The 918,972-nt window shown below is 68.0% G+C and carries 802 protein-coding genes, 8 tRNA genes, 7 pseudogenes and 2 riboswitches (1 of these 819 only partly in view); of the genes and pseudogenes, 480 read left to right on the top strand and 337 right to left on the bottom strand.

The annotated features are described in order from the left end of the window. Positions 1-413, top strand: the 3' portion of a protein-coding gene (locus ACIBH2_RS27630; RefSeq protein WP_397122558.1) for a LysE family translocator. Its footprint begins 229 nt before the window's first position; the window shows 413 of its 642 coding nt (coding positions 230-642); the start codon falls outside the window, past its left edge; its stop codon occupies positions 411-413. A 4-nt stretch (positions 414-417) separates the two neighbouring features. On the opposite strand, the gene ACIBH2_RS27625 is transcribed toward ACIBH2_RS27630, so the two are convergent. Together ACIBH2_RS27625 and ACIBH2_RS27620 are read right to left on the bottom strand one after the other, a co-directional pair. Next, a complete protein-coding gene (locus ACIBH2_RS27625; RefSeq protein ID WP_397123057.1) occupies positions 418-879 on the bottom strand; it encodes a flavin reductase family protein in 462 nt (153 codons plus the stop codon). Between the two features lie 136 nt (positions 880-1,015). Next, positions 1,016-1,489 (bottom strand): YbaK/EbsC family protein, encoded by a 474-nt coding sequence (locus tag ACIBH2_RS27620; RefSeq protein ID WP_397122556.1) that lies wholly within the window; start codon positions 1,487-1,489, stop codon positions 1,016-1,018. 189 nt (positions 1,490-1,678) lie between these two features. Here ACIBH2_RS27620 and ACIBH2_RS27615 point away from each other — a divergent pair, with 189 nt between their 5' ends. Then, entirely contained in the window at positions 1,679-2,503 is an 825-nt protein-coding gene (locus ACIBH2_RS27615; protein WP_397122554.1) for a crotonase/enoyl-CoA hydratase family protein, read from the top strand. 70 nt (positions 2,504-2,573) lie between these two features. Here ACIBH2_RS27615 and ppa read toward each other — a convergent pair whose 3' ends face one another. Next, positions 2,574-3,065 (bottom strand): inorganic diphosphatase, encoded by a 492-nt coding sequence (gene ppa, locus ACIBH2_RS27610; protein WP_397122552.1) that lies wholly within the window; start codon positions 3,063-3,065, stop codon positions 2,574-2,576. 152 nt (positions 3,066-3,217) lie between these two features. On the opposite strand from ppa, the gene dacB reads away from it, so the two are divergent. From dacB to ACIBH2_RS27585, 5 genes are all read left to right on the top strand, one after another. After that, a complete protein-coding gene (dacB, locus tag ACIBH2_RS27605; protein ID WP_397122550.1) occupies positions 3,218-4,666 on the top strand; it encodes a D-alanyl-D-alanine carboxypeptidase/D-alanyl-D-alanine-endopeptidase in 1,449 nt (482 codons plus the stop codon). Positions 4,667-4,679: 13 nt separating this feature from the next. Continuing rightward, positions 4,680-5,816: a zinc-dependent metalloprotease gene (locus ACIBH2_RS27600; RefSeq protein ID WP_397122548.1), complete on the top strand. Its 1,137-nt coding sequence runs from the start codon at positions 4,680-4,682 to the stop codon at positions 5,814-5,816. 84 nt (positions 5,817-5,900) lie between these two features. Further along, positions 5,901-6,845, top strand: a complete 945-nt coding sequence (gene tilS, locus ACIBH2_RS27595) for a tRNA lysidine(34) synthetase TilS (protein ID WP_397123055.1) — start codon at positions 5,901-5,903, stop codon at positions 6,843-6,845. 36 nt (positions 6,846-6,881) lie between these two features. Then, complete coding sequence (hpt, locus tag ACIBH2_RS27590; RefSeq protein WP_397122546.1) at positions 6,882-7,439, top strand: hypoxanthine phosphoribosyltransferase; 558 nt, start codon at positions 6,882-6,884, stop codon at positions 7,437-7,439. Positions 7,440-7,808: 369 nt separating this feature from the next. Further along, on the top strand, positions 7,809-8,699 hold the full coding sequence (locus ACIBH2_RS27585) for a LysR family transcriptional regulator (protein WP_397122543.1): 891 nt from the start codon (positions 7,809-7,811) through the stop codon (positions 8,697-8,699). A gap of 181 nt (positions 8,700-8,880) precedes the next feature. Here the strand turns inward: ACIBH2_RS27585 and ACIBH2_RS27580 are convergent, their stop codons facing one another. Further along, complete coding sequence (locus tag ACIBH2_RS27580; protein WP_397123053.1) at positions 8,881-10,401, bottom strand: amidase; 1,521 nt, start codon at positions 10,399-10,401, stop codon at positions 8,881-8,883. A 371-nt stretch (positions 10,402-10,772) separates the two neighbouring features. On the opposite strand from ACIBH2_RS27580, the gene ACIBH2_RS27575 reads away from it, so the two are divergent. The 4 genes from ACIBH2_RS27575 to ACIBH2_RS27560 are packed head-to-tail and all read left to right on the top strand — an operon-like array spanning position 10,773 to position 17,085. After that, a complete protein-coding gene (locus tag ACIBH2_RS27575; RefSeq protein WP_397122541.1) occupies positions 10,773-13,493 on the top strand; it encodes a serine/threonine-protein kinase in 2,721 nt (906 codons plus the stop codon). Beyond that, positions 13,490-15,691 carry a protein kinase gene (locus ACIBH2_RS27570; RefSeq protein ID WP_397122539.1) on the top strand — a complete coding sequence of 734 codons (2,202 nt, stop codon included), beginning with the start codon at positions 13,490-13,492 and terminating at the stop codon, positions 15,689-15,691. The genes ACIBH2_RS27575 and ACIBH2_RS27570 overlap by 4 nt, the downstream gene beginning before the upstream one ends. A gap of 17 nt (positions 15,692-15,708) precedes the next feature. Next, complete coding sequence (locus ACIBH2_RS27565; protein WP_397122537.1) at positions 15,709-16,395, top strand: cyclase family protein; 687 nt, start codon at positions 15,709-15,711, stop codon at positions 16,393-16,395. Between the two features lie 9 nt (positions 16,396-16,404). Then, on the top strand, positions 16,405-17,085 hold the full coding sequence (locus tag ACIBH2_RS27560; protein WP_397122535.1) for a nucleoside/nucleotide kinase family protein: 681 nt from the start codon (positions 16,405-16,407) through the stop codon (positions 17,083-17,085). Here the strand turns inward: ACIBH2_RS27560 and ACIBH2_RS27555 are convergent. Continuing rightward, a complete protein-coding gene (locus ACIBH2_RS27555) occupies positions 17,070-17,957 on the bottom strand; it encodes a PfkB family carbohydrate kinase (RefSeq protein WP_397122533.1) in 888 nt (295 codons plus the stop codon). The two genes, ACIBH2_RS27560 and ACIBH2_RS27555, sit on opposite strands and share 16 nt — an antisense overlap. 117 nt (positions 17,958-18,074) lie before the next feature. Between ACIBH2_RS27555 and ACIBH2_RS27550 the strand changes: the two genes are divergently transcribed. Beyond that, positions 18,075-19,751, top strand: coding sequence for a TerD family protein (locus ACIBH2_RS27550; protein WP_397122531.1), 1,677 nt, complete (start codon positions 18,075-18,077; stop codon positions 19,749-19,751). 48 nt (positions 19,752-19,799) lie between these two features. On the opposite strand, the gene ACIBH2_RS27545 is transcribed toward ACIBH2_RS27550, so the two are convergent. Then, positions 19,800-20,639 (bottom strand): SDR family oxidoreductase, encoded by an 840-nt coding sequence (locus ACIBH2_RS27545; protein ID WP_397122529.1) that lies wholly within the window; start codon positions 20,637-20,639, stop codon positions 19,800-19,802. Beyond that, positions 20,636-22,492, bottom strand: coding sequence for an aldehyde dehydrogenase family protein (locus ACIBH2_RS27540; RefSeq protein WP_397122527.1), 1,857 nt, complete (start codon positions 22,490-22,492; stop codon positions 20,636-20,638). Before ACIBH2_RS27540 ends, ACIBH2_RS27545 begins: the two co-directional genes overlap by 4 nt. 150 nt (positions 22,493-22,642) lie before the next feature. Here ACIBH2_RS27540 and ACIBH2_RS27535 point away from each other — a divergent pair, with 150 nt between their 5' ends. Then, on the top strand, positions 22,643-23,893 hold the full coding sequence (locus ACIBH2_RS27535) for a PucR family transcriptional regulator (protein ID WP_397122525.1): 1,251 nt from the start codon (positions 22,643-22,645) through the stop codon (positions 23,891-23,893). Between the two features lie 32 nt (positions 23,894-23,925). On the opposite strand, the gene ACIBH2_RS27530 is transcribed toward ACIBH2_RS27535, so the two are convergent. Continuing rightward, on the bottom strand, positions 23,926-24,177 hold the full coding sequence (locus ACIBH2_RS27530) for a DUF2277 domain-containing protein (protein WP_397122523.1): 252 nt from the start codon (positions 24,175-24,177) through the stop codon (positions 23,926-23,928). A gap of 207 nt (positions 24,178-24,384) precedes the next feature. Here ACIBH2_RS27530 and ACIBH2_RS27525 point away from each other — a divergent pair, with 207 nt between their 5' ends. Continuing rightward, positions 24,385-25,209 carry a DUF1266 domain-containing protein gene (locus ACIBH2_RS27525; RefSeq protein WP_397122521.1) on the top strand — a complete coding sequence of 275 codons (825 nt, stop codon included), beginning with the start codon at positions 24,385-24,387 and terminating at the stop codon, positions 25,207-25,209. 190 nt (positions 25,210-25,399) lie between these two features. On the opposite strand, the gene ACIBH2_RS27520 is transcribed toward ACIBH2_RS27525, so the two are convergent. Beyond that, on the bottom strand, positions 25,400-26,329 hold the full coding sequence (locus tag ACIBH2_RS27520) for a hypothetical protein (protein ID WP_397122519.1): 930 nt from the start codon (positions 26,327-26,329) through the stop codon (positions 25,400-25,402). Between the two features lie 322 nt (positions 26,330-26,651). Between ACIBH2_RS27520 and ftsH the strand changes: the two genes are divergently transcribed. From ftsH to ACIBH2_RS27420, 20 genes are all read left to right on the top strand, one after another. Next, complete coding sequence (gene ftsH / locus ACIBH2_RS27515; RefSeq protein ID WP_397122517.1) at positions 26,652-29,012, top strand: ATP-dependent zinc metalloprotease FtsH; 2,361 nt, start codon at positions 26,652-26,654, stop codon at positions 29,010-29,012. 146 nt (positions 29,013-29,158) lie between these two features. Further along, positions 29,159-29,779, top strand: a complete 621-nt coding sequence (gene folE / locus ACIBH2_RS27510; protein WP_397122515.1) for a GTP cyclohydrolase I FolE — start codon at positions 29,159-29,161, stop codon at positions 29,777-29,779. A gap of 235 nt (positions 29,780-30,014) precedes the next feature. Beyond that, on the top strand, positions 30,015-30,872 hold the full coding sequence (folP, locus tag ACIBH2_RS27505; RefSeq protein WP_397123051.1) for a dihydropteroate synthase: 858 nt from the start codon (positions 30,015-30,017) through the stop codon (positions 30,870-30,872). Next, entirely contained in the window at positions 30,869-31,240 is a 372-nt protein-coding gene (gene folB, locus ACIBH2_RS27500) for a dihydroneopterin aldolase (protein ID WP_397122513.1), read from the top strand. The genes folP and folB overlap by 4 nt, the downstream gene beginning before the upstream one ends. Next, a complete protein-coding gene (gene folK / locus ACIBH2_RS27495) occupies positions 31,237-31,767 on the top strand; it encodes a 2-amino-4-hydroxy-6-hydroxymethyldihydropteridine diphosphokinase (protein ID WP_397122511.1) in 531 nt (176 codons plus the stop codon). Before folB ends, folK begins: the two co-directional genes overlap by 4 nt. 25 nt (positions 31,768-31,792) lie before the next feature. After that, positions 31,793-32,263: a DUF3180 domain-containing protein gene (locus tag ACIBH2_RS27490; protein WP_397122509.1), complete on the top strand. Its 471-nt coding sequence runs from the start codon at positions 31,793-31,795 to the stop codon at positions 32,261-32,263. Between the two features lie 69 nt (positions 32,264-32,332). Next, positions 32,333-33,640 carry a DUF6779 domain-containing protein gene (locus tag ACIBH2_RS27485; RefSeq protein WP_397122507.1) on the top strand — a complete coding sequence of 436 codons (1,308 nt, stop codon included), beginning with the start codon at positions 32,333-32,335 and terminating at the stop codon, positions 33,638-33,640. A 289-nt stretch (positions 33,641-33,929) separates the two neighbouring features. Beyond that, positions 33,930-34,859, top strand: a complete 930-nt coding sequence (locus ACIBH2_RS27480; RefSeq protein ID WP_397122505.1) for a Rossmann-like and DUF2520 domain-containing protein — start codon at positions 33,930-33,932, stop codon at positions 34,857-34,859. Further along, positions 34,859-35,785 (top strand): pantoate--beta-alanine ligase, encoded by a 927-nt coding sequence (gene panC / locus ACIBH2_RS27475; protein WP_397122503.1) that lies wholly within the window; start codon positions 34,859-34,861, stop codon positions 35,783-35,785. The genes ACIBH2_RS27480 and panC overlap by 1 nt, the downstream gene beginning before the upstream one ends. 14 nt (positions 35,786-35,799) lie before the next feature. After that, positions 35,800-36,219, top strand: coding sequence for an aspartate 1-decarboxylase (gene panD, locus ACIBH2_RS27470; protein WP_397122501.1), 420 nt, complete (start codon positions 35,800-35,802; stop codon positions 36,217-36,219). A gap of 16 nt (positions 36,220-36,235) precedes the next feature. Beyond that, positions 36,236-37,027 (top strand): type III pantothenate kinase, encoded by a 792-nt coding sequence (locus ACIBH2_RS27465; RefSeq protein ID WP_397122499.1) that lies wholly within the window; start codon positions 36,236-36,238, stop codon positions 37,025-37,027. Between the two features lie 191 nt (positions 37,028-37,218). Beyond that, on the top strand, positions 37,219-37,848 hold the full coding sequence (locus ACIBH2_RS27460) for a cysteine dioxygenase (protein WP_397122497.1): 630 nt from the start codon (positions 37,219-37,221) through the stop codon (positions 37,846-37,848). After that, positions 37,845-38,276, top strand: a complete 432-nt coding sequence (locus ACIBH2_RS27455; RefSeq protein ID WP_397122495.1) for a rhodanese-like domain-containing protein — start codon at positions 37,845-37,847, stop codon at positions 38,274-38,276. Before ACIBH2_RS27460 ends, ACIBH2_RS27455 begins: the two co-directional genes overlap by 4 nt. 223 nt (positions 38,277-38,499) lie before the next feature. Beyond that, the gene (lysS, locus tag ACIBH2_RS27450; RefSeq protein WP_397123049.1) at positions 38,500-39,966 is read left to right on the top strand and encodes a lysine--tRNA ligase; all 1,467 of its coding nucleotides are present in this window, start codon (positions 38,500-38,502) and stop codon (positions 39,964-39,966) included. A 116-nt stretch (positions 39,967-40,082) separates the two neighbouring features. Beyond that, positions 40,083-40,442: an Lsr2 family protein gene (locus ACIBH2_RS27445; RefSeq protein ID WP_397122493.1), complete on the top strand. Its 360-nt coding sequence runs from the start codon at positions 40,083-40,085 to the stop codon at positions 40,440-40,442. Positions 40,443-40,641: 199 nt separating this feature from the next. Beyond that, the gene (locus tag ACIBH2_RS27440; protein ID WP_397122491.1) at positions 40,642-41,268 is read left to right on the top strand and encodes an FHA domain-containing protein; all 627 of its coding nucleotides are present in this window, start codon (positions 40,642-40,644) and stop codon (positions 41,266-41,268) included. A gap of 152 nt (positions 41,269-41,420) precedes the next feature. Next, positions 41,421-41,975 (top strand): DUF1772 domain-containing protein, encoded by a 555-nt coding sequence (locus ACIBH2_RS27435; protein WP_397122489.1) that lies wholly within the window; start codon positions 41,421-41,423, stop codon positions 41,973-41,975. Between the two features lie 93 nt (positions 41,976-42,068). Then, entirely contained in the window at positions 42,069-43,031 is a 963-nt protein-coding gene (locus ACIBH2_RS27430) for an esterase/lipase family protein (RefSeq protein ID WP_397122487.1), read from the top strand. A gap of 238 nt (positions 43,032-43,269) precedes the next feature. Further along, the gene (locus ACIBH2_RS27425) at positions 43,270-45,816 is read left to right on the top strand and encodes an ATP-dependent Clp protease ATP-binding subunit (RefSeq protein ID WP_397122485.1); all 2,547 of its coding nucleotides are present in this window, start codon (positions 43,270-43,272) and stop codon (positions 45,814-45,816) included. 191 nt (positions 45,817-46,007) lie between these two features. Beyond that, positions 46,008-46,784: a phytanoyl-CoA dioxygenase family protein gene (locus ACIBH2_RS27420; protein ID WP_397122483.1), complete on the top strand. Its 777-nt coding sequence runs from the start codon at positions 46,008-46,010 to the stop codon at positions 46,782-46,784. Between the two features lie 24 nt (positions 46,785-46,808). Here ACIBH2_RS27420 and ACIBH2_RS27415 read toward each other — a convergent pair whose 3' ends face one another. The 4 genes from ACIBH2_RS27415 to ACIBH2_RS27400 all read right to left on the bottom strand — a co-directional run bounded on the left by ACIBH2_RS27415 (position 46,809) and on the right by ACIBH2_RS27400 (position 49,749). Beyond that, entirely contained in the window at positions 46,809-47,084 is a 276-nt protein-coding gene (locus ACIBH2_RS27415) for a hypothetical protein (protein ID WP_397122481.1), read from the bottom strand. A 124-nt stretch (positions 47,085-47,208) separates the two neighbouring features. Further along, positions 47,209-47,727 carry a DUF1877 family protein gene (locus tag ACIBH2_RS27410; protein WP_397122479.1) on the bottom strand — a complete coding sequence of 173 codons (519 nt, stop codon included), beginning with the start codon at positions 47,725-47,727 and terminating at the stop codon, positions 47,209-47,211. A 64-nt stretch (positions 47,728-47,791) separates the two neighbouring features. Beyond that, complete coding sequence (locus ACIBH2_RS27405; protein ID WP_397122477.1) at positions 47,792-48,454, bottom strand: response regulator; 663 nt, start codon at positions 48,452-48,454, stop codon at positions 47,792-47,794. After that, complete coding sequence (locus ACIBH2_RS27400; RefSeq protein ID WP_397122475.1) at positions 48,451-49,749, bottom strand: sensor histidine kinase; 1,299 nt, start codon at positions 49,747-49,749, stop codon at positions 48,451-48,453. The genes ACIBH2_RS27405 and ACIBH2_RS27400 overlap by 4 nt, the downstream gene beginning before the upstream one ends. 127 nt (positions 49,750-49,876) lie before the next feature. On the opposite strand from ACIBH2_RS27400, the gene ACIBH2_RS27395 reads away from it, so the two are divergent. Next, entirely contained in the window at positions 49,877-50,797 is a 921-nt protein-coding gene (locus tag ACIBH2_RS27395) for an ABC transporter ATP-binding protein (RefSeq protein ID WP_397122473.1), read from the top strand. 8 nt (positions 50,798-50,805) lie between these two features. Beyond that, entirely contained in the window at positions 50,806-51,642 is an 837-nt protein-coding gene (locus ACIBH2_RS27390; protein ID WP_397122471.1) for an ABC transporter permease, read from the top strand. Between the two features lie 9 nt (positions 51,643-51,651). Here the strand turns inward: ACIBH2_RS27390 and ACIBH2_RS27385 are convergent, their stop codons facing one another. Further along, a complete protein-coding gene (locus tag ACIBH2_RS27385; RefSeq protein WP_397122469.1) occupies positions 51,652-52,260 on the bottom strand; it encodes a TetR/AcrR family transcriptional regulator in 609 nt (202 codons plus the stop codon). 101 nt (positions 52,261-52,361) lie between these two features. Here ACIBH2_RS27385 and ACIBH2_RS27380 point away from each other — a divergent pair, with 101 nt between their 5' ends. The 3 genes from ACIBH2_RS27380 to ACIBH2_RS27370 all read left to right on the top strand — a co-directional run bounded on the left by ACIBH2_RS27380 (position 52,362) and on the right by ACIBH2_RS27370 (position 53,870). Then, entirely contained in the window at positions 52,362-53,009 is a 648-nt protein-coding gene (locus ACIBH2_RS27380) for an FMN-dependent NADH-azoreductase (RefSeq protein WP_397122467.1), read from the top strand. A gap of 1 nt (position 53,010) precedes the next feature. Continuing rightward, positions 53,011-53,331 carry a DMT family transporter gene (locus tag ACIBH2_RS27375; RefSeq protein WP_397122465.1) on the top strand — a complete coding sequence of 107 codons (321 nt, stop codon included), beginning with the start codon at positions 53,011-53,013 and terminating at the stop codon, positions 53,329-53,331. A gap of 95 nt (positions 53,332-53,426) precedes the next feature. Further along, positions 53,427-53,870, top strand: a complete 444-nt coding sequence (locus tag ACIBH2_RS27370) for an OsmC family peroxiredoxin (RefSeq protein WP_397122463.1) — start codon at positions 53,427-53,429, stop codon at positions 53,868-53,870. A 74-nt stretch (positions 53,871-53,944) separates the two neighbouring features. Here ACIBH2_RS27370 and ACIBH2_RS27365 read toward each other — a convergent pair whose 3' ends face one another. The 3 genes from ACIBH2_RS27365 to ACIBH2_RS27355 form a co-directional block, all read right to left on the bottom strand. Continuing rightward, positions 53,945-54,709, bottom strand: a complete 765-nt coding sequence (locus ACIBH2_RS27365; protein WP_397122461.1) for a CbtA family protein — start codon at positions 54,707-54,709, stop codon at positions 53,945-53,947. Beyond that, positions 54,700-54,894 (bottom strand): CbtB-domain containing protein, encoded by a 195-nt coding sequence (locus tag ACIBH2_RS27360; RefSeq protein WP_397122459.1) that lies wholly within the window; start codon positions 54,892-54,894, stop codon positions 54,700-54,702. Before ACIBH2_RS27360 ends, ACIBH2_RS27365 begins: the two co-directional genes overlap by 10 nt. 27 nt (positions 54,895-54,921) lie before the next feature. After that, positions 54,922-55,101, bottom strand: a riboswitch (cobalamin riboswitch). Further along, positions 55,101-55,412 carry an antibiotic biosynthesis monooxygenase family protein gene (locus ACIBH2_RS27355; RefSeq protein WP_397122457.1) on the bottom strand — a complete coding sequence of 104 codons (312 nt, stop codon included), beginning with the start codon at positions 55,410-55,412 and terminating at the stop codon, positions 55,101-55,103. Its footprint overlaps the riboswitch before it by 1 nt. 64 nt (positions 55,413-55,476) lie before the next feature. On the opposite strand from ACIBH2_RS27355, the gene ACIBH2_RS27350 reads away from it, so the two are divergent. From ACIBH2_RS27350 to ACIBH2_RS27340, 3 genes are all read left to right on the top strand, one after another. Beyond that, entirely contained in the window at positions 55,477-56,223 is a 747-nt protein-coding gene (locus tag ACIBH2_RS27350) for an alpha/beta fold hydrolase (RefSeq protein ID WP_397122455.1), read from the top strand. A 100-nt stretch (positions 56,224-56,323) separates the two neighbouring features. Beyond that, on the top strand, positions 56,324-57,496 hold the full coding sequence (locus tag ACIBH2_RS27345; RefSeq protein WP_397122453.1) for an acyl-CoA dehydrogenase family protein: 1,173 nt from the start codon (positions 56,324-56,326) through the stop codon (positions 57,494-57,496). A gap of 109 nt (positions 57,497-57,605) precedes the next feature. Next, on the top strand, positions 57,606-58,421 hold the full coding sequence (locus ACIBH2_RS27340; protein WP_397122451.1) for an enoyl-CoA hydratase/isomerase family protein: 816 nt from the start codon (positions 57,606-57,608) through the stop codon (positions 58,419-58,421). A 7-nt stretch (positions 58,422-58,428) separates the two neighbouring features. Here ACIBH2_RS27340 and ACIBH2_RS27335 read toward each other — a convergent pair whose 3' ends face one another. The 6 genes and pseudogenes from ACIBH2_RS27335 to carD form a co-directional block, all read right to left on the bottom strand. Continuing rightward, positions 58,429-58,707 carry a DUF4190 domain-containing protein gene (locus ACIBH2_RS27335; protein ID WP_397122449.1) on the bottom strand — a complete coding sequence of 93 codons (279 nt, stop codon included), beginning with the start codon at positions 58,705-58,707 and terminating at the stop codon, positions 58,429-58,431. A 119-nt stretch (positions 58,708-58,826) separates the two neighbouring features. Then, complete coding sequence (gene rlmB, locus ACIBH2_RS27330; protein ID WP_397122447.1) at positions 58,827-59,798, bottom strand: 23S rRNA (guanosine(2251)-2'-O)-methyltransferase RlmB; 972 nt, start codon at positions 59,796-59,798, stop codon at positions 58,827-58,829. Between the two features lie 196 nt (positions 59,799-59,994). Further along, positions 59,995-61,395, bottom strand: coding sequence for a cysteine--tRNA ligase (cysS, locus tag ACIBH2_RS27325; RefSeq protein ID WP_397122445.1), 1,401 nt, complete (start codon positions 61,393-61,395; stop codon positions 59,995-59,997). Positions 61,396-61,458: 63 nt separating this feature from the next. Further along, the gene (ispF, locus tag ACIBH2_RS27320; RefSeq protein WP_397123047.1) at positions 61,459-61,926 is read right to left on the bottom strand and encodes a 2-C-methyl-D-erythritol 2,4-cyclodiphosphate synthase; all 468 of its coding nucleotides are present in this window, start codon (positions 61,924-61,926) and stop codon (positions 61,459-61,461) included. Between the two features lie 179 nt (positions 61,927-62,105). Continuing rightward, a pseudogene (ispD, locus tag ACIBH2_RS27315) lies at positions 62,106-62,801 on the bottom strand (2-C-methyl-D-erythritol 4-phosphate cytidylyltransferase); the annotation flags it as partial. Between the two features lie 2 nt (positions 62,802-62,803). Further along, on the bottom strand, positions 62,804-63,292 hold the full coding sequence (carD, locus tag ACIBH2_RS27310; protein ID WP_025346809.1) for an RNA polymerase-binding transcription factor CarD: 489 nt from the start codon (positions 63,290-63,292) through the stop codon (positions 62,804-62,806). 339 nt (positions 63,293-63,631) lie between these two features. Between carD and ACIBH2_RS27305 the strand changes: the two genes are divergently transcribed. From ACIBH2_RS27305 to disA, 3 genes are all read left to right on the top strand, one after another. Beyond that, positions 63,632-64,342: a hypothetical protein gene (locus ACIBH2_RS27305; RefSeq protein ID WP_397122443.1), complete on the top strand. Its 711-nt coding sequence runs from the start codon at positions 63,632-63,634 to the stop codon at positions 64,340-64,342. A 175-nt stretch (positions 64,343-64,517) separates the two neighbouring features. Then, positions 64,518-65,924: a DNA repair protein RadA gene (gene radA / locus ACIBH2_RS27300; protein WP_397122441.1), complete on the top strand. Its 1,407-nt coding sequence runs from the start codon at positions 64,518-64,520 to the stop codon at positions 65,922-65,924. 14 nt (positions 65,925-65,938) lie between these two features. After that, positions 65,939-67,081: a DNA integrity scanning diadenylate cyclase DisA gene (gene disA, locus ACIBH2_RS27295; RefSeq protein WP_397122438.1), complete on the top strand. Its 1,143-nt coding sequence runs from the start codon at positions 65,939-65,941 to the stop codon at positions 67,079-67,081. 103 nt (positions 67,082-67,184) lie between these two features. Here the strand turns inward: disA and ACIBH2_RS27290 are convergent, their stop codons facing one another. Together ACIBH2_RS27290 and ACIBH2_RS27285 are read right to left on the bottom strand one after the other, a co-directional pair. Then, positions 67,185-67,853: a hypothetical protein gene (locus tag ACIBH2_RS27290; RefSeq protein ID WP_397122436.1), complete on the bottom strand. Its 669-nt coding sequence runs from the start codon at positions 67,851-67,853 to the stop codon at positions 67,185-67,187. Positions 67,854-67,922: 69 nt separating this feature from the next. Further along, positions 67,923-68,546 carry a carbonic anhydrase gene (locus ACIBH2_RS27285; RefSeq protein ID WP_397122434.1) on the bottom strand — a complete coding sequence of 208 codons (624 nt, stop codon included), beginning with the start codon at positions 68,544-68,546 and terminating at the stop codon, positions 67,923-67,925. 213 nt (positions 68,547-68,759) lie between these two features. Here ACIBH2_RS27285 and ACIBH2_RS27280 point away from each other — a divergent pair, with 213 nt between their 5' ends. Beyond that, positions 68,760-69,629, top strand: a complete 870-nt coding sequence (locus ACIBH2_RS27280; RefSeq protein WP_397122432.1) for an A/G-specific adenine glycosylase — start codon at positions 68,760-68,762, stop codon at positions 69,627-69,629. Positions 69,630-69,781: 152 nt separating this feature from the next. Here ACIBH2_RS27280 and ACIBH2_RS27275 read toward each other — a convergent pair whose 3' ends face one another. The 5 genes from ACIBH2_RS27275 to kstR all read right to left on the bottom strand — a co-directional run bounded on the left by ACIBH2_RS27275 (position 69,782) and on the right by kstR (position 76,395). Continuing rightward, on the bottom strand, positions 69,782-70,660 hold the full coding sequence (locus ACIBH2_RS27275; RefSeq protein ID WP_397122430.1) for a metal ABC transporter permease: 879 nt from the start codon (positions 70,658-70,660) through the stop codon (positions 69,782-69,784). Continuing rightward, positions 70,657-71,574: a metal ABC transporter ATP-binding protein gene (locus tag ACIBH2_RS27270; RefSeq protein WP_397122428.1), complete on the bottom strand. Its 918-nt coding sequence runs from the start codon at positions 71,572-71,574 to the stop codon at positions 70,657-70,659. The genes ACIBH2_RS27275 and ACIBH2_RS27270 overlap by 4 nt, the downstream gene beginning before the upstream one ends. 94 nt (positions 71,575-71,668) lie before the next feature. Beyond that, on the bottom strand, positions 71,669-72,610 hold the full coding sequence (locus ACIBH2_RS27265; RefSeq protein ID WP_397122426.1) for a metal ABC transporter solute-binding protein, Zn/Mn family: 942 nt from the start codon (positions 72,608-72,610) through the stop codon (positions 71,669-71,671). Between the two features lie 155 nt (positions 72,611-72,765). Then, complete coding sequence (gene otsB / locus ACIBH2_RS27260) at positions 72,766-75,336, bottom strand: trehalose-phosphatase (RefSeq protein WP_397122424.1); 2,571 nt, start codon at positions 75,334-75,336, stop codon at positions 72,766-72,768. Between the two features lie 414 nt (positions 75,337-75,750). Next, positions 75,751-76,395 carry a cholesterol catabolism transcriptional regulator KstR gene (gene kstR, locus ACIBH2_RS27255; protein ID WP_397122422.1) on the bottom strand — a complete coding sequence of 215 codons (645 nt, stop codon included), beginning with the start codon at positions 76,393-76,395 and terminating at the stop codon, positions 75,751-75,753. A gap of 163 nt (positions 76,396-76,558) precedes the next feature. On the opposite strand from kstR, the gene ACIBH2_RS27250 reads away from it, so the two are divergent. The 6 genes from ACIBH2_RS27250 to ACIBH2_RS27225 are packed head-to-tail and all read left to right on the top strand — an operon-like array spanning position 76,559 to position 83,574. Beyond that, positions 76,559-78,718, top strand: a complete 2,160-nt coding sequence (locus ACIBH2_RS27250; protein ID WP_397122420.1) for an acyl-CoA dehydrogenase — start codon at positions 76,559-76,561, stop codon at positions 78,716-78,718. A 28-nt stretch (positions 78,719-78,746) separates the two neighbouring features. Continuing rightward, positions 78,747-79,829 (top strand): acyl-CoA dehydrogenase family protein, encoded by a 1,083-nt coding sequence (locus ACIBH2_RS27245; RefSeq protein ID WP_397122418.1) that lies wholly within the window; start codon positions 78,747-78,749, stop codon positions 79,827-79,829. Next, positions 79,814-80,983, top strand: coding sequence for an acyl-CoA dehydrogenase family protein (locus ACIBH2_RS27240; protein ID WP_397122416.1), 1,170 nt, complete (start codon positions 79,814-79,816; stop codon positions 80,981-80,983). Before ACIBH2_RS27245 ends, ACIBH2_RS27240 begins: the two co-directional genes overlap by 16 nt. A gap of 10 nt (positions 80,984-80,993) precedes the next feature. After that, positions 80,994-81,935, top strand: coding sequence for a bifunctional MaoC family dehydratase N-terminal/OB-fold nucleic acid binding domain-containing protein (locus ACIBH2_RS27235; RefSeq protein WP_397122414.1), 942 nt, complete (start codon positions 80,994-80,996; stop codon positions 81,933-81,935). Continuing rightward, positions 81,932-82,402, top strand: a complete 471-nt coding sequence (locus tag ACIBH2_RS27230; protein ID WP_397122412.1) for a MaoC family dehydratase — start codon at positions 81,932-81,934, stop codon at positions 82,400-82,402. The genes ACIBH2_RS27235 and ACIBH2_RS27230 overlap by 4 nt, the downstream gene beginning before the upstream one ends. Then, the gene (locus ACIBH2_RS27225; RefSeq protein ID WP_397122410.1) at positions 82,399-83,574 is read left to right on the top strand and encodes a lipid-transfer protein; all 1,176 of its coding nucleotides are present in this window, start codon (positions 82,399-82,401) and stop codon (positions 83,572-83,574) included. Before ACIBH2_RS27230 ends, ACIBH2_RS27225 begins: the two co-directional genes overlap by 4 nt. 57 nt (positions 83,575-83,631) lie before the next feature. Here ACIBH2_RS27225 and ACIBH2_RS27220 read toward each other — a convergent pair whose 3' ends face one another. Together ACIBH2_RS27220 and ACIBH2_RS27215 are read right to left on the bottom strand one after the other, a co-directional pair. Next, positions 83,632-83,940 (bottom strand): hypothetical protein, encoded by a 309-nt coding sequence (locus ACIBH2_RS27220; RefSeq protein ID WP_397122408.1) that lies wholly within the window; start codon positions 83,938-83,940, stop codon positions 83,632-83,634. A gap of 46 nt (positions 83,941-83,986) precedes the next feature. Further along, positions 83,987-84,454 carry a hypothetical protein gene (locus tag ACIBH2_RS27215; RefSeq protein ID WP_397122406.1) on the bottom strand — a complete coding sequence of 156 codons (468 nt, stop codon included), beginning with the start codon at positions 84,452-84,454 and terminating at the stop codon, positions 83,987-83,989. A 140-nt stretch (positions 84,455-84,594) separates the two neighbouring features. Between ACIBH2_RS27215 and ACIBH2_RS27210 the strand changes: the two genes are divergently transcribed. Further along, the gene (locus tag ACIBH2_RS27210; protein WP_397122404.1) at positions 84,595-84,942 is read left to right on the top strand and encodes a DoxX family protein; all 348 of its coding nucleotides are present in this window, start codon (positions 84,595-84,597) and stop codon (positions 84,940-84,942) included. On the opposite strand, the gene ACIBH2_RS27205 is transcribed toward ACIBH2_RS27210, so the two are convergent. After that, entirely contained in the window at positions 84,908-85,513 is a 606-nt protein-coding gene (locus ACIBH2_RS27205; protein ID WP_397122402.1) for a TetR/AcrR family transcriptional regulator, read from the bottom strand. The genes ACIBH2_RS27210 and ACIBH2_RS27205 overlap by 35 nt on opposite strands. A gap of 82 nt (positions 85,514-85,595) precedes the next feature. On the opposite strand from ACIBH2_RS27205, the gene zapE reads away from it, so the two are divergent. The 9 genes from zapE to ACIBH2_RS27160 all read left to right on the top strand — a co-directional run bounded on the left by zapE (position 85,596) and on the right by ACIBH2_RS27160 (position 94,005). Continuing rightward, on the top strand, positions 85,596-86,546 hold the full coding sequence (zapE, locus tag ACIBH2_RS27200) for a cell division protein ZapE (protein ID WP_397122400.1): 951 nt from the start codon (positions 85,596-85,598) through the stop codon (positions 86,544-86,546). A 151-nt stretch (positions 86,547-86,697) separates the two neighbouring features. Next, the gene (locus tag ACIBH2_RS27195; protein WP_397122398.1) at positions 86,698-87,903 is read left to right on the top strand and encodes a glycosyltransferase family 4 protein; all 1,206 of its coding nucleotides are present in this window, start codon (positions 86,698-86,700) and stop codon (positions 87,901-87,903) included. 2 nt (positions 87,904-87,905) lie between these two features. Continuing rightward, the gene (locus ACIBH2_RS27190; protein WP_397123044.1) at positions 87,906-89,264 is read left to right on the top strand and encodes a UDP-glucose dehydrogenase family protein; all 1,359 of its coding nucleotides are present in this window, start codon (positions 87,906-87,908) and stop codon (positions 89,262-89,264) included. Positions 89,265-89,553: 289 nt separating this feature from the next. Beyond that, positions 89,554-90,471: a DUF4129 domain-containing protein gene (locus ACIBH2_RS27185; RefSeq protein WP_397122396.1), complete on the top strand. Its 918-nt coding sequence runs from the start codon at positions 89,554-89,556 to the stop codon at positions 90,469-90,471. Positions 90,472-90,511: 40 nt separating this feature from the next. Next, complete coding sequence (locus ACIBH2_RS27180; RefSeq protein ID WP_397122394.1) at positions 90,512-91,015, top strand: hypothetical protein; 504 nt, start codon at positions 90,512-90,514, stop codon at positions 91,013-91,015. Between the two features lie 20 nt (positions 91,016-91,035). Further along, positions 91,036-91,998, top strand: a complete 963-nt coding sequence (locus tag ACIBH2_RS27175) for an AAA family ATPase (RefSeq protein WP_397122392.1) — start codon at positions 91,036-91,038, stop codon at positions 91,996-91,998. Next, the gene (locus ACIBH2_RS27170) at positions 91,995-93,272 is read left to right on the top strand and encodes a DUF58 domain-containing protein (protein WP_397122390.1); all 1,278 of its coding nucleotides are present in this window, start codon (positions 91,995-91,997) and stop codon (positions 93,270-93,272) included. The genes ACIBH2_RS27175 and ACIBH2_RS27170 overlap by 4 nt, the downstream gene beginning before the upstream one ends. Then, positions 93,269-93,712: a hypothetical protein gene (locus tag ACIBH2_RS27165; protein WP_397122388.1), complete on the top strand. Its 444-nt coding sequence runs from the start codon at positions 93,269-93,271 to the stop codon at positions 93,710-93,712. The genes ACIBH2_RS27170 and ACIBH2_RS27165 overlap by 4 nt, the downstream gene beginning before the upstream one ends. A 92-nt stretch (positions 93,713-93,804) precedes the next feature. Continuing rightward, entirely contained in the window at positions 93,805-94,005 is a 201-nt protein-coding gene (locus ACIBH2_RS27160; protein WP_397122386.1) for a hypothetical protein, read from the top strand. Here the strand turns inward: ACIBH2_RS27160 and ACIBH2_RS27155 are convergent. Together ACIBH2_RS27155 and kstD are read right to left on the bottom strand one after the other, a co-directional pair. Then, positions 93,996-94,856: a MaoC/PaaZ C-terminal domain-containing protein gene (locus tag ACIBH2_RS27155; protein WP_397122384.1), complete on the bottom strand. Its 861-nt coding sequence runs from the start codon at positions 94,854-94,856 to the stop codon at positions 93,996-93,998. The genes ACIBH2_RS27160 and ACIBH2_RS27155 overlap by 10 nt on opposite strands. Positions 94,857-95,239: 383 nt before the next feature. Then, on the bottom strand, positions 95,240-96,943 hold the full coding sequence (gene kstD, locus ACIBH2_RS27150; RefSeq protein WP_397122382.1) for a 3-oxosteroid 1-dehydrogenase: 1,704 nt from the start codon (positions 96,941-96,943) through the stop codon (positions 95,240-95,242). A 143-nt stretch (positions 96,944-97,086) separates the two neighbouring features. Between kstD and ACIBH2_RS27145 the strand changes: the two genes are divergently transcribed. From ACIBH2_RS27145 to ACIBH2_RS27125, 5 genes are all read left to right on the top strand, one after another. After that, the gene (locus ACIBH2_RS27145; protein ID WP_397122380.1) at positions 97,087-97,872 is read left to right on the top strand and encodes a 2-keto-4-pentenoate hydratase; all 786 of its coding nucleotides are present in this window, start codon (positions 97,087-97,089) and stop codon (positions 97,870-97,872) included. Between the two features lie 40 nt (positions 97,873-97,912). Then, positions 97,913-98,854, top strand: coding sequence for an acetaldehyde dehydrogenase (acetylating) (locus ACIBH2_RS27140; RefSeq protein WP_397122378.1), 942 nt, complete (start codon positions 97,913-97,915; stop codon positions 98,852-98,854). A gap of 11 nt (positions 98,855-98,865) precedes the next feature. Then, positions 98,866-99,918 carry a 4-hydroxy-2-oxovalerate aldolase gene (gene dmpG / locus ACIBH2_RS27135; RefSeq protein ID WP_397122376.1) on the top strand — a complete coding sequence of 351 codons (1,053 nt, stop codon included), beginning with the start codon at positions 98,866-98,868 and terminating at the stop codon, positions 99,916-99,918. Between the two features lie 197 nt (positions 99,919-100,115). Next, on the top strand, positions 100,116-101,045 hold the full coding sequence (locus tag ACIBH2_RS27130) for an NADP-dependent oxidoreductase (RefSeq protein ID WP_397122374.1): 930 nt from the start codon (positions 100,116-100,118) through the stop codon (positions 101,043-101,045). A gap of 154 nt (positions 101,046-101,199) precedes the next feature. Further along, positions 101,200-102,135: an AraC family transcriptional regulator gene (locus ACIBH2_RS27125; RefSeq protein WP_397122372.1), complete on the top strand. Its 936-nt coding sequence runs from the start codon at positions 101,200-101,202 to the stop codon at positions 102,133-102,135. Positions 102,136-102,275: 140 nt separating this feature from the next. On the opposite strand, the gene hsaB is transcribed toward ACIBH2_RS27125, so the two are convergent. From hsaB to hsaA, 4 genes are read right to left on the bottom strand one after another with little or no spacing between them, the layout of a single operon-like run. Further along, positions 102,276-102,860 (bottom strand): 3-hydroxy-9,10-secoandrosta-1,3,5(10)-triene-9,17-dione monooxygenase reductase subunit, encoded by a 585-nt coding sequence (hsaB, locus tag ACIBH2_RS27120; RefSeq protein ID WP_397123042.1) that lies wholly within the window; start codon positions 102,858-102,860, stop codon positions 102,276-102,278. A 14-nt stretch (positions 102,861-102,874) separates the two neighbouring features. Next, on the bottom strand, positions 102,875-103,774 hold the full coding sequence (hsaC, locus tag ACIBH2_RS27115; RefSeq protein ID WP_397122370.1) for an iron-dependent extradiol dioxygenase HsaC: 900 nt from the start codon (positions 103,772-103,774) through the stop codon (positions 102,875-102,877). Between the two features lie 2 nt (positions 103,775-103,776). Then, on the bottom strand, positions 103,777-104,655 hold the full coding sequence (hsaD, locus tag ACIBH2_RS27110) for a 4,5:9,10-diseco-3-hydroxy-5,9,17-trioxoandrosta-1(10),2-diene-4-oate hydrolase (protein WP_397122368.1): 879 nt from the start codon (positions 104,653-104,655) through the stop codon (positions 103,777-103,779). 3 nt (positions 104,656-104,658) lie between these two features. Further along, positions 104,659-105,828, bottom strand: a complete 1,170-nt coding sequence (gene hsaA, locus ACIBH2_RS27105) for a 3-hydroxy-9,10-secoandrosta-1,3,5(10)-triene-9,17-dione monooxygenase oxygenase subunit (protein WP_397122365.1) — start codon at positions 105,826-105,828, stop codon at positions 104,659-104,661. Between the two features lie 197 nt (positions 105,829-106,025). Here hsaA and ACIBH2_RS27100 point away from each other — a divergent pair, with 197 nt between their 5' ends. Then, positions 106,026-107,249, top strand: coding sequence for a Rieske 2Fe-2S domain-containing protein (locus tag ACIBH2_RS27100; RefSeq protein WP_397122363.1), 1,224 nt, complete (start codon positions 106,026-106,028; stop codon positions 107,247-107,249). After that, on the top strand, positions 107,249-107,578 hold the full coding sequence (locus tag ACIBH2_RS27095; protein WP_397122361.1) for a hypothetical protein: 330 nt from the start codon (positions 107,249-107,251) through the stop codon (positions 107,576-107,578). The genes ACIBH2_RS27100 and ACIBH2_RS27095 overlap by 1 nt, the downstream gene beginning before the upstream one ends. A 551-nt stretch (positions 107,579-108,129) precedes the next feature. Here ACIBH2_RS27095 and ACIBH2_RS27090 read toward each other — a convergent pair. The 4 genes from ACIBH2_RS27090 to ACIBH2_RS27075 all read right to left on the bottom strand — a co-directional run bounded on the left by ACIBH2_RS27090 (position 108,130) and on the right by ACIBH2_RS27075 (position 118,270). Next, entirely contained in the window at positions 108,130-109,422 is a 1,293-nt protein-coding gene (locus ACIBH2_RS27090) for a S8 family serine peptidase (protein ID WP_397122359.1), read from the bottom strand. 16 nt (positions 109,423-109,438) lie between these two features. Beyond that, entirely contained in the window at positions 109,439-113,947 is a 4,509-nt protein-coding gene (locus ACIBH2_RS27085; RefSeq protein ID WP_397122357.1) for a hypothetical protein, read from the bottom strand. A gap of 7 nt (positions 113,948-113,954) precedes the next feature. After that, complete coding sequence (locus ACIBH2_RS27080; protein WP_397122355.1) at positions 113,955-117,737, bottom strand: LysM peptidoglycan-binding domain-containing protein; 3,783 nt, start codon at positions 117,735-117,737, stop codon at positions 113,955-113,957. 122 nt (positions 117,738-117,859) lie between these two features. Then, positions 117,860-118,270, bottom strand: a complete 411-nt coding sequence (locus ACIBH2_RS27075; RefSeq protein ID WP_397122353.1) for a cupin domain-containing protein — start codon at positions 118,268-118,270, stop codon at positions 117,860-117,862. A gap of 124 nt (positions 118,271-118,394) precedes the next feature. On the opposite strand from ACIBH2_RS27075, the gene ACIBH2_RS27070 reads away from it, so the two are divergent. From ACIBH2_RS27070 to ACIBH2_RS27050, 5 genes are read left to right on the top strand one after another with little or no spacing between them, the layout of a single operon-like run. Then, entirely contained in the window at positions 118,395-119,939 is a 1,545-nt protein-coding gene (locus ACIBH2_RS27070; RefSeq protein WP_397122351.1) for an ABC transporter substrate-binding protein, read from the top strand. Then, the gene (locus tag ACIBH2_RS27065; protein ID WP_397122349.1) at positions 119,924-120,997 is read left to right on the top strand and encodes an ABC transporter permease; all 1,074 of its coding nucleotides are present in this window, start codon (positions 119,924-119,926) and stop codon (positions 120,995-120,997) included. Before ACIBH2_RS27070 ends, ACIBH2_RS27065 begins: the two co-directional genes overlap by 16 nt. Next, positions 120,994-121,803, top strand: coding sequence for an ABC transporter permease (locus ACIBH2_RS27060; protein ID WP_397122347.1), 810 nt, complete (start codon positions 120,994-120,996; stop codon positions 121,801-121,803). The genes ACIBH2_RS27065 and ACIBH2_RS27060 overlap by 4 nt, the downstream gene beginning before the upstream one ends. Before the next feature lie 47 nt (positions 121,804-121,850). Next, positions 121,851-121,982: a hypothetical protein gene (locus tag ACIBH2_RS27055; RefSeq protein WP_397122345.1), complete on the top strand. Its 132-nt coding sequence runs from the start codon at positions 121,851-121,853 to the stop codon at positions 121,980-121,982. Continuing rightward, positions 121,976-123,496 carry an ABC transporter ATP-binding protein gene (locus tag ACIBH2_RS27050; protein WP_397122343.1) on the top strand — a complete coding sequence of 507 codons (1,521 nt, stop codon included), beginning with the start codon at positions 121,976-121,978 and terminating at the stop codon, positions 123,494-123,496. Before ACIBH2_RS27055 ends, ACIBH2_RS27050 begins: the two co-directional genes overlap by 7 nt. On the opposite strand, the gene ACIBH2_RS27045 is transcribed toward ACIBH2_RS27050, so the two are convergent. Further along, entirely contained in the window at positions 123,489-124,241 is a 753-nt protein-coding gene (locus ACIBH2_RS27045; RefSeq protein WP_397122341.1) for a DUF427 domain-containing protein, read from the bottom strand. The genes ACIBH2_RS27050 and ACIBH2_RS27045 overlap by 8 nt on opposite strands. Positions 124,242-124,402: 161 nt before the next feature. On the opposite strand from ACIBH2_RS27045, the gene ACIBH2_RS27040 reads away from it, so the two are divergent. Next, positions 124,403-125,803: an amino acid permease gene (locus ACIBH2_RS27040; protein ID WP_397122339.1), complete on the top strand. Its 1,401-nt coding sequence runs from the start codon at positions 124,403-124,405 to the stop codon at positions 125,801-125,803. A gap of 1 nt (position 125,804) precedes the next feature. Here ACIBH2_RS27040 and ACIBH2_RS27035 read toward each other — a convergent pair whose 3' ends face one another. The 6 genes from ACIBH2_RS27035 to ACIBH2_RS27010 all read right to left on the bottom strand — a co-directional run bounded on the left by ACIBH2_RS27035 (position 125,805) and on the right by ACIBH2_RS27010 (position 132,887). Continuing rightward, positions 125,805-127,055, bottom strand: a complete 1,251-nt coding sequence (locus tag ACIBH2_RS27035; RefSeq protein ID WP_397123040.1) for an MFS transporter — start codon at positions 127,053-127,055, stop codon at positions 125,805-125,807. A gap of 179 nt (positions 127,056-127,234) precedes the next feature. Continuing rightward, complete coding sequence (locus ACIBH2_RS27030) at positions 127,235-128,278, bottom strand: acyl-CoA dehydrogenase family protein (RefSeq protein ID WP_397122337.1); 1,044 nt, start codon at positions 128,276-128,278, stop codon at positions 127,235-127,237. Further along, positions 128,275-129,294: an acyl-CoA dehydrogenase family protein gene (locus ACIBH2_RS27025; RefSeq protein ID WP_397122335.1), complete on the bottom strand. Its 1,020-nt coding sequence runs from the start codon at positions 129,292-129,294 to the stop codon at positions 128,275-128,277. The genes ACIBH2_RS27030 and ACIBH2_RS27025 overlap by 4 nt, the downstream gene beginning before the upstream one ends. A 15-nt stretch (positions 129,295-129,309) precedes the next feature. Then, positions 129,310-130,440 (bottom strand): acyl-CoA dehydrogenase family protein, encoded by a 1,131-nt coding sequence (locus ACIBH2_RS27020; RefSeq protein ID WP_397122333.1) that lies wholly within the window; start codon positions 130,438-130,440, stop codon positions 129,310-129,312. Beyond that, on the bottom strand, positions 130,441-131,343 hold the full coding sequence (locus ACIBH2_RS27015; protein WP_397122331.1) for an enoyl-CoA hydratase: 903 nt from the start codon (positions 131,341-131,343) through the stop codon (positions 130,441-130,443). Next, on the bottom strand, positions 131,340-132,887 hold the full coding sequence (locus ACIBH2_RS27010) for a FadD3 family acyl-CoA ligase (protein ID WP_397122329.1): 1,548 nt from the start codon (positions 132,885-132,887) through the stop codon (positions 131,340-131,342). The genes ACIBH2_RS27015 and ACIBH2_RS27010 overlap by 4 nt, the downstream gene beginning before the upstream one ends. Positions 132,888-132,957: 70 nt before the next feature. On the opposite strand from ACIBH2_RS27010, the gene ACIBH2_RS27005 reads away from it, so the two are divergent. From ACIBH2_RS27005 to ACIBH2_RS26980, 6 genes are all read left to right on the top strand, one after another. Continuing rightward, positions 132,958-134,226, top strand: coding sequence for an acyl-CoA dehydrogenase family protein (locus ACIBH2_RS27005; RefSeq protein WP_397123038.1), 1,269 nt, complete (start codon positions 132,958-132,960; stop codon positions 134,224-134,226). Continuing rightward, complete coding sequence (locus tag ACIBH2_RS27000) at positions 134,223-135,017, top strand: SDR family oxidoreductase (protein WP_397122327.1); 795 nt, start codon at positions 134,223-134,225, stop codon at positions 135,015-135,017. Before ACIBH2_RS27005 ends, ACIBH2_RS27000 begins: the two co-directional genes overlap by 4 nt. A 173-nt stretch (positions 135,018-135,190) precedes the next feature. Then, positions 135,191-135,925: a hypothetical protein gene (locus tag ACIBH2_RS26995; RefSeq protein ID WP_397122325.1), complete on the top strand. Its 735-nt coding sequence runs from the start codon at positions 135,191-135,193 to the stop codon at positions 135,923-135,925. Between the two features lie 532 nt (positions 135,926-136,457). Continuing rightward, complete coding sequence (locus ACIBH2_RS26990; RefSeq protein WP_397122323.1) at positions 136,458-137,069, top strand: TetR/AcrR family transcriptional regulator; 612 nt, start codon at positions 136,458-136,460, stop codon at positions 137,067-137,069. 65 nt (positions 137,070-137,134) lie between these two features. Further along, on the top strand, positions 137,135-138,286 hold the full coding sequence (locus tag ACIBH2_RS26985) for an acetyl-CoA C-acetyltransferase (RefSeq protein ID WP_397123036.1): 1,152 nt from the start codon (positions 137,135-137,137) through the stop codon (positions 138,284-138,286). Positions 138,287-138,464: 178 nt separating this feature from the next. Then, positions 138,465-140,291 (top strand): multicopper oxidase family protein, encoded by a 1,827-nt coding sequence (locus ACIBH2_RS26980; RefSeq protein WP_397122321.1) that lies wholly within the window; start codon positions 138,465-138,467, stop codon positions 140,289-140,291. 45 nt (positions 140,292-140,336) lie between these two features. Here the strand turns inward: ACIBH2_RS26980 and ACIBH2_RS26975 are convergent, their stop codons facing one another. Further along, entirely contained in the window at positions 140,337-141,782 is a 1,446-nt protein-coding gene (locus ACIBH2_RS26975) for an FAD-dependent monooxygenase (protein ID WP_397122319.1), read from the bottom strand. Positions 141,783-141,902: 120 nt separating this feature from the next. On the opposite strand from ACIBH2_RS26975, the gene ACIBH2_RS26970 reads away from it, so the two are divergent. After that, positions 141,903-142,466, top strand: a complete 564-nt coding sequence (locus ACIBH2_RS26970; RefSeq protein ID WP_397122317.1) for a TetR family transcriptional regulator — start codon at positions 141,903-141,905, stop codon at positions 142,464-142,466. On the opposite strand, the gene ACIBH2_RS26965 is transcribed toward ACIBH2_RS26970, so the two are convergent. Beyond that, the gene (locus tag ACIBH2_RS26965; protein ID WP_397122315.1) at positions 142,463-143,176 is read right to left on the bottom strand and encodes a PP2C family protein-serine/threonine phosphatase; all 714 of its coding nucleotides are present in this window, start codon (positions 143,174-143,176) and stop codon (positions 142,463-142,465) included. The genes ACIBH2_RS26970 and ACIBH2_RS26965 overlap by 4 nt on opposite strands. A 37-nt stretch (positions 143,177-143,213) precedes the next feature. Here ACIBH2_RS26965 and ACIBH2_RS26960 point away from each other — a divergent pair, with 37 nt between their 5' ends. The 3 genes from ACIBH2_RS26960 to ACIBH2_RS26950 all read left to right on the top strand — a co-directional run bounded on the left by ACIBH2_RS26960 (position 143,214) and on the right by ACIBH2_RS26950 (position 146,131). After that, positions 143,214-143,747, top strand: coding sequence for a hypothetical protein (locus tag ACIBH2_RS26960; protein ID WP_397122313.1), 534 nt, complete (start codon positions 143,214-143,216; stop codon positions 143,745-143,747). A 148-nt stretch (positions 143,748-143,895) separates the two neighbouring features. Further along, a complete protein-coding gene (locus tag ACIBH2_RS26955) occupies positions 143,896-145,278 on the top strand; it encodes a uracil-xanthine permease family protein (protein ID WP_397122311.1) in 1,383 nt (460 codons plus the stop codon). A 19-nt stretch (positions 145,279-145,297) separates the two neighbouring features. Next, positions 145,298-146,131: an SDR family oxidoreductase gene (locus tag ACIBH2_RS26950; protein ID WP_397122309.1), complete on the top strand. Its 834-nt coding sequence runs from the start codon at positions 145,298-145,300 to the stop codon at positions 146,129-146,131. A 183-nt stretch (positions 146,132-146,314) separates the two neighbouring features. On the opposite strand, the gene ACIBH2_RS26945 is transcribed toward ACIBH2_RS26950, so the two are convergent. Genes ACIBH2_RS26945 through ACIBH2_RS26930 form a run of 4 tightly spaced genes read right to left on the bottom strand, consistent with a single transcriptional unit; the run spans position 146,315 to position 149,810 of the window. Beyond that, the gene (locus ACIBH2_RS26945; RefSeq protein ID WP_397122307.1) at positions 146,315-147,397 is read right to left on the bottom strand and encodes an NAD(P)H-dependent flavin oxidoreductase; all 1,083 of its coding nucleotides are present in this window, start codon (positions 147,395-147,397) and stop codon (positions 146,315-146,317) included. Beyond that, a complete protein-coding gene (locus ACIBH2_RS26940; protein WP_397122305.1) occupies positions 147,394-148,152 on the bottom strand; it encodes a CoA-transferase subunit beta in 759 nt (252 codons plus the stop codon). The genes ACIBH2_RS26945 and ACIBH2_RS26940 overlap by 4 nt, the downstream gene beginning before the upstream one ends. After that, complete coding sequence (locus tag ACIBH2_RS26935) at positions 148,149-149,030, bottom strand: CoA transferase subunit A (RefSeq protein WP_397122303.1); 882 nt, start codon at positions 149,028-149,030, stop codon at positions 148,149-148,151. Before ACIBH2_RS26935 ends, ACIBH2_RS26940 begins: the two co-directional genes overlap by 4 nt. Before the next feature lie 15 nt (positions 149,031-149,045). After that, on the bottom strand, positions 149,046-149,810 hold the full coding sequence (locus tag ACIBH2_RS26930; protein WP_397122301.1) for an enoyl-CoA hydratase family protein: 765 nt from the start codon (positions 149,808-149,810) through the stop codon (positions 149,046-149,048). A 50-nt stretch (positions 149,811-149,860) separates the two neighbouring features. On the opposite strand from ACIBH2_RS26930, the gene ACIBH2_RS26925 reads away from it, so the two are divergent. From ACIBH2_RS26925 to ACIBH2_RS26905, 5 genes are all read left to right on the top strand, one after another. Continuing rightward, entirely contained in the window at positions 149,861-150,655 is a 795-nt protein-coding gene (locus ACIBH2_RS26925) for an SDR family oxidoreductase (protein ID WP_397122299.1), read from the top strand. 73 nt (positions 150,656-150,728) lie between these two features. Next, positions 150,729-151,640 (top strand): SDR family oxidoreductase, encoded by a 912-nt coding sequence (locus ACIBH2_RS26920; protein WP_397122297.1) that lies wholly within the window; start codon positions 150,729-150,731, stop codon positions 151,638-151,640. Between the two features lie 401 nt (positions 151,641-152,041). After that, positions 152,042-153,403 (top strand): hypothetical protein, encoded by a 1,362-nt coding sequence (locus ACIBH2_RS26915; protein ID WP_397122295.1) that lies wholly within the window; start codon positions 152,042-152,044, stop codon positions 153,401-153,403. Positions 153,404-153,413: 10 nt separating this feature from the next. Continuing rightward, positions 153,414-153,932 carry an ImmA/IrrE family metallo-endopeptidase gene (locus tag ACIBH2_RS26910; RefSeq protein ID WP_397122293.1) on the top strand — a complete coding sequence of 173 codons (519 nt, stop codon included), beginning with the start codon at positions 153,414-153,416 and terminating at the stop codon, positions 153,930-153,932. Beyond that, positions 153,929-154,960, top strand: coding sequence for a hypothetical protein (locus ACIBH2_RS26905; protein ID WP_397122291.1), 1,032 nt, complete (start codon positions 153,929-153,931; stop codon positions 154,958-154,960). Before ACIBH2_RS26910 ends, ACIBH2_RS26905 begins: the two co-directional genes overlap by 4 nt. A gap of 466 nt (positions 154,961-155,426) precedes the next feature. Here the strand turns inward: ACIBH2_RS26905 and ACIBH2_RS26900 are convergent, their stop codons facing one another. After that, positions 155,427-155,843 carry a helix-turn-helix domain-containing protein gene (locus ACIBH2_RS26900; RefSeq protein ID WP_011207048.1) on the bottom strand — a complete coding sequence of 139 codons (417 nt, stop codon included), beginning with the start codon at positions 155,841-155,843 and terminating at the stop codon, positions 155,427-155,429. A gap of 360 nt (positions 155,844-156,203) precedes the next feature. Beyond that, entirely contained in the window at positions 156,204-157,370 is a 1,167-nt protein-coding gene (locus tag ACIBH2_RS26895) for a steroid 3-ketoacyl-CoA thiolase (protein ID WP_397122289.1), read from the bottom strand. A 94-nt stretch (positions 157,371-157,464) separates the two neighbouring features. Between ACIBH2_RS26895 and ACIBH2_RS26890 the strand changes: the two genes are divergently transcribed. Beyond that, the gene (locus ACIBH2_RS26890) at positions 157,465-158,769 is read left to right on the top strand and encodes a cytochrome P450 (RefSeq protein WP_397122287.1); all 1,305 of its coding nucleotides are present in this window, start codon (positions 157,465-157,467) and stop codon (positions 158,767-158,769) included. 71 nt (positions 158,770-158,840) lie between these two features. On the opposite strand, the gene ACIBH2_RS26885 is transcribed toward ACIBH2_RS26890, so the two are convergent. From ACIBH2_RS26885 to ACIBH2_RS26870, 4 genes are read right to left on the bottom strand one after another with little or no spacing between them, the layout of a single operon-like run. Further along, positions 158,841-159,257, bottom strand: a complete 417-nt coding sequence (locus tag ACIBH2_RS26885; RefSeq protein ID WP_397122285.1) for a nuclear transport factor 2 family protein — start codon at positions 159,255-159,257, stop codon at positions 158,841-158,843. Beyond that, positions 159,254-160,420 (bottom strand): thiolase domain-containing protein, encoded by a 1,167-nt coding sequence (locus ACIBH2_RS26880; RefSeq protein WP_397122283.1) that lies wholly within the window; start codon positions 160,418-160,420, stop codon positions 159,254-159,256. The genes ACIBH2_RS26885 and ACIBH2_RS26880 overlap by 4 nt, the downstream gene beginning before the upstream one ends. Then, a complete protein-coding gene (locus tag ACIBH2_RS26875) occupies positions 160,417-161,478 on the bottom strand; it encodes a thiolase domain-containing protein (RefSeq protein WP_397122281.1) in 1,062 nt (353 codons plus the stop codon). The genes ACIBH2_RS26880 and ACIBH2_RS26875 overlap by 4 nt, the downstream gene beginning before the upstream one ends. Before the next feature lie 15 nt (positions 161,479-161,493). Next, on the bottom strand, positions 161,494-162,414 hold the full coding sequence (locus ACIBH2_RS26870) for a Zn-ribbon domain-containing OB-fold protein (protein WP_397123034.1): 921 nt from the start codon (positions 162,412-162,414) through the stop codon (positions 161,494-161,496). Between the two features lie 104 nt (positions 162,415-162,518). Here ACIBH2_RS26870 and ACIBH2_RS26865 point away from each other — a divergent pair, with 104 nt between their 5' ends. Further along, positions 162,519-163,556 (top strand): LLM class F420-dependent oxidoreductase, encoded by a 1,038-nt coding sequence (locus tag ACIBH2_RS26865; protein ID WP_397122279.1) that lies wholly within the window; start codon positions 162,519-162,521, stop codon positions 163,554-163,556. Positions 163,557-163,574: 18 nt separating this feature from the next. Here the strand turns inward: ACIBH2_RS26865 and ACIBH2_RS26860 are convergent, their stop codons facing one another. Next, positions 163,575-164,270 (bottom strand): maleylpyruvate isomerase family mycothiol-dependent enzyme, encoded by a 696-nt coding sequence (locus tag ACIBH2_RS26860; RefSeq protein WP_397122277.1) that lies wholly within the window; start codon positions 164,268-164,270, stop codon positions 163,575-163,577. A 126-nt stretch (positions 164,271-164,396) separates the two neighbouring features. On the opposite strand from ACIBH2_RS26860, the gene ACIBH2_RS26855 reads away from it, so the two are divergent. The 3 genes from ACIBH2_RS26855 (at position 164,397) to ACIBH2_RS26845 (ending at position 168,878) form a co-directional block, all read left to right on the top strand. Then, a complete protein-coding gene (locus ACIBH2_RS26855) occupies positions 164,397-166,043 on the top strand; it encodes an acyl-CoA synthetase (protein ID WP_397122275.1) in 1,647 nt (548 codons plus the stop codon). A gap of 168 nt (positions 166,044-166,211) precedes the next feature. Then, entirely contained in the window at positions 166,212-167,210 is a 999-nt protein-coding gene (locus ACIBH2_RS26850; RefSeq protein ID WP_397122273.1) for a sigma-70 family RNA polymerase sigma factor, read from the top strand. A gap of 249 nt (positions 167,211-167,459) precedes the next feature. After that, entirely contained in the window at positions 167,460-168,878 is a 1,419-nt protein-coding gene (locus ACIBH2_RS26845) for an MFS transporter (RefSeq protein ID WP_397122271.1), read from the top strand. 75 nt (positions 168,879-168,953) lie between these two features. Here ACIBH2_RS26845 and ACIBH2_RS26840 read toward each other — a convergent pair whose 3' ends face one another. The 3 genes from ACIBH2_RS26840 to ACIBH2_RS26830 all read right to left on the bottom strand — a co-directional run bounded on the left by ACIBH2_RS26840 (position 168,954) and on the right by ACIBH2_RS26830 (position 171,852). Then, positions 168,954-169,373, bottom strand: a complete 420-nt coding sequence (locus ACIBH2_RS26840; RefSeq protein WP_397122269.1) for a VOC family protein — start codon at positions 169,371-169,373, stop codon at positions 168,954-168,956. Between the two features lie 134 nt (positions 169,374-169,507). After that, positions 169,508-170,635 (bottom strand): acyl-CoA dehydrogenase family protein, encoded by a 1,128-nt coding sequence (locus ACIBH2_RS26835; protein WP_397122267.1) that lies wholly within the window; start codon positions 170,633-170,635, stop codon positions 169,508-169,510. Between the two features lie 23 nt (positions 170,636-170,658). Next, the gene (locus ACIBH2_RS26830; RefSeq protein WP_397122265.1) at positions 170,659-171,852 is read right to left on the bottom strand and encodes an acyl-CoA dehydrogenase family protein; all 1,194 of its coding nucleotides are present in this window, start codon (positions 171,850-171,852) and stop codon (positions 170,659-170,661) included. Between the two features lie 154 nt (positions 171,853-172,006). On the opposite strand from ACIBH2_RS26830, the gene ACIBH2_RS26825 reads away from it, so the two are divergent. From ACIBH2_RS26825 to ACIBH2_RS26765, 13 genes are all read left to right on the top strand, one after another. Next, positions 172,007-172,195 carry a ferredoxin gene (locus ACIBH2_RS26825; protein WP_397122263.1) on the top strand — a complete coding sequence of 63 codons (189 nt, stop codon included), beginning with the start codon at positions 172,007-172,009 and terminating at the stop codon, positions 172,193-172,195. A 45-nt stretch (positions 172,196-172,240) separates the two neighbouring features. Then, positions 172,241-173,143: a 3-oxoacyl-ACP reductase gene (locus tag ACIBH2_RS26820; RefSeq protein ID WP_397122261.1), complete on the top strand. Its 903-nt coding sequence runs from the start codon at positions 172,241-172,243 to the stop codon at positions 173,141-173,143. A gap of 293 nt (positions 173,144-173,436) precedes the next feature. After that, positions 173,437-174,201, top strand: a complete 765-nt coding sequence (locus tag ACIBH2_RS26815) for an MlaE family ABC transporter permease (RefSeq protein WP_397122259.1) — start codon at positions 173,437-173,439, stop codon at positions 174,199-174,201. 4 nt (positions 174,202-174,205) lie between these two features. Continuing rightward, the gene (locus ACIBH2_RS26810) at positions 174,206-175,057 is read left to right on the top strand and encodes an MlaE family ABC transporter permease (protein ID WP_397122257.1); all 852 of its coding nucleotides are present in this window, start codon (positions 174,206-174,208) and stop codon (positions 175,055-175,057) included. A 121-nt stretch (positions 175,058-175,178) separates the two neighbouring features. Beyond that, positions 175,179-176,306, top strand: a complete 1,128-nt coding sequence (locus ACIBH2_RS26805) for an MCE family protein (RefSeq protein ID WP_397123032.1) — start codon at positions 175,179-175,181, stop codon at positions 176,304-176,306. Next, positions 176,306-177,334 carry a virulence factor Mce family protein gene (locus ACIBH2_RS26800; RefSeq protein WP_397122255.1) on the top strand — a complete coding sequence of 343 codons (1,029 nt, stop codon included), beginning with the start codon at positions 176,306-176,308 and terminating at the stop codon, positions 177,332-177,334. Before ACIBH2_RS26805 ends, ACIBH2_RS26800 begins: the two co-directional genes overlap by 1 nt. Continuing rightward, positions 177,331-178,404, top strand: a complete 1,074-nt coding sequence (locus ACIBH2_RS26795) for an MCE family protein (RefSeq protein WP_397122253.1) — start codon at positions 177,331-177,333, stop codon at positions 178,402-178,404. Before ACIBH2_RS26800 ends, ACIBH2_RS26795 begins: the two co-directional genes overlap by 4 nt. Continuing rightward, entirely contained in the window at positions 178,401-179,660 is a 1,260-nt protein-coding gene (locus tag ACIBH2_RS26790; RefSeq protein WP_397122251.1) for an MCE family protein, read from the top strand. Before ACIBH2_RS26795 ends, ACIBH2_RS26790 begins: the two co-directional genes overlap by 4 nt. Then, positions 179,660-180,880, top strand: coding sequence for an MCE family protein (locus ACIBH2_RS26785; protein ID WP_397122249.1), 1,221 nt, complete (start codon positions 179,660-179,662; stop codon positions 180,878-180,880). Before ACIBH2_RS26790 ends, ACIBH2_RS26785 begins: the two co-directional genes overlap by 1 nt. After that, positions 180,877-182,295 carry an MCE family protein gene (locus ACIBH2_RS26780; protein ID WP_397122247.1) on the top strand — a complete coding sequence of 473 codons (1,419 nt, stop codon included), beginning with the start codon at positions 180,877-180,879 and terminating at the stop codon, positions 182,293-182,295. Before ACIBH2_RS26785 ends, ACIBH2_RS26780 begins: the two co-directional genes overlap by 4 nt. Further along, the gene (locus tag ACIBH2_RS26775) at positions 182,292-183,176 is read left to right on the top strand and encodes a hypothetical protein (RefSeq protein ID WP_397122245.1); all 885 of its coding nucleotides are present in this window, start codon (positions 182,292-182,294) and stop codon (positions 183,174-183,176) included. The genes ACIBH2_RS26780 and ACIBH2_RS26775 overlap by 4 nt, the downstream gene beginning before the upstream one ends. Next, a complete protein-coding gene (locus tag ACIBH2_RS26770) occupies positions 183,173-183,673 on the top strand; it encodes a h domain protein (RefSeq protein ID WP_397122243.1) in 501 nt (166 codons plus the stop codon). Before ACIBH2_RS26775 ends, ACIBH2_RS26770 begins: the two co-directional genes overlap by 4 nt. 43 nt (positions 183,674-183,716) lie before the next feature. Further along, positions 183,717-184,670: an oxidoreductase gene (locus tag ACIBH2_RS26765; protein WP_397122241.1), complete on the top strand. Its 954-nt coding sequence runs from the start codon at positions 183,717-183,719 to the stop codon at positions 184,668-184,670. A gap of 90 nt (positions 184,671-184,760) precedes the next feature. On the opposite strand, the gene ACIBH2_RS26760 is transcribed toward ACIBH2_RS26765, so the two are convergent. Both ACIBH2_RS26760 and ACIBH2_RS26755 read right to left on the bottom strand, forming a co-directional pair. After that, positions 184,761-186,338, bottom strand: a complete 1,578-nt coding sequence (locus ACIBH2_RS26760; RefSeq protein WP_397122239.1) for a trehalose-6-phosphate synthase — start codon at positions 186,336-186,338, stop codon at positions 184,761-184,763. Between the two features lie 62 nt (positions 186,339-186,400). Continuing rightward, on the bottom strand, positions 186,401-186,571 hold the full coding sequence (locus tag ACIBH2_RS26755; RefSeq protein ID WP_397122237.1) for a hypothetical protein: 171 nt from the start codon (positions 186,569-186,571) through the stop codon (positions 186,401-186,403). A gap of 197 nt (positions 186,572-186,768) precedes the next feature. Here ACIBH2_RS26755 and ACIBH2_RS26750 point away from each other — a divergent pair, with 197 nt between their 5' ends. The 3 genes from ACIBH2_RS26750 to ACIBH2_RS26740 all read left to right on the top strand — a co-directional run bounded on the left by ACIBH2_RS26750 (position 186,769) and on the right by ACIBH2_RS26740 (position 188,258). Beyond that, positions 186,769-187,602, top strand: coding sequence for an alpha/beta fold hydrolase (locus ACIBH2_RS26750; protein ID WP_397122235.1), 834 nt, complete (start codon positions 186,769-186,771; stop codon positions 187,600-187,602). 141 nt (positions 187,603-187,743) lie between these two features. After that, on the top strand, positions 187,744-187,986 hold the full coding sequence (locus ACIBH2_RS26745) for an MbtH family protein (protein WP_019931522.1): 243 nt from the start codon (positions 187,744-187,746) through the stop codon (positions 187,984-187,986). Positions 187,987-188,186: 200 nt separating this feature from the next. Then, positions 188,187-188,258, top strand: a tRNA-Thr gene (locus ACIBH2_RS26740). A gap of 95 nt (positions 188,259-188,353) precedes the next feature. On the opposite strand, the gene ACIBH2_RS26735 is transcribed toward ACIBH2_RS26740, so the two are convergent. The 4 genes from ACIBH2_RS26735 to ACIBH2_RS26720 are packed head-to-tail and all read right to left on the bottom strand — an operon-like array spanning position 188,354 to position 192,270. Next, positions 188,354-189,361 (bottom strand): ABC transporter substrate-binding protein, encoded by a 1,008-nt coding sequence (locus tag ACIBH2_RS26735; RefSeq protein ID WP_397122233.1) that lies wholly within the window; start codon positions 189,359-189,361, stop codon positions 188,354-188,356. A 28-nt stretch (positions 189,362-189,389) separates the two neighbouring features. Next, on the bottom strand, positions 189,390-190,220 hold the full coding sequence (locus ACIBH2_RS26730; protein WP_397122231.1) for an ABC transporter ATP-binding protein: 831 nt from the start codon (positions 190,218-190,220) through the stop codon (positions 189,390-189,392). Beyond that, positions 190,217-191,257: a FecCD family ABC transporter permease gene (locus ACIBH2_RS26725; RefSeq protein ID WP_397122229.1), complete on the bottom strand. Its 1,041-nt coding sequence runs from the start codon at positions 191,255-191,257 to the stop codon at positions 190,217-190,219. Before ACIBH2_RS26725 ends, ACIBH2_RS26730 begins: the two co-directional genes overlap by 4 nt. Further along, entirely contained in the window at positions 191,254-192,270 is a 1,017-nt protein-coding gene (locus ACIBH2_RS26720) for a FecCD family ABC transporter permease (protein ID WP_397122227.1), read from the bottom strand. Before ACIBH2_RS26720 ends, ACIBH2_RS26725 begins: the two co-directional genes overlap by 4 nt. A 135-nt stretch (positions 192,271-192,405) precedes the next feature. On the opposite strand from ACIBH2_RS26720, the gene ACIBH2_RS26715 reads away from it, so the two are divergent. Both ACIBH2_RS26715 and ACIBH2_RS26710 read left to right on the top strand, forming a co-directional pair. Then, positions 192,406-193,137 carry a response regulator transcription factor gene (locus tag ACIBH2_RS26715; protein WP_397122225.1) on the top strand — a complete coding sequence of 244 codons (732 nt, stop codon included), beginning with the start codon at positions 192,406-192,408 and terminating at the stop codon, positions 193,135-193,137. After that, the gene (locus ACIBH2_RS26710) at positions 193,134-194,603 is read left to right on the top strand and encodes a sensor histidine kinase (protein ID WP_397122223.1); all 1,470 of its coding nucleotides are present in this window, start codon (positions 193,134-193,136) and stop codon (positions 194,601-194,603) included. Before ACIBH2_RS26715 ends, ACIBH2_RS26710 begins: the two co-directional genes overlap by 4 nt. 7 nt (positions 194,604-194,610) lie before the next feature. Here ACIBH2_RS26710 and ACIBH2_RS26705 read toward each other — a convergent pair whose 3' ends face one another. Both ACIBH2_RS26705 and ACIBH2_RS26700 read right to left on the bottom strand, forming a co-directional pair. Next, positions 194,611-195,036, bottom strand: coding sequence for an HIT family protein (locus ACIBH2_RS26705; protein WP_397122221.1), 426 nt, complete (start codon positions 195,034-195,036; stop codon positions 194,611-194,613). A gap of 60 nt (positions 195,037-195,096) precedes the next feature. Continuing rightward, a complete protein-coding gene (locus ACIBH2_RS26700; RefSeq protein ID WP_397122219.1) occupies positions 195,097-195,474 on the bottom strand; it encodes a PH domain-containing protein in 378 nt (125 codons plus the stop codon). 103 nt (positions 195,475-195,577) lie between these two features. Here ACIBH2_RS26700 and purD point away from each other — a divergent pair, with 103 nt between their 5' ends. Continuing rightward, on the top strand, positions 195,578-196,861 hold the full coding sequence (purD, locus tag ACIBH2_RS26695) for a phosphoribosylamine--glycine ligase (RefSeq protein WP_397122217.1): 1,284 nt from the start codon (positions 195,578-195,580) through the stop codon (positions 196,859-196,861). 55 nt (positions 196,862-196,916) lie between these two features. Here the strand turns inward: purD and ACIBH2_RS26690 are convergent, their stop codons facing one another. Next, complete coding sequence (locus ACIBH2_RS26690; RefSeq protein ID WP_397122215.1) at positions 196,917-198,323, bottom strand: M23 family metallopeptidase; 1,407 nt, start codon at positions 198,321-198,323, stop codon at positions 196,917-196,919. A gap of 53 nt (positions 198,324-198,376) precedes the next feature. On the opposite strand from ACIBH2_RS26690, the gene ACIBH2_RS26685 reads away from it, so the two are divergent. The 5 genes from ACIBH2_RS26685 to ACIBH2_RS26665 all read left to right on the top strand — a co-directional run bounded on the left by ACIBH2_RS26685 (position 198,377) and on the right by ACIBH2_RS26665 (position 203,508). Then, entirely contained in the window at positions 198,377-199,534 is a 1,158-nt protein-coding gene (locus ACIBH2_RS26685) for a pyridoxal phosphate-dependent aminotransferase (RefSeq protein WP_397122213.1), read from the top strand. A 238-nt stretch (positions 199,535-199,772) separates the two neighbouring features. Beyond that, a complete protein-coding gene (locus ACIBH2_RS26680) occupies positions 199,773-200,384 on the top strand; it encodes a TetR/AcrR family transcriptional regulator (protein WP_397122211.1) in 612 nt (203 codons plus the stop codon). 71 nt (positions 200,385-200,455) lie between these two features. Continuing rightward, a complete protein-coding gene (gene purB, locus ACIBH2_RS26675; RefSeq protein ID WP_397122209.1) occupies positions 200,456-201,877 on the top strand; it encodes an adenylosuccinate lyase in 1,422 nt (473 codons plus the stop codon). A 108-nt stretch (positions 201,878-201,985) separates the two neighbouring features. Next, the gene (locus ACIBH2_RS26670; RefSeq protein WP_397122207.1) at positions 201,986-202,423 is read left to right on the top strand and encodes an HIT family protein; all 438 of its coding nucleotides are present in this window, start codon (positions 201,986-201,988) and stop codon (positions 202,421-202,423) included. 125 nt (positions 202,424-202,548) lie between these two features. Beyond that, positions 202,549-203,508: an alpha/beta hydrolase gene (locus tag ACIBH2_RS26665; RefSeq protein WP_397122205.1), complete on the top strand. Its 960-nt coding sequence runs from the start codon at positions 202,549-202,551 to the stop codon at positions 203,506-203,508. Between the two features lie 24 nt (positions 203,509-203,532). Here the strand turns inward: ACIBH2_RS26665 and ACIBH2_RS26660 are convergent, their stop codons facing one another. Further along, complete coding sequence (locus ACIBH2_RS26660; protein ID WP_397122203.1) at positions 203,533-203,748, bottom strand: DUF397 domain-containing protein; 216 nt, start codon at positions 203,746-203,748, stop codon at positions 203,533-203,535. A 424-nt stretch (positions 203,749-204,172) separates the two neighbouring features. Between ACIBH2_RS26660 and ACIBH2_RS26655 the strand changes: the two genes are divergently transcribed. Next, the gene (locus ACIBH2_RS26655) at positions 204,173-206,335 is read left to right on the top strand and encodes a S9 family peptidase (protein ID WP_397122201.1); all 2,163 of its coding nucleotides are present in this window, start codon (positions 204,173-204,175) and stop codon (positions 206,333-206,335) included. On the opposite strand, the gene ACIBH2_RS26650 is transcribed toward ACIBH2_RS26655, so the two are convergent. Then, a complete protein-coding gene (locus ACIBH2_RS26650; protein ID WP_397122199.1) occupies positions 206,263-207,747 on the bottom strand; it encodes a glutamate decarboxylase in 1,485 nt (494 codons plus the stop codon). The genes ACIBH2_RS26655 and ACIBH2_RS26650 overlap by 73 nt on opposite strands. Positions 207,748-207,935: 188 nt before the next feature. On the opposite strand from ACIBH2_RS26650, the gene ACIBH2_RS26645 reads away from it, so the two are divergent. The 3 genes from ACIBH2_RS26645 to ACIBH2_RS26635 are packed head-to-tail and all read left to right on the top strand — an operon-like array spanning position 207,936 to position 211,224. After that, on the top strand, positions 207,936-209,357 hold the full coding sequence (locus tag ACIBH2_RS26645) for an APC family permease (RefSeq protein ID WP_397122197.1): 1,422 nt from the start codon (positions 207,936-207,938) through the stop codon (positions 209,355-209,357). Further along, positions 209,354-209,821 carry a hypothetical protein gene (locus ACIBH2_RS26640; RefSeq protein ID WP_397122195.1) on the top strand — a complete coding sequence of 156 codons (468 nt, stop codon included), beginning with the start codon at positions 209,354-209,356 and terminating at the stop codon, positions 209,819-209,821. The genes ACIBH2_RS26645 and ACIBH2_RS26640 overlap by 4 nt, the downstream gene beginning before the upstream one ends. Before the next feature lie 14 nt (positions 209,822-209,835). Further along, the gene (locus tag ACIBH2_RS26635; protein WP_397122193.1) at positions 209,836-211,224 is read left to right on the top strand and encodes a dipeptidase; all 1,389 of its coding nucleotides are present in this window, start codon (positions 209,836-209,838) and stop codon (positions 211,222-211,224) included. A 27-nt stretch (positions 211,225-211,251) separates the two neighbouring features. Here the strand turns inward: ACIBH2_RS26635 and ACIBH2_RS26630 are convergent, their stop codons facing one another. Further along, positions 211,252-211,896, bottom strand: a complete 645-nt coding sequence (locus tag ACIBH2_RS26630) for an MBL fold metallo-hydrolase (RefSeq protein ID WP_397122191.1) — start codon at positions 211,894-211,896, stop codon at positions 211,252-211,254. Between the two features lie 146 nt (positions 211,897-212,042). Between ACIBH2_RS26630 and purS the strand changes: the two genes are divergently transcribed. Further along, positions 212,043-212,276, top strand: a complete 234-nt coding sequence (purS, locus tag ACIBH2_RS26625; RefSeq protein ID WP_397122189.1) for a phosphoribosylformylglycinamidine synthase subunit PurS — start codon at positions 212,043-212,045, stop codon at positions 212,274-212,276. Continuing rightward, the gene (gene purQ / locus ACIBH2_RS26620) at positions 212,273-212,950 is read left to right on the top strand and encodes a phosphoribosylformylglycinamidine synthase subunit PurQ (RefSeq protein ID WP_397122187.1); all 678 of its coding nucleotides are present in this window, start codon (positions 212,273-212,275) and stop codon (positions 212,948-212,950) included. The genes purS and purQ overlap by 4 nt, the downstream gene beginning before the upstream one ends. Before the next feature lie 4 nt (positions 212,951-212,954). Here purQ and ACIBH2_RS26615 read toward each other — a convergent pair whose 3' ends face one another. Next, positions 212,955-214,034: a substrate-binding domain-containing protein gene (locus ACIBH2_RS26615; RefSeq protein ID WP_397122185.1), complete on the bottom strand. Its 1,080-nt coding sequence runs from the start codon at positions 214,032-214,034 to the stop codon at positions 212,955-212,957. A 45-nt stretch (positions 214,035-214,079) separates the two neighbouring features. Between ACIBH2_RS26615 and ACIBH2_RS26610 the strand changes: the two genes are divergently transcribed. Continuing rightward, entirely contained in the window at positions 214,080-214,517 is a 438-nt protein-coding gene (locus ACIBH2_RS26610; protein ID WP_397122183.1) for a MarR family winged helix-turn-helix transcriptional regulator, read from the top strand. Positions 214,518-214,577: 60 nt separating this feature from the next. Then, entirely contained in the window at positions 214,578-215,897 is a 1,320-nt protein-coding gene (locus ACIBH2_RS26605) for a M18 family aminopeptidase (protein WP_397122181.1), read from the top strand. A 106-nt stretch (positions 215,898-216,003) separates the two neighbouring features. On the opposite strand, the gene ACIBH2_RS26600 is transcribed toward ACIBH2_RS26605, so the two are convergent. Continuing rightward, the gene (locus ACIBH2_RS26600) at positions 216,004-217,257 is read right to left on the bottom strand and encodes a glycosyltransferase 87 family protein (protein ID WP_397122179.1); all 1,254 of its coding nucleotides are present in this window, start codon (positions 217,255-217,257) and stop codon (positions 216,004-216,006) included. A gap of 383 nt (positions 217,258-217,640) precedes the next feature. Between ACIBH2_RS26600 and purL the strand changes: the two genes are divergently transcribed. Next, positions 217,641-219,935: a phosphoribosylformylglycinamidine synthase subunit PurL gene (gene purL, locus ACIBH2_RS26595; RefSeq protein WP_397122177.1), complete on the top strand. Its 2,295-nt coding sequence runs from the start codon at positions 217,641-217,643 to the stop codon at positions 219,933-219,935. Positions 219,936-220,053: 118 nt separating this feature from the next. Here purL and ACIBH2_RS26590 read toward each other — a convergent pair whose 3' ends face one another. Continuing rightward, on the bottom strand, positions 220,054-220,344 hold the full coding sequence (locus ACIBH2_RS26590; RefSeq protein WP_397122175.1) for a YiaA/YiaB family inner membrane protein: 291 nt from the start codon (positions 220,342-220,344) through the stop codon (positions 220,054-220,056). A gap of 146 nt (positions 220,345-220,490) precedes the next feature. Here ACIBH2_RS26590 and ACIBH2_RS26585 point away from each other — a divergent pair, with 146 nt between their 5' ends. The 3 genes from ACIBH2_RS26585 to ACIBH2_RS26575 all read left to right on the top strand — a co-directional run bounded on the left by ACIBH2_RS26585 (position 220,491) and on the right by ACIBH2_RS26575 (position 223,395). Beyond that, a complete protein-coding gene (locus ACIBH2_RS26585) occupies positions 220,491-222,266 on the top strand; it encodes an alpha/beta hydrolase (RefSeq protein WP_397122173.1) in 1,776 nt (591 codons plus the stop codon). 90 nt (positions 222,267-222,356) lie between these two features. After that, positions 222,357-222,995, top strand: a complete 639-nt coding sequence (locus ACIBH2_RS26580) for a type II CAAX prenyl endopeptidase Rce1 family protein (RefSeq protein ID WP_397122171.1) — start codon at positions 222,357-222,359, stop codon at positions 222,993-222,995. A 28-nt stretch (positions 222,996-223,023) separates the two neighbouring features. Beyond that, the gene (locus ACIBH2_RS26575; protein WP_397123030.1) at positions 223,024-223,395 is read left to right on the top strand and encodes a sterol carrier family protein; all 372 of its coding nucleotides are present in this window, start codon (positions 223,024-223,026) and stop codon (positions 223,393-223,395) included. 3 nt (positions 223,396-223,398) lie between these two features. Here the strand turns inward: ACIBH2_RS26575 and ACIBH2_RS26570 are convergent, their stop codons facing one another. After that, on the bottom strand, positions 223,399-224,742 hold the full coding sequence (locus tag ACIBH2_RS26570; RefSeq protein WP_397122169.1) for a YhgE/Pip domain-containing protein: 1,344 nt from the start codon (positions 224,740-224,742) through the stop codon (positions 223,399-223,401). A gap of 113 nt (positions 224,743-224,855) precedes the next feature. Here ACIBH2_RS26570 and purF point away from each other — a divergent pair, with 113 nt between their 5' ends. After that, positions 224,856-226,421, top strand: a complete 1,566-nt coding sequence (purF, locus tag ACIBH2_RS26565) for an amidophosphoribosyltransferase (RefSeq protein ID WP_397122167.1) — start codon at positions 224,856-224,858, stop codon at positions 226,419-226,421. A 108-nt stretch (positions 226,422-226,529) separates the two neighbouring features. Here purF and ACIBH2_RS26560 read toward each other — a convergent pair whose 3' ends face one another. The 5 genes from ACIBH2_RS26560 to ACIBH2_RS26540 all read right to left on the bottom strand — a co-directional run bounded on the left by ACIBH2_RS26560 (position 226,530) and on the right by ACIBH2_RS26540 (position 230,393). Continuing rightward, on the bottom strand, positions 226,530-226,694 hold the full coding sequence (locus ACIBH2_RS26560; RefSeq protein ID WP_397122165.1) for a hypothetical protein: 165 nt from the start codon (positions 226,692-226,694) through the stop codon (positions 226,530-226,532). Continuing rightward, complete coding sequence (locus ACIBH2_RS26555) at positions 226,691-227,629, bottom strand: sigma-70 family RNA polymerase sigma factor (RefSeq protein ID WP_397122163.1); 939 nt, start codon at positions 227,627-227,629, stop codon at positions 226,691-226,693. The genes ACIBH2_RS26560 and ACIBH2_RS26555 overlap by 4 nt, the downstream gene beginning before the upstream one ends. A gap of 9 nt (positions 227,630-227,638) precedes the next feature. Continuing rightward, complete coding sequence (locus tag ACIBH2_RS26550; protein ID WP_397122161.1) at positions 227,639-228,829, bottom strand: NAD(P)/FAD-dependent oxidoreductase; 1,191 nt, start codon at positions 228,827-228,829, stop codon at positions 227,639-227,641. 99 nt (positions 228,830-228,928) lie between these two features. Continuing rightward, on the bottom strand, positions 228,929-229,540 hold the full coding sequence (locus ACIBH2_RS26545; RefSeq protein WP_397122159.1) for a TetR/AcrR family transcriptional regulator: 612 nt from the start codon (positions 229,538-229,540) through the stop codon (positions 228,929-228,931). Then, the gene (locus ACIBH2_RS26540) at positions 229,527-230,393 is read right to left on the bottom strand and encodes an alpha/beta fold hydrolase (protein WP_397122157.1); all 867 of its coding nucleotides are present in this window, start codon (positions 230,391-230,393) and stop codon (positions 229,527-229,529) included. Before ACIBH2_RS26540 ends, ACIBH2_RS26545 begins: the two co-directional genes overlap by 14 nt. 234 nt (positions 230,394-230,627) lie before the next feature. Here ACIBH2_RS26540 and purM point away from each other — a divergent pair, with 234 nt between their 5' ends. Further along, positions 230,628-231,707, top strand: coding sequence for a phosphoribosylformylglycinamidine cyclo-ligase (purM, locus tag ACIBH2_RS26535; RefSeq protein ID WP_397122155.1), 1,080 nt, complete (start codon positions 230,628-230,630; stop codon positions 231,705-231,707). Positions 231,708-231,782: 75 nt separating this feature from the next. Here purM and ACIBH2_RS26530 read toward each other — a convergent pair whose 3' ends face one another. Beyond that, positions 231,783-232,154 carry a hypothetical protein gene (locus ACIBH2_RS26530; RefSeq protein WP_397122153.1) on the bottom strand — a complete coding sequence of 124 codons (372 nt, stop codon included), beginning with the start codon at positions 232,152-232,154 and terminating at the stop codon, positions 231,783-231,785. On the opposite strand from ACIBH2_RS26530, the gene ACIBH2_RS26525 reads away from it, so the two are divergent. Continuing rightward, the gene (locus ACIBH2_RS26525; RefSeq protein ID WP_397122151.1) at positions 232,146-232,724 is read left to right on the top strand and encodes a hypothetical protein; all 579 of its coding nucleotides are present in this window, start codon (positions 232,146-232,148) and stop codon (positions 232,722-232,724) included. The genes ACIBH2_RS26530 and ACIBH2_RS26525 overlap by 9 nt on opposite strands. Before the next feature lie 81 nt (positions 232,725-232,805). Here ACIBH2_RS26525 and ACIBH2_RS26520 read toward each other — a convergent pair whose 3' ends face one another. The 4 genes from ACIBH2_RS26520 to ACIBH2_RS26505 all read right to left on the bottom strand — a co-directional run bounded on the left by ACIBH2_RS26520 (position 232,806) and on the right by ACIBH2_RS26505 (position 235,958). Continuing rightward, the gene (locus tag ACIBH2_RS26520) at positions 232,806-233,036 is read right to left on the bottom strand and encodes a DUF3073 domain-containing protein (protein ID WP_397122149.1); all 231 of its coding nucleotides are present in this window, start codon (positions 233,034-233,036) and stop codon (positions 232,806-232,808) included. Between the two features lie 161 nt (positions 233,037-233,197). Continuing rightward, positions 233,198-234,160 (bottom strand): asparaginase, encoded by a 963-nt coding sequence (locus tag ACIBH2_RS26515; RefSeq protein ID WP_397122147.1) that lies wholly within the window; start codon positions 234,158-234,160, stop codon positions 233,198-233,200. Then, positions 234,157-234,846 (bottom strand): MOSC domain-containing protein, encoded by a 690-nt coding sequence (locus tag ACIBH2_RS26510; RefSeq protein WP_397122145.1) that lies wholly within the window; start codon positions 234,844-234,846, stop codon positions 234,157-234,159. Before ACIBH2_RS26510 ends, ACIBH2_RS26515 begins: the two co-directional genes overlap by 4 nt. Further along, positions 234,843-235,958 (bottom strand): YgfZ/GcvT domain-containing protein, encoded by a 1,116-nt coding sequence (locus ACIBH2_RS26505; protein WP_397122143.1) that lies wholly within the window; start codon positions 235,956-235,958, stop codon positions 234,843-234,845. Before ACIBH2_RS26505 ends, ACIBH2_RS26510 begins: the two co-directional genes overlap by 4 nt. A gap of 155 nt (positions 235,959-236,113) precedes the next feature. Between ACIBH2_RS26505 and ACIBH2_RS26500 the strand changes: the two genes are divergently transcribed. The 5 genes and pseudogenes from ACIBH2_RS26500 to ACIBH2_RS26480 all read left to right on the top strand — a co-directional run bounded on the left by ACIBH2_RS26500 (position 236,114) and on the right by ACIBH2_RS26480 (position 244,043). Next, positions 236,114-237,037, top strand: a complete 924-nt coding sequence (locus ACIBH2_RS26500; RefSeq protein WP_397122141.1) for an aminodeoxychorismate lyase — start codon at positions 236,114-236,116, stop codon at positions 237,035-237,037. Positions 237,038-237,159: 122 nt separating this feature from the next. Further along, on the top strand, positions 237,160-238,623 hold the full coding sequence (locus tag ACIBH2_RS26495) for a cytochrome ubiquinol oxidase subunit I (protein WP_397122139.1): 1,464 nt from the start codon (positions 237,160-237,162) through the stop codon (positions 238,621-238,623). A gap of 9 nt (positions 238,624-238,632) precedes the next feature. After that, positions 238,633-239,682, top strand: coding sequence for a cytochrome d ubiquinol oxidase subunit II (cydB, locus tag ACIBH2_RS26490; protein ID WP_397122137.1), 1,050 nt, complete (start codon positions 238,633-238,635; stop codon positions 239,680-239,682). Between the two features lie 3 nt (positions 239,683-239,685). Beyond that, a pseudogene (gene cydD / locus ACIBH2_RS26485) lies at positions 239,686-241,575 on the top strand (thiol reductant ABC exporter subunit CydD); the annotation flags it as partial. A 767-nt stretch (positions 241,576-242,342) separates the two neighbouring features. After that, positions 242,343-244,043: an ATP-binding cassette domain-containing protein gene (locus ACIBH2_RS26480; protein WP_397122135.1), complete on the top strand. Its 1,701-nt coding sequence runs from the start codon at positions 242,343-242,345 to the stop codon at positions 244,041-244,043. Positions 244,044-244,356: 313 nt separating this feature from the next. On the opposite strand, the gene ACIBH2_RS26475 is transcribed toward ACIBH2_RS26480, so the two are convergent. From ACIBH2_RS26475 to ACIBH2_RS26450, 6 genes are all read right to left on the bottom strand, one after another. Beyond that, positions 244,357-245,052, bottom strand: a complete 696-nt coding sequence (locus tag ACIBH2_RS26475; protein WP_397122133.1) for an FABP family protein — start codon at positions 245,050-245,052, stop codon at positions 244,357-244,359. 221 nt (positions 245,053-245,273) lie between these two features. Next, complete coding sequence (locus tag ACIBH2_RS26470; RefSeq protein ID WP_397122131.1) at positions 245,274-245,579, bottom strand: DUF1416 domain-containing protein; 306 nt, start codon at positions 245,577-245,579, stop codon at positions 245,274-245,276. A gap of 6 nt (positions 245,580-245,585) precedes the next feature. Then, positions 245,586-246,419, bottom strand: coding sequence for a sulfurtransferase (locus ACIBH2_RS26465; RefSeq protein WP_397122129.1), 834 nt, complete (start codon positions 246,417-246,419; stop codon positions 245,586-245,588). A 27-nt stretch (positions 246,420-246,446) separates the two neighbouring features. Further along, on the bottom strand, positions 246,447-246,959 hold the full coding sequence (locus tag ACIBH2_RS26460; RefSeq protein ID WP_397122127.1) for a DUF4395 domain-containing protein: 513 nt from the start codon (positions 246,957-246,959) through the stop codon (positions 246,447-246,449). Between the two features lie 258 nt (positions 246,960-247,217). Next, positions 247,218-247,685, bottom strand: coding sequence for a thioredoxin family protein (locus ACIBH2_RS26455; RefSeq protein ID WP_397122125.1), 468 nt, complete (start codon positions 247,683-247,685; stop codon positions 247,218-247,220). Next, complete coding sequence (locus tag ACIBH2_RS26450) at positions 247,682-248,506, bottom strand: LmeA family phospholipid-binding protein (protein ID WP_397122123.1); 825 nt, start codon at positions 248,504-248,506, stop codon at positions 247,682-247,684. The genes ACIBH2_RS26455 and ACIBH2_RS26450 overlap by 4 nt, the downstream gene beginning before the upstream one ends. A 274-nt stretch (positions 248,507-248,780) precedes the next feature. On the opposite strand from ACIBH2_RS26450, the gene ACIBH2_RS26445 reads away from it, so the two are divergent. From ACIBH2_RS26445 to ACIBH2_RS26415, 7 genes are all read left to right on the top strand, one after another. Next, positions 248,781-249,536 (top strand): winged-helix domain-containing protein, encoded by a 756-nt coding sequence (locus ACIBH2_RS26445; protein ID WP_397122121.1) that lies wholly within the window; start codon positions 248,781-248,783, stop codon positions 249,534-249,536. Between the two features lie 81 nt (positions 249,537-249,617). Beyond that, positions 249,618-250,562: a mycothiol synthase gene (gene mshD, locus ACIBH2_RS26440; RefSeq protein WP_397122119.1), complete on the top strand. Its 945-nt coding sequence runs from the start codon at positions 249,618-249,620 to the stop codon at positions 250,560-250,562. Between the two features lie 292 nt (positions 250,563-250,854). Next, positions 250,855-251,967 carry a phosphate ABC transporter substrate-binding protein PstS gene (gene pstS, locus ACIBH2_RS26435; protein ID WP_397122117.1) on the top strand — a complete coding sequence of 371 codons (1,113 nt, stop codon included), beginning with the start codon at positions 250,855-250,857 and terminating at the stop codon, positions 251,965-251,967. 160 nt (positions 251,968-252,127) lie between these two features. After that, positions 252,128-253,033 carry a phosphate ABC transporter permease subunit PstC gene (gene pstC / locus ACIBH2_RS26430; protein ID WP_397123028.1) on the top strand — a complete coding sequence of 302 codons (906 nt, stop codon included), beginning with the start codon at positions 252,128-252,130 and terminating at the stop codon, positions 253,031-253,033. Then, a complete protein-coding gene (gene pstA / locus ACIBH2_RS26425; protein ID WP_397122115.1) occupies positions 253,030-253,935 on the top strand; it encodes a phosphate ABC transporter permease PstA in 906 nt (301 codons plus the stop codon). Before pstC ends, pstA begins: the two co-directional genes overlap by 4 nt. Before the next feature lie 19 nt (positions 253,936-253,954). Then, entirely contained in the window at positions 253,955-254,731 is a 777-nt protein-coding gene (gene pstB / locus ACIBH2_RS26420) for a phosphate ABC transporter ATP-binding protein PstB (RefSeq protein ID WP_397122113.1), read from the top strand. A gap of 199 nt (positions 254,732-254,930) precedes the next feature. Then, a complete protein-coding gene (locus ACIBH2_RS26415) occupies positions 254,931-256,586 on the top strand; it encodes an MFS transporter (protein WP_397122111.1) in 1,656 nt (551 codons plus the stop codon). A gap of 80 nt (positions 256,587-256,666) precedes the next feature. On the opposite strand, the gene phoU is transcribed toward ACIBH2_RS26415, so the two are convergent. From phoU to ACIBH2_RS26385, 6 genes are all read right to left on the bottom strand, one after another. Continuing rightward, the gene (gene phoU, locus ACIBH2_RS26410) at positions 256,667-257,338 is read right to left on the bottom strand and encodes a phosphate signaling complex protein PhoU (protein WP_397122109.1); all 672 of its coding nucleotides are present in this window, start codon (positions 257,336-257,338) and stop codon (positions 256,667-256,669) included. A gap of 101 nt (positions 257,339-257,439) precedes the next feature. Beyond that, positions 257,440-259,773, bottom strand: coding sequence for an LCP family protein (locus ACIBH2_RS26405; RefSeq protein ID WP_397122107.1), 2,334 nt, complete (start codon positions 259,771-259,773; stop codon positions 257,440-257,442). A 108-nt stretch (positions 259,774-259,881) separates the two neighbouring features. After that, positions 259,882-261,036, bottom strand: coding sequence for a tRNA dihydrouridine synthase DusB (gene dusB, locus ACIBH2_RS26400; RefSeq protein WP_397122105.1), 1,155 nt, complete (start codon positions 261,034-261,036; stop codon positions 259,882-259,884). Positions 261,037-261,177: 141 nt separating this feature from the next. After that, positions 261,178-262,149 (bottom strand): acyl-ACP desaturase, encoded by a 972-nt coding sequence (locus ACIBH2_RS26395; RefSeq protein ID WP_397122103.1) that lies wholly within the window; start codon positions 262,147-262,149, stop codon positions 261,178-261,180. A gap of 203 nt (positions 262,150-262,352) precedes the next feature. Further along, the gene (locus ACIBH2_RS26390; protein ID WP_397122101.1) at positions 262,353-262,946 is read right to left on the bottom strand and encodes a DUF937 domain-containing protein; all 594 of its coding nucleotides are present in this window, start codon (positions 262,944-262,946) and stop codon (positions 262,353-262,355) included. Between the two features lie 136 nt (positions 262,947-263,082). Further along, positions 263,083-263,155 (bottom strand) — tRNA-Lys (locus tag ACIBH2_RS26385). Between the two features lie 1,147 nt (positions 263,156-264,302). Here ACIBH2_RS26385 and ACIBH2_RS26380 point away from each other — a divergent pair. The 6 genes from ACIBH2_RS26380 to ACIBH2_RS26355 all read left to right on the top strand — a co-directional run bounded on the left by ACIBH2_RS26380 (position 264,303) and on the right by ACIBH2_RS26355 (position 266,491). Continuing rightward, a complete protein-coding gene (locus ACIBH2_RS26380) occupies positions 264,303-264,968 on the top strand; it encodes a TetR family transcriptional regulator (RefSeq protein ID WP_397122099.1) in 666 nt (221 codons plus the stop codon). Between the two features lie 92 nt (positions 264,969-265,060). Next, positions 265,061-265,136: transfer RNA gene (locus tag ACIBH2_RS26375), tRNA-Glu, on the top strand. 33 nt (positions 265,137-265,169) lie between these two features. Next, positions 265,170-265,243 (top strand) — tRNA-Asp (locus ACIBH2_RS26370). Positions 265,244-265,278: 35 nt separating this feature from the next. Beyond that, positions 265,279-265,352: transfer RNA gene (locus ACIBH2_RS26365), tRNA-Phe, on the top strand. A gap of 101 nt (positions 265,353-265,453) precedes the next feature. Beyond that, entirely contained in the window at positions 265,454-265,627 is a 174-nt protein-coding gene (locus ACIBH2_RS26360) for a hypothetical protein (protein ID WP_397122097.1), read from the top strand. Between the two features lie 162 nt (positions 265,628-265,789). Continuing rightward, positions 265,790-266,491 carry a polyprenol monophosphomannose synthase gene (locus ACIBH2_RS26355; RefSeq protein WP_397123026.1) on the top strand — a complete coding sequence of 234 codons (702 nt, stop codon included), beginning with the start codon at positions 265,790-265,792 and terminating at the stop codon, positions 266,489-266,491. 267 nt (positions 266,492-266,758) lie between these two features. On the opposite strand, the gene ACIBH2_RS26350 is transcribed toward ACIBH2_RS26355, so the two are convergent. Beyond that, positions 266,759-268,318 carry an HAD-IB family hydrolase gene (locus ACIBH2_RS26350; protein ID WP_397122095.1) on the bottom strand — a complete coding sequence of 520 codons (1,560 nt, stop codon included), beginning with the start codon at positions 268,316-268,318 and terminating at the stop codon, positions 266,759-266,761. Beyond that, positions 268,315-270,723, bottom strand: a complete 2,409-nt coding sequence (locus ACIBH2_RS26345; protein ID WP_397122093.1) for a glycerol-3-phosphate 1-O-acyltransferase — start codon at positions 270,721-270,723, stop codon at positions 268,315-268,317. The genes ACIBH2_RS26350 and ACIBH2_RS26345 overlap by 4 nt, the downstream gene beginning before the upstream one ends. 208 nt (positions 270,724-270,931) lie before the next feature. Between ACIBH2_RS26345 and ACIBH2_RS26340 the strand changes: the two genes are divergently transcribed. Next, a complete protein-coding gene (locus tag ACIBH2_RS26340) occupies positions 270,932-272,287 on the top strand; it encodes a salicylate synthase (RefSeq protein ID WP_397122091.1) in 1,356 nt (451 codons plus the stop codon). 80 nt (positions 272,288-272,367) lie between these two features. On the opposite strand, the gene ACIBH2_RS26335 is transcribed toward ACIBH2_RS26340, so the two are convergent. Next, a complete protein-coding gene (locus ACIBH2_RS26335) occupies positions 272,368-273,984 on the bottom strand; it encodes a (2,3-dihydroxybenzoyl)adenylate synthase (protein WP_397122089.1) in 1,617 nt (538 codons plus the stop codon). Between the two features lie 181 nt (positions 273,985-274,165). Between ACIBH2_RS26335 and ACIBH2_RS26330 the strand changes: the two genes are divergently transcribed. Beyond that, positions 274,166-277,903 carry an amino acid adenylation domain-containing protein gene (locus ACIBH2_RS26330; RefSeq protein ID WP_397122087.1) on the top strand — a complete coding sequence of 1,246 codons (3,738 nt, stop codon included), beginning with the start codon at positions 274,166-274,168 and terminating at the stop codon, positions 277,901-277,903. Between the two features lie 9 nt (positions 277,904-277,912). Here ACIBH2_RS26330 and ACIBH2_RS26325 read toward each other — a convergent pair whose 3' ends face one another. Together ACIBH2_RS26325 and ACIBH2_RS26320 are read right to left on the bottom strand one after the other, a co-directional pair. After that, the gene (locus ACIBH2_RS26325) at positions 277,913-278,581 is read right to left on the bottom strand and encodes a disulfide bond formation protein B (RefSeq protein ID WP_397122085.1); all 669 of its coding nucleotides are present in this window, start codon (positions 278,579-278,581) and stop codon (positions 277,913-277,915) included. Further along, positions 278,575-278,739: a DUF5993 family protein gene (locus ACIBH2_RS26320; RefSeq protein WP_397122082.1), complete on the bottom strand. Its 165-nt coding sequence runs from the start codon at positions 278,737-278,739 to the stop codon at positions 278,575-278,577. Before ACIBH2_RS26320 ends, ACIBH2_RS26325 begins: the two co-directional genes overlap by 7 nt. A 181-nt stretch (positions 278,740-278,920) precedes the next feature. Between ACIBH2_RS26320 and ACIBH2_RS26315 the strand changes: the two genes are divergently transcribed. From ACIBH2_RS26315 to ACIBH2_RS26300, 4 genes are all read left to right on the top strand, one after another. Then, the gene (locus ACIBH2_RS26315; protein ID WP_397122079.1) at positions 278,921-279,805 is read left to right on the top strand and encodes an oxidoreductase; all 885 of its coding nucleotides are present in this window, start codon (positions 278,921-278,923) and stop codon (positions 279,803-279,805) included. Positions 279,806-279,945: 140 nt separating this feature from the next. After that, complete coding sequence (locus ACIBH2_RS26310) at positions 279,946-281,256, top strand: FAD-binding oxidoreductase (protein ID WP_397122077.1); 1,311 nt, start codon at positions 279,946-279,948, stop codon at positions 281,254-281,256. Between the two features lie 103 nt (positions 281,257-281,359). Further along, entirely contained in the window at positions 281,360-281,833 is a 474-nt protein-coding gene (locus ACIBH2_RS26305; protein ID WP_397122075.1) for a carboxymuconolactone decarboxylase family protein, read from the top strand. Positions 281,834-282,264: 431 nt separating this feature from the next. Further along, a complete protein-coding gene (locus ACIBH2_RS26300; protein WP_397122073.1) occupies positions 282,265-283,356 on the top strand; it encodes a 3-deoxy-7-phosphoheptulonate synthase in 1,092 nt (363 codons plus the stop codon). On the opposite strand, the gene ACIBH2_RS26295 is transcribed toward ACIBH2_RS26300, so the two are convergent. From ACIBH2_RS26295 to ACIBH2_RS26280, 4 genes are all read right to left on the bottom strand, one after another. Further along, positions 283,308-283,871: an SAM-dependent methyltransferase gene (locus ACIBH2_RS26295; RefSeq protein ID WP_397122070.1), complete on the bottom strand. Its 564-nt coding sequence runs from the start codon at positions 283,869-283,871 to the stop codon at positions 283,308-283,310. The two genes, ACIBH2_RS26300 and ACIBH2_RS26295, sit on opposite strands and share 49 nt — an antisense overlap. Before the next feature lie 46 nt (positions 283,872-283,917). After that, a complete protein-coding gene (locus tag ACIBH2_RS26290) occupies positions 283,918-284,373 on the bottom strand; it encodes a hypothetical protein (protein WP_397122068.1) in 456 nt (151 codons plus the stop codon). 80 nt (positions 284,374-284,453) lie between these two features. Beyond that, positions 284,454-285,371: a hypothetical protein gene (locus ACIBH2_RS26285; RefSeq protein ID WP_397122066.1), complete on the bottom strand. Its 918-nt coding sequence runs from the start codon at positions 285,369-285,371 to the stop codon at positions 284,454-284,456. Between the two features lie 23 nt (positions 285,372-285,394). Beyond that, positions 285,395-285,976: a GNAT family N-acetyltransferase gene (locus ACIBH2_RS26280; RefSeq protein WP_397122064.1), complete on the bottom strand. Its 582-nt coding sequence runs from the start codon at positions 285,974-285,976 to the stop codon at positions 285,395-285,397. Between the two features lie 98 nt (positions 285,977-286,074). Here ACIBH2_RS26280 and sigJ point away from each other — a divergent pair, with 98 nt between their 5' ends. Beyond that, complete coding sequence (sigJ, locus tag ACIBH2_RS26275; RefSeq protein ID WP_397122062.1) at positions 286,075-287,010, top strand: RNA polymerase sigma factor SigJ; 936 nt, start codon at positions 286,075-286,077, stop codon at positions 287,008-287,010. On the opposite strand, the gene ACIBH2_RS26270 is transcribed toward sigJ, so the two are convergent. Then, entirely contained in the window at positions 287,007-287,270 is a 264-nt protein-coding gene (locus ACIBH2_RS26270) for a hypothetical protein (protein WP_397122060.1), read from the bottom strand. The two genes, sigJ and ACIBH2_RS26270, sit on opposite strands and share 4 nt — an antisense overlap. 173 nt (positions 287,271-287,443) lie before the next feature. Here ACIBH2_RS26270 and ACIBH2_RS26265 point away from each other — a divergent pair, with 173 nt between their 5' ends. Continuing rightward, the gene (locus tag ACIBH2_RS26265; RefSeq protein WP_397122058.1) at positions 287,444-288,619 is read left to right on the top strand and encodes a pyridoxal phosphate-dependent aminotransferase; all 1,176 of its coding nucleotides are present in this window, start codon (positions 287,444-287,446) and stop codon (positions 288,617-288,619) included. A 2-nt stretch (positions 288,620-288,621) separates the two neighbouring features. Here the strand turns inward: ACIBH2_RS26265 and ACIBH2_RS26260 are convergent, their stop codons facing one another. The 5 genes from ACIBH2_RS26260 to ACIBH2_RS26240 form a co-directional block, all read right to left on the bottom strand. After that, a complete protein-coding gene (locus tag ACIBH2_RS26260; RefSeq protein ID WP_397122056.1) occupies positions 288,622-289,269 on the bottom strand; it encodes a LysE family translocator in 648 nt (215 codons plus the stop codon). 86 nt (positions 289,270-289,355) lie between these two features. Next, positions 289,356-290,759, bottom strand: coding sequence for a M1 family metallopeptidase (locus ACIBH2_RS26255; protein ID WP_397122054.1), 1,404 nt, complete (start codon positions 290,757-290,759; stop codon positions 289,356-289,358). A 68-nt stretch (positions 290,760-290,827) separates the two neighbouring features. Next, positions 290,828-291,466: a LysE family translocator gene (locus ACIBH2_RS26250; RefSeq protein WP_397122052.1), complete on the bottom strand. Its 639-nt coding sequence runs from the start codon at positions 291,464-291,466 to the stop codon at positions 290,828-290,830. Between the two features lie 44 nt (positions 291,467-291,510). Continuing rightward, entirely contained in the window at positions 291,511-292,185 is a 675-nt protein-coding gene (locus ACIBH2_RS26245) for a DUF3239 domain-containing protein (protein ID WP_397122050.1), read from the bottom strand. Positions 292,186-292,223: 38 nt separating this feature from the next. Beyond that, a complete protein-coding gene (locus ACIBH2_RS26240) occupies positions 292,224-293,882 on the bottom strand; it encodes a DNA repair helicase XPB (protein ID WP_397122048.1) in 1,659 nt (552 codons plus the stop codon). A 560-nt stretch (positions 293,883-294,442) separates the two neighbouring features. Here ACIBH2_RS26240 and ACIBH2_RS26235 point away from each other — a divergent pair. After that, complete coding sequence (locus tag ACIBH2_RS26235) at positions 294,443-294,958, top strand: hypothetical protein (RefSeq protein ID WP_397122046.1); 516 nt, start codon at positions 294,443-294,445, stop codon at positions 294,956-294,958. 218 nt (positions 294,959-295,176) lie between these two features. Here ACIBH2_RS26235 and ACIBH2_RS26230 read toward each other — a convergent pair whose 3' ends face one another. The 4 genes from ACIBH2_RS26230 to ACIBH2_RS26215 all read right to left on the bottom strand — a co-directional run bounded on the left by ACIBH2_RS26230 (position 295,177) and on the right by ACIBH2_RS26215 (position 299,564). Continuing rightward, a complete protein-coding gene (locus tag ACIBH2_RS26230; RefSeq protein ID WP_397122044.1) occupies positions 295,177-297,768 on the bottom strand; it encodes a helicase-associated domain-containing protein in 2,592 nt (863 codons plus the stop codon). 141 nt (positions 297,769-297,909) lie between these two features. Next, entirely contained in the window at positions 297,910-298,098 is a 189-nt protein-coding gene (locus ACIBH2_RS26225) for a hypothetical protein (RefSeq protein WP_397122042.1), read from the bottom strand. Between the two features lie 138 nt (positions 298,099-298,236). Next, the gene (locus tag ACIBH2_RS26220; RefSeq protein WP_397122040.1) at positions 298,237-298,857 is read right to left on the bottom strand and encodes a transglycosylase family protein; all 621 of its coding nucleotides are present in this window, start codon (positions 298,855-298,857) and stop codon (positions 298,237-298,239) included. Between the two features lie 476 nt (positions 298,858-299,333). Next, positions 299,334-299,564 carry a hypothetical protein gene (locus ACIBH2_RS26215; protein WP_397122038.1) on the bottom strand — a complete coding sequence of 77 codons (231 nt, stop codon included), beginning with the start codon at positions 299,562-299,564 and terminating at the stop codon, positions 299,334-299,336. 183 nt (positions 299,565-299,747) lie between these two features. Between ACIBH2_RS26215 and ACIBH2_RS26210 the strand changes: the two genes are divergently transcribed. Then, positions 299,748-300,173: a cold-shock protein gene (locus ACIBH2_RS26210; RefSeq protein ID WP_397123024.1), complete on the top strand. Its 426-nt coding sequence runs from the start codon at positions 299,748-299,750 to the stop codon at positions 300,171-300,173. Positions 300,174-300,275: 102 nt separating this feature from the next. On the opposite strand, the gene ACIBH2_RS26205 is transcribed toward ACIBH2_RS26210, so the two are convergent. The 3 genes from ACIBH2_RS26205 to ACIBH2_RS26195 form a co-directional block, all read right to left on the bottom strand. Then, positions 300,276-300,851, bottom strand: a complete 576-nt coding sequence (locus ACIBH2_RS26205; protein ID WP_397122036.1) for a DUF2771 domain-containing protein — start codon at positions 300,849-300,851, stop codon at positions 300,276-300,278. Positions 300,852-300,867: 16 nt separating this feature from the next. Then, positions 300,868-302,475 (bottom strand): MFS transporter, encoded by a 1,608-nt coding sequence (locus ACIBH2_RS26200; protein ID WP_397123022.1) that lies wholly within the window; start codon positions 302,473-302,475, stop codon positions 300,868-300,870. A 379-nt stretch (positions 302,476-302,854) separates the two neighbouring features. After that, a complete protein-coding gene (locus tag ACIBH2_RS26195; RefSeq protein WP_397123020.1) occupies positions 302,855-303,619 on the bottom strand; it encodes a glutaminyl-peptide cyclotransferase in 765 nt (254 codons plus the stop codon). 98 nt (positions 303,620-303,717) lie between these two features. Here ACIBH2_RS26195 and ACIBH2_RS26190 point away from each other — a divergent pair. Together ACIBH2_RS26190 and ACIBH2_RS26185 are read left to right on the top strand one after the other, a co-directional pair. After that, positions 303,718-304,506 (top strand): annotated as a pseudogene (locus tag ACIBH2_RS26190) (DUF3027 domain-containing protein); the annotation flags it as partial. A gap of 738 nt (positions 304,507-305,244) precedes the next feature. Then, a complete protein-coding gene (locus tag ACIBH2_RS26185; protein WP_397122034.1) occupies positions 305,245-308,343 on the top strand; it encodes a sacsin N-terminal ATP-binding-like domain-containing protein in 3,099 nt (1,032 codons plus the stop codon). A gap of 7 nt (positions 308,344-308,350) precedes the next feature. Here the strand turns inward: ACIBH2_RS26185 and ACIBH2_RS26180 are convergent, their stop codons facing one another. Next, a complete protein-coding gene (locus tag ACIBH2_RS26180) occupies positions 308,351-308,965 on the bottom strand; it encodes a TetR/AcrR family transcriptional regulator (RefSeq protein WP_397122032.1) in 615 nt (204 codons plus the stop codon). Between the two features lie 127 nt (positions 308,966-309,092). On the opposite strand from ACIBH2_RS26180, the gene ACIBH2_RS26175 reads away from it, so the two are divergent. Beyond that, positions 309,093-311,129, top strand: coding sequence for a neutral/alkaline ceramidase (locus ACIBH2_RS26175; protein ID WP_397122030.1), 2,037 nt, complete (start codon positions 309,093-309,095; stop codon positions 311,127-311,129). Positions 311,130-311,163: 34 nt separating this feature from the next. Here ACIBH2_RS26175 and ACIBH2_RS26170 read toward each other — a convergent pair whose 3' ends face one another. Continuing rightward, a complete protein-coding gene (locus ACIBH2_RS26170; RefSeq protein WP_397122028.1) occupies positions 311,164-311,406 on the bottom strand; it encodes a DUF2530 domain-containing protein in 243 nt (80 codons plus the stop codon). A 298-nt stretch (positions 311,407-311,704) separates the two neighbouring features. Between ACIBH2_RS26170 and ACIBH2_RS26165 the strand changes: the two genes are divergently transcribed. After that, positions 311,705-312,142 carry a MarR family winged helix-turn-helix transcriptional regulator gene (locus tag ACIBH2_RS26165; protein WP_397122026.1) on the top strand — a complete coding sequence of 146 codons (438 nt, stop codon included), beginning with the start codon at positions 311,705-311,707 and terminating at the stop codon, positions 312,140-312,142. 4 nt (positions 312,143-312,146) lie between these two features. Here the strand turns inward: ACIBH2_RS26165 and ACIBH2_RS26160 are convergent, their stop codons facing one another. The 7 genes from ACIBH2_RS26160 to pdxH form a co-directional block, all read right to left on the bottom strand. Beyond that, positions 312,147-312,536: a YccF domain-containing protein gene (locus ACIBH2_RS26160; RefSeq protein WP_397123018.1), complete on the bottom strand. Its 390-nt coding sequence runs from the start codon at positions 312,534-312,536 to the stop codon at positions 312,147-312,149. Positions 312,537-312,825: 289 nt separating this feature from the next. After that, positions 312,826-314,031 (bottom strand): GNAT family N-acetyltransferase, encoded by a 1,206-nt coding sequence (locus ACIBH2_RS26155; protein ID WP_397122024.1) that lies wholly within the window; start codon positions 314,029-314,031, stop codon positions 312,826-312,828. 467 nt (positions 314,032-314,498) lie between these two features. Next, positions 314,499-315,812, bottom strand: coding sequence for a citrate synthase (locus ACIBH2_RS26150; protein WP_397122022.1), 1,314 nt, complete (start codon positions 315,810-315,812; stop codon positions 314,499-314,501). A 199-nt stretch (positions 315,813-316,011) separates the two neighbouring features. Then, positions 316,012-316,245 carry a hypothetical protein gene (locus ACIBH2_RS26145; protein ID WP_397122020.1) on the bottom strand — a complete coding sequence of 78 codons (234 nt, stop codon included), beginning with the start codon at positions 316,243-316,245 and terminating at the stop codon, positions 316,012-316,014. Positions 316,246-316,289: 44 nt separating this feature from the next. Then, positions 316,290-316,496 carry a hypothetical protein gene (locus tag ACIBH2_RS26140; protein WP_397122018.1) on the bottom strand — a complete coding sequence of 69 codons (207 nt, stop codon included), beginning with the start codon at positions 316,494-316,496 and terminating at the stop codon, positions 316,290-316,292. Positions 316,497-316,610: 114 nt separating this feature from the next. Beyond that, positions 316,611-317,891, bottom strand: a complete 1,281-nt coding sequence (locus ACIBH2_RS26135) for an MFS transporter (RefSeq protein ID WP_397122016.1) — start codon at positions 317,889-317,891, stop codon at positions 316,611-316,613. 297 nt (positions 317,892-318,188) lie between these two features. Continuing rightward, positions 318,189-318,911, bottom strand: coding sequence for a pyridoxamine 5'-phosphate oxidase (pdxH, locus tag ACIBH2_RS26130; RefSeq protein ID WP_397122014.1), 723 nt, complete (start codon positions 318,909-318,911; stop codon positions 318,189-318,191). 100 nt (positions 318,912-319,011) lie between these two features. Here pdxH and ACIBH2_RS26125 point away from each other — a divergent pair, with 100 nt between their 5' ends. Beyond that, positions 319,012-320,154, top strand: coding sequence for a citrate synthase 2 (locus tag ACIBH2_RS26125; RefSeq protein ID WP_397122012.1), 1,143 nt, complete (start codon positions 319,012-319,014; stop codon positions 320,152-320,154). A 189-nt stretch (positions 320,155-320,343) separates the two neighbouring features. On the opposite strand, the gene ACIBH2_RS26120 is transcribed toward ACIBH2_RS26125, so the two are convergent. Further along, positions 320,344-321,096, bottom strand: a complete 753-nt coding sequence (locus tag ACIBH2_RS26120) for an RDD family protein (RefSeq protein WP_397122010.1) — start codon at positions 321,094-321,096, stop codon at positions 320,344-320,346. 233 nt (positions 321,097-321,329) lie between these two features. On the opposite strand from ACIBH2_RS26120, the gene ACIBH2_RS26115 reads away from it, so the two are divergent. Continuing rightward, entirely contained in the window at positions 321,330-321,497 is a 168-nt protein-coding gene (locus ACIBH2_RS26115; RefSeq protein ID WP_397123016.1) for a DUF1272 domain-containing protein, read from the top strand. Between the two features lie 20 nt (positions 321,498-321,517). On the opposite strand, the gene ACIBH2_RS26110 is transcribed toward ACIBH2_RS26115, so the two are convergent. Then, positions 321,518-322,231 carry a hypothetical protein gene (locus tag ACIBH2_RS26110; RefSeq protein WP_397122008.1) on the bottom strand — a complete coding sequence of 238 codons (714 nt, stop codon included), beginning with the start codon at positions 322,229-322,231 and terminating at the stop codon, positions 321,518-321,520. A 134-nt stretch (positions 322,232-322,365) separates the two neighbouring features. On the opposite strand from ACIBH2_RS26110, the gene serC reads away from it, so the two are divergent. The 3 genes from serC (at position 322,366) to ACIBH2_RS26095 (ending at position 325,919) form a co-directional block, all read left to right on the top strand. Next, a complete protein-coding gene (gene serC, locus ACIBH2_RS26105; protein ID WP_397122006.1) occupies positions 322,366-323,490 on the top strand; it encodes a phosphoserine transaminase in 1,125 nt (374 codons plus the stop codon). A 201-nt stretch (positions 323,491-323,691) separates the two neighbouring features. Beyond that, the gene (gene sepH, locus ACIBH2_RS26100) at positions 323,692-324,732 is read left to right on the top strand and encodes a septation protein SepH (RefSeq protein ID WP_397122004.1); all 1,041 of its coding nucleotides are present in this window, start codon (positions 323,692-323,694) and stop codon (positions 324,730-324,732) included. A gap of 410 nt (positions 324,733-325,142) precedes the next feature. Next, entirely contained in the window at positions 325,143-325,919 is a 777-nt protein-coding gene (locus tag ACIBH2_RS26095) for a DUF6928 family protein (RefSeq protein ID WP_397122002.1), read from the top strand. A 36-nt stretch (positions 325,920-325,955) separates the two neighbouring features. Here ACIBH2_RS26095 and ACIBH2_RS26090 read toward each other — a convergent pair whose 3' ends face one another. Both ACIBH2_RS26090 and ACIBH2_RS26085 read right to left on the bottom strand, forming a co-directional pair. Continuing rightward, the gene (locus ACIBH2_RS26090; RefSeq protein ID WP_397122000.1) at positions 325,956-326,282 is read right to left on the bottom strand and encodes a DUF2537 domain-containing protein; all 327 of its coding nucleotides are present in this window, start codon (positions 326,280-326,282) and stop codon (positions 325,956-325,958) included. Between the two features lie 64 nt (positions 326,283-326,346). Further along, positions 326,347-327,150, bottom strand: coding sequence for a TrmH family RNA methyltransferase (locus ACIBH2_RS26085; protein ID WP_397121998.1), 804 nt, complete (start codon positions 327,148-327,150; stop codon positions 326,347-326,349). A 111-nt stretch (positions 327,151-327,261) separates the two neighbouring features. On the opposite strand from ACIBH2_RS26085, the gene ACIBH2_RS26080 reads away from it, so the two are divergent. Further along, positions 327,262-327,627 (top strand): FKBP-type peptidyl-prolyl cis-trans isomerase, encoded by a 366-nt coding sequence (locus tag ACIBH2_RS26080; RefSeq protein ID WP_397121996.1) that lies wholly within the window; start codon positions 327,262-327,264, stop codon positions 327,625-327,627. 69 nt (positions 327,628-327,696) lie between these two features. Here ACIBH2_RS26080 and ACIBH2_RS26075 read toward each other — a convergent pair whose 3' ends face one another. The 6 genes from ACIBH2_RS26075 to ACIBH2_RS26050 all read right to left on the bottom strand — a co-directional run bounded on the left by ACIBH2_RS26075 (position 327,697) and on the right by ACIBH2_RS26050 (position 334,144). After that, positions 327,697-327,993 carry a hypothetical protein gene (locus tag ACIBH2_RS26075; RefSeq protein ID WP_397121994.1) on the bottom strand — a complete coding sequence of 99 codons (297 nt, stop codon included), beginning with the start codon at positions 327,991-327,993 and terminating at the stop codon, positions 327,697-327,699. A gap of 100 nt (positions 327,994-328,093) precedes the next feature. Further along, entirely contained in the window at positions 328,094-329,302 is a 1,209-nt protein-coding gene (locus ACIBH2_RS26070; protein WP_397121992.1) for a YhgE/Pip domain-containing protein, read from the bottom strand. A gap of 30 nt (positions 329,303-329,332) precedes the next feature. After that, the gene (locus ACIBH2_RS26065) at positions 329,333-330,757 is read right to left on the bottom strand and encodes a sensor histidine kinase (protein WP_397121990.1); all 1,425 of its coding nucleotides are present in this window, start codon (positions 330,755-330,757) and stop codon (positions 329,333-329,335) included. Positions 330,758-330,770: 13 nt separating this feature from the next. Continuing rightward, positions 330,771-331,478 (bottom strand): response regulator transcription factor, encoded by a 708-nt coding sequence (locus ACIBH2_RS26060; protein WP_397121988.1) that lies wholly within the window; start codon positions 331,476-331,478, stop codon positions 330,771-330,773. A gap of 25 nt (positions 331,479-331,503) precedes the next feature. After that, positions 331,504-331,899 carry a hemophore-related protein gene (locus tag ACIBH2_RS26055; protein WP_397121986.1) on the bottom strand — a complete coding sequence of 132 codons (396 nt, stop codon included), beginning with the start codon at positions 331,897-331,899 and terminating at the stop codon, positions 331,504-331,506. A gap of 151 nt (positions 331,900-332,050) precedes the next feature. Next, positions 332,051-334,144: an AMP-binding protein gene (locus tag ACIBH2_RS26050; protein ID WP_397121984.1), complete on the bottom strand. Its 2,094-nt coding sequence runs from the start codon at positions 334,142-334,144 to the stop codon at positions 332,051-332,053. A 321-nt stretch (positions 334,145-334,465) separates the two neighbouring features. Between ACIBH2_RS26050 and ACIBH2_RS26045 the strand changes: the two genes are divergently transcribed. The 5 genes from ACIBH2_RS26045 to ACIBH2_RS26025 all read left to right on the top strand — a co-directional run bounded on the left by ACIBH2_RS26045 (position 334,466) and on the right by ACIBH2_RS26025 (position 341,103). Further along, positions 334,466-338,128 carry an ATP-binding protein gene (locus ACIBH2_RS26045; RefSeq protein ID WP_397121982.1) on the top strand — a complete coding sequence of 1,221 codons (3,663 nt, stop codon included), beginning with the start codon at positions 334,466-334,468 and terminating at the stop codon, positions 338,126-338,128. Beyond that, positions 338,125-338,538, top strand: coding sequence for a roadblock/LC7 domain-containing protein (locus tag ACIBH2_RS26040; RefSeq protein ID WP_029930951.1), 414 nt, complete (start codon positions 338,125-338,127; stop codon positions 338,536-338,538). Before ACIBH2_RS26045 ends, ACIBH2_RS26040 begins: the two co-directional genes overlap by 4 nt. A gap of 7 nt (positions 338,539-338,545) precedes the next feature. Further along, complete coding sequence (locus tag ACIBH2_RS26035) at positions 338,546-338,920, top strand: DUF742 domain-containing protein (protein WP_397121980.1); 375 nt, start codon at positions 338,546-338,548, stop codon at positions 338,918-338,920. Further along, on the top strand, positions 338,901-339,503 hold the full coding sequence (locus ACIBH2_RS26030) for a GTP-binding protein (protein ID WP_397121978.1): 603 nt from the start codon (positions 338,901-338,903) through the stop codon (positions 339,501-339,503). Before ACIBH2_RS26035 ends, ACIBH2_RS26030 begins: the two co-directional genes overlap by 20 nt. An 82-nt stretch (positions 339,504-339,585) precedes the next feature. Then, entirely contained in the window at positions 339,586-341,103 is a 1,518-nt protein-coding gene (locus ACIBH2_RS26025) for a carboxyl transferase domain-containing protein (RefSeq protein WP_397121976.1), read from the top strand. A 4-nt stretch (positions 341,104-341,107) separates the two neighbouring features. Here the strand turns inward: ACIBH2_RS26025 and ACIBH2_RS26020 are convergent, their stop codons facing one another. Both ACIBH2_RS26020 and ACIBH2_RS26015 read right to left on the bottom strand, forming a co-directional pair. Beyond that, positions 341,108-341,650, bottom strand: a complete 543-nt coding sequence (locus ACIBH2_RS26020; RefSeq protein WP_397121974.1) for a hypothetical protein — start codon at positions 341,648-341,650, stop codon at positions 341,108-341,110. Then, a complete protein-coding gene (locus ACIBH2_RS26015) occupies positions 341,647-341,916 on the bottom strand; it encodes a helix-turn-helix transcriptional regulator (RefSeq protein WP_397121972.1) in 270 nt (89 codons plus the stop codon). The genes ACIBH2_RS26020 and ACIBH2_RS26015 overlap by 4 nt, the downstream gene beginning before the upstream one ends. Positions 341,917-342,015: 99 nt before the next feature. Here ACIBH2_RS26015 and ACIBH2_RS26010 point away from each other — a divergent pair, with 99 nt between their 5' ends. Further along, the gene (locus ACIBH2_RS26010; protein ID WP_397121970.1) at positions 342,016-342,873 is read left to right on the top strand and encodes an aldo/keto reductase; all 858 of its coding nucleotides are present in this window, start codon (positions 342,016-342,018) and stop codon (positions 342,871-342,873) included. Here the strand turns inward: ACIBH2_RS26010 and ACIBH2_RS26005 are convergent. Next, positions 342,870-344,198, bottom strand: coding sequence for a pyridine nucleotide-disulfide oxidoreductase (locus tag ACIBH2_RS26005; RefSeq protein ID WP_397121968.1), 1,329 nt, complete (start codon positions 344,196-344,198; stop codon positions 342,870-342,872). The genes ACIBH2_RS26010 and ACIBH2_RS26005 overlap by 4 nt on opposite strands. A gap of 154 nt (positions 344,199-344,352) precedes the next feature. Here ACIBH2_RS26005 and ACIBH2_RS26000 point away from each other — a divergent pair, with 154 nt between their 5' ends. From ACIBH2_RS26000 to ACIBH2_RS25985, 4 genes are all read left to right on the top strand, one after another. Continuing rightward, positions 344,353-345,078 carry an enoyl-CoA hydratase gene (locus tag ACIBH2_RS26000; RefSeq protein WP_397123014.1) on the top strand — a complete coding sequence of 242 codons (726 nt, stop codon included), beginning with the start codon at positions 344,353-344,355 and terminating at the stop codon, positions 345,076-345,078. Beyond that, the gene (locus ACIBH2_RS25995) at positions 345,075-346,265 is read left to right on the top strand and encodes an MBL fold metallo-hydrolase (protein WP_397121966.1); all 1,191 of its coding nucleotides are present in this window, start codon (positions 345,075-345,077) and stop codon (positions 346,263-346,265) included. The genes ACIBH2_RS26000 and ACIBH2_RS25995 overlap by 4 nt, the downstream gene beginning before the upstream one ends. A gap of 38 nt (positions 346,266-346,303) precedes the next feature. Continuing rightward, positions 346,304-346,588, top strand: coding sequence for an antitoxin (locus tag ACIBH2_RS25990; protein WP_397123012.1), 285 nt, complete (start codon positions 346,304-346,306; stop codon positions 346,586-346,588). A 164-nt stretch (positions 346,589-346,752) separates the two neighbouring features. Beyond that, positions 346,753-349,038, top strand: coding sequence for an ATP-dependent DNA ligase (locus ACIBH2_RS25985; protein WP_397121964.1), 2,286 nt, complete (start codon positions 346,753-346,755; stop codon positions 349,036-349,038). A 3-nt stretch (positions 349,039-349,041) separates the two neighbouring features. Here ACIBH2_RS25985 and ACIBH2_RS25980 read toward each other — a convergent pair whose 3' ends face one another. After that, complete coding sequence (locus ACIBH2_RS25980) at positions 349,042-349,686, bottom strand: cysteine hydrolase family protein (RefSeq protein ID WP_397121962.1); 645 nt, start codon at positions 349,684-349,686, stop codon at positions 349,042-349,044. 355 nt (positions 349,687-350,041) lie between these two features. Between ACIBH2_RS25980 and ACIBH2_RS25975 the strand changes: the two genes are divergently transcribed. Beyond that, positions 350,042-351,259 carry a lipase family protein gene (locus ACIBH2_RS25975; protein ID WP_397121960.1) on the top strand — a complete coding sequence of 406 codons (1,218 nt, stop codon included), beginning with the start codon at positions 350,042-350,044 and terminating at the stop codon, positions 351,257-351,259. A gap of 109 nt (positions 351,260-351,368) precedes the next feature. On the opposite strand, the gene ACIBH2_RS25970 is transcribed toward ACIBH2_RS25975, so the two are convergent. The 5 genes from ACIBH2_RS25970 to ACIBH2_RS25950 all read right to left on the bottom strand — a co-directional run bounded on the left by ACIBH2_RS25970 (position 351,369) and on the right by ACIBH2_RS25950 (position 357,024). Further along, positions 351,369-352,001 carry an ammonium transporter gene (locus tag ACIBH2_RS25970; protein WP_397121958.1) on the bottom strand — a complete coding sequence of 211 codons (633 nt, stop codon included), beginning with the start codon at positions 351,999-352,001 and terminating at the stop codon, positions 351,369-351,371. A gap of 256 nt (positions 352,002-352,257) precedes the next feature. Beyond that, positions 352,258-353,022: an energy-coupling factor transporter transmembrane component T family protein gene (locus ACIBH2_RS25965; protein ID WP_397121956.1), complete on the bottom strand. Its 765-nt coding sequence runs from the start codon at positions 353,020-353,022 to the stop codon at positions 352,258-352,260. Next, on the bottom strand, positions 353,019-355,091 hold the full coding sequence (locus ACIBH2_RS25960; protein WP_397121954.1) for an ABC transporter ATP-binding protein: 2,073 nt from the start codon (positions 355,089-355,091) through the stop codon (positions 353,019-353,021). Before ACIBH2_RS25960 ends, ACIBH2_RS25965 begins: the two co-directional genes overlap by 4 nt. 70 nt (positions 355,092-355,161) lie before the next feature. Beyond that, positions 355,162-355,542 (bottom strand): DUF4377 domain-containing protein, encoded by a 381-nt coding sequence (locus ACIBH2_RS25955; RefSeq protein ID WP_397121952.1) that lies wholly within the window; start codon positions 355,540-355,542, stop codon positions 355,162-355,164. A 30-nt stretch (positions 355,543-355,572) separates the two neighbouring features. Next, positions 355,573-357,024 (bottom strand): flavin-containing monooxygenase, encoded by a 1,452-nt coding sequence (locus ACIBH2_RS25950; protein ID WP_397121950.1) that lies wholly within the window; start codon positions 357,022-357,024, stop codon positions 355,573-355,575. Positions 357,025-357,124: 100 nt separating this feature from the next. On the opposite strand from ACIBH2_RS25950, the gene ACIBH2_RS25945 reads away from it, so the two are divergent. After that, positions 357,125-358,024 (top strand): alpha/beta fold hydrolase, encoded by a 900-nt coding sequence (locus ACIBH2_RS25945; RefSeq protein ID WP_397121948.1) that lies wholly within the window; start codon positions 357,125-357,127, stop codon positions 358,022-358,024. A gap of 1 nt (position 358,025) precedes the next feature. On the opposite strand, the gene ACIBH2_RS25940 is transcribed toward ACIBH2_RS25945, so the two are convergent. Next, entirely contained in the window at positions 358,026-358,514 is a 489-nt protein-coding gene (locus tag ACIBH2_RS25940) for a DUF6069 family protein (protein ID WP_397121946.1), read from the bottom strand. Between the two features lie 95 nt (positions 358,515-358,609). Here ACIBH2_RS25940 and ACIBH2_RS25935 point away from each other — a divergent pair, with 95 nt between their 5' ends. Continuing rightward, positions 358,610-359,689: an AraC family transcriptional regulator gene (locus ACIBH2_RS25935; RefSeq protein WP_397121944.1), complete on the top strand. Its 1,080-nt coding sequence runs from the start codon at positions 358,610-358,612 to the stop codon at positions 359,687-359,689. Here the strand turns inward: ACIBH2_RS25935 and ACIBH2_RS25930 are convergent. From ACIBH2_RS25930 to ACIBH2_RS25915, 4 genes are all read right to left on the bottom strand, one after another. Next, positions 359,670-360,452 (bottom strand): phosphodiesterase, encoded by a 783-nt coding sequence (locus ACIBH2_RS25930; protein WP_397121942.1) that lies wholly within the window; start codon positions 360,450-360,452, stop codon positions 359,670-359,672. The two genes, ACIBH2_RS25935 and ACIBH2_RS25930, sit on opposite strands and share 20 nt — an antisense overlap. A 142-nt stretch (positions 360,453-360,594) precedes the next feature. Next, entirely contained in the window at positions 360,595-361,365 is a 771-nt protein-coding gene (locus ACIBH2_RS25925; protein ID WP_397121940.1) for an RluA family pseudouridine synthase, read from the bottom strand. Between the two features lie 20 nt (positions 361,366-361,385). Continuing rightward, positions 361,386-362,735, bottom strand: a complete 1,350-nt coding sequence (locus tag ACIBH2_RS25920; protein ID WP_397121938.1) for a wax ester/triacylglycerol synthase family O-acyltransferase — start codon at positions 362,733-362,735, stop codon at positions 361,386-361,388. A gap of 91 nt (positions 362,736-362,826) precedes the next feature. Next, on the bottom strand, positions 362,827-363,603 hold the full coding sequence (locus tag ACIBH2_RS25915; RefSeq protein ID WP_397121936.1) for a hypothetical protein: 777 nt from the start codon (positions 363,601-363,603) through the stop codon (positions 362,827-362,829). Positions 363,604-363,903: 300 nt separating this feature from the next. On the opposite strand from ACIBH2_RS25915, the gene ACIBH2_RS25910 reads away from it, so the two are divergent. After that, on the top strand, positions 363,904-365,031 hold the full coding sequence (locus tag ACIBH2_RS25910) for a lipase family protein (protein WP_397121934.1): 1,128 nt from the start codon (positions 363,904-363,906) through the stop codon (positions 365,029-365,031). Positions 365,032-365,165: 134 nt separating this feature from the next. Further along, positions 365,166-366,902, top strand: coding sequence for a cytochrome c oxidase subunit I (ctaD, locus tag ACIBH2_RS25905; protein WP_397121932.1), 1,737 nt, complete (start codon positions 365,166-365,168; stop codon positions 366,900-366,902). A gap of 106 nt (positions 366,903-367,008) precedes the next feature. Here the strand turns inward: ctaD and ACIBH2_RS25900 are convergent, their stop codons facing one another. Then, positions 367,009-368,199, bottom strand: a complete 1,191-nt coding sequence (locus tag ACIBH2_RS25900) for a cytochrome P450 (RefSeq protein ID WP_397121930.1) — start codon at positions 368,197-368,199, stop codon at positions 367,009-367,011. A 231-nt stretch (positions 368,200-368,430) separates the two neighbouring features. On the opposite strand from ACIBH2_RS25900, the gene ACIBH2_RS25895 reads away from it, so the two are divergent. The 5 genes from ACIBH2_RS25895 (at position 368,431) to fabG (ending at position 372,572) form a co-directional block, all read left to right on the top strand. Further along, positions 368,431-369,138 carry a helix-turn-helix domain-containing protein gene (locus ACIBH2_RS25895; protein WP_397121928.1) on the top strand — a complete coding sequence of 236 codons (708 nt, stop codon included), beginning with the start codon at positions 368,431-368,433 and terminating at the stop codon, positions 369,136-369,138. Positions 369,139-369,217: 79 nt separating this feature from the next. Further along, a complete protein-coding gene (locus ACIBH2_RS25890; protein ID WP_397121926.1) occupies positions 369,218-370,171 on the top strand; it encodes a purine-nucleoside phosphorylase in 954 nt (317 codons plus the stop codon). 288 nt (positions 370,172-370,459) lie between these two features. Then, positions 370,460-371,242, top strand: a complete 783-nt coding sequence (locus ACIBH2_RS25885; protein WP_397121924.1) for an SAM-dependent methyltransferase — start codon at positions 370,460-370,462, stop codon at positions 371,240-371,242. Positions 371,243-371,256: 14 nt separating this feature from the next. After that, positions 371,257-371,799 carry a TerD family protein gene (locus tag ACIBH2_RS25880; RefSeq protein ID WP_397121922.1) on the top strand — a complete coding sequence of 181 codons (543 nt, stop codon included), beginning with the start codon at positions 371,257-371,259 and terminating at the stop codon, positions 371,797-371,799. 11 nt (positions 371,800-371,810) lie between these two features. Further along, positions 371,811-372,572: a 3-oxoacyl-ACP reductase FabG gene (gene fabG / locus ACIBH2_RS25875; RefSeq protein WP_397121920.1), complete on the top strand. Its 762-nt coding sequence runs from the start codon at positions 371,811-371,813 to the stop codon at positions 372,570-372,572. Here fabG and ACIBH2_RS25870 read toward each other — a convergent pair. From ACIBH2_RS25870 to ACIBH2_RS25860, 3 genes are all read right to left on the bottom strand, one after another. Further along, complete coding sequence (locus ACIBH2_RS25870; RefSeq protein ID WP_397121918.1) at positions 372,569-373,708, bottom strand: acyl-CoA dehydrogenase family protein; 1,140 nt, start codon at positions 373,706-373,708, stop codon at positions 372,569-372,571. The two genes, fabG and ACIBH2_RS25870, sit on opposite strands and share 4 nt — an antisense overlap. Before the next feature lie 74 nt (positions 373,709-373,782). Then, entirely contained in the window at positions 373,783-374,979 is a 1,197-nt protein-coding gene (locus ACIBH2_RS25865) for an erythromycin esterase family protein (RefSeq protein WP_397121916.1), read from the bottom strand. A 54-nt stretch (positions 374,980-375,033) separates the two neighbouring features. After that, positions 375,034-377,511, bottom strand: a complete 2,478-nt coding sequence (locus ACIBH2_RS25860; protein ID WP_397121914.1) for a molybdopterin-dependent oxidoreductase — start codon at positions 377,509-377,511, stop codon at positions 375,034-375,036. A gap of 161 nt (positions 377,512-377,672) precedes the next feature. Here ACIBH2_RS25860 and ACIBH2_RS25855 point away from each other — a divergent pair, with 161 nt between their 5' ends. After that, positions 377,673-378,197: a hypothetical protein gene (locus ACIBH2_RS25855; RefSeq protein WP_397121912.1), complete on the top strand. Its 525-nt coding sequence runs from the start codon at positions 377,673-377,675 to the stop codon at positions 378,195-378,197. Positions 378,198-378,325: 128 nt separating this feature from the next. Further along, on the top strand, positions 378,326-379,207 hold the full coding sequence (locus ACIBH2_RS25850) for an alpha/beta hydrolase family esterase (protein ID WP_397121910.1): 882 nt from the start codon (positions 378,326-378,328) through the stop codon (positions 379,205-379,207). 26 nt (positions 379,208-379,233) lie between these two features. Here ACIBH2_RS25850 and ACIBH2_RS25845 read toward each other — a convergent pair whose 3' ends face one another. After that, positions 379,234-379,614, bottom strand: coding sequence for a nuclear transport factor 2 family protein (locus ACIBH2_RS25845; protein ID WP_397121908.1), 381 nt, complete (start codon positions 379,612-379,614; stop codon positions 379,234-379,236). 87 nt (positions 379,615-379,701) lie between these two features. Here ACIBH2_RS25845 and ACIBH2_RS25840 point away from each other — a divergent pair, with 87 nt between their 5' ends. After that, on the top strand, positions 379,702-380,490 hold the full coding sequence (locus ACIBH2_RS25840) for a helix-turn-helix domain-containing protein (RefSeq protein ID WP_397121906.1): 789 nt from the start codon (positions 379,702-379,704) through the stop codon (positions 380,488-380,490). A gap of 100 nt (positions 380,491-380,590) precedes the next feature. Continuing rightward, entirely contained in the window at positions 380,591-381,679 is a 1,089-nt protein-coding gene (locus ACIBH2_RS25835) for a saccharopine dehydrogenase family protein (RefSeq protein WP_397121904.1), read from the top strand. A gap of 7 nt (positions 381,680-381,686) precedes the next feature. On the opposite strand, the gene ACIBH2_RS25830 is transcribed toward ACIBH2_RS25835, so the two are convergent. Continuing rightward, the gene (locus tag ACIBH2_RS25830) at positions 381,687-382,631 is read right to left on the bottom strand and encodes a LysR family transcriptional regulator (RefSeq protein WP_397121902.1); all 945 of its coding nucleotides are present in this window, start codon (positions 382,629-382,631) and stop codon (positions 381,687-381,689) included. 67 nt (positions 382,632-382,698) lie between these two features. Between ACIBH2_RS25830 and ACIBH2_RS25825 the strand changes: the two genes are divergently transcribed. Further along, positions 382,699-383,310: a TetR/AcrR family transcriptional regulator gene (locus tag ACIBH2_RS25825; protein WP_397121900.1), complete on the top strand. Its 612-nt coding sequence runs from the start codon at positions 382,699-382,701 to the stop codon at positions 383,308-383,310. Positions 383,311-383,382: 72 nt separating this feature from the next. Here the strand turns inward: ACIBH2_RS25825 and ACIBH2_RS25820 are convergent, their stop codons facing one another. The 3 genes and pseudogenes from ACIBH2_RS25820 to ACIBH2_RS25810 all read right to left on the bottom strand — a co-directional run bounded on the left by ACIBH2_RS25820 (position 383,383) and on the right by ACIBH2_RS25810 (position 386,441). Next, the gene (locus ACIBH2_RS25820; RefSeq protein WP_397121898.1) at positions 383,383-383,571 is read right to left on the bottom strand and encodes a carboxymuconolactone decarboxylase family protein; all 189 of its coding nucleotides are present in this window, start codon (positions 383,569-383,571) and stop codon (positions 383,383-383,385) included. A 64-nt stretch (positions 383,572-383,635) separates the two neighbouring features. Continuing rightward, positions 383,636-383,986 (bottom strand): annotated as a pseudogene (locus ACIBH2_RS25815) (winged helix-turn-helix transcriptional regulator). 295 nt (positions 383,987-384,281) lie between these two features. Further along, complete coding sequence (locus ACIBH2_RS25810) at positions 384,282-386,441, bottom strand: catalase (RefSeq protein ID WP_397121896.1); 2,160 nt, start codon at positions 386,439-386,441, stop codon at positions 384,282-384,284. 290 nt (positions 386,442-386,731) lie between these two features. Here ACIBH2_RS25810 and ACIBH2_RS25805 point away from each other — a divergent pair, with 290 nt between their 5' ends. The 3 genes from ACIBH2_RS25805 to ACIBH2_RS25795 all read left to right on the top strand — a co-directional run bounded on the left by ACIBH2_RS25805 (position 386,732) and on the right by ACIBH2_RS25795 (position 388,610). After that, positions 386,732-387,397, top strand: coding sequence for a type IV toxin-antitoxin system AbiEi family antitoxin (locus ACIBH2_RS25805; protein ID WP_397121894.1), 666 nt, complete (start codon positions 386,732-386,734; stop codon positions 387,395-387,397). Continuing rightward, a complete protein-coding gene (locus tag ACIBH2_RS25800; protein ID WP_397121892.1) occupies positions 387,378-388,136 on the top strand; it encodes a nucleotidyl transferase AbiEii/AbiGii toxin family protein in 759 nt (252 codons plus the stop codon). The genes ACIBH2_RS25805 and ACIBH2_RS25800 overlap by 20 nt, the downstream gene beginning before the upstream one ends. A 144-nt stretch (positions 388,137-388,280) precedes the next feature. Next, positions 388,281-388,610, top strand: a complete 330-nt coding sequence (locus tag ACIBH2_RS25795; RefSeq protein ID WP_397121890.1) for a hypothetical protein — start codon at positions 388,281-388,283, stop codon at positions 388,608-388,610. 194 nt (positions 388,611-388,804) lie between these two features. Here the strand turns inward: ACIBH2_RS25795 and ACIBH2_RS25790 are convergent. From ACIBH2_RS25790 to ACIBH2_RS25780, 3 genes are all read right to left on the bottom strand, one after another. Beyond that, positions 388,805-388,877, bottom strand: a tRNA-Arg gene (locus ACIBH2_RS25790). Between the two features lie 41 nt (positions 388,878-388,918). Continuing rightward, positions 388,919-389,854: a methyltransferase domain-containing protein gene (locus tag ACIBH2_RS25785; RefSeq protein ID WP_397121888.1), complete on the bottom strand. Its 936-nt coding sequence runs from the start codon at positions 389,852-389,854 to the stop codon at positions 388,919-388,921. Positions 389,855-389,951: 97 nt separating this feature from the next. Beyond that, positions 389,952-391,421, bottom strand: a complete 1,470-nt coding sequence (locus ACIBH2_RS25780; protein WP_397121886.1) for a flavin-containing monooxygenase — start codon at positions 391,419-391,421, stop codon at positions 389,952-389,954. Between the two features lie 490 nt (positions 391,422-391,911). On the opposite strand from ACIBH2_RS25780, the gene ACIBH2_RS25775 reads away from it, so the two are divergent. Together ACIBH2_RS25775 and ACIBH2_RS25770 are read left to right on the top strand one after the other, a co-directional pair. Beyond that, complete coding sequence (locus ACIBH2_RS25775; RefSeq protein WP_397121884.1) at positions 391,912-393,549, top strand: long-chain fatty acid--CoA ligase; 1,638 nt, start codon at positions 391,912-391,914, stop codon at positions 393,547-393,549. 170 nt (positions 393,550-393,719) lie between these two features. Beyond that, positions 393,720-394,979, top strand: coding sequence for a PucR family transcriptional regulator (locus tag ACIBH2_RS25770; RefSeq protein WP_397121882.1), 1,260 nt, complete (start codon positions 393,720-393,722; stop codon positions 394,977-394,979). A gap of 47 nt (positions 394,980-395,026) precedes the next feature. On the opposite strand, the gene ACIBH2_RS25765 is transcribed toward ACIBH2_RS25770, so the two are convergent. The 3 genes from ACIBH2_RS25765 to ACIBH2_RS25755 form a co-directional block, all read right to left on the bottom strand. Next, entirely contained in the window at positions 395,027-396,358 is a 1,332-nt protein-coding gene (locus ACIBH2_RS25765; protein ID WP_397121880.1) for a lipase family protein, read from the bottom strand. Further along, positions 396,355-397,422 (bottom strand): esterase/lipase family protein, encoded by a 1,068-nt coding sequence (locus ACIBH2_RS25760; protein ID WP_397121878.1) that lies wholly within the window; start codon positions 397,420-397,422, stop codon positions 396,355-396,357. The genes ACIBH2_RS25765 and ACIBH2_RS25760 overlap by 4 nt, the downstream gene beginning before the upstream one ends. A gap of 155 nt (positions 397,423-397,577) precedes the next feature. Continuing rightward, entirely contained in the window at positions 397,578-398,225 is a 648-nt protein-coding gene (locus ACIBH2_RS25755; RefSeq protein ID WP_397121876.1) for a TetR/AcrR family transcriptional regulator, read from the bottom strand. A 233-nt stretch (positions 398,226-398,458) separates the two neighbouring features. On the opposite strand from ACIBH2_RS25755, the gene ACIBH2_RS25750 reads away from it, so the two are divergent. From ACIBH2_RS25750 to ACIBH2_RS25740, 3 genes are all read left to right on the top strand, one after another. Then, a complete protein-coding gene (locus ACIBH2_RS25750; protein WP_397121874.1) occupies positions 398,459-400,078 on the top strand; it encodes an acyl-CoA synthetase in 1,620 nt (539 codons plus the stop codon). A gap of 85 nt (positions 400,079-400,163) precedes the next feature. Then, the gene (locus tag ACIBH2_RS25745) at positions 400,164-401,750 is read left to right on the top strand and encodes a serine/threonine-protein kinase (protein ID WP_397121872.1); all 1,587 of its coding nucleotides are present in this window, start codon (positions 400,164-400,166) and stop codon (positions 401,748-401,750) included. An 89-nt stretch (positions 401,751-401,839) separates the two neighbouring features. Beyond that, on the top strand, positions 401,840-402,616 hold the full coding sequence (locus ACIBH2_RS25740) for a helix-turn-helix domain-containing protein (RefSeq protein ID WP_397121870.1): 777 nt from the start codon (positions 401,840-401,842) through the stop codon (positions 402,614-402,616). A gap of 165 nt (positions 402,617-402,781) precedes the next feature. On the opposite strand, the gene ACIBH2_RS25735 is transcribed toward ACIBH2_RS25740, so the two are convergent. From ACIBH2_RS25735 to ACIBH2_RS25725, 3 genes are all read right to left on the bottom strand, one after another. Next, a complete protein-coding gene (locus ACIBH2_RS25735) occupies positions 402,782-403,204 on the bottom strand; it encodes an EF-hand domain-containing protein (protein ID WP_397121868.1) in 423 nt (140 codons plus the stop codon). 125 nt (positions 403,205-403,329) lie between these two features. Next, entirely contained in the window at positions 403,330-403,722 is a 393-nt protein-coding gene (locus ACIBH2_RS25730; RefSeq protein WP_397121866.1) for an SCO5389 family protein, read from the bottom strand. Positions 403,723-403,780: 58 nt separating this feature from the next. Next, a complete protein-coding gene (locus ACIBH2_RS25725) occupies positions 403,781-404,824 on the bottom strand; it encodes an NAD(P)H-dependent flavin oxidoreductase (protein ID WP_397121864.1) in 1,044 nt (347 codons plus the stop codon). Between the two features lie 271 nt (positions 404,825-405,095). Between ACIBH2_RS25725 and ACIBH2_RS25720 the strand changes: the two genes are divergently transcribed. The 6 genes from ACIBH2_RS25720 to ACIBH2_RS25695 all read left to right on the top strand — a co-directional run bounded on the left by ACIBH2_RS25720 (position 405,096) and on the right by ACIBH2_RS25695 (position 433,343). Further along, complete coding sequence (locus ACIBH2_RS25720) at positions 405,096-405,920, top strand: M23 family metallopeptidase (protein ID WP_397121862.1); 825 nt, start codon at positions 405,096-405,098, stop codon at positions 405,918-405,920. 56 nt (positions 405,921-405,976) lie between these two features. Further along, positions 405,977-406,957, top strand: coding sequence for a LuxR C-terminal-related transcriptional regulator (locus ACIBH2_RS25715; RefSeq protein WP_397121860.1), 981 nt, complete (start codon positions 405,977-405,979; stop codon positions 406,955-406,957). 265 nt (positions 406,958-407,222) lie between these two features. Continuing rightward, complete coding sequence (locus ACIBH2_RS25710) at positions 407,223-416,627, top strand: amino acid adenylation domain-containing protein (protein ID WP_397121858.1); 9,405 nt, start codon at positions 407,223-407,225, stop codon at positions 416,625-416,627. A 263-nt stretch (positions 416,628-416,890) separates the two neighbouring features. Beyond that, positions 416,891-430,693 (top strand): amino acid adenylation domain-containing protein, encoded by a 13,803-nt coding sequence (locus ACIBH2_RS25705; protein WP_397121856.1) that lies wholly within the window; start codon positions 416,891-416,893, stop codon positions 430,691-430,693. Between the two features lie 215 nt (positions 430,694-430,908). Then, positions 430,909-431,916, top strand: a complete 1,008-nt coding sequence (locus ACIBH2_RS25700; RefSeq protein ID WP_397123010.1) for an alpha/beta hydrolase — start codon at positions 430,909-430,911, stop codon at positions 431,914-431,916. A 188-nt stretch (positions 431,917-432,104) separates the two neighbouring features. Then, on the top strand, positions 432,105-433,343 hold the full coding sequence (locus ACIBH2_RS25695) for an Nramp family divalent metal transporter (protein ID WP_397123008.1): 1,239 nt from the start codon (positions 432,105-432,107) through the stop codon (positions 433,341-433,343). Here ACIBH2_RS25695 and ACIBH2_RS25690 read toward each other — a convergent pair. Then, entirely contained in the window at positions 433,319-434,314 is a 996-nt protein-coding gene (locus ACIBH2_RS25690; protein WP_397121854.1) for a polysaccharide deacetylase family protein, read from the bottom strand. The two genes, ACIBH2_RS25695 and ACIBH2_RS25690, sit on opposite strands and share 25 nt — an antisense overlap. A 65-nt stretch (positions 434,315-434,379) precedes the next feature. Here ACIBH2_RS25690 and ACIBH2_RS25685 point away from each other — a divergent pair, with 65 nt between their 5' ends. Beyond that, the gene (locus tag ACIBH2_RS25685) at positions 434,380-434,772 is read left to right on the top strand and encodes a MerR family transcriptional regulator (protein ID WP_397121852.1); all 393 of its coding nucleotides are present in this window, start codon (positions 434,380-434,382) and stop codon (positions 434,770-434,772) included. A 109-nt stretch (positions 434,773-434,881) separates the two neighbouring features. Here ACIBH2_RS25685 and ACIBH2_RS25680 read toward each other — a convergent pair whose 3' ends face one another. Further along, a complete protein-coding gene (locus tag ACIBH2_RS25680) occupies positions 434,882-435,676 on the bottom strand; it encodes an enoyl-CoA hydratase-related protein (protein ID WP_397121850.1) in 795 nt (264 codons plus the stop codon). 124 nt (positions 435,677-435,800) lie between these two features. On the opposite strand from ACIBH2_RS25680, the gene ACIBH2_RS25675 reads away from it, so the two are divergent. Then, a complete protein-coding gene (locus ACIBH2_RS25675) occupies positions 435,801-437,030 on the top strand; it encodes a TetR/AcrR family transcriptional regulator (protein WP_397121848.1) in 1,230 nt (409 codons plus the stop codon). 12 nt (positions 437,031-437,042) lie between these two features. Here the strand turns inward: ACIBH2_RS25675 and ACIBH2_RS25670 are convergent, their stop codons facing one another. Continuing rightward, entirely contained in the window at positions 437,043-438,458 is a 1,416-nt protein-coding gene (locus tag ACIBH2_RS25670; protein ID WP_397121846.1) for an aldehyde dehydrogenase family protein, read from the bottom strand. Positions 438,459-438,814: 356 nt separating this feature from the next. Between ACIBH2_RS25670 and ACIBH2_RS25665 the strand changes: the two genes are divergently transcribed. Genes ACIBH2_RS25665 through ACIBH2_RS25655 form a run of 3 tightly spaced genes read left to right on the top strand, consistent with a single transcriptional unit; the run spans position 438,815 to position 441,446 of the window. Then, positions 438,815-439,804: an ATP-binding cassette domain-containing protein gene (locus ACIBH2_RS25665; RefSeq protein WP_397121844.1), complete on the top strand. Its 990-nt coding sequence runs from the start codon at positions 438,815-438,817 to the stop codon at positions 439,802-439,804. Beyond that, a complete protein-coding gene (locus ACIBH2_RS25660; protein WP_397121842.1) occupies positions 439,801-440,595 on the top strand; it encodes an ABC transporter permease in 795 nt (264 codons plus the stop codon). The genes ACIBH2_RS25665 and ACIBH2_RS25660 overlap by 4 nt, the downstream gene beginning before the upstream one ends. Next, positions 440,592-441,446, top strand: a complete 855-nt coding sequence (locus tag ACIBH2_RS25655) for an ABC transporter permease (protein WP_397121840.1) — start codon at positions 440,592-440,594, stop codon at positions 441,444-441,446. Before ACIBH2_RS25660 ends, ACIBH2_RS25655 begins: the two co-directional genes overlap by 4 nt. 89 nt (positions 441,447-441,535) lie before the next feature. On the opposite strand, the gene ACIBH2_RS25650 is transcribed toward ACIBH2_RS25655, so the two are convergent. Then, a complete protein-coding gene (locus ACIBH2_RS25650; protein ID WP_397121838.1) occupies positions 441,536-442,234 on the bottom strand; it encodes a hypothetical protein in 699 nt (232 codons plus the stop codon). A gap of 141 nt (positions 442,235-442,375) precedes the next feature. Between ACIBH2_RS25650 and ACIBH2_RS25645 the strand changes: the two genes are divergently transcribed. Then, positions 442,376-443,404, top strand: coding sequence for an SDR family oxidoreductase (locus ACIBH2_RS25645; RefSeq protein WP_397121836.1), 1,029 nt, complete (start codon positions 442,376-442,378; stop codon positions 443,402-443,404). 9 nt (positions 443,405-443,413) lie between these two features. Here ACIBH2_RS25645 and ACIBH2_RS25640 read toward each other — a convergent pair whose 3' ends face one another. After that, a complete protein-coding gene (locus ACIBH2_RS25640; protein ID WP_397121834.1) occupies positions 443,414-444,622 on the bottom strand; it encodes a lycopene cyclase family protein in 1,209 nt (402 codons plus the stop codon). 86 nt (positions 444,623-444,708) lie between these two features. Here ACIBH2_RS25640 and rpmI point away from each other — a divergent pair, with 86 nt between their 5' ends. Continuing rightward, positions 444,709-444,903 (top strand): 50S ribosomal protein L35, encoded by a 195-nt coding sequence (gene rpmI / locus ACIBH2_RS25635; protein ID WP_397121832.1) that lies wholly within the window; start codon positions 444,709-444,711, stop codon positions 444,901-444,903. Between the two features lie 14 nt (positions 444,904-444,917). Here the strand turns inward: rpmI and ACIBH2_RS25630 are convergent, their stop codons facing one another. Then, complete coding sequence (locus tag ACIBH2_RS25630; RefSeq protein ID WP_397121829.1) at positions 444,918-445,394, bottom strand: hotdog fold domain-containing protein; 477 nt, start codon at positions 445,392-445,394, stop codon at positions 444,918-444,920. Positions 445,395-445,479: 85 nt separating this feature from the next. Here ACIBH2_RS25630 and ACIBH2_RS25625 point away from each other — a divergent pair, with 85 nt between their 5' ends. From ACIBH2_RS25625 to ACIBH2_RS25565, 13 genes are all read left to right on the top strand, one after another. Next, complete coding sequence (locus ACIBH2_RS25625; RefSeq protein ID WP_397121827.1) at positions 445,480-445,917, top strand: hypothetical protein; 438 nt, start codon at positions 445,480-445,482, stop codon at positions 445,915-445,917. Positions 445,918-446,340: 423 nt separating this feature from the next. Continuing rightward, a complete protein-coding gene (gene rpsJ, locus ACIBH2_RS25620; protein ID WP_003938093.1) occupies positions 446,341-446,646 on the top strand; it encodes a 30S ribosomal protein S10 in 306 nt (101 codons plus the stop codon). 14 nt (positions 446,647-446,660) lie between these two features. Next, a complete protein-coding gene (gene rplC, locus ACIBH2_RS25615) occupies positions 446,661-447,326 on the top strand; it encodes a 50S ribosomal protein L3 (protein WP_397121824.1) in 666 nt (221 codons plus the stop codon). Beyond that, positions 447,323-448,015 (top strand): 50S ribosomal protein L4, encoded by a 693-nt coding sequence (rplD, locus tag ACIBH2_RS25610; protein ID WP_397121822.1) that lies wholly within the window; start codon positions 447,323-447,325, stop codon positions 448,013-448,015. Before rplC ends, rplD begins: the two co-directional genes overlap by 4 nt. Further along, positions 448,012-448,317, top strand: a complete 306-nt coding sequence (gene rplW, locus ACIBH2_RS25605) for a 50S ribosomal protein L23 (protein WP_067833446.1) — start codon at positions 448,012-448,014, stop codon at positions 448,315-448,317. The genes rplD and rplW overlap by 4 nt, the downstream gene beginning before the upstream one ends. Positions 448,318-448,350: 33 nt before the next feature. Beyond that, positions 448,351-449,181 (top strand): 50S ribosomal protein L2, encoded by an 831-nt coding sequence (rplB, locus tag ACIBH2_RS25600; protein WP_397121819.1) that lies wholly within the window; start codon positions 448,351-448,353, stop codon positions 449,179-449,181. A gap of 14 nt (positions 449,182-449,195) precedes the next feature. Continuing rightward, positions 449,196-449,477, top strand: coding sequence for a 30S ribosomal protein S19 (gene rpsS, locus ACIBH2_RS25595; RefSeq protein WP_019931198.1), 282 nt, complete (start codon positions 449,196-449,198; stop codon positions 449,475-449,477). Continuing rightward, a complete protein-coding gene (gene rplV, locus ACIBH2_RS25590) occupies positions 449,474-449,875 on the top strand; it encodes a 50S ribosomal protein L22 (protein ID WP_040804205.1) in 402 nt (133 codons plus the stop codon). The genes rpsS and rplV overlap by 4 nt, the downstream gene beginning before the upstream one ends. Beyond that, a complete protein-coding gene (rpsC, locus tag ACIBH2_RS25585; protein WP_397121815.1) occupies positions 449,876-450,682 on the top strand; it encodes a 30S ribosomal protein S3 in 807 nt (268 codons plus the stop codon). A gap of 3 nt (positions 450,683-450,685) precedes the next feature. Further along, complete coding sequence (rplP, locus tag ACIBH2_RS25580; protein WP_397121812.1) at positions 450,686-451,102, top strand: 50S ribosomal protein L16; 417 nt, start codon at positions 450,686-450,688, stop codon at positions 451,100-451,102. Then, complete coding sequence (gene rpmC, locus ACIBH2_RS25575; RefSeq protein WP_397121810.1) at positions 451,102-451,341, top strand: 50S ribosomal protein L29; 240 nt, start codon at positions 451,102-451,104, stop codon at positions 451,339-451,341. Before rplP ends, rpmC begins: the two co-directional genes overlap by 1 nt. After that, the gene (gene rpsQ / locus ACIBH2_RS25570) at positions 451,338-451,634 is read left to right on the top strand and encodes a 30S ribosomal protein S17 (protein ID WP_397121807.1); all 297 of its coding nucleotides are present in this window, start codon (positions 451,338-451,340) and stop codon (positions 451,632-451,634) included. The genes rpmC and rpsQ overlap by 4 nt, the downstream gene beginning before the upstream one ends. Positions 451,635-451,974: 340 nt before the next feature. Then, positions 451,975-452,496, top strand: a complete 522-nt coding sequence (locus ACIBH2_RS25565; RefSeq protein ID WP_397121805.1) for a hypothetical protein — start codon at positions 451,975-451,977, stop codon at positions 452,494-452,496. A gap of 220 nt (positions 452,497-452,716) precedes the next feature. Here ACIBH2_RS25565 and ACIBH2_RS25560 read toward each other — a convergent pair whose 3' ends face one another. After that, positions 452,717-453,112, bottom strand: coding sequence for a VOC family protein (locus ACIBH2_RS25560; RefSeq protein WP_397121803.1), 396 nt, complete (start codon positions 453,110-453,112; stop codon positions 452,717-452,719). A gap of 62 nt (positions 453,113-453,174) precedes the next feature. Beyond that, positions 453,175-453,852 (bottom strand): TetR/AcrR family transcriptional regulator, encoded by a 678-nt coding sequence (locus ACIBH2_RS25555; RefSeq protein WP_397121801.1) that lies wholly within the window; start codon positions 453,850-453,852, stop codon positions 453,175-453,177. Positions 453,853-453,997: 145 nt separating this feature from the next. Between ACIBH2_RS25555 and ACIBH2_RS25550 the strand changes: the two genes are divergently transcribed. Then, complete coding sequence (locus ACIBH2_RS25550) at positions 453,998-456,058, top strand: CocE/NonD family hydrolase (RefSeq protein ID WP_397121799.1); 2,061 nt, start codon at positions 453,998-454,000, stop codon at positions 456,056-456,058. A 77-nt stretch (positions 456,059-456,135) separates the two neighbouring features. Here the strand turns inward: ACIBH2_RS25550 and ACIBH2_RS25545 are convergent, their stop codons facing one another. After that, positions 456,136-456,570 carry a pyridoxamine 5'-phosphate oxidase family protein gene (locus ACIBH2_RS25545; protein WP_397121797.1) on the bottom strand — a complete coding sequence of 145 codons (435 nt, stop codon included), beginning with the start codon at positions 456,568-456,570 and terminating at the stop codon, positions 456,136-456,138. Positions 456,571-456,681: 111 nt separating this feature from the next. Between ACIBH2_RS25545 and ACIBH2_RS25540 the strand changes: the two genes are divergently transcribed. Further along, positions 456,682-457,134 (top strand): EXLDI protein, encoded by a 453-nt coding sequence (locus tag ACIBH2_RS25540; RefSeq protein ID WP_397121795.1) that lies wholly within the window; start codon positions 456,682-456,684, stop codon positions 457,132-457,134. Between the two features lie 36 nt (positions 457,135-457,170). Next, positions 457,171-459,330: an MMPL family transporter gene (locus ACIBH2_RS25535; RefSeq protein WP_397121793.1), complete on the top strand. Its 2,160-nt coding sequence runs from the start codon at positions 457,171-457,173 to the stop codon at positions 459,328-459,330. 153 nt (positions 459,331-459,483) lie between these two features. On the opposite strand, the gene ACIBH2_RS25530 is transcribed toward ACIBH2_RS25535, so the two are convergent. The 4 genes from ACIBH2_RS25530 to ACIBH2_RS25515 form a co-directional block, all read right to left on the bottom strand. Beyond that, a complete protein-coding gene (locus ACIBH2_RS25530) occupies positions 459,484-459,894 on the bottom strand; it encodes a hypothetical protein (protein ID WP_397121791.1) in 411 nt (136 codons plus the stop codon). A gap of 186 nt (positions 459,895-460,080) precedes the next feature. Continuing rightward, positions 460,081-460,845 (bottom strand): lysostaphin resistance A-like protein, encoded by a 765-nt coding sequence (locus ACIBH2_RS25525; protein WP_397121789.1) that lies wholly within the window; start codon positions 460,843-460,845, stop codon positions 460,081-460,083. A 56-nt stretch (positions 460,846-460,901) separates the two neighbouring features. Further along, a complete protein-coding gene (locus ACIBH2_RS25520; RefSeq protein WP_397121787.1) occupies positions 460,902-461,834 on the bottom strand; it encodes an RluA family pseudouridine synthase in 933 nt (310 codons plus the stop codon). A 100-nt stretch (positions 461,835-461,934) separates the two neighbouring features. Next, positions 461,935-462,375 carry a TIGR03667 family PPOX class F420-dependent oxidoreductase gene (locus ACIBH2_RS25515; RefSeq protein ID WP_397121785.1) on the bottom strand — a complete coding sequence of 147 codons (441 nt, stop codon included), beginning with the start codon at positions 462,373-462,375 and terminating at the stop codon, positions 461,935-461,937. Positions 462,376-462,511: 136 nt separating this feature from the next. Here ACIBH2_RS25515 and ACIBH2_RS25510 point away from each other — a divergent pair, with 136 nt between their 5' ends. Beyond that, positions 462,512-464,416, top strand: a complete 1,905-nt coding sequence (locus ACIBH2_RS25510; protein WP_397121783.1) for an ABC transporter ATP-binding protein — start codon at positions 462,512-462,514, stop codon at positions 464,414-464,416. Further along, the gene (locus ACIBH2_RS25505) at positions 464,413-466,149 is read left to right on the top strand and encodes an ABC transporter ATP-binding protein (RefSeq protein ID WP_397121781.1); all 1,737 of its coding nucleotides are present in this window, start codon (positions 464,413-464,415) and stop codon (positions 466,147-466,149) included. The genes ACIBH2_RS25510 and ACIBH2_RS25505 overlap by 4 nt, the downstream gene beginning before the upstream one ends. A 101-nt stretch (positions 466,150-466,250) precedes the next feature. On the opposite strand, the gene ACIBH2_RS25500 is transcribed toward ACIBH2_RS25505, so the two are convergent. After that, positions 466,251-466,718 carry a hypothetical protein gene (locus ACIBH2_RS25500; RefSeq protein ID WP_397121779.1) on the bottom strand — a complete coding sequence of 156 codons (468 nt, stop codon included), beginning with the start codon at positions 466,716-466,718 and terminating at the stop codon, positions 466,251-466,253. 217 nt (positions 466,719-466,935) lie between these two features. On the opposite strand from ACIBH2_RS25500, the gene ACIBH2_RS25495 reads away from it, so the two are divergent. The 10 genes from ACIBH2_RS25495 to ACIBH2_RS25450 all read left to right on the top strand — a co-directional run bounded on the left by ACIBH2_RS25495 (position 466,936) and on the right by ACIBH2_RS25450 (position 487,683). Continuing rightward, complete coding sequence (locus tag ACIBH2_RS25495) at positions 466,936-468,228, top strand: SidA/IucD/PvdA family monooxygenase (protein ID WP_397121777.1); 1,293 nt, start codon at positions 466,936-466,938, stop codon at positions 468,226-468,228. Between the two features lie 59 nt (positions 468,229-468,287). Beyond that, complete coding sequence (locus ACIBH2_RS25490) at positions 468,288-469,232, top strand: methionyl-tRNA formyltransferase (protein ID WP_397121776.1); 945 nt, start codon at positions 468,288-468,290, stop codon at positions 469,230-469,232. A 66-nt stretch (positions 469,233-469,298) separates the two neighbouring features. Continuing rightward, positions 469,299-470,054, top strand: a complete 756-nt coding sequence (locus ACIBH2_RS25485) for a thioesterase II family protein (protein ID WP_397121775.1) — start codon at positions 469,299-469,301, stop codon at positions 470,052-470,054. After that, positions 470,051-471,364, top strand: a complete 1,314-nt coding sequence (locus ACIBH2_RS25480; protein ID WP_397121773.1) for a polyketide synthase — start codon at positions 470,051-470,053, stop codon at positions 471,362-471,364. Before ACIBH2_RS25485 ends, ACIBH2_RS25480 begins: the two co-directional genes overlap by 4 nt. Next, complete coding sequence (gene nbtC, locus ACIBH2_RS25475; RefSeq protein WP_397121771.1) at positions 471,357-474,512, top strand: nocobactin polyketide synthase NbtC; 3,156 nt, start codon at positions 471,357-471,359, stop codon at positions 474,510-474,512. The genes ACIBH2_RS25480 and nbtC overlap by 8 nt, the downstream gene beginning before the upstream one ends. 27 nt (positions 474,513-474,539) lie before the next feature. After that, on the top strand, positions 474,540-480,587 hold the full coding sequence (locus ACIBH2_RS25470) for an amino acid adenylation domain-containing protein (protein WP_397121769.1): 6,048 nt from the start codon (positions 474,540-474,542) through the stop codon (positions 480,585-480,587). Between the two features lie 23 nt (positions 480,588-480,610). Continuing rightward, complete coding sequence (locus tag ACIBH2_RS25465) at positions 480,611-485,170, top strand: amino acid adenylation domain-containing protein (protein ID WP_397123006.1); 4,560 nt, start codon at positions 480,611-480,613, stop codon at positions 485,168-485,170. A 4-nt stretch (positions 485,171-485,174) separates the two neighbouring features. Beyond that, a complete protein-coding gene (locus tag ACIBH2_RS25460; RefSeq protein ID WP_397121767.1) occupies positions 485,175-486,149 on the top strand; it encodes an ATP-binding cassette domain-containing protein in 975 nt (324 codons plus the stop codon). Continuing rightward, positions 486,146-486,922, top strand: coding sequence for an ABC transporter permease (locus ACIBH2_RS25455; protein WP_397121765.1), 777 nt, complete (start codon positions 486,146-486,148; stop codon positions 486,920-486,922). The genes ACIBH2_RS25460 and ACIBH2_RS25455 overlap by 4 nt, the downstream gene beginning before the upstream one ends. Continuing rightward, complete coding sequence (locus ACIBH2_RS25450; protein ID WP_397121763.1) at positions 486,919-487,683, top strand: ABC transporter permease; 765 nt, start codon at positions 486,919-486,921, stop codon at positions 487,681-487,683. The genes ACIBH2_RS25455 and ACIBH2_RS25450 overlap by 4 nt, the downstream gene beginning before the upstream one ends. Before the next feature lie 15 nt (positions 487,684-487,698). Here the strand turns inward: ACIBH2_RS25450 and ACIBH2_RS25445 are convergent, their stop codons facing one another. The 3 genes and pseudogenes from ACIBH2_RS25445 to ACIBH2_RS25435 form a co-directional block, all read right to left on the bottom strand. Continuing rightward, positions 487,699-489,825 carry a glycogen debranching N-terminal domain-containing protein gene (locus ACIBH2_RS25445; protein WP_397121761.1) on the bottom strand — a complete coding sequence of 709 codons (2,127 nt, stop codon included), beginning with the start codon at positions 489,823-489,825 and terminating at the stop codon, positions 487,699-487,701. Between the two features lie 1,039 nt (positions 489,826-490,864). Beyond that, positions 490,865-491,935 (bottom strand): annotated as a pseudogene (locus tag ACIBH2_RS25440) (glycosyltransferase family 4 protein); the annotation flags it as partial. Positions 491,936-492,456: 521 nt separating this feature from the next. Continuing rightward, positions 492,457-493,587: an AMP-binding protein gene (locus ACIBH2_RS25435; RefSeq protein WP_397121759.1), complete on the bottom strand. Its 1,131-nt coding sequence runs from the start codon at positions 493,585-493,587 to the stop codon at positions 492,457-492,459. 193 nt (positions 493,588-493,780) lie between these two features. Here ACIBH2_RS25435 and ACIBH2_RS25430 point away from each other — a divergent pair, with 193 nt between their 5' ends. Then, positions 493,781-494,758: an ABC transporter substrate-binding protein gene (locus ACIBH2_RS25430; protein ID WP_397121757.1), complete on the top strand. Its 978-nt coding sequence runs from the start codon at positions 493,781-493,783 to the stop codon at positions 494,756-494,758. A 62-nt stretch (positions 494,759-494,820) separates the two neighbouring features. Then, positions 494,821-495,174, top strand: coding sequence for an MmcQ/YjbR family DNA-binding protein (locus ACIBH2_RS25425; protein ID WP_397121755.1), 354 nt, complete (start codon positions 494,821-494,823; stop codon positions 495,172-495,174). Here the strand turns inward: ACIBH2_RS25425 and ACIBH2_RS25420 are convergent. Further along, a complete protein-coding gene (locus ACIBH2_RS25420) occupies positions 495,164-497,221 on the bottom strand; it encodes a M13 family metallopeptidase (RefSeq protein ID WP_397121753.1) in 2,058 nt (685 codons plus the stop codon). The two genes, ACIBH2_RS25425 and ACIBH2_RS25420, sit on opposite strands and share 11 nt — an antisense overlap. A 104-nt stretch (positions 497,222-497,325) precedes the next feature. Beyond that, entirely contained in the window at positions 497,326-499,362 is a 2,037-nt protein-coding gene (locus ACIBH2_RS25415) for a M13 family metallopeptidase (protein ID WP_397121751.1), read from the bottom strand. A 287-nt stretch (positions 499,363-499,649) separates the two neighbouring features. Between ACIBH2_RS25415 and rplN the strand changes: the two genes are divergently transcribed. Genes rplN through ACIBH2_RS25395 form a run of 4 tightly spaced genes read left to right on the top strand, consistent with a single transcriptional unit; the run spans position 499,650 to position 501,087 of the window. Continuing rightward, positions 499,650-500,018 (top strand): 50S ribosomal protein L14, encoded by a 369-nt coding sequence (gene rplN / locus ACIBH2_RS25410; protein WP_033090674.1) that lies wholly within the window; start codon positions 499,650-499,652, stop codon positions 500,016-500,018. A 2-nt stretch (positions 500,019-500,020) separates the two neighbouring features. After that, positions 500,021-500,335, top strand: a complete 315-nt coding sequence (rplX, locus tag ACIBH2_RS25405) for a 50S ribosomal protein L24 (protein WP_397121749.1) — start codon at positions 500,021-500,023, stop codon at positions 500,333-500,335. After that, positions 500,335-500,898, top strand: coding sequence for a 50S ribosomal protein L5 (gene rplE, locus ACIBH2_RS25400; RefSeq protein ID WP_397121747.1), 564 nt, complete (start codon positions 500,335-500,337; stop codon positions 500,896-500,898). Before rplX ends, rplE begins: the two co-directional genes overlap by 1 nt. 3 nt (positions 500,899-500,901) lie before the next feature. After that, positions 500,902-501,087, top strand: coding sequence for a type Z 30S ribosomal protein S14 (locus tag ACIBH2_RS25395; RefSeq protein WP_014981705.1), 186 nt, complete (start codon positions 500,902-500,904; stop codon positions 501,085-501,087). A 137-nt stretch (positions 501,088-501,224) separates the two neighbouring features. Here the strand turns inward: ACIBH2_RS25395 and ACIBH2_RS25390 are convergent, their stop codons facing one another. Both ACIBH2_RS25390 and ACIBH2_RS25385 read right to left on the bottom strand, forming a co-directional pair. Next, a complete protein-coding gene (locus ACIBH2_RS25390) occupies positions 501,225-501,485 on the bottom strand; it encodes a hypothetical protein (protein ID WP_397121745.1) in 261 nt (86 codons plus the stop codon). 92 nt (positions 501,486-501,577) lie between these two features. Beyond that, a complete protein-coding gene (locus ACIBH2_RS25385; protein ID WP_397121743.1) occupies positions 501,578-502,051 on the bottom strand; it encodes an SRPBCC family protein in 474 nt (157 codons plus the stop codon). 319 nt (positions 502,052-502,370) lie between these two features. Between ACIBH2_RS25385 and rpsH the strand changes: the two genes are divergently transcribed. The 9 genes from rpsH (at position 502,371) to map (ending at position 507,846) form a co-directional block, all read left to right on the top strand. Continuing rightward, positions 502,371-502,769 (top strand): 30S ribosomal protein S8, encoded by a 399-nt coding sequence (gene rpsH / locus ACIBH2_RS25380; protein WP_397121741.1) that lies wholly within the window; start codon positions 502,371-502,373, stop codon positions 502,767-502,769. 14 nt (positions 502,770-502,783) lie between these two features. Beyond that, a complete protein-coding gene (rplF, locus tag ACIBH2_RS25375) occupies positions 502,784-503,323 on the top strand; it encodes a 50S ribosomal protein L6 (protein WP_397121739.1) in 540 nt (179 codons plus the stop codon). A gap of 3 nt (positions 503,324-503,326) precedes the next feature. Continuing rightward, positions 503,327-503,734, top strand: a complete 408-nt coding sequence (gene rplR, locus ACIBH2_RS25370; RefSeq protein ID WP_397121737.1) for a 50S ribosomal protein L18 — start codon at positions 503,327-503,329, stop codon at positions 503,732-503,734. Positions 503,735-503,765: 31 nt separating this feature from the next. Further along, complete coding sequence (rpsE, locus tag ACIBH2_RS25365; protein WP_397121735.1) at positions 503,766-504,398, top strand: 30S ribosomal protein S5; 633 nt, start codon at positions 503,766-503,768, stop codon at positions 504,396-504,398. A gap of 1 nt (position 504,399) precedes the next feature. Then, positions 504,400-504,579: a 50S ribosomal protein L30 gene (rpmD, locus tag ACIBH2_RS25360; protein WP_397121733.1), complete on the top strand. Its 180-nt coding sequence runs from the start codon at positions 504,400-504,402 to the stop codon at positions 504,577-504,579. Between the two features lie 3 nt (positions 504,580-504,582). Continuing rightward, positions 504,583-505,026 (top strand): 50S ribosomal protein L15, encoded by a 444-nt coding sequence (gene rplO / locus ACIBH2_RS25355; RefSeq protein ID WP_397121731.1) that lies wholly within the window; start codon positions 504,583-504,585, stop codon positions 505,024-505,026. A 157-nt stretch (positions 505,027-505,183) separates the two neighbouring features. Continuing rightward, positions 505,184-506,503: a preprotein translocase subunit SecY gene (gene secY / locus ACIBH2_RS25350; RefSeq protein WP_397121729.1), complete on the top strand. Its 1,320-nt coding sequence runs from the start codon at positions 505,184-505,186 to the stop codon at positions 506,501-506,503. After that, the gene (locus tag ACIBH2_RS25345; protein WP_397121727.1) at positions 506,500-507,045 is read left to right on the top strand and encodes an adenylate kinase; all 546 of its coding nucleotides are present in this window, start codon (positions 506,500-506,502) and stop codon (positions 507,043-507,045) included. The genes secY and ACIBH2_RS25345 overlap by 4 nt, the downstream gene beginning before the upstream one ends. Next, entirely contained in the window at positions 507,046-507,846 is an 801-nt protein-coding gene (gene map, locus ACIBH2_RS25340; protein ID WP_397121725.1) for a type I methionyl aminopeptidase, read from the top strand. It begins immediately after the preceding gene. 68 nt (positions 507,847-507,914) lie between these two features. Here map and ACIBH2_RS25335 read toward each other — a convergent pair whose 3' ends face one another. The 9 genes and pseudogenes from ACIBH2_RS25335 to ACIBH2_RS25295 all read right to left on the bottom strand — a co-directional run bounded on the left by ACIBH2_RS25335 (position 507,915) and on the right by ACIBH2_RS25295 (position 516,082). Then, positions 507,915-508,517: an AAA family ATPase gene (locus tag ACIBH2_RS25335; protein ID WP_397121723.1), complete on the bottom strand. Its 603-nt coding sequence runs from the start codon at positions 508,515-508,517 to the stop codon at positions 507,915-507,917. Between the two features lie 28 nt (positions 508,518-508,545). Beyond that, a complete protein-coding gene (gene dtd / locus ACIBH2_RS25330; RefSeq protein ID WP_397121721.1) occupies positions 508,546-508,989 on the bottom strand; it encodes a D-aminoacyl-tRNA deacylase in 444 nt (147 codons plus the stop codon). Between the two features lie 48 nt (positions 508,990-509,037). Next, complete coding sequence (locus ACIBH2_RS25325) at positions 509,038-510,264, bottom strand: acetyl-CoA acetyltransferase (protein WP_397121719.1); 1,227 nt, start codon at positions 510,262-510,264, stop codon at positions 509,038-509,040. A gap of 19 nt (positions 510,265-510,283) precedes the next feature. Beyond that, positions 510,284-510,580 (bottom strand): hypothetical protein, encoded by a 297-nt coding sequence (locus ACIBH2_RS25320; protein WP_397123004.1) that lies wholly within the window; start codon positions 510,578-510,580, stop codon positions 510,284-510,286. Between the two features lie 147 nt (positions 510,581-510,727). Continuing rightward, positions 510,728-511,012 (bottom strand): annotated as a pseudogene (locus ACIBH2_RS25315) (AMP-binding protein); the annotation flags it as partial. A 258-nt stretch (positions 511,013-511,270) separates the two neighbouring features. Further along, positions 511,271-512,455 carry a thiolase family protein gene (locus ACIBH2_RS25310; RefSeq protein WP_397121717.1) on the bottom strand — a complete coding sequence of 395 codons (1,185 nt, stop codon included), beginning with the start codon at positions 512,453-512,455 and terminating at the stop codon, positions 511,271-511,273. Beyond that, complete coding sequence (locus ACIBH2_RS25305; protein WP_397121715.1) at positions 512,448-513,491, bottom strand: LLM class F420-dependent oxidoreductase; 1,044 nt, start codon at positions 513,489-513,491, stop codon at positions 512,448-512,450. Before ACIBH2_RS25305 ends, ACIBH2_RS25310 begins: the two co-directional genes overlap by 8 nt. A 115-nt stretch (positions 513,492-513,606) precedes the next feature. Next, on the bottom strand, positions 513,607-515,067 hold the full coding sequence (locus ACIBH2_RS25300) for a carotenoid oxygenase family protein (protein WP_397121713.1): 1,461 nt from the start codon (positions 515,065-515,067) through the stop codon (positions 513,607-513,609). A gap of 106 nt (positions 515,068-515,173) precedes the next feature. Further along, positions 515,174-516,082 (bottom strand): winged helix-turn-helix transcriptional regulator, encoded by a 909-nt coding sequence (locus tag ACIBH2_RS25295; RefSeq protein WP_397121711.1) that lies wholly within the window; start codon positions 516,080-516,082, stop codon positions 515,174-515,176. Positions 516,083-516,334: 252 nt separating this feature from the next. Here ACIBH2_RS25295 and ACIBH2_RS25290 point away from each other — a divergent pair, with 252 nt between their 5' ends. From ACIBH2_RS25290 to ACIBH2_RS25225, 14 genes are all read left to right on the top strand, one after another. After that, positions 516,335-518,284 carry a hypothetical protein gene (locus ACIBH2_RS25290; protein ID WP_397121709.1) on the top strand — a complete coding sequence of 650 codons (1,950 nt, stop codon included), beginning with the start codon at positions 516,335-516,337 and terminating at the stop codon, positions 518,282-518,284. Continuing rightward, on the top strand, positions 518,281-519,069 hold the full coding sequence (locus ACIBH2_RS25285; protein WP_397121707.1) for an ESX secretion-associated protein EspG: 789 nt from the start codon (positions 518,281-518,283) through the stop codon (positions 519,067-519,069). The genes ACIBH2_RS25290 and ACIBH2_RS25285 overlap by 4 nt, the downstream gene beginning before the upstream one ends. Positions 519,070-519,215: 146 nt before the next feature. Next, positions 519,216-519,530, top strand: coding sequence for a hypothetical protein (locus tag ACIBH2_RS25280; RefSeq protein WP_397121705.1), 315 nt, complete (start codon positions 519,216-519,218; stop codon positions 519,528-519,530). 4 nt (positions 519,531-519,534) lie between these two features. Then, on the top strand, positions 519,535-520,035 hold the full coding sequence (locus tag ACIBH2_RS25275) for a YbaB/EbfC family nucleoid-associated protein (RefSeq protein ID WP_397121703.1): 501 nt from the start codon (positions 519,535-519,537) through the stop codon (positions 520,033-520,035). Between the two features lie 30 nt (positions 520,036-520,065). Further along, positions 520,066-536,772 (top strand): hypothetical protein, encoded by a 16,707-nt coding sequence (locus tag ACIBH2_RS25270; protein WP_397121701.1) that lies wholly within the window; start codon positions 520,066-520,068, stop codon positions 536,770-536,772. Between the two features lie 109 nt (positions 536,773-536,881). Continuing rightward, positions 536,882-537,163 (top strand): hypothetical protein, encoded by a 282-nt coding sequence (locus ACIBH2_RS25265; RefSeq protein WP_397121699.1) that lies wholly within the window; start codon positions 536,882-536,884, stop codon positions 537,161-537,163. Between the two features lie 81 nt (positions 537,164-537,244). Next, positions 537,245-538,837 (top strand): hypothetical protein, encoded by a 1,593-nt coding sequence (locus ACIBH2_RS25260; protein WP_397121697.1) that lies wholly within the window; start codon positions 537,245-537,247, stop codon positions 538,835-538,837. 87 nt (positions 538,838-538,924) lie between these two features. Then, a complete protein-coding gene (locus tag ACIBH2_RS25255) occupies positions 538,925-540,655 on the top strand; it encodes a hypothetical protein (protein WP_397121695.1) in 1,731 nt (576 codons plus the stop codon). A gap of 3 nt (positions 540,656-540,658) precedes the next feature. Further along, positions 540,659-541,441 carry an ESX secretion-associated protein EspG gene (locus ACIBH2_RS25250; protein WP_397121693.1) on the top strand — a complete coding sequence of 261 codons (783 nt, stop codon included), beginning with the start codon at positions 540,659-540,661 and terminating at the stop codon, positions 541,439-541,441. Between the two features lie 16 nt (positions 541,442-541,457). After that, a complete protein-coding gene (locus ACIBH2_RS25245) occupies positions 541,458-541,799 on the top strand; it encodes a hypothetical protein (protein WP_397121691.1) in 342 nt (113 codons plus the stop codon). Positions 541,800-541,835: 36 nt separating this feature from the next. After that, entirely contained in the window at positions 541,836-542,144 is a 309-nt protein-coding gene (locus ACIBH2_RS25240; RefSeq protein WP_397121689.1) for a YbaB/EbfC family nucleoid-associated protein, read from the top strand. Between the two features lie 132 nt (positions 542,145-542,276). Further along, positions 542,277-542,588 carry a type VII secretion target gene (locus ACIBH2_RS25235; protein ID WP_397121687.1) on the top strand — a complete coding sequence of 104 codons (312 nt, stop codon included), beginning with the start codon at positions 542,277-542,279 and terminating at the stop codon, positions 542,586-542,588. A 17-nt stretch (positions 542,589-542,605) separates the two neighbouring features. Beyond that, positions 542,606-543,877, top strand: a complete 1,272-nt coding sequence (locus ACIBH2_RS25230) for a hypothetical protein (protein WP_397121685.1) — start codon at positions 542,606-542,608, stop codon at positions 543,875-543,877. A 39-nt stretch (positions 543,878-543,916) separates the two neighbouring features. Then, positions 543,917-544,228: a PE family protein gene (locus tag ACIBH2_RS25225; RefSeq protein ID WP_397121683.1), complete on the top strand. Its 312-nt coding sequence runs from the start codon at positions 543,917-543,919 to the stop codon at positions 544,226-544,228. A 42-nt stretch (positions 544,229-544,270) separates the two neighbouring features. On the opposite strand, the gene ACIBH2_RS25220 is transcribed toward ACIBH2_RS25225, so the two are convergent. Both ACIBH2_RS25220 and ACIBH2_RS25215 read right to left on the bottom strand, forming a co-directional pair. Further along, positions 544,271-544,732: a hypothetical protein gene (locus ACIBH2_RS25220; protein WP_397121681.1), complete on the bottom strand. Its 462-nt coding sequence runs from the start codon at positions 544,730-544,732 to the stop codon at positions 544,271-544,273. Positions 544,733-544,763: 31 nt separating this feature from the next. Beyond that, entirely contained in the window at positions 544,764-554,444 is a 9,681-nt protein-coding gene (locus ACIBH2_RS25215) for a hypothetical protein (RefSeq protein ID WP_397121679.1), read from the bottom strand. Positions 554,445-554,804: 360 nt separating this feature from the next. Between ACIBH2_RS25215 and ACIBH2_RS25210 the strand changes: the two genes are divergently transcribed. After that, positions 554,805-555,476, top strand: coding sequence for a hypothetical protein (locus ACIBH2_RS25210; RefSeq protein ID WP_397121677.1), 672 nt, complete (start codon positions 554,805-554,807; stop codon positions 555,474-555,476). 55 nt (positions 555,477-555,531) lie between these two features. Next, the gene (locus ACIBH2_RS25205; RefSeq protein WP_397121675.1) at positions 555,532-556,086 is read left to right on the top strand and encodes a hypothetical protein; all 555 of its coding nucleotides are present in this window, start codon (positions 555,532-555,534) and stop codon (positions 556,084-556,086) included. A 3-nt stretch (positions 556,087-556,089) separates the two neighbouring features. On the opposite strand, the gene ACIBH2_RS25200 is transcribed toward ACIBH2_RS25205, so the two are convergent. The 9 genes from ACIBH2_RS25200 to ACIBH2_RS25160 all read right to left on the bottom strand — a co-directional run bounded on the left by ACIBH2_RS25200 (position 556,090) and on the right by ACIBH2_RS25160 (position 569,912). Continuing rightward, complete coding sequence (locus tag ACIBH2_RS25200) at positions 556,090-556,602, bottom strand: YbaB/EbfC family nucleoid-associated protein (RefSeq protein ID WP_397121673.1); 513 nt, start codon at positions 556,600-556,602, stop codon at positions 556,090-556,092. A gap of 451 nt (positions 556,603-557,053) precedes the next feature. Continuing rightward, complete coding sequence (locus ACIBH2_RS25195) at positions 557,054-557,500, bottom strand: DUF4189 domain-containing protein (RefSeq protein ID WP_397121671.1); 447 nt, start codon at positions 557,498-557,500, stop codon at positions 557,054-557,056. A gap of 315 nt (positions 557,501-557,815) precedes the next feature. Beyond that, a complete protein-coding gene (locus ACIBH2_RS25190) occupies positions 557,816-558,205 on the bottom strand; it encodes a hypothetical protein (RefSeq protein WP_397121669.1) in 390 nt (129 codons plus the stop codon). 24 nt (positions 558,206-558,229) lie between these two features. Next, positions 558,230-558,445 carry a hypothetical protein gene (locus tag ACIBH2_RS25185; RefSeq protein WP_397121667.1) on the bottom strand — a complete coding sequence of 72 codons (216 nt, stop codon included), beginning with the start codon at positions 558,443-558,445 and terminating at the stop codon, positions 558,230-558,232. Positions 558,446-558,733: 288 nt separating this feature from the next. Continuing rightward, positions 558,734-559,747 (bottom strand): nucleoside hydrolase, encoded by a 1,014-nt coding sequence (locus tag ACIBH2_RS25180; protein ID WP_397121665.1) that lies wholly within the window; start codon positions 559,745-559,747, stop codon positions 558,734-558,736. Between the two features lie 52 nt (positions 559,748-559,799). After that, entirely contained in the window at positions 559,800-560,198 is a 399-nt protein-coding gene (locus tag ACIBH2_RS25175) for a hypothetical protein (RefSeq protein WP_397121663.1), read from the bottom strand. Between the two features lie 29 nt (positions 560,199-560,227). Next, positions 560,228-569,017 carry an ADP-ribosyltransferase gene (locus ACIBH2_RS25170; RefSeq protein ID WP_397121661.1) on the bottom strand — a complete coding sequence of 2,930 codons (8,790 nt, stop codon included), beginning with the start codon at positions 569,015-569,017 and terminating at the stop codon, positions 560,228-560,230. Between the two features lie 55 nt (positions 569,018-569,072). Continuing rightward, complete coding sequence (locus ACIBH2_RS25165) at positions 569,073-569,555, bottom strand: YbaB/EbfC family nucleoid-associated protein (protein ID WP_397121659.1); 483 nt, start codon at positions 569,553-569,555, stop codon at positions 569,073-569,075. A 42-nt stretch (positions 569,556-569,597) separates the two neighbouring features. After that, positions 569,598-569,912, bottom strand: a complete 315-nt coding sequence (locus ACIBH2_RS25160) for a type VII secretion target (protein ID WP_397121656.1) — start codon at positions 569,910-569,912, stop codon at positions 569,598-569,600. 181 nt (positions 569,913-570,093) lie between these two features. On the opposite strand from ACIBH2_RS25160, the gene ACIBH2_RS25155 reads away from it, so the two are divergent. After that, positions 570,094-571,800: a hypothetical protein gene (locus ACIBH2_RS25155; RefSeq protein WP_397121654.1), complete on the top strand. Its 1,707-nt coding sequence runs from the start codon at positions 570,094-570,096 to the stop codon at positions 571,798-571,800. A gap of 408 nt (positions 571,801-572,208) precedes the next feature. Here the strand turns inward: ACIBH2_RS25155 and ACIBH2_RS25150 are convergent, their stop codons facing one another. After that, positions 572,209-573,771 (bottom strand): hypothetical protein, encoded by a 1,563-nt coding sequence (locus ACIBH2_RS25150; RefSeq protein WP_397121652.1) that lies wholly within the window; start codon positions 573,769-573,771, stop codon positions 572,209-572,211. 164 nt (positions 573,772-573,935) lie between these two features. Between ACIBH2_RS25150 and ACIBH2_RS25145 the strand changes: the two genes are divergently transcribed. From ACIBH2_RS25145 to ACIBH2_RS25090, 12 genes are all read left to right on the top strand, one after another. Beyond that, positions 573,936-575,789: a hypothetical protein gene (locus tag ACIBH2_RS25145; protein ID WP_397121650.1), complete on the top strand. Its 1,854-nt coding sequence runs from the start codon at positions 573,936-573,938 to the stop codon at positions 575,787-575,789. 2 nt (positions 575,790-575,791) lie between these two features. Continuing rightward, complete coding sequence (locus tag ACIBH2_RS25140) at positions 575,792-576,583, top strand: ESX secretion-associated protein EspG (RefSeq protein ID WP_397121648.1); 792 nt, start codon at positions 575,792-575,794, stop codon at positions 576,581-576,583. Positions 576,584-576,999: 416 nt separating this feature from the next. After that, entirely contained in the window at positions 577,000-577,383 is a 384-nt protein-coding gene (locus ACIBH2_RS25135) for a YbaB/EbfC family nucleoid-associated protein (protein WP_397121646.1), read from the top strand. Positions 577,384-577,483: 100 nt separating this feature from the next. Next, positions 577,484-577,798, top strand: coding sequence for a hypothetical protein (locus ACIBH2_RS25130; RefSeq protein ID WP_397121644.1), 315 nt, complete (start codon positions 577,484-577,486; stop codon positions 577,796-577,798). A 59-nt stretch (positions 577,799-577,857) separates the two neighbouring features. Then, positions 577,858-579,114, top strand: a complete 1,257-nt coding sequence (locus tag ACIBH2_RS25125) for a hypothetical protein (protein WP_397121642.1) — start codon at positions 577,858-577,860, stop codon at positions 579,112-579,114. Positions 579,115-579,140: 26 nt separating this feature from the next. Next, entirely contained in the window at positions 579,141-579,455 is a 315-nt protein-coding gene (locus ACIBH2_RS25120; RefSeq protein WP_397121640.1) for a PE domain-containing protein, read from the top strand. 14 nt (positions 579,456-579,469) lie between these two features. Then, the gene (locus tag ACIBH2_RS25115) at positions 579,470-580,495 is read left to right on the top strand and encodes a PPE domain-containing protein (RefSeq protein WP_397121638.1); all 1,026 of its coding nucleotides are present in this window, start codon (positions 579,470-579,472) and stop codon (positions 580,493-580,495) included. After that, a complete protein-coding gene (locus ACIBH2_RS25110) occupies positions 580,492-581,280 on the top strand; it encodes an ESX secretion-associated protein EspG (RefSeq protein WP_397121636.1) in 789 nt (262 codons plus the stop codon). Before ACIBH2_RS25115 ends, ACIBH2_RS25110 begins: the two co-directional genes overlap by 4 nt. Before the next feature lie 96 nt (positions 581,281-581,376). Next, positions 581,377-581,685 (top strand): WXG100 family type VII secretion target, encoded by a 309-nt coding sequence (locus ACIBH2_RS25105; protein ID WP_397121634.1) that lies wholly within the window; start codon positions 581,377-581,379, stop codon positions 581,683-581,685. A 42-nt stretch (positions 581,686-581,727) separates the two neighbouring features. After that, positions 581,728-582,051, top strand: coding sequence for a hypothetical protein (locus tag ACIBH2_RS25100; protein ID WP_397121632.1), 324 nt, complete (start codon positions 581,728-581,730; stop codon positions 582,049-582,051). A 126-nt stretch (positions 582,052-582,177) separates the two neighbouring features. Continuing rightward, positions 582,178-583,689, top strand: a complete 1,512-nt coding sequence (gene eccB, locus ACIBH2_RS25095; RefSeq protein ID WP_397121630.1) for a type VII secretion protein EccB — start codon at positions 582,178-582,180, stop codon at positions 583,687-583,689. An 18-nt stretch (positions 583,690-583,707) separates the two neighbouring features. Next, a complete protein-coding gene (locus tag ACIBH2_RS25090) occupies positions 583,708-584,118 on the top strand; it encodes a DUF3592 domain-containing protein (RefSeq protein WP_397121628.1) in 411 nt (136 codons plus the stop codon). Positions 584,119-584,136: 18 nt separating this feature from the next. On the opposite strand, the gene eccE (ACIBH2_RS25085) is transcribed toward ACIBH2_RS25090, so the two are convergent. After that, a complete protein-coding gene (gene eccE / locus ACIBH2_RS25085) occupies positions 584,137-586,011 on the bottom strand; it encodes a type VII secretion protein EccE (RefSeq protein ID WP_397121626.1) in 1,875 nt (624 codons plus the stop codon). Between the two features lie 112 nt (positions 586,012-586,123). Then, entirely contained in the window at positions 586,124-587,959 is a 1,836-nt protein-coding gene (gene eccA / locus ACIBH2_RS25080) for a type VII secretion AAA-ATPase EccA (protein WP_397121623.1), read from the bottom strand. Between the two features lie 208 nt (positions 587,960-588,167). Between eccA and eccD (ACIBH2_RS25075) the strand changes: the two genes are divergently transcribed. From eccD (ACIBH2_RS25075) to eccCa (ACIBH2_RS25065), 3 genes are read left to right on the top strand one after another with little or no spacing between them, the layout of a single operon-like run. After that, entirely contained in the window at positions 588,168-589,586 is a 1,419-nt protein-coding gene (gene eccD, locus ACIBH2_RS25075) for a type VII secretion integral membrane protein EccD (RefSeq protein ID WP_397121621.1), read from the top strand. Continuing rightward, positions 589,583-590,998 (top strand): type VII secretion-associated serine protease mycosin, encoded by a 1,416-nt coding sequence (gene mycP / locus ACIBH2_RS25070; protein ID WP_397121619.1) that lies wholly within the window; start codon positions 589,583-589,585, stop codon positions 590,996-590,998. Before eccD (ACIBH2_RS25075) ends, mycP (ACIBH2_RS25070) begins: the two co-directional genes overlap by 4 nt. A gap of 17 nt (positions 590,999-591,015) precedes the next feature. After that, positions 591,016-595,041, top strand: coding sequence for a type VII secretion protein EccCa (gene eccCa, locus ACIBH2_RS25065; RefSeq protein ID WP_397121617.1), 4,026 nt, complete (start codon positions 591,016-591,018; stop codon positions 595,039-595,041). Positions 595,042-595,059: 18 nt separating this feature from the next. Here eccCa (ACIBH2_RS25065) and ACIBH2_RS25060 read toward each other — a convergent pair whose 3' ends face one another. Then, positions 595,060-595,641, bottom strand: coding sequence for a GNAT family N-acetyltransferase (locus ACIBH2_RS25060; RefSeq protein ID WP_397121615.1), 582 nt, complete (start codon positions 595,639-595,641; stop codon positions 595,060-595,062). Further along, positions 595,638-596,477 (bottom strand): GntR family transcriptional regulator, encoded by an 840-nt coding sequence (locus ACIBH2_RS25055; RefSeq protein WP_397121613.1) that lies wholly within the window; start codon positions 596,475-596,477, stop codon positions 595,638-595,640. The genes ACIBH2_RS25060 and ACIBH2_RS25055 overlap by 4 nt, the downstream gene beginning before the upstream one ends. A gap of 173 nt (positions 596,478-596,650) precedes the next feature. Between ACIBH2_RS25055 and ACIBH2_RS25050 the strand changes: the two genes are divergently transcribed. After that, complete coding sequence (locus tag ACIBH2_RS25050) at positions 596,651-597,154, top strand: DUF4254 domain-containing protein (RefSeq protein WP_397121611.1); 504 nt, start codon at positions 596,651-596,653, stop codon at positions 597,152-597,154. Positions 597,155-597,193: 39 nt separating this feature from the next. Here ACIBH2_RS25050 and ACIBH2_RS25045 read toward each other — a convergent pair whose 3' ends face one another. From ACIBH2_RS25045 to ACIBH2_RS25030, 4 genes are all read right to left on the bottom strand, one after another. Next, positions 597,194-599,119, bottom strand: a complete 1,926-nt coding sequence (locus ACIBH2_RS25045) for a serine/threonine-protein kinase (protein WP_397121609.1) — start codon at positions 599,117-599,119, stop codon at positions 597,194-597,196. Then, positions 599,116-601,002: a serine/threonine-protein kinase gene (locus ACIBH2_RS25040; RefSeq protein ID WP_397121607.1), complete on the bottom strand. Its 1,887-nt coding sequence runs from the start codon at positions 601,000-601,002 to the stop codon at positions 599,116-599,118. Before ACIBH2_RS25040 ends, ACIBH2_RS25045 begins: the two co-directional genes overlap by 4 nt. Positions 601,003-601,042: 40 nt before the next feature. Next, a complete protein-coding gene (locus tag ACIBH2_RS25035; protein ID WP_397121605.1) occupies positions 601,043-602,239 on the bottom strand; it encodes a hypothetical protein in 1,197 nt (398 codons plus the stop codon). A gap of 142 nt (positions 602,240-602,381) precedes the next feature. Continuing rightward, a complete protein-coding gene (locus tag ACIBH2_RS25030) occupies positions 602,382-605,855 on the bottom strand; it encodes an AAA family ATPase (protein WP_397121603.1) in 3,474 nt (1,157 codons plus the stop codon). Positions 605,856-606,198: 343 nt separating this feature from the next. Here ACIBH2_RS25030 and infA point away from each other — a divergent pair, with 343 nt between their 5' ends. The 15 genes from infA (at position 606,199) to ACIBH2_RS24955 (ending at position 617,746) form a co-directional block, all read left to right on the top strand. Then, complete coding sequence (infA, locus tag ACIBH2_RS25025) at positions 606,199-606,420, top strand: translation initiation factor IF-1 (protein ID WP_003886926.1); 222 nt, start codon at positions 606,199-606,201, stop codon at positions 606,418-606,420. 95 nt (positions 606,421-606,515) lie between these two features. Continuing rightward, entirely contained in the window at positions 606,516-606,629 is a 114-nt protein-coding gene (gene rpmJ, locus ACIBH2_RS25020) for a 50S ribosomal protein L36 (protein WP_011207363.1), read from the top strand. A gap of 236 nt (positions 606,630-606,865) precedes the next feature. Continuing rightward, complete coding sequence (gene rpsM, locus ACIBH2_RS25015) at positions 606,866-607,237, top strand: 30S ribosomal protein S13 (RefSeq protein WP_397121600.1); 372 nt, start codon at positions 606,866-606,868, stop codon at positions 607,235-607,237. Positions 607,238-607,246: 9 nt separating this feature from the next. Next, a complete protein-coding gene (gene rpsK / locus ACIBH2_RS25010; RefSeq protein ID WP_397121598.1) occupies positions 607,247-607,660 on the top strand; it encodes a 30S ribosomal protein S11 in 414 nt (137 codons plus the stop codon). A 21-nt stretch (positions 607,661-607,681) separates the two neighbouring features. Further along, complete coding sequence (gene rpsD / locus ACIBH2_RS25005; RefSeq protein WP_397121596.1) at positions 607,682-608,287, top strand: 30S ribosomal protein S4; 606 nt, start codon at positions 607,682-607,684, stop codon at positions 608,285-608,287. Between the two features lie 178 nt (positions 608,288-608,465). Continuing rightward, positions 608,466-609,524: a DNA-directed RNA polymerase subunit alpha gene (locus tag ACIBH2_RS25000; RefSeq protein ID WP_067519345.1), complete on the top strand. Its 1,059-nt coding sequence runs from the start codon at positions 608,466-608,468 to the stop codon at positions 609,522-609,524. 53 nt (positions 609,525-609,577) lie between these two features. Beyond that, on the top strand, positions 609,578-610,069 hold the full coding sequence (rplQ, locus tag ACIBH2_RS24995; RefSeq protein ID WP_397121593.1) for a 50S ribosomal protein L17: 492 nt from the start codon (positions 609,578-609,580) through the stop codon (positions 610,067-610,069). 28 nt (positions 610,070-610,097) lie between these two features. Beyond that, complete coding sequence (truA, locus tag ACIBH2_RS24990) at positions 610,098-611,012, top strand: tRNA pseudouridine(38-40) synthase TruA (protein ID WP_397121590.1); 915 nt, start codon at positions 610,098-610,100, stop codon at positions 611,010-611,012. Positions 611,013-611,057: 45 nt separating this feature from the next. After that, complete coding sequence (locus ACIBH2_RS24985) at positions 611,058-611,357, top strand: hypothetical protein (RefSeq protein ID WP_397121588.1); 300 nt, start codon at positions 611,058-611,060, stop codon at positions 611,355-611,357. Positions 611,358-611,372: 15 nt separating this feature from the next. Continuing rightward, entirely contained in the window at positions 611,373-612,386 is a 1,014-nt protein-coding gene (locus ACIBH2_RS24980) for a helix-turn-helix domain-containing protein (protein WP_397121586.1), read from the top strand. A 418-nt stretch (positions 612,387-612,804) separates the two neighbouring features. Then, entirely contained in the window at positions 612,805-613,797 is a 993-nt protein-coding gene (locus tag ACIBH2_RS24975; RefSeq protein ID WP_397121583.1) for an AraC family transcriptional regulator, read from the top strand. Positions 613,798-613,885: 88 nt separating this feature from the next. Then, a complete protein-coding gene (locus tag ACIBH2_RS24970) occupies positions 613,886-614,740 on the top strand; it encodes a nitrilase-related carbon-nitrogen hydrolase (RefSeq protein ID WP_397121581.1) in 855 nt (284 codons plus the stop codon). 43 nt (positions 614,741-614,783) lie between these two features. Next, a complete protein-coding gene (locus ACIBH2_RS24965; protein ID WP_397121578.1) occupies positions 614,784-615,611 on the top strand; it encodes an LLM class F420-dependent oxidoreductase in 828 nt (275 codons plus the stop codon). Between the two features lie 100 nt (positions 615,612-615,711). Then, positions 615,712-616,692, top strand: coding sequence for a helix-turn-helix domain-containing protein (locus ACIBH2_RS24960; RefSeq protein ID WP_397121576.1), 981 nt, complete (start codon positions 615,712-615,714; stop codon positions 616,690-616,692). A gap of 88 nt (positions 616,693-616,780) precedes the next feature. Then, complete coding sequence (locus ACIBH2_RS24955; RefSeq protein WP_397121574.1) at positions 616,781-617,746, top strand: nitrilase-related carbon-nitrogen hydrolase; 966 nt, start codon at positions 616,781-616,783, stop codon at positions 617,744-617,746. 1 nt (position 617,747) lies between these two features. Here ACIBH2_RS24955 and ACIBH2_RS24950 read toward each other — a convergent pair whose 3' ends face one another. Next, positions 617,748-618,083 (bottom strand): metal-sensitive transcriptional regulator, encoded by a 336-nt coding sequence (locus ACIBH2_RS24950; RefSeq protein ID WP_397123002.1) that lies wholly within the window; start codon positions 618,081-618,083, stop codon positions 617,748-617,750. A gap of 115 nt (positions 618,084-618,198) precedes the next feature. Between ACIBH2_RS24950 and ACIBH2_RS24945 the strand changes: the two are divergent. The 4 genes and pseudogenes from ACIBH2_RS24945 to ACIBH2_RS24930 form a co-directional block, all read left to right on the top strand. After that, positions 618,199-618,405, top strand: a pseudogene (locus ACIBH2_RS24945) (barstar family protein); the annotation flags it as partial. A 279-nt stretch (positions 618,406-618,684) separates the two neighbouring features. Then, a complete protein-coding gene (locus ACIBH2_RS24940) occupies positions 618,685-619,500 on the top strand; it encodes an S-methyl-5'-thioadenosine phosphorylase (protein WP_397121571.1) in 816 nt (271 codons plus the stop codon). 120 nt (positions 619,501-619,620) lie between these two features. Beyond that, a complete protein-coding gene (locus tag ACIBH2_RS24935; RefSeq protein ID WP_397121569.1) occupies positions 619,621-620,940 on the top strand; it encodes an NAD-dependent epimerase/dehydratase family protein in 1,320 nt (439 codons plus the stop codon). Positions 620,941-620,961: 21 nt separating this feature from the next. After that, positions 620,962-621,522, top strand: coding sequence for an NADPH-dependent FMN reductase (locus tag ACIBH2_RS24930; RefSeq protein ID WP_397121566.1), 561 nt, complete (start codon positions 620,962-620,964; stop codon positions 621,520-621,522). On the opposite strand, the gene eccE (ACIBH2_RS24925) is transcribed toward ACIBH2_RS24930, so the two are convergent. Next, positions 621,510-623,165, bottom strand: coding sequence for a type VII secretion protein EccE (gene eccE / locus ACIBH2_RS24925; RefSeq protein ID WP_397121564.1), 1,656 nt, complete (start codon positions 623,163-623,165; stop codon positions 621,510-621,512). The two genes, ACIBH2_RS24930 and eccE (ACIBH2_RS24925), sit on opposite strands and share 13 nt — an antisense overlap. A gap of 128 nt (positions 623,166-623,293) precedes the next feature. Between eccE (ACIBH2_RS24925) and eccB (ACIBH2_RS24920) the strand changes: the two genes are divergently transcribed. Next, positions 623,294-624,775 (top strand): type VII secretion protein EccB, encoded by a 1,482-nt coding sequence (eccB, locus tag ACIBH2_RS24920; RefSeq protein WP_397121562.1) that lies wholly within the window; start codon positions 623,294-623,296, stop codon positions 624,773-624,775. Here eccB (ACIBH2_RS24920) and mycP (ACIBH2_RS24915) read toward each other — a convergent pair whose 3' ends face one another. Both mycP (ACIBH2_RS24915) and eccD (ACIBH2_RS24910) read right to left on the bottom strand, forming a co-directional pair. Continuing rightward, on the bottom strand, positions 624,776-626,182 hold the full coding sequence (gene mycP, locus ACIBH2_RS24915; protein WP_397121559.1) for a type VII secretion-associated serine protease mycosin: 1,407 nt from the start codon (positions 626,180-626,182) through the stop codon (positions 624,776-624,778). A gap of 14 nt (positions 626,183-626,196) precedes the next feature. Next, positions 626,197-627,651 (bottom strand): type VII secretion integral membrane protein EccD, encoded by a 1,455-nt coding sequence (gene eccD, locus ACIBH2_RS24910; protein ID WP_397121556.1) that lies wholly within the window; start codon positions 627,649-627,651, stop codon positions 626,197-626,199. A 163-nt stretch (positions 627,652-627,814) separates the two neighbouring features. Between eccD (ACIBH2_RS24910) and eccCa (ACIBH2_RS24905) the strand changes: the two genes are divergently transcribed. Then, positions 627,815-631,840, top strand: coding sequence for a type VII secretion protein EccCa (gene eccCa / locus ACIBH2_RS24905; protein WP_397121554.1), 4,026 nt, complete (start codon positions 627,815-627,817; stop codon positions 631,838-631,840). A gap of 32 nt (positions 631,841-631,872) precedes the next feature. Here eccCa (ACIBH2_RS24905) and ACIBH2_RS24900 read toward each other — a convergent pair whose 3' ends face one another. Next, positions 631,873-632,316: a DoxX family protein gene (locus tag ACIBH2_RS24900; RefSeq protein ID WP_397121552.1), complete on the bottom strand. Its 444-nt coding sequence runs from the start codon at positions 632,314-632,316 to the stop codon at positions 631,873-631,875. 44 nt (positions 632,317-632,360) lie between these two features. Then, positions 632,361-633,533, bottom strand: coding sequence for a serine hydrolase domain-containing protein (locus ACIBH2_RS24895; protein ID WP_397121550.1), 1,173 nt, complete (start codon positions 633,531-633,533; stop codon positions 632,361-632,363). Positions 633,534-633,747: 214 nt separating this feature from the next. On the opposite strand from ACIBH2_RS24895, the gene ACIBH2_RS24890 reads away from it, so the two are divergent. Beyond that, on the top strand, positions 633,748-634,629 hold the full coding sequence (locus ACIBH2_RS24890; RefSeq protein WP_397121548.1) for a sigma-70 family RNA polymerase sigma factor: 882 nt from the start codon (positions 633,748-633,750) through the stop codon (positions 634,627-634,629). 77 nt (positions 634,630-634,706) lie between these two features. On the opposite strand, the gene ACIBH2_RS24885 is transcribed toward ACIBH2_RS24890, so the two are convergent. The 6 genes from ACIBH2_RS24885 to ACIBH2_RS24860 form a co-directional block, all read right to left on the bottom strand. Continuing rightward, positions 634,707-635,009 (bottom strand): WXG100 family type VII secretion target, encoded by a 303-nt coding sequence (locus ACIBH2_RS24885; RefSeq protein WP_397121546.1) that lies wholly within the window; start codon positions 635,007-635,009, stop codon positions 634,707-634,709. Between the two features lie 48 nt (positions 635,010-635,057). Next, complete coding sequence (locus ACIBH2_RS24880; protein ID WP_397121544.1) at positions 635,058-635,387, bottom strand: WXG100 family type VII secretion target; 330 nt, start codon at positions 635,385-635,387, stop codon at positions 635,058-635,060. Between the two features lie 213 nt (positions 635,388-635,600). Continuing rightward, complete coding sequence (locus tag ACIBH2_RS24875) at positions 635,601-636,812, bottom strand: hypothetical protein (RefSeq protein ID WP_397121542.1); 1,212 nt, start codon at positions 636,810-636,812, stop codon at positions 635,601-635,603. Between the two features lie 14 nt (positions 636,813-636,826). Then, the gene (locus tag ACIBH2_RS24870; RefSeq protein ID WP_397121540.1) at positions 636,827-638,020 is read right to left on the bottom strand and encodes a hypothetical protein; all 1,194 of its coding nucleotides are present in this window, start codon (positions 638,018-638,020) and stop codon (positions 636,827-636,829) included. Positions 638,021-638,127: 107 nt separating this feature from the next. Next, positions 638,128-639,699: a protein kinase gene (locus tag ACIBH2_RS24865; RefSeq protein ID WP_397121538.1), complete on the bottom strand. Its 1,572-nt coding sequence runs from the start codon at positions 639,697-639,699 to the stop codon at positions 638,128-638,130. A gap of 108 nt (positions 639,700-639,807) precedes the next feature. Beyond that, on the bottom strand, positions 639,808-641,019 hold the full coding sequence (locus ACIBH2_RS24860) for a hypothetical protein (protein WP_397121536.1): 1,212 nt from the start codon (positions 641,017-641,019) through the stop codon (positions 639,808-639,810). A gap of 180 nt (positions 641,020-641,199) precedes the next feature. Here ACIBH2_RS24860 and ACIBH2_RS24855 point away from each other — a divergent pair, with 180 nt between their 5' ends. Further along, on the top strand, positions 641,200-642,783 hold the full coding sequence (locus ACIBH2_RS24855) for an FHA domain-containing protein (RefSeq protein ID WP_397121534.1): 1,584 nt from the start codon (positions 641,200-641,202) through the stop codon (positions 642,781-642,783). A 4-nt stretch (positions 642,784-642,787) separates the two neighbouring features. Here the strand turns inward: ACIBH2_RS24855 and ACIBH2_RS24850 are convergent, their stop codons facing one another. Then, the gene (locus tag ACIBH2_RS24850) at positions 642,788-644,263 is read right to left on the bottom strand and encodes a metallopeptidase (RefSeq protein ID WP_397121532.1); all 1,476 of its coding nucleotides are present in this window, start codon (positions 644,261-644,263) and stop codon (positions 642,788-642,790) included. 100 nt (positions 644,264-644,363) lie between these two features. Here ACIBH2_RS24850 and ACIBH2_RS24845 point away from each other — a divergent pair, with 100 nt between their 5' ends. From ACIBH2_RS24845 to glmM, 7 genes are all read left to right on the top strand, one after another. Continuing rightward, complete coding sequence (locus ACIBH2_RS24845) at positions 644,364-646,994, top strand: FHA domain-containing protein (RefSeq protein WP_397121530.1); 2,631 nt, start codon at positions 644,364-644,366, stop codon at positions 646,992-646,994. A 46-nt stretch (positions 646,995-647,040) separates the two neighbouring features. Further along, positions 647,041-649,152 (top strand): hypothetical protein, encoded by a 2,112-nt coding sequence (locus ACIBH2_RS24840; RefSeq protein ID WP_397121528.1) that lies wholly within the window; start codon positions 647,041-647,043, stop codon positions 649,150-649,152. After that, on the top strand, positions 649,152-649,796 hold the full coding sequence (locus tag ACIBH2_RS24835; protein ID WP_397121526.1) for a hypothetical protein: 645 nt from the start codon (positions 649,152-649,154) through the stop codon (positions 649,794-649,796). Before ACIBH2_RS24840 ends, ACIBH2_RS24835 begins: the two co-directional genes overlap by 1 nt. A gap of 57 nt (positions 649,797-649,853) precedes the next feature. Continuing rightward, positions 649,854-650,561: an endonuclease/exonuclease/phosphatase family protein gene (locus tag ACIBH2_RS24830; protein ID WP_397121524.1), complete on the top strand. Its 708-nt coding sequence runs from the start codon at positions 649,854-649,856 to the stop codon at positions 650,559-650,561. Positions 650,562-650,778: 217 nt separating this feature from the next. After that, positions 650,779-651,222 carry a 50S ribosomal protein L13 gene (gene rplM, locus ACIBH2_RS24825; RefSeq protein ID WP_397121522.1) on the top strand — a complete coding sequence of 148 codons (444 nt, stop codon included), beginning with the start codon at positions 650,779-650,781 and terminating at the stop codon, positions 651,220-651,222. Further along, positions 651,219-651,728: a 30S ribosomal protein S9 gene (rpsI, locus tag ACIBH2_RS24820; protein WP_397121520.1), complete on the top strand. Its 510-nt coding sequence runs from the start codon at positions 651,219-651,221 to the stop codon at positions 651,726-651,728. Before rplM ends, rpsI begins: the two co-directional genes overlap by 4 nt. 156 nt (positions 651,729-651,884) lie before the next feature. Then, complete coding sequence (gene glmM, locus ACIBH2_RS24815) at positions 651,885-653,255, top strand: phosphoglucosamine mutase (RefSeq protein WP_397121518.1); 1,371 nt, start codon at positions 651,885-651,887, stop codon at positions 653,253-653,255. Positions 653,256-653,346: 91 nt separating this feature from the next. Here glmM and ACIBH2_RS24810 read toward each other — a convergent pair whose 3' ends face one another. Next, positions 653,347-653,946: a DUF2867 domain-containing protein gene (locus tag ACIBH2_RS24810; RefSeq protein WP_397121516.1), complete on the bottom strand. Its 600-nt coding sequence runs from the start codon at positions 653,944-653,946 to the stop codon at positions 653,347-653,349. A 38-nt stretch (positions 653,947-653,984) separates the two neighbouring features. Here ACIBH2_RS24810 and ACIBH2_RS24805 point away from each other — a divergent pair, with 38 nt between their 5' ends. Then, a complete protein-coding gene (locus ACIBH2_RS24805) occupies positions 653,985-654,722 on the top strand; it encodes a helix-turn-helix domain-containing protein (protein ID WP_397121514.1) in 738 nt (245 codons plus the stop codon). Here ACIBH2_RS24805 and ACIBH2_RS24800 read toward each other — a convergent pair. Then, positions 654,706-656,361, bottom strand: a complete 1,656-nt coding sequence (locus ACIBH2_RS24800) for an ABC-F family ATP-binding cassette domain-containing protein (RefSeq protein WP_397121512.1) — start codon at positions 656,359-656,361, stop codon at positions 654,706-654,708. The two genes, ACIBH2_RS24805 and ACIBH2_RS24800, sit on opposite strands and share 17 nt — an antisense overlap. A 116-nt stretch (positions 656,362-656,477) precedes the next feature. Here ACIBH2_RS24800 and ACIBH2_RS24795 point away from each other — a divergent pair, with 116 nt between their 5' ends. The 4 genes from ACIBH2_RS24795 to ACIBH2_RS24780 all read left to right on the top strand — a co-directional run bounded on the left by ACIBH2_RS24795 (position 656,478) and on the right by ACIBH2_RS24780 (position 658,491). Next, positions 656,478-656,699 carry a PspC domain-containing protein gene (locus tag ACIBH2_RS24795; protein WP_397121510.1) on the top strand — a complete coding sequence of 74 codons (222 nt, stop codon included), beginning with the start codon at positions 656,478-656,480 and terminating at the stop codon, positions 656,697-656,699. A gap of 112 nt (positions 656,700-656,811) precedes the next feature. Then, positions 656,812-657,120 carry a DUF6802 family protein gene (locus ACIBH2_RS24790; protein WP_397121508.1) on the top strand — a complete coding sequence of 103 codons (309 nt, stop codon included), beginning with the start codon at positions 656,812-656,814 and terminating at the stop codon, positions 657,118-657,120. 14 nt (positions 657,121-657,134) lie between these two features. Beyond that, positions 657,135-657,449, top strand: a complete 315-nt coding sequence (locus ACIBH2_RS24785; RefSeq protein ID WP_397121506.1) for a hypothetical protein — start codon at positions 657,135-657,137, stop codon at positions 657,447-657,449. Between the two features lie 856 nt (positions 657,450-658,305). Next, entirely contained in the window at positions 658,306-658,491 is a 186-nt protein-coding gene (locus ACIBH2_RS24780) for a hypothetical protein (RefSeq protein WP_397121504.1), read from the top strand. 2,355 nt (positions 658,492-660,846) lie between these two features. On the opposite strand, the gene ACIBH2_RS24775 is transcribed toward ACIBH2_RS24780, so the two are convergent. After that, complete coding sequence (locus ACIBH2_RS24775; protein WP_397121502.1) at positions 660,847-661,713, bottom strand: dienelactone hydrolase family protein; 867 nt, start codon at positions 661,711-661,713, stop codon at positions 660,847-660,849. A gap of 165 nt (positions 661,714-661,878) precedes the next feature. On the opposite strand from ACIBH2_RS24775, the gene glmS reads away from it, so the two are divergent. Continuing rightward, positions 661,879-663,747, top strand: coding sequence for a glutamine--fructose-6-phosphate transaminase (isomerizing) (gene glmS / locus ACIBH2_RS24770; protein WP_397121500.1), 1,869 nt, complete (start codon positions 661,879-661,881; stop codon positions 663,745-663,747). A 15-nt stretch (positions 663,748-663,762) separates the two neighbouring features. On the opposite strand, the gene ACIBH2_RS24765 is transcribed toward glmS, so the two are convergent. Next, positions 663,763-664,182, bottom strand: a complete 420-nt coding sequence (locus tag ACIBH2_RS24765) for a plastocyanin/azurin family copper-binding protein (RefSeq protein WP_397121498.1) — start codon at positions 664,180-664,182, stop codon at positions 663,763-663,765. 205 nt (positions 664,183-664,387) lie between these two features. Here ACIBH2_RS24765 and ACIBH2_RS24760 point away from each other — a divergent pair, with 205 nt between their 5' ends. The 7 genes from ACIBH2_RS24760 (at position 664,388) to tsaD (ending at position 670,533) form a co-directional block, all read left to right on the top strand. Beyond that, positions 664,388-665,998 (top strand): NAD(P)H-hydrate dehydratase, encoded by a 1,611-nt coding sequence (locus ACIBH2_RS24760; RefSeq protein ID WP_397121496.1) that lies wholly within the window; start codon positions 664,388-664,390, stop codon positions 665,996-665,998. A 111-nt stretch (positions 665,999-666,109) separates the two neighbouring features. Continuing rightward, positions 666,110-666,565: a hypothetical protein gene (locus ACIBH2_RS24755; protein WP_397121494.1), complete on the top strand. Its 456-nt coding sequence runs from the start codon at positions 666,110-666,112 to the stop codon at positions 666,563-666,565. 57 nt (positions 666,566-666,622) lie between these two features. After that, the gene (gene alr / locus ACIBH2_RS24750; RefSeq protein WP_397121492.1) at positions 666,623-667,765 is read left to right on the top strand and encodes an alanine racemase; all 1,143 of its coding nucleotides are present in this window, start codon (positions 666,623-666,625) and stop codon (positions 667,763-667,765) included. Further along, on the top strand, positions 667,758-668,210 hold the full coding sequence (gene tsaE, locus ACIBH2_RS24745) for a tRNA (adenosine(37)-N6)-threonylcarbamoyltransferase complex ATPase subunit type 1 TsaE (protein ID WP_397121490.1): 453 nt from the start codon (positions 667,758-667,760) through the stop codon (positions 668,208-668,210). Before alr ends, tsaE begins: the two co-directional genes overlap by 8 nt. Before the next feature lie 87 nt (positions 668,211-668,297). Continuing rightward, complete coding sequence (tsaB, locus tag ACIBH2_RS24740) at positions 668,298-669,011, top strand: tRNA (adenosine(37)-N6)-threonylcarbamoyltransferase complex dimerization subunit type 1 TsaB (RefSeq protein ID WP_397121487.1); 714 nt, start codon at positions 668,298-668,300, stop codon at positions 669,009-669,011. Next, the gene (rimI, locus tag ACIBH2_RS24735) at positions 669,008-669,505 is read left to right on the top strand and encodes a ribosomal protein S18-alanine N-acetyltransferase (protein ID WP_397121485.1); all 498 of its coding nucleotides are present in this window, start codon (positions 669,008-669,010) and stop codon (positions 669,503-669,505) included. The genes tsaB and rimI overlap by 4 nt, the downstream gene beginning before the upstream one ends. Then, positions 669,502-670,533, top strand: coding sequence for a tRNA (adenosine(37)-N6)-threonylcarbamoyltransferase complex transferase subunit TsaD (gene tsaD, locus ACIBH2_RS24730; protein WP_397121483.1), 1,032 nt, complete (start codon positions 669,502-669,504; stop codon positions 670,531-670,533). The genes rimI and tsaD overlap by 4 nt, the downstream gene beginning before the upstream one ends. Positions 670,534-670,602: 69 nt before the next feature. Here tsaD and ACIBH2_RS24725 read toward each other — a convergent pair whose 3' ends face one another. Further along, a complete protein-coding gene (locus ACIBH2_RS24725) occupies positions 670,603-672,090 on the bottom strand; it encodes an Hsp70 family protein (RefSeq protein ID WP_397121481.1) in 1,488 nt (495 codons plus the stop codon). Positions 672,091-672,739: 649 nt separating this feature from the next. Here ACIBH2_RS24725 and groES point away from each other — a divergent pair. Further along, a complete protein-coding gene (gene groES, locus ACIBH2_RS24720; RefSeq protein WP_029923772.1) occupies positions 672,740-673,042 on the top strand; it encodes a co-chaperone GroES in 303 nt (100 codons plus the stop codon). Positions 673,043-673,308: 266 nt separating this feature from the next. Beyond that, entirely contained in the window at positions 673,309-674,919 is a 1,611-nt protein-coding gene (gene groL / locus ACIBH2_RS24715; RefSeq protein ID WP_397121478.1) for a chaperonin GroEL, read from the top strand. A gap of 161 nt (positions 674,920-675,080) precedes the next feature. On the opposite strand, the gene ACIBH2_RS24710 is transcribed toward groL, so the two are convergent. From ACIBH2_RS24710 to ACIBH2_RS24695, 4 genes are all read right to left on the bottom strand, one after another. Next, on the bottom strand, positions 675,081-675,548 hold the full coding sequence (locus ACIBH2_RS24710) for a hypothetical protein (RefSeq protein ID WP_397121476.1): 468 nt from the start codon (positions 675,546-675,548) through the stop codon (positions 675,081-675,083). Positions 675,549-675,944: 396 nt separating this feature from the next. Next, positions 675,945-676,253: a hypothetical protein gene (locus ACIBH2_RS24705; protein ID WP_397121474.1), complete on the bottom strand. Its 309-nt coding sequence runs from the start codon at positions 676,251-676,253 to the stop codon at positions 675,945-675,947. Between the two features lies 1 nt (position 676,254). Beyond that, positions 676,255-676,830, bottom strand: coding sequence for a sigma-70 family RNA polymerase sigma factor (locus ACIBH2_RS24700; RefSeq protein ID WP_397121472.1), 576 nt, complete (start codon positions 676,828-676,830; stop codon positions 676,255-676,257). A 339-nt stretch (positions 676,831-677,169) separates the two neighbouring features. Continuing rightward, positions 677,170-677,463, bottom strand: coding sequence for a WhiB family transcriptional regulator (locus tag ACIBH2_RS24695; protein WP_397121470.1), 294 nt, complete (start codon positions 677,461-677,463; stop codon positions 677,170-677,172). Between the two features lie 613 nt (positions 677,464-678,076). Between ACIBH2_RS24695 and ACIBH2_RS24690 the strand changes: the two genes are divergently transcribed. From ACIBH2_RS24690 to ACIBH2_RS24680, 3 genes are all read left to right on the top strand, one after another. Beyond that, the gene (locus tag ACIBH2_RS24690; RefSeq protein ID WP_397121468.1) at positions 678,077-679,144 is read left to right on the top strand and encodes a hypothetical protein; all 1,068 of its coding nucleotides are present in this window, start codon (positions 678,077-678,079) and stop codon (positions 679,142-679,144) included. 127 nt (positions 679,145-679,271) lie between these two features. Beyond that, entirely contained in the window at positions 679,272-679,853 is a 582-nt protein-coding gene (locus ACIBH2_RS24685) for a sigma-70 family RNA polymerase sigma factor (protein WP_397121466.1), read from the top strand. Continuing rightward, entirely contained in the window at positions 679,846-680,961 is a 1,116-nt protein-coding gene (locus tag ACIBH2_RS24680) for an anti-sigma-D factor RsdA (protein ID WP_397121463.1), read from the top strand. Before ACIBH2_RS24685 ends, ACIBH2_RS24680 begins: the two co-directional genes overlap by 8 nt. Before the next feature lie 230 nt (positions 680,962-681,191). Here ACIBH2_RS24680 and ACIBH2_RS24675 read toward each other — a convergent pair whose 3' ends face one another. Further along, entirely contained in the window at positions 681,192-681,605 is a 414-nt protein-coding gene (locus ACIBH2_RS24675) for a DUF5319 domain-containing protein (protein WP_029923780.1), read from the bottom strand. A gap of 293 nt (positions 681,606-681,898) precedes the next feature. Between ACIBH2_RS24675 and guaB the strand changes: the two genes are divergently transcribed. Both guaB and ACIBH2_RS24665 read left to right on the top strand, forming a co-directional pair. Then, positions 681,899-683,413 carry an IMP dehydrogenase gene (gene guaB, locus ACIBH2_RS24670; RefSeq protein ID WP_397121461.1) on the top strand — a complete coding sequence of 505 codons (1,515 nt, stop codon included), beginning with the start codon at positions 681,899-681,901 and terminating at the stop codon, positions 683,411-683,413. A 78-nt stretch (positions 683,414-683,491) separates the two neighbouring features. After that, positions 683,492-684,625, top strand: coding sequence for a GuaB3 family IMP dehydrogenase-related protein (locus ACIBH2_RS24665; protein WP_397121459.1), 1,134 nt, complete (start codon positions 683,492-683,494; stop codon positions 684,623-684,625). 61 nt (positions 684,626-684,686) lie between these two features. On the opposite strand, the gene ACIBH2_RS24660 is transcribed toward ACIBH2_RS24665, so the two are convergent. After that, on the bottom strand, positions 684,687-685,496 hold the full coding sequence (locus tag ACIBH2_RS24660; RefSeq protein WP_397121456.1) for an alpha/beta fold hydrolase: 810 nt from the start codon (positions 685,494-685,496) through the stop codon (positions 684,687-684,689). A gap of 352 nt (positions 685,497-685,848) precedes the next feature. Between ACIBH2_RS24660 and guaA the strand changes: the two genes are divergently transcribed. Next, a complete protein-coding gene (gene guaA / locus ACIBH2_RS24655; protein WP_397121454.1) occupies positions 685,849-687,414 on the top strand; it encodes a glutamine-hydrolyzing GMP synthase in 1,566 nt (521 codons plus the stop codon). 61 nt (positions 687,415-687,475) lie between these two features. On the opposite strand, the gene ACIBH2_RS24650 is transcribed toward guaA, so the two are convergent. The 6 genes from ACIBH2_RS24650 to ACIBH2_RS24625 all read right to left on the bottom strand — a co-directional run bounded on the left by ACIBH2_RS24650 (position 687,476) and on the right by ACIBH2_RS24625 (position 696,852). After that, positions 687,476-687,670, bottom strand: coding sequence for a hypothetical protein (locus tag ACIBH2_RS24650; protein ID WP_397121451.1), 195 nt, complete (start codon positions 687,668-687,670; stop codon positions 687,476-687,478). Beyond that, complete coding sequence (locus tag ACIBH2_RS24645; protein WP_397121449.1) at positions 687,663-689,414, bottom strand: PspC domain-containing protein; 1,752 nt, start codon at positions 689,412-689,414, stop codon at positions 687,663-687,665. Before ACIBH2_RS24645 ends, ACIBH2_RS24650 begins: the two co-directional genes overlap by 8 nt. Before the next feature lie 71 nt (positions 689,415-689,485). Then, the gene (locus ACIBH2_RS24640) at positions 689,486-693,865 is read right to left on the bottom strand and encodes a hypothetical protein (protein WP_397121446.1); all 4,380 of its coding nucleotides are present in this window, start codon (positions 693,863-693,865) and stop codon (positions 689,486-689,488) included. Positions 693,866-694,017: 152 nt separating this feature from the next. Then, positions 694,018-694,665, bottom strand: coding sequence for an MspA family porin (locus ACIBH2_RS24635; protein WP_397121444.1), 648 nt, complete (start codon positions 694,663-694,665; stop codon positions 694,018-694,020). A 186-nt stretch (positions 694,666-694,851) separates the two neighbouring features. Then, complete coding sequence (locus ACIBH2_RS24630) at positions 694,852-696,123, bottom strand: lipase family protein (protein WP_397123000.1); 1,272 nt, start codon at positions 696,121-696,123, stop codon at positions 694,852-694,854. 363 nt (positions 696,124-696,486) lie between these two features. Continuing rightward, positions 696,487-696,852 carry a DUF6223 family protein gene (locus tag ACIBH2_RS24625; protein ID WP_397121442.1) on the bottom strand — a complete coding sequence of 122 codons (366 nt, stop codon included), beginning with the start codon at positions 696,850-696,852 and terminating at the stop codon, positions 696,487-696,489. A 218-nt stretch (positions 696,853-697,070) separates the two neighbouring features. Between ACIBH2_RS24625 and ACIBH2_RS24620 the strand changes: the two genes are divergently transcribed. The 4 genes from ACIBH2_RS24620 to ACIBH2_RS24605 all read left to right on the top strand — a co-directional run bounded on the left by ACIBH2_RS24620 (position 697,071) and on the right by ACIBH2_RS24605 (position 700,985). Then, positions 697,071-698,183 carry a sensor histidine kinase gene (locus ACIBH2_RS24620; RefSeq protein ID WP_397121440.1) on the top strand — a complete coding sequence of 371 codons (1,113 nt, stop codon included), beginning with the start codon at positions 697,071-697,073 and terminating at the stop codon, positions 698,181-698,183. Next, positions 698,183-698,845: a response regulator gene (locus ACIBH2_RS24615; RefSeq protein ID WP_397122998.1), complete on the top strand. Its 663-nt coding sequence runs from the start codon at positions 698,183-698,185 to the stop codon at positions 698,843-698,845. Before ACIBH2_RS24620 ends, ACIBH2_RS24615 begins: the two co-directional genes overlap by 1 nt. Positions 698,846-698,923: 78 nt before the next feature. Beyond that, a complete protein-coding gene (locus tag ACIBH2_RS24610) occupies positions 698,924-700,273 on the top strand; it encodes a PspC domain-containing protein (RefSeq protein ID WP_397121438.1) in 1,350 nt (449 codons plus the stop codon). Between the two features lie 70 nt (positions 700,274-700,343). Next, positions 700,344-700,985, top strand: coding sequence for a response regulator (locus ACIBH2_RS24605; RefSeq protein WP_397121436.1), 642 nt, complete (start codon positions 700,344-700,346; stop codon positions 700,983-700,985). On the opposite strand, the gene ACIBH2_RS24600 is transcribed toward ACIBH2_RS24605, so the two are convergent. Further along, a complete protein-coding gene (locus tag ACIBH2_RS24600; protein WP_397121434.1) occupies positions 700,935-701,348 on the bottom strand; it encodes a hypothetical protein in 414 nt (137 codons plus the stop codon). The genes ACIBH2_RS24605 and ACIBH2_RS24600 overlap by 51 nt on opposite strands. Positions 701,349-701,775: 427 nt before the next feature. Here ACIBH2_RS24600 and ACIBH2_RS24595 point away from each other — a divergent pair, with 427 nt between their 5' ends. Genes ACIBH2_RS24595 through ACIBH2_RS24585 form a run of 3 tightly spaced genes read left to right on the top strand, consistent with a single transcriptional unit; the run spans position 701,776 to position 705,230 of the window. Continuing rightward, positions 701,776-702,804, top strand: a complete 1,029-nt coding sequence (locus tag ACIBH2_RS24595) for a multiprotein-bridging factor 1 family protein (protein WP_397121432.1) — start codon at positions 701,776-701,778, stop codon at positions 702,802-702,804. After that, complete coding sequence (locus tag ACIBH2_RS24590; protein ID WP_397121430.1) at positions 702,801-704,213, top strand: aminotransferase class I/II-fold pyridoxal phosphate-dependent enzyme; 1,413 nt, start codon at positions 702,801-702,803, stop codon at positions 704,211-704,213. The genes ACIBH2_RS24595 and ACIBH2_RS24590 overlap by 4 nt, the downstream gene beginning before the upstream one ends. A gap of 51 nt (positions 704,214-704,264) precedes the next feature. After that, positions 704,265-705,230 (top strand): hypothetical protein, encoded by a 966-nt coding sequence (locus ACIBH2_RS24585; protein WP_397121428.1) that lies wholly within the window; start codon positions 704,265-704,267, stop codon positions 705,228-705,230. 57 nt (positions 705,231-705,287) lie between these two features. Here ACIBH2_RS24585 and ACIBH2_RS24580 read toward each other — a convergent pair whose 3' ends face one another. Then, entirely contained in the window at positions 705,288-706,445 is a 1,158-nt protein-coding gene (locus ACIBH2_RS24580) for a serine/threonine-protein kinase (RefSeq protein ID WP_397121426.1), read from the bottom strand. Positions 706,446-706,623: 178 nt separating this feature from the next. Between ACIBH2_RS24580 and ACIBH2_RS24575 the strand changes: the two genes are divergently transcribed. Together ACIBH2_RS24575 and ACIBH2_RS24570 are read left to right on the top strand one after the other, a co-directional pair. Continuing rightward, complete coding sequence (locus tag ACIBH2_RS24575; RefSeq protein ID WP_397121424.1) at positions 706,624-707,889, top strand: hypothetical protein; 1,266 nt, start codon at positions 706,624-706,626, stop codon at positions 707,887-707,889. A 489-nt stretch (positions 707,890-708,378) separates the two neighbouring features. Then, positions 708,379-709,974 (top strand): DNA polymerase Y family protein, encoded by a 1,596-nt coding sequence (locus ACIBH2_RS24570; protein ID WP_397122995.1) that lies wholly within the window; start codon positions 708,379-708,381, stop codon positions 709,972-709,974. A gap of 7 nt (positions 709,975-709,981) precedes the next feature. On the opposite strand, the gene ACIBH2_RS24565 is transcribed toward ACIBH2_RS24570, so the two are convergent. Further along, the gene (locus tag ACIBH2_RS24565) at positions 709,982-710,779 is read right to left on the bottom strand and encodes a hypothetical protein (RefSeq protein ID WP_397121422.1); all 798 of its coding nucleotides are present in this window, start codon (positions 710,777-710,779) and stop codon (positions 709,982-709,984) included. A gap of 22 nt (positions 710,780-710,801) precedes the next feature. Here ACIBH2_RS24565 and ACIBH2_RS24560 point away from each other — a divergent pair, with 22 nt between their 5' ends. Then, entirely contained in the window at positions 710,802-711,623 is an 822-nt protein-coding gene (locus ACIBH2_RS24560) for an alpha/beta fold hydrolase (RefSeq protein WP_397121420.1), read from the top strand. 7 nt (positions 711,624-711,630) lie between these two features. On the opposite strand, the gene ACIBH2_RS24555 is transcribed toward ACIBH2_RS24560, so the two are convergent. Beyond that, positions 711,631-711,999 (bottom strand): nuclear transport factor 2 family protein, encoded by a 369-nt coding sequence (locus tag ACIBH2_RS24555; RefSeq protein ID WP_397121418.1) that lies wholly within the window; start codon positions 711,997-711,999, stop codon positions 711,631-711,633. A 127-nt stretch (positions 712,000-712,126) separates the two neighbouring features. Between ACIBH2_RS24555 and ACIBH2_RS24550 the strand changes: the two genes are divergently transcribed. From ACIBH2_RS24550 to ACIBH2_RS24540, 3 genes are all read left to right on the top strand, one after another. After that, complete coding sequence (locus ACIBH2_RS24550) at positions 712,127-712,624, top strand: YdeI family protein (protein ID WP_397122993.1); 498 nt, start codon at positions 712,127-712,129, stop codon at positions 712,622-712,624. Continuing rightward, positions 712,621-713,586, top strand: coding sequence for a sucrase ferredoxin (locus ACIBH2_RS24545; protein ID WP_397121416.1), 966 nt, complete (start codon positions 712,621-712,623; stop codon positions 713,584-713,586). The genes ACIBH2_RS24550 and ACIBH2_RS24545 overlap by 4 nt, the downstream gene beginning before the upstream one ends. A gap of 206 nt (positions 713,587-713,792) precedes the next feature. Then, on the top strand, positions 713,793-714,977 hold the full coding sequence (locus ACIBH2_RS24540; protein WP_397121414.1) for an acyl-CoA dehydrogenase family protein: 1,185 nt from the start codon (positions 713,793-713,795) through the stop codon (positions 714,975-714,977). A 7-nt stretch (positions 714,978-714,984) separates the two neighbouring features. Here the strand turns inward: ACIBH2_RS24540 and ACIBH2_RS24535 are convergent, their stop codons facing one another. The 3 genes from ACIBH2_RS24535 to ACIBH2_RS24525 all read right to left on the bottom strand — a co-directional run bounded on the left by ACIBH2_RS24535 (position 714,985) and on the right by ACIBH2_RS24525 (position 717,838). Then, positions 714,985-715,968, bottom strand: coding sequence for a zinc-binding dehydrogenase (locus tag ACIBH2_RS24535; protein WP_397121412.1), 984 nt, complete (start codon positions 715,966-715,968; stop codon positions 714,985-714,987). Positions 715,969-715,972: 4 nt separating this feature from the next. Next, a complete protein-coding gene (locus tag ACIBH2_RS24530; protein WP_397121410.1) occupies positions 715,973-716,419 on the bottom strand; it encodes a MarR family winged helix-turn-helix transcriptional regulator in 447 nt (148 codons plus the stop codon). A gap of 414 nt (positions 716,420-716,833) precedes the next feature. Beyond that, entirely contained in the window at positions 716,834-717,838 is a 1,005-nt protein-coding gene (locus ACIBH2_RS24525) for an SDR family NAD(P)-dependent oxidoreductase (protein WP_397121407.1), read from the bottom strand. Positions 717,839-718,023: 185 nt separating this feature from the next. On the opposite strand from ACIBH2_RS24525, the gene ACIBH2_RS24520 reads away from it, so the two are divergent. Both ACIBH2_RS24520 and ACIBH2_RS24515 read left to right on the top strand, forming a co-directional pair. Continuing rightward, positions 718,024-721,374: an error-prone DNA polymerase gene (locus ACIBH2_RS24520; protein ID WP_397121405.1), complete on the top strand. Its 3,351-nt coding sequence runs from the start codon at positions 718,024-718,026 to the stop codon at positions 721,372-721,374. A gap of 38 nt (positions 721,375-721,412) precedes the next feature. Beyond that, complete coding sequence (locus ACIBH2_RS24515) at positions 721,413-721,640, top strand: DUF167 domain-containing protein (protein ID WP_397121403.1); 228 nt, start codon at positions 721,413-721,415, stop codon at positions 721,638-721,640. Between the two features lie 73 nt (positions 721,641-721,713). Here ACIBH2_RS24515 and ACIBH2_RS24510 read toward each other — a convergent pair whose 3' ends face one another. Continuing rightward, the gene (locus ACIBH2_RS24510) at positions 721,714-722,325 is read right to left on the bottom strand and encodes a Uma2 family endonuclease (protein ID WP_397122991.1); all 612 of its coding nucleotides are present in this window, start codon (positions 722,323-722,325) and stop codon (positions 721,714-721,716) included. A 158-nt stretch (positions 722,326-722,483) separates the two neighbouring features. Further along, entirely contained in the window at positions 722,484-722,948 is a 465-nt protein-coding gene (locus tag ACIBH2_RS24505; RefSeq protein ID WP_397122989.1) for a tRNA (cytidine(34)-2'-O)-methyltransferase, read from the bottom strand. Positions 722,949-723,109: 161 nt separating this feature from the next. On the opposite strand from ACIBH2_RS24505, the gene ACIBH2_RS24500 reads away from it, so the two are divergent. Further along, entirely contained in the window at positions 723,110-723,427 is a 318-nt protein-coding gene (locus ACIBH2_RS24500; protein WP_397121401.1) for a DUF3017 domain-containing protein, read from the top strand. A gap of 202 nt (positions 723,428-723,629) precedes the next feature. Here ACIBH2_RS24500 and ACIBH2_RS24495 read toward each other — a convergent pair whose 3' ends face one another. From ACIBH2_RS24495 to ACIBH2_RS24485, 3 genes are all read right to left on the bottom strand, one after another. Further along, entirely contained in the window at positions 723,630-724,769 is a 1,140-nt protein-coding gene (locus ACIBH2_RS24495) for a homoserine O-acetyltransferase (RefSeq protein WP_397122987.1), read from the bottom strand. Positions 724,770-724,777: 8 nt separating this feature from the next. Beyond that, on the bottom strand, positions 724,778-726,103 hold the full coding sequence (locus ACIBH2_RS24490) for a bifunctional o-acetylhomoserine/o-acetylserine sulfhydrylase (protein WP_397121399.1): 1,326 nt from the start codon (positions 726,101-726,103) through the stop codon (positions 724,778-724,780). A 93-nt stretch (positions 726,104-726,196) separates the two neighbouring features. After that, a riboswitch (SAM riboswitch) is annotated at positions 726,197-726,307 on the bottom strand. 11 nt (positions 726,308-726,318) lie between these two features. Continuing rightward, positions 726,319-727,017 (bottom strand): TetR/AcrR family transcriptional regulator, encoded by a 699-nt coding sequence (locus ACIBH2_RS24485; RefSeq protein ID WP_397121397.1) that lies wholly within the window; start codon positions 727,015-727,017, stop codon positions 726,319-726,321. Positions 727,018-727,153: 136 nt separating this feature from the next. Between ACIBH2_RS24485 and ACIBH2_RS24480 the strand changes: the two genes are divergently transcribed. Both ACIBH2_RS24480 and ACIBH2_RS24475 read left to right on the top strand, forming a co-directional pair. Next, positions 727,154-728,650: an MFS transporter gene (locus ACIBH2_RS24480; protein ID WP_397121395.1), complete on the top strand. Its 1,497-nt coding sequence runs from the start codon at positions 727,154-727,156 to the stop codon at positions 728,648-728,650. Positions 728,651-728,913: 263 nt separating this feature from the next. After that, on the top strand, positions 728,914-730,131 hold the full coding sequence (locus ACIBH2_RS24475) for an NADP-dependent isocitrate dehydrogenase (protein ID WP_397121393.1): 1,218 nt from the start codon (positions 728,914-728,916) through the stop codon (positions 730,129-730,131). A 281-nt stretch (positions 730,132-730,412) separates the two neighbouring features. On the opposite strand, the gene ACIBH2_RS24470 is transcribed toward ACIBH2_RS24475, so the two are convergent. Further along, complete coding sequence (locus tag ACIBH2_RS24470; protein WP_397121391.1) at positions 730,413-731,654, bottom strand: oxygenase MpaB family protein; 1,242 nt, start codon at positions 731,652-731,654, stop codon at positions 730,413-730,415. Between the two features lie 152 nt (positions 731,655-731,806). On the opposite strand from ACIBH2_RS24470, the gene ACIBH2_RS24465 reads away from it, so the two are divergent. The 3 genes from ACIBH2_RS24465 to ACIBH2_RS24455 all read left to right on the top strand — a co-directional run bounded on the left by ACIBH2_RS24465 (position 731,807) and on the right by ACIBH2_RS24455 (position 734,496). After that, entirely contained in the window at positions 731,807-732,475 is a 669-nt protein-coding gene (locus tag ACIBH2_RS24465; protein WP_397121389.1) for a TetR/AcrR family transcriptional regulator, read from the top strand. Between the two features lie 179 nt (positions 732,476-732,654). Then, positions 732,655-733,809, top strand: a complete 1,155-nt coding sequence (locus ACIBH2_RS24460; RefSeq protein WP_397122984.1) for an MFS transporter — start codon at positions 732,655-732,657, stop codon at positions 733,807-733,809. A 42-nt stretch (positions 733,810-733,851) separates the two neighbouring features. Then, positions 733,852-734,496: a TetR/AcrR family transcriptional regulator gene (locus tag ACIBH2_RS24455; RefSeq protein WP_397121387.1), complete on the top strand. Its 645-nt coding sequence runs from the start codon at positions 733,852-733,854 to the stop codon at positions 734,494-734,496. A gap of 71 nt (positions 734,497-734,567) precedes the next feature. On the opposite strand, the gene ACIBH2_RS24450 is transcribed toward ACIBH2_RS24455, so the two are convergent. Beyond that, positions 734,568-736,220, bottom strand: coding sequence for a purine-cytosine permease family protein (locus ACIBH2_RS24450; protein WP_397121385.1), 1,653 nt, complete (start codon positions 736,218-736,220; stop codon positions 734,568-734,570). Positions 736,221-736,556: 336 nt separating this feature from the next. On the opposite strand from ACIBH2_RS24450, the gene ACIBH2_RS24445 reads away from it, so the two are divergent. The 7 genes from ACIBH2_RS24445 (at position 736,557) to ACIBH2_RS24415 (ending at position 743,325) form a co-directional block, all read left to right on the top strand. Next, complete coding sequence (locus ACIBH2_RS24445) at positions 736,557-737,762, top strand: lipid-transfer protein (RefSeq protein ID WP_397121383.1); 1,206 nt, start codon at positions 736,557-736,559, stop codon at positions 737,760-737,762. Between the two features lie 123 nt (positions 737,763-737,885). Next, positions 737,886-738,323, top strand: coding sequence for an SRPBCC family protein (locus tag ACIBH2_RS24440; RefSeq protein ID WP_397121381.1), 438 nt, complete (start codon positions 737,886-737,888; stop codon positions 738,321-738,323). 1 nt (position 738,324) lies between these two features. Then, the gene (locus tag ACIBH2_RS24435) at positions 738,325-739,188 is read left to right on the top strand and encodes a MaoC/PaaZ C-terminal domain-containing protein (protein ID WP_397121379.1); all 864 of its coding nucleotides are present in this window, start codon (positions 738,325-738,327) and stop codon (positions 739,186-739,188) included. A 24-nt stretch (positions 739,189-739,212) separates the two neighbouring features. After that, complete coding sequence (locus ACIBH2_RS24430) at positions 739,213-740,091, top strand: SDR family oxidoreductase (protein WP_397121377.1); 879 nt, start codon at positions 739,213-739,215, stop codon at positions 740,089-740,091. 28 nt (positions 740,092-740,119) lie between these two features. Next, a complete protein-coding gene (locus ACIBH2_RS24425) occupies positions 740,120-741,379 on the top strand; it encodes an acyl-CoA dehydrogenase family protein (RefSeq protein ID WP_397121375.1) in 1,260 nt (419 codons plus the stop codon). Positions 741,380-741,477: 98 nt separating this feature from the next. After that, on the top strand, positions 741,478-742,356 hold the full coding sequence (locus ACIBH2_RS24420; protein ID WP_397121373.1) for an alpha/beta fold hydrolase: 879 nt from the start codon (positions 741,478-741,480) through the stop codon (positions 742,354-742,356). A 126-nt stretch (positions 742,357-742,482) separates the two neighbouring features. Then, on the top strand, positions 742,483-743,325 hold the full coding sequence (locus ACIBH2_RS24415; RefSeq protein ID WP_397121371.1) for an SDR family oxidoreductase: 843 nt from the start codon (positions 742,483-742,485) through the stop codon (positions 743,323-743,325). 103 nt (positions 743,326-743,428) lie between these two features. On the opposite strand, the gene ACIBH2_RS24410 is transcribed toward ACIBH2_RS24415, so the two are convergent. Then, positions 743,429-744,289 (bottom strand): alpha/beta fold hydrolase, encoded by an 861-nt coding sequence (locus ACIBH2_RS24410; protein WP_397121369.1) that lies wholly within the window; start codon positions 744,287-744,289, stop codon positions 743,429-743,431. 63 nt (positions 744,290-744,352) lie between these two features. Here ACIBH2_RS24410 and ACIBH2_RS24405 point away from each other — a divergent pair, with 63 nt between their 5' ends. The 3 genes from ACIBH2_RS24405 to ACIBH2_RS24395 are packed head-to-tail and all read left to right on the top strand — an operon-like array spanning position 744,353 to position 746,165. Next, positions 744,353-745,168 (top strand): exodeoxyribonuclease III, encoded by an 816-nt coding sequence (locus ACIBH2_RS24405; protein WP_397121367.1) that lies wholly within the window; start codon positions 744,353-744,355, stop codon positions 745,166-745,168. Then, complete coding sequence (locus tag ACIBH2_RS24400) at positions 745,165-745,668, top strand: ribonuclease domain-containing protein (RefSeq protein ID WP_397121365.1); 504 nt, start codon at positions 745,165-745,167, stop codon at positions 745,666-745,668. The genes ACIBH2_RS24405 and ACIBH2_RS24400 overlap by 4 nt, the downstream gene beginning before the upstream one ends. After that, positions 745,668-746,165, top strand: coding sequence for a barstar family protein (locus ACIBH2_RS24395; RefSeq protein WP_397121363.1), 498 nt, complete (start codon positions 745,668-745,670; stop codon positions 746,163-746,165). The genes ACIBH2_RS24400 and ACIBH2_RS24395 overlap by 1 nt, the downstream gene beginning before the upstream one ends. Positions 746,166-746,180: 15 nt before the next feature. Here ACIBH2_RS24395 and ACIBH2_RS24390 read toward each other — a convergent pair whose 3' ends face one another. Further along, on the bottom strand, positions 746,181-746,822 hold the full coding sequence (locus ACIBH2_RS24390; RefSeq protein WP_397121361.1) for a TetR/AcrR family transcriptional regulator: 642 nt from the start codon (positions 746,820-746,822) through the stop codon (positions 746,181-746,183). 107 nt (positions 746,823-746,929) lie between these two features. On the opposite strand from ACIBH2_RS24390, the gene ACIBH2_RS24385 reads away from it, so the two are divergent. From ACIBH2_RS24385 to yhjD, 3 genes are read left to right on the top strand one after another with little or no spacing between them, the layout of a single operon-like run. After that, positions 746,930-747,874, top strand: a complete 945-nt coding sequence (locus ACIBH2_RS24385) for an oxygenase MpaB family protein (RefSeq protein WP_397121359.1) — start codon at positions 746,930-746,932, stop codon at positions 747,872-747,874. A gap of 58 nt (positions 747,875-747,932) precedes the next feature. Next, the gene (trpS, locus tag ACIBH2_RS24380) at positions 747,933-748,958 is read left to right on the top strand and encodes a tryptophan--tRNA ligase (RefSeq protein WP_397121357.1); all 1,026 of its coding nucleotides are present in this window, start codon (positions 747,933-747,935) and stop codon (positions 748,956-748,958) included. A gap of 51 nt (positions 748,959-749,009) precedes the next feature. Further along, positions 749,010-750,026 carry an inner membrane protein YhjD gene (yhjD, locus tag ACIBH2_RS24375; protein ID WP_397121355.1) on the top strand — a complete coding sequence of 339 codons (1,017 nt, stop codon included), beginning with the start codon at positions 749,010-749,012 and terminating at the stop codon, positions 750,024-750,026. A 3-nt stretch (positions 750,027-750,029) separates the two neighbouring features. Here the strand turns inward: yhjD and ACIBH2_RS24370 are convergent, their stop codons facing one another. Continuing rightward, positions 750,030-751,298: a D-alanyl-D-alanine carboxypeptidase family protein gene (locus ACIBH2_RS24370; protein ID WP_397122982.1), complete on the bottom strand. Its 1,269-nt coding sequence runs from the start codon at positions 751,296-751,298 to the stop codon at positions 750,030-750,032. A gap of 289 nt (positions 751,299-751,587) precedes the next feature. Next, positions 751,588-752,253, bottom strand: coding sequence for an ester cyclase (locus tag ACIBH2_RS24365; RefSeq protein ID WP_397121353.1), 666 nt, complete (start codon positions 752,251-752,253; stop codon positions 751,588-751,590). Positions 752,254-752,471: 218 nt separating this feature from the next. Between ACIBH2_RS24365 and ACIBH2_RS24360 the strand changes: the two genes are divergently transcribed. Both ACIBH2_RS24360 and ACIBH2_RS24355 read left to right on the top strand, forming a co-directional pair. Next, positions 752,472-753,983 (top strand): MFS transporter, encoded by a 1,512-nt coding sequence (locus ACIBH2_RS24360; RefSeq protein WP_397121351.1) that lies wholly within the window; start codon positions 752,472-752,474, stop codon positions 753,981-753,983. Then, positions 753,973-754,587, top strand: a complete 615-nt coding sequence (locus tag ACIBH2_RS24355) for a TetR family transcriptional regulator (RefSeq protein WP_397121349.1) — start codon at positions 753,973-753,975, stop codon at positions 754,585-754,587. Before ACIBH2_RS24360 ends, ACIBH2_RS24355 begins: the two co-directional genes overlap by 11 nt. Here the strand turns inward: ACIBH2_RS24355 and ACIBH2_RS24350 are convergent. Then, complete coding sequence (locus ACIBH2_RS24350) at positions 754,553-755,449, bottom strand: phenylalanine 4-monooxygenase (protein WP_397121347.1); 897 nt, start codon at positions 755,447-755,449, stop codon at positions 754,553-754,555. The genes ACIBH2_RS24355 and ACIBH2_RS24350 overlap by 35 nt on opposite strands. Before the next feature lie 76 nt (positions 755,450-755,525). Next, entirely contained in the window at positions 755,526-756,080 is a 555-nt protein-coding gene (locus ACIBH2_RS24345) for a DUF4396 domain-containing protein (protein ID WP_397121345.1), read from the bottom strand. Positions 756,081-756,364: 284 nt separating this feature from the next. Here ACIBH2_RS24345 and ACIBH2_RS24340 point away from each other — a divergent pair, with 284 nt between their 5' ends. After that, positions 756,365-757,117, top strand: a complete 753-nt coding sequence (locus ACIBH2_RS24340) for an ATP-binding protein (RefSeq protein WP_397121343.1) — start codon at positions 756,365-756,367, stop codon at positions 757,115-757,117. 86 nt (positions 757,118-757,203) lie between these two features. Here ACIBH2_RS24340 and ACIBH2_RS24335 read toward each other — a convergent pair whose 3' ends face one another. From ACIBH2_RS24335 to sdhC, 4 genes are read right to left on the bottom strand one after another with little or no spacing between them, the layout of a single operon-like run. Further along, positions 757,204-757,977, bottom strand: a complete 774-nt coding sequence (locus ACIBH2_RS24335; RefSeq protein ID WP_397121341.1) for a succinate dehydrogenase iron-sulfur subunit — start codon at positions 757,975-757,977, stop codon at positions 757,204-757,206. After that, positions 757,977-759,746 carry a succinate dehydrogenase flavoprotein subunit gene (sdhA, locus tag ACIBH2_RS24330; RefSeq protein WP_397121339.1) on the bottom strand — a complete coding sequence of 590 codons (1,770 nt, stop codon included), beginning with the start codon at positions 759,744-759,746 and terminating at the stop codon, positions 757,977-757,979. The genes ACIBH2_RS24335 and sdhA overlap by 1 nt, the downstream gene beginning before the upstream one ends. A 15-nt stretch (positions 759,747-759,761) precedes the next feature. Beyond that, positions 759,762-760,193, bottom strand: a complete 432-nt coding sequence (locus ACIBH2_RS24325) for a succinate dehydrogenase hydrophobic membrane anchor subunit (RefSeq protein ID WP_397121337.1) — start codon at positions 760,191-760,193, stop codon at positions 759,762-759,764. Position 760,194: 1 nt separating this feature from the next. Then, positions 760,195-760,590, bottom strand: a complete 396-nt coding sequence (gene sdhC, locus ACIBH2_RS24320) for a succinate dehydrogenase, cytochrome b556 subunit (RefSeq protein WP_397121335.1) — start codon at positions 760,588-760,590, stop codon at positions 760,195-760,197. 303 nt (positions 760,591-760,893) lie between these two features. Here sdhC and ACIBH2_RS24315 point away from each other — a divergent pair, with 303 nt between their 5' ends. The 5 genes from ACIBH2_RS24315 (at position 760,894) to ACIBH2_RS24295 (ending at position 764,966) form a co-directional block, all read left to right on the top strand. Then, positions 760,894-761,295 carry a cytidine deaminase gene (locus ACIBH2_RS24315; protein ID WP_397121333.1) on the top strand — a complete coding sequence of 134 codons (402 nt, stop codon included), beginning with the start codon at positions 760,894-760,896 and terminating at the stop codon, positions 761,293-761,295. A 130-nt stretch (positions 761,296-761,425) separates the two neighbouring features. After that, positions 761,426-762,712, top strand: a complete 1,287-nt coding sequence (locus ACIBH2_RS24310) for a thymidine phosphorylase (protein WP_397121331.1) — start codon at positions 761,426-761,428, stop codon at positions 762,710-762,712. A gap of 97 nt (positions 762,713-762,809) precedes the next feature. Continuing rightward, entirely contained in the window at positions 762,810-763,085 is a 276-nt protein-coding gene (locus ACIBH2_RS24305) for an excalibur calcium-binding domain-containing protein (RefSeq protein WP_397121329.1), read from the top strand. Positions 763,086-763,177: 92 nt separating this feature from the next. After that, positions 763,178-764,269: an adenosine deaminase gene (locus tag ACIBH2_RS24300; RefSeq protein ID WP_397121327.1), complete on the top strand. Its 1,092-nt coding sequence runs from the start codon at positions 763,178-763,180 to the stop codon at positions 764,267-764,269. A 37-nt stretch (positions 764,270-764,306) separates the two neighbouring features. Continuing rightward, positions 764,307-764,966, top strand: coding sequence for a hypothetical protein (locus ACIBH2_RS24295; RefSeq protein ID WP_397121325.1), 660 nt, complete (start codon positions 764,307-764,309; stop codon positions 764,964-764,966). A gap of 121 nt (positions 764,967-765,087) precedes the next feature. Here ACIBH2_RS24295 and ACIBH2_RS24290 read toward each other — a convergent pair whose 3' ends face one another. The 5 genes from ACIBH2_RS24290 to ACIBH2_RS24270 all read right to left on the bottom strand — a co-directional run bounded on the left by ACIBH2_RS24290 (position 765,088) and on the right by ACIBH2_RS24270 (position 769,523). Next, positions 765,088-766,326, bottom strand: a complete 1,239-nt coding sequence (locus tag ACIBH2_RS24290; RefSeq protein ID WP_397121323.1) for a primosomal protein — start codon at positions 766,324-766,326, stop codon at positions 765,088-765,090. Between the two features lie 26 nt (positions 766,327-766,352). Continuing rightward, positions 766,353-766,682 carry a YbaB/EbfC family nucleoid-associated protein gene (locus ACIBH2_RS24285; protein ID WP_397121321.1) on the bottom strand — a complete coding sequence of 110 codons (330 nt, stop codon included), beginning with the start codon at positions 766,680-766,682 and terminating at the stop codon, positions 766,353-766,355. Then, a complete protein-coding gene (locus tag ACIBH2_RS24280) occupies positions 766,679-766,864 on the bottom strand; it encodes a hypothetical protein (protein WP_397121319.1) in 186 nt (61 codons plus the stop codon). The genes ACIBH2_RS24285 and ACIBH2_RS24280 overlap by 4 nt, the downstream gene beginning before the upstream one ends. Before the next feature lie 523 nt (positions 766,865-767,387). Then, positions 767,388-768,518 (bottom strand): C40 family peptidase, encoded by a 1,131-nt coding sequence (locus tag ACIBH2_RS24275; protein WP_397121317.1) that lies wholly within the window; start codon positions 768,516-768,518, stop codon positions 767,388-767,390. Between the two features lie 681 nt (positions 768,519-769,199). Beyond that, on the bottom strand, positions 769,200-769,523 hold the full coding sequence (locus ACIBH2_RS24270) for a type VII secretion target (protein WP_397121315.1): 324 nt from the start codon (positions 769,521-769,523) through the stop codon (positions 769,200-769,202). A 175-nt stretch (positions 769,524-769,698) separates the two neighbouring features. Between ACIBH2_RS24270 and upp the strand changes: the two genes are divergently transcribed. Further along, entirely contained in the window at positions 769,699-770,322 is a 624-nt protein-coding gene (upp, locus tag ACIBH2_RS24265) for a uracil phosphoribosyltransferase (protein WP_397121312.1), read from the top strand. A gap of 175 nt (positions 770,323-770,497) precedes the next feature. Here upp and ACIBH2_RS24260 read toward each other — a convergent pair whose 3' ends face one another. From ACIBH2_RS24260 to ACIBH2_RS24250, 3 genes are all read right to left on the bottom strand, one after another. Continuing rightward, positions 770,498-772,045, bottom strand: a complete 1,548-nt coding sequence (locus ACIBH2_RS24260) for a phospho-sugar mutase (RefSeq protein WP_397121310.1) — start codon at positions 772,043-772,045, stop codon at positions 770,498-770,500. 10 nt (positions 772,046-772,055) lie between these two features. Further along, positions 772,056-772,835: a purine-nucleoside phosphorylase gene (locus ACIBH2_RS24255; RefSeq protein ID WP_397121308.1), complete on the bottom strand. Its 780-nt coding sequence runs from the start codon at positions 772,833-772,835 to the stop codon at positions 772,056-772,058. Between the two features lie 730 nt (positions 772,836-773,565). After that, the gene (locus ACIBH2_RS24250; protein ID WP_397121305.1) at positions 773,566-774,984 is read right to left on the bottom strand and encodes an FAD-dependent monooxygenase; all 1,419 of its coding nucleotides are present in this window, start codon (positions 774,982-774,984) and stop codon (positions 773,566-773,568) included. Between the two features lie 58 nt (positions 774,985-775,042). On the opposite strand from ACIBH2_RS24250, the gene ACIBH2_RS24245 reads away from it, so the two are divergent. From ACIBH2_RS24245 to ACIBH2_RS24225, 5 genes are all read left to right on the top strand, one after another. Further along, positions 775,043-775,756 carry a TetR/AcrR family transcriptional regulator gene (locus ACIBH2_RS24245; protein ID WP_397121303.1) on the top strand — a complete coding sequence of 238 codons (714 nt, stop codon included), beginning with the start codon at positions 775,043-775,045 and terminating at the stop codon, positions 775,754-775,756. Continuing rightward, positions 775,753-776,187 carry a DUF6640 family protein gene (locus ACIBH2_RS24240; RefSeq protein WP_397121300.1) on the top strand — a complete coding sequence of 145 codons (435 nt, stop codon included), beginning with the start codon at positions 775,753-775,755 and terminating at the stop codon, positions 776,185-776,187. Before ACIBH2_RS24245 ends, ACIBH2_RS24240 begins: the two co-directional genes overlap by 4 nt. 31 nt (positions 776,188-776,218) lie before the next feature. Continuing rightward, positions 776,219-776,923: an enoyl-CoA hydratase/isomerase family protein gene (locus tag ACIBH2_RS24235; protein ID WP_397121298.1), complete on the top strand. Its 705-nt coding sequence runs from the start codon at positions 776,219-776,221 to the stop codon at positions 776,921-776,923. A gap of 395 nt (positions 776,924-777,318) precedes the next feature. Then, entirely contained in the window at positions 777,319-778,614 is a 1,296-nt protein-coding gene (locus ACIBH2_RS24230) for a M20 family metallopeptidase (protein WP_397121296.1), read from the top strand. Between the two features lie 35 nt (positions 778,615-778,649). Then, positions 778,650-779,795: a M20 family metallopeptidase gene (locus ACIBH2_RS24225; protein WP_397122980.1), complete on the top strand. Its 1,146-nt coding sequence runs from the start codon at positions 778,650-778,652 to the stop codon at positions 779,793-779,795. A 60-nt stretch (positions 779,796-779,855) separates the two neighbouring features. On the opposite strand, the gene ACIBH2_RS24220 is transcribed toward ACIBH2_RS24225, so the two are convergent. After that, positions 779,856-780,335, bottom strand: coding sequence for a gamma-glutamylcyclotransferase (locus ACIBH2_RS24220; protein WP_397121294.1), 480 nt, complete (start codon positions 780,333-780,335; stop codon positions 779,856-779,858). 229 nt (positions 780,336-780,564) lie between these two features. Between ACIBH2_RS24220 and ACIBH2_RS24215 the strand changes: the two genes are divergently transcribed. From ACIBH2_RS24215 to ACIBH2_RS24200, 4 genes are all read left to right on the top strand, one after another. Beyond that, positions 780,565-781,968: an NAD(P)H-quinone dehydrogenase gene (locus ACIBH2_RS24215; RefSeq protein ID WP_397121292.1), complete on the top strand. Its 1,404-nt coding sequence runs from the start codon at positions 780,565-780,567 to the stop codon at positions 781,966-781,968. A gap of 187 nt (positions 781,969-782,155) precedes the next feature. Then, positions 782,156-783,280, top strand: coding sequence for a hypothetical protein (locus ACIBH2_RS24210; protein ID WP_397121290.1), 1,125 nt, complete (start codon positions 782,156-782,158; stop codon positions 783,278-783,280). 434 nt (positions 783,281-783,714) lie between these two features. Continuing rightward, entirely contained in the window at positions 783,715-784,824 is a 1,110-nt protein-coding gene (locus ACIBH2_RS24205; RefSeq protein ID WP_397121288.1) for a hypothetical protein, read from the top strand. Between the two features lie 148 nt (positions 784,825-784,972). Further along, positions 784,973-786,154 carry a PLP-dependent aminotransferase family protein gene (locus ACIBH2_RS24200; protein ID WP_397121286.1) on the top strand — a complete coding sequence of 394 codons (1,182 nt, stop codon included), beginning with the start codon at positions 784,973-784,975 and terminating at the stop codon, positions 786,152-786,154. Positions 786,155-786,178: 24 nt separating this feature from the next. Here the strand turns inward: ACIBH2_RS24200 and glpK are convergent, their stop codons facing one another. Then, positions 786,179-787,675: a glycerol kinase GlpK gene (glpK, locus tag ACIBH2_RS24195; RefSeq protein WP_397121284.1), complete on the bottom strand. Its 1,497-nt coding sequence runs from the start codon at positions 787,673-787,675 to the stop codon at positions 786,179-786,181. A 186-nt stretch (positions 787,676-787,861) separates the two neighbouring features. On the opposite strand from glpK, the gene glpD reads away from it, so the two are divergent. Continuing rightward, positions 787,862-789,601 carry a glycerol-3-phosphate dehydrogenase gene (gene glpD / locus ACIBH2_RS24190; protein WP_397121282.1) on the top strand — a complete coding sequence of 580 codons (1,740 nt, stop codon included), beginning with the start codon at positions 787,862-787,864 and terminating at the stop codon, positions 789,599-789,601. A gap of 86 nt (positions 789,602-789,687) precedes the next feature. On the opposite strand, the gene ACIBH2_RS24185 is transcribed toward glpD, so the two are convergent. Both ACIBH2_RS24185 and ACIBH2_RS24180 read right to left on the bottom strand, forming a co-directional pair. Beyond that, complete coding sequence (locus ACIBH2_RS24185; protein WP_397121280.1) at positions 789,688-790,461, bottom strand: DNA-formamidopyrimidine glycosylase family protein; 774 nt, start codon at positions 790,459-790,461, stop codon at positions 789,688-789,690. A gap of 12 nt (positions 790,462-790,473) precedes the next feature. Further along, positions 790,474-795,141: an ATP-dependent helicase gene (locus tag ACIBH2_RS24180; protein ID WP_397121278.1), complete on the bottom strand. Its 4,668-nt coding sequence runs from the start codon at positions 795,139-795,141 to the stop codon at positions 790,474-790,476. A 135-nt stretch (positions 795,142-795,276) separates the two neighbouring features. On the opposite strand from ACIBH2_RS24180, the gene ACIBH2_RS24175 reads away from it, so the two are divergent. Next, positions 795,277-795,816 carry a histidine phosphatase family protein gene (locus tag ACIBH2_RS24175; protein ID WP_397121276.1) on the top strand — a complete coding sequence of 180 codons (540 nt, stop codon included), beginning with the start codon at positions 795,277-795,279 and terminating at the stop codon, positions 795,814-795,816. Here ACIBH2_RS24175 and ACIBH2_RS24170 read toward each other — a convergent pair. Beyond that, positions 795,813-796,412 (bottom strand): TetR/AcrR family transcriptional regulator, encoded by a 600-nt coding sequence (locus ACIBH2_RS24170; RefSeq protein ID WP_397121274.1) that lies wholly within the window; start codon positions 796,410-796,412, stop codon positions 795,813-795,815. The genes ACIBH2_RS24175 and ACIBH2_RS24170 overlap by 4 nt on opposite strands. A gap of 68 nt (positions 796,413-796,480) precedes the next feature. On the opposite strand from ACIBH2_RS24170, the gene ACIBH2_RS24165 reads away from it, so the two are divergent. Together ACIBH2_RS24165 and ACIBH2_RS24160 are read left to right on the top strand one after the other, a co-directional pair. Beyond that, entirely contained in the window at positions 796,481-797,443 is a 963-nt protein-coding gene (locus tag ACIBH2_RS24165; protein WP_397121272.1) for a patatin-like phospholipase family protein, read from the top strand. Further along, on the top strand, positions 797,440-798,291 hold the full coding sequence (locus ACIBH2_RS24160; RefSeq protein ID WP_397121270.1) for an SDR family oxidoreductase: 852 nt from the start codon (positions 797,440-797,442) through the stop codon (positions 798,289-798,291). The genes ACIBH2_RS24165 and ACIBH2_RS24160 overlap by 4 nt, the downstream gene beginning before the upstream one ends. On the opposite strand, the gene ACIBH2_RS24155 is transcribed toward ACIBH2_RS24160, so the two are convergent. Further along, positions 798,288-799,259 carry a nucleotidyl transferase AbiEii/AbiGii toxin family protein gene (locus ACIBH2_RS24155; protein WP_397121268.1) on the bottom strand — a complete coding sequence of 324 codons (972 nt, stop codon included), beginning with the start codon at positions 799,257-799,259 and terminating at the stop codon, positions 798,288-798,290. The genes ACIBH2_RS24160 and ACIBH2_RS24155 overlap by 4 nt on opposite strands. 30 nt (positions 799,260-799,289) lie before the next feature. After that, on the bottom strand, positions 799,290-800,765 hold the full coding sequence (locus ACIBH2_RS24150; protein ID WP_397122978.1) for an aldehyde dehydrogenase family protein: 1,476 nt from the start codon (positions 800,763-800,765) through the stop codon (positions 799,290-799,292). A 146-nt stretch (positions 800,766-800,911) separates the two neighbouring features. On the opposite strand from ACIBH2_RS24150, the gene ACIBH2_RS24145 reads away from it, so the two are divergent. The 6 genes from ACIBH2_RS24145 (at position 800,912) to ACIBH2_RS24120 (ending at position 807,206) form a co-directional block, all read left to right on the top strand. Beyond that, positions 800,912-801,364 carry an Lrp/AsnC family transcriptional regulator gene (locus tag ACIBH2_RS24145; RefSeq protein WP_397121266.1) on the top strand — a complete coding sequence of 151 codons (453 nt, stop codon included), beginning with the start codon at positions 800,912-800,914 and terminating at the stop codon, positions 801,362-801,364. Positions 801,365-801,474: 110 nt separating this feature from the next. After that, on the top strand, positions 801,475-802,767 hold the full coding sequence (gene lat / locus ACIBH2_RS24140; protein ID WP_397122976.1) for an L-lysine 6-transaminase: 1,293 nt from the start codon (positions 801,475-801,477) through the stop codon (positions 802,765-802,767). Positions 802,768-802,884: 117 nt separating this feature from the next. Beyond that, a complete protein-coding gene (locus ACIBH2_RS24135; RefSeq protein ID WP_397121264.1) occupies positions 802,885-804,117 on the top strand; it encodes a beta-propeller fold lactonase family protein in 1,233 nt (410 codons plus the stop codon). Between the two features lie 275 nt (positions 804,118-804,392). Further along, on the top strand, positions 804,393-806,033 hold the full coding sequence (locus ACIBH2_RS24130; protein ID WP_397121262.1) for an acyl-CoA carboxylase subunit beta: 1,641 nt from the start codon (positions 804,393-804,395) through the stop codon (positions 806,031-806,033). A gap of 216 nt (positions 806,034-806,249) precedes the next feature. Then, complete coding sequence (locus ACIBH2_RS24125) at positions 806,250-806,564, top strand: acyl-CoA carboxylase subunit epsilon (protein WP_397122974.1); 315 nt, start codon at positions 806,250-806,252, stop codon at positions 806,562-806,564. A 6-nt stretch (positions 806,565-806,570) separates the two neighbouring features. After that, entirely contained in the window at positions 806,571-807,206 is a 636-nt protein-coding gene (locus tag ACIBH2_RS24120) for a Maf family protein (RefSeq protein WP_397121260.1), read from the top strand. Here the strand turns inward: ACIBH2_RS24120 and ACIBH2_RS24115 are convergent. After that, positions 807,135-807,980, bottom strand: a complete 846-nt coding sequence (locus ACIBH2_RS24115) for a helix-turn-helix transcriptional regulator (RefSeq protein ID WP_397121258.1) — start codon at positions 807,978-807,980, stop codon at positions 807,135-807,137. The two genes, ACIBH2_RS24120 and ACIBH2_RS24115, sit on opposite strands and share 72 nt — an antisense overlap. A gap of 166 nt (positions 807,981-808,146) precedes the next feature. On the opposite strand from ACIBH2_RS24115, the gene ACIBH2_RS24110 reads away from it, so the two are divergent. From ACIBH2_RS24110 to ACIBH2_RS24085, 6 genes are all read left to right on the top strand, one after another. Further along, complete coding sequence (locus ACIBH2_RS24110; protein WP_397121256.1) at positions 808,147-809,043, top strand: sulfurtransferase; 897 nt, start codon at positions 808,147-808,149, stop codon at positions 809,041-809,043. A gap of 179 nt (positions 809,044-809,222) precedes the next feature. After that, positions 809,223-811,019 carry a biotin carboxylase N-terminal domain-containing protein gene (locus tag ACIBH2_RS24105; protein ID WP_397121254.1) on the top strand — a complete coding sequence of 599 codons (1,797 nt, stop codon included), beginning with the start codon at positions 809,223-809,225 and terminating at the stop codon, positions 811,017-811,019. 111 nt (positions 811,020-811,130) lie between these two features. Continuing rightward, positions 811,131-811,532 (top strand): DUF1707 domain-containing protein, encoded by a 402-nt coding sequence (locus ACIBH2_RS24100; RefSeq protein WP_397121252.1) that lies wholly within the window; start codon positions 811,131-811,133, stop codon positions 811,530-811,532. Further along, a complete protein-coding gene (locus ACIBH2_RS24095) occupies positions 811,533-811,889 on the top strand; it encodes a hypothetical protein (protein ID WP_397121250.1) in 357 nt (118 codons plus the stop codon). Positions 811,890-812,154: 265 nt separating this feature from the next. After that, a complete protein-coding gene (locus ACIBH2_RS24090) occupies positions 812,155-812,634 on the top strand; it encodes a hypothetical protein (protein ID WP_397121248.1) in 480 nt (159 codons plus the stop codon). 126 nt (positions 812,635-812,760) lie between these two features. Then, the gene (locus ACIBH2_RS24085) at positions 812,761-813,555 is read left to right on the top strand and encodes a biotin--[acetyl-CoA-carboxylase] ligase (protein ID WP_397121246.1); all 795 of its coding nucleotides are present in this window, start codon (positions 812,761-812,763) and stop codon (positions 813,553-813,555) included. 67 nt (positions 813,556-813,622) lie between these two features. Here the strand turns inward: ACIBH2_RS24085 and ACIBH2_RS24080 are convergent, their stop codons facing one another. Further along, a complete protein-coding gene (locus ACIBH2_RS24080; RefSeq protein WP_397121244.1) occupies positions 813,623-815,215 on the bottom strand; it encodes a protein kinase in 1,593 nt (530 codons plus the stop codon). 52 nt (positions 815,216-815,267) lie between these two features. Next, positions 815,268-816,221, bottom strand: a complete 954-nt coding sequence (locus tag ACIBH2_RS24075; protein ID WP_397121242.1) for an acyl-ACP desaturase — start codon at positions 816,219-816,221, stop codon at positions 815,268-815,270. A 161-nt stretch (positions 816,222-816,382) separates the two neighbouring features. Here ACIBH2_RS24075 and ACIBH2_RS24070 point away from each other — a divergent pair, with 161 nt between their 5' ends. The 3 genes from ACIBH2_RS24070 to ACIBH2_RS24060 all read left to right on the top strand — a co-directional run bounded on the left by ACIBH2_RS24070 (position 816,383) and on the right by ACIBH2_RS24060 (position 819,006). After that, entirely contained in the window at positions 816,383-816,934 is a 552-nt protein-coding gene (locus ACIBH2_RS24070; protein WP_397121240.1) for a PH domain-containing protein, read from the top strand. 9 nt (positions 816,935-816,943) lie between these two features. After that, entirely contained in the window at positions 816,944-817,621 is a 678-nt protein-coding gene (locus ACIBH2_RS24065) for a response regulator transcription factor (protein ID WP_397121238.1), read from the top strand. Positions 817,622-817,698: 77 nt separating this feature from the next. Then, positions 817,699-819,006: a sensor histidine kinase gene (locus ACIBH2_RS24060; RefSeq protein ID WP_397121236.1), complete on the top strand. Its 1,308-nt coding sequence runs from the start codon at positions 817,699-817,701 to the stop codon at positions 819,004-819,006. On the opposite strand, the gene ACIBH2_RS24055 is transcribed toward ACIBH2_RS24060, so the two are convergent. Further along, positions 819,003-819,545: a GtrA family protein gene (locus tag ACIBH2_RS24055; protein ID WP_397121234.1), complete on the bottom strand. Its 543-nt coding sequence runs from the start codon at positions 819,543-819,545 to the stop codon at positions 819,003-819,005. The two genes, ACIBH2_RS24060 and ACIBH2_RS24055, sit on opposite strands and share 4 nt — an antisense overlap. Positions 819,546-819,690: 145 nt before the next feature. Here ACIBH2_RS24055 and ACIBH2_RS24050 point away from each other — a divergent pair, with 145 nt between their 5' ends. From ACIBH2_RS24050 to ACIBH2_RS24030, 5 genes are all read left to right on the top strand, one after another. Beyond that, the gene (locus ACIBH2_RS24050; RefSeq protein WP_397122972.1) at positions 819,691-820,866 is read left to right on the top strand and encodes a 5-(carboxyamino)imidazole ribonucleotide synthase; all 1,176 of its coding nucleotides are present in this window, start codon (positions 819,691-819,693) and stop codon (positions 820,864-820,866) included. Then, positions 820,859-821,380: a 5-(carboxyamino)imidazole ribonucleotide mutase gene (gene purE, locus ACIBH2_RS24045; RefSeq protein WP_397121232.1), complete on the top strand. Its 522-nt coding sequence runs from the start codon at positions 820,859-820,861 to the stop codon at positions 821,378-821,380. The genes ACIBH2_RS24050 and purE overlap by 8 nt, the downstream gene beginning before the upstream one ends. A 155-nt stretch (positions 821,381-821,535) precedes the next feature. Further along, positions 821,536-822,234 carry a TetR family transcriptional regulator gene (locus ACIBH2_RS24040; RefSeq protein ID WP_397121230.1) on the top strand — a complete coding sequence of 233 codons (699 nt, stop codon included), beginning with the start codon at positions 821,536-821,538 and terminating at the stop codon, positions 822,232-822,234. A gap of 132 nt (positions 822,235-822,366) precedes the next feature. Beyond that, the gene (locus ACIBH2_RS24035) at positions 822,367-823,524 is read left to right on the top strand and encodes an acyl-CoA dehydrogenase (protein WP_397121228.1); all 1,158 of its coding nucleotides are present in this window, start codon (positions 822,367-822,369) and stop codon (positions 823,522-823,524) included. Between the two features lie 170 nt (positions 823,525-823,694). Beyond that, positions 823,695-824,021 carry a hypothetical protein gene (locus tag ACIBH2_RS24030; protein ID WP_397121226.1) on the top strand — a complete coding sequence of 109 codons (327 nt, stop codon included), beginning with the start codon at positions 823,695-823,697 and terminating at the stop codon, positions 824,019-824,021. A 3-nt stretch (positions 824,022-824,024) separates the two neighbouring features. Here the strand turns inward: ACIBH2_RS24030 and ACIBH2_RS24025 are convergent, their stop codons facing one another. Further along, positions 824,025-824,315: a GNAT family N-acetyltransferase gene (locus ACIBH2_RS24025; RefSeq protein ID WP_397121224.1), complete on the bottom strand. Its 291-nt coding sequence runs from the start codon at positions 824,313-824,315 to the stop codon at positions 824,025-824,027. A gap of 45 nt (positions 824,316-824,360) precedes the next feature. After that, positions 824,361-825,680, bottom strand: coding sequence for an FAD-binding oxidoreductase (locus ACIBH2_RS24020; RefSeq protein ID WP_397122970.1), 1,320 nt, complete (start codon positions 825,678-825,680; stop codon positions 824,361-824,363). 162 nt (positions 825,681-825,842) lie between these two features. Here ACIBH2_RS24020 and ACIBH2_RS24015 point away from each other — a divergent pair, with 162 nt between their 5' ends. Continuing rightward, entirely contained in the window at positions 825,843-826,163 is a 321-nt protein-coding gene (locus tag ACIBH2_RS24015) for a GroES family chaperonin (RefSeq protein ID WP_397121222.1), read from the top strand. Between the two features lie 133 nt (positions 826,164-826,296). Then, on the top strand, positions 826,297-826,878 hold the full coding sequence (locus ACIBH2_RS24010) for a TetR family transcriptional regulator (protein WP_397121220.1): 582 nt from the start codon (positions 826,297-826,299) through the stop codon (positions 826,876-826,878). Here ACIBH2_RS24010 and ACIBH2_RS24005 read toward each other — a convergent pair. From ACIBH2_RS24005 to ACIBH2_RS23990, 4 genes are all read right to left on the bottom strand, one after another. Further along, entirely contained in the window at positions 826,875-827,333 is a 459-nt protein-coding gene (locus tag ACIBH2_RS24005; protein ID WP_397122968.1) for a nitroreductase family deazaflavin-dependent oxidoreductase, read from the bottom strand. The genes ACIBH2_RS24010 and ACIBH2_RS24005 overlap by 4 nt on opposite strands. Before the next feature lie 294 nt (positions 827,334-827,627). Next, on the bottom strand, positions 827,628-829,046 hold the full coding sequence (locus ACIBH2_RS24000) for an NAD(P)(+) transhydrogenase (Re/Si-specific) subunit beta (RefSeq protein WP_397121218.1): 1,419 nt from the start codon (positions 829,044-829,046) through the stop codon (positions 827,628-827,630). 2 nt (positions 829,047-829,048) lie between these two features. After that, positions 829,049-829,375, bottom strand: coding sequence for an NAD(P) transhydrogenase subunit alpha (locus tag ACIBH2_RS23995; protein ID WP_397121216.1), 327 nt, complete (start codon positions 829,373-829,375; stop codon positions 829,049-829,051). After that, positions 829,375-830,517 carry a Re/Si-specific NAD(P)(+) transhydrogenase subunit alpha gene (locus ACIBH2_RS23990; RefSeq protein WP_397121214.1) on the bottom strand — a complete coding sequence of 381 codons (1,143 nt, stop codon included), beginning with the start codon at positions 830,515-830,517 and terminating at the stop codon, positions 829,375-829,377. Before ACIBH2_RS23990 ends, ACIBH2_RS23995 begins: the two co-directional genes overlap by 1 nt. A 319-nt stretch (positions 830,518-830,836) precedes the next feature. Here ACIBH2_RS23990 and ACIBH2_RS23985 point away from each other — a divergent pair, with 319 nt between their 5' ends. The 3 genes from ACIBH2_RS23985 to ACIBH2_RS23975 are packed head-to-tail and all read left to right on the top strand — an operon-like array spanning position 830,837 to position 832,747. Next, a complete protein-coding gene (locus tag ACIBH2_RS23985; protein WP_397121212.1) occupies positions 830,837-831,286 on the top strand; it encodes an HIT family protein in 450 nt (149 codons plus the stop codon). Continuing rightward, the gene (locus ACIBH2_RS23980) at positions 831,283-832,104 is read left to right on the top strand and encodes a maleylpyruvate isomerase family mycothiol-dependent enzyme (protein WP_397121210.1); all 822 of its coding nucleotides are present in this window, start codon (positions 831,283-831,285) and stop codon (positions 832,102-832,104) included. The genes ACIBH2_RS23985 and ACIBH2_RS23980 overlap by 4 nt, the downstream gene beginning before the upstream one ends. Before the next feature lie 4 nt (positions 832,105-832,108). After that, positions 832,109-832,747 (top strand): Type 1 glutamine amidotransferase-like domain-containing protein, encoded by a 639-nt coding sequence (locus ACIBH2_RS23975; RefSeq protein WP_397121208.1) that lies wholly within the window; start codon positions 832,109-832,111, stop codon positions 832,745-832,747. A 1-nt stretch (position 832,748) separates the two neighbouring features. Here ACIBH2_RS23975 and ACIBH2_RS23970 read toward each other — a convergent pair whose 3' ends face one another. Then, a complete protein-coding gene (locus ACIBH2_RS23970) occupies positions 832,749-834,176 on the bottom strand; it encodes an MFS transporter (protein ID WP_397121206.1) in 1,428 nt (475 codons plus the stop codon). Positions 834,177-834,236: 60 nt separating this feature from the next. Here ACIBH2_RS23970 and ACIBH2_RS23965 point away from each other — a divergent pair, with 60 nt between their 5' ends. After that, positions 834,237-834,746 (top strand): MarR family winged helix-turn-helix transcriptional regulator, encoded by a 510-nt coding sequence (locus ACIBH2_RS23965; protein ID WP_397121204.1) that lies wholly within the window; start codon positions 834,237-834,239, stop codon positions 834,744-834,746. A gap of 2 nt (positions 834,747-834,748) precedes the next feature. Here ACIBH2_RS23965 and ACIBH2_RS23960 read toward each other — a convergent pair whose 3' ends face one another. From ACIBH2_RS23960 to ACIBH2_RS23950, 3 genes are all read right to left on the bottom strand, one after another. Beyond that, positions 834,749-835,165: a cupin domain-containing protein gene (locus tag ACIBH2_RS23960; protein ID WP_397121202.1), complete on the bottom strand. Its 417-nt coding sequence runs from the start codon at positions 835,163-835,165 to the stop codon at positions 834,749-834,751. A 102-nt stretch (positions 835,166-835,267) separates the two neighbouring features. Continuing rightward, entirely contained in the window at positions 835,268-836,653 is a 1,386-nt protein-coding gene (locus ACIBH2_RS23955) for an MFS transporter (protein ID WP_397121200.1), read from the bottom strand. Positions 836,654-836,782: 129 nt separating this feature from the next. Further along, positions 836,783-837,622, bottom strand: a complete 840-nt coding sequence (locus ACIBH2_RS23950) for an NmrA family transcriptional regulator (protein WP_397122966.1) — start codon at positions 837,620-837,622, stop codon at positions 836,783-836,785. 286 nt (positions 837,623-837,908) lie between these two features. Here ACIBH2_RS23950 and ACIBH2_RS23945 point away from each other — a divergent pair, with 286 nt between their 5' ends. The 3 genes from ACIBH2_RS23945 to ACIBH2_RS23935 all read left to right on the top strand — a co-directional run bounded on the left by ACIBH2_RS23945 (position 837,909) and on the right by ACIBH2_RS23935 (position 839,685). Continuing rightward, positions 837,909-838,037: a hypothetical protein gene (locus ACIBH2_RS23945; protein ID WP_397123097.1), complete on the top strand. Its 129-nt coding sequence runs from the start codon at positions 837,909-837,911 to the stop codon at positions 838,035-838,037. A gap of 111 nt (positions 838,038-838,148) precedes the next feature. After that, a complete protein-coding gene (locus tag ACIBH2_RS23940) occupies positions 838,149-839,105 on the top strand; it encodes a cupin domain-containing protein (RefSeq protein WP_397121198.1) in 957 nt (318 codons plus the stop codon). A gap of 121 nt (positions 839,106-839,226) precedes the next feature. Next, a complete protein-coding gene (locus ACIBH2_RS23935; RefSeq protein ID WP_397121196.1) occupies positions 839,227-839,685 on the top strand; it encodes an acyl-CoA thioesterase in 459 nt (152 codons plus the stop codon). Positions 839,686-839,799: 114 nt separating this feature from the next. On the opposite strand, the gene ACIBH2_RS23930 is transcribed toward ACIBH2_RS23935, so the two are convergent. From ACIBH2_RS23930 to pdhA, 3 genes are read right to left on the bottom strand one after another with little or no spacing between them, the layout of a single operon-like run. After that, the gene (locus ACIBH2_RS23930; RefSeq protein ID WP_397121194.1) at positions 839,800-841,452 is read right to left on the bottom strand and encodes a dihydrolipoamide acetyltransferase family protein; all 1,653 of its coding nucleotides are present in this window, start codon (positions 841,450-841,452) and stop codon (positions 839,800-839,802) included. A 25-nt stretch (positions 841,453-841,477) separates the two neighbouring features. After that, positions 841,478-842,461 (bottom strand): alpha-ketoacid dehydrogenase subunit beta, encoded by a 984-nt coding sequence (locus ACIBH2_RS23925; protein ID WP_397121192.1) that lies wholly within the window; start codon positions 842,459-842,461, stop codon positions 841,478-841,480. Next, complete coding sequence (pdhA, locus tag ACIBH2_RS23920) at positions 842,458-843,537, bottom strand: pyruvate dehydrogenase (acetyl-transferring) E1 component subunit alpha (protein WP_397121190.1); 1,080 nt, start codon at positions 843,535-843,537, stop codon at positions 842,458-842,460. Before pdhA ends, ACIBH2_RS23925 begins: the two co-directional genes overlap by 4 nt. A gap of 180 nt (positions 843,538-843,717) precedes the next feature. On the opposite strand from pdhA, the gene ACIBH2_RS23915 reads away from it, so the two are divergent. From ACIBH2_RS23915 to ACIBH2_RS23900, 4 genes are all read left to right on the top strand, one after another. Further along, complete coding sequence (locus tag ACIBH2_RS23915; protein WP_397121188.1) at positions 843,718-844,224, top strand: Lrp/AsnC family transcriptional regulator; 507 nt, start codon at positions 843,718-843,720, stop codon at positions 844,222-844,224. A gap of 48 nt (positions 844,225-844,272) precedes the next feature. Next, positions 844,273-845,079, top strand: a complete 807-nt coding sequence (locus tag ACIBH2_RS23910; RefSeq protein ID WP_397121186.1) for an SDR family oxidoreductase — start codon at positions 844,273-844,275, stop codon at positions 845,077-845,079. A gap of 334 nt (positions 845,080-845,413) precedes the next feature. After that, positions 845,414-846,622, top strand: a complete 1,209-nt coding sequence (locus tag ACIBH2_RS23905) for a benzoate/H(+) symporter BenE family transporter (RefSeq protein ID WP_397121184.1) — start codon at positions 845,414-845,416, stop codon at positions 846,620-846,622. A gap of 141 nt (positions 846,623-846,763) precedes the next feature. After that, entirely contained in the window at positions 846,764-847,588 is an 825-nt protein-coding gene (locus ACIBH2_RS23900) for a sulfurtransferase (protein ID WP_397121182.1), read from the top strand. A gap of 879 nt (positions 847,589-848,467) precedes the next feature. Here the strand turns inward: ACIBH2_RS23900 and ACIBH2_RS23895 are convergent. Beyond that, positions 848,468-849,130: an HNH endonuclease family protein gene (locus ACIBH2_RS23895; RefSeq protein ID WP_397121180.1), complete on the bottom strand. Its 663-nt coding sequence runs from the start codon at positions 849,128-849,130 to the stop codon at positions 848,468-848,470. Between the two features lie 440 nt (positions 849,131-849,570). Further along, positions 849,571-849,933 carry a hypothetical protein gene (locus ACIBH2_RS23890; RefSeq protein WP_397121178.1) on the bottom strand — a complete coding sequence of 121 codons (363 nt, stop codon included), beginning with the start codon at positions 849,931-849,933 and terminating at the stop codon, positions 849,571-849,573. 311 nt (positions 849,934-850,244) lie between these two features. Between ACIBH2_RS23890 and ACIBH2_RS23885 the strand changes: the two genes are divergently transcribed. From ACIBH2_RS23885 to ACIBH2_RS23875, 3 genes are all read left to right on the top strand, one after another. Further along, positions 850,245-850,691 (top strand): hypothetical protein, encoded by a 447-nt coding sequence (locus ACIBH2_RS23885; RefSeq protein WP_397121176.1) that lies wholly within the window; start codon positions 850,245-850,247, stop codon positions 850,689-850,691. Between the two features lie 409 nt (positions 850,692-851,100). Next, a complete protein-coding gene (locus tag ACIBH2_RS23880) occupies positions 851,101-854,898 on the top strand; it encodes an SNF2-related protein (protein ID WP_397121174.1) in 3,798 nt (1,265 codons plus the stop codon). Continuing rightward, a complete protein-coding gene (locus tag ACIBH2_RS23875) occupies positions 854,895-855,656 on the top strand; it encodes an SWIM zinc finger family protein (protein ID WP_397121172.1) in 762 nt (253 codons plus the stop codon). The genes ACIBH2_RS23880 and ACIBH2_RS23875 overlap by 4 nt, the downstream gene beginning before the upstream one ends. Here ACIBH2_RS23875 and ACIBH2_RS23870 read toward each other — a convergent pair whose 3' ends face one another. From ACIBH2_RS23870 to ACIBH2_RS23855, 4 genes are read right to left on the bottom strand one after another with little or no spacing between them, the layout of a single operon-like run. After that, on the bottom strand, positions 855,657-857,207 hold the full coding sequence (locus tag ACIBH2_RS23870; protein ID WP_397121170.1) for a flavin-containing monooxygenase: 1,551 nt from the start codon (positions 857,205-857,207) through the stop codon (positions 855,657-855,659). Next, a complete protein-coding gene (locus ACIBH2_RS23865; protein ID WP_397121168.1) occupies positions 857,204-857,755 on the bottom strand; it encodes an NAD(P)/FAD-dependent oxidoreductase in 552 nt (183 codons plus the stop codon). Before ACIBH2_RS23865 ends, ACIBH2_RS23870 begins: the two co-directional genes overlap by 4 nt. Further along, entirely contained in the window at positions 857,752-858,675 is a 924-nt protein-coding gene (locus ACIBH2_RS23860) for a ferritin-like domain-containing protein (protein WP_397121166.1), read from the bottom strand. The genes ACIBH2_RS23865 and ACIBH2_RS23860 overlap by 4 nt, the downstream gene beginning before the upstream one ends. A gap of 11 nt (positions 858,676-858,686) precedes the next feature. Further along, entirely contained in the window at positions 858,687-859,526 is an 840-nt protein-coding gene (locus tag ACIBH2_RS23855; RefSeq protein WP_397121164.1) for an SDR family NAD(P)-dependent oxidoreductase, read from the bottom strand. Between the two features lie 110 nt (positions 859,527-859,636). Between ACIBH2_RS23855 and ACIBH2_RS23850 the strand changes: the two genes are divergently transcribed. Both ACIBH2_RS23850 and ACIBH2_RS23845 read left to right on the top strand, forming a co-directional pair. Beyond that, complete coding sequence (locus tag ACIBH2_RS23850) at positions 859,637-860,284, top strand: TetR/AcrR family transcriptional regulator (protein ID WP_397122964.1); 648 nt, start codon at positions 859,637-859,639, stop codon at positions 860,282-860,284. A 30-nt stretch (positions 860,285-860,314) separates the two neighbouring features. Continuing rightward, the gene (locus tag ACIBH2_RS23845) at positions 860,315-861,262 is read left to right on the top strand and encodes a DUF2157 domain-containing protein (protein ID WP_397121162.1); all 948 of its coding nucleotides are present in this window, start codon (positions 860,315-860,317) and stop codon (positions 861,260-861,262) included. A gap of 4 nt (positions 861,263-861,266) precedes the next feature. Here ACIBH2_RS23845 and ACIBH2_RS23840 read toward each other — a convergent pair whose 3' ends face one another. Then, complete coding sequence (locus tag ACIBH2_RS23840) at positions 861,267-862,328, bottom strand: amidohydrolase family protein (RefSeq protein WP_397121160.1); 1,062 nt, start codon at positions 862,326-862,328, stop codon at positions 861,267-861,269. 83 nt (positions 862,329-862,411) lie between these two features. Continuing rightward, positions 862,412-865,621, bottom strand: coding sequence for a fused isobutyryl-CoA mutase/GTPase IcmF (icmF, locus tag ACIBH2_RS23835; protein ID WP_397121158.1), 3,210 nt, complete (start codon positions 865,619-865,621; stop codon positions 862,412-862,414). Between the two features lie 203 nt (positions 865,622-865,824). Here icmF and ACIBH2_RS23830 point away from each other — a divergent pair, with 203 nt between their 5' ends. The 5 genes from ACIBH2_RS23830 to ACIBH2_RS23810 are packed head-to-tail and all read left to right on the top strand — an operon-like array spanning position 865,825 to position 871,213. Then, positions 865,825-867,324 (top strand): CoA-acylating methylmalonate-semialdehyde dehydrogenase, encoded by a 1,500-nt coding sequence (locus ACIBH2_RS23830; protein WP_397121156.1) that lies wholly within the window; start codon positions 865,825-865,827, stop codon positions 867,322-867,324. A gap of 4 nt (positions 867,325-867,328) precedes the next feature. After that, positions 867,329-868,468, top strand: coding sequence for an acyl-CoA dehydrogenase family protein (locus tag ACIBH2_RS23825; protein ID WP_397121154.1), 1,140 nt, complete (start codon positions 867,329-867,331; stop codon positions 868,466-868,468). Continuing rightward, complete coding sequence (locus tag ACIBH2_RS23820; RefSeq protein WP_397121152.1) at positions 868,465-869,547, top strand: enoyl-CoA hydratase/isomerase family protein; 1,083 nt, start codon at positions 868,465-868,467, stop codon at positions 869,545-869,547. Before ACIBH2_RS23825 ends, ACIBH2_RS23820 begins: the two co-directional genes overlap by 4 nt. Further along, a complete protein-coding gene (gene mmsB, locus ACIBH2_RS23815; protein WP_397121150.1) occupies positions 869,544-870,440 on the top strand; it encodes a 3-hydroxyisobutyrate dehydrogenase in 897 nt (298 codons plus the stop codon). The genes ACIBH2_RS23820 and mmsB overlap by 4 nt, the downstream gene beginning before the upstream one ends. Next, a complete protein-coding gene (locus ACIBH2_RS23810; RefSeq protein WP_397121148.1) occupies positions 870,437-871,213 on the top strand; it encodes an enoyl-CoA hydratase in 777 nt (258 codons plus the stop codon). The genes mmsB and ACIBH2_RS23810 overlap by 4 nt, the downstream gene beginning before the upstream one ends. A 133-nt stretch (positions 871,214-871,346) precedes the next feature. On the opposite strand, the gene ACIBH2_RS23805 is transcribed toward ACIBH2_RS23810, so the two are convergent. Continuing rightward, complete coding sequence (locus ACIBH2_RS23805; RefSeq protein ID WP_397121146.1) at positions 871,347-872,396, bottom strand: hypothetical protein; 1,050 nt, start codon at positions 872,394-872,396, stop codon at positions 871,347-871,349. A gap of 75 nt (positions 872,397-872,471) precedes the next feature. Continuing rightward, positions 872,472-873,014, bottom strand: a complete 543-nt coding sequence (locus tag ACIBH2_RS23800) for a MarR family winged helix-turn-helix transcriptional regulator (protein WP_397121144.1) — start codon at positions 873,012-873,014, stop codon at positions 872,472-872,474. A gap of 131 nt (positions 873,015-873,145) precedes the next feature. On the opposite strand from ACIBH2_RS23800, the gene ACIBH2_RS23795 reads away from it, so the two are divergent. The 6 genes from ACIBH2_RS23795 (at position 873,146) to ACIBH2_RS23770 (ending at position 879,318) form a co-directional block, all read left to right on the top strand. Continuing rightward, positions 873,146-873,216: transfer RNA gene (locus ACIBH2_RS23795), tRNA-Cys, on the top strand. 164 nt (positions 873,217-873,380) lie between these two features. After that, positions 873,381-874,394: an iron ABC transporter substrate-binding protein gene (locus tag ACIBH2_RS23790; protein WP_397121142.1), complete on the top strand. Its 1,014-nt coding sequence runs from the start codon at positions 873,381-873,383 to the stop codon at positions 874,392-874,394. Between the two features lie 2 nt (positions 874,395-874,396). Continuing rightward, positions 874,397-875,947, top strand: coding sequence for an ABC transporter permease (locus tag ACIBH2_RS23785; RefSeq protein WP_397121140.1), 1,551 nt, complete (start codon positions 874,397-874,399; stop codon positions 875,945-875,947). Then, a complete protein-coding gene (locus ACIBH2_RS23780; protein WP_397121138.1) occupies positions 875,944-877,053 on the top strand; it encodes an ABC transporter ATP-binding protein in 1,110 nt (369 codons plus the stop codon). The genes ACIBH2_RS23785 and ACIBH2_RS23780 overlap by 4 nt, the downstream gene beginning before the upstream one ends. A gap of 19 nt (positions 877,054-877,072) precedes the next feature. Next, the gene (locus ACIBH2_RS23775) at positions 877,073-877,435 is read left to right on the top strand and encodes a hypothetical protein (RefSeq protein WP_397121136.1); all 363 of its coding nucleotides are present in this window, start codon (positions 877,073-877,075) and stop codon (positions 877,433-877,435) included. A 500-nt stretch (positions 877,436-877,935) separates the two neighbouring features. Further along, positions 877,936-879,318, top strand: a complete 1,383-nt coding sequence (locus ACIBH2_RS23770) for a hypothetical protein (RefSeq protein ID WP_397121133.1) — start codon at positions 877,936-877,938, stop codon at positions 879,316-879,318. Here ACIBH2_RS23770 and ACIBH2_RS23765 read toward each other — a convergent pair. From ACIBH2_RS23765 to ACIBH2_RS23750, 4 genes are all read right to left on the bottom strand, one after another. Beyond that, positions 879,315-880,610: an alpha/beta hydrolase family protein gene (locus tag ACIBH2_RS23765; RefSeq protein WP_397121131.1), complete on the bottom strand. Its 1,296-nt coding sequence runs from the start codon at positions 880,608-880,610 to the stop codon at positions 879,315-879,317. The genes ACIBH2_RS23770 and ACIBH2_RS23765 overlap by 4 nt on opposite strands. Before the next feature lie 78 nt (positions 880,611-880,688). Further along, positions 880,689-881,498 carry an ABC transporter permease gene (locus ACIBH2_RS23760; protein ID WP_397121129.1) on the bottom strand — a complete coding sequence of 270 codons (810 nt, stop codon included), beginning with the start codon at positions 881,496-881,498 and terminating at the stop codon, positions 880,689-880,691. Continuing rightward, entirely contained in the window at positions 881,495-882,463 is a 969-nt protein-coding gene (locus ACIBH2_RS23755; RefSeq protein ID WP_397121127.1) for an ATP-binding cassette domain-containing protein, read from the bottom strand. Before ACIBH2_RS23755 ends, ACIBH2_RS23760 begins: the two co-directional genes overlap by 4 nt. 27 nt (positions 882,464-882,490) lie before the next feature. After that, the gene (locus ACIBH2_RS23750) at positions 882,491-882,979 is read right to left on the bottom strand and encodes a nitroreductase family deazaflavin-dependent oxidoreductase (RefSeq protein WP_397121124.1); all 489 of its coding nucleotides are present in this window, start codon (positions 882,977-882,979) and stop codon (positions 882,491-882,493) included. Positions 882,980-883,081: 102 nt separating this feature from the next. Between ACIBH2_RS23750 and ACIBH2_RS23745 the strand changes: the two genes are divergently transcribed. After that, positions 883,082-883,762, top strand: a complete 681-nt coding sequence (locus ACIBH2_RS23745; protein ID WP_397121122.1) for a TetR/AcrR family transcriptional regulator C-terminal domain-containing protein — start codon at positions 883,082-883,084, stop codon at positions 883,760-883,762. A gap of 28 nt (positions 883,763-883,790) precedes the next feature. Here the strand turns inward: ACIBH2_RS23745 and ACIBH2_RS23740 are convergent, their stop codons facing one another. Continuing rightward, positions 883,791-884,753: an Acg family FMN-binding oxidoreductase gene (locus ACIBH2_RS23740; RefSeq protein ID WP_397121120.1), complete on the bottom strand. Its 963-nt coding sequence runs from the start codon at positions 884,751-884,753 to the stop codon at positions 883,791-883,793. 301 nt (positions 884,754-885,054) lie between these two features. On the opposite strand from ACIBH2_RS23740, the gene ACIBH2_RS23735 reads away from it, so the two are divergent. After that, a complete protein-coding gene (locus ACIBH2_RS23735; protein ID WP_397121118.1) occupies positions 885,055-885,453 on the top strand; it encodes a hypothetical protein in 399 nt (132 codons plus the stop codon). Between the two features lie 40 nt (positions 885,454-885,493). On the opposite strand, the gene ACIBH2_RS23730 is transcribed toward ACIBH2_RS23735, so the two are convergent. Next, complete coding sequence (locus tag ACIBH2_RS23730; RefSeq protein WP_397121116.1) at positions 885,494-885,841, bottom strand: DUF1330 domain-containing protein; 348 nt, start codon at positions 885,839-885,841, stop codon at positions 885,494-885,496. 183 nt (positions 885,842-886,024) lie between these two features. Between ACIBH2_RS23730 and ACIBH2_RS23725 the strand changes: the two genes are divergently transcribed. After that, on the top strand, positions 886,025-886,561 hold the full coding sequence (locus ACIBH2_RS23725) for a GNAT family N-acetyltransferase (RefSeq protein ID WP_397121114.1): 537 nt from the start codon (positions 886,025-886,027) through the stop codon (positions 886,559-886,561). A gap of 51 nt (positions 886,562-886,612) precedes the next feature. Here ACIBH2_RS23725 and ACIBH2_RS23720 read toward each other — a convergent pair. From ACIBH2_RS23720 to ACIBH2_RS23710, 3 genes are all read right to left on the bottom strand, one after another. Next, positions 886,613-886,688: transfer RNA gene (locus ACIBH2_RS23720), tRNA-Arg, on the bottom strand. 117 nt (positions 886,689-886,805) lie between these two features. After that, positions 886,806-887,540 (bottom strand): DUF305 domain-containing protein, encoded by a 735-nt coding sequence (locus tag ACIBH2_RS23715; protein ID WP_397121112.1) that lies wholly within the window; start codon positions 887,538-887,540, stop codon positions 886,806-886,808. Beyond that, on the bottom strand, positions 887,540-888,457 hold the full coding sequence (locus ACIBH2_RS23710; RefSeq protein ID WP_397121110.1) for a DUF3105 domain-containing protein: 918 nt from the start codon (positions 888,455-888,457) through the stop codon (positions 887,540-887,542). The genes ACIBH2_RS23715 and ACIBH2_RS23710 overlap by 1 nt, the downstream gene beginning before the upstream one ends. A gap of 133 nt (positions 888,458-888,590) precedes the next feature. Between ACIBH2_RS23710 and argS the strand changes: the two genes are divergently transcribed. From argS to rho, 6 genes are all read left to right on the top strand, one after another. Continuing rightward, complete coding sequence (gene argS, locus ACIBH2_RS23705; RefSeq protein WP_397121108.1) at positions 888,591-890,249, top strand: arginine--tRNA ligase; 1,659 nt, start codon at positions 888,591-888,593, stop codon at positions 890,247-890,249. Beyond that, complete coding sequence (lysA, locus tag ACIBH2_RS23700) at positions 890,250-891,671, top strand: diaminopimelate decarboxylase (protein WP_397121106.1); 1,422 nt, start codon at positions 890,250-890,252, stop codon at positions 891,669-891,671. It abuts the gene before it with no gap. Beyond that, positions 891,668-893,008 carry a homoserine dehydrogenase gene (locus ACIBH2_RS23695; protein WP_397121104.1) on the top strand — a complete coding sequence of 447 codons (1,341 nt, stop codon included), beginning with the start codon at positions 891,668-891,670 and terminating at the stop codon, positions 893,006-893,008. Before lysA ends, ACIBH2_RS23695 begins: the two co-directional genes overlap by 4 nt. After that, the gene (gene thrC, locus ACIBH2_RS23690; protein WP_397121102.1) at positions 893,005-894,090 is read left to right on the top strand and encodes a threonine synthase; all 1,086 of its coding nucleotides are present in this window, start codon (positions 893,005-893,007) and stop codon (positions 894,088-894,090) included. Before ACIBH2_RS23695 ends, thrC begins: the two co-directional genes overlap by 4 nt. Positions 894,091-894,115: 25 nt before the next feature. Then, complete coding sequence (gene thrB, locus ACIBH2_RS23685) at positions 894,116-895,075, top strand: homoserine kinase (protein ID WP_397121100.1); 960 nt, start codon at positions 894,116-894,118, stop codon at positions 895,073-895,075. 414 nt (positions 895,076-895,489) lie between these two features. After that, positions 895,490-897,562, top strand: a complete 2,073-nt coding sequence (gene rho / locus ACIBH2_RS23680) for a transcription termination factor Rho (protein ID WP_397121098.1) — start codon at positions 895,490-895,492, stop codon at positions 897,560-897,562. Here rho and ACIBH2_RS23675 read toward each other — a convergent pair. Together ACIBH2_RS23675 and ACIBH2_RS23670 are read right to left on the bottom strand one after the other, a co-directional pair. Next, a complete protein-coding gene (locus tag ACIBH2_RS23675; protein WP_397121096.1) occupies positions 897,460-897,942 on the bottom strand; it encodes a hypothetical protein in 483 nt (160 codons plus the stop codon). The two genes, rho and ACIBH2_RS23675, sit on opposite strands and share 103 nt — an antisense overlap. Positions 897,943-898,218: 276 nt before the next feature. Beyond that, complete coding sequence (locus tag ACIBH2_RS23670) at positions 898,219-898,587, bottom strand: DUF732 domain-containing protein (RefSeq protein ID WP_397121094.1); 369 nt, start codon at positions 898,585-898,587, stop codon at positions 898,219-898,221. Positions 898,588-898,803: 216 nt separating this feature from the next. Between ACIBH2_RS23670 and rpmE the strand changes: the two genes are divergently transcribed. From rpmE to ACIBH2_RS23570, 20 genes are all read left to right on the top strand, one after another. After that, entirely contained in the window at positions 898,804-899,028 is a 225-nt protein-coding gene (rpmE, locus tag ACIBH2_RS23665) for a 50S ribosomal protein L31 (protein ID WP_397121092.1), read from the top strand. A gap of 92 nt (positions 899,029-899,120) precedes the next feature. Continuing rightward, positions 899,121-900,203 (top strand): peptide chain release factor 1, encoded by a 1,083-nt coding sequence (gene prfA, locus ACIBH2_RS23660; protein WP_397121090.1) that lies wholly within the window; start codon positions 899,121-899,123, stop codon positions 900,201-900,203. Positions 900,204-900,317: 114 nt separating this feature from the next. Then, the gene (gene prmC / locus ACIBH2_RS23655; protein WP_397121088.1) at positions 900,318-901,193 is read left to right on the top strand and encodes a peptide chain release factor N(5)-glutamine methyltransferase; all 876 of its coding nucleotides are present in this window, start codon (positions 900,318-900,320) and stop codon (positions 901,191-901,193) included. Between the two features lie 45 nt (positions 901,194-901,238). Continuing rightward, on the top strand, positions 901,239-901,493 hold the full coding sequence (locus tag ACIBH2_RS23650; protein ID WP_397121086.1) for a hypothetical protein: 255 nt from the start codon (positions 901,239-901,241) through the stop codon (positions 901,491-901,493). After that, complete coding sequence (locus tag ACIBH2_RS23645; protein ID WP_397121084.1) at positions 901,490-901,792, top strand: type II toxin-antitoxin system PemK/MazF family toxin; 303 nt, start codon at positions 901,490-901,492, stop codon at positions 901,790-901,792. The genes ACIBH2_RS23650 and ACIBH2_RS23645 overlap by 4 nt, the downstream gene beginning before the upstream one ends. A gap of 107 nt (positions 901,793-901,899) precedes the next feature. After that, the gene (locus ACIBH2_RS23640; protein WP_397121082.1) at positions 901,900-902,565 is read left to right on the top strand and encodes an L-threonylcarbamoyladenylate synthase; all 666 of its coding nucleotides are present in this window, start codon (positions 901,900-901,902) and stop codon (positions 902,563-902,565) included. Positions 902,566-902,576: 11 nt separating this feature from the next. After that, positions 902,577-903,782: an MraY family glycosyltransferase gene (locus ACIBH2_RS23635; protein WP_397121080.1), complete on the top strand. Its 1,206-nt coding sequence runs from the start codon at positions 902,577-902,579 to the stop codon at positions 903,780-903,782. 10 nt (positions 903,783-903,792) lie between these two features. After that, a complete protein-coding gene (locus tag ACIBH2_RS23630) occupies positions 903,793-904,218 on the top strand; it encodes a hypothetical protein (protein ID WP_397121078.1) in 426 nt (141 codons plus the stop codon). A gap of 397 nt (positions 904,219-904,615) precedes the next feature. Further along, a complete protein-coding gene (atpB, locus tag ACIBH2_RS23625) occupies positions 904,616-905,341 on the top strand; it encodes a F0F1 ATP synthase subunit A (protein ID WP_397121076.1) in 726 nt (241 codons plus the stop codon). Positions 905,342-905,412: 71 nt separating this feature from the next. Next, positions 905,413-905,658, top strand: coding sequence for an ATP synthase F0 subunit C (locus ACIBH2_RS23620; RefSeq protein WP_397121074.1), 246 nt, complete (start codon positions 905,413-905,415; stop codon positions 905,656-905,658). A 19-nt stretch (positions 905,659-905,677) separates the two neighbouring features. Continuing rightward, positions 905,678-906,235 carry a F0F1 ATP synthase subunit B gene (locus ACIBH2_RS23615; protein WP_397121072.1) on the top strand — a complete coding sequence of 186 codons (558 nt, stop codon included), beginning with the start codon at positions 905,678-905,680 and terminating at the stop codon, positions 906,233-906,235. 19 nt (positions 906,236-906,254) lie between these two features. Continuing rightward, positions 906,255-907,067 carry a F0F1 ATP synthase subunit delta gene (locus ACIBH2_RS23610; RefSeq protein ID WP_397121070.1) on the top strand — a complete coding sequence of 271 codons (813 nt, stop codon included), beginning with the start codon at positions 906,255-906,257 and terminating at the stop codon, positions 907,065-907,067. Positions 907,068-907,144: 77 nt separating this feature from the next. Then, positions 907,145-908,785, top strand: a complete 1,641-nt coding sequence (gene atpA / locus ACIBH2_RS23605; RefSeq protein ID WP_397121068.1) for a F0F1 ATP synthase subunit alpha — start codon at positions 907,145-907,147, stop codon at positions 908,783-908,785. Between the two features lie 129 nt (positions 908,786-908,914). Continuing rightward, a complete protein-coding gene (locus tag ACIBH2_RS23600; protein WP_397121066.1) occupies positions 908,915-909,886 on the top strand; it encodes a F0F1 ATP synthase subunit gamma in 972 nt (323 codons plus the stop codon). A gap of 18 nt (positions 909,887-909,904) precedes the next feature. Next, positions 909,905-911,347 carry a F0F1 ATP synthase subunit beta gene (gene atpD, locus ACIBH2_RS23595; RefSeq protein WP_397121064.1) on the top strand — a complete coding sequence of 481 codons (1,443 nt, stop codon included), beginning with the start codon at positions 909,905-909,907 and terminating at the stop codon, positions 911,345-911,347. Positions 911,348-911,353: 6 nt separating this feature from the next. Further along, positions 911,354-911,731, top strand: coding sequence for a F0F1 ATP synthase subunit epsilon (locus ACIBH2_RS23590; protein WP_397121062.1), 378 nt, complete (start codon positions 911,354-911,356; stop codon positions 911,729-911,731). Positions 911,732-912,006: 275 nt separating this feature from the next. Next, positions 912,007-912,573, top strand: coding sequence for an MspA family porin (locus tag ACIBH2_RS23585; protein ID WP_397121060.1), 567 nt, complete (start codon positions 912,007-912,009; stop codon positions 912,571-912,573). A 28-nt stretch (positions 912,574-912,601) separates the two neighbouring features. Further along, positions 912,602-913,294 carry an MspA family porin gene (locus tag ACIBH2_RS23580; protein WP_397121058.1) on the top strand — a complete coding sequence of 231 codons (693 nt, stop codon included), beginning with the start codon at positions 912,602-912,604 and terminating at the stop codon, positions 913,292-913,294. 150 nt (positions 913,295-913,444) lie between these two features. Next, positions 913,445-913,870, top strand: a complete 426-nt coding sequence (locus ACIBH2_RS23575; protein ID WP_397121056.1) for a DUF2550 domain-containing protein — start codon at positions 913,445-913,447, stop codon at positions 913,868-913,870. Positions 913,871-913,955: 85 nt separating this feature from the next. Continuing rightward, entirely contained in the window at positions 913,956-914,531 is a 576-nt protein-coding gene (locus tag ACIBH2_RS23570) for a cob(I)yrinic acid a,c-diamide adenosyltransferase (RefSeq protein WP_397121054.1), read from the top strand. Between the two features lie 17 nt (positions 914,532-914,548). Here the strand turns inward: ACIBH2_RS23570 and ACIBH2_RS23565 are convergent, their stop codons facing one another. The 3 genes from ACIBH2_RS23565 to ACIBH2_RS23555 all read right to left on the bottom strand — a co-directional run bounded on the left by ACIBH2_RS23565 (position 914,549) and on the right by ACIBH2_RS23555 (position 917,038). Beyond that, complete coding sequence (locus tag ACIBH2_RS23565) at positions 914,549-914,920, bottom strand: group 1 truncated hemoglobin (RefSeq protein ID WP_397121052.1); 372 nt, start codon at positions 914,918-914,920, stop codon at positions 914,549-914,551. A gap of 142 nt (positions 914,921-915,062) precedes the next feature. Then, positions 915,063-915,851, bottom strand: a complete 789-nt coding sequence (locus ACIBH2_RS23560) for a DivIVA domain-containing protein (protein WP_397121050.1) — start codon at positions 915,849-915,851, stop codon at positions 915,063-915,065. Further along, positions 915,842-917,038: a globin domain-containing protein gene (locus ACIBH2_RS23555; protein WP_397121048.1), complete on the bottom strand. Its 1,197-nt coding sequence runs from the start codon at positions 917,036-917,038 to the stop codon at positions 915,842-915,844. Before ACIBH2_RS23555 ends, ACIBH2_RS23560 begins: the two co-directional genes overlap by 10 nt. A gap of 321 nt (positions 917,039-917,359) precedes the next feature. On the opposite strand from ACIBH2_RS23555, the gene murA reads away from it, so the two are divergent. Continuing rightward, on the top strand, positions 917,360-918,622 hold the full coding sequence (murA, locus tag ACIBH2_RS23550) for a UDP-N-acetylglucosamine 1-carboxyvinyltransferase (RefSeq protein ID WP_397121046.1): 1,263 nt from the start codon (positions 917,360-917,362) through the stop codon (positions 918,620-918,622). Positions 918,623-918,972 lie beyond the last annotated feature (350 nt).

Below are 918,972 nucleotides of genomic sequence, written 5' to 3'. Positions count from 1 at the left end.
TCGGCGGAATCTACTTGGTGTACTTGGGAATTCGCACGCTCATCGCGCTGCGCCGGGAGCGCCGGGAACGGTCCGAGCACGAGGGTCTCGAACACGCGGGCGCGCGGGAGCGGGCGGCGTCGGCGCGGTCGGCCTTCGTCGCCGGATTGCTGTCGTGCGTGTTCAACCCGAAGGTCGGCCTGTTCTATCTCGCGGTGCTGCCGCAGTTCCTGACCGAGGTCACCTTCGCGAACACCCTCGCCCTCGGCGCGATCGAAAGTGCCATCGCCGCAATCGAAATGGTGCTGCTCGCGCTCGCCGCCGCGCGGGCGGCGGATCTGTTGCGCAGCCGCAAGGTACGCGACCGTCTGGAACAGGCCAGCGCCGGAATTCTCGCGGCGCTCGGCATCGGCACCGCGACCTCGGCGACCTGACCGGTCAGAGCGCTTCCGGGCGGTGGTAGCCGCCGTTGTAGTAGAGCAGCGGCGCGGCGGCGGGCAGCTCCTCGGCATCGTCGTGCACGCGGGTCACCAGGCCCACCACGAGGGTGTGATCGCCGAGTTCGATGAGTTTGTGGATGGTGGCGCGCACCCAGATCGGGGTGCCGTGCAGCACCGGCTCGCCGGTATCGAGGGTGGTCCACAGCGAGTGGTCGGCGAAGCGCTGGTCGGCGGCGCGGCTGAAGCGTTTGGCGATGTGCTGCTGGTGTTCGCCGAGGAAGTGCACCACCACCGACTCCGCGCGCAGCAGGGCCGCGATGCTGGAGGAGGTGTGCGCGATATTGAACGAGATGAGCGGCGGCTCGGCGGACAGCGAGGCGAACGAGGTGGCTGTGAAACCGACCGGACCGTTCTCGGAGGCCAGGGTCACCACGGTCACGCCCGCCGGATAGTGCCGCATGGCGGAGCGGAACTGATGCGCGGTGATGCCGCTCAGATCATCGGGGACCCGTAGCTCGGAGGGGAAATCGCTCACACCCCGAACCTACGTCCGAGGCGGCGCGGCTATTCCTGGTTGTGCTCAATCTGACTTGAATTCAGTCGACATCAATGGCCAGACCTGCGGTGATGCGGACCAACTCGCGGAAATTCGTTCGGAAGAGCGTGTTCGGATGCCCGCCCGCCGCCCACAGCTCGGGGTAGCTGGCGAGCGCGTTGTCGATGTAGGTGGGCAGATTGGTGGGGTGCCCGAGCGGGGCCACGCCACCGATCGGCTGCCCGGTCACCTCCCGCACCAGCGCGGCGGGCGCGCGGGTCAGGGTGCCCTCCAGACGCTGCCCGGTGCGATCGACATTCACTTGGTGCGCACCGGAGACGAGCAGCAGCACCGGATCGTCATCGAGCAGGAACACAAGGGATTTGGTGATCGCACCGATTGCCACGCCGAGGGCCTCGGCGGCCGCGGCGGCGGTGTGCGTGGGTTGTTCCTGGGTGAGGATCACGCCGTGATGGCCACGCGCGATCAGGGTGTCGGAGACCTTCGAGGCGATCGGCGGCAGGGACCTGCGCATGGCACCAGGGTAGAGCGATTGCGGACGATGTGCGGGGTATCGGTGATGCATCATCCACATGGGGGCGCGGAAACGCCCGTGCCGCAGCGGTTGTGCCGCACCGCGCGGAAAACCGCTGCGGCACATCGTGTTCAGCGCCGCGCCAGCACTGCGCACGCGCGCCGCCCGCGCCACCGATACGCTGGGCGAATGACTGCATGGAAGGCTTTCACAGTCGAGAGCAAGGACCACGTCGCCCAGGTGACCCTGACCGGACCCGGTAAGGGCAATGCCATGGGACCCGACTTCTGGCACGAATTGCCGCTGATCTTCGGCGAACTCGACGCCGACCCGGAGGTGCGCGCCATCGTGCTCACCGGTTCCGGCAAGCACTTCTCCTACGGCTTGGATCTGCCCGCCATGAGCCCGCTGTTCGGTCCGCTGCTCGGCGAGGGCAAGGCGCTGGCCAAGCCGCGCACCAACTTCCTGCGCCACATTCGCGAGATGCAGGCCGCGGTCACCGCGGTCGCCGATTGCGGCAAGCCCGTCATCGCCGCGGTCTCCGGCTGGTGCATCGGCGGCGGCCTGGACCTCATCGCGGCCGTGGATGTGCGACTGGCCAGCGCCGACGCCAAGTTCAGCCTGCGCGAGGCCAAGGTCGCCATCGTGGCGGATATCGGTTCGCTGCACCGGCTTCCGGGCATCATCGGCGAAGGTCACGTGCGCGAGCTCGCCTACACCGGCAAGGACATCGACGCCGCGCGCGCCGAGAAGATCGGCCTCGTCAACGACGTGTACCCCGATCAGGAGGCGGCGCTGGACGCGGCGCACGCCATGGCCCGCGAGATCGCGGCCAATCCGCCGCTGGTGGTGCAGGGCATCAAGGATGTGTTGGAACAGCCCAAGGCGGGCCGGGTGGCCGAGGGGCTGCGCTACGTCTCCGCGTGGAATGCCGCCTTCCTGCCCTCGGAGGATCTGACCGAGGCCATCCAGGCCGTGTTCGAGAAGCGCGAACCGCAGTTCAAGGGCAAGTAGACACGGTTCCGACACAAACAACGGGTGGTGCGAAAACCGCACCACCCGTTCGTATGTCGGCCCAATGGCCTCAGTGGCCGCCCTGCTCCTTCAGCCGGGCGTAGGCCTCGGTGACCAGGCTCTCGGCCTTGGCGCGGCCCTCCCAGCCCTCGACCTTGACCCACTTGCCGGGCTCCAGATCCTTGTAGCGCTCGAAGAAGTGCGCGATCTCCTTGCGCTGGAACTCCGGAATGTCCTCGACGTCCTGGATGTGATCCCAGCGCTTGTCACCGGCGGGCACCGCCACGACCTTCTCGTCGCCACCGGCCTCGTCGCTCATCAGCAGCACGCCGACCGGGCGGGCCTCCACCAGCACACCGGGGAACACGGGCTCGGGCAGCAGCACCATGCAGTCCAGGGGATCGCCGTCGGAGCCGAGGGTGTTCTCGATGAAGCCGTAGTCGGCCGGGTACATCATCGGGGTGTACAGGTACCGGTCCAGCTTGACGCGGCCCGTCTCGTGGTCCACCTCGTACTTGTTCCGCTGACCCCGGGGGATCTCGATGGTGACGTCGAACTCCACGTCATCTCCTCTTTTCTGGTGCCTATGGCTGCCGACTCGCCAGCTCGTTCGGGGGAACGACTGCGCAACGAGGATAGTGTGGTGCGCGAGCGCGTGGGTGCGGCAGGGACGCCGGACAATCCCCACCACTGGTATCAGGGAGACAGCGGCACGTGGTTGGTCCGGACGAGAAGAAGATCGGTGGGTTGGCGGCCAAGCGTCGCCGCAGGACCTGGGTCCTGGTGTCATCGCTCCTGGTCATGGTGCTTATCGCGGCGGGTTCGGTGGCACTGATCGTGAAACCGTGGACGGAGGAATTCCGGCACGGGGGATTGACGATCGCCGCGCAGCCGACGCCCGTCACGGCCACGCCGCAGGTCACGCCCGCGCCCACCGATGGCCCCGCGCCGAGCAAGAGCGGTCTGGCCGCGGCGCTCGCGCCCGTGGTCGGCAATCCGGATCTGGGCATCTTCGCGGGCATGGTCTCCGATGGCGACACCGGTGAGGTGCTGTTCAGCACCGATCCCGACAAGCCGATGATTCCGGCCTCCAACGCCAAGATCCTGCTGACCGCGGCGGCCCTGCTCGCGCTGCCGCCCGACAAGCGGGTGACCACCAAGGTGGTGGCCGGGTCCGCGCCCAATGAGCTGGTGCTGGTCGGCGGCGGCGATCCCACGCTGACCGCGCAGCCGGACGGCAAGGGCTACTACCCGAACGGACCCAAGCTGTCGGATCTGGTGTCGCGGATCAAGGCGTCCGGCCGCAAGGTCGACACGATCGTGGTGGACACCTCGCTCTACACCGGCCCGAGTATGGCGCAGGGCTGGGATCCGGTGGATATCGCGGGCGGTTCCATCGCGCCCATCGACCCGGTCATGATCGACGGCGGGCGGCTGGAACCGCTGAAGGACTACTCGCCGCGCACCGACAAGCCCGCACTGGCCGCCGGTCAGCGGCTGGCCACCGAGCTCGGTCTCGACCCCGCGCGGGTGCGACTGGGTACCGCACCGGCCGGGGCGGTCGAGGTGGCCTCGGTTCAGTCCGCGCCGCTGCGCGACCGGCTGCACGACATGATGGTGCACTCCGACGACGTGCTGGCCGAGACCATCGGCCGGGAGATCGCGGCCGCCACCGGCAACGAGCAGTCCTTCGCGGGTGCGGCCACCGGGATCAATACCACTTTGCGGGCGGCCGGATTCGACACCACGGGGGTGACCCTGCTCGACGGGGGCAGCGGACTGTCCGTGGACGACCGCATGCCGCCGAGCGTGCTGGACCGCGTCATCACCGTCGCGGCGCTGCCGAACGACACCGGGAACCAAGGGAATTCGACCCCGAACGGCGCTCCCGCCCCGCTCGCGGCCCTGCTCGACTACCTGCCCGTGGCCGGGGCGACCGGCACGCTGACCGACCGTTACGTCGACGGTGACCGCGCCGCGGCGGGCTGGGTTCGCGCCAAGACCGGAACTCTGGATGTGGCAAGCTCGTTGGTGGGGTATGTGCTGGATCGCGATGGGCGCGTACTCACTTTCGCTTTGATGTCGAACGACCGACTGCCGGGGCTGAGCCGCCCGGCATTGGACGCCATCGCCACCACGCTGCGTAACTGTGGCTGCTCCTGACGGGTGGATGAATATGACCGGACCCGAACACAATTCGGCGGATGCCGCGCGACCGGACTCCGGTGAATCCCACGCCCAACTGGTGATCGACCCGAAAACCGGTGAGCTGAGCCGCAAATCCAAGTCCGGGCTGACCGGGGCCGTCGACTGGCAGCTCGCCGCCCGCACCGGATCGCTGCTGGTGCCGTCGGGGCCGCGCACGACGCGGTACTCGGCCGAGCAGGCCGTGGCCGAGCTGGCCGAGGCCTCCATTCGGGCCGAGGCCCCGGTGCGCGAGGTCAGCCATCTGGTGGACGGTTCGGTGGTGCCCGCCGCGCGCATCGTGGACCGGCCCGGCTGGATTCGGGCGGCCGCGGCGTCCATGTCGGCGCTCACCGGCACCGACTCGCGTGATCGCGGATTCGTGGGCAAACCCGCCGGGGTGCAGGCCGGGGCGATGCTGGCCTTCCTGTCCACCGCCATCCTCGGCCAGTACGACCCCTTCAGCGGGCCCGACGGCACCCTGCTGCTGGTCGCGCCGAACATCATGGGCGTGGAACGCGCACTCGGCGTGCCGCCCAGCGACTTCCGGTTGTGGGTGTGCCTGCACGAGGTCACCCACCGGGTGCAGTTCTCCTCCGCGCCGTGGTTGGCGGGGTACATGAAGCGCAATGTCGAGGTGCTCGGTGAGGTCGGCGACGAGCCCATGGCCGATATTCTCGCCCGGCTCATGGAGGCTGTTAAGGATCGTCGGCGCGGTATCGAGGATCCGGCCGCCAGCGGGGTGATCGGACTGCTGCGGGCCAGTCAGCCCGAACCGCAGCGCGAGGCCCTGGATCGGTTGCTCATGCTCGGCACGCTGCTGGAGGGCCATGCCGATCATGTGATGGACGCCGTCGGCCCGGCCGTGGTGCCCTCGGTGACCCGCATTCGCTCCGCCTTCGACCAGCGCCGCCGCCGTCCGGGCAATCCGATTCAGCGGCTGCTGCGGGCGCTGCTGGGTATGGACGCCAAGGTCGCGCAGTACGTGCGCGGCAAGAAGTTCGTCGACGAGGTCGTGGCGACCGTGGGCATGGAGCGCTTCAACGCCATCTGGACCGATGGGGACACGCTGCCGCGCACCGATGAGATCGGCGAGCCGCGGCGCTGGGTGAATCGCGTCCTGGGCTGAGTGCCCTGCGCTGTCGGACGGCGGCGTGAAACCATCGGTGGTGTGAATCGCCCACGGCTACCCGAGACCCCGGCCGCGCTGGAAATGCGGCACGCCGTGCGGGATTGGCTGGGCGTGTACGCCCCCAACGGGGTCGTGGCCGTCGGATTGTCGGGCGGGGCGGATTCGTCGGCGCTGACGGCGGCCGCCGTCGCCGAGGCCGATGCCGTGGACGCGCTCGTCGTCGATCATGGCTTGCAGGAGGGCTCGGCCGCCGTGGCCGCCGAGGCGGCCGCCGCCGCTCTGCGACTCGGCTGTCGGTCGGCTCGGGTGCTGGCGGTTCGGGTGTCGGGTGGCGGCGGGTTGGAGGCCGCGGCGCGGCGGGCCAGATACGCGGCGCTGGACGGCGCGCGCGAGGGGCTGCCGGTCCTGCTCGGCCACACCCTCGACGATCAGGCCGAGACCGTGCTGCTGGGTTTGGCGCGGGGTTCGGGCGCGCGGTCCATTCAAGGGATGGCGGCCTTCGCCGATCCGTGGGGGCGGCCGCTGCTGGGGGTGCGGCGCGCGGTCACCCGACAGCTCTGCGCGGATATCGGGCTCGTCCCGCACGAGGATCCGCACAACAGCAGGGCCGAGTTCACCCGGGTTCGGCTCCGCACCGAGGTGCTGCCGCTTCTGGAGGAGGTGCTCGGTGGCGGCGTCGCGGCGGCGCTGGCGAGAACGGCGGCTCAGCTGCGCGAGGACGGGGCGCTCCTGGACGCGCTCGCCGAGAATTTGCTGGAGCGGGCGCGCGATGGCGAAGGGCTCGCCGTCGAGATACTCGCCACTGCCGTGCCCGCCCTGCGGAAGCGGGCCATTCGGGCATGGTTGCTCGACGGTGGCGCTAAGGCGTTGACCGACAAGCATTTACGCGCGGTCGACGCGCTGGTCACCGATTGGCGCGGACAGGGCGGCGTGGCCGTTGGCGGCGGGTCGGACGGGACCAGGTTGGTTGCCGGGCGCGAACATGGCACTCTCATACTGAGCTTGGCCGAGTACGAGCCCAGGTGATTCGGGATCCACATCACTGAAGGGAAACCAGCGGACGTGTACGGGGACGACATCGCGTCGGTGCTGATCAGCGAGGACGAGATCGCGGCGAAGGTCGAGGAATTGGCCGACCTTGTTGCCAAGCGTTATCCGGCTGACGCCCCGGAAGGCGATCTGCTGTTGGTGGGCGTGCTCAAGGGCGCGATCTTCTTCATGACAGACCTGGCCAAGAAACTCTCCATCCCCACGCAGATGGAGTTCATGGCGGTCTCCTCCTATGGTTCGTCCACCTCGTCCTCGGGCGTCGTGCGCATCATGAAGGATCTCGACAAGGACATCGCCGGGCGCAATGTGCTGATCGTCGAGGACATCATCGACTCCGGTCTCACGCTGTCGTGGCTGCTGCGCAACCTCTCCAGCCGCAATCCGGCCTCGCTCGAGGTCGTGACGCTGCTGCGCAAGCCCGACGCGCTGCGCACCCAGGTGGATGTCATGCATGTCGGCTTCGACATCCCCAACGAATTCGTGGTCGGCTACGGCCTCGACTACGCCGAGCGCTACCGCGATCTGCCCTACATCGGCACCCTGCACCCCAAGGTCTACGGCGGAGCCTGAGCCGTCTCGCCTCACGAAATCGGTTGCCCGGAGGGCGTTTCCGCCGGGAATGTGAGGAATTTCACTCACCCTGTTCAGTGGTTGTCGCGACCTGGCGACCCTGGTTGTTGCTGTGTCCTCCACGCGCCCGCTCGATCTTGTCCGGGTTGATGGCCGTGGCGCGGGTAACTGCTGGTCACTTGACCGTATAGATCTTGTTCAGCTGTCCATTTTGTTGGTCGCTGGCGGTTCGCGGAGCCGGTTCGCACAGTGCCCAGGCCACGTCATATGCTGTCTGTAACAAACCTGATGGCTGTTTTCGTTTCGGATTCCAAACTCCGAGGTCGGATCTGGCTGGAAATTCAAGACCGATTCTGATAGCAAGGGGCTATGGACCCGCATCTGCGCGACCTGCGGTATTTCGTCGCCGTCGCTGAGGAACTGCACTTCACCAATGCCGCACAGCGGCTGCACATCGCACAACCCACTCTGTCACGGCAGATCCGGCAGCTCGAACGTCAGCTCGACGTGGTCCTGTTCGATCGCAATCAGCGCAGCGTCGCCCTGACCGTGGCGGGCAAGGAACTGCTCGAAGGTGCCCGGAAGATCCTGGAACTCTGGGAGGTGACCAATGTCGCCCTCCAGGAGGCGGGCGAGGTGCTGCGCGTCGGCATCCAGTCCTCCATCGGGCGCGGCCTGATCACCGATCTGGAGAGCGCCAGCGGACACCGCCTGGCACTGCACTCCGCGTCCTGGACCGACCCGTCCAGCGGCCTGGCCGGACGCCAGGCGGATCTGGCGCTCATGTGGCTGCCCGTACCCGACACCAGCCGCTACCGCTGGCAGGTGCTGCGCACCGAGCCGCGCTGGGTGCTGCTGCCGGAGAACCACGCGCTGGCCGGACACGAGAGCATCGAATTCACCGACCTGCTGGACGAGCCCTTCATCGCCATGCCCGCCGAAGCCGGTGCGGCACGCGACTTCTGGCTCGGGGCCGATGCCCGCGGCGGCCGTCAGGCTCGCATCGGGGCGGAGGCGGCCACCGCCGAGGAGCGTCTCGAGGCGGTCTCGCTCGGCCTCGGCATCTGCCTGCTCGCCGAGAACAATGTGCCCATGTACCGCTGGCCCGGGCTGACCGCCCGTCCGGTCACCGGGCTGGCGCCGTGCGAACTGGCCGTAGCCTGGCGCGCGGACGACGATCGGCCGACCATTCTCGAATTCGCGACCCGCGTGCTCGAGGGCGGTTTCGCCGACCGCGAGCCGGTGGCCGCGGCGCAGTAGCCTGCGCTGACAGACGGCGGCAGTGGGTCGGAGGCACTGCCGCACCGCGCTGCGCGGGAACGTATTCGGGCCGCTCGCGGGTTATGCCGCGAGCGGCCCGCCGTTTCGCAGGGGCTTTTCGACGGCCCCGCTTGGCGATCCGGTTGTCGTTCAGGAAGTTTCGGTAGCCGCCGTCGTGGTTTCAGCGCGCGGTGCGCCGCCACGGGTGGGCGGATTCGAGCTGCGCCGCCACGCGAAGCAGAGTGGATTCACTGCCGGGCGGGCCGATGAGTTGGGCGGCGACCGGGGTGCCGGTGCGCGGATGGATCCCCATGGGCACGGTCAGGGCGGGCCAGCCGACCAGGTTCCACAGCGGCGTGTAGGGCGAATAGCGCACATTGGCAACGACATTGGCGAGCCACGGCAGGGCGTGCCAGCGGCGGGCGCGCGGCGGCGGGGTCGCGAGCGTGGGGGTGATGATCACGTCGTAGCGGTCGAAGTGGTCGAGCAGTCGGGCCTCGATGCGGTCCACCTGGGAGGCGCGGATCAGGCCGGAGCGCAGGGCCAGCTTGCCGAGCGCGATATGGGTGCGGGTGCGCTTCTGGAGTCGGTCCGGGTGCGCGACGGCGGCGGCCTCGCGGGCGGCATTGGCCACCCAGCGCAGCATGAGCGCGAAAGTCGCGCCCTGATACGGCAATTCGGCCGATTCGACGGCGTGCCCGGCATTGGCGGCCGCGGCGGCGGCCTTGCGGGCGGCGGCGTCCCAGTGCCGGTCCACGCGGGTCAGCGGCAGCGGGGCCGCGGCGGCGAGGCCGATGCGCAGGGATTGCGGCGACTCCAGATCGGCCAGGTCCGGGCGGTCCGCGAGCACCGAGAGCATGAGCGCCGCATCGGCGACAGTCGTTGCGAGCACACCGTTTTCGGTCATGCCGCCCCAAGAGTCGAGTCCCACCTCGGCCGGAATCAGCCCGCGCCCCGGCTTCACGCCGACGACACCGCAGCAGGCGGCGGGAATGCGCACCGAACCGAGTCCGTCGTTGCCGTGCGCGATGGGCACCATGCCGGAGCCGACCGCCGCGCCGGACCCGCCCGAGGAGCCACCGGCGCTGAACTTCGGGTTCCAGGGATTGCTCGTGACCGCCGTGGGGGAATCGGTGACACCCCACAGGCCGAACTCCGGAACAGCGGTAAGGCCGACGATCACCGCGCCAGCCGACCGTAGTCGCCGCACCACGGGATGATCGGCCGCCGCGGGCCGATCCGACCCGGCAGTGGATCCGGCGCGGGTCACCTCGCCCGCCACGTCGATATTGTTCTTCACCGCGATGGGCACCCCGGCCAGCGGCAGGACATCCAGATCGGCCCGCTCCGCCACGGCCGCCGCCTCCGCCCGCGCCGCCTCGGCGCGAACATGACTGAACGCGTTGACTTTTCGGTCTCGGGCCTGAATTCGCTCCAGCGCCTCGTCCACCAGGTGGACGGGTGAGAGCACCCCGTCCCGCACCGCGGCCGCGATGGCCGTGGCCGATCCGGTATCGATGCGCGGAGCCCGATCGCCGCCCGTCGAAGCAGCGGTGGGCGATTCGGAGTGGCCGCTCGATTCCTCGGCGAGGCCGCCAGGGGTGGCGGGCGGTGCGTCGGGCTCGGGCCGGGTGGGATGTGTCGCGCCGGATGCGGTGCCCGCTGCGGTGGGGGTGGCGTCGGGGGTGTCGTCAGCGGTCATCGCTATCTCCTGGCCGGGTTCGGCGGTGGACAGCGGAGGCGTATGCGAGGAATTCGCGGGGGGAGCCGTCGACGGGGTTTCGGGGCCGGTGGGATGGGCTGGCCGGTCGGATGTGGCCGCGTCGCGCCGGTCGGCGTCGGTATCCACTGGTGAGATGCCGTCCGCTAGGGCGGCGCCCTCGTCGTACATGCTGGTATTCCCCCGTCGCCTGGTCGTCGAAATCGGGTGATCCGCTGTGCAGCCGCAAGTTATCATTCCCGCAGTTGCTCGGGGGATGATGGTGTCGGGTGTGGCGGATTCTATCCGGCGCATCCACGGACCGAACAGTGCGGATTCGATGGGTATCCGTGCCGAGCCAGGCAGGTGCGGACATGAGTTCAGGTGCCGATCACCGTTCCGGTCGGGCTACGGCCGGTACGGAATTCAGCGCGGTCGCCGCCTTCGCCGCGGCCTGGGACGCGGCCGCCGCGCCACCGGAGATCGCCGATTTCCTGCCCGATGCCTCCACCCTGCGGCGTGGGGCGTTAATCGAGCTGATCCGGGTGGATATGCGGCATCGCTGGCTGCGCCGGTCGGGCGCGGCGGCCGAGCGCGCGCAGCGGCTGCGCAAGAGACTGACCGAATACTGTTCCGAATTCCCCGAACTGACCGCCCACGACCTCCCCGCCGGTCTGGTCTACGAGGAGTTCGTCATTCGCCGCCACAGCGGTGAACGCGTCGATCCCCGCGGCTACCTGCGTGAGTATCCGCATCAGGCGGCCGAGCTGCGGGAAATGCTCAATGCCGACGACGAGGACCAGAGCACCCGCCGCTCGGCCTTCGAGGATTCGCGGCGCGGCGGAGTCGCCACCGAGGCGGCGCCCGCGCCGCCCGGCGTCGTTGGGGAGGCGACCGGTCGCGAGGTGGGGGAGCGCGGAGGTGAGGCCGAACCCACGCGCGCGGCCACCGGGATCGACGAATCCACTCGAGCGGGAACTGATCTCGACTCGACTCGTGCCGCCGATGTACTCGGTGAGTCCACGCACGCCGACGCGGGGGAGCGGACGCGGGCCGACGCCGGTGAGTCGACGCGGGCCGACGCCGGGGAATCGACGCGGGCCGACGCCGGGGAGTCCACCCGGGCCGCCGAGGTTTCCGACGCCACGTTCGCCGATCTGCTCGACGATGCGACGCGTACGACCGCGCAGGGGACCACGCAGTTCGATCCGGCGGCCGCGCCCGATACCGGGGAGTTGCTCGACCGCATCGAAATCGGCCAGCGCATAGACGATTTCGATCTGTTGACGAGTCTGGGGTCGGGCGCGTTCGCGCGGGTGTTCCTGGCGCGACAGCGGTCGTTGCAGCGGCTGGTGGCGGTGAAGATCTCGGCCGACCACGGCACCGAGCCGCAAACGCTGGCGCAGCTGGACCACGACTACATCGTGCGGGTCTTCGATCAGCGGCTCATATCGGGTATCCGCACCGAATCCGGTCGACGGCTACGGCTGCTGTACATGCAGTTCCTGCCGGGCGGGACGCTGTTGGGCGTGCTGCGGTGGGTGCGCGCCACCCCGGCCGAGCAACGCTCCGGGCAGCTGCTGCTCGACGCCGTGGATGCCGCCATGGAGGAGAAGGGCGAGATCCGGCCCACCGACTCCAGCGTGCGGGCCGAGATCGCCGAGCTGAGTTGGCCGGAAACCGTTGCGTGGCTGGGCCGTCGGCTCGCGGAGGCGCTCGAGTACGCCGACGGCCACGGCACCCTGCACCGCGATGTGAAACCCGCGAATGTACTGCTCACCGCCGAGGCCGTCCCGAAACTCGCCGATTTCAATATCAGCTTCAGTCGCAATCTCGAGGATGCCAGCCCGGTCTCCTACTTCGGCGGCTCGCTGTCCTACATGTCCCCGGAGCAGCTCGCGGCCTGCCATCCGGGCCGCCCCGGCACCGCCGCCGACCTCGACACCCGCGCCGACATCTTCTCCCTGGGTGTGGTGCTGTGGGAATTGCTCACCGGTGCAAAGCCTTTCGACGACAGCACGGCGGGCCCCGGCGACCACGGCGACCGCACCACCCTGGAGGCCATGCTCGACCGCCGCAACTCCGGCGTCGACTCCGTGGCCCTGGAGCGAGTGCCCGTCGACTGCCCCGCCGCCCTGCGCCGCGTCCTGCTCACCTGCCTGGCCCCCGATCGCGACGAACGCTGGAGCAGCGGCGGCGTACTGGCCAAACAGCTGGAGATGTGCCTCGACGAACGCGCCCGCGACCTGGTGGATCCGCCGCCGGACAGCTGGCGGCTGCGGCTGCGCGGCTGGCGGATCCTGATCATCACGCTGGCCATCGGCATCCCGAACATCCTCGCGTCCCTGTACAACATCGGCCACAACGACATGCTGATCGTCAGCCGCCTCACCGAGGACGCGCAACGGACCTTCACCCTCGTCACCGCGACGGTGAACGGATTGTTCTATCCGATCGGCATAGCGGTCATCATCTATCTGGGCCGCTCGGTCATCACCGTGCCGCACGGTTTGAAACGCGGCAGAGCCTTCGATCCGGAGACGCTCAGAGCGGCCCGCGCGGACGTGCTGCTGCTGGGCGAGCGCGCCTCCTTCGTGGTCTTCACGCTGTGGGTGCTGGCGGGTTTCACCTTCCCGCTCTCGCTACGCCTGGCGACCGGTGAGATACCCGCGCGCGGCATGCTGCACTTCCTGGTGTCGCTGGTGGTGTGCGGCGCCATCGCGGTCGCGTACCCGTTCTTTCTGGTCACCTTCTACCTGGTGCGCTGTATCTACCCGATGTTCCTGCGGCACGGCGATATCAGCTCCGACGACGCCGTCTGGTTGCACCGCCTCGGCGACCGCTGCACCGGCTATCTGGCCGTCGCCGCCTCGGTGCCGCTGCTCGCCGTGGCGGGTGTGACCTTCCTACCGGCCACCGACATTCCGGAGGTGATCGTCGCGGTCCGCGTGCTGTGCGTGGGCGGTATCGCGGCCTTCGTGGCGGTCTACTGGATGTTCCGGGCCCTCGAGGCCGATCTGAGCGCCCTGGAACGCGTCGTGGACCCCGGCCGGACGGCTCGCGGCGCGCCCCCGCCCGCCGACGCGGAGATATGAGCGTGCCCGAAACCCCCGCGGAGGCGGTGGCCCGTTTCGCCGCCGACTGGGAATCCGCACTGCGCGGTGACCGCCCCGAACCGCCCGCCCTGGGCCATTACGTGCCCGACGGCAGTGAGGCGCGCCTGGCCGTGCTCACCGACCTGGTGCGCGTGGACCTGCGCCAGCGCTGGCACCGCACCGGTGCGGGCAAGCGAATCCTGGAGTACGGCAAGGAGTTTCCCGAGGTCGCCGCCAGCCCGCAGTTCGTGGAGCTGGTCTGCGAGGAATTCCTGGTGAGCCGCCGCTACCGGCCCGTGGATCTGGACGCCTTCACCGCCGACTACCCGGAGGAGTTGGCCGCGGCCATTCGCGAGCGGCTCACCGGCGCGGAGCCCATGGCCGCGGCGCGGTTGCCCGACCACATCGAAACCGGCCGTCGCCTCGACGATTTCGATCTGCTCACCGACCTCGGCGGCGATGCGGCCAGCCGGGTCTTCCTGGCGCGGCAGCGCTCCATGCAGCGTCTGGTGGCGGTGCGCGTGCAGGCCGACGCCGACGGTGACGCGCCTCGCGTCGCCCAGCTGGACCACCAGTACATCGTGCGGGTCTTCGACCAGCGCCGGATCGAGGACGGCGGAAAACCGCTGCGGCTGTTGTACATGCAGTACCTGCCGGGCGGTGCGGCCTCCGGTGTGTTGGAACGGCTGCGCGAGCAGGGCACCCGGGAGGGTGGCGAACTGCTGCTGAAGTCCGTGGATGCCGCGATGGAATCCCGAGGTGAGATCCGCCCGACGGATTCGCGCGTACGCGCCGAGATCGCCGAACTCAGCTGGCCGGAAACCATTGCGTGGGTGGGGCGTCGTCTCGCCCTGGCACTCGATTACGCGGAGCGCCACGGCGTACAGCACCACGATATTCGGCCCGACAATGTGCTCTTCACCGTCGAGGGTGTGCCGAAGCTGGCGGATTTCGCCCTCGGGCCGCTGCATCCGGGGTACGGCGATATCCGTTGTGCGGCAGCCAAAGATATCGAGGCGTTGGCGTATTACTCGCCGGAACGTCTCGCGGCCCTGCTCGATCCCGCCGCGCGCGTGCCCGATACGCGCAGCGACATCTACTCGCTCGGCGTGCTGCTGTGGGAAATGCTCACCGGCGCAACGCCGTTCGATGACACTCACGCCGTGGCCGCCGCCGATGTCGGGCCGGATGACCTCACCGACCTCATGCTGCGTCGCCGCGCGGGCGTCCCGGAATCGGCTCTGGCCGCGCTGCCCGCCGACACCCCGCCCGCACTGCGCCGGGTGCTGCTGGAGTGTCTGGACCCGGATCCGGCTCGGCGCTGGCAGACCGGCGCCGAACTGGCCGGGCAGCTCGATGTCTGCCTCGATGCCCGCGCCCGCGATCTGGTCGACCCGCCGCCGACCAGCCTGCGCCACCGAGCGCGCGGCTGGCTGCTGCCCATCGCCGTCCTGTGCGTCCTGGTGCCGAACGCCCTCGCCAGCCTCTACAACGTCCGACTCAATCAGCGGCTCATCATCGACCGGCTGTCCGACGCCGATCAACACCGATTCGATCTGGTCGTGCTGGTGAACAATGCCGTCGCCTTCCCGCTGGCCGCGCTGTTGCTCGTCTGGCTGTGTCGCCGTCCCTTGGCCGTACCGCTCCGATTGGCCCGCGGGCACGTCTACACCCCCGCCGAACTCGCCCGCGCCCGCGCCGACACGCTCACCATGGGCGACCGCGGCGTCTGGGTGCCGTTCGGGATGTGGGTGTTGGCGGGCATCGGCTGGCCGCTGGCGCTGGCCGGATCGGGAGTCAGCCTGCCGCCCAGTACTTTCGCGCACTTCTTCGCCGCGCAGATCGTCTGCGCGCTGATCGCGCTGGCCTATCCGTTCTTCCTGATCACGGTGTACGCGGTGCGGTCGCTGTATCCGCAATTGCTGGTGCGCGGCGGTATCGGACCCGCCGACGGGCGGCAGCTGTGGGCCTTGGCGCGGCGCAGCAATTTCTATCTCGCCGTGGCCGCCTCGGTGCCGCTGGTCGGCGCCGCCAGCGCCACCTTCGTCTCCGCGTCCGACCTCGAATCGGTGCTCGTCCCGGTCCGCTGGCTCAGTGTGGGTGGCATTCTGGCCTTCGTGATCACCTACTGGCTGTTCCGACTGCTGGAAGCCGATCTCCAGGCGCTGGTGCGCGTCATCCCGCGAGGCGCGCGGTGAGGCCGTTCGGTCGGCTCGTGAACCTCTCGCACATCCACGATCCGAGCACGACGCCGCTGTTCCCGGGCGATCCCGCCTTCACCGTGGAGACGGTCGCGACCATCGCGGCGGACGGGTATTTCCTGCGCCATATCCATCAGGCCGAGCACACCGGAACCCATTGGGGCGCACCGATTCACTTCGATCCGGAGGGTGCGGCGGCGGACGAACTCGATCTCGAGGATCTGTTCCTGCCCGCGGTGAAGATCGATGTGCGGGATCGGTGTGCGAACGACCGCGACTACGCCATCACCGTCGGCGATCTGGTGGTGTGGGAGGCGAGATTCGGTCGCATCCCGGACGAATCGGCCATCGTCGCCTGGACCGGATGGGATGCGAAATGGGGCACCGAGGATTTCCTCGGTGTGGGCGAATCCTCGGGACGCCAACCCGGTTTCGCGGTCGACACCGTCGAATGGCTACTGGAAACCGGACGTCTGGGGCGACGCGGGGCGCTCGGTATCGACACCTTCGGTCCCGATATCGGCATCGACGACGAATACGCGGTGTCGAAACTGCTGTACCGCGACCACCGCATCAGCCTGGAATGCCTGGCCAACCTGGCCGAATTGCCGGAGACCGGCGCGTGGATACTGGTCGGCTCGCCCATTCATCGCGGCGGGTCGGGCGCACCCGCAACGATTTTCGGCGTGCTCGGGCAGTAAAGTGCTCGGATGGCCCGCACCGGCGTCGAAACGTCCCTGACGGAGCTGGCGGCGCGTATCGCGGCGGCCGCCGATCGGGCGCGGGGGAGCGGCCGTTTCGTCCTCGGCATCGCGGGACCGCCGGGCGCGGGGAAATCGACCCTCGCGCGGGGCGTGCGCGACGAATTGAATATTCACGCCGGGGCGCGGATCGCCGAGGTCGCGCCCATGGACGGCTTCCATCTCACCAACGACCGATTGCGCGAGGCCGGGAAACTGGCGCGCAAGGGCGAGCCCGACACCTTCGATATCGCGGGCTATCTGGCAACGCTGCGCCGAGTGCGGGAAACCGCGCCGGGGCAACAGGTTCCATGGCCGACGTACTCGCGTGAACTCCACGAGCCGGTGCCCGGCGGCGTGGTCTTCGACCAGCACACGATCGTCGTCACCGAGGGCAACTATCTGCTGCTGGATACGGGGGAGTGGGCGGCGGTGCGGCCGCTGCTGGATCAGAGCTGGTATCTGGACGTGCCCCGGCCGATTATCGAGAAGCGGCTGGTGCGCCGTCATATTCGCGGTGGGCGCACGGCGGCGGACGCGAAAACCAAAGTGGAGCACAGCGATCTGAGCAATGCCCGCTTGGTGGAGCGCACGCGGTTCACCGCCGATCTGGTCCTGCGCAAATCCGGCCGCGGCTACCGTATCGACTGAAACGACCAGTGCCGCATCCATTCCCGGGTACCGAGGAAACGGCAGGACAGCGAGGCCACTTCGGCGGCTTGCCGCAGCGCGGTGGGGAAATCCGCGCCCAGCGCGTGGAAGTGGCAGAACGCGCCGTGCAGGATATCGCCCGCGCCGAGGGTGTCGATGGCCGCGACGGTCGACACCGGAACCTCGCCTCGGTCGGCGGGGGTGGCATAGCGGATCGACTCGCCGCCACGGGATATCGCGGCCCCGCGCAGCCCGAGGGAGAGCAGACTGTCGAGGACCGCGTCGGTGCCCGGCTCCAGACCCGGCGGTGCGAAGGCCGCGGAGCAGATGGCGATATCCACAAGTGGCAGGAGTTCGCTGTGGATATCGCGCCAGCGGCCCGCGTCCAGCACCACGGCGATGCCGCGTTCGCGCGCCGCCGCGGCGACCGTGCACGCCAGCTCCGGATAGTGGCCGTCCACGAGAACCGTCGCCGCGCCGTCCAATAGCACGCCGTCGGGTGCGGCGAGCGGCTCGCGGAATTCCGAACCGTCCATGGAGACGACCGTGCGGGTGGCCGCGCCCGTGGCCACGACGATCGACGACACCGGTGGGCGCTGTGTTCGCACGGGCGTGGAATCGACCACGGCCACACCATGTTCGCGCAGGTCGGCGCGGATGGGTTCGGCCAAGGCGTGCTGCCCGAGCGCGGTGATCAGCCTCGGTTCGCGACCGGACAGGAAGGCGTACGCCACCGCGGCGTTGGTCGCCGGGCCGCCCGCGCCCAGTAAGACGTCCTCGGCCTGGATCTTGGTGTCCTCCACCGGATATCGCTCGACGGCATAGGCGATGTCGAGGGTGGACAGACCGACGAAAACCGCAGCGCTACCCATGGATCGACCCTACCCAGGGCGGTCGTGCCGGGCGGCCCGCGACACCGGTCGACGCCCTTTCCGGCCTGTCCCCATGGCACCGCGGCTACTGTTGATGGTCGGGTGGGAAGGAACATCATGGAACTGGCCAAGGGTGCGAACGCACCGATCTCCGCGAGTGAAGTACTGGTCGAGGTGGCATCCTCGGCGCCGGTCGATGTGGCGGCGCTGCTGCTCACCACCGCCGGGAAGGTCCGGTCCGACAGCGACTTCGTGTTCTACAACCAGCCGATGGGGCCGGGTGTCACCGCGCAACCGCCCAATCGGGTGCGCATCGCCACGCGGGATGTGCCGCCGGATATCGACAAGGTGGTGGTCACCGCCAGCCTCGACGGCACCGGACCGCGCACCTGGGGCCAGGCCGGGCCGCTGCGGGTGATCCTGCTCGACGCCGCGACGGGCGCGATGCTGGTCAGCTTCACCCCGACCGATCTGAATACCGAGACCGCCGTCATCGCCTGCGAGATCTACCGTCGCCAGGGCGCGTGGAAGATCCGCGCGGTCGGGCAGGGCTACGCCAACGGGTTGGCAGGTATAGCAACGGATTTCGGCATCACCGTCGACGACAAACCCACCCCGAGTCCGGCGCAGAACTATCCCCCGCCGAGCCCCGGACAGACCTACCCCGCGCCGAGTGCGGGCCAGACTTACCCCGCGCCGAGTGCGGGCCAGACGTACCCAGCGCCGAGTTCGGGGCAGACTTACCCCGCGCCGAGTGCGGGCCAGACGTACCCAGCGCCGAGTTCGGGGCAGACTTACCCCGCGCCGAGTGCGGGGCAGGGGTACCCCGCGCCGAGCTATCCCGCGCCGACGCACTACCCATCGCCTCCCCAATACCCCGCGCCTACGCCGCACCCTTCGCACGGCTCGCAGCCCCATCCCACAACGCCCGCCCCGGGGCAGCCGCCGAGCCCCTATCCCGCGCCGCAGTCCTATCCGCCACCGCAGCCCTATCCCGCACCCGCACAGGACCCGTACGCCGCGCCGTCCTACCCGGCACCGCAGCAGCCCGCGTATGGGCAACAGCCGCACCAGCATTCACCCCAGCCGGGGCATGGGCAGCAGTCGCCGTACGGGCAGCCGCAGCCCTATGGTCAGCCGGGGCAGAGTGGCTATCCGCAGCCCCATGCCCCCTCGACACCCGCCACGGCGCGATTCGGTGAACCCACCGTGAGCCTGGACAAGGGCCGAGTGTCGTTGAACAAGAACGAAACCGTCTCGTTGACCAAGCACGGTGCACCGCCGCTCACCCGGGTACGGATGGCGCTGGGCTGGGATCCGGCCGTCGGCGGGCGCAATATCGACCTCGACGCCTCGGTCATCGCCTACGACCGGCGGCCCAAGAAGATGGCCAATGTCTGGTTCCTCAAACTCTCCGCCTTCAATGGCGCGATCGCGCACTCCGGCGACAATCTCACCGGCGCGGGCGAAGGCGACGACGAGGTCATCACGGTCGATCTGACCCGGCTGCCACCGGATGTGTACGCCCTGGTCTTCACGGTGAATTCGTTCTCCGGGCACAAATTCGACCATGTGCGCCACGCCTTCTGCCGCCTGGTCGACGATCTCACCAATACCGAACTGGTGCGCTTCGAACTCTCCCAGGGCCCGCCCCGCACCGGTGTGTTCATGTGCATGCTCACCCGCGGCCCGCAGTTCTGGAACATGACCGCCCTCGGCGAATACGCCGACGGCGCGACCGTCCGCAAAATGGTCGATCCCGGCAAGCGCTTCGTCCAGCAGACGCTGCACTGAAACGGGCCGCCCCGGAAACTACCGGAGCGGCCCGCGAAACAGCCTGTGCTAGGCGGATTCTCCGCGCACCCGCGACTCGTACGCCTTGCGCGCCTGGGTGTCCACCTCGTCCAGGAAGGCGTGCTGCGCACCCAGCGACCGCGCGATGAAATCGCCCACCGCCTCCGGCAGCAGGCCCACGATCTGCGAGATCGCGCCCGCGACGGCCGTCACCCGCACCTTCGATTTGGGCTCGACGATCAGCTTGGCGATGGCGTCGGCGATCTCCTCCGGCTCGGCCGGGCGCAGCAGCTTGGGAGCCGTGACACCCGATCCCAGTTCGGTTTTCGTCAGCGTGGGCAGCACCGACGAGAAGCGCAACCCGGCCTCGCGGTACTCCTCGCGCAGCGTATCGGTGAACCCGAGCACCGCGTGCTTGCTGGCGTTGTAGGTGGCCAGACCCGGAATATGGGTCTCACCCGCCAGCGAGGCGATATTGATGACGTGCCCGCGCCCACGCGGCAGCATCCGCGCGATGGCCAGTTTCGAGCCGAGGATCACGCCATACACATTGATGTCGAGAATGCGACGGGTGAGCTGGTCGGGCTCGTCCACCAGCTTGCCGGTGGGCATGATCCCGGCATTGTTGATCAGTACGTCGATCGGCCCGAGGCGGCGCTCCACCTCGTCGAGGAACGATTCGAAGGACTGCTGATCGGTCACGTCGAGGCGGTCGTAGAGGTCGAAACCCCGTGCGGCGCCGGACTCCTTGACCGTCGCCTCGTCGATATCGCCGATGGCGATCTTCGCGCCGAGCGCCTGCAACGCGGTGGCGGTCGCCAGACCGATACCGCGGGCGCCACCGGTGATGACGACGACTTTGCCCGCGACGGAACCGAAGTCGGTCACTTCTTACCTCCAGAGATGGTGTTGAACACGGCCTGCACGCCCAGTCGCCGCATACCGCGGGTTCCGGCCGCCCGCATGGCCGACAGCGCGATGGCCAGCTTGGTGGGCGAGTAGGGGAACCAGAGCAGCTCCTTGGTCTGCGTCGGCAGCAGCGGCTTCGTAATCGCCTGCTGGCGGCAGTATTTGCGCACACCGTTGGGGCCGCCCCAGCGCGCGCCCACACCCGACTGGCCCCAGCCGCCCATGGGCAGCGCGAAGCTGAACATATTGGAGAACACGTCGTTGATGTTCACCGCGCCCGCATTGAGCTGGCGCGCAACGCGTTCCGCGCGGCCCTTGTCACCGCTCCACACGGAGGCCGACAGGCCGTAGATCGAATCATTGGCCAGCCGAACGGCTTCCGCCTCGTCGGCCACCTTCATGACCGGCAGGGTGGGACCGAAGGTCTCCTCGGTCATACAGGTCATGCTGTGGTCCACGTCGGCCAGCACGGTCGGCTCGAAGAGCGTGCCGACACCGGTGCGCTTACCGCCGGTGAGCAGCCGCGCGCCCGCGTCGATGGCCTGCTCCACATGCTTCTGCACGATCTGGGCCTGGTTCTCGTTGGCCAGCGCACCCATGTCGAACTGGGGTTCGCGGCCGTCCACCCCCTGGCGCACCTCTTTGACGGCGGCGGTCAGCTTGGTCAGGAACTCGTCGTAGACCGGCGCTTCCACGTACACGCGCTCCACGGAGATACACACCTGACCGGCATTGAAGAGCCCGCCGAAGGCGATACCGTGCGCGGCGCGATCCAGATCGGCGTCGGCCAGCACGATGGCCGGATCCTTGCCGCCCAGCTCCAGGCTGAACGGGATCATCCGCTCGGTACAGGCGGCGGCGATCTTGCGGCCGGTGGCGGTGGAGCCGGTGAACTGCACATAGTCCACGTTGTCCACGACGGCGGCGCCGGTCTCCCCGGCCCCGGTCACCACCGCGAAGACCGGCGGCGCGCCGATGGCCTCCCAGCCGCGCGCCAGCTCCAGCGCCGAAAGCGGGGTCACTTCAGAGGGTTTCAGCAGCACGGCCGCACCGGCGGCGAGCGCCGGAATCACATCGATGGCGGGCATGGCGAGCGGGAAATTCCACGGCGTGATGACGCCGACCACCGGGTAGGGGCGGAAGACCGTGGTCAGCGTCTTCACCCGGGCGAGCGGGCTGTGCGGCGAAGGGTGTTCGTCGGCAAGGAATTTCGCGGCGCGGCGCGCGTAGTAGCCGGTGAGGTCGATGGCGAAGGCCGGGTCGATGAGCGTGTCGATACGCGCCTTGCCGGTCTCGGACTGGACGACGTCGGCGAGGTGATCGGTGTTGTCCACCAACCAGTCCTGGAGTTTGAGCAGCCATTCCTTGCGGCCGTCCGGGCCGATGGCCTCCCACTCGGGCTGGAACAGGCGCAGCTCGCGGACCTTGGCTGCCACCGCGTCGGCGGAGTCGATCGGCACCGTGCCCGCGAGTTCACCGGTGGCGGGGTTGCGCACCTCGAACGAAGTCGGTTTGGCCGCAGCGGTTTTCGTCGCGCCCGCGGTATTCGTGGTGCCCGCGGTCTTGGCCGAGGCCGCGGCCTTGGCCGGGGCTGCCGCCTTGGCGGGGGTCTTCGACTCGGCCGCGACCTTGGCCTCGGCGGGCTTGGCGGCCTTGGACTCCGCCGGTTTCGCGGTCTGCGACGCAGCCGGTTTCGCGGTCTGCGACTCGGCAGGTTTCGCGGTCTTCGACTCGGCGGACTCCGAGGACGCCGCGGCCTTGGTGGTGCGCCGGGTGCCGGTGGATTTACGGGGCGTGGCCTTGCGGGCACCCCCGGGTTCGTTGTTGGTCACGATTGCTCTCCCACGTGCGCTACGTTGCGACGTGAGCTGTGTGACAGCTCACGAACTATGATCGTGACACAATTTCCGGTGACATTCTTGGCCCCATCGGTCAACTGTTCTGGCCGATTTTGTACTCCTTGCACAAATTCGGAGGTGGGTATGGCGACGGGGGCGACCAGTCCGGTCATTCGGCAGTGGATTGCCGACTTCGTGGCCGAGACCCTGCGCACCGACACCCTCGAACAGGTGGTGGCCCGGCTCGACAACGCGATCGTCGCCCGGGTCCCGGAGCTGGCCGACCGGGATATGCGCCGCGATCTCGCCGCCTCCACCCGCGCCCACGCATTCGAGGTGCTCAGCACGCTCACCCAGGACAATGCCGACTACCCGATTCCGGCCGAAGCGCACGCCTTCGCGCGCACCATCGCGCGGCGCGGCCACGATCTGCGGGTGCTGCTGCGCGTCTATCACGTCGGACAGGAGGCGGTGATCGACTACATGAGCGAGGTGGTCGATCAGCGGCGATTGCCCCAGGAGATCGAAAGATCGGTTCTGATAAGGCTTTTCGACCGCTCCACTCGCTGGGTCAGCACCTGCGTCGAAACTCTCACCGACACCTACATGGCCGAGCGCGAGCGCGGCCTGCGCGCCGCGCTCAATCAGCGCGGCGAGATCGTGCGCGCGGTGCTCGACGGCGGCGAACTCGATGTCGAAGCCGCCTCGGCCAAACTCGGCTACCGGCTCGGCGGGCATCATCTGGCGCTGGTGCTGTGGACCGACGAGGATCCGGTGGCGCTGGCCGGACTCGACAATTCCGGCGAGGCCGCCGACATGCTCGACCGCGTGGTCGCCCGCTGCGCCGCGGCCCTCGGCAGCGGCAGTGTGCTCACCCTCCCCTCCGGGGCCAGCTCGCTGTGGGCCTGGCTCGCGGTCGGCGAGGACACCATCGCGCTGCCCGACGCGGAGTGGCCGGTGGAGGCCCCGGTGCGCATGGCCGTCGGAATGCCGGGACCGCATCTGTCCGGTTTCGGCCGCAGTCATCGGGAGGCGGTGGCCGCCCGGCAGGTGGCCGAACGCGCCCGCACCGACCTGCCGCGCGTGGTCGGCTACCGCGAGGTGGAGGTGGCGTATCTGGCGGGCGCGGACGAGGACGCCATGCGCGCGCTCATCGCGCGCGAACTCGGCGTGCTCGCCGCCCCCGGTACCCATTCCGCACGCCTGCGGGAAACGCTGCACGCCTATCTGCGCGCCCGCCGCTCTCCGGACGCGGCCGCCAAAGCGCTCGGCGTACACAAGAACACGGTGCGCTACCGCATGCAGCGCATCGAGGAACTACTCGGACACTCCATGGACCAGCCGGGGCCCCGGCTGGAGATCGCACTCGACTGCGTCGCCGTGTACGGCGTGTGAGCGCGCTGCCGGGTACGGCGTGTGAACCCCGGCTACTCGCCCGCGGCTCGGCGCACCGGCTCCGGCTCGGTCTCCGGAATCGCGCCGCGCGCGGGCAATTCGGCCAGCAATTGCGTGGTGGCCGCCGCGATGGCCGCGACCGCCTTGTCCACCGCCGGTTTGGTCGCAGTGGTCAAACCCGACACTCCGCCCACTTTTCGCACGTATTCCTGTGCGGCGGCGAAGATTTCCTGGTCCGTGGCCGGGGGCTCCAGGCCGCGTAACAGGGTGATGTTCCTACTCATGGCCCAGAGGGTAGCGTTCGATTTCCTTGTGTGACAGGGCGAGAATCGGACATCGACGCGCCGGAGGCCGATCTGCGCCGCGCCGGAATACCGCGTGAACACCGCCCTGCGCTCTCGGCGAACACGGACCTGCGCTCTGGGTGAACACTGCCACGCACTATCGGCGAATAGCGGACTCATCATGATCCATGCGGAACAATCGGGGGTATGCCAGCCCGCGACGTGCCCACGCTGACGACCTTTCCCTACCCCGAGCTCGACGAGCGCGAGGAGGACCACTGGTCCGGTGCGCAGGTCGACGACAACGAATTGCGCGCGCTGGCGCTCGGCGGCTTCTATTCGGCGCGCTGGGACGCCTTCCACGACGCGCTGCTGCTCGGCCCCGAGCGTGAGCATCCGCTCGGCGACCGTCGCGAACTGGCCATCGACACGCTGACCGGGGCCTGGGGCATCACCGACGGCACCGAGGCCATGGCGTCGATGGAACAGCTGCTCGAGGGGATGCACTCGCCGCTCTACGCGCTGGTGCACCCGCTGGTCATGGCGGCCATCAACTCCCCGGAGCGGGACCGCTTCGGGGAACGCGCCGACCGGCACCGCGCGTTCCTGCGGCAGGTCGGGGCCTTCCGCGGCATGGACAATCCGGAAGCGCTGGTCCGCGATTACGACATCTGGTCCCAGGCCATCAAACTCGGCTTGACCGACCACTTGGTCCGCCCGCTGCCCACCGATATTCAGGCCTGGGACCTGGCCCGGGTGGTCGCCGTCGCCCGCATGGCCTACACCGCGGGCTACCTCGACGCCGACGTGGCCTGGGACTACCTGCTGCGCGCCCTGCCGCTGGCCCAGCGCAAATACCGCAACTGGCGGCAGTTCGGCGACGCCTACCTCACCGGCTGGACCTACTGGCAGGCCTGCGAGGACCTCGCCGAACTGAAGTCCGGCGGCGTGGACCGTCGCATGGAGCTGCTGCGGCTGTGGAACCGCCCGAGCAGCCCGTGGCGTCGGGTCGCCCTCCAGCCCGAGGACTGACGCCCGCGCTTCGCCGCCGCGAGAGACGCCCGCACCTCGCCGCCGCGAGAGACGCAGCCGCCCAAGACGATTCACGACCCGGACAAGATTTGTAGCCCAGACAATTCGTGCCCGCCGCGATAACGCGACGGGCACGAGCGTTTCGGTGCGTTCGGATCAATCCGGCACTGAGTTCAATCGGGCACTGAGCTCAATCCGGCAGGGAGCGCAGAATCCCGCGCCCGTACCGCTGGAACTGGGCGTCGTCGACCATGCCCAGCGAATGCCGCTCCACCAGCAGCTCCCATTCGGCGTACAGCTTGGCCACGCCCGGATCGGCGGGCCCGGCCGCACCATCGGCGGATTCGCGCTGAATCGCGAAATTCAGCCCGCCCGTGATGCGTTCGGTGTCGGCGCGGTCGCTGCCGGTGAAATGCAGCGTCAGATTGCCGTCGTTGATATCCACGCCGTATTCGCCCGGCGCGGCCCCCGTGGCCGACGAATCATCGGTGGTGCGCGCCCACAGCAACGCCGCGATGGGCATCTCGTGCGCGTAGCGGCGGCCCGATCCGACGGAGATGAAGATCATTCGAGTGGTGGTGACGGCCAGCAGTCCCGCGCCCCGCCCGGCGGGCGGCTGCGCGGTCACCACGGCCGACTCGAGGACGAACTCGTCGGGGGTGACATAGCGATTCAGCGCCGCCACCGCCGCTTTCGCCTCGCGTCGCGGCGCCATGCGGCGCACGGCACGGTCGACGTCGGCGCGGCTGGGACCGCTGCGACCCCAGGAGGGCGCGGGCGGGGTCAGGTCGGGGGAGGCCACCTCGAGGCGCTGGGTGGCCAGAATCTGATTGTTGATGCGCTCCACGATCACGGTCGCGGCGGGCACATCGTGTTCGGCGATCAGGACAGGCAGCGGTGTGCGGTCCGCCGGGACACCCGTCAGCACCGGCGTCGGATACCGCAGATAGATCTCTATGACGACGGCGTCGTCGGCGCGCCGGTTCAACCTGACCTTCAACAGGTCGCCGACCGGCACATCGAGAACGCGCTCGCCGTCCGTCCCGGGTCGCAGCACCGTCAACCGCCCGTTGCCGTGACGAACTATCGCTGTGGGTGTCCGTAGCTCGACGATGTCCATACCCCCTACGCTCGTGTTGTGTTGTCGGTCACGATAGGACGAACGTGCCATGATTGTGGCCAGTTGGGCCGACGCTCACGATGCTCGCCCGAAGGGTGTTGCGGCAGATGGTCGGGGAACCACCCGCGTTCTTCGGCCGTTTACCTGTTGAACTGCACAAGCTGCCGAACTGCGCGATGTAACGATGTAGACCGTACGCGGTAACGTGGCATGTCCGCATCCATTTCCCTGTGGAATCGGACGCGCTCGTGACGCACCACCGAAACAGCATCGCAGGCAAAACCGGAATCACCGGAAAGGACTGGCCGCCGGCCGACGCTCTATGAACCGCAAGACTGTGTTCCGCAACCTGGCCATAGTCGCGGGCTTCCTGCTCGTGATCTACCTGGTCAGCTACTTCAGCAACGACACGCGCGGCTGGAAGACTGTCGATACGTCGGTGGCGATCTCCCAGCTTCAGGACAAAGCCAACGTCGATTCCGTTCAGATCGACGACAAAGAACAGCAACTGCGCATCAAGCTGAAGAACGGCAATGATGCCACCGACGGCCAGAAGCAGATCATCGCGAAGTACCCGGGCGGCAGTGAGGTCTCGGCGCAGATCCTCAAAGACGTCCAGGATTCCGGCGCGCCCTACAACACCACGGTCAAACAGGACAGCTGGCTGAGCCAGATTCTGCTGTTCATGCTGCCCATGGTGCTGCTGCTGGGTCTGTTCATCTTCGTCATGGCCCGTATGCAGGGCGGTGGCCGCGGCGGCATGATGGGCTTCGGCAAGTCGAAGGCCAAGCAGCTGTCCAAGGACATGCCCAAGACCACCTTCGCCGATGTCGCGGGTGCGGACGAGGCCGTCGAAGAGCTCTACGAGATCAAGGACTTCCTGCAGAGCCCGGCCCGCTACCAGGCGCTCGGCGCGAAGATCCCCAAGGGCGTGCTGCTCTACGGTCCGCCCGGCACCGGTAAGACCCTGCTGGCGCGCGCGGTCGCGGGCGAGGCGGGCGTGCCGTTCTTCACCATCTCCGGTTCGGACTTCGTCGAGATGTTCGTGGGTGTCGGTGCTTCCCGCGTGCGCGATCTGTTCGATCAGGCCAAGCAGAACAGTCCCTGCATCATCTTCGTCGACGAGATCGACGCGGTCGGCCGTCAGCGCGGCGCGGGCCTCGGCGGCGGCCACGACGAGCGCGAGCAGACCCTGAACCAGCTGCTCGTCGAGATGGACGGCTTCGGTGAGCGCACCGGCGTCATCATCATCGCGGCCACCAACCGGCCCGACATCCTGGACCCGGCGCTGCTGCGCCCGGGCCGCTTCGATCGCCAGATCCCGGTCAGCAACCCGGATCTCGCGGGTCGCCGCTCGATTCTGCGGGTGCACTCGCAGGGCAAGCCGATCGCGCCCGACGCCGATCTCGACGGTCTGGCCAAGCGCACCGTCGGCATGTCCGGCGCGGATCTCGCGAACGTCATCAACGAGGCGGCGCTGCTCACCGCGCGCGAGCACGGCTCCGTGATCACCGGCGCCTCGCTGGAGGAGTCGGTCGACCGCGTCATCGGCGGTCCCCGGCGCAAGTCGCGCATCATCAGCGAGCACGAGAAGAAGATCACCGCCTACCACGAGGCCGGGCACACCCTGGCGGCGTGGGCGATGCCCGATATCGAGCCCGTCTACAAGGTCACCATTCTGGCGCGCGGTCGCACCGGCGGCCACGCCATGACCGTGCCCGAGGACGACAAGGGCCTGATGACCCGGTCGGAGATGATCGCCCGACTGGTCATGGCCATGGGCGGCCGCGCGGCCGAGGAACTGGTGTTCCACGAGCCGACCACCGGCGCGTCCTCGGATATCGACCAGGCCACCAAGATCGCTCGCGCCATGGTCACCGAATACGGCATGAGCGCGCGCCTGGGCGCGGTGCGCTACGGGCAGGAACAGGGCGACCCGTTCCTGGGCCGATCCATGGGCACCAATTCGGACTACTCGCACGAGGTGGCCCGGGAGATCGACGAGGAGGTGCGCAATCTCATCGAGGCCGCGCACACCGAGGCGTGGTCGGTGCTCAACGAGTACCGCGACGAACTCGACTCGCTGGCGACCGCCCTGCTCGAGCGCGAGACGCTGCACCGCAAGGAACTGGAAGAAGTGCTGACGACCGTCGAAAAGCGGCCGCGCATCACGGCTTTCAACGATTTCGGTGATCGCATTCCGTCGGACCGTCCGCCGGTGAAGACGCCGCGCGAACTGGCCGCCGAACGCGGTGAGCCGTGGCCGGACGAGGCGGAGGATCTGCCGCCCGTCGCACAGCCCGCCAATGGTTACCCGCAGCCCGCCGGGCAGCCCGCCTACGGGTACCCGCAGCCCGCCCCCGCCGGTTATCCGGCGGCCCCGCCCGCTCCGGCCTACGGCGGTCGGCCCGGCGGTACGCATGGTTCGCGGCCCGATTACGGCGCTCCGGCCGGATGGTCGGCCCCCGGATGGCCGCCGCAGGAGGAAGAGCAGCAGCAGGGTCAGCCGCCGACGCAGTCCTTCGGCGGGTGGGCCCCGGCGGGTGGACGGCAGCCGCAGCACGGCTACCAGCGGCCCGCGCAGCCGGAGTACGGCCAGCCGGGTTATCAGCCCGGTCAGCCGCCCGGCGGGAATGCCGATGACGACAACGACGGTTGGGACGGACCGAACGGTCGTCGCTGACGGCCGGTTCGTTACGCTCGATTGGTTCGCGGACCTCGGACCGACCGGCCGTAGGGTGCGACAACCACGCGCCCGAGGGACCGGAGTCCGAGGGGCCGCGCACCGGCCGCGCTGTCAGCGCGGACCTTGAACACAGGAGGTGTCGATTGTCGGCCAACAACCGTGTCGTCTCCGGCCCGATCGCGCTCGACACCGGTCGGCCGTTCGACCAGGAGCGAGCCGAGAACGCCGTGCGCGAGCTGCTGCTCGCGGTCGGCGAGGATCCGGATCGCCCGGGCCTCATCGACACACCCGGCCGCGTGGCGCGGGCCTACCGGGAGATGTTCGCCGGGCTCTACACCGAGCCGGACGCGGTCCTCAACACCACGTTCGACGAGGGGCACCAGGAATTGGTCCTGGTCCGCGACATCCCGATGTACTCGACCTGTGAACACCACCTGGTGTCCTTCCACGGCGTCGCGCACGTCGGCTACATTCCCGGCCCGCACGGCCGCGTGACCGGCCTGTCGAAGCTGGCCCGCCTGGTGGACCTCTACGCCAAGCGCCCGCAGGTGCAGGAGCGGCTCACCAGCCAGATCGCCGACGCCGTCATGCGCAAGCTGGACCCGCGCGGCGCGATCGTGGTAGTCGAGGCCGAACACCTGTGCATGGCCATGCGCGGCATCCGCAAGCCCGGCGCGAGCACCACGACCTCGGCCGTACGCGGCCTGCTGCAAACCAGCCCCTCCTCCCGCGCGGAGGCCCTCGACCTGATCCTCCGGAAGTGAGCGCTGTGTGCAATTTGCCTCCGCTTCGCTCCGGCGGGTTCGCGGCGCTGGAGGTCTCGGTTCTTCGCTCCTCCGCTCCTCCGCTTCGCTCCCCCGCTCCGTCAGTCCAGAACCGAGACGCGCCGCGAACCGAAGCGTCGCGAGGTTCGCGCTACGTTGCCCGGGTGTCTTGGAGCCGGGAGGCACGGTGACGTCGCCGCTGCTCGAACCGCGCGGGGGGCGCTCCTGCGTGGTGATGGGGGTCGTGAACGTCACCAGCGATTCGTTCTCCGATGGTGGGCGCTATCTGGATCCGAGTGTCGCTGTGGCGCATGGGATCTCGCTCTACGAGCAGGGTGCCGACATTGTCGATGTGGGTGGGGAGTCCACGCGGCCGGGGGCGGTGCGGATCGACCCGGTGACCGAGGCGGGGCGGGTGGTGCCGGTGATTCGCGGACTCGCGGCGGCGGGGGTGCCGACCAGCGTGGACACCATGCGGGCGAGTGTGGCCGAGGCCGCCATCGAGGCGGGCGTGACCATGGTCAACGACGTGTCCGGCGGGCGGGCCGACGCCGATATGGTGAAAGTCGTTGCCGCGGCCGGAGTTCCGTGGATTCTCATGCACTGGCGCGCCGAGGCGGACTACCGGCACACCGGGGCCGCCGAACAGTACGACGATGTGATCACCCAGGTGTGGGCGGAATTGCGCACCCAGATCGATCTGGCCGTGGCCGGGGGCGTCGACTACGACAATCTGGTGCTCGATCCCGGGCTGGGCTTCGCCAAGAACGCCGAACACAATTGGGAGCTGCTCGGCGGGCTGGCCGCCCTGGTCGGCGCCGGACCGCCGATTCTGATCGGGGCTTCGCGCAAACGCTTCCTCGGCTCGCTGCTGGCCGATGCCGAGGGCCCGCGCCCACCCGACGGACGCGAGGTCGCCACCGCGACCATCTCCGCGCTGGCGGCCGAACACGGGGCCTGGGGAGTGCGGGTGCACGATGTGCGCGCCTCGCTCGATGCCATTGCCGTCACCGATGCCTGGCGACGCGCGGAAACGCGGCTGCGCGAACGGCTTACGGGTAGGGACCGGCTCGGTCCGAGGGGGTTCCAGTGAGCACCGACCGCATCGAACTGCGCGGGCTGCGGGTATTCGGCCATCACGGCGTCTTCGATTTCGAGAAGCGCGACGGCCAGGAATTCGTGGTGGACGTGACGCTGTGGACCGATTTCACGGCCGCGGCGAAATCCGACGATATCGCCGACACCATTCACTACAGCGAATTGGCCGACCGGGTGGTGGAGATCGTCTCCGGGGAACCGCGCGATCTCATCGAGACGGTGGTCTCGCAGGTCGCCGACGAGATCATGGCCGATTCCCGGGTACAGGCCGTGGAAGTGGTGCTGCACAAGCCCTCCGCGCCGATCCCGCACTCCTTCGAAGATGTCCGGGTGGTCACCAGCCGTCGCCGGGAGGCGTCGTGACCCGGGTGGTGCTGTCCATCGGCTCGAATCTGGGCGACCGCATGGCGCACCTGCGCGGGGTCGTGGACGCGCTGCGCCCCCGGCTGCTCGCGGTGTCGGCGGTGTACTCGACGCCGCCGTGGGGCGGGGTGCCGCAACAGGACTACCTGAATGCCGTTCTGCTGGCGGAGGATCCGGAGTTGGAGCCCTCCGACTGGCTGCGCCTGGGCCAGGAATTGGAGCAGGCCGCCGAACGGGTCCGTGAAGTGCGTTGGGGGCCGCGCACTCTCGATGTGGACATCGTGTGGGCGGGGCACTCGCGCGAGGGCGAGCAGGTCGAATACCGCAGTGCCGACCCGACTTTGACGCTGCCGCATCCGCGGGCGCACCAGCGTGCGTTCGTGCTGGTGCCGTGGCTCGACGTGCAGCCCGACGCGGTGCTGGAGGCGGCGGGACGGCGGCTGAAGGTCCGAGAGTGGTTGTCCGCCTTGGACGCCGCCGAGGTCGAGGGTGTGCGGCGCACCGAATTGTCGTTGGGGCCGCTGTGATGTCGTCGTTCGTGGGGTGGCTGGCGTGAGACCGACGCGCGTACTGGATCTGTTCGCGAACCTGCTGCTGGCGGCGGTGGTGGCGTGGATCGCGACCAAGGCGGCGTACTCCAGCTTTCCGCCCATCTCGGTCTTCGCCGGGGCGTCCTTGCTGCCGGTGGCGGTGCTGGAAGTGGTGCTGGCGTTCGTGATTCGGGCGCGGGTGGGGGATCGGCGCATCGGGGAGGGGCCGGGGCGGCTGCATCCCATCACCGCCGCGCGGGCGGTGGCGCTGGCCAAGGCGTCGGCGCAGGTGGGGTCGTTGGTGGCGGGTGTGTGGCTGGGATTCCTGGTGTGGATTCTGCCGGAGCGCTCCGATCTCCGTGCGGCGGCGGGGGATACGCCGGGTGCGGTGGTGGGGCTGCTCGCGAGTGTGGCCTTGGTGGCGGCGGCGTTGTGGCTGGAGTATTGCTGTCAGGCCCCGAGTGAACCGCCCGATGAAGCGGCAACATCATAGCTAACGTTTTGATGGGAATCGCAGGCAACCTGGGCATCTGACCGTCTCCGACAAGCTACGCTGGCGGACATGGTTTCACCCTCCCGGAGCAGTGCTTCCCGTCGACGGCGGGAGGACGCGGGAAAGTTCTTCACCGGCATTCTGATCCTTCTGGGTCTGGTTGCCAGTGTGTTCCTGGTCTTCTCCGACAACGTACAAATGGTCCGTGTCGGACTGGTCGCCGCCCTGTGGGCGGCAGCGCTCGGAGCGCTCGCCGCGACGCGTTATCGCAGGGAAGCGGCTGTGGACAAGGCGAAAGTCGGTGACCTTCAGAAGGTCTACCAACTTCAGCTGGAACGCGAGGTTGCCGCCCGCCGCGAGTACGAGCTCGGCGTCGAGTCCCGTGTCCGTAGAGAGGTCGGCGCGGACAGTGCCGAACTGGCCGCCCTGCGCGCCGAACTCACCGTCCTGCGCGAGTCGTTGCAGCGTCTGTTCGACGGCGACCTCGGCTACGAGCGTCCCGCGCTGCGCGCCGATGCCGTCCGGGTGCAGGAACTGCCGCGTTCGAACGGTGAGGTCGCGGCCGAGGCGGCGAACGATAACTGGTCGGACGCCACTCCCTGGGACCCGTGGGAATCGCGCTCGGTGACCCCCGTCTTCGACGAGGACCACCCCGAGCCTCCCGCCTTCGCCAGCCCCTTCGACGAACCGGTCACCGCCGAGACCGCCGCCGTCTCCTCGGCCGACTACGACAAGGCCCGCGCCGAATACGCTTCCACCCGAGAGCAATTCGAGTCCCCCGAGGATTTCTCGGCCTTCGCCGAAGTCGAAGACGAGTCCCCTGAGGAATTCTCCGCCTTCGCCGAAGTCGAGGATTTCGACGCCGACTTCACCGACCTCGACGACAAATTCAGCCCCCGCGCCCAATTCGCCGACGACAACATTCCCCCCGCCGAGTCCCCTCGCCCCAAGCCAGCCGAGACCCGCCACACCGAACCCATCACGAGCCTGCGCGAACAACTCCAACAGGTCCCCTGGTTCGAAACCGACCTGGCCCCCGCGGGCAACGCCCCCGAACCGACCGCCACACCGTCGGTCTCGAAACAACCCAACCCCACCAATTCGACGGACACCTCGAAGACGGCCGAACAATCGGCAGCAGGAGACAAGAAGGCAACCCCCGACCCCAAGTCGCCAACCGACCCGAAGTCGCCAGCCGATGCCCCCGCATACGGCCCCCGTCTCCCCGCACCCCCCACCCGCCAAACCCCCTCCACCCCCATAGGCACCGCCAGCTCCCGCCGCCGCAGACGAGCCGACGAAGACGAACCCGACACCGGCCAACGCCTCTCGGTAGCCGAAATCCTCGCCAACCTCCGCTCCGAAAGCGACCGCTGACCCACCCCCACGGCCCCGCCCAACAACTACGGGGCGGGGCAGTTGCTTGCCCGGACGTGCCAGAGGTCTCGCTCCCTTTGGAGGTCTGAGGGCGGCCCCTGTAGTGGGGTTCGGCGGCTTGCGCCGCTTTCGGGGTTTCAGGGGCGAAGCCCCTGAGAAGGTTCCAGGAAGAGTCCTGTAAGACATCCCACAGTTGATGGCTCCGCCGAATCGGGGCCGATATTCTCGACGCGTAACGTCCGGTACCCGCGTGTCGCGGGACTGGAACGAAACTTTCGAGAGGACAAGGGTGACCTCGGACAAGGATGTCTGCGGGACCGACCCTGCGCCTGCACGGTTGACGGTGGGAATCGTCTCGGCGGGACGTGTCGGATCCGCGTTGGGTGCGGCACTCGAGCGTGTCGGTCATGTGGTGTTCGGGGTGTCGGCTATTTCGGATGCCTCGGTGCGGCGTGCCGAATCGCGGTTGCCGGATTCGCGCATTCTGCCCGCGGAAGACGTCGCGGCCAGCAGCGAATTGCTGATTCTGGCGGTGCCGGACAGCGAACTGGCCGGGCTGGTTTCGGGTCTCGCGGCGGCAAAGGCCGTGCGGCCGGGCACCATCGTGGCGCACACCTCCGGTGCCAACGGCATCGGCATTCTCGCGCCGTTGACCGCACTCGGCGCACTGCCGCTGGCGATTCATCCGGCCATGACCTTCACCGGTCACGACGAGGACATCGCCCGGCTGGCGAACGCCTGCTTCGGCGTCACCGCCGCCGACGACATCGGCTACGCCATCGCGCAATCGCTGGTGATCGAGATGGGCGGCGAGCCGGTGCGCGTCGCCGAGGAGAACCGCACCCTCTACCACGCGGCCCTCGCCCATGGGAGCAACCACCTGGTTACGTTGATTGTCGATGCCGTCGAGGCCCTGCGCGCCGCCCTGGCCGGGCCGGGCCTGCTGGGCCAGCAGGTCATCGACGATCAGCCCAACGGCTTGGCCGAACGCATGCTGGCCCCGCTGGCCTCGGCCGCACTGGACAATGCCCTGCGCCGCGGCCCCTCGGCCCTGACCGGCCCGGTCGCCCGCGGCGATGTCGACGCCGTCGCCGCCCACTTGACGGCCCTACAAGCTCTGAACCCCGATCTGGCCGCCGGTTACCGCGCCCAATCCCTGCGTGCCGCGCAGCGCGCCAAGACCAATCCCGCCCTGCTGGACCTGCTGGAAGGACGCTGATGGATCCGAAACTGCGGGGCACCTACCGCCCCGGTGAACTCACCGTGCTGCACGATCCGGCCGTGGTGGGCAAGGTCGTCTCCGCCCTGCGCGGCGTCGGCCGCAAGGTCGCGCTGGTCCCCACCATGGGCGCACTGCACGAGGGCCACCTCGAGCTGGTGCGCCGCGCCAAGCTCACCAACCAGGTCGTCATCGTCTCGATCTTCGTGAACCCCTTGCAGTTCGGCGCGAACGAGGACCTCGACAAGTACCCCCGCACCCTGGACGCGGATGTCGAACTCCTGAAGGCCGAGGGCGTCGAACTGGTCTTCGCCCCCAGCGCCAACGACATGTACCCCGACGGTCCCCGCACCACCATCCACCCCGGCCCGCTCGGCGACGAACTCGAAGGCGCTGTCCGCCCGGGCCATTTCGCGGGCGTCCTCACCGTGGTCGCGAAGCTGTTCAATATCTGCCGCCCGCACGAGGCGTTCTTCGGCGAGAAGGACTATCAGCAGCTGACCCTCATCCGCCAGATGGTCCGCGACCTGAACATGGACCTGAAGCTGGTCCCGGTCGCCACCGTCCGCGAACCCGACGGTCTGGCACTCTCCTCGCGCAACCGTTTCCTCGATCCCGAGCAGCGCGAACTGGCCACCGTCCTCTCGGCCGCCCTGGCCGCTGGCCGCCATGCCGCCGGTCTCGGCCCGGACAAGGTCCTGGAAGCCGCGAACTACGTTCTCGCCCAAGCCCCGTCGATCGAGCTCGACTACCTGGAGCTGCGCGGCTCCGATCTCGGCGAGGTCCAGCCCGCGGGCAATGCCCGGCTGCTGATCGCCGCCCGCATCGGCAGTACCCGGCTCATCGACAATATGGCCGTCACCATCGGCGTCTCGCAGGACGGCCATCCGACCACCCCCGACCAGCCCGCCCGGGCATCTCTCTAGGAAGGGCGACGACGATGTTGCGCACCATGATGAAGTCGAAGATCCACCGCGCCACGGTGACCCACGCCGACCTGCACTACGTCGGCTCGGTCACCGTCGACCAGGATCTCCTGGACGCCGCCGATCTGCTCGAGGGCGAGCAGGTCTGCATTGTCGATATCAACAACGGCGCCCGCCTCGAGACCTATGTCATCGCGGGGGAGCGCGGCTCCGGCGTCATCGGAATCAACGGGGCCGCAGCGCATCTCGTGCATCCCGGCGATCTCGTCATCCTCATCGCCTACGGCATGATGGACGAGGCCGAGCTGAAGCAGTACCAGCCCCGCGTGGTCTTCGTCGACGACCGCAATCGCCAGGTGGAGCTGGGCTCGGATCCGGCGCACGCGCCGGAGGGCTCCGGCCTGACCTCGCCGCGCTCGCTGTCGTTCGCCTGAGCGCGCGGGGCCAGCCATGCTGCTGACCATCGACGTCCGCAATACCTCCATCGAACTCGGCCTGTTCTCCGGCAGCGGTGAGCACGCCAAGCTCGTACGGCATTGGCGGATGCACACCAACCCGCTGTTCACCGCCGACGAGTTCGCATTGCAGGTGCGCGGTCTCATCGGCGCGGACGCCGAGCAGGTGACGGGCGTTTCGGCGCTGTCCACGGTGCCGCCGGTGCTGCGCGAACTCCGCGAAATGCTCACCCGCTACTGGGGCCACGTCCCGCACGTGCTGGTGGAACCCGGTGTGCGCACCGGCATTCCGCTGCTCGTCGACAATCCCAAAGAGGTCGGCGCGGACCGCATCGTGAACTGTCTGGCCGCCTATCACCGCTACGCCAATCCGGCCATCGTGGTGGATTTCGGCACCGCCATCTGCGTGGATCTGGTGTCGGCCAAGGGCGAGTTCATCGGCGGCATCATCGCGCCCGGGGTGGAGATCTCCACCGAGGCGCTGGTGGAGCGCAGCGCCCTGCGCCGTGCGGAGCTGGCCCGCCCCCGTTCGGTGGTGGGCAAGAACAGCATGGAGTGCATGCAGTCCGGCGCGATCTTCGGTTTCGCCGGTCTGGTGGACGGGCTCATCGACCGTATTCGCGATGAATTCGACGCCTTCGCGGGTGACGATGTGGCCGTGGTGGCCACGGGGGCCTCCGCCCCACTGATCGTCCCGGAATCGGAGACCATCGAACATCACGAACCGCATTTGACCCTGGACGGCCTGCGCTTGGTCTACGAGCGCAATCAGCAGCGCCGCCGATAAGACCGACCGCCCGGAAAGTGACGCAGTCGTCTCCAGACGCCTCTGTTGCTTTCCGGGATCGCGCTGTTAGACTCGCGCTCGTGTATTTCCGCGTGAGCACCCAGGAGTGTTGTCGAGGCTGATTCGCCTCGGCTGTCGTCGAGGCTTCCTCTAGCCCCTCGACCAACCACACATTCCTTGGAGTTTCGCTCATGCGTTCCTCTGTTCTTTCTCTGTCCTCCGCTACGCGCACCGAGTCCTCCGCTACGCGCACCGGCTCGGCGCTCCCGCCCGAGATCACCGAACGCGCGACCGCCTCGGCCTTGCCGACCCGTCTACGCCCTGCCGACCTGCTGCGTCTGACCGATGAGGGCGCGGAGGACGTGCTCGCGGGCCGCTACGACCACCTGCTGCCCGGCAATGGCCTGTGGCCCACCGAAAATCGTTGGGCGGTAAGGCTGCTCGCCGACGACGAGGTGGACGTCTGGCTCATCAGCTGGGTGGCCGACAAGTCCACCGAACTCCACGATCACGCCGGTTCGCTCGGCGCGCTCACCGTTCTTTCCGGCACCCTCTCCGAATTCCGTTGGAATGGCACCGAATTGCGCCGTCGCACATTGTCGGCCGGTGATCAGGCCGCGTTTCCGCTCGGCTGGGTGCACGACGTCGTTCGTGCCGACGATGTCGAAGCGGGCGATGTCGGCCCCTTGAATCCCACGCTCAGCGTGCACGCCTATTCCCCGCCGCTGTCGGCCATGTCCTATTACGAGGTCACCGGCCACGGCACGCTGCGCCGCACCCGAACCGTTCTCACCGACCAGCCCGAAGGTGAACTGGAATGAGCCACTTGACCATCGACGGCATGCTCGCGCAGGCGCGCCAGCGATTGCAGCGCGTCTACGCCTATGAACTGCCGCAGCGGTTGGCCCGCGGCGCGATTCTGGTGGATATCCGTCCGCAGGCGCAGCGCATCAAGGAGGGCACCATCCCGGGTGCGCTGGTGATCGAACGGAATGTGCTGGAGTGGCGGCTCGACCCCGCCAGCTCCGCGCGTTTGGCGCTGGCGACCGACCACGATGTGGAATGGATCATCACCTGCTCGGAGGGTTACACCTCGAGTCTCGCGGCGGCGACGCTGCAGCAGTTGGGATTGCGCCGCGCCACCGATCTGGTGGGCGGATATCAAGCGTTGAAAGCGGCCGGTTTGCTGACCGTGGCGGCCACCGCCCCGCACTTCCAGCGCGAGGTGGCCACGCTCGCGTGGCTGTGAATCCAATTTCGTTTCGTACCCGAATCGTGGCCGTGTCGTTATGTCTTACGTAGGGTCGCCCGGCCCGTAAAACGATTTCCCGCGCACGATAAGGTGGTGCTTCGTGAGCACCCCCAATCCCTCTTCCCCCGGTTCCGCCGCGGATTCGGTTGCCGCTCGGCAAACGAAGTCCGCCGCTGCCTCCGATTCGCGAACGGCTGTCGAGCACGACGTTCCCGAGCAGATGCGGATCCGCCAGGAGAAGCGGGAGCGCCTGTTGGCGCAGGGAGGTGAAGCCTATCCGGTGGTCGTGGCGCGCACGCACACCTTGGCCGAAATTCGCGCCGCCTACCCGGATCTGGCCGCCGATACCCAAACCGGCCAGCAGGTCGGTGTTGTCGGGCGCGTCATATTCATGCGCAATACCGGCAAACTGTGCTTCGCGACGCTGCAGGAGGGCGACGGCACCAAGCTGCAGGCCATGATCAGCCTCAATGGCGTCGGCGCGGATGCGCTGGCGGCCTGGAAGGCCGATGTCGACCTGGGTGACTTCGTATCCGTGCACGGCGAGGTAATCGCTTCGCGCAGTGGCGAATTGAGCGTCATGGCCGATTCCTGGGCGATGGCGGCCAAGTCGCTGCGCCCACTTCCGGTGGCGCACAAGGAGATGAACGAGGAGTCCCGCGTCCGGCAGCGCTATGTGGACCTGATCGTGCGCCCCGAGGCCCGGGAGAACGCCCGCACCCGCGTGGCGGCGGTGCGCGCCCTGCGCAACGCGCTGGAGCGCCGCGGCTTCCTCGAGGTCGAGACCCCCATGCTGCAGACCCTGCACGGCGGTGCCGCCGCGCGCCCGTTCGTCACCCACTCCAATGCGCTCGATATGGATCTTTTCCTGCGCATCGCGCCGGAGCTGTTCCTGAAGCGCTGTGTGGTGGGCGGTCTGGAGAAGGTTTTCGAGATCAACCGGAACTTCCGAAACGAGGGTGCGGACTCCACGCATTCCCCGGAGTTCGCAATGCTGGAAACCTACGAGGCGTACGGCACCTACGACGATTCCGCGAAGATGATGCGGGAATTGATCCAGGAAGTCGCGCAGGAGGTCTACGGCACCCAGGTGGTGACTCTCGCCGACGGCACGGAATACGACCTCTCGGGCGAGTGGACAACCGTGGAGATGTACCCCTCGCTGTCGGAGTCGATCGGTGTCGAAGTGACTCCGGAAACGACCGTCGAGGAATTGCTGGCGCTGGCCGATCGAGTCGGTCTGGAAATTCCGGAGGGCAAGGGCTACGGCCACGGCAAACTGGTCGAGGAACTCTGGGAGCACGTCTACAGCGACAAGCTCTATGCGCCGACTTTCGTTCGTGACTTCCCCGTCGAGACCTCCCCGTTGACGCGACAGCATCGCAGCAAACAAGGAGTTACCGAAAAGTGGGATCTGTACGTTCGCGGATTCGAGCTGGCAACCGGCTATTCGGAGCTTGTTGATCCCGTGATCCAGCGCGAACGTTTCGTCGACCAGGCGCGTTTGGCCGCTGCCGGTGACGATGAGGCGATGCGTCTGGACGAAGACTTCCTTGCCGCGATGGAGTACGGTATGCCACCGACGACTGGAACCGGTATGGGAATCGATCGGTTGCTGATGGCGCTGACTGGCTTGGGAATCCGGGAAACGATACTCTTTCCAATTGTGCGTCCGTCGGCTCGTTGAGTTCGTCGGATTGCATTGCCGATACCCACTTCAGGAGTATCGGAATTCAGCGGTATTCTGACTTCGGGTAATCGGCCTAGTTGCGGGTCGCACGATTTCGAGAGGACGTTCATCTCATGGCAAAGAAGGTCACCGTTAGCCTGATTGACGATGTCGACGGTGAGTCCATCGCGGACGAGACCATCGAGTTCGCTATCGACGGAGTTTCGTACGAGATCGACCTGTCGACTACCAATGCGGCCAAGTTGCGCGATGGTTTGGAGACCTGGGTTGCCGCCGCTCGCCGAGTGAGCGGGCGTCGTCGGACCAAGGCCGCCACGGCCGCGACCGCGGGCCCGAAGAGCCGGGTCTCGATCGATCGCGAACAAAGCGCGGCGATTCGGGAATGGGCGCGCCGGAATGGGCACAAGGTCTCGGCCCGCGGACGTATCTCCGCGGACATCACCGAGGCGTACAACAAGGCCGCCGCCAAGTAGTCGGTATTCGCGACCGCCGCTCGGGTGTTCGTGCGAGCCCGGGCGGCGGTTGGTTTTTTCATACCTTTTGCGCATAACCAGACATAGGTAGTGCGTACCCATCTCGAATGTGCGATCTTGCTCGTGCCGACCCGGCACGGCACCATTGAGGTGTGCGAGCGACGTCACTGGCTGGGTTGAGAGACGAGGTATCGGCGCAGTGACCGCATTCCATGGATCATTCCTGCGGGTCAAGGACCACCAGGGGAACCAGCACGAGCTGATGCTGACCCCGGAGCAGCCCCGCGTCACCATCGGGCGCTCGCCCCAGGCGGACCTCTCCCTGTTCTGGGATGTCGAGGTGTCCCGGCTGCACGCGACGGTCGAGTTCCTGGTCGCGCACTGGACCATCGTGGACGACGGTCTCTCGCGCAACGGCACCTTCGTCAACGGCGAGCGACTGGACCGCCGCCACCGCCTGGCCCCCGGCGATGTCATTCGCATGGGCACCACGCGGGTCACCTTCCACGACTTCTCCGGCGCGTCCGGGGATATCACCCAGACCTCCACGGGCGCGACCATGCCCACCCTGCGCCAGCTCACCGAAACCCAACGAGCGGTGCTCATCGCGCTGTGCCGCCCGTACAAGAACAATGCCGGTTTCGCGACGCCCGCCTCGAATCAGCAGATCGCCGCCGAACTCTTCCTCAGCGTGGACGCCATCAAGACCCACCTGCGCGCGCTGTTCGCCAAATTCGGCGTGGAGGATCTGCCGCAGAACCAGAAGCGAGTTCGCCTGGCGGGCTTGGCCATGCAGAGCGGCGTCATCTCCGATCGAGACCTCTAGACCCCACGCGACAAGATCGAAATTGGCACTGGTGGACGATGGCTCATGTCTGCGAGTGTTTGAGCGATGGAGCCTCGGCCCCGCGGCCGGTTGACTGAGAGTCGTAATCGCCCCGGTTCACAAGGGGTCGAAATCCAGTCAGGAGAGTTCTCATGTTCGCGCTTCGGATGGCCGCTCTGGTGGCGGCGGCTCTGTCCACCGGCCTGATCGCGGGCTTGTTCTACGGTTACGCCAATTCGGTGATGCCCGCGCTCAACCGCGCCGACGACCGAACCATGATCGACGTGATGCAGAAGATCAACGTGGTCATCATCAATCCGGTCTTCATGATCGGGTTCATGGGCACGGTCGGATTCAGCATTCTGGCCGCGGCGCTGCATCTGGGCAAGGACGTCCGCGCCACGCTCGTCTGGATCGTGATCGGCCTGGTACTCAACGTGATCGCGTTCGGGGTGACCTCGGGTCTGAACGTTCCACTCAACGATCAGCTGATGGCGGCCGGTGATCCGGCGAGCATCGGCGATCTGGCGGCGGTGCGCGCGCAGTTCGAATCCTCGTGGGTGGCTTGGAATATCGTTCGCGCGGTGCTGCACACCCTGGCCTTCCTGGCGCTGCTGGGCGCGCTGTTCGTGGCCGGTCTCCAGCACGGCAAGGCGGAGGCGTCGGGTACCTACTCCATTGGCATATCCCGCCAAATGTCGTACTAGTAACAGGTTGTAATAGTTACCCATCGGTACGCCCCCGAACTGGAACGCGCTCCGGCTACATTGCCGGAACGCGTTCTAGTTTTTGGAGGGGAAATGCGAGGTGCCCTGCGGCGGCGCTCACCGGGATCACTGTTGATCCTGACCATCCTGGCGGCACTGTGGACCTCGGTGAGCGCACCGGCGCAGGCCCAGTACCCGGTGACCTACAACTTCTTCGCCGGAATCCCCTACGAGCTCACGAATCCGGGCGGCTCCCTGCCCGGCGCGAACGACTGGTCGTGCGAACCCACTGCGGCACACCCGAATCCGGTGATCCTGCTGCACGGCACCGCGGGCGGCGCGCAGACCAACTGGGGCGCCTACGCGCCGCTGCTCGCCAACGAGGGCTACTGCGTCTTCGCGCTCACCTACGGCAGTCTCGAAGTGCCGTGGCCCCTTTCGGCCATGGGCGGGATGAAGCCACTGCCCACCAGCGCCGCGCAGGTCGGCGCCTTCGTGGACCGGGTACTGGCCGCGACCGGCGCGGGCCGGGTGGACTTCATCGCGCACTCGCAGGGCAATGCCGTCGGCAATTACTACGTCAAGCGGCTCGGCGGCGCGGGCAAGGTCGACAAGTTCGTCGGTATCGCACCGCCGTGGCTGGGCATCTTCGGCGATCAGATGAACGTCATCCGCTCCTTCGGCCGCCAGCTCGGCGTGGACGCCGACAGCGTCGACAATCTGGCCGCCGGTGGCGTGATCTGCCAGGCGTGCCCGCAGATGCTCGGCGGCTCGGAGTTCGTGAACGACCTCAATGCCGACGGCGTCTACGCGCCCTCGGTGACCTACACCAATATCGCGACGACCTATGACGAAGGCGTCTTCCCGTCGGTGGCGTTGGTCCCGGCCCCCAATGCCACCAATATCCTGGTGCAGGACGGCTGTCCGACCGACTTCTCCGATCACATGGCGATCGCCGGAAGTTCCCGGACCGCCGCTTTCGCGCTGAACGCGCTCGATCCGACGCATCCTCGTAACGTCCCATGCGGTTTGATCCCGCCTCTCACGGGCAGTTAGTTCGTATGTTCGCTGTGGGCGTAGCCGGGGCGGAAACGTTCCCGGCTACAGCTCCGTTATGAGGGAATGAGTCGTACTGTCGCCGGTTCGCAATAGGGTGGACGGACGACGGGCGGAACCCCTGCCAACTAGAGTGGAGGCGGGGGATGCAACCCCAGGGCTTCATGGCAGGCTGGCCTTCAGTCGAACACTGAAGCGCCGGACGCCGTAGATAGCGGAGCAGGAGAGTGAGGGAGCGATGTTCGAGAGGTTCACCGACCGCGCGAGGCGTGTCGTTGTCCTGGCCCAAGAAGAGGCCCGGATGCTCAACCACAACTACATCGGCACCGAGCACATCCTGCTGGGTCTGATCCACGAGGGCGAGGGTGTCGCGGCGAAGTCGCTGGAGTCCCTTGGCATTTCGTTGGAGGGTGTGCGTTCGCAGGTCGAGGAGATCATCGGTCAGGGTCAGCAGGCCCCGTCCGGTCACATCCCCTTCACCCCGCGGGCGAAGAAGGTGCTGGAGCTGAGCCTGCGCGAGGCGCTGCAGCTCGGCCACAACTACATCGGCACCGAGCACATTCTGCTCGGCCTGATCCGTGAGGGTGAGGGTGTCGCGGCGCAGGTGCTGGTCAAGCTGGGCGCGGATCTGAACCGCGTGCGCCAGCAGGTGATCCAGCTGCTGTCCGGATACCAGGGCAAGGAGCCGGTCGAATCCGGCACCCGCGGTGAGGCGGGCACCCCGTCCACCTCGCTGGTGCTCGACCAGTTCGGTCGCAACCTGACCCAGGCCGCCCTCGAGGGCAAGCTGGACCCGGTCATCGGCCGCTCGAAGGAGATCGAGCGGGTCATGCAGGTGCTCAGCCGCCGTACCAAGAACAACCCGGTGCTGATCGGTGAGCCCGGCGTCGGCAAGACCGCCGTCGTGGAGGGCTTGGCGCAGGCCATCGTCAACGGCGAGGTGCCGGAGACGCTCAAGGACAAGCAGCTGTACACGCTCGACCTGGGTTCCCTGGTCGCGGGCAGCCGCTACCGCGGTGATTTCGAGGAGCGCCTGAAGAAGGTGCTCAAGGAGATCAACACCCGCGGCGACATCATCCTGTTCATCGACGAGCTGCACACCCTGGTGGGTGCGGGCGCGGCCGAGGGCGCCATCGACGCGGCCTCCATCCTCAAGCCCAAGCTGGCCCGCGGTGAACTCCAGACCATCGGCGCGACCACGCTCGACGAGTACCGCAAGTACATCGAGAAGGACGCCGCGCTGGAGCGCCGCTTCCAGCCGGTGCAGGTCGGTGAGCCGACCGTCGAGCACACCATCAACATCCTCAAGGGTCTGCGCGACCGCTACGAGGCGCACCACCGGGTCTCCATCACCGATGGCGCGCTGGTGGCCGCCGCCACCCTGGCCGATCGCTACATCAACGACCGGTTCCTGCCGGACAAGGCGATCGACCTCATCGACGAGGCCGGTGCGCGCATGCGCATCCGTCGCATGACCGCTCCGCCGGACCTGCGCGAATTCGACGACAAGATCGCCGATGCGCGCCGGGAGAAGGAAAGCGCCATCGACGCGCAGGACTTCGAGAAGGCCGCGCGGCTGCGCGACAAGGAGAAGCAGCTCGTCGCCAAGCGGGCCGAGCGCGAGAAGCAGTGGCGCTCCGGTGATCTGGATGTCGTGGCCGAGGTCGACGACGAGCAGATCGCCGAGGTGCTGGCCAACTGGACCGGTATCCCCGTCTTCAAGCTCACCGAGGAGGAGACCACCCGTCTGCTCCGCATGGAGGACGAGCTGCACAAGCGGATCATCGGCCAGGAGGATGCGGTCAAGGCCGTCTCCAAGGCCATCCGCCGCACCCGCGCCGGTCTGAAGGATCCGAAGCGTCCCTCGGGCTCGTTCATCTTCGCCGGTCCGTCCGGTGTCGGTAAGACCGAGCTGTCCAAGGCGCTGGCGAACTTCCTGTTCGGCGACGACGACGCGCTCATCCAGATCGATATGGGCGAGTTCCACGACCGCTTCACCGCGTCGCGGCTCTTCGGCGCCCCTCCGGGCTACGTCGGCTACGAAGAGGGCGGCCAGCTCACCGAGAAGGTGCGCCGCAAGCCGTTCTCGGTCGTGCTCTTCGACGAGATCGAGAAGGCCCACCAGGAGATCTACAACACCCTGTTGCAGGTCCTCGAGGACGGCCGCCTCACCGACGGTCAGGGTCGCACGGTCGACTTCAAGAACACCGTGCTGATCTTCACCTCGAACCTGGGCACCTCGGATATCTCGAAGGCGGTCGGCCTCGGCTTCTCGCAGTCGAATGCCGAGGGCTCGAACTACGAGCGGATGAAGCTCAAGGTCAACGACGAGCTGAAGAAGCACTTCCGCCCCGAGTTCCTCAACCGCATCGACGACGTGATCGTGTTCCACCAGCTCACCCAGGATCAGATCATCCAGATGGTGGACCTGATGATCGGCCGCGTCGCGGTGCAGCTGAAGAACAAGGATATGGCGATCGAGCTGACCGATCAGGCCAAGAGCCTGCTCGCCAAGCGCGGTTTCGACCCGGTGCTCGGCGCCCGCCCGCTGCGCCGCACCATCCAGCGCGAGATCGAGGACCAGCTGTCGGAGAAGATCCTCTTCGGCGAGCTGGGAGCCGGTCAGACCGTCATGGTGGACGTCGAGGGCTGGGACGGCGAAGGCCAGGGCGAGAACGCCAAGTTCACCTTCACCGGCAAGGCGAAGCTGACCAAGAAGGACGCCGAAGCGGATAAGCCGGTCGCCGCCCTCGCGGGCGACGCGGCCGCCGCCTCCGGCGAGTAAGGCTCGCTGCCTCGCGGCTGCGGTAAGGCTCGAAAGCCCCGCTCACCTATGGTGAGCGGGGCTTTCGCTGTGTCGAGGAGACCGCGTGGCGTGCGTGGCCCGGTGCCGGTGGGTACGACGCGCCGGAAAATCGCTGGCCTCGAACGGTGTGCGTGTTCGATCCTGGAACGGTTCGCCGACGAAAGGACCGTATGCTCACCGACGCTCAGATCGACTCGTTCATCGCCGAGGGATTCGTGAAGGTCGACGGTGCGTTCTCACCCGAGGTGGCCGCGGCCGCCCGGGAGATCCTGTGGCGCGAAACCGGTTGTGACCCGGATGATCCCAGTACCTGGACCGCGCCCGTGATCCGGCTCGGGGAACACGGCGAGGAACCGTTCCGGGAGGCCGTGACGGCCCCGGTCCTGCGGGAGGCCGCCGACCAGCTGGTGGGTCCGGGGCGCTGGCTGCCGCGAATCAGCCTGGGCACCTTCCCGATCCGCTTCCCCAGCCCGGAGAGCCCCGGCGACGACGGCTGGCATGTCGATGTCAGCTTCGCCGGTCCGGATGACGATCCCGCCGACTTCATGACCTGGCGGGTGAACCTGCGCTCCAAGGGCCGTGCGCTGCTGATGCTGTTCCTCTTCTCCGATATCGACGCCGAGGATGCCCCGACGCGCATCAGCGTGGGCTCGCACCTGCGGCTGGCCAAGCAGCTCGAACCCTACGGCGACGAGGGCATCTCGCTCGGCAAGCTCGATTTCGCCTCCGCCATCGACGGTCTGCCCCTGGCGCTGGCCACCGGGCGCGCCGGGGATGTGTACCTGTGCCATCCCTTCCTGGTGCACGCGGCGCAGCCTCATCACGGCCGCCACCCCCGCTTCCTGGCGCAGCCGCCGCTGCTGTCGCGTGAGCCCTACGACCTCGACCGCGAGGACGCGGCGTACTCGCCCGTGGAAGTCGCTATTCGGAAAGCGTTGGCGGACTGAGCGTTACCAGCGGTCGCGGGATCGTCAGGAGCGAATATCGGAGAGCGATCGCATCGGTTTGGTGACGAAACCCAGCGCGCCCAGCACCGCCAATGCGTGCCCGAGCATGACCGCGTAGTACCCGTCCAGCAGCACCGAATCCACCAGCCACCCGATGGCGGTCCCCGCCGCGAACCCGGCCCACGCGCCGACGAGCCCACCGGCGATCGACCGCGCCGCGGGCCCGTGCTGTAGCACCACTCCGGCGGTGATTCCGACGACCAGTCCGATCAGCGTGATCGTGAACCCGGGCACCAGCATCTGCGTCCTCCGTTTCGTGGCCTTTCTTCGCACCCTCGACCCTGCCGCATCGGCGCAGGTAGCGGTATCGGGATTCCCCCCGAATTCACACCCTGAGACCTCCGCCTGGAGGACTAGTGCGTCGTCAGCCGAAGTAACGAATGGCGGCCATACCGGAGTCGACGGCATGGTCCAGGAACCGTCGCCAGCTGTCGTAGTTTCGACGCAGGTAGTCCAGCTCGGCGGCGCTCCAGCCCCCGCCCGGATAGATCTGCTCCGCGTTCATACGGTCGGGGTCGAAGTGGCGGGCCAGCTCGTCGAAGGGGACGGCGCGCAGCTGTTCGGCGGCCTTCTGCAGGTAGTAGGGGCTCCAGGCCATCAGATGGGAGTCCACCGTCAGCCCGTCACCGTCGAGGCGCAGGTCGATTTCGATGCCCTCGTGTGCGTCGAAGAGGAATTGCAGTCCCGCCCAGGACTTTCCGAGCGATCCATCCGGCTCGGCCTCGTGGTCGGCCGCATAGTAGATCTCGTACACCGGTTCGTCGAGCTCATCGGTATCGTCCACGTCGCCGGACTCGTAGGCCTCCCACGCCTGCTCCGAAAGTTCGGTGGCGCGCGTCAACTCCTCGTCCGTCACCAGCACGAACGAAATGGTGACACCCATTGCTATTACTCCTGTTTCGGCTCGATAGTGCCGCGATGGTAACAACGGGCTCCGACAGCCGCCGCTATTGCCAGCCGGGACGGACCATGCCGGATTCGTAGGCCATGACGACCAGTTGGGTACGGTCACGGGCGTTGAGCTTCAACAGGATTCGGCTCACGTGCGTGCGGGCGGTCGCCGGGCTCAGGAAGAGGCGCTCGGCTATTTCGGCATTGGTCAGGCCCTCTGCGACGAGGGACATGACCTCGCGCTCGCGGTCGGTGAGCTCCGAAAGCGCCGCTGTGGGAGCGGGTTTGGTGTGTGCGGCGAATTCCTCGACGAGACGGCGGGTCACGCTGGGGGAGAGCAGGGCGTCGCCGCCCGCCACGACCTCGACGGCTTTCACCAGATCGGCCGGTTCGGTGTGCTTCACCAGAAATCCGGTGGCACCGGCGCGCATGGCCTCGAAAACGTATTCGTCGAGTTCGAAGGTGGTCAGCACCACCACTTTCACGCCCGCGAGCTTCGGGTCCGCCGCGATCTCCCGGGTGGCCGCCAGCCCGTCGAGCACCGGCATGCGGATATCCATCAGCACCACGTCGGGCAGCAGTTCGCGGGCCAGCAGCACCGCCTGTTCGCCGTTCTCGGCCTGTCCGACCACGTCGATATCGTCCTGCGCGTCGAGCAGCGCCACGAATCCGGCCCGGACCAACGCCTGATCGTCGGCGATCACGACTCGAATGCTCACGAGACCTCCTGTGCGCGGTGCGATTGCGACTGTACGGCGGGCACGGGCATGCGGGCATCCACGTGGAAGCCGCCGTCTGAGTCGGGTCCGGCGAAGAGCTCACCGCCGAGCGCGTGGGCGCGTTCGGTCATTCCGGCCAGGCCGTGACCGCCGGTGGATGTCACCGCCGGTGTCCCGGTCGGGCGGGTGTTGTCGATGGTCACGTGCAGCTGTTCGCGCGCATAGTGCACGGTGACGAGCACTTCCGCGCCGGGGGCGTGTCGCACCACATTGGTGAGTGACTCCTGGATGATCCGCGCCGCCGCCACGTCGACCACGGCGGGCAGCCGCCTCGGTTTCCCGATCACATTGGTGCGCACCGCGATTCCGGCCGCCCGAGCCGGTTCGGTGAGTCCCCCGAGGTCGGCTATCCCCACCGTCGGCGCGGTCGGCACGGCCACCTCGCCCGCACCGGCGCGAATGGAGCGCAGCAGCGCGTGCACCTCGCCGAGCGCGTCCTTGCTCGCGGACTTGATGGCCGACAGGGCCAGCGCCGCCTGCTCCGGCTGGCGGTCCAGCAGCTCCAGGGCCACCGAGGACTGCACATTGATGAGCGAAAGGCTGTGTGCGAGAACATCGTGCAGCTCCCGGGCGATGGCGAGCCGCTCCGCACCGGCGCGCTGTTCGCGTTCGGCCGCCTCGCGCGCCCGCTGTTCCTGTTCCTGGCGCAGCGCGGCCTCGGCCCGCTGCTGGCGCGCCACCAGCACCGACCGGCGTTGCCGCAGCGCCTCGGCCAGGCACACCAGCACCGTGAGCCAGGCCAGCAGGCCGACCTGCTGCCACACATTGCCGGTGTAGCCGCGCCATTCGGGCACCGGCCACACCATGAGCAGATAGCCGACGGCCACGAAAGGGTAGGAGTACCAGCGTGATCCGGTGACGCCCGCCGACAGGAAGGCGAAGATCAGGGCCAGGAACACCGGCCCGTATCCGTATCCGATCATCAGGTACGCGACGCACAGGCTCAGCACCGCGTAGTACACCGGCAGCGGATAGCGGCGTCGCAGCGGCAGCAACAGCGGCCCGGCCAGCAGCAGCGCGTAGCCGAGTGGATCGAGGGCCCGCATCGCCTCACCGTGCGCGTTCGCCGCATGCCCGCCGCCCACCTGCACGACGGCCAGCACCAGCGCGAGCAGCACATTCCACCGGCTGGCGAGTTCCGGTCGCGTCCAGCGCGCCCACGCGGCGGCCAGCGGCGACACCTCGGCCGCCACGTCCGGTGTCGGCGATCCGTTGCCCACCACTGTCGAACCCACTCTTGAACGGTAGCCCGATACGCACTGCCCACGCCGGTGCTCGGCCCGAAATACGTCTGGATACGTACGCCGTCTCACGCGCCGCGGCCGATGTGTCACCCCAGGTCGCACGCGGATTCTTGGAGCCATGAACGATTCGGTACTCGACAGCGGCACCGGCGACCCCGTCGTCACCGAGCGGCTGACCAAACGCTACGGTCCGCACACCGCCGTGGACGCCGTCAGCATGACCGTGCGCCGCGGCGAGATCTACGGCTTCCTCGGCCCGAACGGCGCGGGCAAGACCACCACCCTGCGCATGCTGGTGGGCCTCATCCGCCCCACCGACGGCACCGCGACCGTCCTCGGCCGCCGCCCCGGTGCGCCGGAAACCCTGCGCCGCATGGGTGTTCTCATCGAGGGCCCGGGCTTCTACCCGTACCTGTCCGGCCGCGACAATCTGCGGGTCCTGGCCCGCTACCGGGGAGTCGGTCGCGACGGTGTGGCGGAGGCGCTCGACCGCGTCGGCCTGGCCGCTCGGGGCGGCGACAGGTTCCGCACCTACTCCCTCGGCATGAAGCAGCGGCTCGGCGTCGCCGCCGCCCTGCTCGGCCGACCCGACATGTTGATTCTCGACGAGCCCACCAATGGACTCGATCCGGCCGGAATGGCCGAGATGCGCGAGCTCATCACCGGACTCGCCGCCGACGGGCACACCGTGGTGCTGTCGTCTCACCTGCTCAGCGAGGTGCAGGAGATGTGCGACCGCGTCGGCGTCATATCGCGGGGGAAACTCCTCACCGAGTCCACGGTGCGTGAATTGCGCGGCGCGGCAAGTCTTTTCGTACGAGCCGAGCCCTTGGAGACGGCCTTCCCGGCGGTGCGCCGGGTGGTGGGTGACCGGTCCGCGTTGCTGACCGCCACCGGCATCAGAGTCGATGCCGGTGTGGCGAAGGCGCCCGCGGTAGCGCGCGCGGTCATCGAATCCGGAGCGGATCTGCTCGAGCTGCGCACCGATGAGAAGTCCCTGGAAGAAGTCTTTTTCGAGATGACGGAGCAAACGTCGTGAATGCCCTGATGGCAAGTACCCGTGCCGAATTCCTGCGGCTGCGCAAGTGGCCCGCCTACTGGATAGTGCTCGGCGTGTGGATTCTGTTGAACCTCACCTTCGCCTACCTGTTCAACTATCTGGCGTACACCACCGGCGAGGCCAGCGGTCCGTCGCGCGAACGGCCGCGCGAAGCGCTCCTGCAACAGATGCTTCCGGCCGCCGTGCCCGAAGTCTTCACGCAGGGCATGGCCATGTTCGGCGGCGCGCTCATGCTGGTGCTGGGCGCGCTGGCGGTCGGCAGCGGTTACGGCTGGGGCAGCTGGAAAACCGTGATGACACAGGGGCCTTCGCGCACCGCGGCCCTCGGCGGCCTGATCCTGAGTCTGGCGGTGACGGTGGTGGCGCTGGTCTGCGCGGCCTTCGTGGTGGATACCGGGGTGGCCGTGCTCATCGCCGCCTCGCAATCGCAGTCGCTGGCGCTGCCCTCGCTCGGCAAGATCGCGATCGGCATTCTGGCCGGTTCGGCGATTCTGGGCATGTGGACGCTGGCGGGCGCGCTGATCGGCGCGATCGCGCGCGGTCCGGCGCTGGCGGTCGGCCTCGGCCTGGTCTGGGTGCTGGTGGTGGAGAACCTGCTGCGCGGTGTCGCCGCCGTCTTCGATCCGATCGAGCCGGTGACCGACTATCTGCCCGGCACCGCGGCCGGATCGCTCGCAGGCTCCATGCGCACCGACGACGGCCCGGCGACGCCCGGGGTCCTGGATATCCTCGGCCGCAACGAATCCCTGATCGTCCTGGCGGCCTACACGCTGGCCTTCGCGATCGGCACGATCTGGCTCATCCGCCGCCGCGACCTGGTCTAGGTCGATCTCTCACCCGCGTGGCGCACCCAGTACGGCGTGCGCCACGCGGGTGAGTCCGTCGATGATCTGGGCGTTGGTCAGCCCGCGTGACCGCTGGTTCAGGTAGACCTCCGCCGCCACGGGGGCGAGCAGCGGCTCGATGAGCGAATCCGGTTCCGGGACAGCGGCTTCCACGAGCAACGTTCGAATGTGGGTGCGCCAGAAGCCGTATGCGCCGGTCTCGAAACGGGCGCTGCCGGTCTCCGCGCCGAGGACGAGATTCGCGTGCCGCTCCAGCAGGCCGACGAAGGCGGCGTAGAAGGCGGCGAGCCGGGCGGCGGGCGGTGCGCCCGGACCGAGGGGTGGCGCACCGCGCAGCAGCTGTTCCTGGAGTGCGCGCTCGTGTTCGTCGAGCAGCGCCACGGCGATGGAGACGACATCGGGGTAGCGGCGGTAGAGCGTGCCCCGGCCGACCCCGGCGGCCTTGGCGATGTCGTCCATGGTCACCGTGCGCGGGTCGCGCTCGGCGAACAGCTCGGCGGCCGCCGCCAGGATCTTGGCCCGATTACGGGCCGCGTCGGCGCGTTCGACCGGTGCCGGGCCGTCCGCACCGAGCAGATCGCGGGCCAGTGGATTCATAGCGCTCACCGTAGCCTTTCGGAATAAGTGGACACAATGTCCGGTTCGTGGTTATCGTAAGGAAGAACCGGACACAATGTCCACTTGCGAAGGTAGGAATCATGCCCGCTCTGCTGCACCTCGACGCCAGCGCCCGCCGCGCCTCCCTCAGCCGTGAACTCGCCGCCGCCTTCGCGGACGCGTGGCGCGCCGAACATCCGGACGGCGACTACCGGTACCGCGACCTCGCCGAGCAGCCGGTGCCCTTCATCGACGAAGCCTGGACCGAGCTCTGCGACCGCGTACTCGCCCAGGGCGCAACCGATCTCGATCGGCTCGCGGAGCTGGCGCGCACCCCCGCCCAGCGCGCGGCATGGGCGATCGTCGAACCGCTGCTCGCCGAGGTGCGCGCCGCCGAGGTGGTTCTCATCGGCGCTCCGATGTACAACTACTCGATCCCGGCCAGCCTCAAAGCCTGGCTGGACCAGATCACCTTCCCGCGAATGTCGTTGGTCCCCAAGCGCTTCGTGGTCGCCACCGCTCGCGGCGGGTCCTATTCGCCCGGCGCCCCCAAGGCGAAGTTCGACTACCAGGAGCGGTTCCTGCGCGACTTCTTCGCGGGCCACTTCGCCGTCGAGGACACCGTTTTCATCACCGCCGAACTGGCCAACGCGCGCCAGGATCCGGCGCTCGCGCACCGGCGCGATCAGCACGACGCCTCCTACGCCGCCGCGCTCGAGACCGCCCGCCGACTCGGCAAGGAGTACTGAAATGGCTTGGCTCGTCCTGGGTTTGGCCGGACTCGTGGAGATCGCCTGGTCCCAGAGCATCAAACCCACCCAGAACTTCACCCGTCCGCTGGCCACCGTGATCTGCCTGGTGCTCATGGCCGTGGCGGTGTGGCTGCTCTCCTACGCCATGCAGACGCTGCCGGTGGGCACCGCCTACGCCGTCTTCACCGGTATCGGCGCGGTCGGGGCCATCGCGCTCGGTGTGGTGGTGCAGAAGGATCCGCTGAGCGCGGGCCGCATCATGGCATTGTCGCTGATAGTCGGCGGCATCGTGCTTGCCAAGGTGACCACGCCGGAGTGAGCCGCCGCGTGCGGCTCTGACCGGACCGCACTATTCGCTCACTCGAACGGAGTAGGTTCGATCCTCGTAAGACTTCGAATCCTGAAAGGACAGTGATGCCAACACGTACCGCGCGTACCGCCTGGACCGGCGGTCTGCAGGACGGCTCGGGCCAGGTCGAGCTGAGCAGCTCCGGCGTCGGCAAGTACGACGTCTCGTTCCCGAAGCGCTCGGCCGACAATGCCGACGGCACCACCAGCCCGGAAGAGCTGATCGCCGCCGCGCACTCCTCCTGCTACGCCATGGCGCTCTCCAACGAGGTCGCCCAGGCGGGCGGCACCCCGCAGTCCCTGGATGTCACCGCCGACGTGACGCTGGGCCCGGACCCGGCGGGCGGCTTCCGCATCTCGAACATCAAGCTCACGGTGATCGGCCGGGCCACCGGTCTGGACGCCGACGGCTTCCTGGCCGCCGCGAACGCCGCCAAGGCGGGCTGCCCGGTGAGCAAGGCCCTCGCCGGGGTCGACAATATCGAGCTGGACGCCTCGTTCGAATCCTGAGCGCGGCGGGTGCCGAATACGACGGAGGGGCAGTGCCGGTGGTGGCACTGCCCCTCTTCCCGTCTCCGCGCGTATTACGCGGCGGCCGTTTCGATCCGCGGCGACCTGCGTCCCGCGAATTCGGTGAGCGCCGCGAAGGCCAGGCCCAGCCCCAGCCACAGCGTGGTGGTGACGGTCAGCGAACTGACCCGGAACTGCCACAGCAGGCTCGCCGGGAAATCGGACTTCACCTCGTCGATTCCGGGCAGCGCGACGTAGCCCACGGCCACCACCGCCGCGAAGGTCGCGATACCGGCGATCAGGCGTACCGTTTCGAGCTGACCCCGCGACAGCTTGTACACGTACACCGCGAGGCCGACGGCCGCGAATCCGAGCAGCACCACCGCGACCCACAACCAGGTGCGGTCGGCAATGGTCTCCGGGTCGCCCACCGCGGGCGGATTGGCCGGATATTTGAAGAACGGCACCGCGGTGATGGCGAGCCAGCCGCCCGCGGCCAGGCCGAGCGCCAGCTTCGGCCCCGACAGATTCGTATGCCGCCGCGCCACATTCGCGGCCGCGGCGTACAGCGCGCCCAGCGCCAGCCCGGTCAGGCCGAGCGCGAGGAATTCACCGAACTTCTGGCCGGATCGGCTGACGAGAGGTTCTTCCTCCTCGCCGTGCGAATGGCCGCCCTGGGCCGCCTCCTCGATGGCGATGGCCGCTTCGATCTTCGGTTCGCCGATGACGAATCCGACGGTGCCCGCCAGCAGGCCCGCGAGGAGACCGGCCAGCAGGCCGCGCAGGAGCAGCGTCTTGAGCGAACCGCTCAGCTTCTCGGGGGAACCGCTCAGTGGCACGGCACGCCCAGCAGGTGTCGACCGTCGTGCATCAGCTCGTGCATGTACATCCCGCTGCGCGAGATGGCGCCCTGATCGAAGCCGACCAGGTACAGGGTGAGCAGTGCCAGCAGTACGACTCCTGCCGTGACGAGCCACGCGTTGAGCGCGTCGCCGGAACGGCTGGGGGAGTGGACGATTGCCATCGAGTCCTCCTTGGGGAATTCGCGTCCCCGTGAGTTGGGTGCGACGGTGCCGGTGTCTGGCTCTCCGGCACCTTCCCGACTCGGGCTCGGTGCGAGGAATACAGTGGCGCGACCGCCCCGGACTCACACCGGGTTACCGCGTCACCATCGCTTGTTCATTCAAAACTGTCGCATCCCCGCTGGCCAACCGTCAACATGGGGTGTGATCAGGCGTTCTTGGCCGCGACGTCGAGCACGACCTCGAACTCCAGCAGCGATGCGCCGGTGGCGACCGGCTTGCGCGCCTCGCCCGCGTGCGCGGCCCGCGCCGGACCGTCCCGCCAGGCTTCGAAAGAGGCTTCCGAATCCCACTGCGTCACAACGAAGTACCGGTTCTCACCGGCGGTCGGACGGAGCAGCTGGAAACCCAGGAAGCCCGGGGAGTTCTCCACGGCGTGCGCCCGCGCGGCGAAGCGCTTCTCCAGCTCGGGGCCCGCACCCTCGGGAATTTCGATTGCGTTGATCTTCACGACTGCCATGGCCCGAAGGCTACCTGCCGACTGGGCGGTATCGGCTGTGTGACTTCGCACTAGGGTCGGGATGGTGTTGTACGACGAAGGTGGCGGTGGCGCACCGATTCTGCTGCTGCACGGGTTGATGGGCAGCGCTCGGACGTGGCGGCGGCAGCTGGAGTGGCTGCGCGGGTACGGGCATGTGTACACCTTCGACGCGGCGGGGCATGGGCGGCCCGCGCCCGACGAGTTGACGACCGAGGCGTTCATCGCCGATCTGGCCGTGGCGACCGCGCCGATCGTCGAACCCATGGTGGTGATCGGACATTCGATGGGCGGGCTGCACGGGTGGGTGTTCGCGGCGACATATCCGGAACGGGTGCGGGCGCTGGTGGTGGAGGACATCGCCCCCGACTTTCGCGGCCGCACCGCCGCGGACTGGGCGGCCATGATTTCGGCTTGGCCGCAGCCTTTTTCGGACGACACCGCCATGCTGGAGTTCTTCGGCCCGGTCGCCGGTCGCTATTTCATGGACTCGTTCGTCCACGGCCCCGACGGCTATCGCCTGCACGGCTCGGTGGAGACCTTCCGCGATATCTCCGAGGAGTGGGGCGGTCGCGACTTCTGGTCCGAATGGCGCTCGATCCGGGTCCCCGCCCTGCTCCTCGAGGGCGAGCACACCATCACCCCGCCGGGCCAGATGCGGGAGATGGCCGAGGTGCACCCCGACGCCCGGCACGTCGTCGTCCCCGATGCCGGTCATCTCGTGCACGACGATCAGCCCGCCGCCTACCGCGATGAGGTCGAGCGCTTCCTGACCCGCGTCCTTCGGCACTGAACCATTGCGTCCGCCCTTCTGCGGGCGGGTGCCTTCAGTCTCCTCGGCGGCTCGTCGTATGCTCGCCACACAGGCATCCCAGACTGAATGGTGACCAACGATGATCGACTTCGCGATTCCCGCCGAACTCGCCGCCGAACGTGACCGGGTACGGCAGTTCGTCATCGACAAGATCGTGCCGTTCGAGCGCGATCCGCGGCTGACCGCGCACGGCCCGACCGATGAACTGCGGCAGGAGCTGGTCGAGCTGGCCCGGGCCGAGAAGCTGCTGACCGTGCAGGCCCCGGTGGAACTCGGTGGGCGCGGGCTGACGCACATCGAGCAGGCGGTGATCTTCGAGGCGGCCGGTTGGTCCACCCTCGGTCCGGTGGCCATGAACTGCGCCGCCCCCGACGAGGGCAATATGCTCCTGCTCTCCAAGGTCGCCAATCAGGAACAGACCGAGCGCTACCTCCAGCCGGTCGTCGACGGCCACCAGCGCTCGGTCTTCGCCATGACCGAACCCAATGGCGCGGGCTCGGACCCGAACCAGCTGGCCACCGAGGCCACTTTCGACGGCGAGAACTTCACCATCAACGGCGTCAAGTGGCTGATCACCGGCGCCGACGGCGCGAAGACCTGGATCATCATGGCGCGCTTGGCCGCCAACCCGCACCTGCCCGACGGGCCGACGCTGTTCCTCACCGACGGCGACAATCCGGGCATCGTCATCGAGCGGGTCATGAACACCATGGACCGCAATTACGTCGGCGGCCACGCGGTGGTGCGCTTCGACAATCTGGTGCTGCCCAAGGACGCCGTGCTCGGCGAGACCGGACAGGCGCTGCGCTACGCCCAGCTGCGCCTGGCCCCCGCCCGTCTCACGCACTGCATGCGCTGGCTGGGCGCGGCCGAGCGCGCGCAGTCCATCGCCATCGACTACGCCAAGACCCGCACCGCCTTCGGCAAGCCCATCGGCGAACACCAGGGCGTGTCGTTCATGTTGGCGGACAACGAGATCGCGCTGCACCAGTGCCGCCTCACCATCTGGCACGCCTGCTGGCTCATGGACCAAGGCGAGAAGGCGCGCCACGAATCCTCGATCGCCAAGTCCTATGTCTCCGAGGAACTGTTCAAGGTCGCCGACCGCTGCGTGCAGGTGCTCGGCGGCATCGGCATCAGCGACGAGACCGTCGTCGAAATGATCTTCCGCGATATGCGCGCCTTCCGCCTCTACGACGGCCCCACCGAGGTGCACAAGTACGCCATCGGCCGCAAGATCCTGCGCCCCTGATCGCCGCACCGGCACGTTGCCGCGCCGCGCGAAGCCCCAGCCGAAGCGCCGCAACCTCACCCCGCCCGGAGCGCAGCGGAGGGCAAATCCAACACAGTAGGATCGCGCCATGAGTTCGGACTTGCACGTCGATGTCTCCGGTGGGGTCGCCGTTCTCACGCTGAATCGTCCGGCGCAGCAGAACGCGTTGACTCCGGCGATGGCGGCGGAACTCGGTGCGGCGCTACGTCGCTGCGATACCGAGGATGCCATCGGGGCCGTGGTCATCACGGGTACGCCGCCCGCGTTCTGCGCCGGAGCCGATCTCGCCGCCAAGGGGGAGGTCAATGGTTTCATCGATCCCGCGCCGTTCCGGATTCGCAAACCCGTTGTCGCGGCGGTCAATGGGCATGCCGTCGGCATCGGGCTCGAGCTCGCCCTGCAATGCGATCTGCGGTACTTCGCCCGCGACGCCGTCTACGGCCTGAATCAGGTGCGCCGCGGCGCGATCGCCGACGGCTACGCGCACTGGACCCTGCCGCGCCTCATCGGCCTGGCCAACGCCGCCGACCTGCTGCTCACCGGCCGCACCTTCGACGGCGAGGAGGCGGCGGCCATCGGTCTGGCCAACAACAGCCTGCCCGGCGGCGAGGTGCTGCCGACCGCGCTCGCGGTGGCCCACGACATCGCCAACGGCTCGGCCCCGCTGCCGGTCGCGCTCTCCAAGCGCCTGCTCTGGGAGGGCCTCGGCATGACCCCCGAGACGGTGGGTCGCCTGGAGTCCGATCTCAACGGCTATGTCGGCAAGAGCGCCGACGGCGGTGAGGGTATGCAGGCGCTGCGCGATCGCCGTCAGCCCGTCTGGTCCGGCAGCGTCAGCACCGAATGGCCCGCCTGGGACACCGGCGACCAGCTCGCCGACCGGGATCAGGCGCGACTGGACTGACGCGCCCTCAGGCGCGGCCGCCGATCAGCATCATGAGGAACAGGAACGCCACGAAGATCATCAGGATCGTCCCGATGACGCCGAGGATGTAGCCCACGACCACCTGGATGCGGCCACCGTACGCGCCCCCGGACGCCTCGATATCCGACAGCGCCCGCCGCCCCAGCGCCCAGGCCACCGGACCCAGTGCGCCACAGCAGAACACACTCAGCGTCCCCAGCAACAGCACTGTCGTCGCATGCGGATGCTCGACCGGCGAACCGATGGGCTGATGCTCTATGGCCACCGGCTGATTTTACGGTCGCGAGGGCCCGAACCGCTGCCTTACGCGTGCCTTCGGGCGTGCCGCGCCCCCGCGGCACTTCCGATCGACTGCGAAATGCCTTGTCGCGCAGCGAATTCGCGTCAGCGACGGCGCTGGCGGGCGATATCGGCGAGCACGACGCCCGCGGCCACGGAGGCATTGAGTGATTCGACCGGTCCCGCCATCGGAATGGAGAGCACCGCGTCGCAGTTCTCCCGCACCAGTCGAGACAGCCCCTTGCCCTCGGAGCCGACCACGATCACCGTCGGTGCGGTGCCGTCGAATTCGTCGAGGGTGGTGTCGCCGCCCGCGTCCAGGCCCACGATCTGATAACCCTGGGTGGCCCAATCCTTCAGTGTGCGAGTGAGATTGGTGGCGCGCGCGACCGGCAGCCGGGCGGCCGCACCGGCACTGGTGCGCCAGGCGACCGCGGTGACGCTGGCGCTGCGCCGCTGCGGAATGACCACGCCCTGGCCGCCGAAGGCCGCCACCGAGCGAATGACCGCACCCAGATTGCGCGGGTCGGTGATGTTGTCCAGGGCCACCAGCAGCGCCGGTTCCCCGGAGCCGTTCACGCGGTCGACGAGGTCGTCCGGATGCGCGTAGCGGTAGGGCGGCACCTGCAGGGCCATGCCCTGGTGCAGGCCATTGCTGCTCATGCGGTCCAGATCGGTGCGCGGCAGCTCCAGAATGGAGATTCCGGCGTCGGCGGCCAGCTGCACCGATTCGGTGAGCCGGTCGTCGGCCTCGGTGCCGACCGCTACGTACAGCGCGGTGGCGGGCACCCCGGCCCGCAGGCACTCGACCACGGGATTGCGGCCCAGCACCAGTTCCGGCCCGTCGTCGCTCTTGCCGCGCGGGGCGCGACCGCGGCCCTGCGCCTCCTTCGCCTTGGCCTTCGCCGCCGCGGCGGCGGCGCGCTTGGCCGCGGGGTGCTTGGTGCGCAGCTCGGCGGGCGGGGTCGCGCCGCGCCCCTCCAGCCCGCGCCGCCGCTTGCCGCCGGACCCGACCACCGCGCCCTTCTTGGAGCCCGACTTGCGGACCGCGCCGCGCCGCTGCGAATTGCCTGCCATCACATAGCCTTCCGTGTCATGCGGAAACTCCGCGCCCGATCGTCGTTGTCGACCGCATCGGCGCGGTCCGCCTGTCCCCGGCTGTCGTATGCGAACCCGCACCGGGTCATCGTCGTCGGGTACGTCCGTACCCGATTGTCGTGGGCGGTTCGCGACCGCCCCTCGTCGGTTCGGTGAGCGGTTGCTAGCTCACCGGTCACCGCGTTTCCTTGGCGAGCGACCACTCCGGGCCCTCGGGCGTATCGGTGACCTCCACGCCCGCGGCCTTGAGTCGATCGCGCACCGCATCCGCGGTGGCCCAGTCCTTGGTGGTCCGCGCTTCCTGGCGCCGCTGGAGTTCCGCGCCGATGAGCACGTCGAGGGCGTCGATGGCGGCCGAGGAGTCGGCCGGGGCGGCCCAGTGCGGGTCGAGCGGGTCCACGCCGAGAATGCCGAGCATGGCCCGTACCGCCGCGGCATGGGTGCGCGCGGCGTCGAGGTCTCCGGCGTCGAGCGCCTTGTTGCCGTCGTGCACCGCGCCGTGCACCGCGGCCAGCGCCTTGGGCACGCCCAGGTCGTCGTCCAGCGCTTCGGCGAAAGCCGGTGTCCAGGAACCGATCTCGACCGCACCGGCGCGCTCGACCACGCGCCGCACGAACGCCTCGACGCGCTGGTAGGAGGCGGCCGCGTCGGCGAGTGCCTGATCGGAGTACTCCAGCATGGATCGGTAGTGCGCGCTGCCGAGGTAGTAGCGCAGCTCCACCGCCCGCACCCGGGTGAGCACATTCGGCACCGACAGCACATTGCCCAGGGATTTGGACATCTTCTCGCCGCCGAGGGTCACCCAGCCGTTGTGCAGCCAGTAGCGCGCGAAACCGTCCCCGGCCGCCCGCGACTGCGCGATCTCGTTCTCGTGGTGCGGGAAGACCAGATCCATTCCGCCGCAATGGATATCGAATTCCGGACCGAGATAGAACTCGGCCATGGCGGAGCATTCCAGATGCCAGCCCGGTCGCCCCGGACCCCACGGCGAGGGCCAGCTCGGCTCGCCCGGCTTGGCGGCCTTCCACAGCGTGAAGTCGCGCTGATCCTTCTTGCCCTCGCCGACGCCCGCGTTCTCGCCCTGGTGCACATCGTCGAGCCGGTGGCCCGACAGCTTCCCGTAGTCCGGGAAGCTCAGCACGTCGAAGTACACATTGCCCTGCGACGGGTAGGCGTGGCCGCGCTCGATGAGCCGCTCCATCATCGCCACCATCTGGGTGATGTGCCCGGTGGCGCGCGGCTCGGCCGAGGGCGGCAGCACACCGAGCGATTCGTAGGCGCGGTCGAAGGCCCGCTCGTGCGTGGCGGCCCACTCCCACCACGGTCGCCCGTGGTCGGCGGCCTTGTTCAGGATCTTGTCGTCGATATCGGTGACATTGCGAATGAACAGCACATCGGAACCGTTGGCGGCCAACCACCTTCGCAACACGTCGAAGGCGACGCCGCTGCGCACATGGCCGATATGGGGTTCACCCTGCACGGTCGCGCCACACAGGTACACCGAGGCCTGGCCGGGGACCAACGGCGTGAAGTCACGCAGGGTCCGCGTCTCGGTGTCGAAAAGGCGCAGAGTCACGACAAGGCATCCTAGCTTGTGGTTTGTTGCGTATTACGGGCGGAGGAGGTATCGCGTTCGATATCAGCCGCGACAACAGAGCAGGGCATTGGCGACCGCCGCCACGCCCTCGCCACGCCCGGTGAGCCCGAGGCCGTCGGTGGTGGTGCCGGAGACCGACACCGGCGCGCCGAGCAGCTCGCCCAGCACCTGCTGCGCCTCGGCGCGGCGCGGCCCGATCTTGGGTCGATTGCCGATCACCTGCACGGCGGCGTTCACGATCGTGTAGCCCGCCTCGTCCAGCAGCCGCCGGACCTCTTTCAGCATGGCCGCCCCGGTGACGCCCTGCCACTCCGGGCGACCGACGCCGAAGACCGCGCCCACATCGCCGAGTCCGGCGGCCGAGAGCAGTGCGTCGCAGAGGGCGTGCGCGGCCACATCGCCGTCGGAGTGTCCGGCGCAGCCGCTGTCACCGTCGAACAGCAGTCCGGCCATCCAGCAGGGTCGGCCGGGTTCGATCGGGTGCACATCGGAGCCGATGCCCACCCGCAGCGCGGTCGGATCGATCATGGTGTGCGCACCGCCCGGGTCGCGGAATCGCGTCGCTCGCCCGGCGCGTCGCTCACGGCACGCGGGGTGTCAAGACCGCTTGCCGCGTCAAGGGGGCTGACGGATGCGTCAAGGGGACTGGTGTGGCCAAGGCCATCATTCCGGGCGAAAAGGCCAGCGCCGCCCTGGGCGACAAGGGTATTGGCGAGGACCAGATCCAGCGGCGTAGTGATCTTGAAGGCCAGGGCGTCGCCCGGCACGGTATGCACGGTCGCGCCCAGCAGCTCCACCAGACCGGCGTCATCGGTGGCTTGCGTATCGCCCGCGTAGGCCTCGCGCAGGAGCGTGGCCTCGAAGCCCTGCGGGGTCTGAATGGCGCGCAGCCCCGCGCGGTCGGGCGTGCCGGTGACCTCGCCCTCGGCATCCACGGCCTTGATGGTGTCGGTGACCGGCAGCGCGGGCACCACGGCGGCGCGTCCGGCGCGCAGCTCGGCGACCACCCGGGCGATCAACGACGGCGGCGTGAGGGCACGGGCCGCATCGTGTACGAGCACATGGGTGGCGTCCGGCGCGGCCGCGAGACCGGCTCGAACGGAATCGGTGCGTTCGGCTCCGCCGACGACCACGCTCACCGGCGCCGGGGAATCGGCGGCCGGGGAGCGCAGCAGTGCGCGGGCGTCGTCGACCAGATCGGCGGGGACCATCACCACGACATGGTCGACCGCCGCGGAGGCGATCAGGCCATCTACAGCGAGTCGGAGCATGGGTCTGCCGCCGACTGGAACGAAAGCCTTGGGGAGAGCTTCCCCAAGGCGAACGCCCATGCCAGCGGCAGGAACCAACGCTACGACACGAATGTCGTCGCGTGCGGTATTCACGGTCAGGAGGCCGCCGCGAGAACCTCGTCGAGCAGGGTCTCGGCCTTGACATCATCGGTGCCCTCGGCAAGGGCGAGTTCACCGACGAGGATCTGGCGGGCCTTGGCCAACATCCGCTTCTCGCCAGCGGAGAGGCCGCGGTCCTGTTCCCGACGCCACAGGTCGCGAACGACCTCGGCCACCTTGTTCACATCGCCGGAGGCGAGCTTCTCGAGGTTGGCCTTGTAGCGGCGAGACCAGTTGGTCGGCTCTTCGGTGTGCGGCGCGCGCAGAACCTGGAAGACTTTATCGAGGCCTTCCTGGCCGACGACGTCGCGAACACCGACATATTCAGCGTTCTCGGCGGGAACCCGAACGGTGAGGTCGCCTTGCGCGACCTTCAGGACCAGATACTCCTTCTGCACACCCTTGATGGTGCGAGTTTCGATTGCTTCGATCAGCGCCGCTCCGTGGTGGGGGTAAACGACGGTGTCTCCGACCTTAAAAATCATGTGTCCCGTGCCCCTTTCGATGTTCACAGTTTAACATGCGACTCGGTAACGGCGCGATCAACGGCGCAGGTCAGGGCCACAACGAGGCGGCGGCGGGGGTTGACAGAAGCGATTGAGTATGCATCTCCCTTGTGCCATAAGGGGATAGCGCCGCGGGCGTTCGCGCGTTCATCGCTTGGGGCATCACACAATTGCGCCATCGGGCTCGCGCGCATTGCGACACCGCGCCACTCGGGTCATCGACACCGCCCCCGCGCGAGACTCGAGAAGTCACGCATTACTCTCTTTGACTACTACTCTCCATAGTGGAGTGAGCCCGGTCGACATGGAGGACAACCCGTGACTGCCCTGAAAGCCACCACCGCGTCGAAGCGGCGTGCCGTTGCAGTAGTCGCACTCGCCGCTGGCGCGGCGCTCGCGTTGACAGGCTGCAGCGCTGGACAGATCTCGCAGACGGCGTCGCAGGTCGCGGCCGTCAATGGCAACAGCGCCGATGTCGGCAAGATCGCGCTCCGGGACGTGCGCATCCTGCTGCCGCAGTCGGAGGAGTACAACAACGCCAAGGGCGGTAAGGCGCTGCTCGCGTTCAGCGCCATCAACAGCGGCGAGTACCAGGGCGACACCCTCGTCAGCATCGAGGCCCCCGAGCTGGGCACCGTGAAGATCGACGGCAAGGCCGAGATCAAGCCGCAGGCCATTCTGGTGGCCGACCAGCCGAAGTCCGAGGCCGCCGGGCACGACGAGCACGGCGCGCAGCCCGCCGACGAGCACGGCACCACGACCACCACCACCACGACGGCGGCCCCGGCCCCGGCGTCGAACCCCGAGGACCAGGTCGCCGATCCGGCCGCCAATCCGCTGAAGATCGAGATCACCGGCCTGCAGAAGGATGTCACCGCCGGTCTGACCTACCCGGTGCGGTTCAACTTCAAGGAGAGCGGCACCGTGCTGGTCAACGTGCCGGTCGACGCCGGGATCGAGAAGGAGCGCGCCGTCACCGACAAGTCCGGTGCGGAGGAGAAGGGCGGCGAGTCCAAGGGCGGTCACTGAGCCCCGCTCACGGAGATCGCCGAGCCCCCTCGCGCAGATCACTGCGCCCGGCTCGCGCGGAACAGCTTGTCCCGCACCCGTTTCAGTTCGCTGGAACGGGTGCGGTGCTGTGTGGGGGGTGGCCGAACGCGCGGCGGAACCCGGGGGTGTCGGAGCGCGTCATTAGGCTGCCCGGGTGGCCAAGGTGAAAACGCTGTATCGCTGCTCCTCGTGCCAGCACGAGGTCGCCAAGTGGGTGGGGCGCTGCCCGGACTGCAACAGCTGGGGGACGATCGACGAGGTGGCGGCGGCCTCGGCGGCGGTGGCCGTGGGGCGGCGGGCCATGTTGCCGAGCACCGCGGCCGCGCCGATCTCGAGTATCGACTCCAAGACCACGCAGGCGCGTTCCACGGGCGTGTCGGAGCTGGACCGGGTGTTGGGCGGGGGCATCGTGCCCGGCTCGGTGGTGCTGCTCTCCGGTGAGCCGGGGGTCGGGAAATCGACCCTGCTGCTCGAGGTGGCGCATCGGTGGGCGCGCCAGCGCGAGGAGAAATCGCTCTACGTGACGGCCGAGGAGTCGGCCGGACAGGTGCGGCTGCGCGCCGACCGGACCGGCGCGGTGCACGAAAGGGTCTATCTCGCGGCGGAATCCGATCTGGCCACCATCTTCGGCCATGTCGACCAGGTGAAACCCACACTGCTGGTGGTGGATTCGGTGCAGACCATGCTGGCGGCCGACGCCGACGGCGTGATGGGCGGCGTCACCCAGGTGAAGGCGGTGACCTCGGCGCTCACCGCCATGGCCAAGGCCAGCGGGATCGCGGTGCTGCTGGTCGGGCACGTCACCAAGGACGGCGCGGTGGCCGGTCCGCGCACCCTCGAGCATCTGGTGGACGTGGTGCTGCACTTCGAGGGCGACAAGCACTCCACGCTGCGCATGGTGCGCGGTCTGAAGAACCGCTTCGGCAGCACCGACGAGGTGGGCTGCTTCGAGATGCGCGAGGACGGAATCGCCTGTGTGGACGACCCTTCCGGGCTCTTCCTGCACCATCGGGGCGTGGCGGTGCCGGGTACCGCGGTGACCGTGGCCATGGACGGCAAGCGGCCCATGCTCGGCGAGGTGCAGGGGCTGACGGTGCACACCCAGGTGCCCGCCCCGCGGCGCGCGGTGAGCGGGCTCGACTACAACCGCGTGTCGATGGTGCTCGCGGTGCTGCAGAGTCGCTGTGGGCTCAATCTGAGCAAGGAGGACGTCTACGCGGCCACGGTCGGCGGGATGCGGCTCTCGGAGCCCTCCGCGGATCTGGCCATCGCCTTGGCCATCGCCAGCGCGAATCGGGATGTGTCGCTGAATCCGGGCATGGTGATCCTGGGCGAGGTCGGACTGGCGGGGGAGGTGCGGCGGGTGGCCGGACTGACCAGGCGGCTCGCCGAGGCGGAGCGATTGGGCTTCACCGAGGCGCTGGTCCCGGTGGGTGTGGAGCGCGCCGGACGCACCATGAAACTGCGCGAGGTGGCCGATCTCGGCGCGGCCCTGGCGGCCAGCGGTCTGCGGCGGCGGCGCGCCCCCAAGGTCGAGGCCGCGGCCGAGGCGGACTTCTAGTGGCCGGGCGGTGGATGACCGGACTGCTGGGGCTGACCGGTTCGGTTCGGGGCGAGGTCGATTCGGCGCAGCGGGCCGAGAATTCCGCGGTGGCCGACAATTTCGACGATGCCCGCCGCGATGTGATCGCGCGGCTGGTTCCGGGTACGCAATTGCGGGACGGGATCGATCGAATTCTGCGGGGCCGCACCGGCGGATTGCTCGTGCTCGGTTACGACGATCGGGTGGAGAGTATCTGCGACGGGGGATTCGAATTGGATGTCGAATTCGCGCCGACGCGATTGCGGGAATTGTCGAAAATGGATGGCGCGGTGGTGCTTTCCACCGACGGCTCGCGAATTGTCCGGGCCAATGTGCATTTGGTGCCCGATCCGGTACTTCCGACGGTCGAGTCGGGCACCCGGCACAAGGCGGCCGAGCGCACCGCCGCCCATACCGGATATCCGGTGGTCTCGGTGAGCGCCTCCACCGGCCTGGTCACCGTGTACGCGCACGGGGCGCGGTATCTGGTGCGGGATTCGGCGACCATCCTGACGCGGGCGAACCAGGCCATGGCCACGTTGCAGCGCTACCGCGCACGCCTGGACGAGGTGACGCGGCGGCTGTCGGGCCTGGAGATCGAGGATGTCGCCACGCTGCGCGATGTGCTCGCGGTGGTGCACTGCCTGGAGCTCATGCGCCGCACCGCGGACGAGATCGACCAGGCCGTCCTGGAACTCGGCGTGGACGGCCGCCAACTGGCCCTGCAACTCACCGAACTCGTCGCCGACACCGACGGTCTGCGTCGACTCCTGGTCCGGGACTACCTGGTCGGCGAGCGGGCCGGTGCGGCCCAGACCGAGCGCGCCCTGGCCCGACTGGACGCGCTCGCCGAACCCGGACTGCTCGATGTGTCGGAACTGGCCCCGCCCCTGGGCTATCCGGCCACCCTCGAGGCCCTGGACACCCCCGTGAGCCCGCGCGGCTACCGGTTGGTGGCCGAGATCCCGCGCGTCCCCTTCCGTCGCGTAGCGCCGCTCGTGGACGTATTCGGCACCCTCCGAGCGCTATTGGAGGCGAGCCAGGCCGAATTGGAGGCCGTGGAAGGTATGACTCCGGCGACCGCCCGGCGCATTCGCGAGGGTCTGGCCCGCCTCGCCGCCGACAACGATTTCTGACCGCACGGCGCTTCACATGCCGGAAGGCCAGGCCGCCGGGGCTGGTATCCGGTGGCTCTGGCCTTCCGCGGTAACGGTTTTCGGTGGTGGTCGGACGGTGATGTCAGGAGATGTTGAACGGCTCCGGCGAGCTGCGCACCGAACCCAACTGCGCCACAACGGTGTACGGACCCGGCGGCACCGGCACCCGCTCGCCCGCGCAGTTCGGCTGTGAGCTGCTGCCCGACCAGGTGACCGTGAAGGCCGCCTGCTGACCGGGATTGAGCGTGCGCACATCCGGGGTGCCGTCGGGGTAGCAGTCGGTGCTCGCCCACATGCGGCGCTGGCCGTCCAGCGACGACACCGAGATCTGTTGCAGCCCCGAGCCCATATCGCGCTCACACGCGGTGCTCGAGATATTGGTGATGACAATGCCGAAGACCGGCTGCTCACCCGTCTTGTAGGTGGGCTGGCCGACCGTGACCTTCACCGCGAGGGATTGGTCGGGGCACTGCTTGCCCTGTGCCGCGGGCCTGGCACTGGCACTGGCGTTCGCGGAGGCCGACGGGCTGCCCGACTTGGACTCCGGTGCGCCCGAAGAACTTCCGGCGGCCTTGTTGGTCTCCGCCGTGGAGGTGGCCGCCGCGGCATCGGCCTTGTCGTCGCCGCCTCCGCGCAGTAGCGCGAAGGCCAGCCACAGCACCAGCGCCAGAGCGACGGCGATCGCTCCGATGGCGAGCAGGCGGCGGCGCCAATAGATTTCCGGCGGCAGTGGTCCATTCGGTTCCAGCACGCCACTACGGTAAGGGCAGGCTCGCGCCCATCCGGCTCAGGGTGTCGGCGTGTCGGTGTGCGGCCTGAACTAGACGACCTCGCCGATATTGCCGATGACACGCTGCAGTTTGATCTCGCCCTCGCCCAGCTTGTAGGTCACACACGCGATGGCGAGCTCCCCGGTGGCCACCCGCTGCGAAATGACCATGGAGCGTTCCATGAGCAGTCGCGCGGTCTCCTCCACGTGGCGGGCCTCGAGGTCGTCCACGGAGGTGAGGCCCTCGCGGCGGCCCAGCAGGATGGACGGCGTCACCCGCTCGACCACGCTGCGAATGAATCCGCCGGGCACATTGCCGTTGTCCAGGGCGTCGATGGTGGCGCCCACCGCACCGCAGCTGTCGTGGCCCAGCACCACGATGAGCGGCACCTTCAGCACGTGCACGCCGTATTCGATGGAGCCGAGCACCGAGCTGTCGACGACATGGCCCGCGGTGCGCACCACGAACATCTCGCCCAGGCCCTGGTCGAAGATGATCTCGGCGGCGACTCGCGAGTCGCCGCAGCCGAACAGGATCGCCTGGGGCTGCTGGCCGGTGACCAGCTTGGCCCGGTCCGCCACGCCCTGGTTGGGGTGCAGCAGTTCGCCGTTGACGAAGCGTTCATTGCCCTCGCGCAGGGCCTTCCAGGAGCTGATCGGATTGGAGTTCGGCATGCGGTCCATTTTGCATACTCTTTACGTTGCTGGCGAGTCTCCGACGTTACGGTCGGGGAAACACGACCTGTCCCGAGTGCGCGGAACCCGGTGAGCGCCCGCGTCGACCGGCGCGAACAATGGGCAGCGCGCGGAATTCGGTCGGTGGCGCTGATTACCATCGCGCGTGGCATCGAGGCGGTCCCGGCCGCGACGGCCGGGAGGAGGGTTGGGATGGATACCGACGTACTGATCGACTGGTATCAGGAGACGGCGCGCGATCTGCCGTGGCGGCGGCCCGAGGTGACGGCCTGGCAGATTCTCATGAGCGAGATCATGTTGCAGCAGACGCCCGTGGTCCGGGTGGAGCCGATCTGGCGGGAGTGGGTGGCGCGCTGGCCGGTGCCGTCGAAGATGGCCGCCGAATCCCAGGGCGAGGTGCTGCGGGCGTGGGGCAAGCTCGGCTATCCGCGCCGGGCGCTGCGGCTGCACGAGTGCGCCGGGGTGCTGGCCCGCGAGCACGGCGACGAGGTGCCCGCGGATGTCGATGTGCTGCTGAGCCTTCCGGGTATCGGCGCGTACACCGCCCGCGCCGTCGCCTGTTTCGCCTACGGGCAGCGGGTTCCCGTGGTGGACACCAATGTTCGGCGCGTGGTGGCCCGCGCCGTGCACGGCCGCGCCGAGGCGGGCAATCCGGCCGCCCGCGATCTCGCCGAGACCGAGGTGCTGTTGCCGAAGCGCGTCGACCGCGCCGCCATCGCCTCGGCGGCGCTGATGGAACTGGGCGCGGTGATCTGCACCGCCCGCAATCCCGACTGCGCCCGCTGTCCGCTGCCGTCGTGTGCCTGGGTCACCGCCGGTCGCCCCGCCTCGGACGTGGTGCGCCGGGTCCAGAAGTACGAGGGCACCGACCGTCAGGCCCGCGGTCGGCTCATGGATGTGCTGCGCGCGGCGCACGGTCCGGTGGAGCGCGTCCGCCTGGATCTGGCGTGGACCCGCGACCCCGGTCAGCGTGACCGCGCGCTGGACTCGCTGCTCGTCGACGGCCTCGTGGAGCAGACCGCCGATGGCCTGTTCGCGCTGGCGGGTGAGGGCGGCGCGTAGGCCCTGGAGACCGTGAACGCACCCCTCCCACGGCTGGACGAGGGGGCGTCGCCGTGGGAGGGGTGCGCGGTGGGCGCGATCCGCCGCCCCTCATGCGGCAGATCACGAGACTCGTCGCACCCCGAATCCGTTGGCGCGGAAGGGAGTGCGCGTCAGGCGGCCACGAGAGCGCGGGCGCGGGTTCTGGTGCGGCTGCCGATCAGGCGGCAGACCACGTAGATGGCGAACGAGATCGCCGTGACGAAGGTCGAGATCGGCACGCCCGGCGCCAGCGAGAGCAGAATGCCGCCGACGGCCGCCACTTCGGCGAAGACGATCGACAGGATCGACGCGTGCACCGGATTGGCGGTCACCTGGGTGGCCGCCGCCGCGGGCGTGATGAGCAGCGCCAAAACCAGTAGCGCGCCGACGATCTGGACGCCGAAGGCGGCGGTGATGCCGACCAGGATGGCGAAGACCACGGCCAGCGCGCGGACCGGAACCCCGCGGGCCACCGCCACTTCCGGATCGGTGCTCGCGAAAAGCAGTGGGCGGTAGACGAATCCGAGCACCACCAGCACCCCTGCGGTGCAGGCGGCGAGCAGTCCGAGCCCGGTGCCGCCCACGCTGACCACCTGGCCGGTGAGCAGCGAGAACTTCGACCCGGCCCGTTCCGGGCCGAGCCAGAGGAACAGCACCGACAGGCCGAGGCCGAAGGAGAGCACCACGGCGATGACCGAATCCCGTTCGCGCGCACGGGCTCCCAGCACGCCGAAGAGCACCGCCGCCACCACCGATCCGGCAATGGCCCCGAAGCCCACCCCGACTCCGGCGAGCAGGGCCGCCGCCGCGCCGGTGAGCGAGAGCTCGCTGGTGCCGTGCACGGCGAACGACATCTGACGGCTGACGATCAGCGGTCCGATGGCGCCCGCGAGCAGGCCGAGCAGCGCCGCCGCCAGCACCGCCTGCTGGACGAAGTCGTAGGAGAGCAGATTCGCGGTGGTGGAGAAGTCGAACATCTTCGACAGCACGTCGAGGAGTTTGTCGTTCATGCCCGCACCTCGCCGGGGTTCTCGCCGTGGCAGTGCTGGGCCCCGGCCGCGCCGAGCGCGTCCATGGTGTCGCCGGTGCCGACCACCACCAGGCGGCCGCGCACGCGCAGCACGTCGACCTCGGTGCGGTAGAGCTCCGAGAGCACCTCGGAGGTCATCACCTCGTCGGGTGGGCCGATCCGGAACTTGCCGTCCACCAGGTACAGCACCCGATCCACCAGCGGCAGAATGGGATTGATCTCGTGGGTCACGAACAGCACGGCGGTGTCGTGGGTGCGGCGGCGCTTGTCGATGAGGTCGGAGACCAGTCGCTGATTGGCCAGGTCGAGGCTGAGCAGCGGTTCGTCGCAGAGCAGTACCCTCGGATCGCCGACCAGGGCCTGAGCCACCCGCAACCGCTGCTGTTCACCGCCGGAGAGCACGTCCAGGGGCGCGCCCGCGAACTTCTCCGCGCCGACATCGGCGATGGCGGCGGCCACCTTGCGCTTGCGCTCCTTGCGCCCGCGCAGCCCGAGACCCCAGCGGTGCCCGTCCACGCCGAGCCCGACCAGATCCACGCCGCGCAATTGCGCGCCGCCGTCGATGGTCTTCTGCTGCGGCACGTAGCCGATATCCGGATTGCCCGCGCGGGCGGGCGATCCCGCGATCTCGGCGGCACCGGCGGACAGGCCCAGCTGTCCCAGCAGCACCTTCATGAGCGAGGTCTTGCCGGAGCCGTTGGGGCCCAGCACCGCGATGAATTCCCCGGGCGCGATCTCGAGATCGAGCCCCTGCCACAGCGTGCGCTCGCCGAAGGACAGGCGCGCGTCGCGCAGGCGCACGGCGGGAGTCGGCCCGCCTGCCGAGGCCGGGGCCGTATCGATGCCGTCCGTGCGTTCGGGCGACGAAACCACGCTGTTCACAGGGGTATTCATGTCGTCGATCCGTCCATTGATTCCCGGCGGGGACGCGGCCGGGGGTGCCGGGAGGGAAGTTTCCATTATGGAGGACATTCGACGGCTACCGGCCTCAGCCCAGCGCTTGTGCCAGCGCTTGGGCATTGCGGGTCTGCCACTGAACGTAATCCAGCCCTTCGGGCAGTGTTTCGGTCACCTCGACCACCGGAATTCCGGCGGCTTCGGCGGTGGCCTTCAGGTCCTTGGTGGCCTTGTCCTCGGTCTGGATGTTGTAGACGAGGGCGCGAACCTGCTTGGCGGTCAACAGATCTCGCACGGCGGCCACCGAGGCCGGGGACGGGTCGGTGCCCTGTTCGACGGCTTCCTGGAATTCGTGCGGGGTGCGGTCGTCGGCCTTGGCGTCGAGCAGCAGGTAATAGGCCAGCGGCTCGGTCTGGATCACCGGGGAGTTCGGGCGCTCGGCGGCGATCTTCTCGGTGATGGCGTCGATATCGGCGAGCTTGTCGTTGAAGGCGGCGGCGCGATCGGCGTAGGCCTGCTTGTGCTCGGGGTCGATCTCGCCCAGCAGCTCCGCGATGTGCTCGGCGACGTGGCCCACGACGTGCACGTCGTAGAAGACGTGCTCATTGGTCTCGTGGCTGTGGCCGTGCGCGTCCTCGGCCGGGGCGGAGGTGGTCGCGCCACCCTCGGGGTGGCTGTCCTCGGCGGCGATGTCGACGGCGTTCACGGACTTCTTGTCCTTGCCCGCGATGGCCTTGTCGATGAATTCGTCGTAGTCGCCGCCGTTGTAGACGACCAGATCGGCATCGCTGATCTTGGCGGCCTCGACGGGGGTGACCTCGTAGGAGTGCGGGTCGGCGCTCGGATCGGAGATCAGCGCCTCGACCTTCGCGTCCGGTCCGGCGACCTGCTCGGCGATATCGCCCCAGACATTGGTCGAGGCGACGATGGTGAGTTCTTCGGAATCGTTGTTTCCGGTACCGCAGGCCGTGAGGGCGGCAATGGTCGCAACGCCGACGGCTATCCCGGTGATTCGGGTAAATCTACTGGTCACGCTGGGTTACTCCACATGCACTACTTCAAACGGAAACGATTTCCATTTAAATGTAGCGCAGAGTGCGAGACACGCCAGCATCGCCGTGGCCGTCTGTGTCCAGCAACACGAGAGCGAGCCCGCGTGACGCACGCGGGCTCGCTTCGCGAATCGGCCTAGGTGAGGGCCGCGACCGGCTGGCTCAGCAGCTGGGCGCAGCGCAGCAGGCCGAGGTGGCTGTAGGCCTGCGGATGGTTGCCCAGCGAGCGTTCGGCAACCGGGTCGTACTCCTCGGAGAGCAGACCGGTCGGTCCCGCCACATCCACCAGCTGCGCGAACAGCGCCTCGGCGTCCTCGCGCTTGCCGATGAGCAGATACGCCTCGACCAGCCAGGCCGCGCACAGGTGGAAGCCGCCCTCGCCGCCGGGCAGCCCGTCGTCGTGGTGGTACCGGTACACGGTCGAACCGCTGCGCAGCTCGGCCTCGGTCGCCACCACGGTGGCGTGGAAGCGCGGATCGGACGGATCGATCAGACCGCTCAACCCGATGTGCAGGGTCGCCGCGTCCAGGTCGGTGCCGTCGTAAGCCGCTGTGTAGGACTGCACTTCGTCGTTCCAGCCCTCCACCTTCACCTCGTCGGCGATGGTGTCGCGCAGCTTCTCCCACTCCGGATCCACCGGCCGCCCGAACTGGCGGGCCAGGGTGAGCGCCCGGTCGACGGTCAGCCAGCCCATGACCTTGGAGTAGACGTGGTGGCGCGGATTGCCGCGGATCTCCCAGATGCCGTGGTCGGGTTCGCGCCAGCGCCGCTGCACGGCCGAGACCATGGCGTGCACCAGCTCCCAATCCGCGTCCGGCAGAGCCTGTTTCGGTTCGGTCATACCCTTCTTCTCGCGGGCGTGCGCCAGCTGCGAGATGAGGTCCACGATCGGTCCGAAGACGTCCAGCTGCACCTGCATGTTCGCGGCGTTGCCGACCCGCACCGGCCGCGATCCGGCGTAGCCGGGCAGCTGGTCGATCACGGCCTCGGGGGGCAGGGTCTCGCCGTAGAGGGTGTAGAGCGGATGCAGGCGCTCCGGACCGGGCAGGGTCTCCAGCACCCGGTGCGTCCAGGCCAGCAGCTCCTCCGCCTCGCCGAGGGAGCCGAGCGATACGAGCGCCGACGCGGTCAGCGAGGCATCGCGCAGCCAGCAGTAGCGGTAGTCCCAGTTGCGCACGCCGCCAATGTCTTCCGGCAGCGAGGTGGTGGCCGCCGCCAGGATCGACCCGGACGGCGCGTGCACCAGCCCGCGCAGGGTCAGCGCGGACCGCTTCATGAGATCGGGCTTGAGCGGCGGCAGCTCCAGCTTGCTCGCCCACTCCGACCAGTACCGCTCGGCCTCCCGCCTGCGGTCCGCCTCGGGTGTCATGGCGGGCGCGAGATCGGAAGTGCCGCAGCGCATCTCGAGCGTGATGGGACCCTGGCGGGGATCCACCACGGCGCGGGCGGTGTGGTGGTTGCCGTCATCGATGATGTCCCATTCGACGCCGGGGGAGCGCAGCACGATCGGATCGTTGGTGCCCTGAACCCGCAGCCCGCCGGTCTGGCGAATGATGCGCACCGGCACCTGCCCGAACTCGGGGCGCGGGGCGAAGGTGACCACGGCCTTGGCGTCACCGGTGATGACCCGGGTCAGATCGGTGCGCTCGGGCACCACGTCGTGCGGCAGGTAGTCCACCACCTGCAAACTGGCCCAACGGGTTTCGACGGTCATGGTGGCGTCCTTGTACCGCTGCGAGAGCGGCAGACCGGCGCGTTCGGGCGCGATGGTGAAGTGTCCCGCGCCCGGTCCGCCCAGCAGGTGCGCGAACACCGCGGCGGAGTCCGGTTCCGGATGGCACAGCCAGGTGATGGTGCCGTCGGGGGTGACCAGCGCCTTGGACCGCGGGCTGGCCAGCATGCTGAGCCGTTCGATGCGCGGGGCGCTGGCACCGGCCAACCAGGTGCGGCGCTCCTCGAGCAGGAAGGCCAGCGCCTTGGAGACGTCTTCGGTATCGGCCACATGGTATTTGGCGAGGCTCTCGCCCTCGCCGACCTTGATGCCGACATCGGGGCCGGAGAGGCGGACGAAGGCCTTCTCGTCGGTCACGTCGTCGCCGATGAACACCGCCGCCGACGCGCCCTGCTGATGCCGGACGATATCGAGGGCCGCGCCCTTGTCGGTCTCGACGACCGCGAGTTCGATGACCTCTTTGCCCTCGGTGACCTGAATGCCGACCCAGCTGGCCGGACCCTGGCGCACCTGCACCAGGGCGCGCCGCCCGATCTCGGGGCTGGCATTGCGCACGTGCAGGGCGACGCTGGCGGGTTTGATCTCGACCGAGACGCCCGGATTGTCCTGGGCGATCTGGGTCAGCGTCGACTGCACCTCTCGCAGTAGCTGTTTGGCGTCGTTGTCGATGGCGTGCACGAAGCCCACATCGAATTCCGAACCGTGGCTTCCGATGAGTTGTACCTCGACGGGCAGCCGGGACAGCGCCGCGAGGTCTCGGAGCGCACGGCCCGAGATCACGGCGGCGGTGGTGCCGGTGAGCCCCGCGAGCGCGCGCAAGGCACTCACGGACTCCCGGTGGGGATAAGCCTTCGCCGGGTCGGAGACGATCGGCGCGATCGTTCCGTCGTAGTCCGAGGCGACCAGCAGTCGCGGCACTCGGGCGACGGCCGACAACGCCCGGCGAAGTTCCAGTGGCAAATCCTGTGCGCTCACGCATCCAACCTAGTGATCGGAGGAGAATTTTCAGGGGCGCGAGAAACTCTACTGGGTGTGGATTGCCCACATGTTGGGGGCGTGATACATGGCGTTTACATTCGGGCGAACTGCAGTGGGTTCGCGCTGTGAACACTGGCGGGTAACTTCCGGTTCGCCCCGGAGGAGCCGTTGTCACCTGCGAAAACGCTCCGTGAGCGGCCGTCGTGCGAGCGCCCGCCGCGCTCCGATGATCTTGGAGCGCAACGGCTCCGGCGGTTGCCGGGACCGCGCCGCGGCGATGCGGGAGTCGCCGAAAAAAATTCTTGTGATGCTCGAGACTCTCGGGCCCTCGAGCGTCCCGATGCCCGCAACGACCGAGTCCGCGGTGCCTCGTCGGCAACCGCGGACCCGGGGTCGTATCGCGCGTGTGGCTCAGCCCTTGTTGCCGATGAGCAGATCCACGGTGAGCTCGAGGCGTTCGGTGACATCGGTCGCCGAGGCGCGCCGCGTCAGCCAGGCCACCAGATTCGACATCCACACATCGGAGATGACGCGGGCGATCGCCAGTTCCCGATCGGTGGGGGTGTCCTCGGCCAGCGCCCGGGCGAAGAAGCGGTCCATCACCTTGCCGACGCGATCGACCTCGGCGGCCGCCGAGGCGTCGGCGAACATGAAGGCGCGCGTCATGGCCTCGGTGAGCAGCGGATCGCGCTGCATGGCCCGGGTCACCTGCTGGAGCATCAAATGCATGCGCTCCTGCGGGGTCTCGCCGGGCAGCGGCTTGCGGCGGCTCTCGAACTGCTCGAACTCCCGAGCCAGCGCGGAGACCAGCAGATGCACCTTGGAGGGGAAGTAGCGGTACAGCGTGCCGACGGCGACATCGGCTCGTTCGGCGACCGCGCGCATCTGGACCGCGTCGTACCCGCCCTTGGAGGCCAGCGCCATGGTCGCGTCGAGGATGCGTTTGCGCCGGTCGCGCTGGGCGGCCGAGCTCAGGTCGTCCTCGCTGAGCGTGGTCACCGGCGCGGTCCGAGTGGCAGCCGCATCGGCGGCCTGCGATCGGGAGGGACTGGCCATCGGTTGAAAGTCCTTTCCTGCACGAATCGTTCGGTTCGTCTTATCAGCGTCGGCTGAGGCTACGAGTTCGTACCGCGCCCGGGCGACATCTTGACTTACGCCCGAGAGTGATATTAGAACATGTTCTAGGTGTGGGAGTCACGCCGGAAAGGCGGTACGGAGTGTGACCATCGCCACCACTGACGAGCATAAAGCCGTCCAGGAGTCGATGCGCGGATGGGCGTCCGCGGTGCGCCCAATTGCAACAATGCGGACCGGTGCGCCGGATTATTGGCGCGAATACTGGTCGCGCCTCGCCGATCTCGGCATATTCCGAGTCGCGGTGCCCGAGGAAGCGGGCGGTGCGGGCGGAACAGTCGGAGATCTCGCCGTTCTGGTGGAGCAGGCGGCACATGATCTCGTCGGCGGGCCGGTTTCCTCCACGGCATTGGCTGGACTCGTTGCCGGGGAGATGCTCGACGAGAATACGCCGTGCGGTGTTGCTCTTGGGGCCGAAATCGCAATATCCATGGGTGAATCGGATCTCAGGCTGTCCGGTGAGTGGACTTCTGTGATCGGTGCCGCACCGGGTACCGCGGTGCTGGTCCCGGTACGTGACGGTGACCGAAAGCTGTGGTGTCTCATCGACGCCGACGCGACGGGACTGCGGGTGGAGCCGCTGAATCCGTTGGACCACACCACACCACTCGCGAATGTCTTCTGTGTCGATGTCACGGTGTCGCGCGAAAAGATCTTCGAACCGCGCGAATCCGTCCACGATCTGGCCGCCGTACTGGTCGCCGCCGAGGCCGCCGGTATCGCCGGATGGTGTCTGGAGACCGCCACCGAATACGCCAAGGTGCGTGAGCAATTCGGTAAGAAGATCGGCGAATTCCAAGCGGTCAAACACATGTGCGCGTGGATGCTGTGTCGGGCCGAACAGATTCGCGCGGTGGCCGCCGATGCCGCGACCGCCGTCGACACTGGTAGTGCGGAACTGCAGTTGGCCGCGGCGATCGCGTTGGCGGTCGCGCTGGACGCGGCGGTAGAGACCGCGAAGGACTGCATTCAGGTGCTGGGTGGAATTGGTTTCACCTGGGAACACGACGCACATCTGTATTTGCGCCGGGCGGTCGCGCTGCGGCAACTGATGGGTGGCTCGGCGCGCTGGCGGGCGCGCGTCACCGAATTGACCCTGGCCGGGCAGCGCCGCACGGTCGGTCTCGATCTGGGGACCGATCCGGCGCTGGCGGGCGAGCCCGACTGGGAGGCCGTCGGACTGGATTCGGCACAGGCCGCGGTACTGGCCGCGGATCTCGCCCGGATCGCGGCGCTGCCCGTGGCCGAGCAGCGAAATGCCTTGGCGGAGACCGGACTGCTGGCCTCGCACTGGCCCGCACCCTACGGCCGCGGCGCGGGACCGATTCTGCGCTCGCTCATCGAGGAGCAGATTCGCAAGGCCGGAATCGAGCTGCCCGATATCGCCATCGCCAACTGGGCGGTGCCGACGCTGCTGCAGTACGGCACACCCGAGCAGATCGAGCGGTTCGCCGGGCCGACCCTGCGCGGGGATGTGGTGTGGTGTCAGCTGTTCAGCGAGCCGGGCGCCGGTTCGGATCTGGCCGCGCTGCGCACGGTGGCCGAAAGGGTCGAGGGCGGTTGGCGATTGCGCGGGCAGAAGGTGTGGACCTCGCTGGCCAAGGAGGCCACCTGGGGTATCTGCCTGGCCCGCACCGACGCCACCGCGCCCAAGCACAAGGGCATCAGCTATTTCCTCGTCGATATGTCGAGTCCGGGGCTGGAAATTCGGCCGCTGGTGCAGATCACCGGCGAGGCGAAATTCAGTGAGGTCTTCCTCGACGATGTCTTCGTTCCGGACGAATGCTTGGTCGGTCAATTGGGCAATGGGTGGAAGATCGCCCGTTCCACATTGTCGGCCGAACGGGTCGCCATGGGCGGTAAGGGAATCGGGGATGAACTCGAGGCCGTGATCGCCGCCGTACCGACCTCCGGGCCGGGTGCGGAATTGGTGGCGGATCGTCTGGGAAGTCTTATTTCAGAATCTGTCGCTGGAACTTTGCTGGAAGCTCGTGCGGCGCAGAAGCTGCTCAGTGGAGGCGATCCGAGCGCGCAGTCGAGCGTGCGCAAATTGGTCGGTGTTCGACACCGGCAGGCGGTGGCCGAATTTGCCGTCGAATTGGCTGGCGTGCCGGGCGCTCTTGACACCGACGTGGTGAAAGAATTCCTGCTCACGCGCTGTTTGTCCATCGCGGGCGGTACCGAGCAGATCTTGTTGACCGTCGCCGGTGAACGGATTCTCGGGCTGCCACGCGAATCGCACTAGCCAGCCCACACTAACCGGGAGCATTGCATTGGACTTCACCAGGGACGAGAGCCAGGACGCTGTCGCCGAGGTTGTCGTAAGTTTGCTGGAGCGTGAAAGCGCACGCGATATCGCGTTATGGCCCACACTCGCCGACAGTGGCCTTTTATCGGTGGCGCTACCGGAGAAATTCGGTGGCGACGGTATGGGGCTGCTCGAGGTGTCGGCGCTGCTCACCGAATTGGCCACCGATGCCGTTCAGGTACCGGCACTGGCCACGCTGGGTTTCGGTGTACTGCCGCTGGTCGCGGCGGGCATTCCGGATGCCTTGGCGGAGCAGGTGTTTCCGGCGGTGGCCGTGGGCGCGGTCATCACGGCGGCACTGCACGAGATCGGCGCGCCGTTCACGGTGCAGCCGGAGACGAGCGCGGTCTCCGACGGCACCGTCGTGCGCGTCACCGGACGCAAGGTCGCGGTGCCCTACGCCGAGACGGCGCGGTGGATTCTGGTGCCGACCGACAACGGCATCGCCGTGGTGCCGGGTGACGCGGCGGGGCTGACCCGTACCGCCAACCCGACTTCCGATGGGGTGCCGGAGTTTTCGCTCGCGCTCGACAATGTGGAGATCCCGGCCGAGCACCTGCTGCCGGGCGGCCTCGCCGATCTGCACCGTTTCGCGCTGGCCGGTATCGGCTCGGTGGCCGACGGTCTGCTCAAGGGCGTCATCGCGCTGACCGCCGAGCACCTGCGTACGCGGCAGCAGTTCGGCCGACCGTTGGCCGAATTCCAGGCCGTGGCACAGCAGATCGCCGATGTCTACGTCGTCTCGCGCACCCTGCACGCGGCCGCGGCCTCGGCCAATTGGGCGCTCGCGCAATCGATCGACGGCGCGGCGACGAATAACCCCGAGCACGCCGAACGCACCGACGACGATCTCGATGTGCTGGCCTACACGGTGGCCGCGGAGCTGCCCGCGGCCATGCAGAAGTGCCATCACCTGCACGGCGGTCTCGGCGTCGACATCACCCATCCGCTGCACCGCTACTACTCACAGGCCAAGGACATCGCGCGCTGGCTCGGCGGCGAATCGTTCCGGCTGGATCGTCTAGGAGCCAGATGTTCATCGAACTGACCGCCGATCAGCGGCGGTTGCGCGACGACCTACGTTCGTACTTCACCGGTCTCGTCACTCCCGAAGAGGAGGCCGAGATGCTGGAGAACCGGCACGGCGACGCCTACCGCGCGGTGGTGCGTCGCATGGGCTCCGACGGCTGGCTCGGTGTGGGCTGGCCGAAGGAGTACGGCGGCCAGGGCTTCGGGCCGCTGGAACAGCAGATCTTCTACAACGAAGCCGTCCGCGCGGATGTGCCGGTGCCGCTGGTCACGCTGTTGACCGTCGGCCCGGCCCTGCAGACCTTCGGTACCGAGGAGCAGAAGCGCAAGTTCCTGCCCGGAATCCTCACCGGCGACATCCATTTCGCCATCGGCTACTCCGAGCCGGAGGCGGGCACCGACCTCGCCGCGCTGCGCACCAGCGCGGTGCGCGATGCCGATGGCGACTGGATCGTCAACGGGCAGAAGATCTTCACCACCGGTGCGCACGAGGCCGACTACATCTGGCTGGCCGTGCGCACCGGGACGGTGGAGTCGCGCCATCGCGGCATCACGATTCTGATCGTGGACACCAAGGATCCCGGCTATTCGTGGACGCCGATCATCACCTGCGACGGCGCGCACCACACCAATGCCACCTACTTCGACAATGTGCGCGTACCCGCGAACATGACGGTCGGGGAGGAGAACGGCGGCTGGCGGCTCATCACCACCCAGCTCAATCACGAGCGGGTGAGCCTGGGGCCGTCGGGCAAGATCGAGCAGCTCTACGATCGCGTGCGCGAATGGGCGAGCAAGCAGGGCGTGCTCGGCGAGACCGATGTGCTGCGCTCGCTCGGCCGCCTGCACGCCATGGTGCGGTTGAACGAACTGCTGAACTGGCAGGTGGCCTCCAATATGGAACGGCCCGACGCCGATCAGCGCGATGTCATCGCCGACGCCTCCGCGACCAAGGTCTTCTCGACCGAGGCGGTGCAGGAGGCCGGGCGGCTGGCCGAGGAGATCGTGGGCCGCTTCGGTGACCCCGCCGATGCCGCCACCGCCGAGCTGCTGACCTGGCTGGACCGGCGCACCAAGCAGAACCTGGTGGTGACCTTCGGCGGCGGCGTGAACGAAGTCATGCGCGAGCTGATCGCCCAAATGGGTCTGCGTTTGCCGCGCGTGCCCCGATAGGAGTTTCCCTGTGACGCAGAGCTTCACGGCCGACGACATCGTCGCGGCTGGCGAGAAGATCAAGGCGGCGGGAGCGTCCGCGCCGCGCCTGGCCCGTGATCCGGTCAACCAGCCGATGATCAACAACTGGGTGGAGGCCATCGGCGACACCAATCCGATCTATGTGGACGTCGAGGCGGCCCGCGCCGCCGGGCACGCCGACGTGGTGGCCCCGCCCGCCATGGCCCAGGTGTGGACCATGTTGGGGCTCAACGGTGTTCGGCCCGCCGACGATCCCATGACGGTCACCAACGAACTGCTCGACGCCGCCGGGTACACCTCGGTGGTCGGCACCAATTGCGAGCAGATCTACCACCGGTACCTGCGGGTGGGTGAGCAGGTGAATGTGCGCAGCTCACTGGATTCGCTGGTGGGGCCCAAGCGCACCGGGCTCGGTGAGGGCTGGTTCGCCACGTACCGCACCAGCTGGTACGTCGGGGACGAGCTGGTCACCGAAATGCTGTTTCGGATACTGAAATTCGCGCCGGGCGCGCCGAAACCGGCTCCGGCGGACGACCTGAGCAAGCGGGTCAAGCCGACGGTGTCGCACGACACCGAATTCTTCTGGGCCGGGACCAAACTCGGTGAGCTGCGGATTCAGCGGCGGCCCGACGGGACGCTTCAGCATCCGCCGGTTCCCGCGCTGTGGAAGGACAAGTCGGAGCAGACCGATTACGTCGTGGCCTCCGGGCGCGGCACCGTGTTCAGTTTCGTTGTGCACCATGCCCCGAAGGTGCCGGGGCGGGCGCTGCCCTATGTGGTCGCGCTGGTGGAGCTCGAGGAAGGTGTGCGCATGCTCGGCGAGCTGCGCGGCATCGAGCCTGCCGAGGTCACGGTCGGGCTGCCGGTCGAGGTGGGCTTCGAGGCCCTCGATGACGACAACACCGTTCCCTTCTGGAAGGCGGCAAAATGACAGCATCGCTCAGCGATTCCGTGGGGGGCGGCGGTCGGGCGACGGGTGGGCCAGCCACCGTGGAACCTGCGGCCGTGCAGGTCGGAACCACCTTGCCCGAGTTGGTGATTCATGCCGATCCCACATTCGTGATCAGCTCGGCGCTGGCCACCCGGGATTTCCAGGACGTGCACCACGACCGCGACAAGGCGGTGCAGCGCGGGTCGAAGGACATCTTCGTCAATATCCTCACCGACACCGGTCTGGTGCAGCGCTTCGTCACCGACTGGGCCGGACCGCGCGCGCTGGTGAAGTCGATCTCGCTGCGCCTGGGTGTGCCGCTGTACGCCAACGACACCTTGACGCTCACCGGCACGGTGACCGCGGTCGAGGGTGACGAGATCACCATCGAGGTCGTCGGCAAGGACAGTCTCGGTGACCACATCACGGCGAAAGCCGTTATCTCGCTGCAGGAGGCACGTTCGTGAGTGGGTTGAGCGGACGCGCAGCCATTGTGGGTATCGGCGCGACGGATTTCTCCAAGGAGTCCGGGCGCAGTGAGCTGCGGCTGGCCGCCGAGGCGGTGACGGCGGCCATTGCCGACGCGGGCCTCACACCCGCCGATGTGGACGGTCTGACGACCTTCACCATGGACACCAACACCCAGGCCGCCGTGGCGCGGGCCTCGGGCATTCCGAGCCTGAAGTTCTTCAGCAATATCCCGTTCGGCGGGGGTGCGGCGGCGGCCACGGTGCAGCAGGCCGCCATGGCGGTGGCCACCGGTGTCGCGGATGTCGTTGTGGCGTACCGGGCTTTCAACGAGCGCTCCGGAAATCGCTTCGGCCAGTTCGCGACTCATCTCGCGACCGGCAACCCGTCGTCCTCGGGTGTGGACAACGCCTTCTCCTACACCCACGGCCTGGGCACCCCCGCCGCCCAGGTGGCCATGGTCGCCCGCCGCTACATGCACGTATACGGCGCTACCAGTGCCGATTTCGGCCGCGTCGCCGTCGCCGACCGCAAACACGCCGCCGTGAACCCCGCCGCGCACTTCTACGGCAAGCCCATCACCCTGGAGGAGCACCAGGCCTCCCGCTGGATCGCCGAACCCCTGCACCTGCTGGACTGCTGCCAGGAGACCGACGGCGGCGTCGCCCTCGTCGTCACCAGCGCCGAACGCGCCAAGGACCTCCCCAACAAGCCCGCCGTAATCCTCGGCGCGGCACAGGGTTCCGGCGCCGACCAGTACGTCATGACCAGCTACTACCGCGACGCCATGACGGGCCTACCCGAAATGGGCCTGGTCGGCGACCAACTGTGGTCCCAGAGCGGCCTGCGCCCCGAAGACATGCAAGCCGCCATCCTCTACGACCACTTCACCCCCTTCGTCCTCATGCAACTCGAGGAACTCGGCTTCTGCCCCCGAGGCGAAGCCAAGGACTTCATAGCCGACGGCGCGATAGAACTGGGCGGCCGCCTCCCCCTCAACACCCACGGCGGCCAACTCGGCGAGGCCTACATCCACGGCATGAACGGCATAGCCGAAGGCGTCCGCCAAATCCGCGGCACCTCCGTCAACCAGGTCGAAAACCTCCAGAACATCGTGGTCACCGCCGGAACCGGCGTCCCCACCTCAGGCCTGGTCCTCAGCGCGAACTAGCCCCACCTCGACCACGAAACCCCGAGCGCCACTATGGCACTCGGGGTTTCGTGTTGCTTACCGTCGCCGTCTGTCCGTTTGCCGAGGATGGCCAGTCCCGGCCTGGGTGATCCATACCGTTCGGCGCGCATCATCGACCGCGTACCAGATCCGACCTCCACCGGTGACCTCGAACTGCCACTGCTCCAGCGTGACACCGTCCACATCGACGCGGCCCAGATCGAGCCGGAGCGGATGCTGGCGTGCCGGGTTCTCGCGGCAACGGGGATCCGCGGTGATAGCCACCCATGCCCGGTCGAGATTGTCCGGGACCTGGGACAGCAGCTCCGCCCAGCCCTTCGCGGCCTGCCGATCGACTACACGCACCGTCCACCCGGTTGGTCGGCGTACCTCGTCACCTCGCCCGAGTCGCTCACCCATCCGACCTACCCGGCCGCTCGACTTCCTCAGCCTCGGCTGTGTCGAACGGACCGCGTAGGCGGCGAGTCAGATCAGGGTCGGAATAGATTTCGGCGGTCGACTGCCACTCTCGGAGGGCCCGTGAAAACGGCAGCAGCAGACCGGTTTCCGCACCCGCCAAGAGGTGGTCGAGGAGTTCCGCGACGCATTGCGGCCGGGCGTCGGCGGGAAGCCACACGAGCCACGGGAGTTCCTCGGCGAAGACTTCCTCGGCCAAGCGCCGGTTCCCCTTGGCGACGATCGCCAGCGACCTGGCGGCCAAGCCCAGGCCCTTGACCATGGCGTCGAATCGTTCCGACCGCATGAGCACCAGGTTCTCGGCGTCGCGACGCTCGAGGATGACATCGGCGTCATCGAGCGCGGGAAAGACGCTGGTCTGCTTGTTGATCAGCGTCGAGAAGGGGAATGTGCGGGTGGCCATGGCCTCATAGTACGCCGTACTTCGAAACTAGTTCGAAAGTCTGTCCTCGACATGGTTCGGCGGCGATGTCACACCTGTGGGGTGGGTGTCGTCATCTAGGCGGAACCACATTCGAACCTGGTGAAAGGACACGGATTCCAATGAACACCGCCTACTACATCGTCGGTACCGTCGCTGCGCTCTGGATCGGCTTCTCCTCGTTCTCGTTGCTGAGTCGGAAGGCGTTCGTGGTGGAGCCGCTGGTCGAGTACGGGGTGCCGCGGGCATGGTGGAATCCGTTGGGGATCGCCAAGGGGGTTGGGGCGCTCGGGCTGGTTGTCGGGTTCTTTGTTCCCGCCATCGGGATCGCGGCGGCTATCGGGCTGATTCTGTACTTCGTAGGGGCGGTCGTGACGACGGTGCGGGCGCGGTCGTACAAGACGACGGTGTTTCCGGTGCTCTACCTGGCTCCGGCTATCGCGACGCTGGTGTTGCAGCTCGCGGCGTGAGATGGGGGAGCAGTGCGTTCGCGAGTTGGGTGATGCTCTCGGGGGTGCCGGGGGCGAGGTGGGTGCGGGCACCTGCGAAGCGGTCGAAGACCAGTCCTTCCAGGACGGCCAGGAAGTCGGCGGCGGCGGTATCGGGATCGTCGCCGCCGAGTTCTGTGAAGAGTTGACGGGCCTGCTCCGCGGAGAAGAGGGATTTCATGAGCCGCGCGTGGAGTTCCGGATCGCCGAGCAGATCGATGATCAAGGCATGACGGGTGATCAGGTGAGTGCGGCGCTCGGCCAATAGGCTGTCCAGCCAGCGGGCGATGTTCTCGGCGATCGCCTCGGCGACGAGCGGGTGGGACGCGCCTTGTCGGGATGCCGCGAAATCGTCGCGGGAGCGCTGGTGAATTCGGTCCACGATGGCCTCGATCAGCGCGCGCTTGGTGCGGAAGTAGTACGACGTGGAGCCCGCGGGGAGCGCCAGCGCGGTATCGAGGGCGCGGTGAGTGAGGGTTCGAAGCCCTTGAGCGGCAATCACATCGATGGCGCTGTCCACGATCAGTGTGCGACGGTCGGATGCTGTGGACATGGTCACCTTTTCTCGCGGTCACGCTCGGAAGCCTCTACAACTATAGAGGTGCCTCTACGGATGTAGAGGAAAGGAGGGCGTGATGACCACCAGCGTGCTGACCCTGGATGCCGATCAGCTGGCCGCGGCGGCGCGGCTCGGCGATATCGCGGGAGCGCTCGGACGACGGTGGCGACGGCCTCCGCGCGGGGTCTACCTGCACGGGCGACCGGGGCGGGGCAAGACCATGCTGATGGATCGGTTCTTCGCCGACGTCGCGTCGAATCGCAAGCGGCGCTTCCATTTCCACGGCTTCTTCGCACGACTGCACAGGGCCGTGCACAGCACCGGCTCCATCGGCGGGGCCGTGGACGAACTGCTCGGCGACGCCGAACTGGTCTGCTTCGACGAATTCCATGTGCACGACGCCGGGGACGCCACCCTCATCGCCCGGCTGCTCGACACCCTGTTCGCCCGCCGCATCGTATTGGTGGTGACCTCGAACTACCCGCCGCGGAACCTGCTGCCGAACCCGCTGTTCCACGCCGTGTTCGTGCCCACCATCGAGCGCATACTCGACCGCCTCGACGTCGTGAGTGTGGATGGGGCACAGGACTATCGGCTGCTCGGCGGCCACCAGGGCGGTTTCGCGAGCGGCCGCTATATCGTCGGCGACTGCGCCACAACGGGTCACGCTCGGGTCCCCGTAGCGCACCGGCTGACCGCGGCGAGGGCGATCCAATCCGACTGCCTGACCGTCGATTTCGCGGAACTGTGCGGAATCCCGGTCTCGGCCGCGGACTTCCTGGAACTCACGGGTACCTTCCACCGTTGGACCCTGTGCGAGGTGCCCGCCCTGCGCACCGTGCCCCTCGACTGGGCCATGCGCTTCGTGAACCTGGTCGACGTCCTCTACGACGCCGACCTGGAGCTGTCCCTCTACGCCCGAGTCCCCTTGGCGGATCTGGGCTCCGGCCTGCGCGGCATCGCCGATATCGACCGCACCCTGAGCCGCCTGAGCACCCTCGGATTACCACCCCGTGACCAGCGCTGATCGACCGCGCGACGGGGTATCGACGCCTCGGTGAACTCGTCGACCGGACCGACGTTCGGGGTTCATGTGCCGTCCATACCTACGGGGTCTGGCGTTGCGAGCCGCTTCCTACCGTGCAAGCAGGAGGCAGCACCGAACCGGAGGGGACCCGATGCGAATCCTGAGACAGGCCCCGGAGGCTGTTCCCGAGCCCCCGATCGTGCTCGCCGATCGGCGGGGTGATCGACTGCGAGTGCTGGTGGTGGCGGAATCCTTTCTGCCACAGGTCAATGGCGTGACCAATTCGGTGCGGCGCGTCCTCGACCATCTGGCCGCCGAAGGCCATCAGGCGGAACTGCTCGCGCCGACCGGCCCCAAGACCTACGCGGGATTCCCGGTACATGTCGCCCGCGGCGCGCGGCTGCCGTTCTACCGCGACTTCCGGATCGGACTCGAGACCCGCCGTCGCCTGCGCCGCATCATGGACTCCTTCCGCCCCGATATCGTGCACATCGCCTCCCCGGCCACGCTGGGCTATCAGGCCGCCGTGGTGGCCGCCGAACGCGACATCCCCACGGTGGCCGTCTACCAAACCGATCTGGTGGGTTTCGCGCAGCGCTACGACCTGCCCGGCGGCGTGCGCGCCATGAACGCCCTCACCCGCCGCATCCATCTGCGCGTGGACCGCACCCTCGCCCCCTCCACCGCCAGCCTGCGGCAATTGGAGCTGATGGGCATACCCGGACTGTCGCGCTGGCCGCGCGGCGTGGACCTGGAGCAGTTCGACCCCGCCCACCGCTCACCGGAGCTGCGAGATCGCCTCGCCCCCAATGGCGAAGCGCTGGTCGGCTATATCGGCCGCCTCGCCCCGGAGAAGGAATTGGAGCTGCTCGCGCATCTGCGCCGGTTGCCCCGCGTGCGCCTGGTGGTGGTCGGCGGCGGCCCGGAGGAGGCGCGGCTGCGCAAACTGCTGCCGAACGCGGCCTTCCTCGGCGTCCTGCACGGCGCGGAACTGGCCGCCGCCTACGCCTCGCTCGATGTCTTCGTGCACACCGGACGACACGAAACCTATTGCCAGGCAGCGCAGGAGGCCCTCGCCTCCGGCGTCCCGGTGGTCGCCCCGGCGGCGGGCGGCCCGCTCGATGTGGTCGAGCCCGGCACCGGCTACCTCTACCCGCCCGGCGACGCCGACGCCATGGTCGGCTTCGTCGCGGAGCTGGTCGACGATCCGATGCTGCGCCGCGACCTCGCCCTCGCCGCGCACCGCAGCGTGCGCGATCGGTCCTGGACCGCGGTGAACGACCTGCTCATCCGCTACTACCGCGAGGTCATCGCGGAGCGTCGAGGCGACGCGCGGCTCACCAAGGAGGCCTGCTGATGTTGCGCATATCCGTGATCGGCACCGGTTATCTCGGCGCGACCCATGCCGCGGGCATGGCGGAGCTCGGATTCGAGGTGCTCGGCGTGGACAACAATCCGGCCAAGGTCGCCGCCCTCGCGGCGGGCCGGGTGCCGTTCCACGAACCCGACCTACCCGAGCTGCTCAGCAAGCATGTCGATGATGGACGGCTGCGCTTCGGGACCTCGCTGGCCGAGGCCGCCCGTTTCGCGGACGTCCATTTCCTTTGTGTGGGAACGCCACAGGGCCCGACCGGAGCCGCGGATCTCTCCCAGCTGTACTCGGCGCTGGCGGGCCTGGTGCCGCATCTCACCCGCAACTGCCTGATCGTCGGCAAGTCCACCGTGCCGGTCGGCACTGCCGAGGCGCTCGCCGAGTACGTCGACGCGCTTGCCCCCCAGGGTATTTCGGTGGACCTGGCCTGGAACCCGGAGTTCCTGCGCGAGGGCCATGCCGTCCACGACACCCTGCACCCGAACCGGCTCGTCTTCGGCGTCACCACCCCGGGCGCGGAATGGGCGCTGCGCCAGGTGTATTCGGAGGCCATTGCCGCCGACACCCCCGTGGTGATCACCAATCTGCCCACCGCCGAACTGGTCAAGGTCTCCGCGAACGCCTTTCTGGCCACCAAGATCTCGTTCATCAACGCCATGGCCGAACTGTGCGAGATCACCGGCGCGGATGTGACCCTGCTGGCCGACGCCCTGGGCCACGACGACCGCATCGGCCGCAAATTCCTCGGCGCGGGACTGGGTTACGGCGGCGGCTGTCTGCCCAAGGACGTGCGCGCGCTCATCGCCCGGGCCGGTGAACTCGGTGTCGGCGAATCGGTGCGCTTCCTCGACAGTGTGGACGCCATCAACCTGCGCCGCCGCGAGCGCGTGATCCGGGAGACCCTGGACCTGCTGGGCGGGCGCACCCGGCCCCGGGTCGCGGTGCTCGGCGCGGCGTTCAAACCGCTCTCCGACGACGTGCGCGATTCCCCCGCACTGGAGGTGGCGGTCCGGCTGCACGCCGCGGGCGTCGAGGTGACGGTCTTCGATCCCGAGGCGAACCGTTCGGCGAGCCGGATCGCACCGCAATTGCGCTACGCGCCGACGGCCACCGCCGCGCTGCTCGGCGCGGATGTGGTGCTGCACCTGACCGAATGGCGGGAGTTCCGGGAGCTCGATCCGACCGTGCTGCGCTCGGTGGCGCGCGGTCGGGTGATCGTCGACGCCCGCAACACCCTCGATCCGGAGCCGTGGCAGGCGGCCGGATGGGACTTCCGGGCACTGGGCCGACTGGTCGCGCCGCGGGAGGAGGTCGGTCGGGTCGATCCACTGCTCGAATCCGCCTGAAGCGCCCTGCCGCACAGCCGGTGTCGGCGCGTCCGCGCCGATGGGCAACTATTCGAATTTCGCGATAACCGGCCGTAGCGGCGGCGTCCGGCTGCCAAACTCATTGTGCGAGTTCACAAGCGAATCCGCAGCGAGCTGTCGTCGGTGGGAAAACCGGCCACCTATGCGCGATGCGCATGTAACCCGGGATCGTGAATTCCGTCCCGAGGGACTGCTTGGCATGTAACTATGACCCTGTTTTGTGCAGGACTCTGGTTGGCTGGGGGTGCTCGTGACTGGGGCGGGCGCGGTGGCATCGCGCGCGATCGGACTGATCGCGCTGGTGATGCTCGCCGTCATCGCCCTGCGCGGCTACATTCCCGGCACGGGTGGACCGTCGGTGCCACGACCGCCGTCGGTGGTCGCGGTCGCCCTCATGCCGGTGTTGCTGCTGGTCTCGGTGGTCATTCTGTGGGCGGGGGTGCTCAACAGCCAGCATCGACTGCCGCTGTCCATGCCGGAGCGCGACCGCGATTCGGCGCCGCGCGGGCTGCGGCTGAGCCGGATCGGGCTGATGATCATCATCGGCTTGGCGGCAGTCGCGCTACTGCTCACCACGGTGGTGTCGGTGTACCTGGTCGGGCCCGCGCGCGAGGAGCAGGCTCCCACCGTGCGGGGCACCGCCACACCGGGACCCACGCCCACCGAAGTCACCGCGCCACCGCAGGACACGGTCTCCCTGCCACCCTTGAGCGGCCCCGCGTTGTTCCTCGTGGTCGCCGGTTCCATCATGTTGATCGCGGTGGCGCTGGCGGGGCTGGTGGTGGTCGCGGTGGGTTCGCGTCGGCGACCCATGGCGCACAACACCGCGCCCGCGCCCGCCGCGAAACCGGAGACGGTATCGCTGGCCAAGGTCGCGGAGATGGGTCTGGCGGCCATGATCGCGCCCGGCCAGGACCCGCGCACCGCCATCATCGCCTGCTACGTGGCCATGGAGAGCGGGTTGGCGCAGGCCCGCGAGGTCGCACCGCTGGCCTCCGACACCCCGTCGGAGGTGCTGGCCCGGGCCTTCGAACGCGGTGTGCTGCACGATGCTTCGGCCCGCGAGCTGGTGGCGCTGTTCGAGGAGGCGCGCTTCAGCCCGCACGCCATGTTGGAGTGGCAGCGGATGCGGGCCGAACAGCTGCTGCGTATCGTATTGCAGGACCTACAGGGGCAGACGGTATGAGAACTCGTGCCCCGCAGTGGTTTCGGATGGGGGTCCGGTGATGAACCGTATGGTCGTCGTCATCGTGGCGCTGGCGCTGGTCGGCCTGTTCGAGTTGATCGCCATCGCGAACCAGCGCGACGCGCTGCTGATCGTCGCCGCGATACCGGTGGCGGGCGCGCTCGGTCTGCTCATCTGGTCGCTGGTGGAGCGATCGCGCCGCGAGGCCCCGGACGGGTTGGCGGACAACGAGGTCGACAACGGCCCCGCCGAAATGCTGCAACGGTGGCAGGCGCGGGCCCAGATGCTCTCCGACCGCGCGGAGGGCACCCGCGCCGACTGGGACCGCCACCTGCGGCCCCTGCTGGCCAAGGAGTTCGAACTGTCCAGCGGTCACCGGCACGCCAAGAACCGCCGGGCGGCCGAGGCGGCGGGGATATTGCAGTTCGGCCCGGAATTGTGGCGCTGGGTGGATCCGGCCAATTCCGCACTGCGCGATCAGACCACGCGCGCGCCGGGCCGCGCGGCCCTGGACGAGATCCTGCGCCGCCTTCAGAACATGTGACACGAGATGCGAGACACGACATGACATCACCGATGGACATCACCATCAAGCGCACCGAGGCGGTGCTGCGGGAACTGTCCCGGGTAGTGGTCGGCAAGCGCGACGAGCTACAGCTGATCATGATCGCGGTGCTGTCCGGCGGGCATGTGCTGATCGAGGACCTGCCCGGGCTGGGCAAGACGCTGATCGCCCGGTCCTTCGCGTCCGCGCTGGGCCTGTCGTTCACCCGCGTGCAGTTCACCCCGGACCTGCTGCCCGCGGATCTGATCGGCTCCACCATCTACGACATGCACTCGGGGCGCTTCAGTTTCCGGCGCGGGCCGGTGTTCACCAATATGCTGCTCGCCGACGAGATCAACCGCACCCCGCCCAAGACCCAGGCCGCGCTGCTGGAGGCCATGGCCGAGGGACAGGTCTCCATCGACGGCGAAACCTTCCCGCTGCCACAGCCTTTCGTGGTGATGGCCACCGACAATCCGATCGAGTACGAAGGCACCTATCCGCTGCCGGAGGCGCAGCTGGACCGGTTCGCCATGCAGCTGCGGCTGGGCTACCTCTCCGAATCCGATGAGACGCAGATGATTCGGCGGCGACTCGAGCGCGGGTCGGCTCCGGCGCAGATCGGGCAGGTCGTCGACGCCGAGGGCCTGATGGAGATGCGGCAGTCGATCGAATATGTGAGCGTGCACCCCGACGTGGTGAGCTACGTGGTGTCGCTGGCGGCGGCGACGCGCGGGCATCCGCAGGTGGAGGTGGGTGCGAGCCCGCGCGCCGAACTCGATCTGGTGCAGATGTCGCGGGCGCGGGCGCTGCTGCACGGACGCGACTTCGTGGTGCCCGAAGATGTGAAGGCCCTGGCCATTCCGGCCATCGCGCACCGCATCACGCTGCGCCCGGAGATGTGGGTGCGGCGCATTCGCGGCGAGGACGTCATCGCCGAACTGTTGCGGCGGCTGCCGGTGCCGCGCGCCACCACGGCATGAGGCACCGAGATACCAGCACCGCCACCGAGGCCGAATTGCGGTGGCGGCCAGCGCCGTTGGTGTACATGCTGGCGGCGGTCTCGGCACCGGCGCTGGTGTTGGCGATCGTGCTCGGGAAGTGGCAGCTGGTGGTGTTCGCCGCGCCCATGCTCGGAGTGCTGGCCACCGCGCCGTTACAGCAGACCAGGACTCGCATCCAGGTCGACGGCGCCGGGGTGCTGCGGTGCTTCGAGACCGAGGAGGTGACGCTGTCGGTCGGGACCTTCGTGGAGTCGGGGCACGCGTTGCTGCGGCTGCATCCGGTGCCGGTCGCGGGCATGGAGTTGCGGGTCGAGGAGTCGGTGGATTCGGGCGCGGTGCCCGCCGGATTGCGCCTGGCACTGTCGTCGCCGCGCTGGGGGCGGTACCCGGTGCCCATGCGCGTCTCCGCCTTGAGCCCGGCGGGTCTGGCGGTGGCATCGGTATTCCTGCCCGCCGGTGAGGTTTTCGTATACCCCATCGCGGATCCGCAGCGAATGCGATTGCCGCGCACCGAACTTCCGGAGCGCATGGGCACCCATCTCACCCGGCGTCACGGTCCCGGCGTCGAATTCGCCGATGTGCGCCTGTACGCCCCCGGTGACCAGTTGCGCACGGTGAACTGGCCGGTGAGCGCGCGGCGCGGGCGATTGTTCGTGACCGAGCGCTTCACCAACCGCGCGGCGGATGTGGTTGTGCTGGTGGATACTTCGCTACAAGCACCCGGCCCCGCCTCGGATTCCCTCGAACTGTCGGTGCGCGGCGCCGCCCAGGTCGCGCAATCCGCGCTACAGGCCGGAGACCGCACGGCGGTCGTCTGTCTCGGCCGCTCGCCGCGGTGGCTGCGACCCGATATCGGCCGCCGCCAGTTCTATCGGATCGTCGACGCCGTCCTCGATGTCGGCGACGAGCACTATCCCACGCAGGGCACGCTCGCCCCGCACACGGCCGTGCCGATCGGGGCCATCGTGGTGGCCTTCTCCACCCTGCTCGACACCCAATTCGCCTTGGCCCTCATCGATCTGCGAAAACGCGGTCACGTGGTGGTCGTGGTGGATGTGCTGCGTGGCGCGCCGTTCGCCCAGGGGCTCGACCCCACCTTGGCGCGCATGTGGCAGCTGGAACGCGCGTCGATGTACCGCGATATGGGCACGGTGGGCGTCGATATCGTCTCCTGGCCCGAGGGCACCCGCCTGGACCAGGTCATGCGCCTGATCCCCGACCACCACCGCCGAGCAGTCCGGGTACGCCGATGACCAGATTCCTAGCCGTTCTCTCCGGGCTCCTGTTGGCGGTCGCTGTGGCCCTGATCGAGCCGTGGACCGCGATTCCGGTACTGGTGTTCGTGGTGGCGGGCTGGCAGTGGCGCGTCTGCGCGGTGCTCGCGGTCTTGGCGGCGCTGTCGGTGCTGACCTGGTTGGACACCACCGCATTGATCGCTGGCGCAACGGGTTTGGTGGCCACCACCTACCTGTTGAACACGGCCACCGTCTCGGCGCCCCTGGGCGTGGTCCCCACCACGGTCCCTTCGGTGGCGGGCGCTCTGGTCTTCACCGTCGCGGCGGGTGCGGCCTCGGTCCTCCCGCTCGACCTGGCCTGGGCGCCCATAGCGGCCCCGATCATCGTCATCGTGCTCTACGCCTGGTTGATCCACGGCCTGGCCGATCGCCGAGCCGCGGCATCCCCCGCGCCATAACCCGAGGTCACGGCGCTGTCAGTCGTTTGTCAGCGGCCCGCGCAATTCTTCGATCATCCGGAACCGCCGGACCAGACCGAAGGAGTCCCGACATGTCGCACAACCCGCAGGCCGCCATCGCCCAGATCCGCAGGGCCACTACCCGCATCGCCGCGGCCCGCGCCGAGACGGAGCAGGCCATGGCAGATGCCGAGAAGACACTGCGCCAGGCGGCCTCGAAGATCGCGGCCGCCGAGCGCTACGCCTCGTACGCCAAGGTGATACACGCCCAGAACGCGCGCGATCAGGCGTAGGTGAGCACCACGTCGTTGAGAACCGGCGCGTCCTCGCGCTCCACCACCGTCGCGGCGATGGTGAGTTCGTTGTCGGAGCGCCAGATTCGGGTACGGATGGTCTCGCCCGGGTACAGCACTCCGGCGAAGCGCGCGCGGAAACCCTGGACGCGGGCGGCATCCGACTCGAGAACGGTATCGGTGGCGGTCTTGAGGACCAGGCCGTACGTGCACAGTCCGTGCAGGATGGGGTTGGGGAAGCCAGCGTTGCGGGCGAATTCGGGGTCCGAGTGCAGCGGGTTGCGGTCACCGCACATGCGGTAGAGCAGCGCCTGCTGCGGCAGGGTCGGGGTCAGCACCTCGAAATCCGGTGCGCGGTCGGGCAGTTCGCTCTTGGTCGACGGGCCGCGCTCGCCGCCGAAGCCGCCCTCGCCCTTGGCGAAGATGGAGGAGCGCGCCGTCCACAGCGCTTCGCCGTCGGAGTCGGTGACAGTGTCCTCGCGCCACACCACGGCGGCCGAGCCCTTGTCCCAGATATCGGTGACGCGCCCGACCGTGGTGGCCTTGCCGGAGGCCGGAATCGGCTTGTGCACCACGATTTCCTGGCTGCCGTGCACCACCTTGGCGAGGTCGATGTCGATACCGGTGAACTTCACCTTCGGCGGTTCGGTCTCGTGGAACGAGGGGGCGACCGTGGCGAAGGAGGGCAGCACCTGCGGCGCGCGATCGTCGAGGTAGCGCAGTTCGGCCGGTTCGGTCCAGCGCCCGCCCGCGCCCAATGCCAGGTTGTAGATCTGCACATCGCTCGGCGACCAGGCGAACTCCCGCCCGGGGATCTCCGCGCCGAGTGCGCTGTTCAGGTCGATGGGCATGACGTCTCCTCGTGAAAGTCCATGGCGCGCGCCAGGGGTATCCGTGCGGGATCGGGTCGGGGCCACCGGCGGGCGCACCGCTTCCGATCCTGTTGGCCGCCGGTGTGTCGGCGCAAGCCCACGCCCGTTCGGTGGGACCCGCGCGCCCGGTTCGACGGGCGGGGCCCGGCGTCCTGCCATGAGCGGAAGAACACCGGGCCGCGAGCCCGCACGCCGGGCCGGTATGCCCCCGACGGCCGTGCTGGGTATTCAGATGTGTTTCGGATGGTGCGTATTCGGTTGTCCTGCCCGCGGTGTGCAGGCACCGACGGGCAAGGGTGGGTTGGGCGCGCTCGCTGTGACCCGGACGCGCCCAACCCGATCCTGAACCGGGTTGGGACGGTTCAGGACGCTTTCTCGGCGGGCCGCTGCTTCGCCTTGGCGGCGATATCCAGCACGGCCAGGTAGCCGAAGGTGATGGCCGGTCCGATGGTCGCGCCGGGACCGGCGTAGGTGTGGCCCATGACCGGCGTGGCGCAGTTGCCCGAGGCGTACAGGCCCTCGATGACGGTGCCGTCCTCGCGCAGGACGCGCCCGGAGGTGTCGGCCACCAGGCCGCCCTTGGTGCCGAGGTCGCCCGGCACGATCTTGGCGGCGTAGAACGGGCCTTGCACCAGAGCGGCGAGGCACGGATTCGGCTTCACGGTCGGGTCGCCGTAGTACCGGTCGTAGTGGCTGTCGCCGCGGCCGAAGTCCTCGTCCTTGCCGGTCTCGGCGAATGTGTTGAACCGCGCCACGGTGGCCCCGAGATTCTCGGCGGGCACCCCGATCTTGGCCGCCAACTCTTCCAGCGAATCGGCCTTGACAATGAGGTCGTTTTCCATCCAGCGGGACGGAATCCGCAGACCAGGCTGCAATCCGGCGAAGATGTAGCGGTTCCGGTAGCGCTGGTCGAACACCAACCACGCGGGGATGTTCTCGCCCGGACCCTCACCCTGACCATATTCGCCGCCGTACATGGTGTGCACAGCCTCGACGTAAGGAGCGGACTCATTTCCGAATCGCTTGCCGTCGGCGTTGACCATGATGGTGCCGGGCAGATTCCGCTCGGCCAGCGCGAACCAGGGCTTGCCGCCCTTGAAGATGGTCGGCCCCCACCAGGCGTCCTCCATGAAGCCGACGTCGCCGCCCGCCTCCATACCCGCGATGATGCCGTCGCCGGTATTGGCCTGCGCGCCCGTCGTCCACTCGGTGGTGATGGGCTGGCGCTGGTACTTGGTGCGCATCTCCGCGTTCTGTTCGAACCCGCCGCTGCCCAGGACGACGCCGTGTTTGGCGGTGAACACCACGGGCTCGCCGTCAACCAGCGCTTCGACCCCGGTGACCACGCCGTTCTCCACGACCAGCTTGGTCATCGGAGTATTCAGCAGCACAGGCACATTCGCGTCCATGAGCCCCTTGCGCATGGCGGCGATGATCGCCTGGCCCATACCCAGGATGTGCTTGCCGGTCCACTTGGCCAGGTAGGTGCGCGCGCCGACGCGCATGGCCCGCATGATGCCCTTGGGGTGGCGCTTGATGAGGTTCAGGCGCACGAAGTCGGCCTGCATGACCACGACATTGAGCGGGGCCTTGGCGTAGGGGGGTTCCAGGTTGAACCGCTCCGCGCCGAGGATCTTGGCATTGAACGGCTTCGGCTCGCAGGAGCGTCCCTCGGGCCTGCCGCCCGGCGCTTCCGGGTAGTAGTCGGAGTAGCCCGGCACCCACTTCATCTTCAGCGGGGTGTGGTCGAGGACGAAGTCGAAGGCCTCCGCGCCGCGGTCGATATAGGTGTCGATCCGGTCCTTGGGCACCACGTCGCCGATGATGCTGTGCAGGTAGCGACGTGCTTCCTCGCGGTCGTCGGGCCGTCCGGCCGCCTTCAGCGCCTTGTTGCCGGGAATCCACACGCCACCGCCGGAGCGCGCCGTGGATCCGCCGTAATGGGCGGCCTTTTCGATGATCACCGCGCGCAGCCCGTTGTGGGCAGCGGTGAGGGCGGCGGTCATCCCCGCGGCACCACTGCCGACCACCACCACGTCATATACCCGATCGTTCATGTAGAACACGTTATAGAATCAAACCTGGTTTGGTCTATCTTGGTCTGGCAGCTGGGACTCTTGGGACGAATCTCGCTTCGAAAACTCGTTCCAATTCCTAAGCTCGGTACTGCCCGGGCCACGAGCCTGGCCCCCTATGGAAGGAAACAAGCGTGCTGTCCGACGCGGTACGGAAGGAACTGGCAGAAGAGCTCGCCGTCGCCGAGCGCGATCGGGTGCCGCTCGATCCGCTGGTGGCGCGGCATCCCGACATCGATGTCGTCGATGCCTACGAGATCCAGCTCCTCAACATTCGCCAGCGGGTCGACAATGGCGCACGTGTGATCGGTCACAAGGTCGGTCTCTCGTCGAAGGCCATGCAGCAGATGATGGGCGTGGACGAGCCGGACTACGGCCATCTGCTCGGCGAGATGGAAGTCTTCGAGGACGTTGCGGTGGACACCTCGAAGTACCTCTACCCGCGCGTCGAGGTCGAGGTGGGATTCGTGCTGGGCGAAGACCTTCCGGGCGAGGAGTGCACCGAGGAGGACGTGCTGCGCGCCACCGTCGCCTACGCGCCCGCCATCGAGCTGATCGACACTCGCATCAAGGAGTGGAAGATCGGCCTGTGCGACACCATCGCCGACAATGCCTCCTCCGCGGGCTGGGTGCTCGGCCCCGAGCGCATCGCCCCGGATCAGTTGGATATCAAGAAGATCGACGCCGTACTCACCCGCAACGGTGAAGTGGTGGCCGAGGGTCGCAGCGACGCGGTACTCGGCGATCCGACCATCGCGGTCGCCTGGCTGGCCCGCAAGGTCGCCTCGTTCGGTGTGCGGTTGAAGAAGGGCGACATCGTGCTGCCCGGCTCCTGCACCCGCGCCATCGACGCCCGTCCGGGCGACGACTTCCTCGCCGAGTTCGCTGGACTCGGTTCCGTCCGTCTGCGTTTCAGCTGACGGCCGTTCACTGGACAAGACACCGAGTAGGAGAACTGCCGTGACTGCAAACAAGGTCACCGCCGCGATCGTCGGCTCCGGCAATATCAGCACCGATCTGCTGTACAAGCTGCTGCGTTCGGAGAAGATCGAGCCGCGTTGGATGATCGGCATCGACCCGGATTCCGAGGGGCTGAAGCGGGCGCGCGGACTGGGGCTGGAGACCTCGGCCGAGGGCGCGGACTGGCTGCTGGCGCTGCCGGAGAAGCCGGATCTGCTCTTCGAGGCGACCTCGGCGTACGTGCATCGCGCCTATGCGCCCAAGTACGCCGAGGCCGGAATCCGCGCGGTGGACCTGACGCCCGCGGCCGTCGGCCCGGCCGTGATTCCGCCGGTCAATCTCGATTCGCTGGTGGACGCGCCGAACGTCAATATGATCACCTGCGGCGGCCAGGCCACGATTCCCATGGTGGCGGCCGTCTCTCGGGTCGTGCCGGTGGAGTACGCGGAGATCGTGGCCTCGGTGTCGTCGGTGTCGGCCGGACCGGGTACCCGCGCCAATATCGACGAGTTCACCAAGACCACCTCCAAGGGTGTGGAGACCATCGGCGGGGCCAAGCGCGGCAAGGCCATCATCATTCTGAATCCGGCCGAGCCGCCGATGATCATGCGCGACACCATCTTCTGCGCCATTCCCGAGGATGCCGACCGCGATGCCATCGCCGAGTCCATCCACCGGATGGAGAAGTCGATTCAGGAGTACGTGCCCGGCTACCGGCTGCTCAACGATCCGCAGTTCGACGATCCGTCGATGGTTTCCGGTGGGATGGCGAAGGTTTCGATCTTCGTCGAGGTCGAGGGGGCGGGGGATTTCCTGCCGCCGTACGCGGGCAACCTCGACATCATGACCGCCGCCGCCACCCGCGTGGGCGATGTGCTCGCTGATCAGATCCGGAGCCGAGCGCAGCGAGGCGACCAAACAGACACAGCGGCACGGGTGTAAGGAGATTCGACATGAACAACGTGCTCAAGCCCTTCTCGGGCGAACTCGATGTGCGCGTCACCGACACCTCGCTGCGCGACGGCTCGCACCACAAGCGCCACCAGTTCACCGTCACCGAAGTGCGCGATATCGTTGCCGCCCTGGACAACTCGGGTGTGCCGGTGATCGAGGTGACGCACGGCGACGGACTGGGCGGATCCTCGTTCAACTACGGGTTCTCGAAAACCCCTGAGCAGGAACTGATCAAGGCCGCCGCGGAGACCGCCAAGCAGGCCAAGATCGCCTTCCTCATGCTCCCGGGTGTCGGCGTCAAGGAAGACATCAAGATCTCTCAGGACAATGGCGCGAGCATCTGCCGCATCGCCACCCACTGCACCGAGGCCGATGTCTCCATCCAACACTTCGGTCTCGCACGGGAACTCGGCCTGGAGACGGTCGGCTTCCTCATGATGGCGCACAGCACCACGCCGGAGAATCTGGCCAAGCAGGCGCGCATCATGGCCGACGCGGGCTGCCAGTGCGTCTACGTCGTCGACTCCGCCGGGGCCCTGGTGCTCGAGCAGGTGACCGACCGCGTCGCCGCACTGGTCGCCGAGCTCGGTGACGACGCGCAGGTCGGCTTCCACGGCCACGAGAACCTGGGCCTGGCCGTCGCCAACTCGGTCTACGCGGTGCGCGCCGGTGCCACCCAGATCGACGGCAGCGCACGGCGATTCGGCGCGGGTGCGGGCAATCTGCCGGTGGAGGCCTTCATCGGCGTCTGCGACAAGCTCGGCATCAAGACCGGCGTCGACTTCTTCGCGGTCACCGATGCCGCCGAGGATGTGGTCCGCCCGGCCATGCCCGCCGAATGTCTGCTCGACCGGCAGGCCCTGATGATGGGCTACGCTGGCGTCTACTCGTCGTTCCTGCGTCACGCGGAGCGTCAGGCCGAGCGCTACGGCGTCTCCGCCGCCGAAATGCTCGTTCGCGCGGGCAAGCGCAAGCTGGTCGGCGGCCAGGAGGACCAACTGATCGATATCGCCCTGGAACTCCAGCGGGAACAGCAGACCGTCACCGCCTGAGCTCGGAGGGACAACCGGTTCCGGGGGTGACACCGGGAGGGCCGCGATCGACTTCGATCGCGGCCCTTTCCCGTTTCCGAACTCTCTCGAAGACGGATGGATAAAAAGCCCAGACTTATGGCTATTCAAAGTCTTGTCCGGACTTCATAGCGTGGAACACGTCAGATCGACGGACCACGAAGTCAAGGAGTAGGACAATGCGTGCGGTAATCCAGAAGTCGCTCGGCGGACCCGAGGTGCTCGAGGTCGCGGAGCTCGAGAAGCCGCGATTGCTCTCCGGTGAGGTGCTGGTGCGCGTGTACGCCAGTGGCGTCAATCCGGTGGATGTCGCGGTGCGGGCGGGCTACTTCCCACTGCTGGGCGAGCCGCCCTTCGGCGTCGGCTGGGATATCTCCGGTGTGGTCGAGGAGGTCGGGCCGGGTGCGCGGTACGAGGTCGGTGACGAGGTGTACGGCATGCCGTTCTTCCCGCGCGCCGCCACCGGATACGCCGAGTACGTCGCCACCCCCTCGCGTCAGGTGGCGCGAAAGCCCAAGTCGCTCAGCCACATCGAGGCCGCCGGGCTGCCGCTGGCCGGACTCACCGCCTGGCAGGGCCTGGTGGACAGGGCTCACGTCGGCCCCGGCGACCGCGTACTCGTGCACCGTGCCGCGGGCGGTGTCGGGCACCTGGCGGTGCAGATCGCCAAGGCGCGCGGCGCGTACGTCATCGCACTGGCCAGCGCCGCCAAGCACGATTTCGTGCGCGGCCTCGGCGCGGACGAGGTGATCGACTACCGCACAACGGATTACACCGAGGTGCTGAGCGACCTCGACGTGGTGTTCGACTCCAATGCCGACGGTGAACGCTCGCTGCGGGTTCTGAAGCCCGGCGGCGTGCTGGTCAGCATCATGGAGCACATGAACCCGGAGCGCGAGGCCCAGGTCAAGGCCGCGGGCCGCCGCTTCGCTGGGGTCTCGGTCGAACCGGATTACGCCGCCCTGGAAGCCATCGCCGAACTGGTCGACAGCGGTAAGCTGCGCCCTCACATCGCCGAAGCCCTCCCGCTGGAGAGCGTGGGCAAGGCACACGAGATCGTGGGCTCCGGGGAGACTGTGGGCAAGGTCGTGCTCACGGTCCACAACTGAGGCGCGCCCGCTGTCGGTCGGGATCCACGACGTCGGCGTCGCACCCGGCAGTGGTGGATTCCGGCCGAGAGCACGCGGTGATGCTGGCAGACGCGTTCGGAGTGAGCGCGACGGAAGGGTCGGGGCCGAACCGGAATCGGCCGAGGAGAACGAGATGGATGTCCTCACGGAAGCATTGGCGTCGATGCGGACGGGTGCGCCCGCCTCGGTGCGGACCGAGGGGCGCGCGCCGTGGGGGCTGCGGATGCCCCCGGTGGCGGGTGCTGGGTTCCACGTCGTCCTGCACGGCAGTTGCTGGATCTATCCCTCCGAGAACACCTTCGAGCCGGTCGCGCTCGGTGCCGGGGATGTCATCTTCGTGCGCGATGGTGCCGGGCATATCCTCGCCGACCATCCGGATACCCCGGCTCACGTGCCCCGGCCTGATCAGTACACCGAGATGCGGCCGCCGATCGGGGCGGTGACACTGGGCGAAAACGGGCCGCTGACCAGCCTGCTGTGCGGGAACTACCACCTCGACGGCACGCGTCCGCACCCGTTGCTGAAGCAGCTCCCGGAGTTCATTCACCTCCCGGCCCGCCCCGGCCGCCATCCGGAGTTGGCCGCCGCCGTCACCCTGCTCCGTGCTGAACTGGACAATCCCCGCATCGGATCGCACGGCATAGTGCCCGCGCTCATCGACTCGCTGCTGCTCTACATCCTGCGCGCCTGGATCGAGGACCAGCCCGCCTCGACCGCCGTGGGTTGGGCCGCCGCACTGCGGGATCCGGCCGTGGCCCCGGCGCTCTCCGCCATCCACGACAATCCCGCCGCACCCTGGACCGTGCAATCCCTCGCCGACCGCGCGGGCCTGTCTCGCGCGGCCTTCGCCAAGAAGTTCGCCACCATGGTCGGCGAACCCCCACTGGCCTACCTCACCCGCTGGCGACTCACCACCGCCGCCCGGCTACTCCGCGAGGAAGACCTCCCCATCGGCACGGTCGCCGCCCGCGCCGGATACGCCAACGAATTCGCCTTCGGCAAGGCCTTCAAACGCGAATACCAGGTAGCCCCAGGCCAATACCGCCGCCAAGCCCGCACAGCGGCTTGAAGCCCCCTGCGCAAGCGCAGGGGGCTGACTCCCGATATCCCTGGAGTGCCAGAGGCGAGTCCCCGCATACGCGCAGGGGCCCGACCACCTGATGCCCCAGGGGTTTCAGGGGCGAAGCCCCTGAGAGCTACGAGAGTTGTCTACAACCAGGTATCCAGCGTCGTGGTCGTGAGGAAGTGCTCGAGGTCCGCGCGCCAGGGCGCGGGCGTGCTCTTCTTCGGTTCGATGGCGGTGTACTGCCCTCGGTAGAACAACAGCGGCCTGTCGGAATCCGTGGATTCCGACAGGGCCAGGACACGTCCGATCACGATGAAGTGATCGCCGCCGTCGCGCACATCGGCCACGGTGCACTGGAGTGTGGCCAAGGTGCCGTCCAGCACCGGGAGGTCCAGATCCGAGGTGTGCCAGGAGGTTCCGGCGAACTTGTCGGGTTCACGGGAACCGAAGCGAGCGCACACCTCCTGCTGTTCCTCGGCGAGGATGTTCACGCAGAACTTGCCGGAGCGTTCGATCGCCGCCCAGGAGCGCGAGGTCTTGGTGGGGCAGAACAGCACCAGCGGCGGTTCCAGCGACAGCGCGGCGAAGGACTGGCAGGCGAAGCCGATCGGGCTGCGCTCCCCGTCCACCCCATCGAAGGTGGTGATGATGGTGATGCCGGTGCAGAACTGCCCCAGCACATTCCGGAACCGCCGCCCGTCGATCTCGGGAAGTTCGTCGGTGGTCATATCCGCCCCGCCGCTCACTTGTATCCGATGGTGAAGTCGTGACCCCACAGGCTGACCGCGGTCGACTCCCGCGCGATCCACGACTCGTCTTCGACTTCCAAACCCTCGCAGCCGAATTCGATATCGAAGCCGCCCGGCGTCTTCATGTAGAACGACAGCATCTTGTCGTTGATGTGCCGCCCCAGCGTCGCCGACATCTTCACCTTCTTGCGCAGCGCGCGATCCAGGCAGAGCCCGACATCGTCGGAGTTCTCCACCTCGACCATGAGGTGCACGATCCCGGTGGGATTGGGCAGCGGCAGGAAGGCCAGCGCGTGATGGCGCGGATTGCAGCCGTAGAACCGCAGCCACGCCGGTTCGCCGTCGGCGGGCCGCCCCACCAGCTGCGGGGGCAGCCGCATGGAGTCGCGCAGCCGGAAGCCGAGCACGTCCTGGTAGAACGCCTGTGCCGCGGCGTCATCCGTGCAAGTCAGCACCACATGGCCCAGACCCTGCTCGGCGGTGACGAACTTGTGCCCGTAGGGGCTGACGAACCGGCGGCCCAGGTATTGCGCTCCGAAGAACGCCTCGAGCGTATTGCCGGAGGGATCCTGGAATCGGATCATGCCCTCGACCCGGCGCTCGTCGAGCTCCTCCTTGGTGCCCTCGACGAAGGAGACCCCGGCCTTGGACAGCGTCTCCCGAAGAGCTTGCAGCCCAGCGCGATCGGTGACCTCCCAGCCGGAGACCAGCAGCCGGTCCTGTTCGCCGGGGACAATGACCAGACGCGCCGCGAAATCGTCCATGCGCAGGTAGAGAGCGTCCGGATTGGCTCCGCTGCCCTCCATCATGCCCAGCACCTTGAGGCCGTATTCGCGCCAGGCCGCCATATCGGTTGCCTCGATGCGCATGTATCCGAGCGCCTTGATGCTCATGGTCACTTCTCCTTGACGCCCAGCAGGAAATCGGTTGCCAGACGGTTGAATTCGTCGAACTTCTCCAGCTGCGCCCAGTGACCGCAGCCGCCGAAGACGTGCAACTGCACGCGCGGCACCATCTTAAGTGCCACCAGCGCGCCGTCGACGGGGTTCACCCGATCCTCGCGACCCCAGATCATGAGCACGGGCTGACGCAGTTTGTAGGCGTCGCGCCAGATCATGCCCTTCTGAAAGTCCGGTCCCGCGAAGGACTTTCCCATGGCGCGGGTGGCGGCCAGCGCCTCGGGGGTGGAGGCCGAGGCGAAGCGCTCCTCCACCAGTTCGGGGGTGATGAGCTTCTGGTCGAAGACCATGATCCGCAGGAACGCCTCGAGGTTCTCGCGGGTCGGCTCGTAGTTGAACTTGCTGAGCAGCTTCACGCCCTCGGTGGGGTCCGGCGCGAACATGTTCACGCTCAGCCCGCCCGGGCCCATGAGCACCAGCTTCCCCGCGCGATCCGGGAAGTCCAGCGCGAAGCGGGTGGCGGTGCCGCCGCCGAGCGAATTGCCCAGCAGGTGCACGCGTTCGGTGATGCCGAGGGTGTCGAGCAGATCCTTCAGCGCCGTGGCGGCGTGCACGAAGTACTGCGGGTGGTCGACCGGCTTGTCGGACAGTCCGAACCCGGGCTGGTCCAGGGCGATGACGTGAAAGTCGTTGGCCAGTACCGGAATGTTCTTCGCGAAGTTGGACCACGAGGAAGCGCCCGGCCCGCCGCCGTGCAGCAGCACGATGGTGGGCCCGTTGCCGACGCCCGCCTCGTGGTAGTGCAGCTTCAGGTCCTCGCGTACCTGCGCGTAACGCGAGGTGGATTCGAAGGTGATCTCAATCAGTGCGGTCATCGGCTACACCATCGTGTCGCCGACGGGCAGCCCGAAGGCGTGCGTGCCGTACATGACATAGGCGCGTTCGGCGTCGTTGGCCGCGTGCACCCGACCGGCGTGCGCGTCGCGCCAGAACCGTTGCAGCGGAGTGCCGTTGGCCAGCGCCGTCGCCCCGGAGGCCTCGAAGAGCTTGTCGATGGAGGCGATGGCCCGGCCGGTGGCGCGCACCTGGTCGCGGCGGGCGCGGGCGCGCAGCTCGAAGGGCACCTCCTCACCCTTGACGAGGTAGGCGTATTCGTCGGCCACATTGCCCGACAGTTGCCGCCACGCGGCGTCGATATCGCTGGCCGCCTCGGCGATGCGCACCTTGCCGAACGGATCGTCCTTGGCGTTCTCGCCCGCGTAGGCCGCGCGCACCCGCTTGCCCTGATGCTCCACGTGCGCGTCGTACGCGCCGTAGGCCATGCCCACGATGGGGGTGGAGATGGTGGTGGGATGGATGGTGCCCCAAGGCATCTTGTACACCGGGTCGGTATTCTGCTCCAGGCCAGGCGATTTCAGTTCGCCCATGGCTCGGAAGCTGAGGAAGCGGTGCTTGGGTACGAATACGTTCTCTACGACGATCGTATTGGAGCCGGTACCGCGCAGGCCGACCACGTTCCAGACGTCGTCGATGCGGTAATCGGTGCGGGGGATGAGGAACGAGCCGAAGTCGACCGGCTTGCCGTTCTTGATCACCGGCCCGCCGACGACCACCCAGGTGGCGTGATCGGAGCCCGACGACCAGGCCCACTTGCCGTTGACGGTGTAGCCGTCGCCGTCCTCGGTCACCACGCCCGCGCCCATCGGAGCGTAGGACGAGGAGATGCGCACGTCGGTGTCCTCGCCCCAGACCTCTTCCTGCGCGCGCTGGTCGAACAGTGCCAGGTGCCAGTTGTGCACGCCGATGATGCCGGAGACCCAGCCGGTGGACCCGCAGGCGCTGGCGATCTTGCGCACGGTGTCGTAGAAGACCACGGGATCGGCGGCGTAGCCACCCCACTGGCGCGGCTGCAGCAACTTGAAGAAGCCGGTTTCCTGCAGGTCCTTGACGGATTCCTCGGGCAGGCGGCGCAGGTCTTCCGCCTCTTGCGCGCGGTCGCGCAATGTGGGCAACAGCGCCTCGACCCGCTCCACTACTTCTTGCGTCATCTCGCCAGTTGCTCCTGCCTGGTAGATCGGGAACGTATTCATCTGGGTTCGAGACTAGAACATGTTCTTATTCTCTGTCGAGAACAGAGTTCATACCCAGGTCGAACCGGGCTCTGTCCTGGTTATCCAACTTCTAGCTAGCGCATAGCCCACTCTATTTTGTAACGTGTTCTAGTACTTCCAGAGGAGGATGGACGATGGCAACAACCCCCCAGGGGCCCCGCGGAAAGGTTCGCGAGATCGACGTGGGCAGCATGCCCACCCGGTATGCCCGGGGCTGGCATTGCCTTGGCCTGGTCGAGACGTTCCGCGACGGTAAACCGCACTCGGTCAACGCGTTCGGCACGAAGCTGGTGGTCTGGGCCGACAGCAAGGGCGAGCTGCAGGTGCTGGACGGTTACTGCCGTCACCTCGGCGGCGACCTGTCGATGGGCGAGGTCAAGGGCGACGACATCGCCTGCCCGTTCCACGACTGGCGCTGGGGCGGCAATGGCAAGTGCACGGGCATCCCGTACGCGCGGCGCGTGCCCCCGCTGGCCCGCACTCGGGCCTGGACCACGCTGGTGCGCAACGGCCAGCTGTTCGTCTGGCACGACCACGAGGGCAATCCGCCGCCGGACGAGGTGACCATCCCGTACATCGACGGCGCGTTCCGCGATGCCGAGGGCAACGGTCTCGAGACGCGCAGCGATCGGTGGACGCCGTGGACCTGGCACACCCTGCACATCGAGGGCTCCAACTGCCGCGAGATCATCGACAACGTCGTGGATATGGCGCACTTCTTCTATATCCACTACGCCTTCCCGACCTTCTTCAAGAATGTCTTCGAGGGGCATGTCGCGACGCAGTACCTGAAGACCAAGGGCCGCCCGGATGTCGGTATGGCGGCCGCCGCCGGGATGGAGGTGCTGCTCGAATCCGAGGCGTCGTACTTCGGGCCGTCCTACATGATCAACCCGCTCAAGAACATCTACGGCGGGTACGAGGTGAACACGGTCCTCATCAACTGCCATTACCCGGTGACGCAGGACAGCTTCGTGCTGCAGTGGGGTGTCACGCTGGAGAAGCCCGAGGGCCTGCCCGACGATCAGGCCGCCTCGTTCGCCGAGAAGATGACCGAGGGCGTGAGCGAGGGCTTCCTGCAGGATGTCGAGATCTGGAAGCACAAGTCCAAGATCGACAACCCGCTGCTGACCGAGGAGGACGGCCCCGTCTACCAGCTGCGTCGCTGGTACGACCAGTTCTACGTGGACGTCGCCGACATCGACCCGAAGTCCACGCAGCGCTTCGAATTCGAGGTGGACACCTCCAAGGCCAATGAGGCCTGGGAGCTGGAGGTCGCCGAGAACATGCGCAAGAAGGCGGAAGCCGAAGCGGCGCAGGCCGAATCGGACGCACGCTCGCAGGAGGCCGGAGTCTGATGACCACCTGGGCGAAGGCACCCGATTTCGCGGACCGTCCCGAGCGGCAGGCCATGGTGCGCGCCCAGACGGTCGAAGACAAGAAGCGCTACCTGGAGTCGGGCCTCACCCCCCTCTCCTGCCAGTCCTGCGGCACCGAAGTCCTGGTGCTCAAACACAGCACCCAGCAGAAAACGGTTCAATGGACGACCAACCCGGCCGACACCTGCCCGGTCTTCCGCCAATTGGCCGCCAACGGACCAGCATTCGGCAAACCCGACTCCTGCCCGAACCTGGAGAAAACCATCGACCACGCCGTCGCCGAAGGCATTCTCCAAATAGAGGACTAACCCCCTCTCCGGCCTCTCGCGCCCCGCTGCTGACGCAGCGGGGCGCAGCCATGAGAAGAGGGAGTGCGCACCGCCCCGCGCCTTGTGCAGCGGGCGCAGTCGTGAGAAGCGGGAGTGCACACGGCCCCGCGCCTTGTGCAGCGGGCGCAGTCGTGAGAAGCGGGAGTGCACACGGCCCCGCGCCTTGTGCAGCGGGCGCAGTCGTGAGAAGCGGGAGTGCACACGGCCCCGCGTCTTGTGCAGCGGAGCGCAGCTGTGAGTGGAGGAGTGGGCCTCTATGGCTAGGCCGGGAGCCGTTCCTTCGGGTGCGCGGTAGGGGGCTCCTTCGCGGGTGCGTCGATCGGCCGCTCCGTGGCGGTCGCCTCGCAGGGGGTGCGGTGTAGGCGGTCCTCGGGCTCGCCCTGATGGCTGCGCGGGCAGGGCGCTCATCTTCACAGCGGGTGGGGAGTGTGCCTTTCGTGCGAGAGGTGCTGTCCCGCTATCCCGTTCATCGTGCCCCGCTGCTTCAGCAGCGGGGCACGAGAGTTTCGAGAGACGGGGATTCCTGCTCTCTAGATGCGGGCGGCTATTTCCTTCAGGTTGGGCATTACGCCGATTCGGTCGGTGGCGGGGTTGTTGGTGGGGGTGTTGAAGGTTGGGTTGGAGAGGTGGGTGCGTAGTTGGGTGGGGGTGAGGGTGGTGCCTCGGGCTCGGGCTATGCCTTGGGTTATGGCGGCGGTGCCCGCGATGATGGCGCTCGCGCCCGAGGTGCCGCCGAAGCCGGTGCCGGGGAGGATGCCCATGTATTGGGCGGGGGCTACCGAGGTGGTGACGATGTTCTCGCCTGCGGCGTGGCAGTCGACGCGGCTGCCGAAGGACGTGAAGGACATGGGGTCCTGTACGAGTGCTTGGCGTGCGCCGACCATGATCGCGCCCGAGTCGACGAAATTGAACGCGCCGCGTTGCAGGCTCGTACCGTCGGCGCGCAGTAGCGCGTCCAGATCCTGGCGGCCGTTTCCGGCGGGCTCCACCACCACGATGCCGAGCAGGGTCAGCGCGTGGATGAGCATGGTCACGTGCGGGTCGATCTCCACCGGCCCGCCGCCCGCGGACTGCACCTCGATGAGCAGCACATCCCCGGCCTGCAGGAATCCGACGGCGAGCACGAAGGCGTCCGGCAGCGACGGCTGCAGCGCACTGACCACCGCCGCCTTCGCCTGCGGCGCGAGACCGACGATGCCCCGGTCGTTGTCCTGACCGACGAGAATCCCGAGGCACGCCGTCGAATGCAACGCATGGCCGGGCACACTGGCATTCAACTGCGCGATATTTCCGCCCACCAGATCCTCGTGCGTGAGATCCCACCCGTACTCGATATCGGCGATGCGCACATTCGCCCCATCGGCCCCGGGCAGACTCCAGGCGAAGAACGCCTCCACCCCGAACGGCGCTGGCAGCAAATGGAATTGCGCGGCCGCCAGCAGATCGTTCGACGGATCGACCGCCGCCAGCTCCGTCGGCGTCTCGACATAGGCGAATTCGACGAAGGGCAGCGCCCGCACGAACCCGAGCAGCCCCTCGGGGTCGATGCCGCGGGGAAAGTCGACGGCCATCACATTCAGCAGATCCGGCGGGGTGAGCCCGCTATTGGTCGCCGCAGCGTCGAGCAGCGCGCGAACCTGCCCCTCGGACTGCGTGCTGAACAGCCGGTTCAGCGCCAGGTCTACCCCCGGGAACGAGGCGGTCAGCGTATTCCACGCGAGCTGCGCGAACCCGCCGAGCGCGAGGTGGGCATTGTCCTGATAGGGAACGCTCACCTGCCCGGGATCCAGTTTCACGATGATTCGCGGTGCTACATCAGGCATTTCATACTCCTAGCTGTCAGAGCCGCAGGTGATCCGCATACACCAGTCGGCTCACCGTTCCGGCGTTCTGCGTGCCGGGCGGTGGATCGGCGGGGAGCAGTTCGTACTCCTCGATGAGCACCCGGGTCTCGGTGCTGGTTCCGGGCGTGGCCAGGGTGAGCGCGGGGTCGAGCGGCAGCAGCCCGCTCCAGGTGGCCCCGAACCGCTCGGCGTCGACGCCCTCGACAGCGCATTCGACCTGACCGACGGCGGTCCATTCGAGATCGCCGCTATTCCCGGACGGCTTGGTCTGTAGCGTCGCGACGACCTTGCGGGTGGCGGCGAGCCAGGCCCGATGCGCCGTCGGATCCTGCTCGAGCTGGCCCTCGGCCGTGATCGCCAGGCGATTGAATCCGTATGTGCCGCTGGTGGTGACGCGTACCGCGCCCGCCTCCGGACGGCTCACCGTGCTGACCCGGTCCGGCATCAATTGCACGAAATCGGTGGTGATGGTGGGCGAGAACTCGTGTCCGGGGATGGATTTCGGCTGATACCGCGCCACCGCCAGCCGCAGGAACGGCCAGGCCACATCGGCGGCATCGAAGACGACATCGACGAACCACAGCCCGCGCCCCGCATGGAATTCGGGCCGATAGGTGTAGGCGCGCAGGCTCTTTCGACCGACGGTGGACACCGCCACATGTCCCCGAGGCTGCCCCGCGCGCTCCGGCGGCGTGACATCGAGCTGGAGTGCGCGCTGCTCCCAATACGGCGCGATCGCGAGATCGGTCGCGAGCTCCGGCGTCGTGCCCACGAACGCCGGATCCCGCCCCCACACACTGACTTTCGCCGGATTGTCACTCGCCGCCGACAGGCTGTCGGCGGTGAACACCGCCAGCAGTTCGTCGTCCCCGCTGGCATCCCAGCCCCGCTCCAACCAGATCCGCACACCCCCGCGTCGAGTGCGCCGGATCGCGAAGGGATGCTCCGGCTCGGACTCCTCGCTCCACAGGAACATCGGGATGACATCACGCACGCCCGGGATCGGCGGCTTCGCGCAATTGAGGTGCTCGACCTCGCGCACGGCCCCGAACGAGGCCGGATCCTCGGGCGTCGGAAGCTGTTCGGGCGTGAAGAATTCGCGGTAGCGCGAGGTCCCCCGGAATCGGTAGGAGACCCGCCGGTAGCGGGTGTCCGGCAGGACATGCACCGCGGGCCGCTGCGGCACCTCGACCGTCTCCGCGGCGAACGCCCCGGCATCCGGGTGCGCGGTGAGCAGCGAATCGGTTTCGTCCTCGGTGACCGCGAACCGCGTGACGATCTCGCGCCGGGTCACGCGCCCCGGTGCCGAGGCGGCGGGATCGTCCACGGGATCGGACCATTCGGCGTGCAACTCCACGCGTTCGGTACTGGCCCCGTGCACCCGCGCGACACCCACGAGTTCGGCCGCGACCGCGCCCGACACCCGCGGCTGTGCCCGCAGACTGGTCAGCGAGGGCGGAACAACCGGGCGCACAACGGCATTCACCAGCCGCAGATCGTGCCCCGGCGTCAGCCACCACAGCCACCCGTCGCGTGCTGCCCGGCGCAGGACCGCGCGATCCTCGGCGGACACCTTCGGATCGTGCACCGCGAAGAACCGCCACAGCCCGAGCTGATCCAGCCGCGCGTCCACCAGACTCGAGGAGACCGCCACGGCCACCTGCTCCCCGGCGGGCAATCCGACGCGGATCACCGCGCCGTCCTGACGCGCCTGCAAGGCGGGCGCGTCGTGCAGGACCAGCCGCAGCCCGTGGACCAGCGGCCAGTCACCGGTGTACGGAATCGTCACGGCCTGCAGGATTTTCGCGTTGGCCAGGTGATGGTCGCGACCGGCCTGATAGAAGACGAGCGTCACCCCCGCCGCCATCGGGTCGGGCAGATACGGCAGCATCAGGTCGTCCACCTCGTGCACGACGTACTGTCCCTCGCCCTGCTGCTCCTCCGAGGCCGCCCCGTCGGTCTCCTGCAACTGCTCCAACGTCACCGCGGTGGCCGGATTGCCCGCCGGATTGCTCACCAGCCGTACCCCGGGCTGCGGTAGCGACCCGTTCGGATCGTCGAGATCCTGAATGCTGGTGTGGTACAGGTTGCCTCGCTCCTTGAGCGCGATGGCGTAGGCCCGGCGACGGTCGGCCGGATCGCCCGAGCGCATGAGCCGATCGAACATCCCCGCGTGCTCGGCCTCGTGCTGACTGGTCTGCGGTGGCAGCAGATGCCGCTCGATGGTGGTGTCGGGATTCTCGACGCCGGTGTGCAGCACCAGGTGCAGCAACGACTCGCCGATGCCGTAGGCGCGGCGCGGCACCACCGTCGGCGGTGTCACCGGACCCCAGCGCAGATACGGCCGCGGCGTGCTGACGGTATTCGGATCCCCGGTATCGGCGAAGAGCTTGGCCAGTGTCGCGGCGTCGACCTCCCACTGCGGGCGGGTTTTCAACGCGTCGGCCGCGCGCAGGACCGCCGCGGTCGAATCGAGTACGCGCCCGGCGAATCCGCCGACCTGGCCGGGAGCCGCTCCCGCCGCCCGCTGTGTCCGGACCTGCTCCAGCAGCCCCCGCTCGTCGCGCGCCGCGGCCTCGGCGCGCAGCTCCCGTACGTGCGCCTCGGCGGCGTCGAGACCCGGCTGCTCCACGGCGGCAGCGGGATTCATGCCGTGCGGCACGCTGTTGCCAGCCAGATCGACGCCGACCACCCGGAACGAGTAGCGCCGCCCGTACCGCAGGGCGGGCAGCGAGCCGGGCACCGCCTCGGTACGCACGGTCAGGCCGCCGGGATCGGCGTCCGCGCCGTCCACCACCTCCGCGTGGCCGGTCTCGTAGTTGTGGTCGATGATCCGCCCGGGCCGCGGCGCGGACAGGCTCCAACCGTCCCAGCCCGCGATGACCTCGTGCAGGTAGTAGGGGTTGTTCTCGTTGCCGGGCACGCGGCTGAGCGGAGCATTCTGGAGATATCCCGGATCGGCCGTGGCGGCGAGCACCTCGGAGCCGTCGACGTGCGCCGAGACCGTGCGCTCGTGCACGCTGTGCCACACGGCGGTGACGTCGTCCCACACCTCCAGCCGCAGTCCGCGCACCAGCGATTCGTAACCCAGCTCGAGCCGATTCTGGCCCGGCGCACCGGTATCGGCGACCGGCTCCCGCTGCTGTGCTTGGGCCACCCGCGCCCGGACGGCGTCGCGGCGGTCGATCTCCGCGATGGTGAATCCGGTGGCGCGCAGCGCGGCGGGCGCGAATGTCGTGGCGTCGCCGTTCAATTCGGTGGCATAGGCGCGAATCGCCCCGCGCAGATGCTGTTCCAGTTTGAGCCCGGCGGCATCCGGATCCAGATCCATGACCCGGTAGCGCTGCGGCAGTCCGAGCGCGAGCCGCCCGTCGACCCAGCGATCGGTCTCCGGGGTCGCGAGGAACAGATCGCCGGACGTATGGCACCGGGTCTGCGGGGACAGCAGCCGCCGCACCCCGACCACGGTGATATCGCACCAGATCTTGGTGGCCGCCTTCAGCGCCTCCAGATCCTCGACGACGAGATCGACGATGAAGCCGAGGCGGCGCGCCAACGCCGGTGTGCTGCCGCAGGATCCGGCGAGCTGATGGAAATCCGGATGCTGGCGCGGCGGTCGCGGCTCCTGCTTGCCGTCCTCGGGCTGCTCGGGGTGGGGCGCGGGCTGCTGGGCCTCGGGCCGGTTGTAGTACTTGGCCGTCGCGTGGGCGTCGCGCAGCATGAGCGCCGTCGGGTCCTCGGGCAGGGTGGATGCGGCGACCGCCTCGTCGAGGGTGCTGGTCATCGCGGCGTCCACGCCGCGGAACCGGGCGAGGGTTTCGACGGGTGACGCGGGCCGCCCGGTCTCGGCGGCGAAGGCCACCGCCGGGCCGCCGGGCTCGGGTGTCGACGGTTCGGCTACCGTCGCGGGTTCGAGGCTGGCCTGCGCGTCGGTGAAGACCTGTGCGCGCTCGGCGGCCCGATGCCGGTCGCGCAGTGCCCGGTAGCGGTCGAAACCGCCGATCAGCGTGTCGAACGGCCGTCGATTGCCGTCCTCGTCGAACACCGGATTCGGAATACCCTTGGCGAAATCGAGCACCGCGCGAGCCAGCGCGTTGTCGGTGACGCCCGGAGCGACCAGCGGCGAGGAGAATACGGACGCGTAATGCGCGTCCAGGGCGTGCTCGGGGGTGCGGGCGGCGGGCAGCGTATTCCAATCCTTCTCGGCGACAGTCGGTTTGGGGAATTCCCGCACGGTCGTCTCGCCCGGAAACGCGAGCTGCCAGGTGGATGTGTCCGCGAGCCCGTTCAACAGCGCCCGACACGGAATGGGATCGGGTCGCGAGTCGACCCGCAGGGCGAACGACGCGGAGCGCAGCGAGGAGACCCAGTCGGCCATGGCCGGGTAGTCCGACAGACTGCCGCCGCCGTCGAGCCGGTGCGTGATGAGGACCGATACGTGAAACGGTGCCGTGGCGGCGACCGAGAACGGCAGTACCGTTTCGGTCAATTGTGTTGTGGCCATGGCTTTGTCACCCTCCGATAGCGAAAGCCGCGAAATACTTGTTCCACATGTCCTCGCCGCCAGCGGTCGGGGGCATGATCATCTTCAGCGTGGGGTCGCCCTTGGACCCCGCCAGCTGACGCTCGCAGGAGACCTCGACCGAGGCGGAGAAGAACAGCACCTCGATCTCGACCTGAATGCTGGCGCGGCCCACCAGCTTTCCGGTGTCGAAGTGGTAGGTCAGCGCCAGTTCGAGGGTGATGGAGGCCGAAACCAGGCCCAGCACATCCATTTCGCCGCGAATACGGAAGTAGCCGGTGAGCTGGCCCTTGTCGTCCTCGAGGCGCATGTACACCCCGACCATGACCGAGACCGATCCGGACGCGACGCCGAGATTGACCGACAGGCAGGCCCCGGCCTCCAACCCGACCTCGAGCATGACCAGTTTCGCCGGGGACAGTCGCAGCGCCACCCAGCCGCCACCGCCGATGGCCATGACCGTCAGTCGGAACGGCGCTTCCTTGGCGCAGAACCCGAATCCGACGGTCACCACCTCGCCGAGGAACGGCACGCGGCAGTCGGCGGAGAGCGCGATGTTCTCCAGGCTGAAGACGCCCACGGCCACACTGGGCAGCGCGAGGGTGAATCCCGCCGTCGCCCCCTGGGGCGAGATGTCGACGTAGGGCGGATCGGCGAAACCGTCGAACGGGATCAGCTCCCGCAGCTTGTCGACGAATCCGAGGATGCCGAGGAATTCGAGCTTGTCGAACACCACCTCGACCTCGGCCTTGCGGCCGGTGCCCACCCGGAATCCCATGCGGGAGAACTGGAGTCGCATGAGCGGCTCACCCGGCATGAGTTGTAGCGCGAAGGAGCGCAATTGCGCGGTCACATCGCTGTGCGGTGCGCCGTTGTCGGCCATCCGAATCTCGACCGCGATGCTGAGACCGTCACGCGCCGGGAGGAAGACGTCCTTCCAGGGCTTGAGCGGCGGCCGCCATTCGTAGCGGATCGTGGACGAGGCGAAGGCCGCGGCGAGCGTCTTGCGCAGCGCCTGGAGGTCGCCGCCCGCGATGGCGAGCGCCACGTCGATGGCGGTGAGCCGTTTGTCGATCGCGGACCGAATCGAGGTCGGCAGTGCGTTGTTGGCGCGGACGGCGGCGAGGCCGCCGAGCGCGTTGCGCAACTCGGCCAGCTTCGGCCCGAAGTCGACGTCCTGTCCCGCGGCGACCTGCGTGAGCAGTGCGATCACATCCCCGGGCCCGGCCGCCAATCCGGCCAGGGCGGTGGCGATATCACCGCGCAGCGCCGTGCTGACCGTCGCCGAACCAGCGTGCGCCGCATGCGCGATATCGTGGTCCAGGGTTGTGATCGCTTGCGCCAGAGCTTCTTTCAAACGCGCGAAATCGCGGTCGAGTCCGGCGAGGAAGCCGAGCTGTTCGCCGATCAGCTTGGGGGCCTCGCCGAGCGTGGCCGTCTCCAGGATCTCCAGCAGCGAGAACATGCCGAACAATTTCGGCGTCACGCCCTGAAGGAACTGGGCCGGATCGAAATTACCTTGTGCCAGTGCTGGACTCGGTGTCGCGCCGATCGCGCCGAGCGTGCGCGAGACCGAGCGGATGCCGACGCTCGGTTCGACGAAGCCGCCGCCGCGATCCGATCCGTCGGCGAAGCCGAGGGTGGTCGGGGATTCGAGTTCGAGGAAGACCTGCGCCTTGTCACCGGCCTGGAATCCGTTGTCCACGAACCCTTGTACGTACTTCACACCCTTGGTCGCGGTACCCCGATTCACCGCCTCGAGGGCGGGCAGGACGACAACGGCGCGGCGCGTCTTCGGTGTACTGGTGAAGCCCGCGAGATCGACGATGCCGTCGAGCGTCAGGTCCTGAACGCGGATCGTGGTGTCGCCTCGAATATCCGAGGGGGCCATGGCCACGTCCTGACCACCCAGGTCGAGGGGGCCGATGCTGTCCCACAGCGAATCGATGAGGCCGATATTCGCCTGGTTCGCCGCCTCGACCGAGACGAAGACCAAGGGCGTGGTGGCCACGAACGGCGCACCGACATGGTCGATTCCGGTGATCTTCCACCGGAACGACTCGGTGCCCTTGGCGGGGATGAAGGGCGCCGCCGGATTCGCGACCGGATTCAGGTCCGGCGTCACCTGCGGCTCCAGCAGCACATCGGTGAACGGCAGATCGCGCCCGACGTAGTGGCGGTGCGGTTCGCGCAGCACGATGAAGGTGCGCTGGAACAGCCGGGCCACCGGCTTGGCCTCGGGCCCGACCCGGCGCTCGGTGACCTTCACCAATTTCGCGAGATGGCCGAAGGGGAACAGGAATCCGAGCTTCTCCGTGCGCACGTAGGCGTCGCGACCCATCGGGGCGAGATGGCGGTAGGCCAGCAGGCTCGGCGGGTGGTTCCGGTAGTCGAGTTCATTCCATTCGGCCCGCCAGTCGATCCACGCCCCCGCGGCGCTGAGGTAGAAGCGGTCGACATCGAGCGGCCTCGGCACGATCCTGGTGGCCGGATCGACCGGCGACATGATGGTCTGGTCGGCGCTCTGACGGACGATCGCGCGCCGCTCCCCGGGTTCGAGCGAGCCCAGGAACCCCGGCCCGGGCGGGGCCGGACTGTCGTCGTCGCGGGTCCACAGTGCGCGCACGATGCGCTGGTCGGCATTGGATTCGTCGACGACATCCACCCCGTCGACCTGCGTGCGGACCGCCAGCCGGGTGTGCCAGAGCTCCACGCGGGCGGCGTCGTCCGGCGCGGCCGAGACCACGGTCTCGTGGGTGAACGCGCCCCGGCTGCTGGGGGAGACGATCAATCGGAACGGAGCCTCGATGGCGGTCACGTCGTCGGCGGGCCGCGTCGGCGCCACCGCGAGTTCCGGTGGGAGAACCTCGCCCTCGCCCAGCCGGGGGAGTGCGAGTGGCGCGACTCGCAGGCGCAGCGTCCGCAGCGCCGCGAGCACACCGGTGGCGGTGAATTCGATCTCGGCGCCGGGCGCGATCGCGAACACCACCCGGGATTCGCCCGCGGCCAGTGTCGGCACAGGCACGTCCGCCGGTGGTGGCTGCGGTGGCGGGTTGCCCTCGGTGGGGGTCGCGAATTCGAACAGGTGCTGGCTGCCGAACCGGACCACCAGATGTGAATTCTCGTCGACCGCAACCAGTTTCGGCGGTCCGGCGGGTCCGCCGAGGCCCGGTATCAGCAGCACTTCGCCGGGCAGGATCAGATCGGGGTTGGGCAGGTGGTTTGCGGCGGCGATCTCGGGCCACCGGTTGCCGTCGCCGAAGAAGTGGGCGGCGAGGTCGAACAGGGTGTCGCCTTCGACCACGGTGTGGAACACCTCGTTGGGCGCGTGCTCGAGTCGGCAGCCCTTGGAGGTGCAGTGCAGGTCCACCAGATCCGGCGGGCGCAGGATCCGGAACGAGATCGGCCCCGGTGGCGGCGGCGGGGGCTGCTCGCCGGGCAGTGCCGGAATGGTGAGAATCTGGCCGGGGTGGATGAGATCCGGGTTCGCGATGCCATTGGCGGCGGCGATGATCGGGAATTTGTTGCCGTCACCGTAGAACCGCGCCGCGATATCGAACAGCGTGTCGCCTTCGACCACCACGTACACCGCGGGCAATCGCGGACCGGTGGAGATATCCGGGATACGCAGGACCTGCCCCGGGAAGATCAGATCCGGATTCTGAATGCCGTTGGCCGCCGCGAGGATCGGGAACAACGAGCCGTCGCCATAGAAGCGAAGTGCGATTTCCGACAAAGTGTCGCCGGATACGACGGTGTACACGCTGGACATATACGGAAAACTAATAGCGATTCGCTACCGGCAAACGAGTAGCGCACTACCCGAGTTTTTCAGATTCCGTGCAACACCGCTGGTCAGAGGTGTTGCTACTACTCGCGTCCGAGGGTGCGGGGCTAGTCCATGCGGAAGTCGGCGAAATCGAAGCCGGGGGCCACGACGCAACTCACGAGGACATGGTCGTTCCCCGCCGGACGCGCGGCCTGGCTCACCCCGCCGGGCACTATCGCCTGGGGGCGTTGTCCGCGCGCGATATCGGGGCCGAGCACGATCTCCTCGCCGCCGATATTCAGTAGGAGCGGGCCGCCGCCATGCCACAGCCACAGTTCGTCGGAGGCGACGGTATGGGGTGCGGATTTCTCGCCGGGCAGCAGCAGGAAGTAGATCGCGGTCGCCGCGGCGCGCGGGCCGGGGTAGCCCTCGGGGGTGAATTCCACGGCGCTGCGCCAGGTTTCTCGGAACCAGCCGCCCTCGGGATGGGGAAGCAGGTCCAATTCGGCGGCCAGTGGCGGGCGGTCCTCGCTCATTGGACCCAATCTAGCCATGTCCGTGCCGCACCGCCGTCCGAACGTTATTGGCGTGGACTTGTGCCTGGCCTGCAAAAAGGGTAGGCAAACCTAATCGAAGTTGTACCACCGAAACGAGGACGACGTGGATTGGTCGAGACGCCAGCTGTTCCAGGCCGGTGGCGGGATTGGGCTTGCCCTACTGTTGGCCGCGTGCGGGGGTAACGACACCGGGACCGGGCCGGGGGAGGATGCGGGGCCGCCGCGCAAGGGCGGAACGCTGCGCGTGGGCGCGCTGGGGCGGCCGGGGGCGATCACCCGCGATCCGCACGGGACGCAGGCCAACGAGAGCGACTACCTGATTCTGAGCCTGCGCTACGACACGCTCACGGTGCCGGGTGAGAAGACCATCACCGCACCGCGTTTGGCGAGCGCGTGGCAGGGCTCGGAGGATCTGCGGACCTGGCGCTTCACCATCGCGCCGGGTGCGAAATTCCATGACGGGCGGCCGGTCACCTCGGCCGATGTGGTGTATTCGCTACGGCGACTGCGCAATACGCCCTCGGGCGCGTCGCGGCTGCCGGGTATCCGACCGGAGGGCATCACCGCCGACGGGCCGAACACCGTCGTCCTGGTCTCCGACTATCCGAATGCCGAACTGCCGCAACTGACTCGGCTCACCACCTTCGTGGTGCCCGACGGCACCACCGATATCGAGAACGCGCCCGGCACCGGCCCGTTCAAGCTGGACTGGTTCCGCGGCGGCAATGCCCGCCTGGTGCGCAACGATGACTGGTACGGCGGCGAGGTGTATCTCGACGCCATCGAGGTGAGCATCTTCGAGAGCCCGCAGGCCATGGCCACGGCGCTGCTCTCCGGACAGATCGATCTGGCCTCGAACGTGGGTGCGGTGGCGGCGCGGACCGCGCAGGGCCGCAAGGATATTCGCATTGTGCGGCGGTCCGACGATATGGCCATGCCCATCGTCATGCGCACCGCCGAGGGCAGCCCCTTCGCCGATGCGCGGGTGCGTGAGGCGCTGCGGCTGGCGGTGGACCGCGAGGCCATGGTCACGCAGGTGCTGTCCGGCTACGGCACCGTAGGCAATGACATTCTCGGCACGGGCGATCCGGAGTACGCGCGCGATATCCCGCAGCGGACAAGGGATCTCGCCAAGGCCAAGGATCTGCTCGCGCAGGCCAAGTTCGACACCGGCAAGACCTACAGGCTGCACACCACCGAGGACATCGCCGGACTGGCCGAATCGGCGACGCTGTTCGCCACCCAGGTGCGCGACGCCGGGGTGAAGATCGAGGTGGTCAAACAGGAGTCGGGGGCCTTCTGGGACGACACCTGGTTGAAGGGCGAGCTCTACACGACGTACTGGGGCACCAACGATTCGGTGCTCTTCTTCGCCAGTAAGACCATGGTCTCCGACAGCGGCCAGAACGAAGCCGGTTGGCGCGACCCCGAATTCGACGCCACCTACAAGACCGCCGTCGCGACCGCCGACCCCGCCGCCCGCACCGAACTGCTGCGCAAACTCCAGCGCATCGAGTACGACCGCTCCGGCTACCTGCTGTGGGGTATGGCCGACGGTATCGATCTGGCGGGCACCGCCGTCCAAGGTCTGCCCAAGCTGCCCGGATACGGAAGGGTGCAACTCGAAGGCGCATGGCTGAGCCGCTGACCCCCGACCTCGCCACCGAACCGGAAGTGCCGGTCCGGCAGGCGAGTTCGGCCGAGGCCGGGCACGTCGGTGCGGACTCGAAAGAGCCCGCGCCGCCGCCCGTGTCGAAGTATCGGCCACTGCGGACAGCGGGACGCATTGCCGCGCTGCTGGTGAAACGCGCTCTGCTGCTTGTCCTGCTGCTGGTACTGGTCTTCGTCACCGTCGACCTGCTGCCCGGTGATGCCGCCAGCGCCACCTCCGAACGCGGTGAGAGCGCCGCCGATCTGGCTCAACGGCGGGCGCTGCTCGGGCTGGATCGTCCGGTCCTGCAACGGTGTTGGGACTGGCTCACCGGATTGCCGACCGGCGATCTCGGTATGTCGGCTCGCGGTGTGCCGGTGCGCGAACTGGTGGCCGGACCGTTCCCCAACACCCTGCTGCTGGGCGGTCTCGCCCTCCTGCTGACCGCGACCATCGCACTCGCACTGGGCTGTTGGGCGGCGCTGCGGCCGGACAGCACACTGGACCGGGCCATCTCCGGCAGTGCGACGGCCGTCCTCGCCCTGCCGGAATTCGTGGTGGCCGTCGCCTTGGTGGCGGTGCTCTCGCTCTGGGCCGGATGGCTGCCCGCGGTCACCCTCGCCGGTGCCGACGGCGGCCCGGCCAGCTGGGACATGCTCATCCTGCCGGTGCTGGCGCTCACCATCCCGCAGGCGGGGTGGAATGTGCGCATCGTGCGCGCGGCCCTCGCCGACGAGGCCCGGGAACCGCATGTCGAGGCCGCCGTACTGGATGGTCTCCCGCCGCACCGCATTCTGCTGCGCCATGTGCTGCCCGGCGCGCTGCCCGCCATCGTCACGGGTCTGGCCACCTCCACCGGCATACTGCTCGGCGGTGCGGTCGTGGTCGAGACGGTCTTCAACTATCCGGGTGTCGGCTCGGTGCTCGCCTCCGCCGTGGCCGACCGCGATACCCCGCTCATCGCCGGGGTGACGGCGCTCGCCGGAGTGGTCATCACCGTCATGCTGCTGATCGCCGATCTGGTCCGCGACGCCATGTCCGGAGGACGGCGATGAACAGAATCCGGCCCGTACTGCGCGTGCTGCCCGCCGTGGCGCTCATCGTCGCGGCCCTCATCGGCCCGTGGCTGGCACCGCATCCCATCGACGTCCCGGTGACGGGACCGTATGCCGAGCCCGGCGGCGCGGCTCCGCTCGGCGGCGATCAGCTCGGCCGCGACGTGCTCAGCCGACTGCTCGCGGGCGGGCGCGAACTGGTCGTCTCGGCGCTGCTCACGGCCGCGATCGTCACCGCCGCCGCGGCGGTGCTCGGCGCGGTCGGTGCTCTGCGCCCGGCCGTCGGCCGCCTGGTCGACCGCACCGCCGACCTGCTGATCCTGCTGCCCGCCGTACTCGGCCTGCTGCTCATCGCCCTGTCCTGGCCGGGAGGCGGACGGCTCGCCATCATCGTGGCGGCCGTGGTGCTGGGTGTCCCGTACGCGGTGCGCCTGGTGGCCAGCGCCGCCGCACCGGTGGCGACCTCAGGCTATGTGGAGGCCGCGGCCGCCGGTGGGGAACACCTGTGGCATCTGGTCTTTCGCGAGGTGCTGCCCAATCTGCGGGCGGTGCTGCTGGCGCTGTTCGGCCTGCGCTTCGTCGCCGCGGTCTATCTCGTGGCGACGGCGGGCTTCCTTCAGATCGGTCCGCAACCCCCGGCCGCTGACTGGGCGCTCATGATTCGCGAGAATGGCCCCGGGATACTCCTGAATCCCTGGGCGGTGGTCGCCCCGAGCTTGCTCATCGGCCTCCTCGCCATGACCGTGAACCTAGCCGCCGCGGCCCTCGCACCGCAGGTCGGACGAAAGGCGGTGAGCCTGCGATGAATTCCGCACGACTACCCAAGCGACGTGCCTACTCCGCGGAAGAGGCGATGACCGAACCCATCCATCGGGTCGCCGCGCTGCCCGCCACCGAGGAGACCGAGGGCGGCACCGAACGGCCCGGTCTGGCCGATGTGGTGCAGGCCATCCAGGACGGCAGAGACGCGGTGCGCCGATGGTGATGCCCGCCCCCGCCGGTGCGCCGGTGGTGCGGGTGGTGGATCTCGCGGTCTCGACCGAGGACGGTCGGGCCATTCTCGGCGGGGCCGGTTTCGCGGCGGACCCGGGGCGGCTCGTCGCCTTGACCGGACCGTCCGGCGTGGGCAAGACGACCCTGCTGCGGGCGCTGACCGGTCTGCTGCCCGCGGGCACCTCGCGCACCGGCGGCCGCGTGGAGGTGCTCGGCCACGACGTCTTCGCCCTGGACGAGCGCGCACTGCGTGAATTGCGCCGCACGCGCATCGCTTTCGTGGGCCAGGATCCAGGTTCGGCGCTGAATCCGCGCATGCGGGTGCGCTCGCTGGTCCGGGAACTCGCCGTCGACGGGCATTCTGTCGCCGCATCGCTCACCGAAGTACGACTTCCCGCCGACACGCGCTTCACCGCCCGGCGTCCCGGTGCGCTGTCCGGTGGGCAGCAGCGCCGCCTGGCCCTCGCCCGCGCTCTCGCCCGCCAACCGGACCTGCTGCTCCTGGACGAGCCCACCGCCGGACTCCATCCCCAGCTGCGCGACGAGATCGGGGACCTGCTGCGCGAATTGGCGCGCCAGCGCGGCTTGGCCGTCGTATTCGCCTGCCACGACGCCGAACTCGTCGACCGCATCGCCGACGAGGTGGTCCGCCTCGACAACGCCGTGCGGACGGCGGCGGGGTCGCGGGTCGGGATGGCCTCGGTCCGCTCGATTCCCACGCGGACCGCGCCTGCCGGTGAAGCTCCTGCGGGACAAGCGGATCCGCTGCTGGTGGTGCGTGGTTTGCAGGTCTCGTTCGTGAAGGGCGGCCAGCAGGTGCTGCGCGATGTGGACCTCGCGGTGGCCGCCGGTTCGGCCGCGGGCATTGTCGGCCCGTCCGGTTCGGGCAAGACGAGTCTGGCCCGCGCCGTGGTCGGCCTGCATCCGCCCGGCGGCGGCACCGTCACCCTCGGCGGTCTGCCGTTGCGCGCGGATCTGCGGCGTCGCAGCCGCGACGAGCGCCGCCGCATCCAACTCGTCCCGCAATGCCCGCTCGGCGCGCTGAATCCGAGCCGCAGCGTGGGCGCGACGCTGGGCCGTCCGCTGCGGCTGCACCGGCGCTGCGACAGCGGGGAGATGTCGGACCGTGTGGCCGAACTGCTCCGCCAGGTCGAACTCGCCCCCGAGTTCGCGCGGCGCTATCCGCACGAACTGTCCGGTGGGCAGCGCCAGCGCGTCGCCATCGCCCGCGCCCTGGCCGCCGAGCCGGATGTGCTGATCTGCGACGAGGTCACCTCGGCGCTGGACGCCCGCACCGCCGCGGCCATCATGGAGCTGCTGGCCGGATTGCGTGAGAGCCACCGGCTGGCGCTGGTGCTGATCGCGCACGACCTGCCGCTCATCGCCGACCGCACCGATACCGTGGCCGTGCTGGACGCGGGCCGGGTGGTGGAATCGGGCAGTACCGCAAGCGTTTTCGCCGCACCGGCGCACGAGACCACGCGCGCGCTGCTGCGGGTCAGCTGAACGGGCTCTTCGGGCGGGGGAGCAGCTGCCCGTCCACCCAGATATCGACCTTCTCGTTGTAGAAGCACACCAGTCCGGCGACCTTCTGGCTCTCCGGCAGCGGCGTCGGGTAGCCCCACACGATGTCGGGGTATTCGTTCTCGCCGATCTGGACATGCCAATAGGAGGCGGTGCCCTTGTACGGGCACTGCGACTCGGTCTCGGATCGGCGCAGCAGCTCCATGCGCACATCGGTCATGGGCAGGTAATACCGTGGCGGCAAACCGGTTTCGAAGAGGATGCGGGAGTTGCGGGAGTCCGCGACGGTGGTCCCGCCGATATCCACGCGAATGTGGCGGGAGCTGGCGAGGATATCCACGCGGCTGTAGGGATCGCGCGGGTGGACGTAGATGGGTTCGTCCTCCTCGAACCAGGCGTCCATGGAATCGAAATCCAATCGCACCAGGTCGCGCAGCTCCTCGACCGGCGAGTCCAGATAGCGCAGCGCCGCGCCGAAGGCCGTCGCATTGTCGACCAGCACATCGAACTGGGTGCCGTCGCCGAGCTGGGTGGAGCCGCGGGCATCGCCGGAGGGTTCGAGTTTGGCCACCAGATCGTCGGCGGGCAGGTAGTAGGTGGGGTAGTACGGGTGCTCCCAGACCAGCACGGGGCGGATGGTGTCGGCGACCAGATAGCCGCCGAGATAGGTCCGCACGCGCTTGGCACACGGTTCGACCCGGACCTTGCCCGGATTCGTCTCGCTCATCCTCTCGACGGTACGCCCGGAGCAAGATCGCAGTGGCGGAACGCAATTCGCTACCGGCCCGGTGCGGCGGCGATCCGCATCACACCTCGGGTTTTGGTCGCATGACCAGGGCCGTTAAGGTGTAGCCGCAACATTCAAGCAACAACCAGTGAGGCGGGCCGATGTCGGAGACGACGGTCACTACCGAGCAGGAGGGTCTGCGGCCCGGACTGCGACGGCGTCACATGACGATGATCGCCATCGGCGGCGCGATCGGCGCGGGCCTGTTCGTCGGCAGCGGGTCGGTCATCCAGACCGCCGGACCCGCCGCGGTGCTCTCCTACGCGGCCGCCGGACTGCTGGTGCTGTGCGTGCTGCGCGCACTCGGCGAAATGGTGGTGGCCCGCCCGGTGGCGGGGTCGCTGGCCGAGTACGCGCGCCTGTCGATGGGTCCGTTCGCCGGATTCACCGTCGGCTGGCTGTACTGGTACCTCTACGTCATCCTGGTCGGCGCGGAGGCCGTGGCCGGTGCCGCGATTCTCGGCGAATGGGTGGACCTGCCGCAGTGGGTGCTCTCGGCCGTGCTGCTGGTGATCATGACCGCCGTCAATCTGGTGTCGGTGAAATCCTTCGGCGAATTCGAATTCTGGTTCGCCTCCATCAAAGTCGTGGCCATCGTGCTGTTCCTGGTGCTCGGCGCGGTCTACCTGTTCGGCCTGTGGCCGGATGCCGACGGCGGTATGCACAACCTCACCGGGCACGGCGGCTTCTTCCCCAATGGCATCACCGGCGTCTTCTCGGCGATCGTCGTGGTGATCTTCGCCTTCGGCGGTACCGAGATCGTCACCGTCGCCGCCGCCGAATCCAAGGAGCCCGGCCGGGCCGTCGCCCGCGCCACCAACAATGTGCTGTGGCGCGTGGGCCTGTTCTACGTGGCCTCGATCTTCCTGGTCGTGTGCATCCTGCCGTGGAACGACGCCGAGGTGCTGAAGAGCCCCTTCGTCTCCGCGCTCGACCACATGGGCGTCCCCGCCGCGGGCACCATCATGCAGGTGGTCATTCTGACCGCGGTGCTGTCGGTGCTGAACTCGGCCATCTACGTCTCCTCCCGCATGCTCTACGTCCTCACCCGCGACGGCGACGCCCCGGCCGCCCTGGTGAAGGTCAACAAGCGCGGCGTCCCCGCCCGCGCCGTCCTGCTCGGCACCATTGCCGCCTGGGGCGCGGTCATCGCCTCCTATGTCTCCCCGGACAAGGTCTTCACCTTCCTGGTGAACTCCATCGGCGTGGTGCTGGCCTTCGTCTACATCGCGATCATGCTGTCGCAGTTGAAACTTCGGGCTCGGCTGCGCCGCGAAGACCCGTCGGCCCTCACTTACCGCATGTGGGGCTACCCGTACCTGAGCTGGCTGGTCATCATCGCCATCGTGGCGGTCTTCATCGCCATGGCCCGGGTGCCCGAGCAGCGCAACCAATTGCTCGCCTCCACCGTGAGCCTGCTCGTCGTGGCGGCGATCTATCCGCTGCGCGCCCGGTTCGGCAAGCAGGCCCCGGTGCGTGAGGTCGAGGTGCTGCGGCACTGATTCAGTCGTCGCCGAGCGTAATCGCCTGCGCCTCTTCGACACTGTGCGCGGCGGGGTCGTGCTCGTCGACTCCGGCGAGCAGCTTGCGGCCGGAGAGCAGCACCACCACGGCCGCGGCGGTGCAGGCCGCGCCCACCCAGAAGGGCAGGGCCATATGCTGCTCGCCCAATTTTCCCGCGAGGTAGGGGGCCGCCGCGCCGCCCGCGAAGCGGACGAAGCTGTAAGCCGCTGAGGCCGTGGACCGTTCGACGGGCGCGGAGACCATGACGGCCTCGGTGATGAGGGTGTTGTTGACGCCCAGGAACAGTCCCGCGAGCACGGTGCCGACCACCAGAACGGGCTTGTGCTCGGCGAACAGCGCCATGACCGCGAGATCGGCGGCGAACAGCGCCAGGGCGAGCCCCATCATGGGCACGGTGCCGAAGGCGCGCTGGAGTTTCGGCGCGATCCACACCGAGGAGAGCGCGAGCAGCAGGCCCCAGCCGAAGAAGATGAAGCCGATCGAGTAGGTGCCCATGTCCAGGGGGAAGGGCGTGTAGGCCAGCAGGGTGAAGAAGCCGTAGTTGTAGAGCAGGGCGGTAATACTCACCAGCAGCAGGCCGGGGTAGGTCAGGGCCTTGAACGGCGCGGCCAGCGAGGTGCGCTGGGCCGGTTTCGGGGTCGCGGGCAGCAGGATCACCAGGCCGATGAACGCGACGGCCATGAGGACGGCCACGCCGAAGAACGGTGTGCGCCAGCTGAAGTGGCCGAGGAATCCGCCGACCAGCGGGCCCGCCGCGATGCCGATGCCGAGTGCGGCCTCGTACATGATGATGGCGCGCGCGACGCCGCCGGTGGCCGAGCCGACAATGGTGGCCAGCGCGGTGGCGATGAACAGCGCGTTGCCGAGGCCCCAGCCCGCGCGGAAGCCGACGATCTGGCCGACGGTATCGGAACTGCCCGCGAGAGCGGCGAATACGACAATGATGGCCAGACCCGCCAGCAGCGTCTTCTTGGCTCCGAAGCGGCTGGAGATGACGCCGGTGATGAGCATGGCCACGCCGGTGACCAGCATGTAGCTGGTGAACAGCAGCGTCACCTGCGACGGCGTCGCGTGCAGCTGCTCGCCGATCGGTTTGAGGATCGGGTCCACCAGGCCGATGCCCATGAAGGCGATCACGCTGGCGAAGGCCACCGCCCACACGGCTTTGGGCTGTTTGGTGCTGGAAGTCTGGGAAGCCGACGGCCCACTGGTGGGTCGGGCAACCGACATGGTGCTCACGGTCACTCCTCATCGTCGAATGATGTGTGCGGGTTCAGCGCACCGAAACATTGTTGCATAAGCTAACTAAATACTTAGCCCTGCTAACTATATTTCCGGAGTGAAATATGGCACAGGCCGGTGACCAGGGGATATCCCTCGATCACCGGCCCGCGCCGACGTGAAATGGATTACGCCGGACGCGCCAGCGGCCGTGCGGGCGCACCGAACAGCTGGGCATCGCCGTGCGCGCGCTTGAAGAACAACTGCGCGTCGTGCTCCCAGGTGATGGCGATACCGCCGTGCATCTGCACCGTCTCGGAGACCACCGCGCCGAGCGCCTCGGAGCAGTAGATCCGCGCCGCGGCCACATCCACGGCCTCGGCCTTGCCCTCGGCCAGCGCGGCGATCACATGGTGAGCGATCGAGCGCGCCGACTCCACCAGGACGTACATATCGGCCATGCGGTGCTTCAGCGCCTGGAAGCTGCCGATGGGTCGGCCGAACTGCACGCGCGATTTGGAGTACTCGACGGTGAGGTCGAGGCACTGTTCGGCCGCGCCGACCTGTTCGGCGGCGACTGTCGCCCAGGCGATTTCGCGCAGGCGATGGATGTCCACGGCGCCGAGCCTCGGTGCCGCGACACCATCGAAGCTGATCTCGGCGAGCCGCCGGGTGGGGTCCTGGGTCGGCAGGGCCGTACGCACCACGCCCTCGGCGGAGCCGTCCACCTCGAACAAGCCCTCGGCGGTCAGCACGAGCAGGGTCTCGGCGTAGGTGCCGTCGAGTACGTAATGCGCGGTGCCCGAGAGCTTTCCATCCGCCACCCGCACGCCGAACTCGTCCCAGCCCCGCCGTCCGGCCCAGCACAGCGACAGTGTGCGCGCCCCTTCGGCGACCTCCGGCAGCAGCCGCTCATTGGCCTCGGCATTCCCGGCCAGCAGCAGCGCCTGCACACCCAGCACCGCCGAGCCGAGCATGGGCGGCGCGGCCAGGGTGCGGCCCAATTCCTCGACCACGAGCAGGGATTCGACCAGTCCGGCCCCGATACCGCCGAACTTTTCCGGAATCGCCAGCGCGGCGACGCCCACCTGCTCGCAGAGCAGCTTCCACAGCTGCTCGTCGTAGCCGCGCTCACCCGCGAGTCCGCGCCGCACGGCCGCGCTGTCACCGTGTTTGGCCAGCACCGCGCGCACGGTGGTGGCGAGTTCGCGCTGCTCCGCGGAGATGCTCATGCGACGACTCCCGCGCGCAGCGCCGCGGCGATCCGGGCGCGATGGAATTCCGGTGTGCCCCAGGCGGAGCGCAAGGCGGTGACCTTCGTGATCCACAGCGACAGATCGCATTCGGCGGTGTAGCCGATGGCGCCGTGCACCTGCAGGGCGATCCGCGCGGCCTGATAGGCGGCCTCGCCGCAGGCCAGTTTGGCGGCGGAGATATCCCGGGACGCGGTCTCGGAGCCCTCCTGAAGCGACAGCGCCGCGCGGTAGAGCAGCGGCTGCGCCATATCCAATCCGATCAGCACATTCGCGAGATGGTGTTTGATCGCCTGGTACTGCCCGATCGGCTTGCCGAACTGATGGCGCTGTTTGACGTAGTCGACGCTGATATCCAGCAGTGCCCGCCCCGCACCGGCCAGCTGTGCCGCGGCCGCCACAGCGCCCGCGTCGAAACCGGTTTCGATGGCGGCGCGCACACCCTCACCCTCGGCGACCACACCGGCCGCCGCGACCGGGAAGAGTCGCCGCGCGGCGTCCACCGAGCGAATGTGCTCCTGCGAGGTGGCCAGTGCCAACCGATCACCGACGGCCACCAACACCACCTCGGCGTTGTCGGCGTCCAGTGCGATGGGTTCGGCGTCCGTCCCCGGCGCGGGCAGCGCGATGGTGCCCAGGGTGGTGCCCTCGGCGAAGCCCGGCAGCCACTCGGCGGCCTTGGCGGAATCCGGAAGCGCTTGCAGCAGCGCCGGAATCGCGGCGGCGGTCTCGACCAGCGGGCCCGGTACGGCGGCCCGGCCGATCTCGGTGAACGCCACGATGGACTCCACCGGCCCGGCCCCGAAGCCGCCGTTCTCCTCGGTAATGGTCAGCCCCAGCGCACCGGCCTCGGCGAGCTGTCGGATCAGGGCCTTACCGGCACCGGAATCCCCTGCACCCCAGGCGCGTACGACACCCGGCGTCTTGGCGGCCTCGCACATCTTGCGCAGGCTGGCGGCGAAATCAATCTGTTCCGCGGTCAAAGCGAATCGCATATCGTCCTCCGATGTCTATCGCGGCAGGCCGAGCAGGCGTTCGGCGATGATATTGCGCTGAATCTCATTGGTGCCCGCGTAGATCGGGCCCGCCAGCGCGAACAGGAAGCCGTCGGTCCAGGCCGATTCCTGTTCGGCGGCGGCGCCGTGCAGCTCCAGCGCGGTCTCGTGCATGGCGATATCCAGCTCGGACCAGAAGACCTTGTTCACCGAGGATTCCGCGCCCAGCTGGCCGCCCTCGGCCAGGCGGGTGACGGTGGCCCACGTGTTCAGCCGGTAGGCCTCCGCGCCCAGCCAGGCGTCGACCACCCGGTCGCGCGCGGCGGTGTCGGAGTCCGCGGCGACGGTGCGCCACAGATCGATGAGCTTGGCGGCGGTCGCGTTGAAGCGGCCCGGGCTGCGCAGCGAGAGGCCGCGCTCGTTGCTCGAGGTCGCCATGGCGACCTTCCAGCCATTGTTCGGTTCGCCGATCACGTCCTGATCGGGGACGAACACATTGTCCAGGAAGATCTCCGCGAAGCCGGGCTCGCCGTCGAGCTGCGGAATCGGCCGGACGGTGACGCCCTCGGCGGTGAGGGGGAACATCAGATAGGTCAGCCCGCGATGCCGCTGCGCCTCCGGGTCGCTGCGGAACAGGCCGAAACCCCAATCCGCGTAGGAGGCCCGGGAACTCCAGGTCTTCTGGCCGTTGAGCAGCCAGCCGCCCTCGGTGCGCCGCGCGGTCGACCGAATGCCCGCGAGATCGCTACCGGCCTCCGGCTCCGACCAGGCCTGCGCCCAGATGTCCTCGGCGCGAGCCATTCTCGGCAGAATGCGGGCCAGCTGCTCCGGCGTGCCGTGTTCGAACAGGGTCGGGGCCAGCAGGAAGATGCCGTTCTGGCTCACCCGGCCGGGCGCGCCCGCCGCGTAGTACTCCTCCTCGAAGATGACCCATTCGGTCAGCGAGGCGTCGCGGCCGCCGTACTCGGCGGGCCAGGCCACACACGACAGCCGGGCCTCGGCGAGGGTGGCCTCCCACTGACGGTGCAGTTCGAAGCCCTCCTCGGTGTCCATGGACGGCAGGGGAGTGGCGGGCGCGTTGGCGGCCAGGAACTCGCGCACTTCGCGGCGGAATTCCTCTGTCTTGGCGTCGAATTCGAGATCCACTTACTTCGTTCCACCCTTCGCGGTCACGCTGTTCGGGGCCTCGGCGCTGGCCTTCATGGACTTGGCGTTCATACCGCCGAGGGAATCGGCGCCGACCTCGGCATTGTGCGCGTGCGCGAAATGGTGCAGTCCGAAGACCGAATCCATTCCGGCGCGCATACCCATGAGGTCCTCGCACTGGTTGACGGCCTTCTTGGTCAGCGCCAAGCCGAATTGCGGCATCTGCGAGATCTTCTCGGCGAGCGCGAAGGTGTGCTCTTCCAGCTCCTCGCGCGGGACAACCCGATTGACCATGCCCCACTCGTAAGCCTGTGCGGCGGTGAAGCGTTCACCGGTGAACAGGATCTCCTTGGCCCGGCGCGGGCCCAGCACCCACGGATGCGCGAAGTACTCGACGCCCGGAATGCCCATGCGCACCACCGGATCCGAGAAGAACGCATCCTCGGAGGCCACGATCATGTCGCAGGACCACGCCAGCATGAGCGCACCGGCGATGCACGCGCCCTGCACCATGGCGATGGTCGGCTTGGGCAGCTCCCGCCAGCGGCGGCACATGCCCAGGTACACCTCGGACTCGCGGGCGAAGCGCTGATCGCCGCCCTGCCGGTCCACGTGGTCCCACCAGGTGACGGCCTTGTTCTCATACGAGATGTGATGGTCGCGCCCCGGCGTGCCGATATCGTGTCCGGCGCTGAAATGCTTTCCGGCACCGGCCAACACGATGACCTTCACCTCGGCGTCCTCGACCGCGCGGGTGAACGCGGCATCGAGGGCGTAGGTCATGACCGAGTTCTGCGCATTGCGGTAATCCGGCCGATTCAGCGTGACGACCGCGATCGGCCCGCGCTTCTCGTAGCGGACGACGTCGCCCTCGTCGGGAATGGACCCGGTTTCCTGGCTCACGCCTTCTCCTCACGTAGTAGCCGCTTGAGAACTTTCCCCGCGGCGCTGTAGGGCAGCTGGTCGCGGAACTCCACGTACCGCGGCACTTTGAAGTTGGCCAGCAGCGTCTTGGCATGTGCCAGCACGTCTTCGGTGGTCAATTCCGCACCGGGCTTGCGGACCACGTACACCTTGCCGACCTCGCCCATGCGCTCGTCGGGCACGCCGATGACCGCGGTCTCGGCGACGCCGTCCAGCCGCGCCATGGCCTGCTCCACCTCGGCGGGGTACACATTGAAGCCGCCGGAGATGTACATGTCCTTGAGTCGGTCGGTGACCTTCATGTACCCGCGCTCGTCGATGACCGCGACATCGCCGGTGTGCAGCCAGCCGTCGGCGTCGATCGTCTCGGCGGTGGCCTTCGGATCGTTGAGGTAGCCGCGCATCACCTGGTAGCTGCGAATGAGCAGTTCGCCATTGTCGGCGAGCTTGATCTCCACATCGGCGATGGCGCGTCCGCAGGTATTGGCGATGGTCTCGGCGGAGTCCTCCGGGCGGCACATGGTGCCGAAGCCGCCGGATTCGGTCTGGCCGTAGGCAGTCAGCACCACGTCGAAGCGCAGCTCCTCGCGCATGCGCTCGATGAGCACCACCGGCACGGTCGCCGCGCCGGTCACCGCCACCCGCAGCGAGGACAGGTCGGCGTCGTGGCGGGCCGGATGTTCGAGAATGGTCTGGTAGATGGTCGGCGGACCGGTGAGCACGGTGATGCGCTCGTCCTGGACCAGCCGCATGGTCTCGGGCACGTCGAAGGTGGCCTGCGGGATCATGCTGGCCCCGGTGACCAGGCACGCGATGATGCCCGCCTTGTAGCCGAAGCTGTGGAAGAACGGCGGCACGATGAGGTAGCGGTCGGAGCTGTTCAGCGTCGCGCAGTCGGCCCACGCCCGCGCGCTGCCCAGCAGCTGGCGGTGCGCGATGAGCACGCCCTTGCTGCGGCCGGTGGTGCCAGAGGTGAACAGAATGTCGGAAAGATCATCGGGCGCTACGGATTCCGCGCGGGCGATCACCTCGGCGAGGCTCACGGCCTCGGCGACCTTGCCCAATTCCGACCAGGCAATGGCGTTCTCGACCGGTGCTTCGCCCTCGACCGGAATCACGATGACGGTGCCGATGGCCAGTTCCGGTGCGGCGGCGCGCAATTCGGCCAGCCGGTCGCGGCCCAGGAATTCACCCGCGACGAACAGCGCCTTGGCGTGCACCCGCTCGAGCACATCGGCCGCCTCGTCGGCCACGTACCGCGTATTGAGCGGCACGATGGTCGCGCCCACATAGTGGGTGGCCAGCAGCGCCGTCACCCAGTGATGGGTATTGGGGGCCCAGATGCCGACGCGGTCGCCCCGCTCGATGCCGCGGGCCATGAGCGCCCGCGCGGTCTCACGGACCGAGTCCAGCAGTTGCGACCAGCTCAGTCGGACATCACCATCGCCCACGGCGGGCGCGTCGCCATAGGTGGCGGCGGCCGCGTGCAGGGCGAGCGGTGTGGTCTGCGGAGGAGATGTCACGGGGTTTCCTGCCGTCCGGGAATGGGTCTAACAAAGCAAGTGCTTGGTAGGTTACTCTACCGACGTGAGCATGATCCAGACCCCCGAACCGGCCAGCGGGACGACCACGGCGGGCCGTGATGTGGATGTCACAGCGGGCCGTGACACGGACGCGACTCCCGAGGATGCCGCGTTCCGGACCGAGGTGCGCGACTGGCTGGCCGAGGCCCTGCACGGCCAGTTCCGTGAACTGCGCGGACTGGGTGGGCCGGGCCGCGAACACGAGGCGTTCGACGAGCGCCTCGAATGGGATCGCGCACTCGCTGCCGCCGGGCTGACCTGCCTGGGCTGGCCACGGGAGTGGGGCGGGCGCGACGCGACGCTGCGGCAGCAGATCATCTTCCACGAGGAGTACGCCAAAGCCGATGCGCCGGGCCGGGTTTCGCACCTGGGCGAGGAGCTGCTCGGTCCCACGCTGATCGCCTTCGGCAGCGAGGAGCAGAAGCGGCGCTTCCTGCCCGGTATTCGCAATGTCACCGAGCTGTGGTGCCAGGGCTATTCGGAGCCCGGCGCGGGTTCGGACCTGGCGGCCGTGGCCACCTCCGCCCATCTCGACGGCGACGAGTGGTCGATCTCCGGGCAGAAGATCTGGACCTCGCTCGCGCACCTGTCGGACTGGTGTTTCGTCGTCGCGCGCACCGAGAAGGGGTCGCAGCGTCACAAGGGACTGTCCTACCTGCTGGTGCCCATGAAGCAGCCCGGGGTCGAGGTGCGGCCCATCGTGCAGCTCACCGGAACCGCGGAGTTCAACGAGGTCTTCTTCGACAATGCCCGCACCGCCGCCGATCTCGTGGTCGGCGCACCCGGGGACGGGTGGAAGGTCGCGATGGGCACGCTCACCTTCGAGCGCGGCATTTCGACGGTGGGACAGTCGATTCGGTACGCCCGCGAACTCGCGGATCTGGAGGCGGTGGCCCGGGACAACGGCGCCATCGAGAATCCGGTGATCGCCGATCGGCTCGACAAGGCGTGGGTGGGGCTGCGGGTGCTGCGCGCGCATGTGATGCGCACGCTCGAGGACGGCCACGGCGGCGCGACCGTCGACGCCCGCACCGCGGCCGGGCACGCCTCGGTGACCAAACTGCTGTGGGCGAATTGGCATCGCGGGCTGGGGGAGCTCGCCATGGATGTGCTCGGCGCGCCCGGCCTCATCGCCGACGCCCCGGGTGCGGATCTCAATGCCTGGCAGCGGCTGTTCCTCTTCAGCCGCGCCGACACCATTTACGGGGGATCCAACGAAGTGCAGCGCAATATCATCTCCGAGCGGGTGCTCGGACTTCCGCGAGAGGCTCGGCCGTGACCGATTTGTCCATTGCTCCCGCCATTGTCGAGGGCCACAACCTGCTGGCCGGGAAGGTCGCGGTCGTCACCGCCGCCGCGGGCACCGGTATCGGCTCGGCCACCGCGCGCCGTCTGCTCGCCGAGGGCGCGGATGTGGTGATCTCGGATTGGCACGAGCGCCGGTTGAAGGAGACCGAGGAGGCGCTGAAGGCCGAATTCCCGGACCGCCGAATCGCTTCCGTGCCCTGCGATGTGAGCAGCACCGAACAGGTCGACGCCTTGATCGCCGGTGCGGCGGCGGCGCTGGGGCGGATCGACATCATGGTCAACAATGCCGGTCTGGGCGGTGAGACCCCGGTCGTGGACATGACCGACGAGCAGTGGGACAAGGTCCTCGACATCACCCTCAACGGCACCTTCCGGGCCACCCGCGCGGTGCTCAAGTACTTCCGCGACGCCGACCACGGCGGCGTGATCGTGAACAATGCCAGCGTGCTCGGCTGGCGCGCCCAGCACGGCCAGGCGCACTACGCCGCGGCCAAGGCGGGCGTCATGGCGCTGACCCGCTGCTCGGCCGTGGAGGCCGCCGAGTACGGGGTCCGGATCAATGCCGTGGCCCCGAGCATCGCCCGGCACGCCTTCCTGGACAAGGTCACCTCCGCGGATCTGCTCGACCGGCTCGCCGCGGGCGAGGCGTTCGGGCGGGCCGCCGAACCCTGGGAGGTGGCGGCCACCATCGCCATGCTCGCCAGTGACTACACCACCTATCTCACCGGCGAAGTGGTGTCGATCAGCAGCCAGCGCGCCTGATTGCGTTCTCCCACAAGGAGAATTGCCCGCGAATTCGCGTTTTATGGCCGCCGCGTCCCGTTCCGGGGCGCGGCGGTTCCGCCGTTTCTCCACGGGTTGGAAAATCAATGGCGCGTCCCATGGTCCTTTGTGCAATCCTGGTCTAACCGGTACCACGTCGAAGGGCACGACCCATGGGTCCGGATCATCGACAACAAGCCCAAGAAGAACTGGAACTCGAGCTGGTGCGCGAGGTCGTATTATCGCGCCGCCGGATCGACAATGCGGTGCTGGCCGCACTGACGCTGGGCGCGGAATTACTCGATCATGATTCCGAGCGCGCCACCGCCATGCGAGCAGCGCAGATACTCGAACAGCATGCCGTGCCGGAGGACGAGGTGGCCCGCGATCCGCGCGGTGCGCTACGCCACGACATGGCGCGCGACCGCGAACGCGCGCGCCGCATCGGCCTGTCCCGGGAATCGTTCGGCGACAGCGAAGAAGCGCGCCGCCGCCGCAAACAGACCGCCCTCCTGTGTGAAGTCCGCGCGGATCTCCTCGAAGTAGTCCGCCGCTGCCGCCAATTCCATTACGACCGTGTAGCTTTCGCCGACGGCATAGCCGAGGGATTATGCGCCGCCACCGACAAATTGGTCATCGGCGCGGATATGGAGACATATCGGGCATGGCAACGCGGCATGGTCCTCAAGATCAGCGAAGTACAAACCGACACCGGCCTCCGCCGCGCCATGGCCACCGTCGACGCGGGCCCCGGCCGCGGCCCCCTCACTGTCGAATGGGACAGCCCCGAACGACGCCTGGCCCTCGTAGCCCGCATGGCCCGAGCCGGAATCTCCCCGGTAGTAATCTGCGACCGCCTACTAGCCGACCTCTCCGTCTCCTCCCCCCTCCGCTACTCCGTCCGCTGACCGAGCCCGCCCGCACGCCGTGGGCGGCACGAAGGTCCCATTTCCGAGCGGGATGACGATCCACCCACCCGCCGGGCGTACCTGAGCGCCGATGTCCATCGAATCGTACGAAGGCACCGCAAAGTGCGGTGACCGCGAGCGCAGTCGCGGGTGCCCATAGCACCCCCTGCGCAACTCCAGCAGTCACGGTGACCTGACGTAGCGACTGCAACGGCTGGTCCGCCGCGAATCGCGGCAACCATGCGTTGCGGCTGCGGAGTTACAGGGTCCCGCGAGCCGCAGCGACCTCGTGTTGGGTGCGGGTTCGGTGCGCGAGTTCCGCGAGCCGCGGTGGCCTCGTGTTGGGTGGGGGTTCGGTGCGCGAGTTCCGCAAGTCGCGGTGGCCTCGTGTTAGGTGCGGGTTCGGGGCGAGTTTCGAGAGTTGCGGCGACCCCGGTTGGTTGCGGGGGTTCGGGGGGCGCAGCCCCCTGAGAGTTTCGAGAGTTGAACATCCCTGCTCGACCAAGCAAATGCTTGGTTGTATATTGGCGGGGTGACCCCACCAACGGATCCCTCCAAGTCAGCACGTCGCAGCGAGCTGCTCGGGCTCGCCGCCGACCTCTTCGCCGAACGGGGGCTGCGCGCCACCACGGTCCGCGATATCGCCGACGCCGCTGGGATCCTATCCGGGAGTCTGTACCACCACTTCGATTCCAAGGAAGCGATGGTGGACGAAATCCTGCGCGGCTTCCTCGACGACCTCTTCGGACGGTATCGCGAGATCGTGGAGGCGGGTCTGCCCGCCCGCGACACCCTGGAAGCCCTGGTGGTCACCTCCTACGAGTCCTTCGACCGGTCGCACGCCGCCGTGGCCATCTACCAGGCCGAGGCCAAACGACTCAGCGGCACACCGCGTTTCGGCTATATCGAGGAGTACAACAAGGAGTTCCGGGAGCTGTGGCACCGGGTGCTCGCCACCGGCGTCGCCGACGGCAGCTTCCGCCCCGAACTCGATATCGAATTGGCCTACCGGTTCCTGCGCGACACCGTCTGGGTGTCGGTGCGCTGGTACCGGCCCGGCGGCCGCATCACCGTGGACAGCCTCGCCAAGCAGTACCTGACCATCGTGCTCGACGGGCTCACCACCCCCGACGCGCGCAGCTAGATCCCTTGCTCAGTCAGCAGTAGGAGTTATCGATGTCAGCACCGTCTCGCCGTCAGTACGCGCCCATGCGTGAGGCGTATGTGATCGACGCCGTGCGCACCCCGGTCGGCAAGCGCGGTGGCTCGCTCTCCGGCGTGCACCCGGCCGACCTGGGCGCGGCGGCGCTGCGAGGTCTCATGGGCCGCAACGACATCGACCCGGTCGCGGTGGACGATGTGGTGTTCGGCTGCTGCGACACCATCGGTCCGCAGGCGGGCAATATCGCCCGCACCGCGTGGCTGGCCGCCGGGTACCCGGAATCGGTGCCCGGCGTCACCGTCGACCGCCAGTGCGGATCCTCGCAGCAGGCCATCACCTTCGCCGCGCAGGCCATCATGTCCGGCACCTCCGAGGTGATCGTGGCGGGCGGCGTGCAGAACATGAGCGCCATTCCCATCTCGGCCGCCATGCTCGCGGGCCAGCAGTACGGCTTCGAGGCCCCGTTCGTCGGCGCGCACGGCTGGGACCACCGTTACGGCACCGGTGAAGTGTCGCAGTTCAATTCGGCCAATATGATCGCCGAGAAGTGGGATATCTCCCGCGAGGAGATGGAGGCGTGGGCGCTGCGCAGCCACGACCGCGCCCGCAAGGCCATCGTGGAGGGCAAGTTCGATCGCGAGATCGTGCCCGTCGAGGATTTCTGGATCGACGAGGGCCCGCGCGAGACCAGCATGGAGAAGATGGCGGGCCTCAAGCCGCTCGCCGAGGGCAGCCGCATCACCGCCGCGGTCGCCAGCCAGATCTCCGACGGCTCCAGCGCCACCCTGCTGGCCTCGGACTGGGCGGTCCAGGAGTACGGCCTCACCCCGCGCGCCCGCATCCACCATGTCAGCGCCCGCGGCGCGGACCCGATCTACATGCTCACCGCGCCCATCCCGGCCACCAAGTGGGCGCTGGAGAAGACCGGCCTGACCATCGACGACATGGACGTCATCGAGATCAACGAGGCCTTCGCCTCGGTGGTGCTGGCCTGGATCAAGGAGACCGGGGCCGATCCGGAGAAGGTCAATGTCAATGGCGGCGCGATCGCCCTGGGCCACCCCCTCGGGGCCACCGGCGCGAAGCTGTTCGCCTCGCTGCTCAACGAGTTGGAGCGGGTGAACGGGCGCTACGGCCTGCTCACCATCTGTGAGGGCGGCGGCACCGCCAATGTGACGATTATCGAGCGGCTCGGCTGATTCGACCCCCCGAACGGCCCCGACGGTCCTGGTGACCGTCGGGGCCGTCGCGTATAACGGCCAGCTCCGGACCGGCCGCCCATAATGCCTGGTCGGTTCGCTTCGATGAACCCGTTGGATAACGAAAAGAGCCGAGCCCGGGCGACTCTCGCCGATCGGGCGCAGAATCGGACAGATCATGAGCGAGAACCTGCCCAGAAGGGGGTTCCTCCTAGGGGCTCTCGGCGTAGTCGGATCGGTCTTCGCCGCATCGGCGGGGGCCGCACCCGTCCCGCTGCCGCCGCCACCGGTCCCCATTCCGCCGATTCCGCCGCCGCCGATCACACCGCTCAACTATCACTCGCCGCCGTTGCGGCCTTTCGTGGACCCGCTGCCGATGATCGAGACCCGGCCCGCCGCAGGGGAATTGGCCGTCCGATCCGGAACACACCAGTACCACCGCGACCTGCCTCCGACGCGCAGCTGGGGGTACGACCGCGAAGTGCTCGGGCCGAATCTGGAGGCGTGGTCCTACCAACCGGGGCGGGTGAGCTTTCGCAACGAACTGGGCACCCATGTGCTGCCCACGCATGTGGATCTCACCATGCACGGCGTCACCGAGCTGGACAAGACCGATCCGCGCATGACCGTCCACCTGCACGGCGGCGCGAACGCCCCCGACGCGGACGGGCATCCGCTCATCGCCTGGCGCAATGGCGGGCGCGCCACGTACTCCTACAGCAACCGGCAGGAGGCCGCGACGCTGTGGTACCACGATCACGCCATGGGCATCACACGGCTGAACATTCAGGCAGGCCTGGCCGGAATGTATTACGTGCGCGACGAATTCGATACCGGCAGGCCGGACAACCCGCTCGGGCTGCCCGCCGGTGAGTTCGAGATCCCATTGATCGTGCAGGACCGGACCTTCAATCCGGACGGCAGTATCCAGCCCATGGTCGCGCTCTACATTCCGGAGGGCTACAACCAGTCCGGCCAGCTCGGCGACGTGGCCTGCGTGAACGGAAAGGTATGGCCGTTCCTGGAGGTGCGCCGCACCCTCTACCGCTTCCGGCTGCTGAACGGATCCAATTCGCGCCCATACATTTTCGAGCTCTCCAATGGAATGCCGTTCCACGCCATCGGCACCGAGCTGGGACTGCTCGATGCCCCCGTCGGGACCGCGTCCATTCGCGTGAGCCCGGGTGAACGGGTCGATCTGCTCATCGATTTCAGCGGGTTGCGCGACGGCGACAGCGTCGAGCTGATCAATACCGCCTTCAACGACCTGGGCAATACCGTGTTCATGGTGCCGGAGCTGCGCCCCATCATGCGGTTCACGGTGGCCGGTGACGGGCCACCCGCCGCCATTCCGCCCCGGCTGCGCGGGGGACCGGGGCTGCCCGCCCCGCTCCCGCCCCTGGACGCTCCGGAGACGGTCCGCACCATGACCTTGCTCGGGCTGAACGACGACGCCCGGGTCGAGGCGGTGTTCCCAACCATGATGGCGCTCAACAATCTCGGCTTCCTCTCCGAGGATGTCGATATCGCGCGGGCGGGGACCGTCGAGCAGTGGGATTTCGTGAACACCACACCCTTCGACCACCCCATCCACATTCACCTGGCGCGCATGCGGGTGATCGCCCGACAGCCGATCCTCACCTTCCCCTACTTCTTCGCGAACTACCCGCCCGCCTTCGGTATTCGATGGCAGCCCTCGGCGGATGGCTATGCCCTGGGGCCGCAACAGCTTCCGCCGCCATGGGAGCTCGGCTGGAAGGACACCGTGGAGTGTCCGACCGACACCATCACCCGGGTGCTGGTGTACTGGCCGTCGATCGAGGAGTTGGGCTTCGATACCGATGTGGCGCTACGGGTTCCGCCGGGCGCGGAGGCGATCGCACCCAGCGGTCCACACGGCGGCCACCACGACGCGTCGGCGGAGATCCGCGGCTATGTCTGGCACTGCCACAATCTCGACCACGCCGACCACGACATGATGCAGCAGATTCGGATCACGCCGTAGGCGGGGTGCTCCGGGCGGATCGAGGGGCCCGGAGCACCCTGTCGACTACGCGGTGCGCACCCAATCCCGCAGCGCGGCACCGGGATCGACCATCGTGTGCCGGTCGCCGACCCAGGCGATGTATCCGTCCGGTCGCACGAGCATCGGCGGCTGCTCCGGATCGGCCGCCACGGCGACCAGGACCCGCTCGGCCTGCCCGTTCACCGCGACGGGGGCATTCGCCACCAGCACGAACTTCCCCTCGCGCAGCGCCTCGTACAAGCGGTCGACCTCGCCGGTGAGCGCGATATCGGTGGCGCGGGTACCCACCAGGTGATGCGCACCGTGCGGGCGCGGGTAGGTGAATCCGATACCCGAGACGGATCCGGCGATCCGATGGGCGATCGGCGGCAGGGCGAGCGCACCGCGCGCGACGGTATTGCGAGCGAACTGGCCGATCTTCGATTCCAGCATGGCCGCGCGGATGATGGCCCCGCTGCTGCGCAGCACCTCCCGGCCCACCGGATGCCGTTCGGCGTGGTAGCTGTCGAGCAGGCCGTCGGGAGCCCAACCCCGCACGGCCGCAGCGAGTTTCCAACCCAGATTGGCCGCATCCTGGAGCCCGGTGTTCATGCCCTGGCCGCCCGCGGGCGAATGCACATGCGCCGCGTCGCCCGCCAGGAACACCCGGCCCACGCGATAGGACTCCACCTGCCGCTCATCGCTGTGGAAGCGGGACATCCAACGCGGGTCGTGCATGCCGAAATCGGTGCCGAGGGCGCGGCGGGTGTTCTCGCGCAGCTCGTCGAGGTCCAGCGGCGCGGAATCGGGTGCCTGATCGTGACGGTTCCAGGCGAAGATCCGGTACCACCCGTCGCCGAAGGGCGCGATGAAGGCGAAGGCGTCGCCGACTCCATTGACGGTCAGGACATCTCGCGGTTCCTCACGCAGCAGGACATCGGCCAGCATGATGGACTTCAACACCGCCTTGCCCGGGAAGGGCAGGCCGAGCACCTCGCGGACGCGGCTGCGGTAACCATCGGCGCCGACCAGATAGGCGGCCCGCACGTGGCGGATCGAATCCTCGTACCGGATCTGCGCGGCCACGCCGTCGCCGGTGTCGGTGAAGGTGACCAGTTCGGCCGCCGCCACCAGATTCGCGCCGTGTTCGACGGCGCGCTTGCGCAGCACCTCTTCGACCCGGGACTGCGGGGTGATGAGCAGGTAGGGGAAGCGGCTGTCCAGCAGTGCGCCGAGTCGGATGTGGATGTCGCCGAATATGCGCAGTTCAGCGATGGTGTTGCCGCCGCCGAGCACCTCCTCGGCGACACCCCGGGCGTCGAACTGCTCCAGTGTGCGCGCGTGCACGGCGAAGGCGCGGGTGAGATCCGAGCCGTGGGCGTGCTTCTCCACCAGCGTCACCGCGACGCCAGCGCGGGCGAGGTCACCCGCGAGCAGCAGGCCGGTCGGTCCGCCGCCGACAACCAGGACATCGGTCTGTTCCGGAATCATCTTGCCCTCCAAAGGCTTCTGAGCCTGACCACGTGGTCAACAATTGTTGGCCAACGCTTGTTGACAACAGTAGAAGCCGCCCGCGCTCAAGTCAACGCCTGTTGGCCTACAATCGTTGACATGACGGAGCGAACCAGACGGTCCGATGCCACCCGGGCGGCCATCCTCGCCGCGGCGCGCGAGCGCTTCGCCCGCGACGGTTACGACCGCGCCACCATTCGCGCCATCGCCGCCGACGCGGGAATCGATCCGGCCATGGTCATGCGCTACTACGGATCCAAGGACAAACTCTTCGCCCTGGCCGCCGAATTCGACCTTCGGTTACCGGATTTCGCCGAGGTGCCCGACACCGAGTTGGGTGCGGCGGTGGTCGATTTCTTCATTCACCGCTGGGAATCCGACGAGACCCTGGTCGTCCTGCTCCGCGCCGCGGTCACCAACGAGTCCGCCGCCGACCGCATGCGCACGATCTTCGGCGCGCAGGTGGTCCCCGTACTCATGAAACGCGGTATCGACCCGTCCGAGGTCACCGCCCGCGCGGCGTTGGCGGGCACGCAAATGCTCGGCGTGGCCCTGTGCCGCTACGTCCTGCAGATGCCGCCGGTGGTCGCCATGACGGCCGAGGAGCTCATCGCCTGGCTCGCGCCGACGATCCAGCGCTACCTCACCCACCCCGCGCCCTAGCCCGCGAACTCCACCACGATCGCCGTGGCATTGTCGCGGCCTCCGGCGTTGTCGGCCTGCGCGAGTAGCTCTTTCACCTTGCGCCTCGGAGAACCGCCCTGCCCCAGGATCTCCAGCATCCGCTGGTACGAAACCTGCTCCGCCACACCATCGGTGCACAGCAGATAGATATCCCCGGCCTGTGGATGAATGTGCACAACATCAGGCTCCGGCTGTTCGGGATGCCCCACATAACGCGTCAGCCGATACCGGGCGGCCGCGGCCTCCGGCGAATCGAACGGATACCAGCCGTGCACCGCGCCGAGCCACGCCATGGTGTGATCCACCGTCAACAGTTCCAGCAGCCCACCGCGCAGCCGGTAGAGCCGGGAATCGCCGATCTGCCCCAGCCACAACCCATCCGGGGCCTGCGCGAGCACGGTGAGCGTACACCCCGCGAGCTCGCCGATTCGCCTGCCGAATTCGCCGACACGCCGCTGGGCGACGGCGACGGCCTCGCGGATCGCGGATTTGTCGGCGTTTCGCGCGAGCCGCTCGACCACAATGTCCACGGTGGTCCGCCCGGCCATGGCACTGCCCTCGCCATCGCCCATTCCGTCGGCGACCACCGCGAGCAGCGGATGCTCGCTCAGGTGCACCACATCGAAGTTAGCCCGGTAGCGACGGCCGATCTCGCTTCCGGCCGCGGCGGTGATCTCGAGATCGGTCACCGCCTGGATCTTGCCAGGCACAGCGAGGGGAGACGGGATGACGGGGGCGGGGTCTTTGGCGGAGATCGCCCGCAAGGCGCGACGGGCGCAGGATGCCATCGAGCGGGTGCGCGGGACCGCGGCGGTCCCGGGGGTGCGGATCGAGGTGGCGGCGGATGGGCGGATAACCGGCCTGGAGTTGGCCGATTCCGGCCTGGCGCAGGCGATTTCGTCGGCGCACGCGCGGGCTTTGCGGGAGGTGCGCGAGCAGGTGGCGCGGCTGCGGCAGGAGGTCCGCGACGATCCCGGCGTGGTGGAAGCCATGCGAAAGTTCATGGAAACCGAAGGAGTGGAGCAGGATTCGGCGCAGCGCGGTCAACCCGCGGATCCTTCGCGCGGCGTCGCACGACCCGTGAACGCCGTGCGGAATGCGGTGCCACCCATGCCTGTCTCGCGGACCGCCCCACCACACGCGGACCTCGCCCGAAATGCCTCGTCACACCCAGCGGCTCACCGCGCGGCCCGCGACGAGGACGAGTTCGAGAACCCGCACGCACTGCCGCCCGAGGTGCGGCGGCGCTACGGGCTCTAGCTCTCCGTCGCGCCTTACGGCCCGTGCCCGGCTCGCATGCCCGCCGCCACGCTGCGGGCGTCGGCCGAATCGCTCCGGCGCGAAGCCAAGTGTTTGCTCGCCTACGATGCTCGGAGATTCATCCGGACAGCTAGAAGGCGGATTGCATATGGACCTCGGCGTGCGTTGGACGCTGCACGGCGATGGGCGGACTCCCGCCCCGGGCGCGGTGGTGCGTCCCGATGAGCGGCTGTCGTGGCCGCGCACCTTCGGGCTCGGGGCCCAACACGTGGTCGCCATGTTCGGGGCCAGCTTCGTCGCGCCGGTGCTGATGGGCCTGGATCCGAATCTGGCCATCATGATGTCGGGCGTCGCGACCGCCATCTTCCTGCTTGCCACCAAGGGCCGGGTGCCCAGCTATCTGGGCTGTTCGCTGTCGTTCGTCGGTGTGGCGGCGGTGATTCGGGCCCAAGGCGGTTCGAGCGCCACGGTCACCGGTGCCTGCCTCGCGGTCGGCGCGGTGCTCTTCCTCGTCGGCCTGCTGGTGCGCAAATTCGGCGCGCGCATCATTCACGCCGCCATGCCGCCGGTGGTCACCGGGGCGGTGGTCATGTTGATCGGCTTCAACCTCGCCCCGGTGACGGCGTCCACCTACTGGCCGCAGGATCAGTGGACGGCCCTGCTGACCATGCTCTTCACCGGTCTCGCGGTGGTGGCGCTGCGCGGCTTCTTCGCCCGCATCGCGATCTTCCTCGGCCTCGTGTTCGGCTACGGCTTCTCCTGGGTGCTGGACCGGCTGTTCGGCCAGATCCACTCCGCCGACGGCACCGGCGCGGTGACCGATCACTGGCGGCTGGACCTGTCCGCCGTGGGCAAGGCGGACTGGATCGGCCTGCCCGATTTCCACGCCCCGGCCTTCGAATGGTCGGCCATTCTCGTCGCGCTGCCCGTGGTGATCGCGCTGGTCGCCGAGAACGCGGGCCACGTCAAGGCCGTCGGCGAGATGACCGGCGACAATCTGGACGGCAAACTCGGCACCGCCATCGCCGCCGATGGCGCGGCCTCCATGCTCTCCACCGGTTTCGGCGGCCCGCCCAACACCACCTACTCCGAGAACATCGGGGTCATGGCGGCCACTCGCGTGTACTCGACCGCCGCCTACTGGGCCGCGGCCTTCTTCGCCCTGCTATTCGGCCTGTGCCCCAAATTCGGCGCGGTGGTGGCGGCCATTCCGGGCGGCGTACTCGGCGGCATCACCGTCATCCTCTACGGCATGATCGGCCTGCTGGGCGCGCAGATCTGGACGAATGCCAATGTGGACCTGCGCAATCCGCTCAATCTGGTGCCGTGCGCGGCGGGCCTGATCATCGGCATCGGCAATGTGAGCATGGAGTTCACCGACAACTTCACCCTCAGCGGCATCGCGCTGGGCACCATTGTGGTGATCACCGGCTATCACGTGCTGCGGCTGTTCGCGCCCGCGCATTTCAAGGTGGAGGAACCGCTGCTCGACGAGGGCACCTCCTCCTATGACGAGCCGACCGACCGGTAGCGGAACTAGGCTCACCCCCATGAAATCTGTGTTGGTGACCGGCGCGGGCCGCGGTATCGGCAAGGCCATCACGCTGCGACTCGCCGAGGCCGGATGGCAGGTCTACGCCGGTGTCCGCAAACCCTCCGATGGCGAGGCGCTGGTCGCGGCGAATGCCGCGATCGTGCCGGTGGTCCTCGATGTCACCGATGCCGAGCAGATCGCCGCGCTGGACACGATCCTGCCCGCCGACCTGTCCGCCATCGTCAACAACGCGGGCACCGTCGTGGACGGTCCGGTGGAGACGCTCAGCCCCGAACGGCTCCGAGAACAGTTCGAGGTCAATGTCTTCGGCGCCGTCGCGGCGACCCAGGCGGTGCTGCCGCGCCTGCGCGCCAACCAGGGCCGGATAGTCTTCATCTCCTCGCTCAGCGGCCGGATCTCCACCCCCGGCACGGGCGCGTACAACTCCTCCAAGTTCGCCCTCGAGGGTCTGGTCGACGCCCTGCGAATCGAGTTGCGCCCCTGGCGGATTCCGGTCTCGCTCATCGAACCCGGCCCCATCGCCACGGATATGTGGAGCGAGGCCGTGCACATGGTCGACAACACCACCGCCCGACTGACCCCCGAGCAGACCGAGCTGTACGGTACGCAGGTCGCGGCCATGCGCACGATCGCCGAGCGGGTCAACAAGATCGCCGCCCCGGTCTCCACCGTGGTCGACGAGGTGGAGCGCGCGCTCACCACCCGCCGCCCCAAGGCCCGCTACATCGTCGGCATCGCGGGCAAGCTCCAGGTCCTCAGCGCCGCGATCACCCCGACCCCGGTCCTGGACGCCATCATCGCGCTCGCCAGCGGGATCAAGCGCAAGTAGCCCCGAACGCGCGAAGGCCGCCCCCGGGCGAGAGGAACCGGGGACGGCCGCACGCGACCGGCAGGTGGTGGTCGCGCGGCGGATCGGATCAGGTGGTCCGAATCCGTTGGGGGCGCGGCGAATCGTGTCTGCCGCGCGGATCGGGGCCGCGCCGCGGATGAGAGGCCCGCGGCGCGGTGGGGGTCAGGCGTTCGCGTCGGCGACCCGGTAGTCGTTCAGGCTGTCGATGCGGGCGATGGCGTCGGTGATGATGCGGTCGATGAGCTCCTGGCAGGTGGGGAGGTCTTCGATGATGCCGGTGACCTGCCCCGCCGCCAGCACACCCGCCTGCGTATTGCCTTCCACCAGACCGGCTTTCAGCAGCATGGGGGTATTGGCCGCCATGATGACCTGGGACCAGCTGAGGTCCTTGTGCTTGCGCATGGCCAGACCGTCCTTGACGATGGTCGACCACTTCATACCGGTCATGCCCTTGAACTTGAGCGCATTGCCCGCCGCGGCGACGAAGCCTCGGGTGCGGCCCGAATGTTCCAGCTTCTGGACGAGTTCGGTATTGAGCACCCGGTGCGGCATGCCGTCGACCTTGGTGGAGACGACGGTGTCCTGGAGGCCACGCGCCAGATACTCCTGCTTGACCGCGTCGGGAACACTGCTCTCCTGGGTCAACAGGAAGCGGGTGCCCATGGCGACACCGGCCGCGCCGTAGGAGAGCGCCGCCGCCAGGCCGCGACCGTCGAAGAAGCCGCCACCGGCCACGACCGGGATATCCACGGCGTCGAGCACCGACGGCAGCAGCAGGGTGGTGGCGACCGGGCCGGTGTGGCCGCCGCCCTCACCGCCCTGCACGATCACCGCGTCCGCGCCCCACGACGCCACCTTGACCGCGTGCTTGGCCGCGCCGATGGACGGAACCACCACGACGCCAGCGTCTTTCAGCCGGGCGATGAGCTCCTTCTTGGGCGCGAGCGCGAAGGACGCGACCTTCACCTTCTCCCGAATGAGCAGTTCGATGCGCTCGGGAGCGTCGGTGGCGTCGGCGCGGATGTTCACGCCGAAGGGCTTGTCGGTCTGCGATTTGGTCTTCGCGATGGCGGCTTCCAACTCGGCGAAAGTCATTGTCGCCGAGGCGAGAATGCCCAGCCCGCCCGCGTTCGCGGTGGCCGAGACCAGGCTCGGACCGGCCACCCAGCCCATACCCGTCTGCACGATGGGATGCTCGATGCCGACCAGCTCGGTCAGCGCGGTCCGCAGCCGCTGCGCGGTCATGCCGCCACTTCCTTCTCGCGGAAGCCCTTGGGATCCAGCACGGTTCGAATGATCCGCAGCTCCTCCTCGGTGGGCAGCCGGGTCTCGCCCGCCTCGGCGAGACCGGCGACCTCGAAGGAGGTGTTCTCGGCGACCTCGTCGGCGCTCACGCCCGGATGCAGCGACAGCGCGCGCAGCGTGTGGTCCGGGCCGTTGAAGTCGAAGACGCCCAGATTCGACACCACCCGGTGCAGGTGGTGGAAGCGGTAGGCCGGATTCTCGGGATCGATTTTGTCGTAACCGATTCCGGAGACGATATCGACGCTCTCGCAGAACACCCGCTTGTTGTGCTTGGGCACGAAGTAGCTGGTGGCGTGGTTGATGGTATTGCCGGGCGCTCCGCGCACGCCGAACATCTGACGCGAAGGCTGTTGCAGCGCACCGAAAGCCGAGAGGTTCTGGTTGCCGTACCGGTCGATCTGGTTCGCGCCCATCACCACGTGGCGGCGGCCGGAGGCGACAACGTCGAAGACCTTGGAGAACGGAATCCAGCCCTCGATGGGGGCCTTGCCGCCGATGGGCGGAATCTCCGCGAAGAACAGCGCCTCACCGTCGGAGAGCAGCAGATCCGGTTCGAAGGTCAACCGCGCCAGCCGCGCACCGATGGTGGTGATGGTGGACATGGGGCTGGCCATGATCTCGCCCGCGCCGCGGAAGATCTCGGCCGCCGCGACGACACAGACCTCGGCGCGGGTGATCGTGGTGGTGTCTGTCATTTCTGCTGCTCCTCGGCGAAAGCGCGGACGGCGGACTGGTATTCGTCCTCGGACACGTCCAGGTAGCGCGCCGTGAACTCGGCCCACGACTCGGGGGTCTTGGCGGCCTCCACGTAGTGGCGCTGGAACTTCTCGTCGCGGCCGTAGCTGCCGGAGAAGGTGAAGTGCGCGCCGCCTGGGGCCTCGACCACGCCGTCGACCATCATGCGATTGAGGATGATGGACTGCTGCGGAACGGCTTTCACCAGCTCCTCGGTCTCGACCAGGCGATCCACCGACAGGTAGCGGCGCTCGGCGGCCAGGCAGTACAGATCGTCGAAGTAGGGATCGACGCCGGTGTAGGCGGCATTGCCGTGCTTGTCACCCAGGTCCAGATGCACGAAGGCGGCATCCAGATTCAGCGCGGGCATGGCGACCAGGGTCTCGGTGCGGCCGTCGGCGGCCGGGTACGGGGAGGCGACGGTCTTCAGCTCGCCCTCCCAGAAATCCAGGACGGCAGAACCCAATCCGGCGCGAATCGGCAGGAAGGGCAGGCGGGCGGCGGCGGCCTGCAGGCCGCACTTCACCATGCCCTCGTCCATCTCCCGCACGGTGATCTCGCCATTGGTGCGGGCCTTGGCGAACCACGGGTCGTAGAACGGCGCGGAGTCCAGGGAGACGAAGCCGTAGTAGGCCTTTCGCACCTTGCCCGCCGAACACAGCAGGCCCAGATCCGGCCCACCGTAGGTGACGACCGTCAAATCCTCGATGTCGGAGCGCAAGAGCGCCCGGACGAAGGCCAGCGGCTTGCGGCGCGAACCCCAGCCGCCGATGCCGATGGTCATTCCACTGCGCAGTTCGCCGACGACCTCGTCGAGCGACATTCGCTTGTCGCGCATATTCTTTCGGCCCTTCTACTGTGCTTTTTTCTGGGCGGCCAGATCATCGTCGAAGCGCGCCCGGATCTCATCGGCCACGCCCGCCAGATTGAGCTCCATGGTGAAGCCCTGCTCGAAGCGGTAGGACCGGTGCACGTCCTGCACGTCGATACCGTTGAGCGCCTTCTTGGCGGCGCGAATCACGCGGCCGTCCTTGTTGGCGATGTTCTTGGCGACCTCCATCGCGGCGGCGTCGAGCTCGGCGCGCGGCACCACCTTGAAGACCGAGCCGTAGTGGTGCAGCTGCTGCGCGGTGAGGGTGCCCGCGGTGTAGAACATGGTCCGCATGAGGTGCTGGGGGACCAGGCGCGCCAGATGGGTGGCCGCGCCGAGCGCCCCGCGATCCACCTCGGGCAGCCCGAAGGTGGCGTCGTCGGAGGCCACGATGACATCGGAATTGCCGACCAGACCGATGCCGCCGCCGAGGCAGAAGCCGTTCACGGCGGTGACGACGGGGACCTGGCAGTCGTACACGGCGGCGAACGCCTCGAAGCAGCCGTGGTTGGCGGCGATCAGCTTGGTATGCCCGACGTCGGCGTTCATCTCCTTGATGTCGACACCGGCATTGAACCCGCGACCCTCCGCGCGCAGCACCACGACCCGGGTCCCCGGATCGCGCCCGGCCTCGCGAACCGCGTCGGCGAGCGCGAACCAGCCGTCCGACGGCAGGGCGTTGACCGGCGGGTAGTCGACAGTGACGACTTCCACGCCATCGGATTCGGTGTGACGGTTGATCCCCATCGCATGTCCCATCGTTGGCAAAACAAGCAAGTGCTTGGTAGGTTAGCACGGTGGCAATCGAAGTGAATCTCTCCGGCTCGGTCGTCTTGGTCACCGGCGGCGTGCGGGGGGTCGGGGCCGGTATCAGCCGGGTTTTCCTGGAAGCCGGTGCGACCGTGGTGGCGTGTGCGCGCCGCCCCGGCGAGGCGTCGGTGGAGGTGGACGGTCGCGGCATCGACTTCCTGCCCTGCGATGTGCGCGACCCGGATTCGGTGCGCGAGCTCATCGCGGCCGTCGTGGCGAAGTACGGGCGGCTCGACACCGTGGTGAACAATGCCGGTGGCGCGCCGTTCGCCCTGGCCGCCGAGGCGAGCGCGAACTTCCACGCCAAGATCGTGCAGTTGAACCTGCTCGCGCCGCTGTTGGTCTCGCAGATCGCCAACGAGGTGATGCAGCGCCAGGAGACGGGCGGTTCGATCGTGATGATCTCCAGCGTCTCCGGGCACCGGCCCTCGCCCGGGACCGCCGCCTACGGTGCGGCGAAAGCCGGTGTGGACAGCCTGGTTTCGTCGCTCGCGGTGGAGTGGGCGCCGAAGGTTCGAATGAACTCGGTGATCTGCGGCATGGTCGAGACCGAGAGCTCGCATCTGCACTACGGCGACGAGGAGGGGCTCGCGGCGGTCAGCCGCACCGTCCCGCTCGGCCGCATGGCCGCGCCCGAGGACATCGGTCGCACCGCCGCCTTCCTCGCCTCCCCGCTGGCCTCCTATATCAGCGGCAGTGCCCTGCTGGTCCACGGCGGCGGCGAGAAACCCGCCTTCCTCGAAGCCTCCACCGCCGAGGTCCCCGCGGTCTCCGGCTCCTAGCCCAGAGGCGGCTTCGGGGCCAATGCCCCAGAGCGGTGACACCTTTCCCCACCATCGAGCAAGAGGTATCGACATGACGGACAACAAGATCTGCGACGGCCGCGTGGTCATCGTCACCGGTGCCGGTCGCGGCATCGGCCGCGCCCACGCGCTCGCCTTCGCCACCGCCGGTGCCAAGGTCGTGGTCAACGACCTGGGTGCGGAGCTCGACGGCGCGCCCAGCCCGGACTCCCCGGCCGCCCAGGTGGTCGAGGAGATCAAGGCGCTCGGTGGCGAGGCCGTGGTCAACGGCGACGACATCTCCGACTGGGAGGGCGCCCGCCGCCTGATCACCACCGCCGTGGAGACCTTCGGCCGTCTCGATGCGCTGGTCAACAATGCCGGAATCGTGCGCGACCGCATGCTGGTGAACCTCGGCGAGGACGAGTGGGACGCCGTCATCAAGGTGCACCTCAAGGGCCACTTCGCCCCCATGCGCCACGCCGCCGAGTACTGGCGCAACGAGGCGAAGGCGGGCCGTATGCCCGAGGCGCGCATCATCAACACCAGCTCCGGCGCGGGCCTGCTCGGCAGTGTCGGACAGGGCAACTACGCCGCCGCCAAGGCCGGTATCGCGGGTCTGACCCTCACCGCCGCAGCCGAATTCGCCCGCTACGGCATCACGGTCAATGCCATCGCACCCGCCGCGCGCACCCGCATGACCGAAACCGTCTTCGCCGATATGATGGCCGCCCCCGAGGACGGCTTCGACGCCATGGCCCCGGAAAACGTCTCCCCCCTGGTGGTCTGGCTCGGCAGCGCCGATTCGAAGGGCGTCACCGGCCGCATGTTCGAGGTCGAGGGCGGCAAGGTCACCGTCGCCGACGGCTGGCGGCACGGCGTCTCGGTGGACCGCGGCGCGCGCTGGGAGCCCGCCGAACTCGGCCCGGTCGTCCGCGACCTCCTCACCAAGGCCACCCAACCCGAACCGGTCTACGGAGCCTGAGGCTCACAGACCCCGTCGCCGGTGCCCTCGCGGGGCACCGGCGATTTTCGTTTTCGGGGTCGTATCGATCTCCTGCAATCTCGTTCGTTTCGGGCACAGCAAACCAGTCGGTCGCGTCTGTGCCTCGTAATCTCACAGCGGTGATGTGGAGACTGTGAGGTACGGGAGGGTACGGGTGTTACGCCCGAATTGTCCTGGGGTGGTTTGTGATAATCGGCGTGTCGGGGGATGGGCAGTCGTACGGTTTGTTGGTGCCCCTAATGGTGGGAAGAGTTGTGCGGGGTGGCCGGGTTGTCGGTAGCATGACCCGCGTTCCGCAAAGGTCCGGCAATCGGGGTTTTTCGGCGATTGGATTTGGTCGATTGGACTGCGCGCACTAACCGATGAGGGGAAGGCACCGCGTGAGTGTTCGTCGCTCGTTGCGCATGGTGGCGGTGGCCGGTGTGGTCGCCGGTTCCACACTGCTCGGGCCGTTGGCCGCGCAGGCGCAGCCCGGCGGGATCGAGCTGGAACCCGCCCCGGAACCACAACCCGTCGAAGCGCCGGTCGCGCCGAATCCCGTTGCCGGACCACTGGGCCCGTGGGATCTGCTCGGCGCCATCCTCGGCACCGGCTCGGCCGGAATCGGCTCTGCCGCCACGGGTTCGGCGGGCGTGGGCTCCGCCGGAGTCGGCTCCGCCGTCGGCGGCACCGGATCAGCGCTCGGCACAACGGGTTCCGCCGCCGTCGGTTCGGCGGGCGCGGGTGCGGGCGCACTGCTGCTCGGCACCGGCTCGGCCGGAGTGGCCACCGGCTCCGCCGCCCTCGGAACCGGCTCCGCCGCAGTGGGTTCCGCCGGGGTAGGCAGCGGCGTGCTGCTCGGCACCGGCTCCGCCACCTTGGCCACCCTGCTCGGCCTGACCGGTTCGGCCGGACTCGGAACCGGTTCCGCGGCAGTCGGTTCCGCCGCCGTCGGCACCGGCTCGGCGCTCGGCACCGGCTCCGCCACCCTGGCGGCGCTGCTCGGCCTGACCGGTTCGGCCGGACTCGGCACCGGCTCGGCCGCAGTGGGTTCGGCCGCCGTCGGCTCCGCGGCCGTGGGCTCGGCCGGTCTCGCCACGCTCTGCACTGGTTCGGCCGCCGTCGGCTCGGCCGGAATCGGCTCCGCCGGAGCGGGTTCGGCCCTCGGCTCGGCCGCGACCGGCTCCACCGGAGGTTCGAGCGCGCTCGGCTCCGCCGCCACCGGCTCGACCGGAGTGGGTTCGGCCGCCGTCGGCTCGGCGGGCGCGGGCTCGGCCGGTGTCGGCTCCGCCGGAGCCGGTTCGGCCGCAACGGGTTCCGCCGCGCTGGGCTCGGCGGGCGTCGGATCGGCCGCGGTCTGCGCCTCGCCGCTGCTGCTCCTGCTCATTCCGCTGCCGACCCCCGAGGCGACGCCCCCGCCGGTGCCGCTCGAGATTCCGCAGGCCCCGACTGTGCCGAACCCGCCGAATGTGCCGCTGCCCGTGGTGGCCCCGGTGGTCGTGCCGCCCGCGGTGGAGGCCGCCCCGGCTCCGCCGCCACCACCGCCCGCGCCGAATCCCGTACTGGCGCAACCCAGTCCCCAGGTGAAGCCGACCTCCGACACGGGCCTGCTGCCGCCGATCGAACTGCTGTCGGTCATCGGCGGACTCCTCGCGCTCACCCTGGCGGGTGCGGGTTCGGGTGCGGTCAGCGCGCAGAGCGCGTCGGCGGCCCAGGCGCGCATCGATGCCGCGCGCGCCGAGTTCTTCGGACCGAGGGCGTGAGGGGCCAGCGATGACCGAGAGTCGGGCGCATAGCAGCGCGAGCAGGTCCTACCGTCGAGTGGCGGCCGCCGTGGACGCGGTCTGCGCGGTCGCCGCCGACTACGACGCCACCACGCTCGACCAGGTGGTGGATGCCATCTCGCTGGAGCGGCGGCGGCCCATCGAAATCGCCAGTGCGCAACTGGGTCCGGGCGTCTGTGGCCAGCGCCGCAGCTATCCGGACCGGGATGTGATCGTGCTGGCCGCGACGCTGCCCACCCGCGAGCACACCCTGGCCCACGAGTTGGGTCATATCGTGTTCGACCATCCGGGCGAGGCCGCGACCGAGGTCACCCTCGAGGCGAGCGACGACCTCATCGCCTACATGCTCAGCCAGCGCGCGCATCAACAGATCGTCGACCTCGGCGAGGACGAACTGTGCGAATGGGAGGCGGAGACCTTCGCCAACATGTTGATGACCCGATTGCGCGTATTCAACAACCGAGGCGCGGGCGTCTCGGTCCTCCGATTCGACGAGGCACTCGGATGACTTTTTGGCTGACAGCTCTGTTGGTGTGGATGGCGGCCGGTGCGCGCGTCGGCCGGGTGCTGGTGAAGCCAGCCACCACCGCCCGCGTGGCCATCGTGATCGCCGTGGCCTCGGTCGCGGCGGCCTCGACCATCGCGATTCCGGAGGTCGCGGTCGCGCTCGACCACATCGCCCCGGCCGGTGTGCGCGGAATGTGGTTGTCCGACAGGGTGACTCCCGCGCTGTGGGTGCTGTTCGCCACCGCCACCTCGGTGGTCGCCGCGGCGGCCTGGCCCGTGGTCTCGCGCCGGAATCTGCGCCAGATCTCCTGGATGATCTACGCGGGCGGCGTCGTGGCCATGGTCTTGACTCTGTTCTGGTCCACCGCCTTCGGCTGGGTGGTCACCCTGCTCGAATGCGTCTTCATCGCCATTACCGGTGTGCGCAATCTGGACTGGACCGCACTGGGCCGCGGCATCGCGCTCTACACCACCGGCACCGTGGTGGTCGGCGTGCTGTCGGCGCTGTCGCTGCGCCGCGCGCTGAACCATGCCGAAATGCCGAAACCGGAACAACCGGACTGGTTCTGGCCCGCCTGGCAGGTCGCGGCGCTGCTCATCGCGGTGGGCGCGGTGTGGATCGTGATCGAGCTCTGGCTGCGCGCCCGTTTCCTGCTTCGCGAAATTCGCACGCTGCACCGGGTTTTGGTGGGCCGCTTCCCCGAGGTGGAGACCAAGGACCAGACCGGTTCGACCACCCAGCTCAAATCCTCCGACCAGGTCGCCCAGATCATGGACGCCCTGTTCCTGCAATCCGGCGGCGGCGTGGAGCTGGTGGAGGCGGGCACCCCGCCCGACTCCATTACCGAACGTGCCGAACGGGTGGCGCGTTGGGCGCGAAATCCCTTCGGGGACACCGTGGTCGACGGCCGCTGGATCGCGCCGCCCCCGGGCGTGAGCCCGCGCGGCTGGGCTCAGGCCATTGCCCGCGCATTCGACGCGGAATTGGAGCGCGGGGCGGCGATCACATCCAGTTCCGCCAAGGGCTGAAGTTCCCGCGAGGACGGTGTTCCCGCGAGGGCGGCGTGCCCGGCATATCCATTTGTGTGGAAAGTGCACATTGCACAGTTCGAGTGTGCGTATTGCACAACTCGATTCGCAATATCGCAAAACGAAACGACCTCCCACTGGCCGTATCCGGTGCCGCACCGAGAATCGGTGTGACACACCAGTGGGAGGTCGTCTCTACTTACTGTCTACCCTGAACGTCGGTGGCGTATGCCAGCTTTACACATAATCGCCCCGGCGCAGGGGTGTACGCCACATGGTCTCTGTGCCCTGAGACCGGTCTAACACTCCGCATCTCCATCGCACCACGGGGAGCAGACGATCCGGCACCGCCCTGCAAGCAGTGCCGTCCGCCGTAGCGCTCCTAGTGCCGAGATGGAGGAGTCCTGTGACAAACCAACACAGTGCGGTTCCGAGTCACCCGCACTGTGTTGCCTTGAGGCAGGGCCTATTCCGTCCCGTCCGGAGGAATTTCGGGCAGCCCCTCGGAGGCCCGCAACTTCTCCGCCATGGAGGTGAGGAGGTTCTGAGATTCCTCGGAGAGATCGAACGCTCTCGACGACAGTCGACGAAGTCCATAGCCCTGCAGCTGGGACAACAGCTCGAGATCATGATCGATCTTGGCAGCGTAGATGTCGTTGAAGAAGTAGTCCGGTTTGACCTTGAAGAACTTCGCCAGTGCCGCCACCGTCTCGTCCGACGGATTCGTGCGCTGTCCCGACCGCAGCTGTGACAGATACGGTTTCGAGATCGGATGGCCGGAGGCCGTCAAGGCCGCCGCCACCTCTGCGTTGGTGTGCGGCTTACGCCCCGGGGGATGCACGGTTTCGAACAGCTTGTTCAGCCGCGCCGCGAAATCAGCCATTGTGAGCCGCCCAATTCCCTTCGCTGTACTAACAGTCGTTATCTCGGATACGTATCATTGATATTAGCGGCTCAGTAACTGAAAACCTACGCCTGATTCGCGATTTCCTTGAACCTTCTAGCCGGTGATCCGGGGAAGCCGCCGTGGCTTGGGCGTTTGCGGGCCACCCCCATGGTTCTTGCGGATGGCTTAAGAGGCCCGGTTCTGGCCCGTCGCGAAGGTCTTCCCCGACGGGCCCCCAGTAGCCTTAAGATAGCTGACAAGTCATCTTCTTGTCTGTACCGGAGTTTGTGTGGCGTACGCCACGTTTCGGCCTTCGTAGGATGAATGTTCAACCTCGTGGCCGAAAATGGTTGGTGACTACAGCCTCTCGATGATCGTGCCTGTCGCAAGTGCGCCACCGCAGCACATGAGGATCATGGCGGTGTTCTTGTCGGAACGCTCGAGTTCGTGCAAAGCCGTTGTGATCAACCGAGATCCGGTGCTGCCGACGGGATGCCCGAGTGCGATCGCGCCGCCATTCACATTCACCCGATCGAAGTCGGGCTTGTGCACCGAGGCCCAGGAGAGCACCACCGACGCGAAAGCCTCGTTGATCTCGAACAGGTCGATATCGCTCATGCTCATGCCCGAGCGCTCCAGCAGGCGCTGGCAGGCTTGAACCGGACCGTCGAGTTGGTATTCCGGTTCGCCACCCACCAGGCACTGCGAGATGATGCGGGCCCGCGGACGCAAACCATTGCGCTCGGCGGCCTTTTCGTCCATCACCAGCACCGCGGCGGCGCCGTCGGAGATCTGCGAGGAGGTGCCCGCGGTGTGAATTCCACCCTCCGCCACCGGCTTCAGCTTGGCCAGCCCCTCGCGGGTGGTCTCGCGCAGACCCTGATCGCGGGAGACGTCCATGGTCTCGCCGGTGAGGTTGCCCTCCTTGTCGACCTGCGGGGCGTTCTTGATGGTGAGCACCTCGCGGTCGAACCGGCCCTCGGCCCAGGCCCGCGCGGCCAGGCGCTGCGAACGCTCGCCGAGTTCATCGGTGTCGTCGCGAGTTATGCCGCGCCGCTTGGCGATTCGCTCCGCGCCGGTGAACTGGTCGGGCATGTCGATATTCCAGGACGCGGGGCGGCGCGGCCCGGCGTGGGTTCCGACGTTGGCCCCCAACGGAACATGGCTCATGGACTCGATACCGCAGGCCAGGCCGACCTCGATCGCGCCGGTGGCGATGAGGCCCGCGACCATGCCCACCGCCTGCTGCGCCGAACCGCACTGGTTGTCGATGGTCACCGCGCCGGTCTGCCAGGGCAGGCCCGCGTGCAGCCACGCGGTGCGGGTGACATTGTTCGACTGCTCGCCGACCTGCATGACGCAGCCGCCGACCACCTGCTCGACGAGCAGCGGATCCAGCTCGGCGCGTTCGAGCACGCCCTGCTGGGCCGCGCCGAGCAGTTCCGCGGCGTGCAGACCGGCGAGCCAGCCATTGCGCTTACCGACCGGCGTGCGCGCCGCCTCGACGATGACGGGTGTACCCATGTCGTTCCTTTCGGATGCAAACTGAAACAGGTTCACGCCTGTTACAGCCGTTAACTAAAGCGTCTTCCTCTGTCGTACCACCTGTGCTTCAATGATGGTAGAACGTGTTTCAGTTGGTCGAAGGAGACTACTGGTGGTGGATACGTCAGCGCGGCCGAATGTGCCCGAGGACTTCGATGTCACGGACCCCGATATGTGGGCGAGCGGGGTCCCCGAGGCGGAGTTCGCCGAACTGCGCCGCACCGCTCCTATCTGGTGGAATCCCAAATCCCCGAAGGTCGGCGGCTTCCAGGACGACGGCTTCTGGGTCGTCACCAAACATGCCGACGTGAAAGAGGTCTCACGTCGCGGCGATGTGTTCTCCACCTACGAGAACACCGCCATTCCGCGTTTCAACGACGACATCACCCGCGAGCAGATCGAGATGCAGCGTTTCGTGCTGCTGAACAAGGACGCTCCGGAACACACCAAACTGCGCAAGATCATTTCCAAGGGCTTCACGCCCCGGGTGATCAATGGCCTGCGCGCCGAGCTGACCGCGCGCGCCGAGCGCATCGTGCGCGCCGCCGCCGAATCCGGCACCGGCGACTTCGTCGAGCAGGTGGCCGCCGAGCTGCCGCTGCAGGCGATCGCCGAACTCATCGGTGTGCCGCAGGAGGATCGGATGAAGATCTTCCGCTGGACCAACGAGATGACCAGCTACGACGATCCCGACAGCGATGCCGATCCCATGGTCGCCTCCACCGAGATCCTGGGCTACGCCTACATGATGGCCGAGGCGCGCAAGCAGTCCCCGGCCAGTGACATCGTGACCGAGCTGGTGCAGGCCGAGATCGACGGTGAGGCACTGTCTTCGGAGGAGTTCGGCTTCTTCGTCATGATGCTGGCGGTGGCGGGCAACGAGACCACGCGCAATGCCACCACGCACGGCATGCTCGCCTTCATGGAACATCCCGAGCAGTGGGAGCTGTTCAAGGCGCAGCGGCCGAAAACCGCCGCCGACGAGATCATTCGGTGGGCGACGCCGGTGAGTTCGTTCCAGCGCACCGCCCTCGAGGACACCGAACTCGCGGGGGTGCGGATCAAGAAGGGGCAGCGGGTGCTGCTGTCCTATCGGGCGGCGAACTTCGACGAATCCGAATTCGAGGATCCGTACACCTTCAATATTCTGCGAGATCCCAACCCGCACTTGTCCTTCGGCGGCACCGGCGCGCATTTCTGCATCGGGGCGAATCTGGCGCGGCTGGAGGTGGAGATCATCTTCAACGCCATTGCCGATCACCTGCCGGATATCACCGCCCTCGGCGATCCTCGGCGACTGCGCTCGGGCTGGCTCAACGGTGTGAAGGAACTCCAGGTCGACTACAAGACCCAGAGCGGTTGCCCCGTACGGCACTGAGGCACGGAACCACTCAGACACGAACAGAGCGGGCGTCCGAAATCCGGACGCCCGCTCTGCTTTTCGGAACGCTATTCGGGTTTCATGGTGCCCATCGCGCGCTCGGTCTCCCAGAACGCGCGCAGGGCGAGGATCTTGCCGTCCTCGTCCACCTTGTAGGTGAACACGCCCTCGGCATCGATGACCTGCCCGCCCATGCGCGTCCGAATGCGACCGGTGAAGGCCACTTCACGTCCGCAGGCGAAGGAGTCGTCGAAGAGGAATTCGATGGAGTCGGTCTGCGCGATCGCCTTGTCCCAGAAGGCCGCGATGGCCTCGGCGCCTCGATGACCCTTGCCCTCGGGGTCGAAGAACGACGGACCGATCGGATCCTCCACAATGCCGTCGGCGGCGAACAGCGCTACCCAGGCCGCCTTGTCGCGGGCGCGCACCGCCGCCTGCGAGGCGGCACCGGCGACGCGGGCGGGGTGTTCGGTCGTGGTGGTCACGGCTGCTCACTCCCTACTACCCACATCGAGAAGTACTGCGAGCCACCACCATACGCATGGCCGAAGGCCTTGCGGGCGTTTTCGACCTGGTAGTCCCCGGCCCGGCCCATGACCTGCTTGGCGGATTCGGCGAAGCGAATGAGTCCGGACGCGCCGATCGGATTGGAGGAGAGCACGCCGCCGGAGGGATTGACCGGCAGCTTCCCGCCGAGCGCGGTGTCACCGGAATCGGTGAGCTTCCAGCCCTCGCCCTCGGGCATGAAGCCGAGGTTCTCCAGCCACATCGGCTCGAACCACGAGAAGGGGACATAGATTTCGGCCGCGTCGATCTCCTCGAGCGGATTGGTGATTCCGGCCTGCGCCCACAGCGCCTTGGCGGCCTCCTGTCCCGCGAGGGGATTCACCTGATCGCGGCCCGCGTAGGCGAGCGGTTCGGTGCGCATGGCGGTGCCGTGCACCCACGCCACCGTGCGCCCGCGCGCCTCCATGGCCTTGGCCGAGGACTCGTCGCCGATCACCATGGCGCACGCGCCGTCCGAGGAGGGGCAGGTCTCGTCGAAACGGATGGGGTCCCAGAGCATTTGGGAGGCCAGCACCGATTCCATCGAGATATCGGCCTGCTTGAGGTGCGCGTGCGGATTGCGCGCGCCATTGCGGCGGTCCTTCACCGCGACCATGGCCCCGATGTGCAGCGGGGCATTGGCGCGTCGGATGTAGGCGCGCACGTGCGGCGCGAAGTAGCCGCCCGCGCCCGCGCCCACCGGCTTGGTGAAGGGGACCGGATTCGACAGTGCCCACATGGCATTGGATTCCGACTGCTTCTCCCAGGCGACGGCGAGCACCTTGCCGTACACGCCCGCCTGGACGTGGTTGGCGGCCACGATGCCGGTGGAGCCGCCCACCGAACCCGCGGTGTGCACGCGCAGCAGCGGTTTTCCGGTGGCGCCCAGGGCATCCGCCATGAACAGCTCCGGCATCATGGAGCCCTCGAAGAAGTCGGGGGCCTTGCCGACCACGACCGCGTCGATATCGGCCATGGTGAGTTCGGCATCGGCGAGCGCCCGGTCGATGGCCTCGCGGCACATACCGGACATGGACACATCCGACCGTTTGGTCACATGGTTGGTCTGGCCGGTACCGAGTACGGCGGCGGGGTTGGTCATCGTGCCTCCATCGTGGCGACCAGGTTCTGCTGCAGCGCCGGACCGCTACTGGCATGGGCCAGTGCGCGATCGGCGTTGCCGTTGATGATTTCGGTGGCGGCGAAGCCGATCCGCTCGAGACCCGCCGCGAAGAGGGGGTTGCCCGAGAGCGGGCCGCCCGAGGGGTTGATGCGCGTCGAGCCGTTCAGGCCGATGGCCTGTTTGAGGATCATCTCCTCGTGGCTGAACTGCGTATTCAGTTCCGCCACATCGAATTCGGCACCCTCGGCTCCGGCGGCGCGGGCCGCCCGGGCGGTCGATTCGGAGACGGTGAGGTCGCGCGCACCCAGCATCGGGGTGTCGATGTAGTGCGCCATACCGGTCAGCCAGGCCGGGCGCTCGCACAACTCGCGCGCCCGGTCGCCCACCGCGAGCACGATGGCGGCCGCGCCGTCGGTGATGGGCGCGATGTCGTGGGCGCGGAACGGATTGGCCACATACGGTGCGGCCAAGAGCTTGTCGATATCGGTCTCGGTGCGCGCGGTGGCGTCACCGGAGCCCGCGGCGGCGCTGCGGGCGGCGACGGCGGCCATATCCGCCTCGGTCCAGCGGCCCGCGTCCAGACCGGCACGCGCCTGCAGACCGGCCATGGAGACCGCGTCCGGCCACAGCGGCGCGACCAGGTACGGATCGGTCTGCAGCGTGAGCACCTGGCGCAGCGTGCCCGCCGACGGCTTGCCGAAGCCGTACACCAGCGCGGTCTGCGCCTGTCCGGAGCGCAGTTTCACCCACGCCTCGTACAGCGCCCAGGCCGCGTCCATCTCCACGTGGGATTCGTTGATGGGCGGCACCGCGCCGATGGAGTCGATGGCGGAGATGAACGAGAAGGCGCGTCCGGCAAGGTAATCCGAGGAGCCGGAGCACCAGAAGCCGATATCGGCGGTCTTGATGTCCAGGGCCTTGTACAGCTGCTCGAAGCAGGGCTGGAGCATCTCCACGCCATTGGTGGTGCCGAAGGTCTCCGGCACGTGCGGCGCGTGGGCGAACCCCACCACCGCGATTTCGTTTGTGTTGTTCAAGGTTTCAGCGCCTCTCTACAGGTGGTGCGCGAAGGACTCGTACTCGGCGTCGGGCTCGCCGGTGGGCTCGAAGTGGGAGATGTTGTCGAGGCCGTAATCCCACTCCTCGCGCGGCTTCCACACCGCCTTCACCTTCATGCCCATGCGCACATCGCTGGCCTCGATACCGAGCACCAGATGCAGGAACGGGATGTCCGCGCCGTCCAGCAGGATGTAGGCGGCCACGTACGGGGGCTTGATGCGCTGGCCCTGGAACGGCACGTTGACCACGCAGTAGGTGGTGACGATGCCGGTATCGGGCAGGTCGACGGTCTCCTCGGTGGGTGCGCCGGTGCGCGGATCGGCGCCGCGCGGCGGGAAGTACACCTTGCCGTCGTTGCCCGCCTTCGCACCCAGCAGCCTGCCCTCCACGAGCGCCTTCAGGAAGGCGGTCTCCTGCGGCGCGGCGGTGTGCTTGAAGCTCAGGTCGATCGGCGTGATGATGCCGGTAATGGGCTCGGCTTCATCGGAAGGCGTTGCGGCGACCGAGAATTCGCCGGGCTCGAAGCAGGCGATGTCGTGAATGAAGCCCTTGCGCTCACCGGCCCAGCGCGCCCGCACCCGCATACCGGTGCTGATGTCGTCGGGCGTGGCGACGTCCACGGCGTGCAGCAGGGCGGTGTCGGCGCCGTCGAGCTTGATGAGCGCCCACGCGAAGGGGCGGTCGAAGGGCTGGCCGGGCAGCGGTTCGGCCACCCAGGTCCAGGACTGCACGGTGCCCACATCGGCCACGTCCACGAATTCCGTGAGCGGCTCGGCGGTGATCGGATCGAATTCCGCTGGCGGCACGATCACCCGGCCATCGGATCCGCGCACGCCGACGATCTGCCCGGCGCGCAGGCCGGTGAGGAATCGTCCAATGGTCGGACCGGTGGAGCGGGTGTAGTCGAACTGCATCCGCAGCGGGGCGGCGAGTACTTCGGTGTTCCCCAGAGTCACGGAATCGAGTAGAACAGGTTCTTATTCTGGTCGCAAGAGTCCAGTTGGGAAGGGAGTCGATCATGCGGTTCGGGTTGCAACTCGGTTATTGGGGTGCACAGCCGCCCACGAATGCCCGGGAATTGGTCGTCGCGGCCGAGGAGGTCGGGTTCGACGCGGTGTTCACGGCGGAGTCGTGGGGATCGGACGCCTTCACGCCGCTGGCGTGGTGGGGTTCGGACACGAGCCGGGTGCGGCTGGGCACCTCGGTCGTGCAGCTGTCGGCGCGCACGCCCACGGCCACCGCCATGGCGGCCTTGACGCTGGACCATCTCAGCGGCGGTCGGCACATTCTCGGCCTCGGCGTCTCCGGGCCGCAGGTGGTGGAGGGGTGGTACGGCCAGCCGTTTGCCAAACCGTTGCAGCGCACCCGTGAATATGTGTCGATCGTGCGGCAGGTGCTCGCTCGCGAGGGCAAGGTGAGCAATGACGGGCCGAATTATCCGCTGCCCTACAACGGGCCGGGCGCGACCGGTCTGGGTAAACCGCTCAAGCCGATCACCCACCCGCTGCGCGCGGATGTGCCGATTTGGCTTGGTGCCGAGGGCCCGAAGAATGTGGCGCTGACCGCCGAGATCGCCGATGGCTGGCTGGCCATCTACTACACGCCGCGGCTGGCCGATATGTACAACGAATGGCTCGACGAGGGCTTCGCGCGCGCGGGTGCTCGGCGTTCGCGAGCGGATTTCGAAATCGCCGCGACGGCGCAGGTCATTCTCACCGACGACCCCAAGGCCGAACTCGATCGCATGCGTCCGGTCATGGCGCTCTATATCGGCGGCATGGGCGCGGAGGAACTGAATTTCCACGCCCAGGTGTACCGGCGAATGGGGTACGGCGACGCGGTGGACGACATCACCCGACTGTTCCGTTCCGGCCGCAAGGACGAGGCCGCCGCCGCGGTGCCGGACGAGCTCATGCTCGACACGATGATCATCGGCAACGAGGCGCATGTGCGCGAGCAGTTGAAGGTGTGGGAGAACGCGGGCGTCACCATGCTGCTCGTCGGTGTCCGCGACACCGCGCAACTACAGCGTCTCGCCCCCCTGGTGCAGTCGTAGAACGAGTTCTAGATTCGGTCAGGGTGTCAGCGGGCCCTCCAGTACCCGCTCACCCGAGACCCGGTCGCCCTGCCAGCTGAACTCCGGATCCGTACTCGCCTTGCGCTGCCAGAGCAGCAGGAGCAGATCCGATACAGGAGCGGCGATTTCGGCGATCGGCTCGCCGGGGCCGTAGACCCAGATTCGGCCGATGTCGTTGGCGCGCACCTGAATCGCGGTCTCCGGGGCGGGTGCGAGCTTGCGGTCGATCATGCGCGGGGCGAACATGTCGAACACCTCGGCGATACCGTCGGCCGCCAATTCCGATTCGAACGGCTCGCCCTTGCCGAGCGCGTCCTGCGCATCCCACAGGTGCATGGCCGTCTCGTGGGCGCGCCGCCGTCGCCAGAAGCCGACAGTGCGCGGCGCCGACCGCGTGAAAGTCCATGCCTCCGTTGCCGGATCGACCGACAGCGCGGTCACCAGAGCCGTGGCGGTGGCGTCGAACCAAGGGCGCAGTTCGACCGGATCGCGCGGCGCGGGCGTGCCCTGCTCGTCACCGCGCTGCTCGGCGACCGCGGTCACCACCCACTCGTTGCCGCGGCAGACGTGGTCGACCAGGTCGTAGAAGGTCCAATCGCCGCAGTGCGGAACCGGAGTCGACAGATCGACATCCGCGGTGAGGAGTTCACCGAAAGCCGTCAGCTTCGCGCGCAGGATCGCCAAGAAGTCCATGCCGTCACGGTAATGGGGTTCCCACGCGGGTGTGACGCACGTAATGTGGCACGGGCCACAAAATTTTGTGGCGCGGGAGGAATTCGGTGGGTTGCCTCACACAAGAACACGTTCTATTTTCATCTTGTGAGCCACAACATAGCGGACCTTGTCGAACACGCCATCGACCTCATGCCCGATAACGTCGCTCTGGTCGACGACACTCGCTCGGTCACCTATGCCGAGCTCGAGGCGCGAGCCAATCAACTCGCCCACTACCTGCGGGAACAGGGTGTGCAGCCCGGTGACAAGGTGGGCATCTACTCGCGTAACACCATCGAGGCCGTGGAGGCCATGGTGGCGGTGTTCAAGGCTCGTGCGGTCATGATCAACGTGAACTACCGGTACGTCGAGAACGAGTTGCAATACATCTTCGAGAACTCGGATATGGCCGCACTCGTCGTCGAACGCCGCTACACCGACAAGGTCGCCAATGTGTGGCCGAATCTGCCGCAGCTGAAGTCGGTCGTCGTGGTGGAGGACGGCACCGATCTGCCGACGCCCGAGGGTGCGGTCGAATACGAGACGGTGCTCGCGCAGTCCTCGCCCGAACGCGATTTCGAGGAGCGCTCGCCCGACGATCTCTACATCCTCTACACCGGCGGCACCACGGGCATGCCCAAGGGCGTCATGTGGCGACAGGAGGATGTCTGGCGCGTACTCGGCGGCGGAATCAACTTCCTCACCGGCGAATACGTCACCGACGAGTGGGAGCAGGCCCGCATGGGGGCCGCCAATCCGCAGATGGCGCGCTACCCCGTCGCCCCGATGATCCACGGCGGCTCGCAGTGGGCCACCTTCCAGAGCCTGTTCGGCGGCGGCAAGACCCTGATGGTGCCCGAGTTCAGCGGACACGGGCTGTGGCAGGCCGTGGAGAAGCATCAGATCAACATGCTCTTCATCACCGGCGACGCGATGGCCCGGCCGATGGTGGACGCCCTTATCGAAGGCAACCCGGAAACCGGTGCGCCCTACGAACTTTCGACCATGTACATCATCGCCAGCAGTGCGGCGCTGTTCTCGCCGACGCTCAAGGACAAGATGCTGGAGCTGCTGCCGAACCGCATGATCACCGATTCCATCGGTTCGTCGGAGACCGGCTTCGGCGGTTTGTCGATGGTCGCCAAGGGCCAGACCCACACCGGCGGCCCGCGCGTGAAGATCGACGCCTCCACCCAGGTGCTCGACGACGACGGCAATCCATGCGAGCCGGGCTCGGGCAAGATCGGCTTCCTGGCCCGCAGCGGGCATATTCCGCTGGGCTACTACAAGGACGAGGTCAAGACCAAGGCCACGTTCAAGGAGATCAACGGCAAGCGCTACTCCATTCCGGGCGACTATGCCCGCGTGGAGGAGGACGGCACCGTGACCATGCTGGGACGCGGTTCGGTGAGCATCAACTCCGGTGGCGAGAAGATCTACCCCGAAGAGGTCGAGGGCGCGCTCAAGTGCCATCCGGAGATCTTCGACGCGCTGGTCGTCGGTGTGCCGGACGAGCGGTGGGGCCAGAAGGTGGTCGCGGTCGTGCAGTGTCGCGGCGGGAACCGGCCCTCGCTGGAGGATCTGCGGCCCGTGCTGACGCAGGAGATCTCGTCGTACAAGATGCCGCGGGCGCTGTGGTACGTCGAGCAGATCAAGCGCAATCCCGCGGGTAAGCCGGACTACAAGTGGGCCAAGGCGCAGACCGAGGAGCGCCCGGCCGACGAGGCCGCCCCCGCACCCGTCACCAAGTAACCGAGCCTACTTCGGGATCGGTCGCACCGCGGGTCGCGACCGATCCCGAAGTCGTTTCCATCTGCAACGATGTAGCGCATCCTGCTGTTTCGTCGATAGCGAAAACGTATGGAAATGCAGCCGTTTAGGACGGCCCCACTTGTCGGTGGGTTGTGCGAGAGTGGCCACATGAGCGAGCGATCCGGCAGAACCACCGCCTCCTTGGATGAGGTGTTGAAATCATTCGAGGGGCATCGCCGCGAGCTGTGCGCCTACGCCTACCGCATGCTCGGTTCCTCGTTCGAGGCCGAGGACGCCGTGCAGGAGGCCTTCACCCGCGCCTGGAAGTCCTACGACTCGTTCGAGGGCCGGTCGAGTGTGCGGTCCTGGCTCTACAAGATCACGACCAATGTCTGTCTGGACATGTTGGACGGGCCGCAGCGCCGCGCCCGGCCCATGGACCTGAACGGTCCGTCCACGCCCGATGCTCCGATGACCATGCCGGAGCCGGATTACGTGTGGGTGGAACCGATTCCGAACGCACTGGCCTTCGGGGCGGATCCGGCCGAGGCCGCGTCGGCCAAGGACAGCCTGCGGCTGGCCTTCGTCGCGGCGGTCCAGCACCTGCCCGCCACCCAGCGCGCGATCCTCATCATGCGCGAGGTGCTGCGGTTCTCCGCCAGTGAGACCGCCGACATGCTGGTCATGTCCCCGGCCTCGGTGAACAGCGCCCTGCAGCGCGCCCGCGCCACCATGTCGAAGGTGCAGCCGGACGAGTCCGCCAAGAAGTTCGACGAGACCGACGAGGCGCAGCGCAAACTCATCGACGATTTCGTGAAGGCCTTCGAGTCCTACAATATGGACGCGCTCACCGCGCTGCTGAAAGAGGATGTGGCGCTGTCGATGCCGCCGCTGTCCTTCTGGGTCTCGGGCGCGGAGAATGTCGCCCCCTTCATGCTCGGCCACGGCCAGGCCTGCCGCGATTCGCGCATGGTGCCGCTCGCGGGCGCGAACGGCCTGCCCGCCTTCGGTCACTACAAGCCCAGCGATCGGCCGGGCGTGTGGGTGCCGTGGTCCATCACCGTGCTGGAACTGGACGGCGACCGGATCTCCGGACTCAATTTCTTCCTCGACACCGACAAGCTGTTCCCGCTGTTCGGGCTGGCTCCGGAGTACGTCGAGAACTAGACCTCGTCGACGCGCACGGTGGATGCGCCGGGGTGGTCCGGCGCGGCGCGACGACATGCGTGAACGGCCCGTTGGGAGATATTCCCGGCGGGCCGTTTGCATTTCGCTGTCTTCATACCCCACGGGGGTATGAGATTGATCACGTGTCGGAGGTCTATCTTCTGCATACCCCCCATGGGTATATCTATCCCGTCGGAACATTCCGGGCCCCCAACGGGAGTCCCGCTAGTCCTCAGGGAGTGAATTCCAATGTCCACACAGCTATCGGCCCCGCCGTCGTCGCGGCGCTGGGTCGCGTTGGGGCTCATCGCCCTCGCGCAGTTCATGGTCATCATGGACACCTCGATCATCGGCGTCGCGCTGCCGAAAATGCAGGAGTCCCTTGGTTTCTCACAGGAGAATCTGTCCTGGGTCTTCAATGCCTACGTCGTGGTGTTCGGCGGGCTGTTGCTGCTGGGCGGCAAGCTCTCCGACATCCTCGGGGCGCGCCGGGTCTTCCAGGCCGGATGGGTGATCCTCGGAATCGGTTCGCTGGCAGCCGGACTCGCCTCCAATGCCGCCGTGGAGCTCATCGGCCGCGGGGTGCAGGGCGCGGGCGCCGCGCTGATCGCGCCCTCGGCGCTGACGCTGCTCATGATGATCTTCGGCAGTAATCCGAAGGAGCTCACCAAGGCGTTCGCCGTCTACGGCGCGGCGGCTCCGGCGGGCGGCACCGCGGGTGTGTTCCTGGGCGGGCTGATCACCGAATACGCTTCGTGGCCTTGGGTTTTCTATATCAATATCCCGCTCGCGCTGATCGCGCTCGTCGCCGCGCCCGCCCTGCTGCCGGACGGCGCGATGGCTCCGCACGGCTCGGTCGACATCCTCGGTGCCCTGACCGCCACGCTCGGACTGGGAGCCGCCGTCTTCGCGGTGGTGCGGGCCGAGTGGGCCGCCGTATCGACCTGGGTGATCCTGGCCGTCGCCGCCGCACTGCTGGCCGCCTTCGTCGCCATCCAGGCGCGGCGTAGGGAACCGCTCATGCCGCTGGCCATCTTCCGGGCTCCGGATCTGGGGGCCGCCAATCTCGCACAGGTGCTGCTGGGTGCGGCGTGGGTGCCCATGTGGTTCTTCCTCAACCTGTACCTGCAACAGGTGCTCGGCTACTCCGCCTTCCCGTCGGGTGCGGCGCTGCTGCCCATGACCGCGCTCATCATGGTCGGCATGGTCGCGCTGTCGCCGAAGTTGTTCGCCCGCTTCGGGGCTCGGACCATGACCGTCACCGGTCTGGTCGTGCTGGCCGCCGGACTCGGCTGGCTGTCGTTCGTCCGCGCCGACGGGAACTTCTGGGTCGACGTCCTGCCCGGCTCGCTGGTGGCGGCCCTGGGTATGTCGCTGGCCTTCATTCCCACGCTGCAGACCGCCATCTCCGCGGCGGCTCCCGAGGAGGGCGGCCTCGCCTCGGGCATCGTGAACACCGGCTACCAGATCGGCTCCGCCCTCGGGTTGGCCGTGGTCACCGCCATCGCCTCGGCCGCCGGTGCGGAGGAGCTGGGTGACAAAACCGAGCTGGCGCAAGGCTTCTCGGCCTCCTTCGTGGCGGCCGCGGTCATCGCGCTCGCGGCGGCCGGGATCGCCCTGGCGACCTTCCGCAAGCCCGCCCGTACGGAGGTGACCGCTGGAATCTGACCCGTTCTGTCCCCCTCGAATGCGCGAATGCGAACGGCCCGCCGAGATTCGGCGGGCCGTTTCACGTGTCGTGGCTCAGGAAGCGCCCGGGTAATCCATGTAGAAGGGCTCCCACTGGTGCCCGTCCGGATCCAGGAAGGTGCGCCCGTACATTCCGGCCTCGGCCTCCTCGGCGCGGCGGCTGTCATCCGCCTCCTCGGTGCCCCCGGCGCGAATGGCGGTCTGTACCAAGGTATCCACCTCGTCGGCGCTGCCCAGCGAGAGCGCGTACGCGGCCGAGACGGTGCCGACGGTGTCGGCGATGGTGCGCTTGCTGAAGGTCGTGAAGAAGTCCTTGGTCAGCAGCATCAGGCAGATATTGTCGTCCACCACGATGCAGGCGGCGTTGTTGTCGGTGAAGTCCGGGTTCACCTTCCATCCCAAGGCCTCGTAGAACTTCATGGACCGTCCCAGGTCGGCGACGGGAAGGTTGATGAAGATCATTTTGCTGGGCATGGCCGGTTCCTTTCAGCGCACGTTGCTTGTCACAGGTAAGGACGAACCGGGCGTCGGAAACTCATCGGTGCCCCGGAAAACGACAATGGGGCGGCGGCACGAAGACCGTGCCGCCGCCCCATTGTCGTGCGAGCTCAGCTATGCGTATCGGCGAGGATTCCGCCGAGCGCGCGCAGGTGGTCGGTCGCGCCGCCGAGCGCGAACTCGTTGTGCTTGGCCGCGGTGAAGTACTGGTTCACGATGTGGTCGCGGTCGATGCCGACGCCGCCGTGTACGTGGACGACGGTGTGGGCGATGCGGTGGCCCGCCTCGGCCGCCCAGAACTTGGCGGTGTGGATCTCGGCCTCGGCGTCCAGGTCCTCGGCGAGCCGCCAGGCGGCCTGCTGCACGGCCAGGCGCACACCCTGCAGATCGATGTAGGCATCGGCGAGGCGCTGGGCTACGGCCTGGAAGCTGCCGATCTTGCGGTTGAACTGTTCGCGTTCGCGCGCGTAGTCGGCGACCAGTTCGAGGCCGCGCTCGAGGGTGCCCAGCTGTTGGGCGGCCAGGCCGAGCCAGGCGCGCCGCAACAGCCAGGTGAGAATCTCCGAGCCCTGCTCGAGGGTGCCGACCAATTCCGCCGGGGCCCCGGCCAATTCGACCTCGGCCTCGGGGGAGCGGTCGGTGACCAGCTGGTCCTTGATGCGCACGGCGGCATCCGACGGGTCCACCAGGAAGACGGCGGCGACGCCGGAGACGCTGGCGGGCACCAGGATTCGGGTGGCCTGGCGAGCGTAGGGCACGGCGATCTTGACCCCGGACAGCCGCCAGACGCCGTCCTCGTCGGCCGTGGTGACCGGCTTGGCCGGTTCCCAATTGCGTTCCTCGGACAGTGCCACGGTGAGGATGGCCTCGCCGGTGGCGGCCTCGGCGGCCAGCTCGCGCTGGGCCTCGGAGCCGAAGCGGGCCAGCGCGCCCGCGCCGAGCACGATCGAGGGCAGGTAGGGCACGGCCGCCACGGACTTGCCGAGTTCACGCAGGATGGCGGTCTGCTCCAGCACGCCGAAATCGCTGCCGCCCACCGCATCCGGGAGCGCGGCGGCCAGGACGCCGGTCTCGGCGAGCGAGTTCCACAGCGCCGCGTCGAAACGCACCGTGGCATTTCCCTCGGCATCGGTATTGCGGTCGAGTTCGCGCAGTTTGTCGGCGGTGACGAGCTTGCCGGTCACCTCGGCGGTGAGGCGGGCCAGATCCTGCTGCGCTTCGGTCAGGGTGAAATCCATGGGAGGTACCTTGCTTTCGATACTCAGCGCGTAGCGGGGGGCTGCTTCAGGGCGGTCATGGCGATGATGTCGCGCTGCACCTCGTTGGTGCCGCCGCCGAAGGTCAGGATCAGGCAGGCGCGGTGCATGCGCTCGAGTCGGCCGCGCAGCTGCGCGCCGGGGGAGTCCTGGCGCAGGTAGGCCTGCGGGCCGAGGACCTCCATGAGCAGGCGGTAGGCCTCGGTGGCCAGTTCGGTGCCGTACACCTTGCAGGTGGAGGCGTCCCACGGCCTCGGCGCGGCATCCCCACCCGCGTCGGCCCGGGAGGCGATCTCCCAATTCAGCAGCTTCAGGTACTCCACCTTGGCGTGCACGCGCGCCAGGTTGATCTGCACCCACTCGTCGTCGATGATCCGGGAACCGTTGGAGTTCTTGGTTTCCCGCGCCCACTCGGTGGTCTGGCGCACCGCCAGGGCCAGCGGGGCCGCCGAGGTCAGCGCCACGCGCTCGTGATTGAGCTGGTTGGTGACCAGCGACCAGCCGCCGTTCTCCGGGCCGACCATGTTCTCGTGCGGAATCCGCACGTCCTGGTAGTAGGTGGCGCTGGTGTCCGGGCCCGCCATGGTGTGCACGGGCGTCCACGAGAAGCCCTCGGCCGTGGTCGGCATGATGAACATCGAAATGCCCTTGTGCTTCTTGGCATTCGGGTCGGTGCGCGCGGCCAGCCAGACGTAGTCGGCGTAGGCGATGAGGCTGGTCCACATCTTCTGGCCGTTGACGATCCATTCGTCGCCGTCGCGCACGGCGGAGGTGCGCAGCGAGGCGAGGTCGGTACCCGCGCCGGGCTCGGAGTAGCCGATGGCGAAGTGCAGTTCCCCCGCGGCGATCTTGGGCAGGAAGAACTTCTTCTGCGCCTCGGTGCCGTAGTGCATGATCGTCGGCGCGACCGAGTTGATGGTCAGGAACGGCACCGGCGCACCCGCGATGGCGGCCTCGTCGGTGAAGATCAGCTGATCCATGGTCGAGCGGTCCTGCCCGCCGTACTCCTTGGGCCAGCCCAGCGCGAGCCAGCCGTCGCGACCCATCTCGGCGACGACCTCGCGATAGACATTGCCCTGGCCGTACTCCCCGGTCTGCGCCGAGAGGGCCTCGCGGCGTTCCGGGGTGATCAGCCGAGCGAAGTATTCGCGCAGCTCGGCGCGCAGCTGTTCCTGCTCCGGCGTATACGCAATGCGCATAGTGCTACCTCATGCCTTCTTTCCAGCGTTCAGCCGATCATTACACAAGTACTGAAACATGTTCCAGTATCGGCCCTCGAAACCGGCCTATCGGCTATCCCTGCGGGTGCCGTCTTGTTAGGCTCGCCCCGTAGCTGTGGCAAAGGAGTTGGCTATGAAGGTGACTGTCGATCTCGACCAGTGCGAAGCGAACGGCATCTGTGTCGGAATCGCCCCCGACGTGTTCGATCTCGATGACGAAGACGTTCTGCACATCACCGCCGCCGAGGTGGCGGCCGCGGACGAGGACGATGTCCGCACGGCTGTCGCGCAGTGCCCGAAGGCGGCCTTGAAGCTCATCTGAGGCGGGCCTTGCTAGCAAGGTGTAACACGTTCTAAAGTCGGCCCGGTGAGCGATTCTGATGTGAGTCTTGCGGGCCGGGTTGCGATCGTGACCGGCGGCGGCGCGGGGTTGGGGCGGGCGGAAGCCCTGGCTCTGGCCCGCGCCGGTGCTTCGGTGGTGATCAACGATCTTGCCGAAAACGATGCCGTCGCCGCTACCCTCGCCGATATCCGGGCACTGGGCGCGAAGGCGGAGTTCGTCGCGGGCAGTATCGCCGAGCGGTCCACCGCCGACGCGCTGATCGCCACGGCCGAGGAGGCCTTCGGCGGCGTGGACATCGTGGTCAACAATGCCGGGATCACCCGAGACCGCATGCTGTTCAACATGTCCGACGAGGACTTCGACGCGGTCGTCGCGGTGCACCTGCGCGGCCACTTCCTCTTGACCCGCAACGCGGGCGCGTACTGGCGGGCGAAATCCAAGGAGACCGGTGCGCCGGTCTACGGCCGCATCGTCAACACCTCGTCCGAGGCCGGACTGCTCGGACCCGAGGGGCAGGCCAACTACGGCGCCGCCAAGGCGGGTATCACCGCGCTGACCCTCTCGGCCTCGCGCGCGCTGGGCCGTTTCGGCGTGCGCGCCAATGCCATCGCACCGCGCGCGCGGACCTCCATGACCGAGAAGGTCTTCTCGGCCGCGCCCGAGGACGGCCCCGATCCGCTCTCGCCCGACCACGTCGCCCGTCTGGTGGCCTATCTGGCCGCCCCGGCGGCCGACGCGATCACCGGGCAGCTCTTCGTCGTCTACGGCCCGATGGTGGCCCTGATGGCCGCTCCGGTGGTCGAGCGGCGCTTCGACGCCGAGGGTGAATGGACCGTCGACGGCCTGGCCGCGACACTGGGCGAATATTTCGCCGAACGCCCTTCCGGCGCTACGTTTTCGGCTTCCTCACTGATGGATCTCGGCTGATAACGCCGTAGCCGAGGTTATGTCCCAGGCCCCCGGTTGATCACGCGATCAACTATTGGTAGGAATGGGGTTCAACGGTGTGGGGCGGCTCACAAGGCGCTTCCTCGCACGCCGGTAATCTCATAGTGAACCAGTTCTCGAGCGCTTGAGACCCGAGCGGAAAAAGAGCAGTTCAAAACCCGCAAAGGGCTTACGCTGACGCGCTGAACATGTTCTAATCATCCAACGGGGCGTAGATCACATTCTGATCTCGTGCGCTATAAAGCAAGGCAGGGGCAGGAGGAAACGCGGGAATGAACGACGTTCTTGCCGTGCCGTTGCGGGCGGTCGGGGGGTTCTTCGAACTCGCCGGAAGCGTCGCCCGCGCGACGGTACGGCCGCCATTCCAACGGCGCGAATTCATCGACCAGGCCTGGTTCATCGCCCGGGTCTCCATCATGCCGACGCTGTTGGTGGCGATTCCGTTCACCGTGCTGGTGCAGTTCACCCTCAACATCCTGCTCCGGGAAATCGGCGCGGCCGACCTCTCCGGCGCGGCCGCGGCCTTCGGTTCCATCACCCAGGTCGGGCCCATGGTCACCGTGCTCATCGTGGCCGGTGCGGGAGCCACCGCCATCTGCGCGGATCTGGGCGCCCGCACCATTCGCGAGGAGATCGACGCCATGCGGGTGCTCGGCATCGATCCCATCCAGCGGCTCGTGGTGCCCCGCGTACTCGCCTCCATGTTCGTGGCGGCGCTGCTCAACGGCCTCGTCAGCACGGTGGGCATCCTCGGCGGCTTCCTGTTCTCGGTCTTCCTCCAGGACGTCAATCCGGGCGCGTTCGTCAATGGCATCACCCTGCTGACGCAGTTCCCGCAGCTCATCATCTCCGAGGTCAAGGCCACGCTGTTCGGGCTCTGCGCCGGGCTGGTCGCCTGTTACCTCGGCCTGAATGTCAAAGGCGGACCCAAGAGCGTGGGCGACGCGGTGAATCAGACGGTCGTCTTCGCCTTCATGGCGTTGTTCGTGATCAACGTGGTCGTCACCGCGGTCGGCATCAAGTTCACGGCGCGGTGATTCGATGGCATTCGTGATCGAATCCCGGTTTCCCCGAGTCACCAAGCGCGTCAAGCGAGTTGGTGACAGTCTCGACTCCGTCGGCAAGCACGCCGTGTTCTACGCGCAGTCGATTGCCTCGGTGCCGAGGGCATTGACCCATTACCGCACCGAGACCATTCGGCTGATCGCCGAAATCTCCATGGGCACAGGCGCACTCGCTGTTATTGGTGGAACCGTCGTCATTGTCGGATTCCTTACGCTGGCCGCGGGCGGAACCATCGCCGTGCAAGGTTACAGTTCGCTCGGCAATATCGGCGTCGAGGCGCTCACCGGATTTTTCGCCGCATTCATCAACGTTCGTATTGCGGCGCCGGTGATTTCGGGAATCGGACTGGCGGCGACACTGGGCGCGGGTACCACCGCACAACTCGGGGCCATGCGCGTCTCCGAGGAAATCGACGCCCTCGAGGTCATGGCCATTCGGCCGGTGCCCTTCCTCGTCGGCACCCGGATCCTGGCGGGCATGCTCGCCATCATTCCGCTGTACTCGCTGGCCGTCATCGCCTCCTTCATCGCGAGTCGCTTCGCGACAGTGGTGATCTACGGCCAATCGGCGGGCGTCTACGACCACTACTTCGAAACCTTCCTGATTCCCAGCGACATTCTGTGGTCGTTCGCCCAGGCGATTTTCATGGCCCTGGCGGTCATGGCGATCCACACCTACTACGGCTTCCACGCCGCGGGCGGTCCGGTCGGTGTGGGAGTCGCGGTGGGTAACGCGGTGCGGGCCTCCCTGGTCGCGGTAGTCACTGTGACACTGCTGATCTCGCTGGCCATCTACGGCACCTCCGGCAATTTCCATCTCTCCGGGTAGGCGGGACATGGTTGGCACGCAAGAACGCGGCTCGGCCCCGATAGGGTACGGCGGCATCCAGAAACCAAGAGCCAAGCGGACTCTCGAACAACCGTGGGTGATCCGACTGGCCGGACTCGGCATGGTGCTGGGCATAGTGGCGGTCTTCGCCTTCAGCCTGGTCATGTTCGCCGGTGGCTTCGAGAACACCGTGAAGGTGACCGTCGACGCGCCGCGCAGCGGCCTGGTGCTCGACCCCGACGCCAAGGTGAAGCTGCGCGGGGTGGAGATCGGCAAGGTCTCCGCGATCGAGAACACCGCCACCGGCGCGCAGTTGGTGCTCGCCCTCGATCCCGACCAGTTGAAGATGGTGCCCGCCAATGCCGAGGTGGATATTCGCTCCACCACGGTCTTCGGCGCGAAGTACATCAATTTCATTGCCCCGCAGAACGCTTCGAGCGAATCGATGAAGCCGGGCGCGGTGGTGCGGGCCAGCGCGGTGACGGTCGAATTCAACACCCTCTTCCAGCATCTCAACGATGTGCTGAACAAGGTGGAGCCCGAGAAGCTCAATGCCACACTGCAGGCGCTGGGTTCGGCGCTCGAGGGCCGCGGCGCGAAGATCAACCAACTGCTGGTCGACAGCGACGCCTTCCTGCGCGAGATCAACCCCTCGCTGCCGACCTTGCAAGAAGATCTCCAGAAGACCACGCAGGTGACCGGGCTCTACTCCGACACCGTGCCGGATCTGTTGCGCACCACCGACAATCTCCAGGTCACCGGGGCCACGCTGGTCGATCAGGCGGGCGATCTCGACGCGGTGCTGAGCAATCTCATCGGGTTGGCCGATACCGCCACTCCGATCCTGAACGAGACCGAATCGCCTCTGGTGGAAGCACTTCGGCTGCTGCGTCCGACCACGGACACCCTCTACGAGTACCGTTCCGCCGTCGGCTGCGTCATCAACGGTCTCGGCCCGCTCATGCCGCTCTACGGCCAGATCTTCGGCGGCCGCTACCCCGCGGTCTCCATGAACGCGAGCATCATGCCCGCCGGTGAGCCCTACAAGTACCCGGAGGACCTGCCGAAGGTGAACGCCACCGGCGGCCCGCACTGTGAGGGCATCGGCGACTACCAGCCCGGCGACAAGGCCAACTACCTGGTCACCGATACCTCGGAGGGCCATGTCTGGCAGCCGCAGACCACGCCGAAGCCCAGTGAGGGCACCGTCTTCCAGCTGCTGTTCGCCGGACTGCCGGGGGTGAAGTAGTGAAGTTCAAGCCACGCGCGGTCACCGTCAAGCTCGGGCTGTTCACCCTCGTCATGGTGCTCATCCTGGGCATGCTCGGGGTGGTCTTCAGCCAGGCGCGGTTCTCCCGCGAGAACTCCTACAACGCGGTGTTCACCAGCTCGTCGGGCATTCTGCCCGGCGCGAAGGTGCGCATCGCGGGCGTGCCGGTCGGATCGGTGACCTCGGTGGAGGTGGGCGAGGACCATCTCGCCCACGTCGAATTCGACGTGGACCGCAAATACCGGCTCTACAGCAGCACCATCGCCGCCATCCGCTACGAGAACCTCGTGGGTGACCGATACATGGAGCTGCTCGAGGGGCCGGGCACCGCGCAGGTGCTCTCCGAGGGCGCGACCATGGGCACCGACCGCACCAAACCCGCCCTGGATCTGGACATGCTGCTCGGCGGTATGAAACCGCTGCTGCGCGGCCTGGATCCGGCGCAGGTCAACGACCTCACCGAGGCGCTGCTGCAGATCTTCCAGGGGCAGGGCGGCACGCTGGTGTCGCTGCTGAACAGCTCCGGCTCCTTCGGCAAGACCCTCGCGGAGCGAGATGCCTTGATCGGCAGCGTGATCGACAATCTGAAGTCGGTGCTGACCACCATCGACGACCGCGATCAGCAGTTCGCCACCACCTTGGACGAATTGCAGCGCCTGGTCAGCGGTTTGGCCGCCGACAAGGATCCCATCGGCGACGCCATCCCGCGTATCTCCGGTGCCACGGGCGATCTCACCAATCTGCTCGCGCAGGCCCGTCCGGATCTGAAGAACACCGTCGAGCAGCTCGGGCGCACCGCCCAGAGTCTCGACGACCAGTCCGGCGAGGTCGAGTGGATCATTCAGAACCTGCCGGAGGCCTACAAGAAACTGGTCCGCATCGGCTCCTACGGTTCGTTCCTGAACATCTACGTGTGCGGCACCGACTTCCTGGTCGACGGCCCGGACGGGAAGCCGCTGCTGATCAAGCTGCCCGGCTCGCAGACCACCGGAAGGTGTGCGAAGTGAACGACGAACGCTCACCCCTGATCAACTACGGCATTGTCGGCATCGTGCTGGCCGTGACCATCTCGCTGGCCTCGCTCCAGTTCGACCGGCTGCCGTTCCTGGCCTCGGGTCTGCAGTACACCGCGTACTTCGGCGATGCCGGTGGACTGGTGCCCGGCGACCAGGTACAGGTGGCGGGAGTGCGGACCGGCCGTGTCGAGGAGGTCTCGCTCGACGGCGGGAAGGTGCTGGTGCGCTTCTCCATCGACAGCTCGATCTCGTTGGGGGACAAGACCCGCGCCGCCATCAAGACCAATACGGTGCTGGGGCGCAAATCCCTGGAGGTGACCCCCGAGGGCGGCGGCCATCTGCGCAAGGACGAGCCGATTCCCCTGGAGCGCACCGCATCCCCGTACTCGCTCAACGACGCGCTGGGCGATCTCGCCACCACCGTGCACGGCCTGGACATGGAGCAGGTGAACACCACCCTGGACGCGCTGTCCACCACGTTCGCCGACACCCCCGCGCCGCTGCGCAACGCCCTGGACGGCATCACCGCCCTGTCGCGCAGTATCAATACCCGCGACCAGGCGCTGACCGATCTGCTCAGCAAGGCCCAGGGCGTCACCAAGGTGCTCTCCGACCGCGCCGCCAAGATCAGCTCCCTGCTCGTCGACGGCAACGCGCTACTCGGTGAACTGGATGCCCGCCGCACCGCGCTCGGCCAGATGATCCAGTACGTCAACGGACTCGCCCAGCAGCTCACCGGATTCGTCAACGACAACGAGGCACAGCTGAAACCCACGCTGGACAAACTGAATTCGGTGCTGGACCTGCTGCAGCGCAACAAGCAGGATCTCTCCGACGCGCTCGACGCCCTCGGCCCCTACGCGGGCGCGCTGGGTGAGCAGGTCGGCAGCGGCCCGTACTTCCAGGCCTACATCTCCAACGCGACGAGCAAGGGGCTGCAGCCTCTGGTCGACGCGCTGGTCTGGCCCGAGCATCTGCCCGCCGACCTGAGGTCCTACCTCGACAACGGCACAACCGGTGGGCCCGGCATCTTCCCCGGACTGACGGAGCCCGGCAAATGAACGCACTGAAGAACAACATCGGAAAGCTGCCGCGCTGGGCGTTCGTCGTCGCCCTGGTGGCGGTGCTCGCCATCGTCGGCTACTTCGCGTACCCGTCGCTGAGCCGCATCGGCACCACCCAGATCACCGCGCACTTCCCGGCCACCAGCGGTCTCTACGCCGGTGACCAGGTGCGCGTGCTCGGGGTGCGGGTGGGCACCATCGACGCCGTCGACCCGGGCAAGGACCAGGTCACGGTGAAGATGACCATCGACCGCGGGGTGGACCTGCCCGCCGACGCCAAGGCCGTGATCGTCTCGCCGTCGCTGGTGTCGGCGCGCTTCGTCCAGCTGGCCCCCGCCTACACCGGCGGGGAGAAGCTCTCCGATGGCGGGACCATTCCCATCGAGCGCACCGCCATTCCGGTGGAGTGGGACGACATCAAGGCCGAACTGTCCAAGCTGGCAACGACTCTCGGCCCCGTCGGCAATGACGAGCAGGGCTCCTTCGGGCGCTTCGTCGACACCGCCGCCGCCAACCTGGACGGCAATGGCGAGGCCTTCCGCAACACCCTGCGGGAACTGTCCGGCGCGCTGAACACCCTGTCGGACGGGCGCACCGACCTGTTCGCCACCATTCGCAATCTGCAGCAGTTCGTGGACGTGCTCTCCAAGAGCAACGACCAGATCGTGCAGTTCGGCGGGCGGCTCGCCTCGGTCTCCTCGGTGCTGGCCGGTGTCTCCACCGATCTCGGTGCGGGACTGGAGAATCTGGACAGCGCGGTCGCGGATGTGCAGCGCTTCATCGAATCTCGCGGCGGCGCGCTGACCGAGGGCGTGGACCGCATGGCCGACGTCACCCAGCTGCTGGTGGACAAGCGGCCGGAACTGGAGCGGGTCCTGCACTCCGGTCCCACCGCGCTGGTCAACTTCTATCAGCTCTACAAGCCCGCGCAGGGCTCGTTGACCGGTTACCCGGTGCTCACCAACTTCGCCGACCCGATCAGCTTCCTGTGCGGCTCGGTCGAGGCGTTGGAGACCAACGACTCCGACAAGAGCGCGGACCTGTGCGCCCAGGTGCTCGGCCCGGCGATGAACAACCTGGCCATGAACTACCCGCCGTTCATGCTCAGCACGCCGACCAATGCGACCGCCCACCCGGAGCAGCTGGTGTACAGCACGCCCGAGGTGGCCGCCCAGGCCGGATCGGGGCCGCAGGGCGCGGAGGTCACCGTGCCCGGCAGTCTCGCCGAATTGGCTCTTCCGGGAGGCAACTGATGGGAACTCTCGTTGGCCGTAAACGGATGGCGGGCCTGGCGATCGGTATCGCGATCGCCTTGGGAGCCACCGGATGTCAGTGGGACGGGTTGAACTCGCTGCCGATGCCGGGTGCCGAGGGCACCGGTGAGGGCGCCTGGGAGATCAAGATCCAGATGCCGAATGTCACGACGCTGACCCGCAATTCGCCGGTGCGCGTCAACGACGTCGCGGTCGGCTCGGTCACCGGAATCGAGGTGGAGGGCTGGCACGCGCTGGTCACCGTGAGCCTCGAGCCGGGTGTGCAGCTGCCCGCCAACGCCACCGCCAAGATCGGGCAGACCAGCCTCCTCGGCAGCAATCACCTGGAGCTGGCCGCGCCGACAGACGTTGCGGCACAAGGGCAATTAAAGGCCGGAGATGTCATTCCGCTGGAGCGGGCGGGTGCCTACCCGACCACCGAGCAGACGCTGTCCTCGCTGTCTGTGGTCCTCAATGGCGGCGGCATCAGCCAGCTCGAGACCATCACCAAGGAGCTGAACACCGCGCTGAGCGGCAATACCGACGCCATTCGGGATCTGTTGCCGCAGTTGAATTCGCTCATCGGCACCCTGGACGCGCAGACCACCGACATCATCGCGGCCATGGGCGGGCTCGACCGGTTCTCCGGAATCCTGGTGCAGCAGCAGGATCAGGTGGCCTCGGCCATCGAGAACATCCACCCCGCGCTGACCGTGCTCGCCGACCGCCGCGAGCACATCACCGGCGCGCTCAGCGCGCTCGGCGGACTCAGCGATGTGGTGTCGCGCATCGTCGACAACGGCGGCGACAACCTCACCGCCGACCTCGCGAATCTCTGGCCTCTGCTGGAGGAGATCGCCAATACCGGCACCAATCTCAGTGCGGCACTGGGTATGTTGCTCACCTTCCCGTTCTCCATGCACGATATGGACGGCGCGGTGCGCGGCGACTACCTGAATGTGAAGATCACCTACGACATCACCGCCGCGCGACTGTCCAAGAACTTCCTCACCGGTACCCCGTTCGGTCCGCGCCTGGCCGGTATCGAGGGTGCGCTGGGGCAGCTCGGCGGCACCCCCGGCGCTCCCGTCGATCCCAAGACGGCTCCGCTGAACCAGCCGCAGACGCCCGCCCCCGAGCCGAGTATTCCTGGGCTGCCGTCGATTCCGGGGCTCCCGGCCATTCCGGGTCTCACCGTGCCGCAAGGGAGTGGACAGTGAAGCTCACCCGCTTCGTCAAGATTCAGCTGGCCATCTTCACGGTGCTGACCGTTATCGGCATCGCGGTCATGGGCGGCCAGTACGTGCAGCTGCCCGCCATGTTCGGCATCGGGCGCTACGACGTGACGGTGCAGTTGGCCGCCACCGGCGGGCTCTACGAGAGCGCCAATGTGTCCTATCGCGGCACCAATGTCGGCAAGGTGAAGGAGGTTCGGCTCACGCCCAAGGGGGTGGACGCCGAACTGTCCATCGACAGCGACTTCAAGATCCCCTCGGATGTCGATGCCTGGGTGCGCAGCGTCTCCGCGGTCGGCGAGCAGTACGTGGACCTGGTTCCGGCCGAGAATCCCAAGGGCGGCAACCTGTCCGACGGTTCGGTGGTCCCGGTCGAGCGCACCAAGCTCCCGCAGGATGTCGGCACGCTGCTCGACCAGACCGACCGGCTGCTCAACAGCGTGGCCGACACCAAACTGCGCCAGGTCATCGACGACGCGTTCAAGGCCTTCGACGGCTCCGGCCCCGAACTGCAGCGGTTCCTGGACTCCGCGTCGCTACTCATCCAGGAGGCCAAGAACAACACCGGTGCGACCAAGGATCTGATCGAGAAGATCGGCCCGCTGCTCGACACCCAGATCGAATCCGACGCCGCCATCCGGTCGTGGACCCAGGATCTGGCCACCCTCACCGACCAACTGCGCGAACACGATCCGGCGCTGCGCAATGTGCTGGCCAAGACGCCCGGCGCCGCCACCAGCGCCACCCAGCTCTTCCAGGACATGAAGCCGACCTTGCCGCTGCTGGCCCGCAATCTCGCCAGCGTCGGCCAGGTCAGCTACGTCTACAACGCCGGTATCGAGCAATTGCTGGTGGTCTTCCCGCCGCTGGTCGCCGCGCTGCTGACGGTCGCCTTCGGCGGTCCGCTGGAGTACGGCGCGATGGTCGACTTCATGGTCAGCGTGAATGATCCGCAGGGCTGCACCACCGGCTTCCTGGCGCCCGAACAGCGGCGCTCGGCCGCCGAGCGCGACGCCCCCGACACCCCGGACGGGCTGTACTGCCAGGTTCCGCAGGACGCGCCGTTCGCGGTCCGCGGTATCCGCAACACCCCGTGTATGGAGTATCCGGGTCGGCGCGCGCCCACCCCGGAGATGTGTCGCGATCCCAACGGCTACCAGCCGCTGGGCGACAACCCGCCCTTCGGCGACCCCAACCCGGTCGCGCCGTCGGGCGAGCCCGCCGCCGGTGCACCCACCGAGACCCAACCGGCCTCCGTGCAGACGCGGACGTACGATCCGCTTACCGGTACTTTTCTCGGACCCGACGGTCGCACGTATCGTCAGGCCAATATCGGGGAGGACGGCTCCGGGGTGGTCCCGGCGAGTTTGACAGCGATGGTTCAGGAGCAGATTCGATGAGTGACACCGGTGAGGTGAACAAGCGAACCCGGCGGCGCGCTGTGCGCTCGGAAGGCCCGCCGCCGGAGGAGCAGAACGCCTCAGCGGGGTATGAGACCACCGTTGCGGCCGAGGCCAAGACGGCAAAGCTCGAGAAGGGCAAGCTCGAGAAACCGTCGCTCGAGAAACCGTCGGCCGCGCCGAGCGGGAAGGCCGTCGAGGTCGACAAGACGGCCGCCCGGGACGAGACGGCCGAGGAGACCGCCACCGAGCGCATTCCGCAGCCGCCCGTCACCGAGCCCGAGCCGACCGAGGTCGTCGAGGTCGTTCACACCACCGAGGGCATCACGCCCGAACAGTCCGCCACCGAGTCGAACGCCGAATCCGAAGCGCCCGCAGCCGCTTCGGCGGGCAGGCGCTTCAGCTGGGAGCGCGTTCTCTCCGCGGTGGCCGTGGTGCTCGCCGTCGCCGTCGTGGCCGCCAGCGCCTGGGTCATGCACCTGCGCAGTGAGGCGTCCGCCCAGGACGCCCTGCGCGCGGACTACGTCCAGACCGCCAAGCAGGCCATGCTGAACATCACCAATATCAGCGCCGATACCGCCTCCGAGGACATCAAGCGGGTGCTGGAGGTGACCTCCGGCGACCTCGCCGCCGAGTACGAGCAGCGCAAGGACGATTACGCCGGAATCGTGCAGAAGGCCGAGGTGAAGGCCCAGGGCGAGGTCGTCGAGGCCGCCATCGAGAGCTCCGACGACAACACCGCCATCGTGCTCGTCGCCGTCAAGCAGACCCTCACCAATGCCGGGGCCGAAGGTCCGCAGCAGCGCCAGTTCCGCTTCCGCGTGACCATCGCCCACACCGAGAAGGGTTTGGCCGCAACGCAGATGGAGATGGTGATATGAGCAAGGCCGCCGCGAAAACCCGTGACCTGCTGATTCTGGCGGGCACCGGCGTACTGCTCGTCGCCACCCTCGTCGTCGGCACCTGGGTGGGCTACGGCTACTGGCAGGACCGCCAGGTCGATGCCGCCCGCGAGGACGCGCTCGCCGTGGCCCGCAGCGCCACCGAGGCCATGTTCGGCTACAACTTCAAGACCATCGACGACCAGATGGCCAAGGTCTCGGAGAATATGACCCCGGACTTCAAGGAAGACTGGAAGAAGGTCACCGACACCGTCCTCGCGCCCGGCGCGAAGGAGAAGGAGCTGGTCGTCCAGGCCACGGTGGTGGGCAGCGGCGTGATCAAGGCCGACGCCGACCACGTCGAGGTGATGGTCTTCCTGAATCAGAAGAGCACCGGCAAGGATCCGGCCAAGGGCACCGTCGATGCCAGCCGCCTGCGGGTGAAGTTGGACCACGAGGACGGTCGCTGGCTGGTGGCCGACGTAGACCCGATCTAGAGTTCTGGGGTTATCGAAAGACCCTAGGACTCAGGACAACTCAATGGGCAAGACACAGACGCCGTGGACCGCGGCCGATATTCCGGATCTGCGCGGGCGGGTTGCCGTGGTCACCGGTGCCAGCGCCGGGATCGGGGTGGCGACGGCGTTCCTGCTCGCCGACAGCGGCGCGCACGTGGTACTGGCGTGCCGGAATCTCGACAAGGCGGCCGGAGTCGCGGAGTCGATTCGCGTGGGTGCTCCCGAGGCCGAATTGTCGCTGGTGCGACTGGATCTCGCGTCGCAGGAATCGGTGCGCAAGGCCGCGGCGGAGCTGCGCGCGGAGTTCGAGCGGATCGATCTGCTGATCAACAACGCGGGCACCGTCACCATGGAGCCGACGCGCACCGAGGACGGTTTCGAAACCACCTTCGCCACCAACCATCTCGGCCATTTCGCGCTCACCGGGCTGCTGCTGGACCGGCTGCTCGCCGCCCCCGCCGGACGGGTCGTCTCGGTCACCAGCCGGGCGTTCGGCAAGGCAATGACCGCCGAGGACATCGACGACCTGGTGCACGGCGCACAGCGTTATCGAGGTCTGCGAGCGTACGCGCAGTCCAAACTGGCCAACCAACTCTTCATCCTGGAATTGCAGCGTCGACTCAACGGCACCGCCGCCGACCTCATCGCGACCGCCGCGAATCCCGGTGTCGCCCAATCGGATTTCCAGAACAACTTGGGCCCGGTCATCCGCTTCCTGTCGCGCCCCACCTTCAAGTGGATGTCCGACGCGTTCAAGCAAACCCCCGAGATGGGCGCACTGCCAACGATCCGAGCGGCCGTCGACCCGACTGCGCGCGGCGGCGAATTCTTCGGCCCCAGCGGCCGAATCAAGGGCTACCCGGTGCTCGACGAGCCTGCGGCGGGTGCCACGGACCCTGAGCTTGCCGCGCGGTTGTGGGAGAAGTCGGAGGAGCTCACCGGGGTTGTCTACCGCTTCGGCGAACAGGCTGAATGAGCGGTGGGCCGTTGGCCTAGCCGGTCGAAAATCGCTCCAAGAAACCGAAATTCGGCACCTCGGAGCGATTTTCGACCGCTCAGGACAAACTCACCGGCGCGGCGCCGGATCCACATCGTCATCGGTCAACAACGCACTCCCCGCGACCCGGTCCTGAGCCAGGGCATCCAAGAAGGCGCGCGCCCACCGGTCGACGTCGTGGGTCAGGACCTGGCGCCGCATGGCGCGCATGCGACGGCGGCGGGCATCGCGGTCGTCGTCGATGGCGGAGGAGATGGCCTCCTTCACACTCTCCAGGTCGTGCGGGTTGCACAGGTACGCCTGGCGCAGTTCGCCTGCCGCGCCGGTGAATTCGCTCAGTACCAGGGCGCCGTTGAGGCCGCCCTGGCAGGCCACGTACTCCTTGGCGACCAGGTTCATGCCGTCGCGCAGGGGGGTGACCACCATGACGTCGGCGGCCACGAAGAAGGCCACCAGCTCCTCGCGCGGGATGGGTCGGTGCAGGTAGTGCACGACGGGGTAGCCGACGCGGGCGTATTCGCCGTTGATGCGGCCCACCTGGCGTTCGATATCGCCGCGCATCTGGATGTAGGACTCCACGCGCTCGCGGCTCGGGGTCGCCAGCTGCACCATGACCGTCTCGGCGGGGTCGATCTCGCCGTCGGCGAGCAACTCTTCCAGCGCGGCCAGGCGGATGTCGATGCCCTTGGTGTAGTCCAACCGGTCCACGCCCAACAGGATGGTCTTCGGATTGCCCAGCTCCGCACGGATCTTCGCGGCGCGCTCACGGACCGAGCGGCGGCGCGAGTACTCGTCGAGTTCGGTGGAGGCGATGGAGATCGGGAACGCGCCCACCCGGACGGTGCGGAAACCCACCTGCACCACACCGAGTTTGGAGCGCACGCCCACATTGCCGCGCGAGGTCGGCTGGCCCGCGAGGCGGCGCGCCAGGTACAGGAAGTTCTGCGCGCCACCCGGCAGGTGGAAGCCGATCAGGTCCGCGCCCAACAGACCCTCGATGATCTCCGTGCGCCAAGGCATCTGCATGAACAGCTCGACCGGCGGGAACGGAATGTGCAGGAAGAAGCCGATGGTCAGATCCGGGCGCAGCATGCGCAGCATCTTGGGCACCAGCTGCAACTGGTAGTCCTGCACCCAGACCGTCGCGCCCTCGGCCGCCACCTTCGCGGTGTGCTCGGCGAAACGGCGGTTCACCGCCACGTACGCCTGCCACCAGTCGCGGTCGTAGACCGGCCGCACGATCACATCGTGGTACAGCGGCCACAGCGTGGCATTGGAGAACCCCTCGTAGTAGTCGGCGACCTCCTGGGCCGACAGGGGTACCGGGAACAGGTCCAGACCGTCCTCGGTGATGGGATCGAGGTCGACGTCCGGCACACCCGCCCAGCCGACCCACGCGCCCTTGTTGTTGCGCAGCACGGGCTCCAGCGCGGTCACCAAACCACCCGGACTGCGCTTCCAGCGGGTGGAGCCGTCGGGTAGTCGTTCCAGGTCGACGGGTAGTCGATTCGCGACGACCACGAAACCGGAGCCGGAGCCGTCCTCGGGAATCAACGCACCCGGACCGCGATAGGCGGCCACGGGCACTCCGTCGAATTCGTCGGGCTCGTTGTCCGGTCGGGGTTGGGAGTCGTCGGTCTGTGTCATCTGTCCACTCGATCCTTTTGCCGTATCGGGAGCCCGTTGGAGTTGTCTGTTGTCCGTTCGCCTCAGTCGGCCCGGGCGCTCGGCCCGATGCCCAGCATGGACAGCAGCATCCGGCACTCGTCGGCATCCGTGGCGTAGGCGGCCACGACGCGCTGCGCCTGGCGTGCGGTTTCGTCGGCGAGCGGTTCCAGATCGTCGTCCGCGATGTCCTTGGCGCTGCTGTTCGCGGCCATCATCGTGTCCTCTCGGGGTGTCTGTGCACAGGTTGCGAGGAGTCCATGTTATCCGGCCTCGGGTTGGGGACCGTCCGCTCGGTGTAGGCGATGCCCCAAAAGCAGTGGTGAGAAACGTTCGGACGCCCGGTGGGGATACGGTGGAGGTGCGGACGACAAGGCACCGCACGAGTCAATCTGATGAAGGGGTCGCTGCAATGCCGTTGGCCACGGTGAACGGAATCTCGCTGAACTACCAGGTCAAGGGGGACCGTGCCAAGGGCACCGACGTCAAGGGCGGCGGTCCGCTGGTGGTCATGATCATGGGCACGGGCAGCCCGGGCCGGGTGTGGGAGCTGCATCAGGTGCCCGCGCTGGTCGCCGCGGGATACCGGGTGTGCACCTTCGACAATCGCGGTATCGCGCCCTCGTTCGAGGCCGCGGGCGGTATGACCATCGACGATCTGGTGCGCGACACCGCCGGGCTCATCGAATTCCTCGACGAGGGACCGGCGCTGGTGGCTGGCACCTCCATGGGTGCGCGGGTGGCCCAGGAACTCGCGCTCGCCCGCCCCGACCTGGTGCGCAAGGCCGTGTTCATGGCCGGGCACGGGCGGCTCGACCAGTTCCAGAAGACGCTGTCGCTGGGCGAGCACGAACTCGATGCCAGCGGGGTGAAGCTGCCCGCCAAATACGATGCCGCGCTCACCGCCGTCATGAATCTGTCCCCGGCGACCATGGCCGATCCGAATTCGGCCCGCGACTGGCTGGACCTGTTCGAATTCACCGGCGGCCCGGTCTCGCCCGGCGTCCGCGCGCAGCGGCGCATGGACCACGATTTCGAGCGGCTGGCGGCCTACCGCGCCATTACGGTGCCGTGTTTGTCCGTCGGATTCGCCGATGACCGAATGATCCCGCCCTATCTCTCCCGCGAGGTGGCCGAGGTCATTCCGGGCGCGCGCTACCAGGAAGTTCCCGATGCCGGGCACTTCGGCTACCTGGAACGGCCCGAAGCCGTGAACAAGATCCTGCTCGATTTCTTCGCTGCGTGAAGGTAACCACCAACTCGTAACGCTTGCCTTGCTAGGGTCGAATCAACGTCGGGGGTTCGTTGGAGGCTCGTGGGTGACAACCGAGTGTTCCAGCGTTCCGTCAGCGTTCCCGTACACAGCGCCAGTATCCAGTGAGGTGAAATGAGCACCAATCCCTTCGATGACGAAGACGGCCGGTTCTTCGTTCTGGTCAACGACGAGGAGCAGCATTCCCTGTGGCCCGCTTTCGCCGAGGTTCCGGCGGGTTGGCGGGTCGTATTCGGCGAGGACAGCCGTGCTGCCTGCGTCGAGTACGTCGAGAAGAACTGGACGGATATGCGTCCCAAGAGTCTGCGTGACGCCATGGCGGCCGATGACGCGGCCCGCCAGGCCGCCCAGTCCTGACCTAGCGAGATATCGCTGCGGCCCCTCGTCGGGCCGCACAGTGGGGTTCTGGGATCAGCTGCGTAGGAACGGTGACCGACCGCGATCGCCCGACATTCACCTGTCGCGCGATCGCGCCGGTTCTCTGACCTTCGCCAATGTCCAGGCTGGATCCGGCTTTCCGCGCAGCCGGTCCACTTGGTTATGATGACTCCGCTTCCGCCTCCTTAGCTCAGTGGTAGAGCACCGCTCTTGTAAAGCGAAGGTCGTCAGTTCAATCCTGACAGGGGGCTCTGCGAACAGGGGCGGTGCACGTGAAGTGCACCGCCCCTGAAACATCCGTGCCCCCAACGCGACAGCGCTGGGGGCACGGGTCTTCGGTCAGGTCTCAGGATCGCACGCCGGTCGCCTTCGCCACATCGGCGAGCATGCGGTCGGCGGCCTGGACGCCGATACCGGACATCCAGGTCTCATCGGGTACCTCGAAGACCTTGCCGCCCTTGACGGCTGGCAGGTCGAGCCAGACCGGATTGGTGGTGACGGCGGTCTTCTGGGTTTTGCTCGGATCGTCGATGGTGGCCACGAAGACGAGGTTCGCGTCGGCCTTGTCGATCTGTTCCGGGCTGATCTCGAGCATGATCTTCTTCGGATCGGTGGAGATCTGCGAGGCCGGTCGGGGCAGTCCGATATCGCCGAGCACCACGCCGCTGAAGGAGTTGCTCAGGTACAGGCGGGTCGGTCCGGCCAGGAAGCGGATGACCGAGGCGGTCGGCAGCGTGCCGTTGTTGGCGGCCTTGATCTGCTCGCCGAGGGCGCGGGCACGGTCCTCGTAGGCGCGCAGGGCGTCCGCGGCCTGCTGGTCCAGGCCCAGCGCCTTGCCGTGCACCGCCAGATTGGCCTTCCACGGGCCGCCCGTGGTCTCGGTGAAGACGGTCGGGGCGATACCGGAGAGCTTGTCGTAGATCTTCTCGTGGCGGACCTTCGACGACAGGATCAGATCCGGCCGCAGCGAGGCGATGCGCTCGAGGTTGGGCTCCAGCAGCGGGCCGACATCGGTGACGCCCTCGGTCTTGTCCTTCAGGTAGTCGGGGAAGCCGCCGAGGGTCTTGGTGTGCGGTACGACCGCGCCGACCGGCGTGATGCCCAGCAGCGTCACCGTATCCAGCTCCGCGGTGTCGAGCACCACGATGCGTTGGGGCACCTTGGGGATGGTCACCTGCCCCATCACGGTGTCGAGGGTGCGGGGGAATGCCGCCGCGTCGGCGGGATTGCTGCCCGAATCCGTTGTGGCGGTGCCCTTTCCGCAGGCCGTCAGGCCGGTGATGCCGATGGTGGCCGCGACCAGTGCGGCCACGACGCGTCCGGATCCGCGCAGGCGGAACCCTCGTATGGACATGGTTCGTCCTCGTTTCGATGGTGGGGAATCAAGCCGGAACGACGCTGGTCGCCGCCGGGATGTGTCGCGCTCCGCGACGGGTGGGGATGACCAGCGGGGTACCGGTTTCCGGGTCTGGCACGACCCGGCAGTCGACGCCGAAGACGGTGCGCACCAGTTCGGCGTCGAGTATTTCGGCGGGCGGGCCCGCGGCGGCCAACCGTCCGTCGTGCAGGACGACGAGGTGATCGGCGTAGCGGGCGGCCTGGCCGAGATCGTGCAGCACCATGATCACGGTGCGGCCCGCCTCGGCGTGCAGTTCGGCGACCAGATCCAGAATGTCGAGCTGATGGCGCAGATCCAGGAAGGTGGTGGGTTCGTCGAGCAGCAACAGATCGGTGTCCTGAGCCAAAGCCAGTGCGATCCAGACCCTTTGGCGTTGGCCGCCGGAGAGCTGGTCGACCTGCTGATCGCGCAGATCGTCGGTTCCGGTGCGGCGCAGGGCATTCTCGACAGCGGACTGATCCGCGGCCGACCAGGGGCGCAGCATGCGCTGGTGGGGGTAACGGCCCAGCCGGACCAGCGCCTCCACGGTGATGGCCTCGGGTGTGATCGGTTGCTGTGGCAGCAATCCGAGCCGCAATGCCAGCGCGCGGGCCGACATGCGGTGGATATCGGCCCCGTCCAGGGTGACGGCCCCGCCCGTCGGGCGCAGCAGGCGCGAAAGTCCGCGCAGCAGGGTGGATTTGCCGCACGCGTTCGGCCCGACGATGGCGGTGACCGCGCCGCCGGGCAACTCCAGGTCCAGTCCGTCGATGATGCGTCGGTCCCCGTAGTGCAGTGCGAGGTCTTGGGTGGCGAGCACATTGGCGTCGCTCATGCGGTCCTCCGCGAAGTCGGGCTGCTCTCGCGCAGCATGAGTACGAGTAGCCAGGGCGCGCCGACCGTCGCGGTGACGACGCCGACCGGCACCGCGCCGGGCAGCACGTGTTGCGACAGCAGATCGCAGCCCACCAGCAGGGTCGATCCCACCAGGGCGGTGACTGCCAGCGTGGCGGCGGTGGGCGGGCCGACGAGCATGCGCACCAGGTGCGGAATGGCAAGGGCGACAAAGGCGATCGGTCCGGCGAGGGCGGCGGCCAGGGAGGCCAGCGCGACCGCGGTCAGCAGTAGACGGATGCGCGTCGAGGAGACCCGGACGCCGAGGGTGCCCGCGGATTCGTCGCCGAGGTCGAGCACGGCCAGGGTCCGGTACGCCACGAAGATCGCGAGCAGCACCACCGCGCTGGCGAGGGCCGCGCCCTGGACCTCCGGCCAGGTGCGCCCGTAGAGCGATCCGGTGCGCCATTGCAGCGCCGATCCCGCGAGCTCCTTGGGGAAGCGCACCAGGAAGAGGTTCACCGCCGCCGCCAGACCCGCCTGAATCGCCAGGCCCATGAGGACCAGTCGGCTCACCGGCAGCCCCCGGCTGCCGAGGACGGCGAGCAGGATGCCCGCGACGAGCCCACCGGCCAACGCGCCGAACGGAATCAGCGCCTGGCTCGCGCCGAAGGCCAGAATCACCACCGCGCCGAAGGACGCGCCGCCGGTGACGCCCATGACATCGGGGGAGGCCAGCGGGTTGCGGAAGATCCGTTGCAGCACAGCGCCGGACACCGCCAACCCGGCTCCGGCGATCAGACCGGCGACCAGGCGCGGCAGCCGAAACTGTTGCACCACATAGACATCACCGGCGTCCCCGAATCCGAGCGCGGCGCCCAGCGCGGCGCCGGGCGCCATCGGGAATTCGCCGAGCACCAGCGCCAGGGTGATCAGTCCGGCGAGCAGGGCCGCGGAGGTGACGGCCAGCACGGTGAGGCGCTGTCGGGCACGGGAATTCGCGGTCGCCCGCGGCGGGGCCGGGAGGGTGGCGATCATCGGGTGGCCCGCCTGCGCGCGAGGATCACCAGCAGCGGCGCACCCAGGAAGGAGGTGATGATCCCGACCTCGACTTCCGAGGGCGGTGCGATGAGCCGTCCGAGGATATCCGCGCCGAGCAGCAGCAGCGGTCCGGCGATGAGCACGCCGGGCAGCAGCAGCCGATGGTCGCCGCCGAGCACCAGCCGCACCAGATGCGGTGCGGCCAAACCGATGAAGAAGATCGGGCCCGCCACCGCGACCGCCGAACCGGCCAGCAGCACCACCGCCACCATGCCGACGAATCGAATGCGCGCCACCGGAAGTCCGAGCGCCGTGGCGGCTTCGTCGCCGAGCGCCAGCGCGTTGAGTGCCGGGGCGAGCATCAGGGCGAGCAGGGTGCCGACGACGATCGTCGGCAGCATGGGTACGAGGATGTCGAAGCCGCGTTCGGAGATCGAACCCGCCAGCCAGAACCGGGCCTCGTCGAGGGTGCGCTCGCTGAACAGCAGGATCGACGAGGTCCAGGAGATGAGCACCAATTGCAGGACGGTGCCGCCGAGCACCAGCCGGACCGGGTCCAGATCACCGGACCGGCGGCCCAGCGCGAGCGCGAAGGCCGCGGCGGCGGCCGCGCCCGCGAAAGCGAACCCGAGGTACTGCACCGGCTGGGTGAGCCCGAGCGTGAAGATCGCGATAACCACCGCGAATCCGGCTCCGGCATTGATGCCGAGCGTGGTCGGCGCGGCCAGCGGATTGCGCGTGACGCCCTGCACCACCGCACCCGCCAGGCCCAGTACCGCGCCGACCACCAGCCCGACCACCGTGCGCGGCCACCGCATTCCGGTCACCACCATGGCGTCGCGGCCCTGCCCCTGCCCGAGCAGCGCCTCGACCACGGCGGGCACCGGCACCGACCGCGCACCCAGGGCGAGGCTCAGTACGACGCACAGCAGCAGGGCGGCCAACCCGATGCCGAGCACCGGTATTCGCCAGCTCAGCGCGGCCGGGCGCGCGGCGTCCACAGAGGTCATGGGCGATGAGCTTAGGTTAGGCAGTCCTAATGTTGTCAATACGGTCGTTTCCCGTGCGTGGGAAGCGGGTCGGCTCCCAGGAAACTCCCAGCCAACGTCCAGGATCCTCACCTCTGGACCGCGCAGGATGAAGTCATGGCAGTTCCCGCGCAGCGCGAGACCGAGGCTCGGATTCTGGTCGTCGACGACGAGCCGATGATCGTCGAGCTCTTGGCGGTAAGTCTGCGGTTCCAGGGTTTCGAGGTCGCGACGGCGGGCAGCGGCGCCGAGGGTCTCGACCGGGCGAAGGGCTTTCGGCCCGACGCGCTGATCGTGGACGTGATGATGCCGGGGATGGACGGGTTCGGGCTGTTGCGGCGATTGCGCGCGGACGGCATCGACGCACCGGTGCTGTTCCTCACCGCCCGAGACGATGTCGAGGACAAGATCACCGGATTGACGCTGGGCGCGGACGACTACGTGACCAAGCCGTTCAGTCTGGAGGAGGTGGTGGCTCGGCTGCGGGTGATCCTGCGGCGCGCGGGACACGGTGTGGCCGAACGGAAGTCGCCGCGACTGCGGTTCGCCGATATCGAACTCGACGACGACACCCACGAGGTCTGGAAGGCAGGGGAGCCGGTTGCCTTGTCGCCCACCGAATTCACGTTGCTGCGGTACTTCGTGGTGAACGCGGGCACCGTGCTCAGCAAGCCGCGCATTCTGGATCACGTGTGGCGCTACGACTTCGGGGGTGAGGTCGGGGTGGTGGAGACCTATGTGTCCTATCTGCGGAAGAAGGTCGATACCGGACCGGACCGGCTGATCCACACCTTGCGCGGCGTCGGCTACGTGCTGCGGGAATCGCGCGGCGGGTCGGGCGCGCGATGACCGCCGCGCCGAAAGGCGTTGTGGTGCGGCGGATCGGCGCGAGCCGCCGCTGGCTCTCGGATCGGCTCGCCGCGGTGCCGCTGCGCACCACGCTCGTGGCGGCGCTGGTCTGTCTGGCGGGGCTGGGGCTGTTGGCCTCGGGGATCGCGGTGACCTCCGCCATGCGCGGCGCGCTCATCGACCGCGTCGACAAACAGCTCGACGAGGCCATCCACACCTGGGCGCGGCCGGGTGCGCCGCGGCCGCCGCAGGCACCGCTAACCGGCATGGATGGGCCGCCGCAGCTGTTCTATGTGAGAGTCGTGGACCCGCAAGGCAATACGGTGCTGCACCTGAACGCGGGCACCTCGGTGCCGGATATCCCGGCGGATCTCGGACGCGATCCCGTCACCGTCGGATCGGAGGGGGACGAGGCGGTGAAATGGCGTGCGGTGCGCCTGCAGAACCCCGCGGGGACCAGCACCGTCGCGGTGCCGCTGGAACAGACGAAAGCCATTCTCGACCGCCTGCTCCTGCTGCAGGGCGCGGTCGGCGCGGTCGTGCTGGCCGCGCTCGCGCTGGTGGCGCGCTGGGTGATTCGGCGCAGTCTGCGGCCGTTGCGGCAGGTGGAGGAGACCGCCGCCGCCATCGCCGGAGGTGACCTGCATCGGCGAGTTCCCGTGCGCGGCACCGAAACCGAGGTGGATCACCTGTCCCGATCGCTCAACGGCATGCTCGCCCAGATTCAGTCCGCCTTCGCCGCCACCGAGGCCTCGGAGGAGGCGGCGCGGCATTCGGAGGCCAAGATGCGCCGCTTCGTGGCCGACGCCAGCCACGAACTGCGTACGCCGCTCACCACCATCAAGGGCTTCGCCGAGCTGTATCGGCAAGGGGCCATTACAGATTCGGACATGCTGATGGATCGCATCGAACACGAATCCACGCGCATGGGCTTGCTGGTCGAGGATCTGCTCATGCTGGCGCGCCTGGATGCCCAACGGCCGCTGCAGCACACCTCGGTGGACCTGTTGGCGCTGGCCAGCGACGCCGTGCACAGTGCGCGCGCCGTCGCCGCCGCGCAGCGGCCGGACGGGCCGCTACGGCGCATCGAATTGGAAATCGGTTCCGGCGAGGGGACTTTGGAGGTGAACGGCGATGCGGCGCGGCTGCGCCAGGTGCTGGGCAATCTGGTGAACAATGCGCTCGTGCACACCCCGCCCACCGCCGAGGTGACCGTGCGACTCGTCCCGGCCGCCGACCAGGTGTCGCTGCAAATCGTCGATACCGGCCCCGGCCTGGAACCCGATCAGGCCGAGCGGGTGTTCGAACGGTTCTACCGCGCCGACGCCTCCCGCAGCCGCGAGAGCGGCGGCAGCGGATTGGGCCTGTCCATCGTGCAGGCTCTCGTGCACGCACACGGCGGCGCTGTCTCGGTGGACAGCGCGCCGGGTGCGGGCACTACTTTCACGGTGCGGTTACCGCGCTGAGCGGCGGTTACTCCGGGACGTTCTTGCCGTAGCCGAGGTCGCGCAGCGCCTGCTTGATCTTGGCCTGGGCCTCGTCCAGGGACTCCTTGCTCGGCTCCGGATCCGCGTCGGTGATATCGAAATCACCCAACTCGAAGGCCGGGAACACATGCAGGTGCAGGTGCGGCACCTCGAGACCGGCGATGAGCAGGCCCGCGCGCGGCGCGCTCCAGGCCGCCCGCACGGCCTGCCCGATCTTCTGGGCCACGGCGGTCAGCCGCGCGAAGGTATCCGGATCGAGGTCCTGCCACTGGTCGATCTCCTGGCGCGGCACCACCAACGTATGCCCCTGCGTCACCGGGGCAATGGTCAGGAATGCGACGAATTCGTCGTCCTCCCACACGAACCGGCCCGGCAGCTGACCGGAGATGATTGCGGAGAAAACAGAAGCCATGCTCCGGAGATTACGCGTGCTCGGTGCGTGCGCGCCGCTCTGCTCCCACGTCTTCGTCGCTCACACCGCGACGAAATGCGACAGGATCGACTGCACCTCGTAGATGTCGACCTGCCGGTTGAAGCGCTTCTGCACCGGCTCGGCGCTGCCCGCGATCCAGATGCACAGTTCCGCATCCAGATCGAAGGTGCCCGCCGTCTCCACCGAGAAGTGCGTGATGGCCCGGTACGGCACGCTGTGATAGCTCACCTTCCGGCCCGTCACGCCCTGCTTGTCGACAATGATCAATCGTCTGTTCGTGAACAGCAACGCGTCTCGTACCAGCAGGTACGCCGCGTACACCTGTTCCCCTTGCCCGAACAGCTTCCCGTACTCCTGCTGCGCCGAGTTCGGATCGATCCGTCCGGCATTGCCCATGATTCCGTCGATCAAGCCCATTGGCCTGCACATCCTTCGCGCGATCGCGGTGGTGGCTGTCTCCTCAATCATCCCTGCCGGAGGCCCGGACCGCAGTAAACCGACGTCACCTAAGCTGTTGCCCGTGCGCGTACTCGTCATCGGTTCCGGAGCCCGTGAGCATGCCCTCGTCCTCGCCCTGCGGCGAGATCCCGCGGTGACCGCGCTGTACGCGGCCCCGGGCAATGCGGGCATCGCCCAGCACGCCGAGGTTCGGCCCGTGGATCCCTGCTCCGGCGAGGAGGTCGTGGCGTTGGCGCGCGAGCTCGAGGCGGATCTGGTGGTGATCGGACCCGAGGTGCCGCTGGTGCTCGGCGTCGCCGACGCCGTGCGCGCCGCCGGAATCGCGGCGTTCGGGCCGTCTGCGGAGGCCGCCAAGATCGAGGGCTCCAAGGCTTTCGCCAAGGACGTCATGAACGCCGCGGGCGTCGAGACCGCGCACAGCGAGGTGGTGGACAGCCCGGGCGAACTCGATGCCGCGCTGGACCGCTTCGGGCCGACCTGGGTGGTCAAGGACGACGGGCTCGCCGCGGGCAAGGGCGTCGTGGTGACCCCCGATCGGTCGGCCGCGCGCGAGCACGCCGCCGAATGTCTGGAGATGGGGCATCCGGTGCTGCTGGAGTCCTTCCTCGACGGCCCCGAGGTGTCGTTGTTCTGCCTGGTCGACGGCGAGACCGTGGTGCCGCTGCTGCCCGCGCAGGACCACAAGCGCGTCGGCGACGGCGACACCGGACCGAACACCGGCGGTATGGGCGCGTACACGCCGCTGCCGTGGCTCTCCGACGAGACCGCCGCCGCCATTGTCGACGATGTGGTGAAACCCGTTGCGGCGGAGATGGTTCGCCGGGGCACCCCGTTCTCCGGGCTGCTCTACGCCGGTCTGGCCATCGGGTCCAACGGTCCGGCCGTGGTCGAATTCAACTGCCGCTTCGGCGATCCCGAGACCCAGGCCGTGCTGGCCATGCTCGACAGCCCGCTCGGTGAACTGCTCCACGCCACGGCCACCGGCGCCCTGAGTCAGGTCGCGCCGCCGCGCTGGAAGGACGGCGCGGCCGTCACCGTGGTGCTCGCCGCCGAGAATTACCCCGGCCGCCCGCGCACCGGCGACCTCATCACCGGGGCCGAATCCTCGGGCACCGGAACCGAATCCGAGGTGCTGCACGCCGGTACGGCGCAGCGGGCCGACGGCGCGCTGGTCTCGGCCGGTGGGCGCGTGCTCTCCATCGTGGGCTACGGAGCCGACCTCGCCGAGGCGCGCGAGAACGCCTACGCCCGCCTGGCGGGCATCAAGCTGCCGGGCAGCCACTTCCGCACCGATATCGCCTTGGCGGCGACGGAGAACCGGATCACCGTCCCGGCAGCGGTCTGATCCTCGGCGAATACGTTGCGGCCCCGCACCTTTGGAAGGTGCGGGGCTTTCTCGTTCAGCCCAGCGAGAGTCCGTGCAGGGCCAGCCAGCGCTGCGGATCCACGTGCTGGCCGTCGATGACGACCTCGAAGTGCAGATGCGGGCCCGTGGAGTCGCCGCGGTTGCCGATGCGGGCGATCTGCAATCCGGCGGGTACGCGTTCACCCACCGAGACGAAGAAGTCGTACATGTGGCCGTAGATGGAGATCGAACCGTCGTCGTGGCGGATGCGGACCCACAGGCCGAAGCCCTGGGCCGGGCCCGCGTCGATGACCGTGCCCGCCGCCACCGCGTAGATGGGCGAACCCAGCGGGGCCGCGATATCGATTCCGGCGTGGAAGGTGCCCCAGCGCTGACCGAAACCGGAGGTGAACGCGCCGATGGCGGGCAGGACGTAGCCGCCCGCGCCGGGCAGCACGAAGCCCGGCGGCAGCGCCCCACCGGAGTCAGCGCCGGAATTCAGCCAGGGGGAGTTCTCCCCGGCGACCGCGGCGGCGGCCTCCGCCTTGGCGCGCTCCAGGGTGGAGCGCGCGGCGGCGGCCACCACGGCCGCCTCACGCAGTTTCTCACCGCTGTTGATGGCGTCCAGATAGCGCTTGGCCGTCGCCGCCGGAGCCTGCACCTGCAACGGGTAGGCCACCGGAACGCGCTGTGCCACACCGGGTTCCACCGCCGCGTCGGTCGGAATGCGGGCCAGGGTGCTGTCCGCCCCGGCGAAGACCACCACCGCCATCAGCCCGGCCAGCAGCACCCGATGCTGCCGCGCCCACGCCTTGGTGACCGGCGCCTGCCGCCGCACCTCGTCGCGCACCTTCGGCCCGACCTCACGCAATTGCTCCCGTGACTTCGGCAGCGCCTGCCACACCCGCGTCGCGTCGTCCCGCACCCGCACGCCCGCGGGCCGAAGCGTCCGCGCGACCCCACTCCAGGATTCGCGGAGGGATTCTCGCCACGAGACGGTGGCCGCGGGCTTACCGAGCTGCGTCCGAACGCCGGGTGTAAAGGTGGTGGGCACCGACTTCCGATTGCCGCCCCTGCGTGGTCGCGCGGCACGGGCCTCCGACTCGTTGCTGCTCTCGAGCCGTGCGTCGCTGACGCTGTCGCCGCTGTCGTCCTCGGGTAGTGCGTCGCGGATGTTGTCGACGCCGTCGCTGCTGCCTCCGAGTCGTGCGGTGCGGGCCTTCTTGCCGCCACCGTCCGTGGGCCGTGCGTCGCGGGCTCGCGGCTCGCCGCCCTCCGACTGTGCGGCTGACTGTGCGGCGCGGGCTCCCGACTCGCGTGTCGCCTGTTTCCGGCCCGCGCGTTTCCCCGCGCGCCCCGGGGCGGCGGTTTTCCGTGCTGACGTCGGGTCGGGCTGGTATTCCGTGGTTTCGTCCTCGTCGGTGTCGGTTGGTCCCCCCGGCGCGTGGTGGCCCTCAGGCATTCCGGCGGGTGTTTCCGGACGGGCGGCGGAGCGGGTGCTCTACCGTCTGTCGAGTGCGTATCGAATCTCGCCGGTCGGCCATTCCACCTTTTTACGTGATGGATGTCTGGAAAGCAGCAGCGGAGCGCGCCCGAACCCACGGGGATGTGCTGGTATTGGCGGCCGGGCAGCCCTCGACTCCGGCGCCCGCGCCGGTCCTGCGGGCGACCAAGGCGGCCATGGACGCGGAATTGCTCGGCTACACCGAGACATTCGGGATTCTGCCGCTGCGCGAGGCGATCGCGGGGCATCACCGCGACACCTACGGGGTGTCGGTGACCGCCGAGGACGTGGTCGTGACGACCGGATCGTCGGGGGCGTTCACGCTGATCTTCCTGGCGGCCTTCGACGCTGGGGACACCGTGGTGGTGGCGCGGCCGGGGTATCCCGCCTACCGCAACACGCTCGCGGCGCTGGGCTGCGAGGTCGTCGAGCTGGACTGCGGTCCGGAGACTCGGTTCCAGCCGACGGTGGCCATGTTGGAGGCGCTGCCGCAGGCCCCGGCCGGGCTCATCGTGGCGAGTCCGGCCAATCCGACCGGCACCATGATCGACCCGGCGGAGCTGGCCGCGCTGGCCCGCTGGTGCGACGACCACGGCACGCTGCTGATCTCCGACGAGATCTACCACGGCATCGTCTACGCGGGCACCGAACCGACCTCCTCGGCCTGGGAGACCTCGCACAATGCCATCGTCATCGGCTCGGTGTCGAAGTACTTCTCCATGACCGGATGGCGGCTGGGCTGGATGCTGGTGCCCGAGCACCTGCGCCCGGCCTTGCAGCGGCTCGCGTCGAATATGACAGTGTGCCCGCCCGCCATCTCCCAGTACGCCGCCGTGCACGCCTTCGGCCCCGAGGCCAAAACCGAACTGGACGGACATGTTCAGAGGTATGCGGCCAACCGCCAGCTACTGCTGCGCGGACTGCCGAAATTGGGGATCACCGATTTGGCTCCGGCCGACGGCGCGTTCTACGCCTATGCCGATATCGCGCATCTGACCGACGATTCCATGGCGTGGTGCACCGACGTCCTGAACCACACCGGCGTCGCCCTCGCCCCGGGCATCGACTTCGACACCCGCAATGGACTGCACACCGTGCGATTCTCCTTCGCGGGCGCGACCGCCGATATCGAAGAGGCATTGACGAGATTGGAAAAGTATCTCGAATGAGGCCGCCGCCGCGATGCCCTCCGTTTGCCGGAGCGGTTCCGGTCGGTTCGTCGCACCGGAGCCCAGCGGCGATGTCCCGCAAAGACTTTCCCGTCTCGCCCCCTGGTCTCGACCGATGGGGTACAACAGCTGTAATGCGTATTTCGCACGGCTCGTCGACAGCCCGTTCACACTGGAACAGACACAGATCGCACCCATTTGGCACAGATGAACCGATGATGACTGGCACGATTACGTGGTGATCACCGCGACGACCCCGAAAGGCGAACGGCGTCGCCAAGCGCTGGTTGCAGCTGCCGCCGAGTTGCTACTCGAAGGCGGATTCGATGCGGTCCGGCACCGCTCGGTGGCCACGCGCGCGGAACTTCCGCTGGCGTCGACGACCTACTACTTCGAATCCCTCGAGGATTTGATCGCGCGCGCGGTCGAATTCTCCGGCAACGCCGAACTCGACAGCATGCGCCGCCGCGTGGGCGAGGTGACCCATCGCCGTCGCGGCGCGGAGGCCACCGTGGACCTCATTCTGGACCTGCTCGTCTGCCCCGACGGCCAGGATCACGACGAGGATTCCCGCGGCCAGTTGATCGCCCGCTACGAACGCTCGGTCGCCTCCGCGCGGCATCCGGAGCTACGCGAGGTGCAGCTTCGACTACGCGCGCAACTCGACGAGCTGCTCGCCGATGTGCTGCGCCGCTCCGACCGGGTGGTGCGGGCCGAACAGGTGCGCAGACTGGTGGCGGTGGTCGACGGCGCCGTGGTGACCGCGCTGGGCGAACGCGATCCGCAACCCCGCCGCATGGCGCGCGGGGCGCTGCTCGAGCTCATCGATATCGTCGCTCCGCCCGCCTGAACCCACCCGCGCCGCGGCGGTGCTCGGCCGGGGTGCGGAGGCCATCGGCGAGCTAACTAGACTCGGCAGACGTGAGTCTTGTGCCGAACGTCCTCGCCACCCGCTACGCCAGCCCCGAGTTGGTGCACCTGTGGTCGCCCGAGAACAAGATCGTGCTCGAGCGGCGGCTCTGGTTGGAGGTGCTGCGCGCGCAGTCCGAACTCGGCGTGGATGTTCCGGCCGGGGTGATCGAGGATTACGAGCGCGTCGTCGACCAGGTGAACCTGGCCTCCATCGCCGAGCGCGAGCGCGTCACCCGCCACGATGTGAAGGCCCGTATCGAGGAGTTCAACGCCCTCGCCGGGCACGAGCACGTGCACAAGGGCATGACCTCGCGCGATCTCACCGAGAATGTGGAGCAGCTGCAGATCCGGCAGTCGCTCGAGCACGTGTACGCGCACGGCGTGGCCGTCGCGGCGCGGCTGGCCGAGCGGGCGGCGCAGTACCAGACCCTCGTCATGGCGGGGCGCTCGCACAATGTGGCCGCGCAGGCCACCACGCTGGGCAAGCGGTTCGCCTCGGCGGCCGACGAACTGCTCATCGCGCTCACCCGGCTGCGCGAGCTCATCGACCGCTATCCGCTGCGCGGCATCAAGGGCCCGATGGGGACCGCGCAGGACATGCTGGATCTGCTCGGCGGGGATGCCGGGAAGCTGGCGCAGCTGGAGCAGAAGGTCGCCCGCCACCTCGGTTTCGCGAACGTCTTCACCAGTGTCGGCCAGATCTACCCGCGCTCGCTGGATCACGACGTGCTCTCCGCGCTGGTCCAGATCGGCGCTGGCCCTTCGTCTTTCGCGCACACCATTCGCTTGATGGCCGGGCACGAACTGGTCACCGAGGGTTTCCAGCCCGGGCAGGTGGGGTCCTCGGCCATGCCGCACAAGATGAACACCCGCTCGTGTGAGCGCGTCAACGGCTTGCAGGTGGTGCTGCGCGGTTACGGGTCCATGGCGGCGGAAATGGCTGGCGCGCAATGGAACGAGGGCGATGTCTTCTGCTCGGTCATTCGCCGCGTGGCGCTGCCCGACGCCTTCTTCGCCATCGACGGCATGATGGAGACCTTCCTGACCGTGCTCGCCGAATTCGGCGCGTACCCCGCCGTCGTCGACCGCGAGCTCAACCGCTACCTGCCCTTCCTCGCGACCACCCGCATCCTCATGGCGGCGGTGCGCGCGGGCGTCGGCCGCGAGACCGCCCACGAGGTCATCAAGGAGCACGCCGTCGCCGTCGCCCTGGCCATGCGCGAACAGGGCCGCGAACCCGACCTGCTCGACCGCCTCGCCGCCGACGACCGCATGCCCCTCGACCGCGCCGCCCTCGATACCGCCCTGGCCGACCGCTCCGCCTTCATCGGCGCGGCCGAAGCCCAGACCGCCGAGGTCATCGCCCAGGTCCAGAAACTGGTCGACGCCAACCCCGAAGCCGCCCGCTACACCCCCTCCCCGATCCTCTGAACTCGGACGACCCTCGTACTCTCGTCCCCCGGCTCCGCGGAGCCGGGGGACGAATTGGTTTGGGGGAGTGGGGCCGCCATTCTCTCGCGGCGGTCTTAGGCTCGGCGCATGAATCCGTACACGATTTTCTCCGATATCGTCGCCGGGCGGGCGCCTTCCTCGAAGGTCTACGAGGACGATGATGTGTTGGCGTTCATGGATATTCGGCCGTTCACGCCAGGGCATCTGTTGGTGATTCCGAAGGTTCCGGCGACGAGTTTGGCGGAGTTGGATCCGGAGGTCGGGGGGAAGCTTTTTCAGGTGGGGCAGCGGCTGGCGGCGGCATTGCGGGAGTCGGAGGTGGGGTGCGACGGGGTGAATTTCTTTCTCGCGGACGGGGTGACGGCGGGGCAGGAGGTTTTTCATGTGCACCTGCACGTGATTCCGCGGACGCCGGGGGACGGATTCGGGCTGCGGGGGCGGCCGACCTCGCCGCCGCGCGCGGATCTGGATTATCTCGCGGGATCGATTCGGGGCGCGTTCGACAGGGCGTCCGGTAATAGCTGAACGGCATTACCATATGCGTACCAGGCGGTTTGCCAGCGACACGCCGTATGGCCGTTTCCATCCTTCAAGGTCACTCCGTCGGATACTTTGATGAACGAGTGTGGCGGGCTGATTGAGGTGGGGACATGTATCGAAGAAGTGTTGCGGCGGCGATCCTTTCGATCGCTGTAGGTTTGCTGACTCCGGTCCTCGCGACCGATGCGACCGCGAACGCGGCGACCGTACTCCGAATCGACGACCTCAGCGCCACCCGCGCGGCCGTCTTCATCGACTCGCCCGCCATGGGCCGCACCATCCAGGTCCAGGTGCTACACCCCGCCGACGGCGGCGCCCGCCCCACCTACTACCTGCTCGACGGCCTCGACCCCGGCGCGGGCCAGAGCACCTGGACCAACGCCACCGACGCCGAACCCTTCTTCCGCGACAAGAACGTCAATGTCGTGCTGCCCATGGGCGGCCAGGCCAGTTACTACACCGACTGGATCAACGACGACCCCAAATTCGGCCGCTACAAGTGGGAAACCTTCCTGACCAGGGAACTCCCACCGATTATCGACGGCCACTTCGCCGGAAACGGCGTGAACGCCATCGGTGGCCTGTCCATGGGCGGCAATGCCGCCTTCACCCTGGCCGTCCGCCGCCCGGACCTCTATCAGGCCGTCGCCGGATACAGCGCCTGCCCGGACACCACCATCGCCCAGGGCGCGACGATGTTCTCCATCGCCAACCGGGGCGGCAACCCCCTCAATATGTGGGGCGCGCCCACCGATCCCGAGTGGGCGGCGCACAATCCGGCGCTGCTCGCGGAGCGGTTGCGCGGCAAGACCATCTACCTCTCCACCGGCAGCGGCCTGCCCGGCCCGCACGAGCTGGAGATCAAACCGCAGCTGCCCGAGAACCTCTTCTTCGGCGGTCCCATCGAATCCGGCGTCAATGCCTGTGTCGTCAGTTTCGAGGGACGGCTGCGCCAGTTGGGCATCCCCGCGCGCATCGACCACAGCCCGGTGGGCACGCACTCCTGGTCGTACTGGCAGGACACGCTGCACACCTCGTGGCCGACCATCGCGGGCGGCATCGGGGCCTGACTCGCGGCCCGGCCCCGTAGCGAATCATCTTCCAGGGCGGTTGAATTCGCCGTCCTTGGCCCCGGCGACGAAGGCCTCCCATTCGCCGGGGGTGAAGATCAGCACCGGCCCGTCCGGATTCCTGGAATCGCGCAGCCCGATATTCCCGCTGGTCAGAAATGCGATTTCGACGCCATCGGAGTTCTCGTCACTGCGCCGCCAGACGGCATCGGGATCGATTTCGCGGTTCTTGGCTTCCACTGCGGACTCCTGTGCGCCATGCGTGCTCCGACGGTGATTTGGATCGCACTCATAGTGCCAGTGTTTGCGGATCCGCAGGAACGGATATTCCAGACTGTGTCAGCAGGAAGGAGGTCCGGTGCGCACGCCATGGTCCCCTCAGCGAGCAGCCCCCATCTCCGATAGTTGTGAGGTAGTGCCCGGTCGCTTCACCGTCGAATTGGCCCACAGCATTCTCCGTATCCACCGAAGTTGTCCGACCGACTCCTGCGCGCGGCGCAAGGCGGCGGTCTTCTACCTGTACGAACAGAACCGCCATCTGGCGGGCAATGGACGGCGTCGGCTGCGCTGATCGCGTTCGTCGAACGGCGCGCCCGCGCGGCGCGCCGCCCTTCCTGGTCGGGTGCGCGCCCTCCACACACCACCGCGCACTACGGTGGTTCGCATGGCTTTGGACAGTGGTAGCGCGGCGACCCCCGATTCCGGTGTGACGGTGACCGCGCCGATCGCGAAGAAGGTACCGGCCGAGCGCGTGCATCACGCCGACGTGTTCGTCGACGAGTACGAGTGGCTGCGGGAGAAGGAAAGCCCGGAGGTCATCGCGTACCTGGAGGCGGAGAACGCCTATACCGAGGCGCAAACCGAGCATCTGGGCCCGCTGCGGGAGAAGATCTTCGACGAGATCAAGTCCCGTACCCAGGAGACCGATCTGTCGGTGCCCACCCGCATGGGCGACTGGTGGTACTACTCGCGCAGCTTCGAGGGCAAGCAGTACGGCGTGCACTGCCGCTGCCCGATCGGCGACAAGGACGACTGGACCCCGCCTCAGCTCGAGCTCGACGCCGAGGTCCCCGGCGAGCAGGTGCTGCTGGACAGCAACGAGTTGGCCGAGGGCCACGACTTCTTCGCCTTGGGCGCGTTCTCGCTGAGCCATGCGGGCGATCTGCTGGCCTTCTCCGTCGACACCAACGGCGACGAGCGCTACGTCCTGAAGTTCAAGAACCTGGAGACCGGTGAGCTGCTCGCCGACGAGATTCCGGAGACCGCGCCGGGCGCGACCTGGTCCCTCGACGGCACCCACGTCTTCTATCAGACCGTCGACGAGTCCTGGCGGCCCGACACCGTCTGGCGGCACCGGCTCGGCACCGACCGCGAGGCTGATGTGCGGGTCTTCCACGAGTCCGACGAGCGCTACTGGGTGAGCATCGGCGCGACCCGCTCGGAGAAGTACCTGGTGATCTGGGTCGGCTCCAAGATCACCAGCGAGGGCTGGATCCTGGAGTCCGACAATCCCGAGGGCGAGTTCCGGGTGCTCATCCCGCGCCGCGAGGGCGTGGAGTACTCGGCCGAACACGCCGTCATCGGCGGCGAGGACCGGCTGCTGATTCTGCACAACGATGTGATCGACGGCGTCAAGGCGGAGAACTTCGTGCTCGCCGAGGCCCCGGTGGACGATCCGACCCGGCAGACCATCCTCATCGGCCACCGCGAGGATGTGCGCCTCGAGGACATCGACGCCTTCTCCGACAAGCTGGTGCTCTCCTACCGCCGCGAGGCGCTGCCGCGAGTCGCGGTGTGGCCGTTGACCTCCGAGGGCTACGGCGATCTCCAGGAGATCCAGTTCGGCCTGGAGCTCTTCGCCGCCGGTATCGGCTCCAACCCGGAGTGGGAGCAGCCGACCCTGCGCATGGGCGTCACCTCGTTCATCACCCCCATGCGGGTGTTCGACTACGTGCCCGCGACCGGCGAGATGCTGCTGCGCAAGGAGCAGCCGGTACTGGGCGGCTTCAATGCCGACGAGTACGAGCAGCACCGGGATTGGGCGGTGGCCGCCGACGGCACCCGGATTCCGATCTCCATCGTCAAGCGCCGCGATCTCGGCGACGGCCCGAAGCCGTTGCTGCTCTACGGATACGGCTCCTACGAGGCCAGTATCGACCCCGGCTTCTCGGTGGCGCGGCTGTCGCTGCTGGACCGCGGCATGGTCTTCGCGGTGGCGCACGTGCGCGGCGGCGGTGAGATGGGTCGCCTCTGGTACGAGCACGGCAAGACCCTCACCAAGAAGAACACCTTCACCGACTTCGTGTCCTGCGCGCGGCATCTCGTCGATACCGGCGTCACCGCCGCCGATCGCATGATCGCCGACGGCGGCAGCGCGGGCGGCCTGCTGGTCGGCGCGGTGGCCAATCTCGCGCCGGAGCTGTTCGCGGGCGTGCTCGCCAACGTGCCGTTCGTGGACCCGCTGACCTCCATCCTCGACCCGTCCTTGCCGCTCACCGTCATCGAATGGGACGAGTGGGGAAACCCCTTGGCGGACAAGGAAGTCTACGAGTACATGAAGTCGTACTCGCCCTACGAGAACGTCGCGCCGGTGAACTACCCGGCCATTCTGGCCATCACCAGCCTCAACGACACCCGCGTGCTCTACGTGGAACCGGCCAAGTGGGTGGCCAAGCTGCGCGCCACCAAGACCGGTGACTCGCAGCTGCTGCTCAAGACCGAGATGAGCGCCGGGCACGGCGGCGTCTCCGGCCGCTACGAGAAGTGGAAGGAAGTCGCCTTCGAGTTCGCCTGGGTGCTCGGCACCGTCGGACTGGCCGACGACTGACCGGAAACCGGTGCGCCCACACCGGGTTTCGGCCGCGCGACGGCGGCCCTCGCGGAATGGGTGAACCCGCCCGCATCCTCCTTGGTGAGCGGTGTGGACCTCGGGTTCATCCGCAGGGCCGCGATCGCGCGCTCGATATCGGCCAGCAGCAGATCGATCATGTCGACGGTGAATCCGTGTCGCAGCACCGCGCGCATGATGGTCTCGTTCTCGCGGTCGGCGGGCAGCGGATAGGCGGCGATGAGCCAGCCCCGGGTGCGCAGGCGATCGGACAGGTCGTAGAGGTTGAACCCCGCGTCGGCGTCGGTCAGCCGCCACGACACGGCCGTGATGCCGCGCTCCGGATCACCGTCGTGGATCATCTCGAAGGGACCCATGGCCCGCAGGCCCGCCGCCAAATGCCGTGCGACGTGGTAGATCTGCTCCTGTACCCGGGTGTAGCCGGTGCGGCCCAGTCGAATGAAGTCGTAGTACTGGGTGATGGCCTGCCCGCCGGGCCGGGAGAAGTTCAGATTGAAGGTGGCCATACTGCCGCCGAGGTAGTCGACATCGAAGACGAGTTCCTCGGGTAGATCGCTGGCCTCCCGCCAGATGGCCCAGCCCGCGCCGAGCGGGGCGAGCCCGGTCTTGTGGCCGGAGGCGTTGATGGACTTCACCCTCGGCAATCGGAAGTCCCACACCAGGTCCGGCGCGCAGAACGGGGCGAGAAAGCCACCGCTGGCGGCATCGACGTGGATCGGGATGTCGAGGCCGGTCTCGGTCTGAACACCGTCGAGCGCCTCGCTGATCGCCCGCACGTCCTCGAAGAGCCCGGTGAAGGTCTGCCCGAAGGTGGGGACCACCATCATGGTGTTCTCGTCCACGTGGGCGGCGAGGTCGTCGGGGTGCATGGTGAGCCGGTCCCCGCGCAGCGGGACCTGGCGGATCTCGACGTCGAAGTAGCGCGCGAACTTCTCCCAGCAGACCTGCACCGGCCCGCAGACGAAATTCGGAATCCCGGTGCCGCCCCGCTTGCGCCAGCGGAATTTGGCGGCCAGACCGCCCAACATGGCGGCCTCGCTGGAGCCGGTCGTGGAGGTGCCCAGGGTGGCCGTCGGGTCGGGGCTGTGCCACAGGTCGGCGACCATGCGCACGCACCGCTCCTCGATCGCGGCGGTCTGCGGGTATTCGTCCTTGTCGACGATGTTCTTGTCCAGCGACTCGTTCATGAGGCGGCGCGCCTGGTCGTCCACCCAGGTGGTGCAGAAGGTGGCCAGGTTCATGCGGGAGACGCCGTCGAGCAGGAGTTCGTCGTGCACGAGCTCGTAGGCGACCTGGGGGTACATCTCGTGGGCCGGGAACCTGTCCTTGGGCGCGGTCCGGCGGATACCGGGCATCGCGAAGAGGTCGTCGGGCTTGTTTGTCTCAGCCATTGTGCCTCCGAATTGGCAACCACATGTTGCCAGCAATCGAGGACCAGTTTCGAGGATCGTGAAACTGGTTGAATCACACGCCGTTTCGTAATCTCAGGACGATTGCTGGCCGATTACTATTCGTCCATGGACTATCAGCATGGCATAGCGAGAGTGAAGTCCGCCGCACATCGGCCCGTGGTCTCGCGATGACCACGACGAGCAGGGCCGCGACGGCCACCAATTACATATCGTGGATCACGCTGGCGCTCATGACGACGAGTTCGGTGGCGAGCCTGCGGGCCGCGCCCACCATGGCCGTCTACGGTCTGGCCTGCGTCTTCCTGTATCTGCTGCCCGCCGTGCTGTTCCTGTTGCCCACCGCCTTCGTGGCCGCGGAGCTGGCCTCCGGATGGGCCGGTGGCGTGTACAAGTGGGTCGGCGAGGGGATTTCGCGGCCCGCCGGATTCCTGGCGGTGTGGTGCCAGTTCGCCATGACCATCTTCTACTACCCGAGTCTGCTCGCCTATGTGGCGAGCACCTTCGCCTACATCATCGACCCGTCGCTGGCGGCCAATGGCGTGTACGTGGCCATCGTCATCATCACCATCTACTGGGCGGCGGTGTTCATCTCCTCGCAGGGCACCAAAACCGTTGCGGGACTGTCGAGTATGGGGCTGGTCATCGGGACCCTGGTGCCGGGCGTGCTGCTGGTGGTCCTCGGCCTGGTCTTCCTGGCGCAGGGCAACTCCTCGGCCGCGCCCATGGACGCCGAACACCTGCTCCCGGCCTGGACCGGTCTGGCCTCGCTGGTGCTCATCGTCAACAACTTCCTGTCCTACGCGGGCATGGAGATGAACGCGGTGCACGTGTCCTCGCTGAAGAACCCCGGCAAGGAGTACCCGAAGGCCATGGCCCTGGCGGTGGTGCTGGTGCTGGCCATCTTCATCGTTCCGGCGGTGGTGATCAGCTGGGTGGTGCCGTCCAAGAACCTGAGCCTCACCGCCGGTGTGATGCAGGCGTTCGACGGCTTCTTCAACCACTTCGACATCGGCTTCCTGACCCCGATCCTGGGCGTCATGCTGGTGGCGGCGGCGCTGGGCGGCATGCTCACCTGGCTGGCCGGTCCGTCCAAGGGGCTGTTGCTCATCGGGCGCACCGAGGGCTACCTGCCGCCCGTGCTCACGCGGCTGAACAAGCATGGGGTGCAACAGAACATGCTGGTCGCGCAGGGTGTGGTGACGACGCTGCTGGCCCTGCTCTACGCCTTCATTCCGGACGTCTCCAGCGCGTACTGGATTCTGTCGGTGATCACCACGCAGGTGTACCTGATCATGTACGTGCTCATGTTCGTGGCGGCGGTGCGCCTGCGCCGCGACCAACCCGATCATCCGCGCGGCTATCGAGCGCCGATGTTGGTGGCGCTGTGTGGTATCGGCATCGCCTCCTCCATCGCGGCCTTCCTCATCGGCTTCGTACCGCCCTCCCAGTACGGCAGTGGCAACGCCTTCGGCTACGTGCTGCTCATCGCGGCGGGCGCGGGCATTGTCGGCCTGGTGATCCCGTACCTGTTCTTCCGATTCCGCAAGGAGAGCTGGAAGACCGAGGTTCCACAGGAGGCGATGGCATGACCGTCGAACTGCCCGAGATCGAACACGCGTCCGCGCGGATGCGGCGCATCGTCTACCTGTCCGTCGCGGCGGTGCTGGTGGCGGTCGCGGTGGCCGGGGTGATCGTGTTCAACCAGGTCCGCGACGATCAGGAGGCGACGCACAAGGCCGAGCAGTTGCGCTCGCGCCTGGTGGCCGCCGGACTGGCGGCGCCCGATGCCGGGGTGATCGCCGATTCGCTGGGCACCGACGGCGGCCTGGTCTGCCAGGACCCGTCGTCGCCGCTCATCAAGGCCAGGTATCAGGCGGCCATCAGCAATGGCGCGTCCGGTCCGGGCAATCGGCCCGTGATCGCCGACAGCGCGATTCTGGAGGCCACCGCGCTGGCCATCGAAACCTACTGCCCGGACGAACTCCCGGCCTATCTCGAGCAGACCCGAACGCTGCGGACCGGCGATACGGTGAAGTCCGAAGGCACCCCGTGACCCAGGAGGAGCAGATGACCGAAACCATTGGGGTGAAGGATGATTCCCGCACCGCCGCCCTGCGCGCCGCGGTGCGCGAGCTCATGCCGCGCGCGAAAGCCGATCTCACCGAACTGGTTTCGTACAAATCGGTGGCCGACCCCCGGCAGTTCCCGCCCGAGGAGTGCCGCAGGACCGCGCAGTGGGTCGCTGACGCCTTCGTCGCCGAGGGGCTCACCGATGCCGGACTGCACGAGACGCCCGACGGCAGCGATGTGGTCGTCGCGCGCTACCCCGCGCCCTCCGGCAAGCCGACCGTCATGCTGTACTGCCACTACGACGTGCAGCCGCCACTCGACGACGCGGCCTGGCATACGCCGGTCTGGCAGCTGACCGAGAAGGACGGTCGCTGGTACGGGCGCGGTGCGGCGGACTGCAAGGGCAATATCGTCATGCACCTCACGGCGCTGCGGGCGCTGCGGAAAGTGCTGGGGGACAAGGCGTTCCCGGTCGGGCTCACACTGGTCTCCGAAGGTTCCGAGGAGCAGGGCACCGGCGGCCTGGAGCAATTCGTGCCGCGGAATGTCGAATTGCTGCGCACCGACACCATTCTCATGTGCGATACCGGCAATTTCGCCGTCGGCGTGCCCACCTTCACCGAAACCCTGCGCGGCAATGTGAATGTGGTCGTCACCATCGAAACCCTCAGCAGCCCCATGCATTCCGGCATGTTCGGCGGCGCGGCCCCGGACGCCCTGGCCGCGCTCATCCAGCTGCTGGCAACGCTGCGCGATGCCGAGGGCAACACCACCATCGACGGGCTCGCCAACGACCAGGTCTGGGACGGCGTGCAGTATCCGGCCGAACAGTTCCGCGCCGACGCCAATGTGCTGTCGGGTGTTGACCTCACCGGCAGCGGCACCGTCGCCGATATGCTCTGGGCGCGACCGGCGGTCACCGTGCTCGGTATCGACGCGCCCAAGGTGATCGGATCGTCGGCGGCCATTCAGCCCAAGGCGGCGGCACGGTTGAATCTGCGCATCCCGCCGGGCACCGACCCGCAGGAAGCGCTGAAACTGCTGACGGCGCATCTGGAAACGCGTACGCCGTGGCGGGCCCAGGTGACGGTCGAGACGGAAGCAGTTGGCGCACCGTTCAAATCGGCCGCTGGTGGTCCCGCCCGCACCGCCATGGAGGCGGCGCTGCAAATCTCCTACGGTCGCGCCACCACCACCGAGGGGCAGGGCGGCGCGATCCCGCTGTGCAATGTCTTCGCCGACACCTACCCGGACGCGGAGATCATGCTGCTCGGCGTGGAGGAGCCGAAATGCCTGATCCACGCCCCCAACGAGAGCGTGGATCCGACGGAGATCGAACATATGGCGCTCGGTCTCGCGCTGTTCCTGGCGTCCTTCGCGGACTGAGCGCCGCCGCGGCGGGACCGCGCCGATCTAGAACTCGGCGTGGTCCTCCGGCTCGAGCACGCGGAATTCCGTTCCGGCGGGCCCCATTTCATTGAATCGGCCGAAGTAGATGCCCTGCGCCGCCTCCGCGATGATTCCGTAGTGGATCGGGAAGGCGGTGCGGGGATTCACCGCGCGCAGGTAGTCCACCGCTTCGCTGAGCTTCATCCACGGCGCGACCGCGGGCAGCGCCAGCACACCGACCGGTGTGGACGGCACCCAGAGCGAATCGCCCGGATGTACGAGTTCGGCGGGATCGTCCGGGGTACCGAGTTGGAAGACGGTGTTGTCGATGACCGGGATATCGGGATGAATGACGGCATGCCGACCGCCGCCACCGGTGATCTGCACATTTCCGACTTTCAATACATTTCCGGCGTGAACGGCCTCCCACTGCTCCTCCCGCTGCTGCGCGGTCTGCGGATCCGACAGCAGTCGCGCCCGCGGATTCGCCTCGATGAGCGCGCCGATGCGATTCGGGTCGATGTGGTCGGGATGCTGATGCGTCACCGCGATGGCATCGAGTCCGGTAATGCCTTCGAATCCGTGCGAGAAGGTGCCCGGATCGAAAAGGACCTTCGTGCCGTGCAGTTCCACGAGAATGCAGGAGTGTCCGAAATGGGCTATGCGCATATGGCCAACGGTAGTCCCGGACCTCGGGTCCACGCAGTCGTCGGCGCAGTGTGGCAGGCGGCACGTCGGCCGGACCCGACTACGCGTCGATGAGCGGCGGCAATTACGCTGACCAGGTAAACCCCCACCAGCTTTAGGAGCACAGCGTGGCACGTGTCGTGGTCGAGGTGATGCCGAAGGCCGAAATCCTGGATCCGCAGGGTCAGGCCATTGTCGGCGCGCTCGGACGCCTGGGGCACCCCGGGATTTCGGATGTGCGCCAGGGCAAGCGATTCGAACTCGATGTCGACGACAGCATCAGCGACGCCGAGCTGGAGCAGATCGCCGAATCGCTGCTCGCCAACACCGTCATCGAGGACTGGAAGGTCGTCCGGCTGTGAGCGCGCGCATCGGTGTCATCACCTTCCCGGGCACCCTCGACGACGTCGACGCGTCCCGCGCGGTGAAGCTTGCCGGTGCCGAGCCGGTCAGCCTGTGGCACGCCGACGCCGATCTGAAGAGCGTCGACGCGGTCATCGTGCCCGGCGGCTTCTCCTACGGCGACTATCTGCGCGCCGGTGCCATCGCCCGCTTCGCGCCCGTCATGGGTGAAGTGGTCAAGGCCGCCGAGGGCGGTATGCCGGTCCTGGGTATCTGCAACGGTTTCCAGATCCTGTGCGAGGCGGGACTGCTGCCCGGTGCGCTCACCCGCAATGCCGGACTGCACTTCGTCTGCCGCGATCAGTGGCTGACCGTCGAGAACACCGATACCGCGTGGACCTCCCGCTACGAGCCGGGCGCGCAGATCCTCATCCCGGTCAAGAACGCCGAGGGCCGCTACCAGGCCTCCGAGGCCGTGCTCGACGAACTCGAGGGTGAGGGCCGCGTGGTCTTCCGCTACTCGGGCGACAACCCGAACGGCTCCCAGCGCGATATCGCCGGTGTGGCCTCGGCCAACGGACGCGTCGTGGGCCTCATGCCGCATCCGGAGCACGCCACCGAGGCGCTCACCGGACCCAGTGACGACGGTCTGGGCATGTTCTTCTCGGTCCTGGATTCGCTCGTCTCCGCCTGAGCGCTCAGCAGATTCGATCCAGAATCTGGAAGTCGACCCCGTCGACGGCCGCGATATAGCTGGGCAGTATCACCTGCTGCCCGGCGAATCGCCTTTCCCCGGCGGGGGTTTCGAGCATGCGGCCGTCGTGTACGGCCGCGTGCATGCGCGCCGGGTCCAGTGACCCCGCCGCCTCCGCCATGGCCCGCAGCGTGTGCACGGCCTCGTATTCGGTATTGCTGAAATTCGTCAGCGCGGGCGCGAATTCGCCGTGCAGCCGTCGATACCGGCGCAGCCGATCCGCCGCCTCCGGCGCGTTCACGAAGAAGCTCGACGGCACATACAGATTCCGATTCGCCGGTGCCCCGGCGGTGAGCAGCACGTTCTCGTCGACCGCCGGACTCACCCGCAATTGCCGGTCGGCCCGCCCGGCGCGGGTGAACTGCCGATTGAAACGCGCCACATCCGCGCCCACCAGCAGCACGATCACGCCGTCGACCGCGTCGAGTGCGGGCTGGGCCAGGAATTCGGTGAAGTCGTGAGTTTCCAACGGCACGAACATCTCCAGCGGCACCGACAGTTCGCCGGAGCGCTCGGCCAACTCCCGGCGCACCACCGCGGCGGTGCGCCGCGGCCAGACGTAGTCGTTGCCGAGCACCGCCCAGCGCCACGCCCCGAACTCCCGGCGCAGCCAGCGCAGGGCGGGCAGGATCTGGCGGGCCGGATCCGAGCCCATCAGGAACAGGCCGGGCGGGGTGGTGTCGAAACCCTCGTGATCGGTGGCGAACAGGTACGGCACCCGGCCCGCCGTCACCCCCGCGACCGCCCGCCGCACCGCCGAGGTGTGCCAGCCGGTGACCGCGTGCACCATGCCGGTGGCCAGCAGCGCCTCGACCTCGAGGGCCACCTCCTCGGGTGCGCGGCCGCCGTCGATGTGGGTGGTTCGCAATTCCCGTCCGAGAATTCCCGTGCCGCTGTTGATTTCTTCGACCGCCAAAGAAATTGCGGCTTCACATGATGGCGCGAAGATACCGCCTGCCCCCTGAAGTGGGACTATGTTGAGGATCTCGATACTGTGATCGGGATTCTCGTGCGGCGGTACCATCGGTTACTCTGCTTCTCGTTGGAGCGGAAATTGATGGGCGGGAATATGGCGACAATTGTAAGCGGCATTTACACGCTGCATGGTGCCCTGCGAGCCGCGGAACGCAGTTGGCTACGTCACCTGGAAGCCCCGCTGTGCGCCCGCCGCCTCACCGCCGATCAGTGGTCGATGCTGTCCAATCTCTCCGCCGAGGTCGGCATCACCATGAGCGAACTCGCCGCCCGCGCGCAACTCGCACCCTCCTCCGCCACCCGCCACGCCGACTACCTGGCCGAGCGCGGCCTCATCTTCCGCATCGCCGCCGCCGACGACCGCCGCCGCATCCTCATCGGCCTGAGCCGTCGCGGCGTGGAGTTGGTCGAGGAGGTGCGCGCCGAGGAGACCCGCGCCGAGGCCGACCTGCGCCGCCGCCTGGGCGGCGCGGACTACCTGGAGCTCATGCGCCTGCTGGAGAAGGTGGCGGACACCCCGCAGCCCGAATAGCGGCTCGCCTCGGACGGGACGGTCGGCAGAACAGAAGCGTTGCTGCTTAGGATCGTTGCCATGCCTGTTTCCGTCACCGCTGCCACCGCCGCCGGACTGTGCGAATTCATCGACGCCTCCCCGTCTCCGTTCCATGTGTGCCGGACCGTCGCGGCCGAACTCGACGATCACGGGTTCACGCGCCTGTCGGAATCCGCGCCGTGGCCGTCCACCAGCGCCGGGCGTTATTACGTGGTGCGGGGCGGGTCGCTGGTGGCGTGGGCGGATGGGGGACCGGGCGCGCCCAGCGGGTTCCGCGGTGGGCAGGCCAGCCCCTTCCGGGTGGTCGGCGCGCATACCGACAGCCCGAACCTGCGGGTGAAGCAGCACCCCGATCTGGCGTCGGCGGGCTGGCAGCTGGTCGGGCTGGAGCCCTATGGCGGGGCCTGGCTCAACTCCTGGCTCGACCGCGATCTCGGGATTTCCGGGCGGCTGTCGGTGCGGGACGGAAATGTGGTGCGGGAGCGGCTGATTCGCATCGACGAGCCGATTCTGCGGGTGCCGCAGCTGGCCATTCACCTGTCCGAGGACCGGGGCGGGGTGAAGCTCGATCCGCAGCGGCACGTGAACGCGGTGTGGGGGATCGGCGGGGAACCGCGCTCGTTCCTGGCCTTCGTCGCCGAACGCTCCGGCATCGAGCCGAGCGCGGTGCTGGGCTGGGAGCTCATGACCCATGATCTGGTGCCGTCCAAGCTCATCGGCCGCGACCTCGATCTGGTCAGCGCGCCCCGCCTGGACAATCAGGGCACCTGCTACGCGGGGTTGCGCGCCTTCCTCGCCGCGGTGGCCGAACCCGGTGCGGCGGTACCGGTGCTGGCCATGTTCGACCACGAGGAGGTCGGCAGCCAATCCGATCGCGGCGCGCAGTCCGGCATGCTGCCCACGGTGCTCGAACGCATCGTTCTCACCCGAGGCGGCGGCCGCGCCGAATATCTGGCCGCCCTGGCCGGATCAGTCTGCGCCTCAGGCGATATGGCGCACGCGACCCACCCCAACTACCCCGACCGCCACGAACCCGCGCACCGCATCGAGGTGAACGGCGGCCCCGTCCTCAAGGTCAACCAGAATCTGCGCTACGCCACCGACGCCACCGGCGCGGGCGCCTTCGCCCTGGCCTGCTCCCAGGCCGACGTCCCCCTCCAGCGCTACGTCCACCGCGCCGACCTCCCCTGCGGCTCCACCATCGGCCCCATGACCGCGGCCCGCACCGGCATGCCGACGGTCGACGTTGGCGCGGCCCAACTAGCCATGCACTCCGCCCGCGAAATGATGGGCGCCGCCGACGTCCCCGCCTACGCCTCGGCCTTGGCGGCCTTCCTCACGCCCGAAATCACCAGGTAATCCCCAACTCTCAGGAACTCTCGGGGGCTATCGCCCCTGAAACCCCATTCCCGAGATCTCGCGATGGGGGTTCGGGGGCGAAGCCGCTGAGAGTTCCGAGAGTTGCTTACACCTCGCTCGGGCGTTCGGTCCGTGTCGGGTGGTAGGTGAGTACCGCGATGACGAAGATCGCGAAGGTGAACAGGACGTAGCTGCTGCCGAGGATCTGCTGCCACCAGGACCAGTCGAGTTCTCGGTCGCGGTCGTGGGGGAGCACCCATTGCGGGCCGACGGCGAACAGGATGGTGGCGAAGGCGACCGCGCCGACGAAGAGGCGGCTGCGGCGGCCTTGGAGGATGGCGTCGATGGCGACCACCAGCGCGGGGGCGATCCAGACCCAGTGGTGGGACCAGGAGACCGGTGAAACCAGCAGGACCGCACCGGCGTTCACCATCAGGGCGGTGACGGGGTGCCCGGCGTCGAGGAGGCGCTTCATCCAGATCGCCGCCAGGGCGATGGTGATGACCGAGAGGGTCAGCCAGATGGCGGTGGCGGCGGAGTCCGAGACGCCCAGGCGGAAGGCGAAACCCTTCCACGACTGGTTGCCCGCGAAATGCGGTGGGCCGATGCGCCCGGTGTCCGACAGTGTGTGGAACCAGTACTGCACCGATTCGTGCCAGAAGAACACGAAGACCAAGCCCACCGCGAGCATGGTCGAAACCACCAGGGTGACAGGCGATTTCCAATCCCCGCGCGGCAGGTAGCGCCGCCAGCCGGAGACCCGCGGCCACCCGCCGCGCGGCGGGTAGTCCAAGCGCAGCAGGAAGAACAGCAGATACGCGGCGGGGGTGAGCTTCACCGACACCGCGATGCCGATGAGCATGCCGCGCGGCCAGAAAGGCTTGCGCACCAGGCAATCCAGGGTGATCGCCGCCATCAGCACCAGATTGATCTGCCCGAACCCGTAGGTCTGGCGGATCGGCTCCAGCCACTGCAGGATCGCCACCGCGCCGATGACGATGGCCAGCCGGGTCGGCCGATCAACGCTGGGCCGCAACCGTTCCAGCACCACCCACAGCGTCACGCCGAGCGCGGTGATGGAGGTCGCCAGCACCAGCACCTCGGCCACGCCCAGCGGCATGAGCGCCAAGGGCGCGAAGAACAGCGCCGCCAACGGCGGATAGGTGAACGGCAGACCGATTCCGTACACGGGCGGCATCGGGCCGTACAGCTCCCCGCCGTCCATCCACACGCGAGGGCCGTTGCGGTACACCTGCAAATCGATGTACCCGTGCCAGATCTTTCCGTAATGACTGATGAGCGCCGATACCACGAACAAAGCGAGCGCGATCACCAGCAGCCGGACCTGACGTCCAGTCAATCCCGCCGCCTCTCCAGACGTGGGCACAGGTTTCTCGGTCGGATCCGCGACCCCGGATCGATCGTTCACCGGGCAAGAGTAGCTGGGCGAGGCGACGATTCCGGAAAGCGGAACCCCCGCGCCGCCCCGCGCCGAACCGGCCGCGGTCACGGACCGCGCCACCGCGAGTACCGATTGGTCGGTTGTGCCTGGATACGTCAGGTCGACGGTGCCGCGAGGGGGCGCGGAAGAGAGGTGCGCCACAACCCGCCGGGCAGCGTTTCGGCGCAGGTAACCCGGCAGGTTGGGCCAGCTTTGCGGGGCATTAGACTCGGGCACGAATCCCGCCGTATCCAGCTTGCCGGTCTGTGTCCCTTTCCGGCCGAAAGGACTCTGGTATTCCCGTGACCACCCACGTCGATACCGTCAGCGCCGCCGCGGCCAGCCCGGATCAGCCGCAGCCCTACAAGGAACTCGGCCTCAAGGACGACGAGTACGCCCGCATCAAGGAGATCCTCGGCCGCCGCCCGACGGATGCCGAGCTGGCCATGTACTCGGTGATGTGGAGCGAGCACTGCTCCTACAAATCCTCGAAGGTGCACCTGCGCTACTTCGGCGAGACCACCACCGACGAGATGCGCTCGGCCATGCTGGCCGGTATCGGCGAGAACGCGGGCGTGGTGGATATCGGCGAGGGCTGGGCGGTCACCTTCAAGGTGGAATCGCACAACCACCCCTCCTACGTCGAGCCCTACCAGGGCGCGGCCACCGGCGTCGGCGGCATCGTCCGCGACATCATGGCCATGGGCGCGCGTCCCATCGCCGTCATGGACCAGCTGCGCTTCGGCGCGGCCGACCACCCGGACACCCGGCGCGTGGTCGACGGTGTGGTGCGCGGTGTCGGCGGCTACGGAAACTCGCTGGGCCTGCCCAATATCGGCGGCGAGACCGTCTTCGACGCCTCGTATCAGGGCAATCCGCTGGTGAACGCGCTGTGCGCGGGCGTCATGCGGGTCGAGGACCTGCACCTGGCCTTCGCCTCCGGCACCGGCAACAAGATCATTCTCTTCGGCGCGCGCACCGGCCTCGACGGCATCGGCGGCGTCTCCGTCCTCGCCTCGGACACCTTCTCCGGCGACGAATCCGGTTCCGGCCGTAAGAAGCTCCCGAGCGTCCAGGTCGGTGACCCCTTCACCGAGAAGGTGCTCATCGAGTGCTGTCTCGACCTGTACCGCGCCGATCTCGTCGTCGGCATCCAGGACCTCGGCGGCGCCGGACTGTCCTGCGCCACTTCCGAACTCGCGGCCGCCGGTGACGGCGGTATGCACATCGAACTCGACAAGGTGCCGCTGCGCGCCGCCAATATGACTCCGGCGGAGATCCTTTCGAGCGAGTCGCAGGAGCGCATGTGCGCGGTCGTCACCCCCGAGAACGTGGACGCCTTCATGGCCGTCTGCCAGAAGTGGGATGTCATCGCCACCGTCATCGGTGAGGTCACCGACGGCGACCGCCTCGTCATCACCTTCGATGGTGAGACCGTGGTGGATGTCCCGCCGCGCACCGTCGCTCACGAGGGCCCGGTCTACGAGCGCCCCGTGCGGCGCCCGGACTGGCAGGACGCGCTCATCGCCGACACCCCGGACAAGCTGAACCGGCCCAAGACCGGCGACGAACTGCGCGCCACCCTGCTGAAGATGATCTCCAGCCCGCAGCTGTGCTCGCGCAAGTGGATTACCGAGCAGTACGACCGCTACGTGCGCGGCAATACCGTCCTGGCCGAGAACGCCGACGGCGGCGTGGTGCGCATCGACGAGCAGACCGGCCGCGGTATCGCCCTGGCCACCGATGCCTCGGGCCGCTACACCAAGCTGGACCCCTACACCGGTGCGCAGCTGGCGCTGGCCGAGGCCTACCGCAATGTCTCCACCACCGGCGCGACCCCCAAGGCCGTCAGCAACTGCCTCAACTTCGGCTCCCCCGAGGATCCGGGCGTCATGTGGCAGTTCCAGCAGGCCGTGCGCGGTCTGGCGGACGGCTGTGTGGCCCTTGGCATTCCGGTCACCGGCGGCAATGTGTCCTTCTACAACCAGACCGGGCAGACCGCCATCCTCCCCACCCCGGTGGTGGCCGTGCTCGGCGTCATCGACGATGTGCACCGCCGCATCCCGACCGGCCTGGGCCTGGAGCCCGGCGAGACCCTGATCCTGTTGGGCGACACCGCCGACGAGTTCGGCGGCTCCATCTGGGCGCAGGTCGAACACGATCACCTCGGCGGCCAGCCCCCGAAGGTCGATTTCGCCCGCGAACAGCTGCTCGGCGAAATCCTCACCGCCGGTTCGCGCGACGGCATGATCAGCGCCGCGCACGACCTGTCCGAGGGTGGTCTGGCCCAAGCCGTGGTGGAGGCCGCGCTGGCGGGTGAAACCGGTTGCCGCATCCTGCTTCCCGAGGACGCCGACCCGTTCGTCATGCTCTTCTCGGAATCCGCGGGCCGCGTGCTCGTCGCGGTGCCGCGCACCGAGGAGACCCGCTTCACCAAGATGTGCGATGCCCGGAATCTGCCGTGGGTCCGCATCGGCGTGGTCGATCAGGGTTCGGATTCGGTGGAGGTGCAGGGCCAGTTCACCATCACCATGGAGGAACTGCGCACCGCGCACGAGGGCACGCTGCCCGCGCTGTTCGGCGAAGCCGACCACTGACGCACGAGAAACACAACGCATCCCGCCCAATCCTGGACCCCTCGAACCAGGTTGGGCGGGGTGTTCGTTGTTGGGGGCCGCCCACCCTCCCACCGGTGCGGGCGCGGCTCGCGCCCCTTCAGCCGACCTTGAACGGATCGTGTTCGGCGATCAGCTTTTCCAGTCGGGCCTCGTCGATACGGCTGTGGACCTTCGACGCCTCGTGCTGATCACGCACGACCTTCGCGAGAGTGAAGGCGCTGCTGACCAGAAACAAGGTCGCCATCAGCAAGAACCCCCGCTGCCAGATGTCCAGCGGGAGGTAGAGGATGCCGATGATGGTGGCGGCGAAGGCGATTCCGAACGCGATGGCGGCCTGGGCGAGGAATGCCGGGGTGCTCTTGGTCTGTGCGTTGGAAGAATTGCTCATGCTCAGGAAGTCTCGCCGTCCCGGCGACGGCGAACCCGAGTACTACTACTCGAGTCCCCTGGGTAGATGCCGCGCCCGGCCGCCGATGTCCGATGTCACGGTGGCCGGATCCCCGTAATCGAGCGGGCTACCGCCATACTTGACGGGTGCTCGACACCGCCGACGCTCTGACGCGGCTGCGCAGCAGTAGCGCGGTCGCGGTTGCGCCCGTGTCGAAATGGATGCGCGGCCTCGCTCCGGTGTGGCGGCGCGTCGAGCGGATCATCGACCTCAATCATGTCGGACTCGTCGTGGCGACGCTGTTCTTCGCCTGGTCGGTGACGCCCTCGCTGGTACCGCGCGACTGGTTGTTCCAGGGTCTCATCTCCGGGGTGAACGCGGCGCTCGGATACGGGGTCGGCTGTGTGCTGCTGTGGTTGTTCCGCAAGTGGATTCGGCCGCGGCTGACCATCGAGACGCCGCCGCTGTGGGTGCGCGATACCGTGAAAACGGCCGTCGTGCTGACCTGTGTGCTGGTCGCCGCGTACATGCTGGTGCTCTCGGCGGGCTGGCAGCGGGAGATCTTCGCGCTCATGGGCATGGAGGGCACCACCAATGCCGCCTACCTGCGCACCGGCGGACTGAGCCTGTTGGTCGGCGCGCTCGTGGTGGCGGCGTACCGGACGCTGCGGGAGATCGTGCGGTTCTTCGCGCGGCTGTTGAGCCGGTGGGTGAAGGTGCCGCCGAAGCTCGCGCCGACGGTCGGGGCGCTGCTGCTGGCGGTGTTGGTCGTGCTGCTGTTCAACGGTGTGGCGACGCGGGCGTTCTTCGCGGTGGCCAACTCGGCCTTCAGTGTGCGCAACGACAAGATGGCTCCGTTCGCGACCCAGCCGGTGCTGCCGGAGCGGTCCGGGAGCCCGGAGTCGTTGGCCAAGTGGGAGACCCTCGGATCGGAGGGGCGGTGGTTCGTCTCGCACGGACCCGATCCCATGCTCATCAGCGCCACCACCGGGCGGCCCGCGAAGGAACCGATTCGGGTGTACGTGGGGCTGGAATCCGCGCCGAAGGAGACCACGCAGGAGGAGCTCGCGGTCGCCGAACTCGAGCGCACCGGAGCCTTCGACCGGGAGGTGCTGGTGATCGTCACCACCACCGGCACCGGGTGGGTGAACTCCATGAGCGCGGCGGCCATCGAGTACATGTACGGCGGCGATACCGCCATTCTGGCCTCGCAGTACTCGTATCTGCCCAGCGTGCTGTCGTTTCTGGCGGACCGGCAGAAGGTCGCGGCGGCGGGGAAGAAGATGTTCGACGCGGTGTACGCCGAATGGTCGAAGCGGCCGGTGGGGGAGCGGCCGAAACTGCTTGTGTACGGGGAGAGTCTGGGCTCGCAGGGCTCCGAGGCGGCCTTCGACGGGTTGGCGGAGCTGCGCTCCAAGGTGGATGGCGCGCTGTGGGTGGGGCCGCCGAATTCGAATCGCCTGTGGGAGCAGTTCGTGTCCCGGCGCGATCCGGGGACCCGGGAGGTCGAGCCCATCTACGCCGACGGTCTGGTGGTGCGGTTCGCGGGTGATGCCGCGCGACTGGCCGAACCCTCGCCGGATTGGCGACGCCCGCGCATCGCCTATCTGATGCACCCCTCCGACCCGATCGTCTGGTGGTCGACCGATCTCATACTCTCCCAACCCGATTGGCTCTCCGAGCGGCGCGGCTCGGATGTGTCCACGCAGATGCGGTGGTGGCCGTTCGTGACCTTCTGGCAGGTGGCGGCCGATCTCACCAATGCCCAAGGGGTGAGCGACGGACACGGCCATCGCTACGGCTCGCTCGTCCTCGACGGCTGGGAAGCCATCGCGGCGCCGCAGGGGTGGAATCCGGAGCTGCGGGAGAAGATTCGCACACAGATCGAGCTGGCCGAGGATTACGAGCGAGCGGTCAAGTAGGACACGGTGATTCGCGGGACAGGTCATCGGAAGCGGAGCTCTGGCGTCGCGGGGCGTGTTCGTGCGTGGTCGAAAACCGGTGTCGCCGCGGTGCTGCCGCTGGTGTGGAGCAACCGGGTGCTGCCCGGGCTTCAGCTCGATATGCGGGGGCGTACCGCCGCGAATGTGGTCTTCGCCAGTGGCTATGCCGCCGCGCTGGGCGGTCGGCCGCATTGGTTGTCGCCTCGGGGTTGGCGAGTCGGACTCGCGGCGGCGGGGATCACCCTGGCCGGATACGGTGCCGCCCTTGCGATTCCGGGCCTGCGTGAGCGGTTGGCCGAGATCGCCGACCGCGCGCCGGAGGTTTCGGACGCCGAATGGGTGCTGGTGCACATTCCGCTCGGCACCGTCTACAGCGAAGAGATGATCTTTCGCGCCACCCTGAGCCCGCTGGCGGACGAAACCGCCGGATGGTTCGGAAAATGGCTCAGCGCAGCGGTTTTCGGGCTCTGGCACATCCATCCCGCCCGCGCCTCGGGCGATCCGGTGCCGGGCGCGGTGGCGGCCACCGCGGCCGCGGGCTTCGTCTTCGACGAACTGGGCCGCCGCACCGGCAGCACCACCGCACCGGCGCTGCTGCACCTGGCCGTCAATGCCGGTGGGGCGCTCACGCCGCCGCTGGCGCGACTGCTGACGCCCGCCGTGGAGCCGGACGCGGCTCCGCACATTCCTGTCCCGCCACCCCGGTAACCTCGCGGTCGTGGCACGACAAGCGGCGATGAATCCGGAGCAAGTGCGTGCGGCCCTGGCCGCCGTCGAAGGCTGGCTGCGCGACGACACCGCGGCAGCACCCGCGCGAGCCGAACTCGGTGCGGCGGTGAAGGCGACCGCGCGCGCCCTGGCGGCGGACGCGCCCGGCGGCTCGGTGGAGGTGCGGGTGCCGCCCTTCGTCGCGGTGCAGTGCATCGAAGGGCCGCGGCACACCCGGGGCACACCGCCCAATGTGGTCGAGACCGACCCGCGCACCTGGCTGCTGCTCGCCACCGGGCTGCTGGCCTTCGACGACGCGCTGGCCTCCGGCGCGCTCACGGCCTCGGGCACCCGGGCCGCCGAAATCGCCCGTTGGCTGCCGGTCGTGCGGTCGCGCTAGCGCTCAGGCCGAGGCGGCCGGTGCGGTGCGATCGGTCGCGGGCTTGCGCTCCAGCCCCTTGCGGTCGTAGTAGCGGGTGATCAGCAGGCCGAAGACGACGCCGATGGCCAGGCCCAGCGCCGCCATCCAGAAGCCCCGGGTCATTCCGGCGACGCCGCTGCCGTCGAAGTAGAGGATGGAGCGGGTGCCCAGGAACACCTGATGCATCGGCTCGAATTTCGCCAGCCACTCGAAGTACTTGGGCGTCGCCTCGATCGGCACCGTGCCGCCCGAGGACGGCAGGCCGAGAATGATGAAGATGATCAGGTTGATGATCAGGCCCGCCGTACCCACCGCGGCCAGTACCGAGGTGCAGGTGAAGCCGACGGCGATGATCACGAACGCGCCGTAGAGGAACAGCCCCAGCGGTTTGTCGATCGGCATGCCCAGCGCCGTGCCTATACCGAGCAGCGCCGCCGAGACCGCGACCGCCATCACCGCCACCGCCGACCATTTGATGAGCAGTGTGCTCACCCGCGAAATGGGCGCGCGCGGGAAATGCACGTACCACGGACCCCATTCGGTGGGCAGGAAGCCGAGCGCGGAATCGATGAGCTGGTGAATGATCATCGCGCCGACCATGCCGACCAGCAGGAGCAGCAGGCTGTAGAAGAACGCGGTCAGTCCCTCACCGGAACCGCCCGGCAGCGGCCGGTACTCCTCGACCACGATCTGCAACGGATGCGCCAGCGCCACACGGGTCGCGGCGGACAATTCCGGCGCGGGCGGGCCGTCCGGGGGCGGCGTCAGCTGCGCGTTCACCTGCTCGGTGAGCTGTTGTCCCACTTGGGCATCGACCTGAGTGAGAGCTTCCTCACCGAACTTCTGCACGATCGCCGTGGCGAAGGCCCCGGTGCGCGGATTCGTCTGCAACGTCAGCACCGGCTGCGAGATATCCCCGGGCACAACGCTTCCCACGCCGAGAATGCCGAGCCGCTTGGAGAAATCGCTGGGAATGATGATGGTGCCGTACACCCGCGCCTGCTGCATCTGCAGCTGCGCCTCGGCAATGCCCAGTTCACGCAGGTCGATCTTGTCCGACGGCACCGCCTGGCGCAGCCCCTCGGCGACCTGGTTACCGAAATTGACCGCCTTCTCCTGGCCGGGCGCGCCGATGGTGTCGCCGACATCCTGATTCACCAGCGCGATCGGGAAATCGTGCAGGTTCTTCTCCGGATCCACGACGTAGTCGAGGTACATCACGCCCAGCAACGAGGCCAGCAGCGTGACGACAATGATCGGAAAACCCCACTTGAGCGGGGTCAAGTGCCGACGGGGAGCGGTATCCGGGGTGTCGGTGGTCGTCACACTGGAAAGCTAACAGCAAACGCCCGGCCAACTGGGCTATCCCAACGGTGGGTTGCGTCGGGATTACCCGTAGACTGGGCCGTGCCCCCCGCCCGCCGAACAGGGAGCAAACGGTGAATCTGCCCCCCTCCACCGCCGCCGCCGATCAGGACGAGAACGAACCGCGCGAAGAGTGCGGCGTTTTCGGTGTCTGGGCTCCGGGCGAGGATGTTGCCAAACTCACGTACTACGGGCTCTACGCCCTCCAGCATCGCGGTCAGGAAGCGGCGGGCATCGCCGTCTCCGACGGCTCGCAGGTGCTGGTGTTCAAGGATCTCGGCCTGGTGAGCCAGGTCTTCGACGAGCAGACGCTGGCCGCCATGCCCGGCCATGTCGCCGTCGGCCACTGCCGCTACTCCACCACGGGATCCACCACCTGGGAGAACGCGCAACCCATCTTCCGCACCACCGCGGTCGGAACCGGACTCGCGTTGGGCCACAATGGAAATCTCGTCAATACCGCCGAATTGTCCACCCGGGCACGGGAACTCGGACTCATCAGCGGTCGGCTCGCCGGATCCATGGCGGCCACCTCGGACTCCGATGTGATGACCGCGCTGCTCGCGCACGCCGCGGCCGACAAGAGCATCGAACAGGCCGCGATGGAGTTGCTGCCGACACTGCGCGGAGCCTTCTGCCTCACCTTCATGGATGAGCACACCCTCTACGCGGCGCGTGACCCCTGGGGCGTGCGCCCGTTGTGTCTGGGTCGCCTGGACCGTGGCTGGGTGGTTGCCAGTGAAACCGCCGCTCTCGACATCGTCGGCGCGTCCTTCGTGCGGGAGATCGAGCCCGGCGAACTGTTGGCGATCGACGCCGACGGGGTGCGGTCCATGCGGTTCTCCAATCCGGAGCCCAAGGGCTGTGTCTTCGAGTTCGTGTACCTGGCGCGGCCGGACTCCACCATTTCCGGGCGGTCGGTACACGCCACCCGAGTGGATATCGGACGGCGGCTGGCCAAGGAGCATCCGGTCGACGCGGATCTGGTGATTCCGGTGCCGGAATCCGGGACTCCCGCCGCGGTCGGTTACGCGCAGGGGTCGGGTCTGCCGTATGGGCAGGGCCTGATGAAGAACGCCTATGTGGGCCGCACCTTCATTCAGCCCAGCCAGACCATCCGCCAGCTCGGCATCCGGTTGAAGCTCAACCCGTTGCGCGAGGTGATTCGCGGTAAGCGGCTCATCGTGGTGGACGACTCCATCGTGCGCGGCAACACCCAGCGCGCGCTGATCCGAATGCTGCGTGAGGCAGGCGCTTTGGAGATCCACGTGCGCATCGCCTCGCCGCCGGTCAAGTGGCCCTGCTTCTACGGCATCGACTTCGCCTCCCGGGCGGAGCTGATCGCCAACGGGGCCGGGCCTGACGGCATCGACGCGGGCAGCTTCGAGGACATGGTCGAGGGCGTGCGCCGCTCCATCGGCGCCGACACCCTCGGCTACATCTCCACCGAGGGCATGATCGCCGCCACCGAACAGCCCCGCACCCGCCTGTGCTGCGCCTGCTTCGACGGCGAGTACCCGATCAAACTCCCCACCGAGGCGGCCATCGGCAAGAACGTGCTCGAGGGAATGCTCACGGGCACATCGGAAGCCGAACTCCTCGCCGACAACGCCAACGCGAGCGCCCTCAGCAGGCCCTGATCGGACTCTTGGTCTCGTGCCCCACCCGCCTGACGGCGGGTGGGGCACAGTTGTGAAGGGGGAGAGAGGGTCCAGCCCACTCGCCCGGCGGCTGGGGATTGGCTTTGCCTACTTTCGGCTGTCGGCGAGGTGAGACGCGGCGCGCCCGCTCAGCTGTAGGTGGGTGAGTCGCTGCGCGCTCGCTTGGTCGTCGGTGAGGGTGCGGCGGGGCGCTCGCTGCTCGTCGGATAGGGAGTCGCGGGGCTCGTAGGGGCGGAATCGTCGGGTGCTCACCAGGATTCGATGATCGGGGTGTCGTGGGCGCGCTGTTGCCATGCCGTGGTGAGGCGGGCCATGCGGGTGGGGGCGGCGGTGGCGTGGATTGCGGCGATCTTGTTGTCTCGGAGGTCGAGGATGGCCACGCCGATGACTCGGTCGTCGAGGGTGAAGAGCATGGCGGGGGAGGCGTTGACCACGGCGGCGTAGATGGTGGGGGAGCCGCCTGCGAGAGAGCGCTTGGCCGCGGAGGGTTTGAGGCCCGCGCGGACTATGGCGGCGATTCGTTCGGGGCCCGAGTGGCGGATCAGCTTGTCGGCGAGGCCGCCGAAGCCGTCGGAGACGGCGGTCGCGTCATCGGTGAGCAGCGCGACGAGGTGTTCGGTGCGGCCGGAGGAGGCCGCGGCGATGAATGCCTCGACAATGCGGCGCGCGGCGGCCTGGTCCGTCTCGGCGACGGTACGCGCGGCGGCGATGCGACGCCGGGCGCGATGCGCGTGCTGCTGGCTCGCGGCCTCCGTGATGCCGAGAATGTCGGCTATCTCGGCGTGGCTGTAGGAAAAGGCTTCGCGCAGAACGTAAACCGCGCGTTCGACCGGTGACAGCCGCTCCATGAGCGTCAATACCGCCAGCGTCACCGACTCGCGCTGCTCGACGGTGTCGGCGGGGCCGAGCATCGGGTCACCGTCGAGGAGCGGTTCGGGCATCCACGCGCCGACGGTCCGTTCGTGGCGCGCCTTGGCCGAGCGCAGCCGGTCGATCGCCAGATTCGTGACGATCTTGGTGAGCCAGGCCTCGGGCACCTCGACGTACTCCCGGTCGGCGGCCTGCCACCGCAGGAACGCGTCCTGCACCGTGTCCTCGGCATCGGCGGCCGAGCCGAGGAGGCGGTAGGCGAGCGAGGCCAGTCGATTCCGGCTGGCCTCGAATCGCGCCACGGTGGCAGTGTCCATAGGACGACCTTATGCGGCGACCATGCCGCGTGAGCGCTGCCGGTCGGCGGCCAAACGGTAACTGTGCCCCGGCATTCCGTACGTCGGATGGCTCAGCGCCCGCACCGATACCGCGAGTATCAGCGCCTTGAGTCGTGCGGCGGTCCGGCCGCGCAGCGCACCCGGCTTGGCCTGCCCGTCCCCGTCGACCAACTGGAACAGCCCGTCCTCGCGCCCGAGGCTGACATGGTTACCGACATACGCCAGCGCGGTCGCCTTGACCTTGCGTCCGGTCAGGTCGCCGATGATGGCGGCCGTCGCCTGCTGGCCGGTGAAGCCCGCGGACGCGCAGGACATCGGCAATGGCTGACCGTTGTCACCGATGACGAAGGCACTGTCCCCGGCCGCGTAGACATCCGGATGCGAGATCGACCGCATCTCCCGGTCGACGGTGATCTGGCCGTTGGGTTCCACCGCCAATCCGCTCGCGGCGGCGATCGGATGCACGGCGAACCCGGCCGCCCACACGGTCGCATCGGAGTCGAATACGGTCCCGTCGGCGGCGACGGCGGCCGTCTCCTCGACCCGCTCGATGGTGGTGCGCTCGTGCACCGTGATGCCGAAGCGCTCGAAGGCGCGCAGCAGATGCCGACGGGCCTTCGGACCCAACCAGCCACCCAATTCACCGGTGGTGACGAGATCGACCCGCAGCCCCGGGCGAGCCTCCGCGATCTCGGTGGCCGCCTCGATGGCGGTCAGATTGCCGCCGACCACCACAACCCTTGCCCCCGCGGCGAGTTCGTCCAGCCGCGCCCGCAGCCGCAGCGCGGACGGACGCCCGGCCACATGGAAGGCATGCTCGGCCACGCCCGGCACGTCGTGATCGGCGACGGTGCTGCCGAGCGCGTACAGCAGGGTGTCGTATTCGATGCGGTCCGGGCCCTCGCCGTCGGCGACGGTCACGGCTCGCTGCTCGGCGTCGACCCCGACCACCCGTGCCACTCGCAATCGAACCTCGGTGCCCGCGAACACCTTCGACAGCGGCACCGGCGGCAGATCGTGCCCCGCCGCGAGTTGATGCAGCCGCAACCGCTCCACGAAATCGGGTTCGGCGTTCACGATGGTGATCTCGAAGTCGTCGGAATGCAGCTGACGGGCCAGGTATCCGGCGGAGAAGGCTCCGGCGTATCCGGCCCCGAGAACGACGATGCGGTGCTTCATGATTCGCTCCTGTCTGGTTCGCGTGCCCCTTGAACGAGACAGCCCGCGAATCCCTGACAGGATCGCCGAGTGAAGTGGGTCACACTGCCGGGGCGGTGCTCAGGCGGATTCGGGCTGCCGCAGAATGCCGCTGACCATCAGCAGCAGGGACTGCTGGGCCTCGGCCGCGGCGCGCTGCGGATCCTCCGCGTGGGCGACGAGCATGCCCGCTTCGGTGATCGCGGAGAGCAGCAGATGCGCCATGGTGCGCACCGGCAGCGGAACGACCAGGCCCGCGTCCACGGCGCGCTGGAGTTGGTCGGTGATCATGCCCAGCCCGTGCCGGGTCTCCATCTCGCGCCAGGCCTGCCAGCCGATGACCGAGAGCGCGTCGATCATGGCGATACGGACCTCGGGTCGCTGGTTGATCTCCAGAAACAGACCCAGACCGACGGCCATCGCGGCCTGGAGATCGTCGGGATCGGGCAGGGCGGCGATGGCCGCGTCGATCTCGGCCGTATTGTCGGCCTCCATCTGCTCCAGAACCGCGGTGAACAGTCCGCGCTTGTCGCCGTAGTGGTGGTGCAGCGCGCCGCGGGTGACTCCGGCCTCGGCGACGATCTCCTCGGCGGAGACGCCGGAGTACCCACGAGCGGCGAACAGCCGCAGCCCGGCCGCCTCCAGGGCGGCGCGGGTGCTGCGGGAACGATCCTCCTGACTACGGCGTGGCATGCAGCCGAGTGAACTCCACGATCATCTTGGTGAGCAACTCGGGCTTGTCCTCGGGGACGAAGGTGTAGGAATCGTCGATCCGCCACAGCGTCGCGTCCGGGAACGCGCGCTCGAGCCGCTCGGCGCTGGCGAACGGGAAGACCTTGTCCTCGGTCGCCCAGGCCAGCAGGATCGGGATGTCGATCTCGGCGAAGTGCTCGGCGGCCGCGAGGGTGTAGCGCTTGTCCACGCCGGTGAGGAAGCGCCGCAGGTCTTTTCGAATCGCCGCGGACGTGCGGCTGGGCAACAGATACGAATCCGCGATCTCATCGGGCAGACCGTGCTTGGTCACGAATCCGAAGGCGATCGGCAGCCGCTGGAGCGGACGGATGCGCAGCAGCGCGGTCAACGGCCGCAACGAGCCGGGGACCCGCGCGAGCAGTTTGAACGGGGCGAACAGTGGCGGAAAGAAGTCCTCGTAACTGTCCGACGGCGTGAACACCACCCGGCCGATACGAGACCTGTTGCGCGTCAGCAGAATCTGCGTGATCGCCCCGCCGGTGTCATTGGCCACCAGCGTCACGTCGTCGAGGTCGAGCCGCTCCAGGAACGCCGCGATCAGATCCGCCACCCCGGTCGGCGACAGATCGGCCTCCGGTACCGGAATCGAATGCGCTCCGAGCGGCAGATCCGGTGCGAGGCAACGGTATCCGGCGGCGGCGACGCCGGGCACCACCTTGCGCCACAGGTCCGCGTTGACGAGCAGGCCGTGCACGAAGACGACCGGCGCGCCGGATCCGGTGTCGTGGTAGCGGATGCGGCCGCCGGGCAGATCGATGTCGCGGGCCGGGCCGAGTGCTGTGGTGATTCCCATGATTGGTGCCTTCCGAAGGGCTTGGGGTGCCCCTCCACGGTCACATACATACGGAATGTATGTCAATGCATCCGGCTTGTATGTTTCTCGAATCGAGGCGGGTCGGCCTCGCGGTAATTGCGGACCAAAAGGTTTGTCAACCCCTGTACCCGATACGGGTGCTGTGCCGTTATCGGGCTCCGGTAGCGTGAGCAGGCATCTATCCACCGATTCGGCTTGGAGCTCTCCCCGACAATGACTGAACAGACCCCCAGCGGTGCCGGTGCGTCGTACGCGGCGGCCGGAGTCGATATCGAAGCCGGAGACCGGGCAGTAGAACTGTTCGCACCACTGGCCAAGAAGGCCAGCCGCCCCGAGGTTCAGGGCGGCCTCGGCGGCTTCGCCGGACTGTTCGCGCTCAAGGGTGGATACCGCGAGCCGCTGCTGGCCGCCTCCACCGACGGCGTCGGCACCAAGATCGCGGTCGCGCAGGCGCTCGACAAGCACGACACCCTCGGCCTCGATCTGGTCGCCATGGTCGTCGACGACCTGGTGGTGTGTGGCGCGGAACCGCTGTTCCTGCAGGACTACATCGCCGTCGGCCGCGTCGTGCCCGAGCGGGTCGCGCAGCTGGTGGCCGGTATCGCCGAGGGCTGTGTGCTGGCCGGTTGCGCCCTGCTCGGCGGCGAGACCGCCGAACACCCCGGCCTGATGGGGGTCGACGACTACGACCTGTCCGCCACCGGCGTCGGCGTGGTGGAGGCCGACGCCGTGCTCGGCCCCGATCGCGTGCGGCCCGGCGATGTGGTGATCGCCATGGGCGCGTCGGGTCTGCACTCCAATGGCTACAGCCTCGCGCGCAAGGTGCTGCTCGATATCGACCGCATGTCCCTCACCGGACATGTCGAGGAGTTCGGCCGCACCCTCGGCGAGGAGCTGCTCGAGCCGACCCGCATCTACGCCAAGGACTGCCTGGCGCTGATCGCCGAAACCGATGTGCGCACCTTCGCCCACGTCACCGGCGGCGGCCTGGCCAACAACCTGGCGCGCGTCCTGCCCGCGGGCATGGTCGCCGAGCTCGACCGCGGCACCTGGAACCCGGCCCCGGTCTTCAAGATGATCGCCCAGCGCGGCCGCGTCGAGCGCGCCGAGATGGAGAAGACCTTCAATATGGGCGTCGGCATGGTCGCCGTCGTGGCCCCCGAGGACGCCGACCGCGCCCTCGCGGTTCTCACCGCCCGCCACATCGACTGCTGGACCCTCGGCACCGTCAAGAAGGCCAAGGACGCCGACGCCGCCCGGGTCAACCTGGTGGGCGATCACCCGCGCTTCTGAGCCACCCGAGTCTCGTCCCCGACCCCTCATGGGGTCGGGGACGTTGCTTTGTTCGACCCGCTGTGCCTGGATCCGCTAGTGCGACAAGCGCATTGCGGTCCGCACGAGTTCGGGGTCGATGGGCCCGCCCGGCAGCGGGTGCGCGGCGTCGGCGCGCAGCCCGTCCAGCAGCACCGCGACGTGCCGCCGCCATGCCTCCGGCGCGGCCTCCCGGATCTCCTCGGTACCGCGCACGACCGACCAGAGCAGTAGCCCGATATCGGTGACATCCACGTCGGCGCGCAGTGCGCCGCTCTCCTGTGCCCGGCCCACCAGCTGTCGGAACAGTTGCTGGCCACGGGCTTTCGTCTGTTCGATGGGGCTGTCCGCCGCGAGTGAGCGCACACAGAGGTCGGTGAACCCGCGGTCGCGCGCCTGCGTTTCGGCCAACAGGAGCAGATGCTCCACGGCACCCCGGACGTGGTCGTCTACGGGCCCGGCGATGTCAGCCGCCTGCCGGTGGCGGCGCGATCGCTCGATGTCGACACCCTCGGCGCCTGGCTGCCGCTGCACCTGTTCACGCCGATTCGACTGCTGAACGCGCTACTGCCGGAGATGACCGAACGGGGTTCGGGCGCGGTCGTCTTCGCGCACGGCATCTCGGTGCGGCAGCCGATGCCCGCCCTGGCGAGCGTGAGCATTCCGCAGTCCGGATTGGTGAATTACCTACGCGCCCTGGACACCGAGGTGCGCGCTCGCGGCGTGCGGGTCGGCAGCCTGCAGATCGGTCGGCTGATCGAGGGCAGCGCCGCGGCGCGGCTGTTCGACAGCAGTCATTTCGACGGCGTCGACGTCGGCGAGGTGCAGCGGGTGCACCCTGATGTGCTGGCGCGGAACATTTCGAGATGGCGACGACCGATGTGGAGGTGGAGCGCGTCGCCTGAGATTCGCTGTCCGCGAGGTAGCCGGATAGCGAGAAGGCACCAGCGTCCGTCGCGGGGGCGAGGGACGCCGGTGTCTCGAGTTCGAGCCTTCTAGCGCCGAAGTGGTACGGCGGAACTACGTACTTAGGGGGAGGCCGGTACGGGCCTCCCCCTCACTACATAGATTCAGTCCGAGTCAGCGGCGCCAGTCGTCGTAGCTGTCTTCTTCTTCCCAGCTCGACAACTTGTCGTCCGCGTCGTGCTCGTCGGAAAGCACACCGCTCCGCTGCTGTGACGATCCGGGGTAGCTGCTGCTCCCGCCCGTCGACAGCTCGCGCTGAAGGCTCGCGAAGTCGGTTGGCGCGGAGCTGTACTTCAGCTCGCGTGCAACCTTGGTCTGCTTTGCCTTAGCCCGGCCACGGCCCATGGCTGACCCCCTCGCGTCACTGCGGGGCGGCCTGGGGTGGTTGGCGGCCCCGTTCGAATTAATATCTTCCTGACAGACACTTTAGCGTGTGTCAGGCGGTCGCGCTTCCAGGAGTGGGGGAAGAGCTTCGCGAGTGCCGCTCCGGCTGGGGGAACGAGCCGCTAGAGCAGGCCGGGGATTGCCCGAACGACGCCGACCCGGGCGCCGCCGCCCAAAACCGCGGGGGCCGCCAGCTCGGTGTGCGCGTCGGTCCAGTCGATGCCCATACGCTGCAGAATGGCCAGCGTCAGCGGTATCCGGGCGCGGTCGTGACCGTCGGTGATCTTGTAGGCGAAGGCGGAGCCGTCCGGTAGCGCACCCGCGTGCACGCCGTCCGCGCCGATCTTGCAGACCAGTCCGGGCGTTGCCGTCATCACGTGCAAATCTGGTCCGTCCGTGCCGGAAATCACTCGCGGATGGGCGCGAATCGCCTCCGCGACACGCCGTTCGGGCGAGCCGTCCGGGGCGGTGGCCATGGTCGCGTAGGCGCGGGCGAGATTCACCAGGGAGACCGGGACGATGGGCAGGCCGCACCCGTCGATGCCGAGATCGGTCTCCGGCTCACCGGTGATATCGGCGATGGTTTCGGTGACCGCCTGCTGCAACGGGTGCCCGACCTCCAGATAGCCGCGGGTGGGCCAGCCGTTGAGCTGACAGGTGGCGAGCATGGCGGCATGTTTGCCGGAGCAGTTCATGTAGATGCGGCGGGCGGCCTTGGCGCGATCGTGCCCGGCCAGGACATTGGCGCGGGCGTGCTCCTCCCACGGCAGATCCGGCGGGCATTCGAGATCGTCCTCGGTGAACCCGAAGCGGTCCAGCAGGCGCTGCACCAGATCGACATGGTCGGGCTCGCCGTAGTGCGAGGCGGTGGCGATGGCCAGTTCGGCGTCGTCGAGGGGTTCGAAGCCATTGCGCAGCAGGGTGATCGCCTGCATGGGCTTGTTGGTGGAGCGCGGGAAGATCGGGACGTGCACCTCGCCGAGCTCCACGACGGGGTCGCGGTCCGGGCCGATGATGACCAGCGATCCTCGGTGCACGCACTCTTGGAAACCGGATCGCACGACCTCGACGAGATCCACGCTCATGAGTTGGCTCCGTTCCGGCGGCGGTGGCGCTCGATCTGCATGCGGACATCATCGGAGATGCTGGGCTCGGCGGTGAGTAGCAGGTCCAGGCGGGACTGATCGCGGCCGACGAACAGATCGCGCACCGTGATGCCGTGCTCGGGAATGTGCACCACGCGGATCTCGTCACCCGCGCCGATGCTGCCTTCGGTGAGCACCCGCAGGTACGCGCCCGTATCCGCTCGCAGGGTGAAGCGTTTCACCCAGCGCTCCTCGCCGGACCAGTGCCCGAAGGTGGCGCACGGGACGCGCGGCGCGCTCACCTCGAGCAGGGTGTCGCCGATGGCCCAGCGCTCACCGAACACCGCATCGCTCACCGGCAGACCGGCGACGCGCAGGTTCTCGCCGAACCAGCCGTGCGGGAGTTCGCGGCCGAGCTCCTCGGCCCAGCGGGCGGCGTCGGCATCGGAGTAGGCGTAGACGGCCTGGTGTTCGCCGCCATGGTGTTTGGTATCGCAGACGTGGTCGCCGTCGAGGCTCAGCCGGTTCACCCGAACCCGGTGCGGCATGGGTCTTTTGTCGATGGCGGAGCGGCCCACCCGCCCGGGCACCTCGATATCGGCGTGCACGACGCAGACGGCCAGCAGTTGGCCGACCACACTGCGCCCGGCCGATTCGGTCTCGACGGAGCACAGGGCATCGGTCATCGGCCGCGCAACTTCTCGACGGCGAGCCGCCCGGCCTGCGGCTCGTCATGGGACGGAACGGAATCCGCGTCGATGGAGGCGGCGCAGGGACCGGCCTCCAGGGCGGTGTCGACGGGGATATTGCGTTTGATCAAGGCCAGCGCGATCGGGCCGTATTCGTAGTGGTCGACCACGGTGCCCAGGACGCCGACGGCGCGGCCCGCGGCGGTCACCGCGTCGCCCGGGACGGGACGGCCGTCCGCGGAGCCGTCGAGATGCAGCAGCACGAGGTGGCGCGGCGGCTTGCCGAGATTGTGGACGCGGGCCACCGTCTCCTGGCCTCGATAGCAGCCCTTGTTCAGGTGCACCGCACCGTATTCGGCGGGGCCGCCGATCCAGTTCACCTCGTGCGGGATGGTGCGCTCGTCGGTGTCGAGGCCGATGCGGGGGCGCAGGGCGGCGGCGCGCAGGGCCTCGAAGGCCCACATCCCGGCCGGTTCCGCGCCCGCGTCGCGCAGTGTGGTCCATCGGTCGGCGAGCTGGGCGCGGGGGATGACCAGGTCGAAGGAGTCGCTGGTGGGCCACGGCATCCGGCGTAGGAAACCGCCGCCGGGCAGCGGGACCGCCGCGTACACCTCGGGCAGGGCGGGGATGCCGAGGGTGTCGGTGAGGTCGGCCGCGCGCGGGCCGAGCAGGCTCAGCACCGCGTGGTCGGGGGCTGCCTCGGGCTTGGCGTCGGCCCAGAACACCATCTTCTGGAGGAAGGCCAGCAGGTCCGGGCCGCGCTGCGCCTCGGTGTCGATGAACAGCGTGCCGTCCAGATCGGTGAGCACGAAGTGATTGAGCACCCGGCCGTTCAGATCCAGGTCGAGATTCTCCGCCGACTGCCCGTCGCCCAATTGCGCGATGTGCTGGCTGGAGATGGTGTGCAGCCAGGTCAGCCGCTCTTTTCCGGTGATGGTGATGACGAATCGATGCGACCGATCCACCACCGCGACTCGCTGCGCCGCCGCCTTCTGCTCCCCGAATGGATCGCCGTAATGCCAGGCGACAGCGCTGTCGGGAGATTCGGGCAGCCCCGCGACCGCCCCTGGAAATTGGAGAATCGGACTTGGTGCAACCTCGGAGGACACATTCCCACGATAGGCGGTGTCGATCAAGTGGGTCCGTCCGCCTCCCCGCGGCCCGCGTCCTCGGATTCGCCAGCGAGGGCGGGAAAGGCCGCTTGGCACGGTTGCCGATTCGGTACCGGCTCGTCCGGAGCCGATCTGTCCTAGGCTCCCCTTTCATGGTGGAACGGGTTTTGGTAACTCTCGACGGCGCTATTCGGGATCCGGATGCGCCGTTGCTGTACGCGGACGATATCGGTGTGCTGCGCGGTGACGGCGTTTTCGAGACCGTGCTGGTGCGAGACGGGCAGCCGTGTGCGATCGAATCGCATCTGGCGCGACTACGGCGGTCCGCGGAGGCCCTGGAACTACCCGCACCGGATCTCGACGCGTGGCGCAGCGCGGTGCAGACGGCGGCCAAGGAATGGGGCGAGGGGCGCGAGGGTCTGTTGCGGATGGTGCTGACGCGCGGTCGCGACAGTGAGCTCGCGGGGCTCAGCGAACGCGCGGCAACCAAGGGGGATCTGTCCGGCGCGGAGGGTCCGTGGACCGGATACGTGCTGGTCATGCCGGTCGCCGAGCGGGTGAAAACCGCTCGCGCCGAAGGTGTTTCGGTGATCACGCTGTCGCGGGGCATTTCGGTGGATCTGGCGCAGGCCGCGCCGTGGCAGCTGCTCGGCGCGAAGACCCTGTCGTATGCGACGAATATGGCGGCGCTGCGCTTCGCCCACCGAATGGGCGCTGACGACGTGATTTTCACCAGTACCGAGCATCGGGTGCTGGAGGGTCCGCGCTCGAGCGTGGTGATCGTGCGCGACAAGCAGCTCATCACCCCGCCCGCCAAGATCGGCGTACTGCCCGGCACCACGCAGCGGGCGCTGTTCGCCGAGGCGGAGAAGGAGGGGTGGGAGTGCCTCTACAAACCGCTGTTCATCGCCGATCTCATTACGGCGGACAGTATTTGGATGCTCTCCAGCGCCACCCTTGCCGCGCGGGTGAACTCCCTCGACGGACTGCGGATGTCGGCCCCGGACCATGCTTCGGAGATCGTCGAATTGGTGGACCGAGGGGTGGCTCGACCGGGCAATATCGCCGATTGGTGAGTCGCCGTCACGGGTCAGCGAATATCTGGCATATTAACGCGCGTCACATGTCGATCTGATGCCCTTTGGGCGTAGTCTCGAAACGGGTACTACGTCATGTCGTAGATCGGCAGGGAGGTCGGATGAGCGTCGTCGACGTCGCACGCTGGCAGTTCGGAATCACCACCGTCTATCACTTCATCTTCGTGCCGCTCACGATCGGCCTCGCCCCGTTCGTCGCGGGCATGCAGACCGCATGGGTGATCACGGGGAAGGAGCATTGGAAGCGGCTCACCAAGTTCTTCGGAAAGCTCTTCCTGATCAACTTCGCCCTCGGCGTCGCCACCGGCATCGTCCAGGAATTCCAGTTCGGCATGGGCTGGAGCGAATACTCCCGATTCGTCGGGGACGTATTCGGCGCACCGCTGGCCATGGAGGCGCTGGTCGCCTTCTTCATGGAATCGACCTTCCTCGGCCTGTGGATATTCGGCTGGGACCGACTGCCGAAAAAGCTGCACCTGGCGTGCATCTGGCTGGTCGCGATAGGCACCAGCGCCTCGGCGTACTTCATCATCGCCGCCAACTCCTTCATGCAGCATCCGGTCGGCGCGCGGTACAACCCCGAGACCGGACGCGCGGAGCTGACCAGCATCTGGGAGGTCATCACCAATGTGACCACCCTGGCGGCCTTCCCGCACGTGATCGCCGGAGCGCTGCTCACCTCGGCCACCTTCGTCGCGGGCATCGCCGGATGGTGGATGGTCCGGAACATGCGCAAGGGCGACCCCGCCGGAATCGAGGACGCCAAGACCATGTGGCGGCCCGCCGCGCGCGTGGGGCTGTGGCTCATTCCGGTCGCCTGCATCGCGCTCATCTACACCGGTGACGTGCAGGGCAAGCTCATGTTCGAACAGCAGCCCATGAAGATGGCCTCGGCGGAATCGTTGTGCCACACCGAGACCGACCCCGACTTCTCCGTCCTCACCGTCGGCACGCACAACAACTGCGACAGCGTCGACCACCTCATCGAGGTGCCGTACGTGCTGCCGTGGCTGGCCAAGGGCGAGTTCTCCGGTGTGACGCTCGACGGCGTCAAGGACCTGCAGGTGTCCTACAACGAGCGGTTCGGGCCCGGCGACTACCGACCCAACCTGTTCGTGACCTACTGGACCTTCCGCGCCATGATCACGTGGATGGCGGGCTCGATCCTGTTGGCGCTCATCGGCTTCTGGGTGACTCGCCGCGGGCGGGTGCCGGACCAGAAGTGGTTCTCCTGGCTCGCGCTGCTCTCCATCGCCACCCCGTTCCTGGGCAACAGCGCCGGATGGGTGTTCACCGAGATGGGCCGCCAGCCGTGGGTGGTCGCGCCCAATCCGACCGGTGACCCGAGTATTCGAATGACGGTGCAGCAGGGCGTATCCGGGGTCTCGGCGGGCACCATCCTGACCTCGCTCATCGTCTTCACGCTGCTCTACGGTCTGCTCGCGGTCGCGTGGTTCTACCTGCAGCGGCGGTACGTGATCGCCGGACCGGAACCGGCCAGCACGGAATCCGACACCCCGAAGATGACCGGGGAACCCGTCGAGAAGCTTTCCTTCGCCTACTAGGAGACCCGGATGACTCTGCAAGTGTTCTGGTTTCTGCTGGTCGCCGTGCTCTTCATCGGCTACTTCGTGCTGGAGGGCTTCGACTACGGCGTCGGCATGCTCATGCCCATCATCGGGCGCAAGTCCGAGGTGAAACGGCGCGTGGTGCTCAACACCATCGGGCCGGTCTGGGACGGCAACGAGGTGTGGCTGCTCACGGCGGGCGGCGCCATGTTCGCGGCGTTCCCCGAGTGGTACGCGAGCCTGTTCTCCGGGTTCTACCTCGCGCTGCTGCTCATTCTGGTCGGGCTCATCACGCGGGCCTGCGCCATCGAATGGCGCAGCAAGATCAATGACGAGCGGTGGCGGGTCTGGTGCGATATCGGCATCGGGCTCGGGTCCTGGATTCCCGCTCTCGCATGGGGTTTGGCCTTCGCCAATATCGTGCGCGGCGTGAAGCTCAACGCGGACCGGCAGGTCGAGGGCAACCTGTTCGATCTGCTCAGCCCGTACGCGCTGCTCGGCGGGCTCACCACGCTGCTGCTGTTCCTGCTGCACGGGGCGATCTTCCTGTGCCTCAAGACCGGTGGTGAGGTGCGCGAGGATGCCCAGGCCGTGGTGCGCAAGATCTTCGTGCCGACCGCGGTGGTGGTGGCGGTGTTCGGATTCTGGACGCAGCTGTCCTACGGGCAGGGGTGGACCTGGATTCCGTTGGCGCTGGCCGTCATCGGCCTGGTGATCGCCGCGGTGGCCTACAACCAGGGCCGGGACGGCTGGGCGTTCACCGGTACCGCGCTGACCATTCTGTCGGCGACGACGCTGCTGTTCGGGGCGTTGTTCCCGGATGTGCTGCCCTCGACCATCGATCCGGCCTTCAGCCTCACCGTCGACGGTCGCGGCGGGACGGTCAGCGCCTCGTCGACGCATTACACGCTGGTGGTGATGAGTTGGGTCGCCGTGGTCATGGTGCCGATGGTGCTCATCTACCAGGCGTGGACGTACTGGGTATTCCGCAAGCGGCTCACCATGGAACAGATTCCCGATCCCATCGGGCTGCTCCCGGAGAAGGTGCGGAACTGACCCATGGCTCGACCGGTCGACCCGCGCCTGTGGCGACACGCCCGCTCGGCACGCAGGTATTTGGTGGCGAGCGTGGCGCTGTCGCTGGCGATCACCGGCTGCATCGTGATCGCGGCTCTGGCCCTGGCGCGGGTGTTGGCCGGTGTAATCACCGATCCGGACCGTCGCGATATCGGTTCGTGGACGGCCGAACTGGTGGTCTTCGCGCTCGCGGTGGGTGTGCGGGCCGCCGCCACCTGGTGGCAGGCGCGGCTCGCGCATCGTGCCGGGGCGCAGGTGGTGGCGGAGTTGGAGAGCGCGGTGGTGGCGGCCGGGGCGCAGCTGCCGCCGCGTGAACTGGAGTCTCGGCGTACCGAATTGGCGGTGGTGGCGGGTACCGGGCTGAGCGGGCTGCGGGCCTACCTCGCCGGATACCTGCCCGCACTGCTGCTTTCGGCGCTCGCACCGCCGATCGTGTTGGCGGTCATCGCCTTCCACGATCTGGTCTCCGGCGGCATCGTCTTCGTCACCCTGCCGCTCATCCCGATCTTCATGATCCTCATCGGCTTGCTCACCCAGGGCAAGTCCAAGGACACCCTGGCCGCGACGACCCGGCTGTCGGATCAGCTGCTGGACCTGTTCGCCGGAATGCCCACCCTGCGCGCCCTCGGCCGCGAATCCGGGCGGGCGGCGGAAACTACCGCCGCCCAGGACGATTCACCACGTACCACCATGTCGGGCCGTGTCCGCGACCTCGGCGACGCCCTGCACAAGCGCACCATGTCGGCCCTGCGCATAGCCTTCCTCTCCTCGATGGTCCTGGAGATGCTCGCCACCCTCTGCGTGGCCTTGGTCGCCGTCTCCATCGGCATGCGGCTGGTCTTCGGCAACATGGGCCTCTACGCGGGCTTGGTGGCCCTGATCCTGGCCCCGGAGGTCTACCTGCCGCTGCGCATGGTGGGGGAGCGCTTCCACGCCGCCCAGGACGGAATGGCCGCGGCCGACAAGGCATTCGCGATCCTCGAACCCGAGGAACCCGGCAAGGAAACCGGTGCGCGGCCGCAGCTGCTGGCCGAACGCCGCCCCAGCCCAGCTGTGGTGGACCACACCGGAGCCGCCCGCCCCGCGGCGGCGGCCTCAACCGGAGCTGGCCACCTCGATACGGCGGCCTCAACCGGAGCTGGCCACCTCGATACGGCGGACTCACCCGGAGATGGCAGCCTCGTCTCGGCGTCCGCGCCCGATCCGTCCGTTGCCGCACCGGCGCGAGAGTGCCCTGGACGTATAGAGATTCGTGGACTCTCTATTGCCGCCCGGCACGGGTTCGCGCCGGACGCACTGTCGGCGGTGCTGCGACCGGGTGCGGTGACGGTGCTCGCCGGTCCGAACGGCTGCGGGAAATCCACGGCGCTGCAAGCAATCCTGGGCTTGATCACTCCTGATCAGGGTTTGGTGACCGTGGATGGACGCGCGATCGCCGACCTCGACGCCGACCGCTGGTGGTCCCACGTCGCCTGGCTGCCACAGCGCCCCGTCCTCATCCCCGGCACGCTCCGCGAGAACCTCGAACTCCTCGGTGCCCCCGCCGGACCCGAAGAGGTCACGGCAGCCTGTGCCGCAACAGGTTTCGACGCGGTACTCGCCGAACTCCCCGACGGCTGGGACACCACGGTCGGCACCGGCGGCATCGGCCTATCTCTCGGCCAGCGCCAGCGCCTCGCCCTGACCAGGACCCTCGCCGCCCAACGCCAGGTGCTACTCCTCGACGAACCCACAGCCCATCTCGACGACGCCAGCGAGGCAACGGTTCTCGCCGCCTTGGTGGCGCGTGCGCGAGCCGGTGCCACCGTGGTGATCGTCGGCCACCGCGCGAGCGTGCTGGCAATCGCCGACCACGTGGTCGAGGTCAAGGCCACGACAACCGGTGGGGGTAACCCGGTCCCAGGTGGCGACCTAGGCGACGGAGGGTCGACGTCCGGCGGTCCGCGTAGTGACGCCGCGACGGGTGCGTATGCGGCCCACGTCGACGAGAACCCTGTGCACGGGAAGTCGGCGACCGCGGATGCGAGTCGGCTCGCTGTGGAACCGGGAACCTCCGCCACCGCCGATGGTCACTCTGCCCCGGGTGACAGCGGAGAGCGTCCCGCCGATACGGGCGACGACGGGACCGGCGGTCCGCCCAGCGCCGTCGCGGCGGGTGCGGCCCGTCTCGACGCGAGGCCCGTGCACAAGGAGTCGGACAGCGCGGAGGCGGGACGGCGCGCTGCCGAGGCGGATAGCTCGGTCGCGGACGGCGGGAGTGCGGTTGTCCCTGAAAGTGCCGCCGCTCCGGGCGTCACAGGAGCGAACAACCATGGAACACAGCGGCCTTCGCGTGTGGCGAGTCATGGCGGCTCGGCGTCCGACCGGCCTGTCGGCGGTACCGGGACGGAGGATGGTTCGACCCGTCGCGACGAGGGTCCCGCTCGTAGGGAGTCGCGTAGTGCGGAGTCGGGTGGGCGCGGTGGCGAACCGGGAACCTCCGCCGCGACTGGCCGCATCACAGATGTTCCTGAGAGCGACGCTCGTTCGCACGGCGTTGCGGCGAACGAGCCTGGAGCACAGCGGCCTTCGAATGTGGCGAGTCGTGGCGGTGCGGTGTCCGGGGGATCGGGCTGCGATACCGCCGAGGTGGGAGTGCGATGAAGGCTGTGCTGGCCGAGTTTCGGCGGATTCGCGAATTGCTCGAATTGTCGCGGTGGCGAATGACGGTTTCCGTCGGCTGGGGAGTGCTCGCACTCGGCAGTGGGCTGGGGCTCGCCGCCCTGGCGGCGTGGCTGATCGCTCGCGCTTGGCAGATGCCGCCGGTGCTGGATCTGAGCATTGCCGTGGTAACCGTTCGGGCGCTGGGTATTTCGCGCGGATTGTGCCGTTATCTGGAGCGACTGGCTACCCACGATGTGGCGCTGCGGGCCATGAGTACCGCGCGCACGACGACTTACCGGACCTTGGCGGCGGCTGATATCTGGCGGCCGCGTCGCAGTGCGGCCGCGGTTCTCGCGGCAGGCGGGTTCGGTGGGACCGGTACCAAGGGCGCGGCGACAGGGGTCGGCTCCGATGTTTCTGCGCGGCAGGGGGATCCGACGCAGTTGCGGCGGGGAGATCTGCTCGGGCGGGTAATGGGGGATATCGATGATCTCGGGGCCGTGGTGGTGCGGGCCTTCGTGCCCCTTGCCGTGGCGGTGATTCTGGCGATCTTCGCGGTGGGGCTGCTCCTGCCGATTTCGGTGCCCGCCGCCATGATTCTCGCGGCGGCGCTGGCGGTGGCGGGGATTGTCGCGCCGTGGCTTTCGGCGCGGGCCGCGCGGGAGGCCGAGGTGGCGGTGCGGATGGATCGGACCGAGTTCACCGCCGCCGCCTTGACCGTGCTCGACCACGCGCCCGAACTGCGGGTGGCCGGACGGCTCGATACGGCGCTGGCGGTTGCGGAAGATGCGGGGCGGAGGGGTGTCGCGGCCGAGGACAAGGCGGCCTCCCGCAGTGCCTGGGCCGCCGCCGCGACGCCGCTGTCGATCGGCGTGAGCGTGCTCGGCGCGCTGCTCATCGGAATCGTGTTGTACGGCACGGGAACCGGTGTGCCCACGAAGGGCTTCCAGACCATCGAGCCGGGCGGCATCTCGCCCATGGCGCTGGCGGTGATGGTGCTCCTGCCGCTCTCGGCCTTCGAGGCGGTAGGGGTGCTGCCCGCCGCGGCGCAGGCGCTCACCAACGGTCGTGCCGCCCTGCGCCGCATCACCGCTCTAGAACAGGGCGAAACCGACAGTCCCCGAATGGATCTGCCCGCCCTGCCGGACGGCCAGCGCATCGCGGTGATCGGCCCGAGCGGTACCGGTAAGACCACCCTGCTCATGTCCTGGGCGGGCCTGTTCGACACCCCGCGCCCCGACACCACCTTCTTCGCCGAGGACGCCCACATCTTCGGCACCAGCGTCCTGGAGAACCTGCGCGTGGCGCGCGGCGACATCACCGAGGCCGAGGCCGAAGCCGCCTTGCACGCGGTCGGAGCCGGACCCTGGCTGGACACGCTGCCCGAGGGCGTGCACACAGAACTGGTGGGCGGCGCGGCGGCGGTCTCCGGTGGTCAGCGCCGCCGCATCCTGCTCGCCCGCGCCCTGCTCTCCCCGGCCCGCATCGTGCTCCTGGACGAACCCACCGAACACCTGGAGGCCGAGGCCGGAGCGGAGCTGCTGCGCCGCCTGCTCGATCGCTCCAGCGGCCTGGTCGAGCCCGACCGCACCGTCGTCGTGGTCACCCACCAGCTCCCGACGAATCACCACGCGGACATCATCGTTCGCGTCGGGCCGAATTCCAAGGTCGAGATCGAGCGCTTTATTCCCGCCTGACCTGCGTGTTCGCGGTCCGAGAAAATACGTTGCCGCCTGCGCGAACCCCCACTAAGTTCGTCTGTACACGGGAAAGGAGGTGGTTCGAGAAATGGTTATTTCTAGGACGCGTGAGGTGGCTGCCAGCTAGGCGCTACCGCTGCAGCGGATTCCGTTTCGCGCGAAGCGCCCAGCGAATCCCAGGCAGTCACCCGGCCCCCGAGTCTCCGATCCGTCCTGATCGGAATCCGCGTAGAAGTTGCATCCGCGGAAATGACTCGGGGGCCGTACCTATTTCAGTAGGTACGGCCCCCGGGCCCGGAAAAGAATCAGATCAGCCGATGTAGCGCTGCAACCTCGCCGACAGACGCGGCTCCAGTGCGCCGTCCGCGGCAATGCGCTCCTCGACATAGCCGAGGTCGCCGCCCTCGACGATCCCGTACAGCCGCTTCGCGCCGCCGACCACGATGCCGGACTGGCTGCGAATGACCACATCGGTCGCGAGTTCCCAGGACGACTGGGTCAGGGCCTGGCCGTAGAAGAGCTCCACGATGCCCGAGGAGTGGGTGAGCAGCAGCTCCAGCACCTCGTCGTCACCGTCGATGCCGACCCGCCAGAAGCCGCTCTCGCGCAGGTCCGGCCCACCGTAGGAGCCGTCCTCGGAGATCACCCAGGAGCGCGACTCCCAGGTGAGATAGTCACCGCCGTCGTGCGAGACGATGATCTGCTGCCCGAACCGGTAGTCCGTGCCGTGCTCCGGATCGTGGCCCTCGCCCTCACCGCGCCACACGCCGACCAGCGGCAGCAGCGCGAGCATGGAGGAGCTCAGATCGGGACCCTGGCGCAGATTGGCGGTGTCCTCGGGCAGCGGGAGACCGGGCAGCGAGGGAACGTTCAGCCCGCCGGTCGATTTCGCCTTCTCGGCGGCCTCGGCCACGGCTTGATCACCGCTGCGGCGCGCAGCGGTGGAATCCGGCGACGATCCATTGAGAACGCCGTTGTCGGAGTTCTCGCTCGCCGACTCGCTCACGACTCGGTGAACAGCCGGTAGAGGACGTACAGACCGAACCACGCGATCAGTACGGAGACGAGAACCAGCAAAATCTCGAAGGCAAGAACCACGATCCGGAGTCTAGTAGCAGAAGATTCCGGGCGCGAAAACGGCCCCGGGAAAACGATTCCCGGGGCCGTATCCATGTCCACACCCTCGAGGTGAGGTGTCGAGGACCGCGTCCCCGACGGATTTCCGCCTTACTTGGCGACCTGGACGTCCACGCTGTGGATGCCCGCGCCTTCCGGCTTCACCTCGGCGGAACCATTGCCGGACGACGAGAGCGCCCGCACGGTCCACGCGCCCGGAGCGGCGAAGAAACGGAAGTCACCGGTGCCCGACGCCACGACCTCGGCGGTGAAATCGCCATTGCCGTCGAGCAGGCGCACGAACGCGCCACCGACGGTCTGGCCGTCAGCGGTCAGCACGCGACCGGTGATGACCGTCTCCTTCTCCACGTCGACTCCGGCGGGGATTGCCTGACCCTGGGTAGGTGCTGCACACATGTTCTCTTACGCTCCCAACTCGATCGGTGCACCGACGAGGGAGCCGTACTCGGTCCAGCTCCCGTCGTAGTTCTTGACGTTCTTGTGGCCCAGCAGCTCCTGCAGCACGAACCAGGTGTGCGAGGAGCGCTCGCCGATACGGCAGTAGGCGATGGTCTCCTTCTCACCGTCGAGACCGGCCTCCTTGTACAGGGTGGCCAGTTCCTCGTCGGACTTGAAGGTGCCGTCCTCGTTCGCGGCCTTGGACCACGGCACGTTGATGGCCGAGGGCACGTGGCCCGGACGCTGCGACTGCTCCTGCGGCAGGTGCGCGGGGGCCAGGATCTTGCCCGAGAACTCATCGGGGGAACGCACGTCGACCAGGTTCTTGGTGCCGATGGCGGCGATGACCTCGTCACGGAACGCGCGGATGCTCAGGTCCTGCTCACCGGCCTTGTAGCTGGTGGCCGGGCGGCTCACGGCATCGCGCGAGAGCGGACGGCCGTCGAGCTCCCACTTCTTGCGGCCGCCGTCGAGCAGCTTCACGTCCTGGTGGCCGTAGAGCTTGAAGTACCAGTAGGCGTAGGCGGCGAACCAGTTGTTGTTGCCGCCGTAGAGCACCACGGTGTCGTCGTTGGAGATACCGCGGGCGGACAGCAGGTCGGAGAACTGCTCCCGGTTCACGAAATCACGACGGACGTGATCCTGGAGGTCTTCCTTCCAGTCGATCTTGACGGCACCTTCGATGTGGCCCGTGTCGTAGGCGGAGGTGTCCTCGTCGACCTCGACGATGACCACGCCCGGGGCGTTGAGGTTCTCTTCGACCCAGTCAGCGGAGACCAGGACATCGGAGCGAGCCATGTTGTTCCTTTCGATGATTTGCCGGGGTCAGGCGGTGGGATTGGTGTTGCTCGGCACGGCTTTCGGAAGAATCCGCGTGACGATGGGGTAGAGCTTGCAGCCCAGGCAGATGCCGAACGCGGCGTTCAGGAACGCCGCGAACAGCGCAAAGCCGGTGAATACCGCACCGGCGACGGAGTTGGCGGAGGCGAACCCGAGTACGCCGAGCACGGCGAAGATCAGGCCCACCAGTTGGGCGAACCGCAGTGGCGCAACGGGTTCCAGCTCGGGGGCCGGACCGATGCGGGGCAGCACCAGGTTCTTGTAGACCAGCCCGTAGGGGCTGCGGGACGGACCCTGCCACGCGCCGAGCGCGAAGACCACGGCCTGCGCGGCCAGTACAACGGCGGCCGCGGTGGCGGAGAAGGCGGCGAGAATCAGTACCAGGACCAGCACGCCGGTGGTGAGCCAGGCGGCGAACCGGGGTCCGCGGACGTCTACCTGACCGGAAGGTATTCGCGTACCGACCGGTTGGACGTTGGGGGGATTACTGTGCGACATGTTCGAGCTCCTGCGCTGAGGGATTTCAGTTGGCCAGATCGCCGGAAATCACAGGGGATCTCACGTACGGCGGACAAATCCGGTCGGCGACAGAAAGATTCGAAAGGCCGACCGGCTAGCGGCACAGGCAGCAACAACCACCGAGGCGGCACAGGTCTACCGTGCGGCGTCGGGTGAGCATCAGCTCGCGGTTGGATTGCACGGGTTGGAGTTTACCCGGTTTTTCGGGGAAATTGGACGCGGGGTCCGTAATGCTGGTCACTCCGCGGCATTCGGCCTGGTTAGCGGGGTCAAGGCGGTGCGAAGACCGGCGGCCTTGGGAACCCCGGAGATACGGAAGCGCTCGACACCCGCCGCGTCGAAGACGAACGTGGTCGGCAGGGACAGCACCGAGAGCTCCTTGGCCAAGGCCGGGTCGGCGTCGATGTCGACCTCGATATCGAGCGGAACCGCTGGGGCGTCGGCGAATTCGGCGACCACGGCCGCCACCACCCGCCGGACCGCGGCGCAGGGGCCACACCAGTCGGCCGAGAAGTGCAGTACGGCAGGCCGATTCGGAACGAGCCCGGCGGCGGCCAGGAGTTCGGCGCGGCTCGCGGAGCCGTCCGTCGCATCGTCGGTTCGGGCGGGAGTCACGGTGCGGACCCGACCCTCGTTGCGGCGCACCAGGATTCCGATGACCACCGCGGCGGCCACGGCCAGCACGAGGACGGCCGCCTCGATCATGGCTGCTGCAACCGGTCCAGGTCGATGGTGACGTTCTTGCCGCGGCCCTCCACCATGATCTGCCCGCCGACGGCCTCGACCTTGGCCGGGCGCACGCCGAAGGGCAGGTCGCGGGTGTCGATGGTGCGGGTGAACCAGGCCAGCACCTGCTCGCGCGGCAGCTCCGGCAGGACGGCGGCCGGGATGGCCGTGTTCTCCTGGCCGCGGTACAGGTCGATGGCCACGATCTGGATCTGCCCCTCGGCGTCCAGGCGCAGGTCGGCGAGGACGCTCACCAGTTGGCCCTTGGTGGCGTTGGCCCCGGTGACGCTGTCGGTGGTGCGCGGCGGGACGGTGCCGGTCAGGACGATCGGCCCGGTGGTGGTCAGACCCGTGCCGCCCGAGCCGCCGGAGCCGTCCGACTTGTCCGCGGGCGGGCCGAAGACCTGGAGATCCGGAATCTTGAACAGCCGTCCCAGCTCGGTCGGCTCGATGCGCATACGCGCCTCGACGGTGTCCACCGGCACCGTGCTCACATTGCCGTCGACCAGATCCGACATCGACAGCCGCATACCGTCCAGGCTCGCCTCGACCATGATCTCGCCCGGAATATCGGGCCGCATGGCCCGCGCCCGAATGTCGACATCCTCGAACGTGCCGTTCAGCGCCTGCGCCACGAAGGGGAACCCGTGAAAGGTGACCTCGGGATCCGCACTCAGATCCGAGCCTTCGCGCAACATGCGCGACACCCGGTACTCGGAGTAGGCGGCCGCTCCGAAGTCCAGCACCACCGCCAGCCCTGCCAGGCAGAGCAGCCCGATGATCACCCTGCGGAACCTCATGCCCTGCACCCTAACGGGTGCCGCGAGCGAGAGCCGCCTCGCGGCCAGCCGCCGCCGGTGCGGGCGCGCCCACATATAGAAAGGAGCGCGCGGCGATGCGGCGGCGTCGATCGATGTGATCTTGGGTGTAGCCGGAGTGATATGCGCTGCCCGGTATACGTGGTCCCCGAGACTTACGCGCTAATGTATGACGCGACTTACCTGTGATGACGCGCATGAGGTCGTGGCCGACGACGAGGTTGCCGCGCACATGCCAGATGGGAGGAGAGCCCCCATGGAGCTGCTCCTGCTGACCTCCGATCCCAATCCGGAGGCGGTGTTGCCGTCGCTGGCGCTGCTGCCACACCATGTGCGACCCGCGCCGACCGAGGTGGCGTCGCTGTTGGAGGCCGGTTCGGCCGATGTCGCACTGGTGGATGCCCGCACCGACCTGGCCGCGGCGCGTGGACTGTGCAGGTTGCTGGGCAGCACCGGTTCGTCGGTGCCGGTCGTGGCGGTATTGACCGAGGGCGGCCTGGTCGCGGTGAACGCCGATTGGGGGCTGGACGACATCCTGCTGCCCGGCACCGGACCCGCCGAACTCGATGCGCGCCTGCGGCTGCTGGTCGCCCGCAATGGCGGGGCCGCCAGTCCGGAGAACACCGGCAAGATCACCCTCGGTGAGTTGGTGATCGACGAGGGCACCTACACCGCGCGCCTGCGGGGCCGCCCGCTCGACCTCACCTACAAGGAATTCGAACTGCTCAAGTACCTCGCACAGCACGCCGGACGGGTCTTCACCCGCGCGCAGCTGCTGCAGGAGGTCTGGGGCTACGACTTCTTCGGCGGCACCCGCACCGTCGACGTGCACGTGCGACGACTACGCGCCAAGCTCGGCAGCGAATACGAATCGCTCATCGGCACCGTGCGCAACGTCGGCTACAAGGCGGTGCGCCCGGCACGCAGCGCAGGCAAGGGCGATGCGGTGAGCTTCCCGGACGCCGAGAGCGCCGATGAGGAATACGCCCCCGTCAACGGCACGTTGCAGTGACCGCCGCGCACCGATAGCGCCGCACCGAGGACGAACAGTCGCACCGCCGCGCACCGCGCGCCGGGTGATTCGGAGGGATACGTGAACCAGGTGGGCGAAGGATTCCGCACCGAGGACGACCGGGCGACCTGGCTCGACCGGGTACCCGAGGACACGGCCCGGCAGGTGCGCGAGGTGCTGGAACGGGCCGCCGCCGTGGACGGTGTCGCACCCGTCTCCGAACAGGCGGTGCTGTCGCTGAGCGCCGAATCTCCGGCGCGGCATCTGATCGCCGCCGCCGACGGTGTGGTGGTCGGATACGCGAATCTCGTTCCCGCGCACGGGGAACATCCGGCCATGGCCGAGGTCGCCGTCGACCCCGAACGGCGCGGGCAGGGCATCGGCGCGGGCTTGGTGCACGCCGCGCTCGCGGCCGGTGGGCCGGGCGCGCGGGTCTGGGCGCACGGTGATCTGCCCGCCGCGAAGGCCGTCGCCCAGCGCCTGAAGCTAACCGTCGCGCGCGAGCTGTGGCAGATGCGTCGATCTCTCGTTAATTCGGAGCTACCGGAACTTTCGGTGCCGGAGGGCATTGCGCTGCGCACCTACGCCGGACCGGCCGACGACGCCGAGATCCTGCGCGTCAACAACGCGGCCTTCGCCTGGCACCCCGAACAGGGCGGCTGGACCGAGCGCGATATCGCCGTGCGCCGCGACGAATCCTGGTTCGACCCCGCGGGCCTGTTCATCGCCACCGACGCGGCCGACCCGGATCGCGTTCTCGGATTCCATTGGACCAAGGTGCATCTCGACGAGAACCCGCCGGTCGGTGAGGTCTACGTGGTCGGTATCGACCCGCAGGCGCAGGGCCGCGGCCTCGGCCGCCTGCTCACCCTGGCCGGGCTGCGCTACCTGCGCGACCGCGGTCTCGGCGAGGTGCTGCTCTACACCGAGGCCGACAACACCGCCGCGGTGCACACCTACACCCGCCTCGGCTTCGCGCCCGCTCATGTGGACGCGGCCTACTCGGAGGCTCGACCCGCGTCATAGCCGACGGTCTCCGGAAGTAGAATCGGTCACGCGACGCGCGCACGAGTCACCCCGTGGCAAACGGCTCAGCGGCAACGCTGCGGCTAATGTCACACCCGTCAGCGGCAATCGCTGAGGGTTGTTCACCTTCCGTTCACCTGCCCAGGTCCAACTGTCTACGTGCCGCCCTTACCTTGCTTCTGGGCGGCAACAGTTCGCCCGGTGCGCGGGTTCGCAGCGAACAGCCACCAATTCGCGCCCGTCCGGCCGTTGAGGGGTCGGTCGTGCAAGACGTCGATTCCCGGAGGAACAGGTGAATCTCAAGCGCACTAGCGCTCTGATCGGTGTGCTGGCCGCGGTGGCCATGCCCCTCGCCGCCTGTGGCAGCGATGACAACACCGGCGGCAACGGCGATGTGGCCAAGGTCGATGTGAACTGCGGCGGCAAGCCGAATCTGAAGGCCAGCGGTTCGTCCGCGCAGAAGAACGCCATGGACCGCTTCGTCACGGCCTACCAGACCAACTGCGACGGTCAGAGCCTCGACTACACCTCGAGCGGCTCCGGCGCGGGCGTCAAGGAGTTCATCGGCGGCCAGACCGATATCGGCGGCACCGACTCCCCGCTGAAGAAGGACGAGCCCACCAAGGCCGCCGAGCGCTGCGGCGCTCCGGCGTGGAACCTGCCGACCGTCTTCGGCCCCATCGCCATCACCTACAACATCCCCGGCGTGACCGATCTGGTCCTCGACGGCGCTACCGCCGCCAAGGTCTTCAACGGCACCATCACCCAGTGGGACGACCCGGCCATCAAGGCGCTGAACTCCAACGCCGCGCTCCCGGCCGAGAAGATCAATGTGGTCTTCCGCTCGGACGAGTCGGGCACCACCGACAACTTCCAGCTGTACCTGGACGCCGCCTCCAACGGCGCGTGGGGCAAGGGCGCTGGCAAGACCTTCAACGGTGGCGTCGGCGAGGGTGCCAAGGGCAACGAGGGCTCCTCGGCCGCGGTCAAGAACACCAAGTTCTCGATCACCTACAACGAGTGGGCGTTCGCCAAGGCGCAGAACCTGTCCGTGGCGCGGATCCTGACCGCCGACAGCTCCAACGACCCCAAGCCGGTCGAGCTGACCACCGAATCCGCCGGTAAGGCCATCGCGAGCGTGAAGATCGTGGGTGAGGGCAACGACCTGATCCTCGACACCTCCTCGTTCTACAAGCCGACCGCCGCGGGCGCGTACCCGATCATCCTGCCGACCTACGAGGTGGTGTGCTCGAAGTACAGCGATGCCGACACGGCCAAGGCGGTCAAGGCATTCATGCTCTCGGCGATCAACAATGGTCAGACGGGCCTGGACGAAGCCGGATACATCCCGATCCCGGACGCGTTCAAGACCAAGCTGACCACCGCGATCAACGCGATCTCCTGAACGACGACCTGATCGCACAACCATGACCGTGCACGATGAAGTGACCACCGCGGGCCAGTCGGATTCGACCGGCCCGCGGGCGGGCGGAGATACTGCGCACATGTCCACCAAGACGACCGGACCGGAATCTCGGTCCCGAGGCCACAATCAGCGGGCGGAGATGATCTTCCGATCGCTGGCGACGGCGGCCGGGGCGACCATTGTCGGCGCTATCGCGCTGATCGCGTTGTTCCTGCTCATCCGCGCCGTGCCCTCGGTCATGGCGAATGACGCGAACTTCTTCACCAGCACCCAGTTCGACGTCCGCGACGCCGATCACCTCCAGTTCGGCATTCGCGACCTGTTCATGGTCACGGTGCTGAGCTCGGTGTTCGCGCTGATCATCGCGGTGCCGATCGGTGTGGGTATCGCGCTGTGCCTGACCCAGTACGCGCCGAAGGCTCTGGCCCGGCCGTTCTCGAGTCTGGTGGATCTGCTGGCGGCGGTGCCCTCCATCGTGTTCGGCCTGTGGGGCTTCCTGGTGCTCGCCCCGCACCTGGAGCCCTTCCAGCAAGCCCTCAACGACAACCTCGGCTGGTTCTTCCTGTTCGCCGACGGCAATGTGACCATCGGCGGTGGCGGCACCATCTTCACCGCGGGCATCGTGCTCGCGGTCATGATCCTGCCGATCATCACCTCGGTGAGCCGTGAGGTCTTCAGCCTGACCCCGCGCGCCCACGTCGAGGCGGCGCAGGCGCTGGGCGCGACCAAATGGGAAGTCGTGCGCATGACCGTGCTGCCCTACGGCCGCTCCGGCATGATCGCGGGTTCCATGCTCGGCCTCGGTCGCGCACTCGGTGAGACCATCGCGGTCCTCATCGTGCTGCGCACCTCCGCGCAGGCGGGCAGCTGGTCGCTGTTCGACGGCGGCTACACCTTCGCCTCCAAGATCGCTTCGGCGGCGGCCGAATTCAGCGAGGCGCTGCCGACCGGCGCGTACATCGCGGCCGGTTTCGTGCTGTTCGCCCTGACCTTCGTCGTGAACGCGCTGGCCCGTCTGGCCGCCGGTGGGAAGGTGAACGCATGACCGCCACGATCGAATTCGACAAGCCGGTCAAGGCGCCGACCTTCCATCGGCTCAGCACCGGGCGCAAAGTGCGCAACAATCTCGCCACCGGACTGGTGTGGCTGTGCTTCGCCATCGCGCTGATTCCGCTGGTGTGGGTGCTGTTCACCGTCGTGAAGAACGGCGCCGAGGCCATCGTCTCGGCGGACTGGTGGCTCAAGTCGCAGAAGGGCGTGCTGCCGGAGTCGAAGAACGGCGGTGCGTACCACGCCATCTACGGCACCATCGTGCAGACGCTCATCGCCGCGGTGCTCGCGGTGCCGCTGGGCATCATGGCCGCCATCTACCTGGTCGAGTACGGCCGCGGCTGGCTGGCCAAGACCACCACCTTCATGGTCGACATTCTCGCGGGCGTGCCCTCCATCGTCGCGGCGCTGTTCATCTTCGCGCTGTGGATCGCCACGCTGGGCTTCCCGCAGAGCGCGCTGGCGGTCTCGCTGGCCCTGGTGCTGTTGATGCTGCCCGTGGTGGTGCGCAGTACCGAGGAGATGCTCAAGCTGGTACCCGACGAATTGCGGGAAGCCTCTTACGCATTGGGCGTGCCGAAGTGGAAAACCATCGCGCGCATCGTGGTTCCGACCGCGCTGCCGGGCATGATCTCCGGCATCCTGCTGTCGCTGGCCCGAGTGATGGGCGAGACCGCGCCGGTGCTGGTGCTGGTCGGCTACAGCAAGTCCATCAACTTCAATATCACCGACGGCAATATGGCCTCGCTGCCGCTGATGATCTACCAGGAGCTGGCCAACCCGGAACCCGCTGGCCGCCTGCGGGTCTGGGGTGCGGCGCTGACCCTGATCCTGATCATCGCGCTGCTCTACATCGCGGCCGGTGCGGTGAACAAGCTGCTCATGCGGAACCGATAGAAGCGAACGGAATCGACTGATGGCCAAGCGGATCGACATCAAAGACCTGAACATCTACTACGGCAAGTTCCACGCCGTGGCCGATGTGCAGCTGACCGTCCTGCCGCGCAGCGTGACCGCGTTCATCGGACCGTCGGGCTGCGGCAAGTCCACCGTGCTGCGCTCGCTCAACCGCATGCACGAGGAGACCCCGGACGCGCGCGTCGAGGGCGCGGTGCTGCTGGACGGCGAGGACATCTACGGCGCGACCGTGGACCCGGTGGGCGTGCGCCGCACCATCGGCATGGTGTTCCAGCGCCCGAACCCGTTCCCCACCATGTCCATTCGCGACAATGTGGTGGCGGGGCTGAAGCTGCAGGGCGTGCGCAACAAGAAGGAGCTCGACGAGGTCGCCGAGCGCTCGCTGCGCGGCGCGAACCTCTGGAACGAGGTCAAGGACCGGCTCGACAAGCCCGGCGGCGGGCTCTCGGGCGGTCAGCAGCAGCGCCTCTGCATCGCCCGCGCCATCGCGGTCTCGCCCGACGTGCTGCTCATGGACGAGCCGTGTTCGGCCCTGGACCCCATCTCCACGCTCGCGATCGAGGATCTCATCGCCGAGCTGAAGAAGGAGTTCACCATCGTCATCGTCACCCACAACATGCAGCAGGCCGCGCGTGTGAGTGACCAGACGGCGTTCTTCAACCTCGAAGCGCAGGGCAAGCCCGGCAAGCTGGTCGAGATCGACGAGACCGAGAAGATCTTCTCGAACCCGTCGCAGAAGGCCACGGAGGACTACATCTCGGGTCGCTTCGGATAGACCCACCCTGGGATCTCGCGCCCCCGGTCCATTGGGCCGGGGGCGCAGTTGTCTCCACACCAAGTGGACGTGATATGCGTCACGTCGCACCGAAGTTCGTTAGTCACGTCATATGCCTGCTCCGCGCATTGTGTGCAACTGTCGGTAACAGTTAGTGTCCTGGGTAACTAAACCGATCGTTATACCTAGGAGGCGGAGGATGGCGGTATCAACGCGGATTCGGCAGTCCGAAGCGCGCACCACCGTGTCGGGACGGGGGAAGGTAGCGGCGCTCATCGCCATCTGCCTCGCCGAACTGCTGGTGGTGCTCGACAACACGCTCGTGAATGTGGCCCTGCCCTCGATGGCGGTGCAGTTGCAGGCCGATATGGCCGGACTCCAGTGGATCGTGGATGCCTTCACCCTCGCCTTCTCCGGCCTGCTGCTGGCCATGGGGCACCTGGGTGACCGCTACGGGCGGCGGCGCTTCCTGCTCTGGGGCCTGGCCGGTGTGGCCGCCATGTCGGCCGCCGGTGCGCTCTCCAGCGGCCTGGGCCAGGTGATCGCGGCACGCGCCGGTATGGGCATCTTCGCGGCCATGGTCTTCCCGGCCACGCTCGCGCTGCTGACCAATATCTTCACCACCGCGCGCGAGCGCGCCGCCGCCATCGCGGTGTGGACGGCCATGGCGGGCATAGCGATCGCCATCGGCCCGACCGTGGGCGGCTGGCTGCTCGAGCACTTCACCTGGCATTCGGTGTTCTGGATCAATGTGCCGGTGGCGGTGATCGCCATCGCCGCGGTCTGGCTGACCACACCGGAATCGCGTGCGGCCCATGTCGACCGGCTCGACCGCATCGGCATCGTGCTCTCGCTGGCGGGTGTGACGCTGCTGGTGTGGTCGATCATCGAAGCGCCCAAACACGGGTGGCTCTCCACCGCCAGCCTGCTCGGATACCTCGGCGCGGCAGTGGCTTTGGCCGCCTTCGTGGCGTGGGAGCTGCGGGTGGCGACGCCGGTGCTGAATATGCGGCTGTTCCGGATTCGCCGATTCGCGGTGCCCGCCATGGCGATTACCGTCTCCTACTTCTGCGCCTTCGGCTTCCTGTTCCTGATCACCCAGTACTTCCAGGGGGTCAAGGAGCTCAGCCCGCTCGAATTCGGCATCCACTCACTGCCTTTCGCGCTGGCGGTGGGTATCGCGGCTCCGGCGGCGACGCTGCTGGCGCAGCGGGTCGGCACCACGGCGGTGATCGTGAGCGGTGTGCTGATTCTCGCGGTGGCCATGTACATCGCGGGGCAGACGACGGTCGAAACCCCTTATCTCGGACCGGTTCTCGTCTCCATGGTGCTGATGGGCATCGGCTTCGCGGTGGTGCAGGGTCCGGCGACCGAATCCATCATGGGCTCGGTGTCGCTGGAGGAGGCGGGCGCGGGCTCGGCGGTCAACGACACCACCCGCGAGGTCGGCGGCGCGCTCGGGGTGGCGCTGCTCGGCTCGATCATGAGCTCCATCTACAGCGACCGGGTGAGTGCCAAGATCGCGGGCGTGCCCGACACCATCATGAACGCCCAGCAGAAGGACCTGGCCAGCAATACGCCCATCAGCGTGCTGGAGATCATGAAGGCCCCCATCAACCCGCTGTTCGAGAAGGCCCGCGACAACCTCGTCTACGACATGAAGGTGGCGGCGCTGGCGGGCTCGCACACCGCCTCGATGGTCGCCGTCGGCACCCTCGTCGTGGCCGCCGTCGTGGTGGCGATCGCGCTGCCGTGGCGGCGCGAAGAGGGGCAGTCGCTGCTGCTCGGCTGGCGCAAGGGCGACGACGAGAAGGCTACGGAGGAGAAGGTCACGGCCGAAAGCGCCACGGACTGAAGCTGTTCCAGGCCCAAACGACTCCGGCACCCGTGCGAGCGGGTGCCGGATTGCCTTGTCATCGTGTCAGCGGGAATCCCTCAGAGCGATTCCTTCTCCGCATCCGGATCCGGCGGCAGCACACCGGTCACCAGGAACACCACGCGGCGGCCGATCTCCACGGCGTGGTCGGCGAAGCGCTCGTAGTAGCGGCCCAGCAGCGCCACGTCGACCGCGGCCGGGACGCCGTGCTCCCACTCCCGGTCCATGATGAGCGTGAACAGATGCTTGCGCAGATCGTCCATCGCCTCGTCGTCTTCGTTGAGCTTGGCGGCGCGCTCGGGATCACGGGTCTCGAGCACCTCCTTGGCCGCCGCGCCCATCTTGACCGCGATGCGGCCCATCTCGGCGAAGTAGGTGTTGACCGCCTCCGGCACCGCGTGGTTCGGGAAGCGGCGGCGGGTCATCTTGGCGACGTGCAGGGCCAGCGCGCCCATCCGGTTCACGTCGGCGACGATCTGGATGGCGCTCACCACCTGACGCAGATCACCCGCGACGGGGGCCTGCAGGGCGAGCAGCGCGAAGGCCTTCTCCTCGGCCAGCGTGATCATCTCGGCGATCCGGTCGTACTCGGTGATCACCTGCTCGGCCAACTCGAGGTCGGCGTCGAGCAGCGACTTGGTCGCGCGCTCCATCGCATCGCCCGCCAGACCGGCCATGCCGCCCAGCAGGTCGGCCAGCTCGGCCATTTGTTCGTTGTAGATGACACGCATGAGTCAAGACACTAGTAGTCCCCGCTGACCAAGTCACCAACGGTCGGTGAACCGTTGGTGCCGGGTGATCACGTATCCGTCGCCGCAGGTGGCGTGGGCCACTACTTGCAGGTGTCGTCCGCCGCGTTCAGATGCTCCAGGTCGGAGGGGAGTGTGACCGGGGCCGCGGAGCCGCCGGTGCTGATCGGCGCGTCCGGCAGTACCTCGCCGAATTCGGTCGGGGCCTTCACCGTCCCGGAGAAGTTGCTGCCCAGCACCACTTCGACAATGCTGCCGAGCCCGCTGGTCTCCTCCAGCGACGCGCCCGGAATGGACGAGGCGACCGTGGCCGCCGCGGCCTCGTGCCCGCTGGAGTAGCGGACCTTGGTACTGGTCGAGGTGCCCTCGGAGTAGTTGCCGGTGCTGTAGATCTGGAAGCCCTGATTGGAGAACTTGGTCGCGGCGGTGGCGGCGACGCCGGGCGTGCCGGAGCCGTTGGACACCTGCAGCGACACCATGCTCGGGTCGACGGCGGTCAGCTTGGGCTTGGTCGGCGGCGCTTCGGTGGTGCTCGTCGGATCGTCGGTGGTGGGCTTCTTCTCGCCCGGCAGCGGCTGATCGTCGATCACGGCCTGGAAGATGGCCTTGATATCCGAGTCGCGCGGAATCTCGTTGCCGTAGGAGGTGGTGCCCGCGGTGGGAATGGTCAGGAAGGTGATGGCCCCGGCGTCCACCTTCTGCAGCGAACGGCCCAGTGTCAGCAGGTCTTTGGTGCTCACATTGTCCATGAACGAGTGCTGGGCGAAGGCATTGATGAAGCCGTTGAGCTTGCCCAGATCGAACAGCACCTTGCTCGACAGCGCGCCGCGCAGCAGCGACGACAGGAACCGCTGTTGGCGGTTGATCCGGTCGTAGTCGCTGCGCTCCTCGCCGACGACGTGCCGGGCGCGCACATAGTCCAGCGCCGTGGAGCCGTTGACGATCTGCTTGCCCGTGGAGGTGAGCACGGTGCCGAGCACCTCGTCCACCAGTGGCTTGGTGTTGCACACCTCGACGCCGCCGATGGTGTCGACCATGGTCTCGAAGCCCGCGAAGTCGATGCCGACGAAGTGGTTGACCTTGAGACCGGTCATCTTCTGCACGACCTTGGTCAGGCACTTGGGGCCGCCGAGCGCGTACACCGCATTGAGCTTGTCGCCGATGGCCGCGGGGAACGACTCTCCGCTGTAGGCGGCCTTCTCGTTGTCCCAGCCCTCGCAGACCGGGCGCGACACATCGAGGTCACGCGGGAAGGACACGGCCACAACACGATCCCGCTTCTCCGGGATATTGACCAGCATGACGGTGTCGGCGCGCGCGCCCTCGGCGTCGTCGATGGTGCCCGCGCCCAGATCGGAGTTCACGCCCGCGCGGGTGTCGGTGCCGACGATCAGGAAGGTCTCGTCACCGTACTGGGCGTTGGCGTCGACGATATCGCCGGAGTTCTCGTCCAGCGCCGACACCTGGGTGAACCCATTGTCCTTGGCCTTCAGGTAACTCCAGCCGCCGCCGGTGACCAGCAGCGCGATCACCGCGACGACGGCCGCGGTGGAGCGCCCGGCCAGCCGCATGCGCTTGTTGCGCCGCTGCCGGTTGGCCGCCAGCCGCGACAGTGGCTTGCGGCCAACGGATTTGGGCAGGGCGGTGGTCGGGTAGTCCGCGGGCGAGGCGACCGCGGCGACCGCGCGCGGCTCCTCGTCGGGGTGCGAATCCGCGACCGGCGGGGTGATGGTCGGCAGTTCCTCGGTGACCGGATCGCCCACCGGATCGGAGCCGCCGCGTCGCATGGCGGCCGAGATATGCGGTAGGCCCGCGCGTTTCGCGCCGTTCGTGCCGGAGGGAGCCGTCGGTACGGTCGGCCGCGCGCCGGTGGCCTCCGGGGGCACCGCGCGCCGCGCGCCGGTGGCGTCGCCGGGCACGGTGCGGCGAGAACCGGTGCTGTCGTTGGGAACCGCCCGGCGCGAGCCGGTCGCGTCGGCGGGCACGGTGCGGCGCGAACCCGCGTCGGCGGGTGGGGTGCGGTGCGAACCGGTGGCCTCCACGCCGTGGGAGCCGTTGGGGCCCGCGGCTTCCGGTGGATTGCGCCGAATTCGACCGGAGCCCATGGCATCCGGGGTCGGCGGTACCGGCGGCCGCGCCCCGGTGCCGCCGGGATCGCGGGGAATCCGGCCCGAGGCGCTGGGCTCCTCGGGTTCGTAGGCGGGTTCTGGTTCCGCGCGGCGGCGTCGCCGCGTCTTGCGCTCGCTGTCGACGCGCTCGACGAGGTCCTGCACCGAGATGGGCGCGGAACCACCGGCGGCCTCGTCGGTGTGCCGGGACCGCCGTCCGCGCGGCTGTGCCGCCTCGTCCGCGGGGTAGCGCTCCCACGGGGCGCGACCTCCGGGCCGTGGCGTTCGCCCGTACCGATCGTCACCCACCAACGAACCTCACTTTGCTCTGCGATACCGAGGCCATGATAACGATTTCGCCACAACGAACCACTCGAACGGAGAACCGGCCGGTCTCAGCTGCGTTTATGCCGGATCTCAGCCGCCACTGTGCATGACATCGGCGGCGGTCGGCACCGCGCAGTCGTCCGGATTGTCGAGCCAGCCGTGCGGTAGCGCGACCTTGCCGGGCGAGCCCTGTCTGCCGCGCGGACCCTCGGCGTCCTTGGGGAAGGGCGCGGTCGGATCGAGCTGACCGATCAGATCCTCGAGTTCGTTCAGGCTGCCGACGGTCGCGAATTTGCGACGCAGATCGGAGCCGACCGGGAAGCCCATGAGGTACCAGGCCATGTGCTTGCGCAGATCCCGCATGCCCTTGTCCTCGCCGTCGTGATCGGCGAGCAGCGACGCGTGCCGGTACAGGATTTCGCCGACCTTGCCGAGATTCGGTCCGGCGGGTACCGGCTGGCCGCGCAGCGCGGCCTCGAGTTCGGCGAACAGCCAGGGGCGGCCCAGGCAGCCGCGCCCGACCACGACGCCGTCGCAACCGGTCTGGGCCATCATGGTCACCGCGTCGTCCGCGCTGAAGATGTCGCCGTTGCCGAGCACCGGAATCGTGGTGACGGCTTCCTTGAGCCGCGCGATGGCGCTCCAGTCGGCCTCGCCCGAATACCGCTGCGCGGCGGTGCGCGCGTGCAGCGCGACGGCCGCCGCGCCCTCCGCCTCCGCGATGCGCCCGGTATCCAGGTACGTGATGTGGTCGTCGTCGATGCCGATGCGGAATTTCACCGTGATCGGCACCCCGGCGGGCGCGGCCGCGCCGACCATCTCGCGCACGATCGCCCGGAACAGTTCGCGCTTGTACGGCAGGGCCGCACCGCCGCCGAGCCGGGTCACCTTGGGAACCGGGCAGCCGAGGTTGAGGTCGATGTGGTCGGCCCAGCCCTCGCCGACGATGATGCGCACGGCCTCGCCGAGGGTCTTCGGGTCGACGCCGTAGAGCTGCATGGAGCGCGGGCTCTCGTCGGGCCCGAACGACATCATGTGCAGCGTCTTCTCATTGCGTTCCACCACCGCGCGGGCGGTGATCATCTCGCATACGTAGATCGAGGTGGCGCTGCCGAACTCCCGGCACAGGGTGCGGAAGGCGACGTTGGTGATACCGGCCATCGGGGCCAGCACGACCGGCGGATCGACCGGGTAGGGGCCGATCCGCAAGGTGCTCGCCGCGGTTTCCAGGGACGTCGTCACCATGTCAGTGTCTCATCAGGTGTGGGGTGGGCTCGGCCACACACCCGCGGGGGCGGGTGGCCGTGATCGTTTTGCGGCTGTCGCGAATCGACAGTCGGCCCGGCCGCGTGGTGCGCGGCCGGGCCGATCGTCGAGGTTGTGGGGTCAGCTGATCCCGGCGGCGGCGAGCTGCTTGTCGCGCTTGGCGGCCTCGCGGGCGAGCATGCGGTCGCGCTGCTCCTCGAACTTCTCGACGTCCTTGGCGAGCTTCTCCAGGAACAGGCCCAGGCGTTCGCGGGTCTGCTCGCCGCGGGCGGTGAAGTCGGTGCGCTCGAAGATCTTCCACTTCTTGAGCACCGGGTTGACCACCTCTTCGAGGTGCTGGCGCAGGTCGTAGATGCCGTGCTTGGCCATCAGCACGCCATTGCGGCGGAAGTTCGGCATACCCGCGCCCGGCATCTGGAAGTTCTCCAGGATCAGGGTGATGGCGTCGAGCGCCTGGTCGGGCGAGAGGTCCAGGGCCGCGCCGCACATGTTCCGGTAGAAGATCATGTGCAGGTTCTCGTCGGCGGCGATGCGCTGGAGCATGCGATCGGCGATCGGGTCCTCGCACACCTTGCCGGTGTTGCGGTGGCTCACGCGGGTGGCCAGCTCCTGGAAGGTCACGTACGCGACCGAGTGCAGGAAGCCCGCGTCCTCCTCGGTGGGGGAGGCGAAGCCGTTGGTCATGTGGATCATGCGCGCCTCTTCGAGCGCGACGGGGTCGACGCCGCGGGTGACCACCAGGTAGTCACGCATCACGATGCCGTGCCGGTTCTCCTCAGCGGTCCAGCGCCCGACCCAGGTGCCCCAGGCGCCGTCCTGAGAGAAGTTCTCGGCGATTTCGCGGTGGTAGGAGGGGAGGTTGTCCTCGGTGAGGAGGTTGGTGATCATCGCGGCCTTGGCGACCTCGTTCAACCTCGACTGCGACGGATCCCAGTCCTCGCCACCCATGGCGGCGAAGTTGCGGCCCTCGTCCCACGGCACGTAGTCGTGCGGATGCCATTCCTTCGCCAGTGAGAGGTGACGGTTGACGTTCTCCTCGGCAACCGGCTCCAACTCCGACAGCAACTCGAGTTGAGTCAGATCCCTTGCCATGTATGCGCCCTTCGTGTCGTGCGAACTTGCTCGCTGGTTCCCTCGCAGGCCATGCCGCCGCGCCCATACCTTACGGCACCGTAGGTGTGATGCGAAACGCACGAACACCCCATTGCGGACACCGTGATGGATGTCATAAGGCGCACGACCCACGACCTGTTCTCCATCGTCGTGGGCCGTAATTCGTTAGCTACAGCCGACTTTCACTTCTTGCCGCCGAGTAGCCCGCCCAGCACATTGCCGAGGACATTGCCTGCGTTCTTACCGAGGGCATCGCCCAGGACACCGCCCAGGCCGCCGCTCGCGTTACCGGAACCTCCGGTGGCTCCACCCAGCAGGCTACCCAGAATGTCGCCGAGTCCACCTGCGCCCGATTGCGCCGCCGTGCCGGTGCCGGTGCCGCCCATGACCTTCTTGCCGAGGTAGGCCAGCACGATCGGGGCCAGCATGGGCATCAACTTGCCCATCAAATCGTTTCCGGCGCCGCCGACATCGCCGAGCGCGTTGATGACGGTGTTCTTCTCGGTGCCGAAGGTCTGGTCGACGATCTGGTGCCCGCCCGCGACATCGACCTGCTCGATATCGACCCCGCCGTCGAGCAGATCGTCGGGCTGTTTGGCGATCTCGCCCTCGATCGCCGCGGCGGCTTCGGGGTTGCTGGCCTTTGCCTGCAAGCCGCCCAACAGAACTGGGATGGCGGCCTTGATGGCGGTGTTCGCGGTCGCTTCGTCCACGCCGAGTTTGGTGGCGATCTGCGAGACGGGAACTTGGGAGAGCAGGTCATCGAAGGAAGTCATGAGGTCCGCCTCATTTTCGAGAATCCCGGGATATGCCCTATCAAGGTCACAGTAGGCGAAAACAGGGGAGGTTGCCACGAATTCGCGGGTGTGGCGGCGGACCGGGAGGTATGTTCCGATCCGCCGCCCACGCGGGTGCCCCCACCAGGGCTCGAACCTGGGACCTGCGGATTAAAAGTCCGTAGCTCTACCAACTGAGCTATAGGGGCGCGGGAGGCCAGTTTAATGTGCCCGGCCAGGAAGTGTTAACCGAGTATCCGGTCGGTGGTTAGACGCGGATGTTTGTGCAGGTCATGGTCGTTGAGGGGGTGATGGGGTCGGTCGTGTCGGGGCGGTGGGGTCGGTCCGTCGGGGATGAGCGCGGAGCGCGCTCGCGGATGTGCGCGACCGCGCGGGCGACGCCGGAGCGAACGCGGCGGCGAGCGGGCTCGGCCAAATCGATCGTCGGGATGGGGTCGCGAGGTTGGGTTCGCCGGTCTGGGGGCGGGCGGTTCGATCCCCTGCGCGGGTAACCCGACTGGATCGCGACGCGCCGCAACGCACCTTCTCGATGCGCGGTCGGGCGCGCCCGCCGTGGGGGTTCGGCCGTCGATTTCCAGGGCGGTGGGCCGGATCGGCGCGTGGTGCGCGGGGGTTGGGCTGCGGCGGAATCGATCTCGCGCAATCGTGTTGACACCCAGTTCGTTTCGATCCGGGCGCGTACGAATATCATCCAATCGTGATGTCTGACAATGTTTTTGGTGGGGGGTGTGGGAACCGGGCGGGGGCGACGCCGGGCGGGCGGCGGCGCGCCGGTGGCGATGCGGCTCGCACGGGGGCGGTCGCGGCGTCGCTCGCGGATGCGTCGAACGTCCGTGGGATAAGGGCGAATTCGTCGTTTCAGACCAATCGCCCAACCGGTTGCTGCGGAATTGCGGAATGAGATAGGGGGCGTTCTGGCTAACTGACTTTCCGGTACACACCACGCGGAGTGCGCTTTCCGGGTACGGTGACCGACTGGTGAATTCCCGAAGAACCGGGATTGCCCCGGCGGCACGGGATTCGGCTTATCGTTGATGTGCCCGAACGTGTCGCGACCGGTCTGGCCGATCGCGGCTCCAGAAGAGAGGCAGCGGGAGGCGGATCCAGACGACGTGAACGCCCGGGTGCGCACCCCCTGCGGCGCACCCGGGCGGAAAAACTATACCAGTTGGTGTGTTTCAAGTTTTTCGCGCTTTTTCGTACCAAAAGTTTGGTAATTCGGGCTGAAGCCCGTTCTGAAGTATTTGAAAGACACGTAACTTTGCGCCGGGCGGGCGTTCTCATCGTGGAGAATGGCTCAAACGGCGGTTAGCTAGCTTCGGAGGCGTTTCGAGCATGGCACGGCAGCAAGAGCGGGCCCGCCGGACACGCGCGGCGATCATCAGGTCCGCCGCCGTTGAGTTCGGGAAGAGCGGCTATGCCGCTGCATCGCTCAACCGCATATTGGAAGGTTCCCGCGCTACCAAGGGCGCAATGTACTTCCACTTCGACTCCAAGGAGGATCTGGCCCGCGCGGTCTTGGAAGCGGCCGTCGACCGCTACCGCGCATCGACCGAAAGATGGCTCACCCGAAGCGATCTCGGCCCGCTCGACATTCTGCACGGGATGGTCGACGAGATCGCGCTCCGACTGGAGAACGACATCATCATCCAGGCGGAGTTCCGGCTCATCATCGAGCCGGAGTTCTATCGGGATATCCAGGCTGGAGGCGGGCGCATACTGGGCCGCGCGATCCGGCTGCTCGCGGTGCGGGCCATCGAGCACAAGCAGTTGCGGCCGGACTCCGATCCGGATCGCTTCACCCGGACGCTGGCGGCCGCCCTGGCCGGACAGCGGTACATCACCGATGTGCTCGGCGGTCCCACCGATCTGCGTTCCCGATTCGGGGAGGCGCTCGAAGTGGTGATCGACGCCATGGCCACCCCCGAGTGGTCCGAGGAGTTCCGTCGCGTCGGCTGGCGGGTCGCGGCCCGGTTGGAGGATCTCAATTTGGGACTCTGACCAGCAGATTTGGGAATAACCCGGAGGCTGTCATAAGCTATCTCCGCTCCCAACGGAAGCCGTTGAGCAAACGGTCCGGAGAGATCCGGCGGGCCCCCTTCGTCTAGCGGCCTAGGACGCCGCCCTTTCAAGGCGGTAGCGCGGGTTCGAATCCCGTAGGGGGTACCAGCGATGGCAACATCACTGGGAGGAGCAGAGCAAGGCCCTGTGGCGCAGTTGGTTAGCGCGCCGCCCTGTCACGGCGGAGGTCGCGGGTTCGAGTCCCGTCAGGGTCGCAAGACAAAGCTCGGCATTCGATACGGGTGCCTTCGGCCAGGTAGCTCAGTTGGTACGAGCGTCCGCCTGAAAAGCGGAAGGTCGCCGGTTCGATCCCGGCCTTGGCCACGTTGTGGAAGAGCGGTGCACACTCGGTGTGCACCGCTTTTTTGTCTTTGACGGTCTGTGTTCCACCGACCAGTTCTCGATCTTGGTGGGATGCTGGAGGCATGGCTGAGTCGGATGATCAGTGGTACTACTGCCTGAAGCACCATCGGGCCGAGCAGGGTAAGCAGCATTGGGTGGGGGAGCGGATGGGGCCCTATCCGGACAAGGCAACGGCCGAAAGGGCTTTGGAGATCGCGAAGGCCCGCAACGAGGCCGCGGATCGCCGCGACGACTGAGCGGGCGCGACCCGGTGTAGCGCTTGGTGCGGTGCGCTCACGTCGTCCTCAGGTGAATCGACTAGGGTTTCCGGAGCAGAACTGAGGGTGCCCGCCCGTGCGAAAGGCGCGCGTACGGGCCGGAATCGAGCGGGAGGGCGAGCCTTGAAGGTGACCGTGGTGGTGCCGACCTACAACGAGCGGGAGAACCTCCCGGTGGCGGTGGAGCGGCTGACCGCGCTACAGGTGCCCGATCTGCATGTTCTGGTGGTGGACGACAATTCGCCCGACGGCACCGGCGAGGTGGCCGACAAGCTGGCCGTGGACCTTCCCAACATGGTGGGCGTACTGCACCGTACCGAGAAGGACGGGCTGGGGCGCGCCTACATCGCGGGCATCACCAAGGCGCTCGACGAGGGCGCGGACGTGGTGATCCAGATGGACGCCGATCTGTCGCATCCGGCCGAGGTGATTCCGGCCATGCTGGAGAAGTTGGCGACCACCGACGCGGGTGTGGTGCTCGGATCCCGTTATGTGCCCGGCGGTTCCACCGCCGAGGAGTGGAAGTGGTACCGCAAGGCGCTCTCGGCCTGGGCCAACTTCTACGTGAACATGATTCTGCGGCTCGGGGTCAAGGACGCGACCGCGGGATTCAAGGCGTGGAAGGCGGATACGCTGCGCGCCATCGACGTGGCCTCGATCAAGTCGAACGGCTACTCGTTCCAGGTGGAGATGAACTACCGCACGGTCAAGAAGGGCTTCACCATCGCCGAGGTGCCGATCCGCTTCGAGGAGCGCACCAAGGGCGCGTCCAAGATGAGCCTCAAGGTGCAGCTGGAGTCCGCCGCCATGCCGTGGAAACTCCTCTTCGGCCGCCAGGTGTAACCCAACTCTCGGGAACTCTCAGGGGCTTCGCCCCCGAACCCCCTGGTGCCGAAGCGGCGTGGGCTCCCGGTCCTACCGCCCTGCCGGAACCTCTTGATGCCGAGGTGTTGGGGGCTCCGCCTACCGCCCTGCGGGAACTGCCTGCGGCTGAAGTGGTGTGGGCTCCCCGGGTCTTCGCCCCGCCGGAACTATCGGCTGCCGAAGCGGTGTGGGCTCACCGGGCCTACCGCCGCGCTGGAACCATCTGCTGTTGAGATCGTGTGGCTCTCAGGGCTGCGGCTCCGAATCTTCCGGGCCGATGGCGTCGTTCTCGGTGGGCCAGTTGAGCAGGGTGTCGATGAAGAGTTGGCGTACCCGCTCGATGTCGGCGTCCATGTCGGCGGGGTTCCAGGTCGAGACGTCGATGGGTGGGAGGACCGCCACGTCGACGACGCCTTTGCGGACGATCGCCGAGTTGCGCCAGGCTATTTCGCCCGCGTTGCGGATGACTACCGGGATTATCGGGACGTTCGCTTGGATGGCTATGTGGAAGGCGCCCTTCTTGAAGGGGCCTATGCGGGGGGTGAGGGAGCGGGTGCCTTCGGGGGCTATGACTATGGAGAGGCCGCCTCGGAGGGTTTCGACTACGGGGGCGAGGGCGGCTTTGGCGGCCTTGGTGTCGGCGCGGTCTATGAAGGTCACCTCGACGAAGCGCATGAGGGGGCCGAAGACGGGGTTGCGGGTGATCTCCTTCTTGGCGATGCCGGTGATGCCGCCGCCGAGCACCTCCGTCACCACCACCATGTCGAACTGACTCTGGTGGTTGAACAGGAAGACCGCGGGCCGCGGTGAGCGGGCGTGTTCCGCGCCGACCACGCGCACCCGCACGCCGGTACCGCGCAGCGTGGAGTCCGCGGCGTGGTTCAGCAGCGAATCCGCCATCTGCCGCCGCTGTTTCGTGTGCGCCTTGGCGGCGACCCCGAACAGCGCGCCGCCGACCAGCGCCGACAACCCCACCACGGTGCGCAGGTAGTCGATGGGCTTGGCGGTCGTGCGCGGCCGGAAATGCAGCACCGGCCAATCCTTTTCGGTGGCCGCCAGCACCGTGCGCGGGTCCGGGTTCACCGCGACCGGCCGCCCGCCCGCCTGGAGCAGCGGCAGATCCGCCGCGCTGTCGGCGTACACCCAGCTCTGCCCCAGATCGATGCCGTTGGCGATGGCGAACCGGCGCACCGCGTCGGCTTTGCCATTGCGCCACAGCGGCTTTCCCTCGACATGTCCGGTGAGCACACCGTCGTGGGTGGCCATGGCGGTGCACAGCACGTGCCCGATCCCCAACTCCTCGGCGGCGGGCCGCACCTGGAAGCGCGTGAGCGAACTCACCAGCACCACCGTGTGCCCGGCCGCCTCGTGCTCGCGCACCAGCCGCCACGCCTCCGGGTAGAGGTGCCCGTACACGGTGCGCTGGAACAGTTTCGCGCCCAGCTCGTCGAGTTCGGCCTCCGGCATTCCGGCCCACGTGTGCATGGCGTGCTGGAGGAACCGTTCGTACTCGCCCTCGCTGCGCGCGCCCCGAATACTGCCGAGCAGCCCGGCGGTGACGGCGGTGCGCCGGTTGTTGCGGCGCAAGGCCCGCCGGGTCAGCGAGGGCGGTGTGAACCCGTGGACGACGGTCCCGCCGAAATCGAAGATCGCCCCGATACCGGGTCCGCGCGGACCGGACCGAATGGCCGCCACCGCGTCGTCGAGGGTGATGGCCCGCGCGGGCTGTTCGGTGATGCCCGCACCCGGTCGGCGGCCGCGCGGGCGCACCCGCTGCCGTAGATGCGCCTCCTTCGGCGCGCTCACAGCAGCTCCATCCGATTGGACGGGTCCAGCGTGGCGGCCCGCGAGATTCGCGCCCCGATGGCCCGCAGCTCCCCGGCGAATCGCGCTCGGCGCGCGGCCAGTTCGGCCGGATCGTCGGGGTCGGGGGCTAACAGCCCGTGATTGTCGGCGAGTTTCAAGGCGCTGGTGAACAGCTCCGAGGAGACCGACTCCGGACTGTGCAGCCGCTGTTGCAGCAGCATCTGGCGACCCACATTGAGGCATTCGTCGGTGAACGCCTTGCGATCGATCTCGGCGGTGGGATCGAGGGCGGCCAACCGCTCCGCCACCACCAGTTGCGCGTCGAAGAACGACCGCACCACGCGGTGCGCCATCATGAATCCGGAACCGGCGAGCTGGGCCAGGATTTCCGAGCCCACGGTCCCGGCGGCGGTGCGGCGGTGCCATTCCGAATCCACCAGCAGCATTTCGGCGGTGAGCTGGGTGGTGAATTCGGTGCGCTCGGGGAAGAAGAATTCGAATTTGAGCAAGTCGCGCAGTCGATAGGCGGCTTCCCAGCCGACCCGCAATTGATCTCCTTCGGGTGCTTCGACGGCGGTGAGAATGGCCAATTCGAGAATGGCGCGATTCACGAACCAGTGCACCGCGCTATTGCGGTAGAACGCGGCTTCGAGGTGCGCGCCCGCGCCGATGGAGTAAACCGGTTGCAGCCCACCGCGATACACGGTGACCACCTTGGCAATGGCGAGTTGCTCCAATACCACCGCGAGCCCGTGATCGTCGCGCAGCGTTTCCACTTCACCGCGCGGTAGATCGCGGTGCTCGATGTAGCCGAGCACCGGCGCGATGGCGGCCCGCAATTCCGCCCGGGTGAGGGCGCGTTCGTGCACGCCGAGCAGGACCAGGGTGGTCAGCGCGTTGACGGTGATCGGCGTGACGTCGTTGATGCCGACGGCGATATCGAAGGCCAGCCGCTGCACCGCCCGCCGTTCCTGTTCCGCGACAGCGTCTTCCCCGTCCGTCTCGGTCCGCGCGACGCCCGGATTGCCGCCCGCTCCGGAGTCGCGTGTCACCAGCGGATCGCCATAGGTGCCGAGCCGGTCGCGCGCCGAAATCGGTTCCCCGAAGCGCACATACACGTGCCCGGCGGAGTGCTGTTGATTGCGTACGTAGCGCGCCAGCCACGCCAGCCCCTCGGGCTGCTTCTTACCGCCGGTCTGTTCGTCGGCGATCGCGCCGATCTCGTTGAGCCGCTCGTAGGTGATCGAGACCGGTACCAGCATCACATCGTCCACGCGGGCCGAACGCAGCGCCGCCGCAAGATAATTCAGCAATCCGTAGCGCGGCGGCCGCAGCTTTCCGGTGCGGGTGCGCCCGCCCTCGAAATACCACTCCAGATTGAATCGCTTGGCCAGCAGATAGGCGAAGTACTCCTCGACGACGGCTTTGTACACCTCGTCGTCGCCGAAACTGCGGCGAATGAACACGGTTCCGGTGCGCCGCGCGATCGGCCCCATCGGCCAGAAGCCCAGATTCGCGCCTCCGATCACGTGATTGGGTGGGAAGTCGTTGCGGGCCAGCACATCTCCGAGCACGAAGGCGTCCACATAGGAGCGGTGCGAGGGTAGGAAGACCAGGGGATAGCGGCGGTTGAGCGAGCGCAGCCGCTCGAAGCCGTTCGGATCGCCGTCGACTTTCCAAGTGGAGGCGTGGATGGGCCGCATGGCCTGGGTGAACAGATCGGAGACGAGTCGGCTCTGCGCCGCGACGAGTTCGCGCAGCGCCTTCTCCGCGCGCCGGTGCACCTCGCGCGGCGAACTGCCGATCTCGGCGGCGATATCGCCGAGGCGGCGCAGGAATTCGGGTGAGTCCAGAATCTCCTCGGCGACCAGCCTCGGCACCTTGTACCGGTCGCCGATCACCGCGCGCTCGGCGCGTTCGAGCGCCACGATGCCCGCGCGCACGATGGCGCGCGCGAAGGCCTCCGGCGCGCCGACGGCACCGGGATTGTTGGCGCGCAGTTCACTCAGCCGCGCGGGCTGGCCGGTGAGCACCAGGTGCCGGTCGGGAGCCTTGTCGACGAGCCGCCGCTGCATGAGCCGATTGGGTTTGCGGGGGTTGCTGAGCGTCACCAGATCGGTGAAGGTGGTGCGCCGCACGCCGTCTCGCTCCGGCGGCAGCCAGAGCACGCGCACCGGCACCACGAGCGGATCGTCGCGCCGGTCGACCAGTCGCGCGGCAATGGCGGCGGGGTCGAGGTCGATCTGGGTGACGGGTGCGTCGGTGCCGAACTCCTGGGTGATGCCGCCCTCGGCGAGCCAGTTGCCGACGAGTTCGCGTTCGACGCGGGTGGCGGACTCCACCAGGGCCACCACGGAGCGCGGGGTGGTGGTGGCCGTGGGTACCCGGCTGTCGTGGTCGATCATGTGTGATCCCTCCCGCGCGTATTGGCGTTCTCCATTCAAGCGGAAACCGTGGCGTCGAGGCGGTGGGTCGGTCGATTCGCCACGCCGACTTGCGCATTCGTGGCGGTTCGCGCGGCGGGTGAGAGTGGCGGGGACAACATCCTGCAACCCGCGCAGGTAATGCTAACCTTACTTCTCAAAGTTAGGTCAGCATAACCTTGGAGGACTGTTGTCGGCGACGGACGAAAGAGTACGCCTGGAGTTTGTGAACAGTCCGACGGCACCGGCCGCGGGAAGGATCACCGACCCCATCGCGGCCATGACGGCTCTGGCGGCGGCCGATCGCTTCGGCGAATACGTGGTCTACGAGAAGCCCGGTGAATGGGTGTTCGCGGCCGACCCCATCGGCGGCGTCGAATTGGACGCCCACGAACTGCGGGTCACCTGGGAGGGCCGCACCACCAGCCGGAGCTGGTCGGGCCGCCCGGCTCAGGTGATCGACACCGTGCTGGCCGAACTGCCGCTGGCCGGGCGCAATGCCTACGGCTGGATCGGTTTCGAATTCTGCGCCTGGGCCCTCGACGCGACCGACCACGTCCACCCGCGAGCCACGCTGGCGCACCTGATGATTCCGCGCATCGAGGTCCGACTGAACGCCGCGGGCATCCAGGTCTCGGGTGCCACCACCGACGAGGCCGGGGACATTCTGGCGCTCATCGGCGCGGCGCAGGGCACCGCGCTGCCCGCCCCGCATCCGGTCGATGTGACCGTCGATCCCACCGACTATCAGGGCCGGGTGGCCACCGCGGTCGCGGAGATCGGCGCGGGCCGCTACCAGAAGGTCATTCTCTCGCGGAAGGTGGATCTGCCCTTCGCCGTGGATGTTCCGGCGACCTACCGCCTGGGCCGCATGAACAACACCCCCGCCCGCTCCTTCCTGCTGCGCCTGGGCGCGCTGGAGGCGGCCGGATTCAGCCCGGAGCTGGTGGCCGCCGTCGACGCCGATCGGGTGGTCACCACCGAACCGCTCGCCGGAACGCGCGCCTTCGGTCTCGGCTCGGATGTCGATACGGCCGCCCGCGCGGACCTGATGCGCGACCCCAAGGAGATTGTCGAGCACGCGATTTCGGTGCAGACCTCCTTCGCGGAGATCGCCACCGTCGCCGAGCCGGACACCACCGTCGTCTCCGATTTCATGGCGGTGCGGGAGCGCGGCAGCGTGCAGCATCTGGCCTCGACCGTGCGCGGCCGCCTCGCCGCCGACCGCACGCCGTGGGATGCGCTGGAGGTGTTGTTCCCGTCGGTGACGGCCTCCGGCATTCCGAAGACCGGCGGCGTGGACGCGGTCTTCCGCCTCGACCACGACCAGCGTGGCCTGTATTCCGGTGCGGTCGTGACGGTTTCGCCGGACGGCGCGCTGGAGGCGACGCTCGTGCTGCGGGCCGTCTACCAGACCGGTGAGGGCGCGTGGCTGCGCGCGGGCGCGGGCGTGGTCGGCCAGTCGCGGCCGGAACGCGAATTCGAGGAGACCTGCGAGAAACTCGGCAGCGTCGCCCCGTACGTCGTTCGGGCACAACAGCGTTGACGTTGTAGAAACCCCCTGCCGCCTCGTTTCGAGAGGGCAGGGGGTTTCGGTGTTCCCGGGCTCTTTCGGTGTTCTCGGACTCAGTGCGCGGCGCGCAGCGCCTTCTTGTCGATCTTGCCGACGGCGGTGATGGGCAGAGTGTCGGCCTGGCGCAGCACATCGGGCAGCTTGTAGGTCGCCAGCCCCCGCTCGGTGAGGAAGCGCTTGATCTCGGCCAGGCTCGGCATATCACCCTCGACAACCAGTACGGCGCAGACCTTTTCGCCGAGGGCGGCATCGGGCAGGCCGACCGCCGCGGCATGGCGAACGCTCGGGTAGGCGAGCAGGTGCTCCTCGAGCTCATCGCAGGAGACGTTCTCGCCGCCCCGGTTGATCACGTCCTTGATCCGCCCGGAGACGATGAGGTGACCGCTCGGGAGGCGGCGCACCAGATCGCCGCTGCGGTAGTAACCGTCCGGGGTGAACGAGCGCGCATTGTGTTCGGGGGCACGGTAATACCCGCGCAGCGTGTAGGGGCCGCGGGTGAGCAGTTCACCCTCCTCGCCCTCGGGAACGTCGTTGCCCTCGCCGTCGACGATGCGCAGTTCGTCGTGCGGGGAGAGCGGGCGACCCTGGGTGGTGCAGATCAATTCGTCGCTGTCGTCCAGGCGGGTGTAGTTGAGCAGACCCTCAGCCATGCCGAACACCTGCTGCAAGGTGGTGCCGAGGGCGGGTGCGACCTCGCGGGCGTTCACCTCGGCCAGGCGCGCGCCGCCGACCTGGAGCAGCCGCAGCGAACTGAGATCGGCCTCCTCCCATTCGGTTGCGGCGCACCAGAGTTGGGCCAGCGGGGGCACGACGGCGGTCACCGTGACCCGATGCCGCTCGATGGCGGCGAAGGCGCTCTCCGGACTCGGATCGGTGGTGAAGGCGATCGCGCCGCCGGTGGCCACCGTGCCGAGAATGCCCGGGCAGGCCAGCGGAAAGTTGTGTGCGGCGGGCAGGGTCGCGAGGTAGACGTCCTCGGGGCCGAGTCCGCACACCTCGGCACTGGCCCGGGCGTTGTAGGCGTAATCGTCGTGGGTGCGGGCAATGAGCTTGGGCAGGCCGGTGGTGCCGCCGGAGACCAGCATGACGGCGATATCGCTGGCATCGATCTCGGGCAGCGAATCACCCTCGGCCGCCACCGCGTTCAGGTCGGCGAACGGGCCGGGGTCGCCGAGCACCAGCACGTGCTTCAGCGTGGGCACGGCGGCGGCGACCTCGGTGGCCAGGACGCGGTAGTCGAAATCGCCCAGCCGGTCGGCGATCAGGTAGGCGACGGCCCCGGAGAGTCGGGTGAGATGCTCGATCTCGGCGCGGCGGTGCGCGGGCAGGGTGAGCACCGGAATGATTCCGGCGCGCAGCAGGCCGAACAGAATGCGCAGGAAATCGGGCACATTCGGCAGTTGCACCACCACGCGGTCGCCGGGGCGCAGGCCCAGCGCCAGGAATCCGTGCGCGGTGCGGTCGACGGCCGCGTCGAGTTCGGCGTAGGTCAGGCTGGTCTCACCCAGCTGAGCCGGACGCTCGGGCCAGGTGCGGGCGGCCGCACGCAGCAGTGCGTCGAGCGGCTCGCCCGCCCAGTAGCCCGCGCGGCGGTAGCTCTCGGCGAGTTCGGCCGGGAAGGGTACGAACCCGTCGCGGTGGTCCCGGTCGGCGGTAATGGGAGTTGTCACGTCTGGCCTCACACTCACGCGAAGTAGATAAGAGTCTCACTACATAGGTTAGGCAACCCTATCTCAATCGGTTAGGCTTCAGCCGAAGGCATCCGGATACACCCGGAGTCGGTGCGCTGCCTCGCGGCGGCGCGCCGCGGACAGCGCCCCCGGCGGCGACGGCACGAGGAGTGACAACGGCATGGAGTCAGCGCGACGAGGCGACGCGACCATCGGCAGGGACGAGATCCGGGTCGCGGTGGCGGGGCAACTCGGGCTCGACGCCGCCGATATCGCCGATCACGACGATCTCATTCAGCTCGGCCTGGACTCCATTCGCACCATGAAGCTGGCGGGCGGCTGGCGCAAACGCGGTATCGCGGTGAACTTCGCGCAACTGGCGGCGGAGCCCACCGTCGGCGACTGGTACCGGCTGCTCGGTGGCGAGGACTCCGCCGAAACCGCCGATGCGGCAGCGGCGGCCGTGTCCGACACCCCCGCCCTCGACACCGCCGACAGCGCTGTCGATACCGATGCCACGGCGGACGAAGCCCCCTTCGCCCTCGCGCCCATGCAGCACGCGTACTGGATCGGACGCTCCGAAGGGCAGGAGCTCGGCGCGGTCGCCGCCCACCTGTATGTCGAATTCGACGGCGGCGACGTGGATTCCGCGCGCCTGGAACAGGCGGTCGCGGCGCTCGTGCGACGGCACCCCATGCTGCGCACGCGCTTCCTGCCCGACGGCACCCAGCAGACCATGGCCGAGCCCGGACGGCCGGTGTGGAGCGTCACCGATCTGCGCGATCGCGACGCCGCCGAGGTCGAGCGCACGCTGGAAGCCCTGCGGGACAGCAAGACCCATCAGCTGATGGCCGTCGAGGACGGTCAGGTCATCGATATCGCGCTGACGCTGCTGCCGGGCGGAAAGACCCGACTGCACCTGGATGTGGACATGCTCGCGGCCGACGCCATGAGCTACCGCATTCTCATCGGCGATCTGGCCCGGCTCTACCACGGCGAGGAGCTGCCGCCGCAGACCTACACCTTCCGCGAGTACCTGGCCGGGCAGGCGGCGCCCGGACCCGAGCGCGAGGCCGACCGCCAGTGGTGGCAACAGCGCCTGCCCGAACTGCCGGGCGCGCCGGAACTGCCCCGCGCACTGGAGGTTTCGCGGACCGACGGTGATTCCCACGAGCTGCGCACGGTGCGCTTCCACCGCTGGCTCTCGCCCGAGGCGAAGGCGCGTATGTTCGCCGCCGCCCACGCCCGCGGCGTCACGCCCGCCATGGCGCTGGCGTCGGTCTTCGCCGAGACCATCGGCGGCTGGTCGGCCCAGCGGCGCTTCCTGCTGAATCTGCCGCTGTTCCACCGGGAGCCGGTGCATCCGCAGGTGGACGGCGTGGTCGGCGACTTCACCTCCTCGGTGCTGCTCGAGGTCGACGTGACCGAACCGGCGACCGTGACCGAGCGCGCGCGGACGCTACAGCGCGAATTGCACGCCGCCGGTGCGCATTCCGCGTACTCCGGCCTGGAGGTGCTGCGCGATCTGGGCCGCCAGCGCGGTGAGCCGGTGCTCGCGCCGATCGTCTACACCAGCGCCATCAATCTGGGCGAGCTGTTCGCCGACCAGGTCACCGACACCTTCGGCGACCCGGTCTGGATCATCTCGCAGGGCCCGCAGGTGCTGCTCGACGCGCAGGTCACCGAGGTGCGCGGCGGCATTCTGCTGAACTGGGACGTCCGCGCGGACGCCTTCCCGACCGGCATGGTCGAGGCCATGTTCGCGCGCTACATCGACGCGGTGCTGCGCCTGGCCGGAATCACCGACAGCGCGGCCGCCAGTGAGACGGTGGGTCTCACGGTCACGGAAGGCGCCGGGGCGGACCAGGTTTCGGACCCGGATTCGGTCGGCGCGTTCGTTGAGGCCGCCACCGAGGCCGTCCGCGATGCGGTCGCGGCCGCCGAGCTGGCGCGGTCGGTGAACAGCGAGAACACCGGGGCCGGTTGGGATGCCGAGGCCGCGGTGCGGATTCCCTTGGAGCAGGCGGTTATTCGCTCGCAGGTCAATGCGACCGACGGCGCGGTGACCGGCCGGACGCTGCACGCCGGGCTGTTCGCGCACGCACAGACGAATCCCGATGCCCCGGCGGTGATCTGGGAAGAGCCGGTGTCCGGCGGAGGCTCCGACGCGCGCGTCCTCGGCTACGCGGAGCTGGCCGCCCAGGCGCTGGCGGTCGCCGGTGCGCTGCGCGCCGCGGGCGTGCGCCCCGGCGACGCGGTGGCCGTACAGCTGCCGAAGGGTCCGGACCAGATCGTGGCCACGGCCGGTGTGCTGGCGGCCGGGGCGGTGTACGTGCCGATCGGGTTCGATCAGCCCGCCGCCCGTCGCGCCGAGATCATTCGCACCGGCGGCGTGGTGGCCGCCGTGACGGCCGGGGCCGAGGTGCCCGAGGTGCGCACGCTCGCCCTCGACGAGGCACGGGTCTACCCGGAACCCTTGGCGGAGCCGGTCTTTCCCGACCCCGAGGCGATCGCGTATGTGCTGTTCACCTCCGGGTCGACCGGTAAGCCGAAGGGGGTGGAGGTCCCGCACCGCGCGGCCATGAACACCATCGACGATCTGAACGAGCGCTTCGAGATCGGCCGGGCCGATCGCGCACTCGCGCTCTCCGCCTTGGAATTCGACCTGTCCGTCTACGACATCTTCGGCCTGTTCGGTGCGGGCGGCGCTGTCGTCGCGGTGGACGAGGCCCAGCGCGGGGAGCCAGCCCGCTGGATCGAACTCATTGCGCGGCACCGTGTCTCGGTGCTCAACTGCGTGCCCAGCCTTCTCGACATGCTGTTGGCGGCCGCTGCCGGGCAGCGCCTGGACAGCCTGCGCATGGTCATTCTCGGCGGCGACTGGGTGGATGTGGCGCTGCCGGGTCGGCTGAAGCAGATCGCCCCGGACTGCCGTTTCGCGGGTCTGGGCGGTGCCACCGAGACCGCCATTCACTCGACCATCTGCGAGGTCGTGGACGCCCGGGTGCCCGCCGAGTGGTCGGCGGTGCCCTACGGCACGCCGCTGCGCAATGTCCGCTGCCGCGTGGTCGGCCCGGCCGGGCACGACTGCCCGGACTGGGTGACCGGCGAGCTGTGGATCGGCGGCGAGGGCGTGGCGGCCGGATACCGCGGCGACCCGGAGCGCACCGCCGACCGGTTCGTCTCGCACGAGGGCCTGCGCTGGTACCGCACCGGCGATCTCGCGCGCTACCTGCCCGACGGGACGCTGGAATTCCTGGGCCGCGCCGACCATCAGGTCAAGATTCGCGGCTACCGCGTGGAATTGGGTGAGGTGGAGAGCGCGCTGCGGTCGCTGCCCGGGGTGCGCCACGCCATCGCGGCCGTGATCGGTTCGGCCGCACCGAAACTCGCGGCGGTGGTCGTCGGCGTCGAGGGTGTCACGCCGCAGGTCGACGAGCTGTTGGCGGCCGCCGGTGAGCTGCTGCCCGCCTACATGATTCCCACCCGCGTGGAGCTGCTGTCGGAGCTGCCGTTCACCTCCAATGGCAAACCCGACCGCAAGGCCATCGCGGCGCTGCTGTCGGCGGGCGAGCAGGTGAGCGAATTCGTCGCGCCGCGAACGGATCTGGAGCGGGCGCTGGCGGATATCGTGGGCGCGGTGCTGGAGCGCGACCAGGTCGGCGTCACCGACGACTTCTTCGCACTCGGCGGCGATTCGGTGCTCGCCACGGCGGTCATCGCCCGCGTGCGCGATTGGCTGGACTCGCCCGAAGCCGTGGTCGCGGACTTCTTCGCGGCCCGCACGGTCGCGGGCCTGGGCCAGCGACTGCTGGACCGCGAGGAGCGCGCGGGCACGCCGGGTCGACTCGAGACCGTCGCCCAGATGTATCTGGAGATCGCGTCCATGAGCGACGAGGAGATCCTCGCGCAGAACTGACGCGAGCCGCTACTCGACGGCGGTGCAGCCGCCGTCGAGGATGCCCACATCGTGGAAGAGCTGGTAGCACGAGGGATTGTCCGGCAGGTACCAGTGGAAACCGGCCAGGCAGAACACCGAGACCAGGTTGACCACGATGACGACCCCGACGAACCACAGCGCGAATGTGCCGAGCGCGCGGTGGATGCCGCCGGTCGGGAGCACGGTGGCCGCGGTCTCGTCGGCGAAGGCCAGCACCACGCCGATGGTGGCGATGGCGGCGACGAACAGGATCAGCGCCCACACGTAGAGGTGCAGGCCCAGAACCGCTCCGCCGTAACCCTTGTCGCCGGGCAGGATGTGCAGCATGGTCTGTCGCCACGAGGTGAAGCCACCGCCGAAGCAGCCCACGATGCACAGACCCCATCCGGTCATGTAGTGCCTGCGCGAGATCGCGCCGCGCAATGCCTTGGCGACGATGTAGGCCCCGCCCAGGGCGGCCAGGATCATGAAATTGCGCTGCACCATGCACAGCGGGCATGGGTAGTCCCAGGTGCCGAACTGGACGGCGAGGCCGCCGCAGACGACGCCGGTCCAGCCGACCACGAAGATCACCGCCAGCCAGTACTGCACCTGGCCGAGCGCGCCGCCGCGCCCCGGGGTGGCGGTCGATTCGGCCGCGGTCGCCGGGGTCACCATGTCAGGCCCAGCCCCAGGCCGCTGGTGATGTGATGGCGCAGCAGCAGGGCGGTCAGCAGGAAGACGACCCACCACGACGCCAGCACGATGCGACGGGATCGCTGTTGGTAGATCAACACCAGTACGGCCAGCAAACCTGCCCACACGATCGTGTCCATAGCGGCGGACGCTACCGCTTTGCCTGGTGAGAGCTATTGAATTCATTCAGGACACGCCGCGCGCCCACCTGCGGAATCGGGAGTTGGCAACCCTGTGGCCGATAGCTGCTCCCGCACCGGCCGCAGGGCGGCTCTCGCCGAGACCCCGCGCCCGCGCCGCCACCCACCTAGACTCGTGGCCGTGAGTGGTTGGGACATTGCCGACATCCCCGATCTGGCCGGGCGGACCTACATCGTGACGGGCGCGAACAGCGGTCTCGGGGCCGTCACCACGCGGGCGCTCATCGGCGCGGGGGCGCGGGTGATCATGGCCTGCCGCAACGAGGTGAAGGCGCACGCCCTCGCCAACGAGTTGGGGGAGCGCGCGCAGGTGCGCCGCCTCGACCTCGCCGATCTGGGCTCGGTGCGCGAATTCGCCGACGGAATCGACACGGCCGATGTGCTGATCAACAATGCCGGAATCATGGCGGTGCCGCACAAGCGCACCGCCGACGGCTTCGAAATGCAGATCGGCACAAACCATCTCGGACACTTCGCGCTGACCGGCCTACTGCTGGACCGGATTCGCGAACGGGTGGTCACCGTCTCCAGCGGCGCGCACGCCATCGGCAAGATCGACCTGGCCGATCTGAACTGGGAGCACCGCCGCTACCAGCGGTGGGCCGCCTACGGGCAGGCCAAACTGGCCAACCTCATGTTCACCTACGAACTTCAGCGCCGCCTCACCGCCGCCGGTTCGACCAAGCTCTCGCTGGCGGCCCATCCCGGTTATGCCGCAACGGATTTGCAGTCGCACACCGAATCGGTCCAGGACTTCCTGATGTCCATCGGCAATCGGCTCTTCGCGCAGAGCGCCGAGATGGGCGCGCTGCCGACGCTGTACGCGGCCACCTCGGCCGAGGTGGAGCCCGGCGCGTTCTACGGTCCGGGTGGGCTGCGCGGATTGCGTGGGCATCCCGTGCGCAGCGGCTCCTCCTCGGCCTCGCGCGACGAGATGACCGCGCGTCGGCTCTGGGAGCTGTCGGAACAGCTCACCAAGGTCAATTACTCGTTCGGGCGGAAGTAGCTCGTCCCCGGCCACGCGCCGGTCTCCCGCGGGCCGCGTCGCGATGTGATCAGCGTCACGAGCGGTGTGGATGTCACACCCGCGCGGCCCGCGTCGTCCTCTTTGCAACGCCATCACGCGAAGAGGAACAAGGAGCCACGATGACTCTCCACGATCTGCGCCAGTCCATCCAGGGCCGCGTCCTGCTGCCCGGCGACAGCGAATTCGAGCAGGCCGCCCGGCCCTGGAATCTCGCCATCGACCAGCGCGTCGGCGCGGTCGTCGAGGCCGCCGGTGTCGACGATGTCGCGGCCGTGCTCGCCCAGGCCCGCGCCGCCGGGACGCCCGTGGTGACCCAGCCGACCGGCCACGGCGCGACCGGCGATATCGACGGCGCGATCCTGGTGCGCACCCATCGATTCGACCGCCTCGAGATCGACGCCGAGGCGCGCGTCGCTCGGGTCGGCTCCGGGGTTTCCTGGGGTCGGATCCAGAAAGCCGCTGCCGCGCACGGACTTACGGGACTGGCGGGCAGCAATCCGGCGGTCGGCGTCACCGGCTACACCCTCGGCGGCGGCGCGGGCTGGTTCACCCGCAAGTTCGGCTGGGCCTCGGATGCCGTGCGCGCCTTCGAGATCGTGGCCGCCGACGGCCGCCCGGCCCGCGTCACCGCCGCGAACGATCCGGAGCTGTTCTGGGCGCTGCGCGGGGGCGGCGGCGATTTCGGCATTGTCACCGGCCTCGAATTCGACCTGTTCCCTTTGCCTTCCGTCTACGGCGGCCGGGTGATGTTCCCGGGTGAGCGGGTGGCCGAGGTCTGGGAGACCTTCCAGCGCTTGACCGCCGACGCCCCCGTCGAACTGTCGGTGTGGTTCCAACGTTTCCAGTTCCCGGGCGCGCCGGAGATGGCGGCCATCGATATCGCCTACCTCGGTGACGTCGAGGCGGGCCGGGCCGCGGTGGCCGCTCTCGACGATCTCGGCGGTGCCCTCTCCGACAATCGTGGTGCGCTCACCCCGGCCGAGATCGGTGCCATCACCGCCGAGCCGACCGACCCGAGCCCCTCGCTCTCCCGCGGCGAACTGCTCACCGACCTCGGCGACGAGGTCACCAAGGTGCTGGTCCGCGACGCCGTCGCACCGCTGCTGAACATCCAGGTGCGCGGTCTGGGTGGCGGATTCGCGACCGCCCGTCCGGAAGGCGGAGCGCGCGGACCGGTCACCGAGCCCTACATGCTCTACCTGCTCGGCCCCGGCCTCCCCGAGGTCCGCGAGGCGGTGGCCGACCGGCAGCGGGCCGTGGTCGCGGCGCTGGGCGAGCACATCAGCACCCGCAAGCCCTACACCTTCCTGAGCCCCGGCGAGTCCGCCGCGGCCGCCTTCGACGAAGCCACCCTCGCCCGGCTGCGCGAACTCAAGCGAAACCGCGATCAGCACAACACCATTCGCGCCAACTTCCCGGTGCTCGGCTAGTCGCATCCGCTGTGACCCGGTTCACGCCGATCCGGATGTCACACCTCGCGACGCCGCGTCGTCAACCTTGTAACGCCACGAAATCAGCTCGAAAGGAACGATCATGGAACCGCGTTTCAACATCTTCACCAACTCCGTCGCTGCCAAGTTCGTCAAGCGTCTCGTCACCGCGGGCCGCGTCTCCGAGGAGACCGAACTGCCCAAGGCCACCCAGGAATTGGTGAAGATCCGCGCCTCGCAGATCAACCGCTGCGGCCTGTGCCTGGATATGCACACCAAGGACGCCGCCCAGGCCGGTGAGACCCCGGTGCGGCTGGCCATGATCGCCGCCTGGCGCGAATCGACGGTGTTCAGCGAGGCCGAGCGGGCCGCGCTGGCGCTGACCGAGGAGGGCACCTACCTCTCCGACCCGAACAACCACGTCAGCGACGAGACCTGGGCGCAGGTGCGCAAGCACTACGACGACGACCAGATCGGCGCGCTCATCTCCCTCATCGCCACCATCAACGCCTGGAACCGGATGAACGTCCTGGCCGGAAACGTCGGCGGGGACTACACGCCCGGCCAGTGGAGCTGACCGAACCCCTCGCAGCCCCGGTGTGGAAGCCGTCCACACCGGGGCTTCTCGCTATGTGGGACGCACGGCCCGTATTTCGGATCACAACGAGACGGCTGATTTGGTGACGTTCGGGGTAACTCGTTGGGTACCCCCAAAACTGAACACGCTGCTAGAGGTGGGCACGGGTCGAGAAATCTCGCGGCTCTCAGCCATCCGCCGAATACGCGGAGAGGCGGGGGAGTGGCAGCGCCCACATGCATTTTTCTTCGCTTCTGCTACAGTCGCCGACATGCAGCGCGTGTATTTCTGGTTTAGCCAGCCCGGCCCGGGTGGGTCGAGCGGCGTGAACCTGCGCTGACCTCCTCCCACCCCGAGCCGGAAGAACAGACCGGCTCCGAGGGATTTTCTCCGCGATTCCCGTGGGTCGGCCTGAGAAAAGGAACCCACGAATGACTCTCGCCGCCGCCATCGATTCCAGGCATGCCGATCTGGACGATCAGCGCACCCTCAGCGTGAGCCCGCTGCGCTCGCCCGCCGACATTCGCCGCGCGCACCCCATCGACGATGCGCTCGCCGATATCGTGCGCGCCGGTCGCAAGGCCACCGTCGATGTGCTCGACGGCACCGACGACCGCCTCATGGTGATCGTCGGACCGTGTTCGGTCCACGACCCCGACGCCGCGCTCGACTACGCGCGCCGGTTGGCGGCCAAGGCCACCGAGCTCGGTGACCGGCTGCACATCGTCATGCGCGTCTACTTCGAGAAGCCGCGCACCACGCTCGGGTGGAAGGGTCTGATCAACGATCCGCACCTGGACGGCAGCTTCGATATCAATACCGGCCTGGATCTGGGACGGCGGCTGCTGGTCGACATCACCGGGCTCGGCCTGCCGGTGGCGTGTGAATTCCTCGATCCGATCACCCCGCAGTACATCGCGGATCTGGTCTCCTACGGCGCGATCGGCGCCCGCACCGCCGCCAGCCAGGTGCATCGGCAGCTGTCCTCGGCGCTGTCCATGCCGGTCGGCATCAAGAACGGCACCGATGGCGATGTGCAGGTCGCGGTGGACGGCGTGCGCGCCGCCGCCGCCAGCCACGTCTTCCCCGGCACCGACCTCGAGGGCCGCTCGGCGCTGATTCGCACCGCGGGCAATCCGGACTGCCACGTCATCCTGCGCGGTGGCAGCAATGGCACCAACTACGATGCCGCGTCGGTGGCCGAGACCTGCCTGCGGCTCGAAAAGGCCTCGCTGCCACAGCGAGTCGTGGTCGACGCCAGCCACGGCAACTCCAACAAGGACCACAACAAGCAGGTGGACGTGGTCACCGATATCGCCGAGCGCATCGCGAACGGCGAGACCAGCACCGTCGGTCTGATGATGGAGAGCTTCCTGGCGGCGGGGCGTCAGGATCTGACCCTGGGTCGGTCGGAGGAGCTCACCTACGGCCAGTCGATCACCGACGCGTGCCTGGACTGGGAGACCACCGCGGCTCAGCTCGACCGCTTGGCCGAGGCCGTCGCGGAGCGCCGCCGCGCCTGAGTGGCGGTCACACAGAGCAGGTCGCCGGAGAAGCGGGTTTCGGTGGTGAAGCCCGCCTCCTCGAGGTGTTCGGAGAGCTTGTCGGCCACGGGTTTCGGACTGGTCGAGGGGTGGCGTGTCCCCGGATCGCCGTAGCCGTAGGCGAGGTGCAGCGCGCCGCGCGGCGCGAGCAATGCGCGGATCGTGGCCAGTTCGGCCGTGGGGCGGCGGGTCCAGAAGAGGTTCACATTGACCGCGAGGATCTTGTCGAAGGTGTCGCGCACGTCATCGGGTCGCAGGTCTTCGAGCGCGAGGTGCCGCAACCGCACCCGGCCCGAATCGACCAGCGCCGCATGTCGTTTCGCCGATCGGGCGATGGCCGTCGCGGAGCGGTCGATGGCGACCACACAGCCGCCGCGCAGCGGTGCGGCGAGATACTCGACCGAGGGGCTCGCGCCCGCGCCGATCTCCAGTATCCGATCGTCGGGCCGCACCCCCATGACCTCGACGATCCATTCGAATCGCGCGTCACCCATGTCGGCAATCTACGCCCGGCGCTCTCGCCGCGCGGCCGCTTTCGCACTACGCGATGACCGCCCACAGCATGGCCGAACCGGCGAGCACGTCGACCAGGCCGCAGAACTCCGACCACTGGCGTGGGACAACGCGATTCGCCACGAAGTGCGCGATATCCCAGAGGCCGTGTGCGAGCCAGCCGATGGCGAGGACCCAGCGCGCGATATCGAGATCCGCGTCCAGGGCGACCAGCGCCATCGTGCCGAAGCCGAACAGCGCCACGGTTTGCAGCCAGAGCAGCCAGCGCGGTCGCAGCTCAGCGCGGAACGCGCCCCACGGCAGGTAGATCGCGCCCATGGCGAACAACAACAGGGCCATGGTGAACAGTTCCGGTTCGGGTGAGTCGAATTGCTCGTCGGGACGCCACACCAGCAGCAGCACGAGGGCGACGGCGGAGGGCCAGCGATTCCGAATCAGCGCCAGCGCACCGGTTCTCGTACTCGCGCCGGACTCGCGCTCCATTCGAACCTCCCACAACATCCGCGCCAGCGGCGCACGGTCAGCGACAGTATGTCCCGGGGCGCGGCGCGGCGGTAGCCGAATCAGCTGGGGGAGAGTCGGTCCCGGGTCTTCTCGGCCCAGCGTTCGACATGGTCGAGATGACGCCGCGCCTTGGTGTGGGCCTCCTTGGCGGTGCGATTGGCGGCGACGGTGAAGCGGCGTTCGGACTCGGCATTGGCGAGGTCGTCGCGCAGTCGGGTGATGCGCTCCTCGACGGCCGACAGGTCGGCGGCGGTGCGGTCGAGCTCCGACTGGGCGGAATCGTAGGCGGCGCGGGCGGATTCGAGAGCCTCCAGGGCTTCGGAGAGTTCGCGCCTGGCCTCGGCGTCGGGGTCGGGTTTGTCCGCCTTCTTGCTCCCGGAGCGCGCCTTCGTGGTGCGCGTACGCCGGTCATCCTCGGAAGACTGGGCGGGAGCGGTCTTTTCGTCCGCCGTGGCCTCGGCTGATGGGCCGGTCTTGCGCCGATTCGGGACCGCCGTCAGCGCGGCGGGGCCGAAACCTTCGTAGCTGGTGGCCGCGGTGAGCGTGCCGGTGCGGACCTGATCGGCCACCTCCGGATCGGCCAGGGCGGCGTGCAGGGTCTGGCCGACCTCGCGCAACACCGCTTCGCTGAGTGGGTGCCCTTGCGCGGCGGCCAATTCGCCCGACTTGCGCGACAGTGCGTTCACCACCTGTTGGCGCTGTGTGGTGAGCGTCCGCAATGTGTCCCCGGACAGCCTGCGCTGGGCGTCGCGCATCGCGTCGCCGAGGGCCAGCAGCGCGCCCACCTCGTCGGATGCCTCCCGAGCGAGGAGATTCACCGCCCAGGCTGCCACGGTCGGCCGCCGCAATTTCCCAATGGCCGTCGCCAGCGGGCGATCGCCCTCGTCCCGGGCCCGCCGCACCCGTTCGTCGCGCGCCGCGACGAACTCAGCCGGAGCGAGGCCGTACAGCTCGCCCGCAACCTCCTCGAGCGTCATGGCCCCAGCCTACGAGCCGGTGCTCACGCGATACCGCCGGGCCAGTCGTCGACCGTATCCGCAGGGTCGGTGGCGAGGCGGGCGGCGATCCAGGTGTCGCGGCGGGTTCCGCGTTGGACCAACGCGCCGCGCAGGAGCCCCTCGTACCGGAATCCGGCGCGGCGGGCGACGGCCGCCGAGGAGCGATTGCCGACTATGGCGCGCCATTCGATGCGGCCGAAGGCGAAGCGGTCGGGATCGAATCCGGCCGCGCAGACCAGGTTCAGGGCCCGGGTCATGAGACCGCGGCCGCGCGCGGCGGGGGCGAGCCAGAAACCCACCTCGGCGGTGTCGTCGGTGGGGCGGCCCGAGGGGCTCAGGCCGATCATGCCGATGACCGGCCCGTCGGCGGCGGGGCGCAGCGCCCAGGTGGGGCTGCGGACCAGCCAGCCGGGAATCACGATGTCGGTGATGAAACTCTCCGCGTGCTCGCGGGTGTAGGGGACCGGCATGGAGGTCCAGTGGCCGATGGACGGCTCCTGGCAGCAGGCGGTGATGGTGTCGATATCGTGCACGGTCGGCGGCGAGAGCCAGAGCGATCCGTTCGACAGCGTGCTCGAGTCCATCGGGTCATGCTGGCACGGATTTCCCGCAGCGCCAGTGGATATCCGCGGTGGGTAGGGCCGTGGTGGAGGGGTTCGCGCACGACCGTAGGATCTTTCTGGTGGTTGCCGCGCTTCTCGCCGATTTGTTCGAATCCCATCGGCCGCATCTGCTCTCGGTGGCGTACCGGCTGACGGGCAGTGTCACCGATGCCGAGGACGCGGTACAGGAGAGCTGGTTACGACTGGCCACCGCGGCGCAGTACGAGATCGAGGATCTGCGCGCCTGGCTCACCACGGTGGTCGGCCGAATCTGCCTGGACCGCTTGCGCAGTGCGGCCGTGCGTCGCGAAACCTATGTGGGGCAATGGCTTCCGGAGCCCATCGTGACCGCGCCGACGCCCTCGACCACGCCGGATCCGCTGGCCGCGGTGGTGCGCAAACAGGACACCCGCTTCGCCGCCATGATCGTGCTGGACACCCTCACCCCGCCGCAGCGGGTGGCCTTCGTCCTGCACGACGGTTTCTCGGTGCCCTTCGACGAGATCGGCGACATTCTCGACATCAGCCCCGAGGCCGCCCGGGCCTTGGCCGCTCGCGCGCGAAAAGCCTTGGCCCGCATTCCGGAACCGGTGGCCGACCAGTCGCACAACGAGGCCGTGCAGCAGCTCGTGGAGGCCATGTACTCCGGTGATCTGGACAAGGTCGTGGCGGCCCTGCATCCCGAGGTGCGCACCATCGGCGACGCGGGCGGCACCACCAAGACCGCCATCAATGTGGTCACCGGCCCGGACAAGGTGGCGCGCCTGTTCCTGGGCCTGCGCCGCAAATTGGGGTTCGAGGATCCCGCCACCTTCCCCGACGTCTTCGAACCGGTGCTCGTGAACGGCGAATTCGGCGTGCTGGTGCACGAGCGCGAGCCCGGCGAGGACCATCCGGGCACTCCCCGCCGGGTGTACTGCTTCACCGTGCACGAGGGCAAGGTGTGGGGCATCTACGATGTCGCGAATCCCGCGAAGATGCACGGGATTCGTTTGCCGGACAGTGGGTCTCGCTAGTTCGGTGGGGTGCGCACGCCCGATCCGCTCTGGCAGTCCATGCCGCCGGAGGCGCTGACCGAGCCCGTGGGCGCGCAGTGGCCGATACCCGAGCCGGTGCCGGAGCCCGATTCGCCGGAACCCGAGGGCGGGAAGCTGGATCCGGCGTTCACGTCCGGGGTGGAGGAGCCGGTGCCCCAGCCGATCAGTTGCGAGGTGATGTGCTCCGCGTAGTCGACGACGGCGGTCGGATGCAGGAGCAGGTCGAGGAAGGAGGCCATGGAGCGCCTTCTTTCGATAGACCACCCGAGGGTGGTGTGAGAGAGAACACGGGGAGGGTAGCCGCCTTTGGGTGAATGCACAATCATGCTGGTACACAAGGTGATTCAAAAGTGAAACATAGGTATTCGCTATCGCTTCGCAACCGTTTCGCCGAGTGAGCTACCCTCCGGACATGCCGTATGTACCCACCGTCGAACGCCTGCGCCCCTTCGCGTCGACGATCTTCGCCGAGATGACCGAACTCGCCGTCCGCCACGGCGCCGTGAATCTCGGACAGGGCTTTCCGGACAGCGACGGTCCGGCGGGAATGCTGGATGTGGCACGGCAGGCCATCGCCGACGGGTTCAACCAGTACCCGCCCGGACGCGGCGTTCCCGCGCTGCGCCAGGCCATCGCCCAGGACCGCGCGCGCCGCTACGGCACCACCTACGACCCGGACAGCCAGGTGCTGGTGACCGTGGGCGCGACCGAGGCCATTGCCGCCACCATCCTGGGGCTGGTGGAGCCCGGGCAGGAGGTGGCGCTCATCGAGCCGTACTACGACTCCTACGCGGCCGCCATCGCACTCGCGGGCGCGCGACGGCGCACGGCCCGGCTGGTGCCCGACGGGGACGGCTTCGCCCTCGACCTGGACAGCCTGCGCGCGGCCATCACGCCGAATACCCGCATGCTGCTGGTGAATTCACCACACAACCCCACCGGCACCGTGTTGAGCCGCGCGGATCTCACCGCCATCGCCGAACTCGCCATCGAACACGATCTGCTCGTCATGACCGACGAGGCCTACGAGCATCTGGCCTTCGACGGGCACGAGCACATCAGCATCGCCACGCTGCCCGGCATGTTCGAGCGCACCGTCGTGATCTCCAGTGCCGCCAAGACTTTCAGCGTCACCGGCTGGAAGATCGGCTGGGCCTGCGCGCCCGCGCCGCTGCTCGACGCCGTGCTGGCCGCCAAGCAATTTCTCACCTTCGTCGGCGGTGGACCCTTCCAGCCCGCCGTCGCGCACGCCATCCAGCACGAACAGCAGTGGGTGGCGGCCCTGCGAGACACTCTCGCGGACAAGCGGCTTCGCCTCTCCGCGGCGCTGGCCGACGCGGGCTTCGGTGTGAAGCGCAGTGACGGGACCTATTTCGTCTGCGCGGATATCACGCCCCTCGGCGCCGACGACGGCCTCGCCTTCTGCCGTGAACTGCCCAAGCGCCTCGGCGTCGCCGCCGTACCGATCAGCGTGTTCACCGACGACCAGGCCGCGTGGAAACACTTGGTGCGCTTCGCCTTCTGCAAGCGCGACGAGACCTTGGAAGAGGGCGTGCGGCGTCTGCGCGCGGGCGTGAACGTGGGCTGAGCTCAGACCGCCGGTACCGGCCGGGCGCGATCGGTGGCGACCAGCGCCGCCATCGCCCCCAGTACGGAGCCGGTGACCCAGCGCTGCGCCCGCAGCCACAGCGGTCGCCCCGCCAGGAAGGTGGCGACCGCGCCCGCGCCGAGCACGATGAGGCCGTTCACGCTCACCGCGATGGCGATCTGCACCGCACCCAAGCCGAGGCTCTGTAGCCACACCCGGCCGTGCTCCGGCTCCACGAACTGTGGGATGAGGGCCATGTACATGATGGCGATCTTCGGATTGAGCAGATTGGTGACCAGGCCCATGGTGAACAGCCGCCGGGTGGGGTCGGCGGGGAGATCCTGCGGGGCGAAGGCCGAAATGCCGCCCGGGCGTAGGGTTTTCCACGCCAGCCAGGCGAGGTAGGCCGCGCCCGCGAGTTTCAGGGCCAGATACAGCGCGGGGACCATGGCGAAGATGGCGGTGATGCCCGCGGTCGCGGCGGCCAGATACACGCCGAAGCCGACGACCACACCGGCGAGGGAGACGAATCCGGCCCGCCGCCCCTGTGAGACGGTGCGCGACACCAGGTACATCATGTTCGGCCCCGGGGTCAGTACCAGCCCCAAGGCCGCCGCCGCCACACCCAGCACCGCCGTCGCCTCGATCATGTTCTCGATCGTGCGCGATCACCCGGCCGCGTGTCACGGGCCAGTCGGCAACCGCTGGACCGCTCGGTGCTTCCTCGTACCCGAGTTCAGGAGCGCAGCGTTCCCGGATAGAGGTACTCGTCGGCGGGCGGCTCCTCGGTGTCGAGCCAGGCCGCGAAGAATCCGGTCAGATCGTGGGGTGTGCGCGTCCGCATGAACTCGCGGAACTCCGGCATGGAGGCATTGCCGTACCGGTGCGCGGAGACGAAATCGCGAATGGCGGGGAAGAAGGCGTCATCGCCCATGGTGCGGCGCAGGGCGTGCAGGAACAGCGGGCCGCGGTAGTAGACCGAGGTGAATTCCCTGCCCACGCCCGGATCCTGGAGCTTGACCCGCCAGAACTTGGGATTGCCGTGGAACTCGGTGAGCGTCTCGCGGTAGAGCGCGTCGACATCCTTGCCCTCCTTGCGCTCCGGCCACAGATAGTCGGCGGTGTAGCTGGCGAAGCATTCGTTCAGACAGATATCGGACCACTGCTTCACCGACATGGAGTCGCCCCACCACTGATGGGCGATCTCGTGCACCACCGTCTGCAGATCGGTCCACGGCGCGTAGATGGGCCGGGTCTGGGTCTCCAGCGAGAATTCCAGCTCGGTATCGACGTAGATACCGCCCGCCGCGTCGAACGGATAGGGGCCGTAGAGCTCCTCGGACAAGTCCAGGATCTCCGGCAGGCGCTGCTCGTTCTCCTTGGCGGCCAACGCATCCGGTGCGAAGGCGCTCAGCAGCGGCATGCCGTTGGCGCGGCGCTGCTCCAGGAATTCGAACTTCTCGATGGCTATGGTGGTGAGGTAGCCGATCACCGGCTGCCGCGACTCCCAGACCACGGTGCGCTGGCCGTTGGCGAGGGTGTCCTCGGTCTTCAGGCCATTGGACATGACCTCCCACTCCTGCGGCACCGTGGCGCGCAAGGTGAAAGTCGCCTTGTCCAAAGGCGTGTCGTTGAGCGGGTACCAGGTGGTGGCCGAATGCGGTTCGCCCGCCACGAAAGCCCCGCCGCTGGGGGAGTTGAACCACCCCGTGTCCTCGCCCTCCGGCGGCGCCCCGGCGTACTCGACCTGGACCGAGAACGGCAGCCCGGGCAGCAGCGGCAGCAGCGGAGTGATCACCAACTCGTGCTCGTCGGTGCGCTCGAACCAGGCGGGCAGGTTGTTGACCGTCACCTTGGTGACCGCCGGACCGGCGTAGTCCAGATTGAACGTCCGCAGCGCCTGGGTGGCCACCACGTCCAGCCGGGCCGCGCCGATCAGGTGATGCGTGGGCGGGTCGTAGGAGATGGCGACGTCGTAGTGCGTGGCGTCGTAGCCGCCGTTGCCGTCCAGCGGATAGTAGGGGTCGCCGAGGCCGGGGGAGCCGACCAGCGGATCCGACGGTTGTGCCTGTGCGGGCGCGACCGCCGCTGCCGCCACCAGGGCCAACCCCGCCACCGAGTACCGCCAGAACCTCTTCACCCGACCCCTTGCTTTCCCGACATTTCAGTCATCCCGTACCGACCAGCCGATGCTAGCCGCCCGCCGCCCTAGTGGCTGGTACCCGACACCGCCACACTCGCGCCCAATCCGAAGATCATCACGCCGCCCGCGCCGCCGACCGCCTCGAGCCGCTTGGGCGAGCGCGCGAACCAGGCCCGCGCGCTTCCGGCCAGCAGGCCCCAGGCGCTGTCGGAGGCCAGCGCGATGGCCATGAAGATGCCGCCCAGAATCAGCATCTGCAGCGGCACCGCCCCGCTGGCCGGATCGACGAACTGCGGCAGCACCGCGGAGAAGAAGATGATGGCCTTCGGATTGCTCACTCCGACGATGAACGCCTGGCGCAGCAGTTTGTGCTGCCGCGCGGGTTCGGCCTTGGCCTCCAAGGCTTCTCGCAGCGATTTGCGCTCCCGGAACGCCTGGATGCCGATGTACATCAGATACAGCGCACCGGCCACCTTCACCACCGTCAGCGCGATGGCCGAGGCCGCCACGATCGCGCCCAGACCGGCGGCCACGAACAGCAGCACCACCATGACCCCGGCCGAATGCCCCAGCGCCGAGAGCAGCGCCGCGCGGCGGCCGTCGGTGAGCGCTCTGCCGATGACGAAAAGCACTCCGGGACCGGGGATTACGATCAAGATGGTGGCCGCGACGAGAAAGGCCACCAGATTCGCAGCGGGGATCATCTCTGGAGTCTATGCCCGCGCACCGGTGCGGCGGCGAGTGATTTTCACGCCTCGCGTAGTTCGTCCGGTAGCTGCTGCGGGTCGATCAACAGCCGTTTGGCGTCCACCCGGCGCACCTTGGCCGCCAGATCCAGATTGTCGGTGAGCAGCTGCCATTCGACATCGTGGATATCGCGCCGGGCGCGCTCGATGATGTTGAGGTCCCGGGTGCCCCAGGCGATCGGCATCATGGTGACCGAATGCCAGAGCTCGCCGACCGAGGCGGGGGCGCGGTCGATGCGGACGGTCACCGCGGGGACGCGCTCACCGGGCCGGGGGCGGTGCCCGGGCAGGGATTTCACGGTGCGGGTCACCAGCGCGTAGCGGGGTCCATCGGCATTCGGCTTGGCCAGATCCACCAGGGCCAGCAGCGTGGTGCCCTTGTTCGTGCTCTCCGAGACGACGGTGGGGACCAGCGTGCCGGTGTTGTAGAGCTTGTCGATCCGGGCGCGGTGCGGGGTCCACAGCCCGACGAAGAGCGCGGTCGCCGCCCCCAGCGCGAAGGCGATGGCCAGCAGGTAGGACCACGGATGCCGCAGCCAGATCAGATAGGCGGTGCCCATGCCGAGCAGGACCGCCGCGGCGATCGCCAGCACGCGCAGCCGCCGCAGATAGGCGGCGACTTCGTTGACCGCCCGGGCATGCTCGCGGTCCACCACGAATTCGAAGCGCCGTCGCACGTGCGTTCCCTCCCGCCTTCTGGAGGCATCTCCTCCAGTTATCCTATCGTCGGCCCCAGCAGGTCGTCCGCATCGGTGATGCGATAGGCATACCCCTGCTCCGCGAGGAAACGCTGCCGGTGCGCCGCGTATTCGGCGTCCAGGGTGTCACGCGCGACCACTGAATAGAAGTGTGCCTGTCCGCCATCGTGTTTCGGCCGAAGCAAGCGCCCGAGTCGCTGCGCCTCTTCCTGGCGTGAGCCGAAGGTCCCCGAAACCTGCACGGCCACAGAGGCTTCCGGTAGGTCGATGGAGAAGTTGGCGACCTTGCTGACGACCAGCACCGGGATCTCGCCCTGCCGGAAGGCTTCGAACAGGGCCTCGCGCTCCTTGGTGCGCGTCGAACCCTGGATGACCGGAGCGTTCAAATGCTCGCCCAGCTCCTCCAGCTGATCGAGGTACGCGCCGATGACCAGGCTCGGTGCGTCCTTGTGCCGCGCCAGAATCGATTCCACGACGGGCAGTTTGGTGCGCGCGGTGGAGCAGAGCTTGTAGCGCTCCTCGGGTTCGGCGGTGGCGTAGGCCATGCGCTCGGCATCGGTGAGCGTCACGCGCACCTCGACGCAGTCGGCGGGGGCGATCCACCCCTGCGCCTCGATATCCTTCCACGGCGCGTCGTAGCGCTTGGGGCCGATGAGGGAGAACACGTCGCCCTCGCGGCCGTCCTCGCGCACCAGCGTGGCGGTGAGTCCGAGGCGGCGGCGCGACTGCAGGTCGGCGGTCATGCGGAAGACCGGCGCGGGCAGCAGGTGCACCTCGTCGTAGATGACCAGGCCCCAGTCGCGGCTGTCGAACAGTTCGAGGTGCCGGTACTCGCCCTTGGTCTTGCGGGTGATCACCTGGTAGGTGGCGATGGTGACCGGGCGGATCTCCTTGCGCTCGCCGGAGTACTCGCCGATCTCGTCCTCGGTGAGCGAGGTGCGGGCGAGCAGCTCACGCCGCCACTGCCGTCCCGCCACGGTATTGGTGACCAGGATCAGGGTGGTGGCCTTGGCCTTGGCCATGGCCGCCGCGCCCACCATGGTCTTGCCCGCGCCGCAGGGCAGCACCACCACGCCGGAGCCGCCCGCCCAGAACGAATCGGCCGCCATCTCCTGATAGTCGCGCAGGTGCCAGTCCTTGGACTCGAAGTCCAGGGCGATCTCGTGCGCCTCGCCGTCCACGTATCCGGCCAGGTCCTCGGCGGGCCAGCCGATCTTCAGCAGAATCTGCTTGATGTGCCCGCGCTCGGAGGGGTGCACGACCACCGTGTCGTCGTCCAGGCGCGCGCCGAGCATGGGCGCGATCTTCTTGTGCCGCAACACTTCTTCGAGCACCGCGCGATCGAGCGAGACCAGCGTCAGCCCGTGCGCCGGATGTTTCACCAGCTGTAGCCGCCCGTAGCGCGCCATGGTGTCGACGATGTCCACCAGCAGCGGCTGCGGCACGGCGTAGCGGGAGTAGGTGACCAGCGCGTCCACGACCTGCTCGGCATCGTGCCCGGCGGCGCGCGCGTTCCACAGCGCCAGCGGGGTGATGCGATAGGTGTGCACGTGTTCGGGCGCGCGCTCGAGCTCGGCGAACGGCGCGATGGCCTGCCGCGCGGCATCGGCCGACTCGTGGTCGACCTCGAGCAGCAGCGTCTTGTCACTCTGAACGATCAATGGACCGTCGGTCACGGCACCTCCTGGGAAATTGGGTCCGCCCGACCCCCGGGCCGTCGTCCATTGTTCCTGAAGCCACCGACAGGCTCGCTACCTGCATCGAGATCGGTAGCTGCGGGTATGGGACGGCCGCTCGCGGGTCGGCGGCTTCCGCGACGGGCAGCGGTGTGCGCCCGATCGGGGTCGAGGGCCGTAACCGATTCTGCGGGAACGTGTTCCGGCCGTAACGGTTCGGGGTGGGGGATCGACGTACCGGCCTGAGTGGGCATCGTTCGCCTATGTAACGACAGGTGCTCGCATCACGACTAGAGTGCGCAGGGCCACAGTTGGACGTGTGCCCAGATTTTCGAGAGGGATAGAGCTTCATGAACTACTTCAGCCTGCAAATGCTCAACAACTTTCTGCCGATGATCCTCAACCTGTCGCTCATGGGTATGCGCGGCGGAGGCATGTACTACTGAGTCGTCCCCTACTCCGGGGCCATCCCTCGGACTGATGCGCCCGTCGGTGGGGTGCGGGTACGCTCACGCCGTTCACGGCGGCCGTGAACGGTTCGGTGAGAAAGGTTTTCGCAGGTGAAGTTCGCAGGAACGAGGGCGATCGCGCGCCTCGTGCTGGCATTCGTGGCGGTAGCCGCGCTGGCCGGATGTTCGATGTTCTCCGATTCCGGCAAGTCCGAGACCGCGAAGGCGGCTGTCGGCAGCTGCATCAGCGTCATCGAGGGCTCCATGGTCGACTCCAAGACCGAGCCGGTGGACTGCTCCACGGAGCAGGCCGTCTACAAGGTCATGCAGGTCTACGACACCAAGACCGAGTGCAAGGAGGAGTACACCTCCTACGAGGAGACCAGCAACGGCGACACCACCGCCTTCCTGTGCCTCGCGCCCAACTTCAAGGAAGGCGCCTGCTACAACGAGAGCCCGACCACCGGCTACAAGAACGTGCCCTGCACCGCCACCGAGGCCTCCTTCAAGGTGAACCAGCGCATCGACGGCCAAGCCGACGAATTCCTCTGCGACGCAACGGCCATCGGCTTCCGCATCGTCCCCGACCCCAAGATCACCTTCTGCCTCGGCACCCCCAAGGCCTGATCTCCGACGAGGCCGAGCCCGCCCCCGGCGGACTCGGCCCACCTCGGGCAAACCGCTGCACCCCTACGTTCAGCGATGCCGAGGGTCTCGCCCCCGACCTCTCGGCTTCGGCTTCGTCAACCCTTGACGTCTCGAAGTCTTCCCGATCTTGGCGTCTCGAGGTCTTCCCGATCCTGGGGTTTCAGGGGCGTCAGCCCCTGAGAGTCCCGAGAGTTGGGTCAATCCACGAGGGCGACCGAGGCGATGCGGTGCAGCGTGAAGTGGCGGACCGCGCCGGTCACCGGGTCGAGGGCGTCCAGTTGGCCGCCGCCTACCTTGAGGGGCTCCACCACGCGCTGCGAGGCCACGCCTTGGGCGTCCACGTAGCCGATGTGCACCGCACGTCGCACGCGCGCCGCCAGTTGCAGGAGGGCGAGGGCGGCGGCGGTGTTGGTGCGGCTGCCGTCCGACCGCACCGCTTGGCCCGAACGGGCCTGTGCCGCACGCTCTCCCGCGCGCAACTCGGCGACGAGCGACTCCAATTGCTCGAGACTCGGCGGGTTGGGGCGATAGCTCGGGCGGGTGTTCGGCCGGGGCGCGATGCGAATGCCGCGCGAGCGCAGATCCACCACGGCCCCCGAGGAATCCTCACCGGCGGGGCTGAAACCCGCCGCGCGCAAGCGCGTGAGCACCTCCGCCAGCGGGGCCTGCGAGATCGCCACCGTGGGCGCGACGGCCCGCAGCGCCAATTCCCCGGCGACCGGCGCGGCCAGCACCTCGGCCAGCAGCGCCGGATCCTCGCTGCGCACGAAGGATTGCGCCATTCCCACCCGCAGCCGCCCGTGCCTGCGCGCCACATCGTCGATGAGATAGGTCAGCGACTGTGGCACCGGCGTGCGGGAGTGGGCGGTGAACAGATTCTGTAGCTCGGCGGCGGTCGCACCCGCGTCCAGCGCCCGGCGCACCGAATTCTCGCTGATGCGGTAAACCGTTGCGGCACCGGCGGATTCGACATCGGCAACCAGGGATATCCGCTCCTGGAGCTCGGGCACGAGCGGCCCCGGCGCGATCACCGTCAGATCCGCCTGAACGAGCACGTGATCCACCGGTGCGGGCAGCGCCGCCGCCATTGCCGCCTCGGCGTCGGCCGGACCGGATTCGTTGCCGTGCAACAGCGCTCGCCCCGCCGAGGTGAGCGCACCGCGCGCCACCAATCCGACGGCCTCGGCCTCGGCCAGCGTGCGCTGTACCGCGTCGGTGCGGAAGTGTCGCCGCCAGCGCGGCTGCCGCCAGGCCAGTACGCGACTCAGCTCCGAGGCGGAAACCGCTGTGCCGGAGGGGAATTCGCCGAGCAACTCCAGAATCGCGCGCCGATCGCGCACGGCGTGCATGTTCCGCAGATCCGGTGCGAGCGCCACCAGCGGTTTGTCGTTCGCGTCGCGCATCCCGATCATCCACGGGAAGCGATCGAGCTCGAGCCAGGCGCGGGCGAGCACCACCCAGCGTTTGGCGGGCGCCGCGGCGTCCCAGGCGTCGAAGGTGGTGGTGGGCGCCCAGTAGTCGTCGGTGTCGGAATCGGGGGCCGGTTCGGGAATACCCTTGTCCACCAGGCGCGCCGCCGCGAGTATCTCGGCGAGCAGCCCGATCCGGGTTTCATCGATACCGGTCTGTTTGACGATGCGCCTGATCTCGCGGACCCCGAGCCCGCCCGAGCGCAGCACCGGCGCGGGAGCCTGCCCGAGGGTCTCCAGTATCGCGGCGGCATGGCGCAGCAGTTCGCCGACCTCACCGGCGGCGGCCGCGTTCACATCCGCCGCGGTGAGCTTGGTGGTCTCCGGTTTGGGCGGCGTGAGTTCGTGCGGATCGGTGACCGGTTCGCGGCGCAGCACCTGCCCGACGGTCGGCGGCAGCTCCACCGTCTCGTCGTCGATCCAATTCAGCAGCCGCCGCGCCAACAACCGCTGTACCGGCCGGTCGGCAGGGGTATCGGGCGCGGCGTCCCGGGTGCGCCCGCGCGGACCGGTGGTGGCGAGCTTGTCCAGCAGCGCCTTCTCCTGCGAGGTGAGCTCGGCCAGCGCGGCGACGATCTCGGATTCGGTGAGCGCGTCGGGCAGCTGCGTGGTGCTGCCCAACGGCCACGGCAGGGCCTCTTGCGCGGCCGGGATCAGGTGCAACTCGCTGTCGGGGCCCCAGACGAGGCCGCGCGCCCGCAGCCGGTCCACGGCGGCATTGATGGCGGTCTTCGCCACCCGATCCCCGAGCAGCTTGTGCAGTCGCGGCCGTGGCACCGGCCGGTGCTCGCGACTGTCCGCCGCTCCGTGCACGGCGAGCGTCTCGATCACCGCGAAGTCGAGCGTGTCCAACTCGTCGGTGGCCCGCAGTACGGAGGCGCGCTGCTCGATTCGCGCCGCCAGCACCGCCATCGAAGAGGGCAGCGGCACAGCCAGATCCGGCCGCACCTGCAACAGCGCCACCAATTCGGCGTCCTTGCGCCCCGCCAGCCATTCGGCCAATGTCGCGGGCGCTTTGGCGGCGGCCTTACGCGTTTTCGCGGCTGCCTTCCGCGGCCCCTTGGCCTCGGCGATCTCACCCTCGGCGGTCGTCTGGTCGCCAGCCGCGGCTTGCTCGTGCGCGGAGGCAGCCTCGTCGCGCCGGAGTTCGGAGCCGGATTCCTCGCGCGCCTCGGTGTCGCCCGAGTCGTCGGGAAGTGAACCCGCCGAAGCGAGCCCGGCCGCGTCCACCTCCGCACCGGATGCGGGCATGGCGGAACCACCGGGCGAATCGGAGAGTGCTGGGCCGCCGGGGGATTCGGGGCCGTCGCTATCGGTCACGGGAGTCCAGGCCGGGAAACGCGGTCGCGGAGACGACCGGTGCGCGGTGCCGGGCACGAGTCAGCGGCCGCGCGCCGAATATCGGGCGCGACGGCCGCCGCGAAACGAACCGCCCCACGAACCGCACGAAGTGAGGGCTTGTCAGCGATTGATGACGGTGTGCGGGTGCACGTAGGGCAGCTGATCCACCGGAAGCGGGAACTCGGTGTCCTCACCGTACGGAGAGAGGCCGCCGGAGCGCGTCGACGACAGTTCGGTGACAGCGTGGTCACCGTTCTCCACCTGGGGCCAGCCATTGTCGACGTAGGGTTTCTTCGATTTGTTCACCACGCGCCCATTCTGGCATGACCGCAGTCACCATGCCCCGCCCGGCACCCCGGATCCACGACATCCCACCGCTTTCCGCCAGCAAATACACAAACGCCCCGTATCGCCATTGATACGGGGCGTTCGGTAGCGGCGATCGGGTTACTGCGGCAGCAGTCCCTTGTTCGCCTGGAAGAAGTCCACGACCGCGGGATCGAGCTTCGTGCCACCGTTCTTGGCGGCATTGACGAAGTCGATGGCTTCCTGCGGGATATTGATGCCCTGCTGCTGCGCCACGTCGAAGGCGCGATCGACGGCCTGGAACACTTCCTGGCTGCCGTCGGCGGCCTGCTGCTGGGCCTGGCCGGGGTTCCAGCGCGGGGTTTCCTGCGCGGGGGCCGAGCGCGGGGTGGGTCCGCTGCTGAGGCCGAGGCTCGAGGAGCAGGAGGGCCAAGCGCCCCAACCCTGGGTGGCGAGCACCTTCTCCGCGATCACGATCTGCTCTTCACGGGTGGCCTGGTTGGCGGTGGGGGCGAATTCGCCGCCGCCGTGGGCGGTCCAGGTGCTGGGCGAGAACTGCAGTCCGCCCTGGTAACCGTTGCCGGTGTTGATGCCCCAGTTGCCGCCTGCTTCACACTGCGCGAGGCGATCCCAGTCGGAGTCGGGTGCCGCGCTGGCGTTACCGGCCAGTGCCACTCCCGCGCCGCTGATCATCGCGCCGGTGACGGCGACCTTGGCGACGGTGCGGCCGGTGTTCGTCGGCTTGCGATGGCGTCCACTCATATTCGGGTCGTTTCCTCTCGTACGCTCCTGCGGGCCGACTACCGGGGGCGAACTGAGAGGTCGTCCGCTCCGGCGCGCTGGATGCGCGCTATGCCTCGCCCTCACCCCTCTTTCCGTGTGGGGGTCCGTACCCGCGGGGTGAGGTTCGGTGCGGCGGGCCGGTGGCGCCGGGCTGACCCGGCTAGCGAGAGACACTACGACGACCGACGCGAAAAATCACCATTTGGTAACCGGCGGGTCTGCGCGGGTCTCGCGCTGTGACAACGGCTTCCAATCCGGCGTCTGTGCTGGTGGTCACGGCGAGTCCGCGCCGATAGGGTCCTGTCACCGCGCTGTTATCGTCTCGTTATGTGACTAAGATCACATGTGTAGCCGGGTAACGGATTGGGCAATCGCGGGTGTCGCGGAATCGGACACGCCGCCGCGCGCACGCGCACGGTCGCACCGCGTGGAAGCGTTCGGTCGCGCCGCGCGACTCAGCGCGATCGACGCCCCGACCACAGCGCGAACGCCACCCCGCAGAGGAAACCGAGCGGTGCGCACATGGCGAGCAGATACAGCCACAGCCCCGGTTCGGAATCCGCGAAAGCGGCCCACCCGAAGATGCCGATGATCGCCAGCAATCCAATGGCGAACAGGCCCATGGCAATACGCAGCGGCCAGGTCCCGGACCTGCGGGAGGGCGACGTGGAGGAGGTGTCGGACACCTCTGCACCGTAAAACTGATGTGCTCGCGCTATTCACACCGGGGTAGACTCGAAGACATTCGCGTCCCTCATACCTGTGTGGGGCGCGTTCTTTTCGCAAACGGATAGGTTGCGGACGATTGGTCCGACAACCCACTTGTGCCCGGGTGGTCCGGGCCATGGAACGACGAACGGGTGAGCGCAGTGCCGACCGGCAAGGTGAAGTGGTACGACGTCGAAAAGGGCTTCGGCTTCCTTTCCCAGGATGAGGGTGAGGACGTCTATGTTCGGTCGTCGGCGCTGCCCGAGGGCGTCGAGGCGCTCAAGCCCGGACAGCGGGTGGAGTTCGGTATGGCCGCGGGTCGCCGCGGTCCGCAGGCGCTGAGCCTGAAATTGCTCGAAACCCCGTCCGTGCGTGGGCAATCGGGTGATCGCGGCCGCGGTCGCGGCGCCGAACCGGCCATGCCCCGCAAGAGCCCCGACGAGCTGCACGGCATGGTCGAGGACATGATCAAACTGCTCGAGATGAAGGTCCAGCCGGATCTGCAGCGCGGGCGCTACCCGGATCGCAAGATGGCCCAGCGCATCGCCGAAGTGGTGCGCGGCGTGGCGCGGGAGCTCGATCACTGAGAAGTGGTCGCACAGCAGCGAATTGGGCCCCGGTGAGCACAGCTCACCGGGGCCCTTCTCGGTTCGGGTGGCGAATCGCCTTGCCGCCGAAGCGCTATGGCCTCAGGACGAGGTGCGGATGGACCAGGCGGCGTGCGGGATGTAGCCCTCTTCACCGGTCGTCGTATCGCGCGCCAGAATCGGCAGCTGGAATTCCACGCCGATCAGCGGCAGCCGCGGCGCGGACGGAATGGTGACGGCCACCGTGCCCGCGTCGTAGTCGCGGTGCGAGAGGCGCTTGGGCATGATCGTGCCGTCCGGCAGTTCGTAGTACGCCTCGGCGACCCACGGATTCTCCGCGATATCGCGGGGCAGCGACAGCTGCAACGGGTAACCGGCGGGGACGTCCAGATCGGTGAACGAGCCGGTGTGGCAGTCCTTGCCGTCGGTGCAGGCCAGCTCGATGGGCAGCAGCGACTCGCCGTCCTTGGGCAGCACCCGGCAGTCCTCCATCTGCACATTGCAGTACATGAACGGCTCCACCGTCACCGACTTGCCGTGCGAGTACGCGGTGATCGTCGGCTCCGGCTTGTCGGCGTCGCGCACCGCGAGCGCCACGACGGCGCCCACCGCGGCCACGAAGACGAGCAGGGCCACTGCGACGAGGGCGAAGATCGTGCGGGCGTTCGGTTTGCTCACCGGGGCTTCCTGTTCGTCATGTGGCGGGTTCCCCGGCCCCGTGGCCGTGGACTTCCTGTTTCGCGTGCTGTGGTCGATTGCCGCCCAAACCGGGCAGCAGCGAATGCCCACGGTAGCTGACCACGGTCTGGACCAGACCGAGCGCCATGATCCCGGCGACGACCGCGAAACCCTTCCAGTACTCGGTCGGCAGCAGTACGCCCGCCGCGCCGCCGAGCACCCACGACAGCTGCAGCACCGTCTCCGACCGGCCGAAACCCGAGGCGATGGATTCCGGCGGCAGATCGTCCTGAATGGCGGCGTCGAGGGAGACCTTCGCCAGCGCGCTGGCCCCCGAGGCGATCAGCGCGGCCACCACCGCGCCCATCTGATTGCCGAGTATCGCCGCGATGGCCGTCACCGCCACGCAGGCGATGGTGCAGCTGAGCACGATGAGGGAGGGGCGGCCCAGTTTCATGCGCGCGCCCGTGGCATTGCCCACGAAATTGCCGACGGCCGCGGCCGCGCCGACCACGCCGAGCATGGCGGCCTGCTGCACCGGGCGGTGTTCGGTGGCCTTGGCGACGAAGGCGATATAGAAGGTCAGGAAGCCGGTCAGAATGCGGATGGTGCCATTGCCCCAGAGCCCGGTCACCACGGCGCGGCCCAGAGGTTGGCGGCGTTTGCTCGGTTGAATCCGCTCCGCCTGCGCGGGTTCCAGAATCTCGGTGCGGCGATTGTCGCCGTGATAGCCCAGCGTCGCCGGGACCTCGCCCTCGGTGACCTCCACCCAGGACGGAATACGCAGGCTCAGATAGCATCCGGCGCCCGCGAGCACGGCCGCGAAGATCAGCGCGCCGGGGGTGTGGAAGACCATGGCGATCAGCCCGGCCACCGCGCCCGCGCCCAGCGTGCCGCCCACCAGTCCGAAGACGGTGAGCCGAGAGTTGGTGCGCACCAGGTCGATTCCCGGTGGCAGCACTCTCGGTGTGACGGCACTCTTCAACACCGAGAACGATTTGCTGAGGATCATCATGCACAGCGCCAGCGGATACAGCGCCCAGGTGTCGTAGTTGAAGATCAGCAGCAGCGCCACCACCACGCGGACGGCGAACGATCCGGCCAGCGCCAGTCGGCGACCGCGTTGCAGGCGGTCCAGCATGGGCCCGATGAGCGGGGCGATCACCGCGAACGGGGCGATGGTGATGAGCAGGTACAGCGCCACCTTGGATTTGGATTCGGCGGTGGCGCTGGCGAAGAAGAGCGTATTGGCCAGCGAGACCGCGATGGCGGCGTCGGTGGCGAAATTGGCCATGGTGGCGTAGACGAGCGCGGTGAGCCCGGACTCCTCCGCGCCGTCGGCCTTGGCGGCGCGCTGGAAGGTGGCGATGCCGCGGTTGGTGAGTTCGATACTGCGGCGCGCGGCGACGCGGGTGACGGTCAGTTTGCGCGGCGGCTTGCGCAGGCCCGGACTGGTGATCTCGCGGGTGTCCTGCGGATGCGGTTGGGCGAGATCGGATTCCGCGGCGTACTCCGGATCCGTCGCGGCGAAGCGCGCGGTCGGCGGCAGCTCGTCCGGACCCGATCGCGCGGGCGGCTGCGCGCCCGGCACCGCCGGGGGTGGGGGCGCGCCATGCGGTCCGATCGCGGGCGGCTGCGCGCCGCGCGGTGTCGCGCGCCCTCGATGCGCGTTTCGGCGAGCGAGGAACTCCGGCACCTCGGCCTCGTCGTACGGGCGCGGCGCGGGCGTATTGGGCGGCGGATACCGGTCGTATCCCGGGTGCCGTTCGATGAGTGGGTACTCCTCGTCGCCCCACCGATCGGATTCGGCATCTGGGTCGCGAGGAGTTGTCACGCCCCAATTCTTGCAGTGTCCACCGACGGCGGGGCGGCCCACCGTGATCCCGGCCTGTCCGAGGCCGTCGATTCTTCGCTGTCGGACCAGGATTCACCCGCGCGCCGGGTCGCGGTCGAGAGGAACGTCACGGCGCGTTCGACCTGATGACAGCGTTGGGGGCGAAGGCTCAGGAGGGGACGAAGCGGACCTCGTAGGAGGTGGGCCACTTCTTGCCGGTGAGCAGGAAGCGGTCCGTGCCGGGGATGTGGGCTATGCCATTGAGGACGTCGGTGGCCGGTGTGCGGTCCGCCGCGGGGAGCAGACCCGAGGCGTCGATGACGGCCAGGACGGTGCCGGTGTCGGGGTCGATGCGCAGGATCTGCTCGGTGGGCCAGGCGTTCGCGTAGACGGATCCGTCGGGGGCGCAGTCGAGTTCGTTGAGGCGGGTGTCGGTGCGGGAGGTGAGGGTGATGTCGTCGGTGGGTTCGAAGGTGCGCGGATCGCGGAAGGTGAGGGTGGCGCTGCCATTGCTCATGACGAGGCGGTCGCCGCGTGTGCACAGGCCCCAGCCCTCGCCGTCGTAGCGGGCGCGGTGCAGTTCGTCGAGGGTGTCGGCGTCGCGGGCGATGGCGGTGCGGTCCTTGTAGGTGAGCTGCCAGAGCACGTCGCCGGTGCGGGTGATGCCCTCGCCGAACAGGGGCGCGGGCAGATCGGCGCGGGCGAGTTCGGCCCCGGTGGCCAGATCGCTGGTCCGCACCAGCGACACGCCCGACAGTCCGGTGCTCTCGTAGAGCACGCCGTCGTGGATCTCGAGGCCCTCGGTGAAGAAGGTGGCGTCGTGGGGTCGTGACGCGACCACCTCGGCGCGCATTCGCGGCGTGTTGTCGGGCTCCTCGACGCCGCACGCGGTCGTCGCGGACAACAGCGCCGTCGCCGCCAGGAACACGGCCATGGGCGGTCCGAACTGGCCAGTCACTACCGGTGCACGGTGTTTGCGCTCCATACGGCAAAATGTAGGGCGTGAGCGCTGTTCCTGTTTCGGAGTCCGGTGTGCGGCCGATCCTCGCGGAGGCGGTCGACCTGGCCCGTCGTGCGCTCCTGGACCTGGAGCCCGCCGGAGTCGGAGTCCACCTCGGCGTGTCAGGCGAGGACGACGCATCGGCCACCCATCATTTCGAGGCGACCCTGCCCGGGTATCGCGGTTGGCAGTGGGCGGTGGTGGTGACGGCCCCGCCGGAGGCCGAGCACGCGACCGTCAGCGAATCCGCGCTGCTGCCCGGGCCCGATGCCCTGGTGGCCCCCGATTTCATTCCCTGGGATCAGCGTGTCCGCCCCGGTGACCTGGCCCCCGGCGATCTGCTCGCCCCGCCCGCCGACGATCCGCGCCTGGTGCCCGGTTATGTCGCGACCGGCGATCCGGTCGTCGACGAGGTGGCCTACGAACTGGGCCTGGGCCGCAGCCAGGTGCTCTCCCGCGAGGGGCGCGAGGAGGCCGGTGAGCGCTGGTACTCCGAATTCGGCCCCGATACCGATATGGCCCGCGCCGCCCCCTCCACCTGCGGCCTGTGCGGCTTCTTCGTTCCCCTGGCCGGTGCCCTGCGCGCGGCCTTCGGCGTCTGCGCCAATGCCATGGGCGCGGACGGCCACGTCGTCCACGTCGACTACGGCTGCGGCGCACACTCCGACACGGTGCTGCCCACCGGCGGCGGCTCCCCGGCCTTCGAGGCCTACGACGACGCCGCGGTCGAACTGATCCCGACCGCCGAACTCCGCAAGGAGAACGGCGCGAACGGGGCCGGTGCCGAAGTGGATTCGCCCGAGGCCGACGCGGCTGGCTCCGGTGCAGCGGTTGCCTCGGCCGACGCCGATGCCACTGCCTCCGACGCGGCGGACAACGCTGTCGCCGAAGCGGATTCGTCGACGGACGTTGATCCGGCCGCCGCGAGCATGACTTCGGACGAGCCGGATGTGGAATCCGGCGAAGAGCCGGTGTACCCCACCCCGGCGACGGCGGAATTCGTCGCGCCCGTGGTGAGCCCCGAGACCGTCGAGGCGGAGGCGCTGGTCGAGGACGAGCCCGAGATTCCGGCGACCGCCGAATTCGTCGCGCCCGTGGTCGATCACGCCGGGGACGCGGCGAGTGTGCCCGGGACGGAAGGGAATTCCCCGGCCGACGGTCCCGAGACCGGCGAGATCACGCTGTTCGACGTCGATCCGGATGCCGGACCCTATGACGATGCCTGGGGTGTGGCCGCCGTCAAGGTTCAGCCTCAGCCCGGCGAAGCCGAAGCGCCGGAGTCGAACTGAGTCATCCCGGCACGGTTTTCGGATCACGCCATGTGGTTCGAGTCGCTGCCGTGCGGGAAGGCATCGTGCGGTTGATACCGCGGCGGGCCATGCGGTTCACACCGACGCGGGTCGTGCGCCGCGACCCGGCCGCCCTGCGTGCGGAGATCGTGTGGGCATACCCTGTGGCGTCGCCATGATCGATTGTCGGTGCGCGGCTCGATCGGATGCGAATGCTGGGTAGTGCGCGACTTCCTGGAAGGGGTGTGTCGGTTGTCGAACGGTAGTGGGGTGGCGGATCCGTTCGGGACCGGCGCATTGCGCGAGGGTGTGCTGGCGGCGTGGCGGGGGTCGCCCACGCGGCTGCGGGAGGATGCCGCCACCGAGGCGGATCTGGTGCGGGCCGGTTACCGGGACCGGGTGCTCACCGAACTCGCACAGAACGCTGCCGACGCGGCCGCCAAGGCGGGCGTCGCGGGCCGCATTGCCGTGTGGCTCGATGGGGACGTGCTGCATGTCGCGAATACCGGTGTGGGGCTCGATGTTTCGGGTGTGCATGCCCTGACCGCGCTGCGCGCCTCGGCGAAGGTGGCCGACACCTCGGTAGGTCGCTTCGGCGTGGGATTCACCGCCGTGCTGAGCATTTCGGAGGAGATCGAATTTCGCTCCACCGCTGGTTCGGTGCGCTTCTCGCGCGCGAGCACCCGGGAGGCGCTGCGGGACAGCGGTATCGCGATCCCGGAGACCGAGGGCGAGTTCGTCCCGCCCGCGCTGCGGCTGGCCTGGCCGATCGCGGAGGGCCCGACCGAGGGATTCGACAGCGAGATCGTGCTCCGGCTGCGCCACGGTATCGACGCCGTCGAGCTGCTGGCCGGGATGCGCGCGGAGGCGACGGACCTACTGCTGGAACTGCCCGCCCTGCGAAGCATTCGAGTGGCCGACGACGAAATCGTCAGCGCGGTAATAGATCTCACCAGTGAAGAAGGCGTGTCCCCAGACCTGTCAGGATTCCCCGACACGTGGGGTGGCGACGGCTCCTTCGCGGAGACGGGAGACGGCGCAGGCTCGCGACGCACCACAGGGGCGAAGAGCGGCGGGACGCGAAGCTCAGCGGCGGGGCGATACGAGGATTCAGGGTCTGCCGGTGATTCGGGGAACGGGCTGCAAGAGGTCCGAATAGCCGGAGCCCACGGCGAAGTGCGCCGGTGGTGGCAGTATCGGACCGCCCGCGCGAGGTGGCTGCTGCCGCTGCGCGAGGGCCGTCCGGTCGCCGCCGACCCGGATGTCTTGCGCGCCCCCACCCGCTCCGACGAGGAGCTGTCGCTCCCGGCCCTGCTCATCGCCGACATTCCCATGCAGCCCGACCGGCGACGCCTGCTGCCCGGTGTCCGAATCGCCGACTTGGCTTCGGGTTACGCGGATTTCGCCCGCGCCCTGCCGCCACGTCACCGACTGCTACTCGTCCCCACCCCCGGGTTCGCCCGCAGCGAGGCCGACAGTCGGTTGCGCGAAGCCCTGGTCGCCGAATTGCGCGACCAATCCTGGCTGCCGGTCCTGCATGCCGATGAGGCGGGATTCGGGGTACCGGCCCACCTCGATGCGGACGAGCCGTTCACCGACACCGCACTCGACGACGACGCCCTGCCCGACGCCGATGCGGATATCACCGCCGCAACGGTGGTCACCGGCCCCAACGCGGCGACCGTGGAACGGCCTGCGCGCGCGAGCGTATTCCTCGGCGTCTCCGACGAATTGGCGCGACTGCTCGCGGAAATCGTCGGCCCCCTGGTGATTCCGGACCTCTCCGGCCGCGCCACCGCCGACGCCCTGGGCGTCCTGGATGTCCACCGGCTCGGTCTGGCGCGCATCGCCGAGCTGTCGGCGAGCCTGGAACGCCCGGCCCAGTGGTGGTATTCGCTCTACGACGCCCTGGAACCCTTCGTCACCGACCCGCTCGCCGTCGAGGAGTTGGGCGCGCTGGCCGTACCGCTCGCCGACGGCCGCATGGTCACCGGCCCGCGCACGGTGGTGCTCGACGACCACCTCGAGACGGCGGTGCCGGTGCACTGGGCGCGCCTGGTGCACCCCGAGGCGGCGCACGCGCTGCTGGGGCGGCTGGGCGCGCGGCCAGCGGGAGCCGAAGAGCTGCTCAATGATCCGGCCCTGCGTGATCAGCTCGACCACGATCCGGGCGATCCCGATACCGTCGAGGCCGTGCTGAGTCTGGCGGCACACGTCCATCCCGGCCGCGACGCCCGCGACACCGTGCCGCCGGGCACGCTCCCGACCTGGCTCGGTCTGCTCGAATTGCCCGACAGCACAGGCGAACCCGTCCCCGCCGACGAACTGCTGCTCCCGGACGCGCCGCTGGCCGGGGTGTTGGTGGACGACTCGCCGTTCAGCACCGTCGATCCCGAACTCGTGGACCGCTACGGCCCCGCGGCCCTGCGCGCCGTCGGCGTCGGCTGGAGTTTCACCGTGGTGGCGGAATCGGATCCGACCGGGCCCGACCACCACCTCGACGACGAGGACCTCTGGTGGGAGGGCCTGGCCGAGGACCCGCCGGAGCTGCTCGCCGTCCGCGATCTCGACCTGGTCGACGAGGCGCGCTGGCCGGAGGCCCTGCGGCTGTTGCTCTCCGACCCGGCCACCCGCCCCTTGCTCGCCGACCGCGACGGTTACACCGCCTGGTGGCTGCGTCGCCACGCGCGCATCGACGGCACCCCCCTGGGCCTGTTCCGGCACGCCGCCGACCCCGTCTTCGACGGCCTGCTGCCCCAGCTGCCCGCGAGTATCGACGCCGACCGCGATGCCCTGCGCGCCGTGCTGGCCGACCCCGACACCATCACCCACGATCTGGCGGCCGAACTGCTCGCCGCCCTCGCCGATCCCGCGAGAAACCCCACCCCGGAAGCGATTTCGCAGACGCACCGCCGACTCGCCGAGGCCACCGCCGCCGGACGCCTGGACCTGGACGATCTGGTGCTGCCCGACCGCGTGCGCGCCCTCTCCGGCGCTGTCATCGATGCCGCCGACGCACTCGTCCTGGACCAACCCTGGTACGGCCTGGCGCTACCGCCGAACCGCCTCGTGGTCGGCGATATCGACTCCGCCGCCGATCTGGCCGCCCTGTTGGACCTGCCGCTCGCCTCGCGGGCGGTCACCGCCGAGGTGCTCGGGGCGGGCCGCCGCACCACCTGGTCGGCGGAGCCGCTCGGTGTGCTGTGGCGGCTGCGCTCCGGAACCGCCGCCCCCACAGGCGATCTCGTGATTCACGAGGAGCTGCGGGTGCGGTTGTCCGGCGCGTACGACGCGACCGTCGCCGTCCCATGGTGGCGGGACGGCGACGAGACACACGTTGTGGCACAGCCGCATTCGGCCGACGGGTAGCGCCGCGTCAGGCGCTGAACTCGGTCACCATGCGCGCGAGCAGATCCAATTGCTCACGTACGGCGGCACTGTCGTTGTCGACGAGCCAGCGCAGCACGATGCCGTCGATGGCGGCGAGCATGAAACGGCTGATGGTGCCGACCGGCACCGTCCACTGATTGTCGGTGGCCTCGCGGGCATGTTCGATGATGTCACCGACGGTCGAGTCGTTGAATGCGTACTGTTCGCGGGCAATTGCGAGTTTTGCGGGGGTTTGTTCGCTTTCGCGTAGTGCGTAGGTGGTTGTTTCGTAGGTGAGCAGTTGTCGTTCCGGTGTGGCTTCCACTCCCTGCCACATCAGTTCGAGTCCCGCGCGTATCAATTTTTGAAGTGCTTCTTTTCCACTTCCGACGTCCTGCCATACCGTTTCGTTGGCATCGACGGAATCCCGCAATTCCATCGACAGCGCTTTGACCAGCTCGGTCATCAGCGCATCCTTGTTTTCGAAACAGTAATGCACCACACCGAGCGAAACACCGGCTGCCTGAGCCACATCGCGCGTGGTAACTCCTGCCACGCCCTTTTTTTCGGCAAGGCCGATGGCTGCCTCGATAAGGTGGGCCCGTCGTTCTTCGACGCTCAATCGGGAGGACACTCCAGGGAGTTAAGCCTTCAAGAGGCGTGCAGTCAATTCGCGCGACGCGAAAGTCTCCACTGGACGGGCGTCCAGTTGTGTGGTTCGCTGCGTATCACTACGAAGGGAGTGGCGAATGGTGGTGTCGCGCAGGACTGTTCTGGCGGGAGCGGCGGCGGGCTCCGCCGCGTTGGCGGCCGCCGCGACCCTCGCGGGTCCGGGCGGATCGGCCCGCGCGGCCTCGGGCGAGTATCTGATCGGCGTCGGCCTCTCCGATATCACCGGCCCGGCGGCCGAGTGCGGCATGATGGGCTACTCGCAATTCGGGCAGGACACCGCGGGAATCCACCTGCGCCCCAGGGCTCGTGCCTACGTCATCGACAGTGGTGACCGGCGCATCGCCTATGTGGTCGCCGACAACGGCATGATCTTCCAGTCCGTGCACCGCGGTGTCATGGCCGAGCTCGCGCGCCGCTTCGGTGACCGCTACACCGAGCAGAACGTCCTGCTCACCTCCACGCACTCGCACGCCACCTGTGGCGGGTCCAGTCACGACTACGCCTACAACCTGTCGATTCTCGGCTTCCAGCAACAGGTCTACGACGCCGAGGTGGCCGGGATCGTGGAGGCCATCGCCGCCGCCGACGCCGATCTCGGGCCGGGCAGTCTGGAACTCGGGCGCGGGGAACTGCACGACGCCAGTGTGAATCGTTCCCGAATCGCCTTCGAGCGCAATCCCGAAGCCGACAAAGCACACTTTCCGAATGCCATCGATCCGGCCGTCACCGTGCTGTCCTTGCGTAAAGGCGGGCGGCAGGTCGGGGCCATCACCTGGTTCGCCACCCACAACACCTCCATGAGCAATAAGAATCGGCTCATCAGCGGTGACAACAAGGGGTACGCGTCGTTCGCCTTCGAACACGACGAGCACGGCGTCCGGTATCTCGACGGCGCAGCGGATTTCGTGGCCGCCTTCCCGCAGACCAATTCCGGGGATATCTCGCCGAATCTGAACCTGCGGCCCACCTCCGGGCCCACCGAGGACGAGTTCGAGAACACCCGCATCATCGGCGAACGCCAATATCACGCGGGGAAGGCGGCGCTCGCGTCGGCGCGCGCGATCAGCGGACCGGTGGACGCGTCGCTCTGCTATATCGATCTCGCCGATATCGCGGTGGACGGGCGCTGGACGCCGAATGGACAGCCGCGCCACACCGCACCCGCCTGCGCGGGCGTCGCGCTCATCGCGGGCAGTGTCGAGGACGGGCCGGGGCTGCCCGGGGTACCGATTCCGGAGGGTGTGCGCAATCCGTTCGTCGACGCGCTCGGCGGCGCGAACGCGCCGGTGCCCGACTGGCTCGCGGATGCGCAGGCGCCCAAGGCGATTGTCGCCCCGCTGGGACTGATGCCGCCCGCGGCCTGGGTGCCGAGTGTGGTGCCGATCCAGATCGTGCGCATCGGCGAGCTCTACTTGGCCGCTGGCGGAGGGGAATTCACCATCGTCTCCGGGCTGCGTATTCGGCGCGTGGTCGCCGAGGCGCTCGGGGTGGGCCTCGACCAGGTGCTGTTGCAGGGGTACGCCAACGCTTATCACGAATACGTGGTGACTCCCGAGGAGTACGACGCGCAGCAGTACGAGGGCGGGTCGACGCTCTACGGGCGCTATACGCTGCCCGCGTATCAGCAGGAATTCCACCGTCTGGCAACGGCTTTCGCGGCGCGGCAGACCGTTCCGCGCGGCCCCGCGCCGCGCGACGTCTCCGCCATGCAGCCCAGTTTCGTGGCTGCGCCCGGACCCGATGCCGCGCTGCCCGGCGTGGATTTCGGTGCGGCGCTGGCACAACCGGCGGCGTCCTACGCGCGGGGAGAGCAGGCTTCGGTCGAGTTCCTGTCCGCGCACCCCAAGCACAACACCCGGCGCAATGGCACGTTCCTCGAGGTGCAGCGCGACATGCCCGGTGGCTGGACGCGTGTCGCCAACGAGGGGGAGTGGGCGGTCAAGTTCTACTGGTCGCGGCGCGGTACCGATGTCTCGGTGGCGCGGTTCACCTGGGATATCCCCGCCGACGCCGCACCCGGGCGCTACCGCTTCCAGCACTTCGCCGACCAGTTGACGGCCGACGGGGCGCTGCGCCCATTCACGGGGTACAGCAACGACTTCGAGGTCCGCTGACGCTGGGTCTTCGAGGTCGGCTGACGCTGGGCCGTCAGTCCAACCCGACCTGTGCGCCCTTGTCGCCGCGCCGCGCGCCGCGGCGCTGAATGGCGAAGATGGTGTAGCCGAGCAGGCCGACCGCCAGACCCATCAGACAGATGGGCCGGTGCTCGTGCCAGCGGTCGCCGCTGGCGTAGACCACGATGGTGGCGATCAGCCAGGCGATCGTGCCCAGCGCGAGGACCGGCCGCGGATCGGTGAGGCGCGGCGGAATCTGCGGCACGGGAGTCGTCACGGCTCCACCCTAGAGCGCGCGTCGGGCGGGAGCGAGGTCGGTGGCGGTGGGCTCGCTGTTTCGGCTGAGACCGAAAGTGGGTGCGCGCGGGCCGGTGTCCGGATTGCCCCGGATTTTCGGTGCCGGGCCGTGTCCGCGGGCGGTTGCGCGGGTGTTGACGTGGGCTGTGCGGTGACTGGCGGGGGCGCGTCGGGGGTTCGAGGGGGTGCGTACGGGGGTTCGACTAGGGCGATTCCGGTGTGGTGTGCGGGCCCGAACAGCCATCTCGGGCGCGGCCGGTCCCGTATCGTTTGGCTCTGTGACAACGCCTTCCGATATTCGAGCGCTCGCTGGTGATCTCTCGCTGGCGGTCGTGCGCTTGACGCGACATCTGCGGGGTAGGCGGGCCGATGCCCAGATTTCGCTGACTCAGCTGTCCGCGCTCGCGACGCTCAACCGCGACGGGGCCATGACGCCCGGCGCGCTGGCCGCCAAGGAGCGGGTGCAGCCGCCGTCCATGACCCGCGTGATCGCCTCGCTCACCGAAATGGATCTGGTGGAGCGTAAGCCGCACCCGACCGATGGGCGGCAGATCATCGTCTCGCTCTCCGACGCGGGGCGGGCGTTGATCGCCGACGAGACCAGTGCGCGCGAGGCGTGGATGACCGAGCAGTTGGCCGGGCTCACCGCCGAGCAGCTGAAGGTGCTCGAGGAGGCCGTCGGGATCATGAAGCAGATCGTCGACGAATCCGAGTAGTCGCTCAGGTGCCGAAAGGCCGGTCGCTGGAGACGATTTCGCGGCCCAGCGGGAACAGCGAGACCGGTACGAGCTTGAGGTTGGCCCACGCGAACGGAATTCCGATGATCGTGATCGCCAACGCGACGCTGGTGACCACATGTCCGATCGCCAGCCAGATGCCCGCGACGATGAACCAGATGACATTGCCGAGCATGGACGGGACGCCCGCGCCCGGCTTCTCCACGGCCTCGCGTCCGAACGGCCACAGCACGAACGACGCGATCCGGAACGAGGCGATGCCCCACGGGATGGTGATGATCAGAATGCAGCAGATCACCCCCGCGACCACATAGCCGATCGCCATCCAGAAGCCGACCAGCACCAGCCACAGTACGTTCAACACCAGCCTGATCACGCTCACGCAACCCAGCATGCCAGCGCCCGGCGAGCCCCGCCACCGAGGACCTCCCCAACTCTCGGGGAACTCTCAGGGGCTTCGCCCCCGAACCCCCCAAAAAAAGCGGCCCACTCTCGGCGTCCCAAAGGTTTCGGCCCCCGAAACCTCGAAGCGGCCCCGACTCGCTGTAGCTCTCAGAGTTGCGCGCCCGAGTTCACGGGGGCGTCCGTCCCTCGTAGGGGCAGGGGCTTCGCCCGACCCTCCTGGGCGGGTGGTCGAGGGGCTTCCGAACCGTTTGTCCGGGCTAGAAGAACCAGCCGAGTTCCGGGTCGCGGTCGGTGGTGAAGGCTTCGTCGAAGGCTCGGAGGATGGATTGGTCCTTGGCCTGGATGCGGTGGGCGGCGGCGAAGGTGCGGGCGCGGTGTTGGCCCAGGTACAGGCTGCCGAGAACGTCGAGGCCGAGTTCCAGGTCGGGGGTGCGGGTGGTGGGCTCGCATTCGGCCAGGCCGTCGCGGATGCGCAGGGCGAAGGTGCCGCCCGCGGCGCGGAACGGGTCCGTCACCGCGACAACGGCTTCCAGGTCGCGTTGGTAGGTGCGCGCGGTGAGGGCGGCGGGAATGTCCATGAGGCGCACCCAGAGGTGGTCGCGGCGGCCGGTGACCTGGACCAGACGAGGGTCGGTCAGCAGGTAGGGGAGCGGGTCGTTGTCGCTGATATCGCCCTCGACCTTGGTCACCAGGTCCATGCTGAGCAACACCCGCCACAGCGCGATGTGCGCCTCGGCGGTGACGGCCCGGAACTCCCAGACCGACGCGACCTCCGCGGTCTCCTGCCACTGACGGCGGTAGAGCGCATAGCCGTCCGGGTGCACCAGGGCGAACAATCCCGACGCGCCGCCTCGATAGCGTTGCGGGTCGGTGAAACACAGCTCCCAGCTCGGCTCGGGCCGCTGCTGCGCACCGGGTACCAGTCGCCGCCAGCGGTCGTAGACCTCGCGGATATGCGGCGCCGCCTCCTCCACGGAGGCGATGTTCACCCCGCCGGGATCCGGTGTGGTGGGCCGGAATTCGGCTCGCCGCCGATCGATGGAGATGAAATCGCGCACAATGGCCGTGCCGTACCCGAACCGCCCGTAGATGGTGCCCTCGCTGGCGGTGAACGCGGTGAGCGGCAGCCCCTCGGCCTCGGTGCGCGCGTGCTGCTCGGTGTAGAGCGCCCGCAGAATGCCGCGCCGTCGATGCGTCGGCGCGACCACGACGGCGGAGATGCCGCTGGCCGCGACGGTCCGCTCCCCGGGCACGGTGAAGGTCATCTCCCGATCCACGGTGTGACCGACGATGCGATCGCCGTCCACGGCCACCAGCGCCCGGTCGACGGTGAAGAGCTCCCGAATATGGTCGAGTTCCCGCTCCTCGTACCGCATTCCGAAGCCGGTCTCCACCAGATTCGTGAGGGCGGGCAGGTCGTCGCGGGTGGCCGAGCGCACGGTGATGCCATTCGTCGATGCCATACATAGGACGATTCCACGACCTCGCGCCGCGCGCACCTCATTTTCGGCGCGGGGCGCGGGCCCGCCGAGGGTGTTCACCCCCGGCCGACCCGCGTCGCGTCGGCCGCACTGCCCGCGGCCCGCGATTCGACATGCGTCACCTGCCGCCCCCGCCGCGGCAGGTGACTATCGAATTCAGCGCGGCAGCATCGCCAGCACGATATTGATCACGTTGCCCACCGCGGCGCTGGCATTGGCGGCGATGGCGGAGCCGGTGTCGAGCAGATTCAGAATGCCCATGGTATTTCCCTCCCTGTATGTGCTTGTCGCACATTGTTTTTCATTTCCATGCGGGCTCGTGTGCCGCACAGGAACAAGATTGCCGGAGGGTGCTGTCGAGGTTCTTAACAAGATCTTGCAGTAGGAGACTTGGCTCGGAAACGACGAAACCCGCCCTGAGAGAGCGGGTTTCGTGGATGAACCGAATATCAGCGGCTGGCGATATCCTGGTAGTCGCGCTCGCCGTAGCCGGTGTAGATCTGGCGCGGACGGCCGATCTTCAAAGGCTCGCGGTGCATTTCGCGCCAGTGCGCGATCCAGCCGGGGACGCGGCCCATGGCGAAGAGCACGGTGAACATGCGGGTCGGGAAGCCCATGGCCCGGTAGATGACGCCGGTGTAGAAGTCGACGTTCGGGTACAGGCGACGCTCGATGAAGTACTCGTCGGTGAGCGCGGCCTCCTCGAGCGCCTTGGCGATATCGAGGAGCTGGTCGTCGCCGCCGATCTTGCCGAGGATGGTGTCGGCGGCCTTCTTCACCAGGGTCGCGCGCGGGTCGTAGTTGCGGTAGACGCGGTGCCCGAAGCCCATCAGCTTCACGCCGTCTTCCTTGTTCTTGACCTTGCGGATGAACTCCTTGACGTCACCGCCCTGGGCCTTGATGTCGTCCAGCATCTCCAGCACGGCCTGGTTCGCGCCGCCGTGCAGCGGGCCCCAGAGCGCGTTGATGCCGCCGGAGACGGAGGTGAACAGGTTGGCGTCGGAGGAGCCGACCAGGCGCACGGTGGAGGTGGAGCAGTTCTGCTCGTGGTCCGCGTGCAGGATGAGCAGCATGTCCAGCGCCGCGGCGACCTCGGGGTCGACCTGGTATGGCTCGGCCGGGAAGCCGAAGGTCATGCGCAGGAAGTTCTCCACCAGCGACAGCGAGTTGTCCGGGTAGAGGAACGGCTGGCCGACCGACTTCTTGTAGGCGTAGGCCGCGATGGTCGGCAGCTTGGCCAGTAGTCGAATGGTGGACAGCTCGACCTGCTCGGGATCGCGGGGATCGAGCGAGTCGGGGTAGTACGCCGACAGCGCGTTCACGGCGGAGGAGAGCACCGGCATCGGGTGCGCGTTGCGCGGGAAGCCGTCGAAGAACCGCTTCAGGTCCTCGTGCAGCAGGGTGTGGCGGCGGATGCGGTCGGTGAACTCGTCCAGCTGCGCCTGGGTCGGCAGCTCGCCGTAGATGAGCAGGTAGCTGACCTCGATGAAGGTCGACTTGCCCGCCAGCTGCTCGATCGGAATACCGCGGTAGCGCAGAATGCCCGCCTCACCGTCGATATAGGTGATGGCCGACTTCGTCGACGCGGTGTTCATGAAGCCGGGGTCGTAGGTGACGTACCCGGTGCTGGCCAGCAGCTTGCCCAGGTCGATCCCGTCGTTGCCCTCGACCGCCTTGGCGACGGTCATCGGGTACTCGCCACCGGGGTAGGACAGCACCGGCTTGGCGTCGTCGTCGACGTTGATGATGTTCTCAGCGGGCACGGAAGGATCCCTCTCAGGCTTGTAACCGTAGGCATCGGCGCGGTGGCGCACGGTGCGCTTGCCTCAACGCTAGACGCTGCCCGGAGTGCCCGACTAATGAGGGTCACCCTTTGCTACCTCACAGTCACCGGCTCACGAGGTGAGGTGCGGCGCGGTCATGTGGTATCGGCATGAACCGCGCCGCACCGCCGCCGGATCCTCAGAAGCAAGGCAGGAACGGAAGACAGGTCTGCGTCCTCGGCAACGCCTTGTCCCCCTGCTCCTGCTGCGGCTTGTCCCCCGCCTCCTGCTCGGACTTGTCCCCGGCCTCCCCCGGCCCGGTCGACTCCGAGGACGGCACCGGATCGGCGCTGGCCAGCGGCGCCGACAATCCGGCCAGGCCGAGCGCGGCCGCGGCAAGGACGCCGAGCAGATACTTCCTGATGGTGCGCATGAGTTGTTCCCCCTTGTGAGTGGTGATCTGTGTGCGGGTTGGCGCTACGCCCCCGGGTTCCAGCCCGGCGGGTGGGTGGTTTCGGAGTCGGGTTGCGGCCCCCACGGTTTGGAGGGCTCCTCGAACGGCTTGGAACCCGTCGACGACTTGTCGCCGCTCTGCGGAGACCCTGGATCGGTCGCGGCGGCCGTGGGCGCGAAAACTATGCCCGCGGCCACGAAGCCGATGAGCAACCTACTGACGGTGCGCATGTCATTCCCCCATGAATTCGGTTGTGAGCAGTCCGTTTTCGGACTGGTTCGACGGTAAGGGAGAGGGGCTCGGGGAATTCTTGCGAAATCCTTGTGTCACAGGGGAACTGGAGATCAGGCGGGGACTTCGGCGTGGGCTCGGGCGACCTTGTAGCGGATGAAGGCGGGGAAGACGATCACGGAGATCACCATGCCGACGACGACCAGGGCGCCGCCGCCCGCGGCTGCCGCGGCGGTACCCACCGACGCCGCCGCGAAACCATGGGCAACATCACCGATGCGGGGGCCGCCCGCGACGACGACGATGAAGACGCCTTGGAGGCGGCCGCGCATCTCGTCGGTGGCGACGCTCTGCAGCATGGTGGTGCGCAGGGCGGCGGAGAACATGTCGACCGCGCCGCCGAAGGCCAGGCAGGTCACCGCGATCCAGAGTCCGAGGGTCAGGCCCAGGCCGTGGCCGGTGGCTCCGACCGCCCAGCCGAAGCCGACCATGGCCAGACCCCACAGCACGATCAGCCACACCACCGCCAGGCCCTGGCGGCGAATCCTGGTGAGCCAGCCGGAGAACACCCCGCCCAACACCGCGCCCACCGACATGGCCGCGAAGAGCAGGCCCAAAGCCGTTCCGCCGGAAGCGGAATCGCCGAAGCTCTCCTGTGCGATCTGTGGGAACAGGGCGCGCGGCATACCGAAGACCATGGCGACGATATCCACGGCGAACGAGGCCAGCAGGATCTTCTGGGTGGCGAGATAGCCGAAGCCGTCGAGCACTTCCTTGATTCCGGCGCGGCGGGTCTCGCCGATCGGATGGATGGGCGGCAGCTTCCAGACCGCCCACACCGTGGCCAGCAGGGCGATGGCGTCGAGCAGATAGAGCGTGGCCAGGCCGGTGACCGGAATGAGCATGCCCGCCGCCACCGGTCCGGCGATCGCGCCGAACTGCATGACCGTCATGCTCAGCGAATTGGCGGCGGGGAGCTGCTCGACCGGCAGCAGGCGCGGGTAGATGGCGCTGCGGGCGGGCTGGTTCACGGCGAAGAACGCCTGCTGCATCGCGAACAGGCCGAGGATGAGCCAGGGATTGGTGTTCCCGGCGGCGGCCTGCGCCCAGAAGGCGAGGGCGGTGAAGCCGGTGCCCGCGCTCGTGATGAGCAGGAGTTTGCGGCGGTCCATGGCGTCGGCGAGCGCACCGCCCCACAGGCCGAAGGCGATGAGCGGGATCAGGCCGAAGAGTCCGGCCAGGCCGACGTAGGAGGAGCTGTGTGTGATGTCGTAGAGCTGCTTGGGAACCGCCACGACGGAGAGCTGCGCACCGATCACCGTGACGACTCCGGTGGTCCAGAGTCTTCGGAAATCCGGGTTCTTCAGCGGCGTGACATCCGCGAGCAGCTTCACTGCGCAAAGATTAATGGGATGAATTGCGCCGAAGCTAGGGCTTATTCGTGATTCATCCCACGAGTGCGGCGGAACCAACTCTCGGAACTCTCAGGGGCTACGCCCCCGAACCCCCTGGAGACGGCGGGGGAAGCGTCCGAACCGGATAGGCGGAGCAGCCTTCGGAGGGGAGGGGGCAGCGCCGCTAGTCGGATAGGCGGGCCGGGCGGCCTACGGGGCGGAGGTGCCGGGCAGCGCCCCTGAACCGGATGAGCGCGGGCGGAGAGGTCGGCGGCGTCCTGGCCGGAGCGGCGCGGGTCAGGGTTGCAGGCGTTCGACTTTCATCGCGGCGACGTCGGTGTTGCCCGGTTCCAGCAGGACTCGGATGCGGTTGTGCATGCGGCTGCGGCGGCCTTGCCAGAACTCGACGGTCTCGGGCTGGATCTGGAAGCCGCCCCAGAACGGGGGCACCGGGATCTGGTCGACGTCGGCGAAGCGGGCGGTGGTCTCGGTCATTTGGCGATCGAGGTCCGCGCGGGTGTCGATGGTGCGGGACTGTTGCGACGCCCACGCGCCGAGCTGCGAGCCGCGCGGGCGCAGCCGCCAGTAGACCTCGGTGATCTCCGCCGACACCCGGTGCACCGGGCCGCGCACCGTCACCTGCCGACCCAGCACCGGCCACACGAAGGTCGCCGAGGCGTACGGGGTGGCCGCCAGCGCCCGCCCCTTGAACGATTCGTAATTCGTGTAAAAAGTCACACCCTCGGGCGAGAGGCCCTTGCACAGCACGGTGCGGGTGGCGGGTTTCGGACCTTGCTCGGTCATCTCGACCGTGCCCAGCACCATGGCGTTCGGATCGCTCACCCCGGCGCTGGTGGCATCCTCTATCCACTTGCGCAGCAACGGTTCCCACCCGTCGGCCAACCAGCTCTCGTCCAGGTCGGTCTCGCGCCCGGGATGGTTCTCCCCGGCGTCCACGCCGTACTCCACGCGCATTGCCGCGATATCCACGCGAGTGACGGAATTCTCCAGGTCGGCCATGGGCCAGACGTTACTCCGGGGTAAGCCGAGCGTTAAGGTTCAAGGTGATCGGCGAGGCCGCCATCGATCGGGCGGCCCGGTTTGCAAGGAGAGTCACAACATGACTGCCAGCGCTGCGGTTCCCAGTTCAGCAGTTCCGTCCGACTTCGTGAGCGGTCTCGAGGGCGTGGTGGCCTTCACCACCGATATCGCCGAACCGGACAAGGACGGGGGTGCGCTGCGCTACCGCGGCGTGGACATCGAGGATCTGGTCGCCAACCGCGTCACCTTCGGTGATGTGTGGGCCCTGCTCGTGGACGGCGAATTCGGCCGCGGCCTGCCGCCCGCCGAACCGTTCCCGCTGCCGGTGCACACCGGCGACGTCCGTGTCGACGTGCAGGCCGGTCTGGCCATGCTCGCCCCGATCTGGGGCTACCAGCCGCTGCTCGACATCGACAACGAGGAAGCGCGCGAGAACCTCGCCCGCGCCTCGGTCATGGCGCTGTCGTACGTGGCGCAGTCCGCGCGCGGCATCTACCAGCCCGCCGTGCCGCAGAAGAAGATCGACGAGTGCACCACGGTCACCGAGCGGTTCATGACCCGCTGGAAGGGTGACCCGGACCCGCGCCACACCGAGGCCATCGACGCCTACTGGGTCTCCGCCGCCGAGCACGGCATGAACGCCTCCACCTTCACCGCCCGCGTCATCGCCTCCACCGGCGCGGATGTGGCCGCCTCGCTCTCGGGCGCCATCGGGGCCATGTCCGGCCCGCTGCACGGCGGTGCCCCGGCCCGCGTGCTGCCCATGATCGAAGAGGTCGAGAAGACCGGCGACGCACGGGCATTGGTCAAGGGCATCCTGGACCGCAAGGAAAAGCTCATGGGCTTCGGGCACCGGGTGTACCGCGCCCAGGACCCGCGCGCCCGCGTGCTGCGCGCCACCGCCAAGCGCCTCGACGCCCCGCGCTACGAGGTCGCCGCCGCGCTGGAGGAGGCCGCGCTGGCCGAGCTGCGCGAGCGTCGCCCCGACCGCGCCATCGAGACCAATGTCGAGTTCTGGGCCGCGGTCATTCTCGACTTCGCCGAGGTTCCGGCGCACATGATGCCCGCCATGTTCACCTGTGGCCGCACGGCCGGGTGGTGTGCGCACATCATGGAGCAGAAGAAGCTGGGCAAGCTGGTGCGCCCGGCCGCCATCTACACCGGCCCGGAGCCGCGCAAGCCGGAGAGCGTCGCCGGTTGGGCGAACGTGGTGCGCGGCTAGGACTTTCCCGCCGACAGTCGAACACGAGCGACGGCTCGCGACCCGAACGGGTCGCGAGCCGTTTGTCGTGGATACCGAAAACGGCTCGCGGCGAGGGCTTCTCGCTGCGAGCCGTTCGCGTCGAAGGCTGGCGCTTCGCGGCGTACTCCCCGCGTAGACACGCACGCCGGAAGATTCACCGACCTTCGATCAGCTCTTCACCACATAGGTGCCGATGATCTTGTCGGCGAAGGTCTGGCGCTTCTCGTCCCAGATCGGCCAGAACCAGCCGATGTAGCAGGCGAAGGAGTCCGCCGCGTGGCAGATCTTGCGCACGAAGGCCATACCGAATCCGATCGGCTGACCGGTGGTCGCGCTGACCAGACGGATATTGAGCATCTTCTTGCCCGGGGTCTGGCCGGTGGTGCCCTCCTTGTAGATCAGGAAGAGCCCGCCCGCGATACCGATCACGGCGGCGAGCAGCATGAACATGACGCCCACCCCGGTCATGCCGCCGCCGGTGCAGCGGCCGGTGGTGCTGGAGCAGCTGATCTCCGAGGTGCCCGCGAACCCCGCGATGAGGTACAGGACCGCGGCGGGCAGGCCGAAGATGAGCCCGTCGACGATGTAGGCGCCCGCGCGCGAGCCCCAGTCGGCGAAGGGCGGCTGGTGCCCGTAGGGCGAGTAACCGCCCGGCGCGCCCGGCTGCGGGAACCCGGGCTGCGGCGCGCCATAGCCCGGTTGCGGTGCGCCGTAAGCGGGTTGGGGCGCGGCGTACGCGGGCTGGGGTGCGCCATAGCCGGGCTGCGGCGCGCCGTAACCCGGTGCGGGCTGCCCGTAGCCGGGCTGTGGATGCCCGGGGTTGGACTGCCCGTACGGCTGCTGCTGCGGGTAGCCCGGACCGGACTGCCCGTACGGCTGCTGCGGGTAGCCGGGCTGTTGGGGATTGTTCGGGTACGTCATTCGTTTCCTTGCAGGGTTGGATCATTCGGCACAGGCCGTGGCCGACGGGTCGACCGTGTGGGGCCGATCGATGGCGAGAGCCCCTCCGGCGTCGGGCCAGCTACAGTCTGGTGCACTTCGGCTCCGGTTGCGCGGTGAGCGCGGATCGGATAGTGCCTGGCGCGTTCGCGGGATCACCGCGAACGGTCCTGAATTGTGCCTTGTGCGTAGGAGGTTTCGTAGTGGCGTTGGAAATGCGCACCCGATGTGAGAGGTGTCATACCGCGGAGTTGCGGCCCGACGGCCCGGCCTGGATCTGCTCCTACGAATGCTCCTTCTGCGAAACGTGTAGTGCCGCAATGCACCGCGAATGCCCCAATTGCGGCGGCGAATTGGTGCCGCGCCCCCGTCGCCGGTCCTGACGCCGAAAGCCCGACCGGCGCTAATCCGGACGCGACGCCGCCCAGTCGACGGCGACCGACTCGCCGTGGTCCACGGTGAAGAAGGCGACCTCCAGATGCCGCCCGAGATCGACCAGTTCGATGGCGGCCAGCGGCACGGGCTGGATGATCCGCACCAGCCACGGCGCGGGCTCGTCCCAGGCGCGCAGTTCCAGATCCAGCCGCAACACCGGATCGTCGCGCCCGGAGTAGTCGGCGGCGATCGGGGCGGCGGCGAGCACCGTGGCGCGCGCCCGGCGGCCGTCGGCGAGGATCTTGCGGATATTGGTGCGGGTCGCCTCCTCCGGCGCGGGCACATACAGGACCACGCGGTCGCGATCGCCCGGATCGACCCGGCAGGCGATGATGTCGCCCGGATTCATCCATTCGAGATCCGCGGCGCTCACCCGTTGGCGGACCCGCGTCTCGTAGGCGTGCTGGCCGTCGAGTTGCACGCGCACCCAGAATTCGTGCCCGGGTTCGGAGCGGCGCTGGCGCACACCGAGCACGGTCGCGGTGCCGCCCGCCCCGTGCAGCAGCAGTTCGCGGCGGCCCGCGTCGGTCAGCTCCGGTCCGCGCCGGGTCAGCCCGCGCGAACCGAACTGCGAGGACAGTCGGGTGAACAGGCCCGGACGGCGTTGTGTGCGGCCGGAATTCGCCGCGACGGCGTTGGCGTCGGCGGCGGTGCCCGGTCTGTCGTGCGCGGCCGTATTCATAGCCGTGAACCATAACGGCAGTGTGTGCCGCACCACAGCGATACCCGCCGGTTGCGGGCGGACTCGCGGCGAGTGGTGTTGCAGCGCCTACCCACTCGCCGATGCGGCCTTCGTCACGCTCTACCCTTGTCGCCATGACCTCTGCGTTCCCGACCATCCCCGACGAACTGAAGCCCGCCGATGGACGGTTCGGCTGCGGCCCCTCGAAGGTGCGCCCCGAACAGCTGCAGTCTCTGGTGGACACCGGTGCCTCCGTCTTCGGTACCTCCCACCGGCAGAAGCCGGTCAAGGACGTGGTGGCGCGGGTGCGCTCCGGTCTGCGCGAATTGTTCGCCCTCCCCGACGGTTACGAGGTCGTCCTCGGCAACGGCGGCACCACCGCCTTCTGGGACGCCGCCGCCTTCGGCCTGATCCGCGAGAAGTCGCTGCACCTGAGCAATGGCGAATTCTCCTCGAAGTTCGCCTCGGTGGCCAAGGGCAACCCCTTCATCGGCGACCCGATCGTGGTGAAGTCGGAGCCGGGCAGCGCCCCCGAGCCGACCTCCGACCCCTCCGTCGACCTCATCGGCTGGGCGCACAACGAGACCTCCACCGGTGTCGCCATTCCGGTCTCGCGGCCCGCGGGCTCGGAGAACGCCCTGATCGCCATCGACGCCACCTCCGGCGCGGGCGGTCTGCCGGTGAACATGGCCGACGCCGATGTGTACTACTTCGCGCCGCAGAAGTGCTTCGCCTCCGACGGCGGCCTGTGGGTGGCGCTGATGAGCCCCGCGGCGCTGGCGCGCGTGGAGGAAATCAAGAACTCGGGTCGCTGGACTCCGGAATTCCTGTCGCTGCCCATCGCCATCGACAACAGCACCAAAGATCAGACTTACAACACGCCCGCGCTCGCCACGCTGTTGCTCTTCGCGAATCAGATCGAATGGCTGAACGGTAACGGCGGTCTGGATTGGGCCGTGAAGCGCACGCTGGATTCTTCCTCGCGGCTGTACTCGTGGGCCGAGTCCAGCGAATTCGCCACCCCGTTCGTGGTGGATCCGGCGCACCGGTCGCAGGTGGTCGGCACCATCGACTTCAGCGAATCGGTGGACGCGGCGCAGGTCGCGAAGGTGCTGCGCGCCAATGGAATCGTCGATACCGAGCCGTACCGGAAGCTGGGCCGTAACCAGCTGCGCGTCGGTATGTTCCCGGCCATCGACCCCGACGATGTCTCGCAGCTGACCCGCTGCATCGACTGGGTTGTCGAAAAACTGTCCTGAACAGTAAAAATGGAAACGGTTAGCGGGTACTGAATCCGCGAACCGCGGCTTCGATACTGTGGCAGAATCGATCACAGTAATGCGGCGCGGAAGTCTGTGAGCAGATTTCCGCGCCGCGTGTCTTACCCCACGGATCACAGAAGTGCACTACTGTTCCAGAACGTGGGCGGTGTCGCGAGCCGACGCGAATAGGAGGTAACGGTGCGTGAACTTCGAGTGATCGGATTGACGCCCGATTCCACGCACATCGTGTGCATCGATACCGAAACCGGCCAGAAGTATCGGCTCGCCGCCGACGACAAACTGCGTGCGGCAGCGCGCGGAGACCTTGCCCGATTCGGCCAGATCGAGATCGAAACGGAAGCCACGATGCGTCCTCGCGATATCCAGGCCCGTATCCGAGCGGGCGCCTCGGTCGACCAGGTCACCGAGGAATCCGGTATGCCCGCGAGCCGGGTCGAGCGTTTCGCCTACCCCGTGCTGCTGGAGCGCCAGCGCGCCGCCGAACTCGCGCAGAAGGCGCATCCGGTGCGCAATGACGGACCCTCCGTGGAGACCCTCATCGAGATCGTGTCGGCGGCCTTCGCCGAGCGCGGCCACAATATCGAGGTCGCCGAATGGGATGCCTGGAAGGACGAGAAGGGCTACTGGGTCGCCCAATTGCAGTGGCAGGCGGGTCGTTCCGTCATCGCCGCGCACTGGCGCTACCAGCCCGACGCGCACGGCGGTTCGGTGGTGCCCCTCGACGATCCGGCCTCCGACCTGATCGATCCGGATTTCGGGCGCGCCCTGCGCGGCCTGGCCACCATCCTGCCGGACCAGAAGGAGCCGGTCGCCGAGCCCGCTCCCGCACCGGCCCCCGCGCCCGCGCGGGTCGAGTACGAGGAGACCTCGCGGGTCTCGGAGCAGCAGCCCCTGGAGAACTTCTACGAGCAGCGCGCCGCCGTCGGCGCGGATGCCGTACCGGTGCCGCCGCCCGCCGCCCCGGCCCCCGCGCCGTCGGCTCCCGCGGCCCCCAAAGAGCCGCCCGCCCAGACCAATTCGGCCCCGGCTCCGGCCGCGCCGCCCGCCGAGCCCGCTCCGGCCGAACCGGCTCCCGCGCCCGCCCCGGCGCAGCCCGCCGCCAAGCAGCCTGCCCAGAAGCAGCCCGCGCAGAAGCCCAGTCGCGCCAAGCGTGGCGGCAAGGCGCCCATGCCGTCCTGGGAAGACGTACTCCTAGGCGTGCGCAGCTCCGGCCACTGAGCGACGCCCGTGTGATGTCACACGGGGCGTAGGGGCTTCCAGCCGAACGGTTCAGCAATCCGTCAGGCGTTATGCCAATAGTTTGCTGTGCCGCCGATCCTGGTGCTGGCCGATTGCCGCCGCCCGCGCGTCGTTTCGGCATGTCGCGCCGCTCGGCAATGTGACTGCCAGCTATTTCGCAGAGTGCGCGCGGCTGGTCGATTCGCCCGTACCCCGTGCCCGCCCGTTCGTTCGCCGCGCCGGGGAACAACGTTGCGCAACAGCGCCATTTCGGGCCTGACAAGGGTAGATTTTGAAGAGATGGCAGTGAGTGCCGAGCCGGTCACGCACCGACTGGGCATTCGACCATCTAATGTTGCTCAAGAGTAGCCATACTTGGGTCGCAAATGATTTCGGGAGGTGCCGCGCAAGTGCCGTCCACAGTCTCGTCACTCTGGTACGTCGACGCCTCCGACCCGGTCGCGGTGCTACGCGCGCACCCCGGACCCGATCCCGACGCCGCCTTCGCCCTCGCCAAACAGCTCAATCCGGACCGTGACGTGGTGCCCGCGGCCTCCGGAACCATGAAGGTGTGGGCCGGTCCGGATCCCGAATCCGTGTACATCGGTTGCTATCCCGGCATCACGGTGGTCTGTTCGAATCAGGCCGCGCTGGCCCGCCCGACCCGATTGCCGGAATTGTTGGTGCGGCCCTTGGCCTCCGAGTACACCTACCTGGTCTCCTACGACCTGGCCATGGGGTGGGGCGCGTTCGCCCATTGGGAGCGTGGGGAATTCCGGCGCTCCTTCAGCGCCACCCGGGTCAATATCCTCGAGGACGAGGGGCTGCCGCTGGTGTGGGAGCGGGCGTACTGGGCCGGGAACCACCCCATCCAACTGCGTGCGGGTGAACTGCCCGACCCGCAGCTACTGCCTTTCGACCCACCGGATTTCGCCGATGCCGCCAATGCGGAGTGGCTCGGATTCCGGTACCGCACCACGGCGACGAAGGGTCCGGGCACCGCCCCCGACGACTACCCGACTCTGGCTCGCATGCCCTTGGACCCCGAGGAGATCGAGGTGTGCGGCTTCTCGCTGTTCCCCAAGGGCCAGGCCCCCAAGCCGTCCGCACCCGAGGAGCCGGAACACGAGCACAACGGCAGACGCGGGCTGTTCGGATGGCTGCGCGGGCGCGACCGGGTGTCCTGAACGGCCTCGGCGCGATCAGCTCGCCGTGCCCACGGCTCAGCTCGCCATTCCCACGGCGAGGAGCGCGAGCCAGCCCAGCAGCACACCCGCCGCGAGCCCGACGATGACCCAGCGGGTGACCGGCGCGAAGCGCCAGCGCCAAGCGGTCGGCGCCGCGCCGCCCACGGCGATCGCGTTCACCACGACCGCGAGAACGGGATGCACATCGGCCAGCGCCGCGCCGAAGGCGTACACGCCGCACGCGGTGAGCGCGGCGACCATGACCACCACGGTGATTCCCGCCGCCCACGGCGTCGGCTCGGAGTACCCGTATCCGTATGGTCCATCGGGTGGGTAGGTCACCGGGGCCGTCCTCGTGTTCACCGGAAAAACGTAGCGCGCGAGCCCCGTCGTCGGGGCGCGCGCCTCCACATTTTCGCGCAGGCGCTCAGCGCGTGCGCACCCTTTCGTAGAAGGCCATGGCTGCGGCGGTGGCCACATTGAGCGAATCGGTGCCGGGCGTCATGGGTATGCGGGCGCGGATATCGCTGGCCGCCATGGTCGCCGCGGTGAGACCCGGGCCCTCCGCGCCGAGCAGGAGCGCGACCTTGTCGCCGGTCATGGCCGCAGCGAGGGTGTCGGCCTCGGGGTCGGGGGTGAGGGCGATGATTTGGAAACCGTTGTCGCGCAGCACATTCAGTCCGCCCGGCAGGTCGGGCAGATTCGCGAAGGGCACGCGCAGCACATGCCCCATGGACACCCGCACCGAACGCCGGTACAGCGGATCCGAGCACCGGTCGCCGAACAGCACCGCATCCGCGCCCAGGCCCGCGGCGTTGCGGAAGATGGACCCGATGTTCTCGTGATCGTTCACGCCCTCCAGCACCGCGACGGTGCGCGCGTCGGCGAGCACCGCGTCGGCCGTCAGCTCCGGCGGGCGGTGCGCGGCGGCCAGTACGCCGCGATTGAGATGGAATCCCACCACCTCGGCCATCACATCGGCGGTGGCCCGGTAGTACGGCACCGGCACGTCCGCCAGATCCTCGGCCAGCTGTTCGTAGCGCTTGCCCACGCCCAACAGCGCGAAGGGCGGGAAACGTGAGGCCAGCATGCGCTGCACCACGACCACGCCCTCGGCGATCACCAAACCCTTCCCGCCGGGAAGGTCGGGCCGACGGTCGGCATTGTTGAGGTCGCGGAAGTCGGCGACGCGCGGGTCGCCCGGGTCCTCGATATCGATCACTTCGGCCACGGGCACCCATCCTGCCGTCGGCGACATTCCCCGCCCGGCTCGGGTCCGGAACGGCTGCACGTCATAAGGTGATCTCCGACCGAATAGCCCCGCTATCGAAGAGGACAATCAATGAGCAGCAAGCCGGAAGTCGAGTTCCAGGACGGCCCCGCCCCCGACAAGCTGGTGATCAAGGATCTCGTCGAGGGCACCGGCGCGCAGGCGCAGCCGGGCGATACCGTCGAGGTCCACTACGTGGGCGTCGAATACGACACCGGCGAGGAGTTCGATTCGTCGTGGAAGCGCGGTGAGTCCATCACCTTCCCCCTGCGCAATCTGATCGCCGGATGGCAGGAAGGCATTCCGGGCATGAAGGTCGGCGGCCGCCGTCAGCTGACCATCCCGCCGGAGCTCGCGTACGGCCCCGAGGGCGCGGGCCACAGCCTCTCCGGCAAGACCCTCGTCTTCGTCATCGACCTGGTGGACGTCCTGAGCTGAGGTTCCGTTCCGACTACCGTGCCCGCCGTGCCTCGCGCGGCGGGCACAGTTGTCCCCGGCTCGAGTGTGTCAGCCCACCACCGCGTTCATGATGGTGCCCGCGCTCGTGGCGGTGGCGCCGCCGAGCATGGCGTTGGCGACCATCTTGGGGGACTGGAGGCCGCCGCCGCCCCATTTCTCCCAGGCGAAGCGGCCGCCGCCGTAGGTGATGGCGGCAATGCCGGACATTTGGGCGAACCAGGTGAAGTACCGGAACATTTTCATGAGTTTGTCGGCGGCGGGCGGGGTTTCCGCACTGGGATTGCCCATCTGCTGCGCCAGGACGGTTCCGTACATCTCGTGTGCGGCGGCGAGAATACTGCTCACGATCGTGTTCCTCTCCGATACCGAATGGTGTGGATGGAGCGCGTTCTGTGAAACCGGTCGATCAGAGCAAACCGGACTAATCCTAAACCGCCTGGTGGGTTTATTTGCGCACGATCTCCACGGGATCGGCGAGGGTGATAGCGATTTGTGATGACTGCGGAGCGCTGCGCTGCGGCAGCGCGGTCAGGGCCTGATTCGCCTGCGTGTTGAGCGTGGTGGTGACCGCCTGCAACTGGCTGACGCCGCTGGTCAGCGCGTCCATGGCGGCCAACAGCTGAGCCGCGCCCTGATCGGCGATCTGCGGAATCTGCGCCGCGAGCTGCGCGCCCTGACCCAGCTGGGCGCTGGCGTCGCCGAGCCGGGTGGCGGCATCGCGCAGCAGCGTGCCGATCCGGGTGTCGGGGGTGACGGTCGTGCCCACGATCTCCCCGAATCCGCTCAACTGCCCACCCGCCTGATCGGCGATCGTCCGCAATCCCTGGAGCTGGGTGATGATGTTCGCCAATTGCGGATCACCCGCGAACGGCAGCCCTTGCAAGAGCGGCACGATGCTGGCGAGCCCCGAGCTCAGTGAGGTCGCCGTGTTCTGCACCTGCCCGACCGTCACCCCGGTGGTATCGAGGGCGTCCGCCAGCTGATTCGCCTGCGTGGTCGCCGCCGACACGGTCGAATTCAAGACCGCGATGGCCGAAGTCAATTGGCTGGCACCGGATTTCGCCGTTTCCAGAAAGCCGAGCATTTGATCGGCCCCGCCGGAGAACTGCCCCGCCGCATCCGCCGCCGCCCCCACGCCCGCACCGAGCAGCGAGGCGGTGAACGCCACCTGCGAGAGCTGCCCGCGCGCCGCGGTCATGGAGGCGAACAGGGCGTCCATCCCGGCCGCGCTGATCTGGCGGGTCACCTCGTTGGTCGCGTCGTTGACCAGATCTGGATCGGCATTGCGATGCGTGGTGGCGGTGACCTGCGCCCGCTGCGGCTTGTCGGTGACCAGCGAGGCGACCGAGGTGGTGAGGTCGGTGGGCAGCGTGACCACCACCGCGTAGTCGGCGGTGCTGGCCTCGTCGACCACCTCCCAGTCGTAGGCCCCGCCGTCCTGGAGCGATGTGGCGATGCGCGCACCCAGCGGACCGTCATCGGTATTGATGAGCGCCACCGCCGTGGGCGGCGTCGACCAGCGCAGGTATCCGACGACCCCGGCGGCGAGCGCCCCGACGAGGACGCAGGCGAGCGCGACGATCCAGAGCCTGCGACGGCGCGGGGATGCGGTGCGATGCGCGGAGGTCGATGTCCGAGTGCGTTGTGGGAACACTCTTTCAGACCGTACGGGTACGAATTGTCCTCAGCCCTGGCGTTTGTCTGAGGGTTCGGTAAGGGATAACGAGCGATCCGGAAGATCCAGCACCAATCGCACGCCACCCATGGTGCCGTCGTCGAAATAGGCTCGCCCACCGTGCAATTGGGCCTGTTGCGCCACCAAGGCCAAACCCAGCCCCGAGCCGCCCTTACTGGCCTGACTGCCCCGGAAGAAACGGTCGAATACCGACCAGCGTTCGGCCTCGGGAATTCCGCGTCCATTGTCGTCAACGGAAATCACGATGTGCCCGTTGCGGGCTCGATGCGCCGACAATATCGCCTCGGTCGCGCGGCCGTGCCGCGCGGAATTGGTGAGCGCGTTGTCGATGGCCAGGCGCAGTCCGGTGGGCAGGCCTCGGGTCACCAATTCGGGGTCGGTGTCGACGTGCACCTTCAGAGTCGGATGGTGGCGCATGGCGTCGTGCGCGGCGGCATCGCAGACCTCGACCACATCGGTCTCGACGTGGTCGCGCTCATTGGACAGGTCACCGGCGGCGAGCCGTTCCAGCGCGCCCAGGGTGGCCTCGACACGGTCCTGACTGCGCTGGAGGTCGGCGAGGATCTCGGTGCGCTGGGTCTCGTCCAGGTCGAGGGTGCGCAGCACCTCCAGGTCGGTGCGCATGGCGGTGAGGGGCGTGCGCAGTTCATGGGCGGAGACGGCGGCGAAATCGCGGGCGGTCTCGAGGGCGGCGGCGGTCTCGGCCTGCGCCCGGTCCACCCGCCGCAACATGGTGTTCACGGCGTCGGCGAGCTTCTCCGCCTCCAGCACCCCCGAACCGTCCACCGGCAGCGAAGTGCCGGAGCCGCCCGTCGGCCTGCGCTCGTCGACCTGTTTGGTGAGTTTGGCGATGGGCCGCACCGCGCGCCCGCCGAAGAGCCAGCCGAGCGCGGCCGCCGCCACCGCCGCGACCACGGCGGCGATGAGCACCCAGCGGCGCTGGTCGGCGGTGGCTTCGGCGGTCTGGGTGGTCGGAATGCCCAGGGCGACAGTGCGTCCCGGTGGTTGGTTCTGATCGGTGGTGAGCACCCGGTAGGGCACGCCGTCCACGGTGACGGTCTCCGAGCCCAGCGGCAGCTCCGGCAGCACGTTCTTGGTGCTGGCCACCTGGCCCTTGTCGGTGCGCACGGTGACGGCCAAACTCCGGTTCGCGCCGAGGAATTCGAGGACGCCCACCGAGAGCACCGGTTCGATGAGCACGATCTGCGAGGCCAGTTTCAACTGCTGATCGGCCTGTTCGAGATTGTTGCGCTCGATGGCGTAGATGGTCACCCAGCTCAGCGCCGCGACAATGATCGTCGCGCCCAGGGCCGCGGCCGCCGCCACCCTGGTGCGCAGCGAGTAGGAGCGCCGCGGGCGCGTGCGCTCACCCGCGGGGGAGCGCCGGAACCGTTGCGGCAGTAGGCCCTTCACAGCGCCCCGCGGTTCACTTGGGTGCCCGCAGCACGAATCCGACCCCGCGAATGGTGTGCAGCAGTCGCGGCGTGCCGTCGATCTCGAGTTTGCGCCGCAGGTAGCCGACGAAGACGTCCACCACATTGGTGTCGGCCGCGAAATCGTAGCCCCACACCAGCTCCAGCAGGCGCTCTCGGCTCAACACCACCCCGGCGCTGCGCGCGAGCGTGGACAGCAGCTCGAATTCCCGTTTGGTGAGTTCGATCTCCTTGCCGTGCAACAGGGCTCGGTATCCGGCCACGTCGACCTCCAAGGGCCCCACGGTGATTCCGCCGGGCGTCGAGGCGGCCGGAGTATCGCTGCGCCGTCGCAGCAGCGCCCGAATGCGCGCCACCAGTTCGGCGAGGACGAACGGCTTCACCAGATAGTCGTCGGCTCCCGACTCCAGTCCGGCGATGCGGTCGTCGACGGAGCTGCGGGCCGAGAGCACGCAGATGGGCACCTCGTTGCCCATGGCCCGCAGGGCCGTCACGACCCCGGCCCCGTCCAGGACCGGCATGTTCATATCGAGCACGATGGCGTCGGGGGAGTGCTCGGTGACGCAGCGCAGGGCCGCGGCACCGTCCCGGGCGATCACCACCTTGAAGCCGGAGAGCCGCAGCCCGCGTTCGACGGAGGCCAGAACGTCCTCGTCGTCGTCGACAACCAGGACGGTCGGGGTCTCTCCGCGTTCGGCCACGGCTTCCATTTTGGCCCAGCCCGGGTCAGTAGTTGTGGCAGGAATCGGCAACGGCCTGGATGGCGGCGGCGATTCCACCCGCGCGCGGATCGTTGGCGGCCTGATCGGCGGCCTCCGGGTGCTCGCGCAGGTAGGCGTCGACCTCGGCCTGACGCTGTTCGATGGGCTGGTCGAACTTGGCCCGCAGTTCGGCCTTGGTGTCGGGGTTCTGGTCCAGGAACTGCGCCAGCGCCGGGGCCTTGTCGTGCAGCGCGGCATCCACCTGGTCGAAGGTGCAGGTCGAGTTCAGCAGCGGCGCGACCATGTCCACGGGCGCGGCGGAGGCGGAGGCGGGGTAGAGCCAGACGGAGACGGCGGCGAGGGCGCCGAGCGCTCCGGCGGCGGCGACGGTCTTGCGCGGGCGGGTGCGGAGGGATGACATGCATCGACCTTTCCGGTTGACGACACGCGGATTCCAGCCGATCCGCGTCCGCCCGACGCTAGGCCACCGACATGGGACGCGGATGAACACACTCTGAGAGTTCCGTAAGGGGGCCTGCTCCAGAAGCCGACCAGGAGCGACGGCGGACAGATCAGTTGGTGATGGCGTTGTCGGCGGATTGGTCGGGGCCGCCGGGCTTGTCGATGGCCGGGAAGGGCATGGTGCGGTCGCCGCTGCGCATGAGGGCGGCGGCGTCGCCGACCTGCTGTTCGAGGATGGCGAGCATGCTGGCGTCCTCGATGGTGGGCGGGACCTCGTACTGCTCGCCGGAGGCGATCTGGCGGATGGTGCGGCGCAGGATCTTTCCGGAGCGGGTCTTCGGCAACGCGCTCACCACGACCACGTCGTAGAGGCTGGCGATGGCGCCGACCCGCTCGCGCACGCGCTCGGTGACCTCGCGGCGCAGCACCTCCATATCGAGGTCCACACCCTGTTTGAGCACCACGTAGCCAATGGGCCGCTGGCCCTTGAGCTCATCCGGAATGCCGATGACCGCCGTCTCGGCGACCGCCGGATGTCCGGCGATGGCCGCCTCGATCCCACCCGCGGAGAGCCGGTGCCCGGCCATATTGATCACATCGTCGGTGCGCCCGAGGACGAACAGGTAGCCGTCCTCGTCGAAGTATCCCGAGTCCCCGGTGAGGTAGTGCCCCGGATAGGCGGACAGGTAGCTGCGCTCGAAGCGCGCGTCGTCGCGCCACAGCGTGGTCAGCGTCCCCGGCGGCAGCGGCAGCCCGATGACGATGGTGCCCTCGGTATTCGGCGGCACCGCATTGCCTTCGGAGTCCAGCACCCGCAGCCGGTAGCCGGGCACCGGCACCGAGGCCGATCCGGCCTTGATCGGAAGCTCTTGCAGCCCGAGCGGATTGGCGCAGATGGGCCACCCCGTCTCGGTCTGCCACCAGTGATCCACCACCGGGCAGTCGGGATGGTCGGCCAGCAGGGTGCCGGTCGCCCACTCCAGCGTCGTCGGATCCAGCCGCTCCCCGGCGCAGAAGAGCGCCCGCAGCCGGGACAGGTCGTGGCCCTTGGCGGCCGCGGCCTGCGGATCGGCGCGGCGAATGGCCCGCAGCGCGGTCGGTGCGGTGAACATCACGTCCACCTTGTAGTCCTCGACCAGCCGCCAGAAGGTCCCGGCGTCCGGCGTGCCGATGGGCTTGCCCTCGTACAGCACGGTGGTCGCGCCCACCAGCAGTGGCGCGTAGACGATGTAGGAGTGTCCGACCACCCAGCCGATATCGGAGGTGGTCAGCATGGTCTGTCCCGGCGCGACGTCGTAGATGTTGCGCATCGACCAGGCCAGCGCCACCGCGTGCCCGCCGTTGTCGCGCACCACGCCCTTCGGCTTTCCGGTGGTCCCGGAGGTGTAGAGGATGTAGAGCGGATCGGTGGCGGCCAGCGAAACCGGTTCGGCCGGTTCGGCATCGCGCACCGCGTCCTCCCAGTCCAGCCAGCGCGCGGCCACGGTCGCCGAGGAGTCCGGCAGATTCTCGGTGGCCGCCAGCGGGGTGGAGAACCTGATGGTCGGGAAGCCGTCGCGCTGTTTCACCAGCACCAGGCGCGGCGCGGTGGTCTCCGCGATATCGAGGGCCTGCATGACGATGGGCGGATATTCGATCCGGCGGCCGGGCTCCAGCCCGCCCGAGGCGGTGATGATCAACACGGGTTCGGCGTCGTCGATGCGGGCCGCGAGTTCGGGAGCCGCGAAGCCGCCGAAGACCACCGAGTGCACGGCCCCGATGCGGGCGCAGGCCAGCATGGCGATGACGGCCTCGGGAATCATCGGCATATATATAACGACACGATCGCCCGTCCGAACCCCAAGGCGCAGCATGGATCCGGCAAATCGGGCGACTTCGTCCAGCAATTCCCTATATGTGTAGACACGCCTGGACCCCGTCATAGCGGAGTCGTATATTAGGGCGGGCTGATCGGCGCGACCCCCCTCCTGATCACTGATCGCGGTATCCGGCGATGTGATGTCGCGCACATGGCGGTCCAGCGCGTTGTAGGAGGTGTTGAGGCGAGCGTCGGGAAACCAGCGGGCCGTCGGGCGAGCAGTCGGGTCCAGAATTTGGGTGGGAGGTACCTCCCAGCTGATGTATTGGGCCGCCGCAAGCCAGAACTCCGAGGGGTCGACCAGGCTCGTTTGGTACGCCGGTCGGTACTCCTGCTTCGCGTTCAACCCCGTGACTCCCTAGCTCCCCGTCGATGCCCGCCTCGATAGATCTGCCTGATTGTGGCAGACTTCACGCGACGTCCGGGCGGACGCCGCGACCTTTGATTTTGTCTGGAACAGGCAGGTCAGCGACCGGTGGTTGCCAAGAGGTCACACAAGAAGTTATTGATCCGTTAGAATCGCATGTCACATATTTCGGCCGTCATGGACGCAATTTCTCGGCCAGCCGCAGTTCTCGGTCAGCTCTGCCTGACGAGCCAGCGTGCGTGCGATCGCAGCGGCTCGGCTATGGCGTGTGGCTGGGGCCAGTTTGGAAAGTGAGTGGAGATGCGTGACGCCGCTAGTTCCGGCAGCAAGCGCTGGGCGCTGAGCAACTGGGACCTGCGCTGGAAGGTGACGGCTGTCCTAGCCGTCCCGCTGCTGGTCGCGGTGGTGCTCGGTGCATCCAGGATCTCGGCGGAGTTCGCCGAGTCCAGCCGTTTGTCGACCGCGGTCGACCATGTAGCCGTCATTCCGGTGATCACCGGTTTGAGTGCCGCCTCGGCGCAGGTCGTGGGTGGTCAGATGATCATGCTCGGCCCGAACCAGTCGATGACGAGTGATCCGGAACTCGCCCAGCTCGACACCGCGATCCAGTTCGCCGAGAAGGCGACCTCGCGGTTGAGCGATATCCCCAGCGCCCGCACGGCGCTGGAGCAGATGATCGTGGGCGCGAAGGCGGTGCGGGCCAACGGACTGGCACCCTCGCAGTCGATCCCCAACTCGCTCACCCAGATCGAGGATGTCCGCGGCAACAGCGTGCGCACGGTGGAGAACATCGTGTCCTCGGTCTCCGACCGCGTGGCCGATGCCGCGAAGCTGCGCCTGGTCGACTCGCTCAATGCCCGTGCCGCCATGGTCGGTGAGATCGCCGGTGCGGCCGAGGCGCTACGCAACAACGTCAAGGACGGTCTGGCCGACTTCGCCGTCGCCGCGAACACCGAACGTCAGCTGCTCGGCATCCTCGCGCACCGCTTCCCGGACGGCGATCAGACCATCGCCGAGCTACAGCGCGGGGTGGACACCCGAATTCAGCTGGTATCGAGTCCGCAGGTCGCCTCCGGCCAGCTGCCGGTGACCGAGATCAAGGATTCGCTGGAACGTTCGCTCGGCCTGTACCAGGGCATCGTGGGCGACTCCACCAAGGACGTCGTCTCCCGCGTGGACGACCTGTCCACCACCGCCCGTACCGACGCCATTCGCTACGCCGTCATCGTCATCGCGACCATCCTGGGCGCGCTCGCCCTCGCCGTGTTGATGGCCCGCTCCATGATCGTGCCGCTGCGCCGACTCCGTCTGGCCGCGCTGCGCGTCGCCGAACACGACCTGGCGCAGGAGGTTTCCGCGCTGCGTGAGGGTGCGGACCCCGAAGACGTTCCACTGGAACCGATGCCGGTGGAGACCGACGAGGAGATCGGCCAGCTGGCCCGCGCCGTCGACGACATCCACGGTCAGGCGCTGCGCCTGGCCGCCGACCAGGCCGCCATGCGTACCCAGGTCAACGATATGTTCGAGACCCTGGCGCGCCGCTCGAAGTCCCTTGTCGACCATCAGCTCTCGCTCATCGAGGCGATGGAGTACGACGAGAAGGACCCGCGCCTGCTCGAAAACCTCTTCCGCCTCGACCATCTCGCCGCGCGTATGCGACGCAACGGCGACAACCTGCTGATTCTCGCGGGTACCAAACAGCGCCGGAGCAAGTCCGCACCGGTCGAGATCGCCGACGTGCTGCGTGCCGCCATCTCCGAGGTGGAGGATTACGAACGCGTGAAGCTGGGCGCGACGCCGCGCGGCGCGCTCACCGAACCGGCCGCCTCCGATATGGCGCACCTGTTCGCCGAGCTGCTCGACAACGCGCTGCGCGCCTCGCCGCCGGAGACGGACGTGAAGTTCACCTTCGCGCAGGCGCACGACACCGGTCTGCTCATCGAGGTCGCCGACCGCGGTATCGGTATGCCGCCCGCGGAGATGGCCGAGATCAACCGCCGCCTCGAGACCACCGCCGAGGTCGGCCCGGACACCGCCCGCCACATGGGTCTGTTCGTGGTCGGCCGCCTGGCCGAACGGCACGGGCTGACGGTGCGGCTGCGACCCACCTTCGATATCGCCCGCGATCCCGGTGTGACCGTGACCGTGCACGTGCCGAAGGCGCTCATCGTGGCTCCCGGCGGCGCCATCTCGGTGCCGCCGCAGCCGGGCGGCCAGCAGCAGCCCGCGCCGCAGCCGCAGCCGGGTGCGCCGCAGTCTCCGTCCTCCATGCAGATGCGCGCGGTGACGCGCACCGCCACCGGCAATGTCATGGTCACCGTGGATCCCGGTGGGAGCGGGCCGATTCCGGCCGGTTCCGGTTCGGGTTCGGGTACCTCGGCCCCTGCCGCCGCGAGTGCGTCGGGCGGTCTGCCGCAGCGAGCGCCGAGTGCGGGCGCGTCGGGCGGGCTACCGCAGCGCGAGCCCGGTTCCGCGGGCGCGTCGGTCGGTCTGCCGGGCGTCTCCGGCGGCCAGGGCGGCCTGCCGCAGCGGCAGCCGGGGACCAGCGGTCCGACGGTGCGCCACACGGTCGCCAACCCCCCGGGTGCTCCGGGTGGCGGTCTGCCCCAGCGGGATCCGGGCGCCAACAGCCCGTCGGCTCCGCAGGCACAGCCGAATACCAACTTGCAGCCGCGCCAGGGCGATGGTCCGCCGCAGCCGCGCGCGCAGCTCGCCGCGAATATGATGCGTCGCCAGCCGGGTGCGGGTGGTATGCCGCCGCGTCCGGGTGGCACCGGCGCCATGCCGCAGCGTCCGGGTCCGGGCGCGCCGCAGGGTCCGGGCGGTAAGCCGCCGCGGGAGGCGACCGGCGCCATGCCGCAGCGCGATCCCTCGGGCGCGCCGCGCGACGGCGGCGCGAATGGCGGTCTGCCGCAACGTCAGCCGGGTGCCAACGGCGCGCCGCCGCGCGATCCGGCCGCCGGTGCGCCGCCGCAGCGTCCGGCCGCCGCCAAGGGTGGTCTGCCGACTCGGGAGCCGGGCTCCAATGGCGCGCCGCCGCGCGATCCGGCCGCGGGCGGTATGCCGCAGCGGTCGGCCCAGGGTGGTCTGCCCACCCGCGAGCCGGGTGCCAATGGCGCGCCGCCGCGCGATCCGAACGGTCTTCCGGCCCGCGAGCCGGGTGGCAAGGGCATGCCGCAGCGCGAGGCCGCCGCCGGTGGCCTGCCGCAGCGCCCGGGTGGCCTACCGCAGCGCGAAGGCGGTCTGCCGCAGCGCGATACCGCAGCGTCCCAACGGGATTCGGTGCTGCCGCAGCGTGAGTCCGCGCTCCCGCAGCGGGAATCGACTCCGCTGCAACGCGATACCGGTCTGCCGCAGCGTGGCGCCGCCGCCACCGGCCTGCCCCAGCGGCAGCAGCCGGGCGGTCAGCCGCAGCGCTCGGGTCCGAGCGGGCTGCCGGTGCGTGAGCCAGGTGCGGGTCTGCCGCAGCGTCCGGCTCCGGTGCCGGGGCTGAGCCGCTCCTCCTCTTCGGAGGACGCGTCGGCCGCAGGCCCCGGCAAGCACAGCTTCCGGTCCAATCCGGCGAAGGCCGCGTCCTTCTTCCAGACCCGGTTGCAGCCCGCCGGTGAGTCCGAGTCTTCGCTCGGGACGCCGATTTTCGCCGAAATGATGTCGGCGTGGCTGCAAGATCCGAACGCGGACCGGTCCCAGGTGGCCGCTTCCTTCGAATCACCGGGTGATGAGGGTTGGCAAGCCGCGCGGCGTGCGGTGGAATCTCAGGCGGAGCAGCGCACGGCAGCCGGTCTGCCGCAGCGCAATCCGGGTAACCGCTTGGTGCCGGGTGGTGTCAATGGCACGGCCGACCGCCAGCCGCGTCGTGATCCGGAATCCATCAGGTCGAGCCTGAGTCGTCACCAGCAGGGCGTCCGGGATGGCCGCGCACAGCAAGAAATGAACCTAACCGGAGATAAAGGAGACCGATGAACCCCGATCTAGGTGGTACGAAGCGACAGCTGGATTGGCTGGTTTCGAACTTCGCGAATGAGGTTCCCGGCGTCGCGCATGCCGTGCTGGTGTCGGCCGACGGCCTGCTGATGGCGGCCAGCGCGCAGCTGCCCGTGGATCGGGCGGAACAGCTGTCCGCGGTGACCGCGGGCCTCGCGAGCCTCTCGGTGGGTGTGTCCAACCTCTTCGAGGGCGGCACCGTCCTGCAGTCCGTGGTCGAGATGGAACACGGCTACCTACTGCTCATGGCGGTGGGCGACGGCTCCTACCTCGCGGTGCTCACCAATACGTCCTGTGACATCGGACAGGTGGGGTACGAGATGGCGTTGTTGGTCGAGCGGGTGGGCCAGACAGTCCAGGCCACACCTCGCGTCACGATGGGTTCCTGATGGTGGGATGGACATAGACAATCATCGCGTGGGTAGCGCCGAGCCCAGTCTCGTCCGCCCATACTCCCTGACCGCCGGTCGTACGCGGCCGACGGTGGAGTTGGCGTTGGAGGCGCTCGTCGCATCGCATCCGGTCGCCCTCGAGCGGCAGTTCGAACTCACCAACATCGAGACGTCAATCGTGGAGTTGTGCAGAGAATCGCCGTCTGTCGCCGAGGTCGCCGCGCGCCTGGGTATCCCCATCGGGGTCGCCCGGGTGCTGGTCGCCGACTTGATCGAAGCCGGCCACGTAAAGGTTTCGGCGACATTGAAAGACGATTCCAGCGACGATGAACGTCGCGAGCTGATCGAAAGGGTTCTCAGTGGACTCCGGCGTATTTGATTCGACGACACAGGTCGACACACGCACGAGTAAGCCGACGTCGGCGAAGATCGTGGTTGCCGGTGGCTTCGGTGTGGGCAAGACGACGTTGGTCGGCGCCGTCTCGGAGATCGTTCCGCTGCGCACCGAGGCGTTGGTGACCAATGCCAGTGTCGGCGTGGACAGCCTGACGGGCGTGCCGTCGAAGGCCACCACCACGGTGGCCATGGACTTCGGCAGGATCAGCCTCGCCGACGATCTGGTGCTGTATCTGTTCGGTACGCCCGGCCAGTACCGCTTCTGGTTCATGTGGGACGACCTCATCCGCGGCGCCATCGGCGCGGTGGTGCTGGTCGATACGCGTCGGCTGGAGGACAGCTTCGCGGCGGTCGACTACTTCGAGGCGCGCAACCTACCTTTCCTGGTGGCCATCAACGAATTCGACGATGCGCCGCGCTATCCGATCGAGGACATTCGCCAGGCCCTCGCGGTCCCGGCCGATGTGCCGATCCTCTCGATCGACGCCCGCCGCCGCGAGCCGGTGAAGCAGGCGCTGGTCGCGGTGACCGAGTACGCGCTGCGCAAGGTCGTGCAGGGCTTCTGAGTTTCGTGGCCCTCGTGCGGGGCCGCGAACACGCGCCGCCGCTGGCGGTGTCGCGGGACTCGGTCCCGGCTACGCTCGCGCGGTGAGAATTTCGGCGCGGGAACTCCTCGGTGGGCTGCTCGATCCCGGTTCCTTCGTGAGCTGGGATCGACCCCCGGTCGCCATTGCCGTGTCTTCGGAGTATCGCGAGGAACTGCGGGCGGCTCAGGAAGCGACCGGTCTCGACGAATCGGTGCTGACCGGGGAGGGCCTGCTGCGCGGGCGGCGGGTCGCCGTGATCGCCTGTGAATTCGGCTTTCTCGCGGGTTCCATCGGTGTGTCCGCCGCCGAGCGCATCGTGTCGGCGGTGCAGCGGGCCACCGAACTGGGGCTGCCGCTGCTCGCCTCGCCGACCTCCGGCGGTACCCGAATGCAAGAGGGCACAGTCGCTTTCGTGCAGATGGTGAAGATCGCCGGGGCGGTGGCCGAGCACAAGGCCGCGGGGTACCCGTACCTGGTCTACCTGCGCGATCCCACCATGGGCGGCGTGTTCGCCTCGTGGGGATCGTTGGGGCACATGACCTTCGCTCAACCCGGCGCGCTCATCGGGTTCCTCGGGCCGAGGGTGTACAAGGCCCTGTACGGCGCGGATTTTCCCGAAGGTGTGCAGACGGCGGAGAATCTCTACCGCAATGGCGTGATCGACGGCGTGGTCCCCGTGCGGGTGTTCCGCCGTATCGCCCACCGAGCCCTCAACGTGCTCAGTGGTTCTCCCGCCTCCCATACCGAATATTCGCAAGGCCCAGCCATATTGGATGGTTCTTCGTCAAAACCCTTTTATTCCCAGGACATTCCAGCCTGGCAGTCGGTATCCATCTCCCGGCGTCCCGACCGCCCGGGACTTCGCGACCTCCTGCGCCGCGCCACCGATCGGGTCCCGCTGAGCGGCACCGGCCAAGGCGAATCCGATCGCACCGTCGTCCTCGCCCTGGCGCGCCTGCGTGGCCGACCCTGCGTGGTCTTCGGCCACGACCGCGCCGGGCAGACCGCCGACACCACCATGGGCCCGGCCGCTCTGCGCGAGGCGCGCCGCAGTATGCATCTGGCCCAGGAACTTCGAGTACCCCTGGTGCTGGTGATCGACACCGCCGGAGCCGCACTGTCCCGCGAGGCCGAGGAGCGCGGCCTCGCGCCCGAGATCGCCCGCTGCCTGGCCGATCTCGTCACCCTGGACACCCCGACGGTCTCGGTCCTGCTGGGTCAGGGCACTGGCGGCGGCGCGCTGGCCCTCCTGCCCGCCGACCGCGTCCTCGCCGCCGCGCACGGCTGGCTGGCTCCACTCCCGCCCGAGGGCGCGAGCGCCATCGTCCACCGCGATACCGGCCACGCCCCGGAGATGGCCGCCGCCCAGGGCATTCGCGCCACCGACCTGCTGCGCGACGGCGTAGTCGACCGCATCGTCCCCGAAAAACCCGATGCGGCAGACGAACCCGTGGAGTTCGCCCGCCGCATGGTGACCGCCATCGCCGCCGAGCTGGCCGACCTGACCGCCCGCCCGCTGGCGCGACTGCGCGCCGATCGCCGCCTGCGCTACCGCCGCCTGGGGCTGCCCGGCGGCTAGTCGCTCACGGCTCCGGTTCGGGATCGGGCCGCGTCCAGCCGAGGATCATGGCCGGGGCGCAGCCACCGGCGAGCAGGGTGGCCAGGGTCAGGGACGCGCCCGCGTAGGCGATGTGGAAGGCGTCGGCCTCCGGGGCGACCGCGCCTGCGACGAACAGGTACAGCACCGGGAGCAGGGCCAGCGACTGGGTGATGGCCAGGCCGACCGAGCGAGCGGCATTGCGCTGCGCGATCTCCCACTCGTCGAGCGTCTCGGCGGGTGCGTTGTCCTGACCCTGCGAGGCGATGCGCAGCATGGTCCACGAGGGCAGGAACACGGCCGCGCCCGGCAGCCACAGCAGGGGCGCCCACCGGATGTCGAAGGCCGACAGCACGCCGATGACGAACAGGACGGCAATGCTCGCCGCGACCGCGACCACGAGGGCGCGGCGGCGACGCCGGGTGCGCCAGCCCGGCAACATTCCGGCCATTCGCTGCTCGTGGACCAGCCAGCGCCGGACCCGGTAGTTCTGATAGCGGTCGATGAGACCGGTGGTCGCGGTGGTCATGGCCGTCCTTTCGAGTAGATCTCCGCTGACAGCGGCGTGAATTCGGTGCGGGAGAACACCGCTTCTACGGGCAGCCCGAAGACATCGCAGATGCGCAGGGCGAGGTCGAGGCTGGGGTAGTGGTCGCCGCGTTCCAGGGCCCCGATGGTCTGGACATTGACGTTCACCACCTCGGCAAGCGCCGCCCGGCTCATACGGTGTTCGGCTCGAAGCACCGCGATTCGGTTGTAGATCGGGAGGGTTTCCCCCCTTCGCACTGGGCTCACACAACATAGTGTTGTAAAAACCCAACACCGTGTCAAGCGGTGACCAACACGGCAGACAGATCGTTGACCGCAGGGCAAACCGCTTCTACGGTCGAAACGGTGACCTTCAGGAATGAAACGAGTGCCGTCCCGTCGATCGTGCTGAACGACGGGCAGGTGATACCGAAGCTCGGGTTCGGGGTGTTCCAGGTGACCCCGGAACAGGCGGTCGACGCCGTCACCACGGCGCTGGAGGTCGGCTACCGCAGCATCGACACCGCCGCGGTCTACGGCAACGAGGCCGAAGTCGGTCGCGCCATTCGCGATTCGGGCCTCCCGCGCGACCAGATCTATGTCACCACCAAGCTGTGGAACGCCGATCAGGGCTACGACGCCACGCTGCGCGCCTTCGATCTGAGCATGGAGCGCCTGGGCCTGGACTACCTGGACCTCTACCTCATCCACTGGCCCATCGCGTCCGCCGACCTGTTCGTGGACACCTTCCGCGCCTTCCAGTCCTTGAAGGCCGCCGGGCGCGTCACCTCCATCGGCGTCTCCAATTTCACCGTCGCCCACCTGGAGCGGGTCATCGCCGAAACCGGCGAGACGCCGGTGGTGAACCAGATCGAACTGCACCCTCGGCTGATTCAGGCCGAACTGCGCGCCTTCCACGCCGACCACGGCATCGCCACCGAGGCGTGGAGCCCGCTGGGGCAGGGCACGGTACTCGACGATCCGACCATCGAGGCCATTGCCACCGAAACCGGACGCACCCCGGCGCAGGTGATCCTGCGCTGGCATCTCCAGCTCGGCAATGTGGTGATCCCCAAGTCGGTGACGCCCGGCCGGATCGCGGAGAACTTCGCGGTCTTCGACTTCGAGCTCACCAACGACCAGGTGTCGCGAATCTCGGCCCTGGACAAGGGTTCCCGCGTCGGCCCCGATCCGGAGACCTTCGCCGCAGGCGCGCCCGACTAGCGCTGGACCGTCATGCCGAGGTGCGTGGTGAGCTCCACCGCCGCGGCGCGGCCCGCCCGATTGGCCCCGATGGTGCTCGCCGAGGGGCCGTACCCGATCAGGTGAATCCGGGGATCGGCGGCGACCTGGGTGGCCAGGCGGCCGGTCATGGTGATGCCGCCGCCCGGCCCACGCAGCCGCAGCGGGGCCAAATGGTCCAGGGCGCTGCGGAATCCGGTGCACCAGAGGATCACGTCGGCGTGTTGGAAGCCGCCGTCGGCCCAGCGGATGCCGTCGGGTTCGATGTGGTCGAACATGGGATGGCGGTTCAGCACGCCCCGCGCGCGGGCCGCCCGGACGCGCGCGTCGTCGAGCAGGCCCGTCACCGAGACCACCGAGCCGGGCGGCAGGCCCCGGCGCACCCGGTCCTCGACGATCGCCACGGCCGCGCGGCCCTGTTCCGGCGCGAAGTCGCCGCTGCGGAACACCGGCTCGCGCCGCGTCACCCAGGTGGTGCCGGTGACCTGCGAAATCTCGTCCAGCAGCTGGATGGCGGTGATCCCGCCGCCCACCACGACCACATGCTTGCCCGCGAACTCCGCGGCCGTGCGGTAGTCGTGGGCGTGAAGTTGGCGGCCCGCGAAGGTTTCCACGCCGCGGTAATAGGGAATGAAAGGCTTGTCCCAGGTACCGGTTGCGTTGATCAAGCCACGGACGCGCAGTTCGGCGGTCTGGGCCAGTGCGGAACGGGGTTCGCCCAAGCCGATGTCGGAGGAGGCGGGTCGGGCGGCCTGTTCGGTGCGCGACACGGCGGCGTCGCCGTCCCGTCCGACAATGGCGTCGGGGTTCGGGTCGGCGTCGCCGCCGTTGCTTGCGCCCGTACCACCGGTGTCGGGATCGAATTCGCCCCCGCCGGAATCGGTTTCGGAGCGCACCGGACGAGTTTCGGCGTGCAGCAGACCGTCGACGGCCGCATCGGGGCAGGTCGCGGGGGTGGCGCGGTCGCACACCACATCCACCGAGACGGGCCGGTGCACCCGCAGGTCGAACCGCTTCTCGTAGAGATCGAAGTAGTGCGGGACGGCCGTGGCCGCCTGGGCGTTCTCCGATCCGGGCGGCAGCGTCTGCGCGAATTCCATCCCCGGCAGATCGTGGACCCGGTTGACGGTGCTCAAAGTCAGTGAGGGCCACCGGAATTGCCACGCCCCGCCCGGCGCGGGGGAGTGGTCGACAATGAGGAAGTCCTGCTCGGGCCGCAGGCCCAGACGGCGCAGGTGGTAGCCGACCGAGAGACCGGCCTGCCCCGCGCCGATCACCAGAATGTCCACGTCGGGTGTCGCACTCACCGCCCGACAGTACCGAGGCCCCCGCCCGGCGCGGCGCTTCGGTGCGGGTAGCCGCGGACCGGTCGGCACTCCCGGCCGCGTCGGGTGCGGAGGTGCCGCTCGCGCACGCTTAAAGTGAAGGTTGACCATGGGTGCCGACAGTGGGGAAGGACAGATGCTCGGAGTGAGCCGCGACGGCGAGGTCGTCACCATCGAGTTGCAGCGTCCGCAGCGCCGCAATGCCCTCAGCCTGGAGCTCGTGACGCAGCTGCGGGCGGCGCTGGAAGAGGCCGCCGAGCAGGCGCGCGCCATTGTCCTCACCGGTCAGGGGCCGATCTTCAGCGCGGGCGCGGATCTGGACGGCGTCTACTCCGACGACTTCCTGGACGGCCTGATGGGCATGCTGCGCACCATCGAATCGGTGCCGGTGCCGGTGATCGCCGCGATCAACGGCGGGGCGCTGGGGGCGGGCGTGCAGTTGGCGCTGGCCTCGGATCTGCGGGTCATGTCCCCGGATTCCTACATCGCCATCCCCGCGGCGAAACTCGGTATCTCCGTGGATCGTTGGACGGTACGGCGGCTCTCGACGCTCATCGGCTCCGGCCCGGCGCGCACCATTCTGCTGGGCGCGGAGGCGGTATCCGCCGCGGACGCCTACACCTTCGGATTCGCCAACCGCCTCGGCACCCTCGCCGACGCGCAGGCGTGGGCCAAGTCCATCGCCGAACTTGCGCCCCTGTCCCTACGACATATGAAACTGGTCTTCAACGACGATGGCACCCGTGACGCGGACACCATCGAGCAGCGAGAGGCGTTGATGGCGGCATGGAGCAGCGAGGACGCGCAAGAGGCACGAGCGGCCCGCAAGGAGCGGCGCGCGGCGAGGTTCACGGGCCGATGACGGTCGACGGAGCCGCCGATCCGCGTGACCGGCTGGGCGCGGCCACCCGCAAGGTGGTCGGCGCGGCCGCGGGTGCGCTGGGCATCACCTGGGTGGTGCGGGCGGCGTGGGGGATTCCCTCGGCGATGGGCGCGGGCATCTCCGCCATTCAGCCCACCGCCATCTCGTCGGTGCGCTACCGCAAGGGTCAGTTCCACAACACCGAGCCGAGCAGCATGCTCAATCCCGGTTCCGGTCTGTCGATGCTCAACAATGTGCTCACCCGCCGCAATCTGGGCCGGGCTCCCGGGCCGATTCCGCTGGTGACGCCGGAACTTCCGGAGCAGGCGGCTGATCTGGCGGTCACCTGGTACGGCCACGCCACCACGCTGGTGGAGGTCGACGGGTACCGCGTGCTCACCGATCCCGTATGGAGCGAACGCGTTTCGCCCTCACCACTGGTCGGTCCGCTCCGCCAGCACCCGGTGCCGCAGCCCCTCGCCGAGCTGCCCGCCGTGGACGCGGTGATCATCTCCCACGACCACTACGACCACCTCGATCGCGATACCGTCGCCCAGCTGGTGCGCTTGCAGAGCGCGGTGTTCATCGTGCCCCTCGGCATCGGCGCGCACCTGCGCCACTGGCAGGTGCCCGAGGACCGCATCGTCGAATTGGACTGGGCCACTTCGGTTTCCCTGTCCGACCTCGGCCGCGCCCGCGACGACGGCTCCGATCTGGTGATCACCTGCACCGAGGCCCGCCACTTCTCCGGCCGAGGTCTGGTGCGCAACACCACGCTGTGGGCCTCCTGGTCCATCGCGGGTCCCGCCCATCGCGTGTACTTCGGCGGCGACACCGGCTACACCAAGGCGTTCACCCAGGCGGGTGAGAACCTCGGCCCGTTCGACATCACGCTGCTGCCCATCGGGGCCTACGACGCCGCCTGGCCCGATGTGCACATGAATCCCGAGGAGGCGGTGCGCGCACACGCCGATCTCAACAGGGGAGACGCGGGACACGGCCTGCTGGTGCCGATTCACTGGGCGACTTTCAATCTGGCCTTCCACGGCTGGTCGGAGCCGGTCCAGCGGATGGTCGCGGCGGCGACCGAGGCCGGAACCGAGGTCGCCGTGCCGAAGCCGGGACAGCGGATCGACCGCATTGGCGTCCCACCACGGGATACGTGGTGGGAGGATGTCAGCCGATGACCGAAGACCGAGTGTGAAGGAGCAAGGCTGTGAGTCTGATGGACACGCTCAAGGGGTTGGTCGGCAAGGGCAAGGATGTGGCGGCCCAGAACGCCGAGAAGATCGAATCCGCGGTGGACAAGGCCGGTGGGTTCATTGATCAGAAGACCGGAGGCAAGTACTCCGACAAGATCGACAAGGGCACCGAGGCGGTGAAGAACGCCATTCCCGAGGAGGGCAAGGCCGCCCCCGCTCCGGAGGCGACGCCGGAGCCGCCGCCCGCGCCCCCGGCTCCCGAGCCGGGTCCGGACGCGACCCCGCCCGGGGACAAGCCTCAGGTGTAGTCGTTTCGACGGCGACAACGGGCCGTTCGGGGCCGCGGTGGACACCCACCGTGCGGACTCGAACGGCCCGTTGGCATTTCGCGGGCCGGTGGCGAGTACGTCTGCGGGCCGCCGGATTCGCGCAGGTCCCCGGGGTAACCGCGAATCGCCTCTAGACTGGCTCCATGGGGTCCCGGCGGAGTTTCGGGGGAGTCGAGGTGGCGCTGACCAACCTCGACAAGGTGTTGTATCCCGCCACGGGAACCACCAAGGGGCAGGTCATCGACTATTTCACCGCGGTCGCGCCCGCGCTGCTGCCGCATATCGCGGGGCGCGCGGTGACGCGCAAGCGGTGGCCCAACGGCGTGGACGAGTCGTCGTTCTTCGAGAAGAACCTGCCCGAGCACGCGCCCAAGTGGATCGAGCGGCATTCGCTCGAGCATTCCGATCGCAGCGTGGTGTACCCGGTGATCGACTCGGTGGCGGGGCTGGCCTGGCTGGGGCAGCAGGCGGCCCTGGAAATCCATGTGCCGCAATGGATATTCGACGGTGACGAGCGGGGACCGATCACCCGGCTCGTCTTCGACCTCGATCCCGGACCGGGGGCCGGGCTGCCGCAGTGCGCGCGGGTGGCGCTCATGCTGCGTGATGTGGTGCGCGATGTCGGCCTCGACGCCTTCCCGGTGACCAGCGGCAGCAAGGGAATTCACGTCTACGTGCCGCTCGACCGGCAGTTGAGTCCGGGTGGGGCTTCGACGGTGGCCAAACAGGTGGCGACCAATCTGGAGAAGATGTACCCGGATCTGGTGACCGCGAATATGGCCAAATCGGCGCGCGGCGGGAAGGTGCTGCTGGACTGGAGTCAGAACAATCCGGCCAAGACCACCGTCGCGCCGTACTCGCTGCGCGGCCGCGACGAGCCGACCGTGGCCGCACCGCGCACCTGGGAGGAGATCGAGGACCGGAAGCGGCTGCGGCACTTGAACTTCGAGGAAGTGCTACGGCGCTGGCACGACCAGGGCGATCTGCTGGCGGGCCTGGACCCGCCCCTGGGGGAGCAGGGTCCGGACCCGCTCACCACCTATCGGGCCAAGCGCCGCGCCGATCGCACGCCCGAGCCCGTGCCGTCGGATCGTCCGGCGGCCACCGACGGGAATCGCTATGTGATTCAAGAACATCACGCGCGCAGACGGCACTGGGATCTGCGGTTGGAACGCGACGGCGTGCTGGTGTCGTGGGCCGTGCCCAAGGGGCCGCCGGTCGACACCCACGAGAACCGCCTCGCCGTGCACACCGAGGATCATCCGCTCGAGTATCTGGACTTCCACGGCACGATTCCCAAGGGGCAGTACGGCGCTGGGGATATGACCATCTGGGATACCGGCACCTACGAGACCGAGAAGTGGCGCGAGGACGAGGTCATCGTCCGATTGCACGGGGACCGGCTGGAGGGGCGGTACGCGCTCATCCAGACCAATGGCAATCAGTGGCTCATGCATCTGATGAAGGACCAGACGCCGCAGGAGTACGACGAGCCCGAGGCGAAAGGCAATGGGGGACGGGTGCTCACGCCGCCGCGCGAACCCGCGCCGCTGCCGCGCGGTCTCACCCCGATGCTGGCCACCCCCGGTGATGTCGCCACCCTCGACGCCGACGAATGGGCCTTCGAGACCAAGTGGGACGGCTTCCGGCTGATCGCCGAAATCTCCGACGGCGCGGTGACATTGCGCAGTCGCGCCGGGCTCACCGTCACCGGCAAGTACCCCAGCCTGTCCGGGCTGGGCAGCGAATTGTCCGGCCACGCCGTGGTTCTCGACGGTGAGGCGGTGGTCTTCGACGATCACGGCTCCGCCAACCTCGGGCTGCTGCGCTCCCATGTCGGGCAGGCGGTCTTCATCGCCTTCGATGTGCTCTACCTGGACGGCACCTCACTGCTGCGCAAGCGCTACGACGACCGCCGCCGGGTGCTGGAGGCGCTGGCCGGACGCTCGTCGGCCCTGGTGGTGCCGCCGCGACTGGACGGTTCCGGTGCGCAAGCCCTGCGCTACAGCCAGGAGCGCGGGATGGAGGGCGTGGTCGCCAAACGCCGCGACTCGGTGTACCTGCCGGGCAAGCGCGGACAGTCCTGGGTCAAGACGCGCAATTGGCGCACCCTGGCGGTGACGGTCGGCGGGTACCGGCGCTCGGACGTGCGGCGCTTCGCCTCCCTGCTGGTCGGCGTCGAGCACGAAGGTCGGCTGTACTACCTGGGCCGCGTCGGCATCGGCTTCAGCGAGCAGGAGATGAGCGATCTCGACACCCGGCTGCGGCGGCTGGAACGCAAGACCAGTCCGTTCGACAACGAACTCACCGCCGACGAGCGCAAGGACGCGGTGTGGGTCACGCCCTCCATCACCGGCACGGTGCGATTCCAGAACTGGACCGAGGCCGGACGGCTGTGGCATCCGACCTGGATTCCGGCCTCGGACTGAGGATTACGCGGATTTCTCCAGCAGCGGTACGAGGGTGTCGATATCGGTGACCATGGTGTGGCCCTGGAAGCTGAAATCGGCCCAGGCCCGGTCCATGGCCTCGGTATCCCGACCGCCCACGGCATCGGAGACGACCACCGGAACGAAGCCCAGATCCGTGGAGTGCGTGACGGTCGGCGCGATGCCGATCTCCAAGGCGACGCCGACAATGGCGTAGGCCCCGATTCCCAGATCGCGCAGCGTGGCGGCCAGCGGCGTGCCCTCGAAGGCCGACATGGAGGTCTTGTCGAAGACGATCTCGTCGGCCGTGGGCCGCAGCTCCGGAACCAGCTGGAAGCCGGGCGTATCCCGCTGCAGGATCGGATGGACCTCCTCCACGGTGTCCACCTGCTGCCAGCTCATGGCCATGCGCAGCGCGAACTTTCCGCTCAGCCGCTTGGGCAGGAACATGTGCCGCAGGAAGATGACCGGATAGCCGCCGCGCCGTGCCGCCTCCACGACCCGCAGCACGCGCGCGGTGATCTCCGCGCCGTCGGGCAGCTGCCCCAGCACGCCGACCTGCATGTCGTAGACGATCAACGCCATCCGATCCGGTGCGCACACATCCTCGAGCGAATCCGGAATCTCCAGCCCGTTCCCGTACCGCATGGTGATCGCTAACCTCCGCTGCCGCAACGACTTTCGAAGCACCACACTACCCGGCACGGACGGTGCGGCGGGCGAACTCCCAGCACATGACGCGTGGGCCGCACCGCGCGGCGACAAGCCGGGAAATACGCGTCCGACACGGCCCCCGGCCTCGCGAGCGCCTGCGCCACGCCCGGGATTCAGGACGCGCCGAGTTAGCTGTAAGTGCCATTGACCTGCCCCGATGGGCGGAATAACGTGGGGGACTCCGATGCGCCGGAAGTAGGCGGCGCGGATACGGGCCTGGTGTGCTGGAGCGTCGGTGGGATACGACGCTGGAGGCGTAATGCGGCAGGGCGGCGCACGGGTGGGATTCGTGCGAGGCGGTAGCTGGCGATGGGGATTTCTGCTCGCGGTGGTGATCGCCCTGGCCGCGGCGGTGGCTCCACTGGCGCGGCCGCAGATCCCGGTGCCGGATGCCGATCCGTTCTACGCGCCGCCGGAAGGCTTGGCGCACTTCGCGAACGGTACGGTGCTGGATTCGCGGCCCATCGCGGTCTTCGGACTGCCGCTGCCCGTGGCGGCCTGGCAGGTGCAGTACCGCAGCACCGACTCGCTGGGCCAGCCGGTGGCCGATATGGCCACGGTCATGCTGCCGCCCGGTCCGTGGACCGGTGCGGGCGGGCGACCGCTGCTGTCCTATCAGGTCGCCGAGGACAGTCTCGGAACCCGTTGCGCGCCTTCGTACGCCCTGCGCGGCGGTCGGGATTTCGGCATAGTCAACACGCTGTTGGATGTGCCGTTCCTGACCGAGACGCTGCGGCGCGGCTGGGCCGTGGTGGTCTCCGACTACGAGGGGCCGCAGTCGCGCTTCTTCGACGGTGTGACCTCGGGACGCGGTGTGCTGGACGGGATTCGGGCGGCGCGGGACTTCGCGCCGCTGGGCCTCGCGCCCGACAGCCCGATCGGCGCGTGGGGCTATTCGGGCGGCGCCTTCGCGACCCTGTGGGCGGCGCAGCTGCGCGCCACCTACGCACCGGATGTGTGGCTCTCGGGGGTGAGTTCCGGTGGGGTACCGGCGAATATCCCCGCCATCGCACGCGGCGTGGACGGTGAATTGCAGGCCGGGCTGGGGCTGTTGATCCTGCTGTCGTTGACCCGCAACGACCCCGGCTCGGGTCTGGTGGAGCTGCTCAACGACCGCGGTCGCGACGCGCTCGTGCGCGAGTCCGAGTCCTGCGGTGCGGACCTGGTCGTGCGCTATCTCTTCGCGCGGATGGACGACTACGCGTCGGTGCCGAATCTGTTGTCGCACCCGGTGTTCGAGGCGACGGCGGCGGCGCAGGAACTGGGCGGAGCCATCCCGGACGTGCCGCTGTACCTCTACCACTCCACCGGTGACGACGTGATTCCCGTGGCGGGCTTCACCGCACTGCGCGACCGCTACTGCGCCGGGGGCGCGAGCATGATCTCGCTGCATTCCGGTGTGCCCGGGCACAATCCGGCCGCGCTGGTCGAATCCTTCGGAGCCATGAACTATCTCGCCGACCGCTTCGCGGGAATCCCCGCGCCACAAGGATGTACAGCGCGGTAGCGCGGACACACGGACAGCGGAGACCGGTCGATCGGGTCCGAATGCGCGGCGGGGTGCGCACCGTGCGGTCACACGATGCGCACCCCGTTCCGGACAGCCGGTGTCGCTACTAGCGCTGGTACTTGGTGGTGCCCGGCGCGGCCATCAGGGTATTGATCAGGTCGATACCCGCGATGATGAGCGTCGGACCACCCACGACCAGGGTGCCGATAATGCCGCCGATGGCCGCACCGGCGATCACGCTGGCGACCACGGTGGGGCCGCCGACAATGCCGGTCAGACCCACCAGCGCGCCCAGTACGGTGCCGAGGAAGCCGCCGATGGCGGTGGCGATGCCGAACTGGCTGGCGAAGGTCTGCTGCGCCAGCAGATTCTCCTGCGGCGAGGCGACCGGCTTGATACCGGCCGGACGCGCCGTGGACTCGTCCTTGACGGCGGTCAGCTCCAGCGTGGAGCCGTCGCCGCTGACATTGTGCGGCAGGGCGTACTCGAGACCGTCCTGCTGGAAGGAGAGCGGCAGCGTGACCAGCGTATTGCCCGCGGAGTCATTGATATTGACGGTGTTTCCGGCGAGCTGGAACGAACCGTTGGTGAGCGTGGTGACGACGGTGTTGCCGATCAGGCTGGCCTGGTAGCCGACATCGGGGAGGGCGGGGTCTGCCTGCGCGGTACCCATGGCACCGGTGCCGATTGCCAGGGCGGTGACTACAGGTGCGGCGACTGCCGTGATCTTGCGGAGCATCTTCGGTTTCCAATCTTCATCAGGTGTGTCAGGTAACGCGGGCCCCACGCGCCGAAATTCCTCACCCCTAGTGCGCATGAAGCCGTGATGCGATTCGCATCTGGGATCCTCATCCGATCTTCAACGGCCACGGTAGCGCGCACCACCGACACGCCGTATCATTTTCGGCCCAGCTCGATGCGGATTCGCAAAAAGGCTGCGCTCCAGTAAGATAGGCGCGTCGCTGACCTGTGGTTATGTGGTGTGGGCCCGGCTCTCAGAGCAGAATGTCGAGCGCGATCGCGCTCGCGCCCACCAAACCTGTGATAGCCAAAGCAAATATGTCACCCCGCCCGGGAAGGCTTGGGTGCGCGGTCAATTCACCGGTGCCGCCGCGCGCGGTGATGGCCTCGCCGAGTTCGCCCGCCCGTCGGGTGGAGACCGCCATGGCCGCGGTGAGGATATCGGCGAGCGGATTGTCGGCCGCGCGTTGCAGCATGCCGTCGCTGGGCCGCAGTTTGCGCGCCGCGCGCAGCACGCGCATCTCCTCCAACAGCAGCGGCAGCCCGCGCAGCGTCAGCGCCACCACCACGGCCCACTCGTCCACTGGCACCGCGTGCCGCACTCCCTTGCGGGTCCACCCGATACGGCGCAGGGGCGCACCGAGTTTCGCGAGCGCGGGTGCGATATCGCCCATGGGCGTGGTCCAGGTGATGAGGAAGGACGCGCCCAGCAGGATGAAGGCGAATACCGTGATCTTGAGGTAGCCCAGGATCGCCGTCGTGCCCATGGGGATATTGATGCACAGGCCGATGAGCACTCCGGCCCAGAACCACCAGGGGAAGCGCGGCAGGGTGCCCAGCGGCAGGCGGGCCGTCAGCCAGATCGCCACCAGGAAGGCCACCGTGATACCCAGCACCGGCCAGCTCGGCAGGAACATGAGCAGCACGCTGATGGCGAAGGCCGCGATCATCTTGGTACCGGCCCAGAGTCGGTGGATCGGGCTGTCGACGGGGACTTCCCGCAGAATCACAGAACTCATCGCCAGGCCTCCGGCCGGTGGGTGTCGAACGGTTGTGGGGCGAAATACGGTGCGGGGGCTTCGGTTTCGGGTATGCGCCCGCCGCTCAGGTGGACGGTGCGATCGCACAGCACCGCCATATCGTCCACATCGTGCGAGATGACGATCAGGGTGAGCCCCGAATCCCGCAGTCGGCCAAGTAGTTCCACCACATCGGCGCGTCCCGCCGGATCGAGTCCGGCGAGCGGTTCGTCGAGCACCACCACCTGCGGGCGACGCGCGGCGATGGCGGCCAGCACCACTCGCTTCGCCTGTCCGCCACTGAGTTCCTCGATGGAGCGACCCGTCAGGCGGCGATCCAGCCGCACCGCGTCGAGGGCGCGGCTGACGGCGAGGCTGCCGTGCCCGCCCCAGTCCTCGATCTCCGCGCCCACGGTCTGGCGCTGCAATTGCAGCCGGGAATGCTGAAAGGCCAACTGCACCGCGCCGATTCGACGATGGGTCGGTCGGACATTGGTGAACTCGTGCAGCAGGCAGGTGCCCTGCGTCGGCACGGTCAGCCCCGCCATGATCCAGGCCAGCGTCGACTTGCCGGAACCGTTGCCGCCCACGATGAGCAGCGCCTCCCCGCGCCGCACGGTCAGGTTGATGCCGTGCAGAGCCGGTGCCTCCCAAGGGGTTCGGCGATTGTAGGTGTGGTGCACATCGCGCAGCTCGAGAATCGTCTCGCCGATCGGCCGCCGCCGGGGTTCGCAGACCGGGCGCGGCCAGGCCGGGAGATGTTCGACGGCGCGGCCGTTCTCCAGGTGCACGACGCGATCCGCGGCCGCGGCATCGGCCTCGTGATGGGTCACCAGCACCACCGCCATGGCGTGGCGTTTGGGCAGCTGGGCCAGCAGCGCCACCAGCTCGCGGCGGCCCTGCGGGTCGATCATGGCGGTGGCCTCGTCGGCGATGAGCAGAGTGGGCCGCCGGGCCAGGGCGGCGGCGACGGCGAGGCGCTGTTGCTGCCCGCCGGAGAGGGTGGCGGTCTCCGCACCGCCCATACCGCCGAGCCCGACCTCGCGCAGCAGGCCCTCGATATCCACGCCCGCCGCGATCTCGGTGGGCAGCCCCCACACCACATCGTCGGCGACCAGCACGCCCAGCGTCTGGCTCTCGGGGCGCTGCAGAACCAGTGCGGTGCCGCCGGTTACGCCGAGTCCGGCCGAGCCGGGCCGGGTGACGGTGCCCGAGGTCGGCGGGCGGCCCGCCAGAATTCGGGTGAGGGTGGATTTGCCGGAACCGTTGTGCCCCACCACCGCCACGAATTCCCGCAGCCGCACGGTGAGGTCGATGCGGTGCAGCGCATCGGTTTTCGCACCCGGATAGCGGAACGACACCTCGCGCAGCGCGACCGGCAACGGCTCCACCGGTCGGTTGTCCTCCGGCGCGTCCAGCAGATCGCGGCCCGGCAGCCAGTTCAGCCGTTCCAGGACCGCGCCGAGCACGTACCAGGACACCATGCCGCTCACCAGGATTCCGGCCACGATGCCGCCCGCGATCCACGCCCACCACCAGCGCAGCACGGTATCGGTGAAGTCGGCGACGGCCCGGCCCAGCGGTTCCAACGCGGCCTGGCGGGCGGCGAGGTTCTCCAGTCCTCCGGCCGTATTGCGAATGGCGTCGAAGACCAGCTGCCGCGAACGCGAGAACAGCAGCAGCATGCCGACGGAGAACGCCGCCCCCGCCAGCCCGGCCAGCAGCGACAGCCCCAGCACCGCGAGAATGCCGCCGCGCCGCCGCTTGACGGTGCCGATGATGCCGCCGATCACCGCCACGGACAGCAGGTTCACGGCGGGCACGAGACCGCCCGCGACGAACGACACCAGCACGGCGGCGATGGTGGTGGTGCTCGAGGCGCGCAGCCGGTGCCGGTAGGCCAGCAGCCCCATCGGCACCGCGGCCACCAATTGCAGGGCGGCCGCGAACGGCACCACCGATCCCACGGTCACCAGTCCGACCGTCGCTCCTCCCAGGACCGCGCCGGTAGCGAGCTCGATCGGGCGCAGCGGGCCGTGCTGAACGGGGGTCTGGGACGAAACGGTCACGCACCCAGTCTGCCGTGTGCCCCGATCGGTCCGTGGCCACCCGCTCCGCTTCGGGGTGGCTCGCGGGAAATCAGGCGGGTTGCTTGGCGATGACCTTCACCAGGTGCCAGGTCACCGAGGGCGCGTCGGCGGGCGGATTCACCCAGGGCCGCTCCTCGACCTCGAGGGTGTAGGTGTAGCCCGGCTCGTAGTCGAAACCCTCGATGCCGAAGTAGTGCAGCTCCCACGGGCCGTTGGGGTCGCGGCGCACCTGGAGGCATTCCATGGGCGCGACACCCGTGCAGGGCACCTGTTTGTCGGCGACGTACACCGTGAACGTCTCGGCCGCGGCGACGCTGGTCGTGACGCCGGTGGGCGTGCCGCTATCGCCGGAGTCCCGCGAGCAGGCACCGGTGAGCGGGAGGACGGTGAGCAGAGCGGCCGCTACGACAAGCCGTGGACGCAGGCGCATGGCGCGAATATGCCATATCCGCGCCGATTCTCAGTCGACCCTGGTGAGGTAGAAGTCGTCCAGATTCACCTTGCGGGTGCGCCGCCGGTAACTGCGCGTGGTGCCCGGCCAATTGTTGGTGATCTTCCCCGCCGCGTTGCGGTACCAGCTGGTACAGAAGTTCCACGGTGTCAGCGCCAGCCGCTCCTGCAGCGCCTCGTTGTAGGCCCGCTCGGTCTCGGATTTGACCTCGAGGCGGCTGCCGGGCCGCTCGGCGATGGCCTGAATCGCACTGCGGATGTACCGGGCCTGCGATTCCAGCATGTAGATGATCGAACCCACGCCGAGATTGGTGTTCGGCCCGTAGACCAGGAACAGATTCGGGAACTCCGGCACCGTCATACCCAGGTACGCGTGCGCCCCGTCCGCCCACGCGTCGGCGAGATTGCGGCCGCCGCGACCGCGAATCTTCATGGGCCACAGGAACTCCGTGCCCTTGAACCCGGTGCCGTAGACGATCACGTCCACCGCGTGCACGGTGCCGTCGGCGGTGCGCACGCCCTGGGGCACGATCTCGCTGATGGGCGTGGTCACCACATCCACATTGGGTTCGCACAGCGCCGGGAAGTAGTCGTTGGAGAACAGCCCGCGCTTGCATCCGATCGGATAGTCCGGCGTCAGCTTGGCGCGCAGTTCGGGATCGGGCACCTGCTCCTCGAGATGCTTCTCCGCGATGCGCGACACCACCCGCACGATTCCCGGGAACTCCACCAGCCCCAAGGCCACGGTCTCGCCGATGAGCCACCACGAAACCCGTTCCGCCAGCGGCATTCCCGGAATCTTGCGCAGTACCCGGTGATGGACCGGCTTGTAGTCGGTATCGAATTTGGGCAGCACCCACGCGGCGGTGCGCTGGAAGAGGGTGAGGTGCTCGACCTGCGGCTGGATCTCGGGAATGTATTGGATCGCGCTCGCCCCGGTGCCGATGCACGCCACCCGTTTCCCGGCCAACGGCACCTCGTGATCCCACAGCGCCGAGTGGAACGACGTCCCCTCGAAGCTGTCGATCCCCGGGATCGCGGGCCAGGCGGGCCGCGACAGCTGACCCACCGCCGAAATCAGAATATCCGCCGTCCGGCTGGTCCCGTCGCCGGTGAGCACGGTCCACTGCCCGCTGTGGTCGTCGAATTGCGCCTCGGTGACCTCGGCCCCGAAGACGATGGAGTCCAGCAGCCCATGCCGCCGCGCCACCGCGTGAATGTAGGCCTGAATATCCGCGCGGCCCGAATACCGCTGCGGCCAATCCGGCTTGGGCTCGTACGAAAACGAGTACAGCGGTGACGGCACATCGCAGGCGGCCCCGGGGTAGGTGTTCTCCCGCCAGACGCCGCCCAGGTCGGTGGCCCGCTCCAGAATGGTGAACTCGTGAAACCCGTTGCGCTGCAACTCCATCGCCATGCCAAGCCCGCCGAAACCGGCTCCGATGATGATGATCGACGGCATGTGACACTCCTCACGGTGAATCCTTCTCCACTCTAGGCCGCGACCGGTTCGATCCGGCGGTTTCCTGGCGCGGGAAGCCGACGTTGGGTTTGATGGCGTTGTGGTCTCGTCGAACTGCGCACCCCACGTCAAGCCACGCCATCGCACCCTGGCCGTGGATGGACTCGACCTCTTCTATCGGGAGGCCGGAGCGGCCGACAAACCCTGTGTGTTGCTGCTGCACGGGTTCCCGAGTTCCTCGCACACCTTCCGCGAGGTGCTCTCGCCCCTGGCCGAGGTGAGCCGGGTCATCGCGCCGGACCTGCCGGGCTTCGGGTTCTCCGACGCGCCGTGCGTCGACGAGTACGACTACACCTTCGCGAATCTGGCCGACACCATGGAGGCCTTCCTGGCCCGGCTCGGGGTCGAGGAATTCTTTGTCTACCTGCATGATTTCGGTGCGCCGGTGGGCTACCACCTGGCCACGCGGCGACCGGACCGCATCCTCGGGCTCATTGTCCAGAACGGCAACGCCCACCCGGAGGGCATGGGCAGCCAGTGGGACAGCGCACGGGAATTCTGGGCCGACCCCACCGAGGAGAAGCGGGCCGCGCTGCCCGAGTGGCTGAATTTCGAGGGAACGCGGGAGCAGTATCTGGGCGGGCTGCCCGAGCGGATGCGCGACCGGCACCCGCCCGAATCCTGGCATCTGGACTGGGCGCGAATGTCGCGCCCGGGCAATATCGAAGCCCAGTTCCAGCTCTTCCGCGACTACGCCAATCACGTCGCGCGCTTCCCGGAACTGGCCGACTACCACCGCACCCGGCAGCCACCCGCTCTGCTGCTGTGGGGCCGCCACGACCCGTTCTTCGATCTCGACGAGATCATGGCCTACGCGCGCGCCCTCGACCGGCTCGAGATGCACGTCTACGACGGCGGCCACCTGCTGCTCGAGACCCATGCCCCCGAGTGCGCCGCGGTCATGCGCTCCTTCATCGCCGAGATCAGCGCCGAGCGCTGACTCAACCGCGCGGGTAGCGCACCGAACCCGCGGCGACCGACCCGAGCACGGTGACAATGCTGAAGCCCACGATCAGATTGAGAATGGCGGTGGCGATCCGTGGTGCGGTATCGGCGGCGAAGGTGAAGGGAACCAGCACGGCGACCGCCGTGAGCAGCGTCCCGATCCAATAGAAGAACGTCATCGGGCTGGGCATGAACAGCAGCAGGATATGCAGCGCCGCGGTGGCCAACAGCGCCGCCGCGGCCCCGGCGAGCGCGTAATTGGTGGTGTTGGCGGTCCCGTAGGCTCCCGCGCTCTCCGGCGAGAGCACCGGAATGCCGAAGACCCCGCGTATCAACAGAATTCCCACGACGATCACCAGCGCCGCCACAACGGCCGCCCCGAACCCACCGGCCCACAGGCGACCGGCATTGACCCGCGACTCGTCGTCGACCGGCGGCCCGCCTGGCGGTGGATAGGGCGATCCCTGCCCGTAGTAGTCGCTCATGCCTCGACGGTACTGCGGATGGCTCCAGCCATCCGGGAATCGGGCGCAGGGAGTCCAGCTTGGCTTCGATTGAGATTTTCGGCCATACTTGGCCCATGGGTTCGGTTCAGGAGCCGGAGATCCGGGATTGGGATTTTCCGCGCGGGGGCGCGAGTGCGGCACTCATGGTGGGCTACGCGCGTGAGCGCGGGGTGCCCGCCGTCCGGATGCTGCACGGGACCGGGTTGACCGAGAAGACCCTCGCCGATCCCGATCTGCAGATCGACGCGCACACCGAACTGGCGGTCATTCGGAATCTGGTGCGGGAATTGGGGGACGGTCCGCTGCTCGGGGTGGATGTGGGGCGGCGCTATCGCATCACCACCTTCGGGATCTTCGGGTTCGCCTGCGTCAGCAGTCCGACGCTCGGCGAGGCCATCTCGTTCGCGCTGCGGTTTCTGGAATTGAGCTTCACGTTCTGCATTCCGGTGGCGCGGTACCAGCCGGGGGAGTTCGTGGCGCGGGTGCACGACGAGCGGGTGCCCGCCGATGTGCGTCGGTTCCTGGTACAGCGCGATGTCACCGCCATGCATCAGATGCTGTGCGATCTGCTGGGTCGCCGGGTGGAGTTGGTGCGGGCGGAATTCGACTTCGCGGAGCCGGAGGGGGTCGAGCGCCTCACCGAAATCTATGGTGTGCGACCGCGATTCGAGCAGCCGCACAATCTGTTCGCGCTGGATCCGGTGGAATTGGAACAGCCGCTGCCACAGGCCAACGAGTCCACTTGGGCCATGTGCCTGGCGCAGTGCCGGGATCTGGTGTCGCGCAGGCGCGCCCGCACCGGCATCGCGGCCGAGGTGCGCGAACGGCTGGTGCCGCGCGGCGGCGTCGACGGTTTCGCCGCGCCGCCCGGAATCGATTCCGTGGCAAAGGATCTCAATATGAGCACCCGGACGCTGCGGCGGCACCTGGACGCGGCGGGCACCAGCTACCGTGCCCTGTTGGACGAGGTGCGCCGCGCGCTCGCGGAGGAAATGCTCACGGCCACACCGCTGTCGGTGAGCGATGTGGCCATTCGGCTGGGCTACGCCGAGGCGTCGACGTTCATTCACGCCTTCAAGCGCTGGACCGACACCACCCCGTCCGCCTACCGGCGCACGCGCGCCGAGCGCGGGGTCACTCCAGCGGTTCGCTGAGCCAGCCGCCCATGGGCACCGGCCGCAGCGCGGTCAGCAGGCGGCGGTCCTCGATGACGTGGAAGTACAGCGACGGGTCGGGGGCGTAGTCGATGGGTACGTGGCCGGGCGCGGAGACCTCCCAGTCGCAGCCGATGAACGACGCCACGCTCGGGGCCACGGCCAGCGGTTTTCCGGCGAACACGGTGGTGATGGGCACATGCGCGTGCCCGGTGAGCACACCGACCACGCGGTCGTCCCCGGCCACGATCTCGGCGAGGCGCTCCGGATTGGTGAGCCGAATCGGGTCGACGACCGTGGAGTGAATCGGTACCGGCGGATGGTGCATGGCCAGCACGACGGAGTCCTCGGCCGGGGTGGCGGCGAGTAGATCGGTGAGCCAGGTGTAGGTGAGCTCGTCGAGTGCGCCCTCGCCCTTGCCGGGGATGCTGGAGTCCAGCATGGCCAGGGTCAGGCCCTTGACGCGATGCACCTGATTGATGGGCTGCCGACTGGGTTCCTGGCCGAAGAGCACCTCGCGCATGAGGGCGCGGTCGTCGTGGTTGCCGGGCAGGATCAGGACCGGCAGATCGGCGTCGAGCAGTACCGAGCGGGCCTGCGCGTACTCTTCGGCACTGCCCTCGTCGGCGATATCGCCGGAGACGAGAATGGCGTCGGGGCGGGTGGGCAGGTCGGCGAGGAAGGCCATGACCCGTTCGGCACGTTCGCTGCTGCGGCCGCGAGTGTTGAAGTGGGTATCGCTGAGATGTGCCAACAGAACCATCGGCATTCGCTTTCTGCAGTGGATCGCGCCGTTGCGCCCGACGTGCCGCGAGGCACTTTTCCAGCGTAGTTGACCTGCTCGGAACCGGTCTCGGTGAGGCTCGCCACCGAATATATCGTTCGGCTATCAGTGCTTCGGTGTGTCAGGGTGCGAGCAGTGCCGCCGCGGAATCGAGCAGGGCGTCCGGATCGGCGGTCACCGCGACGCCGCCGATCGAGAAGAATTCCGCGTCCGGCCGAGCCGTCAGGTCCAGGACCGGCGGCGTGCGCCAGTCCGCGTCCAGTCGCAAGCGCCACGAATGCAGATACGTGCGCGCGTGCGTCCCCGTTCGGTCGAAGAGCGGATCGCCCACGATGGGATGCCCGATCCACGCCAGGTGCACCCGAATCTGATGCCGCCGCCCGGTGAGCGGACGCAGCGCCAGCACCGTGTGCTCGTCGGTTGCCGCCACCGTGGCGAATTCGGTGGTCGAGGGATAGTTCTTGCCCGCCAGCACATCGGCGTCGTCGACGAGCCAGGTGTCGCCCGCGCGGCGAATGCTCTCGCGCGGCGCGGCGATGCGCACCCGGTTCTTGCGGCCCACGCTCAACGGCAGTTCGATGACCCCGCGCGCGGGCAGGCCGGTGGACGCGGTGATCGCCAGATACGCCTTCTCGGCGGTGCGCTTGTTGAACTGCCGCGTGAGCTGCCCGTGCGCACCCAACTCCTTGGCGAGCAGCACCAGCCCGGAGGTCACCTTGTCGATTCGGTGCACCGGGTAGAGCTTTTCCCCTTGTGCCGCGGCCATTTCCACCATATCGGTGTCGTGCCGCTCCCCGGTCACGGAGATCCCGGCGGGCTTGTTCAGCGCCAGCACCGCCGCGTCCTCCGCGACCAGACACCGTTCCCGCAGTTCAGCCCACTCGCAATCCACTCCGACAGCGTAGGTGAGCCTCAGGCGAGGGCTTTCTCCAGTTCCGCCAGACCCGCTTCCAGGTGGCCGGGCAGCCGATCCAGATCCGGTACCGACCGGCGGCAGCCCACAATGCCGAAGTCGAGATTGTCGCCATTGGTGGTGAGCGAGATGTTCATGGCCTGACTCTCGAACGGAATCGAGAGCGGATAGTTGCTGTCCAGTCGCGCGCCCTGGAAATAGACGGGTTTACGCGGCCCGGGCACATTCGAGATCACCAGGTTGAACGGCATCCTCGGCAGCGCGTCGAATCCGGGTATCAGCGAGACACCCAGCGGCGCCATCAGCAGCGCCGACAGCGCCATCGCCTCCACCTGCGGCAGCTGGGTGAAGATCGACTTGGCATTACGCATGGACGCGCTGATGGTCGTCAGCCGAGTCAGCGGATCCTCGATATCGGTGCCCAGATTGCACAGGCACGCGGCGACCATATTGCCGTCGGAGTCCGCGTCCACATGGCGAATGTTCACCGGCACCATGGCGATCAGCGGATCCTCGGGCAGCGCGTCGTGCTCGAGCAGGTAGGTCCGCAGCGCGGCGGCGCTCATGGCCAGCACCACATCGTTGACGGTGGCCCCGGTGGCCGAGCGCACGGCATTGATGCGCTCCAGCGGCCACGATCGCACGGCCAGGCGACGGGCCCCGCCGATGGGCACATTGAGCATGGTCTTGGGCGCGGTCATGGGCAGCTCCAGCCGCCCGTCGAGCACCCCGCGCAGCGGTCCGGCCGCGGCCCGGGCCGTGGTGGCCATGCGCGGCAAGGCGTTTCGCAATTGCGACAGCGTGCTCTCGGCGGGGCGCGGTTCGTTCGTCGGCCCGCCCATGGTCCACGGGACCCGTAGTCGGGTGTCGAACGGATCATCGGTGAAGACGCGCTGCAGCAGCCGCATGGCCGAGACGCCGTCGATGAGCGCGTGGTGGATCTTGACGTAGACCGCGAACCGCCCGTCGTCGAGGCCCTCGATGAGGCGGGCCTCCCACAGCGGACGATGTCGGTCCAACAGCTGCCCGTGCAGCCGCGCGGTCAGATCCAGCAGCTCGGGCAGTCCGCCCGGTGCGGGGAGCGCGGAGCGGCGCAGGTGATAGCGCAGGTCCACGTGCGGGTCGTGGTCCCACGACACGCTCGAGAAACCGCCCAGCCTGCGACTGGGACGCCGTCGGAAGCGGGTGCGAACATCGGTGGCGGAGGCCATTTTCTCGTAGAGGTCGCGCGCGAATTCGGGGCCCGCGTCGGCGGGCGGTTCGAACAGCTGCAACCCCGCCACGTGCATGGGATGCTCGCGGGATTCGACGGCCAGGAATATCGCATCGAGAGGGTTGAGAAGATCCATGTGTCATCGCCTGTACCGGTGGGACAGAGCAGCGCTGTCCGAGGGAATACGGTCCGGCGACACTGCCCCCCGCTGTGTTCGGTGAATCAATTTAGCACTGTACTTGATTCGTCATTACCTCTTCGTCGCGAACGAAACCCCGTGTGCCGGTGCTGGATACTTGCTCGGCGGCCCGCGCGGCCGCCTGATGGTCCAGTTCGGCGCGGGTCGCGAAGCACATGGTCATGATGGTGCGGCGGCCGTGTTCGAAGGGGTAGACGCGGTGCAGGGTGGTGGCGGTGCGCATGAGGTACAGATCGCCCGGGTGCAGCTCCCAGGAGTGAATGGGATTGCGGGTGAGGGTGCGGTGCACCTCCGAGCCGAGGCGGTCGCGGCGGGTGTGCGGCACGGTCTGGACGAAGCCGCCCTCCTCGAGCGGCGGGCACTCGACCACCAGCACCAAGGCGAAAGACCAGTCGTCCCAATGCCATTGGGGCGTCTCGTCGTGGTGGACGCGAGTGACGGCGTAGCGCTGCGGCTCGGGACAGGACAGCACGGATTCGGCGGCCACCACGGAGAGGTTGCGCCGCAACGCATCACAGTCGTACAGCTCGGGGATGAGCGTGGCGTGCGCCGTAATGGCCTGCGGTGGAACGTCGATGCCGTGGCGTCTCGACTCCTCCCCGCTCGGCAACAGCTCGCCCCAGTGCCGGTGGTGTTCGACGAGCGCCAGGGCCTCGGCGGCGAGGGCTCGCTTCACCCGGTACGGCAGCAGGAAGCCCAGCCGCGCCATACCGGTCTCGGCCAGTCGGTTGCGGGAATGCAGTAGCGCCGCCGGATCCACCCCGATCAAATGACGACGCGCGGTCTCCAACATGTTCTGTTGCACGAGGCACGTCCTTCCGCCCGACGTCAATGGTAATCGGTTGGCCCACAACGAATATGAGAAAACCCTTTGATCCGGGACCCGGTCGGGAGACGGGCGGTGACCGGATCGTTCCGCACGGGTCACGAAACCGCGAGAAGATCTCTATATCCATGTCTCACGTTCTCGACCTTCTCGTGTCATAGTGATCGAGGGGGAGATCCCTGCAATGCTTTCGGTCCCGCGGCCGAAATACCTTGCGTCAGTAGTACTGCGAGTGGACCAGCGGCACCGGTCTGCCCGGAACGGAAAGGCGGATCGACGATGACCGCGCCCATCAGCATTCCCGACCACGCGGAATCCTCGTCGCCCGGGCAACTGCTCGAAGTGCGCCGCAGCAAGGCGTATCTGCTGCCCGGCCTGCGGCTTCCGGCCCGCTCCTGGTTCCTGCGCTACCGGTCCACCGATGCGCACGGCCGCGACATCGAGGTGACCGGAACCCTGCTGGTGCCGCGCACCCCGTACACCAGCGGTCCGCGCCCGCTGATCGGCTATGCCGTCGGCACCCAGGGTCTGGCCGATTTCGTGGCCGCCGCCTCCTGGCAGCTGCGGCGGGGCCTGGAGTACGAGGGGCTGTTCATCTCGCAGGCGCTGCGGCGCGGCTGGGCCGTGGTCATCACCGACTACCCGGGGCTCGGCAATCACGGCACGCATCCCTACGTCATGGGCCGCGCACTCGGACCGTCGGTGCTCGACAGCATGCGGGCGGCCCGCCAGGTGCCCGACGCGGGGCTGGAACCCGATGGCCCGCTCGCCATCTGCGGTTACTCCGAGGGCGGCTGCGCGGCGGGCTGGGCCCTGCAACTCCAGCCGAGCTACGCGCCCGACCTGGCGCTGGTCGGCGGCGCGGTGGGTTCGCCGCCCGCCGATCTGGAGGGCATGTTCGAGGCCCACGACGGCAAGCTGTTCGCCTTCCTGCTCATCTGGGCGGTGCTCGGTATCGACGCCGCCTACCCGGAATTACGGGTGCTCGACGAGTTGAAGCCGAGCGGTCGGCTGCTCGCGGCCGTGCTGCGCCGCGCCCACGTGGTGCCCGGATTCGCGCTCGGCATGGGTTACGGGGCCGTCCTGCCCACCCAGTCCGCCCGGTTCGTTCGCAGGCATCCGTTGGAGATTCCGGAGGTGCTCGCGCGGTTGCGGGAGAACCGGTTGGGCTCCATTCCGCCCGCCGCTCCGGTCTTCCTCGGGGCGGGCACGGCCGAGCAGATCGTGCCGTTCAGCCAGACCGCCACTCTCTACGAGGATTGGCGCGCCCTCGGCGTCGACGCCACCATGCTCACGATGCCGAGGTTGGAACACCTGACCGGTGCGTTCGGCTTCGCGCCCAAGGCCTTCGAATTCCTCGCGGAGCGCTTCGCGGAGAACCGGATCGCGAGCCCGTTGAGCGCGTAATTCTCTCGGTTCGGTTGCTTTTCCTCCGGTTCGGAGTGTTTTCGGCGAAGATCGGTTTGCTGTAGGTACGCTGTGCGCCGTTCATGGTGGCTCCTTCGGACCGTCCGGGCCGGAGCCCTGCCGAGGAGGATGTGGTGACTGCCGTAGCTCCGAAACCCGAGAAGAACCTCGAGGCCGCTCGGCCGTATCCGGCGCGAACGGGGCCGAAGGGCTCGTTTCTCTATCGGGCGATCACCACGACCGACCCGAAAATGCTCGGCCAGATGTATCTGTTCACGGCTATTTCGTTCTTCCTGATCGGCGGGCTCATGGCGCTGCTCATGCGCGCCGAGCTCGCCCGTCCGGGTATGCAGTTCCTCTCGGCCGAACAGTTCAATCAGCTGTTCACCATGCACGGCACCATCATGCTGCTGTTCTACGCGACGGCCATTGTGTTCGGCTTCGCCAATATCATCCTGCCGCTGCAGATCGGCGCGCCCGATGTGGCGTTCCCGCGCTTGAACGCGTTCAGCTACTGGCTGTATCTGTTCGGTGCCACCATGGCCACGGCCGGATTCATCACCCCCGGTGGCGCGGCCGATTTCGGCTGGACCGCCTATACGCCGCTGAGCGATATCGTGCACTCGCCGGGCGCGGGCGGGGATCTGTGGATCATGGGTCTGGCGGTCTCGGGTCTGGGCACCATTCTCGGCGGCGTCAATATGCTCACCACGGTGGTGTGCCTGCGCTGCCCGGGAATGACCATGTTCCGGATGCCGATTTTCGTGTGGACCATCGCGGTCACCAGCATTCTGGTGCTGCTGGCCTTCCCGCTGCTCACCGCCGCGCTCATGGGGCTGTACTACGACCGGCATCTGGGCGGGCACATCTACGACCCGTCCAATGGCGGTGCGCTGCTCTACCAGCATCTGTTCTGGTTCTTCGGCCACCCCGAGGTGTACATCATCGCGCTGCCGTTCTTCGGCATCATCTCCGAGGTCATTCCGGTGTTCAGCCGTAAGCCGGTATTCGGTTACACCACACTGGTTTACGCGACGATCGCCATCGCGGCGCTGTCGGTCGCGGTGTGGGCGCACCACATGTACGCCACGGGTGCGGTGCTGCTGCCGTTCTTCTCGTTCATGACCTTCCTGATCGCCGTGCCGACGGGCGTGAAATTCTTCAACTGGATCGGCACCATGTGGAAGGGGCAATTGACCTTCGAGACGCCGATGCTGTTCTCCTGCGGCTTCATCGTCACCTTCCTCTTCGGTGGACTGTCGGGTGTGCTGCTGGCCAGCCCGCCCATCGACTTCCACGTCTCCGACACGTATTTCGTGGTGGCGCACTTCCACTACGTGCTCTTCGGCACCATCGCCTTCGCGACCTTCGCGGGCATCTACTTCTGGTTCCCGAAGATGACCGGCCGCCTGCTCGACGAGCGCTTGGGCAAGTGGCATTTCTGGGCGACCTTCATCGGCTTCCACACCACCTTCCTGGTGCAGCACTGGGTGGGCAACGAGGGCATGCCGCGCCGCTACGCCGATTACCTGCCGTCCGATGGATTCACCACGCTGAACACCATCTCCACCATCGGCTCGTTCATTCTGGGCGCGTCGATGCTGCCGTTCGTGTGGAATGTCTTCAAATCCCACCGCTACGGCGAGGTCGTGACCGTGGACGATCCGTGGGGCTACGGCAACTCCCTGGAGTGGGCGACCTCCTGCCCGCCGCCGCGGCACAACTTCTACGAACTGCCCCGCGTCCGCTCGGAGCGCCCGGCCTTCGAAATGCACTACCCGCACATGGTCGAGCGCATGCGCGCCGAGGCCCACGTCGGCTGGGGCACCGGCCACCACGACGTCACGGAGGTGGCGACCGTCAAGTCGTAACCAACTGCCCCACAACAACTCTCGCGCCCGCCCCGAACCCGGGGCGGGCGCGAGTTGCTCGAGGGCTTTCAGGGGGCGAAGCCCCTGAGAGTTACGAGAGTTGTTCTCACCAGTCGACCGGCAGGGCGTGGACGCCGTAGACGTCGAGTCCGTGGCGCAGCGGCACCTGCTCGGCGGGCACCGCCAAGCGCAGTCCCGGGAAGCGGGAGAGCAAGGCGGGGAAGGCGACTCGCATCTCCACGCGGGCGAGCTGCGCGCCGAGACACAGGTGCGGCCCGTGCCCGAACGCGAGCTGACCGAGCGCGTCGCGGCGAATATCCAGGCTGTCCGGATCCGGGAAGCGCAGCGGATCGCGATTGGCCGCCTGGATGGACACCGTCATCGTCTCACCCGCCCGAACGACCTGCCCGCCGACCTCGACATCCACCAGCGCCACCCGCGCCCCGGTGTGCGCGATGGACAGATACCGCATGAGCTCCTCCACGGCGCCGTCGACGAGCGTCGGATCGGCGCGCAGCGCGGCGAGCTGTTCGGGATGGCTCAACAGCGCGAAAGTGCCCAGCGCCAACATGTTCGCGGTGGTGTCCAGCCCCGCGCCGAGCAGGAATCCGCCGATTCCGGCGAGTTCGTCCTCGGTGAGATCGCTCTCGGCCGCCAGATCACTGAGCAGATCGTCGGTGGGCTCGGCCCGCTTGGCCCGCACCAGCCCGCGCACATACTCCTGCACGGCCCCGAACGCCGCATACGACTGTTCGGGCGTGGCGTCGATACCGCTCATGGCGGCCGCCTGCCGTTGGAAGTGCTCGCGTTCGGCGTACGGAACGCCGAGCAGTTCGCAGATCACCAGTGCCGGAACAGGATGCGCGAAGACCGTGAGCAGATCCACCGGCCCACCCTGCTTCTCCATGACATCGAGGTGTTCGGCGGCGATCTCGGCCACCCGCTCGGTGAGCAGCCGCATCCGGCGCGCGGTGAACTTGCCCGCCAACAGCTTGCGCAGGCGGGTGTGCTCGGGTGCGTCGATTCCGGTGAGCACGCCAACCTGTGCGGGCGGCATGGGGCCGTAGTCGGCGAGCGGATAGTGCATGAGTTCGGGGCGGGAGGAGAAGCGCGGATCGGACATGACCGCGCGCACCTCGTGGTGGCCGGTGGCCAGCCACCCCTGGTGTCCGTCGGGAAAAGTCATGCGGGTCAGGGGATTCCGGTCGCGAATCGCATCGAGCCCGATGGCCGGGCTGAAGGGACATCCCTGGGGTCGTTCGGTGGGAAGCCGCACGGGGGCGCTGGGCTCGCTCATCGGTCGTCCTCGCTGTTCTCTGTGCTGCACGGTCGTTCGTGTTACATCGAACGCTACGTTGCGTTCGAGGTAGCGACAACGAGATTGATGGTCGAAAAGCAAGTAATACCAGGTAGATTGGCCAACGGGATTGCATCGACCGTGCTTCCTAATGCAACGGCGAATCCGCTCCGTTGCAATGAATTCCATTCGGCGCGATACTCTCCGCAACGCCACGAGGAAGGGTGCCCCATGCCGGGAGGCAGACTCACGCACGACGATCGGCGACGGATCGCCGCGGGCATCGCCCAGGGTCTCGGCTATGCCGCGATCGCGCGGCAGCTGGATCGCCCCACCTCCACCATCAGCCGCGAGGTGAGCCGCAATGGCGGACCCAACCGCTACCGTGCCGACCTCGCGCACGCCGCCACCGAGATGCGGTCTCGCCGCCGCGCCTCCCGGCGGCGCGCCGAACCACCGTCCGGTACCGACGAATACGGCCGCGCGCCGGAGACGATCGCGGATTTCGTCACCGGATTCGGTGAGCTGTTCGAACAGACCGGCGTGCCGAGGACCGCCGCCGCGGTGCTGGCGCGGCTCTACGCCGCGGACTCCGGCAGCGCCACCGCGGCGGAACTGGTGCGCGATCTGCGGATCAGCCCCGCGACCGTCTCCGCCGCCGTCGGATATCTGCAGGCGCAGGCGGTGATTCGACGCGAACGCGATCCGCGCAGCCGCAGAGATCGCTACATCATCGACGAATACGCCTGGTACCGAGCCACTTTGGCAGGGGCGCAGGCCAATCGGATCGTGGCTGAACGTGCCCGGGAGGGAGCGGCCGCACTCGGCGCGAGCACTCCGGCGGCCATACGACTGCTGGCCATGAGCGACTACATGGACCGAGTCTCGGTCGATATGGTCCGTTCGGCCGAGAAGTGGCGGACCACGCTGGCGCAGTGAACCGCCGTCCTGAACCAGCGTCCACAATGCGGGGGCGTCGGAACGTCTGATTCGTCCGAGATATGCATATTCTTGGCCAATGCCGAACCGATGCTGGAAGTTCGCCATCGCCTTGGGCGTGGCCGCGCTCGCCCTGACCGGTTGTTCCACTGGGTCGGACGATTCGGACAAGGTCGACGTCGGCGTCCTGGTCGTCACCATGTTCGATCCGGAGACCGAGGTCTGGCTCGGACGTGAGGATCTGCCCACCACCGTGGAGGTGCCGGGGGCCTACAAGCCGGTGCGCTGCAATGGCGAGGGCCTGTGCGTGGCCGAGACCGGCCAGGGCAAATCCAACGCCGCCACCACCATGACCGCCATTCTCGGCAGCCCGAAATTCGACTTCTCGCGCGCCTACTTCCTGACCGCCGGTATCGCGGGCACCCCACCGGACCAGGGCACCCTCGGCTCGGCCGCCTGGGCCCGCTGGGTCGTGGACTACGACCTCGGCAATCACCTCGATCCCGACGAAGCGCCCGAGGTGCCGTTCGGCTACCGCCCGGTCGAGGACTACAACACCGCCGCCTATCGCCTCGACGACGCCCTCGTCGACACCGCGTACAACCTCACCCGCGAGGCCACCCTCGCCGACAGTCCCGAGGCCGCCGCCGAGCGCGCCCTGTACCCCGGCCAGCAGGGACGCACCCCCAATGTGGCCAAGTGCGACACCATGACCGGTGACGACTACTACTCGGGCAAGTTCCCCTCCGATACCGCCCGCTACATCATGGGCGTGCGCACCAAGGGCGCGGGCGTCTACTGCACCACCCAGATGGAGGACAGCGCCACCGCGACGGCGTTGCAGAACTTCGGCTACCTGAACCGGTATCTGTCGCTGCGCACGGTGAGCAATTTCGACCAGCCCGCTCCGGGGCAGTCGGTCGTCGCGCACCTCGACCATTCCAGCCCGGGTTTCGCGCTGGCTCTGGAGAATCAGTACACCCTCGGCCGTCGTGTGGTCGATCATCTGTTGAAGAATCCCTACAGCCAGTAGCCGCGGGGATGCGGGATAAACCCTTCGGGGACAAGCTGTTTCCTTGGGAAAGGACGGAAGCGACATAACGGACTGACCAGTACTTCTGCGAACCCTGTGCGACTTCCGCTGCGAATCTGCGTATGACCCGGGTGTCCTCGGGAACGGTGCAGATAGGCAAGGCCGTATTGCCACGCGGATGCGGGGAATGCGGGAAGATTTTCGTGTCGATATCGAACCGACGCGAGGGAGTTCGAGATGTCTCAATCCTCCGCCGCCTACCGGAGCGCGGCGCCGGTAGGAGTGGACATGACCCGTGCCAGCATCGCCCGGGTCTACGACGCCGCGCTCAATGGCAAGGACAATTTCGAGATCGACCGCGAGGTGCTGGCGCAGGTGCGCGCGGTCGCCCCGGGTGTCGCCGAATTGGCTTGGGCCAACCGGGATTTCCTGATTCGCACGAGTCGGTTCCTGGCGCAGCAGGCCGATGTCGAGCAGTACCTCGATCTGGGCGCGGGACTGCCGACCGCGGAGAACACCCATCAGGTCGTGCAGCGCGTCGATCCGGAGGCCCGGGTGGTCTACGTCGACAACGATCCCATGGTCCTGGCCCATGCGAACGCACTGCTGGACGGGGTGGCCCGCACCACGATCGTGAACGCGGACATCTTCCGCCCGTTCGAGGTGCTCAAGAACCCCACGGTGCGCGCCTATCTGGATCTGGCCGAGCCGGTGGCGCTGTTCCAGGTCGGCACCCTGCACCACTATCCCGACGATGATGTCGCCGACATCATGCACACCTATGTCGACGCGCTGCCGTCGGGATCCTATGTCGCGATTGCGCATTTCTTCGATCCCGAAACGCCCGAACACTCCGAGCTCGCGCAGCAGATGGAGGAGAAGTTCGTGCACAGCCCCATGGGCAGTGGGCGTTTCCGCACGCGCGCCGAAATCCAGTCTCTCTTCGATGGTTTGGAGATGGTGGAGCCCGGATTGGTGCTCTGCGACGACTGGTGGCCGGACGGTCCGCGGCTGAAGCCGCTGTCTCCGGTGCGCCATTGCATTGTCGGGGGTGTCGGGCGCAAACCCTGAGCCCTGGCAAGCTCATGTTCGTGACTTTGCGTGATGAGACCGGGGCTCCGCTGAACTATGTCGGCATGGCGTTGGGGTGGGACCCGGCCCGCCGCCGCCTGTTCGGCGGACCCGTCGAGAATATCGACCTGAACGCGGCGGCCCTGTTGTTCAGCGGCGCCGACATCGTCGACGTGGTGTACCACGAGCAGCTCACCTCGCGCGACGGTTCGGTGCGCCACCACGGCGACAGCGTGACCGGCGAGGGCAAGGGCGATATCGAGACCATCACCGTCGACCTGACCCGCCTGTCACCACAGGTCACCAATGTCATCTTCCTGGTGACCTCCTACAGCGGCCAGACCTTCGAGCAGATCGACAATGCCTTCTGCCGCCTGGTCGACGGTGTCGGCGCCGAGATCGCCCGCTACGACCTCGAACACGGCGAGCACACCGGATTCGTCATGGGCAGGCTCTTCCCGGTCGAGGGGGCCTGGCACTACGAGCCCATCGGGGCGGCCATCTTCGCCGAGCATCCCGTGGAAGCCGTCTCACAGGTGACTCGTTACCTGGCCTAGGCTCCACAACCATGACTGACAGGACAATCCGTACCGCCATTGTCACCGGGGCCGCGCGCGGCATCGGCGCGGAGACCGCCCGACGCCTTGCCCGCGACGGTTTCCAGGTCGCCATCCTGGATCTGGACGAGGCCGCGTGCGAGCCGGTGGTCGAACAGATCGTGGCCGCGGGCGGCAAGGCGCTGGCCGTGGGCGTGGACGTGAGTGACGAACAGGCCGTCGAAGCCGCCGTGGCGCGGGTCGCCGACGAGCTGGGCGCGCCCACCGTGCTGGTCAACAACGCGGGTATCACCCGGGACAATCTGCTGTTCAAAATGTCCGTCGCCGACTGGGATTCGGTCATGAACGTGCACCTGCGCGGCGCGTTCCTGATGACCCGGGCGGCCCAGAAGTTCATGATCGAGGCCAAGTGGGGCCGCATCGTGAATCTGTCCAGCACCTCCGCGCTGGGCAATCGCGGGCAGGCCAATTACTCGGCCGCCAAGGCGGGTATGCAGGGCTTCACCAAGACCCTGGCCTTCGAACTCGGCAAATTCGGCGTCACCGCCAATGCCATCGCCCCCGGCTTCATCGAGACCGAGATGACGGCGGCGACGGCCGAGCGGCTCGGCATGAACTTCGAGGACTTCAAGGCCGCCAATGCCGCCATGATTCCGGTGGCGCGCACCGGCGTGCCCGCCGATATCGCCAACGCGGTGTCGTTCTTCGTCGGCGAGGAGGCGGGCTTCGTCTCCGGCCAGGTGCTCTACGTGGCGGGCGGGCCGAAGAACTAACCGGCCAGCGAGCGCGCGATGACCAACCGCTGAATCTGGTTGGTGCCCTCGAAGATCTGGGTGATCTTCGCTTCGCGCATATAGCGCTCGACGCGGAAATCCCGGGTGTAGCCGTAGCCGCCGAAGACCTGGACGGCATCGGTGGTGACCTTCATGGCGGCGTCGGTGGCGACCAGTTTGGCCACGGAGGCGTTGCGCGAGTAGGGAAGTCCGGCATCGCGGCGGCGCGCGGCGTCGAGGTAGGTGGCGCGGGCCGAGTCGACGGCGGCGGCCATATCGGCGAGCAGGAAGCCCAAGCCCTGATGGTCGATGATCTTGCGGCCGAAGGCGGTGCGCTCCTGGGCGTAGGCGACGGCCTCGTCGAGGGCGGCCTGCGCCAGGCCGACGGCGACCGCCGCGATGCCGAGGCGGCCGGAATCCAGTGCGCTGAACGCGATCTGGAGGCCCTGACCCTCCTCGCCGATCCGGCGGTCGGCGGGGACGAAGGCATGGTCGTAGTGCGCCGAGGTGGTGGGCACCGCGGTCAGGCCCATCTTCTCCTCCGGCTTTCCGAAGGAGAGCCCCTCGGTGTCCTTGGGCACCAGGAAGCAGGAGATGCCGCGCGAGCCCTCGCCGGTGCGGGTGAAGACGTTGTAGAAGTCCGCGATCCCGCCGTGGGTGATCCAGGCTTTCGTGCCGTTGATCCGGTATCCGCCGTCGGCGGCCACGGCCTTGCAGGTGAGCGCGGCGGCATCGGATCCGGCCTGCGGTTCGGAGAGGCTGTACGCGCCGATGGTGCTGCCGCCCAACATCTCCGGCAGCCACCGCTGTTTCTGCTCGTCGGTGCCGAAGGCGAACAGCGGATGGCACGACAGGCTGTGCACGCTCACCGCCACCGCGACCGCCGCCCACCTCGCCGCGATCTCCTCCAGCACCTGGAGGTAGACCTCGTAGGGCTGGCCGCCGCCACCCCACTCCTCCGGGTACGGCAGGCTCAGCAGCCCGGCCTCGCCGAGGGTCGCGAAGACGCCCTCGGGATAGGTCTCGTCCTTCTCGTGCCGGTCGACGATCGGGGCCAGCGCCTTGTCGGCGATATCCCGGGTGAGCTGGATCAGCTCGCGGGCTTCGGCGGTGGGCAGCAGACGGTCGACGGCCACGGCGACTCCTCGGGCAGGGCGAACACTGGATACTCCAGCACAGTACTTCTCCGGGTGCGGGCGGCTCGCGGCCGCTAGTCGAGCCACCGCAGCGGCGTGGCCTCGCGAATGTGGACGAGCACGTCGAAGGCGGCGGCGATGGCGGGGACGTCGAGGTGCGCCTTGTGGTCTTCGGCGGGGTCGTAGACGCCGCTGATGACACGGAACTTGCCGGGACCGTCGAGCCAGGCTCGGACGGATTCCGGTGCGGGAGAGCGCAGATCGACGTAGTGGGCGGGAGCGTCGATCGTGCCGAGGAGGGCGTCGACATGATCCGCGCCGGGCTCGGGGACGACGGTGATGTCCAGATCGCCGTGGTGGAAACCGATGGCGACCGAGGCATAGCCGGTGCCGAGGGCGGCGCGCAGGCGGGAGCCGGGGCTGCGGAACAGTGCGTCGCCGTAGCCCATGTCGACGGCCGCGGTATGGGCGATGCCATCCCGGTAGACGATCTTGGCTCCGGTGCGTCGCCGGTGGTCGGCGATGCGGTTCGCGGCCGTCTCCTCCTCGTCGTCGCGGGCGAAGCTGCCGCGTCCGGCCACGCTGTTCTCGTGGAAGTCGAGAATCAGGCGGGCGTGGTCGAGGGCGCTCGCCTGGCTCGGGGTCGCGGGGAGGGTCTCGAGCAGGGCGAGCGCATCGCGGGCGTGTTCGGCGAAGGGGCGTCCGGGGTGAACGCCGTTGTGGCGCTGGACGTGTTCGTCCACCCGGTGGGCGGTGCGGATGGTCTCGAGATGGGTTGTCAGCGCGGCCAGGTGCTCCGGTGCCTCAGCCTGGGCGTAGCTCAGCACCGCGTCGTAATCCGATTCCTCGGCATGCGGCGCTTGCACCCCGAACACCTGCACCGGATCGTCGGGGTGGGCGGCGTTGAAGCCGCGAATCCAGTCGAGGGTGTCCGCCAATTCCCTTGTGCGCAAGGGCCGCCAGGCTCCGGCGAGGGCTTCCTCGGCGGTGCCGTCGCCGCCGAGCACGTACCGGTTCATGCGGTCGCCGGAGCGAGCGCCGTCTTGGAGCGCGAGCGTCCGGAATCCGTGCCGCCGCACCAGCCCGCGGAAAATGCCTTCCGCCACGCCGTAGGTCTGCACCGAGAAGCGTGTCGATTCGCCGAGTCCGACCACGGTGGCCGCCGCGAGGCTGTCGGTCAGCGGCCCGGGGTCGGCGTCGGTCGGGGTGAGCGGGTGGGCATTGGTGCGCAGCCAATCCCGGACGGCTGGGGCGGGGAGTGTGTTCGTCATGTCTTCGACGCTAGGAAACCGGCCACCCCCGTCGCCTCTGTCGAATGACCGGGTTCACTCGGCGGGTACCGGGACCTCGATACGCGCCGGGACGTACTTGTGCCACGGCGTCCCCGCGATGGGATCGCGGTGGTGCAGGGAGGTCAGTTCATTGGGGGCCACGCCCGCGACGCGGCCATTGTCCTCGGTGCCGAGACCGTTGGGCAGGGTGATGTGGCCGGGGCGCACGGTATCGGTCACCTCCACGGCGGTGAGCGCGCTGCCCGCCTCGGTGACCACGCGCACGCGATCGCCGGTGGTGACGCCGAGTTCGCGGGCGTCCTCGGGATTGACGCGCAGCGCGCCCTCGCCGTCGCGGCGTCGCCAGCCCGCGTCGCGGAAGATGGTGTTGGCGGTGAACGAGCGGCGCTCACCGGCGGCCAGGACGAACGGGTACTCGCCGTCGGTTCGGACCGGAGTCTCGGCCAGGCCGGTGAAAACCTCCAGCAGTTCCGGGATTTCGATGGTCATGCGCCGATCAGGGCGGCGCACATAGTTCCAGGTGTCGGGCCATTCGTCGACGGTGAAGGTGACGCCGGAGCGGCCGTGCAGGATGGCGTCGAAGAGTTGCTCGCCCGCCGCCAGCCCCGGCCCGCGGAATCCGGCGCGGGCGACACCGTCGGGATTGCCGAGGGCGCACAGGTGCGCCGCGCCCCAGAGCACCGCCGCCGCGCGCAGCTGCTTCGGCAGAGTCGGACCGAGGGTCTCGTACAGCACATAGGGTGCCAGGCGCATGAGGCCCGGATCGGCGGCCACGGCGCTGAAGAAGGCCAGTGCGAAGGCATTTCGCCCGGCACGGGCGGCGGTGCGCAGGCGCGCCACGGTGGTTTCCGGCACCACGCGCAGGGCCGTGATGAGTCGGGAATAGATCTCGGGTTCGGTCAGAGTGCCTGGCAGCGGCTCCAGTACGGGCGCGCGCAGATGGAAAGTGTTGTGCGGGAACTCGAAATTGAAGAAGGTCGCCTCGCACTTCTCGAACTGGCTGGCGGCGGGCAGCACGTAATCGGCGTGCTTGGCCGTCTCAGTGAACGCCACATCCACCACGACCACCAGGTCCAGGGCATCGAGTGCCGCGCGGAAGCTCTTCGAATCGGCAAGGGAGTGCGCGGGATTCACGCTGTCGATCCACATGGCCCGGAAACGGTCCGGATGATCGGTGAGGATCTCCTCGGCGATCGAGTTGCACGGCACCAGTCCGGCGATGATGCGGGCTCCGGTCACCGGGGTGCGGCGCGCGCCGCCGGGCTGACTGACGCCGATACCGCCCATGCCGCCCGCCAGCGGTGCGAGGGCGGTGACGAGCTTCCCCGCGCCGAGATCGGCGAGGCCGCGGCTCACGGGTTGGGCGGCCAGCGCGGCGACGGCGGCCGAGAGCGCGCTCGCGCCGAGAGGTACGGCGCGCATCGCGGCCGAGGTTACGGCCTTGCGCGCCTTGGCCATTGCCGACGGCCGCCGGGTGCCGCCCGAGCGCACGGGTGCCGCGCTGCCCGCGACGGCGGCCAGCACCGAATGCAGCGCCATGGTGCCGGGTTTGGCGAAATTGCCGGTCAGGATCCACAGCAGTTTGTTGAGGTAGGACGAGAGCGTGCTGTGCGGGGCCTGCTGAATGCCCAGATCCTCGAAGGTGGCGACGGATTCGCCGGTGCCGATGGCGCGCGCGGCCGCGCGGATCAATTCCTCGTCGACTCCGCACCGGCGCGAGAAATCCGCGATGTCAACGGTTTTCAGCGCCGCCACCACCGTCTCGGAGCCGGAGGTGTGCGCGGCCAGGAAGTCGTGGTCGAGCAGATCCTCCTCGACCAGTACACCCAGGAGCGCGGCCAGGCAGTAGGCGTCCGTGCCCGGCCGCACCTGGAGATGGATGTCGGCGAGTTCGGCCGTCTCGGTGCGGCGCGGGTCGATCACGATCATGGTGCGGTTCGGGTCGGCCGCGATCTGGCGCAGCACCGGCCGCGCCCGAGGGAAACCGTGTGACTGCCAAGGATTCTTGCCGATGAACACCGCCACCTGCGCGTGTTCGAAATCGCCTTTGGTGTGCCCGCCGTAGAGCTTGCCGTCCACCCACATCTCGCCGGTCTTCTCCTGCGCCAGCGCGTTCGAGTAGTACCGCGCCCCGAGCGCCGCCTGTAGCGCCGTCGCGTAGCTGCCACCCAGGTGATTGCCCTGACCGCCGCCGCCATAGAAGAAGATCTTGTCCCCGCCGTGCGTATCGCGGACGGCCGCGAGGCGGGTGGCGATCTCGGAAATCGCGGTATCCCAGTCGATTTCGGTGTAGCTGCCGTCGGGCTCGCGGCGTAGCGGGCTGGTGAGCCGGTGGGGATAGCTCTGGTAGTAGTCCAGCCGCAGCGCCTTCTCGCAGGTGTATCCGGCGGAGCCGACATGGTCCTTGTCGCCGCGAATACGCGCCAGCCGACGTCCCTGGACCTCGATCTCCAAGCCGCAGTTGCACTCGCAGAGAATGCACGCCGACTTCTGCGCCGGGGTGGAGGTCATGGCGGGCTCCTTCGATGCGGGGTGATCCTACGTAGACGCATGATTGCAGTAGAACGATCGGTATACAAGCCCGCTGTTCGGGAGAGGCCGTGTCGTGAGGACGTTTGCCCCGCTCGGGGCGTGATACTTCGAAGATCACGGTCCGAGATGAGGAGTTCGATATGAGACGCACTGTCCTGGGCGCGGCCATCGCCGTCTTCGCGGGCGCGGGTCTGGCGATCGGCACACCCGCCAGCGCCGATCCCGGCGAGCCGTGCCAGCTCGGCTGGTCGAATGTGGGGCCGCGGACCTGCGCCAAGACCGACTTCAACCTCAGCCCGGTGCTGACGGTCGGCAACGGGGTGTGCGCCGGGATCCTCCAGGCCGGTGGAACCTCGTTCGACGGACCGCTCTACGAGTACTCCGAAGCGCCGGGAGCCACGCACTCGGTGGTCTTGCGCATTACGCAGGGCTTCTCACCGATCGGCGAATGGGGACCGCAGCTGCTCGCCTGCGATGTGACGGCGGTCGTGGACTGGCGCAATCTCGATACCGGTCAAACGGGCAGCGTGAGTCGATTCGTCCCCGCCTGGCAGCGGTCGACACCGGCGATCGTGCTCGCCGATACCGGCCCCGGGCGAGTCCAGCTCACCCTGCGGACCGATCGGCCGAACATTCCGGCGTCGACCGAGGTGTTCGTGCCGTAACCGATACCGGTGTCGAAACCGTTACGAACGGTACATAGCTCTGTTACCTTCCGTCCTGAAAGCAATTGAGGGACAGGTGATTCGAGTTGTCACTACGTAGGAAACGCATAACCGCATTGTTGCTCGGGTTGGTCGCGGCGGCGGCCTTGGTCAGTGCTGGCGGGCCCGCCGCGGCCGATGAGCCCGACGGCGGCCAATACACCTTGGACGAGACCCTCGGCGATCAGGAATTGGCTGCGCCGCAAGCGGGTTGCTCCACCGCCGCTACCGGTCGGCGCGTTCCGGTGGACATCGGCGACCGGCGGTATCTCGTGTACGTTCCCGCCGGATTGTCAGGAGCGGCACCGTTGGTGGTCATGGTGCACGGAGGCTATAGCTCGCCCGATCTCATTGCGGACGAAACCGGCTTCGACGGATATGCCGACAGCAAGAAGTTCATCGTCGCGTATCCCCAGGGGCCCAAGCCGGAAGGCAGCGGGTACGGCGGCTGGGATTACAGCAAAGGCTCCGCCGACGTGACCTTCCTGCGCAATGTGGTCAGCACTGTTTCCGGCCGATACTGCGTGAACCCGAAGCGGGTGCATTTCGTCGGCCATTCCAATGGCGGTCAGATGACCTCACGCATGGCGTGTGATTCGGCGCTTCTGGTGGCCTCGGCCGCGACGTACGCCTCCTATTTCCCGGACGGGTACAACTGCGCGCCCGCCCGGGATATCTCCTTCGGCGTGATGCTCGCCGCCAACGATCCGCTGACCTGGCAGTTCGGTGCCGAAACCAACCGTGACATGTGGCGCGATCGCAACGGATGCGGTGCCAAGACCAGTGAATCCGGCTACCAGGTGAAAAACGGCGAAAGCTACGCCTGCCAAACCGGTTCCGAGGTCGTCTACCGCGTGTACAACGACCAACCGAAGGATGCCCACCTGTGGCCCAAGCTCGATGATCGCCCGCAAATGAACGCCGACATCTTCAACCGCATGTGGAAACTGTTCGTGGACAACCAGCTCTGATCCACCACTCCCGCGGCCGCGTTCGGTCAGAACATTCCGTGCGGAATCTGCGCGGCCGCGGGAACCGGCTGGACGACATCCCAGTGTTCGACGATCTTTCCGTCCACCAACCGCCAGATGTCGACCACCGCCATATCCGGCCGCCCATCGGAGGGCGCCATCCGATAGTGCAGCACCACGTACTCCGCGTCGGCGATCACCCGCACCAGCTCCAATCGCGCCGACGCCACCGGGGCCTGGGCTATGAAGTCGATGAAAGCGTCTCTGCCCGAGGGATTTCCCGGGCTGTGTTCGATGAAGTCGTCGTGCAGTAGGGTGCGCAGCACCTCGATATGACCCGCCGCGAATTCGGTGAATCCGCGCAGGATCAGTTCTTTGTTCCGGGTAGCCGTATCGGTGTTCGTCATACCGACGAGACTGGCCAACGCGCCGCGGTGCTGTCGATTACATGGCATGTAATGGCCGCCGCCCGGTCCGGCTCGCATACTGGCCCGATGGACCTTCCGATCGGCGCGCTGCTGCGGGAATGGCGGCAACGCCGCAAACTCAGTCAGCTCGATCTGGCCATCGCAGCCGAGGTCTCGTCGCGCCACATCAGCTTCGTCGAGACCGGCCGCACCATACCCAGCCGCGCCATGGTCCTGCATCTCGCCGAACATCTCGATATCCCACTGGGAGAACGCAATCGGCTGCTCATGGCCGCGGGCCACGCTCCCGAGTTCTCGCGCCGAGAATGGGACGACCCCGCCCTGGCTCCCGCCCGCGACGCGGTGGCCCGCGTACTGCGGTTGCACGAGCCCTATCCGGCCCTGGCGGTCGATCGCCGCTGGAATCTGGTGCAGGCCAACGACTGCGTGCGGGTCTTCTTCGACGAGGTGGACCCCGCCCTGCTCGAGCCGCCCATCAACATGATGCGACTCGGCCTGCACCCCAAGGGTTTCGCGAACCGATTGACCAACCTCGCCCAGGTCCGCTCCTTCCTGCTGCCCCGCCTGTCCCGTCAGGTGACCGCCACCGGCGACCCGGAACTCGCGGCCCTGCACCAGGAGCTCTCGTCCTACAGCGAACCGCCGGACGCGCGCACCCCCGAACCCGACCCGCCCGCCATCCTCCTCCCGATCCGCCTCACCCACGCCGACGTCGAGCTCGCCCTCTTCAGCACCATCACCACCTTCGGCACGGCCTTCGACCTCACCCTCGACGAGATCGCGGTGGAGGCCTACTTCCCGGCGGACGAGACGACCGCCGCCCACCTCCGCAGGATCGCAAGATTAAGAAGGTGAAGGACTATCCATCTCAATGCCTGGCGTGTTAGACATACCCGCGAGTGGCTACGACATGGTTGTGGCATGTCCGTGGCGATCGCAGAAGAGCAGGTGAGTTGTGCCGAAGATCGTACTGTTCGGGGCGACCGGGTACACCGGACGTCTGACCGCCGAAGCCCTTGTCGCTCAGGGTGAGTCGCCTGTGCTGGTCGGGCGTGACGCCGCCGCCCTGGAGAAACTCGCCGCCGACTTGGGCGGTCCTCCCACCGCGGTCGCCGATGTCGCGAAGCCCGCGTCGTTGCGCGCGCTGCTCGAGCGCGGCGATGTCCTGGTGACCACGGTGGGCCCGTTCCTGCGCTACGGCGAACCCGCGCTGTCCGCGGCCATCTCCGCCGGTGCGCACTACATCGATTCGACCGGCGAAGGTCCGTTCATCAGCACCGTCTTCAAGCGTGACGGCCAAGCCCGCGCCGCTGGCTCCGCGCTGCTGACCGCGTTCGGATTCGATTACGTACCAGGCAATCTGGCCGCCGCCCTCGCCCTGCGCGAAGCCCCCGCCGCCACCCGCGTCGACGTCGGCTATTTCATGCAAGGCCCCAGCACCAGCGGCGGCACCCGCGCCTCCGTGGCCGGGATGCTCTTCGAACAGGGCTTCGCGCTGCGCGACGGCAAGGTCACGCCCGAACCCGCCGGGGCGCACGTACGCGACTTCGACGTCGTCGGAAAGACCCGCACGGGCGTATCCGTCCCCGGCTCCGAGCATTTCGCGCTGACCCGCTCCCACCCGACCCTCCGCACGGTCGACGTCTACCTCGGCCTGCCCCCCGCCGCGGCCCGCGGCCTCCAGATCGGTTCGCGACTGGCCGCGCTCGCGGGCCAGCTACCCCCGCTCAGACATGGCCTCGAAGCCCTCCTCGAACGAACCATCAAGGGCTCCACCGGCGGCCCCGACGCCCGAGCCCGAGCCCGAACCCGCGGCTGGGTCGTCGCCCAAGCCTCCAACAACTCCGAAAACCCCCTGGCCACAGTAACTCTCGCAGGCGGCGACCCCTACACCTTCACCGCCGACATCATGGCCTGGGCAGCACACGCAGCCCTGAACGGCGGCCTCCTCGACACCGGCGCACTGGGCCCGGTCGACGCCTTCGGTCTGGACACGCTGAACGACGCCGTCACCGCCAGCGGGTGGCAACGACACGAGGGGTGAAGCGCATTCATCGGACTGCGGAGAAGGACGCGGCAACCCGCTGCGCGGTCTGGGCGAAGGCCAGCACTTTGGCGGACGCTGTTTCCGCGCGCCAGAACAATCCGTACTCGAAGGGCGGAAGGTCGTCGAACGGGATGTAGACCAGGTTGGGGCGCGGGTAGTAGCGAGTCCCCTGCGCGGCGGCAATGGTAATGCCCTCGCCCGCGGCGACCAGTGCGAGAAGTTCCTGCCAGTAGGTGGTGGTGGACACGTGCCGGATTGGCCTGCCGCTCGCCGTGCTGACCGGGAAGTGCCGATCGATGAAATAGCCTGGCATTCCCTCGATCATCAGCAGGTGCTCGTCGGCGAGGTCTTCCAGGGAAACCGTCTCGCGCTGGGCCAGGCGGTGCTCGCTCGACATCGCGAGCACCACCGGATCGCGCAGCAGGACTGGGCCGCAGACGATCTCGGGCTCGTCGACTGGTAGTTCGATGAACTGGATATCGATTTCGCCGTTGCGCAGAGGATTGATGCGGTCCGACAGATGCACCTCGCGAATTTGGATCTCGCAGTTGGGATGTGTCGTACGGAACGCTTCGACGACCGTCATCAGCAGTTCGCTGGCCAGCGGGCTGGAGAATCCAACGCGCAGAACGCCGCCGAGTCCGCGGGCCGAATCAGTGACCCGGGCCAACGCCTCGAGCACGCCACGGTGGTGCGGATCGAGCTCCTCGCGCAGTTGCCGCCCGAAGGAGGTCAACACCACCTGGCGGCTGGTGCGCTCGAACAGCGGTGCGCCGACGCGGCGTTCCAATGCCTTGATCATCTGACTCACCCGGGGGCCCGAGACATGTAATCGCTCGGCGGTCCGACCGAAGTGCAATTCCTCTGCCAGCGTCAGAAACGTCTCCAGCTCCTGCCAATTCATCGGAGCCTCCATCCTAGGCGGCACGGACCGTTCCGTGCCGCCCAAAGTCTGCGCCAACCAGCACATCTCGTCAAGACGGAACGGGCCGTATCGCCTGGGTTATGCTCGATGAATGCCATCCCGCCGCCCCGAGCGTCGCAACGAGGAATCCGCCAAGGCCATCGTTCGAGCCGCCTTGGATCTGTGCCGGGAGGTTGGCTACGACAAGCTCGGCATCGAGGGTATCGCGGCCCGTGCCGGGGTCGGCAAGAACACCATTTACCGTTGGTGGCCGTCGAAATCCGCAATTCTGCTCGACGGGCTGCTCTCCGCGATGACATCGGCGCAGAGCGACTTTCCCGATACCGGAGATGTGGTCGCCGACTTCAAAACCCAGATCGTCGCCGCGTGCGAAACCCTCACCCGTCCCGATACCGCCCCCCACTACGCCGCGCTGATCGGTGCGGCCCAGCAAGATGCCGAACTCGCCAACGCCATGTGGGAGCGCCTACTCAGTCATTTGGTGGCCGCCGCTGTCGACCGTATTCGGCATGCGCAGCGGCAGGGTCAGATCCGTTCGGACCTGGACCCCGACCTCATTGTCGAATTGCTGTACGGCCCAATCTATTACGGCTGGCTGATCCGGCACAGCCCGCCGGGTCGGGAACATATCCACACGACCGTCGACACCGTATTCGCCGGAGTCGCGGCATCTTCCGCCGAAGCTCGCTCCGGTAACGGATGAGGGCCGCCAGGGTGGGTGCGATGTCCTGCGGCGGCTGCGGATTCATTCGCCGGACGCGCCGACGTGCGAGATCTATTCCGGCGGCGACACTCTCGCGGTCAGGCACATTTCTTGCGTCTCGCCCACGCGCAGGGCTTCTTTGGAACGCTGAGCGAGGAAGTACGCGCAACCGTTGAGCTGTGCCACCCGAATACGCGCCGATTCACGCAGCCGATCGTCGGTGAGTACACGTGCCGGAATCAGTGTGTGCGCACCGGACAAGCGGGAACAATGGCGAAGTTCTCAACCGTCGATGAGGCGTGCTTAGCGAACGAGCGGACGGTTTTCAGGCCACCGATTCGGTATGGGCGGCGTCCCACCGGTTGCGTGCGGCCGTCACCGCGGGCCGGTGCCGGGCGGACCACTCCGCCACCACTTCGAGCACGGGCAGCAAGCTGCGCCCCATGGGTGTCAACGCGTACTCGACCCGCACCGGGACGGTGGGGTAGGCGGTCCGACTGATCAACCCATCCCGTTCGAGCCTGCGCAACGTCACCTAGAGCATCCGTTGGGAGATCCCCGGCACGCTCCGATACAGGTGCTGGAACCGGCATGCACCACCGGTGAGTTCGGTGATCACCAAAACCACCCATTTGCCACCGATTCCATCGAGGAAATCCTGGATATCGGCCGTCACCTGGTGTCGCTCCCTCCGAACGAATCGTCCGGCACCCGGAACCCGGTCAGCGGAGTCACCGATCCCGAGAGCGTCGACCCTGCGAGTCCGGTAGTGCCGCACAGCGGCGAACCGCACCAGCCCACCCCCGAACGCGCAGAACGACACCGCCGCAAGACAGAGTCCCCGAATCATCATCGCCCATCCCTCACATCGGATACTCGAACAAGCTTCGGGCAGTGCGCGAGTCGGAACAACGACGAACTACTCATCCTTCGGTAAGTCGCGTTTACCGATGGCGGGGGTGGTGCGGCCGTCAGACCGGGAATTCCGCTGCCCGGGCCCAGACACGATGTTCGGGGAGTAAGGCGGCAAGTGCCTCGAAAGCTGCGCCGATGCTGGCGGCGGGCTGGACTCCGGCGGACTTCTCGGCAATCCCGGCGGCGGCGATCGCGTCCTCGCCGTCGGGCGTGTAGGCGATGGCTTTGAGATGCCGGTGGGCTTCTTGCAGCAGTATGTGCAGCCGCGGGTCCGCGACGGTACTGGTGATCAGCAGGGCGTCGAATTCGATGGAGCGGGCGGTGTCGAGTGTGCGGGCGATTTTGACCGCCTTTGTGCGCGAACCCAATTCGCCGCCGGTGGGAGCGATCACCAACGGCGTCATGGATTCGCCCGCGATGGTGTCGATGGTGGTGGCGAGTTCGCCGGGGTCGGTGTCGGCAGTGGCGAAGACGCCGATGATGCGGCCGTCGCACGGCCAGGTGCTGCCGAGTTGGGAGAGCGCTGGGGATGCGGTGACCGGCTTTTTCTCGACCGGCTTTCCGGTGAGCGTGATACCCAGTCCGGCAGCCACGGTTTGGGCGAGTTGTTCGTCGATCTCGCGCAGCACGGTGACGGCACGTTCCTTGATCGCCTGCTCGTAGCATTTGCCGAGCTCGAAGGTGTAGGCCTTGGCCACGTGTGCTTGTTCGATATCGCTGAGGCTGGCGTAGAACAGCCGGGCGGAGCTGAAGTGGTCGTCGAAAGTGGCCGCGGCATCACGGATCTTGGTTCCCTCCACGACCTCGGGGAACTCGATCTGCACCGACTCCTTGGACCCGGCGATGAACGGGCAGCCGCCGTCGAGACTGTTCGGCCGATAGGGCGCGACACCGGAATGCACCGCGGTCTGATGCATGCCGTCGCGCAGCATGTCGTTGATCTCGGCGTGCGGGCGGTTGATGGGCAGCTGAGCGAAATTGGGTCCGCCGAGGCGGGTGATCTGGGTGTCGATATAGGAGAACAGCCGCCCCTGCAACAGCGGATCATTGGTGACATCGATGCCCCGCACCAAATGCCCCGGGTGGAAGGCGACCTGTTCGGTCTGGCTGAAGTAGTTGGTGGGATTGGCCTCGAGCGTCATGGTGCCGATGATCTGCACCGGTGCCAGCTCTTCGGGGACCAACTTGGTGGGGTCGAGCAGATCGATGCCCTCGAACATCTGCTCCGGGGTGTCGGGAAACACCTGAATTCCCAGATCCCATTGGGGGAATGCCCCGGACTCGATGGCATCGGCGAGATCGCGTCGGTGCATGTCCGGATCGACGCCCGCGGCGATCTGGGCTTCTTCCCACAGCAGCGAGTGCACGCCGAGTTTCGGCTTCCAATGGAACTTCACCAGTACCGTCTCACCCTTGCCATTGATGAGCCGGAAGGTGTGAACGCCGAACCCCTCCATCATCCGATACGACCGTGGAATCCCGCGATCGGACATGTTCCACAGCGTGTGTGCCGTCGCCTCGGTATGCAGCGTGACGAAATCCCAGAAGGTGTCGTGCGCGCTCTGAGCCTGCGGGATCTCACGATCCGGATGCGGTTTACCGGCGTGGATGATGTCGGGGAATTTGATGCCGTCCTGGATGAAGAACACCGGGATGTTGTTGCCGACGAGATCGAAAACGCCTTCCTCGGTGTAGAACTTGGTGGCGAACCCGCGCGTGTCACGCACGGTGTCCGCCGAGCCGCGCGATCCCAGGACGGTGGAGAAGCGCACGAATACCGGCGTCTGCACGCCCTTCGCGAAAAGCCCCGCGCAACAGATTTTCTCCGCCGCACCGTTGCCCACGAACGTGCCGTGCGCCGCCGCACCCCGCGCATGAACCACCCGCTCAGGAATCCGCTCATGATCGAAGTGCGTGATCTTCTCCCGCAGATGATGGTCCTGCAGCAGAACAGGCCCGCGCGGACCGGCCTTCAGTGAATGATCGGTGTCACTGGGCCGAGCGCCCTGCGCGGTCGTGAGATAAGCACCCCGCTGACCCACCGCCTCCTGCGGTACACCGGTATCGGTCCCGGTGGGCGTGACGGTGGTCGGCCCGGTCTGATCCGGTTTCGGTGGCAGCGGATCGTGCGGCTTGGTCGGTTCCTTCTCCGTCGCCGGTGCGCTGGAGGGTGCACCGGGTAGAACGAACCGCTTGTTCGCGCGCCGTGTAGCCATCGAATACCTCCGGTGAGACGAGTCCGAACCAGACGGCTGGCGAATGCCCCACAACATCGACCGCAAACCTCGGCTACGACCTGCGCGCGAGGTGCCCCTGATCCTGGCGGCCTAAGCCGATTTCGTCCTGAGTTGCGGCAAGCGCTAGGAGGTCATAAACCGGTCCGACGGCGCGGGGGCGCGCAGGAGTCCCGTAGCCGTGTATCGCCGATCGGCAGGGTTCAAAGCTAGCCGTCCAGTAGTATGCATTTCGTTGGTTAATAGCCAACAAAATGCATACTCTCAGGGAGGTGGTGCTTGTGGCTGGGCGTCGCAGCACCTTGTTGCCCAGTGAACTCTGGCGGGCACCGCTTCGGACCGTGCGGCCGCAGGACCTGGCCGACATCTACGCTCAACCGCGGCCCGAGGTCGCGCGGCTTGTCGATCAAGGTGTGCTGCACCGCGTTGCTCACGGCTACTACATCATCGTCCCGCCGGACTACGTCGGCCGAACCTGGCTGCCTGGGCTCGAGGCAGCCGCCGCAGGTATTGCATCGTCGATTTACGGCCCGGATCAGGCGATTGTCATGGGCATCAGCGCAGCGCGCATGTTGGGAGCCGTACCTCGTGCGCTGGCGACGGCGGTGATCGCGGTTCCGAGCCAACATCGGCCGATCACACTGACAGACCGCTCGGCGCAGGTTCGTTTCGTCCGTCGTGATACCGACGCACTTGACGCTGAGCGCGTCGAAACGCCGCTGGGCCCAGCGCTGGCCACTACTCCGGAACAGACCGTGCTCGATCTTGCCCGTCGCCCGGAGCTGGGAAATGCCGAGGCGGAGGTTCGTTCGGCGATCGCGACGCTCTACCGCGGTAGCGATTCGTCGAGACTTATACAGCTCGCTGCAGATCAGCGTTTGGGCGCGGCACTTCGACGTGTGGAAGGTTGGGTCGGGCATGAGTTTCGGCGAACGTGACAGTGTTGCAGTGCAATTCGGAGTTGCCCCGGAGCAGGTCGAACGCGACCATCTGATCTCCCATCTGCTAGCGGCGATCAGTCGCGGGTTCGGTGATCGGGTGCACTTCATTGGCGGAACTGCTCTTGCCCGTACGCATCTGGTGAGTGGCAGGCTCAGCGAGGACATCGATCTGGTGGCGTTGGGCAACCGGAGGATGCTCGCGGCCGAACTGGACGCTGCTTTGCCGCGATCTGTCGCGCGGAGCTACGGCAGGTTGGAATGGGCGCCGTCGCTGAGTGACGTCCCGGATACTGGGGCCGCCAATCTTCGCTCCGCATCCGGTGTGTTCGTCAAGATCCAGTTGCTGTCGGCCCAGGGCCGAGCGGTGTGGCCGACCGAACTCCGCGGTCTCGAGCAGCGATACGGCGATGTGTCACCGGCCGAGCTGCTCGTACCGACTTTGTCGGCCTTTGCGGCAGGCAAGACTGCGACATGGCACGATCGGCGGGCATCGCGCGACCTCTGGGATCTTTGGGCGCTGAGCGGTATCGGGGCGATCGACGGTGCTGCGGGAGCGCTGTACCGCAGGTACGGTCCGACCAACCGGCTCCCCACCTCGCAGCTGTTCGATCATGCGCCGGATGAAGATGACTGGAACACGCAATTGGCTGGGCAGACACGGTTAGTGATCTCTGCCGAGACAGCGCTGGCCGCGGTTCGAGATGCCTGGGAGCGTGTTGCGCAGGGATTGGCGTAGCCTGAGCCGGGCCGAGGATATTGAGACCGGTCGCTCACCATGAGCCGCAACATGATTCGGCCCTATGTGAAGAGGCCCTCGGAACCGGCTCCATGTTGTTCAGAAACGTCGGCTGGGAAGGGCGCTTCCCTCGATGATAGGCAGATGGGCAAGAACCCGGCGCGGCTGAACCAGAAGCAAGTCGACGTCCTCGAGTGGATCCTTGATGAGTGTCCCGAGGGTGTCTTCACCGGTTATGAGCACCGTGCAACCGCGCGAGCCCTCGAAACCCGTGGTCTCGTCACTATCAGTGGGAAGGGGCGTACCTGGGCGGCAGCGATCACTGACGCCGGCCGGAAGTGGCTTGCGGCCCCACCAGCGGAAGTACTGCCTGATGAGTCGGACGCGGACCGACTGATCGTTCAAGTCCAGGAGGCGGGCGGACGTCTTGTGCTCCCGGTTCACGAGAAATCCATTGCTGCGCTGACCCATTGAGACCACACCGCTGACTGGGCGGTTCGGACCGGCTGCTGAGCCCCTCCGAAAAAGGTGCTCTGAGCTGCGACGCTAGCTGACAGCAACCCCCTTGGATGCGAACCTGCGACACGCGACCTGCGGTTTCTTGGTCGCGCAGATCTGCCTGCGAATCGGAACCACTGCCTGACCTGGGCGAATGATGGTTCCGGAAGTGCCCTCGGCAGGATTCGAACCTGCGACACCCGCTTTAGGAGAGCGGTGCTCTATCCCCTGAGCTACGAGGGCTGGGCCGGGGCCGCGGTGGGCGGCTTGGGACGTCGGGGAGTCTACCGGGTTGGGGGGCTGGGGACAGTATCGACGTGTTTGGGGTGGTGGTCTAGTTGTTTCTTGGTGGCGGTGGCGATGATGTAGTCGAGGTGGGGGGACCAGGTCAGGACTGCTGGGCGGGAGAAGGTGGCTCGGAGGAGGGGGTTGACTCGGCGCATGTCGGGGGAGCGGAGGCGCTTGTCGAGGTAGTGGGCCAGGGGGCGGTAGACGTCGTCGCGGATGGAGTAGGCGGTGACGGTGGTGAAACCGGCGGCGGTGAGGGCTTGGCGGTAGTGGTGGATGTCGAAGGGGGCGGGGGTGAGGCGGCGGAGGAGGGGGTGGGTGCCGAGGGGGCGGGGGATTATGTCGGCGGTGACGAGGGTGCCGCCGGGGCGGAGGATGCGGTACGCCTCGGCGAAGAAGCTTGGGTAGGAAGGGAAGTGGAAGGCCGATTCCAGGGCGGTGACCTTGGTGCAGGACTCGTCGGCGCGGGGGAGGTCGACGGCCGAGCCGAAGTGGAAGTGGACGCGGTCGGCGAGGCCGAGGTCGGCGGCGCGGCGGTTGGCGATGGCTATCTGCTCTTCGGCGATGTTCATGCCGATGATCTCGCGGGGGCCGAACTCGGTGGCCCAGAGGAAATCCTGGTCGCCGTAGCCGCAGCCGACGTCGACCTGGATATCGTCCGGGCCGAGGTTGGCCTCCCGGGCCACCAGGCGGGCCAGTGCGCGGCTGGCCTCGTCCAGGGTGCGTGGATTGTCGCGCCAGTAGCCGAGATTGATGAACAGCGAATCCTCGCCGAAGAGGTTGTGCGGGCCGACCACGTCGTAGACGCGGCCCGCGCGTCGACCGGGCGGCAGCAGGGGGACCTTGGCCCATTCGTAGCATTCGCGGGCCCAGCGGCGCGTGCGCTCGGGACCGGTCTCGACCGGGAGTCCGGCGGTGGTCGGAGTTGGCATCGGCCCTCACCCGTCTCAGGCAATGGAGATCCGAACTGATCTCAGTCTGAGACAGTGGGTGAGGCCCGTCAAGGGAGGGCCGATGGCTCCTTCGGGATCAGCGTCGCGGCGCTTCCGCGATGTCGTAGTCGCTCGGCTCGAATTTCCTTGTCTTCCAGCGGAACAGGACCGTCGCGCCGGGCCAGTTGTTGGTGATGCGGCCCGAGGCGTTGCGGTACCAGCTGGAGCAGAAGTTCCAGGGGGTGTCCTTCAGTCGCCGCTGCAACCAGTCGTCCCAGGCCTGCTCGACACTCGGCCGCGCCGCCGCGAAACGGCCGGGTCGTTCGCCGAGGAAGCCGATGGCCTGGCGGATGTAGCGGGCCTGGGCCTCCAGCATGTAGATGATGGAACCGGAGCCCACGTTGGTGTTCGGGCCGTACATCATGAACATGTTCGGGAACTGCGGTACCGACATGCCGAGGAAGGCGCGGGCGCCCTCCTCGCCCCACTCGTCGGCGAGTTTGCGGCCGCCGAGGCCGTAGATGTTCATGGGCGCGAGGAATTCGGTGCCCTTGAAGCCGGTGCCGTAGACGATCACGTCCACTGGATGCTCCACCCCGTCGCTGGTGCGAATGCCGTTGGGCGTCACCGCCTCGATGGCCGTGGTCTCCACGCTCACGTTCGGCTGGCTCAGCGCCGGGAAGTACTCGTTGGAGAACAGTCCGCGCTTGCATCCGGCCGCGTAATCGGGAGTCAGCTTGGCGCGCAGGGCCGGATCGGGGATCTGCTTCTCGCGATGCCGGTCGGCGATGGCGATCACCGGGTATTTGATGGCCGGAATATCGGTCAGCGCCAAGGCCATGGTCTCGAAGAACATCCACACCGCGAAGCGCTCCGCCAAACGCACCGGCGGCACGTATTTGAACAGCGCGTGATGCAGCGGCGTGTACTCGGTATCGAATTTGGGCAGCACCCAGGCGGCCGAACGCTGGAAGAGCGTGAGGTGCTCGACCTGCGGCTGGATGGCCGGAATGTATTGGATGGCACTGGCTCCCGTGCCGATGCAGGCCACGCGCTTGCCGGTGAGATCGACGCCGTGGTCCCATTCGGCGGAGTGGAAGGCCGCGCCGGTGAAGGAGTCGATCCCCGGCAGGTTCGGCATGGCGGGGCGGGAGAGCTGTCCCACGGCCGGAATGAGGATATCGGCGATGCGGGTCGCGCCGTCGGCGGTGGTGATGCGCCAAATCCCGGCGCGCTCATCGAATTCCGCGTCGGTGACCTCCACGCCGAACTCGATGTGCTCGGGGATGCGGTACTTGTCGGCGACCCCGCGCATGTACTCGTGGATATCGCGCTGATGCGAAAACCGGCGGGGCCAATCGGATTTCGGCTCGAACGACCACGAGTACAGCGGCGAGGGCACATCGCAGGCCGCGTTCGGGTAGGTGTTCTCCCGCCATACGCCGCCCAGGTCGGCGGCCTTCTCCAGCAGCGTGAAACTCCGGATGCCGTGGCGGCGCAGCTCCAGCGCCATGCCGAGACCGGCGAACCCCGCGCCGATGATGATGATGGACGGCTCTCGACTCATAGCATGACGGTAGAGGGAGATACCGCTGGTCACGAAGACATCGGCGGTCAGCCAATCCGTATTTTCGGCCACATCGCGAGCGGATCGCGCATCGGCGCACCGAGCCGCGGGTCCGGGCTCGACTGGACAGCTCAGACACCAACACATATATTTCAACGGAACATATTGCTTCAATTTGCTTGTCTCGGTTCGGGATTGGTGTTTTCTGCGGCGCCGCAGGGGGTGTCGTATGCCCATCGATGCCGATCGAGACTTCGGGTCGGCAGGTCGCTGCGTGGGGCGGCGACGGGTCGACGATCGGCTGTAGGGCGGCGAAGGTGGGGATTCGCTGCCCTACAGCCGTGTCACCACTTCTGCGGCGCCCCGCCCTCAGTTCCTGCTGGTCCGGCCATGTTGGTACCCCAGGTCACAGCATGTCCGATTTCGGCTATTCTCGCCCCGTAGTGACCTGTCTCACGGTCGCGCAGGAAGTGCAAGGGAGCGGTTGGAAATGAAGAGCACCATGCAGGATGAGCAGCTGTCGCTGGCCACGCTGCTGCGGTACGCGGCGACCTTCCAGGGCGATAGCACGGTCTCGACGTGGACCGGGGAGGGGTTGCGGACCCAGACCTACCGGGAGATCGGCGCGGACGCGGCGCGGCTGGCCAATGCCCTGCGCGGGCTCGGCATCGGCGTCGGCGATCGGGTCGGCACCTTCATGTGGAACAACAACGAGCACATGGTCGCCTACGTGGCCGTACCCGCCATGGGCGCGGTCCTGCACGCGCTCAATATCCGGCTCTTCCCGGAGCAGCTGGTCTATGTGGCCAACCACGCCGAGGATCAGGTCGTGATCGTGGACGGCACGCTGCTGCCCATGTTCGCCCAGTACCTGCCGAACCTGAAGACCGTGCGCCACGTCATCGTGGTCAACGGCGATGCCGCCGCGCTCACCGCCCCCGAGGGCGTCACCGTGCACTCCTACGCGGAACTGCTTGCCGCACAGTCGGATACCTACGACTTCCCGGTCATCGACGAGCGTTCGGCCGCCGGTATGTGCTACACCTCCGGCACCACCGGCGACCCCAAGGGCGTCGTCTACTCGCACCGTTCCAACTGGCTGCACGCCGCCCAGGTGTGCGCGCCCAACGGTATGGGCTTCACCTCCGACGACACCGTGCTCGCGATCGTCCCGCTCTTTCACGCCAATGCCTGGGGCATTCCCTACGCGGCCATGATGTCGGGCGCGAATCTGCTCATGCCCGACCGCTTCCTCCAGCCCGCGCCGCTGCTGGAGGCCATGGCCGCGGCCAAGCCGACCTTCGCCGCCGCCGTGCCGACCATCTGGGGCGGCGTGCTGGCGGCCCTGCAGGCGCAGCCGCAGGACATCTCCCATCTGCGCACCTGCGTGGTGGGCGGCGCCGCGGTGCCGCCGTCCATGATGCGGGCCTTCGAGGAGCGCCACGGCGTCAAACTGCTGCACGCCTGGGGCATGACCGAGACCTCTCCGCTGGGTTCGGTCTCGCATCCGCCGACCGGTTCCGAGGGCGAGGAGCGTTGGGCCTACCGCTACACCCAGGGCCGCTTCCCGGCCGGTGTGCAGGCGCGCCTGGTCGGCGACGACGGCTCCGTGGTGCCGAACGACGGAGAATCGCTGGGCGAGTTGGAGGTTCGCGGCCCGTGGATCACCGCGTCGTACTACTCGCCCTCCGGTGAGGTGGTCGACGCCGACAAGTTCCACGACGGCTGGCTGCGCACCGGCGATGTCGGCAAGATCAGCCCCAATGGCTATCTGACCCTGGTCGACCGCTCCAAGGATGTCATCAAGTCCGGTGGCGAGTGGATCTCCTCGGTGGATCTGGAGAACGCCGTGGTGGGTCATCCGGCCGTCGCCGAGGCCGCGGTCATCGGCATCCCGGACGAGAAGTGGGACGAGCGCCCGCTGGTCGCGGTGGTGTTGGCGGAGGGTGCGGAGGCCAAGCCGGAGGAGCTGCGCGAATTCCTGGCCGACAAGTTCGCGAAATGGCAGCTGCCCGAGTACTGGACCTTCATCACCGAGGTGCCCAAGACCAGTGTCGGCAAGTACGACAAGAAGCGGCTGCGTGGCCAGTTCGCCGACGGGGAGCTGACGGTCACCACCCTGTCCTGAGTCGGAATGCGATGGCGGGTGCGAACTTTCGTTCGCACCCGCCGTTCGCGTATCCGGGGGTCATGCCTGATTGCTCCGCGTCGTGATTGCCGTTACAGTGAGATCGCAATAGGAACGTCAGCGTTCCCAAAAACGTCGGCGTTTTCGAGGGAGCTGTAGTGGAGTCAGGCATGATCGGACAAGGCAAGGCCGCGACGCTCGCCGCGTCGGCCGATATGGCCGCGGTACAGACGATTTCGGCTCCCTGGCACGATGTCCGGGCGCTCTCGCGCCGACTGGTCGAACAGTTCGCCGAAGAGGTGGCGCCGCTGGGGAATCTGCCCGGCGAGGTCCTGCGCGGCGAGGTTACCACCGTGACCCGCACCTGCCTCGACCTCGCCGCCGGGGTGCTCGAGGGCCGTGAGGTCACCGAGCAGATCGAGCGGTTGCAGCGGGCCGGGGCGGACTGGGCGCGTGAGGGTTTCCCGATCGGCGCCATCCACCGCGCGGTCCGCGACGGCGTCGAACACGCCTTCCAGCTGGTCCTGGACGCCTCCGGGCCGGACGACTACGCCCGGCTGATGCTCACCGCGCAGCGGTTCCTGGAAATCCTCGCCATGATCAATGCCGCCTTCGCGGTGGCCTATGTGCACGAGCACCGGGTGGCGGCGGCCGAACACCACACCGCCGTGCAGACCGTCACCTCGGCGCTGCTGGCGGGCCGGTCCACCGCGACCATGGCGCGGGCGGGCGGAGTGGAGATCGCCGAGTCGTATCACGTGCTGGCCCTGAGCATTCCGCGGCAGGAGCGCTTCCCGCGCGCGGACGCGCCGGTGGCCGCCCGGCGCACCCTGCGGCGGATTCAAGCGGCGCTGGCCGCGCACTGCGCGGGCCGCGCGCTGTCGCTGCTCGGCACCGAGGGCGGCACTCTGCTGCTGCCCGCGCCGGAGTTCTCGGCCGACGAGGTGTCGGACCTGACGGCCGCATTGTCCGCTGCCGCGGGCATTCCCGTCATGGCGACCACGGTGCGCGCCGCCACCGCCGAGATTCCCGAGGCCGCCGAGCGCGCCCATGAGCTGCTCGATATCGTGCACCGATTGGGTTGTGCGCCGAAGCTGTACCGTTTCGACGACCTGGCGGTGGAGTATCAACTCACCCGCCCCGGACCGGGCCGCGAACATCTCGGCGCGCTACTGGATCCGTTGGACGCGCACCCGGATCTCATGGAGACATTGCAACGCTACGTGGGCAGTGACCACAGCCGCCAGCGCACCGCGCGGGCGCTGGGGGTGCACACCAATACCGTGGACTACCGCCTCAAGCGCATCGCGCAGCTCACCGGATTCGATCCGGCTCGTCCGTCCGGACTGTGGCATCTGCGCTCCTCGATGGTGGCGCGGACCTACCGTAACGCGGTGGCGGACAAGGAATTCGAGCGTTCGAGAAGTTGAGGTCCCGCACTCGGCCCGCATGTGAGCGGTACCGGGCGCGAGCGTCCTCACGCCTCGACGGCCGCCGCCTCGTCTCGGAGTGTGTCGGGGGAATGGCGGACATCCGGGCGGAACGCCTTGTCCCGCAAACGAATCGGTTGCCCGAAGAGCATGCGCAGGAACAGCGTGGCGAGGCCGAGCTGCTGAGTGAGGGCGTGCCGCGAGGCCACCACCGACCAGACCGTCGCGACCCCGGCGGGGGCGGGTTCGCGCCCCGCGAAACGGTCGGCCAGCCAGTCCGCCATCATGGGCGCGCAGAAGAACTGTAGGGGCAGATGCAGGCTCAGGCAGTCGCGCACGTAGTGCACGTGTGCGCCGCCGTCGAGGTAGCGCTCGACGTGGCAGTCCACATCGGCGACCGCGATCACCTCGTCGTAGACGCCCTGGACGACCAGGACCGGCATGGTCGGAATCCGCGCGCCGGGCTGGATCTCGGCCAGCACGCGGCGCATCTCCGGATGCTGCAACAGGGTGCTCAGACCGCCGAAGACGTGCCTGCCGATATCGCGCCCGAACAGCTTGGCCAGCAATGGAATAGTGGCGCTGGACTCCGCGCGCTCCAACAGTCTCAGGTACTCGGCGGAGACCCGGGTGCGCAGCACGCGATCCAATTGCGGGTAGGCGCGGCGCAATCCGGCGGTGAACACCATGGCGAACCCCGCGAAGGGGGAGCCGTTCATGCGCACGAAGGCGGCCGCCGGATCTCCCACGGGAGATCCGGCGGCCGCGCCGACAATGGCGAGTTCGGGTGCGTATTCGGCGGCCAGTTCGGCCGCCCAGGCGGTGGCCAGGCCGCCGCCGGAATAGCCCCACAACCCGATTCGCGTGCGGGGATGCAGTCCCAGCGGCCCGAAGGCCAGCGCCGCGCGGGCCGCGTCGAGCGCCCGGTACCCGGGTTCGCGGGCCGCCCCGAAGCGCCCCTCGGGGCCCTCGTGGTCGGGTACCGATACCGCCCACCCGCGCTCCAGCGCGGCGGCGATGAGCGGCAGCTCCAGCTGCGGAATGGCTCCGAGGGCGCGTGATCCGTGCCGTAAAGCGTAGGAGGGGAAGCACTTCGGAGCCACGGCGTCGATGGCGCACTGGAACGACACCAGGTGGCGCGGCTGGGCCGGATCGGCATCCCAAGGCAGCAGGACGGTGGTGACCGCCGCCTCCGGGGTGCCGTCCAGATCACGGGTGCGATACAGCAGCTGCCAGGCCGAGACGCGCTGCGGGACAAGGCCGAACAGTCCCAGCCGTACCGCGCGGGAGCGCACTATCTCGCCGGGTGCGAACCGCTCGATATCGGTGGGGGAGACGTGGAACGGGTCGTCATTGGGTAGAACCGGTTGTGCTGTCACAGTTTTCCTCCGCCGCCGATCATCCAGGGATTGAAGGTGCAGACCAGCTCCGGGGATCCGATCGGATCCAGGGCGCGTAGGGCGATGGAGACCGCCCGGGGCGAGTACAACATGGTCAGATGGTCGGAAAGATCCTGCTCACAGCCCTGTTGCAGGGTGATGTTGTCCACCGTGGCATCGGGGCCGGGGCGCAGGAAGGTCCAGTCGTAGGGGTTGGAGATCTCGTCGTGGGTGGTGCCGACGGCGGTGTAGGCCACGCCGGGCACGGTGTCGCCGTCGGCATTGAGCCGCGCGTAGAACGGGGAGCCGACCACCTGCTGGGTATTCGAGATGCCGATGAGGGGTTGGTAGAAGCCGAGAATATTGAGGCCCAGATTGGTGATGACGCGGCCCAGTGTCGCGATACCCAGCAGTGAGGTGCCGTGCGAGGTCGCGCCGAAACTCACCACCTTGCCGACTTTTCCGTGACCGCCTTCGAATTTCAGATACTGACTCGATACCGGCCCGCCCTGGGAATGCGCGACGATATCGACCTGTTCGCCGCCGGTGGCGGCCAATACGCGATCGACGAAGGCGCCCAACTGTTTCGCGGAATCCTCCATCGCGCCGACGCCGTAGCGGCCCGGCAGGATGCCACCGGCGCCGCCGCCCTCCAGAATTCCGAGACGGCCGAAATTCAGTGCGAAGACGCAGTATCCGGCGCGGGCCAGGTGCGGAGACAGATAGGACCAGCTGTCGTAGGCGTTGAGCCAGGTGCCGTGGACCAGCACCACCGGGCGCGGATGTTCGGGGCTGGGCTTGCAATTCCAGTCGTTCGCACCGGCCGGGGCGACATCCGGGTGGGCGAGGCCGTAACCGAAGGCCGCCAGCATGGAGGTCATTTCCGGGCCGTGGCCGATGGATTCGGAGGCGAAACTGCGCGGCTGCGCGGATCCGGTTCCGGTGCTGCCGGTATCCACATTGATCGGTGGTTCGGCGTATGCCGAGCCACCGCAGAAAACCGCCGTGGCTACGGTGGCAGTCGCGAACACGGTTGCCGTGAACGCCCGAATCGTCGATCGCATCGAAGACCTTTCCATTTGTCGCACAATCGAATTCGAAGAGCGCGAATTCGATCGAAATCGACTCTATGGAGCGGGATTCGGAAAAGTCACGGGTGCTGTGTCGAACCACGAACCGGCGCGGCGCGCGGGTGCGCCGGTTTGTGGCGGGCACCAGATCAGTCGGGGAGCGGCTGCACCAGGGCGATGGCGGTGCGGGTGAACAGCGGGGCCAATCGCGGCAGATCGGCCGCGCCGCGCTCGTGCAGGCAGGCGCGAATGCGGTCGTCGATACCGCCGAGCAGCATGTCGACCGACTCCGGATCCGGGTCGGCGGTCAGTTCGCCGTCGCGCACGCCGATATGCGCGACGGCCAGGATGTAGTCGGCGAAGGCCTGGTGCACGCGGGCGCGGTGTTTGATGAGCGCGGGACCGGCGGCGAGGGTCTCCACGTAGAGCGCGCGCGCCGCGCCCGGCTGTGCCGCCAGCACCGCCAGGAAGATCTCGAACGAAATGCGCACGCGGTCGGCGAAATTCACGCCCGCCATACCGGTGACGGTCTCGCGCAGCTGCTCCAGCGCGTTGGTGACGGCGAGATCGTAGGCGGCGGCGAAACACTCGTCCTTGCCGCTGAAGAAGGTGTAGAACGTCCGCCGCGCCACCTGTGCGCGCCCGACGATATCGGCCACCGTGGTCGCCGCGTACCCGACCTCGCCCACCACCTCCAGCACGGCGGTGCACAGCCGCCGATACTGCGAACCGGTCACCTGCTCACGGCTGAGTCGATGCCGTCCACGCGGCAGCGGCCCGGCCGCCTCCTCACTCACAGTGCCCAGGATATTGGTCGACACTGTGCACAATCACGCTCGGGGGGAGACCCGACTCTTGGGGGCTCGAAGGGGCTTCGCGCCTGAAACCCCTGGAGAAGAGGGTGACTCGCACGCGCCCTGGTCGTACGGTTGGGTTGCGGGCGGATGCCCGCACTTGGGTGGGACGACGAGGAGGTCCGCGTGGAAGCGGTGCTCGCGCAGGGTGGTTCGGTGGCCGAGGGGGCGGCGGCATGACCGTGGGGTTGATTCGGGCGCTGGGGGCTCGGGCCTATGCCGAGGCGGAGTCGGCGCGGCTGGTGTGGCGGACCGGGGTGGTGGGGGTGGAGTCACCCGCGACGCTGGTGGCGGCGGCCACCTCGATGGTGCGGTACGGGACCATCGCGGCGGGGCTGACGCTGTCGGCGGCGCGGTACGGGGATCGGACGGCGGTGATCGACGAGCTCGGGTCGCTGAGTTTCGCCGAGCTCGAGGAGCGGTCCAATCGGCTGGCCAATGCCTGGCGGGCGCGGGGGCTGCGGGGCGGGGAGGGCGTGGCCATCCTGGCGCGCAATCACCGCGGGCTGCTCGACGCGGTCTTCGCCGCCGCCAAATGCGGGGCGCGCATCATTCTGCTGAACACCGATTTCGCGGGACCGCAGATCCGCGATGTCGCCACCCGCGAGGGCACCGACCTGCTGGTCTACGACGACGAATACGCCCACATGCTCGAAGGGGTCGCGCCCAAACGCGGCGTCTGGCGAGCCTGGACCGAGAAGACCCGACCCGACTGCCTCGAGGCGCTCATCGCCGAGGGCGACCCGTCACCGCCGCTCGCACCGGGCGTGACGCCCAAACTCATCCTGCTCACCTCGGGCACCACCGGCACCCCGAAGGGCGCGCCGCGACCGGAACCGAAATCGCTTGCCCCGCTGGGCGCGCTGCTGTCCAAGGTGCCCTTCCGTGCGGGTGAGGTCACCGAATGCTGCGCCCCGATCTTCCACACCCTCGGATTCGCCTGCGCCATGCTGGGTTTGGGCTTCGGCTCCACGCTGGTCATTCGCCGCCGCTTCGATCCGCAGACCACCATCGACAGCATGTCGCGCCACCGCGCCACCACCCTCATCGCGGTGCCGGTCATGTTGGCGCGCATGGTGGATCTGGGCGGCCGGGCGCTGGTCGGCCGTGACCTCAGCGCGCTGCGCATCATCTTCGTGGGTGGTTCGCAATTGGGCGCGCAGCTGTGCCGCGATGTCACGGCCGCCTTCGGCCCCGTCGTCTACAACGTGTACGGCTCCACCGAGGTCGCCTACGCCACCATCGCCACGCCGGAGGATCTCGCCGTCGAACCCGGCTGTGTCGGCCGCCCGGTGCTCGGTACGCGCGTGGAGATCCTCGACGACAACGGCCGCCCCGTCCCCAACGGTGCGACCGGGCGCATCTTCGTCGGCAACACCATCCAGTTCGAGGGGTACACCGGCGGGGGAGACAAGGAACGTATCCGCGGACTCATGTCCTCCGGCGACGTCGGCCATTTCGATTCGACCGGAAGGCTTTTCGTGGACGGCCGCGATGACGACATGATCGTCTCCGGTGGCGAGAACGTCTTTCCCGGCGAGGTGGAGGAGTTGCTGCACACCCATCCGGCGGTCCAGGAGGCGGCCGTCGTCGGCGTCGCGGACGAGCGGTTCGGCTCGCGCCTGAAGGCTTTCGTGGTGCTGCATCCGGGTTCGGAGCTGTCCGAGGACGACACCAAATCCTTCGTCAAACAGAACCTGGCCCGCTACAAGGTTCCGCGCGAGGTGGTGTTCCTCGACGAGCTGCCGCGCAATCCCACCGGCAAGGTGCTCAAGAAGCGGCTGATCGAGCTCTGAACCCGTCGCCGCGTATTGACCCGGCGGGAGAGCTCCCCGTCGGGTAGCGTGGCTCGCCGAAGTCGCCGTCGGAAGGTCGGGGTAAGTGCAACCGGGCGAACTGTTCGCGGGGTATCAGATAGAACGCCAATTGGGCCGGGGCGGAATGGGTTCGGTCTATCTGGCGAGGCACCCACGCCTGCCGAGGCTGACCGCGCTGAAGCTGTTGAACCGAGAACTCTTCTCCGACAGCGAGATTCGCGCCCGCTTCGAACGCGAGGCCGATCTCGCGGCCGCACTGCACCACTCGAATGTGGTGACCGTGTACGACCGGGGTGTCGAAGGCGATCAGCCCTGGATAGCCATGCAATACGTGGACGGCGCGGACGCCGCCTCCCTGGACCCGCGCGCACTGCCGCCCCGGCGGGCGGTGGCGATCGTCGAAGATGTCGCGGCCGCACTGGATTACGCGCACGGCAAGGGCGTACTGCACCGCGATGTGAAGCCCGCCAATATGCTGCTCGAACACGGTGCGAACGGCGCCGACGAGCGAGTCCTGTTGACCGACTTCGGTATCGCCCGGCTGCACGAGGAGCAGGTGCGGCTGACGCGGACCGGAACGGTCACCGCCACCTTGGCCTACGCGTCGCCGGAACAGCTGTCGAACGCCGACCTGGATCGCCGCACCGACCAGTACTCCCTGGCGTGCAGCCTGTTCTGGCTGTTGACGGGCGCGGCGCCCTACCCGGGCACGAACCCGGGCGCGGTCATCGCCGGACACCTGCAAGGCCCGCCCCCGATGCCGAGCGCGATGCGCCCGAACCTGCCGCCCGCCATGGACGCCGTACTCGCCAAGGGTTTGGCGAAACGGCCCGAGGATCGCTTCGATTCGTGCGCCGAATTCGCCGCGGCCGCACGGGAGGCGGTCGGAAACGCCGTCGCCGCCACGACCCCGATGCCGGTCGGCCCCGAACCGACCTGTCGACTCCCGGAGGAGGCGGTGCCCTCCACCGCCCCTGCGTCCGCGGACATTTCGGCGCGGACCGCCCCCACCGAAGTCCATCGTCCGAAGTCGCGACGCGTCCCCCGCCCCCTGCTGGTAGGCGGTGTGCTCAGCGCGATAGTGCTGATCACCGTGGCCCTGATCGCCTTGTGGCCCACCGACAATGCCGCCGTGGGCGGCACACCCCATTCGTTCGGGGATCCCGCTGATCCGGAGACCATCAGCCGCGCCTTCCCGAAACTCGTTCTGCCGGGCACGGACCCGTCGAAGCGAGTCGGATTCTCGGGTGGCGACTGCGAGGTGAAGAAGGGCGGCGGGAAGATCGGCTCCGGCAAGGACGCCGATATCCTCGGATGGGTCAGCGCCTGGAAATGCAGCGCGAAGAGCTCGAAGGACCCCGACTACATCGTCTACGCCTTCCCCTCCGCCGAGGCCGCCCAGACCGGACTTCGCGAGCGGGTCGGCGGCGCGGGCACCGAGGACGCCAATCAGGGCCGGACGTACACGAACCACCGCTTCGAGTCCGAGGGCTACGCTGACAGCGGCCCGTACCACAACATCGTCACCAGCTTCGACTCCGACCCGGCGCGCGCGAACTTCCTGGTGCACTCCTACGTCTTCGACCGCTTGGGAAATATGAGCGTCGCGGATCTCGACCGCTGGTGGCAGACCCTGCCCCTGACCGCATAGCGCTGGACCAGCCCAGCGCCGACACTCGGCACCGCTTACCTTTCACTACTGACGGGGCGCGCGGCCCCTCGTGAGCGTCAAGAGGAGCCATGGCAGCAGATCCCCGCCCCGAGCAGGCAGCACCCACGATCGGTGGCTACATGCGCCAGCAGCGGGTGCGATCGACACTGACGCAGCAGCAGGCGGCGGATCGGTTGTTCATGTCGAAGTCGGCGTACCAGAAGTACGAGAACGACGAGCGCATGCCGACGGTGCGCACGATTCGGGAGTGGTGCGACGCGCTGGAGCTGTCGTATGAGAAGCGGCGCAAGATGCTCTCGATCGTGGCCGGGGAACTGCTGCCGCTAGCGGTCGGCTCACCGGACGCCATCACCGCCGACGATATCGACTTCATCGACTCGCTGCCGTACCCGGCGTGGCTGCACCGGGTGCCCCAGTACGACATTCTCGCGGCCAATCGCGCCGGGATCGAGGTCTGCCCGTTCCTGGACCCCGCGCTGGCCACCGGGGAGCGGCCGCTGAATGTGATCGTGCAGATGTTCAACGATCCGCGCGCCGAACAGATTCTGCGCAATTGGGATCCGATCGTGCACCGGCTGACCTATCTGCTGAAGGAGATGTCCACCGGCGTGGTCTCCGACGAGGAGGTCGCGGCCATCTACGACGCGTGCCGCGGCCACCGGCGGTTCGACTACATGTGGAACACGCCGATGCAGCCGGAGGAGTTCGACGACGACCACGTGATCATGGTGGATCCGCAGGGGCGCGAAGGACATTGGCGCATGCGGTCGTTGCAGTCGACCCACCCGTGGTGCGATTACGAGATCTTCCTGCTGACCCCGCGCGCGACGGAGTCGCGATTCTGAAGCACCCGACGTACTACGGATGTGGTTCGAAACACACCATTCGGGTGGCACCCAAAATGTGTGTCCGAGCGACCTTGACCCGAACGGGGTCCGGAATGGACAGTCTGTGGGCCGGTGGGTCCGGTGGTGTCCGAAGGGGGGTCACCACCGGGCCCATCGCGCAGGTCAGCGGGCAAGCGTCGCCAGCAGCGCCGCGAATTCCGCTCGGGAGAGGTAGCCGTCGCCGTCGAGATCGGCTGTGCGCAACAGGGATTCGGCGGATTCGTCGGTGAGGTCGGGGCAGGTGCGCAGCAGCGATTCCAGCTCGTCGAGCTCGATGAGGTTGTCGCGGTTCTCGTCGAAGGTGTCGAAGGCCGCGTCCGGGTCGGTTATCTCCGGGTCGCGGCCGAGGCGGGCCGCGTCGAACTCGGCGCGGGAGATGAGGAAGTCGCCGTTGGTGTCGGCGGCGGCGACCAGGCGTTCCACCGAGTCGTAGTCGATGTCCAGGCCCAGGGCGGTGATGCCCGCGAGGATGTCGTGGGTCGAGATGAGACCGTCGCCGTCTCGATCCCACAGGTCGAAGGTGTCGGCTGTCGGTTCGCTGCCCACGGTGCTCCTCGGATGCTGAGACCGCTGTTCTGTCAGCGGAATTCGACCGTACCGAATGGGTAACGGTCGATGACGACGATAGGAGCGGCCGGATATCCGGCCGCTCCTATCAGTTTTCGTGCCTATCAGCAGTTGCGCAATTCAGGGCTCTGGTTGAGCAGCTGGGCGCGGGTGGAGATGAAGGTGCTGTAGGTGTCTCCGCCTACCGAGGAGAGGGGGAAGGCCGCGACCCGATGGCAGTTCTGGAAGGCGAGCTTCACGCCGAAGTGCCGTTCCAGGCCGCCGCGAATGGCATCGGAGGCCATGGCGCGCAGCAGTTGACCGCGTGCCACCTCGTCGGGCGGGGCAATGGTGTTGTCCGCGTATTCGTCTGTGCCGGAACGCAGATCGGCGGCGACACGCTCCACTACCTCGTAGGCGTAGGGCAGGGAAGTGCGGACGCATTCGACGAACTCGGCGTCGCTGACTTCACCGCGTTCGGCACGTTCGAGCAGTGCGGTGGGTACGTCGAGTGACATGGGCGCTCTCCTCATGGGATGGCGGTTGATGTCAGACGAGTCTAAACGAAAAACGTTGTCAACAACCCTGGATTCGACGTGAAAGTGCCTTCTCGAGAGCGGTTTTCGCGCCTTCGGACAGTTGCCGAACCAGCTCGCCAGCCGGTTGCTCGCCCGCCAGGGTGTGGGTCTGACCCGCCCACAGATTCACCGCGTCCGGGTTGCCCTCGGCCCGCGCCGCCGCCCGCAACGGCGCGGTGGCGTAATGGATTTCGGGGTACGCGGCGGGCGCGTCCAAGTGCTCCAACATGAATCGGTTGCGCAGCCCGCGCGCCCGCCGCCCGGTGAAGGCGCGGGTCAGCATGGTCGGGGTGTCGAGGGTGATGGCATCGCGCAGCAGCGGCGCGGTCCCCGCCTCCGGGCAGCGCAGGAAGGCGGTGCCCACCTGCGCGGCGGCCGCACCCGCGGTCAATACCGCGGCCACCCCCGCGCCGGTGGCGATGCCGCCCGCCGCCACGATCGGCACCGAGGCCGCCGCCGTCAGCAATTGCAGCAACGCGAACAGTCCGAGCGGATCGGTGATGTCGTCCTCGGGGCGATCCATGTACGACCCGCGATGCCCGCCCGCCTCCGAGCCCTGCGCGATGAGCACATCCGCCCCCGCCTCCACCGCCACGCGCGCCTCGGCCACCGAGGTGACCGTCACCCACACCTCACTGCCCGCCCCGTGCAGCCGCGCGATCTCCGCCGCCGACGGGCATCCGAAGGTGCACGACACCACCCGCACCCGCTCGCGCTCCAACAGCTCGAGCTTGGCGTTCCAGTCGTCGTTGTCGAATCGCGGCTCCCCGACCGGGAATTCGCGCGCCAGCTGGGCGACATAGGACTCGTACTCCGCCGTCGGCGTCGGCGCGGCCGGAGCGAAGAGGTTCACCCCGAACGGCGCTTCGGTGAGCTCCCGAGTGCGGGAGATTCGCTCGCCGATATCGGCCGCGGACAGATACCCCGCCGCGAGAAACCCCAGCCCACCCGCATTGGAGACGGCCGCGGCGAGCTCAGGGGTGGAAGGCCCACCAGCCATGGGCGCGAGGACTATCGGCGTACGCAATTCATCCAGGACCATGCCCCCAGTTTGCGCCGTCACCTCGGTCCCGTTCGCGGGCCCTCCGGTATCGACGAACCCACGGTTCCGAACACGTTCAGGTAACAGTCGCGACCGCCTTGGGTACCCGGAATCGCGCGAGCTACTCCCCGTTTTTCGCCATCGAAGGTTGCGGAATGGTCACGACGGAGTACAGTTTCCGTCACAGCGATGCCGAATCGTTACCGGAACACCCCGAGCGCTAGGACTAGCTTTGCCTCAGCACCGAGAGAACTCGAACTCCGTATCCGTCATGGACTTGCTGGGTGAGAACAACGCTGGGGGCCCTCGGGTTTCCCGCCACCGTGCCGAGCCCAGCACCGCCGACCGCGTGAAGGTCGCCGCCGGAGCCGCGGTCGCCGCGGGCGCGCTCATCGGTTCCGCCACGCAACTCGTGCCCGCGCTGGCCAATGCCGCGCCGCTGCCCGGCAACAATGCCGAGAAGCACGTCACCGAGGAGTCCACGCCGGTCGAGGAGGTGCAGGCCGCCAAGCCCGCCGCCACCCAGGTCGCCGCCCCGGTAGAGACCGCGGCCCCCGACGCGCAGGCCGCCCCCATCGCGGGCCAGCCCGCCCCCTTCGGCCTGACCAATCTGCCGCCCGAGATCTCCGGCCCGCTGGCCCAGGCCGAGCAGACGCTCAAGAGCCTGCAGCAGCAGTTCGCCCCGCCCGCGGCCGTGCGTCCGGTCGCCGGTGCGATCAGCTCCGGATTCGGCAGCCGCTGGGGCGCCATGCACTACGGCGTCGACTTCGCCGACACCCTCGGCGCTCCTATTCATTCCGTCATGTCCGGCACCGTGATCGAGGCCGGTCCGGCCTCGGGCTTCGGCCTGTGGGTCCGGGTCGCGCAGGACGACGGCACCACCGCGGTCTACGGCCACGTCAACGATATGTACGTGCAGGCCGGACAGCGCGTGAACGCGGGCGACGTCATCGCCACCGTGGGCAACCGCGGCCAGTCCACCGGACCGCATCTGCACCTGGAGATCTGGGATGCCGCGGGCAACAAGATGGATCCGTTGCCGTGGATGGCCAGCAAGGGCGTCGTCATGCAGCAGCAGTGGGGCCCGGGCCTGTAGATCGTCAGGCACCCGTGGCGGGACGGTTTCCGGACCGACGCGTCCCCGTGGGTGCGGTGACGACCTTGGATGAACTGTTCGACCCGACCTCGCTGCCGGGCCGCGTCTACGCGGCACTGGTCCAGCACCCCCGCTCCACCCTCGCCGATATCGCGACCCGCCTGGGCACCCCGCCCCGTGCGACCGAGGCCGCACTGGAAGCGCTCTGCCATATGCAGGCCGCCGTGCGCATCGCCGATCACGACGGCACCGTCCGCTGGGACGCGCACGCGCCGGAAGCCTTGTCCGAGGCCGAATCCCGCCGCCGTCACCAGGACACCCAGCGCATGCAGGCCGCGGCCGCGCGACTGGGGGAGACCTTCCGCTCGGTCCGCCGGGCCACCGACGCCGACGGCGCCGTGGTCGCGGTCTACGAACGCCGCCAGCTGCTGGCCGATTTCGAGGATCTCCAGCACACCGCGCACTCGCAGGTGAAGGTGGTCGAGCGCGGCCCGTTCCTCTCCGACGTGGAGACCGAGGAGCGACTGTTCGAGCTGAAGTCCGCGCGCCTGGCCGCGGGTATCGACTATCGAACGCTGTACCAGGACACCATCTACCAGGACCCGGAGCGGCTGCGGCACGTGCTGGCCACCAATGCCGCCGGGGCACAAGCCCGTACGCTGCCCGATCCGCCGGTGAAGCTCATCATCGCCGACGACCGCCGCGCGGTGCTGGTACTGCACACCGACGAGCGCCGCGGCGACCCGATGGGCCTGCGCGTCAGCGCCTCGCCGACCCTGGACCTGCTGGTCAAGACCTTCGATGTGCTGTGGTCCATGGCGACGCCGATCTCGGTGAACCCGGCCGAGGCCCTCGACGAACGCGACCGCGCGATTCTGACCCTCATGAGTCTGGGCGCGACCGACGACACCATCGCCCGTCGTCTGGGGCTGTCCCGGCGCACGGTGGTGCGCCGGACCGCGAGCCTGCTCGAGCGCCTCGGCGCGAGCACGCGCTTCCAGGCGGGCGTGCAGGCCACCCGACGCGGCTGGCTCTGACCGCCCGACCACGCACCGGTGGCTGTGGCATATGTCGCCGGTGGCTGTGGCATATGTCACTGCATCGGAAGGGCCCTGCAACACCTGCCCACCCTCGTACCGATGGGTAAAGGGAGTTCGGGCGGTCTCCGCCGCACCACTTCCCCCATATAGGATTACCCGGACCGCAGGCCCCGTCGTCGGACACCATCGACACCGTTGGGCCGGGGCCGAATTCGTTTCGGCCGTTGCGGACCTGATGAATGCGAGAGGTGAACAAGCTCGAATGGATACTGCCCGCCGTTCCGCACGTGGTAGCCGTCGCCGCCGGTCGGGCAGCCCGCTGTTCGCCCAGTTGCTGACCGCCGCGGTCGAATCCTCGGCCGATGCCGTCGCCATTCGGTTCAATCCGACCGGCGCACCGGCCGATGCCCGCGAACTCACCTACCGCGAACTCGACGAAGCCTCCTCCAAGGTGGCCCGCGAACTCATCGCCCGCGGCATCGGACCCGGCGATGTGGTGGCCATCGGCATCGCGCGGTCCATCGAATCCGTGCTGTCGGTCTGGGCGGTCGCCAAGACCGGCGCGGCCTATGTGCCCGTCGACCCCTCCTACCCGCCCGAGCGCATCGAGTACCTGCTCACCGATTCGGGTGCGGCTCTTGGTCTGACCACCTCGGCGCACCGCTCCGCGCTCGGCACCGCCGTCTACTGGATCGAACTCGACGATCCGGTCCGCAAGGAGCGCATCGACGCCCGGCCCGGACACCCCATCTCCTACGCCGACCGGGTGCGCCCGCTCACCGAGCAGCATCCGGCCTACGTCATCTACACCTCCGGTTCCACCGGACGGCCCAAGGGCGTCGTGGTCACCCACTCCGGGCTGGGCGCGCTGGTGGCCGCCGAGCGCGAACACTATGGCGTGACCGGTGATTCGCGCGTGCTGCACGTGTGCTCGCCGAACTTCGACGTCTCGGTGCTGGAGCTGCTGCTCACCTTCTCCTCGGGCGCGACCCTGGTGGTCTCGCCGCCCAAGGTCTTCGGCGGTGACGAACTCGCCGAACTGCTGCGCCGCGAACGCGTTTCGCACATGCTCATCACCCCGGCGGCGCTGGAATCGGTCGATCCGACCGGGCTCGACGAGCTCGAGGTCGTCGTGGTCGCCGGTGACAAGTTCGGTCCGGAACTGGTGGCGCGCTGGGCCACCGAGGACCGCGACTTCTTCAACGGCTACGGCCCCACCGAGGCCACGATTCTGGCCACCAGCACCGCCGCCATGGTGCCGGGCGAACCGATCACCATCGGCCCGGCCATCGCGGGCGTGGGCGCGTTCGTCCTCGACACCCGGCTGCGGCCGGTGCCCGCGGGCGTGACCGGCGAGCTGTACCTGTCGGGTCCGGCGCTGGCGCAGGGCTACCTGTCCCGCCCGGGTCTGACCTCGGAACGCTTCGTGGCCAGCCCCTTCGGGGCCGATACCGGCAATCCGGGTGCGCGTCTGTACCGCACCGGTGACCTGGTGCGCCGCCGCGAGGACGGCGTCATCGAATACCTCGGCCGCTCCGACTTCCAGGTCAAGATTCGCGGTCTGCGCATCGAACTCGGCGAGATCGACAACGCGCTCACCGCGTACCCGGATATCGACTACGCGGTGACCATGGGCAAGACGCTGCCCTCGGGCGCGACCGCGCTGGTCGCCTACGTCATGGCCAAGCCGGGCCGGGCCGCCGATCCGGCCGCGCTCACCGAGCACCTCGGCCGCAGCCTGCCCGCGCACATGGTGCCCTCGGCCATCATGGTGCTGGATGAGCTGCCGCTGAACCCGAGCGGCAAGCTCGACCGAGAAGCCTTGCCGGAGCCGGTCTTCGAGACCACCGCCACCCGCGCCCCCGCCGGTGAGGTGGAGCAGCGCATCGCGGCGCTCTTCGCCGAACTGCTCCGCATGGAAGAGGTCGGCGCGGACGATTCGTTCTTCGCCATCGGCGGTGACTCCATTCTCTCCATCCAGCTGGTGTCGCGGGCCCGTCAGGCGGGCATCGTCTTCACCCCGCAGGATGTGTTCGAACAGCGCACCGTGGCCGGACTGGCCAAGGTCGCCGTGGTCGGCGACGGGAATGTGGTTGCCGCACTGGAGGAATTGGACGGCGGCGGCGTCGGCGACATCCCGCTGACACCGGTGTTGGCCGATTACCTCGAAGACGGTGTGTACGACCGGTTCTCGCAGAGCATGGTGCTGGCCCTGCCCGACGATATCGATCGCGCGGCCCTGGCCGACACGCTCACCGCCGTGCTGGCGCACCACGACATTCTGCGGGCGCGACTCGTCCAGGCGGACGGGCGATTCCGGCTCGAGGTGCCCGAGGCGGCCGCGTTCGACGCGGACGCGCTCATCGCCGAGGTCGAGGCCCCCGCCGGGGTCGAGGGCGAGGAGCTCGCCCGAATCGGCAGCGCCGCAATGGATGCCACGCTGGGCGCGCTCGACCCGCGCGGCGGGCGCATGCTCGCCGTCACCTGGCTGCGCCGCCCCGATGCCAAGGACGCGCTGCTGGTCGCGGCGCACCACTTCGTCATCGACGGCGTCTCCTGGCGCATTCTCATCGCCGATCTCGTGGCGGCGTGGATGCAGCGGGCCGCCGGACAGCGAATCTCGTTGCCCCCCATCGGCACCTCGTTCCGGCGCTGGGCGCACGGACTGACCGAGGCGGCCACCGCCGAGGCCCGGGTGGGCGAGACCGAGTACTGGCGCGAGGTGCTGGCCACCCCGGATCCGCTGCTCGGCGCGCGCGAACTCGATGCCGCCGTGGACACTTTCGCGACGGTGCGGCGCTTCACCGTGCAGGTGTCGCCGGAGATCACCGAGACCGTCCTGACCGAGGTTCCGGCGCTGTACCGCGGCGGCGTGAACGACGGTCTGCTGGCCGCGCTGGCGCTGGCCGTGCGCTCCTGGCGCGCGGGCCGGGGTGTCGACGCGCCGGTGACCCGCGTCCGCCTCGAGGGCCACGGCCGTGAGGAGAGCACCGTCCCCGGTGCCGACATCACCCGCACCATCGGCTGGTTCACCAGCGTCTACCCGGTGGCGCTCGATCTGTCCGGCATCGACACCGACGCCGCGCTCGAGGGCGGGGCGACCACCGCGGCCGCGCTGCGCTCGATCAAGGAACAGCTGATCGCGGTGCCCGACAAGGGTATTGGCTTCGGCCTGCTGCGCTACCTGAACCCGGAGACCGCGGGGCTGCTCGACGGTCGCCTGGCGCAGATCGGCTTCAACTACCTCGGCCGCGTCTCCGCCAACGAGGTGCCCGAGGGGATGGCCGACGCCGCCTGGCTGCCCACCGACGCGCTCGGCGAACTCTCCGTCGAACAGGATCCGACCATGCCCGCGGGCATGGTCGTCGACCTCAACGCCATCGTCACCGACGGCGAGGACGGGCGTCCCCGCATGTCGATCTCGGTGCAGTACGCCGCCGAGATCCTCGACGAGGCGGCCGTGCGCGAACTCGCCGACGGGTGGGTGGCGGCCCTGGCGGCCGTGGCCCGCCACGTGCAGGATCCGGCCGCCGGTGGTCTGACGCCCTCCGATGTGCCGCTGGTGCGCGTCGCCCAGGTCGAACTCGACACCTGGCGCGACGCCTACCCGGGTCTGTCGGACGTGCTGCCGCTCTCGCCGCTGGGCGCGGGCCTGCTCTTCCATACCCAGCTCACCCAGGGCGCGGCCGACGACTACGTCACCCAGTTCGCCCTGGAACTCGCGGGCACCGTGGATCTGGACCGGCTGCACCGCGCCTCGCAGGCCATCCTGGACCGCCACGACGGACTGCGCGCCGCCTTCGTCACCGCCGCCGACGGCACCCCGGTGCAGGTCGTGGTGGATGCCCTCGAAGCGCCCTGGCAGGTCGTGGAAGGCGTTGCCGACGAAGAGATTCCGACGCTGCTCGACGAGGACCAGCGCACCCGGTTCGATCCGGCCCGCGCGCCGCTCATGCGATTCACGGTGTACCGCACCGTCTCCGGTCGCATCCACTTCGTGTTGACCACCCACCACCTGCTGTTCGACGGCTGGTCGCTGCCGCTGCTCATGAAGGACCTGCTGGTTCTCTATGCGACGCGGGGTGATTCGTCGCTGCTGCCGCCGGTGCGTCCCTACCGCGACTACCTGGCCTGGCTCGCGCGCCAGGACCACGAGGCCACGCTGGAGAAGTGGCGCGCCACCCTCACCGGTGCGCAGCCGACCGCCATCTCCACCGTGCTGGAGCGGCCCGAGGCCCGCGAAACCGGTTACGGCGAAATCGAATTCGAGTTCTCCGAGGACGAGACCGCGGCGGTGACCGCCTTCGCCGCCGAGACCGAGGTCACCGTCAACACCGTCGTCCAGGCCGCCTGGGCGCTGGTGCTGGCCACCCTCACCGACCGTGACGACGTGGTCTTCGGCGCGGTCGTCTCCGGTCGCCCGCCGCAGCTCGACGGCGTCGACGACATGATCGGCCTGTTCGTCAACACCATCCCGGTGCGGGTGCGCTTCGACGCCGAATCGTCGGTGCGCGAATTGCTCACCAAGGTGCAGTCCGAGCAGGCTGGCCTGCTCGAACACCACTACCTCGGCCTCGCCGAGATCCAGAGCGCCGCCGGAACCGGCGCGGCCTTCGATTCGCTGGTGGCCTACGAGTCCTACCCGGTGGACGCCGAGGGCCTGCAGGCCGCCGGTGGCTCCATCGACGGCCTCGAGGTCGCGGGCATCAAGTCGGTCACCTTCACCCACTACCCGGTGACCGTGGTCGTGGAATCCGGTGCGTGCCTGCGCTTCAAGGTCTGGCACCGCCGCGACACCATCGGTGCACCGGCCGCCCAGGCGCTGGCGGATCTGCTGCGCATGATCATCGGCCGCTTCGTCGCCGCGGCCCCGCATGCCGTCGCGGTGCGGCCGGAGTGGTGGCGCGCGGGCGCGCTGCCCGGTCAGCTGGAGCTGCCCGCCGACCGCACCCGTCCCGCGACGCCGTCGCGGCGCGGCGGCGAACTGCGCTTCGACGTGCCCGCCGATGTGCACGCGGCCCTGGATCGGCTTGCCCGCCAACATGGTTCGACGGTGCTCACGGTCGTGCACGCCGCCTTCGCGGTGCTGCTGTCGCGCCTGTCCGGCGGCACCCGGGATATCACCATGGGCGCGCTGCTGCCGGAATTCGGTGCGGTGCGCAATGATTCGGCCGCCAACGCCTATGTGCTGCGCACCGAGATCGATCCCGGTATCGCCTTCACCGCGCTGCTCGACACGCTCACCACCACCGACGCGGAGACGGTCTCGCGCGCCGGGGGACCGGAGGAGCCGCTCGCCGACGTCCTCGACGTGGTGCGCTCCGCCGCCGGACACCCGCCGTTCCAGGTGCTGCTGAGCGCCGCGGGTGCGGGGCAGAGCCAGCAGACCGCGCTGGTGGACCTGCAACTGGACGTCACCGAACGCGAGGACGGCCAGGGCGTCGCGCTGACCTTCACCTACGCCACGGATCTGTTCGATCCGGCGACCGTGCTCGACTTCGCCGACCGCCTCGGCCGGATCCTCACCGCCGTGGCCGTCGACCACGCCGCCATCGTGGGCGATATCGACGTCTACGCCCCCGGTGAGCGCGAACTCGTACTGCACCAGTGGAATACGCCCGGCGTGCCGGTGCCCGACGTCACCCTGGTCGATCTCATCACCGCCCAGGCCGCCCAGCGCCCCGACGCCCCGGCCGTGCGCTATGGCGACACCACGCTGACCTTCGATCAGCTGCTGCGCCGCGCGAACACCGTGGCGCGGGCCCTCATCGCCTACGGAGCCGGACCCGAAACCCTTGTCGCCGTGGCGGTTCCGCGCACCGAGGAACTTCCGGTGGCGCTGCTCGCGGTGCTCATCTCGGGTGCGGGCTACCTGCCCATCGACACCGCCTACCCGGCGCAGCGCCTGGAATTCATGCTGGGCGACTCCAACCCGGCCTGTGTGCTCACCACCACCGAGGAGCGGAATGCGGTGCCCGCCGGGGATATTCCGGTGGTCCTGCTCGACGGGGTACCCGGCTTCTCCGACGCCCCGGTCACCGATGCCGACCGCCGCGCCCCGCTGCTCGCCGACCACCTGGCCTACGTCATCTACACCTCCGGCTCGACCGGTGTGCCCAAGGGCGTCGGCGTGGCCCACCGCAATGTGGTGGAGCTGTTCGCCAACACCCAGGCGCACTTCGAATTCGACGAGAACGACGTGTGGACGCTGTTCCACTCCTTCGCCTTCGACTTCTCGGTCTGGGAGCTGTGGTGCGCGCTCGCCAACGGCGGCGCGGTAGTGGTGGTCGACCACCTCACCTCGCGCTCGCCGGAACAGTTCCGCGAACTGCTGATTCGCGAGCGGGTGACGGTGCTCAACCAGACCCCCTCCGCCTTCTACCAGCTCGCCGAGGCCGATCGCGCTGCGGGCGCGCAATCGGGCGACTACGCCCTGCGCTATGTCGTATTCGGCGGTGAGGCACTGGATCTGCGCCAACTGCGCCGCTGGTACGAACGACATCCGGCGGACGCGCCGACGCTGGTCAATATGTACGGCATCACCGAGACCACGGTGCACGTGTCGTTCCTGGCCCTCGACGAGGAGCTGGCGGAGCTGCCCAGCAGCGTGATCGGCCGGGCCCTGCCGGGTCTGGGCGCGCGCGTGCTCGACCAGCGCCTCAACCCGGCCCCGGTCGGCGTCGCGGGTGAGATCTACGTGGACGGCGCGCAGCTCTCGCGCGGCTACCTGGGCCGACCCGGTTTGACCGCGACGCGTTTCGTGGCCAACCCCTACGGCGCTCCGGGTTCGCGAATGTACCGCGCCGGTGACGTCGGCCGCTGGTGCGGCTTCGGCGGCGAGGCCAATCTCGAATACGCGGGCCGCAGCGACCAGCAGGTCCAATTGCGCGGCTTCCGAATCGAACTCGGCGAGATCGAGTCGGCGCTGCTGCGCCTGCCCGGCATCAGCCAGGCCGTGGTGCTGGTGCGCACCGACAACGGCGTGGATCAGCTGGTCGGTTATGTGGTGCCCGAGGGCGACAAGGTCATCGACCCGGTCGACGCCAAGGCCGCGCTGGGCGAATTCCTCACCGCCTACATGGTTCCCGACGCGCTGGTCGTGCTCGACGTGCTGCCGCTCACCGCCAACGGCAAGCTGGACCGCAAGGCCCTGCCCGCGCCGGAGGTCGTGAGCGCCGCCGAATTCCGTGCTCCCCGTACGGAAGTCGAGCGCGTGGTGGCCGAGGAGTTCGCGGCCCTGTTGGGTGCGGCCGAGGTCGGCCTGGACGACGACTTCTTCGCCCTCGGCGGCAATTCGCTGCTGGCCACCCGCGCGGTGGCCCGGATCAACGAGACCCTCGGCGCGAATATCGCGGTGCGCGAGCTGTTCGAGGCGTCCACCGTCGCCGGATTGGCCGCCAAGGTCGTGACCGGCGCGGCGGAGAACCGGCCGCCGCTGGTGCGCGCACAGCGCCCCGAGCGGGTGCCGCTGTCGCTGGCGCAGCAGCGCATGTGGGTCGTCAACCAGATCGATCCCGAATCGCCCGCCTACAACATCCCACTGGCACTGCGGCTTTCGGGCACGCTCGACGTCGCCGCCCTGCGCCACGCGGTGCAGGACGTGCTCGAGCGCCACGAGTCGCTGCGCACCCGCTACCCGGTCGACGGTCCCGGCGGACTGCCGTACCAGGAGATCCTGCCGGTCGCGGCCGCGCTGCCGGGTGGGCTCACCGTCGAACCGCGCGCCAACGCGCTGCACCGCATGACCGAGGTGCTCGCCCGCGGCTTCGACGTCACCACCGAGGTGCCCGTGCGGGCGCTGCTGTGCACCGACGGCGAGGCCAGCACCGAGCACTACCTCGTGGTGGTGGTGCACCACATCGCCGGTGACGGCGCGTCGCTGCCGCCGCTGGCCCGCGATCTCATGACCGCGTACATGGCGCGCTGCCAGGGGAATTCGCCCGCGTGGACGCCGCTGCCGGTGCAGTACGCCGATTTCGCGCTGTGGCAGCGCGAGGTCATCGGCACCGATGACGACGAGAACTCGGTCGCGGCAGGGCAATTGGCGTACTGGCGCGACCAGCTCGCCGGAGCCGCCGGAACCCTGGAGCTGCCGCTGGACCGGCCCCGCCCCGCGGTGCGGACCATGCAGGGCGGCGCGACCACCTTCACGGTCCCCGCCGAGGTCCACGAGGGATTGCAGCGCATCGCCCGCGAGCACAACGCCTCGCTGTTCATGGTCGTGCACGCCGCGCTGGCGGTACTGCTGTCGCGCCTGTCGGGCAGCGGTGACGTCACCATCGGCACGCCCATCGCCGGTCGTGGCGAGCGCGTTCTCGACGATGTGGTCGGCATGTTCGTCAATACCCTCGCGCTGCGCACCGCCGTCGACTCGGCCGCCAGCTTCGACGATCTGGTCGACCGCGCCCGCGAAACCGATCTGGCCGCCTACGGCAATGCCGATATTCCGTTCGAGCGGGTGGTGGAGGTGGTCGCGCCCGATCGCGCCGCCCAGGATCCGCTGTTCCAGGTGGTGCTGTCGTTCCAGAACACCGAGCGACCCGATCTGGAGCTGCCGGGCCTGCACATCACCGCCCTCGATACCGGCGCTGTCTCGGCGAAGTTCGACCTGCAGGTCACCATCGACCCCCGACAGTGGGAGGACGGCGCGGTCGGCGAGCTCGCCGGTGCGCTCACCTACGCGTCGGACATCTTCGACGAGAGCACCATTCGCACCTTCGGCGAGCGGCTGCAGAAGGTCCTCGCCGCGGTGGCCGCCGATTCGCGCCAGCGCGTGGGGGCGATCGAATTCGGTGTCGCCCCGGTGCAGCGGCCGGTGCCGACGGCGGCGCCCGCCGTCGAATCCAGCGCCGTCACCCGAGGCACCGCGCTGCCGCAGCTGCTCACCGCGGCCGTCGAGGACGATCCGGACGGCCCGGCGCTGGTGTGGGGCGAACAGGCCCTGTCCTACCAGGAACTCGACGCCCGCTCCTCGCGGCTGGCGCGCGTGCTCATCGGTCGGGGCAGTGGTCCGGGCACCGGGGTCGCACTGCGGCTGGACCGCGGTGTGGACGCGATCGTGGCCACCTGGGCGGTACTCAAGTCCGGCGCGGCCATTGTTCCGATGGTCGGCGGGCAGGCCGATCCGCCCGCCGGTCTGGTGGTGAAGGTCGGGCTCACGACCGACGCGACCGCCAATGGCGTGGACTGGCTGGTGCTCACCGATCCGGCCCTGGTCGCGGAGATCTCGGCGGCCTCGCCGCGCCCGGTCACCTACGCCAACCGGACGCGGGCGCTACAGGGCGGTGACCCGGCCTTCGTCGGCGAACGCACGCTCAGCTACGACCAGGTGGCCGAACTGGTCAACCGGGTCAGCGGCCGCACCGAGCTGACCTTCGAGTCGCGCACCCTGCGCTACGGCCGCCCGGACGCGCCCGCCGCCGTGATCGAGGCCCTGGCCGCCGGTGCCAGCGGCGCGTCGGTCGTGGTCGCGACGGTCGAATCCGGTGCGCTGGGCGACACGCTGGCCGAGGAATGGGTCACCCACCTGTTCACCGACCGGTCGGGACTGGACGAATTGGATACCGAACCGCTGGAGGATCTGCAGGCTGTGATCGTGGACAGCGCGCCCGAGGTCGAAGCGGCCCAGCGCATTTCCTGGCTGCCCACGGTCGTCCCACTCGACTGAGTGCATTCTCCCCGTCGTTCCGGCATGCTTTTGCCGGAATCCAACGGACCGACGCGGTGGCTCCCGGCACCAACCTGCCGGGACCGCCGCGAGGCGGGTACTGCCCCCGGGTGACCGGGGGCAGGTAACGGTCGACGCGCGGATGGTCGATGAAGCATGATGTGCGCCCGAGCGGAGCACTTACGTAGACGGCAAGGATGAGGCGAGTTGATGGGTCGGGCAGCAGAGAAGCAGCGCATGCTGACGTCGAAGGGGCAGCAGGCATGACCCGGCCCGTCCGCCAACGGCCCACCCGCACCCGCCGACCCCGGGTCACCACGCTGCCGCAGCTCATGGGTGCGGCCGTGGAGGCCAATCCGAGCGGGACCGCCATCGTCTACGCCGACGCCGCCACGACGCTCGGCACCCTGAGCTACGCCGAACTCGACGAGCGGTCCACACGCTTGGCGCGGCTGCTCATCGACCGCGGCATCGGGCCCGAGGACCTGGTGGCCATCGGCATCCCGCGCTCGCTGGACTCGGTGGTGGCGGTTTGGGGCATCGCCAAGACCGGTGCGGGCTACGTGTCGGTGGACCCGAATTATCCGGCCGACCGGGTGGCGCACATGGTCACCGACTCGCGCGCGGTGCTCGGGCTGACCGTCGCCGGGGTTCGCGAGGATCTGGGCGACGACGTCGAATGGCTGGTCATCGACTCCGCCGAATTCGGCGCGGAGGTCGCGGCCTACCCGGACGAGGCCATCACCTCCGCCGACCGGGTGCGGCCGCTGCGCGCCGAGCATCCGGCGTACGTCATCTACACCTCCGGCTCCACCGGCCTGCCCAAGGGCGTGGTGGTCACCCAGGCCGGTCTGTCCGGCTTCTGCGATGAGCAGCGCGAGCGCTACCGCACCGGAACCGATTCGCGGGCCCTGCATTTCGCCTCGCCGTCCTTCGACGCCTCGGTGCTGGAGCTGCTGCTCGCCCTGGGCGGCGCGGGCACCCTCGTGGTGGCCTCGCCCGACGTGCTCGGCGGCGACGAGCTGGCGGCGCTGCTGCGCCGCGAGCGGGTGACCCATGCCTTCATCACCCCCGCCGCCCTGGCCTCGGTCGATCCGGCCGGTCTCGACGACCTGCGCGTGGTGGTGGCCGGTGGCGAGGCGTGCCCGCCGGATCTGGTGCGGCGCTGGGTGCTTCCCCTCGCCGGAGGCGTCTCGCGCGAGTTCTACAACGGCTACGGGCCGACCGAGACCACCATCATGACCAATATCAGCGCGCCGCTGGTGCCGGGGGAGCTGGTCACCATCGGCGGGCCGGTGCGCGGCATCACCGAGCACATTCTCGACGACCGCCTGGTCCCGGTGGTCGACGGTGTGGTGGGCGAGCTCTACATCGCCGGTGCGCAGGTGGCGCGCGGCTATCACGCGCGGCCCAGCCTGACCGCGGCGCGCTTCGTCGCGAATCCCTTCGACCCCAGCGGGTCTCGGCTGTATCGCACCGGCGATCTGGTGCGGCGCACCGCCTCGGGCGATGTGGAGTACCTGGGCCGCAACGACTTCCAGGTGAAGATCCGCGGCTTCCGCATCGAACTCGGTGAGATCGACGCGGTGCTCGGCTCCCACGACAGCGTGGACTTCGCCGTCACCGTCGGACACAAGCTCGATACCGGTGCGACGATTCTCGCCGCCTACGTGCACGCCGCCCCCGGGGCCGTCGTCGACGTGGACGAGTTGACCGCCTACGCCGAGCAGAGCCTGCCCGCGCACATGGTGCCCACCACCATCATGGTGCTCGACACCATTCCGCTGACCCCCGTGGGCAAGCTGGACCGGCGCGCGTTGCCGGAACCGCAATTGCGCACCAAGGAGTTTCGCGCACCCGCCGGGCGGCTCGAGGAGCTGGTGGCGGGCGTCTTCGCGGACCTGCTGGAGCCGACCGAACCGATCGGCGCGGACGACGACTTCTTCGAGCTGGGCGGCAATTCGCTGATCGCGACCCGGGTCGCGGCGCGCCTGGGCGCGGAGATCTCGGCGCGGGTTCCGGCCCGGGCGATCTTCACCGCCTCGACCGTCGCCGCGCTGGCCGCGCAGCTGGAACCCCTTGTGGGCGAGGGCGGTCGGCCCGCGCTGACCCCGCAGCCGCGCCCCGAGCACATTCCGCTGTCGCTGGCGCAGCAGCGCATGTGGTTCCTCAACCAGTTCGATACGGCCTCGGCCGCCAACAACATTCCGTTCGCCATCCGCCTCACGGGCGCGCTGGATATTCGGGCGCTGCACGCGGCCATCGGCGACCTGGTGGCGCGCCACGAGACGCTGCGCACCATCTACCCGGCCGTGGACGGCACCGGCTACCAGGTGATTCTCCCTGCCGAGCAGGCGATTCCGGATCTCACGCCGCAATCGGTGGACCCGGAGCTGGTGGCCGACTGGCTCACCGGGTTGGCCGTGCGGGGCTTCGATGTCTCCAGCGAGGTGCCGCTGCGCATCGAGCTGGCCGAGATCGGCCTCGACGATTACGTCGTCGCGGTGGTCGTGCACCACATCGCCGCCGACGGCGCGTCGGTGGGACCGTTCATGCGGGATCTGTTGGCCGCCTTCTTCGCCCGCCGCTCCGGCGAGGAACCGGCGTGGGCTCCGCTGCCGGTGCAGTACGCCGACTACACGCTGTGGCAGCGCGCGCTGCTCGGTGACGAGCAGGAGGCCGGTTCGCTGGCCCATGCCCAGATCTCCTACTGGCGTGCGACTTTGGCGGGTATTCCGGACCGCCTCGACCTGCCCGCCGACCGGCCCCGGCCCGCCATCGCGTCGGGTCGCGGCGCGGTGTACTCGTTCGAGATCGATGCCGCGCTGCGGCAGCGGCTCGACGAATTGGCGCACACCAGCGGAGCCTCGCCCTTCATGGTCGTGCACAGCGCCTTCGCGGCGCTGCTCGCCCGCCTCACCGGCACCGACGACATCGTGATCGGCACGCCGGTCGCGGGGCGCGGCGAACGCGAGCTCGACGATCTGATCGGCATGTTCGTCAACACCCTGGTGCTGCGCACGCGCGTCGACACCGGGGCGTCGTTCGCCGAACTGCTCGAGCAGGCCAAAGAGACCGACCTGGCGGCCTTCTCGCATCCCGAGCTGCCCTTCGAGCGGCTGGTCGAGGTGCTGGACCCGGTCCGGTCGCAGGCGCACCATCCGCTGTTCCAGGTGGCGCTGTTCTTCCACAATATCGAGACCCCGCGCCTGGAGCTGCCGGGTCTCACCGCCGAAGCCGTCGAATTCGACGGCGCGGTGGCCAAATTCGACCTCCAGCTCTCGGTCGTCCCCGGCGCGAACGGCATGTCGGGCATGTTCACCTACGCCACGGACCTGTTCGACGAAGCCACCGTGGCCGTTTTCGCGGACCGGTTCGTGCGCCTGCTCACCGCCGTGGTCGAGGACCCGCGGGCCGCGCTGGGCGATATCGACCTGCTCGAATCCGCCGAACACGAGCGAATCCTGCACGGCTGGAACGACACCCGTCACCCCATCGCGCCGGAACTGCTGCTCGACGCCTACCGCCGGGCGGTACAGCGGCATCCGGACGCCATCGCCGTCGCCTACGAGGGCACCCGACTCACCTATCGCGAATTCGACGAGCGGGTCAACCGGCTCGCGCGCCTGCTCATCGCCGAGGGCGTCGGCGCGGAATCCCTGGTGGGCCTGGCCATTCGGCGCTCGGTCGATCTGGTGGTCGGCATGTACGCCATCATCACCGCCGGTGGCGCGTACGTGCCGCTCGATCCGGATCACCCGGCCGAGCGCATCGCCCACATTCTCGACACCGCGCAGCCGGTGGCCGTGCTGACCACCACCGCCGACGAGGTCGCCGTGCCCGAGGGCACCCCGGTGCTGCGGGCCGATACTCTGCGGCTCGACGGATTCGCTGGCACGCCGGTCGCTTCCGGCGAACTGCTGCGCCCCGTGCGGCCCGAGCACCCGGCCTACGTCATCTTCACGTCGGGCTCCACCGGTCGCCCCAAGGGCGTCGCGGTCTCGCACGCGGCCATTCACAACCAGACCACCTGGATGCTGCACGAGTACCCGCTCGGCCCGGACGACGTCTACTTCCAGAAGACCGCCACCACCTTCGACGTGTCGCTGTGGGGCTACTTCATGCCGCTGCGCACCGGCGCGACGCTGCTCGTCGGCACCCACGACGGGCACCGGGACCCGCTCTACGTCGCGGAAACCATTGCGCGCGAGGGCGTCACGGTCACCGACTTCGTGCCGTCCATGCTCACCGTCTTCGCCGCGCACACCGCGCCGGGATCGATTCCGACCCTGCGCGATGTGTTCGTCATCGGTGAAGCACTGCCGCCGGAGACCGTGGCGTCCTTCGCCGACGTGTCCAACGCGCGGGTGCACAATCTGTACGGCCCCACCGAAGCCGCGGTGTCCATCACCTATTGGCAGGCGCGCGGCGACGAGCGGTCGTCGGTGCCGATCGGCCTGCCGCAGTGGAACAGCCAGGTGTACGTGCTGGATTCGCGCCTGCGGCCGGTTCCGGCGGGGGTGGCCGGTGAGCTGTACCTCGCCGGTGACCAGCTGGCGCGCGGGTACGTGCGCCGCCCCGACCTGACCTCGGATCGCTTCGTGGCCAATCCGTTCGGCCACGGCGAGCGCATGTACCGCACCGGTGATCTGGTCGTCTGGCGCGATGCCCAGGGCGACCGGCCCGAGCGCCTGGACTACATCGGCCGCACCGACTTCCAGGTGAAGTTCCGCGGCCAGCGCATCGAACTCGGCGAGATCGAAACCGCGCTGCTGGCACAGCCTTCGGTGAGCGCGGCCGTCGCGCTGGTCATGGAATCCGAGCTCGGCGATCAGCTGGTCGCGTACGCGGTGCCCACGCCGGGGACGAGTATCGAGCAGGCGGAACTGCTGGCCGCGCTGGCGGATTCGCTGCCCGCGTACATGATTCCGGCGACCATTGTCGCGCTCGACGAATTCCCGTTGAACACCAGCGGCAAGCTGGACCGCAAGGCGCTGCCCGCACCCACCTTCAGCGGCCGTGAATTCCGCGCGCCCGCGACGCCGGTCGAGGAGATCGTGGCGGGCGTCTTCGCGGAGGTGCTCGGTATCGACCGGGTCGGCGCGGACGACGACTTCTTCGCCCTCGGCGGCAATTCGCTGGTGGCCACCCAGGTCGTCGCGCGCCTCGGCGTCGCCATCGGCGACCGGGTGCCGGTGCGCACGCTCTTCGAGACGCCCACCGTCACCGCACTGGCTGCCGCCGTGGAATCCCGTATCCGCCAAGGGCGTACGCACGAGCTCGGCAGCCTGGAGCGTCCCGAGCGACTGCCGCTCTCGCTCGCCCAGCAGCGCATGTGGTTCCTCAACCGCTTCGAGGACCTCGGCGACGGCGCCGCCTCCACCGGGTCGGCGGCCTACAACCTGCCCTTCGCCCTGCGGCTTTCGGGCAGCCTGGACACCGAGGCGCTCGGCCGGGCGCTCGACGATGTGGTGACGCGGCACGAGGTGCTGCGCACGGTGTACCCCGAAACCGCCGACGGGCCGGTGCAATTGGTGCTGCCCGCCGGAGCGGACGAGGCCGCCATGCGCCTGGCACCGCGGCGGGTCAGCGCGGCCGAGGCGACCCAGGCGGTGTACGAGCTCGCCGGAACCCCGTTCGATGTCACCCGTGAGGTGCCGATCCGGGTGCGGCTGTTCGAGATCGCCGATCTCGCCCCGGGATCCCGTCGCGAATACGTCCTGGCCGTGGTGGCCCACCACATCGCCGCCGACGCCTCCTCCATGGGACCGCTGGTTCGCGACATCATGACCGCCTACGCGGCCCGCACCGGCGGCTACGAGCCCGGCTGGCAGCCGCTCGCCGTGCAGTACGCCGACTACGCGCTGTGGCAGCGCGCCGTGCTCGGCGACGAATCCGATCCGGAATCGATTGCGGCACAGCAGATCGACTACTGGCGCGAGGCCCTCGCCGACCTGCCCGATCTGCTGGAACTGCCCACCGACCGCCCGCGCCCGCCGGTCGCCTCGCTGGCCGGTGCCCGCGTGGACGTCGCCATCGACGCGGCCACGCACGCCGGACTGGTGCGGCTGGCCCGCGAGCACAACGCCACCATGTTCATGGTCGTGCACACCGCCTTCGCGGCGCTGCTGGCGCGGCTGTCGGGCTCCGGCGATATCGCCATCGGCACCCCGGTCGCGGGGCGCGGCGAACGCGAACTCGACGATCTCATCGGCATGTTCGTCAATACCGTCGTCTTCCGGACACGGCTCGACGGTGGCGACACCTTCGCCGAGGTGCTCTCGCGCCAGCGTGAGATCGATCTCCAGGCGTTCTCGCACGCCGACATTCCGTTCGAGCGCCTCGTCGAGGTGCTCAGTCCGCCGCGCACCACCGCGCACCACCCGGTCTTCCAGGTGGGTCTGTCCTTCCAGAACATGGCGCGCTCGGCACTGGAGCTGCCCGGCCTCACCATTGCCGGGGTCGACGCGGATCTCGATGTGTCGCAGTTCGATCTGCACCTGATCGTCTCCGACGCCTACGACGAATCGGGCGCGCCCGCCGGTATCGGCGGCTTCATCACCTACGCCACCGACCTGTTCGACGAGGCGACCGTGGCCTCGTTCGTCGCGCGGTTGACCCGGCTCCTGGAAGCCGTGGTCGCCGACGCCTCGGTGCGGGTCGGCGATATCGAACTGCTCGCCGCCGACGAACGCGCCGAACTGCTCGAGGCGCGCAACGACACCGCGCACCGGGTGGATTCGGCCGCCACCCTGGCCTCGCTGCTGGAGGCCAGCATCGGATCGGTCCCCGGCGCGACCGCGCTGGTCGGCCCCGACGGCGACATCCTGACCTATGCCGACCTGAGCAAGCGCGTCAATCGCCTTGCCCGCCATCTCATCTCACTGGGAGTCGGCCCGGAGGCGCGGGTCGCGCTGGCGCTGCGCCGCTCGGTCGATCTGGTCGTCGCCATGTACGCGGTCACCGTCGCGGGCGGCGCGTATGTGCCCGTCGACCCGGATCAGGCCGCCGATCGCACCGACTACATCCTCGAGACCGCGGCACCGGTCTGCGTGCTGACCAATGCCGCCGCCGAGTTCCACACCGATATCGCGCCGCTGGTGCGCCTCGACGAACTCGACCTGAGCACAGTCGATTCCATGGCGCTCACCGATGCCGAGCGCCTGGCCCCGCTGCGGCCGACCAATACCGCCTATGTCATCTTCACCTCCGGTTCCACCGGCCGCCCGAAGGGCGTGGCCCTGCCGCACGCGGCCATCGCGAACCAGTTGCAGTGGAAGACAGCCGGATTCGGCCTCGGAGCAGCCGACGCGGTCCTGCTGAAGACCGCCGCCACCTTCGACCTGTCGGTCTGGGAATTCTGGTCCGCGGCCGTCTCCGGTGGACGCCTGGTCATCGCCGCCCCCGACGGCCACCGCGACCCCGGCCACCTCAACGACCTCATGTCCCGCGAACAGGTCACCACCCTGCACGCCGTCCCCTCCATGCTCGACGCGCTGATGACCGAATCCGGTGGGGCACTGCCCGATTCGCTGCGCCGAGTCCTCGCCATCGGCGAGGCCCTCCCCGCCACCACGGCCCAGCGCTTCCGCACCGCCAACCCGAACACGGCCCTGTTCAACCTCTACGGCCCCACCGAAGCGGCGGTGTCCATCACCACCCACGAGGTCACCGACGCCGACCAGGGCTCGGTCTCCATCGGCGCCCCCGAATGGAACAGCCAGGTCTACGTCCTGGACGCACGCCTGCGCCCGGTCCCGACAGGAGTCTCCGGCGAGCTCTACCTCGCGGGCGCGCAACTGGCCCGAGGCTACTTCGCCCGCCCCGACCTCACCGCCGACCGCTTCGTAGCCAACCCCTACGGCCCCGCCGGTTCCCGCATGTACCGCACCGGCGACCTCGTAGCCTGGAACGCCAACGGCGAGTTGGATTACCGAGGCCGCACCGACTTCCAGGTCAAGATCCGCGGCTTCCGCATCGAACTCGGCGAAATCGAAGCAGCGCTCCTCGCACTGCCCGAGATCGCCCAAGCGGCAGTCATCGCAAAGTCCGACCAGCGCACCGGCGACCGCCTGGTGGCGTACGTGGTGGGCGCGCAAGGCCAGTCCGCGCTGGAAGCCGGGGACGCGCTCGACCTGTCCTCGGCAGGTGCTTCGGGGGCGCTTGGGCAGTCTGCGCCAGGGGCGCAGGGTGGGCAAGCGCAGCAAGAGCCCGCGGCACCGAACCCTCTTGCGTCGCAGATCGATACCGCCCGGGTGAAGTCCGCCCTCGCGGCGAGCCTGCCGTCGTACATGGTCCCGTCGGCCTTCGTGGTCCTCGACGCCCTACCGTTGAACGTCAACGGCAAGCTCGACCGCAAGGCCCTCCCGGAACCGGAGTTCGAGTCCACCGCCTTCCGCGCCCCCTCCACCCCCATCGAAGAGATCGTGGCGAACGTCTTCACCGAGGTCCTCGGCGCAGACCGCGTGGGCGCGGACGACGACTTCTTCGCCCTCGGCGGCAACTCCCTGCTGGCAACCCAGGTAGCAGCCCGCCTCGGCGCAGCCCTCGACACCCGAGTCCCCGTCCGCACCCTCTTCGAGTCCTCCTCGGTCTCCACCCTCGCCGCCAAGGTCGAACAACACGCGGGCGCAGGCCGCAAGGCCCTCACAGCGGGCCCGCGCCCCGACGCGATCCCCCTGTCCCTGGCCCAGCAGCGCATGTGGTTCCTCAACCAGTTCGACACCACCTCCGCCGCCTACAACATCCCCGTCGCCGTCCGCCTCACCGGCGAACTCGACACCGCCGCCCTGCAACACGCCATCGCCGACGTCATCGCCCGCCACGAGACCCTGCGCACCATCTACCCGCAGATCGACGGCGCGGCCCAACAGGTCGTCCTGCCGGTCCCCAAGGCCAGCTCCGACGCTCCGAGCTTCCCTGGCGCTCCGTCCCCGAAACCCGCTGCGCGAGCATCGATCCCCGACCTCACGCCCCTTTCGGTCACCCCCGCCGACCTCCCCGACCGCATAGCCGCGATCGCCTCGACCGGCTTCGATGTGACCTCCGAGGTCCCCCTGCGCGCCGCCCTGTTCCGCGTGGACGCCGACGACATCGAACACGTCCTCGTCTTCGTCGCCCACCACATCAGCGCCGACGGTTGGTCCATGGGCCCGCTCACCCGAGATGTCATGGTGGCCTACGCCTCCCGCGCCACCGGTGAGCCGCCCGCCTGGTCCCCGCTCCCGGTGCAGTACGCCGACTACACGCTCTGGCAGCGCGAAGTCCTCGGCTCCGAGGACGACCCGACCAGCCTCGTCAGCGCCCAAACCGAGTACTGGCGTACGGCTCTGGCCGATCTCCCCGACGAGATCAACCTCCCGGCCGACCGCCCGCGCCCGCCCGTGGCCTCGCTGCGCGGCGGCACGGTCACCTTCCCGATCAGCGCCGAGATCCAAGAGGGCCTTCGCCGCATCGCCCGCGAACGCAACGCCACCATGTTCATGGTCGTGCACACCGCGCTGGCGGTCTTCCTGGCCCGCCTCTCCGGCACCGGCGATATCGCCATCGGCACCCCGGTCGCGGGCCGTGGCGAGGCCGAACTCGACGATGTGATCGGCATGTTCGTCAACACCCTGGTGTTGCGCACCCAGGTGACCGGACAGCTGAGCTTCGACGAACTGCTGGCCCAGGTCAAGGACACCGACCTGAAGGCGTTCGCGCACGCCGACATTCCGTTCGAGCGCCTGGTCGAGGTGCTCAACCCGGAGCGCTCCACGGCCCGCAACCCGCTGTTCCAGGTCATGTTGGCCTTCCAGAATCTCCAGGACAGCAGTTTCGAACTGCCCGGCCTGAGGATCAGCCCGCTCGAATCCGGCGCGCAGACTTCGCAATTCGATCTGGCGCTCGCGCTGCGCGAGACCGGTGACGCGGGCATCTACGCCGTATTCACCTACGCGCGTGACCTTTTCGACGAATCCACCGTGGAGGTGTTCGCCGAGCGCTTCACCGCGCTGCTGGAGGCCATCACCACCTTCCCCGACGCCCCCGTCGGCGATCTGCCGCTGCTGGACCCGGCCGAGTACGACCTGCTCACCCATGTGCACGGCGACGACGTCATGGCCACCGGCCTGCTGCCCGACCTGCTCACCGCGGGCCTGCGCCACGGTCCGGAGCGCACCGCCGTGCGCTGGCGCGGCACCTCCATCAGCTACGGCGACCTCGACGCCTACACCTCGCGTCTGGCCCGCGTCCTCATCGACCGCGGCGTCGGCCCGGAAAAGCTTGTCGCCGTGGCCTTCCCGCGCTCGCTGGGCATGGTCATGGCGGTGCTCGCCATCGCCAAGGCCGGTGGCGCGCACGTGCCGATCGACCCGACCTACCCGCAGGACCGGGTGCGGCACATGATCACCGACTCCGGCGCGGTCATCGGCCTCACCTCGAACGCCTTCGTGGACAGCCTGCCCGCCGAGGTGCGCTGGCTGGTCATGGACGATCCCGCCACCGACGCGGTGGTGGGCACCAAGTCCGGCGAGTCGGTCACCGACGCCGAGCGCACCGCGCCGCTGCGCATGGGGCATCCGGCGTACATGATCTACACCTCCGGCTCGACCGGAAAGCCCAAGGGCGTGGTGGTCACCCACGCCGGTGTGGGCGGGCTCGCCGACTACGCCGTCGCGCGCTACGACCTGCACCCCGACCACCGCATGCTGCACATCTGCTCGCCCAGCTTCGATCCGTCGGTGCTGGAATGGGTCTGCGCCTTCTACACCGGCGCGGCGCTGGTGATCGCGCCCTCGGAGATCATGGGCGGGGCCGAACTGGCCGAGCTCATGCGCGCCGAGGAGGTCACGCACGCCATCATCACCCCGGCGGTGTTGGGCACCATGGACCCGGCCGGACTCGAACAGCTCGAAATGCTCTCCGTCGGCGGCGATGTCACCACGCCCGAACTGCTGGCCAAGTGGCAGCCGGGCCGGGTCTACCACAATGCGTACGGCCCCACCGAGACCACCATCATCTCCTCCTACGCGCAGCTGACGCCGGGCCGCCACATCACCATCGGCCAACCGGTGCACGGCATGTCGGCGCTGGTGCTCGACGCGCGCCTCAACCCGGTGCCGCCGGGTGTCGCGGGCGAGCTGTACCTGGCCGGTGGCGCGCTGGCGCGCGGCTACCGCAACCGCCCCGGGCTCTCGGCCGAGCGCTTCGTCGCGAACCCTTGGGGCGCACCGGGTTCGCGCATGTACCGCACCGGTGACATGGTGCGCTGGTACGCCGAACCGCAGGACCGCTCCGGCAACCGCGCGGCGCCCTCGGTGTCGTGGGAACTGGATTACGTGGGCCGCACCGACTTCCAGGTCAAGATTCGCGGCTTCCGTATCGAACTCGGCGAAATCGACGCCGTGCTCGCCGGGCACGAGGACGTGGACTTCGCCATCACGTTGGGCCGCAAGAACAACGCGGGCGTCACCGTGCTGGTCTCCTATGTGCTCGGCGCCGCCGGGCGCGCGGTCGATCCGGCCGCGCTCACCGACTACGCCGCGCGCGTGCTGCCGCCGCACATGGTGCCCTCGGCCATCGTCGTGCTCGACGAGGTGCCGCTGACGCCGGTCGGCAAGCTCGACCGCAATGCCCTGCCGGAACCGGTTCTGGCACAACGCGAATACCGCGCTCCGGCCACCGCTCTGGAGCAGGCCGTGGCCGACACCTTCGCCGAGGTGCTCAACGTCGACCAAGTGGGCGCGGACGACGACTTCTTCGCGCTCGGCGGCAATTCGCTGCTGGCCACCCAGGTCGTCGGCAAACTGCACACCCGCACCGGCGCGCGGCTGGCGGTCGCCACCTTCTTCGGCGACGCCACCGTCACCGGACTGGCCCGCCAGCTCGGCGTCGCGCTGGAATCCGAGCAGGAGGCCGAAGCCGCCGTGGCCGCCGCTTTGGCCGTGGTGCTACCGCTGCGCGCCGAGGGCGACCGGCCGCCGCTGTTCGTCGTGCACCCGCTCGGCGGATTGTCCTGGTGCTATTCGGGATTCACCCGCTACCTGCCCGCCGACCAGCCGCTGCTGGGCATCCAGACCCCGGCGCTCACCGAGGACGACTACGCGCCGAACTCGTTGGCCGATATCGCGAATCGCTATGTCGCCGAGATCCGCGCGGCCCAGCCGGAGGGGCCGTACCGCCTGCTCGGCTGGTCGCTCGGCGGCAAGCTGGCCCATGCCGTGGCCACGCGTCTGCAGGCCGAGGGCCAGCAGGTGGAGCTGCTCGCCATTCTCGACGGCTACCCGCGCGTGGACGACACCGATTTCAAGTCGGCCATTCGCGAGACCTTCACCAGCCTCGGTGTCGCTGTCGAGGACCTCCCCGATACCGACAACCTCGAGGAGCTCGGCGACGCCGCGCTGGCCGCACTGCACGCGTCCATCTCCCAGGATCTGGCCGCCATGACCCCCGAGCGGCTGCGGCGCATCTACGGAACCGCCATGCGCAGTGTGGAATTGGCGGACGAGACGCCCACCGAGGTGTTCCGCGGCAACCTGCAGTTCTTCACCGCCACCGTGGACCGGTCGGAGAACATGCGGCAGTGGTCGGCGGCGGACTGGCAGCCGTTCGTCTCCGGCGCGATCGTCGACCACCCGGTCGCGATCCCGCACGAGCAGATGACCGGGGACGCGGCGCTCGAGGCCATCGGGCCGCGCATCGCCGAACTGCTGGAGCACCCGGAGTACCCGAGCGAACCGGATACCGGAGTCGACGCGGCCGCCGACAGCGCGGCGGACTCGTCGAGAGACGGTGTCGCCGTGGAGCTCGAGCCCTCCCCGCTGCCCCCGGGCGCGGTGGATCTGCTCACCGTCGACCCGAGCGGTCTCGCCATTCGCGTCATCACCCTCGATATCGCCTCCGACTGCCCGCCCTGGCGGGTCCGGCAGTCGGTCGCGGGGCTCTTCGAACGCCATCCGGGCCTGCGCGCCCGGCTGCGCCGCGACGGCGGCGCACCCGCCTTCGAATTCCCGGACGCCGATCCGGAGGACGCGGTGGTGTGGCGCTTCGACTGGGCGGGGGAGACCTCCGGCGATCTCGTCGACAGCGCCATTCGGGCGGCCTCGGCGGAACTCGATCCGGACAAGGGCCGCAATATCCGGTTCGTCCTGCTCGACGCCCAGGAGGCGGCGACCGAGACCGCCGACGAGGCCGCCGCCACCCTGGTGGTCATCGCCAATGGCCTGGTGGTCGACGACGTCTCGTGGCGCACCATCATCGAGGAGCTCACGGCGTCCTGGTCCGGCGGCCACGCCACCCCGCCCGCACCCGTCGCGCACCCCGCCGGAATCGCCCGCGAACTCGCCGAACGGGCCGACCACCCCGACACCGTCGCCGAATTGCCGTGGTGGCGCAGCGCGCTGGCGGTGGTGCCGGAATCCGACACGCCCGACCCGGCAGCCGGACGCGGACGGATCACCGTGACCATCACCGCCGAGGGCGCGGGCGCGGTCGACGCCGTGGCCCGGCGCTACCGCGCCGGAATCGACGAGGTGCTGCTCGCCGCGCTGGCGCTGGCCCTCGCCGCGACCGAGGGCGCGGTGGACCGGCTCGGCTCGGTGGTGCGCCTGCCCGCCGACGGCCGCCTCGTCGGCGACCCGGACGGTCAGCGCGCCATCGGGGCGTTCACCACCAGCTACCCGCTGCCACTGGATCTGGACCCCGTCGACTTCGACGAGATCCGCGCCGGTGGGCGCGTCGCCGGAACCGTGATCGAACACGTGCGGGACCAGAGCCGCGCGGTGCCGTCGCAGGGGGTGAGCTTCGGCCTGCTGCGCCACCTCGGTGCGGCGGGCGGTGAGCTCCAAGGCCCGGCGGGGCGGATCGGATTCCGCTACCGGGACCTGCGTCCGGCCCGGGTGCATCCCGAGGCCGCCGCCGCGGATCTGCATCTGGACATCACGGTCGACACCACCCAGGACGGGTTCGTCGCACGATTCGATTACGCCGGAGCCGTGTTGGAACTCGATCGGGTCAAGGCTTTGGTGGAAGGTTGGGTACAGGCTTTGAGCGGGCTAGCCGAGCACGGTCGGGCTTCGAATACGTAACATTGACCCCTGTCGTGGCGACTGAATAGGCCGTATGGTCTGTCGAAGTGCTCTGGCCACGGATGGAGGCTGCCGGGCGATCGGCAGCCGGGGTGGTCGCCAGAACTCGAAACAAGCGAAGGTGTGAAACATTGATTCGACGACATGTCCGTAACGGGGCTGCCGCCGGTCGTCGCCGTGGTGCGCGCGCCGCGGCCCTCATCGCGGCCACCGCGGTGCTCACCGGTCTGACCGCCGGTCTCAGCGTCGGAAGCGCCGCCGCCGATCCCATCATCGACAACAAGAAATTGCTTGCCGATCCTGTGGCGCCGGACGGGTCGAAGATCACCAAGGCCGAGATGAAGGACGACCGGAACATCCGGCTCTACGTCTACTCGGCGGCCATGAAGGCCACCTTCCCGGTGGACGTGCAGCGTCCCGCCGACACCTCCGAGGCGCGGCCGACGCTCTACCTGCTCAATGGCGCGGGCGGTGGCCAGGACGACGCGTCGTGGCAGAAGAAGACCAATATCGTCAATGGCTTCCTCGCCGACAAGAACGTCAATGTCGTGCAGCCCATCGGCGGCAAGTGGTCGTACTACACCGACTGGCAGCAGCCCGACGAGGCGCTCGGCGTCAACAAGTGGACCACCTTCTTCACCGAGGAGCTGCCGCCGCTGATCGACGCGGCCCTAGGCACCAACGGCATCAACGCGATCGCCGGTATCTCCACCTCGGGCACCACCGTGCTGCAGCTGCCGGAGAAGGCCCCGGGCCTGTTCAAGGCCGCCGCCGCGTACTCCGGCTGCGCCCAGTTCGCCGATCCCGTCGGCCGTGAGTTCATGCGCCTCACCGTCGAGACCTGGGGCGGCGGCAAGCTGGAGAACATGTACGGCCCCGAGGACTCGCCCGCGTGGGCCGAGAACGATCCGGTCATCCACGCCGAGAAGCTGCGCGGCACCGAGCTCTACATCTCCTCGGGCAACGGTCTGCCCGGCCAGTACGACACCCTCAACGGCCAGTACGCGCTGCCGGGTGCCTACGGCCTGGCCAACCAGCTGATCATCGGCGGTGTCATCGAGGCCGGTACCAACTACTGCACGGCCAACCTGAAGTCGAAGCTGGACTCGCTGGGCATCCCGGCGACCTACAACTTCCGTGGGTCGGGCACGCACTCGTGGGGCTACTGGAACGACGAGTTCATGAACTCGTGGCCGGTGCTGGCGCGAGGGCTCGGTCTCTGACCGTCGAGCTGCCTTAGAGCACAAGCGAATTCGAAGCCCCGACCGTGCATGGCACGGTCGGGGCTTCGCTTTTTTCGAGGTCGGTGCCGGTTTGCGGCGAACAAAACGTGAGGTCGGTATCTTCTACGGGGTAGGTCTCAACAAAAAGTTTGGTTACCCGTAAACTTTGTTTTGTGAGCACTACCGTACTGGCTGAGCCGCGGCGTTCCGCCCTCCAGCGGGTCAGATCCGCCTCCCTGCTGCTGGGCCCCGCCTTCGTCGCCGCCATCGCCTATGTCGACCCGGGCAATGTGGCGTCGAATATCAGCGCGGGCGCGCAGTTCGGCTACCTGCTGGTGTGGGTCATCGTCATGGCCAATGTCATGGCCGGTCTGGTGCAGTTCCTCTCGGCCAAGCTCGGGCTGGTCACCGGCATGTCGCTGCCGGAAGCGGTGCGCGCCAAGTCCAGTCGGGGCGTGCGGCTGTCGTACTGGGCGCAGGCCGAAACCGTCGCCATGGCAACCGATCTCGCCGAGGTGGTGGGCGGCGCCATCGCGCTGAACCTGCTCTTCGGGCTGCCGCTGCTGGTCGGCGGCGTGATCACCGGCGCGGTGTCGCTGGTGCTGCTCGCGGCGCAGAACCGTTGGGGGCAGCGGCCTTTCGAACGCATCATCACCGGCATGCTGGCCATCATCGCCATCGGCTTCCTGGCCAGCGTGGTGATCTCCCCGCCCTCGGTCGCGGGCACCGTCGGCGGGCTGGTGCCGCGCTTCGACGGCACCGAGAGCGTGCTGCTGGCCGCCGCCATGATCGGCGCGACCGTCATGCCGCACGCGGTGTACCTGCACTCCGGACTGGCCCGCGACCGGCACGGCAACCCGGAGGCCGGTCCGGTGCGCGCGCGGCTGCTGCGCATCACCAAGGTCGATGTGGGGCTCGCCATGGTCATCGCGGGCACCGTGAACATGGCCATGCTGCTCATGGCCGCCAATACCCTGCGCGGGCGCGAGGGCATCGACTCCATCGAGGCGGCGCACGGCGCGGTCCACGATGTGCTCGGTCCCGGGGCCGCGCTGCTGCTGGCCATCGGACTGCTCGCTTCGGGGCTGGCCTCCACCTCGGTGGGGGCCTACGCGGGGGCCATGATCATGCAGGGACTGCTGAAGCGGCACATTCCCCTGATCGTGCGCCGCGTGGTGACTCTCGTTCCGGCCCTTGCCATTCTGGCGCTCGGCATCGATCCGACCCGGGCGTTGATCGTCTCGCAGGTGGTGCTGTCCTTCGGCATCCCGTTCGCGCTGATTCCGCTGGTGCGCTTCACGGCCGACCGTGCCCTCATGGGGGCCGACGTCAACCATCGCGTGACCACCGGCCTGGCGTGGCTGGTGGCCGCCATCATCTCGGTGCTCAATGTGGCGCTGATCTATCTCACGGTCACCGGAGGGTGACCGTGCCGCAAGCGGTTTCGTAACCGCCACGGCGTGCGGCGCAGGGGGCCGCACGGGCAGCCGCGCCCCCGTTCCGACCGGAACGGGGGCGCTTCGCGGTTCAGGCGGCGCGGCGCGTAGTGCTCGGCGATATCGTCGCTGGTGGTCAGCCAGACGCCCGGGTGACCGGTCACGTAGTCGAGTGCTTCGTCGAGGTAGCGGCGGCGGAAGGCCTGGCCGATCACGAAGGGGTGCAACGCCAATGCCATGACCCGGCCGCTGTCGGCGGCCTCGGCTTCGGCGTGGAGTTGGTCGACCTGGTCTTTGACCATCTGGACGAAGTCGGGGCCGGCGAGACCCTTGCTGACGAAGATGCCGATGTCGTTGAGCTCCACCGAATACGGAACGCTCAGCATGCCTGGCACATTCAGCGGATAGGGCTGGTCGTCATTGGTCCAGTCGAGCACGTACTGGCCGCCGAGTTCGGCGAAAAGCTCCGGGGTGTGGAAGGTTTCGGTGAGGCCCGGGCCCATCCAGCCGCGCGGGCGCTGGCCGGTGGTCTTCTCGATGGTGGTGACGATATCGCGCAGGACGGCGCGCTCCTCCTCGACGGTCAGCCCGGTGTGCAGGTGGCTGTTGCTGCTGCCGTGTGCCAGCCACGCCCAGTCGCGCTCCCGTCCCGCCGCGATGATCTGTGGATAGCGTTCGCCCACATCGGAATTCAGCAGGGCGCTGGCGCGGATGCCGTACTTGTCGAGCAGGTCGATGATCCGCCAGATGCCCACGCGGGGGCCGTAGTCGCGCCAGCCGTAGTTGAGCGAGTCCGGGGTCAGCGCCGTGGTGCCCTCGTAGGTGGCGGTGCCGGGCAGGTCGACGTAGAAGTGCTCGATATTGAGGCCGATGTAGAACGCGACGCGCTTGCCCTCGGGCCAGTGGATCGGCTCCCGCTCGGTGATCGGGCTGTAGTCGAAGAGGGTGATGTCCTTGCTCATGTGGCTATGCTGAAACGTTGACATACATGTCAAGGTCAACCGAGATCCGTTGTGAGGTACGGCATATGCGAATCAGCGAGCTCGCCGAGCGCACCGACACGTCCCCCCGGCTGCTGCGCTACTACGAACAACAGGGCCTCCTGCGCGTAGCCCGCTCCGCCAACGGCTACCGCGACTACGACGACCGCTTCGTGGACCAGGTCATCCATATCCGCGGCCTACTCGAAGCGGGCCTGCCCACCCGCCTCATCAAACAAATCCTCCCCTGCCTCGACGACCCCAAGGACATCCACTTCGCCGACGCCACCCCCGAGATCATCGCCACCCTCGAACACCAACGCGACCGCATGACCCAACGCATAGACCTCCTGACCCGCAACCGCGACGCCATGACGGCCTACCTCGAATCCCTCCGCAGCTGCGCCGCGTCGTCTGGTGGCGACTCGCACTCCGCATGAATCCGCCTGTGCCCCCGAGGCTCTACCTAGCGGGGGTGACCGCACTCTCTCTCGATCCGCCTGTGCCCCCGTTCCGAAGGAACGGGGGCACGAGAACCAAAGAGTCTGCTCAATCCGCGAAGACGGGCTTGCGCTTCTGGAGCATCGAGGCCGCGCCCTCGAAGAAGTCGGGGGACTCCAGAAGTTCTGACTGGCCGACCTTTTCGGCGGCGAGCGCGCCGTCGAGCGAGGCCAGGGCGGCGGTGTTGATATTGCGCTTGGTGAGTTCGGTGGCGCGGCGAGGGCCGTTGGCGAGCTTCTCGACGGCGGCCTCCACCTTGGCGTCGAGGTCGGCCTCGGGAAGCACGCCGGTGATGAGCCCGTACTTCTTCGCCTCGGTGGCGGGCAGGCGCTCACCGAGCAGCGCCATCTCCGCGGCGAGCGGGCGACCGGCCGCCGCCGCGACCATGGCCGCCGCACCGCCGTCGGGCATCAGTCCGATATTGATGAACGCCAGCAACAGGTAGGCATCCTCGCTGAAATACGAGAGATCGGCCGCGAGCGCGAAGGCCGCGCCCACTCCGGCGGCCGCGCCCTTCACCCGCGAAATCACCGGCAGCGGCGAATCCACAATCGCTTTGATCATGGCGTTGGCGGCGTCCATGGTCATTTCCGAGGTGATCCCGCGCTGCGCCGCGGCGGGCGCCGCCGCCAGATCCGCGCCCGTGCAGAAATCGCCGCCCTCCCCGGTCAGCACGATGACGCGCAGCGATTTATCGTCCGAAGCGGCCCGTACCGTATCGCCGAGACCGACCATGGTGTCGTAATCGATCGCGTTCTTGCGCTTGGGATTGGTAATCGTGATACGCAGTACCCGTCCGTCCGCAACGGCGCTGAAGCCCGGGGTGGTCGCGATATTCGTCATGGGGGTGCTCCTGGGTCTGCGTACGGCAGCGGCGCCGTTGTGGTTCGCATTGCGAATTGTGGTTAACTTAGGTGTACTTGTTCGGCACTGTCAACAGTCGGTGCCACCGAGAAGGAGAGAGTGAATGGTCGCCGATCGCAGCGAGTCGCTACTCGCTTCCGCGCGACCGGACAGCGAACAATCGCCACGTCGGCGCCCCAAGAACCGCAAGGCGCAAATCGTGCGAGTCGCCGCTCGAGCCTTCGCCGAGCGGGGCTATCACCCGGTCGGCGTGGACGAGATCGCGGCCGAGGTCGGCATCTCCGGACCCGCCCTGTACCGCCACTTCCGCAACAAGTACGCCCTGCTCGTCGCCGCCGCCGAAATGGGCGCACAGCATCTGCTCGATGCCGCCCGCGCCGCCGACGATCCGACGCTGGAACCGGAACCGCGACTCACCGCGCTGATCAAGGGCATCGCCGAGTACACCATCGACGTCCGCCGCGAGGGCGGGCTGTACCGCTGGGAGCGCCGCTACCTCGAGCGCGAGGACCGCGAGCGCATTCGCGTCGTCTACAACGAACTGCACGAACTCGTCGCCGTACCCATTCGCGACCTGCGCCCCGACGCCGACGAGGCTGATATCGTCCTGCTCACCGCGGCCGTGCTCAGCGCCATCGGCAGCATCACCCACCACCGCACGACGCTGTCGACCACCCGTCTGTGCGCGCTGCTCGACGATATCTGCCGCGCCATCCTCGGCACCGAGCTACCGCCCGCGCCGCCGCCCGTCACCGGCGAGCCGACGCCGCGCGGCCTACCGGTCATCTCCAAGCGAGAGCAGCTGCTCACCGAGGCCATTCGCATCTTCGGCCGCCAGGGCTATCACGAGGCCAGTATCGAGGAGATCGGCGCGGCGGCGGGAATCAACGCCTCCAGCGTCTATCGGTACTTCGCGAGCAAATCCGACCTGCTCGCCGCGGCCTTCCATCGCACCGGCGAACGCGTCGCCATCGGCAATGCCGAGGCCCTCGCGGAGGCCACCAGCCGCGCCGACGCGGCGGTCCGCATCGCCGACCGCTTCGCCCGCATGACCTTCGCCATGCCGGAGATCCTGCCGGTGTACTTTTCGGAATTCTCGAATCTGCCCGCCTCCGAACAACATCGGCTGCGCTCCATCCAGCGGCAGAACGTCCTGGAGTGGGCCAACCTGCTCGACGGGGATCAGGTGGAGGCCCGCTTCCGCGTGCACGCCGCCATCGCCCAGGTCATCGATGTCGGCCGCCGCATCCGCTTCGACGATCGCCCCGAGAACATCGCCCGCGTCCGCGCGCTCATGCACGCGGTGCTGCTCGGCGTGGCCGGACAGAATTAGCGGTCACTTCCGTCAGACGCGGTGCCGCAGCCGAAACGCCATGCGCGCCAAGCGCAGATGCTGCGGATGCCGCTCGAAGGTGGACTGCTCCACCGGATCGTGGCGGTGCTTCTCGGTAATGGTGAGCGGGCGCGCGAAGGCGCGCAGCAAGTTCTCGTCGCGGGTGCGCCCGGGGCCGTCGGTACCGTAGACGGGAGCCGAATTCACCGTCACCACAGCGGTATCCAGGCGTTCGGCGAACTCCGGCACACTGCGCACATCGCGGGTGAAGACGGCGGTGGACAGCCCGCGCCCCTTCAGCCGCTCGACGGCCTCGTCCATACTCGCCACCCTGTTCACCACGAGCACCGGACCCACGGCGTCACCGGTGAGCGCGAGACTGACCTCCGGCACCTCGGCGAGCACGATCGGCTCGATATACGGCTCGCGAATGGAATCGAGCCCGCCCACCACGGCCTTCCCGCCGCGGCTGAGCGCGTCCCGCACGTGACGGCGCACCACATCGGTCTGCGATTCCAGCGTCATGGGTCCGTAGGCGGCCCGCCGCTCCGCACCCGGCCGCAACCGCTTCGCCTGTGCCACAACCAATTCCAGGAACGGCTCGTAGACCGATTCGGCCACGTAGGCGACCTGGATGCCCGCCGGGTTCTGTCCGGCATTGGCCATGGCCCCGAACACCGCGGCCGCGGCGGCGTCGTCGAGCCGGGCATCCACCTGCACGACCATGGCCCCGCGCGCGCCCTGTTCGAGCAGCAGGGGAGTGGACGACTGGGCGCACAGGGCCGTCACCTCGCGCACCCCCGCGGGCGTACCGGTGTAGGAGATCTTGTCCAGCCGGGCCTTGCACAGCGCCGCGGCGGTCGAGCCGTCGCCGGTAACCACTTGCAGCACCGGCTGATTCGGTGCGAGCCGACTCCAACTGTCGGCCAGCCACGCGCCCACGCCCGGGGTGAGTTCACTCGGCTTGAACACCACGGTGTTCCCGGCCGCCATGGCGCAGGCGATGGCGTTCATGGAGCTGAGGACGGGATTGTGCCACGGTCCGAGAATGCCGACCACACCCAGCGGCAGGTAGCCCACCGAGGCCGTCCGACTGCGCCGGAATCGGCCGCTGGTACGCCGTCCGAGGGTCCGCTCGGCATGGCGCGCGGCCCAATTCAGCTGCTCCACCGCCGCGGTCACCTCGATGGCGGCATCCAGGCGGGGTTTGCCGGTCTCGGCGCTGATGAGGTCCACCAATTCCCGGGTGCCCCGGGCCACGCTGCGCTTCCAATCCAGCATCCAGCGCTTGCGTCCATCGAAACCTATTGCCGCCCACCACTGTTCGGCGGCATGGGCGGCGCGCACGGTGCGGGTGAGCTCCCCGGCTCCCATAATGGCGTAGTCGCCCACGACCTCGCCGGTGCGCGGATCGTAGGACGTCAGCACCTTGGGTCGGCCAGTTCCTCCCGTGTGCGCTGCCGTTCGCGGCTGCGCAGACTCGGCCATGGTCACCTCTCGCAGACCAGTGAATTGTCTCCCCGTACGCCAGACTATGGCCCGGTCGGCACGGCCGACAAGGTGCGGAAACCCACGCGGACCGGGCGGTCTGTGTCGGGACCAGCGGCTATCCGGGGACCGTGTGGTTTGTGACCAAGGACACAAGGGCCTCGGTCTACCCACCCGATGCTTTGCCGAAGCAACGGGAGAGCATCGGTCCCGCCGGTAACATCGCGCGGGGCGGAGGGGATCATCCCCACCGGAGGCGATTACCCGCGCCCGCCGCGGTCGACAGTGGAGAGTTGATGCCGAGCTTGGACAAACCGGATTCGCACACCCGCGCGGATACTGAATCGGCGGTATTCGTCGAGGACATCCGCAAATCCTTCGGCGATGTGCACGCCCTGCGAGGCGTCAGCTTCACCGCACCGCGCGGCAGCGTGCTCGGCATCCTGGGTCCCAACGGCGCGGGCAAGACCACCACCGTGAAGATCCTCTCCACTCTGCTGCGCCCCGACTCCGGCACCGCCGTGGTCGCCGGGCGCGATGTGCGCAAGGACCCGGCCGGGGTGCGCCGCTCCATCATGATGACCGGGCAGTACGCCGCCCTCGACGAAAACCTCTCGGGCGGCGAGAATCTGGAGCTCTTCGGCCGCCTCATGGGCCTGAGCCGCAAGGCCGCCCGCCAACGCGCCACCACCCTGCTCGAGGAATTCGACCTCGCCGACGCGGGACGGCGCGCGGTGCGCCACTACTCCGGCGGTATGCGCCGCCGCGTCGACATCGCGTGTGGGCTCGTGGTCAAACCCGAGGTGGTCTTCCTCGACGAACCCACCACCGGCCTCGACCCGCGCAGCCGCCAGGGCGTGTGGGATCTGGTGAACGCGCTCAAGACCCAGGGCATCACGGTGCTGCTCACCACGCAGTACCTCGAGGAAGCCGATGTGCTCAGCGACAACATCATCGTGATCGACAAGGGCACCGTCATCGCCGAGGGCACCGCCGACGAACTCAAGGAGAAGATCGGCGGCAGCTACTGCGAGGTGGTGCCGCTGGATCCGGGACAGCTCGCGCGGGTCGCGGAGGCGCTGGGCGATCTGGTGCCCGCGGCCGTGCGCGCGGAGCTCACCGGCGACCGTCTCTCGATTCCGGCCCCCGAGGGCGCGGACACCCTCGCCGAAGCGCTGCGCCGTCTCGACAAGGCCGGGCTGCGCCTCGCCGATATCGGGCTGCGGCGGCCCTCGCTCGACGACGTCTTCCTCTCGCTCACCGGACACACCGGCGGCCAGCCGTGACCGCTACCCAACTGTTCTCCGGCCTACCCGAGGCGAAGCCGTCGAGCTTCGCGCAGTGGCGGGCGCTGACCGGGCGCATCGTGTGGGTGATGGCGACCAAGGGCGAACTCGTGGTCGCGGTCATCACCCCGCTGGTGTTCACCCTCGGCTTCTACCTGCCGCTCAAATACATCATGCAGTTCCAGGGCATCGACTACGCGCAGTTCGTCATGCCGATCATCGTGCTGCAGACCATGTCCTTCACCATGATGTCGAATGCGCAGATGGCGGCGTTCGAGGCGCTGACGGGTCTCAACACCCGCATGCAGACCATGCCGATCGGCAAGCTGGTGCCGCTGCTCTCGCGCATCAGCGCCGGACTGGTGCGGTCGGTGACCTCGCTGGCGGCGGCGCTGGTCTGGGGTCATCTCATCGGCTTCCGGTTCGTGGCCGGATGGGATCAAGCGGTGCTGTTCTGCGCGTTCTCGCTCGCGGTCGGCACCGTATTGGCCATCGGCGCCGACGCTTTGGGCTCGCTCACCAAGAGCCCCGAAGCCCTGAGCCAGGCGCTCACCCTGCCGACGCTGGTGCTCGGCATGCTGTCGTGCGGGTTCGTACCCGAGGGCGGATTCCCGGCGTGGATCCGGCCCTTCGTCCGCAATCAGCCGATTTCGCAGTTCTCCTTCGCGCTGCGCGACATGGCCGACGGCGGGGTGATGTGGCAGGTGTTCTGGGTGCCCATGGTCTGGCTGATCGGATTGACGATCGCCTTCGTGCCATTGGCCGTGTGGGCGAGTGTGAGGCGGTCATGAGCACTGTCATGGAGAAGGCCACCGGTACCTGGGCGGGGCACGATCCCCTCCCGGAGGTGTCGCCGCAGCGTGAGAACTCGACCGCACTCTGGCTGCGGCAGAGTCTGATTCAGTGCAAGCGCCTGCTCATGGGCTGGGCGCGCGACCCCGCGACCACCATTCAGACGCTGGTCTATCCGGCGCTGACCCTGCTCATGTTCCGTGTGGTGCTGGGTGATTCGATCACCTCGGCCACCGGGGTGCCCAGCGTGTACGGGCAGGTGCCCATGGTCATCATCGTGGCGACCATGTCGGGTGCGGTGGTCAGTGCGCTCGGCTTCAAGACGGAGAAATCCACCGGCCTGCTCGGCCGCTTCTGGACCATGCCGATCCATCGCGCGGCCGGGCTCACGGGACGGCTGATGGCCGAGGCCGTCCGCGTGCTCGTCACCTCGCTGTTCGTGCTGGCCGTCGGCGTCGCCCTGGGGTTCCGGTTCTGGTACGGACCGTTCGCGTCGCTCGCGATGCTGCTGGTGCCGGTGCTGTTCGGCATGGCCTTCGCCATCATGGTGACCGCGCTGGCCACCATCTCCGAGGGCGTCATGCTGGTGAGCGTCATCGGCATCGTCACCAACCTGCTGATGTTCTTCAACACCGGCTTCGTGCCGGTGTTCGCCTACCCGGTGTGGTTGCAGGACGTGGTGCAGAACCAGCCCATGAGTTGTGCGATCGACGCCATGCGGGGGTTGGCCTACGACGGGCCGATCGTGGAGCCCGTGGTGAAGATCGTGGCGTGGTCGGTGGGGATGATCGTGGTGTTCGGGTGGCCTGCTATTCGGGGGTATCGGCGGGCGGCGGAGACTGGGGTGTAAGGGGAGCGTTAGGCCTACGCGGTCGAAAATCGCCCCGAGACAGCGAATTCCGCCCTCTCATAGCGATTTCCGACCGCTCAGGCCAATCCCTACTTGGCGTCCTTCACCTTCCGCACCGCATCCACGAAGAACTTCTCCGCCGCCACCTCGTCCAGGGTGTCACTCAGCGAGGTGACCCGCACCGCGACCGTGGTGCCGCGCAAGGTGGCCCACCCCGCATAGGTCGCGGTGGTCACCGGGGCGTCGGGGACGGTCGCCGTGGTCGCCGTGGCGGTCGAGTACGTGGCAATGGCATCGATCCCGTTCAGCGCCGCCGGTGGTTTGCGCATATCCACGGTGACCTCGGAATCCACTCGCTCGCCCTCGATCACGCTGTTGATGGACAGCTTCGGGCATTTGGCGTCCGCCTCGGCGAAGGTGCTCAGGTCGGTGGGCCGCGCCGCGACGAATTCGCTCAACACCGTGGTGTCGGCGACCACGGCGGCGACGGCGGAATCGCTCAGCGCCGCTTTGCTCGCCGCCTCCAGGTCGAGCTGCGGGCCCTTGCACTCCGCCGGGGTGATGGTGGAATCCGACTGCACCCCCGCGAAATCGGCCATGGATTCGCGGAGCTGGTCGTCGGGGATGCTCACCTTCTTCGCTCCGGCCGGTAGCTCGGAACCCGTCAGTACCAATTGGTCGGGGGGAGTGCTCGGGGCCGCGTCCGTCGTGGCGGTCGAGTCACCGCATCCCGTCGCCAGCAAACTCGCGCACACGGCCGATACGGTCATCAGAGTCCGAAAGTTCACGCGCACAGCATGCCGTGAGTTTTCCGTCGAAAGGGCGCATTCCGCGCTCCCCGCCTGATTCCGGCGATTCCCACGTCGGATATGCCCGACTCGAGAGGATGCGCGGGCGGAGTGTGGCATGGCTCACGCTATGGTGACCCCATGGCTTACCTGGTTACCGGGGCCACCGGGTTCATCGGTCGATTCCTCGTACCGGAACTGTTGAAACATGGCGAACAGGTGTGGGTGCTGGTGCGGCCCGGCGAGGATTCGGTGCTGCGCTTCAACCGCTGCGTGCGCACCTGGGACGCCGGGGACCGCGTGCGCCCCGTCCGCGGCGATCTGAGCGCGCCCGGCGTGGGGATCGACCCGAGCTGGGTTGCGGCACAGCGCGGTTCGATCGAGCACGTCTTCCATCTGGCGGGCGGGTACGACGCGACGGGTTCCGGCGGCGGGACGCGGCGGGTGGCGGAGCTGGCCGGGGAGTTGGGGGCCGGTGCGCTGCACCATGTTTCGAATGTGGCGGTGGCCGGTGACTGGGAGGGCATGTACACCGAGGACATGTTCGACGTCGGGCAGGTCCTGGCGACGCCGTGGCAACGGTCGCTGCTGGAGGCCGAGCGGGCGGTGCGGGAGCACTGCTCCGTGCCGTGGCGCGTGTACCGCCCGTCCATCGTGATCGGGCACTCCCGCACCGGTGAGATCGACCGCGTCGAGGGCCCGTACTACTTCTTCCGGCTGCTGCGCATGGCCGCGCAACTCCCGCGCATCCTCCCGGTGATCGCCCCCAAACTCGGCGAAACCAATATGGTGCCGGTCGATTTCGTGGCGCGCGCCCTGGACCACATCGCCCATCAGGACACCGCGAGCGGCGCCACCTACCACCTCGTGGACTCCCGCCGCCAAAGCGTCGCCGACGCCCTCAACCTCTTCGCCGACGAGGCGGGCGCGCCGCATCTCGTCGAGGTCATGCCCAAACAGACCCTCGACATGACGCTGCGCGTGCCGGGTGTGGGCCGGGTGCTCCGTCAGATCGGCGTACCCACCGAGATCATCGAACACAGCGAGTTCACCTGCTGGTTCGACTCCCGCCACGCCTCCGCCGCCCTGGCGGGCACCGACATCAAGGTTCCCCCGCTGGCCGGTTACGCCCCGATCATCTGGAAGTACTGGATCGAGAACTGGGTCTGACGGGTGGCGCTAGGTGTGGTCGATCTCCCGAATGGCGTCCGCGACCTCCTCGGGGCGGCCGAAATCGTAGTCCACCCAGCGGTTTCGGTTGGTCCAGCCGACCAGGTCGTAGCGCCAGCGGAAGGGCCAGGTCTGGGCGACGGTCATGAACAGGGACGCGCCGAGGGCGGTGTAGTCGTCGTGGGCGGAGAGCAGGGCGCGCTGTTGGCGGGGCGGGCGGGTGAAGAAGGCGTCGAACATGGCCTTGGACTGTTCGGTGGTGAGGCGGCCCAGGCCGTAGACGCCGCGCATGCGCATCCAGTAGACGAGCCGGGCCTGCCACGGCCACAGGGCCTCGATCGGGTCCTCGCCGCGCTGGAGCGCATCGAGGGCGGTGTCGACCTGCGAGAGCGAGTCGGCCACGCAGTATCCGGTGATGGGGTGCATCTGCCCGCCCCGGGAGCCGAAGGGAATCACCTGGCCGAGACCGGCTTTGGGCGGATGATCGTCCAGCGGATAGTGCGCCGCCTCGCTGGGCTCGTCCCCGCGTAGTCGAATCCCGTGTGCCGCAAGCCGATTCAAGGTGCGCCGCCGCAGCTCATGCTGCGGCATGCCGCCGCGCAGACCGAGGCTGGTCTCCTCGAAGATCACCGTGCCGTCGCCGAGCGGCACCGCGTACAGGAACGACGGCGGCTCGTCGGGCCCCGCCCCGTTCTCGTCGCGCCAATCCAGCATGAGCCCCTCACCGGGCTTCACCATCGGCGCGGCGATCTCCTCGTCCACGAAGATCCCGTGCGCGCTGGCGGTGCGCCGCCGCCCCGGCGACGCCTGGCCCCGTGCGTCGAACACCGCCGCGGCCCGAATCTGGGTCCCATCCGCCAGCTCGACCCGATGGGCCTCGACAACGCGCGCCCGCGCCGCGATCACCCGCGCGTCGTCGAGCGGCAGCGCATCCCACAACCCCCGCTTGGACAACACGCAGTAGGGCCGCCGAATGACGTGCTCCTGCTTGGTCCACACCACCGGCGCGTCGATCCGGCTGGCGATCGCACTGTGTGACAACCACTCCGGCAGCTCGTCGACCCAACACGAATAGGTCGGCACCCACAACCGCTCCGGCCGCGGATCCACCGCCACCACGGTCAACCCGGCCCGCATCGCCCGATGCGCCAACGCCCGCCCCGTGGGGCCGAGCCCCACTACGCAAACGTCGACCGCGCCGTCAACCCCACCACTCATACTTCGCATTCAAACACCCCGTCTCACTCCCGCACTACCCTGGGTGTATCCACACCACGTCCGGCGCTCCAGGGACGGTGAGCTCAGTGCCGAAGAACAAGTCGCACAAAGGCATTTCGAAGCGGGTGAAGGTGACGGGGACGGGGAAGTTGCGGCGGGCCCGCGCCAACAAGAACCACATGTTGGAGAAGAAGTCCTCGCGGCGGACGCGGCGGCTGAACATGGAGGACGACTTCTCCAAGGCGGATACCAAGAAGGTCAAGCGGATGCTGGGGATGTAGCTCCCCGGCAAGCACTACTTCGGAGTCACCCACGTGGTGATATCGGCGTGCACGACCTCCAGGCCGCTCTTGTCGTAGATCGAGACGGGGACGACCAGTTCGGTGCCCTCGGTGATCTCCTCGAAGTTCGGCACCTCCGGCAGCTTCGCCACCGCGCGCAACCCCGAATTCGCCTTCGCCAGGTACTGCACGTTCATGGCCTTCGGAATCCAGCGGTGCGTACCGGGCACGGTCGCCTCACTGAGCATCCCCATGGCCACCTCGGCGAGATTGCACGCCGCGATGGCGTGAAAAGTGCTCAGGTGGTTGTGAATTCCGAACCACTTGGGCGCGGTCACCTCGCACAGACCCGGCTCCAGGCGCACCACGGTGGGCAGCACCGTCCCGAAGTACGGCACCCGCGCGACCATGCCGAGGGAGAACAGGGTGTGGCCCAAGCGGTTGTCGGGCAGCTTCTTCCAGCCGCGGTAGGTGGCGGTCTCTTTCGTCATGGCTCGTATCTTACTCGGAAGTAAGTTTCCCGTTGGTGCGGCGCTGGCATACTGAGCCGTCGTGTGGGGGAAGTGGTTCAAAAGAATGTTCAACGGCTCGGAACATCGCCGCGGGTTCTGGCGGAGGTTCGGCATCGTCGTGCTGTTGCTGACCTGCATTGCCGCACCGGCCTCGTACGCGAGCACCAAGACCTATTTCCTGGGTGAGAAGGTCTCGGCTCAGATCTCCGAATGCCACTGGAACAGCGGCGGCCGGAAAAGCCGCGGTAGCACCGTGTGCACCGGCACCTGGGTCCTGAAGAACGGCGCCAAAGGTTCCGGCGTCCTGCGCGGTATCGAGCAGCGGTACCCCGCCCAGGTCACGGTCCGCGCCACGGCGAAGCACGCCATCGCGGACAATGGCCCGTGGGCACCGGCGACCTTCACGGTCGGCGTACTCGCCATCATCGCGACGGTGTGGCTCGCGGTCAGGTGGTTGCGGCGTCGTCTGACGCGCGACGAGGTGGACCTACCGGTCCGATAGGTGTGACCAGCGCCATCGCGCGCGCTCCGGGGGAGGGGCGATTTGAATCCGCCCCGACGCTCGAGGCATACTGTTCGGGTTGCCTGCACGGGCCTGCGTCTGTTCTGTGGAATTGCGCTGGTGGTTGCGGGTGAGCAAGACCCAATCGAGTACCTGGCCGACTGCGGCCCGGGTACGTCCGGGACACCGTTCCGAGGCCATGAAGGATTTCATCCGGGGCCGGAGAATGAGCGAAAAGGCGACACGCCCGACCGCGTGGACCGGAAGAACCATGACAGATGAACAGCGGTGACGGAGCGGGGCGAGCCCCGGTCGAGATGTTGGTCGCTGATGCGTCTTCGTGTGTTCGGGCTGTGCAAATGAGGGTGTCTCGGGAGTGAAAGCTCCTGGGGCACAACGCAAGCGGAGAAAAGGACACTCAGCGTGGCGGGACAGAAGATCCGCATCAGGCTCAAGGCCTACGACCATGAGGCGATCGACGCGTCTGCGCGCAAGATCGTCGAGACGGTGACCCGCACCGGCGCACGTGTCGTCGGTCCGGTGCCGTTGCCGACCGAGAAGAACGTGTACTGCGTCATCCGTTCGCCGCACAAGTACAAGGACTCGCGCGAACACTTCGAGATGCGTACGCACAAGCGGCTGATCGACATCCTCGACCCGACGCCGAAGACGGTGGACGCTCTCATGCGCATCGATCTTCCGGCCAGCGTCGACGTCAACATTCAGTGACGGGGACTTCAGATATGACTGACAACAAGAGCCGCCCGGCAGCGGGCATCCTGGGCACCAAGCTCGGCATGACCCAGGTCTTCGACGAGAAGAACCGCGTCGTTCCGGTGACCGTCATCAAGGCTGGTCCCAACGTCGTGACCCAGATCCGTACCGTGGAGCGCGACGGCTACTCGGCCGTCCAGATCGCCTACGGCGCGATCGACCCGCGCAAGGTGAACAAGCCGATCTCCGGCCAGTTCGCCAAGGCCGGTGTCACCCCGCGCCGCCACATCACGGAGATCCGCGTCGCCGACGCGTCCACCTTCGAGATCGGCCAGGAGCTCTCCGCCGACGTGTTCGAAGAGGGCACCTACGTCGACGTGACCGGCACCTCCAAGGGCAAGGGCTTCGCGGGCACCATGAAGCGCCACGGCTTCCGTGGCCAGGGCGCCTCGCACGGTGCGCAGGCCGTGCACCGTCGTCCGGGCTCCATCGGTGGTTGCTCCACCCCGGGCCGCGTGTTCAAGGGCATGCGCATGTCCGGCCGGATGGGTAACGACCGCGTCACCACGCAGAACCTCTCGGTCCACAAGGTGGACGCCGAGAACGGTCTGCTGCTGATCAAGGGCGCGATCCCGGGCCGCACCGGCGGCGTCGTGATCGTCAAGAGTGCAGTGAAGGGTGGTGCCCGGGCATGAGCGCGGTGAGCACTAAGAAGGTCGAAGAGACCAAGACCAACCTGACGCTCCCGGTCAAGGCCGCGGGCGGCAAGACCGAGGGCACCGTCGAGCTCCCCGCGGAGATCTTCGACGCGACCGCCAATATCGCGCTGATGCACCAGGTCGTCGTGGCCCAGCAGGCCGCGGCTCGCCAGGGCACGCACGCCACCAAGACCCGCGGCGACGTCCGCGGCGGTGGCAAGAAGCCGTACCGCCAGAAGGGCACCGGCCGCGCCCGTCAGGGTTCGACCCGCGCCCCGCAGTTCGCCGGTGGTGGCACCGTGCACGGCCCGCAGCCGCGCGACTACACCCAGCGTCTGCCCAAGAAGATGAAGGCCGCCGCGCTGCGTGGCGCCCTCTCGGACCGGGCCCGCAACGAGCGCATCCACGTGATCACCGAACTGGTCGCGGGTCAGACCCCGTCCACCAAGGTGGCCAAGAACTTCCTCGCCGAGCTGTCCGACCGGAAGAACTTCCTGGTCGTCGTCGGCCGTGAGGATCTCGCCGCGTGGAAGAGCGTCGCGAACCTGCAGAACGTGCACCCGATCGCTCCCGATCAGCTGAACACCTACGACGTCCTGAAGAGCGACGAGGTCGTGTTCTCCGTCGAGGCGCTCAACGCCTTCGTGCACGGCCCTGCCGAAGCTGCACAGGAGGAGAGCAAGTGACCACGATCGCCGACCCCCGCGACATTTTGCTGGCGCCGGTCATCTCCGAGAAGTCCTACGGGCTGATCGAGGAAGGCACCTACACCTTCGTGGTGCACCCGGACTCCAACAAGACGCAGATCAAGATCGCCGTCGAGAAGGTTTTCGGCGTGAAGGTGACCAGCGTCAATACCGCCAACCGTCAGGGCAAGCGCAAGCGGACCCGCTTCGGTTACGGCAAGCGCAAGAACACCAAGCGCGCGCTCGTGACCATCTCGGCCGACAGCAAGCCCATCGAGATCTTCGGAGGCCCGGTCGCGTAAGCGCCTGGGAATCCAGAAAGCAGAGAAGAACTCATGGCAATCCGTAAGTACAAGCCGACGACCCCGGGTCGCCGCGGTGCTTCGGTCTCGGACTTCGCCGAGATCACCCGCTCGACCCCCGAGAAGTCGCTGCTGCGTCCGCTCACCAAGTCCGGTGGTCGTAACGCCCACGGCCGGATCACCACCCGGCACCGTGGTGGCGGCCACAAGCGCGCCTACCGTCTGATCGACTTCCGTCGACTGGACAAGGACGGCATCCCGGCCAAGGTCGCGCACATCGAGTACGACCCCAACCGGACCGCGAACATCGCCCTGCTGCACTACGCGGACGGCGAGAAGCGCTACATCATCGCGCCCAAGGGCATCGCCCAGGGCACGAAGATCGAGTCCGGCACCGGCGCCGACATCAAGCCCGGCAACAACCTGCCGCTGCGCTCGATCCCGACCGGTACCACCATCCACGCGGTGGAGCTGCGTCCGGGTGGCGGCGCCAAGCTGGCGCGTGCCGCCGGTATGAGCATCCAGCTGCTGGGTAAGGAAGGCGCCTACGCCGTCCTGCGTATGCCCTCCGGCGAGATCCGTCGCGTCGATGTGCGCTGCCGCGCCACCATCGGCGAGGTCGGCAATGCCGAGCAGTCGAACATCAACTGGGGCAAGGCCGGTCGCATGCGCTGGAAGGGCATCCGCCCGACCGTGCGTGGTGTGGTCATGAACCCGGTCGACCACCCGCATGGTGGTGGTGAGGGCAAGACCTCCGGTGGTCGCCACCCGGTCTCGCCGTGGGGCCAGCCCGAGGGCCGTACCCGCAAGCCCAACCGTCCGAGCGACAAGCTCATCGTCCGCCGCCGCGGCAAGAAGCGTTAAGGAGGAGGTTAGACATGCCACGTAGCCTGAAGAAGGGCCCGTTCGTCGACGAACACCTCCTCAAGAAGGTGGACGTCCAGAACGAGAAGGGCACGAAGCAGGTCATCAAGACCTGGTCGCGTCGTTCCACCATCATCCCGGATTTCATCGGCCACACGTTCTCGGTCCACGACGGCCGCAAGCACGTGCCGGTGTTCGTGTCCGAGAACATGGTTGGACACAAGCTCGGTGAATTCGCGCCGACTCGTACGTTCAAGAGCCACGTCAAGGAAGATCGGAAGAGCAAGCGGCGATGAGCACTGAAACTCAGAACCCGACCGCGCGCGCGACCGCCAAGCACGTTCGCGTCACGCCGATGAAGGCTCGCCGCGTCGTGGACATGGTCCGTGGCCAGCGGGTCGAGGATGCGCTGAACATCCTGAAGTTCGCGCCGCAGGCCGCGAGCGAGCCGGTCGCGAAGGTGGTGGCCTCGGCCGCCGCCAACGCCGAGAACAACCTCGGCCTGAACCCGGCCACGCTGGTCATCTCGACCGCGTATGTCGACGAGGGCGCGACCATGAAGCGTTTCCAGCCGCGGGCCCAGGGCCGTGCGTTCCGGATTCGCAAGCGCACCAGCCACATCACCATCGAGGTCGAGAGCGTGCCCACCGCTGGCGCTGCCACTCGTAGCCGCCGGAAGGGAGGGGCAAAGTAAATGGGACAGAAAATCAATCCCCATGGCTTCCGCCTCGGTATCACCACCGACTGGAAGTCGCGTTGGTACGCGGACAAGCAGTACGCGGACTACGTGAAGGAAGACGTCGCGATCCGCAAGCTCCTCGCCACGGGCATGGAGCGGGCCGGTATCTCGAAGGTCGAGATCGAGCGCACCCGTGACCGTGTGCGTGTGGATATCCACACCGCGCGTCCGGGCATCGTGATCGGCCGTCGCGGCGCGGAGGCCGACCGCATCCGCGCCGAGCTGGAGAAGCTCACCAAGAAGCAGGTTCAGCTGAACATCCTCGAGGTCAAGAACCCCGAGTCGGATGCGCAGCTGGTTGCCCAGGGTGTGGCCGAGCAGCTGTCGAACCGTGTGGCGTTCCGTCGCGCGATGCGCAAGGCCATTCAGTCGGCCATGCGTTCGCCGAACGTCAAGGGCATCCGTGTGCAGTGCTCCGGCCGTCTCGGCGGCGCGGAAATGTCGCGCTCGGAGTTCTACCGCGAGGGTCGCGTGCCGCTGCACACCCTGCGTGCGGACATCGACTACGGCCTGTACGAGGCGAAGACCACCTTCGGCCGCATCGGCGTGAAGGTCTGGATCTACAAGGGCGACATCGTCGGCGGCAAGCGTGAGGTCACCGCGACCGCCGCGCCGTCGGGTGATCGTCGCGAGCGTCGTGAGCGGCCGAGCCGTCCGCGCCGTTCCGGTGCCCAGGGCACCACCGCGACCAGCACGGAGGCCGGGCGTCAGGGCACCGCTACCGCGGTGGCCGAGGCTCCGGCAGAGAATCAGGAGGGCTGACCAATGCTGATGCCCCGCAAGGTCAAGCACCGGAAGCAGCATCACCCCGGTCGCTCTGGCATGGCCAAGGGCGGCACCTCGGTTGCGTTCGGCGAGTACGGCATCCAGGCTCTGGAGCCCGCCTACGTCACCAACCGGCAGATCGAGTCGGCGCGTATCGCGATGACCCGCCACATCAAGCGTGGCGGCAAGGTCTGGATCAACATCTACCCGGACCGCCCGCTCACCAAGAAGCCCGCCGAGACCCGCATGGGTTCCGGTAAGGGTTCGCCGGAGTGGTGGGTCGCGAACGTGAAGCCCGGTCGGGTCATGTTCGAGTTGTCTTACCCCAATGAGGAGACCGCTCGCGAGGCGCTGCGCCGCGCGATGCACAAGCTCCCGATGAAGTGCAGGATCGTGACGAGGGAGGAGCAGTTCTGATGGCTACCGCTAATCCGGCCGCAGAGCTCCGCGAGCTGTCCGAAGAAGAGCTCGTCGCGAAGCTGCGCGAAAGCAAGGAAGAGCTGTTCAACCTGCGCTTCCAGATGGCGACGGGCCAGTTGCAGAACAACCGTCGCCTGCGTGTGGTCCGTCATGAGATCGCGCGCATCTACACGGTCATGCGTGAGCGCGAGCTCGGCCTGGCCTCCGGTCCTGAAGGCAAGGGAGACGCCGCATGAGCGACGTAAAGGGCCCGGCCAAGACGCCGGCCAAGCAGGAGGAGCGTGGCTCGCGCAAGGTGCGCATCGGCTACGTCGTCTCCGACAAGATGAACAAGACCATCGTGGTCGAGCTGGAAGATCGCGTGAAGCACAAGCTTTACGGCAAGATCATCCGCACCACCTCGAAGGTGAAGGCCCACGACGAGAACGAGATCGCCGGTGTCGGCGACCGCGTGCAGCTGATGGAGACCCGTCCGCTGTCGGCCACCAAGCGGTGGCGGCTGGTCGAGGTCCTGGAGAAGGCCAAGTAAGCCCACTCCACGGCTGACAAGTCGAACCACGAAGGCCCGCTTCCTCCCCGGAAGCGGGCCTTCGTGCGTTCACGGCACTCCAAGCACGCCTGGCGGGCGCGGCATCCCGCCCAGTCCGAAGCGTCGGCCGATCGTCTGGGACGCGACACCGGCCTCCTCGCTTCGTCTGTGCCCCAGTGTGGGAAGTTCTTGTCGCACAGGGGGAGTCGTGTCGCGTAGGTCTCTCGTACACCGGTTTCGGTATTGGCGCGAGCGGGCTTGTTCGCGCTACCGTTGATGCGCTATGAGGGATGCTGTGACAACGACTTCGGGTGCTTGGCGGACGAGTGATGGTGCGGCGGTGTCGTTTCGCGATGCCGCGATCGCGTGGTCGTTGGCCGCGCACGAGGTGCTCGTCGAAACCGCTTCCACCTACGGGCATTTCATTACCGTGACCGAACTGGCCGAGCGCGTGCAGGACATGTCCGGCGTGCACACCAATGCGCCGACCCGCACCTGGATGGACGCCATCCTGCGCAAGGTCGCGCGGCGCTGCCACGGTGCGGGCGAACCGCCGCTGACGGCGCTGTGCGTCAACCGCAATCACAAGGTCGGCGACATCTACAAGTACGTGCTGGAACTCGCGGCCCTGCCGATTCCGGACGATCTCGAACTGCACGCGGGGTACGCGCGCTGGCAGTGCTACGCCACCTACGCCGCCGATGTCCCCGCCGAGCCCGGCGTCCCCCCGCTCACCCCGAAGGTCGCCGCCGCCCGCGGTGTCGCCGCCGCGGCCGAGGCCAAGCCGGAGCAGACCCGCGTGGCCCTGTGCTCGGAATGCTTCACCCAGCTGCCCGCCAACGGAGTCTGCTACTACTGCTGACGCGGGATCGCCACTCCCACCCTCACATTGAGGTAGTCGCCTACTCGCGCCACCCCCCTCCGCCCGGCCTACCGTGACTTCGGCAAGATCGACACGGTCACATCGGGGATGGGGAGCGCAATGCGAATGGCACACCGGCTGCAATGCTTCGCGAAATCACCGGACCTGCCGCCACAGTCCGAGGCACCCCGCACCCCACCGCCCCGCCGACCGTCGCCGATCAGACGTCCTTGTGGCAGACGCCCTCCAGCATGATGCCGTCGTAGCCGGTCCAGAAGGTGGCATAGTACGGCGGCGGGTACTGCGGGAACTCCCGCGGGGGATGGATGATCTCGTCGCCGCGCGCGCTCGCCCAGGCGTGGACGCGGTCCACGGCGGCGCGCGTGCGCAGCATGAAGGCCAAGTGCTGGAGCCCGGGGCGGGAGCGCTGGTATCCGGGTGCACCGGCGGGATAGAAGAACAGGTAGGTGCCGACCTTGCCGCCCGCCGGTCGATAGGCGAATTCGGTGTCGGAGGCGAACAGCGGTTCGTAGTCGAGCAGCGGCATCAGATCGTCGTAATACGTTCGCGCACTGGCGAGATCGGTGACATTGATGCCCAGATGTCCGAGAGGCATCCTCGGAATGTAGACCACCGACGGCCGCGAAGCTCGTCTCCGGTGGCTGCCGGGTGTCCGGCCTACGCGCCGTCGACCGAAGCCGTCCAGTCAGGAACCCCGAACAGCGCCAAGGTGATCTGATAGAGGTGCGGGGTCAGGCCGGGGAGGGCCTGCGGACCGGGCCCCTGGAGGCAGTCGCGAATCCGGTCGTCGATGGCTCCGATGAGCGCGTCGAAGACGTGGTCGGGCACCTCGGCCGGGATGTCCCCGGTGCCGCGCCCGATCCAGAAGGCCGCCCGCATGCGTTGTGCCAGTACCGCTTTCATCTCCCGGCGCTGGCGAGCCACCGCGGGCCCGGCGGCGAGCGCCTCGATGTGCAGGGCGATGGCGCAGAAGGCATTGTCCGCCAGCGCGCGCAGATATTCGGCGAGCGTGGTGCGGATCAAGGCGCGCCACTCGGTGTGCGGGGTGGTGGCGATGCTCGCGTCGAGTTGTGCGACAACGAGTTCCACCGCGGCCTCGAACGCGGCGAGGAAGCAGTCGTCGCGATCGCGGAACTGCTGATAGAAGGTGCGCCGCGAGACGGCGGCGCGGGCGACGATATCGGCGACGGTGGTGGCGGTGTAGCCGCGTTCGGCCACGGCCTCCAGCACGCCGATGTACATGCGCATCCGCTGTGAATGGGCGACGTCCGCCGGATCCATCCCGTGGGTGCCGCGCGGCAGCCGCGCGCGGTCGATCCCGGCTTCCAGTCCCATACCCCGAGCATAGTGATCGCCATCATGTGAGCTAGGGCACAATATCTGCGAAACTGTGACCCAGACAGGCATGATCACCACCATGGGTACGCCAATGTTTCTAAGCCTGGGTGCGTCACGGCGGTCCAGCGGGGAGGGTTCGGAAATGCTCGTGAGAGTTCGTCGTGGCCTGGTGCGGGCCGGTATCGCGGCCATCGCGCTGGCCATGATCACCCTGGCGGTGACGCCGATGTCGGCGTCCGCGCAGACCCCGCCCGACGGCGGCCACCTGGGACAGCAGTGGACCGCCAAGCACGACGGCCCCGCCCAGTACCCGGGCCGCTATCCGGGTGAGGTGCACATCGACTTCGACGTGCCCATCACCATGAGCGACGGAACGGTGTTGAAGGGCAACGTCTATCGCCCGGTCGACGCGAACGGCAACCCGGTGACCACGCCGCTGCCCACGATCGTGAACCTCACGCCGTACACCAAATTCGCCTCCTGGCTGGCCGATGTCGCGCTGTCGGTGCCGTGGCTGTCCGACGCCATGCTCGACCTGGTGAACCGGGTGGATCTGACCGGCACCCCGCTGGGCTCGGTCACCGACCTCACCCGCGTGCTGAGCGGCGGCGCCGCACGGACTTTCGGCGTCGACCGCCGACTGATCCAGCAGGGCTACACCCAGGTCGTCGTGGACACCCGCGGCACCGGCTACTCCCAGGGCTCCTGGCAGTTCTTCCAGCAGCGCGAAACCCAAGACACCGTCGAGGTCATCGACTGGGCGTCGAAACAGCCCTGGTCCGACGGCAATATCGGCATGAACGGCATCTCGTACTCGGGTATCAACCAGTACATGGTGGCGGCGCAGAATCCGCCCGCCTTGAAGGCGATCTTCCCGGTCGAGGGCAGTACCGACAAGATCGACGACGTGGCCGCGCCCGGTGGCGGTCTCGGCCTCTTCGCGCCGGTGTACATCCTCGGCGTCGACGCCCTCCAGTTCCTCGGCGATCCGGCCGCCATGCTCATGGGCCACCTCGACCTGAAGTGGCTGGTCGACCGCGTCACCAGTCCGGTCGAATTCCTCGACTACATGCTGATGGCCCTGGTGCCCGACGTGAACCTGCTGCCGGAGCCACTGCGCAAGGCCCTCGAGCCGGGAAGCGCACTGCGCGAGGGCTTCTCGGACAGCCATCCGGAGGACATCCGCGTTCCCACCTTCGCCTACGGCGGCTGGCAGGACATCTTCACCCCGTCCAGCGCCCTGAGTTTCGACAGCATTCCACTGTCGCCGACACAGAAGAAGCTGGTCATGGGCGACACCTATCACGCCAATCCCGGTTCCGGACTGGGCAATCCGGGGCAACCGCCGCGCCTGGACGTCTTGCAGATGGCCTGGTTCGACAAGTGGCTCAAGGGCATCGACAACGGCATCGACACCTACGGCCCGGTCGTGATGAAGCAGCAGGGCGGTGGCTGGGTCACCAAATCGGACTATCCGCTGGAGGGGCAGGAATATCAGCGCATGTACCTGTCTCCGGCGCGCAGCGGCACCGCGAACAGCGTCCATGACGGGTCATTGACCGCCGATGTCCCAGAAGGTAGCGCGCGCCTGACGGTGTCGCCCCTCCAGGGTCTGACCGCCCTGTGCTCCCGCGATGCCGCCGTCGAATCCGCCGGAGCCCTCTCCATCATCGAGGCCTGCGCCAAGGACGAGCGCATCCACGAACTCGGCGGGCTCACCTTCACCAGTGAGCCGGTCATCGAACCGACGACCATCTCGGGTCCGATCGCCGTGCACCTCAACACCGTGCACGACACCACCGAGGGTTACTGGGCCGTCACCGTCAACGATGTCGCCCCCGACGGGCGTTCGACCATGGTGGCCAGCGGTCAGCTCACCTCCTCGTTGCGGGCGATCGACGAGAGCAAGAGCACCAGGGAGGCCGACGGCGACTACACCGATATCACTTATCTGCTGACCCTGGATGCGCGCCAGCCGGTGGTGCCCGGCGAGCCGACGGTCCTCGACCTGGGCGTCAATCCGACCGACAGCGTGCTGCGACCCGGCCACCGCCTGCGCGTCGACGTCTACGCCAGCAACTTCCCGCGCGGCATGCTGCTGCCGCCGCTGCTGGTCGAAAGCCGAGGCGCGCCACAGCATCTCGTGCTCGACCCGAACGAGCCCAGCTACGTGAACCTGCCGCTGAGCCGCGCCATCGCGTAGGGTCCAGCGATCACGAAAGCCCGCCTCCGTTTCCGGGAGGCGGGCTTTCGCGCATTGTCAGCCAAAACCCCTGTGGCTCAGGTGAGTTCGCTCATATTGCCCAGATCGGCGGAGAGCCAGTGCTCGGGCCGCATGAACACCGCGACCTGTTCGCCGAGGGTCTCGGCGAATTTCAGGTAGGGGTCGACCTGCTCGGCGGGCAGATACCGCGAGGCCATTTCGCGGTGCATCTCATCGGTCATGGGCACGATCTGCGAAATGGGACCCTCGGCCGTCACGTAGCGGATGGACGGTTCCAGGACCTGCGCCATGAGGCTGAAGCGCCCGGCCGCCTCGAGCAGGCGCATCTTCTTGGACTCCTTTCCGGTGAGAATCCAGAGCTCGCTATTGGGTTCGTACTGGTACCAGATCGGCACGTTCAGCGGTGCCCGATCCGGTCCGGCGACCACGGCCAGTGCACCGATGTGCGGTTGGGCGAGAAATTCCTGTCGTTCTTTCAACGTCAGCGCCATGCGCTCCACGGTACGTCGTCGGCGCGGCGGCGGTGTGTCTCCCACCACTCTTGATTTATACGTATACGTCTACTTATAGTAGTCGCCAACGGCAGTGAAAAGAGGGAAAACATGTCCACAGACCTGCGCAAATCGGATTCCGTCACCGATGGCGAGTACACCGAATACGAACTCCGCATCGGCCCCGGCGGCGGCCGCCGCGAGCGGTTCGTCGGTCGCAAGATCGGCGCCGATCGGAAGTTCACCAAGAAGAGCTTCGCGGTCTTCACCGTCTACCAGGGCCGCACCGGCAAGTTCCTCGTCCACCGTCAAGAGTCCGATTGGGCGGGCGCGTCGCAGGTTGTCGCGAACTGGACACGGGGGGTCAAGAGCTGGCGCGATCTCGTCGACCTCGGCGAAGAGGGGTGGCGCGAACTCATCGATCTCGGTGAGGATGGGTGGGGAGAGTTCACGTCCGAGGTCGTGGATTCGATCGGGGAGTTGCGGGGGCGGGTGCCGGAGCGGTTGTACCGCACGGTAATCGACGTGGTCGGTAAGCCGTCCGTGCAGGTTCTCGATATCTGACCGGGGCACAACGGTTCTCGAAAGGACACACCCCGCATGTTCGCTAGTCTCGGGCGCTTCGTCGTCCACCGCCCGTGGGTGGTGATCGGTATCTGGCTGATCGCCATTGTCGGCGTGGTGGCCACCGCGCCGAAGCTCACCGCCACCACCGACCAGTCCGAATTCCTACCCTCCCACTACGAATCCATCGAAGCGATGGACCTGCAGCAGAAGGCCTTTCCCGACAGTCAGACCCCCGCCGCGCTGATCGTGGTGGAGCGCGCCGACGACGCACCGCTCACCGAGGCCGATTCGGCCAAGGCCGGTGCCATCGCCACCGCACTGGCGGACCGAAAGATCGCCGATGTCATCGGGATTCAGGCCGTCCCGCCGTCGGAGAACCGACTCGTGCAGGTCATCGCGGTGCAGATGACCAAAGTCACCGCACCCGACGACACCCGGCAGACCGATGCGGTCAAGAGCCTGCGCGACGCGTTGAAGGAGCAGGTGAACGGCACCGAGCTGAAGGCGGGCATCACCGGTTCCGCTGCGTCGCAACTGGATCAGCAGGAATCCAGTACCAAGGGCCTGGCCATCATCGGTGTCGCCACCATCGTGTTGATTCTGGTGCTGCTGCTCATCATCTTCCGCAGTCCGGTGATCGCGCTGTTGCCCATCGTGGTCATCGGCATGCTCTCGCCGCTGACCGGCGGCGTGATCTCCATGGTGGCCAAGGCATTCGATCTCCAGATCGACAGCTCCACCCAGGCCATGCTCACCGTGGTGCTGTTCGGTGTCGGCACCGACTACATCCTGTTCCTCATGTTCCGCTACCGGGAGCGCCTGCGCGCCGGTGACGACGCCAAGACCGCCATGGTCAACTCCGTGGCGCGGGTCGGCGAGGCCATCACCTCCGCGGCGGCGGCGGTCATCATCGCCTTCGCGGCGCTGGTGCTCTCCACCCTCGGCATGTTCCGGTCCATGGGCGTGGCGCTGGCCATCGCCGTGGCGGTCATGCTGCTGGCGGGTCTGACCCTCATCCCGGCCATCGTCTCGCTCCTGGGCACCAAGGTGTTCTGGCCGTCGAAGGCCTGGCAGGTCGAGCCCAAGGGCGCGCGCTTCACCGCCATCGGCGCGGCCATGGGCAGGCGTCCGGCCGCCTTCGCGGTGGTCTCCGGTCTGGTGCTGGTGGTGCTGGGCATCTTCGCGACGGGCTTCAATCCGACCTTCGACCTGACCTCGGGGTCCACCTCGAACGCCTCGGAATCGGTGGTCTACGGCAATGACCTGCGCAAGGGCATGCCCGCGGGGACCACGCAGCCCTCGCAGGTCTACCTGCGCAGCGACAGCGGCGCGGCGCTCACCGACACCGAGTTGGCCGATTTCCAGGCGGCCCTGACCAAGGTCGACGGCGTCGGCCAGGTGTCACCGGCGACGAAGTCGAAGGACGGTTCGGTCGCCGAATACCAGGTGACGCTGTCGAATACGCCGGAATCCGATGCCGCGCTCGAGACGGTGAAGGGTCCGCTGCGCGATGCCGCGCACGAGGGCGCGCCCGCCGGAACCAGCTCGGTCGTGGGCGGTATGACCGCGATCTTCGTGGACTTCCAAGCCGCGATGAACCGCGACTACATGGTCGTCTTCCCGGTCGCGGGTGTGCTCATCATGATCGTGCTGGCGTTGCTGCTGCGCAGCGTGGTCGCGCCCTGGTACCTGATGGCGTCGGTGTTCCTGGGCTTCGCCGCCACCCTCGGCGCGGCGGTGCTGGTGTTCCAGCAGCTACAGGGCGAGACCGGTCTGATCTTCACGCTGCCGCTCATCATGTACCTGTTCGTGGTCGCTCTCGGTACCGACTACAACATCCTCATGGTGGCGCGATTGCGGGAAGAGGCTCGCGAGGGGCTCGATCCCAAGCAGGCCGCCGCCTCCGCCGTCCGCCACACCGGCCCGACCATTGCCGCCGCCGGTCTCATTCTCGCGGGCACCTTCGCCTCGATGATGTTGGCGGGCAACAATGTGCTGGCCCAGATGGGCTTCGCCATCTCGGTCGGCATCGCCATCGCGGCCTTCGTCATGGCCATGTTCTTCACCCCGGCCCTGACCGCCCTCATCGGGCATCTGGCTTGGTGGCCCGGGCACGGCGACGAGCCGAGCAAGCAGGACGAGTGGCAGGAGCCGCAGCCGTCTCGCGGCGAGTACGACCCCGCGGCGAGGTGATCGGTCCGCGGTGAACAGCGGGCCCGCTTCCCGAATCGGGAAGCGGGCCTGACGTATTCGAGGGGTTCGGGCTGGCTGACGAGGGAACAGAGGATTACAGTCAGCCAGCCCGAGGCGGTTCGGTGAGTCGGGCTCCGCCGAACCGGGTCGGTGTTACGAGCCCAGGAAGCCCAGCGGGCTCGCGCCACAGGTGGCGCTGCCGGTCAGGGTCGGTTGCAGGACATCGACTTTCAGCTCCCACGCCGAGCCCTGGAGAACGGCGAGGGTGTGGGTGCCCGCGAAGCTCGGCGTCCACTGGATGGTGGCCTTGCCATTGGTCGGTTTGATCGGGCTGCCCGGAATCACTCGACCGCTGTCGTGGAACCAGACCTCGAACCAGTGGTCGACGGTGGCGGTGATCTCGTAGGTGCACGCCTTGTAGATATTGCGGGCATTGACCGAGAGACCGGTCGGGACGGCGGTCGCGTACGGCGCCGTCAACGCCGCCGAACAGGCCATCGCGGCCAGGGCGGTGATGCCGATACCGGCCCGCCGGGCGATGCGCTTGTTCACGGACATGGTCATGGAGAACTCCTTGGCTGCTCACCCGCGTCAGTGGCGGACGAGCGAACCTTAGCGATCGTCCAGTTCGATGCGCGGCGCTTTCCGGAAAATACTGAAACAACTTCAGTTCAGATGCGCTGGAGGTGGTGATTCAGCAGGTGAACACGGTGTTCAGGGCGGAGTCGGACGGCAAGCGGGTGCCGGGCCTCAGCGCAGGGTCACCTGCCATACGACGGCGGCGGCCAGCGCGCCCGCGCCGTTCACGGCCCAGTGGAAGGCGATCGGCGCGAGCAGGCTCCCACTGCGGCGGCGCAGCCAGGTGAAGACCACGCCCGCGCCCGCGGTGGCCACCACGGCCAGCGCGATCCCGGCGATCTGCCCGAGCGTGCCACCGCCGAGAAAGCTCGACAGCCCCTTGTTGCCGCTGGTCAACCCGAGTGACGAGGCGATGTGCCAGAGCCCGAAAAGCAGTGAGCCCGCGAAGAATACGCCGCGTGCGCCCCACACCCGATCGAGCGTGCCGTGCAGCACGCCGCGGAAGGCGAGCTCCTCGGGAATCGCGGTCTGTAGCGGAATGACGATCATGGACGCGATGAGCGCGCCGGAGATGGTGGCGTAGCGGTCGGCGAGGAAGAACGGCCGCGTCATGGGCAGTGCCGCGCCGATGGCGACCGCGGCCAGCACCACCGCGACCGCGCCGAGCGCCCAGAGCGAGCCTTTGCGCCAATGCCGCGGCGAGAGCCCGAGCTCCGCCCAGCCCAGCCCGCGCCGCCGCACCAGCGCGAGCAGCGCGACGGCCGCGATGGGCACCGTGACGATGCTGGCCCAGGCGGTGGTGAAGTGGGCGATGAGATTCGTGCCGGTCAGAACCACGACGACGACGGCGATATCGATATACGCGTGCAGCCGGTGGGTCGGCGAAACCGTCGGAGCCGCAGCGGTGACAACCGCGCCGTTATCGTTCTGAGACATCCGGGCCAGTGTACGGAGCGATTCTGAGAACAGCCCCCGATGTGGCGAATTCCGCGTCAGATCCCCGCCCAGCCCTGTGGATCGTGCCATGCCTGGAGCGTCCGTTTCGTCTCGAAGCGTCGTGGCTCCCGCGTCACCGGATCGGTGAATTCCAGCGCCGAGGCGAGCAATTGCAGCGGACGGGTGAAGTCGTCCACCGGCTTATCGGTGAAGTCGGGATAAAAGTCATCACCGAGGATGGGGATACCCAGGCCGTTCATATGCAATCGGAGCTGATGGGTGCGCCCGGTATGGGGACGCAGGCGGTAGCGGCCGATTCCCCCGCGATGCTCGATCAGCTCGACCAGCGTCTCGGCATTGGGCTCGCCCTCCACCTCGAAAGCCTTGAGTACCTGGCGTTCCTTGACGATCCGGCTGCGCACCACGCGCGGTAGTTCGAGGTCCGGATCGTAGCGGGCGATGGCCTCGTACTCCTTGCGGACGAGCCGTTTGTGGAACATGGTCTGGTACGCGCCGCGTCTAGCGGGGTCGACAACGAAGAGGATGAGTCCGGCGGTGACCCGGTCGAGACGATGCGCGGGAATCAGCTCCGGTAGCTCGAGTTCGCGCCGCAGCCGCACCAGCGCGGTCTGCACGATGTGCTGGCCGCGCGGGATGGTGGCCAGGAAGTGCGGTTTGTCGATGACGAGAATGGATTCGTCGCGGTGCACGATGTCGATCTCGAACGGCACCTCGGTCTCCACGGGCAGATCGCGGTGAAACCAGATCGCACCGCCCGGCACATACGGCGCGTCCGGCGCGATCGGACCGTCGAGATTCACGATCCCGCCCTCGCGTAGCAGCTCGTCGATCCGTGCGGCGGGTACGCGCGGCAGCCGCTCGACCAGATGGTCGCGGATGGTGGCCCACTGCCCGTCTTCCGGTAGTCGCAACCGGGCCGGGTCCAGCCCATGCCGCTTACCCAGCGGCGGTACCTGCCTGCGTCTCACCTGACGACCCTATCCGCGCGCCCGCAGGGCCATCACGAGGGGGAACCGGTGGCGGCGGGCTCCCGCCCGACGCCGCCACGATGTCCCCCTGATCGCTTGTTCAGAACCCGCGCAGGCGATCGGGGGTGATGCGGATGAGGACGGAGTAGGAGGCGTAGAACTCCTCGGCGGTCATCTTGATGTCCACGAAGCCCCGGGTGTACTTGGCGGAGTAGGCCTCGATCTCCTCGGGGGTGGGTCCGGCGGGATCGACCTTGGCGTCGCCGGTGAGGACGACGACATCGCCGCCGTGCTCGGTGCTGTTGAGGTGCAGCGAGATGCGCGGATTGCGCGCGATATTGCGGAGTTTGGGCTGTTCGGGCTGGCTGAAGACGAGGAAATCGGTGCCGTCCCAGAGGAACCAGACCGGATTGGGCTGCGGGGTGCCGGAGGGGCCGACGGTGCTGAGCCAGGCGACGGTGTCGCGGCCGAGGCGCTCGGCCACATGAGCGCCGAATTTCGTGGAGGTGTCTACGACGGACGGGCGGGCGGTAGCAGTCATGCCCCCGACAACGCGCACCCCCACGCGAGGATTCCGATATTTCCGATTCCCGCTGATCGCCCCGGGCATGGCTCGAGGTGAAAAGTTAGCCTAACCTATCCCAGATGGTTCTGATCGAGGTGGAGAGGCGGAACAGATGACGGTGGAGGTCGCGCCGCCCCCGGTGGCGGATGCCGACGCGGGGGCCCCGAGCAAACCGGACCGTGCGGAGGCCAAGGCGCGCAAACAGCGGGAGGCCAAGGCGCGCAAGGAGATTCTGGCCCCGGTCGCGGGCACGCTGAACCTGGCGAGCCTGATCGTCGCCCTCGCATCGGTCTGCGCGGTGGCGCCGTTCCTGCTGATCGTGGAGGCGTGCCGGGAGCTGCTGGCCGACGCCACCGACACCGATCGGGTATGGCGGCTGCTGCTCATCGCCGTCGCCGTCCTGGTGGTGCGGGCCGTCTTGCAGGCCGTCGCGCTGACCTGGTCGCATCTGGTGGACGCCGGATACCAGCTCTCGCTGCGCAGGCTGTTGGCGGACAAGCTGACTCGGGTGCCGCTGGGCTGGTTCGGCGAGCGCACCTCCAGCGACGTCAAGAAGTACCTCCAGGACGATGTGGAGGCGCTGCACTATCTGGTGGCGCACGCCCGCCTGGATTTCGTCGGCTCGGTGACCATTCCGCTGGTGACGCTCATCTACCTGGCGACCGTGGACTGGCGGCTCATGCTGGTGCTGCTGGTGCCGCTGTTCGTCTACGCGCTGTGCATGAAGAAGATGCTGGACGAGCCCGGCCGCGAGCGCATCATGACCTACAACGCCGCCGAGCAGCGCACCCGCGAGGCGACCGTGGAATTCGTGGACGGTATCCAGGTGGTGCGGGCCTTCGGGCGAGCGGGCAAGGCGCACAGCGTGTTCCAGGACGCCGTGGAGCATCAGACCGAGAGCCTGCGCCGTATGAAGATGCCGGTCATCACCGTGCAGTCGTTCTCCGACACGGTGGTCGCGCCGGTCTTCGTCATGCTGCTGGTGGTCGTGGCCGGGATCGCCGGTGTGGGCGCGGGCTGGATCGAGGCCATCGATGTGCTGCCGTTCCTGCTGGTGGGCCTGGGTCTGGGCAGCTCGCTGCTCGGTCTCGGCTACGGCGCGCAGGCGCTGCGGACCGCCGGGGACGCGGCGCTGCGTCTGCACGAGTTGATGGCGACACCGGAATTGGCCACCGGGGGAGGGGATTCCGACGGGAACACCGCCGCGACGACAGGGGCCGCCGCAGCGGAGGCCGGAGCCGATCCCGCCGGTCTGGTCCGCTTCGAGGGCGTGACCTTCGGCTACCGCGCCGACCACCCGGTGCTGCGCGGCGTCGATCTGGAACTCGCCCCCGGCACCATTACCGCGCTGGTCGGCCCGAGCGGCTCGGGCAAGTCCACCCTCGCCAAGATGCTGCCGCGCTTCTACGACGTGGATTCGGGCCGTATCACCATCGGCGGCAAGGACATCCGCGACTTCTCCACCGAGGAGCTGTATCGCACGGTCGGGTTCGTCTTCCAGGATGTGCGCCTGATTCGCGGCAGCATTCGCGACAACCTGCTGCTGGCCCGCCCGGACGCCGATGACGCCGCGTTGGAGCGGGCGGCGCGGGCGGCGCAGATCCACGAGCGGATCATCGCGCTGCCGCGCGGCTACGACTCCGAGATCGGCGTGGACGCCACGCTCTCCGGCGGTGAGGCGCAGCGGCTTTCGATCGCGCGCACGCTGCTGGCCGATACGCCGGTACTGGTGCTCGACGAGGCCACCGCCTTCGCCGATCCGGAATCCGAAGCGGCGGTCCAGGACGCGCTCGCCGTGCTGGTGGCGGGCCGGACCGTGCTGGTCATCGCGCACCGCCTGCACACCATCACCGATGTGGACCGAATCCTGGTGCTGGAGAACGGCACCCTCGTCGAACAGGGCGATCATGCCAGCCTGTGCGCCGCCAACGGTCTCTACCAGCGGTTGTGGGAGATCAACGAGGCCGCGCTGAATTCGATGATGGCGCTGGAGAACGCCGGGGAGGGAACACGATGATCCGCAAGGTATTCGGACTGGTGCCGAGCGAATACACCGCGCTCACACCGAAACTCGTCGCCGCCATTCTGGCGCAGGCGCTGTCTCAGGCCGCCGCCTACGTCCTGTTGGTCCCGGTGCTGGAGGCGCTGTTCGACGGCGATACCGACCGCGCCTGGTTCTGGTCGCTGTGGCTGGCGGTCGCCGTGGCCGGGGTCGTGGTGTTCAGCTACCTCCAGGCGGTGCTGGGCCTGCGCATCGGCGTGGGCATGCAGCACGGTTTGCAGACCAAGCTGGGCGATCACCTGAACGCGTTGCCGCTGGGCTGGTTCGGTGGTCAGAACGCCGGAACGCTGTCGCGCGTGGTGGTCGAGAACGTCCGCGAGGTGCAGGGCCTCATCGCCTACCTGCTGGCCAAGATGCTCACCGGTGTGGTGGTGCCGCTCGGCGTCGCGGTCGGCATGCTGTTCGTGGATTGGCGCATCTCGATCGCCATGTTGGTCGCCGCACCCGCGCTGTACCTGGTGAACCTGTGGGCCAATCGCTCCTACGTCGCCGCCGACGAACGGCTGCACGAATCGGCGGCCGAGGCCAATGCCCGGGTGCTGGAATTCGCGCAGGCGCAACCGGTGCTGCGCTCCTTCGGCGCGGTCGGCGCGGGCAACAAGGCCCTGGACGCGGCGCTGGCGCAGCAGCGCAAGGCCGCCACCGGCATGCTGCTGGCGAGTGTGCCCGGCCTGATGGTCTTCTCGCTGTGCGTGCAGGCCGTCTTCCTGGTCCTGGTGTACCTGGTGGTCGGCGAGGCCACCGGCGGCACCATCACCGCCGCGGCCGCCATCGCGCTCATCGCGGTGAGCTCGCGCTTCATCGAACCGCTGAACCAGGCCGCGCAGCTGGGCACGGCGCTGCGCTCGGCCGGTGCCGCCGCCGACCGGGTGACAGCGCTGCTGGCCGAACCCACACTGCCGCAATCGGATACGCCGGTCACCCCGGGTGCGCCGAGCGTGGTGTTCGAGAATGTGAGCTTCGGCTACGGCGAGGGTGCGCCGGTGCTGTCGGAGGTGTCCTTCACCGTCGAGGCGGGCACCACCACCGCCATCGTCGGCCCCAGCGGCGCGGGCAAATCCACGCTGCTGCGGCTGGCCGCCCGCTTCCACGACACCGATTCCGGTCGGGTCCTGGTCTCCGGCAACGATGTTCGCGAACAGCCGACGGAAACCCTGCTGGGCCAGCTGTCCCTGGTCTTCCAGGACGTCTACCTGTTCAATCGCTCTGTCCTGGAGAACATTCGGGCGGGCCGACCGGATGCCTCCGATGACGAGGTGCGCGCGGCCGCCGCCGTCGCCCGCGTGGACGAGATCGCCGAACGCCTGCCCGATCGCTGGGACACCACGGTCGGCGAGGGCGGCGCGTCGCTCTCCGGCGGTGAGCGCCAACGGGTCTCGATCGCCCGGGCACTGCTCAAGGACGCCCCGATCGTGCTGCTGGACGAGGCCACCAGTGCTCTCGACCCGCACAACGAGGCGGTCGTGGTGCGCGGCGTGCACCAATTGACCCGCGACAAGACGGTCATCGTGGTGGCGCACCGCCTGGCCACCATCGCGCACGCCGATCAGATCCTGTTCATGGAGGGCGGCCGTATCGCCGAACGCGGTACGCACGCCGAACTTCTCGCCCTGAACGGCCGCTACGCCGCCTTCTGGAACGAGCGCTCCCGCGCCTCGGGCTGGCGGCTGGAGGCGGCCCCGGCCTGACGGTCACGAGTACGGCCCCGGTCTCCGTGGAGACCGGGGCCGTTCGTCACCCAACCGAACTCAGCTCATGCGAGCCGAATCGTTCAGAGGTTTCAGAGGTTTCAGAGGTTGCAGGGCAGCATGGCGATGCCCGCGATGGTGCACTCGGCCTCGCGGGTCAGCTTCCAGGTGCCGTCGATGAGACGCCACGAGAGGTCGAAGTGCCACGGGTCGAAGCCGTCGACGGAGGTCTGCAGTCCGGCGGTCATGTAGTCGCCCTGGACATTCACCGGTCCCTGCACCGACCACTTGAAGCTCGACGGCGCGGCGGCCATGACGCCACCGACCTGGTCGACCAGCGGCAGACCGGCCTCGCCCGCCTCCAGCTCATTGGCGCGGTCGGCACGGGAAGCGCCGGTGTTCAGCACCAGCTGCAGCTTGGCCTGGAGGTCACCGACACCCGGGTTGGCGGTGCGGACCGGCGCGAAAGCCGGTGCGGCGGTGGCGGGAACGGCGGTGACGAGCGCACCGCCCAGTCCGGCGGTGACCGCGATCAGCGCGGCGGCGACACGACGCTTGGTGTTGAACATATGTACTTCCAATCCTTTTCGGGGGCGCTCGACCGGTCCTCGAACTGTGACCGATGACGCGGTGCCTGGAAGCAATATAAGGTAAGCCTATGCAAACATGTAAGGTGCCATGTCATGCGGCGGGGTTTTCGACTCCGTAGCCCGGCATTGCCGCAGCTGACCGTATGGATCAATTGCCAAGTGGTGGCTGGAATCACAGGAAGAGCAGGAGTATCGAGTGGAAACACTTCTCGTGATAGGTGCCGGGCCGAAGGCCATGGCCGTGGCCGCCAAGGCGCATGTGCTGCGTGAACTCGGACTTCCCGCCCCGCGCGTGGTGGTGGTGGAAGCCCATGCGGTGGGCGGCAATTGGCTGCCCACCGGCGGGTGGACCGACGGCCGCCACCGCCTCGGCACCAGCCCCGAGAAGGATGTGGGCTTCCCGTACCACTCCACCTGGGCGCGCGGTCACAATCGCGCCATCGACGAGGCCATGACCGCCTTCAGCTGGACCTCCTTCCTGGTCGAGAACGGCACCTACGCCGAGTGGATCGATCGCGGCCGTCCCAGCCCGCAACATGTGCTGTGGGCCAAGTACCTCCAGTGGGTCGCGCACAAGACCGAGGTCGACCTCGTCATGGGCACCGTCCGGCGCATCTCCCCGGCGGCCGACGGCTGGCTGGTCTCGGTCGAGGACGCCGACGGCGCGGTCAGCCAGCTCGACGCCGACGCGCTCATGATCACCGGCCCGGGCAATAGCGGCCGCACCATGGCGGATCATCCGCGCATGCTGAGCATTTCGGACTTCTGGGATCTCGCGGGCAAGCGCGATCTGCCGGTCTCCTCGCGCACCGCGGTCATCGGCGGCGGCGAGACCGCGGGCTCGGCCATGGACGAACTGGTCCGTCACGACGTGCTCACCGTGTCGGTGATCTCACCGAACGCCACGCTCTACACCCGTGGCGAAAGTTACTTCGAGAACTCGCTCTACAGCGATCCGACCAAGTGGAGCACCCTCGGCGCGGACGAGCGCCGCGATGTCATCCGCCGCACCGACCGCGGCGTGTTCTCGGTGCGGGTGCAGGAAAGCCTGTTGGGCGACAACCGGGTTCACCACCTGCAGGGACGCGTGGTGCGCGTCGCCGATCAGGACGGCCGGGTGGCGCTCACCCTGCGCAATGGCACCCGCCCCGATCAGGTGCACACCTTCGACCTCGTGGTCGACGCGACCGGCGGTCACTCCCTGTGGTTCCTGGAGATGTTCGACGCCGACGCCTCGGATCTGCTCGAACTGGCCGTGGGCGGTCCGCTCACCCCCGCCCGGGTGGAGTCGGCCATCGGCTACGACCTGGCGGTCAACGGTTTGTCGGCCAAGCTCTACCTGCCGAATCTGGCCGCCATGGCCCAGGGCCCGGGCTTCCCGAATCTCAGCTGCTTGGGCGAACTTTCGGACCGGGTGCTGCGCTCCTCGCCGGAACGGCTGCGGGCGGCGAACCGGGCGGCCGGTGCGGTATCGAACCCGACGGCTTGATAGGTTAGGCTCCGCTTAGTTAGCCTTGGCTTAGTGTTCGCGGAGATGAGGTTCGGTTCATGCGTATCGTGTCGTTCGGCTTCCAGACCTGGGGTCGCAAGACCCTACAGGCTCTGATCGATTCGGAGCATGAGGTGGTCCTGGCGGTCACCCATCCGGCCAGCGAATCCACCTACAAGGCAATGTGGTCGGATTCGGTCGAGGAGCTGGCCCGCGAGCACGGCATTCCGGTCCATGTCACCGAGCGCGCCGATGCCGAGACCATCGATCTGGTCAAGCGCGCCGAACCCGACATCATCGTGGTGAACAGCTGGTACACCTGGATGCCCGCCGAGCTCTACAACCTCCCGCCGCACGGCACCATCAACCTGCACGATTCGCTGCTGCCCAAGTTCACCGGCTTCTCCCCGGTGCTGTGGGCCCTCATCAGCGGCGCGTCCGAGACGGGTCTGACCGTGCACCGCATGGACGAGGGCCTCGACACCGGCGACATCATCGTGCAGAAGACGCTGCCCATCGGGCCCGACGTCACCGGCACCGAATTGGTGCTCGCCGGAATGGAACTCATTCCCGCGGCCCTGAACGAGGCGCTGACCGCCATCGACAACGGCACCGCCGTGTGGACGCCGCAGAACCGCGCGGAGACCACCTACTTCCACAAGCGCACCGACCGCGACAGCCGTATCGACTGGAACTGGCCCGCGGTGGATCTGGAGCGCTTCGTGCGGGCGCTGTCCGCGCCGTACCCGCAGGCGTTCAGCCACTACCGCGGCGAGCGTGTCGAGATCGTCTCCGCCTCCATCTCGGAGACCCGCTACGGCGGAACGCCCGGTCGCGTGGTGGTGCAGGAGGGTGTCGGCGCGGCCGTCGTCTGCGGTCCGGAGTCGTTCCGGGGCGGTAACCACGGCCTGGTCATCGAGCGTGTCCGCACCAGCGACGGTGTGGAGCACGACGGTGCCGAATTCTTCCGGCGCGGTGGCTACCTCACCGATTCGCCCGAATAGATCCTCAGCGCTTCAACGCCCCCGCCGCGGCGCGCGTGTATTCGGCGGAAACACAGGAGTATTGAAATGCCAGCAAATCTCGGATGGGTCCGGCAGTTCCACAAGCCCACGGCAGCCGATCTGCCCCCGTTGTTGATCTGCCCGCACGCGGGCACCGGGGCTTCCTTCTATCGGTCCCTCGCCAAGGTTTTCGGCCAGCATTTCGATGTCGTGGTCTTCCAGTACCCGGGCCGCCAGGACCGCGCCAAGGAGGCGGCGCTGGAGACGGTGCCCGAGATCGCCGCCGGTGCGCTCGCGGATTACCTGGCCTCCCAGCACAATCGGGGCCTGCCGCTGACGGTGTTCGGGCACAGCATGGGCGCGATGGTCGCCTTCGAACTGGTCCGCGCCGCCGAGGCCGCCGGGCACGAGGTGCGCCTGCTGGCCGCCTCCGCCGCCGTCTCGCCGGGCAAGGCCGCCGAGCTGCCGCCGCATCCGAGCGAGGACGAGAAGATTCTCGACCACCTCGGCTCGCTGGAGGGCACCGGCGCGGATGTGCTGGCCAGCCGCGAGATCATGCGCATGGCGCTGCCGGTGGTGAAGGCTGACTACAAGGCCTTCGACGCCTACACCTGTGCACCGGATGTGAAGGTGCGCGCGCGGATTCACGCCCTGGGCGGTACCGAGGATCCCTTCGTGACACCGCGTGACCTGTACGGCTGGGGCAATCACAGCGAACAGGAGCTGGAGGTGACCGTCTTCGACGGCGGGCACTTCTACCTCAGCGACAATGCCGCCGGTCTCGCCGAGGTGCTCGCGCCCGAGATGCAGGGTGCGCGATGAGCACCGAGCACGATCCGATCGTCGTCGTGGGGCTGGCGGTCGAGGCCCCGGGCGGTATCGAGACCCCGGCGGACTACTGGCGCGCGCTGTCGCGATCCCAGGAACTGACCGGGCCTTTCCCGCGTGATCGCGAGTGGCCGATCGACCAGCTGTTGGCGCTGCATCATGTGGACGGCTGGGCGAAGGTCTGCGATTCCGGTGGATTCCTCGACGGGGCAACCGAATTCGATCCGATGTTCTTCGGGGTGACCCCGCGCGAGGCCATGTCGATGGATCCGCAGCAGCGGGTCGGTATGCGGGTGGCCTGGCGGGCGCTGGAGAACGCCGGAATCAATCCGGGCGCGCTCGACGGCGACGAAGTCGGTTGCTACATGGGCGCTTCCGTCACCGAGTACGGCCCGCCCGCCGCGGCCGTCACCGAGCACAGCGGGTACCGGGTGACCGGAACCGCCCTGGGCGCGGTGGCCGGGCGCATCTCGCACGGCTTCGGCCTGATCGGTCCGTCGGTGACCGTGGACACCGCGTGCGCGTCCTCGCTGACCGCACTGCACATGGCCGCCAATGCCATTCGCAACGACGAATGCGACTGGGCGCTGGCGGGCGCGGTGTGCGTCATGGGTTCGCCCGCCGCCTTCTTCGAGTTCTCCAAGAACAATGCCCTGGCCGCCGACGGTCGCTGCCGCTCCTACGCCGAGGACGCCACCGGCACGCTGTGGGGCGAGGGCGCGGGAGTGCTGGTGCTGGAACGCGAATCGCGCGCACTGGCTCTCGGCCACCACATCTACGGCCGGGTGCTGGCCACCCGCGTCAACCACAATGGCAAGGGCGCGCCGCTCGCGGTGCCCAGTGCCGACGCGCAGCAGCGGCTCATCGAGAAAACCATTGCGGCCGCCGGTATCTCGCCCGATCAGGTGGGTCTCATCGAGGGCCACGGCACCGGCACCCCGGTCGGCGATCCCCTGGAACTGAAGGCCCTGGCCCGCGCCTACGGCTCGCCCGAGCGCGAGACCACGCCGCTGCTGGGTTCGGTGAAGTCCAATATCGGTCACGCCCAAGCGGCTTCGGGCATGCTCGGCCTGATCAAGGTGCTGCTGTGCGGGGCCAACGGCCAGATCGCGCCCACCCTGTTCGCCGACAATCCCACCACCGCCGTGGACTGGGACGCCACCAGTCTGCGCCTGGCCACCGAGCTGACGCCGTGGGAACCGGTGGACGGCTACCGCTACGGCGCGGTCTCGTCCTTCGGCGTCGCGGGCACCAACGCGCACGCGATTCTCGCCATGCCCGTCCTGGAGGACACCCATGCCTGATTATCGACTTCCCGACGGCACCATCCCGGTACTGCTGTCCTCCGATACCGCCGCCGGGCTGCGCGCCGAGGCGGCCCAGCTGCTGCGCTATCTCGAGGACCGGCCGTCCGTGCAGCCGGATCAGGTGGCGGACATGCTGTTTCGCACCCGAATGCCGCGTCGCTGGCGAGCTCTGGGGCTGATCAGCGCGCGTGAGGAGCTGCTCGCCGCGCTGGCCGCCGTCGCCGAGGGCCGCGAGCATCCGGCGGTCGTCGCCGGTGCCGGTGCGGCCACCTCCCGCCGTGTCGGGTTCGTCTTCCCCGGCCAGGGCAGTCAGCGCCCGGGTATGGGCAAGCTGTATTACGAACTCTCCCCGGAATATCGGGCCGAGGTGGAGGCCTGCGCGGAGCTCCACGAGCAGAAGTACGGCCACGCCAAGCCGCTGCACTACTTGCTCGGCAACGAGGGGCGGTACGAGGACACCGTCTGGGAAGTGCAGCCCGCCTTGATGTTCCACATGGTCGGCCTGGCCGCCATGTGGCAGGCCGCCGGTGTGCGGCCCACCGCGACCATCGGACACAGCCAGGGCGAGCTGGCCGCCGGTGCGGTGTCGGCCGTCATGACCCGCCGCGACGCGGTGTTGGCGGTCACGCAGCGGTCACTGCTGGTCGAACGCATCTCGCCGCGCGGCTACTCCATGGCCGTGCTCGGCATGGACCGCGAGGACGTGGAGGCGCTGCTGGCCCGCAATTCCGGCTGGGCCGAGCTGTCGGTGGTGAACTCCCCGCACATCCTCGCCATCTCCGGCGACCGGTCCACGATTGTGGAGCTGGTCGAAACCGCCACCGCCCGTGGGCAGTTCGCGCGCGAGATCCAGGTCGCGTACCCGGCGCACACCTCCATCGTCGCCGAACTGCGTGGCGAGTTCGAGGCGTTCCTCGGTGACGAGATGAGCGCGCCGACCTTCATGGCCTCCGAGATCCCCTGCTACGGAGCGACTCTCGGCGCGCCGATCACCCCCGATCTGGAGCACGAGCAGTACTGGTATTGGAACCTGCGCAATCGGGTGCGCTTCGACCGCGCCATCGTGGCCGCGGCGACCGACGGTATCGACACCTTCATCGAGGTCTCCGAACACCCGACCCTGCAACTGGCCGTGCAGGAGAACCTCACCCTGGTGCCGTCCGATCCGGCCCTGCCGCCGCGTGATTTCCACGTCATCGGCACCTCGCGCCGCACGGCCGAGGGGCTGACCGAGTTCACCCGCAACCTCGCGGCCGTCGCGGTGAGCGACCTCAACTACGACTGGCAGGCCCTGCGCGCTGGCGACACCGTGCGAAAGCCGCTGCGGGACTTCCCGAACACCGTCATGAACCCGCAGCGGTTGTGGGCGGCCTTCGAATCGCCCGCCGCCGTGGAGATTCCGCGGACCGATCACCTGCCCGCGCGCCGGATCGCCGAGAACTGGGTGCGGCTGGACAAGCGCAGCCTGGTGCCGCCGCGCGATCTGCTGGTGGTCGACCACACCGGTCGCTGCGGTGCGCTGGCCGCCCAGATCCTCACCGCCGCGCACAACCACGGCGGCTCCGCGCGACTGTTCGGCGACCACACCGCCGGTGACTACAACAGCGTCGTGGTGCTGCTGCCGGAACTGCCCGCGCAGGACGGTCCGGCGGCCCTCGACGAGGTGACCGCCTTCTTCGGCGATGCCGCGTGGCTGCCGGAGCTCGACGGTGTCCAGGACTGCTGGCTGGTGACCGTGGGCGGCGAAACGGTGACCGAGGACGATCCCGCGCCGCAGCTCTTCCACGGTGCCGTCACCGCCGGATACCGCTGCCTCGGCATGGAACACCTCGGTATCGCCTTCCGGCACATCGACCTCGAATCCGGCGATGCCAGCCAGGCCGCCGCGCTAGTGCGGGCGCTGCATGCCAAGGCCGAGCCCGAACTCGCGCTGCGCGGGGGCGGCGTGTACGCCAAGCGACTCGAACTCGACACCGCCACACCGGAACCCGCTACGGCCGAGGATCTCGACCACGTGGTCATCATCGGCGGCACCGGGACACTGGGCGTCGAATTCTGCTCGTACTACGCCGAACGCGGCGCACGCCGCATCACGCTGTTGAGCCGCTCCGGTGAGACCGACGCGGTGACGCGGCGGCTGCGGGCCGTCCGCGCCCGTCGCACCGCCGAGGTCGCGGTCGTGGCCTGCGACGTCAGCGATGCCGCCTCGGTCCGCGAAGCGGCTGTCGCACAGCAGGTTCCGGCGAGCCTGATCGTGCATGCCGCCGTGAACTACGTGCGCGCCGAACTCGCCGATGTCACCGCCGAGAAGGTCGCGGAAATGGCCAGCTCCAAGGTGATCGGCACCGAGAACATGCTGCGCGAGTGGCCGCGCACCGAGGACTGCCGCCTGGTGCTGTGCTCCTCCGCCGCCGCCGCTTTCGGCGGTCGCGGCCAGGTGCTGTACGCGACCGTCAACCGCATGCTCGATGTGTTGGCGCGGCGACTGCGCGCCGAGGGCACCGACGCCGTCGCCATGCAGTGGGGGCTGTGGGATCTGGAAGGCCCGCTGCACGCGGTCGGCGTCGAGCCGGTCCAGGCCGCCGGTGCGCGGCCGATGCGGCCCGCCGACGCGCTGCGGGTGGGGTTCACCGAGCACGCGGATCACCGGGGCGCGGCGAATCGGCTTGTCTGCGCGGCGGATTGGGCCGACCTGCAGGCCATGATGGCGGCCGTCGGCTACGGGCCGACGCTGGAAGCGCTGGTCGCGGAGGTGGCCGCCGCCGAGGCCGCCGAGGCGGCGCGGGTCACCGCGTCGTCGGGCAACGGCGTCGCGGCGACCGTTCCCGCCGAGGACGGCGTTGGAGCCGCCACCGGAGCCGATGACGCTGACGCGTCCAATGGCGCGGGTGCGGCCGGACCGGTCGGCGGAGCGACGCTCTCCGACCAGGTGCGCCGCCAGCTGGGCAAGGTCATGGGCACCGATGGCGGCGACGGCTTCGACAGCTCCGTGCCGCTGGTGGCGCTGGGCCTGGATTCGTTGCAGGCGTTGGACTTCCGCAAGCGCGTCCAGGCCGAGCTGAACCGGGATCTGCCCGTGGCGGCGATTCTGGGCGGTGCCTCGCTGGACGACGTCGTGCGATTGATGGCCGGTAGTCCGGCGTAGATGAGGATTACAGGGAGCGATACGACCATGTCGAACGAGGGCAAGTCCGTACTGGAGCTGCGCCGGGAACTGCTGCGTCGGCGGATGGCCGAGAAGGGCGTCGCCGCGGCGGCGACCACACCCGCCCCGGTGCGCCGGGCGCAGCCGGGCGAACCGCAGCCGCTGTCGGCCGGGCAGCGCCGCATGTGGTTCCTGCAGACCCGCGATCCGGAGGACGCCACCCTCAATATCTGTGTGGCGTACCGACTCTCGGGGCCGGTGGACGCGCAGCGCCTGCATCGCGCCGTGACGGCGGTCGTCGCCCGGCACGACATTCTGCGCACCACCTACGGGCTCGGTGACGACGGCGAGCCGTACCAGGTGGTGCGCTCCGACCTCGAATTCGGCTGGCAGGTCCACGATCTCACCGACCTGCCGGAGGCGAGCCGGGACCGCCGCCTGGAGGTGTTGGCGCGCCGCGACTTCGGCCGCGCGTTCGACCTGTCGACCGAATCGCCGCTGCGTATCTCGCTGGCGCGCACCGCCGTCGACGAGTTCACCCTGATCCTCACCATTCACCACATCAGCTGGGACGACGACTCCTGGTCGGTGTTCTTCGCCGATCTCAATGCCGCGTACAACGATTCGGCCGACCTGCCCGCGCTGCCCGGCCAATTCGTGGACGTCGAGGTGCTGGGGGACACCGCCGCCGAGTCCGAGGCCGAGATCGACTACTGGCGTCGCACCCTGCGCCCGCTCCCGGAATCCCTGGAACTGCCCGGCAAGTCGGCCGGTGCGGGTACCAAGCAGGCCGAGCGCGTCACGCACGCCCTGCCGGGCGAGCTGGTCGAGCGGGTCGAGACCTTCGCCCGCCAGCGCTCCGCCAGCCCCTTCATGGTGCTGCTCGCCGCCTTCGACGCGGTGGTGCACCGCTACACGGCCGCGACGGATTTCCTGGTGTCGGTCCCGGTGACCGTGCGGCGGGGCGCGGCCGCGGAATCGCTCATCGGCTACTTCGGCAACACCCTGCTGCTGCGCGCGACCTTCGCTCCCGGCGCGACCTTCGGCGGATTCGTGGACGGCGTGCGCGAGATCTGCCTGGGGGCCTTCGCCCATCAGACGGTCGGTATCGACCGCGTGGTGCGGGAGGCGAATCCCGAGCGCCTCGGTGGCCGCGACGGCCTGGAACAGTTGGTGCGCATCGGCTTCAGCGTCCGCAAGAGCGCCGACGGGTTCGCCCTCGACGGCGTGCGCTCCACGCAACTCGAGCTCGGCAGCCCGGTGGCGCAGGTCTCGCTGGGACTGACCGTCGTCCTCGAGCCCGAGGGCGCGTACCTGGAGGCCGAGTACCGCGTCGACGAGTTGGAGCGCGGGTTGGTCGAGCAGCTGCTCGGCCACTACGTGCGACTGCTCGACGCCGCGCTCGCCGAACCGGAGCGCCGCATCGCCGATATCGACATGCTGGGCGAGGCGGATCGCACCCGCCTTCGCGAACTCTCGCGCGGCGAATGGGTGGACGGCGCGCCGACCACCCTGGTGGCGCTGTTCGAGAACCAGGTCGCCGCCACACCCGACGCGCTCGCCGTGGTCGCGCCCGATGTGGACGTGGAGCTGACCTACGCGGATCTGAACCGTCGCTCGAACCGCTTGGCGCACTGGCTGATCGCCCAGGGCGTCGGCAGCGAGGACATCGTCGGCCTGCGGCTGTCCAATTCGGTGGAATTCCTGGTCGCCGTGCTCGGCGTGCTCAAGGCCGGTGGCGCGTACCTGCCCATCGACCCGGCCTACCCCGACGACCGCATCGACTACCTGGTCGAGGATGCCCGGCCGCGGCTGGTGCTGGGCCGCGTCGAACTGGATGCCGCCGAGGAGGCCGCGGTCGGCCACCCGGAGACCGATCCCGTCGACGCGGACCGGATTCGGCCGCTGCGCCCGCACAATCTCGCCTACGTCATCTACACCTCCGGCTCCACCGGTAAGCCCAAGGGCGTTCCGGTGCCGCACGACGCCATTGCCGAGCACCTGGAAGGCTTTGTGGCGCAATGGGGTATGACCGCCGAGGACCGGCTGCTCCAGTCCTCCTCGGTGAGCTTCGACGCCTCGCTGCTGGACATCTTCGTCACCCTCACCCAGGGCGCGCGGCTGGTGGTGCCGAAACCCGACGCCTTCCGCGATATCCCGTATGTCGCCGAGGTGATCACCCGCTGCGGTGTCACCGTGCTGCACATGGTGCCCTCCATGCTCAGCACCTTCCTGCTGCTGCCCGAGGTCAACGAATGGCGGGCGCTGCGCCACGTGCCGGTCGGCGGCGAAGCGCTGCCGGGTGAGGTGGCCGACAAGTTCGCCGGTGTCTTCGACGCCGAACTGCGCAACCACTACGGCCCCACCGAGGCCGTGGTGTGCGCGACGCACATGAATGTCGAAGGCCCACAGGGCAATGGCATCGTGCCCATCGGTGTGCCCAACCGGAATGTCTATGTCTACCTGCTCGACGAGGCGCTGCAGCTGGTGCCCGACGGCGTGGTCGGCGAAATCTACCTGGGCGGCGCGCAACTCGCGCGCGGCTACCTGAATCGGGCGGCGCTGAGCGCCGAGCGCTTCGTCGCCGACCCGTTCCTGCCCGGCGCGCGGCTCTACCGCACCGGTGACCTGGCGCGGCGAAACGCCAAGGGCGAGATCGAGTTCGTGGGTCGTGCCGACGAGCAGGTGAAGGTGCGCGGCTTCCGCATCGAGCTCGGTGAGGTCGAGGCCACCATCTCCGCGCATCCGAGCGTCGGACACTGTGTCGTTGTCACGGTGGAGGATTCGGCCGTCGGCGCCATGCTGGCCGCCTACGTGGTACCCGCCGCCGGAGTCGAGACCGTCGACCTGGACGCCGTCCGCGCGCACGCCGCCGCCACCCTGCCCGAGTACATGGTGCCCGGGGCGTTCGCGATCATCGACGAGATTCCGCTGACGGTGCACGGCAAGCTCGACAAGCGCGCGCTGCCCGATCCGGAGCGGCGCACCACCCAGAGCTACCGGGAACCGGCCACCGCCACGGAGATTCGCCTCGCGGCGCTGTTCGAGCAGATCTTCGGCCGCGAGGGCGTGGGTGCCGACGACTCCTTCTTCGAACTGGGCGGGCACTCGCTGCTGGCCACCCGTCTCATTGTGCTGATTCGCTCCGAATTCGGGGTGGAGCTGGATGTGCGGGCACCGTTCGACACCCCGACCGTGGCCGGATTGGCCGCGCTCATCGAGGGCGCTCCGGCGCTCACCGATATCCGGCCCGTACTGCCGTTGGTCAAACGGGAACGGCCGCAGCTGGTTCCGCTGTCGTACTCGCAGCTGGCCATGTGGTTCCAGCGGCGGATGGAGGGGCCGAGCGCGGTCGGGAACATCCCGTTCGCCATCCAGGTGGACGGTCCGCTCGACATTCCCGCGCTCCAGGCGGCGCTGGGCGATGTGATCGCCCGCCACGAGGCGCTGCGCACTGTGTTCCCCGAGGACGGCGGCGTGCCGTACCAGTCGGTGCTGCCGGTCGGACCGGTGGAGATTCCGGTGACGGTGCTGGACGGCCCGGAGCGGCTGCGCGGCGAGCTGGCCGAGATCGCCCGGTACTGCTTCGCGGTGGAATCCGAACTGCTCATTCGCCCACACATTTTCGTGGTGGGTGAACGGACCCACGCGGTGTCGCTGCTGGTGCATCACATGGTCGCCGACCACTGGTCCTTCCGGACGGTGCTCGACGATCTGGCGGTCGCCTATCGCAGCCGCACCGAATCGGGCACCGCGCCGGAGTGGTCGGCCCAGCCGATCGACTTCGCGGATTTCACGCTCTGGCAGCGGGATACGGTCGAGTCGGACAGCCGACAGGCCGACTACTGGCGCGAGACCCTCGCCGGTGTGCCGACGGAAACCGCTGTGGCGCAGGACCGTCCGCGTCCGGCGGTGCTCGGCAAGAACGGTGCCGTCGCGCCGTTCGCCGTCCCCGCCGCCCTGCGTCAGCGCCTGCGTGAGCTGGCCGACGCCGCCGGGGCCTCGGAGTTCATGCTCTACCAGGCCGCCGTCGTCACGCTGATGCACAAACTCGGTGCGGGCGTGGACATTCCACTGGGCACCCCCGTCGCGGGTCGGGTCGATCCGGCCGCCGCCGACCTGGTCGGCCTGCTCGCCAATATGGTCGTGCTGCGCAACGACCTCTCCGGCGACCCCACCCTGCGCACGGTCCTCGATCGCGCCCGCGATGTCGCCCTCGGGGCCTACGGGAACCAGGACCTCCCCATCGAGCGCGTGGTCGACGCGGTCAACCCGCCCCGATCCCGCGCCCGAAACCCGTTGTTCCAGACCATGATGCACTTCCGCGAGGAAGACTGGGCCGCCGCCGACACCCGCCTGGGCGAGGCCGCGATCACCGTCCTGCCCATGGACTTCGACATCTCCCTGCTCGACCTCAGCATCAACTTCTTCGCCAGCCCCGACGGCGGCTTCGACGCCAGCGTCATCGTCAACACCGACCTCTACGACCCCGCCACCGGCCACCTCTTCGGCCAACGCATGCTCCAGGTCCTCACCGCCTTCGCCGACAACCCGGACCAGCCGCTGAGCGAACTCGACGTCATGCCCGCCGAGGAACGCCAGCGCATCCTGCACTGGTCCGCTGGCCCGGCAACCCAGCCCGCCCCCCTCGCCGCGCTCGGCGCGAACACGGGGACGGTCCCGGCCAACCGCATCGCCATCCGCCACGGCGACGAAACCGTCTCCTACGGACAGCTTTTCGCGCATCTGGCGGCAGGGACTGGGGCCATTGCCGGTGATGCGGCGGCGACCTCGCGGTACGCCACGATGGAAGTGGCGGTCGACCAACTGCTCGAGTTGCTCGCTGCCCGAGTCGCCGCGGCGTCCACCGCGCCGGATCCGTCTGGAATTAGCAGGAATTTCGCGATGGCCTCCGGTGACAGTGCAGTGGTGGAAGCCCTGCTGCCTGCCGGGCTGGCGGTGTCCTCCGCGGACCTGTCGGCCGCTGTATCGGACCGTCTGACCGCGAGCGACACCGCCCGGGGCCAATCCGGCCAGGTGCGGCTGGCCGCGCTCGACCCGGCCACCATCGACCTGGCCATCGAGCTGCTGGCCGCCGTTGCGGACGGAGCGACGCTGATCGTCACCACCGACGCGCAGCGTGAGGACCCGACCGCGCTGGTGGATCTGATCACCAAGTACAACGTCGCCCAAGTGCTGGCCGACCCGGCCGCCCTCGCGCGCTTCGTGCACACCGGCGTCTCCGTGCTGCCGTCGGTGCGGTACTGGGAAGCACTCGGAATCATCTGGCCCGCAGCGCTTCCCGACCTGCTGCCCGCGCTCTCGGCCGATGCGGTGGCCACCTTCTCCTACCGCGTGCCGGGCCACACCGGGGCCGTCGCGCGGGGCCCGCTCACCGCCGATGGCGCGGTCGCCACCACCGTGGGCGCGCGAGTGCTGGTGCTCGACGATCACCAACGTCCGGCGCCGCCCGGGGTCACCGGCGCGCTCTACGTCGGCACTGCGGCCGCGACAGACGGTCTCGTCGCCGATCCATTGGAACCCGGTGCGTTCCTTCGTCGCACCGGCGAACAGGCTCGGTGGACCACCGCGGGAACGCTGGCGTTGGGTGCACACGAACCAGCGCGCAAGGACTCCACCACCGACCGCGCCCCGGCGACCACCGCCACCGCGGATTCCGACACCGAGGCCAAGCTCTCCGCCATCCTCGCCGAACTCCTCGAGCTCGAGCCCGACGAGGTCACCGGTGAGGACAACTTCTTCGCGCTCGGCGGCGACAGCGTCATCTCCATCCAATGGGCGGTGCGCGCCAACGAGATCGGGCTGCCGCTCTCCCCGCAGCTGGTGTTCGAGGCCATGACCGTCACCGAACTCGCGGCGGGCGTGGACGAGGCGATCGCCAACGGCGTGACCTCCGAGGACATCGCCGCGGCCTTCGGCGGCGGCGGAACCGGCGGCGAGACCGCACCCGCCGAGCCGGAGCCCGCCGCGCCCACGCACGCACCCATGAGCGTGTCCGGCCTGAGCCAGGACGCCCTCGCCTCCCTCGGCGCGGCCTGGAAGGGCGCGCAGTGACCGACCTACGAGAGGACGCCGCGATGACCGTGGACCGGTCCAAGCCCGCCGAGATCGAAGACGTGCTCGCGCTGAGTCCGCTGCAGGAGGGCCTGTTCTCGCTGTCGCGGCTGTCCTCCGACGGTGTCGACCTGTACACCATGCAGTTCGTCATCGATATCGGCGGACCCCTGGACGTGGCCACGCTGCGGCGCGGTATCGAGGTGCTGCTGGAGCGCCACCCGAACCTGCGGGCGGCGTTCTGGGACCGCGACCTGCCCAAACCGGTGCAGATCGTGCCCACCTGGGTGGACCTGCCGTGGGCGGAGATCGAGTCCACCCCGGCGGAATTCGACGCCATCGCCGAGGCCGACCGCAAGCGCTCCTTCGATCTGAGCCGCGGCCCGGCCCTGCGTGTCACGCTGGTCACCTTCCCGGACGGCCGTCGGCGCATGATCCTCAACGCGCACCACATCCTCATGGACGGCTGGGCGGTCGCGGCGTTCTTCCGCGAACTCATGGCCGTCTACGAGGCCGGGGGCTCCGCCGCCGGACTGCCCGCCCCGCGCCCCTATCGCGACTACATCGGCTGGCTGGCCGCCCAGGACGCCGACGCGGCGGCGAAAGCATGGGTCGACTACCTGAGCCCGGTCTCCGGGCCGCTCATGCTCGCCGACGCCGGTGCCGCCGAAGTCGGCTCGGTGATCCCGGTGCGCACCCGGTACGCGCTGAGCACCGCCGAGACCACCCGCCTCGTACAGTGGGCGCGCGCCAACGGCCTCACCCTGAGCACGGTCGTCCAATTCGCTTGGTCCGTCGTGCTTTCCCGGCTCACCGACCGCCGCGATCTGGTCTTCGGCACCACCATCTCGGGCCGCCCGGACGGCCTGCCCGGCGTGGAATCCATGATCGGCCTGTTCATCAATACCGTGCCCGCCCGCGTGCTGCTCGACGCCGAGGAGACCGTCGCGCAGCAGTGCCGCCGCTTGCAGCGCGAGCAGGCGGCCATGCGCGACAACGGATATCTGAGCCTGTCCACGATCCAGCGCGCCGCCGGACACGGACCGCTGTTCGATGTGCTGTTCGTCTTCGAGAACGCCCCCATCGGCGCGGCCACCGATCCGATCGTCACCGCCAATGGCACTCGCTTCCTGCCGGTGGCCATGGAGAGCCTGGTGCACTACCCGCTGTCGGTGGTGTCGTACCTCAACGACGATGTGCTGGTCGTCATGTTGGAAGCGGTCGCGCAAGCCCTTCCGCACCTGTCGGTCTCGGATATCGGCGCGCGGATTCTGACGGTGCTGCGGCAGCTGCCGGACCATGCGGAGAGCACGCCGGACGCACTGGATGTGCTGCTGCCGCAGGAGCGGGCGGCGTTGGCGGGCAAGGATTCCGGCCGACGGCGCGCCGGAATGACCGGCGAGACGGCGGCGGAGGCGGTGGGCAATGTCGTCGAGCTGTTCGCGCGGCAGGTCGAGACCAACCCGGACGCGTCGGCACTGAGCACGGCCACCGAGCAGTTCACCTACCGTGAGCTGCGCGATGCCGCGGCCCGCCTCGCCGCGGAGCTCACCGCGCACGGTGTCGGCCCGGAAACCGTTGTGGCGCTGGCCATGCCGCGTTCGGCGCGGTCGATCGTCGCTATTCTCGGTGTTCTCTACGCCGGTGGCGCTTACGTGCCCGTGGATGTCACGGCTCCGGCCGCGCGCATCGAATCCATTCTGCGGCAGGCGAATCCGCAGATGGTGCTCACCACCGCCGACAGCCTCCCGACACTGCCCGAGACCACCGCGCCGACCCTGGTCCTCGACGACCCCGCCGTCGCCGCGCGCATCGCGCAGCGCCCGGTCGCGGCACCGGTCGCCGTCGCGGCCGCGGCCCGCGCCTATCTCATCTTCACCTCGGGCTCGACCGGAGAACCCAAGGGCGTCATGGGCACCCACGCCGCCCTGACGAGCTACTTCACCGACCACCGCGACCGCGTGTACACCCCCGCCCGGGCGCGCCTGGGCCGTGCGCTGCGCATCGCGCACTCCTGGTCGCTGAGCTTCGATGCCTCCTGGCAGCCCATGATCGGCCTGTTCGACGGGCACGCCGTGCACCTGTTCGACGAGACCGAGATGCGCGATGCCCAGGGCCTGGTGGCGGGTGTGATTCGGCACCGCGTCGACATGATCGACACCTCGCCGTCCATGTTCACCCAGCTCGCAGCCGCCGGACTGGTCGACGGTGAGCACCTCACCGTGCTGGCCCTCGGCGGCGAGGCCATCGGCCCGGCCATGTGGGACAAGCTGCGGTCACTGCCAGCCACCGCCGTGTACAACTGCTACGGCCCCACCGAGACCACCGTCGAAGCCGTCGTCGCCACCGTCAACACCGGTGCGGCACAGTCGGATACACCGAGCAGCGCCACCCCGGTCATCGGCCGCCCGGTCGACCGCATGGCCGGATACGTCCTCGACTCGCGCCTCCGCCCGGTGCCCACCGGCGTGGTCGGCGAGCTGTACCTCTCCGGGGCGCAGGTCGCCCGCGGCTACATCGGCAAACCCGCCCTGACGGCCGAGCGCTTCGTCGCCGACCCGTACCGCCCCGGCGTGCGCATGTACCGCACCGGAGATCTGGTGCGCCGCACCGCCTCCGGCGAATTCGCCTACCTCGGCCGCGCCGACGACCAGGTGAAGATTCGCGGCTATCGTATCGAGATCGGCGATATCGAATCCGCGCTGCTGCGGCTGCCCGCCGTGCGCGAGGCCGCCGTGGTGGTGGTGCCGCGCCCGAACGGTCCGACCCTGGTCGGCTTCGCGGTCGCGGAGGCGGCCGACGGCGCGCGGTTGCGCCGGGAGCTGGCCGAACACCTGCCCGCCTACATGATCCCGTCGCGTATCCGCACCCTGCCCGCCCTGCCGGTCACCTCGAACAGCAAACTCGACGTGCGCGCGCTGGTGGCGGCCGGACAGCGGGAGCTGTCCGAGACCGGACCCGGAACCGCACCGCGCACCGATACCGAACGCGCGCTGTGCGCCGCCTTCGCCGAGGTGCTGGGCGGGCGGGCCATCGGCATCGACGACGATTTCTTCGATCTCGGCATCGACAGCATCGTGGCGATCTCGCTGGTGAACAAGGCCCGCCAGGCCGGACTGTCGGTCAGCCCCGCCATGGTGCTGGCGACCCCGACCGTGCGTGATCTCGCCGCCGCCATCGACACCCGTGCGGTATCAGAGGATTCGGCCGCACCGGTGGAATACGGCGCGGTCACACCCACGCCGATCATGCGGTGGATGTACGAGTTCGGCGGCTTCCGTCGCCTCGCGCTGTCCACCTTGATCGCGCTGCCCGCCGACATCGACCGCCCCCGACTGGAATCCGTACTCCAGACGCTGCTGGACAGCCACGACCTGCTGCGGGCGCGCCTCACCGACACCGCCGACGGCCCGGAACTGATCACCCGCGAGCCCGGCGTGGTCGCGGCCGCCGACCTGCTGGTCGATATCGCGGTCGAGGGTGACCTCGGCGCGGTCCTGGAACGCGAATCCCGCACCGCCATCGACCACATCGACCCGTACGCGGGAATCATGTTGCGGGCGGTGCGTTTCCAGCGTCCGTCCGGCGATGTGCTGCTGCTGTCGATCCACCATCTCGCGGTGGACCCGGTGTCGTGGCATATCGTGCTGGCCGATCTCGCCGACGCCTGGTCGCAGCTCGCGACCGCCGACACCGCCACGATGCCCGCGGAACCCACCCCGTACCGCGAATGGTCCAAGGCCTTGGCCGAGCGCGCCGAAAGCCCGGAAGTGCTGGCCCAGCGCGAATTCTGGGCCGCGCAGTCCGCGGGCACGGAACCCGCCCTCGGCTCCCGGCGTCCGGACCCGCGCACGGACACCTGGTCGTCGTACCGCATCATCCCGGCCTTCGTCGACGCCGACATCACCCGGCGCGTCCTGGACGGCGGCCGCAGCGTGCACGATCTGCTGCTCGCCGCCCTGGTCCTCACCATCGGCACCTGGCGCGTCGAGCGCGGCCACGACGCGAGCACCGGTGTGCGCATCGCCCTCGAGGGCCATGGCCGCGAGGATGCCGCCGTCGCCGCGACGGTCGACACCTCCCGCACCGTCGGCTGGTTCACCACCGTCTACCCGCTGCTGCTCGCCGCCGGAATCGATCTGGATGTCGCGCACGCCGAACTCGATCCGGCCGTCGCGACCAAACTGCTCGAAACCATCACGGCGGCATTGGCGAGCGTCCCGAACAAGGGCCTCGACTACGGCGCGCTGCGCTACGGCGCGGCCCCCGAACTCGGCGCGGCCGGTGACCCGCAGGTCATGTTCGACTACCTGGGCCGCATGGATCTCACCACCCAGCACACGGCCGCCGCCTGGACGCCCCTCGCGGATCTGGAACTGCACCAACGGCTTCCGGTCGCCCCGGAGCCCGATATGCCGCTGCGCTACGCCCTGGACCAGGTCGCGGCCGTGTACCCCGGTCCCGACGGACCGCAGCTGGCATCCGTATTCCGTTGGAGCGCCGAACTGTTCGACGCCGCCGATATCGAACGCATCGCCGCCATCTGGCAGCGGTCCGTGGCCGTCCTGGCGGCAGGGGAGTAATCGAATGGAGAACACAGTGCCGAATAGCAGCAGCGAGGCGGCGATCGTCGTCGACTCCGTCGAGAAGTCCTTCGGCGAGGTGAAAGCCTTGCGCGGCATCAGCTTCAGCGTGCCCGCCGGGAGCGTACTCGGCGTGCTCGGCCCGAACGGCGCCGGGAAGACCACCACCGTCTCGGTGCTGTCGACCCTGGTGAAGCCCGATGCGGGCCGCGCCGTGGTGGCCGGACACGATGTCGTGCGCGACGCCGCGGCGGTGCGCTCCTCCATCATGCTGACCGGCCAGTACGCCGCCCTCGACGAAGTGCTCACCGGCCGTGAGAATCTCGTGCTCTTCGGGCGGCTCATGGGCCTGCGTCCCAAGGCCGCCAAACAGCGCGCCGAGGAGCTGCTGGCACAGTTCGAGCTCACCGCGGCCGCCGACCGGCGGGTGGGCCAGTACTCCGGCGGTATGCGCCGCCGCATCGATATCGCCTGCGGTCTGGTGCGCCCGCCCAAGGTGGTGTTCCTGGACGAACCCACCACCGGCCTGGACCCGGTGAGCCGTCAGAGCCTGTGGTCGCTGGTCCGCTCGCTCAAGCAGCAGGGCGTCACCATTCTGCTCACCACCCAGTACCTGGAGGAGGCGGATGCCCTGAGCGACAACATCATTGTCGTCGACAAGGGCACCGTCATCGCCGAGGGCACCGCCGACCAGCTCAAGGCGCGCTCGGGCTCGAGCTACTGCGAGGTCGTCCCGGTGGACGCCGCGGATGTCGCGGCCATCGCCACCGCGCTCGAAGGACTCGGGGAGATCACCGTCGCCGAATCCGCCGACCGCGTCTCGCTCCCCGCCCCCGACGGCGCGGCCACACTCACCGAGGTGCTGCACCGGGTCAATACGGCCGGAATCGATCTCATCGATATCGCGCTGCGCCGCCCCTCGCTGGACGAGGTCTTCATCAAGCTGACCAAGCCCGAACCGGCGCAGGTGCGCGCATGAGTGGCGCGACGCCGGTGGAGTTCCACATTCCGGCCGCCATGCAGTGGAAAGCGCTGTCCGGCCGCACCATTCGCGCCGCCGTGCGCGAGGGTGATCTGCCGTTCGGCTTCTTCGCGCCCATGATCTTCTTCATCTGTTTCTATGTGCCCCTGCGCCGTTCGATGGAGTTCGGCGGCCTGGACTACGCGCAGTACCTGCTTCCCGTGATCGTGGTGCAGGGCATGTTCTTCGCCGCCATGTCGGCCGGTGACCGCGCCGCGCGAGACACCTTCAGCGGCATGGGAACCCGACTGCGCTCCATGCCGGTCAAGCCGTGGCTGCCCATGGCCGCGCGCATGTCGGCGAATCTGGTGCGCGCCTTGGCCTCGGTGGCCGGAGCCCTGGTCATCGGCTACCTGTTCGGCTTCCGTTTCCACGATCTCGGCGGCGCGGTGGTCTTCGTCGCGCTGGCCCTGGCCTTCGGCGCGGCCATCGTGATCGGCGCGGACACCCTCGGCGTCGCCACCGGCAAACCGGAGATCGGGGCCTCGGCGCTGCTCGCCCCACAGCTGCTGCTGGTCATGATGTCCACGGGACTCGTTCCCGCCGAAGCGTTCCCGGGCTGGATCCAGCCCTTCGTTCGCAATCAGCCCGTCTCCCAGGCCGCCTCGGCGCTGCGCGGGCTGGCCGAGGGGGAATACCCTGCGGCCGTGGCCATTACAGCCGTCTGGGTGGCCGCTCTGATCATTGTCTTCACCGCCGTGTCGGTGCTGGTGGAAAGGCGGCGGCCGTGAGAACCCTGCTCGACCAGAGCCTCGTGGAGGCCGGACGCCTGGTGCGCCGCTGGCCCCGCGAACAGGAGGTGCTCACCTCCACCCTCATCCTGCCCGTCCTGCTGCTGCTCATGTACCAGCTGGTTCTGGACAAGGTGCTGACGGTCTCCTCCGGCACCGAGGCCGTCTACGGCTTCGTGCCGATGATCGCCGTCACCGGCGCCATGTACGGCGCGATGGGCACCGGCCTGTCCCTGCACGCCGAACGCGAAAGCGGTCTGCTGCGCCGCTTCTGGGTGCTGCCCATCCACCGTTCGGCGGGGCTGATCGGCCGACTGCTCGCGGAGTGCGCGCGCACCCTCGCCGCCACCCTGATCGTGGTCGCCCTCGGCGTCGCCCTCGGCCTGCGTTTCCAGCAGGGCTGGGCGGCGGCGCTGGCCTTCGTGCTCGTCCCCGTCATCCTGATTCCGGGCTTTGCCACCATGGTCATCACCGTCGGCGTCAGCAAGGCGGGCGACAAGGTCGTGCAGCTGTTCGCGGCCGTCACATTGCTGGGCATGTTCTTCAATTCCGGATTCGTCCCGGTCGAGAACTACCCGGGCTGGCTGCAGCCCATCGTCCGCGGCCAGCCCATGAGCTGCGCCATCGAGGCCATGCGCAACCTGACCCTCGGCGGCCCCGTCGCCACCCCGCTGCTCCAGACCACCGCATGGTCCGTCGGCCTGGCTCTGGTCTTCGGCGCGCTGGCCGTGCGTGGCTACCGCGCCGCCGCCCAGAGCTAGGGCGTCACCAAGGTTTCAGTGCGTCACCAAGGTCCAATCGTCGGGCAGGTTGGTCGCCGTCACCCGGTCACCCTCCACCGCCAGGTCGATCACCGCGCCGCCCAACCGCAGATCGGTGAGTTCGACCCGGCCCCAGCGCGCCGGGAGATGCGGCAGCACCGTGAGGGTGCGGCGCGGCACATCCGGGTCCAAGCCGAGGAACGAGCGGACCAGTAGCAGCGGTGCCGCGCTGGCCCACGCCTGCGGCGAGCAGGAGGTGGGGTAGGGGACCGGGGCGGCGAATCGGGAACGCGGGAAACCGCAGAACAATTCGGGCAGGCGGCCGCCGAAGGCTCCGGCGGCGTCGAGCAGACCCTCGGCCAGCCGGGTGGCCAACTCCACCGCTCCGGGCAGATGCCGGTAGCGCAGCAGCCCGGCCACCCCGATGGCGGTGTCGTGCGGCCACACCGAACCATTGTGGTAGCTCATGGGGTTGTACGCGCCCATGGTGGAAGCCAGTGTGCGCAAACCGAATCCGGTGTCCATCACCGGGCTCGACAGGCGTTCGATGACCTCCATGGCGTGCTCGTCGGAGACGATGCCCGACCACAGGCAGTGCCCGATATTGCTGGTGAGCGCGTCGAGTCGGCGCTTGTTGCCATCCAAAGCGACGGCGAACCAGCCCTTTTCGGGCAGCCAGAAGGCCTCCGCGAACTTGGTGCGCAATTCGGCGGCGCGGTCGCGCAGATGCCCGGCCGTGGTGTCGTCGCCGAACTCCTCGGCCAGATCGGCGCGGGCCAGCAGCGCGGCGTAGGTGTAGCCCTGCACCTCGCACAGCGCGATCGGCGGTTCCGGCAGATGCCCCGCGGCATCGTTGATGCCGTCGAAGCTGTCCTTCCAGCCCTGATTGACCAGGCCGCGGTCGGTGGCGCGGCGGTACTCCACGAATCCGTCGCCGTCGCGGTCGCCGTAGTCGGCCATCCACGCCAGCGCGGCATCGGCGGCGGGCAGCAGCGCCTGCACCGATTCGGTATCCGCGCCCCAGCGGCGCGCCTGCGCCAGCAGCATGACGAAAAGCGGTGTGGCGTCGATGGTTCCGTAGTAGGTCTCACCGCCGAGTACCGCGCCGCTGGCCGGGCCGCGCCGCATTTCGTGCATGATGCGGCCGGGCTCCTCCTCGGTGAGCGGATCCACCCGCTGCCCCTGCATCTCCGCCAGCTGCTGCATGGTGCCCAGCGCCAGATTCACATCCAGCGGCAGCGCCATCCACGCGGTCAGCAGGCTGTCGCGGCCGAACAGGGTCATGAACCACGGCGCACCGGCCGCCACGAAGGGTCTGCCGCCGCGCATGTCGTCGTGAATCTGCAAGGCCCCCAGATCGCTTTCGGTGCGCTGCAGCACCCATGCCAGCTGCGGGTCGTCGGCGGTGATATTGGCCGCGGTATCGCGCCAGGCCTCGATCTTGCGGCCGGGTTCACTGAATTCGTAGTGCTCGCCGGGGCGCAGCGGCGAGTGGATGGCCTGGCTGCCGATGGTCGGCTGCGCCAGAACCTCGGTCTGCCACCGGCCCCCGGCCGGAACCACCACGCGCCACGACAGCGAGCCGGGCAGCACCATGGGCGTCTCCGAGGACGACACCGCCACCCCGCGCGCCCGATCCGACCGGTCGTTGAGCAGCAATTCCACGTCGGCGACCAGCATTTCGGCGCGCGCGCCGCCGGTGCGGCCCTCCTTCACCGCGAACAGGTCCACGAAATCGGCGTCCACGTACAGCCGCAGATCGACGGCGGTGGTCTCGCGGCCCATGTTCTCCACCGTGATCGTCTCGCGCAGCCCGTCGGCCACCAATCGGTCGCGGACGATGAGCACGGTGCTGTCGGCGACCCCCGGGCGCGGCGGCCGCCGCAGCACGAAGCGCGCGGTGAAGGCCTCCGGGCTCAACACCGAGAGCGGTTCGGGCCGCTGGCCGTCCAACCGCAGCTCCCACCGCGACAGCACCCGCGCATCCCGGTAGAACAGCCCGTACGGGGTGCCGTGCTCGATATCGCCGAGCCGGTCGGACAGGCAGAAGGTACTGCCCTCGACCAGTGTGACCGGACCGCCGTGACCCCCCAGGGACGACGGCTCGCCAGCATTGAGCGCGGCGGGCGTGTCACCATTCATCAAGACCTCCAATTGAGGCGCCCGCTGTGCCGCCGATGTGCGGCAGGTCTTGGATCCGGGCGCGGAACGCTGTTGATAGACCAACTGTTTTCCACTCCTCGACAGAGCCCATGCTTACTTGCCGTGCTCTGTGACGAACTCGCAGCGCTGTCGGGACCCACTCGCGACCTCGACCTGCGGTGGATCACCTCCCCGGCCGACGGATCGGCCCGCCGTACCGGGACCGACTCCGGGCCTCGAACCGAGGCCCGGAACCATCCCGGCCGCCACACCGGAGACAGTCGTCAGCGGTATTCTGTCGACCCGTCCCGGCGGCGTCCGAGGCGCTGCGGGACTAGATCGTGCCAGACCGCTATTCGCACCTCCTGCTCGGAACATCCCTTGCGACAACGTTTTTCACGTTACGGGCGGACGCGGTTTCGGGTCGGCTACCGACCGGTCCGGACGAAGTGGCAGCAGGCGTGCCCGAATCGACGCCGGTGCCCAGAATCCCTTCGGCGGCGGCATCGGAAACAAGGTCGAGCCTCGCATTCGAGACATCCTCGGCCCCAGTAGTACTCGCGGCGCGGGCCGGAGCCCCGGTCTCACCGCGATCGAGCGCCGCCGCTTCGCCCGCGCCGACGGCGACCACCGGGTTGGTGCGCGGTGGGGGCAGTTCGAGCGGAGCCGCGGGTGTCACCGCGGGATCGCAGCTCGTACCGAGCGGTCGCGATGTTGGGGTGATCGGTCGCCGCGGAGGAGTACCACTCGGCACCGAGCCGGGCGCGAGACTGCCGGGAGTCGCTGGGGTGGGGGCGCGGCTCGGGGTGGGTCCGGCGGCGCGGCCCGCCGCCGCGCCGGGGACTCGGGCGCCTGGCGAACCGGGTAGTCGGTTGCCCGCGCCGGGATTACGCGAGCCGGAGCCCGCCGCGCCTCTGGTGCCGGAGACGGCCGAACCGCGTGGGCTCGCTCCGGCGACCGGGGCCCGCCCCGGGCCCGAACCCGCCGCGCGGACCGGTGGCGTCATACCCGGGCTCTGCCGTCCCGCACCGCCGGACCAGGTATGAATCGTGGTGACGCGGCCGGAGCGCCGGGGTCGATGCGCCCGCACGACGTTCTGATAGATCTCCTCGTATCCCCGCCCCAGGCTGTCGGCCCCGAAATTCGCGATCACGTGGTCGCGGCACGCCTGCGGGTCGTAGGTCTGCACTTCCTTGATGGCGGCGGGCAATTCGTCCGGATCGTCGCAGATGCGGCCCGTCACGCCGTCGACGATGACCTCGCTCACCGCGCCGCCGCGCAGCGCCACCACCGGCGTGCCGCACACCATGGCCTCGATCATGACCATGCCGAACGGCTCCTCCCAGCGCACCGGGAACAGCAGACAGCGGGCCTCGGACAACAGTTTTCGCTTGGCGGCGGTATCGGCCATCCCGAAGACGGTGTCCTGCTCGGTGAGCAGCGGCGCGACCTCGGCGTCGAAGTACCGCTTCTCCGGCGGCTCGGCGCACTTCCCGGCCAGGATCAGCGGCAGCCCCACGGCATGCGCGGCGGCCAGTGCCAGATGCGGCGCCTTGTCGGGGGTGTAGCGGCCGAGGAACAGCGCGTAGTCCTTCTTGTCCGGCTGGAACGGCCAATCCTCGATGCGCAGTGCGTTGTGTACCCGCCCGGCCCAATTCAGGTCCGGGGCGAGTGCGCGCTGCCGATCGCTGATGGCCACCAGCGCCGCCTCGTCGCCGAATTCGCGGTAGTAGAGATAGGGGTCGCCGTCCACCGGCCCGTGCACCGTCACCACCAGGGGCAGCCCCAGGTCGCGGTACACCGGCAGATTCAGCGGACCGGCGAAGGTGTGGTCGTGCACCAGATCGAGCCCGTGCACGACGCAGAGCTGTTCCAGCGCGCGCCGAACCTTCATGGCGTGCAGCACTTCCGGAAAGGGTTCGCCGAGGCGCGCGGCCTGCAGTTCGTCCCACAGCGGCACGAAACGCGCGGCCTTGGTGCCGGGCTCTCCAGCGCCCAGCAGCGTGACCTCGTGTCCGCGGTCCGCGAGAGCGTCGACCAGATCGGCGACGACCGCCTCCACACCGCCGTACGCCTTGGGCGGCACGTCGAAATACGGGGGAACCACCATTGCGATGCGCAGCCGTTCGCGGTCGGAGAAAGCGAACGTTGCGTCCGACGCCGGTCTCGGCGTCTTGGATACTGCGGCCATGACCCACCTTCCAGGTACACGATCGTCGGCATCCCAGCCACTGAATGCCGAACACAGTCGGCCGTAGCGGTCGGTGGGCGGACCGAACAGTCTGTGCCCCAGGGAATTCCACGCGCTATTCCGTATTTGTCCGGTTTTAGGCGAGGTGCGTCCCGCGGAGGTGTGAACATGCGGTGATCGTCACGCCGACCAGTGCCAACGCTATGGCAGCCAGGCGAAATCCGGCGCGCACGACTCCAGCACCGATGGTGAGTCGTCACCGGTCACGCGCGGTGAGACCAATATCGAAGGCATCCGACGCACCTTTGCGATCGGCGGCCAATGACTGAGTTCCACGATATCGCCGGGGATCACACCCTCAGGGCGGATCCGCAAAGTTGGCGCACTATTCGTGCGCGGTTTCCCGCCATGTCGGGCCGAGGACCTTGGATTACAGGGTTTCAGGCGGCGATTTCGGCTACCGAGGACGCGTCGTCGTCGGTACTTGCATCGGTAACCGCGACCGTATTCTCAACGGCGGCAATACCCTTGGCACTCGGTGCGAAGGTGAGCCAGCCGTCGGCGGTCCAGCGACCGACCAGGCCGGTTCGACACAAACGACCGGTCGGCGCGAACGGGTCGGCGACGAAATCCGCTGCCATCGCGCCGACTTCGGCCACCAGGGCCGCGCCGCCGAGGAAGAGTTCTCCATACCCACCGGCCGGTACGGGTTGCCGGGCTTCATCCAGAACCAGGACCCGCGCGCCCGGAATCGGCCGCACCCGATCGCTGCCGTCGAGCGGCCCACGCGCCACCACGCCCGCGTATTGCGGTGCGGTGTAGGCGAATCCGGCCACCGAGCCCGGCGCGATCGTGCGCAGCAGTTCGGAAAGGATTGCGGGGCAGTGTGTTCCGGTGACATCCCAGCGGCGCACCGACGGCAGCGCGGGAACGGCGATATCCGCGAGCCGGGCGAGGGTGTCGGCATCGGCCACCACGTGCGTGGCCGCGCGGTTCGCGATGAGTTCGGCCAGGGCGGCGGGCCGCTGGCGCTGTGCCTCGGTGGCCACCACCAGCGTCGCGCCGTCGGCGACGGCGGCGAGCAGCTCCACGGCGGTATCGGCGCAGGCCCACTCGGTGGCGAGCAGGCGCACATCGGTGGAGCCCATGGCCCGGTCGACATGCTCGGCGCGACAGTCGGCGGCCACGCCGCGGCGGTCGTCGACGGCGGCGGCCAAGGCATCGGAGTGCAGGCCGATGGCATGGCGCGAGCACGGGGAGTGCGGACCGGTCGGTGCGGAAAGTAGCAGTGGCGCGGTGGTTTCCGCGGCCCGCTCGATATCGGCCAGCAGGCGCACCGCGCCGTCGAGTGAGCGATCACAGCGCTCGGCCGCGACCCCGCGACCCATACGCTCGAAAAGTTCGCCGTAGGTCAGCGTTTTCGCGCCACACACCACCGCCGTGCGAATGGCGGGTACCCGGCGGCCGCGCTCGATGAGCCCCTCGACGCTCGGATATCCGGACAGCTCGACCCCATTGGCCCATTCGTCCACGAGTCGATGCCGCTCGACAGCGGTCAAGAAATCCGGCACCGCACTCTCCATCGCTCAACACCGACAAACGAACTTATGCAACCCTAACCTAACTGTGTTGCATTGCAACACCCACTTGCGTCACAGTTCGCACGCCGCGCTTACCCGATGACGAATCGGCTCCGAGTTAGGCTAGGCTCACCTTCTGCTTGGCCGGTTGTTGGCTGAGCTGACAGTTCAGAGAGGTCAACCTATGAAATCGGTGCGAACTCGGCACTGGTCGCGCGCGGCCGTCGCCGTCCTCACGGGCGTACTCACCCTCGGCCTGGTGGCCTGCGGATCCTCCACCGATGACGAGCATTCCGGCGGCGGCAGCACGACCATCACCCATGCCCTCGGTGAGACCACCGTCGAGGGCACCCCCAAACGCATTGTCGCCCTGGGCAACCAGTGGCTCGACACCGTGCAGGTCCTCGGCGTCACCCCGGTCGGCTACGTCGACAATATCGCCGTGGTGAGCCAGAGCGCCCCGCCGTGGGAGCCCAAGGCCCTGGAATCGGCGAAGGTCCTCAATACCCAGGGCAACCTGGTCGAACAGATCAGCGCGCTGGAGCCCGACCTCATCGTCGCCGACCCCTTCATCGCGAACCAGAAGACCTACGACGACCTCTCCCAGGTGGCCCCGACGATCCCGGGCCTCACCAAGGAAGCCGTCACCCCCTGGCAGGACCAGGTTCGCGCGCTGGGCAAGGTGCTGCACAAGACCGAGGACGCCGACCGCGTCATCAACGACCTGCAGGGCCGCATCGACGGCATCGCCAAGGCCAATCCGGGCCTGAAGGGCAAGACCTTCGTGAGCAGCTGGCTCGCTGGCCCCACCCAGCTCATGGTCCTCACCGACCCCAAGGACGGCTCCAGCAGCCTGTTCACCCAACTGGGCATGACCATTCCGCAGCACCTGGTCGACCAGGGCGGCAATGGCGGTCGCCTGGCCCTGTCCCCGGAGCGCCTCGACGAACTCGACGCCGATCTGCTGCTCGCGGGCTACTCCCCGGGCATGGACGAGAAGTACCGTCAGCTCCCCGGCTACGCCGAACTGCCGTCGGTCAAGAAGAACGCGGTCGTCTTCCTGACCGTGCAGGAGATCAGCGCGGTCAACCAGCCCACGCCGCTGGCGCTGCCCTATCTGCTGGACAAGATCGAACCGGCCCTGGCCAACGCCGCGAAGTAGCGAGCGCCCGACAACCCGGTAGCCCTACCGGGTTGTCGGACCTTGCTGAGAACATCGATCACATGACGGCGAGTGGGGATGATGTTCGCGCGGTGGCGCTTTCGCTGCCGGAGGTGCGTGAGGGCTTCGAATGGCAGATGCCGACCTTCCGGGTGGCGGGCAAACTCTTCCTGACCCTGCCCGAGGGCGAGACCTCCATGGCGGTCCGCTGTCCCATCGTCGACCGCGACGAACTGGTCACCGCCGAACCCGACAAATTCTGGATCGCCGCGCACGAAGTCAACAACGCGTGGGTGCGGGTGCGGCTGGCCGCCCTCGACGACGACGAGGAGCTGGAGGCCATCGTGATGGACTCCTGGCGGCAAGCCGCACCCCGAAAGCTGGTGGAAGGCAGCCCCGGCGAACTCAGAACGTGACGCGCTGATCCTCCGGGAGGAACAGCTTGTCACCCTCCTTCACCTCGTAGGTCGTATAGAACGGCGGCAGGTTGCGCACCACCTGGTTGGCGCGGAATTCGGCGGGGGAGTGGGTGTCGTTGGCCAGCAGGTTCTCGGTGTACTGCGTGGTCGACTTGTCCCGCCAGTTGCGGGCCCAGGCTTCGAACATCGGCTTGTAGTTCGGCGTTTCGACGCCGCGCTTCTTCTCGGCCAGGGCGAAGGCGGCCAGCGACATCTGCAGGCCCCGGACGTCGGCGACATTCTCACCCAGGGTGAGTTCGCCATCCACGTGCTGCTCGGGCTTCAGGCCCTCGGGCACCAGCGCGTTGTACTGGTCCACCAGCTTCTTGGTGCGCGCCTCGAAGGCGGCGCGATCCTCGGGGGTCCACCAGTCCTTCAGATTGCCGTCGGCGTCGTACTTGGAGCCCTGATCGTCGAAGCCGTGGCCGATCTCGTGGCCGATGACGGACCCGCCCGCGCCGTAGTTCACCGCCGGTTCGGCGTCCTTGTCGAAGAACGGCGGCTGCAGGAAGGCCGCGGGGAAGACGATCTCGTTGGAGACGGGGGAGTAGAAGGCGTTCACCGTCTGCGGCGAGATGCTCCACTCGGTCTTGTCGACCGGCGTGCCGAGGCGGTCGAACATCTTCTTGGCCTCGAAAGTGCCCACCGCGCGCAGGGATTCGATGAGCTTGCCCCGGGTGATCTTCAGACCCGAGTAGTCATCCCACTTGTCCGGGTAACCGATCTTGGCGACCATCTTCTCGAGTTTGACGATGGCGGCGTCGCGGGTGGCCGGGGACATCCAGGTGGAGTTGGTGAAGTTCTCCTTGTAGACCGCCTTCAGATTGTCCACCAGCTCCAGGGCGCGATCCTTCGCCTCGGGCGGGAAATGCTGTGCCACATACAGTTTCCCGAGCTGCTCACCCAGATTGCCGTCCACCGTGCCGACCGCGGACTTCCACAGCTCGGGCCGCTGCTCCAGGCCGTTCATCACCCGGCCGAAGAATTCGAAATTGGCGTCGGAGATGGCCTTGGGCAGATACCGCGCGTACTCGCGCACCAGGTACAGCTTGAGATAGTCGCGCCACAGGCCCAGATCGGTGTCGTGCCAGAGGTTTCCGGCATGGGTGATGTAGGACGGCTGGTGCACGATCATGGTGTCGAACAGGTTCTTGGGCCGATCGGTATTGCCGGAAAGCCAAGGGTCCCAATCGAATCGCGGGGCGAGCGCGACCATCTCGTTCCACGTCATCTTGTTGTAGGTGGCGTCGGTATCGCGATTGCGCACATTGTCCCAGAAGCCGGAGGCGATGCGGGTCTCCAGATCCAGTACGCGCGTGGCCATTCCGGCCGGATCGTCGAAGCCCGCGCCCTTGGCGGCGCTCTCCAGGAAGGTCTTGTACCCGGCCAGCTTGGCGGCGTACTCCGGCTTGCGGTAGTACTGCTCGCTCAACCCGAGACCGGACTGCCCCACCGAGGGCACGTAGGCGCTGGAATTCTTGCGGTCGATACCGATGCCCAGCCCGATCACCCCGCCGATCGGCAGCGCGCCCATCACCTTGGCCAGCTCCGATTTGGTGGCGGCCTTGTCGATCGAGGTGAACATATCGGCCAGCGGCGTCATGCCCAGGCGCTCGATCTCGTCGAGATCCATGCGCGCGTCGTAGAGGTCGCGAATCTGCTGCGCCTCGGATCCGGCCTCGGGATCGGTGATGCCGTCGATGATTTCGCGCAACTGCCCCTCGACGCGATCGCCCACCTCGTCGAAGGTGCCGAACGACACCTTGTCCGGCGGCAGTTGGTATTCGCGCAGCCACTTGCCGTTGACGCTGCGGTACAGATCGTCCTGCGGGCGCACGGCGGGATCGGCCCCCGACAGATCCGGCCCGTTCAGCGTCGTACTGGTGGAGGTGGTGGTCGGCGACTCGTCGGTGCCACAGGACGCCAGCCAGGCGGCGGTGGGCGCTAGCCCGAGCGCCACGAGGAAGGCGCGGCGATCGATGCGGACCGGACCGGACGATGTCACGTGGACCCCTCTCTAGGCGTGCGGGAGCACCGCACCATGGATTGCTCCGGGACGAGGCTACCGGCGCCACCGCGCGATGGTCGGCCGGACGAGTGCGGCTGGGATCAGAGCGTGACTCGCTGATCGGGTGCGAGCCACTCCTTGTCGCTCTCCGTCACCCCGAAAGTGCTGTAGAACTCCGCCAGATTGCGCACGGTCTGATTGCACCGGAATTCCCCGGGCGCGTGCGGATCCTGGGTCAGCAGCGTCTCGGCGTACTGCGGGGTCACCTGAATGCGCCAGATCCGGCCCCACGATTCGAACATGGGCGTGAAATCTACGGTGTCGCCGTTGTCGCGGCGCGCGATGCCGTAGGCCGCCAAGGCGATTCCCAGGCCGCGCAGATCCGCCAGGTTCTCACCCACGGTGAGCGCGCCGTCGACGTGCTGGTCGGGCGGCAGCCCGGTGGGCACCAGCGCGTTGTACTGCTCGATGAGCTGCTTGGTCTTGGCGTCGAAGGCGGCGCGATCCTGCGGCGTCCACCAGTCGTGCAGATTGCCCTCGCCGTCGTAGAGCGAGCCCTGATCGTCGAAGCCGTGCCCGATCTCGTGGCCGATGACCGCGCCGATTCCGCCGTAGTTCACCGCCTCCTCGGCATCGGCGTCGAAGAACGGGGCCTGGAGAATGGCGGCGGGGAAGACGATCTCGTTGCGGGTCGGCTCGTAGTAGGCGTTCACCGTCTGCGGCGGCATGCCCCATTCGGAGCGGTCCACCGGCTGCCCGAGTTTGTCGAACATGCGCTTGGACTCGAAAGTATCGACCGCCAACAGGGATTCGATCAGCTTGCCGCGGGTGATGGTGACCGAGGAGTAGTCCTCCCAGTGATCCGGGTACCCGATCTTGGTGTCGATCTTGTCGAGTTTGGCGACCGCGGCCTCACGGGTGGGCGGCGACATCCAGCTGGATTCGCGGAAGTTGGCGCGGTAGGCGGCGAGCAGGTTGGTGACCAGATCCTGGACCCGCTGTTTGGAATCCTCCGAGAAGAACTCCGCCACATACAGTTTCCCGAGCGGCATGCCCAGATTCGAATTCAGCGTCGCGATGGCGGTCTTCCACCGCTCCGGCGGCTGCTGCTGACCGCCCATCTCCTTGTTGTAGAAATCGAAATTGGCGGTGGCGATATCGGATTTCAGGTACTCCGCCCAGGTGCGCACCAGACCCAGCCGCAGGTAGTCGCGCCAGTCGGCGATATCCACCTCGCCCCACAGCCCGGCCGCCGTGGTGACGAAGGAGGGCTGGCGCACCAGCACGGTGGCGAACAATTCCCGCGGCCGCTCGGTATGCCCGGATAGCCAAGGGCCCCAGTCGAATTGCAGGCCCAGCGCGACCAGTTCGTCCCAGCTCATCTTGTTGTAGGCGGCCTGCGGATCCCGAGTGCGCACGTTGTCCCAGAACCCCGCGGCAATGCGCCGCTCCAGCTCGAACACCCGCCCCGCCATGGCCTTCGGATCGGCGAATCCCGCCGCGGTCGCGATGCGCTCCAGGTACTGGCGGTAGGCGGCGACCGTATCCGCGTACTCCGGGTCCCGGTAGTACTGCTCCGGCAGTCCGATTCCGGCCTGGTCGATGGTGGCGATGTGTTGGCGCGCGGCGCGGTCGTCGATGCCCACCGACAGGCCGATGAGCCCGTCGAGTGGCAGCTGCCCCATCACCATGGCCAGATCCGGCTTCCCCGCCGCCGCGTCGATCTTGCCCAAAAGCGCTGCCAGCGGGGACATTCCGAGCCTGTCGAGCTCCTCGGTATCCATGTACGCGTCGTAGAGATCGCGAATCTGCTGTTCGGCGGTGCCGCCGTCGGGATTGTGAATTCCGTCCACGATCTCGTGCAGATGCCGCTCGGTGCGGTCCTCCACCTCGGCGAAGGTGCCGTAGGAGCTCTTGTCCGGCGGCAGCTTGTAGTTCTGCAGCCACTTCCCGTTGACGAACCGGTACAGATCGTCCTGTGCCCGCACCCCCGGATCCGAACCGGACAGATCCGGTCCAGCGGCCTTGCCGGGCTTATCGGTCGAACAGGCGGGCAACAGCGCCACCGCGGGCGCCAACCCCAGGGCCTTCAGCAACGTACGGCGGTCGAGAGCGAACGAGTGCTCCGGCGAACTCACAGGACTCCTCTGGTGCGGAGGTGCATATTGATTGCTCGGGTGTTGCTCGCCGTCGAGGGTAGCGGCACTGTGACCTCGCACCCCTGATTTGGGTGTGACCTGCGGGTTCGCTATAGTGGACCGGTTGCCTGCGGGAGCTATGCCCGCACTTCGGCCGCGAACCCACAGTGGTTGATCACTTCTGATCCAGCAAAACCGCTGGCAGGCGCGCGTTTGAAGGGCAACTGACCATGCCCGTCGGGTCGGCAATCCGGCGTGCATAACGTCCAGGTCTAGGAGGAGCTGAAGTGATTCAGCAAGAGTCGCGGCTGCGCGTCGCCGACAACACGGGTGCTAAGGAAATCCTCTGCATCCGCGTGCTCGGTGGTTCGTCGCGTCGCTATGCCGGTATCGGTGACATCATCGTCGCCACCGTCAAGGACGCCATCCCCGGCGGCAACGTCAAGAAGGGCGAGGTCGTCAAGGCGGTCGTCGTGCGCACCGTCAAGGAGCGCCGCCGTCCGGACGGTTCGTACATCAAGTTCGACGAGAACGCCGCTGTGCTGATCAAGGCGGACAACGATCCGCGCGGCACCCGCATCTTCGGCCCCGTCGGCCGTGAGCTGCGCGAGAAGCGTTTCATGAAGATCGTTTCGCTGGCCCCGGAGGTGCTCTGACCATGAAGGTGCACAAGGGCGACACCGTGCTCGTCGTCTCGGGTAAGGACAAGGGCGCGAAGGGCAAGGTCATCCAGGCCTACCCCGCGACCGGCAAGGTCCTGGTCGAGGGCGTGAACCGGATCAAGAAGCACATCGCGAACTCCGCCAACCAGCGTGGTGCCAGCTCGGGCGGCATCGTCACGCAGGAAGCGCCGATCCAGGCCTCCAACGTGATGGTGATCGACTCCGACGGCAAGCCGACCCGCGTCGGCTACCGCACCGACGAGAACGGCAAGCGCGTTCGCATCTCCCGTCGCAACGGGAAGGACATCTGATGACCTCCACCGAGAAGACTCAGCCCCGTCTGAAGGCGCGCTACCGTGCCGAGATCAAGGACGCGCTGAACAGCGAATTCAACTACGACAACGTCATGCAGATCCCCGGCGTGGTCAAGGTTGTCGTGAACATGGGTGTCGGCGACGCCGCCCGTGACGCCAAGCTCATCAACGGCGCGATCCACGACCTGACCCTGATCACGGGCCAGAAGCCGGAGATCCGCAAGGCCACCAAGTCCATCGCGCAGTTCAAGCTGCGTGAGGGCATGCCGATCGGCGCGAAGGTCACCCTGCGCGGCGACCGCATGTGGGAGTTCCTGGATCGTCTGATCTCCATCGCGCTGCCCCGTATCCGCGACTTCCGCGGCCTGTCGCCGAAGCAGTTCGACGGCAACGGCAACTACACCTTCGGTCTCTCGGAGCAGTCGATGTTCCACGAGATCGACGTGGATTCCATCGACCGCCCGCGCGGTATGGACATCACCGTCGTGACCACGGCGACCAACAACGAAGAAGGCCGCGCGCTCCTGAAGCACCTCGGCTTCCCGTTCAAGGAGAACTGATCCATGGCTAAGAAGGCTCTCGTCAACAAGGCCAACGCCAAGCCGAAGTTCGCGGTGCGCGCCTACACCCGCTGCCAGCGTTGCGGCCGCCCGCACGCGGTCTACCGCAAGTTCGGCCTGTGCCGCGTGTGCCTGCGCGAAATGGCGCACCGCGGCGAACTGCCGGGCGTGCACAAGAGCTCCTGGTGAGCTAGCGACCCCAAACCCGAAGGCCCCCTTCCGATCCGTGGATCCGGAAGGGGGCCTTCGGCTGTTCGCGTGGAGGTTGCCGCGAGCCCGCCAGAGCCGTTGCCGCGGGATGCCTTTCGCCCCCGTGCGGCCACCGTTCAGCTGCCGCCTCCGCCGGACCCGCCACCGAGACCGCCGCGTTGGGTGGTGGTCGGCGGACTGACGGCCGTAGTCGACTTGGGCGCGGTGGTTTTCGGCGTGGAGCTCACGGTGGGCGCGGTGGTGCGCGGCGCGGTACTGGACACCGGTGCCGTCTTGGGCACCCGCGGAGCGTTCGATCCACCGCAGCCGGTGGCGATCAGCGAGGCCGCGACCGCCGCGGGCAAGGCGTACCCCACCCGCCGCGACATCCGCCGCATATCGGCATCGAACTTCCCAAATGACTTGCCACGCAAAGACTTCCCCCGCCTATCGTTCGAGCGGGGTCATCCTAACAACCGCTCCCGCGCTCTCACAACGACGAGGCGACCTCCTGCAACTGCGCCATACCGACCGGCGCGAACTCCTCCATCCCCGACTGAGCCATCCCATCGCGATCCTCCACCGACTGGAACACCGACTGCGAGGTCACGCGAGTCTTCCCGTCCACGTCCTCGAAGGTGACGGTCTCCAGGCAGACGTGGCCGGGGGTGCCATCGAACTCGAAGGTATTCACGATCCGGTCAGGGCTCACCTCGTGATACACGCCCCGAAAGCCGTACTCGGCCCCCGACGGATCGACGTGCACAACCCGCCACGCCCCACCCGTCACCGGCTCGAACTGCTCGACCTTACTGGTCAACTCGCGCGGCCCCCACCACCGAACCAGCAGGTCCGCCTCGGTGTAGGCCCGATACACCGCAGCCTTCGGCGCATCGATGATCGCGGTGGTGGTCGCCGCATGACTGTTGGGCTCAGCGGTGTAAGTGGTTTCCGGATTGCTCATCGCACTTGTCCTATCCGTTTCGGTTCGTCGACCGCTTCCCCGCGGCCTCGAAACATTGGACGGTGCGGGCCACCGGAATTCATCGGTGGTTCGTGGCCTGGCCCACCCCGATTTTGAGCTGGTCGGGGGCTTGTCTACACTGGACCAGTTGCTTGGGCACACTTGTGTCCGCAGGCGTCTGCCCGCGGCCGTGCCAAGCGCGAGCGAACATCCGGTCGGGCAATCCCGACTGGACCGAATCCCGAATTGTCGTAGGCCCACGACCGCCCGTGTGACGGTGCTGAATGGGAACCGCGGCGAGAAAGGTAGCGGTCAACTCATGACCATGACTGATCCGATCGCAGACTTCTTGACCCGTCTGCGCAACGCCAACTCGGCGTACCACGATCAGGTGAAGGCTCCGCACTCGAAGCTCAAGGCGAATATCGCCGAGATCCTCAAGCGCGAGGGCTACATCGCCGATTACCGGACCGAAGAGGCCCCGGTGGGCAAGACCCTGATCGTCGACCTGAAGTACGGCCCCAGCCGCGAGCGCTCCCTGCAGGGTGTGCGGCGCGTCTCCAAGCCCGGCCTTCGTGTGTACGCGAAATCCACCAACCTGCCCAAGGTGCTGGGTGGCCTCGGCGTGGCGATCATCTCCACGTCCCAGGGTCTCCTCACGGACCGTCAGGCCAAGCAGCAGAGTGTGGGCGGGGAAGTCCTCGCCTACGTCTGGTAAGGGAGGTAGGAACAATGTCGCGTATCGGTAAGAAGCCGATCCCGGTTCCCGCCGGTGTCGAGGTGACCATCGACGGCCAGAACGTCGCGGTGAAGGGTCCCAAGGGCACCCTCTCGCACGTGGTCGCCGAGCCGATCACCGTCACCAAGGCGGAGAACGGTGAACTCGAGGTAGTCCGACCGAACGACGAGCGCGCCAACCGCTCGCTGCACGGTCTGACCCGCACCCTGATCGCCAACATGATCGAGGGTGTCACCAAGGGCTACGAGAAGAAGATGGAAATCTTCGGCGTGGGTTACCGCGTGGCCGCCAAGGGCTCGAACCTCGAGTTCGCCCTGGGCTACAGCCACCCGGTGCCGATCGACGCCCCCGAGGGCATCACCTTCGCGGTGGAGTCCCCCACCAAGTTCTCGGTGTCGGGCATCGACAAGCAGAAGGTCGGCCAGATCGCAGCGGTGATCCACGGCCTGCGCAAGCCCGACCCGTACAAGGGCAAGGGCATCCGCTACGCCGGTGAGGTCGTTCGCCGCAAGGTCGGAAAGACGGGTAAGTAAGCCATGGCACAAACTGAGAACCAGAAGGCCCGGCGCAAGCCGAAGGGCACGGATGTCTCGACCGCGCGTCGGCTGTCGAAGGCGCGTCGCCACTTCCGTCTGCGCAAGAAGATCGAAGGAACCACCGAGCGTCCGCGCCTGGTGGTGCACCGCTCGGCGCGTCACCTGCACGCTCAGCTGGTGGACGACTCGGTCGGCAAGACCATTGCCGCCGCGTCGACCATCGAGGCCGATGTGCGTGCCGCCGAAGGTGACAAGTCCGCCAAGAGCGCCAAGGTCGGTCAGCTCATCGCTGAGCGCGCCAAGGCCGCCGGTGTCGAGGCCGTCGTGTTCGATCGTGGTGGCAAGGACTACCACGGCCGGATCGCGGCGCTCGCCGATGCCGCTCGTGAAGGTGGGCTGAAGTTCTGATGATCAACACTGCGAACGGAAGGAACGTCTGATGCCGGGACGTCAGCGGCGTGACGGCGGAAACAACGGTCCCGCCGGAAACAATGGCCCGAATGATCGTGACAACCGGGGTCGCCGCGGCGACCGTCGGAACGAGCAGCAGGCCGAGAAGACCAATCAGCTCGAGCGCGTCGTCGCCATCAACCGCGTCTCCAAGGTCGTGAAGGGTGGTCGTCGCTTCAGCTTCACCGCCCTCGTGATCGTCGGTGACGGCAACGGTCTGGTCGGCGTCGGCTACGGCAAGGCCAAGGAAGTTCCCGCGGCCATCCAGAAGGGTGTCGAGGAGGCTCGCAAGAGCTTCTTCCGCGTCCCCATGATCGGCTCCACCATCGTCCACCCGGTTCAGGGTGAGGCGGCGGCCGGTGTTGTCATGCTGCGTCCGGCTTCGCCCGGTACCGGTGTGATCGCCGGTGGCGCGGCTCGTGCCGTGCTGGAGTGCGCTGGTATCCACGACATTCTGGCGAAGTCGCTCGGTAGCGACAACGCCATCAACGTCGTGCACGCCACCGTCGCTGCCCTCAAGCAGCTGCAGCGTCCCGAAGAGGTCGCGGCCCGTCGCGGTCTGCCTCTCGAGGACGTCGCTCCTGCGGGCATGCTGCGTGCACGCGCGGGACAGGGGGCCTGATATGGCACAGCTCAAGGTGACCCAGATCAAGTCCAAGATCGGCGCCAAGGCCAATCAGCGGGAGTCGCTTCGCACCCTCGGGCTGCGCGGAATCCGCCAGACCGTGGTTCGCGAGGACAACCCGCAGAACCGTGGCCTGATCAATGCCGTGCGCCACCTCGTTCATGTTGAGGAGGTTTAAGGCATGACCATCAAGTTGCACCACCTGCGTCCTGCCCCCGGCGCCAAGACCGAGAAGACCCGTGTGGGTCGCGGTGAAGGCTCCAAGGGCAAGACCGCGGGCCGCGGTACCAAGGGTACGAAGGCTCGCAAGAATGTTCCCGTCCGCTTCGAGGGTGGGCAGATGCCGCTGCACATGCGGCTGCCCAAGCTCAAGGGCTTCACCAACCCGTTCCGCACCGAGTACCAGGTCGTGAACGTGTCGGATATCGCCCGCGTGTTCCCCGAGGGTGGCACGGTCGGCAAGGCCGAACTGGTCGCCAAGGGTCTCGTTCGCAAGAACGAGCTCGTGAAGGTGCTCGGTGAGGGCGAAATCGGTGTGGCCGTTCAGGTTTCCGCCGACAAGTTCTCCGGCTCCGCCAAGGAGAAGATCGCCGCAGCCGGTGGCACCGCCACCGAACTGGCCTGACGGTAGGCTGAAAACACAGAGGCACCGGACGAGTGAAGAGCTCGTCCGGTGCCACTGTTAAAGTTCAAGTGTTGTCTGCCAACACCGTCATGGGGATCGGCGTTTCCCGCATTCGCTGAAGCCATGGCCTGACCCATGTCGTTAGCCAGGAGGATCTGTGCTTTCCGCCTTCGTGTCGGCTTTCCGGACCCCGGACTTACGGCGGAAGATTCTCTTCACGCTGGGCCTGATCGCGCTCTACCGCGTCGGTGCCGCGCTGCCCTCCCCGGGCGTCTCGTACAAGAACGTTCAAGAGTGTGTCGATCTGGTCAACGGCGGTGACTCCGCCGGTATCTACCAGCTCATCAACCTCTTCTCCGGCGGTGCGCTGCTGCAGCTGTCGGTGTTCGCGATCGGCATCATGCCGTACATCACCGCGAGCATCATCATCCAGCTGCTGACCGTCGTGATCCCGCGGTTCGAGGAACTGCGAAAAGAAGGTCAAGCGGGTCAGACCAAAATGACCCAGTACACCCGATATCTGTCGATCGCGCTGGCGGTTCTGCAGGCCACCGGTCTGGTGGCGCTCGCATCGCGCGGACAGCTCTTGCGCGGGTGTCCCAAAGACATTCTCGACGACACCAGCATCTTCGGCATGATCATCATCGTGCTGGTCATGACGGCCGGTGCGGCACTGGTGATGTGGTTCGGCGAGCAGATCACCGAGCGCGGTGTCGGCAACGGCATGTCGCTGCTGATCTTCGCCGGTATCGCGGCGCGAATCCCGGCCGAGGGCAAGATGATCTGGGACAGCGGTTCCAAGGTCAAGTTCACCCTCGTGCTGCTGGCCGCGCTCGCCGTCATCGTGGCCGTCATCTTCGTCGAACAGGGCCAGCGCCGAATTCCGGTGCAGTACGCCAAGCGCGTGGTGGGCCGGAAGATGTACGGCGGGTCGTCGACCTATCTGCCCTTGAAGGTGAACCAGGCGGGCGTCATCCCCGTCATCTTCGCGTCGTCGCTGCTGTACCTGCCGAACCTGGTGGCGCAGTTGACGCAGAACAGCTCCGGGGAACCGGCCTGGTGGCAGGAGCAGATCCAGAAATACCTGGTGAATCCGAGCAACCCGGTATACGTGGCGATCTACTTCGCGCTGATCGTGTTCTTCACGTACTTCTACGTCGCCATCACCTTCAATCCGGAGGAACGCGCCGACGAGATGAAGAAGTTCGGCGGCTTCATCCCGGGCTACCGCCCCGGCAAGCCGACCGCCGACTACCTGAACTTCGTGCTCAGCCGTATCACGCTGCCCGGCTCCATCTATCTGGGCGCGGTGGCCGTACTGCCGAATGTCTTCCTCAATATGGGCAACAACAGTGGTGTCTCCAATCTGCCGTTCGGCGGTACCGCGGTGCTGATCATCGTGAGTGTCGGCCTCGATACCGTGAAGCAGATCGAGAGCCAACTGATGAATCGAAATTACGAAGGGTTCCTCAAGTGAGAGTTGTTCTGCTCGGACCGCCCGGTGCTGGCAAAGGCACCCAGGCCGTGCTGCTGTCGGAGAAGCTGGGTGTACCGCACATCTCGACCGGGGATCTCTTCCGCGCGAACATCAGCCAGCAGACGCCGCTCGGCCGCGAGGCGCAGAAGTACTTGGACGCCGGGAATCTCGTGCCCAGCGATGTGACCAACCGTATGGTCGAGTCGCGTATCGCCGAGCCGGACGCCGTGAACGGCTTCGTGCTGGACGGCTACCCGCGCACCGTCGACCAGGCGGAGGCGCTGGAGAAGATGCTGACCTCCGACGACAAGAAGCTGGACGCGGTGCTGTGCTTCGTGGTCGCCGAGGACGTGGTGGTGGACCGCATGCTGGCGCGCGGCCGCGCCGACGACACCGAGGAGACCATCCGCAACCGGATGCGCGTCTACCGCGAGGAGACCGAGCCGCTGCTCGAGCACTACGACGGGCTGGTCGTGACGGTCGAGGGCGTCGGCGATATCGACGACGTGAACGCGCGGGCGCTGCGGGCGCTGGGTCGCTGAATGGTCTTCGGGCGCAAGAACAAGAAGGTGGTGCCCTTCCGCACCGCCGGTGAGCTCGACGCGATGGCGGCGGCCGGTGCGGTGGTCGGCCGCGCCCTGGTGGCGGTGCGCAATGCCGCCAAGCCCGGGGTCTCCACCCTGGAGTTGGACGAGGTCGCCGAATCGGTGATCCGCGAGGCCGGGGCCATCCCGTCCTTCAAGGGCTACCACGGCTTCCCGGGCTCGATCTGTTCTTCGGTCAACGACCGTGTGGTGCACGGCATCCCGTCCAAGGCGGACATTCTCGCCGAGGGCGACCTGGTCTCCATCGACTGCGGCGCGATTCTCGAAGGCTGGCACGGTGATTCGGCCTGGACCTTCGGCGTCGGCACCATCATCGAGGCGGACCGCCTGCTGAGCGAGGCCACCAAGATGTCCATGGAGGCCGGTATCGCCGCCATGCTGCCGGGCAACCGGTTGACCGATGTCTCGCACGCCATCGAGTTGGGCACCCGCGCCGCGGAGGCCGAACACGGCCGCGCCTACGGCATTGTCGACGGCTACGGCGGCCACGCCATCGGCCGCGAGATGCACATGGACCCGTTCCTCCCCAACGAGGGCAAGCCCGGCAAGGGCCCGCAGTTGGTGGTCGGTTCGGTGCTGGCCATCGAGCCCATGCTCACCCTCGGCACCACGGAAACCAAGACCCTGGAAGACGATTGGACCGTCGTGACCATCGACGGCTCCCGCGCCGCTCACTGGGAACACACGGTCGCGGTCACCGAGGACGGCCCGCGCATCCTCACGCTGCGCCCGGAATAGCGTCACCCGCAAGGCATTTCACACCCGTCTCGGCTCGCCGAGGCGGGTGTGTTCGTATCCGGGGGTAGTCAGAACCGAATGTGCTTGATTCCCACCAGGATTCGATTCATCTCGCCCCGCAGTCGTCCGTCGGTGTTCGGTTCGAGTGTCAACCCCGCGGAGGCGGCGATCCGGTCAGCGACTTGGCGAGTGCTGATGTCGTCGGTGTGAATGTGTTCGGCGAACTCGGGCCCGCGCAGCGCTTCGAGGCACCGGTCGAGATTGCCGACGGCGAAGCTGTCGCCCTGGGGTCGCAAGCCGAAGAGGGTACGTTCGCGCAGCCGGTCCAACACCGTCTCCCGGCGGGCAAGGAGCGCGAAATGCCTGACGTCATGACCCTTTTCGCGGAGACGGCCCACCGTCTCCTCGAAGTACGCCGCATTGACGACGGTCATCGGCGCGATCACCGTCCCCTCGTGCTTGCGCAGCACCAGATCGAGCACCTCGACCACGCCCTGCCGCCACGCGGCCAGATCCTGGAAGTCCCCGCGCAACTCCGGCGGCATGGCCCGGTGCAGCCCGAATCCCACCATCTCGGGATCACAGACCACACTCCCCGGCAGCCGACGGCGAAGCTCGTACGCGGTCTGCGTCTTACCGCCCCCGAAGGGCCCGTTGATCCACAGCAGCATGACCGCCACGGTACCGAGAAGGTCGTGTTCAGGCTTCCAACAACAGGGTCACGGGTCCGTCGTTGACCAGCTCCACGTGCATGTGCGCCCCGAACCGGCCGGTCGCCACCGTGGCGCCCAGCTCCCGGAGAGCGGCGGCGAAGGTATCGACCAGCGGTTCGGCGACCGGGCCGGGGGCGGCGGCCGACCAGGAGGGGCGACGCCCCTTGGCGGTATCGGCGTACAACGTGAACTGGCTGATGACGAGGATGGGCGCGTTCAGGTCGGCGGCCGAGCGTTCGCCGTCGAGGATGCGCAACCGGAAGAGCTTGTCGGCGAGGGCTTTCGCGGTGGCGTCGGTATCGGTGTGGGTGACGCCGACGAGGGCCACCAGGCCCTGCGGCGCGCCGTGCGCGGCGGGGTCGATCCGGCCGACGACCTCGTCGTCCACCGTGACCTGCGCTCGACTCACCCGCTGCACCAGTACTCGCACGGGTTCGATCATTCCACCGAGGAACCCCGGGCGACCGCTCAGGGTGGGCTACGCGGCTTCGACCACGAATCCCGCCACGGTGGTGGCACTGCCGCCGATATTGACGGTGGCGAAGCGGCGCGCACCGGGCACCTGGCATTCCCCGGCTCGGTCGGTGACCTGCTTGTACGCGTCCAAGAGCATGCGGACGCCGGTCGCGCCGACCGGGTGCCCGATGCCGATGAGACCGCCGCCCGGATTCACGGGCAGCCGTCCGTCGCGGGCGATCTCACCGGCTTCGATGGCCTTCCAGCTCTCGCCGGGCGCGGTGATACCCAGATGGTCGATGGCCAGGTATTCGGACATCGAGAAGCAGTCGTGCACTTCCACGCCGTCGACGGCCGAGATATCGGCGAGACGGGCGCGGTCGAGGGCGTCGCGCACCGCCTGGCGCACATGGGGAAAGACGTAGGGATCGTCGGCGGAGTCACGCAGCTTCGCCTCCAGCGACAGGCCGACCGTGCGGTGACCCCACCCGGCGATGACGGCGTGGCGGCTGCCGCGAAGATCGTCGCGGCGCTGGAGGAATTGGTCAGAGACCAGCACCACGGCGGCCGCGCCGTCGGTCATCTGGCTACAGTCCTGGCGGCGCAGCACGCCCGCGACGGGTGGGTTGGCGGTGTCGTCGGCGGTGAAGCTCTCCGCGGTGAAACGCCAATCCCGGGTCTGGGCAAGGGGATTGGCGCGAGCGTTGCCGATATTGAGTTCGCTGATGGCCCGCAGATGGTCGGAGTCCAGCCCGTAGCGCCGGTCGTATTCGTCGGCGATGGCGGCGAACATGGTGGGCCACACGAAATCGGTGTCCTGGGCCTCGTGCCCGGCCCAAGCGGCCGCGCCGAGGTAGCGCGCGGCCTGCGCGCCCGGGACGGTCTTCTCCAATTCCGCTCCGAGGACGAGCGCGCAGTCGTAGCGCTCGGATTCCAGATCGGCCATGGCGGCGAGGACGGCCATACTGCCGGAGGCGCAGGCGGCCTCGTGGCGGCTGGCGGGAAGACCGCGGAGTTCGGGCACGACGGTGGCGGGCATGGCTCCGAGCTGGCCCTGGCCGGTGAACAGCTGCCCGAAGGCATTGCCCACGTGGATGACTCCGATATCGGTCGCGTCGATACGCTCCGCCTCCAGCGTGCGGGACACGACTTCGCCTATGAGCGAATCGAATCCGAGTCCGGCACGGTGCCAGTTGGCGGCGAAATCGGTCTGGTGGCCGCCGAGAATGTGGATGGTGCTGGGGGACATGGGGACTCCTGTGGATAGTTCAGGACTGCTCGGTGACGAGGGTGGCGCGCAGCTCGCGCCGCAGCACCTTGCCGACCGGGTTGCGCGGCAGGGTGTCGACCAGCTCGAGCCGTTCGGGGAGCTTGAACGAGGCCACCTCGAGGGACCGCAGGTGCGCCACCAGATCGTCCAACGTGACCTGGGTCCCGGGCGCGGGAACGACGAAGGCACAACACTTTTCGCCCAGGATCGCGTCGGGATAGCCGACCACCGCCACCTCCGCCACGGCCGGATGATCGCCGAGCAGGCCCTCGATCTCCGCGGGCGCGATATTCATGCCGCCGCGGATGATGATCTCCTTCACCCGATCCACGAAGCGCAGGTAGCGTCCGTCCTCGCCGCACAGCTCGAAAACGTCTCCGCTGCACAGATATCCGTCCGCGTCGAACGGCACGACCGTGGCGGTGCCGGGCAGGTATCCGCCGAATACGGCCGGTCCGCGCAGTCGCAGTTCCCCGCGCGCTCCCGGTTCGGTGACCGCCGCACCGGTCACGACATCGACCAATTTCACCTCGGTGCTCTCCGCCAACCGTGTGGACCACCGCACGCCCGGCGTCCCGTAGCGCGGCAGATGCTGTGCGCGCATGGTCGGATCGGGAATGTCGGCGGGCGCGCCGAGCAGGCAGACGCCCTCGTTGGAGCCGAAGTAGTTGAGCACCTCGATGCCGAACTCCTCCTGCCATCCGCGCACCACACCCGGCGGCAACGGCGCACCGCCGGAGCTCGCGCCAGGTGACGGTGCGCGGTACGGCTCCGGTCAGCGCGGCCAAGTTGTCGGGATCGCTGGTGGCGGGGGAGTCCGGCGCGGCCTCGATCCGGCGGCGCAGCGCCCTCGGTAGCGTCTCGTCTTCCCACCAACCCTCGGCGAGATATCTGCGGACGGTCTCCTCGGGGTGGCAGGTCGGGGGATTTCCGCTGGTGCGGACGGGTGATTCGGACATGGGATTTCCTGAAGGTCGAAGTGTGCTCAGGTTTCTCGGCGCAGCACGAGGGCCGTACCCAGCCCCAAGGCGGCGGGAATTGTGACGAGGGCGTGTTCGCCGTCGACGCGGCGCAGGGCATCGAGGGCCTGGGCGATGAGAATGCCGCCGGTAGCACCCAGCGGATGGCCTACGGCGAGCGCGCTTCCGGCGGTATTCACCCGCTCCGGGTCGAGTCCCAGTTCGCGCATGAGCACCAGCGGTGTGACGGCGAAGGACTCGTTCACCTCCACCGCGTCGAGGTCGGCGGCGGTGATTCCGGCGCGACGCAGTGCCAGTGTCGAGGCGGTCACGGGTGCGGTGAGCAGGGGAGAGCGGACGGCGGTCTGCGCGGTGCCGACAATCCGTGCGACGGGCGCGCGACCGAGTATCCCCGCAGCCCGCCTATTGCCAACCACGATGGCCGAAGCACCATCGGCCAATTGCGGTGCGGTGCCAATGGTGTGCAGTCCTTCGTCCGGACGCGGTAGTCCCGGTATCCGGCGTGCCACCCGCTCCCACCCGGCATCGCTGCCGAAAAGTGTTGGCAGTGCCACGAAGTCGTCCAGGCGGGCATTCGCTCGCGCGCCTTCGTCGCCGTAGAGAAGTACGGTGCCACCCTTGCGTGCGGGTACGACTGCATCGGAAACGGCCGCGGCGGAGGCTTTTCGATGCGAAGTGACGGCGTAGGCATCCAATTCGGAACGTCCGATACCCTGCGCCGCCGCGGTCAGATCGGCCGAGACGCCGATGGTGACGAATCCGGTGCGCTCGCCCAGGTCCGAATCCTCGGCAATGGCGGGCCGATCCGACAGCATGGGCACGCGCGACATGGATTCGACACCGCCCGCCACCACCACATCGGCGAACCCGGCCGACACCCGTGCCGCCGCGCTCTCCACCGCGTCCAAGCCGGAGCAGCGCAGCCGCGAAACCACCCCGCCGGGAACGGAATCGGGCCAGCCCGCCCACAGTTGCGCCGCCCGCGCGATATCGCCCGCCTGTTCCCCGGTCGCGGTACTGACGCCGACTATCACATCGTCCACCAATTCCGGTGGGCAGCAACGCTTCTCCAATGCGGCCAACAACTGGCCGAACAGGTCGTAGGGCGTTAGGTCGGCGAGTGTGCCGCCGGATCGTCGCACCCGGGCGCGCGGCAGTCGGACGGCGTCGTAGACGTAGGCGTCAGCCATCCCCGGCTCCCGGGGATGTCCGCCGCCGGAGAGTGTCTCGCCGGGGGACTCTCAACGGCTCGGCGGGCTCGGCTCGAACATGGGCGATCCCAGCGAGGGTTTCGAGCGTGTGCTGTCCGGACGGATCGTCGGTAACGGTGGCCGGGACGATGACCACCTCGTCGGCCCCCGCGGCGCAATACGCGCCGAGCCGCTCGGCAAGCACTTCGGTGCCGCCGAAAAGTCCGACGGCGTCCACCAATCCGTCCGGAACGGCGGCCAGCACTTCGCGCGGATGCGCGCCGGTCCGGGCCAGCCGCACGAGCTCGCCATAACCGGCGGCGGTGAACATCGTGCCGTACCCGGGCGCGCGCAGGTAACCGACCAGCCCCCGCCGCACGGAGTCATAGACCGCCCGGCTCGGATTCGCGGCGGCGGTGACCCACACCGAGATCGCGGGTGTCGGCCGTCCAGCGCGGGCCGCCAGATCGGCGGCGAGCGCCGCCGACCGCGAGACCTGTTCGGGTGTAACCAAATTCAGCACCACCCGATCTGCGGTCCGAGCGGCGGCGGCCAGCGCCCGCTCGCCGAATGCCGCCACCGTGAGTTCGCACGGCGCAGGCGGTAGCCGCAGCCGGTACCCGCGCGTCCGCTCCACCTCACCGTCGAAGTCCACCTTCAGACCATCCAACAGCGCCCGCACAATGCGCGCCGTCTCCTCCAGATGTAGTGCGGTGCGCTGCCTTTCGCGGCCGTGCCAGTCGCGCACGACCACCGTGCTGGAGCTGCCCAGGGCGATGCCGACCGGGCGGCCGGTGAGGGCCGCGACACTGGCGGTACCCATGGCGATGATGGCGGGGGTCCGCACATCGACCGCCAAAGGCCCGATGCACAAGGGGATTCGACCCGGCGACAGTCCGATGGCCGTGGCCAGCGCGAAGGCGTCGAAGGTGGCCATCTCGCCCACCCACAAGCGTCGATATCCCAATTTGTCGGCCGTCTCCGCCACACGCAGCGCATCCATGGGGTCGCGGTCCTGCCAATACGGCAGACTCACGCTGAGCCGTACTTCGCTGCTCGGTGACCCCGCGTATCGGTGAACTCCGGCGGGCGGGGGTGATTCCGTGGAAATCGTTGCCGGACCGGGTTTCCCGTGCCTCATGTGCCCGACCTCAATCGACCGGCAGCGCGGCGGCGCGCATGCGTTCCCCGCTCACCCAGGTGGCGTGGAAGCCGAGGGGCACCCGCACAGGCAGCCCGAGGCGGCATACGGGTCCGGCGGCGAGGTCGGCGGCGTCGAAGATCCAGACCTCCCCGAGTCCGGTATGACTGTTGTGGGCAAACATGGTCAGCCAGGCGTCGTCCTCGGCCGCGGCGTTCGGTCGCGGCACGACCGCGAGTTCACTGCCGAATATCCCCGCGCCGAAGGGCTGGGTCTGCTTCGCCCCGGTGAGCACGTCATATTTCATGACCGCGTCGAAAAGCATGGTGCGGTCGACGGATAGCCGCATCTGATACGACCATCGCCCACGGTGCCCCGTGCGGCCCTGGTCGATCGCCGGGAATTCGGTGTTCACGTCATCGAGGGCCTCTTCGACCGTCGTCCCGGTGCGCAGATTGAACCGGTACCGATACAGTGTCGCCTCCGGTCGCAGGTAGGCCAGTAGCTGCGCCAGCGGATGCGTCCGATCCGAAGCCGGGCTGGGCCGCGACACCCGGCAGGCCACCATGACGATCTCGTCGCCTTCTTCCCAGGCGTTGACCGAGTGATAGATGTACCCCGGTTTCGCCTCGAACCAGCGCGCCCGGCTCCCATCCCCGCGACGCGGGAGAACCGCGAAGCGACTGGGCAATTCGCGGTCGAAGAACAGCTTGAACCGTCCCGCGGCCGCGGCTCGCGGATCGTTGTAGAGCGGCAGATCCATGAGAATCGAATAGTTCTCGGTGATCGCCATATCGTGCGGCAGCCGCGGCCCCGGCAGTTCGATACCGGTGTAGTGGGTGACCGTGCCCGACGCATCCGCCACCCCGTAGCGCAGATACGGCGAATGGATGCCGTAATCGAAGAACACGAATTCCTCGGTGCGCTCGTCGACTTTGGCGTGGGCGGAGACCTCGCCGGGCAAAGTGCCCCCAAACTCGTCCACCCCCTTCGTCTCCAGGCTGACCGGGTCGAGCGCGTAGGGTTTCCCGGCCCGGTACCACAGCGCCAACAGATTCCCGTGATGGAACACCACATCGGTATTGGCGGAATCGCGTTCGCGGCGGTCCCCGGCCGGATTGTCGTCCCACGGCTCGATCACCCCGCGCCACAGCGCGGTGCCCGCCGCCCGCTCGGCCTCGAATTCCCGTGTGCGAATGAAGCGATTTCGGTAGGTCGCGCGCCCGTGCTCGAAATGCACGGCGTGCAGCATCCCGTCACCGTCGAACCAGTGGTACCTCCCCAGCGGCGCGAACTGCGGGTTCGGCCCATTCCGCACGTACACCCCATCGAGATCCCGCGGCAGCTCTCCGGCGAGTACCGGCAGATCCGTCGCCGTCACCTCCTGACCCGTCGGCGCGTACGGCCCTTCGAGATACGGATTCGCGAGCGCCTCGGCGGCCGGTGCGATGAGTTCTTCCCTGAGGGTCATGGGATTGCCTCCGAAGGCGGTGGGGCGACTGCGCCCGATTCACTACAGTTAATGAAGTGATACGCGTCTCATGTGGCACTGTCAAGGCTCGGGCCACCGCCCGAGATCAATCCCGCTGGCCCGCCAGTCCCCGCGGCAGCGGCTCGAACCGCACCTCGGTGCGCCCCAGTCGCGCCTCGCATCCCCGGCACCGCAGCGCCGGTGCGAGCACCTCCCCGCAGTCGAGATGCCGGATCCGCAAACCGGATTCGTCCACCTCGGGATGGGCGAGCTCCGACCAGGCCAACAGGAACGCGAACACCCCGAACAGCCCCCGGCCCCGCGGCGTCAACCGGTACTCCGCCGAATCCTCGTCCCGCCGCAGCATCCCCGCCTCACACAGCCGCGACAGCCGTTCGGTCAGCGTCGTCGGCGACATCCGCAGCGCCTCCCGAAACTCCCCGAACCGCCGCACCCCCGCCAGCGCCAACCCCGTCACCGAGGCGCTCCACCGATCCCCGATGGCCTGCATGACCTCCTCGAACCGCACCTCGTCGCGCCCGGCCCCACCCGCCCGCGACGACCGCCGCCGCCCGGACGCGATGTGCCACAACGCATCCTGCGACAGTTCCACCGCCGTCTCGTGCGTGGTCACCGTCCGGCCGCACCCTCGGCACATGATCATCGGCGGTCCCCGGTGCCCGCACTCCCCGTGCACCAACTCCGGCAGCACCGCCCCCTCGGCGGTCCACTCCCGCTGCCAGGCCCATACGCACACCAGGATCTCCCACGTGGCCAACCCCAGTTCGGTCAGCCGATACTCGTACCGCTCCGCGCCCCCCTCCCGCGGAACCCGAATCAGCACACCGCCGTCGACCAGGGCGTTCAACCGTGCCGCGAGCATCGCGGGCGGAGCCCCCGTCCACTCCATCCACTGATTGAATCGCCGCGCCCGATGGGTGAAAGCGTGCCGCAGGATGGTCAGCGTGAGGCGGTCGCCGAGCAGATCGAACGTCGCCGCCACAGGATTGGTCACGCCGCCCACGGTAAGCGGCGGGTTCGGACTGCGCGGCGGCGGCAAGGGCCTTCTCCTCTCCCGTGTTGCGGTTCATTAACTGTACTGATTTGCCAGCGGGCGGCGGGAGCGGACCTGGTGAGCGTGTCGCGACCGGGGTGACACCGCCAGCGAACCTGAACGCTCAATTTCTTTGCGCGCCATCAGAAGTTCATGAAAGTAAGCTGTGCTGGCAGAAACGGGCGCGAGACGGGGAAAGCGACAGAGTTACCGATGGCACCTAATGACAAGACCCCTACCGGTTGGTCCGGCCTCACGGCGGGCGCGGAAGGCTCCAAGGACTGGCTGACCTTCGACCCCGAGTTCGTGGACGACGCCGTGAAGGCCTGCTCGAATATCGTGCAGCAGTTCCGCTACTACCGGAAGATGGCCGAGGACAGCAAGCTCAACCAGCTGCCGCAGATCGGCAACCTGCCCGCCGGGCAACTGCTGGCTACCAAACTCAGCGAGCAGGGCACGGACCTGATCGCCGCGTTCGACAAACATATCGAGCTCATCTCCGATATGGCCGATGCCTTCATCGCGGCGGGCAAGGCCTACGTCAATATGAACGACGACAACAAGGAGAAGTTCGCCAAGCTGGATCTGGGCAGCAACAAGATCGCGGCGGGCGCGGCCAATCTCGACCACAAGCCCAAACCCCGTGGCGCGGAATGGAAGACGGCCTACACCACGGGCGGTGCCATCTCCGGCTACGACCCCGCGAAACGTCCAGGCGAGGTGAAGGACTATCACGGCCCGAAGACGTCGGTGAAGCTGGACCACAGAACCCCGGACACCATGCAATGGAACGATCTGCATACGCTCGGCACTTCCCTGAACCCCAACCCGTACAGCGCCGCGGCGGGCGTGTACTGCGATATGTCCGGTTGGCTGAACACCAACCTTGGTGACTTCAGGACCGCGATCCAGAATTTGGAAGGAAAGTGGAGCGGAAGCGAGAACGGCGGTGCGAAGGCCGCGCGGGACGCCACCCAGGCCTACGTCAAGGATTCACAGGCGCTGACCAACACCATGAATGTGGTCGGGCGCAATCTCCAGTACACCGCGGACTGGATGGCGTGGTGCTCGCAGACCATGCCGGACAAGAACGAGATGAAAGACAAGATGTGCGAGGACTCTCTGAACAAGTTCAGAGGGTTCTACAAGCGCGACTTCATCGAACCGGCCGATGAAACTGCCTCGGTGCTGGCAGTGATACCCAAGCCGACCGTGTCGTCGCCGGGGAGTGTTCCCACGCCGCCGAAGGATCCCAAGGACAAGGATCCGAAGGACAAGGATCCCAAGAACAACGACCCGAAGAATCAGCAGCCGTCGAGTCCGTCGTCGCCCAAGAGCCCTTCGTCGCCGAGCAGTCCGTCCTCGCCCAGTAGTCCGTCCTCGCCGAGCAGCCCGTCTTCGCCGCAGAACCCGAACAATCCGCAGAACCCGAACAACACGCAGGACAACAAGCCGAAGAACCAGGAGCAGCCCAAGAACCAGGAACAGCCCAAGAATCCGCAGCAGCCGAACAGCCCCACCACGCCCAACACCCCGAACAAGCCGAATACCCCGACCACACCGAGCACTCCGGGGAACAACAACGCCAACAACGCGTCGAACAACAACTCCAACGACGCATCTCAGATGTTGAGCACGTTGTCCTCGTTGGTCACAGCGGCTACCCAGGGCGTCACACAGCTCGCCAGTCAGCTGCCGACGATTCTCCAGCAGCTCGAAACCGCACTGGGACAAGGGGACAACGCGCAGCTCGCGCAGTTGCTCGGCGTGCCCGAGGATCGGGTCACCCAGGCGTTCGGGCAGATTCAGCAGTCGCCGGAGAAGATCTCGCAGCTGGGCGATCTGCTCGGGTTGGCCACGACGAACACGCAGGTGCCCACCGCGCCGACGGCGGGACTGCCCGCAGAGGGCGTCCCCGCCGGGGCGGCAGTGGCGTCGGCCGCCGGGCAGGTCTCGACCCCGCCGTCGTTCACCAACCTGTTCGGGGGTGCCGGACTCGACGAGAGCCTCGTATCGCCGGTGTCGAATGTGACGGGCGCACCGGAGGGTGTAGCGGTCGCGGCCGGAGCCGGGGCCGAACCGGCCTTCAACCCGGTCGAATTCGTCGATTCGCTCATCCACGGAGGCGTGCCGGTCGAGGCGACCACGGAGTCGGAGGCATGAGGTGGGAGCTGACCGACGTCGAGTTCCGGACGCTGTCCAACCGGTATTTCGACGGTTTCATGCCGCCGCCGCTCGTATTCTCCAGCCGCACGGACTCCTACGATGAATTCCAGCGCGAGCTCATCGAGACCGAGGCGCGGTTGCGGGAGCGGTTGGACCCCGGTTTCAATTCGGTGATCGACACCCTGGTGCGGCCGGAGGTGCTCATTTACTCGAGCGCCTGGTGCGACGGTGATCTGGAGAATCCGAAGAAGCGCATTCGGGTGCACGGTGCGCGCCGGGGCCGCCGCGCGGTCATGGTGACCCAGGCTCCGGGCGAAACCATCTATCACAGTGGTGGTTTCACGGTGACCGAGTGCGAACCGGAGGAACTGCCCGCGCTGATGATCGCCGAACTGCCGGATACCGAGGCTGGGCGCGGTCCAGCGCTGCCGATCGTGTTCGAAGCCAGACCGTCGGAGGGAGAACGTAATTCGCACTCCTTTGCCTTCGACTCCTTCGACGATTCGGTGGAGACGCGCAGCCAGGCGTGGTGGGCCATACCCGCCGAAATGAGCGGGGCCATAAGGGTTCTCCAGGCCCGCTCCAAGTACGGGCCGCGCGGCATCATGGAGCTCACCCTGCTCTGGCGGGACCTCCCGGACGACGGGCGCTATCTGATCGAGATGGAGACCCTGGAGACGAAAGCCGAGGGGGCGAGCAAGCAGCGGCTCGCCGACCGCCTCGAACACCGGGTGAATCTGGTGCTGGCGCATATGGAAGAGCGCGGCGAGGAAACGGAATGATTGCTGGGGCGGAGCTTCGTGCTCCGCCCCAGGTCGAGGTAAGACCTCCGGATCGGCACTCTCCGTTCATATTCCGTCAATTGCGCGGTTGCCCGGAGCTGTCACAGTGACCCGAGCGCGTAGTCGGCGAACGGGAGGTGTGGCGGATGTCGGACCGCTTGGAGAGCTACATAGACCACCTGCAGACCGCCTCGGGCAAGACGGGCAAGGTGCGGGACGGTATCGAGTCGGTGATCGACACGTTTGTCGCCGCCACCAACTCGCGGGGCGAGCCCTGGGGCAACGACACGCTCGGTAACCAATTCGCCGAAGGCAAAGAGGGTTACAAGGCCACCAAGGCCAATCTCGTGCTGGGCGCGAACAATATGGCGGGCACCTTCAACAACTTCTCCACGGGCCAGGCCAAGGCGGCCAAGGAACTGCGGGAGATGGAAGAAACCAACGCCAAGGGCCTCCGGTGACATCGTGAGCAATGAATTCGCCAAAGCGGGCCTATCCGATATTCTCGACGGCCTTGCGCAGCAGTTGCAGGACATCACCCGGTTGCAGCGGGAGCGTGCCGCGCTGACCGCCTCGGCCACGACGGCGGGTAAGCGCGTCACCGTCACCGTTAATGCCGACGGCACCGTGATCGAGACCCGATTCGCGTCCGATATAGCGGATCTCGATTACATGGAGATCGCCAAGGCGGTGACCGAGGCGGCCCAGCGCGCCGCGGCCGACGTGGCACGGCGCAGCCGCGAACTCATGGCTCCGCTGGAGCAGAACCGGCGGCGGCTGCCCAAACTCGCCGACTTGGTTCCCGGTATGCCGGATCTGAGCAAGGAGATGGTTCCGCCGGAGCCGCCGGTGGTCTCCACCGCACCGCCGAACGCGCCGGAACGCCTTGCAGCACAGCGGGATTTGCAGGCTGAAGGCGCGGACCCGGATGTCCGGCGGGGCGCTGCCATCGATTCCGGGTGGTGATCGCCCGGTGGGCGAGGTGGAAACCCGCACATGATCGAACTGCCCGGGGAGCTCGAATGGCTGGGCTGGATCGTCGGCATGGAGTGGCCCGAGGGCAATGAAGACCAGATGTGGGCGCTGGCCGGGGACTGGAAGGCCGCCGCCGACGGGCTGAACAATCTCATGTCGGCGATCGACGACGCCGAATACGCCACTCTCGCTTCCTATCCCGATGGCAAGGGCAGCGAGGCCATGGCGGAGCTGTTCGCCGCGCTGAAGGGCGTCAAGGCCACCGGCGGCGAGGAGAGCCTGGCGCTGCCTGATCTGGTGAAGTACTTCGCGGAGACCGGCGAGAACGTCTACCAGGTCGGCACCGAGATCGAATACACCAAGCTGATGTTCTACTCGTCGCTGGCGCTGCTGGCGGCGGAATTGATCGCGGCCTGGATATTTCCGCCCTTCGGCCCGGCGCTCGAGGCGATCGCGCTGGCGGCCGGGCGTATCGCGGTGCGGCTCATCGGTCAGGCGGCGGTCAATGCCATCAGGGGCTGGGTGACCCGCTTCCTGAGCGCTGCCCTGGTCAAGTTCCTGCTCAAGCACGTCGCCATCGATTTGACGCTGGGCACCCTGCAGGAACTGGGAATTCAGCAGTACCAGGTGTCGAAGGGGCACCGCAAAGAGATCGATATGACCCAGCTCGTGGTCACCATGGTGGGTGCGGCGGCGGGCGGTGCGGCGGCGGGGCCGATGGGCGATGTCGTGGGCAATGCCATGCGGCGCAACGGGACCAACCAGTGGCTGACCTCCGCCACCACCGGGCTCACGGCCGGATTGGCCGGTGCCACAGCGGGTTTCGCGGCGGGCACCGGCGCGCAGTACGTCGCCGATCTCATCAAGTACGACGGTGATTTCGCCAAGGCCAACGAGGGTTTGGCCAACGCGTTCAAGAACTTCGATCCGCGCATGCTCACCGCGGGCGCGTCCAACGGCCTGATGTCGGGCCTGAACAAGAACGCGGCCAACAACTTCTGGCATCCTCGGCTCAATACCCCGCCCAGCGGTATGCGGGTGGGGAATATGCCGCTCATGCCGTCCGGGGCCGGTGGGCCGGGAACCGGTGCGGGTCCGGGGACCGGTGCTGGCGGTGGGCCGGGCAGTGGTGCCGGGGGCGGTGCCAACAACGGCGTGGGCGGTGGATCCGGGAGTGGGTCGAACAACACCGGCGGCGGTGCCGGGCGCGGTGGCGGTGACGGCGGCGGATCAGGGCGATCCGGGAGTGACACTTCCGGGGACAACCGGGCGCGCGCCCAAGGCAGCGACAATTCCGGGTCGGGTAGTCAGCGCGGGGACAGTTCCGACGGTCAGCGCGGCGAGAGTTCGGGCGGTCAGCGCGGCGACGACTCGGGATCGAGCAACCAGCGCGGTGAGGGCGGCGACCGGACCGGTGAATCGGGCGGCGATTCGGGTCGTGGTGACGGCGCGGGCGACAGCTCGCCGAATGGGCGCGCCGAGGACGGTTCATCGGCGTACCAGCATCACGGTGCACCGGGGACACCCGGCGATACCGGCGCTCCCGCCGCCAGCGGGGCCGGATTGCCCTCCGGTGCAGGGGATTCCGGTGTAGCCGGACCAGCTTCCGGCGGCCCGTCCCAGGCTGCCGGGCCGAGCGCCGGTCCGGCGCAATCGGCGGGTCCCGCTCAGGCGGCGGGCCCGGCACAGGCGGGCCCCGCGGCCACGCCCGCGCAGGCCGGTACGCCCGGAAGCGGCGCGAACACGCCCGCGCAGACCCCGAACGCGGGCGCGAACACCCCGCGCGCCGGTGACGTGCGCATGCCCGGATCGGTGGAGGGCGGCGGCGAAACGCGTGCCGGGACCGCCGCGAGCACCCCCGAGGCCGGAGCCGGTCAGCCGGGCCTCCCGGTGAAGGCGGGGTCGACGGGCGACGAGGTGACCGGGGGAGCGCGGGACACGGCGGCGCAGTCCGCACAGGACGGCCAGCAGGTGGTCGGCGAACCCGAAACCCCGTCCGGTGCAATGCAACCGTCCGCCCCGCTGGCGGGTGAGGCGTCGCCCCCCGCCGCGACGGCGGGCAAGGACGAGATGCCAGCCGGTACAGACGAGTCGCCGGGCGATAGGGACAGGGCCGCAGCCGACCAGGACAAGGCGGCTGATCGGGACGCGGCAGCCGACCGGGAGAAGGCGGCTGATCGGGACGCGGCGGCTGACCGGGAGAAGGCGGCTGATCGGGACGCGGCAGCCGACCGGGAGAAGGTGGCCGGTCAGGACGAGGCGACTCGCCAAGACAAGGCGGCTGACCGTGACCAGGCGTCGGCCGACGGGGACAAGGCCGCGGCCGACAAGGGCAAACCGGCGGCCGCCAAGGATGAGTCAGCGGCCGACCAGGATTCCGACGGTGTGCGGCCGGACGACGACACCGCGAACCAGGATCGCTCTCCAGGAACCACCGGCGACGTGCTGGTGGCTCCGCTGCCCGCCGCCACGCCCGGTGGGGACTCCTCCCCGTCGAATCGCCGTGCTCGCGCCGCCGAAGAAAATTCGGCCGAGCCCCGCCCGCAGGGCGAACCCGAGGCCGACGGACCCGCCACACCGAAGGCCGACGACGGCACCGACGACGCGCTCGCCGGGGAAGCCCCCGAATCCGAAGGGGCGCAGACACGGGACGATCCGGATAACCCAGTCAATCCGGCCGTCCAGGCCCTGGCGTCCATCAAGGACGCCACCGGCGGGGACTACATCCTGCTGCCCGATTACGAGATCGGCGCGGATGGCATGTCCCTCGACGAGGTCACCGTCGCGGCAGGTGCCGACCTACAGCGGTTCTCGAACCTGCGGGCCATCGCCGAGACTTTGCGAGCGCAGGCCGCCGCACTACGCGAGCAGGGACTGCCCGACAACGTCTACGCGTTCGTGGTCGACGATCACGGCGACCGAGGCGCGCACCCCTACGTACTCGCCTTCGAGGGCGGCGACATCATCGTGCGCGACCCCGCCAACGGCATCGACGGCCCGCTCTCGTCCGACATGCCGCGCAAACCCAAGCGCACCTACGGAATTCTGTTCGGCCCCGACGGCAAAGCACTCAACCCGATCTCCCCGCGCCAGCGGCTCGCGCTGGCCATGCGCGCCGCCGAGGCCCGCGCCGGGGACCCCTCGTCCGCGCAACCCAAGACCGACGGCCCTCCCGACCGGACCCCGCCGAAAACGCCTGAGGCGCAGGACAACGACGGCGGGCCGCGCAAAGACACCGATGAGTCGCGCACGCCGGAGCCGAAAGCCGCAGACGATTCGCAGGGGAAGCCCGCGAAAACGCCGGAGACGCAGGATGATAACGGCGCCCCGCGCAAAGACACCGACGAGTCGCGCACGCCGCAGCCGAAGGTCGGGGACGATTCGGAGCGGGCTCCCGCGAAACCGCCTGAGGCGCAGGACAACAACGCGACCCCGCCCAAGGAAGGCGAGCCCGACAACGAGTCCGGTGCGCAGCGCGAGCCCGACGGTGCCCCGCCGTCCGAGCCGGACGCCGGTGACGGGTCCAAGAAGCCGGGTGACGAGCTCCCGGCCAACGACGGCTCCACGCCCAAGCCGACCGCGGACGGCGGAGGCGGGCAGCCGCCGCTCGGTCCGCCGCCGACCCCGGCCGCGAGCGATCCGGGCGATGGCGACGGCACCGCGAAACCGGGTGACACCAAGCGCGTGAAGCTCGACGTGGACGGTGAGAACGTCGATGTCACAGTCCGTTTGGGTGAGGACGGCAAGTGGCGGGTGGTGCCTCCGGAGAGCGAGGGCGATCCCACCAAGAACGAGGGTGCGCTGGAGCCCCGTCCCACGCACCTGCCGACCCCGGCGGACGGCAATCGCACACTGCGGCAACGCATGCGCGACTGGTGGCAGGGCGTTCGCCGGGACTGGCAGCAGGCCAGGGAACAGGGCCTGCTGCGACAGCGGCTCGAGGAGCAGCTGCGGCCCTCCATGGCGGGCTACGACGGCTCGAATCCCAAGTACCCCTCCGGATCCGGGTTCGACGGCCAAGGCCAGACGGTGCTGTCGGATATGGCGGGAATCACCGATGGCAGTGGCTCGGGCAGCTTCAACCCGGCGCGCATTCTCAAGGAGATCGCGACGCTGTGGCGGCGGCGCGAGAACGCCCCGAGCATCCTGAAGTGGCTCACCAGCCGCACCCCCGACGAATCCGGCGACACGCCCCCGGCCATGATCTCCGACGACGAGGAGTACCGGTACTGGATCGACGAGGCCGACCCCGAACTCCTCGCCGAGATGGAGGAGGAGCTCAAACTCGCCGGATTCCTCGACCCCGACGAATCACTGCTCCCGCCGACCCGCGAGACCCCCGAGCTACCGCCGGGACCGGTTGCGCCGGAGGAGAATTCGACACCCGCTCCGGCAGACACCGATGCGGCGCCCACCCCCGAGCAAGAGCTCATGGACGCAGCGCGAAAGTTCGGTATCGAGCTGCCGAACACCGACCCCCGCACCGTCGCCGAGGCGCTGGCGCAGGAGCAGTACCGCAATGCCCGCCGCGCCGCGGCCATCGAGGGGCTCTCCGAGGCGGCCCGCCGCTACATCGCCGAGAACGCCCGCCTGCCCTTCAGCGACCAGGTCGCCTACAACGACCTCAACCCGCTGGACCGCTACCTGCGGGAATTGGCCGCCGCCAACGGCGAGGGCGGGACGCTGCTGCGCTGGGACGGCGTCAACAACGGCGGCGAACCCGGCCCTACCTGGGCCGATCCCCACGAGATCGAGGTACGCGACCCGGATCGCGGCGGACCGGGCGACGCCGACCACTACACCAATGCGCTGCGCCGCGATCAGCTCAGCGACGAGCGCTCGGTATGGGCGCAGCTGTTGGGGGTGGATCTGGCCGATCTGGGCCTGCGCGACGCCGCCGACATCCGGCCCGACGAGGCCGCGCGGGCGCTGCTCGACCTGCTGACGCCGGATCAGGCGGTCGGCTTGCTGCGCGACCTCGACGTCAACTTCCTCTCCGACATGTTGTCCCGATTGCCCTCGGACGCACTGCGTTCGGTGCTCTCGACGGTCGATCCGGCGGTCTTCGACTACGTCCGCCCCGGCTGGACCGCCGACGAGATCGCCGCGGACCTCTCGGCCATGGACCCGGAGACCGTCGAGCCCTATCTGACGCATCTGGGCGAGGACGGATTGGCGCGCGTGCTCGCCGGACTCGACCACGCGCAGCTCACCGACCTCCTGGCGGCCGTCAGCGGGCCCGACCGCGCGGAAATCCTGGCGGGACTCGGGCGCGAGGACCTCTCCCGCGTCCACGCCGAACTCTCCACCACCCGGCTGGAGGACGCGATTGCCCGGCTGCGCGACGAAACCGCCGACCGCGCAGGCGAACTCGCGGACTTCACCGATGCGGCCGCGCCGTTCGTGCGCGACGACGACCCCGCCCGCCGCGATCATCTGCTCGACGAATGGATCAACGCGCAACCCGACGGGCAGCCGCTCGGCGACGGGGTGCTGCGCCTACCCGACCCGACCGGCGGCCCGGATCGCATCGTGGTCTTCGACGGGGACGCGGCACTGGCCGACACGCTGGCCAACCATCCCGATGTCGCACGCGCGGTGAACGACGGCGACGCGGTCGTCGACTACCGCGACGCGTGGGTCGACCGCACCGGCCAGCTGCGAGTCGATCCCGTTGAGACGCCGCAGGTTCGGCATATCCGCGAGACGGTGGACGGCCAGGAGTTGCCGGTGACGCTGGTGCGTGACGGCGACGGCGACGCTTGGCGTCCGGTGCCGACCTCGGAGCTCACACCCGAGCCCCCGCTGCGCCCGGCCAGCGAACTGCGCGACGAAATCCTGCGCCTGGCAGACGAATTGGGTGTGCCCCGCGCGGATCTCGGCCTGGACGACTCCGATCCCGAGCGGTCGCGCCGCGCGGTCGCCGACGAACTGCTGCGCAATGCCCTGCGCGCCGCCCAGATCGAGGGCCTGGCCGACTTCGCCCGCACCGCATGGGATATCGAGACCTTCTTCGACGTCACCGCCAGGCGCGATCAGCTCGCCACCCGCCTCGGCATCGCCGATCTGAGCGCGATGACCCCGCAACGCATCGCCGAACTGCTCTGCGATCCGCGTCAACCGGACGCGCTCACCCGCCAGCGCCTCGACGATCTGGCGAATTACGCGTCACAGCTGCGCAAGAGCATCGACTCCGACGCCGTGCTCGCGGCCCGCGATCGGCTCGCCCGCGCGCTCGGCCTCGATCCCGAAGAGCTGTACCCGGCCAAGTACCTGAAGGGCGACGACAGCTACTTCCAGGACCGAGGCGAGACGCACGACCCGCGCCAGCTCCTCTACGCGCGCCACGGCGACACCACCGGCATCGACGGTCGGGCGCTGGCCAACGCGCTGGATCTGGCGCATTTCGAGGGCCGGAATTCGCAGGCCGAGGCCGCGTTCGCGGACTTCCTGCGGACGCTGTTGGACGTCGATCCCTACACCGACATCACACGCGGTGACCGCAGCGCCGATCCGCGCGCCGCCGACGGTGAACTCCGGATCCACGACTCCACCGCCCCACGCCATATTCGAGACCTCCTCGGCGACCCGCGCGCCTTCGCCGATGCCCTCGGCGACGGACGGCAGGCGGGCGACCCCACCACCGCGGCCGATGGCGTACCCCAGCCCAGCCGCGACTGGTCCCGCATCATCGGTGTCGACGTCTTCAATGCCACCCCGGAGCAGCTCGCCGAGGTGTACGAGGCCTACCGCGACGGCAAGATCGAGAAGCACGAGGGTCTCACGCCCGAAGAACTGGCCGATCTACAGACCCAGCTGCGCGCGGAGGCCCGCGATCGGGCCGCGGCCCTGTCCGACCTCGCCGATCTGGCCGAGCAGTACCACCGGCGCGCGGCCGAGGAAGCCGCCGTCGACAATGCGGGGCAGCGCGAAAACGCCACTCGGACAAGGGATGCCGCCCAAGCGGACTTCGATGCGGCCTTGGCGTCGGCACAAGAGCGCGTCGCCGTCGACGAGGCGGACCTGACGCCGGATCGAGTCGACGACACACTGAGTGATCTGCGGTCGGTGACCTCGGTCTACCCGGAGCCACCGGCCCAGGTGGAGCGCGCGGCGCGCATCGACGCGCTGGAAGACGCGGCGCGGAACCTGCACGCCGCCGAGAGCGAACTCGCCCGCCTGGAGGCCGAGGCCGACCGGTTGGAGCGACAACTCGCCCGACCGGAGGATCCGGCTGTCCAGCGCTACGGTGAGCTTCGCGAGGAACTCGCCTCGGCGCGAGCCGATTTCGACGCGGCTTTGGCGGCGGCGCGCGAGCGGGTCGCCGTCGACGAGGCGGACCTGGCACCCGATCGGTTCCGGCAGACCCTGGACGACCTGCGCGCGGTCACCACACAGCTCCCGGCCCCACCGGCCCAGGTGGAGCGCGCGGCGCGCATCGACGCACTGGAGGAGGCGACGCGCAGGCTGCGTCGCATCGAGGCCGAAATGGACCGGCTGCGACCGCATGCCGACTGGGCGCGCACCCGCATGGAACAGGATCTCGCCGCGGCCACGCGGGAGCATGACGAGGCCCGCGCCGCATTCGACGCCGCACGGGCGGGCATTCCGGTCAATGAATCCGACCTCACCCCGGGGCGTCTCGACGAGACCCTCCAGGAACAGCGCGACCGCAGCCGACCGGCGGACCAGGTGGCGCGCTGGGGCACGAGACTCGCCGAACTCGAAGCGGCGGCCCAGCGCTGGCATCTGGCCGAGGCCCAATTGGCCCGCGCACAGGCCGAGGCCGCGCGGCTCGCCGAACTCGTCGGTCCGGCGCCCGCGACAGCGCCCACCCCGCCGCAGTCGCCGAATTCGCCGCAGTCGCCGAATTCGCCACAGCGGCCGGATGATTCGTCGAAGGGGGACCAGGAGGGCCCGGACGAGGATGGGCCGACACCGGCGGCACGGCCGGACGGCCCGTCCCGACCACCGCAGAGCCCCTCGGCCGCCGCGGTGCCGCAGACCGGCGCGGGGGATGGCTCGCCGCCTCGATCCGTTGCGGGGGAAGACGATTCGGCGCGGCAGCCGCGGACCGATACGCCGGAAGAGGCGCGACAGCGGCAGCGGGTTCTCGACATACTCGCCGCCGAGAGCACGGCCGCGGTCCGAGAGCGCGACGCGGCGCGCGCCGCTCTGGACGAGACCATGCGACGGCAGGCACCGGACGATGAAACAGCCGCGGCGCAAAGGCGATTCGACGAGGCCGCCGAACAGGTCGACATTCTGGACCGGGCCATGGCGACCGCCATGGAACGCGACACCCTCCTGACCGCGGACGCACGCCTCGTCACCGATCGCGTGGGCGTCGTGGACGGCGATCCGCCGCACATTCTGGTGGTCGGCTGGACCGAGACCGACGCTGTTCCCGTCTGGGATGCCGCGCGGCAGGAACATCCGGAGTTGAACGAGCTCGCCGAGCGCGGGGTACCCGTGCGGGAGCTGCGGATCGATTACGACGATCAGGGCCGAATCACCGTCACCCCGCGCGAGATTCAGCCGTCCGGCTCGCCGGAGCGGTCGGCGGACCCGCGTGCCCGCATCGACGACATCGCCCGCGATGCCGATCGACAACTCGACGAACTGTTCCGGCAGACACAGGACCGGCTCGACGAGATCGGCCGCCGAGTCGACGCCGAATTCGAGGAACTGCGCCGAAGCATCGACGACGGGCCCGGCGACGCGCCCGATGCCATGCGCGCCCAGCCCCCGCTGTCCGAGCCGAACAATCCGGATGACGGCAAGAACGGCTCCGAGATTCCGCCGCTGGAACCACCTCTCACGCTGTCACCACCCGAACCGGAGACGCCCGGGGATCTGTGGTCCACGCTGGACCGCGCCGAGATCGCCGCAGAACTCGAGCGGCGCTGGCAGATCGAGACCATCGGCTTCGACAGCGTGTACTACGACACCGACGTCATTCGCGAGTACGCGCGTGCGATCGACGACATGCTGTCGCGGTACCCGGCCATCGATGTGCGCCGGTTCGAGATCGGTCCGGCGAGCGAGCCCGGTGCCTATGCCGAGGCGCACCCGGTGACCGGGCCGGACGGGCGGATGCATGCCGAGCGCATAGTCCTGAACGAGCTGTGGGCCGGGGACCCGTTCGGCTTCGCCGAGGCCACCGCTCAGGACGAGTCCGGCGGGTTCCACGTCCGGAACTCCGCTGACCGGCCGGTGTACTCGACCATCGTGCACGAACTCGGGCACGCGCTGGATTACGCCGGGCGCACGGAAGCGCGCGAGGAGGCGATCGATGTCCTGATCGCGCATTTCCAGATGGTGCACGGCAGCCAGGATCCGGTGGCCTTCTTCGCCTGGCTCGACCAGCTCTCGGGCTACAGCCGCGACGCGAACGGCGGACTCAACGCGGGCGAGGCGATCGCGGAGGCCTTCACCGATGTGGTGCTCAATGGCGACAATGCCAGCGAGCCCGCGCAGGTGCTGTATCGCCGCCTGCTCACGGCCGCGGCCGACGCGGAGATGCCGCACGGGTACCCGTCGGATGCCGTGCAGGATCCCGCGGTGGGCCGCCCTCGGCCCGACGCGATGGAACCGAAGGACGAGAACCGCGGCGACGAAGATCTCGACGCTGCGGACCTGGACGACTCGGACCTGGACAACTCGGACCTCGACGACTCGGATCTCGACGACACGGACCTCGAGGACGACGAGGAGTTCGACGACGACTGGACCCCGTTGGACCGCTCCGAGATCGCCGACGAACTCCAGCGGCGCTGGCCACACCTGGATATCTCGGGCTTCGACGACCTCACCGGCGCGGATACCGAGGTGCTGCGCGAATTCGCCCGCGCCATCGACGACATGCTGACCGAATTCCCCGACGTGGACCTGCGCCGCATCGAGGTCGGGCCCGTTCACGGTGACAATCCCGAGGCCTACGCCGAGACCGAGGGCCGCTACGGCCCGGACGGCCGAATCCATCCGGTGCGCATCACGCTGAATACGTTGTGGGCCACCGACCCCGACGGCTTCGCCGATGCTCTCGCGCGCGACGAGGACACTCGTTTCCACCCGCCGGGCTCCGCGGCCCGGCCCACCTATTCGATGATCGTGCACGAATTCGGGCACGCCATGGACCACACCGCGCAGCTCGCCGCCCGCGCCGACGCGTTGGACACCCTGATCGCGTACTTCTCGTCGCGGTACTCGACCGATCCCGTGCAGCTCATGATGTGGCTGAACCAGTTGTACGGCTACAGCTTCGACCGCCAGCACGCCCTCAATCTGGGCGAGGCGCTGCCGGTGGCCTTCGCCGATGTCATGCTCAATGGCGACGAGGCGACCGAACCCTCGCAGGTGCTGTACCACCGCCTGGTCACCGCCCTCGAGGAGGCGCAGCAGGCCCCGCCGCCGTCAGCGGACCCCGGCATCGATGCGGCGCGACGTCACGAGCCGGAACAGCCTGCCGCACAAGACGATTCGACACCGCAGCCGCCGGGCGACGCGATCTCGCCCGACAGCCTGGTCTTCGGCGATGCGCCCGATCCCACAGCCGATTGGTCGCCGCGCCCGGACGATGCCTGGTCCACGCTGGACGGTGAACAGATCGCCGCCGAGCTGCGGGAGCGCTGGGGCCTGGACACCGTCGGCTTCGACAATGGCTCCGTCGATCCCGAGGTCGTGCGCGAATTCGCCCGCGCGGTGGACGATATGCTGTCGCGCTTCCAGGGCGTCGGATTGGACAGCCTCCAGATCGGCCCGCTGGGCGGCTGGTTCACCAACCCGGTCGCGGCCGCCGACGGGAATGTGCGCGATGGCCGGGTCACCGACACCAGCATCATTCTCAATGAATGGCGGGCCTCGGACCCCCTCCGGACCGCGGAGGCCGTGCGCGCCACCGACGCCAGCGGCATGCATGTGCGGGGAAGCGGTGCGCGACCGATCTATTCGACCATCGTCCACGAATTCGGCCACATCATCGACGCCAATGGGCTGCTCGCCTCGCGCGAGGCCGCACTCGACGCCCTGGCCGACCGGTTCACGGCGCTGCACGGCACGCACGATGTCAACGCCTTCATGGATTGGCTGAATCAGCTGCCGCGCTACTGTTTCGATGCCCAGGGCGTGCTGAACCGGACCGAGGCGCTGGCCGAGGCGTTCACCGATGTCGTCCTGAACGGCCCCGAGGCGAGTGAGCCCGCACAGGCGCTGTACCGACTGCTGCTCGACAATGCGCCGCAGGTACGGGACTCGGCCGCGGACCTGTCCGATCCGGGGCAGCGGCGGGAGCCGCACCAGGAGTCGGATGGCCTCGGCGACAACGATTCCCCCCGTGCGGCCGAACCGGAGTGGTCGCCGCGTCCCGACGATCTGTGGTCGGCCCTCGATCCCGGTCAGGTCGCCGATGAACTGCGGCAGCGGTGGGGACTCGAGGTCGACGGTTTCGACAATCCTCGGGTCGACCCGGAGGTGGTGCGGGAGTTCGCGCGTGCGCTGGACCAGACGCTGCGGCAGTACCCGGTCATCGATCTGCGCCGCGTGGAGATCGGGTCGCTCGACGATCCCGAGGTGTACGCCATGGCCTGGCCCGCGCGCGACGCCGACGGGCGGATCTACACCGACCACATCGTGCTCAACGAGCGGTTCGCCGCCGATCCGCAGGACCTGGCGCAGCGCTTGGCCCGTGACGAGGCGAAGGGCATCGTGCCGGGATCCGCCGCGCGGCCGGTGTTCTCGACGATCGTGCACGAACTCGGCCACGGCCTCGACTACGCGGGCGGCATCGCCGCGCAGAACGGGGCCTTCGACGCGCTGATCGCGCACTTCGAGGACACCCGAGGACCGATCGCCACCGACGCCGATGTCCAGGCGTTCAAGGATTGGCTGAAGGGGTTGAGCCCCTACGGCTTCGACGGAAACGGCCGATTCCATCCGATCGAGGCGCTGGCGGAGGCCTTCGCCGATGTCGAGATGAACGGCAGCAGGGCCAGCGAACCCCATCAGGTGCTGTACTGGTCCTTGCTGGATGCGGCTGAGCGGCAATGGAATTCCGCTCGGACCGGTGACGACGCCCCCGAACCGGGTGCGCGGCACGAGCCCGACGATGGCGAGGAACCACAGCACGCGCCCGATTCCGGTGCGCCACAGAATGATCCGGATGCCCCGGCGGTCCGCGACAACTACGACGAGTTGCTGCAACAGCGCAAAGAGCTGGTCCGAGAGCTGGAGTTCTGGCGGGCCAAACGCGATGCGCGCATCGGGCGGCTGCTCGACGGCATCGATCCCGAAGCCGCCCTGGGCACCCGAGAGGCGCTGGCGCAGAACGTCCTTCGGCTCTACGACGAACTCGGTATTCGCACGGTGGATATCGACGGTGCGGGCGACGAAGGACCTCGGCAGCTGCGCGAACCCGCCGGAACGGAGGAGATCGCCCACCGCCGCGAGGCCCTGCGCAAACTTCTCGAGGCCGCCCGTCAGGTGCACGACCTCCAGGACGAGGTCAACCGGGTCGACCGCGAGATGCGGGAGCTGGAGCGCACCGGGGCGATCGAGCATCGGCCGCTGCCCGATGAATTGCGGGTCGAGCACGAGCGGCTCGCCCGCGAGCGCGGCGACGAACTGATGCGCATCAAGCCGACCCGACGGGTGCGCGACGACTTGGCCGCCCGGTTCGGGCTGGTGGACGAGGACGGATCGGTCGACGAGGCGGCCCTGAGCCCCGAGCGGCTGCCCCAGACCCTCGACGATCAGCGCGCCCGCCACCCCGACGATCCCGACCTGGATCGGCTCGTGCGGGCGGCGAACGATGTGAACTTGGCGCACAACCGAATCGGTCGGCTCCAGGACGAGATGGAGCGCGTCACGGCGGCGTACCGACAGCTCGCCGAGAGCGAAGGCGCGCGCATGGTCACCGATCGGGTGGCCATTGTGGACGGCGATCCGCGGCGGATCATCGTGTTCGGTCCGCGCGACGAACTCGTCATGGGGCCCGACGGTATGCCGCGGACGCGGCCGAACGCGGATCTGGACCGGGCGCTGGCGCAGGCGTTGGACTACAGCGCCGCGGTGGCGCAGGCCATGGTGGATCCGAGCACCGTCGTGGAGTACCGGCAGGTGCTGGGGGACCGGACCGGTGCCGGTCGAGTGGTGGACGCGCCGCCGCCGAGGGTGGAGCACCTGGTCTCCGGCTGGAATGGCGGATACCGGTTCCACAGCACCAGATGGCGTGACGGCGAAGGGAATTGGCATCCCGTCGACCCGACGCGGCCGGACTGGGTCACCAACCGCGATCCCGGCAATGTGCCGAAGGAGTACCAGGAGCGCGATCTGCCGGAAGGGGTGAGCGGCTGGGCGGTGGACCGCGTACAGGCGGCGGTCGTCGACCCGTTCGTGGATCCCGCTGCGGGACAACCGAATACCGGTATCAACAAGGATCTGCTGCCGCACATCCCGGGCGGTTCGGAACCCGCGGGGGTGCCGCCGGGAATGGATATGTACACGCTGCCGTACGCGGACGCGGCCTCCAATGTCATGCGCGTCATCCTCGAGGTGGCGAAGCTGAGCGGTTTCACCTGGTACGCCGACCCGGAGCATCCGGGGCGGATTCGCCCGGGCTTCAAGGGACATCCGCTGTTCCGGACCCAGCAGGGCGAGATCCAGCCGATGGCCCGCGAATTCGATCCGGCCGAGCACGTCGACGACCGGGGTGAGCTGTCGGAGAGCTTCAAGCAGCGGCGGGAGCAGGCGGCGCGGCGCTGGGCGACGGTGCAGCAGTGGGCCGACGAGCAGTACCGCGCGTTCCGCGACGACCTGGCGAACAACGACTGCGGCACCATCGCCCGCAATCTCGCCGCCTACCGCGACGCCCAGGACGGCGGCCTCTCCGACTTCGTCGACCGCGTGCACGCCGAACTGGCGGCGCGCCCCGACGCCAACCCCGCCGACGTCATCCTCGACCTGGTCTTCGACGGCGGCGACCTCTCCGACGACGTCCGCGACCTGATCGCCGACCTGCGCCAGGAACTCGACCGCTTCCCACCCGACGACCGCGACGCGTTGGCGCGGGCCGTCACCGACGGTCTCGCCGCCGCCATGGCCGAACACATCCCCCCGGTCTTCACCCGCGCCGAACTCGAACTGATCAAAGACCACCTCATGCGCCTCCCCCGCGGCCGCCTGGACCCGGTCACCGGCCAGTTCGTCAAATCCCCCCTCGACGCGGTAGCCGCCGTAGCCGAAGCCTGGCACCGCCTCATCGACGGCACCCCCCTCCCCTCCGACCTCCTCCTACTCCAGGACGCCCTGGCCGAAGCCAAGTACCTCCAAGACCACCCCGACGCCACCTGGAAGGAAGCCAACGCCTGGGTAGCCGCCCTCGAAGGCCTCCACTGGGACGCCGCCCGCCCACCCCTCACCGGCGACCGCGCCGGAATCCCCTACGAACCAGCCCCCCTCCCCAAACCCCAACCCCTCCTACCACCCCGCACCCCCAACAACGCCCTCCCACCCACCCAACCCCCCGCCGCCACCCCGCCGTCGCAGGGCGGTGAATCCCCGCTGCCTCCGGCCGAATCGAAGCCGGAGGGTAAGTCGCAGCAGGACCCCACCGCGCCGGAAGCGGGCAGCTCACCTGAACTGGGCACTCCGGCAGCGGAGAACCCCACGCAGCACGATCCAGCCAACCCCGAAGCAGCCCCGCAACCATCCGCCACGTCGCCTGCGGAAGGCGGCGAATCCGGCCGTCCTCCAGTCGAATCGGAGCCGGAGGGCGTGCCGCGGCACCATCCCGCCACCCCAGAAACAGGCAAGTCGACCGAACGGGGCACCCGCGCGGTTGGACAGAGCCCGCCGCCAGGCCCCACGCAGCAACCACCTGCCCAGCCGCCGGAAGCTGCGCCGCCGGTACAGGGCGGCGAATCCCCGCTGCCTTCAGTCGAATCGACGCCGGAAGGCGCGCCCGAGCACGATTCCACTGCCGACGTGCGGAAGTCGGCGGAAGAGGAGGCCTCAGCAGCGGGGCCGATCCCGCCATCATCGGGCCCCGCCACGCGACCACCGGGTGAATCGTCGGTGGAGAGTGAATCCCCTCTTCCGTCAGGGGAATCGGCGGCGGAGGGCGGGCCGCGGCGCGATCAGGCCGCGCCCGAAGCGGGTGCGTCGCCCGATGAGGACACTCGGGCAGCCGGGGAGAATCCGGCCGGGCCGGGTGGGACGGCCGGTGGCACGGGGGAGTCCTCCGGACCCGATGCTGGTGGGCAGCAGCCGAATCGGCCGCCGGAGGGGCGGCCGGGGGAGCCTGATCCGAAGTATTGGACCTACCGCTCCCACCTGCCTCGGTTCCCGCGCGACCTCGATGTCGACTTCGCGGACTACACGCCCGCCCCGCCGCAGGACCTCTATCCGTGGGAGCTTCCTCCGGAGGACCGGCCAGAGCCCCCGCGTCCGCCGGAGCCCCCGCGCCCGCCGGAGCCCCCGCGTCCGCCGGAACCGCCGCGACCGCCCACGCCGCCGAATGTCCCGGAACCGCCGCGACCGCCCACGCCGCCGAATGTCCCGGAACCACCGCGACTGCCGACGCCGCCGCAGTTGCCGGACCCGCCGCGTCCGCCGACGCTGCCGGAACCGCCGCGTCTTCCGGAACCCCCACGTCCGCCGGAACCGCCGCGTCCGCCGTGGCCTCCGCGTCCGCCGTGGCCTCCGCGTCCGCCGGAGCTACCGGATGTGCCGGATCTGCCTCGGCCGCCGGAGCTTCCACACCTGCCGGAGCCCCCGCAGCTGCCTGAGTGGCCGCAGTTGCCTGAGTGGCCGCAGTTGCCGGAGCCGCCGCAGGTTCCGGAGTTGCCGCAGCTGCCCGAGGTGCCGCGGCCCGAGTTGCCTCAGGTGCCTGAGGTGCCGCAGCTTCCGCGTCCGCAGCAACCCGAGTTCCCTTGGCCGCCAACCGGTTCGGGGTCGTCCGATGGTGCCCCTGCGCCGTCGCAGCCGCCGTGGCTTCCGGAATATCCGGGGGCGGCCACTACACCTAACGGTGGTCACGGGTTGCCGTCGGCTGGTTCTTGGCCGCCGCCGGTGTCGCCTGAGGGTGGGCCGCCGCTGAGTCATCGGCCGGAAGGGGAGGCTCCGGGTACGCAGCCGTATGTGCCTGGGCCGCACGGTGTTCCGGAGGCTCCGGATCGGCCGCACGCGCCGGGAGGCACACCGGAGCGCGCCGCGACGCCGAATGGCTCGGGTATGCCTCCGGGTGGCGTGCCGCCCATGATGCCGCCGCCGGTGGCGTCCCCACCCGCCAATCAGCGGGGGAGGCAGCGGTTCCCGCGTGCCTCGGGTGCGTCGAACGGTGGGTCCGCCGTCTACCTGGGTCGGCATGGCGGGTGGGGTGAGTTCGGGACGCTCGATCTCGCCACGGGCGAGTTCCGTTCGGCTCCGAGTGTCGCGGGCGCGCTGTCGGGTGTGTACGGCGAGCTCGACGGTGTGCCGGTGATCTTCTACCGTGATCCCCAGCACGGCCTCATGCTGCGGATCGCGGATCAGACCGTCGCCCTCGACCGGCTGGGCGCGGACGCCGAGTGTCGGCCCACCCCTGACGGTTTCACCCGCCTGGTGGTGCGCATCGCCGGAAATCCGCACTACGAGCTCCGGTATCGACCGGTCGACCCGAATGCGGACCTCGGCCTGCTCATTCAGAGCGTGCTGGCCGATCCGAACCGTCGGACGGGGATCTTCTCCTGACCGGACGGGTACCGACGGAGGGTTCGCCCAAACATAGGATTCCGGCCACCACACGGCCACCCGAGATATGCCATGCTGGCACCGGATCGAGAGACGAGGAGGGACGCACGTGCGCAGTGGTCGCCCGAGCGTTGAGCAGTTGCAGCGAAATTTCCATTCGGTGCTCGCCGATGTCATGGACGGGCGTGGCGTGCGCACCGAAACCGGCCTGGACCAGGACACCGAGACCGCGCTGTGGGCCATTGCCCGCGCCCACCCGAATATCTCCGATGAACTCGTCGGCGCCGCCTACCGCGCCTTCTCCGGCCAACTCGACGGCAGCAACGCCGCCCGCTGGCGCGACGAGGTGGCCCGCAAACTCGCCGAGCGTCGGCCGACCTCGGACAATTAGGCCCGGATACGGCACCAGCAGTTCCCACGCGCGCCCGGGCGGGCCGCGCACTCGTTCGATCGCCGAGGAGACCATCGCGTCGTGACCAGACTTGACGATGAGGCCCGCGACCTCCGCGTCCCCGCCGACCAGGCCCCCGAAGACCCGATACCGGAGCTATCGCGGCCGCACACCCCTGCCCAGCCCGCCGACGTCGACTTCATGGAGACCCTCGGCGACGATGCACCGGATATCGGCTTCACCCTGACCGGCGGCTCACCGACCCCGGAGCCCGAACCCGAACCGGAACCCGATGTCGCCGAACAGGCCAAGGCGCTCAACCGCCGCATAGCCGCCGAACTGGTATCCGCGGCCCCGCCCGGCTGGCAGCAGCTGCACGCCGTCTTCGCCTCCACCGTGGCCGCCGAATTGACGCGGGTGCTCTTCTCCAATGGCGAGAACACGGTTCAGGTCCAACCCCCGGCGGGCGCGATCTCCCTGGTGCGTGAGCAGCGTGACCTCGCCGCACAGCTGGGCGACGGCCCGTGGTGGCGAATGACCCTGTCGCTCAGCGCTTCCGGGCAACTGGATGTCGAATACGACTACGGCGACGAGCCTTTCCCGGACGACCAGCTCTTCGCGCCGGAGGCATACCGCGCCGATCTGGAGACGTATCCCCGTGCGCGCCTGCCAGTCTGGCTGGCGGCCTACATCCGCAACGAAGGCCGCCAATCCCGCAGCCCGCAGCAAGCGGCCGTAGCGGCCCGCTCCGACCTGGCCGCCGGTATCCGACCCACGCGGTCGGACAACGACTTTCCCGACTTCCCCGAGATGTGGGTGCGGTGGGCCATCATCTCGGCCGCTTTCGTCGCCTGCAAATCCCAGTGGGGCCCAAGGGTTCTGGCCTCGCTCGGCCTCTTCGAAGGCGCACGGCGCAGCGGTTCCACCCTCTACGCCCTCCCCGGCGGCCGCGCCGTCCTCTCCGGCGGCGTCTGGAACGCCCCGGAACTCGACGCCGCCTACAACGACGGCGCTCCCATGCCCCAGCTCTACGCGGGCGCACCGGAGTGGATCGCGAACCCGGTCCTCAATCCCCGCGCCGCCACCGGCCTGCTCTCCTTCTGCTACTGGTGGGACAACGGCCGCTGGTACCGCGGTGATTCACCGGCCGCCGCCGCGCTGGCCAGCGCGCTGCCCGGCATCTGGACCGTCGACACCGTCGTCGACGTGGTCTCCGCCCTGATCGCCGACGAGCCCACCGCCGACCAGCGCGCCGCGGTATCGGCCCTGGTCACGGCGGCCGAAGCGGGCGTCGCGAACCGTGCGCTGGTCGCCGAAACCTTCGGCGACACCGAACGTTTCGACGTCGACGGCGCGCTCTACCAACTCACCGTGGCCGGTGTGCTCGCCGACGCCGCGAATCCCATGCCCCGTCTGGAGGCGATCGACCAGGTGCGGCGACACATTCGCGACACCGGCCTCGAAGCGCCCGGATACACGGCGGAGAACCTGCGCGCCGAGCGCGTCAGCGTGGGCTGGATGGTCTACGCACCCACGCCGCCCGGCGAGCTCTCGATCGGCCGCACGCTGTTCTACATCGCCGATGACGGTGTGCTGGAGCGTTCTTCGTCCGCGGTGGCGCCCGCGGTGTTCATGGCCGATTTCGAGCGGCGCTTCGCTGAGCGTCATCCGTAACGACGACCATCACAAGAGTGGATGACTCGTGTTGACACACAGTATGTTCGAGGGACAGCTGGCCGATGATGAGGGTAGGAGCTGAACATGGCCGAACATGTGAACCCTTGGAAAGGTCTCAACCAACAGGCGCACGGCAATCAGCTCAATCTCGAGGTGGATTCGGCGATCGTGAAAGAGGCGGCCAACGCCGCCGCCGACGTGGTGCATTCCCTCGGTGTCGCCAAGAGCTACGTGCACAACCTGGGTAACCACACGTTCAGCAAGACCGGACACCTGGACTGGTTGCAGGCCCTGGGAAACCGTTTCAACGATCAGGGCGGCCGCCTCGGCAAGATCCTCGACCACTACATCGACATCGTCGAGGCGCTGGCCCACACCCTCATCGTCGCGGACAAGAACTACAAGCACAACGAGGACGACAGCAAGGCGACCTTCGATGGCATGAAGAAGGCCGCGCAGCATTCGGACCGCTCCGGCATCACGCCGATTCCGCACGACGACAAGACCAGCGCCCCCGTGTGGGACGAGCAGACCCTGAAGGACCACGACAAGACCCACCCGACGGGTGCCGGAAGCTTCCCCGAGGTGAAGGGGGAGACCTACAAGGATCCGCTCGACACCGACGAGCCGAGCTCCGCCGACGGCCCGTGGTTCGTCAAGGCGTACCACGATATGGATCCCGAGCGGCCGATCGATATCAGCAGCCTGTGGACCAAGATGGCCGAGTGGATCAATGACGACTTCAAGAAGCTGAACGGCAAACTGGAGACCATCCGCGCCAAGGGCCAGTGGAAGGGCCCCGGCTCGGAGGCGGCCGAGAAGGCCACCCTGAACCTGCGCAACCAGGCCAACGACTTCACCACCTCGCTGACGCAGATGGCCGAACTCCTGGGGTACGTGTCGGGTTGGATGAAGAAGACCCAGTGGCACCTGCCCACCTCGTGGCCCGCGGGCATCTCCGCCAAGGACGAGGAAGCCGCGCTCAAGAAGGCGCGTGACGCCTTCGATTTCTGGTACAACCCCGGAATCGTCAAGTCCAGCACCGCTATTCCCATTCTCGCCGACCCGACCGTGGTGAAGCCGCAGCTGGGTGAGAACGGCAACAACGGCAACAACGGCAATACCGGTGGCAACAACGGCGGCACCAACGGCAGCGGCAAGAGTCCGAGCGGCAGCAACCCGGGCGGAATGCCGAAGCAGCCCAGCATTCCCGGCGCGAAGGATTCGCAGACCCTGCCGTACCAGCTGCAGCCCAAGGACAACGACCCGCGAAATCCCAACCAGCAGAATCCGAATCAGCAGAACCCCAATCAGCAGAATTCGAATCAGAATGGGCTGCAAGGCTTGCAGAGCGCCTTGCAGCAGGGGTTGCAGAGCGCCCAGCAGGCCACGCAGCAGCTGCAGAACGATCCCTCGAAGACCGGCCCGAACCTGACACCGGCCGGGCTGCCCGGCGGCCTGAGCGATATCGCCAAGCAGCTCAAGGACACCGCGGCCAAGGGCGGCGGCGGAGGTGGTGGCGGTGGTGGCGGCGGACCCCAGGCGCCGACCGCCAATCTGTCGCAGGCCCGGCTGTTCCCGCGCGCCAACGCCGGTATCGAAGCGGCCGCCGCGGCCTCCGCGGGCCGCGCCGGAATGGCGTCCGGACCGGGAATGCCGATGGGTGGTATGCCCATGGGCGGTATGGGCGGCGGCGCGGGCGCGGGCCAGAACGGCAAGGAGCACAAGCGTCCCGACTATCTCGACTCCACCGAGTATCTGGAAGGTGCCATCGGCGATCCGCCGATCGTGGCCAAACCCGTGGTCGAGGGCTGATCGGTGCGACGGACCTGGAGCTTCAGCGATCTGGAGTTCATGGTGCTGTGGCAGGACCGATACCACGAGTTCCTGCCCCCGCCCCTGCTGTTCACCGGCCGCGCCAAACTGCGCAGCGAGCACCTGCGCTTGATGGCGGAGGCCCGCGAGGGCCTGCGCGATCTGGACCCGGATGTGCCCGACCTGCTAAACGCGGTGCGCACGGCCGATATTCGCATCGAGGTGCGCGGCTGGGACGGCCGCGATCCCCTCACCCCGGAGGCTCGTATCCGCGTGCTCGGCGCACGCCGCGGCGATATCGGATATCTGGTGACACAGCACCCCGGTGAAACCCATTTGCTGAGTTCGGGCTTCACGGTCGCGGAGTTTCCGGCACAGGAGTTGGCCGAGGAGGTGGTCGCGGCCCTGCCCGATACCGAAGCCGGACGCAGCCGCGACATCGTGCTCACCCAGCGCGAGAATGTCGAGGAGGTGGACTACAGCTTCGATCTGTCCCCGGCACACGAGCGGTACGAGGGCACGGTGGTCGACCGGGCCGCCGAATTCCTCGCCGCACCCGCGGCCAGTGTCGGCAGTATCGAAGTGATTCAGGGCCACTCCGTGTTCGGTCCGCGCGGTATCACCCATCATGAGGTGGAATGGCGTGATCTGGTCGACGACGGCCGCTATCTGGTCCTCGACGAGAATCCGCCGCTGGCCGTGGCCGCCGACCGCAGGCGGATGATCGCGGCCATCGACAGCCGAATCGCCGAAGTGATCTTCGCTCTCGACGATGAACGAGTATGAAAGAGGGTGCACGCCAATGGGATCCGATGCGGAACCGTTTCCGACGCAGTTCACCGTCAGTTCCCGTACCGGCGCCGTCGTACTGACCGCGACCGAACAGGGTCTGCCGGTGGCCATCGAGGTGGAGCGCTCCGAACTGCGGGACGACCCGGCGGGGCTGGCCCGCGAGATACTGCGCCTGTCCCATCAGATCGCCAACCGGGCCGGGATGGAGCGCCGGGCGCAGTTGCAGGCCGCGGGACTGGCCCCGGAACTGTTGGCGTTGACCGGATTGCCGACCACCGAGGAGGTCGCGCGGCAGGAGTACGTCGAGGAGCAGGAAGAGGACGAGCCGGACAGCTGGCTGCGTCCGATCTGAGGCCCGGGCGAATCGGGCCGGAAGGCGAGGGGACACATGATCGAATCGATGGACGAATTGGAGTCGCGCGTGCGACGCCAGGTCAATCGCATGCTGGATCTGACCGAGGCCATGGTGGCGGTCCGGGTGCGGGAGACCTCACCCGACGGGGCGGTCGCCGTCGAGGTGGACGGCAATGGCGCGCTGGTCGATCTCAGCCTGAGCCACGCCGTGACCCGGATGACGCCCGAGGATTTCGAACGCGTCCTGGTGGACACCTGCAATACCGCGGCGGCCCGGGCATTTTCGGAACGTTCGCGCTTGATCGTCGGTTTCAACGAGGAGGCCGCCGAACGATTCGGGTAGTGGTCGGCGTCGATCACCGTCCGTCTGCCGATTGTTAACCCTGGCCGTACGTAAATTCGTCGAAGTTTCCTCGATTAGCGAAACCTCGTCTCGTAGACTACATTTCGAGTGAAATGTCCTGATGGGAGCGTTATGAGCAACCTCATTGCAACACCCGATGCCATTCGTCGTTACGGGGACGCGTCCGCTGCCATGGCCGCCGCGGTGGCCAGCGCCGCCACAGTGGACCAAGCCGCCACCATCGCCGCCGTCGTGCCCGTCTTCGGATTGATCGGACAGGACTTCCTCGCCGCGTTCGCCTACGCGCAGGGCAACCATTTCGCCTCCGCCGCCGAACTCGCCGCGGTGCACGCCGGTACCGCCGTGACCGCGCACGAGGCCGCCGCGAGCTACGAGGCGCAGGAAGCCATCTCGGGCAACACCTTCACGAACCTGCAGCAGTGATGAACGCGGGCCCCGCGATGCCGGGACCGTTGGACCCCACGGTGCTGGAGGCGCTGCGCACCTCGGCGCTGGGTCCGATGCTCGACCGGCCGATCAATGACATCCTGCGCGATATGGGCATTCCGGCGCTGCCGCAGCTGCCCCCCGCGCCGCCACTGCCGGACCTGCCGCCGCTGCCGGTCATCGACCTGGCCGCGCTCGCCCGTCCGCTCACCGATATGGCCGCGGCGTTCGGCACCGGCCAGCTCGACACCGTCGGGCAGACCGCGCCGACGAATGGCGAAGGCGGGCAACCGGCCGCGGTGATCGACCCCGTGCAGGCTCTCAACGGCGTCGCGCAGGCGCTGCAGCAGGGCATGACACTGGCCACCACCATCATGCAGCTGGCGTCGAGCATGTGGCAGGGCGGCGGCGCGTCCTCGGCCGCGGAGAAGGGCACCGCAGCGGCGTCCGACGCGGGCAAGATCCAGGCGCAGAGCGCGCAGCAGAAGACGGTGCTGGGTGGCGCGGCCGTCACGGTCGGCACCGGTGCGGCGTCGATGGCGGGCATCATCGCCAAATTCGTCACCGGTATCACCGTGTCCGCACCGTTCCTGGTGACCCCGCCGGGACAGGTCTTCCTCATGACACTGGCCACCGAGACGGCCGCCGAAGCCACCGCGGTGGTCGCCAAGACTCGCGCGGAACTGGGCGTGCACAGCGTGTCCATGACCCAGGCCGGGGACAAGGTCGATGTCACCGACGCGCCCAAGGGCGTCGACGCGCTGAGCCAGGTCAGCCAGCTGCTCGGCATGATCCAGCCGCTGGTGAGCCTGGGCGGCACCGGTGTGCAGGCGGTGCAGCAGCACGTGCAGTCCATCAGCCAGCCGGGCACCCTGCAGCCGGAGGAGACCGACCAGAAGCTCAGCGATATCGCCGGTGCCGCACCGGGAGCCGTGGGCGGTGTGCCGATGGGCGGTGGCATGGGTGCGCCCGCGACCCCGTTGAGCCAGTGGAACGGCCGCACTGCGGGCGCGGTCGCGGCGGCACCCGCCGCGACGGGTGACGCGGTCACGCCGGTGGCCCGCAGTGGCAGCTCCGCGCTGCCCGGCGGCATGATTCCTCCGCCGATGGCCGGTGCGGGCATGGGGCACCGCGCCGGTGAGGACGAAACCGATGGCGGCGAGGTCCGTTCGCAGCTCGTCACGGGTGAGCACGGTGACGATGTCGTGGGCGAACTCGGCAATACGTCGCTGCCCGTGGTAGGCGGTGCGGGCACCCTGGCGCAGGGAACGCGCACGTCGGAATGACCGTGTAGGATTCGCTCGAAGGGAGGGATTATGTCCGAAATGAACTTGGGCAGTGTACGTTTCGACGCTGCCGAGGCCTTGGCCGCCGCAGCCGATCTGGAAGCGCTGGCCGACAGCTTGGCCGCCGCGCTGAGCGCCGAGACCCCGGCACTGTCGGTCCCCGCGGCGGGAGCCGACGAGGTATCGCTACGGGCCGCCGACACGCTCACCGCCGTGGGCGCGTCGTTCGTGAGCCAGGCCCCGGTCGGCGTCGACGAACTGCGCAAACTCGCCGCCGCCCTGCGCAATCAGGCGAGCAACTTCGCCCAGCACGAGACCGATACGGTCGTCGACTTCGTCTCGCTCACCTAGATCCGACAGGCTGTCCGCCCGGCTCCCGCCGGGCGGACTGGCTCAGGCCACGCGGTCGATTTCGGTCGGGAACGAGCTGGTGTCGGCCGGATCGGGGACGAAGGGCGGCGTCGTGCCGGACATGCTGAGGTAGCCGTTCACACTCTGGGTGAGGGTGAGACCGTACCCGTCCGACGTGCGCGCGTACCCGGTGCGCGGGCGCGCGTCACCGGCGGAGCGCGTCTCCCAGCCCTGCTCGCGCCACGCCCGCAGCACGAGGTCGAAGTACCGGTCGGAGCTGTCGGGGGTGGTGCCGAGCACCCAGTACCGGATATCGAGGAACTCCAACGGATTGTCGGGGTCGCTCTCGTCCCAGGGCAGGTTGACCCCGTGGTGGAAGGCCGCCTTGGGAAGGTCGGGATGCCGCAGCGCCAAGGCGAGTTCGGACGGCAGGGCCCGCAGGATCTCGGTGAAGTGCCGCAGCAGTTGCTCGCGAGCAGCTGCCTGAGTGGTCGCCGTTGGCATACCGTCCTCATTTCCTCGAGTCGATGGTTGCTCAGCGGAGCAGGTGCCGGTACCCGGCGATGATCAGCCCCAGGCTCCGATACGACCGGGTATGGGAGCCGAAGTAGTTCGTGGCCAGGTGGTCGTCCGGGTTCCAGCCCAGCCGGGTGCGGCTGGGGGTGGAGTCGGACTCGAAAACCGTAGCGCCAAACGCCGGATCGGTCGGTGTGGGTCCCTGGGTGGGCGGCATCAGCAGCACGGAGTCGTACTCGGCCATGGTCGCGAAGACGTGATCGCGCAGGTCGGCGGGGTCGACACCGGTCAGCCGCAGTTCGTCCACACTCGGGACGCCAGCACCGAGCGCGCCGATGAACACCAGGGCATCGGTATCGAGCGCATGCCCGTGCCCGGCCGCGTGGCCACCGGTGACCCCGCCGTAGGAGTGCGCGATGGTCGTGATGTTCACGCGCTCACCCTGATTGGTGACGCGCAGACCCTCGTGGAACTCCCGGACCTTCTGCGCGCCCTCTTCGGCCCGCTGCGACGAGATGCCCGCCACCAGGGAATCCGGGTTGTCGTAGGCCCCGAACAGCAGGACCGACGTCTCCTTGGTCGGATCGATGGCCAACGCGGCCTGCCGCAGCTGTTGTAGCGTCTGCACGGCGTAGCCGACGCCGCTGCGTCGCCGGAAAGCGCCCGCCAGCGCGATCGCCACATTGTCGGCGGCATCCGGATCGCCGAGAGCATAGACGTAGCGCAGCTTCTCGTCGAGATACGACAGCAGATGCGGCGGCAGCCCTTCCTGCGTCGAGTCGAGCAGACTCAGCATGTCGTCGATCTGCTTCAGGCGCTCCTCGTTCTGCTCCCGCTGCGCTTGTTCCCGCAAGTCGGCGAGGGTCAGTCGGTTGTAGTGGTCGCGGTCGACCTGCGGGATACCGTCGCGGCTTCCGAGGTACGGATCGGCGCGATGCAGGGCGTCCTTCTCGTCGTCGGTGAGCCGCGACCAGTGCTCGCGCAGCGCGCGCGGATCGGTCGGGAGCCCGATATCGGGCACGGGCGGGTTCTCCGTGGACATCTCCATATCGGGCGGCCAGCTGAACCAGCGCGCACCGGATTCCGGATCCTCGACAAGATTGCCGGTCTCGATCCGCGCGGGATCGCCGCCGCGTGCGACGTAGTCGGCGATCTGCTTGCGGAATTTCTGGTAGGCCTTCAGCACGCCGATGTGGAAGGTGTGCAGCGGCGACAGAAAATCGAGTGCGGCCGCGGCCTTGGCCTCGAGCCGAACCTGGTCGACGAATTCCCGGTCGGAGTCGGGCAGTTCGGTATCGCGACGGCCGACGTCGGCCAACAGTTCGTCGACTCGGGCACGTGCGGGACCGGTCAGCCGATCGGCGATGAGGTCGCGGCGGGTGTGCGCACCCGGTGTGTCCTCGCGTACCCCGAGGCGCTCGACGAGGGCCAGCGCTTCGCGCCGCAGCGCGTCGTACTCGGCCCTGGCCTCGGGATCGGACTGCCGCGCCTGCGGCGCGAGTTGTTCCAATCGCTCTGCCAGAGAACGCAATTGCTTGATCCGGCCGAGATCGTGCGGGGTCGGCTGGGCGTCGGGATCGGTATCGCCCGGCCGGAGCACGCTCTCGTCCGGCAGGCGCTCCTGATCGATTCGGCGGGCGAGATCGGCGTCGTAGCGAGACAGCAGCCGTTCCGCGGTCGGCGCGTAGTCGGGATCGTGCAGCCCCACCTGTTCCATCAGGTCGTGCAGATCGCTGCGCAGGAGCGGAAGTTGCTTCAGCCGCACCTTGTCCCGGCTGATGATGATGTCGTCGATCTGGGCGTGCAGCACCCGCATTTCGGCGTAGCGACCCCCGAGATGGCTGGTGAGCCGCGACGGCCGATCGTCGTCCGGATCGGTCAGCACGTTCGGATCCTGAGCCAGGGTGATCTCGGCAAGCTCGTGGGCGAGCGCGCGGACGATGTCCTGATCGCGGGCCCGCGGCGAGACGTTCACGTCGTAGGTCTTGTGGCCGGAATCGTCTGTGCGCGAAGTGAAGTCGGCAACGGCATTGTTCGTGGTCGGTCCGACATTCACGGTGACGGTGATGGTGTTGCCGTCCCGTCGCAGTGTGAACTCGTTCGTGTCGTCGTGCCAGGTGACGTCCTCGGAGGTGAGGAGGCCGAGGTTGTTCTCGATGTGGCCGAGTACGTCGTCACGCGTCAGATCCGGGGTGCCCTCCGGCCGTGCGTCGCCGCGGAATTCGCCGACCGGGCTCGCCGTCCCGCGCTCGGGCGAATTCGGGTCGGGCGCAGTCGGATTCGAGGTATCCGCATTCTGATCGCCGACGTCCGATCGGCTGAGAAGGTGGCCGTGACCGGTGAGGATGAGCCCCAGGCTGCGGTAGGACGGATGGCTGGAGCTGAAATAGTTCGGCGCCAGGTGATCGTCCGGATTCCACCCCAGTCGGGTCGGGCTGGCAGTGGTGTCGGACTCGAAAACCGTTGCGCCGAACGCGGGATCGTCCGGCGCGGGGCCGTGCGTCGGCGGCATCAGTCGGATCGAATCGTGGTCGGCCATGGTCGCGAACACATGCGCGTGGGTGTCGGCGGGATCGACACAGGTCAGCCGCAGGTCGGCCACACTGTCGACGCCGGTGCCCCAGCTGCCGATGAACACCAGCGCGTCGGTATCGAGCGCATGCCCGTGCCCGGCTGCGTGGCCGCCGGTTACTCCGCCGTAGGAGTGCGCGATGGTCGTGATGTTCACGCGCTCACCCTGATTGGTGACGCGCAGGCCCTCGTGGAACTCCCGGACCTTCTGCGCACCGTCCTCCGCGCCGCGCGAGGAAATGGTCGCGACGAGCGAGTCCGGATTGTTGTAGGCGCCGAACAGCAGCGTCGACGTCTCCTTGGTCGGGTCGATCGCCAAGGCGGTCTGCCGCAGCTGTTGCAGGGTCTGCACGGCGTAGCCGACGCCGCTGCGGCGCCGGAAAGCGCCCGCCAGCGCGATCGCCACATTGTCGGCCTTATCCGGATCGCCGAGAGCGTAGATGTACTGGAGCTTCTCGTCGAGGTAGGAGAGCAGGTGTGGCGGCAGCCCTTCCTGGGTGGAGTCGAGGAACTTCCGCATATCGTCGATCTGGCTCAGGCGCGCCTCGGCCTGTTTCAGGCGGTCGCCGTCCTCGTTCAGGCGAGCCTCGTCGTACTCCCGCTGTGCCTGTTCCCGCAGCGCGGCGAGGGTCAGCCGGTTGTAGTGGTCGCGGTCGACATGCGGTATGCCATCACGGTTTCCGAGGTACGGATCCTCGCGGTAGAGGGCGTCCTTCTCCGCGTCGGTCAGACTCGACCACCGTTCGTGCAGCTGCTCCGGATCGACCGGGAGCCCGATATCCGCGACCGGGGTGGGCGGGGCCGGTTCCATATTCGGCGGCCAACTGTGCCAGCGCGCACCCGAATCCGCGTCCTGGACGATGTTGTCGGTGGTGTTGTGCGCCGCGGCCTGGGTGCGGAAGGCCTGATGCGCCTTCAGCACACCGATATGGAAGGTCTGCGACAGGAAGTCGACCGCGTTGGCGGCGCGATCCTCCAGCCGGACCTGCTCGACGAACTCCCGGTCGGCGTCGGGCAGCGCGAAGTCGGGTCGACCGACGTCGGCGAGCAAGTCGTCGACCTGCCTGCGCGCCTGATCGGTCAGCCGCTCGGCGATGATGCCACGGCGCGCGTTCGCCCCCGGAGTGGCCTCCCGCAAGCCTAGGCGCTCGACCAGTGCCAGCGCTTCACGGCGCAGGCCGTCGTGCTCGGTTTCGCGTGCCTCCGGTGAGAGTTGGGCCGACTGTTCGGCCAGCGATCGCAACTGCCGAATACGACCGAGATCGTGCGGGGTCGGCTGCGCGTCGGGATCGAACGCGCCGGGGCGCAGGACGCCCTCGACCGGCATGCGCAGCTGTTCGACGCGGCGTGCGAGATCCGAATCGTACTGGGACAGAATCCGTTCGGCGGTGGGCGCGTGCTGTGGATCGCGCAACCCGACCTGTTCGATCAAATCGTTCAGATCCAGGCGCAGTCCCGGAAGTTCCAGTGCCCGTTGGCGATCCCGACTGGCGACGATGTCGTCGATCTGCGCGATGAGGACCCGCATCTCCGCGTACCGACCCCCGAGATGACTGGTGAGTCGGGACGGCCGATCATCGACGGGGTCGGTCAACACCTCCGGATTCTGCGCCAGTGATATCTCGGCCAGCTCGTGCGCGAGCGCCCGGACGACGTCCTGGTCGCGAGCGCGTGGCGAGACATTCACGTCGTAACCGGTGATGCGGCCGGAATCGTCTGTGCGCGCGGTGAAGTCGGCGACGGCGTTGTCGGTCGTCGGACCGACGTCGACGGTGATGGTGAGGGTGCGGCCGTCATCGAGGGTCAGCTCGAACTGGTTCGTGCCGTCGTTCCACCGCATGGCCTCGGGTGTGAGGAGTCCGAGGTTGTTCTCCAGCCGATCGAGCACCTCGTCGCGCGTGAGGTCCGCACTGTCCTCCGGCCGGGCGTCCCCGCGGAATTCGCCGACCGGGCTGGCGGTGCCGTGCTCGGGCAGGTTGTTCGAATCGGTGGTATCGGGCTCGGGGTCTCGCGCGTTCCGGAGATTGTCCAGGGTGCTCAGGATGTCCGCCGGATCGGTGCCCGCGCGCACCTCGCGCCTGATGGTCGCCAGCTGATGTTCCGGCGACCCGGGGGGTGTCGGCGGCTGCTCGGGGTCGGCATTGTCGACCCACTGGCGGTAACCAGCGTGGTCGAAGTCGGGGTGTGCGCCGAGTTCGTCGGCGAGTTCGCGCAGCCGGGCGATATCGGCCTCGTTGTCCGGCGTGGCCACGCGGTCCAGATCGGCGCCGACATGCCAGGGCGTCATCTCCCGGTCGATATCGCGCAGGCTCCGGTCGGCCCACATGACCACCGGCTCCTCGTTCGGCCGGAAGTGCACCAGCGGTTCGTTGTCGCTGTTCGGATCCAGATCCAGCTGATGGGAATTGATGATCTTCTCGAAATTGTGGGTGCGCTGGTACTGCTCCTCCGGATCCCAGTACACGTGCGGGCCGTGCTGGATACCCGCATCGAGTTCGGCCAGCTCGCGCTCGACCCGCGCGAGTTCCTCAGGGCTGAGCGGACTTCCGTCGGCGTGGCGAATATTGAACAGGTCGTGGTCGCCCGTGACGGGCTTCCATTCGTCGCCGACCCGGCCTTCCAGGACGCCATCGCGGCGCAACCGGAACTCGCCGTTGATGACGAGTTCGTTCATCTTCGCGAGGTATTTCGCGTAATCGCGCTCCCGGGCGGTCAACCGCTCTTCGAGCTTCTTCTGACCCTCCGGCGGCAGGCTCGCCGTGTCGGGAAGGCTGAGGGCCCCGGGCGGGAAGCGGCCGACGAGACCCTTGTTCTTCGGATGTGCGCCGAGCTCGACATCCTCCGCGCTGATCGTCTTGTCCTTGATGGACATGGGTTTGGGCATCGCGCCGTCGCGCAGCGGCTGCACGGCGTCCGGGTTGGTGGGCCGGACATCGATGATCAGGTCGTTGCGGTCGGCGAAGTCCTGGATCTTGCGCTGGTTCTCCACCGGAATGCCGTGGACAGACTCGATCTCCTGCGGGCTGGCCTGCACCGGAGGCTCGTGCACGATGACCATGCGGTACTCGGGCAGCGGCGGAATGATCTCCGCCATGCGCGCGGCATTGGGGTTGTTCGTATTCGCCGCGTCGATGCTGTAGTCGTAATCGGTATTGCCCGGCGGCGGGAATTCGGTGTGCTCCGCGATGCGGAACGGGACCGGACGGTTGCCGTAGAGGTCCTGGATCGCCTGCCACAGGGTCTCGCCGTCGATATGGCCGCGGTCGCCGCGCTCGCCGCCTTCCTCCTCCGGCTTCATATCCCATTGCAGTTCGATGCGGCCGCCCGGCGCGAGGGTCCGCGCCAGTTCGGCGGCGATCGCGGCGTAGGCCTCGGCGGGCAGCTTGGCGCTGACATTGTTGATGTAGATCCGCGCCACGTCGCCGAGAATGTGGCCATTGCCCAGCAGGTCGCCGAAGACCATGACGGTGCCGGGCTGGGTGAGCGGTCCGGGATCGTTGATGCCGAGAATGCGGCGGCGCTGCGCACCGACCACCTTGTCGGAGGCCAGTTCGGTCTTGATGATCAAACCGCCGCCGGACTTGTCGGCGTCCGGGGTCATCTCGACGGCGAAGGCGCTGCGGCCCACCCCGACGTCGATGGTGTGCCCGCCCCGGGCCGCCGCCGGAACCGCTGGTCGCGGCTGGTGCGCGATGGCCTCGTTGTCGGGGCCGAAGACGTTCTGCGCCAAGGGAAGTCGATGCTGCGGCCGAGGGCGCGACAGGATCTCGACACTGGATCGCCCATCCACCGGATCGTGCACGACCACGGTGTATTCGATATCGAGGCCGTTCGCGGTGGCGGCGCGATTGGCGCGATCCACCTCGTGCAGGAAATCGCTGAGCGTGGTGGTGTCGCCGTCGACCGTGAGCTCGCCGGTGGTGTGGTCGATGACGCCGGAGATCCGATTCCGCCCGTCGTCGAGCCCGTTCGCCGCGTCCTGCATACGGGTGAGCGCATCCGGGCCGAGGGCGTCGCGGAAGGCATCGGGCATCGAGTTCCAGAATTGGTCGATGGCGCTGCGCACCGCGGCGACGCGTTCGGGGCCGGTCAGATTGGGGTCGTTGATGGCCTGGTTGACCGGGTCGAGCGCGTCGAGCATGGCGTCGTTGTCGACGGTCCGGCGCGCGGCCTTGGCCTCCGGGCCCTCGAAGAGTGGATCGAAGACACGGCGGGCGAGCTCCTCGCGCAGGCGGCCGTCGAGGGCCCGGCGCTCGGCGCGCACCAGGTCGTCGACGAAGTCGCCGCGCAACTGCTGTTGGAGGCGGTCCAGATGCGCGTCGGCCTTGGCGTCGTAATCGCGCCCATCGGTGTCCGGGTTGGGGGACGGGCGCAGGTCGAGCAGCCCCCGCTGTTCGAGCTCGAGTCGGTGTGCCAGTGTCGGATCATGTTCGGCGAGTAGCCGTTTCACCGTATTGGCATGGTCGGGATCGTTGAAGCCGAGTTGGTGGAGCAGATCGTCGAGGTCGTGGCGCAGCCTCGGAAGGGTCTTGGCGCGAGCGGGATCGAACGCCGCCTGATCGATTTGCGAAGTGAGAACACGCACCTCGGCGAAGCGGCCGCCGAGGTTCGTCGTCATCTGCGATGGGCGGTCCGCATCGGGATCCACCCGGACCAGCAGATCCTGCATGAGCCGCAGCTCGGCGAGTTCGTGCGCGACGGCCCGGACGAGATCCTCATTGCGGGCGCGCGGCGAGACATGAACGTCGTAACCGCCTGGGCGCGAGGTGAACTCGGCCACCGTCCCATCGGAGACCGGGCCCACCTTGACAGTGACGGTGCGGCCGTTGGGCAGGATGAACTGGTGCGTGTCGCGGTTGTAACGCACATCCGCGGGGGTGATCAGCTGGAGGTTGCCGTCGATCGCGTTCTGCAGGAAATCCGGCTGATCGCTCTCGGGGTCCTGGGTGAGCGAGGGCTGGTTCTGCGGGCGGGCGTCACCGCGGAAGTCGCCGACATCCCTGGCATTGCCGCGATCGCGCCGGGTGCCGCCGCGGGTGGGGTCGGTGCCGGTGGGGGAGGGGAGCACCGGTGCGATGCCGACGATCGGCGTCGCGTCGGGGGTGGGTGTGCTCTGCTGCTCGGAGGTGGAGTCGGTGTCCGGGCCGGGTGCGGGGGTGCCCGTCGGTGCGGCCTGCACCGGGCTCACGGGGCCCGGGACTGTGTTCGGATCGCTGGGGACCGAGGCGATTCCAGTGTCCGGCGTGCCGATGGGCGATTGCTGGGGGCCGGAGCTGAAGGACAGCCCGCCGTCGGGCGCGCCGGTCTGGGACGGACCCGTCGCCTTGGGATCGGCGGCCGTCGAGTTCGGTGTGGTGCCGCCCGCTGCGGGTGTCGACTGCGCAGTGGTCGGGGAGGTGCCGGGCTGGGCCGGGTTCGTCGAGGACGTGGGTTGCACGGGACTCGAGGTCGGCGAAGTCGGCGACGAGGTCGGCTGGCCCAGAGTAGCGGTCGAGCTCGGTGCGGCGGTCGGGGCGGCCGGTGCTCCTGGCGTCGTGCCCGCCGCGGGGGCGGTGCCCATCGGCGCGCCGACCGGGCCGGTGCCGCTCGTCGACGGATTGCCGTTCGGGCCGCCGCTCGAATTCGTATCGCCCACAGCGGTATTCGTGTCGGCCGCGGGGGAGCTCGGATCGCTCGAGGTGGAGCTGTCCTGGGCCTTCGACGATCCGTCGCTCGACGAGTCGCGCGAACCGCCATCGCCTGCGGCGCTCTCGCTCCGGTCGTCCGATCGAGACGATGGACCCTCCGAGATGTCGGAGGAGGTAGTGGACGAGGGCGATCCGGAGTTCGAGGACCGCGACGACGACTCCGACTGCCCGTCGCCATCGACGTCCGCGTCGGGCGCCGCATTCTGCCGATTCGACTGGATGCCGCCGCCTCCGCCATTGGCGGACTGGGTTTCGCGCTCGCTCTCGGCGGGCGGCGCCGAATTCTGGGAGGAGGTCTCCGGGGTCGTGCCGCTCGAGGGCCGAAGCGACGGTCCGCCGTCTTGGCCATTGTTCGACGGGGAGTCGCCGCCGGTCGTGTCGTCGCCGGTCGAATCGTCCTGTCCGGTCGAGTCCGATTCCGATTCCGAATCCGATTCGGGCCCGCCCTGCGGTGAGGGCGTCGCACCGTCGACATTGCCCATCGGACCGGCATAGTCGGACTCGCCGCCAGCACCGTAGATGGCGCTCGGCCCGGCGCCGGAGAACGCGCCGCCGGTGAGCGAGCGCGGGTCGAAGTCCCAATTGCCGGTGATCGCGCCCTGTCCGAGCCAGGCCGCGCCCGCACCGCCCGCCCCCGCCAGCGCACCGGTGAGCGCGCCGTTGAACGCGCCCTTCCAACCGCCCATATCGGTGGGCAGGAATTTCCCGGCGCCCGCGCCGACGAGGCCGCCGCCCGCGCCCGCGATGGCCGAGATTCCGGCATTGATGCCGACCTTGCCCCAGTCGTACCCGTCGACGTGGCCGTTCTGGTTCTGGATGAACTGGACGAGCAGTTCCTGCGAGGTGCCCTGCACCGTCTCGACGGCGGCCTCCTGCAGCACCTCGTAGACCACCTTGGCCATGAAGCGTTCGAAGACCTCTTCACCGATCTCGCGGCCCAGCAGGCTGGCGATGCGGCTGCCGAAGCGAATTCCGAGCTGCCGGAACGCGACTCGTGCCATCCCGAAGATGGTGCCGTGCAGCGCCGGGGCGAACGGCCCGGCCATGGAGGCCCAGACCAGCTCGGCGATCAGCCACGCGCCCGCGATATAGAAGTTGAGTTTGGCCGACTCCAGCTCGTCGCCCATGCTGTCGGCGGCCTTTGCCAGCGAGCGGTAATTGTCGGCAAGGCTCTTCAGCGACCCGTTCTTGGGGTCGCCGCCCTTCCCGTCGCGCAGGGGTGTGAGCCAGGAGAACATGGCGTCGCCGCCGACGCCCTCGGGGTATTTGGAGTTGATATCGCTGATGAGCTGGTCGAGATCGTCGAGCAGATTGTCGACGTCACCCGCGAGGGCCTCGAGGTCCTTGCCCATCTGCCACATGCGGTCTTCGTTGCCATGCGGCCAGTCGGCGCCGACCAGCCACTCCAGCCACTCCAACCAGGACGGGAATTCCAGTGCCACAGCAGGTCTCAGTCAGATCCGTCGAATCCCTTGCAGCCCTGGGTCAGTGGTCGCGGGGCGTCGATCGCCGATGGGGCGCACGGCAATCGGTGGGCGATGCGCTGCTCATCTGTTCCATGAGGCTTCCCCGCTCTTCTCCGTGCCGCCGACGGCCAGCTGACCGGCTCGGATTCCGATCTTGGCGAGACCGACTGTGCCACAACAGACAAGCGAACTCAACATGAACGGGGGGTGGTCATTGCTGGTACACCGGTTGAGCAGCGGCTGTCGAACGGTCGCGCCCGATCCCGGCCGGGACGGTCGAATCACGGTGATCGCGCGGCTCGCCGGGGTGATAGTGTCCCGCCGAAGGAGGTCTGCATGGGTGAGATTCCCGGAGCGAGGCAGCGACTCGACCGGTTGAGCCAATCCCTGCGCGTGCGGCTCACCGAGCTCGTCGCGCAGTTGACGCCGCAGGCCGGTAATGCCCTCTTCATGCCCGCCGAGCCCAAGGTCGTCGACTGGCACGAGCCCCTGCGCTACCAGTACTCGGCGACCGCCCGCGGTGAGCGGCCGGTCTCCGAGGACCTCGCGGCGTTCGCCGGGCGCGCGGGGCAGCTGCTGCTCGCGGCGGGGTGGGAGGCCGTCGAGGAGCGATCGGCGGACGGGGGCGTCGTCGTCACCGGCCGTCACGAGGGCAATGTCATCGAGATCCTGCTGTCGGACGACGAGCCCGGCGTGCTGTACAAGGGGCGCACTCCCGCCCTGCCGCTGAGCACCGCGACAGCGCCCCAGCGGCCCGAGCCGGTCCGGACGTCCGGCACGGTGTCGGAGGGGCATGTGCTCTGCTACGAATGCGACGGCCTCGGCTGGTGTCCGACCTGTGCGGGGCGCGGCTGGGTTCCGGATGCGGAGCGTGGCCAGCGCCCGTGCCCGGAATGCCTGCGCGAGCGAGTGTGTCCGGTCTGCCGTGGCGCGGGTCAGCTGTACATCGCCGATCTGCGGCCGTCGGAGCGAGCCATGTATCCGGAGCTGCGCGAGACGCCGAAGTAGGCTCGCAGCCGTCGAACTCGACCAATCGGTCACCACAGAGATAGGGGGAGCCCCGATGCCGAACGTCCTGCCCTTGGCGCGGACCAACGCCGAAGCGCGTCTGTTCCTGGACCTACAGCCGTGCCCGAAATGCGGTGGCGGCCGGTGCGCGTTCCGCAGCTCGGTGGTGACCGTGGACGGTGCGCTGGCCAGCCGGTACACCGGCGAGTGCGGGCAGTGCGGCGAACATCGCGTCTACGAATTCCTGCTGCCCGACCAGGTGCTGCCGCCGCCCGCCGACTCGGTTCGGTTCGGCGCCGACGATCCCTCGCAGCTCCTGGATCCCGGTGTGTGGCTGTGGTATTCGGATATGTGCGCGCAGCGCGTACCGGTTGACACCGCCGGGCTCGACGATCAGGCGCTGCGGCTGGCCCGGCACACCCTGGCCACCGCGCTCGCCGCGGTCGAGGAGGTGCTGAAGTTCGTTCCGGCGAGCTCGGACCGCATTCCCGCCTCGTCCTTCGTCTCCGCTGACGGCCGAGCCATGTACGCGCGCGAGCCCGGCAGGTTCAGCCGCGCGCGCCTGGCGGCCGTGCGCGACCACTACGCCGCGCGGCTGGCCGCCTGGTGACCGTCACCAACTGCGGTCGGTCGCACCGGTACTGCCGGTCGAACGCCACTCCTCGTAATCCTGCGAATCGGTGAAGACGACCTCGGGTTCGTTCTGCTGCTCGAGCCGCTCCCGGGAATTGGGTGCGCTCAGCGGCGCGGCCGGTATCGGCGGCGCGTGCGCCTCCACATCGGGCAGGCCCTCGATCAGCTCCGACAGCTTGGGCATTCGGCTGCGCTGATCGTTGACCGGCCGCATGACCTCCGCGGCCAGCCGCGCGACCTCGGCGGTGGCCTGCTGCGCGGCCGCGGTCACGGCCTTGGCGATCTCGTCGTAGGTGAGTTCCTCGATATCGGACGAGAACCGGGTGGCGATCACCACCCCGTCGGCGTTCACGGTCACCGTCACCCGCCCCCGCGACGCGGTGCCGCTCGCGGTCAGCCGAGCCCGCCGCTTCGAAGCCTCGGCCACCGCCCGCATCTGCTGCGTGAACTCCTCGAAGATGGCCGCCGCCTTGGCTTCCCCATGCTCTCTCACCACGCCGAACCTCTCAGCGGAAGCCGCGCTCGTTGCCGTGCTCCATGGTGTTGAGCCCCTTCTTCGACTGGTTCAACCCCTTGACGAGATTCGTGAACGACTCCGACAAATTCTCCGTATTCGTAGCCATATTCGAGCTCCCCGTGGAGAACCCCTTCGCCCCATCCGCGAACTTGCTCCCGAACTCGTCATCCCCCCAAGCCGACGCCCCCGGCGCCACCGCGATCCGAGCCCGATTGGCGATATCGCGCAACTGATCCCGAAGCGTCACGGCACTCGTCACAGGACTAGCCGCCAACTGCTCCCGATCAACCCTGACTTCCCTGGTCACAACGCCCTCCAACATCCGGCAACACCGAGCACGTGAGATCGACTGTGCCACAGCCAAAAGGTGTGCACAACATGAACAGCGGGTGTAATCAGCCGTCTTATCCAGGCAATTCTCGCGAGCTCAACCGTTGCACTGGGTCACCAGGATGTGGTGCGGGCCTTTGTTGTACTGCGGTGGGATCCGCGCCATATGCTCATCGAGATTCGCCCAGGCATTCTGCTCGGCCTCTTCCGCGGTAGCGCCAACCCCGGTCTTCTGATGCAGATGCACCGCACTCTCGGCCACCGAAGCGCACCCGTCGGTCCACGTCACCATGACCCGACACCCGTAGCTGCAATCCTGAATCGCCTGCTGCTCAGCGGACGCCTGATCCGGCTGGTTCCACGCGACGCCCCAGTTCATTCGCTTCCCGCCGGGGATACTCGGGTCGGTGACAAGCTCGCCGGTAGCGATCGCGCCGTACAGCTGCCCGTCCGGCCCGCGCTCCGCTCCGGCACTCGGCACGGCAACCGACATCAGTGCTGCGCTCGTAATCCCGACCGCAAAAGCCTTCCACAACAACGACATAGAACTATCTCCCCGTGAGTACCGACTTCGAATCGAAGCAGTTCGATCTTGGATGGACGAAGTCCGCTTTGTCCAACCAGGCAGGGTGTCGGCTAGGGAAGTATGAGTAGATAGAGACTGAGAAAAATCGCGACGGTGAGGATTGCCAGCCCTACCGCGACCGCTGCCCCGGAGGCCCCTCCCGCCGCGGATGCCGGGGAAGGTACACACTGCCCATCCCGCCCTGACCGAGCAGGCCATCGATGGTGAAATCAGAACGACTGACCCGCGCTGAGTTGAACCACGACACCCCCTGCTAATCGAGGTCATGTCATATCAGAAGTAAGTCTGGATCGCGGCATCGAACTTCGCGTCCGCCACATTGACGTCGCTGTCGGGCACGTAGTTTCGAGCGCGCACGTGGACGAGAAACGATTCGGGGATAGCCAGCGGATGGTGTGCCAGATAGTGGATGGAGTCCACCCGCCAAATCCACTCCCCATCCGAAACCAGTGATTGCCCGCTACCGATGCCATTACTCCCGCCTAGTAGATCCGGCGCGGACCCCATGACATCGAAAACTGGCGTACCAGCTTTCATATACTCGATCACCCGCTCCCGATCCTCGACCCCCTCCGCGGTACGAGACTCGTGCAGCGACGGAAGATCCTGTCGCACAGCCCGATACATCTCCCGGTAAATGCCGACCGGCTTCAGCGTGGACATACTCGAATTCCCCTTCGATCTCGACTAAACGGCGGACTCACGACGAACATCCAGGATGTTCGTGGCCGGAACAAGAGTGATGATCTGCAAAGTTGGCGCGGCGGCGTCCGGGAAAAGATTGAACGCCTCATCGAACAACGGGCTGGTATGCGCGATCACTCCCACAATCTCGGTCCCCTCGACGATCGGCCGACCGTTTCGAAAAGCCACGCCGTACAGCAACCCACCCACCCGCTTCACCCACCGACGCTCGTCGACACCGCAACGGACAACTGCCCCATAACGAAATCCCTCCGCCCCTGCTCCGACCTGAAGGATTCTAACCACGCGTCCAGTTTGCGGTCGGCCCTACCAATCCCACCAGATCGCCAAGCCCGCGAGGCCGAGCCTCGCCGCGCCGCGGCACCACCGGGAACCCGGATGGCGACCTGATCCGGTGGATTTCCGGAACGAAGTGATCGCAGGCGGCTGGCCAATTCGACAATCTCGGTATCGGTCAACGCTCGCCATTCCCTCACGCGGTACCCCTTATCCGCCCCGATTGTCGGGTGTGATCACCCGACGTCGCAGGATCGACTGCGCCAAACGCTTTTGCAGCCATGTGCGAAAGGAGGCGTAGTTGACTTTGTGGACCAGGAAGACGGTGTGTTCTCCGGGCATCATGCGGCCGGAATCGTCCAATCCCACGCCGGTGAGCGTGAAGCGCAGGAACGGCAACAGCATGGCCTGGGACAGTGCCATGGCGTCGTGCTGCATGGAGCCGGGATGAAAATTCGCGAACCATTGGTCGAGGTGTTCTCGGATCAATGTCCACGGTCCATCGGCGTGTGTCAGCAGCTCGTATTCCGGTGATGCGGTGGTTATTTCGTTCTCGGCGTGGAACGTGACGTTGGACGGCACGATCCACATGCGCGGGTTGGCGGCCAGGACGGTGCGTGCGGCTGGTACGTCGAGCCGGATGTTGTGCTCGGCTCTGTCCGCATGCCGATCGTGCGTGCCGCCGCCCATTTGGGTGATCACCAGGCGGGATGTGTATTCGGGCAGCCGGTTGATGATCGTGGCGAGATTCGACATCGGTCCGATTCCCAGCCAGCGCACCTTGTCGTCGGCTCGGTCGAGTACGTCGCGTACTGCAGAGATGACATCGCGCTTCTGCTCGGGAACATCCGTGGGCGTGAGTCCTTCTGCCGCCCAGTAGTTTTCGTTTCCCAGATCGATTCCAGCGACGACCGGTACCTCTGGTCGCCCGAGCAGATCCAGGAGATGGCGAGCGAGCCGGGCGCGACGCCCACCGTGCTCGTCGCTGGTGATTACGAGGGCCAGCTCCGGCAGGTCGGCCGCGACGGCGAGGGCCACCGCGTCATCGGGATCGCCGCCAATGTCGGTATCGATGATCAGGGGCATCGCCGATGGGGGCGGCAACAGGTCGGGGTTGGCCGCCAACCGATTCGCGGTGCCGGTCAGCCCGATGCTCCGCGCCTGTTCCACCAGCGCATCCCGCAGCTCGTTCGTGGGCAGCTCCGGGTTCTCGGGCGCTGTCATCAAGGTGCCTTCCAGTGTGAATTCGGTCAGGTCCGGCCACGAACCCGCTGACTCAAACGTACAAATCCTTCGCCTTCAGGATCTCGATGACCCGCTTGTTGTGGGCGGCACGGCGCTCCCGCTCCTCCCTGGCCTGTTCGGGATCGTCGAAGTGCTGGTGCACCATAATGAGATTCTCCAGCCGCGTAATCGTGCCGTCCGCACGGATCCGGCAGTGCGAGGAGGTTTCCCCGTTGTTGCCCTTCTTGTGGTAGTCGAGCAAATAGCCGTCCTCGTCGCGCCCTGCCCGGACCGCAATGCGTTCGCGCGGCGAACCGTTCGGCGCATCCAATCCTATTGAGACTCCCAGCGGGAGTGGGTCCGGGAGGTCGGCGATGTGGGTCGTCACTGGGGTCAAGGCTGCGACGAAGATGTCCCGCACCTGATCGGGCACCACGTCTTCGGACGTCATATGCGGCTCCTGTTTTTCTTGATTAGTTCTCATGGCGTGGCCGTGCTCGCAGGTCCGGCCGATCCAACGATCTCGAGATCTATGACGTAGCCTGTCGTTCCGTCCCGGAACACATAGGGGGTCACATTCTCGACCCGCACAACCTTACCGGCCGGTAAGAGCAGCTCGCGGCCAGGATTGGGCGGATCCTTGTAGTGCAGGCCGTCCGCGAAGTCGGAAATGTCGTAGGCTACGCCGCCCCGGATCGTGAACAGGATGTTTTCCCCGGGCTGTCCCCACCATGTCCCGCCGACTTCACCAGCAACCGAGGTGAACGCGTTCCAGTCGATGACAGCACCTTTGGTGTGCTTCGCGAGGAAGTCAGGCAGATCCGAAGGATCGATGGACAGTGACCTGAACAGTTCGGGAACTACGACCGGGGGAAGCTTGCTCAAGGATTCGATGACCGCCTGCCGCAATTCATCGACGGAGTCGACGTCCTGTTCTTCTCGCAGTCGACGGTTCAGCTCTTCGTAATAGAGTTTGGTGGTGTACAGGTCGATGACCAGTACGTCGCCCTGGGGAATGCCGTATTGGCGGGCCAGACCCTCGAGGTCGGGCAGGTAGCGTTGGCGGCTGCGGTCGTTGTGGTTGTCAACGATGTACTCGACGGCGACTTCCCTGCTCACGCCGAACTTCTCCAGCGCCTGGATCAGCTTGCGCGGCACGATCGCGTCGACTTCGGCGAAGGTGACATCGCGACGAGGCACCGCGTCCGCATCGGCGTGCTCACCGCGCAGCGGCAGTCCCTCGTTATCGGTGCGCGCGGGCGAAGGACGTCGCAGACCGATCTCGTCGGCCAGGGCGTCGATGTCGAGACCTGCTTCCGTCAGCAGTGCCCGGCGTTGCATGGCCGGGCCGTCGTTGCGCAGGACCTCCTTACGCTTTCGCAGCACGCCCGCCTTCTCCAACTCGGTGCGCAACTTCGCCTTGACGGCCGCAGGGTCGACACCGGGTCGGTTCAGGTCCTCGCGGAGTCCCTCGATGCGCTCGATACGGTCGACATCGGTGCCGGTAAGTTCTCTTGCCGGGCTGTCTGGAGCTAGCGCGTCACGACCGCCTGTGCGGAGCCGTGCGGCGTCGCGAACCGCCTGCGCATCTGGGTCGAGTGCATTCTTGTCCGGAGTTTGTTCGTGCCCAAGAACATCCCAGCCATCCCGGTTTTCGTGCTGCTGTGGAAGAGGGCCGTCGGCCTCCTGAGCCGGATTGTGGATCGTGGGTGCCGGGGTGGTGCCGTCCGGCATCGCGGGCCTGAAGACCTTCCAGTTCCCGTTCTCGGGTATCACCGCTGGCGAGTTGGGCGTGGAGCGCACACCGACGGCGTCGGTGGGTGCGAGCACTGGAACGCCGAGAGCGTCGGCGATTTGCTGAGCGAAGCCGATGTCCATGCCCGAGAAGCAGCACAGCAAGCGAATGGGGGTACCGGGTACGTAGTGCGGGTTGTTGCGGATAGCGTCGATGACCTGCTGCGGCGTGATCTCGGCATTGCCATCGGCGGTGGGACTACCGAAGCGGTTGCCGTGGACGACGACGTCATGGGCACCGTCGTTGCGTACGTTCCGGAACGCGCGTTGGACCTCAGGTGAGTCGCCGATGGCAGTGCGGTCAGGGGCGTGCTGGACCGGCGGGTCGATAGCCGAATCGGAGAGCGGATCGAGGGTCTGATCGCCGTCGACCGCGCTATCGCTGGGGACGCCCTGGTCGGGAGTGTTCGTGTCCGGCGCTTGCGGGAGCTCCCGGACTTCCTCGGGATTGACCCGCTTCTCCGGTCCGTTGTCCGGATTCCCCTCGGACGGCAGCGAAATTTCCCTCGCCGGGTTCGGATGGGTATTCGCGAACTGCTCGACAAACGCCTTCTTGTCGGCGAGAGTTGCGCCGCTGTCGCTGTACTCCCGCCAGACCTGGTCGGCCTCTTCGCTGTCGAGACCGGCCTGGTCGATGAGTTTGGCGAGCGCTTTCACCTCCGCTTTGTCCGCTCGGCGGACGAAGGAATCCATGACCTCGGCGAATTTGGGGTTTACCGCTGGGTCGCCCCCGACCCAGGCGCGCACCTGGTCGACATAGTTGTCATATCCGGCCTGCAGATCGGCGTCCACGTCGAATCCCGCGGCGCGGCGTGCGGCGATGTCGTGTGCGATCTGTGCAATTGGCAACAACGCAACACGTTTGGCTGCCTCGCGGACCAGCGGATCCGAGAAACGATCCGACACATTGGCAGGGTTCAGCCCGACCAGTGGATCGGTTTCGAAACGTTGCAGCTCCTGCGACGGGCGTCCTTCGAGGCCAATGGATTTTGGACTGCCAAGCGGGCCGTGGAAGATCTCTTCGATCGAGCCCAGCGCATCCTGCTGCTGGAAGGTGCGGGCCGGATCGGCTGGCATCTCGCTGACCGGATATCCGTTGTTGCCGTTCTCGACATCGAGATCGAGGGCGTAGCCGAGCTTGTTGTCCGGATGCGGGTCCACGGGGGACGCCGCGTAGAACATGAAGTGACCCTGGAAAGTCGTCTCCGGGAAGATCGCGTTCAGCAGCTCCTGAACGGTGCCCTTGTAGCTGGTATCGACGAGGGCTACGTCGGAACCCGGCTCACCGATAGGGATCCCGAGTTCCTGAAAGTAGGCCGTCAGACGCGCGAACGCGCCGTCCACCGACTCCGGATCAACCTTGCCCTTGGTATTGCGGAACCCCTCGACATCGGAGGCATCCAGACCGGCGTTCTTCTCCAGATCCTGCACCGCGGTTTCCACCAGCGCTCGCGAGAGCGTGACCTCGTGCCCGTGTCTCGCGAAGAACTCCGGATCCAGCTGGCTCATGGCCATGGCCAGGCTGTGCCCGTCGCGCCCAAGGAACACCACCTTCAGATCCGGGTTCGCAGCAACCGCGGCTTTGAGATTGGCCAGCATGTCACTGGCGACCTTCACGATGAATGGGGCGGCATTGTCGCGGGCCGCTTCGAAGACGTCCTGAAGAGCTTGGCGCTGTTCGGGATCGGTGATGCCCATCCGATCGGCGATACTCGCGACGGTCGTGGTGCCATCGATATCGGTGAGTATGGACGCCGGATCCGGATGGGACGCCAACACCTCGTCGAGATGGGCGTCGAACTCAGGCGCGGTACTGCGGTCGGTATCCGGTTGCCGCCCATCATCCGAATTTTCCGTATCGGGCGGCGGGTCGGCGAGTGTGTCCCAGTCCGTGCGGGTTTCGGCGTCGACAGGGAGGGGTCCGCCGGGCTGCTGGGTCGGCACCCATGGTCGGGGCTGTGGGGTGGTGCCGTCTTGTTGGGTCGGTTGGAAGATCCGCCAGGGAGCGTCGTTGCTGACGGTGGCCGGGGAATCGGGGGCGTTGCGGACGCCGACGAGGTCGGTGGGGGCGAGGACAGGGCTGCCGAGTGCGTCGGCGATTTGCTGGGCCCAACCGATGTCGCTGCCGGAGTGGCAGGAGATGAGCCGGATGGGTGTCCCGGATTCGTAGTTCGGGTTGTTGCGAACAGCCTCGATGACCTGTTCGACGGTAAGTGGCCTGCCGTGCGAGTCGATCGGCCGACCGAATTCGTCGGTATGCAGGATGACGTCGTGCGCGCCTTCGTTGCGCAGGTTCTGGTAGACGCGTGCGATGTCGGGTCCGGAACCGATGGCGGTGCGGTCGGGACCGTGTAGGACCGAGGGTGTAGTCGGAGTGTTTTCCGCGGGAGAGGTGTGCTCGGGTTGTGCGGGGTCGACGGACGACGAAGTTGGAGGTGTGGTCGTCGGCTGGGATAGCTGTGAGCCAGGCTGCTGGTCCGGGGCAGATGGCTTCGGTGCTTCGGTAGCGGGCGGGGTGGGTTGTTGGGTCGGGATGTCCATGGCAGCGAGGTCGAGCTTGACCGTCGGTGCGTTTGCCAGGGCCGCATCCGGCTGTGGTGCGGTGACTTCCGGCGTAACGATGGGGAGTTCGACCGTTGGTGCGTTGGCCAGGTCCAGCGCGTCTTGTTCGGGGTGGGTGGTCGGCTGATCTGTCGATGGCTGCTGTGCCGGGGTCTGCTGTTCGGTGGCGAGGTCGGCCGCGGTGGGAAGCAGCAGCTTGTAGTTGTCCTGGATGATGCCGAACAGTTCGGGGTCGTGCTGTTCGAGCAGTTGGTAGGGGATATGTGAGTGAGCGGGGTCGAACAGGCCGAGGGTTTCGAGCAGTGCGCCGAATTCCCTACGCAGGTGCGGAAGTTCGGCGGTGCGCGCGGGGTTTTGGTAGGCCTCGGCCAACTGGTCGACCAAGTCGCCCATTTGCTCGAAGCGGTTGATCAGGTGCGGGGTCAGGGTGTCCGGACGGTCATCGAGGCGATCGGAAACTTCGGTTTCCGGGAGAATGACCTCACACTTGAGCAAGACATGGATACCCAGGTAGCCCGGACCCCCGGGCCTGAGGACCACGTCGGTGATCCGGTACTGGACGCCCTTTGCCAGCAGGAACTCGTTCTCCCCCGGGCTTTCGCTCAGATCATTGCCGATCCAAAGGCCAGGCGTACCGGCGGGGAGGTCGATCTCCATTCTGACGTTGCCCGGGAACAGTGCGTACGGTGACAGACTGGTCGACATATAGGCACGTTCGGTCTGCTCGGTGTTCTTCAGCAGTCGAGGGTCGCCGCCGCCGAACGGATTACCGAGACTGTCGACCAGTGCCTGGAGTCCGGCCGAATTTATGTTGCGGCAGACTCGGATCGCCCGGGGGATAGGCCGGTCCGTGGCCTGATCCAATGCCGCCTGCTGTTTGTCGAGAAGTTCCTCGGTGGGGCGGGCTCCGAAATACTTGTGCATTTCGTCCCACTTCCTGGCCTTCCGTACCAGTTCCTGCAGCGCCGTCGAAGGATCGGGTGCGTTGAATACGGACTCGATCGCAGCCCTCAAGGTCGGGTCGACGTCGGGCTGCTTCAGCTGTTCCACGAGATTTGGCAGCGTTGTTGGGGCGAACGGGTTTTCGAACAAATCAGGATGCTGCCGCATCAGCTGATTGAGTTCGGCCATTTCTGCCAACAGGGCGGCTCTGTCCGGGTGTCGCAGAAACTCGTTGATCTTCGACCCTTGCGTGTACTTCCGAACCTGGTCCCGCTGCTCCTGGGTCAAGTCATCCCGCAGCGGGGCGAGTACCCGCGCGCCGTAGTCGTAGCCCGCCTCTGCGTCCTCGAATTCGATGGGAGGCTCGTGGTCCGTGGCGGGTTCGACGTCCTCTGCTGGCTGGACGTCCGGTTCTGGTGTGACCACCGGCTCCAGCGCTTCGAGGACCGGCTGCAGGTCGCGGTCGACCATTGCGTTTTCGAGCTCGGATGCCAGGCGCGAGTCGAAATTGTCGAGTAGCGACCGGATCGTCGTCGCATAGTCGGGATCGGTGAAGCCGAGGTGATCGATCAGGCCCGCGAGATCCTCACGGATTCCGGGGAGTTCGTTCGCCGGGTCGCGCGTGACGGTGGCCATGCGCATCCGCAGGATCAGGTAGTCGAGTTCGGCGAAACGCCCACCGAGGTGGGTGGTCATGCGGGTGGGGCGTTCGGTGACCGGGTCGATGTCCACATCGGGTCCCGGATTCTCCCTGAGCTGGATCTCCACGAGCTCGTGGGCGATCGCGCGCAACACGTCCTGGTCTCGGGCACGGGAGGACAGGGTCACGTCGTAGCCGGAACCGTCAGGGCGCTGGTGGAATTCGGCCACGGCGTTATCGGTGGTCGGCCCGACGGTCAGCGCTACGGCGACGGTCTCACCGTTGACGGTGATTTCGAACTGCTGGGTGGAGGGATTCCACGCGATGTTGTCGAAGATCAGGAACTTGCCGTTGGTGCGAATCTGGTCGAGGACTTGCTCTCTGGTGAGATCCGGCAGATTGCTCGGCCGGGCATCACCGTGGAAGTCCCTGACCGGACTCGCCGTACTACGCTCTTCGGGTGTATCGATGGTTTGTAAGGAGTCAGGTGCGAGCGTGGCCCGTTGCGGGCCAGGCTCCGCGTTCTCGCCGTTTCGTGGATGCGGAGATCCACCGCTCTGCCGCGGGCTCCCTGGGGTCAGTCCCGGCTGATCAGAATCATCCCGGCCGACGGTCTGGTCGGACTCGTCACGTCGATCTGCAACGGGATCAGGGTCGGATCCGTCTTCGAGATCAGTTGATCGATGCCGCGGACTTTGACTGTCGCCCTGGTCTTTTCGTCCTGGAGCGTCACGGGTGGACTGATCTGGCCTGCCAGCAGGTGGCCGACCGCGATCGCCATCAGGCCCCGATGATTGATCGTGAAGACTTCCTTCACTTCGAACCAAATCGCTGTCTGCACGGGAACCGTCCTCGGGGGACGCCTGGGTAGGCGTCGTCGTGGTGTCTTGGTCGGACTGTGGTGAGTTCTGTTCAGCGGGTGTGTTTTCGCCCGGCGTGATGAGGCCGGAGGCGATCGCCAGGTCGAGGGTGGTGTAGTGGAGGAACCGGTATTTCTCCTGGGTGAGGAGCTCGGCGAGTTTTTGGTCGGATGCGGAGACCTGCATGCCGGGGACGGGGGTGCCGTTGGGGTGTATGCCGAGTTGCCTGAGGGTTCGGGCGAAGTCCCGGCGGAGGTGGGCGAGTTCGGTGCGGGCGGAGGGGGTTGGGTTTTGGTAGGCGGCGGCGATCTTCTGGATCTGCTCGAGGATCTGGTCGAAGCGTGCGTCGGGGTCTGAACTGAGGGGCTGCGGGCCGTCGGTGCGGGCCGGGGTGGTGTCCGTGTCCGTATCGGGCTTGGCGTCAGTGTCGGATTCGGACTCGGTTTCGGTATCGGCTGAATCCTGGTTGGAGGGCTTGCCCGTTGTGCTCGGCGCGGGGGTCGAGGGTTTCGGTGTAGCGGGAGCCGGGGTGACGGGGACGGCATCGGCGTCAGCCGGGATGGATTGTGCTGTTTGCTGCTCGGTGGAAGCCGTGGTTTCGGTGCTGGGGGCTTCGACACCGGTGCTGGCGGTATGCAGCCCGGATGGGTGCGCCGTAGTGGTGCTGTCGATCGCGGCGCGAGATGTGGTGCCGGTGTTCGCGGTGGGTACGGGTGTGCTGCCGTCGACCGAGGGGACTCCGGCGCGGGTACCGGCCGGATCGGTGGCCGGGGTCGGGTTGGCTGCCCGAGTGTTGTTCGGAGTGGTGGTGCTCGGTGTAGCGCCAACTGGTGCAGCGGATTTCGGGGACATCGCCGCGGTCGCGGTGGATGGCGACGCGGAGGGGGCGGCGCTCGGACTCGCTGCGGGTGTGGTGGTCGCCGGGTTGCCATTCGACGTGGCGACGCCAGCGGGTTGTGCCGTTGTGGTGGTGTCGGTGCCGGGTATTCCGGCGGGGGAATCGGGTGCGTTGGCGGGATTCCCTTCCGTGGTGGAGCCGGGTTTTTCCGATGTCGATGTCGTGGTGTCCGACGGCCCCTGCGTGGTCGTTTCGGTACCGCCGACGGAAGCGTCCGGGCTGCCTTCGGGTTTGGCGTTGCGGGTGTCGACCGGAGCGCCGGTGTTGTCGGTGTTTGTGGTGGGGGCGTCGGTCGCCGACGTATCGGTATTGGTGTCGGCGGTCGGCGCGTGATCGCCGCCGAATTCGGTAGCCGCAGCTGGAGCGATTTGCGGTCCGCCGTCTGGTGATTGGGTGGTCGCACCCGGCGATTGCGTTGTGGTATCAGGTGATTGGGTGTTCGCGCCCGGTGACTGGGTGTTTGCACCCGGCGATTGTGTTGCGTTGTCGGGCGATTGGGTGTTCGCGCCCGGCGACTGAGCTCCGGTGTCGGGGTTGCCGGTGGTCGGATTATTGGTCGGGGCGGTGGTGTCGGGGTTTCCGGGTTGCCTAGGGGAGGGACCGCTGCCGTCGACGGCGGGGCCGGGTTGTGTGACATTGAATTCAGACTGTCCGAAATACCCGCGCACCGCGCCGGGTCCTGCCCCCGACAGCGCACCGCCGGTCAGGGAGCGAGGGTCGAACTCGCCGAAACCGCTTCCGGCCCAAGCGGCGAGCGCTCCGGCGGCACCGGCGACACTGCCGGTGAGTGCGCCGTTGAGTGCGCCCTGTAATTTCCCGCCAGCGGTGGGCAGGATGCTGTTCATTCCGAAGCCGACACCGCCGCCGACACCGCCAGCGAAGGCGGAGATGGCGGCGTTCTTCTTGATCGCGTCCCAGTCGTACTTGTCGATGTGGCCTTGGTTCTTTTGGATGGTTTGGACGAGCATCTCCTGGGAGGTGCCCTGGAGCGTCTCCTGGATGGCTTCCTGACCGATTTCCCAAATGAGTTTGGGGGTAATGCGTTTGAGCACATTGGGGGTCATGTGCCGCATGGTCAGCATGGCGATTCGCATGCCGAGTTTTTGGCTGATCTTTCGGAACACAATGCGGGCGGTGGCGAGGATGGCCGATTGGAGCGCGGGGGCGAACGGCCCCGACGCGGCCGCCCACGCGAGTTCGGCGATCAGCCAGGCACCGGCGATATAGAAGTTGAGTTTGGCCGCCTGCAACGCGTCGCCATGACCGTCTGCGGCTTTGCCCAGATTGCGGTAATTGTCAGCGAATTCGGTGAGCGAGCCGTTCTTCTCGGCACCGGTGCCATCGCGTAGCGGTGTCAGCCATTGCAGAGTTTGCTCGGCACCGGTGCCTGCGGGGTAGGCGTCACCGACCTGATTGATGAGCTGGCCGACGTCATCGATGAGTTGGTCGACCTGCTTCGCGACCGCTTCGAAGTCGCGGCCCATCTGCCACATGAGGTCTTCGTTGCCGTGCGGCCAGTCCGAACCGACCACCCATTCCAGCCACTCCAACCACGACGGAAACTTCAACGCCACAGCAAACCCCCGCTATCAGACGGCAGACAACCGTCTTGCCGTCAGATCCCCGCCATCAACGGCCGGTGTCCGTGATGCCGCCGCGCTGGTTGGCCCAGTCGTCGTAATCCACCGCGTCCGCGTATTCGTCTGCTGCGCTGGTGGTTTGGGATTCGGCATCCCGTCGGTGCGGCGGGGCGAGTGAGGCCGGGATCGATGGTGCGTCGAAATTCAGGTCCGGTGCGTCTTCGAGCAGGTCCGGCAGCTTCATCATCGTCGCGCGCTGTTCGGCGAGCGGCTCGATGAGTTCCTGCGACTTCCGCGCCATCTCCGCGGCAGCCTTCTGAGCGGCCTGCGTCATCGCGTTGGCGATGTCGTCGTAGGAGAGATCGTCGATATCGGAGGAGAAGCGCGTCGCGATCACCACACAATCCGCGTTGACGGTCACCGTCACCCGGCCGCCTGCCGTGGTCGCACTCGCGGTCAATTGGGCACGCTGCTTCGCCATGTCCCGGATGGCCCGCAGATGCTGCGTGACATCTCCCAGCAGCGACTCCATATCCAGGTCGCCAGGTTCCCCAACCACAGCTCGTCCCCTCGCCTACTTGAAGCCGTCGCGGTTGGTCTGCTCGGTCGCCTGCACAACGTTCGCGGTGGTGATCAGGCCCTCCGCGAGCTTGCCGAATGTGGTCGCCATGGTGTCCGCGCTGGTGGCCATATTGCCGCTGCCCTCGGCGAAACCCTCTGCGCCGTCGGCGAATTTACTGCCGAACTTGTCGTCACCCCACGCCGCCGACCCCGCCGCGGCCGCCAGCCGAGCATCGGCGGCAAGCGCGCTGAGGCGATCACGAATCTCGTCCGCCGTCGTAGCGGCGGTCCGCAGATGCTGCGGATCGACCACAATCTTTTCAGCCATCTGGTCCCTCCCGAACCTCACCAGCGGCGCTGAACCGTGACACCGCGCGATCAACTTTGTCATGAGGAACTCGATCAGCGCAAAGGGAAGTCCTCGCTCGCGTGGAGGGGATTGCGCGCGGTTACACTCGCGTCGACGGAGCGGCGCGCCGTGGGAGTGCTGAAAGCGAGGGGTGGCGGGAATGTGGCGGGATGCCAGGCTGAACAACTATGACCTGTGGACCCGACATCCGGTCGCCTATCTTCCGATTACGCTGGGCGACAAGCTGCTCGGCTATCTCTGGGGCGGCAAGTCCGGTGCCGCGGCGGGCATCTTCCCGCCAATCGTGCGCACCGATCCCGATCCGGCCGTGTCGGTTCACTGGTTCGACAATCTCAAGGAGTGCTACCGGCAGCGGTTGACGCCTGTCGAGGCGCTCAGATACTGGGTAGGCAAGCCCGAACATCCCCAATATGGCGGGATCAGCGGCGACGCCGAACTCGGCGAGGCGGCATCCATTCAGGAGTTGTTCGAGAGTCTGAATCGCCTTGGTTCGCACGCTGCGCCCCTGGGCGACGGCCCGCTCGTCCAGGACGGCACCTACCCGGATGGCACCCCGGCCGAGAAAGATCCGGACGCGGAACCCGTTCTTCCCCTGTGGCTTCCCGGCTACGCCAGCACGACCACCACGCCGATCGAGTACCTGCCGATCGAGCACCTGCACCGCGGTTACCTTCGTCCGGAAGTGCGCGATCGCAGGATCCTGGGATACATCTGGGCGTCGACCACCGAGGACGCCGCCGGATACCTGCCTCGCACCTCGGCGGGCAGGAGAGGCGACTATGCCGGGGATCTGTGGCGGGAACGCTTCCGGCGTTGTCGCACCGACGGTTTGTCGGCGATCGAAGCCTTGCGGCGTATTCGCCACATGCCCAACAAACCTCCCAAGTACTTCGGTGAGATCGACACCGGACGGGCGGAGAAACATGCCGCCAGTCTCAGCGAATTGCAGTGGATCGAGAAACAACGACCGGCACCGACGCCGCGACCGCAAGCGACCAGAGCCACTGTCCGATCCCGCTATGACGTGTGGACCAGCCGACCCCTCGCCTATCTCCCGGTGACGTTGGGCGACACCCTCATCGGTTACCTATGGGGATCGGACGAGAGCAACGCCGCAAACTTCTTCGCTCGCGAAGAGTCCGGCATCGACGCTCTATGGTCCGCGTCCTATTGGCACGACAGGCTCAATGAAACCCACCTGCTCGGCTTGTCTCCAGTCGAGGCGATCAAACACTGGATCGGAAAGCCCGCTGATCCCAAGTACGGCGGCATCGCCGCCGACGCTGAACTGGGCGAGGCGCGCAGCGCTTCCGCACTATCGCAAATGCTGCGGAAACTGTCCCCCGAGTTGGCTCAGGGGAAACCTCTCGCGCGTAATGGGCACGACAGTTCGCCACAGAGGCTGCACCCCACCGAGACGCCGTTTGGCCAAGCCCCGCAAAGCGCCCCCCTATTGAGCGATTCTTATAACGACCCCGACAACCGCTGGGGTTCGCTGCAATCGGCACCCCGACGCCCCTATTCCACTGAAACCACCGCACCCATCGTCTACTTGCCGGTCACCCGCTACGACACGCTGTACGGATACTTGTGGGTCTCGCTCAGCAATGACGCCGCTGGCTACCTCGACCGCGTCGCAATGGGCGTAGAGGGTTCGAAAGTAGGCGCTTTCTGGCTCTCCTGCTGCATCGACGCCTACACCGACGGCCTGTCACCCCTCGAGGGTTTCCAGCGCATCCGCAACCTCCGCGCCCCGTCGTACGACCTCTACGGCGAAGTCGAATCCAAGCATCGCGCCAGAATCATGCACCTCGAACTGCTCCGCCGGATGGCCGAGGAGCAATGATCGATCAGACGGCATCGATGAGAACCACGAGGGAGCCGTAAGGCTCACCTATCAGGTGCCCGAGGATGTCCCGTTCAGCCCGCGTCGGAACCAATCGGGCATGTTGCTCGTCCGACCGCAGGAACCATTGGTTCTCGGTGGCAAAATCTTTGGCCGTTGGAGCCGTTCTGAACCGCGGCTCCCGATCGCGGTTGTACTGAATCTCGAAGCGCCTAGGCGGATCCAGAATGTACTCGAATTTGACCCATGACCCGAGCCCCTCGGCGTACATACCCTTGCGAAGCTACTGAAACTTGCGCCAAATCTCCTGCGGTACTCGAGATCGATCGCTATCGTGTTCGGCCCTCGGCCCTCGGCCCTCGGCCCTCGGCCCTCGGCCCTCGGCCCTCGGCCCTCGGCCCTCGGCGATCAAGTTCCGGTGATTGTTCGGACTGCTAGCTCCCTTGTCCGGTCGTCGATCATTTCGAGCCGGAAGTTGCGGGCGACGACATGGCGAACGAGTTCCGGCTCTGGCGGCACACCATGTTTGATGAGGTAGTGCGGGACGGCTCCCGACCATATCCACACTCCGTCGGTGAAGTAGCTCAATGGCACATCCCGCTCCCCAGGGGCGAATTCGTCTTGGTCCATGCTGCGGGCCGCCAGCACCAGCGGAGCGGACTCCAAGTATGCGAGCAGGGCGTCACGCAACTTCGGATCGAGCGGCGGACGCTCGACAACTGGTTGCCCAGCGTCATTGCGACTGTCGTAAACCCGCGCCATGCGGAGTCCTGCCGTAGGGCTGGGTGAATTTCCCGGAGCCGCAGCGGCGCTCGGCGTCGCATAGGGACCGGCGATCGGTGGTGCGAAGGCCGGTGTGTTCGGTGGTGGGAAGGTCGGAGTCCGACCAGCCTCGCGATTCGTCGCCAGGCTGACAACGACCGCACCCAGGGACACCACCACGGCTGCCAACAGAACCCACGCTCCCACCTCGAGTTCGGTGAGGAGTTGCTCCTTGGCGAAATCGGAGTCGAGGAAATAGGGAGGTATCGCGGCTAGCACACTGGTCAGGATGGTGCCGAACATCAGGCCAGCGGCCATCGGTCCAGCGGTTCGTACTTGGGGCCAGCGCCGCGCCGTGCCAGCTATCAGCAGCATCGACACTGTGAGGGCGGTCAGGCCCACGAGCACGAGGAAGATCCCCATGAGGGGGGTCGTACCGTCGCTATGGTCGTAGTTGTGCCATAGGTTGGAAAGCGCGAAGTCGTCTATATCCAGAAACGAGCCGCCGACTGCCAATACTGTTGCGACGATGAGGAATACGGCCGCAGCCGCATCCGGACCTCGCCGGTTTGGCATAGCGGATTGGGGCGCATCCAGGGGAAGATTCCGACCCGTCGCGACCACGCTGGTCACCATCGTCACGAGCGAAAGCAGTGCGGCGACGACCAACAGCCAGAAACCGGCGTTGAGGTATTCGGCGAGATCGAAGTTCGGGAATCCCTGAGTGATGGTGATCAGATCGAGGACCTCGGTCAGAGCGAATCCCGCCGCGATACCCGAGGCGAGCGCTCCCAATGAGCGAACGCCTCGACTGTTGACACCGCGTCCCATGAGCAAGAGCGCTCCGGCCAGGGCGGCAATGACGGCGCTCAGGATGAACGCGACACCGACCATTCGCGGTTCGTAGCCGGTATCTTCGTTGCCACGTTGCCAGGCCCACCACCCGGTTCCCCCAGCGCCGAACCCAGCCAACTGAACGAAGGCTGCGATGGCGACCGAACCGGCGACACCCAGTAACAGACCGCCGGTTACCCTCAGCATCCCATCCGGTCGACGAGGAGACCTGGTCGGCGCTGCGGTCGCGTGATGCGATGCGGATGGATTCGGAACGGTCCCACCGCCGTACGGATCAAGGAGCGTGGGACCTTGGTCCGGGTAGTAGTGCGGAATATTCGAGTCGGGCGTGCCGGTCTGATGCGGGCTGCTCACCCAGGGAACACTATGCGATTCCGCGTCGCCACCGCACATCGTGCGGGCACTGGACGCCACTCCAGCTCGAGCTGGTCGAGTCACGGCCATTGGCGCTGGACGAAGTCGTGGGGCAAGATTGGACGCGATCGAGGTCGGTTGCGCGATTGAAATGGGTGGGAACTATGGGTGATAGCTATAGCGAATGGCCTGGGTTAAAGGGGGATCAGAACTTCGTCTTCACCCCTGAACTCGCCACGCAGTGCGCCGAACTCTGCGCCGGAATGCTCTGGGCTGTCGAGCAGGTGAAGAACCAGATGATCTCCAAATTGGAGGTGCCTCGCTTCAGTCCCGAAGCCTCGGGCGAGCGGATGTCCATAAAATTCAGTATGGTCTCGGACCGTTTGCGCGACGTGGTTCTCCCTGATCATGAGACCTTGCTGAATGATATGGCAAGTGCGTTCTTGATGGCGCGTCGAGCCGTCGGGCAGAACGAGGAGAACTCCGCTGCGGATTTCAACGGCATCAAGGATCGTGTCACGTCCGCTCCTGGCTATTCAAATGGCCGTCAATTTTCTCCGAGAAGTGTAGAAGTCCCAAACTGGGGAAATGCGAAGAGTACTGGGGGGGATGGGGCGGGGATAGACTTCTACAACCACGTCGAGGAAGAAAAAGACGGCAATACCACTTATACGAATATCGTAAGCAGAAGCGTCGTACTGCGGAAATATTATCTCGACAAACTGGCCGATTTGTCGGAGATGAAAACGCTGGACGCGCTGGTCGGCGATGCGCACGAAACGATGCCAGTCGAGCCCGAGCCTGGTATCACCATGGACTGGAATAGGTATTTTGCGCATTACGAGGCGATGAGCCTTCCCTCTGGTATCGACAAGATCCTGGAGTCTGCTGGGAATTGGAAGGGCGTCGCAGACTTCCTGGAAAGTGAGCGCGCGAGATTCGTTGGCGGAATCGCTGGTACCTTCAACAATGAGGGCTGGACCGGAGGCTCGGGTCCAGCAGCGCGGGCAGCCGTTGAACGGTATGGCCAGACCACAACAGAACTCGTGAATTCCTTGCGTGCAATCGCCACCAACCTGGGGACGGCCGTGGGATGGCTCAGAGGACTCCAGGTTCAGCTGCCTACCGAGTCCGCAGCTGACTTCATAAAGCGGCACGACAATGATCCGCTTGCCGCGAAGACGGTGGAACCGTACTACGCCGCTAAGTGGGATGAATGGTACGGGGTCGGTCTTCGAGCGACGAGTGACAACATTCCAATCCTCTCCGTACCCTCCATGCAAAAGCCGAAGGTGGAGGTGCCTGGCCCCGGTACCACCAATCTTGGAAACGGTGGAGGAGGGCCAACCTCTCCCGGCACCACCAACGCGCCGAATCTCACGACGGATCCGAACAATGGTCAGCCTGTCAATCCGGGTAATCCGAGTCCGGCCCCCAAGGAAGAAACGCCCGCGACCGACAATTCTCTGAAGGATGTCGCCGAGCTGGCTTCGACACTCCTCTCATCGGGTTCCGAAGCGTTGACGAGCGTTGTGGAGCAAGGGGTTACCGGCCTGCAGTCGCTGGTTTCGCAGGGCACCACCGCCTTACAGCAGTTGATGCAGCAAACCACCACGAACACCGACAATCCGGTGAACCCAACCGTGAATCCCATTACCCAGAACGACCCTTCGAAGCAGACGGGGACCGGTGGTGGCGGCGGCGGTGGTGGCGGCACACCCAAGGGTGGTGGGACCGCGCCGAAGCTCACGGCGAGCCCGCAATCGACGCTCTTTCCGCGGGCGACCGTGTCGTCCGAAACCAGTACGACAACGTCACGCGCTGGACTGGCGAGTACTACGTCGGGCACCACGCAGTCCACACCCATGACCGGCGCGCCCATGGGTGGAGCTGGCGCTGGAGCCGGACAGGGGCAGGGCAAGGAGTACAAGCGGCCGGAATACCTCAGGTCCGGTGAGAACTTCGACGAAGCGTTGGGTGCGATGCCCGAGGCCGTCACCCCGGTTGCGGAGAAATGACAATGATGTGGAATTTCACCGAGTCCGAGTTCATGGTGCTCTGGCGTGACTTGGTCGATGACAACCTCCCCATGCCGTTTGTCTCGAAGTCGAAGGCCGAGTCCTATCGCGACTACTTGGAGGAGGTGCGACGGGCACGAGAAGGTGCTCGACAGAAGTTCGACGAGGCGGCGCTCGTCATGATCAACGCTATCGCCGCCCCGGATCTGTCTGTTGTCGTCAGTGCATGGGACGAGCAGGAACCGCTGAAAGGCAAAGGGGAGATCCGCATCCGCGCTGTCCGGCAGGGCTCGAACGGATATCTGGTGAAGCAAGAATCAGGCGAAACCTTCTGGCATGGCGGTGGCTACAAGATCCGCGCGTGCGATCCGCTGCGTTTGGCCGACGAAGTGGTGCGGGAGCTGCCCGAAATGGCAGCGGGCAAGCAAACCGATCTCGTGCTGCCCGTGCAAGACGAGGCAACGGTCGATGCCAAACCGGGGGGAATAACGGTCCGCGACCCGATGGCCGATTCGGATGCAGCCAGGGCCGCAAGGTTTCACAAGGCGGCCACGGACCGGATCGGAAGGATCAACGTCGTTCAGGGGCAATCGATTTTCGGGCCCCGAGGCATTACGGATCGTGTCTTGCAGTGGCGGGACGTTCGAGAAGACGGCCGATATGTGATATCCGACCAGAATCCGCAGCGGGCTGTGCCAGCAGATGCCCAGCGCACTGTGGCCTTGATCAATTCGCAAATCGCCTCGGTGATTCGGGTGATCAAGGAGGAGCGGGAAAGCGTTCATCGGGTCTGAATAGGGCACGGCCCGATGTAGCCGCCTGGCGAACGCCCGTGTGGGAACACATACCGGGACTCGTCGGTAGCATCGCGGACCGGCCTTATGGTACTTCTACACCTACGCATTGGGAGGGGCTCATCAGATGGTCGACTCGGGGACGGCAGATCCTGGTTCGGGGCCGGAAGTGCCGACGTTCACCGCGGCTTCCGCCACCGGTTCCATCAAGGTCCGAACCACCGAACAAGGTCTCCCCCTAGCCCTGCGTGTCGACTCCGCTGAGCTGCATCGGGATCCGTCGCAGCTTGCTGCCGAGGTGCTGCGGCTGTGTCAGCGGACTGCTGCTCGGGCTGGTCTTGCGCGGCGGCGGCAGTTGGAGGCGGCGGGGGTTAGTGCGGAGACGCTGGCTTACTCGAAGTTGCCTACCGAGGCGGATGTGGCTCGGCTGGAGTATGTCGAGGAGCAGGAGTATGAGACCGAGCCGCAGAGTTGGCTGCGGACCATATAAGGAGGGGTGTGTGGTCGGGTCGTGGGATGAGCTGGAGGCTCGGGTTCGCCAGCGGATGTATCGGTTTCAGGAGTTGGGGGACGAGTTGGGGGCGGTTCGGGGGCGGGAGACGTCCGCGGACGGGGCGGTGACCGTGGAGGTGGACGGGAACGGGGCTTTGCTGGATCTCGACTTCTCCAGCGAGATTTCGCGGTTGTCGCCGGACGAGTTCGAGCGCACGGTGGTGGATACCGCGAATGCGGCGGCGCGTAATGCGTTCGCCAAGCGGGCGGCGCTGGTGACTCGTTTCAACGAGGAGATTGCTGGTTAGCCGCCAGGTTAAGCGGACCTTTGGGATCTGTTAACAAACTGGCGCAACCATTTTCGTGCCAGTACTCTTCATCCAAGATCGATGTTCGGGAGGGACCACGATGGCTGACCTAATCAAGGCCGATTTCGCCAGTATTACTGCCTTCGGCAGCACGGAGGCGGGCACGGCCGCGCAGATTGCCGGTGCGGCGGCGTCTGATTCGGCGGCGGCGCTGGCATCGGCGGTGCCGGTGTTCGGGCTGATCGGTCAGGACTTCCTGATCGCGTTCGCGCAGGCACAGGCCAACTATCTGCTCTCGACCGCGGAGATCGCCGCCGTGCACGGGCAGACGGCAGCGGCGGCCTTCGCGGGTGTCGCGGCCTATGAGAGCACCGAGCTGGCTGGGGCCATCAGCTTCGCACTCGAATCGCTGTGAGCGACGCCACGCTGAACCCTACGGTTCTGGACGTTCTGCGCACCAGCCCGGTGGGGTCGATGCTGGATCGTCCGGTCTCGGATGTGCTGAGCGACTTGGGGATTCCCCAATTGCCGCAGCTACCGCAGTTGCCCGCGCTGCCGGAGATCACGCTGCCGTCGATCGACCCGACGGCACTGATCCAACCGGTGGTGGAGCTGCTGTCCGGGTTCGGCAGTGGCAGTCTCGGCACCAGCGGATTCGATCCGACCGACTTGTTCTCGTTGGTCACCAAGACGCTGACCAGTGCCGCCGATACGACTACGCAAGCGGTCTCGCAGGTTTCGGTGGGGTGGCAGAGCGACGCCGCACGCGCGGCCATGGAGAAGAGCCTGCGCGTTGTCGACGACATCGGAGCGGTTCAGGCGCAGGGGCTGAACCAGAAGCTGATCCTGCTCGACGCCGAACGCGTCGTGGCGCAGGGGTACGCCGAACTCAGCGCCGTCATCGCGAAGTTCGTCGCCGAGGTGATCGCGGGAGCTCCGCTGTTCATCACACCGGCGGGGCTGCCCGCGCTGCTCGCCATGGCATCGCAGGTGGTCGCGGAGGCGGGTGTCATCGCCGCCAAGACGCGTGGTGAGCTGAGCATCAAGACCGCCGAGATCGTCGGCGCGGGAATGAAAGTCCTCGTCACCGGTGCGCCCACGGCCGCGGACGCGGCGCAGTTGGCGAATCTGGTCGCACAGTCGGTGCAGCCGCTCGCCCAACCCGCCGCCGCCCTCGCCTCCAAGGTCGCCGAAAAGGGCGGCGAGGTGGTCAGCGGTGGCGCGGAGGTGGTCAGCAAGATCTCACAGTCGCTGACCAGCGATACCAACAACGACACCAAAACCACTGACCAGACCAATAATCCGAACGCGACCAAGATCACTGACGAGAAGACGACCGACGACAAGACGACGAACGGCGGCGGTGGCGACAGCCCCAGCACGCTGCTCGGCGGCGGCGTACCCGTCACGACCAATCCGACCGGCAACACCCCACTGACCAGAACCCCGTTCGGCGAGAACGTCGGCGGTTCACCGTCGAGCCGCGGGACAACGACCGCGAGCCCCGTGGCGCAGACCGGCCGCGCGACCACCTCGCCGATGATGTCCGGACTGGGCGCGGGCAACCGTGCCGGGGCCGCCGACGAGGAGACCTCGAACGGCGACCGCACCAACCTGGTCACCGCGGCACACGGCGACGAAGTGGTCGGAACCATCGAAGGCGTCTCCATCCCGGTTGTCGGTGGAGTCGAGGCGATAGACGAACCACCGGACAAAGAGCTCACGCTCTGATTTAGCGGGGGAACAGGAGAATCAGCATGGCCATCAACGAATTCACCGGTGTACGTTTCGATTCCGCGTCGGCGCTGGCCGCCGCGGCCCAGCTGGACGCGCTCGCCGACCGGCTCGCCGCGGGCGTGCAGGCCGAACAGCCCAAGCTCACTCTCGTCGCGGCTGGATCGGATGAGGTGTCGCAGCGGGCGACGCAGACCCTCAACGCGGTCGTGGCGTCGTTCCAGCAGAGCGCCGGTGGCGGCGTGGACGAGCTGCGCAAGCTCGCCGCCACCCTGCGCACGCAGACCGACAACTTCGCCCAGGCCGAGGGGCAGAGCGCCCACGGCTTCGCCGTCTGATCGGACCGCCGCCGATGCTGGAACCACAGAACCCCGGTTTCACCGGAACGGTTTGGGAATCCAGGCCGCCGGAGCAACTGGCCCGAGACCTCGTGACGGGGGCGGGCGCGGTGCCTGCCGCCGAAGCGGGACTCGCATGGGCACGATTGGGTGCGAGTTTCGCCGCGGCGGCGGCCGATTACGAACGGATTCTCACCACGCTCGACAGCGCGTGGGAATCCGATAACAGCGGACCTGTCATTCAGCGGTTCCGCGCCCTGCGCGATTGGCTGACCGCCTCCGCCGCGGCCGCCGCGGGCAATGCCACGCAGGCCGAATCCCACGCTGTCGCTTACGAACTCGCGCGACTGGCCATGCCCGACGCCCAGGAGACCGAAGCGCTGCGCGATATGCAGAAGCTGCTGGAGCAGGTGGGCACGGCGCTCGGCGCCCCGATGCTCGCCAAGATCGCACAGGTCGAGGGCGACGCCGATGCCGCGAAAGCCGTTGCGGCGCGGGTCATGCGCACCTACGAGGCGGCAACCGAGAAGTTGGCTGTGCCGTGGGAGCACGAGGCCCCGCCGGTGATCGTGCCGGAAGTGCCCGCGAATCCCACACCGGAGTCGACCGAACAGACGCCCGCCACGGCGCCGTCGCCGGGCGTGCCCGGTTACACGATCGGCCCGATCAATATCGCGCCCGTGAAGACCGACTACCGAGGCCGCGTCGCCGCCCCGGTGACCGTCGCCACGTCGGGACCCGTTCAGACACAACCGGTTACGGTCCAGCAGAGTACGGCGGTGCCGATGACGCCCGCCGCCATGGCCGGTGGTGGATCGCAGGACGACGAGGAGCACACGACGCGCAGCGATCTGGCCGGACCGGCCAGCGATGCCGACCTCGGATTGACCTCGGGAATGCAGGTCGCCCCCGCGGTGCTCGGCGGCCTGGATCCGAACGCGCAGCGGGCGATTCCCGATATCGCCTTCAATGCCGGAAGCGCCGGGAGCGAGAGTCCGCGCACTCCCGAGCCCGTGGGGCGTGAGGAGGCGTCGTCATGACCGTCCTCACCAACGACGGCCTGCTGACCCTCGCCGGTCAGCTCGGGGTACAAACGCTGCCCCTGGTGCTTTCTGTTGGACCGCAACAGAATTCGCATCACGAGCTGGCTCTCGCCCAGGAGCGGGCCCGCGCCGACCTGGTCGCGAACCGGGTGCTCGACTCCTACGGAGATGTCGAACCCGAAACGGCCGCAGCATTGTTCGTGCTGGCGCAGCCGGATCGTGAACTGGCCATGCGCTTGTTCACCCCGGAGGGCCAAGTGCGCGTGTGCGTCGCCCGCCGCGGTGAAAGCCATGTCCAGGCCGTGCGTCGCGGTGACAGCCTCGACGTGCGCACGCTCTGGTCGGATGGTTCGGTGGATTCGCTTGCCCGCCCGTTCCTGGACGCTCTCGGCCGCGCGACCGCGGCGGAGGTGGTGAACTTCAGCGCGCTCGCCTCCGATCTGCGCGAACGCTTCGATGCCGCAACGACTTCGGACCAGTTCGCGAGCGCCGTGCACAGCTTCGGCGTCGAGGAGACCGACGCCGTGGAGTACGGGCTCGCGCTCGCGTCCTGCCATGCTTACGCCGAGGTGGTGGCCTACGCCTACGCCGACGGCGTCACAGACCGATCACCGGGAGCCGTGGTGGTGTACGACACCGCCCGAGGCCGCATTGTGGCCGCTCCCGGGGTCGCCTCGGACCAGCAGATCTGGTCCACGCTGACACCGGGCACCGATCACCGCGTCGCACAGGCGATTTCGGCCTTGATCGACCGGCTGCCTGGGGGGAGGTGGCTGTCGTAAACCACAAGTGAGCAGACAGTTGATCCACACCGAAATAGGTGATGTGCGATCACATCGCCTGGCGTTCAAACGAATACAAAGATAGAGGTACACGCGATGGCAGCTGTAGATTACGCCCTGGTTGATTCGGCGAAGGGCGAAATTGCGACGGTGGTCGACCGAATTCAGTCCATCCTCGCCAAGGTCCAGGACACCGTGGAATCGGGCAAGAAGGGCTTCCAGGGTCAGGCCGCGGCCGCCTTCCAGGCCGCTTGCGTCTCGTGGGACGAAGAGGCCGTTCGCCTCAAGAAGGTCCTGATCGAGCTCGAGCAGCAGGTCGGCGTCGGCCAGACCACCTACGCCAACCTCGAGCAGGAGAGTGGCGAGGGCTTCGCGAAGGTCACCAACGGCCTGACGAACCTGTAATCCACTTCTTCGTAAATCTCACAGACTACTCAAGGAGCAACAATGACTGATGGCGTGTCCGTATACAACAAGCCGGTCATGGACCAGATGTACCAGGAGCTGAAGCAGTACCACGGTCTGCTGGGCCAGGCTGGTCGCGACGATTTCCAGACCGCGTCGGAAAAGCTGAAGGCCGCCTGGACGGATCCGACCGACAACACGATCAACCAGGCCTACACCGGCGGTTACGAGATTGTGAAGAACAAGTTCGACGGCGAGTTCACCGACACCCTCACGGTGCTGGAGAACATCGCCACCGCGCTCGAGAACGCGCTGGCCAACGCGGGCTACACCGACGCCAAGATCGCGGACGGCTTCGGAGCCTGATCGCCGAGGTGAACCGCACAACATGGTACCCCTCATCCGAGGGGTACCATGTTGTTCTTGTTCCCGACGGGAATTCGTTGCCACGGGGGAGTTGGCCGCCGAAATGGTTGGCCTGATGGAGGATTCGTGCCAGCACAGTTGACCACTCGTGCCCAGGTGAATGGGTACCGCTTTCTGCTACGACGGCTCGACCACGCTTTGGTCCGTCGTGACGTGCGGATGCTGCACGATCCGATGCGCGCGCAGCTCAGGTCACTGATCGTCGGCGCGGTACTCGCCCTGCTCGTGGTGGCCGGTGCGGCCATTATGTCCTTCATTCGCCCACAGGGCTCCATCGGCAATTCGAACATTGTGATGGGCAAGGAGAGCGGCGCGCTGTATGTCGTCGTCCAAGACGAGGACGACGAGAGCAAGAAGACCCTGCATCCCGTGCTGAATTTGGCCTCGGCGCGGTTGATTACCGGCAGCAACGAAAAGCCGAATTCAGTGAAGGACAGCAAGCTCAATACGCTGCCCCGGGGACCGCTGCTCGGAATTCCGGGCGCGCCCGCGGCTTTGCCGGGTTCGAGTCAAGGCGACCGATCCCGGTGGACGCTGTGCGACACTGTGCAGCTGTCGAATTCGGGTGGCGCGGCCTCGTCGGCGGGCGCTACCACCACCGCGATCGCGGGCGAACTCGAATTGACCGACCGCATGAAGAAGGTCGACAACGATACGGCCCTGCTGGTTCGCAACGGCGGCAAAACCTATTTGATCTACGAAGGCAAACGCGCCGAAATAGACCCGACCAATTCCGTGATCAGGCGGTCACTGGATATCTCGGGCCAGCAGGCGCGGCCGATCTCCACCGGTCTGCTCGGCGCGGCCACAGCGACCCCGCCACTGGCGGCCCCGACCATCGATCGTGCGGGCGAACCCGGGCCGGGCCGACTCAGTGATGTGCCGGTCGGCGGCATCATTCGGCTCAGCAGCCTCGGCGATTCCGAGGCCGTCGAACATTACGTCGTGCTCGCCGATGGCGTGCAGCGGGTTTCGGAATTCACCGCCGAACTGATTCGCAACGACGACTCGCAGGGCATGAGCCAGCCCAAGTCCGTGCCGCCGGATCTGCTCGACGGCATTCCGGTCGTGCACTCGCTGCCCACCGACGACTTCCCGACCACGAAGCCGAAAATCGTCTCGGCGGAACAGAATCCGGTCGCCTGCATCGAATGGACTAAGGCCGGACGCGCCGGACTGCAACAGTCCGATGCCGCCGAAGGTCCCGCCGACCGCGCCTCGGTCTCGATCCTCGTCGGCACCCGCCTGCCCCTGCCCGAATCCGCCGTGCCGGTGTCGCTGGCGACGGCCGACAACACCGGCAACCGCATCGACAGCGTCTACGTTCGACCCACCACCGGCGAGTTCGTGCGCGTCACCGGCGTCGAACCCGGCTCGCCGCGCCGGGACAGCCTGTTCTACGTGGCGGACAACGGCGTTCGGTACGGCGTGCCGGATCTCGATACCGCCGATGTGCTCGGCCTGGGTCGATCGCCCCACCTCGCCCCGTGGGCGATTGTCGGACAGCTCGTCCCCGGTCCGACCCTGGACAAGCGCGAGGCGCTCGTCAGTCACGACTCCGTGGCGCAGGGCGGCTGACAGGTCGCCGGGGGCGGTATGAGTTCGGATTGGTGGTACGCCCTCATCCCGCTCGGGGTGGGGTCGGTCTTCTTCGTCGTGGGCGTGGTCCACATTCGCCGTACTCGAACACTGCGCCGATCCGGGGCCAAGGCGTACGGGCAGGTGGTCCGTCTCGCGACGAGTGCCGGTGAGAACGGTACGCTCTACCACCCCGTGGTCCGATGGGTCACCCAGGACGGATACACCGTGGAACGTTCTGCCGCCGTGGGCAAGTCGTGGATCGTCAACTTCCGGCCGGGCACACAGGTGCTCGTCCACTACGACCCGGCCGACCCCGACCGCATGGTCATCGAGGGTTACAGCAGCGGTTCGGAGTGGCTCTTCTGTTTCCTCGGCGCGGCCGTGGTGGTCGGGACGGTGGCGGTCGTAGCGGGCTTCGCCTTCTGACCAGCGCCGCCCGCCCGGCTACCGCCGAAGCGGCGCCGCGCCGATCAGCTGTTGCTCCGCCGGTGTGGTGACCACCTGAGCCGTGGTCCGCGTCGCCGGGGTGTGCACCGTAACCGTATGCGGCGCATCGGGATGCTGGACGATGGTGACGTCCGCATCGGGCTGATAGTGCCGAGAAACCCCGTCGTGCACCGTGATCACCGTCGCCGAACCCGGGGGAGTGGTGGCGGGCACGCCGTCGAACACGATGATCGTGGCGGCCGGATGCGGCGCGTTGGGCGACATCACCTGATGGCGTGCGCTGTGGGTGACCGAAGAGGCCAGCGAAAGCGCGTGCGGCGCGGAGACATTCGCGATCATGCCCTGCCAGGCCGCCGGGCGAGAGGTGTGGACGACCGCACCCGCGCCGAGCGCGATGGCCCGCAGAATGGTCTGCTGCGCCAACTCGAGGCTGGCGATGATATCGATGCGGCGCGAGCCGGAACCGATGAGCGGTACGGCCACGCCGCTGCCGGAGGCATTGGCGCCGATGAGCTGGCCGCATCCGGCGGTGGGGACGGCGATATCGGACAGCGCCGCGATCGGACCCCGATACCCCTCCTCCCGGACGTCCAGCGAGTCGAACGCCAAAGTGTCCATGAGCGCCCACATCTGGCGGCGCGGGAGCTCCCGCAGCCCGGCCACGGGCGGTCCCTCCAGCTCGTGCCGGGTGTCGTAGCGGACGCGCGCGTCGACCTCGATGGCATTGCGCTTGCCGCCGGGGCGGGCGGCGTTGTCGCCCACGGGACGCAGCCGGACGGTCACGGTGGTGGCCAGACTGCGGACCGCCCAGATCTTGGCGAGGCCATCGGAATTGAACAGCTCACGGCCGATTTGGTACGTGGTGAGATGAACCCCGTCGTGCGCGAGGGAATTCGCGGTCTCCTCGAACTGATCGACCGGGATGCCGCGGGTGATCTCGCGCAGTGCGGCGGTCATCTCGGAGCTGGTCAGCACCGAGGCCGTGATCCCGCGTGCGGCAAGGCGATTGGCCACTCGACGCGTGGCCGTGATGGTCGAGCGCAGCGCGCCCTCCGGGCCACCGCCGCGATTCTGGACGGCCTTGGCATTGGCAAGCGGGTTGAGCCGCAGCATGATCCACACGGTGCGATGCGCGATGGCCGGTAGCGGACCCAGGATCTCGTCGTACATCCGGCCCAGGTGGGCCACGCTCGCGGCGTAGCCGGAGATCACGGCGTCGTTTCCGGCCGTCCGGGTGCCGGTGCTGATCACATCGACCGAATCCAGCTCGACATCGTATTGCCGTAGGCAGTCGGCGATCTCGGTGAGCGGCAGCACCTGGTCGGTACTCAGCGAGCCGCGCCGCAGCAGCGTGAGGGTATCCGGCGGCGGGTCGATGCGCAGCATGGTGGTGATGAGGGTGCCGTCCCAGCGCAGACCGTAGCTGCCGCCCTCGGGCAGCGGCAGATCGACGATGGAGTCCTCCGCGTCCTCGGTGCTGCGGCGCGACTGCCGCCAGCGGTAGGCGACCCAGGAGCCCAACCGCAGGCCGATCGGAATACCGCCGACCGGAGCCAGGCCGACAATGACGGGTACGGCGCTCGCCAGCGCGGTGGCCCACCACGGCGCGTCGAAGGCGATCGAGATCAGCGACGCGACCACGGCGAGCAGCGCGACCGGAATCACCAGTCGCAGCGGCAGATTCCGGAACAGCCACATCTCGTCCGAGCTCAGCTCGGCGGGCTCGGAGTGCCGAGCCTTGCGCCGCCGCCCGGACTCCTTCGTGTCGGTCGGCTCCGCCTGCGGCTCGGGCGGGCGCACCGGCTCCGGCTGACCCTGCTGGGGCGGTATCCCGTTGCCCGGCGGGCGCATCCGCGTGGTGCGCTCGTCCATATACGTCGGATCGTGAATAGAGCCGTTCACTGCGGTCCCCCGAAATACATTGTGCGCCGCCGAATCCTGTCCTCGGCTCCGCGTACCGATTTACCCACCGTGGCCGTATCGCTCAGCTGGCGGCCGACGCCAGGCCCAACGATGTGAGGACGGTCGTCAACGCCGCCTGCATATCGGGAGCCTCGATGCGCATCAGCACCGACTCGTCGACCGCGCCCAGATCGATGGAATCGTCGTTGGCGAGCCGGAATTCGCGCTCCTCCTCGGCGGCCTCGATGAGGTTGCGGATGAAGCGACCGTTACCGGCCAGGTCCACGCCACGGCGCGGCTGGCCGCTCTGATCGGTGCTCTCCATCTCGTAGAGCCGCTCGCAGGTCCGCACGAGCAGCGCGAGCGCCTCCTCCGACAGCTGCGAATCCCGCTTGCCCGCAATGACATTGCCGATCTCGCCGAGTTCGGGAGCGGTGTAGGACGGGAATTGCAGGCGTTTGGCGAAGCGCGAGGCCAGACCGTCGTTGGCGGCCAGGAACCGGTCGATCTCACCGTCGTATCCGGCGATGATGACCACCAACCGGTCGCGATCGTTCTCCATTCGGGCCAGCAGCGTGTCCACCGCCTCGCGACCGAACGCGTCACCGCCGGACAGGCCGGTCTGAATCAGCGTGTACGCCTCGTCGATGAAGAGCACGCCGTCCATGGCGGTGTCGATGAGCGCATCGGACTTGATGGCCGTCGACCCGAGGTGCTGGCCGACGAAGTCGGAGCGCTTGGCCTCGACCACCTTGTCGGTCTTGAGAATGCCCAGGCCGCAATAGATCTTGGCGACGACGCGCGCGATGGTGGTCTTACCGGTACCCGGCGGACCGGTGAAGGCCAGGTGCTGACCGCGAGCCGAACTCGACAGCCCCTTCTCGGCACGGATCTTGGCCAGCTGCGCACTGGACTGCAACTTGGCCACCTGCGTCTTCACCGCGGTCAGGCCGATCTGCTTGTCGAGTTCGGCGCGCGCCTCGGCGAGGATCTGCTTGGCGCGGTCCTCGAATTCGGCCTGTTCCTTCTCCTCCAGCGAGGGGGCGGTCGCGGGATCCCACTTGTCGGTGCGGGCCTCGATCACCTCCTTGTTGGTGACCGTGATGCGGTAGGTGCGGTCCTTCATCGCGGCGGTATTGGCCGCGAAATCCGGGGCCTGCGAGTACACCTTCTCGAAGAGCGCCTGCGCCTCATCGCTCTTGCCCGTTTCGCGCAGGCACAGGCCCCGGCAGAACATGGCGGCGGTGCGGGCGGCCGGAATCGGCCCCTCCTCCGCCTGCTCCATGCGCTTGATGGCCTCGCCGAACAGACCCAACTGCGCGCAGGCGGTGCCGACCATGACATGAGCGCCCGCCGCGAGGTACGGGTCCTCCCATTCGGCCGAACCGGCCAGAATCGTCATGACATCGGGCCAGCGCTGCGTGTTGTAGTGCATGATCGCGCGCACGTACGAGCAGATCCGGTTGTCGATCGCGCGGTCCGGATCGGAGCTGCGGCTCTTGCGGTGCACATCGAGTTCGTCGAGGACTCGTTCGGCCTCGTCGTACTGCTTGTCGGCGATCAGATGCGACGCGTAGGCCAGCCAGATCTCGGTGAAACTGGCCAGCGGATAGTCGATGTAGAGCCCGGGCAGGAACCGTCCGGCGAAGGCGCGGGGCGCGATGCCGAGGCGGCGCTGTTCGCGGAACAGCGTGGTGGTGCTGGTCTTGTGCAGGTTGTACAGGACTTCCTGGGTGACCTCGCCCGCCACGGCGCGGCCCAGCCACGCGTCGCACATGGTGGGATCCCACTCGGTGGCGCGCTGGAAGGCGAGTTTCGCGTACTCCAGATCGCGGGTCGACTCCTGTCCGTCGATGCTCAATCCCAGCGACAGCACACCGGCGTCGAACGCGCGTTGTGCCTGGCGAGTGTCGATCATGTTGGTCGAACCCCGAATTCGTTGAACCTGGTTTAACTTTCGTTCACAATCCCCACCAACGCAGTGCCGTCGCACTGTTGCGGACTGTCGGATACATTATGGTTAACCGCCCTGAATGGGCAACTGTGGGACCAGCTTAGGAGCAGTTCACGAAGTGACCGCACAATCGACCAGCGGCGCCCGCGCCGCTGAGCCTGAATTGTGCCGCGTGTCCGTCATCGGGGGGAACACCCAGCTCGACGTCGGTCTACCGGCCAACGTGCCGATCGCCGCATTCATCGGTGATCTGGTGAAATTGATCGAATCACGCAATCCCGACCCGCTCGGGGATGAGGATGGGGGACAAACACTTCAGGTCGAGCACTGGACATTGGCCAGACTCGGCCGGGACATGATTCCGGCCGGGCAGACGCTCAATGACGCCGAGGTCTACGACGGCGAATTGCTGGTGCTGCGCTCGGTCTCCGCCAAGGAATCACCGGCGTTGTTCGATGATGTCATCGATGCCGTATCGCGGCTCACGGCAGAGGATTTCCGCGGCTGGTCCGCGACCTCGGCGCGGTGGGTCGGCCTGGTCATGGGCGTGGTCGCCACCCTGTTCGCGGTGCTGCTGGGCGGCATCGCGCGCGGCCACGGCGATACCTTCGTCGCGCCCGCCATGCTGTTGCTGGGCGCGGTGGCGGCACTGGTCGCGGCCATGATCGCGATCCGCCGGTACGCCGACGAGCTGACCGCGACCGTGCTCACGGTGTGCATGCTGTTGCTCACCTTCGGCGGTGCGGGTCTTGCCGTCCCCGGTGAGATCGGCAGTCCGCACGCGCTGCTCGGCGGTTCGGCCGCCCTGCTGGTCGCCATTGTCGGTTATCGACTGATCGGGGTGGGCGCGGCCATCGTCTCCGCGGTCGTCACCCTGCTCGTCTTCGCCGGAGCCGCCTCGGCCGTGCGCATGATCTGGGGCACCGATCTGGACAAACTCGCCGCCGGGGTGATGATCGCCTCGATGGTTCTGCTCACCGCGGTGCCGCGCCTGGCCGCCCTGCTGGCCCGTCTCCCGGTGCCGCCGGTGCCGACCGCCGGTGCCGCCATCGACCCGACCGATCACGAACCGCGACCGAATATCGAAGGTATCGGCGCGATCGGCGCGACGGTGTTGCCCTCGGCCCAGGGACTCGCGCAGCGCGCGCGTGCCGCCAACCTCTTCCAGACCGGCATGGTCTTCGGTGCGACCGTCGGCGCTGGCCTCGGTGCGATCGGTGCGGCCGATCTGCTCGGATCGCCCCGCTGGCAGGGCATCGCGCTGGCGGCCATCGTCTCCATCATTCTGTGCCTGCGCGGTCGCTCCTTCGCCGACCTCGCGCAGGCCACCATCCTGATCGTCGGCGGCAGTCTCACCTGCATCACGCTGTTGGTGCTGCTGGCTTTCCAGGAAGCGGACATTCTGCTGTCGGCCGCGCTGCTGCTCGCCTTCGCGGTGGGAGCCATCGGCTTCGGGGTGATCGGTCCGCACATCGAGGTGACCCCGGTGACCCGGCGGCGCAACGAGCTCTTCGAGTACGCCCTGATCGTATCGATACTGCCGTTGGTGCTGTGGATCATGGACGTCTACTCGATGGCTCGGAACCTATGAGTGGGCTGACCGGAAACTGGGCTCGAATACTGTGTGCCGCATCGGTTCTCGGCGCCGCGCTACTGGGACCGATCGGCCCCGCGTCGGCGCGGCCGGTGCGGGCGGTGAACCCGCCGACGGCCGATCTCGGCGCCCTCGGCGAGGCACAGGCCATCAGTGGACGCCCCGCGCCGCTGCAGGCGACCGAACAGCACGCCGTCTGTGCCACACCGGCGTTGAAGGGCGATGTGCGCGACGCGCCCTTCGCGCAGAAGGTGCTCGACCTTCCGGCCGCCTGGCAGTTCAGCCGGGGCGCGGGCCAGAAGGTGGCCGTCATCGACACCGGCGTCAACCGGCATCCCCGGCTGCCCGCGTTGCAGAGCGGCGGTGACTACGTCTCCGACAGCGACGGCACCGTCGACTGCGACGGCCACGGCACCCTGGTGGCGGGAATCATTGCCGCACAACCGAGTCCGGACGACGCGTTCGTGGGTGTGGCCCCGGACGCGGAGATCCTCACCATTCGCCAGCTCAGCCTCGCCTACAAGGTCAAGGACAGCAACAGCGGCGCACAGCCTGGCGCGATCGACGATTCCGGCTACGGCAATATGCTCACCCTCGCCGGTGCCGTGGTGCGGGCGGTGGATATGGGCGCGACCGTCATCAATATCTCCGAAGTCGCCTGTGTCCTGGCCGGTTCCGATACCGCCGACGGTCCGCTCGGGGCCGCGGTGCGCTACGCCTACGAGCGCAATGTGGTCGTGGTCGCCGCCGCCGGGAATGTCGGCGGCGGCTGCGACAAGCAGAACGAGGGCACCGGATGGGACGAGGTGACCACGGTCGCCACTCCCGCCTGGTTCAGCCCCTATGTGCTGTCGGTGGGTTCGGTGGATCCCAACGGCGATCCGTCCGGCCTCACGCTGTACGGCCCCTGGGTCGGCGTCGCCGCCATCGGCCGCGAGATCGTCTCGCTCGACAGCGCTCCCGGCGGCACCGGTCTGGTGGACTCGGTGCAGGGGCAGAACGGTTGGCAGGACATCGAGGGCACCAGCTTCGCCGCCCCGTATGTGGCCGGGCTCGCCGCGCTGGTGCGCGCTCGCTATCCCGAGCTGACCGCGCAGCAGGTCATGGACCGCATCACCCGCACCGCGCACTCGCCCGGCGCCGGGCGTGACGACCGTATCGGGGCCGGGCTCATCGACCCCGTCGCCGCGCTGACCGCCGAACTCCCCGAGCAGCCGGTGAGCGCGGGCGCCGACCAGCCGCGCGCCTTCCCCGAACCCGGCACCCCGCAGGGGCCGGACCGACTGCCCCGTCTCGTCGCCACCGTCGGATCCATCGTGTGTCTCGCCGCGCTGGCCATCGGACTCGCCATCTCGATTCCGTTCCGCCGTGCCCGCCGCGATGACGAGCTGCCCGACCTCGACTCGTAACGACCGGAGATATACCCATGGTTACCGAAGGTTTCGTGCGTCGCCCGCGCATCGCCCCGCCTCGCGCGCCCGGCGGTGAGATGGCGCTCACCCCGCCGCCGGAGATCCCGAGGGCGGTCCCCGCCCCGCTGATGTCCAAGCTCATGCCGGTGGTGATGGTTGTCGCCGTGGTCGGCATGCTCGCCATGTTCGCCATGATGGGGCGGTCGATCCTGACCAACCCCATGATGATGATGTTCCCGCTCATGATGATCATGTCGATGGCGGGCATGATGATGGGGCAGCGCGGCGGCAACAAGAACGCCGCCGAGCTCAACGAGGAGCGCAAGGACTACTTCCGGTACCTGGACCAGACCCGCCGCGAGGTCCGGCGTACCGCTGGCAAACAGCTGGAAACCCTGGTGTGGAGCCATCCCGCGCCGGATCATCTGCCCTCGATCGTCGGTACCCGGCGAATGTGGGAACGTCGGCCCAACGACCCGGATTTCGGACATGTCCGCGTCGGCATCGGCACGCACCGGCTGGCCGCGAAGCTCGCCCGCCCCGAAACCGGTCCGCTCGAGGATCTGGAGCCGGTGTCCACGGTGGCGCTGCGCCGCTTCGTGCGCACCCACTCGGTCGTGCACAATCTGCCCACCGCGGTCTCGCTGCGCGCCTTCCCGGCCATCAATATCGAAGGGCCGGAAGAGGATACGCGCATGTTGGTGCGCAGCATGCTGATGGAGCTCACCGCGTTCCACGGCCCGGACAATGTGGCGGTCGCGGTCGTCTGCGCCGATCCCGACTCCGAGGCGTGGGCGTGGGCGAAATGGCTTCCGCACCTGCAACATCGGACCCAGCAGGACGGTATGGGTCCGGCCCGCATGATGTACGGCTCCCTCGGTGAGCTCGAGACCGCCCTCGCCGACGACCTGCTCGAGCGCGGTCGCTTCATGCGCAATCCGCAACCGACACAAGGGCGTCTGCATCTGGTCGTCGTGATCGACGACGGCTACGTCAACGGCACCGAACGCCTCATCAGCGAATCCGGCCTGGACTCGGTGACCGTGCTCGACCTCACCGCCCCCGAGGGCGGACTCGCGGCGCGGCGTGGTCTGCAACTGGTCGCCTCCGACGGCGACGTCTTCGCCAAGAGCGCCGCGGGTGCGGAGAAGTTCGCCACCGCCGACCGGGTGACCCTGGCCGAGGCGGAGGCGTTCTCGCGCAGCCTGGCGCGCTACCGGCTGGCCACCGCGGCCCAGATCGTCAGCCTCGGTGACAATTCCACCACCGTGGCCGACCCGGGTCTCATGCCGCTGCTCAAGATTCCCGATGCCGCGCAGATCGATCCGGCCAAGGTGTGGCGGCCGCGTTCCGGACGGGAACGGCTGCGCGTGCCCATCGGCACCACGCCCGACGGTTCGCCCGTCGAGATCGATATCAAGGAATCGGCCGAGAACGGTATGGGCCCGCACGGCCTGTGCATCGGTGCCACCGGCTCCGGTAAGTCGGAATTCCTTCGCACCCTTGTGCTTTCGCTGGTGACCACGCACTCGCCGGATCAGTTGAACCTGGTGCTGGTCGACTTCAAGGGTGGCGCGACCTTCCTCGGCCTGGACCCGCTGCCGCACGTCGCGGCGGTCATCACCAACCTCGAGGACGAACTCGATCTGGTCGACCGTATGAAGGACGCCCTGTCCGGTGAGATGAACCGCCGTCAGGAACTCCTGCGCACGGCGGGCAATTTCGCCAATGTGAACGACTACGAGAAGGCCCGCAGCGCGGGTGCGGCGCTCGACCCGCTGCCCGCCCTGTTCATCGTGGTCGACGAGTTCTCCGAACTGCTCTCGCAGAAGCCGGATTTCGCCGACCTGTTCGTCATGATCGGCCGATTGGGTCGATCGCTGGCCGTGCATCTGCTGCTCGCATCGCAGCGGCTGGAAGAGAACAAGCTGCGCGGGTTGGACTCGCACCTGTCCTACCGCATCGGCCTGCGCACCTTCTCGGCCAACGAGTCTCGTGCCGTGCTCGGTATCACCGACGCGTACCACCTGCCCGGCATCCCGGGCTCCGGTTACTTGAAGAGCGACGCCTCCGACCCGCTGCGGTTCAACGCGACCTACGTGTCGGGCCCCTACGTCGCCCCGCGCGCCACCCGTCAGGCCGACGGCCGCGCGGTGATCGAAGCGCCGCCGCGACTGTTCACGGCCGCGCCGGTCGAGGTGCTCGAGGCGCCCGAGCCCGAACAGCCGCTGGATCCGCTGGATCTGCTGCCCCCGCCGCCGCCCTCCGGGGAGGAGGGCATCCCGGACAGCCTGCTGCAGGTGGTCGTCAAGCGCCTCACCGGCCACGGCCGCCCCGCCCACGAGGTGTGGCTGCCGCCGCTCGAGGAATCGCCCACCGTCGATATGCTGCTGCCCGATCCGGCCTGGCATTCGCCGGTCAACCGGCACGGCCAGCTGTGGATGCCCATCGGCATCATCGACAAGCCCTACGAGCAGCGCCGCGACGTGCTCACCATCAATCTCGCTGGCGCACAGGGCAATGTGGCGGTCGTCGGCGGCCCGCAGTCCGGTAAGTCGACCACGCTGCGCACCATCATCATGGCGGCCGCGGCCACCCACACGCCCGAGCAGGTGCAGTTCTACTGCCTCGACTTCGGTGGCGGCAGTATGGCCGGTCTCAATGGCCTGCCGCATGTCGGTTCGGTCGCCCGCGGTATCGATGTGGACCGCGTCCGGCGCACCGTCGCCGAGCTGTCCACGCTGCTGCGCCAGCGCGAGGAGCTGTTCGCGCAGCTCGGTATCGAATCCATGGCCGACTACCGCCGCCGCAAGGAGGCCGCGCGGGCACAGGGCAGCACCGACGACCCGATCCTCGCCGATCCGTTCGGCGACGTCTTCCTCGTCATCGACAACTGGATCTACATCCGCGACGAGTTCGACGCGCTGCTCGGACCGATCACCGCCATTGCCATGCAAGGGCTTTCGTACGGCATCCACCTCATCCTGGGCGCCAACGCGTGGCGCGAGATCCGGTCCAATATCAAGGATCAGATCCACACCCGCATCGAGCTGCGACTCGGTGACCCGTCGGATTCGGAGCTGGGTCGCCGGATCGCGGTGAACGTGCCGCAGAACCGTCCGGGCCGTGGTCTGACGCCCGACCCGCTGCACATGCTCATCGCGCTGCCGCGCCTGGACTCCGATACCGATCCGGAGACCACCCCCGCGGGTGTCGCCGCCGCCCGCGACCAGATCGCGGCCATGTACGGCGAGATGCGCGCGCCGCAGGTGCGCATGCTGCCCGACAGCCTGCCCCGCGACCAGGTGCTGGAACTGGCCCGCAGCCAGGGCATCGAGCAGAGCCCCACCAAGGTGGTCGTGGGTATCGACGAAGCCGAATTGCAGCCGCTGGTCCTGGATTTCGGCTCCGATCCGCACATCATGGCCTTCTCCGACGTGGAGTCCGGCAAGACCACGTTGCTGCGCAACATCATTCGCGGCGTGGCCGAGAACTCCACCGCCGATACCGCCCGGGTCATCCTCATCGACTACCGGCGCTCGCTGCTCGGCGTGCTGGAAGGCGATCAGCTGGCGGGCTATTCGACCTCCTCGCAGACCTGCGGTCCCATGATCAAGGAGGTCGCGAACTATCTCACCAAGCGCATTCCGGGCTCGGACATCACGCCGCAGCAGCTGCGTGAGCGCAGTTGGTGGGAGGGCCCCGAAATCTATGTCGTCATCGACGATTACGACATGGTCGGCGCGGGCGGATTCAACGACCCGTTCGGCCCGCTGGTCGAATTGCTGCCGCAGGCCCGCGATATCGGCCTGCACGTCGTCGTCACCCGCAATGTCGGCGGCGTCTCCCGCGCGCTCTACAACGGCCTGCTCGGCAGTTTGAAGAATCTGTCGGTGCCCACCCTGGTCATGAGCGGTCCGCGCGACGAGGGCAAGATCATCGGTGATGTGCGGCCGACGCACCTGCCGCCCGGACGCGGCATGCTGTGGTCGCGCACCGGCACCAGAATGGTGCAGATCATCGACCTGCCGGGGGAGTGACCGCGCCGCGGCCCGGCGTCAACCGAGACGCCGGGCCGACTCCAGCAGGTCCGCAAGCGCGGTGGAGCGCTTGGGAACCCAACTGGCCGTAGGCCTTTCGAACAGCGCCCGGGACGGGCCGGTCGCCTCCGGCCCGGCGATGCGCACCAGCCGGAACCCGGCGCGGCCATAGTACGCGTGCAAGTCCTTGTTGGTCGTCCACGCGTCCAACCGCACCCATCCCCGATGCTTCTCCCGCGCAACGGATCCCGCGTGCGCCAGCAGCGCCTGCCCGACCCGTTGACCGGCGAATCGCAGATCCACGATCGCGAAGTGCACGATGACCGCGTCGGCCAATTCCCCTGGGCTCCAGAGGCCTTCGTCGGCGCGGTCGTTCACCGTGATGGTGCCCGCGGGTTCGCCGTCGACCTCCGCCATCCAGGTTTCACCGTTGCCGATCGCTTGCGCTACCGAGCGGGCGAATATCTCGATGGGAAGGCCGCGACCCTGACGGGTCCATTGATCACTGCCGCGGGCCGCCAGCCACGTCGTGCGCTGAAGTCGGAACCGGCAGATGGTTCCCAGGTCATCGAGACGCGCTTGGCGGATGCGTAGGGTCATGGTGATCCGGGTAGCAGGGAATTTCCGAAGGAGTGGGAATTGGCGGGCGGGGGCGGGCTGCCGAGAATGCGCCGAATCATATCGGTGCCCGAATTGTCGCCGAGTTCGTAGGCCACGCGATTGCGGGCCGCAATGGAACGGTGCCTGGTCACACGGGTGATGCGATCGTGGTTCGCGCCGATGCGGAGGTGATCGAGCAGGATGGTCCCGGGTCCAACCCCGAGTACCGCGGCCTCCTCCGCGGTGGCGGGCCGGGCGGCGACGGTATCGCGGTGCGCCGTCTCCGGATGGCCCCGATCGGCGAGTCTTCGCGTGGTGCCCTCCGGAATGTCGTGCGGCGAGTCGATTCCGGTGGCCTCCGCCAGATCCCTGGGGTAGAAGCTCACCTCCCACGACCATGGTTCGTTGTCCAGGTACTGCACCACGGTGCGCGCCACCACCCACGAGTCCTTCGGTATGCCGAGCCAGTGCGCCACCTCCGCGCTCGCCGGTTCCATGCGCGCGGTGAACTGCTTGGACGGCTCCCGCCCGGCTGCGCGCGCGATCTCGACGAAGATATCGTGCGCCGCCCGCGGCCGGTCTCGGCGAATGTGATGGGTGACAACCGATTCCAGCACTTCCTGACTGCGCACGATGGTGCCTCGGGAAGTGGCTGTGTAGACCAGATTCTCGGCAACCAGAACCTGAATGGCATTGCGTGCCGTGGTGATCGAGACCCGCATCTCCGCGGCCAGCTCGTTATGGCTGGGTAGTCGATCTCCCGGTTTCCATTTGCCGCCTCGGATCTCCTCGCGGAGGAGGTCTGCGATCCGTTGATACCTCGGACCGTCCGCCATCGCGCTCCTCGGTTGTTGCTTCAAGGCATCGAAGTCTACTCGCCCCACGAACCGCCGTGTGAGGCTTGACAGCCGCATTCTGAGGTTTATTGTAATGAACGTCCTGAATGCGTGTTGGTCAGCGATGAACGCGAGGCAACGTGGCAGTTTCGGAGACATCCAATACGGTCGTAGTGGCCCTTCCCGACGTCCCGGGTTGTACGGACGCCGAGTCGCAGCCCCTGACGGCGGGCCTATTGCCGCCGTCCGACCTACTCCTGCGCGCGTGCCGAGGGCATCGCGTCATCGGCGGGCCACTACTGTGGTTCGGCCACGACCTGGCGGTGCTGCACGAGAAGCGCCTGGTGGGGCGCGGTGGCACCGGGCCGGAGACGGACCCGACCTCCATCGTCGAGAACAAGCGACGCCGAATCGAATTGGTGATGGCGATCGACGATTGGATCGTGCGCAATCTGCCCCAACATCGGCTGGGGGCGACTCTACACACCGAAACGGTCGGTTCTGTGATCGACAGGCTGGCCGAAGCATCGGTCCGAGCCCACCACGCGTTGATGACCCTTGACGCGAATGACGAGGTCCTGCACTCCGCCTGGCACCACCTGGCCGAGTTGTCGGACGCCTACGACGATCTCGTGCGCGACGTGCTGGCGGGACGACGGCGGCTACCGGCCTGGTAGGACCGTCGCCAGTTCGGGGTCGGGCCTTGCCGTGGCGCGTCACTTCGCGGGAGGCAGCCGGTTGACGGCTGTGCGTGCAATGGCTTCGGCCTTGGCGCACAGGGTTTCGTATATTCCACTGCCGCCTTGCACCTCGACCTCCAGCATCTCGTGCTCTGAGCCGGTCTGCCGGAATACGTACTGGCGGCGGCAGATCGCGTCGACAGTCGACGTCGGCGCGATCAGCTGCCGACCGTTGCCTAGGTCGATGGTCGGGCTCGTGGAATCGACTCCGTCGTCGCTACGGCTGGTGCTGATCTCAACCCGCTCGGACCCGTTCCACTCACACGAGTGGGCGGAGAATTTCGCGGGAGAATCCGGCACGGTGCCGATATGTGGTCGCAGAGTGGTCGCATCGACGAGCAGGCACGGGTCGACCGATGCCAGTGAGGCCGCCGAGTCGGAGAGCCGGGGGATGTCCTCCGTCGCGGTCAGGCGTTCCAGCAGATAATCAAGGGGTTCGCAGAATCGGGCATCGGCCGACAGGACTAGTCCCCACGGATCGTGGTCGGCGAATTTGACCCCGCGATCGCAGTCGATGGAATCCAGGCGGCTCAGGATCGGCTGTCCGGCACCGTAGGCCGAGCCTGCCGGTAGCGTCTTGCCGGTCTTGCTGGTCGGGTACATATCCGAGCCAGGCATGAAGTAGACGTAGAGCCGCGATTGCGGCAGCGCAACGTTGCAACCCCAACTACCGGCGGGAGTCAGTCTCCATGCAGACGCTTCGGCCGGGAAGTCCTGCGCGATGTCCGCTGGGATCGACTCGCCCCAAGCCTGTTTCAGCCAGGCGCACGCATCCACGTCGCGCAGCTGAGCCAGCGTCAATTCCTGAGAGGCCGTCGGTGTGGAGCCGTCACCGCGCACCCACACGACGGCGGCCGTCACGGCCGTCACGGCAGCCAGAATTGGCGCGAGTGCCATGAGGGCGACGGTTCGGCGGCGTCGTTCACGCCGGACCGACGGCGCACCGACGGCGACGCGGGTGCCCGCACGACCGGTCCGACGAGCACCCGGCAATATCGAGGTTGCCATGGGGTCGGCGGTGAGCGCGACCAATTCGGCGTGCTGCCTGTCGATTTCGCGATGGACCGGTTCTGGCCAGGGCAACTCGTGCAGCGCCGGTTGGCCGAGATAGTCCAGAATTTGGGCCGGGGTGGGTCGGGCGGCAGGGTCCTTGTGCAGGCACGGCTCGATCAGTTCCCGCAACTCCGGCGGCAGTGAGGCCAGATTCGGTTGCGTATGAGCGATATTGAACAGGGTGTAGGCCATCGAGGCGGCGGCGAACGGATTCGTTCCGGTCGCGGCCATCATCAGCACCGAACCCAGCGAGAAGATGTCGCTCGCGGGCGTAAGCCGCTCGGACAGAGTCTGCTCCGGCGACATGTACGCGGGCGAGCCCAGGGTCGAGCCGGTTTCTGTGAGCCCACCCGGATTCTCGGCCATGGAAGCGATGCCGAAGTCGATCACGCGCGGACCGTCGACGGCGAGCATCACATTGGCGGGCTTGAGATCCCGGTGGATCAATCCCGCCTGATGGATGGCCTGCAATGCGGATGCCAGCCCCGCGGCCAATCTGCGTACTGCGGTCGGTGGCAGTGGACCGTAATCGGAGACCGCCTTGTCCAGTGGCATCCCCACGACGAAGGCCGAGGCCAGCCAGGGCGTCGCCGAATCCACGTCGAAGTCGATCACCGGCGCGGTGAAGACCCCGGACACTCGGGTGGATGCGGCTACCTCTCGCCGGAAACGGGCGCGGTACTCGGTCTCGCCGAGCAAGTGCGGGTGCACTTGCTTCACCGCAACCAATCGACCATCGGGGCCGGTTCCCAGCAGCACTCGACCCATGCCGCCGGAACCGAGCTCTCCGAGAATCCGATACCGGCCGATCTGCTGCGGATCGTCGGATATGAGCGGACGCCTGCTCATTTCGGCAACTGGGGTAGAACGGCGGAAAACACCTGCTTGGCTCGATCACAGGGATTGGAAGCGTTCGTCCAACTGCCGAAACTGATGCGCACGACCTCCGCCATGTCTTTGCGAGTGGGATTGGCCATATATGTCAAGTCGCAGCGTGAGCTCTGGAACTTCGCGAACATGTCGTCGACGTAGACGGTCGCTCCGTCGACTTGTACCGGCTCCAATTTGTAGGCGCTGCTGGATTGATCCGGACGCGTGCCCTCGGTGAGCGTGAGGCTGAAGTAGTTGCTATCGCCCGACCAGTAACAACTCGTCGGGTCGTCGGACCGCGTGACGGCGGGACCGGCGAGCTCGGAGACCAGCTTTCGATCCAGTAGCGTGCATGGATCGAGCGGTCGAATCGACTTCTCCGGCAGTGTCATTCGGGGCGGATTGACGGCTAGTCGGTTGGTTACGGCCCGCAACCCCTGCTCGGACGCTGGGCACGCGTCGCCCTTACCCGAAATCCTCGTCCGCAGCTTGATCGAGACGCTTGGGTGGTTCTGCGTGATAACCCAGCGGTCGCAGGACGCCGCCTCCTTCAGCACGCCGTACATCGGCATCCATGCGGCCACGGATCCGGTGGGTCTCAGCAGCGGTTCGGATTGCGTGTCGGTCGAGCCGATGACGAGTTCGAATGTCCGCTGAGTCCCACTCGGGTCGGTGAAACTCGAGCCGCACGTTCCAGCAATGGCGTCCGAGATTTCGCCGAACCTCGAGCCGAACTGCCGACTCAGCGAATCCTCCAGCAGCGCGCAGACGTCCAGGGTGCGCCACTGCTGCGCGGTCAACTGCACCGACAAGTCGCTCGCCGGTGTCGCGTGTCCCGGCTGCTGCGCCCATTCGCGCGCTCCGAAAGCGGTGCCGTCCAGAAGGATCAGCACGCCAATCGCTACGGCCGCCGCCCGCAGCGACCGTGTGCGCCGCTGCTTCAGCGCCAGCATCTGGGCTTCGTACCGAGCGTGTTTGGCGGTGGTCGCAGCCCACCAGTTCGAATCGTTGCGGTGCTCCTCGACGGCCTCGCGGACCGCGCCCGGCCAGGCCGGTTCCGCCTCGATGGTGGCGGCGGCGTCGAGCAACTCCTGGGGTGTCGGGCGCTGTAGTGGGTCCTTGGCCAGGCAGCGCTCGACAATGGCCCGGACCGGGGCGGGGACTCGGGCGGTGTCCGGCGCGCTGTACATGACGTTGTAGAGGACCTGCGGGGTCGCGGTGCCGGAGAAGGGGCTTTCGCCGGTGGCGGCCAGGGTTACGATCGCGCCGACGGAGAAGACATCGGCGGCGGGCGTCAGGGGCTGGCCCTGGGCCTGCTCCGGCGACATGAACGCGGGTGAGCCGATGACCGAGCCGGTCGCGGTCAGCTGCTCGTCCTCCAGTGCGCGGGCGATGCCGAAGTCGATGACCCTCGGTCCGTCCGCGGCCAGTAGGACATTGGCGGGCTTGAGATCTCGGTGAACGAGCCCGGCGCGGTGAATCTCTATCAGCGCCGAGGCCAAGCCCGCCAGCAGCAGCTTCAGGCCGCCCAGCGACATCGGGCCGGTCTCGTCGATGACCGACTTCAGCGACGGGCCAGGGATGTATTCGGTTGCCAGCCACGGATTGTCGGATTCGGTGTCGCTGTCCACCACGGCGGCTGTGTACGCGCCGGTGACCTTGCTACTCGCCAGCACCTCGCGGTGGAACCGCGCCCGGAACTCGGGGTCCTTGGCCAGGTGCCGGTGAATCTGCTTGACCGCCACCAGCCTTCCGGTCTGAGACTGGCCGAGCAGTACCCGGCCCATACCGCCTTGGCCGATGACGGCCACCATGCGATTGCGGCCCAGCTGGCGCGGATCGTTGGAACCCAAGCCCTTCATTCGATCTCCTCCGTGGCCCGATCGGCTGCCGCGAGCGTGCTCATTCGCCGTCCTTCAGCAGGGAGTACTGGGCCGCGGCCAACTGCCGGACGTCGGTCTCTCGATCGCTGAAGACCTCGGCCACGAAGTTGGCGTGCGGGATGAGACACCGGTAGCGGCGGGCCTGCGACTCGGTCGGATTCGGCTCGGTCGCCTGGAAGCAGGCGATTTCGTCGATTCCCGAAATGCCGCCCATCCGAACATATTTCGAGGCGGTGGGGGTCTCGGTGAGGTAGGTCGTGAAATTCTTCGCGGTCTCGGCGTCGGGCAGTGCGTACAGGTACTTGTTGTCGGATATCGCGACGGCTTCGACCTTCCGCGATTCGTATTCGCGGGTTTGCGTGGCAGGGTCGGTGCTCGACAACACCGCGAAAGCGCGTGGGCCGTAGACGGCGAACTCTCGCGCGTCCGGTGCCTGGTTTCCGGTCGCCACCAGGTTGGGCAGCAGCTTGTCGGGGTCCAGTGGGATGGTCTCCACGGGTGCCGTCGCTGGTGTGTAATCCGCCAATTCCCGTACCTGTTGCTGGTAAGTCTCGGTGAGCAAGCTCGTCAGTGGGTCCAGCTTCTTCTCGATGCTCTGCGCGACCACATGGATCACCACCGACTTGTAGGCCATCCAGCTGCCGACGCTGGCCTGGGTGGGAACCCAGTGGGACAGCGCCGTCGGCAGCTCGGGCAGCGACACCGGGGTGTTGGCGTTGTTCAGCGCGAAATCGGAGGCTGACATGGCGGCGGCCGCGGCGGTGGCGGCGGCATCGTCGGGGAAGGCGATGAGCGTGATCTTCACCATGGGATGAGCCAGGTGCGCACCCAGATTCGGGGACCCGGCGGATTCGCTGACGAAGCCCGCGTACGGGCGGAAGGGTTCGGCCGCCGTCATCTGGTGGGCTTGCAGACCGAACCACGCGCCACGTTCGCCGACGGGGACGGCGGTGTAGCGCTGTGCGGCCACTTCGGGTGCGATATCGCTGCCGAAGGCGATGTGCTCGCCCAGGCGCAGCGACTCCGCGATGCGTCCACGCGCCAGGTCGGAGCGGGTGTCGTAACTGGTGTCGATGCGCTGCGTGGAGTAGGGGCCGAAATCGTCCGCCGCGCCGAAACGCTGTGGCGCGGTGTCGGTTTCACCGCACGCGACCGCCGTACCCGCGATCGCGGCGGCCATCGCCGCCGCGGCGAGCCGGTGAAACCGGAATCGCATCTGCCCCCCTCGCGCCGCGAACACCCTGCGGGCGTGCACTTCTCACTCGCTCGAAACCGGCGGCCGAGACCGCGCGGTCGGGCGTCAATCTAACACCGGCCGCGCGGCGGGACCACTTGCGAGATATTTGCTGAGGTGGTTCTCAGCCGCGGTAGCGGCGTTGGGCGGAGCCGAAGTCGTCGGCGACCGTGGCGGAGAGTTCGACGAGGGCGCGTTTGGTGTTCTTGTGCAGGCGGTGCAGGTCGATTTCGGCGCCCTCGGCGAGGTGTTCGTCGAAGGGGATGATGTGGACGGCGCGGCAGCGGGACAGGAAGTATTCGCGCAGCTGTTGGATGCCGACGTTGGGGGAGCCCTCGCGGGGGAGGTTGATGACGACCACCGCGTTGCGGACGAGGTGGTCGTGGCCGTGCAGGGAGAGCCAGTCCAGGGTGGCGGCGGCGCTGCGGGCGCCGTCGATGGCCGAGGAGGAGATCAGGACCAGGGAGTGGGCCAGGTCCAGGACGCCCGCCATGGCCGAGTGCATGAGGCCGGTGCCGCAGTCGGTGAGGATGATGTTGTAGTAGCGCTGCAGGATTCGGGTGACGTTGCGGTACTCGTCTTCGCTGAAGGACTCCGAGGCGGCCGGATCGCGTTCGCTGGCAAGGACTTCCAGGCGGCTGGTGCTCTGCGAGGTGTGGCGGCGGACATCGGAGTAGCTGCGAATCGATTCGTCCAGCAACAGGTCTCGGACCGTGGAGCGGGTCTGCAGCGGGACGCGCTGGGACAGGGTGCCGAAGTCCGGGTTGGCGTCGACGGCGATGACGCGGTCACCGCGAATCGACGAGAAGATGGAGCCCAAGCCCATGGTGGTGGTGGTCTTGCCGACGCCGCCCTTCAGCGACAGCACCGCGATTCGGTAATCGCCGCGCACGGGTTGGCGAATGCGCGCGACCAATTCCTGGAGCCGCCGCTCCTCGGCGGACATCCCCGGATTGATGGTGCCGCCGGACATGTGGTGCACAGCCTTGCGCCACCCCGAACCCGGGGCCTTCTTGGCCCGGCGCATCGGGAAATTGTCCAGTGACGGAGCCGGATTGCCCCGCGCCGCAGCGGGGTTGCCGTACTGCTGTGCGGGTGGTGGCGTGCCGTAACCAGGCGCTTGCCCATACGAGTTCGGCCCCTGCGCGTTGGGGTCGGGTTGCCTCTGCGGCGCGTAGCCGTGCGGCCCCTGCTGAGGCGCGTGATTCGGCTGGCCTTGCTGCGGCGCGTACTCGGGCTGGCCTTGGTTGGGCGCGAACTCCGGATGCCCCTGCTGTGGCGTGAACTCCGGTTGTCCCTGCTGTGGAGCGAACTCGGGCTGGCCTTGTGGCGGCAGCGTTCCAGGAAATCCTTGCGGTGCAGCCTGTTCCGGCTGACCCTGCTGGGGTACCGGACCGGGCTGGCGCTGCTGCTGCGCGTAGTCCTGCGGCCCCTGCTGAGGTGCGTAGCCGTATGGGCCTTGCTCGTGCGGTGGCAGCTGATTCGGTTGCGGCGCAAAGCCGTTCGGCGACAGCGGTGCGTGAGCGGCCGCGCCCTGGTGGTCGGGCCGGGGTGCGGGCGGCTGGTTCGCGACGTCGGGCGTCGGTTGTGCCGTGGACGGGGCGCCCCAGGTGCCCGCTTGCTGCGCGGAGTCCGGCTGTGCGGGGGCAGGTGTGTCCACCGCCCGATGCCGCCCAGCGGAATCCGAACCTTCCCGTCGGTCGGGCCGCTGAACGGCAGCATCGGCCACCGACATCTTCGTCGTCGGCTCGGCCGGTGCGGCCGACGGGAACCCCTGCGACACAGGCGAACTGGTCGGCACGGGAGTCGGAACGACCGGCTGCGCGCCATCGGTGGGCCGCGTATCGAATGGCGACTGAGCCAACGGCAGCCGCTGAATCACCTTCGGCGCATCAGTCGCCGACGAGTCCGTCTGCCCACCACTCCGCGACGGCGCGCCCTCGGCCGCCCCATCGGGTGCGCTCGGAAATGGCGGTCGAGACGGGAGGCTCGAAGCTGCACCGTTTGCCGAATCGTCTTGGCGCGCAGGAACATCGGCCTCGCTCGGCGGCAGATCGCTCTCGACCGCCGGACTGGGCGGCAGGCCGACCCCGCCTTGCGGCGTAGCGCCGTTGATGGCCTGGTTGTCGGGTGCGCCCGGCAGCGGCGGGCGAGGCGGCAGGCTCGAGCTCTGCGCCGCGCTCGGATCGTCTTGCCGCGCCCGCGCTTCGGCGGGGCTGGGCGGCAAGTCGCGCCCAACCGCCGGAGCTGGGGGCAAGCCGACACCACCTTGCTGTGGCGCTGCGGGTGCCTGATTGTCCGGTGCGTCCGGCAATGGCGGGCGGGACGGCAGGCTCGGGGTGGGATCGGTCGCCGGATCGTCCTGCCGCGCACGAAGTTCGGCGGGACTCGGTGGCAGATCACGCCGGGCCGGGCTCGGCGGAAGATCGGTTCCGTTCTGTGCCGGTGCACCGTTCGGTGACGGCGGCGCGCTCGGAATGGGCGGACGCGCACCGGCCTGGTTCTCCGGCGACGCGACCTCCGGGGTCGAAGTGCCGCCCCGTGCGATATCGCCGGGAGCCTCCGGGATCGGCGGTCGAGCGGGCAGGCTCGGCGGCTGGCCGGTGGCCGCCCCACCGTTCTGGGTGCCATTGGCGTCGGGCCGCTGCGGCAGATCATGGCCGACCAGAGACGACGTGGGCGACGGCGGCAGATCACGTTGCCGCGCAGCGCTATTCGTGGACGTGCCGGTGCTCGCCGAGGGCGGAGCCGGAGGAAGGTCGAAGCGCGTCGTCGCCTGAGGTGCCGGGGACACATCGGAACCCGATCCACCCGCCTGGCCATGGCTGGGCGCGGGAGAGACAGGCGAGACGTCGTCGCCCGGCCGCCCATGATTCGGCGCGGGCGGAAGATCGAACGGCGGCCGTTGCCCCTGGTTCGGCGCGTCGGGATGGGGCTGCGGTGCCTGGCTCGGTGGCGCATCGAAGCGGGGCGGCTGGCCCTGGCTCGGTGCCGGAGGTGCGTCGTAGCGCGGCGGCTGCTGGCCGTGCCCGGACGCGCCGGGCGTACGGCGCGGCACACTCAGCGGCTGCTGCTCCTGGCTCCCGCGCGACGGAACGCCGGTCGTCGGCGACTGCTCGGGACGCGGCGGCAGACCCTGCCCTTGCTCGGGACGGGGCGGAAGGCTCTGCGTCGGCTGCCCTTGCTCAGTGCGTTGCGGAATGCCCCCCTGCTCAGGCCGCGGGGGAAAACTCTGCGTCGGCTGCCCCTGCTCCGGACGCACCGGAACCCCTTGCGTCCGCTGTTCCTGCTCTGGCCGCGGCGGAATCCCCGGCGGCGGTTCCGATTCCGGCGCGTGCGCGTCGTTCGGGCTCCACGGCGCGCGCTCGTTCCACGCGGGCGTCGGCGGGATCTGGACCGGTTCGCGCTCGATCGGTTCGGGTTCGGGGGTGTCCTTGCGGTTCTTGCGGCGGCCGAAGAGGCCGCCGCGGGACTTCTTCTCGGGAATGAGGTCGTCGTGGGGGAGGTTCTCCACCGGAGCCTCGTAGCCGACCTCGGTGACCTCGCTTTCGGAGAGCCACGGCGGCAGCATGGGCAGGCCGTCGTTGTTGCGGCTCACACTGTCCCCCTGAGTACTGGTCCGATTGATTGCAGGACAGGCCGTAGTTTAGCGATCATCGCGAGGGGGTGTCGGGGGCAGTCGATACTCGAGCGGCCGAAAACCGCCATCGGACCCGGTCACGGCGGCCGGTCCGGCACATGTCACAGCGCCCGTATTTGGCTCGAGCTGCGAAGACCGGTAAGCTTGGACGGCGGTGCGCCTACACGTTGGTCGTGGCATGTCCTCATGTCGGTCCAGCGAGTATGGCACCGGGTCGACTGGAGTGCACGACAACCAGTGACGAAACTAGCCGAAACGAGCTGTGACCAACCAGGTTCAGCCAAACGGGATCGCGGAGGATATGGCGAAGAAAGACGGGGCCATCGAGGTCGAGGGTCGAGTTATCGAGCCGCTCCCCAATGCGATGTTCCGGATCGAGCTGGAGAACGGACACAAGGTTCTGGCGCACATCAGCGGCAAGATGCGGCAGCACTACATCCGCATCCTGCCCGAGGACCGCGTGGTCGTGGAGCTGTCGCCCTACGACTTGTCCCGCGGTCGCATCGTCTACCGCTACAAGTAATCGCTCGTCGATTACCCCTAGATTTCCCCGGCCATTTCCGGCCGGGGAACAACTGTGTTCACGGCCAGTGAACACCGACCCAGATTGGATTTGACGTGAAGGTTCAGCCGAGCGTCAAGAAGATCTGCGAGAAGTGCAAGGTGATCCGCCGCCACGGTCGGGTCATGGTGATCTGCGACAACCTGCGTCACAAGCAGCGTCAGGGCTGATCCGAGCCTAGAGCTCGATCGGCCCGGGGCAGTGGGTTCTTTCACTGCGCCGGTCGCGCACCAGCCAAGCACCGAACGCAGTTCGGATTGGCAACACAGAAGAACTCCCAGCGCCAGTCGCCGTTGTCGAGCCCCGAAGGGGGCGGATGGCGGCCTACCCCCGGTACGGAGGCCGGGGCCCCATACGAGGGGACGGACAGGGAGCAGACCTCCGAAATGAAAAGGAACCCGCCACTATGGCACGTCTGATGGGCGTCGACCTCCCGCGCGAAAAGCGCATGGAGATCGCGCTGACCTACATCTTCGGCATCGGCCGGACCCGCTCCAAGGAGATCCTGGAAGCCACCGGCGTCAGCCCGGACCTGCGCTCGAAGGACCTCAGCGACGACGACCTGACCAAGCTCCGCGACTACATCGAAGCGGGCGAGTTCAAGGTCGAGGGTGATCTGCGCCGCGAGGTGCAGGCCGACATCCGTCGCAAGATCGAGATCGGCTGCTACCAGGGCCTGCGTCACCGTCGTGGCCTGCCTGTGCGCGGCCAGCGGACGAAGACCAACGCCCGCACGCGTAAGGGTCCGAAGAAGACCGTCGCCGGTAAGAAGAAGTAGGGATAGCGCATGCCTCCGAAGAGCCGGGCCTCGGGCCCGAAGAAGACTCAGAAGTCGCGTCGCCGGGACAAGAAGAACGTCCCCCACGGCCACGCGCACATCAAGAGCACGTTCAACAACACGATCGTGTCCATCACCGACCCCACGGGCAACGTCATCTCCTGGGCGTCCTCGGGCCACGTCGGTTTCAAGGGCTCGCGTAAGTCCACCCCGTTCGCCGCGCAGCTCGCTGCCGAGAACGCTGCCCGCAAGGCGCAGGAGCACGGCGTCAAGAAGGTCGACGTGTTCGTGAAGGGCCCGGGTTCGGGCCGCGAGACCGCGATCCGTTCGCTCCAGGCCGCGGGCCTGGAGGTCGGCACGATCTCCGATGTCACCCCGCAGCCGCACAACGGCTGCCGTCCGCCCAAGCGGCGTCGCGTCTAGCGGGAAAGGATTTAGCGAAAAATGGCTCGTTATACAGGCCCCATCACCCGCAAGTCGCGTCGTCTGCGTGTCGACCTCGTCGGAGGCGACCAGGCGTTCGAGCGTCGTCCTTACCCGCCCGGCCAGCACGGCCGCGCGCGGATCAAGGAATCCGAGTACCTCATGCAGCTGCAGGAGAAGCAGAAGGCTCGCTTCTCCTACGGCGTCATGGAGAAGCAGTTCCGCCGCTACTACGAAGAGGCGAACCGCCAGAAGGGCAAGACCGGCGACAACCTGCTGCGTCTGCTGGAGACCCGTCTGGACAACGTCGTGTACCGCGCCGGTCTGGCCCGTACCCGTCGTGCGGCTCGTCAGCTCGTCAGCCACGGTCACTTCACCGTGAACGGCAAGAAGGTCGACGTTCCCAGCTTCCAGGTTTCTCAGTACGACATCATCGATGTCAAGGAGAAGTCGGCTGGCATGCTGCCGTTCCAGGTCGCGCGTGAGACCCTCGGCGACCGCCCGATCCCGGGCTGGCTGCAGGTCGTTCCCGGCCGTCTGCGGATTCTGGTGCACCAGCTCCCCGAGCGTGCGCAGATCGATGTTCCGCTGCAGGAACAGCTGATCGTCGAGTTCTACTCGAAGTAAGGCGCTAACCCGCCGCTGGTGGGAGAGAGTGCGGGGGCTTCGCCCCCACACCCCCGGAAAGGGGAACCGGGGGCCTTGCCCCCGGACCCCCGAGCGGGGCGGAGCCCACGGGTTCCGCTCTCCCGCAATCCATGTCGTGGACGTCAAATAGTGGGCGTCTTTGAAGGAGGAATAGTCCATGCTGATTTCACAGCGACCGACGCTGACCGAAGAGGTCGTGTCCGAAAACCGCTCTCGGTTCACCATCGAACCGCTGGAGCCGGGCTTCGGCTACACCCTCGGCAACTCGCTGCGCCGCACGCTGCTCTCCTCGATCCCGGGTGCCGCTGTTACCAGCATCCGCATCGATGGCGTGCTGCACGAGTTCACCACCGTCCCGGGCGTGAAGGAAGACGTCACCGACGTCATCCTGAACCTCAAGGGCCTGGTCGTGTCGTCCGAAGAGGACGAGCCGGTCACCATGTACGTGCGCAAGCAGGGCCCGGGCACCGTCACCGCCGGTGACATCGTCCCCCCGGCGGGCGTCACCGTGCACAACCCGGATATGCACATCGCCACCCTGAACGACAAGGGCAAGCTGGAGATCGAGCTCGTCGTCGAGCGCGGTCGCGGCTACGTCCCCGCCGTGCAGAACAAGGCGTCGGGTGCGGAAATCGGCCGGATTCCGGTGGATTCCATCTACTCTCCGGTTCTGAAGGTGACCTACAAGGTCGAGGCGACCCGTGTCGAGCAGCGCACCGACTTCGACCGGCTCATCCTGGATGTCGAGACCAAGAACTCGATCTCCGCGCGGGATGCGCTGGCGTCGGCCGGTAAGACCCTGGTCGAGCTGTTCGGTCTGGCCCGTGAGCTCAACGTCGAGGCGGAGGGCATCGAGATCGGCCCCAGCCCGGCGGAGGCCGATCACATCGCGTCCTTCGGTCTGCCGATCGAGGATCTGGATCTGACCGTGCGGTCCTACAACTGCCTCAAGCGCGAGGGTGTGCACACCGTCGGCGAGCTGGTTGCCCGCACCGAATCGGATCTGCTGGACATCCGCAACTTCGGACAGAAGTCCATCGACGAGGTCAAGGTCAAGCTGCACTCGCTCGGCCTCTCGCTCAAGGACTCCCCGGCCTCCTTCGACCCGTCCTCCGTCGTCGGCTACGACGCGGCGAGCGGCACCTGGAGCGACAGCGGCTCGTTCAGCGACACCGACAGCGGCGAGCAGGACTACGCCGAGACCGAACAGCTTTAGGCCATCCGGGGTGTAGCGCCCCGAATCGGCCTTCAACACAGGAGATTCCAACAATGCCCAAGCCCAAGAAGGGTGCCCGCTTCGGCGGGTCGGCGTCGCACCAGAAGGCGATCTTCGCCAACCTGGCCACGGCGCTCTTCGAGCACGGTCGGATCACGACCACCGAGTCCAAGGCCAAGGCGCTGCGTCCCTACGCCGAGAAGCTCGTGACCAAGGCGAAGGGCGGCACCCTCGCCGACCGTCGCGAGGTCATGAAGGTGATCCGCAACAAGGACGTCGTGCACTCCTTGTTCGCGGAGATCGGTCCCTCGTTCGAGGGCCGTGAGGGTGGCTACACCCGCATCATCAAGACCGTTCCCCGCAAGGGTGACAACGCGCCGATGGCGATCATCGAGCTGGTTCGCGAGAAGACCGTGACCAACGAGGCCGATCGCGCCCGCCGTGTTGCCGCGTCCAAGGCCGCCGAGCCCAAGGTCGAGGAGAAGGCCGACGAGGCTGCCGCCGAGACCGCCGAGGCTCCGGCCGAGGAGAAGGCCGCCGAGTAAGGAAGACGTACGTCTTCTCATCGGACTCATGAGTGAGCCCGCCGTCCCCTCCGGGTCGGCGGGCTTCTCTCATATTAACCAGGAGATCGCTGTGACCGAGGACGTCCTGCCCGGCAAACCGGTTGCGGTTCGGGTACGACTGGATATCAGCTACGACGGCACCGACTTCATCGGATGGGCCCGCCAGCCCGGTCTGCGCACCGTGCAGGGCGTTCTCGAGGAGTCGCTGAGCAAGGTGCTGCGCGAGCCGATCCAGTTGACCGTTGCCGGACGCACCGACGCGGGCGTGCACGCCGAGGGCCAGGTCGCGCATTTCGACACCCACGCCGAGGTCGACGGGCCGCGGCTGCTGCACCGGCTGGCACGCTTCCTGCCGAAAGACGTGCGGGTCAAAGACATTCGCTTCGCCCCGCCCGAATTCGACGCGCGCTTCTCCGCGATCCGCCGCCATTACGTCTACCGGCTCACCACCGCGCCGTACGGGGCCGAACCCCTGCGCGCCCGGTCGGTGGTGGCCTGCCGCTCCGACGTCGATCTCGACGCCATGCGCGCCGCCTCGCGAAATCTGTTGGGGCTGCACGATTTCGCCGCTTTCTGCCGCCGCCGCGAGGGCGCGACCACGGTCCGCGAATTGCAGCGCTTCGACTGGGAGCGCGACGGTGATCTGCTCACCGCCCATGTGAGCGCGGATGCCTTCTGCTGGTCCATGGTTCGCAGTCTGGTCGGCGCGGTGCTGGCCGTGGGGGAGGGCCGCCGGACCCCCGAGTGGGTGGCTGGGCTGCTCGAGGAACGCGCGCGCTCCAGCGCCGTGACCGTGGCTCCCGCGCACGGCCTGAGCCTGGTCGCGGTCGACTATCCGGCCGATGCGGAGCTGGCCGCCCGCAATGCGCAGACCCGTGAGGTGCGCACCGTGCCGAGTGCCGAAGGCTGCTGCGGCGGTTGATATTTTCGTGAGTCCGCCGCCCGCCCGCGAGATCAGGAGTAGATCGTGCTGCATGCCGTTCTGTACGCCATCCCGGTGATCATCTATCTGATCGTCGGCGCGGTCGTGATCTGGGTGACCCTGCGCCGCACCGTGGATATGCCCGTCGCGACCCGGCGCGCGGAGATCTGGCGGGCCTACAGCGTGCTGCTCATCCCGGTGTTGGTGGGGCCGATTCTGTTCGGCGGTATCAGCGGCGGCAATATCCTCGCCCTGCTGCTGCTCGAAGTCGGCTTGGCCGCAGCGGTTCTGGGGGCGGCGGCGCTCACCGCGCGCAGAGCGATGGCAACGCGGGGAGAACGATAGGGCGCGGATATGTGCGTGCCGGATATCAACGAGGTCGAGATCCGCTCGGGGGCGCAGCTGTCCCCGCGCGAGGCGTTCCAGCGCTGGGAATCGCATATGAGCGACACCTATTTCCCGCTCGCGGTCTCGCCGTCGCCCGGGCCGGACTTCCACGGGTGGATCAGCCACGGCAGCTACGGCGGTGTGGAACTGTCGGCCGTGGGCTCCATGCCGCAGCGGGTGCGACGCACCGAACAGGCCGTGGCCGATGCCGACGACGAGTATCTGCTCGCGGGCATTTTCGTGAAAGGCCAAGGGCGACTACATGTCGGCGACCAGGTCGCCGAATTGGGCCCGGGCATGATGGTGCTCTACGGCAGCGGCCGCAAGTACCACTGGGACCTGGAGGGCGACTGGCAGAAGACGGTCGTGCAGGTGCCGCTGGACCGATTGCGCGCGCACAGCGGACTCACCCTCGACGATGTGCCGACCGTGGTGGCGCTGCCGGGCAACAGCGCCACCGGCGTGGTGTCGCGATTCTTCTGCGGCCTGGCCGATCTGCAGCGCACCGATCCGGAACAGGCTGCCGTGCTGGCGAATCCGGCCATGGAGTTGCTGGTGTCGGCGGTGACGCTCGCCGCGGGCAGCGAACCGCCCAGCCCCGACGCCTTCGCCCGCGAACAGGTCTTGGACTACATGCGCCGCCACTGCACCGACCCGGGCCTCACCGTCGACCGAATCGCCCTGGGCTGCTTGATGTCCCGGCGCACGCTCTACCGCGTCTTCGACGAATTCGAAGGCGGCCCCGCCACGGTGCTGCGCCGCATGCGCGTCGAGCACGCCTGTGACCTGCTCGCCCGTTCGTCCCTCCCCATCGCCGCGATCGCCACCGCCTCCGGGTTCCTCACCGAGCGCCACTTCTACCGCGCCTTCCGCACCGAACAGGGCATGACCCCGGCGGCCTTCCGCATCACCGATACCGCGGCCGCCGAACAATCCGTCGTGGACAAGGGCGACGCGCGATCTTTCGGGCGGCATTGGCAGCTCTGACTCCGCATTGTGCTGGCCGGTTGCCGCGGTGGGTCGGCGGTGGGTCCACCGGCGGTATACGACCGCATTCGCGCAGACGGGGTGCCCGCGGCGGTGATCGATCCGGTCCGGCGACGAAATCCGCGGCCGATGGCGACGAGATCCGCACCACCGAGTCTCGACGCACCCCACCGGACCGCCACCGCCTCCCTCGGAACCGCATGCGACCCGCACCTCGATCCGGACGCTTGATCAGCGGGAACCGGTGGCGGCGCGGTTCGGCTGGCACCCGCCGTCAGTTTTCACCCGCGCCATGGGATGTCCCGAATGCCGGGATTGTGCCGAAGATTTACCGAGGATGGCTGCGAAGGTGCGAGCGAACTCGTAGCTGCCGTGCGAATTCTGGGAGTTGTGGCCCGGAGGGTGGGAAGATACCCGTGTGGGACGTCCGATTGCCGCCACCGCCGAGGTCGTATCGACCCCGGACGTGTCGCCGCGCCAAGCGTTCGAGCAGTGGGAGGCGATTGTCGCCGACAGCATCGTTCCCGCGACGGTCGAGCCGCTGGTGCACGGGAAATGGCACGGACGCGTGTCGTACAGCCAGTTCGACCGCTCGAGTGTGACCCTCATGCGCGCCAGCGCACAGCGGGTGGCGCGGTCGCGGCGGCAGGTCGAACAGTCCGGCGAGGAGTACTTCCTCGTCAATTTCGTTGTCGACGGCGTCAATTGGACCGATCAGAAGGGGCGGCGGGCGCAGACCGACTCCGGGTCCGTGGCATTCTTCGACGGCGGCCGCCCGATTGTCAGCGTGACCACCGACAACGCGCTCTCGGTGGTGGTGCGCGCACCCATGGAACAGGTGCTCGAACACTCCGGACTCAGTCGCGACGAACTGCCCATCGCCACGGCCATGCCCACCTCCGGCGCGCTCGGCGTGGTGACCGGATTCTTCCGAGGGCTCGCCGAGCTGCCGCCCGCCGAGAGCTCCCGCGCGGCAACGGTGCTCGGCACCCAGTGTGTCGAAATGCTGGCCTCGGCGGTCTTGCTGGCGACGGGTGAGAATTCGCCCGCGCCGCCGGATTCGGTATTCACCCGGCGACAGGTCCTGGCCTATCTGCGCAAGCGCTTCACCGATCCGGATCTCACCATGGACGAGGTCGCGCACGCCTGCCTGGTCTCGCGGCGCACCCTGTACCGGGTGTGCGCCGGATTCGGCGGGCCCGCGGCGCTGGTGCGGCGCATGCGCATCGACCACGCGCGCAAATTGCTGCGCACCGATCCCACCCGGCCGCTCTCGGCTGTCGCCTTCTCCTCGGGATTCGGCACCGAGCGGCACTTCTATCGCGCGTTTCGCGAGGAAACCGGAATGACACCCGGGGAATTCCGATCCGGTTTGGATATCGACAGCGAAGCAGGCACAAGCGGTCTGTAGCTAGGCACGCGATGTCGGTGTGCCTCGGCACTCACCTGGCGAAGGGTGATTGCACCGTGAACAACGGTGGGTGTCGAGGGGAGGCGAGGTGCTTTCGAAAGTGCGTGTCGCGGCGGTGCAGGCCGAGCCGCGATGGCTGGACCTGCGAGCCGGTGTCGAGCAGGCCGTCGATCTGATCGCCGAGGCGGCCGCGGGCGGCGCCCGGCTGGTCGCCTTCCCGGAGACCTTCCTGCCCGGATATCCATGGTGGTTGTGGCTGGACTCGGTGAGTTGGGGCCCCGGGTTCTTCGCCCGCTACCGAACCAATTCCATGATCGTGGGGCGCGCCGAATTCCGCCGTCTCACCGATGCGGCGCGGCGTCACCGAATTCATGTGGTGCTGGGGTTCAGCGAGCGATGCGGCAGCAGTCTGTACATGTCGCAGGCGCTCATCGACTCGCGCGGCGCCGTCGTGGGCGTGCGGCGCAAACCGCAGCCGACCGAGTTGGAGAGCATGATCTTCGAGCGCGGTGATCGCGTGCAGCCCTACGTATTCCGCACCGGGATCGGTCGGATCGGCATGCACGGCGGCTCCGAGCAACTGCTGCTGCCCGCGCGGCAGGATCTGGAACGCAGCGGCGCCCAGATCCATGTGGTCTCCTGGCCCGGATTCGTGGTCGCCAAGGATGTGCGCTGGGGTGTACGGGTCAATACCGCCGCCACGCTCTGGTACGCGGTGGTGGGCGGCATGTTCGTGATCGCGCCCTGTGCAGTCATGGATGTCGCGGGCAGTGCGCACCGGCGCGGGCCGGAGCCGACGAAGCGCCTGGTGCGCGGGCCGGGCGGGCACACCCGGATCTACGCGCCCGGCGGTCGGGAACTGGCCGCGCCGCTGCCCGGCGGCGCCGAGGGCCTGCTCTTCGCGGATCTCGATCTCGATCTCACCGCGGAGAATGCCGCATGAGGTCGACGGAATAGGCACGGCGGCACGCGGGTTCGGTTCGGGTATGACTGAACTCGGACGATTCGGTGTGTGGGTACCGCACACCGAGGTGACCCCCGCACAGGCCCGTGAGATCGAGGAATTGGGCTACGGTGCGCTCTGGTTGGGCGCCTCGCCCGGGGCCGATCTGCCCGGTGTGGCGGAGCTGCTCGACGCCACCGAAACGCTGACGGTGGCGACCAGCATCGTCAATGTGTGGGCCACCCCGGCCAAGCAGGTGGCGGAGTCGTTCCACCGCCTCGAATCTCGCTATCCCGGACGCTTTCTGCTCGGTATCGGCGCGGGCCATCCGGAGATCACCAGCGAATACCGCAAGCCCTATGACGTGCTGGTCGAATATCTCGATGAATTGGATGCGGCGGGAGTGCCGCGCGAGCGCCGCGCCCTGGCCGCGCTCGGCCCGCGCGTGTTGAAGTTGGCGGCGGAGCGCACGGCCGGGCCGCTGCCGTATCTGGTGACCCCGGATCACACCCGCGAGGCGCGCCCGCTCATCGGTCCGAATGCCCTACTCGCGGTGGAGCACAAAGTGGTGTTGGACGCGGATCCGGTGCGCGCCCGGCAGACCGCCCGCCCGCGCGTGGAGTTCTATCTGGACCTGACGAACTATGTCACCACATTGCGTCGTCTGGGATTCGCCGACGCCGATCTCGCCAAGCCCGGTAGCGATCGGCTATATGACGGACTTGTGGCGCACGGAAGTGCGGAATCCGTTGTGAAACAGCTTGTTCGCCACATAGACGCTGGCGCTGACCACGTCGCGCTGCAGATTCTCGACGACGATTCGTTGTCCACGCTGCGCGCGCTCGCGCCACTTCTGCGCGAAATCCCCTGAGGGGAAGTCGTTCACAAGAGCCGCCGGTGGGCCGGAAGTCCCGGATCTGACAGAATTCTCCGAATCATCGAAGTACATACGGTGCAAGGTGAGTGCGGAATTGGATCGATCAGCGTCACGGCGGATCGAGCTGCAATCCGACGCCGAACGTCCGACGCCGGACGTATTCGAGGAGTGGGAGGCGCGGCTCAGCGACAGCTACGTTCCGCTCGCGACCTCACCACTTCCATCTGGAAGTTTTCGAGGCTACATCGATCTGGCGCGCTATGACGATGTGGAATTGTCCGCGGTCGGATCGACGCCGCAGCAGGTCCGCCGCACCAACGGTTTGATAGCGCGCGGGAATGACGAATATCTGCTCGCCACCATTCAATTGCGCGGGCGCGCGCGGTTGCGTCAGGACGGCCGTATCGCCGAGGTGACGCCCGGCACGATGGTGTTCTACGACAGCACGCGGCCCTATCAGTGGGATGTGCTGGACGACTGGGAAATGGCGGTGGTGCGCGCACCGCTGGAACGCCTGCGGGAACTCACCGGCCTCGCCGACGAGGAAGTGCCCACGGCCACCGCCATTTCTCGCGACAGCCCCGCCGGGGTGGTGGCGCGATTCTTCCGGGAATTGGCCGATCTGCAACGGCGCGAACCCGACCAGGCGGCTCTGCTCGCCACCGCGTCCATGGAGCTGCTGGCTTCCGCCGTCACATTGGCCGCGGCCGGGCGCGCGCCCGAACAGACGATGGATGTGCTGACCCGGCAGCAGGTACTGGACTACATGCGCGCCCACTGCGCCGACCCCGAACTCACCGTGGATCGAATCGCCGACGGCTGCATGATGTCTCGGCGCACGCTGTACCGGGTGTTCGACGATTTCGAGGAGGGACCGGCCGCGGTATTGCGGCGAATGCGCGTGGAACACGCATGTGAAATGCTCGCGCGCGACCCCATGCTGCCCATATCGACGGTCGCCGCCGCCTCCGGATTCCTCACCGAGCGGCATTTCTATCGCGCCTTCCGGGTCGAAAAAGGCACCACGCCAGCCGCATTCCGGGTCACAGGTATGCCTGGCACGGACGGTCGGTAACCCGGCACGGATAGGCATTGTGCGCGAACGAGCCGCGTAAAAGAATTACCCCTCGAAGGGTACTGCGGGAGTCGCCGAGGGAGAGAAAGTGCGGGTCGCTGTCGTTCAAGCAGAGCCGAAATGGCAATTGCATGCCGGAATCGAACACGTTGTCGAATCGATCGGTGTCGCGGCAGCGGCGGGGGCTGAACTCATAGCATTTCCGGAGGCATTCGTGCCCGGCTATCCGTGGTGGGTGGGCGCCGATGGGCGCGGCGCCGCGGAATCGGTCGCGCACTACCGGGCCAATGCCATGACGCGCGATGGCGCGGAAATGCGCGCCGTCACCGAAGCCGCACGCGCGCATGGAATTCACGTCGTACTCGGATTCGTCGAGCGCAGCGATCGCCGGATATTCATGACGCAGGCCGTGATCGACGACAATGGCGCGGTGCTGTCGCTGCGCCGCAAACCCGGGCTCAACAGCCTGGAGCGCCGCGTATTCAGTGCTGGCACACCGGGTTTGCCGAATGTGCACCGCAGTAGGATCGGGCGCTTGGGCGCACTGTCGGGGCAGGAGAATGTGCGCCCGCTGTTCACTCGTGCCATGCGGGCCGACGGGCAGCAGATTCACGTTGCCGCCTGGCCCGGATTCCCGGTCGCGGACGCGGTGGCCGGGATCGAATCGCCGACCACCGCCAGCCGCCTGTACGCCATCGAGGGTGGTTCGTTCGTGCTCGCGCCCTGCGCGGTGACGGGTACCACCGATCTGCCGGTGCTCGGGATGAGCGCGCGCATGGCGCGGGGCGGCGGCTGCGCCCGCATCTACGGCTCGGACGGCGCCGAATTGGCGACGCCGCTCGCCGAGGACGAAGAGGGTTATCTCTACGCCGATCTGAATCTCGGTGTGTCCCAGGTGGATCCGACCGAGCGGCTGATCAGGGAAGCGCTGCGGCCCGACCGGCCGATGGCGGCGCAACCCGAAGAGGTGTCGGTGCGCCGCCATCGTGCCGGGCGGGAGCCGGTGGCGCCGGACCGCGGCCGTATCCGCTTGGTCGGTCGGGAGAGCGCCTAGTTCAGGAGCGCACCAGGCGCGCGATGGCGTCGGTGGCTTCCTTGATCTTGGCCTCGGCCTCCGGGCCGCCCGCGATGGCCGCGTCCACCACGCAGTGGCTGATGTGATCCTCGAGCAGGCCCATGGCGACGGCCTGCAGGGCCTTGGTCATGGCCGAGACCTGGGTGAGGATATCGATGCAGTACTTCTCCTCCTCGACCATGCGCTGCAGGCCGCGGGACTGGCCCTCGATTCGGCGCAGGCGCTTGAGGTAGTCGTCCTTGGCGGTGATGTAGCCGTGGGTGCCGTGCTCGTGGCAGGACTCCGCCTCTGTCGTGGTGGTCTGCTCGTCGGCCATCGACATGCCTCGCTCCCGGCCGCAGTGGCCCTCGCCCATCAATACCCCCCTAGGGTACACGGGAAGTATTCGCTTCACCACTCGAGTGGCCGCGACTACGCTGCCCCCTGTGACCGTGGTGTATGTGGTCGACGGCGGGGCGGTGCGCACCCTCGAGGACTTCTGGCGGGTGATCGGCGCGGCGGTCAATGGCCCGGGCGGGTACTTCGGCGGCAACCTCGATGCGTTGAACGACTGTCTCAGGGGCGGATTCGGCACACCCGATGACGACGATTTCGTCATCGAATGGCGCGATCACGAGCTGTCTCGCCAGGCGCTCGGATATCCGGAGACGGTTCGGCAGCTGGAGACGAGACTGCGTAAGTGCCATCCGACCGGTCGGGCCGGGGTCGCCGCGGACCTGGCGGACGCGCGGGCCGGGCGCGGTTCGACGGTGTTCGACTGGCTGGTGGAGATCATCACCGGGCACGGTGCGGAGAAGCTCAGGCTGAGGTGACCGCGGTCGCGCCGCCTGAGATGAACGCCGCCGTGCCGCCTGAGAGGAACGCGGTCGCGCCGCCCTGGCAGGTGGACGCATGCACGGGTGCGCAAGAATCGGGGCATGAGTTCGGATCCTCGGGCCACGCTGGCCATTATCGGCGGCAGTGGGTTCTACGACTTCTTCGGCGACGACGCGACCACGGTGGAAGTGGAGACGCCCTACGGTGCGCCCAGCGCGCCCATCACCATCGGCGAGGTGGAGGGTCGCTCGGTGGCGTTCCTGCCTCGGCACGGCCGCAAGCACGAGTACTCGCCGCACACCGTGCCGTACCGCGCGAACATGTGGGCGCTGCGTTCGCTGGGGGTGCGGCGGATCTTCGGCCCGTGCGCGGTGGGCAGTCTGCGCGCCGACTGGGGACCGGGCACCGTCGCCGTTCCGGACCAACTCGTCGACCGCACCTCCGGGCGTGAGCAGACCTTTTTCGACGCGGGCGGGGTGCACGTCGCCTTCGCCGACCCCTACTGCGCCGAACTGCGGACCGCCGCCATCTCCGCCGCCGTGCCCGAACTCCGGCTCGAGGACCACGGGACCATGGTCGTCGTGCAGGGCCCGCGCTTCTCCACGCGCGCCGAGAGCCGCTGGTTCGCGGGGCAGGGCTGGGAGCTGGTCAATATGACCGGCCACCCCGAGGCCGTACTCGCCCGGGAACTCGAAATGTGCTACAGCGCAATCGCTCTCATCACCGACCTGGATGCCGGTCTGGAATCCGGACACGGCGTGAGCGCCGCCGACGTCTTCGCCGAATTCGAACGAAACCTGCGGCCCTTCAAGGCACTGGTTCGCGGCGCCGTGGCCGCCGTCGAGGGCGACGACACCTGCGAGCACTGCCGGGTGCACTCCGGCACGGGCGTGAAGCTCCCCTTCGAGCTGCCCTAGCGCCACCGCTCCGCCCGCACTCTCGCCGACCGTCTCCGACGAGGCGAAACGCCCTGCGGCCGATCGAGATTGCGGCTTCGCCCGTCGGCGCTCGCCGCCCTGGCACCTACGCTGGAAGGCATGAGTGCGGGTGGTGTGCGGGCCGAGCGAGAGCGTGTGTTGTTGACCGGAGCGGCCGGATACATCGGCGCTCATGTCCATCGGGCTCTGCGCGCCGCCGGACATGAGGTCGTCGCCGTCGATCTCATGTCCGAAGCCGTCCACGGCCCCAACGCCACGCCGCCGGAAGGCGTTTCGCTGCTCGACATCCGCGACGCCGACGGTCTCGAACAGGCGCTGCGCGGTATCGACGTGGTCTGCCACCTCGCCGCCGCGGTACCGCTTCCGGAGAGCGAGGCGGCCGCCACCGGTGAACTGCCGCCGACTCCACGGGAGGCGAGCGAACCCTCCGGCGATCGCGGTGGGTCCGAGGCGCGGGACGCGTCGGCGGACGGCTCCGGTCCGGCGACGGATCAGCGCTCGCATCCCGACGGCGGGGCGAAGCGCGGCGGTGGCCTGTCGCCGACCGACCCGCAGGCGCGGGTGGTGCGTCGACCTTCCGCGGCGACGGTCGGCGGGGCCGGGGCATCGCCGCGGGGGATGCGGGGTGCGCCGGTGTTCGTGGCGCACAACGATGTCGGGACGGCGGTGCTGTTGGCGGCCATGGAGCGCGTGGGGGTGCGACGGCTGGTCTTGGCGTCCTCGGTGGCGGTGTACGGGGAGGGTCGGTATCGGTCGGTGCGGGGTGGGCCGTTCTTTCCCGCGCTGCGGCTGCGGCGGGACCTGGATCGCGGATTGTTCGACCACCGAGCACCACGGACAGGGGATATCTCGACGTGGGAGCCGCTCGGTGAGGACGCGCCCCTGCGCCCCCGAAGCGCCTATGCGGCAAGCAAACTGGCGCAGGAGAACTACGCGCTGGCGTGGTCGCTGAATCCGGGGGTGTCGGCCACCGCCCTGCGATACCACCACGTGTACGGCGAGGCGGTCGAACCGGTGCGGTCGGCGGAATCCGGTGTGGTGGCGCGGTTTCGCGCCGACCTGCTGGCGGGCCGAGCCCCGAAGCTCTTCGAAGACGGCGGCCAGGTCCGGGATTTCGTCCACGTCCGCGATGTCGCGGCGGCCACCGTAGCCGCCGTCGAACGGGCCTTGCCCGGATTCGTCCCCCTGAACATCGCCTCCGGTCGACCGGTCACCGTCTGGGAGGTCGCCGCCATCATGTCCAAAGCCCTCGGTGGGCCGAATCCCGTGGTCACCGGCCAATACCGCCTCACCGACATCCGTCACCTCGTGGCCAACCCCGACCGTGCCCGCCAAGCCCTGCATTTCGCACCCCGAATCCTCCCCGCCCACGGCCTGGCCGCCTACGCGACCGGAGCGGCGGACCGCCGCCCCTCCTGAGCGTCCGGTTAGGCTCGCGCCATGGACGATCCGTTGCGGCTCGAGGTAGTGGTGGCCAGTACGCGGCCGGGGCGGTTCGCACCGGTGGTGGCGGAGTGGTTCTTGCGGGCCGCGCGGGCGGACGGGCGGTTCGATGTGGGGGTCATCGATTTGGCGGAGACGCCCCTGCCGCCGGAGCTGACGGAGACCCCGGAGGTGGAGGCGTATCGGCGGCGGGTGGCGGCCGCCGACGCGTTCGTGGCGGTGACCTCGGAGTACAACCACGGGTATCCGGCGACCTTGAAGACGGCCCTGGACACCGCCAAGCGCGAATGGCGTGCCAAGCCAATGGGATTCGTGAGCTACGGCGGCCTGTCGGGCGGTTTGCGGGCGGTCGAGCAATTGCGACAGGTGGTCGCCGAGATCCACATGGTGTCGATTCGCGAGACCGTCAGTTTTCACGAGGCCAAGCGCAAGTTCGACGCGGCGGGGGAGACGAGCGACGGGGCGGCCATCGACGCCGCCGAGCGATTGTTGCGCCAATTGGCTTGGTGGGGCCGCACACTGCGCGCGGCGCGGGCGGCGGATCCCTATCCGGGCTGACGGGACAGCGCGTGCGCGCCGCGGGGGCGACCGATGTAGGTTGCCTCGCTGGGAATGGTGACCAGGGTGAGCTCCACCCGAGTCGTCCCGGTGCGCAACACGATTCGGTTTCCGGAGGCCCCGGGCTGCTGGATCGAGAGGTCCGGTCGCGCTCCCGGCCAGCCGAGCGGATCACCGGTGAGATAGATGGTCGTGATACCCGCGTGCGGCGCGGGCGCGAGCACCCCGTCCACGATGGTGGCCGTGAAATCCGCGTCGGACTGATGGGTTTCGACCGCGATCACCAGTCGCTCCGGATTCCCGATGGTGGTGACCAGATGCTCCCACGAATGCGGCCGATCGGTGCGCACCAGCACCCGCTCGCCGATGGCCAGGGCGCGGAACACCAACTGCTGCGCCAACCACAGCTCCCCGGCCACGTACACCCGCGAAATACCCTGCCCCACAAGTCGAACCGCCACGCCGCTGCCCTCGGCATCGGAGCCGAGCAGCTGCCCGCACCCCGCCGACGGCAGATGCAGCGCGCCGATGCCGTCGATGGGGAACTCGTCCATCGGCACCGTGGCGTCGACACCGGGCGCGGCCAGCGGCAGATGCGCGCGCAGCCCGTCGCGATGCCGCCCGTTCATCGAGATCATGTGCCGCTGCAACGGTTTCTCCGGCAGCTCCCGCATGGTCAGCCGCCATGCCGCACCCACCCGCACGGTCTGCGCCGTCCGCCCCCGCCGCAATCGCACCGCCACCGTGGTGCCGCGTGTCTGCGGCACCCACACCTGCGCCAGTACGTCGGCGCCCAAGCGTCGCGGATCGACGGCCGCACCGATGTTCACGCCATTGCCGACCTCGACTCCGCGCCACTCCTGGCTGAGTTCGCGCGGGTCGAGCCCACCGGTGACCACGACCGCCGCCTGCCTGATCTCCGGCGCGGTGAGAATGCGCGCCGCGCAGTCGGCCTCCGCCAGGGTGCGCACAATGCGCTGGGTCGCGATGGTCACCGCCCGGCAGGCCCCGTCGAGTCCGCCGCCGCGCCGTGCCGCGGCGTCCGGACAGATCAGCGGGTCGAAGGCGATGGCGAGCCACACCGTGCGATGCGCGGTCGCGGGCAGCGGCCCGAGCAGTTTCTCGTAGCTGGCTCCGGCGGGAGTGCCGGAGCGACTGCGGAATCCGTGCGAGATGATGTCGATTCCTGCCAGCAGAATGTCGTGCTGTTCCAGCGCGTGCGCGAGTTCGGGCAGCGGCAGCAGGTGGGAGGCGCGCACGGTGCCGGAGTCCAGACGTGTGAGTCCGCCGCGCGGCGGCAGCGCCTCGATCACCGCCACCACTCGGCTGCCGTCGCGGTACAGCCCGATGGTGCGACCGTCGGCCGTGCGGAAGTCGAGCGTGTCGCCCATGCCGGAATCGCGATCGCGGCGGTAGCGCCACCAGGTGCCGATCCACGAGGAAACTGGTCGTTTGCCTAAGGGGGTGATCAGCAGCAATCCCACCGCCACGCCGACCGCCAGTGCCGCCCACATCGGCGCGCCGAGGGCCCACACGGTCGACCCGAGCGCCATCCCGGCCACTTGCGCGACCAGCAGACTGCCCAGCGTGATCCATCCGAACAGCGGACGCGGCGCGGCCCCGCCGAATGCGGCCATCATCATCCCCAACTACCGGAGTCGGCGAGCTCGCGCGGGCCGACTGCGAACGAATAACCAGGTGCGATAGGAATAGGCTTTCACGGGAACTGTACTGTGTGGCTCGAACTCGATGACTCGTCGGGGGAGCGTTCATGCCTTCAAAACCCACCACGCGCTCGCAGGTCAGCGGGTACCGCTTCCTGGTCCGCCGGATGGAACATGCCCTGGTGCGCCGGGACGTGCGCATGCTGCACGATCCGATGCGCTCGCAGACGCGCGCGTTCACGGTCGGAGTGGTGCTCGCGCTGGTGGTGCTCGCCGGTTGCGGAGTGTTGGCTCTGCTGCGGCCGCAGGACAAGATGGGCGGCAGCGAGATCCTCATCGGCAAGGACACCGGCGCGGTCTACGTGGTCATCGACGGCGTGGTGCATCCGGCGCTGAACCTGGCCTCGGCGCGCCTCGCGGCGGGTGAGGCGGCCAAACCCGCCACGGTGAAGGAATCCGAACTCGCGAAGAAGCCGCGCGGCCAGCTCCTCGGCATTCCGGGCGCGCCCGCCTCGCTGAACTTCGACGACAGCGGCCAGGGCCGGACCTGGACCGTCTGCGACGCGCTGTCCAATGACGGCAGTCGCGAGCTCACCACCTCGGTGCTCGCCGGTGATTTGGATCTGGGGGACAAGGCATCCCCGCTGGCCCCCGGTGCGGCGCTGCTCGTTCAGGGCCGCGACGCCACCTATCTGGTCTACGACAATCAGCGCGCCCGGGTGGATATGAACGACCGCGCGGTCGTCGATGCCCTCGATATTCGCGGTATGACCCCGCGCCCGATCAGCGAGGGGCTGCTCAACGCCATCCCCGAGGTGCTGCCCATCGTGGCGCCACCCATTCCGGATGTCGGTGCGACACCGGCTTATTCGCTCGGCGACCACCGCGTCGGCGATGTGGTGCAGGTGCGCACCGACGACAAGTACTACGTGGTGCTCGCCGATGGCCTGCAACCGATTTCGCGGCTCACCGCCGACCTGATCCGCAATACCTACCGGTCCACGCCCGCCGATACCTATATCGCCCAGGCCGACCGCACCGCCGCGCCGGTCTCCTCGGCACTGCGGGTCTCGCACTATCCGGCCACCGCGCCGAGCATTGTCGACGGCAAGGACCAACCGGTGGATTGCCTGTCCTGGCAACCGATTCCGGTGGCCAACGACAAATCCGACGGCAGTATGCGCGCCGAACTGACCGTGCTCACCGGCCATACCGTCCCGATTCCGGACAAGGCCCGCCTCGTACCGTTCGCCCAAGCCGACGGTTCCGGCCCGGAGGCCGACGCCTACTACATGCGTCCCGGCGCGGGCGCGTACGTGCAGGCCACCGGTATCGAGCCGGACAGCCAACGCCGCGACAGCCTCTTCTACATCTCGGATTTCGGTGTGCGCTACGGCATTTCGGGCCTGGACGCCGCGAAGGCCCTCGGTATGGATCCCGAACACGTACAGCCCGAACCCGCGCCGTGGCCGATCATCGGGCTGCTGGCCCCCGGCCCGGCCCTGAGTCGCGAAGCGGCCATGGTCGCCCACGACGGCGTCGCCCCCGATCCGAATCCGGCGAACGAGCCGGTGAAGGCCCAGAACTGATCAGGAGTCGCGCACACCGAGCCTGCGGCGCACCGGAAACGACGCCAGCCAGCCCAGTATCAGCAGCACGATGATCACGCCGGTGCCGATGAGCGCGACATCGCGGGCGGTGTGATCGGGCGGCGGTGGCGGGGCCGGGATGGGCAGTTGCTCGCTCCTGGCGGCGCTGGGTCGCTTGGGCGGCAACTGATTCGGCACCTGCGCGGTGAGCGCCGCGACGGGATCGACAGCGCCGTAACCGATATACGGATTCCATCCCTCGGCGGGTGCGTGCGCGGTGGCCTCGATGCGCTCGATGACCTCCTGGGCACGGAGTTCGGGGAACCGGGACCGGACCAGAGCGGCCACCCCGGAGACGTAGGGAGCCGCGAAACTGGTGCCGCTGTAAGGAACTCGCTGCCCCTGATTGGTGAACTTGGCGGTGGTGAGACCGGAGCTGCGCGGATCGAGGGAGACGATGTTCTCGCCCGGCGCGGCGACGCCCACCCACGGTCCGGGCACCGTGAATTTCGACGGCTGGCCGAAGGAGTCGACCGATCCGACGGAGAGCACGTAGTCGTCCCACAGTGCGGGGGCCACATAGGACGAGATGTGATTCCACGGGTCCCGGTCGGGATGCAGCGGATCGAGACCCGGATTGCTCGCCTTGCAGGTATCGGTATTGCCCGCGGAGGTGACGATCACCGCGTCCTTCTCCAAGGCCGCGTACCGCACTGCCGCACCGAGCATTCCGAATTCCCGGCTGTCGGGTTGAGTGGTCGGGCAGGCCACCAGCGAGATATTGATGACCCGCGCACCCGCGTCGGCGGCCCGCCGCACCGCCGACGCCAGCGCGGAGATCTTGCCGTAGCCGTCGGGCATATCGTCGGGCCCCTTGTCGCGGCCCGCGCCCTTGGCCTGGTACTGCGAACTCGTCTGGCGAATGGTCAGGACCCGCGCCTCCGGTGCGACACCGGCGAAGCCCTGGCCCGGAATCCGCGTGGCGGCAATGAGTCCCGCCACCAGGGTGCCGTGGGCGTCGCAATCCTCGGTGCCATCGCCACCGGCCGCGACATAGTCGCCATCCGGAAGCAGCCCCGGCAGCCGAGGATGCTCGGAGACGCCGGTGTCGATGACGGCCACCAATTGCCCAGCGCCACGGGAGAACTGCCAGGCGTGCTCCAGATCCAGCGAGCGCTGTGCGGGCGGAATCGTCGGCCCCTCGCCGCCGGACTGCGTACTGACGCACGGCGCGTTCGCCGGATGCTCGGTCTCGGTGGGCGGGGCGGCCGGACCGCCCGGGGGCAGCAGACCCGGATCCACCGGCGGCGGCCCCGCCTGCGCGGACCCGATGCCGAGCAACACGCTCGAGGCCAGCACCGCACTCGCCGTGATCAGGCGGAGGGGCGTGAACGCACTGGGGGACAATGTCGACACTCGAATCAGAGACCACGGACGAGCGAGAAGAGCTGGGCCACCCAGAACACCAGCGGAACGACGGCGGCCACGCACGCGTACTCCAGCAGTTCCACCGCGCGCCGCATGGGCGGGGTGGCCTGCTGATTCGGCACGATGATGCCGAGGACCAGCGCGACCACCAGCACGAGCATCGCCGCGCCGAAGACCGTCAGCGGCTGCCGCAGCGTGAAGGAAGCGCCGACCAGCACCGCCAAGACGATCGCCGCGCCGCCCGCGATCAGCATCACGGCCTGCTCCGCGCCCGCGTAGGTGCGACTGCGGAACATGAGGACGGCCGCGCACACCAGCGCCAGCGCCAGCCCGGGCCAATAGACGCCGTCCCCGGTCGGATCGGCGGCGGCCAGCGCGCCGACCGCGGTGACCACGGCGGTCGCGGCCACCAATCCGGCCAACAGTTCGCGCGCGCGTTCCGATTTGGCGCGCAGCGCCTCCAGGGTCGGCAGTGCGCGGTGGTCGTCGGGGTCGTCCTCGGTGGGGTCGATGGGGGTGCCCGGCGCGGGCACCGGCGGCAGCGGCAGTTTGGCCAGCAGCATGGAAATCCTTGGCGCCAAGGACAATCCGATCAGGCCGAGCCCGGCCGCGCCCGCGCCGATGGCCCGCACCGGCAGGTCGGTGAGCAGTCCGACGAGCGTGGCGGGCACGGCGTAGACCGCCAGCGTGGTGACGCCGACGAACAGGCCGGGCCCGACACCGGAGACTCGCCACGTCAGCACGGCCACGGCCCCGGTCAGCGCCGCACCGAGCAGGACATTGGCCCAGCCGTAGTGCTCGGGGACGAAGAGCATGCCCGCGCCGCAGGCCGTGGGCAGGGCACAGCCGCCGAGGACCAGCGCCGCACCGGCGTCGTCGTACACGCGGGCGAGCACCATGCTCGCCACCACCAGCAGCACGGTGACGAACAGCGCGACGGACCCGCTCACCCACCCCGGCGCCGCGTCGGGTGCGACGAGCAGCCCCAGGCAGCCCACCAGGACGGCCAGGACCGCGAGAATCGACCCGGTCAGCCGGGCGGTGCGGGGCGACCAGCCGCGGTAGTGGTCGGCATCGGCAATGGCGACGTTGTACATGATGTCGTCGAACAGCGGTGTGGGAGCGGTGTGTTCGGCGCTCTCCAACATGAGCAGTTCGCCGTCGCGCACACCGTGCTCGGCCAGACTCAGCGAATTGGCCAGCGGCGGTTGGCCGATGCGGGCCAGCACCCATTCGTGCGGTTCGAAGTCCTCGCCGCCGTGGTCGAAGTCGTTGGCGTGTTGCGCGACCATATCGACGACGCTGGGAATGACGAGAGCGACCGGCACGTCCAGGGGAATGGCCATATCCACCTGGGTGTGTTTGGCCAGAATGGTGACACGCGCGAGATCCGGCGCGCGAACCAGTCCGCGAGCGTCGTCCATCTGATCCATTCGCGCGTTGGTCACCGTGCCAACTTTCGTTTCCACCTCATTTTTCGGCGAACGTCAATTCGCGGCGATGCCGGGGGATATGCAGAATTGCTGCCCGCACTCTACGGGATGTCGGTCGCTGGTCGTACACTGACTCCCGCATTGCGTGGCTGGTCACGACCTTATGGGGTACCCAGAAATGAGCACCGTCCGGTTTCAGCGCCGTCCGCGCCGGGAGATTCCGCGCTCTCCCGGCGGCGAGGTGACATTGCAGCCGCCGCCGGAAATACCCCGGAACATACCGGCCAATCTGTTCACCAAACTCATGCCGGTCGTCATGGTGGTCGGCATGCTCGGCATGGTGGTGCTGCTGTTCACCTCGGGCAGCGCGATCGCCTCCAACCCGATGAGCCTCATGTTCCCCATGATGATGGTGGTCTCCATGGTCGGCATGTACGCCGGTCAGGGTGGGAAGGGGCAGAAGTCGGCCGAGGCCGACGAGGATCGCAAGGACTATCTGCGCTACCTGGACCAGGTCCGCAAGGATGTGGCCGTCACCGCGGAGCAGCAGCGCGCGGCCGTGCGGTGGAGCCATCCGGAGCCGGGCCTGATCTGGATGCTGGCCGGAACCACGCGCATGTGGGAGCGGCGGCCCGGCGACAAGGACTTCTGCCACGCGCGCATCGGGCTGGGCAGCCAGCGGCTGGCCACCAGGCTGGTCGCGCCCGAGACCGGGCCGGTGGAGGAGTTGGAGCCCATCGCGGCGGTCTCGCTGCGGCGGTTCGTGCGCACGCACGCCACGGTGTCGGAGCTGCCGACCGCCGTCGCGGTGAAGGGTTTCGCCAGTATCCAACTGGGCGGCGATCGCGCCGAGGCGCGCGATATGACGCGCGCGATGCTGTTGCAGCTGGCCATGTTTCAGGGCCCCGACCAGCTGTTGATCGCCGTCGTCTGTGGTCCGGACACCGCCCGCGAATGGGAGTGGGTGAAGTGGCTGCCGCATACCCAGCATCCCGACGCGCAGGACGGGGTCGGCACCGAGCGCATGGTGTACGGATCCATTCGACAGGCACACGCGGGCCTGAACCCCTTGCTGTACAACCGGGTTCGGTACTCGCGCAATCAGCCGCCCAATCCGGCGCTGGTGCAGTTGGTGATCGTGGTGGACGGCGGGCTGTTGGAGGCCGACGAGGATCCCTTGCGGGAGACCGGATTCGAGGGTGTCACGATTGTCGACCTGTGCAATTACGCACCGCGCCTGGCGGCTTCGCGCGGAATCCAGATGGTGGTGGAGAACGGGGAATGCTCCGGTCGCGGGGCCACCGGGGTCATGGAGCGGTTCGCGGTCATCGACCGGATCACCGCGCGGGAGGCGGAGCAGGCGGCGCGGCGGCTGGCCCCGTACCGGCCCGTCGTACAGCGCGGGGAGGAGACCACCGGGGATGAGGGCGAGGTCATCTCGTCGTGGGCGCAACTGCTCGGCCTCGGCGATATCGGCGGATTCAATCCGGAACAGGCGTGGCGACCGCGCTATGGGCGCGAACGGCTGCGGGTGCCATTCGGTGTGGGCGCGGACGGATTACCCGTCGTCCTGGATATCAAAGAGGCCGCCGAGGGCGGTATGGGGCCGCACGGTTTGTGTATTGGCGCTACCGGATCGGGCAAATCGGAATTTCTTCGCACGCTGGTTCTTTCGCTGATAGCTACACATTCGCCAGATCAGTTGAACTTCGTACTGGTCGACTTCAAAGGCGGCGCGACATTTCTCGGATTGGAAGGGGTCGCGCACGTCGCGGCCATCATCACCAATCTCGAGGAGGAGGCCGATCTGGTCGACCGCATGCGCGACGCACTGGCCGGTGAAATGAATCGCCGACAGGAAGTGCTGCGTGCCGCGGGCAATTTCGCCAATGTGTCCGAATACGAGAAGGCGCGCGCGGCCGGGGCGGATCTGGACCCCATGCCCGCGCTGTTCGTGGTGCTCGACGAGTTCTCCGAACTGCTCGCGCAGCATCCGGATTTCGCGGAGCTGTTCACCATGATCGGGCGCTTGGGCCGGTCGCTGCACGTGCACCTGCTGTTGGCCTCGCAGCGGTTGGAGGAGGGGCGGCTCAAGGGGCTGGAGAGCCATCTGTCCTATCGCATCGGTCTGAAGACCTTCTCCGCCAATGAATCCCGACAGGTGCTGGGGGTGCCGGACGCCTACAACCTGCCCAACAACCCGGGCGGCGGCTATCTGAAATCCGACTCCGGGGAGATCGTGCGGTTCCAGTCGGCGTACGTCTCGGGGCCGTATGTGGGCGGCGGCTCGCATCGCGAGATGAGTTCCGACGGACCGGCGGGGGAAATCGATGTGGCGGCCCGGCCCTTCACCGCGACGCATGTGGATTTCCGTGCGAGCGACCATATTCCGGCACCGCCGGAACCTGTGCTCGACGAGCCTTCGCCGGAGGACGAGCAGATCTCCAACCTCCAGATGCTGGTGTCACGCGTGCGTGGTTACGGCCGTGCGGCACACGAGATCTGGTTGCCGCCGCTCGATGCGGCGCCCACGCTCGACCAGCTGATTCCGCGGTCGCTGCTGACCGGCGACCACGGCGCGGTGGCCAGCCTGCGCGCGCCGATCGGCATTGTGGACCGACCCTACGATCAGCGCCGCGATCCCCTGGTGGTGGATCTGTCCGGCTCGCGCGGGCATGTGGCGGTGGTCGGCGGGCCGCAGTCCGGCAAGTCGACGGCGATTCGCTCGCTGGTCATGGCGATGGCGTTGACGCACACCGCCGAACAGGCGCAGTTCTACTGTCTGGATTTCGGCGGCGGCACGCTCGTCGGTCTCGAGGGCCTGCCGCATGTGGGTGCGGTGGCCAGTCGGCTCGACGAGGACAAGGTGCGGCGGACCGTCGCCGAGATGGTGACCATCGTTCGGCAGCGCGAGGCGCGGTTCCGACAGCTCGGCATCGAATCCATGGCGGAGTTCCGACGGCTGCGGGCCGATGAACCGTCGGCGAGTACGGCGGCGGCCGGGGTGCGGCAGGATCGGTTCGGCGACGTCTTCCTCGTCATCGACGGCTACGGCACCTTCCGGCAGGAGTTCGAGGCGCTCGAGCAGACCGTCATGAACCTTGCCGGACAAGGACTTTCGTACGGCGTGCACGTGGTGATCACGCTGGCGCGCTGGCCCGAGGCGCGGCCCGCCCTCAAAGACCAGATCGGCACGCGGATCGAATTGCGGCTCGGCGATCCCATGGATTCCGACCTCGGCCGCAAATTCGCCGCGCTGGTGCCCATGGGGCGGCCGGGGCGCGGTATGACGCCGGACGGCCTGCACATGCTCACCGCGCTCCCGCGCGTCGACGGCGTCTCCGATCCGGTGACGCTGGGAACCGGGGTGGCCGAGGCCGTCGCCGCCATCGCTCGGCACACCCCCGGCCGCCCCGCGCCGCGCGTGCGCATGCTGCCGGACCGGCTGCCCGTCGAGGACCTGCTGCGCATGGCCGACAATTGGTCCGCCACAGTGGATTCCGCCGAGAAGTGCCTGCGCTTCCCCATCGGCATCAACGAATCCGAGCTGGCCCCGGTGTATCTCGACCTCGCGGCCAGTCCGCACTTCCTGGTTATCGGCGACTCGGAGTCGGGCAAGACGACCCTGCTGCGCGCGCTCGTGCGGGCCATCTGCGCCGCCAACACCCCCGACCAGGCGCGCATCATCATGGGCGACTACCGGCGCACCATGCTCGGCACCATTCCGCAGGGCTATCAGGCCGGATACGGTTCCACCGCACCGCAGTTCACGCAGCAGATGGCCGATCTCGCGGCCTACGTCACCCAGCGCATGCCCGGTCCCGACGTCACGCCGCAACAGCTCAAGGACCGCTCCTGGTGGACCGGCCCGGAGATCTACGTCATCGTCGACGACTACGACCTCGTCGCCACCGCCGCGGGCAACCCCCTGCACGCCCTCGTCGACCACCTCGCCCACGCCCGCGACCTGGGCTTCCACCTCATCATCGCCCGCCGCTCCGGCGGCGCGGGCCGCGCCATGTACGAGGCCACCCTCAATCGGATGAAGGAACTCAACTCCACCGCGCTCATCATGAGTTGCAGCCGCGACGAAGGCGTCTTGTTCGGCACCGTCCGCCCCTCACCCCAGCCTCCCGGCCGAGGGACCTACGTCACCCGCTCGACCGAGGAACTCATCCAAATCGGCTGGCTGCCACCGGCTTAGGGCGGCGTCCGTCGCTCCAGAGCCAGAGGCGGTCAGGCCTGCTGGGGCCGACGCGCGAGGGCGCCGAGTTTTGTCAGTCCGGCTGCGGTGGCCGGATTGTCCGGCAGCCAGGCGCGGGCGGCCAGGGTGCAGGCGGCGAACAGGGCGGGGGTGACCCATTTGTCCGGACCGTCGCCGACGGCGAGGTGTGAGGCGGCGGCGCCGCCGTAGACGAAGACCAGTCCGGCGTAGGCCCATTCCTTGGTGCGGGGGTGGCCGCGGGTCAGGATCGCGGCGAGCGCTGCGGCTTTGGCGATGCCGAGGGTGGTGGCGAAGTGCATGGGATAGCCGAGGTGGTCGAATGCCTCACGGACGTAGGTGATCCGGGCCAGGTCCCAGTAGGAGCCGATGGCGGTCTCGGCCAGTACCGCGGCCACGGGAACCCATTTCGCGAGTTTCACGGCACGCGAACGGATTTTCGAGGTACGGGTGGTCATGGGTGTCACTCCTTGCGGTGGGGATGAGATGGGTGGTTGCCGGGTCAGGCCGCGCGCGTGTTGCCGGTGCCCGTCGCGGCGTGGTGCAGGGCGGCGGCGAGCCGGGCGTTCTCCGGGGCGTTGAAGGCGAAGGCGGCGCGGCGGCGGGTGTAGCCGTAGGTGAGGCCGGTGTGCGGATCGGCGAATCCGTCGGAGCCCGCGGAGCCGGTGTGCCCGAACGCGTGCACGCCGAGGAAGGGGTGGATCAGGCTCTTGGCCTCGAATCCGAGGGCGTAGGGGGCGTTGTCTCCGCGCACGAGATCCCTACCACTGGAATGGATTTCGGAGACGCGGGCGATGGTGTCCAGCGTCAGCAGCGGTGGACGCCCATCGAGCCCGGTGATCGCCGCCGCGTACATCGCCGCCAGCCCGTGTGCGCTGCCGACGCCACCGGCCGAGCCCTGTCCCAGCGCGCGCAGTTGCGGGTCGTTGGGCAGGGCCATGACGTCGGCGGGGGTGAAGCCGCGGGCGTTGAGGTTGTAGGCGATGCCCGATATACCGTGCGGGGTGGGCGAGTGCGCGGCGAAGGTGGCTTCCATTTCCGCGGTGGCCCGCCACGGCAGGATGGGTAGATAGCGATGGTCGAGTTCGGCGGGCAGGCCGAGGTACACATCCAGCCCGTAGGGGGCGCGGATGCGCCGCTCGAACAACTGCTGGATAGAGCTGCCGGTGATTGCTCGCACCACTTCGCCGATGATGGCGTAGGTGACGAACCCGCCGTATCCCTGCGCGGTCCCCGGCGCGAAGTAGGGCCGCTGGCCCACGAGGCGTTCGGCGATGACCCGCTCGTCGGCCAGTTCGGCCACGGTGAAGCCGCCGTCCGCGCCGATGACGCCGCAGCGGTGCACGAGCACGTCGCGCACCGTGATGTGTTGTTTACCGGCCGCGGCGAACCGCGGCCAGTAGTGGGCCACCGGACGATCGACATCCAGCACACCATCCTGGATCAGCAAGGCCACCACCAGGGCCGCAGCACCTTTGGTGGAGGAATGCAGACCGGTCAGCGTGGTGGCGGTGACCTGCGGTCCGGCCCACAGGTCGACCACCCGTCGGCCGCGCACGAACGCCGCCAACTGCGCACCGGATTCCCCGTCCTCCTCGGCGACGACGGCCGCGAACTCCGCGCGCACCGCCTCGAACCCCTCGGCGACGGTGCCCTGTACTTCGATCGTGCCCACGATGATTCCCTTCGATAGCCGTTGCACGAACCCGACCACCGGACCGATCGAGCGTCTCGGCCCGCGTGGATCGTGTTCTGCCGCATTGACGTACGGCGGCCGCCAAACGTGACCGTGCAGGGTGAAACCGCTGGTAGAAGCGAGATCGGGGGTACGGGGTCACATTTCCTGTCGCCGATTCGTCATCGGTACGGGATGAGATCGAGGAGGACCCGTGCACGATGAGCAGTTCCTGGCCACGCAGTTCGAACAGCACCGCACCCATTTGCGGTCGGTCGGCTACCGGATGCTCGGCTCGCTCACCGAGGCCGATGACGCGGTGCAGGAGGCGTGGCTGCGCCTGGCGCGCACCGACACCGGCGACGTCGGCAATCTCGGCGGCTGGCTGACCACGGTCGTCGGCAGGGTCTGCCTGGACATGCTGCGTGCCCGCAAGAACCGCCACGAGGAATCGCTGCAGCCCGAACACCTCCCGGATCCGGTGATCACCAGCGAGACCGCACCCGATCCGGAACAGCAAGCGCTGCTGGCCGATTCGGTCGGAATGGCGCTACTGGTCGTGCTGGAATCGCTGAATCCCGCCGAGCGGCTCGCGTTCGTCCTGCACGACATGTTCGCCATGCCCTACGAGCAGATCGCGCCCATCGTGGACCGCACCCCGCAGACGGCGAAGAAACTTGCCAGTCAGGCCCGGCGCCGCGTCCAGGGCGCGACGCCCGGCCCCGACCCGGACCTGCCCCGGCAGCGCCGGATTGTCGATGCCTTCCTCACCGCGGCCCGCGGCGGCGATTTCGACGAACTCCTACGACTGCTCGACCCCGACGTGGTGCTGCGCGTCGACCCCGGCGAAGCGATGCGGGTGTTCCGCGGCGCCGCCGCCGTCGGCGGGCACGCGGCGAGCTTCCAGCGCATGGCCACCCTGTGCACCACGCACCCGGCCGTCGTCAACGGCGCCGCCGGACTGGTCAACACCATCGACGGCGCCCCGTTCTCGATCATGAGCTTCACCGTCGTCGGCGCCCGCATCACCACCATCGACATCCTGTCCGACCGCGACCGGCTCACCCACCTCGACCTGACCGCGGTCCTGGGATGAAACCGCTGCTGCCTCGCTTCGCCCCGACACGACGATGCCCCGGCAGTCTCACTGCCGGGGCATCGGTCGAGCGTCGTTCAGAACAGTCCGGCGAGGGCGGTGTCCTTGGCCTGGAGTTCGGCATTGCCGGTGCGGACCAGGGTGGCCGCGCCGCCGAGGGTGGCGTTGAGCTGGTCGGTGTGCGAGCGCCAGGTGCGCTGGAGGTCGGCGAACGCCTCGTTGGCGTCACCCTTCCAGTTGTTGGCGACGAATTCCTCCACCGCGCGGTGGAAGGCCTCGAGCTGGTCGCGAATGTTCTCGGCCCGCTTGATGATGGTGTTCGCGTTCTGTTCCACGCCCGCGAACTGGGCGGAAATGATCTGGCCCATGGAGGCAGCCATAGCGAGGTCCTTTGCTCAGGAGTTCGAAAAGGGAGGGTGTGAGTTTCTTTACACCGGGGGCAGGTCGAGGCTGGAGACCTGCGCCTTCACCTGAGCGGCGTAGTCGCGGTCGTGCTCCTCGTAGTTCGAGCCGACCTTGATGAGGTTCTCGGCCGTCTGCATCAACTTGTCGTTGAGCTTGTCGGCCTGGAAGTAGTAGCGCTCCATGAACGCGTTGAAGGCGTCGGCCGCACCACCCTTCCAGTTGGAGCCGGTGGTGATGGCATCCTCGTCGGCCTTGAGCTGCTGGATCTGACCCATGAGCATCTCGTGGGTCTTCTTGAACTCCTGGGCCTTGGCCTGGATGAGCTCATTACTGGCTTCGAATGCACCTGCCACGGTGCCTCCTCTCGATTCGCGGGCGGACGACCCTTATCAGTCTTGGACGCGGGTCACTGCCCTGCGGTTCCACCCCTGTTCAGCAATTTGTCAGCACCCTAACCGACGGCTGGGGTGGCTGACCAGCCCTGATGTCCGCCGCGCGACATGCCACACGGGAGAGGTATCCCACACTCCAACCCGACCGACCAGCACTTACGGCCGGGTCGTCACCTACCAGCTATTCGCCAGCAGCGCGTACTGAGCGGCCGCTCGCTGATGCGCGTCGGCCAGCTGATCGCCCTCCACCGTGGCCACGTACCGCTGATACGTCACGGCGCAGCGGAACCGCTTGGCGCTGTAGTTCGCCTTGTCCTGGGTCTCCCCGCAGACGGCACCCGGAATGGCGGTCGGAGCGTCCGCCGCCCCCGGATAGGACTTCTCCAATACGACCTTGGCCAGATCCCCGGCCGCCGCCGCGTCCCGCGCGCGCAGCAGCGTCGAGGCGATGCTCATCGACCGGGTCACCGAATAGCGGTCCACCCCCGCCTCGGACAGCCGCTGGGTCCAGTACTCCTGATCGGTCGCCTTGTGCAGATAACCGCGCACCCCGTAGACCGCCTGATCGCTGGCATCGGGTGTGCCGATGCCGTCCGGATTGAGGGTGCGCCGCAACATGCCGTCGGGGTCGTACGGCAGCCGGAGCATGTCCTCGCGGCTCAGCGGTCGCAATGCGTCGAGCAGTGGAACCTGGGCGTCGTAGACCTTCTGCGCGAGCTCGGTCAGCCCGGTGAGATCGGCTTCCTTCGTGCCCACGTGCACATCGATCACATAGTTCGAACGGGCCATGGTCGAGCCGAGGCTGGCCACCCCGGGACGCCAATGGCTGTGCGCGTCAGCGTATTTCGGCAGATCTACGCGCTGATTCTGGTCCGCCGCGAAATCGAAGTCGGCCGTCTCGATCTCGGCGGCCGCCTTGGCCGCGGCCTCCGGGCTCGGGAACTGCATCACCGCCACCCGCGCCGCGTTGCCCGTCCCCGGCACCACCTTCCCGGCCTTGTCCGGCGCGGATTCGCTGACCGTGACCGCGTAGCCGAACAGCATGCGATTGGCCTCCAACACCGGCCGGGCCACATCGGCGAGGGCCTTGGTCGCCTTCTCGGCATTGCCGATGGCGAGCATCCCCGCGCCGTATTTCAGGCTCGGATCGATATCCGGACCGGTCACCACCTGCCCGGCCAGGCGCATGATCGACAGCTGCGTCGCGCCGGACATATCGTGGTGGTAGGTGTAGCGCAGATCCAGCGGATCGGTGGCGTACTTGCCGACATCCAGTGTGCGCACATCGATTTCGCCGGGTGCGGCGGTGCCGTCGATGGCGGCGCAGGCGGTCAGGGCGAGCGCCGTCGCCGCCAGCGCCGCGAAACGGATCCCTCGTGAAAACATGGTCATCCCCCCGATCACTTGCTGTTGGCCAGCAGTGCGTACTGTGCGGAAATTCGCTGCTGGGCATCGGCGAGCTGATTCGCCGCCACCTCCGCCGCATAGCGGTCGTAGGCCACGTAGCAGTAGTAGGCGATTTCGTACTTCGACGCCCCGAGCAGCTTGCGGCACTGGGCATTCGGCAGACCCTTGGGCGATTCGACGCGCGTGATCCGGCGGGTGGTCTCGCTGCGCTCCTCCACGAATCGCGCTGCGGCGTCGGGATCTTGGGTGCGGTACACCCAATTGCCGCGCCAGGCCACGCGATCGACCCCGGTCGCCTCGAACAATGGTTTGTCGATCTCGGGGGCGGGGGAGATGTGCAGGCCGCCCTGCCGGTCGTACACGCCCGGAATGCCGCGCTGCGACTGGTCGTCCACCACGGTGGAGAGCGCACGGGCCAGCACTCCGTCCATATCGGTGTCCAGGTTCATGAGCTGGTCGACGGGCGTGGGCTGGAATTTCGCCACGCGCGGGGAGATGGTGCTGATACTGCGCTGCACCCGTTCGACGAGCTTGGCCTGATCGGCCTCCTTCAGCTCCGACATGATGGAGTCGTAGACGTAGCTGAAGATGACGAATTTGCCGGTGGCGTACCAGGATCGGATCTGCCCGGGCCCGGAGAGCGGGTGGTCGGTGGTGTAGGCGACGGCATTCGGGTAGTCCGGCAGCTGCACCGGCTGATTCTCCGGCACGGCGGCGAGATCCAGCTGACCGAGCGCGGTGGCGGCATCGGACGCCGACTTCTCGTCGGAGAAGATCATGACCAGGTTGTCGAGCTCGTAGGAGAGATTCGCGACCGCGTCGGAGCGTCCGGTGGTCACGAAGCCGGAGACGAATCCCGGTGCGGCGGCGTGCATGGCGGCCGGGTCGGCATTCGCCCGCGACTGCACCGCCGCCGAGGAGAAGTCGATGAACGGGCGGATCGCGCCGCCCATGGCCGAGGGCCCGTACTTCGCCTCGGGCATGATCTCCTGCGGCAATGGCAGATGGTTCGCCATCCGCTCGGCCTCCACGAGTTTGGCCAGCTCGATACTGTTGACCTTGCCGTAGGGCTTGGGTTGAGTGGTGAATCCGCCGACGTCGAGGGCGGCCAGATCCACCGCGGGCGTCGCGGGGGTATCGGCGGCGCCGGATTCCGATCCGCAAGCGGCCGTGAGTGCTACGGACACGGCGATACCGGCGGCACACACCGCCCTACCGAATGTGTGCATGGGGTCCCCTCCCATCGTGCCGACCCGCCTTCGATCCGCGCGTCGGCTACTGCGTCGGGGATACCCTACTTGACCCGCGCCTGCAGTACCGGCACCAGTTTGGCCAGCAGGGTCTGCTCGGAGTCGGGAGTCCACGCGCGCACGGCGGTGACCGCCGCCGGATCGTCGAGCGGAATCACCACGGCGCGGGAGCCGGTGAGCTGATAGGGCAGCCCGAGAAGTCCGCCGTTACCGGCCTTTTCGTCACTGCGGACGGCGATGATGTAGGAGTTCTCGGGCGGATCGAGCTCCCCGTACTCCTTGGGCGCGCGCGGTGAGGCCTCATCGCCCTGCCGGATGAAGTCGAGGTTGTAGACGAAACCGAGATCGGTGAGGAACTTGGTCTGCTCGGTGCCGCCGAGATAGATCTTGAAATCCTTGGCGTCGGTGACATCGACCATGGTGATGGTCTTGCCCTGGAACGCCGGATTCTGCTGCCGCGCCTCGTCCTTGGTCTTCGGCGCGACCGCCGCGACGGAAGTCGTCGCGCCACCGGCGCTCCCGGTCGGGGACTCCTCGCCCTTGGCCGCCCACAGGCCGATACCCGCGGCCAACGCTATCACCACGACGCCCGCCCCCGAGGCGAGCAGTACGCCGCGGCGGCGCTTCGGCGGCGCGGCCGGGGCATTGGCCACCCGCTGCGGCCCGGAGACGGCGGTGGCCATATGCGCGCCGCTGTCCTGCCGCGGCCGCAGCATGCCGGGCGGGGCGACCTGCACGGGATAGGTCGGAGAGGTATTGGTGCGCACCGGATTGTGGCCGGGGGTCAGCGCATTGGCCATCGCGTCGGTGAATTCGCGGCAGGTGCCGAAGCGCTCGGCCGGATTCTTGGCCAGCGCGCGGTAGAAGACGTAGTCGACGGCCTCGGGCAGATGCGGGTTCACGGCCGTGGCGCGCGGCGGCGGCTCGTGCAGGTGGCCCATCATGACCAGCGCGGGTTGGGTTGCCGGATAAGGGTTCTGGCCGGTGAGCAGTTTGAAGAACGAGCAGGCCAGGCTGTAGATATCAGCACGGTGGTCGAGCGGCTGTCCGGCCAGCTGCTCCGGGGGCGCGTAGGCGATGGTGGCCACGAAGCTGCCGGTCTGGGTGAGCTCGACGGTGTCCTCGGTGGACTTGGCGACACCGAAATCGGCCAGCAGCGCGCGTTCCTCGTCATCGTCCACGGCGGTGGAGAGCAGGAAGTTGGCGGGTTTGACGTCGCGGTGCAGCAGACCCTTGCGGTGCGCGTAGTCCAGGCCCTTGCCGACCTGGGTGATGATGCTCAGGGCGCGCAGCGGGGTCATGGCGTGCGGGTCGCGCTTCTGCTCGGCGGAGGCGTCGGTGCCCTCCACGTACTGCATGGCGATCCACAGTTGCCCGTGCTCCTCGCCGCGATTGTGCACCGAGACGATATTCGGATGGTCCAGGCCCGCCACGATATTGGCCTCGCGCTCGAACCGGCCGCGGAACTCCGCGTCCCGCGACAGGTCGGCGCTGAGCACCTTGAGCGCGTCCATGCGCGGCAGCTGCGGATGTTTGGCCAAGTAGACGGTGCCCATTCCGCCGGAGCCGAGGACCCGTTCGATGCGGTAGCCGCCGACGATGGTTCCCGGACTCATCGCCATAACTCTCGAACTCCTGGTCAACTCGGTGGGGCTGGACGCAGTCCGGAGCATACTGGACCGTCCCGACCTGGGGCCGGGCAAACGATTCGCCGGTGGACTCGGTCAGAGGCTGTTGGCGAACAGCGCGTACTGCGCCGCGATCTTCTGCCGCACATCGGCTTCGTCATCGCTCGAGACCACGCCGACGTAGCTCTTGTAGTTCACGTAGCAGCGGTTCTTGTACTCGCTGGAGGGATCGCCCTGTCCATTGAGCCGCACACAGCGCGCGCCCGGCACATCCTTGGGGGCGGTGAGGGTTTCGTAGTGGTCGCTCTCGTCGGCCACCAGGGCGTCGAGCAGGAGTTTGGCACCGGCCTCGTCGCGGGTGCGGATGGCCGCACCGGTATCGGCTTGTGCCGCGGCCTGGGCTCCGCTGTCCTGCACGGCCTTTCGCACATTCGACTGATTGTTGGCATCGTGCACGAGCTTGGTCGCGCCGTACACATTGAACTCGCGCGGATCGGGGGCGAACTCGTCGCGATCGCGCACCGCCACGCGCGCCAGCAGTCCGTCCGGGTCGACCTTCAGATTCGAGAATCCGCTCTGCGGTGTCGGTTCGAACTTGTCCAGCACCGGGACCTGCGCCGCGAGGCTCTTGCGCACCCACTCCAGGAGGTCCTTCTCCTCGGCGGTGGGGCGCTCGATGAACAGCGAGACGACGAACTCCTCGTGCGGCAGGAACGCGCCGATGGTGGCGATGCCCGGTCGCCAGTGGATGTAGGCGTCCGGGTACTGGCTCAGCGAGAGTTTGCGGTTCTGGTCCGGGGCGACCCCGAAGTCCGCGTCCTCCAATTCGCGCGCCGCGGTCTTGGCGGTCTTCGCGTCGGCGAAGCGCAGCAGCATGGTGGTGACGGTGGTGGCGCCGACCGGATCGGGCTGACCCGGCAGTTCGATCTTGTCGGAGCCGCTGGCGGTGAAGGCGGTGAGCAGATTGTTGCGCAGCAGCACCGGTTCCGAGACCGCGGCCAGCCCGCTCTCGGTGGCGTCGGCGGCATCCACGGTGGCGCGGCCGCCGCGACCGAAGATCAGCGACGGATCCACCGCGACCGTCGGCGCGACGGCCTCGGACATGCGGAAGCCCTCCAGCAGTGCCCCGGAGGTACCGGTGGTCAGCTTGTAGGTGTACTTGTCCGTGAGGTAGGTGCCGACCTCCAGTTCGCGGACGTCGATCTCCCCGGCGACGGGTGTGCCGCTCACGCTGCCGCAGGCGGCCAGGAGCGCGGCGGTCAGTGAAAGGCCCACGGCGAAGAGTGGTTTGCGCGCACTGCGAACCATGGCGGTCTCGTTCCTCCCGGAGATCGATCAAGGTAGCGGATGATCGCCGACGCCGCAGCGCGTTGATCGTCCGGAATGTCATCGCGATGGAGGGCCCGGACGCAACACGGGGCCGCCACGTAACCTGGTGCATGTGTTGCAGCTCGCCCGCCGTCCGTCGACCGGAGGCCGATTCCATTGATGGATCGGCAGGTGGAGGTCGTCGCGGGCGCCCATGTGGTCATTCGGGCGGCGGGTGCGGTCATCGTGGTCGCGCACCGCGAGCGGGGGAGTCTCACGCCGGATTCGCGCGCGATGGTGGCGGCGCGCTCGCTGGCGGAATTGGTGGCCGAGGCCTCCGAACAGGCCCCCGACGGCCCCGGTCGTCTGGTCGCGCGCCAGGCCACCCGCTGGCTCATGAAGGAAGCCGACCGCATCTCACCCGGTGAATCCGTGGATTTCGGTATCCTGTCGGCCGCCGACACCGGCGGGATAGCCATCTTCCTGCACGGCGCGGTGACCGCGGTGCTGGCCGGACGGGTGGTCGAGCGGTACCGCGGCAGCGACGCGGCTTTCACCGTGGACCGAGTCGCCGAACACCCGGCCCGCGCGGCGGCGCTGTACATCGACGACGGCAAGGGACGCGTGCCGGAACTGCCGGAGCGCGGCATCGGTTCGCTGATCGACGGTGTCGCACAGGCCGCCGGGGCGATCGTGTGGTTCGTCGGCGATCCGGTGATCGTGCCGGGGCGAGTCGCCGAATCGGCTGTGGCGCAGGCGAATGCGGCCGCGCCGGGTGGACGGCACAGCGCGGCGGAGGACCCCGAGGGCGGTATGCCGCCGACCGCCGCCTTCGATCCGGTGGTGGATCGCGCGGAGCAGGTGTACGACCCCGATCTCACGCCCACGCGGACCTCGGCGCGACTACCGACCGAGCTGGACTTCGACGGCACGAGTGGGCCCGCCCGCACCGAAAACTCCTCGGCGGGGGCCGAATCGCGAACCGAACAGCCGGGGTATCGCCCGGGACGGCATCGTTCGGCGGAGCCCGACACCCGTCCGGCGGAGCCGGAATCTCCTGTGGGACAGCCCGAATCCGGCCCGAAGCAACCGGCAGCCCGAACGGAACCGCCTGGGTTCCGCGGGGGACGGTCGGGATCGGGTGCGGCGCATCCCGATTCCACGCCCGCCACCGGCGAATTCGATCCGCATCGCGCGCCCACCGAAATGGGTGGCACCAACCCCGCGCCGAAGCCCGATCCCGATCTGCAGCGTCGCCTCGACGCCACCGCCAAATCGACCGCGCTCATCGTCAAGGTGCTCGGATTCAAGTGCGCGCGTGCGCATCCCAGCGATCCGCGCTCGGCGTTCTGCACGGTGTGCGGGATGCCGGTGGATCAGACCCAGCCGCTGGCGCAGGTGATCCGGCCGCCGCTGGGCATGCTGGTGCTCGACGACGGCATGACCTACATGTTGGCCGCCGACGCGGTGGTCGGGCGCGAACCCGAACAGTCCGAGCAGGCGCGAGCGGGCCTGGTGCCCTTGCGTATCGAGGACGCCTCGGGCGGCATGTCGCGTGCGCACGCCGAAATCCGTTTGGTGAACTGGGATGTCACGGTGGTGGACCGCGGCTCCACCAACGGGACCAGGGTGCGCAATCCCGGATACCGGGATTGGATTCGGCTACAACCGAATCAGCCCATGATGCTCGCCCAGGGCGCGGAGGTCATGCTCGGCAATCGGGTGTTGCGCTTCGAGCCCGTCGCGCCGCCGCCCTTCGGCTGATTCGCTAGCTGTACCGTGCGGCGCAGGTGTTCTGGCTGCCCAGCACGCCCGCGCGGAACGCGTCCACGCGCGAGAACCCGCTCGGCACCGTCTTGCCCTCGGTATCGCTGGCCGCCAGCCCGTCGGTGAGCAGACCCGAGACCGCCTCGTCCAGATCGCCCGGCGAGATGGTGATACTGCCTTCGCTGTGCGTACTGGGGTCGGCCAGCTTCGCCGTGATCACCCCGGCCAGGCAGGCCGCGCGCAATCCGGTCTTGGCCCCCGTCAGCGCCTGCCCCGCATCCCGTTGCACCGCAAGGGCGTACCGCGAGATGAACACGACGTAGGCGTTGTAGTCGCCGGTCACCTTCACCGGAAGTCCGTCCTGCTCATCGTCGTTGGACGTGCCGCGCTCCACGAGTGCGGGCAGGTCGGTGCCGATGGTGTTGGTGGCCGGGCAATAGGTCACCGGTACGGTGTCGGCTCCGTTGCGGCAGTTGAGCTTCGCGCTGTCGTAGCTGTAGGTGGGCTCTTCCGGAATCGGCATGATCGAGGCCATCGCCTTGGCCATCTCGCTGAGATTGGCCTCGCCCACCTCGGACTCCCCGTAGCTGGCGTCGTCGCCGAAGCTCTGCGGCAATTTCCCACGGCGGGTTTCGATTTCGTCCTCGTTGATGCCCTTGCAGCCCTTGGCCCCGTCGGTGAATCCGATCTGCACGGCCGTCACCCGTTCGAAGGCCGAGCCGTGCACGCTGTCCGGATCATCGGGATTGTCGTCGCGAATGGCCACGGTGGCGGCGAGCACCGAATTCAAACCGTCGGAGGTGTTGATGGTGAAATGCTTCGACTTCCCTTCGGCCACATGGCGCAGGAACGCCCCAGCGAAGCAGTCGGCCTGCTGCTCCTTCACGATCGTCGGATCCTTGCGGCCGACGAGCTTGGCCATGGTCTGGATGGCGTGGCCGTACTCGTGGGCCAGCACCGTCACCACCGACATCTTCCCGAAGGTCTGCTGCACGGTGGGCAGCAGCACCGCGCGATCCCATCCGATGGAATTGTCCAGGCGGCAGTAGGCGGCATTGACCAGCCGATAGGTGGTCTCCTCGCAGAACTCCACCGACTCCTTGCGCGGGGTGCGCGCACTCCAGGAGATGAATTTGTCCAGCGGCGTGAACTCGCCGCCGAACTCCTTGGGATACTCGTCGCGCCAATAGGTCTGGATGTCCTCGATGGCATTGAGGGCGAGCCGATCGATTTCGCCGCCATCGGAATTGGTGGCCGTGATGGTGGTGTCGGGCACCCCGGGGCGCGGTCCGTTGGGTCCGCTGGTGGTGGGCAATCCGGCGACCTTGAACGGGTCGTCGTAGATCGAGACCGCGCGTCCGTCCACGGTGAAGGTGCATCCGGCGGTCAGGACGGCGATCAGCGTGACCAGGGTGAGTGCCGCCGCTGCCCGGCCACCCGGCCCGAAAAATCGACCGGTAGCACCGCGCCTCGACACATTCTCTCCCTCTGCAGACCGACCAGTTCACCGCCCGGGAACGAACCGGTTGCCAGTCGGGGCTCCGCCGAAGTCCGGGCAATCGAATAGTATCCGCAGCATGTCTTCACCGGGGGCGCAGCAGATCACCGTGCGTCATGATGGAACCGAACGGGTCTTCGACGCCAACCAACAGATCACCATGGGGCGGGCACCCGAGGTCAGTCTATTCGTCGACAGTCCACTCGTGTCGCGCGTGCACGCGACCCTGAGCTTCCAGGGTGGGGCCTGGGTGCTCAGCGACAATGGCAGTACCAATGGTGTTTTCGTGGATGCGCGGCGGCTGACCATGCCGCTGCCCATCCACCGGCCGACCCAGGTGCGCCTCGGCGACGCCATCACGGGTCCGCTGCTGCATCTGCTGCCACCCACACCGCGGGTCGGGGGAGCCCCGCAGCCGTCCCGGCCCGAACGCTTCGCGCCGCGACCGCAGCCGCAGGGACAGCGGCCGCCGGTACAGCAGCCGCCCGCGCAGCGCCCACCCTCGCATCCGCAGCCGGTGCAGCGACCGCCGTCGCATCCGCAACCCGTGCAGCGTCCGCCGTCGAGCGCGCGTCCGCCGTCGAATGCCCAACCGCAGGTGCGGCCGCCGTCGACCCCGCAGCCCCAGGTGCGGCCGCCCTCGCAGCCGCAGCCGGAAGTGCCGCTGCACCAGGGCGCTCCGGTCAATATGAATATGACGGCCAAGGCCGATATCTCGGCGCTGCCGCCCATGCGCGCCCGCTCCGCCGATCAGCCCATCGCGAGCGCCGACCGAATTCCGGCCGCCGGACTGCACATCGGCCGTACGCCCGACAATCAGATCGTCGTCAATGATCCGCTCGCCTCGCGCAGGCACGCCCGTCTCGTCAGCCGCCCCGAGGGTCTCGCCATCGAGGACTTGGGTTCGGCCAACGGCACGTTCGTCAACGGCCGCCGCGAAGAGCGGGCGCTGCTGCGCGAACGCGATATCGTCACCATCGGCAATGTCGACTTCGTGGTCAAGCAGGGCACGCTCGAACACCGGCAGCGGCCGGTCGCCGAGCAGGGTCTGCACGTGCACGGCGTGGGATTCACCGTCGAGGGCAACAAGGAACTGCTCGTCGATGTGAACATGCAGGCCGGGCGCGGGTCGCTGACCGCGCTCATCGGCCCCTCCGGCGCGGGCAAGTCCACGCTGTCGAAGCTCATCGCCGGTAGTACCCAGCCCTCGGCGGGTGCGGTCACCTTCGAAGGGCGCAATCTGCACGCCGAATACGAGGCGCTGCGCTCCCGCATCGGCATGGTGCCGCAGGACGATGTGCTGCACAAGCAGTTGACCGTCAAGCAGGCGCTGGGCTTCGCCGCCCAACTGCGACTGCCACCCGACACCACCAAGGCCGACCGGCAACGCGTCATCGACGGTGTGCTGGGCGAACTTTCGCTCACCCAGCACGCGGACACCCGGGTGGACCGGCTCTCCGGCGGTCAGCGCAAACGCGCCTCGGTGGCCATGGAACTGCTCACCGGTCCGTCGCTGCTGATTCTCGACGAGCCCACCTCGGGTCTGGACCCGGCGCTGGACCGCCAGGTCATGACCATGCTGCGCGAACTCGCCGACGCGGGCCGCACCGTCATCGTGGTCACGCACTCGGTGGCGTGCCTGGACATGTGCGATCAGGTGCTGCTGCTCGCGCCCGGCGGCAAGACCGCCTTCTGCGGGCACCCGGGCAGTGTGCGCGACTTCCTCGGCACCAGCGACTGGGCGGAGATCTTCGCAAGGGTCGCAGCCGATCCCGACCGCGCCTTCGCGAATTTCCGCTCCCGCCAAGCCTTCGCGCCGCCACCACCGCCGGTGCGGCAGCAGGAGAAGATCAGGCCGCCGAAATCCAGTGCCTTCAAACAGTTCTCGACGCTGTCGCGCAGACAGCTGCGGCTCATCCTCGCCGACCGAGGCTATCTGGCCTTCCTGGTGATCCTGCCGTTCGTGCTGGGCGGGCTGTCCCTGGTGGTGCCGGGCAGCAACGGCTTCCAGAAGGGCGGGTTCGTGCAGATGCCGGACGGGTCCTTCCAGGCCACCGGCGGCGCGGAGGCCCAACAGCTGCTGGTGGTGCTCATCCTCGGCGCGTGCTTCATGGGCTCGACGCTGACCGTGCGTGATCTGGTGGGCGAGCGGGCGATCTACTTCCGCGAGCGCGCGGTCGGGCTGCGGTCGGGCGCGTACCTGATGTCGAAGATCGTGATCTTCAGTGTGGCCGCGCTGCTGCAGGCGGGCGTCATGATGGCCATCGTGCTGGCGGGCAAGAAGCGGCCCGGACCCGGCGTGGTGATCTCCAACGGCAGCGCCGAACTGTATGTCGGCATCGCCCTGACCGCCGTGACCTGCGTGGTGCTGGGTCTGCTGCTCTCCTCGCTGGCCAAATCCAATGAACAGGTGATGCCGCTGCTGGTGGTCGCCATCATGTTCCAGCTGGTGATGGCGGGCGGCATGATCCCGGTGACCGACCGCGTTGTGCTGGACCAGGTTTCGTGGCTGTTCCCGTCGCGCTGGGGTTATGCCGCCGGGGCATCGACGGTGAATGTGCGCGAGATCTTCGCCAATGCCCAGCCCGACGAGCTGTGGAAGCACGAAGTGCCGATCTGGTCGCTCGATATCGCCATGCTGTTCGTGCTGGCGTTGGTGCTGGCGTTGCTCACGTGGTCGCGGCTGCGGCTCAAGAAATCGGCCGCGTGACGGGCGCGGCGCGCGTTTCGACGGGTGAACAGGCAGACTGGTGGCTGTGACGGCTCGAGTTGGGGCAGTGCATCTCGGCTGGGACGTGGTGACGGTCGCCGCCGGTGGCGGCGGCAAACCGATACGCCCGGTCCAGGTGGAGAGCACATACACACCGCCCGCGTATCTGCTGGCGGATTCGTCCGGTCGCCTGCACACCGCGGGAGTCGACCGGCGTCCTGACGTAGGTATCGCCATTTCGGATGTGCGCGACATCATCGGGCATCCGCGCATCGTGATCGCCGGGGCGACCTGGCCCGCGGAGCTGGTGTTCCGGGCGCGGCTGTTCAATCCGCTGGCGGCCATCGGCAAACATCTCGGCGGTGCGCCCGACGTGGTGGCGCTGCCGTTCCCCGACGACTGGCCCGACGAGAAGGTCGACGAGTACGCGCGGCTGGTGGAGCAGCTCGGCGTCGCGGTCGAACCACTGCCCGAATCGGTGGCGCTCTCCGGCTATGTGCGCGCTCTCGGCCTGGTCCGCGCCGAACCCTCGGTCGGCGCGACCGGCGTCTACTCCGACGGGCGCGGCTGCCTGGTGGTGGCCGTCCACGGCGACGACGAGGAGCCCACCGAATCCATGGGCGTGGGCATCCACCCCGATGCCCTGCACGACGCCCGCGCCGCCGACAATGTGGTCATCGAGGTCATGGCCGCCGCCCGCACCATCGGCGCGGACACCTCCACGGTCCTGCTCACCGGCAATGTGGCGTTCAACGACGCGTTGCGGTTGGCCTTCCAGAACCATCTGGGGCACCGGCTCCAGGTCGCGGACCACCCGATGCACGCCATGGTGCTGGGGGCGACGCATCTGCTGGTCAACGACAGCGAGAACTATCCGGAGGACGCGCCTTACGCGGGCGCGGGACAGCCGCACCCGGGGGCTGGGCAGCCGCCCGCGCCGCACGCGGGTCGACCGCAGCCGGGGCAAGCGCCTCCGGCACCCGGGCAGGCGCACGCCGGGGCGGGGCAACCTTCTCCCGCGCCGGGGCAACCGCCGTCCGCTACGGGGGCATCTCAGTCGGGGGCGGCGCAGTCGTACTCCGGTGCGCCGCAACAAGCTTCGGGTGCGGGGGCGGAGGCCGACGCGGCGCGACAGGGCGGGCCGCGGCATTCCTCGCCCGGTAGTCAGGTGCCACCCGCCGCGGCGCGGTCGGTCGATCCGGTGCCTCGGCAGATTCCGTCGTCGGGGCAGCCGCAGCCGCAGACCCCGGCGAGTATGCAGCCGCTGCAACGGCAGCCCGAACCGCTGCGGCAGCAGCCGGAAATGACGCCGCGGCATATGGATTCACCGCCGAGCGGGGAGTCGGCGGGTCAATCCGCCACCGGCGCACCGGCTTCGCCGACCGACCCCGCCGGGCAGACCCGTCGGATTTCCCAGGAGGAGATCGCGGCGCTCGCGGCGCAGGGCATGGCCGCCGGGCAGGGTGCTGGCACCGGGGACGTGCCGATCGCTTCGCAGTCGTCGCGGAACTTGCCCGCCGGAGCGCCCGGTATGGGCAGCAGATTCACGCGGCCGCCCGGGACGCCCGCCGATGACCAGGCGACAGCGGTGGTCGGCCGTCCACCGCAGGGCGCGGCGAGCGCTGGGGGCCAGGGGTATTCGGGCTACGGACCGCACGGCCCCGGGAATACGCCTGCCGGACACGAACATTCGAGTCAGGGCGGTTCCGGACAAGGTGCCGCCGGGCAAGGTGGCGTGGGACAGTACGGCCCGAGTGGGACTGGCGCGCACGCGTATTCACCGCAGAGCCCCGGTCAGCCCTACGGCCAGGGTGGGAGCGGATACTCCACCGGACCGCAGGGGGTCGTCGGCGGCTACGGCCCAGGTGGGCCCACTCCCGGTGGCGGCTACGGCGCGGCCCAAGGTGGGCACGGTGGCGAGGGCGGCTACGGTCCCGCGGGCCAGCCGGGCGGTTACGCGTCCGGACCGGGCGGTTCGTCTGCCGGAAATCCCGCAGGTCAGGGCGGTTCGGGCTACGCTGGGCCGGTGCCGCCCACCGGTTCGCCATCCCCGTACCCGCCGTCGCGGGACACCGATGCCGACCGTTCCGATCAGGATTCCGGCGAGGGCGAGTCCAAGCGCAAGGGCCTGTGGAACAAGATGAAGGGCAAGCGCTGATGAAGCCGAAGCGCTTCGGAGCCCCCACCATGCTGAGCGCGGTCGCCTTGGCCGCGGTCGGCATGCAGGCTTCCGGTGCGCCCGGCGTCACCGCGGACCCGGCCGCGCTGACGAGCCCCGTCGACGAGTCGACCCGCGGCGCCACCACGGAAGTCGCCGCGGTGTCGGCCACCTCGGGTGCCGCGGACAACCCCTCCGACACGTCGCTCACCGGCGCGACGGAATTCGTGCCCGGCCATGGCAGCCAGCGAATTTGGGACGGTGACGGTGAGTTCCATTCCAGCGCAACCGTGATCGATGCGGCTCAGGCGGCGTTCACGAGGGAAGCCGGAGCTTCGGAACCATCAGCCGTTTCGACACTCGTCGCCGACGATTCGGGAGCGGCCGAGTTCGACCTCGGTGCAACGGATTTCGGCGGCCCCCGGGTCGAATCCTTCGGCGATTGGCCGTCGGTGGATCGGACCGCTCGGTTCGCGTCCACCTGCTCGGTGATCCCGTCGGTATCCCTCGCCCCGCTGCCCGGTATCGCCGATATCGGCGACCCGACCGAGATCGAATGCGGCCCACTCGGTATCGATACGTTGCGCTACTCCATTCCGGGCCCGACTCGCGGGATCGACCCGGGTCCGCCGATTCTGATTTGACCGGGGCGGCCGCAATCCCCATCGCGGGCCTGGCGTGCCGCGCCTAGCATCGCGATCATGATCACGGTCGCCACCTGGAATGTGCTGCATCGCGTCCATGCCGAGAATTGGTACGAGGACGTCGCGCGGCGGTGGCCGGACGAGCAGGCGCGCATCGCGGCGGTGACGGCGCGGGTGGCGGCGCTGACCGAGCAGGTCATCGCGCTGCAAGAAGTCAGTGGCGACCAGTTGGTCTCGCTGCGGGCGGCGCTGCCGGAGCGCACCGTCCACGCGCTGCGGTATCCGCGTCTACCCCGCCCGCGCCGGATCGAGACGGCGTTGACCGACCGCGACGAGTACCTCGTCCTCCTGGTGAACGGCCCCAGCGAGCAGACCGCCGCCGAATCCTTCGCCAGCGATCCGGGCAAAGGGCTGCTCGCGGCCCAAGCCTTCGGGATCACCGTCGTCGCCACCCACGTCACCGGCGACGACCGTCGCGGCGGACAGTTGGCCCGACTGGCCGAACTCGGCACCGACCTCAAGGGCACGGTCCTGCTCGGCGACTTCAATATCGCCCGCGACCACGTGGCGGCGGGCCTTGGCCCGGACTTCACGGTCCCGAATTTCGCCCCGGGCTCCCCGCCGACCCGCCCGCGTACGTCGGGTGCCAAATCCCAGTACATCGACCTGGTCGTCGGCTGCGGCGTTCCCGTCTCCGATCCGACGGTAGAAGACGTGGCGGGCCTGTCCGACCACAACCTGGTTCGCGCGACAATCGACATCTGAGCTGATCGGGCGATATCGAGCCTGATCGCGCCGCTCATACCCCGGGCCCGGACCGGTTTCAGATGTCCGGCCCGCCCCTGGTATCGTGGCCCGTTGGCGTGCGGTACCACCGGGCAACCGGTGCGTCCCACGAGTCCCCGGGTCTCCGCCTGGCCGCCGGGGAATCACTCGACCGTTCACGCTGGCTGGCAAAACCGACGACAGACAGGGAAGCACTGTGCCTACGTACAGCCCCAAGGCTGGTGACGTGACCCGCAAGTGGTACGTCATCGACGCCACTGACGTACGGCTCGGCCGCCTTGCCGTGCAGGCAGCGAATCTGCTGCGTGGCAAGAACAAGCCGACCTACGCACCGAATGTCGATGGTGGCGACTTCGTCATCATCATCAATGCCGACAAGATCTCCATTGCCGGTAACAAGGCCGACCGCACCTTCATCCACACCCACTCGGGCCACCCGGGCGGTTTGAAGACCCGGTCTGTCCGCCAGGTGCTCGAGACCCGCCCCGACCGTCTGGTCGAGCGCGCGATCAAGGGCATGATCCCGAAGAACAAGCTGGGCAACCGCATGATCGGCAAGCTGAAGGTCTACGCTGGCCCGGCTCATCCGCACGCCGCTCAGCAGCCCATTCCGTTCGAGATCAAGCAGGTGGCCCAGTGACCGCTCCTGAGGAATTCAACGACGACTTCGTCGTCGAGGACACCACCGTCGAGGTCGTCGAGGAGGGTGACGGCTACGAGGCCGAGTACACCGCCGAGACCTTCGCCCCGGTCGTGATCGACCGTCCGGTGCAGACCGTCGGCCGCCGCAAGGAAGCCGTCGTCCGCGTCCGCCTGGTGCCGGGCTCCGGCAACTTCGTGCTCAACGGCCGTACCATCGAGGACTACTTCCCGAACAAGGTGCACCAGCAGCTGGTGAAGTCGCCGCTGGTGACCGTCGAGCGCACCGAGAGCTTCGACATCTACGCCCGCCTGGTCGGCGGCGGCCCGTCGGGTCAGGCTGGCGCGCTGCGCCTCGCCATCGCCCGCGCGCTGATCGAGGTCACCCCCGATGATCGTCCGGCGCTCAAGCGCGCTGGCTTCCTCACTCGTGACCCGCGTGCCACCGAGCGTAAGAAGTACGGCCTCAAGAAGGCCCGCAAGGCGCCTCAGTACTCGAAGCGCTGATTTCCCGCCGCACGACCCTGCCGCGCCCGACCCCTTCGGGGGAGGGGCGCGGTACGGTCTATGCGGCAACCTGTCCGAGAGCAGGCTCCCAGCAACGGTTTTCGAAGCCGCTGGGCGCCTGCTCTCGTGCGTTATCGACCGACCAGGGGTGAGGTTATGGGACGTTTGTTCGGCACCGATGGAGTCCGCGGACTCGCCAACGAGTCGCTGAGTCCGGAACTGGCACTGCGGGTTTCGGCGGCGGCTGCGCAGGTTTTGAGCCGGGGCAAGAAGCGCGCGCTGGCGGTGGTTGGCCGCGACCCGCGCGCGAGCGGTGAGATGCTGGAGGCCGCGGTGGTCGCGGGCCTGACTTCCGCTGGGGTGGACGTGGTTTCGGTCGGCGTACTGCCGACCCCGGCGGTCGCCTACCTGACCGGCGTGTACGACGCCTGCCTGGGCGTGATGATCTCGGCATCGCACAATCCCATGCCGGACAACGGAATCAAGATTTTCGCCGCGGGCGGTCACAAGCTCGACGACGCCGTGGAGAACCGCATCGAGACGCTCGTCGCCGAGGGTTCGTTCGTGCGCCCGACCGGCGCGGCCATCGGCCGGGTGCTCGGCCGACCGGGACTGGGCGGCCAGCACTTCGACGACCGGTACACCCTCGAAGGCACCCACGAACGCTATGTGGAGCATCTGGTGGAGGCCACCGGACGCGACCTGAGCGGACTCACCGTGGTGCTGGACTGCGCGAACGGCGCGGCCGCCGAGGTGGGTCCGGCGGCCTTCCGCGAGGCGGGCGCGACGGTCGTCGCCATCCACGCCGAACCGGATGGCCTCAATATCAACGACCGTTGCGGCTCAACGCATTTGGAGAAACTTCAGGCCGCCGTCGTCGAGCACGGAGCCGATCTGGGCCTGGGTCTGGACGGCGATGCCGACCGCTGTCTCGCCGTGGACGCCACCGGCGCGGTGGTGGACGGCGACGCCATCATGGCGGTCCTGGCGCTGGCCATGAACGAGACCGGCGAACTCGCCGAAAACACCCTCGTCGCAACGGTGATGAGCAATCTCGGCCTGCACATCGCACTGCGCGCGGCCGGTATCACGGTGCTCACCACGGCGGTCGGCGACCGCTATGTGCTCGAGGAGCTGCGCCGCGGCGGCTACACCCTCGGCGGCGAACAGTCCGGCCACGTGGTGCTCCCGCGCTTCGGCACCACCGGCGACGGCATTCTCTCCGGCCTGAAGCTCATGGCCCGCATGGCCGAAACCGGCCGCGCCCTGGCCGATCTCGCCTCGGTGGTCGAGACGGTCCCGCAGGTGCTGGTGAACGTCAAGGTCTCCGACAAGACCGCGGTCGCGGCGGCCCCGTCGGTCCAGGAGGCGGTGGCCGAGGCCGAGAAGCTCCTCGGTGACACCGGCCGAGTCCTGTTGCGGCCCAGTGGAACCGAGCAGCTGGTGCGCGTCATGGTGGAGGCGACCGATCCGGACCAGGCGCAGCGCCTGGCCGACGATCTGGCCAAACTCGTCGCGGCGGTGTAGAGCTCTGAAATCTCGTGCCCCGCTGCCTGACGGCAGCGGGGCACAGGTGCCGGAAGAGGCGGTCAGTCGCCCGTGGCACTCGCCGCGGTGATCATCTCGTGTCGGTGAGTTCGCCTGCGCGCCAGGTCTTTCCCATCTCTCGGAAGAAGTGCGGGTACACCACCCGCTGGCGCAGCGGCGAGATCATGGCCATGTAGAGCTTGCCGAACAGGCCGCTCGGTTTCACCAGCGCGGTCATCTGTCCGTGGTAGCCGCCGTGGCCGTCCTCCACCCAACCGAGGTGCAGGAGACAGTGCACGGTGCTGTTGGCGAATTCCGCCAGCCATTCGTCGTGGGTCAGGAACACCGAGGTGAAGGGGGCACCCTCCATATCCGGGCCGCGGACCGCGCGCAGGTCCTGCGGCAGGCGGTCGCACAGCGACGCCACCCGGTGGCCGATGGCCTTGTCCGGCGTGTCCCAGCGCAGCAGGGCTCCGATCTTCAGCCGGAGCGCCCACAGCGTGCCGACCACGACATTGCTGGAGACACTCATGGTCGAGTCGTCGCCGTCGGTGAGTTGCCGCACCAGGCGATCGAGATCGTCGGGGCCGCCGGGAGTCGGCAGCGCCCACACATCCTCGATCACGAAATCACCGGTGATCTCGTGTGCGCGCCAGGGGCGGGATGTGAATTCGGTATTCGGCAGCCTCATGAATCGACCTCCATCAGGGGTAGTGGCAGCATGAGGGAATGATCGAGCAGCCGCGCTCGTGGCGTCTTGAACGAAACGGCAATGCCGTGTTCGCGGCCGTGGGCGCTGAGTTCACCTGCTACGCGGAGAGCGCCGGGCCGTTCGGCTCGGGCGCGCGCAACCCGGCCTGGCAGCTCACGCTCTCGTGGGACGGCGAGGTGGTCGTCACCGACGAGCAGGGGCGCGAAACCGCTGGGCGCGGGGTGCTGGTGTCGCCCGGGCTGCCGCACACCATGCGGCATCCGAACGGATTCACCGCGCTGTGGATCGACCCGCATCGGCTGGCGGCGCCGCCCGGGGTTCATGCCCTCGATGCCATCCAGGTCCGGCGGCTGTTCGCCGCGCTGGGCGACGATCTCGACCCGGATCGACTGCGCCGCACGGTGAATCGGGAAATCGGCGAGCCGCCGCCGGTGGATCCTCGGCTGATTCGCGCGCTCGCCATCCTGGACCAGGGCGCGAGCCTGGAGGAACTGGCCGGGCACGTCGGCCTGTCGGCGCGCCGACTGCGGCAGCTGTCCGCGCCCCTGGGCACCTCGCTCACCACGCTGCGGCGCTGGCATCGAGTCCGGGAGGCGGGCCTGCTGCTGCCGTTCTTCCCGGCTGCCGAGGTCGCGGTGCGGGTGGGCTTCGCCGACCAAGCCCACCTGATCCGCAGCATGGCCGAATCCACCGGGCACACACCGGGTTCGGCGCTCGCGGCGGTCGGAGGCGGGGTCGCTACCGAGCTTCGGTGAGCTGACCGCTGTCCATGTGCCAGCGGCGGGTGGCGCGCACATTGTCGAGCATGCGGCGGTCGTGGGTAACCAGAAGCAGTGTGCCCTCGAAGGATTCGACGGCCTGCTCGAGCTGCTCGATGGCGGGCAGGTCGAGGTGGTTGGTGGGTTCGTCGAGGACGAGCAGGTTCACGCCGCGGGCTTGCAGGAGGGCCAGGGCGGCGCGGGTGCGTTCGCCCGGGGAGAGGGTGTCGTTGGGGCGCAGTACATGTGGGCCGCGCAGGCCGAACTTGGCGAGCAGCGTTCGGACCTCGGCCTCGGGCCAGTCGGGGATCTGGGCGCTGAAAGTATCGGCGAGCGTGGCGGTTCCCCGGAACAATCCGCGTGCCTGATCCACCTCGCCGATGGCCACGCCCGAGCCCAAGGCGGCGGAACCGCTGTCGGGCTGGGTCTTTCCGAGCAGCACCGCGAGCAGCGTCGATTTGCCCGAGCCGTTGTCGCCCGTCAAGACGATGCGGTCACCGAAATCCACCTGCGTGGTGATCGGCCCGAGCGTGAAATCCCCGCGCGTCACCGTCGCATTCGACAGCGTCGCCACCACCGTTCCGCTGCGGGGCGCGGCGGCGATGGCCATGCGCAGCTCCCACTCCTTGCGCGGCTCCTCCACCGCGTCCAGCCGCTCGATGCGCTTGAGCGTCTGTTTCACCTTCGACGCCTGCTTCTCGGTGGCCTCGGCGCGCATTTTCCGACCGGCCTTGTCGGAGTCCACCTTTCGGGGATCCTTGGCCTTGCGGCGGGCGGTGCGCACGCCGTGTTCCATCCAATTGCGCTGCATGGTGGCGCGGGCCTCGAGTCCGGCCTTGGTGTCGGCGAACTCCTCGTAGGCCTCGCGGGCATGGCGGCGGGCTATCTCGCGTTCGGCCAGGTAGGAGTCGTAGCTGCCGTCGTAGACACCGACCTGCTGCTGTGCCAGATCCAGTTCGACGATCCGATTCACGGTGCGCGCCAAGAACTCTCGGTCGTGGCTGATAACCATAAGGGGCACCCGGATACCGGTCACGAACTGCTCCAATCGGGCCAGGCCGTCCAGGTCGAGGTCGTTGGTGGGCTCGTCCAACAGCAGAATGTCGAAGCGCGACAACAACACCGAGGCCAGACCGGCGCGGGCCGCCTGCCCGCCGGAGAGCACCGTCATGGGGGTGTCCAAGCCGTGCGGCAGGCTCTCGCTGAGCCCGAGATCCGCCGCCACCTCGGCCGCGCGCTGCTCCAGATCCGCGCCGCCGAGCGCCAGCCAGCGCTCCAGCGCGGGGGAGTAGTCGTCGTCACCGCCTTCGCCGAGGCGCTCGGCGGCGGCATCCATGACGCGCTGCGCCTCGGCGACCCCGGTGCGCCGCGCCAGGAATTCCATGACCGTCTCCCCGGCAAGGCGTTCCGGCTCCTGCGCGAGGTAGCCGACGCTCGCGTCGGGCGGGCTGAGCGCGATCTCGCCCTCGACCGCGTCGCGGTCGGCGAGCATGCGCAGCAGGGTGGATTTCCCGGCTCCGTTCACGCCGACCAGGCCGATCACATCGCCGGGGGCGAGCACCAGGTCGAGGTCCTCGAACAGGGTTCGTTCCCCGTGTCCGGCCGACAGTCCGCGGGCATGCAGTGTTGCGCTCACTCGAGGAAGTCTGCCCTGTTCAGGGTTGGACCCTGAGCCGGGGGCATCGGAAAGTCAGGGTCGGAATCGGGCCGAGGACCGATGCGCGTGCCGCGCGCGGCGCGCAGAGTGGAGGTATGACAACACCGACCCCCTCCCGCCGTCTCACCCGCTCGACCAGTGACAAGTGGATCGCCGGAGTCTGCGGCGGTATCGCCGAGTACTTCGGTTGGAGCGCCAATATCGTTCGACTGCTGTTCGTGCTGTCCTGCCTGCTGCCCGGGCCGCAGTTCATTCTGTATCTGGTGCTCTGGCTGGTGATTCCCAAGAACAAGGCCCCGCACGTCGCCCAGTGGTAGCCACGCCGAAGTTGTCCACACCCCGCGAGTCATCCACAACTCGTCGGTAAGGAGTCACGCTCGGCCTCCGCTGGTGCGAGGATGGTAGCCACATCGCTGCGGAGGAGAGCACATGGTCACATCTGGTGATCTGTCCGGACTGGATCTGCCGAACCTCGACACGCACTCGGAGCTGAGTGCCATCGGTGCGGTGGAACTAGCCCATCCGGTACAGGACATCGACGGCGACGGTCGTTTGGACACCGTGACCACCAATGGCGAACGCGCCATGCACGTGTGGACCGATCTCGACGACGATGGGTACGCCGATCATGTGACCCTGGTCGACCAGGGCGGCGACTACGCGGCCTGGGAGTTCCGCCACCACCCCGACGGCACCACCGAGTGGGTGCGCACCGATTCGGGACGCCTGGGTGGGTGACGGAAGGGGGACGCATGGGGAGCGGACCTGACGGGTTCGCGGTCGATATCGACGCGCTGCGGGCAGCCGCGGGGAGCTTGCGCGACTCCGCGGTGGTCCTGCGCACGCAGGCGCGGCGCGTCGACGACCATCTGTTCGGTATCGGCAATGACGAAGCCGGGCGCGACTATTCGGAGCAGGGGCTGGCCGTGCATCGCGGCCTGGAGCGTTTGGCGGGCTGGCTGCGGGACTGGGGTTCGGCCACCGCGGCCACCGCCGCCGCCTTCGATCTGGCCGTGGCCGAATACGTGCGCAACGACAGGGAACGGGCGGAGCGCACCGGCGGGTAATCCGAAATTGCAGGGGGGACTGTGAGTTTCGATGTGGCCGGGAAGTCGGTGGACGACATCCTGGATTACGGCGCACCGGGCCTGGAGTACTGGGAGTACTTCCTGCCGCTGTACGAGAAGGCCTTCGGCGCACTGCCCGAGGTGACGCTCGCCGAACTGCGGGCCCGCTACGACGAACAACGCGGCTTGGACCTCGACAAGCTCGATGCCACCCGAAAGGCGCTCGCCGAGTCCCTCTCCGCCGCCGAACAGCAGTGGGCCGCCCAACAATCCGTCGCCCACAGCCTCTCGACCATCTGGACCGGAGTGGGCGGCGCCGCGGCCCTCGACCACACCGCCGCCCACGTGCGCCGCGCCCGCGACGACCTCGACGCCGCCGCCAAGATCGTCACCACCCTCGACGCTCTCATCGCCCCGATCCGCCAAGCTATCCTCACCAAAGCCGACGACACCCTCGGTCTCCTGGAACGCACCCCCACCGGAGAAACCACCCTGGCCCTGGGCGGCAAATCCCCCGAAGCCATCGACTCCCTCATAACCACCACCCCCGAAACCCCTTGGCTCCACCAAACCTTCAAACCCGACATAGAACACAAACTCCACAGATTCACCCAAACCTGCACAGCCACCAGCCAATTCATCACCGACCAATACCGCACCCTCACCACATCCCTGAGCCTCACCCTCGACACCCCCTACCCCCAACCCACCACCCCCTTCGACCCCGCCCAAACGGGCAACCGCCCCGAATCCACTACTCCTGCAACAGGACCGGACGGGACTAGTCCCGGCTCGGGAGCGGGCGGTCCGGGTAGTGAGCCGGACGAACCCGGCGCATCGGGCCCCAATGCGCCGGATGGAACTACGCCGGGTGGGGTCGGCGGGGGAGACGGAACCGGCGGGCCGGGTGGAACCGGCGGGCCGGGTGGAACCGGCGGGCCGGGTGGGACCGGCGGGCCGGGTGGGACCGGCGGATCCGGTGGGTCCGGCGAGTCGGGTGGAGCCGGTGGGCCGGGCGGAGTGGGTGGACCGGGCGGAGTGAACGGATCGGGCGGAGGGGGTGGATCAGGCGGTGCCAGCGCGCCGGACGGGCCCAATGGGTCGGGCGGCACCGCGCCCGCGGGGGCGGTCCCACAGACCGAAACGCCCGCCCCTGCAGGAGCGCCCGGGTCTGCGGGAGCGCCCGGGTTTGCGGGAGCGGCCGGGTCTGCGGGAGCGGCCGGGTCTGCGGGAGCGGGCGGGTCTGCGGGAGCGGCTGGATCTGCGGGAGCGGGCGGGCCTGCCGCGGCCACGACTTCGCCTGGAGCGGCATTCATTCCCGGGGTGACGGGCGCGCCTGGGGCAGCGTGCGTTCCCGGGTCGATGGGCTCGTCGGGAGCGGCCACCGCTGCGCCAGCCGTCTGCACGGGCACTACGGCAGGCCCGGCTCCGGCCTCCACCGTGGACCCCTCAATGCCACGGAACGACCCCGCCACTCTTGGCGGCCGCACCAGTCCTTCCGTCGAACCGCAAGATCCCGCGTCCCCTGATTCGCCCACTATGTCCGATGGGAGAGCCAGATCCCGTTCCGGCACAACGTCCTTCGACGACCTGCTCAACGGCTTGGGCACTTCCCTCACCGAACTCCTGACACACCTGTCCGAAGGTGTCCAAACGGGCCTCGAAGCCTCCCTCGGCACCCTCCAAACCCTGCTCACCCCCGACACCACCACGCCCAACCCAGATCCCACCTCACCCCCAACCGACCTGGCCCCCACCCCGCCGGAAACGAACCCGGCCCCCACCTCCCCCGAAACCGAGCCCCAACCAACCGGCTCCGCCCAGAAGACCGAATTCGACCTCGCCGGACACCACCTCACCGTCGAATCAACCCCCACCGGCGAACTGAAACTGACAGTCACCACCCCCACCGGCGAATCCCACACCTTCACAGCCAAACTCGACCCCAACGGACTCCCGGTAATCACCACCGAGACCCTCCCCACCGACCCTTCACCGGACACTCCACCGCCGGGATCCACTCCGGATGCCCCTCCGTCCGAAGTTCAGCCAGATGGCCCGCCACCCGGCCTTCCGTCGGATATGCCACCCGGTGAATCCCCACCGGATCCACCACTCGATGAATCCCCGTCGACCACACCGCCTGCCGAACCTCGACCGGCAGTGCCGCCCAGCTGCACGGATAACGCGCCGAGCACACAAGATGGCACAACCTCACCACCCGAACAGGGCTGTGCCGAGGCACTCCCGCAAACCCCCGCCCCCAACTGTCCAACCCCAGACTCGGAAAACCCGGCCGCCCCGCCTGCCGATCCGGGCATCCCACCCGGCGGTCCGCTCCTCCCACCCACCACCTCGGGTGGCCCACCGCCCGACACCAGCCCTCCCGCCACAGGCGAAGTCGACCCACCCACACAACCGCGGCCACCAACCGAGAATCCCGTAGTGCCACCTGATGCTTCGACCCCACCTCCCACATACCCGGGCATTCCTCCCCTGGGCAGAGACTCCATCCCCGCCCCACCGGGAGCAACCGGAGTGCCGGTCCCACCGACACCACCGCTCACCCCCTGAGCTGCCACCCTCCTCTGGAGTGTTGGTTGTCGCTCGCCGCCGAAATCCACCTGCCGACCCCGAGGGGGGGTCTGTCACCCCGCCCACCAACCCAGCCGAACCACCTACCGGCACGGGCACACCCCCAGAAGTCGAAGTCGACTCACCGGCCCGACCCTGGCCCACCACCGACAATCCCATTCCGCCCCGGGACGATTCGACTCCACCCCGACGGACCCCGGCACCCCACCCCTCGGCCGGGAATCCGTACCAGACCCGCCCGGCGCATCCGGAGTCCCCGTCCCGCCGACACCACCGCTCACCCCCTGAGCTGCCACCCTCCTTTGGAGTGTTGGTTGTCGTTCGCCGCCGAAATCCACCTGCCGACACCGGGCGCCGCATCACGCGCTCCGAAGCTCTCGCCTGCGGATGCAGGTGCCGTGCCCGGCGAGCCGAGCCCTTAGTGCACGAAAACCTCTTGTGCCGCAGTCTGATTCGTCCACCAGCCCGATGCGCCCAGGCGTCTCGCTACTGAGCAGAGGCTCCGTCCTCGACCCGCCCGGCGCAGCGAACAGCCCGGCGAGCCCCTCGGCGGTGATCTCGTCGTAGGAGATCTGCTCGCCCGCACGTGGATTAGGGGTGACGCAGCGTCGAGGATGGCCTGGCGGCGAGGTGGTCACCTCTGCGAAACGGGGCTGCGGCCTAGCGCTTCCCGCATCGATCGAGGGATTCGTCCGGCTGCGGTCGCGGCTTCGTCAGCCGTCAGGCAGCGAGAAGCCGCGTTTATCCGAGCTTCGCCGCCGCTGCCCGTGGCGGCGATCCGTGTTCGGGGAGGTCGGGCGCGCTATTTCCGGAGAGCCTGGACCAGTTGGAGGATCGGGAGCTTTTGGGCCTCGTCGGTCTCTTCTTCGTCCACTGCTTCCGGGTCGACCAGGGTGGTGTGGGGGAGGATGGCTTCGGGGTCGGCGAAGGGTTTGTAGGTTTTGTCGCCGAGGAGGGTGTGGAGGAGGAAGCCGGTGAGGAGGGCTCGGGTTATGCGTTCGGTTTTGGGTTCGTGTTTGCCCGCGCCGAGGGCGGAGAGGGCGCGGCGGCCTTCGACTATGCCGTTGTGGGAGGCCTTTTCGACCGAGCGGAGGATGGCGGGGCCGCCCCAGGCGGCGGCGAGGGGGATGGCGTTGGAGCTGACCGAGTCGATATCGGAGGCTCCGGCCAGGATCAGGGCGGGTGTGTCGATGTTGGGGGCCAGCGCTTCGCCGGAGGGTGCGGTCGGCGCGGGGTAGAGCGCGGCGACGGCGGCGACCTCGCGCTGCGAGGCGGCGATCACCGCGGCACCGGCGCCCATGGCATGGCCGACGAGCGCCAACCGGTCGGGATGCACGCTGATATCCCCGCCGCCCAGGCGCACACCGGTGCAGATATCCAAGGTGGTGAGCAGATCACTCGCCAGATTCAAATGCGAGGGGATCGGCCCCCGCTCGGTATCGGGCGCGGCCGCGACGATCCCCCACGACGCCAAATGCTCCAACAGCCGCCGATAGTTCCCCGCCCCGGTAAGCCACCCGTGCCCGAACGCGACAGCGGGCAGATTCAACCCCTTCGCCGGTGTGTACACCACCCCGGGCTGCCCAGCGATGCCGAGATTCCCGCGCAGCACATCCTGCGGACCGCGCGTGGTCAGAGTGCTCAGAAGCGATTTCACAGACGGCGACACGGACATGAACTTAGCGCGTATCCGATCCGGCCGCCTCCGCCCACGCGTGTCGCCCGCTCCGCGAAGGTGGAACCAGGAGGAACCGGACGCACCGTCCAGGAATGCCGGAGTGCGGTGAACCCGCCGGACGGAGGGCGGTCAACGCACCCAGTACCCTGGGCACCCATGTGCGGAATCGTGGGGTACGTGGGGTATCGGGATGCGCTCGGTGTCGTCGTGGACGCGTTGCGCCGCATGGAGTATCGCGGGTACGACTCCGCGGGAGTGGCCATTCTCGATGGGGCCGGGGGCCTCGCGGTGGAGCGCAAAGCGGGCCGACTCGCCAATTTGGAGGCCGAGCTGGCCGAGGCGGGGGCGGGACGGTTCGCGGGCAGCACGGGGATGGGGCACACCCGCTGGGCCACGCATGGCGCGCCGACCGATCGCAACGCGCACCCGCACCGCGACGTTCACGGGCGGATCGCGGTGGTGCACAACGGCATCATCGAGAACTTCGCCCCGCTGCGCCGCGAACTCGAGGAGGCCGGGGTCGAGCTGCGCAGCGATACCGATACCGAGGTCGCGGTGCACCTGGTCGCCCGCGCCTACGCCACGGGCGACACCGAGGGCGATTTCGTCGCCAGCGCACTCGCGGTGGTACGCCGCCTCGAAGGCGCGTTCACGCTGGTCTTCACCCACGCCGACCACCCCGACACGATTGTCGCCGCCCGCCGCTCCACCCCGCTGGTGGTCGGCGTCGGCAAGGGCGAGATGTTCATCGCCTCCGACGTCACCGCCTTCATCGAGCACACCCGCGAGGCCGTCGAACTCGGCCAGGACCAGGCCGTGGTGATCACCGCCGACAGCTACGCCGTCACCGACTTCGACGGCAATATCGACGGCGTGCGCACCCGCCCGTTCACCATCGACTGGGACCTCGCCGCCGCCGAGAAGGGCGGCCACGACTACTTCATGCTCAAGGAGATCGAAGAGCAGCCCGCCGGTGTCGCGGATACCCTCATCGGCCATTTCGCCGAGGGCAAGATCGTGCTCGACGAACAGCGCCTCGCCGATCAGGAATTGCGCGAGGTCGACAAGGTCTTCGTGGTCGCCTGCGGCAGCTCCTACCACGCGGGCCTGCTCGCCAAATACGCCATCGAACACTGGACCCGCCTGCCCGTCGAAGTGGAGCTGGCCAGCGAATTCCGTTACCGCGACCCGGTTTTGGACCGCTCCACCCTGGTGGTCGCCATCTCCCAGTCCGGCGAGACCGCCGACACCCTGGAAGCCGTCCGCCACGCCAAGGAGCAGAAGGCCCGCGTCCTGGCCATCTGCAATACCAATGGCGCGCAGATTCCCCGCGAATCCGACGCGGTCCTCTACACCCGCACCGGCCCGGAGATCGGCGTCGCCTCCACCAAGGCGTTCCTCGCCCAGATCACCGCGAATTACCTGGTCGGCCTGGCCCTCGCCCAGGCCCGCGGCACCAAGTATCCCGACGAGGTCGCCCGCGAATTCGCCGAACTCGAAGCCATGCCGAAGCTCGTGGAGCGCGTCCTCGAGACCGCCCCGCAGGTGCGCGCCATCGCCAGACAGCTGGCGCACGAGTCCACGGTGCTGTTCCTCGGCCGCCACGTCGGCTACCCGGTAGCCCTCGAGGGCGCGCTGAAACTCAAGGAACTGGCCTACATCCACGCCGAGGGCTTCGCCGCGGGCGAACTCAAGCACGGCCCCATCGCCTTGATCGAGGACGGTCTCCCGGTCTTCGTGGTGATGCCCTCCCCGAAGGGCCGCGCGGTGCTGCACTCCAAGCTGCTCAGCAATATTCGCGAGATCCAGGCCCGCGGCGCGCGCACCATCGTCATTGCCGAGGAGGGCGACGACACGGTGCGCCCGTTCGCCGACCACCTGATCGAAATCCCGTCCGCCCCAACGCTGTTCCAGCCGCTGCTGTCGACGGTCCCGCTCCAGGTCTTCGCCGCCGAGATCGCCATGGCCCGCGGCTACGACGTGGACAAGCCGCGCAACCTGGCCAAGTCGGTCACCGTCGAGTAGCGCCGGGCCGGGGTCCTATTGGACGGTGACGGTGCCCTTCATCTCCGGATGCAGCGGGCACAGATACCGATAGGTCCCCGGCACCGTGAAGGTGTGGCTCCACTCGCCCGTGGTGAAGATCGGGCTGTTGATCCCCATGGCCGCATCCCCGATGCCCTGCACCGAATGCGGCGCCTTGTCCTCGAACTTCCAGGTCACGGTATCGCCCGCCTTGACCGTGACGGCGGCGGGCGAGAACTTCATATCGTCGACGGTCACCGTCACGGTGCTCGCCGCGGCCACCCCCGACGTGGTGACCGACGTAGCCCCGGTACTACTCGCCCCCGACTCGGACGTACCGCCATCGGAACCACACCCCACCACCCCCAGCGCACCCACCACGGCGAACGCGGTGACCATGACGCGCACGAACCCACTACGGCGAGAGCTAGACATGCGGGCCAGCGTAGTCCCCACCGGTAGCGAGCCATTCGCGGCAGTCCCCCCAACCTGGTCGAATGATCAGGGGGAACTGGTGGCGGCATCGCCCGGGAACGCCCCGCCACCAATTCCCCCTCGTGATGGATATCGTGGCGGGGAGGGCGACGCGTGGGGGTGGGCGTCGTGTGGCTGTCCGACCGGAGGTAGGAGACGAACACCAGTGCGCGGATATTTCACGGCCGATGAGGTGCGGGCGGCGGAGGCGGAGCTGTTCACGCGGGTGCCCGCCGGAATGCCCATGCGGCGTGCGGCCTTCGGGCTCGCCGATGTGGTTGCGAGGGAATTGCGCACGCGCACAGGGGGAGTGGCCGGTCGGACGGTGACGTTGCTGGTCGGTTCTGGCGACAATGGCGGCGACGCGCTGTGGGCCGGGTCCATGCTGCGCCGCCGGGGCGTGGCGGTGAACGCGGTCCTGCTGTCGCCGGAGCGCGCGCACCGCGAGGGGCTGGCCGCGCTGCGCCGCACCGGCGGCCGCGTGCGCACCGACCTCGGCACCCCCGATCTGGTCGTGGACGGCATCGTGGGCATCTCCGGGCGCGGCCCGCTGCGCCCGAACGCGGCGGAACTCGTTGCCGCCGTGGCAGTTCCGATCATTGCCGCCGACCTGCCGAGCGGCGTCGACCCCGACACCGGTGCGGTCGCGGGTCCGGCCGTCCGCGCCGACGTCACTGTGGCGTTCGGGGCCTACAAGCCGGTGCACGCCCTCGCGGCAGCATGGTGCGGCCGAATCGAGCTGGTGCCCATAGGACTTCGCCTCGGTCGGCCGGACGTGCCGGTCATGGCGGACGAGAAGTCGAAATCGGCTGCGACGGCATCGGATTCGAACGCGGACACCGGCCTGCTCCAACTCGCCTTGACCGAGTGGGAGGCGGATATGCTGGGCGGCCAGCGCCTTCCGCAGCCGAGTCTGCTCGCCCTGGAACACGAATCGATCGGCGCGCACTGGCCGGTCCCGGGCGCGGAGGACGACAAATACTCCCAGGGCGTCACCGGCGTGTGCGCTGGAAGCTCCACCTATCCCGGCGCGGCCGTACTGTGCACCGGCGCGGCAGTGGCCGCCACTTCCGGCATGGTGCGCTACGCCGGATCGGGAGCCGCGGAGGTCCTCGCTCATTTCCCGGAAGTCATCGCTGCCCCAACGGTTTCCGCCACCGGCCGCGTGCAGGCATGGGTCTTCGGCCCGGGCGCGGGTACCGACGACGAGGCCCGCGCGCGCCTCGCCGAAATCCTCGCCACCGACCTCCCCGTGGTGGTCGACGCCGACGGCCTCACCCTGCTGGCCTCCGACCCGTCCCTGGTCACCAACCGCACCGCCCCCACCGTCCTCACCCCGCACGCGGGCGAATTCGCGCGCCTCACCGGCCAGGACCCTTCGCCCGACCGCGTCTCCGCCGTCCGCAAACTCGCCGACTCCTGGCAGGTCACCGTCCTGCTGAAGGGCCGCGCCACTGTGATCGCCACCCCCTCCCGTCCCGTCCTCGTCAACGAGGCAGGCGGATCATGGGCCGCCACCGCGGGCTCCGGCGACGTCCTCTCCGGCATGATCGGAGCCCTCCTCGCGGCGGGCCGAGACCCCTCCTGGGCGGCCGCTGCGGCCGCCCGCGCCCACTCCCTCGCCGCCAACCTGGCCGCCCACGAAACCACCGCGTCCGGCGCCCCGATCTCCGCCTCCCCCTTGCAATCCCACGTCCGAACCGCCATCGGCATCCTCCGCGACCTCGGCTCCGCCACCGCGGGACACCCACCACGCGTTTCACGACCGAACGGATAGGGCACCCCGGCTCGCTGCCCGTGCACCCTCTGCCCAGAGGATTCCCGTCTCGCCGACTCACCCCGCGACTACCGAGAATCAAGTGTCCACACGTTCACAACGGGGGACACCATGTCGGGAGATATTGCGGCGCTGACCATTCCCGCCGCGGCCTATTGGGTGCTTTTCGGCCTGCCGGTGCTGTCGGCCACGGCGGGATTGCTGTTGACGATGGGGGCGCAGGACGCCGACGACTACCGATCCCGCTACTTCGGCGAGCTCCAAGACCTCCTCGACATCGACAACTCGCCGACCTTCCGGATCATCTGCGCGCTCCTCGGCAACGCCGTGCTCTTCATCGCCCTGATCGCCCTAGTGGTGCGAGCCGCACCGGCCGACCTACCCGCCGCCGCGGTACTCGGCGCACTGCTGCTCCTGCTCACCCTCGCCCTGCTGGGTCTGGCGATCTGGTTGGACGACATGCCCTGGCGCTATGCGGCGTTTCAGGCGATGAACTGGACGATCAAACTCGTGGGCGGCACGGTTGTCATCACCATGGCGATTCGCTGTCCCGAGACCCTGTACTGACGGCCCAGCATCGGGTGTGAGCCAATACGCACCGGCCGGGATGGCAGGATCGAGGCCGTGAACACCCTCGAGCCGCAGGTGGAGACCCTCGTCGATCTGGACGCCATCGCGCACAACGTGCGCATCCTGGCCGAGCGAGCCGGGGATGCCGCCGTGATGGTGGTGGTCAAGGCCGACGGGTACAACCACGGTGCGGTCGAGGTGGGCAAGGCCGCGCTGGCGGCGGGGGCGCGCGAGCTCGGCGTCACCACCGTCGAGGAGGCGGTGGCCCTGCGCGCCGCCGGGATCACCGCGCCGATTCTGTGCTGGCTCAACACCTCCGATACCGATTTCGCGCCCGCGGTGGCCGCCGATATCGAGATCGGCGTCTCCTCGGTGGCGCATCTCGACGCCGTCGCCGCGGCCGCCCGGCGGACCGGCAAGACCGCGATCGTCTCGCTCAAGGTCGACACCGGCCTCAATCGCAATGGCGCGTCGGCGGCCGAATTCCCCGCCCTGCTGCGGCGACTACGCGAACTCGTCGACGAGCACACCGTGCGGTTGCGCGCCATGTTCTCCCACCTCGCACTCGCCGACTCCCCGCAGCACCCGGCCAACGATATGCAGCGCGAGCGCTTCCTCGACTGCATCGCCGCCGCCAAAGACCAAGGGCTGCAACCGGAACTGGTGCACATCGCCAACTCCGCCGCCGCCCTCACCAGACCCGATCTGGCCTTCGACATGGTGCGCCCCGGCATCGCCATCTACGGCCTCTCGCCGATTCCCGAACTCGGCGATTTCGGCCTGCGCCCCGCCATGACCCTCGCCGCCCGCGTCGTCCTGGTGAAGGAAGTCGCTGCGGGAGAAGGCGTTTCGTACGGACACGAATGGATCGCCGACCGCGACACCACCGTCGCCCTCATTCCCGCCGGATACGCCGACGGCATCTGGCGGCCGCTGAGCGGGCGCTTCGACGTGCTGCTCGGCGGTAAGCGCCGCCCCAATATCGGCCGCGTCTGCATGGACCAGTTCCTGGTCGACCTCGGCGACAATGCCGAGGGTGTCCGCGAAGGCGATACCGCCATCATCTTCGGCGGCGCGCCCGGCGCACCGCACCCCCAGGAGTGGGCCGACCTGCTCGGCACCATCAATTACGAAGTCGTCTGCTCGCCGCGCGGGCGAGTGGTGCGCCGCCATATCGGGAAGGCGACCCATGCCTGACGTAGCACGCCGGATCCTGCCCACGGTCGAGGACACCGAGGCCCTCGGCCGCGAACTCGCCGCCCAGTTGCACGCGGGCGACCTCGTCGTCCTCGACGGCCCACTCGGCGCGGGCAAGACCGCCCTCACCCGCGGTATCGCCGCCGGACTGGGCGTCCAGGGCCGGGTGAGTTCCCCCACGTTCATCATCGCCCGCCAGCATCGCGCCGGAACCGGCCCGGGTGCGATCGGCCTCGTCCACGTCGACGCCTACCGCCTCGGCGGCGACCTCGACGAACTCGACGCCCTCGACCTCGACACCGACCTCGACGACGCCGTCGTGGTGGTCGAATGGGGCCTCGGCGTGGTCGAGCACCTCGCCGACCGTCACCTGCGCGTCCTGCTGCGCCGCGAACCCGACTCCGACATTCGCACGGCCGAATGGGAATGGGTGTCGGCCAACTGATACCCGCGGCCCGAATGTGCGGTGGCACACGTACGCACCCGCGCCGCCGCAGGCCACGCGACCCTACCCAGTATCGTTGGCCTAATCATGTTGGTACTGGCTGTCGACACCGCGACCCCTGCCGTCACGGCGGGACTGGTGGAACTGGACCCGGCGCAGGTCGGGGGCAACGCACCTCTCATCACCACGATCGCCTCCCGGGTGACCGTGGACGCTCGCGCGCACAATGAGGTGCTGACTCCGCAGATCCTCGCCTGCCTGGCCGAGTCCGGCCGCACCCGAAGCGATATCGACGCGCTCGTGGTCGGTGTCGGGCCCGGGCCGTTCACCGGGCTGCGGGTCGGCATGGCCACCGCCGCCGCGTTCGGCGACGCGCTGGGCAAGCCGGTGTACGGCGTGTGCAGCCTCGACGCCATCGCCGCCGACACCGAGACCTACATAAAGAAGGACACCACCGAGCCGGTCGAGCTGCTCGTGGTCACCGACGCCCGCCGCCGCGAGGTGTACTGGGCGCGCTACCGCGCCGTCTCGCCGGAGAACCCGGGCGGTCGCATCGCCGGGCCGGAGGTGTGCAAGCCCGCCGATCTGGACGCGGGCACCGCCACCCTCATCGCCGGGTCCGCCTCGCACGTCGACTATTTCGATCTGCCGGTGCTGCCCGTGGAGACCCCGTCCCCGGCCGGGCTGGTGCGCGTCGCCGCCCGCGCCATCCTGGCGGGCGAGACCCCGGAGGCGCTGACCCCGCTGTACCTGCGCCGCCCCGACGCCGTCGAGCGGAGCTATGCGCAGGTGAGTCGATGATCCGCATCGAACCGATGCGGCACACCGATATTCCGCGCTGCGCCGAACTGGAATTGCTGCTGTTCCCGGAGGACGATCCGTGGAACGAGTTCGCCTTCCGCTCCGAATTGGTGGCCAATCACAACCGCTATCTGGTGGCCCGTGACCAGGATCGGCGCGTGGTCGGCTACGCCGGTCTCGCACTGCTCGGCAATCTCGAGTACCCGGAGGCGGAGGTGCACACCATCGGCGTGGACCCGGCCTGCCAAGGGCTCGGCATCGGCACCACGCTGCTGGAAGCGCTGCTGGCCGAGGCCGGAAAGCGCGGCGGCCCGGTATTTCTCGAGGTGCGCGTCGACAATTCCGCCGCCATCGCGCTGTACGAGAAGCACGGCTTCCACATCATCGGCCTGCGCAAGAACTACTACCAGCCCAGTGGCGCGGACGCCTACACCATGCGCCGCCCCGCCATGACCGGCTTTCCGCAGCCGCAGGACACAGAGGTCTTCTCATGATCGTGATGGGTATCGAAAGCTCCTGTGACGAAACGGGAGTCGGCATCGTCCGGCACCTGGACGACGGCAGCTGCGAATTGCTCGCCGACGAGGTGGCCTCCAGCGTCGACCAACACGCGCGCTTCGGCGGCGTGGTGCCCGAGATCGCTTCGCGTGCCCATCTCGAGGCCATCGTGCCCGCCATGCGCCGCGCCCTCGCCGCCGCGCGGGTGGACAAGCCGGATGCTCTCGCCGTCACCATCGGACCCGGCCTCGCCGGAGCCCTGCTGGTCGGCGTCGCGGCGGCGAAAGCCTATGCGGCGGCGTGGGATATCCCGTTCTACGCGCTCAATCACCTGGGCGGCCACGTCGCCGTCGACACGCTCGAGCACGGCCCGATGCCGCCGTGTGTGGCGCTGCTCGTCTCCGGCGGCCACACCCACCTGCTGCACGTCACCGACCTGGCCGAGCCCATTGTCGAACTGGGCAGCACCGTCGACGACGCCGCGGGTGAGGCCTTCGACAAGGTGGCGCGCCTGCTCGGGCTCGGCTATCCGGGCGGCCCGGTGCTCGATGCCATTGCGCGAGAAGGCGATCCGCACGCCATCGCGTTCCCGCGCGGTATGACCGGCGCGCGCGATCCGCGCTACGACTTCTCCTTCTCCGGCCTCAAGACCGCCGTCGCCCGCTATGTCGAAGCGGCACAACGGGAGAACCGCGAACTTCCCATCCCCGATATCGCCGCCTCCTTCCAGGAGGCCGTCGCCGATGTCTTGACCATGAAGGCGATTCGCGCCGCACAGGACGTCGGCGTGGACACCCTCGTCCTCGGCGGCGGCGCCACCGCCAACTCCCGCATCCGCTCGCTGGCCGAAGAACGCTGCACCGCAGCGGGTCTCACCCTACGGGTCCCCAAACCCCGGCTCTGCACCGACAACGGCGTCATGATCGCCACGCTCGGCGCGCATGTGATAGCCGGTGGCGCACAGCCTTCCGAACTCACCGTGGCCACCGACCCCGGCCTCTCGGTCGCCACCAGCCAGCTCTGACGCCGGTACGAGCGATCTTCCCCCAAACAGCAAGAACCCCTTCGCCTTTAGGGGGAAGGGGTGGGGTTTTCAGTCTGTCGTGCGCATCCGGGTGGTGGTGCTTCCCGCGCCCGCCGAACCGGAATTCGATCGGGGTACCGACGGAATGATCGGGGTGGTCGGCGTCGTCGGGGTGGTCGTGCTCGGATCGGTGCCGCCGGGTGGCGGCGTCGTGGTGCCGAGCAGTGGCCCGAGGATGCGGGGGAGTTCGGCCGGGAAGGGGATCTGCGGCAGACCCGGGTCCGGGCGCAGCGGTGGTGGCGACTGCGATGAGGTGGTGGCCGACGGTATGCCGCTGGTCGGGGTGGTCGGTTGTCCCGCTGCCGGGGTGGTCGGCGGGGTGGGCGCGTTCGAGCGGGTGGTGGTGTCCCGATTGGTGGTCATCGGGGTGGTGCCCGCGGGCACGGTGGTCGTCGGCTCCTCCTGCGCTCCACTGGTGGTGCCGACGGGGGAGTAGTCGCGGTCCTCGGGGACGAGTTCCTGCACGCCGTAGCCGATGACCAGGCCGACCACCACGATCGCCCCGGCCAGGGTGCCCGCCAGTTTGGTGAACGTGCCGACCGGTGCGTCGGCGCGGCCGATCACCGTGAGCGCCGTGGGCTGCGTCGAATCCGCGACCAGGGCCGCGCCCTTCGCGATCGCCGCCTCCGGCTCGGGCACGGTGCACACCGAGACGTCGAGCTGTTCGTCGAGGGCGTTCACCACGGCCGGGATATTCGCCCCGCCGCCGATCACCGCCACCGACTCCGGGAACTTCGGGGCCCGCGCGAAGACGCCGCGGGCGAAGACGGCCAATTCGCGCAGCAGATCGGAGATCAGCTCGTCGAAATCGGCGCGGGTGAGCTTGAGCGGCTGTCCGGCCACGTGGTCGATGGTCACGGCCTGGGCGATGGACAGGTGCTCCTTCGCCGCCCGACTGCGGTTGAGCAGCATGTTCCGGTTGGGCCGGGTACCGCGCCGCGCCAGGTGGCAGTCCAGCAGATGCTGGAGGATCAGTTCGTCGATGGCATTGCCGCTGATGGCGGTGGTGCGCTCGGTGCGCAGGACGGTGTCGTCGGCCTGATCGGCCACGGTGACCGTCGCGCCGGAGGCCCCGAGGTCGATGATGGCGACCGTCTCGTAGCGCTCCAGCAGCCCCGTGTGGCGCAGATAGCGCAGCGCCGCGGTGCTCTCCGGAATGAGTCGAACGTCGCGCCGCTGTCGTCCGATGGCCGCGCGAATGGTCTGTGCCTGTTCCCGGTCGCGATAGGCGACCGCGATATCGCCGGGCGGGGTCGGATCGTCGTGGCGCGTGGCCTGTGCCGCCACGGTGTGCGTGCCGACGGGATGAATGTCGCGGGAAACCTGGTGGGTGGTCATCAACTCGATCGAGGACGCCACGAGATCGCCGAGGTCGGAGTGCGCGGTGTCCGCGGTGACGACGCGATAGTCGAAGTGCTGCATGCCGTTCGGAGCGGTCGCGACGGTAGCCGAGCACACCACCTCGCTCCCGGCCGAGATGCCGAGGGATGTTCGCATGTTCACCTCCCTTCGAGCGGATGGTCATGGTGTCGTCGACCATCTCGAACGGACTGCGGAACCGCCGCGTGGATGACGATCGGTTCCGAGCTACGGATCCGGCGGGACCCGTGTCCGATGGGGCGTCGGGACCAGCCGTCGATCACTTGCGGTCTTGCTCTCGTCTCAGGTTTCTGCGCGTGATACGCAGGGGTGAAGCATTTGTGTAGATCTCGGATCGCGCGATCGAAGCCCTGCCGTGCTCGTTTCGGAATCCGTGCCGCCCCGGGTGGAGCCGTGCGAAGTCCGTGTCTCGCGACCGTCGTCAATAATGTCACGATCCGTTATCCGAACGTTACAGATTTTCGTTTTTCTTTGGAAGCCCTCAGTTTCCCCGGCCGATCGTTCGGCGTGGCGCGTGGTCCAGCGCGTTGAGGTCCCTCGACATCAGCTGCGGTAGCAAACCCTGGCCTTGAGCGCTGGCACTCGCGTGTATAGAGTGCTAGTTGGCAATCGCGATCTGTTGCGAGCGCCGGATGTGACTACTGAGCAGGGGCTCCGGCACCCGCGACGACGGGGCTGTGCTCGGCGGTCTGCACCGTGACCGAAACCGTGAGTCCGGGGAACCGCCCCGGGCGAGAAGTTATCCCCTGAAAGTGGAGGGCTCAACGTGGCGAGCGTGAACATCAAGCCGCTCGAGGACAAGATCCTCGTCCAGGCCAACGAGGCCGAGACGACGACGGCCTCCGGCCTGGTCATCCCCGACACGGCGAAGGAGAAGCCCCAGGAGGGCACCGTCATCGCCGTCGGCCCCGGTCGCTGGGACGATGAGGGCGAGAAGCGGATTCCGCTGGACGTCAAGGAAGGCGACGTCGTCATCTACAGCAAGTACGGCGGCACCGAGATCAAGTACAACGGCGAGGAGTACCTGATCCTGTCGGCGCGCGATCTGCTGGCCGTCGTCACCAAGTAGGAACGCCCAACTCTCCGGGGACCCTCAGGGCTTCGGCCCCGAATCCCCAGGGACCGTCCGGCATTCGCCGGGCATCCCTGAACCCCGAGCGTTGCCGCCCCGGTGTCGCAGCTGGTCACCAGCCACCGACCCGGGGCGGAGTGCGTTCGGCGGTTCGCCCCGGAACAGGCGTGCGTCGGAGTTCGACTCCGATCACCTCACCCGACTTCCCTTCGGGGGTGCGGGGGCTGGGCCCCCGATCCCCGTACCCACAGGAGTAGGAACACATGGCAAAGCAGATCGAGTTCGACGAGAAGGCTCGTCGGGCCATGGAGCGCGGCGTCGACAAGCTGGCCGACGCCGTCAAGGTCACCCTCGGCCCGCGCGGTCGGCATGTGGTGCTGGCCAAGGCCTTCGGCGGCCCGACCGTCACCAACGACGGCGTGACCATCGCCCGCGAGATCGATCTCGAGGACCCGTTCGAGAACCTCGGCGCGCAGCTGGTCAAGAGCGTCGCCACCAAGACCAACGATGTCGCCGGTGACGGCACCACCACCGCCACCGTGCTGGCCCAGGCGCTCATCAAGGGCGGCCTGCGCAATATCGCCGCCGGTGCCAACCCGATGAGCCTCGGCCTGGGCATGAGCAAGGCCGCCGCCGCGGTCGCCGACGCGCTGATCGCCGCGGCCACCCCGGTCTCGGACGAGAAGTCCATCGCCCAGGTCGCCACCGTGTCCTCGCGCGACGAGGAGATCGGCGAGCTGGTCGGCAAGGCGCTCACCACCGTCGGCAAGGACGGCGTGGTCACCATCGAGGAGTCCTCCTCGCTGCAGACCGAGCTGGCCGTCACCGAGGGCGTGCAGTTCGACAAGGGCTACCTGTCGCCGTACTTCTCCACCGACCCGGAGACCCAGCAGGCCGTCTTCGAGGACGCCTACATCCTGCTGAACCGCGAGAAGATCAGCTCGCTGCCGGATCTGCTGCCGCTGCTGGAGAAGATCGCCGAAACTGGTAAGCCGGTCGTGATCATCGCCGAGGACGTGGAGGGCGAGGCGCTGTCCACCCTGGTGGTCAACGCGATTCGCAAGACCCTCAAGGCCGTTGCCGTGAAGGCCCCGTTCTTCGGTGACCGCCGCAAGGCGTTCCTCGACGACCTGGCCATCGTCACCGGCGGCACCGTGGTCAACCCCGAACTCGGCATCAACCTGCGCGAGGCCGGACTCGAGGTGCTGGGCAAGGCCCGCCGCGTGGTCGTCACCAAGGACGACACCACCATCGTCGAGGGCGCTGGCACCCAGGCCGATATCGACGCGCGAGTCGCGCAGCTGCGCAAGGAGATCGAGACCACCGACTCCGACTGGGATCGCGAGAAGCTCGAGGAGCGCTTGGCCAAGCTGGCCGGTGGCGTCGCCGTCATCAAGGTCGGCGCGGCCACCGAGACCGAGCTGAAGGAGCGCAAGTACCGCGTCGAGGACGCGGTCTCCTCCGCCAAGGCCGCGGTCGCCGAGGGCATCGTCCCCGGCGGCGGCTCCGCCCTGGTGCAGGCCGCCACCAAGCTGGCCGACCTGCGCGCCTCGCTCTCCGGCGACGAGGCCATCGGCGTCGACGTGGTGCGCCAGGCGCTCACCGCCCCGCTGTACTGGATCGCCAGCAACGCGGGCGTGGACGGCGCGGTCGTGGTCGCCAAGGTCTCCGAGGGCAAGGAAGGCTTCAATGCCGCCACCCTCACCTACGGCGACCTGGTCACCGAGGGCGTCGTGGACCCGGTCAAGGTCACTCGCTCGGCCGTCGAGAACGCCACCTCCGTGGCGCGCATGGTGCTCACCACCGAGAGCGCCATCGTCGACAAGCCCGTCGAGGAAGAGGCCGACAGCGGCCACCACGGCCACTCGCACTGAGTGAGCGGCCCACGCTGATACGCCGATGCCCCCGGACCGAAAAGTCCGGGGGCATCGTCATGTTCGGGCCGAGCACCCGGGGCACTCTCCGACCGAGAACCCAGAGTGTCGGCGTCGCGCGGCTGCGCCTGGGCACCCGCAAGATCGGCGAAGCACGGGTGCTAGCCAGCGCTGCCGCTCGGGACCGCCGCCCGCTGCCGCTCCCGAAGCTCGTCGCACGCGACCTTGTCGGCCTCGGGCTTGTCGTTGCCATCGCGCCCGCAACCCTCGGCCGTGTAGCCGTCCCGGTCGTACCCGGCGCGGTCGTATCCCGCCCGGTCGTAGCCGCTGCGGTCCCGCCCGAATCGATCCCGGCCGAACGCGTCGTATCCCGACCGGTCGCGGCCGAAGGCGTCGTACCCGAACGAGTCGTAGCCGCTGCGATCGCGCCCGGAGCGATCCCGCCCGAACGAGTCGTATCCGTCCGGTCCGTAGGGATCCTTCGGCGTCCCCGGCGTGCACCCGATCTCCCCGGGCATACAGATATCCGCCTGCGCGGTGGCCACGGCGGTCAGGGGAGCGATCAACAACGCTCCCGCGACAATGCCCCGCAACAGGTTCCGTCGCACGCCACGAGTGCCTGTACCCATCACAACCGACCTCCTGATCGAGCGCGACTCTCGCGCCCACTGATCTTGATCGGCCCGACCCGTCCCCCCGCTACGCCAATCCACCCGAAATACCCTGCGCCCCCACGAATTTCAGGGAAAACCCTGAGACGGACCCCCACCCGCCGCACCCAGCGGATGACCGAACCAGCGACAGGCGCTCGAACAACCACTCCGATGGTTCGTGGGGCGCTGGCCCCGTGTGGTCCGTGGGACGCTGAGCCATGCGGTTCGTGGGGCGGCCGATTCTCGCTTCCTGCCTTCTACCTCGTGCCCGCTGCGTCAGCAGCGGGCACGAGTATCCGAAGAGTCCGGGAATGCGTAAGGCCCCCGGGTGGATTGTCCGGGGGCCTTACGGGATTCGGAGCGGTGTGAGGGTCAGTCGCGGACGGCGCGGCGGCCGTTGCCGGGGTGGACGGCGGCGCGGGGGTGGGGGATGACGGTGGCCGGGGGGTGGTCGGCGGCTATCGCGCTCAGCACGCGGTCACGGAGGGCGGCGGGCGGTGGTGTCGCGGCGGCGGCTGCGTACAGGGCCAAGGCTTCCCGGGTCTGCTGCACTTCGAGGGTGAAGTCCGCGCGGAGGGTGGGGTTGGCGGTATCCAGTAGTTCCCGCACTGCGCGCTGATCTTCGTCGCCGATCGATCCGAGCGCGACAGTGTGCGCGAGATCGATCTGGCTTTCGTTCATCTCACGTCACTCCCAAACTTTTCTTGAGTCTCGTCAGTCCATCCCGAATACGGGACTTAACGGTAGGTAACCCTACGCCCAAGTATGCCGCTACCTCGGCATACGTGCGTCCGCCGTAGTAGGCGAGCGAAATGGCTTCCCGTTGCGTCTCCGTGAGTGTGGCCAGACCCTGCAGGACCGCCTGCTGTTCCAGCCGTCGTCCCACTTCTTCGGTGACTTCGTCGAATTCGTTACCGAGGGTGCTGGTTCCGTAGGCGACCTCGCGCAGGGCGTGGGCCTGCTCGGCGCGTACGCGGTCGACGGCGCGACGATGGGCGAGAGTCATGAGCCAGGTGACGGCCGAACCCTTCGCCGGGTCGAAATTCGCTGCCGTGCGCCAGATCTGGAGGTAGACCTCCTGGGTGGTCTCCTCCGCGTATCCGGGATCGTGTAACACACGTAGGACAAGTCCGAATACCCGAGCGCTGGTGCGGTCGTACAGTTCGGCGAATGCCGCCTGATCCGACTGCCCGCAGCGTTCGAGAAGTGCGGCGAGTTCGAGGCTTTCGGCTGCGCGAGCCGTCACCGCAGAGTCCACGCGAGGTGGGATGGCGCCCTGGAAGGAGTCGCCCTCTGCGGCCGGCGGCCGCGTTGTCACAACGCTCCGTTCTGTGTCATCGCGCACAACCGTAGCGTGCCGCTATGACCTCCTCTCGCGGGGGGTGATCGGCAAAAAGACTGTCGCCCAGTGGTTTTCCGACATTTCGCCCGACACGCACATCGTCTTCGAGAGACACGCCGTGAAGGTCGGACACAACCGACCCGCGCCGGGCAGTGGCCGGTTGTTTGCTAGGAATTCGAGGCATAGCCACGCGCGGATGGGAAAAAATCCGAAGTCACACGGTGTGTACAGGCGTCACACGGCTACCCGGAGACCTCAGGCGACAACACGCCGCCGGTTGCGGCGCGCGTGCATCTCCCGTTCCGTTTCCGACATTCCTCCCCAGATGCCATAGGGCTCGCTCACTTTCAGCGCGTGCGAGCGGCATTGCATGAGCACCGGGCAGGCCCGGCAGATCTCTTTGGCGCGCAGCTCCCGTTGGGACCGCGCGCGGCCGCGCTCACCGTCGGGATGGAAGAACACCGACGAGTCCTGCCCGCGGCAGGATCCGCGCATCTGCCAGTCCCAGACGTCGGCGTTCGGACCAGGGAGGTGGGTCGGCATAGGCATTGTGAACTCCTCATGGTGCGAGCTCGTCGGCATTGTCGAGCGGTGCTGGTGTGGCAGTGGGCCGCATCGCCGGCGCCCGGCGATCGCACTTCATCGGGCGTCGCAATTTTCGAGGCGCGCCGATGACGGCGATGTCGTACGTTAGGTCGAACAACGAAATGCCGTCAATAGCCTCGCGCGCGAAGATTCGAATTCCGCCGAATTCGAGAATTAACGCGCTTGCTATTTACAACGAGGGCGTTCTGTGGTGATACTGATCGGTTGCCCAGGTTCGCTCGGGTGCCGAACGGCCTTGTGGTCGGCCACAAAACCCCAGCTCAAAGCGTGTTTCTCCAGGTGAATCCGAGCGTTGCGTGGTCATGTGCGGATGTGGCAATGGGTGATCTCAGCCATTGCCAAGCGGAATATGAGTGCGGTAGAGGTGGCCACTTCGAGGCTTCCAGGTTAATAATGCGATACGCATACGAATTCCATACGGACGTGCTAGGGGATTGCGAGCGCAGATTTACAGAACGGAAACAGAACGCCGCATTAGAATGCTGAAAGTTTGCTAGCAGAATGTGCTATGCGCGGCCGCGTTCGATGCCCTCGACTGCGCCGATAGAGTGCGCCCGTGCCTGTGTCCGAAGTGAACTCCGTACTCGCCGACACCGCCTTCGGCCCCACCCCCGCCCGTGCTGCTGTCGAATTGCCCGCCGCCTCCGACGCCGCCGAATCCTGGCTGCGCGCGGTGGCCCTCGGCGGCGTCGGCCACTACGCCGCGGCCCGCACCGAGCTCACCCGCGCCCGCCGCCTCACCCGCGACCCGATCCTGCTGTCCCTCACCCACAGCACCGAGGGCTCCCTCCTGCGCCAACTCGGCTGGCACGCCCGCGCCGCCATATCCGACGGCCACGCCGCCGCCCTCACCCTCCCCGACCTCGCGGTGTCGGTGCTCTCCGGTTCGCCCGCCGCGGACGCCGTCACCACCGCGCGGCTCGTGGCGATCGCGCATGCCGAGGCGGTTTGCGACGCGTTGACGGGTCTGGCGGCCGATGCCCTCGGCACGGGGCGGCCCGCGCTCGCGGCTCGACTGCTGGACCGTTGCCGCGCCTACCTGCCAGTGCCCGAGGAGTCCTGGCGACCACGCATTCGCCTGCACTGGGTCAGTGCCGAGACCGCACTGTTCGCCCCGGGGTCGGGGCTCATAACCCCGCCTGACCAGGGGGACGCCGGGTTTGTCCCGATGCGGGCGCGGGATGTCGCCGGGGTTGGCGAGTCAGCGCGGGATGCGGCCGGTGTTGGCGAGTCGGCGCGGGAGGCCACCCGCATCGGCGATCCAGGCGGGACCGCCGACTCAGCGGACGCCACCGTCGAGCCCCCCACCGCGTTTGCCGACCCCGCGCTGGCGCATGCCGCAGCCGCGCTGGCGCTCGCCGAGCGGGCTCCGTCGGTCCGACATCGTGTCAAGTCCCGTCTACTCCTCGCGGCCGCCTCGGCCGCCGCCGGAGACCTCGATCGCGCCCGCCTGCTCGCCGCCGAAACCGCTGACCAGTGCCGCGAATTCGAGCTGCTCCCGCTGCGCTGGGCCTGCGCGATGCTGCGCTCCGGGATCGACCCTGCCAGCGCGGCCGCCGCCGAAGCCGCCGAGTGCGCTCGGCTGTTGGCCGGTCGCGGCGGGCGATTGCGTTCGGCGAGCTGATATCTCACTGTCCCCCGTGAGTGACCCCGATCCCGCGTCGCCCGCTATTGTTGGACCGTTCCGCCCTCGCGGAAGCACCGGTCCTTCGGCCGACGTGCCACTCGTAACGCCAGGAAACGCTCTGACGATGAAGAACACGGGTGAGGAGTTGGACCCCGCCGTCGTCGCTGCCGCTGCGCAGGGCGACCGGTCTGCCCTCTCCCAGGTACTGGAGAGCATCCGCCCCCTCGTGGTGAAGTACTGCCGCGCGCGTATCGGAGCCGCCGAGCGTGGACAGCTCTCCGCGGACGATGTGGCGCAGGAGGTATGTCTGGCCGTCATGACAGCCCTGCCCCGCTATCAGGACCAGGGCCGACCGTTCATGGCGTTCGTGTACGGCATCGCCTCGCACAAAGTCGCCGACGCCCATCGCAATGCCGCCCGTAACAAGGCGGACGCCATGGCCGAAGTACCGGATGTCATATCCACCGACCACGGGCCGGAGCAGCGCGCTCTCGAATCCGAAACCAGTCGCCAGATGAACAAACTGCTGGCGACGCTTCCGGAGAAACATCGAGAGATCCTGATCCTGCGCCTGGTCATGGGTTTGTCAGCCGAAGAAACCGCAGTCGCTGTGGGCAGTACAGCGGGTGCTATACGAGTCGCCCAACACAGGGCACTCGCGAAACTCAAGTCACAAGTGGCGAGGGCAGGTGAAATGTATGGCTAGGGATGGCGAGCGCGGTCGGGGCGACTGGAAGGCGCGATCTGGATCGCACAACAGCGGTCCCTACGCCGAGGCGTCCGGTGGTGACACCGGGCCGGTCGATATCGCGGCGGTACGTCGCGACGACGAGTTGATAGACGCCATTGCTGGCGACGGCGCTGTCCAGACGGGCAGTGCCGACGAATATCAACTCGCGGCCTTGTTGGCGAATTGGCGAGCCGAAATCGTCAACGAGCCGATGCCAGCCGGACCGGACCTGGATTCCATTGTCGCCGCGGTCAATCAAGAGATCGGCGCTCGGCAAGCGCGGATCGGAGCACAGGGCAGTAGGCGACTACGTCTGGTGCGCCCTCTCATGGGTGCGGCGGCGGCTGTCGCATTGATCATCGGTGGTATGACGGCGTTCTCCTACAGCGCCGAACCGGGCGATCCGCTGTGGCGGGTCAAGGAGGTCGTGTTCTCCGAACAGGCCCAGACCACCGTGGTCAATCGTGCCGACAGCGATATGCAGCGGGCACAGACGTTGATCGACCAGGGCAAGCCGGAGGAGGCCAAAGCACTGCTGGTGCGGGCCGAGACCAATGTCAATCAGGTCAACGACGCCGAGAAGAAGGACGAGCTCAACGAGCAGTGGCAGCGAGTGCTGGCGCAGCTCAACGAGAAGGCTCCTTCGATCGCGGCTTCGCTGCTGCCGAGCACGACGTCGCCGGTCAAGCCGACCGATACGACGACCGAACCCGGTGCGGGCGGCGACACCACGGCGCCGACCAAGCCGGATATCTCGGTGAGCCCCACACCCGATCCACGAATCCTGGGCACCGATCCCACCGACGGCAGCACCACGGCACCCACCAATCCGGGTCCCAAGCCGACGGTGCCGACCACGGAACCTCCGGAACCATCGATCGAACCGGAGGTTCCGACCACGACGGTCCCGGCCGGGCAGCCGCCCACCTCGGTGGTGGTGCCCACGGGAACCTCGGATGGCGGAACGATCGGCGGGGGACAGCCTGAGCCGCAGACCCAGGCCCCGCCGACCGTGCCGCAGCAGACGCTGGTGCCGACGGTGCCGCTGACGCAGGTTCCCGCGCCGGGCGGCACGATTCGCTGATCATCGACAGCGGCTCACGGCAGTATCCGGTGAGGGGATGCTGAGGACGAGTCGTCGATTGCGCGAATGCGTCGAAATTGCCCGGTGCGCAAGCCGAATCGCGCACGGGCACAATTGTTCGAATAGCTGTGAAACACGGAAGAACCGATCACCGGTAGGTGATCGGTTCTTTGTTGTTGGGCGAGCCGTGGTCCACCGGGCTGGTCACGCGGGACCCCGGTGACCGCGAATCAGACGTCGAAGCCGTCGAACCCGTCGCCGTGCAGCGCCTCGTTCATCGAGGCGTCGGCGTAGCCGCGGCAGTAGTCCCACGTCACGTAGGCCTCGGGCGTCGGATCGTACGCGGGCTCGTGCGGTCGCACCGTACCGTCCACCAGCAGCTGGAGCAGGTTGGCGCGCAACATATCCCAATCGTGGTAGTGATCCTGCCGACAGTCCTCGCAGCTCACCACGAGACCGCGGATGCCACGATGCGCCAGCAGCGCTTCGTAGACCGCGAGGTCGGCGAGATCCTCTTCGACCGCTAGGCGCTCGTGAGGATCCAGCGGCTCCCCCGGCTCGATGGCATCGAGCGCGGCCGACGGGTCGGAGGGGTCTCCGGCGAATGGATCCGGCGGCAGGCCAGGTGGTAGATGGTCACGCACAGGTCCACGGTACGCAGAAGTCCCCCCCTCGCGCCAGCGCTGACACCCATTTGCCCTCACATAGCTGCCCGCATCATGGTATTGGCCCCACGACACCGCGCCGCTACGAGACGAATACGACACGGCTCGCGAACCCACCGGAGCCAAGCGGAGGCAATGAAACGGCTGGGTTGCGGGACCGATACCATGGACGGGCAGATGCCGGGTAGCAATCATCGGTATCGAAATCAATCCATTCGTCCGCCGGGACCACCTCCGGTGGGCATTGCCGAGGTTCAGGAGGGGTCGATCCGATGAGCAGTCCCGTGACGGGCGGCGACGATCCGAACAAGATCGCCATGCTGGGGCTCACGTTCGACGACGTGCTGTTGCTTCCTGCGGCTTCGGACCTCATTCCGAGCTCGGTCGATACATCCAGTCGGCTGACGCGGGAGATCTCGCTGCGCACGCCGCTGGTGAGTTCGGCCATGGACACCGTGACCGAGGCCCGCATGGCGATCGCCATGGCCCGGGCGGGCGGTATGGGTGTGCTGCACCGCAATCTGTCGGTCGAGGCGCAGGCCGCGCAGGCCGAGACCGTGAAGCGCTCCGAGGCGGGCATGGTGACCGATCCGGTGACCTGTCGCCCCACCGACACCCTGGCCGAGGTGGACGCCATGTGCGCCCGCTTCCGCATCTCGGGTCTGCCGGTCGTCGATGACGCCGGAATCCTGGTGGGCATCATCACCAACCGCGATATGCGCTTCGAGGTCGATCAGAACCGCCAGGTCGCCGAGGTGATGACCAAGGCTCCGCTGATCACCGCGCAGGAGGGCGTCACCGCGCCCGCCGCGCTGGGGCTGCTGCGCCGCCACAAGATCGAGAAGCTGCCGATCGTGGACGGCAACGGCAAGCTGCGCGGGCTCATCACCGTCAAGGACTTCGTCAAGACCGAGCAGTACCCGAACGCCACCAAGGACCGCGACGGCCGCCTGCTGGTCGGCGCGGCCGTGGGTGTCGGCGAGGACGCGTGGTCGCGCGCCATGACGCTCGCCGATGTGGGCGTCGACGTGCTGGTCGTCGATACCGCGCACGGGCATCAGTCCGGCGTGCTGCAGATGGTGCAGAAGGTCAAGGCCGAGGTCGGCGACCGGGTGCAGATCATCGGCGGCAATATCGCCACCCGCGCCGGTGCCAAGGCGCTGGCCGAGGCCGGTGTGGACGCGGTGAAGGTGGGTGTGGGCCCCGGCTCCATCTGCACCACCCGCGTGGTCGCCGGTGTCGGCGCGCCGCAGATCACCGCCATTCTGGAGGCCACCGCCGCGTGCAAGCCGTACGGCATTCCGGTCATCGCCGATGGCGGCGTGCAGTACTCCGGTGATATCGCCAAGGCCATCGCCGCCGGTGCCTCCACCGTCATGCTGGGGTCGCTGCTGGCCGGTACCGCCGAATCGCCGGGTGATCTGATCCTGGTGGGCGGCAAGCAGTTCAAGAGCTACCGAGGCATGGGCTCGCTGGGCGCCATGCAGGGCCGCGGCGAGGCCAAGTCGTACTCCAAGGACCGCTACTTCCAGGACGACGTGCTGTCGGAGAAGAAGCTGGTGCCCGAGGGCATCGAGGGCCGGGTGCCGTTCCGCGGCCCGCTCGACCAGGTGATCCACCAGTTGGTCGGCGGCCTGCGCGCGGCCATGGGCTACACCGGCGCGCAGTCCATTCCGGACCTGCAGGCGGCGCAGTTCGTCCAGATCACCGCGGCGGGTCTCAAGGAGTCGCACCCGCACGACATCACCATGACCGTCGAGGCTCCGAACTACACCACCCGTTCGTAGCCGGACATTGCCGGTTCGCGGGACGTCCGCGGACCGGCTTTGTCATGTGTGGCGAACGAACCAGAGAGGAATGACCCGATGCGCGACATGGTCGAGATCGGTATGGGCCGAACCGCGCGGCGCACCTACGAATTGGACGATATCGACATCGTTCCCTCGCGCCGCACCCGCTCGTCGAAGCAGGTGTCGCTGGCCTGGCAGCTCGACGCCTACCGGTTCGAGATCCCGTTCCTGACGCACCCCACCGACGCGCTCGTCTCGCCGGAGTTCGCCATCGAGCTCGGCAAGCGGGGCGGTCTGGGCGTCATCAACGGTGAGGGGCTGTGGGCTCGGCACGCCGATGTCGAGGCCAAGATCCAGCAGCTCACCGATGTGGCGGAGAAGGAGGGCACCGAGGCGGCCGTCACGCTGCTGCAGCAGCTGCACGCCGCGCCGATGCAGCCGGAGCTGCTGGCCACCGCGGTCGCGCAGGTGCGGGCGGCCGGGGTCACCACCGCGGTGCGGGTGAGCCCGCAGAACGCGCGGGCGCTGACCCCCGCGCTCGTGCAGGCCGGTATCGATCTGCTGGTGGTGCACGGGACCATCATCTCCGCCGAGCATGTGGGCGACGGGGAACCGTTGAACCTCAAGACCTTCATCGCCGAACTGGATGTGCCGGTGGTCGCCGGTGGGGTGAGCGATCACCGCACCGCGCTGCACCTCATGCGCACCGGTGCGGCGGGCGTCATCGTCGGCTACGGCTCCATGCAGGGCGCGACCTCGACCGGTGAGGTGCTCGGCATCGGGGTGCCGATGGCCACGGCCATCGCCGATGCCGCCGCCGCGCGCCGGGACTACCTGGACGAGACCGGCGGTCGCTACGTGCACGTCATCGCCGACGGCGACATTCTCACCTCCGGTCATGTGGCCAAGGCCATCGCCTGCGGTGCGGACGCCGTCATGCTGGGCGTCCCGCTGACCCTGGCGGCGGAGTCTCCCGGTAAGGGCTGGTTCTGGCCGTCGGCCGCCGCGCACCCGTCGGTGCCGCGCGGCGCGCTGCTGCCCTACGCCATCGACGAGGAGCGGGTGCCGCTCTCGCAGGTGCTGGAGGGTCCGTCCAACGATCCGTTCGGCTCGCTGAATCTGGTTGGCGGCCTACGTCGTTCGATGGCCAAGACCGGCTACTGCGATCTCAAGGAGTTCCAGAAGGTCGGACTGAACGTCCGCGCCTGAGACTTGCCGCCAACGGCCCGTGTCGACAACGACACGGGCCGTTGGTGTTCGGTGGCCCGGGTCAGCGGGTGTGGGCGAGGGCGCGCGAAACCGCTTGGTCGCGTAGGAATTCCAGGATGGCGGAGTTGACCACGCTGGGGTGGGTCATATTGACGGTCTGGCGCGCGCCTTCGACCTCGAGGTAGCGCACGTCGGGGAGGCCGTCGGCGAGCTCACGGGCGTGGGCGCGGGAGACGCCGCTTCTGGTGGGGTGGATAACCAGTGCGGGACAGGTGATTTCGGGTAGTCGGTCGAGTACGGAGTCGCGGCCGAGCAGGCAGCGCGCGGCCACCTCGGTGGCGTGCCAGTCGCGGGAGAGCCAGCGCTTCACCCAGACGGCGCGGTACCAGGCGTCCTCGCCGATGAGCCACTGCGCGAGGTGTTCGGCCAGCGCCGGTCGCGGGCCGTTTTTGTACCATTTGTCGAGGAACCTGCGGGCATTCTCCAGTTCCCGCTCCGACGGCTCGTGCGCTTCGGTGCTGATCAGAATGAGTGCGGCCACCCGTTCGGGGGCGAGCAGGGCGGTGCGCAGCGCGGTGAACCCGCCCTGCGAGGTGCCGCCGATGACGGCCCGGCGCACGCCGAGTTGGTCCAGCACGGTCAGCACATCGCGGGCGCTGGTCCAGTAGGTGAAGGGCAGGCCCTCGTCACGAGTACGCCCATGCCCCCGCGCATCCCAGGTCACGATCCTGAACTCGGGAGTCAGCGCCGCCTGCTGCGACGCGAACATCGTTCGGTCCATGAGGAATTCGTGCCCCAGCAGCACTACCGGTCCGCCGCCCCCGCTGTCCTCGTAATGGATCTCGGCATCGATCGCACGGGCGAATGGCACGCGTAGAGAATAGCCAGACCGACCGACAGAGATCGACGCTTTGGCCCCGCTCCGGCGTGCCCAATCCGTGTGACTCGCTCCGAAAGTCGTCACTGTCCGAAATGCCCGCCAACCCGGGCACCCCTGTCCGCCAATCCGCGCCCGCACCCCGCTGGGTGTCACCGTCGCAATCCGCGAAGGCGGCTTCCCGCGCCTCCATGGGTTTGCGGCGCGTCTCGATTCTGGACTGAGTGGAGCGGGGGAGCGGAGGGAGGGAAGAATCGAGACCCCCAGCGCCGCAAACCCCGCCGGAGCGAAGCGGAGGCAATCAAATACAGCCGGGTCAAGTGTGCTCCAAGTCGCTCATTAGACTATGGCGGTGGCAGAAACCCAGCGACCAGTCCTTGTTGTCGACTTCGGTGCGCAGTACGCGCAGCTGATCGCGCGCCGGGTGCGCGAGTGCAGTGTCTACTCCGAGGTGGTTCCGCACACCGCGACCGTCGAGGAGATCGCGGAGATGCGGCCGCAGGCCGTGATTCTGTCGGGTGGTCCGTCGAGCGTGTACGCCGAGGGCGCACCGCAATTGGACCCGCGGCTGTTCGATCTGGGAGTGCCGGTCTTCGGTATCTGCTACGGCTTCCAGGCGATGGCGCAGGCGCTGGGCGGCACGGTCGCGCACACCGGGACCCGGGAGTACGGGCGCACCGAGATCAGCATCGACGGCGGTGTGCTGCACGGCGGGCTGCCGACCACGCATCCGGTGTGGATGAGCCATGGCGACGCGGTCACCGATGCCCCGGAGGGCTTCGAGGTCACCGGCACCACGGTCGGCGCGCCGGTCGCGGCCTTCGAGGATCGTGCCCGCAAGCTCGCGGGTGTGCAGTACCACCCGGAGGTGCTGCATTCGCCGCACGGCCACCAGATTCTGAGCCGCTTCCTGCACGAGATCGCCGGGATTCCCGCCGCGTGGACGCCCGCCAATATCGCCGAGGCGCTGGTCGACACCGTGCGCGAGCAGATCGGTGACGGCCACGCCATCTGCGGTCTGTCCGGCGGCGTCGACTCCGCCGTCGCCGCCGCGCTGGTGCAGCGCGCCATCGGTGATCGGCTGACCTGTGTGTTCGTCGACCACGGCCTGTTGCGCGCCGGTGAGCGTGAGCAGGTGCAGCGCGATTTCGTCGCCGCGACCGGCGCCAAGCTGGTGACCGTCGACGCGGTGGACAAGTTCCTCGGTGAGCTGAAGGGCGTCAGCGATCCGGAGGAGAAGCGCAAGATCATCGGCCGCGAGTTCATTCGCTCCTTCGAGGACGCCGTCGCCGAGGTGGTCGGCGAACAGGGCGAGACCAAGGTCGAGTACCTGGTGCAGGGCACCCTCTACCCGGATGTGGTGGAGTCCGGCGGCGGCACCGGCACCGCGAATATCAAGAGCCACCACAATGTCGGCGGCCTCCCCGACGACCTCGAGTTCTCCCTCGTCGAACCGCTGCGCCTGCTGTTCAAGGACGAGGTCCGCGCGGTGGGCCGCGAACTCGGCCTGCCCGAGGAAATCGTTGCGCGCCAGCCCTTCCCGGGCCCCGGCCTGGCCATCCGCATTGTCGGCGAGGTCACCCGCGACCGCCTCGACCTGCTCCGTCAGGCCGATGCCATCGCCCGCGAAGAGCTGACGGCCGCCGGTCTGGACAAGCAGATCTGGCAGTGCCCCGTGGTGCTGTTGGCCGATGTCCGCAGCGTCGGCGTCCAGGGCGACGGCCGCACCTACGGCCATCCGATCGTGCTGCGCCCGGTCTCCTCCGAGGACGCCATGACCGCCGACTGGACCCGCCTGCCCTACGAAGTGCTGGAACGGATTTCGACCCGCATCACCAATGAGGTGAAGGAGGTCAACCGGGTCGTACTCGATGTGACCTCGAAGCCGCCGGGGACCATCGAATGGGAGTGAGCACTCCCTGAAACGTGAAAGGGCCCCGATCCCAATGGGATCGGGGCCCTTTCGTATCGAACTACTCCTTGCGCTTGCGCGGGGAGATCACCAGGATCACGCCCACCACGATGGCGGCGATCACCACCATCCAGCCGAAGGACAGTCCATTCGGCCAGGACGAGGGGCCGATGAAGGCCCAGATGCTCACCAGTACCGCGAGGACTCCCGCGAGCAGCAGCGAGAAGGACGGACGTCGGGTCTTGTTGTCAGCCACGCTGCACCTCCACGGATCCCATGCGCATATTGACGGTCAGGTTCAGGACGGGGCCCTCGGCGGGGCCGACGATGCCGGTCGGGCAGTTCTGGTCACCCATGTCCACATTGCAGGTGAGCTGGGCTCGCATACCCTCCGGCAGGATGATTCGGACGTCACCCATGCGGGAGTTGACCGTGGTCGAGCTGTCCTGCGTCAGGCGCAGGTTGGTCAGGTCCAGGGTCGCCGTACCCATGGACAGCGAGTACTCCGGCGCGAGTTCGGTCGGGTTCTGCACCACCCACACCCGGTCGCCCACACCGCCGCGATCGAATTCGATCGGGCCGATGAGCGAGGCCAGCACGACAAACCCGGCCAGCGGGGCGAGGACGACCATGAGGCCGTAGCCGCGGCGCAGGAAAGCTCCCGCGATCAGGCCGAGTCCGATGACCGCCAGGGCGGCGGCGCCGATGCGGCCGGGGGTCATCCAGTCCACTCCGGCAGCGGCAGCGGCACCGGCGGCCGCCGCGGCGAGAATGGCGAGGCCGATGACCATGGGCGTCAACCGGGAACGGGGGCGTGCGGGCGGAGTCTGCACCGCCACGTGGTGGGATGCGTTGGGCTCGGGGAGATCCCAGGCCAGCGGCGCGACACCGAGCGGATCCCAACCGGGCGGCGTGGGGCCGAAGTCGGGGGAGATGGGCGCGGGGCCGAAGGAGCGGCGGACGGGTTCTGCGCTCGGCGGGATCGGATGCAGGGTTCGCGTGCTCTTGCTCAGGTCGGCCGGTCCACCGCCGGGGCTGGGCGGAGTGCTCGGTCCGGTGCCACCGTCCGGATCCTCCGCACTGGACTCGTCGTGCGAAACGTCCTCGCCCGCGGTGGATTCCGCGTTCTGTTCGTCCTTGCGCAGCACCACCGTCGGATGGTCGGCATTCTCGTCCGCCGAATCCTTGCGCAGCACCACGGATTCCACGACATCGCCGTCGATGCGCAGCACCTCGGTCCTGTGGACTGCGGGTAGCTGTTCGGTCGGCTTCGGGTCTGGGCGAGGTAGCTCCTGGGTCGGTGCGGCATCATCGCGCGGGGCCGAAACCTCTTGGCTGGCCAACGGTTCCGCCCGAAGTTCGCTGGTCTGCGCGGGCTGGCGCTCCGGATCGGGCTCGTAGTGATCGGGCAGCTGAGTGTAGGGCCCGTACGGCGAGGTGGTGCCCGGATACCCGGTCCACTGCGGCGCGTTCGTGAAGCCGGTGCCGGGGAAGCCCAAGGTGGTCATGCCATCGGGATAGGTCGAATCCAGCGCGCCCACAGGCGGTTCCGGCTGCCGCTGATACAGCAGCCACCAGCCGCCCAGCATGAGCAGGAAGCTGATCACCCCGGATCCGCCGAGCCCCACGCCCGCCGGACCGGCCGTGCTCACCGCGATACCCAAGGCCACCAGCAGCACAATGGTTTTCGTCGGCGACTGCGAACTGCTGCCCTTACCGAACAGCGACTCCGCGGCCGAGACCTGGTCGCCCTGCTGACTGAACAGCAGCCAGCACGCCAGGTACAGCACAATGCCCGCGCCGCCGAAGAAGGCCGAGATCACGAACGCGACCCGCACCAGCACCGGGTCGACGTTGTAGCGCAGCCCGAATCCGGTGGCGACGCCCGCGATCGGCCCGTGCTGCGGCAACCGCGTCGGCCGGGTCTGCCAGAGGTGGTGAAGCTGATCGTTGAAACTGCCGCGCCGCGTGCCGCTCGACCAGTCGCTCGGGGAAGTCATGCTTCCATAGTGGGCGCGACCAGCACCGACGCGCATCGGGGGGAACCCTGAATATGGGCCTGAAGTTGGGGTCAGCCGCAGGGTGGGGCGTAGGGCAGTTGGGGGACGTAGCGCTGCCAGAGCTGTTCGGTCCACAGGTCGGCGGTGACGGCGCAGATGCGATCCACGGCGTGGGATTCGTCCAGGTCCCAGAGGCGGATCGCGCCGCCGAGGCCCGAGGTGTAGGCGAAGTCGCCGCCCGGGAGGAACCCGGCCAGCCAGGAGGCTTCGGTGGCCTCGGTTAGCGGGCCGTCGATTCCGCGCGGGTGTGCGCGGTCGGTGAAATCCCAGAGTTGGACGGTGCCGTCGGTGCTGGTGGTGATCATGGTGCTGGCATCGGCGGTGAATTGGAGGGTGCCCACCGACCGGGTGTGCAGCGCGGTGGGCTCGCCGAGCTCTACGGGGTGTTCCGGGTCGCTGATATCCCAGCTCCGCATGGTTTCGTTGGCGATCAGAACCACCGTGCGGAAATCCGGTGTGAGCTGCATGAGATTGTCGCGGGAGGCGTGCTCGATCGCCAGGTCGAACCGCTTCGGATGTTCGAGATCGCTGACGTCCCACCGTGAAATGACGAATCCGTTCTCCTTTTCCGAGCCCAGTTCCTGAACGAGCAGGGCTCGATTGTCGGAAAGGAACCTCGGCCAGGCGTACTTCGAATTCACCTGCAGCGGCACCCCGACCGGTACCGGCCGAGCACGGTCGGAGATGTCCCAGAACCGAATCGTCTTGTCGTCGTGGTTGGTGGCCATGAGCCGCCAGTCGGCGGTGATGGCCGTGTACCCCAGGCTGCCGAGGTTCAACTTCCACTCCGCGAGCGGACGTATGCGCGCCGGATCGGACAAATCCAAAACCTGGGTGGCAGCCGGGGTGAGGTGGGTTAGCAGCAGCGTGCGGCCGTCCGGTGACAAGGTGGTCGAGTAGAACTCCGGTTCGAGCCGGTACTCCCCGAGGCGTATGGGCTGTCGCTGATTTCGGATGTCCCACACGATGATTCGGCCGTCGCTGGCGTGCGTCACCATGCGTTCGCCGGAGGCATCGAAACTCGGCTGGTAGGCCCAGCCAGCGTGCCCGTACAGGTGAGCGGGCGGCAGCGACCACATCAGAAGCTCGCCGCCCTGGCCCGCGGCGGCCAGGGTATGCCCGTCCTGGGTGAAAGCCAGGGCCAAAGGGCCACCCGCGCACGGCCTGGAGGTCTCACCGAAGCGGCAGGTCGCCCTGCCTGTCGACAGTGGATTCTCGATGCGGACCGGATATTCCGGTTCGGTGACGTTCCACAGGGTCGCGGATTCGTTCCCGCCGATCGCCAGTAGTTGCCCATCGGTGCTGAAGGCCAGAGTGGACACGTAGTCCTCGGTGGTTCGCAGCGGCTCGCCTACTGAGCGGGGGCGGGCGGGCTCGCTCACGTCCAACAGTTCGACGGTCGCCATCTCCTCGTCGAGGGGCTCCATAGCGGCGCTCCCGTTGCCGAGTGCGAGGTACTTGCCATCGGGGCTGAACGCCAGCTCCCCTGTCGAACTCGCCTCGCGGACGATCTCGCCGACCTTGATGGCGGCGGTTGGACCACTGATGTCCCATAGCTGGACCGTCGCCGTAATGCCTTCGTAGTAGGTGAAGGCCACCAACCGTCCCCGCGGACTGGACTCCATCCAGCCAATGGTCGGATTGTCGCGATGCGATGGATCGCTGCTGGACACGGGATATGAGGGTCCCGAGATCGGTACGGCGGGGTTGCTGACGTCCCATAATGTCAACCGGGTCGTCGTCACTATGACGAGAGCGCGGCCGTCCGCGGTGAATTCCGCACGGAAGCCTGGTTCGGTGGCGAAGTCCGATCGGGAGGTGAGCTCACGCGGAGCGGCCGGATCGGTCATGTCCCATAGTCGGATAGCTCCACCGGGGGTGGTGGTCGCCATGAGTTTTCCATTGGGCGCGAAGGCGACTCGACCGATCTTCTCGATTGGTGAGCCGAGTTGGCGCGGATGGGTACTGTCGGCCGTATCCCAGAGCCGCAGGGTGTCGTCGTAGGCGATCGAGGCCAGGACGCTGCTGCCGGGTAGCCGTACCAGTTCGTAGATTCCGTCGGCGTGGGCTGGGGTGGAGGTGACCAGCGGCAGGTTCTGCGTGCGCAGCAACCGGGTTCGCACCTGCTCGTCGCCCGGGCGCAAGTCGGCGGCCACCAGATAGAGCTGTGCGGCAAGCGACGGGTCGGTCTGCTGGAGGCGGTCGGCCTGGTCGAGAATGGCGGCGAAGTTCTTGTCCGTGCGCTGTTGTTCGGCCAGTTGGGTTTGGGTGTAGGCGGCGAAACCCAGGGCGAGCAGGACGACGCCCAAGACGGCCAGGACGACCTTGGTGCGGGTGGAGCGGCGGCGGGCGTGGTCGCGGGAGTGCTTCGACGCGGTGAGGAATTCGCGGGCGAGGTCGGCTACCGGTGGTGGTTCGGCATTGTCGAGGGCCTGGCGCAGTAGTGCGCCGCGGTAGAGGCGGGACGAATCACGTTGGTGGGCGGCCCATTCCGCGGCGTCGGCTTCCAGGCGTTGGCGCACCAGGTAGCCGACGCGGTCCTCGTTGATCCAGCCGCGCAGGCGGGGCCAGGCGGTGAGGACGATTTCGTGGGTGAGGGTGACCGCCTCGGCGTCCAGGGTGATGAGGCGGGTGCGGGAGAGCAATTCCATTGCGGCGGTGGCGGCGTCGCGGTCTTCGCTGCGGGAGAGCAGGTCGGAGTATCGCGCGGTGCGGCGGGTATCGCGGGAATCCTGGCCGACGGTGACGAGGCCCAGCAGGATGTGTTTGGCGGCCTGGCGCTGCGGTTCGGTGAGTTCGTTCCACGCGTGCTCGGCGGTCGCGGCGACCGAGCCCGTCACGCCACCCGCCTTGCGGTAGCCGCCGACGGTGAGTCTGCGGCCCTCGCGCTCCTGCCAGGTGGCGGCCATGACGTGGGAGAGCAGGGGGAGTGCGCCCGGGTCGTAGCTGCGCGGGTGGTGATGGTCGCCGACACCGCAGAGTTCGGTGATGACGAGTTCTTCCAGGCCGGGTTCCAGTTCCAGGCCCGCCGCGCGGGCGGGACCCGTGATCGCTTGGGCGAGTTCGTCGATGCGCATGGGGCCGAGCAGGAAGCTGCGGTGTTCGAGGGCGTCCTGGAGCACCGGGTGGCTGAGGCAGCGAGCGTAGAAGTCGGCGCGAATGGCCAGGACCACGGCGATCGGGTCTTCGGTCCGCGTGGCGCAGGTATCGAGGACGCGCAGGAACTCCTCGCACTCGGCCTCGTCCGCACAGACGGTGAACAACTCTTCGAACTGGTCGATGATCAGAATGCGACGGGGACGCTCGGGGTGCGGTGCGAGATTGCCTCGGCAGGCTTCCTCGTGGTCGTCCGGTGACTCCGCCGCTGGCCGCGCGGTCGCGACTGCTCGCGCGGGCACTGCCGCTGCGGGTTGTTTCGTTGTGGTGGCTGCCTCGGCCGTCGCCCTCGTTTGCGCGGATCCAACTGTCGCCGTGCTCTTTTCGGGCACAGCCGACACTGTCGGTAAGTCTGAATCGGCTGGATCTGCTGTTACGGGTGGTTTGGTAAGACCGAACTGGGGGTTCAACTGCGGACCAGCCGCACTGGCGACGGTGTTGTCCCCGGAGCCTGAGTACGTTCGCGCGGAGTGCGGGTCGGGCGGATTTGTCGTCGTCGGCGCTGAGCCCTCTGCTGTCGATAGCGTCACAGCGTCCGGAACTGCTGCCGTTGCAGCACATTTCGAGGGCGCTGGTGTGGTCGCATAGAGCAATGTCGCCAACGGGTGTGGGCCCGGGGTGAGGGCGATGACCTCCCAATCGGCGAGGGCGGGAGCGAGTCCGGCGGCCAAGAGTGAGGATTTGCCCGCTCCTGACGCACCCACCACGGCGACTATGCCGGTGGCCGCCCGCACCAAGGCGGTGAGTTCGGCGGTGGGGCGGGTGCGGCCGAAGAACAGGTCGCGGTCTTCGCCTCGGTAGGAGGTGAGACCCAGGTAGGGGCAGGCGGATTCGTCTTCGTCCTCGGGGTTCCAGGTGGTGGCGGCCTGCCAGAGGCGTTGCCATTCCCGGGGTTCGGCGAGTGTGCGCGGCAGGGGATGCCCGGCCTTGTGGGCCAATTCGACGAGGGTGAGCACCACCGGGAGCAGGGATTCGAAGCGGGCCGGGACATTTCGGCCCGCTTTCCAATCGCTGATGCGCTGCGCGGACGCGCCGCCGGGGCGAGAGCCCTTGGCCGCCCGCATCCGCGCTTCGGTCGCGCTGGCCACGCGGCGCAAGGTGGGATTGCCCGCCGCCTCGTACAGTTCGGCGAAGCGCTGCGCGAAAAGCGCTCGCGGGGAACGAAACTCCTCATTGCCGGTTGACTGCTCGGCCTGCTCCCGGCCTTCGGTTTTCGATTGTTCCCCCGCTTGCATGAATCCAATTTAACGTGGCCCCAACGCTGTCGACGAGGCGGTGACGCTCCCGCGCCACCGCCTCGCCCGGTGCGCCATTCGCCGTGTCACCTGGGCAACGTTGCCCGGATGCCCCTGCCCGTCACGACGGCGAACGGCCCGTTCGCGCGGCGTCACAGCATGACGGGATCGCCCATGACCCAGTCGGCGACATCGGCCTCGGGTGAACTGGCTTCGATGATCGTGTACGCCTGCACGGTGAGCGGCCCGCCGCAGCCCTCCACCTTCAGCCGGTAGTCGCGGCTGACGATGTACCCGGTGCCGCCCGCGGGGATCTCCTTCTCGCCCAATGGGATATCGGTGATCTTGCCCGGCGTGATGGCGAGGTCGAACCCGATACCGCCGCCGATGGAGGGCGTAATGCCCACCCCGGCATGCGGCGTCACCCCACTGGACCCGAGCGAGACGCCCAATTCGGCATCGGCGTCGATTCCGATACCCCCGTCGATGGTGAAGGTGACATCCAGATCCACCGCGCAGCCGACGAACCATCCGGTGCGGATCTTCCCGCTGCCGCCCTCGACCGTCCCGTAGGAGGTATTGGTCAGATACACCTCGCGATTGGTCGGCATATTGTTCAACGGCGCGACATGGTGGAACCAGTTGTCGGTGTGGCCGACGGTGACCGTCATCCCATTGGGCGCGGTGGTCATCTTCTCGTGCGGTGCCAGACCCCCGGCATTCGCGGTCGCCGCCATGGGCCCGGCGAGCCCGACTCCGACGGCGGCGACAAGGGCGACGAGCGTGGACTTGATGTTCATAGTGGTTCCTCCCCGAACCTCGATGAGCCGCTGTGGCTCTGATCGAAAGGTAGGGAGAACGACCGCGCCCATGCCGCCGCCCACACCGCCGGAAGGCAGCGAAACCGCTGGTAGCGAAGGGTGATGCGAGTTATCCGGACCGGTCACGAAAGAGGATGTCCGCTGTCCGGTCCGGACAGGGCCGAGTCAGCTACCCGGGAATCCGGGAGGCAGCGGTTGGAAGTCCGCCTTGAACTTCGGCCCGGGCGGCAGGCCGCGTAGGAGCGCGCTGGTCCACGCGACCGCCGGGAGCCAACCTGTCACCGCATTGGTGATGTGCTCGGGCACCGGCACGGTGTAGAACCGCAGATCCGCACCGCGCTCCCAATACGAATTCACGGTCGGTATGACCACCGACGGCGGAATCAGCTCATCCCACACCCCATGCCACCACAGCACGGGCGTATCGGGGATGTATTTGCCGAGACTGTTGTCCCGCAACACTTCCAGTACCTCGGGGGAGTTCTCGAGGGATCTGCCCGGCTTGTAGTAGGCGCTGATCGGCCGGTACACACCCGAGAGCGCGATGGTCGCGTAGCAGCGGTTCTCGAAATCCTTCAGTAGCCGCTGTCCTTCGTCGGTGAGCAGCTCCTCGGGCCGGAACACCTCCGGGTACTCGCGGGCGAGGGCGGCCCAGCCGAGCCACATGGTGAAATTGCTGGTGCCGGTCAGCCCCGGCTGTTCCTGCGTGGCGTAGCGCGCGATCCCCACCAGGTCACCGGGTGTGCCGCCGATGGCGGTGCCCAGCAGGCGCACATCGGGTGCGTAGGTGGCGCGTAGTTCGGCCGCGCGAATGGATCCCGAACCGCCGCCGGAGTATCCGTAGAGCGCGATACCGGAGTCGTTGAGCCCCAACGCCGGATCGTTCTTCATGGCCCGCAGGCTGTCCAACACCATCTTGCCTTCGGCATATGTGTTGAAGGTATTGAACTTGCCGTCGAAGTCGGGCACGTTCAGCGCGAAACCCTGTGCGAGCCAATCGATGGCGAGCGCGGACTCCTTCATCGTCCCGGTCTGCAACGTATAGGACGGATTGCACGCCGAATCGGTGGAGTCGATCGCCTCCTGGAACGACACCACCGGCCGCGGACTGCCGTGCCACGGAATTCCGGGCACGATCACGGTCGTCGCGGTGACGATCGGATTGTCGTGCACATCGTTGGACCGGTACAGCAGCTGCTTGGTGTACACCGGGAAGGGAATGCCGAGCACCCGGGTCTGCACCTCGCGCGTGCGCACGATCTGGCCGGGTCGATACGACTCCAGATCCGCGGGATCGTCGTACCAGGGGTCTTCCTCCGGTGTCGGAATCGGCAGCAGGTCGTAGAGCTGTGGCTCCGAGGGCAATTGCGGCAGCTGATTCTGATCCGGCGGGAAACTCGGATATCCGGGATCGGCCGCCGCCGCCCCCGTCCCCATCACAACCGCCGATACCGCCAATACGGCGAGTCGGCGCAGACGCGACTTGTCCACTCGGTCCTCCAGCATCATTGCCGTCCACACCCGGTCGGCCACCTCGCCTCAGCTCACCGCATATGAGAGCCATGCGCTATCGGCACATTGCCGACCGAAACGGCCCACCTTGGTGCAGTTGCACGGAACAGGCTGTCCGTCGGGCGGCGCGGCTCGTCGGGCGGCGCGTCTGGTCGGACCACGCGGATAGTCAGACGGCGCGGCCCGTCGGACGGCGCGGCCCGTCGGACGGTGCGGCTCGTCAGACGGTGCGGCTCGTCAGACGGTGCGGCTCGTCAGACGGTGCGGCTCGTCAGACGGTACGGCTCGTCAGACGGTGCGGCGTGAGCGTGCCAGCGTGACTCCGCCCAGAGCCAGGCTGATGAGGCCGACCAGCATGGCGACGTAGGCTCCGCCCAGTCCGTTGCCGGTGCCGAGACCGCCGTCGGCGGTGGCCGCGACCAAGCCGCCGAGGGCCAGGGCGATCAGGCCCGCTGTCGATGCCACGATCGCACCGGTGCCGCCACCGAAGCGTCCGGTGGGGCGGGCCAGCGCCAATCCGCCGATGATCACGCCGATGAGGGCGATCAGCGCACCTGTGCTCGCGCCTAGTCGTCCGGCGCTCATGGCGGTGACCTCGGCGGCGAGGGGTTGGAGGGCGATATGCGTTGCGGCGGTGGGCAGGTGGGCGGACATTGGATGCTCCTTCTCGTCCGAGGACTGAATGCCACCCGATCATGTCCCTCGGACCGACCCCGAGTCGTCGTGCGAGCGCAGACAATTCGCGCTGCCGCCACGGCCGTAGCCGACTGCCGCGGCTGCGGTAGGAGCAGCGAAAATACCGCGTTCGCAGTACCCGAACGATCATCCGCGGGCGGGAGTCGCCAGCGCGAATATCCCGCTAGGGTGCACGCATGGGCACGGATCGGATCTGGCTGAAGGACTGGGGGATTGCCGTCGCCTTGGCGGCGATTCAACTGATCTCCGGTCTGTCCGAACACCACTCGCCGACCCCTGTGGTCCTGGTGGGCTACGCCCTCCTGATCGCCGGTGGGCTGGCACTGGGCCTGCGCCGCCACGCGCCGGTGGCCGTCCTGGCCGCGACCGGCGTCTGCGCTCTGGGCTACCAGGCCATCGGTTTCGAGGTCCCGCTCCTCGCCTTCCTCTTCGCTGTCTACGCCGTCGTGCGAGCGGGCCACCGCCTGATCGTGGTGGCGGGTGCGGTGTTCATGCTGGCCGCCCTCCCGCTCGCCATCCTCGCCGCCCCGCACGACTGGTCGGTGAGCCAATCGCTCACGCAGTCTCGCGATCTCCTACCGATCGCCTGGGTGATCGCCGCCGGTGCTGCGGGCGAAGCGCTGCGCCAGGCCGAGCGCCGAGCGGATGAGGCCGAGCGCACCCGCGAGGAGACCGCGCGGCGGCGCGCCGACGAGGAGCGATTGCACATAGCGCGCGAGCTACACGATTCGCTCACCCACCAGATCTCCGTCATCAAGGTGCAGGCCGATGTCGCCGTGCACCTGGCCCGCAAGCGCGGCGAACCGGTATCGGAGGCGCTCTTGGCGATTCAAGAAGCGGGACAGGAGGCCTCGCGCGAATTGCGGGCGACGCTGGAAGCCCTGCGCGACGACGACAAGAACCCGCCACACGGTCTCGACCACATTCCGGAACTGGTGGAACGGGCCCGTACCCCCGGTCTGGAGGTACAGCTCACGGTCGAGGGACGGCGACCCGATGTGCCGACCGCCGTGGACCGGACCGCCTACCGGATCGTCCAGGAGTCCCTGACCAATATCGCCCGGCACGCCGCCGCCGCGACCGCCTCGGTTCTCATCGAATACCGCCCGGACACCCTGGTCATCCGGGTCGACGACGACGGCCGCGCCACCACCGACGCCGCCCCGCCGCCCGGCGTCGGCCTGCTCGGTATGCGCGAACGGGTCACCGCGCTCGGCGGCCGACTACGCGCGGCACCCCGCGAAACGGGCGGTTTCCGTGTCCATGCCGAAATCCCGGTGGCCCCATGATGATTCGCGTCCTGCTCGTCGACGATCAGCCACTGCTGCGCAGCGGCTTCCGCGCTCTCCTCGACGCCGAGGACGATATCGAGGTCGTCGCCGAGGCCGCCGATGGCAGCGCGGGCCTGGAACTGGCCCGAGCGCACCTGCCCGATATCGCGCTCGTCGATATCCAGATGCCGGGTATGGACGGCATCGAGGCGACCAGGCGCATAGCCGCCGACCCGACCCTGGCCGGGGTACACGTCGTCATCCTGACCAACTACGGCATGGACGAATACGTCTTCGACGCACTGCGCGCCGGTGCCGCGGGATTTCTCGTCAAGGACATCCAACCGGAAGACTTCCTGCACGCCGTCCGCGTCGCCGCGCGCGGCGACGCCCTGCTCGCACCGTCGATAACCCGCCGGTTGATCGACCGGTATGTCACCGCACCACGCGAGACCGTCACCGGTACGGGATTGCGGGAACTCACCGCGCGCGAACGCGAGGCGGTGGCCCTGGTGGCACAGGGCCTGTCCAATGACGAGATCGCCGACCATATGGTCATCAGCCCGCTGACCGCGAAAACCCATATCAACCGCGCCATGACCAAACTGCATGCCCGCGACCGCGCCCAACTCGTCGTCTTCGCCTACGAATCCGGCCTCGTGGTCCCGCGCAACACCTGAGATCCACACCGTCTCAGGGTGCGAATCCGGGTGTTTCCGGATGCCACCGCGTCGGGTGGGCGTGCCAGTATCGGATATATGTATCCGTCTGTGCCCTTCGTCGACCCTGCCCAGGGTCCGCCCGCCGCGCATGTACCGCGGCTGAAGCGGCGCTCCGGCGGCCGGATCGTCGGCGGCGTGGCGGGCGGGCTCGCCGACCATCTCGGGGTCGATGTCTTCAAGGTGCGGATGGCGTTCGTCCTGCTGTCCGCCTTGGCCGGGGCCGGGATCGTCGCGTACGGGCTGCTCTGGATCTTCACGCCCGGCGGCGGCGACGGCGGCCCACCCTCGGCGCAGGAGCGGCGACAGGGAATCGGCCTCGCCCTGCTGGGTCTGGCGCTCTCGGTCGCGATGGCCTGGCTGTTCAGCGGTACCGCCGCACAGGTGATCGGCCCGATCATCGTCGTCGCGGTGGGTGCCGCGCTGGTGTGGCGCGAATTCGACGCGGACGGACCGCGATCGGTCTTCGGCCTGCCCGCCAAGGCCTCCGTGGTCACCTGGGCACGCATTGTCGGCGGGGCCACCCTCATCGTGGTCGGACTCGGCGTGGTGGTGCTCGCCCGAATCAATCTGAGTTCGCTCGGCTCGGCGCTCCTGGCGGTGGCGGTCACGCTCATCGGTGCCGGACTGCTCACCGTCCCGCTGTGGCTGCGTATGGTGCGCGCGCTCAACGACGAGCGCTCCGCCCGCATTCGCAATGAGGAACGCGAGGAGATCGCCTCGCACCTGCACGATTCCGTCCTGCAGACGCTCGCCCTGATTCAGCGGCAGGCCGACAACCCACAGGAAGTGGTGCGGCTGGCGCGTTTTCAGGAGCGCGAGCTACGCAAGTGGCTCTTCGACGACACCGGCCCGGCGCAGTCGAGTCTGGCGGCGGCGCTGCGCACCATTGCCGGTGAGGTGGAGGACCAGCACGGCGTGAAGGTCACCCCGGTCACCGTGGGCGATGTGAGCATGGATCTGAACGACAGCGGAAGCGGACTGCCCAAGGAGCATTTCACCGCGATTCTCGGTGCGACGCGCGAGGCGCTGGTGAACGCGGCCAAACACGCCGGTGTACCGACCATCGACCTGTTCGCCGAGGTGGAACCGCATCAGGTGAGCGTTTTCGTGCGCGATCGCGGCAAAGGATTCGATCCCGAGACCGTCTCCAGCGATCGCCAGGGCCTGTCCAAATCCATTCACGGCCGGATCGAGCGGCGCGGCGGCACCGTGGAGATCAAGTCCGCACCCGAACGCGGCACCGAGGTGCGAATCTTCATGCCGCGCACCGACGGCGCCGACGAGCGACTGGTCGTGCGCCCCGACGAGTCGAGCGCCGACGACGAGTCCACGTCGGATCAGCCGCCCGCCGACGGGCAGGACGCGGCCGTGGGCGGTCGGCGCTGAGCCCTCGATCAGCACCGGGTGTGGTACCGATGAGGGTGGCAACGGTGCGCCGTCACATGGAGGAGATGCAGTGAGTGTCCGGGTCTTTCTGGTCGACGATCACGCCGTGTTCCGATCGGGCGTGCGGGCCGAGTTGAGCCGCGAGCCCGATATGGAGGTCGTCGGCGAGGCCGGGACAGTGGCCGATGCCATTGCCGGAATCAAGGCGACCGCACCCGATGTGGTGCTGCTCGATGTGCATATGCCCGACGGCGGCGGCGTGGCTGTCCTACAGGGCATCGAGGACGGCCCGGTGTGCTTGGCGCTCAGCGTCTCCGACGCCGCCGAGGATGTGATCGCGGTGATTCGCGCGGGTGCGCGGGGCTATGTCACCAAGACGATCTCCGGACCCGAGCTGGCCGACGGCATTCGCCGGGTCTCCGGTGGTGACGCGGTGTTCAGTCCGCGGCTGGCCGGATTCGTCCTGGATTCCTTCACCGGGAAGTCCCAGGTTCCGGAGCCGCCATTGGATCCGGAACTGGACTCCCTCACCCCTCGTGAGCTCGAGGTGTTGCGGCTGCTCGCGCGCGGCTACACCTATCGGGAAATCGCCGAGAGTCTGTTCATCTCGGTGAAGACGGTGGAGACGCACGCCTCCAATGTGCTGCGCAAGACCCAGCAGTCAAACCGCAATGCCCTCACCCGTTGGGCACACCGTCGCCGCATCGATTGAGAGTCGTTCACCGCTGCGATCGGCGCACAGAATGGTGCGCGCTCCGCGCCGGTCGCGCCGCACGATCTGCGCGCTGAGCCGAATCACGGCCTCCTCCAGGCTGATTCCCAGATCGGCGGCGCGGGCGACGGCCAGTTCGAAGGCGTGCAGCACCTCGGCGGTCGGGGTGTCGGTATCGGCCGCGGTGGCCAGATCGAAGTCGCTGAGGAATTCGTCGAGCGCCATACCGTTCATGGCCTGGCCCTTGGTGAGCGACCGCCCGGGCAGCCAGCTCAGGACCCACCCGTCCCCGACGGGGTCGTAGGTGGCGGTCTCGGGGGTGATGTCACTGGTTATCAGCCAGTTGGTGGTTCGCAGTGCCATGGTGTGCTCGCTTCCTGCACAAGACTCCGTGACTTGGCTTGCCGGAGTGGGTGTTTCGCGGTGCAGCTCGTCTCTCAATGCTAAAGACGGACACTTCAAGTCGTCAATCAAGCTTTAGTGACTTGTGATGATATTTCGTAAGCATCTCTGATCGAAAATGGTCAGCAGGAATGTATTTCGTCCGCGATGAGTCGAATTCTGGCCCGGTAGAATGGAAACAAAGCCCCGGAACACCGTTGTGAGCCCCGCGCACCGCGGTGCATCCCGTGACCACGCCGTTGCTTGTTACTCCGATGTGCCACAGGAACTTCCGTCGGCGACCTGCAACAAGATCCTCCCCGAGTCCGATGACACATCGTGTGATTAGAATGCGCCTCGTGACACTCTGTGTGCACGCGGAATCCGGGCGACCCGCGGGAGGTGCCCGATGACCCGATCGGACAGCGAGCGAATCGGCGATGTGGTGCGTCGGCTGCGTATCGAGCGCGGATACACCCAGGCATCCTTGGCGACCAAGGCGGACTGTTCGCGCAGTCTCATCCAGCAGATCGAGAACGGCACCCGCATACCGCCGCTACCGCTGCGCGAACGATTGAGCCTGGCGCTGGGCGAAGAGCTGCCCGGCGAGGCGGATTCGGGCGAAGCGGTCGGCAGCGCGTACTACGACCTGCGCATGCGATTCAATGTGCTGCTCGGCAAGGACCCGCAGCTGGTGGAGCGCGCGCTCGGTATCGCGCAGCGGCTCATCGACTCCTCGGGCGCCTGCGACGATATCGAGCCGCTGCGGCTCATCGCCGACCGGCAATTGGAGCGCGCGGAAGAGATTCTGGCGCAGATCCCTTCGCGTAGCGCCACGGTGTGGGAGTGGAACACCGTCCTGGACTGGCTCACCATTCTCGGGCAGGCCACCGATTCGGTGCGCGCCATTCACACCGCGGATCTGGGCACCATCGGCGGTGATGTCGGCGACGACTACCACCAGGCCATTCTGCGGCTCGCGGACGCCGGGCGGGATGTGCGGCGCATGTACGTCCTGGACGGTATCGGCGATGTGGTGCCCTACGAGGACAAGCTGTGGCGGCAGGCGCGGGCCGGGGTGGTGAGCATCCTGGTGAAGCGCGAGCACGCGCGCAACGCGCAGAGCATGCTCGTGGTCGACGAGCGGTATGTCGCGGTGGGGGAGTACGACTACTCGCGGCAGGCGCGCGTGGCGACGCGGTTCTCGGCGCTCAAGCACGATGTGGAGTTCGCGGTGCGGCGGTTCGAGAAGCTCTACGATCTGACGCGGGACGGGTCCGCCATCGTGGTCAACGACATTGTGGCGGGGGAGGATCTGGCCCGGTACGAGCGGCTCACCGATGACGGGTGCCGCGAGGTGTTCCGCGCCGCGCTGGAACGGCACTGGCACGAACTGCCCGCACCGGGGGAAGCGCCGAGGGACGGTGAGCGGCGGTGAGCCGTGATCTGTTCGAATTGCGGGCGCTCACCAACAGATCCGAGGAACGCAAGCGCGAAGTGCGACGGTATCTGGGTGCGGGGCAATGGTTTTCGGGCACCGCGGGACGTGCCTACGAGGGCATCATCGACGCCTATCACGGTGAGACCGGAGTGGCTCCCGCGCCGGATGCCGTTGTCGCACTGGATCGTGCGTGGGACGAGCTGCTGCACCTGGAGCGGCCCGCCGAGTACCGCGACGGCAGACTCTACGACAAGCGACAGCCGCTGATCCTGCGAGAGTTGGCCGCGGACAGGCTGTTCGAGCGTCTGTCGCAGCCGGTCGACGGGGTGGCCGGGGTGCGGGTGCGGGCGGAAGAGGTCGTGGTCTGCCCCTATTCGAGCACGGTCCTGCTGGAGGAGGCGGTGGCCACGCTGGCCCGGCCGGGCGGGGTGATCGTCTGCCCGGAGGGGTTCTACAAGAGCTCCAGCATCCACGTGGAGAAGTACGGCCTGACCATTGTGACCTGCCCTGGGACACAGGACGATTCGTTCCGCATCGATGCCGAGGCGCTGGCGCGTTGCCTCGACGAGGTGGCCGACCGGCTGTGCGGAGTGCTGCTCACCCTGCCCGGAAACCCGGTGGTGGCGGCGTATTCGGTGGAGCAGTTGACCGAGATCGGTCGGGTGCTGCTGGAGCGGGATGTGCCGGTCATCTGCGATATGGCCTTCGATCGGCTGGTGGCGGATCACATTCCGATCGCCGCGCTGAGCGTGTCCACCGCCGAGGGGGAACGACGGCTGTACGACCGCGTGCTGACCATCACCGGTAATTCCAAGGGCTACAACGCATTCGGGCCGTGCAAGCTCGGCGCGGCGTGTTCCGGGGACGCGGTGTGGCTGCGCGCGGTGCGGGAGCGGCTCACCATCGCGTTCCAGCGGGAGACTACGCATCTGGTGCGCGCGGTGCTCGAGCGCACACCCGAACGGTACTTCGCCGACAATGTCGCCCGGATGCGCAAACAGCTCGACCGGGCGCTGTCGTGCATCGCGGAGCTGAATTCCCGTGTCGGCGTGGAGGTGCTGCGCCCGCTCGGCACACCCGAGGGCATGTTCCTCACGGTGGTCTTCGACCGCGCCGTCCTGGCCCGCGCCGGGGTGCGCACGAGCGCCCAACTCGAGGATCTGCTGCTGGCGGCGGCCGGAGTCGACAGCGTGGCCCTCGACCGCACCGGCTCCCCGCGTCTGGGCGTCCGGCTCAATGTGCTGGCCCCCCGCAAGGCCCCCGGCCGCGAATCCGCCGACCTGCTGGACGAATTGTTCGACCGCATAGAGCGATTGGTGCGCGATATCGATGCCGGGCGCACCTATCCGGTGGTGCTCACCGACCGAGGGCTGCCCGCGCTGCCGGAATTCGCGGCGGCCTCGTGAGCGGGGGAGTGCGGCGATCGTGCGAGGGCGGCAGATCGTGAGGGTGCGGTCGTGATCGTAGGGGTGCTGCGGGAGACCGCCCGTCGGGAGCGGCGAGTCGCGCTCACGCCGGGGGATGTGCGCGAACTCGACTGCGCGGGGATCGATGTGGTGGTGGAGCGCGACGCCGGGTTCTGGGCGGGGTTCCAGGATGCGGACTACCGGGCGGCGGGGGCCGATATCGCTGCTGGGCGACGCGAGGTGTTCGACCGCGCCGATCTGATCGTGTGGGTGAAAAAGCCCGCGTTCGAGCTGTTTTCGATGCCGCTGCGGCCGGGGATGCGGCTGCTCGGCTTTCAGGACCCAATCGCGCGGCAGTCGGAGATCGCGGAACTGCGGGCCCGTGGCATCGACTCGGTGGCCTTCGAACTCGTGCCGCGCGAGGGCGAGCCCGCACCGTTCGACGCCTTGTCGGCCATGAGCCGCTTCGCGGGCAAGATCGCCTACGCGGAAGGGCGGCAGCTACTTTCGGAAAAGGTGCGGTCTCGGCCCGTGCGCAGTCTGATCCTGGGCTGCGGCCAGGCGGGGTTGGCGGCGATCGAGGCGGCCGCGGAATTCGGTGACGAGAAGCCCGCGGTCATGGGTAACCGCCTGTCCCAGGAGGCGGCGGCCTTGCGCGGCGGGGCGGAGGTTTTCCTCCCGCAAGCGGATTCGGCCGCCGTGCTCGACTACATCGAGCGCGAGACACCGGAACTGATCGTGTGCGCGGCTGTGCACCGTGGCGACCGCGCGCCCCTGCTGCTGGACAACGCGGCACTGGATGCTCTCGGTGCGGGTGCGGTGGTGGTCGACCTCACCGCGAAGGCGGGCGGCAATTGCGTCGCCACTCGCGTCGACACCACGGTGACTCTCGCGAATGGGGTTGTGGTCACGCATAATTCGAACTATCCGGCGGCCAAGCCTCGGGAGGCGAGTGTGGCGTATGGGTCTGCGGTGGCCGCGATGGTTATTGGCCTGAGCGGTCGAAATTCGACCTGAGACAGCGGATTCCGCCATGTGGGTGCGAATTGTGTCCGCGTAGGCCAATTGCCAGCCCTACATCACCGCCACAAGCACCACAATGATGATCAACAACCCGATGAGCAACCCGACCGCCACCGCGAGCGGCCCCGCATTCGGCCCCAGGTTCGAGAAGTCGATCCCCTTCGGCTTGTGCTGTGCCGCAGCCGGAGTCGGTGCCGAAGCACGCTGAGGACGGGGGAGCGGGGTGGAGTGCGGGCTCCGCAGACCGGCGGCGGAATTACGCGCGGCCCAGGCGGGGATGGTGCCGTCCTCGGTGCGGACAGGGGCACCCAAGATATAAGGAGCCGTCCCAGGACCGAAAGCGGCGGTGAGGATCTCGTTGCGCGCCTCGGTCATGGTGGGGCGGCGCTGCGGGGCCGGTTCCATCATGTGCAGCAGCGCCTGGGTGAGCGGGCCGGTGCGCTCCGGCGGGATGATCTGGGCCATGGCGGCGCGCTCCACCACCACGTCGCTGTCGTCCTCGAAACCGTAGGGCGGATGGCCCTCGATGGCGGTGTACAGCGTTGCGCCGAGCGAGAATACGTCGCTGGCGGAGGTGGGCTGCGCGCCTCGTGCCACCTCGGGCGGCAGGTAGGCGGGGGTGCCGGTGATGACGTCGCCGGGTTCGTCGATACCGTCGCCGAGCCCGCGCGAGATGCCGAAGTCGCTGAGCTTCACCATGCCCACCTCGTCACCGCGATCGGCGACCAGGATGTTGCCCGGCTTGATATCGCGGTGGGTGATGCCCGCGGCGTGCGCGGTGGCGAGCGCGTCGGCGACCTGCGCGCCGATCTGCGCGACCTCGATGGGGGAGAGCCGATCGACCAGCGCCAAGGCTTTGGCGACGCTGCGGGAGGGCAGGTACTCCATGACGAGCCAGGGCTCACCGGCCTCGATCACCACGTCGTAGACCGCGATGGCGTGTTCGTGCGAGAGCTTCGCCGCGACCCGCCCCTCGTGAATGATCTGCTGGCGCACGGCATGCGCCTGCTCCTCGCTCAACCCGGCGGTGGAGAGCACCTGCTTGATGGCCACATCGCGATGCAGCAGCCGATCCTTCGCCAGCCAGACCGCGCCCATACCGCCGCCGCCGAGTTTGGACTGGAGACGGTAGCGGCCAGCGACCAGATAATCGGGGCCGACGATGGGACGGGGGCGTTCGGTCACGGGTGCAGGGTAGCGGAAAACCATCCCGACGGGCCTGCTTCGAAACTCGAGGGTTGCGCCACTCTCCCTTGACGCGGGCGGAGTGTCGGGTTCTACTGGATTGCACTCGAACGTATATTCGAATTGTGTCGGTAGCTGGATCGGTGCTGGGGAGTTCGACCCCGGCTCCGGCGGATCCATCGCTCGAGAAAGGTGGTCGATGATGGGTTCGGGACAGGTCCTGGGCAAGCCGGTCCCCCCGGACAGACAGCAACAGCTGGCAGAGCTGCGCCGCCGCATGGCCGCGATCCCCGCCCGCGGCGTGGAGGCCACGCGCCATGCACCCCTGTCCGCCGCAATCAGCACCGCCGCCCCACGCCGCCGCCCCACCCCGACCGGCCCGGCCCGCACTCCCGCCGATGAGCCAACCTCGACCGGAGTGGAAACCGCGGCCGAGACGCGCTGGGCCGCTACCGGCTCGCCCTCCACCTGGGCCGGTTCGGGGTTCGATCCGGCCGAAACGAGAGTCGCCCAGGTCGAAGCGGACCCCTCGCCCGGGACGGAATCGAGCCCGGCCGGGCCGGAGCCTGCCTCGGCTGGTTCGGGGTTCGTTCCGGCTGGATCCGATTCGGCCGGTTCTGGATCAGGTCATGCCGAACTCGGTTCCGTCTCGACCGAAGCGAGCACCTCGGCCCAGGTGCGCTTGGCCTCGGCAGGTTCGGCTGCTGCCTTGGCGACCGGGTCGGCCGGGGCGGGGGGTGTGGTCACCGGTGCGGAATCTGCTTCGGGCGCTTCGGAGTTCGGTTCCGCCGGGGTGCGCTCCCGCGCTTCTCACGCGCGGACCTCGGCGAGGGGTGTCGGGGTCGTCGAGCGGCGGGAGTTGTTGCCGGTGCCGCCCGCCTTGGTGGATCTGCTTCCCGAGGGTGGGTTGGCCAAAGGGTCGATCGTGTCCTACAGCGGGGCCAGTTCCTTGCTGTCCGGATTGCTGGCCGCTGTGACCGGGGCGGGTGGGCATGCCGCTGCGGTGGGCCTGCCTCGGTTGGGGTTGTTGGCGGCGGCGGAGATGGGGGCGCAGTTGGCGCGACTGGCCGTGGTGGCGGATCCGGGGCCGGATCCGCTGGAGGTGGCCTCGGTGCTGCTGGATGGGCTCGATTTGGTGGTGTTGGGGTTGAACGGCGCATCGGTTCCGCCTTCTCGGGCGCGGGTGCTCTCCGCTCGTGCCCGCAGCAAGAGTTCGACGCTCGTGGTCACCAATGGCACCTGGGCGGGTCCCAGCCTCCGCATCGACACCAAGATCGCGGGCTATGACGGTCTCGGGCGCGGCTGTGGCCGTCTGCGGACCGTCAGCCTCGATGTGCGGATCGGTGGCCGCTCCATGCCACCTCGCCACGGTCACCTCGATATGTTCCCCCGCGATGGCCGCGTCGAATGGGCGGCTCGCGACACCCCGCTCGAAACCTTGAGGCCCGCCAACCATGCGGTCTCTTGAGCCTGCCCCCGCCAGGGTGGACGAGATCCGCCGTAGCGGATTAACCGGTGCCGCAATGGATTCCGCTTCCCGGGCTGAGTGTGGAGCGCGGCGGACGGCGGTGTCGCGCCCATATGCCGTGATGCGCGCATGTCGATCCCGCCACGCGCTCTCCTCCTGGGGGTCGTTCGCTCTCGGAGTGGAATGCGCTGCGCTCGTCCGAATCGGCGGGTCTCGCCGCGATGAAGTTGCCCCGGTCGGCCGCGCGGTCGTCGCGTCCCGAACCGGCTCCGCGGCGGTGTGGCGCGCCACGATGCTCCGCGCTGGTGCGCCTACGGATCCGAGCGACGGCAACGGTTTTCGAACATCGCGGTCGAACCGCTGTGCCCGGCCGCGGTGCCGCGCGACCGCGGCGAGCCCGGTATCTGTGGAGGGGCGGTGAGTGCGCGAGAGCGGTCGCGGGTATTGGCGGTGTGGTGCCTGGATTGGCCCGCGGTAGCGGCGGCGGCGATGGAGGGCGCGGCGGCCAGTCGGCCGGTGGCGGTGTTGTCCGGGAATCGGGTGGTGGCTTGTTCGGCGGTGGCTCGGGCCGAGGGGGTGCGGCGGGGGTTGCGGCGGCGGGAGGCGCAGGGGCGGTGCCCGGATCTGCTTGTGGTGCAGGATGATCCGGAGCGGGATGCGCGCATGTTCGAACCCGTGGTGGCGGCCGTGGACGCGACCGTGCCGGGGGTGGAGGTGCTGCGGCCGGGGCTGTTGGTGCTCGCGGCGCGGGGCGCGGCGCGGTACTTCGGGTCGGAGGAGGCGGCGGCGGAGCGGCTGGTCGACGCGGTCGCGGCGGCGGGGGCCGAATGCCAGATCGGGATCGCGGACGAGCTGTCCACGGCGGTGTTCGCGGCGCGGCGGTCGATGATCGTGCCGGTGGGCGAGGGCGCGCGATTCCTCGCGCCGCTGCCGGTGGGTGAGCTCGCCGCCGAAGCGGCCCTGGCCGGGCCGGGCCGCGAAGAGCTGGTGGATCTGCTGCACCGCTTGGGATTACGTCGTATCGGCGATTTCGCGGCACTCACCGCGAAGGAGGTGACCTCGCGCTTCGGCGCCGACGCCATCACCGCGCACCGCTGCGCCCGCGCCGAACCCGAACGCCCGCCGTCCGCGCAGCCGCCGGACCCCGACCTGACCGTCGAATACCGTTGCGACCCACCGATAGACCGCGTCGACGCCGCCGCCTTCGCGGGCCGCATGCTCGCCGCCGAACTGCACACCAAACTGGCCGCCGCCTCGGTGGCCTGCACCCGCCTGTCCGTCCAAGCCGAAACCGAAGCCGGAGAACGACTCTCCCGCACCTGGCGCTGCGCCGAACCGCTCACCCCCGACAGCACCGCCGACCGCATCCGCTGGCAGCTCGACGGCTGGCTCACCCGCCGCGTCCTCGGCGGCAACGACACCGAACCCGACTCGAATGGTGAGAAATCCCGCCGAGCGCGACAGGCCGCCGCGAGAAGGTCTGCCCGCGAGGAGAATTGGGGCGCGCCCACCGCCCCCATCACCCTGCTGCGCCTCGAACCCGTCGAAGTGGTGTCGGCCGGAGCCCTGCAACTCGGCCTGTGGGGCGGTGTCGGCGAGGAAGAGGAGCGGGCCCGCCGCGCACTGCTGCGCGTACAGGGCTTGCTCGGCGGTGAGTCGGTCCGAGTGGGCGTGCTCAGCGGCGGCCGCGGCCCCGCCGAACGCATCACTATGGTGACTCTCGGCGAAGAGCTCGTCCCCGCGGCGGACCCGGCCAAACCCTGGCCCGGCCGTCTCCCCGAACCCGCGCCCACCGTCATCCTGGCCAACCGCCCCCAGGTCCGCCTGGAGGCCGCCGACGGCACCCCGGTCTGGGTCACCGACCGCGGCCTCTTCACCGCCGAACCGCTGCACCTGCACTGGGGCAGCCGCAGCTGGCGACTCACCGGCTGGGCGGGCCCCTGGCCCCTCGACGACCGCTGGTGGACCCATCAACTCCCACACGGCTACGCCGCCCGCGCCCAGGTCCTCCTCGACGGCGATCACCGCGCCCTCCTGCTGCTCGCCTACGACAAGGCCTGGCATGTGGAGGGGCTGTACGAATAGCGACCCGTCAAGCGGCGCGGATCCCCCGCAGCATGACCGCGATCTGTTCGAGGGAGACACGCTCGCGCTGTTCCCGGGGACCGGTCATGAATTCCATGGTGGCCAGCAGGGCGTCCGGGCGGACCGGCAGGCCGGTGAAGAGAATCTTGTACGACTCCGGCTCCGGTGAGCCGGAATGAGCGAGTACATAGGTCGGCGCGCAGTGGAATTCGATCTCCGGGCGAGACTTCTTGTCCACCTTCACGTGTTCGCCACGGAGCTGCGCTATCGCCTCCCAAGGGAATTCGAGATCGCGGTCGCCCACGATGACGCGCAACGAATCTCGGTTCAGGACGAGCCGGTTTCGGCGGGCGTGATAGACGGCTTTCACCACCTCGTAGACCGCCAAGCCGAACAGGGCATAACCGAAGATCTTGTAGCCCGGGACCACGGCCAGCCCGACGAGGAGCCACAGCGCGCCGCACAGCACCCACCCCGCCGTGCTGTAGAACTTCGCGTCACGCCAGATGTAGGAGCCCACCACCACGCTGTCGTCGCCGACGTAGATCCCGGGTTCGGCCAGGCGGTCGGCGAGGGTGGTGGCCGTGTACATGACCGTGATCGTCAGGAAGACCAGCGACACCGCGATCGGGATCTCGATGCCGTAGTCGCCGTGGCGGTCCAGGTAGAACGCGACGACCGTCGCCACCACCGTCACCGCGAGCAGCAGCAGTCCGAGGACGATCTCGCCGACCACACCGAGGGTGGGCCGGGTCAGGGCATTGTCGGGTCGATACTCCGCAGGTGGGGTCGCGGTTTCACGCATGACGGGAATACAACCAGGCATTATGGTTCCGCGCACAACCGGCGGCGCGGCGCTCGCGCACCCCGTACGCTGGCTGATCGTGGAGTTGACCGTCAGCCGAGTCGCGTTCGAGGACGTGCATATCGCCTACCGGGATTCCGGGGCGGGCTCCGGACATTCCCACAGCGATGTGCCCGTCGTCCTGGTGCACGGCATGGGCGGCGACGGCCACACCTGGGACCGGTTCGCGCGCCAGCTGACGCAGCGCGGCCGCCGCGTCATCATTCCGGATCTGCGCGGCCACGGTCGCAGCGCGCACACCGCCTCGTACCTCTTTCCGGAATTCGGCGCGGACGTACTGCGCCTGTGCGAGCGCCTCGAACTCGGCGCGGTCGATCTGGTGGGTCATTCGCTCGGCGGCTACGCCGCGTCCTGGGTGGCCATGCAACGCCCGGAGTCGGTGCGCCGCTTGGTGATCGAGGAGCAGCCGCTGCCGCTGCGCTCCGGCGACGAGCAGATGACGCTGACCCGCCGACTGCCCACCGTGCCCGAACTGTGGCACGCCACCACCAGCCTGCTCCGCCATCCGCGCGCCGTGCTGGCCTTCGACCGCTCCATGACCGGCAGCGCGCTGGAACAGTTCCGCAAGCCCTACCCGGAATGGTGGGAGGGCCTCGCCGATATCACCGCCGCCACGCTGTTCCTGCGCGGCGGCCCCGGCGGCATGGTGGATCCGGTGAAGCTGGAGCAGATGCGCGGCAGCGTCGCCGACTGCACGGTTCAGGCCTTCCGCTGCGGCCACAGCATTCACCGTGACCGCTACCCCGAATTCGAGGCGGCGGTCCTGCCGTTCCTGGGGCACTGAGGCCGAGTCAGTCCGGGATCGGCGTCTGCTGGTAGCAGGCCAGCCGCCAGCCGTCCGGGGTGTCGACGTAGACGCTGGTCATCACGCCGCGGAATGCGGGCGTATCACTTTCGCGGTAGGCGATACCCGTGTAGACCAGGACTTTCGCGGTGCCGCCCGCATCGATCACGCGGGGATCCTCGAGTTCGAAGGCCCGCCAGGGCGGCGCGTTCCGCAGTGACTCGACCACCCCGTCGCGGTCCAGCACCATGCCGTTGGCGAGGACCATGACGGCGTCCTCGGTCATGAGGGCACCGTAGAAGTCCGCGCCGGTGCTCGCGCACAGCGCCTCCCATCCGCGATGCTCTACCTCCAAGAGTTCCTTCAGCGGTTCCATGGTCGGCGGATACCCATCCCGGGCGCGCTGACGATCATTTTTCCGACGGATCTACAGTTGAGCCGTGTCCGCAGCAGAGCGTCCGATTCTGTTCTTCGCCGGTGAGGCGGAGTTTCGGGAATGGCTGATGGCCAATCACGCCGGTATGGACGGGGTATGGCTCAAATTCGCCAAGAAGGGCACGGGGTACGTGTCCCTCGACTACGCGGGCGCGCTGCGCCAAGCCCTGTGTTTCGGCTGGATCGACGGCCAGGCCAAGAGCCTCGACGACGAGTTCTACCTGCAGAGCTTCACCCCGCGACGGCAGCGCAGCCAATGGTCGCAGCGCAATGTCGGCTTCGTGCGCGAACTCATCGAACAGGGGCTCATGCATCCGGCCGGGCAGGCGGAGATCGACCGCGCCAAGGCCGACGGCCGCTGGGACAATGCCTACGGCGCGGAGCTGCCCCAGGATTTCCTGGACGCGCTCACCCGCCATCCCGCGGCGGCGGCCTTCTTCGACACGCTCCCCGATCAGGCGCACGCCGCGGTCGGCTATCAACTCGGCAGCGCCGTGCGCCCCGAGACGCGGGCGCGGCGGCTCGAGCAGATCATTCAACAATTGGAGGACGGGCAGCCGCTGTGACGAGCTACGACGGCCTACCGTGTTCGGCTGCCGCGCTGGACCTTCCGCTGCCCGGCAGCGCCACCCGCGTCACCGGCTGGCTCTGTGTCGAGCAGCCCGGCGCGTGGGGCCGCGATGTCATCGGCGACGAGGTGCTCGGCCCCGAGATCACGCCCGCGCTGGCCGCGCTCGCCAAGGCCGCGCATGTCCGCCCCACCCTGATTCGCCGCCCCGGGCGCAAGGAATTCTCCGGTGTGCGAACGGTTCTGATCGCCAGCTCCCGCCCCGAGGGCTCCTGGTGCGAGCGCTTCGAGATCACCGACCTGAAGCAGCTGCTCGACCTCGACCTGCACCTGCTCAACGGTCCCGCCCCGAAAATCGGTGTCCCCGTGACGGATCCGATCCTGGTGTGCGCGCACGGCAAACGCGACCAGTGCTGCGCCCGCCTCGGCCGCCCCATCGCGGCCCGCCTCGCCGCCGCCCACCCCGACCGCGTCTGGGAGTGCTCGCACACCGGCGGCCACCGCTTCGCCCCCGCCGTGGTGCTGCTCCCGACCGGCCTCACCTACGGCCGCATCGACGAGGAGACCGCCGTCGACATGATCGCCACCGTGGACCGGGGTCTCCTGCCGCTCACCGGCTTTCGCGGCCGCAGCTGCTCCTCACCCGTCGAGCAGGTGGCGGAAATCGCCGTCCGCGAACACCTCTCGACCACCGCGGATTGGCTCAGCGCCGCGGGCATCGACGATCTGACGGCAACGGAAACCACACTCGACGCGAGCCCCGCGCACGGTGCTGCCCTGCCTGTTGTCGCTCCCACTGATGCCACCTACGCGGGCGCGGCCCTGGTCACCCACCGCGACGGCCGCCAATGGCTGGTCACCACCCGCACCCACGCCCACACTCCCCGCCAAGCCAGCTGCGGCGCATCCCCCAAACCCGCCACCGCCCTGGTCCCCGCCCACATCGAGCCCCTCCACTAGGGCTCTTCAAGATCACCAGGTATTGGTGGCGGCGTTGTACGAGAGGGTCCCGCCACCAGTACCTGGTCGCTTTAGCGGATGCGGTGGGGGAAGTCCAGGCGAGGTTCGGTGAGTGGGAATTCGGCCCGCGGGGGGCTTGGGCGTGTTTACCTTCGAGGACAGCCCTGCTGCCGGGTGGGGATTACCGAAGGTTCGGAGGTGCGGGTATGTCGCACAGCGTGGTTCAACGGGTACAGGAGATCGCCGGGCAGTTGGCGGCGACGGCCGAGGAGACCGAGCGGGCGGGCAAACTCTCCGAGGAGAGCGTCAAACTGGTGCGGCAGGCGGGGGTCATGCGCATGTTGCAGCCCACCGAGTTCGGCGGATACGCCGCGCACCCACGGGATTTCGCCGAGGCGGTGATGGCGGTCTCGGCGGCCTGCGGCTCCACCGGGTGGGTGTGCGGTGTGGGCGGTGTTCACCCGTGGGAGATGGCGCTCATGGATCGCCGTCTGCAACAAGAGGTGTGGGGCGAGAATCCGGATACCTGGATCGCGTCGCCGTACGCGCCGCAGGGCATCGCCGTACCCACCGAGGGCGGCTACGTGTTGAAGGGGCGCTGGAGCTTCTCCTCCGGCACCGACCACTGCGACTGGATCTTCCTGGGGGCCTTGGTCGGTGACGCCGAGGGCAGGCCCACACAGCCGATCACGTCCCTGCACGTGGTGCTGCCGAGGGCGGACTACACCATTGTCGAGGACTCCTGGGATGTGATCGGGCTGTGCGGCACCGGCAGTAAGGACATCATCGTCGACGGCGCGTTCATACCCGACTACCGCACCATCGATTCGGAGGAAGTGGCCTCCGGGACCACCGCCGCCGATCGGGTCGGCCGCACGGAAACCGTGTACCGCCTGCCCTTCTGGACCATGTTCCCGCTCGGCATCACCGCCGCGGTCATCGGTATCGCCGAGGGTGCGCTGGCCGCGCACCTCGACTATCAGCGCGGGCGGATCACCGCCATGGGCACCGCCATTCGGGACGATCCGTACGCGCTGTACGCCATTTCCGAGGCGGCGGCCGAGATCGCCGCCTCGCGCACCCAACTCCTCGACGGCATCAGCAGGCTCTACGACCTCGCCGAGGCCGGACAGCCCATCGCCTTCGAGAACCGATCGGTGGTGCGCCGCAACCAGGTTCGCGCCGCGTGGCGGGCGGTGGCCGCGGTGGACGAGATCTTCGCCCGCTCCGGCGGCAATGCCGTGCGCAAACACAACCCGCTGCAACGGTTCTGGCGGGACGCGCACGTGGGATTGCAGCACGCCATTCACATTCCGGGCTCGATCTACCACTCCGACGCGTTGACGTCGATGGGCATCGAACCGCAGGGTGCGCTGCGGGCGCTGATCTGAACCGGCGCTACACCTTCGCGGCGAGCGCGATCTTGGCATTGCGGCCCGGGGTCTCGCTCGCCGCGGCGGCCTCGCCCGCCCGCTCCAGCGGGTAGGCCCGCTCGATATCGAGGCGCAGCGTGCCGCGGGCGGCCATGCCCATGAGCTCGCCGATGAGTCGACGGCGCTCGTCCGCGCCGATCTCCTCCATGCGCTTGGAGCCCCAGAAGCCCTGCACCACGGCCTGTTTGAAGATCAGGGCGCCGGTATTGAGCGAGAGCGGCTTGCCGGAGAGCGCGCCGAAGGAGATCAGCTCGCCGCGCGGGGCCAGCAGCGACAGCAGGTCGTTGGCGGCGCGGCCGCCCACCTGGTCCACGGCCCGCACGATCGGTGCGCCGTCGGTCGCGGCGGCGGCCTTGTCCAGCCAATCCTCGGACTCGGTGATGACGACCGGCTCGAAACCGAGTTCGCGCAGGGACTTCTCGGCGTCGGCGCTGCGCACCAGATTGAGCACCCGCACGCCGCGTTCGCGGGCCAGGACATTCAGCAACCGGCCCACCGCGCCATTGGCGGCATTGACCGTAATCCAGTCGCCCGCCTGGACTTTCAGATCCTCCAGCAGGACGAGCGTGCTCAACGGCATGGCCAGCAGCTGGCTCGCGGTCTCGTCGGAGACGCTGTCGGGCACCGGGAGCACCTGCGCGGCCTTGGCGAGGAAGTACTCGGCCCAGGTGCCGTTGACACCCGAAACCGTCACGCGCTGACCGACTTCCAGGCCCTTCACCTCGGAGCCCACGGCGTCGATGCGGCCCACCGCCTCGGTGCCGGGCACCGCGGGCAACTCCGGCCGGTAGCCGTAGACGCCGCGCACGATCGCCAGATCGTGATTGTGCATGGGCGACAGGGTGGTGGCGATCCGCACCTCGTCGGCGGCGGGCTCGGGGGTGGGGCGATCCGTCGCCCGCAGTACGTCTTTCGGCTCTCCGAACGTGTCGATGACAACCGCTCGCATAGGGTTACTCCTCGTTTCGAGTTCGATCGGTCAGCGCGTCGGTCAGACGAAGCAGCGTGTCGCGCAGTGCTTTCAGCTCCTGCTCGGACAGGCCGGTCGCCGCCGCCAACCGCTTGGGAATATCGCGGGCTCGTGCCCGCAGGGCGCGCCCCGAGTCGGTGAGCCGGATCTCGACCCGGCGTTCATCCGCCGCCGAGCGCACCCGTTCCACCAGACCCGCGGTCGCCAATCGTTTCAACAGCGGAGAGAGCGTGCCGGTATCGAGCGCCAACGCCTCACAGAGGTCGCCTACACCCCGCCCGTCCCGCTCCCAGAGCGCCAGCATCACCAGATATTGCGGATAGGTGAGGCCCAGCGCGTCCAGTTCCTGCCGGTAGACCGCCGTGACCGCCCGCGATGCCGCATAGAGCGGGAAGCAAACCTGCTGGTCGAGCGACAGATCATCGGTCACCCCAGAGACTGTAGCCCGCAACTATATTGTGCACAACATGATGGCGAACACGTAGCTACCCCCGGAATGGATGCCGCCGATCGGGTGAGCCCGCTACCGGTGCGATGTTGCCGAGCCGCGCGATTCGGGCCGAGCCGTGCTACGCGGCCAGGTCGGCGACTTGCCGGGCGTCGCGATGTGGCTGGGTTCCGCGACGTGGCCAAGCTGTATGACTGGCCACGCGGTGGGTCGGTGAACTCGCCCATGAACAAAGTGCGGCCACCGTCTTGGCGGGAGAGGTGGCCGCAGGTGGTCTGTGACCAGCGGGCGCGGGTTCTGTGGTCAGCGTGGTCGCTGGCGGTCATCGAATGTCCCGCCATCCCGTATTCGGTGAGGATCGGTCGGGGCGGAGGAGTCGCGCCCCGACCGGCGCGGTCACCAGTGGGTGCCGGGTACCAAGCGGGCGGCGCGGCGCAGGGCGGTGCCGGTGGCGCGCACGGCGGGTGGGACCTCGCGGGTCTTGCGCTTGGGCGGCACGAACTCCAATTCCTCGGTGTCCTCGGTCTTTTCGCCCTTGGCGGCGGCGGAGTCGGGGAGGGCGCGGTAGTACCGGTGCATGATCCGGTCCTTGATGCGCGGGGTGATGAGGCTGCCGTATTCGGCGAGGGTGCCCAGCGGGACGTCGATGCGCTTGGGGCGGTCGGTGAGGGCGCGCACGATGGTGGCGGCGGCCCATTCCGGCGATTCCGAGGGGCCCTGCTTACCGCTCGGGGCGATCATGGGCGTGCGCACCAGCGGCATGTGGATGGTGGTGAAAGTGATGTTGTCCGCGAGCATTTCGGCCGCGGTCACCTCGGCGAACTTGTCGAGGGCGGCCTTGGAGGCCAGGTAGGCGGCGAAGCGCGGCGTGGCGACCTGCACCCCGGCGCTGGAGATGTTCACGATGTGCCCGAACTTGCGCTCCCGCATCTGCGGCAGCAGGGCCAGGGTCATGCGCACGGCTCCGAAGTAGTTGACCGCCATGGTCCGCTCGAAATCGTGCATGCGGTCGGTGGAGCGGTGCACGGCACGGCGAATGGAGCGGCCCGCGTTGTTCACCAGCATGTCCACGTGGTCGTGTTCGGCGAGAATCCGCGCGACGGCCCGGTCGACGGACTGTTCGTCGGTGACATCGCACTGGTACGCGTACGCCGCGCCGCCGTCGGCCCGGATCTTCTCGACCACCACGGCCAGCTCTTCGGCGCGGCGAGCGAGCAGGAAGACCGTCGCGCCCTTCTCCGCCACGGCGAAGGCGGCCGCGCGCCCGATGCCGGAGGACGCGCCGGTGATGATGACGTGTTTGCCGGTCAGATCCCGGCGGGCGCGTCGACGGTTCGGATAGCCGTCGTGTCCACCCGTCGCGCCGCTCCCCGTCGAATCGCTACGCGATGCTGCACTCATCTCTGCTCCTATGCAGGTCGGATTGCCACGAACTTACTCCATAGTAAGTTCCGCCGCCAGCACGAGTTCGCGAGGTCGCCCGCGGGGGCGTGCGTTGATACAAACCGACCGGTTCTAATCCGTGTACAGTCCTGATTCATCGAACATCAGTTCGAGGTTCTGGGAGTGGGTGCGGAGGTGGTGTCGTGGGTTGGCACAACGGCCCGCCCTCGTGGGCGGAGCTGGAGCGGGTGCTGTCGGGTCGGCCGAGCCGACCCGAGGGCGACGGCGGCGACAGCCCGGCCTGGTCCCGCAAACGCGAGCCGTACCAGGCTGCCCGGCTGGAGCGTCCGGCCGCGACCGTGCCCTACGCCGAACTGCACACCCACTCCGCCTACAGCTTCCTCGACGGCGCGTGTCAGCCGGAGGAATTGGTGGAGGAGGCGGTGCGGCTCGGCCTCGAGGCCCTCGCGCTCACCGATCACGACGGGTTCTACGGCGTGGTGCGCTTCGCCGAGGCCGCCCGCGAATGGGGGATGCCGACGGTCTTCGGCGCGGAACTCTCCCTCGGTACCGCGGCTCGGGCCGGGGCCCATCTCGCCCCGCGCGGCGGGCGCGGGAGCCGGAAGCGGGACGCTCGGGTGGACGGCCCGGTGGACTCCGAACCCCGTACCGGCGCACCGGATCCCGCTGGACCGCACCTGCTGATTCTCGCGCGCGGGCAGGAGGGGTACCGGCGGCTGTCCCGGGAAATCGCCGCCGCGCACATGATCGCGGGGGAGAAGGGGATTCTGCGCTACGACCTGGACCGGCTGACCGAGGCCGCCGGTGGGCATTGGCATATCCTCACCGGTTGCCGGAAAGGCCATGTGCGGCAGGCGCTCACGCGTGGCGACGCGGAAGCCGAAGTGGCGCTGCGGGATCTGATGGAGCGGTTCGGGCGCGAGCGGGTGAGCGTGGAGCTCACCCACCACGGGATTCCCGAGGACGACGAACGCAATGCCCGGCTCATCGCGCTCGCCGACAAGCTCGGGCTACCGGTATTGGCCTCCACCGGAGCGCATTTCGCGGCACCCGCGCAGCGGCGGCGGGCCATGGCCATGGCGGCGATCCGGGCGCGGCAGAGCCTGGACGAGATGGCCGGATGGCTCCCGCCGACCGGGGGCGCGCATCTGCGCTCGGGGATGGAGATGGCGCGGCTGTTCGCGCAATGTCCACGAGCGGTGGCGAACGCGGCCGCGCTGGCCCGCGAATGCGCCTTCGATCTGCGGCTGATCGCACCGCAACTGCCGCCCTTCGAGGTGCCGGACGGCCATGACGAGAACTCGTGGCTGCGGGAGCTCACCTACGCGGGCGCGGCCCGCCGCTACGGCCCTCGGGCGAACAATCCGAAGGCCTACGCGCAGCTCGAACACGAGCTCGCGGTGATCGCCGACCTGGAGTTCCCGGGCTACTTCCTGGTGGTGCACGACATCGTCAGCTTCTGCCACGACAACGACATCCTGTGCCAGGGAAGGGGTTCGGCGGCCAACTCCGCCGTCTGCTACGCCATCGGCATCACCAATGTGGATCCGGTGGCGAACAAGCTGCTGTTCGAACGGTTTCTCTCGCCGGAGCGCGACGGGCCGCCCGATATCGATGTGGATATCGAATCCGATCGCCGCGAGGAGGCCATCCAGCACGTCTACGCCAAATACGGGCGCGAGTACGCCGCGCAGGTGGCCAATGTGATCACCTATCGCGGACGGTCCGCGGTGCGCGATGCCGCACGGGCGCTGGGGTTTTCGCCCGGACAGCAGGATGCCTGGAGCAAACAGGTGAACCGCTGGACCGGTGTCGCGCAGGAGGAGCACACCGACATTCCCGCCGACGTCCTCGCGCTGGCCGGTGAATTGGAAGGGCTGCCGAGGCATTTGGGCATCCACTCCGGCGGCATGGTGATCTGCGACCGGCCCATCGCCGATGTGTGCCCGACGGAATGGGCGCGGATGCCGGGACGCAGTGTCCTGCAATGGGACAAGGACGACTGCGCCGCCGCCGGACTGGTGAAATTCGATCTGCTCGGGCTCGGCATGCTCTCGGCGCTGCACTACATGATCGATCTGGTGCGCGAGCACAAGGGCGAGACCGTGGAGCTGCATCGGCTGGATCTCACCGAAGAGGCTGTGTACGAGATGCTTTCGCGCGCCGATTCGGTGGGCGTGTTCCAGGTGGAGTCCCGCGCGCAGATGGCGACGCTGCCGCGCTTGAAGCCTCGGAACTTCTACGACCTGGTGGTGGAGGTGGCGCTGATTCGGCCCGGGCCCATTCAGGGCGGCTCGGTGCACCCCTATATCCGGCGGCGCAACGAGCGGGAGGAGGTCGTCTACGACCATCCGGCGCTGCGGAATTCACTGGAACGCACCCTCGGCATTCCGCTGTTCCAAGAACAGCTCATGCAGATGGCCGTGGATGTCGCCGGATTCACCGCCGCCGAGGCCGATCAGCTGCGCCGGGCCATGGGCTCCAAACGCTCCACCCAGAAGATGGAGCGTCTGCGCGCACGCTTCTACGACGGGATGCGGGAACTGCACGGCATTACCGGCGAGGTGGCCGACCGCATCTACGAGAAGGTCTACGCCTTCGCGAATTTCGGCTTCCCGGAAAGCCATTCGCAGAGTTTCGCGTCCCTGGTGTTCTATTCGTCGTGGTTCAAACTGCATCATCCGGCGGCGTTCTGCGCGGGGCTGCTGCGGGCGCAGCCGATGGGGTTCTATTCGCCGCAGTCGCTGGTGGCCGATGCTCGGCGGCACGGGGTGGTGGTGCACGGGCCGGATATCAATCACAGTCTGGCCGAGGCGACTTTGGAGCGGAAGGGGATGGAGATTCGGTTGGGGCTGGCCGCGGTACGCCATATCGGCGGCGACTTGGCCGACAAGATCGTCGCCGCTCGCGAAGCGGGTCCCTACGAGTCCTTCCTGGATCTCACCAATCGCGTGGAACTGACTGTGCCGCAGGCGGAATCGCTGGCCACGGCGGGTGCGCTCAGCAGTCTCGGCGGCACGCGCCGACAAGCGCTGTGGGCGGCCGGGGCGGCGGCGGGTGAACGCCCCGATCGCCTGCCGGGTACCGGGGCCGCCACCACCGCCCCGGCGCTGCCCGGTATGAGCGATCTGGAGTTGGCCGCGGCCGACGTGTGGGCCACCGGTGTGTCGCCGGGCAGCTATCCCACCGAATTCCTTCGGCCTCGCCTCGATGCTCTCGGGGTGGTTCCCGCCGCCCACCTGCTCGATATTCGCGACGGCACCCGGGTGCTGGTCGGTGGCGCGGTCACCCACCGGCAGCGGCCCGCCACCGCGGGCGGCGTCACCTTCCTCAATCTGGAGGACGAGACCGGCATGGTGAACGTCGTCTGCTCGGTGGGCCTGTGGGCGCGTTTCCGCCGCCTCGCGCAGAGCGCGCCCGCCCTGCTGATTCGCGGTCGCGTACAGAATGCCGAGGGCGCGGTCACCGTCGTCGCCGAACATCTGCAACGCCTGGACCTGCGGGTGGAGGCCCGCTCCCGGGACTTCCGCTGATTCGACGAGAATGAATCGCGCCGAGAAGGGAGCCAGACGTGCCGACAGTGGTTCGGGCGACGATCAAACCGAACAGCAAGAAGGGCCCGCTCGTCGAGACCGCCGCCGACGGCACCCTGACGCTCTACGTGCGCGCCCCCGCCGTCGAGGGCAAGGCCAACAAGGCCGCGTGCGACCTGCTCGCCGCGCACTTCGGCGTCCCCAAATCCACGGTCCGCCTCACCGCCGGTGCGGCTTCCCGGTTCAAGCGCTTCGAAATCGATTGAGTTCAGCCGACGGTGGCGGAGTTCATGGCCGAATGCCGTTCCCCGCATTGCCAAACCAAGATCACATCGCGAATTAGAACGCGAGTTCGTCCCACGGGATACGAATGGGGAACGGGAAGTCGAACTCGATGTCGTCGGCATCGTCGTGTGTCCATTCGTCGGCCAGTAGGTAGTTGGTCGGATGGAGTGGGCGAATCCCGTCCGGCAGGAGGCCGTGCTCCAGTTCCAGCGCGTAGGCGCGGACGGTCGCGATAGCACTGCGGGCCGGGTCGAGCAGAACTTCCCAGTACCAACGGATTCCAGCGGCCGCATAGCGCGCCCTCTTGGCTTCGATATCGGACCGTGTGTTGCCCGGCGAGAGCACCTCGCCGACCAACAGGACATCAGCGGAACGTACATCCTGGTAGGGGCCGTCGAGGCAGCGGTGGACAAGGAAGTCCGGCGTCACGAAGTCGGATTTTCCGGTAGGGCCGAAGAAGACATTGGTCTCGAGATTGACACGCCAGCATTCTTCGGGCTTGGCCGACGTGGACAAACGACCACAGCGCTCGATGGCGTTGGTCAAGCGGCGAGTGAAAGTCTGGTGCTCGGCGGGTCCGCGCCGCAGCCAGATCACCTTCCCCTCCCACAGTTCGATCTGCTCGGCAATCTCCTCGGGTAGACGCTCGAGCTCCTCCCAGGTCATGTATTCGGGGAGGTCGGGGCGTTCGACGTGCGGAATGGACACGTCATCAGGGTATTTCGCCATGTCCGCGGCCTCCCGGATTCACGAGAAGGGGACGGATTCGTCCGCAATGTCGTAGGTCGTCACTGCCAGTACACGCCGTGATCCCCGGTCTGTCACTACACCGCGCCGGGAAATCCCAGCTGTCGCCAGGCTTCGTAGACCGCGACCGCGGCGGCATTGGAGAGGTTCATGGAGCGGCGGCCCGGGAGCATGGGGATGCGGACCTGTGTGGTCACGCGCGGATCGGCCAGGACGTCGGCGGGCAAGCCAGTGGGTTCGGGACCGAAGAGCAGGGTGTCGGTCTCCCGATAGGAGATGGCCGTGCTGTGTGTGGTGGCCTGGGCCGTGAAGGCGAACACGCGCTCGGGGCGAATGGCTTCCCAAGCGGCGGCGAGGTTTTCGTGCACTGTGACGTGGGCGAGGTCGTGATAGTCCAACCCCGCCCGGCGTAGCTTGGGCTCGGATAGGTCGAAGCCGAGCGGTTCGATCAGGTGCAGATGGCATCCGGTTCCGGCGGCCAGGCGGATGGCGTTGCCGGTATTGGGCGGGATGCGCGGCTCGAAGAACACCAGATTGAACACCACGCCAGTCAATCAGACGGTTCGCTCAGCCCGTTCAGGCCCCGACGGCCTGTCCACAGACATGCGCGCCGAACCACGGTGAGGCGGCGGCCGTAGTCGGTCTGCTCGGCGGGCAGGTGCGGCTTCGGGCCGCGCTTCGGCGAGGCAATAGACTCGCCCGCGTGAGCCCAGCCCATGCCGCCCCCGAAAGCCGCAGCAGTCGAGTCGGCGGCTTCGTCCGCGACAACCTGCCGCTCCTGCTGGTGGCGGCGGTGCTCGTGGTGGCGGTGGTCTTCCTGGTGTGGGACCGCTGGCGCCGCGGAGCGGTGTTCATCGGCGGCGCGGCCCTACTGGCCGCCGCCTTCCGCCTCCTGCTCCCCACCGAGCGCGTCGGCCTGCTCGCGGTGCGCGGCAAAACCTTCGACGTCTCCTGGCTGACCGTGCTCGGCACCGCGATCATCGTCCTGGCCGCCACCGTCAACACCCTCGGCGTCAGCTGACGTCGCTCGGCCGACGCATCGGCAGACGTCGCGCCCTCGTCACCCGCGCTGCCGCTGTCCGGGAACCCGCCGCGTTCGGCGGTCACGGCCGTGCACACGGGCCGCGAGGTGCGGCTCGGCTGGTGGCCGTTGCCCACCGAGCGTGTCGGCCTACTCCCATGCGCAGCAGGGCTTTCGGCGCGTCGTACTGCGCTCGATGTGCCTAGCCCCGGGCGGCGCGGGCCAAATCCATCGTTTCGATGAGCAGTTTGCCGACTGCTTCGGTTTCGGTGAGGAAGCCGTCGTGGCCGTCTCGGGAGCGGACGATCTCCAGGCCTTTACAGCCGGGGAGGAGGTCGGCCAGTTCCTGTTGGGTCCGTAGCGGGTACAGGCGGTCGGAGTCGACGCCGCCGATGACGCAGGGGACCGTGTTGCGCGACAGGGCCGCTTGGATGCCGCCTCGGCCGCGGCCTACGTCGTGGCGGTTCATGGCCTCGCTGAGCAGGACGTAGGTGGCGGGGTCGAAGCGGGAGACCAGTTTGGCGGCCTGGTATTCGAGGTAGGACTGGACCGCGTAACGGCCGCCGTCCCAAGGGTTTTCGTCGCCCTGGGCGTGGTTTTCGAAGCGGTGGTCCAGCTCGAATTCGGTGCGGTAGGTCAGGTGCGCGATGCGGCGGGCGATGCCCATGCCGGTCATCGGCGCGCGGCCGGTGCCGTGGTAGTCACCGCCCTGCCAGTCCGGATCGGCCTGGATGGCGGCGATCTGGGTGGTCTGGGTGCCGATCTGGTCGGCGGTGGCGCGCGCGCCGACCGCCAGCACCAGGGCGGAGCCGACACGGTCGGGGTGGCCGAGCATCCACTCCAGCACCCGCATACCGCCCATGGAACCGCCGACCACCGAGGCCAGCCGGTCGACCCCGAGCAGGTCGAACAGCTTCACCTCCGCGGTCACCTGATCGCGAATGGTGATCTCGGGAAACCGTGCGCCCCAAGGCTTTCCATCCGGCGCGATACTCGACGGGCCGGTCGAACCCTTGCAGCCGCCGAGCACATTGGTGGCGATGACACACCATTCGCGGGTGTCGACCGGACCGCCGGGCCCGACGATGCCCTCCCACCAGCCGGGCGGCGAATCCTCGGCGCCCGAGCGCACCACATGCGAGTCACCGGTCAGGGCGTGCTCGACCAGAACGATGTTGTCGAGGTTCGCCGACAGTTCGCCCCACCGCTGCACGGCGAGCGTCACATCGGGAATCACCGCCCCGTTCTCGAGCTCGACGTCCCCGATGGCAATGCTGCCGAGCGTCCCGTCGGACGGCGGAAGCAGCGCTTCCACCGTCTCGCGAGAAGTGCTCGATTCGATGTTCACGGTCAACTTGCCGCCGCCGTCAGTCCGGCCGCGAGATCGGCCAGGATGTCGTCGATACCCTCGATACCCACGGCCAACCGCACCAGACCCGGGGTGACGCCGGAGGCCGACTGCTCCTCGGGCGTCAACTGCGAGTGCGTGGTGGAGGCCGGATGGATCACGAGCGAACGCACATCCCCGATGTTAGCGACATGGCTGTGCAGCTCCAGCGCGTCCACGAACTTCTTGCCCGCATCGACCCCGCCCGCCAGTTCGAACGACACGATCGCGCTCACACCCTTCGGCGCCAGCTGTTTGCCACGCTCGAACCACGGCGAGGACGGCAGCCCGGCGTAGGACACCGACTCCACATTCGGCTGCCGGGTCAGGAACTCCGCCACCGCCTGCGCATTGGCCACGTGCCGCTCCATCCGCAGACTCAACGTCTCGATGCCCTGCGCGATGAGGAAGGCATTGAACGGCGAGACCGCCGCACCCAGATCACGCAGCAACTGCACCCGCGCCTTGAGCGCGAAGGCGGGCGCGCCCAGTTCGGCGAACACCACCCCGTGATAACTGGGATCGGGTGTGATGAAGCCGGGGAACCGCGGCGCACCGGACTCGTCGCGCACGGTCCAGTCGAACGTGCCGCCGTCCACGATCACACCGGCCACCGCGGAGCCATGTCCGCCAAGGTATTTCGTGGCCGAGTGCACCACGATGTCGGCGCCGTGGCGCAGCGGCTGAATCAGATACGGCGTGGCTGCGGTGTTGTCCACGATCAACGGCACACCCGCCGCGTGCGCGATTTCGGCGATGCCGGGAATGTCGAGCACCGAGCTGCTCGGGTTCGCGACGGTCTCGCCGTAGAAGGCCTTGGTATTGGGCCGCACCGCCGCCCGCCACTGCGCCAGATCGTCCGGATCCTCGACGAAGCTCACCTCGATACCCAGCTTGGGCAGCGAGTAGTGGAAGAGGTTGTAGGTGCCGCCGTAGAGATGCGGGCTGGCCACGATGTGATCCCCGGCCGAGGCCAGATTGAGGATCGCGTAGGTCTCCGCCGCCTGCCCGGAGGCCAGCAGCAGCGCCGCCACCCCGCCCTCCAGCGCGGCGATGCGCTGCTCCACCACATCCTGGGTGGGGTTCATGATGCGCGTGTAGATATTGCCCGGCTCGGCGAGTCCGAACAGCGCGGCGGCGTGCTCGGTATCACGGAAGGCGTACGAGGTGGTCTGGTAGATCGGCAGCGCGCGGGCCCCGGTGGCCGCGTCGGGAGTCTGTCCGGCATGAACCTGCTTGGTCTCGAAAGACCAGTCGGCCGGGTTTGTGGGCGCGGTCGAGTCACTCATGTCCTGCTCCAAAAAAGGTCGCCGAATGGCGGGAAGTCTGACGTTATTCGAAAGCGAACAGGCTTCGACAACAACACATTTCGGTGACCTCCTACGGTGCGCTTGCGCTCGGCCTTCGAGCGCCTGGTCCTCACCCGGAGCACCCCACCGCAGCTGGAGGGTTGCCGATCAGCGAGCCGGGGCTTGGCGCTGATGCTCTTGACCTGAGACGGATTCTAACGGCCGGACACGGCGGCTTCGGACGTGGGGCCGGACACAGTCGGGACGGCACAGACCCGAACGAACTCGTGATACGCGCCGACCACGGCATCTGCCATCCCCCGAGCGGAGTCCACGCAGTCGGCGTTGACGGCCTCGCATTCGGTTCCGGCCCGCATGATGGCGTGCCAGGTGCCCAGCAGCAGCCGCACCGGCAGGCTGTCCGCGCCGACGCCCATGCGCTCGGCCAGGACATCGGCCATGTGCTGGGTCTTGGTCTCGGCCGCGTCGAGGCTGCGGGCCCGCACCGCCGTGCTGGAGCGAATGAGGTTCTGCATCTGCTGGAACCAGCGGAACGGCACCGGTTCGTCGCTGTCGATGACGCGGTCCACGAGCGCGACGAAGCCGTCCAGCATGGCCTTCATCTGGTTGTCGGTGGGCGGCTGGGCGCGCAGGTAGTCGGCCATGGCCTCGCCCCAGTCCGAGATGGGGGCGAGGACGATGTCCTCCTTGTTCGTGAAGTACCGGTTCACGGTGCGCGGTGAGACGTCGGCCGCATCGGCGATCTGCTCGACGGTGGTGGCCTCGAAACCCTGGGTGTCGCAGAGCTCCAGCGCCACATCGATGATGCGGTCGCGGGTCTGGCGCTTCTTGCGCTCGCGCAGCCCCGGCCTGCGGCGTTCCAGGAGATCGGCATGCGATGACGACTCGGACATGGGCTCATTCTATCGATATTCGGCCAGATTGTGACGGCAACCGCCATCTGTCTGACTGCGACATTTTTCCCTTGACGACATTTGTCGGTGGGTGGCACTATGGTCGAGGTTGTTCGCCAGTGCCCGAGGAGACGACATGCCCACCGCGACAGCGATTCGAAATCCCGACGAAATATCAACGCCCACAAGCGCTTCCAAACGCTGGCTGGCGCTGGGCGTCCTCGCCCTGGCGCAGCTGATGGTGGTGCTCGATGCCACCATCGTCACGATCTCGCTGCCATTCGCGCAGCAGGATCTGCACATCAGCGAGGCCAGCAAACAGTGGATGCTGACCGCCTACACGCTGATCTTCGGCGGACTGCTGCTGCTCGGCGGCCGCCTCGCCGACTATCTCGGCCGCCGCCGCATCTTCCTGATCGGACTGGTCGGCTTCGCGGCGGCCTCGGCGCTGGCCGGGCTCGCCCAGAATGCCGGGCAGCTCTTCGCCGGGCGCGGCCTGCAGGGCGCGTTCGCGGCGCTGCTGGCTCCCGCGGCGCTGTCGCTGGTGTCGATCACCTTCACCGAGGTCACCGAGCGCGCCAAGGCGTTCGGCGTGTTCGCGGGCGTCTCGGCGGGCGGTGCGGCCATCGGCCTGATCGCGGGCGGCGCGCTCACCGAATACGCCGATTGGCGCTGGTGCCTGCTGGTGAACACGCCGATCGCGCTGCTGGCCCTGGTCGGCGCGTACGCCTTCGTCATCAAGGATGTGCCCGCCCCGCGCACCGGCGGCTACGACCTGCCGGGCGCGCTGACCGGAACCGCCGGTCTGATCGCGGTGGTCTACGGCTTCAGCGTGGCGGCCGAGGACGGGTGGGGCGCGTCCAGCACGCTGGCGCTGCTGATCGCCGGTGTGGCGCTGCTGATCGCCTTCGTGGTCATCGAGAACCGGTCGGCGAATCCGCTACTGCCGCTGCGCATTCCGGGTGAGATCAATCGGGGTGGCTCGTATCTGGTGGCGCTGCTGGTGCCCATCGCCATGTTCGCCATGTTCCTGAATCTGAGCTTCTACCTCCAGGTCACGCTGGGTTACTCGGCGCTGAAGGCGGGCGTGGCGTTCCTGCCCTTCCCCATCGGCATCGTCATCTCCGCGGGCGTCGCCAGCGCGCTGCTGCCGAAGATCGGTCCGCGCCCGGTGATGATCGCCGGAGCGGTGCTGGGTGTGGTGGGCCTGCTGTACCTCGCGCAGCTCGAGTTCGGCGACAGCTATGCCGCCAGCGTGCTGCCCGCCATGTCGCTCATCGCGCTCGGTATGGGCGGGTTGTTCGTGGCCATGCAGACCACCGCGCTGCATCAGGTGGACGAGGCGGATTCCGGTGTGGCGAGCGCACTGCTGAACGCGGCCCAGCAGGTCGGCGGATCCATCGGCACCGCGCTGCTGACCACCATTTCGGTGCAGGCCGCCGAGCGGTACGTGGCCGATAATCCGGCGGTGGACAATCTGCTGGCGCGGGCCGCGATCCACAGTTACGACGTGGCCTTCTACATCGGGGCCGGTTTCTTCCTGATCTCCATTCCGATCGTCGCCTTCATGATTCGCGACAAGCCGGAAAATCTCCTCGAAGGTTCCGAGCACGGCGTGCACGTGGGAGTCTGAATCGAGAGTGCTGCGAATCACTTGATTGCTACCGGTGAGTAGCCCCCACGGCGTACCGCACAGTGGGGGCTACCCGCACGGTGAGATCAATGCCAGCAGTACGCTCGTATTGCTAAGTGCCGCGGATTCGTGGACTTGGCACCACAAGTCTCGTGGACAGCACGAGGCGTATACGTTGTCAGTGAACAGCTGGGATCCGCTCACAAGCGTGCTCACCGGCCGTGCAATGGGAGCACACCTTCCTTAGGAGGACACGAAGATCCATGTCCAAGATCAAGGTTGAAGGGACCGTCGTCGAACTCGACGGCGACGAGATGACCCGGATTATCTGGCAGTTCATCAAGGACAAACTGATCAACCCGTATCTCGATGTGAACCTCGAGTACTACGACCTCGGTATCGAATACCGGGACAAGACCGACGATCAGGTCACCATCGATGCCGCCAACGCCATCAAGAAGCACGGCGTGGGCGTCAAGTGCGCGACGATCACCCCCGACGAGGCCCGGGTCAAGGAATTCGGCCTCAAGAAGATGTGGCGCTCGCCCAACGGCACCATCCGCAACATTCTGGGTGGCACCATCTTCCGCGCGCCGATCATCATCTCCAATGTTCCGCGTCTGGTTCCCGGCTGGACCAAGCCGATCATCATCGGCCGTCACGCCTTCGGCGACCAGTACCGCGCCACCGATTTCAAGGTGCACCAGGCGGGCACCGTCACCCTGACCTTCACGCCGGAGGACGGCTCCGAGCCGATCCAGCACGAGGTCGTGCGCATGCCGGAGGACGGCGGCGTGGTGATGGGCATGTACAACTTCCAGGAGTCGATCCGCGACTTCGCTCGGGCCTCGCTGAACTACGGCCTGCAGCAGAACTACCCGGTCTACATGTCGACCAAGAACACGATCCTGAAGGCCTACGACGGCATGTTCAAGGACACGTTCCAGGAGATCTACGAGACCGAGTTCAAGGACGAGTTCGACGCGGCCGGGCTCACCTACGAGCACCGCCTCATCGACGATATGGTCGCCTCCGCGCTCAAGTGGGAGGGCGGCTACGTCTGGGCCTGCAAGAACTACGACGGCGATGTGCAGTCCGACACCGTCGCGCAGGGCTTCGGCTCGCTGGGTCTGATGACCTCGGTGCTGCTCACCCCGGACGGCAAGACCTGTGAGGCCGAGGCGGCGCACGGCACCGTCACCCGCCACTACCGCCAGCACCAGCAGGGCAAGCCCACCTCCACCAACCCGATCGCCTCGATCTTCGCGTGGACCCGTGGCCTGGCTCATCGCGGCAAGCTGGACAACACCCCCGAGGTCATCGGCTTCGCCCAGACCCTCGAGGATGTCGTCATCAAGACCGTCGAGGACGGCCAGATGACCAAGGACCTCGCGCTGCTGGTCGGCGGGGACCAGGGCTACCTGACCACCGAGGAGTTCCTCGGCGTGCTGGACGCCAACCTGGCGCGCGAACTGCGTTGAGATAACCCAACTCTCGGGACTCTCAGGGGTTTCGCCCCTGAAACCCCAAGGGGGACGACCCTGTTCGTCGATATTGGTTCAGGGTGGGCGTTCATGACGCCCGATCGCCTCGGCGGCCGCGCGACGGCGCGGGTCGGGGCGAGCGCTGCGGCACGTGAACAGCGCGCAGCGGCGAACGATGGCGGCCGGGACCACCGTCCCGGCCACAACCATCGGCCGCCGCACACATTCCGGGCACCTGCCCTCGCCACAGTGGTGGTGGAGCGGGTGCCCGAACTGTTTCAGCGTGGGGGTTGGCTCAGGTCGCGGTTCATGGTGGGGAGTTCGATGCTGATCGGCAGCCGCAGTTCGGCGAGGTAGATCAGGGCCGCCTGGCGGAGGAATTCGTCGAAGAGCCAGTAGGCGTCGGCGGTCGGCGGGACGACGGTGAGTATGCCCTCGCGGACGGCGATGAACGGTCCCCAGCTCACGCGCAGCAGCGGATCCCACACCGGCTCCCGGGCGATGCCCAATCCGTCGGCGATCTGGTCGCCGAGCAGGAACCGCGTGAACGCGCCCAGCACCGGTTTGGTGAGCAGCGCCAGATCGAGTTGCGTGCCCAGCCGCAGCAACCGATCGGCCAGCTTCGCGCCCTCGGGCGTGGGTGCCAGGATCGGGTCGAGTACCTGTGCCGCTTGGGAATTGGCGTCGGCCCAGGTGTTGGGGATGTACTCGTCGCGAATTCCGAGCATGTGCGCGGCCACCTGCCAGGAGTGCAGGAAGGCATCGGATTCGGCGGGCGGGATCGGCACTCGCCACGCGGTCAGATGGCGCATGACGGTGGTGGGCAGGCTGTGCCAGGTGACCATCATGTCGTTCTGACTGATGGGAATCTCCTCCTCGGCGCTGTGCGCCCAATGCGGCGACTGCGGCAGCAGATGCCGCACGGCCGCGTGCACGAGCCGAGTCTTGACGCAGGTCACCACCATTTCGCCGTCGGGGGCGTAGGCGTTGTAGGTGCCGATGTCGTAGCCGAGCTTGGCGGTCTTGGAGATGCGGTCCTTCAGGTCGTGACCGCCCTTGGAGTAGTACACCGCCTTCGCCTCCTTGGGGATGACCGTGCTCATCATGCCGCTGGCCAGCCCATACAACACGCCCAGGTACAGCCCGCGCTTCTTGTTGAACTGGACGGCGGTGGCCAGCTTGCCGTGATCGGCCCACTGCGGCAGCTGCCGGGCGTACTCCATGAAGTCCCGCAGCTCGTTCGGCAGTCCGGCGGGCAGCGGTTGGCCATTGCGAGTCCAGGTCCGCAGCAGGTTGTTGACGTGGGGCACCTCGCCCCGGTCGATCAGCCCGGCCACCAACTGATCGGCCTCGGGGTCCCACACCGTCATGGGGTCGGCTCCCGCGCCCGCCCCGGCCACCGACCCTTCCGGCGACCACGTCCACGGCTGTGCCCGTGCGGGTACGGCCGCGGCCAACGCGCCGACCGCGCCCAGCGTTGCGCCGATCTTCAGGGCGTTGCGCCTGTTGAGTCCGTCCATGCTTGCGCTCCTCTTCGAGAACCAGCCGCGGTGATGCACTGAAACAAGTTCTGTATCCGCGTATCACGATGACAGCACATTGTGGTCGCCATCACAAGGTCCGGCAGTGCCGAGGCCGGGTGGTCATGAAGAATGGCGGCTCAGGAGGAACCGTGGAATCTGCGCTGCCCGACCAGAGCTCGGGGGAGCAATCACTGCTGGCCCGCGCCTACAACCAGGTCGTCGACAAGGTCGACGAGCTCGACGAGACGCGCTCGCGCCTGCTCGACGCGGCCTACGAGCAGTTCTGCTGGCTCGGTATCCAGCGCTCGACGATGGAGGACGTGGCCAAACGCGCGGGCGTCTCGCGCATTACGCTCTACCGCCGTTTCGCCACCAAGGACGTGCTCGTCGAACAGGTGATCCTGCGCGAGTTCCGGCGCTACTTCCAGCAGTTCTTCCTCGATATCGCCCCCGCCGAGACCGCCGCCGACCGCGTGGTGCTGGGCTTCGTGAGTTCGCTGCGCACCGTGCGCCGCAATCCGCTGATCGGCGGTCTGGTCGCCGCCGAACCCGATCACCTGGTGAGCTCCTTCGTCGGCGATGACGGTCGCACGGTGGCCATGGTCCGCGAATTCGTGGCGCAGCAGCTGCGTCGAGAGCAGCGCGCGGGCACTATCTCCGGGACTGTGCGCGTGGAGCTGGTCGCCGAGTTGATGGTCCGGATCTGCGCCTCCTTCCTGGCGATTCCGAGCCAGGTGGTGGACCTCGACGACGACGAGGAGCTGGCCGCGATCGCCAGGCAGTTCCTGGTGCCCATGCTGAACCCGCCGGTGGGCTGACGCGGGTCCGGTGAGTGAGATCACGGGCGTGAGGGGTATCGGCCTGGTTCGCTGACCTGTTGCCATTGATCGTGCCCAAATCCGTATCCGCAGCTTCCGTATCCGCACGCGATGCGACGGCCTCGGCCGTCGCGGACAGCGCGGTGCCGAAGCGGGGGAGCGGCTGGCATATCCCCGCCATGCTGGCGCTGGCGCTGGGCGGATTCGGTATCGGCACCACGGAATTCGTCACCATGGGCCTGCTGCCCGATATCGCCGGTGGTATGCACGTCTCCGAACCCACTGCGGGACATGCCGTTTCGGCCTACGCCCTGGGCGTGGTGGTCGGCGCGCCGGTGATCGCCGCGCTCTGCGCCCGGGTGCCGCGCAAGAAGCTGCTGCTGTTCCTGATGGCGGCGTTCACCGTGGGCAATGTCGCCACGGTGCTCGCGCCCTCGTTCGGGACCTTGGTGGCGGCGCGATTCGTCTCGGGTCTGCCGCACGGCGCGTACTTCGGCGTGGCATCGCTGGCGGCGGCGTCCCTGGCACCGGCGGGGCAGCGGGCCAAGGCGGTTGCCGCCGTTATGCTGGGCCTGAGCGCCGCCAATGTTGTCGGCGTTCCCGCCGCGACCTGGATGGGTCAACATCTGGGCTGGCGCGACGCCTATGTGGTGGTCGCCGTGATCGGCCTGGCCACCGTGGCGGCCATCGCGCGATTCGTACCGGAGCTCACCGGAATTCGCATGACCGACCCCCGCACCGAATTGGGCGCGCTGCGCAAATCGCAGGTGCTGCTCACCCTGCACGTTGGCGCGGTCGGCTTCGGCGGCATGTTCGCCGTCTACACCTACATCACCACCACGCTCACCGATGTGGCCGGAATGCGCTTGGGCTTCGTCCCTGTCGTGCTCATGCTGTTCGGCCTGGGCATGGTCGCGGGCAATGTGCTCGGCGGCATTCTCGCCGACCGTGGCGTGGACCGCGCCATCTTCGCGGCTCTGATCGCCATGGTGGTCATCCTCGCCGCGTTCATCGCAGCGGCGCACAATCCCTTCACGGCCGCGGCGGGAGCCTTCCTCGTCGGCGCGTCCGGAGCCGCGCTGGCTCCCGCGCTGCAGACCCGCCTGATGGATGTGGCGCACGAGGCGCAAACCCTCGCCGCCGCCCTCAATCACGCGGCCTTGAACATCGCCAATGCCGCGGGTGCGTGGCTGGGCGGTCTGGTGATCGCCGCGGGGATGGGCTATACCGCCCCGGCGGCGGTGGGTACCGCCTTGGCGGTAGCGGGCGTCCTGCTCTTCACGCTGACGGTATGGCTGTCGCGGCCCGGGCACTTCGCGCCCTCGGAGTCGTAGTCAGTTACGTACAGGTCTGCATGTAAGTGTAGAATCACCGGAATGACCTCGTCCGCAGTCTCGAAGCAACCGCGCCGTACCCAGGAACAGCGCAGCAGTGAGATGCGGACGAGACTACTCGACGCCACCATCGACTGCCTGGTCGAGTACGGGTACGCGGGTACCACCACGCCGCGGGTGGCGGAGCGGGCCGGTGTCACCCGGGGCGCGCAGGTGCACCATTTCGGGTCGAAGAACGATCTCGTGGTGGCGGCCATCAGCCATCTGGCGCAGCGGCGGACCGAGGCCGCCATGCAGGAACTTGGCAAGTTCAAGTCCGGGCCGGACCCCATCGCGACGGTGCTGGAATCGCTGTGGGAACTGCATCAGGGCCCGCTGTTCATCGCGGCCATGGAGCTCTGGGTGGCCAGTCGCACCGATCCGGAGCTCGCGGCCGAGGTGCGCAAGGTCGAGCCGTTCGTCAACAACGCGGTGCTCATGGCCTTGAGTCGGTATGTGCCCGACGAGGTGCATCGCAAGGACGCCCGCGATTTCGTCTACACCGCCATGGACGCCCTGCGCGGCATTCTGGTGTCGAGCTTCGTGGACCCGGACAACGAACGCGCGCACCGCCGTTGGCAGCGCGCCTCGGAACATCTGCGGACGGCGGCCGATGTGGCGCTGCCGGGGATCAGGCTCACGGACTAGAAGGGCCCCGACGACACCGAAGCCCCTGTGCGCGAATGTCCTTCGCGCACAGGGGCTTCGTCGTGGATTGATCAGTGCTGACGGGGCAGCAAGTGGATGCCCGCCTTGTCCGTGGACAGCGCCAGCGAGCTGATGTACTGGATCTCGCCCTCCGGGCCGGGCTGCGCCGAGGCGATCATGTCCGGGCGCTCGAACTCCATCCCGGTGACCGCGCAGGGCAGCGTCTCGCCCGACGGATTGCCGTGCTCGTCGAACATGGGCACGTCGATGCCGTCGTCACTGCGACGCAGGTAGTACTTGCCCTTGGTGGCCAGGGCCGTCAGCGGGGTGGCCAGGAAGGAGACGGCCACCGCGACCAGCGGGGAGTAGGGCTTCAACAGATCGCCGAACAGACCGAAGAAGGTCATGATCGACAGCACCGCGGAGAGGCCGAAACCAACCAGCCCAACGGGATTGAAGTCGTAGAGCATGCCGCGCCGGAACTCGGGCACCTTGGGCGAGATCTTCAGGACGTACTTGTTGATGGCGATATCCGTGGCGACGGTGACGATCCAGGCGATACCGCAGTTGGCGTAGAAGCCGAGGATATTGTTCAGGAAGTCGAACATATTGGCTTCCATCAGGATCAGCGCGATCGCCAGGTTCACCACCAGGAAGACCAGCCGCCCCGGGTAGGTCTTGGTGACCCGGGTGTAGGAGTTGGTCCAGGCCAGCGAGCCGGAGTAGGCATTGGTGACGTTGATCTTGATCTGCGAGATGACCACCAGCACCACCGCCAGGGTCATGGCCAGCCAGCCCGGCACCATATCCTTGTAGATCTCCAGGAACTGGTGCACCGGCTGGTTCGCGATGCCCTGTGCGGCAGGCAGATTCGCGATCAGGTAGACCGCCAGGAACAGACCCACGACCTGCTTGGCCGCGCCGAAGAGCACCCAGCCCGGACCGGCCATCAGCATCCAGCCCCACCAGCGGCGCGAGTTCTCCGGGGTGCGCGGCGGCATGAAGCGCAGGTAGTCGATCTGCTCGGCGATCTGCGCGATGAGCGACAGGCACACGCCCGCGGCCAGCAGGGTGCCGGAAATGCTGACGCCCGAACCGTTCTCACCGCCGTAGGCGAAGAATTTGCCGACCGAGTCCGGGTGGCGCACCAGCAGGAATCCGAAGGGCAGCACCATCAGCAGCAACCACAGCGGCGTCGTCCACACCTGCAACTTGGCGAGGGTGTTCATACCGTAGATGACCAGCGGAAAGATAATCAGCGTCGAGACGAGATAACCCAGCCAGAGCGGTATTCCGAGGCCCAATTCCAGGCCCTGGGCCATGATCGAACCCTCGAGCGCGAAGAAGATGAAGGTGAACGAAGCGAACACCACATTCGTCACGATGGAGCCGTAGTAACCGAATCCGCTACCGCGCGTGATCAGGTCGAGATCCAGGTTGTAGCGCGCCGCGTAGTACGCGAGCGGAAACCCGGTGAGCATCACGACAATCGCGAAGAAACCAATGCCGAGCAGCGCGTTTCCGGTGCCGTGCGCAATACCGATATTCGCGCCGATGGCGAAGTCCGCCAGATACGCGATACCGCCGAGCGCGGAGATTCCGACCACGGCCGGACTCCACTTGCGATAACTGCGCGGCGCGAACCGGAGTGTGTAGTCCTCCAAAGTCTCCTTGGCGGCGGCTATTCCGTCCGAATTCTTCGACCGGGTGTCGACCTCAACCACGTACTACTCCCGTCAAACCTCACAGCGTGCAAAGCAACCATTTGAACTTCGTACACATTTGTGGACGGGCAATTGCCGATCCATTACGTCGTCGTTACGGGGACCTCACACGTGGCGTGGGTCACATATCGCAGCTATCGAATGGCGCATTCGGGTGCCCAGCGCGATTGTTGCGCACACATACAAGTCTGGCTGTATGTCTGATCATGCGGTGTCTACCTGGCTATTTTCCGCTCTGACCTGCGAGAAGCGTGCTGAGTATTGCGCACTTACATGCACAGTTGTATGTTTGTGCGCAGCGATCCGCTCGGATCGGCAACACACTGAGGGAGTTCGATGACGAACAAGGTCTACGTCGTCGGCGTCGGCATGACGAAGTTCGAGAAGCCGGGCCGTCGCAAGAACGAGGACGGCAGCGACTGGGACTACCCGGATATGGCGCGGGAGTCGGGGACCAAGGCGCTCGCCGATGCCGGTATCGACTACCGCGAGGTGCAGCAGGCCTACGTCGGCTACGTGTACGGCGAGTCCACCTCGGGTCAGCGCGCCGTGTACGAGCTCGGGATGACCGGTATCCCGATCGTCAACGTCAACAACAACTGCTCCACCGGATCGACCGCGCTCTACCTTGCGGCACAGGCGATTCGGGGCGGGCTCGCGGACTGCACGCTGGCCCTGGGCTTCGAGCGCATGAAGCCGGGCTCGCTGGAGTCCACCTGGGACGACCGCGAACAGCCCATGGGCAAGCACATTCTGGCGCTCGCGGAGATCTCCGAGGTGCTGTTCCCGGTGGCCCCGTGGATGTTCGGCGCGGCCGGACGCGAGCACATGAAGCTCTACGGCACCACCGCCGAACACTTCGCCAAGATCGGCTACAAGAACCACAAGCACTCGGTCAACAACCCGTATTCGCAGTTCCAGGACGAGTATTCGCTCGACGACATCCTGGGCTCGCGCATGATCTACGACCCGCTGACCAAACTGCAGTGCTCGCCCACCTCCGACGGGTCCGGCGCGGTCATCCTCGCCAGTGAGGACTTCGTGGACCGGCACGGGCTGGCCGGGCAGGCGGTGGAGATCGTGGGTCAGGCCATGACCACCGACTTCGCCTCCACCTTCGACGGCAGCGCCAAGAACCTCATCGGCTTCGATATGAATGTCCAAGCCGCACAGCGGGTGTACGAGCAGGCGGGCCTCGGTCCGGAGGATTTCCAGGTCATCGAGCTGCACGACTGCTTCTCGGCCAACGAACTGCTCACCTACGAGGCGCTGGGCCTGTGTGCCGTGGGCGAGGCGGGCAAGCTCATCGACGACAATGCCACCACCTACGGCGGCAAGTGGGTCGTGAACCCCTCCGGCGGCCTCATCTCCAAGGGACACCCCTTGGGCGCAACGGGTTTGGCGCAGTGCTCGGAACTCACCTGGCAGTTGCGCGGCACCGCCGACAAGCGTCAGGTCGACAACGTCACCGCGGCCCTCCAGCACAACATCGGCCTGGGCGGCGCGGCCATCGTCACCGCCTACCAGCGCGCCGAACGCTGAAAAGCGGCGCGGCACAGCGAAATACGAACGGCAGGGGGAGCGCGCCCACCCCAACCTCCCCACATATCGATTCCGTGCTCCCGGCGGCAGCCGGGAGCACGGGGAACCAAAGGAGCTTTCACCATGGGACACATCGAAGCCAGCAAGAACCTCTCCGCCACCCCCGAGGCGCTGTGGGCGGTCGTCTCCGACCCGCAGACCTGGGACAAGTGGTTCTCCATCCACGAGCGCTGGATCGAGGAGCCCCCGGCCGCGCTGGCCCCGGGCGCCAAGCTGGTCGCCAAGATCGTCATGCTGGGTATGGCCAACAAGATCGAATGGGTGGTGGAGAGCGTCGACGCCCCCACCAAGATGGTGCTCAGCGGCACCGGCATGGCCGGGGTGAAGGTGCAGTTCACCTTCGACATCACCGCCGAGGGCGAGGGCACCAAGTTCTCCGTCTCCGGTGACTTCGAGGGCGCGCTCATCAAGGGCGCACTCGGCAAGGCGGTCGAGAAGGACGGCCTGACCCAGCTCGACAAGACCCTCGCGCAGCTCGACGCCCTTGCCGCGGCGGCGTGAGATGACCAGTACCGCAGTCGAATTCGATCCCGCGGGCCTGAACGTCTGGTCCGACGAGGAGCCGTTCGAGGTCACGCGGGAACGGATCGCGGAGTACGCCGCGGCCACCAACGATCCCATCGAGGCGCACCTGAAAGGCGATGTGGCACCGCCGATCTTCGGCATCGTGCCGGTCTTCGACGCCATGATGGTGCCGATCATCGATGTGGTGCCGATGCACATCTTCGGCCGGGTGGTGCACGGCGAGCAGGACTTCCACTTCCACCGCCCGATCCGGCCCGGTGACAAGCTCTCCTCGCGCGCCAAGGTGATCGGCTACGAGGGCAAGGACAACGGCTCCACCATCACCGTCCTCATCGAATGCCGCGCCGAGGACGGGGAACTGGTCAACGAGCAGTACCTCACCGCCTTCTTCCGCAACCTCAATGCCGGACCGAGGGTCGGCGAGGGCGCTCCGGCGCACAAGTTCGATCCCGCGCTGTCCCAGCAGCCGCCGCTGGCCACCGTGCCCGCGCATGTCGACGCCGACCAGACCTACCGCTACGCACCGGCTTCCGGTGATCCGGTGCCGCTGCACCTCGACGAGCAGGTGGCCAAGGACGCCGGACTGCCCGGCATCATCGCGCACGGCCTGTGCACCATGGCCATGTCGTCGTGGGCGGTGCTCACCGAGGTGGCGGATTCGGATGTGAACCGGCTGAAGCGCTTCGCCGTGCGCTTCTCGAAGATGGTCTTCCCGAACGACGATCTGGAGACCCGGATCTGGCGCACGGGCAGCGAGAACGGCCGCACCACCTACGCATTCGAGACCGGGCGCGGAACCGACCTGGTGTTGTCCGACGGCCTGGCCGTCGTCGCCGACTGAACTACTTTCGCAAGGAGCTGATCAATGGGTGTACTCGACGGTCGCGTCGCAGTCATCACCGGTGCCGGTCGTGGCATCGGACGCGAACACGCGCTGCTGTTCGCCCGCGAGGGCGCGGCGGTGGTGGTGAACGATCTCGGCGGCAGCAATGCCGGTGAGGGCGCCGATGCCGGTCCCGCGCAGGAGGTGGTGAACGAAATCGTCGCCGCAGGGGGGCGAGCGATCGCGAACACCGACAGCGTCGCCGACTGGCAGGGCGCGAAAAACCTGGTGGACCAGGCTGTTTCGGAGTTCGGCCGCCTCGATGTGGTGGTGAACAACGCCGGTATCCTGCGCGACGCCTTCCTCGCGGGCATGGAGGAGTCGCAGTGGGACGCGGTGATCGCGGTGCACCTGAAGGGCCACGCCGCCGTGCTGCGCCATGCCGCCGCCTACTGGAAGGACCAGTCCAAGGCGGGCAATCAGCCCAATGGCGCGGTGATCAACACCGCCTCGGCCTCGGGCACCACGGTCCCGAACGCCGGACAGGCCAACTACGGCGCCGCCAAGGCCGCCATCGCCGCGCTCACCCTGGTGGCCGCCGATGAACTCGCCCGCTACGGCGTGCGCGTGAACGCCATCGCGCCGATCGCGCGCACCCGCCTCACCCTGGCCACGCCCGGTATGGGCGCGATGATGGCCGCCGAGGCGGAGGCGGTGGCCGACGGCGGTTTCGACGCCTTCAGCCCGGCCAATATCTCCCCGCTGGTGGCCTATCTGGCCACCGAGAAGTGCCCGATCACCGGCAAGGTGTTCGCGGTGCAGGGCGGAGCCATCTCCGAGCTGGCGGGCTGGCACGACGTGAAGACCATCGAGACCGAGGGCCCCTGGGCCATCGACGATATCGCCGCCCGGCTGCCCTGAATCGGACGAAAACCGTAGGAGAACAACGATGTTCGAGTGGTCCGAGACCGACGAGATGATTCGTGGCGCGGTGCGCGCGTTCATCGACAAGGAAGTGCGCCCGAATCTCGACGCCCTGGACAGCGGCGAGATGCCGCCGTACCCGGTGCTGCGCAAGCTGTTCGGCGAATTCGGTATCGATGTCATGGCGGGTGAGCTCGTCACCAAGATGCTGGCCAAGCAGCGCGCCAAGGAGGAGGCCCTCGCCGCGGGCGAACCGCTGCCGGAGAAATCCAAGAAGTCCTCCGGTGAGAGTCCCTTCAGCGGCCAGGAATCCATGATGGCGGTGCTGATCAGCGAGCTGTCCGGGGTCTGCATGGGCCTGGTCAGCGCCATGGGCGTCTCCATCGGCCTCGGCGCCACCACCATCATGTCGCGCGGCACCCTCGCTCAGAAGGAGCGCTGGCTCGCCGATATCGTGACCATGAAGAAGGTCGCGGCCTGGGCGATCACCGAACCGGATTCGGGGTCGGACGCGTTCGGCGGTATGAAGACCTACGTCAAGCGCGACGGCGAGGACTACATCCTCAACGGCCAGAAGACCTTCATCACCAATGGCCCGTTCGCCGACGTGGTGGTGGTCTACGCCAAGCTCGACGAGGGCGACGGCGCGGACAAACGCGAGCGCAAGGTGCTCACCTTCGTCCTGGACAAGGGGATGGAGGGCTTCACCCAAGGCAAGCCCTTCAAGAAGATGGGCCTGCACTCCTCGCCCACCGGTGAGCTGTTCTTCGACAATGTGCGCCTGTCCAAGGACCGGCTGCTCGGCGAGACCGAGGAGCACAAGGGCGGCGACGGACGCGAAAGCGCCCGTTCGAGTTTCACCGCCGAGCGGCTCGGCGTGGCGTTCATGTCGCTGGGCATCATCAACGAATGCCACCGGCTCTGTGTGGAGTACGCCAAGAGCCGCAAGCTCTGGGGCCAGGAGATCGGCCGCTTCCAATTGGTGCAGCTCAAGCTCGCCAAGATGGAGGTCGCGCGAATCAATGTGCAGAACATGGTGTTCAACGCCCTCGAGCGCGGTCGCGCGGGCAAGCCGCCCAGCTTGGCCGAGGCCTCGGCCATGAAGCTGTACTCCTCCGAGGCCGCCACCGACGTGGCCATGGAGGCCGTACAGCTGTTCGGCGGCAACGGCTATATGACCGAGTACCGCGTGGAACAGCTTGCCCGCGACGCCAAGTCGCTGATGATCTATGCGGGCAGCAATGAGATCCAGGTGACCCACGTCGCCAAGGGCCTGCTCGCGTAAACGCCGACGGCAATCGAACGGGGCCGCCCGCCCGGTGCAGGCGGCTTCGTGCCGATTGATCCAAAAACGCTGCGGCACAAGATAAGAGGAGCCTGGCGATGACGCCATCCGCGCACAGCGTCGTGACGGAGGCCATGAGCGAGTACGCCGGAGTGCGCACTCGTGAACTGTCGGTGGCGGGGGCGGGGCCGACAATCGTGCTGCTGCACGGCTATTGCGACAGCGCCGACACCTGGCGCGAGGTGCTGATCCGCCTGGCGGCGGCGGGCCGCCGCGCCCTGGCGGTGGACCTGCCCGGCTTCGGACTGGCGCAGCCGCGGCGGCCCGGACCGCTGAGCCCGCAGTTCGATGCCTTCGCCGACGCTCTCGTCGCCGCGCACGGACCGGTTGTGCTGGCGGGCAATTCGCTCGGTGCGGCGACCGCCCTGCGCGCCGCCGCTCGGGATCGCGACGGTCGGGTGGCCGCCCTGGCGACCTTGGACGAGCCCATTCTGGCCCGGCACTGGTTGGCCCGGCTGACGCGCCGCCGCGACTACACCGGTCTGTTCGACCTGCTGGGTCGGCTCCCCGTACCCGATCGCGTGGTGCACGCGGTGGTGGCCTTGGGCGTCTCGAAGCTGATCTACGGCCCGGGATTTCGCGCCGACCCGGCCTTCGTCGCCACGGCGGTGCGCTCGATCCCGACCATGGCCGCGGCGGCCGAGCGCGCCCGAGATGCCGTCCGCTACGCGCGCGAAAACCCGTACACGCATGGACCTCTCGCGGTGTCCTGCCCCACGCTCATCGTGCACGGCGCGCACGACCGCGTCATTCCGGTGGCGGCTTCCCGGGCACTGCACGCCTTGCTGCCTGGCAGCGAATTGGTGGTGCTGCCGCGTGCGGGCCACTGCCCGCAGCTGGATCAGCCCGACGAGGTGACCCGCCTGCTGCTCGACCTCACCGCGCGAGCGATCGACCGCCCGGAAAGGGCGGGATGACCGATTCGACGGAATGCCTGCGGGGCGGACGGGCCCGATGAACCATGGAAGCGATGACCCGGCGGCCGTGCTGACCGACCGGAGGAATGGAACCGGGCCGGTACCCGGCCCCGGAGTGGAGGCGAAATGACTTCGGCGGCAAGCATTGCGGGCAAGGTCGTGGTGATCACCGGCGGCGCGCGCGGCATCGGTTTCGCGACCGCGCGTCGACTGCGTGATCTGGGCGCGCAGGTCGCCATCGGCGATGTGGACGAGGCCAAGGTCAAGGAGGCCGGAGCCGATCTCGGGCTGGAGGTCTACGGCAAGCTCGATGTCACCGACCCCGATGGTTTCGCGACCTTCCTCGACGAGGTGGAACGGCGCTTGGGGCCACTGGACGTACTCGTCAACAATGCGGGCATCATGCCCGCCAACCCCTTCGTCGAGGAGCCCGACCGCGTCACCCGCCGCATTCTCGACATCAACGTCTACGGCGTGGCGGTGGGCAGCAAACTGGCCGCGCAGCGCATGGTGCCGCGCGGCCGCGGCACCGTCATCAATATCGCCTCGCTCGCCGGGGAGACGCCGACGCCCGGATTGGCCACCTACTGCGCCAGCAAGGCGGCGGTGCTCGCGCTCACCGATTCGCTGCGCGTCGAATACCGAACCAGCGGTGTGCGCTTCTGCGCGGTGCTGCCCACTTTCACCAATACCGAACTCATCGCGGGCACGGCCGGTGCCAAGGGCCTGAAGAACGCCGAGCCCTCGGATATCGCCGAGGCGGTGGCCAAGCTCATCACCACCCCGCGCCCCCGCGTGGCCGTGACCCGCGCCGCCGGGCTGCTGGTATCGCTCACCAAACGGCTGCTGCCCCGCGCCGGGGGCGAATACCTGGCCCGCCGTTTCGGTTTGGAGCACACCTTCCTCGACGACGTGGACCAGGAGGCCCGGCGCGCCTACGAGCAGCGTGCGCGCGGCCTCGACAATTGAACCGGCGCTCGCCGAGATCGAGGCGCTCTGCTGCCGAGTGCCGGTCGCGATTCGGGTGCCGCCCGAGACTCGGCACTCGAATTCGCCACCGCCCCACGGTGTTCTAGACCGCGCGCAGGCGCGTGCGGCTGGCGTAGACGTGTTCGGCGATGAGGGTCGCGATGCGGTCCGGCGCTTCCAGCATGGGCACGTGGCCGACGCCGTGAATCATGATGCGGTCGGCGGAATCCGGCAGCTCCTTGAGGAACCGTCGGGCGTACACGCGATTGGGGATGATGTGGTCGTGCTCGCACATCAGCAGGCGCACAGGGGTTTTCAGGTCCCCGAGATCCTCCAGGCAGGGGGCGCGCAGCCCGCCCACGAGCATGGGGATCATGGCCCGGCAGTTCAGCGCGGAGGTGATGGCCGCCAGCACACCTCGACGCGAGGCGGCCGCGGTGTTCTTGGTGAGCAGTACCGACACCGCCTGGCGGATGGGCGCGCTGTAGGTGATGGCATCGGGCAGCCGTCTGCCGACCTCCACCACCGGCACCAGCGACAGGAACTTCAACCCCACCCGGAACTGCAAGGTGGACGGTGTTTGCCAGCCGCCTGCCGGGGCGATGGCGGTGAGCGTACGGGCCCGGCCGCGCCGCGCCAGCTCGAAGCCGACCCACCCGCCGAGCGAATTGCCCGCTATATGACATGTCCGCCAACCCATTTCGTCGAGCTGATCCTCGATCCGGTCGGCAAGGGCACTGACATCGAGGTACCAGCCGGTGAAATCCGGTCCGCCCCAATGCCCGGTGAGAGACGGTGCGAAGACCTCGCAGTGGCTCGCCATCCGCTCCGCCACCTGTTCCCAGCAGTGTGGGGAGAGCATGAACCCGTGCAGCAGGAGCAGCGGTTCGCCGGAACCCATGTGAAGGGCCTTCATCGGCGCGAGCGGGGTGGCGGGCTTGGCGGTGCCTGACGTCATCGTCATCACCCCTTCCTGGACCTCGATGTCCCAGAGGAAAGTGGTATAGCGGCATTGTACGGTCGTACCGTGCCCACCATCATCTCTACGATCAACGTCAACGGAATCCGCGCGGCCACCGGAAAGACCGGCAAGGGGATGCTCGAGTGGCTGGCCGCCACCGAAGCCGACATCATCTGCCTACAGGAGACGCGGGCAACCGATGAGCAGACGCGTGCGGCACTGGCCCCCGCACTGGATGCCGGATGGTTCCTGTCCCTCGCCGAACCCGGTGCGAAGGGGCGGGCCGGGGTAGCGATCCTGTCCCGCCGCGAACCGAACGCGGTGCGCGTCGGCATCGGTCGGGAGGAGAACGGAACCTGGGTTCCCAGTGCCGAATTCGGCGGTACCGGCCGCTACCTCGAGGCCGAGTTCGACGACTTCACCGTGGCCAGCGTGTACGTCCACACCGGTGAGGCGGACACGCCGATGCAGGACGAGAAGTACCGCTTCCTCGACGCGGTGGGCGCGCGCATGACCGCGCAGACCCGCGACTTCGTCATCTGCGGGGACTGGAATATCGGCCACACCGAACTCGACATCAAGAACTGGAAGGGCAATATCAAGAACGCCGGATTCCTGCCGCAGGAGCGGGCGTGGGTATCCAGCATGATCGCCGCCGGTTATGTGGACGTGGTGCGCGAACTGCATCCAGGGATCGACGGACCCTACAGCTGGTGGTCCTATCGCGGCCGCGCCTACGACAACGACGCGGGTTGGCGCATCGATTACCACCTCGCCCGCGGCGATATCGCCACCCGCGCCAAGCAGGCCGTGGTGGAACGCGCCGCCACCTACGCGCTGCGCTGGTCCGACCACGCCCCCGTCACGGTGCAATACCGGTGAGCATCTCACCGCGCCTGCGCGCCTGGCTCCTGCTCGGAGCCGCCGTGGCGATGCTCGTGGTCGCGGTGCTGGTCTCCCGGGGCGATGGCTCCCGGGATACCGGCTCTCCCAATGCGAATCGGCCCGCGTCCACCTCGACCACCGCGCCGAAACCCGGCCCCGCCGACACCGGCAGGGCCGCGGGGACATCCACTCCCGCACCGGTCAGCCGTGCCGCGGGCGTCCCCGATCGTGCCTACGTGACGCTGGTCGAGATCGACGCGGGCCGCTGGCCCGATTCCGCCGACGCGCCCGGAACCCGTGGCGGCGACACCTATTTCAACCGCAACCGTCAACTACCTCAGAAGGACGCCTCGGGACAGTCGATCACGTACCGGGAGTGGGACGTGAATCCCAAACGCAAGGGCCAGGATCGGGGCGCCGAGCGCATAGTCACCGGCAGCGACGGATCCGCCTGGTACACCGGCGACCACTACAACACCTTCACGAGGATGCGCTGATGGCCGAATCGATTCGCCTCACCCGTTTTCTGACCCCGCTCACCACCCCGCAGGCGCACCTCACCGAGATGGCGCTGAACATGCCCGCCCTGGGTTCGCTCGCCATGGATGCCCAGCGCTTCAGCGGCCTGCGCCGCTCGGTGGGCCATCAGACGCGGGTGCTGCGCGGCAAGAAGATGCGCACCGTCGCGGCGCTCTACGACGAATTCGCCGCCGCCCTGCAATTCGGCTACTACTTCGGTGAGAACGCCGACGCCTTCGACGACTGCATGCGCGATCTGGACGACACCCTCGGCGCGGCGGAGCAGTACGTCCTGCTCGTCTACGACGCCGCGCAACTGCTCGCCGACGAGCCGCGCCAGCGCGCCTGGTTCGCCGAGGCCATGGCCGACTGCGCGCGGTACTGGGCGGACGAAGAGGTGATCTTCCGGGTGATCCTGCAAGGCCCGGCCCCGGCGGGCCTCACCGCGGCCCGCCTCGACCCCGATTTCGGCTAGCGCGCGAAAACCCGTTCAGGCGTGCCGGATTCGGTGCGCCAGATCCTCGCCGAGCAGGACGAAAACCTCGGTGATCTCGTCGATGAGCTGGTCGCGGCTCATCGGCAGATCCCCTTGGGACCAGCTGGCGAGGGTCTGCATGAGCCCGCCCACCAGATAGGTCGCGCGGAAGCCGATGGCCGGATCGGGCTCGGCGTCGGTGATGCCGTAGAAGTCGATGCCCTCGGCGGCAACCAGATTCGCGAACGCCTTGATGTTGTGCGTGGTGCGCGAACGCAATTCGGGCGAGGAGGAGCTGACCAGCAGGGCCACCCGGGTCTTGCGCGGATCGTCGGTGAGTACGCCGATACCGGCGGCGACGGCCGCATGGGCCTTGCCGCGCGTATCCGCGGGCGCGGTGAGCAGTGCGCGCAGTACCGCGGCGGCCAATTCCTCGGCGATGGCGTCGAAGACGGCCTCGAGCACGGCCTCGCGGCTGTCGAACTGTTCGTAGTAGTAGCGCTCGTTGAGGCCCGCGCGGGTGCACAGCCCCGCGACGGTCAGCCGGTCCAGCCCCTCGGTGCCGAGAATCTCCAGCGCGGCCTCGAGCAGCGCGTTTCGCCGTTGCGCGCGGCGTTCTTCCGCTGAGACGCCCCCGTAGGTTCGCTGCCTGGTCACGAGGCGATTGTGGCACGGTCGCAGTTTTGGTAGGGGGTCTTGCCAGAATTGTGATTCTGGTGGATGCTGATGCCAGATTGACGTGCGTCACACGACTGGAGGCGACGATGCCTGCCCATGCAGCCGAACCGGGCTACTTCTCCGACGATTCGATGATCCGGCGCGTCATGCGCAAACGCGCGGTGGGCCTGACCTACGGGCAGCGGGCGCTGGTCATCGGCGCGGTGAATCCGCTGCTCTATGTCGGCACCGCCGAGAACACCCAGCACCGGCAGACGCCCTACACCCGGCTCGCCCTCACCGGCCGCCTGTTCGAGGCGGTGTTCCTGGGCAGCAAGGCCGAAGCCGACCGCGCCCTGGCCTTCACGCGCAAGCGGCACGCCCCCGTACAGGGCGGGCTGCCCGAGGACGCGGGCGAGAAGCATCCGGCCGGTACCCGCTACTCCGCGCGCGATCCGCATCTGATGTACATGACCATGGCCTTCACCTTCGACTCCGCCGAGGTCATGCACGACCTGCTGGTGCGCCGTCTCACCGATACCGAGCGCGAGGGCCTGTACCAGGACTACTGCCGCTGGGGTGAGCTGTTCGGCATGCCGCGCTCGGCCGCGCCCGCCACCTACGCGCAGTTCCGCGCGTCCTTCGACGCCTACCTGGCCTCGGATGAACTCTTCCTCACCGACGAGGCCAAACTGGTCGGCTCGTACCTCATGGGCCACAAGATCGCCTACCCGATGCCGATGCCCTTGCAGCAGGCGGCCAGCGGCTTCAACCTGCTGGTCCAGGGCAGTCTGCCGCCGCGCATTCGCGACATGTTCGGCGTGAAGTGGCGGATCACCGACGAACTCGCCTATCGGGCCATGGCCCAAGGCGTCCGCACCGCGCACATCGCGCCGCCGCTGGTGCCCAAACCCCTGCGCGGCCCGCTCTCGGGACCCAGCCATCCGCTCTATCGGCTGCTCACCAAGCGCGAACAGCAACTGGTCGATTCGGGTCGCCCCAGCATGCCCGGCGTCGACCCGCGCCCGCTCGCGGCGCGATTGGGAGCCTGAGCGACGGGTCCTCAGGGGGCCGGAAATCCGATGGACCCGCCGTGGGAAGATCGGGGGTATGTCCAATCCTGCACCAGCGCCTGAACGCAAGCAGCGGGTTCTCTCCGGGATCCAGCCGACCAGCGATTCGTTCCATCTCGGCAACTACCTTGGCGCGGTGCAGTATTGGGTCGGCCTGCAGGACGACTACGACGCCTTCTACTTCATTCCCGACCTGCACGCCATCACCGTCGCGCAGGACCCCAAGGCGCTGCGCAAGCGCACCAAGGTCTCGGTCGCCCAGTTGCTCGCGGCCGGGGTCGATCCGAAGAAGTCGACCCTGTTCGTGCAGTCGCACGTGCCCGAGCACGCGGAGCTGACCTGGGTCCTGAGCTGTATCACCGGTTTCGGTGAGGCCAGCCGGATGACTCAGTTCAAGGACAAGTCGGCCAAGCAGGGCTCCGAGAACGCCACGGTCGGCCTGTTCACCTACCCGGTGCTCATGGCCGCCGACATCCTGCTCTACCGCCCGCAACTGGTTCCGGTCGGCGAGGATCAGCGCCAGCACCTCGAACTCACCCGAAATCTGGCGCAGCGCTTCAATACTCGCTTCAAGAAGACCTTCGTGGTGCCCGAGGCGCATATCGTCTCCGGCACCGCCAAGATCTACGACCTGCAGGATCCGACCGCCAAGATGAGCAAGTCGGCCTCCAGCGACGCGGGTCTGATCAACCTGCTCGACGATCCCAAGGTCTCCGCCAAGAAGATTCGCTCGGCCGTCACCGACACCGAGCGCGAGATCCGCTACGACCCGGAGAACAAGCCGGGCGTGTCGAACCTGCTGACCATTCTCAGCGCCCTCACCGAGACCCCGATCGTCACCCTGGAACAGGACTTCGTGGGCAAGGGCTACGGGGATCTCAAGGCCACCACCGCCGACGCGCTGATCGAATTTGTCGCGCCTATGCAGGCGAAGGTGGAAGAGTATATGGCTGACCAGGGCGAACTCGATCGCATCCTCGCCGTCGGCGCGGAGCGGGCACGGGAGGTCGCCAGCAAGACCCTCGCGCAGGTGTACGACCGGGTCGGTTTCCTCGCACGCTGAGCTGCGGTGGCCGCTCCCGCCGCGCCTGCGGGGCCATGGTGGAGGTGAGCGGTGTTCGACAAGGTCAAAGCGCGGATCGAGGGCTGGATTCAAGCGCGCCCGTGGCTGGACCACATGGTCCGCGCGGGCGGGCAGTACCAGCGCCAGCGCGGCGACTACTACGCGGCGGGCATTACGTACTTCACGGTGCTGTCGCTGTTTCCGATGCTCATGGTCGGCTTCGCCATCGCCGGTTTCATCCTGGCCAGCAATCCGGATCTGCTCACCGAGATCCAGGCCAAGATCGTCGAGAACATTCCCGGCTCGGCGGGCGACCAGCTCAACGAACTGATCGATCAGGCCATCGAATCCCGTACGGGGGTGGGCGTGATCGGCTTGGCCGCGGGCCTCTACTCCGGATTGGGCTGGGTGGCGAATCTGCGCGCCGCGCTCACCGAGCAGTGGGAGCAGAAGGCCGAGGAGAGCGACTGGCTGCACACCAAGGTCTCGGATCTGCTGGCGCTCATCGGACTCGGGCTGGCGGCGGTGGTGTCGCTGGGGCTCTCGATCCTCGCGGGCAGCGGGCTGGCCGGAAGTCTGTTGCGGCGCATGGGCGTCGAGAACGCGCCCTGGGCCACCGTGCTGTTGACGGCGCTGTCGCTGGTGCTGGCGGTGCTGGCCACCTGGGCGCTGTTCGCCTGGATCATCGCGCGCATGCCGCGCCACGCGGTGACGCTGCGCAGTGCGGCCCGGGCGGCGCTCATGGCGGCCATCGCCTTCGAGATCTTCAAGCAGCTGGCCACATTGCTGCTGAAGAAGGTCACCAACAGTCCGGCGGGGGTGGCCTTCGGTCCGATCATCGGGCTCATGGTGTTCAGCTACATCACCGCGCGCATCATTCTGTTCGCCACCGCGTGGGCGGCCACCGCCCGGGAGAACGAGGTGCAGGCCGAGATCGCCCCGCCCGCACCCGCGGTCATCGAAGCGCGGGTGCGGGAGCGCGGCCTCAGCCCGGAGATGGGCGCGGCGCTGTTCGGTGCGGGTGCGGTGGTGGCCGGGGTGCTGCAATCGCTGCGGCGCCGCCGCTGACCCTCAGTGGCGGCGATTGAGCCGCCGGGCTCCGTCGAGCAGAACCAGCACCAGAATGATGCCGCCCACCATGAGGGTGATGCGCAGATTGTCGTGGTCGCGGGTGCGCGCCGGAGCGGCGGTATCACCGGACATGGGCGGATTCGCCAGTGCCACGGAGGGATCGGTGGATGTCGCGGACTCCTCGGAACCGGGCAGCGCGCCGATGCTCGCGCTGTCGGGAAGCGCGAAACCGTAGTCGAGCAGCTTCGCGGCCTGCTCCCACGGCCGCAGCGGGCGCACCTCGGCCTGCAACAGCGTCACCACCAGGCGGCGTCCATCGCGTTGGGCGGCGGCCACGAAGGTCTGGCGGGCATCGTCGGTGAATCCGGTCTTGCCGCCGAGCGCGCCCGGATATTCGAAGAGCAGATGGTTGTCGTTGGCGATCGGGTACCCCGGGTGGTCCTTGTCGTCCGGATTCCGGGGATCGGCCGGATACCCCGGGAAATCCACCTCTTCGGTGTGGATCAGCTCGGCGAACAGCGGAATGCTCATGGCATCGCGGAACAGCACCGACAGGTCGTAGGCCGAGGTGCTCATACCCGGACCGTCCAGGCCCGAGGGCGTGGCGGCGCGAGTGTCGAAGGCCTGCAACCGTTTCGCGTGGTCGTTCATCTTGGCGACGGTGGCCGCGTCCCCGCCCAGCTGCGCGGCGATGGCGTGTGCGGCGTCATTGCCCGAGGCCATGATGAGCGCCTGGAAAAGTTGCAGATTCGTGTATTTGCCACCCGGGCCGATACCCACCGCGGTGCCGTCGACATTCGCGTCCTCCTGGGTGCCGGTCACCACCTTGTTCTTGTCCAGGGCGCGCAGCGCCACCGCCGCCAGCAGCACCTTGATGGTGGAGGCGGGCCGATAGCGCCCGTGCGGGTCCTTGGCCGCCAGCACCGCGCCGGTATCGAGATCCGACACCATCCACGCGGTCGCCGAAATCCCCTCCGGCACTTGGGGCGCGCCCTTGGGCAACAGCACCCCGCAGCCACCGAGCTTGGTCCCGCCGATCGGCTCGTCCGGAACGGCCAGGGGCGTCGGCGTCGGCTGGCCCGGCGCGGGCACCTCGGAGGTGTCGACGGGCGGTGGGGGAGAGGTCTTCTGCGGACAGTTGTCGGTGTTGGGCGTGGTGAACGGGGTCGTGGTGACGGTGGTGGGCGGCTGCGCCGAGGCCGAGCCGGGCTGCGGGCCGAGACCGGTCAGCGCGGTGAGACCGGCCGCGAGCAGGGCTGCGGTGATCATCGAGGCCCGGCCACGCCCCGCCGGGCGACGTGGAATGGGAGCCGGTTCGGTGTCGTGGGGCGCAAGCCCGCGGCGTCGAGTGCTCATCGCGGTCGAGCTTAAAGGGGGCCTCGGGACATCTCGCACCATGCCCAATTCTGGTCGGTCGGACAGCATGTCGGGTGGGCTTTGCCCGTACTGGGGCGTCGCCGACTCGCGGTTGTCGGTGACGCCCGGATTCGACCGCGGCGAAAAGCGTTGGGCTGCGCGCTGATGACGAGGGCGGCAGTCGAATCTGTTGCGGGAAAGGCTATTCCGTCGACTTCGTGACGGGGCAGCCGTGCGCGAGGGGGCCGAGCAGTTTGTTGTTGTCGTAGAAGTGCTCGAGTTCGAGGATGCGCAGGTCGTCGCTGACCTTCGCGATGGTGATTCCGGTCATCTCGATGAGCTCACCGGTGGGCTGGTGGCCCTGGTATTCGCCGGTGTAGCGACCCCAGTGCCGCCATTTGACGGTGACCGTCGGCGGGCCGGAGAGCACTTCCAGGACCTCCCAGAAGAATCCGCCGGGGAAGGCGGTGTGGAAGATGTCGTGCGAGGACTCGAAGCTCTGGCCGCCCGGGTAGTACGGGTTCTCGCCGATGAGGATGTTGTAGCTGCCGGTTCGCGCGAACTCCTCGGCATCCTGCCACGGTCCGCCGTTGACCCGGCCGCGGTAGTGCTCGGCGACCAGGGACACCCAGGTGGCCGGATCCTTCTTGTGCGAGACCTCCATTTCGAAGACCTTCACCAGATCCTCGACGATGGCCTCCAGCGAGCCGGGCGCGTGCGTGGTGCTGCGCTCCTTCGGCAGCACCTCCTTGCTGAGGTGGTATTCGGGAACCTCCGCCCGCCACTGCTCGGGCGCGGCCGCGGCGATCACGGCGTCGCGACCGCGCAGGTGTAGCGGGGTTTCGGATTCTGTTGACTCAACGCTCATTTCGATCCTTAGGCGTCCGGATCCACTGGGGTTCAGTGGAATTCGAGATCGGACTGCGCAGAAATTAGCAGTCCGACGGCGGTCCGTCTCGGCAAGTTCGGAAGTTGGCGAAATGCCGGTTCGCCCTGCTCAGGTGCATGACATGACATGTTTTGACGGGCTCTAGCAAATGAGAGACACTCTCAAATCGGAGAGGCAATCAAAAGAATGGACCTGTCATGAAAGCTACGGATTCGCGGCGCTGGCTGGCACTGGGCGCGCTCGCGGTCGCCATGCTGACCATCGGGCTCGACGTGACGGTGCTGACGGTGGCGCTGCCCACGGTTGCCGTCGACCTGAACGCCGACACCAGCGCCCTGCAGTGGTTCAGCAGCGCCTACACCCTCGCGCTGGCCGCCGTCATGCTCCCCGCGGGTGCGCTCGGCGACCGCTACGGCCGCAAGAAGTTCCTGCTCGCCGCGCTGCTGGTATTCGGCGCGGCCTCGGTGGCCTGCGCCTTCGCGACGAGCTCCGGCGAGCTCATCGCGGCCCGGGCGCTGCTCGGGGTGGCCGCCGCGGCCATGATGCCGCTGTCCATGTCGGTGCTGCCGGGGCTGTTCCCGGACCCCGTCGACCGTCAGCGCGCGCTGACCATCTGGATCACCTCCACCACCATCGGGTTGCCGCTCGGCCCGATCGTGGGAGGCTGGCTGCTGCAACACTTCTGGTGGGGATCGGTCTTCCTGATCAATGTGCCGATGGTGATCGTCGGCGCGACCGCGGTGGCGCTGTTGGTTCCGGAATCGCGCAGCGACACCGCGTTTCGAATGGATCTACCCGGCGTCGTGCTGTCGGCGCTCGGAATGCTCGGCCTCACTTACGGTTTCATTCGCTGTGGCGACGAGGGCTGGGGCGACGGACTCGCCTGGGCGTGCATCGCGGCGGGAGTGGTGGTGCTGGCGGCCTTCGTGCTGTGGCAGCGGCGCGTCGCGCATCCCCTGGTCGATCTCGATCTGTTCCGCGCACCCGGATTCCGTTGGGGCACCCTGTATCTGATCGTGGTCATGTTCGGTCTGTTCGGCCTGTTCTTCACCCTGCCGCAGTACTTCCAAGCGGTGCTCGGCGCGGATGCGCTCGGCAGCGGCCTGCGCCTGCTCCCACTGATCGGCGGGCTGCTGGTCGGCACCCGCGTGGCCGATCTGCTGCTGCCCAAGGCTGGCCTGCGGGTGGTGCTCGTCGCCGGATTCGCCCTGCTCGCGGGCGGACTCGCGCTGGGCGCGCTGATCACCGCCGACAGCGGCTACGGCTACGCCGCCTTCGCGATCGTGGTGCTCGGTATCGGTATCGGCTTCGTCATGCCCGCGTCGATGGGCCTGGCCATGGGCGATCTCACCCCGGAACGCGCCGGTTCCGGCTCGGCGCTGCTGCAGGCGCTGCGCCAGGCGTCCGGCACCATCGGCGTGGCGGTGTTGGGCACCGTGCTGGCCACGGTCTACCGCGCCGACCTCGGCGACCTGGACCGCGCGCCCATCGACGACGGCGTCAATGCCGGGGTTGCGGCGGCACGGCAGCTCGGCGACGGCGCCGTGCACACGGTGCGGGTGGCCTTCGTCAGCGGGATGAGCGCCATGCTCTGGGTGTGCGCCGCGGTGTGCCTGGCGACGGCGGTGCTGGCCGGATTCGTCACCCGCTCGCGGGCCGACGCCGAGCCGACCGCCATCGATGCGGGACAATCCCTTCATGTCGGTTGAGTCGAAGCCAGCGATCCCCCCGGCCGCGAAACGGTCCGGGGGGACCTTGCGGGAGCGGAAGAAGGAGCGCACCCGGCGCACCATTCGCGTGGAGGCCTTTCGGCTGTTTCGCGAACACGGCTATGCGGCCACCACCGTGGAGCAGATCGCCGAGGCGGCGGAGATCTCGCCGAGCACCTTCTTCCGCTACTTTCGGTCCAAGGAACAGGTGGTGCTGGTCGACGATATGGATCCGATCATGATCCAGCGGTTCGAGCGCCAGCCCCCGGAACTGTCGGCGCTGGAGGCCTTCCGGCGGGCGACGCTCGAAGCCTTCGAGGCACTCGATCCGGCGCAGTTCCAGTTCGAGCGGGAGCGAGCGGCGCTGGTGCGTACCGTGCCGGAATTGCGCGGCGCGCTGCAGCAGGAGATGGAGCGCAATGTGGACCTCATCGCCGAGCTCGTCGCCAAGCGACGGGGCCGCGACGCCAGCGATTTCGAGGTGCGGGCGCTGGCGGGCGCGCTCATCGGCGGGGCGCAGGCGGTGCTGATGGACCGCGACCCCTTCGATCCGGAGGCGATCTCTCGGATCATCGACTTCCTGGCAGCCGGGATGCCACTCTGAGCGGGGACTCGTCGTCCATTCCGGCGAAGAAGCCGCCCACCACGTCCTCGATCTCGGCAATGGACTCCGCGCAGTACAGAATCGGCTGGTAGTGCGTGATGTCGTAGTCGATACTGCCCATCTCGGCGATGTTCAGCGGGCGCAGCTCGGCCTGGCGGAACTCCTCGATCTCGCCGTAGGACGACAGCAGTCCCGCTCCGTAACAACGCACTTCGCCGTGTTCGCGGACCACGCCGAACTCCATGGAGAACCAGAAGACGTCGGCGAGGAACTTCAGGGCGGTCTCGGTCTCGAGCCGCGCCACCGCCGCGCCCACCTCGGCGTAGATGGCGGCGAAGCGCGGACTCGCCAATTGGTTGGCGTGGCCCAGGATTTCGTGCACGGCGTCGGGTTCGGGGGTGTAGAGCGGTGCGCTGTGATGGCGAATGTACTGGGTGGAGTGGAATATTCGATCCGCGAAGGAGCCGAAGAACTCGCGCAGCGGCACCAGCCCGGCGGCGGGGACGTAGCGGAAACCGGTGAGCGGGAACAGCTTCTCCGAGACCTCGTCGAGCTGTGGGATGTGATCGCCGGGCAGGCCGAGGCGTTCGGCGGCCCCCAAGACCTCCGCGCAGGCGTAGCGGCGGCGTTTGCGGGCCAGTTCGGCGGAGACGATCCGCCAGACTTCCTGTTCCTCGGCGGTGTAGTCGATATGCGGTACCGGCTGTCCGGCCCGGTACGACAGTGCGAGAGCGGCTATGGCATTGCGGCGGGTCCGGTAGTCCGGATCGTGTACACCGGGATGCTCGTCGCTCAGATGCACGGTGACATCGCCGTCGACGCCCTGGGTCACCGGCGAGTACAGCTGAGCTTCGGTGAACATATGTCCAGGCAATCACCACCGGGACCGATCGACAACAAAAGCCTGTTCAGCTGCACAAATTGCCTAGTTCATCCGGCTAGCCGTGCAGGCCGTGCACCACGGCATGGCCCTTGCCCCGGCCGATGAGCCATTTGTTCACCGGTGTGGTGACCACGAAGGCGACGACGAAGGCGAAGGCCAGTGTGGCCCAGAAAAGCACGGAGTCCAGGTGCGCGTCCATCGCGCCCGGCACCGCCAGGATGACGGCATTGTCGACGATCTCCATGACGGTGATGGAGACGGTGTCGGCGGCCAGCGCGGTCGAGAAGGCCGCGGCCAGCGTGAGACCGGCCTTCAGCACGCCGCGCATGGTGAAGGCGTAGCCGAAGACGAAGGCCAGCGCGATGGCCAGCGCCATGGTCGGGGCGGTGCTCCAGCCGAGCGCGGTGCCGATGACCATGCCGAGGACTTCGCCGATGGCGCAGCCGGTGAGGCAGTGCAGGGTGGCGACGGCGGCCATCGACCAGGTGGCGGGGCCGTGGGCGGAGTGGTCGGTATGGGCGGAGTGGTCGACGTGTTGGCCGTGGGTCGAGTGGGCGGAATGGTCTGTGTGCCCATGGTTCTCGGCCGCGGCGCGATGCGAGTTCTCCATACTCGGCACGATACCCCTGCGGGGTATGATGTCAACCCGTGCCGAGCTTCGTGGGTCCGCACGAGATTTCTGGGTTCCCCCGCCGCCTCGTGGGTATGTGCCTAACGTGGGCTGCGTGAATCGCGACCGGGCCTGCGCGGTCCGGCTCGCACACGGTAGATCCGGCCGCATTCGACACGGGGCCGCGATCGGCTTGCGCGGCAACCGAATCGTCCGAGGTCTGTAGTGCGGTGTCGGGGCACGGAGAGCTTCGATGGCTGCGCAGCAACCGTGATGGTTGCTCGGTGGTCCGGCCGTACGGGGAGTTGAACCCCGGCACCTATCGCATGGTCACCGATGATCTGGTGAAGTTCGCGGTGGAGCAGCCGCACGCGGTGATCGTGGTGCTCGACAGTCTGCGGATCGCCTCGTACCCGCTGCTCACCGCGTTCTCCAGCGCCCGGATACGAGTCGAACAGTGGCCGAGGGTGCCGATAATGCTGGTGGTCGGATCCGAAATCCGCCGCGCCGAAATACGCTCCACCACGATCGGGCGTCTGGTACCGATCTTCGGCTCGGTACCGGCAGCCCTGGCGCACACCGCCGCCCCGCCGCCACCGCGCCGAGCCAATACCGACCTCCCCCTCGCCGCCGACTGCGCCCAACGCTCCCGCCGATTCGTCGACGACATCTGCACCCGCTGGAATATCGCCGACCTCCGCTGCGACGCCCGCCTGGTCGCGACCGAACTGGTGGAAAATGCCTTCCTGCACAGCCGCTCCCACACCCGAATCCGCCTCCGCCTGGAACGCCGCGACGACCTCCTCACCGTCGCGGTCGCCGACGACGACCCCCGCGAAGCGGTCCTCCGCGAGCCCACCCACGGCAGCCCCCACCTCTACGGCCTCCACGTGGTAGCCCGCCTCTCCCACGCCTGGGGCTGCGCCCCCCCGCTGGCCAATCGGCAAGATCGTCTGGGCCGCCCTACCAACCACTCAACGGCCGCAACGCTATTGACGTGCGTGCCTTGCACGACGAAGGCCGCCCGCATCGAGTGATGCGGGCGGCCTTCGGGTTTCATGAACCACTATCCACTCGGGGTTTCAGGGGTGGAAACCCCTGAGAGTCCCGAGAGTTGGAATTCTCAGCGGGCGAAGAGCAACGCGCGCTTGACTTCCTGGATGGCCTTGGTGACCTCGATGCCTCGGGGGCAGGCGTCGGTGCAGTTGAAGGTGGTGCGGCAGCGCCAGACGCCTTCGACGTCGTTGAGGATGTCGAGGCGTTCGCGGGCGCCTTCGTCACGACTGTCGAAGATGAAGCGGTGCGCGTTCACGATCGCGGCCGGGCCGAAGTAGCTGCCGTCGCTCCAGTACACGGGGCAGGAGGTGGTGCAGCAGGCGCACAGGATGCACTTGGTGGTGTCGTCGAAGCGGGCGCGGTCGTGCTGGGACTGGATGCGCTCGCGGGTCGGCTCGTTGCCCGAGGTCATCAGGTACGGCTTGACCGCCTTGAAGGCGTCGAAGAACGGCTCCATGTTCACCACGAGGTCCTTCTCCACGGGCAGGCCGCGGATGGGTTCGACGGTGACGGTGATGTCCTTGCCGTTCTTGGGCAGCATGTCCTTCATGAGGATCTTGCAGGCCAGCCGGTTGACGCCGTTGATACGCATGGCATCCGAACCGCAGACGCCGTGCGCGCAGGAGCGGCGGAAGGTGAGCGTGCCATCCAGGTAGGACTTGATGTAGATGAGCACGTTCAGGAACCGGTCGGTCGGCAGCACGGGGACCTTGAACTCGTCCCAGTGATTGCCCAACCCGTCCTCGGGGTTGAACCGCGCGATCTTGACGTTGATCATGACCGACCCCTCCGGCACCGGAGCGGGCTTCTGCGTATCCGCCTTGTCGAGTATGGCAGTCATCAGTACTTACGCTCCATCGGCTCGTAACGGGTCTGCACCACCGGCTTGTAGTCGAGACGAATATCGGAGATCAGCTCCGGGCTCGTCTTGTACGCCATGGTGTGCCGCATGTAGTTGGTGTCGTCGCGATCCGGGTAGTCGTCGCGAGCGTGGCCGCCGCGCGATTCCTTCCGGTTCAAAGCACCCACCACGGTGACCTCGGCCAGCTCCAGCAGGAAGCCCAGCTCGACGGCCTCGAGCAGGTCGCTGTTGTAGCGACGGCCCTTGTCCTGCACGGTGATCCGGGCGTACCGCTCCTTGAGCGCGTGGATATCGGTGAGCGCCTGCTTGAGGGTGTCCTCGGTGCGGAACACGGCGGCGTTCATATCCATCGTGTACTGCAGCTCGGTGCGGATATCGGCCACCCGCTCGTTGCCGTGGTCGGACAGGATCAGCGCCAGCCAGTCCTGCACCATCTGCGCCGGGTTCTCCGGCATCTCCACGAATTCGCTGCGCTGCGCGTGCTCGGCGGCGGCGATGCCCGCGCGACGGCCGAACACGTTGATGTCGAGCAGCGAGTTGGTGCCCAGACGGTTGGAGCCGTGCACCGACACGCACGCGCACTCGCCCGCGGCGTAGAGGCCGGGAACGATATCGGTGTTGTTGCGCAGCACCTCACCGCGGATACGCGTCGGGATGCCACCCATCACGTAGTGACAGGTCGGCATGACCGGCACCGGCTCCTTCACCGGGTCCACACCCAGGTAGGTGCGGGAGAACTCGGTGATGTCGGGCAGCTTCTCCTCGAGCACGTCCTCGCCGAGGTGGGTCACGTCGATGTAGACGTAATCCTTGTTCGGTCCGGCACCGCGGCCCTCGAGCACCTCGAGCACCATCGAGCGGGCGACGATGTCACGCGGCGCGAGGTCCTTGATGGTGGGGGCGTAGCGCTCCATGAACCGCTCGCCGGAAGCATTGCGCAGAATGCCGCCCTCGCCGCGGACCGCCTCGGAGATGAGGATGCCCAAGCCAGCCAGGCCTGTCGGATGGAACTGGTGGAACTCCATGTCCTCCAAGGGGAGTCCCTTGCGGAAGACGATGGCCATACCGTCACCGGTGAGGGTGTGGGCATTGGAGGTGGTCTTGTACATCCGACCCGAACCACCGGTGGCGAAGATGATCGACTTCGCGTGGAAGACGTGCAGCTCGCCGGTGGCCAGCTCGTAGGCCACGACGCCGGTCGCGACGGGGCCGCGCTCGGTATCGGTCATGACCAGGTCGAGCACGTAGAACTCGTTGAAGAACTCCACGTCGTGCTTGACGCAGTTCTGGTACAGCGTCTGCAGGATCATGTGGCCGGTGCGGTCGGCGGCGTAGCACGCGCGGCGCACCGGGGCCTTGCCGTGGTCACGGGTGTGACCGCCGAAGCGCCGCTGGTCGATCTTGCCCTCGGGCGTGCGGTTGAACGGCAGGCCCATCTTCTCCAGGTCGAGCACGGCGTCGATGGCCTCCTTGGCCATGATCTCCGCGGCGTCCTGGTCGACCAGGTAGTCACCACCCTTGACGGTGTCGAAGGTGTGCCACTCCCAGTTGTCCTCTTCCACGTTCGCGAGCGCGGCGCACATGCCGCCCTGCGCCGCGCCGGTGTGGCTGCGGGTCGGGTAGAGCTTGGTCAGCACCGCGGTACGGACCCGGGGACCGGCCTCGATCGCCGCGCGCATACCCGCGCCACCGGCACCGACGATCACGACGTCGTAGCGGTGCTCCTGAATCGGTCGAGAGTCACTCATCGAGGTGGCCTGTTCCTAACTGATGTTGGGGTCGAAGGTGAAGATGACGTAGGTGCCGGTCACGCAGACCAGGATCATCGAGATGACCAGCAGGGTCTTCAGCCAGAAGCGGGTGGAGTCCTTGCGGGCGTAGTCGTCGATGACCGTGCGCAGGCCGTTGCCACCGTGCAGCTGGGCCAGCCACAGCATGGACAGGTCCCAGATCTGCCAGAACGGGCTGGCCCAGCGACCGGCCACGAAGGCGAAGTTCAGCCGCTGCACACCGCCGTCGATCATCAGCATGATGAACATGTGGCCGATGACCAGGAAGACCAGGAGCAGACCGGAGAAGCGCATGAACAGCCACGCGTACTTCTCGAAGTTGTTGCCTCCCGCGCGGCGCGGCGCGCGGGGCGCGTCCAGGCTGGCGGGACGGTCGTAGGACTTGCCGAGAACGGGTGCGGTCATGTCAGTGCTCCGTGAACAGGTAGAAGAACTGGCGGCCGATACCGGCTCCGGCGATGAGGATCCAGAGCGCCAGCACGATCCAGAGCATCTGCTTCTGGAAACGCGGTCCCTGCGACCAGAAATCGACGAGAATGACCCGGATGCCGTTGAACGCGTGGAAGAGCACGCAGACGACCAGCGCCATTTCCATCAGGGCGACGAGAGGGGTCTTGTAGGTCGCGATCGTGCGGTCGTAGGTGTCCGGACTGACCCGCACCAGGGCGGTGTCCAGGACGTGTACGAACAGGAAGAAGAAGATCGTCACACCGGTGATGCGGTGCAGAGCCCAGGACCACATGCCGGGGTCGCCTCGGTACAGGGTCCGCTTCGGCTTGGCCGGAGCTTCTAGTGTGGTCATAGAGTGCGGTGCCTCCAACGTCGTTGATGGACCCGGTCAAGTCCGCCGCGGGAGCCACGTAGGCCGTTCGATAACACCAGCTCACAGCCGGAATCGATATCCCGGTTGCTGTGTTCCGGTCCGCTGCCGGGTACCTGAACCGATCTGTCGTGAACTCTAATCCCACGGGTTTGGCGGAACTAATTCGGCGTGCCGCTCGTTGGCCCCGAATTGCCCGAGTTAGGTTTGCCTTTCCTGAGTTTTTCGGCCTGTCAATGGGGGTGCGCGGCGGTTACTGTCGTGTCAATTGGAGGAAGGTCCGATATGTCGGAAATTGACTGGAATGCGTTGCGCCGCAAGGCATTCGAAGTAATGTCGAAAGCGTATGCACCCTACTCCCGATTCCCCGTCGGGGCGGCGGCTCTCACCTCCGACGGCCGCCTTGTGAGCGGCTGCAATGTGGAAAATATCTCATACGGTCTAGGCCTCTGCGCCGAATGTGTACTGGTCGGTAACTTGATTTCGAGCGGTGGCGGACGTCTCGCGGCGGTGTCGGTCTGCGATTCGCGCGGGGCGATTCTGATGCCGTGCGGGCGGTGTCGGCAGGTGCTGTTCGAGCACGGCGGCGCGGAGTTGATGGTGGACCATCGGGACGGACCGGTCGCCTTGAGCGCGCTGCTGCCCGATGCGTTCGGACCGGATGATCTCGAGGCTGGGCAGCGGTAGCGCACCCCGCCTCCCGGGTTGGCGTGCTGGCCAGCGGTATTCCGCCCTGTATCGGGTGCGGGAACCTGAGCGGGGTGCGCGAAGTCGCGATCTCGGCGCGACCGGGCGCGATCGCCATAGGATCGGCGGTATGCAGAGTGCGGTGGGGGTCATCACAACCAAGCGCGACGGCGGCGAACTCAGCGAGGCCCAGATCGATTGGGTGGTCGACGCATTCACCAGGGGCGAGGTGGCCGACGAGCAGATGTCGGCCCTGGCCATGGCGATTCTGCTGCGCGGGATGACGCGGCGCGAGACCGCGCGGTGGACCGCCGCCATGATCGCCTCCGGACAGCGGATGGACTTCACGGATCTACCGAGGCCGACCGTGGACAAGCACTCCACCGGCGGCGTGGGGGACAAGATCACTCTGCCGCTCGCTCCGCTGGTGGCGGCGTGCGGGGCCGCCGTGCCCCAGCTCTCGGGACGCGGGCTGGGGCACACCGGCGGCACCTTGGACAAGCTCGAGGCGATTCCGGGCTGGCAGGCGGATCTTTCGGTACCGCGCATGCGGGAAATCCTGGCGGACCCCAGGGTCGGCGCGGTGGTGTGCGCGGCGGGGGCCGATCTCGCACCCGCCGACAAGCGGCTCTACGCGCTGCGCGATGTCACCGGCACCGTGGAATCCATACCGCTCATCGCCAGCTCCATCATGAGCAAGAAGATCGCCGAGGGCACCGGGGCGCTGGTGCTGGATGTGAAGGTCGGCCGCGGGGCCTTCATGAAGGAATTCGACGACGCGCGTGAATTGGCCGCGGCCATGGTCGAACTCGGGACCGATGCCGGGGTGCGTACCGTGGCGCTGCTCACCGCGATGGACACGCCGCTGGGCCGCACGGCGGGCAATGCGCTCGAGGTAGCGGAATCCGTCGAGGTGCTCGCGGGCGGCGGCCCGGCCGATATCGTCGAACTCACCGTTGCGTTGGCGCGCGAAATGGTGGCCCAGGCCGGAATCACGGATATCGACCCGGCCGACGCGCTCGCCGACGGCCGCGCCATGGACCACTGGCGGGCCATGATCGCCGCCCAGGGCGGCGACCCGGACGCACCGCTGCCGCGCGCGAAACACACCGAAATCGTCAAGGCCCCCGACACGGGGACGCTCACCCGACTCGACGCGCTCGATATCGGACTCGCCGCCTGGCGGCTCGGCGCGGGCCGGGCCCGCCAGGGCGATCCGGTACAGGCTGGTGCTGGCATCGAAATGCACGCCAAGCCAGGCGATTCCGTGACCGCGGGCCAGCCACTGCTCACCCTGCACACCGACACCCCCGAGACGATTCCCGCGGCCCTCGAAGGTCTACGCGATGCGTTCAGCATCGGCTCGGCAGCCGAATTCACCCCCACCCCACTACTTCTCGACCGCCTCGCCCACTAGCCCCGGACATCTCAGCCGATTTCGCCGCACCACGGCCATGACCACCGAAGTTCAGCCATGGGCGGATCGGAAAGACAGGGTTACGGTGGATGGGGTGATGAATCGAACCGATTTGCGATCGGCGGGTTCGGTGACGACGTATCTGGCGGGCGCGGCGCTGAGTGTGGCGCTGATCGCTTTCGCACCCGCGGCCAGCGCCGAGCCGGGGCCGCCCGGCAAGCCCTCCGGGCCCACCACCTCGAAATCCGAACCGTACCCGTATTACGTCAACTGCCAGCAGGTGCTGCGGGAGGGCGAATACCCGCTGCTCGTCGGCGAACCCGGCTACCGACCGGGACTCGACGACGACGGCAACGGTGTCGCCTGCGACTGATCGGGCAACGTGTGCGCAACAACTCGCCCAATTGCGAGTGACCAGCGTGCGACTGGCCTGACGGGAGGTGTTTCTGCGTCTAACGTGGGTACATGACTGGACCGACGCCCCTCACCCTCGCTTCGATCCGACAAGCGCCGAAGGCCGTGCTGCACGATCATCTCGACGGCGGGTTGCGGCCCGCGACCGTGCTCGAACTGGCGCGTGACTGCGGATACGACCAGCTTCCGGCCACCGATGCCGAATCCCTAGGGCGGTGGTTCCGCGACTCCGCCAACAGCGGCTCACTGGAGCGCTACCTCGAGACCTTCGACCACACCGTCGCCGTCATGCAGACCCCGGAGGGCTTGCGGCGGGTGGCTCGCGAATGCGCGCTCGACCTCGCCGACGACGGTGTCGTCTACGCCGAGGTGCGCTTCGCGCCCGAACAGCACCTCGAGGCGGGCCTCACCCTCGACGAGGTGGTCGAGCACACCCTCGCGGGCTTCCGTGAAGGCGAGGCGCTCGCCACCGAGGCGGGCACCCCGATTCGCGTCACCTGCCTGCTCACCGCCATGCGGCACGCGGCCCGCTCGCGCGAGATCGCCGAACTGTCGGTGCGCTTCCGCGACCGCGGCGTCGGCGGCTTCGATATCGCCGGTGCCGAGGCCGGATACCCGCCCACCCGCCACCTCGACGCCTTCGAATATCTGCGAAGCCAGCACGCGCACTTCACGATTCACGCGGGCGAGGCGTTCGGGCTGCCCTCCATCCACGAGGCGCTGGCCTTCTGCGGCTGCGACCGCCTCGGACACGGGGTGCGCATCACCGACGACATCACCGACTCCGCCGACGGGCCGCGGCTCGGACTCGTCGCGAATTACGTGCGGGACATGCGAATTCCGCTGGAGCTGTGTCCGTCGTCCAATGTGCAGACCGGTGCGGTGCCCTCGTTGGAGAAGCATCCGTTCGATGTGCTGGCGCGGCTGCGCTTCCGGGTCACCGTCAACACCGACAACCGGTTGATGAGCGACACCAGCATGAGTCGCGAAATGCACAAGCTGGCCGAGACTTTCGACTACGGCTGGAGCGATCTGGAGCGGTTCACCATCAATGCCATGAAGTCGGCGTTCATTCCGTTCCCGGATCGGCTGCGGATCATCGACGAGGTCATCAAGCCCGGATACGCGGTGCTGCTCGGCTGATTCGGCGCCGCCGCGCGGTTTCGTTACCGTGGCGACCATGACGACTCTGCGGATTTCCAGCCGGTTCAACGGGCCGCCCGATTCGGGCAATGGCGGATATGTGGCTGGGCTGCTGGCCGAACGGTCCGACCACGACGTGGTGACGGTCGTGCTGCGCAACCCGGCGCCGCTGGAGGTGCCGCTGCTGGTGCGCGACGGCGGACTGTTCCACGACGAGACGCTCATCGCCCAGTCCAGCGCCGGGGAGTTCGAGTACGAGGTGCCGCCGCCGGTCTCGCACGCCGTGGCCGCGGCGGCGCGCAGTGGCTATCAGAGCAGTGAGCTGTTCGGGCGGTGCTTCGGCTGCGGCATCCTGCGCGAGGACGGCCTGCGCATCCAGCCGGGCGTGGTCGGCGAGGGTGTCGTGGCCGCGGCGTGGACTCCGGATGGCACGGTGCCCGTCGGCGCGCCGCTGCTGTGGGCGGCCATGGACTGTCCGGGCGGCTGGTCGGTTCCCGAAATGTTCGAGCGTCCAGCGGTTCTCGGATCGATGACCGCCGCCGTGCACGATCTTCCGGCTCCGGGGGAGGACTGCGTGGTGGTCGGCGTGTTCCACACGCAGAACGGACGCAAGGCGCGTACCTCCACCGCGCTCTACGGTGCCGACGAACGACTGCTCGGCCGCGCCGAACAGATCTGGATCCGCATCGCCTCGTGAGTGTTCGGCGTCTCGGGCGGGTCCGCAGGGCTCACTCGGGCCGCGCGGGGCACCCCCGTGATCGAGAACGGCCCTTCCCGAATATCCGGGAGGGGCCGTTCTCGATGAAACCTGTTGCGGCTCAGTCCTTGTTGACCTCGATGCGGGTTTCGAAGGCCTGCTCCAGTGCCCGCCACTGGTCCGACTCGGCGGCGAACGGCGGGCTCGGGGCCATGCGGTTCGGGTCGGGGTTGAGCAGGTAGGACACGTACCAGCCGAGCGGGGTGGAGGGGGCCAGCGCCGTCTCCACCGCATCGTCGTCGGCGTAATCCGCTGCGTCGGTGAACAATTCGACGGCCAGGTCGAGCTGGTCCACATCCACGGCCTCGGGGCCCTCGGCGAGATCGTCGGCCAGGCCGGGCAGCACGTAGACGTTCTCGTCGGTCACCTCGATCTCGAGCGAACCGTCCACCGCGGCGGTCTGCACCTCGCCGTAGGTGCTCACCTGCGCCAGATCGTGGTCGTGATCGTCGGCCAGGTAGCGGGCCAGGGCGCGCTCGGACGGGAAGACCGTGATGGTGCCCTCGCTGCCCAGGAAGACAGGTTCGTCGTCGAGGTAGCAGCGCAGGGTGAAGTAGGTGCCGTCGGAGGTGACGATCTTGACGGGGTCGATGCCGACCTCGTGCCAGAACGACTCCTCCTCGTCGTCGGCGTCGAGGTCGACCTGCTCGATATCCTCGTCGGTCTCGGCCGCGTCCTCGGCGTCGACGATATTCTCTTCCGCCGCAAGCAGTTCCGCCTCCGCGACCGCCACCGCCTCGGCATCCACCTCGGGGGATTTCACCACCGAGTCGATGGCGTCGAGGACCGCGTCCCAATCCTTGTTGATGGCCGCGCCGATCTGGTCCCAGAGCTCCGCACCCTCCTGGCCGTAGAAGGTGCCGACGCCGCCGGGCAGCGCGCCCAGGACCGGATGCGAGCCGAAGAACTTGATGACCGCGTCGAGCTCGCAGACATCGCCGATATTGCGCACCATGTCGAGGGTTTCCTCGAGTTCGGCGACGGTCTCCGGATCGGGATCACCGGCGGCCAGCTCGGGCACCCCGATCAGGTCGAAGACGTACTGCTCCTCGGGCTCGAGTTCGGCCGCCGAGAGTCCGGCGATGATCTTCCACGCCGGGTGGTCGACCAGGTCGTTCTCGGAGTCGGTGCGAATGAACGCGGCCAGCTCCGCGACGGACTCGAAACCGTACAGGGAGTCCTCGTGACCGAGGAACGCCTCCCACTCGTCGTCACCGTCCCGCCAGCGCGGTGCCCACAGGGTGACGAGGTCGCCATTGGTCAGACCGAGCTCGATCGGGACGATGTCTCCAGAAGCCATGACCGGAAGCCTAGCCAGTGGCGGCGTCAGGCACTATCCGGGTTCCCCGCAACGTTTCCCGGCGCGAAGGACTCGTTCAACCGGGCAACTATTCGGGACCGTTGGGAGCCCGCCTCCTCGGCCGCTCGCGCGCATGCCCAGAGGATGAGTTGGGAGACCTCGGCGGGCTGTCGCGCGGTCACCGATTCCGCCAGCCACAGCCCCGTCAACGCCCCCTCCCCATCCACCTCTGCGGTCACCGACCCGTCCTCGCTGCGAAACCGCCCCCGTATCCGCTTGAGCTCGTACAGCGCCGCCTCCAACGCCTCCAGCTGGTCGGTAACCCCCCTGACCAGCCCATCCATCTCCCCGCTCATACCGGCCTCACCCAACTGGTGGGCCCCGTGTCCTCGTCGTCCAACCGATCGAGCTCCGCCACCGCCGCCTCCCGAGTAGGCAACCCCCACCGCTCCAGCGCCTCCGCGCTCATCCCCGCCTCGGCCAATATCTCCCGCCGCCGAGCCCGCGCCGCGATCGCCGACCGCTTCGTCAACCGCACGATCTCCTCCGCGAGAGCCTGTGCCCCATAACGGTATTCCCCCCTCTCGAACCCGATCTCCACCGGCAACCCCCGATCCGTAGCCCGCACAGTCACCGTCCCCGCCCGATTACTACTACTAGCCACAGTCACCTCCGGCACCTCTCCCACACCGCCTCCTCCCACTCCTCCTCCGTTTCTATCCCCTCACAAGGGCCCCACAAGACCCACTTCCACAACCCCCGCCTCGGGCTGTCGTGCCTTTCGCCGTCGCGCCTCGGGCTGTCGCCCCGGGCTGTCGCGTCTCGCGCTGACGTGCGTTGAGCTCTCGCATTCCGCGCTGTCGCGCCTGGCGGTATTCCGGGCTGTCGCGAACGTTGGCCCGCCTGCCTCTTCCCCGATGCTCGCTCGCCCTGCGCGTCTGGCGTCGCTCCGCGAGGCTGAGGGTCGCCGCCGCGGCTTGGTCTTTGCCATCGCTGCTGCCCCTTTCGCTACCGCCGCTCCGCTGGTGGTCGTGGTCGTCTCCTGCCGGTTTCGTTGTTCGTCATGCGGTTGGGCGGTAGAAGCCGAGGAAGGTCATGCCGTTGTTCTCTGTTCGGATGGGGCCGGTTTGGACGGGGTTGCCCGCTTCTATCAGTTGGCCGTTGCCTATGACCATGGCGACGTGGCCGTCCCAGACCACCAAGTCGCCGGGCATGAGGTCGCCTGCGCTGACTTGTAGGTGGCCGTTGCCCTGGTGTTGCGCGAGGCGGGGGAGGGGTACTCCGGCCTCGCCGTAGGCCCATTGGGTCAGGCCGCTGCAATCGAGTCCTACACCAGGTGTCGTGCCGCCCCATTCGTAGGGTGTGCCCAGTGCGCTGAGCGCGTTGCGGACCGCGTCCGCGGCTTGCTGGTTGGGCGCTTCCACGGTACTGCCGTCGGGCAGTGTGAGCTTCACACCCTGGCCGGTGGAGGTGGCGTGCGTGTCGCTGTCGGAGGTCGTGTCGGACTTCGTCGACGACGTGCCGAGTGAGGCGGGGACGGTGAGGGCGGTGCCTGCGAGTTGGGTGCCCGTATCGAGCACTCGTGTGCCTAGGGAGGGGTCGGTAGCCAGTGGTGTGCCGACAGCGGCCGGAACGACCGCGGCGGCATCGGGTTCCGGGGCTACGGGTGCGGCGGGCAGGGGAGTTGGGGTCGGGGTGATGAGCGCACGCATGGCCGCCGTCTCCTCCTCGAGTTCGACCCGCACGCGACCCACGACCGCGAGCGCCCGACCGAGATGCTCGATGGCGACCGTCACCACCGCGCCAATGCCTGCCGGGCTCAGCGCGGCAGGCCCCAACGCCCCGACCGCCGTCGTGAACGAGCGCAGGATCTCCTCCAGCTCCCGCTGCCCAGCCGCCACCTCTGCCGCCGCTCGCTCGACCACCGCCGCCATCGCCCGCCCCCGATCCGACACTTCCCCCACCGACGTCTGTCCCTGCAGCGCCTTCCCCAACGCCGCATCCCCGCCCTCCCCACGCCACGCCCCATACATCGAATCGATCCCCGACCTCCCAGCCACCTGAACGGCATCGAGCTCATCGGACAACCGCCGCAAAACCCCCGCCACATCCGCCGACCCAGCCTCACCCCCGAGACTCGCCCGCAGCTCCGCCAACGGCCGCGCCAGCGCCTCCACATCAACCACGCTCATCAGTCACCCGCCCGACTCGCCGACCGCGATTTCGGCGCGCAACGCACCTTTCGCAGCAACTCGAGGATGCGTCTCGTCCAATCCCGCACCCTGCGCAGAAACCCGCGGACGCATCTCGTCCCGACCCCGCGCCCTCCGCGGCAACCACGGCCCGAGCTTTTCGCGATGATCGTCTGGCGACGAGCAGCACCCTGTCCCAGCCGTCCGCGTTCTCGACCACGAACGCGGGTCGTCCTCCGCGGCCGAACACTGCCGTGGTGCTCGCGGGCTGTCGTCGGCGAGCGCTTCGACCATGCCCATGCCGCCCACATTGGCGGCCTGAATCTTCGTACGCAGCGCACGCGCTGTGGCAATGTGCGCCGAGAGTGCCTCGCGGCCCCCAGATCTCGGGCGATCGCGACGTGAGCGTGTGGTCGATCGCTCGGCGCTCTCCACCGGTCAGGCACGCATTCGACCCGAAACCACCACGATCAGCCACAGGCGTGCGCGCGTGAGCCCCTGCTCTCATCGCAGCGGGCTTGCGTCGGCCGCACCATGGATGGAATCCGCGCGAGACCTCGTCGCCCAGGCTCACACGGTCGCCCAGGGCCGCATGGTCGCCCAGGCCCGCACGGTCGCCCAGGCCCCCACGGTCACCCAAGGCCGCACGGTCGCCCAGGCCCGTACGGTCGCTTACGTGCGTCATGTCCACATCTCCTCGCCCGCCGCCAGCAACCCGCGGGCGCGCGACCGGTCGGTCGCTACGTAGGCGGCGGCCGAACTGGTTGTCGTGCAGCCGATGCTGGCCAGCACCGTCGAGAGCGCGCCGACGGCGGCGAGGTGTCCCGCGTGGGCGGCGGTGTAGGCGGCGACGAAGTCGGTGCCTATGAGTCCGAGGAGTGGGGCGAGTAGGAGGGGGTCGGCGGCGGCGCCGTGCGTGCCCGCGGTCGCGAGGTCGGCGGACAGGAGGTGGGCGGTGGCGGCGTATGCCGTCATGGCGTCGGGATCGACGGTGAGTCCGTACATCGGAATCCCCCAGCACGTAGTGTGATTCGGCTTCGAGCGTCGCTCCGGACGGCGCTGCCGGGGCGCGATCGCTTGGATATTTGGACGCCGCGATCGCCGGAGCGGTTCCCGGGTCGGGTGGAAAAGCGCAGGCCGTCGGCGTGGCGTCCGCGAACTCGCCGTATCCTCTCCTTACATGCGCACCCAGATCGTGGATCACCCCCTAGCGGCCGCTCTGCTCACCACCCTGCGCGACAGCCGCACCTCGAATCCAGCCTTCCGGGCCGCGCTGCGCGACCTCACCGGACTGCTCGTCTACGAGGCCATGCGCGAAGCCCCCGTGGTCACCTTCCCGATCACCACCCCGGTCGCCGCCGCCGAAGGCACCCGCCTCGCCACGCCCCCGCTGCTGGTCCCGGTGCTGCGCGCGGGCCTCGGCATGGTCGAGACCGCCGAGAACCTCATCCCGGACGCCCGCATCGGCTTCGTCGGCCTGGCCCGCGACGAGCAGACCCACGAGCCCACCCCCTACATGGAATCGCTCCCCGAGGACCTCTCCGCCACCCCGGTCATAGTCCTGGACCCCATGCTCGCCACCGGCGGCTCCATGGTCTACACCCTCGACCTCCTGGCCACCCGCAAGGCCCGCGACATCACGGTCCTGAGCGTGGTCGCCGCCCCGGAAGGCATTGCCGCCCTGGAGAAGTCCGGCCACGCCATCCGCCTCGTCACCGCCTCGGTCGACCGCGGCCTCAACTCCGAAGCCTTCATCGTCCCCGGCCTCGGCGACGCGGGCGACCGCCAATTCGGCCCCCGCTGACCAAGTTCCACCCCCTGGACACTCGATCAGGGGGAACTGGTAGCGGCATCCCCCGAGTGCGCCCCGCCACCAATTCCCCCTCGCGAGGGTCGCCCACAGGTGGACATGCGCTCACCAGGTACTGGTGGCGGCGTTGTGCGAGTGGCCCCCGCCACCAGTACCTGGTCGCGGGGCGTTACAACTTGTCGCAGAACTCGCGCAGGGTGGAGAGGCGTTGGGCGGCGGCGGCTTTGGCTGTGGGGAGGGCGGAGCGGTCGGTTACTGGTTCGACGGTTTCCAGGTAGCACTTGAGTTTGGGTTCGGTGCCGGAGGGGCGGACCACCAGGCGGAGGGATTCGCCCTCGAAAATGAGGGCGTCGGTGCGCATTCGGCCTCGGACCTGGAGTAGGTCGCTGGAAGTTACTGGCTCGCCCGCGATTTCGGTGGGCGGGTCCTGGCGGAGGCGGTCCACCACCTCGGCGGCTTCGGCGGCATCGGCCAGGCGCAGGGACACTTGAGCGCCCGCGTGGACGCCGAATTCGACCGCGTAGTCGTCTAGTACGTCGTCTACAGTGCGTCCGGCGGCCTTCAGCTGCGCTATCAGGTCGGCTGCCGCCACCGCTGCGGAGATGCCGTCCTTGTCGCGCACCGTGGTCGGGTCGACGCAGTGGCCGATCGCCTCTTCGTAGGCGTAGACCAGGCCGTCGCCCGCGCGGGCCAGCCATTTGAAACCGGTGAGGGTTTCGGCGTAGCGCGCGCCGCGCGCCGTAGCGAGTTCGCCGAGTAGTCGCGACGAGACGATGGTGGTCGCGACGAGCGCGCCCGGCGGAGCGGTCCGCAGGACGAAATCGCCCAGCAGCACCCCGGTTTCGTCGCCGCGCAGCATGCGCCAGCCGTGCGCGCCGGGGACTCCGACGGCGCATCGGTCGGCGTCCGGGTCCAGGGCGATGGCGATATCCGCGCCGACGCGTTCGGCCAACTCCAGCAACAGGTCCGAGGCCCCGGGCTCCTCGGGATTCGGGAACGCGACAGTCGGAAAGTCGGGGTCGGGGTCGAATTGTTCGGCCACCACGTGCACATCGGTGAATCCGGCATCACGCAGCGCGGTCACGGCGAGTTCGCCGCCGACGCCGTGCATGGCGGTCAAGGCGATACGGATCGGGCTACGCGCATGATCGCCGCCGATCACCTTGGGCAGCTGGGCGATTCGCGCGAAATAGCGCCGGACGATCTCTTCGCCCAGTTCGGGAACGGGTGTCCCGGCGGGCATGCCCAGCAGGCTCGAATCGGGTGCGGTGGACGCCGGATCGGCGCGGGGGACAGGCTCGGCGACCGTTTCGATGCAGCGCTCGATCTCGGCGTCGGCCGGGGGCACGATCTGCGAGCCGCCGTCGAGGTAGACCTTGTACCCGTTGTCGGTCGCCGGATTGTGCGATGCGGTGATCTGAATGCCCGCAACGGCTTTCAGCTCGCGGACCGCATAGGCGACAATGGGCGTCGGCAGTGGCCGGGGCAGGGTCAGCACCGAGAATCCCGCCGCCGCGAACACTTCCGCCGTGGCCTCGGCGAACTCCGCCGACCCGTGCCGGGCATCGCGCCCGACCACGATCAATCCGCCGCCGAGGCAGCGGCCGCGCAGCCACTCCGCGATACCCGCGCTGGCTCGAGACACCGTCTCCACATTCATGCCGTCCGGACCATCCTGGAGTGGTCCGCGCAGCCCGGCCGTGCCGAAGCGCAGCATCAACGCCTCCTCAGAGTCGTTCGAGCACGCCGCGCAGGAGTTTGCCCAATCGTGGTGCGGCGGCATGGCCTTCGGCGAGCACCTCCGCATGGGACAGGTGCGCGCCGGTGACTCCGGCGGCGAGGTTGGTCACCAGGGAGATACCCAGGACGCGCGCCCCCAGCGCCCGGCAGGCGATGGCCTCCAGCACCGTGGACATGCCGACCAGATCGGCTCCGATGGTGCGGAGCATGTGGATCTCGGCGGGGGTCTCGTACTGCGGTCCGGTGAGGCCCGCGTACACGCCCTCGCTCAGGCTCGGATCGACTTCCCTTGCCAGGGCGCGCAATTCGGGATCCCAGGCGTCGACCAGATCCACGAAGTTCGCGCCGACCAGCGGGGTGCGGCCGGTGAGGTTGAGGTGGTCGGAGATGAGCACCGGCTCGCCGACGTGCAGCCCCTCGCGAATGCCACCCGCGGCATTGGTGAGCAGGACGGTCTGCGCCCCCGCCGCGATGGCGGTCCGCACCGGATGCACCACCTCGGCGGGCTCATACCCTTCGTACAGATGCTGACGCCCCATGAGCAGCAGTACGGGCGCGTCGTTCACCTGCACGGAGTGAATCGTCCCCTGATGCCCCTGCGCGGTAGGCGACCCGAACCCGGGCACCTCGCCCATGGGAACGGAGGCGGCCGGATCCCCGATCTCGAGCGCGGCCTCCTGCCAACCGGACCCGAGCACCACGGCAACCCGGTGCTTCTGCACTCCCGTACGTTCGGCAATCGCCTCGGCGGCCTGCGCGGCTAGCATGTCGCCCACCCTAGTCGCAGTCGATCACCCATGCAGGTGCGCAACCGTGACCTGCCCCATTTGCCCAGATTCCACCCCGCGCTCCGGGGCACCGTGCCCCACCCCACCCGCCCGTTGTGCCTGGACAAGTGATCAGGGGGAATTGGTGGCGGTGAACCGCGAGAGCCCCCCCGCCACCAGTTCCCCCTCGTCGAGGCGGCGCGACCTTGGGGTGATGGTGGTCGTGTCGGTGCGGCCTAGATGGTGCCGTGGATTCGAGGATGCGCCCAGAGGGTGCCGGGGGCGCGGGTGTGCTTTGGGTGGTGTGGTGGACGAGCGGGTGCGCCCCGGGCGGTGTGGTTGACGAGCGGGTGCGGCCTGAGTGCGGCCTGAGTGGGGCCGCGCACGCGCGGCTTGGGTAGTGCCGGGGACGCGCGGTGCGGCTTGGGTAGTGCCCGGGACGCGCGGTGCGGCTTGGATAGTGCTGTCCATATGTGGGTGCGGTCTTGGTCGTGTGATCTAGGTGGCGGGAGACCCTGACGGCGCGATCAACGAAGCGTGCGGTCTAGCCGTGCGGTCGAGCCCGTGGTGCGGCTTGCGACACTGTCGTGCGGTTTGCGGGCTGTTCGTGCGGCTTCGTTGGTGCGTCTTCGGCGGTGTGGTCGACGCAGGGTGCGTCTTCGGCGGTTCGACCCACTGAACCTCAGATGCTGTGACGATCGCGTGCACGCGGGCGTCGCTGAGCCGGAAGTCAGTGCGGCTGACGGGCTTCCGGCTCAGCCTGCCATCCAGCTGTGACCCCCGCTGTGGGCGGCGTCCAGTCGTACAGGGAATTCGCGAATCGTGCATTGAGTGCGTCGGGGGTGAGGCGGGCCGCGATATCGCGTAGCCGTGCTGCCGCAGGGGTGCTGCCCTGGAGGGCCCGGCCCATGCGGCCGGAGGTCTGGGCGATTCGTTCGGTACGGGGGCGTCGTTGTGTGTCGTAGGCGCGGAGTCCGTTCGGCACGCCGTAGTCGGTGACCGCTGCCGCGAGCACCACCGCGTCCTCGAGGGCCAGGCACGCCCCTTGGCCGACGTCGGGTGTGACGGCGTGGGCCGCATCGCCGACCAGGGCTATCGGGCCGCGTACGAAGCTCGGCAGGCCGTGCGCGAGGTAGTGCACCGGGCGGACGAGGGTGGATGCGGGTGCGGTCGCCGCCAGGAGTGCCGGGATCGGGTCCGGCCAGGACGCGCAGCGGGCGGCGAGGGCTTCTGGATCGGGTGCTGGAAGGTCGCTTTCGGGAGCGGTGTCGAAGGCGTACCAGTAGACGCGTCCGTCGCGTAGCGGCATGACCCCGACCCGCATACCCGAGCCCCAGGTCTCCGCCAGAACAGGCCGCACAGCGAGAGGCGCTGCGGCGGAAGCCGCGACGATGCCACGCCAGGCCGCGTATCCGGCGTAGCGCGCTCCCGGATGGTCCGGAAACAACGCCTGCCGCAGCCGACTGTGCACGCCATCGGCCACCACGACGAGGTCGGCGCGCAGCGCGTACGGCCCGTCCGGGTGATCGACGGTGACGACCGCGCGAGTCCCGCCCGAAGTCGGCGTGACGTGCCGGTTGTCGCTGGCTGTCCCGGAGTGTGAGTTGTCGTGGAGTGGCGCGTGCGCGTCGTCGCGGATGGCCGAGATCGAGTCCTGCGACAACGCCGCGCTGGCGTGCGGTAGCTCGTTCATGTGGTCGCCTTGCCCGCCTTGTTGGCCCCTACGGTCTGCGGTCGCGGCCGCTCGCGGGCCGTCAGTGGCGACGCCGATAACACGTCTGCCCAGGTGGAGCGGCACATCCTCGATCGATTCGAGCAGCAACCGGTGCAGCTCGGCGCGCTCGACGGCGTAGAGGCCCTCGCCGTATTTCGTTGTGAGAGCGGCGGAGTCGACTCGCATGACGCGGGTGCCGGAGTGCAGCCGCGCTTCCAGGCCGTCGAGGCGGCGGCCCTTCCCGAAAAACGCTGAGTCCAGACCGAGTCGGCGTAGGGCGTGGACGGCATTGGGCGCGATGCTCAGACCGGAGCCGAGAGCGGTGGAGTGCGTGGACCTTTCGAGGATCTCCACGTGCCAGCCCTTGTCGCGCAGGGCTTTCGCGGTGGCCAGCCCACCGATACCCGCGCCGATGACGATTGCTGTTCCGGTCATGTCGGTCCCTTCGTCGAAGATTCTGTTAGAGACTCTAACTCGAGTTAGACTGTCTAACGTGACGAGTGAAATCAACCGCAGGGACCGCCTGCGGCAAGCCACGATGGCCGAAATCCGGTCCACCGCACGTAGATTGCTGATCGCGGAGGGCGCACAGGCGGTGACGGTGAATGCCGTCGCCCGCGAGATGGGGGTGAGCGGCCCGGCGCTGTACCGGTACTACCCGCGCCACGAATTCCTGGTGCAGGCCGTCACGGCGGACTGCTACGAGGAGCTCACGCGCGCGATCACGGCGGCGCGCGCCGACCATGCCGCCGACTCGGAATCGGTTCGGCTGCTTGCCATGTGCCGAGCCATGCGGGCGTGGGCCACCACGCATCCCGCGGAATTCGGGTGGATGTTCGCCACGCCGTCGAGCACCCTCGCGCCCGAATCCCTCAGTCACCGACCGGCTTTGGATTTCGAGGCCGCCTTCCGCGACGAGATCGCCGCGCTGTGGGACACGAAACCCTTCGCGACACCGGATATCGCGAGCCTCGACCCGGCGCTGCGGCGACAGCTGACGGCCTACTCGCGCGACATCGAGGGGCAATTGCCGCCCGCCGCCGCCTATGTCTTCCTGAAATGCTGGATTCGGCTCTACGGCCTGCTGTGCATGGAGGTGCTGCGGCAGGTCGAGTTCGTCTTCGACGATATGGAGCCGGTCTTCGAGGACCTGCTCACCGATATCTGCGCGGCCTTCGGTCTCGACTACACCCAGGAGCCGCGATGAAGCGGCTCCCGCGCGTACTGGTCGGCGTGGTGCTGCTGTTCGCCCTGCTCGGCCCGCTCCTGGCCGATCTGGTCATTCCGGACGTAGCCGCACTGCACCTGCACAATCCCGCCTGGCCGCCGCACGCGAAATTCCATGACGCGCAGTACATCGTGATGTCGGCACTGCTGGGCGTCGTCGGATTCACGCTCCTGCTGCGGCCCGGCGGCGAGCCGCGACGGCGGTTCCACATCGCGGCGGCGCTGGCCTCGATCACCTGGCTCGGCATGTTCGGCGCGCTCCTGTTTCCCGGCACCGCGCCCATCGATCCGGAGTTCGAGGCCGACAATCAGCTGCTCCTGGGCTTGGACGCACAGCTGTTCATCGCCCTGGTCATGCTCGTGACACTCGCCGTCGCCCTGCTCGCCGAACGCCTTGCTACCCGCGAGTAGCCAGCCGCTCGCGGCGCATTACGCTGCACACATGCCGTATTTGAAGCGTGACGGGGACGTATTCGTGCTGTACCTCGGGAGCGAGGGACAGACCGATAGCGAGAACCGCTTCCACCCGGAGTGGATCGACGAGGTCCACACTCTGCTGGACGAGGTCGAGGGGTCCGAGGGGCCTGCCGCGCTGGTTGTCACCACCACCGGCAAATTCTTCTCCAACGGCCTCGACACCGATTGGCTGTTCGGCAATTTCGACAAGGTGCACTGGTACCTGGACCGCGTGCACACCATCTTCAGCCGCCTGCTGGCCTTCCCCATGCCGACCGTCGCGGCGGTGAACGGCCACGCCTTCGGCGCCGGTGCCATGCTCGCCACCTCCTGCGATTTCCGCGTCATGCGCGCCGACCGGGGTTTCTGGTGCCTGCCCGAGGTGCATCTCGGCATGCCCTTCACCGTGGCCATGAACGCCCTCATCACCGAGCGTCTCGCCAACCAGGTGGCGGTCGAGGCCATGACCACCGGCCGCCGCTACGCCGCCGATGACGCCATCGCGGCCGGAATCGTCGACGCCAAAGCGGATGCCGACCAGTTGCTGCCCACCGCCATCGCCCGCGCGGCGGCACTCACCGGCAACCGCAAACCCAACCTCCAGGTCATCAAGAAGGCCCTGCACGGCCGTGCCCTCGAGGGCCTGGCCACCCCCACCACCCCGGAAAACCTCGCGTTCAACGCGGGATAGAAACTAGGTTCCTCGCTGCCCCGCCTGTCTGACGGCAGGCGGGGCAGCTGTGTAGGTGGGGGGAGTGACCATCGGGAAGTCATTGGCCCACTGGTGCCCACCCGGTTCGGGGGAGTCCGTCTCCCCGAGGCGGCGGTGCGGCGCTCGGCGGGGTGCCGGATTTCGGTCTGCGACCCGCCGGGCGCGTCCGTGTTTCACTCCCTGCCCGTATTGCCGCTGCGCCCGCATGTGGGTAGCCGTTGGGCAACGGGGCTGATCAGGGCCGAATTCTGGTGTGTTCAGGGGGCTTTCGGGCTGAATCGGGCGCGGGGATTTCGCCGGGGCGGGCGAGTCGGGTGGGAATTGAGGGCCTACCTGGTGCGACATTCGACGCTGGCAGTGCGAGACTGTCTCCCATGTCAGCGCGCAACGGCAGCGATGACCAGGGATATCGCATACCGAATGGTCGGCATTCCATTGTCGACCGTTCGGTGGACGCTGCCGTGGCACCGGTGGATTCGGATTCGGCCGCGGCGGCGGACTCCGCCATCGCCGCCGAGCGGGAGCGCCTCGTCGCTCTGTCGCACGATATTCACGCCGAGCCGGAATTGGCCTTCGAGGAGTTCCGCAGCGTCGCCAAGACCATCGAGCCCCTCGCCGAGCGCGGCTTCGAGATCGAGACCGGCGTCGGCGACCTGCCCACCGCCTTCACCGCGACCTATGGCAGCGGCGACCTCGTCGTCGGGCTGTTCGCCGAGTACGACGCGCTGCCGGAGATCGGCCACGCCTGCGGGCACAACATCATCGCCGCCTCGTCGGTCGGCGCGGGCCTGGGCCTCGCCGCCGTCGCCGACGCCTGCGATATCACCATCAAGGTCTTCGGCACCCCGGCCGAGGAGTCCGGCGGCGGCAAGGTGCTCATGCTCGAGCGCGGCGTCTTCGACGACATCGCCATGGCGCTCATGGTCCACCCGGGTCCGGAGGACATCGTGGGCGCGCGCTCACTGGCCCTGGCCGACCTGGAAGTTCGCTTCCTCGGCCGCGAATCCCATGCCAGCGCCGCCCCGGAGTACGGGCGCAACGCGGGCGACGCCGTCACCATCGCACAAGTTGCTCTGGGGTTGCTGCGTCAACATCTCCTCCCCGGACAGCAACTCCACGGTATAGTCGGATCGGGCGGCGTGGCCCCCAACATCGTGCCGGGACACGCGGAACTGCTGTATTACCTACGGGCAGTCGACTCCGCGGCCCTCGACGATCTGATGCGACGAGCATCGGCGTGCTTCGAGGCGGGCGCCCTGGCTACCGGATGTACACACGAAATCCGGCAGCTCGCGCCCACATATACCGAGCTCACGCCGGATGCCGCACTACTGTGTGCCTATCGCGAGCAGATCCTCGGAGCGGGCCGCGTGCCGATCGCCCGGGAACTCGAGGCGGCACGACCGTTGGGCAGCACCGATATGGGCAATGTCACCAACGTCATTCCCGGCATCCACCCGGTTATCGGCATCGATGCCGGGGGAGCGGTGACGCACCAACCCGCCTTCGCGGCAGCCGCCGTGAACGCCTCCGCCGACCGCGCGGTCATCGACGCGGCAACGGCATTGGCGAGAACGGCGATACAGCTTTCACGCGATGAATTTCATAGAGACAGGTTGTCGGAACGCGTTCGTCAACGGCAGTTTCAGCGACAGGAGGACATTCGGTGAGCACAACCGGCCGGGCGTATACCGGGCGTGAAGCGATTTCGTCGTGGCTGTCCGAGCACACGGAAGATCTCGTAGCGTGGCGTCGGCACATTCACGCGAACCCGGAACTGTCCCGGACCGAGTTCGGTACCACCGAATTCGTCGAGGCATGGCTGGTCAAGGCGGGTCTGGAACCACGCAAACTACCGAGCGGCACCGGCCTCATCTGTGATCTCGGCCCCACCGACGGCCCGCGCATCGGCCTGCGCGCCGATATGGACGCCCTGCCCCTGCAGGAGTACACCGGACTGCCCTTCGCCTCCACCGTGCCCGGCGTCTCGCACGCCTGCGGCCACGACGCGCACACCACCATCCTGCTCGGCACCGCCCTCGCGCTGGCCGAACTGCCCGAACTCCCGGTCGGCGTGCGGCTGGTCTTCCAGCCCGCCGAGGAGGTCATGCCCGGCGGTGCGCTCGATATGGTCGCCGCCGGTGCCATGGAGGATGTCTCGCGCATGTTCGCCCTGCACTGCGATCCCCGGCTCGAGGTCGGACGGGTCGGTATCCGCGTGGGGGCCATCACCTCCGCCGCCGACACCGTGGAGCTGGTGCTGGATTCCCCCGGCGGCCACACCTCGCGCCCGCACCTCACCAGCGATCTGGTCTACGCCATCGGCACCGTCATCACCGGCCTGCCCGGCCTGCTGAGCCGCCGCATCGATCCGCGCACCAGCACCGTCATGGTGTGGGGCGCGGTGTCGGCGGGCAAGGCCCCCAACGCGATTCCGCAGACCGGCATGCTCACCGGCACCGTCCGCACCGGCGACCACGCCACCTGGTCGCTGCTCGAGCCCATGGTCCGCGAGATCGTCGACGGCCTGCTCGCCCCGACCGGCGTGCGCTACCAGCTCAACTACAAGCGCGGCGTGCCGCCGGTCGTCAACGACGAACAGGCCGTGCGCATGTTCGAGGAGTCCATTCGCGCCATCGGCCCCGACGCGCTCGCCGACACCCAGCAGTCCGGCGGCGGCGAGGACTTCTCCTGGTATCTGGAGGAGGTCCCCGGGGCCATGGCCCGCCTGGGCGTGTGGTCCGGGCACGGCGAACAGCTCGACCTGCACCAGCCCACCTTCGATATCGACGAGCGCGCGCTCGCCGTCGGTGTGCGGGTCATGACGAATCTGGTGCTGAACTCGCGCTGAGCCGATACAGCTCGGGCCGCATCCGAAAGGGGTGCGGCCCGAATGCTTTTCGACGGCCGGTCAGCCGCCGAAGGTACCCGGTCCGACGTTCTTGGAATTGCGGGTGCGCAGCGCGTGCACGTAATCCTCGGGCGCCCCGGCCTTTTCGGCGGCATCGGCGATGACACCGATGTAGCGGGCCGAGGGTAGCCCGCCCTCGTAGGCGTCGAGGACGTAGAGCCAGGCCAGCACCGGTTCGGTCGCGGGCCCCTGATTGGGGGTCACGCGGAGCCGGATCTTCTTGTGGATGCCGAAGTCCGAGCCCTCCCAGCGGTCCAGGCTCTGTTCGTCCTCACTGGGCACGTCGTAGAGCACGACGAACACCCGCTGTCCCGGCTCTTCGACCACCGTCGCCAGCGGTCCCTCCCAGCCGATGTCGTCCCCGGCGAAGGTCAGGCGCCAACCCTCCAGCCAGCCGGTTCCGTACACGGGGGAGTGCGGACAGCGCTTGAGCATCTGCTCGGGATCCATGTTGGACCCATAGGCGGCATAAATCGGCACTTTAAGAGCCTATCGAACTCCGCCCCCTCGTGTTCCCGATCCCCGATCACACGGTGTCGCCCGCGGTGTCTCCGCTTCCCTCCCGTCGTCCTCGGTCCAGAATCGAACCGGGCGTGTCGGTCTGTGACGAAGTTGTCTGGTGATGCGCCGATGAGTGTTGGGACCTGGCCGGATAACGTTGAGCAAGGCAACCGGAGATCCCGGTGGCCGAGGCAGAAGCGGAGGGACAATGACCCGCATTGCGATCATCGGAGGCGGCCCCGCCGGATACGAGGCGGCGCTGGTGGCGGCCCAACACGGCGCGCCGGTCACGCTGATCGACAGTGACGGCATCGGCGGCGCGTGTGTGCTGTGGGATTGCGTGCCGTCCAAGACCTTCATCGCGTCCACCGGCGTGCGCACCGATCTGCGCCGCGCCCGCGACCTGGGCATCACCGTGCATCCCTCGCAGGCGCAGGTGCGTCTGGCCGAGGTGAACTCGCGCGTGAAGGCCCTCGCGCAGGCGCAGTCGTCGGATATCAAGGCCAAGCTGCAGACCGCCGGGGTGACCGTGCTGTCGGGCACCGGCGAACTCATCGACCAAGCCCCGGGCCTGGCCAGCCATCTCGTGAAGGCCACCCTCGCCGACGGCCAGGAGCGCGTCATCCAGGCCGAGGTCGTGCTGATCGCCACCGGCGCGAGCCCGCGCGTGCTGCCCGGCGCGGAGCCCGACGGCGAGCGCATCCTCACCTGGCGTCAGCTCTACGACCTCAAGGAACTGCCGGAGACCCTGGTGGTGGTCGGTTCCGGTGTGACCGGCGCCGAATTCGTCTCCGCCTATACCGAAATGGGCGTGAAGGTGAAGCTGGTCTCCTCGCGCGACCGCGTCATGCCCGGCGAGGACGCCGATGCCGCGCTGGTGCTCGAGGACGCTCTCGCCGAGCGCGGCGTGGAGCTGGTCAAGCACGCCCGCGCCGACGCCGTCGAGCGCACCGCCGACGGCATTGTGGCGAAGCTCTCCGACGGCCGCACGGTCACCGGCACGCACGCGCTCATGACGGTCGGTTCCATCCCCAATACCCGCAACCTCGGCCTGGAGCGTCTGGGCATCGAACTCGACAAGGGCGGCTACCTCCGCGTCGACCGCGTCTCGCGCACCACCGCCCCCGGCGTCTACGCCGCCGGAGACTGCACAGGACTGCTGCCTTTGGCCTCTGTAGCGGCCATGCAGGGCCGAATCGCCATGTACCACGCCCTGGGTGAGGGTGTGCAGCCGATTCGCCTCAAAACGGTTGCCTCGGCGGTGTTCACGCGGCCGGAGATCGCCACGGTCGGCGTCAGCCAGACCGCCATCGACAACGACGAGGTTCCGGCGCGCACGGTCATGCTGCCGCTCAACACCAATCCCCGGGCCAAGATGTCGGGCCTGCGAAGGGGTTTCGTCAAGATCTTCTGTCGACCGGCGACCGGTGTGGTCATCGGCGGCGTGGTGGTCGCGCCCATCGCCTCGGAGCTGATCCTGCCGATCGCGCTCGCGGTGCAGAACAATCTGACGGTCAACGATCTGGCACAGACATTTTCGGTCTATCCCTCGCTCACCGGGTCGGTCACCGAGGCGGCGCGCCAGCTCATGCGCCATGATGATCTCGGCTGACAGGTGAACAGCGGGTGTTGTGACGCCCGCCGCCTTGCCGCCCGTCGCGCAGTGTGATTCACTTCGCGGCGGGAAGCGATCGATCGGGCGATCGCGAGATTGTCGGGGGTGCAACCCTTTCCGGCCCCAGCCGGTGCGAACTCGCGGTCTCCCGCGTTCGCGCGCGGGATGAGGGATCGAAAGGGATATGCGAAAAGTGAAGCACCGCAAGCCGAGTCGGATCAAGGTGAGCACCTCGCTAACGGTGGCGGGTGCGGCCGTCGTGGCCACCTTGATGACGGCGCCCGCCAATGCTGTTCCGAACGATCCCGATGCCGTTCCGACCGCGCCCGCGCAGCCCGGAGATCCGGCCGGGGAAGCGCAGCCGCAGACCGGCGACGGCGCCAACGCGAAGCCGGAGAACGGCACCAAGCCGGAGAAGCCCACGCCCAGCCAGCCGGGCGTGAACCCGGAGCCGGACAAGACCGAGCAGGACACGCCGGAAACCACTGACCCGCAGGCGAATACGCAGCCGGGCACGACGCAGCCGGGTACCACCCAGCCGGGCCAGACCACGCCGGTGCAGCCGGGTACGACGCAGCCGGGCACCGAGGCCCCGAAGCCCTCGCAGCCGGGCGTCACCAGCCCACGTGTCGCGCCGCTGCCGGTGCCGGGCCAGCAGTCCCCGGCCGAGCCCGCCGCGGTGAGCCCGCGCCAGCCGGGCACCACCGTCCCCAACCAGCCCAAGCCGGACGAGACCAAGCCGGAACAGCCCGAGGGCGCCAACGAGGACGCGCTGGCGCCCAGCGACGAGCAGCAGGTCGACACCCTCACCGGCCCGCAGACCACCCAGCCGCGCTGGGAGGCCCCCGTCGTGGAGACCGCCCCGGCCGCGCCCGTGGTCGAGATGACCGGTCCGCACACCGAGATCGGCGCGAATGTCGACGGCGGCGGCCTGCTGCCCGGCTTCGCGGCCAACACCCACCACTTCAGCAACCTGGACGGCTACGTCGGCACCGTCGGCTACAGCACCCCGGGCGGCTACGGCGACGCGGGCGTGTCGCTGGAGTTCATCGAGGCCAACACCATCAAGGTGACCGGGTTCGTGAGCGGCGGCGGTGGCGAGGATCGCAAGGTCGAGTTCACCGTGGACACCACCCAGGTCAACGCCGCCAAGGCGGCCGCCGAGGGCTGGATTCGCCTGCAGCCGGGTGGCGCTGCCGCACTGGAGGCGGTCGGTGGAATTGCTAAGCTCCCCCAGGGCGATCTGCCGGTACAGCGGATCGATGTCGGCGGGCTGACCACGCAGGTGGGCGGTTCGGTCCAGTACTGACATCGGGTTGAACAGGTAGCAACCGAAGTCGTTGCGTGGGGGCGGTCGTTCGCGACCGCCCTCATGCGTGTGTGGGGAAAGGACACCGGGTTATGGGTTCCGGCAAGGAAGAGCCAGCCGACGCCGCGGATCGCGCGGAGTCGTCGGCTGCCCCGTCGGAGCCGCCCGCGAGCGCCATGGAATCGCAGCCCACGGAGAAGTTGTCGCGCGGCGATGTACCGCTGGAGCGTCCCACCGAGCGGGGCTCGGCGGGGTCCACGGACGAGGGCTCGGGATTCGGGCCCCCTTTGTCCGATTTTGGGCCACCGCAGTCGGATTTCGGACCGCCGCGGTCGGAGTCCGGGCCCGCCCAGTCGGATTTCGGTCCGCCCCAGTCCGAGTTCGGACCGCCGCAGTCGGAGTTCGGGCCACCCCAATCGGAATTCGGCCCGCCCTTGTCGGAGTTCGGTCCGCCGCTGGCGGAATTCGGCCCTCCCGTAGCGGATTTCGGCCAGCCGGTCGAGTCGGGCGCGTCGGGCTGGACGCCCGCCCCGCCCCCGCCGGATCCGGCGATCGGATGGCGGCCCGTCGACGCCCCGCCGCCGTACCAGGCCCCGGACTCCTCGGCCGCGCCGCCGACCGTGCGCTACCCGGAGCCCGAGGTCTCCGAGGCGACGGTGCGCTTCGCCACCGAGCAGCCCGCGCCGCCCGCGCCGAAGCCGTCGGGCTGGGCCGCCGCGGGTGGGATCAAGACCTCCGAATCCGGCCGGGAGTCGGCATGGCTGCGCTCCGCCGAGGCCGGTATGCCGTCCGCGACGAACCCGCCGGGATCCGCTACCGCGCCCACCTCGAAAACCTCTGGGCCGCAACAGGAGTCGTTGTCCTGGGCGGACGACCCGATTGCCAAGGCGCTGGCCCCGAAGCCCGGCGCGGCGAAATCGACCGGCGCCAAACAGGAGTCGCTGTCGTGGGCCGATGATCCCATCGCGCAGCGCCTCGCCCCGAAAACGGCTCCGCCGCCGCGTGAACCCGATCACCAGCGCGGGCGCATGGTCTGGATCGCCGGTGGAGCCGTGGTGGCCCTCATCGCCATCGTGGTGGCCGTGGCCCTGATCGCCCGGGGCGGCCCCGCCGACGACGAGAACGCGGGCGCGGCCGTGACCACCGGTTCCTCCTCGGGGAACAGCGCCGCGCTGAGCTGCCCGGCCCGCAAGGACGGCAACACCATTGTCGGCAACGGTCCCGGCTCCACCGAGAGCGGCTCCGGCGCGATTCTCGGCTTCCAGCACGGCTTCTACGCCGAGCGCAGCGGCGCGAAGGCCCGCAGCTTCGTCGCGCCCGACGCCCCGAACGTCTCGCCCGCCGACACCATTCAGACGGCCATCAACCAGGTCATCCCGGTCGGCACCACCTACTGCCTGCGCATTGTGGAGGTGACCCCGGAGGTGTTCGACGCCGATCTGACCGAGCACCGCCCCGACGGCTCCACCACGGTCTACCACCAGCGCATCACCACGGTGAACCGCGAGGGCAAGCATCTGATCTTCGAGATCGCCGAACGCTGAGGATTTGCTGGACTAGCGCCAGATCGTCGGCCCACGGGTCTCGGCCGTGCGCAGGAAATCTCAGAATATGAGAATCTGATTTCATATTCTGGTAGCCCTGTGAAACAGTGGGATTTCGCGTACCCCGGCGTTCCCACGGAGGTGTCTCATGTCGCCGATCGCTCCGCCCCTGGCCCGACGTCTGGAAGGCTTGCAGAGCTCGGCGATACGCGACCTGCTCAAACTCACCGCGCGCGCCGACATCATCAGCCTGGCCGGTGGCTTGCCCGATGCCGAGCTCATGCCGCGCGACCGCATCGCGCGGGCCGCCGCGGCCGCACTCGAGGGCCGCTCGCGGCTCCAGTACACCGAATCCCCGGGGTGGGGTCCGCTGCGTGAGGTGCTCGCCGCGCGCGAGGCCCAGCGGCTCGGTCGCGAGGTGCCCATCGACGAGGTGTTCGTCACCCACGGCTCACAGCAGGCGCTGTCGCTGCTGTCGGAGGTCCTCCTGGATCCCGGTTCCCTGGTGGTCGTCGAAGATCCCGCGTATGTCGGTGCGCTACAGGTCTTTCGGGCCGCCGGAGCCCGCATCGAGGCCATCCCGCTGGATGCCGAGGGCATGCGCCTGGACGCGCTGCGCGACCTGCTCGCCCGCGGTGAGCGCCCGGCCGTCGTGCACACCGTCAGCAATTTCCACAACCCGGGCGGCGTCACGCTGAGCGCGGCGCGCCGCCGCGAATTGGCGGAACTCGCTGGGACATACGGCTTCTGGGTCATCGAGGACGATCCCTACGGCGAGCTGTGGTTCGACCGGCCCGCGCCGGACCCGGTGGCGACGTACTCGCCCAATGTGATTCGCCTCTCCAGCGTCTCCAAGATCCTCGCCCCGGCGCTGCGCGTCGGCTGGATGGTCGCGCCGCCGCGGGTCTGCCGCGCGGTGGAGCTGCTCAAGCAGGGCGCGGACCTGTGCGGCTCCGCTCTCACCCAGCAGATCGCCGCCGACCTGCTCACCGATACCGAGTGGCTCACCGGCCATATCGACGCGGTCCGAACGGCGTACGGCACGCGCGCCAAGGCGCTGGTCGCGGCTGTGCGCGACCGCTTCGGCGAGCGCGTCCGCACCTCGGACGCGGCGGGCGGCATGTTCGTCTGGGTCGATTTCACCGACGGCACCGACACCAACGCGCTTCTGCCGACGGCCTTGGACGCGGGCGTCGCCTACGTGCCCGGTTCGGCCTTCGCGGTCGCCACCGACTACTCGCACTCCGCGCGTCTGTGCTTCACCACCTCCGACACCGCCGTCCTGGAGCAGGCCGTCGATCGGCTGGCCCGCGCTCACACGCTCGGCTGAGCGCCGGAAACCACAGGGGCGCAATCACACCCAGTCGTAGGTGCGTTCCACCGCCTTGTTCCATTCGGCCATGAGGCGTTCGCGGTCGGCGTCGGACATGGTGGGGGACCAGCGCTTGTCCTCGGCCCAGTTGGAGCGGATGTCGTCGGTCGACTTCCAGTAGTCGACGGCCAGGCCCGCGGCGTAAGCCGCTCCGAGAGCGGTGGTTTCGGTGACCACCGGCCGGATCACCGGGGCATCGACCAGATCGGACTGGAACTGCATGAGCAGGTCGTTGACGACCATGCCGCCGTCCACCTTGAGAGTAACGAGATCGACGTCGAGCTGCTGGGCGGCGGCGTCGGCGCGCATGGCGTCGATCACCTCGCGGCTCTGGAAGGCGGTGGCCTCCAAGGCCGCTCGGGCGAAGTGGCCCTTGTTGGCGAAGCGGGTGAGCCCCACCACGACGCCGCGGGCATCGGGCCGCCAGCGCGGTGCGAACAGGCCGGAGAACGCCGGAACGATGTAGACGCCGCCATTGTCATCGACCGTGCGGGCCAGGGGTTCGATATCGTCGGCGGTCGCGATGAGGCCGAAATTGTCGCGCAGCCACTGGACCAGCGAACCGGTGACGGCGATGGAGCCCTCGAGGGCGTAGACCGCCGGTTCCTCGCCGAGCCGGTAACAGACGGTGGTGAGCAGCCCGTGCTCGCTGAACACCGGTGTGGTGCCGGTGTTCATGAGCATGAAATTGCCTGTGCCATAGGTGTTCTTGGCTTCACCGGGCGACAGGCACGCCTGCCCGAAGGTGGCCGCCTGCTGGTCCCCGAGGATTCCCGCGACCGGAACACCCTTCAGCGCACCGGTTTCGATATCCGCGTAGACCTCCGACGAGCTGCGGATGGTGGGCAGCATGGCCATGGGAACGCCGAACTCGGCGCAGATATCCGAATCCCATTGCAGGGTGCGCAGATCCATGAGCATGGTGCGCGAGGCATTGGTGACGTCGGTGATGTGCTCGCCGGTGAGATTCCACAGCACCCAGCTGTCGATGGTGCCGAAACACAGTTCGCCCGCCTCGCCGCGCTCGCGCGCCCCAGCCACATTGTCGAGAATCCAGCGCAGCTTCGGCCCGGCGAAGTAGGTGGACAGCGGCAGGCCGGTGCGGTCGGTGTAGCGGTTGGGGCCCTCGGATCCGCCCAGCTCGTCGACCAGCGCCGCCGTGCGGGTGTCCTGCCAGACGATGGCATGGTGAATCGGCTTGCCCGTGGCGCGTTCCCACACCACGGTCGTCTCGCGCTGATTGGTGACGCCCGCCGCCGCGATATCGGCCGCGCTCAGTCCGGTCTTCTCCAACACCTCCGCGATCACGGATTCGGTATTGCGCCAGATACTTTCGGCATCGTGCTCGACCCAGCCGGGCCGCGGGAAGATCTGTTCGTGCTCCCGCTGCGCGACGCCGACCACCAGACCCCGATGGTCGAAGACAATGCACCGGCTCGACGTAGTGCCCTGATCGATGGCTGCCACATAGCGACGCATTGCAGCAGGCTACTAGACGGCCGTGCCAGAGTGCGGGAGATGACACAGCCGGAGTCGAACGGACATGTCGGGCGTGTCGAGGGTTAGGCTGTGAATCGGTTACCCCCGAGTAGCCAGCACGAGAGCGTCATCGATACGAATGCCGCGTCGCCGGAGTCCGGCGCGCCGGTCTGGAGGAGTCGAGGCATGACGAAGCAGCAGCACTCTCAGTTCCTGGGGCCGGAGCAGCGCGCCGCCGCCTGGGAACGGCTCGGCAAGGAGCCGTTCGACGTGATCGTCATCGGCGGCGGTGTGGTCGGCGCGGGTATCGCGCTGGATGCCGCCACCCGCGGTCTCGAGGTCGCGCTGGTGGAGGCCCGCGACCTGGCGGCGGGCACCTCGAGCCGCTCCTCCAAGATGTTCCACGGCGGCCTGCGCTACCTGGAGATGTTCGAATTCGGGTTGGTGCGCGAGGCGCTGCGGGAACGGGAATTGGCGCTGTCCAAGCTCGCGCCGCATCTGGTGAAGCCGCTGCGGTTCCTGTACCCGCTCACCCACTTCGGCTGGGAGCGGCCCTATGTCTCGGCCGGTCTGCTGCTCTACGACACCATGGGCGGCGCGAAATCCGTTCCGGGACAGCATCATATGACGCGGCACAGTGCGCTGCGAATGGCTCCGGGGCTCAAGCGCAGCGCGCTCACCGGCGGCGTCACCTACTACGACACCGTCGTCGACGATGCCCGCCACACCATGACGGTGGCGCGGACCGCAGCGCACTACGGCGCGGTCATTCGCACCTCCACCCAGGTGGTCGGCTTCCTGCGCGAGGCGGACCGGGTGGTCGGCGTGCGGGTGCGCGACAGCGAGGACGGGCGGACCACCGAGGCGAGGGCCAGTGTGGTCATCAATGCCACGGGCGTGTGGACCGATGAGATCCAGGCGCTGTCACATGTGCGCGGACGTTTCCATGTGCGCGCCTCCAAGGGTGTGCACATCGTGGTCCCGCGCGACCGGATCGCCAGTGATACCGCGCTGATTCTGCGTACGCCGACCTCGGTGCTGTTCGTCATTCCGTGGGGTAGCAATCACTGGATCATCGGCACCACCGACACCGACTGGAATCTCGACCTCGCCCATCCGGCGGCCACCAAGGCCGATATCGACTATCTCCTCGACCGCATCAACGAGGTGCTGGTCACGCCGTTGACCCACGCCGACATCACCGGTGTGTACGCGGGCTTGCGGCCGTTGCTGGCGGGGGAGAGCGACGAGACCTCGAAGCTCTCCCGGGAACACGCGGTGGCCAGGATCGCGCCGGGCCTGGTGGCCATCGCGGGCGGCAAGTACACCACCTACCGCGTCATGGCCTACGACGCGGTCGATGCCGCGTTGGTCGACATCCCGCGCCGGGTGTCGCCCTCGGTCACCGAGAAGGTGCCGCTGCTGGGCGCGGACGGGTATTACGCACTGCTGAACCAGGTTCCGCACCTGGCCGAGAAGTACGGGGTCCACCCCTACCGCATCGAGCACCTGCTCAACCGCTACGGCTCGCTCATCGACGAGGTGCTGAGCCTCGCCGACGGCAAACCCGACCTGCTGCAACCGATTACGGCCGCCCCGGCCTATCTCCAGGTGGAGGCCGTCTACGCGGCGGCGGCCGAGGGCGCGCTGCATCTCGACGACATCATGGCCCGGCGCACCCGTATTTCCATCGAGTACGCCGACCGTGGTGTGGACAGCGCCGAACAGGTCGCGCGGCTGGTGGCGCCCGTATTGGGTTGGGAGGAAGCCGATATCGCGCGTGAGGTGAGCACCTATCAGGCGCGGGTGAAGGCCGAGATCGAGTCCCAGACGCAGCCGGATGACACATCGGCGGATGCCTTGCGGTTGGAAGCGCCCGAGGCGCGGCGTGAGGTGTTGGACCCGGTGCCGATCAAGTCGGAGTGAGATTGGCCTGAGCGGTCGGAGATCGGTGTGAGGTGGCGGGTTCCGCTGTCTTGGTGGGATTTCTGACCGCTCAGGCCTAAGAACCGTCACCCCCCAACCTGACACCGCGGGCAAAAGTAGACCGCCCGCTCAGCCCGGGTACCAGCCGTATCCCCCTCCGGGTCCGCGAGCGATCGAACCAAAAGGTTGGTGCCACAGCGCGGACACGGCAGCCGATGACGCCCATAAACCAGCGCGCGCCACGGTGGTTCATGCCCCGCCTTGACGAGAACCCGGTGCGCCTCGTCGACCAAGGCGGGCAGGTCCGCTATGTCGCCGACGGGGGTGGCCGGATGGACCTTGCGCAGGAAGCAGATCTCGCTGCGATAGATATTGCCGATTCCGGCAAGGTTGCGCTGATCCAGCAGGGCGAGGCCGATGGGCTGCTCGGGATGTTCCCGGAGCCGTCGAAGGGCTTCGGCCGCATCCCAATTCGGTCCGAGCAGATCCGGGCCGAGGTGGTCGGTGGCCGTGTGCTCGTCTGCCCGGCGGAGCACCTCGACCAGGCCGAGTGAGAAGCCCACCGCCTCGGCGTCCGCGTTGGCGAGGATGAGGCGGGCGGTGAACCCCGGTTTGGTCCAGCGCTGCCCAGGCTTGTAGGTCCGCCAGACACCCTCCATCTTGAGGTGGGTGTGAATGCTGACCGTCGGCGTTCGAACGAACAGGTGCTTGCCATAACTGCCGACGCTCTCCACCGGCTCGCCGCGCAGGTCGAGCGTCGCGTACCTGGGCACCCGAAAGTCACTGCGCGTCAACACCTTCCCGTCGAGGGCCGCGCGCAGCCGCTTGGCCGCCAGAAAGACGGTGTCGCCCTCAGGCATACCGGTCCCGGCTCACGGGCGGCTCCGCAGCCGGAACCCGCGGGGGGTCGGCGCGAATCCGGCGTGCGTGAGGAAATCCGCGAAGGTGTTGCCGTGCACGGATTCCCCGTTCACCCGGTCGATCACCAGCGAGTCGACGCGGCGATCGTGGACCAGCCCGGCCAGTGCGGCCGCCGCGGCGGTCCGAACAGCCGGATCCTCGGTGAACGTCAACAGCGTCTTCCCGCCCCGCTCCAGATACAACGCCAGCTCACCATCCACCAGCACGACCAGCGCCCCCGCCTTCCGCCCCGGCCGATGCCCAACCCCCTCACCGGCTGCCTTGGGCCAAGCCAACGCCGCCCCATAGGGATTGGCGGGATCACACGCCGCCAACGCCAACGCACTGCCGACCTCGGTGCCGCTGGGTAGGCGGGTGCGGTCATTGTCGAAGGAGCGCAGCCGGTCCACGACATCGGTGGTCGAGAATTGCGCCCCGCCCAGCGAATCGACGAAATACCCTCGCCGACAGCGGCCGCGGTCCTCGAATTCGGTGAGGACGCGGTACATGAGCGCGAAGCCGCCTGTGACACCTTCGCTCTGGACCGAGCCGCGCGTCAGCACGCCGTACCGTTCCAGCAGGACATCGGCGGTGGCGTGGGCGCGAATCGTATTGTCCGCCGCCCGTTCCGGTAGCAGCGACCATCGTCCGGCCACCTGCGGCGGACTGGTGCGCACCTGCGCTCCGGCGCGCGGCAGATACATTCGTCCGCGCGGTGCGCGGCGGGGAGTGCGGTGCGCGGTGGTGGTTCGGGTGGTTCCCGACAGCAGCGCGCGCACCGGTGCGAAGGTGTCGCCCGCGACCAGTCCGGCCCACACCAACTCCCAGAGCGCGGTCACCACGGCGGCCTCGTCGTCCACGCCACTGGCCTCCGCCACCTGCCGGAAGAAGTACGCCCCACCGGAACTCGGCACGACAGCTCGGGAGGGGCCATCGACCACGGTCGCCCCCAGTGCCATCAGCAGGCTGACGTGCACCTCCGTCAGATCCAGGTCTGACGGTGGGGCCAGCGTCAGTGGTGCCTGCTCGGCGGGGTGTAGGGCGATCCAGCCGTCCTTGGCGGTGATCGAGCCGTGGCCGGACCAGATGACCTCACCGGTGGAGAGCAGCTCGTCGAGCATGGCAGGGGAGTAGTCGCGGATTCGGGTGGGGAGGATGAGCGATTCCCAGGCAGAGGCCGGGATCGGTACGCCCGCCAGCTGTTCCACCACCGCGGCCACGCCGTCGACGCCGCGTAGCTCCCCGGTGCCGACGTGCTGCCAGGCGGGAAGGAATCGTCCGAGGGCGGCCGTGGGGACCGGCTCCACCTCCTTACGGGCCGCCGCCAGCGAGCGGCGGCGCAGGCGGCGTAGGACCTCGCTGTCACACCATTCGGCCCCTACGGATCCGGGGGTGAATTCGCCTTCCACGACGCGTTTTTCGGTGCCCAGTCGGTGCAGGGCCGTGGCCGCCACGGCCGGGCCGAGCCCGAAACGGTGGGCTACCGCGTCCAGGGTGAACGGTCCGTGGGTGCGGGCGTAGCGGCCGACGAGATCGCCGAGCGGGTCGGCGACCGGTTCGATGAAGGCGGCGGGGACGCCGATGGGCAGCGGCACACCGAGTGCGTCGCGCAGCCGCGCCGCATCCTCGATGGCCACCCACCATTGCGAGCCCGCGAAGGAAACCTCCAGGGCGCGATGGGTTTTCACCAGCTCCGCGAACCATGCGCGCGGATCGTCCACACAGCGCAGTGCCGCTTCCTCCGCCGTCAGCGGTCCCAGCAACCGCAGGAGGTCGGCCAGCCCCTCCATATCCCGGGCGTGCCGTTCGGGCGTGAGCCGCTGCAATTCCCGCTCGGTCAGCTCCAATACCGCGCCGTCGAGCAGTTCGCGCAGCTCCACCCGCCCGAGCAGCTCCGCGAGCAGACTGGAATCCAGTGACAGCGCCGCCGCCCGCCGTTCCGCGAGCGGGCTGTCGCCCTCGTACATGAACTGCCCGATGTAGTCGAACAGCAGCGAATTCGCGAATGGCGACGGGCTGGCCGTCTCCACCTCGACCAATCGCAACTGCCGCCGCGCCACCCGGCTCAGCAGATCCCGCAGCGAGGGTAGGTCGTACACATCCTGGAGGCATTCGCGCACCGTCTCCAGCAGCATCGGGAAGTCCGGGAACTTGCGCGCCACATCCAACAGCTGCGCCGCGCGCTGCCGCTGCTGCCACAACGGCGCGCGCTTACCCGGATCGCGGCGGGGCAACAGCAGTGCCCGCGCCGAACATTCCCGGAACCGCGAGGCGAAAAGCGCCGAGCCGCCTACCTGTTCGGTCACGATCTCGTCGATCTCGTCGGGTTCGAAGACGAACAGCTCCGCCCCCGGCGGCTCGTCGGTGGTATCCGGCAGCCGCACCACGATCCCGTCGTCCGAGGGCGTCGGCGCGGCATCCACCCCGAACCGCTCGCGCAGTCGCGCGCCCACGGCCAGCGCCCACGGCGCGTGCACCGGCAGCCCGTACGGCGAGTGCAGCACCAGCCGCCAGTCGCCGAGCTCGTCGCGGAACCGCTCCACCAACAGTGTCTTGTCGGTCGGCAACTGCCCCGTGGCGGTGCGCTGTTCCTCCAGCAGCGCGACGAGATTCGCCGTCGCATTGTCGTCCAACCCCGCCGCGTGCGAAATATCCGACAGCTCCGCCCGGGTCATGGCCGGGCCGCCCGGGTTCTTCGAGCCGGTGCCGCCGCCCGTCTTCGGACGCGTGCCGGTGTCGTCGCGCGTTTTCGCCCCCGACGCGGCGGTGTCCTCGCCCCGGCTTCGGCTGGTCGTCCGCTCCACCGCCTGCCCGGCCTGTCGCACGAATTCGCCCAGCGCCGCACCCAATTCGGCCGGTCGCCCCAGCATGTCCCCGTGCCAGAACGGAAGTCGCCCCGGTAGCCCGAACGCCGGTGTCACCAGCACCCGATCGAAGGTGATCTCCTCGATGCGCCAACTGGTGGCCCCGAGCGCGAACACATCCCCGACCCGCGACTCGTAGACCATCTCCTCGTCGAGTTCCCCGACCCGAGAGGCTTTCTCACCCACCATGAACACCGGAAACAATCCGCGATCCGGAATCGCCCCGCCGGAGGTCACCGCGAGCCGCTGCGCCCCCGGCCGCCCGGTCAGCGTCCCGGCGTCCCGATCCCACACGATGCGCGGCCGCAATTCCGCGAACTCGTCCGACGGATACCGCCCCGACAGCAGATCCAATACCGATTCGTACGCCGAACGAGGCAGCGCCGCATAGCTTCCCGTCGAGCGCACCACCTCGAACCACGCGTCGGCGTCCAACGGCTCCAGCGCACACGCCGCCACGGTCTGCTGCGCGAGAATGTCGAGGGGATGCGCCGGAACCTTCAACTCCTCGATCTGCCCGGCCGTCATCCGCTTCGAGGCGACCGCGCAGTGGATCACATCGGTGCGGTGCTTGGGAAAGATCACCCCGCGCGATATCTCACCCACCTGGTGCCCGGCGCGGCCGACCCGTTGCAGCCCGCTCGCCACCGAGGGCGGCGCCTCCACCTGCACCACCAACTCCACCGCGCCCATATCGATGCCGAGTTCGAGGCTGCTGGTCGCCACCACGCACCGCAGCCGCCCGCTCTTGAGATCGTCCTCGATGAGCGCCCGCTGCTCCTTGCTCACCGACCCGTGATGCGCCCGCGCCAGTAGCGGCGAAGCGCCGTGCACCACTTCGGTACTGGGCCCGAGTTGCGCGGGCGGGGCGTGCTCGGTCTCCACCGCCTCCCCGATGCGCGCCGCGTACGCCTCGTTCAGCCGCGCGGTGAGCCGCTCGGACAGCCGCCGCGAATTCGCGAACACGATCGAGGACCGGTGTTCCAGCACCAGATCCACGATGGCCTCGTCCACATGCGGCCAGATCGACGCCGCTTCGCCGGATTCATCCGGTTCGGTCATATCCGCGACCGGCACCCGCACGCTCAGGTCGAAGGTCTTGGGGGCGGGCGGCGACACGATGGTGATCGGCGCGTTGCCCACCAGGAACCGTCCCACCTCGGCGGGCGGCCGCACCGTCGCCGAGAGCCCGATGCGCTGGACCGGCCGCTCGGTCAGCGCGTCCAACCGCGCCAGGGAAAGCGCCAGGTGCGCACCGCGTTTGGACCCGGCGATGGCGTGCACCTCGTCCACGATCACCGTCCGCACCTCGCTCAGCGTCTCGCGCGCGGCCGAGGTGAGCATGAGAAACAAGGATTCGGGCGTGGTGATGAGAATGTCGGGCGGCGTGCGCTGCATGGACCGCCGATCCGAGGCGCTGGTATCGCCTGAGCGCACTCCCACCCGAATCTCGGGCGCGGGCACCCCCAACCGTTTGGCCGTCTGCGTCACGCCGACCAGTGGCGCGCGCAGATTCCGCTCCACGTCCACGGCCAGCGCTTTCAGCGGTGAGATGTAAAGGACCGAAGTCTTGCGCGGCCCGTCCTCGGGCTCCCGATTCGCCAGTCGGTCGATGGCCCACAGGAACGCCGACAAGGTCTTGCCCGACCCGGTGGGCGCAATGACCAAAGTGTGTTCACCAGCGGAAATGGCCTCCCAGGCCCCCAACTGGGCGGGCGTCGGCGCGGGGAACGCGCCATCGAACCACTCTCGGGTAGCGGGGGAGAACCTTTCCATCGCTTCAGTGTGCACCCCGGTACCGACAGCAATCGGACATCGTCGCATCACAGCGCGATGACGGGCCGGAACGAGCTGAGCGAAGGACGAGCAATCGCGATACTCGCGGCGAACGCCCGCGTACGCTGTCCAACCGTGCAGAAGGTGCTAAGACTCGACCTGGTCAGTCACGGCATGACAGAAGCGATGCGCAAGGCCCGATTCCCCGTCGACGAACCGCTCACCGAAGCGGGCCGCCGAGCCGTCTCCGCCTGCGGGCGGCTGAACCCCGCCCGGGTGCGCACCGCCCCCGAACGCCGGACCGTGGAGACCGCCGCCCTGATGGGATTGCTCGGCGCGGAGGACGACCGACTACGCGATCTCGATGCCGGGGCCTGGCGCGGCGGCGAACTCATGTCGGTGCCCAAGGAGGAGCTCTACGCCTGGCTCACCGACCCCACCTACAAGGGCCACGGCGGCGAATCCGTGGTGGACGTCATCGAGCGTACCGCCGAATGGCTGGCCGATATCGCCGCCGAGGGCGAGCCGACCATTGCCATCACCCACCCGGCCGTCATTCGGTCCGCGCTGCTGGTGGCCTTGGACGCACCCGCGAAATCGTTCTGGCGCATAGATATACCGCCGGTGAGCATTACCCGCCTGCACTACCGCGGCGAGTGGACCCTGCACTTCTAGGACCGTACCGCCCTCGGCAGCATCGCCCGCACCGCATCGGTGATCAGCCGCGCGGGCAGGCTCGGGTCGATGGCCCGCTGAATGCCCAGCCCCAGACCCAGGCTCAGGACCGCGGTGGCCGCCGCCTCTGGCGGCATCGGCAACTCGACGCCGAGCGAGTCCGCCAGACTCTCCAACTGCGCCGCCACCGTCCCCCGAATGAGCGCGAGATTCGACACCAGCGCCGCCTGGAGGGCCGGATCGTCCTTGGCCACGATGGCGAACTCGAACTCCAGCATGGTCCAGCCGACATCGCCGAGGGTCCGCTCCGCCCAGCTCTGGAAGGCCGCCATGCGCGAGTCGAAGTCGTCGCTCGCCGCGAGCAGCTCGCTGACCTCGGCGAATTTGGTCTCGTGAATCAGCCCGAGCACTTCGAGGCAGAGCTCGGATTTGGTGCGGAAATTCGAGTACACCGCGCCCTTGGAGTACCCGGCCTCCTCGGCGACCCGTTCCAGGCTGGTCTTGGCGTAGCCGTCGGCGAGGAAGAGGTCGCGCGCGGTGGCGAGCAGATCCGCGCGGGTCCGGGCCTGGCTTTCGGACCGGGTGAGTCGTGGCATATGTCGATTCTATGTACCGCCGGATTTGGGATACCGGCGGTATTCGAGAACTGATACTGTGCGGAACTATGAGTAACAGGAACGGGTCACAGCGACGTGGCCTGGCCATCGGCTGCGGGGGCACGGTTGGCGCCGCGTGGATCGTCGCCGCGCTGGCCGCGGTGCGCGATGTACTGGATTGGGATCCGCGCACGGCCGACGTCATGATCGGCACCTCGGCCGGGGCCGAGATGGTGACCATGCTCGGCAGCGGTATCGGCGTGGACGAGCTGATCGCCATGCAGCGCGGCACCAGCGCGAACCCCATTCTCACCGCCCATATGCGGTGTGAGCCGGGCCGATTCCCGCCGCTGCCGCGTCCGCGCCTCGGCGCGCCGGGGCACACGTGGCGGGCGGCGCGCGAGGGTCGGCTCACCGGCCGTCAGCGACTGCTCACCGCCGGAAGCGGTCTGCTGCCCGTCGGCGGCGGCGACCCGAGTTGGCTGCAACGGCTGGCCGACCGGCTGGTGCCCGGCGACGGCTGGGTACCGCATCCGGCGACCTGGCTGGTGGCCATGGACTACGCCACCGGTACGCGGACGGCCTTCGGCTCACCGGGCGCTCCCGAGGCGAATCTCGGTGCGGCCCTGCGGGCCTCGTGGGCCGTACCCGGCTGGTTCCCGCCGGTCCCGATCGCGGGCCGCCGCTTCGTCGACGGCGGCGCGGCCTCCACCGCCTCGGTGGATCTGCTCGTGCCCGCACAGCTCGACGAACTCGTGGTGATCGCGCCCATGGCCTCCACCGGCCGCCTGCCCGCCACCGGGCCGGGCCACTTCCTGGAACGCCAGCTGCGCGACCGCATGAGCGCCCAACTCGACGACGAGATCGCCCGGGTGCGCGCCACCGGCACCAAGGTGCTCCGAATCGATGCCAGCGCCGATGATCTCGCGGTCATGGGCCCCAATTTCATGGACGGCCGTCGCCGCCTGGACACCTTCGAACACAGTCTGACGAGCACCCGCAAGGCGCTCGAGCTTGGAGTATTCGCATGAGCATCTTCGGAAACGGCTATCCGGCAATCGATCTCGCCGGTGCGCGGGTCCTCGTCACCGGCGCGGGCCGGGGTATCGGCCGGTGCACGGCGGAACTGTTCACCGCCAAGGGGGCCGAGGTCGCCATCGCCGATGTGGACACCGCCGCCGCCGAATCGACCGCAGCGGCCCTGGGGGCCAAGGCTTTCGAACTCGATGTGCGAAAGCGCGACCAGTGGGACCGGGTGGTCGCCGACTTCGGCCGCGTCGACATTCTGGTCAACAATGCCGGAGTCATGCCCGCCGGGGCCTTTCTCGACGAACCGGATGCGGTGGGCCACACCACCATCGACGTGAACGTGTGGGGCCTCATCCACGGTATGCGCGCCGTCGCACCCGCCATGATCGAGCGTGGTCGCGGCCATATCGTCAATGTCGCCTCCCTCGCGGGCAAGATCCCTTTGCCGGGCCTGGCCGTCTACAACGCGAGCAAGTTCGCGGCCGTAGGGCTGTCCGCCGCAACGCGTTTGGAGTTCGCGGAGCACGGCGTGAGCGTCAGCTGCGTCATGCCCTCGGCCGTGCGCACCCGGCTGTCCTCCGGCCTCACCCTGGGCCACGGACTGCCGACCGTCGACCCCGAGGATGTGGCCGCCGCCGTGGTGGCGACCACCCGCAGCCGCAAGGCCGAGGTCGCCGTCCCGAACTACCTCGGACCTATCGACGTCGCCCTGGCCGCCGCACCCGAACCGGCGGTGCGTCTGGTCCGCCGACTCTTCAACGGCGATCGCGCCCTGCACCCCGCGGATGCGACCACGCGCGCCCACTACGAACAGCAGGTGCGCGCCATCAGCACGGAGGATCCCCGCTAGCGCCGCACCGTCATGACGGGCACCAGCGCCGCGACCAATCGGTCCAGCCAACTGGCGCGGTCGCCCTCGACCCAGGGGTTGGTGTACCGGAAGGCATCCCAGCGCACATCCCAGTTCTGAATGCGGCGCAGGGTGAAGTAGTCCGCGCTCCCACCGAGCACTTTGGTGAGCAAGCTCGTGGTCAGCCTCGTGTCGGGGCATTCGGCGAGCAGGACAGCGTCGTACAGGTCCTTGCCCGCCGCCCCGTCCTCGCTTCCCGAATCACGGTGCAGCCACAGCAGTTTCCAGGCGAGGGACAGTTCGCGGCTGGCGGTGACGACGGGGGTCGTTCCGCCGCCGTCGGCGCGCGGGATCGCACTCCAGACCGGTGCGTCGTCCAGGGTGTTGTCGAAGGCGAAATCCAGCTGGACGACTCCGCTGTGCGGATCGGAACCCGTTGTGCGCCAGGGCACGACGAGCCGCTCGCCGAACGTGTTGTAGTCGTACTCGCGGTACCCGCTCACCTCGACGCGAACGCCATCACCATCGAGCAGTACATTCACCGCCGCGCACGGACTGCTGCGAATCGTCGCGCGGAGATCGTCGGCGAACGACGGCGGTTCGTACTCCTCGGGCCACATCCAGCGCAGCTCCTCCGGAGGCAGCACCGGATGCAGTCCATAGGTCTCGAACTCCTCGGCCCGCCACATCTCGTACTCCAGGGCACCGTCGGCCGCCTCGGGCCACTGCTGCACGCAGGCGATGTCGTCGACATAGGGGAACGGGTCGAGCGGTTCGGGGAATACCAGGCCATCGGGGACGACCCAGTCCAGGTCGGCCGGTGGCCGGGCGCGCTCCCCGAACCAAGCCCGCAGCGTCGTACTGCCGCGCAGCACCAGCCCGCCACCCCATTCGGACCGCGCGACCAGCGCCAGGACATGGTCCAGCGCCATCCGATGGGCACGGTCGGCACCCGGATCCTGCTCCACGAACCCGACCGTACAACGGCGGTACGACAGTCACTCGAAGCGAATGCCTTGTGCCAGAGGCAATTCGGTCGAGTAGTTCACGGTGTTCGTCGCCCTGCGCATATACGCCTTCCAGGAGTCCGAACCGGATTCGCGCCCGCCGCCGGTCTCCTTCTCACCACCGAAGGCCCCGCCGATCTCCGCGCCCGAGGTGCCGATATTGACATTGGCGATACCGCAGTCGGACCCGTCCGCGGCCAGGAAGCGCTCGGCTTCGCGCTGGTCCCGGGTGAAGATAGAGGACGAAAGCCCTTGGGGCACACCGTTGTGCAGCTCGATGGCCGCGTCGAGTTCGTCGTAGGTGAGGGCGTAGAGAATGGGCGCGAAGGTCTCCTCGCGCACCACCGCGGTCTGCGCGGGCATGCGCACCAGCGCCGGACGCACATAGAACGCGTCCTCGCCGTAGCCTTCGACTCGCTCACCGCCACAGATCAATTCGCCGCCGTCGTCGAGCGCGCGCTGTAGGGCCGACTGCATGGCGAGATACCCCTGACTGTTGATCAGCGGCCCCACCAGCACCCCTTCGTCCATCGGATTGCCCACGCGCAGTTGCCGATACGCGGCGGCGATCCGATCGAGCAGCGGACCCACCACACTGGTGTGCACGATGAGCCGCCGCAGCGTGGTACAGCGCTGCCCCGCCGTCCCCGCCGCCGCGAAGACGATCCCGCGCGCCGCCAGATCCAGATCCGCCGAGGACGTCACGATGGCGGCATTGTTGCCGCCCAACTCCAGCAGGCAGCGGCCGAAGCGCGCCGCCACCCGGGGTGCGACCGTGCGCCCCATCCGCACCGATCCGGTCGCGCTCACCAGCGCGACCCGAGGGTCGTCCACCAGCCGCTCGCCCACCTCGGCGCGACCCTGGATCAGTTGGTGCACTTCGGGATCCGCGCCCACGTCCGCGGCCGCGCGGCGCAGCAGCGTATGGCAGGCCAGTGCGGTCAAAGGCGTTGTCTCCGAGGGCTTCCACACCACGGTGTCACCGCAGACCAAGGCCAGGGCGGTATTCCACGCCCACACCGCCACCGGGAAGTTGAAGGCCGAGATCACCCCGACCACGCCGAGCGGATGCCAGGTCTCCATGAGCCGATGCCCGGGCCGCTCCGACGGCATGGTCCGGCCGTAGAGCTGGCGCGACTGCCCGAGGGCGAATTCGCAGATGTCGATCATTTCCTGGACCTCGCCGCGCGCCTCGGCGGTGATCTTGCCCGCCTCGAGGGTCACCAGTTCGGCGAGTTCGTCCTGATGGTCGGTGAGCAGCTGCGCGAGGCGGCGCACCACCGCCGCCCGTTGCGGCGCGGGCACGGTGCGCCACGCGCGAAAGGCGGTCTCCGCGCGCCCGATCGCGAGATCCACGTCCACCAGCGAACTGGCCGACAGGCTCGCCAGCTCGCCGCCGGTAATGGGGGTGCGGGCCGCGAGCGGGCCCGGTTCGGGCGGCTGCACACCCAGCCCCCGCAACAACATTTCCGTCCGCTCGCGCAGTTCACGCGTCGTGCGTTCGGTGAGCGCCTGGGTCATCTACACCTCCGGGTTCGAGGGCACGGTGCGCGGCGGCCGCCACGTCATGGGTTCCGGGCCACGAGTTCGGTTCGCTGCGTTAGCCTTCGCTGATGGCGGATACACCGGCGAAACCCGTACTCGACGATATCGATCGACTGCTGATCCGCGAACTGATTGCCGATGGTCGCGCCACCCTGTCCAACCTCGCCGAGAAGGCCAACCTGTCGGTCTCCGCCGTGCAGTCGCGAGTGCGCAGGCTGGAGGCGCGGGGCGTGATTCGCGGATACACCGCGAATGTGGATCCCGAGGCGCTCGGCCAGATGCTGTCGGCATTCGTCGCGATCACTCCTCTCGATCCGTCCCAGCCCGATGACGCGCCCGCACTGCTCAAGCATGTACCCGGCATCGAGGCATGCCATTCGGTGGCTGGCGACGAGAGCTACATGCTGCTGGTGCGGGTGGCATCCCCCCGGCACCTGGAACAGCTGCTGCAGGAGATCCGCGCGACCGCCAACGTCCGGACACGGAGCACGATCATTCTCCAAACATTCTATGACAAGTAGTGTCTGGGTCGTAATTCTTTCGCTACTTACGGGTCTCGCCGTTAATTTTCCTTTACAGTTGGGGCGTGACCCTCGAATTCGATCGGCTCGGGGCGGTTGCCGAAACGTCACTGGTCACCCCCGCCCGGGTGCATGAAATCCTCTCCGCGTCCATCCTCGCGGACGGTTTCGACATGGTCCTGGACCTGCGGAAATCCCGCGGTCTCCGTTTGGTGGACGCCCGTACGGGCGCCGTCTACCTCGACATGTTCGGGTTCTTCGCCTCCAATTCGCTAGGTATGAACCACCCGGCCCTCGCCGACGACCGCGCCTTCCGCGCGAGCCTGTCCGACGCGGCCGTCAACAAGCCCAGCAACTCCGACATCTACACCGTCGAGATGGCGCGCTTCGTGCAGACCTTCGCGCGCGTGCTGGGCGATCCCCGCCTGCCGCACCTGTTCTTCATCGACGGTGGCGGACTCGCGGTGGAGAACGCGCTCAAGATCGCCTTCGACTGGAAGAGCCGCCACAATGAAATGCACGGCCGCCCAGGCGAACTCGGCACCAAGGTGCTGCATCTGACGGGGGCCTTCCACGGGCGCACCGGTTACACCATGTCGCTCACCAACACCGACCCGGTCAAGACCGCGCGATTCCCCAAGTTCGACTGGCCGCGCATCGAGACGCCGTACCTCACCGAGGGCCGCGACATCGAGGCCGCCGAACGTCGCGCACTCGACCAGGCCATTCGCGCCTTCACCGAAAACCCGCACGACATAGCGTGTTTCATCGCCGAACCCATACAAGGCGAGGGCGGCGACCGGCATATGCGGCCGGAATTCCTGCGCACCATGCAGGATCTGTGCCACGACAACGACGCCCTGTTCATCCTCGACGAGGTGCAGACCGGCGTCGGCATGACCGGCAGCACCTGGGCCTACCAGCAGCTCGGGTTGGAACCCGATGTGGTGGCCTTCGGCAAGAAGACCCAGGTGTGCGGGGTCATGGCGGGCGGGCGCGTGGACGAGGTGCCCGACAACGTCTTCCACGTGAGTTCGCGGCTCAACTCCACCTGGGGCGGCAATCTCACCGACATGGTGCGGTCGCGGCGCATTCTCGAGGTCATCGACCGTGACGAATTGATCGAGGGCGCAAAGGAACTCGGTGCGCATCTGCTGAACCGACTCACCGCGCTCGCCGCCGCCCACCCCGAGGTGAGCGATCCGCGCGGACGGGGACTCATGTGCGCCGTCACCCTCGAGTCGGCGCGGCTGCGTGACGAGGTGGTCACCCGGTTGCGGGAGCGCGAGCATGTGCTGATCCTCGGCACGGGGGAGCGCGGTATTCGATTCCGGCCGCCGCTCACGGTCACCGTCGCGGAGCTGGACGAAGCCGTGGACGCCCTGGAGCGCGTGCTCGCCTGAGGGCTGCCCAGTCGCCGACCGAGCGGTTCGCGACAGGGTTGCCGCAGCTGGCGCGAAGGCGGCGGCGCCGGGTGAAGATCCCACCGAACCCGGTGTCGCCGCCTACTATTCGTGGGTATGCCTGCTCGTCGCGATGAGGTCGTGGGGAGGGCGTGCCGCATGATCGCCCCGCGTGCTCGATTCGGAATCCTCGTATCGCTGGTGCTGCTGGCCGGTTGCTCGGGCAGCGGAGCGGTGTCGGTGGACACTCCGTCCACCACGGTGTCGACCACCGCCGCCCCGACGACAACCGTTCCCGCGGCACCGAATTCGCTGCCGGGCATGCCGCCCCCGCTCTCACCCACCGATGTCTACGCAGCCACCCGCGAGCTGAGCCCGGCCGTCGCCGACCACCTCCCGCGCGTCTATGTGCCCAACAGCCAATCGAATACGGTCTCCGTCATCGACCCGGCGACCTTCCAGGTGATCGACACCTACCCTTCCGGCGGTCAGGAACCGCAGCACGTGGTGCCCTCCTACGATCTGCGGACGCTCTACGTGAACAACGACCTGCCCATCGGCGGCGGCAGCCTGCTGCCCATCGACCCGCGCACCGGCCGAGCGGGACAACCGATTCCAGTGCGCGACCCGTACAACCTGTACTTCACGCCCGAGGGGAAGTACGCCATCGTGGTGGCCGAGGCCGACCGGTCCCTCGATCTCTACGACCCGCACAGCTGGCAGCGGGTGAACTCCATACCGGTGCCCGACTGCGGCGGCGTCAATCACATGGACTTCACCGCCGACGGCCGATTCGCCCTCACCAGTTGCGAATTCAGCGGTCGGGTCGCGGTGATCGACATCGCCGAGCCGCGGCTGGTGCGGATGATCGATCTGCCCGGCGGCCGCGGCGGCAAGCCGCAGGATGTGAAGCTCTCTCCCGACGGTCGCACGTTCTACGTCGCCGACATGGTGGCCAACGGCGTCTACATCGTCGATGCCGCGAGCTTCGAGAACACCGGCTTCGTTCCGACCGGCGATGGAGCGCACGGCCTCTACGTCACCCGCGACTCCAAGGCGATGCTCATCACCAACCGCCACGAGGGCAGTCTGTCGGTCTGGGACTTCGCCGCCAACGCCCTCGTCCGCAAGTGGTTCATCCCCGGCGGCGGCAGCCCGGACATGGGCAATATCTCCGCCGACGGCCGCGTCTTCTGGGTGGCGGGCCGCCACCACGGTGAGGTCTACGCCATCGACATCGTCGACTGGCGGCTGCTGGCCCGAATCCCCGTCGGCAAAGGGGCGCACGGTCTCACCGTGTGGCCGCAGCCCGGCCGGTACTCGACCGGCCACACCGGTGTGATGCGCTGACACGCCGTCGAATTCGGACACCACGCGCAGACCCACTGCGGTCAAGGGGGGTTGCGATGCGCTGACCTCGGACGTTCCGGCGGCCTTTTGGTCGGAATGCACGACTCTCGCGGTCGGACTCTGTAGATCCCTGCCAAAGCCCTTCGCAGCCGCCCCGAACCGCGAAATTCATACTCCTACCTGCGGTTTTCTACTGGCAGGCAGCCAATAAGGATACTCGCGAGTAGCCCCCGCTGGATTACCTGAGCCCCTTGATACTGGTTACACTCGCGGCCATGACGAGTGTCCAGCATCAGCCTTCGCCGGGGTCGGCGGACGCCCCAGATATCCACACCACCGCCGGGAAGCTGGCTGACCTGCGGAATCGGCTCGAAGAGGCCAAGCACCCCATGGGTGAGGCCGCCGTCGACAAGGTGCACGCCAAGGGCAAGATGACCGCGCGCGAGCGCATTCTCGCCCTGCTGGACGAGGGCTCGTTCGTGGAACTCGACGCGCTGGCGCGGCACCGCAGCGTGAATTTCGGCCTGGAGAACCAGCGCCCGCTCGGCGACGGCGTGGTGACCGGCTACGGCACCATCGACGGCCGCGACGTCTGCATCTTCTCCCAGGACGTCACCGTCTTCGGCGGCTCGCTCGGCGAGGTCTACGGCGAGAAGATCGTCAAGGTCATGGACCTGGCGCTCAAGACCGGCCGCCCGCTCGTCGGCATCAACGAGGGCGCGGGCGCGCGCATCCAGGAAGGCGTTGTCTCCCTGGGCCTCTACGGCGAGATCTTCCACCGCAATATCCAGGCCTCCGGCGTGATCCCGCAGATCTCGCTCATCATGGGCCCGGCCGCCGGTGGGCACGTGTACTCCCCGGCGCTCACCGACTTCGTCGTCATGGTCGACCAGACCTCGCAGATGTTCGTCACCGGCCCCGACGTCATCAAGACGGTCACCGGTGAAGAGGTCACCATGGAGGAGCTGGGCGGCGCGCAGACCCACATGGTGAAGTCCGGCGTGGCGCACTACGTCGCCTCCGGTGAGCAGGACGCCCTCGACTACGTCAAGGATCTGCTGTCCTACCTGCCGAGCAACAACCGCGCCGAGGCCCCGCGCTTCCCGGCCTCCGACCCCATCGAGGGCGCGATCGAGGACTCCCTCACCGAGGAGGATCTCGCGCTCGACAGCATCATCCCGGATTCGCCGAACCAGCCGTACGACATGCACGAGGTCATTCGCTGCCTGGTCGACGACGACGAGTTCCTGGAGGTGCAGGCCGAGCGCGCGATGAACATCATCGTCGGCTTCGCCCGCATCGACGGCCGCAGCATCGGCATCGTGGCCAACCAGCCCACCCAGTTCGCGGGCTGCCTGGATATCGACGCCTCGGAGAAGGCCGCGCGCTTCGTGCGCACCTGCGACGCCTTCAACATCCCGATCATCACCCTGGTGGACGTGCCCGGCTTCCTGCCCGGCACCGGCCAGGAGTACAACGGCATCATCCGGCGCGGCGCGAAGCTGCTCTACGCCTACGGTGAGGCCACTGTGGGCAAGATCACAATCATCACCCGCAAGGCGTACGGCGGCGCGTACGACGTCATGGGCTCCAAGCACATGGGCGCGGACGTGAATCTGGCGTGGCCCACCGCGCAGATCGCCGTCATGGGCGCCTCCGGCGCCGTCGGCTTCGTCTACCGCAAGCAGCTGCAGCAGGCGGCCGCCGAGGGCAACGATGTCGACGCGCTGCGCCTGGAGCTGCAGAACGAGTACGAGGACACCCTGGTCAACCCGTATGTGGCCGCCGAGCGCGGCTATGTGGACGCGGTCATCCCGCCGTCGCACACGCGGGGCCAGATCGTCTCGGCGCTGCGGCTGCTGGAGCGCAAGATGGTGACCTTGCCGCCGAAGAAGCACGGCAACATTCCGCTGTGATGCGGCGATAAGGCCGTAGTGGGGCGCACACTTGGTTGGTACGACTGTGCAATTTCCAACCGTGCGTGCGCCCCGGATCCAAGTGAAAATGGTTATGGCCAAACCCTCGCCGACGAGGGTCGCAACGAATACCGTTTGCGAACCGGGAACCGATTCCGGTCGTGAACTCACCGCCACGAGCGGTGGACGGACAGGAGGACTGGCGCTGTGACGACCATGGCAGAAGAAGACGTATTGAGCGCCGCCGAACTGGATCTAGCGGTCGACGAGTTCGTGGATGTTGTCGATACGGCTGAAGCAGAAGCCGCGACGTCCAATGCCGGACCGGTCATCCAGGTCTTGAAGGGCAACCCGACCGACGCCGAACTGGCCGCCCTGGTGGCCGTTTTCGCCGCCGCCTCGGCCAATGGCTCCGCCGCCTCGGGCCCCACCGGCCCGGCCGATATGTGGGGCCGCCCGACACTGCTGCACCGGGGCACCTCGCCCTTCTCGCCCTATGCTTTCCCGGCTCTGTCGCATCTGCGCGACTGAGCCGCGATGACGATATTCGTCCTGGCCTCCGCGTCACCCGCGCGGCTCGGCGTGCTGCGCAACGCGGGCGTCGAGCCGGTGGTCCGGGTCTCCTCGGTCGACGAGGACGCGGTCGCGGCGGCGCTGCCCGCCGACACCGCCCCCGAAGCCGTGGTGATCGAGTTGGCGCGGGCCAAGGCCCGCGATGTCGCCGCCACCCTCGACCCCGTCGAATTCGCCGATTCCGTTGTGGTCGGCTGTGATTCGATGCTCCTCGTCGACGGCACGCTCCAGGGCAAGCCGCACACCGTCGAGGTGGCGCGGGCGCGCTGGGCCGAGATGGCCGGGCGCAGTGCGGATCTGCTCACCGGACACTGTGTGCTGCGCCTGCGCGACGGCGAGATCGTCGCCGAATCCGCCGATTGCAGCGGCACCACGGTGCATTTCGCCAAACCCGAACCCGAAGCGCTCGAGGCGTATCTCGCCTCCGGCGAGCCGTTGCAGGTGGCGGGTGCGTTCACCCTGGACGGCCGGGGCGGGTGGTTCGTGGACCGCATCGACGGTGATCCGTCGAGCGTCATCGGGATCGGGCTACCGCTGGTTCGTCGACTGCTTGCCGAGGTGGGCGTCGGCATTGCGCAATTGTGGGTCGGCAGCGCGTAGCGAGGTCTCGGTACCCCCGCGGTGCGGGAGATCCGCACTGTGCAATTGCGGGGCGACGCGGGCAGTGGCCGCCGCGAGCCGGGGTTCGCCCGCTTCGGCGACCGCGCCGTCCACCGCCGAAACCGGTTCGGCCGCACGGGCTTTCATGAGCTCCAGGCGGGCCACGCACAGTTCGGGTTCCACGAACGGGTGCAGTCGCACATTCACGTATTCGCGAGCGCCGTTGCGGTCCAAGGTCTCTCGCATGAGTCCCAGATGGACACCGCACACCACCTCGGAGTGTGTGCGGGCGAGTTCGCGCAGCGGGCAGGCGGTGAGCCGGATCATGACCTGCTCATCGGTTTCGGTGGCCGGATCGCGTTCGGGCGCGAAGCCCAGCTCCGAACTGAGGGTGATGGTGAGATCCTTGGCGTCGTCCAGGGTTTCGACCGGTTGATCGGCCGATTCCAATTTCGCGCCCCAGGCCCGGCCCGCCGCGACCGCGGCATCGGAGCGGCGTCGCGGGTCGCTGCCGAGCTGATCGGCCAGCACCTGCGCCAGCTCCTGATAACCCACCGATCGCTGCACGGCGGTATAGCCGATGCGGGGGCGGCCGCGACCGCGCGGCGGCTGCTGGAATTGGCGCACCAGCGATTCCCGAGTGAGCACATCCAAATGGAAACGAACCGTGGTCACATGTTGGCCCGTGACCCGGGCGAGTTCCTGTGCGTCGAGAGGCTCGCTGGCGCCACGTAGGATCGCGAGCAGTCGCCGTCGCGGCCAAGAATCGGACATAGCTCACCCCTCCTCTCGGGAGACTTTATCGGATGATGCTGCGCTTAATTCGCTCTATCACCCGATTCGTGATCTGAAACGAGTTTCGTTACCGCAACACGCCTACGATCGGTGCTGAGATCTGAACCGCCACTACCTACCCCACCACGTGTGAAGGACCAACACCTTGCCCGTTGCCGCGGACCCGAATCCCTCGTTCGGCACATACGCACATCCTCACCGACTAGTAACCACAGAATGGCTGTCGGCAAACATCGGCGCGCCGGGACTCAAGATCATCGAGACCAATGAGGACATACTGCTATACGACATCGGTCATGTCCCAGGGGCCATCAAGATCGATTGGCGTACCGAGCTCATCGATCCGCTGACCCGCGATGTGGTGAACGCGGAACAATTCGCCGAACTCATGCGCGCCAAGGGCATCCAACGAGACGACACCGTGGTGGTCTACGGCGACAAAGGCAACGGGACCGCGGCCGCCACGGTGTGGAGTATGCACCTCTACGGGCATCCGGATGTGCGGCTGTTGGACGGTGGGCGCGACGCGTGGATCTCCGAGGCGCGCGACACCACCTTCGAGGTGCCGTTCGCGGGCTCCGGCGACTACCCGAAGGTGGATCGGGACGATCGCACGGCCCGGGCGTTTCGCGAGGATGTACTGGCGCATCTGGGCAAGCCGCTGGTGGATGTGCGGCCCACCGCGGAGTACACCGGCGAACTGCGCATCCTGACCGACCATCAGCTGGAGCGGTCGCTGCGGGGCGGGCACATTCCGACGGCGGTCAACATTCCCTGGACCTCGGCCATCGGGCCGGATTCGCGCTTCCGGCCGCGCGCCGAACTCGATGCCGTCTACGGCGAGGTCACCGATGCGCCGATCGTCTACGGCCGGGTGGGGGAACGGTCCGCGCACTCCTGGTTCGTCCTCACCTTCCTGCTGGGTATCGAGGGTGTGCGTAACTACGACGGCTCCTGGACCGAATGGGGTAATGCGGTCGGAATGCCGATCGTCACCGGTACGGAGCCGGGCGCGCTGCCCGAGATCACAAAACGCGGATAGCCTTTCTGGAATCCCCCACAGGGGTTTCGAGGGACGTCCTGTGGTGCGATACCACGTTGTAGGGTGTCGCATCTGTCACTCTTCGGGCCTACTGCTCGGTAGCCCTATCCCGGTTCGGCGCTTGTTGGCAGACTGCCTACACTCGCCCAAGACGAAGTTTTCACAGCACAGGAGGCTCAGTGCCCAGCCATGCCAACGCGCAGATCACGAAAGTCCTCGTAGCCAACCGAGGCGAGATCGCCGTGCGCGTGATCCGGGCCGCCAAGGACGCCGGAATCGCCAGTGTCGCGGTCTACGCGGAACCGGACGCCGACGCGCCGTTCGTGAAGCTCGCCGATGAAGCCTTCGCGCTCGGCGGCCAGACCTCCGCCGAGTCGTACCTGGTGTTCGACAAGATCCTCGACGCCGCCGCCAAGGCCGGTGCCGACGCGATCCACCCGGGTTACGGCTTCCTGTCGGAGAACGCCGACTTCGCGCAGGCCGTGATCGACGCGGGCCTGATCTGGATCGGCCCGTCGCCGCAGTCCATTCGCGATCTGGGCGACAAGGTCACCGCGCGCCACATCGCCGAGCGCGCGCAGGCCCCCATGGCCGCGGGTACCAAGGACCCGGTCAAGAACGCCGACGAGGTCGTGGCCTTCGCCAAGGAATACGGCGTGCCGGTGGCCATCAAGGCCGCCTTCGGTGGTGGCGGTCGCGGCATGAAGGTCGCGCACACCATCGAGGAGATTCCGGAACTGTTCGACTCGGCCGTGCGTGAGGCCACCGCCGCCTTCGGTCGCGGCGAATGCTTCGTGGAGCAGTACCTGGACAAGGCCCGCCACGTCGAGGCGCAGGTCATCGCCGACAAGCACGGCAATGTCGTGGTCGCCGGTACCCGCGACTGCTCGCTGCAGCGCCGCTTCCAGAAGCTGGTCGAGGAGGCCCCCGCGCCGTTCCTCTCCGACGAGGTCCGCGCCAAGATCCACGAGTCCGCCAAGCGCATCTGCAAGGAGGCCGGGTACTACGGTGCCGGAACGGTCGAGTACCTGGTGCAGGGCGAGACGGTGTCGTTCCTGGAGGTGAACACCCGCCTGCAGGTGGAGCATCCGGTCACCGAGGAGACCTCCGGCATCGACCTGGTGCGCCAGCAGTTCCGCATCGCCGAGGGCCACGAGCTCTCCATCAAGGAGGATCCGACGCCGCGCGGTCACTCCTTCGAATTCCGCATCAACGGTGAGGACGCCGGTCGCGGCTTCCTGCCCGCGCCCGGTCCGGTCGTGGTCTACTCCGAGCCCGCGGGTCCCGGCGTGCGCGTCGACTCCGGTGTGGTCGCGGGGTCGGTCATCGGCGGGCAGTTCGACTCCATGCTCTCCAAGCTGATCGTCACCGGTGAGAACCGCGAGCAGGCGCTGCAGCGCGCCGCGCGCGCCCTGGACGAGTACAAGATCGAGGGCCTGGCCACGGTCATCCCGTTCCACCGCCACATTGTCGAGAACCCGGCTTTCGTTGGTGACGGCACCAAGTTCGACGTCTACACCAAGTGGATCGAGAACGAGTGGGAGAACCCGATCGAGCCCTACACCGGTGGTGTGGCGATCGAGGATGACGAGGAAGCGCCTCGGCAGAAGGTGGTCGTCGAGGTCGGCGGGCGTCGCCTCGAGGTGTCGCTGCCGGGTCAGTTCTCCGTCGGCGCGGGCGCTGGCGGCGGCAATGGCGCGGGTGTCATTCGCAAGAAGCCCAAGCCGCGCAAGCGTGGTGGCGCGGGTGGCGGCGCCGCCTCCGGTGATGCCGTGACCGCGCCCATGCAGGGCACCGTGGTCAAGGTCGCCGTCGAGGAGGGCCAGAACGTCGAGGCCGGTGATCTGGTCGTGGTGCTCGAGGCCATGAAGATGGAGAATCCGGTGACCGCGCACAAGGCCGGTGTGATCACCGGGCTGTCGGTGGAGGCCGGTGCGGCCATCACCCAGGGCACCGTGCTCGCCGAGATCAAGTAGCGAGGCAGTAGCTTTCGAGAACAGGCCGCCCCTTCGGGCGGCCTGTTCTGCTTCGGGCCCGGGCCGGGCGCTGCCGACGCGGGGCGGCGTGCGGGCGCTACTGTCGATGTCATGGCTGAATCACCCGATATCCGCATCGGCACCGAGGAGCGGGAGGCGGCCATGACGCGGTTGTCGGAGCATTTCGCGGCGGGGCGGTTGAGTGTCGCGGAGTTCGACGAGCGCAGTGCGGTGATCGCGGCGGCGCGGACCAAAGGGGAATTGGAGCCGGTGTTCGCGGATCTGCCCGCGCCGGTGGAGCTGGCGAAACCCGTTGCGGCCCCGCGGCGTTTCCAGCTGTCGCCGGGGGCGGCGGCGCGGGTGATGGCGGTGATCCCGATCCTCGCGCTGATTCTGTTCTTCGTGACCCAGCAGTGGTGGTGGTTCCTGGCCATTCCGCTGGCGGGCGCGCTGTTGTACGGGGGAGACCACGGCGGCCGGTCGGGCCGCCCGGAGCGGAAGCGGGAACGCTGAATGGAACCCATCGAAATCAATGCGGGCAGTTGGTATCTGCGGGCCTTGCGCGCGGATGAGCGCATCGACGACCGTCCCGCGCTGGCCGATGGTGGGATCACCGATCCGGATTATGTGGCGCGCCGGGCCGTGGAATGGGATGAGGAGACGCACTTCTCGTGGGCGGTCTGTGTGCCGACGACCGCCGAGATGATCGCCGAGATCGGCGCGACGCCCGAGGGTGACGGGACCGCGGTCGTCTCCGGGTGGGCGCGCGAGGGATACGACGGCGCTCTCGCCGAGGGGCTCGAAGCGGTTCGGCGTTTCGTGCGCGGCATGCTCGACCTCGAGCCCCGCGACGTCCCCGTCGACCGCTGATTTTCGCCGGTTCTCGATGACCGGACCCGTATATCTTGTCCGGACCGGAAACGAATTCGGCCCGAAAAACCCAGTCTGAACTGCCGTTTCGCCGTGAGTGGGCGGAAAATCGCTCGTGCCCGACCCCGTGGCCGGGGGACTCTGGAGTCCCACCCGAACACAACGCCAAGGGGAGGCAGATATGTGGGGCTGGAGCAAACACCACGCCGAACGGGCCACCGCCGCCAGCTGGACCAGCTGGCGGACCCGGGAACTGAGACCGACAGTGACGGACCCCGAACCCTGGACCGAGACCGCCCACACCGAAACCGAGACCGCCGCCCGGTCGACTACGGCACAGCCTGTCGCCGCAGGGTCGACCACCGCAAGGCTGGCTGCCGCGCGGTCCGCCGCCGCGACCGAGCAGGGCGAAACACGCGCTGCCGCAACGTCCGCCGCGGCCGAGCGGGTCGGGGCGGGCGCGGAGGTCGCCGAAGTCGGATCGCCCGAGTCCGAACCCGCCGATGACTATGTCGCCAATCGCGTCGTCGCCCCCGTGGGCATGGCAAAGTCCACGGGCGGTCCGGCGCCCATGGGCTTCGCCATGGCCACGGCGAACCGGCTGCGCGACAACGACTCCCGTGTCGCGCCGCCCCGCCTCAACGCGGCCGGGCCGGAACCCTTCGCGACCGCGCCGGGCGATCAGGGCTCGCCCCCACTTGTAGGTGTGTCCGCACAACTCCAGGCAGCCACCGCGCCGCGGTGACACCTGGAACCCGAATTCCACGCGCCACCGTTGATCGGGTGCTCGGCGAGGGGCGAGCATCCGGCCAACGGCGGCCTGGGTCGGTGGCGATTGGGTGCGGACAGGGCGCGGGGTAGCGTTCGGGGCATGGATCGAGCACCCTTGGATGTCGAGAAGCTGCGCCGTGCCGTCGGAGAATCGCCGGAGCTGGCGTTTTTCACCGGGATCGACGTCGTGGAGTCGACCGGGTCGACCAACGCCGATCTGGTTGCGCGAGCTTCTGATCCGGGGGCCGATGGGCTGGTGTTGCTCGCCGAGGAACAGGAGCGGGGCCGGGGGCGGCACGAGCGGGCGTGGGCCAGCCCGGCTCGCGCGCAGGTCGCCATGTCGATTCTGGTGCGTTTGCCCGGTGTCGATCCCGAGGTATTGGGATGGCTGCCACTGCTGACGGGTATCGCGGTAGTCGACGCCGTGCGGGCGACCGCGGGCGTGGACGCGGTCTTGAAGTGGCCCAACGACGTACTGGTCGACGGCCGCAAGCTCGCCGGAATCCTGGCCGAGGTCGCGGTCGCCGGTCAGGACCCGGCCATCGTCATGGGTATCGGCCTCAACGTGAGCCTCACCGAATCGGAACTCCCGGTCCCCCACGCCACCTCACTGACCCTCCTCGGCGCGAACCCCGACCGCACCGACCTCGTCCTCGCCCTCCTCCGTGAATTCGCCCACCGCTTCACCGACTGGCGCGCCTCGAACTGGTCGGTCGCCGACCTCGCCGACGCCTACCGCAAACGCAGCGCCACAATCGGCGCCCAGGTCCGCGCCGAACTCCCCGGCGGCGACATCCTCACCGGCACCGCCACCGACATCGACGCCACCGGCCGCCTCCTCATCGGCGACAAAGCCGTCTCAGCAGGCGACGTCACCCACCTCCGCCCGCTCTGAGACACCTACGCGGACCCTGGTCCGATCAACCCCGGCGCTGCGGAAGTCAGGTGCCACGCGCTGTGGCTCAGCGGGGCTTGTTGGGCTTGTCGTTGTTGGGCTTGTCCGGCTTTTCTGGCTTGTCATCCGGTTTGTGGTCCGGCTTGTCTTGATTGCCTGGGCCTGGCTGGTCATCGGGGGTGGGAATCGGCTGGTAGGGGATTTGGACTGCGGCGGTTGTGGTTGGGGGCGGCTCCTCCCATGTTGTGGTGGGTGGTGCGGCTGTGGTTGTGGTTGGGATCGGTTGGTGTGCTGGGGATTCGACGGGGGAGGGGATCACCGAGGGGGTGGGGGGTGTGGTGTCGCGGGTCGCGCGCCAGGTCACGCCGATTATGGCTGTCGCGATGGCCAGGGCGGCGAGACCGGCGGCGATCGGCCTGCGGCCCTTGGGGTTCGGCTTGGCGGGCGCGCTGCCGAATCCTGTCGGAGCAGCGCCGCCTGCGCCCGCTGTGCCCGAATTTCTGACCGTGCTGTCGGGGCGCGTGGTGTGTGGGCCGCGGACTGCGCCGGGCGGGCCGACAACTCCTACCGGGCGGCCTCTGTCGCCGAGGGGACTGGGGATGACAGATGTCTGTCCTTCAGGCGTCCCACGTTGTGCGGCAGCGGATTTCGAGACCCTTCCGAGCGGCTCCGTCGCGCTGTCCGCGCCCGCGGCGGCTACCGGGGATGCCTCCGGCTTCGGCCTGGCGATCGGTGGTGCACCCGCGTTCACTGTGGCGGCCGGGGGTGGGCTCGCGCCCGCGGCGGCTACCGGAGGTAGGGCCAGTGTGGGTGGGTCTACGGTGGGCATCTTCAGGGCCGCTCGCGCCGCTGCCGCGAATTCGCCTGCGCTGGCGTGTCTTTCGGCGGGGTTCTTGGCCATGCCGCGGGCGATGACCTCGTTCAGGCGGCGGGGGACGGCGGGGTTCGTGTCGGAGGCTCGGGGTGGTTCGGTGGTTACGTGGGCGTGCATGAGGCGCGCGGGGTTGCGTTCGCGGAAAGGTCTTTCGCCGGTGAGGCATTCGTAGAGAACGCAGGCGAGGGAGTAGATATCCGAGCGGGGGGTGGTGTGGCCGGTGAAGCGTTCGGGGGCCATGTAGGCGGGGGTTCCGATCACCATGCCGGTGAGGGTCATAGCGGCTTGGCCGTCTTGTTGCGCGGTGCCGAAGTCGATGAGGTAGGCGGCGTCGTCGTGGCCGACCATGATGTTGGAGGGTTTCACGTCGCGGTGGATCAGCTTGGCCGCGTGCGCCTCGTCGAGGGCTGTGGCGATCTGGGCGATCAGCTCCACCGCCGCCGCCGGGGTGCGCGGCCCCTCCCACTCCAGCAGGCTTTCCAGATCCACGCCGTCGATATAGGCGGTCTCGATGAACAGCCGTCCCTCGACCTCACCGAAATGGTGCAGCGGCACCACATGGGGTCCGCGCAGCCGCGCCACCGCTTTGGCCTCGCGCTCGAACCGTCGCCGGTACGCGGGGTCGTTCGCCAGCGCCGGGGCGAGCACCTTCAAAGCGACCGTGCGGTCGGTCATGGTGTCGTGCGCACGCCAAACCTGCCCCGTGCCACCGCTACCCAGCAGTTCGTCGAGGCGGTATCGGCCTAGCCGCCCGTCCCCCAAGGACAATCCTCTCGTACCGGACACATCTCATTGGGGGACTACCCTATCGGCCGCGAAATGCGCGGCGGACAACGCGCTAGACGGGTTGCAGTTCCGCGCGCGCGGCCTCTCGGGCCAGCAGCCGATCCCGCTGCTCCTCGAATTTCAGCACGTCGGCCTCCATTTTCTCGAGGAATGCGCCGAGCACCTCGCGCGCCTGCTCCCCGCGCGGCCCGAAATCGTTGCGCTCGAAGATATTCCACTGCTTCAGCACCGGCTTGACCACCTCGTCGAGGTGCTGGCGCAGATCGTAGATGCCGTGCTTGGCCATGAGCACGCCATTGCGCCGGAAGTTCGGCATTCCGTACCCGGGCATGACGAAATTGGTGAGCACCTTGGTGATCGCGAACATGGCCTGATCCGGAACCAGATCCAGCCCCGCACCACAGAGCGTGCGGTAGAAGATCATGTGCAGATTCTCGTCCGCCGCGATGCGCTGCAACATGCGATCGGCGACGGCGTCCTCGCACACCTTGCCCGTATTGCGGTGTGACACACGGGTGGCCAACTCCTGGAACGTCACGTACGCGACATTGTCGAGGAAGCCGCCCCACTCCGGCGGCGACTGCGCGCCATTGGTCATATGGATCATGCGCGCCTGCTCGAGCGCCACCGGATCCACACCCCGCGTCACCACCAGATAGTCGCGAATCACGATGCCGTGCCGGTTCTCCTCGGCCGTCCACCGCCCGACCCAGGTGCCCCACGCCCCGTCCTGCGAGAAGTTCTCCGCGATCTCCCGGTGATAGGAGGGCAGATTGTCCTCGGTGAGCAGGTTGGTGACCATGGCCACCTTCGCGACCTCGCTGAGCTTGGACTGCGACGGATCCCAGTCCGCGCCGCCCATGGCGGCGAAGTTGCGGCCTTCGTCCCAGGGGACGTAATCGTGTGGATGCCATTCCTTCGCCATCGACAGGTGCCGATTGAGGTTGGCCTCGGCCACCGGCTCCAGTGCGGTGAGTATCTCCAGCTGGGTCAAATCTTTGGTCACACACGCCTCCTGTGTCTTGCGGGCAGACTTGTTTTTGCGCGGGACAAGCAGATTGGGCGAATCGCGATGGTCGCCGATCGTACGCGGCAGCCGCACGATTGTGCCGCAAGACGCCGTTCGACGTGCGGCATTCCGGTATCTTCGCGCGGTAGATTGCGGCTATGGGTTATCCGGAGGAGGCGTTGGCACCGGAGGAGCGGCTGCTACTGCACCGCCATCCGCATTGGAAGATGTTGTTCTGGCCCGCTGTCGTTTTCATTCTTTTGACCGCGGTGGCCGGATTCTGCCTGGGGTTGGCCTCGCGCAATGTCGAGGGGTCGGCGCGCACCGCGCTGCTGATCGGCATCCTGGTGATCTGGCTGGTGGGCGTGCTCTGGCGCAGTGTGGTGCCGTTGATCCGTTGGAAGTCGACGCATTTCATCATTACCGACCGCCGGGTTCTGATCCGGCACGGCGTCCTCACCCACACCGGAATCGACATCCCGATGAACCGCATCTCGAATGTGCAGTTCCGGCACGGCCTGTTCGACCGCATGCTCGGCACCGGCACCCTGGTACTCGGCTCGGCCTCGGAGGATCCGCTCGAGTACGACGACATCCCTCAGGTGCAGCGCGTGCACGCGCTGCTGTATCACCAGGTTTTCGACGCCGAGCGCGAAGACCCGCGCACCGGCAACGGCGGCTACTACGGTTCCGAGCGCGGCTACCCGTAGTCTTGTTCCGTGACCGCCGTACTGCTGGCCGAAGACGACGAGGCCATCGCCGCGCCGCTATCGCGAGCGCTGGGGCGTGAGGGTTATTCGGTGACCGTGGAGAGCTTCGGCCCGGCGGTGCTGCAACGGGCCCTCGAAGGCGAACACGATCTGCTGATTCTCGATCTCGGACTGCCCGGTATGGATGGGCTCGAGGTCTGCCGCCAGGTGCGGGCGCGCGGCGCCGACCTGGCGGTGCTCATGCTCACCGCCCGCACCGACGAGGTCGATTTCGTGGTGGGCCTGGACGCGGGCGCCGACGACTACGTGGGCAAGCCCTTTCGGCTGGCCGAACTGCTCGCGCGGGTGCGAGCCCTGCTGCGGCGCAGCGGAATCGGCGACGAGGCGGTGGAGGTCGGCGGTATCCGCCTGGAGCCCGCCGCCCGCCGGGTGCTGGTGAACGGCATGGAGGTGAACCTCGCCAACAAGGAGTACGAGCTGCTCAAGGTGCTCATCGACCGCGCCGGGCAGGTGGTGCCGCGCGAGACCATCCTGCGCGAGGTATGGGGCGATGCGGATCTGCGCGGCTCGAAGACCCTTGACATGCACATGTCGTGGCTGCGTCGCAAGATCGGCGACGAGGGACCGGTAGCGGAACGCCGTATCGTGACGGTGCGCGGCGTAGGCTTCCGGCTCAATACGGACTAGATCGGCTGGTGGCCGTCCTAGCGCGTGCGCGCCCGCGCACCTCCGAGCCGGGCTCAGCGAAGCGAGGCACGTCGACGATGCGGCGCAGAATTCTCATGTCCATGGTGGCGGCGCTCACGCTGACCAGCCTGGTACTGGGTATTCCGTTGGCCTACACCGCCTGGCAGTGGGTCGAGGACATGACCCGCAACGACCTGCGCACGCGGCTCGAGCGCATCTCCACCGAGGTGATCGCACAGGAGCCCGACGGCATCGTGCACGGTGAGCTGGATCTGCGCACGGTCCGCCCGCTCATCCCGTCGGGCGGGCGGCTGACCATCATCTATCCGACCGAGAACGACAATGCCCACCGCGTGGACGTGGGCGCGGAGGAGCCCGCCGACCCGATCGTGGAATCGCTGTCCATGGGCACCTCGGTCTCCCTGCGCCTGGAAGTGCCTGCCGCGCCCATGCATTCGATGCAGCGCAAGGCGTTGGGCGCGGTGGCGGGTCTGGTGCTGCTGTCGCTGGGCGCGGGTATCGCGGTGGCGACGGTCACCGCGCGCCGGGTGGCCGATCCGCTGCGCGATGTGGCGGCCCGGGCCGCGCGCTTGGCCATGGGCGATTTCCGCGCCGATTCGCGGCGGCACGGAATTACCGAACTCGATCGCGTCTCGGACGTATTGGATTCCGCGACGGTGGAAATCGCGGGCCGCCTGCAACGCGAGCACGCGCTCGTGGCCGATGTCTCCCATCAATTGCGCAGTCGTTTGACGGCGGTGCGCCTGCGCCTGGACGAATTGTCCGAGCATTCCGATCCGGCGGTGGTGCACGAGGCCGAGGAGGCCATGGCCCAGGTGGACCGCCTCACCGGCGCGATCGACGAATTGGTGCGCGCCTCCCGCGACGAGGGCACCGCCGAACGCGATCCGGTGCCGGTGATCGACGAATTGCGTGGCGTGGTCTCCGAATGGCGCCATCCCTTCGCGGAGGCGGGTCGCAAACTGGTGCTCGCGGGCGACCCCAAATTGCGCGCGCCGATCACCGGTTCGCGACTGCGCGAGGCCATCGCGGTGCTGGTCGACAATGCGCTCATGCACGGCGGCGGCACCTGCACGGTGTCGGTGCGCAAGGTGGCGGGCGGCTGGGATCGCGAGCCGCTGGTCTGTGTGGAGGTCGCCGACGAGGGCGACGGCGTGCGCGACGAACTCGCCCCGCACATCTTCGATCGGGGTTTCTCGGCGGGCGGCTCGACCGGTGTGGGACTGGCCCTGGCCCGGGCGCTGATCGAGGCCGACGGCGGCCGTCTGGAACTACAGCGTCGCCGTCCGGCCCTGTTCGCGGTGTTCCTGGGCGCACCGGCCTCCACGCGTGGTCAGAACGACGTGGTCACCGAACCGCGCTAGCTGTGGCCGAGCTGCTCTTCGTTGATGAGATCCTCGAATTCCTCTTGGATCTCGCGCATATCGTCGGGGAAGACCCAGCGCCGCATGGCCCAGAACCGGAAGATCATCTGCAGGATGTTGCCGATGATGAAGGCGCTGATGAAGTCGGTGATGTTCTCCACCGTCAGGCTCACATCGGGCACCTGGAGGTGGAATACGTACCGCGATACCCACAGCGGCAGGAAGGCCAGCACCACGCCGATACCGCTGACGACGAAGAACAGCAGCGCCTCGTGATGCTTTTCCCGCCCGCCGCGATTCTCGAAGGTCCATTCGCGGTTGAGGATGTAGGAGGCGATGACCGCGATCACACCGGAGATGATCTTGGCGGTGACCGGTTTCGGCTCCAGGATGGTCAATTTCAGGAAGTAGAAGATGCCGCTGTCGATCACGAAGGTGGTCGCACCCACAATCGCGAACTTGATCAGTTCGTGATAGCGAAAGGCCAGGTCCCGCATGGGACTGGGCATGCGATTAACCACTTCGTCGACAAATGACACGGAGCCGAGTCTACGTGCCCGCGATACCGACCGAGCAACCCGCGGTTACCGCCCGCGTTCCGACTGTGTAACCCGCAGGCCCGCGACCTCGGGTGTCATGACAACATAGTCGAACGTGAGCGGACGATCCTTCGATTCCTCGGGTATGCCCACCGTCACCATGATCGGCGGCGGTCAGCTGGCGCGCATGACCCATCAGGCGGCGGTCGCGCTCGGGCAGCGGCTGCGCGTGCTCGCCGAGCGGCCCGACGATCCGGCGGCCCAGGTCACCCCCGAGGTGGTGCTGGGTACGCACACCGATCTCGCCGCGCTGCGCAAGGCGGCCGTCGGTTCGCATGCCATGACCTTCGACCACGAGGGCGTGCCCACCGAACTGCTCGAGGCGCTCATCGCCGAGGGCGTGAACGTGCAGCCGCCGCCGAGCGCGCTCGTCTACGCCCAGGACAAGCTGGCCATGCGCCGCAAGCTGGCCGAGCTGGGCGTGCCGATCCCGGCCTTCACCGCCGTGGAATCGGCCGCCGACGCCATCGCCTTCGGTGACGCGCACGGCTGGCCTTTCGTCCTCAAGGCGGTGCGCGGCGGCTACGACGGCCGCGGCGTCTGGATGCCCGCCGATGCCGCCGAGGCCACGACGATCGTGGAAGACCAACTCGCGCACGGCGTCTCGCTGCTGGCCGAGGCCAAGGTGGATCTGAAGCGTGAGCTCTCGGCCATGGTCGCCCGTTCGCCCTTCGGGCAGGCCGCGATCTGGCCGGTGGTGGAGACCGTGCAGCGCGACGGCCAGTGCGCCGTGGTGATCGCCCCCGCCCCGGACCTGCCGCGCGAGCGCGCCGCCGCGGCCGAGACCCTGGCCCTGCGCCTGGCCTCCGAACTCGGCGTCACCGGCGTCATGGCGGTGGAGCTGTTCGAGACACACGCCGGTGAGCTGCTCGTCAACGAACTGGCCATGCGCCCGCACAACTCCGGGCACTGGGGGATGGACGGCGCGCGCACCGGACAGTTCGAACAGCATCTGCGCGCGGTGCTGGACTATCCGCTGGGCGATACCGCGCCGCTGGCCCCGGTGACCGTCATGGCGAACATCCTGGGCGCGGAGCAGGCGCCCGAGATGTCCATGGACGAGCGCCTGCACCACCTGTTCGCGCGTCTGCCCGAGGCGCGGGTGCACCTCTACGGCAAGGGTGAGCGGCCCAATCGCAAGATCGGGCACATCAATATTCTCGGCGACGATATCGCCGTCACACGCGAGAAGGCCGAGCGCGCGGCGCACTGGATGTCGCACGCGGTATGGACCGACGGATGGGATCCGCATCATGAGTGACACCGCTGTGCCGAACTCCGGGCCGCAGGTCGGCCTGATCATGGGCTCGGACTCCGACTGGCCGACCATGGAGGCGGCGGCGGAAGCCTTGGCGGAGTTCGGGATTCGCTTCGAGGTCGGCGTGGTGTCGGCGCACCGCACCCCGCAGCGCATGCTCGACTACGCCAAGGAGGCGGCGGGGCGCGGGCTGCGGGTCATCATCGCGGGCGCGGGCGGCGCGGCGCATCTGCCCGGCATGGTCGCCTCGGCCACCGCACTGCCGGTCATCGGCGTCCCGGTGCCGCTGAAGTACCTCGACGGCATGGATTCGCTGCTGTCCATCGTGCAGATGCCCGCCGGTGTGCCGGTCGCGACGGTCTCCATCGGCGGCGCGCGCAACGCGGGCCTGCTCGCCGTGCGCATTCTGGCGGCCTCGGATCCCGAATTGCGTTCGCGCATGGAGCGTTTCCAGGCCGACCTGGAGCAGCTGGTCCTGCAGAAGGACGACGCGCTTCGCACGAAGCTGCTCGGCTGACTCCCCCGCCTCTCCGCGACTTCAGCGGGCGACCGGGTGCCACGAGAGTCGCGCTGCCGACCGCCTGTGAGATGTCGGGTCGCGTTTTGGGCGTACCCCTGGAGTTTACCCCGAGACTCACGAAATCAGTCGACCCGTTCAGGAGGAGAGTGCCTGTGACCGTAGCCGATTACGGTGGGCATGTGGCCTCGGATGACAGTGCGACCGCTCGACGCCTGACGGTTGTCGATCAGGCGCTGCGGTTGTTCGCCGAAAAGGGTTACGAGGCAACGACGGTCGACGAGATCGCCGAGGCGGCCGGGATTTCGCGGCGAACCTTCTTCCGGCAGTTCAAATCCAAGGAAGACGTGGTCTTCGCCGATCACGAATCGCAGCTGGCGCAGGCGCGTGAGTTCCTGGCCGCGTCCCAGGGCGATCCGTGGGACGCGGTGTGCGAAGCCGTCGTGGCGGTGTTCGAAAGGTTCACGCAGTGGCGGGAATTGGCGGCTCGGCGGTATCGGGTGGTGCGGCAGGTGCCCGCGCTGCGCGAGCGCGAGATCGTCACGGTGTTCCGCTACGATCGGCTGTTCACCGACTATCTGCGCCAGCAGTTGCGAGGGCGGTCCGATCTCGCGCTGGTGCAGTTCACCGCCGCGGTGACCGCGACCCACAACTATCTGCTGCGTCGCATGGTGCGCGGCGAGTCCGATGCCAGTCCGGCCGATCTGCGGTCGGCGCTGCTGGCCATCCCGCGTGACCGTCCCGACCAGTCGGCACCCGATGCCAGCGACATGATCGTGGCCGTCTTTCCCCGCGACATGCCGCCCCGGCAGGTCGCCGATCTCCTGGCCCGTCGCCTCGATACCCTGGACTAGCTCGCGAGTGGCGAATCTGACACTGCGTGCCATTGCTGATGAAGGGGTATCCCCACGTAATCGCGCTTTCGCGGCGTATACTCGGCTTCGACTGGCACTGAGTGCCGACGACACGAACCAGGAGTGAAACCCATGGCGGGCAATCCCGATTTCAACCTGTTCCAGCTCGAGGACTTCCATCACGAGCTGCGCGAGGCCATTCGCGGTCTGTCCGAGAAGGAGATCGCGCCCTACGCCAAGGACGTCGACGGCAACTCCCGTTTCCCGGAGGAGGCGCTGACCGCCCTCAACGCCGCCGGTTTCAATGCCGTGCACGTGCCGGAGGCCTACGGCGGCCAGGGCGCGGACTCGGTCGCCACCTGCATCGTCATCGAAGAGGTCGCCCGCGTCTGCGGTTCCTCCTCGCTCATCCCCGCCGTCAACAAGCTCGGCACCATGGGCCTCATCCTGAACGGCTCCGAGGAGCTCAAGGCCAAGGTGCTCGCCGACATCGTCGGCGGCAAGATGGCCTCCTACGCGCTGTCGGAGCGTGAGGCCGGTTCCGACGCCGCCTCCATGCGCACCCGCGCCCGCCAGGACGGCGACGGCTGGATCATCAACGGCTCCAAGTGCTGGATCACCAATGGCGGCAAGTCCGACTGGTACACCGTCATGGCCGTGACCGACGCCGACAAGGGCGCCAACGGCATCTCCGCCTTCATGGTGCACAAGGACGACGAGGGCTTCGTGGTCGGCCCGCTCGAGCACAAGCTGGGCATCAAGGGCTCGCCCACCGCCGAGCTGTACTTCGAGAACTGCAAGGTCCCCGGCGACCGCATCATCGGCGAGCCCGGCACCGGTTTCAAGACCGCCCTGCAGACCCTCGACCACACCCGCCCGACCATCGGCGCGCAGGCCGTCGGCATCGCCCAGGGCGCGCTGGACGCGGCCATCGCCTACACCAAGGACCGCAAGCAGTTCGGCAAGGCCATCGCCGACTTCCAGAACACCCAGTTCATGCTGGCCGATATGGCCATGAAGATCGAGGCCGCCCGCCTCATGGTCTACACCTCCGCCGCCCGCGCCGAGCGCGGCGAGAAGAACCTCGGCTTCATCTCCGCCGCCGCCAAGTGCTTCGCCTCGGATGTGGCCATGGAGGTCACCACCAACGCCGTGCAGCTCTTCGGCGGCGCGGGCTACACCACCGACTTCCCGGTCGAGCGCATGATGCGTGACGCCAAGATCACCCAGATCTACGAGGGCACCAACCAGATCCAGCGCGTGGTGATGAGCCGCGCCCTGCTGCGCTGAATTCGCCGCGGCGGTGAAATCCGCTGTGTAGCTGCGGGATAACTCCAGCGCCGGACCTGTCGTCGAAATGCGGCGGGACCGGTTGGCTGGAGTTTTCCTTTTTATACTTCCTTGGGAATCTTGTGGTTTCGGGACTGTCGGGGGCGGCTCGGCGGGGGCACTATGGAGCCATGGCCGGGGTCGAAATCAACGACAGGTTCGTCCGGCGCACGTTGGAAAACGGGCGGGTGGAAGAGGTTTCGTGGACGGAACTGTCGGAGGTGCGGATAATCACCACGGCGGACGGGCCGTTCGCCGAGGATGTGTTCTTCGTGCTGATCAGCGCCTCGGGAAAGGGTTGCGTGGTACCGCATTCGGCCGCGGACACCGCGTTTCTGCGACGGTTGCAGGCCCTGCCGGGCTTCGACAACGAGAAGGTCATCGAAGCCATGGTCAGCACCACCGACAAGCAGTTCCTGGTCTGGCGCAGAGCCGCCACCCGTCGCCACCGCAGCTGAGGGTCAGGCCACGAGGTCCGCGTACTCCGGGTTCTCGGCGATGAACTTCTCCACGTACCAGCAGGTGGGCACGATCGAGAACCCCGCCTTGCGGGAATCGTCGAGGGCGAATTCGACCACCTGCGCCGCGACCTTGCGCCCGCGGAATTCCGGGAAGGTCAGCGTGTGCTGGAAGTCGCGGACTTTCACGTCCTCACCGACGCGTTCGGTGTAGTCGGCATACCCGGCCAGGGTGTCGTCGAGATAGATCTCGTACCGGGTGGCCGCGACATTGTGTTCGAGCCTGGTGGTCATGTTCGAGTGAACTCCCTTGTGGCGAGGATTGTTCCGATGGGTGAGCTAGAGAACGGCACCGGGGTTGAGGATGCCGTGCGGGTCGAGGGCGTCCTTGATGCGTCGGGTCAGATCCATGACCTCGGGGCCGACCTGATCGGGTAGCCAGGCCTTCTTCAGCCGCCCGACGCCGTGTTCGCCGGTGATGGTGCCGCCCAGGCCGATGGCCAACTCCATGATCTCCCCGAAGGCCCGGTGGGCGCGTTCGGTTTCGTCGGCGTCGTTGGGATCGTGGACGATGAGCGGATGGGTGTTGCCGTCGCCCGCGTGCGCGATCACCGACACCAGCACCCGGCGGCGCTGTGCGATATCCGCGATACCCGTGACGAGGTCGCCCAAACGCGGCAGCGGCACACCGACGTCCTCGAGCAGGAGCGGCCCCTTGCGCTCCACCGCGGGGATGGCGAAACGCCGTGCCGCACAGAAAGCCTCGCCCTCCTCCGGATCGTCGGTGCGGAAAGCCTCGGTGGCCCCGGCCTTTTCGCAGGCGGCCAGCATGATGTCGGCCTCGTGCCCGGCGTGCTCGCCGGGAGCGTCGGAGCGAGCCACCAAGAGCCCGGCCGCGTTTCGGTCCAGCCCCATGCGCAGCTCGTCCTCGACGGCATTGATGGCGACGGCGTCCATGAACTCCAGCATGGACGGCCGCAGCGCGCCGGTGATGGCGAGAATGGCCTCGGTCGCCGCGGTCAGCGTGGGGAAGGTCGCCACCACGGTGGACTGCGGCGGTTGCGCGGGCAGTAGGCGCAGGGTGAGTTCGGTGATGATGCCGAGGGTGCCCTCGCTGCCCACGAACAGTTTGGTGAGCGACAGTCCCGCCGAGTCCTTCAGCCGGGGCCCGCCCAGCCGCACCACGGCGCCGTCGGCCAGCACCACCTCCATGCCGAGCACGTAATCGGTTGTGACGCCGTACTTCACGCAGCAGAGTCCACCGGCATTGGTGGCGGCGTTGCCGCCGATGGAGCAGATCTCGAAGGAGGAGGGGTCCGGCGGATACCACAGCCCCCGCTCGGCCACGGCCCGCTTCACCTCGGCGTTCAACAGTCCCGGCTGCACCACCGCGGTCCGTGTGACGGTATCGACGGTCATCTCCCGCATGCGCTCGGTACCGAGCAGCAGCGCCCCGTTCTGCGCGGTCGCCCCGCCCGAGAGTCCCGTCCCCGCGCCGCGCGGCACCACCGGCACCCGGTGCTCGTGCGCCCACCGCAGCACCGCCGACACCTGCTCGGTCGTGGTCGGCCGCACCAGGGCCAGGGCGATTCCGGCATTCGGGTCCAGGGCTCGGTCCTGGCGGTAGCCGCCGAGGACGTCGGGATCGGTCACCACCATGCCGTCGGGCAGCAGGGCGCGTAGGTCGTCGAGATCGGCAGAGCTGTGCGGGTCCACAAGGGAGAAACTACGTGGTCGACGCCCGGAAGTGGGGAACCGGTCCCATGCCGACCGGTCGCGCCCGTGCGGAGGCGGGTCGTGGCGGCGCAGTACACTGCGGCCGTGTCCGATCCCAAGCTCGAAATCCAAATGCTGCACGACCGCGTCATGGTCCGAATGAACCAGGAAGCGGGCGAACGGCGCAGCAGCGGGGGCATTCTCATTCCGGCGACCGCGCAGGTGGCCAAGCGGCTGTCCTGGGGTGAGGTGTGCGGTGTGGGCTCGCATGTGCGCGCGATCGGCGTCGGCGATCAGGTGCTGTTCAGCGCCGAGGATCAGTTCGAGGTGGAGATCCAGGGGCAGGCGTACTACGTGCTGCGGGAACGGGATCTGCACGCGGTGGCCAATGAGCGCCCCGAGCACGGGACCGGTCTGTACCTCTAGACACGCGATCGTGCCGGGAGCCGTGCCGCTGCCTGCTCGGTCACGTTCCATCAGGGGTTAACCCCGCATTCGCCCTTTCGCGCCTGTGCGAAGTCCCGCCATTTCAACCATTTGGTTGCCTACCATGGTCGTCATGGCTCCCAGGGACCCCGAGGCGACCAAGGCGCGCATATTCGACGCTGCCACAGCGGAATTCGCGCAGTACGGGATCGCGGGGGCGCGGGTCGACCGCATAGCGCGCCAGGCCCAGGCCAACAAACAGTTGATCTACGCCTACTTCGGCGACAAGCAACAGCTGTTCCACCGCGTCCTGGAGCGCACCATGCTCATCCTCGCCGAGGCGGTCACCGACAATATCGAAGACCTCGACACCTGGATCGACCAGCACATCGACTACCACCGCGCACACCCGGAGCTCCTGCGCCTACTCCAATGGGAGGCACTGGAACTCGGCCCCGACCACGCCACCGCCGGTGAACTCCGCGCCGGACGCTACGCCGCCAAACGCGATTCGATCGTCGCCGCCCAACACAAGGGCCTCATCCGCCCCGACATGCCCCCCGGCTACGTCCTCAACGCCCTGATGAGCCTGATCAACCACCCCCTCGCGGTACCTCAGGTGCGCGACTTCGTCCTTGGCCCCGACGCCGACCCGGAAGAGCTACGCACCTGGGTGAAGGACAGCATCCGGCGCATCCTCGCCCCACCGCCCTAGCTCCCGGGCAAGGACCGGTCGCTGAACGGCCAGCGCCGCCTGCCGATCCGCTCACCCAGTTCGACGACGAACGGGATACCACCATCGAACCAAGCACGATGCAGCTCTACGACTTTGGCCCGCGTCGGCCGTCCAGGTCGATGAAATGCGCCCTCTACGTAGTCGAATGGATGAACCCGCTCGCACAGCGCCACATAGGCCGAACGCCTCTCGGCCTCATCGCGAACCTCCCGCGCGACGCCCGTGTGCACACCCCCGGGCAGCTGTATCCGCACCTGCGGATTACTACGAATGTTCTTGTACCACAGCGCATGCGACCCCCGAATCGACACGCAATACACCACTCGCCCCTCCCGCGCCGCCTTCACCGGCGTATGCCTCGCCTTCCCACTCCTCCGCCCCACAGTGGTCAACACGCCAACCCCACCCGGCAGCCACACCAGAAACCACGGCATATGCACCGCATGCAGCACCCGCGTGAACACCCGAACCCCCCGAGCGCTGGGCGACCACCCCCGCCTACGCACTCGCTCCGGAAGATATTGCCCATCTTCGTATTTCAGTGACTCGGGAACCGGCTCCACCGCGAATCCACCCATCGCGCCACCCCTCGCTCGCCATACCCTCGATTGAACCGCCCTCGCGCCGAGGTGGCAATGACGGTCGAGCCTTCGAGGGCGTCGGCTGGAAACGAGAACGGCCCGTGCCCCGGGAGGGGCACGGGCCGGACCCATGCGTAAGACGTTGTCCTACAGTGCCTTCAGTTCCTCGGTGACGGCGCCGACGGACTTCTTGGCGTCGCCGAACAGCATGGAGGTGGTGTCGGCGTAGAACAGCGGGTTGTCGATGCCCGCGAAGCCGGAGTTCATCGAGCGCTTGAGGACGATGACCGACTTGGCCTGGTCGACGTTGAGGACCGGCATGCCGTAGATGGGGGAGGAGGAGTCCTCCCGGGCGGCGGGGTTGGTGACGTCGTTCGCGCCGATGACCAGGGCGACATCGGTGCGGCCGAATTCGCCGTTGATATCGTCCATCTCCTTCATGGCGTCGTAGGAGACCTCGGCCTCGGCCAGCAGCACGTTCATGTGGCCGGGCATACGACCGGCGACGGGATGAATGGCGTACTTGACCTCGACGCCCTTGGCCTCGAGCAGGGCCGCCATCTCCTTGACCGCGTGCTGGGCCTGGGCGACGGCCATACCGTAGCCGGGCACCACGATGACCTGGTTGGCGTAGGCCATCTGGATGGCGGCATCGGCCGCGGAGGTGGCCTTGGCCTGCTTCTGCTCGCCGCCACCCGCGCCGGGAGCCGTTCCGCCACCACCGAATCCGCCCGCCACAATGGCGGGGATGGACCGGTTCATGGCCTTGGCCATGAGGTTGGTGAGGATGGTGCCGGACGCGCCGACGATCATGCCCGCCACGATCATGGCGGTGTTGTTGAGCGCCAGACCCGCAGCGGCGGCGGACAATCCGGTGAGCGCGTTGAGCAGCGAGATGACCACGGGCATATCCGCGCCGCCGATGGGCAGCACGACCATGAGCCCGAGGATTCCGGCCAGCACCAGCACGGCGATCATCCACAGCTGGGACACGCCCTCGTTGGTCGCGCCGATACCGATGACCACCGCGGCCGCGACCGCACCCAGGAGCAGCAGCAGATTCAGCGGCTGCTGCAGCTTGCCGATGCCGATCGGACGACCCGGCAGCGTCTCCTGCAACTTCAGGAACGCGATGAGCGAACCCCAGAACGACACCGAACCGATGATCGCCGCGAACAGCGAGGCGATCACGATGTGCACGGTCGGCTCTTCACCGTGCTTGAACGCGGAAAACCCGGTGGTGTCGAGGAATTCGGCCCAGGCGATCAGCGCCACGGTGCCACCGCCGACGCCGTTGAACGCCGCGACCAGCTGCGGCATGGCGGTCATCTTGGTGCGCTGCGCCGGGGGCACGCCCAGCACCACACCGACCACGAGACCGGCGACGATGATGATCCAGTTGCTGGTATCGCGAATCGAGATGAGCGTCGCCACCACGGCGATCACCATGCCGATGGCGGCGATCCAGTTGCCGCGCACCGCCGTCTTGGGTCCGGTGAGACCCATCAGGCCGTAGATGAACAGCGCGAAGGCGACGATGTAGAGAATATTGACGAGATTGTCCATGGCTACTTACCCGCCTTCGCTGAAACCTCGGTCGCGGCAGGCTTTTTCCCCTTGAACATGCCCAGCATCCGGTCGGTCACGACGAAGCCGCCGATGACGTTCAGGGTGCCGAACACGACGGCGACGAACAGGATGATCTGCATGAGCACCGAGGGGTGCTCGACCTTGCCGAACACCACCAGCGCGCCGAGCACGACAATGCCGTGAATGGCGTTGGTGCCCGACATCAGCGGGGTGTGCAGGGTGTTGGGAACCTTGGAGATCACGGCGAAGCCGACGAATCCGGAGAGCACCAGAATCGCGATATTCGCCAACAGTTCGGTGTACATCAGGCTTCCACCTCACGTGTCACGCAGGAGTCCGCCAGCACCTGATCGGAGAAATCGGGTGCCAGCGCACCGTCTTTCAGCATCAGTTCGAGCAGGGCGGAGATGTTCTTGGAGTACAGCTCGCTGGCATGCTCCGGCATGGTGGCCGGGAGATTCAGCGGCGAGGCGATGGTGACGCCGTGCTTGACAACGGTTTTGCCGGGTTCGGTCAGCTCGCAGTTGCCGCCGGTCTCACCGGCCAGGTCCACGATCACCGAACCGGGCTTCATACCCTCGACGGCGGCGGCGGTGACCAGGCGCGGCGCGGGACGCCCCGGGACGAGCGCGGTGGTGATCACCACGTCGAAGCCCTTGATGGCATTCTCCAAAGCCTGCTGCTGCTGGGCCTTCTCGTCATCGGTGAGCTCACGGGCGTACCCGCCCTCACCGGCGGCGTCGATACCCAGGTCCAGCCACTGCGCACCCACGGATCGCACCTGGTCGGCGACCTCGGGCCGCACGTCGTAGCCGGTGGTGCGCCCGCCGAGGCGCTTGGCGGTGGCCAGGGACTGGAGTCCGGCCACGCCGACGCCGAGCACCAGCACGGTCGCGGGCTTCACGGTGCCCGCGGCGGTGGTGAGCATGGGGAAGAAGCGGGTGGACTCCGACGCGGCCAGCAGCACGGCCTTGTAGCCCGCGACATTGGCCTGCGAGGACAGCGCGTCCATGACCTGGGCGCGCGAGATGCGCGGGATGGCCTCCACGGCGAAGGCTTGTACGCCAGCGTCTTTCAGCGCGCCGATCTTGGTGTCGGCATTGCGCGGCGCGAGGAAGCCGATGAGCGTCTGCCCGGCCGAGAGCTTGGCGATCTCGGAATCATTGGGCGGCGCGACCTTGACGACCACCTCGGCGCTCCACGGATCCCCGATGGTCGCACCCGCCTGGGTGTAGAGCTCGTCGGGAATGAGCGCGCCCAGACCGGCACCGGACTCGACGATCACCTCCACACCCTGCTTCAGCAGGGACGGAATGATCTTCGGCACCAACGCGACACGTCGTTCGTCCGGGTTCGTCTCGCGAACCACGCCGACGCGCGCCCCGCGCGGAGCGCCCTGATCAGCGTTGCGGGGCGTTCCGCTGACCTCGCTCTGCGTTGTGTCCACTTGTCAAACTTCCTTCTCGTGGTGAGTCCGGGAACTTACTCCGCAGTAAGTTCGACAGAATTCTCGCAACTGTACCCGGCTCGCGGTGAGCTTAGTGGAGATGGCTGTCACATAGTGCGGTGAGAACGCCGCACGCCATATCCGTGCAAACCCACCTTCCTGGGCAAATGGGACTCGCTCATATTCGGTTGTCGCGCCAGCCGCCACAAGTACGCACCGCCGGGTAGGGGTGCTTACCTCGCGGTGTGCGAGCAGGTGAGACGCCCGCGCGCCCGCCCGGGGGTGTCGCGGCTCACTTTTACGCCGTAATCTCGGCGGGGTGAGTGGCTGTATCTTTTGCCGGATCGTCGCGGGCGACGCACCCGCGACCAAGATCCACGAGGACGACACCCTGCTGGCGTTCCTCGACATACGGCCCATCACCCGAGGTCACACGCTGATCATTCCCAAAGGGCATGCCACCGATCTGGACGAGTTGAGCCCGGCGCTGGGCGCGCGGCTCTTCGGCTTCGGCCATCGCCTCTCGAAGGCCATGCGTCGCAGCGATCTCGGCATCCACGGCGCGAACCTGCTGATCAATGACGGTAAAGCCGCTTTCCAGACGGTGCATCACGTCCACCTGCACGTCGTGCCCCGCACCAATGGCGACATGTTCACCCTGGCCAAGGGCTTCCTGCTGCGCCGACCGCACGACCAGGAAGCGACCGCCGCCGCACTGCGATCCGGTCTGGACCGGCTCGCCGCCGAGGAGAAGGAAACCAACGCATGACCGACACCGTGCCGGACCGCGCGGAATCGATCGCCCTGCTGTCCGACCAGTGGGACGCGCTTGCCCGCCTGGTGGACGGGTTGGACGACACCGGCTGGCGCACGGCCTCGTCGCTGCCGGGCTGGACCGTGTTCGATGTGATCGCGCACATCACCGGCACCGAGGCCATGCTGCTCGGCGAGCCGACCCCCGAGGTCGAGGTGACCGAACTCGACCACGTGCGAAATCCCATCGGCGAACTGAACGAGAAGTGGATCGAATCGCTGCGGCCGCTGTCCGGGCAGCAGCTGATGGCCCGCTTCCGTGACGTCACCGACCGGCGGTCGAAGGTCCTGGCCGCGATGGACGAGGCGGCGTGGACCGCGCCGGTGCCGTCGCCGGTGGGCGTGGTGCCCTACGGTCGGTTCATGCGGATTCGGCTGTTCGACTGCTGGATGCACGAGCACGATATCGCCGATGGCCTGCGGGTTTCCGTGGACGAGGGCGGGGTGCGCGGTGCCGCCGCCTTCGCCGAGCTCACACCCACGCTGGGCAAGTCCGTGGTGAAGGGCGCGGGTGCGCCGGACGGTACCCGGGTCACCTTCGAGATCGGCGGATCCGCCCCGCACACACTGCATGTCGTGGTCGAGGGCGGTCGGGCGACGCTGGTCGAGGGCCTCGACGCCCCCGCCACCGTGGTCATCGGTATGGGCTCCGAACTCTTCGCGCGCTTGCGCGGTGGCCGGACCAGCGCCGAGGCGCATGCCGACGAGATCGCCCTCGGCGGCGATACCGAGCTCGGTGACCGGCTGGTCCGCAGCCTCGCCTTCACCATTTGATCCCGTGCGACTCTTCCTGTCCGCCTACCGATTCGGCGCGCATTCCGATCGGCTGCTCGGCCTGGTCGGTACGCCGGGGCGGGTGGCGGTGATCGCCAATGCCTGCGATGCCTGGCCCTCGGCGTGGCAGAGCGCGGTGACCAGCGACCTGGTTCCCCTGCGGCGCTTGGGGTTCCAGCCGGAGGTGGTGGATCTGCGCGAGTACGTGGGTCGCACCGCGGAGTTGGAGCAGGTGCTCGCCGGATACCCGATGCTGTGGGTGCGCGGCGGGAACACCTTCGTGCTGCGCGCCCAATTCGCGCGCAGTGGAGCCGATCTCGTCATTCCCCGGCTGCTCGCCGCCGACGCCTTCGTCTACGCGGGATACAGCGCGGGCGCCTGCGTCATGACTCCCGACCTGCATGGCCTGGAATCCGTGGACGATCCCGCCGAGGTGCGCCCGGCCTGTGGCATCGAACCACTGTGGGACGGACTCGGCCTGGTCGGCAAACGCATAGTCCCGCACCTGGATTCGCCCACCGACCCGGAGGGCCTGAGTCGACAGCTGGCGCGGGACTACCGTGCGGCCGGAATTCCGTTCTGGGCCTTGACCGATGACGACGCGGTGATCGTCGACGGCGCGGACGTCACCGTCCTGGACTGACTCACTCGCCCTTGTGCCGCAACCCATGTCCGAGGGCGACGGCCGCGGTGAGGAACGCGCCGATGGACAGGATCGCGAAGCTGGCCACATAGGCGTTCAAGGTCGGCACCTGCGTTCCGGCGATGACATGCGCCGACAGGATGGAGGCCGTCACCGCGCCCGCGATACTGCCGCCCGCCGTACGGACCAAAGAGTTGATGCCGGAGGCGATTCCGCTCTCGCTCATGGGCACGTGCCGCACCGCGAGGGTGCCCAGCGCCGCGTAGCCGATGCCGAATCCGGTGCCCTGCAGGATCTGCGAGATCACCATGTCGTAGCCGTGGTCGTGGGAGATGGCCAGCCACGCCATGGACGCACCGGCGAACGCCGCGCCGATGGCGAGGGTGTAGGCCGGTCCGATCTTGGCCGCGATCCGGCCGGTGCGGAAGGAGAAGAAGGTCATCAGCGCCGCGCTCGGAATGCCGTAGAGACCCACGGCGAGCACCGATCCGGACAGGCCGTAGCCGACCTTGTCCGCGGGCGTCTGAATGAAATTCGAGATGAGCGTGAAGGATCCGAACATGGCGAAGCCGAGCAGCGCCGAGGCGACGTTCGCCGACAGCGACTGCGGACCGACCAGCAGTGGCAGTCGCACCAGCGGCTGTGCGACCTTCAGTTCGACGAAGATCCACACCGCGGTGAGTACGACCGCGGCGGCGAACAATCCGAGCACCGAACCGGAAGCCCAGCCCCAGCGCGGGCCCTGGCTGATGCCGAGCAGCAGACAGATGAGCAATCCGGCCAGCAGGACAGCGCCGAGGTAGTCGGGCTTGCCGCCGTGGCGCACGCCATTGTTCTTGGCGCTCACCTGAATCAGGACGGCGGCGACCACGCCGAGCGCGGCGGTCAACCAGAAGACCGGGTGCGGATCCTGGGTGTGATCGGCGATGAGGCCGGTGACCAGCAGGCCGACGGTGCCGCCGACGCCCATGGTGCCCGAGACCACGCCGATCGCCCCGACCAGGCGCTCGCGCGGGAAGGTGTCGCGGATGATGCCGATGGCGAGCGGGATCATGGCGGCCGAGGTGCCTTGCAGCGCACGGCCGATGATGTAGACGCCGAGCGAGTCGGCGAAGGCGCAGATGATCGAGCCGACGACGAGCAGGCCCATGGTGGTCAGCACCATCGGCTTCTTGCCGTACATATCGCCGAAGCGCGACAGCAGCGGCGTGGAGACCGCGCCGGTGAGCAGGGACGCGGTGAACAGCCAGGTGACGCCGGAGACGTCGGTGTCCAGCTGCGTGATCATGCGGGGCAGCAGCGGGATGACGACGGTCTGCTGCAGTGAGACCACCAGTCCGGCGGCGCACAGGGCGAGCAGTGTCAGGCCGAGATGCGCCTGGGGGCGGTCGCCGGTCGTGGGCCCGGCGGCCGCGGCGGTGGTAGTCATGTGGTGCAGTCCTCTGTATTACTTACGGTAATTAAGTAAAAGGTTTCGTAAGATAACCACATGCCTCCCTCCAGGGCCACCTCCGAATTGGATGACGCGGCTCACATCGTCGAACTCGAGCGCGCCATGGCGCGCATCGCGTACCTGCTGACCAGGGCCCGCCGCCACGACCGCGCCGTCACCGCCTGTGGCATCACGGTCGACCGCGCCAGCGTGCCGCTGCTGCGCGTACTCGCCGAGGCCGACGAGCCGATGCGGCTGGGGGAGCTCGCCGCGCGCCTGGATGTGGAGGCCCCGCATGTCACCCGGCAGGTGCAGCGGCTCGAGCGGACCGGGTACGTGGAGCGGGTCGCCGACCCCGACGACCGTCGCGCCCAACGCGTGCAGCCCACCGCGGCCGGTCACGCCGCCGTCGAGGCCATTCGCTCGGTGCAGCGCCGCTGGATGCGAGAAGCGTTGGCGGACTGGACCTCCGAGGATCTGGCGCTGCTGTCCGAGCTCAATCACCGCATGATCGACGACTTCGCCGTCCACGGCGCCTGCCTGGAAGCCGAGCGCCAGCAAGCCTGACCTCAGCCCAGCGCGCACCCCGGGTCGTCCACGCCGCGCTGCGCCGGGCTCCCCGTCGGCTGAATCTGCAAGCCCACCATCACCAGTGGCTCACTGCTCAGATTCCGTGTGATGTGCACATCCCCCGCGGGCTCGACGAACCCCGACCCGACCCCACCCGACGCCATCAACCGACACTGCGCATCGTGCCGAGTGAGCGTCCCACTGCGAACCACTCCGTAGATCGCCCCGTCGTGCGTATGCCAGCCGGTGCTCCCGCCCGGCGCGATCGTCAGCTCCCGCAGAACGTAATCCGTTCCGCCCACGGTGATCTGCGAAATCACCCGCCCGGTAACCCCGGACGGCGCAGCCTGGGCGGGCACACCGACGCCCAGGGCACAGGCCGCACTCACAACGGCGACACCGAACAGAACACGCATACCTCAGCTTGGCATCAGCTCATCCGGCGCGTAGCCGCTTTCGGCACGATCGAGAATGTGGCGGTCAGCCCAGCGGTTCCATGGGCATTCTCGGGCCAACGGTCAGACCGCGCGCTCCTGTGGGGCCTTTGTCGGGGCGACGACGTGGGCGTAGAACGCGCACACCAGCATGGCGGCGAAGGGAACCAGCATGGCGGCGGTGAGGGGGATGAGTTCGGTGAGCCAGCCGATGATGACCGGGCCCGCCAGCAGGCCGACGTAGCCGAAGCCGAAGACGCGTGACATGTCGGTAGCGGCCGAGCTGGTGCCGAGATTGCCCGCGGCGGTGAAGACTTGGGGGACGCCGCCGGAGAGGCCGATGCCGCAGAGGGCCCATCCGGCCAGGGTCAGCGGAGCCCAGGGCGACAGCACGACCAGCGCGAATCCGAAGGCCGCGAGCAGGGTGCCCCAGCGCACCACGGCGACCGGGCCGAAGCGGCCGCTGACGCGGTCGGCGACGAGGCGGCCCAAGGTCATGGTGGTGGAGAACGCGCCGAAGGCCAGGGCCGCGGTGGCGGCGTCGGCTCCCACGCGTTCGCGCATCTGCAGGGCGCTCCAGTCGCCGACCACGCCTTCGGCCATCAGCAGCGCGAAGGCGATCGCGGCCAGCGCCAACACCTTTCGAGTATCGCGGCCGAGCCGCCGCTCCACCGGCCTTCCGCGCGATCCGGCATGCGCGAACGCCAGTTCGGCCTCGGCTTCCGCCTCGCACGGTGCCGAATGGTGTTGCGGCGTGGCGGTAGACGACTCGTACTCGGGTGAAGACGGCTGCGGCGCAGCGGTTCGTGGCTCCCGCGACCCCGAATCTCGTTGTCCCTGCGCGATGGTCGCCGAGGCGGCATCAGCCGGTGCGGTCGAATCCGGCCGGGCCGAGGTTTCGGGCGGTAGCAGCCGGGGCGCGCTCAGGGCGATGACGCCGATCCCGGCGGTCGCCGCGACGATCATGGTTGTGCGGATGTCCCATCCGGCCCGCTGTGCCGCGGCTCCGGCGAGGGACCCGGCCAGCGCGCCGCCGGAGAAGAGGGCGTGGAAGGCCGACATGATCGGGCGGCCGTAGCGCGATTCGACCTGTACCGCATGGGCGTTCATGGCCACGTCGAGTGCGCCGAAGCCGAGGCCGTAGACGATCAGCGCCAAGGCCAGGGTGCGGGTGTCGGTGGCGAAGGCGGGGCCGATGATGGCGACGGTGGTGAGCGCCGCGGCGGCGGTGGTGACCGCGCGACTGCCGAATCGGTCGGTGAGTTTCCCCGCCGCCTGCATGCTCACGATGGCACTGCCCGACATGAGCAGCAGCAGCATGCCGAGCGTGGCGTGCGATACCCCGGTCCGCGCCGTTACGGCCGGGATGTGCACGAACCACAGGGCCGATGCCAACCCGTTCAGGCTGAACACCGCGAACACCGCGATGCGTGCGGCTCGGAGGGGAGGAGCGGGCGTCGAAGCAGCCATTGATTCGACGCTACCGTGCTTCGGATCCGTCAGCCCGGAAGCTCCTCGTTACCTTCGCCGAATCCGGCATCCTTGGCGGATCTGCGAAGTTTCCGAAATCTGTGCCGTACAACCTGTTTGACTCCTATTCTATTCGGAGGCACCGACAAGTTTCGGCCTCGCCGAGCCTCCCCAGACCCCCGATTCGGCGGCTTCTCGCGCATATACGGCAAAGTCCTTGGGCGCACGTCCGAGGGCCTCCCGCACCCCGTCGGCGGTGGCGGAATTACGGCCGTCGAACAGCGTGCCGAACAGGTAGTCGAGCAGGCTCACCACCTCCCCGGGCAGCGCGGAGCAGGCCAGCGAGGCGATGAACTCGGTGCGCGAGAGCTCCGCGAAGGCGATCTCCCGCCCCGTCGCCGCCGCGATCTCACCGACGGCCTCGGCGAAGCTCAGCGCCCGCGGCCCCGTCACCTCGTACACCCGCCCGACATGCCCATCCTCGGTCAACGCCCGAACCGCCACCTCGGCGATGTCGTCGGCATCCACGAACGGCTCGGGCACATCGCCATTGGGCAATGCCACCACCCCGGCCAGGACGCTCGCCAGAAATACGCCCTCACTGAAGTTCTGCGCGAAGAACGCGCTCCGCACGATCGTCACCTCCAGCCGCGACGCCAGCACGATCCCCTCGCACTCCCGCGCCTCCGGCTCCCCCCGCCCCGACAGCAACACCACCCGCCGCACGCCCGCCGCCCGAGCTGCCGCCGTGAACGCCTTGATATCCGACGGCGCACCCGGCATCGCCAAATCCGGCTGATACGCCAGATACACCGCCTCCACCCCGCCCAACACGGCCCGCCAGCCCGACCGATCACCCCAATCGAACGGAATATCCGCCCCTCGCGCCCCGACCCGCACCGACACTCCCAGCGCCACCAGCCGAGCCACCACGCGCCGCCCGGTCTTCCCGGTGCCACCGAGCACCAGAATGGTGCTGCCCGAATGCGCTTGGGCGATACGCGACTCGGCCGCAGAGCCACAGACAGGAGCGGTGCTGACGGGTGCAGCTGCGATAAGCCTGCGCGCTGTGGTGGTGGCGGCGGGCAGGGTGTTGGGAGCAGCGGCAGAGTCTGGACCGGAACCGTCGACCGGCGCGGGTCCGGATAGATCGGCGACGGGAGCATTCGTGGAAGCCGAAATGGCGAGATGAGCACCGCCGCCGGAGGTTCCTCGACCGGCGAAACGGCCACGACGGCGAGGCGGTTCGGCGGCGGTGGCAGAGGCGTGCGTGGTGTGGGAAGCAGCTGGGCCGGAGTTCGGCCCGGCACCGAGCACCGGGGTGCTGCCGGAAGCGGTCGCGGTACTGGAGACCGGCGTGGTGGCGTCGGCGGTGCGGCCATGACCAGCGTCGATGCTGGTGCCGGTGTCGTTGTTTCGCATATATCGAGTACAGCGAGATTCGTTGTGATCGCCTATGGTTGAGAAGCGCGCCCACATTTGCCATCGTCTTCATGTGGACGCGTTGGCAAGCCTGCTCGAAGGACCTCGGGCGCGGGGCGCGTTCGTCATGCGGTCGTCGTTCGACCCGCCGTGGTCGCTGCGAATTCGCGACGAGGCCCCGCTCACCGTGGTGGCCGTGGTGCGCGGCGGCGGATGGATCATCCCGGACCCCAAGGGCGGCAAGCCCGTCGCGCCGCGCCAACTGCGCACCGGCGACGTGGCCATCTTCCGCGGGCCGGACCACTACACGGTCGCCGACGACCCCGAAACGCCCCCGCAGGTTCTCATCCACCCCGGCCAGGTCACCACCACCCCGGACGGCGAAGTGCTCTGCGAGACACTGAGTTTGGGCATCCGCAGCTGGGGCACCAGCGCCGACGCCGAAACCGTGCTGGTCACCGGCACCTACGAACAGGAATCCGCGACCGGTCGCCGACTGCTGCGCGCCCTGCCGCCGATCGCCCTCCTCGGCCACGGCGAATTCGACACCCGCGTCCTGGACCTGCTCGTCGACGAGGCGGCGAAAGACCTCCCGGCCCAGGGCGCCATGCTCGACCGCCTGCTGGACCTGCTGACCATCGCGGCTTTACGCGCCTGGTTCTCGCGTTCGGACGCCCCGGCCTGGTACCACGCCTATGCGGATCCCCTGGTGGGCAAGGCGTTGCGGCTCATGCAGCACAACCCGGCCCATGCGTGGACGGTCGCCGCCTTGGCGAACGAGGTGGGTGTGTCCAGGGCGGCCCTCGCGCGGCGGTTCACCGAGTTGGTGGGTGAACCTCCCATGGCGTTCCTGACCGATTGGCGTTTGGCGCTGGCGGCGGACCTGCTGCACGAGTCGGATGCCACCTTGGAGGCGATTGCTCGTCGTGTGGGCTATGGCAGTGCGTTCGCCTTGAGCACTGCTTTCAAGAGGCATTACGGGGTGAGCCCGCGGGATCATCGGGGGGCGGGGCAGGAGAGGTCGGCGTGAATTAGCCTGAACGGTCGAAATCCGAACCCAGGTGCCGAATTTTGCCCCTTCGGTTCGATTTGCGACCGCTCAGGCCAACCACCCCACCCCTCACCCACGATGCCCCGCTATCGTCACCCCCGTGACTCAGGAGCAGGACTACCCGGTGCTGTGGCCGGTCCCGACCCGCTGGGCGGACAACGACCACTACGGGCACGTCAACAACGTGACCTACTACTCGTACTTCGACACCGCGGTGAACGCGTGGCTCATGCACGCGACCGGCACCGATATCCGGGACCTACCGGCCATCGGCGTGGTGGCGCAGACCTCGTGCAAATTCCTCGGCTCCCTGAGCTTCCCGGATCAGCTACAGGTCGGGATTCGCATTGCCCGCCTCGGCAATTCGAGCATCAGCTACGAGCTCGCCATCTTCCGCGAGGCAGGCGATGAGCTGAAGATCGCGGCCACCGGTACGTTCGTCCACGTCTACGTCGACGACGTCACTCGCCAGCCGATCGACATCCCCCCGATCATCCGTGCCGCCGCCGAACCCCTGGTGGTCACCAACAACGCCCAGTCGGAGTCCACCCCCGCCTGACCAGGACCGGGGCGGTGCGATGACCCGCCCCGCCACCTACCGGCGCGGTGCGTCGGGGCTCGCGGGCGGGCGACGACGCACCGGCCCCGACTGGACCGGGAGGCTGTCGCCCGCTCAGACCCTGCCGAGCAGGGTGAGCGGATCCTCCACGAGGGCAGCGATACTCGCGAGGAAGCGCGCGGCCTGTTCGCCGTCGATGAGGCGGTGGTCGAAGCTGAGGCCCAGGGTGGTCACCCAGCGTACGGCCAGTTCGTCGCGGTGGACCCAGGGCTTCTTGCGGATGGAGCCCAGGCACAGGATGGCCGCTTCGCCCGGATTGACCAGTGGCACACCGGTATCCACGCCGAACACGCCCACATTGCTGATGGTGAACGTCCCGCCGGTCAGCTCGGAGACGGCGGCCGTTCCGGCGCGCGCGGACTCCGCGAGCCTACCGATCTCCCGGCACAGGTCCCGCAGGCTGAGCGTCTGCGCCTCTTTGAGATTCGGTACCAGCAGCCCCCGTTCGGTGGCCACGGCGATGCCCAGGTTCACATAGTGCTTGGTGGCGATCTCCTGATTCGCTTCGTCCCACACCGCGTTGATCTCCGGGAATTCGCTCAGCGCCACCAGCGTCGCCTTGGCGATCAGGGCCAGCGGTGTCAGCGACAGCCCCGCGAAGGTGGAGGTCGAGCGCAAATGGTCCAGCAGCTCCATGGAGCCGGTGAAATCCGTGGTCACAAAGGTGCTGGCCTGCGGGATATCCCGCGCGCTCGCCACCATGGCGGCGGCGGTGCGCTTGCGAATCCCGCTGACGGGCGTACGCGTTTCACGCTCCGCGGGCGTCGCCCGCGCCACCCCGCCCTCCGGTCGCATGGCGGGCACCGGAGGCGCGATATGAATCGGCAGATGTTCGGCCTCCTCCGTCGACGCGCTACCCGCCGCCCGCCGCACATCCTCGACCATCACGATCCCGTCCGGGCCGGTGCCCGCGACCGCCGACAGCTCGATCCCCAACTCCCGCGCCAGCTTTCGCGCGGCGGGGATAGCGGCGACCCGTCCAGCCGAACCGGCATCCCGCCCGGCCTGGCCCGCGCCGTCCCGTGCCAATCCCTCACTGCCGATGCCGGAATCCGGCCCGGCTTGTCCCGTGCCGCCTCGCGCGAAGCCCCCGCCGATGCCGGAATCAGGCCCGGCTTGTCCCGCGCCGCCTCGCGCGAAGCCTCCGCTGCCGACGCTGGAATCCGTCCCGGATTGCTCCGCGCCATCCCGTGCGAATCCCTCACTGCCGACGCCGGAATCACCACGCCGTGCCGAATCGGAATCGCCTACGCGATGGTCGGTGCCGTGCGAAACCCCTGCGGCTGTGCTGGGTGCGGCAGTTCCCTCCCGCGCGGGCGCATCGGGATTCGCTTCGGCCGTACCAGCCTGTGCCGCAGCGGCTTTCGCCGCCGCGGCACGAGCACGACGAGAAGTGGTCCCACCCTCCGGCCCATAGCCCACGAGCACCGACTGCCGCTCCGGCGCGGCCCGCTCGACACTCGCCACCCGGATCAACGGGGCTCCAACGAGCACCGTGTCCCCGGGGCGCGCCAGCAGCTCCACCACCGTTCCGGCATACGGACTCGGCAGCGCCACCTGCGCTTTCGCCGTCTCCACTTCGGCAATGGTCTGGTTCAGTTCCACGCGGTCGCCGACCGCGACCGCCCACGACACCAGTTCGGCATCGGTCAAGCCCTCACCGAGGTCGGGCAGACGGAACTCCAGGACCTGCTGCTCATCTTCCACCGGGCAAACCTCCGTGGACGTACGGTCAGGCGGCTAGCGTGCGGTCGACCGCGGCGAGAATGCGGTCGGGGTCGGGCAGGTGATGCCGTTCGAGCTTAGCGGGGGGATAGGGGATGTCGAAGCCGCCGACCCGCAGGACCGGCGCTTCCAGGTGATAGAAGCACCGTTCGGTGATGCGCGCCGCGATCTCCGCCCCGAGCCCGCCCGATACGGGCGCTTCGTGCACCACGATGAGCCGCCCGGTCTTGCGCACCGACGCCTCGATGGTGTCGTAGTCGATCGGCGCGAGGCTACGCAGATCGATCACCTCGAGCGAATGTCCTTCCGCCGCCGCGATCTCCGCCGCCGTCAGCGCGGTGGCCACGGTGCCGCCATAGGCGACCAGGGTGGCGTCCGCGCCCTCGGCGCGGACGCGCGCCTGGTGCAGAGCCAGGTCGGCTTCCCGGTCGAGCCGGTCGAAGTCCACGTCGGCCTTGTCCCAGTAGCGTCGCTTGGGCTCGAAGAAGATCACCGGATCGTCCAGCGAAATCGCCTGTCGGATCATGAGATACGCATCGGCCGGAGTGCTCGGCGACACCACCCGCAGCCCGGCGGTGTGCGCGAAGTACGCCTCCGGCGACTCGGAGTGATGCTCCACCGACCCGATACCGCCGCCGAACGGAATGCGAATGGTGAGGGGAGCCACCACCTTTCCCTTCGTCCGGTAGTGGATCTTGGCGACCTGGCACACGATCTGGTCGAAGGCCGGGTACACGAATCCGTCGAACTGGATCTCGCAGACCGGCCGCAGCCCGCGCAGCGCCATACCGAAAGCCGTTCCGACAATGCCGGATTCGGCCAGCGGGGTATCGATCACCCGGTTGTTGCCGAAGTCCTTCTGCAAGGTGTCGGTGACCCGGAAGACGCCGCCCAGCCGTCCGATGTCCTCGCCCATGAGCACGACCTTCGGGTCGTCCTCGATCGCCCGGCGCAGGCCCATATTGATGGCCCCGGCGAAGGTCGTTTTCATGGCCGGACTCCTTCCAGGTAGGCGGCGTACTCGCGGCGCTCCTCCTCGATCAGCGGATGCGGAGTGGCGTAGACGTGGTCGAACAGCTCCATGGGCTCCGGATCGGGCATGGTCATGGTCGCGGTGCGCAGCCGCCCGGCGACATCGTTCGCGCGCTCGGCGACCGACCGCTCGAAAGCGCTGTCCCACAAGCCTTCCCGCTCCAGCAGCAGTTTCATTCGATCGAGCGGGTCGCGGCGCTGCCAGAGCTCCAGTTCCGCCGCGGTGCGATAGCGCGTCGGATCGTCGGCGGTGGTGTGCGGCCCCATGCGATAGGTGATGGCCTCGATGAACGACGGCCCGCCGCCGGAGCGCGCGTGCGCGAGCGCCTGGCGGGTCACCGCCAGGACCGCGAGCGCGTCGTTGCCGTCCACCTGCACACTCGGCATGCCGTAGCCGATGGCGCGGCGCGCGATCGGCGTGGCGCTCTGCACCCGCACCGGCGCGCTGATCGCCCAATGGTTGTTCTGGCAGAAGAACACCACGGGCGCGCCCCAGGCCGCGGCGAATCCGAGCGCCTCGGCGATATCGCCCTGACTGGTCGCGCCGTCACCGAAATAGGCGATGGTGGCGATCTCCGCGCCCTCGAGGTGCGCGGCGTAGGCGTACCCGGTGGCATGCAGCCCCTGTGCGCCCACCACGATCGCGGGATTGGTCATCTTGACGGCGTCGGCGTCCCAGCAGGAGTGGGCGACACCGCGCCACAGCGTCGTCATCTGCTCCGGCGGTACCCCGCGCACATAGGCGACGCCCGCCTCGCGATAGCTGCAGAACACGTAGTCGTCGGGGTGCAGGGCGTGCGCGGAGCCGATCTGCGCGGCCTCCTGCCCGAGCAGCGGCGGCCACAGTCCCAGCTGACCCTGCCGTTGCAATGCGGTCGCCTCGGTGTCTATCCGGCGGGCGACCACCATATCGGTGTACATCGCCCGCAACCGCTCACCGTCGATATCCGCGACCAGCGGCGCGTGGACCCGGTCGTGCACACGGCGGCCGTCGGGCTGTACGAGCTGCACCGGATAGGTGTTCTTGTCGGGCATGGGTATCGCCTCCTCGAAGCACCGTGTACACCGTCATCGGTCGAGGATTGTGTCCCGTTCCGCAGCGTACGTGTCCTGTATCACACAGCCTCCACGATCGTGCGGATTGCGCAAGCCACCACGCGGCAACTGTGCAGAATGTTCGGTTCGTCGGGTATTGCGGATGGCAAACTGTTTCCCATGCCAAGTAGGGAGCCTGTGAGCGGGTCACTCGACGCCACCGATGCCCGCCTGTTGCTCGAACTGGTCGCGAACCCCCGCGCGACGGGTGTGGAACTGGCTGCGCGGCTGGGCCTCTCGCGCAATACCGTGCAGGCCAGACTGGCGCGGTGGGAGGCCAACGGGGTGCTCGCCAGCTTCGAACGGCGGGTGGAGCCCCGGGCACTGGGCTATTCGCTGGCGGCGTTCGTCGCCGTGGTGGTGGATCAGCATCAACTCGACGCCGTGGTGGCCGAACTCGCCGAGATTCCCGAGGTCACCGAGGTATGCGGAATGACCGGGCCCACCGATCTGATGGTGCGCGTGGTGGCGACCGAGGCCGAGGATCTCTATCGCATCACGGGGCGAATCCTGAAGATTCCGGGGGTGGAGCGGACCAATATGGCCCTGGTCATGCAGGAACTGGTCGGCCCGCGCATCGCGCCGCTGTTGGACCGGTTGGCCGGGTCCAACGGTCTGGCCGAATAGCGGGCCGAGGCTGGATTCGGGTGCCGTTGTGTCGGTTACGGTGCCCTCATGGATGTTGCGGGCAAGGTAGCGATAGTCACCGGAGCTGGGTCCGGGATCGGGGAGGCTCTCGCCGGGCGGCTGGTGGCCGCCGGGGCGCGGGTGGTGTTGGCCGATCTGGATGCGGCGTCGGTGCGTGCGGTCGCCGAATCATTGGGCGCGAGTGCGGTTTTCGAGGCTGGCGACGTATCGGACGCCGAGGTGATTCGCGGCTTGGTGGCCCGCGCCGAAGCCGAATTCGGGCCGGTGGACCTGTATTTCGCCAATGCCGGGATATTCGGCGCGCGCGGCCTGGACGGCTCGGATGAGCAGTGGGCGGCCGCGCTGGATGTGAATGTCATGGCCCACGTGCGCGCCGCGCAGATCCTGGTCCCGGGCTGGCTGGAGCGCGGTTCCGGCTATTTCATCTCGACGGCCTCCGCGGCCGGGCTGCTCACCCAAATCGGCTCGGCCCCCTACGCGGTGACCAAACACGCTGCCGTCGGGTTCGCCGAATGGCTCTCGGTTACTTACGGCGACAAGGGAATCCGTGTCAGCTGCGTCTGCCCGATGGGCGTGGACACCGCCCTGCTGCGCGCCGGAACCGAAAGCTCCACCGCCGCGGCGGCCGCCGAACCCGCCATTCGCGCCGTCGTCACGGCGGGAAAGGTCCTCACTCCCGACGAGGTGGCCGCCGACATCCTGGCCGGAGTGGCCGACGAACGTTTCCTCATCCTCCCGCACCCCGAAGTCCTCGACATGTACCGCTACAAGGGCTCCGACTACGACCGCTGGCTCTCGGGGATGCGTCGCTTCCAGGCCACCCTCGAGGGCTGAACCGGCACGCTTCTCTGTGGCGTAGCCGGGCGTCGAACGGTCTGCCGCTCGGTTGAGGACTGAACCGGCCACCCCTCGGTTGGTGTGTCGACTGGACCTCTCCGTCTGTCGCGTCGGACTGCTGAAACCGGCCGCGTCTTGGCTGTGCCGAGCGGTTGGAAAGAGCTTTGGTTCGGCACGTGGCATGGGTTTGTCGCCGCGCTTGTCTGGCTCGGACAGGCGGGCACGGCGGGTAACCACTGTGGGCTTCGGCCGGTGTTCAGCGCTCGATTTCAGTCCAGTTTCGGGGGATTGGATGGCGACCAGTGGACTGGTCGAGCGTCAAGATGGCCCGATGAGCACCGTCGACGTCGAGACCGCCGCCGCAACTGGACTGGAGAAGCCAGTTGGTATCGGCCAGCCGATCGGGGCCGGAATCGTCACGGCGTTGGTCGGATTCACCAGCTCGTTCGCGGTGGTGCTGGCCGGATTGACCGCTATGGGGGCGTCCTCGGCGCAGGCGGCTTCGGGGCTGCTGGCCGTCTGCGTCACGCAGGGTGTGGGGATTCTGCTGTTGAGTCGGCGGTATCGGATGCCGATCACACTGGCCTGGTCGACGCCCGGCGCGGCGCTCCTGGCGAGCACCGGCGCGGTGGTCGGCGGGTGGCCCGCGGCCGTGGGGGCGTTCGTGGTGACCGGCGTGCTCATCGTGGTGACCGGTTTCTGGCAGCGCCTCGGTGCGTTGATCGCCGCCATCCCGGTGGAGATCGCGCAGGCCATGCTGGCCGGGGTGCTGCTGCCGCTGTGCCTGGCGCCCATGAAGGCGCTCACCGTGAGCCCGGCCGTGGTGGTGCCGGTGATCGTCGTCTGGCTTGTGCTGCAACGGTTCGCGGCCCGGTGGGCGGTGCTCGCGGCCTTCGCGGTGGCGGCCGCGGGCGCGGCGATCGATATCGTCGTGACGCATCGCCACGTCGAGCTCTCCGCCATGGTGCCGCGCCTCGAACCGACCATGCCGCACTGGAGTTGGCAGGCGCTGATCGGCGTCGCCATTCCGCTGTACATCGTCACCATGGCGGCGCAGAACATCCCGGGCACGGCGGTCATGAGCTCGTTCGGCTACCGGGTGCCGTGGCGCTCGGCCATGACGGTGACCGGTCTCGGCACCATCCTCGGGGCCCCGGCAGGCGGGCATGCCATCAACCTCGCGGCGGTGAGCGCCGCCCTGGCGGCGGCTCCCGCGGCACACCCCGATCCGAAGCGCCGGTGGATCGCGGCCGCCACGGCGGGTGGCTGCTACCTGCTGTTGGCCTTGGCCTCCGGAGCGTTGGTGACCCTGGCGGCGGCCGCGCCCGAGGGCGTGCTCGAAACCGTTGCGGGGCTTGCGCTGATCGCCACCCTCGCGGCGGCGTTGACGGCGGCGCTCACGCCTGTCGAACACCGTTCGGCTGCTGCGCTCACGTTTCTGGTGGCGGCTTCCGGGGTGACGCTGCTGGGGGTTGGTGCGGCGTTCTGGGCGTTGGTGGCGGGGCTGGTGGTGCGGTGGTTGCTGCGGGCGGGTGGTTAGGCCGCAGCGGTCGGAAATCGCGCTCGCGTGGCGGATTTCGCTGTCCAGGGGCGATTTCTGACCGCTCAGGCCAACCTCGCCCCCACCTGCGTAGTCTGGACCCCATTCTCACAAGAGCGAAATCTGCGACGAGGAGCAAGCTTGAGCGCGGTATTGATCTCGGCTGAAGACCTTCGAGACCTGTTGTCGGACAAAGATTCTCAGCTCCGAATACTGGACGTCCGCTGGGCGCTGGGCGATCCGGACGGCCCCCAGCACTACCTGGACGGCCATATCCCCGGCGCGGTATTCGTCGACCTCGAGACCGAGCTCGCCGCACCCCCCTCCCCATCGCGCGGCCGCCACCCGTTGCCCGAGCTCGCGCACCTGCAGAAGTGCGCCCGCAGCTGGGGCCTGCGCACCGGCGACACCGTCGTCGTCTACGACGCCACCGGTGGTATGGCAGCGGCCCGCGCCTGGTGGTTGCTGCGCTGGGCCGGTGTGTCCGATGTGCGCATTCTCAACGGTGGTCTGCCCGCCTGGGAGCGCGCGGGCGGCAAGGTGGTCTCCGGCACCGAATCCGACCCCGAGTCCGGCGACATAGTCCTCTCCCCGGGCCACCTCCCCACCATCGACGCCGACGCCGCCGCCACCTGGCCCGGCCTCCTCCTCGACGCCCGTGCGGGCGAGCGGTTCCACGGCGAGGTCGAACCCATCGACCCGCGCGCGGGCCACATCCCCGGCGCGGTCAGCGCCCCCACCGCCGAAAACCTCACCCCCGACGGCCTTTTCAAATCCCCCGCCGAACTGCGTTCCCGCTTCACCGATCTCGGCGCGGCCGACAAGGTGGCCGTCTACTGCGGCTCCGGCGTAACCGCCGCCCACCAAATAGCCGCCCTGGCCGAAGCGGGCATAGAAGCCGCCCTCTATCCCGGCTCCTGGTCCCAATGGTCCAACGACCCGAAGCGCCCGGTAGCCACCAACTGACGCACGGGTGACCGGGGACGCCGCCTTGGGGGCTTGGGTGACCCGAGGGCGGAGTCTGGCCCGGGGCGACTCGAGGTGGGAGTCTCTGCGCGCGTGACTTGAGGTTGGAGTGTCCGCGCGGGGGTGACTTGAGGTCGGGTGTCAGCGCGCGGGGGTGACTTGAGGTCGGGGTGTCAGCGCGCGCGGGTGACTCGAGGTCGGAGTCTGGCGCCGGGATGACGCGAGGTGGGGGTGTCGGCGCGCGTGTGACTTGAGGTTGGAGTGTCCGCGCGGGGGTGACTTGAGGTTGGAGTGTCCGCGCGGGGGTGACTCGAGGTCGGAGTCTGGCGCCGGGGTGACGCGAGGGTGGGAGTCTCTGCGCGCGTGACTCGAGGTGGGAGTCTCTGCGCGCGCGTGACTCGAGGTCGGAGTGTCGGCGCGCGTATGACTTGAGGTCGGAGTGTCGGCGCGGGGGTGACTTGAGGTCGGAGTGTCGGCGCGGGGGTGACTTGAGGTCGGAGTGTCGGCGCGGGGGTGACTTGAGGTCGGACTGTCGGCGCGCGTTCGACTCGAAGTGGGAGTGTCCGCGCGCGGGTGACTCGAAGTGGGAGTGTCGGCGCGCGTTCGACTCGAACTTGGAGTCTCGGCGCGCGGGTGACTCCATGTGGGGGTGTCGGCGCACAGGTGATGCCACGTCGCAGCGTCGGTGCACCGGTAATCCGGGTCGCAGGCTTGGCGCACAAGTGATCCGGGGCCGCAGCTTAGGCGCACTGGTAACTCGAAGACGCCGCGTATTGGCGTGCGGTAATCGGGGTCGCAGCCTAAACGCGCGGGTAGCTCGGGGTCGCAGCCTACGCGTACCGGTGAACCTGGGTCGTCGTGCTGGCGCATGTAGTCGCGTCAGGGGCAGTTTGTGGCGACGTTTGCCAGCGCGGCTTTGTCGGCGGTTGTGATGGGGAGGCTGTATTGGGTTGCGACTGTTAGGTATTTCGCGGCGAAGAAGCAGTGGTTGGCGGCTGCTGGGGGGAGCCAGTCGGAGGGGGTGCGGTCGCCTTTGTCTTCGTTGGTCTTGCCGTCTACGGCGAGGAGGTTGAAGTCGAGGTCGTTGGCGAAGCGGGCGCGTTGGTCGAGGGGCCAGCCGGAAGCGCCCATGTCCCATGCGGCGGCTAGCGAATAGACGTGGTCGATCTGGATGTCCTTGGCTTCGGCCTTGGCGAAGGTGAGGCGCTTACCGGTGTAGGGGTCGTTCAAGGTGCCCGCGACGACCACGCAATTGCTCCCGGTTTTGAAGACCACGTCGGTCAGCTGCCGGGCCAGCACGTTGTTGCGCGTATCGCACCCGTCGTGGCCACCGGGCGCATCGGTGTCGTCGCTCCACGCGGGCCCGAATACGCACCCCTGCCCCGATTTACACCCGCGTTCGTACCCGCCGGGATGCGGCCGCTCGGGCACGACCCGCACCGCGTCGAGCAACCGCTCGATCTCCGCGCGCGCCGGACTGCCAGGCGCGGGCGCGACCGGTTGGCCGAGCGCGGAACAACCACACAACCCGATGAGTACCACGCTGAGCAGTGCCAGAGCTCGACCTGCTCCACGCCGTCTTGGGTTGGCGCACAAGAAGTTTGATTGTCTGCTGGTTGAATCCGACCCGTCGGTAGGCGGATTGGGCGGAAAGGGCGAGCCGGTGTGTATTCGTCGTATTCCGCCGCTGAGCCGCACATCTAACATCTACCCGCATGTTTGGCGACCATGCGGGATTCGTGGAGCTTCGCACCAGTTCTGGGTGCTCGCACCGGATGCCACGAGTTTCCGCACCGGATGCCGCGAGCTTTCGCACCGGATGCCGCGAGTTTTGCCACCGGATGCCGCGGGTTTTCGCACCGGATAGCGCGAGTTTTCGCACCGGGCGCGGGTTCTCGGCAGGGGTGCGGGTTTTCGCGCCGGGTGCGGGTTATCGCGCCGGGTGCGCACAGAGTTCACACCCGGTTCCAAGGATGGGGTGGTTATAGCCAGGCGCGGGCGAGGATGTCGTCGGCGGCGTTTTCCGACATTTGTGGTGGCATACGGGTCGCCGCGATCGTTTCGACGTGAGCGCCGTCGTGGCCGATCACCCAGGAGCCGCCGCGGTCTTCACACTCCGCGATCTTGGCGAAGGTGGTGAGTAGGAAGCTGATGGAGTCGCGTGGGTCGACCGTGCGGGCGAGGCGTTGCGACTCACCGGGGCGGGAGAGATCCAGCCACACCCCCGATTGGCCGTCCAGCCGCATCCCCACAATCTTCGTGGTGTCCACGAAGGTGAATTTGCGCCGCTCCCACGGCGTTGTGGGCGTGAAGCTCTGCTCGAGCACTTGGAGCAGAATCGTCATCTTCACGGCCTCCCTCGGTATCGAGTTGTCGCGATCCCGGCATGGACCGCGAACTTGTTGTCAGGGTGCGTCCCGCCCGATTGCCGCTACGCGCAGCTGTCCCCGCTCGTGGGCGATGACCAGCGGATATTCCAGTATGTTCCGCCACCGATCAGAAAGAAAGACCCGCCAGGGAGCTGATCACGGCCCATTTCCCGCACCCGTCGCCCCCGGGCCTGGGCAAGGCCGTCCGCACCCCTCCTCAACCGTCGACCCGACATTCACCAGACCGTGACCCAAACTGCGCCACTGACAACTCGTTAGAATCGCTCATGACGCCGCAAGAACGCTTCTCCCGCCTGGCAGCTGATCATCGACGGCAAGTCCACCTATCGCTGTGCGAGGACGCCCTCCTCGCCTGGACCGGCTACGCCCGGCGCAACCGCGCCGCCCTTCGCTACCGCGACGCGGTCGTCGGAATGCGGCACCATGTGGACGTCGACCTTCCCGCCGATGCCCTTCGCGCAGTCGAAGCCGGTGTGGATTCCGCAGGCGTGGGCGACCGCTACCTCGAGCCCATCACCGCACTACAGGACGATGATCTGAGCTTCCCCGAGCCGATCGAGTTCGCCTATTACGCGATCTACAACTGCTTCCGTAAGTACGTCCGCGCTGACGACATCCCAGACTGGTTGATCGTCAACCAAGCCTTGTCGATTCACGACGATCACGAGGTGGCCGAACGCCTGACGCGCGCGATCGAGCGCTGTACGCAGTGACAGGTGCCTTGGACGCGGAGGCGATGATCAACCTCAGCGGGCGCTGTGGGATGAGTTCGGTAGGACGCGTTGTGTACTTGCCGGGACAAGATCGCGCTGAACCGGAGTGAGTCCGGCAGGCGTGCGCTCGTCGCTTGCCGAGGGGAGACCGTGCCAACGGGGCGGGCCGGGTGGGCCGCGCAGTTGAGCCGGGACGGACCGGTCGCGATCCAGTGAGCCGGGCGAAGCGGCCGAGGTCCAGGAGGACATGCTGGTCAGAGACTGTCCTCAGGTGGTTCAAGAGTGCGGGGTGGATCTGCACCGCTTCCTCGTAGCCGCGCCGGGCCTTCAAGTCCTCAGGTGGTCCAAGAATGCGGGGGATTGGTGAACCCGGCGTGGGGTTGTCGGACCAGGCTGATTTGATGGGCGGATGCTGCACGGACTCTGGTCGCCGGGATCCGGCCTGGTGTTGTGGCACCAGCCGGGTGGGGATGCGGTGGCGGCGGATGAGCTGCCCGATCCCTTGGGCGGGATTGTGCGGGCGGCGCGGTTTCGGCATCGGGCCGAGGTGTTGGTGCCTGGGCCGCAGGGGGCGGAGCCCGTGGAGGTGCGGGGGCACGCGCTCGCTCCGGAGATGGCGGCTCGGGTTTTGTTGCAGGAGCTACCGGGGGGTGTGGTCGCCGGGGATCTGAGGTTTCTCGCGCATGTGGCGCGCGGGGTGGAGCGGTGGGTGTCGGCGGGGCGGATCGTGCCAGAGGTGCGCCGCGAGGACGGGGAATGGTGGGTGCGGTGGCGGCTGCTGGGTGGTCAGCGGCAACGCGCGTGGCTGGCCGAACTGGCGGTGGCCATGCCTGCGGCATTGCGGGTCGCGGGTCGCCCGTCGGCGGTGCTGGAGCACTTCACCGGAGAGATCACCGACCCGATCGCCCGGCTTCGCCTCGCGGCTGCCGCTCGTGAGATGCGAGCGCAGCGGGGAGACCATGTGCCGCCAGCGGCCCGGCCGAGCGAAGCGGTTCTGTCCGCGAATTCCTCGCGGCTGAACGAAGATCTTCTCTCGACGAACCCTGCTCGGCCCCGCGAGGATGTGCTGTCCGCCACCCCGGCTCGGCTCAATTCCCTGCCGGACGAAAATCCTTCTGCCGCTGACGCTTTGGGGGACAAGACGGCTCGTGTGCAGGATGAGCCGGGCGGTGTGCCGACTCATCCGCTCATCGCGGCGCTGGTTGGCGACGAACCCCTCGAGAGTGGCTCGCATCGCGTAGCGGCCGTCTTGGACGACTGGCGGACGAGCCTGACGGCGGATGAGCCGGATTTGGTGTTGCGGTTGTTGGAACCGCAAGGGGAAGAAGCGGATTCGGAACATGCGCTGTGGCGGCTGGAGGTTTGTCTGCGGGTCGAGGGGGAGGCTCCGCAGCCGGTGACGCTGCCGGGGGATCCGCAGTTGGTGCGGGTGGCGGGGGAGAAGTTGGCGGCGGCGAAAGCGGCGTATCCGCGACTGCGGGATCTGCCGGGGGACGGGCACAGTATGGATCTGCTGTTGCCGACCGGGGTGGTGTTGGATCTGGTGGCGCATGGGGCGCAGGCGTTGCAGGCGGCGGGGGTGCGGCTGTTGTTGCCGCGTGCTTGGCGGGTCACCGCGCCGAGTCTGCGGTTGCGGGTGCAGAGCCCCGCCGCGACCGAAAGTGCCGTCGGCATGGAAGGTTTGGTCTCCTACCACTGGGAGTTGGCCCTCGGCGATACGGTGCTGACGCCCGCCGAAATGGGCCGCCTCATCCAGGCCAAAACCGACCTCGTGCAATTGCGCGGCCAATGGGTACAGGCCGATCATCGAGCCTTGGCCGCGGCCGCCGAATACGTCTCCGGCCGCGCCGACGACACCCCGACCACCATCGCCGGACTCTTCGCCGAGCTGGCCGCCAACCCGGTGAAACGCGTCCCCCTCGAATCCATCACCGCAACCGGTTGGGCCGCACAACTTCTCGACGCCGAACACCCCACCGAACCCACCCCACCCCCACTCGGCCTGAAAGCCGAACTCCGCCCCTACCAACAACGCGGCCTCACCTGGCTGGCCACCATGAGCCGCCTCGGCTGCGGCGCGGTCCTCGCCGACGACATGGGCCTGGGAAAAACGATCCAGGTCCTCGCCCTCCTCCTCCACGAACGCGAAACCGCCCCCAACCAGCCCCAATCGCGCATTTCGGGCGTGGCTGAGTGGGCGACCGGTGCGGGCGATGCCGACCAGGTGACTGGTTCGGTTGCCGTGGAAGGGACTTCGCGAACCGGGCTGCCCGAGGCGAAGAGCGGGGAGCCCGAGCGATCCAAACGGGATGATTCGGGCGCAGGGGATTCGGCGAGCGCGGACGACAGGGCAACTGGTTCGGGCATACCGGACGGCGTGCCCGACGCTGTGGCGAATGCGGACGCGGGTGATGAGGCCGCTGGTTCAGATATCCGAACTAAGCGCATTGCGCGGGTCGGGGCGGACGGTGCCGCGCCGCTCTTGCTGTTCCCCGCGTCGGTGGTCGGCAACTGGGGGCGCGACACCGATTCCGGTGAGGCGGCGGCCGGTCGAACCGCTACGGTGCTGCCGTTTCGGGGAAGGGGCGGCCCTGGGTCCGGCTCCGCCGCCGGGGCGAGGGCTGCGACGGATTCGGCTGTCTCGCCCAATGCGGCGTCGGCTGCTTCGGCTGAGGGGGAGTCGGGTTCGGTTGCCTCGCCGAATGCGGCGTCGGCTGCTTCGGCTGAGGGGGAGTCGGGTTCGGCTGTCTCGCCGAATGCGGCGTCGGCTGCTTCGGCTGAGGGGGAGTCAGGTGCGGCTGCCTCGGCCGATGCGGTGTCGGGGTCGGCGGTCTCCGCACTGGATGCCGCAGGGGAAAGTGTTGTGGCAGGACATGATTCGCGCGCGGAGGGTGCGGCGCGGGTTCTGCCGACGTTGCTGGTGTGTCCTATGTCCGTGGTGGGGAACTGGCAGCGGGAGGCGGAGCGGTTCGCGCCTGGTCTGCGGGTGTTGGTGCACCATGGGGCGGGGCGGCGTAGTGGGCCGGAACTGGATGGCGCGGTGCGGGATTCGGATTTGGTTGTCACCACCTATGCGTTGCTCGCGCGTGATGTGGAGGAGCTGAAGCGGCAGGATTGGCAGCGGGTGGTGGTGGATGAGGCGCAGCACATCAAGAATGCCGCCACTCGGCAGGCTCGGGCCGCGCGCGCGATTCCGGCTCGGCATCGGTTGGCGCTCACCGGGACTCCGGTGGAGAACCGGCTGGAGGAATTGCGCTCCATTCTGGATTTCGCCAATCCGAAACTCCTCGGCAAGCCGTCGGAGTTTCATGCGCGCTTCGCTATTCCGATCGAGCGGGAGCGCGATGAGAACGCGGTGGCTCGGCTGCGGGCGATCACCGCGCCCTTCGTGCTGCGGCGGGTGAAGACCGATCCTCGGGTCATCTCCGACCTGCCGGAGAAGATCGAGATGACCGTGCGCGCCAATCTCACGGTCGAACAGGCCGCGCTCTACCAGGCGGTTCTCGACGATATGACGCGGAAGCTGAAGGAGGCCAAGGCCAGTAAGGAGGATATGGGGCGCAAGGGCGCGGTATTGGCGGCGCTTACCCGGCTCAAGCAGGTGTGCAATCATCCCGCCCATTACCTGGGCGACGGCTCCGCCGTATTGCGCCGCGGTCGCCACCGCTCCGGCAAACTCGCCCTGGTCGAGGACATTCTCGAATCCGTGCTGGCCGACGGTGAACGCGCCCTGCTCTTCACCCAGTTCCGCGAATTCGGTGATCTGGTCGCCCCATTCCTCACCGAACGCTTCGGCGTGGAGATCCCCTTCCTGCACGGCGGCGTGAGCAAACAGCGCCGCGACACCATGGTCACCGACTTCCAGTCCGACGACGGCCCGCCCCTCATGCTGCTGTCGCTCAAGGCGGGCGGCACCGGCCTCAACCTCACCGCCGCCAATCACGTTGTGCACCTGGACCGCTGGTGGAATCCGGCGGTCGAGAACCAGGCCACCGACCGCGCCTTCCGCATCGGCCAGCGCCGCGATGTCCAGGTCCGCAAACTGGTCTGCGTCGACACCATCGAGGAACGTATCGACGACATGCTCTCGGGCAAGCGGCAACTCGCCGATCTCACCGTCGGCGTCGGCGAGAACTGGATCACCGAACTGAGCGACGACGAGCTGCGCGATCTGTTCGCCCTCGGCTCCGAGGCGGTGGGCGAATGACCGACGATATCGATTTCAGCCAGTTCGGCAAGCGCCGTCCCGTGCGCGGCGGCGTCGAACCACGCAGCCGCAGAGGCTCTTTCGGCCGCACCCGCTGGGGCCGCTCCTTCCTCGAGGCGATCGAGAAGGTAGCCGACGCCGGTCGCCTCACCAGGGGCCGCACCTACGCCCGCGCGGGCCAGGTGATCAACTATCACATCGAACCCGGCGCGGTCACCGCCGAAGTCCAAGGCAGCCAACCGCGTCCGTTCACCTCGGTGCTCACCATGCGCCAGCTCCGCGACGACCGTCTGGACGAGCTGATCGCCCTGGTCCGCCAAACCCCCGGCATGCTCGCCGAAATAGCCTCCGGCACATTGCCTCCCGCCCTGGCCCCGCTGCTGCTGCCCACCACCGCCTCGGAGCTGGATTTCGCGTGCAGCTGCCCCGACCAGGGCTGGCCGTGCAAGCATGTGGCCGCCGTCTGCTATCTGGTGGCCGAACGCCTCGACGATCACCCCAAGGATCTGCTCACCCTGCGCGGCGTGGACCTCGACACCCTGATCGGCGCGGTGCAACGCGAATCCGCCCCCGACCCGGTGGACCTCTACGGCGAGGAGACGCCCTTACCGGCGCTGCCGAGACCCGATTTCCACCCCGCACCCGAGGACCTGGACCCGGCCCTGCTCCGCCAGGCCCTGCGCATGACCGCCGAGGACGAGCAGACCGCGGAATCCGGCCTGCGCGCCCTACGCCGCCTGTATCGAGCGCTGCACTGACTATCGCGCGCCGACCCGCCGCCCGCGCTGCCGTGGCGCGGCCCGGTCGCCCAGATGGCTCAACCGGTAGTCGTTCAAATCGAAATGCCCTGCCCGCCAGGCGGCTTCGACCGTACTCATCGGCTTGAGCGGCACATCCCCGTTCTTGTCGAAGTAGTAGCTGTTCGCCACGGCACAGCTCTCCTGCCAGAACACCTGTGTCCCACGGCGATTCAGCATCTCCCGGAAGAACCGCTCATTGGCCTCCGCCGTCACCTCGACCTGGGTCGCCCGCTGGCGGCGGGCGTGGCGCAGCACCCGCAGAATATGCCGGGTCTGCATTTCGATGAGCGCGAAGTACGACGATCCGTTGTACCCGTACGGCCCGATGATCGAGAAGAAGTTCGGGAATCCGGGCACGCTCACACCCTCGTACGCCTGCAACCGGTGCTCGTCCCACCAATCCTCCAGCCGCACACCGCCACTGCCGTGCAGATCGAAGGTCGGCATATTGCCCGACTCCATGACCTTGAACCCGGTCGCGAGAATGAGAACGTCGATATCGTGCTCGTCCCCGCCGCCCGTCCGGATACCGCCCGGCGTGATCTCCGTGATCGGTTCGGTCTCCAGATAGACATTGTCGCGATTGAAGGTGGCGAGATAGTCGTTGGAGAATCCGGGTCGTTTACAGCCGAGCGCATAACGCGGCGTGAGCTTCTCCCGAACGACGGGATCGTGGACCTGGCTGCGCAGGTGCGCCAGACCCGTGCGCTCACCCAACTTGGAGATGGGAACGACCCCGTAATAGTGGGCGCTCAGCGGAAATGTGAGCTCGACGAAGGTCTGGCTGGCCAGCCGGGTCAGCACCTTGCCGCCCGGCAGCCGCAGCAGCATGCGCACCGGCGACGGCAGTTCGCGGTCGGGCCGCGGCAGGCACCAGATCGGCGTGCGCTGGAACACCGTGAGGTGCTCGACGCCCGGCGCGATCTCCGGAATCACCTGCACCGCCGAGGCTCCCGTACCGATGATCCCGACCCGTTTACCCGTCAGATCCTGCCCGTGGTCCCACCGCGAGGTGTGCATGACCAGACCTCGGAACCGTTCGATCCCGGGAATCTCGGGGAATTTCGGCCGCGTCAGCACCCCCGTCGCGCCGATCATGTAGCGCGTGGTGATCTCCGTACCGGCGGCGGTGCGCAACCGCCACAGATGCAGGGTGTCGTCGTAGTCCGCCCGAGCGATGGTGGTGCCGAATCGAATGCGCGGCCGCAGCCCGTACTTGCCCACGCAGTACTCGGCGTACGCCTTCAATTCCCGGCCCGGCGCGTACACCCGCGACCAACTGTGCTGCTGTTCGAACGAGTACTGATAGCTGAACGACGGAATATCCACGGCGATACCGGGATAGGTGTTCCAATGCCAGGTGCCGCCCACGCCGTCGGCATCGTCGACGATCAGGAAATCGTCGAATCCGGCCTTGCGCAACATGATCGCGACGCCGATCCCGGAGAATCCCGCGCCGACAATGACGATCTCGTGGTCGACGACGGTCGGTGTGCGCTGTGCGGTCACGGGTTCTCCTCCGCGTAGATGATGCAGTCGACCCGGTGCTCGATACCGTCCACGGTACGGATGCCGTGGGGCGCGAGTCGGGCTATCGGCCAGGTGACGAGCTTGCAGTTCGGCCGCCGCAGCGTCCGGTAGTACCTGTTGTGGCAGGCGACGGCGGTGGAGCTCTCCGGCGTGAGTTGCCGTCGAATCCACGAATCCCGCACCTGCACCCGAAGATTCACGGCGGCCACCCGACGGGTGAGGGCGGACGGTAACAGCCGCACCACCTCCTCCGCCCGGCCGAGGCCGGGCACATAGGGCAGCACCCACACCGGGTCGTGCTGAAAGACGGTGACGCGCCGCGCTTTCGCGGCGATCGGCGGCAGTATCCGAGCGACGGCCGCGCCGGTGCCGACTATGGCCACCCGCTTGCCCGCGATCCCCGTCTGCTGCCGCCAACGCGCACAATGAACCTGCGGTCCGAGAAAGCTCTCCGCCCCGCGCAACCGCCCGGCGCGCCTCGCGTCACCCCAGTCCGAGAAGGCGTCCATCCGTGCCGCGGCGCTCATTTCGCCACCGGCTCGTAGGTCAGCTCCTTGGACCACGACGGCGTGCGCCCCAACACCCGCACCGGGAAATGGTCGATCACCCGGCCGAGTCCATCATTGAGGGCCTGCAACGGCTGCATCCGATTGATCGTGGCCCGCCCGTGGTAGAGCACCACGTGGTACAGCGGGATGCGTCGAATACTCGGACTGCGTTCCGCCGCTTTCTCGTAGCGCCGCACCGCACTCCACAGCTTCTGCTCGTCGAGCCCCATGGCCATGATGTTGGCGGACATGCGCGAGAGCAGCGGCGTGTACACCAGCGCCCCGAGCAGCAGCGACGGGCGCAATGTGTATCCCGCCGTCTCGATGGCGATCTTGCGCATGGGTCCGGCCCCGAGCTGTTCGAGCACCTGGAACCCCACCGCCAGATGCCGCGACTCATCGCTGTTGATGTGCCGGAACACCTGATGGCACAGTGGATCCCGCACCTCGTCGAGCAGGAACTTCACCAATGCGCCGTCGAGCGCGCACTCCAGCGACGGAATGACCGTGGCCAGCACCGGCAGCGACATCTCGTCGGCGTACCGGTCCACCCATTCGATCACCAGTCGAATGTTCTTGTTGGGCAGCGGCATCGCACTCTCGCCCAGCATGCCCCAGCGCCGCATGAGCGCCAGTTCGGCATTGGCGTGCTTCTGCTCCTCGGCGTGGAAGTAGCGGTAGATCTCCTTCAACGGCCCGTCCGGAGCCTTCCGGGTGAGCGCCGCGAATCCGCGCGCCCCGACATGTTCGATCCACACCAGATCAGCCATGAAGGCGGCCAGCTTCGGTCGCTGCTCATCGGTGATGAGCTCGGCTCCCGGTGCGTCCCAGTCGATATCGGCCAGGGCCCACTGCCGATCCTTGATGGTCTCCAGCATGTCTGGATACGCGAACGCCATTGTTCGACTCCTTATCGACGCGCGAGCCTTTCGACCAGTCCGGCCGCGCGAGTGTACGGAACGGGCAGCAGTCGCTTGGACTGCCAGATGACCTTGGCCTCGACCTGCGGCACCACATAGAGCTGCCCTCGGTCCACGGCATCGAGCGCTTCGCGGGCAATCGCCGCGGGTGCGCGACCGGTCCAGCGCAGCAACAGCTCGCCGAGCCGCGCGGTCGCCGGATCCTCGATGGTGGCGGCGTCGAGGATATGGGTCCGAACAGCGGTGGGGCACAACGCCGTAACGCTCACCCCGGTCCCGACCAGCTCCGCCGCGAGGGTTTCCGAGAGCGCGAGTACCCCCGCCTTGCTCACGTTGTAGGCGGCCATGCGCGGCGCGGAGCCGAAGGCCGCCGCCGAGGCGGTATTGAGGATCGCGCCGCGACCGGCCGCGCGCATGCGGGGCGCGAACACATGGGAGCCGTGAATGACGCCCCACAGATTCACATCGAGGACCCGATGCCATTCGGCGAGTGGGAATTCCCCGGTCGGCAGGCCGCCCGCGCCGATTCCGGCGTTGTTGCACACCAGGTCGGCGGGCTTGCCGAACCACTCCTCGGCGGTGTCGGCGAGGGCGGTCACCTGGTCGGCGCTGGCCACATCGCAGTACACGTCGAAGGCTTTGCCGCCCGCGGCGCAGAGGATTTCGACGGTCTCGCGGGCGCTGTCCACATCGATGTCGGCGCACACCACCCGACCCCCGCGCCGACCGAGCTCGACGGCCAGCGCGCGACCGATTCCGCTGCCCGCCCCGGTCACCACCGCATCGGCGTTCCTGGTGCGGCGTGCGCCGCCGAAGGGATTGAGTCGCATGGGAACTCCCGTGGCCGTGCGATGCGACCGGTTAATTGGTGTCGCTTGCCACCATTGGCCGCGCCTGCCACCAATTAGGCGCGTCATGCCGTAAATTGTCAACCATGAACGTGCGCGCACCCGCCCGAACCTGGGGCGGCCGAACCCCGGAGGAGCGCCGCGCCGAACGTCGCCGCAAACTCATCGCGGCCGCTCTCGACATCTGGCTCGAAAACGGTTGGGCCGCAGTCACCATGCGCGGCGTGTGCACCCGCGCCGCCCTCAACGACCGGTACTTCTACGAGCACTTCGCCGAGCGCGACGAACTGCTCGGCGCGGTCTGGGACGAGGTCTGTTTCGAAGTCTTCGGCGAACTCTCGGCCGTCGTCGCCGAGCACCTCGACCGCGCACCCCTGGATATCCTGCGCCTGGCCGTCACCCGCGCGGTCGACCTGCAATCGCACGGTCACGCCCGCATCCTCTTCGACAATCACGCGGGCAGCACGGTGCTCGAGGAGCGCCGCAAGGCCACCCTCACCGAATCCACCAACCTGCTCATCGCCACCGCCCGCCCGTATCTACGCCCCGGCGTCGACGAAACCGCTTTCCGCATGAGCGTCCTCATGGGCATAGGCGGTTTCAACGAACTGCTCTCCGCCTGGCGTCTCGGCACCATCGAGATCGCGGCCGAGCAGATCGTCGACCATGCGAGTCAGGTGGCGGCCTTGCTGGGCACCCAGTACCTCGAACCCGCCGCCCTCGACGGCGATCAGCACTGAACTACCAGCTGCCAGGGGGATACTGACCCGATGACGGAACGTTCGGTGCGGGCGGCCCTGGAGCGGTTGGTAGACGACGGGGTACTGAGCCCCGAACAGCGCGACGCGGTCGCCACCGCCATCGGCGAGGCGCGTACGACGGTCCCGCGCTCGCAGCTCTTCGCGGAGATCGCGGCCTATGTCGGCGCGGGCCTGGTGCTCGGCGGCATTCTGCTGCTGCTCGATTCCTCCTGGAACGACCTGGACACCCTCGGCAAGGCGTTGACCCTGATAGCCCTCATCATCGGACTGCTCGTGGGCGGAACCGCCTTGGCGGGCGGTCGATCCGCGCTGTTCGTTCGCGACGGCGCGCAGACGGTGCCACGACGGCTGGCCGCCGTCCTGTTCGTGCTCGCCGCGCTGTGCGTGGCCGCCCTGGTCGGCATTCTCATCGACGACCGCGGCGACGACTCCGCCTGGGTATGGGCCGTCACCGCGGCCCTGGTGGTGGCGGCGCTCGGCTACGCCGCACTGCCCTCGGTGGTCGGGCTGCTGGCGAGCGCGGTCCTGGCGCTCTCCGCCGTCTCCGGACTGCTCGGCGACATCGCGGGCCTCGACGACCTCGCCGTCGGGCTGGGCCTGCTGGTGCTGGGCGGAATCTGGTTCGCGCTCAGTCGATTCGGGCTCTCCACCCCACACTGGGCGGGTTACGGCATCGCCATCGCCACCGCGCTCATCGGCGCTCAGGTCGCGGGCTTCGACCAGATGGGTTGGTCCTACGGCCTGACTCTGCTGGTGGCCCTCACCTGTTTCGCCTTCTATGCCGTGGAGCGGCACGCGGTCCTGGTCATCGGCGGCGGTGTGGCCATTGCCCTCGCGGTCTCGCAGGCGGTGTGGGACTGGAGCGACCAGGCCGTGGGAGCCGCTGCGGCCGTGGTGATCTCGGGCGCGGCGCTACTCGGTGTGGGAGCCGTCCTGCTGCTGCGCGACCGCGGCTGACCGCTCAGAAATCCTCGATGCGGTACATGCGCTGGGCATTGGTGCGGAATACCTGCTCCAGGGCGGCGGCATCCGCGCCGTGCTCGGTCAAGGCCGTGGCAATCGCCTCCGCGGCGTTCCCGATGGACGTAATCGCTTTGTCCACAGGGAAATTCGAGCCCCACAGCAACCGGTCCGAGCCGAACACGTCCAGGGCGTGGGTGAGCATGGGGGAGAGGCGCTCGATCAATACCGGCACCGGCGTCGGCTCACCCCGGGGCGGCACCGGGTGGCCGAGAATGGGCATCATCAGTCCGCTGATCTTGGCCACCACATTCGGATGCGTCGCCAGATCGGTGAGATCGTCGCGCCAGCGCAGGAATAGCTCGCGCCGCGTACTGGGATTCTTCCCGGTGTTCTTGCCCACCGGCCCGAAAATGCCCGCGGGCGTGCCCAAATGGTTGAGCACGATACTCACGTCGGGGTAGCGCCGCGCCAGCGCCGTCACCTCGGGAATCTGGTGCGAGTACACCCACGCCTCGAAGGAGAGCTTCCGTTCCGCCAAGGCCGCGAAGCCGTCCAGGAAGGGTTTGCTGGTGAGCACGCCGGGCGGGCGGTTGTGGCCGCGGATACCGGAGTCCGAATGGTATTCGACGCGGGTGCGAATGCCGCGGAACAGCGGTGACGCCGAATGGTGCGCATCGAGCAGTTCGGCGAAGAGGGGCGAGGTGGGATCACCCGCGCCGACGATCGCGCCCAGGGCCGGGGTGTCCACGCCGAAGGGCAGGCTGGCCACCCAGCGGGTTTCGTTGGCGGCTGCCAAGCGGCCTTTACCCGACCATTCCACCTCGATATGGACTATTGCCTCGACCGGGACATCACCGGCGTCACCGCGATAGTCGGCCGGAAGGTACGGATGGATGAACGGTTCCGGATCGCCGACGAATTCGCGGTCGCGCCGAGGCGCGAACCGCTTGGCGACATCCACCGGAATCGGTAGGTAGCGGAAGAGTTTCGCCAGCCCGCTGAATTCCCGAGGGGTGGTCAGTGGATCCCATTGGTGAATATGCGCATCGACGACAGTCATACCCGTCAGGTCCATGATGTCCCTTCCGTCCCGGTCGGCTCGATGCGGATTGTCGCACTTCCCAGGCGGTCCGGGCAGCCGAATCAGACGTTGCGCCGGTACTGACCGCCCACGGTGAAGAACGTATCGGTGATCTGCTGCAGCGTGCACACCCGCGCGGCGTCCATGAGCACCTCGAACACATTGTCGTCGCCGCGCGCCGCCGCCTCCAAACGCGCCAGCGCGTCGTGTGCGGCGTCGCGGTGCCGATCGGTGAATTCGCGCACGCGACGCAGCTGCGACTGCTTCTCCGCCTCGGTGCCACGCGCGAGTTCGAGTACCCGGTGCTCCTCGCCGTGTGGATTGCGGAACGTGTTGACGCCGATGATCGGCAGGCTGCCGTCGTGTTTGCGGCGCTCGTAGAGCATGGATTCGTCCTGAATACGGCCGCGCTGATAACCGGTCTCCATGGCCCCGAGTACGCCGCCGCGCTCGCTGATCCGCTCGAATTCGATCAGCACCGCCTCCTCGACCAGATCGGTGAGCTCGTCGATGATGAAGCTGCCCTGCAGCGGGTTCTCGTTCATGGCCAGGCCCCACTCGCGATTGATGATCAGCTGAATGGCCAGGGCCCGGCGCACGGACTCCTCGGTGGGCGTGGTGACGGCCTCGTCGTAGGCATTGGTGTGCAGGCTGTTGCAGTTGTCGTACACCGCGATGAGCGCCTGCAAGGTGGTGCGAATGTCGTTGAAGCTCATCTCCTGTGCGTGCAGCGATCGCCCGGAGGTCTGCACGTGGTATTTGAGCTTCTGGGACCGCTCGTTGGCCCCGTACTTCTCGCGCATGGCCACCGCCCAGATGCGCCGCGCCACCCGGCCGATCACCGAGTACTCGGCGTCCATGCCATTGGAGAAGAAGAACGAGAGATTGGGCGCGAAGTCGTCGATGCGCATACCGCGCGCCAAATACGCTTCCACATAGGTGAATCCGTTCGCCAGGGTGAAGGCCAGCTGGCTGATCGGATTCGCGCCCGCCTCGGCGATGTGATAGCCGGAGATGGAGACCGAGTAGAAATTGCGAACGCCGTTGCGCACGAACCATTCCTGGATGTCGGACATCATGCGCAGGCTGAATTCGGTGGAGAAGATACAGGTGTTCTGGCCCTGATCCTCCTTGAGAATGTCGGCCTGCACGGTGCCGCGCACGGTGGCGAGGGTGCGAGCGCGCAGCTCGGCCGCCTCCTCGGCGGTGGGTTCGCGGCCTTCCGTGGCCGAGAACTGTTCCAGCGCCTGGTCTATGGCGGTATTGAGGAAGTACGCCAGAATCGTCGGCGCGGGACCGTTGATGGTCATGGACACCGAAGTGGTGGGGGAGTCCAGATCGAAGCCGTCGTAGAGCGCCTTCATATCGTCGAGGGTGGCGATGGAGACGCCCGAGGTGCCGACCTTGCCGTAGACATCGGGACGCTCGGCCGGATCGTGGCCGTACAGCGTCACCGAGTCGAACGCCGTCGAAAGCCGCTTGGCCTCAGCGTGTTCGGAGAGCACCTTGAATCGGCGATTGGTGCGGAAGGCATCGCCCTCACCGGCGAACATGCGCGCCGGGTCCTCGCCGTCGCGCTTGAACAGGAACACCCCGCCGGTGTAGGGGAATCGTCCGGGCAGATTCTCCGAGCGCAGGAAGCGCAGCAGCTCACTGTGATCGGTGAAACGCGGGAGAGCGACCCTCGGAATCGAATTGCCGGACAGGGTCTCCCGGCGCAGGACGGTGCGAATCTCCTTGTCCCGCACGCGTACCACCTGCTCGTCGCCCCGATAGGACTCCGCGACAGCGGGCCAGTCGGCCAGCAGCGCGGCGTTCTCCGGCGACAGTTCGGCCCGGGCGCGCCGCAGCAGGTCGGCCACGGCGGTATCGTCCGGCAACTCCTCGAGTACCTGCTCGAGCCGCTGCACCCGCTGCGCCGCCACCGCCTGGCGCGTGGTCTCGGCGTGGTAATCCCGGACGGTTTCGGCGATCTCGGCCAGGTACCGCACCCGCGCGGGCGGAATGATCTGCGCGAACCGGGTCGAGGCGCGGGTGTTCACGCGCGGCAGCACGCCCGGTTCCACCGGCAGCCCGTGTTCGGCGAGCAGTTCGCTCAGGTACTGGTAGAGCGCCGTCACCCCGTCATCGTTGAAAGTGGCCGCGCTGGTGCCGAATACCGGCATATCCTCCGGCAGCGCGTGGAAGTCCTCACGATTGCGCACCAGTTGGCGCGACACATCCCGCAAGGCGTCCGCGGCCCCGCGCCGCTCGAACTTGTTGATGGCCACCACATCCGCGAAATCGAGCATGTCGATCTTCTCGAGTTGGGAGGCCGCGCCGAACTCCGGCGTCATCACATACAGCGAGACATCCACATGCTCGGTGATCTCGGCATCGCCCTGGCCGATACCCGGTGTCTCCAGGATCACCAGGTCGAAACCCGCTGCCTTGCAGGCGATGAGCATCTCGTCGATATTGTTCGGCACCTCGCGCTCCCCGCGGGTGGCGAGTGAGCGGAAGAAGATGTGGTCGCCGTCGAGGGCGTTCATGCGAATGCGATCGCCGAGCAGCGCACCGCCGCCGCGCCGCCGGGTCGGATCGACCGCGAGCACCGCCACGCGCAATTTGTCCTGCTGGTCCGAGCGCAGCCGTCGAATCAATTCATCGGTGAGAGAGGACTTTCCGGAGCCGCCCGTACCGGTGATACCGAGTACCGGCACGCGCCGCTTGGCCGCGGCGGCCCGCAGCGCCGCCATATCGGATTCGGGTAGGGCGTCCTGCTGCAAGCAGGTCAGCGCCCGCGCCAGCGCCGCCCGCTCTCCGGCGAGCACCCGCTCCACCGCGACGGGCGTGGCCGACAGATCCACATCGCAATCCCGAATGAGCCGGTTGATCATGCCCGGCAGACCGAGTCGCTGCCCGTCCTCGGGCGAGAAGATGGTCACGCCCGCGGCGGCCAGCCGCTCGATCTCCTCGGCGACGATCACCCCGCCGCCCCCGCCGAAGATCTTCACGTGTCCGGCCCCGGCCTCCCGCAGCGCCTTGGCCAGATATTCGAAGTACTCGATGTGCCCGCCCTGGTACGAACTCACCGCCACGCCCTGCACATCCTCGGTGAGCGCGGCGTCGACGACCTCGCTCACGGCCCGGTTGTGCCCGAGGTGGACCACCTCGGCCCCCTGCGACTGCAGGATTCTTCGCATGATGTTGATGGCCGCGTCATGGCCGTCGAACAGCGCCGCCGCGGTGACGAACCGCACGGGATGGGCCGGGACATGGTGGTCGGCCATCGCATCCTCCGCAGGAAGATTCTGTAGGGGTCCAGATAGTTGGACGTCAAACCAAGCCTAGAGTGATCCGGCGCACATGACCAGAGCTTCGGGGATGTGTCTGTGAGCTATCCCACAGCCAATACTTGGATGTCCAACTATAGGATCGCCACGTACCTCGCGGACGACGCGAGACACCGCATTCGGCGACGAGAAGGACTGGCATGGTTCGCGAACTCACCCACTTCATCGGCGGGCAGCATGTGCCCGGCACCTCCGGCAATTTCGGCGATGTCTACAACCCCAGCAGCGGGCAGGTGCAGGCGCGGGTGCCGCTGGCCTCGCAGTCCGAAGTGGAGGCCGTCATCGCCAATGCCGCCGAGGCGCAGGTGGAGTGGGCGGCGTGGAATCCGCAGAAGCGCGCCCGCGTGCTCATGAAGTTCCTGACCCTGGTGCAGGACGAGATGGACTCGCTGGCGGCGCTGCTCTCCTCCGAGCACGGCAAGACCATCGCCGACGCCAAGGGCGATATCCAGCGCGGCCTCGAGGTCATCGAATTCGCCACCGGCATCCCGCATCTGCTCAAGGGTGAGTACACGGAGAGCGCGGGCACCGGCATCGACGTGTACTCCATGCGCCAGCCCCTCGGCGTGGTCGCGGGCATCACCCCGTTCAACTTCCCGGCCATGATTCCGCTGTGGAAGGCCGGACCGGCGCTGGCGTGCGGAAACGCCTTCGTGCTCAAGCCTTCCGAGCGCGACCCCTCGGTGCCGCTGCGCCTGGCCGAGCTGTTCCTCCAGGCCGGACTGCCCGCCGGTGTGTTCAATGTCGTCAACGGCGACAAGGTCGCGGTCGACACCATCCTCAACGACGAGCGGGTCAAGGCCGTCGGCTTCGTGGGCTCCACCCCGATCGCCCAGTACATCTACGAGACCGCGACCGCCAACGGCAAGCGCGCGCAGTGCTTCGGCGGGGCCAAGAACCACGCCATCGTCATGCCCGACGCCGACCTCGACGATGTGGCCGACCAGCTCATCGGCGCGGGCTACGGCTCGGCCGGTGAGCGCTGCATGGCCATCTCGGTGGCCGTGCCGGTGGGCGAGGAGACCGCGAATCGCCTGCGCGAGAAGCTCGTCGAGCGAGTGAACAAGCTCAATGTCGGCGTCTCCGACGATCCGGGCGCGGACTTCGGGCCGCTCGTCGGCCGCGACGGCGTGGACCGGGTGAACAACTACGTCCAGATCGGCGTCGACGAGGGCGCGGAGCTGGTCATCGACGGCCGCGGCCTGGTGGTCGAGGGTGGCGAGGACGGCTTCTTCGCCGGTGCGTCGCTGTTCGACAACGTCACTCCCGAGATGCGCATCTACAAGGAGGAGATCTTCGGTCCGGTGCTGGCCATCGTGCGCGCCAAGGACTACGAAGAGGCGCTGAAGCTGCCCAACGAGCACGAATACGGCAATGGCGTAGCGATTTTCACCCGCGACGGCGATACCGCCCGCGATTTCGCCGCCCGCGTGCAGGTCGGCATGGTCGGCATCAATGTCCCGATTCCGGTGCCGATCGCCTACCACACCTTCGGCGGCTGGAAGCGTTCCGGCTTCGGCGACCTCAACCAGCACGGCCCGGATTCGATTCGCTTCTACACCAAGACCAAGACGGTGACGCAGCGTTGGCCCAAGGGGCTCAAGGAGTCCAACGCCTTCGTCATCCCGACGATGGACTGAGGATATGTTCGTACTCGACGACGACGAGAAGGCGATCACCGAGACCGCCCGCTCCTTTGCCGACGAGCTGCTCGCGCCCAATGCGCTGGAATGGGATGAGCAGAAGCACTTTCCGGTGGATGTGGTGCGCAAGGCCGGATCGCTCGGTATGGGTGGCATCTACGTCCAGGAGGATGTGGGCGGCTCGGGGCTGCGGCGGCTGGATGCCGTGCGCATCTTCGAACAGCTCTCCACGGGCTGCCCGGCCATCGCCGCCTACATCTCCATCCACAACATGGTGTCGTGGATGATCGACAGTTACGGCACCGAGGCGCAACGGCATCGGTGGCTGCCGGGTCTGACCTCCATGGATCTGCTGGGCAGCTACGCGCTCACCGAACCGGGTGTCGGCTCGGATGCGGCGGCCTTGTCCACCAAGGCCGTTCGCGACGGTGACGACTACTTGCTCACCGGCGTCAAGCAATTCATCTCCGGCGCGGGCAGTACCGATGTGTATGTGGTCATGGCGCGCACCGGCGACGTTGGGGCGCGGGGTATTTCGGCTTTCATCGTGCCCGCCGACACACCGGGTGTGTCGTTCGGTGCGAACGAGAAGAAGATGGGCTGGAACGCTCAGCCCACCCGGCAGGTCATTCTCGACAATGCCCGGGTGCCCGCCGCGAATCTGCTCGGCGAGGAGGGCAACGGCTTCCGGATCGCCATGAACGGCCTCAATGGCGGGCGGCTGAATATCGCCGCCTGCTCCCTGGGCGGTGCGCAGTCGGCGCTGGACAAGACCGTGGCCTACATGGCCCAGCGCAAGGCGTTCGGGTCGCGGCTGCTGGACAATTCGGCGCTGCAATTCGAACTCGCCGATATGCGGACATCGTTGGAGGCCGCGCGCACCCTGCTGTGGCGGGCCGCCGCGGCGCTCGATGCCGATGCCGACGACAAGGTGGAGCTGTGCGCCATGGCCAAGCGCTTCACCACCGACGCCGGATTCGAGGTGGCCAACAAGGCGCTGCAATTGCACGGCGGCTACGGCTATCTGGCCGAATACGGGGTCGAGAAGATCGTCCGGGATCTGCGGGTGCACCAGATTCTCGAGGGCACGAACGAAATCATGCGGGTGGTTGTCGCCCGCTCGGTGGTGGGAGCAGCATGAGCGAGCCTGAAGTTCTGATCGAGCGGCGCGATGGGCTGGGGCTCATCACGCTGAACCGGCCCAAGGCCATCAATGCCTTGAATCATCCTATGGCGCTGGCGATTCTGGACGCGCTGCGCGCGTGGGAAGCCGACGACGCGGTGCGCACCGTGGTGCTCACCGGTGCGGGTGAGCGCGGGCTGTGCGCGGGCGGCGATATCGTCGCGATCCACAATGACGCGAAGAACGCTGTCGCGGAGGGGGATTCGGCGCAGGCCGATTCGCCCAGCGGCAAGTTCTGGCGCGACGAGTACATTCTGAACGCGCTCATCGGCAGCTATTCGAAGCCGTATGTCGCGGTTATGGACGGCATTGTGATGGGTGGTGGCGTGGGCCTTTCCGGGCATGCCAGCCACCGCATCGTGACCGAGCGGTCCAAGGTCGGGATGCCGGAGACCGGTATCGGGTTCATTCCCGATGTGGGCGGGACGTATCTGCTGTCGCGTGCTGCGGGTGAGATCGGTACCCACGTCGCGCTCACCACCGCGCGGATGGATGCCGGTGATGCCATCGCGGCCGGATTCGCCGACTACTTTGTGCCTTCCGACCAGATTCCGGCGCTGCTCGAGGCGCTGCGCACCGCCGATGCGGATGTCGCCATCGCCAAGTTCGCGCAGCCCGCCCCGGCGTCCGAGCTGATGGCGCAGCGGGAATGGATCGACGCCTGCTACAGCGCCGACACCGTCGAGGAGATCGTGGCGCGGTTGCAGGGCTACGACGCGCCCGAGGCGGCCAAGGCGGCGCAGGATGTGCTGTCGAAATCGCCTGTGGCGCTCAAGGTCACGCTGCGCTCGCTGCGGAATGCGCGGGCGGCCTCGAGCCTGGCAGAGGTGCTGAACGAGGAGTACCGGGTGTCGGTGGCCTCGCTGAGCACGCACGATCTGGTGGAGGGTATTCGCGCCCAGGTCGTGGACAAGGATCGTAATCCGCGGTGGAATCCGGCCACGCTCGCCGATGTCACGGCGGCGGACGTGGACGCCTACTTCGCTGAATTGGGCGATCGGGAACTGGGTTTGAGCGCCTCGAAGGAGCAGCAGTGAGCAAGAAAGTCGGATTCGTCGGCCTCGGCCATATGGGTGGGCCGATGGCCGCCAATCTGGTGAAGGCCGGGTATGAGGTCCTCGCCTTCGATCCCGTGCCCGCGGCGCAGGAGCAGGCGCGCCAGGACGGGGCGACCCTCGTCGAGACCGCGACTTCTGCTGCGGCGGAAGCGGATATCGTCCTGACCATGCTGCCCAACGGGCGCATCGTGCTCGACGTGTACGACGAGGTGCTGTCGGTCGCCAAGCCCGGCACACTGTTCATCGACTGTTCGACCATCGATGTGGCCGATGCCAAGGAAGCGGCGAAACGTGCTGCGGCAGCGGGACATCGGGCCGTGGACGCGCCCGTCTCCGGTGGCGTGGCGGGTGCGGCGGCGGGCACGCTGACCTTCATGGTGGGCGGCGAGGCGGAGGACTTCGCCGATGCGCTGCCGCTGCTGGAGGTCATGGGCGGCAAGGTGGTGCACTGCGGTGGGGCGGGCGTCGGCCAGGCCGCCAAGATCTGCAACAACATGCTGTTGGGGATCTCCATGATCGGGCTGTCGGAGGCGTTCGTGCTCGGCGAGAAGCTCGGACTGAGCCACGAGAAGTTCTTCGACGTGGTCTCGACGGCGTCGGGGCAGTCGTGGGCGCTCACCTCGTACTGCCCGGTGCCGGGACCGGTGCCGACCAGTCCGGCGAACAACGACTACCAGCCGGGCTTCGCGACCGCGCTCATGAACAAGGATCTGGGCCTGGCGGCCAATGCCTTGCAGGCCAACGGGGTCGACGGACAGATCGGTCTGCTCGCGGCGGAGATCTACAGCCGGTTCAACCAGGACGAAGCGGGCAAGGACTTCTCGGCTATCGTCACCGATATTCGCAAGCGATCCGGAGGAGAAAACGCGTGACCGACTTCGAGACCATTCTGCTGGAGCGCAAGGGGCGCGTCGCGCTCATCACGCTCAATCGGCCGAAGGCGCTCAATGCGCTGAACTCGCAGGTGCTCGCCGATATCTCCGCCGCGCTCGACGAGCTCGAGAACGACAACGAGATCGGCGCGGTGGTGCTCACCGGATCCGAGCGGGCCTTCGCGGCGGGCGCGGATATCAAGGAGATGCAGAGCAAGTCCTATATGGACATGTTCCTCACCGACCACTTCGCGGGCTGGGATCGGCTCACCGCCTTCCGCAAGCCGATCATCGCGGCGGTGGCGGGCTACGCGCTCGGCGGCGGCTGTGAACTGGCCATGATGTGCGACATTCTGCTCGCCGCCGATACCGCCAAGTTCGGTCAGCCCGAGATCAAGCTGGGCGTCATCCCCGGCATGGGCGGCTCGCAGCGCCTGACCCGGGCGGTGGGCAAGGCCAAGGCCATGGACCTCATCCTCACCGGGCGCAATATGGATGCCGAGGAGGCCGAGCGCGCGGGCCTGGTCTCGCGCATCGTCCCCGCCGCCGACCTGGTCTCCACCGCCCTCGAGGTGGCCGAGACCATCGCCTCCATGTCGCTGCCCTCGGTGATGATCGCCAAGGAAGCCGTCGACCGCTCCTTCGAAACCACCCTCACCGAGGGCCTGCGCTTCGAACGCCGCGTCTTCCACTCGCTGTTCGCCACCGAGGACCAGAAGGAAGGCATGACCGCCTTCGTCGAGAAGCGCCCCGCGAACTTCGAGAACAAGTAGGGGTTGGCACACTCTGTGATCTCGTGCCCCGGTGCTTACGCACCGGGGCACGAATGATTACGGGGGAGAGGGGATCTCGTTCCCACTGATGAAAACCGTGAGATGGCCGGTGACGCCATGGAGGGCGTGGGGGTCAGCCGCCTGCTTTGGGTGGGTCTACTAGTTCTACCGGGGTGGCGGGGGTGCCGGTGCCGCGTTCTTGGGAGGAGCGGTCGACCATGAGGACGCCCGCGATGGTGCCGCCGAGGGTGGCGGTTACCGCCAGGGCGGCTACCAGTTTGCGTTTGGAGACCGGTTCTTCGGGGTTGCGTAGGGCCGTGGGGGTGAAGCGGATGCTGCGGACTCGGCGGGCCGAGGGGCGTTCGGCGGCAAGGAGGACCGCGCCGCGGGCGGAGACGAATTCGGGCTCCGGATCGTAGATGAGTGGGATGTCGAGCTGTTGTTGGAGTTCGTCTCGGATGCTGGGGGTGCGGGTGCAGCCGCCGAGCAGGGCCATGCCGGTGGGGTGGACGCCGGTTTCGTCGATCATCTGGCGGACGAAGGAGGCGGAGTGGTGGATTCCGGCCTCGACCAGGTCGGCGAAATCGCTGCGGGTGATGACGGCGCGGCGACCCGAGATGGGGTCGCACACGGTGATGACGCGTTCGCTGCCGAGCGCCTCCTTGTAGCCCCGACTGGTCGGTAGGTCCACGCCGACGCCGCCGCGCGCCAGCAGCCAGCGCAACAGCGCGTCGTGCCCGTCACCGCCGAGCACCGTACTGCGCTTGGTCGCCAGAATGGCGTCGGTCCGGCAGTCGATCTGGGTCAGGGTCAGTCCGGACGCGCCCAGGTCGTAGAGCAGCACCGACCCCTCGGCGGGCAGCCGCCCGGTGAAACGCAGGTAGCGCAGCTGCGCCACCGGTTCGTCGATGAGGGTCAGGCGATTGCGCCCGGCGGTGGTGCGAATGGCCTCCTCGTGCGAGGCGCTGCGGCACGTGGTGGCGATGCCGGTAATGAACTCATCGCGCCGAGCGGCGGATTTGCGCATGAGCCGAATCGCCTCGAACACCGCTTCGTCGATCCCCCCGCCCGCCTGCCGAGGCACGTGGCAGCGGTCGATCGGGGGCAGATGCGGCTGGTCGGAGTGGGTGAGCATGGCACGTGCGCCTGACGCACCCGCCGATACCCCGAGGACCAGCACCATGGCTCAATGGTGAACCTTTTCCCGCCCGATTCCAAGACAATGACGCAGGAAAATGGCTATTCGGATGCTGGACGGTTACTGTCCCGACCATCGTGTCGGGGTATCGCCCGGGTCGAAGTCACCGGCGGCGCGTCGGAATTCCGTCAGCAGTTCCAGCAGCAGCTGCAAACGTTCCGGCGGCAGCCCGGGCTGGGCGAATACCTGACGGTTCAGCGCCGTGGTCGCCTCGGCGACGAGTTGCCTTCCCGCATCGGTGATTTCGATCAGGGTCGCCCGCCGGTCGCTGGGATGTGGCACCCGCTTCACCAAACTCGCCGCTTCCAGCCGGTCCACGGTATTGGTCACCGAGGTCGGATGCACCTGCAACCGCGCACTCGCCACCGCCATGGGCAGCGCCCCCGTCTTGCTGAATCCGAGCAGCATCAGCAATTCGTATCGCGAAAAGGTCAGCCCCGAGGGCTTGAGCGCCTCGTCCACCCGCGCCATCACGATCTGCTGCGCCCGAACCAGCGAAGTCACCGCCGCCATGCCGTCGGCGACATCGCCCCACCCGTGTTCGGCCCATTGACGATGCGCCTCCTCGATCGGATCGAGTGGCAGAGGACGTGGCCGAGACATGTCCCGATCATTCCATGTCGTCCGCGAATCCACCCGCACCCGGGAACCCATCGGTCTGCTGAGCGTCCTTGAAATCACCGTGAGCACAACCCTCGACCCGAACCCGCCCGCCCGGCACCATCGAAGACGATGCGGGTGTGACCGAGTGGTTAGGTACCGGCCTGCAAAGCCGTTCACGCGGGTTCGAATCCCGCCGCTCGCTCGATGAACCCCCTGCGGACTCGCCCGCGGGGGGTTCGCCATGACAGCCCGAACAGTCACGCGGATTGCGATTCGGCGAGGTGTCGCCTCCGTAGCGCCCCGAAAGCGGTAGCTTGGTTAGCCAAACCTCAGTGTCAGAGGTGTGGCGTGGCGAAAGGGACAGTCATGGCCCGATGGAAAGTGTTGACCGGTGCGCTCGTGGCGATCACGGCGCTGGCGGCTACGGCCTGCTCGAGTTCGTCATCCGACGACACCGAGATCCTGGTCTACAACGCACAGCACGAATCGCTCACCAAGGAATGGGTCGAGGCCTTCACCAAGGAGACCGGCATCAAGGTGACGCTGCGCCAGGGCGGCGACACCGATCTGGGCAATCAACTCGTCGCCGAGGGCAAGGCCTCACCCGCCGATGTCTTCCTCACCGAGAACTCCCCGGCCATGGCCCTGGTCGAGAATGCCGGGCTCTTCGCCGATCTCGACCCGCAGACCCTCGCCCAGGTGCCCGACCAGTACCGCCCCTCCACCGGCAAGTGGACCGGAGTCGCCGCGCGCGCCACGGTGTTCGTCTACAACACCACCGAGCTGCCGGTCGACCAGCTGCCCGCGTCCCTGCTGGATCTGCAGAACCCGCAGTGGAAAGGCCGGTGGAGCGCGGGCGTTTCCGGCGCCGACTTCCAGGCCATCGTCGCCGCGCTGCTGGAGCTGAAGGGCGAGGACGCCACCCGCGCCTGGCTGAAAGGCATGAAGGACAACGCGATCGTGTCCCAGAACAATGTCACGACCATGAAGGGCGTGAACGCGGGGCAGTTCGACGGCGGGGTGATCTACCACTACTACTGGTACCGCGATCAGGCCAAGACCAAGGAGAACAGCGGCAATACCGCGCTGCACTACTTCAAGCATCAGGATCCCGGCGCGTTCGTCTCCATCTCCGGCGGTGGTGTCCTGGCGTCGAGCAAGAAGCAGGAGCAGGCGCAACGCTTCGTCCAGTTCATCGTCTCCAAGGCCGGGCAGGAAGTGCTGCGCGACGGCGACTCCATGGAGTACCCGGTGGCCAGTGGCGTCGCCGCGAATCCCGCACTGCCGCCGCTGGATTCGCTGGAAGCGCCGAAGGTCGATCCGAGCAAGCTGAATTCGCGGGAGGTCACGCGGCTGATGACCGAGGCGGGTCTGCTCTGACCATGGCCGTCCGGACCGCTGTCGCCACTCGGCCCGGGCGCCCCGGCCCGCTGGTCACGGTGGTCGCGCTGCTGCTGGTGGCGGCGACCTTCGTCCCGCTCGGCTATATCGTGGTCACCCTCTTCGACACCGGCTTGGGTGCGACGGCGGATCTGGTGTTCCGGCCCCGCGTCGGCGAATTACTGCGCAATACCGTGGGTTTGGTGGCGTTCACCGTGCCGATCTGCGTCGTGCTGGGCGTGGGACTGGCCTGGATCGTGGAGCGCACCGATGTGCCGGGAGCCGCGTGGTGGGGTCCGGTCTTCGCGGCGCCGCTGGCCGTGCCCGCCTTCGTGAACAGCTACGGGTGGGTGAGTCTCTTCCCCGCGCTGCACGGACTGTGGGCGGGGGTTCTCATCGCCACCGTGTCGTACTTTCCGCTGGTGTACCTCCCGGCGGCGGCCACGCTGCGGCGGCTCGACCCGGCGGTGGAGGAGTCGGCCCGGGCACTGGGTTCCGGGCCGGTGGGCGCGTTCTTCCGCATTGTGCTGCCGCAGCTGCGACTGGCGATTCTCGGTGGCGGGCTGCTGATTTCGCTGCATCTGCTCGCCGAGTACGGCGCGTTCGCCATGATTCGGTTCTCCACCTTCACCACCGCCATCTTCGAGCAGTACCAGTCGAGTTTCGCCGGACCGGCGGCGAGCGGGCTGGCCAGTGTGTTGGTGGTGTGCTGTCTGGTGCTGCTGGCCGGTGAGGCGGCGGCGCGCGGTACGGCCCGCTACGCCCGGATCGGCAGTGGCGCGCCGCGCGCGGCGGCGCGTATTCGTTTGGGCGTCAACAGTTCTCCGGTATTCCTACTGCTGTGCGCCGCCATGATCGCGACGCTGGGTGTGCCGCTGTGGACGATTCTGCGTTGGTTGGCCAAAGGCGGTTCGGCGGTGTGGGATTGGGCCGATATCGGCGAATCCTTGGGCCAGACAATCGGTTTGGCGCTCACCGCGGCCGTCGTCACCACGCTGTGCGCCTTTCCGGTCGCCTGGATCGCCGTGCGCTCGGACACCGTCTTCGCGCGAATGATCGAGGGGGCCAACTACATCACGAGTTCGCTGCCCGGCATTGTCATCGCGCTGGCCATGGTGACGGTGACCATCCGCTGGCTCCCGGGCGTCTACCAGACCGCGTTCATGGTGCTGGCCGCCTATACCCTCATGTTCCTGCCGCGTGCGCTGGTGAGCGTGCGCGCGGGGCTCGCGCAGGTGCCGGTCGGGTTGGAGGAGGTCTCGCGCGCACTGGGAAAATCCGCGCCCGCCACCTTCTTCCGCGTCACGCTGCGCCTCACCGCGCCCGCCGCCGCGACCTCGGCCGCCCTGGTCTTCGTGGCCGTCGCCACGGAACTCACCGCCACCCTGCTGCTGGCCCCCAATGGCACGCGCACGCTGGCCATGCGCTTCTGGTCGCTGTCGAGCGAACTCGACTACGCCGCCGCCGCGCCGTACGCGCTGATCATGATCGTGGTCTCGGTGCCGGTCACCTATCTGCTCTTCACCCAGTCCAGAAAGGCGGCCGGGGTATGAGTCGTCTTGTCGTATCCGAGGTTTCGAAGACCTTCGGCAGTGTGCGGGTGCTCGACGGCATATCCCTCGATGTGCCCCATGGCGGGTCGACGGCCGTGGTCGGCTCGTCGGGCTGCGGCAAGACCACCCTGCTGCGGGTGATCGCGGGATTCGAGACGCCCGATACCGGCACCGTCTCCGTCGGATCGGAAACGGTTGTGCGCGAGGGGTTCTCCACGCCGCCGAATCGCCGCAATATCGGCTACGTCGCCCAGGACGGGGCACTGTTCCCGCATCTGACCGTGGCCCAGAACATCGCCTACGGGCTCAATGGCGGACTGGCCGGGCGTCGCCGCCATCGGGCGCGAGTGGACGAGCTGTTGGAGATGGTGTCGCTCGGCTCGTCGTATGCCGCCCGGCGTCCGCACGAACTCTCCGGCGGTCAACAGCAGCGGGTGGCGCTGGCCCGGGCAATGGCCCGCAAACCCGAAGTGATGCTCCTCGACGAACCGTTCAGCGCCCTTGACACCGGGCTGCGCGCGGCCACCCGCCAAGCCGTCGCGGAGACGCTGCGCGCGGCGGGGATGACGAGCATTCTGGTCACGCACGACCAGGAGGAGGCGCTGTCGTTCGCGGATCAGGTCGCCGTCATGTACCAGGGTCGTTTCACGCAGGTGGGTTCGCCGCGGCAGGTGTACGCCGCGCCCGCGGACCTATTCACCGCCCAATTCCTCGGTGACTGTGTGCTGTTGGACGGCACCGTCGAATCCGATACGGCCGTCTGCGCTCTCGGCAGGGTCGCCGTACAGGCCGGTGCGCCGAGCGGGCCGGTGCGGATCATGGCGCGGCCCGAACAGCTTGTCGCCCATGTCGTTTCCACCGGCGAACCGGGGACCGGCACGGTGCGGGCGGTCGAATTCCGGGGAGCCGACGTCATGCTCACCATCGCGCTCGACGGCATGGACGAGCCGATTCAGGTACGCCGGGTGAGTGTCGGCGCGCCCGTGGTGGGGGACCGGGTGCGGCTCGAAGTGCTCGGCGCGGCAGTCGCTTTCGACTCGGAACAATGCGCTGTCGCCGGGCGGGCTGTGGCAAGCTCTGCGGAGGCACCGCTGTTGACGCGGTGAAGTACTACTAGGAGAACCCTTGCGCACCACGCTGTTCGCCGCGGCTCTGGCCGCCCCCTTGCTGACCGCCGCCCTGGTTCCCGGCTCCGCCGCCGCGGAGGGCCCCGGCGACGCCCCGCTGCGGGTGAGCGCCGCCCACGGCTCCGAACTCTTCCCCATCGAGGGCGTCACCGCCGATATCGCCGACTGTGCGGGCGTCCCCCTGGGCGCGGTCACCACCGCCGCGAACGGTACGGCCATCTACAACGCCCAGCCCGGCTGCTACCGCGTCACCCTGACGGCCCCGCCCGCAGGCTGCACCCTCATGGGCGAACCGACCGTTCAGCTCGCCGTCATCCCGGGCATCATCCAGACCGCCAACTACACCTTCCGCTGCGCGTAGCTGGACGCTGGGGTGTGCCCGACTGCCCCCGGGCACATTCCCGCGAATCAGGTCTCCCCGCACTCGCGGAGAACCTTGCCGTGCGGACTTTCCGCGCCGCGACTTGTTCGGTCGCGAAACTGTCCGCTCGCGGAATTTCCGTGCCGCGCTACTGGATGACCGCGCAGCTGCCGCCCGAGGAGAGGGCGCAGACGAAGGTCGAGATCATGCGGAGCAGGGCCTCGATCGGATTGCTCGGTACGGAGGTCGGCGAAATCATCAGGATGTCCCTTCTTTCGGTATCGGGCCACGGAGATGGCCCACGGGCTAGACCGTCGCGGCGCGCCGACCCGTTACCGAAGCGTGGTCGACGCGCGTGTCGAACCGCGATGCGGTGCGCGACTACCATCGACCGAGAGCAACTTTGTGGCTACGGTCGGTTGCGAGAGATTCGGACAGCGGTCGAACCTGTATCGCTGTAGCGCGATCGGCGTCGGATCACCGGATGGGTAGGTGACCAGATGGGCGCGAAGTTCGCGTTCGCACAGCCGGTGGGAGCGCTTCCCCTGCCGGATATTCGACGGTACGACTGGTCGATCGAGGTGGCCGCGGCCTTCCTCGGCGCCGTGGCGGCCGGTCTGCTGTTGATGGCCCCGCTCGATGTCGCGTGGACCGGCGAGGGGCCGGGAATCCAAACGGATCTGCTGGTCATGAACGTGCCGCGCGCGGCCGCCGCCGGTGCGGTCCTCGCCGTGGTGACCGCCGCCCTCACCGTCGCCCTCGGCAATCGCGCCGCCTGGATCACCGCCTTCGCCAGCGCGGCGGTATTGCTCGTCGACCACCTCTGGGATCGCACCGCCGCGCCCACCGGCACGTTGACCACGGTCAACTACATCGATGCCCTCTTCAGTGGCGTTCTGGTGGGCGCGCTCGCGGTGGCGGTCTTCCACAAACCCGGCTCCGCCTTCGCCTATCTGGCGGGCATACTCTCGGCCATTCTCGTCGGCGATCTCACCTCGCTGCCCGCCGCCACCGAGTCGTCTCTGTCAGAGTGGGCGGCCACCGACAGTCCGCCGCTGTGGCTCCTCACCCTCGCGGTTCTCGCCCTGGCGGCCGGTGCCGCGGCGCAGCGCGTCGAATCACCGCTGAACCGGCCGGAGTACACCGAATTGCCGCTCGCCCCGATCGCGGCCGCCATGCTGTTCGTCCCGGCCGCCACCGTCGCCGCCGAATGGTATGTCCGGCAGCCGGATACACCCGCCAATATCGCCGTGGTCATCGCGGTCACGGGTGTCGCCGCCTTGCTCGCGGCGCTGCTGCTGCCCGGCCGCGATGGGACGCTGGTGCTCCTGGCCGTGGCGGCGACGAACGCGAGCAGCGCGACGGTGGCTGTGCCACGCCCCGATTGGAGCGTGCCCATCCCCGTCCTCGCGGTCGCGGTGGGCCTGTGGGCCGGTCGCCGCTGGCCCCTGCCCTGGATCGGTCTGGCCGCCAGCGCGGCACTCTCCCTCTTCGCCGCCCTCACCGCCTCGACCGCGCACACCACCCCCGTGGTCCCCGTCATCGGCATCACCGCGGTAGCCGTCATCACCGGATACTGCTTCGGCTCGGTAACCCCGCGAGCCGCCCCCAGCATCGTCCTGGCCCTCGCCGTCCTGGTGGTCCCCAACATCACGATCGCCCTGCGCGGCAACAGCTTCGGCCGCGTGGCCTATTCCCCCGAATGGTTCCGCGACCCCGTCACGGTCACCTCCGCAACCCCGGCCTGGTCCGCCCTCGCCATCACCGTCACCTCCGCGCTGGCCCTCGCCCTCCTCCACGCCGCCCGCCCCGGCGACCAGGTGGTGGTGGCGCGAGGCTCTCGCGATTCGCCGCCACCATTACCAGGTGATCGGCTGTCCTAGTGCGCGGCGAAGCGCTCGTTGACCCAGGTGAGGGCATCGGGGTAGGAGGCTTCCAGGACGCCGCGGTGGTCGGTACCGGCGTAGGTGCGGTAGTCGACGGGCAGGCCCGCGAGGCGGTGTTGGGCGACCATCGTATCGGTGGAGACGGCGGGGACCGTGGTGTCGGCGCGGCCTTGCAGGACCAGTAGCGGCTGGCCGAAAGTCAATGCGCTGGGGTCGTTTTCGGCGAGTACGCCGGTGAAGGCGGCGATATCGCCGGTGGGGCTGAACACCTCGTCGGCGGCGAGGCCGCCCCATTCGTCGGAGCCGCGCAACTGGGCGATGCAGCCCGAATCCGCCAGGGGCAGCATCGCATTCGCGCGGGCGGTGAGGAAGTCGGCCGGTTCCACGTCCGCGACGGTTTGCGCGCCGCGAATCACCAAGGGCAGGAACGATATCGAGCCGCCGGTGAGCGGGCTCAGTGCCCGCGCCGCGCCGACGCTGCTCGCGAACTGCGAGGCCCGCACGCCCACGGCCTGATGCGAGGCGGGCGCCAGGGCGACCGCGCCGAGCAGCTGGAGCTCCGGAGCCCAGGCCGCCGCCTGGGCATCGGTGAAGATGGCGGCCTGCCCACCCTGGGAATGTCCCATGGCGACCCATCGGGTGCCGATCTCCGGCTCGATCTGCCGTGCCGCGAGGGCCATATCGGTGACCGCGCGCTGTTCGGCGGTGCCGATCAGATAGCCGTGCGGGCCGGGTGTGCCGAGCCCCTGATAGTCGGTCTGCGCCACCGCGTATCCGGCCCGCACCCACTGCGCCTGCACCGAGCGCACCAGCGAGGTGTAGTCGTGCGCGGGGTACGCCTCGGAATCGTCGCGCGAGGGTGCGCAGATATCGGCGACGCCGGTGGTGCCGTGCGCCCAGGAGATGAGCGGCCAGCCGCCGGGCGGCGGCGGGCCGGGCGGGACGGCGACCGTACCCGACACCGCGACCGTCTCACCCCGCATATCCACCGAGCGGTACAGCACCATGTAATTGCGCGCCCCCGGAATGCCGGGATCGCCGTCGATCGCCCGCATGTGGATGATCGAGCCGTGCGGTCCGGCCAACTGGTCCGCGGGCGCCTGGTAGAAGTCGGTCGAATCCGCGCTGGCGGCAATGTATTCCACACCGTGCGCCGCGCCGATCGGCGCGTTCACCGCCGCGGCGAGACACAGTGCCGCGCTCGCGATCGAGAGTCGTATCGCCGTCCGCCACCGGCGCCGAGGGGCTGGTGGCGAGTGCATCACGAAGTCGCTCTCGATTCCGGACATAACGGTGAACATACCGCCCAGCACCCTCTGTTTTGCGCCGACAAGCCGGGCTCGATGAACCCGCCGACCGCGCGGGACTCACCGCTCGCGGCGGTAGAGCCGCATGGTCACGGGGCCGAAGACGGCGACCAGAACGACGCCGGTGACGAGCACCCAGCCGATCTCGGTCGAGACCGCGTGCCCGTGCATGAGACCGCGCACCGCCGTCACCAGGTGCGAGATCGGATTCACCTCGACGACGGCCTGGAGCCAGCCGGGCAGGGTGGCCGGATCGACGAAGATATTGCTGACGAAGCTCATCGGGAAGACGACGAGGATGGCCAGGAACATCACCGATCCGGGGGTGCGGGCCAGCAGTCCCAGGGTCGTCCACGCCCAGGACAGACACCAGGCGAACAGCAGGACCAGTCCGACCCCGGCGAGCAGGCCCGGCATGCCCGCCTGCGGCCGAAAACCGAGCAGCGCACCGGTTCCCACGATCACCGTGGCGGCGATGGCATAGCGGGCCAGATCGGCCAGCAGCGCGCCGACCAGCGGGGCGGGCTGCCAGATCGGCAGCGAGCGGAACCGGTCGAACACCCCCGTGCCGATATCGGTATTGAGCGCGACCGCGGTCGACTGGGTGGTCATCATGATGGTCATCACCAGAATGCCGGGCAGCACCGATTGGAGGTACTCGTCGGTGGACTCGGCCAGCGCGCCGCCGAACAGGTAGGTGAACATGACCAGCATCAGCAGCGGGAACACGGTCACGTCGGAGAGCTGATCCGGCAGGTGTTTGATCCGCAGCACCGCGCGCCAGGCGAAGGCCAGGGCGGTGGCCGCCGCGCCGGGCCGGGCCGGACGGGCTCGGGTCGACCCCAGCGGGTCGGCGGTGACTGTACTCATGCCGGAATCTCCTCTGGCGCAGTGGATTCGGTGTGCTCGCCGGTCAGAGCCAGGAAGACCTCGTCGAGGCTGCGCTGACCGACGCTGAAGTCGGTGACGGCGATTCCGGCGTGCGCGAGGGCGCTCAGGGCCGCCCCCGCGCGTTCGGGTTCGGTGAGGCGGGCGGACAACGCCACCGGATCTTCGCCGGGGTGGACCGGTACGGCGAGCGCCTCGGTGAGCACGCGCCGCGCGTCCGCGCATCGGTCCGGATCCCGGAGTCGGACGTGTACCGCCGCGGCGCCGACGGATTCCTTGAGCTGCGCGGGCGTCCCCTCGGCGATGACGCGGCCGTGGTCGATGACCGCGATGCGGTCGGCCAGGCGATCGGCCTCCTCGAGGTACTGCGTGGTCAGCAGTACCGTGGTGCCGGTGGCGGTCAAGGCGCGCACGACATCCCAGACCTGTGCGCGGCTGCGCGGATCGAGTCCGGTGGTCGGTTCGTCGAGGAACAGCAGCGCCGGGGTGACCACAATGCTCGCGGCGATATCCAGGCGGCGGCGCATACCGCCCGAGTAGCGCTTGGCCTGTCGGTCGGCGGCCGCCTCGAGACCGAAGGCGGACAGGAGTTCGCGGGCGCGGTCGGCGGCGGCGCGTCGCCGGAATCCGAGCAGCCGACCCATCAGGACCAGGTTCTCCATTCCGGTGAGATCCTCGTCGACCGAGGCGTATTGGCCGGTGAGGCTGATGCGCGCGCGGATGGCCTCGGTCTCGGTGAACAGGTCGTGGCCGAAGACGTGGGCCCGCCCCGCCGTGGGCCGGATGAGCGTCGCGAGCATGCGGATGGTGGTCGTCTTCCCGGCTCCGTTCGGGCCGAGGAAACCGTAGACCCCGCCCGCCGGGACGGTCAGGTCCACACCGTCGACGGCGCGGGTGTCGCCGAAGCGCTTGCACAGACCCTCGGCGCGAATAGCGTACTGGGACATGGTTTTTCCCTTCGGATTCGCGGCGGCTCAGGGCTCGATCGCCGCTGCGCGCAGCCGCAGGACGTGATCCACGCCGAACAGCCACAGCCCCAAGCGCTCCGACCGCGACTGGTATCGGGCGACCGAGGCCGCGCTGACCAACTCCGGTTCGCTCACGCGATAGGACCGGCCTTCGTGGACCACCTCGGCGGTCCCGGCCGCGCGCACATTCCGCAGCCAGTCGGGGCTGGTGCCGTAGGGCAGTGAGATGAGGAAATCGCCCTCGGCCTCGGTGACGCCCACTGGAGTGGCGTACGGCGTGCCGCTCGATCGGCCGATATGGCGGATCACCGAGGCCGAGGCCCCGGGCTGCCCGGCGGTCTTGATGACGCGGCGGTTGGTGAAGCGGCGGTTGAAGCGACGGACGGCGGCGATGCCGGGGGCGTAGCCCAGGCGCATCACCACCACCAGGAAGCAGAACCAGCCCAGAACCAGTCCCACCGGTGTGCCTATCGCGAGCAGTATCCACTTGGTCACGGCGCTCTCCCTTACGTTGTAAGCTTATGCCGTAAGGGAAGCATTACAACGTAAGGCTGTCAAGAGCGGGCAGACTTACGCCGTACGGTAAATTGGTTTGCCATGGTCACCGATCAACGGCCCCGCCTGAGCCGGGAGCAGATTTTTCGCACCGCTGTCGCCCGGGCCGACCGGGACGGGGCCGAGGCGGTGACCATGCGCAATGTCGCCACGGACCTCGGGGTGGAGGCGATGTCGCTCTACCACCACGTGGCGAACAAGGCGGAGTTGCTGGACGGCATGGTCGAGGTGGTGCTCGACACCATCAACGAGGCGGTCGCGCCGCTGGTCGCCGAATCACCCGAGGACTGGAAACCCGTTCTGCGCGAACGTATTCTGACCGCCCGCCGGGTGCTCATGCGGCATCCGTGGGCGCCGGGACTGATCGGAACGCGGTCGGCGATGACGCTGTCGGTCATCGCGTACTTCGACGCGGTGATCGGACTGCTGCGGCTCGGCGGATTCTCCTACGACCTGGCCCACCACGCCATGCACGCATTGGGCAGTCGGGCGCTGGGATTCACACAGGAGCTGTTCGAGTCCGTGGGGGAGCAGAGCGATGAGGAGGCGTCCGCCATGCTCACGGCCATGGCGGACCGCTTCCCTCATATCGCCGGAATGATCGCCGACGACCCGCACGCCGCCGACGATGCCGGACTGGGCTGGTGCGATACGCAGAACGAGTTCGAATTCGGGCTCGACCTCATTCTCGACGGCCTCGAACGCCTGCGCGCCACCAGCTGAACCGAGCGAAAACCGTTGCGCGACCGACTTATACGGTGAGAACGTCGTCGCAGGGTCGACGCGGCGTCTCCGGTAGCGCGGCGGCACGCGAGATCAGCCCGGCGCGGACCATGGCCTGGGGGTACGCGCCGCCGCTCATCGAGAAGCGAATCTCGTCGCGCAGATCGAGCAGGCCGAGGGGCTCGGTCTGAACGCAGGTCGCCAGGCCCAGATCGGTGGCCGCGAGCAGCAGGGCGCTGAGCGTCTCGCCCGCGCGGAGCTGGGAGACGCGGTCGTCGCGATTGGTGGAGATCATCAGCCAGGTCGCCGCGTCCGGGGAGGGGTTGGGGTCCAACAGGACCGGATCGGCGAAGGCGCGGCCGGGCAGTTCGTCCTCGGTGCGCACCAGGGTGGCATTGCGGGCGGGTACGCCTTCGCGGGTGCCGCGGCGACCGCTCCAGGCGGCGAGTTCGATTTGGTAGAGCGCGTCGTCGAGATGGCGTTCGGCGGCGACCCGGATCAGTTTGCCCAGGCGCGGGCGGTCGCTGTCGGAGACGCGTTGGACGGATGCGCCGAAGCGGGTGGAGTAGCGCGAGGCGGCGCGCAGATAGGCCTCGGGGACCTCGCTCCAGCCGTAGCGGCGGCGGTCGCTGCGGCGGCGGGCCATGGCGGCGGCCAACATCATCTCGGTGCTGCTCGGCGGGCGGGCGGCGCAGCGAATCGTCGCGAGGTGTTCCGGCACAGCGGGATTCGGCAGATGTTCGACCTCGCCGCGCCAGCCCAGCGCGCTCAGCGCCACACGCAGATGATGGAGTACGGCGCCGCAGCTGAGCACGAGCGCGCGCTGCTGCGGATCGGTGGCGGTCAGGTGTCGTGAGGTGTCGGCGTAGAGATGCAGGCGGTCCCGCTCCCACTGCCACCGCCACGGCTGCGAATTGTGCACCGAGGGCGCCCGCTGGGCCAGCCCCACCGCCGCCCTGATCGTCTCGACTCCTGGATACCCGCGGCTCATAGGTGTTCCCTTTCGACTCAGGACGATTTCCTGCTCCCACCACCGTGCCTGCGTCCGACCGCGTCGACACTGCGCCGAAAGTCCTGGAATCCAGGGACCTTCGGGGAAGTCGACGCGGTCGCCGTGGCCCGCGCCACAGCTGCTCGATGGGGTGAGCCAGCCTGTCGAGACCCCAATTCTCAGGTCTGAAATATTCATGCTTCAGACATAAGCTCTCCGGTAGTGCGGTGGCCCCGGTGGCGTCGCCTACTCACGGAGAAGCGAGATGGCAATGAAAACAGCAGCAGGGCAAGGCCTTCGAGTGATCGGTGTCGCCGCGACGGCCGCGGCCCTGGTACTCGCCGCTCCGCGGGCGGTGGCGGAGCCCGGCACGTACACCCTGTCGCTCGCGGGCTCCACGCACGCGGTCGGCTGTACCTACGAACTGTCCCTCGACAACCCGCCCGCCCTGGCCTCCTCCGCCACCTTCTTCGACAACGGCGCGCAGATCGGGCAGTCTTCCGGCTCGGCGCTGCTGCCGGTATCGGTCCCGCTCCAAACCCAGTGGACCCCAGCGACTCCCGGCACGCACAAACTCACGGCGACCGTGAGCTACCTGAGCTCGGCCATTCTGGTCACGCCGCTGATCGTCGAGGTCGCCGCCGACGGCACCTGCGCCGGAGGCGGCCTCAGTTCGATCCTGCCGAGCATCTCGGGGTAGATCTAACCGCGAAAACCCTTGGAGGCATGCCGATTCGGCGCTAGTCGGCGGCGAATCCCTGTCGCATGGCCTGCACCATGGCGGTCGGCTCGTACCCCTCCGGAACGCCCTCGACAATGATGATGTCCCCCTTGATGTGTCGGGACCGCAAGGGTGCGATCTCGCGGTAAGCCGGGGAGTCCCACCAGGTTCGGGCCTGCGCGAGGGTCGGGAAGCCGATCATGACGACGTGTCCCGGCCAGGTTCCCTCCTTCACCTCGTGTGGTGTCGCGTGCACGAGATAGCGGCCGCCGTAAGGAGCGAAGGTGGCGGGGAGGCGCTCGACGTACTCCGCGATATCCGGGTGCGCAGTGGCTTCCTGGAGGTGGGCGATGACGTAGGCAGGCATTGAAGGCCCTCCGGCTGAACGGGTTTCGCTGACTTCCCGATCCTGACACGCGCCCGGGTCGAGGTCGATTACCTGACGGGTAAGCGAAGCGGTACGCCTGCCACGCCGGTCCTTCGGCGGAACGCGTTGTGCTACACAGTAGGTGGCTATTGGTAGGACGATTCCGCGGAAGGGGTGATCGCGGTGGATATCTCGGGTGCGCTGCCGTGCGTCGAGGGTGGAGTCCGAGTGCGTCGGCTGGAGTATCGGGATGTCCAGGCGTTCGCCGACGGAACCGAGGACGCGGCCGTCCGCGCGTACGGACACCTCCCGCTGTCGAACTACACCGCCGAGATCGTGCGGCATCAGATCGACGGCGTGATCGCCGACGGCCTGGCGGACGGATCCCTGGCGGTCCTCGCCATCGCCGATACGGCCACCGACGAATTCCTCGGCAGCGTGGTGCTTTTCGATATCACCGCCACTCGGGCCGAGGTCGGCTTCTGGCTCACCCCCGCGGCCCGGGGGCGCGGCGTGGCCCAGCAGGCCCTGCGCGCCGCCATCCGCTTGGCCGCGCACGCGGGCCTGTCCACGCTGGACGCGCGGACCGTGCCGGAGAACGAGGGGTCCATCCGGGTTCTGAAGTCCCAGGGCTTCGTGCAGACGGGCGGGCCGCAGCAGGCGCAGACCCCGTCCGGCGAGACGCTGACGGCCCTGACCTTCGAGCGCTCCACGCGGTAACCGCTCGAGCAATGACGAAGGCCCCGACCGCGTACGGTCGGGGCCTTTCGTTGGTGCCCTCGGCAGGAATCGAACCTGCGGCCTTTTGCTCCGGAGGCAAACGCTCTATCCCCTGAGCTACGAGGGCGGGGATATGTCCGGGCGGGGTGATCCGCTCGGGCTCGGGAAAGCCTATCGCATTGGGTGCGTCAGGCCAAAAACCTGGGTGGACCGGGCGTTTTGGGGCCCGGCCCACCCGGCGGATTCAGTTCATCGGGAGTGGTGACGCGCCACGTTCGGCGAGCATCTGCTGCATCAGGGTCGATTCGCCCGCTTGGGTTTTGCCCATACTCTCGGCCAGCGACCGCACGCCGGTGGTCTCGGCTCGGGCCGCGGCGTAGTCGATCATGGCGACGCCGCCTTGGTGGTGGCGCAGCATGAGTTGCAGGAACAGGACGTCGAGGGCGGGGCCGGTGGCCTTGCCCAGTTTGTCGAGTTCTTCCTGGGTTGCCATACCGGGCATGGTGGGAACCGGGCCGGTGTGCTGCTGTTCGCCGTGGCCGCCGCCGTGGTGTGACGCGCCCTCGGTGCCGGTCATCCAGCCCATGTAGCCGCCGGTGGGCAGCAGCGGCTCGCCCCAGAGTTGCAGCCACGCCTGCATGCGCCCGGCCTGGTTCTGCTGGGTGGTGAGGATGTCGTAGGCGAGGCGCTTCACGGCGGGGTCGGTGGAGTTGCTCAGGGCCACCGCCGACATCTCCACGGCCTGGGTGTGGTGCACCGACATGTCCTGGCTGAAGCCGATGTCCACGGCGCTCGGCGCGGGATCGGCATTGCCGTCCAAGGGGATTCGCGCGAACAGCCCTAGGGCGAAACCGATCAGCAGGACGCCGATCACGCCCAGTACCAGCAGCGCGGTGCGCTGGCTGGGGCGGGCGGGGGACGGTGCGGGGGTGTCGGCTCCCGAGTCGTCGGCGAAGTCACCGGGCACGAGCGGCGGCATCACTGACCGGGGACGGGCTGGTCGGTCTGCGGCAGCTGCGGCGCGTCCGTCGGCGCGGGAATGGTCGGCACACCACCCGGCATCTCGGACAGGCCGGGGATACCCGACAGACCCGGAATGCCGGACAGGCCACCGCCACCCAGCTCGGTGGGATCGACGGTCGAACCCTGGGTCGCGCCCTTACCGTCCATGCCGATGGCGTTCGGGCCCGGCGCGCTCGGATCGAAGGCCGGGGGATTGGCCGGATCGAAGGTCGGGTTGGAGCAGCTCGCGCCCACCTCGGGGTAGGTGTTCTCGTTCAGGCGCAGATCCTTGATGAAGCGGTCCACGCGCGAATCATCGACCTTGTCCACCTTCAGCTGATGGCCCCACGCCTGCAAGGAGATCGGCTTGTCCAGCCCCGGGTAGGGCGACATGAGCATGTACGGCTGGTTCTCGACCTTCTTCTTCAGCGTGTCGATCGCCGCCGCGTCCACCTTGTCGGGGTTGTAGGTGATCCACACCGCGCCGTGCTCCAGCGAATGCACAGCGTTCTCGGTCCGAATCGCCTTCTCGTAGACCACACCGGTGCAGGCGGCCCAGGAACCGTCGTGCGGTCCACCGAAGGCCGGGGTCTGGTCGTAGGCCACCCGCTGGGTCGAGGTCACGTGCTGACCCGCCGGATACTCCTTCTTGACCACACCGTCGATATACGCCGACGGGTTGCGCAGCTCCTCCTTGGCCTGGTACTTCGGCACCAGGTAGGCGGCGAGCGCGCCGATCAGCGCGACGATCACCACCACCGCGCCGATGGTCGCCCAGGGGATATTGCGCTTGGTGGGCAGCTTGCCGCCCTTACCTCCCTTACGCAGCGACGGGGAGGATTTGCTGGCGGCCTTGATGGCTTTGGCCGACTTGGCACTGGTCCTGCTCGGCATCGCTTGTTGTGCTCTTTTCGACGTGTGGACAATCAGACGGTGTGGCAACACGTTGCCTCGCCGTTTGCTGGGCGCATGCCCCGGAGGTGCCCGCTGACGGCGTTCACCTGCTCAGACCATAGGATAGTGACTCGTGACTCCAGCTGACCTTGCAGATCTCCTTCGCGCGACCGCTGCGAAGGTACTTGTCGAACGTGGATCCGACCCTTCGGTCCTGCCCGACGAGGTCAAGGTGGAGCGCCCCCGCAATCCTGAGCATGGTGACTATGCCACGAATGTGGCCATGCAGGTAGGCAAGAAGGCCGGATTGAATCCGCGCGAATTCGCGAATCTGCTGGCGACGGCGCTGTCGGCCGCCGAGGGCATCGATTCGGCGGAGGTCGCCGGGCCGGGCTTCCTGAACATTCGCCTGGCCAAGTCCGCCCAGGGCGCCATCATTCGCAAGATTCTCGACGCGGGCGCGAGCTTCGGCACCGCGCGGACCCTCGCCGGAACCAAGATCAACCTGGAATTCGTTTCCGCCAACCCCACTGGACCGGTCCACCTGGGCGGCACCCGTTGGGCCGCCGTCGGCGACGCGCTCGGCCGCATCCTGGTGTCCCAGGGCGCGGACGTCACCCGCGAGTACTACTTCAACGACCACGGCGCGCAGATCGACCGCTACGCCAATTCCCTCGTGGCCGCCGCCCTGGGGCAGCCGACGCCGGAGGACGGCTACGCGGGCGCGTACATCACCGAGATCGCCCAGACCGTCGTGGCGGCCAACCCGGGCGTGCTCGACCTGCCCGAGGCGCAGCGCCACGAGGTGTTCCGCCGCGAGGGCGTCGAGTTGATGTTCGCCCACATCAAGCAGACGCTGCACGATTTCGGCACCGACTTCGACGTGTACTTCAACGAGAGCTCGCTGTTCGAATCCGGCGCGGTGGACAAGGCCCTGGAGACGCTGAAGGCGTCCGGCAATCTCTACGAGAAGGACGGCGCGTGGTGGATCGCCTCCACCGAATACGGCGATGACAAGGACCGCGTCGTCATCAAGAGCGACGGCAAGTCGGCCTACATCGGCGGCGATATCGCGTACTTCCAGAACAAGCGCTCGCGTGGGTTCGACCTGTGCATCTACATGCTCGGGGCCGATCACCACGGCTACATCGGTCGGTTGAAGGCCGCCGCCGCGGCCTTCGGCGACGATCCGAACACCGTCGAGGTGCTCATCGGGCAGATGGTCAATCTGCTCAAAGACGGTGCGGCCGTGCGGATGTCGAAGCGTGCTGGCACCGTCATCACCCTCGACGACCTGGTCGAGGCCATTGGCGTGGATGCCGCGCGCTACTCGCTGGTGCGCTCGTCGGTGAACACCAGCATCGATATCGACATCGACCTGTGGACCACGCAGGAGAGCGTCAACCCGGTCTACTACGTGCAGTACGCCCACGCCCGGACCTGCCGCATCATCGACAATGCCAAGTCGTACGGATTCGACGCGGTGACACCGGATCTCGGCCTCATGAGCTCCGACCGCGAGGGTGAGCTCATCCGTACCCTCGGCGAGTACCCGCGCGTCGTCGCCACCGCCGCCGACCTGCGCGAGCCGCACCGGGTGGTGCGCTATCTCGAAGAGCTGGCCGGGGCCTACCACCCCTTCCAGTCCGACGACGACATGCGCGTGCTGCCCAAGGGCGACGAGCCCGTCACCCCCCTCAATGCCGCTCGCCTCGAGCTGGTCAAAGCCACCAACCAAGTTCTCGCCAACGGCCTCGGCCTGCTAGGCGTCTCTGCCCCGGAGCGTATGTAAATGAGTGCCCACCCCGCCGGACCCCGCCACGCGGACATCCCGCACGCCCCGAATCTGCCCGAGCGCCCCAGCGACCCGAAGCAGATGATCGACCTGCCCGCGAATGTGTGGCCGCGCAACGCGACTCGTGACGCCGACGGCGTCGTGCGCATCGCGGGCGTCCCGGTGCACGAGCTGGCCGCCGAATTCGGCACCCCGCTGTTCGTCATCGACGAGGACGATTTCCGTTCCCGCTGCCGGGATATGGTGCGCGCCTTCGGCGAGGGCTCCAAGGTGCACTACGCGTCGAAGGCGTTCCTGTGCGGCGAGGTCGCCCGCTGGATCCGCGACGAGGGCCTGTCCCTGGACGTCTGCTCCGGCGGCGAACTGGCCGTCGCGCTCAATGCGGGTTTCCCGGCCGAGCGAATCGCCTTGCACGGCAACAACAAATCGGTACCCGAGCTGGAGGCGGCGGTAGCCGCCGGGGTCGGCCACGTGGTGCTCGACTCGCTCATCGAGATCGACCGCCTCGAGGCCGTGGCCAAGAGTGCGGGCAAGGTGCAGGACGTACTGGTTCGCGTCACCGTCGGCGTGGAAGCCCATACCCACGAATACATTTCGACCGCGCACGAGGATCAGAAGTTCGGCTTCTCGATCGCCAGCGGCGATGCCATGCAGGCCATTGCCCGGGTCTTCGAATCGCCCGACCTGCGCATGGTGGGTCTGCACAGCCATATCGGCTCGCAGATCTTCGATATCGACGGCTTCGAGATCTCCACCCGCCGCATGCTCGGGGTGCTGCGCGAGGCCGTGGACAAGTTCGGCGCGGAGCGCGCCGCGCAGATCAAGATCCTGGATCTCGGTGGCGGCCTTGGTATCTCGTACCTGCCGCACGACGATCCGCCCGCCCTCGACGACTTCGCGGCCAACCTGCGCCGCATTGTCGCCGAGGAGGCCGAGCGCGCCGGACTGCCGCTGCCCACCATCGCGGTGGAGCCGGGTCGCGCCATCGCCGGTCCGGGCACCGTCACCCTCTACGAGGTCGGCACCACCAAGGACGTCACCCTCGACGGTGGCAACCGCCGCCGCTACGTCTCCGTCGACGGTGGCATGAGCGACAACATCCGACCCGCGCTCTACCAGGCCGAGTACGACTGCCGTCTGGTGTCGCGTTCCAGCGACGCGGCGGCCGTCGTCGCGCGTGTGGTCGGAAAGCATTGCGAGAGTGGGGATATCGTCATTCGCGACACCTGGATGCCCGCCGATGTGGGCCCGGGCGATCTGGTCGCGGTGGCCGCAACGGGCGCGTACTGCTATTCGATGTCGAGTCGCTACAACCTGCTCACCCGGCCGGGCGTGGTGGCGGTACGAGATGGTAAGGCGCGCTTGATTCTTCGCCGCGAGACGGTGGAGGACCTACTCAGCTTGGAGGTGAAGGCATGACCGAGGTGGCGAACGCTACGAGAAACGGCGTGTGGGGATCGGATCATCCGATCGGGGTCGCGGTCCTCGGCATGGGCACCGTCGGTGCGGAGGTCGTGCGCATTCTGCGCGACCACGCCGAGGACCTGTGCAACCGCGTCGGCGCTCCGGTGGTGCTGCGCGGCGTCTCCGTGCGAAACCTCGACAAGGACCGCGGCATTCCGGCCGAGCTGCTGACCACCGATTCCGAATCCCTGGTCGCCCGTGACGATGTCGACATCGTGGTCGAGGTGCTCGGCGGTATCGATCCCGCCCGCGGCCTCATCAAGAAGGCCCTCGAAGCGGGCAAATCGGTGATCACCGCCAACAAGGCGCTGCTGGCCGACTACACCGGCGAACTCGCCGCCGCGGCCGAGAACAACCGCGCCGACCTGTATTTCGAGGCCGCCGTCGCCGGTGCCATCCCGGTGCTGCGCCCGCTCATCCAGTCGCTCTCGGGCGACCGGGTGAACCGCGTGGTGGGAATCGTCAACGGCACCACCAACTTCATCCTCTCCGCCATGGCCGAGACCGGCGCGGACTACGACGACGTGCTCGCCGAGGCCACCCGCCTGGGCTACGCCGAGGCCGACCCGACCGCCGACGTCGAGGGCTACGACGCCGCCGCCAAGGCCGCCATCCTGGCCTCGGTCGCCTTCCACACCCGCGTCACCTCCGGCGACGTCTACCGCGAGGGCATCTCCCGCATCACCGCCGAGGATCTGGAGACCGCGGCCGCCGTCGGCTGCACCGTGAAACTGCTCGCCATGGCCGAGCGCGTCACCGACGACGGAGGCAAGGAGTCCATCTCGGTGCGCGTCTACCCGGCGCTCATCCCGCGCAAGCACCCCCTCGCCGCGGTGAACGGCGCGTTCAACGCCGTGGTCGTGGAGGCCGAGAACGCCGGACGCCTGATGTTCTACGGCCAGGGCGCGGGCGGCGCGCCGACCGCCTCGGCCGTCATGGGCGACCTGGTCATGGCCGCGCGCAACAAGTTCTACGGTGGTCGCGCACCGGGCGAATCGGTCTATGCTGAGCTGCCGATCGCCTCGATCGGCGACACCCCCACCCGCTACCACGTGAACCTGCAGGTCGCCGACCGCACGGGTGTGCTGGAAGCGGTGGCGGGGGAGTTCGCCAAGCACGGCGTCAGCATCTCGACGGTTCGCCAGGAGGGCTACGACGAGGGTGCGCGCCTGGTGGTGGTGACCCACCACGCGCGGGAATCGGACCTTGCCGATACCGTTGCCGCGTTGGCCGAACTGGACTCCGTCACGTCCGTGACCAGTGTTCTGAGATTGGAAGGCACCGAGGAATGAGTACGTCTGCACGGTCTGTCGTGCATACCCCGTGGCCCGGTTTGATCGCCGCGTACCGGGATCGTCTCCCGGTACCGGCCGACTGGGAGCCGGTCACCCTGTTCGAGGGCGGCACTCCGCTGGTGCCCGCGCACCACCTCTCCGAGCTCACCGGCTGCGAGGTGTACCTCAAGGTCGAGGGCGCGAACCCCACCGGTTCCTTCAAGGACCGCGGCATGACCATGGCCATGACCGACGCCAAGTACTCCGGCAAGAAGGCCGTGCTCTGCGCCTCCACCGGCAATACCTCGGCCTCGGCCGCCGCCTACGCCACCCGCGCGGGCCTGCGCTGCGCGGTGCTCATTCCGCAGGGCAAGATCGCCATGGGCAAGCTCGCCCAGGCGGTCATGTTGGGCGCGGAGATCATTCAGGTCGAGGGCAACTTCGACGACTGCCTGGAACTGGCCCGCAAGGTCACCTCGGACTTCCCCGAGGTCGGCTTGGTGAACTCGGTCAATCCGGCGCGCATCGAGGGCCAGAAGACCGCGGCCTTCGAAATCGTCGACGCCCTGGGCAAGGCCCCCGATGTGCACGCGCTTCCGGTCGGCAACGCCGGAAACATCACCGCGTACTGGAAGGGCTACAGTGAGTACCACGCCGACGGCATCATCTCCGCGCGCCCGCGCATGCTGGGTGTGCAGGCCGCCGGTGCCGCGCCGCTGGTCAACGGGGCTCCGGTCTCGAATCCGGAGACCGTCGCCACCGCCATTCGCATCGGCGCGCCCGCGTCCTGGAACGGCGCGATGACCGCCAAGGAGCAGTCCGGCGGCGTCTTCCGGGCCGCCACCGACGAGGAGATCCTGGCGGCGTACCGCCTGGTCGCCGCCTCCGAGGGCGTCTTCGTCGAGCCCGCCTCCGCGGCCTCGGTGGCCGGTCTGCTGGCCGCCCGCAAGGAGGGCTGGCTGGATTCCGGACTCACCGTGGTGTGCACGGTGACCGGCAACGGCCTCAAGGATCCCGACAACGCCCTCAAGGGCATGCCGGAGGTCAAGCCGATCGCGGTCGACCCGGTTGCGGTGGCCCACGAACTCGAGCTGGCCTGAATTGAATTCGCGCGAAGGTCAAGTAATGACCCGGACCCTACCGGCGGATTTGACCGTGACGGTTCGGGTTCCGGCCTCCAGCGCCAATCTGGGGCCGGGTTTCGACTCCCTCGGCATCGCGCTGGGGCTCTACGACGAGATCGTGGTGCGCACCACCGATTCCGGGCTCACCATCACCGTGGAGGGCGAAGGGGCCGCCGATGTGCCCTGGGGCCCTTCACATCTGGTGGTGCGTGCCATCGAACGCGGACTGGAGTCCGCGGGCGTCTGGGCCGACGGCCTGGATGTGGTGTGCCGCAACGTGATTCCGCACTCGCGTGGACTGGGGTCGTCGGCCTCGGCGGCGGTGGGCGGTTTGGCCGCCGGTCGCGGCCTGGCCGCCAAGTTCGATCCGGAGCTGGCCTTCACCGATGACGCTCTGGTGCAACTGGCTTCGGAGTTCGAGGGCCATCCCGACAATGCCGCGGCCAGTGTGCTGGGCGGAATCGTGGTGTCCTGGACCGAAACCGATCGCCCGACCGATGCCGCCGCGAACGGCGCGGGCGATCACCACACCCGCGAATACCGGGCCGTTCGACTCGATCCGCACGCCGCGCTGCGGCCGTTCGTGCTGATCCCGACCGAACGCTCCTCCACCGCGCACACCCGCGGGCTCTTGCCGGAGACGGTGCCGCATGTCGACGCCGCCTTCAACGCCAGCCGCTCCGCACTGGCGGTAGTTGCCTTGACGCAACGCCCTGACCTGCTGATTCCCGCTACGGCGGATCGGCTGCACCAGGGTTACCGGGCCTCGGCGCTACCGCTGACCACCAAGTGGATCGAACTGCTGCGCGCGGCCGGAATCGCGGCCACGGTCTCGGGCGCCGGACCCACCGTGCTGGCCCTCGGCATCGGCGAATTCCCCGCCGAACTGCGGGAACTCGCGGTCGCCGACGGTATGCGGGTGCTCGAGCCCGGTATCGCCGACGGCGTGTCGGTGGAGTGATCCGAATACCTCTCGAAGCGGTGAACACGAAAATGTATTGCCGGACAGACAGCGCGCCTGCCTTGCTCCCGTGACTGGTGGGAGCTATCCTGGGCACGTCCGTACATCGTGCGCGTCAGACGCCGGTGCTTCATCAGGGCAATCGCTCCAGAGGCTCCTTGCTCAGGCTCGAGGCTTTCGAGCTTCGAAACTTGGGGGTTACCAGTCAACTGGAATGATCTCTCCCACCTTTTGCAGTCGGTGGCGAAGCCCAGCAGTCGGTGGCGAAAACCACGTCGTGGCGAAGGCCGCGGTGGTGAAGTCACCGATCCGGCGGGGCAGCAGGCGATACGGCATCCGAGTCCGGCACAGGACCGGATTGCAGGAGAAACCCTCGAACAGGCACACGGCAGTCGAGGGAAGGAAAGGATTTCCGTGACAGATACGGACCTGCTCGCGACACCCGGGGTGGAAAGCAATTCGGTTTCCTCGGGCGAGCGCGAAAGTGACTCCGGACAGATTTCGAAGATGAGTGAACAAACCGACGTCGCACGATCGGGGCTGACTGGAATGTTGTTGCCGCAGTTGCGCGCGCTCGCTGGAGAACTCGGTATCCGAGGCACTTCCGGGATGCGTAAGGGTGATCTCATCGCCGCCATCAAGGAGAACCAGTCCGGTGGGGCCAAGGCCACCGCCGCGGGTTCGAGCAAGCCCGCCAAGGGCAGCCGGGGTGAGAAGGTCAAGGCCGGGGAGGCGGGGTCGACGGGCGCCTCCGGCACCGAGACCGCCAAGGGTGCGCAGAGCGCGCCGACCGGTGGGGAGTCCGGATCGGCCAAGGCCGAGGCCCCCGCCAAGAGCGAGAAGGCCGAGAAGGCCCCCAAGTCCGACAACGAGGCCGCGCCGGTGCAGACCGACGCCGCCGCGTCGCAGGAGTCCAAGCGCGACGAGGGCAATGGCGAGGACGGTGGCCGCGAGGGTCAGCGTGGTCGCGGTCGCCAGCGTCGTGGACGCGAGCAGCGCGCCGCCGCCGCCACCGCGAACAATGCTGTGGCCGAAGGAACTTCGGGCGAGACGAAGACCGACGAGGCGAAGCCCGAGGAGGGCGAGCGCCGCCGCGACCGCAATCAGGGCGAGCGCGGTGACCGCAACCAGGGCGAGCGCGGCGATCGCGATCGCAATCAGAACGGTGGCCAGCAGAACGGCACCGCGCGCCGCGACGACCGTCGGGACGACCGGGGCGGTGACGACGAGGAAGGTGGCCGCGGCCGCCGGGGCCGTCGCTTCCGCGAGCGTCGCCGGGGCCGGGACCGCGAGGGCGGCGCCAGTACCGGTGAGGGCCGCGAGATGGAGATCCGCGAGGACGACGTCCTGCAGCCCGTCGCGGGCATTCTCGACGTGCTCGACAACTACGCGTTCGTGCGCACCTCCGGCTACCTCGCCGGTCCGAACGACGTGTACGTGTCGATGAACCTGGTTCGCAAGAACGGCCTGCGCCGCGGTGACGCCATCACCGGTGCGGTGCGCGCGCCGCGCGAGGGCGATCAGAGCAACCAGCGTCAGAAGTTCGATCCGCTGGTGCGGCTGGATACGGTCAACGGCTCGGATATCGAATCCGCCAAGCGGCGACCGGAATTCAACAAGCTCACCCCGCTGTACCCGAACCAGCGCCTGCGGCTGGAGACCCAGCCCAACAAGCTGACGACCCGCGTGATCGACCTGATCATGCCGATCGGCAAGGGTCAGCGCGCGCTGATCGTGTCCCCGCCCAAGGCCGGTAAGACCACGATCATGCAGGACATCGCGAACGCCATCGCGGTGAACAACCCCGAGTGCTACCTCATGGTCGTCCTGGTGGACGAGCGTCCCGAGGAAGTGACCGATATGCAGCGCTCGGTGCGCGGCGAGGTCATCGCCTCCACGTTCGACCGGCCGCCGAGCGATCACACCTCGGTCGCCGAGCTCGCCATCGAGCGGGCCAAGCGCCTGGTGGAGATGGGTCAGGACGTCGTGGTGCTGCTCGACTCCATCACCCGACTGGGTCGCGCGTACAACAACTCGTCCCCGGCCTCGGGTCGAATCCTTTCCGGTGGTGTGGATTCCACCGCGCTGTACCCGCCCAAGCGGTTCCTCGGCGCGGCCCGCAATATCGAGAACGGCGGCTCGCTCACGATCATCGCCACCGCGATGGTCGAGACCGGCTCCACCGGTGACACGGTCATCTTCGAGGAGTTCAAGGGCACCGGCAATGCCGAGCTCAAGCTCGATCGCAAGATCGCCGAGCGTCGCGTGTTCCCGGCGGTCGACGTCAACCCGTCCGGTACCCGCCGCGACGATCTACTGATGCAGCCCGATGAGGCCGCGGTCCTGCACAAGCTGCGGCGCGTGCTCTCGGGCCTGGATTCGCATCAGGCGATCGACCTGCTCATCGACCGGTTGAAGAAGTCGAAGAGCAATGTGGAGTTCCTGATGCAGGTCTCGAAGACCGCGCCGGGCGCACTGGACGAGTAGTCCAGGTACGCAAGGAAATTCATCTCGACGGCCCCGCTTCGGCGGGGCCGTCGCGGTATTCCGGGGGCGGGCGTCGGGCTGAAGAAGAACATGCCGATCAGGTACGCCCCGAGGACCATGAAGCCGAGAATGGTGGCGGTCGCGGCGGCGGAGGTATCGACCGCCGCGACCGCCGTATAGGTGAGTTGGCCGGTCTCCGGGTGCGGCGCGCCGGACTGTCGCGCCGCGCTGCTGGACTCACCGGGCCGGGCCAACCAGCCCCACGCCACCCCGAAGGCCAATGCTGCGAATACGCCAGCGGCGGCGATCTCGGCTCGGCGTCCGCGTGCCCACCCGACGCCGAGGCGCTTGGTCGTCCACCGGTCTGCGTGCCGATTCACAGCTGTTCCTTCCCTGGTCGTGAAGCCTTTCACCTGATGACGACACTACGAACAGCGGTGTTCGCATTCTTGAGTAGACGGCTACTCGACTTTCAGCGTGACTCGAGCCCACGAAATATGCGTGCCCGCAATTCCTTGGGGGGCGGCATCGGAACAAATCCGACCAATCTCATATTCGCTCCGCCGCCCGCCCCGCACATCCGCCTCGAGAACTACCCTGCCTCAGCCGAATTCAGGGTCACAACAGGGTTGGCACCCCTACCCGAGGTGGTGCCTTCACCCCTCGTGGTGCGTGATGTAGGCGAAGGCGCGCAAGGCCTCGACCTCGTGCTGGGTGCACAGCGTCTGCACCGCCGCGGCCGTGATCAGGCGAGTTTCCAGCTCCGCGCCGGTGTCCTTGCCGATCTGGATGATCCCGCGCACGGTCTCGACGCTCGCCCCGCGGGCATCGAGCGCCGCACAGGCCGCCCACCCGATCTCGAGGAGGCCCTCGTCCGGAATGAGGACCAACTCCTTGTTCAACAGGGCCTTCTCGATGAAGGCCCGCTCCGTCGGATCCGCCGGAGCGGCATGGCCGATCCCCACCCCTGCCGCAGCGATCATTGCCGTCAGACCGGCCGCCACGAGCACTCGACGCATATTCATTTTTTCCCTTTCCTGGAGAAGCGCTCGGAGCCTATCGGCGGCCTCCGACAGGCCGGGAACAAAGGTGGGCTGGGGTGGGTTGAAGGGGTGTCGGACCCGGGCGGACGCCGCTGGTAGGTGGCGCATATACTGGTCCGTCGGCAACCATGCCTAAGTCGGTTCCGGTTCACGTCCTCTCGGTTCGAGGGCGACCCGGCGACCATTGAAAGGACACCCATGAAGGCAGGAATTCACCCCACGTACGTGGACACCACGGTCGTGTGCGGCTGCGGCAACACCTTCCAGACCAAGAGCACCAAGGAGTCGGGCCAGATCACGGTCGAGGTCTGCTCCCAGTGCCACCCGTTCTACACGGGCAAGCAGAAGATTCTGGACACCGGTGGTCGCGTGGCTCGCTTCGAGGCCCGCTACGGCAAGCGTGCCGCCAAGGCCGACAAGTAGCTGTCCCGCCGACGCCCGTCCTGCATCCCGCAGGCCGGGCGTCGTCGCGTTTGCAGCCACTTCGTCACCCCCACATCCAAGGAGCACATGCCATGGCCGACAAGTCCGCGGCCCCGTCCGCGATCGACGACATTCTGGCCGAGTACGCCGGTCTGGAGATGCAGCTGTCCGATCCGGCGCTGCACAACGATCCGGCGGCGGCACGTCGCGTCGGCAAGCGTTTCGCCGAGCTCGGGCCGGTCATGTCCACGTACCGCAAGCTCGAGGCCACGCGCGACGATCTGAGCGCGGCCGAGGAGCTGGCGGCCGACGACGCGTCCTTCGCGGCCGAGGTGCCCGCGCTGCGTGAACAGGTCGAGGAGTTGGAGAAGACCCTCACCGACCTGCTCGCCCCGCGCGATCCGCACGACTCCGACGATGTGGTGCTCGAGGTGAAGTCCGGTGAGGGCGGCGAGGAATCGGCGCTGTTCGCCTCCGATCTGGCGCGCATGTACATCCGCTACGCGGAACGGCACGGGTGGAAGGTCGAGGTGCTCGGCATCACCTACTCGGACCTGGACGGCTACAAAGAGGCCACCTTCTCGATCAAGAGCAAGGAGCCCACCCGCGACGGCGTGTGGTCGCGGCTCAAGTGGGAGGGCGGCGTGCACCGCGTGCAGCGCGTGCCCGTCACCGAATCGCAGGGGCGTATCCACACCTCCGCGGCCGGTGTCCTGGTCTACCCGGAGCCCGACGAGGTCGAGCAGGTGCAGATCGACGAGAAGGACCTGCGCATCGACGTCTACCGCTCCTCCGGCAAGGGCGGCCAGGGCGTCAACACCACCGACTCCGCCGTGCGCATCACCCATCTGCCCACCGGCATCGTGGTGACCTGCCAGAACGAGCGTTCGCAGCTGCAGAACAAGATGCGCGCCATGCAGGTGTTGGCGGCGCGGTTGCAGGCCCTCGCCGAGGAGCAGGCCGATGCCGACGCCGCCGCGGGCCGCGCCTCGCAGATCCGCACCGTGGACCGCTCCGAGCGCATCAGGACCTACAACTTCCCGGAGAACCGCATCGCCGATCACCGCATCGGTTTCAAGGCGCACAACCTCGATTCGGTGCTCGACGGCAATCTCGACGATCTGCTCAATGCCCTCGTCGAAGCCGACCGCGCGGCACGGCTCGCCGCGGAGTAAGGCGCGAAACGCGAAAGTCCGGCGGACTCGGAACGGTTCGCCGGACAGCGCTACCGAGCGGATGCGACAGTTGCGACATCGGTCGGTGAATGGTGGGGAAGAGGCGGAGGAGTTATGACACGCGTCGCGCTGCGGCCGGTGATTCGCGAGGCCGAGGAGACCCTGCGGGCGGCGGGCGTGCATTCGCCGCACGCGGACGCGGAATACCTTGCCGCACATGTGCTCGGCGTCGAGCGCATGCGGCTGATGATGGTCCCGATGATCACCCCCGAACAGCTGGGGGAGTATCAGAAGCTGGTGGCCCGCCGCGCGGAACGCGTTCCACTGCAACACCTTACGGGCACCGCCTCGATGGGCGAGATCGATTTGGCTGTCGGCCCAGGGGTTTTCATCCCGCGCCCGGAGACCGAATTGCTGTTCGCCTGGGCCCTGGCCCAACTCGAAGCCATCGGCCACGAACACCAGCCGATCGTGGTGGACCTGTGCACCGGATCCGGCGCACTGGCCCTCGCCATCGCCCACGCCCGCCCCGACGCCCAGGTGCACGCCGTCGAACTCGACCCCGCCGCCTTCGACTGGGCCAAGCGCAATGCCCTGCAACTGGCCGACGAGGGTGACACCCCCATCGACCTGCACCTGGGTGACGTCACCGATCCCGAGATCCTCTCGCAGCTCAACGGCAAGGTCGATGTCGTGGTCTCGAATCCGCCCTACATCCCCGCCGCCGCGCGACTGGATCCCGAAGTGGCCGACCACGATCCGCATCGCGCCCTGTTCGGCGGCCCCGACGGGCTCGATGTCATCCGACCCATGATCGCCACCATCGCCCGCCTCCTGCGCGCCGACGGCGTCACGGCCATCGAGCACGACGACACCAACGGCTCCGCCGCCGCGGCCCTGCTTCGCGACCACGGCGGCTTCGACGCCGTGTGCGAACACCCGGACCTAGCCGGAAAACCCCGCTTCGTCGCAGCCCGCCGCACGGAGTGACATGAAAGGGCACCGCGTGGTGCACTCGTCGGTACACTCATCGGTATGTCGCTGAAGCCGCTGACCATCAAGCTCCCTGAGAACTACCTCGAGGTCGCGAAAGCAGTGGCCGAACACGACGGAACGACGCCGTCGGCGATGGCCGCCCAGGCCGTGATGTCATACCTACTACAACGTGCCGCGGAAGCCGAAGCCCAGTGGGACACAGCTGGTTCGGCGCGAACTCAGGCCGAGATCGAGGCCGAGCGAGATGCTCGGTGGGCAGCCGACGCCGGGCGACGTCCAGGAAACGCTGCATGAGGCGAGGCGAAGTCTGGGAATATCGTTCGATCTCACACGTACGACGCGTCTTGGTTGTTTCGGCGGACGCGCTGAACACGGCCGGGTACCCGGTCGTCGTCGATGTGACCGACATCGAGCCAAGTAGCCCCGCTCTGCTGCTGCTCGCTGTTGGGCTCGGAGCCGAGCTCGGCGGATGGGCGCGTTGCCGCAGCATCTCCACCGGGGAACCGTCGCGCTTCGAAACGCTGGTCGGCCGAGCTTCTGATGAGGCTATGGAACAAGTCGATATGGCGTTGGCCGCCGCATTGTCGCTGTAGCCGACCAGCGCGCGGGGTTGTCGAAATGATGCTCTCGTGACCCTTGGGGTTTCAGGGGCGAAGCCCCTGAGAGCTATGGAGAGTTCATTCGTGCCAAGATGTTGCGCGTGAGTACCGTCTACGACTGCGCCGATCCCGACTCGCGCGCCGCGGGACTGACTGCCGCGCGCAGCGCACTGAAATCGGGGCGGTTGGCTGTGATTCCGACCGATACGTTGTACGGGCTGGCCGCCGACGCCTTCGACAGTACGGCCGTGGCCGCGCTGCTGGCCGCCAAGCGGCGGGGGCGCGATATGCCGGTGCCGGTGCTGGTGGGGTCCTGGAACACCATCGACGGGCTGGTGTTCTCGGTACGGCCGCAGGCCCGCGAGCTGATTCGGGCGTTCTGGCCGGGGGCGTTGACTCTCGTTGTGCAGCAAGCCCCTTCGCTGGCCTGGGATCTCGGCGACGCGCGCGGGACGGTGGCGCTGCGCATGCCGCTGCACCCGGTGGCGCTGGAACTGCTGCGCGAGGTGGGCCCGCTGGCCGTGTCGAGCGCGAACGTCTCGGGCCAGCCGCCCGCGACCACCGCCGCCGAGGCGCGGGCGCAGCTGGGTGATCTGGTGGGCGTCTACCTCGACGGTGGACCGGCCGACCACGCCGTCGCCTCCACCATCGTGGACCTGACCGCCGATCGGCCGCGCATCCTGCGCGAGGGCGCGATATCCAAGGAGAAGGTGGCCGAGGTGCTCGGCGTGCCGCCGGAGGAGCTCGTCTCGCAGGCCACGCGGTGACGGCCCGGTAGATGGTGTCTCGAGACCTACTGAGCCAGAGCATTTTCAGCACGGGAGCGGTGGTCCCGCTGCGGGAGCTGCTGCTGGTGCTCCTGGTCGCCACGGTCGTGACCTTCCTGTCCACCGGCGGCGTCCGGGTGGGAGCCATCGCGTTCGGCGCGGTGGCGGTGCCCCGGGAGCGCGACGTGCACGTGAAGCCGATTCCGCGCATGGGCGGCGTCGGCATCTATCTGGGCGTGCTGGCCGCCGTGCTCTTCGCGCACCAGTTGCCCGCGCTGCGGCGCGGCTTCGACTACCCCAAGGACATTCCGGCCGTGGTGGTGGCGGGCACGCTCATCGTGCTGGTCGGCATCATCGACGACCGCTGGGGCCTGGACTGGCTGACCAAGCTCGTCGGCCAGGTGACCGCCGCGGGGGTGATGGCGGTCATGGGCCTGAGCTGGGTCGCCATCTACAACCCCTTCACCAACACCACGGTGGTGCTGGATCAACTCCAGGGCGGTCTGGTAACCGTCGGCATTACCGTCACCATGATCAACGCCATGAATTTCGTGGACGGTCTCGACGGTCTCGCGGCCGGACTCGGACTGATCGCCTCGATAGCGGTATTCGTGTTCACCGTGGGTCTGCTCTACGAACAGGGCGGAGCCACCGACACCTATCCGCCCGCACTGCTGGCCGCCGCACTCGCGGGCGGCTGTCTGGGATTTCTGGCGCACAATTTCCAGCCCGCCCGAATTTTCATGGGTGATTCCGGCTCGATGCTCATCGGATTGATGCTCGCCGCGGTCTCCACGGGCGCTTCGGGGCGAATTCCGCTCCAGGGTTACGGCACTCGCGACATCGTCGGTCTGCTCTCGCCTTTGTTGCTGGTGGGGGCGGTGATGTTCATTCCGGTACTTGATCTTGTTCTGGCTATCGTCCGGCGCGTGCGCGCGGGCGTGAGTTTTTCCACACCGGACAAAATGCATCTGCACCACCGTTTGTTGCAGATCGGGCATTCGCACCGCCGCGTGGTCCTGTTGATCTACTTGTGGGTGAGCGTGCTCGCCTTCGGCGCGGTCGGCTCCTCGCTCATGGACCGCACCCTGGTGGTGCTGCTGTTCGCCGGTGGCCTGGTGTTCGCCCTGGTGATCACCGCGGTCCCGTCCATCGGCGAGTTGATCCCGCGTGGCGGCCGCAAACCGCCGCGCGGCTCCGATACGGCCCACGGGTAGGGTGACCCACGTGACTACGGCTTCCAATCCCGGTCCCGACGCTCCGCTGCGGGCGGCGCTGCGCTACGGCATCTTCGGATTGATTGTGCTCGTGGTGATTTCGTCCATCCTCGGCGTGGTCTTCGCCGGGCTGCCCGGCCTGTGGGGCGCGCTCATCGGCGCGGGCATCGGCGGCGGCTTCATCCTCACCACGGCCGCCTCGGTGCTGCTCAGCGCGCGGTTGGCCTCGGGCCTGCAGGGCGTTGTTCTGCTGGGTAGCTGGATCGGAAAACTGCTGGTCGCGGTGATCGTGGTCGCGGTCCTGCAGAACTTCGACTTCTACAGCCGTCCGACCCTGTTCCTCACCGTGGTCGGGGCGCTCTTCGTGGTGCTCGGTGCGGAGACGTATGGCCTTGTGCGCCACCGGGTTCCGATTATGGAGCTGGACGACCAGTAGGCCCCGAGAGACAGTTCACTCGCTGTTTCCGGACACCCCCTACACGTTGTCGTAGATAACTTGATAAACTCTTTACCTGTAGGCAACCGAACCAACAGGGGGGTCCCGCGTGGACCCTGGTGGGGCAGGTTATGCTTACAGCCGTGCCGGGCCCGCAGGGGCTCCGGTTCTGCACCGTCGACGATGTCGCCGACGCGCGCTCAGACGCCCGGGGATAACCCGCTCAGCTGCTGACGAACTTCGAGCCGACCAGAGTCGACCACCAGATCGTCAATGTCCGATCGAACCGCGAGTTAAAGCAAGACTCGCGGCCCGAACACGGGAGAGAACGCTGAGCGTCACCATTTTGGCGGGCGAGTTCCACGCGCCGTCGCTTAACGACTTCTTCCCTCCAGCTGTGCTGTTCGAGGGGACGCCGTTCGAGCTCGACCGTCTGATGCTCATTCGCATCCTGATGTCGGCCGTTCTGCTGGCAGTCATGTTCCTGGCATTCCGGAGCCCGAAGCTGGTTCCGCGCGGGCTGCAGAACATAGCCGAATACGCCTTGGTCTTCGTCAAAGAGCAGATCTGTGACGAGGTTCTCGGCAAGGAATCCGGTCGGAAGTTCTTCCCGCTTATCGCGACGATCTTCTTCTCCGTGCTGTTCCTCAATATTTCCGGAATCATTCCGGGTCTGAACATCTCCTCCAACGCGCGAATCGGCTTCCCGCTGGTTCTGGCGCTGGTCGCCTACGTCACCTTCAACTACGTGGGCATCAAGAAGTACGGCTTCCTCACCTACATGCGCGCGAGCATCGTGGTGCCGAACGTTCCGGCTGCCCTGCACGTGCTGCTGATCCCGATCGAGTTCCTCTCGACCTTCGTGCTGCGCCCGTTCACCCTGACTGTCCGACTCATGGCGAATATGCTGGCTGGCCACATCATGCTGGTGCTGTTCTTCAGCGCCACTCAGTTCTTCCTGTTCGATGCCGCCTCCTGGATGAAGGTGTTCTCGCCGTTCTCGCTGCTCGCGGGCTTCGGCTTCACCCTCTTCGAAATGCTGGTGGTCTTCCTGCAGGCGTACGTGTTCGCTCTGCTGACCGCCGTCTACATCGGCTTGGCACAGCACGCCGACTCTCACTGACCGACCGGTACCAACCAATACCTGCACACACGCCGTCGGCGGGTGAGCGACAGAAAGGGAATAAACAACTCATGAGCACCCTCTCGTTCCTGGCCCAGGAAGTTGCTGAGTCCAAGGTCAAGGGCTACGGCGCCATCGGTTACGGCCTCGCGGCCATCGGCCCCGGCATCGGCGTGGGCATCGTGGTCGGCAAGGCCATCGAGGGCATCGCCCGTCAGCCCGAGCTGCAGGGTCAGATCCGCACCACCATGTTCCTGGGTATCGCGTTCACCGAGGCCCTGGCGCTGATCGGCCTCGTCGCCGGCTTCATTTTCTGATTCCGAAAGAGACCACACCATGAATGGCATGTACTTGCTCGCGGCCGAGGGGGCGGAGGAACAGAACCCCCTCATCCCCGAGCCGTATGACATTTTCTGGTCGGCGGTCTGCCTCCTGGTCATCGGTATCGCGTTCTACAAGTACGTGATTCCCCGTCTGACCACGGTGCTCGACGAGCGCTCGGAGAAGATCGAAGGCGGCCTGAAGAAGGCCGAGGTCGCCCAGGCGGAGGCCCAGGCCACGCTGCAGGCGTACCAGGAGCAGCTGTCCGAGGCTCGCCTCGAGGCCGCTCGCATCCGGGAAGAGGCCCGCACTCAGGGCCAGCAGATCCTCGCGCAGCTGCGCGCGGAGGCCCAGGCCGAGGCGGACCGCATCGTCGCCGCCGGTCACACCCAGCTGGAGGCACAGCGCCAGCAGATCGTGACCGAGCTGCGTTCGGAGCTGGGCGCCACGGCAGTCGACCTGGCCGAGAAGATCATCGGGCAGTCGGTGTCCGATCAGGCCAAGCAGGCCGCTTCGATCGATCAGTTCCTGGCGGAACTGGACGCTCGCAGCGGCATCGGGGTCGGAAGGTAACGACGCGAAAGTGGGAAGCATGTACGCAGCGAGCCGCGAGGCGAGTTCCCGTGCGCGGGAAGCTCTTCGGGCCGCTCTGACCGGTAGCGACACCGTCGCGGCTACGACCGGCTCCGAGCTCTTCGCCGTTGTCGCCGTACTCGACGACCAGCGTTCGCTGCGTGTGGCGCTCGCGGACAAGTCGGTGTCGAGCTCGGCCCGTGCCGAGCTGGCCGAACGGGTCTTCGGCGGCAAGATCAGCGTGGCCACGCAGGCGGTGCTCACCACCGCCGTCGCCCAGGACTGGTCCCGGACCCGCGATCTCGTCGACACCCTGGTGCTGCTCGGACAGGAGGCGCTGTTGCGCGCCGCGGCCGACCGCGGACGCATCGACGCCGTCGAGGACGAGCTGTTCCGACTGGGCCGGATCGTCGAGGACAACCCGGCGCTGGAGCAGGCGCTTTCGGATCACGGCCGTCCGGTCGCGACGCGCCGAGAGCTGCTGAAAGGCCTGCTCACCGGAAAGGTCGAGGACGTCACCATCCAGTTGGCGGAGCAGGCGGTCGCCCGCACCCACACCAACAGCATCGGCGAGGCCATCGACCATCTGTCCGATCTGGCGGCGTCCCTTCGGGATCAGATCGTGGCGCACGTGCGCGCCGCGGTCGAACTGACGTCGCCGCAGCGGGAGCAGTTGGCCTCCTCGCTGCAGCGGATCTACGACAAGCCGGTCACGGTGCACGTGCAGGTCGACCCCAGCCTTCTGGCCGGTGTCGTCGTGCGCGTGGGCGACGACCTGATCGACGGCAGCGCCGTCGGACGATTGCAGCGCCTCCGCCAGTCTCTGGCCTAAAAGCGCACCCCGGCCAACCGGTGAATCCGGCACAGCCACACCGACATTCGAGACCAGACAGCGAGAGCAGGAAGAACATGGCGGAGCTGACGATCTCCCCCGATGAGATCCGTAGCGCGATCGAGAGCTACACCCAGAGCTACACCCCCGAGACCTCCATCGAGGAAGTCGGTGTGGTCACCGACACCGGCGACGGCATCGCCCACATCAGCGGACTGCCGTCGGCGATGGCCAACGAGCTGCTCGAATTCCCGGGCGGCGTCCTGGGCGTCGCGCTGAACCTCGAGGACACCAATATCGGTGCGGTCATCCTGGGTGAGTTCGACACCATCGAGGAGGGCCAGCAGGTCCGCCGCACCGGCGACGTGCTCTCGGTCCCGGTGGGCGACAAGTTCCTCGGTCGCGTCATCGATCCGCTCGGCGCCCCGATCGACGGCCTGGGCGAGATCGAGGCCGACGAGCGTCGCGTGCTCGAGTTGCAGGCCGCGACCGTGCTGGAGCGCCAGCCGGTCGGAGAGCCCATGGCCACCGGCATCACCGCCATCGACGCCCTGACCGCCATCGGCCGCGGCCAGCGTCAGCTCGTCATCGGCGACCGCAAGACCGGCAAGACCGCGGTCTGCGTCGACGCCATCATCAACCAGAAGGCGAACTGGGCGACCGGCGATCCGAAGAAGCAGGTCCGCTGCATCTACGTCGCCATCGGCCAGAAGGGCTCCACCATCGCCGGTGTGAAGGCCGCCCTCGAGGCGCACGGCGCGATGGAGTACACCACCATCGTCGCGGCGCCCGCGTCGGACTCCGCTGGCTTCAAGTGGCTGGCGCCCTACACCGGTTCGGCCCTGGGCCAGCACTGGATGTACGACGGCAAGCACGTCCTCATCGTGTTCGACGACCTGTCGAAGCAGGCCGAGGCCTACCGCGCCATCTCGCTGCTGCTGCGTCGCCCGCCGGGCCGCGAGGCGTACCCGGGTGACGTCTTCTACCTGCACTCGCGTCTGCTGGAGCGTTGCGCCAAGCTCTCCGACGAGCTGGGCGCGGGTTCCATGACCGGTCTGCCGATCATCGAGACCAAGGCCAACGACGTCTCGGCGTTCATCCCGACCAACGTCATCTCCATCACCGACGGCCAGGTCTTCCTGGAGTCGGACCTGTTCAACAAGGGTGTGCGCCCGGCCATCAACGTCGGTATCTCCGTCTCCCGTGTCGGTGGCGCCGCGCAGACCAAGGCCATGAAGCAGGTCTCCGGCTCGCTGCGTCTGGAGCTGGCCTCCTACCGTGAGCTCGAGGCGTTCTCCGCCTTCGCCTCCGATCTGGATGCCGCCTCGCTGGCGCAGCTGGAGCGCGGTGCGCGCTGGGTCGAGCTGCTCAAGCAGGACCAGTACACCCCGGTCTCGGTCGAGGACCAGGTCGTCTCGCTGTTCCTGGTGGACGCGGGCTACTACGACTCGGTGCCGGTCGCCGACGTGCGTCGCTTCAACTCCGAACTGCTGGAGTTCCTGCACGCCAACGCCGCCGACGCCTTCGCCGCCCTCGATGGTGGAAACAAGAAGCTCGAGGGCGACGCGGCCGAGCAGTTCAAGGCCGCGACCGACAAGTTCAAGCAGGGCTTCCTCGCCTCCGACGGCAGCCGTGTGGTGAACGAGGCCGAGGCCAACGCCCTGGCCCACGAAGAGGTCGAGTCGCTGTCCGTCACCCGCAAGCACGTCGAGAAGTAATCGAGACTTGCCATGCGACTGTCGGAATCACGCGGCATGCCCGCTGGGCACGGAGGAGGCAGCTTGCGTAACCACGTAGTGCCCCGGGGATGCCGCTATCAAGCACAGAATGAAGGGAGTGAGTAGCCAATGCCAAGTGTGCGCGAACTGCGCTCCCGCATTCGTTCAGTGAGCTCGATCAAGAAGATCACCAAGGCTCAGGAGCTGATCGCGACCTCGCGAATCAGCAAGGCGCAGGCCCGAGTCGCCGCCGCCAAGCCGTATGCGGAGGAGATCACCAAGGCGCTGGTCGAACTGGCGTCGGCCTCGCAGAATCTCACCCATCCGCTGCTGACCGAGCGCGCGAACCCCACCCGGGCCGCGGTGCTGGTCATCAGCTCCGATCGCGGTATGTGCGGCGGCTACAACTCCAACGTGTTCAAGCGTGCCGAGGAGCTGGTGGTCAAGCTGCGCTCCGAGGGCAAGGAGCCCGTCCTCTACGTGATGGGCCAGAAGGGCGTGACCTACTACAACTTCCGTAACCGCGAGGTCAACGGAGCGTGGACCGGGTTCTCCCAATCGCCGCATTACAGCGATGCGTCGGAGGCCTGCGATCACCTGGTGGCGGCCTTCATGGCCGGTGCCGACGGTGAGGTGGATCTGCCGGACGGGACGGGCAAGATCGCGGGCGTGGACGAATTGCACATCGTCTACACGCGTTTCGTGTCCATGCTGACCCAGACGCCGGAGGTTCGGCGGCTGGCCCCGATCCAGGTGGACATCGTCGACGAGAACTACGACCTGGGGCCGGACGCTTTCACCGACTCCCAGGACGCGACGCTCTCGGCGCAGTACGAGTTCGAGCCGGACGCGGACACGCTGTTGGGTGCGCTTCTGCCGAAGTACATCAACACCCGGATCTACTCGTCGCTGCTCGAGGCGGCGGCATCGGAGTCGGCTGCGCGCCGCACCGCCATGAAGGCCGCAACCGACAACGCGACGGAGCTGGTCAATGGCCTGACCCGTACCGCGAACTCGTTGCGGCAGGCACAGATCACGCAGGAAATCACGGAAATCGTCGGTGGCGCGAACGCGCTGGCGGCGAGCTCGGACCGCGACTAAGCCGTAGGAAGAGAAGCAATGACCGCAGCTGTCACTAAAGAATCCAAGGTGGGCGCTGGCACCGGCCGCGTCTCCCGCGTCATCGGCCCCGTCGTGGACGTCGAGTTCCCGCGTGGATCGATCCCTGACCTCTACAACGCCCTCAACGTCGACATCGCGCTGAAGTCGGTGGCCAAGACGCTGACCCTCGAGGTCGCACAGCACCTGGGCGACAACATCGTTCGCACCATCTCCATGCAGCCGACCGACGGTCTGGTGCGTGGCGTCGAGGTGCGCGACACCGGCAAGCCGATCTCGGTGCCCGTCGGTGACGTCGTCAAGGGCCACGTGTTCAACGCTCTCGGCGACTGCCTGGACTCCCCGGGCCTCGGCCGCGACGGCGAGCAGTGGGGCATCCACCGCCAGCCGCCCGCCTTCGACCAGCTCGAGGGTAAGACCGAGATCCTGGAGACCGGCGTCAAGGTCATCGACCTGCTGACCCCGTACGTGAAGGGCGGCAAGATCGGTCTGTTCGGTGGCGCCGGTGTCGGCAAGACCGTTCTGATCCAGGAGATGATCACCCGTATCGCGCGTGAGTTCTCCGGTACGTCCGTCTTCGCGGGCGTCGGTGAGCGCACCCGTGAGGGCACCGACCTCCACCTGGAGATGGAGGAGATGGGCGTCCTCCAGGACACCGCCCTCGTCTTCGGCCAGATGGACGAGCCGCCGGGGACGCGTATGCGCGTCGCGCTGTCGGCCCTGACCATGGCCGAGTACTTCCGCGACGTCCAGGGCCAGGACGTGTTGCTCTTCATCGACAACATCTTCCGTTTCACCCAGGCCGGTTCCGAGGTCTCGACCCTGCTGGGTCGTATGCCCTCGGCCGTGGGTTACCAGCCCACCCTGGCGGACGAGATGGGTCAGCTCCAGGAGCGCATCACCTCGACCCGCGGTCGGTCCATCACGTCCATGCAGGCCATCTACGTGCCCGCCGACGACTACACCGACCCGGCCCCGGCGACCACCTTCGCCCACCTCGATGCGACCACCGAGCTCTCCCGCCCGATTTCGCAGAAGGGTATCTACCCGGCCGTCGACCCGCTGACCTCGACCTCTCGTATTCTCGAGGCGTCGATCGTCGGCGAGCGGCACTTCGCCGTGGCCAACGAGGTCAAGCGAATCCTGCAGAAGTACAAGGAACTTCAGGACATCATCGCCATCCTCGGCATGGACGAGCTCTCCGAAGAGGACAAGGTCCTCGTCGGCCGCGCCCGTCGTCTGGAGAAGTTCCTCGGCCAGAACTTCATCGTGGCCGAGAAGTTCACCGGTCAGCCGGGTTCGGTTGTGCCGCTGGAGCAGACCATCGACGACTTCGACCGCGTCTGCAAGGGCGAGTTCGATCACTTCCCGGAGCAGGCGTTCAACTCCTGCGGTGGTCTCGACGATGTCGAGAAGGCCGCGAAGAAGATCGCCGGAAAGTAGTCGCACATGGCTGAAATGTCAGTCGATCTGGTAGCCGTAGAGCGGCTGCTGTGGTCGGGCACCGCGACTTTCGTGAGTGCCCAGACCACCGAGGGTGAAATCGGCATCCTGCCGAATCACGAACCGCTGCTCGGTCAGCTCGTCGAGGGTGGCACGGTGACCATCGTGACCACCGACGACGAGCGGATCGTCGCGGCCGTGCACGGCGGATTCTTCTCCGTCACCGCCACGTCGGTGCGCGTGCTGGCCGAATCCGCGGAATTCGCACAGGATATCGACGAGACGGCCGCCAAGGCCGTGCTCGCCGACGAGAGCGCCAGCGAGGCCGCCAAGGCGGCCGCGCAGGGTCGGGTCCGCGCGGTGGAGAAGGCCGGACAGGCCTGATACCCGAGTAATACTGCGAGAGCGGCGGTTCCGGAATTGTTCCGGGGCCGCCGCTCTCGTTTGCGCATATGTGTGGTTAGAATCATCCCGCCGAGTCTCGGCTATTCCAGATCTCCAGCTTTGCTTTTCAGCATTACCTCCATGAGTTGGCGCAGCGTTGTCGCCCTCGGATGAGTGCGGCCTCGTGAACGATGAGCGAGGGGTGAATGAGCAGGATTCGCGGAACAGTGATGGCGGCGGTCGCGATTGCCGCACTGAGTTTTCTTTCATCGGGTATGGCATCGGCTGATACCTGGGTTGCGCTGCCGGACGGACATATCGAGGGTCCGGGCGTGAAAATAACGAGTCGTGGTGAGCGCGCGATCGTTTCGCCCTCGCTGGCCGCCAATGGCGCGGGCCGGTCCACGTGGGTGAGTGGCCAGGTCACGGCCGAGGTGCAGACTCCCGACGGTGAGGTCGGACCGAACAACGGTCCGCGAAACTTCCCGGGCACCAATAATTCCGGGACGCACGGATCATCCAATCTCACGGTCGGCTACATCGTCGGCTGCCAGGTCGCGGTGGGTGCGCTCAGCGCTAATTCGTCGTTCACCGTCAGCGCGACACCGAGTGTCAGTGGCGGCTTCAGTTTTCCGTTGTCGCCCGGCGAAGTGAAATGGGTTGCCATCAACAACATCGAGTTGATCAAGAGCGGCAGCTACGACATTCAGTACCAGGACGTTCCCATGGAGATTCAGGGCTGCGGCGGTTACGCGCAGGCCCGGCAGGTTTCCGTGGTGGAGATCATCGGCGCGGACTACGCCAAGGTCACCCTCTACGGCCAGCCGTTCAGCATCGGCTGATCCGACCACTCCGACGCGAAGGGATCGTATGTTCGGCACTGGTAAAACACGCGGGGGCGGCAGGGTTTTCGGTACGGCGATCGCGGCGGCGGTCGTGTTCGGATTGGCTCCGGCGGGCTCGGCGCAGGCCGACACCTTCATTCCGCTGCCCGGTGGCGAGGTGTCCCGGCAGCTGCCGGACGGCACCACCGTGACCGTTCGGATCGATGGGGAATCGGCGAAGGTCAGCCCCTCCATGGGTGCGACGCCGATTCACCGGAACGTGTGGTCGACCGGTCGCGCGATCGTCGACCTCTCCGGGCCGAGCGCCGCCACCGCCACCATCAAGATCTCGCCCGGGTACGTGGTCGCCTGTCAGGTGGACATCGGCTCGGTCACCGGCAACAACAGCAGCGGCGCGACGGCGGAACAGGATTCCCAAGGCGCGTGGTCGGTGGCTCCCACCACCTCTCTCGGTGGCGGCATCAACCTGGGCCCGGGGCAGGCGGTGGCGCGGCTCATGCTGGATCTGGAGAAGCCCGACGACTACGGCCAGGAATCGCACAAGCGCTACAACAAGGTTCCGGGTCCGCACGCCAGCGTCAGCTGGGTGGACGAGACCTTCGAGGTGAACGGCTGCGGCGGCTACGCGCAGGCCCGCTCCTTCGTCGCCGCCGAGATCGACACCACGAACTACATCGGCAATGTGGTGCTGTGGGGTCATCCCTTCAGCATGGGCTGAACAGCGCATTTGTCACATTCGGCGGATGGTCGGGCTCCACCTTCGCGCGGTCGCTAGTATCGACCACACGAGCAGAGCCCCGGCCCTACGGCTGGCGCGTGATCGACAGCGGCGCGAACGTGAAGGGACGGAGCGACATTGCAGACCGGGATGGTTCTCCTGATCATTCTGGTGCTGCTGCTTGTCGGCCTGGCGCTGGCCTCCACCTATCGCCTGGTCATGCTGCGACGTGGGGGGACCGCCGCCATCGTGCGCGCACTGCCCGCCAAGGGCCACGGTGGGGGCTGGCGGCACGGGCTGATTCGCTACGACGAGGACACCCTCGTCTTCTACAAACTCTCCAGCCTGAAGCTCGGGCCCGATTTCTCGATGCGCCGCCTGGGCATCGAGGTGGGCAATCGCCGCAATCCAGACGGCGACGAATTCGACATCATGTCCGAGGACATCGCGATCGTCGCGGTCTCGGACGGGCACGGCAGCTACGAACTCGCCCTCGACCGCGGGGCCCGCGCGGCCTTCCTCTCCTGGGTGGAGTCGCGGCCTTCCGAGCGCATCAGGCGTCGGCCGACCTACTGACTCCTCCTCATTCCCACTCCTTGCCCCTTGCGTCAGCAAGGGGCAAGGGAAGTCCGAAGAGATTCGGCAGAGCTACGGTGGACGTGTGAGCGTGCACCTGACTCGGATCTATACGCGGACCGGCGACGACGGAACCACCGGATTGAGTGATTTCTCCCGGGTGTCCAAGACCGACCCTCGGCTCGTCGCCTACGCCGATTGCGACGAGGCGAATTCGGCGCTCGGCGTCGCCATCGCCCTGGGAAATCCGGACGAGAAGATTCTGTCGGTGCTGCGCCAGATCCAGAACGACCTGTTCGACGCGGGCGCGGATCTGTCGACGCCGATCGTCGAGGATCCGAAGTACCCCCCGCTGCGCATCACCCAGCCCTATATCGATCGGCTGGAGAAGTGGTGCGATGAGTTCAACGAGGGCCTCGCCCCGCTGAATTCGTTCATCCTCCCCGGCGGCACCCCCTTGGCCGCCCTGCTGCACACCGCGCGCACGGTGGCCCGCCGCGCGGAGCGCTCGGCCTGGGCGGCGGTGTCGGCGCATCCCGACGACACCAGCGCCCTGCCCGCGAAATACCTCAACCGGCTCTCGGATCTGCTGTTCATCCTGAGCCGCGTCACCAATCCCGACGGTGACGTGCTCTGGCAGCCGGGTGGCGGGGCCGCGTAGCCCCGCCTCGGCGTCGCCTAGTCGGTCGCGCCGCTGCTCACGATCTGCTCCGACAGCGGCGCCACCGCGCCGATGATCTGATCGACGATCTCCGGCGGCACCCCCGCGCCCGACAGCGCGGCGACGAGATGTCCGGCCACCAGGTCGAAGTGCTGCTGCGCGATACCGCGTCCCTGGTGCACCTCCGACATGGGCGCACCGGAGTAGGTCTGCGGTCCGCCGAGGGCGACGCAGAAGAATTCGGTCTGCAATCCCTTGAGTCGGGACATGTTGACGCCGGTGAAGAAGGGCGCGAGCTGCTCGTCGGCGAGTACGCGCACGTAGAAGTCGTCGACGACCGCGGCCACGGCCTCGTGTCCGCCGATCTGCTCGTAAATGGAGGTCACCATGAGGGGGCTGTCCTTTCAGGTGGTTTCAGGGATGGAACGTCGCCCGCGGATGCGGACGACCTATCGGAGTGGTCGCCGCCGTTACCGGCCAGCGAATCGAAAGTCACTGTAGTGCAAGGGATTTCGTCCCCTGGAACGAGTATTACCGAGTGAGGTTCCCTTCCTCGGACGCGGCGAAACGACCAGGGGCCGATTCGAGCTCGGGCGCGCTGCCCGAGCTCGCGACCTGCTGGGTGGTATCGCGCACCGCCCGCGTCTGTCCCTGCCCGAGCTTGTCGATCTCGGTGAACAGCGCCTCGACGATCGTGTGCATCTGCTTCTCGGCGATCTGCGCGTAGGTGCGGATGTACTCGATCTCGGCGGGCAGCGGATCCGGCGCTCCGGCGGGCGGCGTCTTGAGCGAGGCGATACCGTCGGCGGCGCGGGCGGCGGACTGCTGGGCTTGCCGCAGAATGTCGGCGTACTGCTCGCGCGCCTGGGCGACGAGTTCGCGTGCGTAGTGCTCGGCCTCGGCCACCGTGGATTCCGCGGTGATCTGCGCCTGGCTGAGCATGTTCACCGCGCGCACGCTCACGCCCAGCACATCCTGCTGGGTCTCCTCGCGCAGGTGCGCGTTCTCGTCGCGCAGCTGGGCGATCTCCCGGCGCAGCGATTCCACCGTCTGGGCGTCGCCGAGCGCGGACTTGTACATGGCGATCCGGTGTTCGAGCTCCGAAACCCGGTGTGCCAGATAGTCGTTGTCGGAGAGCAGCTGCTTCTCGTCGCTGAACTCCATCTGCTGGGTGAGGCGTTTGTTGGCCGAGTTGAGCCGCGCCACCTCGCGGGCGACCCGCTCGACGAACAGGTCGACCTCGTGCTCGTCGTATCCGCGACGGCCCAGGGCCGACTTCTTGAATCTCGTCGCTTCGATCTCTTTGGCCTTCAGCGCCATGTCGCTACCTCGTGTCCGGTCTCCGCCGGAGCCGCGGCGGTATTCGATGTGTTGTCGTCGGGGACGCCGCCGTCGAAGTTCTCGAATCGGATTGCCGCATCGGGCAGGCCCGCGCGCAGCAATTCGCCCCGCGTATGGGCGGTCATGGCGGTCGAACCGCAGATCAGCGCGGTGCAGCCGGACCAGTGGTGGGCCTGGGCGGCAATGGTTCCGACCAGTCCGCGCGCACCCGGGTAGGTCGGGTCCTCGGAGACCACCGGGGTGTAGCCGAACCACGGCCGGGTCTTGGCCAATTCGGTCAGGAAGCCGTGTTCGTAGAGATTCCACTGCGTCCGAACCCCGTGGAAGAGTTGGACATTCGTGGATACGCCGGTGGTGCGCCACCGCTCGTCGAGGTGTTCGAGCACCGCCGTCATGGGTGCGAGGCCGGTGCCGCCCGCCACCATGAGCAGATCCCCGCGGAAATCCTCGGGCAGGGTGAGCGCGGTGCCGATCGGCGCACCGAGCCGCACGATGTCACCGGCGGCGGTGTCGCGCGCCAGCGAGGCGCTCACCTGGCCGCCCGCCACGATCTGAACGTGCAGGTCGATGGTGCCGTCGGGCCGCGGCGCGTTGGCCGGGGTGTAGTAACGCCACAGTCGCGGCCGCCGTGGAATCTCCACCGCCATGGACTGTCCGGCCACATAGGGATAGGGCTGGGCGGTGCGAATGCGCAGCACGCCGACGTCGATACTGCGGCGTTCGGTGGCCACGACCTCGGCGTCCCACCAGGCCGGGGCCTGTGCCTCGTTCTCCTCGGCGGCCATCACCATGATCTTGGCGACCACGCCGTACGCCTCGGCCCAATCCGCGGCCAGGCTCTCGGTCCACTGTGCGCCGAGGAAGTACTGGAGGGTGGCCAGCAGCGAAGCGCCCGCGGCCGGGTAGTGATCGGCGACCACCTGGAATTTACGATGGTCGCGCCCCAGTTGCTGAATGAAGCTGGGATCGTCGGCAATCCGATCCACACTGCTGACTATGCGGCCGAGTGCCGCGAAGAATTTGCCGCGCTGCTGTGCCATGGCGACCGGAAACATCTCGCGGACTTCGGGATGGGCCATGAACAGATGTGAGTAGAAGTACAGCACCGCTTCGTCGCCGACCTTCTCGACGCTGCGCCAACTCTCTCCGAGTGCTGCGATGTCCACGGCAGATCACCAGCCCGAGCGGCGGTCGATTTCCAGAGTGCGCGCCGGACTTCGATCATGGATACTCAACGGGAATGTCCCCAATCCTGGTGTTTCAGTGATGATTTCGAACTCGGTCGGACACCTGGGAAGAGCGACACTGCCCCCCGGCCAGACGACATCGAGCGAAACTTACTGGTACGTAGGATAGGGCAGCGCGAGGTATCTCGCAGGGCCGGGCGAAACGGAAAATGCGCCACTGACAGGCCGATATTGCGCCACACGGCGGAGCCGGATCGCATACGCGCGCGTTGGGCCGCCCGTGATGGATAAGCTACGCGTGTGAGTGAACGGTTTCTGGTGACCGGGGGCAAGCGGCTCGTCGGCGAGGTTGCGGTCGGTGGCGCCAAGAACAGCGTCCTCAAACTGATGGCGGCTGCCCTCCTTGCCGAGGGGACGTCCACGATCACGAATTGCCCAGACATTCTCGACGTGCCGCTGATGGCCGAGGTCCTGCGCGGACTCGGCTGCGACGTCACGGTCGACGGCGGGGTGGTGACCATTACGACGCCGCCGGAACCCAAGTACCACGCGGACTTTCCCGCGGTCACCCAGTTCCGCGCCTCGGTCTGCGTGCTCGGTCCGCTCATGGCGCGGTGCAAGCGCGCGGTGGTGGCGCTGCCGGGTGGCGATGCCATCGGCTCGCGTCCGCTCGATATGCATCAGCAGGGCCTGCGCCTGCTCGGCGCGACCAGCGAGATCGAGCACGGCTGCCTGGTGGCGCGCGCCGACGAATTGCAGGGCGCGCGCATTCGCCTCGACTTCCCCTCCGTCGGCGCGACCGAGAACATCCTCATGGCGGCGGTGCTCGCCGAGGGGGAGACGGTCATCGACAATGCCGCGCGCGAGCCGGAGATCGTCGATCTGTGCAACATGCTCATTCGGATGGGCGCGAAGATCGACGGCGCGGGCACCTCGGTGCTCACCATCGACGGCGTGCGCAAGCTGGCCCCGGTCACCCATCGCGTGATCGGCGATCGCATCGTCGCCGCCACCTGGGGTATCGCCGCGGCCATGACACAGGGTGACGTGCGGGTCTCGGGGATCAACCCCAAGCATCTGTCCCTGGTGCTGGACAAGCTGCGCTCCGCCGGTGCCCGAATCTCGTTCGAACCGGACGGTTTCCGTGTGGTGCAGTCGGACCGCCCGCGCGCGGTGAACTTCTCGACCCTGCCGTTCCCCGGCTTCCCGACCGACCTGCAGCCCATGGCCATCGGTCTGGCCGCCATCGCCGACGGCACGTCGATGATCACCGAGAACATCTTCGAGGCGCGCTTCCGCTTCGTGGAGGAGATGATCCGCCTCGGGGCCGATGCCCGCACCGATGGGCATCACGCTGTGGTGCGCGGGATTCCGCGGCTGTCGAGTGCGCCGGTGTGGTCCTCCGACATTCGGGCGGGGGCCGGTCTGGTGCTCGCCGGACTGGTGGCCGACGGCGTCACCGAAGTGCACGACGTCTTCCACATCGACAGGGGCTACCCGGATTTCGTGGAGAACCTGCGCTCGCTCGGGGCCGAGATCGAGCGGGTCGGCGCTCCGGAGTGACCGGACGTGAACGGCGCATGATCGCGAAAACCCCGGTTTACCAGGCGATTTGACATGCGAATCAGCACCACGTAACTTATTCCAGGTCAGAGCGACACGGACACCGACCCGGAGCCCCCAGGGCCTGGGAAACGAGGTTGGACGAGAGCGCCTGACAGTCACACTAGCTCCACTGACCAGCGGATTTGGTTCTGCTGCGACGCCTGAGCTAAGCTGTAAAAGTTGCCTCACCAATCAGCCCGAGAGAATCTGGTTCGATGGTGTGTGCGTGTGTTCTTTGAGAACTCAATAGTGTGTCGATGAATGTCAGTGCCAATTATTTATTGGTTCCGGCGCTTACACCCCCGTGT

Origin of the sequence: Nocardia sp. NPDC050406, from assembly GCF_044459025.1 — a bacterium.
Lineage (GTDB): Bacteria > Actinomycetota > Actinomycetes > Mycobacteriales > Mycobacteriaceae > Nocardia.
The sequence above is the reverse complement of the archived record's forward strand: the minus strand, read 5'-3'. Positions and strand labels throughout refer to the sequence as shown.

What these genes read in the sequence shown, in the direction of transcription:
- ACIBH2_RS25225 (WP_397121683.1), top strand. Translation starts at nt 543,917, where the DNA reads ATGAACTTGGGCAGTGTACGTTTCGACGCTGCCGAGGCCTTGGCCGCC.
- ACIBH2_RS24295 (WP_397121325.1), top strand. Translation starts at nt 764,307, where the DNA reads ATGACGACTCTGCGGATTTCCAGCCGGTTCAACGGGCCGCCCGATTCG.
- ACIBH2_RS27280 (WP_397122432.1), top strand. Translation starts at nt 68,760, where the DNA reads ATGGATACCGACGTACTGATCGACTGGTATCAGGAGACGGCGCGCGAT.
- ACIBH2_RS27205 (WP_397122402.1), bottom strand. Translation starts at nt 85,513, where the DNA reads ATGTCCACAGCATCCGACCGTCGCACACTGATCGTGGACAGCGCCATC.
- rplD (WP_397121822.1), top strand. Translation starts at nt 447,323, where the DNA reads ATGAGCGCGGTGAGCACTAAGAAGGTCGAAGAGACCAAGACCAACCTG.
- ACIBH2_RS24200 (WP_397121286.1), top strand. Translation starts at nt 784,973, where the DNA reads ATGTCGCCGATCGCTCCGCCCCTGGCCCGACGTCTGGAAGGCTTGCAG.
- ACIBH2_RS25750 (WP_397121874.1), top strand. Translation starts at nt 398,459, where the DNA reads ATGACCGTGGGGTTGATTCGGGCGCTGGGGGCTCGGGCCTATGCCGAG.
- ACIBH2_RS24270 (WP_397121315.1), bottom strand. Translation starts at nt 769,523, where the DNA reads ATGTACGGACTCACCGTCGATCCCGACGCCATGACGGCATACGCCGCC.
- ACIBH2_RS26515 (WP_397122147.1), bottom strand. Translation starts at nt 234,160, where the DNA reads ATGAGCGTGGATCTCGTCGAGGTCGTGCGATCCGGTTTCCAAGAGTGC.
- ACIBH2_RS26750 (WP_397122235.1), top strand. Translation starts at nt 186,769, where the DNA reads ATGCCGTTGGCCACGGTGAACGGAATCTCGCTGAACTACCAGGTCAAG.
- ACIBH2_RS25970 (WP_397121958.1), bottom strand. Translation starts at nt 352,001, where the DNA reads ATGCTCCGCAAGATCACGGCAGTCGCCGCACCTGTAGTCACCGCCCTG.
- ACIBH2_RS24210 (WP_397121290.1), top strand. Translation starts at nt 782,156, where the DNA reads ATGCGAAAAGTGAAGCACCGCAAGCCGAGTCGGATCAAGGTGAGCACC.
- eccA (WP_397121623.1), bottom strand. Translation starts at nt 587,959, where the DNA reads ATGATCGACACTCGCCAGGCACAACGCGCGTTCGACGCCGGTGTGCTG.
- ACIBH2_RS26850 (WP_397122273.1), top strand. Translation starts at nt 166,212, where the DNA reads ATGAGCGAGCGATCCGGCAGAACCACCGCCTCCTTGGATGAGGTGTTG.
- ACIBH2_RS26550 (WP_397122161.1), bottom strand. Translation starts at nt 228,829, where the DNA reads ATGAAGCACCGCATCGTCGTTCTCGGGGCCGGATACGCCGGAGCCTTC.
- ACIBH2_RS26640 (WP_397122195.1), top strand. Translation starts at nt 209,354, where the DNA reads ATGACCGTCGAACTGCCCGAGATCGAACACGCGTCCGCGCGGATGCGG.
- ACIBH2_RS24780 (WP_397121504.1), top strand. Translation starts at nt 658,306, where the DNA reads ATGGAACTACGCCGGGTGGGGTCGGCGGGGGAGACGGAACCGGCGGGC.
- ACIBH2_RS26935 (WP_397122303.1), bottom strand. Translation starts at nt 149,030, where the DNA reads ATGCGCGACAAGCGAATGTCGCTCGACGAGGTCGTCGGCGAACTGCGC.
- ACIBH2_RS25335 (WP_397121723.1), bottom strand. Translation starts at nt 508,517, where the DNA reads ATGCTGCTGTGGATCAACGGGCCCTTCGGGGGCGGTAAGACGCAGACC.
- pstB (WP_397122113.1), top strand. Translation starts at nt 253,955, where the DNA reads ATGGCCAAGCGGATCGACATCAAAGACCTGAACATCTACTACGGCAAG.
- purE (WP_397121232.1), top strand. Translation starts at nt 820,859, where the DNA reads ATGAGTGACACCGCTGTGCCGAACTCCGGGCCGCAGGTCGGCCTGATC.
- ACIBH2_RS24360 (WP_397121351.1), top strand. Translation starts at nt 752,472, where the DNA reads ATGAAAGCTACGGATTCGCGGCGCTGGCTGGCACTGGGCGCGCTCGCG.
- ACIBH2_RS24185 (WP_397121280.1), bottom strand. Translation starts at nt 790,461, where the DNA reads ATGCCTGAGGGCGACACCGTCTTTCTGGCGGCCAAGCGGCTGCGCGCG.
- ACIBH2_RS24130 (WP_397121262.1), top strand. Translation starts at nt 804,393, where the DNA reads ATGACGAGTGTCCAGCATCAGCCTTCGCCGGGGTCGGCGGACGCCCCA.
- ACIBH2_RS25930 (WP_397121942.1), bottom strand. Translation starts at nt 360,452, where the DNA reads ATGGTTCTGTTGGCACATCTCAGCGATACCCACTTCAACACTCGCGGC.
- ACIBH2_RS27375 (WP_397122465.1), top strand. Translation starts at nt 53,011, where the DNA reads ATGGCTTGGCTCGTCCTGGGTTTGGCCGGACTCGTGGAGATCGCCTGG.
- ACIBH2_RS26110 (WP_397122008.1), bottom strand. Translation starts at nt 322,231, where the DNA reads ATGAATACGGCCGCGCACGACAGACCGGGCACCGCCGCCGACGCCAAC.
- ACIBH2_RS26390 (WP_397122101.1), bottom strand. Translation starts at nt 262,946, where the DNA reads ATGACTTCCTTCGATGACCTGCTCTCCCAAGTTCCCGTCTCGCAGATC.
- ACIBH2_RS24935 (WP_397121569.1), top strand. Translation starts at nt 619,621, where the DNA reads ATGAGTGCGGGTGGTGTGCGGGCCGAGCGAGAGCGTGTGTTGTTGACC.
- ACIBH2_RS23825 (WP_397121154.1), top strand. Translation starts at nt 867,329, where the DNA reads ATGTTCGTACTCGACGACGACGAGAAGGCGATCACCGAGACCGCCCGC.
- ACIBH2_RS24095 (WP_397121250.1), top strand. Translation starts at nt 811,533, where the DNA reads ATGGAACCCATCGAAATCAATGCGGGCAGTTGGTATCTGCGGGCCTTG.
- ACIBH2_RS25190 (WP_397121669.1), bottom strand. Translation starts at nt 558,205, where the DNA reads ATGTCCACGCTGAAGCCGGTCGGCATTTACCGGGAGATGTATCGGGCT.
- ACIBH2_RS24620 (WP_397121440.1), top strand. Translation starts at nt 697,071, where the DNA reads ATGGGCACGGATCGGATCTGGCTGAAGGACTGGGGGATTGCCGTCGCC.
- ACIBH2_RS24235 (WP_397121298.1), top strand. Translation starts at nt 776,219, where the DNA reads ATGCCGTATTTGAAGCGTGACGGGGACGTATTCGTGCTGTACCTCGGG.
- ACIBH2_RS23730 (WP_397121116.1), bottom strand. Translation starts at nt 885,841, where the DNA reads ATGCCTGCCTACGTCATCGCCCACCTCCAGGAAGCCACTGCGCACCCG.
- ACIBH2_RS24835 (WP_397121526.1), top strand. Translation starts at nt 649,152, where the DNA reads ATGAAGCCGAAGCGCTTCGGAGCCCCCACCATGCTGAGCGCGGTCGCC.
- ACIBH2_RS24440 (WP_397121381.1), top strand. Translation starts at nt 737,886, where the DNA reads ATGGGACACATCGAAGCCAGCAAGAACCTCTCCGCCACCCCCGAGGCG.
- ACIBH2_RS26770 (WP_397122243.1), top strand. Translation starts at nt 183,173, where the DNA reads ATGAGCAAGGCCGCCGCGAAAACCCGTGACCTGCTGATTCTGGCGGGC.
- ACIBH2_RS25840 (WP_397121906.1), top strand. Translation starts at nt 379,702, where the DNA reads ATGGACCTTCCGATCGGCGCGCTGCTGCGGGAATGGCGGCAACGCCGC.
- ACIBH2_RS25210 (WP_397121677.1), top strand. Translation starts at nt 554,805, where the DNA reads ATGGGTGAGATTCCCGGAGCGAGGCAGCGACTCGACCGGTTGAGCCAA.
- ACIBH2_RS24560 (WP_397121420.1), top strand. Translation starts at nt 710,802, where the DNA reads ATGGTTCCGCGCACAACCGGCGGCGCGGCGCTCGCGCACCCCGTACGC.
- ACIBH2_RS26325 (WP_397122085.1), bottom strand. Translation starts at nt 278,581, where the DNA reads ATGGTGACCCCGGCGACCGCGGCCGAATCGACCGCCACCCCGGGGCGC.
- eccCa (WP_397121617.1), top strand. Translation starts at nt 591,016, where the DNA reads ATGGTTACCGAAGGTTTCGTGCGTCGCCCGCGCATCGCCCCGCCTCGC.
- ACIBH2_RS25900 (WP_397121930.1), bottom strand. Translation starts at nt 368,199, where the DNA reads ATGAGCGAGCCCAGCGCCCCCGTGCGGCTTCCCACCGAACGACCCCAG.
- ACIBH2_RS26805 (WP_397123032.1), top strand. Translation starts at nt 175,179, where the DNA reads ATGGTGCTGGGCATAGTGGCGGTCTTCGCCTTCAGCCTGGTCATGTTC.
- ACIBH2_RS25705 (WP_397121856.1), top strand. Translation starts at nt 416,891, where the DNA reads ATGACCCGGCCCGTCCGCCAACGGCCCACCCGCACCCGCCGACCCCGG.
- ACIBH2_RS26270 (WP_397122060.1), bottom strand. Translation starts at nt 287,270, where the DNA reads ATGGCCTCCTTCCTCGACCTGCTCCTGCATCCGACCGCCGTCGTCGAC.
- ACIBH2_RS24665 (WP_397121459.1), top strand. Translation starts at nt 683,492, where the DNA reads ATGCGCGACATGGTCGAGATCGGTATGGGCCGAACCGCGCGGCGCACC.
- ACIBH2_RS23650 (WP_397121086.1), top strand. Translation starts at nt 901,239, where the DNA reads ATGTCGCTGAAGCCGCTGACCATCAAGCTCCCTGAGAACTACCTCGAG.
- ACIBH2_RS25775 (WP_397121884.1), top strand. Translation starts at nt 391,912, where the DNA reads ATGAAGAGCACCATGCAGGATGAGCAGCTGTCGCTGGCCACGCTGCTG.
- ACIBH2_RS25980 (WP_397121962.1), bottom strand. Translation starts at nt 349,686, where the DNA reads ATGCGGTACGGGAACGGGCTGGAGATTCCGGATTCGCTCGAGGATGTG.
- ACIBH2_RS26960 (WP_397122313.1), top strand. Translation starts at nt 143,214, where the DNA reads ATGACGGGGGCGGGGTCTTTGGCGGAGATCGCCCGCAAGGCGCGACGG.
- ACIBH2_RS24355 (WP_397121349.1), top strand. Translation starts at nt 753,973, where the DNA reads ATGTCGGTTGAGTCGAAGCCAGCGATCCCCCCGGCCGCGAAACGGTCC.
- ACIBH2_RS27130 (WP_397122374.1), top strand. Translation starts at nt 100,116, where the DNA reads ATGCGTGCGGTAATCCAGAAGTCGCTCGGCGGACCCGAGGTGCTCGAG.
- ACIBH2_RS26825 (WP_397122263.1), top strand. Translation starts at nt 172,007, where the DNA reads ATGAAGGTGACTGTCGATCTCGACCAGTGCGAAGCGAACGGCATCTGT.
- ACIBH2_RS24010 (WP_397121220.1), top strand. Translation starts at nt 826,297, where the DNA reads ATGGCTCCCAGGGACCCCGAGGCGACCAAGGCGCGCATATTCGACGCT.
- ACIBH2_RS25175 (WP_397121663.1), bottom strand. Translation starts at nt 560,198, where the DNA reads ATGACGTCCGAAGACGTGGTGCCCGATCAGGTGCGGGACATCTTCGTC.
- upp (WP_397121312.1), top strand. Translation starts at nt 769,699, where the DNA reads ATGCGCACCCAGATCGTGGATCACCCCCTAGCGGCCGCTCTGCTCACC.
- ACIBH2_RS25655 (WP_397121840.1), top strand. Translation starts at nt 440,592, where the DNA reads ATGAGCACTGTCATGGAGAAGGCCACCGGTACCTGGGCGGGGCACGAT.
- ACIBH2_RS27045 (WP_397122341.1), bottom strand. Translation starts at nt 124,241, where the DNA reads ATGAGCGAGACGAATCCGGGCAAGGTCCGGGTCGAACCGTGTGCCAAG.
- ACIBH2_RS24470 (WP_397121391.1), bottom strand. Translation starts at nt 731,654, where the DNA reads ATGGACGGACTCAACAGGCGCAACGCCCTGAAGATCGGCGCAACGCTG.
- ACIBH2_RS25165 (WP_397121659.1), bottom strand. Translation starts at nt 569,555, where the DNA reads ATGGAGTCGCTGCTGGGAGATGTCACGCAGCATCTGCGGGCCATCCGG.
- hsaD (WP_397122368.1), bottom strand. Translation starts at nt 104,655, where the DNA reads ATGACCGCACTGATTGAGATCACCTTCGAATCCACCTCGCGTTACGCG.
- ACIBH2_RS25995 (WP_397121966.1), top strand. Translation starts at nt 345,075, where the DNA reads ATGACGGTCGACGGAGCCGCCGATCCGCGTGACCGGCTGGGCGCGGCC.
- ACIBH2_RS25895 (WP_397121928.1), top strand. Translation starts at nt 368,431, where the DNA reads ATGCCGGGAGGCAGACTCACGCACGACGATCGGCGACGGATCGCCGCG.
- ACIBH2_RS26040 (WP_029930951.1), top strand. Translation starts at nt 338,125, where the DNA reads ATGAACCCCGATCTAGGTGGTACGAAGCGACAGCTGGATTGGCTGGTT.
- ACIBH2_RS25810 (WP_397121896.1), bottom strand. Translation starts at nt 386,441, where the DNA reads ATGGCTACACGGCGCGCGAACAAGCGGTTCGTTCTACCCGGTGCACCC.
- ACIBH2_RS27155 (WP_397122384.1), bottom strand. Translation starts at nt 94,856, where the DNA reads ATGCCCATCGACCTGAACAGCGCACTCGGCGCGGAGATCCCCGGGCGG.
- ACIBH2_RS24555 (WP_397121418.1), bottom strand. Translation starts at nt 711,999, where the DNA reads ATGGAACCGCTGAAGGAACTCTTGGAGGTAGAGCATCGCGGATGGGAG.
- ACIBH2_RS27430 (WP_397122487.1), top strand. Translation starts at nt 42,069, where the DNA reads ATGCGAGGTGCCCTGCGGCGGCGCTCACCGGGATCACTGTTGATCCTG.
- sdhC (WP_397121335.1), bottom strand. Translation starts at nt 760,590, where the DNA reads ATGACCACACTAGAAGCTCCGGCCAAGCCGAAGCGGACCCTGTACCGA.
- ACIBH2_RS26895 (WP_397122289.1), bottom strand. Translation starts at nt 157,370, where the DNA reads ATGGGTACACCCGTCATCGTCGAGGCGGCGCGCACGCCGGTCGGTAAG.
- ACIBH2_RS23965 (WP_397121204.1), top strand. Translation starts at nt 834,237, where the DNA reads ATGCCTCCCTCCAGGGCCACCTCCGAATTGGATGACGCGGCTCACATC.
- ACIBH2_RS26830 (WP_397122265.1), bottom strand. Translation starts at nt 171,852, where the DNA reads ATGCGCATTGCGTATACGCCGGAGCAGGAACAGCTGCGCGCCGAGCTG.
- ACIBH2_RS25500 (WP_397121779.1), bottom strand. Translation starts at nt 466,718, where the DNA reads ATGTTCAACACCAAGCGTCGTGTCGCCGCCGCGCTGATCGCGGTCACC.
- ACIBH2_RS26845 (WP_397122271.1), top strand. Translation starts at nt 167,460, where the DNA reads ATGTCCACACAGCTATCGGCCCCGCCGTCGTCGCGGCGCTGGGTCGCG.
- ACIBH2_RS24260 (WP_397121310.1), bottom strand. Translation starts at nt 772,045, where the DNA reads ATGCTGCGCTTCGGCACGGCCGGGCTGCGCGGACCACTCCAGGATGGT.
- ACIBH2_RS24685 (WP_397121466.1), top strand. Translation starts at nt 679,272, where the DNA reads ATGAAGAACACGGGTGAGGAGTTGGACCCCGCCGTCGTCGCTGCCGCT.
- ACIBH2_RS25780 (WP_397121886.1), bottom strand. Translation starts at nt 391,421, where the DNA reads ATGAGTCGAGAGCCGTCCATCATCATCATCGGCGCGGGGTTCGCCGGT.
- rpmE (WP_397121092.1), top strand. Translation starts at nt 898,804, where the DNA reads ATGAAGGCAGGAATTCACCCCACGTACGTGGACACCACGGTCGTGTGC.
- ACIBH2_RS24885 (WP_397121546.1), bottom strand. Translation starts at nt 635,009, where the DNA reads ATGGCTGCCTCCATGGGCCAGATCATTTCCGCCCAGTTCGCGGGCGTG.
- ACIBH2_RS27240 (WP_397122416.1), top strand. Translation starts at nt 79,814, where the DNA reads ATGTTCATCGAACTGACCGCCGATCAGCGGCGGTTGCGCGACGACCTA.
- ACIBH2_RS26295 (WP_397122070.1), bottom strand. Translation starts at nt 283,871, where the DNA reads ATGGGTGACGCGCGATTCGAATGGATCGTCGAGGTCATGGGGGTGCGG.
- ACIBH2_RS27415 (WP_397122481.1), bottom strand. Translation starts at nt 47,084, where the DNA reads ATGCTGGTGCCCGGGTTCACGATCACGCTGATCGGACTGGTCGTCGGA.
- ACIBH2_RS26305 (WP_397122075.1), top strand. Translation starts at nt 281,360, where the DNA reads ATGGAACCGCGTTTCAACATCTTCACCAACTCCGTCGCTGCCAAGTTC.
- ACIBH2_RS24160 (WP_397121270.1), top strand. Translation starts at nt 797,440, where the DNA reads ATGAGCATCTTCGGAAACGGCTATCCGGCAATCGATCTCGCCGGTGCG.
- ACIBH2_RS26115 (WP_397123016.1), top strand. Translation starts at nt 321,330, where the DNA reads ATGCGCACCCGATGTGAGAGGTGTCATACCGCGGAGTTGCGGCCCGAC.
- ACIBH2_RS23620 (WP_397121074.1), top strand. Translation starts at nt 905,413, where the DNA reads ATGAGCACCCTCTCGTTCCTGGCCCAGGAAGTTGCTGAGTCCAAGGTC.
- ACIBH2_RS24275 (WP_397121317.1), bottom strand. Translation starts at nt 768,518, where the DNA reads ATGAGCGTGGTTGATGTGGAGGCGCTGGCGCGGCCGTTGGCGGAGCTG.
- ACIBH2_RS27125 (WP_397122372.1), top strand. Translation starts at nt 101,200, where the DNA reads ATGGATGTCCTCACGGAAGCATTGGCGTCGATGCGGACGGGTGCGCCC.
- tilS (WP_397123055.1), top strand. Translation starts at nt 5,901, where the DNA reads ATGCGGCACGCCGTGCGGGATTGGCTGGGCGTGTACGCCCCCAACGGG.
- ACIBH2_RS26460 (WP_397122127.1), bottom strand. Translation starts at nt 246,959, where the DNA reads ATGTCGCACAGTAATCCCCCCAACGTCCAACCGGTCGGTACGCGAATA.
- ACIBH2_RS25090 (WP_397121628.1), top strand. Translation starts at nt 583,708, where the DNA reads ATGAGTTCGGATTGGTGGTACGCCCTCATCCCGCTCGGGGTGGGGTCG.
- ACIBH2_RS25890 (WP_397121926.1), top strand. Translation starts at nt 369,218, where the DNA reads ATGCCGAACCGATGCTGGAAGTTCGCCATCGCCTTGGGCGTGGCCGCG.
- ACIBH2_RS24100 (WP_397121252.1), top strand. Translation starts at nt 811,131, where the DNA reads ATGGCTGAATCACCCGATATCCGCATCGGCACCGAGGAGCGGGAGGCG.
- ACIBH2_RS24830 (WP_397121524.1), top strand. Translation starts at nt 649,854, where the DNA reads ATGATCACGGTCGCCACCTGGAATGTGCTGCATCGCGTCCATGCCGAG.
- ACIBH2_RS25470 (WP_397121769.1), top strand. Translation starts at nt 474,540, where the DNA reads ATGTCGAACGAGGGCAAGTCCGTACTGGAGCTGCGCCGGGAACTGCTG.
- rimI (WP_397121485.1), top strand. Translation starts at nt 669,008, where the DNA reads ATGATCCGCATCGAACCGATGCGGCACACCGATATTCCGCGCTGCGCC.
- ACIBH2_RS26470 (WP_397122131.1), bottom strand. Translation starts at nt 245,579, where the DNA reads ATGTGTGCAGCACCTACCCAGGGTCAGGCAATCCCCGCCGGAGTCGAC.
- ACIBH2_RS26975 (WP_397122319.1), bottom strand. Translation starts at nt 141,782, where the DNA reads ATGATTCCGGAACAGACCGATGTCCTGGTTGTCGGCGGCGGACCGACC.
- ACIBH2_RS27275 (WP_397122430.1), bottom strand. Translation starts at nt 70,660, where the DNA reads ATGAACGACAAACTCCTCGACGTGCTGTCGAAGATGTTCGACTTCTCC.
- hsaB (WP_397123042.1), bottom strand. Translation starts at nt 102,860, where the DNA reads ATGACCACCGACGAACTTCCCGAGATCGACGGGCGGCGGTTCCGGAAT.
- ACIBH2_RS26715 (WP_397122225.1), top strand. Translation starts at nt 192,406, where the DNA reads ATGGCAGTTCCCGCGCAGCGCGAGACCGAGGCTCGGATTCTGGTCGTC.
- ACIBH2_RS25865 (WP_397121916.1), bottom strand. Translation starts at nt 374,979, where the DNA reads ATGACGAACACACTCCCCGCCCCAGCCGTCCGGGATTGGCTGCGCACC.
- ACIBH2_RS26745 (WP_019931522.1), top strand. Translation starts at nt 187,744, where the DNA reads ATGAGCACCAATCCCTTCGATGACGAAGACGGCCGGTTCTTCGTTCTG.
- rplF (WP_397121739.1), top strand. Translation starts at nt 502,784, where the DNA reads ATGTCGCGTATCGGTAAGAAGCCGATCCCGGTTCCCGCCGGTGTCGAG.
- ACIBH2_RS25965 (WP_397121956.1), bottom strand. Translation starts at nt 353,022, where the DNA reads ATGAGTTCTGTGATTCTGCGGGAAGTCCCCGTCGACAGCCCGATCCAC.
- ACIBH2_RS25940 (WP_397121946.1), bottom strand. Translation starts at nt 358,514, where the DNA reads ATGAGCGACTACTACGGGCAGGGATCGCCCTATCCACCGCCAGGCGGG.
- ACIBH2_RS26950 (WP_397122309.1), top strand. Translation starts at nt 145,298, where the DNA reads ATGAAATCTGTGTTGGTGACCGGCGCGGGCCGCGGTATCGGCAAGGCC.
- ACIBH2_RS25540 (WP_397121795.1), top strand. Translation starts at nt 456,682, where the DNA reads ATGTCCACAGACCTGCGCAAATCGGATTCCGTCACCGATGGCGAGTAC.
- ACIBH2_RS24125 (WP_397122974.1), top strand. Translation starts at nt 806,250, where the DNA reads ATGGCAGAAGAAGACGTATTGAGCGCCGCCGAACTGGATCTAGCGGTC.
- rplX (WP_397121749.1), top strand. Translation starts at nt 500,021, where the DNA reads ATGAAGGTGCACAAGGGCGACACCGTGCTCGTCGTCTCGGGTAAGGAC.
- ACIBH2_RS26320 (WP_397122082.1), bottom strand. Translation starts at nt 278,739, where the DNA reads ATGGACACGATCGTGTGGGCAGGTTTGCTGGCCGTACTGGTGTTGATC.
- ACIBH2_RS25205 (WP_397121675.1), top strand. Translation starts at nt 555,532, where the DNA reads ATGCCGAACGTCCTGCCCTTGGCGCGGACCAACGCCGAAGCGCGTCTG.
- ACIBH2_RS25385 (WP_397121743.1), bottom strand. Translation starts at nt 502,051, where the DNA reads ATGAGCAATCCGGAAACCACTTACACCGCTGAGCCCAACAGTCATGCG.
- ACIBH2_RS26920 (WP_397122297.1), top strand. Translation starts at nt 150,729, where the DNA reads ATGACGGACAACAAGATCTGCGACGGCCGCGTGGTCATCGTCACCGGT.
- ACIBH2_RS24215 (WP_397121292.1), top strand. Translation starts at nt 780,565, where the DNA reads ATGACCCGCATTGCGATCATCGGAGGCGGCCCCGCCGGATACGAGGCG.
- ACIBH2_RS26870 (WP_397123034.1), bottom strand. Translation starts at nt 162,414, where the DNA reads ATGCAGTTCGACTACACCCGCTCCACCGGTCCGACCATTGGACGATTC.
- ACIBH2_RS26175 (WP_397122030.1), top strand. Translation starts at nt 309,093, where the DNA reads ATGGTGGTGTCGCGCAGGACTGTTCTGGCGGGAGCGGCGGCGGGCTCC.
- ACIBH2_RS25325 (WP_397121719.1), bottom strand. Translation starts at nt 510,264, where the DNA reads ATGTCCCCCAGCACCATCCACATTCTCGGCGGCCACCAGACCGATTTC.
- ACIBH2_RS26755 (WP_397122237.1), bottom strand. Translation starts at nt 186,571, where the DNA reads ATGGCCGCGAACAGCAGCGCCAAGGACATCGCGGACGACGATCTGGAA.
- ACIBH2_RS27005 (WP_397123038.1), top strand. Translation starts at nt 132,958, where the DNA reads ATGATCCAGACCCCCGAACCGGCCAGCGGGACGACCACGGCGGGCCGT.
- ACIBH2_RS25280 (WP_397121705.1), top strand. Translation starts at nt 519,216, where the DNA reads ATGTCGGACCGCTTGGAGAGCTACATAGACCACCTGCAGACCGCCTCG.
- ACIBH2_RS25140 (WP_397121648.1), top strand. Translation starts at nt 575,792, where the DNA reads ATGATGTGGAATTTCACCGAGTCCGAGTTCATGGTGCTCTGGCGTGAC.
- ACIBH2_RS27560 (WP_397122535.1), top strand. Translation starts at nt 16,405, where the DNA reads ATGGCCCGCACCGGCGTCGAAACGTCCCTGACGGAGCTGGCGGCGCGT.
- ACIBH2_RS26445 (WP_397122121.1), top strand. Translation starts at nt 248,781, where the DNA reads ATGGAGCTGCTCCTGCTGACCTCCGATCCCAATCCGGAGGCGGTGTTG.
- ACIBH2_RS23855 (WP_397121164.1), bottom strand. Translation starts at nt 859,526, where the DNA reads ATGCGACTCAATCCCTTCGGCGGCGCACGCCGCACCAGGAACGCCGAT.
- panC (WP_397122503.1), top strand. Translation starts at nt 34,859, where the DNA reads ATGGATCCGAAACTGCGGGGCACCTACCGCCCCGGTGAACTCACCGTG.
- ACIBH2_RS27360 (WP_397122459.1), bottom strand. Translation starts at nt 54,894, where the DNA reads ATGGCAATCGTCCACTCCCCCAGCCGTTCCGGCGACGCGCTCAACGCG.
- ACIBH2_RS25060 (WP_397121615.1), bottom strand. Translation starts at nt 595,641, where the DNA reads ATGACCCTACGCATCCGCCAAGCGCGTCTCGATGACCTGGGAACCATC.
- thrC (WP_397121102.1), top strand. Translation starts at nt 893,005, where the DNA reads ATGAGTACGTCTGCACGGTCTGTCGTGCATACCCCGTGGCCCGGTTTG.
- ACIBH2_RS23715 (WP_397121112.1), bottom strand. Translation starts at nt 887,540, where the DNA reads ATGCCGCCGCTCGTGCCCGGTGACTTCGCCGACGACTCGGGAGCCGAC.
- ACIBH2_RS27455 (WP_397122495.1), top strand. Translation starts at nt 37,845, where the DNA reads ATGAGCCACTTGACCATCGACGGCATGCTCGCGCAGGCGCGCCAGCGA.
- ACIBH2_RS24430 (WP_397121377.1), top strand. Translation starts at nt 739,213, where the DNA reads ATGGGTGTACTCGACGGTCGCGTCGCAGTCATCACCGGTGCCGGTCGT.
- ACIBH2_RS23820 (WP_397121152.1), top strand. Translation starts at nt 868,465, where the DNA reads ATGAGCGAGCCTGAAGTTCTGATCGAGCGGCGCGATGGGCTGGGGCTC.
- ACIBH2_RS26900 (WP_011207048.1), bottom strand. Translation starts at nt 155,843, where the DNA reads ATGGCTGATTTCGCGGCGCGGCTGAACAAGCTGTTCGAAACCGTGCAT.
- map (WP_397121725.1), top strand. Translation starts at nt 507,046, where the DNA reads ATGGTCTTCGGGCGCAAGAACAAGAAGGTGGTGCCCTTCCGCACCGCC.
- ACIBH2_RS25645 (WP_397121836.1), top strand. Translation starts at nt 442,376, where the DNA reads ATGGCTTACCTGGTTACCGGGGCCACCGGGTTCATCGGTCGATTCCTC.
- ACIBH2_RS24415 (WP_397121371.1), top strand. Translation starts at nt 742,483, where the DNA reads ATGACTTCGGCGGCAAGCATTGCGGGCAAGGTCGTGGTGATCACCGGC.
- ACIBH2_RS27420 (WP_397122483.1), top strand. Translation starts at nt 46,008, where the DNA reads ATGCTCACCGACGCTCAGATCGACTCGTTCATCGCCGAGGGATTCGTG.
- ACIBH2_RS25290 (WP_397121709.1), top strand. Translation starts at nt 516,335, where the DNA reads ATGGCACCTAATGACAAGACCCCTACCGGTTGGTCCGGCCTCACGGCG.
- ACIBH2_RS26775 (WP_397122245.1), top strand. Translation starts at nt 182,292, where the DNA reads ATGAGTGACACCGGTGAGGTGAACAAGCGAACCCGGCGGCGCGCTGTG.
- ACIBH2_RS24645 (WP_397121449.1), bottom strand. Translation starts at nt 689,414, where the DNA reads ATGACTTCCCCGAGCGACTGGTCGAGCGGCACGCGGCGCGGCAGTTTC.
- ACIBH2_RS25935 (WP_397121944.1), top strand. Translation starts at nt 358,610, where the DNA reads ATGGGTTCGGTTCAGGAGCCGGAGATCCGGGATTGGGATTTTCCGCGC.
- ACIBH2_RS24240 (WP_397121300.1), top strand. Translation starts at nt 775,753, where the DNA reads ATGAAGCGGCTCCCGCGCGTACTGGTCGGCGTGGTGCTGCTGTTCGCC.
- ACIBH2_RS24020 (WP_397122970.1), bottom strand. Translation starts at nt 825,680, where the DNA reads ATGGTGGTGACCGATCCCGACGTCCTCGGCGGCTACCGCCAGGACCGA.
- ACIBH2_RS25990 (WP_397123012.1), top strand. Translation starts at nt 346,304, where the DNA reads ATGGACACGCTCAAGGGGTTGGTCGGCAAGGGCAAGGATGTGGCGGCC.
- ACIBH2_RS27270 (WP_397122428.1), bottom strand. Translation starts at nt 71,574, where the DNA reads ATGAATACCCCTGTGAACAGCGTGGTTTCGTCGCCCGAACGCACGGAC.
- ACIBH2_RS25710 (WP_397121858.1), top strand. Translation starts at nt 407,223, where the DNA reads ATGGATACTGCCCGCCGTTCCGCACGTGGTAGCCGTCGCCGCCGGTCG.
- ACIBH2_RS26995 (WP_397122325.1), top strand. Translation starts at nt 135,191, where the DNA reads ATGGGTCCGGATCATCGACAACAAGCCCAAGAAGAACTGGAACTCGAG.
- ACIBH2_RS27555 (WP_397122533.1), bottom strand. Translation starts at nt 17,957, where the DNA reads ATGGGTAGCGCTGCGGTTTTCGTCGGTCTGTCCACCCTCGACATCGCC.
- ACIBH2_RS23755 (WP_397121127.1), bottom strand. Translation starts at nt 882,463, where the DNA reads ATGTCCCAGTACGCTATTCGCGCCGAGGGTCTGTGCAAGCGCTTCGGC.
- ACIBH2_RS24565 (WP_397121422.1), bottom strand. Translation starts at nt 710,779, where the DNA reads ATGCGTGAAACCGCGACCCCACCTGCGGAGTATCGACCCGACAATGCC.
- ACIBH2_RS23770 (WP_397121133.1), top strand. Translation starts at nt 877,936, where the DNA reads ATGGGCGCGAAGTTCGCGTTCGCACAGCCGGTGGGAGCGCTTCCCCTG.
- ACIBH2_RS26045 (WP_397121982.1), top strand. Translation starts at nt 334,466, where the DNA reads ATGCGTGACGCCGCTAGTTCCGGCAGCAAGCGCTGGGCGCTGAGCAAC.
- ACIBH2_RS25910 (WP_397121934.1), top strand. Translation starts at nt 363,904, where the DNA reads ATGACCGCGCCCATCAGCATTCCCGACCACGCGGAATCCTCGTCGCCC.
- ACIBH2_RS26590 (WP_397122175.1), bottom strand. Translation starts at nt 220,344, where the DNA reads ATGAGCAATTCTTCCAACGCACAGACCAAGAGCACCCCGGCATTCCTC.
- ACIBH2_RS23645 (WP_397121084.1), top strand. Translation starts at nt 901,490, where the DNA reads ATGAGGCGAGGCGAAGTCTGGGAATATCGTTCGATCTCACACGTACGA.
- ACIBH2_RS23960 (WP_397121202.1), bottom strand. Translation starts at nt 835,165, where the DNA reads ATGCGTGTTCTGTTCGGTGTCGCCGTTGTGAGTGCGGCCTGTGCCCTG.
- ACIBH2_RS26610 (WP_397122183.1), top strand. Translation starts at nt 214,080, where the DNA reads ATGGCGACAATTGTAAGCGGCATTTACACGCTGCATGGTGCCCTGCGA.
- ACIBH2_RS27210 (WP_397122404.1), top strand. Translation starts at nt 84,595, where the DNA reads ATGAACACCGCCTACTACATCGTCGGTACCGTCGCTGCGCTCTGGATC.
- ACIBH2_RS27485 (WP_397122507.1), top strand. Translation starts at nt 32,333, where the DNA reads ATGGTTTCACCCTCCCGGAGCAGTGCTTCCCGTCGACGGCGGGAGGAC.
- ACIBH2_RS23880 (WP_397121174.1), top strand. Translation starts at nt 851,101, where the DNA reads ATGCTGCACGGACTCTGGTCGCCGGGATCCGGCCTGGTGTTGTGGCAC.
- ACIBH2_RS25430 (WP_397121757.1), top strand. Translation starts at nt 493,781, where the DNA reads ATGAAATCGGTGCGAACTCGGCACTGGTCGCGCGCGGCCGTCGCCGTC.
- eccE (WP_397121564.1), bottom strand. Translation starts at nt 623,165, where the DNA reads ATGATGATGGCCGCATTCGGCGGGGCCGCGCCGCGTCCGCTGTTCGGA.
- ACIBH2_RS24170 (WP_397121274.1), bottom strand. Translation starts at nt 796,412, where the DNA reads ATGCCACGACTCACCCGGTCCGAAAGCCAGGCCCGGACCCGCGCGGAT.
- ACIBH2_RS26495 (WP_397122139.1), top strand. Translation starts at nt 237,160, where the DNA reads ATGAGCGTCGTCGACGTCGCACGCTGGCAGTTCGGAATCACCACCGTC.
- ACIBH2_RS24345 (WP_397121345.1), bottom strand. Translation starts at nt 756,080, where the DNA reads ATGGAGAACTCGCATCGCGCCGCGGCCGAGAACCATGGGCACACAGAC.
- ACIBH2_RS26730 (WP_397122231.1), bottom strand. Translation starts at nt 190,220, where the DNA reads ATGAGCGACGCCAATGTGCTCGCCACCCAAGACCTCGCACTGCACTAC.
- eccB (WP_397121562.1), top strand. Translation starts at nt 623,294, where the DNA reads ATGCCTTCAAAACCCACCACGCGCTCGCAGGTCAGCGGGTACCGCTTC.
- ACIBH2_RS26700 (WP_397122219.1), bottom strand. Translation starts at nt 195,474, where the DNA reads ATGGGCTTGATCGACGGAATCATGGGCAATGCCGGACGGATCGATCCG.
- ACIBH2_RS25675 (WP_397121848.1), top strand. Translation starts at nt 435,801, where the DNA reads ATGGTCGCCGATCGCAGCGAGTCGCTACTCGCTTCCGCGCGACCGGAC.
- ACIBH2_RS24635 (WP_397121444.1), bottom strand. Translation starts at nt 694,665, where the DNA reads ATGAACATCAAGTCCACGCTCGTCGCCCTTGTCGCCGCCGTCGGAGTC.
- ACIBH2_RS26250 (WP_397122052.1), bottom strand. Translation starts at nt 291,466, where the DNA reads ATGATCCCCGCTGCGAATCTGGTGGCCTTTCTCGTCGCGGCCACCATC.
- ACIBH2_RS23590 (WP_397121062.1), top strand. Translation starts at nt 911,354, where the DNA reads ATGGCTGAAATGTCAGTCGATCTGGTAGCCGTAGAGCGGCTGCTGTGG.
- ACIBH2_RS23885 (WP_397121176.1), top strand. Translation starts at nt 850,245, where the DNA reads ATGACGCCGCAAGAACGCTTCTCCCGCCTGGCAGCTGATCATCGACGG.
- tsaB (WP_397121487.1), top strand. Translation starts at nt 668,298, where the DNA reads ATGTTGGTACTGGCTGTCGACACCGCGACCCCTGCCGTCACGGCGGGA.
- ACIBH2_RS26880 (WP_397122283.1), bottom strand. Translation starts at nt 160,420, where the DNA reads ATGACCAACCCCGCCGCCGTACTCGGTACCGGCCAGACCAACCATGTG.
- ACIBH2_RS26725 (WP_397122229.1), bottom strand. Translation starts at nt 191,257, where the DNA reads ATGATCGCCACCCTCCCGGCCCCGCCGCGGGCGACCGCGAATTCCCGT.
- guaA (WP_397121454.1), top strand. Translation starts at nt 685,849, where the DNA reads ATGGCGGTGGCAGAAACCCAGCGACCAGTCCTTGTTGTCGACTTCGGT.
- ACIBH2_RS25720 (WP_397121862.1), top strand. Translation starts at nt 405,096, where the DNA reads ATGGACTTGCTGGGTGAGAACAACGCTGGGGGCCCTCGGGTTTCCCGC.
- serC (WP_397122006.1), top strand. Translation starts at nt 322,366, where the DNA reads ATGACCTCTGCGTTCCCGACCATCCCCGACGAACTGAAGCCCGCCGAT.
- ACIBH2_RS24550 (WP_397122993.1), top strand. Translation starts at nt 712,127, where the DNA reads ATGGCCAATCACGCCGGTATGGACGGGGTATGGCTCAAATTCGCCAAG.
- ACIBH2_RS24070 (WP_397121240.1), top strand. Translation starts at nt 816,383, where the DNA reads ATGGGTTATCCGGAGGAGGCGTTGGCACCGGAGGAGCGGCTGCTACTG.
- ACIBH2_RS26500 (WP_397122141.1), top strand. Translation starts at nt 236,114, where the DNA reads ATGGTGGAACGGGTTTTGGTAACTCTCGACGGCGCTATTCGGGATCCG.
- ACIBH2_RS24640 (WP_397121446.1), bottom strand. Translation starts at nt 693,865, where the DNA reads ATGCAAGCGGGGGAACAATCGAAAACCGAAGGCCGGGAGCAGGCCGAG.
- ACIBH2_RS25395 (WP_014981705.1), top strand. Translation starts at nt 500,902, where the DNA reads ATGGCTAAGAAGGCTCTCGTCAACAAGGCCAACGCCAAGCCGAAGTTC.
- ACIBH2_RS25550 (WP_397121799.1), top strand. Translation starts at nt 453,998, where the DNA reads ATGCTCGTGAGAGTTCGTCGTGGCCTGGTGCGGGCCGGTATCGCGGCC.
- folP (WP_397123051.1), top strand. Translation starts at nt 30,015, where the DNA reads ATGGGGGTCGTGAACGTCACCAGCGATTCGTTCTCCGATGGTGGGCGC.
- ACIBH2_RS26955 (WP_397122311.1), top strand. Translation starts at nt 143,896, where the DNA reads ATGGACCTCGGCGTGCGTTGGACGCTGCACGGCGATGGGCGGACTCCC.
- thrB (WP_397121100.1), top strand. Translation starts at nt 894,116, where the DNA reads ATGACCCGGACCCTACCGGCGGATTTGACCGTGACGGTTCGGGTTCCG.
- ACIBH2_RS25955 (WP_397121952.1), bottom strand. Translation starts at nt 355,542, where the DNA reads ATGCGCCTGCGTCCACGGCTTGTCGTAGCGGCCGCTCTGCTCACCGTC.
- ACIBH2_RS24540 (WP_397121414.1), top strand. Translation starts at nt 713,793, where the DNA reads ATGTCGCACAGCGTGGTTCAACGGGTACAGGAGATCGCCGGGCAGTTG.
- ACIBH2_RS27065 (WP_397122349.1), top strand. Translation starts at nt 119,924, where the DNA reads ATGGCTGAGCCGCTGACCCCCGACCTCGCCACCGAACCGGAAGTGCCG.
- ACIBH2_RS23560 (WP_397121050.1), bottom strand. Translation starts at nt 915,851, where the DNA reads ATGGCGCTGAAGGCCAAAGAGATCGAAGCGACGAGATTCAAGAAGTCG.
- zapE (WP_397122400.1), top strand. Translation starts at nt 85,596, where the DNA reads ATGACCACCAGCGTGCTGACCCTGGATGCCGATCAGCTGGCCGCGGCG.
- ACIBH2_RS23585 (WP_397121060.1), top strand. Translation starts at nt 912,007, where the DNA reads ATGGCATCGGCTGATACCTGGGTTGCGCTGCCGGACGGACATATCGAG.
- ACIBH2_RS26945 (WP_397122307.1), bottom strand. Translation starts at nt 147,397, where the DNA reads ATGACCGCGCAGCGGCTGCGGACCGCGCTGACCGAGCTGGTCGGCATC.
- ACIBH2_RS27530 (WP_397122523.1), bottom strand. Translation starts at nt 24,177, where the DNA reads ATGAGTAGGAACATCACCCTGTTACGCGGCCTGGAGCCCCCGGCCACG.
- ACIBH2_RS26395 (WP_397122103.1), bottom strand. Translation starts at nt 262,149, where the DNA reads ATGGCAAGGGATCTGACTCAACTCGAGTTGCTGTCGGAGTTGGAGCCG.
- ACIBH2_RS26265 (WP_397122058.1), top strand. Translation starts at nt 287,444, where the DNA reads ATGCCGTATGTACCCACCGTCGAACGCCTGCGCCCCTTCGCGTCGACG.
- ACIBH2_RS23670 (WP_397121094.1), bottom strand. Translation starts at nt 898,587, where the DNA reads ATGAATATGCGTCGAGTGCTCGTGGCGGCCGGTCTGACGGCAATGATC.
- ACIBH2_RS26985 (WP_397123036.1), top strand. Translation starts at nt 137,135, where the DNA reads ATGCGTGAGGCGTATGTGATCGACGCCGTGCGCACCCCGGTCGGCAAG.
- ACIBH2_RS24410 (WP_397121369.1), bottom strand. Translation starts at nt 744,289, where the DNA reads ATGACGATGACGTCAGGCACCGCCAAGCCCGCCACCCCGCTCGCGCCG.
- ACIBH2_RS25180 (WP_397121665.1), bottom strand. Translation starts at nt 559,747, where the DNA reads ATGACAGCGCCCGAGAACCCGGAGCTGCCCACGAACGAGCTGCGGGAT.
- rpsC (WP_397121815.1), top strand. Translation starts at nt 449,876, where the DNA reads ATGGGACAGAAAATCAATCCCCATGGCTTCCGCCTCGGTATCACCACC.
- rpsE (WP_397121735.1), top strand. Translation starts at nt 503,766, where the DNA reads ATGCCGGGACGTCAGCGGCGTGACGGCGGAAACAACGGTCCCGCCGGA.
- ACIBH2_RS24310 (WP_397121331.1), top strand. Translation starts at nt 761,426, where the DNA reads ATGCAGAGTGCGGTGGGGGTCATCACAACCAAGCGCGACGGCGGCGAA.
- ACIBH2_RS23860 (WP_397121166.1), bottom strand. Translation starts at nt 858,675, where the DNA reads ATGGCGTTCGCGTATCCAGACATGCTGGAGACCATCAAGGATCGGCAG.
- ACIBH2_RS24865 (WP_397121538.1), bottom strand. Translation starts at nt 639,699, where the DNA reads ATGAGTCCGGGAACCATCGTCGGCGGCTACCGCATCGAACGGGTCCTC.
- ACIBH2_RS23970 (WP_397121206.1), bottom strand. Translation starts at nt 834,176, where the DNA reads ATGACTACCACCGCCGCGGCCGCCGGGCCCACGACCGGCGACCGCCCC.
- ACIBH2_RS25760 (WP_397121878.1), bottom strand. Translation starts at nt 397,422, where the DNA reads ATGCGATCGACGATTCGGGCGTTCACGGCAACCGTGTTCGCGACTGCC.
- ACIBH2_RS27570 (WP_397122539.1), top strand. Translation starts at nt 13,490, where the DNA reads ATGAGCGTGCCCGAAACCCCCGCGGAGGCGGTGGCCCGTTTCGCCGCC.
- ACIBH2_RS26575 (WP_397123030.1), top strand. Translation starts at nt 223,024, where the DNA reads ATGAATCCGGAGCAAGTGCGTGCGGCCCTGGCCGCCGTCGAAGGCTGG.
- ACIBH2_RS24860 (WP_397121536.1), bottom strand. Translation starts at nt 641,019, where the DNA reads ATGGTTCGCAGTGCGCGCAAACCACTCTTCGCCGTGGGCCTTTCACTG.
- ACIBH2_RS26125 (WP_397122012.1), top strand. Translation starts at nt 319,012, where the DNA reads ATGACTGCCAGCGCTGCGGTTCCCAGTTCAGCAGTTCCGTCCGACTTC.
- sdhA (WP_397121339.1), bottom strand. Translation starts at nt 759,746, where the DNA reads ATGAGTGACTCTCGACCGATTCAGGAGCACCGCTACGACGTCGTGATC.
- ACIBH2_RS24085 (WP_397121246.1), top strand. Translation starts at nt 812,761, where the DNA reads ATGGATCGAGCACCCTTGGATGTCGAGAAGCTGCGCCGTGCCGTCGGA.
- ACIBH2_RS26290 (WP_397122068.1), bottom strand. Translation starts at nt 284,373, where the DNA reads ATGGAGCGCGAGTCCGGCGCGAGTACGAGAACCGGTGCGCTGGCGCTG.
- ACIBH2_RS24395 (WP_397121363.1), top strand. Translation starts at nt 745,668, where the DNA reads ATGGCCGAATCGATTCGCCTCACCCGTTTTCTGACCCCGCTCACCACC.
- ACIBH2_RS24050 (WP_397122972.1), top strand. Translation starts at nt 819,691, where the DNA reads ATGCCCACCGTCACCATGATCGGCGGCGGTCAGCTGGCGCGCATGACC.
- dmpG (WP_397122376.1), top strand. Translation starts at nt 98,866, where the DNA reads ATGAACAACGTGCTCAAGCCCTTCTCGGGCGAACTCGATGTGCGCGTC.
- ACIBH2_RS23830 (WP_397121156.1), top strand. Translation starts at nt 865,825, where the DNA reads ATGGTTCGCGAACTCACCCACTTCATCGGCGGGCAGCATGTGCCCGGC.
- ACIBH2_RS25985 (WP_397121964.1), top strand. Translation starts at nt 346,753, where the DNA reads ATGGGGTCCCGGCGGAGTTTCGGGGGAGTCGAGGTGGCGCTGACCAAC.
- ACIBH2_RS23980 (WP_397121210.1), top strand. Translation starts at nt 831,283, where the DNA reads ATGACCGACACCGTGCCGGACCGCGCGGAATCGATCGCCCTGCTGTCC.
- ACIBH2_RS26555 (WP_397122163.1), bottom strand. Translation starts at nt 227,629, where the DNA reads ATGGACACTGCCACCGTGGCGCGATTCGAGGCCAGCCGGAATCGACTG.
- ACIBH2_RS25055 (WP_397121613.1), bottom strand. Translation starts at nt 596,477, where the DNA reads ATGGCGGACGGTCCGAGGTATCAACGGATCGCAGACCTCCTCCGCGAG.
- ACIBH2_RS25230 (WP_397121685.1), top strand. Translation starts at nt 542,606, where the DNA reads ATGCCGGGACCGTTGGACCCCACGGTGCTGGAGGCGCTGCGCACCTCG.
- phoU (WP_397122109.1), bottom strand. Translation starts at nt 257,338, where the DNA reads ATGCGTGTCATCTACAACGAACAAATGGCCGAGCTGGCCGACCTGCTG.
- ACIBH2_RS24030 (WP_397121226.1), top strand. Translation starts at nt 823,695, where the DNA reads ATGGCCGGGGTCGAAATCAACGACAGGTTCGTCCGGCGCACGTTGGAA.
- prmC (WP_397121088.1), top strand. Translation starts at nt 900,318, where the DNA reads ATGACACGCGTCGCGCTGCGGCCGGTGATTCGCGAGGCCGAGGAGACC.
- ACIBH2_RS26020 (WP_397121974.1), bottom strand. Translation starts at nt 341,650, where the DNA reads ATGACCACCGCGACCACCGGTCTCATCGACCGCTATCAGAACTACCGG.
- rplV (WP_040804205.1), top strand. Translation starts at nt 449,474, where the DNA reads ATGAGCACTGAAACTCAGAACCCGACCGCGCGCGCGACCGCCAAGCAC.
- ACIBH2_RS25685 (WP_397121852.1), top strand. Translation starts at nt 434,380, where the DNA reads ATGCGAATCAGCGAGCTCGCCGAGCGCACCGACACGTCCCCCCGGCTG.
- ACIBH2_RS24115 (WP_397121258.1), bottom strand. Translation starts at nt 807,980, where the DNA reads ATGTCCGATTCTTGGCCGCGACGGCGACTGCTCGCGATCCTACGTGGC.
- ACIBH2_RS24615 (WP_397122998.1), top strand. Translation starts at nt 698,183, where the DNA reads ATGATTCGCGTCCTGCTCGTCGACGATCAGCCACTGCTGCGCAGCGGC.
- ACIBH2_RS26650 (WP_397122199.1), bottom strand. Translation starts at nt 207,747, where the DNA reads ATGGCTGAGACAAACAAGCCCGACGACCTCTTCGCGATGCCCGGTATC.
- mycP (WP_397121619.1), top strand. Translation starts at nt 589,583, where the DNA reads ATGAGTGGGCTGACCGGAAACTGGGCTCGAATACTGTGTGCCGCATCG.
- ACIBH2_RS24370 (WP_397122982.1), bottom strand. Translation starts at nt 751,298, where the DNA reads ATGATCACCGCAGCCCTGCTCGCGGCCGGTCTCACCGCGCTGACCGGT.
- rplC (WP_397121824.1), top strand. Translation starts at nt 446,661, where the DNA reads ATGACTGACAACAAGAGCCGCCCGGCAGCGGGCATCCTGGGCACCAAG.
- ACIBH2_RS26815 (WP_397122259.1), top strand. Translation starts at nt 173,437, where the DNA reads ATGAACGACGTTCTTGCCGTGCCGTTGCGGGCGGTCGGGGGGTTCTTC.
- ACIBH2_RS27345 (WP_397122453.1), top strand. Translation starts at nt 56,324, where the DNA reads ATGATCGACTTCGCGATTCCCGCCGAACTCGCCGCCGAACGTGACCGG.
- ACIBH2_RS27025 (WP_397122335.1), bottom strand. Translation starts at nt 129,294, where the DNA reads ATGCGATTCGCTTTGACCGCGGAACAGATTGATTTCGCCGCCAGCCTG.
- ACIBH2_RS27170 (WP_397122390.1), top strand. Translation starts at nt 91,995, where the DNA reads ATGAGGCACCGAGATACCAGCACCGCCACCGAGGCCGAATTGCGGTGG.
- ACIBH2_RS23905 (WP_397121184.1), top strand. Translation starts at nt 845,414, where the DNA reads ATGAGCACCGTCGACGTCGAGACCGCCGCCGCAACTGGACTGGAGAAG.
- ACIBH2_RS26665 (WP_397122205.1), top strand. Translation starts at nt 202,549, where the DNA reads ATGTATCGAAGAAGTGTTGCGGCGGCGATCCTTTCGATCGCTGTAGGT.
- ACIBH2_RS24795 (WP_397121510.1), top strand. Translation starts at nt 656,478, where the DNA reads ATGACAACACCGACCCCCTCCCGCCGTCTCACCCGCTCGACCAGTGAC.
- ACIBH2_RS27055 (WP_397122345.1), top strand. Translation starts at nt 121,851, where the DNA reads ATGACCGAACCCATCCATCGGGTCGCCGCGCTGCCCGCCACCGAGGAG.
- ACIBH2_RS27160 (WP_397122386.1), top strand. Translation starts at nt 93,805, where the DNA reads ATGTCGCACAACCCGCAGGCCGCCATCGCCCAGATCCGCAGGGCCACT.
- rpsD (WP_397121596.1), top strand. Translation starts at nt 607,682, where the DNA reads ATGGCTCGTTATACAGGCCCCATCACCCGCAAGTCGCGTCGTCTGCGT.
- ACIBH2_RS26450 (WP_397122123.1), bottom strand. Translation starts at nt 248,506, where the DNA reads ATGAGGTTCCGCAGGGTGATCATCGGGCTGCTCTGCCTGGCAGGGCTG.
- ACIBH2_RS23695 (WP_397121104.1), top strand. Translation starts at nt 891,668, where the DNA reads ATGACCGAGGTGGCGAACGCTACGAGAAACGGCGTGTGGGGATCGGAT.
- ACIBH2_RS26910 (WP_397122293.1), top strand. Translation starts at nt 153,414, where the DNA reads ATGACCGAGAGTCGGGCGCATAGCAGCGCGAGCAGGTCCTACCGTCGA.
- ACIBH2_RS26455 (WP_397122125.1), bottom strand. Translation starts at nt 247,685, where the DNA reads ATGATCGAGGCGGCCGTCCTCGTGCTGGCCGTGGCCGCCGCGGTGGTC.
- ACIBH2_RS23890 (WP_397121178.1), bottom strand. Translation starts at nt 849,933, where the DNA reads ATGACGATTCTGCTCCAAGTGCTCGAGCAGAGCTTCACGCCCACAACG.
- ACIBH2_RS26655 (WP_397122201.1), top strand. Translation starts at nt 204,173, where the DNA reads ATGGCTTTGGACAGTGGTAGCGCGGCGACCCCCGATTCCGGTGTGACG.
- tsaE (WP_397121490.1), top strand. Translation starts at nt 667,758, where the DNA reads ATGCCTGACGTAGCACGCCGGATCCTGCCCACGGTCGAGGACACCGAG.
- rplB (WP_397121819.1), top strand. Translation starts at nt 448,351, where the DNA reads ATGGCAATCCGTAAGTACAAGCCGACGACCCCGGGTCGCCGCGGTGCT.
- ACIBH2_RS27060 (WP_397122347.1), top strand. Translation starts at nt 120,994, where the DNA reads ATGAACAGAATCCGGCCCGTACTGCGCGTGCTGCCCGCCGTGGCGCTC.
- ACIBH2_RS27390 (WP_397122471.1), top strand. Translation starts at nt 50,806, where the DNA reads ATGGCAAGTACCCGTGCCGAATTCCTGCGGCTGCGCAAGTGGCCCGCC.
- ACIBH2_RS25785 (WP_397121888.1), bottom strand. Translation starts at nt 389,854, where the DNA reads ATGCCAACTCCGACCACCGCCGGACTCCCGGTCGAGACCGGTCCCGAG.
- rpsQ (WP_397121807.1), top strand. Translation starts at nt 451,338, where the DNA reads ATGAGCGACGTAAAGGGCCCGGCCAAGACGCCGGCCAAGCAGGAGGAG.
- ACIBH2_RS24580 (WP_397121426.1), bottom strand. Translation starts at nt 706,445, where the DNA reads ATGGTTTTCCGCTACCCTGCACCCGTGACCGAACGCCCCCGTCCCATC.
- ACIBH2_RS24610 (WP_397121438.1), top strand. Translation starts at nt 698,924, where the DNA reads ATGTATCCGTCTGTGCCCTTCGTCGACCCTGCCCAGGGTCCGCCCGCC.
- ACIBH2_RS25125 (WP_397121642.1), top strand. Translation starts at nt 577,858, where the DNA reads ATGCTGGATCGTCCGGTCTCGGATGTGCTGAGCGACTTGGGGATTCCC.
- ACIBH2_RS24875 (WP_397121542.1), bottom strand. Translation starts at nt 636,812, where the DNA reads ATGTTTTCACGAGGGATCCGTTTCGCGGCGCTGGCGGCGACGGCGCTC.
- ACIBH2_RS27175 (WP_397122392.1), top strand. Translation starts at nt 91,036, where the DNA reads ATGACATCACCGATGGACATCACCATCAAGCGCACCGAGGCGGTGCTG.
- ACIBH2_RS23615 (WP_397121072.1), top strand. Translation starts at nt 905,678, where the DNA reads ATGAATGGCATGTACTTGCTCGCGGCCGAGGGGGCGGAGGAACAGAAC.
- ACIBH2_RS25855 (WP_397121912.1), top strand. Translation starts at nt 377,673, where the DNA reads ATGAGACGCACTGTCCTGGGCGCGGCCATCGCCGTCTTCGCGGGCGCG.
- ACIBH2_RS24575 (WP_397121424.1), top strand. Translation starts at nt 706,624, where the DNA reads ATGGGTTCGGGACAGGTCCTGGGCAAGCCGGTCCCCCCGGACAGACAG.
- ACIBH2_RS25640 (WP_397121834.1), bottom strand. Translation starts at nt 444,622, where the DNA reads ATGAGTGGTGGGGTTGACGGCGCGGTCGACGTTTGCGTAGTGGGGCTC.
- ACIBH2_RS24445 (WP_397121383.1), top strand. Translation starts at nt 736,557, where the DNA reads ATGACGAACAAGGTCTACGTCGTCGGCGTCGGCATGACGAAGTTCGAG.
- ACIBH2_RS23565 (WP_397121052.1), bottom strand. Translation starts at nt 914,920, where the DNA reads ATGGTGACCTCCATTTACGAGCAGATCGGCGGACACGAGGCCGTGGCC.
- ACIBH2_RS26705 (WP_397122221.1), bottom strand. Translation starts at nt 195,036, where the DNA reads ATGGCTTCTGTTTTCTCCGCAATCATCTCCGGTCAGCTGCCGGGCCGG.
- eccE (WP_397121626.1), bottom strand. Translation starts at nt 586,011, where the DNA reads ATGGACGAGCGCACCACGCGGATGCGCCCGCCGGGCAACGGGATACCG.
- ACIBH2_RS25135 (WP_397121646.1), top strand. Translation starts at nt 577,000, where the DNA reads ATGTGGCTCGGCTGGAGTATGTCGAGGAGCAGGAGTATGAGACCGAGC.
- ACIBH2_RS26360 (WP_397122097.1), top strand. Translation starts at nt 265,454, where the DNA reads ATGGCTGAGTCGGATGATCAGTGGTACTACTGCCTGAAGCACCATCGG.
- ACIBH2_RS25460 (WP_397121767.1), top strand. Translation starts at nt 485,175, where the DNA reads ATGGAGAACACAGTGCCGAATAGCAGCAGCGAGGCGGCGATCGTCGTC.
- ACIBH2_RS26785 (WP_397122249.1), top strand. Translation starts at nt 179,660, where the DNA reads ATGGGAACTCTCGTTGGCCGTAAACGGATGGCGGGCCTGGCGATCGGT.
- ACIBH2_RS26310 (WP_397122077.1), top strand. Translation starts at nt 279,946, where the DNA reads ATGACTCTCCACGATCTGCGCCAGTCCATCCAGGGCCGCGTCCTGCTG.
- ACIBH2_RS26905 (WP_397122291.1), top strand. Translation starts at nt 153,929, where the DNA reads ATGACTTTTTGGCTGACAGCTCTGTTGGTGTGGATGGCGGCCGGTGCG.
- ACIBH2_RS24510 (WP_397122991.1), bottom strand. Translation starts at nt 722,325, where the DNA reads ATGACCTGGGAGGAGCTCGAGCGTCTACCCGAGGAGATTGCCGAGCAG.
- ACIBH2_RS24365 (WP_397121353.1), bottom strand. Translation starts at nt 752,253, where the DNA reads ATGAGCGTTGAGTCAACAGAATCCGAAACCCCGCTACACCTGCGCGGT.
- glpD (WP_397121282.1), top strand. Translation starts at nt 787,862, where the DNA reads ATGACGAAGCAGCAGCACTCTCAGTTCCTGGGGCCGGAGCAGCGCGCC.
- ACIBH2_RS24940 (WP_397121571.1), top strand. Translation starts at nt 618,685, where the DNA reads ATGAGTTCGGATCCTCGGGCCACGCTGGCCATTATCGGCGGCAGTGGG.
- ACIBH2_RS25270 (WP_397121701.1), top strand. Translation starts at nt 520,066, where the DNA reads ATGATCGAACTGCCCGGGGAGCTCGAATGGCTGGGCTGGATCGTCGGC.
- ACIBH2_RS27380 (WP_397122467.1), top strand. Translation starts at nt 52,362, where the DNA reads ATGCCCGCTCTGCTGCACCTCGACGCCAGCGCCCGCCGCGCCTCCCTC.
- ACIBH2_RS26285 (WP_397122066.1), bottom strand. Translation starts at nt 285,371, where the DNA reads ATGACGCTCGAGGAGGTTGCGGGCGAGCTGTACGGCCTCGCTCCGGCT.
- ACIBH2_RS27575 (WP_397122541.1), top strand. Translation starts at nt 10,773, where the DNA reads ATGAGTTCAGGTGCCGATCACCGTTCCGGTCGGGCTACGGCCGGTACG.
- ACIBH2_RS27445 (WP_397122493.1), top strand. Translation starts at nt 40,083, where the DNA reads ATGGCAAAGAAGGTCACCGTTAGCCTGATTGACGATGTCGACGGTGAG.
- ACIBH2_RS27080 (WP_397122355.1), bottom strand. Translation starts at nt 117,737, where the DNA reads ATGTCCAGCGTGTACACCGTCGTATCCGGCGACACTTTGTCGGAAATC.
- ACIBH2_RS26970 (WP_397122317.1), top strand. Translation starts at nt 141,903, where the DNA reads ATGACGGAGCGAACCAGACGGTCCGATGCCACCCGGGCGGCCATCCTC.
- ACIBH2_RS25730 (WP_397121866.1), bottom strand. Translation starts at nt 403,722, where the DNA reads ATGTCACTCGACGTACCCACCGCACTGCTCGAACGTGCCGAACGCGGT.
- ACIBH2_RS26345 (WP_397122093.1), bottom strand. Translation starts at nt 270,723, where the DNA reads ATGATCGACCACGACAGCCGGGTACCCACGGCCACCACCACCCCGCGC.
- ACIBH2_RS26055 (WP_397121986.1), bottom strand. Translation starts at nt 331,899, where the DNA reads ATGTCATCCCTCCGCACCCGCCCGCGCAAGACCGTCGCCGCCGCCGGA.
- ACIBH2_RS24680 (WP_397121463.1), top strand. Translation starts at nt 679,846, where the DNA reads ATGGCTAGGGATGGCGAGCGCGGTCGGGGCGACTGGAAGGCGCGATCT.
- ACIBH2_RS24335 (WP_397121341.1), bottom strand. Translation starts at nt 757,977, where the DNA reads ATGACTGCCATACTCGACAAGGCGGATACGCAGAAGCCCGCTCCGGTG.
- ACIBH2_RS24845 (WP_397121530.1), top strand. Translation starts at nt 644,364, where the DNA reads ATGTCTTCACCGGGGGCGCAGCAGATCACCGTGCGTCATGATGGAACC.
- ACIBH2_RS25160 (WP_397121656.1), bottom strand. Translation starts at nt 569,912, where the DNA reads ATGGCTGAAAAGATTGTGGTCGATCCGCAGCATCTGCGGACCGCCGCT.
- ACIBH2_RS27370 (WP_397122463.1), top strand. Translation starts at nt 53,427, where the DNA reads ATGCCAACACGTACCGCGCGTACCGCCTGGACCGGCGGTCTGCAGGAC.
- eccCa (WP_397121554.1), top strand. Translation starts at nt 627,815, where the DNA reads ATGAGCACCGTCCGGTTTCAGCGCCGTCCGCGCCGGGAGATTCCGCGC.
- ACIBH2_RS26645 (WP_397122197.1), top strand. Translation starts at nt 207,936, where the DNA reads ATGACCACGACGAGCAGGGCCGCGACGGCCACCAATTACATATCGTGG.
- carD (WP_025346809.1), bottom strand. Translation starts at nt 63,292, where the DNA reads ATGATTTTTAAGGTCGGAGACACCGTCGTTTACCCCCACCACGGAGCG.
- ACIBH2_RS24785 (WP_397121506.1), top strand. Translation starts at nt 657,135, where the DNA reads ATGGGGAGCGGACCTGACGGGTTCGCGGTCGATATCGACGCGCTGCGG.
- ACIBH2_RS25725 (WP_397121864.1), bottom strand. Translation starts at nt 404,824, where the DNA reads ATGGTCCTGGATGAATTGCGTACGCCGATAGTCCTCGCGCCCATGGCT.
- ACIBH2_RS26280 (WP_397122064.1), bottom strand. Translation starts at nt 285,976, where the DNA reads ATGGACTCGAGCACGCTGTCGAACGGATCGCTCTGGCTCTCGCCGCCG.
- ACIBH2_RS27460 (WP_397122497.1), top strand. Translation starts at nt 37,219, where the DNA reads ATGCGTTCCTCTGTTCTTTCTCTGTCCTCCGCTACGCGCACCGAGTCC.
- groL (WP_397121478.1), top strand. Translation starts at nt 673,309, where the DNA reads ATGGCAAAGCAGATCGAGTTCGACGAGAAGGCTCGTCGGGCCATGGAG.
- ACIBH2_RS24435 (WP_397121379.1), top strand. Translation starts at nt 738,325, where the DNA reads ATGACCAGTACCGCAGTCGAATTCGATCCCGCGGGCCTGAACGTCTGG.
- prfA (WP_397121090.1), top strand. Translation starts at nt 899,121, where the DNA reads ATGGCCGACAAGTCCGCGGCCCCGTCCGCGATCGACGACATTCTGGCC.
- ACIBH2_RS23875 (WP_397121172.1), top strand. Translation starts at nt 854,895, where the DNA reads ATGACCGACGATATCGATTTCAGCCAGTTCGGCAAGCGCCGTCCCGTG.
- ACIBH2_RS27585 (WP_397122543.1), top strand. Translation starts at nt 7,809, where the DNA reads ATGGACCCGCATCTGCGCGACCTGCGGTATTTCGTCGCCGTCGCTGAG.
- ACIBH2_RS23800 (WP_397121144.1), bottom strand. Translation starts at nt 873,014, where the DNA reads ATGTCTCGGCCACGTCCTCTGCCACTCGATCCGATCGAGGAGGCGCAT.
- ACIBH2_RS24060 (WP_397121236.1), top strand. Translation starts at nt 817,699, where the DNA reads ATGCGGCGCAGAATTCTCATGTCCATGGTGGCGGCGCTCACGCTGACC.
- ACIBH2_RS24230 (WP_397121296.1), top strand. Translation starts at nt 777,319, where the DNA reads ATGTCAGCGCGCAACGGCAGCGATGACCAGGGATATCGCATACCGAAT.
- ACIBH2_RS27520 (WP_397122519.1), bottom strand. Translation starts at nt 26,329, where the DNA reads ATGGACATCGTCGAGCTACGGACACCCACAGCGATAGTTCGTCACGGC.
- rplQ (WP_397121593.1), top strand. Translation starts at nt 609,578, where the DNA reads ATGCCCAAGCCCAAGAAGGGTGCCCGCTTCGGCGGGTCGGCGTCGCAC.
- ACIBH2_RS25665 (WP_397121844.1), top strand. Translation starts at nt 438,815, where the DNA reads ATGCCGAGCTTGGACAAACCGGATTCGCACACCCGCGCGGATACTGAA.
- rpmC (WP_397121810.1), top strand. Translation starts at nt 451,102, where the DNA reads ATGGCTACCGCTAATCCGGCCGCAGAGCTCCGCGAGCTGTCCGAAGAA.
- lysS (WP_397123049.1), top strand. Translation starts at nt 38,500, where the DNA reads ATGCGGATCCGCCAGGAGAAGCGGGAGCGCCTGTTGGCGCAGGGAGGT.
- ACIBH2_RS26605 (WP_397122181.1), top strand. Translation starts at nt 214,578, where the DNA reads ATGCCTGTTTCCGTCACCGCTGCCACCGCCGCCGGACTGTGCGAATTC.
- ACIBH2_RS26980 (WP_397122321.1), top strand. Translation starts at nt 138,465, where the DNA reads ATGAGCGAGAACCTGCCCAGAAGGGGGTTCCTCCTAGGGGCTCTCGGC.
- ACIBH2_RS27580 (WP_397123053.1), bottom strand. Translation starts at nt 10,401, where the DNA reads ATGACCGCTGACGACACCCCCGACGCCACCCCCACCGCAGCGGGCACC.
- ACIBH2_RS24025 (WP_397121224.1), bottom strand. Translation starts at nt 824,315, where the DNA reads ATGACCACCAGGCTCGAACACAATGTCGCGGCCACCCGGTACGAGATC.
- ACIBH2_RS26155 (WP_397122024.1), bottom strand. Translation starts at nt 314,031, where the DNA reads ATGGCATCGACGAATGGCATCACCGTGCGCTCGGCCACCCGCGACGAC.
- ACIBH2_RS26525 (WP_397122151.1), top strand. Translation starts at nt 232,146, where the DNA reads ATGCTCCACGGCACCCCGGACGTGGTCGTCTACGGGCCCGGCGATGTC.
- ACIBH2_RS23710 (WP_397121110.1), bottom strand. Translation starts at nt 888,457, where the DNA reads ATGCCGAGCAGGACCAGTGCCAAGTCGGCCAAAGCCATCAAGGCCGCC.
- ACIBH2_RS23780 (WP_397121138.1), top strand. Translation starts at nt 875,944, where the DNA reads ATGAGTCGTCTTGTCGTATCCGAGGTTTCGAAGACCTTCGGCAGTGTG.
- ACIBH2_RS25040 (WP_397121607.1), bottom strand. Translation starts at nt 601,002, where the DNA reads ATGAAGGGCTTGGGTTCCAACGATCCGCGCCAGCTGGGCCGCAATCGC.
- pstA (WP_397122115.1), top strand. Translation starts at nt 253,030, where the DNA reads ATGACCGCCACGATCGAATTCGACAAGCCGGTCAAGGCGCCGACCTTC.
- ACIBH2_RS23765 (WP_397121131.1), bottom strand. Translation starts at nt 880,610, where the DNA reads ATGTCCGGAATCGAGAGCGACTTCGTGATGCACTCGCCACCAGCCCCT.
- ACIBH2_RS25120 (WP_397121640.1), top strand. Translation starts at nt 579,141, where the DNA reads ATGGCCATCAACGAATTCACCGGTGTACGTTTCGATTCCGCGTCGGCG.
- ACIBH2_RS26480 (WP_397122135.1), top strand. Translation starts at nt 242,343, where the DNA reads ATGAAGGCTGTGCTGGCCGAGTTTCGGCGGATTCGCGAATTGCTCGAA.
- ACIBH2_RS27180 (WP_397122394.1), top strand. Translation starts at nt 90,512, where the DNA reads ATGAACCGTATGGTCGTCGTCATCGTGGCGCTGGCGCTGGTCGGCCTG.
- rplE (WP_397121747.1), top strand. Translation starts at nt 500,335, where the DNA reads ATGACCTCCACCGAGAAGACTCAGCCCCGTCTGAAGGCGCGCTACCGT.
- ACIBH2_RS26710 (WP_397122223.1), top strand. Translation starts at nt 193,134, where the DNA reads ATGACCGCCGCGCCGAAAGGCGTTGTGGTGCGGCGGATCGGCGCGAGC.
- ACIBH2_RS25555 (WP_397121801.1), bottom strand. Translation starts at nt 453,852, where the DNA reads ATGGGACTGGAAGCCGGGATCGACCGCGCGCGGCTGCCGCGCGGCACC.
- ACIBH2_RS25105 (WP_397121634.1), top strand. Translation starts at nt 581,377, where the DNA reads ATGGCAGCTGTAGATTACGCCCTGGTTGATTCGGCGAAGGGCGAAATT.
- ACIBH2_RS25680 (WP_397121850.1), bottom strand. Translation starts at nt 435,676, where the DNA reads ATGACGAATATCGCGACCACCCCGGGCTTCAGCGCCGTTGCGGACGGA.
- ACIBH2_RS25490 (WP_397121776.1), top strand. Translation starts at nt 468,288, where the DNA reads ATGCGTATCGTGTCGTTCGGCTTCCAGACCTGGGGTCGCAAGACCCTA.
- icmF (WP_397121158.1), bottom strand. Translation starts at nt 865,621, where the DNA reads ATGGCCGACCACCATGTCCCGGCCCATCCCGTGCGGTTCGTCACCGCG.
- ACIBH2_RS26630 (WP_397122191.1), bottom strand. Translation starts at nt 211,896, where the DNA reads ATGCGCATAGCCCATTTCGGACACTCCTGCATTCTCGTGGAACTGCAC.
- ACIBH2_RS25195 (WP_397121671.1), bottom strand. Translation starts at nt 557,500, where the DNA reads ATGTCGTTGTTGTGGAAGGCTTTTGCGGTCGGGATTACGAGCGCAGCA.
- ACIBH2_RS25465 (WP_397123006.1), top strand. Translation starts at nt 480,611, where the DNA reads ATGACCGTGGACCGGTCCAAGCCCGCCGAGATCGAAGACGTGCTCGCG.
- ACIBH2_RS25455 (WP_397121765.1), top strand. Translation starts at nt 486,146, where the DNA reads ATGAGTGGCGCGACGCCGGTGGAGTTCCACATTCCGGCCGCCATGCAG.
- ACIBH2_RS26140 (WP_397122018.1), bottom strand. Translation starts at nt 316,496, where the DNA reads ATGCGCACCGTCAGTAGGTTGCTCATCGGCTTCGTGGCCGCGGGCATA.
- ACIBH2_RS27395 (WP_397122473.1), top strand. Translation starts at nt 49,877, where the DNA reads ATGAACGATTCGGTACTCGACAGCGGCACCGGCGACCCCGTCGTCACC.
- ACIBH2_RS26865 (WP_397122279.1), top strand. Translation starts at nt 162,519, where the DNA reads ATGCGGTTCGGGTTGCAACTCGGTTATTGGGGTGCACAGCCGCCCACG.
- ACIBH2_RS27615 (WP_397122554.1), top strand. Translation starts at nt 1,679, where the DNA reads ATGACTGCATGGAAGGCTTTCACAGTCGAGAGCAAGGACCACGTCGCC.
- ACIBH2_RS23925 (WP_397121192.1), bottom strand. Translation starts at nt 842,461, where the DNA reads ATGAAAACGACCTTCGCCGGGGCCATCAATATGGGCCTGCGCCGGGCG.
- ACIBH2_RS24005 (WP_397122968.1), bottom strand. Translation starts at nt 827,333, where the DNA reads ATGCCGTGGTTTCTGGTGTGGCTGCCGGGTGGGGTTGGCGTGTTGACC.
- ACIBH2_RS24695 (WP_397121470.1), bottom strand. Translation starts at nt 677,463, where the DNA reads ATGCCTATGCCGACCCACCTCCCTGGTCCGAACGCCGACGTCTGGGAC.
- ACIBH2_RS26835 (WP_397122267.1), bottom strand. Translation starts at nt 170,635, where the DNA reads ATGGATTTCACCCTGACCGAAGCGCAGCAGGATCTGGCCCGCCTCACC.
- ACIBH2_RS25545 (WP_397121797.1), bottom strand. Translation starts at nt 456,570, where the DNA reads ATGGCGCTGACGTTGAAAGAACGACAGGAATTTCTCGCCCAACCGCAC.
- ACIBH2_RS23840 (WP_397121160.1), bottom strand. Translation starts at nt 862,328, where the DNA reads ATGACTGTCGTCGATGCGCATATTCACCAATGGGATCCACTGACCACC.
- ACIBH2_RS24765 (WP_397121498.1), bottom strand. Translation starts at nt 664,182, where the DNA reads ATGTCTAGCTCTCGCCGTAGTGGGTTCGTGCGCGTCATGGTCACCGCG.
- ACIBH2_RS27410 (WP_397122479.1), bottom strand. Translation starts at nt 47,727, where the DNA reads ATGGGTGTCACCATTTCGTTCGTGCTGGTGACGGACGAGGAGTTGACG.
- ACIBH2_RS24150 (WP_397122978.1), bottom strand. Translation starts at nt 800,765, where the DNA reads ATGTTGTTGCGGGGGCTGGGTGTGCAGCCGCCCGAACCGGGCCCGCTC.
- ACIBH2_RS25310 (WP_397121717.1), bottom strand. Translation starts at nt 512,455, where the DNA reads ATGGCTGACGCCTACGTCTACGACGCCGTCCGACTGCCGCGCGCCCGG.
- ACIBH2_RS26790 (WP_397122251.1), top strand. Translation starts at nt 178,401, where the DNA reads ATGAACGCACTGAAGAACAACATCGGAAAGCTGCCGCGCTGGGCGTTC.
- dusB (WP_397122105.1), bottom strand. Translation starts at nt 261,036, where the DNA reads ATGGTGACGACGTCCCTGGAAACCGCGGCGAGCACCTTGCGGATCGGC.
- ACIBH2_RS26035 (WP_397121980.1), top strand. Translation starts at nt 338,546, where the DNA reads ATGGACATAGACAATCATCGCGTGGGTAGCGCCGAGCCCAGTCTCGTC.
- ACIBH2_RS27165 (WP_397122388.1), top strand. Translation starts at nt 93,269, where the DNA reads ATGACCAGATTCCTAGCCGTTCTCTCCGGGCTCCTGTTGGCGGTCGCT.
- ACIBH2_RS27100 (WP_397122363.1), top strand. Translation starts at nt 106,026, where the DNA reads ATGGCAACAACCCCCCAGGGGCCCCGCGGAAAGGTTCGCGAGATCGAC.
- ACIBH2_RS25485 (WP_397121775.1), top strand. Translation starts at nt 469,299, where the DNA reads ATGCCAGCAAATCTCGGATGGGTCCGGCAGTTCCACAAGCCCACGGCA.
- kstR (WP_397122422.1), bottom strand. Translation starts at nt 76,395, where the DNA reads ATGGCCAGTCCCTCCCGATCGCAGGCCGCCGATGCGGCTGCCACTCGG.
- ACIBH2_RS24165 (WP_397121272.1), top strand. Translation starts at nt 796,481, where the DNA reads ATGAGTAACAGGAACGGGTCACAGCGACGTGGCCTGGCCATCGGCTGC.
- ACIBH2_RS27550 (WP_397122531.1), top strand. Translation starts at nt 18,075, where the DNA reads ATGGAACTGGCCAAGGGTGCGAACGCACCGATCTCCGCGAGTGAAGTA.
- ACIBH2_RS24315 (WP_397121333.1), top strand. Translation starts at nt 760,894, where the DNA reads ATGTCGGAAATTGACTGGAATGCGTTGCGCCGCAAGGCATTCGAAGTA.
- ACIBH2_RS26545 (WP_397122159.1), bottom strand. Translation starts at nt 229,540, where the DNA reads ATGCCACGCCGTAGTCAGGAGGATCGTTCCCGCAGCACCCGCGCCGCC.
- rpsK (WP_397121598.1), top strand. Translation starts at nt 607,247, where the DNA reads ATGCCTCCGAAGAGCCGGGCCTCGGGCCCGAAGAAGACTCAGAAGTCG.
- ACIBH2_RS27535 (WP_397122525.1), top strand. Translation starts at nt 22,643, where the DNA reads ATGGCGACGGGGGCGACCAGTCCGGTCATTCGGCAGTGGATTGCCGAC.
- ACIBH2_RS23635 (WP_397121080.1), top strand. Translation starts at nt 902,577, where the DNA reads ATGGTGTCTCGAGACCTACTGAGCCAGAGCATTTTCAGCACGGGAGCG.
- ACIBH2_RS27035 (WP_397123040.1), bottom strand. Translation starts at nt 127,055, where the DNA reads ATGTCGGTTGCCCGACCCACCAGTGGGCCGTCGGCTTCCCAGACTTCC.
- ACIBH2_RS24250 (WP_397121305.1), bottom strand. Translation starts at nt 774,984, where the DNA reads ATGACCGGAACAGCAATCGTCATCGGCGCGGGTATCGGTGGGCTGGCC.
- ACIBH2_RS25510 (WP_397121783.1), top strand. Translation starts at nt 462,512, where the DNA reads ATGACGGTGGAGGTCGCGCCGCCCCCGGTGGCGGATGCCGACGCGGGG.
- ACIBH2_RS25880 (WP_397121922.1), top strand. Translation starts at nt 371,257, where the DNA reads ATGTTCGTGACTTTGCGTGATGAGACCGGGGCTCCGCTGAACTATGTC.
- ACIBH2_RS26635 (WP_397122193.1), top strand. Translation starts at nt 209,836, where the DNA reads ATGACCGAAACCATTGGGGTGAAGGATGATTCCCGCACCGCCGCCCTG.
- hsaA (WP_397122365.1), bottom strand. Translation starts at nt 105,828, where the DNA reads ATGACGCAAGAAGTAGTGGAGCGGGTCGAGGCGCTGTTGCCCACATTG.
- ACIBH2_RS25885 (WP_397121924.1), top strand. Translation starts at nt 370,460, where the DNA reads ATGACCCGTGCCAGCATCGCCCGGGTCTACGACGCCGCGCTCAATGGC.
- panD (WP_397122501.1), top strand. Translation starts at nt 35,800, where the DNA reads ATGTTGCGCACCATGATGAAGTCGAAGATCCACCGCGCCACGGTGACC.
- tsaD (WP_397121483.1), top strand. Translation starts at nt 669,502, where the DNA reads ATGATCGTGATGGGTATCGAAAGCTCCTGTGACGAAACGGGAGTCGGC.
- ACIBH2_RS26840 (WP_397122269.1), bottom strand. Translation starts at nt 169,373, where the DNA reads ATGCCCAGCAAAATGATCTTCATCAACCTTCCCGTCGCCGACCTGGGA.
- ACIBH2_RS26300 (WP_397122073.1), top strand. Translation starts at nt 282,265, where the DNA reads ATGACTCTCGCCGCCGCCATCGATTCCAGGCATGCCGATCTGGACGAT.
- ACIBH2_RS24525 (WP_397121407.1), bottom strand. Translation starts at nt 717,838, where the DNA reads ATGAGTGCAGCATCGCGTAGCGATTCGACGGGGAGCGGCGCGACGGGT.
- ACIBH2_RS24485 (WP_397121397.1), bottom strand. Translation starts at nt 727,017, where the DNA reads ATGTCCGAGTCGTCATCGCATGCCGATCTCCTGGAACGCCGCAGGCCG.
- ACIBH2_RS26720 (WP_397122227.1), bottom strand. Translation starts at nt 192,270, where the DNA reads ATGACCTCTGTGGACGCCGCGCGCCCGGCCGCGCTGAGCTGGCGAATA.
- atpD (WP_397121064.1), top strand. Translation starts at nt 909,905, where the DNA reads ATGACCGCAGCTGTCACTAAAGAATCCAAGGTGGGCGCTGGCACCGGC.
- ACIBH2_RS23995 (WP_397121216.1), bottom strand. Translation starts at nt 829,375, where the DNA reads ATGTACACCGAACTGTTGGCGAATATCGCGATTCTGGTGCTCTCCGGA.
- ACIBH2_RS27090 (WP_397122359.1), bottom strand. Translation starts at nt 109,422, where the DNA reads ATGCCTGATGTAGCACCGCGAATCATCGTGAAACTGGATCCCGGGCAG.
- ACIBH2_RS25115 (WP_397121638.1), top strand. Translation starts at nt 579,470, where the DNA reads ATGCTGGAACCACAGAACCCCGGTTTCACCGGAACGGTTTGGGAATCC.
- ACIBH2_RS26890 (WP_397122287.1), top strand. Translation starts at nt 157,465, where the DNA reads ATGGTAGAACGTGTTTCAGTTGGTCGAAGGAGACTACTGGTGGTGGAT.
- ACIBH2_RS24290 (WP_397121323.1), bottom strand. Translation starts at nt 766,326, where the DNA reads ATGGCTTCTGGAGACATCGTCCCGATCGAGCTCGGTCTGACCAATGGC.
- ACIBH2_RS26080 (WP_397121996.1), top strand. Translation starts at nt 327,262, where the DNA reads ATGAGCAGCAAGCCGGAAGTCGAGTTCCAGGACGGCCCCGCCCCCGAC.
- ACIBH2_RS24455 (WP_397121387.1), top strand. Translation starts at nt 733,852, where the DNA reads ATGACCTCGTCCGCAGTCTCGAAGCAACCGCGCCGTACCCAGGAACAG.
- rlmB (WP_397122447.1), bottom strand. Translation starts at nt 59,798, where the DNA reads ATGGCAGGCAATTCGCAGCGGCGCGGCGCGGTCCGCAAGTCGGGCTCC.
- ACIBH2_RS26145 (WP_397122020.1), bottom strand. Translation starts at nt 316,245, where the DNA reads ATGCGCACCATCAGGAAGTATCTGCTCGGCGTCCTTGCCGCGGCCGCG.
- ACIBH2_RS24420 (WP_397121373.1), top strand. Translation starts at nt 741,478, where the DNA reads ATGACGCCATCCGCGCACAGCGTCGTGACGGAGGCCATGAGCGAGTAC.
- ACIBH2_RS27050 (WP_397122343.1), top strand. Translation starts at nt 121,976, where the DNA reads ATGGTGATGCCCGCCCCCGCCGGTGCGCCGGTGGTGCGGGTGGTGGAT.
- ACIBH2_RS24425 (WP_397121375.1), top strand. Translation starts at nt 740,120, where the DNA reads ATGTTCGAGTGGTCCGAGACCGACGAGATGATTCGTGGCGCGGTGCGC.
- rplO (WP_397121731.1), top strand. Translation starts at nt 504,583, where the DNA reads ATGACCATCAAGTTGCACCACCTGCGTCCTGCCCCCGGCGCCAAGACC.
- ACIBH2_RS24930 (WP_397121566.1), top strand. Translation starts at nt 620,962, where the DNA reads ATGGACGATCCGTTGCGGCTCGAGGTAGTGGTGGCCAGTACGCGGCCG.
- ACIBH2_RS25770 (WP_397121882.1), top strand. Translation starts at nt 393,720, where the DNA reads ATGATCGGACAAGGCAAGGCCGCGACGCTCGCCGCGTCGGCCGATATG.
- ACIBH2_RS25425 (WP_397121755.1), top strand. Translation starts at nt 494,821, where the DNA reads ATGACGGCGAGTGGGGATGATGTTCGCGCGGTGGCGCTTTCGCTGCCG.
- ACIBH2_RS27625 (WP_397123057.1), bottom strand. Translation starts at nt 879, where the DNA reads ATGCGGCACTATCCGGCGGGCGTGACCGTGGTGACCCTGGCCTCCGAG.
- ACIBH2_RS27075 (WP_397122353.1), bottom strand. Translation starts at nt 118,270, where the DNA reads ATGAGCGAGGACCGCCCGCCACTGGCCGCCGAATTGGACCTGCTTCCC.
- ACIBH2_RS25530 (WP_397121791.1), bottom strand. Translation starts at nt 459,894, where the DNA reads ATGACCATGTCCGTGAACAAGCGCATCGCCCGGCGGGCCGGTATCGGC.
- ACIBH2_RS23575 (WP_397121056.1), top strand. Translation starts at nt 913,445, where the DNA reads ATGGTTCTCCTGATCATTCTGGTGCTGCTGCTTGTCGGCCTGGCGCTG.
- ACIBH2_RS25320 (WP_397123004.1), bottom strand. Translation starts at nt 510,580, where the DNA reads ATGAATATCGCGCCCGCGGAGATCGAGGGCCTGCTCGGCGATCATCCG.
- rpsM (WP_397121600.1), top strand. Translation starts at nt 606,866, where the DNA reads ATGGCACGTCTGATGGGCGTCGACCTCCCGCGCGAAAAGCGCATGGAG.
- ACIBH2_RS27465 (WP_397122499.1), top strand. Translation starts at nt 36,236, where the DNA reads ATGCTGCTGACCATCGACGTCCGCAATACCTCCATCGAACTCGGCCTG.
- ACIBH2_RS26380 (WP_397122099.1), top strand. Translation starts at nt 264,303, where the DNA reads ATGGCACGGCAGCAAGAGCGGGCCCGCCGGACACGCGCGGCGATCATC.
- ACIBH2_RS24535 (WP_397121412.1), bottom strand. Translation starts at nt 715,968, where the DNA reads ATGCGAGCGGTTGTCATCGACACGTTCGGAGAGCCGAAAGACGTACTG.
- ACIBH2_RS25445 (WP_397121761.1), bottom strand. Translation starts at nt 489,825, where the DNA reads ATGAATGGTGACACGCCCGCCGCGCTCAATGCTGGCGAGCCGTCGTCC.
- ACIBH2_RS23955 (WP_397121200.1), bottom strand. Translation starts at nt 836,653, where the DNA reads ATGGCTGCTTCGACGCCCGCTCCTCCCCTCCGAGCCGCACGCATCGCG.
- ACIBH2_RS26735 (WP_397122233.1), bottom strand. Translation starts at nt 189,361, where the DNA reads ATGTCCATACGAGGGTTCCGCCTGCGCGGATCCGGACGCGTCGTGGCC.
- ACIBH2_RS25560 (WP_397121803.1), bottom strand. Translation starts at nt 453,112, where the DNA reads ATGCCTCTCGGACATCTGGGCATCAATGTCACCGATCTCGCCAGTGCG.
- ACIBH2_RS23745 (WP_397121122.1), top strand. Translation starts at nt 883,082, where the DNA reads ATGGTCACCGATCAACGGCCCCGCCTGAGCCGGGAGCAGATTTTTCGC.
- ACIBH2_RS27435 (WP_397122489.1), top strand. Translation starts at nt 41,421, where the DNA reads ATGTTCGCGCTTCGGATGGCCGCTCTGGTGGCGGCGGCTCTGTCCACC.
- ACIBH2_RS23910 (WP_397121186.1), top strand. Translation starts at nt 844,273, where the DNA reads ATGGATGTTGCGGGCAAGGTAGCGATAGTCACCGGAGCTGGGTCCGGG.
- ACIBH2_RS24805 (WP_397121514.1), top strand. Translation starts at nt 653,985, where the DNA reads ATGATCGAGCAGCCGCGCTCGTGGCGTCTTGAACGAAACGGCAATGCC.
- fabG (WP_397121920.1), top strand. Translation starts at nt 371,811, where the DNA reads ATGACTGACAGGACAATCCGTACCGCCATTGTCACCGGGGCCGCGCGC.
- ACIBH2_RS25245 (WP_397121691.1), top strand. Translation starts at nt 541,458, where the DNA reads ATGGGATCCGATGCGGAACCGTTTCCGACGCAGTTCACCGTCAGTTCC.
- ACIBH2_RS26615 (WP_397122185.1), bottom strand. Translation starts at nt 214,034, where the DNA reads ATGGTACCGCCGCACGAGAATCCCGATCACAGTATCGAGATCCTCAAC.
- ACIBH2_RS24305 (WP_397121329.1), top strand. Translation starts at nt 762,810, where the DNA reads ATGAATCGAACCGATTTGCGATCGGCGGGTTCGGTGACGACGTATCTG.
- rpsS (WP_019931198.1), top strand. Translation starts at nt 449,196, where the DNA reads ATGCCACGTAGCCTGAAGAAGGGCCCGTTCGTCGACGAACACCTCCTC.
- ACIBH2_RS23805 (WP_397121146.1), bottom strand. Translation starts at nt 872,396, where the DNA reads ATGGTGCTGGTCCTCGGGGTATCGGCGGGTGCGTCAGGCGCACGTGCC.
- ACIBH2_RS25285 (WP_397121707.1), top strand. Translation starts at nt 518,281, where the DNA reads ATGAGGTGGGAGCTGACCGACGTCGAGTTCCGGACGCTGTCCAACCGG.
- ACIBH2_RS24035 (WP_397121228.1), top strand. Translation starts at nt 822,367, where the DNA reads ATGGCGGGCAATCCCGATTTCAACCTGTTCCAGCTCGAGGACTTCCAT.
- ACIBH2_RS25800 (WP_397121892.1), top strand. Translation starts at nt 387,378, where the DNA reads ATGAGTTTCGGCGAACGTGACAGTGTTGCAGTGCAATTCGGAGTTGCC.
- ACIBH2_RS24135 (WP_397121264.1), top strand. Translation starts at nt 802,885, where the DNA reads ATGCCTGCTCGTCGCGATGAGGTCGTGGGGAGGGCGTGCCGCATGATC.
- ACIBH2_RS24460 (WP_397122984.1), top strand. Translation starts at nt 732,655, where the DNA reads ATGCTGGCGCTGGCGCTGGGCGGATTCGGTATCGGCACCACGGAATTC.
- ACIBH2_RS26220 (WP_397122040.1), bottom strand. Translation starts at nt 298,857, where the DNA reads ATGAGTGGACGCCATCGCAAGCCGACGAACACCGGCCGCACCGTCGCC.
- disA (WP_397122438.1), top strand. Translation starts at nt 65,939, where the DNA reads ATGACCGGACTGCTGGGGCTGACCGGTTCGGTTCGGGGCGAGGTCGAT.
- ACIBH2_RS27620 (WP_397122556.1), bottom strand. Translation starts at nt 1,489, where the DNA reads ATGCGCAGGTCCCTGCCGCCGATCGCCTCGAAGGTCTCCGACACCCTG.
- ACIBH2_RS24325 (WP_397121337.1), bottom strand. Translation starts at nt 760,193, where the DNA reads ATGACCGCACCCGTTCTCGGCAAGTCCTACGACCGTCCCGCCAGCCTG.
- ACIBH2_RS23760 (WP_397121129.1), bottom strand. Translation starts at nt 881,498, where the DNA reads ATGAGTACAGTCACCGCCGACCCGCTGGGGTCGACCCGAGCCCGTCCG.
- ACIBH2_RS25795 (WP_397121890.1), top strand. Translation starts at nt 388,281, where the DNA reads ATGGGCAAGAACCCGGCGCGGCTGAACCAGAAGCAAGTCGACGTCCTC.
- ACIBH2_RS27215 (WP_397122406.1), bottom strand. Translation starts at nt 84,454, where the DNA reads ATGGCCACCCGCACATTCCCCTTCTCGACGCTGATCAACAAGCAGACC.
- ACIBH2_RS27425 (WP_397122485.1), top strand. Translation starts at nt 43,270, where the DNA reads ATGTTCGAGAGGTTCACCGACCGCGCGAGGCGTGTCGTTGTCCTGGCC.
- truA (WP_397121590.1), top strand. Translation starts at nt 610,098, where the DNA reads ATGAGTGAGCCCGCCGTCCCCTCCGGGTCGGCGGGCTTCTCTCATATT.
- lysA (WP_397121106.1), top strand. Translation starts at nt 890,250, where the DNA reads ATGAGTGCCCACCCCGCCGGACCCCGCCACGCGGACATCCCGCACGCC.
- ACIBH2_RS24145 (WP_397121266.1), top strand. Translation starts at nt 800,912, where the DNA reads ATGGCGGATACACCGGCGAAACCCGTACTCGACGATATCGATCGACTG.
- ACIBH2_RS25130 (WP_397121644.1), top strand. Translation starts at nt 577,484, where the DNA reads ATGGCTGACCTAATCAAGGCCGATTTCGCCAGTATTACTGCCTTCGGC.
- ACIBH2_RS27525 (WP_397122521.1), top strand. Translation starts at nt 24,385, where the DNA reads ATGCCAGCCCGCGACGTGCCCACGCTGACGACCTTTCCCTACCCCGAG.
- ACIBH2_RS25625 (WP_397121827.1), top strand. Translation starts at nt 445,480, where the DNA reads ATGTTCAACGGCTCGGAACATCGCCGCGGGTTCTGGCGGAGGTTCGGC.
- ACIBH2_RS27355 (WP_397122457.1), bottom strand. Translation starts at nt 55,412, where the DNA reads ATGGCAGTCGTGAAGATCAACGCAATCGAAATTCCCGAGGGTGCGGGC.
- ACIBH2_RS24950 (WP_397123002.1), bottom strand. Translation starts at nt 618,083, where the DNA reads ATGGCCGACGAGCAGACCACCACGACAGAGGCGGAGTCCTGCCACGAG.
- ACIBH2_RS26810 (WP_397122257.1), top strand. Translation starts at nt 174,206, where the DNA reads ATGGCATTCGTGATCGAATCCCGGTTTCCCCGAGTCACCAAGCGCGTC.
- ACIBH2_RS26690 (WP_397122215.1), bottom strand. Translation starts at nt 198,323, where the DNA reads ATGCCTGAGGGCCACCACGCGCCGGGGGGACCAACCGACACCGACGAG.
- ACIBH2_RS24595 (WP_397121432.1), top strand. Translation starts at nt 701,776, where the DNA reads ATGACCCGATCGGACAGCGAGCGAATCGGCGATGTGGTGCGTCGGCTG.
- rplR (WP_397121737.1), top strand. Translation starts at nt 503,327, where the DNA reads ATGGCACAAACTGAGAACCAGAAGGCCCGGCGCAAGCCGAAGGGCACG.
- glmM (WP_397121518.1), top strand. Translation starts at nt 651,885, where the DNA reads ATGGGACGTTTGTTCGGCACCGATGGAGTCCGCGGACTCGCCAACGAG.
- ACIBH2_RS23865 (WP_397121168.1), bottom strand. Translation starts at nt 857,755, where the DNA reads ATGAGCGCCGCGGCACGGATGGACGCCTTCTCGGACTGGGGTGACGCG.
- ACIBH2_RS26330 (WP_397122087.1), top strand. Translation starts at nt 274,166, where the DNA reads ATGGAGTCAGCGCGACGAGGCGACGCGACCATCGGCAGGGACGAGATC.
- ACIBH2_RS26940 (WP_397122305.1), bottom strand. Translation starts at nt 148,152, where the DNA reads ATGACAGACACCACCACGATCACCCGCGCCGAGGTCTGTGTCGTCGCG.
- ACIBH2_RS27285 (WP_397122434.1), bottom strand. Translation starts at nt 68,546, where the DNA reads ATGCCGAACTCCAATCCGATCAGCTCCTGGAAGGCCCTGCGCGAGGGC.
- ACIBH2_RS24475 (WP_397121393.1), top strand. Translation starts at nt 728,914, where the DNA reads ATGTCCAAGATCAAGGTTGAAGGGACCGTCGTCGAACTCGACGGCGAC.
- rpmD (WP_397121733.1), top strand. Translation starts at nt 504,400, where the DNA reads ATGGCACAGCTCAAGGTGACCCAGATCAAGTCCAAGATCGGCGCCAAG.
- ACIBH2_RS24300 (WP_397121327.1), top strand. Translation starts at nt 763,178, where the DNA reads ATGACTGGACCGACGCCCCTCACCCTCGCTTCGATCCGACAAGCGCCG.
- ACIBH2_RS25480 (WP_397121773.1), top strand. Translation starts at nt 470,051, where the DNA reads ATGAGCACCGAGCACGATCCGATCGTCGTCGTGGGGCTGGCGGTCGAG.
- ACIBH2_RS27600 (WP_397122548.1), top strand. Translation starts at nt 4,680, where the DNA reads ATGACCGGACCCGAACACAATTCGGCGGATGCCGCGCGACCGGACTCC.
- ACIBH2_RS25045 (WP_397121609.1), bottom strand. Translation starts at nt 599,119, where the DNA reads ATGAGCAGGCGTCCGCTCATATCCGACGATCCGCAGCAGATCGGCCGG.
- ACIBH2_RS23790 (WP_397121142.1), top strand. Translation starts at nt 873,381, where the DNA reads ATGGCCCGATGGAAAGTGTTGACCGGTGCGCTCGTGGCGATCACGGCG.
- pstC (WP_397123028.1), top strand. Translation starts at nt 252,128, where the DNA reads ATGATCTTCCGATCGCTGGCGACGGCGGCCGGGGCGACCATTGTCGGC.
- ACIBH2_RS24385 (WP_397121359.1), top strand. Translation starts at nt 746,930, where the DNA reads ATGCCTGCCCATGCAGCCGAACCGGGCTACTTCTCCGACGATTCGATG.
- ACIBH2_RS25950 (WP_397121950.1), bottom strand. Translation starts at nt 357,024, where the DNA reads ATGCCGTCGATCATCATCATCGGAGCCGGTTTCGGCGGGCTTGGCATG.
- ACIBH2_RS24710 (WP_397121476.1), bottom strand. Translation starts at nt 675,548, where the DNA reads ATGGGTACAGGCACTCGTGGCGTGCGACGGAACCTGTTGCGGGGCATT.
- ACIBH2_RS27030 (WP_397122337.1), bottom strand. Translation starts at nt 128,278, where the DNA reads ATGAGCATCTCCGCGGAGCAGCGCGAACTCGCCACCACCGTGCGCGCG.
- ACIBH2_RS25300 (WP_397121713.1), bottom strand. Translation starts at nt 515,067, where the DNA reads ATGACCCTCAGGGAAGAACTCATCGCACCGGCCGCCGAGGCGCTCGCG.
- ACIBH2_RS24255 (WP_397121308.1), bottom strand. Translation starts at nt 772,835, where the DNA reads ATGCTAGCCGCGCAGGCCGCCGAGGCGATTGCCGAACGTACGGGAGTG.
- ACIBH2_RS26860 (WP_397122277.1), bottom strand. Translation starts at nt 164,270, where the DNA reads ATGGACTTCTTGGCGATCCTGCGCGCGAAGCTGACGGCTTTCGGTGAA.
- ACIBH2_RS25690 (WP_397121854.1), bottom strand. Translation starts at nt 434,314, where the DNA reads ATGAGCAAGGACATCACCCTCTTCGACTACAGCCCGATCACCGAGCGG.
- purM (WP_397122155.1), top strand. Translation starts at nt 230,628, where the DNA reads ATGACTGAACAGACCCCCAGCGGTGCCGGTGCGTCGTACGCGGCGGCC.
- ACIBH2_RS25235 (WP_397121687.1), top strand. Translation starts at nt 542,277, where the DNA reads ATGAGCAACCTCATTGCAACACCCGATGCCATTCGTCGTTACGGGGAC.
- ACIBH2_RS26000 (WP_397123014.1), top strand. Translation starts at nt 344,353, where the DNA reads ATGCTCGGAGTGAGCCGCGACGGCGAGGTCGTCACCATCGAGTTGCAG.
- ACIBH2_RS27340 (WP_397122451.1), top strand. Translation starts at nt 57,606, where the DNA reads ATGAGTTCGGACTTGCACGTCGATGTCTCCGGTGGGGTCGCCGTTCTC.
- hsaC (WP_397122370.1), bottom strand. Translation starts at nt 103,774, where the DNA reads ATGAGCATCAAGGCGCTCGGATACATGCGCATCGAGGCAACCGATATG.
- ACIBH2_RS26670 (WP_397122207.1), top strand. Translation starts at nt 201,986, where the DNA reads ATGAATCCGTACACGATTTTCTCCGATATCGTCGCCGGGCGGGCGCCT.
- ACIBH2_RS26120 (WP_397122010.1), bottom strand. Translation starts at nt 321,096, where the DNA reads ATGACGTACCCGAACAATCCCCAACAGCCCGGCTACCCGCAGCAGCCG.
- ACIBH2_RS26540 (WP_397122157.1), bottom strand. Translation starts at nt 230,393, where the DNA reads ATGGGAATCACCACAGCACTCGGCCCGGCCCGCGACATCGATCTGCCC.
- ACIBH2_RS25525 (WP_397121789.1), bottom strand. Translation starts at nt 460,845, where the DNA reads ATGTCTCAGAACGATAACGGCGCGGTTGTCACCGCTGCGGCTCCGACG.
- glpK (WP_397121284.1), bottom strand. Translation starts at nt 787,675, where the DNA reads ATGCGTCGCTATGTGGCAGCCATCGATCAGGGCACTACGTCGAGCCGG.
- ACIBH2_RS25255 (WP_397121695.1), top strand. Translation starts at nt 538,925, where the DNA reads ATGGCCGAACATGTGAACCCTTGGAAAGGTCTCAACCAACAGGCGCAC.
- ACIBH2_RS24900 (WP_397121552.1), bottom strand. Translation starts at nt 632,316, where the DNA reads ATGACCACCCGTACCTCGAAAATCCGTTCGCGTGCCGTGAAACTCGCG.
- ACIBH2_RS25860 (WP_397121914.1), bottom strand. Translation starts at nt 377,511, where the DNA reads ATGACCTCCACCCCGGCGCAGAAGTCGGCGTGCATTCTCTGCGAGTGC.
- glmS (WP_397121500.1), top strand. Translation starts at nt 661,879, where the DNA reads ATGTGCGGAATCGTGGGGTACGTGGGGTATCGGGATGCGCTCGGTGTC.
- ACIBH2_RS23785 (WP_397121140.1), top strand. Translation starts at nt 874,397, where the DNA reads ATGGCCGTCCGGACCGCTGTCGCCACTCGGCCCGGGCGCCCCGGCCCG.
- trpS (WP_397121357.1), top strand. Translation starts at nt 747,933, where the DNA reads ATGTCCAATCCTGCACCAGCGCCTGAACGCAAGCAGCGGGTTCTCTCC.
- ACIBH2_RS24810 (WP_397121516.1), bottom strand. Translation starts at nt 653,946, where the DNA reads ATGAGGCTGCCGAATACCGAATTCACATCCCGCCCCTGGCGCGCACAC.
- ACIBH2_RS24480 (WP_397121395.1), top strand. Translation starts at nt 727,154, where the DNA reads ATGCCCACCGCGACAGCGATTCGAAATCCCGACGAAATATCAACGCCC.
- ACIBH2_RS27195 (WP_397122398.1), top strand. Translation starts at nt 86,698, where the DNA reads ATGCGAATCCTGAGACAGGCCCCGGAGGCTGTTCCCGAGCCCCCGATC.
- ACIBH2_RS25505 (WP_397121781.1), top strand. Translation starts at nt 464,413, where the DNA reads ATGATCCGCAAGGTATTCGGACTGGTGCCGAGCGAATACACCGCGCTC.
- ACIBH2_RS25000 (WP_067519345.1), top strand. Translation starts at nt 608,466, where the DNA reads ATGCTGATTTCACAGCGACCGACGCTGACCGAAGAGGTCGTGTCCGAA.
- atpA (WP_397121068.1), top strand. Translation starts at nt 907,145, where the DNA reads ATGGCGGAGCTGACGATCTCCCCCGATGAGATCCGTAGCGCGATCGAG.
- ftsH (WP_397122517.1), top strand. Translation starts at nt 26,652, where the DNA reads ATGAACCGCAAGACTGTGTTCCGCAACCTGGCCATAGTCGCGGGCTTC.
- ACIBH2_RS25740 (WP_397121870.1), top strand. Translation starts at nt 401,840, where the DNA reads ATGGCAGCAGATCCCCGCCCCGAGCAGGCAGCACCCACGATCGGTGGC.
- ACIBH2_RS24180 (WP_397121278.1), bottom strand. Translation starts at nt 795,141, where the DNA reads ATGGAAAGGTTCTCCCCCGCTACCCGAGAGTGGTTCGATGGCGCGTTC.
- ACIBH2_RS24790 (WP_397121508.1), top strand. Translation starts at nt 656,812, where the DNA reads ATGGTCACATCTGGTGATCTGTCCGGACTGGATCTGCCGAACCTCGAC.
- infA (WP_003886926.1), top strand. Translation starts at nt 606,199, where the DNA reads ATGGCGAAGAAAGACGGGGCCATCGAGGTCGAGGGTCGAGTTATCGAG.
- guaB (WP_397121461.1), top strand. Translation starts at nt 681,899, where the DNA reads ATGAGCAGTCCCGTGACGGGCGGCGACGATCCGAACAAGATCGCCATG.
- ACIBH2_RS27040 (WP_397122339.1), top strand. Translation starts at nt 124,403, where the DNA reads ATGTCGGAGACGACGGTCACTACCGAGCAGGAGGGTCTGCGGCCCGGA.
- ACIBH2_RS25240 (WP_397121689.1), top strand. Translation starts at nt 541,836, where the DNA reads ATGATCGAATCGATGGACGAATTGGAGTCGCGCGTGCGACGCCAGGTC.
- ACIBH2_RS23845 (WP_397121162.1), top strand. Translation starts at nt 860,315, where the DNA reads ATGACGGAACGTTCGGTGCGGGCGGCCCTGGAGCGGTTGGTAGACGAC.
- cydB (WP_397122137.1), top strand. Translation starts at nt 238,633, where the DNA reads ATGACTCTGCAAGTGTTCTGGTTTCTGCTGGTCGCCGTGCTCTTCATC.
- rplP (WP_397121812.1), top strand. Translation starts at nt 450,686, where the DNA reads ATGCTGATGCCCCGCAAGGTCAAGCACCGGAAGCAGCATCACCCCGGT.
- ACIBH2_RS26930 (WP_397122301.1), bottom strand. Translation starts at nt 149,810, where the DNA reads ATGGGGATCAACCGTCACACCGAATCCGATGGCGTGGAAGTCGTCACT.
- ACIBH2_RS27385 (WP_397122469.1), bottom strand. Translation starts at nt 52,260, where the DNA reads ATGAATCCACTGGCCCGCGATCTGCTCGGTGCGGACGGCCCGGCACCG.
- ACIBH2_RS24625 (WP_397121442.1), bottom strand. Translation starts at nt 696,852, where the DNA reads ATGTCCGCCCACCTGCCCACCGCCGCAACGCATATCGCCCTCCAACCC.
- ACIBH2_RS27230 (WP_397122412.1), top strand. Translation starts at nt 81,932, where the DNA reads ATGACAGCATCGCTCAGCGATTCCGTGGGGGGCGGCGGTCGGGCGACG.
- ACIBH2_RS24600 (WP_397121434.1), bottom strand. Translation starts at nt 701,348, where the DNA reads ATGGCACTGCGAACCACCAACTGGCTGATAACCAGTGACATCACCCCC.
- pdhA (WP_397121190.1), bottom strand. Translation starts at nt 843,537, where the DNA reads ATGCCCGACAAGAACACCTATCCGGTGCAGCTCGTACAGCCCGACGGC.
- ACIBH2_RS26520 (WP_397122149.1), bottom strand. Translation starts at nt 233,036, where the DNA reads ATGGGCCGTGGCCGGGCTAAGGCAAAGCAGACCAAGGTTGCACGCGAG.
- ACIBH2_RS24490 (WP_397121399.1), bottom strand. Translation starts at nt 726,103, where the DNA reads ATGAGTGACTCGACCGCGCCCACAAACCCGGCCGACTGGTCTTTCGAG.
- ACIBH2_RS24285 (WP_397121321.1), bottom strand. Translation starts at nt 766,682, where the DNA reads ATGAGCGGGGAGATGGATGGGCTGGTCAGGGGGGTTACCGACCAGCTG.
- ACIBH2_RS24630 (WP_397123000.1), bottom strand. Translation starts at nt 696,123, where the DNA reads ATGGGGACGGGGGCGGCGGCGGCCGATCCCGGATATCCGAGTTTCCCG.
- ACIBH2_RS24725 (WP_397121481.1), bottom strand. Translation starts at nt 672,090, where the DNA reads ATGCGAACATCCCTCGGCATCTCGGCCGGGAGCGAGGTGGTGTGCTCG.
- ACIBH2_RS24965 (WP_397121578.1), top strand. Translation starts at nt 614,784, where the DNA reads ATGACTGAACTCGGACGATTCGGTGTGTGGGTACCGCACACCGAGGTG.
- ACIBH2_RS24755 (WP_397121494.1), top strand. Translation starts at nt 666,110, where the DNA reads ATGTCGGGAGATATTGCGGCGCTGACCATTCCCGCCGCGGCCTATTGG.
- ACIBH2_RS26760 (WP_397122239.1), bottom strand. Translation starts at nt 186,338, where the DNA reads ATGACACAGACCGACGACTCCCAACCCCGACCGGACAACGAGCCCGAC.
- ACIBH2_RS25110 (WP_397121636.1), top strand. Translation starts at nt 580,492, where the DNA reads ATGACCGTCCTCACCAACGACGGCCTGCTGACCCTCGCCGGTCAGCTC.
- ACIBH2_RS26260 (WP_397122056.1), bottom strand. Translation starts at nt 289,269, where the DNA reads ATGATCGAGGCGACGGCGGTGCTGGGTGTGGCGGCGGCGGCCTTGGGG.
- ACIBH2_RS25825 (WP_397121900.1), top strand. Translation starts at nt 382,699, where the DNA reads ATGCCATCCCGCCGCCCCGAGCGTCGCAACGAGGAATCCGCCAAGGCC.
- ACIBH2_RS26765 (WP_397122241.1), top strand. Translation starts at nt 183,717, where the DNA reads ATGGGCAAGACACAGACGCCGTGGACCGCGGCCGATATTCCGGATCTG.
- ACIBH2_RS26195 (WP_397123020.1), bottom strand. Translation starts at nt 303,619, where the DNA reads ATGGCCGTGTTCCTGGCGGCGACGGCGCTGTTGTCCGCGACGACCGCG.
- ACIBH2_RS27085 (WP_397122357.1), bottom strand. Translation starts at nt 113,947, where the DNA reads ATGGCCACAACACAATTGACCGAAACGGTACTGCCGTTCTCGGTCGCC.
- nbtC (WP_397121771.1), top strand. Translation starts at nt 471,357, where the DNA reads ATGCCTGATTATCGACTTCCCGACGGCACCATCCCGGTACTGCTGTCC.
- ACIBH2_RS25515 (WP_397121785.1), bottom strand. Translation starts at nt 462,375, where the DNA reads ATGACTGCTACCGCCCGCCCGTCCGTCGTAGACACCTCCACGAAATTC.
- ACIBH2_RS25155 (WP_397121654.1), top strand. Translation starts at nt 570,094, where the DNA reads ATGTGGCGGGATGCCAGGCTGAACAACTATGACCTGTGGACCCGACAT.
- ACIBH2_RS24855 (WP_397121534.1), top strand. Translation starts at nt 641,200, where the DNA reads ATGGATCGGCAGGTGGAGGTCGTCGCGGGCGCCCATGTGGTCATTCGG.
- ACIBH2_RS25845 (WP_397121908.1), bottom strand. Translation starts at nt 379,614, where the DNA reads ATGACGAACACCGATACGGCTACCCGGAACAAAGAACTGATCCTGCGC.
- ACIBH2_RS25220 (WP_397121681.1), bottom strand. Translation starts at nt 544,732, where the DNA reads ATGCCAACGGCGACCACTCAGGCAGCTGCTCGCGAGCAACTGCTGCGG.
- ACIBH2_RS25035 (WP_397121605.1), bottom strand. Translation starts at nt 602,239, where the DNA reads ATGCGATTCCGGTTTCACCGGCTCGCCGCGGCGGCGATGGCCGCCGCG.
- ACIBH2_RS23610 (WP_397121070.1), top strand. Translation starts at nt 906,255, where the DNA reads ATGTACGCAGCGAGCCGCGAGGCGAGTTCCCGTGCGCGGGAAGCTCTT.
- ACIBH2_RS23580 (WP_397121058.1), top strand. Translation starts at nt 912,602, where the DNA reads ATGTTCGGCACTGGTAAAACACGCGGGGGCGGCAGGGTTTTCGGTACG.
- ACIBH2_RS25630 (WP_397121829.1), bottom strand. Translation starts at nt 445,394, where the DNA reads ATGACGAAAGAGACCGCCACCTACCGCGGCTGGAAGAAGCTGCCCGAC.
- ACIBH2_RS24350 (WP_397121347.1), bottom strand. Translation starts at nt 755,449, where the DNA reads ATGTTCACCGAAGCTCAGCTGTACTCGCCGGTGACCCAGGGCGTCGAC.
- ACIBH2_RS23915 (WP_397121188.1), top strand. Translation starts at nt 843,718, where the DNA reads ATGCCAAGTAGGGAGCCTGTGAGCGGGTCACTCGACGCCACCGATGCC.
- rpsH (WP_397121741.1), top strand. Translation starts at nt 502,371, where the DNA reads ATGACCATGACTGATCCGATCGCAGACTTCTTGACCCGTCTGCGCAAC.
- ACIBH2_RS23740 (WP_397121120.1), bottom strand. Translation starts at nt 884,753, where the DNA reads ATGAGCCGCGGGTATCCAGGAGTCGAGACGATCAGGGCGGCGGTGGGG.
- ACIBH2_RS25535 (WP_397121793.1), top strand. Translation starts at nt 457,171, where the DNA reads ATGTTCGCTAGTCTCGGGCGCTTCGTCGTCCACCGCCCGTGGGTGGTG.
- ACIBH2_RS23600 (WP_397121066.1), top strand. Translation starts at nt 908,915, where the DNA reads ATGCCAAGTGTGCGCGAACTGCGCTCCCGCATTCGTTCAGTGAGCTCG.
- ACIBH2_RS25145 (WP_397121650.1), top strand. Translation starts at nt 573,936, where the DNA reads ATGGGTGATAGCTATAGCGAATGGCCTGGGTTAAAGGGGGATCAGAAC.
- ACIBH2_RS26465 (WP_397122129.1), bottom strand. Translation starts at nt 246,419, where the DNA reads ATGGCTCGCTCCGATGTCCTGGTCTCCGCTGACTGGGTCGAAGAGAAC.
- ACIBH2_RS26415 (WP_397122111.1), top strand. Translation starts at nt 254,931, where the DNA reads ATGGCGGTATCAACGCGGATTCGGCAGTCCGAAGCGCGCACCACCGTG.
- ACIBH2_RS24120 (WP_397121260.1), top strand. Translation starts at nt 806,571, where the DNA reads ATGACGATATTCGTCCTGGCCTCCGCGTCACCCGCGCGGCTCGGCGTG.
- ACIBH2_RS25100 (WP_397121632.1), top strand. Translation starts at nt 581,728, where the DNA reads ATGACTGATGGCGTGTCCGTATACAACAAGCCGGTCATGGACCAGATG.
- ACIBH2_RS24000 (WP_397121218.1), bottom strand. Translation starts at nt 829,046, where the DNA reads ATGGACAATCTCGTCAATATTCTCTACATCGTCGCCTTCGCGCTGTTC.
- ACIBH2_RS24570 (WP_397122995.1), top strand. Translation starts at nt 708,379, where the DNA reads ATGGAGGGCGCGGCGGCCAGTCGGCCGGTGGCGGTGTTGTCCGGGAAT.
- ACIBH2_RS27095 (WP_397122361.1), top strand. Translation starts at nt 107,249, where the DNA reads ATGACCACCTGGGCGAAGGCACCCGATTTCGCGGACCGTCCCGAGCGG.
- ACIBH2_RS25390 (WP_397121745.1), bottom strand. Translation starts at nt 501,485, where the DNA reads ATGCGGCGGATGTCGCGGCGGGTGGGGTACGCCTTGCCCGCGGCGGTC.
- ACIBH2_RS24705 (WP_397121474.1), bottom strand. Translation starts at nt 676,253, where the DNA reads ATGAACGAAAGCCAGATCGATCTCGCGCACACTGTCGCGCTCGGATCG.
- ACIBH2_RS26510 (WP_397122145.1), bottom strand. Translation starts at nt 234,846, where the DNA reads ATGACCGATGCCCTGTGCTCCGTCGAGACCGAATCGGCCGGGCGCAGT.
- ACIBH2_RS25920 (WP_397121938.1), bottom strand. Translation starts at nt 362,735, where the DNA reads ATGGATCTTCTCAACCCTCTCGATGCGATATTCCTGGCCGTCGAATCC.
- pdxH (WP_397122014.1), bottom strand. Translation starts at nt 318,911, where the DNA reads ATGGCCGACCTGGAGAATTCCGTCACTCGCGTGGATATCGCGGCAATG.